The following is a 922,746-nucleotide window of genomic DNA, read 5'->3' as shown; positions in this document are numbered from 1 at the left end:
TCGAGCGTCATCAGCGTGCCTTCACGCGGCCGGAACTGCAGCGCGCCGGTCAGGCCGATGCGGTCCTGATCGTGCGTGAGGCGGCCGTAGCGTGGCAGGCGCGGGTGAAAGTTGTTGACGTCGCTGGCAGCGGTATAGGCAGCGTTGGTATCGGCATTGCCGGTGAGCCGTGCAACACCCTGCGCCGCCGGGCCGCAGGTGGTCGCAGTTGAGGTGCTCGGATTGGCCGTCGTGCCGGTCGGGGCACACCAGCCGCCTGAGGACGCTCCGTTGTCCCAGCGTACCGAGCTGAAGCCTTCCTCAAACAAGCGGCGCTTTGAATAGGCACCGGAGATCAGGGCGCCTACCTTGCCATCGACCCACGTATTCGACAGCAGGAAAGCGGCACGCGGGTCGGTGGTGCCGGACAGGTCGTTGTAACGCTCCTTGGCGGAGAAAACGGCGGTCAGTCCCTTGTAGTCGAACGGACGGCCAGACTGCAGATCCACCGTGGCGCCCAGTGAGCCCTCGTCAACGTCTGCCGAGGAGCTCTTGCGGACAGTGATTGAGTTGAACAGCTCGGAGGCGAACACGTTGAAGTCGAAGCCACGCGAGCGGTTGTTGCCGCCGGAACTGTCGGTGCCGCCGGTCGTTGCCAGCGCCTCCAGCCCGTTGATGCGAACGCGGGTGAACTGCGAACCGAGGCCGCGCACAGTGATGTTGCGGCCTTCGCCGGCGTCACGCGCGATCACCACCCCGGGCACGCGTTGTAGCGACTCGGCGAGATTGGTGTCCGGGAACTTGGCGATGTCTTCGGCCTTCACTACGTCAACGATGCCGTTGTCCTCGCGCTTCTTGTTGATCGCGCTTTCGAGCGAGGCCCGGAAGCCGGTCACCACCACCTGCTCGACGACATTGCTGCTCTTCGGTTGCTCCGCTGCAGGTGCCGCTGCCGGTGCTGCGGGCGCGGCCGGGGTAGCAGGCGGCTGTTGCGCCGATGCCTGTCCCCAGGCTGCCAGCAGCGCGATGGCTACCGGCGACAAAAGAAATGGTTTGCCGTGCTTCACTGATCTCTCCTCCTTGTTGCTGATCCCCCACCGCCAGCGACTTGTACGATCACTGTCGGTGTCTGTCCAATGCCCTGACTCAGCCTTCACTGCGGCGCGCTTGAGACGCGCCACAGCAAAAAAAAACCGCTGCGTCCACTCATCTTGCGGAAACTATAGCATAGACATCATACATCTGACATCTGTTGAGAAATCAGTCAGTGATGGGGCACAAGCCCGTGCCAAAAAAATGACAAACACGGTGCCCTACCGCGATAGCGAAAAAAAGTTGCGGGCACGAGGGCACGCGGACCAAGGCAATCCGCCGTTCAGCCGACCTGGTTCCAGAGGGGACTTATACGACCGCCAGGGCAGCGGCCCGATCCTGTACGGTCAGGACTCTTCGGTCACGCGGCGCAGGCGTTCGCGGCTGTTGGTCAGGTGGACACGCATCGCTGCCCGCGCCGAGTCTGAATCCTGGCGCTCAATGGCGTCAAAGATCATCTTGTGCTCACGGTTGACGCGCTCGAGGTAGGCGCTCTTCTCTTCCTTGGCCAGTTGCGGCGAGTTCACGCGGGCTCGCGGGATTACCGTGGTACCCAGGTGGCGCATGAGATCGAAAAAGTGCGGGTTCTGTGTTGCCTCGGCGATGGCCAGATGGAAGCGGAAGTCAGCCTCGATGGTGTCCTTGCCCTCGGCCGCACAGGCGGCAAACTCATTCACCGCCGCCTGCATTTCACCCAGTTGACGCAGATTGCGACGTGACGCCGCCAGACCCGCCGATTCGGTCTCCAGACTCACCCGCAGCTCAAGCACGTTAACCAGGTCCACGACCGTTTCCACATCAACAGGGTCAATGCGGAAACCCGGCTCCTCCGGCAACGCCTCACTGACAAAGCTGCCAATACCGTGCTGGGTAACCACCAGACGCGCCTGCTGCAAGCGGGAAATGGCTTCCCGTACCACCGTCCGGCTGACACCATGCTCCGCCATGATCTCCGCCTCCGTCGGCATCCGCATGCCGGGCGCGTAGGTGCCATCCTTGATGCGGGATTGCAGCGTCTCAACCAGGTCAACGGCTAGGCTGCGGCTCTTGCGCGGCGTACGTGGTGCGGTCGGTTTGTTCATCGGCGGATTGTGCACTCTTCTGTTTGTTCGACATCATACTTCGCCCGCACAGCCTGGTGAAACGACTTGCAGCAGGGCGACAGGATGCTGGACGCATTGTATTGGCAGTGCAAACGCCAGTGCACGGACGGTTTTGCAAACATCTGGCGACATGCCAGACGGCGGCGCGCGCTGGATTTGGCGACGGTCCCTCACCGCCGCGAGACCCTACCCCGGCGCTTGCGCTCACGTCACCGCAGCTTTTCCGATCGCGTTTCGGCGATGGCCGTCAGCAGTATTTGACTCGCTTTGCGGAAACGACTACATTGCATGTTAGCGCTACCATTCAAGCCGCGACGGCGGGTACCGGCACCGATCGGCCCTCCGCTGGACACCAGATTACTGATTGGTACGCACTAGCCTGTTGTATGATGTCTTATAAATTCCGCTCTCTTTCCTGCCACATCTGAAATGTCACAAAAAATCAACAGGTTGCTACTGACTGGGGCCGCAGGCGGTTTGGGCAAGGCGCTTCGCCCGCGCCTGAATCAGTTCGCGCAAATCGTCCGCGTCTCCGACGTCGCCGACCTCGGCGCCACCGCCGCACACGAGGAAGCTGTCCGCTGCGATCTCGGCAACTACGACGCCATGCTGGCGCTACTCGATGGAGTCGATGCGGTGGTGCATCTCGGTGGCATGTCGATCGACGGCCCGTTCGAACCGATCCTGAACGCCAATATCCGCGGGGCCTACAACCTCTATGAAGGTGTACGCCAGAAAGGCGTGAAGCGCGTGGTGTTCGCCAGCTCCAACCACGTCGTCGGCTTTCATAAGCAGACCGACCGTCTTGATGCCACCGCGCCGATGCGGCCAGACGGCAACTACGGCGTCAGCAAGGCGTTTGGTGAACTGCTGTCGCGCTTTTATTACGACCGCTATGGCGTCGAGACCGTGTGCATGCGTATCGGCTCGTCGTTCCCGAAGGCGCTGGACCATCGCATGCTGAGCACCTGGCTCAGCTATGACGATCTGACCGAACTCATTCGCTGCGCAATCTTCACTCCCAACGTCGGCCATACGGTTGTTTACGCGGCATCCGACAACAAACCGTCGTGGTGGGACAACCGGCTGGCGACGCATCTCGGCTGGACGCCGAAAGACTCGTCGGACCCGTTCCGCGCCGAAGTGGAAGCCAACGTGCCGCGTCTGCCTGCCGACGACCCTGCTGCGATGTATCAGGGCGGGCAGTTCGTCAAGTTTGGCCCCTACCCGCCGGCCTGATTCATGGCTGTTGCTGAGCTGATTTTTGACGGCAAGCATGGCGTCGGCGAAAGCCCGGTGTGGCGTGCCGACGAGGCATCGCTGTATTGGGTGGACATTCCAGCCAAGGCGATCCTGTGCTGGAACAGCCGTAGCGGCGCGGTACGCGCCTGGTCGTTGCCGGAAATGGCTGGCTGCATCGCCCACATTGATGGACGGCGCTGGCTGGCAGCGATGGAAAGTGGCGTTTTCATGGCAACGCTCGCTGACGATGGTAGCGTTAACACCGAACTGCTCGCTGCGGCTCGCCATGCCGAGCCTGGCATGCGTTTCAACGACGGTCGTTGCGATCGTCAGGGCCGCTTTCTTGCGGGCACCATGTTCCTCGACATGGCGGCGGCGAAAACAGTCGGCGTCGTCAGCAGCTTCGACGCAAACGGCAATCAGCGTGCCCTCGTTGATCAGCTGATCGTGCCCAACGGCATGGCGTTCAGCCCCGACGGCCGCACCATGTACCTCTCCGATTCACATCCCACGGTAACCACCGTCTGGGCATACGACTACGACGTTGCAACCGGCACCCCGGCCAACCGCCGGGTTTTCATCGCCGGCGGCACGATGGCCGGCCGCCCCGATGGCGCCGCAGTGGACGCTGACGGCTGCTACTGGATTTGCGGCAACGATGCCGGCTTCGTTCATCGCTACACCCCCGACGGCAAACTCGACCGCTCGTTCGCTGTCCCGGTGAAAAAGCCGGCGATGTGCGCGTTTGGTGGGGAAAACCTTGATACCCTGTTCGTCACCTCGATCCGCCCCGGCGGCGTTGATCTTTCCGATCAACCGCTGGCAGGCGGTGTGTTCGCCCTGCGGCCAGGTGTGCAAGGGCTGCCTGAGCCAAAGGTTCGGCTGACCTGACCCACCCGCTCGCCTATCCAACCCTGTGTCTGTGTTCCAGTGTTATCAAACAAGGAGGTTCCTGTGAAATTCCAGCTAAAAGCTCTCGCTGCTGCGACCCTGTGTGGCGCGCTGTCGTTTGCCGTGCAAGCGCAAAACATCGTGATCAAGTCCCATGACACGCATCCGGCCGGTTATCCGACGGTTGCCGCCATCGACAACATGGGCAAGAAGCTTGAGGCCGCCACCAACGGTCGCATCAAGATCCAGATGTTCCCGGGTGCGGTACTTGGTCAGGAGAAAGAAGCCGTTGAGCAGGTGCAACTGGGTGCAATCCAGATGGCGCGCATTTCGCTCGGCGTGATCGGCCCAATCGTTCCCGAAGTGAACGTGTTCAACATGCCGTTCGTGTTCCGCGACGAAGCGCATATGCGCAAGGTGATCGATGGTCCGGTAGGCGACGAGCTGCTGGCCAAAGTCACCAGCAGCCCGGCCAAACTGGTCGCACTCGGCTGGATGGATGGCGGTTCGCGCAGCCTCTACACCAAGAAGAAGGTCACCAGCCCGGCTGACCTGAAGGGCGTAAAGGTGCGCATGATGGGCAACCCGCTGTTCGTCGACACCATGAACGCCATGGGCGGCAATGGCATTTCGATGGCCTACGGAGAAGTCTTCAGCGCATTGCAAACCGGCGTGATCGATGGCGCCGAGAACAACGCTCCGAGCTACTTCACGTCCAATCACTACACAACGGGCACCAAGTACTACGCCCAGACCAACCACCTGATCATCCCGGAAATCTTTGTGATGTCCAAGGTGACCTGGGACAAGCTCTCGGATGCCGACAAAGCTCTGGTCAAGAAGCTCTCGCGCGAAGCGCAGATGGAGCAGCGCGCGCTGTGGGACAAGAGCGTCGCCGAATACACCGGCAAGCTCAAGGCCTCTGGCATCGAGTTCGTCAGTGTCGACCAGAAACCCTTCTATGACGCCACCGCTCCGGTGCGCGCCAAGTACGGCGCCCAGCTCGCCGATCTGATGAAGCGCGTCGCCGACGTCAAGTAAGGCAGACGCTGCGTGGTACGGCGGTTGCCATCACCGGCAGCCGCTGGCCACGACCGCATCGTGACAGTAGACGGCGAAGCTTGCGCAGCGCCGCAGCTGCCACGTCACAAAAGGTGAAACGGGAGGCACCGGTGAGGGAACCAATCTTGGGCGCGATGGACGCGCTCTACAACATCTGCATCTGGCTCGCCGGTGCAGCCATTTTTTTCATGTCGCTGATCATTCCGTGGGGCATTTTTGCCCGCTACGTACTGGGCAGCGGCTCGCAGTGGCCGGAGCCAATTTCGATCCTGCTGATGGTGGTGTTCACCTTCATCGGCGCGGCCGCAAGCTATCGTGCTGGCTCGCACATCGCCGTGGCGATGGTCACTGACCGCCTGCCGGCAGGCCTGCAACGCTTCGCCGCACTGGTGGTGCATGTCGTGATGCTGTCGCTGGCGGTTTTCATGGTGGTGTACGGCGCCAAGCTCTGCATGGAAACCTGGGGGCAAAGCATCGCTGAGCTACCTTGGATGCCAGTTGGCTTCAGCTACCTGCCAGTCCCGGTTGGTGGCCTGTTCACCCTGCTATTCGTTCTCGAACACATGACCTACGGCCCGCAAAACAATCGCGCCATCGTGCGCTTCGATCACGATATCGACCACGGCGAAGGAGCGAACTGATGGACGCGCTGGTGCTGCTCGGCAGCTTTGCCGTGCTCATGATCCTTGGCGTGCCGGTTGCCTATGCGCTGGGCGCAGCGGCCATCATTGGCGCCTGGTGGATCGACATTCCGATCGACGCGGTGATGATCCAGATCGCCGCTGGCGTCAACAAATTCTCGCTGCTGGCCATCCCGTTCTTCGTGCTGGCCGGCGCCATCATGGCCGAGGGCGGCATGTCGCGACGGCTGGTGAACTTCGCCAGCGTGCTGGTCGGCTTCATCCGCGGCGGTTTGTCGCTGGTGAATATCCTCGCCTCAACCTTCTTCGGCGCGATCTCCGGCTCGTCGGTGGCAGACACCGCTTCGATCGGCTCGGTATTGATCCCCGAGATGGAGAAGAAGGGCTACCCGCGTGACTTCTCGACGGCGGTCACCGTCAGCGGCTCAGTGCAAGCCATCCTGATTCCGCCCAGTCATAACGCCGTAATCTATTCGCTGGCGGCTGGCGGCACGGTGTCAATCTCGGCGCTATTCATCGCCGGCGTGCTGCCGGGCCTGCTGCTTGGGCTTACGCTGGTGGTGCTGTGTCTCTACACCGCCCACAAGCGCAATTTCCCGAAGGGCGAAGTCATCCCGTTCAAACAGGCCATCAAGATTTGCATCGATGCGCTGTGGGGGCTGATGACGATGGTCATCATCCTCGGCGGCATCCTCTCCGGCATTTTCACCGCCACCGAATCGGCGGCAATTGCCGTGCTGTGGGCATTCTTTGTCACCATGTTCATCTATCGCGACTACAAGTGGCGCGACCTGCCAAAACTCGTACATCGCACGGTGAAAACCGTCACCATCGTGATGATCCTGATCGGCTTTGCTGCCGCCTTTGGTTACATCATGACGCTGATGCAACTACCGCAGCAGATCACCACGATGTTCTCGACGCTGTCGACGGATCGCTACGTGCTGCTGATGTGCATGAACATCATGATGCTGATTCTCGGCACCATGATGGACATGGCGCCGCTGATCCTGATCCTGACGCCGATCCTGATGCCAGTTGTGAAGTCCATTGGCGTCGATCCGGTGCACTTCGGCATGATCATGATGGTAAATCTGTCGATCGGCCTGCTGACGCCACCAGTGGGCGGCCTGCTGTTCGTTGGCAGCGCCGTCGGCAAAATTTCGATCGAAGCACTGGTGAAGGCGCTATTGCCATTCTTTGGTGCACTACTGCTGGTGCTGGCGCTGGTCACTTACGTGCCGGCACTGTCACTGTGGCTACCGCAATTGCTCTTGAGCAAATAGCGCCACACCAGACCATGCAGCGCGGCTAGTGCGCGGGAGCAACACCCGCCACTGGCCGTGTTCATTTCATGGCACCGCTGATGCGTCGGTTTGCTGCACGACAAGGGCGGTTTATCGATCAGCTTTTTGCTGTAAGGCTTATCCAAACAGGGCTGGCCGCCAAGTTCATTGCAGAGTCGGTTTTTGCCAAAACCTGCCGTCAAGCCCTTGTCCCGTGCTGCTTTCAGCAAAAAGCTGCTACTGCTTCAACCCCGGAAACAGCCCGGTCAGCCCGGATGCCAGAATCTCGATCGCCAGCGCCGCAGTGATCAAACCGCCGACGCGGGTGGCGACGTTCATGCCTGTGATGCCGAGCACCACGGACACGCGCTGCGCCGCCCTGAGCGTGAGCCAGGTGATCAGCGCGACGACCGCGATCACCAGCAGCAGCATGCCAAGGTGAGCCACCTGCCCCAGCGTCTTCACGCCGGGATGCGACTGGCCAAACACGATCACCATTGAAATGGCGCCCGGCCCTGCCAGCAGCGGCGTCGCGATCGGCACCACCGCCACCGCATGCTTGCTGTGCGCCTCGGCCTCCTCCTCCGGCGTCTGCCGCTGCCGGCCCGGCGCCGCGTTGAAGCTATCGACCGCTGACAGCAGCAGCAACAGTGCGCCCGCCACTTTGAAGGCCGAGAGCGAAATACCGAAGAAATCCAGCACCGGCCCGCCGCCGAGCAAACCCACCGACAGCACACAGAACACTGCAATCGCCGCAATGCGCGCAATGCGCATGCGATCCTGCGCGGTGGCAGTCGGCGTGAGTGCAAGGAACATCGGCACCGCAATGAACGGGTCCACAATGGCCAGCAGGCCGAGGAAGGATTTCAGGTAGGCGGCGAGTTCCATGCAACGATTATCGTCGGGTTATGGCAGATGGCCGCAGGTGCTCGCGAACGGTCAGCCGGCGTCGTTGTGAGTCAAGCCAGCGCGCCAGCCGCGTTGTAGGAGCGGCTCTGCCGCGACCATCGTTTGCCCAGCAACCATCTTTGGCGTGCCACCACAGTCGCGGCAGAGCCGCTCCCACAGGGCGTCACGCACGACTGAGTCGCCTTCGCTCTCAGCCCGCTCCTGCGTGCCCCACCCCAAACATCTCTTCCTTCAGCTTGGTGAGCTGGTCGCGTAGTTCGGCGGCCTTTTCGAATTCGAGGTTCTTGGCGGCGTCGAACATGGCCTTTTCGAGCTGCTTGAGCGTCTTCTCGCGGCCCTTTTCGTCGAGCGCAGCGAACTCCTTCTTGACCTTGGCATCCTTGGCGGTGCGCTTCTCTTCTTCGGCGTCATAAACGCCGTCGATAAGATCCTTGATCGCTTTTTCCACGCCCTTGGGCACGATGCCGTGCGCCTGGTTGAACGCCATCTGCTTGTTGCGACGGCGCTCTGTCTCACCGATCGCCTTTTTCATCGAATCGGTGATGCTGTCGGCGTACAGGATCGCGGTGCCATTGATGTGCCGTGCCGCACGGCCGATGGTCTGGATCAAGCTGCGTTCGGCACGCAGGAAGCCTTCCTTGTCGGCATCGAGAATCGCGACCAGTGACACCTCAGGAATGTCCAGCCCTTCGCGCAGCAGGTTGATGCCCACCAGCACGTCGAACTCACCCAGCCGCAGGTCACGGATGATCTCCACCCGCTCCACGGTGTCGATATCGCTGTGCAGATAGCGCGCCTTGAGGCCATTTTCGTTCAGGTAATCGGTCAGATCTTCGGCCATGCGCTTGGTGAGCGTGGTCACCAGCACGCGCTCGCCCTTGTCGGCGCGGGCGTGCGCCTCGGCGAGCAGATCGTCCACCTGCGTGGCCACCGGACGCACGTGCAGCACCGGGTCCACCAGCCCGGTTGGGCGCACCAGTTGCTCGGCCACCTGATCGGCGTGCTCCTGCTCGTACTTCTGCGGCGTGGCCGAGACGAAGATCGTCTGCGGCATCAGCTTCTCGAATTCCTCGAACTTGAGTGGCCGGTTGTCCAGCGCGCTCGGCAGCCGGAAGCCGTAGTTGACGAGGTTTTCCTTGCGCGAACGGTCGCCGTGATACATGCCGCCCACCTGGCTCACCGTCACATGCGATTCGTCGATGAACATCAGCGAATTGCGCGGCAAGTAATCAATCAGCGTCGGCGGCGGCTCGCCCGCCTGTCGCCCGCTCATGTGCCGCGAGTAGTTCTCAATGCCCTTGCAGAAGCCAATCTCGGCCAGCATTTCGAGATCGAACCGGGTGCGCTGCTCGATACGCTGCGCCTCAATCAGCTTCATCTGGTCGATGAAAAACTGCTTCTGCTGGCGCAGCTCCTCCTTGATCTTGTCCACCGCCTTGAGCACGTTCGAGCGCGGCGCCACGTAGTGCGAGCCGGGGAACACCGTGAAGCGGCCAATCTTCTGCTTGATATGCCCAGTGAGCGGGTCAAACAGTTGCAACTGCTCGATCTCGTCGTCGAAGAAAGTAACGCGCACCGCCGTCTCGGCGTGCTCGGCCGGGAAGATGTCGAGCACCTCGCCACGCAGGCGGAAGCGGCCACGGGCGAAGTCCATGTCGTTGCGGTCGTACTGCATCTCGGTCAGGCGCCGGATCGCGGCGCGCTGGTCCATCTTGTCACCCTCGCGCAGGTGCAGGATCATTGAGTGATAGTCCACCGGGTCGCCGATGCCGTAGATGCAGGAGACCGACGCCACGATGATGCAGTCCGGCCGCTCCATGATGCTCTTGGTGGCCGAGAGCCGCATCTGCTCGATGTGCTCGTTGATCTGGCTGTCTTTCTCGATGAACAGATCGCGCGACGGCACGTACGCCTCGGGCTGGTAGTAGTCGTAGTAACTGACGAAATACTCGACCGCGTTGTCGGGAAAGAACTCGCGAAACTCGCTGTAGAGCTGCGCCGCCAGCGTCTTGTTCGGCGCCATCACAATCGCCGGGCGCCCGGTGCGCGCAATCACGTTCGCCATCGTGAAGGTCTTGCCGGAGCCGGTCACACCAAGCAGCGTCTGGTACTGCAAGCCCGAGTCGATGCCGTCCACCAGCGTAGCAATCGCCGTGGGCTGGTCGCCTGCGGGTGGATACGGCTGCTCTAGCGAGTAAGGGGAGTTCGGGAAGGTGACGCGCATCGCGGGATTATCACCTGCTGCGCGAAACACTGTCAATGCGTACAGTTTTTGTGCTAAATCACGCTGCGGCGAGGCTAATCGTAGTGAGTCCACATTCTCAGGACCTTCACGATCTTCTCCGCTTCAAGTACCTGATAGACCAACCGATGCTGGATATTGATGCGCCGCGAGTATGCGCCGCTCAGGTCGCCGACAAGTTTTTCATAGGGTGGCGGGTTCTGAAACGGATTGACCGCAAGTACATCCAGCAACTCCTGCGCGTTCCGCTTGAGCCCGCTTGAGGCAAGCTTCTTCGCGTCTTTTTGGGCGTACTTGGTGAAGACGAGTTGCCAGCTCACCAATCGAGCTTCTTGGCAAGCTTGCCGACCGGCTGCGCCATACCATCCTTGATGGACTCACGCATGCCCGGCACCGAGAGCAAATACAGCGTCTCCTGAATCGCGTTCCAATCGTCTTCCGACACCAGCACCGCGTTCGCGCGCTTACCGGTGATCGCGATGGGTTCATGCGAATCTGCCGCCTCGTCGATCAGACGGTAAAGGTTGGCTCGGGCTTCGCTGGCGGTTAGAACGGTGGTCATTTGCAAAGCGTACGCTTTTGCGTACGCACAGTCAAGTAGCCTTGAGGAGCGAAGCGCGTCAAGGCATTTGTCAATCGAACCGTGTCGAAGAGAGCTTTCGGTAGACCTAACGGGAACCCGGACGCGCTTCGCTTCTGCGGGCTACGTTACTAGCCGCCAAACATCAGGCGGTATGTGCGTTTCTTGTTGTCCCTACAGACGCCATAGCCAGTCGCTGAACCGGACCGAACAACGTATTCGCAATCAATGACCGTGCCACGGTTGCCTGTCGCTATGGCGGAACCGCGTTGCAAATCGTTACTGAGATTGACGGTGTAGACGCTGCTAAACGTCGTCCCCCATCCGGTGATTCCTGATGCCACAGTGGTGTATTCCCCCCGGAACGATTCTCCATCCGGCAATGACCCCGTCAAAGGACCTGTACCGCTGCCCGTCCACTTGAATTCAGCATTTGCTACGCCGCCGGAGCCGCCCAAGTCATATATACGCGCATTAATCGTCATGGAGCAGCCATGCAGACCAGCCAAAACAGCCAGACAGAGTGGAACAAGTTTGACCGACCTCTTCATAAGTCCCCCAAAAAGAGTGTGAATTTAGCAGAGTTCGGGCTGAAGACTAATACAGAGGACGGCGCTACTCCTGCTCTGCATTCCCACCCAGACGCGGTATTTCACACCCGAGAGCAGAATCGTCGCCGTACTTTGACCGAAAGACGTCTCGATCAGAGAACGTCAAACAGCGTCCTCGAAATCGTGCTCGGGCGTCAGAGACTTCGACCAAACATCTTGACTCCCAATCGTAAAGCTCGACGACAGTGCCTGTTATTTTCCCTAGCTCTGCAGCAGACACAGCTATCTCGGCCACGTAGTCAAATCCTGTAGACAACCGCACGTGCACTGTGTCCCCGACACGAATCCTGTGACGCCCAACTCCGATTTCATGGTTCTCCACAGCCACTCCTTTAGTACCGTAGCCCGGATGCTCGCATCCGGGTTCCTTTCCTTCTGCCATTCAACCGCCACGACGAAGGCACTGACTGGGTGGCGAGATAGGCCAGTTCGTATCAGTTGGCCCGGATGCGAGCATACGGGCTACGGGTTTACGGTTGCGCGCTACCGCTTCCGCAAAATCGCGTAGAGCAGAATCGCCCCAAACGTAGCCGTCCCAATTCCACCCAGAGTGAATCCGCCAAACTTCAGCGTATAGTCGCCGGTGCCAAGCACCAGCGTGACCGCGGCGACGATGAGGTTGGTGTTGTTGCTGAAGTCCACCTTGTTGTCGACCCAGATCTTGGCGCCAGCGACGGCGATGAGGCCGAACACGACGATGGAGACACCGCCCATCACCGCGAGTGGTATGGCCTGGATCAACGCACCGAATTTCGGCGAGAAGCCGAGCAGGATGGCGATGAGGCCAGCGACGACGAAGATCAGCGTCGAGTAGATTTTGGTGGCGGCCATGACGCCGATGTTCTCGGCATAGGTCGTTACCCCCGTTCCGCCGGCAGCGCCGGAGACCATCGTTGCCACGCCGTCGCCGATGAAGGCACGGCCCATGTACTGGTCGAGGTTCTTGCCTGTCATCGCCGACACCGCCTTGACGTGTCCGAGGTTCTCGGCGATCAGAATGATGGCCACCGGCACGATCAGCAGCATCGCGTTGGCGTCAAACGTGGGGGACACGAAGTTCGGTGCACCGAACCACGCGGCGTTGGCCACGCCGGAGAGGTCGATCGCTTTGCCGAGCCCCATGCCGTTGGTGAGGATGGCGTACACGATGCTCGCGAGAATGAGCCCGACGAGGATCAGCAGCCGCTGCATCAACCCCTTCGTGTACACCGCCACCAGGCCCACACAGACAAACGTCACCGCCTGCATCCACGCATCGAACGGCGTCGGCGCCATGTTCTTGATCGGGATGCCGGCGAGGTTGAGGCCGATCACCGCAACCACGGCACCGGTAACGACCGGCGGCATGAACTTTTCGATCCAGCCGACGCCGATCATCTGTACGATGAGGCCGATCACCGCAATCGCGGCGCCGCAAGCGATGATGCCACCCAGCGCAACCGCGAGATTCGAGTTCGGTCCCTTGCCCGCATACGCGGTCGCCGCGATCACCACCCCGATGAACGCGAAGCTGGAGCCCAGGTAGCTCGGCACTTTACCGCCGACGATCAGAAAGAAAATCAGTGTTCCAACGCCGCTCATCAGAATGGCGACGTTCGGATCAAAGCCCATCAGGATCGGCGCCAGCACCGTGGCGCCGAACATGGCGATGACGTGCTGAATGCCCATCGCGACCGTCGCCCCATACGGCAGCCGCTCGTCGGGTGCGACGATGCCGCCCGAGTTGTTCTCTTTCCAGCTGAAAAGTCCCATCGTATTTCCTCTCGTGATGACGTATTGGAAGTTGTTGTCCGGCCCGTTGTGCAGGCCAGCGTCGTTTGTAGCGACAGAACGGCGGGGGCGCAATAGGCGTGCCAAATTTCCCTGTCGCCGGGCGCCCCGCGTGGGCGTTGCGACAAAGGTCCTTGGCGAAGTCAATACACGCAACCGGGTTAATCAGCCATGCGAAAATGTTCTTCCGGCCACCCTGGATGTTGCAACGATGACCGCTGAATCCTCGACCAAACACGCCGACGCGCGCGCCGCCGCCGAGCGCGACTTGGCGTCCATGCCAGCCTCCGAGCGGGTGCGAACCCGCATCAAGGCCGCCGGACAGCGTTTTCACGCCAACGACAACATCAGTGAATTCATTCGCGACGGCGAAGCTGCCGAGTTGCAGGCCGAGGTGGAAACAAAGATGCGCGAGGTGTTGAGGAGCCTCGTCATCGATACCGAGAGCGACCACAACACACAGGACACCGCCAAGCGCGTCGCGAAGATGTTCCTGAATGAAGTGTTTCGTGGCCGTTACACCGCGCAGCCCTCGGTCACCGAATTCCCCAACGTAGAGCACCTGAACGAGCTGATGATCGTCGGCCCGATCACCATCCGCTCGGCCTGCTCGCATCACCTGTGCCCGATCATGGGACGCGTGTGGATCGGCGTGATGCCCAACCAGCATTCCAACCTGATCGGCCTGTCAAAGTACGCGCGCCTCGCGGATTGGGTGATGAGCCGCCCGCAGATTCAGGAGGAAGCGGTGAGCCAGCTCGCCAACCTGCTGCAGGAAAAGATTCAGCCGGATGGCCTCGCCGTGGTGATGGAGGCCGATCACTTCTGCATGCAGTGGCGCGGCGTCAAGGATGTTGACTCGAAGATGATCAACAGCGTGATGCGCGGCTCGTTCCTGAAAGACGCCAACCTGCGTCGCGAATTTCTCGCTTTGATTGATAGCCGAAAGTCCTGATCATGCTCGTCCGTCTCGTCTATGCCAGCCGCGCCAAAGCGACGCTGACGCCCGCCCAGTTCGAAGATATCCTCGCCGTCTCCCGCCGCAACAACCCGGCCAATGGCATTACCGGGGTGCTCTGCACCAACACATTCATCTTTCTGCAAATGCTGGAGGGCGGTCGCAAGGAAGTCAGCGAAACCTACAACCGGATCGCCAGAGACCCGCGTCATCATGACGTTCAGTTGTTGCACTTCGAGGAAATCATGGCGCGCAAGTTTGCCGACTGGTCCATGGGCAAGGTGAGCTTTGACCGCCTCAATATGGCGGTGCTGCTGAAGCACTCGGCGAAGGCGGTGCTTGATCCCTATGCGGTGTCGGGCGCCGTATCGGTGGCCCTGATCGAAGAGTTGATGCAGACGGCGGCGGTGTCCTGAGCCGCCGCAGCACGGATCGCGTCGCGACTACGACGCTTTCTTGCCTTCGCCCTTCATTGCTTCCAGTCGGGCGACGTCAACCTTGCCAAGCAGGGCCTTGACGTCGTTCATTTCCACGCCTTCGGCATTCACCTCAACCATGAAACGGTTGCCGACGACCATCTGCACCTCGCCGCGCTTGCTGTCCTTGCTCCACTTTTCGTGAATCTTGCGGCCACCGACGGTGGAAGTTTTCTCGTAGCCGTCGCCGGACTCCTTGTCCACCTCGACGTTGAGCCAGACGTTGGCCAGCGCGAACGGGCCGGCGAGTGAGCCCGGATCGGTAATCTCGAAGCGCACGCGCTTGTTGCCGTCGGCGGTGCGGAACGACTGCTTCGCCTCAGACACTGAAATGCCGAAAGCATTGTTCTTCTCGCCCGAGCCTTCGCCCTTTTCAAAGCCTGGCAGCTCCTGCGGCAGCGCCTCCTTGAGCTTGCGGAAGTCCACCGGCTCATACGAACCGCCGCCGGCGGCGCCCGCCAGCCCACCCAACGCCTTCATCGCCTCGCCGACAGCCGCGCCCACATCGCCCTTGGCGGCGGCAGCCTCGGCGCGTTTGCCTGCTGCCTCCATCTCCTTGGCGGCCTGATCGAGCTTTTTCAGCGCCTCCTCACGCGCCACCTGCTCGGGGCTGGGGCCGCAGGCGGTGACAGACAGTGCAACGAGGACGACAGCGAGCAATGGGCGGGACATGGATCAACTCCGGATTAATGCAATGAGCTGGACAAGTAGACGAATTTGCGGCCGCAATCATGCCATCAACGCGCGACCGCCGTCGTGTATCGCCACACAACGCCGACGCCGGTAGCGTTTTACTCCCTGCATATGTCCTCGAGTTGCTGCCACAGCGTGGGCTCTTCCGCCTGTTCCGATGCGGGGGCCGACGGGCGAAGCGCGTCTGGTGTGAATGTCGCCAGCATTTGATCCGCCATCTGCCGCGCCCACTGCCGGCCCGCTTCGTCGACGGCGGGAAGAACGCGCTCCACTGCGGCATGTGCCTGGCCATATGCCGCGGTCGATCCGGGACGCTCGGCCTCGCGGCGAAGCATCACCCCCTCGCGTACGTAGGCATACATGAGCGCACGAGTCGGATCTGCCGGCAGCGCACGCAGGCCCAGCGCCTGAAGTACGTTCGGACCGTGGTGGCCGTACTCCCATGTCAGCGACGTGATCGCGTTGAGATCGCCGCGTTGCGCAAGCGCCTCGGTCAGCGAACCCGAATAGCGAAGGTAGGCGATGACCGCATCGACAGAGGTATTGGGTTCACCAAAGTCAACCGGCGGCCATTGCGAAAATAGCAGCATCGCCGGCTCATAGCCCAGCAACGCCGATTGCAGCAGATACCGCCACGCGGCGTCCGGCGGCATCGCCGGCGCCCCCGCACACTCGCGGGCAAGGGCGGATGCACTGGTGCGAGAGTGCTCCAGTGCGCGCAACATTTCGGGCGATGGAATACTGCCGCGCTCGTGATGCAAGGCCACGCCGGCAGACAGCTGGGTAATGCTGTCGCGAACGACGCCAGGCAGGAAGTTGCATTTGGTTGCCTGAGCACTCAGGATGCAGGCTGCTCGGGCGTTGCCCGCATCCGCCAGCGTCTGCAGCCGCGCCAATGCAGCACCGTCCATTGCACCGCGGATGTGAGGCAATGCAGCGCGGTCATCAGCACTTCGCTCGCGATAAGCGTCGACGCTCGACATATGCATAGCAGCAACGCCCGCTGCCTCACTGGCGCCACCAAGGCGGGCGGGCGCGCCAGCGCGGCGTGCATCGTCACCCGAAACGGCCACCTTCCGGGTAGCAGCCAATGTTGCGGCCTTTGTTGCAACCTGATCAATGCGCTGGGTCGCGAGCTGCCAGCGCAATACAAGCAGTGCGACAACGAGAATCAGCAACCCAGCCAGTACCACTGCGACACGCTTCGTGCGGCGAAAGCGCGGGGTTTGGTTGGCGTCGCTCATTTCCCGGTACTGTACCGTTCGCGACGAAATTGGCGGTGGGGCGGCTACGCCGTGCCGCCCACCGTCAGGCCTTCAATACGCAGCGTCGGCTGCCCGATCCCGACCGGCACGCTCTGGCCTTCCTTGCCACAGACGCCGATGCCTTCGTCGAGCGCCATGTCGTTGCCGATCATGGTAACGCGGGTGAGGGCATCGGGGCCGTTGCCGATCAGCGTGGCGCCCTTGATCGGGTACATCAGCTTGCCGTTTTCGATCTTCCAGGCTTCGTCCATGGTGAAGACGAACTTGCCGCTGGTGATGTCCACCTGCCCGCCGCCGAAGTTGACGGCGTAGATGCCGTTTTCGACGCTGGCGATGATTTCCTGCGGATCATGCTGGCCGCCCAGCATGTAGGTGTTGGTCATGCGCGGCATTGGCAGGTGCGCGTAGCTCTCGCGGCGGCCATTGCCGGTGGGCGCGACGCCCATCAGGCGGGCATTCATGGTGTCCTGCATGTACCCCTTGAGGATGCCGTCCTCGATCAGCACCGTGGCGTGCGTCGGCGTGCCTTCGTCGTCCACGGTGAGCGAGCCGCGACGGTCCTTGAGGGTGCCGTCGTCCAGTACCGTCACGCCGGGCGCGGCGACACGTTCGCCGATGCGACCAGTGAACGCCGAGGAGCCCTTGCGGTTGAAGTCGCCTTCGAGACCGTGACCAATCGCTTCGTGCAGCAGCACGCCGGGCCAGCCGGGCCCGCAGACGACCGGCATCACACCCGCTGGGGCGGGACGGGCATCAAGGTTCAGGATCGCCATGTCCACCGCTTCGTGAGCGCGCTTGGTGATGAATTCGCTATCGAAGTGCTCGAAGCCGTAACGACCGCCTCCACCAGAACGGCCCTGCTCACGCTTTCCATTGCTTTCGACTATGGCGGACACGTTGAGGCGGCACAACGGCCGCACATCGGCAGCGATCACACCATCCGTACGCATCACCAGCATCACCACATGCTCGCAGGCCAGGTTCACCATCACCTGCGTTACGCGCGGGTCACGGGCGCGGGCGATGCGCTCGGCTTCGCGCAGCAGGGCGATCTTGGCGTCGTCGCTGATTGAGGCCAGCGGATCGGCAGCCGTGTAGAGCGCCGGATGCACCGTCTTGCCATTCACTGCGACCGAAGCGCTCTGCCCGGCGCGGCCGATCGCCGCAACCGTATTGGCGGCTTCGGTGATGGACGCCAGACCGATGTCGCCAGAGTAGGCGAACGCCGTCTGCTCGCCGGTGATCGCGCGCACGCCCACCCCGGATTCAATCGAAAAACTGCCGCTTTTGACGATGCCCTCTTCCAGCGACCAGGACTCGGACTTGTGATGCTCAAAGTAAAGATCGGCGAACTCCACGCCGCGTTTGCTCAAGCCGCCAAGCGTGGCGGAGAGCTGGTCGAGCGAGAGGTTGGCGGGGGCGAGCAGCAGCGATTGCGCGGTAGCGAGAGAGGCAGACATCAAACAGTCGTCGGAGGAAAAACGCGGTGAGGGTAGCACAGGCGTTGCCGGCCCATTCGCTGTCGGCAGCCGACCACTACAACGATTAACTTTCGTCAAGAATGCACAGTGGCTGTGGGCTTTAGCGCACTTTTGATGGCGGGTCGACTTTCACCGCTTTAGCGCCTCAAGCCCTTATGCAATGGTCATTCCCGCATAAAGCTGACAGGGTGCAATTGGTGCATTTCGCTATGCCGGGGCGTGTCTATCGAATACGGTGCGAACAACAAACAGGCGCAGCAGCCGCTTCTGAGGGGAAATCAATGCAGCACAGCAGCGCCACCGCGGGCGGGCGTCCATTTGGCCAGTCGTTTTTTCGCGGCCCACAGTATCACCCCAGCCTGCGCCGCCAGATGCGCTCCGCCAGCCTCGCCGGACTCACATTGGCGACGTCTCTGATGCTGCTCAGCCACCCGGCGCAGGCCGTGCTGGCTCCCGATCAAGCGGGCATGCTGTCCAAAGCATCCCTTTCGGCGGTGCCTTTCGTAGCCAACGCCGGCCAGTGGGACGCGCGCGCCGCGTTTGCCGCTCCGACCTTTGCCGGTACGCTGTTTGTGACCACCGACGGTCAGCTCGTCTACAGCTTGCCCCCGGCCCGCAAAACTGCCACCGGCGGCTGGGCTCTCAGCGAATCCTTCGTCTCGGCCACTGGCAAACGGATCATCACGGCGCCGGTCGGCGATCAACCCGGCGCTACCCGCACCAGCGACTTCACCCACACGCATGCGAAGGCGTCCGCGCACAGCACCTCTGGCTATCAGCGCGTCAACCTCGGCGACATCTACCCCGGCGTCAACGTGCAACTGCGCGCGACGCGCAACAACGCGGGTGCGAACGTCGAAAAAATCTTCACCGTCGCGGCGCAGCACGACCCGAAGCAAATCCGCATCAAACTCGATGGCGCACAAAAGCTCGAAATCAACGACAAAGGCGAACTCATCGCCCACACCGGCAACGGCCCGGTCGCCTTCACCGCGCCAATTGCGTTTCAGGAAACAGCGTCGGGCGAGCGCACACCGGTGCCCGTCGCCTACGCGCTTGATGCTTCGCAGCAGCGCTACGGCTTCACGCTGGGTGAATATGACGCCAGCCGCCCACTCGTGATCGATCCGCTCCTCGCTTCGACCTATCTCGGCGGCACCGGCTACGATCAAGTCAATGCCATCGCGGTGCATCCGCATTCGGGCCAGGTGTATGTCGCCGGGATTACCAATTCGCCAGGCTTCCCGCAGACGGCGAGCGGCGCGCAGACGAGCGCTACAGGCACGTCCTGCGTCGTCAGTCGCTACAGCGCTGACCTGCAACAGTTGTTGCAGTCCACCTATCTCGGCAACGGTGACGTTCGCTGTAACGCCATCGCGTTTCATCCGGGCAGTGGTGCGGTGTATGTAGCGGGACAAGTCGCGGGCACGTCGACGTTCCCGGCAGGCAGCACGACCAACGCGCTTCAGCCCACTCACGCGGGCGCTGGCGACGCGAATGCTCAAGACGGCTTTGTCGCGCAGCTGAGTGCAGATTTGCGCACGTTGACGAAAGCAACGTTTTTTGGCGGTGCCGGGCTGGGCGAGGAAATTAACGCCATCGCTGTGCATCCTCACACGGGTTTCGTTCATGTCGTCGGTTCAACCAGTTCCGCTGTGCTGCCGGGCACGCTAGTGGGATCGCAAACTTCGTTTGGCGGCCTTTTTGACGCCTTCGCTGCACGCCTGCCTGCCGATCTGTCTGGGCCGGCCACAACGACTACGCGCTACACCTTTATCGGGGGCACCAACACCGAAATCGGCAATGCATTGGCGATCGATCCGCGCTCGGGGGATATCTTTGTCGCGGGATTGACCGGCGGCGGACTGCCCGCCGCCATGCTCGCGGGCGCCGCGCAGGCAGTGATCGGCGGCTCTCAGGACGCTTTCGTCGCGCGACTCAAACAGGACCTTTCGGCCCTGATGCGTGCGACCTATCTGGGCGGTTCCGGCGGCGACAGCGCGCATAGCGTTGCCGTGCACCCCGTCAGCGGAGAGGTTATCGTCGCCGGAAGCACGTTCTCGAGCGATCTGCCGCAACGCGCGGGCGGTGCACAGTCGACCTTTGGCGGTGGTTTAAACGATGGTTTTGTCAGCCGCTTGAGCCCCGATCTCACGGCCATTCTGCAATCCACGTATCTCGGTGACACGGGAAACGACTGTTCTTCCTCGTGCCGGGTCGGCATTCATCCACAGACTGGAGAAATCTTCGTGCTGGGCGATACCGACGGTGGCCTGCCTGCCGCGCTGGTCGCCGACGGCTATCAGAGCACCTACGGCGGCGGGAGCTACGACGCCTTCATCGTGCGTCTGAACGCCGCGCTGACCGCGCGCCGCGCAGGCACCTATCTGGGCGGGACGGGGTATGACTCCCCGATCGCGTTCGCCGTGGCGCCCGATGGCGGCAGCGTGTATCTGGCGGGATTTAATAATTTCGGAGGTTTCCCGACCGTTAACGCGCAGCAAGGGACCTTTGGCGGCGGCGGTGACGGTTTCGTGAGCCGCCTTTCCACCGATCTGACAGCCGTGAACCGTATTCCGAATCCGTTCAATTTCATTCATCAAAGCAACGTGCCACCGAACAGTGTGCGCACGTCCAACGAAGTTCGACTGACGATCACGCCCACGCCGCCGAACAATCAGCAAACGGCCTACGTGACCGGCGCGGTCGGCAGCGAGTTTTGCATCGCTACACAGCCCGGCGTATGCGTGACGCCCAACGTGGGCTGCGCATCACCGTGTTTTTCCACCGGCTGGTTCTCCGGATCGTGGGATTTTCTGTCGGGCGACTACATCGCCGTACGCCACACCAGTGCCAACCCCGGCGGCACCGCCGAAACGACACTCATCATCAGCGGCACCGCCTACCCATTCCGCAGCTCCACGGGCAACGCCAACATCGCCTGCAATCTCGATATGAGTGGCGACAACACGCTCTCGGCCCCACTGGAAGGGCTGATCCTCGTGCGCGCGATGCTGGGCTTTGGCGCAGACGCCATCATCGCGGGCACCGGCATACCGGCGTGGAACCCGGTGCGTAAACGGCTCAACCAATTCTGCGGGACGAACTTCCCTTACTCGCCGTCGGCGTTTCAGTAGCTTCGCTGCGTTGTGGTTTGACCGAGCGTGCGCTGCGCCACCCGGTCAGCGCGCACGGCGATAGCGGCGGCGCCATCGATCACCGGTGGGCGCCGCCTGGGTCAGGCCAGATGCTTCTTGAAGTGCTCGATGGTGCGATCCCACGACAATTTGGCGGCGGCCTCGTTGTAGCGCGGCGTCGAGTTGTTGTGGAAGCCGTGCTGTGTGTCGGGATAGATGTGCGCCTCGTAACGGGTGCCGGCTGCCTTTAGCGCCGCTTCGTACGCCGGCCACATGCCGTTGATGCCGTCGTCCTTGGCGGCAAAGTGGATCAGCATGGCGGCCTTGATCTTGCCTACGTCGGCCGTCGCCGCTGCGGCGCCGTAGTACGGCGCTGATGCCTGCAGGTCGCTGCCCATCGCGGTGGCGAGGAAGTTGCTGGTGCCGCCGCCCCAGCAGAAGCCGGTGACGCCGAGCTTGCCGGTGGAGAGCTTGTGCGCCTTGAGCCATTTGGCGCCGTTGAGCATGTCGGTGCGCAGCTTGGCCTGATCGAGCTTGGCCTGCAGCGTGCGGCCATCGTCGTCATTGCCGGGATAGCCGCCGAGCGGTGCCAGCCCATCCGGCGCCAGCGCCAGGTAGCCGGCGGCGGCGGCGCGGCGCGCGACGTCCTCGATGTAGGGGTTCAGGCCACGATTTTCGTGGATGATGAGCACCGCGGGGAACGGGCCGTTGCCGGTGGGCTGCACGAGGTAGCCGCGCATGTCCTTGCCGTCGCCGTTGCCGCCGGGTGACGGGTAGGTCACGTAGCTTGCCTTGATACGCGGATCGGTGAACGAGATGGTCTGCGCCTTGGCGTATTGCGGCAGCAGCGAGGTCGCCATCGCCAGCGCGGGGATGCCCAGCGCAGCGAGCGCCGAGGCGCGTTTGAGGTATTCGCGACGGTCAATCTTGCCGTGGCAATACTCGTCGTAGAGATCGTAGACGCGCTGGTCAATCTCGATCTGGGTCACCGGCTGGGACTGTTGCTGCTGGCTCATGGCGCTACTCCGCTTGATTGAAGCGTTCACTGTAGCGCGTCAACCGCTACTGCGGTAGCGGGGAAACAATCGCCGTGGCTAACGACTTTTATCGCTAACCCGCATTGGCTATGGGCTCAGGCGGCGGAATGAGGCCTAGTCGAGTAACGTGCGATTCACCGTCCGAGCCCCTGTCCGATAAGGCTTTCATCGAAAAGCTGATGAGTGGCACTCAAGCTGGCGACACGGTTAGGGCTCAACCAGCAGTGTGGGCTAGCCGCGTAGGGTGGGCAACTCGTTGCCCACGTGCCTGCCAAGGGGAGCCCTACCGCTTGCCCAGATAAGTAGCGATCACCCGCTCGTCATGCAGCAGGTCTTCCGCCTTGCCTTCGAGGCTCAGGTCGCCGGTTTCGAGCACGTAGCCATAGTCGGCCGTCTGCAGCGCGGCGCGGGCGTTTTGCTCGACCAGCAGCACCGAGAGCCCGGTCTCGCGCAGCCGCGAGATGGTGGCGAGGATGTCGCGGGTGATCAGCGGCGCCAGCCCGAGACTTGGCTCGTCGAGCAGCAGCAGCTTCGGCTTGCCCATCAGCGCGCGGCCAACCGCGAGCATCTGCCGCTCGCCGCCGGACATGGTGCCCGCCAGTTGCGGCAGGCGCTCCTTGAGCCGCGGGAACAGCGCAAACACCTCTTCCATGGTGTTCGCCAGCGCGGCTCGCGATTCACCCGCCCGGCGCCGTGAAAAGCCGCCCAGCTCAAGGTTTTCCTGCACGGTCATGTCGGCGAACAGCTCGCGCTTTTCCGGCACCAGCGAGATGCCGCGGCGCACCAGCGCCTCGGTGTCACGGCCGTCGATGCGCTCGCCGGCGAATCGCACTTCGCCCTTCGCCGGCAACAGGCCCATGATGGCGCCCAGCAGTGTGGTCTTGCCGGCGCCGTTGGGGCCGATGACCGTCGCAATCTGGCCCTTCGGCACCTTGAGCGACACACCGCGCACGGCCTCCACCTGGCCATAGGCAACGTGGATGTCGGCAACTTCGAGTAGTGCTTCGCTCATCATCAGGCTCCGAGATAGGCTTCACGCACGGCAGGGTCGGCCTGCACGGCCTCCGGCAGGCCCTGCGCCAATTTCTGCCCGAAATTGAGTACCACCAGACGGTCGACCAGACCCATGACGAAGTCCATGTCATGCTCCACCAGCAACACGGTCATGCCCTCGCCTTTCAGCGTCTTGATCAGCGCGGCGAGCTGCTGCTTTTCGGCATAGCGCAGGCCCGCGGCCGGCTCGTCGAGCAGCAGCAGGATCGGGTCTGCCGCCAGTGCGCGGGCAATCTCCACCACGCGCTGTTTGCCCAGCGGCAGGCTGCCGGCGGCGTCGTGTGCGTGCTCGGCGAGGCCTACGCGCTGCAACTGGCGCACGGCTTCGGCGAAGGCGGCCTCTTCTTCCGCCTTGTTCAGGCGCAGTGCGGAGGGGATGACCCCCTTGCTGCCGCGCAGGTAGGCGCCCAGCGCCACGTTCTCGACCACCGTCATGGTCTGCACCAGCTTCACATGCTGGAAGGTGCGGCCCAAGCCCAGCTTCGCGATTGAGCTTGCGGTTTCGCCAATCAACTCGTGGCCCATGAATTTGATTGACCCGGAGGTAGCCTCGAGCGCGCCGGAAATCAGGTTGAAGCAGGTGCTCTTGCCGGCGCCGTTCGGGCCGATCAGCCCGACCACTTCACAGGCTTTGACGTCGAACGACACATCGTTGACGGCAACCAGCCCGCCGAAGGTCTTGCGTGCGGTGTCCACTTCTAGCACCGGGGTGCCGGCAGCCGGCATATTGCGATGCTGCAGGTGGTCCGCTGCCGCCGGCAAGGGCCGCTTCGGCGAAGGCACAAAGCGCTGCAGATACGGCAGCAGGCCTTCGCGGGCGTATTGCAGCAACAGCACCAGCAACACGCCGAACACGATGATCTCGAACTGACCCGCCTCACCCAGCAGCTTCGGCAGCAAGTCCTGCAGCCAGGTCTTGAGCAGCGTGACCAGCGTGGCACCAAGCACCGCGCCCCACACACTGACGGCACCGCCAACCACGGCCATGAACAGGTACTCGATGCCCTGATTGATGCCAAACGGCGTCGGGTTCACAAAGCGCTGCAGGTGGGCATACAGCCAGCCAGACAAACAGGCCAGCACGGCGGCGATGACAAACACGGCCGTCTTCATCCGCCCCGGGTGCACACCGAACGCCTCCACCATCGTGCTGCCCTGCTTCAGCGCACGAATCGCGCGGCCGGGCCGCGAATCCAGCAGATTGGCGGCGCACCAGAGCGCCCCCAGCACCACCAGCCATATGAAATAGTAGAAGTGGTCTTCCTTCTCCAGCGTGTAGCCGAAGATCGATACCGGGGGCACGCCGGTGAGACCGGTGAAGCCACCAAAGCTCTCAATGGTGCCCATCAGAAAGTAGAGCGAAATGCCCCACGCGATGGTGGCCAGGGGCAAGTAGTGCCCGCCCATCGACAGCGTGATAATGCCCAGCACGTAGCCAATCACCAGCGTGATGGCGATGGCAATGAACAGCGTGATCCATGGCGACATGCCGTATTGGGTCGTGAGCACCGCCGTGGTGTAGGCGCCGAGCCCGACGAAGGCGGCCTGCCCGAAGCTGATTTGCCCGGCGACGCCAGTGAGCAGCACCAGTCCGAGTGCTACCAGGCTGTACAGCCCGATGTAGTTGAGCAGCGTGACGTAGAAGGCCGGCGCCAGCAACGGCGCCGCAGCGATGACGGCCACGGCAGCGGCAACCAGAACACGAGGTTTCATCTCACTCCTCCTCGTGGTGATGGGTGGTCAGCGAGCGCCACAACAGGATCGGCAGGATCAGCGTGAAGACGATCACCTCCTTGTAGGCGCTGGCCCAGAACGATGAAAATGACTCGATGAGGCCGACAAAGATCGCGCCAGCAGCGGCGATTGGGTAACTCGCCAATCCGCCCACGATGGCGCCGACGAAGCCTTTCAGGCCGACCAGAAAGCCAGAGTCGTAGTAAACCGTGGTGATCGGGCCAATCAGCAGGCCGGACATGGCGCCGATTGCCGCCGCCAGCGTGATGCTCAGGCTGCCGGCGAAGTTGGGGCTGACGCCGACCAGGCGGGCGCCAGTGCGGTTCGCGGCCGTGGCGCGAAGCGCCTTGCCGAACAGCGTGTATTTGAAGAACAGCCCCATCGCCACCACCAGCACGGCGGTAAAAGCGTAGACCAGCAGGCTCTGGCCGGAGATGTTGATGCCACCGATGCTGAATGTCTCGTTGGTGAACGCTGAGGTGCGGGCGCCTTCTGCGCCAAAGAACAGCAGGCCGAGCCCGGTCAGCACGAAGTGAACCGCGACCGAAACGATCAGGAGCGTCAGCACCGGCGCCGTCGCCACCGGCTGGAACGCCAGCCGATACACGGCTGGCCCCATCGCGGTGACTGCCAGCACCGTTGCCAGCACCTGCAGCAGAAAACCCGCCTGCATGGCATGCACGCCCCACACCAGCGCTGCAGCGACCATGCTGGGCAGCGCCGAGCCAGCCATCGCGCGCAGCATGCGCCGCACATCGCTGCGGTAGGTCAACACCTCCGCCACGGCGGCCGTCACGCCCAGCGCCAGCAGCAGCCAGACGGTGCCGGGCAGCTTGTTCTGCTCGAACGCCGCCAGTGTCAGCACCGTGAAGGCGACGAACTCACCCTGCGGCACAAAGATCACCCGCGTCACCGCGAATACCAGCACCAGTGCGAGCGCCAGCAGGCAGTAAATGGCGCCATTGGTCAGGCCATCCTGGGCAAGCAGCGCAGCAATTGAAAAGTCCATCGGTCAGCTTTCGGCAGTCGGCAACGGGGACGGATATTCTGACAAGGCCCGCGACGGTCGGCGAACCTCAAAAAAAGGGCGAACCGGTATCCCGGATCGCCCCATCCTCAGTGACGCTAGACCGACGTTACTTCGTCGCCAGCGCCCACTTGCCGTCCTTGATCATGAACATCGTGCGGCCACGGTTATCGAGGCCGTTGTGTTCGGTCGCGGACATGTTGAACACGCCGTGCACGCCGACCACTTCCTTGGTGTTCTCCAGCGCATTGCGCAGTGCGGCGCGGAACTCCTTGGTGCCAGGCTTGGCGCCAGACTTGAGCGCGACCGGAACCGCCTTGTCGAGCACGAGGTACGAGTCCCAGGCGTGGCCGCCGAAGGTCGTGCGCGGACCGAACTTGGCTTCGTACTGCGTGATGTAGTCCTTGGCGACTTTCTTGATCGGGTTGCTGTCCGGCAGTTGCTCATAAGCGAGCATCGGGCCGGCAGGCAGGAAGGCGCCGTTGCCGTCCTTGCCGACGACGCGCAGGAAGTCCGAGTTGCCGACGCCGTGCGTCTGATACAGACGGCCCTTGTAGCCGCGCGCGACCAGCTCTTTATGCGGCGTGGCAGCCGGCGTGCCGGAGCCGACGATCAGAATGGCATCAGGCTTGGCCGAGATCAGTTTGAGCGTCTGGCCAGTGGTGCTGGCATCAGTACGGTTAAAGCGCTCGATCGGATCAAGCTTGATACCGGCCGTTTCTGCCGAACGCTTCATTTCAACCAGCCAGCCCTCGCCGTAGGCGTCGTTGTAGCCAATGAAGCCCATCGTCTTGATGCCGGCCGCTTTGGCGTGAACCGCGATAGCGTCGGCCATCAGCGAGTCATGCTGCGAAACCTTGAACACCCACCTGGTCTTCGGATTGGCGATGTCGACGATGCGCGCCGAGCCGCCAAGCGAAATGTTCGGGGTTTCACCCTCAGCAACGACGTCGATCATCGCCATGGCGTTCGGCGTGGTGGTCGAACCAACGATCACGTCCACCTTGTCTTCGGTGATCAGCTTCTTGGTGTTGGTCACCGCTTTGGTAGTGTCCGATGCATCGTCGAGCACGACGTAGGTGACGTCGAGTCCGCCGATCTTCTTCGGCATCAGGTCAACCGTGTTTTTCTCAGGGATGCCCAGCGAGGCCGCCGGACCGGTCAGCGACAGCGTCAGGCCGACCTTGAGTTGTGCGTGTGCTGCCGATGCAGCGAGCGCGGCCGCTACCGCAGCGCAAAGTACCTTGACCATTCGAACCTCCTTATGAATCTCCGGGTCAATCCAGCGATTTAGTTATCAAGTATAAGCAATTTTGAGGATTTGCAACCATCGAAAACTGCAGAAAAATGCATATGACGCACTGTTACCCTCAACCCACGTCTCACGCATTTTGAACGCGTGTTTACGGGTAGCCAAGGGCGTAAACCCGTCTGCAGCAAGGCAGCCACAGACCCAAGCCCCAAGTTTAGCGGCCTGCAAAAGAAAAACCGACCAAGTGGTCGGTTTTTCTTTTTGGACGACAGTCAGACTGTCGCACGGGTGCGGCATCGCCGCGCCCGAAGCCCCTATTTCTTGAGGCTGTCGCGGATCTCGCGCAGCAGCAGCACGTCTTCGGGTGTCGGCGCCGGCGCGGCCGGGGCAGCTGGTTCTTCCTTCTTCATCTTGTTCATGGCCTTGACCATCAGGAAGATGATCCAGGCCAGGATAATGAAGTTGATCAGCACGGTAATGAAGTTGCCGTACGCAAAGGTGGCGATGCCAGCTTTCTTGAGATCAGCCAGCGCGGTCAGCTTGTTCGGGTTGTCGCCGAGCACGATCAGCATGCTGGAGAAATCGAGGCCGCCGAAGATTTTGCCGACGATCGGCATGATCAGATCACCTACAGCCGAATCGACGATCTTGCCAAAGGCGCCGCCAATGATGACGCCCACGGCCAGATCCATCACATTGCCTTTCAGGGCAAAGGTTTTGAACTCTTCCATCATCGACATGCCAGTTTCTCCTCAGTGTGATTGGCTCGTTGCCCGCTAGATAGCGGAATCCCCGGTTTCTCCCGTGCGGATGCGGACCACCTGCTCCACTGCCGACACGAAAATCTTGCCATCGCCGATCTTGCCGGTGCGCGCAGCCTTGATGATGGCCTCGACCACCCGCTCCACGTCCTGGTCACCCACGATCAGCTCAACCTTGGTCTTGGGCAGAAAGTCCACCACGTATTCCGCACCGCGGTACAGCTCGGTGTGGCCGCGTTGACGCCCGAAGCCCTTGACCTCAGTAACCGTCAGGCCGGTAATGCCTGCCTCGGCCAGGCCCTCACGCACCTCGTCGAGCTTGAACGGTTTGATGATTGCTTCAATCTTTTTCATGCACGCTCCTCTATCGTGACCCGCCAGTTGCGACACGAAATCGCCGCAACACACTGCCCGCAGTATGCCAGACGGGTGCCGGGCGACAGAAGCGCCGAAGAGTATGCGTCAAGCAGTCGTTGTCGGGCGCATAGCCTTTGAAGAAAAGACAAATCCTAACGACAGCTAAGGCGATCAGGCCTTGATGGCGTCCGGCAGCACCGCCGTCACCTCTATTTCCACCTTGGCTCGCGCCTCGACCAGACGAGAGACCTCGACGCAGCTCATGGCCGGAAAATTGCGGCCCATGACCTCGCGGTACACCGCGCCCAGTTCCTTGAGCCGGGCAACGTATTCGTCACGATCAATGATGTACCAGGTCATGCGCACCATGTGCTCGGCTCCTGCGCCGCCGGCTTGGAGGACGGCGAGGATGTTGCGCAGCGCCTGCGCGGTCTGCGCGATGAAATCGTCGGTTTCGAACTGCTGCTGGCCATTCCAGCCAATCTGGCCGCCAACAAAAATCATCGTGCCACGCGCGGCGATGCCGTTGGCGTACCCCTTCGGCGGCAGCCAGTCGGGCGGTTGCAGGAATTTCATGATTGTTTTGCCTCCTGTGCCGTTGCGGATGCCGATGCGATCAACGCGTTGCGTTCCATTTCGCGCAGGCGATGGCGCTGCAGTTTGCCCGTCTCGGTGCGCGGCAGCGATGTCACAAATTCGATCTGGCGCGGGTATTTGTAAGGGGCGAGATTGGCCTTGACGAAGTCCTGCAGCGCTACCCGCGTGGCATCGCTGGCAGCAGCAACATCCTTTAGCACCACATAGGCCTTGACCAGCATGCCGCGCTCTTCATCGGCCTTGCCGATGACTGCGCATTCAGCCACCGCCTCGTGCAGCGCAAGGCAATTCTCCACCTCGGGGCCAGCCACGTTGTAGCCCGCGGTGATGATCATGTCGTCGTCGCGGGCCTGATAGTAGAAGTAGCCGTCGGCGTCCATCATGAACGAGTCGCCGGGGTAGTTCCAGCCGTTGACGACGTATTTCTTCTGCCGGGGCTCATCGAGGTACTTACAACCGGTCGGGCCAATCACGGCGAGCTTGCCCACGGCTCCAGGCGGCAGCGGTTGCCCCGATTCGTCGACCACCTGCGCACGATAGCCGGGAACGACCTTGCCAATTGCACCACGGCGCACGTCCTCGGGCTGGCTGGAGATGAAGATGTGGAACATCTCGGTGGCGCCGATGCCGTCGAGCATCTCGATCCCGCTCGCCTGCTTCCAGAGTTGCCGTGTGGCATCGGGCAGTGCCTCGCCTGCACTGACGCAGATACGCAGCGTGGGCAGTCTGGTTCGTTCCGCGAACACAGCCATGCGCCGGTAGAAAGTCGGCGCCGTATAGCAGATGGTGGCGCCCACGTTGCGAATGGTCTCCACCATCGACTCCGGCGTGTAGGCGCCGTCGGCGAAGTACACACTGGCGCCTGCCCACATCGGAAACACCAGCAAGCCGCCGAGGCCGAAGGTGAACGCCAGCGGCGGCGAGCCGACAACGATGTCGCCCGGTGTAGCACGGAGCACGTGTCGTGGCCAGGCCTCGCAGGCAGCCAGCAGGTCGCGGTGGGTGTGCAGCGCCGCCTTGGGCGTGCCCGTGGTGCCGCTGGTGAAGGCCATCAGCGCGACATCATCGCCATCGGTCTCGGCGGCCGGGCAGTCAGTGCTTTTGCCAGTAGCCCGAGCGTTCAGGTCATCAAAGCTCAGGATGGTCTTCAACATCGGGCAGTCGCGTTGCGCCGCGGTCAACTCATCCATTAGCGGTCGCGCACAAAGCGCGAAGCCGATCTCGCCTTTCTGGATCACCGCTGTCAACTCACGAGCGCGCAACAGCGGCATGGTCGCTACGGCGATGAGCCCGGCCTTCACTGTGGCCAGCCAGCCAATCGCCATATCAATGCTGTTGCCGCCGCGCAGCAGCACGCGGTTTCCTGTGACCAGACCGAAATCTTCGATCAGCACTCGTGCCGTCTGGTTGACGCGGTCAAGCACCTGCGCGTAAGTCAGCACGCCGCGCGCGTCGCGCAGCAGCACTCGCTCGCCGTCGCCGCCCGCGACATGCCGATCAAGCAGTTCCACCACGGCGTTGAGCTTGCCGGGAAATTGCAGCTCGGGCAGTTCGTAGAGCATCTGCGGCAGGTCGGCGACTGCCGGCATGCGGTCGTGAACGAAGCGGTCCATCTGCGTCGTCATCAACAGTTCTCCTTTTGCCCCAATTGCCCTATTGCCCGACCGCACTGAGCGTCGACAACACATGCTTGCCGATGATCAACTGCTGCACCTCGGTGGCGCCTTCATAGATGCGCAGCGAGCGAATGTCTCGATACAGCGATTCAACTTTGCTGCCCACCATGACGCCCAGGCCACCGTGCATTTGCAGCGCGGCATCGATCACCCGTTGCGCGTTCTCGGTGGCTGTCATCTTGGCCATCGCGGGCTCGGCGGTGACGCGCGCGTTGCTGCCACGCCGCACCGCGTCGTCGCGCAGCCAGGCAGCGCGATAAGTCAGCAAGGCACCGGCATCTACATCAGCGGCCATCTGACCGAGCTTCGCCTGGGTCAACTGAAAATCCGCCAGCGTGTGGCCGAACATGCGCCGCTGCTGTGCGTGCTGCGTCGCCTCCACCAGCGCACGGCGGGCAAAGCCCAGCGCAGCGCCCGCAACCGACGCGCGGAAGATGTCGAGCGTCTGCATCGCCAGCTTGAAGCCGCCGTTGAGCGGCCCCAGCAGTGCGGTATCGGGCACGACGCAATCGCGCAACATGACCGTTGCGAGTGGATGTGGTGCCATCACCGGAATGTGCCGACTATCGTCAAGGCCCGCAGCGCTGGCATCAACAATGAACGCGCTGATGCCGCGCGTCCCGGCGTCCGGCTCGGTCTTGGCAAACACACAGTAAAAGTCCGCGATGCCACCGTTACTGATCCAGGTCTTCTCGCCATTGAGCACCCAGCCATCAGCTGTCTTCACGGCGGTGGTCGCGAGCGCGCCGACATCCGAGCCGGCGCCTGGCTCCGAAAGTGCGAAGGCGGCGATTTTCCGGCCTTGGGCGACCGCACCGAGATAGCCCTGTTTCTGGGCGTCCGTTCCGGCCAGCGTGATTGCGCCGCTGCCGAGGCCCTGCATCGCGAAGGCAAAGTCCGCAAGCGGCGAATAAAAGGCGAGCGTTTCGCGCAGCACCACTAGCGCGCGCGAATCAAGCGCCGCCAGTGCACCACCGTACGCCGACGGCACGCACCAGCGCAGGAAGCCGGCGTCGCCGAGCGCCTTCACCCACGTCCGACAAGCCGCCCGGTCATCGCTCTCGTCGATTCGTGGTGCGGTGGCTGATGCCCAGGCAGCGACGTCCACACCGAGCTGGCGATGGACATCATAGAAGAATGGCAGTAACAAATGAGACTGGTCTGGACGCATCGTGCACCCTCTCCCTAACCCTCTCCCACATGGGGCGAGCGAACAAAAAAGTCAGTTCCCCTCAAACACCGGCTTCTGCTTCGCCGCAAAGGCGTGATAAGCGCGATGAAAGTCCTGCGTCTGCATGCAGATGGCTTGTGCCTGCGCCTCGGCTTCAATCGCCTGCTCGATGGTCATCGACCATTCCTGATTGAGCATGGTCTTGGTCATGCCGTGGGCAAAGGTCGGGCCGCTGACCAGCGACTCCGCCAGCGACTGTGCGGCGCCAGTCAGCGCATCTGAGGTATGCAAAGCATTGAAGAAGCCCCAAGCCATCCCCTCGTCTGCCGTCATGGCGCGGCCGGTGAACAACAGCTCCGAGGCCCGCCCCTGCCCGATCATGCGCGGCAGCAGCGCGCACGCCCCCATATCGGCGCCCGCAAGTCCGACGCGAGTGAACAGGAAGGCTGTCTTGGCACTCGGCGTGCCCAAACGAAAATCGCTGGCCAGCGCGACCATGGCACCGGCCCCGGCGCAGATGCCGTCGATCGCTGCGATCACCGGCTGCGGGCACTGGCGAATCGCTCGCACCAGATCACCGGTCATGCGTGTGAACGCGAGCAGTTCGGGCATCGACATCTTCGTCAATGGCCCGATGATCTCGTGCACGTCGCCACCCGAGCAGAAATTGCCGCCCTCGCCGCGTACGATCACCGCCTTGATGTCAGTCGCGTAGACCAGATCGCGGAACAGGTCGCGCAGCTCGGCATACGAATCAAACGTCAGCGGGTTCTTGCGCTCGGGGCGATTGAGGGTGATCTCTGCGACACGTTGGTCTGCCTCACCACGAACGGCGAAGTGGAAGTGTCTGGCCTGATAGTCGGCTAACGGCCGGAAGCCAGGTGCCATCGGGTTGTCGGCGCGCATCAGGCGGTCTCCGTCGTGGTTTCGGTGTGCGGTTGATTGAGATGCTGCTTGACCTTGCCAAGCAGTTTGTAGAGGGTATCCACTTCGCGCGGGCTCAAGCCGCCCAGTGCGTCGGCAATCCAGCTCTCGTGTTCGTGCGCCATGTCGGCGAAAGCCTTGCGGCCAGTCGGCGTCAGACGGATCAGCAGCGCACGACGATCCCCTTCAACCGGCACCCGCTGCACCATGCCTTCGGCTTCCAGCTGGTCAGTGATGCCGGTGACGTTTCCGCCCGTCACCATCAGACGACGTGACAGCTCGTTCATCTTGAGCCCTTCCGGTACGCGCTCAAGCTGCGCCATCAGGTCGAAGCGTGGCAGCGTGGTTTCGAACTGCTCGCGCAGCCGCGTGCGCACGCGCTGCTCGATGAGTTGCGTGCAGGTCAGCATACGCAGCCACAGGCGCAGTTCGTCGCCGTGGTCGGCATGCAGTCTTGCTTCCAGATCCATCAAATCTCCCCGCCCGAGACGCTGATAGCCTGGCCGTTCATTGATTCCGCACCGGGGCTCACCAGCCAGAGCACGGCATTGGCCACCTGCTCCGGCGTCACCAGTTGCGCCTGCGGATTGCTGCGCGCCAGTTCCATCCGGGCAGCGTCGGCATCGCGACCGGTCTTCGCGGTGATGTTGGCCACGGCGGCGGCAACGATGTCGGTGTCGGTGTAGCCGGGGCAGACGGCATTCACCGTCACACGCCGTCGCGCCCATTCCAGCGCCAGCGCCCGTGTGAGACCAAGCACGCCGTGCTTGGCGGCGCAGTAGGCGGCGACGTAGGCATACCCCTTCAGCGCGGCCGTACTGGCAACATTAACGACATGGCGCCACGGTGCTTCTACCGCGGTGTCTTTCGGCAACCCGGCCGCGAAGGCCTGTGTACAAAGCCAGACGCCTTTGAGGTTGATGTCCATCAGCCGCTGAAATTGATCGACCGAGGTTTTCGCAAACGGTGCGCTCTCGGCTACGCCCGCGTTATTAACCAGAATGTCGATTGCCCCGTTGGCATCTCGCGCCGCAGCAAACGCAGCGTTGACTGAGGCTTCATCAGCAACGTCCACGGCAACCGCAAACAAGCGCTGAGTGGTGGCTCTTGTCCGCAATACGGCGATCGCTGATTCAAGTCGCACTGCATCGCGCGCCATCAGCGTGGCGTTCGCGCCAGCTTCCACCAGCGCCTGCGCAATCGCAAGACCGATGCCGCGCGAGCCGCCGGTGACGACAGCGTGCCGTCCGGCGAGCGAGCCTTGATTCACGTCCGTCACGCTCATTGCTCCAGTTGCTTCGCAGCGACTTCAGCTGCCGACAGCCCGGCCATCGCCGCCGCAACTGCGCGCTCCTTCGCCAGATTGCGGTAGAGCTGGTCACGGCCACTCAGATACTGCTTCGGCCAGGACGTTCCGACATCGCCAAGCTTTGCCGCCTCATGCAGCGTCCACGCCGGGTCGGCCAGATGCGGGCGCGCGACGGCGCACAGGTCAGCCCGCCCGGCCGCGATGATGCTGTTGGCCTGATCGCCGTCGGTGATCGCTCCAACGGCGATAGTGCGGATACCCACCTCATTGCGGATGCGATCGGCAAATGGCGTCTGGTACATGCGGCCGTACAACGGTTTGGCATCGCGCGTGGTCTGCCCCGACGACACGTCGATGAAATCAGCACCGGCCCCCTTGAACAGCCTGGCGATAGCCACCGCGTCTTCCGCCGTGTTGCCGCCCGGCGCCCAGTCATGCGCCGAGATGCGTACGCTCATCGGCAGGTGCTCGGGCCACGCCGCACGCACCGCGCGGAACACCTCGAGCGGATAGCGACAGCGGTTTTCAAGACTACCGCCGTACTCGTCGCCGCGATGGTTCGTCAGCGGGCAGATAAAGCTGGAGAGCAGATAGCCATGCGCGCAGTGCAGCTCCAGCCAGTCGAAACCGGCCATCGCGGCGCGCATGGCCGCCTCGACGAACTGCCCGGTAACGTGATGCATGTCGTCGCGCGTCATCGCCCTGGGCACCTGATTGTGCGGGCCGTACGGCACAGCACTCGCCGCCAGCAATGGCCAGTTGTCATCGGCCAACGGTTCGTCGCTCATCTGCCAGCCCAGTTGCGTTGAGCCTTTCGGCCCGCTGTGACCGATCTGCATGCCGATACAGGCGTCGCTGGAGCCATGCACAAAGTCCACGATGCGCTTCCAGGCCAGCGCCTGCTCGTCGGTCCAAAGGCCGGGGCAGCCGGGGGTGATGCGGCCTTCTGGCGACACACAGGTCATTTCGGCAAACACCAGCGCCGCGCCGCCGAGGGCCCGCGCGCCAAGATGAACCAAATGAAAGTCCTGCGGCACGCCTTCGACCGCCGAATACATCGCCATCGGCGACACGACGATGCGGTTCTTGAGCGTCAGACTGCGCGCCTGCAATGGCAGCAGCATCGGCAGCGTCGCCGCTTCGCCGCCACCGAGCCAGCGCTCGTATCCGCCAACCCATTGGCCATCGCGCAAGCGCAGGTTCTCGTGGCTGATCCGCTGCGAGCGGGTCAGCAGTGAATAGGTGAACTGCTCGGCATCCATGCCGGTGTAGCGTTCGACGTTTTCGAACCACTCCATCGAGTTGCGCGCCGCGTTCTGAATCTTCAGCACCTCGACGCCGCGGACGGCCTCGTAGTCCGCCAGCGTGGCCCGCAGGTCGCTATTGCCGTGCCGCTTGAACGAATTGGCCAGCTCGATGGCGTCCTCCAGCGCGAGCTTGGTGCCGGACCCGATGGAGAAATGCGCCGTATGCGAGGCATCGCCCATCAACACCACGGGTACGTCGCCGTTCCAGTGCACCCAGGACTTGCAGATCACGCGCGGGAAGCGGATCCAGTTCGCCGAGCCGCGCAGATGGCTGGCGTTGGTCATCAGTGCATGGCCATCGAGATACTTTGCAAACAGTCGCTCGCAGAACGCGACGGCCTCGGCCTGCTCCATCTGTTCAATGCCGTGGGCCTTCCACACTGGTTCCGGCGTTTCCACGATGAAGGTGGAGGTCTCGCCGTCGTAGCGGTAGGCGTGTGCCTGAAACCAGCCGTGCTCGGTCTTCTCGAAGGCGAAGGTGAAGGCGTCAAACGTCTTTTTGGTGCCGAGCCAGACAAAGCGGCAGAGTCGGGTGTCGATATCCGGCTGGTAGGTGTCGGCATAGCGGGTGCGGATGCGGCTGTTGAGCCCGTCGGACGCGATCACCAGATCGGCGCCAAACTCGGCTGCCAGCGTCTGGTCGTCGGTGACGTCGGTCTCGAACACCAGCTCCACCCCGAGCGCCTGACAACGGGCCTGCAGGATATTCAGCAGCCGCTTGCGGCCAATGCCACAGAAGCCGTGCCCGGTGGTGCGCACGGTGCGGCCCTTGAAGTGAACGTCGATGTCGTCCCAGTGATTGAAAGCGTCGCTAATCTCTTGCGCCGTAACCGGATCGGCCAGTTGTAGATTGCCGAGGGTCTGGTCGGAGAACACCACGCCCCAGCCAAAGGTGTCGAACGGCCGGTTGCGCTCGACCACGCGGATCACGTGCGCTGGGTCCTGCAGCCTCATGAGCAGCGCGAAGTAAAGGCCCGCCGGTCCGCCACCGATGCACAGGATTCGCATGCTCATTCGTCCTTTTCCCGTTGGTCGGGTTTCGAATTGAACGAATTATTGACACCTAAACTATTTACGTCAAGGAATTTTGCCGCCGATCAGCAATTGACGCCGAAACCCATTGAATAAGGGCTAGGCAACAGAAAAGCTGAGTTAAACCACGAACAGTCGCACTTAGGCATTGGGAGGGATGAAGATAAGCGAAGCGCTACCCTTTGGTTTCTTGAAGACTAAAGGACGGTGTTTATGGCTTTCTTCACCCCAGAGAAGAGGATACAACTTGAGACGTTGAGGCAGGCGGGGATGCGGGCAGCAGCCGAGCTGTCGCGGCAGCTCGGCTGCTGCCCGCGCACGGTCGAGCGGGAGCTTGATCGTTGCGCTGGCAAACGCTACAACGCGTACCGCGCGGGGCTTGATCGGCAGCGCTGCGCCGCGCGCTCGGCGGCCAACGTGGTGGTCAAGACTCAGGGCGAGTTGTTGCTGCAGCTCTACGGCTTGTTTGACGAGCCGCAGCGGCTGTCGCCTGAAGGGGTGAGCCTCATGCTGGGTCGACTGCCCAGGGCAGCTGGCAAGCCGCGTCTGTCGTTGTCGACGCCGGCCGTCTACGCGTGGCTCAAACGGGAGCGCATGAGCGACCCGTCCTGCGTGCTCTGGCGGGGACGCTCGGGCACGCGCACAACGACGCGCCACGGTGCGAAGGGCCGCGATACGGGCTGGGCCGCCAAGGCTCAGAGTATCAGCGAGCGCCCCGAGCGCGCTAATCGGCGGCTGGAGCGCAATCATCTGGAGTGCGACACGCTCTGGGGACGTCAGCGCGACGAGCATCGCCTACTGGTGATTCTGGACCGCAAGAGCCGCTACGTGCGGCTGGGCACATTCAAGAAGAGCGCTATTGCCACCGCCATTGGCGCCCAATCGCTGCTTAAAGGCTCAACGCTCAAAACCCTGACCTGTGACCGAGGCGCTGAATTTGCTCGTCTACCGCAGTTCTTCAAAGACAAACTCTTTGTCTGTCACGCCTACCGCGCCGATGAGCGCGGCTCCTGTGAGAACGTCAACCGCTGGCTGCGCGAGTTCTTCCCCAGGGGGCGCTCCATGGACAGCTACTCAGACGACTACGTCGCACAGGTGCAGGACTTCATCAACCGCCGTCCTCGCAAAATCTTGAACGGCTTGACTCCTTACGAAATACACTTCTCTTCGCCGCGCTCGCCGACAGTTCGTACTTAAACGCAGCAAATCGATGAAGTCGACTAATGGCACATTCGAGCTTCAAGCCCAGCGTTGGTGGGCTTCTTCATCAAAAGCCAACAGGCCTGACGGTACGCCGCGCCGAGGAAAACTACTCCCGCCACCCACTCGTAATCGGGTACCGCCAGTCGCGCCCGTAGCCTCGCGGCGTGACGCGCGGGCCGACAGGAGCCTGGCGGCGCTTGTATTCGTTGATGCGCAGCAGCCGCACCACCTTGTCCACGTCCGCCGGCGGCAAGCCCTTCGCCTTGATCTCGGCAGCGGACAGGTTCTGCTCCATGTAAAGCGCCATGATCTCGTCGAGAATCGGGTACTCGGGCAGTGAATCCTGATCGGTCTGATCGTTGCGCAGCTCGGCCGATGGCGCACGGGTGATGACGCGTTCCGGGATCACGCGGCCCAGCGTGTTGCGCCAGTTGGCGAGGTCGTAGACCAGCTCCTTGTCGCAATCCTTGAGCACGCCGAAGCCACCGGCCATATCACCGTAGAGCGTGGCGTAGCCGGTGGTCATCTCGCTCTTGTTACCCGTCGTCAGCACCAGAAAGCCCGTCTTGTTCGAGATGCCCATCAGGATGGTGCCGCGGATGCGCGATTGCAGGTTCTCCTCGCTGGCGTCCACCGGGTAACCCTTGAACTGGTCGGCCAGCGCCGCTTCGAACGCCTCATAGACGGGCTCGATCGGGATTTCGTCGTAACGCACGCTCTGTACGCCGGCCATCCAGCGCGCGTCGTCCAGACTGATGCTGGCATTGAACTTTGACGGCAGCATCACGCAGCGCACGCGGTCGCGCCCCAGCGCGTCAACCGCAATCGCGAGCACGACGGCCGAATCGATACCGCCCGAAAGCCCGAGCACGATGCCGGGGAAGCGGTTTTTGTTGATGTAGTCCTTAACCGCCAGCACCAGCGCGGCATACACGTCGGCAACCCGGCCTTGCGGGCGGTTGTAGCGGACGGGTATCGGGGTGGCGCCCTCAAACTCAACCACGGCGGTGGCCTCGACAAATCCCGGCAACCGCTGCACGACCTCGCCCTTGCCGTCCATCACAAACGACTGGCCGTCGTAAACAATCTCGTCCTGCCCACCCACCAGGTTGCAGAACAGGATCGGCAGCCCCTGCTCCCCACAGCGCTCGCGACACGCGGCTTCGCGGCCGTCGAGATGCTCGGTGTCATAGGGCGAGCCGTTAATCACCGCAAGCACCTGCGCACCGGCCTCGCGCGCGAGCGCCGCCGCGCGCGGGAACCAGATGTCTTCGCAGATCAGCAAACCAACGCGAACGCCGCCGACGTCGACCACCGTCGCCGCGTTGCCGTGCTCGAAGTAGCGCTTGTCGTCGAACACCGAATAGTTGGGCAGGTCCATTTTGCGATAGATGGCCTCAATCCTGCCACCACGCAGCACGGCCGCTGCGTTGTAGAGCCCTGTCTCATCGCGCCACGGCAGGCCAACAATCGCCGCGAGCGTAGGCGGCAGTTGCGTCGCCAGCGCCTCCACCTCAGTCTTGCACGCAGAAATGAACGAAGGCCGCAGCAGCAGATCCTCCGGCTGGTAGGAGCAGATGGAAAGCTCGGGGGTCAGCAGCAGATCGGCATTGACGGCCGCAGCAGACTTCGCCGCATCAAGGATTTTGGCGGCGTTGCCCTTGAGGTCGCCGACCAGAAGATTGAGTTGTGCAATGACAGCTTTCATGCAGTGAATTGTAGGGGTCCATAGTGCCTCCCCTGCGCGACAGGGGGGCTGCGAAGCGGCGGAGGGGTCGAGGCGGTGGCTCGCTCAAATGGTCGCCGGTCGCCAACAACCCCTCTGTCGGCTACGCCGACATCTCCCCTGCGTCGCAGGGAAGACTTGTGTGTTTCAAAGTCTGCCCTGTCTCCTGGGGCTGCGCCGCTGGGGACGGAAGTACTGGCTCGCGGTCATACGGCACAATCTGCCCATGCAAATCGAAGTCGTGGATTCGCTGTCGGACATCCCTGCAGCGGAGTGGGATGCTCTGGTCGCCAGTGCCGGCGGCAACGTCTTTCTATCTCACGCCTACCTGCACGCACTGCACACCACAGGCTGCGCCAGCCCACGAACTGGCTGGACACCGCGCTACCTGATTGCCCGCGACGACTCGGGCTTGCTGCAAGGTGCGCTGCCGCTGTATCTGAAGGCACATTCCTACGGCGAATACGTGTTCGACTGGTCCTGGGCCGATGCCTGGCAACGCGCGGGCGGCGACTATTACCCCAAGCTCCTCGCAGCAGTGCCGTTTACGCCGTGCACCGGGCCGCGTGTGCTGGCCACTAACGACGAGATTGGGCGCGCTCTGATGCACGGCGCGGTTGAACTGGCGAAGCAGTTGCAGGTGTCGAGCCTGCATGTACTGTTTCCGCCGGACGCTGAAGCAGCGCAGTGGCAGGACGCAGGGCTAATGCTGCGGCAGGGCGTGCAGTTTCACTGGCAAAACCACGGCTACCGGACGTTCGACGACTTGCTCGCCAGCATGACGCACGACAAACGCAAACGTATCCGGCAGGATCGGCGCTATGTGCACGAGGCCGGTGTGCACTGGCGTGTCAGTCGTGGTGGGGCGATCAGCGGGGAGGACTGGGCATTCTTCTACCGCTGCTACGAGACTACTTACGCGGCGCATCATTCAACACCTTATCTTTCCGCTGAATTCTTCGAACGCATGGGTCGCGACATGGGTGACGCGGCGGTGCTGTTCATTGGGGAACGTGACAGCCGGGCCCTCTGTTCGTCACTGTGCATTGCCAGCGGAGATACTGCCTACGGTCGCTACTGGGGCACGCTGGAGGCATTGCGTTCACTGCACTTCGAGGCTTGCTACTACCAGCCGATTGAGTGGTGCATCGCGAATGGTTTTCAGCACTTTGAAGGTGGTGCCCAAGGCGCACACAAGCTCGCCCGCGGGCTGCTGCCAGTAGCAACGCATTCGGCGCACTGGCTGGCCGACGGGCGCTTCACCGATGCGGTGCGCCACTTTCTGCGTCGTGAATCGGCGGGCATCGCGCACACAATGGAAGAACTGAACGAAAGTTCGCCGTTCAAATCGCAATCTCCCCTCCCCCTCGAGGGTGGAGGGGCTGGGGGAGAGGGTGACCTTGGCGCAGGCAACACGCTGGATGCATCGCCGCGGCCCCCTCTCCCCGACCCCTCTCCCACAAGGGGCGAGGGGACAAAGCGGTGAAGGTCTTCTACACCGACCACTTTGTCCTGCCGCTCCCGGAGGGTCATCGCTTTCCGATGCGCAAGTATTCGATGCTGCGGGAAGCCGTACAGACCTTCGCGCCACAAACGCTGGAAGAAGCGCCAGCAGCGCGCGACGACGAGCTACTGCTCGCCCATGATGCTGCTTACGTGGCGCGCATGTCGAACGGCACCTTGACGGCCAGCGAGGTGCGCCAGATTGGCTTTCCGTGGAGCCCGGGCATGGCCGAGCGCGCCCGACGTTCGGCCGGCGCCACCATTGCCGCTGCCCGCGCGTCTTTGCGCGACCGCTGCGGCATCAATCTCGCCGGCGGCACGCATCATGCCTTTGCCGACCACGGCGAGGGCTTCTGCTGTTACAACGACGCGGCCGTGGCCGCCCGTGTGTTGCAACGAGACTGCGCCATCGGTCGCGTGCTGATCTGCGACCTTGACGTGCACCAGGGCAACGGCACGGCACGCATTTTCGCCGGCGACGCCAGCGTGTTCACCTTCTCGATGCACGGCGAGCGCAACTATCCGGTGCGCAAGGAGCAGAGCTCGCTCGACGTCGAATTGCCCGACGGTTGCACCGACGCGCCGTACCTCGCCGCCCTGCGTGACCATCTGCCGCGCATCGTGCGTAGCTTCGAGCCGGAGGCGATGATCTATCTGGCCGGGGCGGATCCCTTCGAGGGCGATCGCCTGGGCCGGCTCAAGCTCAGCAAGGCCGGGCTCGCGGAGCGTGATCGCTACGTGCTTACGTTCGCGCGCGAGTGGGCGATCCCGGTTACCGTCACGATGGCGGGCGGCTATGCTCACAACGTCGCCGATATCGTCGACATTCACTTCAACACTGTCCGCACAGCTTTCGAGGTTTTCACGTGACCACGCCCTCGCCTGATTCATTCAGCTCCGCCGATTCGCCGATCCTGATCGCACCGCATCCCACCATGCCCGGTGTCGCCACCTTCACGCTCAATCGCCCGAAGGCGCTGAACGCGCTGGATATGGCGATGACCCGCGCGCTGGTACCGGCGATCCAGCGCGTCACCCAGGACCCGGCGATCCGCGTTGTCATCGTGCAGGGCTCCGGTGAACATTTCATGGCCGGCGGCGACATCAAGAGCTTTGCCGAGACACTCTCGGAACCCGGCAGCGAGCGCAAAAAGCACTTCATGGACTTGATCAGCACGGTACATGCCGGTGTCGAGTTGCTGCAGCGCTCGGATGTCATTGCCGTCGCCAAAGTGCGCGGCGCCTGCGCCGGATTCGGCCTGAGTCTGGCCATCGGTTGTGACCTCACCGTCGCGTCCGACGACGCCTATTTCGCCAGCGCCTACAAGACCATCGGCCTGACGCCCGACGGTGGCCAGTCGTACTTCCTGCCGCGTATCGTTGGCGTCAAGAAGGCGCTGGAGCTGGTGCTGCTGTCGGAACGCATCAAGGCGGACGAAGCGCTGCGACTGAGTCTGGTCAACAAGGTCGTCGCTGCTGCCGAGCTCGATGCAACGGTCGATCGTATCGCGGCCAGTCTGGCGGCGAGCGCACGCGGCTCGATGGCTGGCGCCAAACGACTGCTCACCACGTCGCTGGGCAATTCACTGAGCGAGCAGCTCAACGCGGAGCGTGAGAGCTTTTCGAACTGCGCCGCCAAGGACGACTTTGTCGAAGGCATTCGCGCGTTCATCGAGAAACGCCCGCCGAAATTCTCCTGATCTGCGCGCCTATCGGCCCAGAGACTGGATCACCAGCTCCGCTGTCGCCAGATTGGTCGCCACCGGCACGTTGTGCACATCGCAAACGCGCAGCAATGCGGTGATGTCCGGCTCGTGCGGCTGCGAGGTGAGCACGTCGCGCAGGAAGATCACCGCACCAATATTGCCCTCAGCAATCTCGGCACCGATCTGCAGGTCGCCGCCTTCGGGGCCGGAGAGCACGCATTCCACGTCGAGCCCCACCTCGCGTCCCAGCAAGCTGCCCGTGGTACGCGTTGCGATCAGCGTCTCGCGGCGCAACGCATCGGCATGAGCGCGCGCGAAGGCGACCATGTCGGGCTTGCAGCGGTCATGCGCAATCAGCGCAATGGCACGGCCCGTGCTCATACCTGCGCTGCCAGAAACGCCTTGACGCGATCACGATTCGGGATCGCGGCGATCGCGCCATAGGCAGTGGTGGTCAACGCTGCTGCTGCGTTGGCATAGCGCACGGCGTCAAGCAGCGCATCTCCCGCTACCAGCCGCGCAATCGCGGCGCCGGCGAAGCAATCGCCAGCGCCAGTGGCATCGACAGTATCGACCACGAATGACGCCATCTGGATCACGTCGGCACCCTGCCCCTGGCTGATCTGCACGCCTTTGGCACCGAGCTTGAGCAGCACCACCTGCGCGCCCAGGCTGTGCGCCCATTTCATGATGGTCTCGTAGTCCTCGCTGCCCGACAAGTCTCGCGCATCTTCAAAGGACGGGAAGAAATAGTCAGTCAGCGGCAGGATCTCCGCCAGCGCTTCCCGAGCCTCGGAGAGCGTCCACAGCCGGGTGCGCACATTGGCATCAAACGCGGTGCTGACGCCTGCATTGCGCGCCTCGCGGAACAGCGAGAACACCGCCGCCCGCGCTGTCTCGGAAATGGCCTGAGTGATGCCGCTGGCGTGCACGAACGTGGTGTCGGCAACCAAGTCGGGGTCAATGTCACCCGGCGCGAGTTTTGTCGCCGCCGAGCCGGCCCGGGCGTAACTGAACTGGTGCCCGGCAGGTCCGTGGTGAATGAAATAGCCACCGGTGCTGGCGCGATCATCCACTTCGACCTGCGAGCAATCAATGCCCTCGTCCTCCCACAGCACGCGCAACTGCGCCCCGAATGGATCATTGCCCACCCGCGTGATGTAGCCGACACTGGCGCCCTGCCGAGCGGCGGCAATGCAGAAATTCATGGTGTCGCCACCGTAACCCAGCGTGTACTTGCCTGGCTCGGACGGAATGGCGCTCATTTCCCACAAGGGTTCGCCGAGGGATAGGATGTCAGGCATGGCGGTAATGGCTCAGGAAAGAGGCGCCATTGTCGCCCACGGCTGCGCCGACTCCAGCGCCCGTGCCGCCCGCAGCACCAGTGCGTCGCCGTGCATCGGGCCGACAATCTGCGTGGCGAGCGGCAGGCCGTCGTCGTCAAAGCCACAGGGGCAGACGCAGGCGGGCTGCTGCGTGAGATTGAACGGGTAGGAGAACGGCGTCCAGTCGAGAAACTGCTCGATCGGTGTATCCCATTCGTTTGACGCCCGCGCCTTGAACGCGGGCACCGAGACGCCCGGCGTGACCAGCAGGTCGTAGCGCTCGTGGAACTTGCGCATCAGGATGCCCAACTCGCCGCGCCGTTTGGTCAAGGCCTGCAGTTCGGGCACGGTCACGCGGGCACCCGCCGCTGCCTGTGCGGCGAGCGCCGGATCGACCAGCGCCTGCTGCTCGGCCGTCATGCCGCCGTAGAGCGTGGCGGAGCCGATGAACCAGAGCTTCATGGTGATTTCGAGCGGATTGTTGAAACCGGGATCGACCTCCTCCACGTGGGCGCCCAGTTCGGCGAGCTTTTCCGCCGAGCGGCGGACGGCGGCGGCGACTGCCGGATGCACTTTGGTCACATAGCCAAGCTTCGGGCTGAACGCCACACGCAGACCACGGATGCCATCGTTCAGTCCCACCGTGTAGTCACGAGCGTCAAATGGCAAGGACGTCCAGTCGCGCGCATCGGGACGCGAGATCACGTTCATCAGCATCGCCGCATCGGTCACCGTGCGGGTGTGCGGCCCGAGGTGCGCCACGGTACCGAACGGCGACAGCGGCCACGCCGGTACGCGGCCAAATGACGGCTTGAGCCCGAAACCACCACAGAACGCCGCCGGGATGCGCACGCTGCCAGCGCCATCCGTGCCAATCGACAATGGCCCGATGCCCGCCGCCACCGCCGCCGCGCTGCCGCCGGACGATCCACCCGAGGTTCGTTCGACGTTCCAAGGGTTGCGCGTGATCCCAGTCAGTGTGTTGTCGGTGGTGCCCTTGATGCCGAACTCCGGCGTCGTGGTCTTGCCGATGATGACCAAGCCCGCTTCGCGGCAGCGCGCAACGCTGGGTGCGTCATCGTTCCACAGCTGCGCGGGGTCGACGGTGCGCGAACCTCGCCGCGTCGGCCAGCCTTTGGTCAGGATCAGATCCTTGATCGAAATCGGCACCCCGTCAAGCGGCGACAGCGGTGCCCCCGCCTGCCAGCGCGCCTCGCTGGCGCGTGCATCGGCCAGCGTGCGCTCGCGATCCTCGAAGCAGAAGGCGTTGATCTTTGGTTGCCACTGGTCCAGGCGGGTGAACACGGCAGTCGCGGCGTTAACGGGAGATGCCTCACGACGGCGGAAGGCGCGGGAGAGCGCCTCAGCGGAAAAGTCAGCCAGATTCACGGTCATCCTTGTCTCCAACCCGCAGCGTGCAGGCTGATGACGGAGGCTAACGCAGCGGCTTCGACGCAACGGCCGACCGCATCGTTTGCAACGACAGCTTTGGCCTGAAATGAAGGTTTGATAAGGGCTGACCGAGCAATTCGCCTTAAGTCGACTTTTGACTAAAGACCGCCTGAGCCCTTATCAGATGATGGATTCATCGAAAAGCTGATCAGGTGGTCGGTGGCTCAGCACGTCGCTCGAAGGCGCCGGTTGCACCTCACCGGGGCACGCCGCGCAGCAGCCGAACCCAGAAGACAAACTCCAGAACGCCGCCAAGCACCGCAAGCAGGACGAACCCCTTGCGAAAGCCAACGGCATAGCAGGCGGCCGCAGCCGCCACCAGCAACACCAGTAGCGCGATATGGCGCATGACCGGGCCGGTCAGCCCCGATCAGCCCTTCGAAACGCGGCCGATTCCGCTCACATTGGTTGACACGTCGGTGGCACCGCCCTTCCAGGTCAGGCTGCCGACGCCGCTGACATCTGCTTTCAGCGACTTTTCGGCACGCACGCTGCCGCTGCCGACGCCAGACATCTCGGCCACCACGCGATCTGCCGCCAGACCTTCGGCGTCGACACTGCCAACACCGGACAGCGCCAGTTTCAGCGAATCGACTTTGCCAGCGAGCGTCGCGCTGCCCACGCCAGAAGTTTCGAGCTTGAATTCGCCGCCATTGAAGCCGCTGGCGTCAATGGAGACAGTCCCCGAGTTCTCGATCCGCTTGACCGTTTTCGCCGTCACCTCGAACAACAAGTTGCTCTTTGGTGTGTAGCCGCCCTCCGTTGACAGCACCAGCACGCCGTCGCGGACTTCGGTCTTGATCAGCGGCAGGATGTTGTCGTCGGCCGTGACCTTGAGTGAATCGGTGTCACCGATGCGCAACTTCAGCTTGCCAGTGCCGGTCGCCTCGATCGCTTCAAAGTGCGCCACAGCGCGGGACTCGCTGGCGCTGACGCCGCTGCCCTTGACAGATGGCCCGTCGCCAAAAGTGATCGAAATGTCACCGCAGCCCGAAACTGCCGCCAGGCCGACCAGCGCGCCGGCAGCGAGCAGCGGGCGCAAAAGTGTTTTCGGCTGAAATTTCATGATGCCTCGTCCCCTGCTTACTTCGGCTGCGCTTTGAGTACGCTGGTGGCGGTGGTCACCAGACCAGCGATGTCGGTCAGGTTCTGCGGCACCACGATGGTGTTGCCGGTACGGGCGATGTTCGACAGCGCCGCGACGTACTGCTCGGCGACCTTCAGATTCACCGCCTGCAGGCCACCTTCCGAGCCAATCGCCATCGCAATCTTGCGGATCGCCTCGGCATTGGCCTCGGCCTTGGCCAGGATCGCAGCGGCTTCGCCCTGCGCCTGATTGATGTCAGAGATCTTGTCGCCTTCCGACTTGGCAATCGCGGCTTCTTTCTGGCCCATCGCGATGTTGATCTGCTCCTGCTTGCGGCCTTCGGATGCCGCAATCAGCGCACGCTTCTCACGCTCGGCCGTGATCTGCGCCTGCATCGCGTGCAGGATTTCCTTCGGCGGCGTCAGATCCTTGATCTCGTAGCGCAGCACCTTGACGCCCCAGTTCATTGCGGCCTGATCAAGCGCCGAGACGACAGCGTGATTGATCATGTCGCGCTCTTCAAACGTCTTGTCCAGCTCCAACTTGCCGACCACGCTGCGCAGCGTGGTCTGGGCGAGCTGCGTGATGGCGACGATGTAATTGGACGAGCCATAGGTGGCGAGCTTCGGGTCCGTCACCTGAAAGTACAGGATGCCGTCCACCTGCAACTGCGTGTTGTCCTTGGTGATGCACACCTGGCTTGGCACGTCGAGCGGCACTTCGCGCAGGTCGTGCCGGGAGGACACGCGGTCAATGAACGGGATGGTGAAGCGCAGCCCCGGCTCCAGCACGCGGTCGAAGCGGCCGAGCCGCTCCACCACCAGCGCACGCTGCTGCGGCACCACACGGATGGCCTTGATGACGAAAATGATGCCGACGATGAAAATCGCCAGCGGGACGATGGAACTCATAAAACCACTCATGGTGATCTCCCCAAAAAATCCACTAATGACACTTGTGATGACGTCGCTGAAATCCTGGCCGTTGATACCGCCGAATTCCTGAAAGTCGGTTCGTGGCTTCCACTTCACACCGACGATGAATTGGTTGAAAAAGTACTTGCCGACGCTGTAGGCAGGAAGGAAGCCGAATACACCCCACAGGATCCATTTGCGCAGCTTTGCCTCGAACGCCTTGCGCTGCGCGCTGCTATCGCTTTCCGCATTGCCCGGATCACGCTGCCCTGAAGGCGCGGGAAAGCCCGATGGCTGGCCGGTACTGGCACGGGTCCTGGTGATGCCAGGTTTGCCTGAGGACTTGGCAATCCAGTCGCGCAACCGGGCATCCATCTCCGCCCCGGCCTCCAGCAGGAGGCGCTTCAGCGGGTCCTCGCCCGGTGGTTTCTTCTGTTCGGCCATCGTGCCGTCAATCCCCCGTTTGCGGTTGGCTGTCGATCAGGCCGGCAGCGGGCCCAACACCAGTTGCGCCCCGCGCATGTCGACAATGACCATCTGTTCGCGTCGCGGGGTGCTCGCCGAATCAAGCACCGCGTCCCAGTGGGTGCCTCGGTAGGCGACCCGTGCGGTGCCGTCATCGCGCCACTCAAGCACGCTCACCCGCTGACCGACGTCCAGATTGTTCGACAGTCGCGGTTTCGACATGTGGCTGCGCTTCCAGCGGTTCACCGCCAGCGTGCCAACCACTTCCACGACCGCCGCTACCCCCCATTGCCAGCCAACGTCGAGGCCAGCGACAGCGGCGATGCCACCGGCGACGCAGGCCAGCGCCACAATCAACAGGTAGAACGTACCTGTCATCATTTCCACGCCAACCAGGATGGCGGCGGCGATCCACCAGAGGTATTGCAGTGCCATGTCTTATCTCTCCGTCATTGCAGTCATGATACGGGTAGATGGGGGCGCCGCAAAGGCTGGCCTCCGCGACTGGCGGCTACGTCCCCGCGACTGGTCGCAAGAGGCCCCCTTTGGGTCTGCATTGCCGCCGAAAACGTCGTGACAGCCGGCTTTTGTACGCGCCTGCAACACTTCAATGCCGCTGCGGCTTGAGATGTGCCGCGCCGCACAAAAATAGCGCTTGTCCCCGTATAATCAATGGTTTAGCGGCGTCCGCCGCAGCCCGGTTGCTATCGGATTCACGAACATGCCCATCTACGAATACGCCTGTCCTGAGTGTGGCGCCCAAAACGAGCACATGCAAAAGCTCGCCGACGCGCCAATCGCTGCGTGCCCGGCCTGTGGCAGCGGCAAGTATTTCAAGAAGATTTCCGCCGCCGGCTTCGCGCTGAAGGGCACCGGCTGGTACGCCACCGATTTCAAAGGTGGCGGCAGCAAGCCGGCCGAGAGTAAAAAAGAGGCTGAGAGCAAGCCCGCCGAATCCGCTGCGCCCGCCTGTGGCGCCGGTGCCTGCGGCGCCTGCGCGACGCCAGCCGAGTAGTCGCAGCGCACTGACAACCAATAATTTGACCGGAAACAGCAGCGCAGCATGATCAAGAAGTACCTCCTCGCCGGGCTTCTCGTCTGGGCACCGATCGGGATCACGATCTGGGTGCTGCATTTCCTCGTCACCACGCTGGACGCCACCTCACACCTGCTGCCTGACGCCTATCGCCCCACCTTCCGTGGTGAAACGATTCCAGGCTTCGGCATCGTGATCTCCTTCCTGCTGCTGTTCGTCACCGGTGCCATCGCCAGCAATGTGTTTGGCAAGCAGCTCGGCAAAGCCTGGGACGGCATGGTGAACCGCATCCCGGTCGTCGGCGGCATCTACAAAAGCGTCAAGCAGTTGACCGACCCGGTGCTGTCGGAAAACGGGCAGGCCTTCAACAAGGCGGTGCTGATCGAGTTTCCGCATCCTGGCGCGCACTCCATCGCCTTCCTGACCAACAAGGTGCAGGGCGAGCTGCATGACAAGCTTGGCGAAGAGCACGTTGCGGTCTACATCCCCACCACGCCAAACCCGACCGGTGGCTACATGCTGCTGCTGCCGAAGTCGCGCGTGCAGGAGCTGGACATGAGCGTCGATCAGGCGCTCAAGTACATCATCTCGATGGGCGTCGCCGCGCCGCCGCCGCGCGCCAATGGCGAGCTGGCCCGCTGGGCCGAGGCCAACCAGTCGGCGCTGGCCGCCCCGCCTCCCAATCAAGGTAATACCAACGCGTGACCAGGTCGGCGGCGCCTGTGTCATATGAGCCAGCCGCCGACACTGCCAGTACCCCGGCCACCCGGTAGCTCGGCAGTACACCGTTCCCGATTCTTTGCCTTGCCGTTTGCGTTCCGCGTGCTTCGCGTTGACGTTGATTGCGCACCCCGCTGAAGGCTGGCAAACACCAAATACTGCTACCGAGAAAAACCATGCGTACTACCTACACCGGTCTCGTCGACCAGAAATACCTCGAACAAATCGTCACCCTCACCGGCTGGGTGCACCGTCGCCGCGACCACGGCGGCGTGATCTTCGTTGACCTGCGTGATCGCGAGGGCATCGCCCAGATCGTGATCGACCCGGACCGCCCCGAAGCCTTCAAACTCGCCGAAACGCTGCGCAACGAATACTGCATCCGCGTTACCGGCAAAGTGCGTGCACGGCCCGCCGGCACCGAGAACAAGGACATGGTCTCCGGCGGCATCGAAGTGTTCGCTCACGAGATCGAGATCTACAACGCCGCGCAGACGCCGCCGTTCATGATGGACGAGGACAACGTCAACGAAGAGGTGCGCCTGAAGTACCGCTACCTCGACCTGCGCCGCCCGCAGATGGCGAAGAACCTGCTGCTGCGCGCCAAGGTGTCGGCCGCTGCGCGCGAATACCTGAACGAACGCGGCTTCGTCGATATCGAGACGCCGTTCCTGTACAAGAGCACGCCCGAGGGCGCGCGCGAGTTCCTGGTGCCGTCGCGCATCCATGACGGCCAGTTCTATGCGCTGCCGCAATCGCCACAGCTGTTCAAGCAGCTCTTGATGGTGGCCGGCTTCGACCGCTACTACCAGATCGTCAAGTGCTTCCGCGACGAAGACTTGCGTGCTGATCGTCAACCCGAGTTCACGCAGATCGATATCGAGACCTCGTTCATGACCGAGTACGACGTACAGGACATGATGGAAGGCCTGATCAAGTTCCTGTGGAAGAAAGGTCTCGGCGTCGACCTGCCCGACTTCCCGCGCCTGCCGTACGCTGAGGCGATGGGCAAGTACGGCAGCGACAAGCCCGACCTGCGCGTCAAGCTCGAGTTCACCGAGCTGACCGACGTCATGAAGACGGTGGACTTCAAGGTCTTCCGTGGTGCGGCCGACCTCAAGGACGGTCGCGTGGTCGCGCTGCGCGTGCCGGGCGGCGCCAAGCTGTCGCGCAAGGAGATCGACGACTACACGGCCTTCGTCGCAATCTACGGTGCCAAGGGTCTGGCCTGGATCAAGGTCAATGACGTCACCAAGCTCAACGACGAAGGCCTGCAGAGCCCGGTCGTCAAGTTCCTGACGCCTGATTCGCTGAAGGCAATCATCGAGCGCAGCGGTGCGCAGAACGGCGACATCATCTTCTTCGGCGCCGACCGCAAGAAGGTCGTCAACGACGCCATCGGCGCACTGCGCGCCAAGATCGGCCATCAGCACGGTGCCGAGCTCGGCTTTTTCGAAAAGGGCTTCAAGCCGTGCTGGGTGGTGGACTTCCCGTGCTATGAGTACGACGAAGAGAACAAGCGCTACGTCGCCGCGCATCACCCGTTCACCAGCCCGAAGGACGACCACTGGCCCCTGCTCGACACCGACCCGTCACAGGTGCTTGCGAAGGCCTACGACGTCGCCATGAACGGCTGGGAACTCGGCGGTGGTTCAGTGCGTATCCATCGCCCCGAGCTGCAGGCCAAGCAGTTCGCCACACTCGGCATCAGCGAAGAAGACCAGCGCGCCAAGTTCGGCTTCCTGCTCGACGCGCTGCAGTTTGGCGCCCCGCCGCACGCCGGCATCGCCTTCGGTCTCGACCGCATCGTCACCATGATGTGCGAAGCCGAATCAATCCGCGACGTGATCGCCTTCCCGAAAACGCAACGTGGGCAGGACTTGATGGTTGATGCGCCAACGCCTGTTACAGAAAAGCAGTTGCGGGAGTTGCACGTGCGGTTGCGGAATCCGCAGGTGGCAGGCTAGCGTGGTAGGGCGGGACGCTTGCGGTCCCGCCGGATGCGGTGGCATAGTTAGCCACCGCGTTGAATAGCCTTCGGCAATGGCACAAGGCGGAACCGCGAGCGTTCCGCCCTACGTGCTTCAGACGTGCATCTAGCGAGGAGTTTCGGTGGAAGTGCATATGATGGTTTGCGCAAACTCGGTCGATTTGCCGGATCGTCGAGAATTCCAACTTGGCGAAATTGGCTTGCTGCGTTACGCCACGGACCTAGAGACGATGGTCCTCGACCAAGTAGCGGACGCGTTGCTTGGACAAAGCCGAATTGATCGGCAGCACACTTGGTTCGGTGATTGGATTTCTAACGGAACTCCGGGTAGCTTCCGCTTTCAACGGAAGAGGAAGCCCCGACGATACGTTGTACTGGAAACAACTGAGCAACGACAAATCGATTTGCTACAGCTATTGGCATTGATACTTGTTGAGCCATTGGTTTTTTCTACACCTGTGAAGAAAATCGGTCCAAAATTTGTCCTAACTTTCAACACTTTGGGAGCGGCAGATTCCTTAGTAGGGCTGAGCAATCGCGAGTTTCGCAGTGGCGGACAACGCAATAAAAGAATATCCGACGCGGACATGAAGGGGCTGGTTAATTTGCTTGCTCACGTTGGAGAAGAAGCCGAAGAAGCCGAGCAAGTTCTCGATCTGATTCGGCAGTACGTTGACGTGCTATCGATCCCGATTTGGTCAAGCTTTCGCTTTTCTGCATTGATGGCGCTTATCGAGGGGCTACTTGCACATCAACCCAAACCCACGGATCCCACGGAGTCAATAACGAGGCAAATCAAACGCAAGTTCGATCTCGTAAATTCAATTTCAGAGACACCACTTCAGGCGAAAGACTTCTTTCCAAAAATTCCGGACAAATTGCGTACAGATCAACTCTGGACAAGGCTTTACAGCCTGCGGAGCAACATCGCGCATGGAAACGGGGGGCGCTTGGAATCACAATCGCAGTATCTCGTTGACGTCACGACCGCGTGCAAGTACTTGGATGCTTCGTTGCGAATGCTCTTTCGCCAGTGGATCGCGCAGCCGGCAATCATGTCAAAGATTAGAGCGATTTAGTGCCGTAGGGCGGAACGCTTGCGGTTCCGCCGAACGCGGTTGCACACCTCCTAATCGACTAAACAGCCTTCGGCAACGGCACACGGCGGGACCGCAAGCGTCCCGCCCTACACTTGGACATGCCTGACTATCGTCGTCTGTTCGTTCCGGGTGGTTCGTACTTCTTCACGGTGACGCTGCTGGAACGGCGGGGCAATCGTCTGCTCGTTGACAACATCGACGCGTTACGCAGCGCCGTGCGTGTCACGAAACAGGAGCGGCCTTTCCGCATCGACGCCTGGGTGGTGTTGCCCGAGCACATGCACATGATGCTCACGCTGCCGCCGGGTGACTCTGACTTTTCGGCCCGCATTCGTGCCATCAAGATTCGCTTCAACCGCGCGATTCCTCCGACCGAAAGACGCTCGGAGACGCGCGCAGTAAACGGCGAGCGTGGCATGTGGCAACGCCGATTCTGGGAGCATCTCATCCGCGATGAACGGGATTTCGCTCGCCATTTCGACTACGTTCACTACAACCCGGTGAAGCATGGTCACGTTGGGCGCCCGGCCGATTGGCCACATTCGACGTTTCATCGGTGGGTTGATCGTGGGGTTTATGCCGACGATTGGGCGGGTGGAGATACCTTGGGCGACACCGTTGGCGAATGACTTGGCGTTGGGCGCTGGGCTCCCCGGCGACCGCGTTCGGCGGGACCGCTAGCGTCCCGCCCTACGGCGATACCATCCGCCGCATGGATGCCCCGACTGAATCACGCCTGATCCGACCCGCGCTCGACAGCGATGCCGAACCCATGCGCGCTCTGCTCAACGAAATCATCCGCATCGGTGGGACCACCGCGATCACCAGCGAGTTGTCAGTGGACGAAATGCGCGAGTGGTTCATCTCTGGCGCGGACGTCGTGTCCTGCTTCTTGGCGATCAACGCGAATGGGGAGATTCTGGGCTTTCAGTCCCTGAGCCGATACGGCGATCTGCAGGAAGGCTGGGTGGACATTGCGACTTTCGCGAGCCGGTCGCGGCAGAAATCCGGCGTCGGCGGTGCACTCTTCGCGCATACGCGTGCGGCAGCCGCGCAGTACGGCTTTACGACGATCAATGCATCCATCCGTGTCGACAACACGGGTGGCCTGGCCTACTACGGCAAGATGGGCTTTGTGACTTATCGGGTCGAAGACGGCGATCCGCGTTCGCAGGGCCGCACTTTCAACCGCGTTCACAAGCGCTACGACATTTGAGCCAGTTCGAGCGCGTCCCGCTCGGTTGCTGCGGAACGGTTACCCGCCCCAAGGCTTAAGGCAAGGCTGGCGTGCTCTCGCCAGCAATCGCGTCTTTCGTGGTGTCTTCATTGCATCAGACGGAGATCTCCATGCTTTGCTCCCCTTGCCTCAAGTGGCTGCTATTGGCCTCGCTGCTGGGCGTCAGCCCGTCACTGTCGGCCGAGCCTGCAAAAGGCACACTGAACCACGCCGCGAAGTCCGGTCCGGTGGTGGTCAACGTGAAGTACGCTTTTCTGGTCAAGGGGCCGGATGACATGAGCGGGAAGCCTATGCGGCAATTGATCCTGTCCGACGTTGATCTGGCCAGCCACATCAAGGGCTGCGCCACGCTGTCCTGCGCATCGAACAAGCTGGAAAGCGGCATGACCGTGGACTTCGACGCTGGGCCGCGGCTGAACTTCTGGTTCGTGGGCAACGGCCAGCGCGTGCAGGCGTCCGGCACCGCGCAACCGGAGACGATGAAGCTGACCGCCAACTCGCCGCAACGCCTGGCCGGCAAGTGGACGCACGACGCCTCAGCGCAAGGCGGCCCAAAGATCGATATTGAATTCGACGCTGCCCTGAGCAAGGAGTTTGCGAAGGCGCGCTGATATATCCGCGCCCGCCGCGCGAGCGATTGGCACGATGTCCGAGTTTGGCGCGACACGCCGTAATCCACAGTATCCACCTCAGTACAAGGAGTCGATACCGTGGAACAGGACAAGCCGATCGAACTGCACATCAAAAACCAGAGTGGACTGCCATTGCCTGGCGTCATCCAGGGCATCATGTACGTGGTGTTCTCGTTCCCGCTGATCGTGATTCCGATGACCATCAGCGAAGTGGGCAAAAACCCGAAGGTTCTGCTGTTCTGGCCGTTGCTGTTCATTCCGCTCGGCGTGATGTATTTGCTGCGCCGCGCTTTCACCCGGTTCGCGATGACCCTTTACCGCGACGGCAGCGTCAAGATCACACAGCCATTCAACGCGCAGTCGATTCCGCGGGAGAAGCTCTCCGTCATCGTTGCCAAGGCGAACAACGCACACATCGGCGGCAGCAGCGCACCGGTGCGCGTGTCGATCCCTTGGCTGTTCTTTTTTGATTCATCACACAAGGAACTGGCGCGGGTCTCCCCGTCGGGATACGAAGCGGATGACGTGAACAACATGCTCGCCGCGATCGGGCGTTTGCGTCCAGACGTGAAGATCGAGTATCAGTAGTCATCGTCAAGGTGCCTCGCTACGGTGCTGCCGTGCTTCTGTGGCCTCATGCCGGCTGAGAACCAGCCTAACATTGCGCCTCTCCCGCCAATGCAAATGAGGTCGCAATGCACATTTCTGTTACGCCGCTTCCCTGCGGCGGCGCGATGCCACGATTTGGTATTGGTACCTGGCGCATGGGCGAGCAAACCGAGGTGGCGGCGGCCGAGGTTGCACTGATCCGTGCCGCCATCGAGCGCGGCGTTACGCTGATCGACACAGCGGAGATGTATGGCGAGGGCGGCGCCGAATCCGTTATCGGCCAGGCCATGCGCGACGCCGGCGTGCCGCGCGAACAGCTTTATCTGGTCAGCAAGGTTTATCCGCACAATGCGTCGAAGCGCGGCACTATTGCCGCCTGCGAGCGCAGCCTCAAACGGCTGGGCACTGAATGCCTCGATTGCTATCTGCTGCACTGGCCAGGCGAGCATCCGCTTGAGGACACGGTGGCCGCTTTTGAACTGCTGAAAGCGCAGGGGAAGATTCGCGCCTGGGGCGTATCAAATTTTGACGTTGCCGACATGCAGGCGCTGCTTACCGCCGGCGGTGACGGCGTCGCCACCAATCAGGTGCTCTACAACCTCTCAAGGCGCGGTGTCGAGTTCTCGCTGTTGCCGTGGCAGCGGGAGCGCAGTATCCCGACCATGGCGTATTCACCCGTCGGGCAGGCGCGACTGCTGGATTCGCACAAACTGAAGGCCATCGCGCGCGACGTCGGCGTCTCTCCAGCGCAGCTGGCGATTGCGTGGCTGATGAATCAGCCGGACGTAATCGTGATCCCGAAGACAACGCATATCGCCCGGCTGGACGAAAACCTGGGGGCGCTGGATTTGCGGCTCGAACCGTCAACGCTGAAAGCGCTGGACGCTGCCTTCCCGGCGCCAACGCGGCGTACCCCGCTGGAAATGCTCTAAGGTCGGTCGGCCGTCGAGATCAGTGGTCGAGCCGCGCTGCGGCGCGGACAGTCTCCACCAGCAGTTTGGCAGCGCCGGCGCTGCAGCGCTCGGTGACGGCGGCCTTGATGCCATCGATGGCGTCGCGCAGCATCGCCGAATCCTGGCAATGGATCAGGCCGGCAATAAAGGGGCGCGCATCGTCGCCGAGCAGCTCCATCGTGGCATGCATGGCAGCACGGCGGGCAGCCTCGAACTGCATCGGCGTCAGCGACCGCTGCATCGCGTCGACGCTTTCCAGCGCCGTGGCGCCCGGCAACTCGGATAGTGATACCGGCTCAATCAGCCCCAGATTGAGCAACTCGCTGACGAGCTCGCCCAGTTCGGCTGGCCGAAAATGGGGCAGCAGCGCGTCCAGCCCCTGCTCGCCATCAATCAGATCCAGCAGGCGCCTCAGTTGCGGGCGACTGAGCACATGATGATGCTCAGACTCGTTGTAGCCAAGTATGGTCTTGCGAAAAACTGCGTCCATGACTTCCACCGCCCCGCTTTCGCGGGTGGTTGCCTGCTCTTCTGCCGCGTACGTCATTGTTGTTGTGGCGCTTTGGCGCGTTTCCCTCGATACCAAAACCATTGACATATTTATTTTTGTCAATGTTCATATCGTATCTGAACAACCACCAAATCAGCATCGGTTGGGCAAAAGGATGCTGCAGAGCACAGCCGATGCACCAAAAAGCCACAGCGGAGGCGACACCAGCCGCTCGCCGAGCAGTCGGCTATGTCGCATTCGGCGCTACGATACGTCTACTAGGCACCCTTTCTGATTTCCGGAGCACCGCCATGAACGCTGTCCAATCCACCTTTGCAAAGACGTCGCGCGCGCTGGCGGCGATCAGCGCCATTGGCGTTGCGACGGCCCTGAGCCTGGCAGCCCCCGCCCACGCCGTGGACATCAAGTGGTCCCCCGCCGACACCTTTGAGCACATGGTGGCGATCCAGCCGGGCAAGGCCGCGGAAGTTTGCGGCACCATCGAGCCACGGCTGCCGGTGGAATGGCGCTTCACGGCCAATGGCCCGTTGACGTTCGACATTCACCGCCATTCCGGGAGCGAGGTGATCTACGCCACCCGCAGCTTCATGACGCGCGAGCTCAATGGCCGCTTCAGCCCGACCTTCAACTTTGACTGGTGCTGGATGTGGAGCAACGAGTCGGAGGCGCCGGTCACCGTTCGCGTTGAACTCAAGCGCTAGGCACGCCGGATCGATTGGCCAATCGGCAGCAGCTTTTTGATGGATTGACGTCCACAATGGGCCGTCAGCGCCATTCGCGCCTAAGTCGATAATTGACCAAATTGGGCTTCAAGCCCAGTGTGAATAAGCTTTTCGGAAAAGAGCCATAAGCCCCCTCACGACGCGTGGGGTGGACGGACAGGCCAACCTTGCCCTCCCGCCAACGCAGTCGGCGGCAACTCAGGCGTTGCCGCTCAGCGCTTTCGCCAGCGCCAGGATTTGCTTGTTGGTCAGGCCGCCAGCCAGCGCCCGCACCACGCCATCGGGCCGTTGCACGACAAGCATCACCTGAGTGCTGCCCTGTACGGTCGCGGCGCGTCCACCCATGCCGGTAACGGCGTCGCGCTTTTTACCAGCCACTTCTTCGCCAGCGGTCAGCAGCATGTCGGCGTAGCCTTCCAGCGTACGCGTCACCGAGCTCGACTGGATTGCCGCGCGATCAAACCATTGCAGCGTGATCGTCGCGCTGTCCCCTTTGGCCCAGGCACAATCCGTGACGTGCTCTTCGCGCTGCCGCTGCGGCTGCGCCGTAAAACCGTTGCCGGCAACCGTGCGAACGGTGTCCGGGGGCAGCAACACGGTGCAGCGTGGCATCACCACTGCCGCACCCGCCTGCGCATGAGCATCGCTGGCCCCCAAGCCCATGACGCACAGCGCGCACAAAGTCGCTGCCAGCGTCGCTCGCCATGGCCCCACGCCCGCCCGCGGGCAAGGCCCGCGTTCGTTCGGCAAATCACCCATCGTCAATTTCACCATCACCTCCCGGTGCGCCAGCGCGCACCTGCCCGTCAAACCCACCCCGTGTGACGTGCCGGATTTTTATTGGTCACGCCATCGGCTCGCGCCGATCCATCGAAAAACAAGTATGCCACCCAAGCCTTTCGCCGTCATGCGTGGCAGCCCCAATCAGGCGGACGCTTGATCCAGCGCGGCGATGCGCGGCTCGCTCGCCGCGCACAGGAAATGACGATTGCATTGACCGTACCGCCGGCGCCAGGCAAGATCAGGATTGATGACCGTCAAGCTCAAGGCACGGTTGCGGTGCGCCGCGAGCCAACCCGTGCGACATTGCGGCCATCGTCATCACGCCCTTGTTCAGGCAGACATCATGTTCAAGCACATTCTCGTACCCGTTGACGGTTCAACCATCGCCATGCAGGCAGCACGCTCTGCCATCCGCTTTGCGCAGGCTGTCAAAGCGCGATTGACCGTCATTCACGTGATTCATGTTTACCCCTACGCGGGCTTTGGCGAGGGCTTCGCCGAAGGTCTCGCCGAGTATCTGGCAGCGGCCAATGCAGCCGCTGCCGAAGCCATCGCCGGTGTTCGCGCCGAAGTTGAGGCTGCGGAGCTGCCGTTTGAATCACGCATCGCCGAGTCAAACACCATCTGGCGTGGCGTGGTCGAAGCCGCAGAGTCCGCCGGCGCAGACCTGATCGTGATGGGCACTCACGGCCGCGGCAAGATCGACCGCCTGCTGCTGGGCAGCGTGACCCAGCGTGTGCTTGCGCATTCGCCAGTGCCAGTGATGGTGGTGCACGGCGAAGGTTAAAGCCGCGCGGGAGAATTTCTCGCCGCTGCGGGCTAATCCGGCAGTCAGTGATCCGGCTGGCGACTATCATCGCCATCAGGAGGAATTGATCGATGCCCGCGCCCCTGAACGCGCACGGCGCTGCGCGCGCTGCTGCCCACAAGTCCAAGCTGGTCTCTGCCGATGAAGCGGTCCGTCTGATTCATTCGGGCGACACCGTCGCCACCGGCGGCTTTGTGGGCATCGGCTTCGCGGAGGAGATCGCGATTGCGCTGGAGAAGCGCTTCGAAAGCGAACAGGCGCCGCGTGACCTGACACTGGTCTATGCCGCCGGGCAAGGCGACGGCAAGCACCGCGGGCTCAATCATCTGGGTCACCGGGGGCTGCTGAATCGGGTGATTGGCGGGCACTGGGGGCTGGTGCCCAAACTGCAGGCGCTGGCGACGGCGGGCGAGATCGAAGCCTACAACCTGCCGCAAGGCGTGATCACCCATCTGTTCCGCGATATTGCCGCTGGCAAACCGGGCTCGCTCACGCGCGTGGGGCTTGGCACCTTTGTTGACCCACGCCACGGCGGCGGCAAGGTCAATGCCCGGACCACCGAGGAGCTGGTGCGGCTGATGCCGATCGACGGCACGGACTACCTGTTCTACAAGGCGTTTCCGATCTCCGTTGGCATCATTCGCGCGACCACCGCTGATGCCGACGGCAACCTCACCATGGAGCGCGAAGCGCTGACGCTGGAGGCGCTGGCGATAGCGATGGCCGCACGCAATTCCGGCGGTGTGGTGATCGCCCAGGTAGAGCGTGTGGCCGAGCGTGGCTCGCTGAACCCGCGTCAGGTGAAGGTGCCTGGGGTGCTGGTGGATGCGGTCGTCGTCGCCACCGACCCTGCGCATCACATGCAAACCTTCGTTGAACCGTACAGCGCTGCGTTCGCCGGCGAGATTCGGGTGCCGATGGATGATGCGCCGGTGCAGGCGCTGAATCTGCGCAAACTGATCGCGCGCCGCGCCGCGCTGGAGCTGCGTGCGCACAACGTGGTGAACCTCGGCATCGGCATGCCGGAAGGCGTCGCGGCGGTGGCGGCCGAAGAACGCATTATTGACCTGATCACGCTCACAGCTGAACCCGGCGTGATCGGCGGTGTCCCGGCTGGTGGCCTCAACTTCGGTGCGGCCGTCAACACCCAGGCGGTCATCGACCAGCCGTATCAGTTTGATTTCTACGACGGCGGCGGGCTGGACGTGGCGGTGCTGGGCATGGCGGAGGTGGACGCCGAAGGCAACGTCAATGTCAGCAAATTTGGCCCCAAGCTGGCCGGCGCCGGCGGCTTCATCAACATCAGCCAGAACGCCAAGGCCGTGGTTTTTGTCGGCACCTTCATGGCGGGCGATCTGCGGGTGAAGGTGGGCGATGGCAGCTTGAACATCGTTCAGGACGGCAGCACCGGCAAGTTCGTGGCTGGCGTGGAACACCGAACCTTCAGTGGCGCCGAGGCGCTGCGTCGTGGACAGCCCGTGCTCTATGTCACCGAACGTGCCGTTTTCCGGCTGATCGATGCGGGTGGCGGCAAGCCGGGACTTGAACTGGTCGAACTGGCACCGGGCATCGAACTCGAACGCGACGTTCTCGCCAGGATGGCGTTCCAGCCGCAGCATGCTGCCAACGTGGCAATGATGGAGACGGCGCTGTTCAACGAGGCATCGCTCGGTCTGCGCGAGCGCATTCTCGCCACACCACTGGCCGACCGCTTCGACCTCGACACGGCGCACAACACGCTCTATATCGACTTCAGCGGGCTTTCGATCAACGCACCGGCGCAGATTGATGCCATTGAGCGTAGTGTTGAAGCAAGGCTCGGCGGTCAGCAAGCGCGCGTCGCCGCCGTGGTCAACTACGATCACTTCAGCATCGCGCCAGAGCTGGTCGACCCCTATGCCGCGATGGTGAACCGCCTCACCGCCCGTTACTACAGCCGCGTCACCCGCTACGGCACGGGTGGCTTTCTGAAAGCACGACTCGCGACGCCAGCGCCCGCGCACCACTGAAAATTCCCAGGCAAACATTCAACTTGCATCAACCGAAACCAGCACGACCAGCCAGGATTCACCATGACCCACGCCCTCTTCCCCACCTCCATCGCAGGCAGCCTGCCAAAGCCGGCCTGGCTGTCCGAGACCAACAAGCTGTGGCCTCAATGGCGGGCACAGGGCGACGAGCTCGACGCTGCCAAGCGCGACGCCACCCTGCTCTGGATCAAGGAGCAGGAGGACGCCGGCGTTGACATCATCACTGACGGCGAACAGTCCCGGCAGCACTTCGTGCACGGCTTTCTCGAATACGTCGAAGGCATCGACTTCGAACACAAGGTGAAGATGGGCATCCGTAACAACCGCTATGACGCGATGGTGCCGGTGGTGGTTGGCCCGCTCAAGCTGAAAGGGCGAGTGCATCAGCGCGAAGCACAATTGATGCGCGCTCACAGCACCCACAAGATCAAGATCACCATGCCCGGCCCGATGACCATCATCGATACGTTGTCGGACAATTACTACGGTGACAAGGTGAAGCTGGCGATGGCCTTCGCCGAACTGCTCAACCAGGAAGCGCGCGCGTTGCAGGCCGATGGCGTGGACGTGGTTCAGTTCGACGAACCAGCGTTCAATGTGTACATGGACGACGTCAAGCGCTGGGGTATTGACGCCCTGCACCGCTGCATCGAAGGGCTGACCTGCACGACGGCCGTTCACATCTGCTACGGCTATGGCATCAAGGCCAATCTCGACTGGAAGGAGACACTTGGCAGCGAGTGGCGGCAATACGAGGAAATCTTCCCGGCACTCGCGGCCAGCCGCATTGACCAGATTTCGCTTGAGTGCATGCACGCGAAAGTGCCGATGCATCTGATGGCGCTGCTGAAAGGCAAGACGGTCATGGTCGGCGTCATCGATGTCGCGAGCGATGCGATTGAAACGCCGCAGGAGGTTGCTGACACCATCGGCAAGGCGCTCGAATTCGTGCCACGCGACAAGCTGATCCCGTGCACCAACTGCGGCATGGCGCCGATGGACCGTGGCATTGCGCGGGCCAAGCTCAATGCGCTGGCGCAAGGCGCGCAATTAGCTAGGTCGCTCTACGGCAAATGAGTAAGTTGTCTCCTGCGGCGCCTGTTGACGCGCCGCTGGAGACAACTGATGACAGCAGGCATTCGTCCTGACCCGTCCGCCCCGCACCGCACGGGTAACGTGGGCGACGACCTTCGCGGCGTAGGCAAGCTCGCCATTGACGCGACAACCAGCATCACCAGCCTGGTCGAGGCGATGCACGGCGGCATCAAACGGCCGCTCCGCAAGGGCAGCCCGGACGCTCGTGCGGGCGGCATTGCCGGCCTCGTGTATAGCAGCGTTCGCGGCATCACGCGAGGCGTTGGCTTTGGCATCGACGCTGCGCTGCGGCTGCTGTCACCGGCCCTGCGAGACGTGCCTGATGTGCGCGGGCGGGACAGCATCCTGAGCATCGTCAATGGCGTGATGGGTGACTACCTGCAGCAAAGCGGTAACCCGCTCGCCATCGACATGGAGTGGCGCGTCGGCGGCCGGCGACTGGAGATAACGCCAGATGCAATCAGGCACAGCATCGCCGACGTCAGCGGCAAGCTGCTGATCATGGTGCATGGCCTGTGCATGAACGATCTGCGCTGGCAGCGCAGCAGCGAGGCTGGCCCGCATGATCACGGCGCCGCGCTACACAACGAGCTTGGCTACACCGCCGTTTACCTTCGCTACAACACCGGCCTGCACATTGCCACCAACGGTCGCCAGCTTTCGCAGGCGCTGGAGGCGCTGGTCACCGCCTGGCCAGTACCGGTCGAGTCGATCACCATCGTCGCCCACAGCATGGGCGGACTGGTCGCCCGTAGTGCCTGCTGCTACGGCGAGGAAACACCGTCAACGTGGCGCCGCCGTTTGCGCAAAATGGTCTTCCTGGGCACACCGCATGCCGGTGCCCCACTGGAGCGCGGCGGGCGCTGGCTGGAATCGGTGCTTGGTTCAACGCCTTACGCTGCGCCGCTCGCACGACTGGGCCGGCTACGCAGCGCGGGCATCACCGATCTGCGCTATGGCAGAGTCCGCGAGGAAGACTGGCATGGCAGTAATCGTTTCGAAACCAACGAATCGTCAATTCATCCGCTGCCATTGCCGACAGACGTCGATTGCTTCGCCATCGGCGGCACCATTGGGCGCGAACCTGACGACCTGAAGGGGCGACTGCTGGGTGACGGCCTTGTGCCCCTCGCCAGCGCATTGGGGCAGCACAAGGACGCCCACCGGGCGCTGGCCTTTCCGCCGTCTCACACAGCAGTTCTTCCAGGGATTGACCACCTGCAACTGCTTGGCGCGCCCGCTGCCTATGCCGCGTTGCGCGGCTTCCTCAGCGACGGGACCGCCCCTGCGCAGACAGAAGAGTATGCTGCTGCAGCCCACCACGAGGAAGGAGCCTGACCATGACACTATGCCCGATCGCCGTCGTCGCCGGTTGCAAAAAGTGCCCGGCGTTTTCTGTCTGCCCGCTGAAAAGCACGCTTGGCGACTACAAGCCGGAAGAGAAGAAACCTGAAAGTAGCACCAGCGGCGGCAGCAAGAAGCGCTCCTGACATCACGGCGTCACACGGCGCGTGTGCGCAATGCGTGCATGCGGTGCGATTTATGCTTAGCATCACACGTACCCAATTTGTGGAGATAGTCATGTACGGACGCCTGAAAACCGCCCTCAAGCTGCTTGTCGCTTCTGCCGCGCTGGTCGCCTCAACCTCGCCGTTTGCAGCCAACAGCACTGAGTGCACGAACCTCAAGCTCTGCTATTGCGTCAACGACGACTTCAAGCCAGTCATCGAAGAGAAGATCAAGTTCTACCGCCAGCAGATCGCCGATGCACGGGCCAAAGGCAAGGCGGTCGCGTATATGAGCCTGCCGCTATCGACGCTGGGGGGTGGCTTCTTCGATGTCAACACCGAAGTGGCAAAGAAAACCAAGGATCGGATCGAGGCACGTTTTGGTGTTGACTCGGTCTGGGTATTAAGCCCCGGCACTAAGGAGTCCGACCTCAGCCTGCCGTCGGGCGCCCGCGGCACCAACGACGACTACATGCTGATGTGGACCCGCATCCTCGAGGGCGTCAAGGGTCTGGGCGAGGACTTCGATTTCGTCTACTTCGTCGGCCCGTCTGACTTCGGCGCCTTCTTCGGCTTTGACGGCGTTGCCGACATGAAGAAGGTCGATGCCTATTTTGATGAACGGATCAAGACCGACAAGAACCTGCAGCGCGAGGTTGAGCGTGGCCGCGTCACCAAACAGACGTTCCGAAACTACTACGGGCTGAAAGGCTCGATCACGGTCAGCAACGGCGCGCATGAAGAATGGAACATTTTCCGCACGCTCAATGAACGCCGTCGCGCCGACAAGGCTTACGGTATCGGCAACCAGATCCCGATGCTGTTCGACGGCAAGGCGGTGCCACCCGCTACCGCCGAAATCCCCAATACACCGGGCATCAGCGGCGCCTGCAAGGTCAACTAGAAGCGGTTTCGGGGCGCCGACGTGACGGCGCCACAACGAGATAAATACCCAGCAACGTGACCGCCATGCCGACGATCACGTTGCCGCCCAGTTTCTCGTCAAACATCAGCCACGCCAGGATCGCGGTCAACCCCGGCACCACGTACATGGTGCTGGTCAGCCGCGTCACCGAACCCGTACGCAGCAGATAAAACATCAGCGTGATGCCAACGCCGGAAAGCACCAGAATGCTCCACGCCATCGCAATGATGACTTCGGTGGTCCAGCGGATCGAGAAACTCTCGAATGCCCAGGCGAAAGGCAGCGTTGCAGCCGTCGCTGCGGCGAACTGAATCGCCTGCCCGGCACGCAAGTCGAAGTGCGGCACGAAGCGCTTCTGGTAGAGCACGCCAAAGGTCGTCCCCAGCAGCGCTACAAAGCAGATCAGCGTTGGCCAACCCAGCGACTGCGCGGAAACGCCCGCCAGTTTGGCGTACAGCACAATCATCACGCCCACAAAACCCACGGCAACACCGGCGATCTGTCGCGCGTTGACTCGCTCTCCCGTCCAGTGCGCGAGACAAATGGTCAATACCGGCTGCAAGTTGACAATGAGCGCGGCAACGCCCGCCGACAGGCCCATGCGGATGGATACCCAGACGCCGCCGAGATAAATCGCCTGAATCATCACGCCCGCCACCGCGATATGCAGCGCGTCGCGCTTGTTGGGCCACCTGGCACCGGCAAGCACCGCCAGCAACGCCATCATGATCATCACACCCAGGTAACGGACGATCAGGAACGACAGCGCTTCGGCGTCTTTCGCGGCCAGCTTGGCGACGACGTAGCCAGTTGCCCAGACGAAGATGAAAGCCGGGATGGCGACGCGAGCGCCTGCCGTTGAAATTGTTGCTGGAGCCGATTGCATGTTGTCATGCTAGCGACTCCGTCGTGCCTGCCCGCAGGCTGCAGTCCTCAGAACATCGGCAGTGGCCCCGCAGGGAAACGGTTGAGCCTTGGAAATACGTCGGCAAGCTGCGCCGCCGTCAACCCAAAGAAGTTACCACCGAGTGCTGCGGCGTACTGCTCGGTTGATGTGGTCGGGATCCAGCGACCGCCGCTGGTGTCATCGGGGCCATCCACACGCAGCGTCGGGAAGGTGCCATACAGCTTGCGCCCTGCCACGCCGCCCCCAACCACCACATGGTGACTGCCCCAGCCGTGGTCCGACCCGCCACTGCCATTGGCCGGGAAATCGCGGCCGAAGTCGCTCATGGTGAACGAGGTGACCTGGCTGGCAACGCCCAGCTCGACCGTGGCGCGGTAGAAAGCCGCTATTGCATCGCTGACAATGCCAAGCAGCTCCGCCTGGTCCGCCAACTGGTCGATGCCGTGCGTATCAAAACCGCCGATTGAGCAGAAGAACACCTGCCGCTTCACGCCAAAGCTGGCGCGCGCCTGTATCAGCCGTGCTACCGTGCGCAATTGATCACCCAGACCGGTACCGGGAAACACAGTTGTCAGTGCTGGCCCGCTGTTCAGCGCCTGCTGGAAGACCTGCTGGGTAGTGATGCCACGCTTGATCGTTTCGTTCCATGCCGCCTCGAACAAGTGCCCGCGCGCCACGTTGATCATCTCACCGAAACCGACCGCCAGCGGATCGGTGGCCCCGGCCTCATAGGCGTCGAAGCCAAAACTGCCGGAGGATGACACTTGAAACGGCGTCACGGTGGCGCCCTGCTGAAAACTGCTGCGACCGTTGACCGCAATGGCCGTGGCCACGTTCTGCACGCCGTTCATTGACGCGATCTGGTCGGCTACCCGACCACCCCACCCCAGCTTGATCGAACTGTCAGCCGTCCCGGTCTGCCATTGCGACTGCTGGTCGCTATGCGAGAAAAGATTGGGTGGCGTCTGCGCCGTGTTGTTCTGCCATTGCGTACGCGTCAATGGCTGCAACAATGGCCCCACGTTGGCAACAGCGGCGCATTGACCGCTTTCAAACAGCGCCGACAGTGCCCCCATCGACGGATGCAGCGCAAACTGGCGTCCGCCGGTGTTGGTTGGATTGATGGCAGTCAGAGAGCCGCGATCCAGCGCCAGACGACCGCGCCCACGCTGATAGTCGCCAAAGCCCGCTGCATCCAGCGGGATCAGGAGATTGTTGCCGTCATTGCCGCCAAACAGAAAAACACCCACCAGCGCCCGGTAGTCAGTGGCAGCGCTTTGCGCGAAAGCGGCACGGGTCAGCCCGGCCATCAGTCCACCGCCGAGGGCGAGCGGCGCCACCGCCCCAAGCCTCAGCACGCGACGGCGGGATTGCAGCAGTTGTGTTGCATCAGGAGAGAAGTATTTGCTCATGCTGCGCTCCTATCGCTGAATAACAAACTCAGGTGCGATGACCGCGATATTCAGCGCCACCAACAAACGGTCCGACGGCCGGTTTGCCGGCACCGCGTTGATCGCCTTCTCAAGCACGGTTCGCGTACTGTTCGACATGCTCCCCGAGAACAGCAGCCAATTCATGCGGTCCAGCAGGCCGCCAGTTGACGAGGCAGCAGCCAGCCAAGGTGTCGTGTCGAAATCGACGCGGTTCGCGTCGTCAAAACCAATCCCCCCGTCGCTGATCATCCGCGAGAAAAAATTGGTGCTGCCCACCACCTGGGTGTCGGACGCATTCTGGAACTCGGGTGCGACCAGCCCGGCCTGCGCGATGGCACCGGGTCGCGTGTAAAACGGCGAAAAGAAGTTGAACACCGACACCGACAGCAACGGCGACTGCCCCAGGTAGTCATCGGGCGAATCGAGCCACCACACCGAATTGCGGCCATTCTTCGACTTGCCGCCCATCGCATTGACAAAGTGCACGAAGCGCACCATTGGTTCGCGCAGTTTGCCGTAGCTCACACTGGCAGCAGACGGACTTCGCGCCTCATCGTCCAGCAAAATGGCGCGCACCACCGCTTCCAAGTCGCCACGAACGCCGGCGCCATTGTTGTTCCACACCGCCACAACGCGCGTCATATAGGCCGGCGACGGATTGCTGGTCACCAGGAACTGGATCAGCCGCTTGGCCATGAACGGCCCGACGTTGGGATGGTTGGCGATGTTGTCGAGCGCGTCATCGAGATCCTTCTGCGCGGTTTGTCCGGCGGGAATCGCCACGCCGTTCAATAACTGCTTGGGACCGGTGGAGTGATGGCTCGGCCAATTGGCCATCTCCAGTGTCCAGTTTTCTTTCGGCGGATTGAAACCTGCCGAGAAGGACGTGTCGTTGCCGCCAAAGCTCCAGCCAGTAAACACTTTGGCAAAGCCCTGCACCACGGTCTGGTCGTAGGTCGGGATCGTTTGCCCGGCAGTATCACGCTTGGGGGTGCCATCGTCGTTCAACTGCACCAGTCCGATCGAGAACAGTTGCAGCACTTCGCGTGCGTAGTTCTCGTTCGGCATGCGCCCGGTCGCCGGGTCTTCCTTGTCGTTGCCGAGCATGTTGAGGTAATAGCCCATCGCTGGCTGCAGGGTCACATCGCGCAGCAGCGTGCGATAGTTGCCAAACGCGTTCTTGTAGAGAGTGTCCATCCAGAAGGCGAGTGCGTCGGTGTCCTGATCAGGGGCGATGTTCGATACCACCATGATCTCGGACAGGGCGAGTGCGACGCGGGCGCGCAGGCGGGCGTCACCAAAGATCAGGTTCTGCCAGATCGCCTCGTAGATGTGCTGCTCCTCCACCCGGCCACCAGTCGCCCGAATGGCTGCGAGATAACTGGCGTGAGTGCCCCACGGCGCAGTGAACTGGCTGTCGAGCCACGCCGCTGGCGTGCGATTGACTACGTCGTCGATATCAGCCGTTGTACGGGCACCGAAGCTCGCCTGGGTGAGGAACCTTGCGGCATCGACCCGTTTGGGATCGCTGGCTGCCGGTGGGGTGACGGTGCCGAAAGTGAGTATCACCTCATTCGACCACTGCGCATTGCTGCCGTTGGTTCGCGCGATGAACTTGTAGGTGCCAACAGCAAGGTCAGGCACGTCCCACATGCCGCTGGCACCGGCGCTCGCGCCCCAGCGTTTGCCATTGACGTAGAGCCGGACGGTATCGTTGTCGTGCCCGCTGCTGGTGTAACTGGCGGTCACCGTTGCCCGACCATTGCTGATCGGTCCGGCAGTGGCGGTCAGGGTCAGTGTCGCCGCCGGAGCACTGAGCGAAGCCAGCAGCCAGATCAGGACGACGATAGAACCGATTAGCAGGGACCGGTAATCGGCCGGCCAGCGCCTCAGCAATAGCCTTTGCTGGGGACTTTTTTCACCGCTTTGCTGCATAGTGCTTCCATGTAGACAAATCCCCCGGTGAAATGCAGCGGGCACTGTTCCGCTCGACTGCAACCGACGCAGTCTATGACATCGTCATCAGCAATGCAAGCAGGACGCCAGCGGTGGCGCGCAAGTGGCGATCTGCTAACGAGACGAAAACGCGATAGCTCTGCCAGTAGCACGATCAAACAAGGCCACCGAACGCGTGTCGACGGCCAGTTCGATCAGATGATCGTGGATCGGTGCCGATGGATGCAGCCGGCACACGCAGCGCTCGCCGCCGAGCGTCACAAAGGCCAGCGTATCGGCGCCAGTCAGTTCGGTGATATCGACGTGCACAGTGATGCGCTCATGCGACGTATCGGCACGCAGCGCATCAGTCATGTGCTCGGGTCGCACGCCCAGCAGTACCTCGATGGGCGCAGCGGAAGGCGGCAAATCGCTGACGGCAATATGGCGCAGCGACAGCGTGAACGCCGCCTGCTTGCCATGCTCCTCTACGCGGGCGACGGCGACGCCGGCTTCCACCACGACGGTAGCGGGGATCAGATTCATCGGCGGCGAGCCCATGAACCCGGCGACGAAGGTGTTCACCGGCCGGTTGTAGATGTCGTCTGGGGGGCCGAACTGCTGCACCACACCATCCTTCATCACCGCGATCTTGTCGCCCAGCGTCATCGCCTCAATCTGGTCGTGCGTGACGTAGACCGTGGTGATGCCCAGCCGCTTGTGCAGCAGCTTGATCTCGCTGCGCATCTCGACGCGGAGCTTGGCGTCAAGGTTAGACAGCGGCTCGTCGAACAGGAATATCTGCGGCTCGCGCGCCAGCGCCCTTCCCATCGCTACGCGCTGGCGCTGGCCTCCAGACAGTTGCGCCGGACGGCGATCAAGCAGCGCTTCGATCTGCAGAAGTTTCGCAACGCGGGCAATCGTCGCGTCCTGCTCGGCCTTGGGCACCTTGCGCAGCGACAGCCCAAATGCAATGTTCTCGCGCACACTCATCGACGGATAAAGCGCGTAGCTCTGGAACACCATCGCGATGTCGCGATCCTTCGGCGGCAGGTCATTGACGCGTTTGCCACCGATGGCGATTTCGCCCTCGGTGACTGTCTCCAGCCCGGCGATCATGTTGAGCAATGTGCTTTTGCCACAGCCAGAACCACCGACCAGAATCAGGAATTCGCCATCGGCAATATCGAGGTTGATGCCCTTCAGCACCTCGACGCCATTGGGGAAGGTTTTGCGAATGTTCCTGACAACGAGACTGGCCATGCGCTTCCCTAACCTTTGACTGCGCCGGCTGTCAGCCCGCGCACGAAATACTTGCCCGCCACGATGTAGACGAACAAGGTCGGTGCAGCGGCAATGATCGCAGCCGCCATGTCGACGTTGTATTCCTTGACACCGGTTGACGTGCGCACCAGATTGTTGAGCGCCACGGTCACCGGTTGCGAATCGGCGCCGGCGAACACCACGCCGAACAGGAAATCGTTCCAAATCTGGGTGAACTGCCATATGACGCAGACCATGAAGATCGGCCCGCTGATCGGCAACAGAATGCGGCGAAAGATGGTGAAGAAGCCGGCGCCATCAACGCGGGCCGCCTTGACCAGTTCGCCGGGAACGCCAATGTAGTAGTTGCGGAAGAACAGTGTCGTAAAGGCCAGCCCATAGATCACATGCACGAAGATCAAACCCCACACCGAGTCTGACAGGCCGACGGCGCCCAGCGTGCGCGCCATCGGCAGCAGCACCACCTGAAACGGAATGAAGCAGCCGACCAGCAGCAGGGTGAACAACGCGTCGGAGCCGCGAAAGCGCCAGTGGGTGAGCGCATAGCCGTTCAGCGCACCGATCAGCGTCGATATCAGCACCGCCGGAATCGTCATCAGCAGGGAGTTCAGGAAGAACGGTTTCAGGCCCTCGCAACGCACGCCCGTGCAGGCGTGGCTCCACGCCTTCAGCCAGGGCTCGATGGTCGGCGCATGCGGTGCCGCAATCAGACTACCCTCACGGATTTCGTCCAGCGACTTCAACGAGGTCGCCACCATCACCCACATCGGCGCCAGTGCGTAGAGGGCGACGAGCAGGAGCACGCCATACAAGGCATAGCGGGCGACACGATTCATCGCGAGCCCTGCCCCGAACGCGCTTCGGCGTACATCAGCGGCACCATCACCGCGATGATGGTCATCAGCATCATGACCGCACTGGCGGCACCGACGCCCAACTGACCACGGCTGAACGAGAACTGGTACATGAAGATGGCCGGCACGTCAGACGCCGTGCCCGGCCCGCCACCGGTGAGCGCCATCACCAGATCGAAACTCTTGATGGCAATGTGCGCGAGGATCAGCGTGACCGAGAAGAAGACCGGCCGCAGCGTCGGGATGATGATGCGTCGGTAAATTGTCAGCGCCGACGCACCATCGACCTGCGCGGCCTTGATGATCTCGCTGTCGACACCGCGCAACCCGGCAAGAAACAATGCCATCGCGAATCCAGCGCTCTGCCACACGCCGGCGATGACCACCGTGTAGATCGCGCGATCGGGATTCACCAGCCAGTCGAAACTGAAGCTGGTCCAGCCCAATTGCTGCACGATACGCTCAAGCCCGAGCCCGGGATTCAGCAGCCACTTCCACGCGGTGCCAGTGACGATGAACGACAGCGCCATCGGATACAGGTAGACAGCACGCAGAAAGCCCTCGCCACGAATCTTCTGGTCAAGCAGGATAGCGAGCAGCAGCCCGACGATCAGGCTGATGCCGATGAACAGACCCCCAAATATTGCCAGATTTTTTGCGCTGGTCCAGAAGCGCTCGTTGTCGAACAGATCGGCGTAACGCTCCAGCCCGGCCCACTCCCAGTTCGGCAGCAGGCGCGACTCGGTAAACGACAGCGCAACCGTAATCAGTATGAAACCGTAGACGAACACCAGACTCGCCGCAAGTGTGGGCGAAAGCACGAGCTTGGGGAGCCAGCGATCGGCTGACGCGCGAATTTGCATTCGGCCTGTTGGAACGATACCACCACGGCTTTCACGGTGGCATCGCTCGCCTGCAGTAAAGTCCGCTACTTGGTCTTCGACGCCTTCAGCAACGCCGCCACCGCATCCTTGCTCGACATGTTCGAGTTCATGAATTTGGCGATCACGTCGACGATGGCGCCCTGTGTAGCAGAAGGCACGGCCATGCCGTGCGCAAAGCTCGGTTCCAGACCACCGCTCTTGGCAGTGCTGTCGAAGTCAGCCATCGACTTGGTAGCGCAGGTGTCAAATTTGGCCTTGTTGACGCCGGGGCGCACCGGGATCGAGCCCTTGTTCAGGTTGAACACTTCCTGGAACTCCGGCGACATGATGGCCGTGGCGAGGTCAAGCTGGCCCTTCTTGGCGTCGGCCGCCTTCACGTTGAACATTGCGAACGAGTCGATGTTGAAGGTGTACGCGTTGGCGGTGCCCGGTGCCGCGACGCAGGCGTAGTCCTTGCCGGCGACCTTGTTGGCCGCCGTGAATTCGCCCTTCGCCCAGTCGCCCATGAACTGCATGCCGCCCTTGCCGTTCATCACCATCGCCGTGGCGAGGTTCCAGTCGCGACCAGCGGCATCCTTGTCGATGTAGGTCTTGATCTTCGCCAGCGTGTCGAACGACTTCAGCATGGTCGGGCTGTCGATGGCTTTGGCATCCAGCTTGACCAGCGCGTCGTTGTAGAACTTGGCGCCACCGACACCGAGCACGACCGACTCAAACACGGTCGCGTCCTGCCAAGGCTGGCCGCCGTGGGCGATGGCTACCAGGCCCTGCGCCTTGAATTTGTCAGCAAGGGCGAAGAACTCGTCGTAGTTCGCTGGCGCCTTGCCGCCCGCCTTGTTGAGCGCGTCCTGATTGATCCAGAGCCAGTTCACGCGATGCACGTTGACCGGTGCTGCGACGTATTTGCCCTTGTACTTCATGGCATCAGCGACGACTTTTGGCAGCAGCTTGTCCCATTCCCTGGCCGAGTCGCTGATATCACCCAGCGAGCCTTCGCGCGCCCACTCCTGAATCGACGGCCCCTTGATCTGTGCGGCGGTCGGCGGGTTGCCGGAAACTACGCGCGCCTTGAGCGCCGTCATCGCGGCATCGCCGCCGCCACCAGCGACCGCAAAATCCTTCCACTTGTGGCCCTTGGCTTCGAGCATCTTCTTCAGCTCGGCAACCGACTTCGCCTCGCCGCCCGAGGTCCACCAGTGCAGCACTTCGACGTCTGCGGCGGCCGATGCGCCGGCCATCAATGCGGACGCGACCGCGGCGACAATGATTCGCTTGTTCATGAAATCTCTCCTTGTTGGCAACAGATGTTGTTTTGACTACCGCTGGGCCGCGAGTGTAGCTCGCGCTTCGGGCACGTCAATGCCGGTCATCGGCGAATGCCACTGACCAACATCACTCCGCACGGTGGCAAGCGACGCAAATTTTGTTGCCTTCGGTATCGCGAAAGTAAGCGCCGTAGTAGTGCTGGTGATACTCGGGCCGGAGCCCCGGCGCGCCTTCGCTGACGCCGCCGTGCGCCAGCGCGGTCTGGTAAGCGGCGTCCACGGTGCGACGCTGATCGGCGAGAAAGGCTGCCATCTGGCCGTTGCCGGCGGCGTGCTGCAAACCATTGAACGGCGTGCCGATCAGAAACAGCGGCCGTGGCCCCGGCTCGGATTGCCAGCCTGCCCACGGACGCTCAGGATCACAAAAGCGCTCCTGAATGCCCAGCACCGGCATCAACGCGCGATAGAAGCGCAACGCACGCTCGAAATCGACAACACCAACAAATATGTGAGAAAACACTATCGGCCTCCTGCCGCCATCCGGTAGCGTTATTGCTGGTCCTGCAGGACGTACTCCCGCATCTGGCCGAAAAGCGGCGTCAGCGTCGCGATCTCGCAAGTGCCATCGTGAAATCGCCAGGTGGTCTCGAAATCCTCATGGCTGCGTGCGCGCCACAACCGTCCTGCCCTATCGATCACCAGCGAGTGACCAACGCCGCCTCGAAAGATACGCGATCCGTCGGTGCCGGTAAACAGCGTACAGGTCCACGGTCGCTGCGGGAAGTTGGCGGCGACGTAAGCCGCAATGTCCACCGTCAGTTGCTCAAAAATGGTGGCTCGTGCTTGAGGTTGAGCGGCGAGCGTCGCGGCGATTGCCTGTGACAGCATGGCATCCGCTGGCGAATACAGCACGCCAGACTGCAGCACTTCGCCCTCTTCAACCGTCGCGGCACCCGCCACGGCGCCCGGTGTGGAGCGGGAGTCAGTCATGGAGACGCATGACAAGCAATGGAAAACCCATCAGCAACACCACACCAAAGACCAGATAGTTGCCAGTCGCCGGGTTGAAGTCGTCGAGCACTTTCGCCCACGACCGCCGCAGCAGCAGCTTGCCCAACGCAACGTCAAAACTGGCCATGAACAGCGCGATGACAAGGCCAAGTAACAACAGATCCCCCGTGCGATTCAATCCCATCGGCGGCACCAGCAGGTAGCAAACAGCAAACGCCAGCAGGGACCCCGAGATGATGCTCAGCTTGAGTGCGCGTTCCTTGCCGATGCGTGGCACCACCAGAACCGTGCGTGCGATGCCGTGCAAGGTCTCCGCGCCCGCCAGCACGACACACAGCGCTGCCGTGCGAACCACAAGATCAGCATCCACCATGATTGCTACTGCTGGAATAGCTGGTCATCGGGATAGTTCTGTCGAACAACGGTATTGCCATGCACGGCGACCTCGCCGGTCGCGCCGCGGACATAGAGCCCGGCACCAACGCCGCTATGCGCGCTGTTGCCGGTGATCACACTGCCACCCAGTTGCGCCGCAGAATCTTCGCAGTAGAGACCAGCGCCCTCCCCTGAAGCAGCGAATAGCGCGTTGTCGGTCACCCGGCTTCGCCACAGGCGCAGCCGGGAGCGCGCCAGATAGACACCAGCGCCCTTCGCGCCAGCGCCAGCATGGAGAGTGTTGGCCTGGAGGGTGCAACCGGCGATTTCCACCTTGCAGTCAGTGCAGTGCAAGGCACCGCCGCGGGCTTCACCCTTCAGCGCCTCAATCGAATTGCCGATCAGCATCGACTTCTGGATGCGGACGGCAGAGTCGACGCAAAACATGCCAGCCCCTTGCAGCAGATCGTCGTCGCCGCATACGCGGTTCCCGGCCAGCACGCACTCCTGCAACGCAATCTTGGTCCGCGTCGCGGAAATGGCCCTTGCCCGCCCGTTCGAGCGGATCTCAATGCCGCTCAGATAAACGGACGAGTTTTCGGCACGGACCACACTATCGGCCGCATCTCCCACGAGCACCACACCGCGGCGACCGAAGTGAGTGGTACTGATCACCACGTCCGGCACGTCAACCAGCACCACATCCTCGGCGTACACGCCCGGGCTCACCATGATGGTGGACGGCCGCTGCAGCGCACGCACAGCGTCTCCGATCGTCGGATACTGCGCCGGCACCAGCAGCACGTCATGGCCGACATCCATCAGTAAACGCCCGACACGGCAGGTTTCGTAGATTGCGGATGCCCGAGTGTCACGCTGGTAGCGAGTAGTCCTTGAACATGTCGCGCAGCTTCGCTTTCATCATCTTGCCGGTCGCGCCGAGCGGTATGGCATCAACAAACTGCACGTCATCAGGCACTTGCCACTTGGCGATCTTGCCGTCGTAGAACTGGATGATCTCGTGCGCGGTCACCTCCGTATTGGGCTTCTTGACCACCACCAGAATCGGCCGCTCGTCCCATTTGGGATGACGGATGCCGATGCAGGCCGCCATTGCCACGGCTGGGTGCGCCATCGCGATGTTCTCTACGTCGATCGAGCTGATCCACTCGCCGCCGGACTTGATCACGTCCTTGCTGCGGTCGGTGATCTGCATGAAGCCATCGGCATCGATGGTGGCCACGTCACCGGTCGCGAAGTAGCCGTCGCGGTCGAGGATATTGCCGCCCTCGCCCTTGAAGTATTCCTGCACGATCCACGACCCGCGCACCAGCAGGTCGCCCGACACCTTGCCGTCACGCGCCAGCTCGCCGCCGTTCGGATCAACGATCTTCATGTCAACGCCGAACACCGCGCGGCCCTGCTTGAGCAGGATACTGCGCTGGGTTGGCCAGCCGGCTTTCAGATGCTTGCCCTTGAGCGTGCCGTAGGTACCAATCGGGCTCATCTCGGTCATGCCCCAGGCGTGATTGACGGTGACGCCGTACTTTTCGCGGAAGGCGTCCAGCATCGCGGGCGGGCAGGCGGAGCCGCCGATCACGGTGCGCTTCATGGTCGACAGCTTCAGATTGTTGGCCTCCATGTGCCCGAGCAACATCTGCCACACCGTCGGCACACCCGCCGAAAACGTCACCTTTTCGCCTTCGAACAGTTCATAGATCGACTTGCCGTCCAGCGCCCCGCCGGGGAACACCACTTTGGCGCCCACCATCGGCATCAAGTACGGCAGGCCCCACGCATTGACGTGAAACATCGGCACCACTGGCAGCACGGTGTCGCGCGAGCAGATGCCGATGACGTCGGTCGCAGCGCCCGCCATTGCGTGCAGCATGGTCGAGCGGTGGCTGTACAGCACGCCTTTCGGGTTGCCCGTGGTGCCGCTGGTGTAGCAAAGGCTCGACGCCAGGTTCTCGTCAAATGCGGGCCAGACATACTGGTCGGAATGGGCGCCAATCCAGGTTTCGTAGCTCTGCAGATTTGGAATGCCGCTGTCGGCCGGCAGCTTGTCGGCATCGCACAGCGCGATGAAGTGCTTCACCGTGGGCAATTTGGCGGCGACCGCCTTGACCAGCGGCAGAAAGGTCATGTCAAAGCAGAGTGCCTCGTCTTCCGCGTGGTTGATGATCCAGGCCAGTTGCTCGGGATGCAGGCGCGGGTTGAGGGTGTGCAACACCCGGCCGGAGCCGGACACGCCGTAGTAAAGCTCGAAATGGCGGTAGCCGTTCCAGGCCAGCGTGCCAACCCGTGCCGATTGGGCGAGACCCATCGCGTCGAGCGCGTTGGCAATCTGCTTGGCGCGGCGGTTAATGGTGGCGTAGTTGGAGCGATGAATGTCACCCTCCACGCGGCGCGACACCACCTCCGTGTCGCCGTGATAAGTCGCAGCGAATTCGATCACTGACGAGATCATCAGCGGGTGGTATTGCATCAAGCCTTGCATGGTTCCTCCTTGTGGCATGGTCGTTACGCTGTCAGGCAACCCAATGCCGATGCGGGTTCGCGGCCAGTTGGCCAATGCGTCACCAGCGTTGCGGGGTTACACAGTTTCAGCTTTGCCAGCAATCGTAACCGCTGCTGCGCTGCGCAACCATGCGTAGCACGCAGCAGGGCGCAGTTGCCTAAAATTTGCACACGGATTGCTTGGCTTTGTCTCGTCGCCCCGCGCCGTGGCCGGTTTGTGTCAACAGCCTTTTAGGCAAGCATCTTTTTGCCAGAAACCGCATCCGGACTGGGCTCAAATAGCAAAAGTGATTAAAGTCGATATTTGATCATTTCGCTGTTTAAGCCCAATTCGAGTGCGGCTTACAGAGAAAAGCTGCTGCGCCGCTCAGGCCGTGAAGCCCATGCTCCGCTTGTCGAATGCGATGGCCTTGATCAGCGCGAACACCGGCTGCCCGGCTTCCAGATGCATCTCGTCCAGCGCCTGCCGAGAGATACGCGACAGCAGTTCGCGCCCGGCACCACCGCCCGTCGCGGCCAGCCGTACATGCACCTCGACGATAGCGCCACCGCGGTCGTCAATCGCGGTGATCGTGCCCGGCAAAACATTGCGGATGCTGAGCCCCTGCGGCCGCTCTACCGCAAGCGCAACGTCACGCGCACGGATGCGGATGCGCGCCCGCGTACCCAGCGGCGTGTCCACACCGGGCGCAACCAGTTCGCCGCCGTCGAATCCGTAAGTGGTCAGGAAATAGTGCATGTCCTGACGGACAGCGGTTGCCTCGATCAGCGCGCCGCCTTCGAAGCGGCCGGTGTAGGGGCGCAGATCGTTGCGATTGAAGATTTCCTCGGTGCTGGCGCAGGCAACGGCGCGCCCCTCGTTCATCACCACCACGTCATCGGCCAGCCGTGACACCTCGCCGATCGAATGGCTGACATAAACGATGCGAACGCGGAACTCGTCACGCACGCGCTCGATCAGGCGCAGGATCTCGCTGCGTCGGGCGGTATCGAGCGATGCCAGCGGCTCGTCCATCAGCAGCAGGCGCGGCTGCGACAACAACGCCCGGCCGATCGCCACCCGCTGCTTCTCGCCGCCCGATAGCGTCGGCACCGCGTGCCCGAGCAATGGCGTCAGGCCCAGCAGTTCGGTAACTTGCTCGAAAGGGACGCTGGCCCGTGCTGCGGTCGCCGCCGAGGTACGTCGCGCCCCATAACGCAGGTTCTGCTCGACGTTCAGATGCGGAAACAGCAGCCCGTCCTGAAACACATAACCCACCCCGCGCTGCTCGACCGGCAGATGGATACCGCGCTCGCTGTCGAACCAGGTTTCGCCGTCCACCACCACGCGCCCGCGATCCGCCCGTGCCAGGCCGGCGATGATGTTGATGACGGTGGATTTGCCCGAGCCGGAGCGCCCGAACAGCGCCAGCACGCGGGCGTCACTGCGCAGCGTTGCCTGAATCGCAGTGACGGCCTGCGGTCGCGCCTCCTCGGTGGCGTCCGGCCGCGCGCCAGCTTGCGCGCCGCGAGCAGCAAAGCGCTTTTCGATGTCCAGCTCGATCACGCCAACTCCGCCTGTCGAGCCAGCCGCGCGCGACGGTTGATCCACTCCGAGGCCGCGAGCGCCGCAATCGACAGCACCACTGACACGGCGCACAGCCGCAGTATCGCGGCATCGCCGCCGGGGCTCTGGGTCAACCCGTAGATCGCCAGCGGCAACGTCTGCGTCTCGCCGGGGATGTTGGAGACGAAGGTGATGGTGGCGCCGAATTCGCCCAGCGACCGGGCAAACGCAAGCAGCACGCCGACAGCGATACCGGGCATCGCGAGCGGCAGCGTGACCGAGTAGAACGCCCTCCAGCGCGATGCCCCCAGCGTGCGCGCCGCCCATTCCAGTCGCGGCGGCACCGCCTCGATCGACAGCCGCATCGCCCGCACCATCAGCGGAAAGCCCATCACCGCCGCCGCCAGCGCGGCCCCCGTCCAGCGAAACGCCAGCGTAATGCCCAGCCAGTCATGCAGCAACGCGCCGATAACGCCCTGCCTGCCGAACAACACCAGCAGCGCATAGCCGATCACCACCGGCGGCAGCACCAGCGGCAGATGCACCACCGCATCAAACAGTGTCTTGCCGGGGAACGAACCGCGCGCCAGCAGCAGCGCACAGCCCAGCGCCAGCGGCAGGCTGAACAGCACGCTGGCGCCAGCCACCTTCAGGCTGAGCAGGATGATGCCGAGTTCGTCTGCGGAGAGCATGCCCGGATTGTCGCTGTTCTTGCTGCAGACCGCGTTGTGCCGGAAGCCGGCCGAACTATCGTTTCGGCACGAATCCGAATTGACGCCAGACTGCCGCGCCCTCTTCGCTGGTCAGATGGTTCAGCAACCCGCGCGCGGCCTCACTGTCGCGGCCAGTCACGATCGCGCCCGGATACACAATGGGCGCATGGGTGCCGGCCGGGAATGCTGCCAGGGCACGCACTCTCGGCTCGGCGATGGCGTCGGTGCGATAGACGATCCCGAGCGGCGCTTCGCCGCGCGCAACAAAGGCCAGCGCAGCGCGCACGTTCTCGCTGCGCGCCAGCTTTGGCTCAACCTCTGCCCACGCCCCCAGCGCGGTGAGCGCCGTGCGCGCGTATTTGCCGGCCGGCACGTTGTCGAGGTTCGCTACCGCGAGACGCCCCTGCCCCAGCGCTGTCACCAGTGATACAGCCGCACCCGTTGTCGTCAATTCGACCTTTGCTGTGCTCTGCGCTGGAGCGATCAGCACCAGCTCATTGGTGACCAGGTCGCGGCGCGTTGCGGCAACGACCAGCTTGCGCGTGGCGAGATAGTCCATCCACTCCTCGTCCGCCGACAGAAAAAGATCGGCTGGCGCCCCGTTTTCGATCTGCTTCGCCAGCGCGTTGCTGCCTGCATACGACGCACGCACCACATGCCCGCGCTTGCCCTGGAACACCTGAATCTGTTTGTCCAGCGACTCCTTCAGGGACGCGGCGGCGAACACGGTGAGCTCGGCAGCGCTCGCTAAACAGGCGGCAGCGGCCACTGCTACAGCGGCCAAGCCACGCGCAGCGCTCGCAACGGGCGACGAACATCGGAAATTCAATCGGTACTCCAGTCTCAAGTCACGCGGTTAGCGGTATTGCGCAATATAGACCGGTTAGACCGGTTGCCATTGGGCCGGCCACGCCATTTGCGTGCGGGCGGCAGCGCCGTTCAGCCGTCGCGGAAACCATTTCGGTGAACTTACCGTAGCAGACAGGCTGCGCAGCCAAAGCGCGCCACCGAACCCGCAATGCGGCACACCATCGGCGAGGCGCTAAAGTTCCAGCAGCATCAACGCACCGCCCCCCGCAAATCCACAGGAAGTACCTTGCCAGACATCATCCTCCACCACTATCACACCTCCCCTTTCTCCGAGAAGGTTCGCCTGATCCTCGGCTACAAGCGGCTGGCCTGGCAATCGGTGCTGATTCCGCAAATCATGCCCAAGCCGGACGTCGTGGCGCTGACCGGTGGCTACCGCCGCACGCCGTTCATGCAGATCGGTGCTGACATCTATTGCGACACCGCCCTGATCTGCGACGAGCTTGAGCGCCGTTACCCAACCCCCAGTCTCTACCCAGTCGAAGTTCCGGCCGGCCTCGTGGACACGGTCGCGCAATGGGCCGACAACCAGCTCTTCTGGTGGGGCGCCATAGCCTACTCGTTCCAGAGCAAGGCAATGGCCTTCATCTTCGACGGGGTGCCGGCCGAGATCGTCAAGGCTTTCGCGGCGGACCGCGCGGCGATGCGGGCCGGGGCGCCGCGAACGCCGGCGGCCGACGCTGCCGGCATGTTGCGCGTCTATCTGCAACAGATCGACAGCATGCTGGCGCGCACACCGTGGCTGCTTGGGCAAACACCCTCGCTGGCAGACTTTGCCGCCTATCACCCGCTCTGGTTCGTGCGCCGCATCACACCACTGGCCGACATCCTTTCGTCCACGCAGCATGTGCTGCCGTGGATGGACCGCGTCGCCGCAATGGGACATGGCACACCCGCCAAGCTCGCCAGCGCTGACGCCATCCGCATCGCACACGACACCAAACCAGAAGCGCCGGCTGGCGAGTGGCATGACGAGCATGGCATCGCAGCCGGCGAACCGGTGACCGTCACTCCGCTTGACTACGCCTTCGACCCGGTGGCCGGGGATCTGGTCGCTGCGACGGCGAAGTCTTACGCCTTGCGCCGCTTCGACGAGCGCGCCGGCGAAGTCGTGGTGCATTTCCCCCGGGTGGGTTTCAAACTGGAAAAGGCACACTAGGATTTGACAGTGTCTTGCGGCGACAATTGATCGGGGCTTGTTAACGCGCCCCAGGACAAGCAAGGAGGATTGCAACGATGTCGACCGCAGCGGCCACCCCGGCCGACCCCACCCGCCATTTCGCGTTCTGGCCAAAACGTCAGCCGCGCGAACTCGACACGCCGGACACCTCGCTGTGGGCCAATCTCGACATCACCCACCGCCGCTACGCTGACCGGCCGGCGTTCGTGTTCTTTGACCGCGTGATCAGCTACCGCGAGCTGTTTGCCTCGGTGGAAAAACTCGCAGGCTGGCTGCAACAGGTGGCTGGCGTCAAAAAGGGGGACCGCGTCGCGCTATGCCTGCAAAACTCGCCGCAATTCGTCATTGCCTATTACGCTGTGCTGCGGGCCGATGCTGTGGTGGTGCCGGTCAACCCGATGAACAAGGCAGCGGAGCTGACCCACTACATCACCGACCCGGCCGCGAGGGTGGCGATTGTCGGCAGCGATCTGGCGGCTGCATGGATAGCCGCCAATCAAGAGGTCGCCGCCACCAAGCCGGATATGGCGTTGCAGCACCTGCTCGTCACCCGCTACTGCGACGAAATGAGCAACGGCGCCTTGCCCGCCGGCGGCTTCCCGGATGCCTGGCGCGCCTGGCTCGACCTGACGGTAGACATGCCCACCTACGCAACGGCATGGCGCGACGCGATGGGCGCCAGCCTTACTGCCTCGGCGCCCACCGCCGGCCCGGACGATCTGGCTGTGCTGCCCTACACCTCCGGCACCACCGGGTTGCCCAAGGGCTGCATGCACACCCACCGCACCATCATGCATAACGTGGTGAGCGGCGCGGTGTGGGCCAATGGCAGCTCGGCAGTGGTCAGTTTGGCCGTGGTGCCGATGTTCCACATCACCGGCATGCTTTATGGCCTGCACGTGCCAATCTACCTTGGCTCATGCGCCGTGATCATGCCGCGCTGGGACCGCGATGTCGCCGGCCGGTTGATCTCGACCTACAAGGTCACATCCTGGACCATGGTGCCGACCATGATGATCGACCTGCTGGCCAGTCCCAACGTCGCGCAGTACGACCTGAGCAGCCTGCAATACATTGGCGGCGGCGGTGCCGCGATGCCACAGGCGGTGGCGCAGAAACTGCTCGATCAGTTCGGTCTCAAATTTGTCGAGGGCTATGGGCTCACCGAGACCGCCGCCCCCTCACACTCCAACCCGCCGGACGCCCCCAAGCAGCAGTGCCTGGGCGTGCCCTACGTGGGCACCGATTCGCGGGTGGTGAACCCGGACACGCTGGCGCCCTGCGCCATTGGCGAATCCGGCGAGATCGTCATTCACGGCCCGCAGGTGTTCAAGGGCTACTGGCAAAACCGCTCCGCCACCGAAGCGGCCTTCGTCGAAATTGATGGCAAGCAGTTCTTCCGCTCCGGCGACATGGGCCGGGTGGACGAAGACGGCTACTTTTTCATGACCGATCGCCTGAAGCGGATGATCAACGCCAGCGGCTTCAAGGTGTGGCCCGCCGAGGTGGAGGCGCTGCTGTTCCGCCACCCGGCGGTGGCCGAAGCGTGCGTGATCTCCACCCGCGACCCCTATCGCGGCGAAACCGTCAAGGCAGTGATCGTGCTCCGCCACGACGCAAGGGAAACCACAGCGCAGCAGATCATCGACTGGGCGCACGACAACATGGCGGCCTACAAAGTGCCACGCATCGTCGAATTCGCCGACGCCCTACCAAAGAGCGGCTCCGGCAAGGTGATGTGGCGAGCGCTGCAGGAGCGGGAAAGCGCGCGTTAGGTCGCGAGTGCCCCGCAGAAACAAAAAAGGGGCTTACGCCCCTTTTTTGTTGGCCGCAACACGTTACTTCATCGGCTGCGACGACGAGCTCCGTGCCAGAAGCCGATGCCTGCGAGCAGCAAGCCAAGCAGCGCCAGCGCCAGCCCGTCAAGCCCAGGCACTGCCAGCAGCGCGCCGAACGAGACGGACGAGGCGTTGTTGTTGACCGCCGCGGGATCGCTGCCGCCCATCGCATCGTTGTCCGCCGCTGCACCGGCAGCGATGCTGATCGAGCTCAGCGCCGGCATCGGGAAAGTGACCGTGCAGGTCAGCGTCGCGCCTGCGGCCAGGCTGGCCGCAGGGGACCCCGTGCAAACCGGCGTGCTGGCACCTGCGGGCAATCCGGCCACGTTGAGGATGGTGCAAACCGCGTTGACTGCAGGTGCCGGACCGTTGTTGGTACAGGTGGCCGTGCAGGTTACGGTGGTGCCGGGTGAGGCCGACGTTGGCGTACAGGTGATGCGGCTGACCATGTCGGCGCCCTGCACCACAATCGTCGCCACCGCGTTGTCGCAAGCGGCTGCCAGCGGCGCGGCGTTGGCCGGCGTAGCACAGATCTGATAGGGCACTGAGTAGGTGCCTGCAACTGCCGACGCTGGCACCGTGACCGTTCCGTTGGCGGCGATAGTCAATACTGTTGGTGTGCCGACGCAACCGGCGCAGGTGACTGCCCCGTTTGCCGTGACCGTGGCGTTGCCCATGCCGGCGGTGCTCGCGGCCACCGTGCCCACCGTATCGTTGGCCAGCAGATTCACCACATTGGCGATGTTGTTCTGCACCGTGGTCGGGCCATCATTGACGGCGTCAACCACCAGTACCGTCGCGGTGGCGCTGGACACGGCACCACCGTTGGCGTTGGCAGCGCTGGTGGAGCCAGTGAAGACAATGGACGTATTGCTGTCGTCGCCACCACCCGCCGTGCCCGGCGCGGTGTAGCTGAAACTGCAAGTGATTGCGGCACCAGCGGCCAGCGTTGCCGGGCTGGCCGGCGAGCAGGACACCGCACTCACGGTGCCCAAGCTCGCGCTTGGCACGCAGGTCGGGTTGGTGGCCGGCGAGCCACCGGTATTGGTGCAAACCAGCGTCAGGCCAGTGAACGCCTGCCCCGGCGCGACCGCTGTCGGCACCAGCGTGAAGGCGGGGCTCATGCTGGCGACCACCACGGTCGTACTCGCAGTTGCACTGTTGTTGCCCGGGGTCGGGTCAGTGGTCGGCGAGCTCACGGTCGCCGTGTTGCTGATCAACGTCCCTGCCGCCGTCGCTGGCGCCACTGTCACCACCAGGGTGAAGACCGAGCTGCCCACCGGCAGTGTGCCGATGGTGGAGCAGTTGATCGTTCCGCCCGAGCCCACGGACGGATTGGTGCAAGACCAACCAGCCGGCGTCACTAGCGACGCGAAGGTAGTGCCAGCCGGCAAAGTGTCAGTCATCGCCGCCGAAGCCGCCACCGTTGGGCCGGCATTGGCCACGGTGATGCTGTAGGTGATTGTGTTGCCAGCGCCGACCGGATCGGGGCTGTCCGTCACGGTGACTGATAGATCAGCACTCGCCGTGACCGTGGTCGATGCGGTTGCGCTGTTGTTGCCGGTAACGGGGTCGGACGTCGGAGAGCCGACTGAAACAGTATTCGTTAAGGTCGTACCATTTGCAACGTTCGCGTCCGCTTTGACGACCAAGGTAAATGTCGAAGTACCAACGCCAAGCGTTCCCGGCAATGAACAGTTGAAGGCACCGGTCCCCCCCACGACAGGCGCTGTACACGGCCAACCAGGTGACGTAATCGAAACCATTGTGGTATTGGCAGGTATTACTCCCCCCACAGTCGGCGCAGCGGCAATGCTCGGGCCAGCGTTGGCCACCGCAATCGTATAGGTCAGATTGCTGCCCGCCTGCACCGGATCAGGCGAATCCGTTACCGTGACCGACAGGTCGGCCGACGCCGCGACAGTGGTGGTCGCCGTGGCGCTGTTGTTCCCTGCATTGCTGTCACCAGTGGTGGAGGTTACCGTCGCCGTATTCGAAAGCACGGTACCGCTCGCAACAGCGGCGCCGACGTTGACCGTCAGCGTAAACACTGAGCTGCCCACTGCAAAACTTGCCTGCGTGCAGGAGACGGTTCCGCCGAGGCCCACCGTCGGTGTGGCGCACGACCAGCCTGCGACCGTGGGCATCGAGACAAATGTTGTCCCTGCCGGCAACGTGTCGGACCAGGAGGCCGACGCGGCTGCATCCGGCCCGTTGTTGGTCACGGTGATGGTGTAGGTCAGGTTGTTGCCCGCAGTCACCGGATCAGGCGTGTCCACCTTGGTGATGGCAAGGTCGGCGACCTGGAACAGACCGACGATAACCGGGTCATGATCGGACGCGCGGTAGGGCGTACCCGGCGCGAACACGACACGCGGAGGCGTCAGCGCCGAGCCATCGGGCTTTTCCTCAAAGGTGGCTTCACCCGGCGAGTCGCGCACTTCGTCGTTGTAGTCGAACAGGTCGACCTCATCGGCATTGATATGCCAGATGCCGACACCGGTGACCTTGGGCGTGAGGCTGGTGCTGGCAAAGGCGTAGTCGAGATGACCAAGCTGACCATCGAACAGGTACGAGTAGGTGCCCGGCCCAAGCAATGTTGAGGCAAGATCGGTGTAGCCGCCGCTGGTGATCGTGGTGATCGGCGGCTCCATGGCATACGAATTGAAATCGCCGAGCAGCAGCACGTCCGGATTGCCTGCGGCCGGTATCACCGTGCTGCTGGTCCACGTCAGCAGACGAGTAGCCTGCGCGGTACGGGTCGCCGCCGAAGCGCCCTGCCCGTCACCGATATCGGTGTCACCCGGCAAACCTGCGCTCGATCCTTTTGACTTGAGATGATTGCCGATTACGCTGAAGCGTTTGCCGAACGCAGGGTTGGTGGCGTCAACCACATCAAATGTTTGCGCGATCGGCGGACGGCTGTGGATCGGATCGAGGTCAATCAGCGGCGAGCCGACCGGCGACACGACCCCGGTCCGGTAGATGAGGTTGATCCGGATGGCATCGGTACCCACGGTGCCGCCGGTGTTGACGAACGCGAACGGATGAGCTCCACCACAGCGGGTATTCACCGCACCAAGCAGATCGGTGACCGTCGCACTTGGCGTCGTGTTTTCCATCTCCATCAGCGCGTAGACATCCGCGTTAAGCGAGCAGATCACAATCGATGCCCGCTCGCGCTGGCGATTGAGTTCGGCCACGCTGTCGGCACCGCGGCAGTCGAGTGTTCCACCCGGGCCGCAGGGACCAGTGCTGTTGCTGGCCGTGGTGTCAATCGTCGTGAAGTAGTTGAGCATGTTCATGCTCACCGCCTTGATAGCCCCACCCACCGCCGGCGCCGCCGCCGGACGGGGATTGGCGACAGTAAAAGTCACAGGCGTGGCCGCCGTCGGGCGAATACGCCACGCGCTCGCGCTGCTGCCACCTGAGAAGCTCCAGTGCAGCACGCCAGTCAGGCCGTTGACGACGTCTCCGCCACGGAAGAAGTCGGTACCCTGCGTGCCCACCGAGAAGCCGCCGTTGGCGCGCGGGTGATAAATGAACTGGCTGCCATCGGGCAGGCCCAAGTAGGCCTGTTCGACGTCGTTGTCGTCATCAAGAACGACACGCCGTGCATCAAGACTGGCCAGATACGCTGCGTTACCCGCCACGCTGGGAGCGCTGGTTTCCGTGAATTGCATCGGACGCCCGCCCTGATACAGCTCGATGGTGCCGTAGCGGCCAAGCTGAAAATACTCCGAGACTGTCAGCGTATTGGCAAAGGTGACGCGCATGCCTTCACGAGCTTCGTAAAAGGCATTGATGTCGCCCGCTATGGGCAGCGTAATGACCGTCGGTGTAACCTGCGCCAGATTATTGCCAGCGTTGGTCACCACCACCGAGCCCGCGGTGCTGGCGGTGATCTCGGTCATGCCGTTGAATTCGGACACGACACCGGTCGCCCTCACGCGCTGGCCCTCGGCAACCGCAGTCGGGCAGCTATTGCAGAAAATGAAGATGCCCTCGGACGTGTTCGGATCGGCGTCGGCGTCAGCATCTTCCTCCTGCAGAAAGAAGCCCGACAGCTTCGTGGTGCCCTGATAGTTGCCGATGACAATGCCTTCGACCGTGACCGTCGCACCGACCATTGGCGAGGTCGCCCCGTTGCCCTGGACATCGTGGATTTTGGTGATATCGTCATTGACGATGGTGCCCTGCCCCTGGGTGTCGGTACCGATCGCGTTGGTGATGTTGGTGATATTGACAAAGAAAGTTTCGTCAAGCTCGGGCGTGGTGTCGCCGTTGACCAGCACGTCAAACGTATAGGTCGAGCTACCGGCGGGGATCGTTTGCGATGTCAGCGACTTCGCGGTGTAGTCGCTGGGCGCCGTCGCAGTGCCGTTTGCGGTAGCGATATCAAATGTCACGCCACCAGCTGGCGCCGGCGCCGACAGGCTCACAGTGAAGGTGAACGTCGTGGTGCCGGCGTTCCCCTCGCTCAGCGAAACGTCATTGATGGTGAGGTTCGGCGCGGCGTCGTCATTGACGATGGTGCCCTGCCCCTGACCGTCGGTCACCGTCGCGCCGGTCACGTTGGTCACGTTGACGAAGAAGGTCTCGTTGGTCTCTGGTGTGGCGTCGCCATTCACCAGCACGGTAAAGGAATACGTCGAGCTGCCAGCCGGGATCGTTTGTGCGGTGAGCGACTTCTGCGTGTAGTCGCTGGGTTGCGTGGCCGTGCCATCTGCTGTCGCAATGTCGAACGTGACACCGCCCGGACCGGCAGGCGCCGACAGACTGACCGTGAAGGTAAATGACGTGGTGCCGGCGTTGCCCTCGTTGAGGGAGACGTCTTTGATGGTGAGGTTGGGCAACGCCACAGCACCAAGCGGCGTAACCGACAGGTCGTCAATTGCAAGCCCGTGGTCCGCACCAACGTGGTCCGGATCTGACCATCGCAACATGAATTCGGTGCCGTTGGGGATACTGAGCCCGGTGATTACAAAACTGATGGCGGTGCGGTTAGCTGCGGTGTTGCCATTGAGTGCAGCAGCTGTGCCACCGGTAATGGGAGACGTAAAGTCGAGACTTGTCACGGCGACGCCCGCCGATTGAAATTCAGCCAGCGAACCGGTCACTGTGGGACTACCGACCAGGTAGGAAAAAGCCAGTGTCTGCGCCGCAGCTGCGCTGTTGCGCCACTGCTCACCCGTATAAGAAACATTCAACGACGTAATCGTTGTTCCGGTATTGTTCTGAAAGCGTACGCCCCAATACAGTCCGCCGATTGCGGTGTTACTGGAGCCAATCGACCCCAGCGCACGATCTGTAGCTGTGCCGGTCCCATAACTGTACAGGTTGCCGGCGTTTGACGATCCATCATTGGCGACAATTGTCGTACCAGTGCCGGTGCGAGCGTGATACCAGCCCGCGATGGTTGTGTTGTTAGTCCACGTCACGGACCCGGAGGCGGGTAGCGTATCGAAGGTTTGTGTGTATGGCGTTCCGAGCGTCGTCAGCGAAACCTGCGCTTGCGCCAGCCCCGCGCTCAGCGCCACAGCGGACGTTACTGCAGCCAGACAAATGCGGTGTAGAAAACGATGCAGCAAGGCAACCTCCCCGAAATAATTGTGACCAAGAGGCGTGCCCCTGACTGTTTTCATTATTCCCCAAACCCCCGACGACGTTCAAGCGCATTGATGTGACGGGGCTGCAATATTCCCACGGTTGAAACCACCCGGCGCTGCGCTGGTGTCGGAAAAGCACAATTCGCGCCGACCGTAGCTGGGCTCAACGGTACATCTTTCCAATGAAATGGCTTCAGCACTGGGCTTGTAGCCATGAAATGGCATAAGTCGACACGTCAATAAATAGACGCTGAGCCCTTTTCCATCAACGCTTTCAGCGAAAAGCCACTATCGCGCCGACGTGCACTCAGCGATGCACCGCCAGCGCGCGCTCGACGGCAAATGTCGGCCCCTCACTGATGCGCTGCCAGTAGGACAGCCAGGCGGCAGTCCCGGCCGGCCATTGCGCCAGAAATTCAGCGTGCCAGCGCGCGACGTCGAATCGCACGGGCAGCAGCGCAAGGTACGCACCCTGCACTTGAACCTCGCCGAGCGACGGATGCGGCGACGGCGACCGGCCGATGCGGGTGCAAAGCCCGGCCAGATCAGCACGGAAGTTGGGCATGCCTGTGGCGCCGTTGTTGGCCACCCACCCAAGCGTTCCGCCACTCGCGTGGGTGATGGCGCGCAGTGCAGGCAAGCAGGTATGCGTGCTGGCGAACACATCCACCCGCCCGCGGGTGAACACGCCACGCAGCCAGGACGTCGCATCGGTTGTATCTAGACTATCGAGCGCATCAACGTCAAATCGCCAACCCGCCAGCGAATCGGCATCACCGTGCACCACGCCGATGCGGCAATCGCCCACCTGATAGCGCGCAAACATCGGCAGCGATGCGATTTGCGCCGACAGCGCAGGATGCCGCCGCGCGGTCGCTTTCAGCATGGCATGAATCTGGTTCGACCGCTCGACCACGCCCGCGTCCACGCTGTCCGGATAGGCGCAGCCGCAACCCGCGTCATCGCCCGCAGAGCCGAACTCAGCCTCCACGTTGCCGACGATCGCATCGTGGGCCAGCACACGGCGATTAATCTCGGCGAAGCGGTCATCGGCGACGTTAAACCAGTTGAAATCGCCGTTGAAGCAAATGGTCGGTGTCACGCCGCCGCGCGCGTGCTCGGCGGCCACCATGCGCTCCACCTCGTCCAGCGCCGGCACGTTGCCGTACAGCCCGCCGACCACGTAGAGCGACGATGCTTCACGCACCGGCGCCCGCGCAATCGCTTCCGCACCGTAGCGATAGCGCAGCGGGCACACGCGGCCCGGTGCATCGGCGGTCATTGCATTGACCAATTCACTCACTTGAGAATTCCCCGCAGCTCAGCCGCAATCTCGCCATGCACGCGCTGGTCCGCCACCACTTGCCCGCGGCGCAGCACAATCACGCGCTCCGCCAGACGAGGCACAAGATCCAGATCATGCACCACGCAGACCAACGTTGCCTGCCGTTCGGCTACCACTGAGGTCAACAGCGCAATCACCTCGTCCGCCGCCTCAGCATCCAGGCTGGCAGTCGGCTCGTCGGCCAGCAGCACCGGCGCATCCTGATGCAGTGCGCGGGCAATTGCCACCTTCTGCCGTTCGCCGCCCGAGAGTGAATCTGTCCGTCGCGCAGCCGCCCATGCCATGCCCACGCGGGCAAGCGCTACTTGCGCCTGTTCGCGCTCATGCGCCGGCCAGCGGCGCAGCCAAGTGAGCCACGACGTCGTCCGTGCGGCACCGCCGATCAACACATTGTCGAGCACACTCAGGCGACCAATCAGATGCAGCCCTTGCAGCACCTGCGCCACTCGGCTGCGCAGATGGCGAAGCTCGCCGGACGACCGGGCATCGCGTGGCTCCCGCAACAGCGTAACGTCGGTGCCGAGCACGTTTAGCCGGCCATCGTGCACGCAGCTGAACGCCGACACCGTGCGCAGCAAGGTCGATTTGCCGGCACCGTTGTGGCCGACGATTGCCACGCGTTCGCCCGGAGCAATGGTCAACGACACATCGCGCAACAGCACCTGCTCGCCCGCATGCACATGCAAGCCCTGCGCCTCGATCACGGGTGTCGATGCAATCGTCGCGGTGCTCATACCAGTCGCCTGCGCACCGCGCGGCTCACCGCGTCGAACGCGGTAACCATGATCACAATCGCAATCAGCAGCGTAGCCAGTCGCCCCCACTGAAACAGCGCCATCGCCTCCGACAGCAGCAACCCGAGACCGCCGGCGCCCACCAGCCCAAGGATCGTCGAGTCACGGATGTTGAACTCCCACACGTAGAGCACCTGCGACACGTATTGCGGCAGCACGGCTGGCCACACACCGAGGAAGAACACCTGCCCCGCCGTCGCCCCAGTGGCACGCACCGCGTCCACCGGCTGCGTATCCAGCGTCTCGATCGCTTCTGCCAGCAGCTTGCCCAATGTGCCCGCCGAATGTGCCGCGACCGCGAGTATCCCGGCCGTCGCGCCAAGGCCCACGATGCCCACGAAGAACAGCCCGAACACCAGCGTGTGAATCGAACGCATCACGTCGAGCACGCCTTTGGCGACCCAGAACACCGGTCGCGGTGCGTTCAACGTACGCGCTGCCAGCAGCCCGAGTGGCAGCGCAATCAGCGCCGCCAGTGCCGTGCCCAGCGTCGCGATGCGCAGCGTTGTCCACAGCGCACGACCCACACCTGCGAGGTAGCGCCGCTCCGTCGCGCGCTGATCGTCCACGCGCAGCAGCTTGCCATCCTGATCACGAATTTCATGCCGCGTCTCGCCGAACCACACACGCAAGAAACTTGGCTCCGACATCTCGGCCACCGTCTTCTGCAAGTTCTGCCACGGCTTGCGGCCGAAACTCAACTCGTCCTCCGCCGCCAGCGTCCACACACTGGTCAGTACCAGCAACGCGCAGGCGGTCAGCAGAAGCCAGAGTGCTGACACGCGCGGCCGCTGCGCATACACCGGCCCGCGCGAATGCGGCGCCGCGCCAACAACATCTCGCGTCACATCACCCAACATGCAAATCAATCAATCAACAAATGCAACACTGGTACGGGGAACACGGGCATCCGCACGCACCCGTTTGTGGTGAGCTCGTCGAACCATGAACGCACTTCAACCGTACCCGCTCAATTGCCCGGCAACTGCCCGCTCGCGAGGCCCGCATCGCGAATCGGGCGGTAATAGCTGTTGTCCTTCGCCACAAACCCCGTGTAACGCAGCGGCAGCAAGTTCGGGGTCTTTGCAAGCTCGGGGCCGATCTTCTCCAGCGCGCCGCGCAGTTTCGCCACGAACGCCGCGTCCTTCGCCAGCGTTGCACTCACAGCGACCGCATCATTGGGCAACGGGTCCGACGTCCAGAAAATCACGCTGTCGCTTGCCTTAATCTGGCCGTCGGCAATCATCGCGTCGCGATTGCGGTTGTAGTCCGCCCCTGCATCGAGCTCGCCACGCGTCACCTGCAACTCAATCGCCTGATGTTTGGTGTTGATCACCTTGCCCAGGAATTTGCTGACGTCGATGCCATTCTTCTGGAAGTGATAGTTCGGTATCAGGTAACCCGAGGTCGAGCCTTTGTCGCCAAACGCGAAGGTCTTTCCCTTCAAATCCTGGATGGACTTGATGCCCGATTTTGGGTGCGTCACCATGATCGCGAAGTATTCCGGCTTGCCGTCGTAGAGGATCGTCGCCACCGCCTGCGCACCCGCGACGTGATTGGCCAGCACATAACCCCACGGCCCCATCAGGGCAATGTCTGTCTCACCATTCGCCAGCGACTTGGCCAGCCCTTCCCAAGTGTCAACCGTATAGAGCTTCACATCGCGGCCAAGCTGCTTGCCGATGTACTCCGCCAGTGGCCGATAGGTCGCGTCGTTCTTCTCCTTGTCGGGCTGGTAGAGGCCGACACCAAAGCGCAGGAGGTCAGCGGCGTCCGCTGTCACGCTGGTTGCGAACGCAAGGCCCAATGCGGCTAAAGCCAAAAACAAGCTCTTTTTCATGGCGGAAATTCGTGTGAATGAGAGGAGGAAATTACGCGAATCAAGTTTACTGAGAGCGCTCGCCAGTCGCCAGCTGCTCAAGCAGGAACGAGGATTGCACGCACTGTTCGTCGTCTTGTCCCGCAAAACCTTGCAGTGCAACTACCATTGGTCACTGCAACGATCGGGCAGCGGGTGCTTGTCTAACGAGAGACTTGATGCACGAAACACGCGACGAGCTCGCGGCCGCACCTGAATTTGCCTTCAATCCTGCCCACCGCGTTACCTCACCCCAGCTCAAAACTGGTGATGCCATAGGTGCGATCAGGGGAAATCGCTGGTGCTGCGCCGAGATACATCCGCGCTGTTTCAAAGACGACCAGCATGCCTCGCCGGGTGGCCAGTTCCACGGCCGCCGGTTGGGTCGTCATCACGTCCAGGTAGAACGGCTCGCCAGCGGGGACATGTTGCAGCACCGCCGAAAAGATCGCGTCGGCGATTGCCGGTGAATCGGCAAACAGCGGGCCTATCTTGTAACCCGTGCGGCACGGCCGCACTACGCCGTAGCCGAGCAAACCGCCGTCGCCCGGCACAGCGAGCGCGACCGTGCCCGGCTGCGTCACCCACGCTTGCAGGAAGTCGGCCCTCGCTGCCGGGAAAAAGCTGCGGTCGTATGCCTGCAGCGCCTCCGGTGGCAACTGACTGATCGGCACCAGGTTGACCGAAGACGCCGCAGCGGGTGGCCCGCCCGCCGATTGCTGCCCTGCGTAGCGCGCGTTGCGGTGCGCCAGCTCGAAGCCGGACCGGCGATAGTTGTCCTGCTGGGCGACGACGCCGTCGAGACCGACGGTGCGCCCCTGAAGGCGAGCCAGCGCGGCTTGCCAGATCGCCCAGCCGTAGCCCTTGCCGCGAAATTCAGGCTTGACGATGTAGAACCCGATGAACCCGTAGGTGCTCCCATAGCGCACGGCCGAGATGAGGGAGACCGGTTCGCCATCCAGCTCACCGATCAGAAAGCCGCCGGGGTCCGCCGCGAAAAATGGGGCTGCGTCGTGCAAGCCGGGGTTCCAGCCCTCCTGCGCTGCCCACTCAACGGTCAGCGGTAGCTCGTCGCGGCGCATGGTGCGGATGATCAATGGACTGGCAGTCTCGGGCATCGGTCGCCCCTCTTCACGTGCAATATCGGCATCGAAGCGTACTGCATCACCGACGCGAAGAACGGCGGCACCGGTGTTGTGCGGTGTTGCTGCAGCGTTCAGACCACAGGCAAATTACCGCAAAAAGCCCGCGAAGAATGCCGACAAGGCGTCGAAGCCATCCAGCGGCAGCACATGCGCAACGTACTGATCCGGACGCACCACGACCATGCAGCCGTGGTCGCGCTGGATGCCGCGCATGTCAAAAATGTCGCCCGCACCCTTGTGATCGACGCAAAAGACTTTTTCGTAGTCAGTCAGGCCCAGTTTGCCCGTCTTCGGCCGCAGCAGCGAAGGCATGTTCTCAAACGCGAGCTGCTCGAAGGTCTGCTGGAACACCGCGCGGAAGTCGATCAGCGCATCAATGTCCTCGCCACTTCGGGTATGGCGGACGACGGGCGAACTTGGGTTGGTTTCCAGCCAGTCCGCGAGTTTGTGAATCGCTGAGCCCGCGTCCGAACTATCGGCCTTGCCAGCGAAGGCGTAGATGCGCCACCGGGCGTCTGCTTCAGCAACATGCCCGAGCTGCATCTGCTTCGCATCTGCCAGACGCACTACCGGCGCAGAGTGAAAGCGGCGGCCGATCTCGAGCCCGCTCGCGAGCGCCTGCCACGTCGATGCAGCGAAAAGTGCTGACTGGTCATATTTGACTGCGGTGCCGCCAGTGAACTCGAGGTTCTGCTTGAACTGGCGAATGATGCGCGGCTCTTCGGTGCCATCGCGCTCGGCCTGGGTGGTAGGCGCCGACATGATGCGGGCCCATTGGTGATCGGTCTCGACCAGTCGCCTGGCCTCGGTCAGCCGCTCCCGCGAGTAGCTGCGCAACAGGCTGGCATCGGCCCGCCCCTGCAGCACATGCGCCAGCTTCCAGCCGAGGTTGAAGGTGTCCTGCATCGAGACATTCATGCCCTGCCCTGCCTTTGGGGAGTGCGTGTGGCAGGCATCGCCAGCGGTGAAGACGCGCGGGTTACGCGTCGCATCGTCGCCCACGTTGTCGAACTTGTCGGTGATGCTGTGCCCGATGTCGTAGATGGACCACCAGACCACCTCCTTCACATCAATCGAGTACGGCCGGATGATGCGGTTGGCGGCGGCAATCATGTCGTCCTGGGTGAACTTGCGGTGCGCGGCCTTTTCGTCGGGCCGGAGCTTGTCGAGCTCGACGTACATGCGGAACACGTAACCGCCTTCACGCGGCAGGATCAGCACGTTGCCTTCATTGGCCGAGGAGATCAGGCACTTCTGACGCACATCCGGGAAATCGGTGTTGGCCAGGATGTCCATCACACCCCAGGCCTGATGCGCCGCATCACCATGCAGCTCGCCGCCAATGGCCCTGCGTACGGCCGAGTGCGCGCCGTCGCAGCCGACGACGTAGTTGGCCCGCACCGTTCGGGTTACACCCCAGTTCAAGCCGGTGGCGTCCTTGAGCGTGACCGTCACCGGGTGATCGGCAGTTGTGTCATCAATCGTCAGGCCGACGATCTCCCAGCCGTAGTCAGGCTCCAGCCTTGACGGGGAGTTCTTCATCACCTCGAGGAACAACTCGTGCAGCCGCGCCTGGTTGATCAGGATGTGCGGCATTTCCGAACTGTCGTCTGCGACGTCCTGCACGCGACCCACCCGCTTGATGTGGGCCGGGTTCGTGGGGTCGGGCATCCAGAACGCAGTCTGGTTGACCCAGTAGGTCTCGCGTTTGACCTTGTCGGCGAACCCGAACGCCTGGAACATTTCCATCGTGCGGGTGTTGATGCCGTCCGCCTTGCCCTTGATGATGTTGCCGGACATGCGCTCGACAATCATCGTCTCGATGGCAGAGAACTGCGACAACTGCGCGGCCAGACAGAGACCAGCCGGGCCGGTGCCCGCGATCAGCACATCCACCTTGTCCGGCAGCGGCTCGTCGCGACCACGATTTCGCCGGTTGGGCGCTGCCTCTCGAACGTCCGGATTGCCGCCCCTGAAGCCATCTTTGTAGAACTGCATCGCTTGCCACCATGAGTTTGAAAGTGAGGCCGAAATTCCGGCATGAGATTAATAATAACTGTACTTATTAATTGTCGTCAAGTTAATATGCATAATTACCAAACAGCTTGGAAGCAAGCTATTCAGGCCGCAACGACGTCTCGACGGGAACAAGGGCATGACCATATTCGACATGGCGGGGCATCTGATCCGCCGCCTTCATCAGCAATCGACCTATTGCTTCGCCCAGCGGACGCAGGCAGCCGGCATTGATCTGACACCCGTGCAGTACGCCGCGCTCGAGGCCATCAATACGCGCCCTGCGACCGACCAGGCGCGGGTTGCCGAGATCATTGGCTACGACCGCGCAACGATTGGCGGTGTCATTGACCGCCTGGAGAAAAAAGGGTGGATCAGTCGTGTCGTGAGCGATCGCGATCGCCGGGCGCGCGAGCTCACGCTGACGGGCGATGGCCAGCAAGTGCTGTCGACGCTACATCCCATCGTGCAAGCCGTGCAGCAGGACATTCTGCATCCGCTGAGTGAGGCCGAACGCGAGAGTTTTGTGAGCCTCGCCCGGAAGGTGGTGTGGCAGGGCGACGACGCGACAGGGGTGACAGGGGCGACTGACGGCGACGAAAAATCCCCAGTCACCAGAAAGCTGTAGCGCGAGCCAGCCACTAGCCAAATGCACAAGCACAACCCATGTGCCTGGCACAGCGTCGCCAAGTGCCAGAAAGCAAAAGCCCCGCAGGGCGGGGCTTGGGGTCTTGAAGGGCCGGTGAAAGCGCCCTAAAGACTGGTTCTGGCGGAGACGGAGGGATTCGAACCCTCGATGCAGCTCATCACCGCATACTCCCTTAGCAGGGGAGCACCTTCGGCCTCTCGGTCACGTCTCCGTAAGCTCTTGATTGTAGCGGGTTTTATTTTTCCCGCTACTGCGCTGCCGATTACGCGGCCGCCTTGTCCAGCTCGAACGCACGATGCAGCGCGCGGACGGCCAGCTCCATGTATTTGTCGTCGATCACCACGGAAATCTTGATCTCGCTGGTGGAGATCATCTGGATGTTGATGCCCTCTTTCGACAGCGTTTCGAACATCAGCGCGGCGATGCCCACGTGCGAGCGCATGCCGATACCGACGACTGAGACCTTGGCGACTTTCGGGTCACCAGTGACCTCCTTGGCGTGAATGGCTGGCTGCACATCGTTCTTGAGCACGTCGAGCGTCTTTTGCAACTCGTTGCGATGAACAGTGAACGAGAAGTCGGTGGTGCCACCAACGCCGGCGTTCTGGATGATCATGTCGACATCGATATTGGCCTTAGCGACCGGACCGAGAATCGCGTAGGCAATGCCCGGCTTGTCCGGTACGCCGAGCACGGAAACCTTCGCTTCGTCACGGTTGAAGGCAATGCCGGAGATGACTGCTTGTTCCACGTTTTCGTCTTCCTCAAAACTGATGAGCGTGCCCGAGCTGGCTTCTTCCGCGATCGGGATCATCGGATCGCTGAAACTGGTGAGCACCCGGGTCGGGACTTTGTATTTACCGGCAAATTCGACCGAGCGAATCTGCAGAATTTTTGAACCAAGAGACGCCATTTCGAGCATCTCTTCGAAGGTGACGGTCTTCAGCGGACGGGCATCCGGCTCGACGCGCGGATCGGTGGTGTAGACGGCGTCAACGTCGGTGTAGATCAGGCATTCGTCGGCCTTCATCGCGGCCGCGACCGCCACCGCCTGGGTATCGGACCCGCCACGACCCAGTGTCGTGATGTGACCGTCGTCAGTGACGCCCTGGAAGCCGGTGATCACCACCACCTTGCCTTTGGCCAGCTCGTCGCGCACGCGCTTGTCGTCGATGCTGGTGATACGCGCCTTGGTGTACGAATCATCGGTACGGATCGGCACCTGCCAGCCGCAGAAGCTGATGGCATCGACGCCCTCGGCCTGCAGTGCAATCACGAGCAAACCGACCGAGACCTGTTCGCCAGTGGAGGCGATCATGTCCAGCTCGCGCAGGCTGGCGTTGCCGTCAACCTCTTTGGCCAGCGCCAGCAGACGATTGGTTTCGCCGGACATGGCGGACGGCACGACCACCATCTGGTAGCCGGCGCGGTGCCATTTGGCGACCCGCTTGGCGACGTTCTTGATGCGCTCGACCGAGCCCATCGAAGTACCGCCGTATTTGTGAACGACTAGGGACATAGTAGAAGTTGGTAGGGCGGGATTCGCCTTGAAAGCGTGCCCGCCGGGTGTAATACGAGGCGGGCAATGCCCGCCCTACATCGGGCGCGAAAGCAACCGTGTCTTCGTCAAATTCGCTTAAAGACCAGCGTGCTATTGGTGCCGCCGAAGCCGAAGCTATTGGACATGACCGTGTTGACTGCGACCTGACGTGCCGTGTTGGGCACCAGGTCGAGATCGACCGCCGGGTCCTGCTTGTGCAGGTTGATGGTCGGAGGAATCACGCCGTGGTACAGCGCGAGGATGGTGAAAACAGCCTCCACCCCGGCGGCGGCGCCGAGCAGGTGACCGGTCATGGACTTGGTTGAGCTGACCATGAGCTTTTTGGTGTGATCGCCGAACGCGGCCTTCACCGCCGTTGCCTCGGCGATATCGCCAAGCGGCGTCGAGGTACCGTGCGCGTTGACGTAATCGATGTCGGACGGGTTCATCCCGGCATTGCGCAGCGCATTCAGCATGCAGCGGCGGGCGCCATCACCGTCTTCGCGCGGCGCCGTGACGTGATAGGCGTCACCCGACACACCGTAACCGACCAGCTCACAATAAATTTTTGCGCCACGGGCCCTGGCATGTTCCAGCTCTTCGATGACCAATACCCCGGAGCCTTCGCCCAGCACAAAACCGTCGCGATCGACGTCCCATGGGCGGCTGGCGCCCTCAGGGTCATCGTTGCGGGTGGAAATGGCTCGCGCGGCGTTGAAGCCACCGATACCCAGTTCGCACACGGCAGCCTCGGAACCGCCGACCACCATGACATCGGCGTCACCGTATTCGATCTTGCGCATGCTCTCGCCGATCGAATGGTTGGCCGTGCTGCAGGCAGTTACCACCGCGAGGTTCGGGCCCTGAAAGCCGTACTCGATGGACACCAGCCCGGAGATCATGTTGATGATCGAACCGGGGATGAAGAACGGCGAAATCTTGCGCGGACCGCCCTCGGCGAGTGCCTTGCAGGTGTCCTGGATCATCGGCAGCCCGCCGATGCCGGAGCCGATCGACAGGCCATAGCGATCCGGGTTGGCGGGGTTGGGCGCGATGCCGGCGTCAGCAAGCGCCTCTTTCGCGGCGGCAATGCCGTAATGGATGAAGGTGTCGTAGCGACGCGCTTCTTTGCCCGACATGTACTTGGCCGGATCAAAGCCCTTCACCTCGCCAGCGATATGCGTGTTGAACGCCGTGGAGTCGAAGCGGGTGATCTGGCCAATGCCGGAGCGGCCATTGGTGATCGAGTCCCAGGCGGCGCTCTGGCCAATGCCCACGGGGCTCACGATACCGAGCCCGGTAACGACGACGCGGCGCTGTCTTGCTGTCATGGTGAATAACTTTTCGCTGAATCGGAAACAAAAGAAAAAGGCGGCTCAGTGGCCGCCTTTTCTGAGTAGCTCAAAGGCGGAGACCCTGAGACTTATTTCTTGTGCGAGTTGATGTAGTCAATCGCGAGCTGGACAGTCGTAATCTTTTCAGCTTCTTCATCCGGAATTTCGGTGCCGAAGGCTTCCTCAAGGGCCATGACGAGCTCGACGGTGTCGAGAGAGTCTGCACCCAGATCATCGACAAACGACGATTCGTTCTTGATGTCGGCTTCCGCAACGCCCAGTTGGTCAGCAACGATTTTTCTTACGCGGGCTTCGATATCACTCATGGCAAATCCTTAATGGATCCTTCAAAGAAAAGCGGCAAAAAAGCCGCAGCGGAAGCATTTTAGCAAACGCGATGTGACGACTAGAAGGCGTTTTCAATGTCGCAAATGCCGCTCAAAATGGCTGAACTGCGCGGAAATTACGCGTAATACATTCCGCCATTGACGTGCAGGGTCGTGCCGGTGACATAACCGGCGTGCTCGTCGCACAAAAACTTCACCGCGTGCGCGATGTCGTCCGGCGTACCAAGGCGACCCGCTGGAATCATTTCGACCAGCTTCGCGCGCTGCGCTTCCGGCAAGGCTTGCGTCATGTCGGTATCAATAAAGCCGGGCGCCACCAGATTCACGGTGATCCCGCGCGAACCCAACTCGGCGGCGAGCGATTTGGTCATGCCGATCAGGCCAGCCTTGGCGGCGGCATAGTTGACCTGCCCGGCGTTGCCCATCGAGCCCACCACCGAGCCAATATTCACCACGCGGCCAAAGCGAGCCTTCATCATCGCGCGGCTGACGGCGCGGGTGAGCCGGAACACGCTCTTGAGGTTAGTGTCGAGAACGGCGTCCCAGTCATCGTCCTTCATTCGCATCAGCAGCGTGTCACGCGTGATGCCGGCGTTGTTGACGAGAATGGCAACGGCCCCCTCCTTCGCCTCGATGTCCTTCAGCGCGGCGTCGATGGCGGCGGCGTCGGTGACGTTGAGCACGATGCCGCGACCGCCCAGCGGCGCCAGCGCCGCACCGATTCGGTCGGCGCCGTCCTGCGTGGTGGCGGTACCGATCACTTTTGCGCCGGCCTCGGCCAGCGTTCGTGCAATGGCCGCGCCAATGCCGCGTGTCGCCCCGGTGACCAGGGTCACTTTGTCCTTCATGTCCGATCCTCTCGCGATGTTCTCTGAGTTTTCTGCGCGGTGGTGACACCGCAAAGTGTGGACGGAATTAGAGCACGCGGGGACACGCCAAAGCATAGTGTCAACGCAGCATCGGGCCAAACAGCTTTTTACCGAAACGCCTATTCAATAAGGGCTGTATGGGATTTTTGCTGATTCTCGACTTTTTAATTTTCGACTGTCCAGCCCTTATTGGATAAGGCTTTTTTACGAAAGATGCCTGCTGTTGGCAGCCGTTCTGCGCTCACGGGGTGAATCGTCCGCGATCTGCGACGGATCCCCTGCGCGATAATGAACAGACGCTTTAGCGCTTGCCCGGTGATTGGTCGCCGCCGCTTTGGCCGGACGCCACTACCAACAGCGGCCACGCGGTGACGAGAAATTCCGCTGCGACCATGCGGTCGCGCAGTTCAAGCAGGTGCTGCACCGCGCTCGCGGTGGCCGGTTGCGTCAATTGCAAACCTTGCAGCAGGACACCACGCTCAGCCACCTGGCCGGTCGCGTCGATACGGTCGAGCCACTGCAATGCCAGCCGCCACTGCGCGGCATCCAACGCCGGCGGCAACGCCGGCGCAGACGGCGCACAAACGCCGGACGATGTCATCTTGACCGCCATAGCTCAAACAAATGCAGATTGCTCCTCTTGCCGGTTTAACGGCAGCATCACGTTGGGTCGGACATGGCAGTGCGCCCCTGCCACGTGCGGAGGCACCGTGCATCGTCAGCGGCGACGGCGATCAATCCTTCAGCATCGCATACAGAAAAAGGCGCGCCTTCTCCCAGTCGCGGCCGACGGTACGCACGGTGACGCCGAGGCATTCGGCGATCTCGCTATCCGTCAGCCCGGCGAAGTAGCGCATTTCGACCACGGTCGCCAGACGTTGATCCACTTGCTCCAGCTTGGTCAGGGCATCGTGCACAAACAGCGCCTCGTCGCCTTTGGTTCGGCTGTCGGGCGAGGCCTCGGCAATCGCCGTATTGAGCGTGACGTCAAACTGCCCGCCGCCGCGGCGCTCGGCGTTGGCCTCGCGGATCAGATCGACAATCACCGACCGCATCACTTTCGACGCATAGGCCAGGAAGTGATTGCGGCCGCTGACATCCAGCGATTTGGCATTGACGAAACGCAGATAACTGTCATGTACCAGCGCGGTGGTGTCGAGAGAAATGCGGTTGCCACCCTGCCGCAGGCGGCTGTGCGCAATGCGGCGCAGCTCCGGATAGAGGCTGGCATAGGCTTCATGCGCGGCCTGTGATTCGCCGGCGCGCGCGCGCGACAGCAGCTCGGTAATCTCACTCATGTCAGACATCCCTGCGCACCGGCGACTGGTAGCTGGCTCACCTTCATTGTTCCACCATCTTGCCGGCCAGCAACTGTCGGCCCCAGGCCAGCGAACGGCTGCCGCTGGCATAGTGCTTCTCCATGATGTCCACGGCAGTCCGCAGCGTCGTTGGTGCGCTGTCACGACCAAGGCGCAGCTCTGCCTCGCCCAGCAGCAGCAGCAGATCAGCCCGGTAGTGGACTGGAAGCTCAAAGCCGGAATCAGGCCGCAGCCAGTTCGTCGACAACTGACGCACCGACTCCCAATCGCGACGGGATGCCGCAGCCCGTGCCCGCCGGATGTCACCGGTCAACCGCGACTGCGGTGTCATACCGTCATCGCCGCGCGGCTCGTTGGCAGCGCTGGGATCAGTGCTCATCGGTGCCTGGCCTTCAGCGGGGACGGTATCGCCAGCGGTGCGCGCAGCGGCCGTTCGTCGCGCGGCGAGCTCGGTGGCGACTCGCGTGAGCGACATCGCCGTGTGCGATGGCAGGCCCTTTTCGTCGCGTATCCGGTACGCCGTCGCCAGCGCAGCATCGGCGATATCGAACTCGCGGGCGGCAACAGCGGTGCTGGCCAGGCTGACAGCGTCGGCCGCGATCAGGTTGGTCTGACGGCCGTCGCGCTCCGCCAGTGCGCGCTGTGACAGCTGCAGCGCGCGACGGGTGTCGCCGCGAGCCGAGGCGATGGTGGCCAGCGCGCCGCTGATGCTGGATCGCATATTGGCGGCAGACGGTTCGCTACCCGTCACCGCGCTGTGCGCCGACTCCAGAGTGCGAGCTGCGCTGTCGAAGTCCCCGCGCCCGGCCCGTGCCAGTTGCAAGCCTCTTCCAAACACGGTCGCCTCGACCGGATAGCGGTGATACGGCCGCAGCAACTCGACCGCTTTCGCCAGCGAACGCTCGGAGTCGGTCAGGCGCAGCAAGCCGCGCTGCGTCATGCCAATGCCGCCGAGCGCCTGGGCGTATTCGAGACTGTCTTCGCCGTAAAGCTGCGCGTATGCCGCCGCCGAGCGTTGCAAGGCCGCGAGCCCTGCCTCGTAATTGCCCAGCTCGCGCTCCGCCAGCGCCAGGGCAGTTTCGGCGTCAGCCTTGAGCCGCAGCTGCGTCGGGTGCTGTTGCAGGATGCGCAGGGCCTCCTTCGCCGCAGCAAGCTTCTCCTGCGGTCGCGCGCGATCAATCGTGCGCGCCTCTATGACCCAGGCGCGGGCCAAGGCAGGTGATTCAGCGGCGTGCTTTTGCAGGATGGCTTTGGCCTCGCGCACCAGGTCCATGCGCTTGCCGGCAATATCGTGTGCCTCAACCCAGGCGAGATCGAGAATCGCGTTGGCGTACTCAACGGATTGCCTGCCGTGGCGCTGCGCGACGCGCTCAATGGTTTTCTCACGCAGCCGCTTCGACGTTTCGTAGTCGGCCAGGTTCTCGTAAAGTTTGCCAAACAGCGCGTAAAGCGAGTCATCGACGCTGCTGTCGCCGGTCCCGGCTGCCTCCAGGCGGGCCGTGCCGCGGTCGAGCAACTGCTTGGCGGTCAGCTTGCGGACTTCGACAGCATTCTTCTGGTCGTTGCTGTTGGCAGCAAACAGATCCACCATGAAGCCATGCACCGACGTCGCCCGCTGCGTCTCGCGCGTCGCGGTGATCGCCTCACGATCAGCCCGCACCGCCGACTGATTGGCAGCGTTCGCCGCTTCGCTCGCCCGCCGGGCCGCCTGCAACGCGGCAGCGGCCTCGGTATCAGCGCGAGCAGCCTCGGCACGCGCCGCCTGCGCTTCAACATCAGCACGCTGGCTTTCGGCGCGGGCGCGCGCTGCTTCGGCGTCGGCACGGGATTTTGCTTCCCGCGCAGCCACCGCCTCGCGATCGGCACGTCCTGCTTCGTTGCGCGCCACATCGGCCTGCCACATGGCGGCCGCAAAGCCGCCCACCAGCGCCGTCAGCACCGCCGCACCGGCCCCCACCGGCAGCCGGTTGCGCGCGATGAACTTGCCTGCCCGGTAGCCCCAGGAATCGGGTCGCGCCAGCACCGGACGTCCATCCAGATAGCGGCGAACATCATCGGCAAAAGCGGACGCCGTGGTGTAGCGCTGCTGCGGATCCTTGCGCATCGCGTGGGCAACGATGGTGTCGAGATCGCCGGCGAGCGCCCGCGCCAGCCGCTCGCCACCGTTACGTCGCCGCACCGCCTCGCTCATGCGCGGTGGATCGGAACCGACTATCGCCTCCTCAAGTTCAGCGCGGGTGCCCCGCTTCAACGTGTATGGCTTCTGCCCGGTCAGCAACTGGTACAGCACCACTGCCATCGAATAAACATCGCTCGCGGTGCCAACCGCCGTGCCCTGGATTTGTTCCGGACTCGCGTAATCGAGCGTCAGGGCGCGTCCCGTCACCACCGTGAGCTCCGAGTCGGCCGCGTGCGCCACCGGGTCATCGAGCAACTTGGCGATGCCGAAATCGAGCAGATGGACGCGACGGTCGTCGCTGACCAGAATATTGGCCGGCTTCAGATCGCGATGAATGACCAGATTGCCGTGCGCATATTGCACGGCATCCGCCACCTGCAGAAAGCACTGCAGACGGTCGCGCACGTCAAGCCGCTGCGCATCGCAATACTCGGTAATCGGCTGACCAACGATGTATTCCAGTGCGAGAAACGGCTGCCCATCAGCACTGAAACCGGCGTCGTAAAGCCGCGCAATGTTCGGGTGAGTCAGCGACGCCAGGATGTCGCGCTCGCGGGCGAAGCGTTCCGCCAGCGCGCCACTGCGATGGCCCAGCGGCAGCTTCAGCGCCACCTGCCGTTTCAGGGTGCCATCGTCCCGATGCGCGAGCCAGACAGCGCCCATTCCCCCCTGACCGATGGGTCGGTCCAGCACATAGGGGCCGACATGCGCGCCCGCCACGAGCGCAGCGCTTGCCGGTTCGCCCGCAATCACCGAATCGCCACCGCTGGCGGGGCTCAGCAGAAACGTGGTGGACATGTCCGCCTGTTTTGCCAACATCTCGCGCACCAGCGGGTGCAACGTGGCGTGCGGCCCGGTCGCCAGCTCGGCAAGCCAGCGCGTACGAGCCTCGTCGTCGAGCTCGAGCGCCCTGTCCATCAGCTCGGACAGCGTCTTCATCGCCTGCAGTGTGAGTTCCAACTGCTCCCCCGGTTGTTGCGGTCGCGGCGCCAGCGGCCAATCAGATGGCAGCTGTTGCGGCGCGGTGGTTGCGGCTGCCGAAAGTGTAGCCGTGCCCTTTCAGAGACGGCGCGACGCATCCAAATGCGCCAGCATGGCAACCACTGCCTGTGTGACAAATTGTTTCCGCTGTCCGAGTTTCTCCACCCAGCGCGTGAAACCGGACAGGCGCGGCTTGCGCCGGCCGCAACCGGAGACAGCAGTGATCATCTACGCAGGCATCGACGGCACGTCCACCGAAACCGATACCTACGAACGGACTTACTACAACAGTTTCGTCAACCGCCTGCATCGCAATGAACTGCTGCCGTTCGACGACACCTGGTATCTGCGTGGCCCGTATTTGAGCGGATTCGACACCGACAAGCGGGCGCGTGCCTGCCACACCTGGGTACGCGACTACTGGAAAAGCGGCAAGGTGAAGGCCATATTTCTGGGCGGCCACAGTCGCGGCGGCGCTGCCGTCATTGAGGTGGCAAGCTGGCTGGCGGAGGAACAGATTCCGGTTGAGTGCATGGTGCTTTACGACGCCGTTGACCGCACCAACACGCTGGGCGGCGACGTCTGGAACACGCCCATTGCACCCACCGTCAAGCGCGTCATCTACCCGCAGCGCGATGTGCTGCTCACCTGCTCGCGCCTGTCGTTTGGCAACTGCGGCTTCCGGCATCAGGCGAGCACCACGTTCCTGCACCAGAAGTTCTTTGCCACGCACAGTGGTATCGGCGGCGTACCATGGCCCAAAGCCGTGCTGCCGGGTACCGAGCTGCCGAACCCGACCGGCCTGATCTGGGAGCCGGGGGAAATCAAGAGCTCGCACGTCACACCAGCGCGTGACGCCGCCGGATCGCAGCAAGTGTGGAGCTGGTCGTCGGGACATCTGGCGTTCGCCTACAAGCTCTGCAAGGACCGGCTGGCGCGCGAGGGGAACAGCCAGCCGGGTTTTCAGGTGCCCGCGCAACCTGGCACGCCGGCGCATTTGCCGCCGACGGGCAAGCCGCGCATTCATGTCGTGGTTGCCGGCGACTGGTTGTCGAAGATCGCGCTCAAGTACTACGGCGACGCCATGAAGTATCCGGTGATTCACAAGGCCAACCTCGCCGTCATCGGGCCTGATCCCAACCTGATCAAACCCGGTCAGCGTCTGGTAATTCCGTAGCACCAACACGATGGCGACCACATTCGGACCGTGGGCTCGGCCCACCTGGCAGGCGCCCTTCCACTGTGCCGTTGCGGACATCAGCTTTGGTACCAAGCTGCCAATAAACCGGGCGTGCCGATCAGTTTCTTCAAAAGTCGACATAAGGATGAAGTGCTGTTCAAGCCCCAATCGAACGCCATTTCCCGCCGAAGCTGATGGCCGATCATATCGTGCTGTCAGAGCGCCTGTGTCGCATGCCCATGCGATAACGGGTGAGTGATGTCCGACCCGACAATGGTGCTGCGTAAACCCGAATGAGGCGCGATGAACCCGACGAATCCATCAGGGTCCCGCGCCGACCGCCGATCACGCAACTACACGGAGAACACCATGAAGCTATCGCCAGTCCTCGCCCTGACCGGTCTCGCGCTCGCCACGTTTTCATCGCCCACCTTCGCCGACTGCAGTCCAGCCTGCGTCAGCCCCGATGTATGCCGCTACAACAACGGCACGTTCTACTGCGCGTCGCCGCACTCGCGCTTCAAGGGTGGTCCCGGTGGCGCGGTGGTCACCAACCCGCGTAGCACGGCCACCGGCGTCGGTTCGGCGGCTGCTGCGCCACAAAACGCGCGGACGACCGGCCCGAAGACCACCCAGTCATACTCGTTCGGCGCCACGCAGACCGGTTCATTTGCCAGGGCAGATGCTGCCCCCAAGAAAGGCGCCACAAGCACTGCGACCAGCCCTGGCGACACTGCGACGCACGAGCGCAAGATCACATCGCCGCGCGATCCTGCGTCGGGCCAGGCCACCGGCCGGCGCCAGCACAAACCGGTGCAATAGGACTGCAGAACTGCGGCAATCGGCGCGCACGAAAGCCACTCACCCACCTTTCAACCCATGGAGTTAGCCATGACTTTCCATCGTCGCACCGGACTGCATCTCGCCGCTGTTGCCGCCTCCGTCCTGTCGCTCGCTCTGGCGGATGTCGCGCAGGCCGCCAGCAAGAGCTCGTCACGCAGCTCGTCGAGCAGCTCAAGCAGTTCCAGCCGCAGCTACAGCAGCTCCGGCAAGCAGGTATCAAAGTCCACCACCAGCGGCAACACCACCCGCCACACCTCGACTACCGGCCGCTCGCTGGGCAAGTCGACGACCAGTGGCAACACCACGCGACACGTCAACGCCAGCGGCAAGAGCACCGGCAAGTCGGTGCAATCAGGCAGCACCATCAAGCACTACGACGCATCCGGCAAGCAGGTGGGCAAGTCCACCGTCAACGGCAACACGACGACCCATCGTGACATGCAGGGCAACAAGGTGGGGACCACCAAACGCTAGCGCGGCAAGGTCGTCGAGCAATTGAAGAAGCCGCGCCATGCCACCCGGTCGTAGCGTACGGTCGCGGCTGACCGCGCTTGCCGCGACCAGCATGCTCGCGATCGCCGGATTTGTGCAGGCGGCAACGGTCGCCGCTGCGACGACGGCGGACACCGTCTTCGATCTGGCCTCGTTGCGGGCAGCGCTGCGGGAGCGCCTGCGCGATCCGACGCTGGCGCCCGACGGCCGCGCCGCGTTTGTAGTGACGGATCGGGCGGTGATTGAGCCTGCGCTGGATCGCGCCCTCCGTTTCATCGACCTGACCCCGCCACTCTCTGCCGCCACGCGTGAGCGCGCCGAGCGCGGCGCAATCACCTACTACCGCCTCGCGCTAGGTGAAGGTGCCGGCCTGCGTGCACTGCAAACGCGGATCGCCGCCGTTTTTGCGCAACCGGAGGCGGCAGTGGAGCGCATCGCCAACCAGCCCGGTCTGGTGGTAACGCTCGATCTGGGCTGGCTACCCGGCCCGCTGTCCTACGCGAGCGGTCAGGGCTATCACGTCGAGCGCACGACCGACGTGTTTGACGGCTACGCACCAAGCACGCGATTGATCGCAGGCAAGCTCGCCGACGCGCAGATGCGCTGGCCAGATGCCACGCAGATTCGTCTGCACGTACGCCATCCGTACTACGGCCGTGTGGCTGACTACCGCATCGTCTACACGCTGCGCGATGGACGGGGCGCGACGCTCGGCCGCGTGCGCACTGACGCTACCCGCGCCGTCGGTCTGGTGTCCCCGATGGAGGCCACCGTCGAAAACGGTGATCTGTCGCCGTATCTGAACGGGCAACGCAGCCTGTTTGTCCGCTGCGAGCCGAAGAGCATTTCGCGCGGTCGCTACAACGTGACGCCGGGCGACGCCGCCCGCGCCATCGCCTGCGAAAACAGTGCAGCGATGCCTGCGGCCAATACCGCACCGTGAGCCTCCGTCGCATCGTCGTGGCCCTCCTCGCTGCCGCCCTGGCCGCCGCCGTGTTGCTGCCACTGTCCGCCTGGCTCGCCGAGACAGTCAGCATCGACTGCCGGCGCAGCGGCTCCCCGCCGCGTTGCCTGCTCGAACTCTCGTTCCGCAACCACACCGAACTGCACGCGGTGGACGTCGCCGCCCTCGTCGGCGCCAGTGTTGTCAGTCGCATGCGGCGCGACGCCGACGGCAACATGGACGAAACCTGGCATCTGCGCATTGAGGTTCGCGCTGACGGACCTTCCGGCAAACCCGGCATCATCGAGACTGCGGCTGGCGACCGTGAGGCGCATCGTGCTCGGGCTGGCCAGATCAACGCGTTTGTCGCAACCCCGGCGCAATCGACACTCAGCATGCACTTCGATGATCGAAGTTATCGACTGGGGCTGGCCTGGATCCTCATTGCCACGATCGCTTTCGGCGCCTACGCACTGGCGCGGGTGCGCTGAACCAGCAGTGGCATCGCGATGATCAACCAGGCACTGCCACAGGTCACCATTGAGCGGACGCTGGCGCAACTGCGTTGGCGCCCGGCCGACTTTGACGAGGCGACACTGCTGCGCCGTATTGCCGAGTACCCAGCCTACTGGTTGCTTCTGCACGATGGTGAACCGTTGCTGGCCCCGGACGACCGCGATCGGCGGCTTGCTGCCGTGTTCACTTCCGAAAGTGCGCGTGACGCCTGTCTCGCCGAACCCGGGCTCGCACCGGCAGGCGCCAAGGTCAAACGCTGTGACGGGCGAGAACTGTTTACGCGACTGCGACAACGCCACTATGACGGTATCGTCTTCAACTGCATGGGACCAGACCGTCCGCTTGCCTTTGTGCCGGAGCTGTTGACCCGACTGCAACCATTTGCCGACGCGCCGCGTGACCGACATGTGACGACTGCAGCAGAGCGCATCGACTTCGACTCGCTTGCGGCCGATGCTTACCCACGACAGCAGCCAGGCGAGCGGGTAATAGTCGACGCGCTGTGGCGGGCAACGTTTGCGCTGGATGAGTGGTTCGTCGTCACCGCGAGGTCCGCACAGCGAAAGCCGTTCATCCAGCGGGACAACGATGGTTATCCGTCAGCATTTCTATTCACCGATGCCAGCCGTGCAGCACGTTTTGTCCAGCTCAACATGCTGCGCATGGCACGTGGCAGTGACGCAATCGCGCCGCCCATCGCGCCCGCCACCGTGATCGCGTGGTCGCGCGAGCAATCATTCCCTGTTCATGTCGAGCGGCTGCACTTCAACTTTGGTAATCCAGGCTGGTTTTCGCCGTCGGACAACCTTGCCCGACTTTACGATCATCTCAACGCGCCGCCGGCGCTGAGGGTGCTGTCACCAGACACCAGTCGCGGCCAGACTGGCGTCTGATCTGCGGCGCCTGATCGAATCACCCGGGCGTGGGACATCCGCTGTCGCACCGACGCAACAGGAAGGCAGCCGCGTGGCGCTGGCGGGTGTGAACAGCGGGGGCAAGCGAGGGTTTACCTGAGAGAATTCTTATTGAACTAAGTGCAATCGGGAAATTGTCCCGCACTTGATTGAAGCTCGCGGCCCGCTGTTTGGGCGGTGGTCGCGACGACAGATTTCTACAACATAGCCTGAGGGACACACCCGATGTTCAAATTTTCTCGCATTGCAAGCGTCTTGATTGGCGCCTCGTTGCTGGCTGCTCCGATGATTGGTCATTCAGCTGGCAAGCCCGGGGAGATCACCCCTGCCGCCAGCGTGAATCTGACCGGTGGATCCAGCACCACTTGGAACGTAATAGACAACGGCGGCACCGATAACGGGTTGCCGTCCGGCGGTGCCTGCAACGCGGGCGCACAGGCTTCGATGAGCGACGCCCAAACACCGAGCAAGAGTGATGCCTTTGACTATGGCATGATGTATTGGGTCAACAACGCCCCCGTCGGCGGAGCGCTCACCCAGTCCGGCAACACCGTCACGTTCGCCAGCCAAACGATCTCCGGCTTGACCGTATCGCTGCGCTACACCGCACTGGCGACCGACCCGGTGGCCCGCTCTTACCTGTCGCTCAGCAACGCGACTGGTGCCGCCATTTCGGTACCGGTGACCTATGTGACCAACATGGGTTCAGACAGCAACACGCAGTTTCTCAGCACATCCAGCGGCGATACGACAGTTGGCACCAACGACAAGTGGGTGATCAGCGCCGACAGCACCACCTCGCCGAGCGACCCGGTCAACACGACTGTTCTGTTCTCTGGTACGCCGGCTGTCACGCCTTCCACCGTGAGCACCACCGTGTTCAGCTGCGCCGCTACCCCTGGCGTGCTCGCCACCTACAACGTCACTGTGCCAGCGGGCGGCACGATTGCGATCGCCAACTTTCAGCGCATTGATGACTCGATCGCTGCGGCCAACGCGGCGGCGTCCAGCTTTGACAATCTGACGTCGACGTCGCCTTTGCTGGCCGGCCTGAGCCCAAGCGAAGTCTCGGCCATCCGCAACATTGGTGTTGAACCGCCGGCGCAGGTACCGGCCGGCAACAGCGCAACGTGGATTGCGCTGGCTGCGCTGCTCGCTGCACTGGCTGGTTTCGCAACGCGCCGCCGCGTACGCGCCTAGCTGGCTAGCGACAGCAGCTACCACCCCGGTAGCGCCACCTTGAAAAGTGCCCTGCGGGGCACTTTTTTATTGCGCGAAGCGCCGAGCCGGGCCTTGTCCAGCTTGCGGCGATCAGGCGATCAACTCCGCCAGAGCCGCCTCGAAGCTGGCCTTGTCCGCCAGCGTCAGGCACTTCACGTCCGGCGCGATGCGCTTGACCATGCCGGCGAGCACTTTGCCGGGGCCGCATTCGATGATGTGGGTGACACCCTGGGCTGCCATCTTTTCGACCGTCTCGATCCAGCGTACTGGCTTGAAGAGCTGGTCTGCCAGCACGGCGCGGATCGCGGCCGCGTCGCCCGCCACATCGACCGTAGCGTTGTGGATCACTGCGATCTGCGGCGGGGCAAAGACGGCGGCATTCAACGCGCTGGCGAGCGCCGCAGCTGCCGGACGCATCAGTTCACAGTGGCTGGGTACGCTCATCGGCAGCAGCATGGCCCGCTTGGCACCCGCTTCCTTCGCCAGCACGATCGCGCGTTCAACCGCAGTCTTGTGACCGCCGATGACGATCTGGCCCGGCGCGTTGAGATTGCAGCAGGCGACCACCTCGCCCTGCGCCGCCTTGTCACACACCTCAGCGAGTGGGCCGGGCTCGATGCCGAGCACCGCCGCCATGCCGCCGACGCCAGCCGGCACTGCATCCTGCATCGCCTGCGAGCGTGCCTTGACCAGTTTCATCGCGGACGCAAAATCGAGCGAACCGGACGCCACCAGCGCGGCATACTCTCCCAAACTGTGTCCGGCCACCATCACCGGCTTCGGCCCGCCCGCCGCGAGCCAGGCGTTCCACACCGCCACGTCGCCCGCCAGCATGGCTGGCTGCGTACTGGTGGTGACATTGAGATCTTCCGCCGGCCCGCTGGCAATCAGCGCAGTGATTGGCGCGCCCAGCGCCGCATCGGCCGCCGCCAGCGTTTCGACAATCTGCGCCAGCCCGGCGTAGCCCGTCATCATGCCAACCGACTGCGATCCTTGGCCCGGAAAAACGAAGGCTAATTTCATAGTGGCTTTCCCCTGCAACGCCCATTGCATATGGGCTAACTAAGTGATTTGCAATAAAGTCGACTTTTGTCAATATTGCGGCTTTTGCCCAATATAAATGAGCTTTTCCGCTAAAAGTCGTATTTCAGAAAATGCCTCGATTTCGATTGGTTGCATCGAGGCCACGTCCGGCACCCGTTCGCGCCAACTACCAGCGGATCAGCGCGCTGCCCCAGGTAAATCCGCCACCCACGCCAACCGTCTGCACGACCTGTCCGGGCTTGATGCGACCATCGCGAACGGCAGTATCGAGCGCCAGCGGAATCGAGGCCGCCGAGGTGTTGCCCTGCCCCTGCACAGTGACGATGGTCTTCTCCTGCGCGATGCCGAGTCGCTTACCGGTGGCGTCGATGATGCGCACGTTGGCTTGGTGCGGCACCAGCCAGTCGATGTCGGCAGCCGTCATGTTCGCCATCGCCAGCGTCTCGTTGCAGACGTCGGCCATCACCTGCACCGCCATCTTGAACACGGCCGGGCCGTCCATGTGCACGTACGGGTCGCCCCAGACCTGGCCGCCACGAACGTGACCGGGCACGTTGAGGATCGCGCGGCGCGAACCATCGGCATGCAACCTCGTCGCCAGAATGCCCGGCGTTTGCGATGCCGTCAGCACCACGGCGCCGGCACCATCACCGAACAGCACGCAGGTGGCACGGTCCTTCCAGTTGAGGATGCGCGAATAGATCTCGGCACCAATGACCAGCGCATTCTTGTGTTGTCCGCTGGCTACCATCTTGTCGACGATCGAGAGCGCATAGACGAAGCCGGAGCACACCGCCTGAATGTCGAAGGCGGCGGCATTGCTGGCACCGAGCTTGTCCTGCACGATGCAGGCGGTGCTCGGGAAGATCATGTCGGGCGTGGTGGTGGCGACCACGATCAGGTCGATGTCCGCTGCGGTCAGTCCGGCTGCGTCGAGCGCACGGCGTCCGGCATTGACTGCGAGATCGCTGGTCTCCTCGTTGTCAGCAGCGATGCGCCGCGACTGGATGCCGGAGCGGGTGCGGATCCACTCGTCCGAGGTGTCGACGAACTTCGCGAGATCGTCGTTGGTGAGGATTTTTTCCGGCAGGTAGCTGCCGGTGGCGACAATTTTGCTGAACACGTGGGCCTGGCTCGATGGTCGTTGGCTGGTCACATCTCACCGGCGGCAAGATGCGTTGCAACAAATTTAATCAGCAATGTTGCCGATGCGGAAACGCACAGCAACAGGGATTCATCGCGCGCTAACTGGCGCTAACCGCGGCGGCGGGCGCGGTGGTGTTCATCGCCGCCACCCGCTCGGTGAGCTCGGCGATCAGGTCATGGCGAATTTCGTTGTAGGCACGCTCGATGGCGTTGCTGAAGCCAAACGCATCAGTGCCACCGTGGCTTTTGATCACGATGCCACGCAACCCTAGCAGTGTTGCACCGTTGTGCTGCGACGGGTCAATGCGCGCCTTGAAGCGTTTGAGGATCGGATACGCCAGCGCAGCGACCGCCTTGGTCAGCGGCGTGCGTGCAAACTCTTCCCGCAGCATCTGCGCCATCAGCTTGACGATGCCTTCCGACGCCTTTAGCGCAACGTTACCGACGAAGCCATCACAAACAACCACATCAGCCGTGCCACGGAACACATCGGTGCCTTCGACGTTACCGATGAAATTGAGATCAGTGGCGCGGATCAGCTCGGCGGCTTCCTTGACGATGTCGTTGCCCTTGATCTCTTCTTCGCCGATATTGAGCAGCGCCACTGTGGGGCGCGGCTTGTCGGTCAGCGCCGACGACAGGGCGGCGCCCATGATTGCGAACTGGCGCAGATGCTCCGGCGTGCAATCGACATTGGCGCCGAGGTCGAGCATCAGCACGCCGCCGTCGCCCTCCTTGCCATGCCCCTTGTGGGTAGGCAGCAGCGACGCGATGGCCGGGCGATCAATACCAGGCAGGGTTTTGAGCACGAAACGGGCGGTCGCCATCAGCGCACCAGTGTTGCCGGCACTGACGCAGGCAGCAGCCTGCCCGTCCTTCACCGCATTCAGCGCGAGACGGAGGCTGGAATTCTTCTTGTTCTTGAGTGAGAGCGCCGGCGATTCGTCCATGCCAACGACTTCCGTCGCGATGACATGACTCACCCGCCCGGCAACGCCGGCAGGGATGATTTTGGCGGCGCTTGCCAGCGAAGCCTCGGTCCCGACCAGCACCAGATGCGCGTCGGGTCGCCGGGCCAGAAACTGGGCGGCGGCGGGCAGCGTGACTGCCGCGCCATGATCGCCGCCGTCGACGTCAATTGCAATGCGCAATGGCTGCGCAATCGTGGCCATCAACGTCGGGGAACGATTTATTCGTCAGCTTTGGTCTGAACAACCTTCTGGCCACGGTAGAAACCGTTCGGGCTGATGTGGTGACGACGATGCACCTCGCCCGTCACCGGCTCAACGGCCAGATGCGGCGTCGCGAGGAAGTCATGCGCGCGATGCATGCCGCGCTTGGAAGGGGATTTCTTGTTTTGTTGAACGGCCATGATGGGCTCCTGATTTGTTTTCTGTAACTGTACTAACTGAATTCATGGGTACGCGGCGTATCGTCGGCAGCGCACCTCGGGCATCTCGGCACATACGGTATCGAGAGCAGCAATTCGTCTTCTACCAGTTCGAGCGCCGAGGTTTTTTCAGTCGCCTCAATACTCTCGAACGTTTCATCTTCCCAGCTTGCCAGCTCCGCGGTATCGCGCGCCACGTGAATGATCGACGCTGAATCCACCGCCAGGTCAAACGCCGCACCGCAGGACTGGCAGGTCAACCCCAGCAGCCCGGCTACCGAGACCTCAAACCCCGGTCGCCCGCTCGCACTATGGTCCAGACTGTGCACCGCACCGGACACGGACTTCACTCCGGCCTCCCCGTCAGCGACACGCGTCAAAAGCGCTGCTGTGAGATCGCCGTGAATGTCATATCCTTGCCGGGCGAATTGCGACGCGTTCTGGCGAAACTTCCAGTCGGCGTCGCTTACCGAACCAAGTCGCGACCCATGTTTGTCAGCGGCAGCCAAAAACGCTTATAAAGTCAGAGACTTAGCTGAAAAGACGAAAGCCCACGATTATAGCCAGTTTCGTGGGGGAGCACCAGCCCTTATGCCCCTTCCACTCATTCTTGCCTCCACCTCCCGTTACCGGCGCGAACTGCTGGAGCGGCTCGGTTTGCCATTCACGGTCGAAAAACCGGAGGTGAATGAAGCGCAGCAACCGGGCGAATCGCCGCTGGCCAACTGCCGGCGTCTGGCGCTTGAGAAGGCAGCGGCAGTAGCTGCACGCCATCCCGATGCCGTTGTGATCGGCTCTGATCAGGTGCTAGATCTCGACGGCGAAGCACTTTCGAAGCCAGGAAATTTCGACACCGCCCTGAGCCAGTTGCGCCGCTGCCAGGGGCGCACGCTGGTGTGCTGCACGGCGGTTTGCGTGATCGCACCGCATCACCAGCCCTTGCTGGACGTGATTCCAACCGCGATCTCCTACCGAAAACTGCCCGATCGGGCGCTGATTTCCTATCTCGATCAGGAAAAACCCTTCGACGCCGCCGGTGCCGTGAAGGTTGAAACGGCTGGTATCACCCTGCTTTCTGCAGTCCGCAGCGATGACCCGACCGCCATCATCGGGCTGCCGCTGATCCGCCTGACTGACTTTCTCTACACGGTCGGCGCGCTGTAGGCAGCGACAGATTGCCTATGCCCACAACAGGAACGCTTTACCTTGTGCCCAACCTGTTGGGTGTCGCAGCGCCGACGGATGTACTGCCCGCTCGCACCATTGCCATCGCCCAGCGGCTCAACCACTTCGTGGTCGAAACACCGAAAGTCGCCCGCGCTTTCCTGAAGACGCTTTCGCCGGAGCGCGTGATCGGCGATGTGGCCATGGTGCCCTGCGACCCGGAGGCCGCAGCGATCGCGCAATGCGCGGCTTGGCTCAAGGCGGGCATTGATGTTGGCGTGGTGTCCGATGCCGGCTGCCCTGGCATGGCCGATCCCGGCGCTCTATTCGTCACCCGCGCACATCAGATTGGTGCGACTGTCGTCCCGCTGGTGGGCCCGTCTTCCGTATTGCTGGGCCTGATGGCGAGCGGCTTCGACGGCCAGCACTTCACCTTTCACGGTTACCTGCCGAGCAAGCCGGCGGAACGTGATCTAGCGGTGCGTCAACTGGAACGGCAACTAGCGGCGACAGGCGCAACGCAGGTCTTTATCGAAACACCTTACCGCAACGCGATCATGCTTGAAGCACTGGCGCGGGTGCTGGCTGCGGGAACGCAACTCTGTGTGGCACAGAATCTCGCGTCTGCGGAGCAACGCATCGCGCGAGCTGCTGCCGGCCAATGGTCTCCGGCACTGCGCGCACCGTTTACCGACAAGGCGCCCACCCTGTTCCTGCTCGGTCGAACCCCCGCTTGACCTCGGATTGCCGGGGTCTGGCAATTACGGCACCGGCAACAGTGGCAACCGGGTTTCAGCACACAATTCGGCCCAGCGTGGCGTCGCATGGAGCGCCCGGAATGTGGGATCGACCGCTGCGCAAACAAAATTGAAGTCTGGTTCGCTGGCACTGCGGTGTAGCCACGTAAATGTCGATTCGATATCACCGAGCCGGCAGTGAACCATGGCGAACAGGTACGGCGAAACGTATCCGCCACTGGCTTTATGTTCGAGCGCCTGCAATTGTTCGCGCGCCCTCGCTTTGTCGCCGAGCATCGCAAAAGCCTGGGCCAGACCGGCATTGCCGATCGGGTGTTGCGGCTGACGGTCGCAGGCGCTGTGGTAGTGGCTAAGGGCTTCCTGCGGGCGGCCGGCCGCGAGATGCGCCGCACCGACCAGCGTTGACGCCAGCAGGTTCTCGGGCGCAGCGGCAAGCACATCTTGCCAGCCACGTATCGCCTCGTCGTAGCGGCCGCGATAGTACGGCACCAGCCAGCGCTGGATACGCATTTGCAGGTCGAAAGGGTCGAGCATGATCGCGGTCTGGAAGGCTCGATCAGCCAGATCGAAGTCGCCCCGATACATCAAGGCGAATGCAAAGCCGTGATGGATTGGCGCGTGTCGTGGGCAACGCTGGATGCCATGCAGGTAGTGCCGCAGAGCAGTATCCCATTGCCGGTCGTGCAAATTGGCCACTTGTGCCACCACGCAGTACGCAGCCCCGCAGTCGGCATCCAGCGCCAGCGCCAGTTCGGCATGCTCGCGGGCAAGTGGCATTGCCTCGCGAACCGGCATCGCGATCATGCCCGCCAACGCGACACAACAACGGGCGAGGCCAGCATGAATCTCGGCGCGTTCGACCCCGTCGTCAAGCAGAGATTCATAGATCTTCATCGCCGTGTCATAGCCGGCAATTGAGCGCTGACGAAACGCCAGCTCGGCGCGGTGGTAGCGGTCGCGACTCACTTCATCGTCGAGATACCGGGGCGTGACCGCAGGGGCCTGCGGACACCAGCCTGCTGCAAGCCCGAACCCGAGCAGCGAGTAGCCCAGGCGGTGGCCGACAGAGCACGCTGCATCCCGTGCAGTGCATGGAACTGGCAGCACGATCGTCGGCGGCGCTTTGTCAAACCGTTGATCCGCCGCGGGAGGCACTAGCCGGAGCGCGATCGCTGCCTCCACGGCATCGTCGGACCTCATCCTTTCCAGTGTCACACCGTATCGCGATCGCTCATCAACGGTGTTGGTCGTCAACTCTTCGGACACACTGATTCCGAGAACGCCCGCGAGGAAACTGCGCAGCTCGTCCATCACGTCCTGCCAATCGGAATCGCCATCTGATCGGAGGATCAGATCGACATCAGCGATACCAGCAGCAACCCGCTCAGCTGCTGCGTTCGAATGCTGAAAGCCCGGGATGTAGCTGCCTGGTGCAAGCGTAATTTGAACCGCGTCGTGTGCACCTTCGTTGGCGTAATAGCGCGCCAGTCGCGCACGCAAACGCCGGGCTTCGACGCGCACGATACTGTCCCGCGCCGGGTCAAAGGTCGCTGAAGCCCTCCCGAATACCGTGACGCCAAGCGAAATTTCCCGCAACTGTGCCAAGTCATGCCGCGCCCAGCACTCAATCAGGTGACGCAGGAACTTCCGGTGTCGTGCACTCTGCGAGAACAGCGCGCTCGTCTCAATGGCGTGCAACGCTTTCAGCGCCTCCTCGATCGACGGGGGTCCCGGATCGCCTTCGGTATTGATCAGTGTTTCGTTTCGCATGTCACCTGGATGTAACCCCCTCTGCGTTGTTTCGCCTGCGCGCGCTGCTGATAATCGGGCTGTTGACCTGCAGATTGGAGTATCGCTGATGGCGATCGTCCGGAGTGTTGCCAGCGCCATAGCGGCAGTTGCGTGCGCGGTCATCTGGTTCGCGGGGAATCTCGCGCACGCGGACCCCGCCGACAGTAGCGATCCGCGCGTCACAGCCTTGGCCGCCAGCTTGGGCAATAGCCCGCCGACCATCTTCCAGTACGTCCGCGACAACATCGGTATCGAGGTCTACACCGGCAGCCTGCGCGGTGCACGCGGCACGCTGGCGAGCAAGGCTGGTAACTCGCTGGACCGGGCCAGCCTGCTGATTGCGCTGCTGAAGGCCGCCAATCCGGTGATCGAAGCGCGCTACGTGCAGGGCACACTATCGAGCAGCGACGCGACCACCCTGCTGGTACGGATGTTCGCCTCGCCGCAGCGGGTGCTGGGCTGCGATAACCCGTCTCCCCGCTTCAATGGCATCGAATTGCTCGCGGAAGTCAGCCAGCACTACTGGGTGGAGTACCGCGTCGGGACGACCGGCAGTTTCACGACGCTGGATTCGGCATTCCCTACTGCCACCGCTGGCCAGTCGTTTGCGTCTGCGACCCAGACCTTCACCAGCATTGCCGCCAGCGTCAGACATCAGACACGCATTCGTGTCGAGGCTGAGACTTACTCGCAGGCGAGTGCGATGTTCGGCTTTGGCCTGGCGACAACAACCGTACTTGACCGCTCGTTTGACAGCGCCGACCTGGTCGACAAGCCGGTATCCATCAGCCACTTTGTGAATGCGTTTTCACCGCCGTCTCTCGCGATTGGCGCCACCCAGAATACTTATACGCCTTATCTGACCGTGGGTGACAGCCGCCTCGACATATCGGCCTACGAAGTCATTCGCGGCACCGACTACGTTGAGTTGCTGACCAGCTTCCCGCTGGGTAACACGCTGGTCACCGGCGTTTTCGTGGTCATCGATGTCACCGACGCCAGCGGGCAGACGCAAAGTTTCCGGCGCACGATGTACGACCGCATCGGCTACGTCACTCGCGCCCAGGGCGGCAACGTCAATGTCGATCCGCAGAGTTTCACGCGGCCGGTCGTCGCCGAACTTGATGTGATGACAGTTGCCATCAGCCCATCGCGCCAGGCGCTGGACGACTTCTCCGCGCGCAAAACCCGACTGCAGGGCCTGCAATCGGCGCTCGCCGCGTTGGCGCCCGTGGTCGCGGCACTGCCGCCGGTGAACCTTCGCGACGCCAGCCAGAATGCGACAGCGCGCACCGCCATTGATCTCAATCGTTACGCTCTGATCGCCACCAACGAGATGGCGACGGCCAGCTTTCTCGGTGCGGCAGACCGCACGCTTGACGAACACACGCTGCGCACCCTGACCCGCGCATTCATCGCCTCGCCACGCATCACCATCGCGCAGTCGCGGGTCAAGGCCAACGCGCTGGCGCTGTCACTCGACATCCGCAAAAACGACCTTCGCGTTCTGCCTCTGCCCGGCATTTCGAGCGTCAACGCCCGAACATTCGAGAACGTGCGCGGCATGGCGGAATCCATGGCCGAAGGCGAGGTACTGGCACAAATGACAGGGGAGCCCAATCGCTCCATCTCATCGGTCTTCGCAAGCCTGACCGACGGTTCACGCTATCTCCCGATCACCGCGCAAAATCTTGGCGCCGCGAACACGCTCAATCTGTCCGCCGAATCGAAGTTGCGCATCCAGGACGCCGTGCGTGCGGGCCGTACGGTACTCGCGCCGCTGGATGCCGTGACAGTCGGCGGGGTCGCCGTCAATGCCTGGGTCGAGACCGATCCCAACACGGGCTACACCATCAGCACGCTGGAGGATGGCTCGCACGGCGCATTTGCCGAATACGTTTTCGCGCTGCTCGGCGTGTCGTTCTCGAACTTTGAGGATCTGCAGGCGCAATTCATTGGTCGCGTCAGCGCCATCGGCGTGTTCGGCGTGGCCCTCATGAGCGCCACGATTCAGACCATCGCCAGCAACGATGCATTCTCGAACATCGGTGCCAATGTCAATGCCACGCTGCGCTCCAGCATCAAGGGTGCGCTCGCGGCAATCATGGCGGAACTTGAGCTGGGCGAGCTGCTGCAACTCAAGATGGAAGGGGGTGCCGGCGTCGTCAAGAACATGGTGACTGGATTGCTCAATGGCCTCGAGGACATGCAGAAGGCATTCGCCGGCGAGAGTGGCGATCCACCGTTGCCGCGCACCCTGTTCTCGTCCGCAGTGCCACCGCTGCCGGCCGACCAGCCACCCGGCGTGAACCCCGGGCTAACGATTTCTGTGGCGCTGGATCCGCGGTTCAGTGTCGCCTACGCAGGTGCGGAGTTCGCGTCGGTGTATCTGGTGCGGGCGGTCAACACCGGCCCCCTGAGCGACGCCTTTCGCTTTTCCGCCACCGGGGGTGGGTCCGGCCTGAACATGCAGGACGCCTACTGGGAGTTGCCGCCCGTTACCCTTCGACCCGGTGCGACCTTTGAGTTTCACGCCTGCATGCGGCCACAGGGCGCACTGGCGGCATCGGGGACGGCCGTGCCGTTCACGATCAGTGGCGCCAGCACCACAGCCCCGACGGTGACGGCCGCGACCGGCGGCAGCTTCACCGTGGCGTCGACAAAAGCGCTCGACATGCGCATCGCTCCGGGACCCGACACTGCCCTGCCCGGCGCTACGCGAAACCTGACATTGACGCTCGACTCGTTTGGCAACAGCACGACCACCGCGGCACTGACGCTCACCACGACGCCGGGGCTCAGCGTGACCGGTTTGCCCGCCACTGTCACACTGTCTGCTGGCGAGACGCGTGCGCTTCCGCTGGTGGCTACGGTGGGCGGTGGCGTGGCGCCCGGAAGCGATCTGTCGGCGTCGGTCAAGGCCGACTTCGGCGCGGCGTTTCCCATTCGCGCTGCGTGGACAACCACCGTCACCGCTGCGGTCGCCCAGTGCGTGGCACCCGCCACCACGTCTGCTTCGCGCATTGGGCGCTCGTCGCTCGCCGCACTGCTGGGCGCAATGACGTCACAGATCGGACAGTTGGCCGCCCAGCCCGGTTCGGCCGAACTCAAGCAGGCGGTGCTTTCAAGCCTGGACAACCTGCAAACACAGCTCAACGCGCCGTTTTTGTCAGCGCTGGCGACTGGATTTGCATCGGCACAAACCGGCGTAAGCAACGCGACGGCTGGCAACATGGGCGGCGCGTTGAGTACGCTTGACAGCCAGTTCTGCGCCCTGCGCGACGCGCTGAACTCAGCCTACAACGGCGCCTTCCGGGTGACGCTGGCACCGTCGGTGACGACGTCCCTGCCCAATCTGCCGGCACAGGTGGACATCACCCTCTTCAACGACACTGCCCTGCCGCGCGTGATGCTGTTGAGCGCAACGGGCGTTCCGGCGGGGGTAACAGCCACCTTCAACACTGCCCGTGTGCTGGTCCCGGCGAACTACCGCACCAACGGATTTCTCTCGCCGCCAACCTATGTGACCTTTGCCAACAACGGCACCGCGCAGGCATTTGAATACCAGATCACTGTCACACCGGAGGATGACCCCGCCAGCGCACGCAGCTTCACGGGGCAACTGTCGGTGCGCCCGGAGATCGTGCGCGTCGTTTCGGTGAATCCGGCACCGGCCTATGCCAATGTCGGCGGCAACTTCACACCCGCTGTACGCCTGCTTTCTGCCGTCAATGAGGCCAGAACAGTTGGCATCCGTTACGTCGTCCGTGACCGCAACAATGTGCTGACCTACAGCTCGCCCCGCGTCGACACCACGTTTGCCAGCGGTGACGGCGTTCGCGATGTCGTGCTGGGCAGCTTCGGAACGACCGGCTACGCCGATGGGGCATACCGCATCGACGTCACTCTCTATGACGCCTTGGAGACGCCGATTCCCGGCGCCACAGGCAGCGGCAACATCGTCGTCGGGCAGCCGTTTGCAGCGACGCTGGCGGTCAACCCGTCCGCGCTGGCACCGGGCAACAGCACCGTCAACCTCGCCCTCACGCTTGATCGCAGTTTGCTGGCGCAACCCAACCTGCAACTGCGCAGCACCACGGCACTCGCTGGCGGCGCCAACACCGTGGCGAAGAACGGCAACTATCTCTATATCTGCCAGAGCGACAAGGTCAGCATCGTCAACGTGAGCAACCCGACGTCGCCCGCCGTCATTGGATCGTTCGCGGTCGCACAACTTGGCAACGGCTACCAGAACGTGGATTGCTCAACGTTCAACGACAAGCTCTATCTGGGCTATGACCGCGGCCTCACTACGGACCAGAGTGCGTCACGGCGTGTTGCGATTTTCGACATCGCCGGCGGGAACGCCAGCAGTCCGTCCCTGCTGAACCCAACACCACTGGACACCGGTAAACGGTTTGGCAACAAATTCACGTTCGCCGGGTCGCGCGCTTACATGCAGACGGCGATTTACTACTACAACCCGTTCTCGCAGTTCATCTTTGAACAGCACGGCAATCTGCTCAAGTTTGATTTCACGACGCCGGTCAGTCCGGTCCTCAGCGGCGAACTGTTCCATGCCTTCGCACCACCCGTCACGTCGCTTGACAACCAGCCCGACAGCGGTGGCCCGCACCTCGCGTTCGGCTTTGCGCCGGTATCGCCCAGCTGCGGGCTGCTGGCGACCACGACATCAAGCGACGGCAACTTCGCAGCCGGGGTCGCGCGGCTGCACGCAATCGACCTGGATGGTCTGGACAGCAATTGCCCGGGCGGCAGCAATCCCTGCATTCTCGCCTCAGTCGATGTCGCCCAGGCGAAACTGTTCACTGGCGTGGGCGTGCAGGGATCGTCGGCGGTCGCAGTCGGTGATACGGCTGGCTTCTACGACGCCCTGAGCGGCCTGACCGGCAATCTGGTCATCAGCGCGTTCGATGTCAGCAACCCCTCAGCCCCGACGCTGGCCAGTACGCTGGTCACTGGGCTGGTGCATAACGAAACCGAGCAATGCAACGCCGCGAAGCGGTTGGGACCTACACGGATGGTCACGCTGACCAACAATTACTACGCCGTCGGCGCCTACAACGCTGCGGCCTGCTCATGGGTGCTGGCACTGATCGACGCCAACACGCCCGCGCAACTGCGGGTGATTCCGTACGACGTACCGGACAACATCCGCGACTTTGTGCTCGATGGCAACCTGCTCTATGCCGTCACCGCCAGCTCAGTGCTGGTGTTCGACTACACCAGCATTGTCGGCCCCGCTGTCACGGCGTCGGTGGTGATACCGAAGGGCACCGGCGTCGCCATCGTGCCGGGTTCGTTCAGCCTGGCACCCACCACAACAATCACCGGCAGCAGCAGCGACACGTACATCTGGCAGCAGCCCGCCAGCTCGCCCATCACCTGGCAGGAGACGGTAACCGCGATGCAGCCCGGCAGCAGCCGTAATGTGGTCAGCAGCGGCAGTGTTGCGTTCACGCTGCCAACGCTTGGCTCGGGCACGCTGTCGCTGGCACCGGCCGTGGTGACCTCGGACCACATCGTTTCGCTGTCGCCCGCCGAATCACCCCTCATCCAGATAGGCGGCACCGCGAGCCACACCATCACGCTCACCAATCCGTCGGCCAGCACGGCGGTCACGTACGCCTTGACGGTGGAGGGCATGCCAGCGTCCTGGGTCAAGTCGCTCGCGCCATCGCTGACCGTGCCCGCCAGCGGTTCGGCGAGTACGGTGCTGCAGCTGCAAACGCCCATCGCGGCGGGCAGCGGGCGCTTCCCGTTCCGCGTTGTGGCGAGCACGGCGACTGGCAGTGACACGGCCTACGGCGCCTTCAACAATTACTACGCAGCGGACATCGGAAGCGAAACGTCCGCCGTCGTCAGCAGCTCCACGGTGTCCGCCACGCCCAATCCAGCCACCGCAGCGCGCGGTGGTACGACGGCGATCCGCGTCCACGTAAGCAACACCGGGACGGCGGTTGACCGCTACTGGTTGACCCCGAATAGCTACCCCGGCAACTGGACGATGACGCTTGATCCGCCGGAGGTCTACGTGCAGCCTGGCCAATCGACAGATTTCTTCGTCACCCTCACATTGCCGGCCAACGCCAGCACCGGCACGCAGAACATCGCGGTCAATCTGGTGGCCAATTTCGCTGTGCGCAGCGTGCTGACGGTGCCGGTCAACGTGGTGGGCAACGGTGTGACGGTGGGTATCAGCCCATCGAGCGGAACAGCTGCCACGCCGTATGTCGCCACCATCACCAACCTTGGCACGACCAGCGACACGTTCGACCTCGCGTTGTTGGGACCGCTTGGCCCGACGGTGACGGCGAGCGCAGCGAGTGTGACGCTGTCAGGCGGCGCATCGACCACGGTGAATTTGTCAGTCGGCGACGCCGCGGCCTTTGCGCGGCCGGGCAGCAACCGCTTCGACTTGCGTGCCACGTCGCGCGCCGAAGCGAGTGCGAACGCGACCGCCAGCGCTACGGTCAACGTGCCGCAACGCCTTGCCGTGTCAGTCACGGGGCAGCCCGCCAGCAACACCGTGTCTGGCACCCTGCCGGCCAGCCGCACGGTGCGCGCTGTCGTCACCAATCTCGGCAACGTCGCCGACACATTCAATGTCAGCATCGCAGGCACAACCGGGGCTGTGACCGCACAACTCGTGAACGCGGCAGGCAACCCGGTCAGCGTCGTTGGCCCGCTGTCAGCCCCCGCGTTCGCCAGCCTCGGCCTGCAGGTGGTCACCACCGTCAGCAGCGCCGCGCCAGCGAGCGTCACCGTGCGCGCGACTTCAACCACTGACAGCAACGTAACTGCCACCGGCACCATCGTGTTCAACGCCGCGCCCACCTGCAGTCTCGACGTCGATGGCGACGGCGCCATACTCGCGATGACGGATGGCCTGCTGGTGCTGCGCAATCTGCTTCAGTTGAGTGGCAATGCGCTCATCAACGGCGCCTACAACCCAAACGGCACCTACGGCAATCTGAACGACATCACCACTCGCCTCGGCGTGTTGAACAGCAACAACTGGCTCGACCTCGACGGCAATGGCACGCGTGACGCTGCGAGCGACGGCTTGTTGCTGCTGCGCACGTTGTTCGGCTTGACCGGCAACGCCGTCACCGACAACGCGCTAGGCGCAGAACCGCGCACCCGCAACGACTGGGCCGCGATTCGCAGCTATCTCAACGCCACCTGCGGGCTTGCTCTGCCCTGAGCGAAGTCAGCGCCTCCGCGATCGGGCGGCGGCCAGTCGCCCGATAGAATCTCCGACTGCAGCGTCGCCCGGATGGTGAAACTGGTATACACAGCGGACTTAAAATCCGCCGCTTTCCTGCATAAGGGGCGTACGGGTTCGACCCCCGTTCCGGGCACCAATCGCCGCTCAGCCGACCGGCCAACGCGCGATGCGTGTGCTGTAACTTCAGCAACGCCAACGCCGCTCGTAAACTTGTCATTCGAGCTTTAGCCGCCAAATCGGTCGCATCATCCAACGCTTTTGCCACCACGGTAGATACTACTTGTGCAATTGACAAGATGTCTCGAATGATGGCCGCAAAACTGCGATTCGTTGGACACAGCGGCGAACTCTGGCAACCCAAGCTTGCACCTGCGCGTTCGATGTTCATTCCCGATGCAAACTTGGTTCTCACGCTGTTGAACAATCTGTCAACACTGCAGGCTTTGCCCAAGGCTTATCGACACTTTCTGCAAGCGTCACGCGTGCTTGTTCGCTTGCAGTGGCATGACCGGGCGCATTTCATCCCTGTGAGTCCATCGCTAGCCGTTTTGGAACTTAGCAAGCAAGATGAGCAGCTGGATTTCCAGAAATACTTGAAGTACTACCAAGACTTGATGCTGCGCGTTTACCAGATCGACAATGTCGATTCGCGTTGGATTGAAAATTGCTACGTACTCGCTTGCAATTTGATGAAGGGCGAATTGCACAGCATTCAACAGACCGTACGGGCTGCGTTGCAGTACATGCCGAGCACCGTCGGCAGTAACGATGACATCGTCAGAGCAGTGGATCGCTATTGTGGCTGGCTGGAAGACAACTTCCACTTACTGACATCGCTTGGCGGCCCCTCGCTGTTCGTCCCCGTACTTGCTTTTGCTGGCAGCCAGGAAGCAAGATGGATTCTCAAAGTAGATAAGTTGCCCCGAAGCACGCTTGAGGACGTTTCACGGAATGTTGCGTGGGACTTCATGTACTTCATCTATCGCGAGATAGCGTATTTAGGCAATCAGTACAAGAACGATATTTTCTGCACAGCTGACGATGCTCTCGCTCAGCTGCTGCTCATGAAAATTCACAAAGGGCCGCGCTTTTCTCTCGCTCGCCTCAAATCTCACATGGACATTCCCACAGGGGGTCACCTGTATCCGCTTCCTTGCGCTCGGATCGAGGGAAGTTCGAAGCTCTCGCAGGCTATCGAGGAGCGATTGAACGCGCTGTGGCAACGATGCAGCTCTCACCCTGACGTTGTTCGCATGGGCTTTGAGGCGGCTGACCTTGGTCGCGCACTCGACAGCGTTAAGAGTTGAAGCTTCCAACCGGGCATCCCCCACGGCAACTCCAAGCCCAATGGCGACGGGCATTTCAGCCAAAAGCCGTAAAGGCTTTTCGCCTAAGCCCGCCCCGTGGCATCCTCAGCCAGATTGGTAATCATCGCCAGCAAAACGCGGCGGGCTATAGCGATCTCGTCTGTCGTCAGGCCCTTGGCGCCTGTGGCGTTGACCTCTTCCGCCAGTGGCACCAGCACGTCCTTGAGCGCGCGCCCGGCATCAGTCAGGTAAACGTGCACGTTCTTGCGATTCTCGGCGCGCTGCCGGCGCTGCACCCAGCCGCGCGCTTCCATCGCGCGCACCGCCATCAGCGTGGTCGGCTCCATCACGCCTACTTCGTCGGACAGCTGCTTTTGGGTCAGACCATCACGTTCCCACAGCGCGCGCAGAAAAGTCCAGTGGCCAAAGGGGACGTCAAACCTCGCCAGCCGCATCTGCAATGAGCGCTGGAACGAACGCGTGGCGTCTTTCACCAAGTGCGCAAAGCGATCATTGGGCACCGCTTCGCGCCAGTGGCGCAGGATGACTTCGGTGGACCTGTCGCCTACGGGTTGAATGCCAGCGCTTGCCCCGGCGGCGGACGCATCTTTTGCAGCGCGCGTCGGCAAAGTTTCTGTCGAACTGTCGGTTGCAACGGTTGCTGGCAGCGAGGTTGGTTTTGGCATGGCGGGCATTATCGCCATGGCACCTGCCATTGCAAATCAATGTCGCGGCCCTCTCGTGCCGATGTCAGTATCGCCAGGCTCGCCTCGGTCGTTGCGCGCGCCCAGCGGCCGTCGTGGTGTGCCAGTGCGCCCTCGCGCAGCACGGCCCAGAGTTCGTCAATCACCTCGCGGCGCGGAATGGTTGGCGCAGGCAGGGCTTCGAAGCGACGCTCGCGATCACCATAGATCCACACGCCCTCGGCCGTCAGTCGCAAATCCCCTTGTTCGCCGCAGACCACAACCGGCCCGAAGTGCTGATGCGCTGCCGGGGACTCGCTCGCCGGCTGCCAGGAACTGCCGCCATAGTTGCGCGCCGCCTTGGCTGCCATCTCTTCAGCCACATCACCCACAGCGCATAGTCGGCGCCGCGCAGCACCGTAGTCAGCTGCGGATTTGGCCGACCCCAGCTCACCGCGCCAGCCCATCCATTCATCGCTATCGAAGTGCCCGTAGCCGCTGTAGGTAAGACTGGCAAAGGCGCCGTTGGCGAACGAGAGCAACGCGCTGTAGGCGCCCTCGGTCGGGCGTGTCGTGTCCCATTGCGCGGTCGCCGCCCGCACCTTGCTCAGCATGCCTCCCCCGAGCATGCGCACGACGTCCACCTGATGCGCCGCCTGGCTGTGTACCACGCCGCCGCCGCGCGCCGTGTCCAGTTCTTCCGGGCGCCGGAATCGGTAAAGGAAATCGGTGAAGTTGAGCGCGTGGATCATGCCGACGCGGCCGATTTCGCCGCGATCAATCAACGCGCGGGCCAGCAGTGCTGGCCCATCGAAGCTGTGGCTGTGGCCGACGATCAGCACGCGTCCAGCGGACTGCATCGCATCCACCATCCGCGTGCATTCATCGACGGTGATCGCCATCGGCTTTTCAAGCAACACATACTTGCCAGCAGCGGCAGCGGCCAGCACGTGTTCGTAGTGGAATTGATGCGGCGAAGCAACGTAAACCAGCTCCACCGACGGGTCGGCACATAGCTCGGCCGCGCTGGCGTGCACCTGCCCGCCAAAATCGCGGCTGAACTGTGCCGTTGCTGTCGCCACCGGATCGCAGGCAGCCACCAGTTGTACGCGCCGATCACGCTGAAACGTCGGCAGCATCAGCGTGAAGGCCCGGCCAAGGCCGATTACGCCGACGCGCAACGGTTGGCCAGTGTGGCATGTCACAGGTCAAGCACCAGTTCCGGGGACTTCGCACGCGAAACGCAAACCATCACGTTGCCGGCACGTTCGTCCTCGCCAAGCACCATGTCGCGATGATCAGCCTCGCCCACCAGCAGGCCGGTCTTGCACGACCCGCAGGTGCCACTCTCGCACGAGCTGCGCACGCTGACGCCCGCTGCACGCAGCGCGTCGAGAATGGACAGTTCCTTTGCCACATGTATCACCTGCCCGGACGAGCGTAGCCGTACATCGAACGCCGTGTTCTCGGCCTGCGCCGCAGCACCAATGCCGAAGCTCTCGAAATGGATCGAGCCTGAAGGCCAGTGGCCGGTCATGTCCGCCACCGCTTCCATCAAGCCCCTCGGGCCGCAACAATAAACATGGGCAACGGTGGGTGACTCGAAAAGCGGCCAGAAGTCGAACGCCTGCGTGGCATCGCCACCATCATGATGCAGCGTGAACTGCCCCGGGAATTCGATCGCGAGATCACTCGCGAACGCGGTGCTGGCAGAGTCGCGGGTGCAGTAGTACAAATGGAACGGCACGGTGCCTGCGGCTTTGAGGTGCCGCATCATCGACAGGATCGGCGTGATGCCAATCCCGCCGGCGACGAAGACAAAGGACTTCGCCCGTCGGTCGAGCATGAAATTGTTGCGCGGCGTGCTCACCATCAGGTGCGCGCCAACGGCCACATCATCCACCATTGACCGCGATCCGCCACGCCCATTGGCCTCGCGCTTGACGGCGATCTGGTAACGCCGACAGTCTTCAGGTGCGCTGCAAAGCGAATAATTGCGACGAATCCCTGCCGGGGTGATCACAGTCAGGTGCGCGCCTGCAGTGAATTGCGGCAGCAACGCGTCGGCTGCGCCGGTAACTGGCGCCAGCGTAAACATCCGGATGTCACTCGCAACCTGCACTTTGCCGACCACGGCCAGCGACAGCCATGATTCTTCGTTCGTCGTCATCAGATTGTTGGTCACTGAGGGTCTCCGCAGTGGACGCAATCACGAAGGTTGTTGCCCAGCATTTCGCCGCGCTGCCAAGCCACTTGAGCTGCCATAGTCAACAAATCGGTCCTTTGCTGGACAATCTTAGTGAACTAAGTATATTTCGGTGCCGCGTAGCAAACCGGCCAATTCGCTCCATCGCTCGGTCTTCGACAGGGTGCATTGGACCAGCGGACGAAGACGCTACAAGTGAAACTGCAAACAATGCAAGCATAGAGGCGCCGCCGGACTGCGTGTGACTCCAGGAGGAAATTGATGCTGACCCGCGAGGAAAACGATCTGCTCTGCCGCGTCGAAGGTGACGCGCCAATGGGCCAGATGATGCGCCGTTACTGGACGCCGGTCTGCCTGATCGAAGAAGTCGCCGAAGCCGATGGCACGCCGGTCAAGGCGAAGGTGCTCGGCGAAGACCTCGTGGTGTTCCGCGATACCGACGGCCGCGTCGGCGTGATGGACGAGTATTGCCCCCATCGCCGCGCGTCGCTGGTGTTCGGGCGTAATGAAAACTGCGGTCTGCGCTGCCTGTACCATGGCTGGAAGATGGACGTGGAAGGCAACGTCATCGAGATGGTGTCAGAGCCCGCTGCCAGTGTGATGGCGCAGAAGGTCAAGCACACCGCTTACCCGGTGCAGGAATGGGGTGGCTTCGTCTGGGCCTATCTCGGCCCGCGCGAGACGATGCCGGAGTTTCGTCCGCCCAACTGGGCGCCGGTGGCGGACGCCCGCGTGACTATCGCCAAGGTAATCCTGCCCTGCAACTGGGCGCAAATCCTCGAAGGCGCCATCGACTCGGCGCACAGCTCGAGCCTGCACTCGTCCGACATGGTGCCCGCCCGTGTCGACGGCGCCAAGGCCACCGATTCACTGTGGTTGCGGCCGTCAACCGACAAGGCGCCGCGCCTGCAGGTGGAACGCACCGGCTACGGTTTCCGCTACGCCGCGATCCGGCGGCCCATCGCCAACGCGAACGTGAACGATTATGTGCGGCAGACAGTGTTCGTGGCGCCAGCGACCGCACTGATTCCGCCAAACAATCTTTACAACGTGGCGAACATCAATGTGCCGATGGACGACACCCACACCGCGTTCTACTTCATCGCCTGGGGGCACCCCGAGCAGACGCCCGACACCGCGACCTGGCGCAAATTCCTGCGGCAAACGGTGGGCGAAGATCTCGATCAGTACTACCGACCGCTGCGCAATGTCGAGAACCGCTTCTGGCAGGACCGCGCGGCGATGAAAGAAGGCAATTTCACCGGCATTACCGGGTTCCCGAATCAGGACGTCGCCATGTGGCTCACGATGGGCCCTATCGCCGAGCGCTGGCGCGAACGCCTCGGGGCCAGCGATCTCGCGATCGTCGAATTCCGCAAGCAGATGGTCGACGCAGTGCGGGCCTTCGCCCGAGGCGAACCGGCGATTGGCACCGGAGACGCCGCGATCCCCGCAGAGGTGTGCAGCTTTCAGGCGATCATTCCCAAGACCACCGACTGGCGTGAGTTCAGCGCGCAGTACGTGTGGGACCAGGCAATGCCGGCGCTGGAGCCGTCGTATTCCACACAAGCCGCATCGTCCTGAGTCGCCCGGCTTCAAGGCAGAATCCAACGCATGTCAAAACTACGCCTCTCTTTCGCCTGCTGGAACTACGACCGCACGCGCGCCCTGCTCGATGGCTCGGTGCGGCCCGATGGCATCGACCTCAACTATCTGTGCCTGCCGGTCGAAGAGACGTTTTTCCGCATGGCGCGACATCGTGAATTCGACGTCGCCGAGATGTCGTTCTCGTCATACTGCGTCTCGCTGAACAAGCCTGACCGGCCGTTCGTCGCGCTGCCGGTCTACCCGTCGCGCTTCTTCCGTCACTCCTGCATCTACGTCAACGCGAGCTCGGGCATCCGCGAGCCGAAGGACCTGATCGGTAAGCGGATCGCCAGCCCCGAGTACCAGATGACTGCGCCGGTGTGGATCCGCGGCATACTGCAGGATCACTACGGCGTGCCCGTGACCAACGCCGAAAGCGAGCCATATCGGTTCGGTGGCGAGGAAGAACCGGGCCGCATCGAAAAGATCAAACTTGATCTACCGCCCAATATCCGGCTGCAAGCGATCGGGCCAACACAGACGCTATCGCAGATGCTGGCTGAAGGTGAGATCGACGCGTTATATACGGCCCGCGCACCCAGCTCGTTCACGCGCGGCGACGGTCGCGTGCGGCGGCTGTTCGAGAACTACGCCGAGATTGAGCGCGCTTACTGGCGCGATACCGGCATCTTCCCGATCATGCACGTGATCGTGATGCGCCGCGAGGTCTACGAGGCCAACCGCTGGATTGCGCAATCGCTGACCAAGGCGTTCTACGCCGCGCAGCAAATGGCCTACGACGATCTCGCAGAGACCGCAGCGCTGAAGTCGATGCTGCCCTGGCTGGTGGCACATGTCGAGGAAGCGCGCCGCGAGATGGGTGCTGACTGGTGGCCGTACGGTCTTGAACCAAACCGCAAGGCGCTTGAGACGTTTGCCCGCTATCACTTCGAACAGGGGCTGTCGAAACGACAGCTCGGGCTCGACGAGCTTTTTGCACCCGAATCGCTGGAAGCGTTCAAGATCTAGAGACTTGGCACAGGCTGCCCCCGCAGACGCTCCTCGCGAACAGCGACTGTAAGGCCCTCGCCTCGCAACCGACGAAGCGCTAAAACCGTAGTCGGACGCAGTCCCGTAGACTGTTTGCAAGCCGGTCTTCGCGCCGGGCACAGGGTCGCATGAAATCGAAAATTGCGCTGCTCGCCATCATCGCAGCGGTCGTCGGGGCGTTTTTCTACTTTGACCTCGGCGCCTACCTGACGCTAGAGGGCTTCAAGTCGCGCCAGGCGGCGCTGTCGGCCGCCGTCTACGCCAACCCGCTGCGCGCCGCGCTGATCTTCTTTGCCGTCTACGTCGCCGTCGCCGCGACCTCGTTTCCGGGTGCCGCAATCCTGACCCTGGTCGGCGGCGCGATCTTCGGCTTCTGGACCGGCCTGCTGCTGGTCTCGTTCGCCTCCTCGGTCGGCGCGACGCTGGCCTTCCTGTCGGCACGCTTCCTGTTGCGCGACTTCGTGCAGGGCAAGTTTGGCGACCGCCTGAAGCCGATCAACGAGGGGGTCGACAAGGACGGCGCGTTCTACCTGTTCGCGCTGCGGCTGGTGCCGCTGTTCCCGTTCTTCGTGGTCAACCTGCTGATGGGCCTGACCCCCCTCCGCACCTGGCCGTTCTACTGGGTCAGCCAGTTGGGCATGCTGGCCGGCACCGCCGTCTACGTCAACGCCGGCACCCAGCTGGCGCAGCTTGACTCGCTCAAGGGCATCCTGTCGCCCGCGATCCTCGGGTCGTTCGTGCTGCTGGGCATCTTCCCGATCCTCGCCAAGAAAGTGCTCGACTGGCTCAAGGGCCGCAAGGTCTACGCCAAATGGGCGCATCTCAAGCCGAAGGCCTTCGACCGCAACCTGGTGGTCATCGGCGCCGGATCGGCCGGGCTGGTCACGGCCTACATCGCGGCGGCGGTCAAGGCGAAGGTGACGCTGATCGAAAAGCACAAGATGGGCGGCGACTGCCTGAACACCGGCTGCGTGCCGTCCAAGGCGCTGATCAAGTCGGCCAAGCTGCTGTCGCAGATGAAGCACGGCGAGCAATACGGCCTGCGGCGAGCCACCGCGGAGTGGGACTTCGCGGACGTCATGCAGCGCGTGCAGCGCGTCGTGACCGAGGTCGAGCCGCACGATTCGATAGAGCGCTACACCGAGCTGGGCGTCGAATGCCTGACCGGCAGCGCCAAGATCGTCTCGCCCTGGGCCGTCGAGTTCACGGCAGCCGACGGCAGCCAACAGACGCTCACCACCAAAAACATCGTGATCGCCTCGGGCGCGCGGCCGTTCGTGCCGCCGATTCCGGGCCTCGACAGCGTCGATTACCTGACCAGCGACACCGTCTGGAACCTGCGCGAGCTGCCCAAACGGCTGGTGGTGCTGGGCGGCGGCCCGATCGGCAGCGAGCTGACGCAGTGCTTCGCGCGCTTCGGCGCCCAGGTGTCGCAGGTGGAGATGCTGCCGCGCATCCTGATCCGTGAAGACCCCGAAGTCTCCGCAATCGTGACCCGGTCGCTGCAGCGGGACGGCGTCGCGGTGCTGACCGGTCACAAGGCCAGGCAGGTGCTGGTCGAGAACGGCGAGAAGATCCTCGTCTGCGAACACGCCGGTACCGAGGTGCGGCTGCCGTTCGACCAGATCCTGGTCGCCGTCGGGCGTACGGCCAACGTCACCGGGTTCGGGCTTGAGGAGCTGGGCATCCCGGTGCGCCCGAACAAGACCGTCGAGACCAACGACTACCTGCAGACGCTGTTCCCGAACATCTTCGCCTGCGGCGACGTCGCCGGGCCGTACCAGTTCACGCACACGGCGTCGCACCAGGCCTGGTACGCGGCCGTCAACGCGCTGTTCGGGCGCTTCAAGAAGTTCCGCGCCGACTATCGCGTGATTCCCTGGGCGACCTTCACCGACCCCGAGGTCGCGCGCGTCGGACTGTCCGAGACCGAGGCGAAGGAGAAGAACATTGCGCACGAGGTCACGGTGTATGGCATCGACGATCTCGACCGCGCGATCGCCGATGGCACCGCACACGGCTTCGTCAAGGTGCTCACGGTACCGGGATCGAAAGACGGGACGATCCTCGGCGCAACCATCGTCGGCGAACATGCCGGTGACATCCTCGTCGAGTTCGTGACCGCCATGAAGTACGGCCTCGGCCTCAACAAGATCCTCGGCACCATCCACACCTATCCGACGATGGGTGAGGCGAACAAGTACGCGGCCGGCGTATGGAAGCGGAACAACCAGCCGGTGAAGCTGCTGGAGTGGGTGCGCAAGTTTCATGCGTGGGAGCGGGGCTAGGCGTCCAGCGCCCTGGCAATCGTATTGGAGATATCAATGAAGTCCATCACTCGTCTGATCGCTGCGCTGGCGCTGCTGATCACCAGCACCGCATTCGCCCAGTTCGATCATTCGCACAAGGCGTTCGACGACCTGCTCAAGAAGCACGTCACCTACATGAGCAACGGCAACGCCTCGCAGGTGTCGTACGCGGGCTTCGCGCGCGACCGCGCGGCGCTCAAGGCCTATCTCGATTCGGTGTCGGCCGTGCCCGAGGCGACCTACAAGTCGTGGAACAAGAACCAGCAGCTCGCGTTTCTGATCAATGCCTACAACGCGTACACGATCGAGCTGATCCTGACCAAGTACCCGAACCTGAAGTCGATCCGCGACCTCGGCGGCACCTTCACCAAGCCCTGGTCGCTCAAGTTCTTCACGCTGTTCGGCAAGGACACCCACCTCGACAACATCGAGCACGACATGATTCGCGCCGATGGTGTGTTCAACGATCCGCGCATCCACGTCGCGGTGGTCTGCGCATCGATCGGCTGCCCGATGCTGCGCAACGAAGCCTTCACCGCCGACAAGCTCGACGCCCTGCTCGAGGACGGCATGCAGCGCTTCCTGTCGGACAAGTCGCGCAACCGCTATGACCCGCGCTCGAAGCAGCTCGAAATCAGCAAGATCTTCGACTGGTACAAAAAAGACTTCACCAAGGGCTACAAGGGCTTCAGCTCGCTCGAGGCCACGCTCGGCAAGTACGCCGACCGCCTGAGCAACGACCCCGCCGCGCAGGCGGAGATCAAGGCCGGCAAGGTGTCGATCAGCTACCTCGACTACGATTGGAACCTGAACGACAAGAAGTAGCGCCGCGAGCGACACGCCCCCGCCTTTGAAGCCACTGATCCTCGTCCTGTTCGCGCAGGAGTATGACGAACTAGGACTCGACCCGCTGATCGCCGGCCATGACGACTACGAGTTCGTCCGCGAGGGCTTCGACTTCTTCACCTTCCCGCAGAACGCACGCATCCTGTGGTTTGACGTAGAGCGCTTCGTCGACGAGCTCGCTCACAAATATCGTGACTGCCGCGTCGCCGCCGTGGTGTCGACGCACGAACAGTTCGGCGCCCTCGCCGCCAGCCTGCTGACGGCCAAGCTCGGCCTGCCCGGCACCCCGCTCAAGGCACTGCTGACGGCGCAGCACAAGTTTCTGGCGCGCCAGATCCACAGCCGCGCCCTGCCCGAGCACGTGCCGCCGTTCTGCGGTTTTCGCTACGACGCCGACATCACGCAGGCCGTGACCATCGACTATCCGATCTTCGTGAAGCCGGTCAAGGCCGCGTTCTCGGTGCTTGCCAAGCGCTGTGCTGACGAGGCGGCGCTGCGCGAACACCTGCGCTTCCGGCTGTGGGAAAAGATCATCATCAAGCGGCTCACCTGGCCGTTCCGCCGCGTCTCCAAGAAGCACCTCGACTGCGAGATCGACGCCGACTGCTTCATCGCCGAAGGCTGCGTCAACGGCGCGCTGCAGGTCTGCGTCGACGGCTATGCCCACGCCGGACGCGTCAACATCCTGGGCACCGTCGATTCGGTGATGTATCCCGGCACCAGCGCCTTCATGCGCTTCGAATATCCGTCGCGGCTCGACGCCGACGTCGTGGCGCGGCTCGAAGACATCGCACGCCGCGCGGTCGAGGCGATCGGCTTCACGCACGGGCTGTTCAACGTCGAACTGTTCTATCAGCCCGCCAGTGGCCGCATCACCATCATCGAGATCAATCCGCGCATGGCGGGGCAGTTCTCGGATCTCTACGAACGCGTCGATGGCAAGAGCCTGTGGTCACTCGAGCTCGACCTCGCACTGGGCCGGACGCCGCTGTTCCCGCATCGCGAAGGCAGATTTGGTGCGGCGTCCAGCTTTGTGTTCCGCGAGTTCGGCGATGCCGTCAAGCAGGCGCCGCCCGCCGAGCAGCAAAGCTGGCTCACGGCGACTTATCCCGACGCGCGGCTGTTTCTCGACCTCAAGCACAGCACCTCGCGCGAGAGAGAGACGAAATGGCTCGGCAACTACCGCTACGCGCTGGTGCACATGGGTGGCACGGACCACGATGACATGATGGCGCGATTCGACAACGTGTGCGAGCATTTGGACTTCGACGTCGGGCCCGCAGGGGCCAAACCCTCCTTATGGCAAAGACTGCAAAGGTCTTTCTAGTCACCGCGCTGGCAACCACGCCCGCCCTGCTTTGTGCGATTGACGGCGTAGCGCCGGGCCCGGAGTCCATCCCCCGGTTCTCGGACCGTACGGCGGGTGCTGTTGTCACGCCGGGCGACTGGAGCTTCCAGCCGGTTCGCACGGCAAAGAACCTCACCACCTACACGTATGTGCGCGACGAGGAAGCCAACGCTATCGTGCTCGAAGGCATTGCTGACAATGCCGGCGGCGCCCTGATACACCGTTTTGACGGCAGCGCGAAGTCCACGCCAGTGCTGCGTTTTCAGTGGAAAGTCGGCAATGTGATCGCCCGGAGCGATCCAACCACCAAGGCCGGTGACGACTACGCGGCACGTATCTACGTCACCTTCGCGTACGACCCCGCGCGGGCGACAATGCGCGAAAAGGCCGAGAACAGTGTGGCGCACATGCTGTACGGCGAGACGCCACCTCATGCCGCGCTGTCGTACGTGTTTACGCACAAGGTCAGCCGCGACAGCGTCATCACCAGTCCGTACACCCATCGTGTCAAAAAGCTGGTGGTCGATGACGATCCTGGGTCAGTCGGCAAGTGGCGGCAGTTCGAACGCAATGTCTACGACGACTATCGGCGCGCCTTCAATGAGGAGCCCACCCGCATTTCGGGGATCGCCCTGATGGTGGACACCGACAATACCGGCGAGCGCGCCCGCTCGCGCTTCGGCGATATCACGCTGCGGGCACGCTGAACCGGGTGCCGCGCGGCGCGGCTGCGTCGAGTGCAGGGGTGATTTTCAACGCCACATCGACGCCCCAGTACACTATCCGCGCGTCAGCGCGTAGTTGTCCTTGCCATCCTTCATCGTCCAGCCCAGCGCCGTCAACTCGCTGCGCAAGCGATCGGCTTCCGGCCAGTTTTTGGCGTTGCGGGCCGCCCAGCGTGCATCAGCAACGGCGCGCACGTCGGCTGGAACATCCTCGACCTTGGGTACCCAGCCCGCAAGTCCAAGACCGAACGCTTCGTCGAACTTGAGCAAGGTGGCTTTCTTCACGCCTGCCCCGAGGTCCGACTTGAGCATTTCGTAGGTCAGCGCCAGTGCCTGCGGGAAATTGAGGTCGTCGTTAAGCATCGCCATAAAGCGGCCGACAAAATCCTGGTCCGCAGTTGATGGTGCGCCGAGGCCGTACGCTGTGTTGCGCAGCCGCTCCAGCGCCGTCTGCGCCGCATCCAGCGCATCCCAGCTGAAGGTGAGCTGCGAACGATAGTGCGCGGTCAGGCAAAGGTACCGATAAGCGATCGGATCGTAACCCTTGTCGATCAACAGCTGCACGCGCAGGAATTCACCGCTCGACTTGCTCATCTTGGCGCTGTTGAGCAGGATGAAATAGCCATGCATCCAGAAATTTGCGAGCCTGGTGCCGTACGCCGCCTCGGTCTGCGAGATCTCGTTAGGATGGTGTACCGTGATGTGATCCTCGCCCCCGCAATGGATGTCGAAGTATTCGCCGAGATACTTGTGCGCCATTGCCGAGCACTCAATGTGCCAGCCAGGAAAGCCGCGCCCCCACGGCGAGTCCCACTCCATTTGCCGCTTTTCTGCGGGTGACGAGAACTTCCACAGCGCATAGTCGGTAGCGTTCTTCTTCTCGCCCAGATCAACGCGGGCCCCGGCCTGCAGGCCAGCGATATCAAGGCGACCGAGGTAACCGTACGATGGCTGCTTTGCAGTGTCGAAGTAGATGCCGTCGCTGGTGCGGTAGGTGTAACCTTTCTTCTCGATCTCCTCGATGAAGCTGATCTGCTCAGCGATGTGATCGGTCGCCTTGCACCAGACGTCTGGTTCGTTGATGTTGAGTGCCTTCAGGTCAGCACGGAAGGCATCGGTGTACAGCGCGGCGATGGTCCAGGCCGTCTGCCCGGTACGCCGCGAGCCGGCCTCCATCTTGTCCTCGCCCTCGTCGCCGTCGGATACGAGGTGCCCGACATCGGTGATGTTCATCACGTGGTTGACGCGATAACCATTCAGCTTCAGCGTACGCACCAGCCCGTCCTCAAACAGGTAAGTGCGCAAGTTCCCGATGTGGGCGTAGTTGTAGACGGTCGGTCCGCAGGTATAGAGCCCCACCTCGCCCGCTTTCAGCGGCGTGAACTCGCGCACTGAGCGCGTCCAGGTGTCAAAGAGTTGAAGGGGCATAGGTGCGAAATCCGGAATACAAAAAAGGCTGCGTGCAGCAGCCTTGGTTAACGGGAGATCAGAAAAAGTGACGCGTCAAGTGCTGCGGCATGGAAGCGTCGCCCGGCGAAGGCAACAACAGACAGCAGAAACGGCGAATGTCACGTTCATGATCCCCGGAGTTTATCGCAGCGCAGGCTAGAGCTGGCTATTGCGGCACACAGAAGGCGATGCGCGACTGCGTCCAGCCCGCCTCGACCATGCGCGAAGCCTCCACCGCGTCCCACATGGTGCGAAGGTTGTAGCCCAGCGCATCCGGCCGGACAAACTCGTACACCGGACCGCTACCCACTGGGCACACCGGTCCGGTTGGCAAAGTCGCCAGAAAGGTCATGCCATCGACTGCCCAGCCGAGGTTGGCTGCAAACGCCTTGCACTCTTCAACGCTCGCGCTGTAGCTGAAGGCTCGACCCACGGCCAGACGCGCGCGGCACACTGGTTGTGCCAACGAAATCACATTGAACTGCGCGGTATCGCTGAAGGTGTCAATCGCGTAGCCAGTGCGCGACCATGCGCCACCGCGCTGGCCGGCAAGCATCTGCGTCAACTCGACCGGATCCGCGATCAGCGCGTAGCGGCCGGAAACGGCATCGGCAACTTCGACCAGTCGCGTTCTGGCCGCGGTGCCGGTGAGGTCAATCGCCGGCCGCGTGTTGGTGACACTGGCCGCCGCATTGAACGCATCGAGCAAGCCGGAACCACAGGCACCGACGGCTGCCGCACAGTCGGAACCACTTGGAAAAGTACGCGAACTTGCCTTCAGGCGGTTGATGACCTGGCCTGGCGTCAGGCCGGGATCGCGTGCCAGCATCAGAGCAACCACACCCGCCACGTGCGGCGCAGCCATGCTGGTACCCATGTAAGTCGCGTAACTGGGCACGGCTGGCAGCGTGATGCCACCGTTCAGTGTCGACAAAACGCCGGGCAAGTCACCCGAATCACCACCCGGGGCGCTGATGCCAACCGTATTGCCGAAGTTGCTGTAGCTTGACAGATCCCCCAACAGATTTGACGCACCAACGGCAATCACCCCCTTGCAGTTGGCCGGCGAGAAATCGGATGCCAATGTCGCATCATTGCCCGCTGCGACCACCACTACGGCGCCCTTGGCCAGCGCGCTGTCAATCGCAGCCTGCTCATTGGCGCTGCACGGGCCATAGCCGCCGAGGCTGAGATTGAGCACTTTCGCAGGATTCGGATTGGCCGGGACACCGGCCACTGCAACACCGGCAGCCCAGCGGATCGAGTCCGCCACGTCGTCCGAAGTGCCGCCACAACGCCCCAGCGCCCGAACCGGCACGATGCGAGCATTCGGGGCAACCCCGGCAATCCCTTCACCGTTATTGGTGCTCGCGGCGATGATGCCGGCGACGTGAGTGCCGTGCCACGAACTCATGAAATCCCACGAGCCGGTACAGGCCAGCGAATCGTCGTAGTCACCGGCGTCGGTCGGGTCGGAATCGCGCCCATCGTCATCGTTCGAAATGAAGGTATCGCGGATCATGTCGTAGCCCGACAGACGCTTGCTGTCGAGATCCGGATGCGAGCGGATGCCGGTATCGATAACGGCGACAGCCACGCCACCCGTCGGGGTGATATCCCACGCCTGGGCTGCCCGGATACCACCAACCCCGGTGCCAAGGGACCACTGCTGGCTCCACATGGTGTCATTGGGTATCCATTGGTGGCGGTAGACGCGGACACGCTCGGCACTGCGCACAGCTGAATCGCCGGCAGCAGTCACGGCCAATGCGGCGAGTGCGGCAGAGGATGTACCTGCGGGCGCTACCACCAACGCACGATTGCCGTAGGTGACGCGCTTGAGCGTCAACGCCTGGCCGGTCAGCTCCGCCAAACGGGCGACAGTTGCGCTGGCTGACGAAACGTCGCGCAGATTCAACGCCAGCATGCGGCTGTGATATTCGCTCTCCGGCGCCGTGCGGGCCAAGGGCTTGTCGGCGAGCAGCGGTTGCGCCCAAAGAACCCCGGCTCGCTCGCGCAGCGTAGTCGCCAGCACGGCGGCTTTGTTGTCGTCGTTTGCCGTGATGCTGAACACCCCGTTACTGGCGCGCGTTGCAGACGTCGCACCGACTGAAGCGGCCAGCTCGGACGCGATGCGCTGCTCGCGACCTTTGCTATCCGGGCTGAGCCGGAATTCGACGGTGGCGGCGTGCGTCACCTGCCATGTCATAGCGGCGAGAGGCGTAGCCAGCAGCAGGGCGGCTACGCGCGTGCGACGCAGACTGGAATGGCGACGAGGAATTGCGGCAACTGCTGACTTGGTGGTCATGACGGACTCCGTGCGGCTACGCGCCAGCGCGTCCGCAATACGCAATCACGTACACGACGCTCCGGCTGCAGACGCATTCTGTTTCTGCAACTATGCTTTAAGAGTGTATGCCAAGGGCATGAAAAAACAAAGCAAATCAGTGTTGGGTGTTGGTCGCAGCTTGAATGCACACACCAAGGCCATACTGTCCGTCGAGCCCATTCCGTCCGCACTTCTGATGCGCGTGTTGACGGTGTGTGGCGTCAACGGTGGCCTGCCCGCCCGATCAACCGGTGGTGCAGGCGTCGGATCGACCACCAGACGCTGACCGCCACCAACGGAATCGCGATGGCTGCACTGCTTTCCGGGCTTAGCGGCCAGCCCAGAGTCTGCGCCCCTTTGGCGAGATAGCTGATGAGGCCGACGATGTAATAGGTAATCGCGGCCACAGAGAGACCCTCGACCGTCGATTGCAGCTTCAACTGCACATCCTGCCGCTCGTTCATCGCGGCAAGCAGCGCTTCGCTGTTCTGCTGCTGCTTGATCTCCACGCGGGTGCGCAACAGATTGCTCATCCGCGACACGCGTTGCGACAGCGAATCCTGCCGTCGCACGGCCCATTCACAGGTATTGCGGGCCGGGGTCAGACGGCGATCCATGAAGTCACGGAACGACTGCAAACCGGGCAGACGCGTCTCGTTGATGTCCTCGATCCGTTTGTCTACCAGTGCAAAGTAGGCCGCGCTGGCCGAAAAGCGTGAGTGCATCGCCGCATACTGCGATTCAATTTACCCGGCAAGATGAGTCAGCCGGTCGAGCAAGGCAGGCTCGTCGTCACGTTGCGCGCTTCGGATCGCTGTCGCCAGCGCCGCCAGATCGCGTTCGGCGTGCGCCAGTTCACCCGCAGCGGCATGTGCGGCAGGCAAGCCGAGCAGAGCAGCCAGACGATAGGTCTCGATCTCCAGCAGGCGCTGGATCAGGCGACCTAGCGCACGCGGCGTCAGGTCGTCGGCAAACACCAGCACCCGTGAGTAGCCGTCGGCGTGGATCGCAAAATCGGTGTACGCGTGGCCACGTCCTTCAGCCACCAGCGCCCCAACCAGCGTGTCGTCGTGCAGCCATTGTCGTATGCGGGCGTCGCGCTCGACCTCACTCATCGCTGGCCACACCCACAGGTGAAGTGCGACCAGCCGCTCGCCCGGCAAGCCATCGAGCCAACTTACCGGCACGGCGGCAACCGCAGTCGGCGGGATTTCAACCGTGGCCGCATCAACTGAAGCAATGTCGCCAGCGAGCGGACGCATGAAGGACCAGCTCACGAACTCGGTGTGCCGCTCCCAGCGCAGCCGGTAGCCACCGAGATTGTGGCGCGAATGCGTGGTCTGCGCGTCGAGCGCTGGCAAATGATGATCACGAAGCAGCGATGACACATGCTCGCGACTCGCCTCCCGCGCGCCGGCGTCGGCCAGCATCACCACATGAGTAATCGCCAACGGCGGCGTCATCGGCTCCGGCGGCCGAGCGTGGATTTCGTTATGCAGAGCGATACGTTGCGGGTGGTCAATCACGGCGATGGCGCTCGAATAAGAATATTTGCCCCGACTATCAGACCGGACAGCAGGGCAATGGCGGTGCCCACCACCATCTTACCGGTAGCCATCGGCCGCTGTGTAGCTACTGAGCCGCATAAGCAAATGTGAATAAGGCGCGCTTGCTACCGATCGGCCGGCTCACCTGCGACCGAAGAGGTGCGCCACGGGCCTGCCGTCGTCGTCGCCTGCTACGTTGCGCTACTTGCGGCTGCGCTTGACCCAGTCGGCAATGCGCTCCACCCCGCGCACGATGTTTTCGTTCTGGGTGGCGTAGCTGAAGCGGATGTGCTGGCCGTCGCCCGGCACGCGGTGGCCGAAGTGGATGTCCGCGAGCACCGCGACGCCAGCTTCATAGAGCAACCGTTTGCGCAATTCCTCGCTATCAGCCAGACCGGTCATCTTGCACAGTTCCGTCACATTCGGCCACGCATAGAAGGCACCGCCGCTGGCTTGACACTTGATGCCCGGCACGTCATTGAGCAAGCCAACGATCAGGTTGCGGCGCTCAAGAAACTTCTGGCGCATCGCCTCCGCCTCGTGCTGCGGGCCGCTGACGGCGGCGACCGCTGCCCACTGCGAGATGTGGCTCGCGCAGCTGTCGGTATTGGTGACCCACTTGGTGAACGCCGGGGCCAGCAGCTTGTTGGCCGTGAAGCCGATGCGCCAGCCGGTCATAGCCCAAGTCTTCGAGGCGCCGTCGGAGATGATACAGCGCTCCTGCATGTCGGGCAGGCTGGCCAGCGACTGGAAGCTGCCCTCGAACGTGAGACGGCCGTAGATCTCGTCGCAGAACACCCAGATCTGCGGATGTTTGCGCAGGATTGCCGCGATCGCCTCGAGGTCGGACTTGGTCAGGATGCCGCCGGTCGGGTTCTGCGGGCTGTTGAGGATCAAGAGCTTGGTCTTGGCCGTGATCTTCGATTCGAGCTCGTTCGGGTCGAACGCGAAGTTGCGGCTCTCGCGCAGATACAGCGGCACCGGTACCGCGCCGTTGATGGTGATCTGCGACTCGTAGATCGGGAAGCCCGGCACCGGGTAGATCACCTCGTCGCCGGCGCCGAAGTCGGTGGTCGACAGGATGGTGTACGCGATGAACGGCTTGGCGCCGGAGCCGACCACGATGTCCTCGGGCGCGATGTCGAGGCCGCGCATGTCGCCCATGTAGGTCGCGACGGCGTTGCGCAGCTCGGGGATGCCGGCGCTGGGCGTGTAGCCGTGCTTGCCGAGCCGGATCGCCTCGTGTCCGGCCTCCTGCACGTGGGTCGGCGCCGGAAAGTCGGGCTGGCCGATGCAGAAGCTGGTGATGTCATAGCCCTCGGCGATGAGCTTGTTGACTTCGGCGAGGACAACAAAGGCGTTTTCGGTGCCGAGGGACTGGGCGCGACGGGAGAGCTGGAGTTGCATGGCGATGATGGAGCGTAGAGGTCGGTGATGTGGGGCAGCAGATTCGGTAGCAATGCTACCGGTGCCCGCTGTCAAGGTAGCAGTGCGTTCCGAATCACCAATCAGGGGCTAACCGTCGCAGCCAAGGAAACGCTGAACGAGTCCCCCGCGAAGCTGCGCGCGGCGGATGGGGATGGATGGCGAGGCGCAAAACGCGGTCGTAGCGGGGCTACGACGAGGCTTTGCAACGCGGCCAGCCGTCCGAGTCCGTCGATGTGTGGTTCGCGAGGAACTTGTTCAGCGTTCCCTAAGAAACCCATAAGTTGCGCGGCCTACGATTTCCACATTGGCAACCAATCAGGACCGTCACATGCACCGCCAGCATCGATTTACCGCCTTCACTGCCGCCGCAGCGGCCGTATTGACCTCGGCCGCAATGGCTGCGCCAACAACTCCGCAGGCCTTGCTGGAATCCTACGCCCAGGCTGCCGCAACACGACCTGATGCGAAGGCCGGCGAAAACTTTTTTAACGCGACGCACGGTCGCGAGTGGAGTTGTGCCAGCTGCCATACCGCCAACCCTACGCGGCCCGGCAAACATGCCAGCACCGGCAAAGCGATTCAGCCGCTGGCTCCGGCGGCGGAAAGCGTCCGCTTCACCGACGCCGCCAAGTCAGAGAAGTGGTTTCGCCGTAACTGCAACGACGTGCTTGCACGCGAGTGCACGGCAGGCGAGAAGGCGAATCTGTTGGCCTGGCTTGTCTCGTTGAAGCCGTGACCGCAAGCAGTAAACCATAAGAGAACACAAAATGGACCGACTCTCCCGCTCGCACTTGAGCACGCGCAATGTGCGCAACCTGGCGCTGACTGCTACAGCATTTGTGCTGGTCACATGGCCAGTCGCTGGTTTCGCAGACTCGGCAAGACGGCAGCCCCCGCCATCGAACTACATCGCAGAGTGCGCCAGTTGCCACGCCCCCTTCCCGGCGCGAATGCTGCCTGCTGCATCGTGGTCCGCCATCATGAACACACTCAACCGGCACTACGGCGTGGACGCCAGCGTGGACGGGGCCGCTGCGCGCGAACTGACACGCTGGCTGACCGACATCGCGAGCCAGCGCAGCGCAAACCGCCCCCCAGACGATCGTTTGACGCTAGGCGCCGACTTTATTCGCAAGCACCGCGAAGTGCCAACGACGACATGGTCAAAAGCCGCCGTCAAGTCGCCGGCGAACTGTGCAGCCTGCCATGGTGATGCCGCCGAAGGCGCCTTTCGCGAACGTAATGTGCGCATCCCCCGCTGAACCCTCGCGTAACTCATCCGAGAAGGAGCAACGACATGACTTCCGTTACCCGACAACCAAAGGTCCTGATTTGGGATATTCCAGTCCGTCTCGTGCACTGGCTGCTGGTACTGAGCTTCGCCGGCGCCTGGCTGACCGCTGAGAGTGAACGCTGGCGCCAGGTGCACACCCTGTTTGGCTACACAATGGCCGGGCTGGTTGTCTTCCGTCTGATATGGGGTCTGGTCGGCTCGAAGTACGCGCGATTCAGCAATTTCGTGCGCGGCCCCGCCGCTGTACTCGCCTACCTCAAGAGCCTGCGCAGCCGCGAGCCGCAGCATCACGTGGGCCACAACCCGGCTGGCGCACTGGCTATCGTCGCCTTGCTGGCATTGATCCTGATCACCGCCGCAACCGGCTGGGCCAACCTCAACGATCTCGGCGGGGGCTGGCTTGAAGAGGCGCATGAGCTGGCTGCTCACGCACTGCTGCTACTGGTCGGCGTGCATCTTGCCGGCGTGCTGGTCAGCAGCGTGTTGCATCGCGAAAATCTTGTCCGCAGCATGTTGACCGGGCGCAAGCAAGTTACCGACACTGACGCACCGAATGCAGCAATATCGCGCAGCCGGGCTATCCTTGGCGCTGCCGTGTTGGCCGCAGTGCTGTCGTTCTGGGCCTGGCAGTGGTGTTCGCCGGCGGCCGCCGACCGCGACACTGCCAGCACAGCCGCAACAACAACGACTGCGGGCGCGAACGTCGCAAGAGGCGCGAAGCGCGAGCACCACGACAAACACTGACGACCGCCACGCTGGCAACCACACCCAACATGCGCATCCTGCTCGCCGAAGACGACAACCTGCTGGGGGACGGCCTTCGGGCCGGCCTGCGGCAGCAGGGCTTTCTCGTGGACTGGGTTCGCGATGGCGCCACTGCGCAGCGCGAACTGGCGGGTGGGACGTACGATGCGATGGTTCTCGATCTCGGCCTGCCCGGCAAGGACGGTACTGAGGTGCTGGCAGATGCGCGGCGCAGTGGTCTGAAGCTGCCGATTCTGGTGCTGACGGCCCGCGATGCCGTCCCCGACCGCATTGGCCATCTCGATGCCGGTGCCGACGACTACATCATCAAGCCAGTCGATCTATTCGAGCTGGGGGCCCGCCTGCGGGCGCTGGTGCGCCGCGCGCACGGGCAGGCCGAGGACGCCATCGAGATGCACGGCTTGCGGCTGTTGCCGGCATCACACGAGGTACTGCTGAACGGTGAGGCAGTGACTCTGTCGGCGCGCGAATTTGACCTCCTGCATACCCTGATGCTCAACGCCGGGCGCGTGATGACGCGTGATCAGCTCGAACGCCGCCTGTACTCCTGGGGGCAGGAAGTCGAGAGCAACGCCATCGAGTATCACGTCCATCACCTGCGTCGCAAGCTGGCGCCCGGCTTGATCGAGACAGTTCGCGGCGTCGGTTACACCATGCCACGGCCGCAGCGGCCGGGACGCGCGTAGGTGGCCATGCGTTCGCTACAGACGCGAGTCGTTGCGCTGGTGCTGGCGGGGGTCTGCACACTCTGGCTCATTGCCGCAATCATGATCTGGTTTGACGGTCGCCACGAACTGGACGAGCTGCTGGATAGCCACCTCGCCCAGGCGGCAACGCTGCTGGTTGCACAGGCATCGGATGGCGAGCTTGAGCATCAATACGAGGAAGCGGCAAAGCTAACCCGCTTTGATCGTCGGGTCGCGTTCCAGATGTGGCACGAGGGTCGTTTGCAGTGGCGTTCAGCCAACGCGCCGACCACGCCGATGATGCAACAGGATCGCGGCTTCGCCAGTACCAGCATCGATGGCAAGCAATGGCGTGTCTTCGCCACTCGCGGCAAGGACTCGGACGTACAACTCTTCGTCGGTGAGCAGCTGGACGCGCGTGCCGACATCCTCACCGCCCTGCTGCGCGGCATGCTGCTCCCGCTCGCCGTTGGCTTGCCGCTGCTCGCGCTGGTGGTGTGGCTGGCCGTTTTCCGCGGGTTGCAGCCGTTGCGCGCGCTGCGCACCCAGCTGCGGCAACGGGCACCGGCCGAATTGACTGCGATCGGGCTGCCAGGTGCACCCGAAGAGGTGGAAAGTCTCACCATTGCGCTCAACGACTTGTTCGCCCGAATTGGCAGTCTGATCGAAAACGAGCGCCGCTTTACCCAGGATGCAGCCCACGAACTGCGCACGCCGATTGCGGCCATCCGTGCGCAGGCGCAGGTCGCGGCGAGCGCAAGTGCGCCAGCGGATGTACAGGCAGCCCTGCAGAAGACGTTGCGGGGCTGTGATCGCGCATCACATCTGGTGGACCAGCTGCTGCAGCTGGCGCGGCTTGATGGCGCCCAGCAACCGTCGCAGCAGCAGCAGCCGCGCTTCGATCTGGCGCGTGTCGTCGAACGCGTGCTGGCACCGCTTCTGGACGATGCCGCCGCGAAACGGATTGCCCTCGAAGTCGATGTGCCGGACCACTGCGCGATGGCGGGAGATGAGGCCTTGATCGGCATCCTGCTGCGCAACCTATGCGACAACGCACTGCGCTACAGCCCCAACGGTGGTCAGGTTCGCGTTCGGATTGCCGACGCTGCCACCGGCTTGCAAGTCAACATCGAAGACAGCGGCCCCGGCATGACGGCAGCGCAAATTGCGCGGCTGGGCGAGCGCTTCTACCGGGTTGCCGGCAATGATGCGGAGGGAAGCGGCCTTGGCTGGTCGATCGTCCGGCGAATCGCCGCAGTCACCGGCGCCAAGCTCGACATCGGCTCATCCGCAGAACTCGGCGGACTCAGAGTCACCGTGACCTGGCCGCGAGCAGAACCGACCGGCGGTACGCAACGCTAACCGCCGCTCAGCCCTTGCGGCGATTGACCAGCACAATCCCGACCGCCACGAACGCCAGTGCAATCAACAAGGTAGCGCTGATCGGCTCGCTCAACCACCACGCGCCGAAGAGAATGGCGAACAACGGTGTCAGAAAGACAAACACCGAGACGCGCGTGGCCGGGTAGCGCCCCAGCAGCCACATCCATGCCAGATAGCTGGCAAATGCGCCAACGACGGTTTGCAGCACGAGCGAGAACCACGCGAAGCCGCTGAACGTGAACGACCAGGCTTCGCCCAGCCCCAGTGAGACGAACGGCAAGGTCACGGCGCTCACTGCTACCTGATAGAAGAGCAGCTTCTCGGCGGACACCTTGGTCAGCCCCGTGGTGCGGATGACCACGGTCGTCAATCCCCACAAGGCACCGGCGATTAGCGCCAGCAGGTCACCGCGCCACATCAGCGCTGCGTCGCGCCCCGCAGCGCTGGCCACGAAGCTCTCGCGCAGCGCGAACACAATGGCCACGAAGGCCAGCACTACGCCGGCCCATTGCACAGGTCGCAGACGCTCGGAACGCACCATCAGCGGGACAATGGCGGCCACCCAAAGTGGCGAGGTATAGACAAACACAGTCAGGCGCGAGGCCGTCGTGTATTGCAGTCCAGCGAACAGGCAGGCAAATTCCGCTGCAAACAGCGCGCCGGCCAGCAGGCCCGCAGCCAGCGAGCCATCGCGCGCGAACAGTCGGATGCCACGCCACGCGCACCACGCCCACAGAATCACCGTGCCAGCGGCAAAGCGCAGGAAGGCCTGCAATACCGGCGGCACATCGGGGATGGTGGCTTTGACCAACACCTGCTGGAAGCCCCAGAACAGGCAGCAGGCCAAAAGGATGGTCACGGCGAGACCGTCGAGATGGTCCTTACGCAAACTTGAAGTACTCATTCGGACATTGTGCCGGGTTGGCGGCGGCAAACCACCGACATCACCTTAGCTTTGGCACCAGGATAGCGCCGGACGCACCGAAAGCGAGGCGGTCGTTACCGCCGTGCACTCCGCTGCTGCGTTCAGCGAGACGTGAACACCGATACAGCTCAAGCACGAGAAGCCCGTTCAATATGGGCTGAACAACAAATTCCTCAACAAGTCGATATTGAGTGCTTTTCAGCTCTTGGCCCAATGGCAACGGGCTTTCACGTCAAAAGATGATGGCCAGCTGAATCGCTGCGTCGCGCGTCGAGAAGTGCAGCGAATTGCGCACCGCAAAGACGCTAACGCTCCTTTTCCGTGCAAGTCGTTCATGCGACCGTCGCAAACGGTGCCGCCGCACTCATTTGCATCGTGCACAAGGGGTTGTCACACATCCAGCGGACTGGTTGCCGCTTGGCACGGCATTTGCGATGCAGTGTTCAACCCACTCAGTGGGCACCCCACAACCAACCTCAAGACCATTGGGAGATAACGACATGCCACAAATTACCCGCCGCGGCGCCGTCAAGACGCTGACCGCTGCGATCATTGCTGCAAGTCTCGCACCGCTGTCCTTCGCACAATCGAAAGACCCGATCAAGGTAGGCGTGCTGCACTCGCTGTCGGGCACGATGGCGATCTCGGAAACGGTGCTCAAGGACGTGGCCCTGATGGCCATCGAAGAGATCAACGCCAAGGGCGGCGTCATGGGCCGCAAGCTCGAGCCGGTGGTGGTCGACCCGGCGTCGAACTGGCCGCTGTTCGCCGAAAAAGCCCGCCAGCTGATCTCGCAGGACAAGGTCGCCGTGACCTTCGGCTGCTGGACCTCGGTGTCGCGCAAGTCGGTGCTGCCGGTCTACGAAGAACTCAACAGCCTGCTGTTCTACCCCGTGCAATACGAAGGCGAAGAGCTGTCGAAGAACGTGTTCTACACCGGCGCCGCGCCGAACCAGCAGGCGATTCCGGCCGTTGAATATCTGATGAGCAAGGACGGCGGCTCGGCCAAGCGCTGGGTGCTGCTCGGCACCGACTACGTGTATCCGCGCACCACCAACAAGATCCTGCGCGCCTTCCTGAAGTCGAAGGGCGTCGCCGAAGCCGACATCATGGAGGAATACACGCCGTTCGGTCATAGCGACTATCAGACCATCATCGCCAAGATCAAGAAGTTCGCCTCCGAAGGCAAGAAGACCGCCGTGGTGTCGACCATCAATGGCGACTCCAACGTGCCGTTCTACAAGGAACTGGGCAACCAGGGCCTGAAGGCGACCGATGTGCCGGTCGTCGCGTTCTCGGTCGGTGAAGAAGAGCTGCGCGGTGTCGACACCAAGCCGCTGGTCGGCCACCTCGCCGCGTGGAACTACTTCATGAGCCTCAAGAACCCGGCCAACGACGACTTCACCAAGAAGTGGGCCGCCTACGCCAAGGCCAAGGGCATCGCCGGTCACAAGGACAAGCCGCTGACCAACGATCCGATGGAAGCGACCTACATCGGCATCTACATGTGGAAGCAGGCCGTCGAAAAAGCCAAGTCGACCGACACCGACAAGGTGATCGCCGCGATGGCCGGCCAGACCTTCAAGGCACCGGGCGGCTTCACGTCGACCATGGACATGAAGAACCATCACCTGCACAAGCCGGTGTTCATCGGCGAGGTCAAGGCCGATGGCCAGTTCAACGTGGTCTGGAAGACCAAGGGACCGGTCAAGGCGCAACCCTGGAGTCCGTTCATTGCCGGCAACGACAAGAAGAAGGACGAGCCGGATGGCAAGACCAAGATCTAGTCCGCTGAATCTGACACAGGCTTAGACGAATCCTCCGTGAGCCGGGCGTTGCTGCTGCAACAGTGACCCCGGCATTTTTTTGACCGCAACCCGGGCGTTTGCCCGTTCGCCACCCGCTGAAGAAGGAAGCCCGCCTTGCTCCGCCTGTCCAGCAGACTGCTCACCCGCTGCCGCACCGCCGCCATCGCCACCGCCTGGCTCGCGAGCCTGTGCGTGCCGGCCACTCACGCGCTGACGCCCGCGGCCGCCAAGGCCATCGCCGCCGGCGACAACGATGACCGCATCAATGCGCTGTCCGCCGCCGTCGCGGCCCCCGATGACGCACTGTCGAAACTGATCGATGCGCTGCTCGATGACTCCACCAAGATCGCCGGCGACAAGGTGCTGATCGTCGCCGACGGCAAGGCGACCGACGCCGCGACCGGCGCCGAAACCGCGCTGCCCGAAGGCGTCGAGGACGTCGTCAACAACAACCGCATGCGCCGCGAACTCGAGGCCGCCAAGGCCGCGCTCGGGCTGTTCTCGGACAGCGTACGCGTGCGCAACAACGCCATCGCCGAGCTCAAGGATTCGGCCGACGAGAGCAAGCTGCCGTTGGTCGACCGCGCGCTCGCCAAAGAGACAGAGCCTCCGCTGAAGGCCAAGCTCGAACAACTGCGCGCCGCGATGCTGATCGCGTCGGGCGACAAACAGAAACGCATCGACGCCGTCAACGCGCTCGCCAGCAGCTCGCAGCCGAGCGTGCGTTCGCTGCTGCAGGAGCGCCTCAATGCCGGGGGCGAGACCGACCCCGAGGTGCGCGCGGCGCTGACCACGGCCATCAAGAACGTCGAGAGCCGCCTCGCATGGGGCGAGCGGCTGGGCGTCGTGTTCACCGGGTTGAGCCTCGGCTCGATCCTGTTCCTCGTCGCGCTGGGCCTCGCGATCACCTATGGCCTGATGGGCGTCATCAACATGGCGCACGGCGAGCTGCTGATGATCGGCGCCTATGCCACCTACCTGACGCAGAACCTGTTCCGGCAGCACCTGCCGGGCGCGTTCGACTACTACATCATCGCGGCGATCCCGGCGTCGTTCATGGCGGCGGCGCTGGTCGGCGCGGTGCTCGAACGCACCGTCATCCGCTGGCTGTATGGCCGCCCGCTCGAGACCTTGCTCGCGACCTGGGGCATCTCGCTGGTGCTGATCCAGCTGGTGCGCACGATCTTCGGCGCGCAGAACGTGCCCGTCGAAAACCCGTCGTGGCTGTCGGGCGGCATCGAGGTGATGTCGAACCTGACGCTGCCGTACAACCGCATCGCGATCCTGTTCTTTGCCTTCTTCGTGCTCGCCGGCGTGTGGCTGCTGATCAGCAAGACGCGGCTCGGGCTGTTCGTGCGCGGCGTCACCCAGAACCGCAGCATGGCGGCCTGCATGGGCGTCAACACCGCGCGCATCGACACCTATGCCTTCGCGCTCGGCGCCGGCATCGCGGGGCTCGCGGGCTGCGCGCTGTCGCAGGTGGGCAACGTCGGCCCCGACCTCGGCCAGGGCTACATCGTCGACTCGTTTATGGTGGTGGTGCTGGGCGGCGTCGGCCAGCTCGCGGGCACCGTGTACGCGGGGCTGGGCCTCGGCGTGCTCAACAAGTTCCTCGAAGGCTGGACCGGTGCCGTGCTCGCCAAGATCATCGTGCTCGTGTTCATCGTCGTCTTCATCCAGCGCCGTCCGCAGGGCATCTTCGCCCTCAAGGGCCGCAGTGCGGAGGCCTGAGCGATGACCACTGCAACGCCTCCTGACCACGCCGCCACGCCCGCCCCCGCGAGCCTGCTCGGCACCCGCGGCCGCATCGCGCTGATCGCGGTGATCGCCGCCATCGTGGTGCTGGTGCCACTGCTCAATCTGGTGGTGCCGGCCGGCAACGTGTTTCACCTGTCCGACTATTCGGTGTCGCTGCTCGGCAAGATCATGTGCTACGCGATCTGCGCGCTGGCGATGGACCTGATCTGGGGTTACACCGGTATCCTGTCGCTCGGCCACGGCCTGTTCTTCGCGCTCGGCGGCTATGCCATGGGGCAGTACCTGATGCGCCAGATCGGCCGCGACGGCGTGTACAAGAGCGACTTGCCCGACTTCATGGTGTTCCTCGACTGGAAGACCCTGCCGTGGCACTGGACCGGCAGCGAGTACTTCGTGGTGCAGATGCTGCTGGTGATCCTGGTGCCCGGCCTGCTCGCGTTTGTGTTCGGCTTCTTCGCGTTCCGTTCGCGCATCAAGGGCGTGTATTTCTCGATCATCACGCAGGCCCTCACGTTCGCCGCGATGCTGCTGTTCTTCCGCAACGAGACGGGCTTTGGTGGCAACAACGGCTTCACCGATTTCAAGCGTATCCTCGGCGTGCCGGTCGCGACGCCCAGCATGCGCGTGTTCCTGTGCGTGCTAACGGGACTGACCCTGGTCGGCTTTTACCTGCTGTCGAAGTGGATCATCGCCAGCAAGTACGGCCGCGTGCTGCAGGCGATCCGCGACGCCGAGTCGCGCGTGCTGTTCACCGGCTACAACACGCTCTGGTACAAGTTGTCGATCTGGACCTTCTCGGCCGTGATGTGCGGCATTGCGGGCGCGCTGTACGTGCCGCAGGTCGGCATCATCAACCCCGGCGAAATGTCGCCGGCCGCGAGCATCGAGATCGCGATCTGGACCGCGGTCGGTGGCCGCGCGACGCTGATCGGCCCGATCGTCGGCGCGTTCTTCGTCAACGGTGCCAAGAGCTTTTTCACGGTCGCGTTCCCGGAGTACTGGTTGTATTTTCTCGGGGCGATGTTCATCGGCGTCACGCTGTTCTTGCCGCAAGGCATCGTGGGCCTGATCCGCAAGCTAGCCGCGAAGACCGCGAAGGGAGGCGCGAAATGACGCCCGATCTGCAGGAAGACGGCAGCAAGCGCCGCGAGGAATACCTCGCGAAGCAATCGGGCAGTTACTCGGCCGATGGCTCGGGTGGCCAGGCCGCGTTCGGCCGCGTGATCGGCGACGAGGTCGACACCGCGCACGGCGGCATCCTCTACGTCGACGACATCACGGTCTCGTTCGATGGCTTTCGCGCGTTGAACAAGCTGACACTCAACATTGCGGTCGGCGAGCTGCGTTGCATCATCGGCCCCAACGGCGCCGGCAAGACCACGATGATGGACGTCATCACTGGCAAGACCAAGCCCGACAGCGGACGTGCATTCTTCGGGTCGAACATCGACCTGCTGCGTCTGCGCGAGAGCGAGATCGCGGGCCGAGGCATCGGCCGCAAGTTCCAGAAGCCGACGGTGTTCGAGCAACTGTCGGTGTTCGAGAACCTCGAGCTCGCGCTCAAGATGGACCGCCGTGTGCGTGCGTCACTGATGCACCGGCTGAGCACGCACGACAGCGATCGCATCGGCGAGATGCTCAAGCTGATCCATCTGCGCGACAGCGGCGCGCGCATCGCGGGCGACCTGTCGCACGGCCAGAAGCAATGGCTCGAGATCGGCATGCTGCTGATGCAGGACCCGAAGCTGCTGCTGCTCGACGAGCCCGTCGCCGGAATGACCGACGAGGAGACCGAGCGCACGGCGGAGCTGTTCCTGTCGCTCGAAGGATCGCATTCGCTGGTGGTCGTCGAGCACGACATGAAGTTCATCGGTGAACTGGTCAACGGCGGCCAGCGCGAAAAGAAAAAGATCGTGACCGTGCTGCACGAAGGCAGTGTGCTCGCCGAGGGCGCGCTGGCGGATATGCAGGCGAACGAACGCGTCGTGGAGGTCTATCTTGGGCGTTAGCAGCAATCCATTTCCGACGAATGTAGGAGCGGCTCTGCCGCGACCAGCGTCGGTTCGCCATACTCCAGTCGCGGCAAAGCCGCTCCTACAGGGGTACTCGCAATGCTCGAACTGAAAGACGTCAACCAGTATTACGGCGGCTCGCACATCCTGCGCAACGTCTCGCTCGACGCCAGGGTCGGTGAGATCACGGTCGTGCTAGGGCGCAACGGCGTAGGCAAGACGACGCTGCTCAAGAGCATCATGGGCGTGGTCCCGATCAAGGCGGGCAGCATCACGCTGGACGGCCAGCCGATCCAGAAGGAGACCTCGTACGAGCGCGTGCGCAAGGGCATCGGCTTCGTGCCACAAGGCCGCGAAATCTTCGGTCGCTTGACGGTAGAGGACAATCTGAAGATGGGCCTCGCCTACAAGTCAGGCAGCGCGCCGATCCCGGCCGAACTGTACGAGCTGTTCCCGGTGCTGAAGCAGATGCTAAACCGCCGCGGCGGCGACCTGTCGGGCGGCCAGCAACAACAGCTGGCGATCGCCAGAGCACTGGCCGCCAACCCGAAGCTGCTGATCCTCGACGAGCCGACCGAAGGCATCCAGCCCAGCGTGATCAAGGACATCGGCCGCGTGCTGCGCCTGCTCGCCGACCGCAAGACCATGGCCATCGTGCTGGTCGAGCAGTATTACGATTTCGCCGCCGAACTGGCGGACCAGTACGTGGTGATGGAACGCGGCGAGGTCATCAAGCGCGGTCGTGGGGCGGATATGGAGGCGGATGGGGCGCGGCAGTTGGTGTCGATTTGAGACTGATGCAGCAAGCCGGCATCTGCCCCTGCCCACTGACAGAGGCCTAGACGAACTCACCTTCGCGCATCCACTTGGTTGCGACGTACTTCTCGCCCAGCGTGACCGGAGCGCCGCCGTGCAGGGTTTTGGTGTCGGGGTGCGGGCGGTCATAGCTGAAGAACACCGCGGAGCCCTTGATTGGCGCCACTTCGAGGCCGACATCGGGGAAGATGGTAGCGCCGCCACGCTCCGGTGTGCGCAGATACATCACGATGGTGCCTACGCGCTGCCCACCGCGTTGCAGGATGCGCGGTGTCCCCGGCTGCGCCGGGTCGAAGTAGTCGTAGTGCGGCACATACTGCGCACCATGCCGATAGCGCAGCACCTGCAGGCCTTCGCCGTTTTCGTAGGGCCAGCGCACCATCGCTGCCAGACGGCGTTCGATACGTTCGCAAAGCAGGTTTTCGCCGCGATTGAAGAACATGCCATCGCTGGTTCGGGCGCTATTCACCTCGTCGCCCCCCGTCTGATTGTCAACGGTCAGCGAGCGCGCGAGCTTGGGTTGCGCCAGTTCGATAAGCCCGTCGCACTCTTCGTCTGACAACACACTGCCAAACACGACCACGCGCGGGTGCTTCATCACCGTCCACACCTCGACCTGACGATCGCCGGCATCGACATAGGTTGGCGATTGCGTGAGATCAGGCCCGGGAATCCTGACGGAATTGACCGAGGGGGCACCAGCGCGATGCGCGACGAGCTGGTGACCGAGTGCCTCTGCAATGGCAGTGCGGACAAGATCCGGATGCCAGCCGCTCGACAGTGCGGACTTGGTCAGACTCTCTGCCGAGTGCCCACGTGCGAGGCACTCGTTGAGCCATTTCAGAAGATCGGGATTAGCGTTCGACATGGCGAAAGTTTACGAAAAGCGCGCCGCTGGCGCCCTCTTCGCCCCGCCTAACGTGCCCCGATGCGCCTACTTGACGCCGAGTGCCGCCTTGATCTGCGCCAACGCTGCCGGGTCTTCGATGGTCGTCAGGTCGCCCGGATCGCGACCTTCCGCCAGCGCCTGGATAGAACGCCGCAACAGCTTGCCGGAGCGCGTCTTCGGCAACAGCGTGACCAGATGTACTGCCCCCGGACGCGCGATGGCACCGATCTCTTTGTCCACCGTCTGAGCGATCGCCGTTTTGGTGGCGTCGGACGACTGCGACGGGTCCTTGAGCACGACGAAGGCAACCGGGATCTGCCCCTTGAGCTGGTCGGCGACGCCCACCACGGCGCATTCGGCCACCAGCGGGTTGGCCTGCACAGCCTCTTCGATCTCGCGGGTGCCCAGACGGTGCCCGGCGACATTGATCACGTCGTCGGTACGACCGAGGATGAAGTAGTAACCATCCTTGTCGCGTGTCGCCCAGTCAAAGGTGCTGTAGACCTGCTCGTCGCTGAAGGTACCGAAGTAGGTCTTGACGAAGCGTTCGTCATCGCCCCACACCGTCATCAGCGCCCCCGGCGGCAGCGGCGCCTCAATCACCAGCACTGCCTTCTCGTCAGCACCAACGGCACCGCCCGTCTCGCTCTTCAACTTGACGTTGAAGCCGTACACCGGGAACGACGGCGAGCCAAACTTGCGCGGTGTGTCCTCAATGCCCACCTGCGCCGAGAGGATCGGCCAGCCGGATTCGGTCTGCCAGTAGTTGTCGACGATCGCAACGCCACCCAGTGCGTCGCTCACCCAGCGGGCAGTCGGCTCGTCGAGTGGCTCGCCGGCCAGGAACAGGTATTTCAACGCCGGCAGCTTGTGCTGCTGCATGAATTTCGGATCCTGCTTTTTCAGCACGCGCACCGCGGTGGGTGATGAGAACATGGTCTTGACCTTGTTCTCGGCGCAGATCTTCCACCAGATGGCGGGATCGGGCCGCAGCGGCACGCCCTCGTACATGATCGTTGTATTGCCGTTGAGCAGCGGGCCGTACACGATGTAGCTGTGGCCAACCACCCAGCCAATATCGCTGGTGCAGAACATTGTCTCGCCCGGGTCGAGGCCGAAGATTTTCTTCATGCTTGACGTCAGCGCCACCGCGTAACCGCCGGTATCGCGCTGCACGCCCTTCGGCTTGCCGGTGGTGCCGCTGGTGTAGAGGATGTAGCTCGGGTGCGAGCTTTCCACCCATTCCACCGGCACCGTCTTCATCATGTGCGACGCGCGGAAGCCCGCCCAGTCGATGTCGCGTCCCGGCGTGGTCTGCATCGGCTCGAGGCCACGGTCGAACAGCAGCACCTTGGCCGGCTTGTGCTCCGCGAGATCGATGGCCGCGTCGAGCAGCGGCTTGTACGGCACCACTTTGCCCATCCGCATGCCGGCGTCGGCAGAGACGATCACCGTCGGTTTGGCGTCGTCAATGCGCGTGGCCAGCGAGGCTGACGCGAAACCGCCGAACACCACCGAGTGAATGGCTCCGATGCGCACCGTAGCGAGCATCGCGAACACCGCCTCCGGGATCATTGGCATGTAGATCAGTACACGGTCACCCTTGCCGACGCCAAGGCTTTGCAGCATGGCCGCGACACGGTTGACTTCGGCGTAGAGCTGCTTGAACGAATACTTGGTCTCGACGTCAGTCTCGGTCGAGATGAAGTGAAGTGCCGTCTGCTCGCCACGGCGTTCGACGTGGCGGTCAACCGCGTTGTGGCAGATGTTGGTGGTACCGCCGCCGAACCATTTGGCGAACGGGGGCTTCGAGAAATCGCAGATCTCGGTGGGTGGCGTCTTCCAGTCGATCAGCCTGGCCTCGTCAGCCCAGAACGCATCGCGTTCCTTGATCGAGCGGTTGTAGTGGTCGAGATAGGCACCCATGCAATTCCTCCACGTTTGATCAGGCAGATCACCCGCAGCGCCACGTTGGTACGGGCGGCGGCCGGCGACATTGATTGCATTGTGCCACCGGGTGCCTTACACGAAGCTTAGGTCTTATATAAGACCTGTGTGAAGAGTTCGATCAACTTTTTCATGAAACGCCCATCTGATATGGGCTCACTGGCAATTTAATCGAAAAGTCGACTAACTGCCGAATTGCACCCGACGCCCTTTTAGGACATGGCTTCTGTCAAAAAGATGTTGATCGGAAACCCGTCACAGGCAACGTGGCGGCCCCGCCGCAGGAACGTCCACACGCACGGCGTCAATCCGGCCCGTGCGCTCAGCGAGACTCTCGGCATGCGGCCGCACGCGACCGGACACCATGAATAGCGTGCAGCCGTCGGCACCGCCCAATGCACAGGCAATGCCCTGCTGCGAACTGGCAATTCGTTGCGCGATGCGCCCGCCCTGCAGCACGCGCACGAACTCGTTGCTGCGCGGCGAGGCCACCCACATCGCGCCTTCGGCATCGAGGCAGATGCCATCGGGTGCGATGTTGTCGAGGTCAGCCCACAACCGACGGTTGGCCAGCGTACCGTCACTCGCGATGTCGAACGCCGTCAAACGGCGACCAAAGGTCTCGGCCAGAATCATGGTGCACCCATCCGGCGTGATCACGGCGCCATTGGGGAACAGCACATCGTCCGCAGCGACGGACACCTTGCCGTCGGGCGCAACCATTGCCAGCACGGTTGGTCTGGGCTCCACTGGACGCACAAAGATGTCGAAGCCGAAATTGCCGATATAGGCACGACCGCTGGCATCCACCACCATGTCGTTGCACGGAAACGCGGCGAGGCCGGACAGATCCGCCGCCACTGCCAATCCGGTCGCGTCCAGCCGCATCAGCTTGCGATCCAGCATCGACACCACCAGCAGGCGACCATCCGGCAGCCAGCCCAATCCGGACGGCTGGTTGGGCACCTCTACCACTTTGTGGGCGCGGCCCTCGCTATCGATGCGCATCACGCAACGGGTAAAGAAATCCGAGAACCAGAGCTCACCGCCACCTGGCGCCGTCGGGTCAGCACGCCAGCGTGGTGCTTCGGCAAAGGCGAGCCCCGTGATGATCGGCGTGACGTGAGTAGTCATGGGTGTCTCCTCCGTGTCCGTGTCAATTGGCGCACGCGCCGCAGTTACGAACCAATCGTCACGCCACCATCAACGACAATCGCTTGCCCGGTCACGAACGAGCCCGCCTGCGAGGCGAGGTACACCGCCGTCCCCGCAATCTCGTCGGGTTCGCCGATGCGGCGCAGTGGCGTGGTTGCCGTCCGTCGCTTGAGCAGCTCGGCATCCTCCCACAGTGCCCGCGCAAAGTCGGTTTTGATCAACCCTGGCGCGATGCAGTTGACCCGCACGTTGTGTGGCCCAAGCTCCACGGCATAGTTGCGGGCAAGCTGAAAGTCCGCCGCCTTCGACACGTTGTAGGCGCCGATCACTGGCGAGCCGCGCAGGCCGCCGATTGACGACACGATGATGACGGCGCCGTCCCTGCGCTCGACCATCTGCGGCGCCACCATGCCGATCAGCCAGTGATTGGAAATGATGTTGTTGTCGAGGATCTTGCGGAACTGCTCGTCCTCGATGCCAGCCATCGGCCCGTAGTACGGATTGCTCGCGGCATTGCATACCAGGATGTCGATTTTCCCGAAGCGGGCGTTGGCACCATCGACCAATGCATGCAGCTCCTGCTTCGACGAAATATTGGCCGGCAGCGAGATGGCAGTGCCGTCGCCGAAGCGTGCATTGATCGCCGCTGCAACCTCCGCGCAGGCGTCCGCCTTGCGCGATGAAATCACCACCTTTGCGCCCTGCTCTGCCATGCGTTCGGCGATGGCGCGGCCGATCCCTTTGGATGAACCGGTGATGACAGCAACCTTGCCGTGCAAAGAAAACAGTGACATCGTGTGCTCCTTGTTGCTTTTGCGCGATGTGCCGCGGCACCGCAGCGCCGCTGGCACGCGCGTGACGATGCACTTCGCCGGACAAACCGATTTTTCCAAACCAGGCAACTCAGTGTATCCAGCGGCGCCTGTTTGGCCTAGAGTCTTGCGTCCGACTTTCGAGCCTGATTTTTGCCTGCCGATGTGCGGCGTCAATGACATTTGCATGACCTGGCCGGATGCCCCAGCCGACCAGCGCGCGGGCGATTGCGACGCAGCAACGGCATAATGCTTTTGCCCAAAGCTGCGCCCTCGTGGCGACGCTCCACCTTGACTCTTCCCGCCATGGCCACGCCTCCCACCAGCCCTTCGCAGACAGCCCGCTTTCAGGAGAAGCGTGAGGCGATCCTCGGTGCAGCCGCCAGTCTGTTCAATGAACTGGGCGTGAAGGGGGCAACACTGTCCGGCATTGCCGCGAGCGTCGGTCTGGTCACCAACAGCGTGACCTACTACTACCGCAAGAAAGAAGATCTGGCCACTGCCTGCTTTCTGCGCTCGATTGATGTGATCGATGCCATCGTGTCCACTGCCGCGCAGGAGGCTACGGTTGGGGCGCGCATCCAGCGCTTCTTCCTTGAGTATGTGACGCTACTCGCGCAGGTGGAGACGGGCGAGAAATCAGCGCTGGTGGTGTTCAACGATCTTCGCGCACTGCCGGAGCCCCATCTGGAGACGGTGTTCGGCGCCTACACCGATTTGTTCCGGCGCATCCGTGCGCTGCTCAAGGGCAACGAAACCGCGGGCCTGACTCGCGATGAACTCAATGCTCGTACGCACATCGTCATCTCGGTCATCAACTGGGTTCGCGCCTGGATGTGGCGCTATGAGCCCGACGAATATCCACGCATCGCCAGCCGGGTGGTTGACATCCTGCTCAACGGCATTCCGGCCGCTGACGTCGCCTGGCAGGAGACTGCCGGAGAAGCGTCATGGATGCTCGACACCGGCAGCAACGACACGGCAGACGCCTTTCTGCGCGCAGCCACCGACCTCGTCAACGAGCAGGGCTATCGCGGTGCTTCGGTGGATCGCATTTCGGCGCGGCTGAACGTGACCAAGGGCTCGTTCTATCACCACAATGACAACAAGCAGGATCTGATCAGCGCCTGCTTTGACCGTACCTTCGGCGTCGTCCGCCGCGCGCTGGTATTGGCCGAGGAGGCCACCGGCAGTGGCTGGGATCGTGCCTGCGCCGCCGCACGGGTGCTGGTGCGCTACCAGCTCTCCGAGCACGGGCCGTTGCTGCGCTCATCGGCGACCAGTGCGCTGCCTGATGAAGCGCATCGTGAGCGGGTACGCCGAACCATGATCCAGATGACCGAGCGCATGGTCTGCGTGCTGGTTGATGGCATGATGGATCGCTCGATCCGCCCCGTCGATCCTTCAATCACCGCCCAAATCGCCATTGGCCTGATCAACGCTGCCGCCGAGCTGCGCCGCTGGGTGCCCGGCGCCACCCGTGACAACGCCGTTGACCTCTACGCCCGGCCGATGTTCCTCGGCCTGCTCTGCCCGCCGGCCTGATTGCCGGCGGCTTCGAGCTGTCCCTCCGGTCGATCAGTCACCGGCAGCAGAGGCTTTCGGTCGGCGCCGAAACAGGTTGCCGATACGACTGAGACCTCGCTTGAACGCGCCTTCGAAGTCGTCGAAGAACGTAAACACAGCGGGGATCACCAGCAGCGACAGCACCGTGGACGTGATCAGGCCGCCAATCACCGCCACCGCCATCGGTGAACGGAAGCTCGGGTCGGCGGTGCCACTGCCAATGGCGATCGGCAGCATCCCGGCGCCCATCGCGATTGTCGTCATGATGATCGGTCGTGCCCGTTTGTGGCAGGCATCAAGCAAGGCATCGAAGCGGCTCATGCCGTGATCGCGCCGCGCCACGATGGCGTACTCCACCAGCAGGATGGAATTCTTGGTCGCCACCCCCATCAGCATGATCAGCCCGATCAGTGACGGCATCGAGAAGCTCTTCTGCGCGATCAGCAGCCCCACAAAGGCACCGCCCAGCGACAGCGGCAGCGCCGCGAGAATCGTCACCGGATGCAGGAAGTCCTTGAACAGCAGCACCAGCACGATGTAGATGCAGAGTACCCCGGTCAGCATCGCCAGGCCGAAACTCGCGAACAGCTCACCCATCACTTCGGCGTCACCCACCTCGACCACCTTCACCCCCGGCGGCAGGCTATTGATGCTCGGCAACTTGTTCACGGCTTCCACCACGTCACCCAGCGGAGCGCCTGACAATTCGATCTCGAAGTTGATATTGCGCGAACGATCGTAGCGGTCGATCACGGCCGGGCCGCTCGCCACATTGAGATCCGCCACCGAGGCCAGCATCACCGGCCCCTTGTTGCCGGGCACCGTCAGCCGGCCAAGGGCGTCCAGGTCTTGCCGCGCATCGGTCGTGAGCTTGACCACGATCGGCACCTGCCGCTGCGACAGGTTCAGCTTGGGCAGGAACTGGTCGTAGTCACCCACGGTACCGATGCGCAAGGTTTCGGCAATCGCCGCGCTGGTCACACCCAGCTCGGCAGCAGTGGCGATGTTCGGTTTGACCGCAATCTCGGGCCGCACCAAGCTCGCCGTCGACGTAATGCTGCCCAGATTCGGAATAGTGCGCAGATCTTTCTCCACAGCGCGCGCTGCCGTGGCGATGGCATTGGGATCGTCGCCGGTGAGCACCAGGATGTACTTCTCGCCGGAGCCACCCAGGCCGACCTTGCTGCGCACGCCAGGCACCTGCTCCAGCGCTTTGCGGATGTTGGCCTCAATCGGCTGCTTGCGCTCAGGTCGCTGCAAACGCTCGGTGAGCAGGATCGTCAGCGTCGCCTTGCGCACCTCCGCCAGCCCCTGCGGCGCAAACGGATCGGTGCCGGCGGAGCCGCCGCCGATGGTCGTGTAGACCGACTTCACATGCGGCACTGCCATCACCAGTTGCCGCGCCTTCTCCGCTGCGGCCTTGGTGTCGGCGAGTGTCGAGCCCGGCGCCAGTTCGAGGTAGACCTGTGTCTGCGAATTGTCGTCGGGCGGAATGAATCCGGTCGGCAGCAGCGGGATCAGCATGATCGAGCCGACAAAGAACGCGCCCGCTGCCACCAGCGTCACCCAGCGGTGCCGCAGGCACCACGCCGCCCAGCGCATGTAGATCTCCAGCCACTTCGGTTCGCGATGCGCCGCGACCATCGGCTTCATCATGTAGGCGGCCATCATCGGCGTCAGCATCCGCGCCACCACCAGCGAGGCGAACACTGCGAGCGCGGCTGTCCAGCCGAACTGCTTGAAGAACTTGCCGGCGATGCCACTCATGAAGGCAGTCGGCAGGAACACCGCAATCAGCGTAAACGTCGTGGCGATCACGGCAAGGCCGATCTCGTTGGCCGCCTCCATCGCCGCCTGATAGGGCGTCTTGCCCATGCGCAGGTGGCGCACGATGTTCTCCACCTCCACGATGGCGTCATCGACCAGAATGCCGATCACCAGCGACAGCGCCAGCAGCGTGACGACGTTGATCGAGAATCCGAGGTAGTACATGCCGATGAAAGCCGGGATCGCCGACAGCGGCAGCGCCACGGCAGATACCAGCGTTGCCCGCCATTCGCGCAGAAACAGAAAGACCACCAGCACCGCCAGCAGCGCGCCTTCGAGCAGCAGCTTGATCGAGGCTTCGTACTCCTCGGCCACAGGCGTCACAAAGTCGAACGACTCGCTCAGTTCGAGATCGGGATTTTCGAGCTTCAACTGGTCGAGCGCCTTGTGGATGCCCGCACCTACCTCGACCTCGCTGGCCCCCTTCGAACGCGACACCTCGAAGCCCACCACCGGTTTGCCGTTGAGCATTGCCGCCGAGCGCTGCTCGGCGATGGTGTCGACGACGCTGGCAATCTGGTCAAGGCGGACACGGCGGCCATCGTTGAGTGCGATTTCATACGCGGCCAGTTCCTCTGCCGAGCGTACGGTGGCGAGCAGACGCACCGATTGCTCGGCGCCGCCCAGATCAGTGCGACCACCGGCCGCCTCCACCTGCACCTGCTTCAACTGCCGCGACACGTCGGCGGCGCTGACCCTGAGTGCCTGCATGCGCACTGGATCGAGCTGCACCTGCACCTGCCGGTCAACGCCGCCGACGCGGGTCACCGCGCCGACGCCGCGCACGGCCAGCAGCTTGCGGGTGAGCGTGTTGTCCACGAACCACGACAGCGCCTCGTCATCCATCCGCTTCGACGCGATGGTGAAGGCGAGTACCGGGCTGCCAGCGAGATCAATCTTGTTGATCACCGGATCGCGCAGGTCACCGGGCAGTTCAGCGCGCACGCGCGAGACGGCCGAACGGACATCGTCCACGGCCTCCTGCACCGGCTTTTCCAGCCGGAACTCGGTGGTAATGGTGGCGCCACCGTCCTGCACCTTGGTGTAGATGTGCTTCACCCCCTGCAGAGTGGCAATCGAGTTCTCGATCTTGCGCGCCACTTCGTTCTCAAGCTGCCCCGGCGAAGCCCCCGGCAACGAGGCGCTGACCGTCACCGTGGGCAGATCGAGGTCGGGGAAGTTCTGCACCTTCATGGCCGAGAACGAGAACAATCCGGCCAGGGTGAGCAGGAAGAAGATCATCACCGATGGAATCGGATTTTTGATCGACCAGGAGGAGACATTCATCATGCTCAGGCCCCTGCTTTGCCTGTCGCCGGCGTTTTGGCTGGCGCAGTGGCCGACGGTGCGGATGCGTTGCCTGTTGCCGCCGCCACCCGAACGACGTCACCTTCGGCCAGGAAGGCGGCTCCACTGGCCACCACCTCCTCGCCCGCCTTGATGCCGGCAGTGATTTCGACCCGGTCGCCGACACGGCGGCCCGTCTGCACTTTCAGCTGGGTGACCTTGTTGCCCGCTTCGAGTTTGAACACATAGCTGAAGCCATCGCGCAACACCACCGCCTGTTGCGGCAACGACAGCGCCCCGGTCGCACCGACCGCGAACTCGCCGCGCGCAAACATGCCAGCGCGGGCTTCAGCGTGCTTTGCGAGATCAACGTAGACGATGGCGTTGCGAGAGGTGGTGTCCACCGTCGGCGCCACTACCCGCACCTTGCCGTTCACCGCGGCGCCAGTGGGCATGGTCACGGTGACGGCCTGGCCGGGCGCCACCTTGGCCAGCTCACTGGCCGTGACCTCGGCGCGCCACTCCAGACGGTTGCCACGAATCAGGCGGAACAATTCCTGGCCACTGCCGACCACGGCGCCCACCGTCGCGGCCCGCGCCGAGATCACGCCGTCATCCGGGGACACGACGCGGGTGTAGCCGACGCGTAGCTGGCCGTTGTCGCGCGCCGCCTTGGCTGCCTGCAGGCGCGCGGCTGCCGTTTTGGCTGCCGTCACGTACTGATTGATCTGCTGCGCGGACATCGCGCCGCTGTCCTGCAGCGTGCGGGCACGCGCAGCATTGGCGTCGGCTTCAGCCAACGCCGCTTCGGCCTCGGCAACGGCCGCATTCTGCTGCGCGAGATCGGCGCGAATCGTCTCAGGCGCGAAGGTGGCGAGCACCTGACCACGCTTGACCATGTCGCCAACGTTCACCCGTACTTCGCTGATGCGCAGCCCGGCCAATTCGGCCCCGACGATCGCCTCCTGCCACGGCGCGATATTGCCGTTGGCGGCGAGCTTCACCGGCCACTCCGATTGCGTTGCCCGTGCGGTGGTGACTGTCAGTGCCGGCTTGGCTGCCGCTGCCGGCTTCTTGTCGTCGGCGGCACGAACGGTGGTGACGCCGATGACGCCCACTGCCAGCACGGCGCCGAGCGCGATGACCAACGCCTTGCGTTGCTGAAAAACTGTAGCGAAACTCATGGACGATTCTCCGAAACTTGTACTTGCTTCTGATCCCAACCGCCGCCAACGGCGCGGTAGAGCGAAATGGCTGCGTTCAGCCGCTCGCGCTCCAGCGCGAGTACGGCCACCTGGGCGCCGAGCACGGCACGGCGAGCGTCCTCCAGCTCAAGCACGCTGCCAGCTCCGGCGGCGAGCCGCGCCTGCGCGGCCTTCTCGAACGACTGATAGCCGCCAAGCGCGGCCAGCAGCTCTGGCGCACGATGGCGCGCGGCATCGAGCTGGGTCAGCGCCTCTTCCACCTCTCGCACAGCGCGCACCGCTGTCGCACGGTAACCGGCCAGCGCCTCCTCGTAGCGCGCCTGCGCCAGCGATACGGCGGCTGTTCGCCGCCCGGCATCGAACAGTGGCAGGCTGAGCGACGGGCCGAAACCCCAGGTGGCGCCGTTCACATTGGCACCCGCCACGCGGGCAACACCGTAGCCAATATTGCCGGTGAGCGACAGTTTCGGGTAGCGATCTGCCTCCACCGCGCCAATCTCGGCCGTCAGGGCGGCCAGTTCGCGTTCCGCCGCAGCCAGATCCGGCCGCTGGCTAAGCACGCTGGCTGGCACCGAGGCCACCTGCGGTGCAGCCGCGCTCGGCACCGTGGCGCGACTGCCCGCCAGCAGCGCGCGCAGCTCCGGCTCCGGCAAGGCGGTCAGCGCGACGAGCGCCTTGACGCCCAGATCAACCTCGGCACGCTGCGCCAGCAAGCGGGCGGCAGCCTCGGACGCACTCGCCTTGGCCAGTGCGGCATTGGCCGGCGCTTCGAAACCAGCAGATGTCTTCAGCGCCGTGAGGCGGGACGTCTCGGCACGGCTTGCCGCGTCACGCTCGTAGCCAGTCATCAAGGCCTCGCTGATGCGCAGATTGACATAGGCTGTGGCGACCTCGGCGGCGAGCGCCACGCGTGCCTGATGCCAGTCTGCGTTGCGCGCACCGAGGCGCGCGTCCGCTGCGTCGCGGGTGCGACGATTGCCGCCGAACAGATCGAGTTCCCACGCGGCCTGCGCCGAGGCGATCGCACGGCTGACGGCGCCAAGGCCGTCGCCCGCGTTGCCGCGATTGGCCGACGCACTGCCGCTTACCGCGGGCGCCACCGCAGCACCGGCGATGGTTTGCGTGGCGCGCGCCTGGTCAATGCGGGCAACCGCCTGCGCGACGCTCGGGCTGCTCTGCTGAGCGCTGGCGATCAACCGGCTCAGGGTGGCGTCATTCCACTGCGACCACCAACGCTGCAACGCCTGTCCGTCGCCATCGTGGGGTAGCGGGGCTTGCCACGCGGCCGGTGCGATGATGGGCGGCGGCGCGTACTGCGGGCCGACTGCGCAGGCGCTCAGCAGCAGGCTGATCGCCACGGCACCGGTGATCGCTGTCAGACGTGCGGGCCGTCGCCGGCGCGACGGCATGGCCCCAGGCTGCTGGCGGGTAGCCTGCAAAGGATGTATCGCTCTCATGGAGTGAACTCGCTGGTGTGGGAAGGTAATTCGGAAAGGTTGTCGGCGGAAGGGCCGGCGCGTGGCGGCAGGATGGCATCAAGCGCCATCTCGACCGTACGCACCACTCGCGCGAAGGATTCTTCGCTCTGCTCCTGCATGTCAAGATGCAGCGCGCCGGTGAAAGCACAACGCAGGAAGTGCAGTTGCTCCGCCTTGAGTGGCGTGCCAACAGCAGCAAACCCGGCGGCGAGAATTGCCATGACGCGGGCGTCGAACTCCTGCAGCCACTGGCGGATACCCGGGTCCTCGTCGCTCGCGACCAGCAGACCGACCAGCAGGCGAAACCACTGGCGGTCCGACTTCTCGGGTGTCAGCAGTTGCCGGAATTGCTCGGCCTTCGGCACGTCGCCCGCAGCATTGCCAGTAGCAACAGCGCCCGATGAAGCGATTGAGCCGAGCGGGGCGAGCAATGTCTCGACGCCGTATTGCGCGGTCGCACGCAGCAAATCATTGCGCGTTGGGAAGTAATAGGTGAGATGACTTTGCCGGATTCCGGCCCGGGCCGCAACGGCATGCTGCGTCAGCGCGTGAAACCCCTCGGTCAGCAGCAATTCAGCCGCCGCCGCGAGAATTTTCTCGCGCTTGGGGGCCGTGGGCTTCAGTTGCGCGAAGCCGGGAATGCAAAGCTTGATGTTCACTTTTTGGTAATCGTACCAAATGTCAGTCGAGTGTTGACGTGACATTTGGTATTAAAACCAAACTGGACGATCAGCTTTTTCATCAAAGCCTTATTCAATATGGGCTTATGGTGAGAAAAGTGCCGGAGTCGAGTTTTGCCATTTATGCGTCACAGTCCCTTTGCCAATGGGCATTTCAAGAAATAGTTGTCAGTGAATCAAACTACCGAAAACAGGCAATCTGCCCGACTGGCGACCACCGCATCCTCCCCCGCACAGCCCGCGCCCCCTCTGCTAGCATCGTCCGCCGTGAAGCTGTCCTCCCCTCTGCTGGCGCTGCTTGCTGCGCTATTCCTCGCCGCCTGGCTGATTCCCTCCGCCTACCGTACCCTGGTCCGCCCGGATGAAGGCCGCTACGCCGAGATCGCCCGCGAAATGGCGGTGTCCGGCGACTACGTGACGCCAACCCTCAACGGCCTGAAGTACTTCGAGAAGCCGCCGCTGCAGTACTGGGCCACGGCGCTGGCGATCGACACCTTCGGGCTGAACAACTTCACCGGCCGCTGGTGGCCGGCATTCACCGGCCTGCTCGGGCTGCTGTTCACCTGGTGCGCCGCCCGCGCGCTCGCTGGCCGCGAAGTGGCGATGGTCACCACCGCGGTGCTCGGCGCCATGTGCTACTACTTCCTGATCGCGCACATCAACACGCTTGACATGGGTTTGAGCGCGTTCATGACGCTCACGCTGGTGGGCATGCTGCGCGGCTTTGGCGTGCAGGGGCAATCGGTGACAGCTGCCCGCGGCTGGATGGTGGCGGCATGGGCTGGTGCCGCGCTGGCTTTCCTCTCCAAAGGGCTGATCGGCATCGTGCTGCCGGGCGCCATCTTTGTGCTCTACCTGCTGATGACCCGGCAATGGCGTCTGCTGACGCGACTGGAATGGCTGTGGGGACCGCTGGTATTCCTGCTGATCGCGCTGCCGTGGCCGCTGCTGGTGCAGTCACGCAATCCGGAATGGGCCAATTTCTTCTTCATCTACGAGCATTTCGGCCGCTTTGCCAACGAAGAGCACGACCGTATCGGTTCGCTGTTTTACTTCGTGCCGCTGGTGATCGTAGGCCTGATGCCGTGGACGCCAGCCTTGCTCAAACTGCTGCACCGCAGCGGCTGGCAAACGCTGCGCGAGACCTACGCGGGTGCAACGCTTAACGTGCCGCTATTTCTGACCATCTGGTGCGTGTTCATCTTCCTGTTCTTCAGCGCATCGAAATCGAAGCTGTCGTCCTACCTGCTACCCATTACACCGGCCGCCGCGCTACTGCTGACGCCGATCATGCTGGCCGGTTCCGATCGCTCGTTCCGCCGCCTGCTGCTGCTGATCGCAGTCGTGCCAGCGGTGTTGTTCCTGATCCCTTTGGCGCGCGAACGCTTCGTCAACGATGCCTACACACCCGGCATGGTCGATGCGTTCTCGCTGTACGTGATCGTCGGCGCAAGTTTCTTTGCCCTGGCCGTATTTGCCGCGTGGCAGCTCAATCGCCGCGGTCGCCGCTTTGACGCCATGCTGATGGCCGCCGTGCTCGCCACCGTTGGCGGCAGCATCACGGCCAGCGGTTACGAGGCACTGTCGCCCAGCACATCGAGCAAGCAACTGGTGCAGGATTTTCTTGCCGCTGATGCCAACTACTCGAAAGCCGATCCGTTTTACTCGGTAGGACTGTTTGAGCAGACGCTGCAGCCCTACCTTGAACGCACGACGATACTGGTCGACTACCTCGACGAACTGGGCCTCGGTGCCGCCGCCGAACCGCACAAGGTGCGTTTCAATTTCGCGGATTTCGCCGACGAATGGCAAGCGCTGGAACGCGGCTATGCGATCACCGACTTCGATCAGCTGCCGCGCTTTGACCTGCACGGTCTTGAGTACCACGTGGTGGCAGCGGACTTGCGTCGGGTCATCCTGGCGCGTCACGCAGCGCATTGAAGCGCCTGCTGCCACTGCCGTCGTCAGGCCAATCCGGCGCTCATAGGACAATACTGGCATGACCGCCACCGCTTTTGCCATTGCCATCACCAGCGTGCTGCTCAACGCGGCGGCACAACTGTTCCTGAAGGCCGGCACCAATGTCGTCGGCACCGTCAGTTTCGGCGGTGCCGATACGATGCAGACGCTGATGCAAATTGCGCGCGTGCCGTGGTTCTGGGCTGGTTTTACCTGCTATGGCATCAGTCTTTTCACCTGGATCGCAACGCTGTCCAGGGCACCGGTGAGCGTGGCCTATCCGCTGCTCTCGATCGGTTATGTGGTCAATGCGCTGATCGCGTACTGGCTGTTTGGTGAATCGCTGACGGTGCAAAAGATCGTCGGCATCGGCTTCATTGTGATTGGGGTCGTGTTGCTCTCGTGGAACTTTTCGAAATGAGCCCTGAATCAACCTCTGCCCTGAAGCCGCCGGCCAGGCCCATCGCCTTCGCCGCGCCGCTGCTGGGCGAGGAAGAATTTGCCGCCTCCGACGCCGTCCTGCGCTCCGGCTGGATCGCCTCGGGCCCCAATGTCATCGCGCTTGAAAATGAGCTTTCGGCCTACTTCGGCGGACGCCCAACACGCGTACTGACCAGTGAAACGGCGGCACTTGAAGTTGCCCTGCAGTTGCTGGGCATCGGTGCGGGTGATGAAGTGCTGATCGGTGCACAGACTTTCTTTTCCAGCGGCAACATGGTCGAGAAGGTCGGCGCCAGGGCCGTCTTCGTCGATGTTGACCTGAAGAGCCGCAATATTGATCTCGCCGACGCCACCCGTCGCCTGACACCGCGCACGAAGGCGATCATCCCGACCCACTACGCCGGCCTCGCCTGCGACATGGACGCCTTGTACGCGTTCGCAAAGCAGCACAAGCTGCGCGTGATTGAAGACGCCGCGCTCGCCGTCGGTTCGTCCTGGCGCGGCAAGGCGATTGGCAGCTTCGGCGACATTGCACTGTTCTCCTTTCATCCGAACAAGAACATCACCACCATTGAAGGCGGCGCACTGGTGTGCAACGATGTGGCGGACGCCAAACGCGTCGAAGTGCTGCGCTTCCACGGCATTTCACGGCTGCCGGACCAGACGCGTGATGTCGATTTTCCCGGCGGCAAATTCAACCTGCCGGATGTCAACGCCGCCATCGGCCGCGCGCAGCTGAAGAAGCTTGACCACTTCAGCGCTCACCGCCGGAAACTGGCACATCGTTACCTGTCGAACCTGCGCGAGGTACTGTCCGACGACCTGCTGCCGCACGCGGGCCACGCCGGTGACGAGGCCGGGCATAGCTGGAATCTGTTCGCCATCCGCCTGCCGCTCGATCGCATGACCTTCACCCGCCCGCAGGTGATGGATGCCATGAAGGTGCGTCAGGTCGCCACCAGCGTCTCCTATGAGTCGCCGCATCTGACCAGCCTGTTCCGCAAGCAGGGCTGGAAAGCGGGCGATCTGCCCAATACCGAACTGATTGCCGATACGACGCTGACCTTGCCGCTGCATGCCGGATTGACCGAAAGCGATGTCGACTATGTCTGCGCGGCGCTGACGGACGTACTCAAGGAAGGCGGCTTGCAGTGAGCCATCATCCAACGCTCTCCGTCGTCATCCCCGTCTACAACGAGGAGGCTGTTCTCACCGAACTGTTCGCCAGGCTCTACCCGGCGCTCGATGCACTGAACACGGCGTACGAAGTCATCTTCATCAACGATGGCAGCCGCGACCGCTCGCCGGCGCTGCTGCTCGATCAGCAGAACAAACGTCCTGACGTGACACGGGTGATCCTGTTCTCGGGCAACTTTGGCCAGCACAGCGCGATCCTTGCCGGCTTTGCGCATGTGCGAGGGGAGATCGCCGTCACGCTCGACGCCGATCTGCAGAATCCACCGGAAGAGATTCACAAGCTGCTCGCCGCCTATCGTGAGGGCCACGACTACGTTGGCTCCATCCGCGACATGCGGCGTGGCGATGCCTGGTGGCGCGGCGCCGCCTCGAAGCTGCTCAACCGCATCCGCGAAAAGACGACGCGAATCAAGATGACTGATCAGGGCTGCATGCTGCGTGCCTATTCGCGCCGCATCGTGGAGCTGATCAACCAGACCCGCGAGGTGCGCACCTTCATTCCGGCGCTCGCCTACACCTTCGCGATGAACCCCACCGAAGTGGTGGTGGCGCACGCGGAGCGCGCGGCCGGCGAATCGAAGTATTCGTTCTACCAGTTGCTGCGGCTCAACTTTGACCTGATGACCGGCTTCTCACTGGTACCGCTGCAGATGTTTTCGCTGCTTGGCATGCTGGTGGCCGTCGGCTCGGCGCTGACCTATCTGGCGCTGATGGTGTACCGGATGACCACGCTGCCGATGCGCGAGGCGCTGCTCGCCATGCTGGATCGCGACATTCTCGAGTTCTTTCTGATCGGCATGGTGCTGTTTGGTCTCGGGCTGGTGGGTGAATATGTGGGGCGCATCTATCTGCAGGTGCGTGACCGACCGCGCTATGTGATCGACCGCGTGGTCGAGCAGGCTCCGGCCTTCCCAGCTGGCGCCAGTGACATCGCTTCCGCACGCGATCTGGCATGACCCGCGCCGTTGTCTTTGCGTATCACAACGTCGGCGTGCGCTGCCTGCGCGTGCTGCTTGATCAGGGCGTCGATGTTGCGCTGGTGCTGACGCATGAGGATTCGCCCACCGAGACCATCTGGTACGACTCCGTGGCTCAGGTCTGCGCCGACCACAGTATTCCATTCATCACGCCCGATGACGCCAACGCACCGGATGTGGTGGCCCGCATCCGGGCGCTGGCGCCGGAATTCTTCTTCTCGTTCTACTACCGCAAGATGCTGGGCGCCGATCTGCTCGGCATCCCGACGCGTGGCGCGCTGAACATGCACGGCTCGCTGCTGCCGAAGTATCGCGGCCGGGTGCCAGTGAACTGGGCAGTGCTGCACGGCGAGCGCGAAACTGGCGCCTCGCTGCACTACATGGAGATCAAGCCGGACGCCGGCAATCTGGTCGCGCAGACGGCCGTGCCCATCCTGGGGGACGATACGGCGTTCGAAGTTTTCCAGAAGGTCACCGTCGCCGCTGAACTGACACTGGCGCGTGCGCTGCCGCAACTGATTGCCGGCACTGCGCCGAGCGTGCCACTCAATCTCAAGGCAGGCTCGTACTTCTCGGGCCGCAAGTCGGAAGATGGCCGCATCGACTGGACACGCACGGCCGCCGAGGTGAACAACCTCGTGCGTGCAGTCGCACCACCCTACCCCGGCGCCTTTGCAGACGTTGGTTCGAAACGCATCATCGTGGCAAAGGCCCGCGTCGCCGCAGCAGAAGCGACGTCCAGCGTACCCGTCGCGGGCCAGATCGCCCGCACGAGCAACGGATCGTCGGGGTTCGTCTGTGGCGACGGCAAGCTGCTGATCCCGCTGCGACTGATCGTAGAGGACAAGACTCTCGACGCGAGCGCCAGCCAAACGTGGCTGGCTACCGTGAAACAATAGCAATCTACCCGCCCGCTGATGCCGCTCCTGCCATGTGGGAGAGCAAAAGAACATCATGAAAAAAATCCTCATCCTCGGCGCCAACGGCTTCATCGGCCACCACCTGAGCCGCGCCATCCTCGCCAACACCGACTGGCAGATCGTCGGCATGGACTTGGGCAGCCATCGCCTGAAGCCGCTGCTTGAGCATCCGCGTTTCGACTTCCACGAGCGCGACATGCTCACCAGCACCGACTGGATTGACCAGCAGGTCGCGGCCTGCGACGTTGTCCTGCCGCTGGTGGCCATTGCCACGCCGGCGACCTATGTTCGTGACCCGCTGCGCGTCTTCGAGCTCGATTTCGAGGCCAATCTGCCGATCGTGCGCATGTGCGTCAAGCACAAGAAACGGCTGATCTTCCCGTCGACCTCCGAGGTCTACGGCATGTGCAAGGACAAGGAGTTTGATCCCGAGCAATCCGATCTGGTGGTCGGCCCGATCAACAAGCCGCGCTGGATCTATTCGATATCGAAGCAACTGCTGGATCGCGTGATTCACGCCTATGGCCTGAAAGGCGAGCTCGATTACACCCTGTTCCGCCCGTTCAACTGGATCGGCGCCGGACTTGACTCGCTGACTGCCAGCAACCCCGGTGGTGCCCGTGTGATCACCCAGTTCATCGGCCACATCATTCGCGGCGAACCGATCCAGCTCGTGGATGGCGGCTCTGCCCGCCGTAGCTTCACTGATGTTGAGGATGCCATCGCCGCGCTGATGACCATCATCGAAAACCCGCGCGGCGTCGCTACCAGCAAGATCTACAACATCGGCAATCCGGCCAACAATCACTCGGTTCGTGAACTCGCCGAAATGCTGCTGAAACTGGCGCCGGAATATCCGGAATATCAGTCCGGAGCAGCAAAGTCGAAACTGGTCGATACCACCGCCGAAGCCTACTACGGCGTTGGCTATCAGGACGTGCAGGACCGCACGCCGCGCATCACCAATACAGTTGACGAACTCGACTGGTTGCCGCGCGTGACCATGGCGCGCTCGCTACGCAAGATTCTCGAAGCCTACCGTGAAGAAGCTGCCGCGATGACTGCCGGCAACAAGGCCTGATGTCCGGCAGCCAGATGCCGGTACTCTGCCTCAAGGTTGACGTCGATACCCTGCGCGGCACGCTGGAAGGCACGCCGCGACTGGTTGAGCTGTTCCGTCGCGAAAATGTTGGCGCAACTTTTCTGTTCTCGATGGGGCCGGATCACACCGGTCGCGCGCTAAAGCGCATCTTTCGGCCCGGGTTTCTGGCGAAGGTGCGCCGCACGTCGGTGCGCAGCAACTACGGCCTGAAGACGCTCCTCTACGGTACGTTGTTGCCAGGGCCGGACATCGGGCGGCGCGGCGCCGAGGTGATGCGCGCCACCCGTGACGCTGGCTTCGAGTGCGGCATCCACTGCTGGGATCATGTTGCCTGGCAGGACGGCGTGATGCACAAACCCGACGCCTGGGGGCGTGCGCAGATGCAGCACGCGCATGATCGTTTCATTGACGTGTTCGGCTCCGCTGCGCAGACCTGCGGCGCCGCCGGCTGGCAGATGAGCCGCGACGCGCTGCGCGCGCAGGGCACACTCGGCTACCGCTACGCGTCCGACGCCCGCGCTGACAGCGCGTCCTCCGGCCCGTTCTGGCCGCTGGTGAAGGCGGAACCGATGCCGGTGGTGCAGATACCGACGACGCTGCCAACCCTTGACGAAATGATTGGTCTGGCCGGCTGCACGGCGGACAACGTGCACGAACGCCTGCTCGCGATGACGGCGCAGGATCGCCGCGATCACGTCTTCACGCTGCACGCCGAGCTCGAAGGCATGGCGCTGCTGCCGGTGATGGAGCGGCTGATCGCCGGTTGGCGCGAACAGGGTTACGAACTGATCAGCACCGGTCAATATTTCGACCGCCTCGATGTCAATGCGCTGCCATTTTGCGAGGTGGAATGGGGCACGCTGGCCGGCCGCTCCGGCACCTTGATCAAACAGGGCACGCCGTATCTGGCGAATCTGGAACAATCGCTGCGTCGATAACGTTCGCCGCGCCCGCAACTGGCGCGGCGCGATGCAAGGAGCAGTTCGTGGCCAATGCCAAAGTCGCCGATTTCAGCCTGCCCACCAACGGGGGCGGTACCTTCAAACTGTCCGAGCACAAGGGCAAAATCGTGGTGCTTTACTTCTACCCGAAGGACAGCACGCCCGGCTGCACGACCGAGGGGCTCGATTTCGCGGCGCTACACAAGCAATTCCTGAAAGCCAATGCGGTCGTCGCCGGCGTGTCGCGCGACAGCGTGAAGTCGCACGACAACTTTTGCAGCAAACAGGGTTTTCCGTTCCCGCTGATCTCCGACAGCGAAGAAACACTCTGCACCCAGTTCGACGTGATCCACATGAAGAACATGTACGGCAAACAGGTGCGTGGCGTCGTCCGCAGCACCTTCGTCATTGGCGCCGATGGCAAGCTTGCGCACGAGTGGCGCGGCGTCAAGGTGGCCGGTCACGCGCAAGAGGTGCTGGACTTCGTCAAGACGCTGGCTTGAACCGCGCCTGACTTGCACGGCCCACGCGCGCTAATCGACAAATCCCCATGCGCGTTGTCGTCCTCGGCGCCTACGGTCTGATCGGCAGCGCCGTGGTGCGCGAGTCGCTTGCCCATGGCCATGAGGTCATCGGCCTCGGCCGCAATATTGCTCAGGCATCGCAGGCACTTCCAGCGGTGCAGTGGCTGCGTGGCGACCTTGCTGACCTGACCACCGCTGATGCATGGACACCACTGCTTCGAGGCTGTAAACCCGACGCGATCGTCAACTGTTCCGGTGTGTTGCAGGACGGGCCGCGCGACGATGTATTCGTCATTCAGTCCGATGCTGTTCGCGCCCTGATTGCCGCGTGCGAGACGTTGGCAATCCGCCGCTTTGTCCAGATTTCTGCGACGCGAGCCACCGCCGACGCCGATACCGGCTTCATGCGCAGCAAGGCGGCTGCCGACGCCGCGCTGGCGACCAGCACGCTCGATTGGTGGATCCTGCGCCCGGGTCTCGTGCTTTCGCCGCAGGCCTACGGCGGCAGCGCGCTGCTGCGAGCGCTGGCAGCAATGCCACTGGTGTTGCCAATCGTCCACGCTGACTGCACAGTACAGACGGTGGCCGTCACCGACGTGGCGTCGGCCGCTCGCCAATGTCTCGATGGCGTTGTGCCGACGGGGCGTCGCTTTGATCTCGTTGAGGCCGATACCCACACCTTCGCTGAAGTGGTGATGCAACTGCGCGCCTGGCTGGGCTTGCCGCCGGCGCCCATGCTGCGCCTGCCGGATGCCCTCGCGCGCCCGGTGGCCCGGATCGCTGATGGTCTCACCTGGCTGGGCTGGCGTTCGCCGCTGCGGACGACGGCGATGCGGGAGATCAAACACGGCGTGCTTGGCGACAGCACGGCGTGGCAGGCGACGACTGGCACGCGACTGCTGACTCTTCGCGAGACGCTGCAACGGATGCCTGCCACCGTGCAAGAGCGCTGGTTTGCGCGGTTGTTTCTGCTCAAACCCTTGCTGGTGCTGACGCTCGCGGCGTTCTGGTGTACCACCGCCGTGATCGCTGTCGCGAATCCGCGGCCGGCACTCTCACTGCTCGCTGCTGCCGGCATCGAAGGCATCGCAGCGCAAGCCGTTGTGTTCGGTGGCGCTGCTGTCGATGCGCTGTTGGGCCTGGCGGTGCTGCATCGGCGCACTCTGCGTGCCGCCGCGCTTGCAATGGTGGCGGTGACGGTGGGCTATCTGGTTGGCGGCACGCTGCTGCTGCCGTCACTCTGGCTGGATCCACTGGGGCCGCTGGTTAAACCCATCCCGGCCGCAGTGCTGGCGCTGGTGCTGCTGGCCATCGCGGACGACCGCTGAAATGGACGTCACGGCCATTGATCTGCTGCGCTGGTTGCATGTGATTGGCGCCACCGTGCTGCTTGGCACTGGCAGCGGCATCGCGTTTTTCATGTGGATGGCGCACCGCACTGGCGACGCCCGGCTGATCGCTCACGTCGCCGGGACGGTGGTAATCGCCGACACCGTATTCACGGCAACAGCGGTCGTACTGCAACCGATCACAGGCGCGCTGCTGGCACAGGTCACCGGCTGGCCTCTCAGCACCGGCTGGATCGTGCTTTCGCTGGCGCTCTACCTGGTGACCGGGGCATTCTGGCTTCCGGTCGTCCGGATCCAGATTCGCCTGCGCAATCTCGCCCGCGAGGCGGTGCGCACGGCAACACCACTACCAGCCCAGTACACGCGGCTGTTCCGCATCTGGCTTGCCTGCGGCGTGCCAGCGTTTGCGGCGGTGCTCACCATCCTCTGGCTGATGCTGAAACGGCCCGGCATCGTGCTGTAGCAGCGTTTGCAGCTCGCAGCCATTGCGCCCCCAACCAGGACCAGCGGCTGCCAGCTCTCACGTCAGCACTGAAGCAAACAGCTTTTCGGTGAAAGTCCCATACGAACCGGGCTCAGCGAGCAATTTACCCGATTATCGACATTCGGCAATTTTTGGTGGTAAGCCCATATTCGATAATGGTTTCAGTAAAAAGCTGAACCGTCTGCCGCCGCTACTTACTGCCCCGACCCCTTCTGCAGGCTGAACTGGTCGTAGCCAGTTTCCTTCACGCGCCCGTCGGCGGCGTAGGTCACGTCGAAATAGAGATCCTCGCGGCCGTTGTTGAATTTGTACTTGTGGGTCAACTCGTTCGGCGTCATGCCGAAGCGCTGTTCCTTGCTGTTGCGGCCGAGAATGCGGCGCACTTCGGTGATGGTCATGCCCGGCTGGATGCGCTTGAAGTTGGCCTCGGTCAGCACCTGGTCGATCCTTTCCAGCGTACCCTGCGCGTTTACCGTCATCATGTAGGTGCGCACGCCTTCCGGGCCAAGCGGATACTCCCAGACTTCGCGGTCGCCCTCGCGGTAGACGCTGGCCGGCTCGCCCATCTTCTGCTTCATGTCTGCAACTGTGGATTGGCCCGGCTGCAATTCGCCAGTGGCGACGCGATCACAGGCAACGAGCAGCAGCAGGCCGGACAAAAGGCTCACGGCAATCCCCCTGTTGAAGGCTCTGACAGCAACATTCATGTGTTAAAGCACCTTTCGCATATCCCGGTGCGGAATATCGCAGTCCAGGTACTCATCGCCCTCTGCGACAAATCCGAATTTTTCGTAGAAACCCACGGCGTGGGTTTGCGCTGACAGAACGACTTCGCGATCACCGCGTTGACGAGCCCGCTCCATCAAGTGCTCCATCACCAGCGCACCAACGCCCTGCCCGCGCCACGGCTTGCGCACGGCCATGCGCCCGATATGACCGTCCGGCAGCAAACGCCCGCAGGCAGCGGCCTGTCCGTCTGACCACGCAATGGCGTGAATCGACAGCGGATCGTTGTCATCAATTTCAGACTCTGCTGGTACGCCCTGCTCCTCGACAAACACCTCGAAGCGTATGGTCTTCAGCGTAGCAGCATCATCCGGCCAGGTGGCCGTTTTGACTTTGAAAGTGGCGGGCATGGACTTCATGTGACGGTCGAGATTTCGTTTGTCGGAAAAGAATTTTTTCAACCGCGCTGCCGACGCATCAGCACAAACGCCGCCGATGACGTGTCGGGCATGATGGTTGAGCCGATCATTGGCGAACAGATCGGTCACGCTGCCAGCGGCGCCGAACTTCGGGTCCGGCGCGCCCCACACCACGCGGCTAACGCGCGCATGCAGCAGCGCGCCGGCACACATCGCGCAGGGCTCGACGGTGGTGTACACGGTAGCACCGGGTACGCGGTAGTTATTGATCTGGCGGAAGGTTTCGCGCAGCGCGACGATTTCGGCGTGCGCCGTCGTGTCGCCATCGCGGATAACGCGGTTCATGCCGCGACCGACAATTTGTCCAGCCACCACGACCACCGCACCAATCGGCACTTCTCCTGCAGCGGCGGCTTCGTCGGCCAGCGCCAGCGCCTCAGTCATGAAGCGCCGATCCTCAGCACTCGCTGCTGCTGGCGACATGGCCGACGTCACAGACCCAGCCGCTCCATCCAGTGCCCCAGCGCCTGCTCGTCAGGCGTACCGGCGGCGTAGCCCACCTTCATCATCGCGTGCGCCTCCTTGCGATGCTGGTTCAACTTGAATTTGCCCTCAAGTCGCGCCACCGTCATGCGGAACGCGGCAATGGCGCCAAGCATCGTCTCCTGAAATTTTTCGTCGAGATTCATCCACTGCTGGGCGTAATGCGGCTCATGCAATGCGATCAGCGACTTCAGTAACGCGTCCTTGCGATGTGCCTCGGTGATCTCCTCGACTGGCCCATACGCGTGCACCGCGATGTAATTCCAGGTCGGCACTCGTTTGAGATCTGGGTAGACCTTGGGGGAGAGGTACGCGTGCGGCCCCAAAAACGCCATCATCGACGCCCGCCCATCACGCAACATCGCCACCTGCGGATTGGCACGGGCCAGGTGAAAGTGCAGTGCAACCGTACCTTCAGTGTCACTGACAACCACTGGCAGATGCGTAGCGAATGGCACGCCATCGGCGTCGGCGCTGGTCAACGTAGCAAAGCTGTGCTCGCGCATGACTTCAAGCGTCAACGCACGATCAGGAGATTCAAAGTGTTTCGGCAGATACATGCGGCAGAGCTTAACCGATCGTTTAACGTGCCCGCCGCCCCACCGCAATCAGTGCAACGGTGAGCAATGCAACAACTGTCATCGCCGGCTCGATCGCCTCGCCAAGCAACAGTGCTGCAAAGCCGAGCGTGAAGAACAGTTGCAGCAACTGCACCTGGCTCACCCGCGCGATGCCACCGAGCGCAAGACCGCGATACCAGAAGAAGAAACCAATCCACTGACTCATCAGCCCGAGGTAAACAAAGGCGCCCCATACCGCGATACCCGGAGCAGCGGGCTGCGTTGGTGCGCTCCACCAGGCGACAGCAAGCGTGCCGGGCAAGCCGAGAATCAGAGCCCAGGAAATCGCCTGAGGTCCGGTCAGGTAACGGGTCGCGATGGCACCGCTGGCATAGCCGAGACCACCGAGCAGCACACTCACCAGCATCAATGCGTCTTCGGCATGCAGGTTACCGTGCGCCCGCTGCCAGGCGTAGCCGCAGACCAGCAGGGTGCCAGCCACTGCACAGGCCCAGAACGCACGCGACAGCGACTCGCGGTTGAGCCAGGCTCCGATGACGGCAGTGGCAAGCGGAAGGATGCCATTGACCACCGCCGCGTGGCTGGCCGGCACCGTTTGCAAGGCAATCGTATTGAGCAACGGCCAGCCAAACACGATACCGACGGTGGCTCCAAGCAACGGAATCCAGGCCCGCCGCTCCGGCCACCTTGCGCGCGTGACGAGCAGATAGACAACGCCGGCCAATGCAGCCAGCACCGCCCGACCCGCCCAGACGAACCAGGGCGACAGCACATCGCCGGTCATCGCAATGCGTGTCATCGGCATCGTGAGACTGAAGATCAGTACACCGATCAGCCCGAGCAACAGGCCGGAAGATTGGGGGGTCAAGATGATTTTCTGGTTGTTCGATATATCGAACAACTATACGTCAATAGATCCACGCATGCCATTCAACTACGGCATAGACCGTGTGACTGGCAAGGTAATGGCCAAAGAAACTACCGTTTCGCGGCTCGCGGTGGCGAGTGAATCACCAGCAACCATTCAGCGCGTTTGGGGCCGGGGTTGTGGATGGAGTGTTCGACGTCGGCGCTGAACTGGGCTGCATCACCGGTCGCCAGTTTGAACTCGCGCTTGCCAACCGTGACGTCAACCTTGCCGGCCAGCACCACGATGTGCTCCTGGGTACCGGTGGCGTGGGCCGGAAAGTGCCCGGTCGTCTTGCGTGGTGGCAGGCTGTTATGCACGATTTCCACCAGTGCATCGGGGCTCACGGGCGACAGCGTGCGGCGAGTGAGTCCGCTCTTCGGGTCCTTGAAAATTGGCTGCTCGGCCAATTGCTGGATGTGCACCGGTGGCCCCATGTCCCCGCGCAGCAGTGACGACAGTGATACCGTCATCCCCTCCGCGAGCTTGGCCAGCATCACCGCAGTCGGACTCGTCAGGCCGGCTTCAATGCGGCTGACCACTGATTTGGAAACGCCTGCCCGCTTGGCCAGATCCGACAACGAGAGCTGCTGCAGCTCCCGCGTCGTTTTGATCGTACTGCCGATACCTTGCGCTACCTTCAGCGCAGTACTAGCGTTGGTTGCCAGATCGGTCGCAGTACGCATCACCGCGAGCGCAGTGCCTAGCGCTGAGCTCGACCCCGACTTTGATTTGGTTGCCATTCCACCCCTCCCGCATTGCGTTGGTCCGATCGCGCGATCAGACCACCGCATTATTCACGGGAGACGGAATTACTCAATGTCTGCCGCAGGTGCAACGCCGCCGCCGGCGTCGCCGCCCTTGCCGCCACCATTGCGGCCACGGCGCCGGCGATTGCGGTTATTGCCACGATTGCCCTGCCCCTGACCGGACGGAGGTTGATAGCCTGGTGCCACGTTACCGTTCACCTCGCCATTGCGACCGCGTTTGACCTTGTTGCCAGGCGTTCGTTGCCGGCGCCCGGCCGGCTGCATTTCGGTCGCCCCGCCAAAGCCGGGGAATTGCTGCTGCGTCAGCGAGGCTGCGGCGCCCGGCGCGCCGCCACGGCCGCGCTTGTTGCGACCGCCCTGGCCAGCACCGCCGCTGCCTGCATTGCGACCGCGGCGCCCCTGCCCCATGCCGGCATCGACCGGCGCCCCCGTCCAGATCGCCTCGTGCTCGGTCGCAGAGCGCATCGGGCCCAGCGGTTGTTGCGGCAGCTTGTTACGGCCACCAAAACGGGCCGCCTTTTCGAGCTTTTTCTTGGAACGCAGGCCGACCGATTCGAGCACGTTGAACGTCTCGGCCTCGTCGAGCAGCTTGAACTGGCCGCGCTTGAGCCATGACGGCATCTGCACGCAGCCGTAGCTGGTACGGATCAGGCGGCTCACCGTCAGTCCCAGATGCTCAAACATGCGGCGCACCTCGCGGTTGCGGCCTTCGTTGAGCGTCAGGCGATACCAATGGTTGGCGGCGTCGCTGTCACGATCGATGCGGTCGAGCGAGAGGCAGCGCGCCGGTCCGTCTTCAAGCTCAATGCCATCCATCAGCTGGTCTTCCTGCTCGGGGGTGAGCTCACCGAGCACCCGCACCGAGTATTCACGCAGGATCTCGTAACGAGGATGCATGAAACGGTTGGCCAGTTCACCGTAGGTCGTGAACAGCAGCAGGCCTTCCGAGTTGAAGTCGAGGCGGCCAATGGCGATCCACTTGCCGTGATCCGGCTTCGGCAGACGATCAAACACGGTGTCGCGCTGCTCCGGATCGTCCCGGCTGACAATCTCGCCCGCCTGCTTGTGATAAATCAGGATGCGGGGCTTGTCGTCACCGAGCTTCACCGCCACCTTGCGGCGCTTGACGTGCACGCGGTCCTTCTCGTTCACCACCTGACCAACGTGTGCCTTGACACCGTTGACCTCGACCTCGCCGGCCTCGATCAGCGCCTCCATGTTGCGTCGGGAGCCGAGGCCTTGCTGGGCCAGCACCTTGTGCAGCCGCTCACCGTCGCGCTCGCCGTGTTCATTGACGCCCGATACCGGGGCTGCAACTGAAGCGCCTTCCGGCAACGACACCGGATTGCCGTCGGCATCAAGCTGCGGAGCCGCGAACTGTGGCGTGCGCTGCCCATTGCGATCCCGCGGATTGCTGCGTTTATCGCGGCGGTTGCGGTTGCGTCGTGCCGAGCGATCCATCGGGCGGTTCGGGTCACCGAAAGCGCCGGGATTGGGGCCACCGGGTCGTGCATCGCCGCCTTCGCCGTCTGCCTCGCCAGCCGCCTCGCCATCGACGCCAGGTGAGAAAGCAGCTCCAGCCGTAGCGCCATCCGGCTGGTCGCCGGCGGCGGCCGATGCTTCCGGTCGCGGGCCGCGCTGGCCGTTGTTGCGGCCACGGCCACCACGACGGTTGCGGCGTGGTCCGCGTGCGCGTTGCTGGCCGTGCTGATCGCCTGTGCCTTCAGCGCCTTCCGCACCCTCGTGCCGCTGCGCTCCGTGGCTCTCGCCAGCGCTGCCAGGATTGGCGGTCACATCATCGCCGCCGCCGCTGGCGACTGGCCGCGCCGGCGCTGCATCGGCCCCAGCGGTCTGGCCTGCGTCCTGTTTGGGCGTGCGGGGGCGTCGCTGCTGCGGGCGAGCATCGCGACGCATCTGATTGCGCTCCTGCTGCTTCTGCTTGCGCGCAAAGGCAGGATCAATGTTGCCGTTGACATCACCAGGTTCGTGATCGTTGTAGTCGCTGTCTTGCATATCGTTCATATCAGTGGACCGTCGGCGAAGCGGGCTGGGTCATGGCATCTCCATCGGAAATTTCGAACAGCGCCGCGTCGGCGCTCTCCGGCAGAGCTGGCGGCGTGTCCGGCGCCGCCGGTGCCAGCAGGTCATCGCTTTCGTTCACGTCATCGATGCGCCCCTGCTCGGGGTACACCGGCTCCTGCGGTACCTCCGGCAACTCGAGAGCCGGGTGCGCATCGAGCTCCGCCAGCGGTGGCAGTTCGGAAAGCGATCGCAACGAAAGATCGTTGAGGAAAGATTTGGTGGTCGCATACAGCGCCGGGCGCCCCGGCGTATCCTTGTGACCGATCACTTCGATCCAGCCACGATCCTCCAGCGCCTTGAGGATATTGGTGGATACCGCGACACCGCGAATCGCCTCAATTTCGCCGCGCGTAGCCGGTTGCCGGTAGGCGATGATGGCGAGCGTTTCCAGCACCGCACGCGAATACTTCGGCGGCTTTTCCGGTGTCAGACGGTCAATGTGGATCTGCATCTCCGTCCGTGTTTGAAAGCGGTAACCGGACGCCACCTGCACCAGTTCGATGCTGCCCCGCTCCTTCCACTCGGCCGTCAGGTCGGCCAGCAGCAGACGCACGGTCTCGGTGGGAACCGGCGGATCGAAAACCTTGATGATTTCGTCGAGAGGTACGGGCTCGTGGCTGGCCAGCAAGACACCTTCGAGTACGCGTTTGGCGTGGGTGAGTTCGTCCAATGAATGCTCATCGAAAAGTAACGCAACGCTCTGCCGCCGTTGCTTGCGGACCCCACTGAGGCCAGTCATGGCCCCATCAACAAAAAAGCGCGAAAGCCTTGTTGCTACAGCACTTCGTCATTGGCCGCATCGGTGCCCTGCTCGGGTGAGGCCGCAACCATCACCCCGCCATCGCTGGCGAGCTGCACATAAATGGGGCTGTAGGGTTCAGTTTGCGCGACCGAGATCAGTCGTTCGCGCGCCAACTCCAGGATCGCGAGGAAGGTGACTACCACCAGCGATACGGTGGCCGTTTCCTCGAACAGTTGTGTGAATTCTACATGCAGACCGGGTTTCAGGTGGCGCAGCAGATGACTCATGCGCGCCCGGACCGACAGCTCGTCGCGCGAAATCAGATGGGTCTTGTTCAACTTGGCACGCGCCAGGATGCTCGCCCAGGCACGCCGCAGATCTTCAGGCTCGACGTCTGGCAGGCGTAACGCCGCCGTCTTTTCGACCATGACCTGCACGATGGCGTAGTCGCGCTCCGCCTGCGGCAGTTCATCCAGCCCGGCTGCTGCCAGCTTCATTTGTTCGTACTCGAGCAGGCGACGGACCAGCTCTGCGCGCGGATCGGCCTCCTCTGTCTCGGCCTGTGGCGGCCGCGGCAACAGCATGCGCGACTTGATCTCGATCAGCATCGCCGCCATCAGCAGGTATTCCGCTGCCAGCTCGAAGCGCTGCGAGGATTTCATCTTCTCGACGTATTCCAGATACTGGTGCGTCAGCGCCGCCATCGGGATGTCGAGGATGTTCAGGTTCTGCTTGCGGATCAGGTAGAGCAGCAAGTCAAGCGGCCCTTCGAAGGCGTCGAGGAACACCTCCAGCGCCTCCGGCGGGATGTAGAGGTCCTTCGGCATCTCGGCCATTGGCTGGCCATAGATGCGGGCCAGCGCGTGATCGGCCGCGACAGCGGCTGCGGCGGTATCGGGCGCTGGCAACGGGGACTCGGTGACTACATCCATCGGAACTTTTCTTGTTGCAAACTCAAATCAGGTCTTGGTGGCACCGTGGGCTAGGCGGCCTTCATCTGCCGGATCAGCGTGGGGCCGACTTTGGCTTCGACGGCATCCTGCACTTCCTTGCGCAACCCCATCGCAAACGCGAACTCGGCGGCAACAAACAGCGGGCCAATAATCAAACCGCTCAAATCATCGACAAACGCAGGCTTGCGGCCTTCGTAATAGTGGCCAACAAACTGGAAGACCCAGCCGACCACGAACATCCCGATGCCCCAGCCGAGCCATGCTGGCGTGCTTGCCCCTGCAATGAGTTGCCCAAGCCAGAGGCAGGCAAGCAGGAAAACCGTCATCGCTACGCCAAAACGCAAATCAAGCCGCAGGTAGAACAGCGCCGTGAGTGCAACCGCAAACAGCGCTGGCGAGATTGCCACACCGTCGAGATGCATCAACACCGGCCGCGAAAGCAGAATCGCCACTGCCGCAACGATCATCGGGATGCCAACGAAGTGCGTCGCGATGTTGCGCTTGTCGCGATGGTACGCGGCATACTGGCTCAGGTAGTCTACAAATGACTTCATCGGGACCTCCTATTGATGCAGACTTCGGAACGGTGTGACGATACGCATGAGGTTGACGGACACCCGTGCGAGCGCTCGGGTTGTCTGCCTGAAAAACAGGCGGCGACAGTACTCGTTGCGCTTCGCCGCGATCGGCAACTTTGCCATCAGCCGCGTTCATGAGACCAGGCCCACGCACACCGACATCGGACCTTCGACCTAGACCTTGGCCAGTCCCATCGCCTGGCGCACTTCAAGCATAGTCGCTTCCGCTGCCTCACGCGCGCGCACGCAACCCGCTGCGAGCACCTCTTTCACATAACCGGGCTTGGCCTCGATCTCGCGGATGCGCGCCTGCATCGGCGCCAGCTCGGCGTTTACGGCGTCAATCACCGGCTGCTTGCATTCAAGGCAGCCGATGCCGGCCGTGGTGCAGCCCTGGCGCACCCAGGCCTTGGTGTCGTCGTTCGAATAGACCTGATGCAGCGTCCACACCGGGCAATCATCGGGGTTGCCAGGATCGGTGCGGCGCGCCCGCTTCGGGTCGGTTGGCATGCGCTTGATCTTTTGCTCCACCGCAGCCGGCGGCTCACGCAGATCAATACCGTTGCCGTAGCTCTTGCTCATCTTGCGGCCGTCGAGACCGATGATCTTCGATGTCGGTGTCAGTAGCGCCTGCGGCTCGGGCAGGATGGTCTTGCGGGCGCCGGTCAGGAATGCCTGCAACATGTCTTTCTCGGCGTTCGAAAGCGACCCGGCGGCGGCGACCAGTGCCTTGGCCTGTGCCAGCGCTTCGGCGTTGCCATCCTGGTTGTAGGCGGTCTTCATCGCCTCATACCGCTTGCCCAGTTTGCCGCCAAGCTTCTTCACTGCAGCCGCTGCTTTTTCTTCAAACCCCGGCTCGCGGCCATAGATGTGGTTGAACCGCCGCGCGATCTCGCGGGTGATCTCAAGGTGCGACACCTGATCCTCACCGACCGGTACATGTTGTGCGCGATAGACCACGATGTCGGCCGCTTGCATCAACGGGTAGCCCAGAAAGCCGTAAGTGGTGAGATCCTTCTCTTTCAGGTTTTCCTGCTGTTCCTTGTAGGTCGGCACCCGCTCCAGCCAGCCGAGCGGCGTGATCATGCCCAGCAGCACCGTGAGCTCAGCATGCTGCGGGACCTGACTCTGCAGGAAGATGGTGCACTGGTTCGGGTCGAGCCCGGCCGCCAGCCAGTCGGTCACCATGTCGAAGGTGGACTGCTCGATGACACGCGGGTCGTCGTAGTGACTGGTCAGGGCGTGCCAGTCGGCCACGAAATAGAAACACTCATGCTGCGACTGCAACGATACCCAATTCTTGAGGGCGCCGTGATAGTGGCCGAGGTGCATGAACCCGGTCGGGCGCATGCCAGAGAGAACGCGGTCTTTGGACATGGGATTGACTAGAGTCCGACCAACGCGCCGAGCGTTTGGTAGACGATTCGATAAAGCGGATACATGATCGTGCCCAGCACGCCGACGACGGCGAGCCCGAGCACAATGAACAAGCCGTACGGTTCAAGGCGTGAGTACTTGTATGACAGCGGCCCTGGCAGCAGCCCAGCCACGATGCGCCCACCATCCAGCGGCAGGATTGGCAACAAATTGAGCACCATCAGCCCGACGTTCCAGGCGACACCTGCCTTGGCGATGGCGTTGATGGCTGATGCATCCGACACCTTAAGCACAATCGCCCAGCCGATCGCCATGACGAAGTTGGCGAGCGGGCCAGCGGCGGATACCCAGATCATGTCGGTCTTCGGATTGCGCAGATTATTGAAGTTCACCGGCACCGGCTTGGCCCAACCAAAGAAAAAGCCGCCAATCGCCAGCGTCAATGCCGGCACCAGCAACGTGCCCATCGGGTCGATGTGCCGAATCGGGTTCAGCGAAATGCGCCCGAGCATTTCGGCGGTGCGGTCACCGAACATGCGTGCGGCGTAGCCATGCGCAGCCTCGTGCAGCGTGATCGCAAGCAGTAGCGGGATCGCATTGACTGCGAGCACGTAGATGATGTTGTCCATTGATCCGATTTTACGGGGCTCGAGCAACGATGCCGCCGATACCGCAAATACCGCCGAGCCGCGACGACTCTACACCTCTGCGATCATCCGCAGCAGCATCAAATCGGCCGCCTTCGTCACAAAGAAAAAGCCGCGTCGCTTTCGCGACTGCGGCTTTCAAGGTGTGTGCCTAACAGGGAGAAATCAACCAGACCGAAATCAGAACTTGTGACGCAGCGAGAACTGGAACGAGGTTGCGTCCTTGCCGCCGTACGCCGTCACGCCGCCGAGGTAACCATTGCCGCCGGGCAGCACCTGCGCATTGGCATTGTTGTTCACCTGTGTGACAACGGCGTTAAGGTCGGTGCGCTTGGACAGCGGGTAGGTGTAGGCGACGCCGTACGAGGTCACGTCAGCATTGGTGGCGCGGCGGTCGTCAACCTGCGAGTAACCGGCCGTCAGCGTACCAACGCCGAGCGGAATGCGGGCACCAACGTGGTAAAGCCGCACATCCTGCATGAAGCGCGGCAGGATGCCAGTGTCCACCAGCACCGAAGGCACGCCACCAGCAATCAAGCCAGCGCGCAGTTCAGGCGCCGACGAGCCGTTGGGTTCCTTGATCAAGCCATACATCGCAAACAGGTTGGCGAGGCCGAAGTCGTAGTTGGCGCCGGCGACCAGCGTGTTCAGTGACTTTTGCCCGGCGCTGTTGGTGCGCTCGTTGTAGCCAATACCAGCGCCCCACTTGCTCGTCTGATAGCCGCCGTTGATGCCGACCAGACGACCGTTCTTGGTGCCGGAACTCAGCTCGCCAAAGGCGTAGTAGGCCGAACCATAAAAGTTGTTCAACTCGATGCGATACATCACCGAATTGCTCTCGCGGATATCAACGCCAGCCGGAATGGAGATCAATTGGCCAGGCGACGCAGCCGACGCGTTGGCGAATGCGTCATAGCGATTGCTGATTTCGAACGCCGGCGTGTACTGGCGCCCGGCGAGGATGGCGCCGAACGGCGTGACCATGCCAACGAACGCCTGCCGGTCAAACAGACGGCCAGGCAGATTGACGCCAAGCTGGCTGCCGACGGCGGAATTGAGCGCGGCCTGCACTGCGGGCGGCAGACCTGCGGTCAGCCGGTCGGGCAGCTGCGTGCCGGACATCGGACGATTGCTGAGACCGCCGGTATCAGCCTCAAACCGGCTCTCAAGCACAAACATCGCCTTGTAGCCGTTACCGATGTCCTCAGTGCCACGCAGGCCCCAGCGTGAGCCTTCCATGATGCCGCTGGCGAGGCTGGTGTGATCGCCGCCCTTGACGCCGGTGACATGCTGCACGCCGACATCCACGATGCCGTAGAGCGTGACGTTGGCAGTCTGTGCAAGCGCCTGCGACACCGCGAGCGAAAGCGGCAAAACCGCGAAAGCGGCGAGCGCGCGCGACGTGCTGACGAATTGAGCGTTGCGATTCATGAATCCTCCTTGTTGCATGGCGGGGGGCCACTCGCGCGGTCGCTTGCCAGCCGGTTGTCACTCGCGCCTCGATGGCGGGAGCGAATTTCGACTGCGGCTCGGCGGTGGCCTGATTGCCAGCAATTGTGTACTGAAACCTCGTTGGCCGGGGAATTTCTGTGTCGCTCCGGCAAGCCATCGCCCGCCTGCTGTTGCGACCTCGCAACCGCGATGCGTTTCAATCGCCGTGAAGCGAAAACCGTGCAGGCGTCGAAGCTCATCCGGGGCGGCCGAAATGTCCGGTGACAGGTCTGTACCTACGTATGGCTTTGGCGTGAAAGCCCCATTGCATATGGGCTCAATGGTCGAATCGGCATAAGTCGGTTTTTGACAATTCAGGCTTCCAGGCCCGATAAAAAGGTCATTTCCCGGAAAAGATGCTGCTATGACGATCCGACAATTTGACTGGCCTCGCGCCGTCATCCTCGCGGCGATACCGCTTTATTTATGCAACCTAGATGCATTTGACGCCGGTCAACCCGTATAATGCAATCCAGTTGCAATAAATACTCGCAGTGAATACCAAGCTTCGTGTGCGCTCTGCGGGCAACAACAAATGAAGTCTGAGCGAATCCCACTTGTCACCTGCCAATCCGGCGGATCATTCCATCGTCGCCGTCGCATGCTGTCGGGCGCAGCAATCCTGGCGACTCTCGGCGGCGGCATCTGCGTGGCGCAAAGTGTCCCCGAAAGCCCAGCACCCTCAACAGCCGCGCCGCCCGCCGACAAGGTGCAGCGGCTCATTCTGAGCGCCTCACCCTTCGCTGGCCAGGACGATTTGCAAGCGACTCAGCCAAGCGCCGTCGTTGGGCGTGAAGCGCTGACGCGGGATCGTGCCGCAAGCCTCGGCGACACCCTCGCCACCCAGCCCGGCGTGCAGTCCACGGCGTTTGGCCCAGGTGCCTCGCGGCCGATTATTCGCGGCCTCGATGGTCCGCGCATCAAGACCGCAGAGAACGGCGTTGGCTCGCTCGATGTCGCCAGCATCAGCCCCGACCACGCGGTGTCGTCAGAAGTGCTTGGCGCGCGGCAAATTGAGATCCTGCGTGGCCCGGCAACCTTGCTCTACGGCTCTGGCGCCATCGGTGGTCTGGTGAATGTCGTGACCGACCGCATCCCGCAGGTGCATAGCGATGGCACCCGCCTGCTTGCGGACTTGCGCGGCTCCACCGCCGAGCGCGCCCGCGACGTCGGCGCGCAGTTGCGTAGCAGCGCCGGACCGCTGGCATTCACCGGTGAATTCTCTGATCGCCGCAGCGATGACTACGCCACGGCGCACGCAGGTCGTCTCGCCAATTCCGACACGGCAGCACGCAACGGCAGCATCGGCGCCTCATGGATTTTTGACAACGGCTACGTCGGCATTGGCGGCAACCGCTTTGAGAGCGAATACGGCATTCCATCGAGTGACCGGCCGCGCATTGATCTCGCCCGCAATCGCGTCGAAGTCAATGGCGAGTTCAGCGGCATCGCTGGTCTGGAACGGCTTCGCTTTGCCGCAGCCAGTAACCACTATCGCCACGCCGAGATCGAGGCCAGCGGTGATGTTGGCACCGTGTTCCGCAACAACGGCAACAGCGTGCGCTTTGACATGCAAACACAGCCGCTCGCAGGCTTTCGAACAGTCGTTGGTCTTGACGTTGAACGCGCCCGATTTTCTGCCGTTGGTGAGGAAACCATCGTCCCACCCACCACGACGCGCAATCTGGCGCTGTTCGCCGTCACTGAGCGGCAAGTCAATGTGGGCGCCTTTAGTGGCCGTCTTGAACTTGGCGGCCGCATTGAGCGTGTCGCGCATTCGCCGGATGCCGGACAGGCGTTGCCATCGCGCCGCTTTTCGCTGATGAGCTCGGCGATTGCCTACCAGTTTCAACTCGACGAGGCCAGCGCGCTGACGGCGTCGTTCACCCATGCCGAACGAGCGCCGGGCATCGAAGAGCTGTACTCAAAGGGTGCCCACATCGCCACGCTGACCTACGACCTCGGCAACCCGGCGCTTGCCAAAGAGCATTCGCAGAATTTCGACCTGTCCTACAAACTGCAGCGTGATGCCTGGAGCCTGCGCGCGTCAGCCTTCCGCAATGATGTGAGGGACTTCATCTACGGCGCCAGCGTCGATCACAACGGTGACGGCGTCGCCGACCGTGTGAACGCCGAAGGCGAACTGGTGACGGGCGCCGAACTGCTGAAGCGCGAGTTCCGCAACGTCAACGTGCGCTTCACCGGTGCGGAGCTGTCCGCCGCCTACGCGCCAGCGCAGGGATTCGGCTTCAGCGCGATGGCCGACACCGTGCGCGGCGTTGTTGCCGGGACTACCAGTTCAGGTGGCAGCAACAACAACCTGCCCCGTGTCAGCCCGACCCGCATCGGTGCCAAATTGACCTGGCGGGGTGGCAGCGACAGCGCGTGGTATGCCGACCTTGGCGCGACTCATGTGTTCACGCAGAATCGCGTTGCTGCCTTCGAAAGCGAAACATCGGGCTACACGCGCCTTGATGCGTCCCTCCGCTATCGCATGCGCTTCGCGGCCAATCGGCACGCCGATCTCTATCTGCTCGGCAGAAATCTGGGCAACCGCGACATCCGCGTACATACCTCGTTCCTGAAAGACGTCGCGCCGATGCCGGGGCGCAGCTTCTTCCTCGGCGTCACCGCGTACTACTGACCGACAGCTGCAGCGGTGATCGGCGACCACGAGCGGGCGACTTCGCTAATCGCCTCACGCAGCCAGCGTTGCGCGGCCAGCGCCTGTGCACGCCGGTGCCAGACCATGTCCACCCGCACCGGCGGCACCTCGAACGGCAGCTCCACCACCAGCAGTTCGTCCTGCATGCCGGTTGACGGCAAGAAGTGCCGTGGCAGCACTGTCAGCAGATCGGAGCCAGCCACGACACGACCGGCCGTGAAGAACTGGTTGACGGTGATCACCACCCGCCGCGTCCGATTAATCGCTGCCAGCGCCTCGTCGATAAAGCCAAACGGGCGCCCTGAAAAACTGACCAGCAGATGATGCGCTTCGCAATAGGCATCCAGCGTCAACGGCGAGGCGTTGAGATCGCGCACCAGTGGATGCCCGCGCCGCATCACACAAACGTACTCACCGCTGTAGAGCAGGGCATGCGAAAAATTGTCGGGCGTGCCGCTCTGCATGGTCTGCAAGCCAATCGCCGCGACCACGGCCGGGAAATAGCCCACCGCCATGTCCACCTCGCCCGCCTCCAGCAGCGCCCGCGGATCGCGCGTGGTGAGCGGCAGCACGCGCAGGCTGACGCCAGGCGCGGTCGCTTCAATGTGACGCACCAGTGGTGGCACCAGGATGGCGGCGGTGGCATCGGCCATCGCCAATACGAAGTTCTGCCGCGAGGTCGCCGGGTCAAATACCGCCGGCGCCACACTTGCCTGCAGGCTGGCGAGTGCCTCGCGCACCACAGGCCATAGAGCGATTGCTCGCGGCGTCGGCGTGACGCCGTAGCCCGCACGCACCACCAGCTCGTCGCCCAGCGCGTCGCGCAGACGGCGCAGCGCATTGCTCACTGCCGGCTGGGTCATCGCCAGCGAGGCCGCAGCCCGCGTGAGATTGCGGGCGGCCATCACCTCGTCAAACACGCGCAAAAGATTGAGATCGAGCGTGCGGAAATTGACGTCACTGGCGGCCATCCTCGCCCCTTCCATTCACCAATCGAATGACAAACATCATAAACATCAATTTGCAATATATCAGGGGATACCCTAGATTGCTGATGTCGCCACAAGCGATTCTTCGAAAGGACATTCACATGGTTATCCCATCCCACCCCACTACCCACGGCGGAGTCGAGCGCGTCATTGAGAGCGCCAGCGCCACAAGGAGCGTCCTCTCTGAAATCTTCTCGGCCAAACGGCTGCCGACTTACGTGCTCGGCGTCACCATCATGGCCGTGGTCACTGCCACCGAGCGTGCGCTGGATGCCGTGAGCACCGGTTTTGCCCTGGAATGGGCGATCCTGAGCGCGGTTGCGCTGCTCACCTTCGGCCTGCTCGCCGGCGTCATCCTGCGCGGCACCAAGGCAAGTCAAGGCTGGCTGGCAACTCGCGCCGCCGCGGCACGCGCCGAGCGAGCCGACCGCACGCTGTGGAACACGGCGCTACGCGACCCGCGAGTGATGAACGACATCCTCGTCGCCCAGGGCCGCGCCGACGCGCTGCGCGACGAAGCCGTGCCGGCGATGCGCACCAGCATGAGCGTGCGTGACGATGGCCTCGCCGCACTGGCGCCGTGGCCGCAGGCGACCCGCTACTACTAGGTCGTCTGCAGCGACAGCTGTAGCAAAAAGGGACAAGCCACCGCAAAGACGGCGGCGCCCTCCTCCTCGATGGGCCTTACAGCTTATGGCTGCAAGGCCCATTTCTTTTGGGCTTGGACGCCAAAAACCCAGGAAGTCGGCTTTAGGCGATTTATCAGCGTGAGCCCTTGGTTACCGGGCGTTTCCGTCAAAAGCTGTTGGTCCGATGGACTGGAGACTTACTTGGGCATCAGGGTTACCGGATCAATCGGCCGCCCCTGGCGACGCACCTCGAAGTGCATCTTGTTGTCGCCGCCACCGGCCACTTCAGCGAGCTTCTGACCGAGCAGCACGCGCTGCTGCTCTTTCACCTGCACCTTGTCAGCGTGGAAATAGACGCTGACCGTCTCCTTGGCGTGGCTGACCACGATCATCTGGCCGTAGCCGCGCGGCTCCTTGCCCACGTAGATAACCTTCCCGGTGGCCGCTGCCAGCACCGGAGCGCTGGCACTCGCCACAATATCGATGCCTTTCATCGGCGCCTTGTCGTTGAACTTGCTGGTGACGCGGCCAGTGACGGGCCAACTCCAGGTAATGCCGTCGCGCTCGGCGCCACCGCCCGTCTTCACGTCAAGATCGACCGTCGGCGCTGCGACCGCAGGCGCATTGGCGGGCGCCGCTGCGGTGGGAACGCCCGGCGCCGGGGTCGGACCGCCGGTGGCAACCGGCGCAGGCGCACTGGCCGGCGTGGCGGGGGACGGCGTGCCGTTCGGGACGACGGCGGATGGCGTCGTCCCTTCGCCGCGCTGCATGGCGGCCAATGCAGCATCGCTGTACGGCGCGCGCTGCGCTTTGGGATCACGCTTCAGCGGAGCTTCCACTGGCGTCACCGTCAGTGGCGGTGCGGCACCTGCCGCCGGGGCCGGCGCCGTGCTGGCGGCAGCAGGCAGCGGCTGGCCCTGAATCGCGCCCGCCGTCGGCGCCGCCGTCACCGTGGTGCCCGGCGCGGTGACCGCCGGTGCCGAGCCGAGCGGCGGCGTCAGTCGCAGCACCTGGCCGTCGCGCAGACCGCTGCCTGGCGGCAAACTGTTCCATGTCGCGAGCGTATTGGGATCGAGATTATTGGCGCGCGCGACGCCGTACAGCGTGTCACCCTTCTGCACCACATAGAACTGCGACCCGACGGTCATGCCCGGTTGCACGGGCGCCGGTGCGGAGACCGGGGCCGGCCGCGGCGGTGTCGGCGCACTGGCGACCGGACGCGCCGTGCGGTCAACCACCGGCGCCGGTGTGCTGGTGGTACAGGCCGCAAGCAGCACGGCGATTGCGCTGCCGAGCAGCGTCAGGGCGGGAGTACGTTGCATCACGATCCTGTCTATTCCTGTCCAGATTTGAGCGGCACGAATACCACGTCGTCGAAGGCCTGTTGCTGAAAACTTTCACCGTTGCGGGTGACCAGCGTCAGCTTCTGATGATCGGGCGAACCGAGCGGGATCACCAGACGCCCGCCATCGGCCAACAGCCCCGGCAGATTCGGCGGAATCGACGCCCCGCCGGCCGCCACCACGATGGCATCGAACTGTACGACGTTCGAGCTCGCTTCGCGACCGTCGGCATTGCGCACCTTCACGTTGTTCACGCCGGCTGCCGACAGCGTTTGCCGTGCCTTGGCAGCCAACGCACCGATACGCTCGATGGTGTACACCTCGCGCGCCAGGCGCCCGAGCACAGCGGCCTGATAGCCGCAACCACCACCAATCTCGAGCACCATGTCGAGCGCGCGACCGGAACGCGCCAGCTCGCAGGAGCGGGCAACGACGTAGGGCTGTGAAATGGTCTGACCGAACCCGATCGGCAGCGCCGTATCCTCGTAGGCACGGCTGGCGAACGCTTCTTCGACGAACAGGTGGCGCGGCACCTGGGCCATCGCCGCCAGCACCACCTCATCGCGAATGCCCTGCTCGCGCAGGCGTGTCACCATACGCAGCCGTGTGCGCTCGGACGCCATGCCAAGGCCGGCTGCCGAGCGCGAGAGCGATGCGCTCATGCCAGCCAGTTCGCCACGTGGCGCAGGTTGTCGTAACGGGTGAGGTCAATCAATAGCGGTGTCACCGACACACAGTTCTCGGCAATCGTGCCAAAGTCGGTGTCGGGTCCGGCGTCTGCCGCCTTGCCCGCCGGGCCGATACGCCAGACCTGCACGCCGGGCTCATGGTGATGATGGGTGCGCTCCACCGGCTCCGCCTGATGGCGACGCCCGAGCCGCACCACGCGCATGCCGGCGAGATCGTCTTCGGGCACGTCCGGCACGTTGACGTTGAGCAGCCACGGCATTGGCAGCGGCTTGGTCATGACCCGACGCACCAGTCCCGCCGCCACATGTGCCGCGGTGTCGAAATGCTTGCCTGGCTTGTGGGTGAGCGACATCGCAATGCCGGGGATACCGAGCAGATAGCCTTCCATCGCCGCGGCCACCGTGCCGGAGTAAATGGTGTCGTCACCAAGGTTGGAGCCGTTGTTGACGCCGGTCACGACCAGATCGGGCCGGAAGTCGAGCAGCCCATTGACGGCGATGTGCACACAGTCGGCGGGCGTACCCTCGACGTAGTAGCGCCGTTCGCCCGCCTCATGGATGCGTACCGGTTTGCCGACCGTCAGCGAGCTTGACGCCGCACTGCGATCGTCGGCGGGCGCCACGACGGCAACCTCGGCAATCGTCGACAGCGCTTTGACCAGCGCCAGAATGCCGGGCGCCTGATACCCGTCGTCGTTAGAAACTAGAATCTTCACGGACTCAAATTATAGAGAGCACCTCTTGCATCGAGCGCCCGGCGCCGTCGCGTATTCCCTGCTGCTGGTCGCTGTCGCGCTGCCGTTCGCCACTTTGTTGCGCGAAATGTTCGCCGCCGACGCCACCGGCGTATGGCTGCACTACGCCTCCACCGTGCTCCCCGGCTATGTCATCAATGCGGTTGTGCTTGGCGTCAGCGTGGCACTGTGCGCCAGCGTGATGGGGGTGGCGTGTGCGTGGCAAGTGGAGCGGCATGACTTTCCGCTGCGTGGCTTTCTCGCCTGGGCGCTGCTGCTGCCGATGGCGATGCCGGCCTATGTGGCCGCCTATGCGCTGACCGACTACTTTCAGTTCAGCGGGCCGGTGCAAAGCTGGCTGCGCGCAACTTTTGGCTGGAGCAAGGGCGACTACTGGTTCCCCGAGTTTGTATCGATGCCCGGCGCGATCGCTGCGTTCAGCCTGACGCTGTACCCCTACGTTTATCTGCTGGCGCGCACGGCGTTTGCCGAACGCGGCGCGGAACTCTTCGAAGCCGCCCGCACGCTCGGACTCAATCGCCGTCAGGCATGGTGGCGCGCCGCCTTGCCGGTCGCACGCCCCGCCATCGCCGGGGGTGCCTTGCTGGTAACAATGGAGACGCTTGCTGACTTCGGCACCGTGAGCTACTACGGCGTGGAGACACTCACCACCGGTATCTATCGCGCGTGGCAGAACATGGGCGATCTCGTCGCTGCGTCACAACTGGCGGCGCTGCTGCTGGCGGCGGTGATGCTGCTGGTGTGGCTGGAGCGTCGTGGCCGCGATCGCTCGCGCTACGCCAATGTGCGTGCGCGCGGCGAGCGCATGCGACCGCGCGTGCGGGGCATTGGCGGCTGGCTGCGCACAGCGATATGCGCCGTGCCACTGCTGTTTGGCTTTGTGTTGCCAGCGTTGCTGCTGCTGCGCCTGCTGGCGCGCGATTGGTCCAGCGTATCGGCGACCGCCGTGGCCACCTGGACGAGGAATTCGCTGTGGGTCGGCTGCCTCGCGGCGCTGGTGGTGGTGACGCTGACACTCATGCTCAACGCGCGCGCGCGGCTCGCCCGGGAAGTGTGGGCGCTGCGCGTGGAGCGCCTGCTGTCGTTTGGTTACGCGGTGCCAGGCGCGGTGCTGGCGATCGGCGTGCTGCTGCCGCTGACCTGGCTGGACGGGCGGCTGATTGACTGGAGCAAACAGTGGTTGGGCGTCAATCCCGGTTTGATTCTCACCGGCAGCGTGCTGGCGCTGGTCTACGCATCAAGCATCCGCTTTTACGGTGTCGCCGCAAGCGCGGTGTCGGCGGCCTATGCCCGGTTGCCGCTAAGCCTGGATGACAGCGCCCGCGTGCTCGGCGTGGTCGGCCGCGCAGCTTTCCTCCGCGTGCATTGGCCAGCCATCCGTCGCAGTGCGTTCGCCGGCATGCTGCTGGTGTTCATCGACACGCTGAAAGAACTGCCTGCGACGATGACGCTGCGCCCGTTCAACTTCGACACCCTGGCTACGCAAACCTATAACCTCGTCAAGGACGAGCGACTCGGTGAGGCGGCATTTCCGTCACTGCTGATCGTGCTGGCCAGCCTGCCCGCAGTTGCGCTGCTTGCCCGCGCCCAGTCCTCAAAGCCGTCACGACGCGACGACTAAGGTGCCCCCGCGCGTCTACCAACACACAACAATCAAATGAGCCTTACCCCCAAACTCACCCAACCGCTGCCATTGCTTGGCGGTCTGTCGCCACGCGACTTCATGCAGCAGCACTGGCAAAAGGCGCTGCGGCTGATGCCCGGCGCGGTGCCCGGCTTCGCCGATCTGCTGGACACTAAGGCCATGTTCGCGCTCGCCACCTCGCAGGACGTCGAGTCCCGATTGGTGATTCGCGACGGCAAGCGCTGGATCCTCGAGCACGGTCCGTTCAAGAAGACCCGCTTCGCCAGCCTGCCCGCACGCGACTGGACGCTGCTGGTGCAGGGACTGAATCTTCACGTGCCCGCAGCCGACAGCTTGCTGCGACAGTTTTCTTTCTTGCCATATGCACGGCTGGATGACGTAATGGTGTCGTTGGCGGCGCCCGGTGGAGGCGTCGGGCCGCACTTTGATTCCTATGACGTGTTTCTGCTGCAGGGCATCGGCAAGCGGCGCTGGAAACTGTCAACCCAGTCGGACTTATCGCTCGACCCCGAAGCACCGCTCAAGATCCTGAAGAAGATGAGCACGGAGCAGACCGTCGATGTCACCGCCGGCGATTTGCTATACCTGCCGCCGCACGTGGCGCACGATGGCGTCGCGATGCAGGAAGAAGGCTTCTGCACCACCTACTCTGTCGGCTTCCGGGCACCGACGCATCAGGAAATTGCCGACGGCTTTCTCGACTGGCTGGGCGCAACCAGCGAAATCGAGGGGCGGCTATCCGACCCCGATCTGCCAGCCACCGCCAACCCGGCACGCGTGCCGAAGCAGTATCAGCGCCAGATTGCTGACGCCATTGCCGCGCTGCAGATTGACCGCGATGCGATTGCGCAGTTCGCCGGCTGCTTTGCGTCCGACCCAAAGCCTCAGGTGACATTCACGCCACCGGACGCCCCGATGTCGCGCAGCGCCTTCGGCAAGCTTTGCACTGACGCAAACAAAGGCGGCGTTGCACTTGCAGCCGGCGCGCTCTGTCTATACGATGAAAAGTATCTCTTCATCAACGGTGATGCATTCGTGATTCAGGGCGACGCGACTTTCTGGCGCCAGTTTGCCGACGCGCGCAGCACGGTCGTGCCGACCACAGCGGCAAAGGAAACCATCGACGCACTGTATGCCTGGTACTGCGACGGCTGGCTCATGGTCGGTACCAGCGACAAGCGCTGACGTTTCGCGACGGACTTCACCCAATTACCTGCAACCTTTCTGCCTACCGCAATGTCAGACGCAGAATCCGCCCCCGGCACAACCATCCCGAACAACAGCAGCGCGCGCACCCTGCTGACGTGGGACGACGTCTCGAAGGCGCTCGATGAACTGGTGGTGCGCAGTACGCGCACACTTGATGTGCTTGATCACTCGCTGACCTTGCAGGACTGGGGCAGTCGCGCTCGCTGCGAAGCACTGCAGAAGGCCGCCTTCGAGCGGCACGTTCATATACGTATCCTCGTCGAAGACGGACACTATGTGAGCACGCAGGCGCCGCGCCTGACCAATCTGCTGAAAACGCTCGGTCATCGCGTCGAGATCGTGGTCAGCGATGCCCACGAGTTTCCGGCCAATTCCTTCGTTGTTGCAGACCGGCAACATTTTCTTTTTCGCCCCAATTCGGTGCATTCTGCCGGTCTAGTGGATTTTGAAAACCCAGCAAAATCAGCACCTTACGCAGATACTTTTCAGGTGCTTTGGGAGCAAGGCGGGCAGCGGGTATTCCCGGAAGCGCTGGGGCTCTGACCCTGCCCGTTTCCGGTGCCGGGGATTTGGATATACTTTCCGCCTCACTCAGTTTCTATCCCGGTTTCGCTCACTGGGGTGGTCTCCGCTGAGGGAGATTCTCCTTAAGGCACACACATTCGTTAACGATTCACGTTGTAAGGAAACAAAATGAAAAAATCCCTCCTGGTCGCCGCGCTCCTCGCGCTTGGCCTCGTCGCTTGCGGCAAGAAAGAAGAACCGAAAGCTGCTGCACCGGCTCCTGCTGCTGCTCCCGCTCCGGCTCCTGCCGCTGCTGCGCCTACCCCGGTAGACGCCGCCAAAGACGCTGCCGCCAAGGCCGTTGATGCAACCAAAGACGCAGCAGCGAAAACCGCTGATGCCGCCAAGGACGCTGCTGGCAAGGCTGTTGATGCAACCAAGGACGCAGCTGCCAAGACGGCAGACGCTGCCAAGGATGCCGCTGGCAAGGCTGTTGAAGCCGCCAAAGATGCAGCCAAGGATGCCGTGAAGAAGCCGTAATCGGTTTCCGTTAACGCACCATCTAAAAGCCGGTCCTTGTGACCGGCTTTTTTTATTCCTGCGCAGTAGCGATCAGGATTTCAAACGTCAGCAACGCCCAGCCAGCGACAGATCTCATGCAGTGAGTCAATGGTCTCAACGCCATGCGGCAGATCATCAGCATGAATCTGCGCGATGTCCGGTACCCAGTGCGTGCGCGCTCCGGCCGCTACTGCCGCGGTCAATCCCGGCAACGAATCCTCAAACGCCCAGCAGTGAGTGGCGAGCTTGCCCAGTTGATCGGCGGCGTGCAGGTACAAGTCCGGTGCCGGTTTACCGTGTGCCACCTTGTCGCGCCCGACGACGACGTTGAAATACGGCAGTAAACCGGCCTTTTCGAGTTTGTGGCGCGCAAGCGCGGTCTCGGTCGAAGTGGCGCACAGCGCACATCGTGCGCCTGCAGCGCCGCCAGCGCGTGCGTTGCACCGGCCTTGGCCGGAACACCAGCACTGACCCGCTGACGATAGTCGTCGTACCAGGCGTCCCAGAATCGGATGACCGGAAACTCCTGACCCAGTGCCGCTTGCAGCACGCGGCTACCGTTATCGCGCCCCAGCCCAATCAGCCGGTGTGCCACCGGATCGGGAACGGGCCAGCCGATCACAGAGGCAGCATGCTCGACCGATGTCAGCGCCAGCCGTTCGCTGTCGATCAGCAAGCCATCCATATCAAACAGCACTGCGGCGGGAAGCTCACGTTTCATCGGGTCAGCACAGCCTCAAATCTGGCATCAGCTTTTTCTTCAAACGACACGTGCCTGCGGCCTGACGCTCTAAAAGATGAAAACCCGACTTCATCTCATTTATGCCGATAAGCCCAGTACTGACGCCATCACAACGAAAAGCTGTTATCGCCCAGTACAACTTTTGACCATTGGTGATCAAGCAACCACCACCCAATCGAGCCCATCATCCTGCGACGCCACATGGATGTCCTGCGCGTCACCGCCCAGGGCATTGGCAAACGCTTCCCGGGCAAGGTCTGGCCGATTGTTCTCGCGGCTGAGGTGGGCCGCAACGACGCGATGCAGACCGCCGTGCGCCAGCCTTGCCAGCAGCAGCGCGGCGACCCGGTTGGACAAGTGCCCGTAGCGTCCGGCAATACGCGCCTTCAAGCTCGCCGGATAGCGCGAGTTGGCCAGCATGTCTTCGCAGTGATTCGCCTCAAGAAATAGCGCGTCACAGCCGCGCAGCGAGGACTCGATGAAGCCGGTGGTCTCGCCGACATCGGTGAGCACCCCCAGCCGCAAGTCGCCATCGGACAGCACCATCTGTGCCGGTTCACGGGCATCGTGCGGTACTGGAAACGGCTGCACTTCGAGGTCACCCACAGCAAACGGGTCGTGCGAATCGAATCCGCGCAGCGTGCAGCCCTCCCAGCGCGACTCGGTCGCCGCCAGCGTGCCAAAGGTCAGCCAGACGGGGATATCAAAGCGACGCGCCAGTCGCGGCACGCCGCCGACGTGATCGCTGTGTTCGTGAGTTACGACGATGGCGTTGATGGACGCCGCGTCGAAGCCAAGCCGGGCACAACGCTCGACCACCTGGCGGACGGCAAAACCACAGTCGATCATGACCGTGGTGGCCCCTGACTGCACCAGCAGGGCGTTACCTTCGCTGCCGCTTCCGAGACTCGCGAAGCGCACGAAACGCCCGCGTGTCTAGCGCAACTGCTCGTGCAGAAGCGTCACGATGCGGGTACCGATGGTAGTGCCGTCAGGTTTGCCGCCCTTGTCGAGCACTCGCACTTCGCTCTTGCCAGCGTTTTCCTTGACGGTGATGCGGTACTGCTCCACTACGTCCTTGTTGTCGGACTGCCAGAACTTCAGTTTGTCGAGGATGCCCGGTTCGTTCCTGGCAATGACTTCCGGGTCGGCGTAGCGGACAAAGTAGGTGCCGGCGGTGCGGTCGCGATCAACAACCGTAAAGCCGACGCGATCCAGTGCGAGGCCGACGCGGCGCCAGGCGCGCTCGAAATTGTCGCTGACGGTCAGGTAGGAAACCGCGCCGTCCCTGGCGATCTGGGCCTGATCGACGCGCGCCGCAGCGGCCGCCGGCGAGATCGTGGACTGGGCGATTTGTGCAGCCTGATCCTTCGGTGCCCCGAGGTAAGTCATCATCCGATAAAGCATCTCGGCTTCGTACTCTGGCTCCGATTTGCGCGGCTCCCAGCGGAAAACCGGCGTCGACGTGCCGCCGACGTTCTTCTCTTCCATGCCGCGGTGGCTGATGAAGATGTCGGTCGTACCATTGGCGCCGCGCTCAACGCGGGTGCGGTATTTGTCACGCGTGCCGCTGGAATAAAGATTGTCAAAGACTGTGCCAATCACGCGGCGAACAGGGTCATCAACGATACGCGCCCGGTTCTCGGCCCAGTCGGTTTCCAGCAGACCGATACGCGCGTCGTCCAGCACCAGGGTCATGTTCATGCTGCCCCAGAACTCGCGGATGCGCGGGAAGTTCACTTCCGGCGTGCCCGGCATCACCAGCCAGCGTTCGGTGCCAGCGCGTTCGACACGCATGCCAGTGACCGCCGGCAACACGCCGCCTGCCCCCGACAGTGCCGCCGCACGGCTCTGGGCATTGACGCCCGACAGCGTCGCGGTGCCAGCGCGATAGCGATCATCGTACTTCGGCGGATTGAGATCCGGCGGCACTTCCAGCGAAGGGCCGGACTGCGCCGAGCGATATTCGACGCGTTTGGTCTCGAACGGATTCAGCTCACTGACGGTGCTGCAACCGGCGAGTGAAACGGCAGCGGTAGCAAGCGCAGCAAGCGCACATTTGGATACGGGCATCATGGCGTGAAACTGATCCTCGGGAGACGGTGATCGGTGGGAAATCGGTGAACAGTTATAGCAGCGCTGCGTGGCGCATCGCTGCTTCGAGCACTGGCTCAAAGCGGGCGGACAGCGGCGTCATCGGCAGCCGGGTCTTTGCATTGCAGCGGCCCATGCGCGCCAACACCCACTTGGCTGGAATCGGGTTAGCCTCGACAAACAGATCAAAGTGCAGCGGCATCAACGTGTCGTTGACGGCGCGAGCTCCCGCAAAATCTCCGGCCAGCGCCAGACGGCACATGTCAGCCATCAACTTCGGCGCCACGTTGGCGGTAACCGAGATGACACCGTCGCTGCCCATCGCCATCAGAGCCAGCGCGGAATCGTCGTTGCCGCTGTAGATACCAAAACGTTTGCCACTGCCTTTTTCGAGCAGTCGCAGTCGGCGAATCAGATCGCTACCACGCGCGACGTCGCCAGTCGCATCCTTGATACCCACGATGCCAGGCACCTCGGCAAGACGCAACGTGGTCGCCGTTGCCATATCGGCAACCGTACGGCCCGGTACGTTGTAGAGAATTACCGGCAGGTCAACCGCTTCGGCAATGGCGCGGAAGTGCTGATACAGGCCTTCCTGGGTCGGCTTGTTGTAGTAGGGCACCACCGACAACGACGCGTCCGCGCCGACACTTTTTGCGTAGGCGGCGAGACTGATGGCCTCTTTCGTTGAATTGGCACCGGTACCGGCGATCACCTTGATGCGGCCAGCCGCATGCTCGACAGTCGTCTTGATCAGTAGCGCATGCTCGTCGACATCAACCGTCGGCGACTCGCCGGTGGTGCCGACGATCACAATCGCCGCGGTACCCGAGACAACATGCCAATCAATCAGTTTTTTCAGCGCCTCAAGGTCCAGCGCGCCGTCGGCGTGCATGGGGGTCACAATCGCGACCAGACTGCCTTGAATGGGGCTAGAAATCTCGGTGGGCATGTGTGGAATCGGTGAATTTGAATGCGTAAGCTAACCCTGAATGTTAGCTCAGTGCCAGCCACCGCCTTTGGGGGCCATTTTCCCTGCAGGCAGACTGGGCTAAAATCCCCTCATGCCTGTTACGCCTCAATGTCACCGCGCAGCGGTCAATCCCAAGCCTGACGCGCGGAAAATTGTCGTTCGCACAGCACTGATCGCATTGCTGGCGCTGCCAGTCGTTGCCAGCCATGCCGATGATGCGTCTGCCAAAGTTGACACCGCGCTGGTGCGTGCAGAAAAGACGCTGCGCGACTTCGGCGGCAAGGCGCGCGACGCCGCCTCCGACATCACCAGCTATGCGCTGTCGCTGATTGGGGTCAACTACAAATTTGGCGGTAACACGCCCGAGCAGGGGCTCGACTGCAGCGGTCTGATTCGCTACGTATTCCAGCAGGCGACCGGTATCGCACTGCCGCGTACTGCACGCGAGCAGGCACGCGTCGGCGAGACGGTGGCCATCGACAAATTGCAGCCCGGCGACCTGGTGTTCTTCAACACCCGTCGCTTCCAGTTTTCGCACGTGGGCCTGTATCTTGGCGACAACCGCTTCATTCACGCGCCGAGCCGTGGCGGTGCGGTTGAAGTGGTCAGCCTCGATCAGAAATACTGGCAAAAAGCCTTCAACGGCGCCCGCCGCATCGTCGGTGGCCTTCCGGACTTGAGCCTCGTGGTGCCGTCTGCGGAGGCTGCCGCGCCGTCGGCGACTACCGCTTCTATTGCCACGTCTGTCGCCGATGCGCCGAAGACGCGGGTCGTTGGTAAAGCCGCTACCGATTTTTAACTGCCAAGGGCCGCATCAACGGCTTGTCACTGGCGAAGTTTCTTCAGCATCTCAATGGCTGATTTGTGCTCTTCGCGCACCGCCCAGTCATAGGCGGTTTCTCCCTTGTCATTCTTTTGTGCTGGATCAGCGCCGTACTCAAGCAGCACCTTCAGCACTTCAGTCTTGTTCTCCCGGGCTGCCATCATCAGCGGCGTCACGCCATTGGGCGATGTCGCCAGCGGATTTGCACCCTGATCGAGCAGGTAGCGAACGACATTGGCATGGCCATTCACAGCGGCATAGTGAAGGGCTGACCAGCCCGTGTTGTTGATGTCGCCACCCTTTTGCCGAAGATAGCGAACCGTCTTCTCGTGACCGTTCAGCGCTGCGACCATCAGCGCCGAATCGCCCCACTTGTTGCGCTGGTTGACTTTGGCACCGGCATCCACCAGTACCTGTACGACTTCCTGCTGGCCAGTGCGTGCCGCTACCAGCAGCGCGTGATCGCCCCGTTCATCGACCGCATCCACCTTGGAGCCACGCAGCAGTGCCGTGCGCACAGCCGCTGGTCGATCCAGTTCGATCATCTGAAACAGGTCGGCAGCGGTTTGTGCCAATAGCGTCGGCATTGGCAGAAGCGCGGCAACAAGCGAAGCAGCGATGGATCGTTTCATGGGTCTACCCGAAACAAGGAAAAGAAATTTTGACTGGTCGCACGGCCGATGGTTTCTGCATCGGTTTCGCGGACCGCAGCAATGGCGGCCGCTACATGCGGCACATAGGAGGGCTCGTTGCGTTTGCCGCGGAAAGGCACAGGCGCCAGATAGGGGGCGTCGGTCTCGATCAGCATGCGCTCCAGCGGCACCCGCTTCGCCACGTCACGCAGGTCTGCCGCACTCTTGAAGCTGACGATACCGGAAAACGAGATGTGAAACCCGAGGTCGAGCGCAGCGCTGGCCACCTCCCAGGTTTCAGTGAAGCAGTGCATCACGCCACCAACCTCTGCCGCCCTTTCTTCACGCATCAGACGCAGGGTATCGTCAGACGCGCTGCGGGTATGAATGACCAGCGGTTTGCCACATTCCCGGGCGGCACGGATGTGCGTGCGAAAGCGCTCGCGCTGCCATTCGAGATCGCCCTGCAGCCGGTAATAGTCGAGGCCGGTTTCACCGATTGCCTGCACTTTCGGATGCCGCGCGCGTTCAAGCAAGCTGGCAACGGTAGGCTCTTCGATGTCTTCATAGTCCGGGTGCACGCCCGCCGTTGCGTAAATATTGGCATATCGCTCTGCCAATGCCACCACTGAGGGCCACTCCGGATAGGTCACGCTGATGCACATTGCGTGCGTCACATTGGCGGCGGCCATGCGCGCAACAAGCGCGTCGGACTCGCCGTCAAAGTCGGAGAAATTGATGTGGCAGTGGGAATCGACAAACACGGACAGACAGCAGCGTATGAAAGTCGTCGCCGGGGGCGACGCAGTGACCAGATTATCGGCGGCAGGCGTTACATCGTGTGGGTGGGCCGCGACGAGGCCAGCAGCGCGCCAAGAATGCCCTCGATGCGGCCTTTCGCCGCGCGACCGGTGTCGTCCTTGGTGAACTGCACGCCGATGCCCTGCGCGCGCGCGCCCTGAATGCCCGGCGGCGTAATCCAGACCACCTTGCCCTGCACCGCGATGCGGTTCGGATCGTCCATCAGTGTCAGCAACATGAATACTTCGTCGGCAAGCTTGTAGGGACGCGTGGTCGGAATGAAAATGCCTCCGCCCTCCACCCACGGGATGTAGGCCGCGTAGAGCGCCGTGCGTTCACGGATGTTCAGCGACAGCACGCCTGAGCGCATTGCTGCCGCCGCCGCGCCGCGCTGGGTGCCGGTCATGCCCATGCCGGTTGGGGTATCCAGTCCGCCAGAGTCGCTCATGCCAACAACGTCCTATCGCGAAAAAAGTGCCCGGTAGTCGAGCAGTATCGATTCCAGTTGCAAGCGCGCCGACAAGGTGGTGTCAGGCAGATTGAGCTTGCGCAGCAGCGCCCGATGATAACGGAGTGCCTCTGCCGCCGGCAATCCCGGCGCCAGTCGCGCCAGTGCCGGGCCTTGGCCAAGGTACACCAACGGCGGCAGCGACGCGCGCGTACGTGACCAGTCGGATGTCCAGTCCAGCAGCAGGCGAAGCATCGTCGTGAAGCGTTCGCGCCGGTCGGCCTTGGCGCCGCTCTCCACCCATGCCCCCCACTTGAGCGTGGGCAGTTGACCCGGACGCAGCAGGTCGTGCACGAAGTCCGCCATCGCGGCGCCACTTTCCGAGCGCGAGAACGACAGTGCGTCGAGAGGGGCGCCGCGGGTCCGCGCCAGCAGTGCATCAATGTCACCGGCAGCAACGCCCTGCGCACGCAGCCAGGTGCTCGCCGCCTCCCGGCCAGGTCGTGGCAGCGCAATCTTCAGCGCCCGACTGCGGATGGTCGGCAGCAATCGCTCGGGCTGCGCTGTCACCAGCAGCCAGCGGGTGTTGGGCGGCGGCTCTTCCAGCGCTTTCAGCAATGCGTTCGCACTCTCGCGCGCCAGCGCGGTCGCCGGATCCACCAGCAACACACGACCCTGCTCGGCGCTGGCCGAAAGCTGCATGAAGTCGAGCGCATCGCGAACCGCATCCACCTTGATGGTCGGCAATTTCACCGTTTCGCCATCACCAAGGTCCGGCACCAGCCGCTTGAAGTCGGGATGCACGTCGCCAGCCAGCCAGCGGCAACTTGGGCACTCGCCACAGGCCTCACCTTCACGTGGTGCCCGGCACAACAGCGTCGCGGCAAGCGCCGCTGCAGCTTCGCTGACGCCGTCACCACTACGTCCGACGATCAGCCAGGCGTGGTGATGCCCGGCTGCAAGCGCTCGCGCGTGCTGCAGCCAGGTGCGTTGCCAGGGCAAGGCGGAAAACTGCACCGTTACTCCGCGCTGCCCAGCAACTGCATCGCGCAGGCCAGCACTCGGGAGCGCACGGTCTCCTTCGACTGGTCACTCGACAGCACCTTGATGCGATCTGGCTCGGCCGCGGCCCGCCGCAAATAGGCGTCACGCACCCGGACGTGAAAGTCACTGACTTCGGACTCGATACGGTCCAGCTCGCCGCGATGAGCAACTCGATCATGAGCGGCGTCGGGGGGCAGGTCGAAGAGCAAGGTCAGATCCGGCGCGAAACCCGGGTGCACCCAGTCGGCCAGCACCTGGATGCGATCAAAGCCCATTTCGCGGCCGCCGCCCTGGTAAGCAAAGGTGGCATCGGTGAAGCGGTCGCACAGCACCCAGTCGCCGCGCTCCAGGGCCGGCCACACCACCCGCTCCAGATGCTCGCGACGGGCGGCGAACACCAGCAGCGCCTCACTCGCCGGGCTCATGCTGCGGTCCAGAAATAGCCCCCGTATCGCTTCGCCCAACTCGGTGCCTCCGGGCTCACGGGTCATCACAACCGTCTTGCCACGAGCCGCGAGAAATGCGCGCACCGATTCGATATGGGTGCTTTTGCCTGCCCCGTCGATGCCCTCAAAAGTGATGAATTTGCCGCGCATGTTCTTCCAGAAGCTCAGCGACTCAACTGGTATTTCGCTACCGCACGATTATGTTCTGCGAGGTTACGCGAAAACTCGCTGCTGCCGTCGCCACGCGCAACAAAGTAAAGAAACTCGCTGGCCGGCGGCGCCACGGCCGCCCGCAACGACGCCCGCCCCGGCAGTGAAATCGGGGTCGGTGGCAGGCCGTTACGAGTGTAGGTGTTGTACGGCGTATCCGTCTGCAAATCTACTTTGCGCAGGTTGCCGTCAAACTTGTCCCCCAGGCCATAGATCACCGTCGGGTCGGTCTGCAACCGCATGCCAATGCGCAGGCGGTTAACAAACACCGAGCCGACCAGCGGACGGTCTGCCTCACGGCCGGTTTCCTTCTCGATGATCGACGCCAGGATCAGCGCTTCGTATGGCGTCTTCAACGGCGTATCGGGCGAACGCTGCTCCCATGCGCGCGCCAACTCCTCGCGCATGCGTTTGTGCATCAATCGGAGCAGTGCCGTTGCCGAGCTGCCCGGTGCGACGAAATAGGTGTCAGGGAAGAAGTATCCTTCCAGCAGCGAATCGAAGGGCGCAGTCGCGGATGCCCCAGCACTTATCGCGTCGCTGGCCAGCGCCTCCCGCAGCGCACTCCGGGCCGGCAGCGTACCCGCCGCAAAGGTAGCGACGCCCGGTTGCGCTGGCGCACCAGCAAGCAGCGCGTAAACGTCGCTCAGTCGCGAGCCTTCCACCACGGTCACCGCGAGTTGTTTCGCGTTGCCAGCCTCGATGGCCGACAGGATATCTGCAACCGTCTGCGGCGATTCAAACAGATATTCGCCGGCGCGCAACTTGCGTGCGCTACCGCGAATGCGCGCGACCGCCTGTACGACGAACGCCGGCGCCACCTCCTGCCGCTGCAGGTCGTTGGCAAGCCGGGCCAAACTGCTGCCTTGCCGCACGCTCAGATTGAGTCCGCCAGCCGGAATGGTTGCCGGCCATAGCGGCAGCGCGTACCAGGCAGTGCCCGCGCACAACGCCGCCAACAGCAGCAAGGCTAGTATTTTCTTCATTGGAGTTGGCGTGACAGAAAAGCGATGATGCAAAGAAAATCGTAAGGCGCGGCGGAAAGGCCGGAACGAACCCGAGGGACGCCCGGTCCGTGGACAAGGCCAAACCTATAATTCTGCCCATGTTTGAGCACCGCACGCATCCCCTCGCCGTTCGCCGCCATCTGGCGACCGGTTTCACGCTGATTGAGTTGATGATCGCCGTGGTGATCATCGGCATCCTGGCCGCGATCATCGCACCCAATGTGATCGGGCGCCTGCATGACGCCAAGGCATCAGCGGCGAAGCAGGACGTGGCCACGCTGGTGCAGTCGCTCACGATGTACAAGCTCGACAACGGCCGCTTTCCAACTAGCGAACAGGGCCTGAAGGCGCTGGTCGAGAAGCCGCTCGCCGCCCCCCAGCCCAACAACTGGCGCAGCGGTGGCTATATTGCCCGCCTGCCTAACGATCCCTGGGGCAACCCCTACCAGCTCTCCAATCCTGGCCTGCACGGCGAAATTGACGTCTTCAGCTACGGCGCCGACGGCAAGGCGGGCGGCGATGGCGAGAACGCCGACATCGGCTCCTGGAATCTGTGAGCGCAGGCCGATCAGGCGCCAGGTCCGGTTTCAGCCTGATTGAGGTTCTCGTTGCAACAACCATTCTCGCCACCGGACTGATTGCCGCTTCCCGCGCCGCGCTGGTGGCGACCACTGATCAGGGCATCCTGCGCGACCGCACGCTGGCCCGCTGGGTGGCGCACAACACGCTGGCAGAGATTCGCCTGCAGTCGCAGCAGGCTGCGGCGGGTAGTACCCTGACCCGGCAAGTGCAACAGGGCGGCGTCGTTTTCGTCGCGGTGGCCAAAGTGTCAGCGACGCCAAGCCCACTGTTCTCCCGCGTCGAGGTGTCGGTAGCACGCGCACAGAGCGATGCGCAGGGTGGCATGCAAGTGCTGGCCCAGGCAGTTGGTTTTTCATCGCGGCAGTAGCGCATGATGGCTGCTCCCCTGGCGACACCATCAGTTACCTTTCGCCTCGCCTCGCGCGGCATGACGCTGGTCGAAATCCTCATCGCGCTGGCGATCGCGTCGCTGATGACGCTGACTGGCTGGCGGGCGATTGACGCGCTGCAATCCTCGCGCGACCAGGTGCAGGCCGACGCCACGCAATGGCAACAATTCGACGACTTTTTTGTGACCCTTGAGGCCGACCTGCGGCGGGCATCGCTCAGCGAATTCAGCGGCAGCGAGAGCGGCATGTCGTTGCTGCAACCCGCCGCCGATGGCGGCCCGGCAATGACAACGGTGCGCTATCGCGTCACTGGCGTTGACAGCGCCAACGGGGGTCTTCCAGGTGTCAGCACCCGCGTCTGGCGCGAAGCGACCGGCGCCGTGACCAATCGCACGCCGATGGCCGACGCCCTCACCGTCAGCTTCGCCTATAGCGCGGACGGCATACGGTTCGACGCCACCTCCGGCGAGTACCCGCGTGCGCTGCGCGTTGTGCTGGCCGTGCCCGGTACCGGTGCGACCGTGGAACGGTTGCTGGCATTGCGATGATCGTCACCAGAACCCACCGATCTACGCGTGGCGCGGCGCTCGTCGTGGCCATGCTGCTCACAGCACTCGGCGCAGCGGTTGCCGTACAAATGATCGTGCCGCTCTCCGGCTGGCTGGAGCGCGAGTACCGTGCGCGCGACACTCAGGCGAGTTACACGCTGGCCGATGCGTCAGCGGCGTGGGCACTGACAGTGCTCGCGGCCGACGCCCGCCTCGGTCCGGTCGATCACTACGGCGAACTGTGGGCCACCCCACTGCCGGCAACACCGGTGGAGGGCGGCAGCATCGAGGGCCGCATCACTGACCTGCAGGCCCGATTCAATCTCAACAGCGTGGCGCCGCGCGGGGTCCGCAGTGCGCCCAACATTGCACTCGCGCGGACCCTGTTTGCGCAGGCAGGAGTGCCAGTCGGGCTGGTTGATGTGCTGGCTGACAGCATTGATCGCGATGAGATCAGCGACGACGGCCAAAGCGAGCGCCAGCGCTACGGCCGCAATCTGCGCAATGCCCCGCTCCGGCGCTTTGCCGACCTGCTCGACGTGCCGGGTATCACTGAGGCACACGTCAGCGCGCTGATGGCCGCGGTCACCGTATTGCCCGAGGCAACCCCCATCAACGCCAACACGGCGGCGCCTGCCCTGATCGCCGCCGCGTTTCCTGGCGCCACGCGCGAAACGCTTGATCGCGCCATCGCCCGACGCGCACAGCAGCCGTTTGCCAGCGCTGGCGATCTGGCCGCCGCCATCGGGCAGCCGCTGCCGGACAGTATGTTCAGTGCCAACACCCAATACTTTGCCGTGGACGCGACGATCCGGTTCGAGCGCGCGGCGCATCGCGTACAGTTGCAGATTGCCCGTCCGCCCAACGCTCGCCCGATCGTGATTTCACGTCTGATTGCCAATGCCTGACCCCGCCGCCGTCGTGATCGTCCCGCCGCAGCTTGGTCTGGCACGCCTGGCGATCCCCGGCTTTGCCGGACTCAGTGCCAGCGAGCGCCTGCAAGCCGCGGCACTCGCCCTGCGCCGGGACCTGAGTGTCAGTGGCGCTGATCTGCGGATTGCCGCGACGCCAGCGCCTGGGCCGACCACCTCATCGGGCCATGCGATGGTGGCGTGGTGCAGCAGTGGTAGCGACACAAACAACAAACCGCTCGCCACCGATTTACCAGGTGCCGTGCAGCCCGGTCGGTTGTACTGGGTCGGGGCGCCCGCTGGCTATCTGGTCGGCGAAATGGGGGCGGTGGTGGTCGAACCCAATGACGCGGGACAAGCGCTGCCAACCGAAGTGGCAGCCATGCTCGCCGCGCGTGGCTGCCAAGTGGTGACAGACATCGTACTGATTGATCGCGACAGCGACGCGCTGCCCGATGACCGGCTGGCCTTGTGGTCGGCCGCCAGCGGCGTTTCATTGCGTGATGGCAATTGGCCCGTCACAACGTCCGTACCACTGGTGGCGCCCCCTCGCGCCCGCGTCCGGCCGGTCACCACGGCACTCGACCGCACGTTGCGCTGGGCGCTCGCGGCGGCACTGGTTTGTGCCGGTCTCAGCGCATGGCGCTATGCGTCGCTGCCAGCGCCAGCGCCGCTGCCGGCCGCTGCCTCGACAGCGCCAGCGCCCGGAGCACTGCTGGACCGCATCAGCATCTCCGCGCCCGACCTGCTGCCACACTTGCAGAGCGCCACCTATGCCGGCGGTGCTTGGGTACTCGTTCTGGCTGAAGCGTACGACGCCGCTGCCATGCAACGTGCAACTCGGATGCTGGAAGGCAACGGGCTGGTGGTGCAGTCAGCCCGCTCGCCGGGTCCGCGGCTGCGTGTCTCATTGCCTGTCGAGTCGAAGCCGCAATGAAAGCAACAGCGGGCAAATTGACCATGGATCTTGCACCGGGCACCGTTCGCCGCATCGTGTGGGTGGCGTTGACAGTGCTTGCCATCGTTGCCGCGCTATGGCTGCAGCACGCTGCAGATCGTCGTCTCGCCCTCGCCCACGATGCCGCCGTACGGAGTGCGTGGCAGACCAGCCCACCGCCCAGCACAATGCTGCCGCTAGCTTCGGTCAGCGCGCGATTTGCGATTCGCTCCAGCGGTACAAATGCAGCCGGCAACGACCTGGCGTGGCAAGCTGGCAACGCGGGCGAGTTGCTGGCGAGCCTGAGAGCGCTCGACGGCACCGACCTCAGGTTGGTACAAATAAAAGTCACGCGCAACGGCAGCGCCGGATTCTCGGTAGTGGCGGAGCGATCACCATGAAACGATTGCTGACGATCCTTGCATCGGTGCTGATCGCCCTCTCGGTGCTGGTCTGGCGGATGCCTGCCTCGGTGCTGCGTCTGTTCATGCCGCCGGACGCGGCACGGGTGGTGCAATTGCACCGCATCGACGGCACGGTGTGGCGTGGCAGCGCGCTGTTGAGCCTGACGGGGGTGCCACCCTCGCTGCCCGTTACCTGGTCCTGTCGGCCGCAGTGGTGGCCGCTCGGCGTCCGGTGTGAGCTTGGCGATGCCGTGGCCGGAAGCGTCGTGCTGAACGCCGTCACCTCCGAGGTGGTGGCCGAACGACTGAGCACGACCCTGCCGCTGCGCGTCGCTGCGGGCGCACAGGTCGTTGCCCAATCACCTCGCGTAGTGGCAGACGTAGTTGCGGCAACACTGGCCCGTGACCGCCTTGTCGTGAAAGGCAATCTGCGTGGGCAAGATGCCGCCTACCGCCTCGGCAACACCGACATCGCCCTGGGCGAAGTCAGCCTGGATTGCGCGCCTTCGACAACTGCGGCGGATGGCAGCGTTTGCACTCTTGCCAATCGCGGTGGCAGCGCCCGCATCGATGGACGCCTGCAGTTGGCACCTCGGGCCGTGACGGGCAGCGTGGAGCTGACGCCGGCCGGGGGCGTGACCCAGCGGTTCGGTTTCTAGAAAAACGTCTTGGTACCCACGGCTAAAAACCGCTTTTGCTGCCCTTGCGTACTGACTGGTGAACTCGTTTCCCAGCCGGTATGCACTACCTTTCCCCGCCTCCGCAGTCGCTAAACGGATACCATGCTTCGATGGTAGTTCCTGGCTTTTCCGGCGGCGGCTCGGCATCCGTCTCGCTTCGTGATGACTCCGGCAGCGATCCACTGGCCGAGCGTGACCGCTCGCTGGCCGCGTTGGTCGCACGCATGGCCAACAAGGATGAGGCTGCCCTCGGCGAGCTTTACGACTTGACGGTGCGCCGCTTGCACGCGTTCGCACTGCGCATCGTGCGCGACACGGGTCTGGCTGAAGAAGTCACCGAGGACGCCCTGTTCCAGGCGTGGCGCGAGGCCAACCGCTTTGATGCCGGGCGCGGCAAAGTCATTACCTGGCTGTTGACCATTTGCCGCTCGCGCGCGCTGGACGCCCTGCGCCGTGCCGACATTGCCGAATCAGTGGAAGACCCCGACGAATTCCGCGCCCAGGAGGCCAGCCTGATGGCCCAACCGGAGCAACTGATTGGCCAGTTTGAAGCGGGCAGTGCCGTACACAATGCACTGCTGCAATTGCCCGCCAGGGAGCGGCAGGCAGTGAGCCTGGCTTTCTTCCGCGGGCTGACGCATCAGGAGATCGCCGAGCACTGGCAAATGCCGCTTGGCTCGGTCAAGACGCTGATGCACCGGGCCTTCGCCCAACTGCGCACGCATCTGGAGGCGCAGCAATGAACAACCCTTCAAGCATGGATGATGATCTGAATTTCCCGCCGATGGTGGCGGCGCGCATGGCCGAGGCCGTACGCGACGTGCCACTCGACGCCATGGCCGAACGCTTCATGAAGTCGCGCCTGCTCACCCGTGTGCGCGACCATGAGCGTGGCGCCAACACCAGTACCGTGCGCCCCGGCGACGGTGAATGGGAAAAATTCAGTCCGCGCATCAAGATGAAAGTGCTGCGGCGCGAGGCGGATGGCAGCAGCATGAGCTACCTGCTCAAGCTGGAGCCGGGTGCCTTTCTGGTGCCGCATCACCATCATCACGACGAAGAGTGCGTGGTGCTGGAAGGTGAAGTCACCATCGGGGATTTGCGCGTTGGCCCGGGCACCTATCACCTCGCGCCGCGCGGCATGATCCACGAGCCGATCCGCTCGGAACATGGCGCCGTGCTGTTCATCCGTGGTCAGGAGCCGAGCTGGCGCGACACGGCTGTGCGTGAGACCTTGCGAGCGCTGCTGCGCTGACAACCCAATCCCGAAGCGCCAAGCGTGCAGAGAATGGTATCCATTCGCCACCCGCTCTGGCTGCTGCGGAATTGCACCGACCGACCGCCATCCGCTGCCAAGACTCGCAGGAAGCTCTTTGGCCGCCGCAACAATTGCCTTCAACCGCCAGTTGGCCACCCGACGCGGCGCTCTTCCCCCTCGCGACGGCGCGGCGATTGACAGACGTCAATGACGAAGGCAATGATCACCCCCAGAATGGTCTGATGTGCGTTTCTTGTGGCTAGTACCGCAGAGACGTCAACCACTCTCGCGGCGCCGCAGCAATGACTTCTTCCTGGCTTGATCACTCACCTGTTCGTGTTCGTGGCTTGCTGCGCCGTGTGGCGGCGCTATGCGCTGCCGGCCTCTGCATGCTGCTGGCTGCGCCTCCTGTCGCCGCGCAACCGGCGGGCTGGGCACACAAGGCGACGCTGCGCGTCGAGCCAGCCACCCCCATGGCGGACTATCAGGTCAAGCTGACGCTCAACCGCGCCACCTTCGACTACAGCAAGGCGAAGCCCGATGGCAGCGATCTGCGCGTCTATGCCGGCGCGACGGAATTGCCGTACTGGATCGAAACCTGGGATAGCGCCGACACATCAACCTTGTGGGTCAAGGTGGCTGCCGCCAATACCGCGTCCCTGCACCTCTGCTTCGGCAACGCTGCTGCCACCGCGGTGAGCGATGGCGCCGCTACTTTCGAACTGTTCGACGATTTCACCTCGCTGGCCGCATGGACGCTGCGTACGCAAGCCACCGGCACTGCCGTGCAGGCGACTGTGGACGGGCGAAGTGTGGCGCAGCTAACCTCGCCCGATCTCTCCAACGGCAGCGTGCTGACCAGGCCGTTCGCGTCCAGCGGCACCGCCGGCTATGTGATCGAAACCCGCGCGCAACGGCCAACACCGGGTTCTGACGGGATCCTCGTCGCCTTCACCGACAACAGCCTCAACGCGTCCTACTCCGACCTGCCCGACAACGGCTACATCGGCTATCTGTTTCGCCACGGCAACAGCCGGTCGGGTCTGATCCGCATGGTCACCGGCGGTGCGGCCGGCAGCGGCGAGTGGTCGATCGTCGACAGCGGCGTGGCGAACCAATGGTACGTTGGTGGTTTGCGCTGGTCTGGCGACACGCTCACGTCCGAACGCGACCGCCAGACAGTGGTATCCGCACCGGGACAGGCGTTCAGCGCGCTTACTCATTTGCACATCTCCACCCTCGCCAGTGTCTGGAACTTTGACTGGGTGCTGGTGCGCAAGGGGGCAGTGGTCGACAGCATCGCCACCGTGGTGACGCCGCTCGTCTACACCGCCAGCCACCTCGCCAGCAGCGTCACCGTTCACACCAATCTAGCCAGCGGAGACGTTGCGCCGCTGAAAACCTATGGCGGCGCCAATACTGGCATCGCTACCCCCGCCTGCGCCTTCGTATCCGGTGATGAACTGTTCGTTGCCAATCATCATGCAAACACCATCACCGTGCACGACATCAACGCCGCCGGCGATGCACCGCCGAAGCGCAGCATCAGCGGCAACCTGAGCAATCCTGCGCACTGCTGGGTCGACAACGGAGAGCTTTACGTGGCCAATGCCAACGGTGGCAGCGTGCAGGTCTACAACAGCAGCGACAACGGCAATGCAGTCGTCCCGAAGCGGGTGCTGGATTTGCCGGCCCGCGGGCTGGCGGTCTACGGCGACGAGTTGATCCTGCCGCAGGACTACAACGTCACTGCGGGCAACACCATTTACATCTACCCAAAAACCGCCAGCAACCCGGCAACGCCGTCGCGCACCATCACCGGCAGCAACACGCTGCTCGCCGGTCTGGTTGGCGTGCATGTGTCCAACGGCGAACTGTTCGCCATGACCAGTGGCGCAGTGCGCGTGTTCAACCTCGGCGATAACGGCAACGTCGCGCCGAAGCGCTCGATCAGCGGCGCGCAGACCGGGTTTGCCTTTCCGGTCGCGGTGTGGACGATTGGTGACGAGCTGCTTATCGCGGACGCGAACGGCAACCGGATCAGCGTGTTCAACCGCAACGACAGCGGCGACGTCGCGCCGAAGCGCGTCATCGTCGGTGCCGCGACCGGCCTCAACTATCCGTACCACGTGACGGCGGATGCCGGACTCGTTCCGCTGGCGATGTATGAAGCCGAAGGCAATGCGCTCGACAGCTCCGGCGCCCATCACGGTACAAGCAGCGGCGGCGTGACTTACACGGCGGGTGTGGCCGGACAGGCGTTTCGCTTGAACGGCAGCACCGGCAAGGTGACGGTGCCGGCGTTCGACATGGGCAACAACTGGACGATTGAAGGCTGGATCCGGCCCGACACCTGCAGCGACAACTGGCATTGCCCGATGCTGGTGCGCAGCGCCGGCAATCAGGATGGTCTGTTCCTCGGTTACGGCGGCCCGGGTCACTCGGCGGCGGGCGAGTTCCTGTTCGACATCGGTGGCAGCGGCGCCTGGCAGTTGGTGATGACCTCCGGTGGCAAGTACGCCTCGACGGCGTGGCATCACCTGGTCGCCACACGCAACGGCGACACCTACACGCTGTTCGTCGACGGCGAGCAACGTGCGCAGCAGGTGGTGCCTGGCGCGTCCACCGCCTATCAGTCGCGCGACCTGCAAATGGGCTACTGGCACTACAGCATCGGCGAAAGTTATGTAAACGGCGCCATTGACCAGGTCAGCATTTTCGACACCGCGCTCGCGGCGTCCGAGGTGCGCAACCGCTACGTGCGCCTCGCTTCGGCCTGCCCCAATCTGCTCGCCGGCACCATTAGCTGGTGGACGGGTGACGGCGGTGGCCGCGACACAATGGGTAACAACGCAGCCGTGACGGTCGGCGGTGTCACCTACACGCCTGGAAAATCGGGTCAGGCATTCAATCTTGATGGCAGCAGCGGGTACGTGCGGGTTGCGCAGCCGAATGCTCTGCCGACAGGCAGTGCGCCGCGCTCGATGGCGCTGTGGGTCAAGACGCCCGCCAACTTCTACAGCACCACGGAATGGGCGATGATGCAGTACGGCACCGCCGCCGGCTCGCAGATGTTCGGTCTGATCACCTCGGGTAACGCGCCGCATCGGCTTTATTTTTACGGCAACAGCAACGATGTCGTCGGTGCCACCACACTACAGCCCGACACCTGGTATCACGTCGCGGTGACTTACGACGGCAACCAGCTGCGGCTCTATCTCAATGGCCAGATCGACGCCGAGGCCGTCGTCGGCGCCCTCAACACCACGCTGTCGGCCGATGGTCTGACGCTCGGATTGAGGCCGCCAGATGGCCCCGGCGCTACCCGCTGGAAGGGCGAGATCGACGAAGCGGCGGTGTTCAACCGGGCGCTATCGACGGCGGAAGTGGCGCTGCTTTATGCGGGCACCGGATCAGCCTGTCTGCCACAGAACTCGACATCGACCAGCATCAACGCGCACACGCCGAACCCGAGCGTGGTCGGCCAGCCAATCACTGTGCAGGCAACGGTCACGGCGACCACGCCCGCGACGGGTACACCGAGCGGCAGCATCATCGTGAGCGACGGCAGTGCAACCTGCAGCATTGTGCTTCCGGCGACATCCTGCGCAGTCACACCGGCCAGCGCCGGCACCATCACACTCAATGCCCGCTACAGCGGAGACGGTGTATTTTTCGCGAGTCAGGCAACGCCGGTGGCGCACACAGTCGTCGCAATCGACCAGCAATCAACGCTGACCGTCACCCGGCCTGGCAGCGCCGGCGGAAACGTCAGCAGCGCTAACAGCGAGATCAACTGCGGATCAACCTGCTCGCACCTGTATGCCAATGGCAGTGCGGTGACGCTCACCGCCGCGCCCGACGCCGATGCGATCTTCACCGGCTGGCTGGGCCACTGCGCGGGCACTGGCCCCTGCCAGATCACGGTCAACAGCGATACCACCGTGTCGGCGACCTTTGCGCCATCGGCACTGGCGCCTTTCCCGATCGATGTGGACCTGAACCACAGCTACGAAGCGGCGTTTGACGGCGTGCTGATGCTGCGTCGTCTGTTCGGTTTCGGCGGCCTGGCGCTGACCGTCAACGCGACCGGGACGAACGCCGGGCGCACCGATCCGGCCCAGATCGCCAGCTACGTGACCGACCTGCTGCCGCTGCTGGACATCGACGGCAATGGTCGCGTCGATGCGCTGACCGATGGCCTGCTGTTACTGCGCTATCTCACTGGCCTGCGCGGTGATGCGCTGGTCAATGGCGCATTGGGTAGCGGCGCCACACGCACGCTGGCAGCCGACATCGAAGCCGCCATCGCCGCGCGCATGCCCTGACCGCTTCCAAGCGCCAGCAAAGCGCCTCCGCGCTGGGCGACCGGGCACCGGTTTGGCTATCCTGTGCGGATGACGACGCCTCCTGCCAAGCCACCCGCCATCGCCGCCGCTTACGACGCGTGGTCGGCGCAGTACGACCACGACCGCAATCCGACCCGCGATCTCGATGCACAGGTGCTGCCGCGTGTGCTCGGCGAGCTGCGCCCGCGCGCAACGCTGGAGACGGGCTGCGGTACCGGCAAGAACACGGCCTTTCTCGCCAGCATCAGCCAGTCCGTGCTCGCCGTCGATTTCTCGTCTGGCATGCTGGCCAAGGCGGCCCAACGCGGTCTGCCACCGCAGGTCCGCTTTGCGCAGTGCGACTTGCTGCAACGCTGGCCGGCCGACAACAGCAGCATTGATCTGGTGTCGTGCAGCCTGGTACTGGAGCACCTCAAGGATCTGTCACCTTATTTTGAGGAAGCCGCCCGCGTGCTGGCGCCCGGCGGTCATCTGTGGGTGTGTGAGCTGCACCCATACAGGCAGTACGCTGGCAGCCAGGCGCGCTTTGCCGGCGCCTCCGGGGACACGGTAAAGGTGGACGCCTTCACCCATCACCTGTCCGATTTCACCGCCGCTGCGGGCCGCGCCGGCTTGCACCTGCGGCGGCTCGACGAGTGGTGCCATCCAGACGAATCTGCCGCGCTGCCGCGATTGATTTCATTCCTGTTTCAGCGCTGAGCCCTCGGGTCCGCCTATAGCTTTTCTTTGAAACCATCGTTCAATGTGGGCTCAGACGCGATTAGGCAAATAGTCGACTTGATACATTTCTTGTCTGCGCGCCGCATTGAAACGTCATCTTCAGCAAAAGTCAGTGAATCACTCCTGTCGCACTTGACTTGAATTCCATCATGATGGATATTTATTCCATCATGCAAGACGACACTATCCGCCGAGCCAACGAACCAGCCGGGCCCGCCAGAGAGGACGAGAGCAGCGGCTTGTCGGCCCGCATTGCCCAGCGCATACACGGCCTGCGCACGGCACAACGCATGTCGCTGGAGGCGCTCGCCACGCGCAGCGGCGTCAGCCGCTCGATGATTTCGCTGATCGAGCGCAACGAGGCGAGCCCGACAGCAGTCGTTCTCGAAAAAATCGCCACCGGGCTCAATGTAGTGCTGGCAGCGCTGTTCGATGCACCCACCGTCAACGGTCAAGCGGATCACACCGCCACGCTTGCCCGCCGCGCCGATCAGGCACGCTGGCGCGACCCCAATTCCGGTTACCTGCGACGCAACGTCTCGCCAGAAATGGCAAGCACCTCAAGCGGACTGATGCAGTCGCCAATCCAGATCGTCGATGTTGCCTTCCCCGCCGGCGCGCGCGTCGCCTATGAAACGGCGGCCCGCGACGTCGCTGTGCATCAGCAGGTGTGGGTGCTGGATGGCGCCATGCAGATCACGGTCGGCGACGAGACGCATCAGCTAGACAGCGGCGACTGCCTGGCCTTCGCACTCGACCGGCCGGTCGCCTTCCACAATCCCACCGCCGATACGACGCGCTACGCCGTCGTGATCGCGACGCTACCTGCACCTCCCCGGAGATGACATGCCTGCCACCGCCGCGCCAACAACCATCACCATCCGCCGTCCGATGGCACCGAGCCCCGCCGACTTGGCCGGACTGGCGGACGTGCTCGTCGATTGCGTCGAAGGCGGCGCCTCGGTCAGCTTCATGCTGCCGCTCAGCCGCGAGCGGGCGCTGGCGTTCTGGCAACGGGTTGCCGACGGCGTCGCGCGCGACGAGCGCGCCCTTCTGGTGGCGGAGGACGAGGCCGGCATTGTCGGCACGGTACAACTGGTTTTTGATTTGCCGGAGAACCAGCCGCATCGCGCCGATCTGGCGAAGATGCTGGTGCACCGCCGCGGACGCCGGCGCGGGCTGGGCGAGGCACTGATGCGAGCGGCAGAGCAGCTCGGTCGCGACAGCGACAAATCGTTGCTGGTGCTCGATACCGTCACCGGCGGCGACGCCGAGCGCCTCTATGCGCGCCTCGGCTGGCAAAAGTGCGGCGTGATCCCGAACTATGCGCTATGGCCGCAGGGTGGCTTTTGCGACACCACCTACTTCTACAAGGCGCTGTAGCCGCCGCTGCGTTGGCTGCGTACCGTCAGGCGCAACGGCCAGTAGCGCAATCCGCTACCGCCCTGCCCCGATTGCGGGGACATCGCAAAGTAGCGACAATCCGCCGCGCAGATTTGCCTGCTCACGAAAACAGGATCACAACGCATGCGCGACGCCACCTTGCCCGTCGTACTGATCGCCGGCGGGCTCGCCCTGCTCGGCTGGAACTACGGCTGGATTCCGGACTGGAACACGCTGGTCGCCATTGCACTGGTGGTTGCCGGCATCGCGATTCTGGTGCTCGATGGCATCACCAAGAAGTCGCTGGTCGCCGGCCCGATCCTGATTGCCATCGGCATCGGCTGGTACGGCTACTTTGATCTTGGATGGCGTTCGCGACTGATCATTCCGCTGTTGATGATCTTCTCCGGGCTGATGATGCTGGTGGCGCGCTTCGCGCCGGTACCCGAATCGCGCGCCAACGGGCTGCTGGCACCCAGGCAAAAGGACAGTGCGCCGTAGGAGCTTGTCAGCGAAAAATCAGACAAAACCGGAAATGTCTTAGGCTGCGCTTTGCCCACTACAATCGCGGCCATGGCAAAACAAACCTACCTCGATTTCGAGCAGCCGCTGGCCGAGCTGCAAACAAAAATCGATGAACTGACCGAGTTGCACCACGGCGTTGACCAGCTCGACGTCTCCGACGAAGTCAAAAAGCTCACCAAAAAGCTCGCTGACCTCAACAAGTCGATCTACGCCAAGCTCACGCCGTGGCAGATCGCGCAGGTAGCGCGACATCCACAGCGGCCCTACACGCTGGACTACGCCAACGGCCTGTTCACCGATTTCGTCGAGCTGCATGGCGACCGCGCCTATGCCGACGACGCGGCCATCGTCGGCGGACTGGCCAAGTTTGACGGCCAGAGTTGCATGGTGATCGGCCACCAAAAAGGTCGCGACACTAAGGAGAAAGTGTTGCGCAACTGGGGCATGCCCCGCCCCGAGGGCTACCGCAAGGCGTTGCGCCTGATGAAGCTCGCCGACAAATTCGCGCTTCCGATCTTCACCTTTGTCGACACGCCGGGCGCCTACCCTGGCGTCGGCGCCGAGGAGCGCGGCCAGTCCGAAGCGATCGGCCGCAACCTGTTCGAGATGGCACAGATCAAGTCGCCAATCATCGTCACCATCATTGGCGAAGGTGGCTCCGGTGGCGCGCTGGCCGTTGCCGTTGGTGACGTCACCGCGATGCTGCAATACGCCACCTATTCGGTGATCTCGCCGGAAGGCTGCGCCTCAATCCTCTGGAAGAGCGCCGAGCGCGCGCCTGATGCCGCCGAGTGCATGGGCATCACGGCGGACCGGCTAAAGGCCCTGCGTCTGATCGATCACATCGTCCCGGAGCCTGCTGGCGGCGCCCATCGCGACCCGGTGGCGATGATGGGCAACCTGAAAAAGGTGCTCGCCAGTGAACTCGAAAAGCTCAAGGCATTGACGCCAGACAAGCGCCTGGCGCTGCGCCGTGCGCGGCTGGCCGACTATGGCGCCTTCAAAGCCGGCTCCTGATCCCGCAAACGCCGTTCGTTCCGCCGTAGCCGCCGCGCTGCATCGCTGGCGTTCCCGCGCCGGCGGGCTGACACGGGTGCGAGTGGCACTCTCGGGGGGCCGTGATTCCATCGTCCTCTTGCACGCGCTGCACGAAGCTCGCCGCGATGACACCAGCTGGGCGTTGCAGGCGCATCATGTGCATCACGGCCTCAGTCTCAACGCGGATGCCTGGGTGGCGCATTGCGAAGCGGTCTGCTGTGCGCTGAAGGTGCCGCTCGCGGTCAGTCGCGTGCATGTCGATCGCAACGATCCACGCGGCATTGAGGCGGCGGCGCGTGACGCACGCTATGCGGCACTGCAGGCGGGAGCGACAGGCGACCAATCGAAACCAGCATCCGGTGCCACGATCATCGCCCTCGCCCATCACGCCCGCGACCAGGCTGAGACCGTGCTGTTGCAGTTGTTGCGGGGAGCTGGTCCGGCCGGGCTGGCAGCGATGCCAGCGAAAGACGGTGACCTGTATTCACGCCCGCTGCTGGCGCTTCCCCACTCTGCGATTGCGGCCTACGCGACGCGATGCGGGCTCACCTGGATTGACGACGACAGTAATGGCGACCAGCGCTTTGCCCGCAACCGCTTGCGTCATGCCGTCTGGCCGGTGCTGGTTGAAGCCTTCCCGTCCGCCGAACGCACGCTTGCCCGTGCCAGCGGTCTGCAGGCCGAGGCGGCCGAGCTGCTGGATGATCTGGCGGCGATTGACCTGGCCACAATCAGCAGCACCGATGGCGACTCGGGTGAAGACCATGAGCAGGAACTGGTCGTTTCGCGGTTGCAGCGCCTGTCGCCAGCGCGGCAGGCGAATGTGCTGCGCTACTGGCTGGCAAGGCATGCCATTGCAGCCGTTGCCGAGAACACCCTGCATGAATGGCTGCGCCAGCTCGGGACAAACAACCCGACGCAGGCTATCCGTCTACGCGCTGGCAATCTGATGCCCGATGTGATCGTCTATCGTGATCGTCTGCAGCTCGCGTGGCCGCAAGAGGCCTGGCCGGCGATGCCGTGGACCGGGGAACCCAGCCTCTCGTTGGGTGGCCATTGCGGCAGCGTGGAGTTCGTTGCCGGCGCTGCCGATGAAACCTTGGTGCTGCGACCACCGCAGCCAGGCGAACACTGGCTGGTGCGGCGGCGGCAGCCCGGCGACCGCATCGCGCTGTCCGAGCGCTCCGGTCATGTGTCGATCAAGAACGTCATGCAGAACGCTGGTATCCCGCCGTGGCAGCGCAGCATGTGGCCGCTGTTGATCTGCAACAACGAAGTTGCAGCAGTCGCTAGCGTTGCGACAGCTTCCGCCTATACAGTGCGCGCCGCACCGCATGCTACAGAGGCCGGCGGGAGAGGCTTTTGCTGCCAGTGGAAACCCGCTTGGCAGATCAAGACCGGCTCGCAACAATGACCGTGGAGTCAGCCAGCGCGTGAACCGTGGCGTTGTATTCCCGGCCCATAACAATCAATCCAATGGAGAAATCACAAATGCTGAAGAGACTCTCGACGCTTGCCACGCTGGTGAGCCTCGCCGTGGCGAGTTCGGTCGCAGTGGCGGCCTACCCTGAAAAGCCGATCACGGTGGTCGTCCCGTTCGCCGCTGGCGGCCCCACCGATGTCGTCGCCCGCACCCTGTCGCAGGCCATGAGCGGCCCGTTGAAGGGCACGCTGGTCGTGGAGAACGTTGGTGGTGCCGGTGGCACCATCGGCGCCGGCAAGGTCGCTCGCGCCCAGGGCGACGGCTACACCCTGCTGTTCCATCACATCGGCATGTCAACCGCGCCGGCGCTGTATCGCAAGCTCGACTTCAAGCCGCTGGATGACTTTATCCCGATTGGCGCCGTGGTCGATGTGCCGATGACTTTGATTGCCAAGCCGCAGACCACACAGACGAACGTCAAAGACCTGGTGGCCTACATCCGCGCCAACAAGGAAAAGATCAATCTGGCCAACGCTGGCATCGGCTCGGCGTCGCACCTTTGCGGCCTGCTGTTCCAGAGTGCGCTGAAGACCGATCTGACCACGGTTCCGTTCTCGGGCACCGGCCCGGCGATGACCGCGCTGCTTGGCGGCAACGTTGACGTCATGTGCGACCAGACCACCAACACCACCGGCCAGATCAAGGCGGGCAAGGTAAAGGCGTTTGCAGTCACCAGCAAGGGCAAGCTCGCCAACTTCCCCGAGCTGCCTCCGCTGGCGACCGAGTTGCCCGGCTTTGAGGTTGGCGTATGGCACATCCTCTACGCGCCGAAAAACACCCCGGCCGACGTCGTGGGCAAACTGCAGGGCGCGCTGCAAACGGCCATCAAGGACCCAGCTTTCCTCGCCAAGATGAAGGACCTGGGCGCCGAAATCATGCCGCCTGATCGCCAGACTTCCGCTGGCGCCAAGGCGCTGCTGAGCGCTGAAATCGGCAAGTGGGCACCGATTATCCAGGCAGCCAAGGCCTACGCAGACTAAGTTGGCAGGGGCGTGCGGCGATGCGGTGCCGCACCTCTCACCGCCACCATCGCCGCGCATCAATATGGTGCGCAGCGTGGCGACCAGCTAGCGTGAAATTGGCGACCGTCCAACGCGTCAGGCACAGCCAGACCGTGCTGATTCGGACGATCAGCACGAGGCGAGCGTGATTTGTTTCCGCCGTTCGCTGTGCGAGCGGCAGCAAGTCCGGTGGTGCTATTCGCCGCCGGTGCCGGTCTTGACGGTTGCGCCGTCGTCCGGTTTTTCGAGGAGTTTGGTCAAGCACCCGGCGCAGGTAAAGACGGTGCGACCACCGACTTTGCGCGTCTTGCCGCCACGGATGATGGCAGGCTGCTTGCAGGTTCCGCAGAGCCGTGTCCAACTACCGGCCACCGAGCGTTTGCGCGGTGTCGCGGTTTGTTGACGAAATTTGGCGATCTGATTCGGATCGAGCATAGACATCGTCACCCTGAGTTACGCGCCATCAAATGCTCAAAAGACGCGCTTCGTGTAAAAACCATGACACGAATGCAATTGAGGCGATTCAATAAAGCGTTGTATTTTCAACGGCCTATATTATGTCTCAAAAGCGCTTTCTTTGCCACTCCCACATGATGAAAAAGCCTTTGCGATTTGTCCGAAAACCGGCGTCGTGGCGCGGCCAGCGTGGACGCGGCTTCATCCTGCCGCTGCTGGCGGTGCTGCTCATCGTTGTCGTGCTGGCAGGCGTCTACGGCATGATCGTCTGGAAGTGGAGCTACTCGGAGGGCGAACGCGCAGGCGTCGTGCAGAAATTCTCGCGTAAGGGCTGGGTCTGCAAGACGTGGGAGGGAGAGCTGAACATGGTGGTGCTACCCGGCGCGCTGCCGGAGAAATTCTTCTTCACTGTGTGGGATGACGGCGTCGCTGCGTCCATCAACCGCAATGTCGGCCGCCGCGTCACGCTGCACTACGAGGAGAAGGTCGGACTGCCGACCAGTTGCTTCGGCGAAACGCGCTACTACATCAAAAAAGTGACGCCGCTGCCGGAGTAATACCCGCTAGTGCTGGTTGCCACGCGCCAGCAGCCTCGCGTAGTCCTCCGGCGTGTCGATGCCGGGTGGCAGCGGATCGTCAACGACGGCGACCCGTATGCGATACCCGTGCGCCAGGGCTCGCAACTGCTCCAGCGCCTCGTGCCGCTCAATGGCGGGCACAGTCAGGGCTGGAAACGAGCGCAAGAAAGACGCCCGATAGGCATAAAGCCCAATGTGGCGATAGACCGGCAGCCCGGCCGGCATGACAGTCACCCCGCCTGCCCACGCATCGCGCGAGAACGGCACCGGCGCCCGACTGAAATAAAGGGCGTTGCCGGTCTCGGCAACAATGCATTTGACGACGTTCGGATTGACCACGTCGCTGATGTCATGAATCGGGTGGCAGAGCGTGGCCATGGCCGCGCCGCGATCGGCATCCAGCATCGCGGCGACAGCATTAATGGCAGATGCCGGAATCTCCGGCTCATCCCCCTGCACATTGACGACGATGACATCATCGTCAAGGCCCAGCGCGGTGACGACTTCGCTTAGGCGGTCGGTACCGGTCGCATGGTCGCTGCGCGTCATCGCGACGCCTACGCCGGCAGCATGGCACGCCTCAGCGATGCGAAGATCATCTGTGGCAACAACGACCTGCTTTGCAGCGGACAGCGCCGCACGCTCGGCCACCCGCACGATCATCGGCTTGCCGAAAAGATCAATCAACGGTTTGCCAGGAAAACGGGTGGATGCGTATCGGGCTGGAATGACGGCAACAAACGACATATCTCGTACTGTGCTCTGTGCTGGGTGGCGAACTGGACTGTCCCTGATCAGGACGCCAACGCCTCGATCTCTTCTGCCAAGAGCTTGCGCGCTTCCTCTTCGAGCATCACGGGAATGTCTCCGCGAATCGGGTAGGCAAGACGTGCCGACTTTGAGATGAGCTCCTGCCTGCCTTTGTCATAAATCAGTGCCCCCTTGGTGACGGGACACACGAGGATCTCAAGCAGTTTGGGGTCGATGGCCATATGGGGGGGTCGCGGAAATCTATTCGGTTGCAGGTGATACTGGTGACGGGGACGCTGGATCATCGTCCAGCAACGCCTCACGCTCGGCGCTGGCGGCCGGCGCCGCCCGCGAAGGCTCGTGCGTGGCATACAGTTCGCAGGCATCGCGTACCAGCCGCAGCAGTTTACGCTTGGTTTCGGGCGCCAGATGCACACTCAGCGGTACGGCCCACATTCGACGATCAGCAAAAGGCAAGCACTTCGGCGCGTCTTTCTCTGTCATCAGTATCGGACGCTCGCCGATGTTCCTGAAATCACCTGGCTGGAAGGCGTGATGATCGCGGAACGGAAACAGTTGACCGCTAACGCCCGCCCGGCGCAAGGCATCGTAAAAGTTGCGCGGGTTGGCGATGCCGGCGACCACCGCTGCGCGGGATTCAGCAAAGGTCGACAACGGGGTATGGCGGCCGGGCTCGACCAGCGCGTAAGCGTCGCTCAACTTGCGCCGCGCAACATGATGGTTGCCGTCTTTGTAGCCGGAGCTCGGCGTCGTCCATGATGGCATGATGCGCAACTCGCAGTTGCGCACGCGCTCGCGCGGCTCGCGCAGAGGCCCAGCCGGTAGCAGCAGGTTATTGCCGTAGCGGCGTTCGGCACTGATGACCTCAACCTCGACATCCCGCATCAGAGCGTAGTGCTGCAGGGCATCGTCAGCGACCAGCACATTGACATCGGGATTGTCCGCAAGCAGATGGATTGCAGCCAGCACCCGATCGGCGCAGACGACGACCGGCACACCGAGCGCAAAGTGCAGCATCGGCTCGTCACCAACATCAGCCGCCGTCGACCGTGCGCTCACGGCGCGCGGCGCCTTGGGGCTGACCGGATAGCCGCGACTGATGATGCCGGGGCGATAGCCCGCTTTCTGCAGGCAGCGAACAATGGCCTGCACCACCGGCGTCTTGCCTGCGCCGCCAACAACGACATTACCAACAACAACGACGGCCACGCCGGGATGGCTGCGCTTGAATACACCGCGCCGATAGAGATCTGCCCTGATACGGACAACCAGACCATACAGCCACGACAAGGGCTTCAGCAGCCGCGCCAGCGTGGTCGGCTGTCGTGCCCACCATGTCTTTTCAAGAAGCGCGGGGAGCATGATGGCAAATGTGCTGGGTTGCGGCTACACCGCGGCCAGGCTACTTGCCCGGCGACTGCGTTGCGAAAGTGATGTTGGCGTATTGCGCCAGGCGCGCTGCCTCCATCACGTGGACGACATCCTGATGCTTGGCGGCAGCATCGGCATTGATGATGATCACCGGGTCAGTAGCACCAGCGGCAGCGTCGCGCAGCGCCTGCGCCAGCGCAGCAACCGTGGTAAAGGTGAACACCTGTTTATTGAGCGCGAAACGACCGGTCGCATCAACGCCGACGTTGATCTCCTTCGGCCGCTGCACCTGTTTTTCAGCATCTGCTTCCGGCAGCGAAATCTTCAGTTCGGTGAACTTGCTGTAGGTTGTCGATGCCATCAGGAAGATAAGCACGACCAGCAGGACGTCGATCAGCGGGATGAAGTTGATCTCGGGTTCTTCGCGAAAGCGGCCGCGGCGAAAGTTCACTTGGCGCGGTCTCCATGCAGGATGTCAACCATGCGTGTCGCCTGCTGCTCCATCTCGATCAGCAGCGAATCGACCTTGCCCCGGAAGTAGCGGTAGAACATCAATGCGGGAACCGCAACGATGATGCCCATCGCCGTGTTGTAGAGCGCCACCGAAATGCCATTGGCCAGACGTGTCGGATCAACGCCGGCGCTGCCGGTGCTGCCGAAAATTTCAATCATGCCGATGATGGTGCCGAGCAGCCCCATCAGTGGCGCCGCCGCAGCGATGGTGCCGATGGCATTGAGGTACTTTTCGAGCCCGTGGGCGACCACGACGCCGGTCTCCTCGACCGCCTCTTTCACCACTGGACGCGGTGACTTGATGTTGGCGAGCCCGGCGGCAAGGATCTGACCCATCGGCCCCTGACCCGCCGTCAGATCAACCAGTTCCTGCGTCAGGCCCTTCTTGCGGTACTCGGCGATGACTTTGTCGACCAGGCCGGCCGGGATGATCTGCGCCCGCCGTAGCGTCCAGGCCCGCTCAATGATCAGCGCCAGCGCAACGATGGATACAAAGATGAGCGGCCAAATTGGCCAGCCCGCCGCCTTGATGATGTCCCACATGAAGCGCAGTCTCGCTCGTCAGATTGGTGATTACAGCGTGCAGTGTAACTCGCCATTTGGCCGTTTGAATGTAGCCACTTTGGCTGTACAGCTTTTTGCTGAAACGACGGTTAAAAAGGGCTTGGAACGGAATTTTCGATCAAGTCGACTTTGCGCAAATTTGGCACGCAACCTCGTTGCAATGCCGCGTCTTGTGAGCGGTGTTGCGTGCTTCCCGTAGCGCGCGGCAGTGAGCCTAGGAGGCTATCTCGGTGATACGACGCGCATGCTGATCATCGCAACAGCCGTGGCCTTGCCGTCAGATACGGCACCATGATCCTGCACGTCCTGCAGGTGCGTATCGCCACGCAAGTTCTCAAGCGTTCTAGTCACCTGCCCGCGACTTTCGACGCGGAGCGTAAGCACGTAGCGATCAGCTTCGACCCTTATTCGTTCGACCGTCGCATCGCGGTCGACGAGCGAACGAATTGCCCGCTGTGGGTCAAAAGTTTGTTCTCGAGGACTATCCCCGCGTGTAATCCCACCGGATGCGCCGGCGATGCCACCGCCATACGTCAGATCCCATTCCTGTCGCGCGACGCCACCCGGCGGTCGCGGCGGCACGATATCGGGCTGTCGATCTATCTCACGGCCGGTCACACGCGCAAGGCTCGCCGACGGCCAGGTGGCGTTGCGGCGTTTGCTGTCGATCCAGTACGGAATGCCAGCGCCAGTCTCGGCCCAAAGCGAGGTCACCCTTGGCGTTCGCTCTGTCAAGTAACCCTCAAGGTCACCTTCGGCGTTGCGACGTACGCGTAAGCCCAGGTGTTCGTTGGGCGCCGCCAGCCAACCGTCGCGGCATTCATAATGCGCGCCTCTGGCGAGTGTAGCCGTGTGGTTGTCAAGCGATCCCACCTGGTCCGCCGTGACCTCCATTGCGTACTTTACGTAGGCTGGTGTCGATTTCGCACCGAGTTTGACGGAATCGTTTTGCGCTGCACGCAGATACGTGACCGTCAATACGGAGCCAGGCTTCCCCTCGATCTTCACCGCTAACCAGGGGTTGTGCGCCATCGGCAATATCTCGCGACCGAGAAATGTTCCACGCAGACTGAACTGCCCGCCTGGAACGTCCTGCGCGCGAAGCGAATACACGCCCTGAATGTCGGGACATTCGCTATGCCGATGGATCCCTACCGCGTCACAGGCGGCAAGAATCGGCACCATGGCAACTGCTACAAGACGGCAGAGGGCGGGCGGCGCAAACACGGTAGTCCTGCTTGCCGTGGGCCCTGGCCCTAGACAGGTTTCCAGCCGTCCTTCAAGGTCACGGCGCGGTTGAACACCAGCGCGCCGGGTTGTGACAGCTTGCGGTCCGGCGTGAAATAACCGTTGCGCTCAAATTGATAGCTCTGGTCGGGTCTGGCGCTCGCCAGCGACGGCTCCAGCCAGGCACGCACGAGCTTTAGCGAATGCGGGTTCAGATAGTCCTTGTAGTCGCCCTCGCCAGCGTCGGGATTCTCGACATTGAACAGGCGGTCATACAGGCGCACCTCGGCTTGAATGCCGTCGGCCTTGCCGACCCAGTGGATCGCGCCCTTGACGTTTCGGCCGCCCGTGCCGCTCTTGGTCGCCGGATCGTAGCTGGCGTAGATCGTAGTGACGTTGCCCTCTGCGTCCTTCTCGATGCGCTCACATTTGATGATGAAGGCGTGGCGCAGGCGCACCTCGCCGCCTGGCACCAGCCGGAAGAAGCCCTTGACCGGGTTCTCCATGAAGTCGTCGCGCTCGATAAACACTTCGCGACAGAACTTGAAGCTGCGCTTGCCGCGAGATTCGTCATGCGGATGTACCGGCGCCGAGCACTCCTCAAATTGCCCTTCGGGATAGTTCTCGATGACCACGCGGATCGGATCGAGCACCGCCATGCCGCGCGCGGCCACCGCATCCAGGTCATCACGCAGCGCACGCTCCAGATCGCCCATATCGATCCACTGGTGCGCCTTCGACACACCTGCCCGTTCAGCAAACAGGCGGATTGAGGCGGGCGTAAAGCCACGACGACGTAGCCCCGCGAGCGTCCAGAAGCGCGGGTCGTCCCAGCCATCGACATAGCCCTTCTCGACCAGCTCAAGCAGCTTGCGCTTGCTCATGACGGTGTAGCTCAGGTTCAGTCGCGCGAACTCGATCTGCTGGGGGTTTGGTGCTGGCAGCTTGCCGGACTCGACGAGGCGCTCAAGCACCCAGTCGTAAAGTGGACGGTGCGCCTCGAACTCCAGCGTGCACAGCGAATGCGTGATGCGCTCCAGCGCATCGCTGATGCAATGCGTATAGTCGTACATCGGATAGACGCACCACTTGTTGCCGGTGCGGTGATGCCCGGTGTGGCGGATGCGATAGATGGCCGGGTCGCGCAGGTTGATGTTCGGCGAGGCCATGTCGATCTTGAGGCGCAGGATGTGCGTGCCGTCGGCGTGCAGTCCGCGCTTCATCTCGTCGAACAGGCGCAGGCTCTCTTCGGCGCTGCGATTGCGGAACGGCGAATCGACGCCCGGCTCGGTCAACGTGCCGCGATTGACGCGCATCTCCTCGGCCGACTGGCTGTCGACATAGGCGAGACCACGCTCGATGAAGTGTTGCGCGAACGCATAGAGCGTGTCGAAGTAGTCGCTGGCGTAGAAGAGATGATCCTTGAACGAGAAGCCCAGCCACTGGACCATCTCCTTGATCGACTCTTCGTACTCAATGTCTTCCTTGACTGGATTGGTGTCGTCGAAGCGCAAGTGACAGACGCCAGCGTAATCCTTGGCGAGGCCGAAGTTCAGGCAGATCGATTTGGCGTGGCCGATGTGCAGGTAGCCGTTCGGCTCCGGCGGGAAACGCGTGATGACCTTGCCGCCATGTTTTCCGCTCGCATTGTCGGCATCAATGATCTGTCGAATGAAGTTGGAAACGACCCTGGATTCTTCTTTGCCGACTGGCGTGGCGCTGCTGGCGGATACAGCGCCCTTGATCGGTGCGCCCTTGGTCACGGAACTCATTCGAGATTGGACAATGTCGTATTGTGCGGTCGCAACATTGTAACGATGCGCTTTTGTACCGCCGAACGCGCGTCCATCAGCGTTCTGGAAAAGTCACCGCTGCGCGACGCCAGCCCCAATGCGGTCCCCGGAATCGGGAAAGTTGCCCACATCGATTGTGGATAACTGACCGGATAACTCTGCCGATCTGGCCGCAGCCCGCATCGGTTCTCGATTTTGCTTTTTGCTCGCAGTCTGTCCTGCAAAAACGTAAACTCGATCAAGCACTTGCACCACACAATCAGCGTTTGCAGGCGATGACGTTGGCGTGCTCCTCAGAATAATCCCGGTACCGCTTTCGTCGACATGTCCTGGACAGAACCCGCAGAAACCATCAACAACGCCGAACCTATTTCGGTCAGCGGATTGTTGCAGCGCGCGAAGCTTGCGCTGGAACGTGCGCTGCCCTTGTGCTGGGTGTCAGGTGAGATCTCCGGTTTCAAACGCGCCGCGTCGGGCCATTGTTATTTCGACCTGAAGGACGACGCGGCACAAATCGCCTGCGTGCTTTATCGCAACCGCGCTGCGCTGGCTGGATTTGAATTGAAGGATGGCGCACAGGTGGAGTTGCGCGTGCGTCCCTCGGTCTACGAGCCGCGCGGCAGTTTGCAATTCACCGTCGAACAGGCGCGCCTGGCGGGCGTGGGTCGTCTCTACGAAGCGTTCCTGCGGCTCAAGGCAAAACTCGACGCCGAGGGCTTGTTCGCCGATGAACTGAAACGCGAGCTGCCCGCATTCCCGCGATGCATCGGGCTCATCACGTCGACCAGGGCCGCTGCCCTTGCCGACATGCTGCGTGTACTGCGCGACCGCTGGCCACGCGCGCAGGTAGTCGTGTATCCGGCGAGCGTACAGGGTGCGAGCGCGCCCCGCGAATTGCTCGTGGCGCTCAACGCCGCCAACGCGCGTGCTGAGTGCGACGTGCTGATCATCGGCCGTGGTGGTGGCAGTATCGAGGACTTGTGGGCGTTCAACGATGAAGCGCTGGTGCGTGCCGTTGCCGCTTCCAGTGTGCCCATTGTCAGCGCGGTCGGCCACGAAACTGATTTCACGCTCTGTGATTTTGCCGCCGACGTGCGAGCGCCAACGCCAACCGCAGCCGCAACAATGGTCACCCCAGAGCAGCATAGGCTGCGCACGGCATTGGGCGAGCGGGCACAGCGCCTGATCGACGCGCTGGACAACCGCTGCAACCGGCTCGCCGAACGGCTTGATCATCTCGCCGCGCAATTGCGCAGCAGTCTCGGCCAGCTTGCGCCCTGGCGCGAAGCCCTGCTGCGCGCCGAGGCGCGACTGCAGCGCTGCCTGACCAGGCAGCTGCCGATGCAGCACGCGCGATTGGAAGCGCTGGCGCGCACCCTCGTTGCCCGGCAGCTTCCGCCCCCGGCCATTGCCCGTCGCCTGTCGGGATGCGAGCATGCGCTGGCGCCCGCCATGCGATCCCGTTTGCTCAGTGTGCAGCATCGCCTCGACCGCGCTGCTACGGCGCTCGCGCATCTCAATCCCGAGAACGTACTTGACCGCGGCTATGTGCTGGTCTACGACGGAAACGGCGCGCTGGTCACCGACCACTCGCCGGTATCCATCGGGGAGCAACTGACGTTGCATTCGCGTCGGCGCCGGGTCCGCGTCACTGCTGACGAAATTACAGACGTAAAAGTAAATCCGTCCAATGGCTAGCAACAGCCGCTGAAAAGCGACTGAATTTGCGCGTCAATGCGTCAAGATACTTGTGACGGTAATGCCGATGTCATAACATGCCGGCGTCCGCTGACAAAGGGGTCGAACCTTGAAACCACTCTTCGCTGCACGCGTGCTTGGCGCGCTTCTGCTTGTATCTGCAGGCGCGCACGCTGCCTGTCCATTCAACGTCTCCGGCGTCGGTACCCTGACCGACCCGGCCAGCTTTGATCTGTTGCGCGATGGCGTGCTGATTACCCGGTACGCGCAAGGCATGCGTGGTGCGGCGCTGGTGGCCGGCACCGGTACCACCGCAGCCACGGTCGAAAGCAATATCGCGAGCAACCTGGCACAACTCGACATCAATGGCGATGGCTTCCTCGATGTACAGGACGCCCTTGTCATCAACCGTGCGCTGCTTGGCATCACCAACAGCAAGCAAGGCGCTGGCACCAGCAACGTCAACTACGGCACTCGAACCAACGCTGCCGTCATGCAGGCCTTTGTTGCCGGTGGCTGCAACACCACCTTCGCAGCGCCCACGACCGATCAGGTCGATGCTGCGCGCTTCCTCATCCAGTCCACGTTCGGTCCCAGCCTCAACGACATCCAGTCGTTCGTCGCGCTGACGCCGGATGCCGCCGTGTCCGGCAGCAATCACAAAAAGCAACGCTCGACCTGGCTCAACGATCAGCTCAACATGGCGCGCGGCCAGAAGCATTTTGACTACCTGCTCGCGCGCAAAGTTGAGTACGATGCCGCCGGCCAGACGTTTTACAGCGAGATGAGCCGCGAGGCGTTCTGGGGCCAGGCACTGAAGAGCCCAGACCAGCTGCGACAACGTCTGGCGTTCGCGCTGTCGGAAGTCCTCGTGGTCTCCGAGAACGGCGGATCGAACGACCCGTTCGAGCTGGCCGCTTATCTTGATCTGCTGGCCGACAATGGGTTCGGCAATTTCCGCGACATCCTCAACAAGGTGGCGCTCTCGCCAGCGATGGGGCGCTACCTGAGCCACCTGCGCAACGATGGCGGCAGCGCCAATCCGAACGAGAACTTCGCGCGGGAAATTCTGCAACTGTTTGCCGTCGGGCTGTTCATGCTCAATCCGGACGGCACCGCCACCGCGACGCCGAGCTACGACGAGAACACGGTGAAGGGATTCGCCAAAGTGTTCACCGGGTTTTCCTACGATGACCCGTATTGCAAGGCCGGCGATCCCGGGTACGGAATTCCGCGCAATAGCTGCCTCGACGGTTACTCCACAACCCATCCCTCCTGGTACTGGAGCCCGGACAACAATCCGCCCAACAATGCTGGTGGTGAGTCCTTTCCACCCGTGCTGACCGGTTGGGCACGGTCGATGATTGCCTTTCCCGGCAAGCACAGCGCGCTGTCGAAGCAGTTGCTCAAATACAACTATGCTTCGCCCGTCGCCGCCTGCACCGCTGCATTGAATGTCGCCAAGCCGGTTGCGTCCGGCGGGTCGGACGGCCTGCTTCCCGCAATCACCACCACTGGCTCCGGCGTAACGACGGGGACCCGCGTGAACGTGACGCAGGCCAACGCCACGCTGACCTCGGCGATCGACAACGTGTTCTGTCACCCCAATGTCGGCCCCTTCATCAGCCGCCATCTGATCAAGTTCCTGGTGACCTCGACGCCCACACCGGCGTATGTCCAGCGTGTCGCCACCGTCTTCAACGACAACGGCAGCGGCATTCGCGGCGACATGAAAGCCGTGTTGCGCGCCATCCTGCTTGACGACGAAGCGGTGTCACCGGCTACAACGCTGACCGCCACCGAATACGCAAAATTCGGAAAGCTGAAAGAGCCGATTCTGCGACTCTCCGCGATCCTGCGCGCCTTCAATGGCACGGCAGCGTCGGGCCGTTACCAGCTGCACTACATCAACGACGTCGAATACGGCATCAGCCAGGGGCCGCTGCAATCACCGACGGTGTTCAACTACTTCCATCCGGAGTTTGCACCGCCCGGCCCGGTGTCCAGCAATGCTGCGATCGCGCCGGAGTTCGAAATCACGACCACGACGGCGGTCGCCAGCACGCAAAACTTCTTTGGCAGCGTGATCACTTCAAGCAACGGCAACAATCTGTACAAGCAGAACGGTCAGGGTGATTTCTCGGGTACCTGCGATTCGACCAATACGCCGGACTGCATCTTCTCGAACCTGTCCGATCTCTACGCAATACAGGCCAGCAGCAGCAGCCTGTTCGACTACATCAATCTGGTATTGCTTGGCGGCACGCTGAGTCCCGCCAACAAGACGGCGCTGGCCAGTGCGCTGGATACGGCCTATCCGGTCTACACCCTGCCCGGCTCGCCCACGGCGGGCAACATCACGACCTGGCAGGACCGCAAGCGTGATCGCGTCAAGAGCGCGCTGTGGCTTGCCGTACACACCCCCGAATTCCAGATTCAACGATAGGCGGCACCACCATGACACCCAAGAACTTTCAGGAACGCCGCAGCTTCCTCAAGCAGGCCACCTCGCTCGCACTCGCAAGCGGACTGCCCACGCTGGAAGCGCTGACCAAAGTCGCGCATGCTGCTGGCGGCGTCGGCACCACCGAAGTCGGCGCTGACTACAAGGCCATCGTTTGCGTCTTCCTCTATGGCGGCCAGGACGCTTCCAATGTACTGATCCCTTATCGCGACAGCAATGGCACCGGAACCACCGAGTACGACCGCTATCGTCAGGGTCGTGCCAACGGCAGCGATCCGCAAAATCAGACGACGTCCACCGGTGACCTGTCCTACACCAACGCACAGCTGGCGGCGACGTCGATCTCGTCGACAGGTACCGATCCCGGCACCAACTCGGTGTTCACCACCCACACCTACGGTCGCCAGTTTGCGCTACATCCGAGCTACGCCGAGTTGCGCTCGCTGTACAACAGCGGCAAGCTCGCCGTGATCGCCAACGTTGGCCCGCTGGTGGCACCGTTGACGCGCGCGCAATGGTACGGTTCGTCGGCTACACGACCGCCCCTGCCAGTCAACCTGTACTCGCACGACGACCAGCAGAAAGGCTGGATGAGCGGCACCGCGAACGTGGCCAATCCGGCCGTCGGCATCGGTGGCAGGATTGCAGCCAACCCGGCGATCGCTGCGTTGAACGTTGGCGCCAAGGTATCCACGCAGATTTCGATCGATGGCGTGAACACTTTCATGCTGACCGACGTCGGCTCGCCGACTACCGCTATCGCCTATCAGGTCGGTACAGGCTCCATCGGGCGCCTGCAGACTGCGACCACGACGCCACCGGCGACGCCGACCGTCTGCAACACGGGCTCCACGTTCATGAACAACAACCCGACATCGCCCTACTGCGTGACGGGTGGCCCGATTCGGGTGAGCAACGGCTACAGCTGGAATTCGCCTCTCTACAACGCGTTCCGCGGCCGCATCAATGCCACCGCCGAGAACGTGTCGGTCTACCACGACCAGTGGCGGCAAACGATGAACCAGTCGATCCAGACGGAAATTGACGTCAGCTCGGCTTTCCTCAACAGCCCACCAACTGAGGAAATCGTCGCTCCATTCCAGACCGTACTCAGCGTCGACAGCGGCAACGATCTGGCCAAACAGTTGCGCATGGTTGCCGCCATGATCCGCGCCAGCAACCAGCTGGGCGCCACGGCTGCCACCCCGGTCAAGCGGCAGATATTCTTTGTGTCCATCGGTGGTTTCGACACTCACGGCACCGAATTCTGGGACAACAACCCGAGGCTCAATGGCCGCATCAGCAAGGCCATCAATGCCTTCTGGTCGGCGATGGGCAACGTGCGCATCCGTGACGCCGCCGGCACCGGCTATCTGCCCGGCAGCGCGCAGGATCGCGTCACGCTGCTGACCATGACCGACTTTGGGCGTACGCTCGACTCCAATGGCGCGGGCTCCGATCATGGCTGGGGCAGCCACCACTTCGTGCTTGGCGGCGCGGTGCAGGGCGGCAAGATCTACGGCATGAACCACAACGTATCGCAGGCGTATATCGACTCCCTCACCACCACCAGCAAGGTCTGGGTCAGCCCGGATACCACCTGCGGCGCCGTGCCGCGCGTCGGCATTCCGCCAGACCGCTACAACAGCTCGCTGACAGCACCCGGCGCCAAGTGCAATGGCCTCAACCACGCGCTCGACCGCGGCGAATTGCTGGCGACCACGTCGGGTGATGCCGTGATGGCGACCATTGCCAAATGGTTTGGCGTGCCGCTCACCACCAACGCCGAGATTGACGCCATGTTCCCGACCGTACGGGCGGCCCACCCGAACGGCTTTGACATGGGATTTCTGGCCTGACCACCGGCTGCGTTGGCAGCCTGGTCAAAAAGGGAAAAGGCGCGAAATTCGCGCCTTTTTCTTTTCATATCCTCCTTCGTATCCGCGCAGCGCGCGTCACTCCTGCCCGAGTTTGCTTTTTTGCAATGGGTGCCGCTCAGGGTTGCAGCGTAGTTGCGAGATAGCTCTTCATCTGCGCCACGTTCCTGCTGCCTGGGCGGGCAGCGCCGCTGATCAACGCAGTATCGTCGGTCAGACCCAGCAGGTGGCGAATGATCAGCAGGCCATCGGTGGTCGCCAGGCGCAGATTGTCGCCCTCGATGTCGAGATCCGGCAGTACGGCCGCAAGATAGCCTTCGATGGCAGCGGCCGAGGCGCGCTCGGCCCCGGCTGCAGCGACGGCGTCGGCCACCAGCGCAGCGCCGCGATAGCCCAGCAGATAGCGAAGAATCAGCAGCCCGTCGGTCGCCGCGTCAAAGCGGTCGTCGTTGTCAACATCCAGGCTTGGCACAAAAGCTCCGGTCGTAAAGGTTGCGGTAATGGTGCTGGCGCTGGCCGGCACGGTGTAGGCATGGCTGCGTGCTCCTGCGTCAGACCACGACGCGAAGCGATAGCCGCTGGAGCCCGCATTTTGGTCGCGCGCTGCGATGGTGAAGGCAGCACCTTCCGCAGCGTTGATGGTGAACGGTGTGGCGCGAGTAACGCCGTTCACCGTCAGACGCAGTCCGGGTGGCGAGGTTTGCAGCGTCACGTCGCGTGTCTGCCCGTAGCGGACACGACGGATCTGCCCGCCACCAGCATAGGACGTGTAGTACAGCGCCTGAGTTGCGAGATAAGGCCCAAAGGTCAGCGAGGTTGCGCTGTTGGCGCCCAGACTGGTGGCGAAGGCAAACGCCGAGGTGATTGGCGCCGCCGGGGTGCCGGTAGCTGCAATGCGGAACATCGCGCCGCAGATGTAGTCAGCCAGCAGGTAGGTGCCGTTGTAGGCCGACGGCCACACACCATTGGGCACGAAGGCACCACCAGTAATCGAGTTGCAGCCGCTAACCGTCGTGCCCGGCACGCTGGTGCCACCGTGCTGGTATTCGAACACCGGGTCGATCATGTTGGCCGGGCGCGGGTTGCATTTGCCGCTGGTGCTGTTGTCATGGGCGCCCTCGCGGCAGTACCAGCCGAAATCGGCGCCGGCCTGCAACTCGTCGACCTCCTCCCATACCCCCTGCCCGACATCGTTCAGATAAAAACGGGTGCCGGCAGCGTTCGGATCGGGCGCGATGCGGAACGGATTGCGCAGGCCCCAGGCAAAGGTCTCCCGGCAGTGGTTGCCGGCAGTCGTGGCACCGGTCAACGCGCAGACGCCGGTGCCAGCACCGACAAACGGATTGTCTGGCGGAATACCACCGGTACTGGTGACACGCAAAATCTTGCCGGTCAGCACGTGTTTGTCGCGCGCCGCATCGTTGCCACCGCCGGAGCCGGAATCGCCCGCATAGTCGGTGCCACCATCGCCGATGCTGACGTAGAGATAGCCGTCCTTGCCGAAGTGCAGGTCGCCCGCGTTGTGGTTGCCGCCGGGCGATGGCATGTTGTTGACGATGATGGTCTCGGTCGCCGGATTGATCAGATCATTGCCGCCGAGCACAAAGCGCGACACCCGATTGACGGCGCGTCCGGTTGCGTCGTAAAGCGTTCCCGTTCCATAGATGGCGCCAGTGGCGCACGACGAACCATTGCGAGCCGTGTAGAACAGATACACATAGCCGTTGCTGGCGAACTGTGGATCGACGGCCACGCCCAGCAGCCCGCGCTCGCTGCCGGTGCAGATGCGCGGATCGGCGCCAGCGGCCGCCGTGTTGAAGGTGATTGCGGCGGTGGCGAGCAGCGCGCCATTCTTGACCACCCGCAAGGTGCCACCCTGCGTGGTGATCAGCATTCGCCCATCCGGCGTAAATGCCAGTGCCGTCGGCGCACCGACGTTCACCACCGCTTCATCGACGAAACCCGATGGCAGTGTTTGCGCGGCGACTATGCCCGGCAACGCCGACAGCACCAGACAGCGGGCGAAAAAACGGAACAGAGAGCGGGAGATTCGATTCATGTACGCAACCATATGACATCGTCATTGGCAGTGCAAGGAAAGAATGAGGCCTTCGCGATCATCAACTTTTTGCATAAAAGCCGATTTTCATTGGGCTAAACGGCCAATTTCACTCAATGTCGATTTCGGCAATTATGACCACCAAGCCCTTATCAAATGGTACTTTGACCGAAAAGCTGATCTGGTCAATACTGATCGTGTCACGCATTGAAGGTTCGCACCAATGCGCTTTGACAGCAATCCCATTGGCATAATGGCGGGAGCGATCGGGGGACGCAAACGATAGTGAGAATGTTGTCGATGCAGAACACAGAATCGGGCGGCCGGCCAGTTACAACCTGGGCAACGGCCATGCTCTCGCGCCTGGCGGCGTTCGCTGCGATTGGCCTGGTCAGTCTGCTCGGCAGCACGGTGCTGGCCCAGGACGTCAACAACGGCAAGGTGCTCTACAACACCCCGCTGGTCGCCGGTGAACGCAGCTGCAGCAATGGCGCCTGTCACGGCCCCGACCCGCTGGACCGGCAAAACCGAATTCAACTGGGTGAGAACGCCGGCAATATCGCCAACGCCATCAACAATCTGGTGGTGCAGATGGCCTTCCTGCGCGGTCACGTCACCACACCGCAGCTGATCGATCTCGCGGCCTACATCGCGGACCCGACGTCGGCCACCGGCCAGCCTGTGGCGCAGGTGTCGCCGCCGACATTGAGCTTTGGCGCCGTCGCGCCCGGCACCGCTGCACCAGCGCAGCAGATCACCGTCACCAACACCGGCACCTTGCCGCTGGCCGTGTCCGGCGTCTCGTCCAGTGATCCGGATTTCGCCGTCAACTCGAACTGCAACGTGGTCGCCATCAACGCCAGTTGCACCGTCAACGTCATCTTCACACCATCGGCGACGGGCGCCCGCAACGCCACCATCACCATCCTGCACAACGCGAGTGGCGGCAGCAGCACGGTGACCGCCAGTGGCTCCGGTTCGGCAGCGGCCATTCAGGTACCGGCCACACTGGTATTCCCGCCGACGGTCGTTGGCTCATCAAGCAGTCAGCAGTTCATTGAGGTGCGCAACACCGGCAGCCTGCCGCTGCAGATCAGCGCCATCGTCATCACCCCGAGCGGGAGTCCGTTCCAGCGCATCGGTGGCGATTGTGCCGACGGTATCAGCGTCCCGCCATCCGCCAGCTGTTCGGTATCGCTGCGAATCACGCCGACCGAGAGCGGCGCCGCGCAGGCACAGTTGTTGATCCTGCACAACGCGGCGGGCGGTAGCAGTGCGGTGGCGTTGAGCGGCCTCGGCGTGGTCAGTGCGCAGCAAACCCGGGTGATGACCGAATATCGCTACGCCCCGCTTGACTACTACTTCATGACCTCGCGCGATGGCGACAAGACGCTGCTCGATGCAGTCGCCGGCTGGGCGCGAACCGGTCAAAGCTTCAACGTGCTGGTCATCGAGGCAGCCGACCGGCTCGGCATCTCGCGCTACTACTTCGATCAGGTGGCGCGCAATGGCCAGCGCGGCAGTCACTTCTACACGCTGGTTGAAACCGAAAAAACGCTGCTCGCCAGCCTCAATCCGAACAACCTGCAGGCGCCCCGCTTGCCCTACAACGAGGGTGTCGACTCCTATGCCTTCGCGCCACTGGTGGAGGGCGTTGGCGGTTCCTGCGCTGCCGGCCTTGCCCCCGTGTACCGACTGTTCCGTGGCAATGCGAACTTTCCGAACGACCCGAACCATCGCTTCACCACCAGTCTGGCGATTTACAACCAGTTCGTCGGGCTCGGCTGGGACGGTGAAGGCGTGAAGTTCTGCGTTCCTGCGCCATGATGCAGGCTGCGCCATCTGGCAGCTATCGGATCTTGCGAGTCGTAGCGAATGCGGCCCGAGCGGTGGCGGCTGCAATGGCGGTTAGCAGCGCCGTTTCCACAACTCAGGCGGCAGTCATCGGTGACGCTGCGCCGTCGTTTGCACTGTCCGGCCCGCAGGGCGCTGTCTCGCTTGACGCCATCCGCGCTCGTGGGGAATGGACGTATCTCGACTTCTGGGCATCGTGGTGTGGGCCCTGCAAGCAGTCGTTCCCCTGGATGAACGAGATGCACGCGAAGTATGGCGGTAAAGGCCTGCGTATCGTTGCGGTGAGCGTCGACACGCGAACCCAGGACGCTGAGAAGTTTCTCGCCAGCAACCTGGCTAGCTTCACCATCGCTTACGATACGAGTGGCGATACGCCGCGCCGCTACGCTGTCAAGGCGATGCCGACGTCGCTGCTGATTGATCCGGCAGGTCGCGTGGTGCTGGTTCACGCCGGGTTCAAGACAGAAGACCGCGCCGCACTGGAAGACGCCATCAGGAACGCCCTGTCGAGGACCGCGAAGTGATTGAACTGAAGCTACCGAAAACGCCACCGCGCGCCGCCCTCCTGCTTGCCGTGCTCGCCCTGTCCAGCCTCGCCGGCTGTGCATTGCAGCCACCGCAAGCGTTCGAGAAGGGCAATCTCGCCAAGCGGGAGATGACCTTCGGCGCTGACCCGCTGGAAGACGCCTTCAGTCAGCATGTCTATTTCAGCAAGGAAGCGGCCTCAGGCGGCACTGGCGTTGGCGGAGGTGGCTGTGGCTGCAACTGACCACGACGACATCCAGCCCACCGACGCTCGCCCGCGCCTCGGTTCGATCACGCTCGCGGCGCTGGCGCTACCCGGCCTGCTGAATGTGGCGCACGCCGAATCGGCACCGACCGATGGCGTCATTAGCGTCAAGCTGCAAAGCTACGACGACCGGCAACCCGGCCTTGACCGCATTCGCGTCATCGCACCGTCGCTATACGTGCTGGCACCCGTGGCGTCGAACTGGGCGCTGGAAGCGAGCCTGGTCCACGACGACATCTCCGGCGCGTCGCCGCGCTGGCATTCGGCCATCTCTGGCGCGTCGCACATGAGCGACCACCGCACTGCCGGCACGGCGCGGGCCACCCGCTACTTCGATCGCGTCAGCGTCGGCGTGGGCGGCGCCTTCTCGGAAGAGCGCGATTACCGCTCCCGCGCGGCGTCGCTTGATGTGCGCTGGTCGACGCCCGACAACAACACCACGCTCTACGTGGGCGCCGGCCTCACGCGTGACGACATCAACCCGGTCAACGGCGTCGTCGAGAACGAGCACAAGCGCAGCAACGAATTCATGATCGGCGTTACCCAGGCGTGGACGAAGAACGATCTCGTCCAGCTCAACGTCGGCCGCGTCGCTGCCAGCGGCTACTTCAACGATCCCTACAAGCTGGTGGACAAGCGCCCGCGGGAGCGCGACCAGACCACGGCGCTCGCCCGCTGGAATCACCACATCGAGCCGCTTGGCGTCACCATCCGCTCCAGCTACCGCTTCTATCGCGACACCTTCGGCATTCGCGCCCACACGGCTGCCGTCGAGGGCGTGCACCCGCTGGGCGAGCGTTTCACGCTGACGCCGTCATTGCGCTACTACACGCAGGGCAAGGCGGACTTCTATTACGACCCGGTGTATGACCCGGTGATTGGCGAGCCCTATCCGCCGGGCCGCCCGCGCCTGTCATCGTCGGACCATCGGCTGTCCGCATTCGGTGCGATTACCGTGGGCGCCAAGCTTGAGTGGCGCATCGATTCGCGCTGGAGCGCCGATTTCAAGTACGAACGCTACGAGCAGCGCAGCAACTGGCGGCTGGGTGGCAACGGCTCACCCGGCCTGGCGCGCCTGAGCGCCGACATCCTGCAAATTGGCTTCAGCCGCCGGTTCTGAACGTTCTGCTGCTCCGGCAGCTTTGGACGTCGAGTACGCGGCGGGAGACGATGCGGAGGACCACCGCTTCCGCTTCACCGCGATGGCCAGCCCCTGCGAAGTGCGCCTCGCCGGCCTGCCGCGCGCGCTGGCGACTGCGCACGCTGAGATCGCGATTGCCGAAGTACGTCGCATTGAGCACAAATATTCGCGCTACCGGCCAGACAGCATCGTCTCGCGCATCAATACGGCGGCAGGTAGTGGCGAAGCAGTCGAGATCGACACTGAAACCTCGCAACTGCTGGATTTCGCTGCCCAACTCCACGCGCTGAGTGACGGTCGGTTCGACATCACCTCCGGCGTACTGCGTCGGGCGTGGGACTTCCGCAGCGCACGCATCCCGACGCCATACGCGCTGGCGGAGGCCGTGGCGCAGATCGGCTGGCCCCGCGTGCAGCGAATGCCGGAGACGGTGGTGTTGCCGGACGCAGGCATGGAGATCGATTTCGGCGGCTTCGGCAAGGAGTACGCCGCCGACCGCGCAGCGGCGCTGCTTGAGCGCGATGGCGCCGCCAGCGGCATTGTCAATCTCGGCGGCGATCTGCGCGTGCTGGGCCCACGACCGGACGGCAGCGCGTGGTCGATCGGCATCCAGCATCCGCGTGCTCCAGAGCGCGCCATCGCCAGCATTCGTCTTGCCCGCGGAGCACTTGCAACCAGCGGTGACTACGAGCGATTCTTCGAAGTCGATGGCAAACGCTACTGCCACATCCTGAACCCGGCTACCGGCTGGCCGGTGCAAGGCTGGCAGTCAATCAGTGTGGTGGCGCCGCTCTGCGTGGCCGCCGGCGCGATGAGCACCATTGCGCTGCTGCATGAGGACGCCGCACCGGCCTTTCTTGCCAGTCAGCAGGTCGCCTGGCTCGGTGTGGACCAGAACGGCGAGGTGGTCCGTCACGGCCTTTCCGCCTGAAACGTCTCATGACATTGCAATGACCGGCCAATCAGGCCGAACGCACGAATTTTTGCTCGACTTTCGCCAAAATCAGTCCATGAGCCCAGCTCCAATGGGCTTCTTGCAAAAAAGCTGTTGTCCAGGGCTGTCGCGAAAACCCAACGGCCAGCTGGCTGGTCAAAGTCATGGCGGGCCGAACGCTTGCCGCGTCGCCAAACATCGCTACATTTAGTCCAAGGCTCCCGCTGAATGCAATTGGTTTCTTTCTCCGACCGCAGCGCCATGCTGCTCCCACCCCCGGCGCCACCCTTCGCGTGGCTGCCCCGCTGACCGTGCTGCACCCCGGGCTACCTGTTTTTCTCCTCCCGCTACTGCCTTTCTCCCCACAAGGAAATTCATGACGCAATCCAAGTCGCGTGTCGTGTCCATTTCGTCGCGCACGCCAAAAGCGCGCGCCACGCCCACCAAGCTGTTCGTGCTCGATACCAACGTCCTGATGCACGATCCGACCTCGCTGTACCGCTTTGAAGAACATGACATCTTCCTGCCCATCTGCACGCTGGAAGAGCTCGACAACCACAAGAAAGGCACGCTCGAAGTCAACCGCAATGCGCGTCAGGCCTCGCGCTTTCTCGACGGCCTGGTCGGTGGCTTCGAAAACGGCATCTCGGAAGGCATTCCGCTGAACAAGGCGTCACAGGGGGGGGCTACCGGCCGGCTATTCCTGCAGACCGAGCCGATCAGCGTGCAATTGCCATCGTCATTCGCACCGGGCAAGGCCGACAACGAGATCATCGCGGTCTGCCTGCATTTGCAGAAGAAGCTGCCCAAGCGCCACATCGTGCTGGTGTCGAAAGACATCAACATGCGCATCAAGGCCCGCGCGCTGAACGTTGACGCCGAGGACTACTTCAACGACAAGGTGCTGGAGGACAGCGACCTCCTCTACACCGGCATGACCGAACTGCCCGCCGACTTCTGGGAGAAGCACGGCAAGGGTGTGGAGAGCTGGCAGCAGGGCGGCGCCACCTTCTACAAGATCACTGGCCCCATCGTGCCGAAACTGCTGGTCAACGAATTCGTCTACACCGAGATCGATACCCCGTTCTACGCGCGGGTGATCGCCATCGAAGGCAAGAGCGCGACATTGCAGACGCTGCGCGACTTCGGCCACCACAAGAACGCGGTGTGGGGCATCACGGCACGCAATCGCGAGCAGAACTTCGCGATGAACCTGCTGATGAACCCCGACGTTGACTTCGTCACCCTGCTCGGCCAGGCCGGCACCGGGAAGACGCTGCTGACCCTCGCAGCCGGCCTGCAGCTAACGCTCGACCAGAAGATCTACAACGAGATCATCATGACCCGCGTCACGGTGCCAGTGGGCGAAGACATCGGCTTCCTGCCCGGCACCGAGGAGGAAAAGATGACGCCGTGGATGGGCGCCTTGGAGGACAACCTCGACGTGCTGATGGGCGCCGACAACCACGAGGGCGGCGACTGGGGCCGCGCCGCCAGCAACGAGTTGATCCGCTCACGGGTGAAAGTGAAAAGCCTCAACTTCATGCGCGGCCGCACCTTCCTGAACAAGCTCTTGATCATCGACGAGGCGCAGAACCTCACGCCAAAGCAGATGAAGACGCTGGTCACCCGTGCCGGCCCGGGAACCAAGGTGGTCTGCCTCGGCAACATCGCACAGATCGACACACCCTACCTCACCGAGGGTTCGTCCGGTCTCACCTATGTCGTTGATCGATTCAAGGGCTGGGCCCATGCCGGTCACGTCACACTGCAGCGCGGCGAACGCTCGCGTCTGGCTGATTACGCCGCCGAGATCCTTTAGCAGACGGTCGGCCCGCGTCCATGACGCGGGCCACCGACATTGGTTGACGCTTACGCGGATGCCGGAACGGGTGCCTTCGGCTTCACCGCGAATTGCTCAACCGTTGACGCGTACACGATGGGCTGCGAGAGGGCCGCCTGCAACGCCGCTGGCAGGATGATCACCGGCCCCGGTCCGAAGATCGGCGGCATCAGCGGCTGTACGACCTGCGGGAAGGTGAACGCCCCGTAAGGGTCGTACTTGCACTTGACGGCGTACACCCCTGCCTGATTGTCACCCCAGTACATGCGGTTGTAGTTGACGTCGTTCATGCGCGGGTAGTTCTGGTAGACCTCGCCGTTGTAGATCGGCTCCATGAAGGTCACCCAGCCGTCGAGGAACGTCTCCACCGCATTGCGCTGGTCGCTGGTGTACCAGAACACATCAAGCACCGCGTTGTACAGCGCCGTGCGATGCACAAAGGCGTTGTAGTCAGTCGCCTGACTGTTGATCGCACCGCCATAGAACTCCATGTAGAAGTACGAGTACTGGTTCGGCGAGCCGACGAAGTAGTTGAAGAAGGTATTCCACTCTTCGCTGGTCATGTAGCGCGACACATAGCGCGACGCCTTGTCCTCGTTGGGCATCGGCGGAATGTTGATGTCCGGCAGGCCATACGGATAGTTCAGCAGCTTGTCGTTCATCACCTCGAAGGTATCGGTATCGGTCCACTGCAGATAGGCGCCGGGCTGATTGATGAGCGGCTGGATGGCAGTCGCGCCGGAAGTCGAATCGCCAGTCCAGCAGCCGCGCACCAGCAGATAGGGCGACATCGGGTTGGTTGGCAGCCCCGGCTGCAGGCTGGGCTGCCAGCAGAGCGTCACCTGGATATTCTGCCGCGGATCGGTCGCGGCACCCATGTAGTTCTGCTGCAGGAACAGCATTGCTGCGGTGGCATTTTGAAAATCCGTGGCGGTCGTCAGCGGCCAGCCGATCGCCCAGCCGAACACATTGCCCAGCGTCACCAGCTGATAGGTCACTTCCAGCAACACGCCCATGGTGCCGCCGGTGCCGCCGCGCATTGCCCAGAACAGGTCGTAGTTGGTGGTGGCTGTGGCCACCACGATGGAGCCATCGAACAGCATCACCTTCAGGCTCAGCACGCAGTCGCAGTTCATTCCGAACGACACCGAGGTGAAGCCGTAACCACCGCCCTGCACGTAGCCGCCGATACAGACGTCGTCACATTCGCCGCCGGGCACATGCACGCCATATGTCGTCAGCGCCGAGCGGAAGGCACCAAAGGTGACGCCACTTTGCGCGGTCGCGGTCATGCCGCTGGTGTCGATGGTGTAGCTGTCCATCTCGCTCATATCGATCAATACACCATAGCTGGCCGAGAAGCCTGCTGTGCAATGGCCGCCGGAGCGGACGGTAAATGGCGCCCCGCCCTGCAGCCGCGCCAGGTTGGCAAGGCTGAGTGCGATAGCAACATCGCTCTCGGTCTTGCAATAGATGATCATCGCCGGATACGGGTCGAACACCGGATTGAACAGCACGCGATCGGCGTTGTACTGCGGATCGCCGGGCAGCACGATGGTGCCCTGCAGCCCGCTTTGCGCCTGCTTCACGGCATCACGACTGACGCCGTAGCGCGAGAACGCCCCTTCGTCGCGCTTGTCCCACTGCGCGAACAGTGCGCGATCGCGCAGGCGTTTGCTGTTGTAGTTGTGCGGCATCCGTATCTCCCCTCGGGTTTGGTGGATCACAAGTGTGAGTGCTGATCGTAGACGGAAGCCACGCCGCCGTCGAGTACCGACTTGTCACGGCGGGTTCCGAAGTAACATCAGATCGATCATGGCAACCCTCCGGTTTCGCCCGCCCATCCCGGACTATCCGTCGGCCATTCCGATGTCGGAGCTGAGTCGTATCGTCACGCAGGACGCTGGCGCTTCGATCTGCATCGTCGGTGCCGACCTGCGCTTTCAGTACGTCAATGAGCCATTCGCGAAGGCACTCGGCTTCGCCCCCGGGCAAATGGTCCGTATGACCATCCTCGACGCCTATGGCCCGGCCCATATCGAGGTGCTGACGGCGTACCTGCAACGCGCGCTGGCAGGCGAATCGCTCAACTACGAGCGTTTCGGACGGATGGCACAAAAGGATGGTCTTTGGCGGACCGTCGCGTTACGTCCCTGGCGCGACGCCGACGGGCAGATCGCCGGTGTCATCGGGGTGGCGATGACAGTGCAGGAGCTCAAGATTGCCGCTGAGAAACTGCGCGTTGCCAATGAACGGCTGTCCTCGCACATGGACAACAGTCCGCTGCTGGTGATTGATCTTGATGCCAGTCTCAACATCACCCACTGCTCGATCCGGTCGCAGCAGGTGTTTGGCCAGCTGCCCGACGATCTCGTGGGCTGCAACGTGCTTGCGCAACTCGGTGGCCTGCATGCCGATTCGCTGCGCGTCAGCTTCGAGCGCCTGCAGCGCGGCGAGGAATCGCGCAACCACGTTGCCTCGACGCATGTGCGCGCGGACGGAACGCTGCTGCACTGCGAATGGTTCAATTCAGCGCTGACCGATGCGAACGGTCAGGTGACATCGATCATGTCGCTGGTCGAGGACGTCAGCGCGCGTGTGACGGCAGAAGCGCAACTGCGCCGAATGGCAATGCACGACCAGCTCACCGGCCTGCATAACCGGGCGTCGCTGGAAGAGTGCGTCGCGGCCGCACTGGCCCTGGGCGAACGCAACGGCGCTACAGTGACGCTGATCTTCGTCGATCTCGACGGCTTCAAGTCAATCAACGATGCGCACGGTCATGCGGCGGGTGACCGCGTGCTGTCGGAAGTAGCCACGCGCATCAAGGGCTGCGTACGCGCGGCCGATACGGTGGCGCGGCTGGGCGGTGACGAATTCGTCGTCCTGCTGCACCCGGATGGCAACACCAGCGAACCGGACGCAGTCGTTGATCGCCTGTTTCTGGCATTGCAACTCCCGGTCGATGTCGGGGACAGCACAACGACCGTTGGCGCCTCAATCGGTATCGCACAGCATGCAGCCGGGCCGGGAACGGCGTCCGATCTGCTTCGTCGCGCTGATGCGGCGATGTATGAAGCCAAGCGGGCTGGCAAAGGGCAGGCCCGGCGTGCCGCGTGACCGGCGTGAACCACGCACGACATTCGCTATGGGGTCGCAGCGATGCACCAAATCGCCTGCAATCCGCCCCGCAGCACAACTCACATTTGTGGAATCAGGCGCAGAAAATCTTCGATACACAAACCGTCGCCGCGCCGACTCGGGCAATACACTGCGCTGGTTGTAACAAGGAGGTCTATCGTGAAGACACCGTTCTTGCGAGTGGCGCTGACCGCGCTCGCCATTGCGCCCGCCGCCGTATTCGCCCAGGGCACGTTCCCGGACAAGCCGATCAACTACATCATCCCCTTCGTCCCCGGTGGCGAGAGCGACATCGCGGCACGCCTGCAGGGCAAGGTCGCGTCCAAGCTCACCGGCAAGGATTTCGTGGTGCAGAACAAGGCCGGGGCCGGCGGCGCGCTGGCCTGGGGGCAATTGAACAGCCTGCCCGGCGATGGCTACACCGTCGTCGGCAGCAACCTGCCCCACATCATCCTGCAGCCCCTTGAAGGCCAGGTGCAGTACAAGACCGACGACATCGTCAACGTGTTCTTCTTTCATTACACACCGGATGCACTGGTGGTCGCCGCCGATTCGCCGTACAAGACTTTCGCCGATCTTGCAGCGGCGGCCAAGGCCAGTCCAGGCAAGCTCACCATTGCTGGTAGCGGTACCAACTCGGCCAACCACATGGCGTTCCAGCGCCTCGAAGTGCAGGGCAAACTCAAGATGACCTACGTGCCGTTCAAGGGCACTGGCGACCTCACGACCGCCCTGCTCGGCAAACACGTCGATGCGGCGATGACCTATCCGACCTTTGCCGTATCCAACAAGGAAAAGACCCGCGTGCTTGCCGTGGCAACGCCAAACCGGTTGCCGCAGTTCCCCAATACGCCGACCTTCAGGGAATTGGGTTTCGATTGGGTGGATGGTGCCTATCGCGGCATTGCGGTGCCGAAGTCAACGTCGGAGGCGGTGCGCAAACAGATTTCCGATCTCTTCCTGAAGATCAACAGCGACCCGGAGCATCGCAAGCAGATGCAGGATGGCGGCTACGAGCAGATTGACATCACCTACGACCAGGTCGGTGATTTCATGAAAAAGCGCGCCGCCGAGACGATGCCGCTGGCCAGGCAGATGGGACTGCTCAAATAGAAAAGGAAAGCGTCTTGGGATAGCTGCCACCGCCAGCGGCGGCGGCTGTCTGGCCGGGTGACGCGACGGGCGTTACGCGACCTGAACGACGCCGGGCTCCACCGTGGGCCTGGCGGCGCCGGCTGCCTCGGCTGCGCGCATGCGGGTCAGCTGCGACCGCAGCCAGTCCACCAGCGGCTGCCAGGCGTCAAGCTGCTGTTCGGTGCGCGCCTTGGGCAAATCGTAGATTGACACGCCGTCCCGCGCGCATTGCGGATACACCACGCTGTCCGGCACGAACATCACTACCGGCAAACCGCTGCGCTTGAAGAAGCTGTTCAGTTCCTGTGCCATCCGCGTGCGGGAGTCCGTACGACTGCCGACCAGGCCGATGGCGACCTTGCCGGACTGCACGTTCGGGTCCTGGTGCAGTTTGAGCAGAAACTTGGCCGTCGCTTCGATATCGAAAACCGAAGGGTTCACCGGCACCAGCACAAAGTTGGCACGCGACAGCAGATAGGTGCGGTCGGCGCGACGCAGCCGCGCGTGGGTGTCGACCACCATCCACTGCGGAGCGAAAGCGCGTAACTCTTCCATGTCAGTATCTTCGGTCCACGACATGATGCGCGGCAGCATCGCCGGCCGTCGCGCCAGCCAGTTGGTCGCCGACTGCTGCTTGTCGAGATCCATGATCACCACACGTTGCTTGGTCTGCGCCAGCATTCCAGCCACATTAGTCGCCAGCGTGGATTTGCCAGCGCCCCCTTTGGGATTGGCTACGAGGATGGTGTACATCGTCTGAGTGTATCGCGCGCCGTCAGCGCCACGCCGTTCCGGTGCTTGCGGTCAACTGCGTTGACTCTCGCGACTACTTCGCTGCCTTGCCGGAAACAATCGACTGCAGCCAGTGCAATATCGGCGGCCAATCTGCCCAGGCCTCTTCCGCTCGCGATCGCGGCTGATCGAAGATTGACAGGCCGTCCCGCGCAGCATGAACGTACAGCTGCGAATCGCGAACATGAGTCAGTACATCCAGCGAAAGTGGCGCGAGAAAGGCGTCAAGATCGGCCGCCGCAACCGTGCGTCCGTCAACCTTGGAGCCAATGATTGCCAGCGAGCGTTTGCCGTCACGCACGGGCTTCAGCGCCGAGAGTTCGGCGAGAAAGTCGGCCGTTGCCTCAAAGTCGAACGTCGATGTTGAGACCGGGACCAGCACCGCATCGGCCGACTTCACCAGCTCAGCAAGCTGGGCGCCGTGAACACCAGCCGGCGCGTCCACGATCAGCCACTGCGGCGCGTAGTCGCGAATGATTTTCGGGTCGGTGTCCGGCAACGCGCCGCGAATCTCCGGAAACCCGCGCGGTCGTCGCGCCAGCCAGCGCGCCGACGATCGTTGCCGATCCATGTCGAGGATCACCACGCGCTGATGTTTGCCCGCGAGATAGCCCGCCAGATTGGTCGCGATGGTCGTCTTCCCCGCGCCGCCCTTCGGATTGGCAACAAGAATCGTGAACATCGCACTTTGCCCCATTCAGACTGTGTTCAGCGCAGTATAGGACAGGCAGATAGCGGCGGACAGCCTCCGGCACGCCTTGCCTTATGCCGCGCCCGCGCGCCGGACATCGGTGCCCCGACGCATCCAGCGAACCACCCTCGCACGCCTGCACGCCCTGCAGGAGCCAATTGCCTGCGAGATTGCGCCGGCACTATCAGCTTTCTGTCGAAACGCCCATTTTATATGGGCTACATGTGCATTTTTATCTTAAGTCGACTTATTGCAGATTACTGGCTCTGAGCCCTGTGCAAAGGTCATTTCGGCGTCAGGTTGTTGATGCGTGCGTGCCGCTTTTGACGTCATGCACACTACTTGCCGACTCACTTGTTGGAGTTGGAACCGCCATCTTGCTTGCCAAAACAATGACAACGGCATAAATTTACCATTTGCTGACGATTGCACCAGCCGAACAAAGGTTGAGGCGCGTGCAGAACAGGCGCACGGGCACGAGTGGCGCCACAGTCGGCACCGCCATCCGCAATGTCTGACCCGCGCGCAGTAGCAACCACCGTTGCCAGCGCAGTCATTGATTTACTGGAGCAAGATGTGATTGAACACCGGACCGCGCAACTGGCGCGATGGTTTGCCTGCCTCTCGCTGCTGCTGATGATTCGGCCAGCGTCAGCGTTGCCGGGAGATCTGGATCTGACCTATGGCGGTGGCACCGGGGCCGTATTTGCCGCGCCGGTCGCCGTGTACGACACGCTGAGCGCAACCGTGCGTCGAAGCGACGGCCGCTTCCTCGTTGGTGGGTACTGCAACTCGGCGAGCCTGTCGCGGGCGTTCTGCCTGTCATCACGCAACGCCGACGGCTCGCCGGACGCCAGCTTCAACGGCACCGGATCCACGCTCACGCAGGTTGCCACCGGCTTCACCAGTGACACCGCGCTCGCACTGGCGCTGCAGACCGACGGCAAGGCGCTGCTGGCCGGATGGTGCGACAGCAGCAGTCGCGACTTCTGCGTCGTCCGCTACAACACAAACGGCACGCTCGACACCACCTTTGGCGACGCCGGCAAGCGCCTGCTTGATTTCGGCAACAGCAACAACAGCGATACCCTGACCGCGCTGGTCGTTCAGGGCGACGGCCGTATTGTCCTGATCGGCTTCTGCAACGGCCAGAGCACCTTTTGCATCGCCCGCCTCACCAGCACCGGGCAGCTCGATTCGACCTGGGGCGGGACCGGTCTCGTCGCGACCGATATCGTCGCCAACGACCTCGATCTGGCTCAGGCGGGAACTCTGCTGCCGGACGGCAGACTGGTGATCGCCGGGTTCTGCCGCACAACACCGGGTTCGCCATTCACCGCCTATGACTTCTGCCTGACCCGATACCTCGCCAACGGCACGCTTGACACGACGTTCGGAACGGCGGGCATCGTGATCACCCCGGTCGGTACCGAGTGGGATCAGCCGCATACGCTGAAACGGTTGCCCGATGGCAGACTGCTGGCCGCCGGACAATGCCGCGTTCCGGACGACGCCGGCACCGGTCTCAAGGATTCGTTTTGTGCCGCGCGTTATCAGGCAAACGGCGCCCTCGACACTACGTTCGGCATCGGCGGCAAAGTCACCATTTCACCTGCCCCCGAGTTCCGCTATGGCGGCATCGACGTCTACGCCGATGGGCGTATCCTGGTGGCAGGTGCCTGTCGTCATCTCAACGCAACGAGCGGCTGCAATGCCACGTTCGGCGCTGGCAAGTTCCTGCTCATGCGGCTGACGGCGGCCGGCGCGCTGGACATCTCATTCGCTGCCGGTGGCATCAACTATTTCGCACTCGGCCGCTACAGCAATTACGCATATCCCGCCAACGTCACCCTGTTGCCGGACGGCAAGGTACTGTTCACCGCATCGTGCGCCGTCGGCGCTGCGGGTGATCCCAATCCGAATGGAGCCGTGTTCTGCTTCGCACGCTTCGAAGGTGAACCGTCGCCACCGGTGCTTTGCACGCTCGACCTTGACGGCGATGGGCAAGTGTTGGCGACCACCGACGCGCTGTTGCATCTGCGCATCGCGTTGGGCGTACCGGACACCGCAAAAACGACAGGCATCACGTTCCCGGCCAGCGCAACACGCAACAACTGGAGCGCTATCGACACCTACCTGCGTTCGCTATGCGCGCCAGCATCACCGTATTGCATGCTGGATATTGACGGCGACGGCCTCAATACCGCGCTGACCGATGCAGCGATTCACCTGCGAATCGCTGCCGGTCTACGCGACAGCCGCGTAGTTGCCGGTTTGAACTTCCCTGCCAATGCACCGCGGCGTACCTGGACAGATTTGCGACAGTACCTGGCAACGCAATGCGGCGTGACTGGCCTGCAGAACTAGCGTCCGACAAACGGATACGCAGGATCATGGTAGCCGGGGGTTGACGGATGCCCTTTCGGCACCAGTGAATCGACGATTTCTTCGTCCTCCTCACCCCATGGGTAATCCAGTGCGCCGAAATAAGGCTCAAACTGGGCCTGCGATTTGGGCCCGGTGATCACGCTGGTGACAAAACGGTTCGCCAGCACCCACGCGGTGGCGAACTGCACCAGCGAGAAGCCTTTAGCCTTGGCGTGCCACTCCAGCTTTTGCGCAATCACCAGCGATTCCGGCCGCCACTCGGTCTGCATGAAGCGGCGATCAGCGCGCGCGGCGCGACTGTCTGCGGGCGGCTCGTCGCCCGGCTTGTACTTGCCGGTGAGCACACCACGGGCGATCGGGCTATACGGCGCCACGCCAAGGCCGTGGAAGCCACAGGCGGGCAGGATCTCCACCTCCGGCAAACGGTTGAGCAGGTTGTAATACGGCTGGCAAACGGCAGGCAGTGGAACGCCCTGCCGCTTGCACTCGGCCACCACTTCCGCGATGCGCCAGGCGCGGAAGTTGGATACACCAAAGTAGCGAATCCGGCCGCTGCGGATCAGGTCACCCAGACCCGAAACAACTTCGGCGAGGTTGTCTTCTTCAAAGTCGCGGTGCAGGTAGTAGATATCGATGTAATCGGTACCAAGCCGCTTGAGCGAGGCATCGCACTCGCGCAGCAGCCATTTGCGCGAGTAGCGATCCTGGTTGGGCACGCTGGCGTCGGTGTTCATCCGGTTGCCGACCTTGGTGGCGAGCACCCACCAGTCGCGGTCGCCACGAATCGCACTGCCGGTGAACTCCTCGCTGCGTCCGAGCGAATAAACATCGGCCGTGTCGATGAAATTGACGCCCTTCTCGCGCGCGAAATCGACGATGCGCATCGACTCCATGGCATCGGTCTGATCGCCAAACATCATGGTGCCAAGGCAAAGCGCCGATACGCGAAGATTGCTCTGGCCGAGACGGTTGTACTTCATGCGTGCTCCATTGAAACAAATCTTCGCACCCGGTGTGCGTTGCCGGGCGCCGACACCGCTGCGCGACCCAACGTCCGGCAGACTTCTAGAGTGCGACCTTGCTCTCGCCCAGCAGACGGAACTTGCCGTCCTTGATGGTGATCAGGTCACGGGCGCGCTTGTCCATGCCATTGTGATTGGCGGGCGTAATGTTGAAGATGCCTTGGCAGCCGACGATTTCCTTTTGCGCTTCCAGTGAGTCGCGCAGCGCTGTGCGGAATGCCTCCGTGCCAGGCGCGCCCTTCTTCAGCGCGTCGGGGATGGCGTATTGCAGCAGGATGCCGGAGTCGTAAGTATTGGCACCGAAGGTTGCGGGCCGATTACCGTAGACCTTTTCATAGGCGCGGATGTAGCGGGCGGTGACATTCTTGATCGGATTGGCGTCGCTCATCTCGTCGAACACCAGCATGCCGCCGGCAGCAAGCACGGTGCCCTCGACCTTGGCACCACCGATCTTGATGAAATCCTGCGTCGCAATGGCGTGCGTCTGATAGATGAAGCCCTTGTAACCCTGATCGCGCAGCGTGGCCTGCGGCAGCACGGCCGGCCCGCCGACGGCCGCGACGAATACGGCATCTGGCTTGGCCGCGATCAATTTCAGTGCCTGACCAGTGACCGACTGATCGGTGCGCGCGTACTTCTCCGTGGCGACCAGTTCGATCCTGTTCTTGGTCAAAAGACCGGGCAGTAGCTTCAGAAAGCCTTCGCCAAACGGGTCATTGAAGCCGATATAGCCGACCCGCTTGACCTTGGCGCGAACCATGTGCGAGACCAGCGCCTCGGCAATCAGGTCGTCGTTCTGCGTTGTTTTGAATACCCAGCGCTTGGTGGCATCCTGCGGCTCGACCACCGCCTGCGAGCCAACGGTACTGACCAGCGGCACCTTGGCCTCAGCAATGATCGGCAGGATCGCGAGCGCGTTGGGCGTTGTCGATGGGCCGATGATTGCGTCAACCTTGTGCTGCTGGATCAACTGCTTGGCGTTCTGCACTGCACGCGTCGTGTCGCCGCCATCATCAAGCGTGATGTACTCGATGGTCTGACCCGCCACGCTGGAGGGCAACAGGGAGACGGTATTGCGCTGGGGGATGCCGATGGCGGACGTAGGCCCCGTCGCCGACACCATGGCGCCAATCTTGATCTGTGCGGTCGCATGGGGCGATGCCAGCCCTGCAGCTAGCGACATTACGGCAAGTAGGGGAATCGAAGGCTTCATAATTAAGGCTTGGGTTCGACACACGAAGAGGAATGCGTCCTAGTGTATGTGAGCCTGTTCAGCCTTGCATGCCTCACACGTCCCCCCATCTCGATCCCCTTGCGCTGCGTCATGCTTTTGCGAGCTTTGCGACCGGCGTCACTGTCATCACTACGCTTGACGAATCCGGCAACCCGGTTGGCATGACCGCCAATTCGTTCGGCTCGGTCTCGCTCGACCCGCCGCTGGTGCAGTGGAGCCTGCGCGTCAACTCGGGCCTGCACCGCGCTTTTGTTGACGCCCAGACCTTCTGCGTCAGCGTGCTGGCTGCTGATCAGGAGGCCATCGCGCGACGCTTTGCCAGCCGGGTGCCGGACCGCTTTGAAGGTGTCGAGCTGATTGAGGCGGCCAACACGCCACCGCTGATCCGCCACGCATTGGCGCATTTCGTTTGCCGCAAGGTCAACGACTATCGCGTCGGTGACCACGAGCTGTTCGTCGGCGAGGTGCTACGGGCCACGACGCATGACGGTCAGCCGCTGATCTTTCACAACAGCAAGTTTGTCAGTCTGAGCTGACTAGAGCAGTTGCCACTGTGCGACCGGTGCGAAGCTGCGCCGGTGCTCGGGGCAGGGGCCGTGCGCGCCCAGCGCCGCCATATGTGCCGCCGTGCCATAGCCCTTGTGCTGGTCGAAGGCGTACTGCGGATAGCGGGCGTGTACGTCCAGCATGTAGGCGTCACGCGCCGTCTTGGCCAGAATCGACGCCGCACTGACCTCACGCACGTCGGCATCTGCGCGCGCTTGCGCCACGACCACGACTCCGCGTTGCTGCGCCCACGGTCGCAAATCGCGCGGCACGGTGGTGCCATCGATAACGATGCGCTGCAGGCAAGCCGGCGGCAACTGCGACACCGCCCGAAACATCGCCAGCATGGTGGCTTGCAGAATATTCATGCTGTCGATTTCAGCCACACTGGCTGATGCAATCGCCCAAGCTTGCGCCTGCTCGCGAATCAGGGGTGCCAGCGCATCTCGTCGCGCGGCAGAAAGCTTCTTCGAGTCGGCGATGCCGTCTATCTCGGCGGTCGGCCCGAGCACAACCGCCGCCGCGAACACCGGACCCGCCAGCGGACCGCGCCCAGCCTCGTCAACACCGCAAAGCAGCGTCATCGGCGGGACCAACGAATTTCGGCAAGAACCGCGTTGGCGAGCGGGTCCGAATCAGGCAAAGCCGGCGGCCGCAGGGCATCGCCCATCCGGGCATAGGCATCGCGCATGGTGCCCGCCAGGCGCGGCTGTGCGATCAGGCAGCTCAGGGCGCTATCCAGCGCATCTTCGGTGGCTGCCTCCTGCAACAGCTCTGGCACGCACCAATCATTGGCGAGAATGTTTGGCAGCGATACATAAGGGCTCTTCAGCTTGCGGCGCACGATCATCGCCGTCAGCGCGCTGACTCGGTAGCTGACCACCTGTGGCACACCCAGCATGGCTGCCTCAAGCGTCGCCGTGCCCGATGCCACCAGAGCGACGTCGGCCGCGCGGAGGGCGAAGTCGGCATGCCCGAACAGCAGCTGTACCTGCGGCACCAACGCCTCGGCATCGCGCCAAAGGACATTTTCGAAACGTTCCCGTGTTTCGCGCGTGACGAGCGGAACTACGAATCGCGCCCCGACAAACCGGTTTGACAGCCGCTTCATCACAGCCACAAACAATTCGGCGTGGCGATCAATCTCGTCAACGCGCGAACCGGGTAGAACGGCAATCAGCGGCGCACCGGCGGGTGCGTCATGGTGCTCCAGTTTGCGACGAAGACGTTCGCGATCGGCATGACGCAATGGCGCCGTTGCGAGCGGATGTCCAACAAATGTCGCCGGCACCTGGTGCTGCGCCAGGAGTGCTGGTTCGAACGGGAACAGACACAAGACATGATCCGCAGAGTCGCGGAAGCGCGCTGCCCGCTCCGGTCGCCAGGCCCAGAACGATGGGCAGACAAAGTGCAGCGTGCGGATACCGTGCGCCTTCAGTTCACGTTCGACACGCAAATTGAAGTCTGGCGCATCGACGCCGATATATAAGGCAGGACGTTTGTCCAGCGTTTGCTGCAACAACGCCCGTTTGGCGCGCAAGATACGCGGCAACGCCGCCAGCACCTCGGCATAGCCGCGGACGGCGAGCGTTTCCGAGTCGATCCAGGTGCTGACGCCGGCAGCGCGCATGCGTGGCCCGGCGATGCCGTGAAACCGCACCGAAGGATCAACGCGCCGGACACGTTCGACGAGATCTGCGGCCAACTGGTCGCCCGAGGTCTCCCCGGCGACGATAACAACGTCCGACATCGACTAGCGCGCAAGCCCCCGGCCAGGTGTTTGCAGAAAGCTCAGCAACGGATGCAGCGCGGCACGGATTTCGTCGCTTGCCGTGCCCTGCTCCGCCTCCAGCACCGCAATGGCTTCCTTCAAGGTGAGGTTATTGCGGAAGACAGTCTTATAGGCATTGCGCACGGCAGCAATCGCTTCCGGCGAAAAGCCGCGCCGCTTCAGCCCCTCGGCATTGACCGTGCTGAGGCTGAACGGATTGCCCTGCCCAAGAACATAGGGAGCGACATCCTGCAGCACGCAGGAGGCACCACCAACCATCGCATGTTCCCCCACGCGGCAGAACTGGTGGACGCCAGCGAGTCCGCCAAGAATGGCCCAGTTACCAACGCGTACATGACCACCGAGGGTCGCCGCGTTGGCGAGAATGACGTCATCGCCAACCACGCAATCGTGAGCCACGTGCGCCGAGGCCATGAACAGACCACGCGAGCCGATGCTGGTGAGCCCCTTGTCCTGCACCGTTCCACGGTGCACCGTGCAGTTCTCACGAAAGACGTTGCTGTCGCCGATGACGACCCGAGTCGGTTCGTTGGCGTACTTCTTGTCCTGTGAGGCCAGACCAATGGAGCAAAACGGATAGAAGACATTGCCACCACCGATGGTGGTGTGGCCATCGATCACAACGTGGGAGACGAGCTTCGAGCCGGCGCCGATCGTCACGCCGGCGCCAATCGTGCAGAACGGGCCCACCTCAACATCAGGCGCGAGTTTCGCATCCGGATGGACCATCGAGAGCGCATGAACGTGCGCCATCAGGCCACCTGCAAAGCGGCCATCAGCAGCGCCTCGGCAGCGAGCTGGCCATCAACGAGCGCGCGGCAGCGGAACTTGCCGATGTTGCGAACGATGCGATCAACGTCGGCTTCCAGCACCAGTTGATCGCCGGGAATGACCATGCGCTTGAAACGTGCACCGTCGATGCCGGCCAGATAGACGATCTGCTGGCGATTGTCCGGTGCAGGTGGCACCGATTTGAACGCCAGCACGCCAGCCGCCTGAGCCATTGCTTCGATGATCAAAACTCCCGGCATGACCGGCTTGCCCGGAAAGTGGCCCTGAAAGAACGGCTCGTTGATCGTCACGTTCTTGATCGCCCGCACTGACTTACCGGGGACCAGTGACAAAACGCGATCGACCAGCAGGAACGGGTAGCGATGCGGAAGCAGCTCCCGGATCTGGGTGACTTCGAACAGCGGCGTATTTGGGGTGGCGGATTCAGTCATGCGCTGAATTTTCGCAAATCTGCCCAGCGAGGCGGCGACTGTTACACCCTAACGGGCGCTACGTCGCAGTCCGGCCGCGATTTTTGTCCAGGTGCGGTGCTCAGTCGAAGGGAAAACACCGGTGTAGCGGCCGGGCGTGTTGATCGACGCCGCCACCAGGGTGCCACCCGACACGACGACATCATCGCAGATGCTCAGGTGGCCATTCACCATCGCCGCGCCACCCAGCATGCAGCGAGCGCCGATGATTGCGCTGCCAGCAATGCCGACGCAACCGGCAATCGCGGTGTGATCGCCAATGCGGCAGTTGTGTCCAATCTGCACGAGATTGTCTATCTTGACCCCATTGCCAATGACCGTATCGTCGATCGCACCCCGGTCAATGGTCGTGTTGGCGCCGATTTCCACGTCGTTGCCGATGACGACAAACCCCACCTGCTGTACTTTCTGCCAGCCCTGCCGTGTCGGTTGAAAGCCAAAACCGTCGGAGCCAATGACCGCGCCACTCTGAATAACGCAGCGATCACCAATTTTGGTCCCGGAACCAATGCGCACACCTGCATGGATGACGCAATCAGTACCGATGACAACATTGTCGCCGATGCTGCAGTGGCTGGCGACGGAGGTACCGACACCAACCCGTGATCCGGCGCCCACTGTCGCCATATCACCAATCTTGGCGCCACGGACCTCCGCCGTGGCATGGACGACGGCGGAGGCTGCAACGCCTGGCACCAACGTGATCGCGGGAAACAGAAGCTCGAGCGCCCCGGCGAATGCAAGGTGGGGCGCTGGATGCAGCAGTAGCACCCGGGGACCAAGCGGGCTGCGGGCCAGTTCATCCGCATCCGCACTGCGTGCAATCAGGATCGATGCAGCAGACGCATGCGCAGCACGGCGGTGCTTGTTGTCAGAGAAAAATGCAAGATCACCGTCGACCGCACTATCCAGCGCGGCAACAGAGCGCACCATTACCGTAGCGTCACCGCGCAGCGTGCAATCAAGTTTTTCAGCAATCTGTCCGGTCGCCAGAGGCTGAGCGACTGCACGGCCCATGCGATACCTACTTATCGGCGAGGGCTTTCAGCACACGATCTGTGATGTCGATTCGGGCGCTGATGTAGACCGCCTCCTGCAGGATCAGATCAAACTTCTCCGCTTCGGCGATTTGCTGAATAGCCTTCTGCAGACGATCCTGCAGGGCGGCGAGCTCTTCATTGCGTCGCAGGTTCTCGTCCTCGCGCAGCTCGCGCTGGGCGCGCTGCAGATCGCGACTCAGAACCTCCAGCTCACGCTGGCGGTTACGACGATCAGCGTCGGACAAGGTCAACTGATCCTTTTCAAAAGCCGTCGACAGATCGCGAAACTTCTTCGCGGTGCGTTCAACGTCCGCCTGCCGCGTTGCAAACTCACGCTCAAGCTTCTTGAAGGCACGTTGCGCCGGCGCCGACTCCTTGAGCAGCTTTTCGGTATTGACCACGCCGATCTTGATGTCTGGCGTACGTACGGCCCCCGTCTGAGCCGTCGCAACTGCTGTCGAAAGCCCGATAACGGCCAGCGACGCAAAGGCTGCGAGCCATCGTTTCAACATGGATTTTTTCTGCATCGCCTTCAACTCCTAGAACAGCGTGCCGACCTGGAACTGGAACCGTTGCGTCTTGTCGCCCGGTTTGCTTGCCAATGGAATCGCGTAGCTGAATTTCAGCGCACCGATGGGCGACTGCCACGCCACCGCAAAACCCGCCGAGAAGTGCACCCGCTCGTTGTCCTTTTGCAGCGGATCACCCTTGTCGTAGATCTGACCCGCATCGAAGAAGAACGAACCGCGCACCGATTTGTCGTTCTTGGTACCCGGGAACGGGAACAGTATCTCGTTGTTCATCGTGAACTTGCGCCGGCCACCAGTCGCGTTTCCGGTGTACGACGTCGTTGATGAGGTCGTACCGTCAGGGTTGGTCGTCACAGAGGACGTCACAGCCTCCCGCGGACCCAGCGAATTCGTTTCGTAACCCCGCACCGAACCGACGCCGCCGCCGTAGTAGTTCTGGAAGAACGGCAGCGAGCGGCCGCCATAACCATTGGCAAAACCGAGCTCGACGTTCAGACCATAAACAAAGTCCGCATAGATCGGGAGGAACGCCTGACCCTGATAGCTCAGCTTGTAGAACTTGAGGTTGGTCACCGGCAGCGTGGCTTCGACGCCCACACTCTGCAGCCATCCACGAGTGGGGTAGGTCAGGCTGTCCCGGGTATCGCGCGCCCAGCCCGACGAGACCTTGTAGGTGTTGTTGTTGTAGCCAAACTCGTTGGCGAAATCGAAGAATCGTTGCGGACTCAGGCCGGGATACAGCTTGAGGTTGGAGTTTTCAGCCGTTACACCGGCGCTGATGCTGTCGGTCTCGCTGATCGGGATGCCAAAGCGAAGACCAGCGCCATAGGTACCGAGCACGTAGCTGCCTACACCGGTGGTAGTCGGGTCATAGGTGCGGCGATACAAATCAATGCCACGACTCACACCATCCGGAGTCCAGTATGGATTGGTGTAAGACATCACTGCGGTCTTTGACGTGCGGCTGGTGTTTACCTGCAGCGCAAGCGAATTTCCGGTACCCAGTACGTTGTTCTGGGAAATGGAGGCCGTCAGCACCAACTTGTCAGCGCTCGAATATCCGGCGCCAGCGTTCAGGCTACCGGTGTTCTTTTCGGTCACTGCAACGTCGATGTCAACCTGATCGCTCGCGCCAGGCACCGGCTGATTGTCAAGCGTCACCTCGGAGAAGAAGCCAAGACGATCCAGTCTGACCTTGGATCGCTGAATCTTGCTCTGGTCGTACCAGGACGCTTCGAGTTGCCGCAACTCGCGGCGAATCACTTCGTCACGGGTCTGCGCATTGCCGGAGACATTGATGCGACGAACGTAAACGCGGCGGCCCGGATCAACGACAAAGTTGAAGGCAACGGTCCTCTTCTCGCGATCGAGCTCCGGCACAGCGTTGACCGAGGCGAAGGCGTAACCCTCCCGGCCGAGGCGGTCACTGATCGCCTTGGCGCTGTCTGCGAGCCTGGTCCGGGAGAATATTTCACCCGGTTGCACACGAATGAGCGGCCGCAATTCGGCCTCAGAAAGCAGCAGTTCGCCGCTCATGCCGATTGACGATACCGTGTACTGCGCGCCTTCGGTGATGTTGACGGTGATGAAGACCCGCGTCTTGTCCGGAGACAGCGAGACCTGCGTCGACTCGACGTTGAATTCGAGGTAACCGCGATTGGTGTAGTAGCTGCGGATAGTCTCGAGATCGGCTTGCAGTTTTTGCTTCGAGTACTGATCGTCCTTGGTATACCAGGAGAGCCAGCCGCCAGTGGTGAGCTGGATCTCGGACAACAATGTCTTCTCGGGGATTGCACTGGCGCCGACAATATTGATCGACTCAATGCGGGCGACTTCGCCTTCCTTCACCACGATCGACACGCCCGTGCGATTGCGCTCCAGGGGCGTCAGCGTGGTAGTGACTTCCACGTCATAGCGGCCGCGAGACAGGTACTGCTTCTTGATCTCCTGCTCCGCCTTGTCCAGCGTCGTACGATCAAAAATGCGACCTTCCGAGAGCCCTGCATCCCGCAGCGCCTTCTTCAGCGTATCCTTGTCGAATTCCTTCGCGCCCGTAATATCGATCGAGGCGATGGTCGGTCGCTCGACGACCGAGACGATAACGACGTTATCCTGAACCTCAATTCGCACATCACGAAAGAAGCCGGTCGCAAACAGGGCCTTGATCGCCGCCGATGCCGCAGCGTCGTCGAAACGATCACCGACCTTGATGCCGAGGTAGTTGAATACTGTGCCTGCATCCGTACGCTGCAAGCCTTCGACCCGAATGTCACGTACCGTGATCGGATCGATAGCATGCGACGCGACCGACAGGCCGAGCATTCCTGCAGAGAACAAGCCAAGAGCGACGCGGCGCGGTGAGAACGGAATGCTGCGGGAGATACGGGTCACGAGATGATTCGCAAAAAGTCGTTGTAGAGCGCGAGCGCGGTGAGGGCAATCACAAAACCGATGCCAACGCGCTGTCCGAGTGCTTCAGCACGCTCCGAAAGGGGCGCTCCCTTGATGGCTTCAAAGAGATGATATAGCAACTGTCCACCATCCAGCATGGGCACGGGGAGCAGGTTCAGCACCCCGATTGACACGCTGACAATCGCCAGAAAGAGGGCAAATGACACGGCCCCCTGCTTCAGCGTCACCCCTGCCCCCTCGGCCATGGTGAGCGGCCCCGAAATCTGGCGCAACGATATGTCGCCCACCAGCATTCCCCAAAGCACGCGCACCGTCAGTACGGTTGCGTCAATGCTGCGCTGCAATCCATCGGTTACTGCGGCGGCGAGGCTGCGCTGCCGCAGCACCACCGATTCCTGCCCGAGCATCTCCGGCGGCGCGCCTGCCACATCGATTCGTCCAATGCGCTTGCCGGTGACCGCTTCGCCACGCGGCGTCACGGTGAAATCCTGACGATAGCCCCGACGATCGATCGTGAGCACGACCGGTGTGTCCGGGCGCGCCTGAACCGCCCGAGTCAGCTGATTCCACTGCCGAATGGCCGCACCATCCGCTGCAACAACCACATCGCCGACCAGCAAACCGGCGCGCTCTGCTGGCCCGCCGGCGACAACGCGCCCGATCATCGCCGGCTGGTCAAAGCTCAGCCCCCAGCCTGCCAGCCGGTTGCCGATGCTTTCTGGCGTCAACGGCTGATCGTGTGAACGCTGCAGTGATAGCGTGCGTTCGATACCATTGTCGTCAACCACCAGCGCGAGCTGGTCGTCGAAAACGTGCGTCAGCAGTTGCCAGCGGATGTCTCCCCAATGCGCCACTTCGCGATCGTTGACGCGGGTGATGCGCATACCACCCCTCACGCCCGCTGTGTAAGCTGGTGTGCCTGCATCGGGCGCAGCAACTACTGCCTGCAAGTCCCGATCAGGCGCTGACAATGCCACTGCGTAAAGGACGAAGGCAAGCACGAAGTTGGCCAACGGGCCAGCGGCAACGATGAATGATCGCTTCCAGATAGGCTGCCGGTCAAAGGCGTCCACGAAGTTCGATACCATGGCCGTGGCCTCCGGATCGCGGGTATCAAGCATGCGCACATACCCCCCGAGCGGAATCGCGGACACGGCAAACTCGGTCCCCGCAAAAATACTGCGCCGTCCAGTCCACTTCAGCAAGACCGGGCCGAAGCCAACGGAAAATCGCAGTACCCGCACACCGCACCACCGCGCCGCGAGGTAGTGCCCCAGTTCGTGGATGGTGACCAGAATGGCGACCGCCAGCAGAAAACCCGCAATCGAACTGCCAAACAGCGCCATCAGGCCGTCCTCCGCGCCGCCACCAGATCGCCGGCAATCGCCCTGACACCGACATCTCGGGCGAATACCTCATTGATGTCGCCCGGATTGGTTAGATCAGCGCGCGCCATGCTGTCTGCCACCACTGGCACGACGTCCGTATAACGCAACTCGCCCGACAGAAATGCGGCCACTGCAACTTCGTTGGCAGCGTTCAATGCCAGACATGCCCCTTGCCCTTGCCGCAGCGCCGCATAGGCAAGCCCCAGCGCAGGAAAGCGTTGCGGCTCGACGTCGAAGAACTGGAGGGCGCCGAGCGCGCTGAGTGACAGCGGCGGAACGTCTAGTGGCAGTCGCTCAATTTGCGTGCCGAGATTGGATGCCGCCTGCGCAAGGGCATGTGCAATCGGCACCTGCATGTCGGCCGGTCCAAGGTGAGCCAGAATCGATCCGTCTACGAATTCGACCAGTGCGTGCACGGTGCTGGTCGGATGGATCAGCACGTGAACATCGGACGCAGGGCGATCAAACAACAGCGACGCCTCGATCACCTCAAGGCCCTTGTTCATCAGCGTTGCCGAGTCCACTGAAATCTTGCGCCCCATGGACCACGTCGGGTGCTTGCACGCCTCCTCCGGCGTGATCGAAGCAAATGACTCCAGCGAGCGCTGTCGGAAGGGGCCACCCGACGCCGTCAGCGTAATTGCCCGAACACGCGACTTGTCACAATGCAGGCCGTTGGCGCACTGATAGGCGGCGTTGTGTTCGCTGTCAATGGGCAAGACATTCGCTCCCGATTGCCGTGCCATGTTCAGCAGCAAATTACCGGAAGCGACCAACGCCTCCTTGTTCGCCAGCAGCACTTGCTTGCCAGCAGCAACGGCCGCCCACGTTGAGGGAAGGCCTGCGAAGCCTGATATGCCGGCCACGACTAATTGCGCACCAGCGCAAGTCGCAGCGATGCTTGCAGCGTCCCGTCCGGCAACCACTTCTACCCGCGGATGATGACGAGACATCGCCGCAGAAAGCGAGAGTGCAGCCTGTTCATCTTCAATCGCGCAGACTTGTGGCCCAAACTCGGCAATGATGGGGAGCAACGCCTCCCAGTTCGAACGCACCGCCACGGCAACCAGCCGGAAGCGATCGCGATGCTGACGCAAAACCGCCAGCGTACTCGCACCGATAGAGCCGGTCGCCCCGAGCAGGGCAACGCCGATCATCTGATCACCATATCGGTTTGACCAACGAAATCAGCAAAGTTGCAGTCGGCAACACCGCGAGTTGCGCATCAATCCGGTCAAGCACGCCGCCATGACCTGGCAGTAACTGGCTCGAGTCCTTCACACCCGCCTGCCGCTTCAGCAGTGACTCCCAGAGGTCGCCCATCACCGCGCAGCATCCAAGCGCCGCTCCGGCCAACAACGCCATCGCAACTTCTACCCATGACTGCGCCAGACCAAGGTAAGACGCGGCGGCGGCCGACCACAGCGCAGCGGCGGTGACACCACCAGCCGCCCCCTCACGGGTCTTGCCAGGGCTGATCGCCGCCGCAAGTTTGCGTCGGCCGAACGCTCGCCCCACAAAGTAACCAGCCACATCGGCAACAACAGTAAGCACTACGACAGCGACCAGATACGCCATGCCCAATCGCTGCAATAGCACGGCGGATAGCCAGGCAGCGCCAATCAGTAACAGCAGAACAGTGCGGGTGAAGACGGAGGCGGGAGGTAGCGCATGCCGGCTCAACTGCACCGGCGCCACGATGAGCCAGAAGGCGGTGACCACAACCAGCAGTGCGACAGGCAAGAGGCCCAAAACAGCGTGGTTCGAGAAAACCGCCAGCCACAGCACGCCCAACAGCGATACCGAAGCAGTCCAACCAAGCGCGCGTGCGGCGAACGAGGTCTGGCCGCAGAGCCGCTGTCCTTCCCACACCGCTGCCAGACAGAAAGCCAGTATCAGGGCAGCCCACAACATCGACGATCTTGTCAGCAGGGTACCGACCACGAGCGCGCCCAGCACCAGCGCAGTTATCACCCGGGTCTGCAAATTACTCATCGGCCTGATCCGTCAGACAGGAGTTGTCGAGAGCACACGAACCTGCTCTCCCGTCTTGCCGAAACGGCGCTCGCGACCCGCAAACCACGCCAGTGCGCTCGCAAGCTCCGCTTCATCAAAGTCCGGCCACAGGATGTCCGAGAAAAAGAGCTCGGTGTAGGCCAACTGCCACAGCATGAAGTTGCTGACTCGCCGCTCACCGCCAGTGCGAATGAACAGGTCAGGATCCGGCTGGCCGGCAAACGACAGCCACTGCGCGAATGCTGCCGACTCACCGGCAGCCGTGGCTTTGGCGACCGCCTGCTCGATATCCCACCGCCCACCGTAGTTGACTGCCACGTTCAGGCAAAGCCGGGAGTTTGCTGCGGTCAGCGCCTCGGCCTCTTCGATCAGCGACCGTGTCTCTGCGCCCAGAACAGACACATCGCCGACCACCCGAAAGCGGACACTGTTGCTGTGCAGTTTCTGCACTTCCTCGCGCAGCGCGCGAAGAAACAGGTCCATCAGAAACGACACCTCATCGGCCGGGCGTTGCCAGTTCTCGCTGCTGAATGCGAACACGGTGAGCGCTTCGACGCCGCGCTCGCTGCCGGCACGGATCAGCGTACGCACCGCTTCAACCCCCTGCTTGTGACCGGCAACGCGCGGCAGGAAGCGCTTCTGCGCCCAGCGACCGTTGCCGTCCATGACCACGGCGATATGGCGAGGCACTGAGGCAGCCGACATGGTCTGAGGCTTGGAACGAAAAATGATGCTTTGACCGCCTGACGTCACACCGACATCAGCTCGGCTTCCTTGGCAGTGAACTGCTTGTCGACTTCGGCAATCGTCTTGTCGGTCAGCTTCTGCACGTCGTCCTGCGCGCGGCGCTCCTCGTCCTCCGAGATCGTCTTCGCTTTCAGCGCGTCCTTAAGTGCATTATTGGCGTCGCGGCGGACATTGCGGATCGCCACGCGGGCGTCCTCCGCTTCACCCTTGACCAGTTTGACCAGCTCCTTGCGGCGCTCTTCGCTCATCATCGGCATCGGTACCCGGATGATGTCGCTGTTGACCGAAGGATTGAGGCCAAGGTCCGCCTCGCGGATCGCTTTCTCAATCGCCTGGATCATCTTCTTTTCGTAGGGCTGCACGCCGATAGTGCGGGCATCGAGCAGCGTGACGCTGGCGACGCCGTTGATCGGTGTCATCGCGCCGTAGTAGTCGACCTGCACCACATCCAGCATACCCGCGTGAGCACGCCCGGTGCGCACTTTGGCGAAATTGTTCTTGAGCGCTTCCAGCGCCTTGGCCATCTTCTGTTCGGCTGTTTTCTTGGTGTCTGCAATCATTTTTGTTTCTCTCTCAGCAAACTACGGTGGTACCTTCGTCTTCACCGAGGATGACGCGCTTTAGCGCACCCGGTTTGAAGATACTGAACACGTTCAGGCGCAACTGCTGGTCGCGGCAGAGCGCGAGTGCGGTGGCGTCCATCACCTTCAGGTTCTTGACGATCGCCTCGTCGAAGGTCAGCGAGCTGTAGCGTGTTGCCGTCGGGTCTTTCATCGGATCGGCGGTGTATACGCCGTCGACTTTGGTGGCCTTCAGCACCAGATCGGCATTGATTTCGCGGCCACGAAGCGCAGCCCCCGTGTCGGTGGTGAAGAACGGATTGCCCGTGCCTGCCGCAAAAATCACCACCTTGCCCTCCTCCAGATGACGCAACGCACGACCGCGAATGTAGGGCTCGGCCACGGCATCGACGCGTAACGCAGATTGCACACGCGCCTCCACACCAGCACGACGCAGCGCATCGCCGAGCGCCAGCGCGTTCATGATCGTCGCCAGCATGCCCATGTAATCCGCAGTCGCGCGATCCATGCCGACAGCGCTGGGAGCGATGCCACGGAAGATGTTGCCGCCACCGATTACTACGCCGATCTGGACCCCCATTCGGGACACTTCCTTGATCTCGCCGACGATGCGGTCAATTACCTCCGGATTGATGCCATAGGCATCGTCGCCCATCAGGGCTTCGCCGGAAAGTTTGAGAAGGATGCGTTGGAAGGCTGGCTTGGCGTCGGGCATAACTCGTAAGTTTATCGCGTGGGCGCTACCGTCGTGGGTGTTCTGACAGGCAAGAAAAACGGCCCCGAAGGGCCGTTCTCAGCAACGTCGTGCGGCGGAGGCTTAGAGCCCCTTGGCAGCAGCAGCCACCTCAGCAGCGTAGTCCACCACTTTTTTCTCGATACCTTCGCCGACGACGTAAAGCTGGAAGCTCTTGATCGTCGTATTGGCAGCCTTGAGCACCTTCTCTACCGTCTGCTCCGGGTCCTTCACAAAGGGCTGGCCCAGCAGCGTGACTTCGGCGAGGTATTTGTTGATCCGGCCTTCCACCATCTTGGCGATGATGTCGACCGGCTTGCCCGACTCGGCTGCCTGCGCGGCGAAGATCTTGCGCTCGTTTTCGATCAGCTCAGCCGGAACCTGGTCTTTCGACACGCAAACCGCGCGGGTCGATGCGACCGAGGCGGCCAGATGCATGGCCACGTCACGCGCGATGTCGGCGTTGCCCTCATAGGCCACGAGGACGCCAATGCGGCCACCGCCGTGCATGTAGCTGGCGACCTTGCCGCCCGCAACGCGAACGAAGCGGCGGGCGGTCATGTTTTCGCCCACCTTCTGCACAAGCGCGGCGCGGCGGGTTTCTGCCAGTTCGCCATCGATGCTGGTTGCCATCAACGCTGCCACGTCGGCGGGGTTGTTTTCGGCAACGCTTTTGGCAAGCGCAGCCGCCATCGCCAGCAGATCAACGTTACGGGCCGCGAAATCGGTCTCGCAGTTGAACTCAACCAGCGCGCCGACCGAGGCGTCCGGCGCCACGTAGACACCGATCGTGCCTTCGGCAGCCTGACGTGACGCGGCTTTCGATGCCTTGGCGCCAGACTTGATGCGCAGCAGCTCTTCGGCCTTTTTGATGTCGCCTTCGGTTTCGGTGAGTGCTCTCTTGCACTCCATCATGCCGAGACCGGTCATTTCACGAAGCTCTTTGACGAGCGATGCAGAGATTTCTGCCATGTGCTTCTCCGAATGGGCGCACCCGGCGGGCCGGGTACGCGGAATCTGGGGCTGGACGGTGACCAGACGCCGGTCACCGCCGGAATTACTCCGGCGGGCGGCCCGCAATGGTTACAGCGGGCACGCGGCCAGGATTACTGTTTGGCTTCGAGGTCAGCCGGATCGACTTCGACGAATTCTTCCGTCTGCGTCTTCACGATTTCCTGCACCGCCTGCGACTTGCCTTCGAGGATCGCGTCAGCCACGCCGCGGGCGTAGAGGCGGATCGCCTTGCTCGAGTCGTCGTTGCCGGGGATCACGTAATCGACGCCATCCGGCGTGTGATTGGTGTCAACCACGCCGACCACCGGAATGCCCAGCTTGTTGGCTTCCTGCACGGCGATCTTCTGGTAGCCGACGTCGATGATGAACAGCGCGTCCGGCAGCGAAACCATGTCCTTGATGCCGCCCATCGAGGTCATCAGCTTGTCGAACTCGCGCTTGAGCGTCAGTGCTTCGCGCTTCGACATGCGATCAAAGGTGCCGTCGTTCTGCATCGTCTCCAGCTCTTTCAGACGCTTGAGCGAGCCCTTGATGGTCTTGAAGTTCGACATCATGCCGCCGAGCCAGCGGTTGTCGACGTAGGGCATGCCAGCGCGCTTCGCCTCTTCAGCGATGATCTCGCGGGCCTGGCGCTTGGTAGCGACGAACAGGATGGTGCCACGGTTCGCCGCCAGACGGCGAACATAGGTCATGGCTTCGTTGTACTTCTCCATCGTCTTCTCGAGGTTGACGATGTGAATCTTGTTGCGGGCGCCAAAGATGTACTGAGCCATCTTCGGGTTCCAGAAACGCGTTTGGTGGCCGAAATGAACACCGGCCTCCAGCATCTGGCGCATGGTTGCGGACATAAATTGTCTCCTGGTGGGTTTAACCTCCACTCGCTGCGTTTGCCACGGATTCCTGCGAACCGCGCGAACACCCATCAGATCGGTGCGAGTGTGTGGATTTGTCCTGAAATAGGACAGCCAATAATTATAGCCCGGAAACGCCCGCTGCGCACCGTCCGACCTGCGCGCGATGCACAGCGCGCCACATCAGCGTCGCACGGAGAGACAGCTTTTTGCCGAAAGCCTTATTCTTTCTTGGCTAAAGCGTCATTTTCGTTAATTGTCGAGATAGCTGCAAACAGGCCTCCAAGCCCTGATTAAACCGGGCTTTATACGAAGTAGCCATATCTCGCCTGTCTTCGGGCCTGTCTGCCCCCAAATGGGCTAAATTCCGGCTGCTGTCTTGCGGTACCGACCATGCACCTGCTCTCACCTGAACATCAAATCCTCCGCTTTTCCGGCCCGGACGCTGCGGCTTTCCTGCAATCGCAACTCACCAACGACGTTGATGCGCTCGCGCCTGGCGCCTGGCAATGGCAGGGATACTGCTCAGCAAGGGGTCGTCTGCTGGCAACCTTCGCGCTAATCCGTGTCGACGCGGCCGAATACGTAGCGGTCGTCCACCGCTCGCTGGCGGCGCCGATCAGTAAACGCCTGACCATGTACCGGCTGCGCTCTAAGCTGGACATTGCTGCGCCCGATGACCTCGTGGTTCGCCTGCACCTCGCGGATCCGGCTGTCGTGGCAGGCACCGTCGCCACACTGGCGTTGGGCAATGGGCGCTGGATCACCCTGGAATCAGCTAGCGAACCTACGTTGGCGGCAACGCCATCGGCCGCTGACGCCGCCGATTTCATGCAACGCTGGGCGCTTGCCGGCATCAACGCCATGCAGCCTGAAATCACCGCCACCACCAGCGAGCGCTTTGTGCCGCAGATGATCGGTTGGGATCAGGTCACGCCAGGCGGCGGGGTGAGTTTCAGCAAAGGCTGCTACCCTGGACAGGAGGTGGTCGCCCGCGCCCACTATCGTGGTGCGGTGAAGCGGCACACCGAAGTCGTTTCCCTGCCGGCGACGGACCTCGTTGCCGGCGCCGAAGTCACCCTGGCCGACGGTCGCAGCGCCGAAATCTGCAACATCGCGCCGCGCAACGCCACGGAATCCCTTGCTTTGCTTGTTGTTGGCAGCCAAACGGGGTAGCCTTTGCATTTGTAAAGATGGTCAGCCATCGGCCCCCTTCGGTCCCCTTGGGCCCGAACCCCACAAAGGGCCGTTGCCACCCGGCGCCGACTCGCGATCTCACGCTTGCGCTCACTGGCAGCAGCGTCACGGCAGCGGCGATAAGACCGTAGGGCAAGGCGGAAGGCTGGCAGGACATGACGGCGCGGCAATAGTCGCCGCGCGCTTGAGGGCAGTAATTGATCACAACGCTACTGGTTGCCTTTCTTGCGTCGTTCTCGACAGCGCTGCTCTTGGTGCTGACCACGCGTTGGCACGGCGCGATCACGGCAGACGCGCCCGGTGCCGGGCCACAAAAGCTGCATGAACGGGCAACGCCGCGCGTCGGCGGTATTGCCGTCATGGCCGGATTTGCGCTGGCGGTGGTGGCCGCCCGCGTGCAATTGCCCGCCGACAATGGCACCAATGCGCCGCCCTGGTTCAACGGCTGGTTGATTCTGGCGCTGTTCGTTCCCTTCGCTGCCGGCCTGATTGAGGATGTCACCAAGTCATTCGGGGCGCGCTTGCGGCTTCTGGCAACCTTTGTCGGCGCTGGTATCGCTTACTACTTCTGCGAAGCGGCGCTGAGCCGCTTCGCGGTGCCGCCGCTTGACGCGCTGCTGGCCGCTTCGCCCCTCGCTCAGTTCGTGCTGACGCTGTTCTGCGTTGGCGCCATTGCCAATGCCTACAACCTGGCGGACGGACTGAACGGCCTGCTCGCCGGCCTGGCCATCACCGCCTGCGCGGCCATGTCGTGGGTGGCGTGGCGGCACGGCGACCAGTTCCTCATGGTGGCTACCGCGTCGCTGGCGGCCGCAACTACCGGCTTTGCCATCTTCAACTTCCCGCGTGCCCGACTGTTCGCGGGCGACGGCGGCGCCTATCTGCTCGGCTCCGCGATCAGCCTGTTTGCCATCCTGCTGTGCCATCGCCACGTCGACGTCAGCCCGTGGTTCGTGTTCGCGCTGGTGCTTTACCCGTTCGCTGACACCACGGCCGCCATCGTGCGGCGGCTGGCCACCGGGCGCCCGATCATGGCGCCGGACGCGGACCACCTGCACACCCTGCTGGCACAGCGTCTGGTGCAGCGTTTCGGTCGTGTCGGCCGCAACCTGGCCAGCGCGGTGATCGTCTGTGTGTCCGGCGTCACGGCGGTGCTCGCCGTCGCTCTACACCGTGACACTGCGGCGATGATGATGCTTTGCGGGTTTCTGGCGGTCGCGTTCGCTGTCGCCTATCTGGCCATTCGCCCGCGTGCGCCAGCGGCCGCAGCGGCCGACGACATCGCCGCCGAACCCGCCAAGTCAAAGTAGGCCCGCACCGGTTTGGTCGCCACGCGCGGCTTGTCCGCTTCGGGCATCGACTTACGCGGTTTTGAGGCCCGAGCCCCAGTGAAATGGGCGTTTCCCGAAAAAGCTGTAACGCCTGCGAATGCAGTCACAACCGCCCAGTGAGGCGGTAGAACGCAATACCCAGGTATTCACGAAGCGCCATCTGCCACGCGCTAATCCCGTCGTACAAACCGTAGCCGAGCCACGACTCGTTCGCCACGGTCTCATAGTCCACCGGGTATGGCGTCACATTCCAGCCCGCCTTGCGGAAGGTCGCCAGCGCGCGCGGCATGTGCGCGGCAGAGGTCACCAGCAGCCACGGCTTGTTGGCGTCAATGCCTGGAACTGCGCGGCTGAGCACCGCATTCTCGTAGGTGTTGCGAGATTTCGTCTCGATCGCAAGCTGACTCATCCCGGCTCCCATGCGCTCGAAGAACTCGCGCGCGATGTCCGCCTCGTGGCGTCGTACCGGGCCAAACAGGGTGCCGTCGCCACCGGTGAACAGCACACGCAGTTGCGGATTGCGCCGCAAGACAAGTACCGGCTCGACCACCCGTTCGGCCGCCGGCCCCAGCGCAAGCTGGCGGTGACCACGGCCGTCGTCGCGACCGAATACGCCGCCCAGCACCACCATGCCGTAGTAGCTGGACAGATCGCCGGTGGGGGCTGAATATTGATCCTCGAGTCCGCGCAGCAGCGCATCCGGCAGCGGGTACCAGCCTAGCGCCAGCAGTAGCGCCAGCGCACCCGCGCACAGCCGCCGCCCCCACCGCCGACCACGTTCGCCGCGCGCGAACAGCAGCAGCACGCCCAGCGCCAGCAGTGACGCTACCCACACCAGCGGCTGCCAGAGCGTAACGCTCAGTTTTGAAACGTAGTGCAGCATGACCGTGCGGGACGACAGGAGGGTGGGGCCTCAGGCCCGCACGCCTGCGCCCTGCAACTGCTCAAGGTACCAGCGATAGGTTTGCGCGACGCCATCGGCGAGCCCGACGCGTGCGCGCCAGCCCAGCGCATGAATGCGCGCCACGTCCATCAGCTTGCGTGGTGTGCCGTCGGGTTTGCTCGGGTCGGTCAGGATCGCGCCGTCGTAACCCACCGTTTTCGCGACCAGCTCCGCCAGCTCCAGAATCGTCAGGTCCACACCTACGCCTACGTTGATGTGCATGGCGTCCGAGTAATGCTGCATCAGAAACACGCAGGCTTCGGCCATATCATCAACGTGCAGAAATTCACGGCGCGGCGTACCGGTGCCCCAGATCGTCACGCTCGGCGCAGCGGCGAGCTTTGCCTCATGAAAGCGCCGGATCATCGCCGGCAGGACGTGTGAGTTCTCCAGATCGAAGTTATCGCCAGGGCCGTACAAGTTGGTCGGCATCACGCTGATCGCGTCGAAGCCGTACTGGCGGCGGTAGGCCTGACACATCTTGATGCCGGCGATCTTGGCAATCGCGTACCACTCGTTGGTCGGCTCCAGCGGCCCGGTCAGCAGCGCTTCCTCGGGCATCGGCTGCGGCGCGAGTTTCGGGTAGATGCACGACGAGCCCAGAAAGCACAGCTTGCGCACGCCCGCCTGCCACGCCGAGTGGATCACATTGGTTTGAATGGCCAGGTTGTCGCGCAGGAACTCGGCGGGATAGGTGTCGTTGGCCTTGATGCCGCCAACCTTGGCTGCGGCCAGAAACACAAACTCCGGTTTTTCGGCCGCGAAGAACGCTGCAACGGCGCCCTGATCGGTCAGGTCCAGCTCCGTGCGGCTGCGCAACAACAGGTTGCTGGCGCCCGCCCGCTGCAGGCAGCGCACCAGTGCCGAGCCCACCAAGCCGCGATGGCCGGCGACGAAAATACGGGCAGACAGCTCCACGCCCCCTACTCCCGGAACGACGGCGTTGCGTAGCCTGCGCCCTTCACCAGCGCGTCTCGCTGTGCGGTCTTCAGGTCGGCGCGAACCATCTCGCTGACCATTGCTTCGAACGTGATCGCCGGGGTCCAGCCCAGCTTTTCCCGCGCCTTGGTCGGGTCACCCAGCAGGGTCTCGACCTCAGCGGGGCGAAAGTAACGCGGATCGACGGCCACCAGCGTTTGACCGACCTTCAACGCGCTATCAGACGGCGCCGACGCGACGACGCCCTTCTCGTCAACGCCCGACCCGTGCCATTCAAGCGTGATACCCAGTTCGCCAGCTGTGCGCTCGACAAACTGGCGCACCGAATGCTGTTTGCCGGTGGCGATCACGAAGTCTTCGGCATGGTCCTGCTGCAGCATCATCCACTGCATGCGCACATAGTCCTTGGCGTGTCCCCAGTCGCGTAGCGCGTCGAGATTGCCGAGATACAGGCACTGCTCCAGCCCAACATGCGCGCGTGCGATGGCACGCGTAATCTTTCGTGTGACAAAGGTCTCGCCGCGCTGAGGGGACTCATGATTGAACAGGATGCCATTGCAGGCGTACATGCCGTAGGACTCACGGTAGTTCACGGTGATCCAGTACGCATAAAGCTTGGCCACGCCGTACGGTGAGCGCGGATAAAACGGCGTACGCTCGCTTTGCGGAATCTCCACCACCTTGCCGTAAAGCTCAGATGTGGACGCTTGATAGAAGCGCGTTGTCTTGGCCATACCGAGCAGGCGAATCGCCTCCAGCAAGCGCACCGAGCCCATCGCGTCGACATCGGCCGTGTACTCCGGCGTTTCGAACGACACCTGCACGTGACTCTGGGCACCCAGGTTGTACACCTCGTCCGGCTTTACTTGCTGCAGGATTCGCGTCAGGTTGACGGAATCGGTCAAGTCACCATAGTGCAGGAAGAGCCGCCGATTGCTGTCGTGCGGGTCCTGATACACATGGTCGATACGCTCAGTGTTGAACGACGACGCCCGCCGCTTGATGCCATGAACCTCGTAGCCCTTGCCGAGCAAAAACTCTGCGAGATACGCCCCATCCTGCCCGGTGATACCAGTAATCAGTGCCCGTTTCAATCTCTTCCCCTGTCCAAATACCTTTTGCCAGTTGCTTCGAACGCTGCCGGCTGCAACGGTCAGCTTGCCGCCGACCTCACCACCGCCGCGCACATCTGGTCAACCACGTAATCGACGTCAAACTGTGCGCTCCAGCCAAGCACCTGCTTTGCGAGTGACGGATCACCGGCGCCGTAGTGTATGTCGGAAGGTCTGCGCAGCGCGTCATCCACGCGCACAAACTCGCGCCAGTCGAGATCAAAGTTGCGGAACGCCCGCTCGACAAAATACGACAGCGACACCGAACGCCCGGTCGCAATCACCAGATCTGTCGGCTGCGCAGGCGCCAGCATTTTCACCATCACCGTCACGTACTCAGGCGCCCAGCCCCAGTCGCGCGAAATGTCGAGGTTACCCAGCGACAACTGCTTCGTCTTGCCAATCGCCACTGCGTGCGCGCCGCGAATAATCTTCTGCGTCACAAAACGATCCGGCCGCAGTGGTGACTCGTGGTTGAACAGGACGCCGGTGCAGGCGTAGAGGTCATAAGCGATGCGGTAATTGGTGACCAGATTCTGTGCCGTCACCTTGGCCACGGCGTACGGGCTAAGCGGCCGAAACGGGGTCTGCTCGCTGGCCCGTGCAGTCCCGGTATCGCCAAAGCACTCACTCGACCCCGCATTGAACAGCCGAATCTCCGGGTTCACGAAGCGGATCGCCTCCAGCACGTTCAACGTGCCCGTGGCGATGCTCTCGATCGCCTCCACCGGCTGGTCGAACGACAGCCCGACCGAAGTCTGCCCCGCCAGGAAGTAAATGTGATCGGGCCGATGCTGCGCCAGTGTGCGCAACACGCTACGGTAGTCCGACGGCAGCATCGACACCAGATTGAGCTGCCCATCGATACCCAGTGCACGCAACCGCCCGGTATCGGCCGATCCCGCGTCGCGCGTGGTGCCAACCACCTCGTGGCCGAGCGCGAGCAGATGCGCCGCAAGATAGGTGCCGTCCTGACCGGTGGCGCCTGCGATGAGAGCTTTCATAGGCACATTGTAGAAGGCCGCGGCAGCCGTCAGCCCGAATGATCCGACGCAATTTTTTGTGGGAGCCGGCTTGCCCGCGACGGCCGGCAAATTACGGGCAAGCCCGCTCCCACCGTTGCCACCTCATCGATATCGATCAAAAGCGGCGCCTGACCAGTTGCGGCAACTTGCGCAGATTCTTGGATAGCAGGGCCGTCGCCGCCGCCGCGTGCGAGAACCCGTGACGGCGCAATACGGAAAAGTCCTCTGTGGACTTGCGCATGATGTTGCCCAGGCTGCGGTTGCTCGCGCCACCCGTCCGCATGCGCACCTGCACATGCGGGATGTAGGCGACCCGGTGGCCCGCTAGCAACAGCCGGAGCATCCAGTCGTAGTCGGCCGCAATACGCAGCGACGTATCGAAAGCGCCCACCGAGTCGAACACGCTGCGCCGCACGTAAAGCGTCGGATGCGGCGGCATCCAGCCCCGACGTAACTTGGCCGGGGAATACTCGCCCGCGCGCCAATCGCGGACCACCTGCTCGGGCCGGTCCTTGCTCACGTAGACCAGATCGCCGTAGACCGCCGACACCGATGGGTCCGCCATCGCAGCGGCGACCCGGCTCAGGACCGTGTCGTCGTTGAACAAATCGTCGGCATGCAGAAAGCCGACCACGTCGCCGGTCGCGACATCCACGCCTTTGTTCAACGCATCGTAGATGCCGTGGTCGGCTTCGGAAATGAAGGTATCAATGCGCTCACCCAGTGCCCGAACCACCTCGACGGTGCCATCAGCGGAGCCGCCATCAATCACGACCCGCTCTACGGCTGGATATTGCTGCGACAGGCTCGAATGCAAAGCCTCCGCAATAGTCGAGGCGCGGTTGTATACCGCAGTCACAACCGATATCCGGGTGTTCACAGCGTCTCCAAGTGCGGCGCAAGCGCAACCGATTTTTCTGTGGAGCCAAGTGGTGCGCCGGCTGCGCCTGTGCCGACAAGCGGCAGCCCCAGGCCGTAATGCCAGATGTAGCCGAGCAATTTGGGCACCTCGTTGAGCACAAAGGCCGCCCCCTGCGGTGACTGCCACCAGCGCCACGCCGACCACCACGGCGGGCGGGTGGCGACCAGTGAGAAACGTTCGGGTGAACCGCGAAAGTTCGCGCCCCACGCATACTGCAGGCGCAGCATGTGCGGCGGATCACTGACAACCAGCGCCGATTGCAGGCCATGCCCGCGCAGGTAGGCATGCACGGCAACCGCTTCGCCCCAACTCCCGGTGATGGCGGGGTCGTCCAGCGCATCCACGCCAATTGACCGCTTGGCCGCATCGGCGATTTGCGCGGCGCTGGGCAACACCAGCACCAAGCGGCGCGCATAGCCGGCCGTCACCAGATCAACGCCGTGCGCGTATCGTCCACCGACGGTCGGATCGCCGCCCAGCACGACCACCGCATCGGCGTGGTGCGGCGCCACAGCCGGCGTTGACAGCAAAGCCCCTGCGCCGACGAAGACACCACCCGCCATGCCAATGGCGCACACCAGTGCCGCAATTGGCGCCAACGGCCTGCGGCGACTGCGCCGCGCCATGACGATCACTGCAGGCGGCCTGCTCATCGCGGACGACGGCGCTTCAAGTGGGCCGCCCCTGATGCCAGGCCCACGCCGTGGCGATGATGTTCCCGATCGACGAGTGCTGCGGTCGCCACGTGGTCTGCTGTTGAATCAGTGACGCATCGGCCACCAGTCGCGGCGGGTCGCCAGGCCGTCGCCCGGCGTACTCAGCCCGCACCGGTCGGCCGGTCGCAGCCTCGATCGCAGCGATGATCTCAAGCACACTGTGTCCGCGACCTGTGCCGACGTTCCACGCCTGATTGCCATGCCCTTGGTCCAGCATGCGCAGTGCCGCAACATGCGCCGCCGCCAGATCGGACACGTGCACATAATCGCGTACACAGGTACCGTCCGGCGTGTCGTAGTCGCGGCCGAACACCTGCAGCGGCTTGCCACCGGGATGGGTGGCCGCAATTGCCAGCGGTATGAGATGCGTCTCGGGTGAGTGGCATTCGCCCAGTTCAGCCGCCGCATCGGCGCCGCAGGCATTGAAATAGCGCAGGGCCAAGTAGCGCAGGCCGTAGGCGCCCGCGTGATCCTGCAGCATGCGCTCCGCCATGTATTTAGACCATCCATACGGGTTCACCGGGTTGAGCACATGCGCCTCGTTGAGCGCGGCGGCTTGCGGCATCCCATAAACCGCTGCCGAGCTCGAAAACACGATTCGCTGCACGCCCGTTTGTCGCATAGCGCGCAACAGCGATAGGGTGCCGGCGACATTAACGTCGTAGTAAAGAGCAGGATCACTAACCGACTCACCCACAGCGATCAGCGATGCAAAGTGAACCACGCTGGTCACGCCGTGACGCTTGATGGCAGCCACCACCTCGCCTGTGTCCCGAATGTCGGCTCCTACCAGAGGCCCCCACCGTACAAACTCGCGGTGCCCCGCGACCAAGCTATCGAGCACTACCGGCACATACCCCGCCAAGTGCAGCGCCTTGCACGTGTGGCTGCCGATGTAGCCGGCACCACCCGTCACCAGCACACGGGCGCCGATGCCAGCCGCCGCGCCTGCCACAGTGTTGTCACGGTCACCCGAATAAGCCATCATTTCGATTTCTCCACCTCTATCCCCAGCACGGCGCGGATTGCGACCACCACGTCCACGCCTTGCCGCTGCATGTATCGCTTGACCTCCGCCACCTTGGCATCCACCAGGTAGCGATACCAGAAGCCCTGCAGAAAGTGAAACGCCGTGCCGGCCTGCCCATCCAGAAAACCCAGCCGGATCACATAGCGGTAGAAAAAGTAGGCAAAGGCGCGCAATCCGCCCGGCAACCGGGCGTAGACCTCCTCCTTCAGCCAGCGCTTGACGCCGGCCTGCGCGCCGCCGCGCAGGCTGGCCACCGTGTCGCGCGGCATGAAGTGGTATTGCAGGTTGAGCAAATCCACCGCCTCGCGGCTGGCGTATTTGTTGTGCTTGTCGGTCCACCAGGTCAGCGAATTGAGGTTGTCGTCAATCAGCTCGCCTTTGAAATCCACAGTGGGGCCGGCCACCTTGATGTGCTCGTCCATCCAGCGGTTTTCACACTGCCCGCGCCCGTGCCGAAACAGGCGCAGCACCCGCACCGGGAATACCCCCCCGTGACGCAGCAGCCGGCCCTGAAACGTCATGCGGCGGCTGAAATAAACGCCATCCACCTCCGGGCCGATGCCCGGCAGGCGCGCCTTGATCTCGGTGGCCAGCTCAGGCGTCAGCACTTCATCCGCATCGATGCGCATCACCCAGTCAGTGCCCGGGTCGAGCTGCGACAGTGCCAGGTTGAATTGCGTCGCGTGGTTCACCCAATCGCGCTGAATGACTCGCGCGCCAAGGTTGCGTGCAATATCCAGCGTGGAGTCGGTCGAAAAACAGTCCAGCACCACAATTTCACTGGGAATGCCATACAGACTGGCAATGCAACGGGCAAGGTGCAGTTCTTCGTTGAGCGTCAGGATTATGGCAACAAGCTTCATGGTTTACGCGCAACGGCAATCATGGACTTGGCCAGCGCCGGTACGCGCCCCACCCGTTCGAAGCGGATGTCTATAAATCCCGCCTCGTGCAGCAGTTCACCCAGCGTCTTGACCGACCAAAACTTGATATGACCATGGTCCCACAGCGCTGTGAAGTGTGCGTCCAGCTGGCCGGTCAGCGCCATGGCCAGGTTCTTCCAATAGCCGTGGTAGGGCGTGGAGACGATCGCCGTGCCACCTGGCACCAACAAAGAAAACAGCGTGGCGGCATAGTGGCGCGGAGCATAAACATGCTCCACGACCTCCAAACTGGTCACCACCGGGAAGCGGCCATATCGCGCCGCCAGGTCGTCATAGGCAGAGCCTTCATATAGCTTGAGCTGGGGCCACTGTGCATTGGCCTGGGCGATGCCTTCGGTCGAAGGATCCACACCGGTCACGTCCCACCCCTGTTGCGCCAACACGCTGGCCACGCTGCCGTTGCCGCAACCCAGTTCAAACACTCGACCCCCAGCGCCTTTAGCCCGCATGCCCGCCATCGCACCTAGTAACACAGGCAGCAGGTAATCATGGCTTGGCGTCAACGCGGCGTTGGTCCAACGGTAGCCGGAAATATCATTCGAATTCAATATTTTTCTCATCAAACCGTCGCGGCTTCACTGGCACAGCGGGATTGCCAGCGTAGATTGTCCAAGGCTCAAGAGCCTGCGTCGCGACGCTTCCTAGACCGAGTACAGCGCCTTCACCAACACAAACCCCCGGCGCCACGATGGTTTTGGCTGCTATCCAAGCGTGTGGTCCAACATTGATCGGCTTGACGATCAAATCAAATGATTGTTTACCCCAGTCATGGCTGCCCGCGCAGAAGTACGCGCCCTGCGACACACAGACATGATTGCCGAAACTGACCTCCGCCAGATTATCAATCCATACATCTTCGCCAATCCAGCAATGGTCGCCGACGGTCAAACGCCAGGGAAACTTCACACGTACACCGGGCTTGATAATTGCACCTTGCCCGATACGCGCGCCAAACAATCTAAGCAGCGATGCGCGCCATCCAGCGCCAGGCAACCCGCTTGAAAGCGGCAGCCAGCAGCACAGCAACCAGAGCAGTTCCTTGCCTTTGGAAGCGCCGCGGTCAAAGCCGGTATTGTTGAAAGTGTCTAGCCGCATGATTTGATCCTGTTTCCGCAAGCATCGCCATCAACTCATTCTCACGCACTCAGGCGCCGGCCCCTGCCCCAACACCCAGCGATAGACGTTGATCGTCTGCAGGGCGATGTCATCCCAATCGTAGCGACGCACATATTCCCGCCCACGCGCGCCTATCGCCGAGCGCTGGTCATCACCAAGAGCCATGGCCTCGCGCAGTGCATGCACCAACGGGTCAACACCCATACCAACCCACCAGCCGCAGCGAAACTTTTCCAGATCAGCCCAAGGCGCACCTCGCGTGGTGATCACGGGAAGCCCGTGGGCCAGTGCCTCGGCGATTACCACGCCAAAGTTCTCCGTAAACGTGGGCAGCACAAACACGTCGGCTGCGTTGTAGAGTGCCGATTTGGCAGCGCCAAGGACAGGCCCAACATACTCGATTGAATCTTGCATACCCAACTGGTGGACCAGCGACATGATCTCTTTCAAATGACCTGCCTCATCCGGGCCTGCGATGCAAAGGCGCCAGCCCACGGGAGCCAACCGCGCCCAGGCCTGCACCAAGTTGAACAACCCCTTGACCGGGTGAACGCGAGAGAGGAACAAGGCCACCCGCTGGCGATCTTGCAACAACACAGTCTTCTGGAATGCCTCAGTCGGCAGATCTACTCCGTTCGGGATGATGGCCACCGGTTGCCGCAGGCCCAACTTACGGATGTTTTCATATTCGACACTGGACGTTGCCACCAACAGGCTGGCAAACTCAAGATCCCGCCGCTGGAACAGAGCCATTGCCAGCTTCTTCTTCCACGCTTTGTGATTCAGGGCCCAGGGCTCCAGCATGCCATGGGGTTGCACGATCACTGGGATGCCAATGCGGCGCCCCATGCTGCCGGCCCAGTGATTCAGCGGAACCCATAAACCATGGTTGTGAATGAGCGAGGGGCGGGCCGTGCGGCAGAGCCGCACCAGTTCGCGCCGAAAGGGCAATCCAAAGGCCAACGCAGCACGCGATGCAGATTCAGCAACGACGAGTTCGACCTGCGGGCAACTCGACACAAGAATCTCTGAGCCCGCAACAGCCTGAGTCATCAAGGTGACAGATAGATCGCGCTGTCGGGCCAGTGCATCGGCGCTGTCAACCACGACGCGAGCGATACCGCCAGACCAGGGGTATAGGTCGGCGATGGCCTGTAGAACAGTAACTTCACTCATCTGTGCGGGCTTCTGCGCACGGCGCAGTCGAAACCTGGGACCATGGTGGCAAAGGGCGGGATGCGCTGGATGGGCGTCCATCGGCATGATCCAGAATCCGCAACAAATAGTCAGCGCCGGCTTGCCCGCACAAACATTCAGCCCAGCCCGCGAGCGACAGCCTTGCTGCCGTTGTTACCGGCCCCCCGGCCAAGGCCTGTTCAAGCAAGAGGGCCAACAATGCGCGATCAGCGGCGGGAAACACGCCGCCGGCACCACCTGCCCACACCACACCCGCGGCACCGCACGCGTCACTGCAAATCACCGGGGTGCCAACCATCAATGCCTCAGACACCACCGCCCCCCACCCGTCATGCACGCTGGGCAACACCAGGCAATCGGCCTGCGCTAAAACATCAGGCACGTCAGGCAATGGCATCTGGCCCAGCCATCGCACCCGGTCGCCCAGTCCGCGGTCCACCAATGCCCGCAAAGCCGGCTCGTCCGGGCCACCGCCCACGATCCACAACTCGGCGGCCGGGTCAGGCAAGGCAGCAAGCGCGTTGATCAGCCAGTCAACACGCTTACGTGGGATCAACTGGCCGGCGAAAACAAACCGGAAAGGGCCCGCCTCGCGCACGCCACGCGGCAGAGACAAGTCTGGGCCGGGCAAGAAATAGGCAAATGGGTAAACGCGGTCTGGCGGCACACCACGCGCAGCCACCCAACCCGGCGTGCGGTGGCCGATGGCCAATACGCCCTGCACCTGCTGACGCTTTTGCATGAACAGCCGCCTGTACGCAAGCCGCTTCAACACCCCGCGCCAGCCGACATCGTCCACGGTTTCCATCACCACCCATTGGCACAGGCGGCGCTGCCCCAGTGCGCGCTGTGCCACAGCCACCATGCCGTTGCTGCGAATGCCCGAGCAAATGTGAATGCCGTCCGGTGGCGCCGACGCGACCAGTTCGTCCACGGCGGCCGCCGAACGCATCAGCTTCAGGGTCACGCCCTCTAGTGACGGCGGCAACCATCCTTGCTGAGCGCGATCAGCCGTCAATGCCTGCTCGGCCACATAGGTGACCTCACAGCCGCGCCGCGCCAGCGCCACAGCCAAGCCAGCCATGTGGGGGCTGAAGATGTTTTGCCATAGCCAGATGCGGCGAGGTGGGGCAATGCTCATGCACGGCTTCTTTTCACGGGTGCGCCGGTAGCTGCCCAGGCCATCAATATCATTGCGAGCATCCCCATGCCACCCGCCGAAAAGAGGATGGCTTCGCCCATATTCAACAACACGACCACGAGAAACACCGCCAGTGCCGCCCCCCCCCGACGCGCACATCTCAACATGATGACCCAGAGCCACGCCACGAAAAGCACGAGGCCAAATACGCCCAACTCCTCCAGTACGGTGATGGGCAGAACGCCTTTTTCAACAGGCGCACTGACGGGTAAATCAAAGATAGGATCGCGGATGACCTCCATTACCTCCGGTATAGAGCCAATACCGAAACCGATGCCCTGCCAAGGATCGTTTTCGATGTTCAGCCACATCGCGTCAATCAGTCCGCCGCGCGACATCTGATACGCCTGCCCGATGTTCTCAGCGTCAGCGGTCTTAGCAATGAAAGTTTTTGACTCATCAACAAGCTTGGGCCATGCCACCACCATGCCAGCGAACGCCAGAAAAATGGCGAACTGAAACCGGCGACTGCGCAACCCTGGCAGCAACTGCTTACTGGGTCCGCCTGAAAGCAAGGGGCCCAAAAACAAGGCAGCAGCCACACCCATAAGCAAGGCGAGTGCCGCAGTGCGTGTGCCAGACATGAGGATCAAGGCCATGCAGGCTGGCATCATCGAAATCAGTGCCCAGGTAGGTCTGGGCATGGCAACGGCTTGCAGCGCCGCCCACGCACCGAGCAAGGCCATGGTAAGGCCGAAGGCTTGGGAATGCCCAAGGACACCCATAAACCCGCCACTGCGAAAGTAGCCTGCTGGGAATGGCAAAAGTGCAAGGCTTACCAGCATGACCAGTGCGAGACCCCAAAACAATTGCGCGCTCAGTTTGGCACGCACGGCGTCATTCAAGCCAGACCATCCGGCAATGAGGGTGGTCATCACCAAAGTCCACGAGGTGGCCTTGAGCAGCGACACATCAGGCATTGAACTGAATAGCAGCGAATGAAAGATGATCAAGCCGCCAAACAAAAGGGTAACAAGAACCAACATTTGATCGTCTTTTTCTCCTGCAACACTGCGTTTGCGGACCACTACTGAAACGGCAGCCGCTATCAGGACTCCAAATCGCCCAACCGCTTCCGCTGAAGCGCCAGGTGCAATAGCAGGATTCAACGTCACGAACAACCACGAAAGGAACAACGCCTGGAGTGCCTGCTCGCGCCCCGCCAACGCATAGAGTGCTATCAAGACATAACTTATGTTTGCCGTGGGCTCAGAGGCTAATCGCATCACCATTGCGACGCTTGGAACCAACAAGAAAGCGTGAGATTTTTGAATTTTCATGGCCGGCTCTCAGGTATCTAACCCCAGCAGATCCAGCATGCGACTTACGTTTTGGTCCCAGCTGTAAGCTTCAGCCGTAGTGCGAGCGTTGCGCCCCAGTTTTTGACTCAATTCAGGGCTCTCGATCAAGCGCTCAAGTGCATTTGACAACTCTGCCACACTGCGCGGCGTGATCAACAAACCATCGCGGTCGTGCGTGATGATGTCCTCCGCACCATTCGCGAGACAGCCAATAACAGGTCTCATGCGCGCCATCGCTTCCAGGTATACGATGCCGAATGCTTCACCCCAACTCGGGAGGGCGAAGATGTCTGCATCCGCGATTTCGCGCATGGTCTCGCCGTAGGGTATACGGCCCAGAAAACGAACCCTGTCGGCGATGCACAACTGACTGGCCAAAGATTCCAGCCTTAGGCGCTCTTTGCCATCGCCTACAACCCGATATTCCCAAGCCAGGTCGGGCCGGCGCTTCGTAATCTGCGCGAGTGCGCGCAGATTGTCGTCAATGCCTTTCAACTCAATTAGATTTGAAACACTCACTACCCGACGCGCTTGTCCGAGTGTGCGTTGTGAGTCGGACACTTCTTGCTGAATCGGCAAGGCCGTACCATTTGCGACAACATGAAGTTTGGCAGTTGGCAGGCCCATCGAGACGGCATGTGCAAACAGAGGGCTGCCCACCAAAATCACCGCATCACATGTATGTCCAGCATCCCTAACTAGGTCTCTTGCCTGGCGCCTATTGGTGACCTGCGCAAGAAATGGATCGACACCGTGCACGACAAGGGCCACGCCGCCCCTAATATATTGCCGCCACATAGGCACTGCGAGCCCCATATATCTTTCCCCATGGATTACGCAGCCCGCGAAGGGCTTCATCCCAGCCATCAGTAGCCGCCTGATTTCACGAGAAATAAATAGGCCCGCAATAGTGCTGTTTAACCACATTGCCCTAGGCAAGAAGGACAATTGGTCAGGGAGCTTAAAAAGTGGCACCACCACCAATCTGACAAATTCGACATTCAAGCCAAGATCAATCACAGAACAGTGAGACGAATAACTTTTTCCTATTGTTTTCGCCACAATGACCGTAACTTGACATCCGCGCTGCACCAAGGCAGCCACTTGCTGGACAACAAACATTCCTGAAATTTTGTTTGACTGCGTTGGCCAGAAGGCACTCACGATAAGAATATTCATTTCATTCGGTCACCGTAATTATGTTTTCTTGCGACCAAGAATCATACGAATTTTTCCAATTGGGAGTAATGTGTAAAAAAATACTTTCGCAGCAAACAATCCTGGCGCCTGGAAGTAATTGACTTGCCTTAATAGGACATTTAGTGCGTTGGCTCGCTTATCGCGCACTGCCAAATACAAAGCACGCGAGAGATAGTAATGCTGAACATATAAGTCAGTGGTTGCCATCAATCGCACCGGGATTCGGTAACTCTGCTTCCAATCTCTATAAGTATTGAGCCAATATGCATCGCAGAGAACCTGCCTTTCCCAGCCGCTACCACTGGCATCTGTGTGGTATATCGAAAGCCAGGTTGGAATGACGACAAAAGTTGTGACCCAAGCAGCTCGCATCCACATATCAGAGTCTTCACCTACGGCGACACCCAGCGGGAAATTTCCGGCTTGAACGAATATATCTCTTCGAACCGCTACACATGAGGTGTTAACTTCCTTGCCCTTAGACGATACAACGTACTTGAAATAATCCTCTACCCGCTTCGGCATAACATCAGTAGACGATGGGAAAGTCTTAGTTGTTCCATCTGAAAAATATGACCATCCATAGATAAGCCCAGCTTCTGGACGAAGTTGAATTGCCTTCGCAACGCGATCTAAAAAATCTGGCAAATACTCGTCATCGGCATCAAGAAAGGCGATCCACTTATGTTGAGCGGCCGCAATTCCGGCATTTCTGGCTGCGCTGACGCCTGCGTTGTTCTGTTGAATCAACCGAATAGGTAACTTTGAATATCTCAAAACAAGATTGGGTCCGTCATCCGTGGAACCATCGTTAATAACGATGACCTCGGATGCATGATATTTCTGATTCGCGACGGAGTCCAGGCAGCGATAAATATATTTTGCCTTGTTGTAAAGTGGTATTACAACAGTAAAAAGAGTGCGCTCTTCTTGACAATTCATTGCATATTTTTTCGTAGATTCTCAAATATATTTGTTATTGAGTTCTGTAATTCAAAAATTCGCTCTTGCGGTCGAATGCTTGTGTGCTTGGTTAGTTCGCATAATGTTTCATGGCCTTTCAGATGAACTGGATTCACATGATCCACGCCGAGTGATGCGTAGTAATCATAAAATTTGAATCCCCCTCCCAGCAGAGAGTTCTCTTCAACCCAGGCATTAGGAATCCCTAGCGCGTCAGCGACAATAAGTCCATGAAGCGAGCTGGAAAGTATATGCTCGCATTCGGATATCTTCTTAATGACACAAATCGGGTCGTCCATCACGTTGATTACTTTGATTTCGTGTCGGTAAATTGTTGCGATTTTGGAAAGATAAGCAGGGTCTAAGTTCGCGTGATGCGGCAGTACGCCAACAATAAATCGCTTCTTAGGACGGGTCGACAGCAAAAGTGGAGCAAGAAGTCCAGGGTCTCCGAGGCTGACTTTGCGATGACGCGCACTCAATCGTTCGCGCGTCAAGGGACCACGTACAGACTGGATTTGCGCAAATTGCAAGTCCATTCTTGAACTCTCGTGTATAAAGCCTGAACCGATCACTGTGCCAGAAAATGATTCCGCAACGTGTTCAAGAATACTGCCTACGCTGATCATTTCGGCTTTTACAGGGGACGTGTGAACTGGCGTAAAACCAAAGTGCCGCAGAAGTGCGGGGGTTAATAAGTCGCCAAAGTTTTTTATATCTCGATACCAATACGCACGTACAGCGTTGCCTTTCAATGCCCCTTCAAGATAGCGAGGCCCTCTGACTACTATTCGGTAATATCCTGACTTTATTTTTCTTAAGAAGTTCATAAGCACGCCATCCATTATTTAATACGTCGCGCCGGATTCGCAACTTGCCATCGGCCCGAACATTGCCGCAAGTATCATGATATATGTGCGACTTTGTCGCGATTTCATTTAGGCGTTCTTCCAAGTGGGCCTGCTGCGGCCATAGTCTCCCGGGCCAGTTTCCTTACGGCACTCATGTAGCGCTCGGGGGAGAATCGGCCGCGCACCGCAGTCGCTTTGGCCAGCATGGCCACCCTTAGCGCCGGGTCGTTCTGCAGCGCCAGAAGCCGCCCCGCTGCCTCTGCCGCTGTGTCGTAATGCATTCGTGGGTCGGTGACGATCTCGGTTTGACCGCAGCCGCCGGGCACCACCACCAGCATGCCGGCGGCGGCCATTTCAGCCGTTGCGATGCCGAAAGCCTCGATCCTGCAGGCGCTGAGACCGTAGCGCATGCGACCTAAGAGGCGTACCTTTTCTTGGGCATTCTGCGCTGGCAGCAATTCCACCCAGTCACGGCGCGCGGCACAAAGTGCGGTCACATGGGCAGCGTAACCAGACTCTCCCGGCGGGCCCGCGATCACGAGTCGCGCGCTGAGGCCCAGTTTGCGGGCCGCCTCGACGATGCTAATGCAAGATTCGATCCGTTTTTCGGGCGATAGCCGCCCAAAAACAAGGACGGCATCCTCGCGCTCTGCCCACGGCAGCCCTGGCCCCTGGAGAGGTACAGCGGGATAGATCACTTCCAGCCGCCCAGGACAGTAAGGTGCGGATTGTTGCCGCGTCCAGTCCGAATTGGCGATGAAGACATCCTGTTCGAGGCGGCGGCGACCTTCGCCCGAGGCAGCAACTATCAAGGCCGACGATATCCGTTGTCGCCGGTTGCGCCTGGCAGGGGCTGTCGGTGCATCAAGCTGCCCGGCGAGGACATCGTTCCAGATCGCCGATGAAAGGAAATGTAGAGCGGGTAGGCCCCACCGCATCACGCCCGAGGCGGTGACGCGCAGATCGTAGTCCGCTCCTACCCGTGCCAGACCGCGCATATAGGTGCCTTGAGCCAGGGCGCCAAAGGGCATCCTGTTCGCTGCGCGGTCAATCCGAATCCTTACCTCTCCGGGCGACAGCGAGGAGCCCGAAAGTTGGTTCAACGCCCCGAGGTCGAATCCGCCCCGGCAGTGAACTGTCACATCGAAATCGGCAGTCAACGCCGCGATGGTCCACATCGCCGCCGCTTCGGCCCCACCGCGCCCCCAGATCGGATGTGCGACGATAGCTGTGGGTCGCGCCGATTGGGTCTCATACCCCGTTTTGGCAGTGTAGTGGTGCATTCTGTTTAGACGCCTTGAATGACAGCACTTAAAATTTGGTAAGAAGAATTCAAATACCTACAGATTGTGACTGCGAAAATTTATTTCCTAGATCACCAATTTATTTTTTTAGCAAGTAGATTAATTCTTCATTCTGAGATTTATTTTTCAAATACCAATTTACACCAAGCTCAACAAACAAAGCCTCCAATTCGCTTCTTGAGTAATGATTAATCCAATTATTAGTCATGCGAGAAATCACTGAAACGCCAAGAATCCTAGGATTGTATGACAATATCACCGTATCCCCAAGTGACCATATTTTTTTCAAAAACATCTTTGAGTCTCTTATGTACTCAAGAACTCCGCTACAAACTACATAATCGAATTTCTTCCCGACATTTGGATAATCACCTTTGTTAAAATCGCACACTATTACATCTGGCGTACTTTTTATCAAATCACAGGGTTGGTAAATACAATCGGTTGCAATATGTTTCTTAAGTGTTTGGGCGCCGCACCCTAAGTCTATAACACTGCTTCCAGGCAAAATATAAGTGCCAATTATTCTATTTCTTGAATCCCAGGACGGCATACCACTCACGGCAACTTTCGCCCATCGACCCCTATTGGTCTGAAATACGATTGACTTCCAGATCTCAATCAAATCCGTGAATTTTTTCATTTTAGCCGAAATGAATTTTACAATCCGCATAGAAATTTCCACACTCTTGATTGATATAAAAAAGATACTGCACGATGATTCTTCCCCAGTCGAAGAGCAACTCCACGCAACGAAAAAACTCCCACGCCAATAATTACAATAAAACCTACAATCTCGATCCATTCTTTTGGAGAAATCCACCGAACAAATAACCCAAAAGTCATCCAAAATCCACTTAGAAGAATTAGTTTCTTAGTATTTTTCGTCCACTTGAAATCAATTAAATTTCTCACCACTATTTGTAAGGCCAGAAGATAAACGGTGAATAGAACTGTATTTGTTATTACAATCCCATTCAAGCCAAAATAAGGCAGTAAAATGAAGCTAAATAAAGAAAATAACAAATGAAAACCGGTTACAAGAATGACATATGGTTGCCAAGACCCTTTTGCCACCAGAATATAACTTAATGGCGCACTAATCATATGCAGAAAGACACCTATTATTAGCCACGGAAGTAATTCCGCTCCTGCCAGAAACGCCGAGGAATAGAATATTTTCATTAGCCATGTGGAAAAAAATAAAGTCGCGAGCATACCTGGAAGCGCGATTAGCAAGCCAATTTCAACCTGCTCATTCACAAGCTTTACCGCTTTAATTTTGTCATCAATGGAGGCTGACAATCTTGGATTGAAATCGGCACCCATTGCCGCCAAAATAAAATTCCCAAATATGCCTGATAGGGCCATTGCAGCTTGATATACACCGCCCGCCTCTAGTCCCAAATTGCGAACAATGACGGCACGAATCCCAAGGGCGACAACAGCCGCTGTGACTCCGCCAAACATGAAGGCTGCCCCTATACCCATCAGGCGCCTTGATTGCCTTAGCGTTTCCGACCAAGTCTGCGTAATGCGTACCACTCTAATGCGGTGCGCAAACCAACTGGCGAAGCCGAGGTTGATAGCGGCGGTGATGATGAGTACAGGAAGGATCCCCTGCTCGCCAAGCCACGCATAAAGCCCTACAGCCACCACGGTACTGGCGACGGCCCCCAAAACGTTCAAGCGTGCAAGGTCTCCAATGTGGCGAGTCCCCTGTATCAGCGCGGTTCGACCACCGTTCACCGCGCCAAGGAAAACTGTTGCGCCCAGCAGGAAAATGGCCAACGCCCGCTCAGACGATTCAAAAATCCAGATACTTAGCGGATAGGAAAATACGGCAGTAAGCAACCAGCCCAACAGGCCAACTACCCAGCAGAAGCGGAATAAGGTCTTGACGGTACTGGCCATAAGTGCCTGATTACCGCTGTGATGTGCCCCAGCCACCTCGCGCACCCCGCTGGTTTCGAGGCCAAGATTGGAGATGGTGCTTATGAGGCTCGTAATTGTGGTGTAAAGCCCAACCAGTCCCACACCAGACGGACCGAGAAGCACGGCCACCAGTTTGACCCTTACCATAGCTAAGACGTAGCTGATGCCCTGCGCCCCGCCTATGAGGGACGACGACTTAAGAATCTGCCCGTAGCTGTTGCCCTCTTTCTTGTTTTCAGGGCTCATGTTGGCAACGCCCGAGCAGTAAGAGCACGAATCGGCAAGTTCAATCCTGAAACGCCCGCCCAGCAGAGCGCGGATGTCGCGGTACGGCATGGAATGTGCCGACACCTAGTCCCGCAGGAATTAGATGAACTTGCCACCAGACCGGCGTATTTGGGCGATGTAATACGGATCAGCAAAGGCAGCGACAACTGGCGCCGGCCTTTGCTGAGGCCGGGCCAGCGCGAAAACGGGCGCGCCAGGTTGCGGATGCGCGGCAGATCGGCAAAGCTGGGGTACGAGGCAAACAGCTCGTCGCCCCCCAGGCCTGACAGCGCCACATTGATGCCCTGCAAGGTGGCCGCCTGCGAGACGAACCAGGTGTTCACGCCGTCGATGCTGGGCTGGTCCATGGCGGCCAGCAGCTGCTCGCGCTGCTCGATGAAGTCTTCCTTACGCACCATCACCGCGGCGTGGCGCGTGCCCAGCTGGGCGGCCAGCTGCTCGGCCAGGGGCGATTCGTCGTTGGGTGTGCCCACATATTCGGCAAAGGCCAGCGTCAGCGTGTGCGGGCGCTCGCCATGCGCGCTGGAGAGCGCGGTAATCAACGCTGAATCGATGCCGGCCGAGAGGAACATGCCCACGGGCACGTCGGCCACGTGGTGTGCGGCGATGCTGCTGCGCACGGCCGCGCCAATGGCGTCCAGCGCGTCGCCCACGCTGCCCTGGGCCGGGTTGGCGGCGGCGTGGGCCAGGATGTCGGTGATGCGGCTGAAGGGCTGGGGCTCGGCGGCGCCCTGCGCGCCCACCCACAGGCAGTGCCCGGCCGGCAGCGCGCGGATGCCGCGATACAGGGTGAACGGGGCCGGCACGCTGCCCCACAAAAAGAAACCGGCGTGCCCGGCGGGCTCGGGCGCGGTGTCGGCGTGGCCGCCGGCCAGCAAGGCCTTGACCTGGGAGGCGAAGCGCAGGGTGCCGTTGCTGCGGGTTGCGCCGGTGTGGGTGGGCGTGTAGTACAGCGGTTTGATGCCGAACGGGTCGCGCGCGAGCAGCAGGGCTTGTTTGTGCGCGTCCCACAACGCAAAGGCATACATGCCGCGCAGGTCTTGCAGCATGCCCGTGCCTTTGGCCTGGTACAGGTGGAGCAGGACCTCGGTGTCGGAGTCTGAACGGAAGACGTGGCCCAGGCGCTCCAGCTGGCGGCGGAGCTCGCGGTAGTTGTAGATCTCGCCGTTGAAGGTGATGACCAGCTGGCCGTCGGCGCTCTGCATGGGCTGCGCGCCGCGTTCGCTCACGTCGATGATGGCCAGGCGACGATGGCCCAGGGCCAGGCGGCCGTCGTCGGAGAACCATTCGCCCTGGCCATCCGGCCCGCGCGAGGCCATGTGATCCCGGATGCTGCGCACCTCCGCGCGGTCAACCGACGGCGCTGACGCGCTGTAGGCATAGATGCCCGCTATGCCGCACATGAGTGTTCTCTGTCAGGGCCACGCTGCACACGTCCTCCGCCGCCGCAGCCGCCGGTGGTGGCTGACTGCGCGGTAACGGCACACCGTAGTTTCGCTACTGCTGCTGCCTGTGTCTTGACTTCGATCAAGATACGACTGGCCGTACTTCGCAGGCGCGAATGTGCTATGCGTGATTGCTGCGCGTGCATCGCTTATCGCGCAGTAACGGCGATGTAACCGCGATATTCAGCAGGCACCGGGACGCCCCAGTGCGGGGCGTCGGGCGCGAACATCATAACTTCAGGATCAGGCTTGCGGAGGGGCACTGACCGGTACGTCGGTAGGGCCTGAAAGTGACCGGTTCGCGTCATGAAGTTGCGTGCAAGAGGACCGAAGTAGGCCATCCCCGTGTTAGGTTACTCCCATTATAGGCACCCGATCTCGACGCCTGCAACGTAGGATGCGTGACAGCGGCGCGACCGCCCGGTGCCCCGCAAAGCGCGAGCAATCGCACCGCGTCCCACGACGCGGACCGTTCTGCCCTCGATCGGCACCCACTTGCAACGGGTGGGATTTCCTGCAGTACTGGTACTCGCGACGCGTGCGCGTGTAGCGCGGGCGCCGCCGCGCGGGCAGCGGCTCTGCGGCGGCGCGATACCCCAATTGCAGGGATCGCTTTCAGTGTTACCCCAACGCACTGATCGCTGCACCAGTTGGCACCTCATGCGGTGCAGGCTCGCCGCTACCCGCTGTGCGCTTCATCAGGGGTGATCGAGGCGCACGCAAGCAGGCGATCAAAGTAGGCAACGGTCAATTGCAGTCCGTCGCGTAACGCCACACTCGGCGACCACCCGAGACGATCCGTAGCCAGCCGGATGTCGGGTCGCCGCTGGCGTGGGTCGTCTGCAGGCAATGGACGGAACACGAGCTGCGACCGGCTGCCGGTGATCTGAATGACCAGCTCGGCCAGTTGCCGCATGGTGAATTCGTCCGGATTGCCCAGATTGACCGGCCCGGTGAAATCCGCCCCCGTGGCCATCAGGCGTAGTATCCCGTCAATGAGATCGCTGACGTAGCAGAAGCTGCGTGTTTGCTGCCCATCACCGTAGATGGTGATGTCCTCCCCTTTCAGCGCCTGCACGATGAAATTACTAACCACGCGCCCATCGTTAGGGTGCATGCGCGGGCCATAGGTGTTGAAAATGCGGGCCACCTTGATCTGCAATTGATGCTGGCGATGGTAGTCAAAGAACAGCGTCTCGGCGCAGCGCTTGCCCTCGTCGTAGCAACTGCGCAGACCAATCGGGTTGACATGGCCCCAGTAAGCCTCGGGTTGCGGATGCACTGACGGATCGCCGTACACCTCGCTGGTAGATGCCTGAAAAATCTTCGCCCCCAAGCGCTTGGCAAGCCCGAGCATATTGATCGCTCCATGAACGCTTGTCTTCGTGGTCTGCACCGGATCGTGCTGATAGTGCACGGGGCTGGCCGGGCACGCGAGGTTGTAAATCTGGTCGACCTCAACAAACAAAGGAAACGTGACGTCGTGCCGCATCAGCTCAAAGTGCGGGTTCCCGAGCAAATGGGCCACGTTTTGCTTGGTGCCCGTGAAGAAATTGTCAACACAAAGCACGTCATGCCCCCGTGCAATCAGCCTTTCGCATAGATGGCTGCCCAAAAAGCCGGCTCCGCCGGTAACCAGGATGCGCTGAGAAGGGTTGTATTGACGCATTAGGGGGCTCTGAATCGCGTAAGGGAATGTAGTTCGTCGGGCGACTCAATCATACTGGTTGCGAGATGAATCACGTACTACTCATACTCGTAGTGTTGATGGCTGCGCTGGCCAGCATACCGGCGGGAACCTTCCGTAATTTCAGGTCATCGCAAATGCTCGAATACAAGATAAAACCGGTCTCCAGAAACACCTCGAAGCCGCGTACCTCCGCCGCCGCATGACGTGACTGGCAAATGGTCGCTTTAGTATTCAAGGCATTCCGCCCCGCCAAACATCAATTTCGGCAGCCCGTGTGATTTCTTAATGTCAAGATAACGATAATATTGCGCAGACTATGATGCCACGAAACTGATATACTTCTATTCGACACATCCATCAACGCGCCAAACCGCTCCGCACCAAACAAAATAGCCCATCCCATAGAGCGCCAAGGTTTAGTGAACGAGATTTGATTACTCGAATTGCAACCAAAGCACTTACAGTCGAATATTACGGCCTATACCGCCAGATTTCTACGCCTGCCCCACTTCTTACTTTTTTCGTTTCCCGGAGTTCATCGTATGACTGAGTATCAAAAAATACAGCAGCAAATTGTCGATTTGCAGCGACAGGCGGCTGCGCTTTGGGATTCCGAACGAAGCGCCGCTATACGTTCCATCATCGAGTTGATTAATACCTTCGACATTAAGCCTGCCGAACTAGGTTTCGGCCGGGCCGCGGACGGCAAGTCGAAGCGTCGCAATCCGCCGAAACGAAATAAGATACCGGTGAAATATCAAGACGGAGCGGGGAACGCCTGGACCGGCCGTGGCTTGCAGCCAGGCTGGTTGAAAACCGCGATCGCAAATGGCGCCACGCTTGAGTCATTTGCAGTTAAAGGCAATTGATATTCGACTCCGTAAGGGGCTGATTCGTCGCGGAGCCAGTCAACACCGGGCTACCCAAGCGGCATGACAACAGGAATTCGCCCGGGCGCGCCAATATTCGCTACCACTCACCCAAATTGAAGCCCCTCTCACCGACTGCTGCCGCGAGGCTGGCACTGGCGACACTGATTCCCGTTGATCGTGCTCACGGGGACGTTGATGACGATTCATCACCGGATATCGTCCGGTCACAACTCGGTGACCAATATCTGATCCGTCAGGGTTTGGCGCCACTTTGGAGCGCTATCCCGTGTGGCACTGACGTTCGACGCGCTGTCGTAGGTGAGTCGCCCGCCCGCAACGATCCATTGGCTGCTGTGCGGACCGCAGCCGTCGCGAAGTATCTTTTGCATTGCGCAGCATTGTCCGAACTGGATCACGCCTTCCAGGTTGCCGGTATTCGCTACGCGGTGTTCAAAGGCGCGCACATTAGGGAATGGATTTACCGCGATCCGACGCTACGCGACCCGGCAGACGTGGACGTTCTCATTGCAGCGGAGGATAACGATTCGGCCATTAGCGCATTGATGGACGCCGGATTTGAGCCCCAACCCGACAGCGCCACCGTTAGTCATGAACTCATCATGCTTAGGCGTGGCATTGAGATTGATTTGCACTGGCATATCGTTCGTCCGGGTCGACTACGGACCGACATTACTGCGGATTTGCTCTCACGACGCCAGCGTATGGCGAATATTTGGACGCTCGCCCCCAGCGATGCCGCGTTAATAATGCTGCTGCATCCTGCGTTCACCAAGTATGTTTCGTCGCCCTCGATGCGACTGGTGCGTGTTCACGATTTTTTGCTGGTCGTACGCGACCAACCCATCGACTGGAATGCGGTTGCCACGCAACTCGAAAGATGCGGGACACGCGGTGCTGGATGGGCTGTACTGAAATGGTTTCAACTGCTGCACCCGCTGGCCCATGAGGTGCCCGGCGAATTCGAGCAACGGCTACGGCCCGGCGTCCTGCGCCGTGCGTACATACACTGGTGGCTCGAGCGAGATTTGCCGACCCGACTTCATGCCTGGCCATTGATTGTTCAATTCGGCTTCACGCTCGCACTGCACGATACGCCACAAGACGCCGTTCGTGCGCTAGTGGGCATATTTAAGGCCCGACGAAGCGGCCGTAACCATCGGTTCATGGCGGTCGCCAACACTGATGGTTGACCTCGGAGTGCTACGTAGTATTTGTGCCTTGCGGTGTCGGGATCGTCAAGGCGTCTTGTCCCTGACCTGACCCCGCGAGCTTTTTTGCCATTTCTTGGCGGCGCGGCGCTCGGTCGCCCGCGCGCCGCCGGAATGCAACAAATCTGCCTGACTTTTCGTACCCCCGGGCGACGGGCAGACTCCTAGCCGTACTGGTGTCGCCACGACTGGGCATAGGCGCCTCCATGCTCAAGCAGGGCATCGTGGCTGCCCGCTTCCACGACTTTTCCGTGTTGCATTACGTAAATGCAATGTGCCTGTCTCGCTGTAGCCAGGCGGTGCGTAATTAGCAGTACAGTTCTACCGGCCGCCAAGGCCCGAAAACGTTGCATCCAGTCCGCGTCCGCCCAGGGGTCCATGGCGCTTGTTGGTTCGTCAAGGATCAAAATAGGCGCTGGTCGGACAAAGGCACGCGCAAGTGCAATGCGTTGCGTTTCACCGCCGCTTAGATTCACGCCGCCGGCGAACCAGCGGCCGAGCATGGTGTTTGTGCCATCCGGCAGGCGACTCACCAAAGCCGTGGCGCCCGCTGCCGCAATCGCCGCTGCGAGTTGACCGTCGGCAATTGAGGCTTCCAGTATCATCGGCTCAGGACGGCTCGCCGACGTAGCTGCGTGCGCGGCCGCGCCTTGGGCTGTTTGTAGCGCCCCGACGGCAACGTTTTCAGCGACTGTTGCGTTGTATTGAGTCGGCGACTGCATGAGGACTGACATGCTTTCACGCAGTTTTTCCAACGGCCAGTCGCGAACGTCTCGGTCGTCCACCATCACGCTGCCGCCTTGCACGTCGTACAGCCTGCAGAGCAATTTGAGGAGCGTGCTCTTGCCGGCGCCGTTGGTTCCAACTACAGCCACAATCTGACCTGCAGGGATGTCCATGGAGAGCCCATTCAACGAATTGCGATCACTCCCTTCGTAGCGGAAGAAAACGTTTTCGAAACGAACGCTTAACGCGGTCGGTTGGCTACTTTCGACTGTGTGGGACAGGACACTGTCCGACACATGCTGCGCTTCAGTCGATACTGGCGTCGTCCGAATCGCCGGTTTCAGGTCCAGATACTCGAATAGGTTTCCCAGAAAGAGTAAGTTCTGATACGTTTGGCCAAGGTTACTGAGTAGCGTCCTCATTAGCTTTTGCCCTTGACTAAAGGCTTGATAGAAAAGCGCAACGTCACCTAAAGTTGCGCTCCCCCGAGCTACGCGCGAGAGCATCCAAAGCAAGCACAAGCCAGCGACGGCGACGGCACATCCGCTGGCGAGCATATCCCCTAGCGCCTTACGAGTTTCCAGACCGATATATTGGTGATTTACCGCCGACCTGATTCGCATAAACGCCCGGCGCAACTGGGGCCCAAGACCCAGAATACGAATCTCGGCTGCAGGTTCGTTGCTCGTCATCAACCACGTCGCATACCAACTACTTCGCTCTCGTGTGGTGATCGACCGGTGCAATCGATGTTGGCCTGCCGCGTACCAGAGCACGAGCAACAGTGCCGGTAGCGTGCTGACCACCAGAGCCACCGACAGCAGCAAGCCGTAGGGCAGCAGGAGCACGGATAAGGCTATCAACGTAATACCGTGCTGTACGAGGCTGCCCAGGTTCTCGATAAGCAGCAGCGGGCGATATTGCGCATCGTCTCGCGCACGGTGAAGGCGATCAAAGTGTTCTGCAGAGTCGTAAAACGCCAAGTCAAGACAAATGGACTGGGCGTGAATCAGGTCGGAGACCGCCGCAGCCACGTAGCGCCCGTGCGCCGCTCGTACCCAATCGTAAGCTGCGCGGAAAATCTCGATACCCAACAGGAGCGCCGCCATCGACGCAGACAAAGCAAAGGCACTGCGCCATGACTCCTGTGCCACCACATCCGTAACCCCGGACCGCAGCAAGGCCACGACCGCGTCGATGACGTCCCTGCTCAGCCAAACAACTAACGCAGGCAAGACGCCCTGTATTACCAGCAGCGAAATGGTAGCGAGCGTGAGCGCGGGTGAAGCGGACCAGACCAGCGCGAACGCACGCGGCACAAGACGCGCGTGCGCGATGGCCTTTTTGATGGCGCGCGTCAGCATAGGGCGTAGCTCAACGCGCGCGCCCCTACCTGATGCAGGCAGGTGTGCGCGGGGCTAGTCGCGACGGAAGTTTGGTACATCAACTGCGGACGCAGGGTAGACTGGAGACATCTTGCCGCACCACGTTGACCGATGCCCCTGTATTGCCGCTCGAAATGATTGATTTGCATTGTCACCTTCTGCCGGGTATTGACGATGGTTCGCCCAACTTGGACACCACGCTAGAAATGGCGCGGATTGCGGTTGACGACGGAATTTCGACCATATTCTGTACGCCGCACATCTACCCGGGACTTTATGACAACCGTGGGCCAGACATAAAACGTCGCGTTGATGCCCTGAGACTGGTTTTGGGTGATCAGAACATCAAACTGTCCATCAACTTCGGCGCGGACGTGCATCTGGTGCCAGAGGTGCTGGAAGGCTTGAGCACCGGACGGATTCCGACGCTCGGCGGTAGCCGCTACGTGCTCCTGGAGCCCGCGCATACTGTGCGCCCACCGAGATTCTTGGAGTCTGTGTTTGCTCTGCAAGCCCGGGGGTTTGTCCCTGTGATTACTCATCCTGAGCGCCTAACCTGGGCTGACGAGCATTACACGGACTTTCTCCAGCTAGCCCGCAGCGGCTGTTGGCTGCAGATTACGGCCGGTGCGCTACTAGGAACATTCGGAAAACGCGCACAGATGCTCGCCGAGCGTCTGACCGGGGACGGTTGGACGGCAGTTATTGCGAGCGACGCCCACACAACTCAACGGCGTGCCCCGCGCTTGAGCCAGGCGCGCCTTCGCGCCGCGCAACTGGTCGGCAGTGACGAGGCGAAGCGCTGCGTCTACGATCGCCCGCTCGCTATTCTGAACAATTCTCCCGCGGGAACTGTCCACCCGCCGCCCGCCATGTCGGACGCGGGGCGGGCAATCTCTCCGGTGGGCACCTTGAAAGGTAAACTTCTGCGCTGGATTGGCAAATGATCCGGCGAGATGTTGGAGGTACTTTGATGGAGCAAGAGCAGCCTTGGGCGATTTTTCGGCATTGGGTAGCGCTGATCGCTTCGGTAATGTTGCAATCGGCGGTATTTGGTCAAACCTCTGTTGCCCCGACTCAAGCTGGTGCAGCGTCGCCGCGCCTCCTGAACCCGACGGCGCCTGAAGCAGAATACAAGGTTGGCCCACAAGACTTATTGGAAGTTCAAGTTTGGGGCCAGCCGGACTTGGCTCGCACGGTTAGGGTAAACCTTCAGGGAAAGATCAGCTTGCCCCTGATTGGGGGTGTCGACGCCGTCGGCCTGACCGCGCAACAGCTTGAGAAGAATATCTCGGACCGTTTGAGCGAGAAATTCCTTCAAGACCCTCAGGTCACCGTTTTCATCAAGGAATTTACAACGCTGCGCTTCACCATCGAAGGCGCCGTTAACAAACCTGGTTTGTACCCCCTTTCCGGGCAAATTACCTTGCTGCGCGCGCTGGCAGTTGCTGGCGGGCAAGGTCCGCTTAGTGATATGAGTGACGTCATGCTTTTTCGCTTGTTACCGACCGGCGAGCGTCAAACGCTGTCGTTCGACATGGAAAAAATCCGCAGCGGGGAAATCGCCGACCCGTTCATCGCTAACGATGACCTCGTTGTTGTCAAGAGATCCAAGGCGCGGGCTGCGGTCAAAGACTCACTGTTTGGCGACATACTGCAAACGCTTAATCCGTTTTCTTTCTTGCGATAAAGATTTGGCCGCTTTTACTGACGAAACACGTAGTGCAACACCTTGAATACAGCCACGCCTATTGATCCAGCACGTCCGTCAGGAACAGGCGTCGTAGTTCGCCAAACGACGGCGCTATCGACCCATGTTTCGGGCACGCATACCGAAGAAATCGACGATTCCCTTCATTTGCGGGATTTACTTCGCATCATTCTCAAACGCAAGTGGTGGATCGTCTCAGCGTCGCTGCTGGTGTTGGTGCTCGCCACGTTCTACACGTTGCTGCAAACACCGATTTATCGCGCGACCACCACCATCCAGATTGAGCGCAACGCTGCCCGCGTCGTTGACTTCAAGGACGGCACGAACAGCGATCAATTCGCTTACGACGAACGTGAATTTCTGGCCACGCAATACGAACTGCTAAAGAGTAAGGCGCTGGCGGAGCGTGTCATGGAATCGCTCAGGCTGGACCTGGACCGAAAACGTCCTTCACGCAGCAAGGAAAACCCGGCGGGCGACGAAGTGCTTGCGAGCGACGGCCTTCTCGACCGTATTTTGGCCACGATGCGCAAGCGTCGTGAGCCCGCCGTTCGCGACTTGAACATTCTCGATCGAGAGTCGGTGATCGGCTCGCTGAGGGGGGCCGTAAGCATAGAGCCGGTTCGAAACGCACGTCTGGTGAAAATCAATGCGGATGGCAGCGACCCTGCCCTTGCAGCAAAAATTGCCAACACCTGGGCCGAATCGTTCATCGCGTCAAATCTTGAACGCCGGGTGGACGCGTCATCCTACGCCAAGACCTTCCTGCAACAGCAACTTGCGGCGACCAAGGAAAAACTGGAGGAATCAGAGCGCCAGCTGAATGAATACACACGTCAAAAGCAGATTGTTAATGTTGATGACAAAACCAATTTGGTTGCTCAAAGCCTTCAGGAATTTAATGCTGCGCTGTCCCGGGCGGAGCAGGATCGAATCAAGGCGGAGGCGACGTACTCCGAAACAAAGCGAAACTTAGCCAATTCGCGGGAAGTACTGGAGAATAAGTCTGTCTCATCCCTGCGGGACAGCAAGGCAAAACTCGAGACAGATTACCAGGAACAGCTCAAGGTTTTCAAACCGGGCTTTCCCAAAATGCAGCAGCTGCAGTCTCAGATTGACGAGCTCGACAAGAAAATCAAGGCGGAAATTGCGTTAGTTTCAAACTCCATTGAGACGTCGGCGAAGGCTGCTTTCGACGCGGCGCGCATCCAGGAATCACAGTTGCGCGCACGTGCAGATTCCGCAAAGCGAAACGTGCTGGAACTGCAGAATCAGGGCATTCGCTACAACATCCTGAAACGTGATGTCGACACGAATCGCGAGATTTACAACGGCCTCTTGCAACGCTTCAAGGAAGTCGGCGTCGCTGCGGGCGTAGGCACTAACAACATTTCGGTCGTCGACAAGGCTGACACGCCACTCTTTCCGTTCAAGCCTGATGTCCTTCGGAACGCTATGATCGGACTCGCGTTGGGCCTGATGATTGGTCTCGGCTTGGCATTTTTGCTGGAGCATCTCGACGATTCGATCAAGTTTCCAGATGAGGTTGAGCGCTTTACCGGACTGACGCTGGTTGGAGTCGTCCCCAAAGCATCGACACGTTCGGGCATGGCGATCACCAGTCAGGTAGCGGAGGATCCTCGCTCCGCGCTTGCCGAAGCCTATCGATCGCTGCGGACCGCGTTGCAGTTTTCCACATCGCGCGGCGCCCCGCGAACTCTCGCTGTTACCAGCTGCGCGAAGGGCGAAGGAAAGTCGACGAGTGCGTTCTCAATCGCTCTGGCACTGTCGCAACTCGGCAAGAAAGTTTTATTAGTGGACGCCGACATGCGCAACCCCGCCTTGCACAAGGTGTTGGGGCAGGATCACAGCGAAGGCTTGTCGAACTTGCTCTCAAGCTCGCTTGATCCTCTGAAGATCACCAGGCTCACCGCTCACAGCGGCTTGTATTTCATCAGCGCTGGCCCGTTGCCTCCAAATCCGGCCGAACTGCTCTCGGGCGACAATTTGAGCAAGCTCTTGGCCCCGGGCAGCTCGACTTTCGATCACATCGTTGTCGATGCTCCGCCCGTTCTTGGGATCGCCGATGCTGTCGTACTGTGCAAACAGGTCGATGCCTGTCTCTTTGTGATCGAGTGCGGGCGCACCCGCAAGACAAGCATTCGCAATGCTCTGAAGCGCCTGCATCAGACAGGAACGCATCCGTTGGGTGCGATTCTGACGAAGCTACCCAGCAGCTCGTCGTTGTACGGGTACGACTCGAATTACTATTACTACGGCGACAACCCCAACGCGCCCAAGTTGGGAAAGGTCTAGGAGCTCACGGCGTATGCACCCGGCTGATTCGTCATCAGGCGGCATGCAACCGCAACGACGGTTGCCACTCCATGCCGCTATCGCTTCAGCAATACGTCCGTTCAGCGCTGCGCTTGCTGACGCTTGAATATGGTGCTGGATCAGCCCAAGACTCTTCTCGCGGCCCTGGATCGCATCGCCCTCGCGTCGCCGTCTGATCTGTCTGGCATATCGTTGGTGGGCGACAGCGTCCTTGCGACCATCGTTGCCATCGCAAGTGACAAGTACGATTGGTCGCTGAACGATTCGGAGGTTTCTGCCGAGCGAATTCAATCGAGGCGGCGCGCCGCCCAGTATGTCATCGCCAGTGTTTGCTTTCGGCCAGCCGCCAACAGTTACGAGTTGCTGTGCGTTGCACAAGACGCCGGCAACGCAGAAATACGCAACGCCTATCGACGAATGATCGCACTGGTACATCCGGACGTTAGGCCAGTGGGCTTTCCGGAAGATGCTGCAAGTCGCGTCAACACCGCTTATTCGCTGCTCTGCAATAACGTCGCTCGCGCTAAGCTCGATGCCGAGCTGAAAGCCGAGAAGCTGACGATCAGCACCTCGTCGCCCTCCGTGCGCTCGCAACCAGACGAACGACAGACTCTTGCAAGTTCTGCGGCTACGACCAACTCGATGGCGAAGGCACGACTGAGAGCGCCCAGAGGCAGCCTTCTCTGGATTGGCGTTTTGCTCGCGATCGGTGCAATCGCCTGGCTAGTCATAGCCATCGCGCCTGAACAACAGGAGCGCCTAGTCGAAGCGCGTCCCGCGATTGCGTTGTCCAGCGAGCTGGGCGCGCTGCCGCCGGCAGCACCATCTGAAAGCACTCAATCAGAAACGGGAGGTGGAATTTCCGCTGCGCAGCAACAGGGAGTCGGTGAAGTCTGGACGAACGTAGCAAGCAAGCTGTCCACGGATTTACGCGAATCGCGAGCACGAGCCGCCGGAGACACGCCGCAAAAATTGAACACACAACCGGCCAGCGTCCGATCGAGCAGATCTGCTCCCGCAGTCGAGTCAGTGGTTCCTTTGGCAACTCCCGCGGAAAGCATTATTGCGACGTCGCCCCCCTCCTCGCCTCCAGTCGCGACACTGTCGCGGTCAATGTTGGCGCCCACTGTGGAGAATGCGACCGCAGTGACTGCGCGCGAAGCACCCAGCGGATCAGTCGACAACATCGCTCTGGTGCGCGTACCGGGCGATGGGAAGGAATCCCCATCCGCGCTGGACGTCGACGACATGCTTCTGAAGTTCATCAGCGCGTTTGAATCCGGGTCCACCACAACGCTGTCCCGCCTCTTTTCGCCGCGGATGCCTGGTCGTGGTCAACTTGTCGCTCAATATGACCGGGTGTTTCGTGAGACATCGGCGCGTGGTCTTAGGCTCGGCCAGCTGAAACACCGTCGTTTTGAGAACCGCGTGCTTACCTCTGGACTGGCTACCGTCACCACGGTGACTGGTCCGAACAAAACTGATGTATCTCGAGTTTTTCTTGAGATTGAGGTATCGAAAGAGCGCGACGGCCTATACATCGACCGTTTGGCAACTTATGCCGAAAAGTGAAGTGTCACTCGGGGTCAACGACAACTCTGCCCGCAGCGGACGGTCTCCTGTCTTCATCGCAACGCTGATAACCCTGTTCGTCGCCCCCGCATTGATTCCGCTCGCAGTCATTCCAAAAGCATTGCAAGCGATTCCCAGTGACGCCGCGAGCTACATTCGCGAGACTCCATTCGATGCGGCTGGCTATCTGGCTCGCGCCCAGGAACTGGCACAACTTCCCGGCGGTTCAATGGACGTTTTGGCGACACTTCGAATTGGGCAACGTCTTGCCCCGACGGATCCTTTGATGCTGGACGCTGCAATCCGGTCCATGCTACGTGAGGGTAACGCGACCGACGCGTTTGCATCGATCAAGACGCTTTCTACGGTTTTGCAGGGCAATGGTCACACTTTCGCGGCACTAGACGAACACATCGGCGACGAGGTGTGGACTCAGGTTGTTGGTTTAGCCGTTAGCAGCAAATGGTCGGGCGTCAGTGGATACGTGGAGCATTTGTGCCGGCGAGATGCAAGAACTGGTCAGACGAACTCACTTCGAATTCTGCTGGCAGCGGGAGGCGACACCCCTGTGTCGCAAGACGCGTTGCTGTGCGTTGAAGGCTACCTGCTTGGACGCGGTCAGATTGATTCGGCCTACCAGCTGCGGCTGCTTTTTGTCACGCAGACGCAACGACGGGTCGACTTTGTCTTCAATGGTGATTTCGAGACGCCGCTCTCCGGTAGCGTGTTCGACTGGACGATTGACAGCGGTGGCGAATTTCGAGACGGCTTTGCGGCGCAAATTGCTACAGCCGCCGGATCTTCAACTAGAAACAAAGCACTTGAAGTTCGCTTCACCGGCCGCCCGATTAAGGGCGTGCCAGCAAAGCAGACCCTGGTACTGCCTCCTGGACAGTATCAGTTCACGTACGAGGCACTTGACGAGAACTTTGCGGCTTCTGCTGCGCCAGGGTTTTTCCTGCGCTGCATCGGCGCGACGGATAATCTTCTCGGACCAGCCGATCAGCGACAGACCGCAGGAACGAATTGGGTTAGGCGAACTTCGAACTTTGCCGTAAGCAATCGATGTGGCGGGCAAGCGCTGACCTTCGAACCGCTCACACGGCTTTCCGGCCTTGAGGGAATCCGTGGCACGGTCTACGTTGATAAGGTCGCTATCAGCCGCGTCAAGTAGGGGCGATGCTGCGTGTCCGAGCCACGCGTTGCGGTCACCTCTCCTAGTCGGAACCGCACGGCGCGTCGATGGCAATGGGAAGCGGAGCAGCGAACACATGGCCTTGCCATGGGACTCGGCTCGGTTTATACTCGCTTCTATACACCTCTCAAGGCTGGAATCGATTATGAGCAAATTCGCGAAATGTAGTGGCTTGGTCGTTGGCGCACTCGTCATGGTTGCTTCGCAGCTTGCAGCAGGTCAGCAGTCCACCTGCGAGGGAACTGGTAGCGCAAGTCGCGATACGGTTGCTGAACTGCGTGAAGTTCAGGGAAACGTGCTCGTCAGTGATAAGGCGGGTATGGCTTCGGCAGTTTCCGGCCAGCGCGTGCCGAACGGCGTGCGAATCACGACGACCTCAAAAGCCTCGGTCACCGTGGCCTTTGATTGTGGCTGTAACGTGCAACTTAAGGAAAACGAGCGCATTGACGCCGAACTGCCGCGCAGCTGCGCAGGGTTACTTGCTGCCGTCACTGGTGCTGCACCGGCGACCGCGCTTGGTGCATCGGCGGTTACGGCGACAGCCGGTTCTTTCTCCGCGCCGATAATCGCTGGCGCAGTGGGGGTAGGCGGTTATCTGTTGTACCGTAACGGCCGAAACTCCAGTCCAAACTGACCGAAACCTCAGGATCGCAACGCTCGGTGTTGCACGCCGTAAGTCCTGGCCTATCGAAAGCCCTGGCAGTTCTGCTGGGGCTTTTTGTTTGCAGTGTGTGGTATCGCGGCGGCAATGACGACGCGATCGTTGCTGTGGGCGGTTTTTTGGCTTCACTCGTCCTTGGACTGCTTGCAGTTACCGCTTATCGCGCTGGATCGCTGAAAATCGAGGTCTCGGCAGTGCTTGCGCTTGTCGCATTGCTGTTGATCGCAGTCGCCGGATTGTTAGGGCAGATACGATTGCCTGCTGCCCTGTGGACCGCGCTCCCTGGGCGTGACTCGTACAAAATTGTGACCGATTGGCTCGCGCTCGCTCCCTCACTTGGCGGTGACTTCGCACTCGCGATTGACCCACGACGGGCCGCAATCGCCACGCTGACAGCCATCGCAGCGGTTGCCGCTTTCGCCGTAGCCCACCTGTTGCCGGCGAAATTGGCCGAGCAGTTCCTGCGATTCCTGACGTTTGTTGCAATCGTGCAAGCCGCCTTGGGATTGTTGCAGTTTGCATTCGGGTCGCCGTCTTTTATGGCCTTTGGGACTGCCGTCGGTGGCCATCGTGCCTCTGGAACCTTCGTGAACAAGAATCACTTCGCGACCCTACTCGGAATGCTCCTGCCGCTTCTCATTTTTCGAAGTGCAGGCTGGTTAGGTACCCCGTCGTCAATGCGAGGAAACGGTGCGTCGCTCGCAAACGGATGGTGGATGTTCGCGACGGCCGTTGTTGCTGCGGCACTGGTCTGTAGCCAGTCACGAGCGGGCGTGGCCGCCGCGGCGGTGTCTGCGATGCTTGCCACGATCCTTTGCGTGTATCACAGCCGATCAACCAGGTCGCGCATCGCGCTGGCCCTGTCGCTTGGCCTTGCCATGCTGATGGCTGCTGGATCCGGCCTTGGGGTGCTGTGGCGATCCATCGAAAGTCCTGACTTTTTGAGCAGCATGGCTGGCCGCCATTTGATGTACCGCACCACTTGGGAGGCAGCGAAAGAGCTTTTTCCCGTCGGTGCGGGTCTGGGCAGCTATTCGATTGCGTTCCAACGCGTTCAGCCACCAGACATTACCGGATACGTCGAATTCGCACACAACGACTACGCGCAGGTCTTGTTCGAGCTCGGCGCAGTCGGAGTTATAGTCATCGCGTTGCTGGCTCTCAGCGGCTTGATTGCGGGAAAATACCTGCTCGCGCGCAGTTGCCAGCGCCTGTCGCGCCCGCCGCTTGCCGCTGCCTGCGCTCTCGGTTGCTTGTCGTACGCAATCCACGCCTGGTATGACTTTCCGTCTCACATTCCGTCCGTAGCATGGACAGCGTGCGTGCTCGCTGGTTTTGCAACTAGAAGAGACCTCTAGTAGCTGCTGCAGCGGGCCGATAAGTGGCACTCCGATTTGCCAAGCGTTTTGGCTGGCTTGTCCCCTATCGTCGGCCATCGCCCGAACATATGGCTTAGCCGCCGCGTGAGTCATAACCGACGCTGAGGTGGACGGGCTTGCATCGCCCGAAAAATCCCGCGAAAAATATCCACCTCCTCGCGCTCAAGCCTGGTCCGATTGAACAGGCGCTTTAGACGCGGAAACAGGCGTTTCGGGTTGTCGGGATTACAGAAGCCGACGTCGGTAAGCGCCGTTTCCATATGGGTGAACATCGCTTCGATTTCGCCCTGCGTCGCCAGCTGAAACTGCGGCGCAGAAAAACCGGTTGTTTCGCCGGCCGCGACGCGCAGCTCGTAGGCAAACACCTGCACGGCGCTGCCCAGATTGAGCGAAGAATAAGCCGGGTTGGCCGGGATAAACGCCAGCGTCTGGCACAGCGCCACCTCAGCGTTGGTCAGGCCACTCATCTCGCAGCCAAAGACCATGGCGACTTTGCCCTGCCCGGTGTGGCGCACCAGCGCGCCAGCGGCACTCCGGGCATCGCTGACCTCGCCGACGAAGTCGCGGCCGCGAGCGGAGCTGCCGACCACATGAACGCAATCGGCGATGGCGTCCTTGAGGCTGGTGAACACCTGGGCCGACTGCAGCAAATCGGACGCACCGGACGCTCGCGCCGTGGCGATTTCGCTGGGAAATACGTCCGGATTCACCAACCGCAGATCGCTCAGCCCCATTGTTTTCATGGCGCGCGCTGCGGCACCGATGTTGCCCGGATGCGATGTGTGCGATAGCACCACCGCAATGCGCGACAGTGCGTCAACGCCGTTCGCCAACAACGCAGGCGCGTCTGATACGTCCTGCGCACTAAAATCACGGGATTCCACCGCGTTTGCGGCGGCGCTGGCGTCGGGAGTGACCGCTTCCGGGGTTGCTGCTGCGACTCGGCTCATGCTCTTTCCATTTTCAGTCGATTCCTCATGCACCCGATGCTCAATACGGCGGTCAAGGCCGCCCGCGAAGCCGCCGAGATCATTCAGTACGGCGCCCGTAACCTCGACCGCCTCACTGTCGACAGCAAAGGGCCGGGCGATTTTGTCAGCGAGATTGACCGCAATGCGGAAGCGGCGATTGTAGATACGCTGCTTGGCGCCTACCCGAGCCACGGCATCATCGCCGAAGAAGGCAGCGGGTCGACCCGCGGTAATGCGAATAGCGATCACATCTGGATCATCGACCCGCTCGACGGCACGACCAACTTCCTGCACGGCATGCCGACTTACTGCGTCTCGATCGCACTGCAGGTCGAAGGCAAGCTGACGCAAGCGGTGATTTACGACCCCAACCGCAACGACCTGTTCACCGCCACTCGCGGCTCTGGCGCCTTCCTGAACAACCGTCGCATCCGGGTTTCCAAGACCACCAAGATGCGCGACGCCCTGATCGGCACCGGGTTCCCGTTCCGCGATGGTGCCGCATTCGACGAGTACGTCACCCAGTTCAAAAACCTGATGCCGAAGACCGCCGGCCTGCGCCGCCCCGGATCGGCGGCGCTTGACCTTGCCTATGTAGCAGCGGGCTTCTACGACGGCTTCTGGGAGATGAAGCTGAATCAGTGGGACATGGCTGCCGGTGCGCTCTTGATCCTCGAAGCCGGTGGATTGGTCACCGGCATCGACGGCGAGGACACCTACATGGACAGCGGCGCCATCGTGGCCGGCACGCCCAAGATCTTCCCGGAGCTGCTGAAGACACTTCAGATGAAGTAGCAAGCTATCCTTGCATCAGCACGATGAAGCGGGAACACATTTGGCGAACGGCCCGTACGAAGCGAAACGTTGACGCGCAATTGCCAACCCGTGTTTAATTGACGTCTACTTGCTATCGAACCGCAAGCGAAATATTTGATTGTTTGTGGGTGGGGCTTGCTCGCGAAAGCAGGCGATTCACGGGCAGTCGTTCCTGCAGTTCACAATACATCGCCCCGAGTGAATACAGAGATCAAATCCACAAAGCTGCGACGACAAATGACTACGTTTAGTTCGACGATCGGAAAACGGCGATGACCACGCGCCCGGCGAGCAGCCGTATTTATCCGTGGTACGACTCCATCTGGCTGCAGAAATACACGCTGGCCAAACAGATCATTCGCGACGTGAAACCTTTGGCACTGGATGCCTTTGAGGAGGCCATGCGTCCGTTGCGAACCTCTTCCGGGTTTTCCGTCAAGACGCTCGACAAGGTATTTGATGACAGCACGCTGGAGAAAATTCGCAGCACTGTAAGAGCTCTGCAGCCTGCCGACTTTGAATTGCACGAGGCGCGGCAATTCAAACGGTTCATCGTTCACGATCACCCCTATTTCACAGAGCTTCAGCAGCAATTGACCGCGCTGATGAGCGCAACGGTGGGCGAAGCGGTCGAACCCGGCTACAACTTCCTGAGCCTCTACACCGCTTCCGGCGTATGCCCGGTGCACATGGACTCACCTGAAGCGAAATGGACGCTCGACGTTTGCATCGATCAGAGCGAGCCGTGGCCCATCTGGATCAGCGACGTACAAGCCTGGCCGGAAGTTACCGACGAGGCCGGTCTGGGGCCGTGGCATCGCGACGACTGGGAACATTTCATCAAGCTCTCGCCGGCCGCCAACTTCAAGCCCTACACGATGTCGCCTGGACAAGCCATCGTCTTCTCCGGCAGCAGCCAGTGGCACTACCGGGACGCGATGCCAGCGCGCAGTGCCGCCGCCCGGTGCGACCTGTTGTTCTTCCATTTCGTCCCCGCCGGAATGAAGGAACGGGTTCGCGCCAGCAACTGGGCGCGCGTGTTCGAGATTCCCGAGCTGGCGTACCGAGAGCGTCCGCCGACCTCAGCGTCCCCGATCCTCTCCCAGCCCGCGTGAACGAGCCTGTGTCGGTGACCTCCGAAACGCCTGCGCCAGTTGACACGAGCCACCCCTCGCGCTTGGCCAGATTCATTCGGCTGCGCAACGCACAAAAGCGAGCACTGGTGGCCGCGTGGCTATGGCTGCCACTGTTCTGGGTCGGTCTGCGCACACTGGGGCTGCCGCGCTTTCAGCGCCTGCTGCATCAGGCAACCGACAGAAAAGACAATTCGGCTGCCATGACGGCGGACGAGATTCAATCATGCGCTGCCGCCGTCACCATGGCAGCCAGCCACACGCCGTTTCCGGCCACCTGCCTGACACGCTCGCTGCTGCTGGAATGGTTGCTGCAACGGCGCGGGGTGCGCACGGAACTGCGCATCGGCGTCAACATCGGCTCGGGCATCCTGCGGGCGCATGCCTGGGTTGAACACGAAGGACGACCGCTGAACGACCGCGCCGACATCGCCGCTGATTTCAAGCCCTTCGGCCGGCTGCCTTCAGTCACCGCGTTTCGCGCGTCATGAGCGGCATCGCCGGTATCATCCATTTCGATGGCCGCCCGGTCGAGCCGGGCCAAGTGGAAGCCATGACCGCCGCCATGCCCTACCGCGGGCCGGATGGCACAAATCACTGGCGGCGCGGCAATGTGGCGCTCGGGCAATGCATGCTGCGCACCACGCCGGAATCGCTGGAGGAAACCCAGCCGCTGTCCAACGAGGACGAGAGTCTCGTGCTCGTCATGGACGGGCGCGTAGACAACTGGGAAGAACTAAGACAAACGCTCCTGTCAAACGGCGTAACGCTGCGCACTCGGGCGGACGCCGAACTGGTGCTGCGTGCGTATGAGGTTTGGGCCAGCGACTGCGTGCAGCACATCGACGGCGACTTTGCGTTCGTCATTTGGGACGCGCGCCGGCAAAGAGCGTTCTGCGCGCGTGACCCTGCCGGGAACAAACCCTTCAACTACCACTGGAATGGGCAGTCGTTCGTCTTTTCGTCCGAGTTGCGTGCGATTCTGCCGTTACCATGGGTACCCGAACGATTGAATCTGGATGTAGCAGCGGAGTATTTGGCGACGGAGTGGCATTCGCTGGACGAGACACTTTGGCAGTCCGTGATGCGGCTCAAACCCTCGCATTCGCTTGAAGTAGGTGGGGGGCAATCACTTCATCAGCGGCGCTACTGGCATCCTGACTTGCAGCACACCCTACCGTGCCGTAACGACGATGAGTACATCGAACACTATCGCGCATTGTTCTTCGACGTGGTACGCCGCATGTCGCGCTCCACCCACCCGGTAGCGTGCGAGGTCAGCGGCGGTCTGGACTCCTCCGCAATATTCGCCGTTGCCGAGACTCTGCGGCAACGAGCGCAACTGCCTGCGCCTGGTGTTGAAGGCTATACGCTGGATTTCAGTGGCGACCCAGCGGCCGACGAGATGGACTACGCCCGCGCGGTGGGGGCGTTTCTTGGCCGGCACGTTCACGAGGTTGTACCTGCGCATAAACCGCTGCACTGGTATCGGGACAACGCCAGATGGTATCGGGAGTTTCCTGACTACCCCAATGGCGCCATGGGTGAGGCCATCGTCGATCTCGCTCGCGCTAGCAATAGCCGGGCGCTGTTCAGCGGCGTCGGAGGCGATGAGTGGACTGGAGGAAGCCATATCTACTATGCCGAGGCCATCGCCGGCTGGCAAGCGCGCGATCTGCTTGCTTTGATGCTGCGCGACGCACGAGCTGCAGGGCCATGCTCGATGTTACGGTGGCTGCTACTTGAGGGCGTATCGCCCTCGCTGCCGTCCCCGCTTAGACTCGCGTTGCGCAAACTCTTCCACTTGGCAGTGAACCGAGCAGGCAAGAGTTCCAAGCGTTGGCTCGCGGCAGATATGGCGTGCAGACTTGATCGACGCAGAAAAAAATTTGTTGGCGAATCGGCGCCGATCTGCAGGCGAATTGGCCAGCGAGAACTATTGCGCCACCTGCCGCAACCGTACAACATACTCGCACGCGAAGTCTCGGAGCGACGCACGTCCCGTGCTGGACTTGAGCTACGCCTGCCGTTCTGGAACAAGGAAATCGTTCAGTGTGCGTTTTCCAGACCGGCCCATTTGAATATGCGCGGCAATGAAGACAGATGGCTACACCGCCAGGGCATGGCTCACGTGCTGCCTGAAAAAGTGCTGCAGCGTCAGACAAAAGCTGAATTTAGTGTCACCTTCCGACGCTACTGGCCGGAACTGTTGTCGCTATTGGCCGATGACATTCTTCCTGCGCGACCAGGCTGGGTGGAGGCGCAAGAATTCGGCGACATCGTTGGCCAAGCGTTCAGCATGGGCAGTCACGATTTCAGAGGTGGATGGGTTGCATGGACGCTTTTCGGGCTGGACACCGTCGTTTGCGATTAGTCTGATCGTCGTAGGTAGCTTTGATTCGGTTAGCGAGAAAGTTTATGGTATTCTGCGCCGACTAGCTGAAATATTCCGAGGGAGCCAAATGGACGCTGTGAAATTGAATAATTCGAATCCACACGAGTCGGTACTCACATCACCCAAGGCGATCTATGTGCCGCCGCTTTTGACGGTCTTCGGTGCAGTTCACCAGTTTACGCATGGTAGTGATTCGTCAGGCAATGCGGATGGAAACAGTGGTATGCCCATGCGGTAGTCGGACCCTGCGTGCAAGACGAACTGTGTTCGCATCGGTACACACCCGTCAGGCTTTGGCTTATACCTCTTCGACTACAAGGCAGGTTTTGGCGTTGAAGGCCGGCAATTTGGCGTCATGGCGGATGAAGTCGAAACTATCGTGCCCGAAGCCGTCGTCATGCATGCCGACGGCTACCGGCGCGTCAACTACGCAGTGCTCGGCATCACCCAAGCGCAGCGTAGCCTGCACTAACTCTGTCGCAGGTTCGCACGGTCATGCCAGGAGTGCTTGAGGAGCACCTGCATTATCTTTCACTTCCGCACCGGCTGGATCGCTATCGGAGTGCGATCGGGGCCGTGTTGAACCCCGGTGATCGTGTCGTTGACGCCGGGTGCGGCACTGGGGTGTTGGGTTTGCTCTGCCTGCAGGCCGGCGCGTCTCACGTTGACCTGATCGATTCCTCTCCAGCCATCGAACTGGCCCGGGAATCCTATGCGCGCGCGGGCTGGGCGAAGAAAGCAACTTTCTTTGACCGCAGCACGTTTCAGACGCTTCTCCCCGAGCCGGCAGACATTGTTATTTGCGATCACGTCGGCTGCTTTGGGTTCGACTACGGTATTGCCGCGATGATGGCCGACGCGCGCAAGCGCTTTTTGAATCCTGGCGGACGGCTGATTCCCCAACAAGTCACCGTGTGCGTCGCCGCCGTCGAGTCGGAAAAGTGCAGATCCCTTGCCGATTCCTGGGCTGCGCCTGAGATTCCCGCCGAGCTACGTTGGATTCGCGAACACAGCGTCAATGCGTCGCACCATATCGATTTGCAGCCGGGCGACCTGTTGTCGACGGGGGCCACGCTGGGTGAGATCGATTTCCGACTCGACAACCCGGATTTCTTCTCGTGGCAGGCACAATTGACGGTGCAACGCGACGGCATGCTCCATGGCCTCGCAGGCTGGTTCGAGTGTGAATTGGCGCCAGGCGTCAGCATGACCAATTCGCCGTTGGCGGAACAGTCGATCCGGCGGGCACAGGCCTTTCTGCCCATTGATGAAGCGATCGCCGTGCGCGCCGGCAGCATGCTAGACGTCTCCGTGATGGCCCGCCCCGCCGACAATCTGATCGCCTGGACGGTCAGCGATCCGCTGTCGGGACGACAATTCAGTCAGTCCACCTGGCGAGGCGAGATCATCGGCCGCGCGCAATTCTCGCGGAATCAACCGGATCACGTGCCGCAACTCAGCGCATCGGGGAAAGCGCGCAACTGCGTGCTGTCTTACTGCGACGGGCAGCGCAGCGTTGCGCAGGTGCAGGAGGCCGTGTTGCTCAATCATCCAAACCTGTTTCCCTCGCGCGACGAAATCGTCCGCTTTGTGACGTCCGTATTGCGGCGAGACACCTGTTGAACATCGCGCTGCAAACCTTGTCGCCAAGCCCTCAACCGCCGCTCGCCGACAAACCCTTTCACACCTGGGACTTGGCGGACGGCGCGACCTGGACTGCATTTCATCGCCGTGGACGCGATTACCTGCTGCGATTTCCCGATCTGGCCGACTTCCATGTGGCGCACGACGGACGGTCGGTCGTCGCCTGCCCCGTACCGGACGTCTCAGCGGGCACCCTCGATCATCTCTACCTCAATCAGGTCTTGCCGCTGGCGCTCAGCCGTCAGGGCCGATTGGTGCTGCACGCCAGCGCCGTAGAGCTGGGCGGCTTCGGTGTCGCCTTCAGCGGGGCATCGGGACGCGGAAAATCCACGCTGGCGGCGAGCTTTGCGACGGCGGGCTACCGATTCCTGACCGACGACGGATTGCAGATCGAGTGGCACGACGGGCTGTGCTTTGCCACACCAAGCCACCCGTCAATACGTCTGTGGCAGGATAGCCAGGAGGCACTGAACGTACATGACGCCGAGCACGCCGCACCGGTTGACTACACGCCAAAAGCGCGGCTGCTGGCGGGCGACCACATCGCCTTTTGCGACCAGGCGCGTCCGCTGCGTCGCGTCTACTTTTTAGGCGACGGCAGCGCAACGACGCTTAGCATCACGCCAGTGCCCCCCGCCGAGGCGCTCATGGCGCTGGTAAAAACCTCGTTTCTGCTCGACATCGAGGAGCGGCAGATGCTGGCCTGGCACTTCGAGGAGATGGTGCGGCTGGCGGCGCTTCCGATCTACTTTCATCTCGATTACCCGCGCCGGTACGAAGACTTGCCGCGGGTGCGCGACGCTATCATTGACCACGTTGCCCAGCAGAACACTTGACGACATGAATCTTTCCAGTAAGGTATCCGTTCCGCCACAAGTCATGGCCCGCCAAGTCGGCGACGAGCTGGTTATCCTCGACCTGCAAAGCGGAACCTATTTCGGACTCAATCCCGTCGGCGCCAGAGCCTGGGCACTGTTGACCGATGGCAAGGCGATCGCCGAAGCCTGCGATTTGATGCTCGATGAGTACGAGGTGACGCGCGCCACGCTCGAGAGCGACATTCGTGCGCTGGTGCAAACGATGGCCGACCGCCAACTGGTGCAAATCGTCGAACCAACCGTTTAGCGGCCCCTCGAGATCTGCCACTCGTCCAGGGCGCCCCACGCGCTACCGGGCTGACGGCCCGGTGCGGCGCCACGTCGAAGCACGGTACCCTGATCAGCTTTTTTCGGTTAGCCCTTTGCGCTATTGGCTTGGCTACCTATTGGCGTTGAAGTCGACTTTGGACCAAAACGTCGTCTCAGCCCATACGCGCCCTGGATTTCAATGAATAGCCATTGCGCACGCTGATCGTCGCTGCGGCAACCATCTTTACCGTCATAGCGAGCATAGCGAAGCATCGCGCGGCACTCTATCGATCCGGCAGGTTGACAACAGGAATCCCCGTTCGCCCTGAGCGCAGCGAAGGGTTTGATATCAGACGCTTCGGCGCTGCCTCAGCGCGAACGGTTCACCGATCAAGCGTGCCGCAGCGATAAGGAAACCAGCTGCAGTTCTGCGTCAGTACATCGATCCGGGGCCTTGCCCAGTATGACAAAGCCGTGTGTCTCATCCGGGCTCGTCAAACGCGGCGGGCCTTAATCGGTCAGCGTTTTCCATAGGGTGCAAAATTCCGTTGCGCGCCGCGGCGACGTTCCGCGTCGAATGCCTGCCGCAAGTTGAAACGTGAACTATTGATTGTTATGGCGAAACCAGCCGCTCCCGCCCACACCCCGATGATGCAGCAGTACCTGGCGCTCAAGGCCGAGCACCCGGACAAGCTGGTGCTTTATCGCATGGGCGACTTCTACGAGCTGTTCTACGACGACGCCAAACGCGCCGCGAAACTGCTCGACATCACGCTGACTGCGCGCGGCGAGTCCGGCGGCGCGCCGATCCCCATGGCGGGCGTGCCCTTTCATTCGCTCGACACCTACCTCGCGCGGCTGGTGCGTGCCGGCGAAACGGTCGCGATCGTCGAACAGGTCGGGGTGCCGGGCCTCAGCAAAGGCCCGGTCGAACGCAAGGTCGCCCGCATCGTCACGCCCGGCACGGTCACCGACTCCACGCTGGTCGATCCGCGCCGGGAGACGCTGCTCGCGGCCGTCGCGCTGGAGCCAGCCAGCGCCGCCGCCCGCGCCGGCGTCGCCATCGTCAACGCATCCAGCGGCACCGTCTCGCTGCGTGACCTGCAGGTCAGCGAGCTGGCGGCCTATCTGGCGCGTAAGGCGCCCGCCGAGATCGTGCACGCGGAGTCGGCAGCCCCTACGTTGCGCAGCCTGCTCGGCGCCGACGCCATGCTGCGTGCGCGACCAGACTACGAATTCACCAGCGTCCGCGCCACCGACGAGTTGACCCAGGCGCTCGGTACCGCCACGCTGGCCCATCTCGACAGCGAACGCGCCCCGCTCGCGCTGGCGGCCAGCGGCGCCGCGCTCGCCTTCGTGCGCCTGGTCAATGGCGGCGCGCGGCTGCCGGTCTCCACGGTGCACATCGAGCGCGCCAGCGAAGTGCTCGAGATGGACGCCGCCACGCTGCGTAACCTCGAAATCGTGCAGACGCTCTCGGGCGCTGCCGAGCCGACGCTCCTCTCGCTGCTCGACCGCTGCGAGACCGCCGCCGGTTCGCGGCTGCTGCGGGCGCGCCTGAGCGAGCCGCCACGTGACCCGGCCGTCGCCGCCGCCCGTCACGCCGCCGTCGCCTCGCTCGCCCGCGATCAGTCAGTGCCATTCGACCGCGTGCAGGACGTGCTGCGCGGCCTTTCCGACATCGAGCGCATTGCCAGCCGCATCGCGATGGCCAGCGTGCGTCCGCGCGAACTCGCCGGGCTGCGCGCGACGCTCGCCACCCTGCCAGCCTTGGGCGAAACCCTGGCGGCCTCGGAAAACCCACTGCTGCAGCACATCCGCACCGCGCTCGCCGTCGCGCCCGAATGGCACGCCCTGCTAGCACGCGCGATTGCCGAGGAACCGGCCCTGGCGGTTCGTGACGGCGGCGTCATCGCCAACGGCTACGACAGCGACCTCGACGAGCTGCGTGCCATCCAGAACGACAGCGGTGCCTTTCTCGCCGCCATGGAGCTGCGCGAACGCGAGCGCACCGGCATCCCGAACCTGCGTGTTGAATACAACAAGGTCAGCGGCTTCTACATCGAGATCACGCAGAGCTACGTGGCGCAGGTGCCGGTCGAATACAAACGCCGGCAGACGCTCAAGAACGTCGAGCGCTACATCACGCCTGAACTGAAGACCTTCGAGGACAAGGCGCTCGCGGCCAACGACCGTGCGCTGGCGGCGGAAAAGCGGCTGTTCGAAGAACTGCTACAAAAGCTGGCCCCGGCGCTCGATGGCTTCCGCAAGGCCGGTGCGGCGCTGGCCGAGCTTGACGTGCTCGCCAATTTCGCTGAGCGCGCCGAGACGCTGTCGCTTTCGCGACCGGTGTTCACCTCGCTGCCCTGCCTTGAGCTGGCAGGCGCCCGGCATCCGGTTATAGAAGCGCTGGTTGACCAGTTCATCCCGAACGATCTGCGGCTCGACAGCAGGCGCAGTTGCGTGATCCTCACCGGCCCGAATATGGGCGGCAAGAGCACCTACATGCGGCAAGCGGCGCTGGCGGTGATCATGGCCTATGCCGGGTGCTTTGTGGCGGCGACACAGGCGACGATCGGGCCGATCGACCGTGTGCTGACACGTATTGGCGCCTCCGACGATCTCGCCTCGGGCCGCTCCACCTTCATGGTCGAGATGACCGAAGCCGCTGCCATCCTGCAGCGCGCCACGCCGAATTCACTGGTGATCGTCGACGAGATCGGCCGCGGTACGTCCACCTTTGACGGCCTCGCCCTGGCCACTGCAATCGCGCGGCGACTGATTGCGAGGGCCCAGAGCCTGACGCTGTTCGCCACGCACTACTTTGAACTCACCGAACTCGCCAACGACTTCGCCACCTGCGTCAACCAGCATGTCTCGGTCGTCGAACACGGTGATCGCGTCGTCTTCCTGCACGAAGTCAAGGCCGGTCCTGCCAGCCGCAGCTACGGGATCGACGTCGCAAAACTCGCTGGCATGCCCGCTGAAGTCATACGCGACGCTCGACGCGAGCTGGAGCGGCTGGAGCGGGAACGCACGCACGCCGTGCCGCAAGCCGATCTGTTCGCCACAGTATCAACGCCGGGCGAATCGTCGGACGCGACCGTAGCGTCAACACTGCTTGACGAACTCGCGCAGCTCGATGCCGACGATATGAGCCCCCGCGAGGCGCATGCCAAGCTGGCCGAGCTGATTGAGGCTGCTCGCAAGCGCTGATTGTCCGACCGCTTACGTCGTCCTGCATCCGGACAAACCTGAGGCCAACACGCCCCAAGTAAAAGAGCGGCCTCGGCCGCTCTTTTTCATCGCCGCAATTTCACGCGACTATTTCCAGCCCACTCGGTTGACGATTTCCTGCGCAAGGCGCTGATTCTTGCCGAGGGCGATCATATTGATCGAATCTGGCTTGAAGACACCCATCGCATCGAGCGCCGGGTTCTTCACCTTCAGCCCGCTGACAATCGGCCACTCGTTGTTGCCGTTGGCGAAATAACCTTGTGCTTCGTCGCTGACGAGATACTCCATGAACTTGATGGCGTTGTCCCGGTTCGGCGCGTACTTGAGCACGCCGCCACCGGAGACATTCATGTGCACGCCACGTCCACTGGTATTCGGCCAGACGATGCGCACGCGTTCCATCGCAGCACGGTCGTCAGCCTTGTCCGACTTGATCAACCTGGCAACGTAATAGGAGTTGGAGAGCGCCACGGCACACTCGCCCGCGGCAACTGCCTTGATCTGGTCGGTGTCGCCGCCCTTGGGTTGCCGCGCCAGGTTGGCCACCACGCCCTTCGCCCACGCCTCCGCCTTCTCGGCGCCTGCGTGCTCGATGATCGAAGAAATCAGTGACAGCATGTAAACATGTGAACCGGAACGCGTGCAGACCTGTCCTTTCCACTTTGGGTCGGCCAGATCCTCATAGGTCGCAATCTCACCGGGTTTGACTTTCAGCTTGTCCACCACCATCACACGCGCACGAGTGGACAGGCCGTACCAGGTGTTGCTGGCCAGCCGGTAGGCAGCCGGGATACGCTCGTTGAGCACTTTCGACTGGACGGGCGCGAACACGCCCTCCTGATCGGCCAGCCACAGACGCCCGGCATCGACCGTCAGGAACACATCGGCTGGCGAGTTGGCGCCTTCGCTCTTGATCCGCTGCAGCAGTTGGTCCTCACCACCTTCAAGGCGGTTGATCTTGATGCCCGTTGCTTTGGTGAAGTTGCTGTAAAGCGCCTCGTCGGTGCTGTAGTGCCGCGCCGAATAGAGATTGAGCACCTTGTCTTGCGCCTGCGCGCCGTACACCGCAATCAAAGTAGAGACGGCGGCGGCGAAGAGCGTGCGGAAACGAGTTTTCGTAATCTTGAGTTCCATTGGGTCTGCCTGTTGACGCCAGCCCGTGCGACCGGCCAGGCGCCGGCACTACGGGAATGACGAAGGGAAGTTGTAAACGCGAACTATTCTCAAATGCTATCACAATGCGAACCATTCTCGTTTGCATTCATTGATACGCATCAACCCAGCAGGCAATTTCAGCCGTGGGAGAATGCCCGGACGCCATCCGCCGTACGTGCCCAGCCACATCTGATGAATGCAACCGTGATCCACGCACTGCACGACTGGCCGTTCGCGGTCTGGCTGCGCTCCGCGCCCATCGTTTATCCAGCACTTGAAACCCTCCACATCATCGCGATTGCCATCACGTTCGGCTCGCTCTGGATCGTCGATCTGCGCTTGCTCGGCGTACGCCTCTTCGGCCTCGGAGCGCTGGATGTACGCACGCTCGCCGGGGCGGCGCTGCCCTGGACGCTATTCGGCTTTGTTCTCGCTGCGGCCGCCGGCAGCCTGATGTTTCTGGCACGAGCGGGCGACTTCATCGGCAATCAGGCGTTCCTGCTCAAAATCCTGCTCCTGTTCGTGGCCGGTACCAATGCCGCCATATTGCACAGCCGCGGCCCTCTGGATTCAAGCAGTACGGCAACCCGGCTCCAGGCGGCCTTTTCTCTGCTGATATGGATCGCTATCATCATTTGTGGCCGCTGGATCGCCTACGTCTAGCGAAACGCGCAACCGCCTGACCTGAGCAGGCCATGCCGGATTCGTTCGCCGTTGTCCCCCACTTCACCTTTCAACGCATTTGTCAGGCCCCGTTTCTAGGAGTCCCCATGTTTCGCAACTCAATCGTCGTCTCACTGGTTGCCGCGACCTCGTTGGCGTTTGCCCATCACGGCTGGAGCAGCTTCGACGAGAGCAAGCCGATCTATCTGGAAGGCGTGGTGAAAGAAGTGAAGTGGCAAAACCCGCACGCCGAGGTCAAGCTTGAAGTGAACGGCGCTCCAGCGCCTGCGGCGCTGCCCCGCTTTGCCGTGCCGAAGCAGTCCGCAGCCGTTGATGCCGTCACCGTGCTCGGCACAGCGAAGCCGCCCGTTCGCAAGGACAAGGTCTGGGAAATCGAATTTGCGCCGATCGCCAGAATGGATGCCTGGAAAGTCGTGGCGCCCAAAGTTGGCGACAGGATGGCGGTGGTGGGCTACACATTCAAGGATGAGAAGGGCGAGGCGATACTGCGTGTGGAGTTTTTGATCGGCAACGGCAAGGTGACGCCTTTGCGGTCGTCGCCGATGTAGTTCGGGGCGCAAGAGCTTCGAGTCACATTCGGCAGATCGCGCCCGATAAAATCAATCGTCTGATCCACTGAGTTATCGCGTGAGGCAGCGCCTCTCGTGAGGTTCTGCTTTGCCCACTTTTTCGCTTCTTCCCCCGATTCCCCGCGCCGGTGAACGCGCGCAGACGGCCCGTCCGCCCGGGGCCGCGACCTCGCTAGCGCTCGCACGCCTGACGCAATCGCTGCGCGACGCAAAGCGCACGCTGATCGTCACCTGCGCCGATGCGCAGGACGTGCACCAGCTCGCGCTCGAGCTCGCGTGGTTCGACCCGGCGCTGCGTGTGCGCGAATTCTCGGACTGGGAGACGCTGCCCTACGACCACTTCTCGCCGCACCCCGACCTCGTCAGCGACCGCCTGCAAGCGCTCTATGCGCTCGCCAACAACGCGTGCGACGTGATGCTCGTCGCTGCAACCACGGCGACGCAGAAGCTCTCGCCGCGCAGTTACGTCGCGGCGCGCACCTTTGCGTTGAAAAAGGGCCAGAAACTCGACGTCGACCGCCTGCGCCAGCAGATGACACTCGGCGGCTACACGCACGTCAACCAGGTCGTATCGCAGGGCGAGTTCGCGGTGCGCGGCGGCATCATCGACATCTTCCCGACAGGCGGCACACTGCCGGTGCGTCTCGACCTGTTCGACGACGAGATCGAGTCGATCAAGACCTTCGAACCCGACAGCCAGCGCACGCTGTATCCGGTCAACGAGCTGTCGCTGCTGCCGGCGCGCGAGTTCCCGACCGACGAGGCCGGCCGCACGCTGTTCCGTCAGCGCTTCCGCGAAGTGTTCGAGGGCGATCCCTCGCGCGCCGTCGCCTACAAGGACGTGTCGAACGGCATCTTCCCGGGCGGCATCGAGTTCTATCTGCCGCTGTTTTTCGACGCCGCCGAGACGCTGTTCGACCACGCACCGGCCGACGCGGTGTTCGTGCTGCTGGGCGATGTACACGCGACGCTGACCGACTTCGAGAAGGAAACGCGCGAACGCTGGGGGCTGCTACGCGGCGACAGCGCACGTCCGCTACTGGAGCCGTGCGAGCTCTACCTGGGCCGCGACGACTTCCTGCATCACGTCAAGACCTACGCGCGCTACGAGCTGAAGGCTGGCGACTCCGAGGTGGCGCGCAAGGTACCGCCCCTCGAGATCGACCGCCGGCTGGCGCGTCCGCTCGGGCCGCTCGCCGACTTCCTGGCCAACGCCACTCAGAACGGCGGTCGCGTGCTGCTGTGTGCCGAGAGCGCGGGCCGGCTGCAGACGCTGCAGGAGATGTTCGTCGAGCACGGCCTGACGCCGCACAAGCTCGACGACTTCGCTGCCTTCCTCGGCACCGGCGAGCCGTTCTGCGTGACGGCGGCACCGCTGTTCGCGGGCAGCATCCTCGTCCAGGAGCGGCTCTCGTTCGTGACCGAGGCCGAGCTGTACCCGAGCACGACGCGCTCGGCGCGGCGCAAGCGTGCCAAGACCACCAACGTCGACAGCATGCTCAAGGACCTGTCCGAGGTCCGTGTCGGCGACCCCGTCGTGCACGAAGAACACGGCATCGGCCGCTATCTGGGCCTTGTGTCGCTCGACCTCGGCGACGGGCCGACCGAGTTCCTGCACCTCGAATACTCGAATCAGGCCAAGCTCTACGTGCCGGTGTCCAACCTGCACCTGATCTCGCGCTACAGCGGCACCTCGCCCGAACACGCGCCGCTGCATACGCTCGGCTCGGGCCAGTGGGAGAAGGCGAAGAAAAAGGCGGCACAGCAGGCGCGCGATACTGCCGCCGAGTTGCTCAATATCTATGCGCAACGCGCGGCACGCGTCGGCCACTCGTTCAAGATCGACTGGAGCGACTACGAGACCTTTGCGTCGGGCTTCGGATTTGAGGAAACACCCGACCAGAGCGCCGCCATTCAGGCCGTCGTCCAGGATCTCGTCGCGGCCAAGCCGATGGACCGCCTGGTCTGCGGCGACGTCGGCTTCGGCAAAACCGAGGTCGCGCTGCGCGCCGCGTTCGTTGCGCTGATGGGCGGCAAACAGGTCGCCGTACTGGTGCCGACGACGCTGCTTGCCGAGCAGCACTTCAGTACCTTCAAGGATCGCTTCGCGCCGTGGCCGATCAAGATTGAGGAGCTGTCGCGCTTCCGGAGCACGAAAGAAGTACGCGCCACGCTCGACAGCCTCGCCGAAGGCAAGGTTGACCTCGTGATCGGCACCCACAAGCTGATCCAGCCCGACATCAAGTTCAAGAACCTGGGGCTGGTCATCATCGACGAAGAGCACCGCTTTGGCGTGCGCCAGAAGGAACAGTTGAAGAAGCTGCGCGCCGAGGTCGACGTGCTGACCCTCACCGCGACGCCAATCCCGCGCACGCTGGCGATGAGCCTTGAGGGCATCCGCGACTTCAGCGTGATCGCGACGGCGCCGCAGAAACGGCTGGCGATCAAAACCTTTGTCGCCAAGGGTGGCGACGGCATCATCCGTGAGGCGATCCTGCGCGAGTTGAAGCGCGGCGGACAGGTGTACTTCCTGCACAACGAGATCGAGACCATCGAGAACATGCGCGAGCGGCTCGAGGCGATCGTGCCCGAGGCACGCGTGCGCGTGGGCCATGGCCAGATGGGCGCACACGAGCTGGAGGGCGTGATGCGCGACTTCTACCAGCAGCGCTTCCAGATCCTGCTCTGCTCGACCATCATCGAGACCGGCATCGACGTGGCCAACGCCAACACCATCCTGATCAACCGCGCCGACAAGTTCGGTCTGGCGCAACTGCACCAGCTGCGCGGCCGCGTCGGGCGTTCGCACCATCAGGCCTATGCCTACCTTCTGATCCCTGGCGAGGATGCGATCACAGCCGACGCCAAGAAGCGGCTCGAAGCGATCACCCAACTCGAAGACTTGGGTGCCGGTTTCTACCTGTCAATGCACGACCTCGAGATTCGTGGCGCCGGCGAAGTGCTCGGCGACAACCAGTCGGGCGAGATGCAGGAGATCGGCTTCTCGCTGTACAGCGAGATGCTCAACCAGGCGGTGCGGGCGCTCAAGGCAGGTCGCGAGCCCGATCTCGACGAGCCGCTGGGCGTCACGACCGAAGTCAACCTCCACATACCCGCGCTGTTGCCCGAAGACTATTGCCCCGGCGTGCACGAACGGCTGGTGATCTACAAGCGGCTCGCCAACTGCGAGACCGAGGATGCGCTGGAGGACCTGAAGGAAGAGCTGATCGACCGCTTCGGGCTGCTGCCGCCACCGACCGAATCGCTGCTGGCGGCGCACCAGTTGCGCATCGCAGGCAAATCGCTGGGCGTCAAGAAGATCGACAGCGCACCGGAGCGCACCATCATCAGCTTCAAACCGAAGCCCGCGTTCGAACCGATCAAGCTCATCCAGCTCATCCAGAAGGACGGGCGCTATCGGCTTCACGGTCAGGACAAGGTGAAGATCGAGCGTCCGGTGCCGGCACTGAACGAGCGCGCGCGCATGGTGCGCGAGTTCTTCCATGCGCTGCGTTGAACTAACCGCCGGTATTAAAAAACGCAACGTTTGCTGATACGCTCGCCGCGCGGAGCGACCACAAGTACGCTCCGGCTATCTCGTTGTTGATCCATAGTGGATCGGGGGAACGCGATGATTATCTGGGGAGCAATCTGGGGCGCGATACTGGGCATCATCCTGCCGCGCCACGAGGATGCATGGACACTGATCGCTGGCGGCCTGATCGGGGCGCTGATTGGGCTTACCCTGCGCAAATCGGTGCGCAGCGAGTTTGCGCGACTGGCTGAGGCTCAGACAGCAACGCAGCAACCGGCGCCGAAGGCTACGCCGGCCGCAGTTGCGACAACGCCTGTGGTTGCTGCCGACGCCACGACAGAAGTCACTGCAAACGCATCCGTCCCCATCGCCACAGTGTCCGTCGCGCAGGAAGCGGCGAAAGATCAAGTTCGGCCGTTGGCAGCGGTAGCGCCGGTCGCTGCCGATCAAGCGCAAGGGTTGACGCAAACACCCACCTCGGAAGCAACGGCGCCCGTCGCGACCACCGCGTCGCCCAAATCGACACCGGCACCGCTCGGGCCGGACCTATCGCGCGAACCGGACCCCATCGAAAAACTCGTTGGCCGCGCGAAGGCGTGGCTGCTCGGCGGCAATACGGTGGCGCGCGTCGGCACAGTAGTGCTCTTCATCGGGCTGTCGTTCCTCGCCAAGTGGGCGGCGGACAACGCCCTGTTCCCGCCCGAATTGCGTCTTGCTGCCGTCGGCATCATGGGCATCGCGCTCCTGGTGCAGGGCTTCCGGCTGTCGCGCCGCGTCGCTGTTGGCGACAACGGCGACGAGATCGCTGCGCGCAGCAACTACGCCTACCTGCTTCAAGGCGCTGGCGTAGCGGTGCTCTACCTAACCATCTTCGCTGCGTTCAAGCTCTACGCGATGATTCCGGCGCTCGCGGCCTTCGTGCTGATGGCGCTGGTATGCGCGCTGTCGACATTGCTCGCGCTGCTGGCCGACAAACAGATGCTTGCCTTTGTCGGCTTTGCCGGCGCTTTTGCCACGCCGATTCTGGTTTCCACTGGCAGTGGCAATCACGTGGCACTGTTCAGTTACTACCTGCTGCTCAATCTGGCCATTGGTATCGTCGCCTGGCTACGGGCGTGGCGGGCGCTCAACCTGCTCGGCTTCTTTGCAACATTCGGGGTGGCGACGCTGTGGGGTGCACTCAAGTATGTGCCAGAGAACTACGCCACCACGCAGCCGTTCCTGATTGCCTTTTTCGCCATCTATGTGCTTATCGGTTTGTTCTACGCGCTGCGCCACGCGGGCGATGGCAAGCGGTTGCTCGATGGCATTGTGATTTTCGGCACGCCGATCGTGAGCTTCCTGCTGCAAACGCAACTGGTTGAACATTTCGAATACGGCGCCGCCATATCCGCCGTTGCCGCCAGTGCGGTCTATCTGCTGCTGGCGCTGTTTGTGCGCAGCCGGGCGACCACAGCCGCCGGAGACGTGGCGCAGTGGCTGACAATGAGCTACGCCGCTCTGGCGCTGATTTTCGCGACGCTGGCAGTGCCGTTGGCGGTGGACGGCCGCATGACCGCAGCGATCTGGGCGATCGAAGGTGCTGGCGTCTTCTGGCTGGCAACGCGGCAGAAGAGCCTGATCGGGCAGTTGTTTGGTGTGGCCATGCAACTGCTTGCTGCCAGCGCCTTCATCAACGGCTTTGCGCTGGTTGGTGAAACGCGTGCGCATGCGCTGCCCTTCGCCAATGCGGACTTCGTTGGTCACGCGATGCTGGCATTGGGCGGGCTGCTGATCTCGTGGTGGTCGCATGGCTTGCTGCGCGCGTCGCATGACGACGCCGGCGAAAGCGCGTCAGTTGCTGAGTCAACCGAAGCGGCTGCAAAGGCAAACACACACGCCAGCAACCAGAAGCTGCTCTGGCAAGCAGCGCATCCACTGCTGTTCGTGGCCGGCTTCGGCTGGCTGGTGAGCGGCGCCTGGGGCGAAGTCACTCGTGTGCTGCCCGGCCAGCCTGACTATGTCAAGCTGGCCTGGTTTACGCTCAGTTTCATGGCGCTCGCCCTGCTCGCCTGGAGTGCATGGCGCCGCAGCGGCTGGCGTGCCGCCCGCTATCCGGCGATCGTCACCGCACCGTTCCTGCTGATCGCAGTGAGCGGCAACCTGTTCTTCGAACGCTCGAATCTGCTGTTCAACGTGCTGCTCTGGCCCGCCTGCCTGCTGTTGCACCTGTTCATGCTGCGTGGCGTCGACGACGAGCGACCACGACGCTGGTGGCCGGTCGTCCATGTTGGCAACGTGCTGTTGATGATCCTGATGGCCGCCACCATTCTTGATCGCGCCATTGATCTTGGCCAGTTGCGCGGCACCGACTGGGCTGCTGGCATTCTGTTGACCGCCTGCACCGTGCTGCTGCTGGCGCTGGCGTCCGGTCGCGTCTGGACCGATACGCCAGCCGGCTGGCCGCTCGACCGCTTCCAGCGCCAGTACGCCCTGCAGGCGGGCGGTGGCGTGGCGACGCTCACCCTAGTTGGTGCATTGATCGTGGCCTGCACCGCGCCGGGCAACGCGGCGCCCCTACCCTACCTGCCGCTGCTTAATCCAGTGGACCTGGTCGTCGCCCTGGCGCTGACCGGCGTGGCGCTGTGGCTGAAACGGGCGCGCAACTCTTCTCTGGTGGCCGAAGGCTCGTGGTTACGGTCAGTACTGCCGGTGGGCGTGCTGGCGTTTGCTGCATTCATCGCCCTGAATACTGTCTGGCTGCGCTTTGCCCACCACTTCCGCGACATCGCCTGGAACGCGCATGCGCTCGGCAATTCCTTCTTCGTGCAGGCAGGCTACTCGGTGCTGTGGACGCTGCTGGGCGTTGCTGCCATGCTGGTGGCACACAAGCGCCAGCAACGGATGATCTGGCAGGCAGGCGCCGCGCTGCTTGGGCTGATCGTCGTCAAGCTGCTGCTGGTGGACCTGGCCAACTCGGGCGGTGGTGAACGCATCGTCGCCTTCATTGGCGTCGGCCTGTTGATGGTCGCAGTAGGTTACTTTGCGCCCTTGCCGCCCGCCGATGGCGGCAAGCGCGACAACGTGGAGACCAATCATGCGTGATGTCACTCCTGCAGGCGGACACGTGCAGCGCTGCCTGCTCACACTGTTGGCACTCGGCGCCACCTGCGTGCCCATCGCAACTGCGCAGACCGCACAGGACTTCTCAGTGCGCGCCACCGCGACAGTCCCAGCCGGCACCACCATCGCGCGCGTGGCGCTGCCGGCTGCCACCATCGCCGCACTGCGTACCCCCGATGGCGGCGACCTTCGAGTCTTCAATGCTGCCGGGCAATTGCTTCCCTATGCTCTGATCAATGCCGCAACGCAGCCACAAACTCGGCCGGACACCGCCGGCCAGCGTCTGCTGGTACTGCCGATCCACAGCGGGAGCAGCGACGCGACCGCCACTGCCGGCAACGCGCCGACACTGCGCATCATCGAAGGACCGCAGCGCCGTGTCATCGAATATTCGGCGGCGGACGCACCCGGTAAAGCAAAAGCACCGCCAGCTGCGGCGGAAGTTCGTGGCTGGCTGTTCGACACCCGCAGCATCGACAGTGAACTTCGTGCGGTCGAGCTGGAAGCCACGCTGCCCGCCGCCACCATCGTCAAGGTGTCGCTGGCGGCCAGTAGCGATCTGAAGTCGTGGCGCAACCTGGCCAGCGATGTGCCGGTGTTCGAGTTTCCGTCCGCTGACGCCAGCGCAGGCGCCGGGCCGGTGAATCGTCGAATCAATCTGCCAGCGGGCACACGACTGAAGGATCAGTATCTGCGTCTCACCTGGTCGGGCGCTGGCGCCGGGGCCCTGCCTGTCACGGCGCTGCGGGCGATCGGCTCGGGCGATGTGGCCCCGGTACCGCCGGTGGTGCTTGATCTCGGCCCGCCTGCATCCACCAGCGAAGACGCGGCGCAGTGGACGCTGCCGTCGGCATTGCGCGCACAGGGCCTGCGCCTGTCCACCAACGCGACCAACGCATTGATGCCGGTACGGATCAGCACCCGGGCCCGTGCAGGCGAACCGTGGCGGGTGGTCGCGACCAGTGTTGTTTACCGGCTGGCTGGCGCCGACGGCGTTGCCAACGTCAACCCGTCGCAGCCACTGCCCTACGCGCTCGAACGGGAAGTGCGGGTCGAGGCGCAGCCAGGCTACAAGCTGAGCGGCGTGCCACTAATACTGGCGTTGGAATACCCACCGTTGCAAGCGCTGTTCGTCGCCACCGGGCAGGGGCCGTTCACCGTCGCAAGCGGCAAAGCGGGGCTGGCATCCGCCGCGCTGCCGGTGGCCACCGTGATGCCGGGTTACAAGGTTGCCGATGAGTTTGCGCTGTCGGTGCTGCAGGCGCAGCCGGAGCCCGGCTCGGTAGCGGCCACGGGTCGGCCTGCTGGCGCGGGCGCGCCGGGCGGGAACGCCATGACGACGGATTGGCTGAACCGCACCACCCTGCTGTGGGGCGTTCTGGTGCTGGCGGTGCTGGTGCTGGGTGGGCTCGCACTTAGCCTGCTGCGTTCGCCGACCAAGCGCTGAAAGCCGAGCTGCGGCGGTCTGCTCGCGCTGTCGCGACACTTCATCTTTACGCTTGGACCCTCAATAGCATTGGGCCCATCGGTCAATTTGACCAAAAGTCGACTATTTGCCAAATTGCGGTTCAAGCCCTGTTCAAACAAGGATTTCTGCAAAAAGCCAATGACTGGACAGATCGCTCAGGCGTCTTCACCCACCCCAATCGGCGCCGGTGCCTTGAGCAGGATTTGCGCAAACAGGCGCTCGTAGGCCGGGTCCGGCGGGTACTTGCCGGTCAGCGGGTCGCGGTTCTCCGCGAACGCACGATCCAGCTCGTTCCAGTCGGCTTCGCTCAGGTCGCGCTCGGCAGCTGGCAACACAACGTTCTCTTCGAGCCGCATGTGCTCCATGTAGAACTTGATGTAGCGCTCGCAGGCCCCTTCAAAGGCGCCACGCCGGGTATCGCCCAGCAGTTCCCACGCGGTGAGCAGATGCTGCAGTTCGCGGATCGCACTTTCGCCACGCGCGTGGTCACGATCCAGCCGTTCGATCGCGTCGCGCACCTCGGCCGAGGCCGCCACGATTTTCGGGAACAGCAGATCGGTTTCTTTGGTGTGATGCAGCCGCTCCGGGAATTCATCCACATAGAACAACATCGCCCGCAGCACCGAAAAAAACGTCTCGGTATCCCGCTTCGGGCCGCGCTGAACCATCAGCATCAGCGACCGCAACATCGCCGCCAGCGCGGCATGCTCCTCGCGAATGATGCGCAGGCTTTCGTGTGTCATGGCAAGGCTCCGGGCGTAAGAACAATGCCGGGCAGTGTTGCATGGCTGCCACCGGACGTCCTTGACTTGGGTCACGTCATCATCGCCGCTGCGCCGGCCGACCGTCTGTGTATGGAGTACCGCCAACTATGGTCACAGGGGAAGTTCGTAACTCTCCTGACCCAGCACCGTGCTCGGCGTACGCAACTGAACGCGGAGCCGCCCGCCCGCCGCGTCAAACGCAAACGGCTGCCCGGTGAAAACGTCTCGCTGGTCGGGCTCGGCGGCAGCGATGAACGCCGCCAGGTCCGCCTTCGCCACCCCTTTCGTACGCGCCGTTATGGCCAAGCGCGTTGCCGCTGCCAGATTGCGCAGATCGGCAATGCGGCTGCCGTACTGGGCATACGTCGGCGCAGAAATGCCGGCGACGATACGTCCCATCGGATTGCGCACGAAAGGCAAACACATTGGGCCTAGCCAGTCTAGTCGACCACAAGCGAACGGGTCTGTCTCCTTATCGCGGAGCAGCTCAGGTTCAGCGCGAGCCGCACGTTGAAGGGCCTGCTGTGCCGCTCGGTTGGCGGATGCTGCGAGGTTGATCGTATCGTTGTGATCGATCGTCCATTCCGTGAATTTGCAGACCGCTTGTTCTGACCATGAAGGGGCTGCCCCGAACGCGAGCGATTGGCACGGCGAGGCGCGCACAACATCCCATACCGCGCGTACAACCGCCCACTCGATATCCATCAGCGAATCAAGCCGATCCGGCGTGGAGTCGACCACTTGCAGAGCTGCAACAAGTTGCTCGGCAACCCCTGCATCGAGTCCCTGCGATGCCGCGACGTTCGACTGCACCGAGAGCAGCAACTGAGACTGTGCTGCGACCGAGATCATCGCGTCAATCAGACTATCGCCCGAACGGCTGGCCGTCGCATTGAGTAGACGATGGTAGATACCGCTAGCCCGTCCAACGTCGCCATCAATCCAAAGCTGACGGGCATCCGCTGTCTGCCATCGCAGCACCTTCATCAACGTGTCGTAGGGTGGCAACAGCGCTTCCACGCTTAGGCCCGTTCGACGCGGCCCCGCGGCCCAGATCAAATCGGCCCGCTGGCGCAATATGTCGTGCGGCGCAGCCGCATGCAATGCGCTCCACTCGTCTGCCGACGTTGACGGGGTCACCCGCACCGTTGGCGCCACAGGTGGCACTGACAGCTCATCAAGGCCGCCCCGGCAGACTTTGCGAATTTCATCTTCGCGGTCCGCCCAGCGTCTGGAGTAGGCGCTGAATTCCACTTGCGAGAACGGCGACGGTGGGGTTGGCTCCTGCGCTGAACGCTCGTTCACCATTTTTTCGTGCGCTGCCAGCAGGCACTTTCCATACAGCACCGGGTCGATACCCGCCGGGGCGCGAATGCCATACGCTCGATGCCCGTTGTCAGTGATTCTGTCCAGCGCAGACGCCTTCGCGTCCAGCGACTTGACTAGCGGTGACAGCGTCACCGGCGTGAGCGCGTAGTACACCTGACACAGCACCGCCGCGATGATGACCAGCAGAATGGCAGTCATCACCCCGAGCAATGTTTTCCACAGCAAACGCATGTTGACATGCTATGAGCAACGGGCCTGCACGTCCATCACAGCCCCCCATACAATCCGGTTCATGAGAAATCCCGCCGACCTACCAGTCACACTCGCTGACGTGCAGGCTGCCCGCGACAAAATCGCTGGTGCGGTCGAGCGCACGCCCTGTCTTCACTCCAAGACTTTGTCCCGAATATTCAATTGCGAAGTCTGGCTCAAGTTCGAGAACCTGCAGTTCACGGCCAGCTTCAAGGAACGTGGTGCTTTGAACAAGCTGCTGTCGCTGACTGCGGAAGACAAAGCACGGGGCGTGATTGCCATGAGTGCGGGCAACCACGCGCAGGGCGTCGCCTATCACGCTGGCCGCCTCGGCATTCCGGCGACCATCGTGATGCCGGCCTACACGCCATTCGTGAAGGTGCGCAATACTGAGGGGCATGGCGCCAAGGTGGTGCTGCACGGCAGCACCCTCGCTGAGGCCTCGCAACACGCGCGCGATCTCGCCGCGAAACACAAATACGTGTTCGTGCACCCGTTCGACGACCCCTACATCATCGCCGGTCAGGGCACGCTGGCGCTGGAAATGCTGGAGGCCGCACCGGACCTTGACACACTGGTCATTCCCATCGGCGGCGGCGGTCTCGTTGCGGGCTGTGCGGTGGCGGCGCGAGGCGTGCGACCGGATATCGAGATCATCGGCGTCGAGTCCACCACCTTTCCGGCCATGGCGCAGCGCCTTCGCGACGAACCCGTACGCGTGGGTACGGAGACCATCGCCGAGGGGCTGGCGGTACGCGATATCGGCGAAATCCCGCTCACCATCGCGCGGGCACTGGTGAAAGACGTGCTGCTGGTCGATGAGGCGATCATCGAGGAGGCCATCGCACTGCTGATCGAGATTGAGAAGACGGTGACCGAGGGCGCTGGCGCTACCGGTGTGGCGGCGCTGTTGCAGCATGGTCATCGTTTCACCGGCAGGAAAGTGGGCATCGTGCTCTGCGGCGGCAACATCGATTCGCGCATTCTGGCCAGCATCCTGATGCGCAATCTGGTGCGCGAGGGACGGCTGATCCGTATCCGGGTGCGTTTGCCGGACGTCGCGGGTGCGCTGGCCAAACTGACCAAAGTCGTCGGTGACGCTGGCGCCAATGTGGTCGATGTCGAGCATCAGCGCCTGTTTGGCGTGTTCAGCGTGAAGTCCACCGAGGTTGAACTGACGCTGGAGACGCGGGACCGGGCTCACGTCGAGCAATTGCTCGCAGAACTTGATCTGAACGGATTTGCGGCGAACCTGCTGGGTGCCAGCGAATGACCACGGCGCTGCCCGGCAGCATCGCCTTCATCGAACGCGACTGGCTGTCCGCCAATCACATCATGTTCCGCGACGGTGACGCGGCAACGCTGGTCGATACCGGTTACGGCAAGTTCAACGATGTCACCATTGACCATGTTGAACGCACGCTCGACGGCTGGGACGGTGCGCCGCTTGCGCGCATCATCAACACCCACATCCATAGCGACCACATCGGCGGCAACGTGGCGCTGCAGCGACTGCATCGCGGCTGCAGCATTGCCGTGCCGGCGGAGGAACAACGTGCGCTGGTGAACTGGGACTCTCCGGAGCAAATGCTGTCGTACGCCGACCAAGAGGCAGAGCGCTTCGCCTGGGACGAGGTGATTGAGCCGGGCCAGCAGCTCACCCTCGGCGGCGAGGAGTGGCACACCATTGCCACACCGGGGCACGACATGGGCTCGCTGGTGCTCCATTCGCCGCGCCTGAAAATCCTGATCTCGGCGGATGCGCTGTGGGAGCACAGCTCCGGGTTCGTACCGCCGCAGGCGATTGATCCGAAACCACTGGCAGCGCAGCGCGCCACGTTCAGGAGGCTCGCCGATCTCGATGTTGCACTGGTCATCCCCGGTCACGGGCCGATGTTCACCGATTTCAGCGGTGCGCTGAAACGTGCGAGTGACAAGCTGGAGGCTTTCGCTGCCGACGACATGAAGATCGTGCGCAGCGTGGTGAAAGGCATGTTCATCTATTCGATGATGTGGCGCGGCAGCATGCCGCTGGCGGAGCTGCCGGGCTACGTCGGGCGCATTGGCGTGCATCGCGACTACAACGCGCAGTTTTTTCGCATCAGTGATGAGGCCTACGCCGACTGGCTGCTGGGCGAGGCCGTTCGCGCGGGCAAGCTGCGCGTTGATCGCGAACGCGGCGAGATTACTGCGGTTTAGCGGGATCGCCCGACCGGCCCGGCTCCGGTGCTGCCGGCGGCGAACCACCCTCCACTTCGGGCAGATTGCGAATGGCAGCAATGCGCTGTTTCATGGCGACTGGTTTGCCGTCCGCGCCGCGCTCCGGCATCTGGTCAAAGGCGATCACCCGGAAGTCGCCGTAGACCCACTGCGCCAGCTCATTCGGCCGCAACAGGAATTCCGGCCGCGACGGCTTGCCGTACATCTCGTTGCCCGCCATGAAGGTCTCATACAACAGCAGGCCGCCCGGCTTCACCGTCGCCAGCAGCTCGCGCGCGGCAGGCCGCCAGAGGTAGTTGCAGACCAGCACCACGTCGAAAGAATGTTCGGCATAGGGCCAGGGATCATTCTCCAGATCACGTTGCTCGGTACGCACGTTCTGCACGGTCTTCAATGGTTGCAGCAGTGACGCATCGCGATCAACAGCGGTGACCATCACATTGCGCGCCGCGAAGAAGCGGGCGTGACGGCCGCGCCCGCAGGCAACATCTAGCAGCTCGCTCTGCGGCTTGACGTAGACCGCATGGCGCACCATCCACGGCGACGGGGTTTCGATGTCGTGCATGGTGCGTCCCTGATGTGATCGGCTAAGTCAGGCTGACTGGCGAGTTCGTCGCTAGCGAGCGTTGTTGGCGTCCACCACCGCCAGCGCCGCCATGTTGACGATGCGGCGCACGGTAGCGCTCGGGGTCAGGATATGCACGGGTCGCGCGCAGCCGAGCAGGATCGGCCCGATCGCCACGTTGTTGCCGGCTGCAGTCTTCAACAGGTTGTAGGCGATGTTGGCAGCGTCAATATTCGGGAAGACAAGCAGATTGGCAGAGCCGGAGAGATGCGAGTCGACGAGGCCGGCACGCATATCTTCGTCAAGCGCCGAATCACCATGCATCTCGCCATCAACTTCGAGCTTCGGTGCGCGCTTGCGGATGATCTCCAGTGCATCGCGCATCTTCACTGCTGAAGGTGTGTTCGAGGTGCCGAAGTTGGAGTGCGACAGCAGTGCGACTTTCGGTTCAATGCCGAAACGCTGCAGCTCTTCTGCCGCCATCACCGTGATCTCGGCGATCTGCTCCGCCGTTGGATCGTAGTTGACATGGGTATCAACCAGGAACAGCAGGCGGCCCGGCAGCATCAGGCCGTTCATCGCTGCATACTCGTGGGCGCCTTTGCGCAGACCAAGCACCTGATCGATGTACTTCAGGTGCATGTCATGGGTGCCGTAGGTGCCGCAGATCATTGCGTCCGCGTCCCCCTTGCGCACCATCATCGCGCCGATCAGCGTGAGGCGGCGGCGCATCTCGATCTTGGCGAGCTGCTGGTTGACGCCCTTGCGCTGCGCGATACGCAGATATTCCTGCCAGTAGTCGCGGAAGCGAGGGTCGTTCTCCGGATTGATGAGTTCAATGTCCACACCCGGCTTCATGCGCAGGCCGAAACGCTCCAGCCGCTTTTCGAACACCGCCGGGCGGGCGATCACCACCGGCTTGCAGATGCCTTCGTCGATGACCACCTGAATGGCCCGCATCACGCGCTCTTCCTCGCCCTCGGCAAACACCACCCGACGGGGCAGCTTGCGCGCGGCATCGAAGATGGGCTTCATCACCGCGCCGGAGTGATAGACAAACTGTGCGAGCTGTTGCCGGTAGGCGTCGAAATCCTTGATCGGGCGCGTCGCGACACCGGAATCCATCGCCGCCTTGGCCACCGCTGGCGCGATGCGCACGATCAGACGGGGGTCGAAGGGTTTCGGAATGAGGTACTCGGGCCCGAACGAGAGGGTGCCGAGATTGCCATAGGCTGCGGCGACCTGATCGTTCTGCTCGGCCATCGCAAGATCGGCAATGGCGAGCACTGCCGCGAGCTTCATCGCTTCGTTCACGGTGGTCGCGCCAACATCAAGCGCACCGCGGAAGATGAACGGGAAGCAGAGCACGTTGTTGACCTGGTTCGGATAGTCGCTGCGACCGGTGGCGATGATCGCGTCGGGTCGTGCCGCCTTGGCGAGGTCCGGCATGATCTCCGGCTCCGGGTTGGCCAGCGCCATGATCAGCGGGCTCTTCGCCATCTTTGCCAGCCACTCAGGCTTGAGCACCTTCGCTGCGGACAGGCCGAGGAACACGTCCGCACCATCGAGCAACTGATCCACTGTACGCAGATCGGTCTTCTGCGCGTAGCGTGCCTTGTTGTCGTCCATCAGTTCGGTGCGGCCTTCGTAGACCACGCCGGCAATGTCCGATACCCAGATGTTTTCGCGCCGCACGCCAACCGCAACCAGCATGTCGAGGCAGGCCAGCGCCGCCGCGCCCGCGCCGGAGCACACCAGCTTGACCTCTTCCGGCTTCTTGCCAATCACGCGCAGGCCGTTGGTCAACGCCGCACCGACAATGATTGCGGTGCCGTGCTGGTCGTCATGGAAGACTGGAATCTTCATCCGCTCGCGCAGCTTCTTCTCGACGTAGAAGCATTCCGGCGCCTTGATGTCTTCAAGGTTGATGCCACCAAACGTCGGTTCCAGCGCCGCGATGTGCTCGACCAGCTTGTCCGGGTCCAGCTCATTCATTTCGATATCGAAGCAGTCGATACCGGCGAACTTTTTGAACAGGACCGCCTTGCCCTCCATCACCGGCTTCGCCGCCAGCGGGCCGATGTTGCCCAGGCCAAGCACCGCAGTGCCATTGGTCACCACGCCAACCAGATTGCCGCGCGAGGTCATGTTGAACGATTCCGCCGGATCGCGCACGATCTCTTCGCAGGCGAATGCAACACCGGGCGAATACGCCAGCGCGAGGTCGCGCTGATTGGTCAGCGTCTTGGTTGCACTGATCTCGAGCTTGCCCGGCTTCGGGCTCCGGTGGTACTCAAGCGCCGCTTCCTTCAGGGTCAGCGCTTTCGTTGTGTCGGCCATGATCTCCGCCTTTTTCGTATCGTGGAATTAGTTTCCGAATTTTATGTGCTGTCGCTGTCGTTTTGCTACGGGAGCAAGCCACGTGCCGACAATGACGCTCATCAACACAATTGATCATTGCGACATTGCAGCGCGCGAGTGTGGACTGTACACCGCAGTCCATTTCGAGCATAGCGAACGCGAGTGGCAGCACAAAGCGGGAAAATGCAGTTACAAAGATCGCCACGCAAAGCAGGACTGTGACCATGGGCAAAATCGAAACCAATCTCTCCGCCGCAGAAGTCGGTCACCACATCGGTGGTGCCATCCGTAGCGGCATGTCGGGCCGCCACGGCGACGTCTACAACCCGGCGACCGGCGCGCTCGCACGCACGGTCGCGCTGGCGGACGAATCCGAGGTCGATGCCGCCGTTCAGGCAGCCAAGGCGGCCTTCCCGGCTTGGGCCGACACACCGCCTATCCGCCGGGCGCGGGTCATCTTCAAGTTCCTCGAGTTGATGAACCAGCACAAGGCAGCGCTGGCCGCCGCGATCACCGCCGAGCACGGCAAGGTGTTCACCGACGCCGAGGGCGAAGTGTCGCGCGCCATTGACGTTGTCGAATTCGCCTGCGGCATTCCGCAGTTGCTCAAGGGTGACTACACCGATCAAGTGTCCACCGGCATCGACAACTGGACGATGCGGCAGCCACTCGGCGTGGTGGCCGGCATCACGCCGTTCAACTTCCCGTGCATGGTGCCGGCATGGATGTTCCCGGTCGCTATCGCCTGCGGTAACAGCTTTATCCTGAAACCTTCACCGACTGACCCATCGCCTTCACTGATGATCGCGGATTTGTGGCAGCAGGCGGGGCTGCCGGACGGCGTGTTCAATGTGGTGCAGGGCGACAAGGTAGCCGTGGACGCCCTGCTCGCGCATCCGGATGTGCGCGCCGTCTCTTTCGTCGGATCGACGCCGATCGCCAACTACATCTACGAGACCGGCGCCCGCCACGGCAAGCGCGTGCAGGCATTGGGCGGCGCCAAGAACCACATGATCGTGATGCCGGATGCCGACATTGATCAGGCCGTTGACGCGCTGATCGGCTCGGCCTACGGTTCGGCGGGCGAGCGCTGCATGGCGATCTCGGTCGCGGTGCTGGTCGGCGATGCCGCCGACAAGATCATGCCCAAGCTCGTCGAACGCACCAGAACGCTGAAGATCAAGAACGGCATGGAGCTGGATGCCGAGATGGGGCCGATCGTGACCAGCGCTGCACTCGCGCGCATCACCGGCTACATCGAGGACGGCGTGAAGGCAGGTGCCAAACTGCTGGTGGATGGCCGTGGGCACAAGGTCGCTGGCCACGAGCACGGCTTCTGGCTCGGCGGCACGCTGTTCGACGACGTCACACCCGACATGCGCATCTACCGGGAAGAGATCTTCGGCCCGGTGCTTTGTTGCGTGCGCGTGCCGGATTTCGCCGCTGCGGTCGATCTGGTCAATCGCCACGAATTTGGCAACGGCGTCAGCTGCTTCACCCGCGACGGCAACGTCGCCCGTGAGTTTGCGCGGCGCATTGAGGTCGGCATGGTGGGCGTCAACGTGCCGATCCCGGTGCCAATGGCCTGGCATGGCTTTGGCGGCTGGAAGCGCAGCCTGTTTGGTGACATGCACGCCTACGGAGAAGAAGGCGTGCGTTTCTACACCAAACAAAAGAGTGTCATGCAACGCTGGCCGGAATCGATCGGCAAGGGCGCCGAGTTTGTGATGCCGACGGCGAAGTGATCACGCCGCTCGCACAACCACCAGGACTGCCGCAATGAATCTTGCCGCCGAGCACATTCTTCCTGCCGACGCCGATGACGCACTGCTGGTCGGTCGCTTGTGGCAGCCAGGCATCGGCCCAACGGTTGTCGTCTGCAGTGACAGCGCGCTGTTTGACATCACCCGCGTCGCGCCGACGGTGAGCCAGCTGCTCGAACTTCCGGCCCCTGCAGGCGCAGTGCGCGACGCGCTCCCCACGGCGACGAGGGTGGCTGATCTGCAGGACGTGCTTGCCAATTGCGACGAAGCCACCCGCAATCCTGGTCAACCCTGGCTGCTTGCGCCGTGCGACTTGCAGGCGGTGAAGGCCAGTGGCGTGACCTTCGTGGCCAGCATGCTGGAGCGAGTGATTGAGGAGCAGGCGCGTGGTGATCTGACCAAAGCGCAGGACATTCGCGTGGCGCTCACCGCCATCATTGGCGACAACCTTGCACAGTTGAAACCCGGCAGCGACGATGCTGTGCGGGTCAAGGCCGAACTCATCAAGCGTGGGGCATGGTCGCAGTACCTTGAAGTGGGCATCGGGCCGGACGCCGAGATCTTCACCAAAGCGCCCGTGCTTTCTGCGGTCGGGCTCGGTGCCGACATCGGAATCCATCCCAAGTCGGTCTGGAACAACCCGGAGCCCGAGGTCGTGCTCGCCGTCAACAGTCGCGGCGAAGTGGTGGGTGCCGCGCTCGGCAACGACGTCAACCTGCGCGACTTCGAGGGCCGCAGTGCACTCCTGCTTGGCAAGGCGAAGGACAACAACGCCTCCTGCGCCATCGGTCCGTTCATCCGGCTGTGCGATGAGCATTTCGGGATCAACGACATCCGGCAGACCGAGCTTGCGCTGCGCGTTGAAGGCGCCGGTGACGGCTTTGTGATGACCGGCAGCAGCTCGCTGAACAAGATCAGCCGCGACCCGCTGGAATTGGTTGGTCACGCGTGGGGCAAGACGCACCAGTATCCCGACGGCTTCATGCTGTTTCTCGGCACCATGTTCGCCCCGACGCAGGATCGTCACGGACCGGGCCTGGGCTTCACTCACGAGGTTGGCGATGTGGTGTCAATTTCATCGGCGAAGCTTGGCAAGCTCGTCAACCGAGTCGGCCACAGCGACCAGATCGCGCCGTGGACATTCGGCATCGCGGCGCTGATGGGCAATCTTGCGGCGCGGGGATTGCTGAAAGTGCTGCCGTAGCGAAGATCCGCTTTTCAGCGAGGCCTTTATTTCGTGCGGGCTGGACAGGCATTTCTCCAGAAAGTCGACTTTTGATGAATGTCCGGTTTGAGCCCTTTTCAAATGGTACTTTCAATGAAAAGTTGACTGACTGATTCTCATGTCACGTTGGCGTCCGTCCGCCGCTTGTCGATGAATTGAACACAAGGAAAGCGATGAAAACCATTGGCCTCATCGGCGGCATGAGCTGGGAATCCACCGTGCCCTACTACCGCATCATCAATGAGGAGGTGAAGGCGCGGCTGGGCGGGCTTCATTCTGCAAAGCTGGTGCTGGTCAGCGTGGACTTTCACGAGATCGAGTGCATGCAGCACGCGGGCGATTGGGCCGCTGCAGGTGAAGCGATGGCCGACGCGGCGCGTCGCTTGCAGGCTGCCGGCGCCGACTTCATCGTGCTCTGCACCAACACCATGCACAAGGTGGCCGATGCCATCGAGCGCGCGGTTGACATCCCCCTGCTGCATATCGCCGACCCGACCGCTGCCGCCATCAAAGCCGCCGGCCACAGCACTGTCGGTCTGCTCGGCACCCGCTTCACGATGGAGCAGGCGTTCTACCGTGACCGGCTGGTGAGCAAGCATGGATTGAACGTCATCGTCCCTGACGATGCTGATCGCGCCACCGTCCACCGTGTCATCTACGAAGAACTCTGCCTCGGCGAGATACACGACGAGTCACGCGACGAATACCGCCGAATCATGGCCAAACTCGTCGAACGCGGCGCGCAGGTGATCATCCTCGGCTGTACGGAAATTTCGCTGCTCGTCAGCGAACGCGACGCCACTGTGCCACTGTTCGACACCACGCGACTGCACGCAGAAGGTGCCGCCGAGGCCTGTCTGGGCGCTTGAACGTAGCCTTGAGAAGCGAAGCGCGTCAAGGCAAATTGATACCAGCCACGTCACCACAGGAAACCGGACGCGCTTCGCTTCTCCAGGCAAAAACTGCCGAGTAGCGACATTCGTATCCTATGCGATACAATAATGCATGATCGAAGTCCGGCAAACTGAGACCTATGTGGAGTGGTTTGCGTCACTCAGAGATCGGCAAGTGCGGGCACGAATCGACATCCGCATTCGCCGCCTGTCGTTGGGCAATCCCGGCGATGTGAAGGCTGTCGGCGAAGGCGTGTCCGAACTTCGCATCGACTATGGTCCGGGTTACCGTGTTTACTTTGTCCGGCGCGGACAAACCGTTGTGATCCTGCTTGCGGGCGGCGACAAGCGGACACAGGATCGTGACATCAAGACCGCCCTTGAACTGGCCCGCATCGCTTAGGAGAGCGTCATGGCAAGCACATTGAAAACCCATCCGTGGGATCCTGCGGAGCACCTTGAGACCGAGGACGATATCGCCGCATATCTTGAGGCTGCATTCGAGGAAGGTGATCCGTCGCTCATCGCTGCCGCGCTCGGCGACATTGCCCGCGCAAAGGGCATGGCGCAAATCGCACGCGATACCGGGCTCGGGCGCGAGAGCCTTTACAAGGCCCTGTCCTTAGAAGGCAATCCGGAGTTTGCGACGATCATGAAGGTGGTCAGCGCGCTGGGGCTTAAGTTGCACGCAACTGCAATCCAACCCCGCTGAAATCTGTTCACCGATGAAGTATCTGGTTCGAAAGCAAGTGTTGGCCCTGATGCCGGAATACGCTATATCGCGCGATGAATTCCACAAGGCACAGCGATCACAAAGTACTCTGCGCAACGCACTGTCTATCGAAGAAAAGTACGAAATCCTACTTTCTAATTTCATCGAATTTGAGCAGACAGCGTTAACTCAAGTATTAAGTAACGCTGTACGGGATTTGGATACGTATGACAAGTTCTTCGAAAATCGTGTTGCCCTGAACGCGAGATTGGTCAATTTTCTCTCCGCCGCGCGTCTATACCTGGATCAACTCCCGCAGCACATGATTGGTGAAACGGCCGACGAATCCCATGCCCGAAAGGAACGCCTTAAGGCGAAATGCGCCGACCAATATGACGCGCACTTTGAGTACCGATTCATGGAGGCGCTACGGAACTATGTTCAACATAGGGGTATTCCGATTCACCTTACAACGTATCAGTCACGGTGGCAGGACGGCCCAGACCATCGTTACATGGAGTTTTCCATTCGCTTGGTAGCAACCCGCGAGAAATTGCGTGAAGACGGAAGGTTTAAGGCAAACATCTTGGCTGAAATGCCATTAGAGGTTGAAATACCTCACGCGTTACGGCAATACGTAGAGGCGATCAGCGAGATACATTGCTTCGCTAGAGGGACCATCCAGGCGGAAGTCGTAGGAGCAAGAGATTATGTCGAATCCCTGCATGCAAGGTATGCGCAGCTTTACGACAAGAGTCTTGCTACCCTGTCGGCGATCGAGTTAGATGATGATCAACGCCTAATAAAGTCCGTACCTCTGGGACTTGAATGGGATGACGTAAGAATTGGGTTGCAAAAGCGAAATCGAAAGCTAGCCAACTTAACGAAGAGATCAGTGGTGAGCATGACACAAGCGACCTGATAGCTCGATGGGCGAAACCTGAGAGGTTTCACCTCATATCCTCGCCGCAGGCACTTCAACCACTACACGAAACACCAACGCATCCCGCGGAACCGCAAGCGTTCCGCCCTACCCCGCGACGATCCCCACCAACGCCTCGCCAAACCGCGCCAACTTGCTCTCGCCAATCCCGCTGATTGCGGATAGCGCAACCTTGTCTCGCGGCCGTGACCGCGCTATCTCGCGCAGCACGCTATCGTGCAGGATGACAAACGCCGGGACGTTTTCTTCTCTGGCGGTGTCGAGGCGCCAGGCCTTGAGCTTTTCGTAGAGGGCTTCGTCGTCAGTGGTGAGGTCTGCTTCCACCTTGCCGTCCTTGCCGATCTTCGCCTTGCTGCCGCGTTTGCTCTTGGTCTTGCTCGCCGCAACTGCCAGTTGTTGGCGCAGCATCGCTGGCACTTCGCCGCGCAGCACAGGGCGCGCGGCAGGCGTCAGATGCAGCGCGCCATACGCCTCGACGTCGATCTCAGCCCAGCCGTGCGTCACGATCTGCCGGAACACATTGCGCCACGTCGCTTCGTCGTGCTCCTTGCCGATGCCGTGCACTGGCGAGGTGTCGTGACCACGGTCGCGCATCTGGGTCGTGGTCTTGCCCATGAGCACTTCGATAACGTAAGTGGCACCGTAGCGCTGGCCGGTGCGATAGATGGCCGATAGCGCCATGCGCACCAGTTCGGTGGCGTCCCAGGTTTGTGGCGGGTTAAGACAGGTGTCGCAGTTGCCGCAGGCGTGCCCCTCAGGTTGCGTCTCGCCGAAGTAAGCCAATAGGCGGCCTCGGCGGCAGGCCGTTGTCTCGCAAAGCCCCAGCAGCGCGTCCAGCTTGGCGCGGCCCGCGCGCTTGAATTCCTCGCTTGCTTCGCTCTGCTCGATGAAGCGCCGCTGTTGCACGACGTCGGCGAGACCGTAGATCATCAGCGCCTCGGACTCGTCGCCGTCGCGGCCTGCGCGCCCGGTCTCCTGGTAGTAGCCCTCGACGCTCTTGGGCAAATCGAGATGCGCCACGAAGCGCACATCGGGTTTGTCGATGCCCATGCCAAACGCGATGGTTGCCACCATCACGATGCCCTCCTCGCGCAGGAAGCGCGACTGGTTGCGCCGGCGCACGTCCTGGTCCATGCCTGCGTGATACGGCAGTGCCTTGGTCATCTCGGCATTGAGCCAGTCGGCCGTCGCGTCGACCTTCTTGCGCGACAGGCAATAGACGATGCCCGATTCGCCTGCGTGTTCGCGCAGGAAGGCGCGCAACTGGGCGCGTTCGTCAACGCGCTCCGTGATCAGGTAGCGAATGTTCGGTCGGTCGAAGCTGGAGACAAACTCGCGAGCGTCATCAAGCTTGAGCCGGGCGCGGATTTCGACACGGGTCAGCGCATCGGCTGTCGCGGTGAGCGCAATGCGCGGCACACCCGGATAGCGTGCAGCAAGCACCGCCAGTTCGAGGTAGTCGGAGCGGAAATCATGCCCCCACTGCGACACGCAATGTGCTTCATCGATGGCGAACAGCGAGAGCTTGCCATCGTCGCGCAGGCGATCAAGCAGATCGAGGAAGCGCGAGGTGATCAGGCGCTCCGGCGCCACGTACAGCAGCTTGATGTCGCCGGCGAGCATCTGGCGCTCGACGCGATTCGCCTCTTCGCCGCTCAGCGACGAATTCAGAAATGATGCTGTGATGCCCAGCTCGCGCAGCGCATCTACCTGATCCTGCATCAGCGCGATCAGCGGCGAGACGACGATGGCCACGCCGTCACGCAACAGTGCCGGGATTTGATAACAGAGTGATTTGCCGCCGCCGGTCGGCATCAGCACCAGCGCATCTCCGCCACCGCCAACGTGATCGATGATGTCTGCCTGTGGTCCGCGGAACGACGGATAGCCGAAGGTGGTCTTGAGGATGTCGAGAGCGGTAGTGGACAAGGTGGCGGAACACTGAATTTGTAACCAGTATTGTAGGAGCGGCTATGCCGCGACCCACTTCGCGGTGCAAAGGCCAAGGTCGCGGCGGTGCCGCTCCTACAGAAACCGACGCTCAACTACCGCAAGCCACACGCCTACAATGCCGTAGTGCTTGCTTCACTCACGTCGCGGTTTCCGCCGTTTCTGCTCCCGCTCATCCTGATCAACCTGACTGGCCACATGGCGCTGTCGGGTGGACGCGTTTCCGGCTCGCTCTACGTGCTGAAGACCGGCAACCCGGAATATCTGGTGGGCGTGTTCATGGCGCTGTTCTCGGCGATCCCGGTGCTGACGTCGCTGGCGATCGGGCGCTGGGTAGACCGCGTGGGCGCGCCGCGCGTGATGCGGCTGGGCATTTCGCTGGTGCTGTTCGGGGCGTGGCTCCCGGTCGTGTATCTGACCTTGCCGACGCTGCTGGTCATGGCAGTCACAATCGGCTTCGGTTTCAATGTGCTGTCGGTTGCTGCGCAACACACCGTCGGTCATCTGGTTGAGAACGCGTCACCGTCGGAGCGGCTCGCCAATTTCGGCTGGTTCGCTCTCGGGCATTCGGCGTCGAGCACATTGGGCCCATTCATCGCTGGCGTCCTGATCGACGCACTAAGCTTTCGCGCTGCCTTCGCGGCCCTCGCCGTGTTTGCCTGTGCTGCGGCGTGGCTGGTCTACACCCGCACCAAAGGCCTGCCGGGACCGCACGCCGACCCCGAAGCCGAAGTCGCGAGCAATGAGGAAGACGACGTCAGGGAGGTGCAGCAGAAGCCGCGTGTGCTGGACTTGCTGGCGATCCCTGAGATGCGCCGCATCTATTGGGTGAACATGATCACCGCGTCGTCGTGGGATCTGTTCATCGTGATGCTGCCGGTGCTCGGTGTGCGTCTGGGCTACTCGGCATCGGTCATTGGCACCGTGTTCTCGCTGTTTGCGGTGGGGACTTTTGCGGCACGCGCTGCCATGCCCTGGCTCTCGCAGCGGGCCAACGAGTGGCAGATTCTGCGCGTGTCGCTGGCGGTCATCGTGTGCGTGTTCATTGCGCTGCCGTGGGCGGCGGTGGCCCCGATGCTGATGACGCTTGGCCTGATCTTCGGCGCTGCAGTCGGCATGAGCCAGCCCAATCTGCTGTCACTGCTGCACGCAGCATCGCCGGCCGGACGCGGCGGCGAGGCAGTGGGCCTGCGCTCGGTATTGAGCAACAGTGTCTCGGTGGTGGTGCCGGTCGCGTTTGGCGCGGTCGTGGCGCCGCTGGGGATCTCCGCCCTGCTGTTCGCCGGCAGCGCCGTGTTCGCGACCGGGCTGCCGCCAGCGCATCGCGGCGCCACGCTGCGGGCAGCTGCGCGCAGCGACATTTGATACCGCACGGATGGCCTTCAATTCTCCGTTCGTGGTGAGCCTGTCGAACCATGAACGCCGTTGGAGAAATCAATGACGAGTCAAGGCCATCTCGCGACACGCGCGGCGTACGACAGCGTTCGTGCATAACATCGTCAGGCCGTTAAGCTCGGCGGACAAAACGCGTCGTCCGCACGGCAATTTGCAACATCCTTTCGATTCAACAACGTGACTGCCAGCAAACCCATTCTCTGCGTCGGCGCCTGCGCGTGGACCACCATCTTCCGCGTGGCGCATCTGCCGCGTGGCTCGGCCAAGATCATCCCGGACATCGCCATCCAGATTGGTGATGGCATGAGCGCCACCGCTGCCTGCGCCGTGGTCAGACTGGGTGGCAAGGCAGCGTTCTGGGCGCGGGTCGGCGATGACGCCAATGGTCACGCCGCGATCAAATCGCTCACCGAAGCCGGGCTCGATTGCTCTGGCGTGCGGCTGGTCACAGGCGTCAAGGGCTCGTTCTGCACCGTGGTGGTGGACGGCGATGGCGAACGCATCGTGATTCCGCGTCACGACCCGGCCATGCCGACTGAGGCTTCATGGCTGCCGCTGGAGCGCATCCGCGCCGGCGAGTTCGCCACCGTGCTGACCGAAGTGCGCTGGCCCGAGGGCGCAGCGGCGGTGCTCGACGCCGCGCGCGCGGCTGGCATCCCGGCGATTCTCGATGCCGAGGTCGGCGCGCCCGGCGTGCTCGAGGATCTGGCGCAACGGGCGACGCATGTGCTGTACAGCGAAACCGGGCTCGACGCCCACGTTGGCACCGGCGACGCGGGTGGACAGTTGGTGCGCGCCCAGGCGGCCCTGCCGCACGCCTTCGTCGGCGTGACGCGAGGCGCGGAAGGCTTCTACTGGCTGCAGGACGGCAAGGTGGGGCACGCTGCGGGCGTCAAGGTCAACGCCATTGACACGCTGGGCGCCGGCGATGTGTTCCACGGTGCCTATGCGCTGGCGCTTGCCGAGGGCCAGAGCGCGGCCGATGCGGCACGCTTTTCCTGCGTTGCGGCAAGCCTCAAGTGCGAGGTGTTCGGCGGCCGGATTGGCGCGCCGACCCGGGCCGACGTGCTGGCAAGGATGTCGTCGTAGACAGGCAAACCAGACGTCGGTCAGGTCAGCTTTCTGTTGAAACCGGCAACAGCACCGGGCTCACCAGACATTTTCGCCACAAACCGACTCTGGGCTGAATCGACCATCCAGCCCAATTCGAATGGGGCTTTCGCGAAAAAGCTGATCGCTATTCCGCCTTGATGTTGCGCTTCTTGACGATGGCGCCCCAGCGAGCACTTTCAGACGCGAGCTGCGCGCCAAAGTCTGCCGCCGTTCCCGGCGACGCTGTCAGGCCGTCGCTCTCAAGATTGGACTCCATCGACTTGGCGCCCATCGTCTCGTTGACCGCTTTGTTGAGTTTGGCAACGATGTCGGCCGGCATGCCTTTGGGGCCGATCAGACCGTGCCAGTTGACGACTTGATAGTCCTTGTAGCCAAGCTCCATCGCGGTCGGCACATCGGGCAGGGCTGGCAGTCGCTTCGGCGTGCTGACCGCGAGTGCGCGCAGCTTGCCGCCCTTGACGTGCGGAATGGTGGACGCCACGGTGCCGAACACGATCTGCGTGTTGCCAGCGATGGTGTCAGTCAGTGCGGGCGAGGTGCCTTTGTACGGAACATGGACGACGTCAATGCCGGCCTGGTCCATGAAATATTCGCTCGCCACATGGGTGATGCTGCCGCTGCCGGCCGATGCGTATGAGAGCTTGCCCGGCTGCTTTTTCGCCAGATCAACCAGCTCCTTGAGCGTCTTTGCGGGCAGCGACGGCGTGACGGCGATGATGAACGGCCCGCGCGCCAACTGCGCGATCGGCGTGATGTCCTTCAGCGAGTCGAACGGCACCTTGTAGACAAACGGATTGACCGTGTAGCTGGCGGCGGTGAGCATCAGCGTGTAGCCGTCAGCCGGCGACTTCACGGCGATCTCGGCACCGAGGTTGCCGCCAGCGCCGGGTTTGTTCTCAACGATGAACGGCTGGCCGAGTTTTTCAGTCAGCTGCTTGGCCAGCAGACGCCCCATGAAGTCCGATCCTCCACCGGGTGCAAACGGCACGATGATCTTGACCGGTTTGTTCGGATAGCTGGCTGCGTCCTGGGCGTGCCCGGCCACTGCAGCTGTGGCGAATGCAACAGCCAGCGCGGTGCGGGAAAACAGTCGGGCAAAGCGATTCATCAAGTTCCTCCTGAAACAACTTGGTATCTGACATGCGAAAAAGCACGCGCCAAGGCGCGTGGCAACCTTCGCAGTGTCACCCATTCAGTGGTCAGTTAGCTGTCAGGCGCCGTGGTACTGACGAGTTGACTGCCTCGATGGGCAATCAGGGCACAAGGGCCACAGCCTCAGACGCGCTCCAGAATGACCGCAATGCCCTGCCCCACACCAATGCACATGGTGCACAGCGCGTAGCGGCCACCCGTGCGATGCAGCTGGTTCACCGCCGTGGTCGCCAGCCGTGCGCCGGACGCGCCGAGCGGGTGCCCCAGCGCGATGGCGCCGCCGTTCGGATTGACGCGCGCATCGTCGTCGGCAACGCCGAGCTCGCGCAACACGGCAAGCCCCTGCGCCGCGAACGCCTCGTTGAGCTCGATCACGTCCATTTGGCCGATGCTGAGCCCGGTCTGCGCCAGCACCTTCTTTGTCGCGGGTGCCGGGCCGATGCCCATGATGCGCGGTGGCACACCTGCCGTGGCCATGCCCACCACACGCGCGCGTGGGGTGAGATTGTGCGTTTTCAGCGCTGCCTCCGATGCCACCAGAATGGCGCAGGAACCGTCGTTGACGCCGCTGGCATTGCCGGCGGTCACCGTGCCATCGGGTCGCACTACGCCTTTCAGTTTGGCCAGCGCTTCCAGTGACGTGTCGCGCGGGTGCTCGTCCTTGCTGACGATGATCGGATCGCCCTTTTTCTGCACGATCGTCACCGGCGTGATTTCACCGTCGAAGAAGCCGCTTTTCTGCGCCGCCACCGCCTTCTGCTGCGACGCCAGCGCCATGCGATCCTGCGCTTCCCGCTCGATCTTGTAGTCGGTGGCGACGTTTTCTGCGGTTTCCGGCATCGAGTCGACACCGTACTTTTCCTTCATCAGCTTGTTGATGAAGCGCCAGCCGATGGTGGTGTCATACACCGCATTGCTACGGGAAAACGCCGATTCCGCCTTCGGCATCACGAACGGCGCCCGGCTCATGCTCTCGACGCCACCAGCGATCATCAGGCCCGCCTCGCCCGCCTTGATCGCGCGGGCTGCAGTGCCCAGCGCATCGAGGCCGGAGCCGCACAGGCGGTTGATGGTGGCACCCGGTATGCCCTGCGGCAGCCCGGCGAGCAACAGCGCCATGCGCGCCACATTGCGGTTGTCCTCGCCGGCCTGGTTGGCGCAGCCATAGAGCACATCGTCGATCGCGGCCCAATCAAGGTTCGGGTGTTTCGCCATCAGCGCCCGCAATGGCACCGCGCCAAGATCGTCAGTGCGCACCGAAGATAGCGAGCCGCCATAGCGGCCAATGGGAGTACGCAGGGCATCGACGATGTAGGCTTGGGTCATGGCAGCAGCTCGTTCAAAAAGTGGTGAGTAGTCAGGCGACAAATGAGAGGCCGGAGCGCGCTTCCAGCTCGCTACGCGACAGGCCATCAACAGTTTCGACCAGCGCAAAGCCGTTGGCGGTGACATCAACGACCGCGAGGTCCGTGTAGACACGGGTCACACAGGCAAGGCCGGTCAGCGGATAACTGCAGCGTTCGACCAGTTTGCACTGGCCATCTCGGGTGAAATGCTCCATCATCACCCAGGTCTGCTTGGCGCCAACGGCCAGATCCATCGCACCGCCCACCGCCGGAATATCGTCGGCATTGCCTGTGTGCCAGTTGGCCAGATCACCGTTTGCTGCGACCTGAAAGGCACCGAGCACGGAAATATCGAGGTGTCCGGCGCGCATCATCGCAAATGAGTCGGCGCTGTGAAAGTACGAGCCGCCGCGCAAGAGCGTCACCGGTTGCTTGCCGGCATTGATCAGATCAAAGTCCACCTCATTCGGCACCGGCGCCGGCCCCATACCGAGCAGGCCGTTCTCGCTCTGCAGGATGATTTCGCGATCAAGTGGCAGGTGGTTGGCCACCAGCGTCGGCATGCCGATGCCAAGGTTCACGTAGGCGCCGTCGGGCATGTCACGCGCGATGCGCGCAGCGAGCTGGTCACGGCTGAGGCGCTGGTAACTCATGCCGCCATCTCCATCCGCTGCACTTCGACAATACGCTGCACGAAGATACCGGGCGTCACCACGTGCTCGGGATGGATGTCACCGAGCGGCACCACCTCGTGCACCGAAGCGATCGTCACAGTCGCCGCCATCGCCATCAGCGGACCAAAGTTGCGTGCTGACTTGCGATAGGTAAGGTTGCCCCAGCGATCGCCCAGCTCGGCCTTGATCAACGCGAAGTCGGCGCGGATCGGCGACTCGTAGACATACATCTGGCCGTCAATCTCGCGCACTTCCTTGCCGGCGGCGAGCGGCGTACCGTAACCCACGCGGGTAAAGAAGCCACCGATACCGGCGCCGGCAGCGCGGATGCGTTCGGCCAGATTGCCCTGCGGCACCAGCTCCAGCTCAACCTTGCCGGCTCGATACAGCGCATCGAACACGTAGGAGTCGGCCTGCCGCGGAAACGAGCAGATCACCTTGCGCACCCGCCCTGCCTTGAGCAGTGCGGCGATTCCGGTTTCGCCATTGCCAGCATTGTTGGCCACGATAGTGAGATCACGCGCCCCCTGGACAATCAGGCCATCAACCAGCGCCACCGGCATGCCGGCCCCGCCAAAGCCACCAATCATTACGGTGGCACCATCCGGAACATCCGCAACCGCCGTTGCGACCGAAGCTTGCGTTTTGTCGATCATGCAACGATTGTAGAAGTCGCGTTTCGATTGCCCGCTCGAAAGTGCCATTGGCGGCTCGCTGGCAATCGCCAATGAAGAAAAGGCCCGCCGAAGCGAGCCTTTTTTGTGTCAGCGACTGGTGATCAGCGCTTGTTCAGCATCGGCAGCGTTTGCGTCACTACCTGCTTGCCATCCTTCACTTCGACCAGGAAGCTCTCACGGTCGATGTCACCCTTGTCGTCGAAGCAGACGTCAAGCAGGATGCCGGGATTGTCCTTGACCTTGAAGCAGGCGTTCTTCATCGCAGCGGCAATCGCCTTGCCGTCGGTGCTCTTGGCCTTTTCGATCGCAGCCTTCAGCATGTAGGCCGAGAAGTAGCCCTTGATGCCGTTGTGATCCGGCTTGGTCTTGAATTCTTTCTCGAACTTGGCGCCGAAGTCCTTGAACATCGGGGCGTCTGCCGTCAGGCCCACATGGCCGCGCACACCGTTGGCTGCAGAGCCGGCAAGCTCAATCACCTTGGCGCCCATCAGCGTGGTTTCACCAACCATCGGCTTGTCGTAGCCCTGTTTGCGCAGCTCTTTCAGCAGGCGAGCTGATTCTTCCTCGTTAAGGTAGGCGAACAGCGCATCGGCGTTGGCCTGCTTGGCACGCAGCACGGCAGAGGACATGTCGACCTGGCCCGGATCGGTGGAAATATCGGCCGCAACCTTGACATTGCGGGCACCGAGCTCCTTGATGATGGCGTCACGACCACCCTTGCCGAAGTCATTGTTGACAAACACCACGGCGACCGACTTCGCCTTGAGATCGTTGGCCAGATAGTTCGCCACTTTCGGCATGCCCATCGCCTGATTGAACGAGGAGCGGAAGATGTACGGATTGCCCTGGGCCGTCACATTCGACGCCTCACCACCGGTGAAGTTGGGGATATTGGCCTTCTGGCTCTCGGTCTGGCTGACCAGAATGGAACCGGAGAATACCGGGCCAAAAATGGCAGTGACTTTCTCGTCAATGGCCTTGACGGTCATCGCCTTGGCAATGGCGGGCTGCGACTGGGTGTCCATTTCGACCGATTCGATCTTTTTGCCCATCACGCCGCCCGCAGCGTTGATTTCGTTGATCGCCAGCTTGGCCCCGTTGCGATACATGGTGCCCGCTGCGGTGCCGCCGCCCGACAGCTCGACGACTTGCGCCACTTTGATGTTCTGTGCATAGGCAGACGCTGCCAGCAGTGCTGCTGTCAGGCCCATCGCCTGTGCGAGTTTCTTGTTCATGTCTTCCTCCAGTTGAAAGTGTCTTGACGACGATTGGTAACGTAGCGAATTTCGATGCGCCGACAGGGAATTCCCTGAGGCACTAGGTTTTGGCGTGACCGCCCAGAAACAGCCGGTTCAGGTTCGGATCATTCAGCAGCTCGGACGCCGGTCGATCCACGGCCAGCCGGCCCATCTCCAGCGCCAGCGCCCGATCCGAAAACTTGAGTGCGGTGCGCACATTCTGCTCCACCATCAGCACGCTCTTGCCCGAATCGGCCAGTTTGCGCAGCAGTTGCATGACGTCCTGCACGATGATCGGCGCCAGCCCGATGGAGGGTTCGTCAATCAGGATCACTTCCGGTTTGACCAGCAGCGCACGGCCAATCTCGAGCTGCTTCTGCTCGCCGCCGGACAGTGACGCGGCCCGCGAGTCGATGCGTTGCTTGAGACGCGGGAAGAGCTCCATCACTTCATCAATGCGTTCGCGCAGCAGCTTCTTGGGCAGTTGCAGGCCGCCCAGTTCGAGGTTGTGCAATACGCTCAACGAGCCAAACAGGTTGCGTCCCTGCGGCACGAAGGCCATGCCTTCGCCGAGCAGTTGCCGCGGTGTGCGTCCGTTGATCACCTTGCCACCAAAGCGAACTTCACCGGAACGCGGCGTCAGCATCCCGAACAGGGTTTTCAGCACCGTCGACTTGCCGGCGCCATTCGGGCCGATCAGCAGGGTAATTTCGCCCTTGCGGGCGTCAAGCGTCAGCTTATTCAGGATGGTGAGATGCGTGTAGCCAGCGACAACAGCATCGAACTGGATCAGCGATTCGCTGCGTGGCGCGGCGGAAGCGGGATTAGTTGCCAAGGTAGGCCTCCAGCACTTCGCGGTTGTTCTGGATTTCTTCGGGCTTGCCGACTGCGAGCACTTTGCCTTCCACCATGCAAACGATGCGGTGACAGAGCTTCATGACGAAGTCCATGTTGTGTTCGATCACGACAAAGCTGCCGCCCTGTTTTTTGTTCAGTTCGACCAGCAGCTCGCGCAGCCCGTCAACCAGCGAGGGATTGACGCCGGCGCAGGGCTCGTCGAGCAGCACCAGACGCGGCGCCGGCATGAAAGCCATGGCGATATCCACCAGCTTCTGCTGCCCGTACGACAGGCTGCCGGCGGGCAAATCGGCTACGTGCTTGAGCCGGAACATCTCGATCATTTCGTCGGCCCGCTCGCGCAGACCGTTGTCCGGCGGTGCAAACATGCGGCCCCAGAAGGTACCGTGAAATTCCTGCGCTGCGGCAATCAGGTTGTCGCGCAGCGACAGCTTGCCGAACACCTGCAGGTTCTGGAAGGTACGGCCGATTCCAAGGCGCGACATTTCCAGCGGCGAGTTGCCGGAGATGTCCACGCCTTCAAACTCGACGCGACCACTGTCCGGCTTGATCTGGCCGAGAATCGAATTGAACAGCGTCGTCTTGCCGCTGCCATTGGGACCGATCACGCCAAGAATTTCACCAGGCTCGACGTTGAAGCTGACACCGCTGACCGCCTGGATGGCGCCGTAGCTCTTCTTGATGTCATGAACTGAAAGGATGCTCATGCTGCCTCCACCGTGCCTTTGCCGGCTGCCGCTGCAGCGCGTTCCGACAGCTCTTTCTGCTTCGCCTCCCGCTTGGCCTTGCGCAGCAGCAGCGCTTCGCGCAACGAAAGCAGTCCGCCCGGCAGCCAGATCATCATGATGACGGCCGCGAAGCCAAACACGGCGAGATACCAGTCCTTCAGGAAGCGCAAATACTCGGGCAGCAGCAGTGCGATCGCGGCACCGAGCACTGGCCCGTAGAAGCGTCCGGAGCCACCCACGACCACCATCATCAGGAACAGGAGCGAGTTGGCAATGCCGAACGGTGCCGGTTCGATGAAGTTCACCAGCGGCGCGAACAGCGCCCCGGCGATACCGGCATAGGCGGCGCCGATCGCGAACGACATCAGCGTGTAGGCGGTGATATTCACGCCCGTACTTTCCGCGCGAATCGGGTTGTCGCGCAACGCCGCGAACGCCCGTCCCCACGGCGAGCGCAGCAGCGCAGCCAGCACGGCACCAGCGACCAGCGTGATCAGCAGCACCAGAAAGTAGAACGCCAGATTGCCTTCAAAGGAAAAACCGAAAAGCTCCGGGCGCTTGATGTTCTGGATGCCGAAGGTACCGCCAGTCAGCCATTCTTCGTTGCGGAAGAACAGCACCAGCAACAGATTGAAGCCCAGTGTCGCAAAGCCCAGATAGTGCAATTGCACGCGCAATGCCGGGAAACCGATGACCAGCCCGAGCACGAAGCAAAGCACAATCGCGACCGGACTGGCAAGCCAGAACGAGAAGCCCGCCTTCATCATGATGGCGACGGTATACGCCCCCACTCCCATGAATCCGGCATGGCAAAGCGACTTGAGGCCGGCGTAGCCGACAGTCAGGTTGAGCCCCATTGCAGCGATGATGTAGACAAGCCACAGCGTCAACAGATAGAGCCCGTAGGTTTTGAGCAGCGCAGGGGCGATCGCCAGTGCGGCGACGGCAACCGTGAGAAAGGCCAGATGCTGTTTTGACATCGTCAGACCTTCCTTTCCTGCGGTGTACCAAGCAAACCGTCCGGCTTGACCAGGATCACGGCGAGAAACAGCAACAGCGCGACACCATCCTTGTACGCTGGCGTGATGTAGGCGCCCGCCAGATTTTCGAGCACACCGACCAGCACACCGCCCAGCAGTGCACCGCGCGAATTGTTGAAGCCGCCGATGATCGCCGCGAAGAACGCCTTCAGGCCGATGTTGTCACCCATATCGAACTTGGCGAGATAGGTCGGCGTAATCAGCAGCGCCGTCACGCACACCAGAATGGCGTTGATCGCAAACGTATAGAAAATCATCCGCTTGACGTTGATGCCTAGCGCTTCGGCGGAGAAGGTGTTCTGCGCCACCGCCTGCATGGCACGACCGGTAATCGTCCGGTTCAGGAACGTCTGCAGGCCGACCACCATCAGCCCGGCAAACACCAGCGCTCCGACGTCGGCATACGACACGGTGACGCCTGCCAGCTTGAACACTTCATCGCCAAAGATGCTCGGAAATGGATGCGGCTCGGCGCTGTAACCCGCCTTGACCAGCGACTTGAGGCCAATCGACAGACCCAGGGTCGCCACCACAACAGCCACGACACCGCTGCCGCGCATCGGGTCAACAATCCAGCGTTTGAACGCGGCACCGAGCACCACGACCGACAGCGCGACCGCGACGATGAACGACGCCCACAGCGGCAGACCGAACGACATGCCAATCAGCATGGCAAACGCTGGCAGCATGACGAACTCGCCCTGCGCAAAATTGATGGTGCCAGCGGCCTGCCAGAGCAGCGTGAAGCCGAGGGCGGCCATCGCATAGATCGCCCCCGTGGCCACGCCGCTCAGCAGGAGCTGCATGAAATCAGTCATGTAAATCCTCCTTGGTGTTCTTAGTGGCTGCCACGAACCAGTGTCCGCGGCAGACTGCGCCGTTCGCTCTGCGCCGCCACCCACATGGCGGCATCTCGCGCGCGCTGCGCCACGATGTCGACGGGCATCTGCAGGTAGTCGTCGTTGAAGACTTCAAAACTCCAGTCGCCGCGGTAGCCGGAACGATCAATCATGCGGATCATGCGTGACAGCTCTGCGCTGTGCACTCCTTCGCCGGGGAACACACGCAGGTGGCGCGCCGTCTCGATGCGTTCTTCCGGCGTGCGAACGGCCTTCCACAGAAAATCCGACAACTGCACGAAGGCGATACGTTCGCCCGGAATGGTGGCCAGCGCATCGAAATTGGTGCCATTGAGGCCGCAGTTGGCCAACACATGAAAGGCGTCGATGCAGACACCGAGATTGGCGCGATCAGCACGCTGCACAATCTCCCAGGACAACTCGAAGTCGCTGACGTGACGGCCCCACGACAGCGCTTCATAGCCGACCCGGATGCCGAGCGGCGTCGCCAGCATGGCAACCTTGCGCAGGTCGGCGGCGATGTGGTCAACGTCGCCCGAAGCATGGGCAGAAGTGGATGAGCAAATCAGCAAACGCTCGGCGCCGACGGCCTCGCACAGCTTGAGCATGGTCTTGACCGTTTCCACCTTGTAGCGGTGCAACGGCCCGGACAGGCCTTCGTAGTCACGCATCACCTGGATGCCATTGACGCGCAAACCGGAGAGCCGCACCTCGTTGAGCGCCGCCTCGTAACCATCGGGATGGCCCGCCAGATCCTTCGCCCACAGCGTGATCTGGCTGAAGCCCGCTGCGTTCGCTGCATCAAGCTTGCTTTCCAGCGAGCCCGGCAGGGTGATGGTGTCCATGGAGAAGTCGCCGAGATTCACGCGCTACTCCGTTGCGGGCAGATGGCTCTTGACGAACTCGAACGACGTCCCGCCCAGATAGGTGACGGCGCCACGATCACTGGTGTGCACCGAATCGCTCTCGACGAAATTGACGCCTCGCGCGCGCAACTGGCTGACCAGCTCCGTGATGTCAGGCGCACCAAAACCAACACGCGTGAGCTTTTCCTGCCACGCCAGCACGGCGGCCTGCTCCGGCGGTTCGACCAGCTGCAGATAGAACTGCAGACACGGGCTTTCCAGCAGCGTGCCTTTCGGCAGCACACCGAAATACTGCCCCTGGGGCAGCACCAGAAAGCCGAACAGTTCGCGGTAGAAGTCCACCCACTCGCGGGTACGGCCTTCCTCGATGGACTGCACGATGCCGAAGAAGTGCATACCGGCGATCGCCGGGTGCGCTTCGGCCGCTGACGGCAGCTTCTTGAAATCAACGTCGTAGATCGAAAATTCCTGATAGCGATCGACGAAATAGATGATGCTGTCACCGACCCCCGAAATGCCGGGAATGTTGAGTTCCATCGCACCGACGCGCGGCACGATTGGCCATGCGCCCTTTTCCACGCAGTGTTCGTACGCTGCAGCCGCATCGCGCACACGCAACGCGAAGGCCTTCAGACGTGGCGTCTGCGGTTCATCATCATCGCCGCCTGCGACACCGGCGACGGCCGGGTCGGCATTGACAATCACATTCATGCCGCCGGCGCGGTAGAGCACGATCTCACGGCTGCGATGACGGGCCACGGCAACGAAACCCAACTTTTCGAGCGCAGCGCCAAAGCTCTGCGGTTCATGTGTTGCGTATTCGACGTACTCAATGCCCGCTACGCCCAGAGGGTTGGCCGGGGGAGTCGTGCCGCTCTTTTGTTTGCTGACAGTTTCAGTCATTGCATGGATACCCTGTCATTTGTGCCTGTGCCAATTTTTCGAAGGGCAGCTGGCGAAGCTCATTTCGCCCCCTGCTACGCATTTGTTAAGCTTGCGATCTTGTTATTTTTTGTGCGATTAACGAACAAGTGTGCGATAATAGAACACAGTACTTGATTTGAGTCAAGCGAAAGTTCCTGTCAGGCAGCGTCGCCGAGGCGCAAGACGGCAGACGCGCAGGATTCATTCGCCTCATTTGTTATCGGAAAGACGTGAAGAGCCCATCACCCAGCACAGACTCGCACGAACATCCGGCGACGCCGTCAACGACGGTTAGTCTGGAAGTCTCGCGTGCCGACATGATCGACGGCCTGCGCAAGGGGCTGGAGGTGATCTGCGCGTTCGACGACACCACGCCAAAGCTCACACAGAGCGAGCTCGCGCAACGGCTGGACCTGAGCCGTGCTGCCGCGCGGCGCTATCTGATGACACTCAGTGCGCTTGGCTACATGGCCACCGATGGCAAGGCTTTCTGGCTGACGCCGAAGGTGATGCGGCTGGGGCACTCCTATCTGGCGTCGGCCCGGCTGCCGCGTACGGTGATGCCGGTGCTGCAGACGCTCACCAACACCATCGGCGAATCGACCAATCTGGCAGTTCTGGAGGACGCGGATGCGGTCTACATCGGTCGCGTCAGCGCGCCGAAGCTGCTCTCCACGCTAATCGAGCCTGGCACCCGCCTGCCCGCGCACACGTCGGCCGCCGGCCGTTTGCTGCTGAGCTATCTGCCGCCGGACGATCTGGAACGCTGGCTGGCGCGCACGCCACTCGGCGCCTTCACGCCATTCACCGTGACTGACAAGGAAGCACTGCGCCGCGAGCTGACTAAAGTCCGCAAACAGGGGTATTGCGTCACCGAAGGTCAGTTTGAGCTTGGACTGCGCGGTGTTGCTGTACCGTTGATTGACAGCACAGGTGCGGCGGTCGGTGCTATCAGCGCGTCAATGGCGATTTCGTCGATGACGCCAGCGGTGTCAGTGCGGCGCTGCGTACCGCCGCTCAAGGCTGCGGCGGAGCAGTTGCGTAGCCGGCTCTAGCCCACGTTGTCAGCCGCCGCAGCCTCAGGCGTCCGCCACGGCGCTACGCGTCTGCAGGAACTCAAGCAGGCGGTCTTCGGCAACGCTGCGATACAGGTAGGCCTCGCCCAGGCGCTTCAGCAACACCAGCGTCACGGCGCCACCTTCGTTCTTCTTGTCGCGCTGCATGTGCGCGATCAGCTTGCGCGGATCACACTCGGGCAGCGCGATCGGCAGTCTCACTGCAGTGAACAAAGCCCGGACGCGGGTCACATCCGCTGTCGAAATGTGCCCCAGCTCCTGCGACAACTCGGCTGCCAGCACGCAGCCGGCCGCCACTGCCTCGCCGTGCATCCAGGCGCCGTAACCCATTTCCGTTTCGATGGCGTGACCGAAGGTGTGGCCCAGATTGAGCAGAGCACGAATACCCAGCGTCTCGCGCTCGTCGCGCTTCACGACGTCGGCCTTGATGCGGCAGGAATGGGCGATCACCCGCGCCAGGGTATCGTCATCGCGGGTGATGAGCTTGTCGACGTCGCGCTCCAGCTCCGCCAGATGCGGTGCGTCGAAGATCAGCGCATGCTTGATGATCTCGGCAAGACCAGAGGCGTATTCACGTGGCGGCAGGCTTTTCAGGGCGGCAGTGTCGGACAACACCGCCTGCGGCTGATAGAAAGCACCGATCATGTTTTTGCCCAGTGGATGGTTGATCGCCGTCTTGCCACCCACCGACGAATCCACCTGCGCCAGCAGCGTGGTAGGCATCTGCACGAAGGGAATGCCGCGCTGGTACGTCGCAGCGGCATAGCCGGCAACGTCACCGATGACGCCGCCGCCGAGCGCGAGAATGGTCGTCTTGCGGTCGCACTTCGCTGCCAGCATGACGGAATAGATGGTGTCCAGCGATTCCGCCGTCTTGAAGGCCTCGCCGTCCGGAAGAATGATCTCCACCACCTGCTTGCCCAGCGCGCGCGCCGAATCGCTCACCCGCTTCAGGAACAGTGGCGCCAGCGTCTCGTTGGTGACGACGGCGACCGTGGTGCCGGAGATGAACGGTTTCAGGGCGTCGGCGCTGCCCATCAGATGCGGGCCAATGTGAATCGGATACGGACGATCAGCGAGCGAGACCTGGACTGTTTGCATGGAAGCGATTCGGACGGGTGGTTACCGGAATTGAAGGGGAACGGCAGGCGAATTTGGCTATCAGCTTTTTCACCGAATCCTTATTCGACAAGGGCTTAAGCCAAAAATAACGTGAAATCGACTTTTGCCAATATTTGCGCTGAGGCCGCATCCTGACGTCATTCTATGAAAAAGCCGCCTTGTCCAGCGATCAGCCAGAAGCATACCGAAGACAGCGTCCGACAATTCATACGCAGCGCAACGCTTGCCTGACGCTCGCTTCCGCGGTAGCGTTGCGCCCCTCCCGCCTGACTCCGTGCTGCAACGTCGGCGCCGAACAAAAACAGGAAATAAACTGCCATGAAAACCGTCGCCAACGTCATCGTCGCACTGGTTGCGCTGATCCACATCTACATCGTCTACCTCGAGATGTTCCTGTGGACCACACCGAAAGGGCAAAAGGCCTTCGGCATCACTGCCGACTTCGCACAGCAGTCGAAGGCGCTTGCCGCCAATCAGGGGCTGTACAACGGCTTTCTCGCGGCTGGGCTGATCTGGGGTCTGATCAAGGGCGACGCAGCGGGCTACGAGATCAAGCTGTTCTTTCTCGCCTGCGTGCTGGTCGCTGGCCTCTACGGCGCGGCTACGGCGACCAAAAAGATCCTCTATATCCAGGCCCTGCCGGCACTGCTTGGCATTGCGGCGTTGCTGCTGGCATAGCCGACATACTCTGCCCTCCGACGTTGGCGACGCGGCCGCCCGGGCCGCTTTGCCGCTAATCGCAGTTCGGCGGGAATGGCCTGGCTGGCGCGCGACAACATCGCCAGTTGTGCATCCACCAACGCCCGCCACGCCAGGCGCAATTGCCGGTCATCGCTGATGGCTGGCGGTTGCCACCCGGTGGCACACCAAGGGTCAGGCGCCTTCATTGAGGCCTCCCCACTTGACGTGGCGCGTCAGCAACATCACCCCTGCAAGCACCGCGAACACCAGCAGCGAGCCGGCCAGCAGTGCATGCTGCTCCGACTGCAGCACCATATACAAAACGCAGTAGAGCACCGCAAGCCCCGCCGACATCGGTAGCGCTCGCTGCCAGCCGCCCAGGACTGCCTTCGCATACACCGTCAGCAGGGCCACGCAGGCCACAGCCGCTGTCACATACGCCTTGATGAAGGCGATGTGCTCGGACAAACTCAATAGCAGCAGGAAGAACACGGCCATCGCCGCACCGATCAGCAAATACTGCACCGGATGCACGGCCTGCCCCTTCAACACCTCCAGCAGCACAATGCCGGCAAAGGTGAGAACGATGAAGAGAATGCCGTACTTCGTTGCGCGGTCCGACAGTGACGCCGGATTGACCGGGTCAATGAAGTCCACGCCGAAGGATTGCAGACATCCCTTCGTCGACGAGCGCGTCTGCGCACAGCCTGCCGCGCTGCTGCCGAGCTGCGAGCGGGCCTGAGCGGCGAGCGAAGAGACGCTCCAGCGCGCGTCAAATCCCTGCGCCGATACGGTTCGCGTCAAGGGTAGAAATTCACCACCAAATGAAGGGTGCGGCCAGTCCGATTTCAGTGTGACCGTGTTGTCCACCGCCAGGGGAACAAAGCCGACTGATTCGATACCGACCAGATCCACGACAAGGCGCAAGCGCAGCGGTGCATCCAGCGCACTTTCAGCCACCGGCAGCTTCGCCTCAAACCCCCGGTTGAAAGTTCCACCATTTGTGCTGGGTTTGACCTCAAGATCACCATTGGGGCCACGCAGCCGAACCGCCCGGATACCGCGCGGATCGGTGACCGTGAACTCGATCAGCGGCGCATCGCAGCGAACGGCAACAGCGGGTGCTTTCAGCGGCAAGACTGCCAGATCCCTTGCGGTCTTCCAGTCCACCACTTCTTCAGCGTTCAATGCGTACGAATTCACCTTGTAGAGCCCGCGGTAGCGCGGTTCGATCTTGCTCTCTGTCGTCCATGAGGATGACTGTGGCAGCGAGCGGAGAACGGTCCGCACTTCGCTGCGCTCCACCGTCTTTTCCTTGTCCTTTATCACCGTGGCCTCGAAAGTCTCGACGCACCGGCGGGTCAGCACCATCCCGGCCAGTGTTTGTGCGCCAGCGAGGCTGCCTTCGATACTTGCCGCCGCCTGCGCCCGATACGCCACGCGCTCGTTGGCCAGTCCGCCGATCATCGACAAACCCATCATCAACACCAGTAACACCGCCGCCAGTGAAACCGCCTTCACCAGCAATGAGAACCGCCGCATCGTTGCACTCCATTCGTTGGAAACAGAGCGCAATATCAGCCGCGAATGTGCGCAGAAAATGAAGCGTGTGAAGTCTGTGTGAAGTACGTGCTTCGAGCGGAGGTCGCCCAACGGCAATCCACTGCCAAGTGCCGGGGAAGGTGTTCTAGATGCCAGTACCCGATGGAATCGACAATCGCACGATCGTCGGCGCGCTGGTGCACTCGACGCGCAAGTCACCGCCGTGCAGCAGCGCGACCTGCCGGGCAATTGCGAGCCCCAGTCCGCTGCCCTTGGGGCGCCCATCCGGACGTGGCGTCGAGATGAATCGCTCACCGATCCGCTCCTGCACGAAGGGCGCAAACCCGGGACCATCGTCACCGACGTCAATGCAAACGGTGGTTCCGACTGTACTGGCTGTCAACCGCACCAGGCCGCCGCACGGTGAAAATTCGATTGCGTTGTGCAGCAGGTTATCCACCGCGAGCTGCAGGCTCTCGCGGTCACCCATCACGTCGGCCGATGAATCATCACAGACCACCTGCACGCCGGCCTGATCGGCGTGCGCCGCGCAGTGAGCACGCGCTTGATCGAACAACGCTGAAAGATTGATGCGCGCTAGCTGCGCCGGTGCAGCCAACTGCTCAAGTTTCGAGAGCTCCAGCAGACGCTCTACCGTGGAATGCATGCGCTCGCTCTGCGACACCACGTTGTCCGCGAAATGAACGCGATCCGCATCACTCATCGGCTCGCGCAGCAGTTCGCCCGCGCCTCGTATGGCAGCGATGGGGGACTTCAGTTCGTGCGTCAGCGCACGGACCGTGTTCTCGACGTAGCGCTGCCCTTCCAGACGCTCGCGCATCGCGCCCATTGACCGCGCCAGTTTGCCCAGCTCGCCCGGCAAGGCCGGCACGGCCGAGCGGCGCCCGGCATCCACCGCGTCGGCATAACGCGCCAGACGGCGTACGCCGCTCACAATCCAGAGCGTTGCTGCTACGCCCACAATCAGGGAGAGCGCAAGCAGCCAGGCGCCGCCAGCAAGAATCTTTCGTTCCGCTCGCTCAACGAACGGCGCGACCGTGCTGGTCGCCTTGGCCAGGCTCAGCACGCCTATTGTCCTGCCATCGCGTACGATCGGCGCCGCAACGTGAAACACCGACGTATCGACGTCGTTCACCGTCGCCGTGCTGGTGCGGGCGCCATACTGGCCTCTGAGCGTCAGCAGAATGTCGCGCCACCTTGAAAAGTCCTGCCCAACTGCGCGGTTCTCCGAGTCAAACTGCACGACGCCCTGGCCGTCGGTGACATAGACGCGAAAGTCCACGCTCTCCTTGCGGAAGCCGTGGACCTGCGCTTCCGGGTTGCGGGCGTTGTAGGCCTTCAGTGCCCGTGCGAAGTCACCGCTGTTGATCGTTCCCTTCGCCAGTTCGGGCGCTGCCAGCTCCGCGAGCATGTGTGCCGAGTCGATCATCATGTCTTCCATGACCTCCGCGACCGACGGCTTGATTTCGTTCACGAACACCGTCAGCACAAAGAACGCGGCCAATCCGATGATGGCAAAAACCGCAAACAGCAGACGGATGCCCAAGTGCATGATTGATCAGTCGGTAATGCTGTACCCGAGGCCCCGATGCGTCGTGATCGGGTCGAGGTCAATGCGCAAGGCCTTGAGCTTCGCACGTAAAGTCTTGATGTGGGTATCCACAGTACGATCACCACTTTCTGCATCCGTCCCCCATGCTGCATCAAGCAGCATGTCACGCGAGCAGATTCGGCCCGGCCGCTCAAGCAGTGTCCGCAGTAGCAAATATTCGCGGCGCGTCAGGTTGAGCACCTCGCCAGCAAACAGGACCCGTTGCCCTGGGGCATCAACAACGAACCGAGCTGGGGCTGGCGGCGGCGGTACCGCTGAAGACACCCGTCGCAACACCGTGCGCACCCGCAGGCTCACCTCGCGTGGACTAAACGGTTTGACCACGTAATCGTCGGCCCCCAGCTCCAGCCCAACCACGCGATCAACCTCCTCGCTGCGCGCCGTAAGCAGGATGATCGGCAGGTCACTCCTCCCGGGCGTCGCACGAATTTCGCGGCACAGGTCAAAACCGGTGCCATCCGGCAAACCAACGTCGAGGATCACCAGCGCTGGTGCCGCTCCCGCACCACTGAGCTCGCGTCGGGCGTCCGCCAGCAGTCGCACATGCACCGGCGTAAAGCCATCGGTGCGCAGGGCGTAGGCCAGCGTCTCGGCGATCGCGTCCTCATCCTCGACGATGAGGATGCGTGGCTTGTCCGTAATGTCGTGGGTAGAAATACGCGGTTTCGGTTGCAAAGGATCTGGCCTGAGCATATGCCATCGGTTGCTTCCGTTCGCCGCCGGCGGCAAGGCCAACGTATATCAAGCACCTACCCGCAGCGGTACACATCGGCGGATGTCGCCGCCCTGCCCGCGCTCATGCGTGAGTGATCCACGACCGGTACGCGGGCGCTTCGAGATGTGGCAGCGTGTTGTAGGTGATGAGCGCGTGCCGCTTCGGTGTGACTGCGAATTCGGTCACTGCACTGTTGCGCATGCGCATGTTGAGATCGATGGTGGTCTCCGGCGTCGTACCCAGCACCAGCCCGACCGCAGTCGAAATCGGCCCACCGCTGGACACGATCAGTACGTCAACATCAGCGTGTTCAGCGCGAACGTGGTCGATGGCGTCCTGCACGCCGGCACGGAACGCCGCATAGCTGATCATGCCCTCGGGCGCGGTACGCCCCTGCATCCATGCTGCAATGCCTTCCCGCAGCAGGCGAAAATGTGCGCGCACGCCATCTGGTGTCGTCGGCCGCTGCAGCGGCTCGGGATGGATGGCGCGGATGACCGCGTCGCCGTCGAACTCGTTGAGCCCGGGCAACTCCCGCGCCTCAACCGCTCCAAGTTGCATGCCCTCCGCGATACCGGCAAAGGTCTGCCGGTGCCGCTTCAGCGTACCGGTCAGCACCACGTCGAACTGCTGCCCCTGCTCGCGAAAGTGCTCCCCCAGACGAACGCTCTGACGCTGACCCAGTTCGCTCAGGTTGTCGTAGTCCGCAGCGCCGAATGACGCCTGACCGTGCCGTACAAGATACAGATTGCCCATGCTGACAATTGTCGCAAACAGCCCGACTGGCGATTAGAACGGGAATTCCAAAGCTTGCGCGGTGCGAATCCAGCGAATGACTCTGCGCCGGTCGCTAGCCGGCATTCGCCGCCTTGCTCGCAATAGCCGCAGCTGGCGACACAAATAGCGCCCGCTCTTCGGCCGCACGATCGAGTTTGCGTGCGATGTTGCCGCACACCAGATCGCACAGCTCATAGATCGACGTGTCGGCAATCCGGTAGTAGGCACTATTGCCGCGGCTCTCGCGGGCGACCAGACCATGCTGCGTCAACAGGCTCAGGTGCCGGGAAATATTGGCGGAGGTGTAGCCGCAAAGCTCGGCCAGTTCGCCGACATTGCGCTCCTTCTCACGCAGCAGATTCAGGATTTGCAGGCGGGTTGGCTCTGACAGAGCCTGAAAGTAGGCCGCTACCTGAGTGAGCGCTTCGGGAGGGAGTCCATTCATTGCCGGGCACGGAGCTGGGTTCAAAGTCACGATGTTGCCTCAAGACGTCTTGATCGACAAATATTTGACCAATCTCACAATTACGCACTTGACTATTTAACTACTTGCGCAAATAATACATCAAACTTCACGATGTGAACACCGCCATGAAGATGTTTCGCTCATTTCGCCAATTTCGACTTTCGCTCCCGCCGCACCGTGGCCAGTCGCGGCGCGTCATCGCGTTCGTGCTTGTGGGGCTAACTGCGGAGATTGCCATTACATCAGCGTCGCTCGCGCAGTCCAGCGGAGGTGCCCCGGCGAAATCGAATTCGGAAGCGAGTACCGCCTCGATGCTGCCAACCGTCGTGGCGCGTGGCGCGACCAACGGCGAACAGGCTGCGTATGACGGGGTGGTTGAGGCCGTACGTCAGACAGTGATCGCCGCGCAGGTGCCTGGCGCCATCGTGCAACTGGACGTCAAGGCGGGCGACCGCGTGAAGGCAGGTCAAGTCCTGCTGCGTATCGACGCCCGTGCTGCTGATCAAGCGGCGGTCGCCAGCGAGGCGCAGGTGCAGGCTGCGCGCGCGTCGCTGGATGTAGCGAAGGCGGACCTTGCGCGCCAGCAGCAACTCTTTCAGAAGAACTACATCAGTCCGGCTGCTCTGGAGCGTGCGCAGGCACAGTTCAAGGCCACCGAAGCGCAGGTCAACGCGCAGTTGGCGCAGGCAGGTGCTGCCCGCACGCAAACCGGTTTCCACGTGGTCCGCGCGCCCTATGCGGGTGTGGTGTCGGAGGTGCCAGTCACGCTCGGTGACATGGCGATGCCAGGGCGCTCTCTGGTCACGATCTACGACCCGACCGCGCTGCGAGTCACTGCTGCGGTGCCACAAACCGCCCTGAACGGTTTGCCCACGGGCAGCGCGCCTGCGGCCAAAGCCGAGCTCCCCGGCCTGCCGGCAGCAGCGCAATGGCCCGCAACGGTGCGCACACAGGTGTTGCCAACCGTGGACGCCAGCACACATACCTCACAAGTGCGCCTCGACCTGTCGGGCGATCTCGTCGGCGTTACGCCTGGCATGTTCGCCCGCGTCTGGATTGCCAGCAAGAGTGCCGCTGCGGCCGCCCGAATCTCCGTGCCAGCAAGCGCCATCGTGCGTCGCAGCGAATTGACCAGTCTCTACGTGCTGAGCAGCAGCAACCAGCCGCTGCTGCGCCAGGTACGACTCGGCCGCAGCGAGGGCGACAAGGTTGAGGTGCTCTCCGGACTCAGCGATGGCGAGCGCGTGGTCACCGAGCCGCAGCTCGCGGCGCGCATTCGCTGATCTGGAGCACACCCATGTCGCAAGTGACTTCAACCCGAACAGACAGCGCGGCACCGATGGGGATGTCGGGTCGTATCGCCGCGTTCTTCCAGAGTGCACAGATCACGCCACTCCTCGCGCTGGTCGCCTTGCTGCTCGGTGTCTTTGCCGTGCTCGTCACCCCGCGGGAAGAAGAGCCGCAGATCAACGTCACCATGGCCAATGTGCTGATCCCGTTTCCCGGCGCGGCAGTGCGGGACGTGGAGCAGATGGTCGCCGGCCCGGCCGAGCAGGTGCTGGCGCAGATTTCGGGCGTCGAGCACGTGATGTCGATCTCGCGACCTGGCCTCGCGGTGATCACAGTGCAATTCAAGGTAGGGGTTGGGCGCACCGAGGCGCTGGTACGACTGTACGACACCGTGAATTCGAACGCTGACTGGCTGCCGAAGGGTCTGGGCGTGCTCGACCCGATCATCAAGCCGAAAGGCATCGATGACGTACCGATTGTCACGCTGACACTGTTCAGCAAAACAGCCGACACGGGCGCCTTCGATCTGGAACGCGTGGCGCACAGCATTGAGACGGACATCAAACGGGTGAACGGCACCCGTGAGGTGGTGACAGTGGGTGGTCCTGGACGCGCCATAGTGGTCGAAATCGACCCAACGCGCATGGCCGCCGTCGGCGTGACGGTAGGCGACTTGCGCAACACGCTGCAATCGGCCAACCTGGGCTTGCCGGTGGGTGACCTGCTCAGTGGCAACAAGGCGGTGGCCGTCGAATCGGGTCCGTTCCTGCGGCAGGCCAGCGAAGTCGGTGATCTGGTGGTCACGGCGCGTGCCGGCAAACCGGTGTTTCTGCGCGACGTGGCAAGCATTCGCGACGGCGCACTACCAGCCAGCCGCTATGTCTGGCACGGCACGGCAGACAAGGATGGCAAGCCGGGCGCCGAATATCCCGCTGTGACCGTGAGTGTCACCAAGAAGCCCGGCGAGAACGCCATCGACGTCGCCAACGCCGTGATGAAGCGCGTGGAGAGCTTGCGCAACACGGTGATCCCGGCGGATGTCGAAGTCGCCGAGACACGCAACTACGGCGCCACCGCCAACGACAAGGCGCAGAAGCTGATCCAGAAACTGCTGTTCGCGACGATCTCGGTGGTCGCGCTGGTGTTCTTTGCTCTCGGCCGCCGCGAAGCCGCCATTGTTGGCGCAGCGGTGATCCTGACGCTGACCGCCACGCTGTTCGCCTCGTGGGCGTGGGGCTTCACATTGAACCGGGTGTCGCTGTTCGCGCTGATTTTCTCGATCGGCATCCTGGTCGATGACGCGATCGTGGTGGTGGAAAACATCCACCGCCACCAGCAACTGCACCCCGGCAAAACACTCGCACAGATCATCCCCGGTGCTGTCGATGAGGTGGGCGGCCCGACCATCCTTGCCACGCTCACCGTTATTGCAGCGCTGCTGCCGATGGCCTTTGTGTCGGGGCTGATGGGGCCGTACATGAGCCCGATCCCCATTAACGCCAGCATGGGCATGCTGCTCTCGCTCGCGATTGCGTTCGTAGTGACGCCGTGGCTCGCCAGACTATGGATGAAAGCGACGGGACACACGTCCACCGGCTCGCACGCGGCTGGGCATGGCCTGGCCGCAAAGCTGGCACCGCTGTTCGAGCGCGTGTTCCGCCCGCTGCTGGACGCGAAGCGCGGCGGCCGCAATCGCAAACTGCTCGCACTGGGCGTGGCGGGTCTCATCGCGCTTTCGGTGCTGCTGCCGGTGCTGGGGCTGGTGCAACTCAAGATGCTACCCTTCGACAACAAGAGCGAGTTCCAGGTCGTCGTCGACATGCCAGCCGGCACCCCCGTCGAGCAGACTGCCGCCGTGATGCATGAGCTGGGCGCCTATCTGCGCACTGTGCCCGAAGTCACCGACTATCAGGCCTATGCCGGCACATCGGCACCGATCAACTTCAACGGCCTCGTACGCCAGTATTACCTGCGTGCCGGCGGCGAAGTGGGCGACCTGCAGGTCAATCTGCTCGACAAACACGCGCGCAGCGAAAAGAGCCATGCCATCGCCACCCGAGTGCGTCTGCACCTGCAGAAGATCGCGGCCCGCTTTGGTGCCAACGTAAAGGTAGTGGAGGTACCGCCCGGCCCACCCGTGCTGGCGCCCATCGTGGCCGAGATTTATGGTCCCGAAGCCGACGGTCGGCGTAACGTGGCGAAAACAGTGCGTACGGTGTTCGAGAAAACCACCGGCGTGGTCGATGTTGACGACAGCAGCATCGCCAGCGCGCCGAAGAAGCTGCTGATCGTGGATCGTCGCAAGGCCGCCATGCTGGGCGTGCCGCAACAGGCCATCGTGACTACCCTGCGTGCCGGGCTCGCCGGCGAGGCCACGGCCTGGCTGCACGACGCCGGCAAATACCCGGCCGCCGCGACGTTGCAGCTCCCCGCTGAGCGCCACGGCGATCTCGATGCGCTGTTGCAGTTGGCGGTACGCAGCACGGAGGGCAAGCTCGTTGCCATTCGCGAGCTGGTCACCGTGAGCGACACCGAGCGCGAACAGCCGGTGTATCACAAGGACTTGCTGCCGGTGAATTTCGTGGTCGGTGACATGGCGGGCAAGCTCGATTCGCCGCTCTACGGCATGTTCAGCATGCGCAGCGAGATCGCGGCGATCCAGGCGCCCAATGGCGGCGGACTGGTCGAATACTTCATCAAACCGCCTGCCGAGGCTTATCGCGACTACGCGATCAAATGGGACGGCGAGTGGCAGATCACTTTCGAGACATTCCGCGACATGGGCGCAGCCTATGCGGTCGGCCTGATCCTCATCTATCTGCTGGTGGTAGCGCAGTTTGGTTCGTACCTGACGCCGCTGATCATCATGGCACCGATTCCGCTCACCATCATTGGTGTCATGCCCGGCCACGCACTGCTTGGTTCGCAGTACACCGCGACCAGCATGATCGGCATGATCGCGCTGGCAGGCATCATCGTGCGCAACTCAATCCTGCTGGTGGACTTCATCAATCTGCAGGTGCGCGCCGGTGTGGCTTTTGCCGACGCCATCGTGCATTCGGCGATCACCCGCGCGCAGCCAATCATGTTGACCGGCGTGGCAGCGATGCTGGGCGCGTTCTTCATTCTCGATGACCCGATCTTCAACGGCCTCGCGATCTCACTGATCTTCGGAATATTTGTCTCGACCATCCTTACGCTGGTCGTCATCCCGATCCTCTACTACGTGGCCTACCGCAATCGCCTGTCGGCAATCACCGGCGGCGCGCTATCCGTTTCCGATTCGTCCCCGCAAACCGCTTAAGGAGTAATCCCATGACCTCATGGCAAGTTGTTCGTTTCATTGCAGGCACCTTCATCCTGCTGTCGCTGGCACTCGGTATCCCGGGCAGCCCGATTTTTGTGAGCCAGTGGTGGCTTGCGTTTACCGCGTTCGTTGGTGCCAATCTGCTGCAGAGCGCACTCACCCGCTGGTGTCTGATGGAAAGCATCCTGCGCAAATTTGGTGTGAAGTCAGGCTGCTGAGCAGTCGCGCACAGAGCATCTTCATGCATCTCGTTTGCCCAAAATGCGCAGCCGTGAATCGTGTACCCGATGAGCGACTGGGTGACAACCCGGTTTGCGGTGTCTGCAAAACGCCTGTCGCCGCGCCAGCCCCGTTCGCGCTGACCGATCTCACTTTCGCTTCTTACATCAAACACACCGAACAGCCCGTCGTGGTTGACTTCTGGGCGAGCTGGTGCGGGCCGTGTCGCATGATGGCGCCGCAGTTCGAACTGGCTGCCAGACAGTTGCCAGGCGTTCGATTCGCGAAGGTCGATACCGACGCGGAGCCGCAAACGGCATCGGAGTGGGGCATCCGCAGCATTCCAACCGTCATCCTTTTCCACGACGGTCGCGAAATTTCGCGGCAAGCGGGCGCGATGCGCGCTGCCGAAATCATCCAATGGATCAACAAGTCGTTGCCAGGCCAAACATGAATTCGCGAAGAAAGGCGGATCAGATGCCAGCTCGGGCGACCTGACGTAGCCGCAGGGCTGCGGCGTACATCAATCAGAAGGAGGACTCAACATGGCTCACATTGTCATTCTCGGCGCCGGTACAGGCGGCATGCCAGCAGCCTACGAACTGCGCGCCGCACTTGATCGCAGTCACCGCATAACCGTGGTCAACGCGGTGGACTACTTCCAGTTCGTGCCGTCGAACCCGTGGGCCGCAGTCGGCTGGCGGCAGCGTGAAGCAATCACCTTTCCCATCCGGCCGTACCTGGAAAAGAAAGGCATCGAATTCGTCGCGCAGCGGGTTACGCGCATCGATGCCGAAGGGAATACGCTCCAGTTGCTTGACGGCAGCGTACTCGGCTACGACTATCTGGTGATCACGACTGGCCCCAAACTCTCATTCGACGAAGTGCCCGGCGCCGGCCCGGAAGGCCACACCCGTTCGATCTGCACCATCGACCACGCGGAGCAGACGTGGGCCGACTATCAGAAATTCCTCGACGCTCCCGGTCCAGCCATCATCGGTGCGATGCCAGGCGCATCGTGCTTCGGGCCGGCGTACGAGTTCGCATTCATTTTCAACAAGGACCTCCAGCGCAGAAAGTTGCGCAACAAGGTGCCGCTGACGTTTGTTACAGCGGAACCATACGTCGGGCACATGGGCCTGGGCGGCGTGGGGGACTCCAAGTCAATGCTAGAGAGTGACTTCCGCAACAACGACATCAAATGGATTGCCAACGCGCGCGTGACCAAAGTTGAAGACGGGAAGATGTTCGTCACCGAACTGGACGACGCCGGTCAGGTGAAAAAGGAACACGAGCTGCCATTCAAATTCAGCATGATGCTGCCGGCCTTCAAAGGTGTCGATGCCGTTGCCGCGGTGGAAGGGCTGTGCAATCCGCGTGGATTCGTGCTGATTGACGAACATCAGCGCAGCAAGAAGTATCGCAACATCTTCTCCGCCGGCGTCTGTGTAGCGATCCCTCCGGTCGAAGCGACACCGGTGCCGACCGGCGCGCCGAAGACGGGCTACATGATCGAAACCATGGTGACTGCAATCGTGCACAACATTGCGGCAGAACTGAGTGGCAAAGCAGCCGACGCCAAAGGCACCTGGAACGCGATCTGTCTGGCCGACATGGGCGACACCGGTGCCGCGTTCGTCGCGTTGCCGCAGATCCCGCCACGCAATGTCAACTGGTTCAAGAAGGGCAAATGGGTGCACCTGGCCAAGGTGGCCTTCGAAAAGTACTTCATGTACAAGATGAAGAATGGTTCCTCGGAGCCCGTTTACGAGAAATATGTGCTCAAGGCGCTCGGGATTGAGCGCCTGGAAGGCGAGCCGAAATCTGGCGCGCGATAACGCGGTGCGCGGCTAACGCAGTGGTGCCGCGTCCAGCCACCAAAGCCAGGCAGTGATGGTAGCGAAGGATGCAACGGTGGTCGCCAGCAGGGTTGCTGCACAAAAGCCCTGTTGACCGTGTCGCTGTGCCAGCACCGCGTAGATACTGAGCATCGGCACAGCGGCGTAGAGCACGGCAGCCTTGGCCAATAGTGGATCGGTCGCGGGAAGCAACAACAACGTGCCAGCCACCGCAAGTGGATGCAGCAGCAACTTGCCGATGACCACAATGGCGATATCGGTACGCTGCCCGTCCAGTTGCAGCCCGACCAGCGAGCCACCAATCACGAACAGGGCGACCGGACTGGAAGCAGTCGCCAGCAATCCAAGTGTTGACGAGGCAAACGATGGCAATGGGATGCTCAGCGCCGAGAACACGATGCCGGCGCCAATGCCGTAGATCATCGGATTGCGCACGAGCCCACGTAACGATTGCAGGAGCGCTTGTTGCCAGCGCTGCGTGTTACCGGAACCGCCCTCCGCATAGGCCAGCCCCCAGGGGATCGTGATAAGGTTTTCGATCAGCGTGCACAGTGCGAGCGCCACCCCCGCGACCGGCCCGAACACCTGGACCGCGATCGGGTAGCCGATGAACGCACTATTCGACGAGCAGGCTCCCATCGCCTGCATCCCGCTCATCGCCTTGATATTGCCCCGCCACAGCCGCGCAAGCAACAACACCGTGACGAACGCTGCCATCGAGCCTGCACCGTAGGCAACTAGATAACTGGCGTCAAACACTTCGCCCAGTCGCCGCTGTGCAAACGCGCGGAACAGCAGCGCCGGAATGCAAAAGTAGAGGACAAACCGACCCAGCGCCTGATTGTCAGTCTTCGACAGCAGCCCGGAACGAACGGCGAGATAGCCGATCGCCATCAGTACGAAGATCGGGGCGGTGACTGACAGTATGGCAACCATCAGTCACCAGCTCCTGCCGCCGGGCGCGACTGACGCGCACTCTGCAGCCTTTGCGGTCGCACCGCCCTGCTCACGCGTACTTGATCTGCGCGACGTTGCGCAGCGTGTCCGCCGTGGTCGTCGGAAATCCGAAGTATTCGAGATAGGCCGGGATCTGCTCGAACAGCATGTCGGTGCCAACCTGGACGCGGCAGCCACGTGCCTGTACGGCCGCGAGGAACGCTGTCGTTTCGGCGCGCATGACCACTTCACCGACAAACGTGGTTGATGCGATGCGCGACACGTCCATGGGGAGTGGATCACCGGGGTTCATTCCCATTGGCGTCGCGTTCAGCGCGATGTCAAAGCCAGCGGGATCATTGCTACCGGTTTGCACATCAAGCGCAGGGTAGTGCTGTCTCAGTCTCGCGGCCAACGCCTCCATCGAAACGGTATTCACGTCGAACAACGCAATGCGGGAGACGCCTGCGGCCGCGAACGATGCTGCAATCGCAGAGCCGACACCGCCGCTACCCACCACCAGCACGCTGGCACCTGCCACGGTGATGCCCTTGCGTTTGACACCGCGAACGAAGCCTTCGCCATCAAACATGTCGCCTTCGAGCCTGCCATCCGCGCCGATTCGCACCGCGTTGCACGACCCTGCGACCGAGACCGTTGGCGTGACGCGATCAACCAGATCCACCACAGCGACCTTGTGGGGCATCGTAATCAGCGCGCCACGGATATTGGTCAGCGAAAATACGGCTCGCAGGAAGGCAGGAAAGTCATCGGGCTTGCAGCCCATGGGGACGACGCAGGCGTTGACGCCAATGCTGTCAAAGTACGGGTTGTAAATCATCGGCGCCTTGAAGCTGTGCGTCGGGTAACCGATGTGAGCGATGAGTTCTGTGTTGCCGGTAATCATGGGATTGGGAATTATCGCGCGCCGTTCAAGCGTGCCGGGGCTATATGCGAACGAGTTGACCAGTCGCGGCCGCGAGAGTGATTGCCTCAGTCACGCGCAGATTCTGCAAGCCGTCACGGGCAGACACCAGCGGAGCCACTTCGCCCCTGACAACCGCGCCGAAATGCTCCATCTGCCGCTTCAGCGGGTCCTCTCGCACCATGCCCACGACGCCAACCTCGAACGGCTTCCACCATGAGCGATCCTCAGCGCGCGGATAGGTCTTCAGACGCATCGTCGGGACCGACAAAGTGCCGTCGGTGCCGCTAATCACATAGCAGTCCTCGTCCTCATACGTTGGGTACGCCTTGTTTTCCTGCGAGGTGTGCTCCCAGCTCCGCGCCGACGCCGCGACATCGGACAGCAGGAAACTGCCAAGCGCTCCGCTGGCAAATTGCAGGCTGATGGCGACGGTGTCCTCCACGGCAAAGCCGCGTAGGGCATGTGACTTGATCGCCTGCACCGCAGTCACTTCCCCGCACAGCATCCGCAGGTTGTGCACCTCGTGGATCATGTTGATAAGGATAGGTCCACCACCGACTTCGCGTCGCCAGGGTCCATCGTCAAAATAGTGATCGGGCTTGAAGAAGGTCGCGCTGCCCATCACACCCACAACACGGCCAAGCTGGCCCGATTGCACGACAGCGCATGCCTTGGCCATGATCGGACTGTGGGCCCGATGATGTCCGATCAGCAGGCGCGCGCCGCGCATGTCTGCCGCCGTGACCAGCGCTTCAGCCTCCGCGACCGTTGGCGCAATCGGCTTCTCAAGCAGGCAGGCGACTCCAGCTTCAATGCATTGCAACGCCTGTGGCACATGCAGTTGGTTCGGAGTGGCCAGAACGATGCCGTCGGGTCGCTTCTGTTGAAGCAAGTCTTCCAGCGTACGGTAAAGCGGGACGCCAGCGGCGTTGGCGATTGCATCAGCTTGAGGTGACGGGTCGACGACAGCAGTCAGTTCGACCGTTGCGCTCGCCTGAACGACATTGATATGGCTACGGCCAATCAGACCAGCCCCCGCAACCGCAATACGTGTCTTGCTCATGATTCTTCCGGGCATTGAACGCTAGCCAAAATCGGCCCGCGCACCAGCTCTGGGGCGGCACTCAACCCCTTCAAGCGTGACTGCCTGAGCGGCGAACACCGCATGCAGAGCCCTCTGCAATCAGGCAGAGGGACCGCTTGTACAAAGGCTTACTTGCGCATCTTCGCCAGTTCAGCGTTCATTTCATTGACCAGCGGCTCACCCACGTTGGCGGTGAACTGGGCGATCACCGGCTTCATCTTCTCGCGCAGCTTGGCAACTTCGGCCGGGCCAAACGAAGTGACGGTCATGCCGTTCTTCTTCAGCAGCTCAAGATTGCCTGCAACCTGTGCCCGCGACTCTTTGCGCTGCACCAGTGCGGACTCGTGCGCGGCGTCATCGAGAATCTTCTTCTCCGCTGAAGACAGGGTGTCCCAAACCTTCTTGCTGAACAGCACGGACTGCGGGTTGTACTGATGGTTGGTGATGGCCATAAACTTCTGGACCTCCCAGAACTTGTTGGCAGCGATCACACCAATCGGGTTCTCCTGACCATCGATTGCTTTCTGCTCGAGCCCGCCGTAAACCTCAGCGAACGGCATCGGCGTCGGGTTCGCACCCAGCGCCTTTACCCAGGCGACATTGATCGGGTTCGGGATCACACGCAGCTTCAGGCCTTCGATATCCTCGACCTTGTTGAGCGCCCGCTTGCTGTTGGTGATCTGACGATAACCCAGCTCCCAATAAGCAAGTCCGACAATACCCTTCGGCTCAAGCAGGGCATGCATCTTCTTGCCGATAGCACCGTCGACAACTGCATCAGACTCTTTCTCGTTGGCAAACAGGAACGGGAAGTCAAATATCGCCAGTTCCTTGGCTTCACTGGCGAGAATGCCGGTGTTCATTACCGCCAGTTCGACAGTGCCGCCCTTGAGCGATGACACCACCGCCTGATCCGTGCCCAAGGCGCTGTTGAAAAACAGGTTCACCTTCATCTTGCCGCCCGAGCGCTGACTGACCAGCTCAGCGAATTTCTTCATTCCTGGCGAGGCCGGGTGATTGCCTTCCGGGCCGGCGAGATGGAACTTGAATGCACGCTCCTTGATGTCTTGTGCCGATGCGGCAGCCATCGCGATCGCGGTGACGCCAAGCGCCACGGCCTTCAACAACATGTGTTTCATTGATTTCCTCCAGTGAGTTTGAGTAACGGGCAAAAATTAGTAACCGCAGATACGAAAAAATTAATAGAACCAGCGTGCCGGAACCATGACCAGTTGCGGGAAGGCGACCATCAGGAACATGATGACGAACTGCGCAATCATGAACGGCATGACGCCTTTCGTCACATCATCCATGCTGACTTTGCCAACGCCAGCCACCGCGTTGAGCACCGTACCTACCGGCGGCGTGACCAGACCAATCGCGTTATTGATAATGAACAGCACACCAAAGTAGACCGGGTCGATGCCGGCGGCTTTGACCACCGGCATCAGCACCGGCGTCAGCAGCAGGATGGTTGGTGTCATGTCCAGCGCTGTACCTACGATCATCGTTATCACCATGATCGCAACCATCAGCAGTTTGGGGTTGTCCATGAGTGGCCGCAGCAAATCAACCAGCTGTGCCGGCAGGTTGGCGACAGTGATCAGCCACGCCGAAACCATTGCCGCAGCAACCAGAAACATCACCACAGCGCAGGTCGTAGCTGCAGCAATAAACAACGGCACCAGCTGCCGGAAACTCAGCTCACGGTAGACAACGAGCGACACAAAGATCGCGTAGACAGCGGCGACCACCGCTGCTTCGGTGGGCGTGAAGATGCCAAACTTGAGACCAAAGACAATGATGAACGGCAGGACGAGTGCCCAGGTCGCCTCGCGAAAGGCCTTGAACACCTCGCTCCTGGATTGCCGCGGCGGCGGCGTGACTTTCTCCTTGCGAACCAGCCACCACCAGGTAACCCACAGCGCCAGCGCCAGCCAGATGCCCGGAACAATGCCAGCCATGAAGAGTTTGGATACGGACACATTCGCGGTCACACCGAAGATCACGAAGCCGATGCTTGGCGGAATGATCGGCGCAATGATGCCGGCTGACGCGATCAGCCCGGCGGATCGAGCGCGGTCATGGCCGGCCGCCACCATCATCGGCAGCAGCAGTGCCGTCAACGCTGCTGCATCGGCCACGGCCGACCCGGACAACGCCGCCATGATCACCGCTGCAACAATGGTGACGTAGCCCAGGCCACCCTTGACATGGCCAACCAGTGCCATCGCAAAGTTGACAATCCGGCGCGACAGGCCACCGGCATTCATCACCTCGCCGGCAAGCATGAAGAACGGCACCGCAAGCAGGGGAAAACTGTTGGCTCCTTCAATGACGTTCTGCGCGAGGATTTGCGCGTCGAACATGCCGAGATGCCACATCAGCGCGGCGCCGCAGAGCAACAGGGAGAATGCGATGGGCACACCCAGCGCCATTGCAAGTAGCAGCGAACCAACGAAAATTGCGATTGTCATGGCGCGCCCCTATTTGCCGGCGTTGGCGGGCGTATGCGGAGCTTCTTCTGACTCCTGCATCAGGACGAGATGGTCGTCGTCCAGTTTGCCGGTGACCAGTCGCCACAAATCGCTCAGCACGATGAGTGCCCCCAGGACGGCCATCACCATTCCCGCCGAGTAGAACCACGCCATCGACACCTCCATCACGGCGCTGGTTGACGACCAGTTGATGATCGTCTGATCGTAGGACCCCTTGAACAGCAACCACAGGCAATAGAGCATCAGCGCCAGCGCAATGCCCATGCAGATGCGCTTTCCGGCTGGCCCCAGACGCCCCACCAGCATGTCTGTGCCGAGGTGTGAGTTACTGCGCAACGCGACCACGGCGCCCAGAAAGGTCAACCATACGAACAGCCAGCGCGAAAGCTCTTCCGAGATCGTGAATCCGGAATTGAATGCGTAGCGCATGACTACGTTGCCGAAGACCAGCACAACCATGACCGCAAGCATTGCCGCGATGAGGTAGCCAATGGCTTTGCAGTAGCCGTCGATGACTCGTTCCAGCATCGTTCCTCCTTGTCGCCGTTACGTTGTGCTGCAGTTGACGGGCCTCCACCCCTGCGCTCACAACAAAATGTACCAAATGGTTAATTTTGGAATATATCAGCAGTTTCGGGCGTTGCAAAGCATGCTGATGACGGGCACCTGCCAGAGCATTTCATGATGGCGCAGCTCCGGCCTTACTTGCGAACAAACCGGACGATCATCTCAATAATGCTGTCGCGCCGAGCCGTGATGGTCTGCACGTTCTGCCAGTCAATCTGGAAAATGCAGCCGAACGTATGCTGGTTCGATACATTGAAAAAAGTCAACGCGGAAATGGAGGCGTGCAGGTCGACGGCGTCGATGCCAGACCGGAAACTGCCCTGCCTGACGCCGCGCTCGTAAAGCCGGCGGATGGTATCGATCACTGGAACATTGAGCTGCTGAATGGCTTTGCTCTCGGCGATGTACTTTCCGCGCTGGATATTCTCGTTGGCCACCAGCCGCACGTACCACTGGTTCTGCATGCAGCGGTCGAAAGCGCGCCCCACCAGCTTGCGCAGCGCATCTTCCGGCGTAAAGTCGTCCAGTCGCAACTCGGCTTCGGCCTCGCGCGTCTCGCGGTACGCCGCCTCTAAAACAGCAACGTAGAGCCCTTCTTTGCTGCCGAAGTAGTAGTAGATCATCCGCTTGCTGGTGCGGGTTGCGGCCGCGATCTCGTCGATCCGCGCACCGTCGAGTCCCTTCTCGGCGAATTCGGCCTTTGCTACGGCGAGGATTTCAGCCTTGGTGCGTTCCGGATCGTTGGTGCGGGTGCGCTCTCGTTGAGCCGCCGCCTTCGCCCCGGATTGCGCCGTGGAAGTCGCCGAATGCCGGGCGGTGCCACGGGCTCGGCCGGACCGCGTCGTTGTGGGCAGATTTTCGGAATGCGCAAAATGTACTGTTTCGTCCATTTTGCGAGTATAGGCCCAATATCGCGTTGGCGTCGCTATCTCGCAGCCAATGAAAAAGCCCGCTCAAGGCGGGCTTTTCATTATTCGATTTGGCTCCCCGACCTGGGCTCGAACCAGGGACCTACGGATTAACAGTCCGGCGCTCTACCGACTGAGCTATCGGGGAATCGAAGCTTTGAATTATAGCCATAAATCATCGAAGCCTGCAACTGAGCAGACACTTCGATCCAGCTATCGCACATCGTCGCGATCTTCAATCAGCGGCTGCGGCTTGCTCAGATGCGGCCAGGCGAGCTTGAGGTAATAAAACATTGACCACACCGTCAGACCGGCCGCCACCCAAAGCGCCACATTGCCGAGCAATGGCGTGGGAATGCCGGGGAAGAACGGCTCATACAGCAGCAGCGCGATCAACGCGGTGAGCTGTGCGGTCGTCTTCAGCTTGCCGACGGTATTCACGGCCACACTCTTCGCCTGCCCGATCTTTGCCATCCACTCGCGAAGTGCGGAGATTGCGATTTCACGACCGACAATGATGAACGCCAGCACGGCGTCGGCGCGCTTCATCTGTACCAGCAGCAGCAACGCTGCAGCGACCATCAACTTGTCCGCGACCGGATCGAGAAAAGCCCCGAAGGCGCTCGATTGCTTCAGCCGACGCGCCGCGAAACCATCCGCCCAATCAGTAATGGCTGCAATGGTGAAGATCCATGCCCCGGTCCAGTTCTGCTGCGTCGGCGTCAGCCAGTCATGCGGCAAGTAGTAGACGCCCACGAACGCGGGGATCAGCGCAATGCGTATCCAGGTCAGCGTGGTCGGGATATTGAGGGACATATGCGCATTTTGGCACGCGACAAGGGCGGCGGCCTGACAACCCCCTGACGCCGGGGGTGCTGTCGCTTGCGAATCCGGCTATCGTCCCATCCACTTCTGAGCCAACGGGAACTCGCGACTGCGCAAGCCGTGCAGCAATTCCTGGACGGTCTCACCGTGCACCAGCAGGTCGTGATTGACCGCCTTGACCAGTCCAACGTCTACGGAATGTCGAACCCAGGCAATCAGGTGATCGTAGTAACCCGCGACATTGAGCAAGCCGCAGAGCTTGCGGTGGTAATCGAGTTGGCTCCACGTCAACGCCTCGAACAGTTCGTCCAGCGTTCCAAAGCCGCCGGGCATGGCAATCACGGCATCGGCGAGGCCCAGCATCATCGCCTTGCGGCTATGCATGTCCGGCACCACGTGCATGGCGGTGAGGTTCTTGTGTTCAACCTCCAGCGCCTTTAGCGCCTCCGGAATTACGCCAATCACCTCGCCGCCGGCAGCCAGGGCGGCATCGGCGACCGCCCCCATCAATCCCACGCCGCCACCGCCGTAGACAAGGCCGATACCTTCCTCCGCAAGTATTCGGCCCACCGCGACAGCGGCCTCCTTGTACTCCGGCTTGAAGCCGACATTGGCGCCGCAATAAACAACGATCCGTTTGATGTCATTCGCCACGACAATCAATCCTCTTTCATTCCGGACACTTTCACCACCGCCGCCAGTCGCGCCTTTTCCTCGCCGACAAACTGGTTGAACGACGCCCGCGTGCCGCCAATGGGCTCGATGCCTGACGCCTTCAAGCGATTGGCGATCTCGGGCGTTTTCATCGCAGCGTCCACGGCTGCGGCAACCTTGTCCATGATCTCCGGCGCTACACCTGCTGGCGCATGCACACCCGCCCAGTGAGCAATCTTGACCTCCGGGAAGCCCTGCTCGGTCGCAGTCGACAACTGGCTGTAGGACGAAATACGCGTGGTCCAGGTATTCGCCAGCGCCTTCATCTTGCCGCCGGCAATCTTGGGCAAAGACACGATGCTGGCCTCGCTGGTCGCCTGCACCTGCCCGGCCATGATCGCTGTTGCACTCTCGTTACCGCTCTTGTACGGAACCACCTGCAGCTTGGCGCCGTACTTGCTCTTCAGGATTTCGGCGACGAAGTGTGGCGTGCTGCCGGTGCCGGCGGTGGCAAAGTTGAAACCATCCGGGCTCTTCTTTGACGCTTCGACGAACTCCTTGAGATTGCTGTAGATCGCGTTTGGTGGTGCGACGATGATCGACGGCGACAGTGCAATCATGGCGACCGGCACCAGATCAGACTCCTTGAATGGCATCGACTTCTTGATCATGTGATTCGAGATCACCCCGGCGGCGCTGATCAGGAAGGTGTAACCATCGGGCGGGCTCTTGGCCACCAGTTCAGCGCCGAGCGAACCGCCAGCACCGGGTTTGTTGTCGATCACCACGGGCTGCCCCAGCACCTTGGATGCCCCTTCGGCGGCAGCACGCGCCATCAGATCGTTGGCCCCACCGGCGGTGAACGGCACCACAAACTTGATTGGCTTGTTCGGCCAGGCTTGGGCGTGCGCCGCAATGGCAGCGCTGAAGCCGCAGAGCAAAACGGTGGATCGGACAACTAGGTAATTCATGCGGATGCTCTGGCAAAAATTGGATGATCAGGCGAAGCGCCGGACGCTCAATTCAATCATGCGATGGGTCTCCGGGCCGAGCGATGTGTCGTTCGCCATATCGGCGAGGGCAAACCAGCGGCAGTCGTTGGATTCGTCGGCGTTCAGGGCCAGCGAGCCAGTCACGCCTGCATCGGCGTCCACCTCGGCCACAAACAGGAAGCGAAGATCATGGTGAAGATGTACAGGCTCGTCGGCGCGAGCTGGGATGCCATGCACGTCAACATCAAAGAGCTTTTCCTCATCGGCAAGTTGTACAAAGCGGGAAAGGCCAGTTTCCTCAGTCAACTCGCGCTGCGCGGCGGCGCGCCAGGAGAGGTCGGTGTCGTCGATGTGGCCACCAGGTTGCAGCCAGCGATCAAGCTTGCGATGGTGAATCATCGCCACATGGCGACCAGAGCGATCAAGCACCCAGGCCGACGCCGTCAGATGCCCCTCCAGCACACTACGTTGCCACGGCTTGGCGTGGCGGTCCAGCAAGCGCAATGTGGCATCGGCATGTTGTCGCGTGATCTCGTATGGAGTCTCGGCCCGGTAACGGGCGAGCTCGGCACGGATCTGCTTCAGTTGTTCTGCGTTCATGGGCAGCAGCGCGGACTACAGCGGCCCCGAAATGGTGATCGAGCCGTAACGCGGCGCCGAGGCTTGGCCGGCGAACTCCTGACTGCGGAACACGCGGACGAAGGCGATCTTGTAAACACCGAAGTTGGCAGCAATACCGACGGCCGCATCACCCACCCAGCGCTTTTTGTTCACCGAATGCGAATCACGAATGGTATTGCCATCGAGAAAGATATTGCGGGCCACCGCCCGTCCGTCCACCGATGCAAACAGGTGCGCGCCGAACTGCCGCACGAACTGGCTTACGCCATCACGCACGCGCGGTGCCGAGTTGTCGCCGGCGGGGCGAATGGGCGACGTGCCGAAATCATCCGGCAAACCCCAGCCGGCACGCACTTCAATACCGGCGTTGGCGTAGGTTGCCACATTTCCCACCGAGAACCCGAAGTGCGGGATGACGTCAAAGCCAAGGCCGGACCGGCTGTCAGCGTCCTGCAGCCATTCCTTGCGGAACTTGCGCTCGAACACGAGCTGCGCGCCGAACTCGTTGCCCAGCTGGTTCTGCCAGCCGTTGAACAGTTCAAGATGCCGCGTCCGGTGCACGAAATCCTGTGCCTCTTTCGCATGCGACCAGGGACCGACCACGCCAAGATTGATCTCGTACGAATCCAGCCGATACGGCGAACGCGTGTTGTAGCCAAAGCCAATGTACGACCAGCCCGCATAGGGGCGATCATTGACGATCAGTTGCGTGGCCTTGCGGTCGCGCGGCGTATACATCGCCTGCCCCAGCGTCATCGTCACATTGCCCTGTTCAACCGTAGGCGAATAGACCTGGGTGAACAGCTTGCCGGCCTGCTGCAGCAAGGGCGGCAGGCAATCGTCATCGGCAAAGCTGCGCACATTCGGTGACGACCACGCGAACTTGAAGCCGTTGGAGTAGTCCTGATCGCGTTTGGCGAACAGGTCGTTATCAAGCGTGAAGCTGTAGGTGCCCTGATACTTGCGAACGGCGCCGAGCGGACCGCCTTCATCAGCGCAACGAATCGCTGTTGCGATGGGGTCCGCTTTCGCGGCAGCCGGGTTCGCGATGGGAACCGGCTTCGGCTCGTAAGGTGGTGGCACCGGAACACTTTGCGCCCGTGCACATGTGGCGCCCAAGGCAAGCAACAGGCAAGCAACCGACAGGGTCGGCCGCTGGGAAACTGGATTTGGAAACACGGTTAGTCCGCGAATGCGGGAGGAAGCAACTGGCTTGATTCTATTGGCAGGGTCAGCGTCTGGCGTGTAGGACGAAAGCTGAAAGTTGATGCCTTCGGCGTGTTTCAGGGCGCTGATATGTCAGTGATCGAGAAGTAGATCGCTTTGCCATGTTCACGGCCAAGCGCGACCATTTCATCGGCCCCGGCCGATGCACCACCGATGCGCAGCACCGCATCGCATTTGGCCACCAGCCGCCGCGACACCGGATGGAATATCTCATCGAAAACCGCATCGCCGATCTGCCTGCCACCTGCATGCTCAATCAGCGGCAAGGCAAACCATTCGCCCATCACCGGCAAATGCCCGGCACGGAACAGCGCAAGCGAAGCGTCCGTCATCGCCGCCACGTTCGCGGCGATCTTCACCGGGTCGTCGTTGGTTCCGGAGCGATAGGGCCCGGCGACGAGGATCATTTGTGGCTTAGTGTTCATGTTGTTGCGGGTACTTTCACCGGGGGAAGCAGACGATGTTTCGTCACTTTTCGTGCGAAGCCTTTGTCATCAAACGATGCCACGAACTCGCAACCAGCGTAGCTCGCCTGATGCAGGGCATCGGCAAAATCGAGCCCGAGCGAATACGCGTCCAGCGCACGCTCCACCGCCGCCCGATCCTCCACCGTCAGATTCGGCAACGACAGGCAATGCTGAAGCACTCGTGCAATTTCTGCCCGCGTGTTGCCGTAGTAGCCGCGCAATACCCACTCCAGCTCAAGCAATACCGTCTTCGCGACCTTCAGTGGACGCGCCGACTCGATCAGCGCTCTTGCGGCCAGCCGCTGGCGCGTGGCCTCCTTGTCGGCGGCGTCATCGACGTAGTAGCGGGCGAGGACATTCGTGTCGAGGCCAATCATTTGCCGAGCAGGCTTGCTACGTCGAAATCGGCAGGGACAGCCTTGCCGCCCGCATTGCGCCGCGGCTTCACCAGACCGAAGCCGCTGGCAACGGGCTCTGCCGTCAACGCACCGCTAACCACGGAAAGCTCGGCGGTAGCGCCGGTCACCCGGAACGCAATGCGGCTGCCGGCACGGATGCCGAGTTGCTCGCGCACTTCAACAGGGATTGTCACTTGGCCTTTGGAGGTGACAGAGGTTGCGCCGGATTTCATTATCTATCCACTTTGCATTACTTGGTAATACTAGCACTGATAGCGAAGCAGAACAACGTAGGGCGGGACGCTTGCGGTCCCGCCTCGTGCCACCGCCGAAGGCTGTTCAGCCGCGGTCACAGCGCGCCACCGCGTTCGGCGGAACCGCGAGCGTTCCGCCCTACTAGCTAGCGGTTGCCGTAATAGTGATGCCGCTGTCCAGTCTCATTGGGTTCACGCTTGATCTTGAATGCCTTCGACTCTTGAACAACTTGTCGCCAAGTCCGGCAGCCATATCGACCCGGTGTCTGCTCAGGATACTTTTCCAATATCCACTCCACCGCTTCACTCAGTGGCGTCCACTCGCGCCCTCCAAGTTGCTCAGCTGCTTCCCGCAAGGCAGCAACGATACCTGCCGACGGCCAATCTACTTTACCGTCAGGCCTGATACCGTCGAAGATGTCTTGAAACCTAGGCGGCTGGATGAACTCACCACATGCCCTGCGCATCTGATCAAGTGACTCTGCATAACCGCGCAACTCAAGAAATTTCGCATCAATCAGCTCAAAAGTCTGCCTTAGCGAATCCGCGGCAGCGAGGCAACCTTCGACAGATCCAATGTCGAATTGATCAATGAAGGAGTGAACCAACCCGTTTCGCACTTTGACAAGCTCCCGCAGTCCGTACTCGACAGAGGCACGCCTGTCCGTCTCCATGACAAACCGAAAGTCCGTAGAGAACGACACACACAGCGGCGCGGCGTCTTCGCCGCTGCCCGAATCAAAGTCCGATTCGACACTACGCGGAATCATCTCCTCTAGAAAATTCTTCACGAGTATGCCGAGCGTGCTGCCTTCGGATTCGTTCCGCCACACGACGTCGGGCGGTTGCCCGATGCTCAGATTCGTGACTACGCTACTCGATCGAAGGATTGCCTTAAGCAATTTTTCATACTGCTGCAGATGTATCATGCAACGTCCAAGCAACCGCTGCATGTCTCGCTGAGGTTCCGCAACGGGGGTGTCGGCACTACTCAATGCAACACCCCATAAATTCGCTCAGCCAATTCACTCGAAATCCCCGGCACGCGCTTGATGTCTTCTACGCTGGCACTGGCGATGCCGCGTACGCTGCCGAACTGCTTTAGCAGCGCGGCGCGTTTGCGGGGGCCGATGCCTTCGATGTCATCCAACGCGCTGCCTTCCCGCGCTTTGGCGCGTTTGGCGCGGTGGCCCTGGATGGCAAAGCGGTGCGCTTCGTCCTGCATCTGCTGGATGAGGTGCAGGCCGGGATGATCGGCGGGTAGACGAACCGTGTCTTCACGGTCGGGGAACACGATCTGCTCCATGCCCTTCTTGCGCTCCACGCCCTTGGCAGAGCCGAAGAGAACGATGTCGTGCAGGCCCGCCTCGGCGAGCACCTGCGCGGCGATACCCACCTGCCCCTTGCCGCCATCAATCACCCACACATCGGGGTGCGGCACTTCCTCTTTCGCGATACGCGCAGCTCGGCGGGTGAGCGCCTCTTTCATCGCACCGTAATCGTCGCCATCGCTCACCGTCTGGATGTTGAAGCGGCGGTACTGGCCGGTCTGCATGGCGTTCTGGTCGAATACGACGCAACTGGCGACCGTGGCCTCGCCCATCGTGTGCGAGATGTCGAAGCATTCCAGCCGCTGCGTGCCTTCCGGCAGATCGAGCGCGACGATCAGCGCCTGCAGGCGCTCGTTGCCAGTGTCGCTCTGGCGCTGCTTCGCGGCGATGGCGAGGCGCGCGTTCTCCTCCGCCATTTGCAGCCACACGCGCTTTTCGCCGATGGGGTTGCAGAGCACGCTGACCTTGCTGTTGGCCTGCGTGGAGAGCGCTTCGGCCAGCGCCTCGACGTCGAACTCCAGTGTGGAGACGATCATGCCGGGCACTTCGCGGCCGATGTAGTGCTGCGCGATGAAGCTCTCCAGCACCCCGGTCAGCTCCTTGTCGGTCATCGGCTCGGAGCTGGCGTTCTTCACCGGAAAGTGCGTGCGGTCGCCCACATGCTGGCCGCCACGGATGACGACGATGTTCACCGCAATCATGCCACCGGTCTGCACCAGCGCGAGCACATCGACATCGCGGTCCGCGACGCTGGATACAAACTGCTTGCTAACGAGACGGTTGAGCCGCGCGATCTTGTCGCGGATGCGGGCGGCCTTTTCGAATGCGAGTTCACCGGCCGCGGCCTCCATCTGCGCGTTCAGCTCGTGCGTCACTTCGTCCTGCTGGCCGCGCAGGAACATGGCTGCGCTCTTCACGTCGGCCGCGTAGTCGGCCTCGCTGATCTGCCCCACGCAGGACGCTGTGCAGCGCCCGATCTGCGCCAGCATGCAGGGCCGCGAGCGGTGCGCAAAAACGGTGTTCTCGCAGGTGCGGAGCTGGAAAACTTTCTGCAGTGTGTTGATGCCCTCGCGCACCGCCCACGCGCTCGGGAACGGGCCAAAGTATTGATGTTTCTTGTCGGGCTTGCCGCGGAAGAAGCGCAGTTGCGGGAACGGGTCGCCGCTGATGCAGAGGTAGGGGTAGCTCTTGTCGTCGCGGAAGACGACGTTGTACTTCGGCTCCAGCGTCTTGATCAGGTTGTTTTCGAGCAGCAGCGCCTCGGCCTCGCTGCGCGTGACAGTCGTCTCGATGCGCCGGATCTGCGCGATCATCATCTGGATGCGCGCGCTGTGGCCACTCTTGACGAAATAGCTCGAAACCCGACTCTTCAGGTTCTTCGCCTTGCCGACGTAGAGCAAGCTCTCTTCGCCCGCTGCGTTGGCGCCAATCATGCGGTAGACGCCGGGGCGCTGCGGCAAGGATTTCAGGGTGTCGTCAATGGCGTCAGTCATGGCACCTTCCCGACACATGGTGGTCGTACGGCTTTTCCATCAAAGCACCATTTCATGGGCGCTAGCGACCATTTTGCTGAGAAGTTGAGTTTCCGCGAAATTGGGCGGTACGCCTCATCCAAAGGCCATTTCAAAGAAAAGATGTCAGGGCAACCGACTGCCAACTTCCGCTGCGATCGGCGCTGCACTGCAAACAATGAATTCACGCGACGGATTGTAGGGAGGCTCTGCGCACTGGTGCGATGCGCTACAGCCGCCGCCCCGGCGCCTTCTTGCGCATCCGTTCCCACTTGCGTGCGAGGCCCGATTCCGGCGCCGGCTTCCAGCGATCAAGCAATTCGATCAGGCCAGGGCGGTCATTGCATGGCAGCACGATGTCAGCGCCGCCTTGAATCGCCGCTTCGGCGCGCGCAGTGAGATCGCCAACGGCGTGTGCGGCGACCATGCCGAGATCATCGGTGAAAATCACGCCGCGAAAGTGCAGCTTGTTGCGCAACACGTTCTGCAGCCAGAAGGGCGAGAAGCCAGCGAGTTGTGCGTCAATCGCCGGGAAAATCAGATGTGCCGCCATGACGCCGTCCAGCCCTGCGGCAACAAGTTCGCGGAACGGAATCAGATCCGCCGCCTCCACCTGTTCGTAGGTGCGCTCGTCGGTCGGTCGTTCCCAGTGCGTGTCACCTTTGACGAAACCATGCCCCGGAAAGTGCTTCCCGACAGCCGCCATGCCCTCGGCCCGCAAGCCTTGCATCAGCGCCGTGGCCAGCGCGGACACCGCGATCGGATCACGATGAAAAGCCCGATGACCAATCACTGTGGATTCGCCATAGTCGAGGTCGAGCACCGGCGCAAAACTGAAGTCAACGCCAACGTCGCCCAGCTCGTGGCCGATGGTGAAGCCCAACTCGAACGCGCGGGCGCGGGCCGAGGGTGCGTGCGTCGTCCACAGGTCCCCCAGTGAGCGCATCGGCGGGATCTCGGTGAAACCATCGCGGAAGCGCTGCACACGCCCACCCTCCTGGTCAACCGCAATCACCAGTGCCGGATCGCGCAGCGATTTGATGTCCGCGGAAAGCGCCGCGAGCTGAGCTTTGTCGACGAAGTTGCGAGCGAAGTAAATGACACCACCGATCAGCGGATGGCGCAACACTTCGCGGTCTTCGGCGGTGAGCTCAGTACCCTCGATGGACGTCATGATGGGGCCGAGAAGTGATTTCGGAACGGCTGAAGATTGGCGTGGCATGGTCGGAAGGTGCAGTCGAAACAATCAGGGCAAGCGGGTCTCACCGTACCGGCGGTGGCTCGGCACGTTTCCTTCGAACACAACGAAGGCTACTGCGTAGTCCCGCTCGTCAGAGAGGGTAAGATGAGTGTGCTCGACGCCGAGCCCTTTCAGGTGCACAGCGACAGTCTTACTCAGTTCGAACAAAGGACGTCCGGCATCATCGTGGCCGATACCAATACCGGCCAGCGTCAGCGGCGCGCGCACCCCAATCCCCGCAGCCTTGCCGAATGCCTCTTTTGCTGCCCAACGTTTGGCCAGCCAGGGCGCAGGGTCCTTGATGTCATTCAGGACGAGCAGCTCGGCGTCACTCAATATCCGCTGCGCGAACTGAGCGCCGTGACGGTCGAGAGCGTCACGAATACGGGCAATCGAGACGATGTCGGTGCCGATGCCAAGAATCATGACGCGCCTTCTGCGACGGCTGTGGCCGCACCGCCAACGTCGCTGGTGGCCCGGTGTGATGCACCGGCCTTGCGGGCGGGCTTCGCGTCCAGTCGCTCGGAGAGCTGGTGCAGATCGTGCATCACTCCGGAAGAGCGCACCGTGCGACGCTCCAGATGAAAATTGATGATGTTGCGCACGAAGTCACGCGCCTCAGCCGCAATGGCATTGTTTTCAAAGCGGCCGCAGGCAAGTGCAAGCAACGCGGCACCACTGACCAGGGCACCGATGCCCTGCTCGGCCGGGCCTGACATCGGGTCGTACCGATAGAGCGCGTCCGGCTTCAACGGCTGACCGGTACGCACATCGTGCGTAAGCTCCAGACCGTAGCCCATTTCGATCAACAAGCTGACTTCAAATTCGCGCAGGATCGCACTGTGCTCGTCGCTGGCGGCCAGAGTAAGCAGGGTCGCGGCATACGATTCAAACAACTGGGGGTGCGGGTCTTCGCGCGGCAGCAGTTTGATCACGAGTTCGTTGAGGTACATGCCGCACATCAGCGCCCGACCAGTCAACCACGGCTGGCCCGGCAACCACTGTGCCTGGGTCAGTGTTTTCACCTCGCCGCGACCACTGAAAACAACCTCCAGCGGCTGAAGCGACAACAAGGCACCACGCAGATTCGATGCCGGCCGCTTGGCCCCCTTGGCAATCGCCGCCATGCGACCATTGTCGAGCGTGAAGAGATCGACAATCAGGCTGGATTCGGAATAAGCGTAACTGTGCAGCACGAATGCGCGCTGCGGGGTGGATTTTTTCGCCTGAACGGCCATGTCAAGCGCTTTGCGCTTGACAGGACGAACGACGAAAGACGAATGACGAGGGGGTGCTGCGTCTGCGTGGAATCCGCTCCCCGCAGTGCGAACAAAGCAACAACCTTTGGGCCAACTTCGCGGCGACAGAAAATCGTTGCACGTTGGTCGTCATTCGTCCTTCGTCTTTCGTCCTGCGGCGACGCCGCTAAGTAATACCCAGATCGCGCAGCACTGCCGCGTTCTCCGACCAGCCACTCTTGATCTTGACAAAAAGCTCAAGGTAGACCGGTCCGCCAAAGAGTTTCTGCATGTCAAGACGCGCTTCGGTGCCAATGCGCTTCAACACTTCGCCGCCGGCACCGATCAGGATTGGCCGTTGCGACGACTTGTCCACCAGGATCGCAGCGAAGATGCGGCGAAGATTGCCTTCATGCTCAAACTTGTCAATCATTACCGCCGCGCGATAGGGCAGTTCGTCGCCGGTGAGACGAAAGATTTTCTCGCGGATGATTTCGGCGGCGAGAAAGCGCTCCGGCTTGTCAGTCAAGTCGTCGGCATCAAACATTGGTTCGCCGACGGGAAGCAGTTTCTCGATCTCGGCAAGCAAGGCGTCGGTCTGCGTTCCTTTGCTGGCCGCCACTGGCACTACAGCCGCGAACTCACGGACTGCCGACAGTTCCATCACCGCAGCTGCCAACGCGGCACGATCCTTGAGCAGATCGACTTTGTTGGGCACTGCGATCACCGGCGTTTTTGCCGGGATCAACTCAAGCACGGCGCGATCGGCGGCCGAGAGGCGCGTGGCGTCCCACACCCAAAGCACGACATCCACCTCTTCCAGCGTACGACGAACGCTACCGTTGAGGCGCTTGTTCATCTCGCCACCGTGCTTGGTCTGGAAACCGGGAGTGTCGACAAAAACGAACTGTGCAGTCGCAGTAGTCAGGATGCCACGCAACGGCAGGCGTGTGGTCTGCGCCTTGCGTGAGGTGATGGATACCTTTTCACCGACCAGACGATTCAGCAACGTTGACTTGCCGACGTTCGGTTTGCCAACCACGGCGATCTGGCCGCAGCGCAGGACCACTGGCTCAGTCACATCAGACTCCAAGCTTGTTCAGCACCGCATTGGCCGCCTGCTGCTCGGCCGCACGCCTCGACGAGCCACGGCCAACGGCTTCCTGATCCACCTGGGGCACACTGCAGCGAACGGTGAACACCTGCGCGTGGGCTTCGCCGTCAACACGTTCGACGCTATAGGTGGGCAACGGCAAATGCTTGGATTGCATGAACTCCTGCAAGCGGGTTTTTGCATCCTTGCCGCCTTCGCGCGGATTCACCTGGGCAATTCGCGTTACATACAGGCGATTGATCGCAGCCTGCGCCGCATCAAAACCGGAGTCCAGCAGGATTGCACCAAAAATGGCTTCCAAAGCATCGGCAAGCATGGACGGCCGCTCTCGTCCGCCGCTCTTCTCTTCACCTTCACCGATGCGAATATGCTGCGAAATGTCCAGGCGTTGCGCCAGTGAGTGCAAGGCTGGCTGGCTGACCAGGTTCGCACGCATCCTCGAGAGCTGCCCCTCGGGCAACTCTGGAAATTTTTCGTACAGGGCAAGCGCGATAGTGCAGTTCAGGACGCCGTCGCCGATGAATTCAAGGCGCTCATTGTGTGGCGTGCCGAAACTTCGATGCGTCAACGCCTCGCGCAGCAGACGCGGTTCGCGAAAGGTATGGCCGAGGGACGCTTCGAGACTCAACTATCGGTTACCTGTAGCCGACGCATCGAAGTCAAACAGCAGGCTCATATTGCCTGCGACGGGAACTTGGCGCTGGTATGTCACCGAGAGGCTGATACGCCCGTTGTCTTTGCGAATGTCGAGCTCCTTACCTCTGACCGGCAGGTCATCAATACTTGCCCGCCGATCGAACGAAGCTCGAATAGCGGGTGCCTGGGCTTCAACACCAAACTCGTTCGCGACCTGCTGCAAAACTTTCTTCAGCGAAAAGTACTCTGTCCAGGCCGGAACACAGCGGAACGCGGTGAACATCACGAAGGCAACGATCGCCGCGATCAAAATGAAACCAATCAGACTCAGACCACGCTGGTGCTTGAAATTCACAGGTGCCTTTATCGGTAGTTCAATCACGAATTATTGTATGCCGCGAAACACGCGCTTGAAAGCAAACGACGAAATGTCGTCCCAGTTGAACCAGATGAAGAACGCCTTGCCGCGCAGATGACTGTCGGGAACGAAACCCCAGTAGCGACCGTCAAGGCTGTTGTCGCGGTTGTCACCCATCGCCAGATAGTGCCCCGGCGGCACCTTGCACGTCACTGCATTGCCGTCATCACTGCAAGTCGGGACGGGGGTGCCCGGATACTTCTGACTGGGGATGAAAGACGGGAACTGCGGAAATTGTGCGATCAGGTACTCATGCGTGCCAAGCTTTTCCCTGAACTTGATGGTCGTCAGGAACTGACCAAATTCGACGTAGCTATAGGTGCCATCTTCTACCTGTGGCACTGCTTCGCCATTGAGTGTCAGTTTCTTGTCCTTGTAGACGATGGTGTCGCCGGGCAGACCGATGATGCGCTTGATGTAGTCCTTTTCGGGCTCATGTGGCGCCTTGAACACAGCCACATCGCCGCGCGCCGGACTGCCTGTATCAACTACCTTGCTATCCAGCACCGGCAGTCGGATGCCATAGCTGAATTTGTTGACCAGAATGAAGTCGCCAGTCACCAGGCCTGGCCGCATCGAACTGGATGGAATGCGAAACGGTTCTGCCAGGAACGAACGCAGCAGGAATACCACCAGCAACACTGTAAAGATTGAGGCAGGCACCTCCACCCCCCAGTGCAACTGCTCTCCAGCCGTCCGGCGCTTGGCGAGGAAAAACTTGTCTGCAGCCCAGGCGATACCGCAGACCACAACAGCCAGCAACAGCAATAGCGGAAAGTTGACGGGAGCGCCGCTGAAAACGCCGCGCAGCGCGGTGACGACAAGTACGGCAAGAGCGAGCGATGGGAGGTACTTCATATTTGTGCGGTCAAAAGCGGTGAAGGCGCGACGCCGGGATACCCAACTCGATGTGCGGAATCAGGAATTAATTGTCATTTTTCGCGACAAAGGGCGACCGCAGGCAGCAATGCGACAACAGGTCTGTCGGCGGCGTCAAAGGTCTGCGGTGGGCGCCAATCACTTGTCACCTGTCTGCAGGATCGCGAGAAAGGCTTCCTGCGGAATTTCGACTGAGCCCACCGCCTTCATGCGTTTCTTGCCTTCTTTCTGCTTTTCGAGCAGCTTCTTCTTGCGAGTGATGTCACCACCGTAGCACTTGGCGAGCACGTCCTTGCGCATGGCCTTGACGTTCTCCCGGGCGATGATCTGCGCTCCGATCGCAGCCTGCACCGCCACGTCATACATCTGGCGCGGAATCAATTCGCGCATCTTGGCGGCAACCTGCCGCCCTCGGTAGGCCGATTGCGCGCGATGCACCATCACCGATAGCGCATCCACCTTGTCGCCGTTGATGAGGATGTCGAGCTTGACGACGTCGGCAGCGCGGAACTCCTTGAATTCGTAGTCGAGGGACGCATAACCGCGCGACACGCTTTTCAGCTTGTCAAAAAAGTCCATCACGACTTCGGCCATTGGCAGGTCGTACGTGAGCATGACCTGCCGGCCCATGTACTGCATGTTGACCTGGGTACCACGTTTCTCGTTGCAAAGCGTCATTACCGGGCCGACGTACTCCTGTGGCATCAGGATTGTCGCGGTGATGATGGGCTCGCGGATCTCCTCAACACGCGACAAATCGGGCAGTTTGGCTGGATTTTCGACGTTGGTCACCGTACCGTCGCGCTGCACAACCTGATACACCACCGTCGGCGCGGTGGTGACAAGATCCATGTCGTACTCGCGCTCCAGGCGCTCCTGGATCACATCCATGTGCAGCAGGCCCAGGAAGCCGCAGCGAAAGCCGAAGCCCAGCGCCTGCGACACCTCGGGTTCAAAGTGCAGGGACGCGTCGTTAAGCTTCAACTTCTCGAGCGCCTCGCGCAGCGCTTCGTACTGGTTGGCTTCAACCGGATAAAGACCGGCAAACACCTGCGGTTTGACCTCCTTGAAACCTGGCAGTGGGGTCGCTGCCGGCTTTTGGGCGTGAGTAATGGTATCGCCCACTTTGGCCGAATCCAGCTCCTTGATACCGGCAATGACGAAGCCCACTTGCCCGGCAGAGATCGACTCGCGCTGTGTCGAGCGAGGTGCAAACACGCCGACCTGCTCGCACAGATGCGATCGCCCTGTCGCCATGAAGCTGATCTTGTCCTTCGGGCGCAGGGTGCCGTCAAACACGCGCACCAGCATTACAACGCCGACATAGTTGTCAAACCAGCTATCGATAATGAGCGCCTTGAGCGGCGCTTCCGGGTCGCCGGTAGGTGGCGGGATCTTGGCGACGACCGCTTCGAGGATGTCATCGATCCCTTGCCCGGTCTTGGCGGAACACGGCACGGCGTCGGTGGCATCGACACCAACAACATCCTCGATTTCCTCCTTCACGCGATCCGGGTCGGCGCTCGGCAAGTCAATTTTGTTGAGCACTGGCACCACTTCGACGCCCAGCTCGATGGCCGTGTAGCAGTTGGCGACCGTCTGTGCTTCCACGCCTTGCGAGGCGTCAACCACCAGAAGAGCGCCCTCGCACGCGGAAAGCGAACGCGACACTTCGTACGAAAAGTCGACGTGACCCGGCGTGTCGATCAGGTTGAGGTTGTAAATCTGACCGTCTCGCGCCTTATAGCTTAGCGCTGCCGTTTGCGCCTTGATCGTAATGCCACGCTCTTTTTCGAGATCCATCGAATCAAGGACCTGCTCGGTCATCTCGCGATCCGAGAGGCCGCCGCAGCGCTGAATGAAGCGATCAGCCAGGGTTGACTTGCCGTGGTCGATGTGCGCGATGATCGAAAAGTTGCGAATGTTCTGCATGCGAGAAAAATGGAAAAGGCCACCGGGCGCCGACTCGGTGGTCGATCCCGTTGGCCTTTTCGTGGCTAACCGCTAATTTTAGCGTTTCGGCGCTGCCCGGCATGTCCGGCAGACAGGACTCACTCCGGCAATTTCTCCGGCGCGAAGAACTCGCTGTACTCGCTGCCGGTACGATCTGCCGGCCGCTTCACCCTAAAGGCCAGCGTGGAGCCCTTTTCTGCACCTTTGATCAGCTCGGCCAGCTGCGCGGGTCCGGTCACCGCAGTTGACTTGCCCTTGCGGGTTACGCCGACGATGATGTCGCCTTTGGCAAGTGCCTCGGCCGTTGACTTGTCGGACAGATCGGCAACAACCGCGCCGCCATTCGCCAGTTTCGCAGCCTCGCGCTCCTTTTCTGTCAACGGACGCAGCATCAGACCAAGCCGCCCTTCGCTGGTGGCATCTGACTTCGCCGGCTCCTTTTTTCCTGGGGTACTGGACTGAACCGATGCGACTTGCGTAGCGTCCTTGTACTCATCGAGGGTGACACTCAGTTCCACCGTCTTGCCGTCACGCCACACCTGCACCCTGGAAGGGGTGCCGGGGCGAGCAGAAGTAACGAAGCGCGGCAGATCACGCGAATCCTCGACAGCGCGGTCATTGAACTTCAGGACCACGTCGCCCTCCTTCATTCCAGCCTTCTCGGCCGCACTGCCTTTCGTTACGCCCGCAACAAGCGCGCCTTGCGGTTTGGAGAGACCAAACGCATCGGCGAGATCACGTGTCACCGGCCCGATGTTGACACCCAGCATGCCGCGCTTCACCGACCCGCCAGCGCGCAGTTGCCCCACCACATCCATCGCCAAATCAATGGGGATGGCGAACGAGATGCCCTGGAAGCCACCGCTTACCGTCGCGATCATCGAATTGATGGCGACCACTTCTCCACGCGTGTTGAACAATGGACCACCCGAGTTTCCCGGATTGACGGCAGCATCGTGCTGGATGAACGGCACGAGGTCGCCTGTCGCGTCGTTGCCGCGACTGGCCCGACCTTTGGCGCTGACCACGCCGGTTGTCAAGGTGCTTTCGAAGCCAAGCGGCTGCCCGATAGCCGCCACCCACTCGCCGATCTTCAGGTTGGTCGGATTGCCCACCTTGACCGCTGGCAAGCCGGTCGCATCAATCTTGATGACCGCGACGTCGGAGCGCTTGTCAGATCCGAGAACCTTGGCCTTGAACTCACGCTTGTCAGTCAGTTTCACCAGCACTTCATCAGCATCTTCGACCACGTGACTATTGGTGACGATCATGCCGTCGGAAGAAATGATGAACCCCGAACCGCCGCCCTGGCGACGGAAATTGCGGGGTGCACCGCGCCCCTGCCCTTGCCCGAAGTAGCGGCGGAAAAATTCTTCCATGTCGTCGCGGTCCGGCGTTGCGTTGTCGTCGTTGCCGCGCGCGCGGTTTCGACCCGGCGTGCTGCTGACACTGATCGACACCACCGATGGGCTGTTTCGCTCGTAAAGCGAAACGAAATCCGGCAGTCCTTGCGGCGCCTGGGCGACAGCAGTGCTCTGCGCGACAATCTGCGACTGCGCGACGGCAGCGCCATGCGGCGAGGTGAAAGCAGCGACCGTCACGCCAAGTGCGCCGACGGCCAAGAGGGAAGCGATAACTGACTTTTTCACGGTTTTTCTCCTGAAAACTTTACGTGAACGCTACATTGACATTGAACGAAAAAAATCTGAAATCTGTTCTGCTTGAAGCAAACTGATCCCAAGCCGAAGTTGGCCGGAATTTCGCCTGGCGCTACTTGCGGGCAAGCGAGTTGGCGATCGCCTTTACCGCTGCCGGTCGGGCATCACCGAATGCAGTGATCAACTGGTCGTTCGCCTGACGAGTGAATACCTGATGCGAACCCTGCACGCTGGCGCCGAGCGTTGGCGATTCACCAGCGGCCAAGGGCGCAGCATAAACGGACACGGACGTCAGGCCATCGGAATAAACCAGTTGCGACACCGGCTCGGTACGACCGGGCAGCGCGCGCATGAAGGTCTCGCCAATCTTGACGAAACCAGCCGGTAACAGTTTCGCTACCCAGCCAGTATCAGTCTTGACCGCGTTGATCGGCAGTTTGCGATCAACCCGCCAATTTGCAACATTGTTGACCAGCGTCGGCTTCAGCTGCTCACGATCAATTCGTCCACCAATACGGATATCGCTGAACGTAATTTCTTCAATCACCTTGCCCGACTCATCGAGCACCCGCCCCCGCAGCCAGAGGCCGGTCTTCAGCTCCGTCCAGAGCTTGTGCCAGAAACGGAATTCATCATTGGGCTCGAACATCCACACTTGGGCGTCGTGCCCGGCGACGCGTTCGATTTCGAGCTTCTTTACCGTGAACTGCTGCGCCAGCGTCGCCATCTGCTTGGGCAACAGCGAAGGGAAGCCCTGCCGCCCAGTGCGAGGTTCAATGCGGATCAGGCGGGCTTCCGGCAAGTAACAGGTCAGCTCGTCGTTGACCCGAATCACCTCGTAAGGTGGCCCATCAAGCGTCGTGATGCGTTCCATTTCGACACCGTTTTCAAACAGGTGCACGATACGTGAGGTCTCGACAGCGCCACGACGCTGGTAAGTGATGGTGCCGGAGTAATTCAGCGACGAGGCCGCGCTCGCCGCCTGTTGCAGGATTTGCCCGACACTGGGCACTGAACTCACTGCCTGCGACGAGGGCAAGGGCAAGCCGCCGCTTTGCGCCCAGGCGACGCTCGTCAGCGTCACGCCGGAGCTGCCCACCAGCGCCGCCGCGAGCATTGGCACGCGAGCGAAACGGCGGGCTGCGAAGCGGGTTGCCCGCTCGAAACGGGCAGCAATAGACGTCAGGGTCGTCACGGTCACAGCAGTCACGGCGATGAAACCCTCTTACTGACCCTGAACGATGACGGCTGGACGCAGGTACTGCCGCATCGGCGACATACTGGCGACATCGGCACTTTCCCGATGCGCCTGCTCATAAGCCGAAAAATCCTGTACCGGGCGGGACGCCACCGGCGTAGCCACCACTGCGGATGGCCCGGTAGCGACCGCCCCCGGCGTACCGGGTGCCGCCATGTCCTTGTAGACCACGGTGCCAACAAAGCCAACCGCCGCTACCGCAGCAGCAGTCGCCCAGGCACGGCCACCTCGACCCATTGACGACATGGCTGCCATGACGCCGCGCTGTTTGTGCTCCGCGGCTTCTCGTGCCTCACGCGTCTGACGGGCCAGCGGTGCCACGATCGCAGGTTCGGCAGCGATGGCGGCGCGAATGCGGTCGGCACAGCCGTGCGGCGTGTTTTCCAGCCCTCGTATGCAATCGCCGACGAAGTGCATTTCGGCCCAGCAATAGCGGCCGTCCTGCTTGGCCAGCGTGGTCATCGCCAGTTCGATTTCATGCGACGCAATGTCGCCGTCGAGCCAGCGCGAAATCTGCTCCCGGGTTGCCAGCGGCAGATCGGTGTTGCCCGAGCCGCTTTCCATGTTGCCGTTCATCCCTACCATCTCCTGTCTTCCCGCGTTCCCAACAACGGTCGCAGTTCGGTCGCGATTGCCTCCCGTGCCCGGAAGATGCGGCTGCGCACCGTTCCGATCGGACAATCCATCGCCTCTGCGATCTCTTCGTAACTCAAGCCCTCAATTTCCCGCAGCGTCACCGCCATCCGCAAATCCTCAGGCAGCGCCGCCATCGCCCGGTTGACCGTTTCCGCAATCTGCTTGCTGGCGTATTCGGCGTCCGGGGTTGCGACATCGTGTAGACCATCGTTGCGGTCAAAAGATTCCGCGTCGTCGTCATCCTCGGAAAGCAGATCGCTCTGCGGGATGATGCGGCGGCCGGGGCTGGCAAGGTAATTCTTGGCGCAATTGATGGCGATGCGATAAATCCACGTATAAAACGCCGCGTCGCCGCGAAAGGTCGGCAGGGCGCGGTACGCCTTGATGAACGCTTCCTGCACCACGTCGTCGACCTCGCCCTGGTCACGCACAAAGCGAGCCACCAGCCGCTGCACCTTGCGCTGGTATTTGAGCACGAGCAAGTCAAAGGCACGCTTGTCACCTGCCTGTACACGTTCAACAAGTTCCTGATCGACCACCCGGTCGCTCATCGGCGAGTTCCCTTTTTTATTCTGTCTGCCGGGCGATATCAGCGCCAACGCGACCGGTCTACGCTAATGACCGGCCCATCGGGGCAAAGTTCATTGTTGCCCGCAACTGACTGCCAGCCAGCTACGCCGTCCGCTTGAGCAGCACATGGGGTTCGATGGCGCCGACTTCAATGCCACGGATCGACTTGATCGGCACTCTCGACCACGATTCGAGCGCTGCCTTCGCCGTATCATCAAGCATGCCAAGCTGTTCCAGCACGCTGCAAAAGGCGACCATGAGTGCCTTGAGGTTGCCGTCGCTGACCTTGGCAGCGATGCCGATGCCACGCGAGCGGCTGGCCAGTGTCTGCACGCCGTCGGCGCCCACCTTGTTGGCCCAGTCGCCGCGCCCGGCGGTGGCCAGCGCGAGATCGTTGCGACCGGCGCCGGAGACCATCTCGGGGTGCGCCGCCATGGCCTCGAACAGCGTTTTCGGCGCCGTGCCGTAGCGCGGGTCCGCCTCATCGCGCGTCATCCAGGCAAACGCCCGCGCCAGCCCGACCAGCGGCACCGCAAAGTTTGGCGCGCTGCAGCCGTCGGTGCCCGAGGGCATGGCGGCAGGGTCGTCGGCACCGCAGGCGTAGCCAACGGCGTCGCGGATCGCCCGTTGCACCGGGCTTTCCGGGTCGAGATAGTGATCAGCCGGCGCCGCCAGCAGCTTCGCCTGCAGAAGCATGCCGGAATGCTTGCCCGAGCAGTTGTGGAACAGCGGGCTCCAGCGCTTGTCTGGATCGGGGCGTTCGTTGTTCCACTGATACCAGTATGGCGTGTGGCTGCCGCATTGCAGGGCGGCTTCGGTCAACCCCACCTTGGCCAGCAGGCGGCCAGCCGTCTCGGCATGGACCGGTTCACCATTGTGACTGGAGCACAGGAGCGCAATTTCGGCAGGCGTCAGACCGTATTCGGCAAAGCGGGGATTGGCCACCAGCGGCAACGCCTGCAGGGGCTTCAGCGCAGAACGGGTAAAGATCGGATAGTCGACGTCGCCAACGTGGGCGATCAGCTTGCCGTCACGGTCAACCACCGCAACCGAGCCATAGAAGACGTTTTCGACATAGTTGCCACGAGTACTGTAAGCAATCGGGACGTGTTTGGGCAGGACAACTTCGCTTTGCATGATCGTATTGTTTCATGACGGCTCGTTGCGAAGCCGGGGGCGGGAGCCAATGGCTTTTCGCTAAAACCATTATTTGATTTGGGCTACAGGCTCATTATCTGTAAAGTCGGCTTTTGACGATTTCCCGCTTCGAGCCCATCCTTGATATGGCTTCTGCGAAAAAGTTGCTGGCCAGTAGTCGTTCGACGGCCCCGGTATTTCCGGGCCGTAGCGCCGTCGATAGCAGCTGCGGTCCGCCCGGTCCGATGCCCCTACTGCCTGGCCTTGCCCGCCTTGTCGAGCCCTTCGACGCGATTGCCGGCCACGATGCCGCGATCCTTGAACCAGCCCTGCTTCATTTCCAGCGCGTAGAGCGCGGCGCCGGCCGACGGGTGGGTCGACTCGTCGTGTGGCTTCATGTCGAGGATATTGAGGATCACACCCTGCGCGTCGATGTAGGCAATCGACAGTGGCACATAGGTGTTCTTCATCCAGAACGCCAGCGGCTGGCTCTGGGCGAAAACGAACAGCATGCCGTGATCGGGCTGCAGTGAAAAGCGGTTCATCAGTCCGACGGTGCGCGTGTTGTTGTCAGCCGCCACCTCTGCCTTGAGCTTCGCCTTGCCAATCGTCAGCTCCACCAGCGGGAGCCCTTTGTTGATCTGCGCGGCGGCCTGCTGCGGCAACAAGGCCATGCTGCCGACGGCGAACGCAGTGGCGAGAAAGGCGCGGAACACGGATGTTTTCATGAGGCGAGGATCGGTTCAGGTGGCGGGCGTGGGTGCTGGCGGGTGCGTAGCCAGATAGATTTTCCACAACAAGGTCCCAATCAGCACTGAGGCAAGCATCACTGCGGCGAACCGCTGCAGGCTTTGCTGCGCGAAGGGAACGATGACTGCCGTGGTCAGCGCCATCATCCCGACGTGGGTGGACGACTGCAACGCCGACACGCTGCCGCGGGCATGGGCGAAGGCATCGAGCAGCTTGAGCGTAATGCAGGGGGTGACGAGTGCCATGCCAAAGGTATAGATCGCGATCGGAGCAATGTTCCAGACAACGCCCGCCGGCAGCCACAGGCTGACAGCGACATTGGCCAGTGCGGCGCCGATCATCACGCTGAAACCCCAGCGCATTTGCCGCTGGTGGCTGACGCGTCCGGCCAGGCGCCCGGAGCACCACGCCGCCAGCGTGATCCCGGCGATGCCGGGGATGAACAGCGCCGCAAAGTCGGTGTTGCGCAGCCCGAGGTGGCGCATCAGAAAGGCCGGCGCCCCCGCGATGTAGGTGAAAAATCCGACGAAATTGATGCCCGGAATCGCCGCCAGCAACTGGAATTCGCGATTGAAAAACATTCGCCAGTAGGTCGCGGCCAGCGGCTTCACTGCCAGCAGCAGCCGGTGCTCTGCCGGGTGAGACTCGACCAGTCCGATCTGCGTCCACACGATCAGCAGCAGGCCGTAGCCACCGAGAAACCAGAAGATTGCCGGCCACGCCAGTTGCGCCACCAGCCAGCCGCCAAGAATCGGCGCCACGATGGGCGCCAGCGCGAAAAGCATCTGGATGCGTGACAGTTGCCGCTGTGCTTCGTCGCCGGCAAACAGGTCGCGCACGACCGCCCGTCCCACCACAAAGCCGGCCCCCGCGAAGCAGCCCTGCAAGGCACGAAACACCAGCAGCGATTCGATCGACTGCGACAGCGCGCAGCCCACCGAACCCATCGCGTGCACGGCAATGGTGCCGATGATCACCGGTTTGCGCCCGATCGAATCGCTGATCGCACCGTGAAACAGGGAGACAATGGCGAAGCCGATGAAGTAGACCGTCAGCGTGAGCTGCATCTGCACTTCGGTCGCCGGCAGCGCGGCTTCCATCGCCGGAAACGCCGGTAGATAAGTGTCGATCGAAAACGGCCCCAGCATCGACAGCGCCGCCAGCAACCAGGTGAGCTTGAGTCGCTCACGGCCATCGGCGTAGCGGGCGATCAGTTCAGCGTTGGCAGAAGGCGGGGGTTCGGGGGTTGAGGACGGTGCCGGGGCAGCTACAACATCGGGCACATCAGGCTTTGGCAAAAACGGCCTCTTCAATTTCCGTGCGTTTCAGCGACGGTGCAAACATCACGATGAAATCATAGGCGAAGCGGCGCAGGAACGCGTTGCGGCGCAGGCCAACACGGGTGATCGAGGGTGCAAACAGATGCGATGCATCCATGCGCTTGAGATCAGCGTCCACCTTCGGTTCATAGGCCATCTCGGCAAGAATGCCGACGCCAACGTTCAACCGTACATAAGTCTTGATCACGTCGGAGTCGAGCGCGGTGAGCGCCACATTCGGTGCAAACCCGGCACTGGCAAAGGCACGATCCACCTGCGAGCGGCCGGTGAATGCGGTGTCGTAAGTGATCAGCGGATATTTCGACAGCGCCTCGATGGAAAGCACTTTCTCCTTCGCCAGCGGGTGTTTCGGCGGCGCGATTACGCAACGGTTCCAGCGATAGCACGGCAGCGTCACCAGCAGCGGATCCAGCGACAGCGCTTCGGTGGCAATCGCCAGATCGGCTTCGCTGCCCGCCACCCAGTCGGCGCACTGCTTGGGGTTGCCCTGCTTGAGCTTGAGCTTGACGCCAGGATACTTGGCGCCGAACTGCGTCACCACGCGCGGCAACACGTAGCGCGCCTGCGTATGCGTGGTAGCGATGGTCAATACGCCCTCCTTGGCGTTACTCATGTCGGAAGCCAGCGCCTTCAGGCTGGAGGCATCGCCGTTCAGCCGCTTCGCGATCGCATAGGCCTCCTCGCCCGCCTGCGTCAGGCCGGTAAAGCGCTTGCCGCGCCGTTCAAAGATTTTCAGGCCGAGCTCGTCTTCAAGCGTCTTGATGTGCTTGCTGACCACCGGCTGCGCGGTGTAGCAGGCCACCGCCGCTTCGGACACACTGAAACCGCTCTCGACAACGGCACAGACGAATTTGATTTGCTGCAGGTTCATTGTGGGTGTAGCTTGCAATCAGTGCGCAGTGCGATGGCGGTACTGACGCCCGTCGTCTGCGCTCACTTATTCGGCGATAGAATACGCATATTATGACGCAACGTTTTTACGTTCACCCAGAGAATCCTCAGCTTCGTCTGGTCCGGCAGGCAGCGCAGATGCTGCGTGACGGAGCCGTGATTGCCTACCCGACCGACAGCTCCTACGCGCTGGGCTGTCATCTGGGCGACGCCGACGCCCTGCGACGCCTGCGGCAACTGCGCGGTGTGGACGACAAGCATCACCTGACGCTGGTCTGCGCCGATCTGTCCGAGCTTGGCAAGTACGCCCGCGTCGACAACCGGGCCTTCCGGCTGCTGAAACTGGCAACCCCCGGGCCTTACACCTTCATCCTCGAAGGCACCCGCGAGGTGCCAAAACGGCTGCTGCATCCAAAGCGGGCCACCTTGGGTCTGCGGGTACCCGATCACCCAGTGGTGCAGGCCCTGCTGACCGAGCTAGGGGAGCCGATCCTTTCCGCCACGCTGATCCCGCCAGATGAGGACGTGGCGCTGAACGACCCGGAAGCCATCGCCGAGCGGATGCCGGCAAGCCTCGGGCTCATCCTTGATGCCGGGCAAAGCCCTGAACTGGCTACCACCGTGGTTGATCTCACCGGTGACGCGCCAGAAGTGTTGCGCGTTGGCAACGGCCCGCTTGATCGCATCGGCCTTGGCTGAGTGCCTGCCCGGATTGCAGGCAGCCGGGCGCGAAACTGCCTAAACTATTCTCTGCTTCTAATTGTCTGAGGTGTCACGCCACGAATGCGGCACCCAAACCCCAAACGGAGGATTTATGAACAACTCGATGCTTGCGAATGCCGCCACTCGCGTGGCCGGTCGCAGCCGTACCCTTTTCGCTTCCCTGGCACTGGCTGGTCTCGCCGCCGCGACGCAAAACACATGGGCGCTCGATGTCGCAGGCCTGAAAGTGGACGAAAAAGTGCGCGTGGCCAACCAGGAGCTGGTGCTCAACGGTGCTGGCATCCGCTACGCGGCGGCGGGTTTCGTGCGCGTCTACGTGGCATCGCTCTACCTGCCGCAGAAGCGCAACACCAGCAATGATATTGGCGCGCTCAAAGGGGCAAAGCGCATCCATCTGGCCCTGCTGCGCGAGGTCAATTCCAACGACTTCTCGAAAGGACTGCTGGGCGGCATGCGCGCCAACCTGCCGGCGGCGGAGCAGCAGAAGCACTTCGATAATCTGCTCAAACTCGGAGCGATTTTCGGCACCATTCCGTCGCTGAAGAAAGGCGAGAGCATCACGGTTGACCTGATACCGGGCACCGGCATGATCATTCTCGTCAACGGCAAGAAGATCGGCGAGACCTTCACCGATGAGTCGTTCTTCCAGGCATTGCTGCAGATCTGGCTCGGCCCGAAGCCGATTGACGACAGCCTGAAACCAGTGCTGCTCGGCACCGTCGCCAGCAACGACAACACCGTCAACCGCGACCGCGACCGCTTCTAGACCAGGCATTCACAGCAATCACATGACCGCATCTTCACCGAGTATTGGCGTTATCGGCATCGGCCTGATGGGCCACGGCATTGCCAAAAACATTGTCGCCAAAGGCCAATCGCTATCTTTTCTCAAGCGCCGTAGCGCCCCGGACGCCGGTGCCGACCTGATCGCACTGGGCGGAGTTGAGTTGCTGTCGCCGCGCGAGGTGGCTGCGGCCTCTGACATCGTGATCCTGTGCGTCACCGGCTCGCCCGAAGTCGAGGCGGTCTGCTTCGGCAGCAACGGCATCATCGAATCCGCGCGGCGCAGTTTGGTGGTGATCGACACCTCGACCGCCGAGCCGACCAGCACAGCCGCCTTGCGCGATCGCTTTGCGCAGCACGGAGTGGAATTCGTTGACGCGCCGCTGGCGCGCACGCCGGTGGAGGCCGAGCTGGGCAAGCTCAACACCATGGTTGGTGCCAACGATGCGGTGTTCGCACAGATCGAACCGGTGCTCAAGGCCTATTGCGAAAACATCTTTCACGTCGGTCCGCCGGGGGCTGGACACAAGGTGAAGCTGATGAACAACTTCATCGCTCAGGCGATTTGCACGGCCACGGCCGAGGCTTTCGCCGCAGCAGTGAAGTCCGGCGTTGATCCGAAGCAACTGGTTCGGGTGGTCAGCGCTGGCGGTGTCAATTCAGGCCTGTTTCAGGCGATGGCGAAATCGCTGGATGGCGACATGCAGGGCCTCAAGTTTCAGCTCGACAACGCGCGCAAGGACTTGCGCTACTACACCCACTTCACCGAGAGCATGCCACTGGCCAGCTGGCTCGGCGAAGCCGTGCATCAGGCGCTGGTGCAGGCCTGCGCGATGGGTCTGGGCGATGGCATGGTGGCCGAGCTGGTGACCGCGCAGGAAATGGCCAGTGGCGTGCAGATCACGCCAGCGGCACGCGCCTGAGGATTGCTCGCGGCGGCGCCGCGGTGCCCTATTCGACCACTTCCACCCGGTCACGACCGTTGTCTTTGGCGGCGTAGAGCGCCGTGTCGGCGCGGGTCAGCACGCCGTCAATGGTCATCTCGAACTCGCGAACGATGCCGACACCGATGCTCACCGTCATCGGTACGATGTTGCCGCGCACCGCAAACGGCTCGGCGCTGATGGCGTGCCGCAAGCGCTCCGCCGTGGCCACTGCCTGCTCCAGGTTGCAGCCCGGCAACATCACCGCGAACTCTTCGCCGCCGAGCCGGGCGAACTGGTCATAGCCGCGCAAGCCTTTCTCGATGCGACGCGCGAACTCAGCCAGCAAATCGTCGCCGACATCGTGCCCAAAGCGGTCGTTGACCTTCTTGAAGTGATCGATATCGAGCATCAGCACGGTCAGCGGCGATTCGCTGCGATTGACTCGCGATAACTCCTGATGCGCGGCATCGAGGAACGCCCGACGGTTGGCAATGCCGGTGAGCGCGTCGGTGCGGGCCTGGTGCTCAAGCTTGAGCTGCGCGACCAGTGCATCGACGCGATAGTCACGAATCCGTCGTGCGATCAGGTAGCCGCTAATCACGGTCAGCAGCATCACGGCAGCCGTGTTGCTGGTGTACACCGCTGTCGGGGGCTGCTTGTAGAAAAAGAGGATCGGTAACGCGACCACCAGATAGGTGATGCCCACCGCCAGTTGTGCGCCCGGCTGCATCGGCATCGCCGAGAAAAACAGCATCAGCGCAAAAACCTCGAACACATAGTGGCCAAAGAATTCCGGTGGTCGGCCAAGCGCGTTGAGGGCAAAGACAGTGATGCCGCAGAGCGTCCATAGCAACAGGAGTCGTTCCAGCAGACGACGGTTCTGCAAACGTCGCAACGCGAAGATCAGCAACAGCGAGTAACTCGCCATGGCTACGCGCATGGCGACGAATCCGTAGAAGAGCCAGGTGGTGCCGTTCAACTGGTAGTCGAACCAGACGAACAGTACCGTCGGCACCAGAAACAGCACCAGCGCAAAACGCCACTGCTCAGCGTCAGTCGCCCAATAGTGCGCCCGGTACTGCTCCGGCGTCACTGCTACGGAATTCAATTGCCTGCCCCGCTCTCCATCATTGTCATTATGCGGATGAATGGCCAGACAAACCTGACGACCACCGTTGATTCAAGCAGTTACATCACGATTACCGGCAAAACGGACATTTCCGACGACAGCGGCATAGCACGCTGGCATAACAGATGCTTCACAGCGGCGGCATCCGCTCCGCCAGCGGCAACTGCACCGCATGCACGAGTTGCAGCACTTCGAGCTCCGCGCCATAGTGCCCGACGATCTGCATGCCCACCGGCAGACCGTTCGCCGCAAAGGCAACCGGCGCGCTGGCGGCGGGGTGCGAAGTCATGGTGATGCGGCAGGCGGATTTCATCCATTCGAGATAGTTGCCCAACTGCACACCGTCAATCGTCATCGGGTAGGGCATCGTCACGTCGAACGGCAGCACCTGATTGACCGGGCAGATGAAGTAGTCGTAGCGGCTCAGGAACCGCTGCATGCGCTCAAAGCATTTCGATTGTGCGGTCTGTGCGGCGGCGATCTGTTCGCCAGTCAGCTTCAATCCCTGCTCGATATTCCATACGGCGGTGTCCTTCAGCAGGTGCCGCTTGTCCCGATAGTGGGCGCCAAGTGAATTGACCAGGTGCAACGCCCGCTGCGCCTGAAAGGCGTCATCGGCGATGGACAGATCCGGCGCAGCCTCCTCGATCACGGCGCCGATGGCCTCAAAGCGCTTGAGTGACTTTTCAAGCGCATCGCGCACACCCTTCTCGACCGGCAATCCGCCCAGCGTCGGGCTCCAGCCGATGCGCACGCCCTTGAAGTCACGGTCCAGCGGCTGGCGAAAGACTGTCGGGTCGCCACAGCGGCCGAGCGCCACGCGAGGATCGTCGCCCGCCTGCACCGACAGCAGCCACGCGGCATCCTCCGCGGTACGCGCGATCGGGCCGAGCACGCCGAGCGTGCCCCAGAGATTGAGCGAAGGATAGGTCGGCACGCGGCCCGGCGACGTGCGCAGGCCCACGGTGCCGCAAAAGTTGGCCGGATTGCGCAGACTGCCGCCCATGTCGGAGCCATCGGCGAACGGCAACATGCCCGTTGACACTGCCACCGCTGCGCCGCCGGATGAGCCACCGCAGGTTTTGGTGATGTCCCACGGGTTTTTGGTGGCGCCGAAAACGGCGTTGAAGGTCTGACTGCCAAGGCCAAACTCCGGCGTGTTCGTCTTGCCAAGGATGCTCAACCCGTGCGAGCGGAAACGCTCGATCATGAGGGTGTCGAAGTCCGGTACCCAGTCCTTGAAAATCGGCGAACCCATCGTGGTGCGCATGCCTTTGACCGGCTCCAGATCCTTGATCGCGATCGGCAGCCCCGCCAGCGGCGACGTCGGCAAACCCTGCGCGCGGCGGGCGTCGATGGCGTCGGCGTTGGCGTAGGCGCCCTCGCGATCCTGGGTGACGATGGCATTGACGACCGGATTGACGCGGTCGATCTGTGTCAGGCAGGCGTCAAGCAGTTCACGGGCCGATAGCTGCCGCGACACCAGCAGCGCCGAGAGTTCACGGACCGATTGGAACGACAGGGAATCCATAAGCATCTTTTAGTGAAAAGCCCCGCCGGAGCGGGGCTTGGATGGTATTTCTGCAAATACTTGACTTTTGCCGATTTACTGCTTCAAGCCCTGATCAGACGGGGCCTACAGCAAAAAGCTGTTAGCGCAAGAATCAGTTCTTCTGGATATTCCAGTACGCTGAGCCGGCCGTTTTCAGCACGCCGGAGATGTTCTTGCGAACTGCTGCGGGATTCTTGTATTCGCCAAGGATCGCGTGCGTGCCCACTTGCGTGGCGCGCACCTGCACCGCCTCTGCGATACGTTTCTTGTCGGCCTCGGTCGTGGCACGCGCATACTGGTCGCGCAATTTTTCGAGTTCAGCGTCGGTCGCCCAGCCCGCCCAGCCCTTTTCACCATTGCCGCCGAGCGGGGCACTGGTCAGCGGGTTCATGATATCGGCGCCTACCCAGGCGGTGAGGAAGATGTTCCAGCCGCCCTGATCAGCCGGGTCCTTTTTCGAGCGACGGGCAACTAGCGAGCCCCAGTCCATGGTGATCAGATCAACCTTGAAACCGGCCTGACGCAGCAGTTGCGTGGCCACCAATGGCAACTTGTGAATTGACTGCAGATCGGTCGGGCGCATCACGACAATCGGTTTGCCGTCGTAGCCGGAATCCTTGAGCAGCTGCTGCGCCTTCGCCATGTTGCCCTTGACCATGAAATCGCTGCCCTTCGGGCTTGCCAGCGGCGTGCCGCACGGATACATGCTCGGGCAGGTGTAGAACATGCCTTCGTTTTCCGGACCGACCTGGGCGCGCAGGAAGGCCTCCTGGTTCATCGCCCACATCGCCGCTTCGCGCACCTTCGGGTTGTTGAATGGCGGTACCAGATGGTTGAAGCGCATCACGTACTGGTAGTTCACGGTACCGGTGTCGACGATGCTGACGCGGTTGTCCTTGCGCAGTTGCGGGTATTGCTCAAACGCCGGCTGCTCGATCATGTCGATCTCGCCGGCGAGCAAGGCGTTGAGCTGGGTTTGCGCATCCTTCAGCGCGAGCCATTCGATGCGATCAACAAACACCTTCTTGCCACCCGCGAGACCGGACGGCGGCTCACTGCGCGGCACGTATTTGGTGTTCTTGAGGTAGATGGACTGCACACCGGGCTTGTACTCGTCCTTCTTGAAGACATAGGGGCCGGAACCGGTGTAGTCGTCAATCACCTTGAACGGATCGGTCGCGGCGACGCGGGCGGGCATGATGAAGGCCGGGTTCGACGACGGCTTGCCCAGGGCATCGAGCACGATACCAGTCGGCTCTTTCAGCAACATGCGGAAAGTCTTGGCGTCCACCACTTCCATCTTGTCGACGAAGGTCATCAGCTTCTGGCCAAAAGTGTCGCGCGCGCCCCAGCGCTTGATCGAGGCGACGCAGTCCTCGCCCGTCACTGGCTTGCCGTCGTGGAATTCGAGCTTGTCGCGCAAGGTGAAGGTGTAGGTCTTGCCATCCGGGCTGACCACCCATTTGTCCACCATCTGCGGCTTTATCGCCCCCTTCTCGTCAGTCGCGAACAGCGTGTCGTAGACCATGTAGCCGTGATTGCGCGTGATGTACGCCGTCACGTTGAACGGGTCAAGATTGGCCGGGAAGGCGTGCGGCGCGACCTTGAGCACCTTTTGTTGTGCGAGCACCGGCGTTACCGCCAGAACGGCCGACGATGCGAGCGCAATCGCGGTGACAAGCTTGGCAATCTTCATGAGCCCCTCAGAGTGGTTGGTTGCAGACGAATGGATGAACTATTGTGGCCAGGATGCGGCGCTGCGGATCGTGGGTCATCCGATATGGACCGGCCACGGCCGCTGCACCGGGCGGATCTGTTCGATAACACGCGACAGCTGTAATACACCGAGATCATCAAAGCGACGCCCGGCGACCTGTACGCCGATCGGCAGGCCAACGGTACGCTTCTGTGTGGAGTAGCTCCAGTTGATCGATGCGGCGGGTTGCTCGCTCATGTTGTACGGCACCGTGAACGCAATGTGCTCGAGCGCGCGTTCCGGGTCGTTGTCCGGGCAACAGTACTCGGCCTCAAACGCAGGAATCGGACTGGTGGGGGTGATCACGAAGTCAAAGCCATGGGTGGCTTTCACCGTCGCTTCACGCATCGCCATCACCTGCGCGTAGAAGGCCATGACCGTATCGCCGGAGAATTTGCCTGCACGCCACGTCGCCCAGCGAACGATGAAAGGCAGGATTTTTGCGCGTGTCGCCTCGGGCAGCCGAGAGATGTCCAGATGGCTGCGTGCCTCAAAGAAGCCGCAGATTCCGTCCAGCATGTCACGGGTGATGAATGGCTGCAGCGGCTCGACGCGGGCGCCATGCTGTTCGAGCAACTGCCCGCACTCCCACGCCGCTGCGGCGACATCGGCCTGCACCTCACGACCGACCTTCATCTCGGTCAGCACGCCAATACGCTTGCCTTTCAACGAGAAGCGTTCCAGCTCTGCAGCGTAGTCCACCGGCTGCGTCGGCAGATCCATGAAGTCGCGGTGATCAGGATCCGGCCGCGCGATCACGTTCATCAGCAATGCCGCATCAAGCACCGTGCGGGTCATCGGCCCGGCGACGCGTCCCATGTAGGGCGGATTGATCGGGACACGGCCGAGCGATGGCTTCAAGCCGAAGATGCCGCAGAAACTGGCTGGCAGGCGAATTGAGCCACCAATGTCCGTACCAATGTGCAACGGGCCATAGCCGGCCGCGCAGGCCGCACCGGCGCCCGAGCTGGAGCCACCGGGATTGCGGCTGGGTTGCCAGGGATTGCGGGTAACGCCGTGGAAACTCGACTGGCCACTGGAGAGCATGCCGAAGTCTGGCATCGTCGTCTTTCCGACGAGAACGAGGCCAGCTTCGCGCAACCGGTCCGCCACGGGTGAGTTGACCGCCTTCGGCTCCGTGGTGTTGGCTGCCGTTCCAATCGGCGCCGGATCGCCAACGGTGTAAATGTTCTCCTTGAGAGTGACTGGAACACCGTCCAGTGGACTCAAGGCTTTGCCAGCGGCCCAGCGCGCATCCGACGCATCGGCAGCGCTGCGGGCGCTTTGCGACTTGTCGAGATAGAGCGCGTTAAGTCTGGGTTCGCACTGTCTGATGCGTTCCAGCACCGAGTGGACCGCTTCCGCCGACGTCACCCCGCCGACATCCAGCTGACGGAACAAATCGGAAGCAGAAAGCCAGCACGCGGTATTCATGGAACACAGTGTAGCGCCGAGTCAATCGTACTGTTGCTACATGGTCCGCTACGCAAGCCGCATGCGTGATACCCAGAAAAGACAAAACCCGCCGAAGCGGGTTTTGTTATCGCGGTTCACGGCTGGTTCTGCAACCAGCCCGCGTACCGATGCTTAGCGGGGCTTAGGCGCGGCGACGGCGCTGGAAGGCAGCCAAGCCGGCGAGCATCAAGCTCAAGAGGCCGAGGCCTGCTGCGCCCATCGTCGGGATCGACGTCGGCTGATCATTGTCAGCGACAACAACCGTTGCTACCGCGTTGCCAATCACCGTGGCTGCAGGTGCAGGACCGGGGACTGCCGGGACCGAGATGGTCATGGTGTAGGTACGTGCATTGCCGATCAGCGAGTCGTCAAGCGTCTGCACCGTCGTCGGTACCGCAACCAGGCTTGCCGCCGCGGCCGGGCAGGTCACTGAGCCAGTCGCGCCACCGCCAACGAACACGTCACCGGTTGCCGGCGTTGCCGGAGCGATCGAGTAGTTCACCGTGAACGGCGCAGCAAGCGTCGGGCAGCTGACGCTGAAGCGAGCCACAGCACCTTCGGTGATTCCCATCGAAGCCGCCGAGCCGGTGTTACCGGCAACAGCGTTAACCGCTACATCATCATCGTTGATGGTGCCGGTTGCCGACGAAGGCGAACCCACGGTGTATGCCCCAGCAACCGTCGGAGCAGCGACTGCAACCGTTGCGGTAGCGTTGCCGTCAACCGCGACGTTGTCAATGGCGGTTACCGTGCAGGTAGCCGTTGACGTCGATGCAGCGAACGTGATGGACGCGCCACAGGTCGTGCTGTAGCGGCTGCTCGTTGCCGGCGCCGTGGTGTTCACCGTCAGCGTTGCGGCCTGGGCAGCGGCGCTGCCACCGGAGCGGGTGAAGGTGTAGGTCAACACACCACCAGCTTCCGATACCGGACCGTTCACTGCGAGGGTAACCACTTGCGGGCTGTCGTCATCAGCGATGCTCTGCGTTTGTGTCGCCACTGCGCCGAGTGTGTAACCGGCGCCAGTGTTGAGCGTCATGACGACGGTTTCAGCGCCTTCGACAGCGGTGTCATCAATCGGGCAAACAGCAATTGTGAAGCCTCCAGACGGAGCCGCCTGCGTGTGCGTGATCGAGTTGCCGGCAATTACCGGGCCGCCGCAGTTGCTGTCATTGAGCGTGTAATCCGTACCGCGAGTCGCCGTACCGCTGATGGTGAAACCAACGGCAGTGTTGTTGGTAATACCGCTTTCCCGGACAACCGTAAACGTGCAGGATGTCGTCGGCTCCGCGCAGGCACCGGCCTTGACCAGACCAAACACCGGGAGAGTATCGTTATCAGCGACGTTAACCGTTGCTGTCGTCGTGGCGCCGAGCGAACCTGCTGAAGGCGTGCCCAATACGATCGTGCCGGACACCGGACCTTGAACAGTCGCGTCATCACCACGCGGTGTCACAACGATGTTTTGCGTTGCGCCTGCGCAGGCTGTGAAGGTTACCGGCGAGGCGCTGGTCGTGAAGTTATTCAAAGCGTTGGTGGTCGTGAACGGCACCGTTATCGCTGTGTTGTTGCCATCAAGAGCGCCCGTGCAGGTTACAACTGCATTGGCAGTTGCGCCACCTTCAGTCACGTTGACCGGACCCGAGATGGTAAAGACCGCAGTGGCGGGCGTCACAATTTTATTCAACGTGAACGAGGCTTGAGTAGGAACACCCACCGGATCCCCTGGGGTCGTGCAGTCGGGACTCGGCGTGCTCAAGCTCGTGAAGGCATCCGTCGTGATCACATAGGACGCCAACGGTGCGGATGCCGGCGGCGTAATCGTAAAGGTTGCGAGCAAAGTAGTCAGGCCGCCAGCTGTAGAGGCAGTGCCATTGGGCGTGCCTCCAAGATCGGGGCCCGCAGCCGGATTACTGATCGCGATCGGGTACGTCGGCGACGCAGTAGTAGCGTCTGGCAGTGCAGGGCCCAGCGTACGGTTCGTGATGTTGAACAAGCCGCCTTGGCCAACAGCCGAAAGCAACTTAATTGATGCGCCGCAAAACGGTTCTCCTGCGCCTGTCGTCGCACACAGAGACACAGTGATGTTGCCCACCCCCGGCGTGAATGATGCCGATGTTGGTCCACCACAGACCGAGCCGCTCGACAGTGAAAAGGTCGTTGCGGCGTGCGCTGGTGCGAGCACGAGGCCGAGAGAGAGCCCCCCAACCGCAAATGCCGCCCGTTTGAGCAGGTACGCGAATTTCATTGACTTGTTCCCTAACACTAGTTAATCGATGTACCAGACGCGCCCTTGACGAGGCCGACGTCAGTAGAGTTGATCGCGCCGTTCGCGCTCAGATCACTCTTGAAGTTTGAAGACGTGACCGCAACACCCGACTGCCCTTTTACGGTTCCGACATCTGTGGAATTGACGGTTCGGTTGTTGCTCACGTCGCCGACGAGGAACCCGACCACTACACTCGGATTAACACCGGCAGCCGTGCCGACACCCGTGGCGCTCACAGTGACGCGCGATCCATTCGGCACTGGCGTACCCGCACTGCCGATAGTGACGGTCATTTCATTGCCGTTAAACGCTGTGGCGACCGGCAGGCTCGTTACGCCAGCAGCTGCAGTAACCGTGGGGAACTGCGCAGACGACACGGCGGACGTGAACGCGATGACGATCTGATGGGCACCCGATTGCGCCTGGCGCGGCTCAACCGTCACCGATTGACCAGCCGTTGCCGACCCTGCCGGATCGATCGTGATGTCAAACGTACCGGCTGCGCCATGCGTCTTGCGCGACACATACGGCGTTGCGGCCAGTGCCTGCGTCGGCGCCGCTGCACCGGTGATGGTGAAAGACTTGTTGGTGAACCCGGCGCCCGCGTTGGCGTACGAATAATTGCCTTCGCTGTCGAAAGTGACGGTGGACGTGCACGCTGCTGCGGATGTGCAGCCTGCTGCCATGGTGCCAGTCATCTTGAAGAGCTTGAGGCTAGTGGCGGATGCGGCCGCAGTGTCGGTGTTGATGCTGCCGGGGTTGAGGCAACCGCCAGATGCGAGATCGGCGAGATCCGGCCAACCCACAGCACCAGTGGCGGAGCCGACCACACCGTTGGGGCGAATGGCGGTGTCGATCCAGCCCATCACTGCCTGGGCAGTGGCGGTGGTGGGGTTTTGCACGTCGGCCACCGCGATGCGGCACTTGGTGTATTCCTCGCTGATGGTGACGCCAGTCAGGTGAGTACCGTTGTACTTGACCTTGAGGCCCAAACCGCTTTCCGGGTTGGTGGAATCGTCACTGTAGACGCCGTACACCGTAAAGGTGGTGCCAGCCGGCACGGCCTGCGTCGAACCATTGATGCTGGCGCCGGCTAGCGACAGCTTGGGATCGACCGTTTGCAACGCCTGCGCGGACATTGCCGCGACGACGGTCAAGCCGACCAATCCGGAAAACATAACCGAGCGAATTGTCTTCATATGCATGTTGAGGCCCCTAATCAATGCCATGCTACACAAGCTAACGTGAATTGTGAAGAATTTGAAGCGCCTCTCGCTCGCAACGATTTCCGTATGCGCGTTTGTCGCCACAAAGTCGATAGACGTATTTCAACTGCAAAAGCGGTCAGATCGACATAAATAAATCATTTCTGGTCCATCGAGGAATGGCGCCACGATTATGCCGTCGTCATGAAGCATAAGCAACACCCGTGATCCTCCCCAGACCAGACACCCTTGCGTCCTTTTCATTCATCCAGATAGCGGACAAAGTTCGAAATGGCTCATCGCCCCTTAGCCAACTTTGCTCCGCAACCGCCGCCAGTAAAGGGCTCAGAGCCGGAAAATGAAAAAGTCGATCTTGGCAAAAACGCGCTGTGAGCCCTATTACAGCGGCTTTTTTCTGCGAAAAGCCGTATCTCTTGTTGCATCACAGCGCTGTTCCGGATGGTTGCGCTACGGCGTGAAGCTGGTGCCGCAGTTTGCATTCAGGTTGTTGCGAACCGTATCCCATTGCCCCTGACTGATGCCGGTGCCGTTGACGACGGCGGCGCCCGAGAAGCCGAGCATGGAACGCAACAGCACCAGGCCTTCCTTGTTGGCACGCACCTGGTTGTCGCCGTCCATGTCCAGTTTGCACGGCAACGGCGCAGTCAGCACGACGGACTCCAGAGCGCCCATATCAACCGTGCCGTTCACTACACGCGGGAAGCCGGTGCCGCGCTGGTCAAGCGTCATGGCCGCAGCAGCGGCGTTGTCACCCGCGTCCAGCGCCGGGCTGCCGGGCAGCAGACGATGGGTATAGGCGTACTGCATGCTGCCGCCATTGAAGGCGAGACCATCAAGCTTGGCATCGACGCCGCACTTCATGCCGGCGCCGCTGCAGAAGCTGTTCGGGATCGCAGCGCTTTCAAACAGCGTGTTCGACACCGCGTAGTTGTAACCAGGCCCGGTGGGCGCGAAGATCATGTTGCCGGCAAGGCTGCCGGAAACCGCCGCGCCAATGATGTTGTTGACGATTGCCACGCTGCCGTTCGGGGTGGGCGTCGCCGCGGAGCCAGGAACCCACGCGCCAACGCTGAACTGTGAGCCGTCATCATTCACGCCTGCCTGGTTGCGGGCAATCGTGTTGTTAACAAAATTGACCGAATTGCTGCCGCTGCCGGCGTGCAGATTGACCACAACCGTCGAGCCATTGTTGCCAATGTTCTCGTTGAGCGAGAACGTGCTGTTGCGCACGGTGTAATTGCCGGTGGCGTCAAGCAGCAGGCTGGCGATGGCGTTTGCGCGGTTGCCGATGAATGCACCATCCGCAATCAGGTAGTTGCGCCCGGCACCATTCGGGCGCAGCGAAAGGCCGGCCTCGTTGCGTTCAGCCCAGTTGTCCTTCACCACCAGGCCGGTCGCCGTCAGACTGTGCGAGAGCGGCCAGCTGGATGGCACCGACGACGACGACGGCGCACCGATCACAGTGAACACGCCGTAGCCCCCCGCGGTGGTGCCCGCGTAGGTGCGGTTGCCGATGATGCGGGTGTTGGTCATGGTGACGTTGGCCACATCGTGAATCAACGCGGCGCTTTGCCCACCACTGCTCGCCGTGCTGTTGCCTGCGACTTCGTTGAAAATGAACTCGACGCCAGTCATCGTGACGTTTGCCGAGCAGCCGATACGCAAACCGCCGCGCGACTGTGACGCGATATTTCGCTCGAAGTAGACGTTGGTGAGCGTCACGTCCCGCAGTTGTCCAAAGAGGCAATTGCCGTTGGCGTCGAAGGTGTCGGTGAGGATGCTGAGGCCACCGATATCCTGCGTCTGCGCGGCATTGCCAACAAACGACCAGTCGGTGATCTGCACCACCGGACCGGACGGCAAAGTCGCGCCGACCGTGGAAATCTGGCCGCCGCCGCGACGCAACAGTGCGGTGTTGCCAATGGCACCGCCACCAGACAGCGTGACTGAACCGGCCATTGCATTGATGGTGAATGCACCGTCGGAGCCGGTCGTCGCGCTGTTGGAAACAAACGAGACGTTTTGCAGCGACGCGTTGTTGCCGCCGGAAATCCGCAGCGCCCCGACATTTTCGGCAGAGTTGCCGACGAACTGGACGTTGGTCAGCGTGACATTGCCGACAAACAGATTCGAGTTATTGCCGAACGACGCTGCACCGGCAGCGGAGGTGGAGGCCGCGGCAGCCGTGCCATGTACGGTACGGTTGCCGGTGAACTGCACATCCGTGAAGATGAAATTCGGCCGCGCATCGGTAGGCAGCGTCGCGCCGCCAGCAAATGCGCCGCCGTTGGTGCCGAAGTTGCTGACGCCGTTGCCAACGCCCGCTGCCTCACAGTTGATAAATGCGACTGAACTCGCAGTCAGGGACTCGCGGCTGAACACGCAGGCGCCAGCCGAGCCGCCCGACGCGGCGATGGAACCGACGGCCCGCCCCTCGCGAAACGTGAGATTGCTGATCGTCGCGGGCGCGTCAACCGCAGCGTCGTTGTTGCTGACCAGCAACGTGCGCATTCCCGCCGCACCGGGCGACAGGCCGCCACCGTTGACGATGAGCTGGTCGCGACCGGGCCCATTGATGGTGACGTTGCCAGCGGCATAAAGCAGCCAGGTCTTGGTGCCGGTGAAAACACCTACAGGCTCCATTGCAACTTGCGACACCAGGATCGTGCCAGTCGGCGTAATGTTGATGGTGTCGGTGCCACTACCCGCAACGCACCCACCAACAGCAACGTCCAGGTTGGCTGCCGCCAGCGCCATCCGCAGCGTGCAATACGCCGGGCTCACTGGTGTCGTGTAGGCCGCGTCCGAGAAGGTCGAGCCCGTTGCATTGACGTAGACGTCATCAAGCAGACTGTTGACGGTGATGGTGGCGGCGCTGGCCGCGAATGCGGCAAAGGTGCCTGCTATGACGGCGCTGGCGCCCAGCAAACTACGACCAGCGCTGGCTGGATGTCTCCGGTACAACATGTATTACCCCCAATAAACAACTGATGCAAACGCGACCGTTTGCGCAGACTTGTTTTTAGCGGAAATGCCTCTTAACGGTGCGGGAAAATTCCAACCAGCGTGGGTAGGGTTTGTGCTGAGTTTTGGCGCCCTGACCGCGAGTGTCGCAAGCGTCCCTCACATCATGTCAGCGTCATGGTAACGCTGCGCCGCATCGTGTGTTCAGGTAGTTGCGGATTGAGGTCCAGTCGTTGCGTGGCCCGGCAATGGTCAGGCCATTAGTCACTGAGGTATTGCGTGCGCCCAACAGCGTGCGCAGCAACAGCACGCCGTCCACCGCAGGATCAACCACGCCGTCGCCATCGATGTCGACGACTTTGGTGGTGATGAGATCACGGGCGTTCTTTTCGGCACGGTCGTAGGTGGTGGTGGCCGACGAGGTCGCGCCAACTGTACTTGTCGCAATCCCGGCGCCGCGATTGCCCTGCATGGCCCGCAGGATCATCAACCCATCGGCGACACCATTGCGTGTGCCGTTGCCAGCGCCATTGACATCGAGATTGCAGGGCAAGGCGATCTGGTCGCTCCACAGATCAGCCGCGGCTTCAAGTTGCGCGCGCTTCGCCGTGTTGCCGTAAATTGCCCGCATCTGGGTAAAGATGGAGTTGCTGGTGCTCGGGTTGGTCAGGGTCGCGCCGTTGTTTTCGCTGACGCGATTGCCTTGCAACAGGCACCAGTATTTGGTCGCCGCTGGTACGCTGGTCGCGCTGCTGCACGAGCCGTAGTCCCAGTCCGGGCTGGTGTTGAGCACCACGGTCCAGTGCATCGGCGTGACGTCGTCGAGCTGATAAAACGAACGCGTACCGGGCAAACTGCCGGTGTGACCAACGAAGTAGCCGAGCAGTTGATTGGTCGCCGTCACCCGCCACTCGGTCACGCCGGCGCCATAGCTGTAGCGGTAGCTGAAGTTGTTGGCACCACTGGTTCCGCTCGACAGCGTCGGGCCCTCGAACAGCGAATCGGAGCCGCTGACATTGCTCGCGGGAAAATCCAGCAGATGGGGCGCACGCAACCGGAGCTTGGCGCTTTGCAGCATGCGCAGATACTCCTGCGCGGAAAACACCCAGCCGCCCGCACCGCCGTAGTCGTGGGCGCGATAGTTGTTCGGCCGCGGGCCCACACAGCCCGGCGGTGAGGGCGTGCCTTCATATAGCGCGCACCAGTTGGAATAGAGCGTGGCAGCCGGGTTGCTCGCGATCGGCTGGTCGTAATAGGCGTTGATCTCGGCGTTGGCGCTGTCGCCGGCATACCAGCGCGCCATGTTGTCGCTCTGCGCCAGCCGCGGCTTGTCGATACCGAGTGGGCGCAGCACTTTGTTGAGCACGTAGTCCTCGTAGCTCATGCCAGAGCGGATTTCAATGACGCGCTCGGCCCAGCAGTAAGCGATGTTGGTGTAGTACTGGTAGTAGCTGCCACCCTGCAGCGGCGGGCTGCCCGGCACATAGTGCAGCTTGCGGCGCGGCAGGTCGATTTCGATGTGCCGTTTGCAGGTCTTGACCCACTCCTGAAAGGTCGCCACGTTGTACGGATAGGGCCAGGGTTTCACGGTACCGGGCGGATCGGCGTAGTCGATGATGTCCTGCGGCTGCCCTGAGGGCGTGGACAGTGGGGCGCCACGTGCGAACCCGGCCTCATGGTTGACTAGCTGCTTGACGGTGACGTTGAGCATGTTCGCATCCGCCGGGGCGCCCGCGAACGCCGTCGTGGACGCGTCTTCGCGCAGGATCGCATAGGCGGAATCGCTCATCGCCAGCTTGCCATCAAGCACTAGTTGCTGGATGGCAAGGCCAGTGACCAGCTTGGACAGGCTGGCCATGCGGAAACGGCTGTTCGGCTGGGTGGTCTGGTACGCCGGTTCGTTGTACGTTCGCGACACCATGTTGACAGTGGCTGTAATCGTCTGCAACGGCCGCTCGGTGGTGCTGGCAGTGTATCCACGCACGAACACGATGCGGCCGCCGTGGCCCACCGCGAGTTGGGCGTTGGGCACGTTGGCGTTCAGCATGAACTGCGTCATGATCGCGTCGAGCTGCGCGTAGTCGGCATTCGGCGTCGTCGCGTTTACCGGCGCCGGGCCAGGGTCACCGGTGATGGTGTAGGCGGCGTGCGCGGCAAACGTCGCCACCGCGGCGACAGCGCAACCTGCCCGTACGACCGCTCGGCGCAGCAATGGCTGCTCGCAGTTCATGGCGTTCCCCTCGCATTCCCGTCACGTCTGATCGTGGATTGTGGCGTCGCCAACCGGATTGCAGCAAGGTTTGCGGCGTTACAGTGCGTTACCTTGTGCTGCGTCTGTTGCACCAGTTGCACCGCTATCGCCGCGATCCGCGTGTCACCCGGTAGCAGTATCTTTTCGTTGAAACGTCTGCTGATTAAGGCATGACAGCGAAAAAAGCGCAAAGTCGACTTTGCACCTTTTCACCGTTTGAGCCCAATTCGAATGGGCTTTTCACCTAAAAGCCGTTAGCGAAATTTGTGTGATGCCAAGGCAACGGCAGACGGTACGTCAGCAGCAGAGCGCTTCCCCTGCTCACGTCAATCGCCCAGCACAATCCCTTCGCGACGCGGGTCCGCGCCACCGCGCCATTGCCGCCCAGCCCTGCCATCAGTCCGCTGCAGGATATGCAGGCCGCTGGTGAAGTCGATCACGCTGAACGTGTGGCCACGTCTTTCGAGCTCCGGCTTCAGCGCCTCCAGCGCCGTGCCGCGCTCAATCTCGGTCGGGCCGTTGCGCGAGCCGAAGTTCGGCAGATCGGCCGCCTGCTGCGGCGTGAGCCCCCAGTCAACCAGCGCCACGATGCTCTTGGCGACGTAGTTGATGATGGCGCTGCCCCCCGGCGAGCCGGTCACGATCAGTGGTTTGTTCTGGCGGTCATAGACGATGGTCGGCGCGATCGACGAGCGCGGCCGCTTGCCTGCTTCGATACGATTGGCGACGAGTTGCCCGCCCTCTTGCGGCACGAACGAAAAATCGGTCAGCTCGTTGTTGAGCAGAAAGCCGCGCACCATCACGCGCGCACCAAACTGGTCCTCAATCGTGGTGGTCATCGCCACCGCATTGCCGTAACGATCCACGACCGAAATGTGCGAGGTGCCCGACGCTTCGATGGTTGCATCGGGCGCCAGCGCAACCTTGCTGCCAGGCGGCGTGCCCGCCTCGGCGCGCTTCATGCTGCGCGAAAGGTCGATCTGGCTGCCACGTAACTTGAGGTACGCCGCGTCCAGCATGCCGCGCGGAATTGCCACGAAGTCCGGGTCGGCCAGATAGCGGTTGCGATCAGCGAAGGCGAGCCGTCCCGCCTCGGCAAACACATGCAGGCTGTCGGGGGCGTTTGGCCCCCAGGCAGCCAGCGGGAAGCGCTCGACCAATGACAGTATTTGCGCCACCGCGATACCGCCCGAAGACGGCGGCGGCATGCCGCAAACGCGCAGCCCACGATAGGGTGCGCACACCGGGTCGCGCTCGAACACGCGATAGGCACTGAAGTCCGCCTCGGTGAGATCGCTTGCGCTCGCTTGCGCGCGAGCAACACGCACGATGTCCGCCGCAATGTCGCCATCGTAGAACGCCTTGGCACCGCCATCGCGAATGGCTTTCAGCGTGGCGGCGTATTCCGGGTTCTTGAGCGCATAACCAACCGGCCAGGGTTCACCGTCAGGTGCATAGAAGTAGGCGCGCGACGCCGGGTCGAGCTTCAGAAAGCGCTCGCCCTTCAACTGCATGTTCAGCCTGGGGCTGACCGGAAAGCCCTGCTCTGCCAGCGCAACGGCGGGCTCGAACAACTGGCGCCACGGCAGACGACCATGCTTGCGATGCGTCTCGGCGAGCAGCGCGACGGTGCCGGGCACGCCGACGGCACGACCGCCCACCACGGCGTCATAGAACTTGAGTGGCAACCCGTCGCTACCGATGAAGCGTTCCGGCTTCGCTGCGGCCGGCGCCGTCTCGCGACCATCGTAGCTGCGGGTACGGCCAGTTTTGACGTCGTGCAGGACGATGAAGGCACCGCCGCCGAGGCCGGAGCTCTGCGGCTCGACCAGCCCGAGCACCAATTGTGTGGCGATCGCCGCGTCGATCGCGCTGCCACCCTGCCGCAGCATCGCGTAACCGGCCTCGACCGCCAGCGGGTTGGCCGCAGCAACACCCTGATGCCGGAAGCTCAGGCCCTGCTTCGCGCTACGTCCGGTCGCAGCTTCGGGTGCCTGATTCTGCGCAGCCGCGAGTCCGGCATGCGTGCTACACAGCGCGAGCAGTGTCAGTGCAGCCAGACGCCTAAGAATGTTCGTATTCGGTGTTCGTCTGCCGAGCCGGGCGGCCGTGTGCCCGCACGTCATGCGGCCCCCTGCGCGGGCGCCGTGCCGTCACCCAGACCCAGCGAACGCTGCATGAAAACGGTGTCCAGCCAGCGGCCAAACTTCCAGCCGGTTGAGCGCAGCGTGCCGATGTGTTCGAAGCCCATCGCGGTGTGCAGGCCAATCGATCCGGTATTGGCCGAGTCACCGATGACCGCAACCATTTGCCGGGCACCCGCCGCTTCGCAACGGGTCAACAACTCCGCCATCAGCAAGCGGGCAATGCCGCCACGGTGCGAGCCCTTGTCAACGTACACGGAATTTTCAACGGTGAAACGATAGGCCGGACGTGGCCGAAACCAGTTGGCATAGGCGTACCCGACGACGCGGCCGGCGTCCTCTGCCACCATATAGGGCAAACCCTTTGCCAGCACATCGGCACGCCGTTTCGCAATCTCGTCAACCGTTGGCGGCTCGAGCTCGAAGCTGCCGGTACCGTGGGTCACCCAATGTGCATAGATCGACTGGATGGCAATCAGATCGTCGTCGGTGGCGTTGCGCAGCAGCATGGGAGTGACAAAGCGGAAAACAATCGAATAGTATTTGTACCGCAGAAGCGGCGCGCACGTTGTAAGGGCGATACCGCCGCCGCGACTCAGGCTTGCCCCTCGAAGGCTATCTGCGCGCGGCAACAAGACAAAAGTACCGGACCACGCGATGCTCAAGATCCTCCTCCTTTGCAACGACCCTGTCACGCTCGCGCTCATGCGCGCGAGCGCCGACGCGCTGAAAGGAGTGCTTGATGCCTTCGACGATGCGGCCGACCTGCAACGCAAACTCAACAAGGGCACCAACGGGCTCCCGGTTGCCGTTGTGCTCGACCTCGCTGCCCTTGCTGCGCGCGGTATCCGTCTCGCCAATGCGTGCACGCGGGTACGCCAGACCTTGCCTGATGCGAAGATTGGTGTGATTGCATCGGCAACGCACTGGGTCGATGACGTCATCGTCGAATGGGCCCGCGAAGCGGGAGCCGACTACGCCGTCGCCCAGATCAACCCCTGGCGCTGGAACATGACTGGCGAGCGGCTGCTCAACGAACTGATCGGCGACCGCGATACGGTTGACGCCGCCATGCGCCGCATCACCCCCTACGTGCGGGCCGCTGCGCAGACCACCAGCGGCGGCGCGCAGGCTCGCGTCATCGCCGCCGCCGAGGCCGATGGCATCGACCTCGCGGCCCTCGCCTTTCGCATGCAACGCTCCGGCGGTGTCAACATCGCTGACCGCAGCTATTTGCTGCGCGTCTACCCGGAATGCTTCGTGGCCAGCGAAAGCATCGTCTGGCTTGAACGTGCCCTGCGAATCGACCGGGAGAAGGCCATTGCCATTGGCCTGGCGCTACAGGCGGCGGGGCTGATCTATCATGTGGCGCGCGAACAGATCTTTGACTATGGCAACTATTACTTCCGCGTTGCGCAGTTGCCGCCGCGCTGGACGCTGGACCGCTTTTATTCACTGGTGCGCAGTGACGCCGGTTTCAGCGTCGCCGACCGCACGTCTCGCGGCACCGCCTATGCCAGTTGCTTCGTGGGCAGCGAGGCGGTGGACTGGATGCTGGTGCAGAACTACACGCTCAATCAGGCGATGAGCTGCGGTCAGCGCCTGCTCGATGTGTCGCTGGCGCACCATGTGCTCGATGAGCATCCATTCAAGAACGACAAGCTTTTCTACCGCTTCTACCGCGACGAGCAGCGGCTGGAGTAGCCGCACGCAGGGGCTATCAGCGCACGGCTGAGTTGAGCGTCACGATCGGCAGCATTACGGCCAGCACCAGCAGCAGTACGACGCCGCCCAGCACCAGGATCATCACCGGTTCCACCAGTGTGGCAAACCATTGCAAACGGCGTTCCAGCCCCTGCCGCTTGAGGTGGGCAGCTTTGGCAAATGCCGCAGCCACACCACCGACGGCTTCACCATGCCGCAGCAGCTCCAGCGACATGCCGTCGAGCGCCTGCGCCTCGGTAAATGCCGTGGTTACCGCGCTGCCGCGCTCGATCAGGTTGCGCGCGGCGTCAAGCCGCGTTGCGTTTGATGCAAAACGGGCTGTGGTCGCTGCCGCAACCATCGCCCTCGGCAGTGGCACAGCGCTCTCCACCAGCATCGCCAGCGTCGTCAGTACGCGCACCTCGTCGGCGCTCTGAGCCAGTGGCCCGAGTAGCGGCAGACGTTGCAACAGGGCCAGCCCACGCTGGCGTAACGGGCCACGCAACGACCAGAGCGCGAACACCGATGCCGCCAGCAACAGCGCGATCAACCAGATTCCGTACTGGCGCAGTCCGGTGGCCACCAGAAGCAAGCTGCGGGTCAACCAGGGAAGCTGCTGTTTGGTTTGCGCGAAGGCGGCAACGATTTGCGGCATGACAAATACCAGCAGCGCCACAATCACAGCAAGCGCCACGACGCCCACTACCGCCGGATAGACCATCGCGCCGACCAGCTTGCCGCGCAGCGCATCGCGTTCTTCCAGATAGTCGGCGAGCCGCGCCAGCACCCTTGCCAGATCACCCGCCTCCGCACCCGCCACGACCACCTGGCGTTCGACCAGTGGCAGCAACTTTGACGCTTTTCCGAACGCCGATACCAGCGGCTCGCCGCCGTCAAGGGCTGCGTGCACCGCGCGCAGTTCTGCGGCTACGGTCGGCTGCGCGCTGCTTTGAGCCACCGACTGCAACGCAGCAGGTAAAGTCACGCCGCCGTCAATCAACCCGGAAAGTTGACGCACGGCGAGTGCCCGGTCAGCGCTGCTGATGCGGCCGTTAGCGTCAACCGCCGGCGCATCCGCCTTTGGCACCAGACTGAGGGCAGTCAACCTGCGGGCCGCCAGCGCTTTCAGCGCTGCGCGTTCGTCCGCCGCAGCAAGTTCGCCGTGCTCGCGACGACCGTCAGCATCGACTGCCTCAAACGCAAAGCGCATGGCTAGACGTTCCGGACACTGCAGTGAAGCACGGCAAAGGGTCTCACAACGTCACCACGCGTAACACCTCCGCCAGTGACGTACTGCCGTCGGCAAGCGCCGGTGCCGCGTCCGCCGCCAGCGTGGGCCACCCGGCATCAATGGCAATGTTCTCAATGTCGGTATCGGCCTTGCGGTTGTGAATGGCGTTGGTAACCTCAGCGCCCGCTGGCAACCAGCGATACAGGCCCATGCGCCCACGGTACCCGCTGCCACCGCACACATTGCAGCCGTCGGCAGACCAGAGCTGTACGAGTCCAACCGCGCCGCCGATACCGTGGGCGGTCAGTAGCGCCGCTTCATCGGCCGCAACCGCGTGCACCTTGCGACAGGCGACACACAACTTGCGCACCAGGCGCTGCGCCAGCACGCCGCGTAGCGAGGACGCAATCAGATAAGGCTCAACGCCCATATCGGTCAGCCGCGTGATGGCGGCCCCTGCCGTATTGGTGTGCAGCGACGCGAGCACCAGATGCCCGGTCAGGCTGGCCTGAATGGCGATTTCAGCGGTCTCACGGTCGCGGATTTCACCGACGATAATCACGTCGGGATCGTGGCGAAGGATGGAGCGCAACGCCCGCGCAAAACTGAGTTCGATTCGTGGATTGACCTGGGTTTGCGCCACACGGTCGAGCGCATATTCCACCGGGTCCTCCACGCTCACCACGTTGAGCCGTTCGCGATCCAGCTCGCTCACCGCGGCATACAACGTGGTGGTCTTGCCCGATCCAGTCGGCCCGGTGACCAGCACCAGCCCATGTGGCATGCGTACAGCGCTGCGCAGCGCTTCCAGCACCCGAGGTTGCAAGCCGAGCGCAGCGAGGTCCAGCCGGGCAGCGCTCGTATCGAGCAGGCGCAGCACCACCCGCTCGCCATGCTGCGTCGGCAAGGTCGCGATGCGCACGTCAACGCGGTGGCCGGCGATGGTCACCTGCAGTCGGCCGTCCTGCGGCAATCGGCGCTCGGCAATATCCAGAGCCGCCATCACCTTGCAACGGGCGACCAGTGCGGCGTGCGTCGCAGCATCGGTTTCGCGCACGTCGGCCAATACGCCATCGACCCGGAAACGCACGCGTCCTCCCCGATCGGTGGCATCAAGGTGAATGTCGGAAGCCGCCGCTGCCAGTGCATCGCGCAGCAGCTCGCTGACGATGCGTACCGCCGGTGCGTCATCCGTCAGTGCGGCGCTGGCCAGCAAATCCTGCTCATCACGCTCAGGGGACGACCGAGCGATCGCAGATGCGCTGTCTGTGGCTGGCGCCGGTCGTGCGGCGCGTGAATAAGCGCTCGTCAGCAGCGAACGAAACTCTTCGGCGGAGACAGACTGCGCCCGCAACGGCCGACCGAGGCGCTGGCGGACCGCCGATAGCGACGCCACGGTCATATGCGGCGCTGTCGCGACCGCGATGGCATTGCCTTCATCAGCCACTGGAACCACACCGAATTCCTGTGCCAGTTCGAATGGCAACTGTCCGGTCAGCTTCGCGATGTCAGTCATGATTCGCCGCGTGCGATGCAGTCACCGTCGCGGCAGCAGCCGCAAAGGCGCCGGTGGGCAGCGCGCGATGTCTCATCGCTTCGGCGTACCCGGTGTCGGAGCGCTGGCAGGTGGCAGAACGGCAGTACCCATCGGCAGCGTCGGGTTGCTCATTTCCGGCAGCATGGGACGAGCGTCGGGGGTAACTGCCTGCTGGTCGAGCCCGAGAACGCGATAGCGCTCATTGCTCAACACGTTGGCTTGAGCGGCACTGCGCAGCACGGTCGGACGCAGGAACACCATCAGATTGGTTTTCTTGCGGCTACGGGTGTCGTAGCGGAACAGGTTGCCCAGCAAGGGCGCATCACCAAGCACCGGTACCTTTTCCTGGTCGGTGGACAGGCTCTCCTGCAACAAGCCACCGAGCACGACGATCTGGCCATCGTCCGCCAGCACCGAGGTCTCCAGCACCCGCTTGTTGAAAGTTGACAGGCCGGCAGCATCAACCGCGCTGGCCGTCGAAGGCGCCACACTGGACACCTCCTGATAGAGCTGCAGGCGAATCGCGCCCCCCTCGGTGATGAGCGGTTTCACGCGCAGGATGAGGCCGACGTCCTTGCGATCGAAAGTGGCGAACGGTGTCACCGAATTGTTGGCGCCGGACGAATTGGCGTACTGGCCCGTCAGTACAGGCACCGTCTGGCCGCCCGAGAAACGTGCCTCTTCATTGTCGAGCGCCAACAGGGTCGGCATGGACAGGATATTCGCCTGCACGTCACTCTGCAGCGCCCGCGCCAGCAGGCCGAGATTCAGTATCTGTTTGCCGGCGATGGTCACCGCGCCACGCACCAGGCCCACGTTGAAACCCTGGGCGACGGCCGCCGGGTTGGCGGCAACGCCCAGGATATTGGCGGTCGTGGTCCCGTTGGTGCTGCCGAAGTTGGTACCACCAAAACCCTGCGTGCCGCTGCGGTTGATGCCATCGAGCGCCTGCCACTGAATGCCGAACTCGGCAGCGCGATCCGCCTGCACCTCCGCAATCAGCGCCTCGATGAACACCTGCGCCCGCCGTACGTCGAGCTGCTCGATCACCGTGCGCAGGTTGTTGTAGACCGGGGTGGGCGCGGAAATCACCAGCGCATTGATGGCGGTGTCGGGATAGACCGTCGCGCCGCCAGCGGTAAACGCCGTGTTGGTGTTGGTCGACATCTGCGGCAGCGTGCCGGCCGATTGCATCGACGAAGCGCCAGTCAATGCTGCCGTTGCTGCTGCCAGCGGGTTCTGCGGTGTACTGCCAGTAGCTGCCGCCGTTGGCAGCAGTGACGACAGGGCGGACGCGTTGCCCGACGCATTGCTGCTGGAACCGGTGCTGCTGCCGCCCTCAGCCCCCAGCACGCGGCGCAAAGTGGCTGCAACCTGCGCAGCGTCGGCATGCTTGAGGTAAACGATACGGATGTTGCCCGGCGCCGCCGTAGGGCGATCAAGCTCCTGAATCAGCGTTTTCACGCGTGCCAGACGACCGGCGTCTTCGCTGCGCACGATGATCGAGTTGCTGCGGGCGTCGGCAGTAATCAGCAGGCGATCCCGCGACTCGGTGGCGCCATTCGCGTCCGCAAACACCCGCGTCAATGTCGCCGCCACGTCCAGCGCATGGGCGTGATTCAGCGGCACCAGCTCCGGCGCTGCGACACTCGGTACGTCCAGTCTGGCGATCACTGCCTCGACCTTGCGGATGTTGTCGCTGTAATCGGTAATGATGATGGCGTTGCCCGGCGGGTACACCGTCAATGCATTGGCGGCAGCCACCAGCGGGCGCAATGCGTTGATAACCTGGCTGGCACTCTGGTGAGCGAGTGGAATCACCTTGGTGGCGATGGCACCGCCAGCGTCGACGCCAATAGGCGTGGGTAAGGCCTTCGCGTCAACCTCAGGCACTACCCGTACTACGCCGCCTGGCCCTTCCACCGCAGCAAAACCTGCCATGCGCAAGGCGGAGAGGAAGGTGGGATAGGCCAGCCCCGGCGCGACGCCTTTGGCCGACTGGATGTTGATCTTACCCTTGACCTTGGGATCCAGCACAAACGTCTTGCCGGTCAGCTCGCCAACTGCTTTGGCGACGACATCGATATCGGCATCGACAAAGTTGAGCGTGACCGGCGTTTGCGCCTGCAGCTGCGGCACGGGCGCAATTGCACCAAGACAGGCGGCGATACACGCCGCAAGCAGCGAACGCGACAGGCGGCGTGAAAACGGAGGCTTGGTCATTCCGGAAGGGAAAAATCTGACGCGATTCATTTCGCCAGTTTACCGCGCCGTCGCTGTTGGAAAACGCGCCTATCGCCCCACCGCAGGCAGGCTAGCCGGCGTTCAGGCGAAATCGCTGTACCTGTTTGTCGTACTCTTTCTCGACGTCTTTGGTGATTTCAACGCCATCGAAGCGAATCACCCGCCCGCCCTTGGCTCGGCAGGCGCTGCGCTCATACTGGCAGGGTCCCATCGCCGGAAAGCGTGCACAAATGCGTCCAGATTTCTCCGGAAACACGATGGCCGCCCGGCTCTCTTCACCGACTTTGCCCGTCACGCACTCATAGCGGGTCGTGCCGTCGGGCGTCACTGACGGAGCCAACGCGATCTGGACCGCGCTCATCTGCGCCCGCGCGGGCGCTACCGCCCCGGTGCCAGAACCGACACTGGTCGCCCGCCCATCAGTGGGCGGGATCGCGGGGTTGGCAGAAACCGTGGGCGCCAGCGCCTCGCTGGTAGATGCGCCCGCCGGGGCGATAGACGCTCCAGCGGCAGTTCTGGGCTGCAATGCGGCAGGATCCTCAGCGGGAACCACGGGCGCCTGCGTGCACCCGTTCAACGCCAAAGCGAGCGCGGTGACCAGCCACCACTTGCACATTGCCGGCGGCCGGTGCAGTGGTGGCAATGCAGTGTCAGGCCGACGGAATGAAACTGTCATCACCCTGGTGCTTCCTTTCAAACTTGATGAAGTTGAAATAGCCACAGGTAGAGCCGTTCGGATAGTCGCGGCAAACCTGCGGGCGCCCCTCGTAAATGGTGCAACGGCGTTCGTCCTGATCGAAGAACATGCACATCGACTTGTAAATGTGATCCTTGCGGTGCCGCAACACGCGGATGGTCTCGTCCTCGTGAACGACTTCCTTGGTAAAGCGGTCCCTCGCTTCGTCCACCGCGATGCCGTGGTGTTTTGCCAGCCGCTTGACGTCCGACGGCTTGGTCTCGATGTAATCGTAGCTACAGCAGTACCCCGGACACTGCCCGCAGTCGTAAGTGTTCTTCTTTGTCATGGTTGCGATTTCGAAAACATCGGGCCGGATGATAGAGGACTGTCGCCGCGCCGTCATAATTGTTGGCTTGAATTGCGGGTTTTCCGAAAGCTGCCAAATGTCGCGAGTACTTGTTGCGTGAACACTGATCAGCGTGCTGCCTCCCCAAAGACGGCCAAGATAGAGCTGCGCCAGGTCGGCAAGCAATGGGGCGACGTCGTCACGCTGCAACCATCAAGCATCGTCATTCCGGAAGCGAGTTTCACCGTGCTGCTCGGACCATCGGGCTGTGGCAAGACCACTACGTTGCGCCTGATTGCAGGGCTGGACGTCGCGAGTCGCGGGCAAATCCTGATTGATGGCCACGATGTCACGGTAGCACCGCCATCCAAGCGCGGTGTAGCCATGGTTTTCCAGAACTACGCACTGTTCCCGCATCTGAGCGTTGCCGACAACATCGTGTTTGGCCTGCAGGTACGCGGCGCCTCGCGGCAGGAGCAGGCCGAGCGCCTGACCCGCGTGCTGTCCCTGCTCAGCCTGGAGAAATTGCGCGACCGCAAGCCATCGCAACTGTCCGGCGGCCAGCAGCAACGCGTCGCACTGGCTCGCGCGCTGGTGGCGGACTCGGGCATCTGCCTGATGGACGAGCCGCTGTCCAATCTTGACGCACAGTTGCGACAGGAGATGCGTCAGGAGTTGCGGGCGTTGCAGCAAAAACTCGGCCTGACGGTTGTCTACGTCACTCACGATCAGACCGAGGCGATGAGCATGGCCGATCAGGTCGTACTGCTCAACCACGGTCGCATTGAGCAAATAGGGACGCCACGCGAGATTTACGCCAAACCTGCTTCAGTCTTCGCCGCGCGCTTCATCGGCACGCCGCCGATGAGCATCATCTCGCTGGCCGGCTCTGCCATCAGCGGTTCAACGCAGACTGTCAGCGCACCCGAAGCGGCAGTGAGTATCGGCCTGCGCCCGGAGGAGGTCGCGCTCGACGGCGATGTTGCAGCAACCGTCCGCGAGAGCGAGTATCTTGGCGCCGACTGCCTGCTGCGTTGTCGCATCGGTGATCAGGAAATCGCTGTACGGGCACCAGGCCAGAACCGATTTGACGCCGGGCAGGAAGTGCGGCTCGGCTGGCCTGTCAGCGCCGTACACGCATTTGACGCGCAGGGCCTGCGCTTGCCATGATCCCGACCACCCACGCAAACCATTTCACCCGGAGGAAGATCCCATGAAACACTCATTTGCCACCTGTGCAGCCGCTGTGGCGCTCGCGCTGGGCGCCAGTGCTGTACAGGCGCAGTCAACCGAAGTTCCGTTCTACTTTCCGGTCGCCGTGGGCGGACCGATCACCAAAATCATTGACCAGTTTGCGACGGATTTCAACAAGGAAAATCCATCGATCAAGGTATCGCCCATTTATGCGGGTAGCTATCAGGACACCATCGTCAAAGCGCTCACCGCCAACAAGGCCGGCACGCCACCGGTCGCCTCGGTATTGCTCTCCACCGATACCTTCACACTGATCGATGAAGACGCCATCGTCCCCATCGACAACTTCGTGAAGACGCCTGAAGACAAGGCCTGGCTGGGTGGCTTCTACAAAGCCTTCCTGCTCAACGGTCAGATTGGCGGCAAAACTTGGGGCGTGCCGTTCCAGCGCTCGACCGTGGTGCTTTACTGGAACAAGGAGCTGTTCAAGGAAGCCGGGCTCGACCCGAACAAGGCGCCGCAGACCTGGGCCGAGATGACCAGCATGGCGCAGAAGCTCACCAGGAAGGACGCCAGCGGGAAGGTGATGCAATACGGCGTGCAGATTCCTTCGAGCGGTTTTCCGTACTGGCTGTTTCAGGGCCTGACCACTCAGAACGACGTAATCCTCGCCAACGAAGCCGGCACCCAGACCAAGTTTGACGATCCGAAGGTGATCGAAGCACTGCAATACTGGGTTGATCTGTCGAAGAAGTACGGCGTGCATCCGTCCGGTATCGTGGAATGGGGCACCACACCGAAGGATTTCATGGAGAAGAAGGTCGCCATGATCTGGACGACCACGGGCAACCTGACCAACATCCGTACCAACGCCAAGTTTGACTTCGGTGTAGCAATGTTGCCGGCCGGCAAGAAGCGCGGTTCTCCGACCGGCGGTGGCAATTTCTTCATCTTCAAGAAGGCCACGCCGGCGCAGCAGGAGGCGGCGTTCAAGTTTGCGAAATGGTTGACGCAGCCGGCACGCGCCGCACAATGGGGCATTGATACGGGCTACGTTGCGGTCTCGCCCGCTGCGTGGGACACACCGGCACTCAAGAAATACGCGGCCGAATTTGCACCTGCCGCGGTGGCACGCGATCAGTTGCAGTACGCAGTGGCTGAGCTTTCCACGCACGACAATCAGCGCGTGACCAAAGCCTTCAACGACGGACTGCAGGCCGCACTCACCGGCAGCAAGACCGCAGAGGCTGCGATGAAGGACGCGCAGAAGGAAGCCGAACGTCTGCTGCGCAGCTACAAGTAAGTTGTACACCCCGTGAACGCGCAAAAGCAGGCACACGCCTGGCTGCTCCTGCTGCCAGCGCTGACCTTGCTAGTCGCGTTCACGCACTATCCCGCCATCGCCACGCTGATTGACAGCTTCATGTCGACGCCGAAGCCCTACCGGGCGTCGGTGTTCGTTGGGATCGACAACTACGCGGCGATGGTGGACGACCCGATCTTCTGGCAGGCGCTGCGCAACAACCTGTGGTTTGCGCTGGCCACTATTCCCCTGTCCGTCGGCCTGGCACTGGCAATGGCGCTCTGGGTCAACGGCAAGATCGCCGGGCGCGGTTTCCTGCGCATGGCGTACTTCACGCCTACAGTGTTACCAATGATTGCGGTGGCGAACATCTGGCTCTTTTTCTACACGCCGAGTTATGGCCTGCTGGAGCAAATTGGCAATCTGTTCGGATTGCCTTCACAGAACTGGCTCGGCGACAAGGCCACCGCATTGGGCGCCATCACCGCGGTTGCGATCTGGAAGGAGGCTGGCTTCTTCATGATCTTCTATCTCGCGGCACTGCAGGGAATCAACCCGAGCTTGCGCGAGGCCGCCGCCATTGAGGGCGCCAGCCGCTGGTTCTTCTTCCGCCGCGTGCTGTGGCCGTTGTTGATGCCGACCACGATTTTTGTGCTGGTCAACGCCGTCATCAACGCCTTCCGCATGGTCGATCACGTGGTCGTGATGACGCGGGGCGGACCGGACAACGCCACCACGCTACTGCTCTACCACCTCTACGAAGTCGGCTTCAAATTCTGGGACCAGGGCTATGCGGCAGCGGTGACCGTGGTGCTGCTGGCCGCGCTGGCCACCGTCGCGCTGGTGCAGTTTTTCGTGCTTGACCGCAAGGCGCACTACTGACCATGGCCGATGCAATCGCTTTGAGGCAGGCCAATCCGGCTGGTCAATGGCTGGACACGTTGGCAGCGTGGGGGCTGGCGATCCTGTGGATTCTGCCGCTGGCCTACGCGGTGTGGACCGCCTTTCATCCCGCCGAATTTTCCGCGAAGTTCTCACTCACGGCGCCGCTGACGCTGGAAAACTTCGCCCGTGCGTGGGAAGCAGCGCCGTTCGCACGCTACTTTCTCAACACCACGCTGCTGGTGAGCCTGATCCTTGGCTCGCAACTGCTGCTGTGCACGCTCGCTGCCTACGCCTTTGTGCGCTACGAGTTCCGTGGCAAGAACGTGGTGTTCGCGCTGGTACTGGTGCAGCTGATGATCATGCCGGACGTGTTGCTGGTCGAGAACTACAAGACGATGAGCCGGCTTGGGCTGATCGACACGCTGTTTGGCATTGGTTTGCCCTACTTCGCCTCGGCATTCGCCATCTTCCTGCTGCGGCAAACGTTCAAGGGCATTCCGAAGGAACTGGTCGAGGCCGCCACCATGGAGGGCGCCAGCACGCTGCAGATCCTCTGGCGCGTCTATGTGCCCCTCGCGAAGCCTGTGTACGTGGCGTTTGCGCTGGTATCGGTGAGCTATCACTGGAACAACTTTCTCTGGCCGCTAGTGGTGACCAATTCGGTCAATTCACGTCCACTCACCGTGGGCCTGCAGGTATTTGCGTCGGCCGATCAGGGCATTGACTGGTCGATCATCACCGCTGCGACACTGCTAACTGCGGCGCCACTGCTGCTGGCCTTCCTGCTGTTCCAGCGACAATTCGTGCAGTCCTTCATGCGTGCCGGCATCAAATGAAAATCCTGACCTGGAATGTGCAGTGGTTCTGCGGACTGGATGGCGTCGTCGATGTTGCACGGGTTGTCGCGCATGCGCGAGCTATGGCGGATTTCGATGTGCTCTGCCTGCAGGAAGTGGCCATCAACTATCCACGTCTCGACGGCAACGCGTCGCAGGATCAGCCGCAGCAACTACGTGAATTGCTGCCCGGCTTTGAAATTTTCTTCGGCGCTGCGGTAGACGAGCTCGCCCCTGATGGCAAATCGCGGCAACGCTTCGGCAACCTCATTGCCACCCGTCTACCGGTGGCGCAGGTGCATCACTACACTCTGCCCTACCCGGCCGATGCAACGCCAGGGGGCGTACGCAGCATGCCTCGCATCTGCGTGTCGGCGACGGTGCTGACGACGATCGGGCCGGTACGTTTCATGACCACGCACCTTGAGTTCTACTCGCCGGCAATGCGCATGGCGCAGGCTCGCGAGCTGCTACGCCTGCACGCGCAGGGCTGCGCGCTGGCCGCGCATCCACCGCTGCTCGACGACACCGGTTCACCATTTCAGAGCAAGCCGCATACGGCGCATTGCATCCTGACCGGTGACTTCAACTTCGAGCCGGACAGTGACGAGTACGCGTTGCTGCAAACGCCACAGGTGGGCGCCAGCCGGCTGGTCGATGCCTGGACACTGGTGCACGCTGGCACGCCTCACGCGCCGACGTTCCGGCTGTATGACCGTCGCTATGGACCAGAACCCATTTCCTGTGATTTCCTGTTTGTCAGTGATGGGCTGGCGCCACGGGTGCGTCGCGTGGACGTCGATCTGGTGACTCGGGTGTCGGATCACCAGCCGGTATTGCTTGAAATCGCGACCTAGCGCAGTGAAGTGCCACTTCGCTGGGTGGATCCCGGCCCTATTCGCCTCGGCCCTTTCTGCTGCCGCGCTTGCGCAATCGTTTACCTCGCGCGAGCTGGTTGACGTAGAGTTTGTCGACAGCAATGGGTTGGCCATTCTGGTCAGCAACCCTGCGGCGCGTGCCCCGGGGCTCTACCATTGGGCGCACCGTGCCTCGGGGCCCACCAAAGTATGTGCACTCGCTTCGCCAGCGAGTTTCTCGTTTGATCGTCGCTTTATCATTGAACGGGTACGCGGTGAGCCATCCATCGTGAACGTTTTCGATGTCCGACGCTGCCGTCGTGTCGCCCATATCCGCGTCCCCGGCAGCATCGTGGTGGACGCCGACGCACACGGCAAACAGCTCGCCGTCGCAACCCGCGACAAAGACGGCAACCGCAAAGTGCGGCTGTTCACCTTCCGCGGCAAACAGCTCGCGGAAACGTCCGTGGGCGTCAACGTCGAGATGGGTTTCTCGCCAGACGGCAAGGCGCTGGTGAATTTCGATCTGAGCGACAAAACGGACGCCCGCAGCGGGATCTGGACGCTACCGCGACTGAAGCGTGCGCCGGCGCCGGCATGGGCAATCGAGGGTGAAACGACCTTTGTGCAAGGCACGCGTTTCGTCAAGCGCTACGCAGCAAATTCGCTGTCGGTGGTTCGCTGGCCAGACGGTCGCCGCCTGCACACGGTGGCGGCCGGCCAGAACGCGCGCCTGCGCGCGCTGTCCGGCAACGGACGCTACGGTTTGCTGCATCAGCGCCAGGAACAACTTGAGTCGCTCGACTGGATCGATTTCGCGACAGGGCGGCGCCTCACCATCGCCAGCGGGCCGCACGGCGGTATCGATCACGCCACCATTGACGCTACGGGCCGATCGTTCGCCTGGACCGAGCGCTCCGCAGGCAGCGACAACCGGGTCACCGTCCGCAAGGCCAGCATCGACGTCGAAGGGACACCTGTCATCCGTCCAGCCAATCCACTCGATGCGATCGGGGAGAAGCCCGCAAGCGCCGTGAGCCAGCCATAGCAGGTCATCGCCTGCGCATCTGTTCAGTACCGTTTATCCGTCATACACTCACGAGACTGCGGCGGGTGACGCTTTCCCACGGCGGCTTTCGTCTTATCACTGACACCGATTCCAACCATCTTTTCAGGGGAACAGTACGATGGATCTAGCAAAGTTGATCGAGCGCGCAAAGGGCATTTGCCTGTCGCCCAAAGCTGAGTGGCCGAAGATTGCCGCAGAGACGACCGACGTCAAGTCACTCTATGTCGGTTACGCCGCGATCCTCGCCCTGATTCCGGCCATCTGCGGTTTCATCGGCATGACGGTGATCGGCGTGTCGATGCCGATCGTCGGCACCATCCGCACCCCGATCGCGGCAGGCCTGGCTCAACTGATCATCGGCTACGTGCTTGGCCTTGGGGTCATCTATCTGGTGGGCATGATCGTCAATGCGCTGGCACCAACGTTCAGCGGCGAAAAAAATCTGATCCAGGCGCTGAAGCTGGTGATCTACTCATCGACACCGGTGTGGATTGCCGGCGTGCTTTCGCTGATCCCGATGCTCGGCGTCTTGACTATCATCGCCGCGCTGTACGGTCTCTATCTTCTCTACATTGGCCTGCCTGTACTGATGAAGAACCCTGAGGACAAGTCGATCGGCTACACGGCGCTGATCGTCGTCTGCTACATCGTTGCGGCGCTGATTGTTAGCGTGGTCATTGGCGCGCTTGCGGGCGGCGCCGACATGATGCGCGGCCGCTTCTAAGCTCCGTCGCACAGTGGTCCGGCAACGCGCCGGACCAGCGCAGAAAAGGCCGCAATTGCGGCCTTTTTTATTTCCGGTTACGGCAGCCGGCCTTACCCGCCGCGCGCGTGCTGCCCGGCCTACTCGCGCGACTGCGACTGCGTTAGCGGCAATTGATAGCCCTCCGGTGGCGAGTGCATTGCAGGCCCATACAAGCGCTCGCGCCGCGTGTAAGGCTTGCCCTGATGCAGAAAGCGCTCAAGCTCGTTCAGCGCCCGCCGGTAGACGTCGCGCTTGAACTCGATCACACCGTCGAGATCGACCCAGTAGTCATTCCACCGCCAGGCATCAAACTCGGGTTTGGTATCGGCGCGCAGATTCAGGTCGCTATCGCGCCCGGTCAGCCGCAGCAGATACCAGATCTGTTTTTGCCCACGATAATTGCCGCGCCACTCACGCTTGATCCACGTGGAGGGCACTTCATATCGCAACCAGTCCCGGGTTCTCCCGAGAATCCTTACATGTTCCGGCCGTAAGCCAACCTCTTCCTGGAGCTCACGGAACATGGCTTCCTCCGGGCTTTCGCCAGGGTTGATTCCGCCTTGCGGAAACTGCCAGGAATGCTCACGTATCCGCTTTCCCCAAAAAACCTGGTTTCTGTGATTGGCAATCACAATGGCGACGTTCGGCCGGAAGCCGTCTTTGTCCAACATACGTCACCCAAACACTTCTATTTGCAGTGATTGTCACACAAGGTTGCCACTCGCGCTTACTCCCGCAAAACCGTGGCGTCCTTGACGCGGAACAACTTGACCCGCACAAAACGACTCTCGCAAGATCGCAAGCAGCTTTTAGCCAGAAGTCACGCTACATTTTGGGTTTGAAGGCGGAAATTAGCAAAGTTGACTTTGTCGATTTCTGCGTGCTATCCCTTATTCTTAAAGCGTTTATTGCAAAAAGGTGATGCGCAGTGCGGCCAATGCAAACGGATCGCAACCCGTCTACGGGCGTTGCCTTTTCGTGCCGGTGAGTCCCTGCAGGCGGACACGCCGGAACACGCAGTGACGGCAGCGGTACATCGTGTTGAAATTGTGTCGCCCTCAATTTCCCAAAATCCCTGCACCACCGAGGCAGGCGCCTCTTCCCTGCTTCGCTTGACCTCCGATTGAGACATGCTGTTGTCGCGCCCCAACCGTTCCACCCCGTGCCATCCCCTTCCGACCGCCGCCAGCGGCGCCCGCCGCAACAACGCCAGCCGATGCTGGTCGGCGGTGACACTGCTCGCCACCGTGTTCGCCGCAACCACGGCGTCCGCCGCGCCGCCCACCATTGGCGACGCGACGGCCTCATCGGCTGACTTCACCGTCGCTGCCGTCAGACCGCCGGACTCATACACGCCGTTGATGGGGTCGTTTCTCATGTTCGGTGCAGACGCGCTGGACTGGACCTCCTACTCGTTCTGGAGATCGCTTGCGGGCAACGCCCCGCGCGATCAGGCGCTGCAGAGCATGTACGCTGGATACGCCACGGTGGCCGGGTTCCCGGCTTTCCTGCTCAACGAAGAGATCATCGCGAAGTTCTGGGTCAATCTCTTTGGCACGGCACCAGACAGTGCACAAAGCCTCTTCTGGACATCAAGACTCAACACCTACGATGTGACGAGCCCGACCACCAGCAAGGGACGGGTGATGGCCGATCTGATCGATTTCACAATGACAGGCACCGCTGCGGCTCTAGTGCGAGTGCGTAACCGCCTGAGTGCGGCGCAAATGATCAAGTACGAAACCGATACCGCGACCGAACAGGGCAGCACCACCGACCGCAACGTGGTGCTGAATGCCTCGCGCGCCAGGTTGCAGCCGATCACTGATGCACTCTCGACGCGGGACGCTGCCGTTGCCACCCTGCCACGGTTGCGCTGGGTGATCGAGCAAAACGGCATCGCGCCCAAAGCGACCTTCGATGCCGCAAGCGGTGAACTGGTCGTCAATGGCACCGAAATGGTGGCGCTCGCTGGTGCCAACAACGACATTGATCCGACCAAACTCACTCTCTATGGCGAAGGCACCGCCTATCCCCTCACCTCCAGTGGCGTCGAGATCACCAGCGCGACACAGTTTCGCATCACCCTCAATCAGGCGGACCGTCAGGGCTTGCTGACACGGCTCAACCGCGACGGCACTTCGTCAAAAGGTAACGTGAGTTATCTGCTGGCCGCCACGCCCGGCTGGAACACCGCGTATGGTGCCGCACAACCGCAAGCGGCACTCACCGGAACCCGGATCAGCGTGAGTAACGTGGCGCTCCTGAACGTGGACAAGAGTGACGCCACCGCTTACGACGCCGCGACTGACGGCGTGCTGCTCCTGCGTTATCTGCTCGGCCAGCGTGGCGCCGCGCTGATCGCGAGCGCACGCGGCACCGGCACCACGCTGCGCGATGCAACCGCGATTGAGACGTATCTGGCCGGGGCATTGCCCGTGTTTGACGTGGACGGCGACGGGCAGACGCTGCCGCACACCGATGGCCTGATGATCCTGCGCCGGCTGTTGAATCCGGGCGCTGCCACGACCGACGTTGCCGCGATGGCAGCCATCACCGCCGGCGCCAAACGTGGCAGCCGTAGCGATGTCGAAATCGTCAATCTCATTGATGCATTGACGCCCTAGCAGCCACTCCCTCGCAACAAACGACTTTTTCGTGAAAAGCCCATCAAATAAGGGCTCATGGGGTCAATTGACTACTTGTCGACTTTTGCACTTTTGCTCACAAAGCCCATATCCAATGGTCATTCCATAGAAAAGCTGATGGACTTTCCGCAGGCAACAAGGACAACTGCGAACCCGTCGCTAACATGCCGGTATGCCCACACACGATGACAAAATTCACCGCGATCGACGTTACCGCCCGCAGCTTAGCCAGAGTGCCCGCCCGGCCACCTTTGAAGTCGCCACCCGCGATGAACACGGCAATGCCGGCACCGCCGCCATCGCTGGCGAGCATCCGTTGACGGTTTACGTCGACAAGCGCGAGATCCTGACACTGATGACGCTCGGCGCGGCGCCGGAAGCGCTGGTCATCGGCTATCTGCGCAACCAGCGGCTGGTGGACTCGATTGAAGACCTCGTTGCGGTACAGGTGGACTGGGAAGTCAACGCCGCCTCGGTCTACACCCGCAACGGTCTCATCAATCTCGAAGAAAAGATGGCGCACCGGACCAAAACCACCGGCTGCGGCAGCGGCACGGTGTTTGGCGACCTGATGGCAGACATCGACGCGATCCACCTGCCCGCTGCCGACGAAAGCGTGCAGCTGACGCAAAGCACCCTTTACGCGCTCGCCGAGCTGGTACGCAAGCACGAAACCATCTACAAGCAGGCAGGCGCCGTGCACGGCTGTGCGCTGTTCAACACAAGGCCTGAACTGCTCTATTTCGTCGAGGATGTCGGCCGCCACAACGCCGTGGATGCCATCGCCGGCATGATGTGGCTTGACGGTGTGGACGGCAGCGACAAGATCTTCTACACCACCGGTCGATTGACCAGCGAAATGGTGATCAAGGCCGCGCAAATGGGTGTGCCCTTCCTCGTATCGCGCTCCGGGGTCACTCAGATGGGATACGAAATAGCGAAGCAGGTGGGCATGACAATGATCGGCCGTGCGGTGAACAAGCATTTCCTGCTGTTCAACGATCCCGGTCGCTTTGTTTTCGATGCCACTGCATCGAAGGACGAATGACGAATGACCAGTGACGACATTGCGCCATCGAATGCAGCGAACGAGGCGGTCAACCCGTCACTCGTCACTCGTCCTTCGTCATCGCGCTTGGCACGCGTTACCGGCCTCGTACTCGCCGGCGGCATGGGCCGCCGCATGGACTCGCGCGACAAGGGCCTGGTGCCATTTCGCGGCAAGCCCATGGTGGCGCACGTCGTCGAACGCCTGGCGCCGCAGGTCGGATCGGTGCTGATCAACGCCAATCGCAATGTCGAGCAATATGCGGCCTTCGGCCATCCAGTCATCAGCGATGAAGTTGGCGGCTTTGCCGGCCCGCTCGCCGGCCTGCATGCCGGCATGCGAGCGTGTACGACGGAGCTGATCGTCACCGCGCCGTGCGATTCACCGTTCCTGCCGCTCGACCTTGTCGCCCGCCTGCATACTGCGATGGAGAGCGAAATCGCCGACCTCGCCGTCGTCCGCACCGGCGGCTTCGCGCAGCCCGTGTTCGCACTCTACAGCGTCGCGCTGCTACCCAGCCTGACTGCCTTTCTGGAGAGCGGCGGCCGCAAGATTGACGCCTGGTACAGCGCTCACCGGGTGGCGGAGGTCGAGTTCGACGACGAGGCTGCCTTCGCCAACATCAACACCATCGACGAGCTGCAATCGCTGGAGCGCGACTGAGCAACACTGGCGCCGTGACGACGGCGCCCAGTTGCCTGTTGCCTGTCGCGCCCTGGTACGCGGCTGCCATTGCGCTATGAATGCCGTGTGGCCCGCAAGAAACTCACCTACATCCTGCGACCGACGCTGCCGCGGCGCGCGATCGTGTGGTTCCCGCAATTTGTCAACCAGAAGTCGATCGATCGCTTCCGCGGCCTGCACGACCCGCAAGCGCAGGCACTGCCGCCGCATCTGACGCTGGTATTTCCGTTTCACTCACGATTGACGCTGGACCAGATTGCGGCGCATGCGCAGAAGGTGCTGCGCGCCTGGCCTTGCTTTCCGGTGGTGATGCACGGATTCTGGTCCGCGCAAAACGAGTTCATCGGCATCGGCACCCAGGTGGGCACCGACGCGCTCGTTGAAATGCATGACCGCCTGTATCGTGGGCCGCTGGAGGAGTTCCTGCGTCCCGAGTTCGACTACACGCCGCACATCACCCTGGCGCAGGCAACGGAGACCGACCGCTATGAGGCGCTGTGCACTGCCGCTGCAGTGGTCACGCGCGAATCGTTCCGCGATGTGCTGCGCACCGTCACCATCATCCGCGACAACGGCGACAATGACTGGGTACGCGAACGCGACCTGCACCTGATGTGGTGAGGCCCCGGCGCTACACCATCACGCTGACTTGCTAACCAGCTCAAAGTGCTCCACCACCGGCGGCTGCGCGAAGAACGGTCCGACGATGGCACGCCACTCGGGGAACAGCGGCCCCTGACGAAAGTCCACGGTGTGCGCTTCCAGCGTTTCCCAGTAGATGAACAGCAGATAGCGCTCGGGCGATTCGACGCCCCGATTCACCTTGTAACCGCAAAAACCGCCAGCGCGCGCGATCACGGTCTCCACACCACGCTTGATCGCAGCATCGAATTCGGCCTGTTTGCCCGCTGCAATGCGAATGTCGGCCACTTCAAGAATCATCTTCCACCTCCGTCGGGGTCAAATACAGGAATGCCCGCCATGTTACGGAAACCTGCCACCGGTTTGTCGAGGGTGCTCCGAAACCCGTGCCCGCATTGCCTATACTCTGGCCCGCCATGAGTTCCGCCCTTGTCATGCTCAATCCCTTCGCCGGCGGTGGCCGTGCCGCGAAGCTGGAAGAAGCCATCCGTACCCGCATCCGCACCGATCATCCGGGGGCGCGATTCGTGGTCGCAGGCACCATCCCGGAAGCACACGCGCTCATTGAGGACACACCGCCCGACGCCCGCATTGTGCTGATTGGCGGCGATGGCACCATCAACCGCATGCTGCCGCCGCTGGTGCGCACCACGCGCGAACTCGGTATCGTCCCGCTCGGCAGCGGCAATGACGTCGCCCGTGCACTGAACCTGTTCACCCTCGCGTGGCCCGAGGCGCTGGCGCATGCGCTCACAGCACCGGCCACCACGATTGACGCCGGTGTCGTGACCTTCGGCGAACGCGAAGTGCCCTTCCTCGCCTGCTGCACCTGCGGTTTCGATTCGGCTGTTGCGCTGCGCGCGCTCAACGGCCCGCGCTGGCTGCGTGGGCTGCCGCGCTACCTGCTGGCAACGCTGAAGGAGCTGCTGTTCCTGCGCCACTGGAACCTCACCGTGCACTGCGAGGGCAAGCCACTGCGAGCCGGTACCGCCCTGTTCGCATCGGCATTGAACACACCGAGCTTTGGCAGCGGCATCCCGGCGGTGCCTCATGCCCGCATCGACGATGGCAAGCTCGATCTGCTGGTCGCGGGCCGCTTCAGTCGCGCCAGTGCAATGGTGATGCTGCCTCGATTGCTAATGGGAAAGCACCTGAGCGACGCCCGGCTGCACACCAACGCCTTTACTGGCATCGAAATTCACGGCAGCCCGGACGTACCCATCGCGGTCGATGGTGAATACCTGGGCGAAACGCCACATTTGATGATCGACGTCCTGCCTGCCTCGCTGCGGGTAGTCGCGAGATCGCTGCCCACCACGACCAACGGAACCGCTACAACCGCGTAGCCGGCTGCCCGCGCCCCACGCCACGCCCCTGCAGCTGTTCGCGGCATAAACTTCCTGCTTTCGCCATTCCACCGCTTCACATCATGGCCGCCACCATCCGCGAACTCTCCTGCGCCGACGACTACGATCCCAATTCGATGCCGGTCGACAAGGCAAGGGCGTTCATCAGCAAATTCCTCGCGCCAATCGGGGTGACCGAGCGGCTGCACATCCGCGCGGCATTGGGCCGCGTCGCGGCACACGACGTGATTTCGCCCATCGATGTGCCAGGCCACGACAACTCGGCGATGGACGGCTGGGCGTATCGTCATGCGGACATCGTGTCGACGAGCGCTAACGCGGCGTCCGTTCGTGGTGAGCCCGTCGAACCACAACATACGACCATGAAACGCGTCGGCACCAGCTATGCCGGCAAGCCCTACCTTGGCCCGGTCGGCAAGGGCGAATGCGTGCGCATTTTCACCGGTGCCGTGATGCCTGCCGATTGCGACACCGTGGCGATGCAGGAACGTGTCACCGTGGACGATGCCGGCGTGCACCTGCCGAACGATTTGAAGGCAGGGCAAAACCGCCGCTTTCGCGGCGAGGACCTGAAGACTGGCGCAGTCGCGCTGCCGAAAGGCACCCTGATCGGCCCGGCGGCCGTGGGCCTGCTGGCGAGCCTCGGCGTGGCGGAGGTCGACGTCTACCGCAAGCTGCGCGTGGCCTTCTTCTCCACCGGCGACGAGCTCAAGACCATCGGCACGCCGCTTGGCCCCGGCGAGATTTACGACAGCAACCGTTACACCATCTACGGTCTGCTGCAGCGCGCCGGGTGTCAGCCGATTGACCTCGGCAATTTCGTCGACGACCCCGAGGCGATCCGCAGCGCGTTTGCTGCCGCCTCGACGCAGGCCGATGTGATTATCACCAGCGGCGGCGTCAGCGTCGGCGAAGCGGACTTCATCAAGCAGATGCTCAACGAGATGGGCGAGGTGCTGTTCTGGAAGATTGCCATGAAGCCGGGTCGGCCAATGGCGGTGGGCAAGGTCGGCGATGCCTATTTCTTCGGCCTGCCGGGCAATCCGGTCGCCGTCACCGTCACCTTCTACCAGTTCGTCCGTGCCGCTATCGCCACGCTGCAGGGCCGCACCGACTACGCGCTGCCACCCACAGCCAAAGCGACCTTGACCAACAAAGTCAAAAAGTTGCCGGGACGCACCGAGTTCCAGCGCGGCGTGCTCACGATGGGCAACAGTGGCTACGAAGTCCGCACCACTGGCGATCAGGGCTCGGGGATCCTCTCCTCCATGGTGCAGGCCAACTGCTTCGTGGTGCTCAGCACCGAGACCGGCAACGTGGAGCCGGGAAGCATGGTGGATGTGCAGATGTTTGAAGGCGTGATGTAGCGCGCTGCGATGATCTCGACCCAGTTCGTTTCAAGCATCGCGCTGAAGACCGAACTCATCGAATCATTCGACAGCTATCCACTGTCGCTGCCGGTCATCCGCAATCTGGACTACATCGAGCTGCATCCGAAAGTAACGTTCTTTGTGGGTGAGAACGGCTCGGGCAAATCGACATTGCTTGAGGCGCTGGCGATTTCGTTGGGCTTCAACGCAGAAGGCGGCAGCCGCAATTTCAACTTCGCGACGCGTGCTTCGCATTCGGGGCTACACCAGTTCTTGCGTGTATCGAAGGGCATCAAGCGCCCGCAAACAGGCTACTTTTTGCGTGCGGAAAGCTTTTTCAACGTAGCGACGGAAGTTGAAGCGTTGAACGTTGGTGCGGCCTATGGCGAACGCTCCCTGCACGAACAATCGCACGGCGAATCCTTCATGGCACTGCTCAACAACCGCTTCGGTGAGCAGGGTTTGTACATCCTTGACGAGCCGGAGGCAGCGCTGTCGCCCCACCGTCAACTGGCTGCCCTATCGCGCATTCACGATCTGGTGCTTGAACGCTCGCAGTTCATCATCGCGACCCACTCGCCGATTCTCATGGCCTACCCCGACGCGTGGATCTACGTGTGTACGCCGGAGGGGTTACAACGTGTGAACCACGAGGACACTGAGCATTTCCGCGTCACCAGGGACTTTGTGCTCGACCCGCAGGCCACCCTCAAGACGCTGCTTGCCCGTGTCAAGCCTTGAGCACATCGCGACATCGGCAGACTCCGACTTGAGAGCGCATGCGGACAGCATCGCATCAGCAAACAGCGACCTGCTTCGCATGGCCATCGTTCAGCGGGTGATGCACTGGGGTATTCACGAAAATGTCGGCTCGGCGGTGAGTGCGCTTGCGCACGCCGCTCAACATGGTGCCCACTTGTGCGTCTTTCCGGAACTCAGCATCACGGGCTACCACCGGAAAATTGGGGAGCTGTGTGTGCCATCATCCATTGCTGGCGCGTTGTTGGAGCTGCAGAACGCATGCCGGCAATACCAAATCGCCGCCGTTGTCGGTGCACCTGTGATCAACGACGGACAGACTTTCAATAGCAGCGTCTTTGTAGACCGCGATGGCATCATTCTTGGTGAAGTGTCCAAGAATGGCTTGACAACGGCGGAAGCTACGCTCTTCGCGGCAGGCAGCTCCCGTCCCGCGTATTCGCTTTGTGGCCATCGTTGTTCTGCCGTTCTGTGCCGCGAGGTCGAGGACATTCACCTCGTGACCAATCAGTTGGCAAACAGCGGGGTCGGCCTGATTTTCTGGCCCGGCACCATGCGCCCGGATCCGCAAAGTGCAACCTGCCAGGAGCCCTACATCGACTGTGCCCGCCGTCTGGCAGTCCATCTCAACGCTTACGTCGTACAAGCGAACTGGCCCAATTCGCTGAACTACCCTGCTGAAGGCGCCGAACAAGGCCGGAGCATCGTGATTGCACCGACAGGGCAGACGCTTCTGCGACTGCCGAAGGCGGAGTCGGGCATCGGCATCTTCCCGCTTTGCTCAAGTCAGTACGACTGGTATCCCGACTAAATGGCAGCGTGTAGGGTGGGCAACTCCTTGCCCAAGCGTCTGGAGCGGTGCAAGACCGGCGCGTGGTGAAGGTGCCCAACCCACGACAAAGACTCGTTCCGCAAACCTCGCAATTCATCACAACACCCCGCAGTACAACGCGTCAGCGGTTACGCTTGCGTCTCCACGCATGACACGGACCCGCGATGAAAGCGAAACATCTCACCGTCGACCACCTCTGGCAGTGCGAGCGCATCGGCACGCCGAGCATCTCGCCGGATGGCAGTTGGGTAGTCGTTGACCAGACGACCTACTCGATGGAAACGAACGAGAGTGCCACCCAGCTCTGGCTTTACTCCACGGATGGCAAGACGCGCAAGCAGCTCACTAGTGCCGGCAAGAAGAACACCGCCCCGCAATGGTCGCCCGACGGGAAGCTGATCGCCTTCTGCGCCAAACGCGGCGAAGGCAAGAGCGCCGATGAGGAACCGCAGCTCTACGTCATCGCGCCTGACGGCGGTGAAGCACGCCGCGTGACCTCGCTCTCCACCGGCGTAGGCAGCATCAAGTGGTTCCCCGACAGCAAGCGCGTCGCAGCGATCAGCTGGGTGTGGCCGGAACTCAAGACCGATGCGCAGCAGGCCAAGCGCAAGAAAGAGCAGAAAGAATCCAAGGTACAGGCCAAGGTCATTGAGACCGACAACTATCGCTACTGGGACAGCTGGGTCTGCGACGGCACCCGCCCGCATTTGTTTGAGATCAACGTCGCCAGCGGTGCGGCAAAAGACCTGTTCGCTGGCAAGCCGTGGACGCTCGGGCTTGGCGATCCCGGTCCAGCCGAGTACGCGATTTCGCCGGACGGCAAGGAGATCGTCTGGTCGCAGCCGGAGGATCCGACACGGCTGATCTCGCGCAACACGTTGATCCATCTCAGCCTCAAGTCGCGCAAGAGCAAGGTGACCGATCTCGGCGACATGTGGCTCGTCGCACCCGCCTACTCGCACGATGGCACCCGTGTCGCCGTGCTCGCGACGCCCACGTCCGCCCCCAGCCAGCACACGCGGCTGATGCTGGTAGACCTCAAGTCCGGCAAGGCCGAGCGTCTCGCTGCCAAGTGGCCGCGCTCGGTCGGCACCTACGGCAGCGCCAACCCGGCATGGCGTGCCGACGATCAAGCGATCCTGTTCTGCGCCGAGGATGCCGGCGTGCAGCACCTTTGGTCGCTGCCGTTGTCTGCAGAAGCACCCACCGCCATCGCCCACGGCGGCCATGTGATGGCGTTTGCGCAGTCGGCAGACGGCGCAACCACCGTGTTCACCAAGGCATCCATCGATCACCCGGCGCGGCTCTACACACTTGGCACGGACGAAACCAAACAACACCGCCTCGACCGCACCAATGCGTTCCTCGACAAAGTCCCGCTCGGCAAGTGGCAAAGCCGCACCTTCAATGGCTGGAATGACGAGCCGGTGCAGGCCTTCGTCTGCTACCCGCCGAACTACGACAAGAAGAAAAAGTACCCGCTGCTGCACAGCATCCACGGCGGCCCGCACGCCGCGCACATGGACACCTGGCACTACCGCTGGAACGTGCACGCGTTCGCCGCGCAGGGCTACGTCGTCGCGGCCGTGAACTATCACGGCTCGTCCGGCTTTGACGAGCGCTTCCTCGGCATCATCGACGGCGACCTTGGTCACCGCGAGCTGACCGACACCGAGGCGGTGACCGATGCGCTGATCAGGGAAGGCGTCGTCGACAAAAAGCGCCTCTACGCTGCCGGCGGCAGCTACGGCGGCTACATGGTCGCGTGGATGAACGGCCACACCGATCGCTACAAGGCCTATGTGTGCCACGCCGGCGTTTACAACTGGGTCAGCCAGTTCGGCGACGATGGCTACCTGTGGCTCAACCAGGAGCTGGGCTGCTGGCCGTGGGAAGACCTCGAAAAATACCAGTCGCAATCGCCTCACACGTTCTCTAAAAACTTCAAGACACCGACACTGGTCATCCACGGCGAGCTCGACTACCGTGTGCCCTACTACGAAGGCCTCGAGTACTACAACACACTGCGCGCCAAGGGCATCGCGTCACGTCTCGTCGTCTACCCCGACGAAAACCACTGGATCCTCAAGCCGCAGAACTCGAAGCTTTGGTACACCGAATTCTTCAACTGGCTGAAGCGGTTCTAGTCGTGGTTTTGTCTGGAAATCAAACCAGTCTCCAACGTTACTCACCGAAAACAAAAAATGAATGAACTACCCAAGTGCCCGTCGTGTGACTCTGGCTTGACATACCAGGATGGAGCGCTGTTCATCTGCCCGGAGTGCGGGCACGAGTGGGCGGCCGGCGAAACCACCGTCGACAACGACGCGCCGGCGGTCCACAAGGATGCGGTGGGTAACGTACTCGCCGACGGCGATTCAGTCACCATCACCAAAGACCTGAAAGTGAAAGGTGCCAGCTCGGCGCTCAAGGCAGGGACAAAAGTTCGCAATATTCGGCTTGTCGAAGGTGATCACAACATCGACTGCAAGATTGACGGATTCGGCCCGATGAAACTGAAATCCGAGTTCGTGCGAAAGGCTCACGGATAAAGGCTTCACGGGCCGTGACGCGGTGAGCAAGTGCACCAAGGGGAAACTCACACGCGCTCAGAAAGATAGATGGCGACCCAAGGGTTTTCATCGAGTGATCAATGCTTTCCGCTTTCGCGAACTCGCGATTGCAGACGCACACACTCGCGACCGCGAAACTGCCGCCACGGCATCAGGCCCCATTCGAACGCTTGCCTAGGCCACAAATTGACTAAGTCTATGGACTAAGTCATAATACGAGCATTCTGCTAGGAGAGCAAAATGCTCGTCAACGTCCACGACGCCAAAACCCAGTTCTCCAAACTACTGGAGCAAGCTCATGCCGGGCAGGAAATCATTCTTGCGAAGGCCGGCAAGCCTTACGCGCGCATGATGCCGCTGGCGCCCGAGACCGCGAAGCGCCAGCGTGGTCGCGTCAAGGGCATCGACGATTCCGCGTTCTTTGACCCGCTGCCCGAGGAAGAACTCGCTGCGTGGGAAGGGCGCTAGCCGTGCGTCTGCTGCTCGACACCCATGCCCTCCTGTGGTGGTGGAAGGACGATCCGCGCCTGTCCAAGCGCGCGGCAGCAGCCATCGCCGACGAAGGCAACACCGTATTGGTCAGCGCAGCAAGCGCCTGGGAAATCGCCACCAAACACCGCATTGGCAAACTGCCCGGCGTCGAGACAGCAATACGCGACTTCAACGAACTCATTACCGCCGATGGCTTCAGTCATCTCGCGGTCGCACACAGTCACGCGATCAAGGCAGGTGGGTTCGATGTGGAGCACCGCGATCCATTTGATCGGATGCTGGCGGCACAAGCCATCATTGAAGGCGCAGCGCTGGTGACTGATGATGCGGCGATGAAATTGTTTCGGGTGAACTTGCTTTGGTGACATCGCCCCCGCGACGGCAACGAGCTGCTCGGCCTACTCGGCTGGCGAGTGCCTTGCAGGCAGAAGTATTGTTTGCCAGTTGATAAACATGGCGCCATGGAATGATTTCTCGAATTCTCGGAGCTTTAGGCAACTCGGAAGGTTCTCTACTGCCTGGGAGATGAAAGTCTCTGCGCCTAACCAATCACCCGTAATTCGATGACGTTCGGCAATCCCAAGAAGTGAGGCCGCTTCCAGCGTCGCCGGCGCCCGCAGACCGCTTCTGTGCTTGCGACGATGAAAGTATTCCTCGATCACTGCCTCATGAGTTTCAAGCGGCCAGTGTGGCGTCCTGTTCATCAGTAGATGCACAAAGACAGACTCCGCTGAAGGCGCATCTAGTTCTTCCGCAAATCTGTGGAAGGTACCGGCGCCTTCGACGAGTCGATCTTCGGAACGAACGAAGGAGTTGAAACAGTAGAGCAGCGCGAGGAAGGGCACGCGCTGCTCACGTTTCATATTTGGCAAAGAAGGCTCAACAACGCTAAGCACCTTGCGCAGATCAGTAACTACTGCGTCGCCTCTTCCTAACAAGTGAGAAGTTATTTGCTCTAAAAGTCCCTCGAACCGCAATCTCCCATCGTCGAGGCGCATCCCGGTCGTTGTACCAATCCAATACTGAGGCGCAAGACTTGCCAGCACTACACCAGCTCGTTCGAGGCTGTAGTCGTACGGCTCCATATTTAACTTCGGTTGTCGCTTGACGAACTCACCAATCACGTGGCGCACCAGGCGCGAAAGCCCTTGCAAAGTCAACGTCTGGACGCGATCCTCCAAAACCGTCTCGCAAAATTCATTCGGTGCTATCAGAGACCAAGGAAGCTGAGACAGCGTATGCACGTAGGCCGAGCGAAGCTTGTATGCCTGTTCAATTGCATCTGATAGATCATTACGGCCAACGGGTTGTGATTCCGCAGAAGCCTCCTCCCTAAAGAACTCAGGCGTTAGGTGCGATAGCGTGAAATCATGAAACCGCTTCTTTAGTTTCGTATGCTCTGTGCTCAAAATCGCGGATCGTACTCTTTGGGCGACGTCTTCAGGCGCTCCAACCAACGCTTTGTCTATTGCTAGTCTTTTCTGATCATCAACATCACCCCATGCGCCTTCGTGACCGTCAAATTTCTGAGCTAGTGATTCGATTGAAGCAACGAGAAGTGTGTAGGCAAGCTCGACATCGTCCGCAATACGATGCATTGCAACAACATATGTGCGCATTGCCCGCATCGCACCGAGAAAGCTTTTCCGCTCTAACGCGAGAAACTGATCAGTGAATTCGCGCAGTTTCTGTAGGTCTGCCGGAGAGCACAAAACTTTCTCATCGAAAAATCTTTGGACTAATGTGCGCGGTGTGTATCGACCCGCGGCATCGGGCTTTCCGTTGCACAGCCTCTCAGTTGTAGCGAAGTCCACAGTGCACACGACATTCAAAGCGAAGGAAACGAGGACCGCAAAATCCTTGGCGTATGGTTCGATGCGGTGTGACAACAAAAAGCCCGGTCCATCGAGTCGTGCTTCAATCTGCTCAGTCAACTCGTAGACTAGCGCTGGATTGTTCAAGCTTGAGCCGCCGGCGAGTAACGTGCCAGCAGCCGTTTCTATTTTCGCCGTACCAACGAGTCGAAGATTCGAGTAGAGAACGCCTCTAAGTTCGTTGATGTATTCAGGCTTCCCAACAAATAATTTTCCAGTGTTGATTTGAAGCATTGGCGCTGTTTCTTGTGGTCGCTACGGTAACCGCCAATTCTGACCGATCAACTGTATGCGGGCTCAGATATATAAATGAAAATCCACGTCAACGGAATCAACCTCTACTTCGACGCGGACGGCGCCTCCCTCCGCCCTGATGGCGGCACCATGCGCGAAGTCCCCACCGTCATCCTGCTCCACGGCGGCCCGGGCGCAGACCATTCAATCTACAAACCCGACTTCTCGGCGCTGACCGATGTGGCGCAGGTTATCTACCTCGACCACCGCGGCAACGGACGCAGTGACGACGGCCCACCGGAGCTGTGGACACTTGCGCAGTGGGCGGACGACTTGGTTGCGTTCTGCGATGCACTGGGGATTGTGAAGCCCATCGTCTATGGCGCGTCGTTCGGCGGCATGGTGGCGATGGCTTACGCGACTCGCCATCCTGCGCATGCGGGCAAGCTGGTGCTGGTGAGCACGTCGGCGCAGGCGACGTCGCACACCGACGCGAAGATTGCGATGTTCACGCGCCTGGGTGGCGCGGCAGCGGGCGAGCTGGCGCGACGACGCTTTGTCGAAGGTGACACCAGCCCGGAGCTATTGAAAGCCTGGATCGATGTGGCTTTTCCGCTCTACACGCAAACACCACCGGATCCGGATTTGTGGCATCGTATCGTGATGAAGCAGCCGGTGCGCGAACGCTTCTTTGGCCCTGGTGGCGAGGGGTGCACGTTGGACATGCTGCATGAGCTGTCGCGCATTCAGTGCCCAACGCTGGTGATAGGCGGTGCGCTTGACCCGATGCTGCCGGTTGAGTGCCAGCGCGACATCGCCGCCGCGATTCCGGCGCATCTGGTTCGCTACGAAGAGTTCGCGAACTGCGGTCACGGTGTCGTTCCCGATGCGCCGGATGACGCAATGGCGCTGCTGCGCGAATTCATCGCTGGCTAGCAGATTGTCGGGCGCTACCGACTTGTCGCTGGCCGGCACTATGCTGCAACCGGGTGCCGCTCGACCGTCGCGGTAAGTAGTGCAACAATGCGGCGCACAGGCCGTCTGCTTTGAGGCGACGGCAGACGTAACGCACCGGCAAGAGCGATAGCGTGCCTGCATGCGATGCAGCTTCGGCAATCGGGCCGGCGGTACAAGACAAACCAGGCGCACCGGGGGTTTTTCTGTGGTTTTCAACCTGATTGCGGCAACCGTGTCGCGTTGTAGCGGGCGGCGGCCTTTGCTGCGCAACCAATTGGCGGCTCGCGTGCTGACCGTCCTGAGCGTTGCTACCTTGGCTGCGCTCATTGCCGCGCCGGCCTCAGCCATCAGCTTCACCGCCACATCAAGCATGGCTTCCTCGCGCACTGAGGCCAGCAGCACGCTGCTGGGCAACGGCAAGGTGCTGGTGGCCGGTGGCCTGAACGGGTTCATTGTCAGCAGCGCCGAGCTCTACGACCCGCTGAGCAATGGCTGGTCCAGCGCAGGTAATCTGACGACAGCGCGCTACCAGCACACGGCGACGATGCTGGCATCCGGCAAGGTGCTGGTGGTGGGAGGTGTCGGCAGCACCGGCGTGGTGATGACCGCCGAACTCTATGATCCAGCGAACAACACGTGGTCGGACGCGGGTTCGAACGTGATCGGGCGGCGTGCCCACACGGCGACGTTGCTGCCCTCAGGAAAGGTGCTGGTGGTAGGCGGGCTTGACCCCACCGCGATGAACAGCGCGGAGGTTTATGACCCGGTAGCCAACACATGGAACGCGGTGGCCGGTCTGGGGACCGCGCGACAAACCCACACTGCAACCTTGCTGGCGACCGGCAACGTACTGATCACCGGCGGCTCCGATTCCGGCGGCTTCCCGATTGCGTCGGTGGAGATCTACAACCCGGTCAGCAACGCCTGGTCCAACGCGACCAGTCTTGGCACCGGAAGACGCCATCACACGGCCACCCGCCTGCCCTCGGGCAAAGTGCTGGTGGCGGCTGGCATTGGCTCCAACTATCTGAACACCGCGGAAGTCTATGATCCGGTCGCCAATTCGTGGGCGCCAGTGGCCAACACGCTCACCAACGCATTTTCGCGGCATTCGGCGACGCTGATGGCATCCGGCAAGGTGCTGGTCACTGGCGGCATCGGTGCCGGTGGCAGCATCTTCAATGCCGCCGAGCTGTACGACCCTGCGACCAATCAATGGAGCAGCGCCGGCACGCTGACTGCCGCGCGGTATCTGCACTCGGCAACCCTGTTGCCCACGGGTGAGGTCATGCTGATCGGCGGCACCACCACCGGCTTCACCTATCTGGCCAGTGGTGAGTTGATTGATGCGTCGGCTCCCGCGTGGAGCAACGGTACACCGGCTGGGCAGGGGCGCTATCAGCATTCGGCCACCGTGATGCTCAGCGGCAAGGTGATGCTCGCCGGCGGACTTGATGCAACCCCCAACTTCCTGACTAGCGTCGAACTTTACGATCCGGCTGCGAACAGCTGGGCGCCGACCGGGAGCCTGGCGACAGCGCGGCGCGATCACACGTCAACGCTGCTGCGCAACGGCAAGATACTGGTGGTGGGTGGTTGCTCGACCGGCAACACCTATCCAACCAACGCCGAGCTCTACGACCCGGTCACAGGCAACTGGGGTGCAGCGGGCAACCTCACCGACGGTCGCTCGCAACACACGGCGACGCTGCTGCCGTCAGGCAAGGTGCTCGTCATCGGCGGCGTCAACACGGGCGCCTGCGGCAACTCGACCAGCTATCTGGCGACCGCAGAAATTTATGACCCCGAGACCAATGCCTGGACCAGTGCGGCGAGCTTCACCATCGGCCGCAACCAGCACACCGCCACGCTGCTGCCCAACGGCAAGGTGCTGATGGCGGGGGGCTTCGGGCCGGGTCTGCTGGGCGCGCCAGCCTGGCAGAACCAGCTCTACGATGTTGACGCCAACAGCTGGGCCGCGATGGCGCCGATGGGCGGCTATCGCCTGCATCACACCGCCACGCTGCTGCCTAACGGCAAGGTGCTGGCCGCGGGCGGCTTCGCCGGCGGTGCGGGCACGGCGAGCTGCGAAATCTACGATCCGGCGCTCAACACGTGGGCGCCTGCGGCTTCGCTGCCTGCGGCGTACAACTATCACACGGCGAGCCTGCTGCCGTCGGGCAAGGTACTGGTCGCCGGCGGTACTGGCGGCTCCGTTTCAGTGGCTTACGATACGGTCGCCGTTTATGACCCGGCAACCAACACCTGGACCCCACAGCCGCCGATCTCGGACACCCTCTTCCTGCACACTTCCACAGTGCTGCCCGACGGTCGGCTGCTAATCGCCGGAGGCACCAACTATGTGCTGGGTGGCGCTTTTACCAAGGCCCGCCTGTACGACGTGAACCTTGGCTACGGCGTGGGCCGGCGGCCGACGGTTAGTGCAATCGCAAAGCCCTTTGCCGTGGGTGTCACGGCGCAGCTGACCGGCGCACTGTTCGGCGGCGATTCGGAGGGGTCCGCCGGTACCGCGCGCGACAGTGCCACCGACTACCCGTTGCTGCAACTGCGGCGCATCGACAATGAGCAGCAGGCATGGGTGCGCGCCAGCGCCGGCAATACGCGGTCGCCCACCAGTTTTGCCAGCGCCAGGGTGGTGGGCATCCTGAGCGGGCCGGTCACCGCGACGGTTTACGTCAACGGCGTGCCCGGCATCGCCAGCGCAGAAAACCTGCTGGGCTACAACGAAGTCTCGCTCGACATTGACCGCAACGGCAGTGGCAGCACCGTCAGCGCCGGCACCGACGGGTTGCTAGTGCTGCGCTACCTGCTCGGCCTCACTGGTACAGCGCTCACCGGCGGCGCCGTTGGCCCCGCACCTGCCCGCGGCGACGCGGTGGCCATCAAGAAGTATCTCGACGGCCTGGTCGCCAACACGGCGCTGGACATTGACGGCAACGGTGTGGTTGACGCCGCGACCGACGGCCTCCTGGTGCTCCGTTACCTGCTTGGCTTCCGCGGTGCGACGCTGGTCGCCAACGCGGTCGCCGTATCGCCTGCGCCAACGCGCGGGACGGCGGACATTGAGCGCCTGTTGGCAGACCTCACGCAGTAAGGATCGCCGGCGACTGGACCTCGGCCAAAGCCGGATCAGCTTTTTTCTGGAAGCCGCATCCGATATGGGCTGAATGCGGTTTTTCGACACTTGTCGACTTTTAATGAAATGGCTTCGTAGCCCTGACTGGATGGTTGTTCGCTCCAAAAGATGCTGGCGTGAATTGAGGCATCCGGCGGCGTCCGGCTCATCCCGTCATTTCGGCTGAGCAGATTGAACGGACACGCGCGGCACGGAGAAAGCCTCACTTCGGTCGCGTCCGGCGGCGACAGACCGCAACGGACGCTGCGGCGGCCACTTTCGCTGGCCGCCGGCGCCTTTCGGCGAGGCTGAATCCCGGCAGCAAGTGAGTGCAGCAACGCTTGCGGATCACCGCGTTTGCTTGCCCAAAATGCCCATTACCCAAGCTATCATCTGCCCACTTTCCTCGGGGGATAGTTCCACCATGTATCTGAATTTGCGCGCCCTTTTTGCAGGGCTGGGGATGGGTTTGATTGCGGCGTTTGCCTCCGCAGCCAACCTCTGGAGCGACGCGGATCCGTCGCGTGTCGCCGCTACAGGCACGCGATTCATCGTGCCTGAGGTCGGCCGCACGATGGCGCTCAACTACGCTGGAATGTCCGAACTGCTGCAGTCGGCGCCACTGGAGCGGGACGTCGCAGCGCCGGACAGCCCGTTCGAGCTGGAACTGCCGCTGCCCGAAGGCGGCTATGGTCGCTTCCGCGTGGTTGAGTCTCCCATTATGGAGGCCGGCCTCGCCAAGCGCTACCCGATGCTCAAGACTTACCTGGGCCAGGGCATTGACAACCCGACTGCGACCGTTCGCTTCGACCTGACCGTCCGCGGCTTCCGTGCACAGGTGATTGCCAACACGCACACCACCTACATCGAGCCGTACCAGACCGGCGACGTCGGCACCTACGTGGTGTTCAACAAGAGTGACTATCGCAAGCAGGGCGCGGCCTTCACTTGCGGTGTCACCGGCGAGGAAATCAAGAGCGTTCCCAACTTGCTGCGCAAGAACAACGTGGTGAACATCTCGTCGGGCGGCAGCCTGCGCACCTATCGTCTGGCGCTGGCGGCGACGGGCGAATACACCGCCGTGCTCGGCGGCACGGTGCTCGACGGCCTCAGCGGTCAGATCACCACCATGAACCGCGTCAACGGCATTTACGAGCGCGAGCTCGGCGTACGCATGGTGCTGGTGGCCAACAATGACCTGATCGTCTATACCAATGGCGCCACTGACCCGTATACCAACGGCAACGGCAACACCATGCTCGGTGAAAACCAGAGCAACCTCAACACCGTCATTGGCAACGCCAACTACGACATCGGCCATGTATTCAGTACTGGTGGCGGTGGTGTGGCGGGGCTTGGCGTGGTCTGCAACTCCGGCAACAAAGGACGCGGCGTGACCGGGTCCACGAACCCTATCGCCGATGCTTATGACGTCGACTACGTCGCACACGAAATGGGCCATCAGTTCGCCGGCAACCATACTTTCAATGGCGGCGGCGGTGCCTGCAACGGTAACCGTAGCGCCAGCAGCGCCTATGAGCCGGGCAGCGGCGTCACCATCCAGGCCTATGCGGGCATCTGCGGCACCGACAACACGCAGCCCAACAGCGAAGACTACTTCCATCGCCGCAGCCTCAATGAGATGCTGGCCTTCACCACCAATACCAGCAGCGGAGCAAGCTGCGGCACTCTGAGCAGCACCGGCAACAATCCCCCGACCGTCACCACCGCCCCGGCGTTCACCATTCCGCAGCAAACCCCCTTCAAGCTGACCGCCAGCGGCACCGATCCCGACGGTGATACTCTCACTTATCTCTGGGAGCAGTTCGACCTCGGCGCCGCCAATGCCGCAGGCGTGCTCGTTGACGCGGGCAGTGGGCCGTTGTTCCGCAACTTCATCCCGACCACGGACCCGACGCGCATCTTCCCAAGCCTGCGCTATATCCTCAACAACGCGAACGTGGTTCCGGGCACGGCTCCATTGCCTGGCACCACAACCCCCAGTTACATGGCTGCTGAACTGCTGCCAAGTACCAACCGCCCCATGAACTTCCGGGTGACGGTGCGCGACAACCGCGCAGGCGGTGGCGGCACCAACGAAGCGTCTACCGCGATCACGGTGACCACGACAGCGGGGCCATTCGCCGTGACGGCGCCTAATACAGCCGTCACCTGGGCGGCAGGATCAAGCCAGACAGTGACGTGGAACCCGGCAAACACCACTGCCGCACCAGTCAGCACGGCCAACGTCGAGATCGCACTGTCGGTCGATGGCGGCTACACCTTCCCGACCATCCTTGCCCCCAGCGTCGCCAACACTGGCACTGCCACAGTGACGATTCCGGCGGGTACGCCACCGACCACACAGGCGCGTATCCGCGTCGCTGCGGTTGGCAATATCTTCTTCGACATCAGCGACGTCAATTTCACAATTACCGGTACCAATACCGCCCCCACGTTGAACGTCACCGGCTCGGTGACGACGCGGCAGGGCTCACCGGCAGCAACGGCCGTGGTCGCCACGGTCAGCGATGCGCAGGACAGCGCGGGCGGCCTCGCGGTGTCGGTATCGCAAGTGCCGCCAGAGCTGACGGTGACGGCGAGCAATTCGGGAGGCAACGTCAGCCTGACTGCGACGGCGTCATGCTCACTGGTCGCTCCCACCACCGGTAACAAAACCTATCCGGTGCTGCTGACCGTGACTGACAGCGCTGGCGCAAGCACAACACTGCCGGTCAACGTGCTGGTTGGCGCCAACCTGATTCCCACGCTGGGAACTTACGGCAACATCAACATGAACCTTAACGCGACGACCACGGCCACGCCGTCGGCAGCCATCGCCGATGGCAACAACAACCTGGTTGCCGCCTCGGTAAGTCCGACGCTGCTACCGGGTAGTGGCGCTGGTGCCACCATTTCGATCGCTGCCAACGGCACCGTGACGGTCAATACCGACAACGACACCACGCCGGGCACGTACACCGTGCGCGCGCAGGCCAACGACAGCTGCGGCGCGGTGCGCGTGCGCCAGTTCACGGTCACTGTGGTGCCGACCACACCGGTGATCAATCTGGCCAGCAGCCAGATCATCACCGGCAACGGTTTGATTGAGCCGAACGAGTGCAATCAGTTGAACGTGACGCTGACCAACGCTGGCGGTGCCACCGCCACCGGCATCACTGCCACACTGTCAACCGTGACGCCGAACGTAACGGTCACCCAGCCGACGGCGAGTTTTGCCGATATGGCGGTAGGTCAGTCCAGCGTCAGCCTGACGCCGTTCCAGTTCAGCACCACCAACAGCCTGACCTGTGGCTCGACGGTGAATTTCAACCTGACCGTGAACTACACGGGTGGTGGTTCGCCCCGCGTGATACCGCTGACCTTCACAGTCGGTACCACGACGTCCGTATTCACGCAAAACTTTGACAGCGTCGCCGCACCGGCGTTGCCCGCCGGCTGGACCACAGCACAAACCGGCACCACGCCGCCAGCGGCCTGGGCCACGACCACCAGCAACCCGGATACGGCGCCTAACGCTGCCTTCACCAACGGTGTCGCGACACCATCGACCAGCAGCCTGATTTCGCCGACGATCACGCTACCAGGGTCGAGCACCGGTGCGGTGCTGACTTTCCGCAACGCCTGGAACTTCGAGGCGGGCTACGACGGTGGCATCCTCGAACTCTCCACCGACGGCGGTCTCAATTACAACGACGTCACCTCGGGCGCTGTCGGCGGCACATTTACGACGGGCGGATACTCCAGCGCAATCTCGCCAACAGATGGCAGCGAGATCGCTGGTCAGCAGGCATGGACTGGCGTTCAGGCGACATTCGTCACCACCACGCTGCAACTGCCTGCTTCACTCAACGGGCAGACCATTCGCCTGCGCTTCCGCGCCGCGTGGGATAGCGGTGTGGTGAACGCCGGCACCAACTGGCGCATCGACGGCCTGAGCATTCAGTCCGGCGTGACCTGCCCTGGCCCCGGTACGGGCACTTGCGGCGGCAGCACCTACACGGTGGGCGGTAGTGTCAGCGGTCTCACGGGAAGCGGCCTAGTACTGCGCAACAATGGTGGCGACAACCTGTCGGTTCCCGCGAATGGTTCGTTCACCTTTGCCACGCCGCTGGCAACCGGGGCCAGCTACGCTGTCACGGTCTTCACCCAGCCAAGCGCGCCAGCGCAAACCTGTTCGGTAACCAACGGCAGCGGCACCATCGCAGCCGCCAACATCACCAACGTCGGAGTGGCCTGCGTGGCGGCCACCTACCCGATCACGACCGCGGTATCGCCCGCTGGCGCCGGCACCGTGAGTTGCACCGTCAACCCGGTGCCGTCGGGTGGCAACTCCACCTGCACGGCGACCGCCGCGCTCGGCTACACATTCGCCAACTGGTCTGGTGACTGTACTGGCGCCACCTGCGCACTGACCAACGTCACCAGTGCCAAGAGCGTCACGGCCAACTTCACAGCGTTGCCGGTCCTCAACATCGACGACAGTGATGCACCGGATGTCTACAGCCCGGCCAACGATGGCCTGTTGCTGATGCGCTACCTGCTCGGCTTGCGCGGTACGGCGCTGACACAGGGTGGCCTGCTGGGCACCAATGCCCGGCGCAATGCGGCGCAGATTGAGGCCCACATTGCGACGTATCTCACGCTGTTTGATGTTGACGGCGACGGTTCCACGTTGGCCGCCACCGACGGCTTGCTGGTCGTGCGCCGCCTGCTTGGCTTGTCCGGTCCGGCGCTTACTGCGGGGGCGCGAGCACCCTCGGTACGCACCGACACCGACATCACCAACGCAATTGATCGACTGAAGCCGTAAAGGCGATCTGGCCGGCCCGCGCAGGGAATGCGCGGGCCGCTCCTCTACCGCGCTCGCCGCGGCGCAGGTAGCTGCTGCTGTTGCCAGTTACTGGTTGCGGACCAGCCTGAGCAAGCGATCAAGGATCGCCTCACCATCTGCCCGCAGCCCGTTGTGCTCGTACTCGCTGGTGACCCAGAGCTTGATATTGGGCACCATCGCAGCGGTCTCTTCTGAAAACTCCCGATGCACGTACATGTCGTTGTAGTACACCGCTGCAGCGACCGGGACGCGGTTCTGCTTCAACCTCGCAACGTCGTAGAGCATCGGCCAATCGGCCTTGGCGGCGAGTATCTCTGCCGCTGCCTTGAGTGGCTGCAATTGCGGATATTGATCCAGCATCCACGGATAAATCATCTCGCCGGTAAACAGAATCGGGGCGCCCTCTGAGCCTTCGTCCGAGCGGTTGGCAAATTCCGGGAACGCCGCCAGCAGACGTTGCGCTGACCAGCGGCTGGCTTCGTTCTGCGTGTAGCAAGCCTCATGCAGCAGCGTGTAGATCGGATTGGTATCGAACGCCTGAGCGTGCTCGATGCCGACCAGAAAGTTGTAGTTGATCTCGCGCTTGCCGCCCACGTTGACGAACGCCTCCTCGATCAGGTAGTGCACCTGCTCGTAGCCATCGCTGGCGCCGAACGCGATGCCCAGTTGCAGGAAGCGCTCCGGCGTCAGGCGGCCGCCTGACGCCAGGGCGATGTCGTGCCCGTTCAGGTACTTGAGAATCTCGCGCACGCGAGCAACGTCGCCGGGATAGCGTTCGTAGTAGCAGCGATTTTTGGCTATCACGCGCTGATACGTGGCGCGGTAGATGTCGTCGGTCGGTCGCGCCAGCGGTGGAATTCCCCCCGTAATCAGCACCTCGGTCAGCGCCTCCGGCACGGCAGAGAGATAGTGCATCGCGCAAAAGCCCCCGAAACTTTGTCCGAGCACGGTCCACCGCTTGTCGCCGATCAGTTGCCTGCGAATCGCCTCGGCGTCGCGAACAATATTGTCAGCGCGGAAGTGCTGCAGATAGTCGGCCTGCGCCGCAGCGTCACCACGATGGCGAAGCGTCTGCGCGGTGACCGGTGTCGACAACCCGGTTCCTCGCTGGTCAAGCAGCAGCACGCGAAACTCCTGCAACGCACGCTTGATCCAGCCGCCGGGGCCAGTTGGGCGCGGCGATCCAAAGCCCGGCCCGCCCTGAAAAAAGATCAGATAGGGCAAGTCGGCATTGGCGTTGCCCGGTGCGACGAGCTCGCGGGCGAAAACTTCGATCTTTTCCGCGTCCGGCTTTGCGTAATCCAGCGGCAGCTCGAAACGGCGCCCCCGCATTTGCAGGCCGGGCAACGTGCAGGTGAAATCAGGCATCGAATATCTCCACAAAACGTCAGCGCGCAATTTTCGTCGACGAACAGGCGTCCGGTGGTGATTGCGGCATGCGGAAATTACGCCGGCACCGCGAGCGGGCGCGTAGCCGGCGCACAATCCAGCCATCGAATTGCTGTGAATCCTGCTTCGATTTGGCCGTATCGTGCTTTAATCGGTCTGTATCGTGGCATAAACACGATCAACGCATCCCGTGCCGCAGGAGGAGACCATGCGGCACGCGGCAAACGCCGCCCGGATGCGGCTGTATTTCAGTATCAATCGGCAAGGCAACAAGGGGAGCAAGATGGCCGACAACAACAAACTCATTCTCGACTACGTCTACGCGCACGAGGCGATGCGCCCGGATCACCTGTGGCTGACACAGCCAACCGGTGGCGGCGCGGTGACGGACTACACCTGGCGGCAGACGATGGATCAGGCCCGCCGCATGGCCGCCTTCATCAAGAGCCGCAACCTCGAGCCAGGCGCGCGCATCGCGATCCTGTCGAAGAACTGCGCGCATTTCTTCATGGCCGAGCTCGCCATCTGGATGTCGGGCTGCACCACGGTGGCGATCTTCCCGACCGAAACTGCGGACACCATCCGCTACGTGCTCGACCACAGCGGCGCCAGCATGCTGTTCGTCGGCAAACTCGACACCTGGGCGCAGCAGGCCAGCGCCGTGCGCGACGACCTGCCCTGCATCGCCTTCCCGCTGGCACCGGACTCGGCGAAGTCCGGCATGGACACCTGGGATTCGGTGGTTTCGCGCACCGAGCCGCTGGCCGGGCAACCCGGCCGCGCCGGCGACGAGATTGCGCTGCTGATGTACACGTCGGGTTCGACCGGGCAGCCGAAGGGCGTGATGCACCGCTTCGACCGCATCACCCGCGCCTCCGAGGGCATCGTCGGCAATATCCGTGGCGCCATCGGCACCACCGAGGAAATCCGCATCCTCTCCTACCTGCCGCTGGCCCATGTGTTCGAGCGGGCCTGGATCGAATGCGCGGCGATGGTCGAAGGCAGCGGCCACATCTTCTTCGCCGAAGCGCTGGAGACCTTCGTGGCGGACCTGCAGCGCGCGCGGCCGACCGTGTTCATCTCAGTGCCGCGGCTGTGGCTCAAATTCCAGCAGGGCGTGTTCACCAAAATGCCGGCGAAGAAGCTCGACTTCCTGCTTGGCCTGCCGATCATCGGCAAGCTGATTGGCAAGAAAGTGCTGCGTGGTTTGGGGCTCGATTCGGTCAAGCACGCTGGCAGCGGCTCGGCGCCGATTCCGGCAGCACTGATTGCGTGGTACCGCAAGCTGGGCCTCAATCTGGTCGAGGGCTACGGCATGACCGAGGATTTCGCCTACTCGAACACCTCGTCGATCAAGCTGAACGCACCGGGCTACGTCGGCTCGCCGCTGCCGGGGGTGGTGACACGCATCAGCGACGAAGGCGAAGTGCTGATCAAGTCACCCGGCCAGCTCGCAGGCTATTACAAGCAGCCGGAGTTGAACGCCGAGTGCTTCACTGAGGACGGCTTCTTCCGCACCGGTGACCTGGGCGAGGTGCGCTCGGATGGCCTGCTCAAGCTGACTGGGCGCAAGAAGGAGCTGTTCAAGACAGGCAAGGGCAAATACATCGCGCCGGCGCCGATCGAGAACCGCATCAATACCCACCCGATGATCGAGCTGTCGATGGTTTCCGGCGTCGGCCAGCAGGCGGCGTACGCCGTGGTGGTGCTTGCCGAGGACCTGCGCCCGAAGGTGACCGATCCGAACGTACGCGAGGAGGTCAACAGCAACCTGAGCGCGCTGCTGGCCGAGGTCAACAACGCACTGGCGGACTACGAGCAACTGCGCATGTTCGTGGTGGCGCCGGAGCCGTGGACCATCGACAACGGATGCCTGACGCCCACCATGAAAATCAAGCGCGCCCGAATCGAAGCCGCGGTGGCGCCGGGCGTGGACGCCTGGTACAACAAGAAGGGGCCGGTGATCTGGGCCTAGTCCGTCTGTGGGCGCGCCGTCGTGCGCGCTCTGCGTAATGCGCGAGCTAGCTCGCGCCCACCAATCGTTGCAGCAAGCGTGCGGCGCCGAGCTCTGGTGAGATTGCGGCGCCGTCGCTCGTAGACTCACAGGACCGTTTGCTGGCATCAGCTTTTCGTTGAAACTGCGATTTCATTGGGCGTAGAACGGTAATTTCTATCAGGTCGACTTTTCCTGATTTGGCGATACAAGCCCATAGAAAATGTGGGGTTTAAAGAAAAGCTGAAGTGCCATTTTGTGCTGCCATCGGACGCGACGTGTCAGCGATGACGGATTTGCCGACGAGACTGGCGCAGCATTAACCCCGTTTCCCGTCTTGGCTCGTTACAACCTGCTCGTACCGCACTCAGGAGAGACCATGAGCCACCGCCCAACCGGCGCCCGCCGCCAAACCCACCGCCTCGTCCACACCCTGCTCGCCGCTGCCTGCGTGGGGATGGGCCTTGTCATCCCGCAAGCCAGTGCCTTCTGCGGCTTTTACGCCGGCAAGGCGGACGCCAGTCTGTTCAACGAAGCAAGCCAGGTGGTGCTGGTGCGCGACGGCGAGCGCACCGTACTGTCGATGCTGAATGACTACTCGGGGCCGCTCAACGAGTTCGCGCTGGTGGTGCCGACGCCAACAGCGCTGCAGCAGGGCCAGGTGCGCGTCGCCGAAAAGGCTACCTTCGAGCGGCTCGACGCCTACTCCAGCCCGCGGCTCGCTGAATACCATGACTCAGACCCGTGCCGCATGAACTTCTGGTGGGGGCAAAACATGTACCCCCGCGCAGTACCAGCGCCGATGGCGGCCGCCGCCGGCGCCATGCGCTCTGAAATGGCCAAGAGCCGTGACGCCGCGCTCGGAGTGACCGTCGAGGCTGCCTACACGCTGGAGGAATACGACATCGTCTCGCTCTCGGCGAAGCAGTCCGACGGCCTTGAAATCTGGCTGCGCGAGAACGGCTACAAGATTCCCAAAGGCGCGTCCGCCGCGCTCAAGCCCTACATCAACATGGGCATGAAGTTCTTCGTGGCCAAGGTCAACCTCAAGGAGCAAAAGCGGCTGGGTTACAGCATGCTGCGACCGTTGCAGTTCGCCTTCGAGAGCGAAAAGTTCATGTTGCCGATGCGCCTGGGCATGCTGAACGCGCCACCGAACAAACCGCAAGACCTGATCGTCTACGTCCTGACCAAAAACGGACGCGTGGAAAGCAGCAACTACCGCACCGTGAAGCTCGCCGCCAACGAGAACCTGCCACCCTTTGTCAAGCCGAAGTTCAAGGAGTTCTACAAGGCGCTCTACGACACCTCCACTGCGCGTGAAGACTACAAGGTGGTGTTCACCGAGTACTTCTGGGACATGAGCTGGTGCGACCCCTGCGCCGCCAATCCGCTCAGTACCGAGGAGCTGCGCAAGGCCGGCGTGTTCTGGGTGGGCGGTGACGAGGCGGGCAACTTTCAGCAAATGCAGATCGCCCCCGGTGGCCAGAAGCCTGCGCAGGGGGCCGTCGCACCGTCGTCGCCGCCGCGCGTCCTTCCCGGGCGCCCGATCCCGCCCGGTGGCGGCGCGCAACCGGTGATGCTGACGCGCCTGCACGTGCGCTACACCGCCAACACTTTCCCGGAAGACCTGATGTTCACCCAGACCAAGGACAAGCAAAACTTCCAGACCCGATACGTCATCCAGAACCCCTACGCCGGATCGGTTGCAGCCTGCACCGCAACGACCGCGAAAGCCGACTGCGAGGCGATGTGCAGGAGCCGTGTCACGGATGTCGAGCGCATGGTGAGCGAGGCTAAAAAGAACAACTGGGGCTCGCCGGGTGACTATGCCAACAAGTCCTCCGACGCGCTGCAAACCGATTGCCTGAAAGCTTGCAGCGAGAGCAAGCGCAGCGCCATCGAAGCTGCTACCCGCTACTACGAGCGCGAGTTGCCGGAACGCCTGGCCCGCGAGAAGCAGACGCTGGCAAAACTCACCGGCTGGTCGCTGGCAGAGATCGACCGCATGGGCGCTGACAGCGGCAACGTGACGCCCGTTCCAGCGAAGGGCGGCGATGTGCAGCCAGTGCCGCCTGCCGACAACCGCACCTGGTGGCAGAAGCTGTTTGGTGCCGCGCCCGTGCTGCACGCCGCGCGTGGGTGATGTGATGAGCACGCAAGCACCTGTCGCGCATGCCTCAGCAGCGCTGCATGGCTCCGGCGTCGTACAGCGGGGCCGCCCTGGCAACGGGCATTGGCACCTGCCGCAGGCGCTCGCCCGAATCGACGCCCGCTGGTTCCAGATTCTTTTTCTGGCGAGCTTCCTCTGCCTCGGCGCCCTTGCGCGCGACTTCGCGCTGACCTGGCAACAGGTCGCGCTCACCTTCGCTGCTGCGCTGGTCGCGCAAGCCGCCTGGCAGTGGGGTCTCGGCCTGCCCAACCGCAAAGGCTGGAGCGGCTACCTGAGCGCCATCGTGTCGAGCTTCGGGATTTCGATTCTGGTGCGCGCCGACTCGCTATGGGTGCACCCGCTGCTGGCGGCACTCGCGATGTCGTCGAAATTCGTGTTACGCGCAGGGCCGGCCGAATGCCGCAGCCACATTCTCAACCCGGCCAATTTCGCGGCATTCGCGGCATGGGCCTGGATCCCCGGCGCCTGGCTGTCGCCGGGACAATGGGGATCGGAGTCGCTCGCTTCGCTCTGGTTCATCGCACTCGGCGGGCTGGTCACACAACGCATCCAGCGCTGGGACGTGAGCCTCGCCTTTCTCGCCACCTGGGCAGCCCTTCTCGCCGGGCGTGTGCTCTGGCTCGACTACAGCGCAGGCGTCGGCAGCGCGATGTGGCTGCAGCAGATCAGCAACGGCGCCACGCTGCTGTTCGCCTTCTTCATGATCTCGGATCCGATGACCACGCCGCAGCGACGCAGCGCACGCGTTGCCTACGCCATGGCAGTGGCGATCGTTGCCTTCCTCTGGCAATTCGTACTCTACAAGCCGCATGGCCTGATCGTGGTGCTGTTCGCGGCAAGCGCACTGGTGCCATTGATCAACACCCTTTGGCCAACGGTGCGTTTCGAGTGGCGGCAGGGTGAGCAAACGCCGGCGAAACGCTAAGCAAGTCATCGTACGAGCGCTGTCGTGATGTTGGCAAAAAATGCCAGGTGTCGCCGCCTATACTTTGGGCATGATCACGACGGCCTATTGCAAGCATTTCGCCCGCTACAACCGCTGGCAGAACGAGTCAATTTATGCTGCGGCGGCAAAGCTCCCGGATGGCACCCGCAAGCGCAACATGGGCGCCTATTTCAAAAGCATCCACGGCACGCTCAACCACCTGCTGGTCGCTGACTGGCTGTGGCTGTCACGCATGACGGGCGAGCCGAACGCGGTGATCTCTCTCGATCAGGAGCTGTATACCAATTTTGACGAGTTGGCGCGCGCACGCGTCACCGCCGATGACCGCATTGACCGGTTTGTCGCGAGCCTGACACCGGTACGGCTGGCTGAATTCATCGCCTATCGCCGCCTGTCCGGCAACCGCGCCGAGATCGTGCAGCCGCTGTCGCTGGCGCTGATGCAGCTGTTCAACCACCAGACCCATCACCGCGGTCAGGTCAGTACGCTGCTGATGCAGTGCGGCATCGATCCCGGCGTCACCGACTTGCCGGCGATGCCCGCCGATTTCGCGTCGCCCGCTTTCGGACAATGAAAATCATCGAACACGCCACGGCAGCAAGCCTCTGGGCCGTCGCCGAGCCTTTGCTGGCGGCCGATCCGGCCAACAATACCCACCAACTGAGCGCACTGTCACGCATCCTGCAACTGGGCGCCCGGCATGGCGAGCGCTTTTTTGCTGTCGAGCTGGACGGAACGCTGGTTGGCTGCGGCACGCTGGTCGATACGCAGACGCTGTTTCTGTCGGTGATGCCCGATGAAGCCGCCACCGCACTGGCCACGTGGCTGCGGACGCAGCAGATTGCGCTCGCCGGGGTGATCGGCCGGCGCGACTTGTTGAAGTCGTTCACCGACATCTTTGACCGTGAGTATTCGGTGCACGCCGATCTGCTGCTCTACCGGCTGCACGGCAGTCCGGCGTTCGGCAGCGCGAGCGGCACGTCACGCATCGCCACCAGCAACGATATCGACTTGCTGATTGACTGGCTGAGCGGATTCGAGGCGGAAGTCGGCATGATCGCGGTGCCGACGCCGCTGGCAGAACGCGTCCGTCGCCGCGTCGCGGACGAGCAGATCGTGCTCTGGTGTGATCGCGGCGAGCCGGTCGCGTTTGCTGGCGGCAACCCGCTGCCAGCCGCGTCGGCGCGTATCGGCCCGGTCTACACACCGCCCCCGCTGCGTGCCCGCGGCTTCGCGCAGGCCGTCACCGCCGCCGCCAGCGTGCACGTACAGCGCGACAGGCCGCGTACCGTGTTCCTGTTTACCGACGCATTGAATCCCGCCAGCAACCGCTGCTACCAGCGCATCGGCTACCGTCATATCGCCGATCACGCGCATCTGTTGTTCGACCGGCGCACCACCTAGCTCGCGTGCACCGGCGCCCGGCACCGCTCAGACAGTCAACTTTCAATTGCAAGCCATCTTGCATACGGCTTGGCGCGGCAAAACATCAAAACTCGACTTCGGCAAAAAAGCTCCGTTAGCCCTCAGCGAGTAAGGGTCTCGCGAAAAAGCTGCTTGGCCTGCATTACCGTGTCTCGTCCACGACCCGCCGCATACTTTGGCTCCGGTACAACTTCGAGCGATGCGCTGGAAATCGCCGCAGTGCTACAATGTAGAGCTTTGTTTCATAAGCGTTTTTCGGGTTTTCGCGCCTTGATCGTTTGTGCGGATTGCTCCTCACGCAGTTGCCGCAACCTGGCGCCGTCTCTATCACCCGTCGCAATCATTCTGGAGAATCAATAATGGCCATCGAACGCACCTTTTCCATCATCAAGCCGGACGCAGTCGCCAAGAACGCCATCGGCGCCATCGTGTCGCGCTTCGAAGCCGCCGGTCTGAAAGTGATCGCCTCGCGCATGGCGCACTTGTCGAAGGCTGAAGCCGAAGGCTTCTACGCCGTGCACAAGGCCCGCCCGTTCTTCAACGACCTGGTCTCGTTCATGATCTCCGGCCCGGTCGTGCTGCAAGTGCTCGAAGGCGAGAACGCGATCCTGAAAAACCGTGACCTGATGGGCGCCACCGATCCGAAGAAAGCCGCGCCAGGCACCATCCGCGCCGACTTCGCAGACAGCATCGACGCCAACGCCGTGCACGGCTCTGACGCACCGGAAACCGCTGCCGTCGAGATCGCCTACTTCTTCCCGCAAAGCCAGGTCTTCGCAGGCCGCTAATCGGGATCGACCGGCGCGCATGCATTCACCCATTTCGTGGCCGAACTGCAAAATCTTCTTGAGCTGAACCAGCCCGCGCTGGCGCAGTTTTTCGCCCAACTCGGCGAAAAGCCTGCCAGCGTGAAGATGCGCGCCAAACAAACCCTCAAGTGGCTGCATCAATCGCAAGTCACTGACTTTTCGGCGATGACCGACATCGCCAAAGCCACCCGCGACTTGCTCGCCGCCAACGCCGAGATCCGCGATCTCAGCGTCATCCGCGACAGCACCGCCAGCGATGGCACCCGCAAATGGCTGTTCGACGTTGGCACCAGTGCGGTGGACGCAGTGTTCATCCCGGAGGATGATCGCGGCACGCTGTGCATCTCGTCGCAGGCAGGCTGTGCGCTCGACTGCTCGTTCTGCTCCACCGGCAAACAGGGCTTCAACCGCAACCTCACGGTCGGCGAAATCATCGGCCAGTTGCGCTACGCTAACAAGGCGCTGAAAGCCGACCTCGGTATCGAAGGGCGCACGCCCGACGGCGTACAGCCCGTCACCAACGTGGTGATGATGGGCATGGGCGAACCCCTCGCCAACTATCTCAACGTGTTCCCGGCGCTCGAGATGATGCTCGATGACAATGCCTATGGCCTGTCGCGCCGCCGGGTGACGGTATCGACCTCGGGCATGGTGCCGCAGATTGACGAGTTGGCACGCGTGGTGCCCGTGGCGCTGGCGGTGAGCCTGCATGCGCCCACCGACGCGCTGCGAGACGTGCTGGTGCCGATCAACAAGCGTTATCCGCTCAAGGAACTGCTCGCCGCCTGCAACCGCTACCTCGAATTTGCGCCGCGCGACTTCATCACTTTCGAATACGTGATGCTTGATGGCGTCAATGATCAGCCCGAACACGCCGAAGCGTTGATCAAAGTGGCGAAGCAGGTGCCCAGCAAGCTGAACCTGATCCCGTTCAATCCGTTCCCTAATTCCGGCTACGGCAAATCGCCACGCGAACGCATCCTCGCCTTCCAGCGCCGCTTGTCGGATGCCGGCATCGTGACGACAATTCGCAAGACGCGCGGCGACGACATTGACGCCGCCTGTGGCCAGCTGGCCGGGCAGATCAAGGATCGCACGCGCCGGACAGCCGCGAAAACGATCAACATCCATCCGGCTTCGGGTTCATCCAAATTTCCGGGAGACCAGCAGTGACCTGTGCAACTTTGCGTCTGTCGCGTACCCTTCGACTGGTCGCCCTTGGCGTGACCGGTGTTGCGATGGCCCTGCTTACCGCCTGCGGCAATCTGTCAAAAAAAGAAGACGACAGCGCGCAGGCTGCGGCGCCTGGCGGCGAAGACCCGTTGCGTTACCGCGCCAAGGTACATACCGAGCTCGGCGCCAATTACTTCCAGCGCGGCCAGATGAGCGTGGCACTCGAAGAGTTGCGCGAGGCAATCCGTCTTGATCCGAAATACGGTGTTGCGCACAGCATTCTCGGGCTGGTGCACGCAGACCTTGGCGAATTTGCGAAGGCCGATGCCGCTTTTCAGCAGGCAGTCGCCATGGCCCCGGCCGAAGGCGATATCCGCAACAACTACGGCTCCTACCTCTGCCGTCAGGGTCGCCCGAAGGAAGGGCTGGAGCAGTTCGACGCAGCGTTGCGGCTGCCGCTGTACCAGACCCCCCAGGTTGCGCTGGAAAACGCCGGCAGTTGCGCCCTCGCAGCCAGCATGATTCGTCCAGCTGAGACTTACTTTGCCCGCCTGGTGCAAATCCAGCCGTTTTACTCCCGTGGCTATCAGGGGCTGGCGGCGGTCGGCATGAAGACGGCACGCTTCGATGAAGTACGCAAGCAGGTCCGCATGGCGCTCAGTGCGCAGCCGCTGACGGCCGAGCTTTACTACTACGGTGCCTGCGCTGAACGGCAACTCGGCGATCGCGCTGCAGAAGACAGTTACGTGCAGCAACTCAAGTCCCGTTTCGCCGATTCGCCGCTCAACGCGCGGCTGCAAAAAGGAGTGTGCGAGTGAGTCTCGACGAGACAACGACCGCATTCGTCCCCTCACCCGGTGCCCGGTTGCGGGCGGCGCGCGAGGCGGCCGGCATGTCGCAGGAGGACATCGCCACCAAGCTCAAGCTCTCTGTGCGACAAGTCACTGCCATTGAGACGGGTGACTGGAGTGCCCTCCCGGAGCGCACGTTCACACGCGGCTTCATGCGCAGCTATGCCCGTCTGGTAGGCCTTGATCCGGAGAGCGTGGGCATCGAACAGGGGACCACACAGTCCATTGCAGCCACCGAACTCAAGCCGACGCCCGAGGCTATCGGCGAGATCGCGCACGAATCTGATCACAACGGCAGCCGCGTCGCCCGCTGGGCGGTTCCTGCCACCCTGATTGCGGTGCTTGCCGGTGGCGCGGCCTACTTCCAGTGGGGTCACCTGGTCAGCTGGCAGGGTAAAGCGATGGCGCCGAGCGCCAGCAAGGCAAGTACAGTCACCAGTAGCCCAACCGCAACGGCACGCCCCGGCGACGCCGCGCCCGCAGTGCCTGTCGTTGTGCCGCCGTCGGGCGGCTCGGCAGACGGCGCCGCCAAAGACGGGGCTACCTCGCCTGCAAACGAGCCCCCGGCGGCAGCGTCACCCGCGTCAGCAACACTTGCGCCGGTACCAGCCACCTTGCCCAGCTCGCCACTGTTGCCCGGGCCGGGCGAAAAGCGCATCACGCTTACCTTCAAGGGGAAGTCGTGGACCGAGGTGCGCAGCAAGGGCGAAGTCATTTTTTCGGAAACGGCACAACCGGGGACCCGTGAGTTCAACGGCGCGCTCCCGCTGTCGTTCACCGTGGGTAATGCCAGCAATGTCGCAGTTGCGGTAGACGGCAAGCCGTTCGACATGAGCGAGCTCACGCGCAACGACGTGGCCCGCTTCCGCATCGAGTAATTGCAGGCGGCGGTACCGCGCAACAACATGAGCCTTTCCACTTCCCCGCGTGGGCGCCGCGTTACGCGCCAGGTACGCATCGGGCACGTAGTCGTCGGCAGCGACGCACCGATCATGGTGCAGTCGATGACCAACACCGACACCGCCGACATCCAGGGCACGATCAATCAGGTGTTCGCGCTGGCCAACGCCGGCTCGGAAGTCGTTCGCATCACCGTGAATTCGCCGGAAGCCGCCGCTGCGGTCGCCGCCATTCGCGAAGGTCTCGACAAACTACATTGCAATGTGCCGCTGGTGGGTGACTTCCACTTCAACGGCCACAAGCTGCTGCGCGACTATCCCGATTGCGCGAAGGCGCTGGCGAAATACCGGATCAATCCCGGCAACGTGGGTCGTGGCGACAAGCACGATACCCAGTTCGCGCAGATGATCGAGATCGCCTGTCGCGAGCAGAAACCGGTGCGCATCGGCGTCAACTGGGGCAGCCTCGACCAGGACCTGATGGGCCGCCTGATGGACGAGAACTCGCGCCTGCCGCAGCCGAAGAGCGCACAGCAGGTCATGCGCGATGCCCTGGTCGCCTCGGCGCTCGAATCCGCCGCGCTGGCCGAAGAGGTCGGCCTGCCGGGCGACAAGATCATCCTCTCCTGCAAGGTCAGCGATGTGCAGGACCTGATCGCCGTGTACAGCGACCTCGCTGCGCGCTGCGACTATCCGCTGCATCTGGGCCTTACCGAAGCGGGCATGGGCAGCAAGGGGATCGTCGCCTCAACCGCTGCAATGGGCATCCTGCTGCAGCAGGGCATCGGTGACACCATCCGCGTCTCGCTGACACCGGAGCCGGGTGGCGACCGCACCAAAGAGGTCATCGTCGCGCAGGAGATGCTGCAAACGATGGGCCTGCGCACTTTCACGCCACTGGTCACCGCCTGCCCCGGCTGCGGTCGCACCACTAGCACGTTCTTCCAGGAGCTCGCTGCCAAGACACAGAGCTACCTACGCGCGCAAATGCCGGTGTGGCGCAGCAGCTATCCGGGCGTTGAAAACATGAGCGTGGCGGTGATGGGCTGCGTCGTCAATGGCCCGGGCGAATCCAAGCTGGCCAATATCGGCATCAGCTTGCCGGGCACCGGCGAATTACCCGTGGCTCCCGTCTATGAAGACGGCAAGAAAACGGTCACGCTCAAGGGCGACCGGATCGCCGAGGATTTCCAGGCCTTGCTGGATGCGTACGTGCACCGAACTTACTCTGGCGACAGTCCGGGGGCATCGCTCACTGACGCAGGCGCAGTTGGGCGTCAGGTGATACCCATCGCGTCAGTCGCGCGTTAGCAGAGGCTTTCGAAGTCACGCCAACGCAGCTGGGTCAGAAACCCACGACGGCCCGGTTCCGACCGTTCCGCTTCGCCTCGTAAAGTCGTTCGTCCGCAACCCGCAGCAACGATGTCGGTGTTCGTTGTGACGCGCTGATCTCATCGGTGTGCACAGCGCCCGCGCTCACCGTCAGCCGCAATGATGAGTCGATTGCAGCCCAGTTCTCGCTGTGCACGCTCGTCACCAGACTGTCCAGAATTCCGCCCAGGTTACCGGCACGAACTCCGGCAAACAGAATCGCAAACTCATCGCCCCCGAGGCGTGCAACCATGTCGTTACCGCGGCGTCCCGAGCTCAGGATCGCTGCAAATCGTTTCAGCACGGTGTCTCCGACGCCATGACCAGCAGCGTCGTTCACCAGCTTGAACCGATCAAGATCGAAAAACGCCAGCGCAAATGCCGCGCCAGCGCGACTGTCACCGTTGACAGCGTCCGTCATCGCCGCCAGCTGCCGGTCAAAGGCGCGGCGGTTGGCAACGCCAGTCAGCGGATCCTCGGATGCGAGTCGCGACCACTCATCGCTGAGACGATCAATCAACACCCGCTGCTCCGCCAGCGTGGCGGCCACGAGTGCCTCGCCATCGCGTAGCTGTCGCTCGAAATGCCGCGCTTGTTTGAGCGAACTCAGGGCATCGTATGGCAAGTCAAGTGCCTCGAATACCGTCGACAACGCATCCCAGGCCAGTGCCAAAATTCTCGGGCCATGACCATCCAGCAACGCGATGGATCGCTGCAACGCGTCGCGGGCTTCCCCGAATCGTCCGAGCCTGGAAAGCACCACGCCGTATTGGTACTCCGTTTCGGCGCAGTTGGAACGCAATCCCACCGAGTAGAGTAGCGGCAACGACGCCTCGTGACTCGCCAGCGCAAATTGGTCATCGCCCAATTCGCTGACCACGTGGCAAGCCTTTGCCAGCGCAATTGCCTGCAGCCGAACCAGTTGCAAAGCGCTCATTTCGTCGGCAAACGAGTGCCAGCGCTCATACAGGCTGCGAAATGCCAACCTTCGAACATGCTGTTCACTCGTGCTGGCCTGCAGCTGCCTGTCTTCTGCCCTCAGCAGATTCAGTCGGGCCCAGTACAACTGCAAGCCACTCCCGTCGCTGTCGGCGGCCAGGTGCGTAATCACTGCACGAAGCATGGAGATCGCCTGTTCGTGCCGCCCTATCACGGAGTAAGAGTTCGCCAGCAGTCGCTGCGCCCGAAATCTGAGCGACTCGTCGCCGTACTCGCGTCCGATCTGATCACACTCGGAAGCGATATCGATGGCGCGACGATGCTCCTCCAGCATTTGCAGGACAAATGCCAGCGACAGACCCGCATCCGCCATCGCCGGTTGCGAATCGGCAAGGCGTGCCGCTTCCCGCGCAGCCGTCGCGACCGACAGTGCATCCCGAAGGTCGCCCCTGGCTGCCAGAACAACCGCTTTGGCAGCAAGCAGCGCCGCACGCCCGTCATCGGCGCAGACGGCCAGTCTGGCTTCGACCAACGCCAGTGCCTCGGTGATCTTGCCAGCGCTCTGCAGCGCAATCACCTCACGCGCCCAGTCAGCTACCATGTTCTGCTCATTGCGGTGAACTTTCGTGACCACCGGTTTGGGCGCGTCGTAGTGCTGTGCCGGAGCACCGGTCGCACTGCGTTCGTACAAATGGTTTTCGCGTGCCGCAACGTCATTAACGCGCACAGAAGCGCCTTAGCATCTGCTCACGAACCCGCTGCTTCACCGACCGCGGGGGTGCAATCATGAACGCAGGGGATCGCGGCATCCAGCGCAGGCGTGCAGTCGTGAACGCATGGCCCGGCGTCGGAGTCGTTGCCAGCGGCAACAGATCGGGGCCAGATGCTCGGGTCCGGTGCCTGCCCGAACGCCAATTGATAGTCGCGAAGCGTGGCTGCATATCGGGCGCGCGCTGTTGCAGCATCATCGGTCATGTCGTCGCCGGGAATATGATGGATAAAGTGCCCGGCCACAGCCTGGCAAAACTTGGCGTAACGCACTGTGAACAGCACAAAGGTGTGCCAGAAGGAATCAACCTCTCCGCCGACCGCGTAAGGTTGTGCGTTCATGGCACACAGCACCAGAAACCGCTTGCCTTCGACGCCGACAGCTCGCGCTCGGGGTAGCGTCACTTTTTGTTCACGGGCATAGCGGCTGATAACGGTGCTGATATCAATACTGTCAGCAATCTTTAGCAGTCGTGCAGCTTCCGCCGGGAATGCCGGCGAATTCGGATCAATAGCCATGCGGGATCTCCTGATTGGTTGGCACGCTGATTGTTATTGATCGCCCGTTGCCTGAATCACCCGGGCACGAAGGCCAGCGTCTTGACGCAGTAATGTAGCCGAAGCATCGCCGCTTGGGGCGTCAGGTGTTGTCGTTGTCGCGCGACGTCTGATACCAGACCAGGCAGCGCGTCGTCAGTCAGACTGCGAACGTATCGGGGCACTGGGCGATAATAGTGCCCGGTCGGGCGCCGCCCACGCCGAGCCAGTTGGCGCCAACTGCCGTTGCCGCATCTCTGCCCTGCTCCTCGACCGTACCCGCAATCCCTTCGCGCTGACCTTGCGGCGCAGATGCCTGTTGAAACGCTCCTCCACTCAAGCATGGAAAACACCTCTAACGCGCCGACGCCGATGAAACTGCAAGCTGTCCGCGGCATGAACGACGTGCTGCCCGCAGACTCCGCGAAATGGGAGTTCTTCGAAGAAACGGTTACCCGCGTCGCACGGCAGTATGGCTATCGCAACATGCGCGCACCGATCGTCGAACACACACCGCTATTCGTGCGTTCGATCGGCGAGGTCACCGATATCGTCGAGAAGGAGATGTATTCCTTCGAAGACAAGCTCAACGGTGAAAAGCTCACGCTTCGCCCCGAATTGACGGCCGGCCTGGTGCGTGCGGCCATCGAAGCCAATCTGACCTACAACGGCCCGGTGCGCATCTACTCGCTGGGCGAAGTGTTCCGCCACGAGCGCCCCCAAAAAGGCCGCTACCGCCAGTTCAACCAGTTCGACGTCGAGTGTTTCGGCTTTGATGGGCCGGATGTCGACGCCGAGATCATGATCATGACGGCGCGCATCTGGCGTGAGCTCGGGATCGACGATGTGCGCCTGGAGATCAATTCGCTCGGCAATGCCGACGAACGCGCTGCGTACCGCCAAAAGCTGATCGCCCACTATGAAGCGCATCTGGACGCGCTCGACGACGAGGCCAAAAGGCGATTACACACGAATCCGATGCGCATCCTCGACAGCAAGGTCGCAAGCGTGATTGAGGTGAACCGAACGGCGCCGAACCTGCTCGATTCACTGCAGGACGATTCGCGCGCGCACTTCGAGACCCTGCAGCAATTGCTGCGGGAAGCCAATGTGCCTTTTGAGGTCAATCCGCGAATTGTGCGCGGCATGGACTACTACAACCGCACCGCATTTGAATTTGTCACGGAGCGCTTTGGCAGCCCGCTGACCGTCTGCGGTGGCGGTCGCTACGACGGCCTGTTTGAGCAGCTGGGCGGCAAATCGACGCCAGCGATTGGTTTTGGCATGGGGATTGAGCGGATGCTGATGATGCTGGCCGACCGCAGCAACCTGGCGCCGCTTGATGCGTACCTGGTGCACGCGGGTGACGCCGCGCGCGTCGCGGCGGGCAAGCTGGCCGAAACCCTGCGTGACAGCGGCCTCGCGGTTGCCCAGCACGCGGGTGGCGGCAGTTTCAAGAGCCAGATGAAGAAGGCCGACGCCAGTGGCGCGCGCTTCGCACTGATCCTGGGCGACAACGAAGTCGCCGCCGGCACGGTAGCCGTAAAACCCATGCGCAACGCTGCCGGGGAGCCAATTCAGGGCGAACAGGCGATAATTATGGGTTCTGCCGTCGCGGCACATCTGCGGCGCGGCTAACCCGATCCACCGAACTTTTCCAATTTGCAAGATGGCTGCTTACGATCTCGACGAACAAGAAAAACTGGGCGATCTCAAGGCCTGGTGGGCGCGTTTCGGTAACTTCGTCACCGCTGCCGTGCTGGTAGTCGCACTGGGCATCGCCGGCAGCCAGGGCTGGAAGTGGTGGACCACCAAGCAGTCTGCAGAGGCGAGCACACTGTATTTCGCGCTAAGTGATGCGGTTGGCAAGAACGAAACCGCAAAGATCAAGGACGCGCTGGCACAGTTGCTGGAGAAATTTCCCGGCACGGGGTACGCACCGCGCGGCGCACTGCTTGGCGCCAAGGCTGCGGTCGACGCAGGCGACCTGGCCACGGCGAAAACCCAACTGGAATGGGTCGTCGCCAACAGCAAGGAAGACGAGCTGAAGAGCCTCGCCCGCCTTCGCCTTGCGGCAGTGCTGATTGACCAGAAGCAGTTCGATGCGGCACTGGCAGCACTGGAAGGCAAGTACAGTGAATCGTTCGCGGGCCTCTTTCTGGACATGAAGGGCGACATTTTCAATTTGCAAGGCAAAGCGGCCGACGCCAAAACCGCGTATGAAGCGGCACTCACCAAGCTTGACGCCAAAGGCGCGCAAAGGCAGTACACGCAACTGAAACTGGACGCACTGGCGAGTGTCACAACCAGCGCGCCAATCCCTGCTGCACCGGCGCCAGCCGCTGCGACCGCTCCCGCAGCGCCGGCAGCGGCCACCGGAGCCAAAAAATGACGCCGCGTAACAGCGGTGCAACGATGACGCTCAATTTGGCGTCGCCGATAGCGCGCGGCCTCGTCGCCGGTCTGACATTGGCCGCACTGGCCGGTTGCAGTTCCATGCCGTCGTGGCTCGGCGGAACCGAGAAAAAGGTTCTGCCGCTACCTGCCGTGACCGGCAGCGCAACCACCTCGGTAGCTTGGCAGGCGGCGATTGGCAGCAAGCAGTTGAGCGCGCTGGTCCCGGCAGTCGCCAACGGGCGCGTCTACGTCGCCCACCCGACCGGAACTGTGCTGGTGCTCGACGAAAAGTCCGGCGCCGTCAGCAACCGTTTTCAGGTACCTGCTGGCAAAGGCAACCTCTCCGGTGGCGTAGCGGTCGGCAGCGATTTGATTGTCGTTGGCACCAGCAAGGCCGAAGTGATTGCGCTGGACATGACTGGTGCGACGCGCTGGTCGTCGCGCGTGAGCAGCGAGGTGGTGTCGCCAGCGGCGATCTTTGACGACGCAGTGCTGGTGGTCGGCGGCGACGGTGGCATAACAGCCCTGGATCCGAAGACCGGTGATCGCAAATGGACCATTCAGCGCCAGCTGCCGGCATTGACGGTGCGTTCCAGTGCAATTCCCATCGCCGTGCGTGGCGCCGCCTTCGTTGGTACCGCACAGGGCAAGCTTTTGGCGCTGGACCCGAGCAACGGCACCGTCGGTTGGGAAGCCACCGTGGCAACTCCCAAAGGCGCATCCGAACTGGAGCGTCTGGTGGATGTCGTTGGCAGACCAGTCGTGGACGCAGAGCGCGTTTGCGCATCCGCCTACCAAGGTCGGGTGGCCTGTTTCGACCTGATCCGCGGCACCTTGCTCTGGTCGCGAGACGTCAGCACGCTGACCGGTCCGCAGATTGATGCACGGGCAGTCTATGTCGCCGACGACAAAGGGGTTGCCCAGGCCTTTGACAAGAGCACCGGGGGCACCCTCTGGAAGCAGGATGTCCTCGCGGGGCGCCGCGCTACCGGCACCGCGCTGATGGGCGACTTTCTGGCCATTCAGGACGCGGAAGGCACACTGCACCTTGTTGAACGCACCACAGGCAAAATCGCCGGACGTGGCCTCGGTGAGTCGTTCCTGTCGGATGCCGGTCTGGTGCAGACAGCCGATGGTGCATTGACCCTGATCCAGACCCGCAGCGGCCAGGTCGCCGCGGTAACGGCTCGCTAGCCAGGCGCAACAACGGCGGGCTCGCTTCCGCCGGTTTCCGCGTCAGGCACCACGCCTCACCTCTCATGCTTCCCACCATTGCCCTCGTTGGCCGCCCAAACGTCGGCAAAAGCACACTGTTCAATCGGCTCACCAAGTCGCGTTCAGCGCTGGTAGCTGATTTCCCGGGGCTTACCCGTGACCGTCAGTACGGTCAGGGTCGCGTCGGCGAACGCCGCTTTGTCGTGATCGATACCGGTGGTTTCGAGCCCGTAGCCAAGGACGGCATTCTCAAGGAGATGGCGCGGCAAACACTGCAGGCGCTGGACGAAGCTGACATCGTGATCTTCCTCGTCGATGGTCGTGCTGGCGTGACGCCGCAGGATTCTCGCATCGCCGAATTGCTGCGGCGTCGCGGTCGCGCCGTCTACCTCGCCGTCAACAAGACCGAGGGCATGCACGATGCCCGCGTCACTGCCGAATTCCACGAGCTGGGTATCGGGCAGCCCTATGCGATCTCCGCCGCGCACGGTGATCGCGTAAATGCCCTGATCGAGATGGCGCTGGAAGAGAAGGCGCCACTGCCGGTTGTCGATTCGCCCGCAGACAGTGAGGACGAGGATATCGCTGTCACCGGCAGCGATGTCGTCGAGGCTGTGGAGCCCGCCGAGGGCGAAGAGCCCGAGTTCATCCCCGAACCGCCGCCGCGAGTCAAGATCGCCATCGTCGGCCACCCGAACGTCGGCAAGAGCACACTGGTTAACGCGCTGATCGGGGAAGAACGGGTCATTGCCTTCGACCAGCCCGGCACCACGCGCGACTCGATCTATCTGGATTTCGAGTACAAAAATCGCGACTACACACTGATCGATACCGCCGGCGTGCGCAAACGCGGCAAGGTGACCGAGGCCGTTGAAAAGTTCTCGGTCATCAAGACGCTGCAGGCAATCGAAGATGCCAATGTGGTGGTCTTCGTCGTCGATGCCACCGAGGGCGTCAGCGACCACGACGTTCAACTGGCGTCGTTTGTTCAGGATGCCGGTCGCGCCCTTGTGGTCTGCCTCAACAAATGGGACATTGCCGACGCCGACGCTCGCAAGAAGCTCAAAGACGATTGTGAGCGCAAGCTGTACTTCGTTGACTATGCGGAGACGCTGACCATTTCGGCCCGCACCCGGCAGGGTCTCGACAAGGTCATGGCGGCAGCCAACCGGGCCTACACGTCGGCGTTCAAGAAGCTGTCAACGCCCAAGCTGACCCGGGCGCTGCAGGACGCCATTGTCAAGCAGCAACCGCCGCGCGCCGGCACCATCCGCCCAAAGATGCGTTACGCCCATCAGGGTGGCAGCAATCCGCCCGTGGTCGTGATCCACGGCACCTCGCTCAACCGAATCTCTGACACCTACAAGCGCTTTCTGGAGCGGTTTTTCCTCGATGCCTTCGAACTTAGGGGAACACCGCTACGACTTGAGCTGCGTACGGGGCATAATCCGTACGCAGAGACCGGCAAGTCGGGTCGTCGCCAGCGCTGATCGCTTTCATTTCGGCGCGTCCTCCCGCGGCAGTGCAACCCGAAAGGGTGCTTGAACTTGCAGGCTCCGGCTCCATCTCATTGCAGGATCGTCGTTCGATCGTGCCGGGCTGGTGCGTATTCGGAAGCATCATTCAATAATTCGGAGAACAAGAAGTGAGCAATAAAGGGCAATCCCTACAAGACCCGTTCCTGAACACGCTACGCAAGGAGCACGTCCAGGTCTCCATCTACCTGGTGAACGGCATCAAACTGCAGGGTCAGGTCGAATCTTTCGACCAGTACGTTGTGCTGCTGAAGAACACCGTCACCCAAATGGTTTACAAGCATGCGATCTCCACGATCGTTCCCGCCCGTGCTGTCAGCATTCCGCACGGAGACGACGCATCTGAGTAATCCCCGCTGCGGCGCGTTCTGCTGCCCGGAACGCTCCCATGTTTGAACGACACGCCGGTAATGATCGCGCCGTGCTGGTGCAACTTGCATTCGGCAAGGCGCCTATCGCCGACGATCTCGAAGAGCTGCAATCACTGGCTGCCACTGCCGGCGCGGATACGGCCGGCGTAATCACCGGTCGCCGCGAAAAACCGGACGCCGCACTGTTCGCTGGTCGCGGCAAGGTTGAAGAGATTGGTGCGGCCTGCGCCGAGCACCATGCTGAGCTGGTGATCTTCAACCATCCACTGTCTGGCGTGCAGGAACGCAATCTTGAGCGCGAGCTTTCCTGCCGCGTCATCGACCGCCGCACACTGATTCTCGACATCTTCGCCCAGCGCGCCCGCAGTGCGGAAGGCAAGCTGGCAGTGGAACTCGCCCAACTGGAACATTTGTCTACCCGCCTGGTACGCGGCTGGTCGCACCTTGAGCGGCAGCGCGGCGGTATCGGCCTGCGCGGCCCCGGCGAGAAGCAGCTTGAAATTGACCGTCGGCTGATCTCGGGAAAGATTCGCGCCCTGCGCGAGCGCCTTGATCGGGTTGAACGCCAGCGCCACACCCAGCGCCGGCAGCGCGAGCGTTCGCAAACACGCTCGATCGCCATCGTCGGCTACACCAATGCGGGCAAGAGCACGCTGTTCAACCGCCTCACTGCGGCCGGCACCTACGCCGCCGACCAGTTGTTCGCGACGCTGGACACCACCGTGCGCAAACTCTATGTGGCGGATGCACAACCGCTGGTGGTGTCAGACACAGTGGGCTTCGTCCGCGCACTGCCGCATGAGCTGGTGGAAGCCTTCAAGGCGACGCTACTGGAAGCGGTGCAATCAGACCTGCTGCTTCACGTCGTGGACGGCGCCAGCGACCAGCGCGAACAACAGATCGAAGCGGTGAACGCCGTGTTGCAGGAGATTGGCGCTGCCGACATTCCGCAACTGATCGTGGTCAACAAGTGCGATCTGCTCGGCCTCGGCACCGACGCCGGCCGTATCGAGACTGATGAAAGCGGTGCGGCGAGTCGCGTTTTTGTTTCAGCGCGCACGGGGGCGGGCATTCCCGAACTGCGTACCGTCTTGCAAGCGCGGTTTCCACGCCAAAATAGCTATCCGTACGACACTGAGTCCGGGTTCGCCCATGACGACGCGTCGCAGAATGCCAAAGCCGCGTAAATACGCGACCTGACAATGAACACACAAGCAACACCCTCGCTGCTGACCCGCTGGCGCAACGCCTTCCGTAACGGGATCAAGCTGTCACTGAACGATCCGCAATGGGGCCGCAAACCCGGCGCCGGCGGCAGTGATAACTCATCTGGCGACAAAGGCGGCGACAAGGGCAGCGAACAGCAGCCGACCGGCAGTCCGCCTCCCCCGCCCTCATCTCCGCCACCGGGTGGCAACAACGGCGGCGGTCGTGGCAATAAGCCGGATGGCCCGCCCGATCTCGACGAGCTGATGAAAAAGGTGAATGATCGCGTCGGCGAGATCTTCGGTGGCAAAAAAGGCGGCAAACGCGGTGGTGGCGGTTCGCCATTCCCACCGATCAGCCCGCGCTTTGCGGCGGGCGGCCTGGTGCTGGCCCTCGTCGTAGGCGCCCTGCTGTGGCTCGCCACCGGGTTCTACATCGTTGACGAAGGCAAGCGCGGCATCGTGCAACGCTTCGGCAAGTATGTCGAGACCACCGAACCGGGCCCGCGCTGGCATTTCCCGTGGCCGATCGAGTCCCGCACCATCGTCAACCTTAACCAGGTTCGCTCGGTCGAGGTCGGCTTCCGTGGGGCCAGTCGCAACCGTGACGCCAAACAGGCGCAGATGTTGACGGAAGATCTCAACATCATCGATATCGCCTTCGCAGTGCAATACACGCTGTCGGACGCGAGAGCCTTCCTGTTCAACCACCGCAAGCCGGAGGAAGCGGTCGTGCAGGCGGCAGAAACCGCCATGCGCGAGGTGGTCGGCAAACGCAAAATGGACTTCCTGCTCAATCAGGGTCGTGAGGAGTTCGCCGGTGCCACCCAGAAGCTGATGCAGCAATTGCTGGATCGCTACGGCACCGGCATCACCATCAGCAAGCTCAATCTGCAGGCTGTTGCCGCACCCGAGGCGGTCAACGAGGCTTTCCAGGACGTGGTCAAAGCGCAGCAGTACCGCGAGCAGCAGGTCAATGAAGGCCAGGCCTACGCCAACCGCGTCATCCCCGAAGCACGCGGCCGTGCGTCACGTCTGCTGGAAGAAGCGTCCGGCTACGAGCAGAGCGTTGTTACCCGCGCCCAGGGTGATGCCGCGCGCTTCACTTCGGTCGTCGGCGAATACAACAAGGCCCCGGTGGTCACTCGCGAGCGCCTCTACATCGACATGATGCAGTCGGTGCTCGGCAACACCAGCAAGGTGCTGGTTGACCAGCGACAGGGTCAGAGCCTGCTCTATCTGCCGCTCGACAAGCTGATGGATGGCACCCGCGCCGCTGCCAGCACCGGCCTTGGCGCCAGCAGCGCAACTGAGGCGGCGCGTCCGAGTGCGCCGCTGCCCGATCCGGCTGCGGCGGTGGAGGCACCCGGCAACACCCGCAGCAGCAACACGCGCGACACCACTCGCGGTGGCCGCGACTCGCGCAACTAGAAAGGAGCTGACAACATGAACAAGATCGCTCCCCTGCTCACCGCATTCCTGGTCGTGGTGTTTGCGTTCTCGCAGACGCTGTTCACCGTTGATGAACGCGAATTCGCCATGGTCCGCCAGCTCGGCGAAGTTGTCGCCATCAAGGACAAGCCGGGCCTCAACTTCAAGATTCCGTTCATTCAGACGGTCAGCAAGTACAGCAAGCAGATCCTGACGATGGACAGCCCGGAATCGGAGCGCTTCAACACCAAGGAAAACCAGCCCGTACAGGTGGACTCCTTCGTCAAGTGGCAAATCTCCGACGCCCGCGAGTTCTACCGTGCCGTCGGCGGCGACGAGAAGCAGGCCGAACGCCGGATCGGCCAGACTGTAACTTCGCTGCTGCGCGAAGAATTCGGGCGGCGTACGCTGCAGGAAGTGGTGTCCGGCGATCGCGAAAAAATCATGGCGATCGTTCGTGATGCCGCCGAGATTGATGCCAAGAAAATTGGCGTTCGCATCGTTGACGTCCGTCTCAAGCGCGTGGATTTCGATGAATCGGTGTCCACCCGTGTGTTCGACCGCATGCGCTCGGAGCGTCAGCGTGTTGCTGCCGAATTGCGCTCCACCGGTGCTGCCGAGAGCGAACGCATCAAGGCTGATGCCGACAAGCAGGCACAAGTGATCCTCGCCGAGGCCTACAAAAAGGCACAGGAGATGCAGGGCTCCGGTGACGCCAAGGCGGCTGCCATCTACAGCGCGGCTTATGGCCAGAACGCAGAGTTCTATGCCTTTTATCGCAGCCTCGAAGCCTACAAGGCATCGTTCAAAAACAAGAGCGACGTGATGGTGCTCGATCCGAGCGCCGACTTCTTCCGCTTCCTGAAGCAGGGCAGCAAGGGCAAATAGCCAGACCGGCTGCCGTTGTGGACTTCTTCGCCGCGCTTTGTCTGGTGCTCGTGATCGAGGGCCTGCTGCCGTTTCTGGCGCCCAGAGCCTGGCGGGAGACGATGCTGCGACTGGCGCGCTTTAGCGACGGGCAGTTGCGCATGATCGGCCTGCTGTCCATCGCTGCCGGGCTGGTGTCCTACTGGATCACAGTTGCCCTGTTGGGGTGACCCGCACGCGCACGCTCCTGTCCGAGCCTGTCAGCCAGAGAAATCAGCTTTTCGCTGAAAAGGCCAAACGCTCAGGGCGATGACCACCAAAAGGCTGAAAGTCGACAACGGACTGATTGCCGCTGTAGCCCTTATCCAATGGTACTTTCAGCGAAAAGCTGCTGCCACGCACAAGCCCCATGAAGCAGTCGGCAATCGACCCGTGCCTAACTGCCGAAACGCAAAACATGGCCTTCGTTCGGTGGCACCCGCCCCTGCATGACGTCGGCAACAGCCTTGCTGATCGCCTCCTGCCCGGATGAGGTTGCCACCGTCAGCCACTTTGTCGGGCCCGATGTCACCTGCGTGATGAAGCGCTCCCACGCCTCGCCCAGACGCCTCTGCAAGCCGTCCGGCCCCCACTCACCGGCCCGCTTCTTGGCCTGGCTTGGCGCAAAGAACAGTACCGGACGTGGACCGGGCAATGCGCCGCCGCCGCCGAGATGGTCCCAATGGGTGCCGCCAATACTGCAACTGTAGGTCAATGCATCGCCGCAGTGACGATGGATGTCAGCCCGTAGCGCAGCGTTGCCGGCGAAATCGCAATAAACAGTCGGCACCGACGGATCCAGCGATGCCAGCGCGTCGTAGGTCACCACCCGTGAATAGCAACCGAGCGCATTGACGAAGTCAGCGTTGCTCGATGAAGTCAATCCGACCACTTCCACGCCGCCGCGCGCCGCGAGGCAGGCCGCCGTTCCGTAAGCCGTCTTGCTCGACGCGCTCGACAACAAAACCCTGGTCGCGCCAAAGTCCTGGTTGTCGGCAAGAAAGTCATCCAGCAGAAAGCTGGTCGCAAACAGCGGCCGCAATATCGCCAGCTCGGCTTCGCGGTCCTGGCGGTACATGCTGTCAGTGCTGCAGCGGACGTACTGGTTGTAAATCGCGGGCAGTTCGCGCCGATGCTCACTGGCATCGAGAAAGCCACCCGGACCGACGCGCGCCGGCTTCACCAGCAGATGGCTGGACATCGGGTAGTAGCCATAAAAACGTTCGCCAACCGCAACGCCGTCGGCCGCCGATGCGACCACGTCTGCGAATCCCCACACTGGAATGCTGCCGCTCGCAGCATCGTTGGTCGGGAAAAACGCCCAATACTTCATCCGCTCACCAAACATCGCATAGGTGACGTTGTTGGCAGTGAAGGACACCAGATCCACATGAAGCAGGACCTCGCCAGCACCGACAGCCGGCAAGGGGGCCCGATGCCAGCGTCCCTGCGCTGGATTGTTGCGTTGAACGGTGAAGTGCTGCACCGATGCATTCATGGGTCGGCCTCGATCAGGGTTGCTGGAAACAGGTGATGGCGGACACCGCCGCGGTCATTAACCTCGTCCAGCATAGCGCAGCAAGCGCCATGAAAGCCGGCCGTCAGAGTTTCTCGCCAACTCGGGTCAACAGGCGATCCGCCCAAAGCGCAAGGCTTACCAGCGCGATGCTGTCGTGCGCAGTCGTCAGACTCAGGGCGTAGTCAACCGCGACCGGGTCCTCCAGCAACGCGTGAGCAGTGAACGGATGATTCAGCGGCACGCGGTCAACATACATGCGCAGGGCATGCTCGCGCAGGTCCGCAGGCGTCAGCGACGGATCGGTCAGCAAGCGGGCGAACAGCTCGCGCCAATGCCAGAACATCGCCGTCATCTGCTGGCCTGACTCGGCCGCCACCATCTCGGTCGGGTTTTGCAAACGCGTCGATAGCCAACCCAGCAGGATTTTCTGCTGATACTGCTGCTGAGAACGCAACGGAAAATGCGCCAGCCGCACTCCCTCAACGAACACCATATCCGCTGCCTGTGTAGCGCCGTCGGCCATCTCGCGAAGCAGCATGTGACTTCCCGGCACCAGTTGCCAGCGCGCATCAGACAGCAGTAGCCGGGTAAGCACCACCTTGACGTCGGCTTTCGGCTCCTCGGCCACCCGATGACGCATGCGGCGCACCGGATTGGCTTCAGTCGCGTCGTCCACATCGCTCGCAACATAGGTTTGCCAAGGCACCTTGCCGCAGGCGCCAGCCGGCACCCTTAGCAACGCCTGCTCTAGCGCAGCGCGCGACTCGACGCGCAGGAATTCATCACCGTCGAGCGGAAACACGAAATCGGCACCAACCTGGGCAAAGCAGCGTCGCGCGAGGTCGGTCAGTCGCGGCCCTTGCTGGAACGACAGCGACTCGTCATGCAACACCGTGAGCGGCAGGCCCTCCGCCTGCAGGGCTTTGAGAACGTCAGGCGTGTTGTCGGACGAATTGTGGTCAAGCACCACCAGGTGGTCGAGCAGACCGGCATGATGGCGCACGAAGGCTTCGATGATGTCGCCCTCGTTCCGGACCATCGAGACCGCGACCAATCTCAAAGCAGCTGCTCCTGCCCAATCCGCGTAGCAAAGGCCGAAGGCAACATGCCGTTACCTGATCAGCGACGGCAAATGCGGCTCGCTCATGTACTCCGCACTCTGCATCTCGGTCAGGCGCGACGCAGTGCGCGAGAACTCACTGAGCACGCGGCGGGTATCGCTGTCTTTCACGTCGTCATCAACGGCGGCGATCTCGACCAGCGACGCCGCCGCGCTGATGATGAGCTTCACCCGATGGTCGTAGAGAACGTCCACCAGCAACGTCAGGCGGCGGATCACGTTGCTGTCCTTCGTTGCCAGCAGCGGTACGTTGGACAGGATCAGCGTGTGATACGACTGCGCCAGTTCGAGATAGTCGTTTTGCGACCGTGGTGTCTCGCACAGCGCCGCGAAATCAAACCAGATCACGCCATCGGCCTGCCGCCGCACCGCAACATCGCGGCCGAGAATGGTGATGTGCTTCTCGGCGGAGGGCTTCGAGGTCGCCAGCCGCGCAAATGTCGCTGCGAGCTTGTCGTCGGTCGCGGCGCCGAGCGGGCTGTGATACACGTGATCCTGCTCCAGCGTGCGGCGGCGGTAGTCAACGCCGCTGTCCACCTCGATCACGTCCATCCGGTCCTTGATCAGCGCAATGGTCGGCAGGAAATTTTGCCGCTGCAATCCATCGGGATACAGGCGGTCGGGCGTGTAGTTGGACGTCATCACGAACACAATGCCGTTGTCCAGGCAGTTCGACAGCAGACGCCCGAGGATCATCGCGTCGGCGATGTCGCTGACGTGAAATTCGTCGAAGCAGATCAGCCGGTAGCGCTCGGCCAGATGCTCGGCCACCACCACCAGCGGATCGGCCTCATGCTTCAATCCACGCAGCTCGGCATGCACGCTGCGCATGAAGGCGTGGAAGTGCACGCGCACCTTGCGACGAACGCGCGTGCTGGCGTAGAAGGCATCCATCAGGAAGCTCTTGCCGCGACCGACGCCGCCGAAAAAATAGACACCGCGCGGCAGCTGTGGTCGCGTGAACATTCGCCCCAAGCCCATCAGCGATGCGCGTTTGTCCTTGAACGCGTGCAGCTCGTCGTTCAACTGCGCGAGGCGTTGCGCGGCGCGCTGTTGCGCAGGATCCAGTGTGATCCCGCGTTCCTGACAGATTTTTTCCAGGTTTTGCAGCAAACAACTACCCGCGCGCCCTGAGCCCTTCGAAGGGCTCAGTTGATCTGCGTTCGTGATTCGACAAGCTCACTACGAACGGAAGTAAACGCAACGCTAGAAATTCAGCGTCCGCTTGTCCACCGCCAGTGCGGCTTCCTTGGTCGCTTCCGACAGCGTCGGGTGGGCGTGGCAGATGCGGGCGATGTCTTCGCTGGACGCACCAAACTCCATCGCCATCACGCCTTCGGCGATCAGCTCCGAGGCGACCGGGCCGATCACGTGCATGCCGAGCACTTTGTCGGTTTTCGCGTCGGCCAGAATCTTGACCAGCCCGTCGGTGCTGCCGAGCGCCCGTGCCCGACCATTGGCGAGGAAGGGGAAGCTGCCAGCCTTGTAGGCGACGCCCGCTGCCTTCAATTGCTGCTCGGTCTGGCCGACCCAGGCGATCTCCGGCGAGGTGTAAATCACCCACGGGATGCAGTTGAAATCGATGTGCGGATGCTGGCCTGCCATACGCTCGGCGACCGCGACGCCCTCTTCCTCGGCCTTGTGCGCGAGCATCGGGCCACGCACCACGTCGCCCACCGCCCACACATTCGGCGCGCTGGTCTTGCAGTCGCCGTCAACAACGATGAAGCCGCGCTCGTCGAGCTTCACGCCCGCCGCATCAGCATTGAGGCCTGTCGTGTTCGGCACGCGGCCGATCGACACGATCAGCTTGTCGAAGGTCGCCGTTTCCGCCTTGCCGTCCGCCGTGGTGTACTCGACGGTGACATCGTTCTTGCCCGTCTTGACCGCACCGACCTTGACGCCGAGGTGAATCGCGAAGCCCTGCTTCTTGAACAGTTTGGCCGCTTCTTTTGCGATCTGTTCGTCCACCGCACCGAGGAAGTTTGGCAAGCCTTCGAGCACCGTCACTTCCGCGCCAAGGCGACGCCAGACCGAGCCCATCTCCAGGCCAATCACGCCGGCACCAATCACACCAAGCTTCTTCGGCGCTTCGCCGATGGAGAGCGCGCCGTCATTCGACAGCACCAGCTTCTCGTCAAACGCCACACCCGGCAGCGCGCGGGCATTGGAGCCGGTGGCGATGATCACCTGCTTCGCGGCGATCGAGGTGCTGGAAGGATCGCTGACATCGATCTGATAGACGCCATCCTTCGCCGCACCGGCAAACGCACCGCGACCGTGGAAGAAGGTCACCTTGTTCTTTTTGAACAGGTAGAGGATACCGTCGTTGTTCTGCTTCACCACGGCGTCCTTGCGGGCCACCATCTTCGCCACGTCCATCGACGCACCCTTGATGGTGATGCCGTGATCGCCGAAGTGATGCAGCGCATGTTCGTAGTGCTCGGAGGACTGCAACAGCGCCTTCGACGGGATGCAGCCCACATTGGTGCAGGTGCCGCCCGGCGCCGGGCCGCCCTTGGCGTTCTTCCACTCGTCGATGCAGGCGGTCTTGAAGCCGAGTTGTGCAGCGCGAATCGCCGCCACATAGCCACCGGGGCCGCCACCAATCACCACTACGTCAAATTGATCCATTGTGTTTTCCTTCACCAACGCTCACACGCGTGAACGCGATCATTCCATCGTCCGCCTGCGTCCAGGCACTTGTCGATCTCAAGCTGCACCCAACCGAAGTAGATAAGGCAGCCGATGGCTAATGCAGCCAGTGCAATTGCGAGGGTGATGAGTCGCGTCTTGACTTGCATGCAAACAAGTCAGCAGCGCACCACCACCTGCGTGACGAGCATTACAAATCCAGCAGCAACCGCGCCGGATCCTCCAGCGCCTCTTTCATCGCGACCAGCGACAGCACTGCTTCGCGGCCGTCGATGATGCGGTGGTCGTAGCTCATCGCGAGGTAATTCATCGGGCGGATGACGATCTGGCCGTTTTCAACGACGGCGCGATCCTTGGTCGCATGCACGCCGAGGATGGCGCTTTGCGGCGGATTGATGATCGGCGTTGACAGCATCGATCCAAACGTGCCCCCGTTGGAGATGGTGAAGGTGCCGCCGGTCAGCTCTTCGATGCCGAGCTTGCCTTCTCCCGCGCGCTTGCCGAAGTCAGCGATCTGCTTCTCGATGTCGGCGATGCTCATTTGATCCACATCGCGCAGGATCGGCACCACCAGGCCGCGTGGCGAACCCACCGCGATGCCGATGTCGTAGTAGCCGTGGTAGACGATGTCGTTGCCATCGACCGACGCGTTGACCACCGGGTATTTCTTCAGCGCGTGCACGGCGGCCTTGACGAAGAAGCTCATGAAGCCGAGCTTGACGCCGTGCACTTTCTCGAACTTGTCCTTGTAAACATTGCGCAGGTCGATCACCGGCTTCATGTTGACCTCGTTGAACGTGGTCAGGATGGCAGCAGTGGATTGCGATTGCACAAGGCGCTCGGCCACGCGTGCGCGCAGACGGGTCATCGCCACGCGCTGCTCGGGGCGATTGCCGAGCGGCACGTTGACCGGCGGGGCCGACACGGGCGCGGCCTTGGGCGCGGGGGCTGCCGCAGGCGCTGACTTGGCTTCCACTGCAGCAATCACGTCACCCTTGGTGATGCGATCACCGCGGCCCGTACCCTGCACGCTGGCGGCATCGATACCGGCATCGGCCATCATCTTTTTCGCCGCGGGCAGTGCACCGGGCGCTGCCGGAGCAGTCGCCGCAGCAGCCGGGGCGGCGACCGCAGGCGCCGCAGCAGCAGTGGCACTGGTCGCCGACGGGGCGGCTCCGGCCTTGGCTTCGGTGTCAATCACGCCGAGGACGACGCCGGAGGTCACAGTAGCGCCCGCCGCAATCTTGATCTCAACCAGCACGCCGTCGCCCTGCGCCGGGGTTTCGAGCACCACTTTGTCGGTTTCGATGTCGCACAGATTCTGGTCGCGCTTGACGGCGTCGCCTGCCTTCACATGCCACGCTGCAAGGGTTCCTTCGGGTGTGCCTTCGGCGAGTTGCGGCACTTTTACTTCGATCAACATAGTCTCTTCCAGGTTCTTCTCGTAGGGTGGGCAGTCGCTGCCCACGCGGTTACTTTGTGGTGGTGGGCAAAGGTGCCCACCCTACGGATCATTTCTTTGGATTTCGTCTAACGCAAAGCGCGTTTGTCCTTCGTCATTCGTCCTGACAAATCAAAGATTCGTCAACATCTGCCCCGTGCCAAGCTTGGAGCTGAAGGCACTCTCGACGAGCTCCTTCTGCTGCGCGTTGTGCTTCGACAGGTAGCCCACTGCGGGGGAGGCGCTGACCGCACGGCCGGCATAGAGCAGCACTTGCTCGGGCTTGATGTCCGCGCGGAAGTAGGCCATCAGGCGATACCACGCGCCCTGATTCTGCGGCTCTTCTTGGCACCAGACGATTTCGTGTGCGTTCGGGAACTTCTTGAGCTGCGCCTTGAAGTCGTCGTGCGGGAACGGGTACTGCTGTTCGAGACGGATGATCGCGACATCCTTGATGTCCTGTTCGCGGCGGTGCGCGAGCAGTTCGTAGTAGACCTTGCCGGAGCAGACCACCACGCGCTTGACGTTCTTGGCGACGATCTTGTCGGTCTCGCCAATGACCGTCTGGAAGCTGCCTTCGGCCAGCTCTTCCAGCGTGCTGACGGCTTCCTTGTGGCGCAGCAGCGACTTCGGCGTCATCACGATCAGCGGGCGACGCCAGTCGCGATGCATCTGTCGGCGCAGCATGTGATAGCACTGCGCAGGTGTTGACGGCACGACAACCTGCATGTTGTGCTCGGCGCACAGTTGCAGGAAGCGCTCCGGACGCGCCGACGAGTGCTCAGGGCCCTGGCCTTCGTAGCCATGCGGCAGCAGCAGCGTCAGGCCGCAGACGCGGCCCCACTTCACTTCACCGGAGCTGATGAACTGGTCGATCACAACCTGCGCGCCATTGGCGAAATCGCCAAACTGCGCTTCCCAGATCACGAGCTGGTTTGGCTCCGACGTCGAGTAGCCATACTCGAAGCCGAGCACGGCCTCTTCCGACAGGATCGAATCAATGACGGTGAATTCGCCCTGCTTCGGATTGACATGCTGCAGCGGGATGTAGCTGCCGCTGTCCCACTTTTCACGGTTCTGGTCGTGGAACACGGCGTGACGATGCGAAAACGTGCCGCGGCCACAGTCCTCGCCAGAGAGGCGTACGCCCGTACCTTCGTTCACCAGCGTCGCGTAGGCGAGGTTTTCGGCCATGCCCCAATCGAGCGGCTGCTTGCCTTCGCCCATTGCCTTGCGGTCGCCGATCATCTTTTCCACCCGCGGATGCAGCGTGAAGCCGTCCGGCATCGTGGTGAGTTTCTTGGCGAGGTCCTTGAGCGTCTTCAGCGGAACGGTCGTATCCGCAGTGTCAGTCCAGACGCGACCGACGAACTTAGCCCAGTCCTGCTGATACGGCGCAACATAGTTGGCCAGAATGGTCTTGTTGGTGTGCGTACCCTTGTCCATCGCATCGCGGAACGCGGTGACGTACTGATCGCCTTCACCTGCCTTGATCACGCCTTCGGCTTCAAGCTTGTCGGCGTAAAGTTTGCGAGTGCCCGGATGCTGATGAATTTTTTTGTACATCAGCGGCTGCGTCACCATCGGTTCGTCCTGCTCGTTGTGGCCGAGACGACGGAAGCAGACGAGGTCGATGAATACATCCTTGTGGAAGATGGTGCGGTAGTCCATCGCGATCTCCGTGACCAGCAGGCAGGCTTCCGGATCGTCGGCGTTGACGTGGAAGATCGGCACTTCGGCCATCTTCGCAATGTCAGTGCAGTAAAGGGTCGAACGGTAGTCGCGCGGGTCGCTGGTGGTGAAACCGATCTGGTTATTGATCACCAGATGCATGGTGCCGCCGGTGCCATAGTGACGGGTCTGCGACAGCGCCAGCGTCTCCTGTACCACACCCTGACCGGCCACGGCTGCGTCGCCATGCAACAGGATGCCGAGCACTTCGCGGCCATTCTTGTCGCCACGACGATTCTGGCGGGCGCGCACCGATCCGGTCACCACCGGGTTCACGATCTCAAGGTGTGATGGATTGAACGCCAGCGTGATGTGCATCGGGCCGCCCGGCGTCGTGATATCGCTCGAGAAACCCTTGTGATACTTGACGTCGCCAGCGGACAGCGTGGTGTCGTACTTGCCTTCGAATTCGGCGAACAGGTCTTTCGGCAGCTTGCCGAAGGTGTTGACAAGAACGCCGAGACGACCGCGGTGCGCCATGCCGATCACCGTCTCCTGCACACCCGCCGCACCGGCGTGCTGCAGCATGTGATCGAGCACCGGAATGATGGTGTCGCCACCCTCACCGGAGAAGCGCTTCTGCCCCATGTACTTGGTGTGCAGATAGCGCTCAAGGCCTTCGGCCGCCGTCAGGCGCTCGAGGATGTGCCGCTTCTGCTCGGCACTGTAGTTCGGCTTCAGACAGGTCGATTCGATGCGGCTGCGCAGCCACTCGCGCTCGTCCTCATTGGCCATGTACATGTACTCAACGGCGACCGAGCGGCAGTACGTTGCCTTGAGGGTAGCGATGATGTCCTTGAGCTTGGCGCGGCTTTGGCCGTTCACCGGCAGCAGGCCAGTGGAGAACTCAGTCTCCAGGTCGCTGTCGGCGAGGCCATAGTGCTTGTGGTCAAGCTCCTTGATGAACGGGACTTCCTGGCGCTTGAGCGGATCGATGTCGGCAATACGGCCACCGACAAAGCGATAGGCGTGGATCAGCTTCATCACGCCGAGCTGCTTGTCCATCAGCGTAGCGTCGATGCTCGCCGTCGCCGCCTTGCGCGACTTGGCCATCGCGGCGAAGGCGTCAATCACCGGCTGGTGGGCAACATCCTGTGCACCGGCGCGCATGGCGTCAAAGTACGCTCGCCACTTCGGCTCGACCGATGCCGGATCGGCCAGATAGTTTTCGTACTGCTCCTCGATGTACGGCATGTTGCCGCCGAAAATAGTGGAAGTCTGCTGGAGTTCGTTCATCATTTCCGCTTCTCCTTTGGAGAAGCGAGGACGAGAAGACGACGCTTCGCTAGGACGTCGGCGCTGGCGCGCCTAGGACGCAAGGAGGTGTCAACGTGTTTCCGTCACTCGCTGGTTGCTTTGCTGTTTACTGTCGTTTGAAGTTTGATGCCAACGATGCCTTGCGTCCTAGGTGCGCCCAGTGGCGCACCGTCGTCCTAGCGCAGCGTCGTCCTCTCGTCCTGCGCGCGCAGCGCGCAAGCGCTACCGCTGATGCAACGGCATCACGTCGCGAGCCGTAGCGCCGGTGAAGAGCTGGCGTGGGCGGCCGATCTTCTGATCGGGATCGGCCAGCATTTCGTTCAGTTGCGCGATCCAGCCGACGGTGCGGGCCAGCGCGAAAATTGCCGTGAACAGTGAAGTCGGGATACCCAAGGCACGTTGCACGATGCCGGAATAGAAGTCGACGTTCGGATAGAGCTTGCGGGAGACGAAGTATTCGTCCGACAGCGCGATCTTCTCCAGCTCCATCGCGAGCTTGAACAGCGGGTCGTTCTGCAGACCGAGTTCGCCGAGCACCTCATAACAGGTCTCGCGCATCAGTTTGGCGCGCGGGTCGTAGTTTTTGTAGACACGATGGCCGAAGCCCATCAGACGCACGTTGGAGTTCTTGTCCTTCACTGCGGTGATGAACTCGCCGATCTTCTCGACGCCGCCATTCTTCTGGATGTCGAGCAGCATGGAGAGGGCCGCCTCGTTCGCGCCACCATGCGCCGGGCCCCACAGACAGGCAACGCCAGCAGCGATCGCCGCGTACGGGTTGGTGCCTGACGATCCACAAAGGCGAACCGTCGAGGTCGATGCGTTCTGTTCGTGATCTGCATGCAGGATGAAGATGCGGTCGAGCGCGCGCACCAGCACGTCGTTGACCTGATATTCCTCGCATGGCGTGGCAAACATCATGCGCATGAAGTTCGCGGTGTACGACAGATCGTTCTTCGGGTAGATCATCGGCTGGCCGGCCGAATACTTGTACGCCATCGACACCAGGGTCGGCATCTTGGCGATCAGGCGGATCGCAGCAATGTGGCGATGCTCGGCGTTATTGATGTCGAGCGTGTCGTGGTAGAAGGCCGACAGCGCGCCGACCATGCCGGTCAGGATAGCCATCGGGTGCGCGTCACGGCGGAAACCACGCAGGAAGAACTGCATCTGCTCGTGCACCATGGTGTGGTGCGACACGTTGCTGACGAAGGCGTCCTTTTGCGCAGCGTTGGGCATTTCGCCGTTCAGCAGCAGGTAGCAGGTTTCGAGGTAGTCGCAATTGGTTGCGATCTGCTCGATCGGGTAGCCGCGATACAGGAGCTCGCCCTTGTCGCCATCGATGTAGGTAATCGCTGAGCGACAGGCCGCAGTCGACATGAAACCCGGGTCGTAGGTGAACTTGCCGGTCTTGCCGTAAAGCGTCTTGATGTCAACGACATCAGGGCCCACGGTGCCCTTGAGCACCGGAAATTCAATGCTGGGCGAGCCGTCGCTGAACGACAGGGTGGCGGTCGAGGAGGCGGTCATTGCAAGCTCCGTTATTGTGTTGAAAGTGTTGGGTATGGATGAAAGCGAAAGCGGTACGGACGAAAAATACGGCTAATGATTGACGCGTGTCTGACGCAGCGTTTCGACCATGCCGTTGCAGCCCGCAGGAAAGTCGTCGGAGCGTCCGGCGATGATCTCCCACAAGTCGTTGTCGTCGAGCGAAATCAATGCCAGCAGTTGCTCATGCTCGTCCGGGGCGAAGTTCGCGCCCCGGCGATCGAGCAGACGGGTCAGGATGATGTCGTTCTCAAGAAAGCCGCGCCGGCAGCGCCAGCGCAGTTTTGAGAGTTCGAGATCGGTGAGCATGATCGCCGGCGATGATGACTGGATCAGGCAGCGCGCTTGACCAGCATGTCCTTGATCTTGCCGATGGCCTTGGTCGGGTTGAGCCCCTTCGGACAGACATCGACGCAGTTCATGATGGTGTGGCAGCGGAACAGGCGGTACGGGTCTTCGAGGTTGTCGAGACGCTCCTCACGCACCTGATCGCGCGTGTCGGCGATGAAGCGGTAGGCGGCGAGCAATCCGGCCGGACCAACGAACTTGTCGGGGTTCCACCAGAAACTCGGACAACTTGTCGAGCAGCAGGCGCACAGGATGCACTCGTAGAGGCCGTTCAGCTCTTCGCGGTCTTCCTGTGACTGCAGGCGTTCCTTCTCGGGCGCCACCGTGTCATTGACGATGTAGGGCTTGATCGAGTGGTACTGCTTGAAGAACTGGCTCATGTCGACGATCAGGTCGCGCACGACCGGCAGACCCGGCAGCGGGCGCAGCGTGATCTTTTGCGGCAGCGTCTGCATGTTGGTCAGGCAGGCCAGGCCGTTCTTGCCGTTGATGTTCATCGCATCCGACCCGCAGACACCTTCGCGGCATGAACGGCGGTAGCTGATGGAGTCATCCACCTTCTTCAGCTTCATCAGCGCATCAAGCAGCATGCGCTCAGTGCCTTCGAGCTCTATCTCGAAAGTCTGCATGTAGGGCTTCGCGTCCTTGTCAGGATCGTAGCGATAGATTTCGAATGTGCGTTTGTCAGCCATGATCGGGTCCAGCGTTATCCTGAGTTAGAACGTGCGCTTCGCAAGCGGAATGGTGTCGACGGTCAGCGGTTTGGTCTGCACCGGCTTGTAGTCGAGGCGGTTGCCCTCGCTGTACCAGAGCGTGTGCTTCATCCAGACGTCGTCGTTACGGCCGAGCGGGTGCTCGGGCGTATCGCCATAGTCATCCACCGTGTGTGCGCCGCGGCTTTCCTTGCGTGCGGCAGCCGAGACCATCGTCGCTTTCGCGGCTTCCATCAGGTTGGCCACTTCCAGCGCTTCGATGCGCGCGGTGTTGAACACCTTGGACTTGTCCTTGAGCGACAGGTTGGCCGCGCGTTCGGCAACGGCGAGCACCTTGACCACGCCCTCGTCCATGCTCTTCTGCGTGCGGAACACGCCGGCGTGCGTCTGCATCGCCTTGCGCAGATCGTTGGCTACGTCCTGCGGATACTCGCCGCTGTTCGACTGATCAAGCTTGGCGATGCGTGCGAGCGAGTAGTCGGCCGCGTTGGCCGGCAGCGGCTTGTGCGCCTTGCTCGCCAGCGCCGTCTCGATCAGATGATTGCCGGCCGCGCGGCCGAACACCAGCAGGTCGAGCAGCGAGTTGGTGCCCAGACGGTTGGCGCCGTGCACCGACACGCAGGAGCATTCGCCGATGGCGTAGAAGCCATTGACCACGGTGTTCGGGTTACCGTTCTTGGGAACGACAACCTGGCCGTGGATATTGGTCGGGATGCCACCCATCTGATAGTGGATGGTCGGCACCACCGGGATCGGCTCCTTGATGACGTCAACGTTGGCGAAGTTCTTGCCGATCTCGTGCACCGAGGGCAGGCGCTTCATGATCGTGTCGCCGCCGAGGTGGGTGAGGTCGAGCGCGATGTAGTCGCCGTTCGGACCGCAGCCGCGGCCTTCCTTGATCTCCTGGTCCATGCAGCGCGACACGAAGTCACGCGGCGCCAGGTCCTTGAGCTTGGGCGCGTAACGCTCCATGAAGCGCTCGCCGTCCTTGTTGCGCAGGATCGCGCCTTCGCCACGGCAGCCTTCGGTCAGCAGCACGCCCGCGTTGTGTACGCCAGTTGGGTGGAACTGCCAGAACTCCATGTCTTCGAGCGGGATGCCGGCGCGTGCTGCCATGCCGAGACCGTCGCCCGTGTTGATGAAGGCGTTGGTCGAGGCTGCGAAGATGCGGCCGGCGCCACCCGTGGCAAACAGCACGCATTTGGCGTGAAAGATCGAAACTTCGCCCGTCTCCATCTCGAGCGCCGTGACGCCGACCACATCACCCTCGGCGTCGCGAATGACGTCGAGCGCCATCCATTCGACAAAGAACGTGGTGTTGCTCTTGACGTTCTGCTGATAGAGCGTGTGCAGCATCGCGTGACCCGTGCGGTCAGCGGCGGCACAGGCGCGGGGGACCGGCTTCTCGCCGTACTTGGCGCTGTGGCCGCCGAACGGGCGCTGATAGATCGTACCGTCAGGGTTACGGTCGAACGGCATGCCCATGTGTTCGAGCTCGTAGACGACCTTCGGTGCCTCGCGGCACATGAACTCGATGGCATCCTGGTCGCCGAGCCAGTCGGAGCCCTTGACGGTGTCGTAGAAGTGGTAGTGCCAGTTGTCCTCGTCCATATTGCCGAGCGAGGCACCGATACCGCCCTGCGCCGCGACTGTGTGCGAGCGCGTCGGGAACACCTTGGAGAGCACGGCGACGCGCAGGCCTGCGCGCGCGAGTTGCAGGGAGCAGCGCATCCCGGCGCCACCGGCGCCTACCACCACTGCATCGTATTTGTGAACTGAGAGAGCCATTCTGCGTGCCCTTATTTAGCAATGGCGCTGAGGCCGAACAGGATGTAGACCGACCACAACACCACCGCGCCAGCAACGACCCAGGTGTAGGCATTGAGTACGGCGAGAACGGCGCGGTTCTTCACGTAGTCCGGCCACACGTGCAATGCACCCACCAGACCGTGATAGGCCGTGGCGACCAGCGCCAGCAGCGTGGCCAGCTTGAAGCCGGTGTTAGCAAATAGACTCTGCCACTGCGCCGCATTCGGCGTGCCATTGATGAGCAGCAGGGCAATGACCAGCAGCGCGTAAGCGGCGACGACCACGGCGCTGATGCGCTGCAGCCACCATTCGGTGATGAATTTCGATGAAGCAGCCATCAGCAGAGCCTCCAGACCACCAGCGCCGTCAGCACGATGCTGATGGCAAACGATGCAAACGCCGTCGAGCGTGCCGTGGCCAGATCCAGCCACTGGTTGGCATCCTGAATCAGATGCCGGAAGCCGGCGACCATGTGATAGATCAGCGCGAACAGCAGGCCGATCAGCACCAGCTTGCCAACGATGTTGCCCCAGATGATTCTGCGGAACGCCTCAAAGCCGGCCTCGGACTTGAGGCTCATCTGCAGCATGGCGAGCAGAAACAGCAGCGCGACGAACAGGGCAATGCCGGTGACCCGGTGCACGATCGAGGCGACGCCCGGAATCGGCAGCCGGTAGTTGGAGAGTTCACCAAAACCGATATTGCGGAAGACCGGTCGCGGCCTCGCTTTCGGCAGAGTGACTGAATCTGTGTTGGCCATGCAGAGTGCTCCGTAGGACTGATTGGTTGTGTTTGCTATTGTTGGTTTGAACGGTTACTGCTTGTTTTCATTTTGCTGTTCGTGGCTGACCGCGAGCTTGCAGCGTCAGCTCAGGGTATTGGCATAGTGGTGACTTCGGGTGGTGCAGAGCCCACGACGGAATTCCACCGGCTTGTCGCCGTAGGTGTAGGCAATGCGCTCCACGCAAAGCAGCGGTGCGCCAATGCCCACGCGCAGCGCTTCGGCGGTCACCGGGTCTGCCGCGACCGCCTTCACCTGTTCCTCGGCGCGCAACATGCGGACGCCGAACTCGGTCTCGAAAAAGCCATACATCGAGCCCTCATAGGCATCGAAGCGTTCTTTGGTGAGGCCCTTGAACAGGGCGGCAGGCAACGTGATCTCGTCGAGCACCGTCGGTTCGCCGCCGTAACGCAGCAGGCGGCGCAGCACCAGCACGCCGTCGCCGGGCTTGATGTCGATGGCGCGGGCAATTTCGGCGGTGGCCCGGCCGCGCCGGACGTCAAGCAGGTCGCTGGCGGGATACTCATCCTGACCGTCGTTGCGGCGCATGCGCAGAAAGCGGAACATCGAGCTCTTGGTCTCGGTGTGCGTTGCAACAAAGGTGCCCTTGCCCTGACGGCGCACGACGATGTTCTCGCCAGCCAGCTCATCGATGGCTTTGCGCACCGTACCCTGACTTACGCTGAATTGGGCGGCAAGGTCCTGCTCACTGGGAATCGCTTCACCAGGCCGCCACTCGCCTGATTCAAGGCGCTGCGTCAGCAAGCCCTTGATCTGCTGGTAAAGCGGCTGGAACGACGGCGTCTCCGGGGCCGTAGCCCCGGCCGCAGTGCCGGAGGCGCCTGCGGACGCAGTGTGGGAGGCCAGGGCGACGTCGCTCATGTAGCGAATTGTTGCTCAAAATCGCCCGCTTGGCAATCTGTGGTCTTATGTCTTATATAAGACATAAGAGTGGTTGACGTGCGCGGAAACTTGTTGAATAATCCGTTCCGGGTTGAACTGATTTCGCAGCGCAGCATCCGTCAACGACAAGTCAGGCGAGTTGCGCGAGAATTGACAGTTCAGTGCTCCGGCTGGCTCTCGGTTTTTGTCGTGGTCTTATACAAGAGCGACGGTAACAGCGGGTTTCGGGGCGCAGTGCCACCCCTAGAAAAGGATCAAACATGAAAGCCCCTGTTCGTGTAGCCGTCACCGGAGCCGCTGGCCAGATTGGTTACGCCCTCCTGTTCCGCATCGCCTCCGGCGAAATGCTGGGCAAGGACCAGCCCGTCATCCTGCAACTGCTGGAAGTGCCGGTCGAAGGCCCGCAAAAGGCGCTCAAGGGCGTCATGATGGAGCTGGACGACTGCGCGTTCCCGCTGCTCGCCGGCATGGAAGCGCACTCGGATCCGATGACCGCGTTCAAGGACACCGATTACGCCCTGCTCGTGGGCGCCCGTCCGCGCGGCCCCGGCATGGAGCGCGCTGATCTGCTGCAGGCCAACGCGGCCATCTTCACGGCACAGGGCAAGGCACTCAACGCCGTCGCCAGCCGCAACGTGAAAGTCCTGGTGGTGGGCAATCCGGCCAACACCAATGCCTACATCGCACAGAAGTCGGCCCCGGATCTGCCGGCGAAGAACTTCACGTCGATGCTCCGCCTCGACCACAACCGCGCCCTGTCGCAGCTCGCGGCAAAGACCGGCACCAAGGTCGCCGACATCAAGAAGCTCGTCGTCTGGGGCAACCACTCGCCGACGATGTACCCGGATGTGCGCTTCGCCACCGCCAACGGCGCTGCGCTCAAGGACAAGATTGATGACGCCTGGAACAACGACGTGTTCATCCCGACTGTCGGCAAGCGCGGCGCAGCCATCATCGAAGCGCGTGGCGTGTCGTCGGCGGCTTCGGCGGCCAACGCGGCGATCGATCACATGCGTGACTGGGCGCTCGGCACCAACGGCGAATGGGTGACGATGGGCATCCCGTCGGACGGCAGCTACGGCATCCCGGAAGGCATTCAGTACGGCGTCGCCGTGACCTGCGCCAACGGCGAATACACCCGCGTGACCGGCCTCGAGATTGACGCCGCCAGCCGCGCCCGCATGGACAAGACGCTGAAGGAGCTGACCGACGAGCGCGACGCGATTGCGCATTTGCTCGGCTAGCCGAGCAGGACGACGTGGCGGCGCTTTGCGCCGCCTACTAGGACGAGAAGACGACGCTTCCGTTGGTCGCTAGGACGCAAAGGTATGCCACCGTTTTTCACCCGTCGTCGCCGAGCTGCGTGCCACTTGTGCGCAGCTCCGTTTTGCAAGCCCACGGTCGCGCGCGGCGCGCCCGACGGTTTCGTGGGCTTGCAAAACGGAAAGTGATTGAGCACTTATTGACTGTAGGCGCGGCTCTGCCGCGACCCACCGTTGATGAGCGCAGAAGGCAGCGGTGGAGCCGCGCCTGCAGGTACGGAAGTCAACACTGACGACGCGGTTTCGGGATGACAGCTTTTTCCTGCAAGCCTTATTTGACAAGGGCTTGGCATGCAAAATCTGTTGAAGTCGATAAGCGGGTAATTCCGCGCTGTGCCCTGATGTAGCGGGGCGTTGAAGGAAAAGCTGATGTCCCTCCCCTCCCCCGGCGCCGCCTTCCGCGCGGCCCTCAAAGCCGAATCCCCCCTGCAAGTCATCGGCGCCATCAACGCCAATCACGCCTTGCTCGCCAAGCGCGCTGGCTTCAAGGCAATCTATCTCTCAGGCGGTGGCGTGGCCGCCGGTTCGCTCGGCCTCCCCGACCTAGGCATCAACAACCTCGACGACGTGTTGACTGACGTGCGCCGCATCACCGATGTGTGCGACCTGCCGCTGATGGTGGACATCGATACCGGATTCGGACCCAGCGCATTCAACATCGCCCGCACGGTGAAATCGCTGATCAAGTTCGGCGCCGCGGCCTGCCACATTGAAGACCAGGTCGGCGCCAAGCGCTGCGGCCATCGTCCGGGCAAGGAAATTGTCACCACCGAGGAAATGGTGGACCGCGTCAAGGCCGCCGCCGACGCCAAGATCGACCCCGAGTTCTTCCTGATCGCCCGCACCGACGCCATTCAGGCGTTCGGCGTGGATGCCGCGATCGAGCGCGCCATCAAGTGTGTCGAGGCCGGGGCCGATGCCATCTTCGCCGAGGCCGCGTACGACCTGCCGACCTATCGCAAGTTTGTTGACGCGGTGAAGGTGCCGGTGCTTGCCAACATCACCGAATTCGGCCAGACGCCGCTGTTCTCGGTGGAAGAGCTCAAGAGCGCCGGTTGCGGCATGGTGCTCTACCCGCTCTCCGCCTTCCGCGCCGCCAACAAGGCCGCCGAAAACGTCTACCAGGCCATCCGCCGCGACGGCCACCAGAAGAACGTGCTCGACACCATGCAAACCCGCATGGAGCTCTACGACCGCATCAATTACCACGCATTCGAGAACCATCTTGATGCGTTGTTTGCGGCGAAGAAGGCGTAACAACGGCCGTGCTCGCCGCCACGTTCATTCGTGTCAAACGTAACCTTGAGAAGCGCAGCGCGTCAAGGCAAATTGATACAAACCTGCATGCCACGGGGAACCCCGGACGCGCTTCGCTTCTCCGGGCGATCAGGTCATCCACGAAATGAGCGCAATGGCGAACCGAGGAGACACTTCGGACTGGCTCAAGTGGATGCGTGCGTCGCGAGAGCACGAGCGCTTAGTTGAGGCAGGATTTCGATGTGACAGTCGTCGCTATGTGTTGCGGAAGAACGACCGCATCCTGGTCATCTGGCGATGTGGCGGACCACAGTGCAGCGGTCGGGGTCGCGGCGTCGTGCTCGCAATAACCTTTGATTGGTTGCTGCCTCTCACCGCGCAGTATCCGTTTCATGATCGGGACGGCATTCCAAAATCCCCCGAGCACTTTCCTATATCGATTCTCGCTGTTGAACTGAACGCCCAACGGCAACGGCACCATTCGCCATCGCAGTTTATGTATCACCTCAACTGGACTGCTCGCGAGTGTTACCCCACCAGACATTCCTGCGAACATGACTTTCCCGGTGGATTCGATGGTCCGTATGAGACTTGTATGCCCAAGGTCATTGACATAGTGCTGTCTGATGGAGTGTGGCTTTTTGATTGCATGACTCCGACAGTCTGCCTCGATGTTTTGGCTGGCATTCAGTATGACAAGCGCACCGGATGGGACAAGTCGTTTGAAGACGGAATAAGAAATCACTTAACTGGATAGCACGTAGGGTGCGATGCATCGCACCATCGTCGCAAAGAACATACTTGGTTGGTATCAACTTGGGTGCAATGAGATTGCACCCTACGGAAGGAAGAAACAATGTCCGACGCCCCCGCAACCCCCGGCCCCAAAGTCAAAAAGTCCGTCGCCCTCAGCGGCACCGCTGCCGGCAACACCGCGCTGTGCACGGTGGGTCGTACGGGCAACGATCTGCACTACCGCGGCTATGACATTCTTGATGTCGCCGGTGCCTGCGAGTTTGAGGAAATCGCGTACCTGCTGGTGCACGGCAAGCTGCCCACGGTGGCGGAACTCGCGGGTTACAAGACCAAGCTGAAATCGCTGCGTGGCGTGCCTGCGGCAGTGCGCGCGGCGCTGGAACAGCTGCCACCGTCGTCGCACCCAATGGACGTGATGCGTACGGCTGTTTCGGTGCTCGGCTGCGTGTCGCCCGAAAAGGATGACCACAATCATCCGGGCGCCAAGGACATTGCCGACAAGCTGATGGCCTCGCTGGGCCCGGCCATGCTGTACTGGTATCACTTCAGCCACAACGGCAAACGCATCGAGATCGATTCCGACGAAGATTCCATCGGTGGCCACTTCCTGCATCTGTTGCATGGCACTCGCCCGCCGCAGAGCTGGGTGAAGGCAATGCACACCTCGCTGATCCTTTACGCGGAGCATGAGTTCAACGCCTCCACCTTCACCTGCCGCGTGATCGCTGGCACCGGCTCCGACATGTACAGCGCCATCGCTGGTGGCATCGGTGCACTGCGCGGGCCGAAGCACGGCGGCGCCAACGAAGTGGCGTTTGAAGTGCAGAAGCGCTACGACACGCCGGATGAGGCCGAGGCCGACATCAAGGCGCGCGTCGAGGCGAAGCAGGTGGTGATCGGGTTCGGTCACCCGGTCTACACCGTGAGCGATCCGCGCAACAAGGTCATCAAGGAAGTGGCGCGCAGCCTGTCAAAGGAGCGCAACGACATGAAGATGTTCAACATCGCTGAGCGTCTGGAAACGGTGATGTGGGACATCAAGAAGATGTTCCCGAACCTCGACTGGTTCAGCGCGGTCAGTTATCACATGATGGGCGTGCCGACCGCTATGTTTACCCCACTCTTCGTGATCGCACGCACCAGCGGCTGGAGCGCGCACGTGATTGAGCAACGCATCGACGGAAAGATCATCCGGCCAAGCGCCAACTACACCGGGCCGGATGATTTGACTTTTGTAAATTTGCAACAGCGTACCTAGCCCTCCGCCATGTCCGCTCGCATCCAGTTGTCATTCGGCGTAGACTTTCGAAAGCTTCTGAATCACGCTGAACACAACTATGCAACCCGGAGACCGGATACAGAAGAGCGCCAGCGGTCGTGCCGCGCTGGCGGGACGGAGCCAGGAATTGCCTGGCCCGCTGCGCACGCTATTGCTGATGGTCTACGGCGACAAGACCGCTGCGGAATACAGCGAGATTGCGTCGCGCCTGCCTGCGGGCCGCGATGGCTTTCAGCAGTTGATCACGCTCGGCCTGGTCGAAGTAGTGCCCACACTGGCTGGCATTGGTGGCCGCGCGCCATCAGCGACGCCAGCACCCGCGCCGGAGGAAGTGCTGCACGAGCCGATGGCAGACGTGGCCCCGGTCACTGCTACGCACACAGTGGACGAGGCAGCGCAGCAGCGATTGCTTTATCCGGAATTTGTACGTGCTGTCGCCGATCTCGGCCTGCGTGGCGTGATGCTGCAGATGAAAGTCGAGCGCGCGATGTCAGCGAAGGAGCTGCTCGCATTGCGCGACGCTGTCGAGGCGGCGCTTGGCAAGTCAAAGGGCGACGCAGTGCGTATCGAATTTTCGAAGCGCGTGGACTTCCTGCTCTCGCAGTAGCTCTTGCTGCGCGACGCGCCGTCGTCGCCACTTTCCATTCAAACCGCAAACCGCTGCTTGCCGCTGGCAATTGCAGCGGCGTTGCCGTTTTGTCTTTGCTGCCATGCACCCGCACCGGCAGCCCACCGTCAATCCAATTGCAAACGCCATGAACAGCACTGATCGCAAAGCGCTCCCCGGCACCAGCCTCGACTACTTCGACGCAGCCGCCGCCGTCAACCGCCTGCAGGCCGGGGCTTGGGCGAAGCTGCCCTACACCGCCCGCGTGCACGCCGAAAACATCGTGCGCAAGGCCGAGCCGGCTAAGATCAATGACTACCTCAAGCAGCTCATTGAGCGCAAACGCGAGCTCGATTTTCCGTGGTTCCCGGCGCGTGTGGTGTGCCACGACATCCTAGGCCAGACCGCGCTGGTTGATCTCGCCGGACTGCGAGACGCCATCGCCGATCAGGGTGGTGATCCGGCCAAGGTGAATCCGGTCGTACCCGTGCAGTTGATCGTGGACCATTCGCTCGCCGTTGAATATGGCGGATTTGACAAGGACGCCTTCGCCAAGAATCGCGCGGTGGAAGATCGCCGCAATGAGGACCGATTCCACTTCATCGAGTGGACCAAGAAGGCGTTCAAGAACGTTGACGTGATCCCTGCCGGCAACGGCATCATGCATCAGATCAACCTGGAGCGCATGAGCCCGGTGATTGGCACGCTGGACGGTGTGGCCTATCCCGACACCTGCGTCGGCACCGACAGCCACACCCCGCATGTGGATGCGCTGGGCGTCATCGCCATCGGTGTCGGTGGCCTCGAGGCCGAGAACGTAATGCTCGGCCGTGCCTCGTGGATGCGGCTGCCGGACATCGTCGGCGTCGAGCTTTCGGGCAAGCCGCAACCTGGCATCACCGCGACCGACGTGGTGCTGGCGCTGACCGAATTCCTGCGCAAGGAGAAGGTGGTCGGCGCCTATCTCGAATTCCGGGGCGAAGGTGCCGCTGCACTCACACTCGGTGACCGCGCAACGATTTCGAACATGGCACCCGAGTACGGCGCCACTGCCGCGATGTTCTTCATCGACCAGAAGACCATCGACTATCTCAAGCTCACCGGTCGCGACGACAAGCAGGTGGCACTGGTCGAGACCTACGCCAAGGCCGCTGGTCTCTGGGCTGATGCGCTGGTCGCGGCTGAATATGAACGCACGTTGCGCTTCGATCTTTCCACCGTCGTGCGCAACATGGCCGGCCCGTCGAACCCGCACAAACGGCTGCCGACCAGCGCGCTTGCCGAACGCGGTATCGCAGCGCCGTGGCAGATGCCTGCTGCCAGCGAAGGCACCATGCCGGATGGCGCAGTGGTCATCGCTGCGATCACCAGTTGCACTAACACCTCAAACCCGCGCAACGTGATCGCGGCGGGGCTGCTCGCGCGCAACGCCAACGCGCGCGGCCTCACCCGCAAGCCCTGGGTGAAGACCTCGCTGGCACCGGGATCGAAGGCGGTGCAGCTCTACCTCGAAGAAGCGAAGCTGCTGCCCGATCTCGAAGCGCTGGGCTTTGGCATCGTCGCCTTCGCCTGCACCACCTGCAACGGCATGAGCGGTGCGCTCGACCCGAAGATCCAGCAGGAAATCATTGACCGCGATCTTTACGCCACGGCCGTGCTTTCCGGCAACCGCAATTTCGATGGCCGCATTCACCCCTACGCCAAGCAGGCCTTCCTCGCCTCGCCGCCACTGGTGATCGCCTACGCCATTGCCGGCACAGTGCGCTTTGACATTGAGAAAGACGTACTCGGCATCGACCAGAACGGTAAGCCCGTCACGCTCAAGGACATCTGGCCCAGCGACGAGGAGATCGACGCGGTCATCGCAAAGAGCGTGAAGCCGGAGCAGTTCCGCAAGGTGTACGAGCCGATGTTCACCTTCGCGGCGAGTACCGGCGAAAAGATCAGCCCGCTTTACGACTGGCGCGCGCCCAGCACCTACATCCGCCGCCCGCCGTACTGGGAAGGCGCACTGGCCGGTGAGCGCACGCTGCGTGGGCTGCGCCCGCTCGCCGTACTGCCCGACAACATCACCACCGATCACCTGTCGCCGTCGAACGCGATCCTGCTCGACAGCGCCGCAGGTGAGTATCTGGCCAAGATGGGTTTGCCGGAAGAAGACTTCAACTCGTATGCGACACATCGCGGCGACCACCTCACCGCGCAGCGCGCTACCTTCGCCAACCCACAACTGGTGAACGAAATGGCAGTGGTCGACGGCGCCGTGAAGAAAGGTTCCCTCGCCCGCGTCGAGCCCGATGGCAAGGTGATGCGCATGTGGGAAGCGATAGAGACCTACATGGATCGCAAGCAGCCGCTGATCATCATCGCTGGTGCCGACTACGGCCAGGGCAGCTCGCGCGACTGGGCGGCCAAGGGCGTGCGCCTCGCCGGCGTGGAAGTGATCGTGGCGGAAGGCTTTGAGCGAATCCACCGCACCAACCTGATCGGCATGGGCGTACTGCCTCTCGAGTTCAAGCCGGGCACCACCCGCCTGACACTCGGCATCGACGGCACCGAAACCTTCGACGTGATCGGCGAACGCACGCCGCGCACCACGCTGACGCTGGTCATCCGCCGCAAGAATGGCGAAACGGTTGAAGTGCCAGTGACCTGCCGTCTCGACACTGCAGAAGAAATTTCGGTGTACGACGCCGGTGGTGTGTTGCAGCGGTTTGCGAAGGACTTTCTGGAAGGGCAAACGGCGTAGTAGCCCGGCTGCTCGCAGCCGGGGAAACGTCACGCCCCCTTCCACCGCACAAATCCCGGCTGCAAGCAGCCGGGCTACATGAGAGCGATTAGCGATGTCTACCCACCCCGCCCAAATCAAAATCCCTGCCACCTACATGCGTGGTGGCACGTCGAAAGGCGTGTTCTTCAAGCTGACCGATCTGCCTGCCGCTGCGCAGCAGCCGGGTGCCGTGCGTGACGCCATTCTGCTGCGTGTGATCGGCTCGCCTGACCCGTACGGCAAGCAGATCGACGGCATGGGCGGCGCCACCTCGAGCACGTCGAAGAGCGTGATCCTCGCCAAGAGCAGCAAGCCGGATCACGACGTCGATTACCTGTTCGGACAGGTTTCCATCGACAAGCCGTTCGTCGACTGGTCGGGCAACTGCGGCAATCTGTCGGCGGCGGTCGGGCCGTTTGCGATCAGCAATGGTCTTGTGGGCACCGCACGCGTGCCGCAGAACGGGATCGCCACCATCCGCATCTGGCAGGTCAACATCCAGAAAACCATCATCGCCCATGTGCCGATCACCAACGGCGCGGTGCAGGAGACCGGTGACTTTGAACTCGACGGCGTGACCTTCCCCGCTGCCGAAGTGCAACTCGAATTCCTCGACCCGGCTGACGAGGGTGAAGGCGACGGCGGTGGCGCGATGTTCCCCACCGGTAATCTGGTCGATGACCTCGTGGTGCCCGGCGTCGGCACGTTCAAGGCGACGATGATCAACGCCGGCATCCCCACCGTGTTCGTCAACGCCAAAGACATCGGCTACACCGGCACCGAGCTGCAGGACGCCATCAACGGCGACGCGAAAGCGCTCGCAATGTTCGAGACGATACGCGCGCACGGCGCGATGCGCATGGGTCTGATCAAGTCGCTCGACGAAGCAGCTACCCGCCAGCACACGCCGAAGGTCGCCTTCGTCGCACCGCCCACCAGCTACACCGCGTCCAGCGGCAAATCGGTGCAGGCGACCGATATTGACCTCTGCGTGCGCGCACTCTCGATGGGCAAGCTGCACCACGCCATGATGGGCACCGCAGCAGTTGCCATCGGCACCGCAGCGGCCATCCCCGGCACCCTGGTCAATCTGGCGGCCGGCGGCGGTACGCGCCCGGCGGTACGCTTCGGACACCCTTCTGGCACGCTTCGTGTGGGTGCGGAAGCGACTCAGGAGAACGGCGAATGGGTGGTGAAAAAGGCGGTGATGAGCCGCAGCGCACGAGTGCTGATGGAAGGCAATGTACGGATTCCTCCAGTCTCGGGTTTGTAGGCATCAGATGCCATCAGCTTTTTGCGAAGAACCGCGCTGGATATGGGCTTAACTGTCGAAATAGCTAAATTCCGACTTTTTGCCGAATTGCCCTGTCAGCCGCGCTTGGACGCCATTTATTCGCCAAGATGATAGCTCCCAGCCTATATGAAAATAGTTTTCATACCTTATAATTCATACCAATTGATTCCTACTTTCAAGGTATGACATGGAAGCCACCCTTGCAGAACGCGGTCAGGTTGTCATTCCGAAAGCCATTCGCGATCAGCTTGGTCTGACGCCGGGTACGCTGCTCACCTTCACCGTCGAAGGTGGCAAGCTCATCATCCGCAAGAAGCTGGACGACGCCTTCAGCCGGGCGCGTGGCATCCTCAAGCTGGAGCCAGGCGAAACGGTCGAAGGCATCATGCGCGAGCTTCGCGGGCGCGCGCCCAACGATCCCATCGAGCCGTGGGAGGAACTGCGCGACGACATCGAGATCCCTGCCGCCGTGCGCGAGGACCACGCCCGCCGCCGTGCCGCCTGGCTTGCCGAGCAGAGCTTGCCGGTGACCGATAACACCGAAGCATCCACTACCGCCGCGCCGCGCGCGGGCGTGGCCGCCACCGCAACGCGCAGGAAGCGTGCATGATCGCGGTGGATTCCAGCGTGCTGATCGACATGCTTTTCGACGGCCCCGATGCCGAACAAAGCACGCAGACGCTCAGCGATGCCGCCCAGATTGGTCGCCTCGCGCTGTCCGATGTGGCGATGGCGGAGATCTGTTCTCGTGGTGACAGCGAGCAGACACGCAAGACGCTGGCGAGCCTCGGGTTCCTGTTCGTCCCCACCAACGAAACTGCCGCCATCCGCGCTGGCGAAATGTCGAAGCGCTACCGCAAGAACGGCGGCACCCGTTCCCGCATCATCGCCGACTTCCTGATTGGCGCCCACGCGCTGATGCAGTGCGAAGGGCTGATCACTTACGACGGTGGCTTCCACCGTGATTACTTCAAGGGGTTGCGCGTCATCATCCCCGGTGACCCCGACGCGCTGCCCGCTGTTCATTGATGTCCGAGTTACTTACCCATTGCAGGAGACCACCATGCTAGTTGACTACCGCAAACACGTTGCCGAACGCGCTGCCGTCGGCGTGCCGCCGCTGCCGCTGACCGCCAAGCAGGTCGCCGAGCTGATCGAGCTGATCAAGAACCCGCCGGCTGGCGAAGGTGACTTCCTCGTTGACCTGATCAGCAATCGCGTGCCGGCGGGTGTAGACAACGCCGCCAAGGTCAAGGCCAGCTACCTCGCTGCCGTTGCCCACGGCACCGAGAAAACGCCGCTGCTCTCGCGCGAAAAAGCGACTGAACTGCTCGGCACCATGCTCGGCGGCTACAACATTTCGCCGCTGGTAGACCTGCTCGACGACGCCGCGGTGGGCGCGATTGCTGCCAATGGCCTGAAGAAAACGCTGCTGATGTTCGACCAGTTCCATGACGTCAAGGAAAAGGCCGACAAGGGCAATGCCAACGCCAAGGCAGTCCTGCAAAGCTGGGCCGACGCCGAGTGGTTCACCAGCCGCCCGGAAGTGCCGAAGTCGATCAAGATCACCGTGCTCAAAGTCACCGGCGAAACCAACACCGACGACCTGTCGCCGGCGCCGGACGCATGGAGCCGCCCGGACATCCCGCTGCACGCAATGGCGATGCTCAAGAATGCCCGCCCCGGCATCACCCCCGAAGAAGACGGCAAGCGCGGCCCAATCAAGTTCATCCAGGACCTGCGCGCCAAGGGCAACCTCGTTGCCTACGTCGGTGACGTCGTGGGCACCGGCTCCTCACGCAAGTCGGCGACCAACAGCGTGCTCTGGTTCACCGGCGAAGATATTCCGTTCATCCCGAACAAGCGCTTCGGCGGCGTGTGCCTCGGCGGCAAGATCGCACCAATCTTCTACAACACGATGGAAGATGCCGGCGCGTTGCCGGTCGAGATCGATGTCTCGCAGATGAACATGGGCGACACGGTGGAGCTCGCCATTGATCACGCTACCGGCAAAGTCACCGCCAGCAAGGACGGCAAAACCATCGCCGAAAGCGAGCTGAAGAGCCTGGTGCTGCTCGATGAAGTCCGCGCTGGCGGCCGCATTCCTCTGATCGTTGGTCGCGGTCTCACCAGCAAGGCGCGCGAAGCGCTTGGTCTGCCCGCATCCACCCTGTTCCGCCTGCCGCAGGCACCCGTCGACAGCGGCAAGGGCTTCTCGCTGGCACAGAAGATGGTTGGTCGCGCCTGCGGCCTGCCGGAAGGCAAGGGCGTGCGTCCGGGCACCTACTGCGAACCGAAGATGACCTCGGTCGGCTCGCAGGACACCACCGGCCCGATGACACGCGACGAGCTGAAAGACCTCGCCTGCCTCGGCTTCTCCTCGGATCTGGTGATGCAGTCGTTCTGCCACACGGCGGCTTACCCGAAGCCGGTGGACGTGAAAATGCATCACGAGCTGCCGCAATTCATCTCGACGCGCGGCGGCATCGCGCTGCGCCCGGGCGACGGCATCATCCACTCGTGGCTGAACCGCATGCTGCTGCCCGATACGGTCGGCACCGGCGGCGATAGCCATACCCGCTTCCCGATCGGCATTTCGTTCCCGGCGGGCTCCGGCCTTGTCGCCTTCGCGGCGGCGACCGGCGTGATGCCGCTCGACATGCCGGAATCGGTGCTGGTTCGCTTCAAGGGCAAGATGCAGCCCGGCGTCACGCTGCGTGACCTCGTGCACGCCATCCCGTTGTACGCCATCAAGGCAGGCCATTTGACCGTTGCCAAGCAGGGCAAGAAGAACATCTTCTCCGGCCGCATCCTCGAAATCGAAGGGCTGCCCGATCTCAAGATCGAGCAGGCATTCGAGCTGGCTGATGCCTCTGCAGAACGTTCCGCTGCGGGCTGCACGGTTGCCCTCAATGAGGCACCTATCGTTGAGTACCTGAAGTCGAACATCGTGCTGCTCAAGGCGATGATCGCCGACGGCTACCAGGACGCACGCTCAATCGCCCGTCGCGTCAAGGCGATGGAAGACTGGCTTGCCAACCCGAAATTGCTCAAGGGCGACGCCGACGCCGAGTACGCGGCGGTTATTGAGATCAACCTCGACGAGATCACCGAACCGATCGTCTGCTGCCCGAACGATCCGGATGACGCCAAGACGCTCTCCGACGTGGCTGGCGCCAAGATCGATGAAGTGTTCATTGGCTCCTGCATGACCAACATTGGCCACTTCCGCGCCGCTGCCAAACTGCTCGAAGGCAAGCGCGATCTGCCGACCAAACTGTGGGTGGCACCGCCGACCAAGATGGACGCCAACCAGTTGACGGAAGAAGGTCACTACAACACCTTCGGCACCGCCGGCGCCCGCATGGAAATGCCCGGCTGCTCACTGTGCATGGGTAACCAGGCACAGATCAAGGAAGGCGCCACCGCGATGTCCACCAGCACGCGCAACTTCCCGAACCGCCTCGGCAAAAACACCAACGTCTACCTCGGCAGCGCCGAACTGGCGGCAGTATGTTCCAAGCTAGGTCGCATCCCGACCAAGGCGGAATACCTCGCCGACGCCGCCGCGATCAACGCTGACGGCAGCAAGATCTACCGCTACATGAACTTCAACGAAATGCCGGATTTCGTTGAGCGGGCGGAATCGGTCGCCGCGTAACGCTGGCGGCTTACGGGGCTGGCGATCCACCCGGAATCGCTGGTTCCGACATACAACGGCTCCTTCGGGAGCCGTTTCTTTTGTGAATGCGATACGGCGATGCTGTCGTTCAATCCGGGCGCGTCTGCGTCAGCATCCCCTGCGTTGCTGCGGCGTGGAAAGCGGCATCACCGAACATCTCGAACAGCGCCCGACTCGAGTAGACGATCTTCGCTGCGTGATCGTCACCGCTGGCGATTGCTGCCGCGGCGAGCTCGTTCCATGGCAGCACCGGCAGGGCGCTGATGGCGTCAGCGTCATTCATGGTGACGAGGCTGGTATCAATTTGCTGCCGCGTAAGCCGGGCGGCACGCAGCGCTGCCAGTAACGCGACACCAAACCAGCGCGTGGCGAGCTTCACGTCGTCGAACCACGGCCCTAGCGCCAACAATGCGTGTGCCGATGTCACCATGTGCATCACCGTGAAGTTGCCGGTTTGGGCGTACACCGTTGCCGCCAAGCGGGCAATGTCCCGGAGAGTATCGTCGTTGGTGCGTAGTGCGAATGCCAGTACCGGGAACTGCGGCGCCGCTGACCACGCCTTCATGCGCAAGGTGATTCGCGGTTGCTCGGTGTCCAGCGCGGTACGCAGATCATGTGCACACCTTGTCCAGCTGGCAAGGTCGAGTGAAGGCGATGGCAAAGGCCGCCGTACCTCGTCTGCGTCAGCGCTGGGCATCAGCGGCAACCAGGCTGCGGCCCAGTAGGCCAGGCCGTTGGCAAGTTCGCCGTCGTGCCGCGCCGCCAGCGCATGTCCGCAACGAATCAGGCCATGAAAGGCACCGGCGCCAACGCCAGGCATCAGGCGTGGCAGAGCGTCCCGCAATACACTGTCGCGCCCGGCGACTGCGATTCGCTGCACGAACATCGCTGACAGCGCATGGTATGCATCAAGCTGACCGCGAAGTGCCAGCCAATCACCCGTATCCATCGGAATGACGCGTCGGGGTTCGAGCCGGGTGGCGTAGCTGCTTGCGTATTCCTGCAGCCGACTTTCAGTGGCACCCAGCGCATGCATTGAATGCAGCAGCATGGGCAAGTGATCGCTGAGCCCGTGGTTGTATTCGGCGTCGTGCGCCATGCAGCCATCGAGTTGCCGCGCGAGGCCCTGGCTGGTTGCGAGGAGGTAGTCCATGATTCATTGTTCCGTCCGACTTGATGAAATGAATCGTAGAAGTTAAAGTTAACTTCAAGTCAAGAAGAAAATGCCATGGAAAAGCCCTGGATCACCATAGGTGACGTTGCCACACGGGCCGGCGTCGCGGCCAGTACGTTGCGCTTTTACGAAACCGAGGGCCTCATCAGCGGGCGCCGCAGCGCTGGCGGGCATCGCCAGTACGCGCGGGACACGCTGCGCAGGATCGCCTTCATCCGGGCCGCGCAAGCGGTGGGGTTGGCATTGCCGGACATCAGGGCAGCGCTGGCAACGCTGCCCGATGGCCGCACGCCAACCAAAGCCGACTGGTCGCGCCTCGCCAGGGATTGGGGGCCACGGCTTGATGCCCAGATCGCCGCACTGCAACGGTTGCGTCTCAAACTGGACAGTTGCATCGGCTGCGGTTGCCTGTCGATGAAAGCCTGTGCGCTATACAACCCGAAGGACGCGGCAGCGGCGCGGGGGGCGGGAGCGCGGTATCTTCTCGGCGATTCATGGTCGTCTGTTGTCACTGACAGCCAGCAAGCTGGTCAAGCCGCTACACCAGCGCAACGCAAATGACTGAGCAAACAATGGCCAGCACTCCGCCCATTTTCCGTCCGCTGGTGCCCGCCGATCAGGCCAAACTCTGGCACTGGCTGCACATCGCGCTCTGGGATCCGCCACCAGCGGGGCTGCGCCCGATTGAACTGTTGCAGGCGCCTGGCGTGCGCATCTATGCCGAGGATTGGGGGCGTGCCGGTGACGTCGGCGTCGTGGCGCAGGTGGACAGCGCAGACGCGGGTGCCTGCTGGATGCGCTGTTGTCCACCCAGCATCGGATTCGCGTTTGTAGATGAAGCGACGCCACAATTGGGCATCGCACTCGAGCCTGAATGGCAGCACCGCGGTTACGGTCGTCCGCTGATGCTGGCGGCGTTGGCTGCGGCACGCGCAGCTGGATACCGGCAGGTGTCACTCACCGTGCATCTGCAGAACCCGGCGCAGTACATGTACGAATCCTGCGGGTTCCGCAAGGTGGAACTTCGCAGCGGCTACCACCTGATGGTGGCCGCGTTGCCACCATCAACGCCCTGAGCATCGCCGGGATGCATGGTGAGGCACTGGGTACCCAGGTTCAACGCAACAAATCCGCCATATCCCGCATCAGCACGGCACGCTCCGCGCCGACGTTTGGCTGCGTGCTGCTGGCGATGGTGTCAGCGCCGCGTACGGCGTCGCCAAAGTCGAGCCCGGTGCGCTGTTCGATCACCGGAATGGCCACCCGCCATTGCGATACGTCTACGCCGGCAAGCTGCGCTGGCGGCTTGAGCGCCTTGCGCGTCTCCGACATCAAGGCCAGCTGGTCGACGATCATTCCTACTGCTTTCAGGCCGGCCGCGCCGCGCCAGACAACGACCTTGAAGAACGACGATGGAATCTGCACATCGTCCGCCCAGAGGTCGATGGTGTCGTTGAAGATCGGCCCCTGGATCACGCAAATGCGCTTGCCGGATTCGCTGGCGAGCAAGCCGTTCTCCAGCACGAAGCGCTCGGCGCCCTGCCAGAACTTGGCCGTCTGGTTGAAGCGGAAGTGCTGCGGCGAGCAATTGGCGAAGTGGAAGGTGTCGGCGTTGGCGCGCTCCGCTTCAGCGGCAGTGCCCCACGTCGGGTCGGTCCGTCGCGTCAAGTGACCGCGGTCGAAGTAGTCCGACCATCCCGAATAGAAGTCCTGATTCAGGGTGTAGGCATCGCTGACACGGGTGTCCTTGAACCACTTTTCACCCTCGGAATCGCCCACCTGCCCGCTCTGCCGATCAACGCTCAGATAGGTGGCGCCATCGATATTCGTCGCGGTGAAGATGGCCATCCGTCGCGTCTTGTGCAGCACCAGCGAGAAGTGCTCGTAGCGCAGCAGCCCGCTGGAAGCGCCGGCCTCGTTGCCGCGCAACGGTGCAATTTCGCGGCGCAGGCTGGCTGCCATTACCGGCAAGGCAACGACGTTGCCGGGGATGAAGGCTTCGTCATAGCCGCGACGATTGTCGTAGTCGGCATCCACCTTGACCGCCTCGCTGGCGCGGGTAAGCGTCCGCACCGGCCCGGCACCTGCGGCAGCAAGCGCAGCACCGACAGATGCGGCTGCCGACGGTACGGCGCCGGACGCCAGACGCACGGTGATTTCCAGCGGAACGGTGACGGTCACACTGCCGTCTGGATTGGTGGCATTCATGGCGGATGCTCCTTGAGGGTTGGCGGATGGCGTGGAAGCGCGAACAGACGCGGAATTCGCGGCATGCGGCGCCGTTGGCAACGGCAAGTTCTCGGTCGGGGGCGACTCCCCACGGCCCGGTCGTGGTGGCCCGAGCTGGTGGCCGCCCGCCGCTGCAGCCTGACTGTCAGCAAGCGCGAGCGCGGCCATCAGTCGCTGCGCTTGTGCAGCCGGCAGAGCGCTGGACCGCGCTTTCAGATCACGCACGATGGCGCTGATGCGAACGCCTTCGTTGACCACCGTGCGAGCCGCATCCGGCGTGTCGGCAGCGCTCAGGAACGGCGAACCATAGTGATGCAAAGCCACCACGTCCCAGCCATCACTGAACACCGGCGAGCCGGAGGACCCGGGCTCGGTGTCGGTTTCATAGAGCAGCGCGCGGTCGGTACGATAGGTGAGCGTGTTGTTGCGCAGGGCAACGGTCTTGGGCCAGCCATTCGGGTGCTGGATGATATTGACGGGCATGCCGATAACGTGACGGTCTGGCGTGTCGGACAGCGCGCACCAGCCCATTTCGTCCAGCGTCGCACTGCCAGCGATCCGGCTACCCACGGCGATCACCGCATAGTCGAGGTCATCCTCCGGCGAGAACAGTGCAAAGGCGTCGGGATCGAGTCGGAACGTCGTGGTGGCGCGCGGCTGGCCGCGTTCGTCCATCTCGCGGTCGAAGATCAGCACCGCCGAATGCGCGGCAGCGGCATCGGCAATGACGTGCTGATTGGTGATGAACAGGTCCTCGCCCATCAGGAAACCGGACCCGGAGGCATGCGACACCGGTGTGTTGATCTCGACGTAGGCCACTGCGCGGCGCACCGTGGCGCCCTCACTCAAAAAGCTCACCGGCTGGTAGTCGATGGTGCTGCCGACAATCGCCTCGGCGCCGGCTGCCGGTACCACGCTGCGCTTGACGCCGCGCGCGGCAAAGGCGCGGCTGCGATCGGCGTCGGGCTCGGCGTCACGCCAGCGCCCCGACGCCACCAGCCGGCGCACACGTTTGCGCTCGTCGGCGGACTCGGTGATTAGTTTGTCGATGTGCTGCTCGGTGGCAACTTTCATCATGGTGGACTCCAAACCTGATGTGGTGTCCTCCGGTCACGTGCCGAGCGCTTATGCTGCGCCTGATGCCGCAAAGTAACAGACGTTGATGACCGAAACACTGCGCCAGTGGGTAGCAGTTCGCTGATTTCACCGCACGGCACAACCGCTCGGCATCGCCAGGAACGTCCGTTGACGACCGACACGGTGGCTCATCTTTTCGTCCAAAGCGTTATTCAATATGGGCTCCAGGAGTGAAAAGCTGCAAAGTCGACTTGCAGTCTTTTTCCTGTTTGGTCCCTTTTCCAGCGAGGCTTTTACAAAAAAGCTGAATAGCTGGCGTACGATCCGGCTCGGCTATCGATAATCATCGCCATGAGCTCTTCTGAAGTCCTGCTTGCCGAGGCCGTACCGGCCATCCCGTGTGAACAAATCGCCGGCCACGACGATTTCCGCCACCTGACGACGATCTCCGGCATCGCGATTGACCTTCGCTACGCCACCGCGAATAACTTCGCTGGCCGCGATCTCTACACGCCGCTCGACTGCGCGTGGCTGCACCGTGACGCCGCCGAAGCGCTCGCCAGCGCGTCCAGCTGGCTGGCCGCGCAACGCACCGGCTCACGCCTGCTCGTGCTCGACGCCCTGCGCCCGCAACGCGTGCAGGAGGCGCTCTGGGCAGCATTGCAGGGCACGCCGCTGCTTGGCTATCTGGCGCCGCCGGAACGCGGATCGATCCATTCGTTTGGCATGGCGGTCGACGTCACGCTGATCGATGACGATGGTGCAGAGTTCGACATGGGCACCGGATTCGACGACCTGAGTGAACTGTCACACCCGGCGCTCGAGGAGAGGTTTCTGGCTGCCGGCCAACTCGACGAGCAGCAGATCGCCAATCGCGCCCTGCTCCGCGCAGCAATGACGCACGCTGGCTTTCGCGGCATCAGCCATGAGTGGTGGCACTTCGACTGTGGCGACCGCGTGCACGTACGGCGCGAATACGCGCGAGTGCTATGAAACGGCAGGCGCCGACTGACGCGAACCGGCGCTTAAGGCCCAACGCCGCGCGGCCCGTCGGCAATCTGCTGGCCACCGTATCCACTGGCCAGCGCCAGCATCAGCGCATCGAGAATTGGCCGCGAGATCTTTGATTTCGCGTTGTCGTGATTGAGCATGGCGGCGACAACCAGCACATTGCCGTCCTGATCGGGCAGATAGCCGGCGAGCGCGGTGACGTCGCGCAGCGTGCCGGTCTTCAGCCGGGCACGTCCGGTCAACGCGGGGCTGGCAAGTCGCCGCTGCATGCCGCCGTCGATACCGGCTACTGGGAGGCTGGCCATGAACTCCGGCGCCCACGGCTTGCGCGCGGCAGCCCGCACCACCTGCGCCAGCTGCATCGGGCTGATCTTTTCGCTGCGGGACAGACCCGAGCCGTTGTCGAGAACCAGCCCGGCATCGTCGATGCGTTCCCCGCGCAACCAGTGCCGCACGGTCACCTCGGCATTGGCAGCAGTTGCCATTGCTGCGCGCTCCGGCGCCACGCGATCCGCCAGCGCCAGAAAGGTCAGCCGCGTAATGGGATTGTCGGAGCGCTTGTTGATATCGCGCAGCACTTCAGACAGCGGGCGCGACCGGTGGTCGGCCAACATCTGTAATTTGGTTGCCGCAGTCGGCGCCGAAGCTTCCCGCACGACGCCACTGAAGCTGCCGCCGAGTTCACGCCATTGCGCCCGGAACAACCGGTCGGCGAAGTCGGTACGGTCCAGCACATTGATCTGGGTGCTGGCAATGCAGTCCTTCGGAAATTCACCGCCCAGCCGAACTTCAATGTCGCCATTGGCGGCACGAACGACTCGCGGCAGTTGCCAGCCATCCTCCCAATCCTCGCAGCGCCGCTCGACGAGCGTGAACTCACCCCTGAGCGACACCCCGGGAAGCGCCGGTGTACTGCGCAGGCGAACGCCAGTGGCGTCGGCGACCAGATCAATCTGAAGCAGATTACTGTTCAGGAAGATCGCGTCGGGAATAGCGTTGTAGCGAAACTCCGGCGTCTCGTCGAACGGCGGCACGCCGAGGTCGGGCCGCGGCGGCGAGAACCAGTCGCGTACCAGCAGAAGGTCGCCGCGAATCTCGCGGATGCCGCGATCACGGACGCGCTGCAGCATGCGGCGCAACGCATCAGCGTCAAGATCGCTGTCGCCGTACCCGCGCAGCAGCAGATTGCCATGCAGTACGTCGCCGGTCACCATGCCATCGGCGACCAGGTCGCTGCGACTGCGCCAGGCCGGCCCGAGGCGGTCCAGCGCTACGGCCGCGGTCAACAGCTTCATGGTCGACGCCGGTTGCATCGGGCGCGCCGGTGTGCGGGAGGCAACCACTTCGCCGTTGTCGACACGCAGTGCAACAAAAGCGAGTGCATCGGCCGGCAGCCCGGCAGCGGCCATCAGCCGGCTCACCTCGGCGGGCGTCTGTGCGCTGACGGACGACAGCAGCAGTGTCGCCAGCACGGAAGCGACTAGCTGCAAGCGGGGTCGCGGCCAGAAAAGAGTGAAAAAGTCGGGCATCGAAATCAGCAATACGGTGCGGACCAGTCCACTGGCCCGATCACAACCGTACCAATTGTGTCAAAGCCCGGCACATCAACTGCAAATCGGAACTTACGGATTGACACCAGCCCGATTTGACGGGCGATAATGAATCGCATAGCGATCTGCGATCAGCGCAGCGCGATTTTGCGGCCAACGAAGCCCTCGCACGCCAGCAATTTCGCCGCAGCGGACTGCAATCAAGGAAATAGCCAGGGGGCGCAGCTACGCTCACATGAGCAGCGCGCCAGTAGTAGAGAACAGGGAACAGGGGTAATCGTGAAACTCAAGAAAATTGCACAGTGTGTGTCGTTGGCCCTCATTGCCGGACCGGCATTCGCCCAGGACGCGCAGCCCGCGAAGGTCGAGCGCGTGGAAATCACCGGGAGCAGCATCAAGCGCGTGCAGGCCGAAGGAGCACTGCCAGTGCAGGTCATCACCCGCGCCGAGCTGGATCGTTCCGGCATTTCCACCGTCGAGCAATTGATGCAGACGCTGTCGGTTAACGGCAACGGCATGGACAACCTGGCCAGCAACGCCGACGTCGCCGCCGGCTCGAACCGCGGCAACAACGGCATCTCGGCCGCCAACCTGCGCAGCCAGGGCTCGAACGCAACACTGGTGCTGCTTAACGGCCGCCGCGTGGCGTCGCACGGTCTTAACGGCGGCGTGGTCGATCTCAACTCGATTCCGCTGGCTGCAGTCGATCGCATTGAAGTGCTGAAAGACGGCGCATCATCGCTGTACGGCACCGACGCCATCGGCGGCGTGATCAACTTCATCCTGCGTCGTGACTTCACCGGCGTCTCGGTGCAAGGCGTTACCGACACTACCGAACAAGGTGGTGGCAACGTCATCCGCGCCTCGGTGGTGGCGGGCTTCGGTGACCTTGCCAAAGACGGCTACAACGTGATGGCTTCGGTCGCGCACAGCCGCAGCCAGGCGCTGCGCGGCGACCAGCGCGATTTCGTCAATACCTTCCAGCCGGATCGCGGCCTGTCGGTTGACACCCGTGGCACGCCGTACGCCACTGTCTTCGCCATCAGTAGCGTCCGCACCGTACTCAGTTCGCGCAACGCCGCCGGAGCGCTGGTCAACGGTACCGGGCCTACGCAACCGGGCACCACGGTGGCGATGAACGGTATCAACCCGCTTGATCTGCCTGGCCAGGCCGGTTGCTCCTCCATTGATGGTATGGCTGCTTACGACGAACTGTTGTGGGCGACGCCCGCTGCCAAATGGGGGTGCGCTTGGGATACCGGCCGTGCGGCGGTGCTGCAACAACCGGTGGAAAACACCAACGCCGTGGGTCGCGTGACGTTCAAGATCAACGATTCGCTGACGCTGTTCGGCGAGGCGATTGCTGCGGATGTGAAGTCCCGCAAGACTTTCTCGGCCAACCAGATCAGCAGCAGCACCTCAAGCACCAGTCCGCTGTTCAATCTGCTCTATCCCAGCACGGGATCGGCCTACAACCAGGTGTTCAATGCACTGGTGGCACTGTTCCCCACCATCGAGGAAAACCGCGGTCAGGGCATCGCCTACCGCTGGCGCTGCATGCCCTGTGGCCCGCGTGAAATCGAGACCTCGGCCAAGACTGATCGCTACCTGATCGGCGGCGAGGGCACCTTCAAGTCGTGGGACTACAAGTTCGGCTTCTCCCAGGCCAACAGCGATACCCGTTCGACACTCGCCGGCGGCTATTACTTCAACGACAAGTTCGTCCCGCTGCTCCGTTCAGGTCTGCTGAACCCGTTCCTGCTGGCCGGCCAAAGCCAGTCCGCCGAAGCGATGGCCGCGCTGGCCGCTGCCTCCGCGACCGGCACGGTGCTGTACGGTGGCAAGTACACGACCAATCAGGGCGACTTCTCGGCATCCGGGCCGGTATTCAAACTGCCAGCCGGCGACGTGATGGCTGCCGTGGGTGTTGACATCCGGCAGGAGAAATACCGCTTCAACGGTACCGAAACTGATCTAGCCGTACGCAACAATATTTTCAACGCTCCGTTCGATGCGGTGAATAATCTCAATGGCGTCAAGCGTGACGTCCGCGCGGCCTACGCAGAGGTGCTGGTCCCGGTCACCAAGTCGCTCGAAGTGACAGGCTCGGTACGGCACGACAACTACTCCGGCTTCGGCGGTACCACCAACCCGAAAGTGACCTTCCGTTTCGCACCGGTTCAGGAAGTTCTCTTCCGTGGCTCGTACAGCACCGGCTTCCGGGTGCCGACCTTCAGTCAGCTTTTCTTTGGCATCACCGAGTCTCCCTACTCCGGCAAGGATCTGGTCGACCCGGCCAAGTGCCCCACCCTGATTGTCAGCACCGCCACTGGCTGCGCGTCAATTACGCCGACCATTCTCTCCGGCGGCAAGCCCGATCTTGGCCCGGAAAAGTCGAAGCAGAGCTCGCTGGGTATCGTGTTCGCGCCGACCAACTGGCTGAGCGGTAACGTCGACTACTGGGACATCCGCCGTGACGGCACCATCCAGTCACTGAGTCTGACCACGATCGTCGCCAATGCGGGGCTGTTCCCGGACCGCTTCATCCGCGACGCGTCGGGCAATCTCGTATCGATCGACACCCGCTGGATCAACGCTGGTGAAACGATCACCAAGGGCATCGAAGTTGGCGCACGTGCCTCCGGAAATCTCTGGAAAGGCAAGTTCACAGCGTCCATCGACGGCACCTACCTGATCGAGCGCAAGTCGCGCATCCTGGCGTCCACCGGTTTCGGCCCCAACGAAGTCGGTACCTTCAGCCGCCTGGCTGACGTACCGGTGCGCTGGAAGCACGCCGCTTCGTTCAACTATGTGCAGGGCCCGTGGAGTGGCACACTGACGCAGATCTACTCGGGCGGCTATAAGGATGCCGTGCTGCCGGGCGTCGCCAATGGCACGGTGGTGCCTCCGAACTGGAGCCCGAATGTCAAGGCATGGATCACCTACAACCTGATGCTTACCTACACCGGCATCAAGAATCTGGCGATCACTGGCGGCATCAAAAACCTGCTCAACACCGATCCGCCGTTCAGCGCTGCATACGATTCGAACACGGGTGCTGGTAGTTCGTGGGAGCCACGTATCGCCGACCCCCGCGGTCGTTCTTACGTGCTGGGCGCTACCTACTCGTTCAAGTAAGTCTTTGCCTTCAACCGAAACGGGCGCGGCCATCGCGCCCGTTTTCTTTTGCACCAGGGCGTGTTAACACGCCCTGACCCTTCCTGATGACCGCAGAATCGCCTTCGATCAACCGCCAGCGCCGACGCTTCGGCATCGGACTGGGCGTTGGTCTGGGCGCGGCAACCGCCGTGAGTTCCGCCGCACGCGCTGCAACTGCACGGGTCGCCGCAAATACGTTGCGGTCGCTGGTCAAGCCTCGCGCGCTACGCACTGGCGATCTGGTCGCGCTAGTGGCGCCCGGAGGTGTGGTCGATGACGCCCTGATCGAGAAAGGCGTGCGCAACCTCGAGTCCATCGGACTGCGCGTGTTGCTGGCGCCGCACTTGCGCGCCCGCCACGGCAATTTTGCCGGCACGGTGCGGGAAAGACTGGCCGACCTGCACGCATTGCTGGAGCATCGCGAGGTGACCGCACTCTGGGCGCTGCGTGGCGGTTCCGGCTGCGCATCGTTGCTGCCACATCTTCGCTACGACCTGATTCGCCGACAACGCAAGATCATCATCGGTTATTCAGACATCACTGCGTTGACGGCAGCCGTCGTGCGGCACGCCGGTCTGGTCTGCTTTCATGGCCCGGTCGCATCGTCCACATTTTCGGAGTTCTCGGTCGCGCACCTGCGGGCGCTGCTGTTTGATGCCGCTCCGCAACACGTGATGTCACTCGCGCCGGAGAATGTGGCACAAGGTGAACGCAACGCGGAGTTTCGTGCCCGTGTGCTGCGAGGCGGCACCCTGCACGGGCGACTGGCTGGGGGTAACCTGTCGGTCGTCGCTGCTCTTGCCGGCACGCCCTACGCGCCAGTGCTCAACGGGGCGCTACTGTTTCTCGAGGAGATCGGCGAAGCCCCCTACCGCATCGACCGCATGTTGACGCAATTGCGCCAAGGTGGTGCGCTGGAGCATGCTGGCGGAATCATGCTCGGCGTGTTCCGCAATTGCTCACCACGCGACGGCGAGACATCGCTGTCGCTGGCGGAAACCATTGACGAACATATCGGCATGGTGGACATAGCGTCGGTGTACGGCTACTCGTTCGGTCACATTGCACACCAATACACGCTGCCTGTCGGTGCGCTCGCAACAGTCAATCCGCAGGCAGCTACTGTCACCGTCCTGGAAGCAGCCACGTCTCGCGACTGATCAAGAGGCCCCACTACTGGCGCAATATCGCCCGACGGTGCAGTGCGTCCAGTATTAGTTCTTCGTGTCGCGCAAAGGCGGAATACTTGCCGCGATAAGTGGTCGGATCAAAGCCGGGACCACCAATCAGATAGACAAGACCATTGCCGGACCCGGCATCAAACACAAACGCCGCCGTCAACCCCCAGGCATCCCCCAGATGCCCCACAGCGCGAAATCCACCGTCAGCGACCAGACGGTCACCGCGGTTGTCCCCCGAAACGTCGAGGAAGTGCTGGTTGCCCAACCCCCAGGCATGAAACAGTGCACGCTGCGAGCCGAAATCTGATCGGCCATTACTGCCTGTCGCCTCAGCTCGCCAGGATTGCCTCAGCATCTGCGCGACGCTGTCCTCGCGCAGGAAAACTGCGCCGTCAAGGCGGCCCCGTGCCAGCAGCATGTGCATCACGCGGCCGAGACCCGCTGCCGACAACCGGCAATTGCCTTGCGGACCAAACAGGGTGCCGTTGCTGCCAGGGACATAGTCTGCGGCAGCACGGGCAACCGGTCGCTCGTTGACATAGTCATCTACCTGAGCAATCCAGGGGCCGGAAGGGTTCCAGATCTCCCGCCCAGCAACCGTTGAGCGCTTGCGATACAGCGTCGCCACGTTCTGCAGATCAGCTTCGCTGAGATCGAACGGATGAAAGCCACCGCGCAACCCGAGTGGATCCAGTACCAGACGTTTCATCAGGCGGTCGAATCGTTCGCCAGTCGCGCGCTCCATGATGCTGCCTATCACGCCCCATGCGAGATTGCAGTACTGAAAGTAAGTGCCGGGCGCATGCTGCTTGTCCCACATTGCGCCATCACCATGCAGGCGCCCACCGGGCGCCAGCACATCACGAAGATGAACGTTCTGTCCGGCGTCCCAGTAATACCCGGCATCATCGCGTAGCGAGGACGTGTGGTTGAGCAGTGTCCGCAGCGTGATCGGTACGTCAGGAAATGCCGGGTTACGCAGTGAAAACCCCAAAGCAGGACTGACATCGTCATCGAGCCGCAGCTTGCCTGCCTCCACCAGGCGCATCACACCGAGGGTGGTGATCAGCTTCGAGATTGAGGCAACTCGATAAAGCGTCTCGTCATTGGCAAGGCGGCTTTTCGACGGATCAACGGGATCGATGTAGCGATGGCCAAATTGCCTTTGATAGACGACTTCACCGTTGCGAATTGCCAGCACGGACAGACTGGCCAGTGGATGTGTCGGTGACGCGGCGATCGCCTGTAACTCGGCGTCGAGTTTCGGCTGCCACGGCTCGCTTGCGGGTGAGGCTGCCGGCAAGCCGGCAGGTGTGAACCCAAACATCAGCGCAGCAAAGATGGGCAGGAGTCTGGTCGTCACTGTTTGCGGGCCATCAGCCAACATGAGCCAGCCACTACTTGCGCATTGCCTCAGCCCCGGAAGTAGCCGGCCGCGCAGGCGGCGCCACCAGCTTTGCCGCTTGTACGATCAGCGCGTCCACCAGTGCCGCAGTCTCGGCGTCCGGTTCACCGTCGTAGCGAGCGGGGCGGTACTTCATCTGGAAGGCGGCGATCACGTCGCGCGTTGCACGGTCAAGCTCACCGTGCTGCGGCACCAGGAAGCCGTGTGTCTGCATGCGTTCCTGAAACCACTTCACCTCAGGCAGCTTTTGCTCATACGTCGGCCGCTTCTGGGCCACCAGTGCGGCGTCAGGCCAGAGAATCAAACCTGCATCGGCGAATCGCTTCCATGGGAATTTCGGACCCGGGTCATTCTTGCGCGTCGGTGCGATGTCACTGTGACCCACGACGCGGTCCGGACGAATGGCATGCTCCTTGATGATTTGCCGACAGAGTTCGATGACAAGATTGATCTGTTCGTCGTCGAAATCCTCAAACTCAACGCCATTCGGCCCCTTGCGCGGGCCGCGATTGACGATTTCGATGCCGATGGAGCTAGCATTCAGTGACGATGCTCCCTTCCACGAACTGACGCCGGCGTGGTAAGCGCGACGGCTCTCGTCCACCAGACGATAGATCTTTGGCGCATTGTCGCCCTGTCGATCACTCACCAGGTAGTGGCTGCTGACGGCCCCTTGAGTCAATATCTTGAGCGAACGCGGAAAATCCTCGGCCGTGAAATGCAGCACCAGATGCTGCACGCGACTGTCCTGTCCGACCGCTGTATGACTGGTGTCGATCTTGAGGCCCGTCGCACAACCACCAAGCAGTGCAGCGACCACCAGCAACGCCGTGGTCATACGATGTGGGCAAGGTGTCATGTCCTGTTCTCCGTTGATGGGGGCTGCGAGTTCAACGCTGCGATCTGCAGAGCCATAGCTGCGGCAGCACGATGTGATTCAAGGTGGCGAAATGTCAGTTGAGCCTCCACAGCGATATGGCTTCGCATACCAACCTCTATCAGTCGATGCAGTTGCGCGGCGCGACCCGCAACCACAATGGGTCGCAGACCGTAGCGCGCAAGCATGGCATTAGCCAGGCGCGCCAGCTCGGCACCCGCGTCAACCATTATCGCCGACGCAATTTCATCCGCATCCGGGTCAGTATCGGAACCTGCACAGGCAGCCACATCGATGGCAAGCATGCCAATGTCGCCGCGATCACGTTCCATCAGGAAGCGCGCGGCATTGATCGAAGAGTCGCCGCCAACGATCGGAAACAGCCGGCGTGCCAGCGGGGACTCACGCCATGCACCGGGCCGTTCGTCCTCGCGCCGCCAGAGGCGTCGCAGTGCTTCACGCGCGATCCAGTAGCCACCGCCAGCATCGTCGAGCGCAACACCGCGCCCGCCAGCACGATGCAGAACGCCCTGAGCATCAATGAACGCCGCGATGGAGCCAGTACCGGAGTAAACCAGATAGCCTTCGCCCGGTGCGAACGCGGCGCGATAGGCAATCTCAACATCACTGACCACCCGAACGCCGGCTTCGGGCGCAGCGAACATTGTGGCCAGCATCGCCACCATGTCTGCACTGCCGCTACCGACGCCGGTCACGCCCGCCACCAGCCCGAGGATTCGCCGTCCTGGTGCCTGCTCGGTGACCATCTGCGAAATTCGGGAAAGGCGCGCGCGCACCTCGGCACGGCCTGCATCCGTGTGCAGGCGAGCTCCGCTAAACCCGGTCGCGACGCCGCTGGCAACGGTGCCCTTGGCATCAAGCAACATCCAGCGCGCGCCAGTGCCTCCCACGTCGAGGCCAAGCGCGCACGGGAGTCCAGCTGGATGCGCAGTCATTGCGTGCCTCGACCAGCAAGGTCAGCCACTGGCACCGATTGCACGGCCTCCGCCCCCTCCAGACCATACCGATCAACCAGTCGAGCGACAACAAGGTTGATCTTTTCGCCGTCACGGGAAATGGGAATCGATGCGCCGTCGCGGCCAACCGCTGTCGCCTGCAACTGCCAGACATTGCCATAGCGCAGCCAGAGTGCAGCCACATTGGTCACAGGCGCCGCATCGCCGTCGGGTGTGTTTACGATAACGCGGCAAGCGGCTGAATCGTCACGCGCCAGCGTCACTGACGGACAAGTGAGTTCGACCCTCGGTGCCGGTAGCCGCCGGCTGCCAGCAGGTCGCAGCCAGGGGGTGGGTGGCACCACGGCAGTGCCAACATAGCTCGTCGTCGCCAGCACGTCAGCGATACCCTTCCGGTTCTGTACCAGTGCCGCCGCGCTGAAATGAACGTGGCCCGATGCCCCGCCTGAGCTGCGCTGCAACGCGATTTGCTGGCGGATCTCTTCCGGTTGCCAGGACTTTTCGCTGTCGTCAATCCGGCTGGTGAAGAGCCCTGGCCAGAGATGGCGCCCGCGCCAGTTCTCGCTGCTCCAGTACGTGAGCAGTACCGCGAAAGCCTGCGCTTCGCGGTCAATCGGCCAGTAAAGCTGCGGTGCCAGATAGTCGAGCCAGCCAGCCCGCAGCCAATGCTCCACGTCGGCATAGAGCTTGTCGTACTGGCTGAAGCCTGCGATGCCCGCCGGCCGTCGGTCCGGGCGCCCGATGCCGAACGGGCTAACGCCCACCTTCACCCACGGCTTGGTGGCGTGAACGGCGCTGTAGATATCACGGACAAGACGATCGACGTTGTTGCGCCGCCAGTCGGCACGGTCGCGCCACGCGAACAGGCCTGCATGCTGCCGGTAGCGCGTCCACGATGGTTCATCGGGGAAAGGCAGTTCATCCCCGGCCCGATCACCCGTTGCCTTGATCGGGTAAGGATAGAAGTAGTCGTCGATGTGTACACCATCGACGTCATAGCGCCGCACCACGTCAGCGATCACCGCAAGCGTGCGGGCAGCAGCCTGTTCTTCGCCGGGGTCCATCCAGAGCATGTCGCCATAAGTCTTCACGATCTGCGGATGGGTATTGGCAACATGTTGCGCTGCCAGTGGTGATTTCGCGCTGGCATGCCGCGCACGGTAGGGATTGAACCACGCGTGCAGTTCAATGCCGCTCGCATGAGCGGCCGTCACCCATTCTGCGAGTGGGTCATAACCATCGCCGGGCGCCTCGCCCTGACGACCCGAAAGGTACTCGGACCACGGCTCAAACTGCGACGGATAGATGGCATCCGCTGCCGGGCGGACTTGCAGGATCACGGCATTCAGTTTCAATTGCCGCGCCGTTGTGAGGATGCGCTGCATTTCTTCACGCAATACCGCCACTGGCAAGCCTGGTTTGCTCGGCCAATCGATGTTGGCGACTGTCGCGACCCAGATGGCGCGGAATTCCCGCGGCGCAGGCGGAGCAACGTACTCCGGAGCCGGTGGTATCAGCGCACAACCCGACAGTGCGAACAGCGCGATCCCGGCGAGGAGTACACGCAGCATCGTCAGACTTTGAGGATGACTTGCTTGCGCCAGAGCAGCCATGCGGCCACGAACATGCACGCGACAAACAACCCGGCATAGAGCAGCGATGCGTTGACTGGAGACAGTAGCAAACGGCTCAGCTCGCCGAACATCCACGTCTTGATCGTGACTGATTGCCCAGCGTCGCTCGTGACTTTGAGCGTGCCGATCAAGCGCCCGATCAACCCGGACATGGCAAAGATCGCCAGTGCATTCACGCCCAACATCACGAAAGGCAACAGCAAAGTACGCACGTGATGACGAAGACGCTCATTGCCGGAGCCATCGGCGAACCAGTAGCAGGCGGCTAGAGCGGTCGCCGAATAGCCGCTCATGAACACGGCGTAAGAAGGCGTCCACAGTGACTTGTTGATCGGCATGAAAAAACTATCCAGCAGGGCACCGAGCCCGACCGCCGCCAAACCGGCAGCAGCCAGCAACAGCGTGCGGCCGCCATCCATCCGTCTGGTCAGCAAAAAACGTCCGGCGAGCGCGCCGAGCAACAGCGTTGCCGCCGCCGGCAGAGTACTAAGCAGGCCTTCCGGATCCCAGGTCTTCGCCTGCGCCCACAGGTGCCCGGACATCAACCTGCGATCAACAAAGGCCCCCGTATCGCGCCCGGCTTCGAGCGAGCCCTGGCTGACCGCACCGTCGGGGCCAGCCACCGGCACCCACAGCATCAATACCGAGTAGGTCACCATCAGTGCCAGCGTCCAGCCAACCAGCCCACGCCAGCGCGACCAGAGCACCAGTGGCGCAGCAATGATTATGCAAACCCCGATCCGCTGCAGCACACCTGGCCAGCGCAACGTAGCGAGATCGAACGCCGGCACGAGATTGATCGCAAGGCCAATCGCCACGATGATCAGTCCGCGCCGCCAGAGCGCAAGCAGCACCGCAGTGGGCGACCGATGTGATGCCAGCGATCTGTGGGTAGAAATCACCATTGAAACGCCAGCGATGAACAAAAAGGCAGGAAATATAGTGTCCGTGAAGGTCCAGCCGTGCCACGCAGCATGGCGCAGTGGCGCATAAATGTGTGACCAGTCGCCGGGATTGTTGACCAGCACCATCGCCGCGACGGTCAGCCCGCGCAGGGCGTCAAGCGAGTACAGTCGTCCGCCGTCGCTGGCTGGTATAGCGCTGGCTAACGCGGGCGATTCGAAAGTGGATGTCACTCGCGCCTCAACGCCGTGCGCACGTCGCCATCGCTGCTGTTGATCCGTTGCAATGCGGTATCAGCATCAACCCCCAGCAGGATCATGACAATCGCCACTTTCACCCGGTAGCGGCAGGCCTTCAGCGCCGTCTCACAGGCAGCCTCGTCTGCCCCGGTCGCCAGTGCAGTCAGGCGGATGGCCCGCGCCAGCAGCTTGGCGTTGGTCGGCACCAGATCCACCATCAGATTGCCATACACCTTGTGCAGACGCACCATCAAGGCCGTCGAAAAAGCGTTCAGCGCAATCTTTTGCGAGGTTCCGGCCTTGAGACGGGTGCTACCGGAGATCGCCTCCGGGCCGGTATCGAGCGTGACGCCGATATCCGCCTGCGCGCACACCGGTGACTCCGGGTTGTTGGCCATACCGATCGTCAGCGTCCCCGCTGCACGCGCCGCCCGCATCGCGCCCAGCACATACGGCGTGCTGCCCGATGCCGCGAGCAACAGCGCCACGTCATTGCGGTTGGGTAGCAGTCGTTCAATGTCGGCCGCCCCTTGCCCGTCGTTGTCTTCGGCGCCCTCCACCGCGCGGTACACGGCGCCCTGTCCGCCTGCAAGCAACGCGATGGACCGCTCCGACGGCCACGAGAAAGTGGGGTAAAGCTCAACACTGTCTAGCAGCCCCAGTCGGCCAGATGTACCAGCGCCAACATAAATCAGGCGTCCGCCGGCGCGAATTCTCGGCACGGCAGCCTCAACCGCACGGGCGATTGCGCCCTGAGCCTGCTTCACAGCGACTGCGGCGCGGGCCTGATCATCGATCAACGCGGCAACCAGCTCGTCCACCGGATAGGTATCGAGGTCGGTGTGATCCAGACTGGGCCGCTCGGTTGACAGCAGCTTCCTGGCCTTGCCCGGTACAGACTTCATTGGGTGCGCGTCACCTTGCTCAAATGTTTCGGGTGATCCGGATCGAGGCCGCGAGCGCGCGCCAGGGCCTCCACCATCGGATAGAAGCTCTGGATCATCGACACCGTGTCGAGCGCCTCATGCGCAGCAGCAACTGTGGGCAACGATGGCACCGCAGGCACACCGAAATCGCCGGCGACGACGCATTGAACCTTGGCACCGCGATCGTGCAGCTCGCTGGCAAGCTCATGCAAGCCGCGCTGCTCGACTCCCCGTGGCGCCAGCACCAGCACCGGATAGCCGGCGTTGACCAGTGCCATCGGGCCGTGCCGCACTTCAGCCGAGGAGAACGCCTCGGCCTGAATGCCGCACACCTCCTTGAATTTGAGCGCCATCTCGCCGGCGATGGAAAGGCCTGCGCCTCGCCCGATCACGTAGAGCCGGTCAACGTTGCGTAGCGATGCAACTGCCGCCGACCAGTCGACCTGCAACCCCGCACGCAGAGTCTGCGGCAACGTCAGCATGGCTTGCTGCAGCACGTCGTCGCCCATCCACCCGGCGTGAAGACGCAGCCCGGCCACCAGTTGCGCGATGAAGCTTTTCGTCGCGGCAACGCTGCGCTCAGCACCGGCACAGAGATCAACGACATTCGACACCGCCAGCGCGAGCGGTGACGCCGGGTCGTTGACCATCGCAGCCGTTACTGCACCACTGGCGCCGAGCGCAGTCATGGTCTGCACCAGATCCGGGCTCTGGCCTGACTGCGAAAAGGCGATGGCCGCGAGGCGATCACCACGCAACGGCGCGTGATGCAAAGTCACGATAGATGGCGGCAGTGAACTGGTCAGCAACCCACCACGCGCCAGCATCAGGTAAGCAAAATGACTCGCGGCGTGATCCGAACTGCCACGCGCCACCGTCACACAAGCAGCAACACCCGCGCCCGCCAGGCGCTGCGCCAGTGCATCGATGGTCGGCCCCGACTGCGTCAGCAGGCGGGCAACCACGTCCGGCGCTGACTGTGCTTCAGCCAGCATCAGCGATGTTGCCGAGGCTGGCTGCCTGTGATCAATCCCGGCCATGCACGCTCAAACCTTCGGCAATGACATCGCGTAGCTGCAAATCGCGGTCGAACACGACCATATCGGCAAATGCACCGGCGACCAGCCTGCCTCGTTGCGTGGCGCCGATGTAGTCAGCCGCGAGCGTGGACGTCCGCAGTGATGCTTCGGTCAGTGACAGACCCAATGCGTTGATCAGATTGCACAAGGCATCGTCCATCGTCAGCGTGGAGCCCGCCAGCGTGCCATCGGCAAGACGCACGCCCCCCATACAGCGGGTGACCAGCTGGCGGCCAAGCCGGTATTCACCATCAGGCATGCCGGCAGCCGCAGTGGAATCGGTGACGCAATACAGCCCCGCGATTGAACGCAGCGCCACGCGGATGGCTCCGGGATGCACGTGCAGCAGATCGGGGATCACTTCGGCGTGGCTGGCGTGCGCCAGTGCCGCGCCCACCATACCGGGTTGCCGGTGATGCAGCCCGCTCATGGCGTTGTAGAGATGGGTAAAGCCAGTCGCACCGGCATCCAGCGCGGCTTTAGCGGCCTCGTAGCTGGCGCCGGAATGGCCAAGCTGGACGCGGAAACCGGCCTGAACGAGCGCCGAAATGCTCGAATCCTCACCACCCGCCGCTGCCTCTGGCGCTACCGAGATCAGTGTGATCGGCGCTACCGCATGCAGCGCCTTGACCTCTGCCAGCGATATCGGTCGTGTGAAATCGGGCTGCGCGCCAAGCTTGCCGGCGCCAATGAAGGGGCCTTCAAGATGCACGCCATGAATGTGGGCGGCAGCGGCTTCACAACTCGTGGCAACACGCGCGGCGGCAACGCCAGCAAAGGCAACGCGCAAGTCATCGGCAGGTGCTGTCATTGTCGTTGCCAGCATGGTCGTAGTGCCATGCTGTACGTGGACTTGTGCAACCTTCAGTGCCGCATCGTCGCCATCCATCACGTCAGCCCCACCGCCGCCATGAACATGCAGGTCCACAAAGCCGGGCAACACGATTGGCAACGAGCTGTCGCGAACCGCCACCTCTGCAACCGGTTCGCCCACGACGGAAGCAAGCAGACGCCCGTCGATACCGATCCGCCCACGAATGAATCCGCGCGGGGTCAGGATATGACCATCAAGCGCTTTCATGAACCGTTTTTATCATCGTTGTCGATGCGCAATGATGCCGGTTACACATCATTTCGGACTTTTGCCGCACACACGCCGGTTCGCCCTCTGACACAATCCGGTGACAGTGCCGCCCGGCAGGCAACGCCTGCGCACAGAGGGTGCGCGTTCCCAGCTCACTCTTGACCGTATGACGCTCACCTATCTCTGGACCGGATTCTTCCTCGTTGGCTTCGCTGCCGCATTGGTGCAGTGGCTCGCATTTGGCGACGCCACCGTATTCAAGCGGATGGTCGATGGCACCTTCGAGTCCGCGAAGGTAGGCGTGATGGACATTGCACTGCCGCTGGCGGGTGTGATGACACTCTGGCTCGGCATCCTCAACGTGGGTGAGAAAGCTGGCGCGATCGCCTTCGTTTCGAAACTGATTGCGCCGTTCTTCTCCCGCATCTTTCCGCAAGTGCCGAAGGATCATCCCGCTACCGGGCACATGGTGATGAACTTTTCGGCGAATTTTCTTGGCCTCGACAACGCGGCCACGCCGTTCGGTCTGAAAGCGATGGAATCGCTGCAAAGCATCAATCCTAAGCCGGATGAAGCGAGCGATGCCCAGATCATGTTCATGGTGCTGCACGCATCCGGGCTCACGCTGATTCCGCTCTCCATCATGGCGCAGCGAGCCGTGCTGGGTGCACGCGACCCCGCGGACATCTTCATCCCGTGCATGATCGCCACCTTTGTCGCCACTGTTGTCGGTCTGGTAGCCGTCGCGATCCGTCAACGCATCAACCTGTTTGACCGCGTGATCGTCGCGTGGCTCGGTGGCCTCACGGCGCTGATCGCCGGGATGGTCTGGTATCTGAGCCAGTACCTGAGCAAAGAGCAGATTACCCAAGTGTCGCAACTGGTCAGCAACCTGCTGCTGCTGTCGATCATTGTGGCTTTCCTGATCGGCGGACTGCGACGCAAGATCAACGTCTACGAGGCATTCATCGAGGGTGCGAAAGGTGGCATCCAGACCTCGCTGACCATCATCCCGTATCTGGTCGGCATGCTGGTCGCGATCAGCGTGCTGCGCCATTCCGGCGTGCTGGAGTTCATCGTCAGGGGCTTCACGTGGTTCTTTACGGCGCTGGGCCTCAACACCGACTTCACACCGGCACTACCGACAGCGCTGATGAAGCCGGTCAGCGGCAGCGGCGCCCGCGCAATGATGATCGACGCCATGAAAACCTACGGCGTTGACTCGTTCGTCGGTCGCCTGGCCTGCATCTTCCAGGGCTCGGCGGACACCACGTTCTACATCGTGGCGCTGTATTTCGGCTCCGTAAAGATCGCGAAAATCCGCTACGCCATCGGCTACGGCCTGCTCGCCGAGTTTTCCGGTGTGGTGGCGGCAGTTGCCATCGCCTACCTGTTCTTTCACTGATTCGTTCAGATGCTGCGCAGCACGGGTCGCCACCGCAAAGCTTCCGCCATTGTGGTTTTGCTCGCGGCCTGTGTCGCCGCACCGCAGGCCGTTTCGATGGAAGTCATTCGCCTGGGCGACACACTGGTTCTCTCCGGCGAGATCGTGCGGCGTGACCTCGACGCCGTGCAGGCCGAGTTCAACAGGACGCCCATGATCACCCATGTCGTGCTGCGCAATTCGATGGGGGGCAACAGCTGGACGGGTTATCGGCTCGGTGAGCTGTTCCGCGAGAAGGGCGTGACCACGGTGGTGTCTGGCCACTGCGTATCAGCGTGCTCGCGCCTTTTCCTGGGCGGCAGGCAGCGGCTGTTTTCCGACGATTTTCCAGCCAGCCTGACCTATGTGGGTTTTCACGGCCACTATGACTTTGGCAAGCTGAACAACGCGGCAGTGGAGAAAAACGACCTGCTGCAATGGACGTTGAAATTCACCGACGGCAAGGCCGATCCGGCATTGGTGAAGCGCTGGATCAGCATTGAGCGCCGCGCCGGCGATGTGCGCTTTTATCCGCCAGCAGTTGCGTCGCGTTTCGGGCAGGCGACCATGCTCTGCCTCGGCACCGAGTCGGCCCGGCCGCAGCAATGCGAGAAGATCGCCACCAGCGCGCTGGCGCAAGGGGTTGTGACGTCGCAGGTGATCTGGTCGAGTCCGGACAGTGGAAACCTGCCCTATGGCTGGCGCCGCGAAAAGTTCCCGACCACCGCGTACGCCACGCTGGAACAAATCGACAAGCTGCCAGTGCGCAACCCGCTGGCCAAGCGCGATTTCGGGCAGTTTCGCCTGGCGGCGCTGCCCCGCGCTTTCGCCGTCTCGGCCAACGGTGCGCATTGGGCCTGGAGCGCCAACGATCCAAACTCGATTGATGTCGCGCTGGCCCGCTGCAAGGCCCGGGGTGGTGGGCAGACCACGGGCCCCCGATGCGTGCTGTACGCCGTAGACGAGCGCGTCGTCTACCCCGGCACAGCATCGCGCTGAGCGCCATGCCGAAGTCGCATGAACGCCAGAGTGCATCCGGTACGTGCGGCCGGGCCTCCTAAAATTGGTGCATGAAAAAAACTCGCGTCCTCGTCCTTGCCGGTGGCCAATCCGGTGAACATGAAGTGTCCATCAACAGTGCGCGCAGCGTGCTGTCCGCGCTCCCGAAGGATCGCTTTGATGTGACCAGCGTGGTGATCTCCCGTGAGGGCCGCTGGCTGCCGGCGCCCGACTCAGCGCGGGCGCTGGAGCGCGGCAGCGCGCCCAGCGGTGGCGAGCTTGTGCTGCATCAGGCCAGCGCGGCCGAGGGTTACGACGTAGTGTTCCCGATCCTGCACGGCCCCAACGGAGAGGACGGCACGGTGCAAGGCATGCTCAAGCTCGCTGGCATTCCGTGCGTGGGCTCTGGCGTGCTGGGCAGCGCCGTCTGCATGGACAAGGTGATGGCGAAGGCCGTTCTCGCCTCACACGGCATCCCGCAGGTGGCGTATCAGCTCGTCACGCGTGCCGAGTTCGCCAGTACGCCGGAGGATGCCGTCGCGCGCATTGTGTCGCTTGGCTTCCCGGTATTCGTCAAGCCAGCGAATCTGGGCTCCAGCGTTGGCATCTCGAAGGCGAAGAACGAGACCGAGCTGCGCACCGCACTGCGATTGGCATTCGAGCTGGATCGTCGTGTGATTGTTGAGGCCGCGACCTCCGAGAAACCGCGCGAAATCGAGGTGGGTATCCTCGGCAACGACGATCCGAAGGCAAGCCCGGTAGGCGAGCTGACCTTCGACAGCGAGTTCTACGACTACGAAACCAAATACACGGCCGGCAAGGCTGAAATGCATATCCCGGCCAAGATTCCGGCGGCAATTTCGGACCGCGCCCGCGCGCTGGCGATCGAGGCCTTCCGCGCGCTCGATTGCGCGGGCCTTGCGCGGGTGGACTTCTTCTATCTCGACAGCACGGGCGAGTTGTTCCTCAATGAGGTGAACACCATGCCCGGTTTTACCAAGACCTCGATGTACCCCGAGCTCTGGCGCGCCGGCGGTGTGAAATACGGCGACCTCGTCTCAAGACTGGTTGAGTTGGCGCTGGAGCGGCGCTAGGACGGCGCAAGAATCCCGCGTCCGAGCGACGTCGGGAACCAGGCCCACGAAGCCCTGAGGAAGTTGAAACTGGCGTTCACGCGCCTGGCGTGAAAGCGAGTCTGCCGCCTACTTCTTCGCGTTGTACTCCTGCACCGTCGTCCACGCGACTGACTGCAGGAATTTCGCCGTCGCCACATCGAGCCCGGCGGTGTAGCTGTTGCCTTCCGGGTTGGTTTTGTAAAGCGAAGCGAGCACTGTGCAGGCGGCGAGATAGGTGCCCGCGAGACTCGGGTGCCGCTTGTCTGCGACGTAGAGGTTCAGATCGGGCCGCGCCTTGACGGACGCCGCAAACGCGAGGCCTGCGGGCACCACGAGCGCGTTGTGCAGGCGCCCGGCCTTGGTGTACTCCGCGGCGAGCTGTTCCGTCATCTCCGGTTTGTCCTGATAGGCCCAGGACATGAAGAACGCCGGGCGTGCCCCATTCTTGCGGGCAATTTCGCTGTTCTTCTGCGCATAGTCATAAAAGAACTTCTGCAACTGCGGGTGGATCGGGCACTGGCTGCAATCCATCATCAACACCACGTCGAACGGCTTGGTGAAGGTGTTGAAGACGACATTGTTGTTGCGGTCGAACGAATAGGAACCCACGCCGCCCGGCTTGAAGTGCGATTCGAGATCGTGCCAGTTGATGCCGGAGCCGCTGATGGTTGCGGACACCGCACGATGGCCGGACTTGTCGCCGGTCGTCGCGCCCTGAATCAACTGCCCGACATGGCCGTGCATGCTGTTGTTGTAGTAGAAGAAGCTGTTGCCGACCCAGAGTACGGCCTTGGTCTGCTCCGGCCCGCTCGCGGTGGCGCCAGTGGGCGTAACGGACTGGGTCGAAGCGCAGGCGCCGAGCAGAAGCGCGGCGCCGGCAAGCAGCAACGCGCTGAAAGTTCTGAAGCTGATGGTCGTGATGGCTTGCATGGTTTGCTCCCCTGCCAGATGTCAATGCAAGGGTTTTAGAGCATCGCAGCGCAACTTGGCCGATTTTGTTCCGGCAGCGGCGTCGAATCTGCGCAACTAGCCTAGCCCGAGTGCCATCCAGACCCGCCTTGCCAGCGGATAGAGCACCCGGTGCGCGACCGCCGAAATGACCGCAGTCACAGACGCGACCAGCGCCGGAAGGATGGCGCCGAAAGTGAACGTCATGCCAAGCACGAAACCCAGCACGCACTCGGCACGATAGACACGAAACACCAGTGCCAGCAGCAGCATGCCGAAGAACAAAATGGAGGTCACATCCTGGTAGCCCAGCGAGAACGTCGCAGCAAGCGACGCACCGAACAGCAGTTCCGCGAAAAATCCGACGAACACGCCGCGTGCCAGTCCTGCGGCTTCAGCCTGGCCACCCGGCGCGTTGATCGTTGCTGCAGCAGCAGTCGCTATGGATCGTCGCAAGGCGATGCCGCCCAGAAACCAGCTGATTGCGGGCAACAGCAGCAGTCCCCATCCATTGGAGACCGCGGGCATATCGGCGCGATTGAGGAAGTGATGGCTGGCGATACCGCCGTGAAAGTGCTCCCACGCAAGGTGGCCGATCTCGGCCAGAAGGACTGCCACGGTAAGGTAGATGCGAATTCGCTTCGCCTGCTGTTCGTTCATTCGGACTGACCTCGCATGCTTGTGCACCAATGGTCGTCACGAGTCGCCGACCGCCGCGACGGATTGTGTCGCACCACCACCAGGTTGCAGGCACTGACGCGACCAGTCGCAGAAACGCGGAGGCCGGTAGCGGGTAGGACAGCGGCTAGCATCGCTTCATCACCATTCAGAACGCGAAATATGCAGCCTCAAGCCATAAATGAAGCCGCCGAACTGATCGCCGCACATTTCGCCAGCGGCTCGCGCCGGGACGAATTGCCGGCCGCATGCCGTCCGGCCTCACGCGCCGAGGGCTATGCAGTACAGGCTGAAGTCGTGCGCCAGCTCGGGCAACGGCCTGTCGGCTGGAAGATCGCGGCGACCAGTATGGCCGGGCAGAAGCACATCAACGTCGACGGTCCACTGGCCGGTCGCCTGCTGGTCAATCGCATATTTGCGGCGGGCAGCGAAGCCGCCAATTCAATTGACCTGCGTGGCAATCTGCTGCGGGTTGCCGAGGCCGAGTTCGCGTTTCGCATGGCTCGCACGTTGCCCCCGCAAGCAAACGGGCAGCAGTATGTCGTGGACGAGGTCATGGCGGCCGTTGACAGCCTGCATCTCGCGATCGAGGTGCCAGACACCCGGTTCAACGACTTCGTCAAAGTCGGTGCGCCAACACTGATTGCCGACCTCGCCTGCGCATCCTGGTGGGTCGTCGGCAGCGCCGTGACCATTGATTGGCGCAGCATCGACCTCGCGGCGCACCGCGTGACCGCCAGCAACGCCGGACGGACCGTTGCCGAAGGCATCGGCGCCAACGTGTTCGGCGATCCGCGCATCGCCCTTACCTGGCTGGCCAATGAGCTTTGCACCTATGGCAATGGCTTGCAGGCCGGTGACTTCATCACTACCGGCACCTGCGTGGTGCCGGTGCCCTGCGCGCCCGGTGACGCACTGACGATGGACTTCGGGGCGCTAGGCACAATTGCCGTCACGTTCCCATGAAGACGCTGGTGGCGTCTACTTTCTTGTCGCGGCAGCGTCTTCGCGGTTCTTTGCTGCGTCGTCACGCATTTTCTTCAACTGCGCCAGCCAGTCAGTCCAGTCCATCGGTCCGGTCTCGAATCGCTTGCGCAGATTGATGAGTACGTTGCCCCACGCACGGTCGAAATACGCATAGGCCTTGTCCCACTCGCCGCCATCGCCCCAGCCCGTGTGATGAATCGACACCCGGGTGGACTTGTCATCGACCGGGGTCAGCCGCACGACGACAAAGGTCCGCTGCTGACGTGCCTCCGGCAGGCTGGGCGGAGCGTTCCAGTCGAACGAGAGCATCTTCCTCGGTTGCAACGCCAGAAAGCGCATATCGTCGGCGCCCTTCATGCCTGGTTCGGCGAGCGGGTTGATGTGGATCTGAAAGGCGCCGCCAACGCGCGGGTCAACGACCGCGTCGGGAGCAAAGAAGCTGATGATCCCCTCGCGCGTTGTCCACGCCATCCACGCTGCATCGACGTTGGCGGGCACCACAATCTCCTTGTCGATGGCGCGCTCAGTGGCGCTGGCGGATGGCAGCAAGGCGATTTGCAGCAACGCCACGAGGGCGACACAAATCAGATATAAAAATTTTTGCATCCAGTTCTCCGTTGTTGCGCCGCCCGGATCGACCGCGCATGGCCGGCGCGAAGCGTAGCGCATTCGCGTGCATGCGGAAATGTCGGCGTCGCGCACGGTGTCAATCCGACATCACCACCCGATTGCGCCCTGCTGCCTTGGCCGCATACAGCCGGCGATCAGCGGCGGCTAACAAGGCATCGGCGCAATCGCCTGCGTTCGTTTGACTGGAAGCCCCGACGAGCGCTTCGGCGCTGCAGGCGATTCCTGCGCTTACGGTCACCACCAGGCGCTCGGCAATCTGCGGCCACGGCACGCGATCGAGGTCCTTCTGCACTTTGACGGCGACCGCCCGTGCCTGTTCCACCGATGCGGCTACCAGCAACAGCGCGAACTCTTCACCGCCAATACGGGCCGCCAGATCGTCGGTGCGGCGTTCGCTGCGAAGAATGGCGGCGAAGCGCTTCAGCACGGCGTCCCCGATGGCATGGCCATGCGTGTCGTTGATCTGCTTGAAGTGATCGAGATCGAACAGCACCACGGCAAACGGATGGCCGGTTTTCGCAGCCTCTGCAAGCGCTGCCAGCTTGCGGTCAAACGCCCGACGGTTGGCCAGTGCCGTGAGCCCGTCTTCACTGGCCAGTCGTGTCCACTGTTCCGCCAGCCGGTTCACTTCGTCGCGCCGTTCCTGCCGCCCCGCAGCGGAATGCGCCGCATCATCACGCAGGCGACGTTCTGCAGCCCGTGTCTGCTTCAGTGCATCGAGCGCGGCGGCGGTGTCGCCGACTGACTCGTAGGCGGCAGCCAGCTCCTCGCACGCACCGGCGAGATCGCGTGGATTGCCCTCCTTCAGCTTGTCGATGGCACTGCGAAACGCCGCAATCGCCTCCTGCGGACGACCGAGCGCCTGATAAGCGGCGCCGAGATGGCTCTCCGACACCGCGCCGTGGCCGCGCAGACCGAGGCGGTATTCCTCATCGCGCGCCCTCGCGAGGATTTGCAGGGCCAGTTCGTTATCTCCGGCAAGGCGGGCGGCAATGCCGGCGTTGCCTAGTGCCATCGCCCGCAGTCGCAGCAGGTTGCGCGCTTCAACGTCCTCGACAAAGGCGAGCCAGTCGGCGAGCAGTCCGCGATAGGTGTCGAGCTTTTCGGTCTCCGGCCGGCGATCGGTGCTGCTCAGCCGGGAGCGGGCGTTGATCAGCGAGTAGCGGGCGTGGAACAGGCGCTCCGGGGTCCGCGCATGCTGTTCGAGTTGCTGCACCACCCGCTCAAGAATCGGGATTGCCTGTTGATGGCGGCCGAGGATGGAGTAGGAAATCGCGAGCGTCCGCGATGACCGTGCCAGCAATTCCTGATCCTGATGAGTGGTCGCGATGTCTTCACACTCTGCCGCGAGATCGATGGCGCGGTCGTGCTCCTCCAGCGCCTGCAGTGCAAATGACAGCGCCAGATTGGCCTCGGCAACGAGCAGCGGCCTGCCCATCGGCAGCGCCAATTCGCGTGCTGCCGTTGCTACCCGCAGCGCATCGAGTGGCTGCCCTAGGGTCACCAGCGCGTTGCACTTCATGCACAGCAGGATCGGGCGTTCCTCGTCATCACAGCCTCGCAGCGCCTCTTCCGCATCGCGCAACGCGTCCTGCAACCGCCCAGTCTCAAGCATTACGCCAATGGCGAGGGCACGCGACGTATGCTCCGAGGCCGCAGCGGCGGAGGAAACAGGAGAAGCAACCATGTTGCAAGCGTAGACGAAGCCCGCGTCCCGAGGGGCTGCACAGCGGCGGCCGGCATCGCGTCGAGCTCGTTGGCAGCGGGAATGCAACGCAGTGCACGTAACATCGCGGCATCGATTCAGGAGCAGCATCATGGCGCATTCGACGGCGACTCAATTCTTGCGATCCAGCAGCCTGGCCGCCCTGGTCACCATGGCGCTGGTCGCCGGCTGCATGTCGCTGCGACCACTGGAGCCCGGTGCAAGCACGGCGGACGTGCGCGCCGCATGGGGAGCGCCGACGACGCAAGTGCGGCTGCCCGCCGGGTCTGGTGGCGGCGAGCGCTGGGCGTACAGCAGTGCACCGGAAGGCCGCACGGTGCAAATCCTGAGCTTTGACGAGACTGGCAAGCTGGTCAGCAACGTTCAGGGGCTGACACCGCAGCGGGTTGCCCAAGTGGTCATCGGTCAGACGCAGGACGAAGTGGAAGCACTGATCGGACCATCGTACTGGTCGCTGCGCTATCCGTTCCGGCCCGAGGAACTGGTACACGTTTACCGCTTCATGGACGGCACCTTTCCAACCTGCTTCTACGTTGGCTATGGCAACGACGGCCGCGTCAGCAGCACCGGCAGCCGGGAGGAAGACAAGGGTGTGCGAATCATGCGGCCGTGCTGACTGGAAGCAGCAGCCGCGCTGGCGGATCAGCTTTTCAGCAAGAATCGCATTTCAATTCGGCGTGAGTGGATATATCGATGCAAGTCGACTTTTTGCTCAATAGCCCTATTCGCCCTTATTGGATAAGACTTTCCACGTAAAGCTGTATTGCCAACGATTGCCGTGCGCTTTGCCGACACTGCCCCAAAAGAAAAACGCGTCCACAAGTAAAACGGGATGGGTGGCGTAGAAACAACGACTCCACTGGCGAGTCGGCCGCCCGGCTCCATCACCAACAAGCTCCAGACAGGCATGCAGAAAGACGAAGTACAAAAGCAAGGCGGCCGTTCAACCTCGTGGCTCTGGCTGAAGCGGATTTCGATTGTCGTCGGGGTCGTGACCACTGGAGCGGTCGCACTCGGCCTTCACACCTGGTTCGCCAGGCCGCTGTCGGTCAACTGGTTCTACACACGGGTTTTTGTGCAGTTCGCGCTGGACAACCCGGAGTTCCTCACCGCGCTGCGCATTTTCGAGCCGCTCGGAATCCGTGGTCACAACGCAAAGCTGGCTGACGCCTCGCAAGCCCACGAGGACCAGACTTTCGCCTGGTTGCGTGATACCCAGGCGACGTTGCGCCGCTATGACCACAGCGCCTTCACCGGGCAGGACCGGCTCTCCTACGACATCTTTGCCTACTACGTTGACGACAGGGTGCGCGCAGAGCGCTGGCGCCATCACGGGTGGCCGGTCAACCAGATGGTCGGGGTACACACTTCGTTGCCCAACCTGATGACGCAGCAGCAGCAGATCAACGACGCCACCGACGCCGAGCACTACATTGCACGGCTCAATGAATTCCCGCGCCGCTTTGCCGAGGTCATCGCCGACCTGAAAATTCGCGAGTCCAAGGGCATCCTGCCGCCGAAGTTCGCCGTCGCCAAGGCATTGGACCAGATCCGCGATTTCACCGCCGCTGGCGCGAGCAACAATCTGCTGGTCTCCAGTTTGCGCGACAAGCTCGGCAAGATGCCGGCTGATCGCGTCGATGCAACGCAACGCGCTGCCCTGCTCGCGCGCGCCGAGGCAGCCGTGGCGGCCAATGTGGTGCCTGCATACGCGAGTCTTGCAGCCTACTTTGAAACGCTACGTGGCAAACCGCTCCACAACGATGGCGCGTGGGTGCTGCCAGACGGCGCGGCGTACTACCAGTACCGAATCGAGAGCAACACGACGACCACGATGACGGCGCAGCAGATTCATGCGCTGGGTCTGAAGGAGGTGGCACGCGTCGGCACCGAGATGGACGCGATACTGGCACAAGCGGGCTATGCCCAGGCCACACGTGCCGAGCGCATCGCGGCGCTCGCGAAGTCCCCGTCGCAGCGCTATGCCGACAGTGCCGAAGGTCGCGCACAAATTCTCAAGGATTATCAGGCGATCATCGACGAAATCACCGCGGGGCTCGATGGCAGCTTCAAGACCAAACCCCACGCCCGTGTCGAAGTCAAGCGCATGCCGGAATTCACCGAGGCAGGCACGCCGGGAGCGTACTACAGTTCGCCGCCGATGGATGGTTCTGCACCGGGCACGTTCTACGCCAATCTGCGCGACGTCGCCGAAACACCGCGCTACGTGATGCGCACGCTGGCGTATCACGAAGCGGTGCCCGGCCACCATCTGCAGACGGCCATCGCGCAAGAGCTCACTGGATTGCCGATCTTCCGCTCCCTTCTGCCATTCACCGCCTACGACGAGGGCTGGGCGCTTTACGCGGAGCATCTGGCCTGGGAGATGGGCTACCAGAAGGATCCGCTCAACAATCTCGGTCGCCTGCGCGACGAGATGCTGCGCTGCGTGCGCCTGGTCGTCGATACCGGCCTGCACAGCGAACGCTGGACGCGCGAGCAGGCGATCGCCTACATGATGCGCGAGACCGGCATGGGCGAAGCCGAGACGGTGACCGAAATCGAGCGCTATATCGTCGACCCCGGTCAGGCGCTGGCCTACAAGGTGGGCATGCTGAAGATCCTCGAACTGCGCGAGCGGGCGCGCAGCGCGCTCGGCAGCCGCTTCGACATCCGTGAATTTCACGATCAGGTGCTGCTCAACGGTGCCCTGCCCCTCGCGGTGCTGGAGCGCGTGGTCGACGACTACATCGCCAATCGGCGCAAAGCCGGCTAGAGCCGGTCATCCGGCAGCGCCAGTGCCCGATCTGCGAGAAAATACGCGCTTAGCCCGGTTGTACCGCTGTATCTGCCCGCCATGAGTTTCCCTGCCCACCACCTCGAACTGCTCTCCCCCGCCCGTGACGCCGATATCGGCCGCGAAGCGGTGCTGCACGGCGCCGACGCGGTGTACATCGGTGGCCCTTCGTTCGGTGCCCGCAACAAGGCGGAAAATACGGTAGCCGACATTGCTGGTCTGGTTGAATTTGCGCATCGCTACGGCGCACGCATCTTCGCCACCGTCAACACCATCCTGCACGACAGTGAGCTGGAGGTCGCACGCAAGCTCATTCACCAGCTCTACGACGCCGGCGTCGATGCCCTGATCGTGCAGGACATGGGCATCCTCGAACTCGACATTCCGCCAATCGCGCTGCATGCCTCGACGCAGTGTGACATCCGCACCGTCGAAAAGGCGAAATTCCTCGGTGAAGTGGGCTTTTCGCAACTGGTGCTGGCGCGTGAACTCACCATCCCGCAGATTCGCGAGATGCGCGCGGCTGTCAACCCGGATGTACCGCTCGAATACTTTATTCACGGCGCGCTGTGCGTAGCGTTCTCGGGCAATTGCTACATCAGCGAGGCGCATACCGGGCGCAGCGCCAATCGTGGTGGCTGCTCGCAGGAGTGCCGCCGGCCCTACACGCTGGAAGACGCACAGGGCCGTGTCGTCGCCTTCGACAAGCATCTGCTGTCGATGAAGGACAACAACCAGAGCGCCAACCTGCGCGCGCTGATCGACGCCGGCATCCGCAGCTTCAAGATCGAGGGCCGCTACAAGGACATGGGCTACGTGAAGAACGTCACCGCCCACTACCGCCAGCTGCTCGACGAGATTCTGGAAGAACGGCCCGAACTTGCACGGGCCTCACATGGTCGCTGCCGCTACACCTTCACGCCTGATCCCGACAAGACCTTCAACCGCCAGAGCACCGACTACTTTGCGACCGGACGCAAGACGGACATCGGCGCCTTCGATGCCCCCATTCACGTCGGGCTGCCGCTCGGCACCGTGACTCGGGTGGCGGCGGAGTGGTTCGAGGTGGACGCACATGACACGCTGGCCAACGGCGACGGCATCACCTGGATGCACAAGCGCGAGGTGAAAGGCGCGCAGGTGAATGTCGCGCGGCAGATGGGCGAAGTCTGGCGAGTCACCCCCAATCAGCCAGTTCGCGAGCTTGAGGCTGCGGGACTGAAACCCGGCGTCGCGCTGAGCCGCAATCGCGATCACGCCTGGGAGCTGGCGTTGACGCGCAAGTCCGCCGAGCGACGCATCGACGTGAGCCTGCGCTTCACCGAGACCGCCGACGGCTTCGCGTTGCAGGTCACCGACGAAACGGGTGCCTGTGGAACGGCGACCGTCACCTTGCCGCATGACCCGGCACAGAGCCCGGACCGCGCCGAGGCAAGTCTGCGCGATAACCTCGCCAAGCTGGGCAACACGATCTTCAGCGCCACCGAAGTGGAAATCGCGTGGTCGCAGCCCTGGTTCGTCCCCGCCTCTGCCGCCAACGCATTGCGGCGAGATGCCGTCGCCGCGCTGGAGGTGGACCGAGCCGCGCGCTTCGTCAAGTGGTCGCGGCGAGCAGCGGCTGAACCGCCGGCGCCTTACCCCGGCGAATCGCTGAGTTACCTTGCCAATGTTTACAACCAGGCGGCGCGCGATTTTTATGCGAAGCACGGCGTCAGCATGATCGACGCAGCGTACGAAGCGCATCAGGAGGCCGGCGAAGTGCCGCTGATGGTGACCAAGCACTGCCTGCGGTTCTCATTCAACCTGTGCCCGAAGCAGGCGAAAGGCGTGCAGGGCGTACAGGGCCAGGTGCGCGCGGAGCCGATGACATTGATCAGTGGTGGCGACCGCCTGACCCTCAAGTTCGACTGCAAGCCCTGCGAGATGCATGTGATGGGCAAGGCCCGTTCGCACATCCTGCGCGCGCCCCCGCCGTCCAGCGTTGCAATCCCGGCATCGCCTTTGAAGTTCTACGCCAAGCGACCGGTCGACACAATCACGTCGTAGCGGATTTGGGCACGCGCCAATCGGACTAGCTTCGGGTATGTCGTCCAGCGGCCATGCGGCAAGCCAGGTCGAACGCATTTTTCATCGCGCCAACGTTGGCAATGCCACGCCCTGCGATGTCGTAGGCGGTGCCGTGGGCAGGGGTGGTCACCGGGATCGGCAGCCCGCCCTGCACAGTGACGCCGCGCTCAAAGCCCATCAGCTTCATCGCGATCTGCCCCTGATCGTGATACATCGTCACGATGCCGTCGTACTGACCATTTTTGGCGCGCACGAAGATCGTATCTGCGGGAAACGGGCCGTCAACCGCACAGCCGCGTGAACGGGCCAGCGCAATGCCGGGCTCAATGACCGTGCTTTCCTCATTGCCATAGTTGCCGTTGTCGCCGTTATGCGGATTAAGCCCGCACACCGCCACCCGTGGCTCCGTCTTGCCAGCGGCAAGCAGCGAATCGGTGATCAGTTTCGCTGCGTCGGCCACGCCTTCCGGGGTCAACAGGCCACTCACGTCCCTGAGCGCCACATGAGAGGTGACGCGGGAGGTCCACAGCGTGTCAAGCACATTCAGCTCGCCGGTGTAGCTGTGGCACCCCAGCAGATCCTCGAACCAGCGTAGCTCGTCCTGCTGCTGCATGCCGCCAGCACGCAGGGCGCCCTTGTTCAATGGCGCGAAGCACAGCGCGTCCGTCGCGCCCTGCTGCGTCAGCCGCGCACCGAGCGTGAGCATGTCGAGCATGAACTTGCCGTTGTCTGCTTTCGCCTGCCCGCGCTCAAAGCCGTCGGCGTTGAGCCCCGGCCAATCCACCAGCACGGGCGACGGCAGGTCCCGACTGCCAATGTCGCTGAGCGCCACGATTGGCAAATCGCGGTGAACGCCCGTCTCGTGCATGGCGCCTGCCAACACGGCGCGACTGCCGATCACGTAGACATTGGCCTGACCGGCAGACTCGTCGGCCAGCAGCTTGACCACCAACTCCGGCCCAACGCCCGCCGGATCGCCGATGACCAGTGCAATATTCGGTTTCATCGTTGCTTCACGCACCGGTCAATCGAGCTTGACGTTGGCATCGCGGATCAACTTACCGAAGCGGTCATATTCGCTGCGATTCAGTGCCGCGAACTGCTCTACGCTCATGCCACCGGGCTCACCGCCGAGGCCCTTGAGTCGGGTTTGCACTTCCGGCAGCTTGAGCACTTGCTGCGTCACCTCGACCAAGCGCGCCACCACATCACGCGGTGTTCCGCCAGTCACGTAGAGTCCGTACCAGGTCGTCATCTCGGCAGCCGGATAGCCCAGCTCGGTCATGGTCGGGACGTCCGGCAACTCAGCCGAGCGGCGCGGCGATGTCACCGCCAGCGGCTTCAGCTTGCCGCTCTTGATGTGTCCCATGGCAGACGAAGTGGTATCGAGCATGATTTGCACGCTGCCGGCGATCAGATCCAGATGCGCCTGCGCACTTCCCTTGTAAGGCACGTGTGACATCTGGGTAGCGGTCGCCAGCTTGAACGCCTCGCCGGCCAGATGCTGCGTGCTGCCGACGCCGCTGGATGCATAGCTGAAGCCGGTTGGCTTCGCCTTCATCATCGCGACCAGTTCCTTCACGTCCTTCGCCCCGACCTGCGGATTGATGACCAGCACATTCGGCACCGTGACGATCAAGGCAATCGGGGCCAGGTCCTTGATCGGGTCGAAGGCAAGCTTGATCAGATGCGGTGCAATGGCCTGTCCGGTATTGGTGGCCACCAGCAGCGTGTGGCCATCGGCTGGGGCTTTGGCAGTGAGGTCAGCCGCTATGGTGTTGGAGGCACCAGGCCGGTTCTCAACAACGAACGGCTGCTTCAGTTCGGCACCAAACTTCTCGGCCAGCATGCGCGCGATGATGTCGGTACCGCCACCCGGCGATGCGCCCACCATGATCTTGACTGGCTTGTTCGGATACGCCTGCGCGTTCGCAGCCGTCGTCCCGACCAGCATCGCCGCCGGCACCAGCGACACCAGCCATGTCGCGCAAATCCGCGTCATCATTCCCTGCGAATTACGCATTTCTTCCTCCGTTGATTTTCCCGATTCCATTCAGGGCTTTGCTGCAGCCGGAGCGACCGCTGCCCCCTGAATGCCGTGCCGCACGAGTGAGGCAGCAACAAAGCCGCTTGCCTTCATCTCTTCGACGAACGCCTTCAGATAGTCACCCGCCACCGCCCGCGGTCGCGGCGTACCCATGGCTTGGTTGATCGCCATGAAACGCCCCGGCAGTAAACGCAGGCCCGGGATGCGTGCGGCATCCATCTGCAACTGCTGCTTGACGCCGGCAGCGACGTCCAGTTTTTGTGCGATGAAGGTGTCTGTCACCGCCTGCGACGTCGTCGCGTGAACGATCTTCGCGTTCTTCAGCTCGCGCGAAAGATAAAGGTCGTAGGCGCTGCCCTTCGCCGCCGCCACGCGAGTCCCGTCGCGGTCCACCTCCTCGTTCGCGCGCAACGGTGAGCCTTCGCGCACCAGATAAGCGCCCTCGATCACCACATACGGCGCGGTGTAGACCGTGGTGACGGCACGTTCCGGGTCAATCGCCACGAAGGCGATCGCCACCTCGTTGGCGCTGACCGCCTCCACTACCTTGCCAGCAGCGCTGAACTGCACCAGTTCCACCTTCACGCCCAGTCGGCGCGCCAGTTCACGGGCAAGGTCGACGGACACGCCGACCGGTTCGCCCGTCGCAGGATGCCGGTTGGCCAGAATCGGATTGCCGAAGTTGATCGCTGCGCGTAGCGTGCCGTCGGGTGCCAGCGCGCGGACAACCTCAGGCGGCGCCGGGCCGACGGTTGCGCTCATCGTCCCGCAACCCGCGAAAAGTGCCAGCAACGGCGCAGCCAGCAAGGCAACAAGCCGCGAACCGCCTGATTGCAAAACGGTGCCCGCGAGGGTTGCCGGGCGCGCATCAGAACTCAAGCTTGTCACCCGGATTGATCGGGAACATCTTGACCGTGGTGTTGCCTAGCGCCGCAGCAAACTCGGCCGTGGTGCCGCGCAGCACGGGCGTGGTGCCGTAGTGGATCGGAATGGCGTATTTCGGCTTGATCATGTCGCGGGTGGCAACCGCCGCATCGGCGGGGCTCATCACGAAGTGACCGCCAATCGGGATCATCACCAGATCGGGCTTGTAGTACTCGCCGATGAACTTCATGTCGCCGAACAGGCCGGTGTCGCCCATGTGCCAGATCTTGAAGCCATTCTCCATCTCGATGATGAAGCCCACCGGCTCGCCACCGGGGTGCGTTTCATCCTTGTTGGTCGCCGGGTTCTTCCAGTTCAACTCCGAGGAATGTTCGGCACGCGTCGCCGTGATCTTCACGCCGTTGGCACCGAACGGCATGATGGTGCCGCCCTTGCCGAAGCGGGGTGCCAGCTCGGCCGGCAGGATGCCCAGCGTGGCCACGGCGGCATTCATGCCCGCCGGACCGTACATCGGCACCTTGTGCTTTTCGGCGAGGGCCGGTGCATCGGCGAAATGATCGAAATGCCCGTGCGTCACCAGAATCAGATCGACCTTGCCGAGCGCGTCGAGGTCTTTGTAGGTCTGCGGTGTTTTTGGATTGGTGCGCAGCCACGGATCGATCACGATCACCTTGCCGCCGGGTGTCTTGATGCGGGTAGCGGCCTGGCCGAGCCAGAGGATCTCGGTCTTGCCGCTGGCGGCAGGGGCGGCGGGCGCAGCAGGCGCTTGCGCTGCTGCGAACTGCGGCAGCGCGCACAGCGCAACGCCGAGCGCGGCGGCGATCGCGCCGCGACGGGCCATATTGAACGGTTTCATGCGGACCTCCTTGGTAGTAACTCTGGATTGGACTGCGCAGCAGGGTCAAGCGTCAAGTGCGGCGAACCCGGGGCGACTCATTCGACTTTGCCGATGCGCTGCACCACCTCTGCCATCTTGCGCGCATCAGCGTCCCAGTACTGCCGGAACGCTGGCGCATCGAGATAGGCAAGCGGCGTCTGCAGCGTGACAAATGCCTGGCGGAAGGCGGGGTCGTCCTGCGCGTCGCGGGCCGCCTTGCGCAGCGCGGCGAGCACCGGTTCAGGCGTGCCTGCTGGCGCGAAGAGGCCCGACCACTGGGCATATTCGACCGCCGCACCGAGCTCGCGCAACGTAGGTACTTCCGGCAATGCCGGATGCCGTTCGCCACCCCAGTTCGCCAGCACCCGCAGCTTGCCCGCCTTGACGTGCTGCACCACGGTGGACGGCCCCGACGCCACCGCATCGAGCGTGCCGCCCAGCAGTGCAGTCACGGCGGGCGCAGCGCCGGTGAAGGGCACGTGCGTCATGCTGATCCCGGCGCTGGCGGTCAGCATTTCCATCGGCACATGCATGGTGCCGTAGTTGCCGGAAGAACCGTAGTTGAGCTTTTTCGGGTTGGCCTTTGCGTAGGCGACAAATTCTGCGAAGCTCTTCCACGGCGAATCCGCACGCACCGCAAGCACGACAGGGTCAGCCGTAAAGCGCGCTACCGGCAGCAACTGGTCGAGCTGGAACATCGGCGCCCGACCCAGCACACGGTCGGCTTCCGGAATCACCGAGATGGACGACAGCGCCAGCAGCAAGGTGTAGCCGTCAGGTTTCGCCTTGGCCACATAGGCCATGCCGATGCCGCCGCCGGCGCCCTGTTTGTTCTCGATCACCACCGACTGCCCGAGCTGCTTGCCCAGCGCCTGCGCCACTGGTCGCGCCACATTGTCGGCCACGCCACCCGGCGGGAAAGGCACGATCAGTGTGATGGGACGCGACGGAAAGTCCTGTGCGGCCAGCGGCAACGATGCCGCCGCAGCAACCATGAGCAACGGCGACCACCACACGCGCATGCGGCGCAGCCTGAGCACAAATTGCCTGCAGAACGACATATGACCTCCTCCGTCGCTATCGTCGCATTCGTGACGCCGGTTATAGCCTGCCATTGGCACGAAACGCTGTCGCCAGTCCGATTCATTTAAGCGTGCGGCGCAGCGCTTTCAGCTTTTTCCTGAAACGACTTCCGAATGGGGCTTTAGAAGGCATTTTCCCGAAAGTCGCCTTTAGTCAAATTGCGTCCATAGCCCGCATAAAATGGTCGTTACGACAAAAAGATGTAATCGCTGCGCGCGATCGCGTTCGCCGCAGCGAAAGGATGTCGCACCTGCCCTTGCGATCCCGTCTACGTCATCTGTGCCCGCAAGGCGCCGGGCGGTCCACGACATGGCGACTGCCAGCGTTTTTGAGGTTCGCTACACTTTTGCCAACTCTGAGGTTCCCATGATTCGTCTCGTCTCCGCCGTTTCCGTGTTGCTTGCTGCTGGCGCCGCCAGCGTCACCTTCGCACAATTGCCCAAATTCGACACCGCACCGGGCAAATGGAGTTACAACACGCGCACCGAAATCCCCGGCATGGGCAGCATCCCGATGAGCTTCGAGCAATGCGTCACGCAGAAGGACATCGATGAAGGCCGCAACCTCAATTCGCAGAAGGAAGCGGGCATGGACTGCAAGTATCAGGACGTGAAGGTCACCGGTAACCGCTATCAGTTCACCGCAGTCTGCACGGGCAAGAACCTCCCTGAACCCATGGTGATGAGCTACGACATGACGGCCAACCCGAATCAGTTCGACGCGAAAATGACGATGACCGGCGGCAACGCCAAGGCCATGGGCGGCAAGATGAACATGAGCATGTCGGCCAAGCGTCTCGGCGGATGCTGATTCTGCGGATGGCAGCGTCGCTCGCCGCGCTGGCGGTGAGCACAATGACGGTCGCGCAAACGCCCGGTGAGTGGCGCTATGTCATCGCCACAGACATGAAGAACATCCCGGCAGACATGCGGGTCAACTTCCCGACCATCGATTTCAAGGTATGCCGCAGCGCCGATGACTTCGCGAGCGGCCGCGCATTTGCGCTGCAGACACTGGCGAGCAGTGCCGATCGCTGTCCGAGCACCGATTTTGAGCGTACACCCCTGTTGCGAATCGCGCCAGGAGCAGCGCCAGCTGGCGCACCGGAGGGGATTCGCTTCCGCTACGCCTGTGACGGCGGCAAGACGCTCGACGGCAGCGCGCAGGGGCGGGTAGGACCAAAACGTTTTGAGATCACGCTCGAATCACGATACATCCCGGCGTCGCAGGGCATTGAGCGCATAAAGCAGCAAATGACCGGCACCTGGCTCGGCCCGTGCAAGGTAAAGCCTGATGCGGATGCGCTGAAGGTCACAGGCAAGTAAATTCCGCGCAACCCGGCAGATGCTCATGCGCCAGGCATCTCGCTTTTGTAAGGGTTACGTTCACCGCCGCGACAGTTCTGCGCTTCCACCGGTTTGCTAACCTTTCGGGAAACCGGTGCCCACTTCTTGCAGGACAAACATGCACGCCGTACTTCCCCGTCTCGAAAGCCAGCGCACCACTTTTCCACCGTTGCGTCGGCGCAGCGTGAGCACCTTGCAGGTCAACCTCGGCTACAAGTGCAACCAGTCCTGCCTGCATTGCCACGTCGCCGCGAGCCCGCAGCGCACCGAGATGATGGATGGCGAGACGGTTGATCTGGTAATTGACACGCTCAGGCACGCCGGAGCCAAAGCACTGGACCTCACCGGCGGCGCTCCGGAGCTGAATCCGTACTTCCGTGCGCTGGTCGCCGAGGCCCGTGCACTCGGCGTCAGGGTCATCGATCGCTGCAACCTCACCGTGCTGTTCGAGCCCGGTCAGGAGACCACAGCGCAGTTCCTCGCCGACCATCAGGTCGCCGTCACCGCCTCCCTGCCCTGCTATTCGGTCGACAATGTCGACAAGCAGCGCGGCAACGGCGTATTCGACCAAAGCATCCGTGCGCTGCAACTGCTCAACAGTCTCGGTTACGGCGATGGCGCCTCCGGGCTGGAACTCAATCTCGTCTACAACCCGCAGGGGCCATCGTTGCCGCCGTCGCAGGTGAAGCTGGAATCCGACTACAAGCGCATCCTCGGCGAGAGCTTTGGCATCCGCTTCGATCATCTGTTCACGCTGGCCAACATGCCGATCCAGCGATTCGGATCAACGCTGATTTCAAAAGGCACCTTCGACGGCTACATGACGCTGCTGAAGGACGCGCATCGCGACGAAAACCTCGATGGCGTGATGTGTCGCGACCAGTTGAGCATTGACTGGCAGGGTTACGTTTACGACTGCGATTTCAACCAGATGCTCGGCCTCGCCACCCGTGCAGGCGGGCGCCCACGCACCCACCTGCGTGATGTGCTGGCCAGCGCGCGCGACGCCCTCAACGATGGTGCCATCGTGGTGCGTGATCATTGCTACGGCTGTACGGCGGGTCAAGGCAGCTCCTGCGGCGGAGCGCTGGGCTAGCCACGTCGTCGCCGATGCGCGCAACGGCGAGCCCCCCGCAATACCGGGACGCTGACCGACTGACCTTGAAGCTTTCCATCGTCCTGCCCGTACTCAACGAGGCACCGCAGCTCCAGGCAACGCTGCAAGCGCTGGTAGCACTGCGCCAACGTGGCTGCGAAGTGATCGTGGTAGACGGCGGCAGCAGTGACGGTACGTTAAACGTCGCGCAACCGTTTGCTGACCGTGTCATCGTTGCGGCCCGCGGACGTGCGAGTCAGCAAAACGCGGGGGCACAGGTTGCGCATCATGAGGCACTGCTGTTCCTGCATGCCGACACGCAGTTGCCGGCTGACGCCGACCGCCTGATTCTTGACGCGCTGAGCAAAGGGGCAGACTGGGGCCGATTCGACGTATGTTTTGGCGATCCGGGCGGTGAAGTCGGGCGGCTGCCGGCAATGCTTAACGTCATCGCCTTCATGATGAACTGGCGTTCGCGCGTCACCGGAATCGCCACCGGCGATCAGTGCCTTTTCTTCACCCGCGCGGCATTCGAGCGCACAGGCGGCTTTCCAATGCAGCCGCTGATGGAGGACATTGAGCTGTCCAGGCGACTCAAGAAGGTTTCGCCACCTGCCTGCCTGCGCGACAGGGTGACGACTTCGCCGCGTCGTTGGCTCAGGCACGGCGTCTGGAGAACAATCCTCCTGATGTGGTGGCTGCGATTGGCTTACTGGCTCGGCGTATCGCCAGTGCGACTCGCTCGCTGGTATGGCTACAAATAACTTCGTCGCCGGCCCGGTGCGTCAGCATGACTAGCCGCTTGCCGTTTCACATCGCTGTTTTCTGCAAGGCACCCGTCGCAGGGCGCGTCAAGACGCGGCTGATCCCTCAATTCGGTGCCGGTGGCGCAGCCGCCATCTATCTCCAGCTTGCGCTGCACGCCCTGCAGACCGTCAACGACGCCCGCGAGCAATACGCGGCCACGGCGTCGCTGTGGGTCGCCGACGACACTGAGCACCCAGCCATCAGGCAGTGGAGCCGCGATTTCAATCTGCCTGTGTTCCTGCAGCAGGGCGAAGACCTCGGCGCGCGCATGCTGCATTGCCTGCAGTCGCTTGCTGCCGACAGGCAACGCGTACTGCTGATCGGCACCGATTGCCCGGCGCTGACAGCGGGCGATCTCGCGTCGGCCGCAGCGACACTGGACGCCGGCAACCGATGGGTTTTCACCCCTGCTGAAGATGGCGGCTATGTCCTGGTGGGCAGCAATGCGCCCAATGCTGTGCCGTTCTCCGGCGTCGCGTGGAGCACCGACGCGGTAATGGCGCAAACGCGCGCCGCACTTGCCGCCGCCAATGAGCGCTGGGCCGAAATGCCGCGGCTTTGGGATGTGGACGAGCCTGCCGATGTCGGGCGTGCGGTCGCGCTCGGTCTGATCCGCGTTTGAGGCCAGCCGACAAGTTCTAAACTCCGCGCATGATCGCGAACACTGCCCTCCATCGCATTGCCGCCAATGGCATCACACTCAACGCCCGTGTCACTAATGATCGCAGCAAACCACCGCTGCTGCTGTTGCACGGTCACCCGCAGACGCACCTGATCTGGCACGAGGTGTGGCCAGCGCTCGGCGAGCATTTCACGCTGGTCGCGCCCGACCTGCGCGGCTACGGCGACAGTGACAAGCCGCCGTCCGATGCCAGCGTGAACCACGCGCCTTACAGCAAACGCGAGATGGCGAAGGACATGGTGGAGCTGATGCAATCGCTAGGCTTCGCGCGCTATCGCGTGCTCGCGCACGACCGTGGCGCGCGGGTGGCGCATCGCATGCTGGTCGACCATGCCGACTCGGTCGAACGCGCGACGCTGCTCGACATCGCACCGACGCTTGCGATGTACGAGCAGACCAACATGGAATTCGCGCGCGCTTACTTTCACTGGTTCTTCCTGATCCAGCGTGAGCCGCTGCCGGAGACGATGATCGAGGCAAACCCGGAGTTCTTCATCGAGAAGATGATGGGCAACCGCCACGCGGGGCTCAGCGCCTTCGCGCCGGAAGCACTGGCCGAGTATCGTCGCTGCATCCGCCTGCCCGGCATTGCGCATTCGATCTGCGAGGACTATCGCGCCGCAGCAACGATCGACCTGGAGCACGACCGGGCCGACCGCGAGGCCGGCCGCAAGGTCACGCAGCCGCTGCAGGTGCTCTGGGGCGCCAATGGCATCATCGAAAAGTGCTTCAAGCCGCTTGATGACTGGCGACGCGTGGCCGTCAATGTTCAAGGTAGCTCAGTCCCTTGCGGACACTACATTCCCGAGGAAGCGCCTGACGCCTTGCTTGCCGCCGCATTGCCGTTCCTTGCTGACTAGGGCCTGCCGCGCAGGCCACGCGATTCGGCTGCGCTACCCGCGATTCGTCGCACGCGTCTGGATCGTAATCTGGTGCCCGCTACGATGCGCTCTGTTCTCGCTTGAACAAAACCTGTCGCCAGGCAGGCAGAACGCCTGATCGTCTGCTCAACAGCACAAAGGGGACTCCATGCTCACCGCGCTTACCGTCGTTGCCCTGATTGTGGTCGTCGCAATGTTGATGTACTTCGCGCCCGATCTGATCGGCTGGCTGCTCGCCATCACCTGCGGCGTGGCGGCGCTGTTGCTGCTCACTCCGGTGATCGTCGCGCTGTTGCTGCCGTTCTCGCTGCTGGCGATATTCCTATTTGTCGCGCTGGTGTTTGCACTCGCCATCGGCGCAGCGCTGCTTTGGCCATTGCTGTTCGTCAGCTAAAGCCATCGCATAACCAAGCGGTAACGTTCGCAACAGCTAAGTAACTGGACAAACGATTTTTATTGGGCTTGAGCGCGAAACTTAAGAAAGTCGACTTTCTTCAATTTACCCGTTAGGCCCCTGTCAAATGGAGCATTGACAAAAAAGTTGATGGTTCCAGCGAGCTACCCGCGAATGGTTTGACAGACTGCGCCGCTAGACTGCCGTCACCCACTCACTGCAGCAGTAGCGCAACATCAACATGACCAAACGAATCGCAGTCATCGCCGGTGACGGCATCGGCAAGGAAGTGATGCCGGAAGGCATCCGCGTGCTCGAAGCCGCCGCGAAAAAGTTCAACATTCCGCTCGCCTTCGATCACTTCGATTTTTCATCGTGGGACTACTACGAGAAGCACGGCAAGATGCTGCCGGACGACTGGAAGGCGCAGATTGGCAGCCATGACGCGATCTACTTCGGCGCCGTCGGCTGGCCCGCGAAGATCGCCGATCACGTCTCGCTGTGGGGCTCGCTGCTGCTGTTCCGTCGCGAGTTCGACCAGTACGTGAACCTGCGCCCGGCGCGGCTGATGCCGGGCGTCACGGCGCCGGTCGTCAAAAAGGACGGCTCGCCGTACAAGGCGGGCGAAATTGACTTCTACATTGTGCGCGAGAACACCGAGGGTGAGTATTCGAGTGTCGGCGGTCGCATGTTCGGCGGCACCGAGCGCGAGTTCGTACTGCAGGAATCGGTGTTCACCCGCACCGGCGTCGACCGCATCCTCAAGTTTGCATTTGAGCTGGCGCAGAGCCGCCCGAAAAAGCACCTGACCAGTGCCACCAAGTCCAACGGCATCTCGATCAGCATGCCGTACTGGGATGAGCGCTGCGCCGAGATGGCCAAGGCCTATCCCGGGCTGACGCTCGACAAGTTCCATATCGACATCCTCACTGCGCACTTCGTGCAGCGTCCGGCGTTCTTCGATGTGGTCGTTGCCAGCAACCTGTTCGGCGACATCCTGTCCGACCTCGGCCCCGCCTGCACCGGCACCATCGGCATCGCACCCAGCGCCAACATCAATCCGGACCGCAAGTTCCCGAGCCTGTTCGAGCCGGTGCACGGCAGCGCGCCCGACATTGCCGGCAAAGGCATCGCCAACCCGATCGGCCAGATCTGGTGCGGCGCCATGATGCTCGAATGGCTGGGCCACAAGGCCGCGCACGACGCCATCCTCGCTGCGTGCGAGAAGAGTACGGCCAGCGCCGTGCGCACGCCGGACCTCGGGGGTACCGCATCCACGGCCGACGTCGGCAGATTTATTGCCGAATCGTTATAGCCAACATTGCAACAGCGTGCCGCACCAGCGCACGCTTCTTGCTAAGCTACGGCAATGACTTCCAAAGCGCATTGCCATCATGCCTGCTGATGCTCCCGCCTCGGGCGCCGCGTCGGCGGCTCCGCAACCTCACATCCGCCTGACCTCGCACTCGGGCGGCTATGGCGCCCGCCAGATCGTATGGGACGCGCCGACACCGCTCGAACGCGGCCCCATCGTCGGCACTACGACCACGCGCGCGCATCGCAACGTGATCGGCACCCACAGCGGCAGCTATAGCGTCTATCGCGCGCTGGCCGTCGCGGCCGGTGCGCTCAAGCGCGACCACCGTGCCGATCTGACCAACACCTCGCCGACCGATGCCATCGGCCCTTATCCGCAGTGGAGTGAACCGGGCCGCATCGTGTCGCTCGATCCCTGGGGCGCAACCGTGGCGCAGGTCTTCGCCGATGACCTCGCGGCGGGCTACGACATCCGTCCGACCATCGCGGTGACCAAAGCACACGTGATCCTGCCCGAGGTCATCGACGCACTCGCGCGCGGCCGCCTGAAGGCCGACGGCAAGGTGCTCACCGACAACGGCGCGGCCATGGTCACCAAGGCCGCGATTGAGCCCGTCTGGTATCTGCCCGGCGTGGCCAAACGTTTCGGCTGCAGCGAGGCCGACCTGCGCCGTGTGCTGTTCGAAGAGACCGGCGGCATGTATCCCGAACTGGTCACGCGGTCAGACCTCGAAGTTTTCCTGCCGCCCATCGGCGGCCAGACCATCTACATCTTCGGCAACCCGCGCGACCTCGCCAACCCTGATGTCGAACTGACGGCGCGGGTGCACGACGAGTGCAACGGCTCCGACGTGTTCGGCTCGGACATCTGCACCTGCCGGCCTTACCTGACACACGCCATTGAGGAATGCATTCAGGGCGTGCAGCGCGGCGGCGTGGGCCTCGTGGCCTATTCGCGCAAGGAAGGCCGCGCGCTCGGCGAGGTGACCAAGTTCCTCGTCTACAACGCGCGCAAACGCCAGGTCGGCGGTGACACGGCCGACAAGTATTTCGCTCGCACCGAATGCGTCGCCGGTGTGCAGGACATGCGCTTCCAGGAGCTGATGCCCGACGTGCTGCACTGGCTCGGCATCCGCAAGATCCATCGCCTTGTCTCGATGAGCAACATGAAGTACGACGCGATCACCGGCTCGGGCATCGAGATCGGCACCCGCGTCAACATCCCCGACAAGCTGATTCCGGCCGACGCCCGCGTCGAAATGGACGCAAAGATCGCATCTGGCTACTTCACGCTGGGCCTGGTGCCTGACGCCGAAGAGTTGAAGGTCGCCAAGGGTCGCGGCCTCAGCGAATGAACGCAGCGACCGCAACAGAATCCTCGTCACTGGCGACGCAGTCGGTTCTGCGTGAACTGCGCAGCACGGCCGCTGTGCGCAAGCGTGCACATGCACTGCTCGTAGGCGCACGCGCTGGACTATCCGCAGCCTTCACGGTCGGCGACGATGCCACCATCGCTGCTGCTGCGGCGCTGGTGGCGCAGGTCACGCACGATCGCTACGGCGGCGGGCCGATCCCGTATCACAGCCGCTGGCGTCACTTTGAGGCCGGCGGCGTCGATCGCCGCGGCGAGCTCGACCGCCTGCTGGGCAACGTGAGCGCCGCCGAGCGCGCGCGTACGCAGATCGACCTCACCGTCGTGAGCGTCCTGCTAGACGCCGGTGCCGGGCCGGACTGGGGCTATGTCGAGGCGTCGAGCGGCCAGCGCTTCACGCGCTCCGAGGGCCTGGGCGTCGCCAGCTATCGAGCATTTGTTGGAGGCCTCTTCTCGTCCGACCCTGCGGTGCCGCTGCGCGCCGACGCGGCCGGCCTGCGCGCCGTGACCGCAGAGGCGCTCGCCGAAGCCTTTCAGGTGGGCGCCGACAGTCCGCTGGTCGGTCTCGACGGCCGTGTGACACTGCTGCGCCGCCTGGGCGACACGCTGGCGCAACAACCGGACGTCTTCGGGGCACTCGGCCGTCCCGGTGCGCTGTTCGATCTGTTGTGCGCCGACGCGCAAGGCGGCATCACGGCGCACGCGGTGCTGGTGGCGCTGCTAGACACGCTGTCCGAAGTCTGGCCAGCGCCGAACCGCCTGCCCGACGGCACCGCGCTCGGCGACTGCTGGCGCTTCGCTGCGGCGCGTGGCGAAGGCGCAAGCGACGGCTGGATGCCGTTTCACAAGCTGTCGCAATGGCTCAGCTATTCGCTGCTGGAGCCGTTCGAATGGGCCGGGGTCGCGGTCACCGGACTCGACGCGCTGACTGGCCTGCCCGAATACCGCAACGGCGGACTGCTGCTCGACAGCGGCGTGCTTGCCGTGCGTGACCCCTCTGCACTCACGCACACCTGGCAGGTCGGCGACGATTTCATCATCGAATGGCGCGCGCTGACCGTCGCCCTGCTCGACGAACTGGCGCCGCGCGTTCGCGCGATACTTGGGCGTAGCGAAGCGCAGATGCCGCTCGCGTGCGTGCTCGAGGGCGGCACCTGGGCCGCCGGACGCGTGCTGGCGCAGCGCCTGCGCGGCGGCCTGCCACCGATCCAGCTGAATAGCGACGCTACTGTTTTCTGATTAACGACAATAGACACATCATGGCCAACGTCACCCTCGTCGATCACCCGCTCGTCCAGCACAAACTCACGCTGATGCGGCGCAAGGACGCCAGCACCAACAGTTTCCGCCGCCTGCTCAACGAACTCGCGATGCTGATGACCTACGAGGTCACACGCGACGTTGGCATGCAGGAGATCGAGATCGAGACGCCGCTTGAGACCACCAAGGCCAAGGTGATCGACGGCAAGAAGCTGGTGTTCGTGTCGATCCTGCGCGCCGGCACCGGCATTCTCGACGGCATGCTGAGCGTGGTGCCCGGCGCCCGCGTCGGCCACATCGGGCTCTATCGCGACCCGAAGACGCTGACCGCCGTCGAGTACTACTTCAAGGTGCCGAGCCACATGGAAGACCGCGACGTGGTCGTCGTCGATCCGATGCTGGCGACCGGTAACTCGGCCATCGCCGCCATCGAACGCGTCAAGGAGACGCGGCCGAAGTCGATCAAGTTCGTCTGCCTGCTGACCTGCCCCGAAGGCATCAAGGCGCTGCAGGCGGCGCACCCCGATGTTCCGATCTTTACGGCGGCGATCGACCGCGAACTGAACGATCATGGTTACATCCTGCCCGGTCTCGGCGATGCCGGCGACCGCATCTTCGGCACCAAGTAGCGCGTTTCTTGCTTTCGTCACCCGGTCCAGTTTGCCCAAGCAACCACAACACAACCAATAACAGGAGCCCCGCATGAACACCCGTCGTCAGTTAGCCCTTTCCGCCGCAGCCGTTGCTGCGCTCGCCACGCTCGCCATGCCGGGCCTGACCTTCGCGCAGGCCAAGCTCAAAGTTGCCGCGATTTACACAGTGCCCTTCGAGCAGCAATGGGTCAGCCGCATCCACAAGGCGCTCAAGGCCGCCGAGGCGCGCGGCGATATCGAATACAAAGCCACCGAGAACGTCGCCAACGCCGACTACGAACGCGTGATGCGCGAATACGTCGCGGCGGGCAACACACTGATCGTCGGCGAGGCGTTCGCCGTCGAGGCGGCGGCACGCAAAGTCGCCAAGGACTCGCCCAAGGTCTCGTTCCTGATGGGCTCGTCGGGCAAGCCGCAGGCGCCCAACTTCAGCGTGTTCGACAACTACATCCAGGAGCCGGCCTATCTGTCGGGCATGGTGGCCGGCGGCATGACCAAGTCGAACAAGATCGGCATGGTCGGCGGCTTCCCGATCCCCGAGGTCAATCGCCTGATGCATGCCTTCATGGCTGGTGCCAAGGAGACCAACCCGAAGGTCGAGTTCACGGTCAGCTTCATCAATAGCTGGTTTGATCCGCCCAAGGCCAAGGAAGCCACGTTCGCCATGATCGACAAGGGCGCCGACGTGCTCTACGCCGAGCGCTTTGGCGTCAGCGATGCTGCCAAGGAAAAGGGCAAGCTCGCGATCGGAAACGTGATCAACACGCAGGACAAGTACCCCGACACGGTAGTTGCGTCTGCCCTCTGGAACATGGAGCCGACCATCGACGAGGCGCTGAAAAAGGTCAAGGCCGGCAAGTTCACCGCCGAGGATTACGGCAAGTTCTCGATGATGAAATTCAAGGGCTCCGAGCTCGCTCCGCTCGGCACCTTCGCAACCAAGGTTCCCGCCGACATCGTCGCCAAGGTCAAGGCCAAAGAGGCCGACATCCTGTCGGGCAAGTTCACGGTCAAGGTGGACGACTCGCAACCGAAGTCGACTGCGAAGTAACAGCCTTCGCCACACCGCCAACCCCTCTGTCACCTGCGGTGACATCTCCCCTGCCTTGCAGGGGCGACTCATGATGCAGGCCTCCCCTACAGCGTAGGGGAGGTGGCGCGCAGCGCCGGAGGGGTTGCCGCCTTCACCCCCTTCTCCAAACCGCCGCCGTGACCACCGGCCAACCCGTCCTCCAGCTCCGCCACATCAGCAAACGCTTCGGCTCGCTGCTGGCGAACGATGACATTTCGCTCACTCTCGGAGCGGGCGAAGTGCTGGCGCTGCTTGGTGAGAACGGTGCTGGCAAGTCGACGCTGATGTCGATCCTGTTCGGCCACTACGTTGCCGACAGCGGTGACATCGAGGTGTTTGGCCACCCGCTTCCGTCGGGCAACCCGCGCGTTGCGCTGGACGCCGGGATTGGCATGGTGCACCAGCATTTCACGCTGGCGGACAACCTGAGCGTGCTCGACAACATCATGCTCGGCAGCGAGCCATGGTGGCAGCCCTTCACGCGACGACACGACGCGCGGCAACGGCTGCTTGACGTCGCCCAGCGCTTTGGCCTGCCGGTGGACCCGGATGCGCGCGTTGGCACGCTCTCAGTCGGCGAGCGGCAGCGCGTCGAAATTCTCAAGGCGCTGTATCGCGGCGCGCGCATTCTGATCCTCGACGAACCGACGGCCGTACTGACGCCGCAGGAGAGCGAGTCGCTGTTTGCAACGCTCGGTCAAATGGTCGCGCAGGGGCTGTCGATCATCTTCATCAGTCACAAACTCGGCGAAGTGCTGCGCGTGTCCAACCGCGTCGCGGTCCTGCGCGCGGGCAGGCTGGTCGCCGAGGCGGCGACGGCGGACGTCACGCAATCGCAGCTTGCACAGTGGATGGTCGGCCATGGAGTCGAGGCCGCCACACGGCGCCCAGCGACCGCGCGCGGCGCCGTCGTGTGTGCGCTCGAACGCGTGAACACGCCGCGGCGTGGGCGCGAGTATCTGCACGAGGTTTCGCTGGCACTGCATGCGGGCGAGATCGTCGCCATCGCCGGCGTGTCCGGCAACGGCCAGGCGGCGCTGGCCAACTTGCTGTGCGGCACCATCGAGGCAGAAACAGGGAACATCGTCCTGAACGGTGAAGCGCTGCCCGCACGACCCGAACAGCTGGTACGACTGGGTATCGCACGAGTCCCGGAGGACCGGCATGCCGTCGGCGTCGTTGGAGACCTGCCGGTGTGGGAGAACGCCCTGTCGGAGCGACTGTCATCGCCCGCGTTTTCGCGCGGCGGATGGATACGCGGTGCCCACGCACGCGAGCACGCGAGCACCATCGTCTCCCGCTTCGACGTGCGCGGTGCCGGCCTCAACACCGCTGCGCGCTCACTCTCTGGCGGCAACATGCAGAAGCTGATTCTGGGACGCGCACTGACGCCGCCTGCTGGTGCCGCGCCAGCACGACTGATCGTCGCGCACCAGCCGACCTGGGGCCTCGACATTGGTGCCGTCGCCTTTGTGCAGGATCAGCTGATCGCCGCACGAGACGCGGGCGCTGCGGTGCTGCTGATTTCGGACGATCTCGACGAAGTGATGGCGCTCGGCGACCGCATCGCCGTGATGCATGCTGGCGAACTCACCGACGCGCGCGCCGCCGATGACTGGACACGTGAATCCATCGGACTGGCGATGGCAGGGGCGAAGCATGCGGCGTGATGCATTCCTGATTCCCTGTGGGAGCGGGCTCGCCCGCGAAAGCCCATCGCAAACGCCAATCGCGGGCGAGCCCGCTCCCACAGATGCGGCGCAGAGTCAATCAATATGCGGCTAGAAAAGCGCAATGAAACCTCCGCCGTAGCGCTGGTCGCAGCGCCGTTCGCGGCCGTCGCCTTCACGCTGCTCATCGCCGCATTGCTGGTGCTCTGGGCCGGCGCACCGGTCGGCAAGACATATTCGCAGCTACTGCAGGGCGGTTTCGGCTCGGTGTTTGCGTGGAGCGAGACGCTCACGCGCGCGACACCACTGATCCTGACCGGGCTCGCAGCAACGGTGGCATTCAAGGCGCGCCTGTTCAACATTGGCGCCGAAGGGCAGTTGTATGCCGGCGCGCTCGCTGCGATTGCGGTCGGTGGCTTGCACGGCGGCAGCGGGCTGGAATGGTCGCCGTGGGTGCTGTTCCCGCTGATGCTACTGGCTGCTGCGCTGGCGGGCGCCGCATTGCTGCTCGGCCCCGCGCTGATGAAGCAGAAGCTCGGCGTCGACGAAGTGGTCACGACGCTGCTGTTCAACTTCATCGTGCTGCTGTTCGTCGGCGCGATGCTCGATGGCCCGATGAAGGACCCGACGGCGATGGGCTGGCCGCAGAGCGTTGCGCTCAACGGCGATCTCGAACTGGGCAAGCTGATCGAGGGCACGCGCGTGCACAGCGGACTGCTGTACGCGGGCGCGCTCGCAGCGGCGATGTGGGCGCTGTTCCGCTTCACCACGCTGGGCTTCCGGATTCGCGCCGTCGGTGCCAACGCGCGTGCAGCGGCGTTTGCGGGCATTCCCGTCACGCGCACGGTGGTGATGGTCGCTTTGCTATCGGGCGGACTCGCGGGGCTGGCAGGTGCCATCGAGGTCGCAGGTCGCACAGGCTACGTCACGCTCGACATGTCGCCCGGCTATGGCTACAGCGGCATCGTCATCGCGATGCTCGCGGGCTTGCATCCGCTGGGCGTGCTGGTCGCCAGCGTGTTCGTCGCCGGCGTGCTGGTGGGCGCCGACAGCATGAGCCGCGCGATTGGCGTGCCGACGTACATCGCGGACGTGATCGTCGCCACTTCGCTGCTTTCGGTGCTGGTCGCAACGCTACTCACGCAATACCGGGTGCGCTGGAAATGATGGACCTTCTTAACTCCATCATTGACATCCTCGGCAACGCGTCATTCTGGGTGGCCGTGCTGCGCATCGCAACGCCGCTGATCTTTGGCACGTTGGGCGTGCTGCTGTGCGAACGCGCGGGCGTGCTCAACCTCGGCATCGAGGGCATCATGGTTGCCGGGGCGTTCGCGGGCTGGCTCACCGTGTACGCGGGCGGGTCGCTGTGGCTGGGTGTGCTCGTTGCGGCAATCACGGGCGCCGCGTTCGGCCTGCTACACGCATGGTTGACCGTGGGGCTGGCGCTGTCGCAGCACGTCGCCGGGCTCGGTATTACCATGCTCGCAACGGCGCTGTCATATTACGGCTATCGCGTGAGCTTCCCCAAGGTCAACACACCGCCCACCGTGACGCCGTTCGCGCCAATGGATTGGCTGCCGATCCCGGTGTTTGATGCACAGACACCGCCGACTTTGCTGGCGCTGGCGCTGGTTCCGCTGATCGCGTGGTTGCTCTATCGCACACCCATCGGCCTGGCGGTGCGCATGGTCGGCGAGAACCCGCAGGCGGCCGAAGGCCAGGGCGTCTCGGTCGCGGTCGTGCGTACGGGCGCGATCGTCGCAGGCTCGGCGTTGATGGGCGTCGCGGGGTCGTTCCTGACGCTGTCGGCGTTCAACGCATTTTTCTTCAACATGATCAATGGCCGCGGCTGGATCTGCGTTGCGCTGGTCGTGTTCGCCGCGTGGCAGCCCGGCAAGGCGCTGGTCGGCGCGTTGCTGTTTGCGTTCTTCGATGCGCTGCAACTGCGGCTGCAACAGTCCGGCGACGCGGTGCTGCCGTATCAGTTCTACTTGATGCTGCCCTACGTGCTGTCGATCGTCGCCCTGATCATCGTCGCACGGCGTGCGACGTATCCGCAGGCGCTGATGAAGCCTTATCGCAAGGGCGAGCGTTGATGCGTGGCGAGCTGCCTTTGACGCCCGATGCGACGAACACATTGTCGTCCCCGCGGCGGCGGGGACCCAGACCGACGCGCAAGGTTGGAGTGTCAACGCAGCTACCCGCGGCGACCACAGTCTGGGTTCCCGCCTTCGCGGGAATGACAGCATGGCAAAGCCGCCCGCAGCGACGATGCACAATATCCGCTCCACGCGCCCGCAACTGACGGACTCCAACGCATGCTCGACCTGCTGATCACCAACGCCAACCTTGCCGACGGTCGCACCGGCATGTCCGTCGCCGTACGCGACGGCAAGATCGTCGAAGTCGCGCCACACATCACGGCGCAAGCGCAAGAGACGGTCGACTGTGGCGGCATGCTGCTGTCACCCACCTTCGTCGACCCGCACTTTCACATGGACGCGACGCTGAGCTATGGCCTGCCGCGCGTCAACGCAAGCGGCACGCTGCTCGAAGGCATCGCGCTGTGGGGCGAACTGAAACCAACGCTGACGGCCGACGCGATCATCGAGCGCGCCCTCACCTATTGCGACTGGGCCGTCGCCAAAGGTCTGTTAGCGATTCGCTCGCACGTCGACACCAGCGACCCGAGCCTGCTCGCGGTCGAAGCCTTGCTTGAGGTTAAGCGATGCGTGGCGCCGTACCTGGATCTGCAGCTCGTCGCCTTCCCGCAAGACGGCGTACTGCGAACGAAGGGCGGCGTCGACAATCTCAAGCGCGCGCTCGACCTGGGCGTCGACGTGGTTGGCGGTATTCCGCATTTCGAGCGCACGATGGCCGACGGCGCGGCCAGCGTCAAGCTGCTGTGCGAGATCGCGGCCGAGCGCGGCAAGCTGGTCGACATGCACTGCGACGAAAGCGACGACCCGCTGTCACGCCACATCGAGACGCTGGCGTTCGAAACGCAGCGCTTGGGCCTGCACGGCCGCGTGACGGGGTCACACTGCACGTCGATGCACTCGATGGACAACTACTACGTCAGCAAGCTGCTGCCGCTGATCGCCGAAAGTCAGGTGAGCGTAGTCGCCAATCCGCTCATCAACATCACGCTGCAGGGCCGCCACGACACCTACCCCAAGCGCCGCGGCATGACGCGCGTGCCCGAGTTGCTGGCCGCAGGCGTCAACGTCGCCTTCGGCCACGACTGCGTGATGGACCCGTGGTACAGCCTCGGCTCCGGCGACATGCTGGAAGTCGCGCACATGGGCCTGCACGTCGCGCAGATGACCAGCCAGAGCGCGATGCGGCAATGCTTTGAGGCTGTCACCACCAATGCCGCTTACGTGATGCACCTGCAAGGCTACGGGCTGGACGTCGGCTGCGACGCGAGCTTTGTGTTGCTACAGGCGCGAGATCCGATTGAGGCTATCCGGTTGCGGGCTACGCGGTTGAAGGTATTTCGCAATGGCAAACTGATTTCAACATCACATTCTTCGACGGCTATGCTTTCGATTGCCGAACGACCAAGTACGGTCGACTGGATACAACCGCGTTAGCGCAGCCACCAAGCTCAACTAGTAGTGCTCCGCATTCTCTTTGAATAGCGCTATCTCACTAGACTGAATTACGGGGTCGATTTCATCGACTTCTGCGACAACGATACTCTTGGAATTGACCGTACTTTTCAGCGCGGCACTCGAGATCCAACTGGAGTTCCATAACTGGTGCGCGTGACCATTGACTATCTGACAAATCGTTTCATTGGAATCGAACTTGATGCCGACTGCTTTCGGTTGCGTGACGCGTTGTAGCCAAATTTCGAGATAACCGTTGTACGGGACTCGGGCCATCTTGCTTCGCACTCTATTCCACAGCTCGGTCCTCTTGCCATTTGGTGCCAACGAAATCAAGCCGCTCAGTATGCCTGCAATGGCCGGAAAGGTAGCAGGCGAAACGAAACCAATATCCGTAGCGATTGCGACCAGTACTTCCAAGTCTTCTGGCGCAGCCTTCAAGCCAGTTATCTTTTCGTGAAACTGTGCCACTAACCGTCGCAACGCTCCGCTATTAGGGAACCGCTGACCGAACGCATGCAACCTCAAAAGTTGCTTCTGAACCGTCTTCGCATTGGATTCACCCAAATCTTGCAAGTCGATGCCCGCCAACTTGTCGGGTTTGATTGAACCCTCAACCACATTTCGCGTGGTGAAAGTCTTCGCCACACCAAGCCGCATTCCGACCGTTCGTAGCTTGTCGCTCACAACCTTGAGCGCATACTCGGCACTCTCATCGCTCCTGGCGAAGATTCGATAGTCATCGCGATACCGAAGAATTCGAACATTGTTGTGACTAGACAGTTCCTCATTGATGAGTCCGTCAACGTAGCCCAGAACGATCTCGGCCACCAAGTCCATTAGCACCGACCCTTGCGAAATGCCGTTAGTCTGTCCATACCGACCAGCTCGGATGTGCTCGTCTATAGTGTCGCCGAGTAGCGGTGCCTTCTTGCCTTTACTGCCTTTTGAGTTTTTGGATTCTTTTAGACCATGCAATGCCCAAGCGATACTGTGCGTGTATAGAGAGCCATAGCAGTCAGTCACGTCCGTATGGAGTAAGTGGCTGAATTCCAGAGAGTACGTGAGAGACTTTTGTTCAACGTTTTGCCACCAACTCGCAATTTGCGTCGCAACATCTGTTTGCTGATCGGATGAAACAACTGGTGAGCTGCAGCAATCGACCACGCCGCCAGCGAAGGTAGCGAACCGCTGTTGGACAAGCGCCCAGTTAGCTTCTGCGCACACAGCATTTACAAGCGAGACGTAGATAGCGGGATGCATCAGTTCGAACGGCCGCCACGAGAATTTGCCATCCTTGTTGGCAATTAGGCTGTAGTTCACATCTGGCAAGCTTGCCGGTTGCGATTTCTTGAACTGCTGATAGTCACCACCAGCAAGCACATCTGCTACATCGCTGAGTGTCGGGTCAAAACTGATGTACGCTGGCAAGTCGGCATTGAAGTAGCTGCTGCCCTTCATGAAATGAACTTTGGCCTCAGTGTTGGATAGATCGATCAACTTTTTCATCGCTACACTCATCCCGGCGCGCTGTCTTGATATCAACGCACTTTCACCACCTGCTGAAAGTGCAGCGTTGGCGCTGTTGAAGATACATCGTTGTCAAGGGTACTTCGCTGATACTCCTGCCAAGCCTCAATCCACACTGGAAGTTTCTGCTGCGAAGCCCGATTAGCGATGCGTGCCACCACGCCCTTCCTTGCGCTTGCTATCGGCGTAAACTCTACACAGAAACATCAAGGAGTGCCCCCATGACCGCCCGCCCAGACACCCACCCATTCAATTCCGACCAATCCGCCGCGCTGTTGCGCCGTGCGAGCAAGCAGTGGGACTCGGACATTGTTCCGCAACTGATTGAGTACGTGAAGCTGCCGGCCAAGTCACCCTCGTTTGAGGCGGAGTGGAAGCGCGCCGGGCAAATCCAGCGGGCGATTGAGCAGGCGCAGAAGTTTGTGGCGGCGCAGCCGGTGAAGAACATGACGCTGGAGGTGATCACGCTCGAAGGGCGCACGCCGGTGCTGTTCTTCGACATTCCGGGTACCGGGGCCAAGGCGACGGGCAAGACGGTGTTGCTTTATGGTCACCTCGACAAACAGCCGGAGATGACTGGCTGGCGCGATGACTCGGGGCCTTGGACGCCGCTGCTTGAGGACGGCAAGCTCTATGGTCGTGGCAGCGCGGATGATGGCTACGCCGTGTTCGCCGCGATGGCGGCGGTGCTGGCGCTGGACGCCGAGAACATCTCGCGCCCGCGCTGCGTGGGTCTGATCGAGACCTGTGAAGAATCCGGTTCGTACGATCTGCCGCCCTACCTCGATGCACTGGCGCCGCGCATGGGCGACGTGGGCCTCGTCGTCGCGCTCGACTCGGGTGCCGGCAGCTATGACGAACTGTGGGCGACCACCTCGCTCCGCGGCCTGGTCAACGGCACGATGACCGTGCGCATGCTGACCGAAGGCGTCCACTCGGGCGACGCCGGGGGCGCGGTGCCGTCCACTTTCCGCATTGCGCGGCAGTTGCTCGATCGCATCGACGATTCGGCGACCGGCATGACCAAATCGCCGGTGTTCAGTGCGCCCATCCCCGAGGAGCGCGTGACACAGGCGGCGCAGGCGGCAGCGATTCTCGGCGACGTGGTGTGGAAGCGCTTCCCGTGGCAAAGCTGCGGCGGTGCGCATGAGTTCACGTTGCCGACCACCAAGGACCCGGTGGAGCTGATCCTCAATCGCACGTGGCGCTCGGCGCTCTCGATCACCGGCGCCGACGGACTGCCTTCGACCAAGAGCGCGGGTAACGTGCTGCGCCCCTACACGGCGCTGAAGCTCTCGCTGCGCATTCCGCCCACGGTGGACGGCGCCGAAGCGGCGGCAGAGGTGAAGCGGCTGGTGGAGAAGAACACGCCGTACAACGCGGTGGTCGATTTCGCAGCGGACAGTGCCGCCACCGGCTGGAACGCACCGGCCTTTGCGCCGTGGCTGACGGTCGCGCTGGACGCCGCGTCGATGCACTATTTCGGCAAGCCCGCGGCGTACATGGGCGAAGGCGGCACCATCCCGTTCATGGGTATGCTGGGCGCGAAGTTTCCTGATGCGCAGATGCTCGTCACCGGCGTGCTCGGGCCGAAGTCAAACGCACACGGCCCGAACGAGTTCCTGCATATCGAATATGCGAAGAAAGTGACAGCGGCAACGGCGCTGGTGATTTCGGCGCTTTAACCATCGGCCAGTCACGAACCTCTTGGCTGCGCGACGTGCGGTCGACCGGTCATTCCCGCCAAGGCGGGTATGCGGTTCACTGGATTGGGCCGTGAAACTTGCCTTCCGGGTCTGGGTCCCCGCCTTCGCGGGGACGACAAATCGCGCGACTGACTCAACTGCACGCCAGCAGGCAGCGAAGCAGGCCAACGCCAAGCAAACGCCACCGCCATGACCCTGCAAGCCCTCTACTGCGACGCCTGTGGCAGCCGCGATTTGGTGCGTGTTGACGATGAACGCTATCGCTGCTCGCATTGCGGTGCGTCGGTGCTCGTTGCCGCAGAACAACGCGCTTCTCCGGTTGCCCATGCAGCGCCACCTTCCCTTCGCGGTCCGCTGTTTGGCGTGGCGGGGTTGCTGATGGCAGCGGTCTTTGCCGTCGTTCTCTGGCAGGTCAGCGTCAGTCCGAGAACGCCGCGCAACGAGGTGATCAACGCGTCCACTATCGAACTTTCAGCCGCCGCACCGGTGCAGGCATTACAGGGCGAGAAGGCGCGCGAGAAGCTGCTGGTGATGGTGACCAATCGTGGGACGCGGGTGGTGATCGCGCCGCACGTTGCAGCAAATTTTTACGGCGGGTCCACCAAGCTGGAGAGCCGTAGCGCCTACGCCCAGACCAGCGTGCTGCGGCCCGGCGAATCGGCACCGGTGCTGATTGAGGTGCCACCTGCGATCGCCGGTCGGCCGGGAAAGGCGCAGCGACATGAAATCGCGCTTGCGTCACCGCTGCGAGCGGTTGCGACGACGGACGGGCAAGTGCTGAAGTTCAGCGACGCACGCCTGGTGGAACGTGACATGCAATTCAAGCTGGCTGCCCGCATTCAGGCACCGTCGGGTCGGTCGCCGATGCAGCGCTGCCGCGCCAGCATCGTGTTGCTTGACCGCTACGACGGCATTGTGGCGCTGGGCGACGGCCGCTGCAACGCGCGTGACGTGGCGCCCGGCGAAAGCACCTTGATTGACGCCAGCTTTGTACGCCTCGGCACGCTGCCCGTGGCGCGTTGGAGGTATCACATTGACTATGAGCTGGCCCAGCCGGCGCCCTCACCCGCACTGGCAGTCGCGCCCGCAAACCGGCAGCAGACAGTCGTTGGCAGCGCGGAGGCGCTGGGCAGCAACACAACTTGGGATGCCGCAGACCTGCTGCGTCGCTAATCTCACCTGCGCTGTGTGTCGCCGCGATGGAGTGCGGCGTATTCGAAACACTTGTCGGGCGAGTTGCGGTTGCCCTCGATTCCACTTCGTTGCATCGAGGCTACGGATCGAACCATTCTCACGCCGCTCCTGAGTCTGGCGGCGGACGGGGCGCGGCGGTCGCGTTTGTATTGCCAGCGTCCGCCGCGCGACCGCCCAGACGCCAGAGACCACGAATACCTGCTGCGATCATCCCCATCACCAGCAACAGCAATACTGCAATGGTGACAGCCACTGCACACAGCCAGTAGGGCCACGTCGCAGCGCCAAACTTCGCGCTGCTGTCGGCGACGTACAGGGCGGCCGCGACCGCGCCGGTGGCGGCCGCCATCACCCAGCGCATGAAGGGCGCGACGCTGATTGGACGCCACCACGCAAATAGCGAAATCACGATGATGGTCAGCAGGCTGACAGCCAGCGCGACGGCACCGCTCAAGAGCGAGGTCACGAGCACATCCAGCCAGTGCAGCGGCGCTGCCACCACTTCGGTGGCTGTAGTGATCGCATTGTTGATGCTGCTCTCGCTCATCCTTGCGCTCGCTTTCATCGGATCGGTGTGCCTGCAGCGCGTCGTGCGCCAGTGGCATTTGCTGCCGGCGGATTATTGCGAATTGGCGACACCGTGCCAATGCCGCGCCCCCACTTTGGCCCGGTTGCGGATTAGACTTCGCGCTCCGCAGCACAGCCTCGCCCACCCGGCGACGAGCTTCGCGGACGATCCATCCACCCGAGGAGTCCTCCATGTCGCGTTACCCGTTCTCCCGTCTGGCCGCTGTGGCTGCTTTGGCAGCCACCGCTCTGACGCTCGGCGTCGGCACCAGCTTCGCCGCCGCACCATTCGCCAAAACACAGGCACCCGGCTTTTACCGCATGATGCTGGGCGAGTTCGAGATCACTGCGCTCTCCGACGGCACCGTCAAGTTGCCGGTGAAAGACCTGCTGAACACCACCCCCGGCAAGGTGGACGCGGCCCTGAAGAAGGCGAAGATCGCCTATCCGGTTGAGACCTCGGTGAACGCCTATCTGATTAACACCGGCAGCAAACTGGTGATGATTGATGCGGGCGCTGGTGCCCTGTTCGGGCCCACCGTAGGTGGCCTTGCCAACAGCCTGAAGGCGGCTGGCTATCAGCCGGAGCAGGTCGACGAAATCTACATCACACATATGCATCCGGATCACGTTGGCGGGCTGGCGGCGAATGGCGTCATCAATTTCCCGAACGCCGTGGTGCGGGCCGACAAGGCGGACGCCGACTTCTGGCTGAGTGAGGCGAACATGAAGGCAGCGCCAAAAGATGCGCAGGGATTCTTTCAGGGCGCGCAGGTATCACTGAAGCCCTACGCCGATGCAGGCAAGCTGAAGACGTTCGAAGGCAATGTGGAGCTGGTGCCCGGTGTGCGCTCATGGACGAGCCACGGCCATACCGCTGGGCACTCGCTTTATGTGGTGGAAAGCAAGGGCGAGAAGCTGGTGCTGTGGGGTGACCTGATGCACGTTGCGGCGGTGCAGTTCGACGACCCGGCGGTAACGATCAAATTCGACACCGACAACAAGGCTGCTGCGAAGGAGCGCGCCAAGGCGTATGCCGACGCGGCGAAGCGCGGTTATCTGGTGGGCTCGGCACACCTGAGCTTTCCGGGCCTGGGCTACCTGCGCAAGAATGCCGGCAAGGGTTACACCTTCATTCCGGTGAACTACTCGTCGCTCCGGTAGCCCCATCAGACCGGCGCAATCTGAGAAACAGAAAGGGGGCTTGGTGCCCCCTTGTTGTTGGTGCTGCCAAATCCGCGCTACTCGCAGTTCACCATCCAGTGCACGCCGAAACGGTCAACCAGCATGCCAAAGCCCTTCGCCCAGAACGTGGGTGCGAACGGCATGGTCACCTGCCCGCCCTCGCCCAGCGCCTTGAACACCGCCTCGCCTCGGGCAATATCGTTGTAGGCGACTGAAAGCGAGAAGCCACAGAAACCGGTTGGCCCGGGCATGTTCGGCGGCCGGTCGCAAGCCATCATCTGCTGGCCGTCGAACGTGTAGGTGGCGTGCATGATCTTGTCGTGCCACTCGGTGTCAAACTCGCCCGCCATCGGCGAATCGCCAAAACGCATCATGAAGCTGACTTCGCCGCCAAGCACTGACTGATAGAAGTGAAGCGCCGCTTCGCAATTGCCGTCGGTGTAGGCGAGATAGGGCTGGATGGCCATCTTGTACTCCTGTGCAATGTTGGTGCAGCGATTGTGGCATGCGCCAGCATCCGGTGTGAACAAGAACCAAAGCAGACAGATGGTCCGTTGTGGTCGGCCAAAGCGAAAGTTGTCGCGATACCGCAATTTTCAGCGTTTTGCGTTGTATGCTTTTCTGCTGTCTCAATAGAGAATGCCTGAAAGGGAATCATGAACCGTGGGGAAGTGAATCGGGAACACTGGTTGACCCGATGCCGTAGCGCGCTGGTCTGGGCGCTTTCGCTGACGCTTGCTGCGTCGGCCGGGGCCGTCAATCTCGGCAATTCCGCGCCGCAATCCAGCGGCAGTTTTGTAGCGCCAGACGCCGTGAGCTACCGCAGCAGCGCCGGCAAACACAAGGTGCTGGTACTGGCTGACAATGCTGGACGGGCAAAGAGCATCGCTGTCGGCCGCAGTCATGACTACGGCAGCTTTCAGCTGCTTGAAGTTGACCGCGCAACAGCAGACCAACTGATCGCCAGCGGCGTGGGTAGCAATGCCGATGGCCAAAATCTGATCCTGTTCAACACTGGTGCGATTGACACCACGGCGCCGGAAGTAGCCAGCCAAAGCAGCAAGGCTCTCGCGGCCGGCAAGCAATTGCACCTGGTGCAGTTCCCCGGGCCCATCACCCCCGAGTGGTACGCCCGTCTCGAAGCTACCGGTGTAGAGATTGTCAACGCAATTCCGAGCAACGCCTACCTCGTCTACGGCGACCCGACAACCATCAACCGTGTCGCATCGCTCGCCACCGACGGCCACGCGCAGTGGCATGGACCGTACGCCACGGCGTTCAAGCTGCAGCCGGGCGTGTCGCTCGACGCTACGCAGCGCGCCAAGTCACTGGCAGCCAGGGCAGGTGCGACATTTACCGATCGCTACGAAGTGCAATTGGTGCGTGACCCCGTTACCAACAGCCTGACCGAATCGCTGCTGGCTGCAAAACCCGCTGTCGCCCGGTTCGAGATTCGCAACTATGTAAATCTGGTGGTCGATATCGCGCCGGAGTTGCTCGAAACCATCGCCAAGCGCCCGGATGTCATTTCGATCGCGCCGTACATCGAGCCGCGCAAAATGGATGAACGGCAGAACATGATTCTGGCCGGCAACCTCACCGGGAATACCCCGAACGCGGGTAACTACTTCACCACGCTGGCCAATTGGGGTTTGACGCAGGCGCAGTTCACCGCGTCTGGTCTGGTGGTTGACGTAACCGATGACGGCGTGGACCGAAATCCTGGCGCTAGTGATCCCGGCACCATTACTCAGGACACCAATAGCGGCCCTATACCGGTACGGCACTTCGTGCTTCGCGAAGGCGGCGTCGTGACCGGCTCCCCGCGTCTGCGCTACAAAGGTCGTTGGGGCACTGGATCGACCACGGATGCCGGCCTTGGCGTAAGCGGTCACGGCCAGCTCAACAGCAGCATCATCGGCGGCTACGTGCCGGATAACCTCGACACCAGCAACACACTCGTTCACCGCGATGCGCAAGGCTTTCGGTACGGCCTTGGCGTTGCGCCATTTGTGCTGCTGGGCAACTCGGTGATTTTCGACCCGAATTTCACGACCCCCAACATCCCCAATCTGCTCAGCGCGGCATATCAGAACAATGCCCGCATCAGCAGCAACAGTTGGGGCGCCAACTCGGCCGGCGCCTACAACGCCAACGCTCAAACCTATGACATCCTGGTGCGCGACTCCCAGTCTGGCACCGCCGGCAATCAACAGATGCTGGTGGTGTTTTCGGCGGGGAACGCCGGGCCTGGAGTAACGACCGTTGGGTCACCGGGCTCCGGCAAGAACGTCCTTACCGTCGGCGCCGCCGAGAATGTACGCTCGCACTCTGACAGCAACGGCGGCAACGCGGGCAACACAGCGGGCAACGACGGCTGCAGTATCGCTGACACTGGCGCCGACAGCGCCAACGACATGATTTCCTTCTCATCACGCGGGCCGACCGCCGACGGTCGCGTCAAGCCCGACATCGTTGCCCCCGGAACTCACATTACCGGCATGAGCTTCGTCGCGGTGGGCCAGGATCCGGCGAGCCCGCTCAATGGCCTCGGTGCCGGCGACGCGGCGTACCGTGCCGACGGCGCCTGCGCCATGCCGGGCAGCGGTACTGCCGGGAACGCCAACAATTTCTTCCCAGTGAACCCCGCGCAGCGCTGGTACACCACGTCCTCCGGTACCAGCCACTCCGCCCCCGCCGTGTCCGGCTCAGCGGCGTTGATCTACCAGCAGTTCATCAACAACCCCGGCTACATTGGTGCCAACCGCACGCCCGCAGGCTCGGCTCCGCCCAGCCCCGCACTGGTGAAGGCCTATCTGACCAACTCGGCCCGCTACCTGAATGGCACCGGCGCCAACGACACGTTGCCCTCCAACAGTCAGGGCATGGGTTCGGCAAACCTGGGCATGGCGTTTGACGGCGTGCAGCGCATCATCCGCGACCAGGTAGCGGCAGACCGATTCACCGCCAGCGGACAGTCGCGCACTTTCTTCGCCACCGTAGTCAACGCCGCCGCTCCGCTGCGTGTCACTCTCGCCTACACGGACAAGGAAGGTGCGACGACCGGCGCCAGCTACGTCAACAACCTTGACCTCGTGGTCATCGCCGGCGGACAGACCTACCGCGGCAACGTGTTCTCGGGCGCCACCTCCGTTACCGGCGGCAGCGCGGACCCGCGCAACAATCTGGAGAGCGTTTTCCTGCCGGCCGGTTTGGCCGCCGGTAGCGTGATTTCCATCCGCGTCGTCGCCACCAACATTGCCGGGCAAGCCGATCCCACCGTCGTGGGTCTCAATCAGGACTTCGCGCTAGTGGCCTACAACGCGGCACCTGCACCTGATCAGGCGCTGTTGTCGCTCAGCGCAGTGACCCTGCCCACCGGCAACGGCATTGTCGAACCGAACGAGTGCAACGATGTCAATCTCACCCTCAGTAACGATGGTAATACCGGTGCGACTGCGATCTCCACGACGCTCACTACGTCCACGCCGGGCGTTACCGTTAGTGCCGGCAACAGCACCTATGGCAATATCGCTGCGGGTGCGACCGGCAGCAACGTGACGCCTTTCAAGATCAGCACGGCATCGTCGGTTGCCTGCGGCAGCACCATCAACCTGACACAAACGGTTACTTATGCCGGTGGAACCTCGCCGACCAGTCTGCCCATCCAGCTTACGGTTGGATCGTTTGGCACCACGGTGCTGTTCAGTGAAAATTTCGACAGCGTGACCGCGCCAGCGCTCCCGGCCGGCTGGACCACGCAGCAAACCGGCGCCTCGCCGCCGGCGCTATGGGCGACGACAGCAACTGGCGCCGATAGCGCGCCGAATACTGCAGTGACCAACGGCGTCACCTCGGTGGCCAGCAACAGCCTGATCAGTCCAGCGATTTCGCTGCCAGCCGGGCCCTTCCCGGCGACGCTCAACTTCCGGCACGCGTGGAACTTTGAAAGCGCGACCTCGTCCTTCGACGGGGGCATTCTTGAGATCAGCACCGACGGCGGCTTGAACTACAACAACGTGACCAGCCCGGCGGTCGGCGCCACTTTCAGCGCTGGCGGCTACAACACGACGCTGTCCTCGAGCTTTAGCAATCCGCTTGGCGGCCAACAGGCGTGGGGCAGAGTGCAGTCAACGTTCGTTACCACGACCCTGCCGCTACCTGCGTCGCTCAATGGTCAGACTATCCGCTTGCGCTGGCGGGCTGGCTTTGACAGTTCTACGGCGGCTGGCAACCCGAATTGGCGCATCGACAACATCTCGATCACGGGCGGCTCAACATGCACGGCAGGCAGCGGCGTCTGCGTTGCCAGCAACGTACCGCCTGCTCTGGCATATGCGCCGACCGCCGGTACCAACATTGCATTCACGGGCGTCAACACCGTCGGCAGCACGGGCAACGGCAGCATCGCCGTCACGCCGTCGGGTGGCACCGGCAGCGGGGCCGCCGCGACGTCTACCGTGAACGGCTGTGTGGTCTCCGGCCCCGACGCGGCCAGTTTTGCTGGTGCCGCAGCCGTCAATCTGAGCTTTGTCGGCCCGACCACCACGCCTCAGTCGGTCAACCTCACCTGTACCGCTGGCAGCGCCAAACGCACCGCGACGCTGACCTGCAACGAGACGATTGGCAGCAATCCGGCAACGCAACGCTCGTGGCCGCTAACCTGCCCGATCGGCTGCTCGCTGGACATCAATGGCGATGGCAGCGTGACTGCAGACAAGGACGCCGTGCTGCTGACACGCTATCTGCTCGGCTTCCGTAGCGGCCATCTGATCGCAAATGTCCCTCTCGGCCCTTTGCGTGCCGACGCTGCTGCGGTGGAGAGCTACATCGGCAACGGCGCTCAGTTTGATGTGTTCGGTCGCCCGGCGCCGTCGATTTCGGCGATGCAGGACGGTGTCGTTCTGTTCCGCCTGATGCTTGGGGTGCCGGACACCGGCCTGTTCGGCGGCATCGTTGTGCCTGCAGGCGCCACCTACTCGAGCCCGGATACCGTCCGCGCCCACGTCAATACGATGTGCGGCACGACGTTCTAGCCCGTCGGCCTTCGCGAACGCGTTAGCGCGAACGAAGGCGTCCCCCCGCGCAGGTACCGGACTGGTGCCTGCGCCATCGGCCAGCCCGTGTCATCCGACGCGTGCTGGCCGATTGCTTTCTTGATACGGCTTTTTCCATGAATGGCGTCCCAATGGGGCTTGAATGGTAATTTAACCAATAGTCGACTTATATTCTTTTAAGCACTCAAGCCCATTTCAAATGGGCTTTCACCAACAAAGCTGTTACGAAAAAAGACTTGGACTCGCCCGATACGCTGTGAGCGAAACGTCACCAAAACCGGGGACAATGGCAACGATGGGCACGGCGTTTGCTCCTGAAGCCCGGAACCGGAACTGTCTCGTACCATGACCATCCACGTCGCGCTCAACCACGTTACCCACTACCGCTACGACCGCCTGGTCACACTTGGGCCGCAGATCGTGCGCCTGCGACCGGCGCCGCACTGCCGTACACGCATCGTTTCCTACAGCCAGCGCATCGAGCCTGCCGATCACTTTTGCAACTGGCAGCAGGATCCATTCGCCAACTACATGGCACGGCTGGTGGTACCGGAGCGCACGCGTGAGTTCAAGGTGACCATTGACCTGGTCGCCGAGATGGCGGTGTACAACCCGTTCGACTTCTTCCTCGAACCATCGGCAGAGAAAATTCCGTTCGAGTATTCGCGCCATAGCAAAGCCGAGCTCGCCCCTTATCTCGCCACGGTGCCGATGACGCCGCTGGTTGACACCTACCTGAAGAAGATAGACAAGTCGAAGCGGCGCACCATTGACTTCCTGGTGGACATCAATGCGATGCTCTACAAGGACATCCGCTACCTGATCCGCATGGAGCCCGGCGTGCAGACGCCCGAGCAGACGCTGACGCTCAAGTCCGGCTCGTGCCGCGACTCCGGCTGGCTGCTGGTGCAGCTGATGCGGCATCTGGGCCTCGCGGCGCGCTTCGTGTCGGGCTACCTGATCCAGCTGACGCCGGACGTCAAGGCGATCGACGGCCCGAGCGGCCCCAGCGCCGACTTCACCGACCTCCACGCCTGGTGCGAGGTCTACCTGCCGGGCGCCGGATGGATCGGGCTCGACCCGACCTCGGGCCTGCTCGCGGGCGAGGGCCATATCCCGCTCGCCTGCACGCCGCAGCCGTCGTCGGCCGCGCCGATCGAAGGCGGCGTGGACAAGGCCGAGGTGGAGTTCAGTCACCACATGGCGGTCACCCGCATCTATGAATCACCGCGAGTCACCAAGCCGTACACGGAGGCGCAATGGGAGCAGGTCCTCGACCTCGGCGAAAAGGTTGATCGTGACCTGATCGCCGGTGACGTGCGCCTGACGATGGGCGGCGAACCGACTTTCGTTGCTGACAAAGATCGCGACGCTGCCGAATGGAACACCGCCGCACTCGGTCCGACCAAGCGCGGTTACGCCAATGCGCTGGTGCAGAAGCTCCGCGCGCAGTACGGCGACGGCGGCTTTCTGCACTTCGGACAGGGCAAGTGGTATCCCGGCGAGCAACTGCCGCGCTGGGCGCTGTCGGTGTTCTGGCGCAAGGATGGTCAGCCGATCTGGCACAACCCGGACCTGTTCGCCGACGAACGCAAGCCGGGTGGTTACAGCAATGCCGATTCCGGCCGCTTCATCCGTACGCTGGCGGGCAAACTGGGTCTGACCGATGAGTTCGTCAAGGAAGGCTACGAAGACACCTGGTATTACCTGTGGCGTGAGCGCCGCCTGCCGGTCAACGTCGATCCGTTCGACGCGCGTCTGGGAGACGAGCTGGAGCGCGACCGCCTGCGCAAGGTGTTCGATCAGGGCCTGACGCATGTCGTCGGTCACGTACTGCCGCTCACTCCGGGTAGCGCCGTCGGCCTCAGCGGCACGCGCTGGCAGACCGGTCCGTGGTTCTTCCGCGACGAGCGCATGTACCTGATCCCGGGCGACAGCGCGATGGGCTACCGCCTGCCGCTCGACAGCCTGCCGTGGACATCCGAAGGCGACTACCCGTACTTCATCGATCGTGACACGTTCGATGCGCGCGGCGACCTGCCAGCGGCGCGGACGTTTGCGGAACGGTATGGGGTGGCGCGGGGGTTGAATGTTCCCGCGACGGTGGCGATGCAGGGCTTGCCGAGCGGCGCGGATTTGACGGCGCGTGGCGATTCATTGGTCGTTCGTGGTGAGCCTGTCGAACCACCGGGTGGCACTCTATCATCGGCTGCATTTGGAACTCACGTTCATGGTTCGACAAGCTCACCACGAACGGGGATAGACGGTGACGCGTCGGATAAAGATGCAACGCCTAAGGCGGCGCAGCGCAGCTACGTCCCCGCCACCGCCACCCTGCTGCCGCAACGCTTCCAGTCGGCTCACTGGCTCACGCGTACTGCGCTGTGCGTCGAGGCGCGCGAGGGCAACCTGTACATCTTCATGCCACCGATCGCCTGGCTTGAAGACTATCTCGACCTGCTGACCGCGGTCGAGGCGACCGCCGAAGCGCTCGACGTGAAGATCGTGCTCGAAGGCTATCCGCCGCCGCGCGACCCGCGCCTGAAGCTGCTGCAGGTGACGCCCGATCCCGGTGTCATCGAGGTGAACATCCATCCGGCCTACAACTGGACCGAGCTGGTCGAGCACACCGAGTTCCTGTACCAAGCCGCGTTCGAGGAGCACCTGTGCGCCGAGAAATTCGCGCTGGATGGCCGCCACACCGGCACCGGCGGCGGCAATCACTTCGTGCTGGGCGGCGCCACGCCGGCCGACTCGCCGTTCCTGCGCAAGCCCGAGCTGCTCGGCAGTCTGATCGCTTACTGGCACAACCATCCGAGCCTGTCCTACCTGTTCAGCGGCCTGTTCATCGGTGCCACCTCGCAGGCACCGCGCATTGACGAGGCGCGCAACGACCAGCTCTACGAACTGGAAATAGCCCTCACACAGATCGAGAAGAACCGCGAAATCTACGGCTGCGAGATGCCGCCCTGGCTCGTCGACCGTACGCTGCGCAACATCCTGATCGACGTTACCGGCAACACGCATCGCAGCGAGTTTTGTATCGACAAACTGTACTCGCCCGATGGTCCGACCGGCCGGCTCGGTCTGCTCGAGCTGCGCGCCTTCGAGATGCCGCCGCACGCCCGCATGAGCATCGTGCAGCAACTGCTGCTGCGCGCACTGGTCGCCCGCTTCTGGAAGCAGCCCAAGCATCATTCACTGTCGCGCTGGGGCACCGCGCTGCACGACCGCTTCATGCTGCCGACCTTCATCCGCATGGACTTCGAAGACGTGCTGGAAGACCTCGCGATGCCGGAGAACGGTGGCTATCAGTTTGACCCGGCGTGGTTCGCGCCGCACTTTGAATTCCGCTTCCCGCTGTTCGGCGAGATCGCCGTGCGCGGCATGGAGGTCGCGATCCGCGGCGCGCTCGAGCCCTGGCACGTGATGGGCGAAGAAGGCGCGATCGGCGGCACCGTGCGCTATGTCGACTCGTCGCTGGAGCGGCTCGAAGTCAGCGTGACCGGGCTCAACGATGCACGTTATGTGGTTACGGCCAACGGCCAGGCGCTGCCGCTGCAGCCGACTGGCACCGTCGGTCACTTTGTCGCCGGCGTGCGCTACAAGGCCTGGAGCCCGCCGTCGGCGCTGCATCCCTCGATTCAGGTGCATGCGCCAGTCACTTTCGATATCGTCGACACCTGGATGAACAAGAGCCTCGGCGGCTGCCAGTACCACGTGCAGCATCCGGGCGGGTCCAACCCGAGCGTGTTCCCGATCAACGCGTACGAGGCCGAATCGCGGCGGTTGTCGCGCTTTTTGCGCATGGGGCACACGCCAGGGCGGATGGTGGTGGCGCCGGCAACGGTCAATCACGAGCATCCGTTCACGCTCGATTTGCGACGGACTTAGAACCTCGCGGGCATGCAATGAACAGGCGACGACTGGCATTGACGTAGCGCCGCTACACTCTGCTCATGTCTTCCCTCTTTGATGCCGATGCTGCGAACGACGGTGATCGTGTCGCGCAAGCGGTCAGCGCGCTTGTCTCGCTGGCGCGCCGCGCACCGGCTGGGCACTTCGATGCACTGCGCGACGGCGAGGCCACGCGCACGGTCTGGCAAACCTTTCTCGAACGGGCGATGGCGGCGTTACCGGCCGCGGAACGTACGCCTGAAGCGCTGCTGAGCCAGCTCGACGAGTTGCACGCCAGCCTGGTGCGCAGAATCGAAGATAACGGCGTCACCTACAACCTTTACTCCGACGCGCTGGAAAGCGCTGGCAGGCAGGCGCGGCCGTGGTCACTTGACCTGCTGCCGATGATCATGACTGAGGCCGAGTGGCTGCAGGTAGAGCGCGGCGTCGCGCAGCGCGCCAACCTGCTCAACCGCATCCTCGCCGATGTCTACGGCCCGCAGGATCTCATTCGCGACGGCAAGCTGCCGACCGCACTGATCCACGGCCACCCCGGTTTCCTGCGCGCGGTGCACGGCATCGTGCCCCGTGGCCAGACCTTCCTGCATGTCGCAGCGTTTGATCTCGCGCGCGGACCGGACGGTAATTGGTGGGTGATGTCGCAGCGCACGCAGGCGCCCTCGGGTCTGGGCTATGCGCTCGAGAACCGCATGATCGTGTCGCGGCTGTTCCCGGATGCCTTCCGCGCGTTGCACGTCGACAAGCTCGCCACCAGCTACCAGACACTGATGGCCAGCCTCACGGCGCACAGCCCGGCGGGCGACGATGCCCGCATGGTGCTGTTGACCCCAGGCCCCTACAACGAAACCTACTTTGAGCACGTCTACCTCGCCCGCTACCTCGGCATCACGCTGGTGGAAGGCGGCGATCTGGTGGTGCGCGACCAGCGCGTGTGGCTGAAGACCCTGAACGGCCTGGAAGCAGTCGATGTCATCCTGCGCCGGCTCGACGACGATTTTCTCGACCCGCTGGAGCTGCGCGCCGATTCCGCGCTCGGCATCCCGGGCCTGATGCAGGCCTGGCGCGCGGGTAACGTGGTGCTGGCCAACGCGCCGGGCACCGGATTTCTCGAGTCAACCGCGATTCTCGGCTTCCTGCCAAAGCTGTGCGAATCGCTGCTCGGCGAGACGCTTGCGATCCCGTCGATCGCAAGCTGGTGGTGCGGCGAAAAGGCAGCGCTGCGTACCCTGATGCCGCAGCTTGGCGACTACGTGTTGAAGCCTACTTTTAATGATCGCGGCCGCCGCTTTGTGCCCGCGATCGGCAAGTCGCTGTCGGCGCGTGAACGTGAGCAATGGGCTGGCCGCATTGCGCTGCGGCCGGAGGACTTCGCGGCGCAGGCTTTTCTGCCGCTGTCACACACGCCAAGCTGGCAGGGCGCCCATTCGTCGCCACCGATCGCCTCGCGGGCGGCGATGGTGCGCGTGTTTGCCGTTTCCAACGGCCCTGGTCGGTGGCACGTGATGCCCGGTGGTCTCGCCCGCATCGCGCCCGAAGGCAAGGATGTCGTCTCGATGTATCGAGGTGGCAGTTCGGCCGATTTCTGGGTCATCACCGGCCACGGCAGCGACGACGCTACGCCGCTGTCACCCACGCTGACGCCGATCTCGACGCACCGTACGCCGCTGGGTGTTTCCAGCCGTGCAGCAGAAAACCTGTTCTGGTTTGGCCGCTATACCGAGCGGCTGGAAAACGCGACCCGCCTTGCACGCGTGACGCTGGAGGCGCTTGCCAGCGAGGCGGAAGAAACGCCGGAAACGCTGGAGTGGCTGCATCGCCTTGCCCTCACCAACGGCCTGATCAGCCGCGCGGTGCCATCACCACGGCAGGCGGCCCATGTGTTTGAGCGGGCGCTGATCGCCTCGCTCGCTGACCGCGATGGCCGGCTTGGTGCCTACAGTGTGGCAGCGACGTTGACGTCTTTGCGTCACGCCGCGTTCGCGGTGCGCGAGCGGCTCGCCATTGAACAGTGGTCGCTGGTGGCCGCCAGTGCCAACGAATTCGACAGCATGCTGAAGGCCAGCGGCCCGGCGGCGGTGATGCAGCAGACGATGCCGGGCATGACGCAACAGATGCCGGCAGCAACGCCGCCGCAGGCGCCGATCGCCACGACGCAGCAGGCACTGCGGGCCCTCGATCGCCTGTCAGTCAACGTGATGGCGATGACCGGCGCCCAGACCGACCGCATGACGCGCGATGATGGCTGGCGTCTGCTATCGATCGGTCGCCACGTCGAGCGCATGGCGACGCTGGCCGACGCGCTGGCGGAAGCGTTTGCCACCCGCTCGCTGGACAGCGATATCGGCTTCACGCTGGTGTTGAGCCTGTTCGACAGCACCATCACCTACCGCTCACGTTATCTGCAGCGGCGCGACCCTGAGGCGCTGCTGGAGTTGCTGGTGCTCAACCGAGACAATCCGCGCTCGCTGGCGTGGATCGCGCAAACGCTGGCCAGCCGCATCGCGAAACTGAGCGACACACCTTCCGGCGTGGTGCCGTCGCTGCTTTCGGCACACGAGCTGCCCCATCGCTGGCCGGCCGCTCAGATCGCCGCACTGGCGGCACGCAGCGACAAGGACGATCTGGTGGCCATGCTGCGCGGTGTGGCGAGCGATGCCTGCGCGATTTCGGACGCGCTGTCGCAGCGCTACTTCAGCCATGCCGAAGGCGTGGCGCATGCGGTAGGGGCGTAGGCATGCGGCTGAGCGTCACCCACGAAACCCGTTATCAGTACGCTGGCAGCGTCGAGCAGGCGCATCACATCGCGCATCTGCGGCCGCTGGCGTCGGCATCACAGCAATTGCTCAGCCATGAGCTCGCCATCAACCCGGAACCGGAGGTACGCACGCCGAGCCTCGACAGCTATGGTCAGGAACGGGTGTACTTTGAGCTGGCCGTGGCCCACGCCGAGCTGAGCGTCGTCGCCCACAGCGAAGTCATCACCCACGCCCTGGCAGCCGGACTGAGCGGCAAGCTGGACCGCGTCGCGGTGCCAGACAGCCTGCCGTGGGAGGCCGTCGCGGAACACATGCAATACGCCGCCGGGCAGGAATATGACGCGGCACGGGAGTTCGCGCAACCGTCACCGCTGGCGCCGATCCACGCTGACTTTGCGCGTTACGCCTCGGCTGTCGCTGGCAAGTCGCAGCCAGTCTACGCGCTGGCGAAGGCGCTCTGCCAGCGGATCCATACGGAGTTCAAGTATTCACCCGAAGCAACTGATGTCAACACGCCCCCGTTAACGGCGCTCGGCCTCAAGCAGGGCGTCTGTCAGGACTATGCGCAGGTGATGATTGCCGGGCTGCGCTCGCTCGGGCTGGCGGCGCGCTATGTCAGCGGCTATCTGCTCACCGAGCCGCCACCGGGCAAACCACGCTTGATCGGGGCGGATGCCTCGCACGCCTGGGTCAGCGTGTACTGCCCGAAGGACGGCTGGCTCGATTTCGACCCGACCAACAATTGCCTCGCAGGCGAAAGCCACGTCAAGCTCGCCTATGGCCGCGACTATGGCGACGTGCCACCGCTACGCGGCGTCATTCGCGGTGGCGGCACGCCGCAGCTGACCGTCGCCGTAACCGTGGCTCCGGTTGATCCACCGAAGTCGTAATCTCAGGGGCGCGCGCGAAGCGCCCACCGCTCGTGGTCGCGCCAGCGGCCACCGATCTTGAGATATTTTGGTGAGAAGCCTTCGCACTGGAAGCCGGCGCCTTTGACGAGGCCGATGGAAGCGAGGTTGCCGGGCTGGATATTCGCCTCCAGCCGGTGCAGCCCCATTTCGCCGAACGCGACCTTGATCACGGCGCGCAGGCCGTCACGCATCAGGCCCTGCCCTTCGTGCCCGGCAAAACCATAGTAGCCAAGGTAGGCGCTCTGAAAGGCGCCGCGCACGACGTTGCTCACGTTGATCACGCCAGCGATGGCGTCGCTGTCACGCCGGCACACCAGAAACGGGTAATTCGCGGGCGGCTGCATGCGGTCCAGCCATGCGTTAAAGGCTTTGCGGTCCGCCGGCGGGTTGACCCACGGTTGGTGCAGCGTACGACTGGCGCCTACAGCAGCCAGAAATTCGCTGCTATCAGCGGCCGTCGGCACCCTGAGGTAGATACGGGAACGCACAACCAACTACCGCAACGCCCTATTTCGGGGCAGTCATCGCTTCGCCTGGTTTCATGTCGCAACCCGCCGTATCAAACAGCGCTGCTTTGCCGCAAACGGAACTGAACATGCGTTCGGCCTCATGGCCGACGCCGGGCACCTCGACGCGACTGTGACGCAGCGTCAGATTCTGCGCTTTGGCGCGCCGCTGCAGGTGGGCGAAGTAGTTATTGCCGCGTTCAAGGCGGAAAGCACCCTGCGCCTCGCCGGCGCAACTCTTGTCCAGCGCGCTGTGGTTGGGGTCAATGTCATTGCCGCCGAGCAGGTAAATCACCCGCCGGCCGAAGTAGCGCGCCTCAAACGCGCGGGCATCGCCCTGGGCGGTCACGTAAGGCACCGGATCGGTGAGCCCGTAGCGCCAGCGATCCTGTTCGCGACAATGCGCGAGGTTCACCGGGCGCTGGGCATCAAAGTAAAGGTACGACGACGGATTGGCGACCACATAGCGCAGCCGGATGCTGCCTTTGCCAGCCGTAGCGTTGTCGGCCCCGTCGGCCACCGGGTGCAGGCCAGCGGCGGTGATGACCTGATCAGCCCGACCAACCACGGCGTAGCGTTGCACCAGTTGCGCACCACCGGAGTGAGCGGCGAACACGATGCGCTCAAGATTGGGGAAGCGCGCGCGGTCTGCCAGCAGCGCCGCAATGCTGTCAAAAATTTCGAATGAGCTGACCGGGTAAGGTCCCTTCGCCGGTTCTCCGCCGAGCCAGGTCTCGTTCTTCCAGCGCGCAGCCGCCGTCGGCAGGTCGTGACGGGCAGCATCGGCGGTGGTCATGATCTGCGGTGCAATGAGCAGCGTCTCGGCTTCCGCGCCGCTCGCTTTCAGTGCCTTCCCGGCCAGCTCAAAATAACGGTCAGCATCGCGCAACCGGCCATGCACCACGATCACCGCCCGGCGGATGCCCGGCTGCGCCTTCATGTCGCCCAATGCAACGCTGCTGTAGGCGGGCACCAGCACTTCACCTTGCGCGGTTTTCAGCTTCAGGCGCTCCGGGGCGATCACTTTCACGGGCCGTCGATGCGGCGCGTTGTCATCAGTGGCCACAGCCATCGACGGCGGCGTGGTTGGCGCGGCGTTGGCATGACCGCTGCCGAGCGTCAGGGCAAGCTTGCCGAACGCAGCGAGCGCCACCAGCGCCAGCGCCCCGCTCCAGCGTCCACCACGGCGCAAAGCGTCAGACAACAAGACCGTTCGCGAGCCGTTATGGCTCGTGGGCCGCTTCACCATCCAATCCTCCAAGTCCGTCGTTTTCTCTTTTTGCCGTGCATCCGTTGTCGCGACGTCGCAATCGCTGTCCCGCGCGATTCAGCCGCTATTTGCCGAACCAGACGTCGATCTCGGCAGGCAGCCGGCTCGGCCGCCCGCTGGCGCGGTCCAGCGGGCACCATTGGGTAACCGCCCGTGCCAGCACCTTGCCGTCGCCACTCCGAATTATCTCCGTATGGCGCGGATAGCGCAGGCCCCGTGCCATTCCTGTCCAGGTGCGGGCCAACACAGCGTCGCCCGGAACCGCTTCGGCCAGATAGTCAATTTCATGTCGCAGCGCCACCCAGACATGGTGTGTTCGCTGCTCCGGCGTGGTCAAAAAGTTCCAGTGCGCGATAGCAACGTCCTGCACCCACGCCAAGTAGACAACGTTGTTGACATGCCCCAGTTCGTCGATGTCAGACGACTGGATGGTCAGCGGCAGTTCAAACGGCGGGATGGGAGATTCGGAGGCAAGCATCCATCAATTTTTGCCGGGCGTGCAGTCCGAGTACAGCTTTTCGATAAAACAACCATTAGCGTTGGGCTTAAGGCTAAGAATGTCTTGAAGTCGACTATTGGTATTTTTCCGTATTAAGCCCATTGTGGACGACGGTTTACATAAAAAGATGTTCACCCACAGGCGCCGGTCAAGCGAACGCTATGCTTTCGGCAAATGACCGAACTTGATGAATCTGCGGCAAAGGACTCTCTCGACGCCGAGAGCGACGCTGCCCTTGCCGCCCGCTGCAACCGGGGTGAAAGTGCCGCCTGGACAATCCTGGTGCAGCGCTACCAGCGGCTGGTCTACACCATCGTTCGCCGCATCGGGCTCGATGACCACGCCGCCGCTGACGTCTTTCAGACCGTGTTCAGCCGCCTGCTCACTCACCTGCCGCAACTCAATCAGGCCGATCGCCTGCAGGCCTGGATCGTTACCACCGCCAAGCGCGAGGCCCTGCTGCAGCGTTCGCGTGGCTTGCGCACCGTCTCGCTGACAGCCGACGACGATGACGGCGCCGCCAGCCCGGCGTACGACGTCGCCGACGACTCGCCACTACCCGACGAGCAGCTGGCCACCCTGCAAAGCCAGAACCAGGTGCGCAACGCACTCGAACGCATGGACGAGCGCTGCCGCACGCTGCTGACGCTGCTTTACCATGATGCCGACGATGCCGTCGCCTACGACGAGGTGGCGCGTCGGCTGGACATGCCGCTCGGCAGTGTTGGCCCCACCCGCGCCCGCTGTCTTGGCAAGCTGCGCAAACTGCTGGCGGCCTGAGATGAATTGGCGCCAGCCGATGTATTTTGTCGTCGCCGGACGACTCTGTTGAGCGAACCCGGAGAACCATGACGTGAACAAATCGCCCGCCTCACTTGACGACGACGCACTTGGCGATGCCGTACGCGGCGCGCTGAAACTGGTCGACGCGCCAGCGCCGCTGGTCGCCGCCGCAGTCAGCCTGTGGCCCACGCAAGCGGTCACCGCGCCTGCGGCTACGCTGACTGGCGCTGTTGGCGCAGCCGTCCGCAAGGTGCGCGCGGTGCTCACCTTCGATAGCTGGGCCACCACACCGGGTGCACTGGGCTTGCGCTCGGCTGGCTTGTCACGGCAAACCCGCCACCTGATGTTCAGCGCTGATGGTCGCGACATTGATCTGCGCATCGTCTCCGCCGCCAACAGCTACGTGCTGGCCGGACAAATCCTCGGCCCTGAGGAGCGCGGCTCGGTGGAAATCTCGGTGGATACGTCGATTGATCGCGACGGGCCGCCGCCGCAAAGCGTAGAGCTCGACGATCTCGGCAGTTTTGAACTGGAAGCAATGCGCGCCGGCACCTACTGGATGACGCTGCGCTTCGCCGGCGACGTCGTGGAGCTGCCGCCGATTGATATTGGCAACCACTAGCGCCGACGCGTAAAGGCGTCCGCCGTAGCCGGCGCGGCAAAATGCAGGCATGCCCGCCGCTGCCCCGTCCGCCCCGTTTTCCGCCGAAGCGCTGGCCACCGCGCTGATCGCTGGCGAATCACAGCTTCCTGTCGACCTTGACGACACACGGCGCACCGCGCTGGCGTGGGCGCTCAAGGATGCCGCGCTCGCCTGCTGGAGCACCAATCAGGCGCAGGTGGCAACCGTTGAAGAGTTGCTGCGGCAACTGCTGGCGCTCGACCGCTCCACACCTGCCAGCCCAATACCAGCGCTGCACGACTGGGTGGCTGCCCTGGCAGCCATCGCGGCGGGGCGGATGTCCGACGCTGACACCCTGCTGCAGCAGGCGGCCAGCCAGTTCCGCGCGCTCGGCCTCGCCGCTGCGGCTGCACAAACACAGGTGCCCCGCGTGCTGGTGCTCTGCATGCAGGGGCGACTCGACGACGCAGAGCAGTGCGGCATCGCTGCGCGCGATGAGCTTGTCGCGCTGGGTGACATGCATGCCGCGAGCCGGGTGAGTTTGAATCTTGGGCAGTTGAGTTACGCGCGCTCGGACTACTCCGGCGCGATACAACACTACGAATCCGCTATGCCCGGGCTGCGCCAAGGCAACGATCTAGAGCGACTGGTGCAAAGCACCATTGGCCTTGCTGACGCGCTTGCCGCAAATGGGACGTTCGATATCGCGTTGGCGCATTACTCCAGCGGCAAAATTGAAGCGACTAAACGTGGTTGGCCAATACTGTCTGCGCTATGTGAGGAATCTGCCGCACTCATTTACTTGGCACGAGGTGAATTTGCTGCTGCGTTAGCGGGGTTCGAACTCGCCCGTCAGCAGTATGAGCGGTTGTCGATGCCTCAGCATCTGGCAAACGCGGAGCGGCAGCTTGGTCAGGTTTATTTCGAGCTAAATTTGCTGCCGGAAGCGACCGCGCTCCTGCAACACTCGATTGAGCGTTTCGAACCCCTTGAAATGAATCTTGAGGCGGCGTGGACACGCGTCGAGCTCGCTAAGGTGATAGCTGCGCTGCGGCCAGGCGATCCTCAACTGGACAGTCTGCTGTCGGAAGCAGACCGTGTTTTTGCTAGTCAGACGCAAGTAGCTGGCCAAGCGGCGGTGGCGTTGGCGCGAGCCGAGCACGCCATGAACACTGGCCACTTCGATCCGGCGCGTGAACAGGCGGCAGGCGCGGAAGCGGCATTCCGAAAGCTTGGCATGGCTGCTCACCAGATCCGCGCTGAGGTGCTTTTGGCCGAGTGCGATTGCCACTGCGGCAGGTTGAGCGATGCGCGCGGCACCTTTGCGCGACTACTCGCCAGTGCTCATGAACAAAGGCTGCAGTCGGTTGAGCTGCGTGCCCTGACTCAACTGGGGTACATAGCTACACGCGAACACGATCTCGATGGCGCCAGACACCATTTCGAATGTGCGGTCTCGATCGTGGAGGAGCAACGTGACCGCCTTGGTGGCGATGAATTGCGCCACTCTTTCCTAACTGCAGCTCTGGTGCCTTACCGCGAGTTGCTACGGCTGTCACTTGACGACATGAGCGAACAAAGTCAAGCGCTAGCAGTCCTACTGGCGCTTGAACGTTTTCGCGCGCGCGCGCTTGCTGACCGACTGGGTGACATCACACTTAACCAGGCTACAGGCAACAAAGCGCTCGACGAGCTGCAATATCGTCTCGCTTGGTCACAGCGTCGCCTGAGGCGCCTGCGCGAGGAAGGCGACGATACCGAAGCGGCCGAGACTGAAATCGGTCGGCTCGAACATGATTACCTTGAGGTCCAGCGTCGATGGCGCTTGACGGCCGGAGGGAACCGACAGACCGGGTCGGCGATCACTCTCAACGATCGGTCGTTGGCCGAACTGCAACGGGGACTGCCAAACGACGCCGTCATCGTCGAATACGGTGTCATAGATGACGAACTCTTTGCCTGCGTGATCAATGACACGTCTGTTCGCATGGCTCGCAGCGTGGCGCCATGGGACGTCGTGCAAGGCGCCATCCGCCGTGTGCAGTTCCAGATGGATGCCATGCGCACCAGCCGGTTGCTGCCGCCGCAGCATGTGCTGCAACTGGAGGCACGCGCGCGGAAAGCGTTGCAGCAGTTGCATGGCCTGATCTGGGCGCCATTGACTCCGGCGCTCAGTCACGCGCGGCATCTGCTGGTGGTACCGCATGGAAAGCTCGGTGCCGTTGCTTTCGCGGCCTTGCACGATGGCAGCAGATATTTGGGCGAACACGTGCCAATCGCTGTCGCGCCCAGTGTCGCCGTGGCCGCGCAGGTGCTGGCCCGCCCCGCACCTGCCGTCGTGGCACCACTGGTTCTGGCGGACACACAGCGCCTCGTTCATGCGAGCCGGGAAGCCGATGCGCTACGGCAGATATTTCCCCGTGCATGGGTCGAAACCGACGATGCAGCCAACAGCGAGACGCTTCGCCAATTGGGCTTGTCGGCGGACAGCATCCATCTCGCTTGCCACGGCGTCTTTCGCTCCGACAACCCCGCCTTTTCCGCCCTAGAACTGGCCGATGGCAACTTTTCAGCGCTTGACGCCGAGAAGCTCGGCCTCAGCAATGCGCTGGTGGTGCTCAGTGCCTGTGACAGCGGCGTAGCTACCGAGTCTGAGGGCGATGAGGTATTCGGTCTGGTGCGAGCCTTCCTCATCGGCGGTGCGTCGCGGGTGGTGGCAAGCCTGTGGCCGGTGGATGACGAGACGACGGTGGACTGGATGACCGCCTTTTACCGGGCACTTCAATCCGGCGCGACGCCGACTGGCGCCAGCCAGCTGGCGCAGCGAGCTGTTCGGGAGCAGCATGCGCACCCATTTCACTGGGCCGCATTCGCCACCTTTGGCGGTTGGTAGCGGTGATAGCGAACTGCCAGAATTAGTTCGCATCAGAACTATTTCTTCATTTGGTGTATTTTTTCGGACTACGTTCGCTCTGTCGGACATTTCCCGAGCTGCAAGCCCATGTCAATGCCCGCTTTCCAGATGACTCACAGCCTGTCTCGTCTGAGCTGCATCGCCCGCGCTATGGTCGTGGGCGTCGTTTGCATGCTGGCGGCCAGCGCGTTCGGCGCCGATTTCAAACCCGACGAAATCGTCGTAAAGCTGCGCACCACCACTGCATTGGCCGGTATCCAGGCGCAATTGAGCGTCGTACAAACCATCCAGTTTGGCAGCCGTCCGATCTACCGCCTTAAATTGCCGGTCGGCAGCGACGTCAATGCAGCCATCGCTTCGGTCACGGGCAACGCCGACGTGCTGTTGGCGGAACCAAATTACACGGCGAACTCGCCGGAAGCGCGCAAAAACCAAGCTTGGACAGTCGGCAGCCCCACCGCCTACGCCGCCCAATGGGCCCCCGCTGCCATGCGCCTGAAAGAGGCCCACCTGTTTACCCGCGGCAACGGCGTGCGGGTAGCCGTGCTTGATACCGGCGTCGACACCACGCACCCCGCGCTGGCTGGCAAGCTGCTGCCCGGCTACGACTTTGTCGATGGCGACAGCGACCCGAGCGAAGTGGGCACGCCCTGCCCGCCCGGCGTGACCACCGGATGCAATCAGGGCTTCGGACATGGCACGCACGTGGCTGGCCTGATCGCGCTCTCGGCGCCGAATGCGAAGATCGTGCCGTACCGTGTGCTTGACCCCTATGGCGTCGGCAACGTGTGGGTGCTGGCTGAGGCAATGCAGAAGGCGATTGACCCGGACGGCAACCCTGCCACGGATGACGGTGCCCATGTGATCAATCTGAGTCTGGGCACGCCGCTGCGGATGAAAGTGCTTACCTCTATCGCCAAGCTCTTCACCTGCGAGCCGCCGGACGACACTGATCCGCTGCTCAACTTCTCGAACCCTGGCTATGACAACGACAAGACGCGCTGCGCCAACGGCATTGCGCCAGTCATCGTTGCTGCAGCGGGCAATCTTGGCCCGGGTGACCCACCCGCCAAGGAATATCCTGCTGCGGAGAGCGTCTATGGCTTGATCGCCGTTGGCGCCAGTGACGCCAGCAAACACCTGGCCTCATTCAGCAACAGCGGCTCGTGGGTGAGCGTTGCCGCGCCGGGCGACGCCATCACCAGCGCGATGCCGACCAGCGCGTCGGCTACTGGCTATGCCACCTGGAGCGGCACTTCAATGGCAGCACCGCTGGTGGCGGGCACGGCAGCACTGCTGCGCGCCGCCCAGCCCGAACTCGCACCGCGCGACGTGGTCCGCAAGATTGAGCGCACAGCGACACCGCTGACCGGGACCAATATTCCGCAGATTGACGCCGCTGCGGTGGTTGAAACCTGTTCGATGGACATCGACGGCGATGGCCAGGCGCTGCCCACCACCGATGGTCTGATCATCATGCGGGCCATGATGGGTATGACCGGCACCGCCGTCAGCAACGCGGCGACCGCCACCGCTGCGCGCAATACCTGGGACAGCATCCGCAGCTACCTGAAGAACGTCTGCCTGATGAACCTGCCCTGATCGCCAACTGTGCGGTCAGCGTCATCAGCTTTTTGCGTAATAGCCCATTTGCATTGGGCTCCAAGCCATTTTTCTCCGAAAATCGACTTTTGTCGTTTTTGTAGTTATAGCCCTTATCAGCTGAGCCTTCCATAAAAAAGGTATTGACGAAAATAGTCTTATGACAATGTATTTGTGACGTCGACTCCCGCTCTGTCAGAGGCATCACCCTCGACAACCAACAGGCAGGAGTCCTCATGCAAATCCTTGGCAGACACCCACTGGCCGCCGCCGTGCTCGGCAGCCTCGCGCTGGCCGCCAGCGCCGTCTCGCAGGCACAAACGGCGACCATCTACGGCTCGCTCGGCAACTTCGACGTCGTCAACAACACCGGGCAGGACGCCTGCGGTTTCGAGGTGGAGCTCGAGGGCGTGGCGCCCACAGCCATACCGTCCACCTTCACAGTGCAGCGCTACGGCGTGCCCGCCATTGCCGCGTACACCGCTGGCGCGATATCCGGCACCCGCGTACGCTGGGAAAGCCGCGACTGCAGTCTGACCAAAACCATCGCTCACGCTCCGGGCACGGGCTTCGCGGGCACCTGCTACCAATGGAACACGGCCACCTATGACAACGCTGGCTGCGAGCACTTCGGCGTGCATTACTACGGCGCCGCCAACAAGGTGACGTCACGCTGGCTGGTACGCGATGCTGCCAACCCCGGCAGCTATGTACCTGTCGATCCGCCGATGCCGGTGGCGTGGCCGAACTACACCGTGCAGCCCGTCGCCGTCGTCAACAATCCGCCGGTGATCGTCGCCGAGGTGGAAGCGCCCGAGCCGCCGGAAGCACCGGAACGCTACGGCAACGCGCAATGGATGAAGGTTTTTGTTCGCCAGTTGCCGCGCACCGTCACGCTGGATGAACTGATCACCGAGAACCCGAACACCGTGCCGATGGATCCGGCGCAGCTCGAAGTGCAGTGGGACGTCATTCAGGCTGAACCGCGGACCGGCAGCAACGGCCATCAACGTCGCAATCGCAAATCCGGCTCGACCAACCTCGACCCGACGACGCGAACAGTGGTACGCCGCTACGAACTCTACAACTACACCGGCGCCGTGGACCCGATCACCAACGAGGCGCTCTGTGCTGATCTGACCTGCACTGCGCCACAGGCAGGCGAACTGGGCGACTTCATCAGCGCGCAGATGACTGCGGTGGAAGTGCAGGGCGACAATCTGACGGTGAAATCCGCTGGCACGGGCAGCGGAAGGGTGGAAAGTAGCGACAAGGTCATCGCCTGCGGCAACAAGTGCGTCGCCGCCTACGTGGCCGGGACCGCTGTAACACTCAGCGCCAAAGCAGACAGCGGCAGCACCTTCGCCGGCTGGAGCGGCGCCTGCAGCGGTGCGCAAACGACATGCACGGTAACGGTCCGGGGCGCAATCGCAGCGACCGCCAACTGGTCCCAGGCTGTGACTGGCGGCGGTGGTGGTGGCGGGGGTAGCGGTGGGCTCACACTGAAGGTCGCCACCAGCAACCCCGGAACTGTCACCAGCAACGTCGGCGGCATCAACTGCGGCAATGTCTGCCAGGCCAACTACGCGGCGGGCACCAGCGTCACGCTGACTGCCACACCACCGGCAGGCAAGAACTTCACTGGCTGGTCGGGCGCTTGCACCGGCACCAACTCCACCTGCACACTGACGGTCAACGCCAATCTTTCGGCAAAAGCGAGTTTCAGCAAGTAAGTCCAGTTGCAAGCATCGCTGTGGCCGGCAAGCGTACAACGCATGCCGGCCTTTTTTCACCACAAAGAAATTCTCGTGACGATGTATTTCTCGAGCCAGCCGGCGCTCTGTTGGCGACGGGGGATCGAGATCACCACCTCCTCGTCGCCCGCCTGTGCGGGTCATCGGCTGAAAGGAAACATCATGCGCATACTGTCCCAATCTCTCCCCGCTGCGGCGATCGCGGCGCTGACCATCGGCGTTGCCCCCACTGTATTCGCCGCCGCGCCACCCGACGTGACGGTGATGGAGTTCTTCCATGCACCAACCGGTCACTACTTCATGACCGGTTCTGCCGACGACCAGCGGGCGCTCACCAGCGCGCCGGCGAATCTGTCATTCCTGGCTACCGGGCGCAGCTTCGCCGCCTGGTCCGAGAACAACAAGAACCGACCGGCGAACGCCGTCGCGGTGCAGCGGTTCTTCAACCCGGCCACCTCATCGCACGTGTTCACCTCCAGCGCGTCCGACATCGCGCTGCTGCGCAGCCTGCCGATCGCGAGCAATCCGAAAGGCTTCAGCGATGAAGGTGTCGCCTTCTTTGCGCTGACACCAACCGCCGGGCGCTGCGATGCGGGTGCTCGTCCAATCTTCCGCGCCTTCAACAACCGCGCCGATGGCAATCATCGCTACAGCAACGAGCTGAAGCTGCAGGCAGCGACGGTCAAGACCGGCTTCGCCGACGAGGCCGTCGCCTTCTGCTCTACTGGCGTCAGCAGCGATGCCTCGGTGGAGAAGCGCGCCGGCACACCGCGCCCCACCGGTGAGGACGTCACCATCAGCGGTGCGGTCAGCGGCTTCATTTCGGTCTCTTCATTCAACATCGGCAGCCAGGCGGTCGATGCCTCACAAGCCCGCTTTGAAGGTGGCACGGCGGCCGCGCTCGCCAATGGCGTTGCCGCCAGTGCAGAAGGCGTGCTGGTCAGCGGTGTGCTGAAAGCCACTGAGGTCAAACTCTCCTTTGCCGGCAGCACCACGCCGGCTCTGGTCGATGAAATTCACGGCTTCATCACCGCACTCGGCTCAACCGGGACGCTCTTCGTCAACGGCACTGCGGTGGATATCAGCCACGCCAGCATCGTTCGCGGGACAGTTGCGCAGTTGGTGGTCGGCGCCGAGGTGGAAGTGCACGGCGGTTTCGTCAACGGGGTCTTCGTCGCCACCATCGTGCAGCTTGACGACACCCCGCAATCTTCGGTCAGCGCGTCAGCAATGGGCAGCGCCGAAATCGACGGCACCATCAGTGCGTTCGCCAGCGTAGCCAGCTTCCGCGTTGACAATCAGCAGGTTGATTCCAGCAATGCGGTTTTCGAGGACGGCACGGCCGCCGGGCTTGCCAACGGCCAGCGCGTGGAAGTGCGAGGCAATGTAGTCGCCGGTGTGCTGATTGCCACCCGCGTCGAATTCAAGCGGGCACGGGTCGATGCCGGTACCACCAGCCCCGGCAGCAGCACCAGCAACCCCGGTAGCAGCAGCGCATTCGAAGCCACTGGCACCGTCAGCAATTTCGTCAGCATCGCGTCCTTCACCGTTGCCGGGGTTAGTGTTGACGCCTCTGCAGCCACGTTCAAGGATGGCAGCGCCGCTGACCTGCGCAATGGCGCATCGGTCGAAATCAAGGGTACGCTGACAGGCGGTGTGGTGCGTGCAACGAGCGTCGAGATTCGCAGCAGCACCAGTACACCCCCGACTGGCAGCGCAGGTACACCTTTCGAAGCCACCGGCAATGTGACCGATTTTGCGAGCGTTGCCTCCTTCCGCGTTGGCGGCGTGTTGATCGATGCTTCGGCAGCAACATTTGTCGACGGTACGGCGAATGACCTGCGCAATGGTGTGCTGATCGAGGTGAATGGATCGCTGGTGAACGGTGTGGTTCGGGCGACCCGGATCGAAATCAAGAGCGGCTCCAGCACCGGTACGCCTTCGGATGGCACTGAATTCGAAGCGTCGGGGACCGTTAGCGCCTATGTCAGCGTGTCTTCGTTCGTACTCGGCACCACCAGCATCGACGCGTCCACTGCGTCATTCGAGCGCGGTACTACCGCAGACCTGCGCAACGGCGTTGCCGTCGAAGTGCGCGGCACCTGGCGTGGCGGCAAAGTAATCGCCAACCGTGTCCGCTTTGAACGATAATCGTTCAACGCCCGGTCAAATAGCGGCCGTGCCATGCGCTAGCTGCTGAACAAACGACCCCTCCTCTCCTTCGCGCCTGCAGCTTCTGCAGGCGTTTTTCTTTTTGCTGCGGCGTAACTCGCTTGCGAACCGACCTGCCAGCAACCTGACGGCGGCCAGCGCAGGCCCTGCGCTAGCATCAATTGCAATGAGTTCGCCCGATCAGCCGCCTGGCCATCCGCCTGTCGGCGTGCCTCCATCCCCGATTCCCGGCCCTGCGTTCGTCCCCGACCGCTGGGCCATGTTCCTCGCCTTCCTGCAGATTGGCGTCAGTGCCTTTGGTGGTGCGCTGCCCTGGGGAAGGCGTATCCTGGTTGAGGATCGCAAGTGGATCTCGTCAAAAGAGTTCACCGAGATCGTGACCGTTTGCCAGGCGGTACCAGGGCCGAACATGGTCAATCTGGCAGTGTTTGTCGGCACCCGCTATCACGGCATCGTCGGCGCGCTGATCGCATTCGTCGGCATCGTCGGCGTGCCTCTTGCCATCCTGCTCGCGCTCAACGCTGTCTATCACAGCTTTGCGCATCTGCCGGCGGTGCGCTCGGCAATGACCGGCATGGCGGCTACCGCTACAGCCTACCTGCTTTACATGTCGCTCAAGATGGGTGGCGGCTTCTGGCGGCGACCACTTGGCATTGCACTCTGTGTGGCGTCGGCGGCGCTGGCATTCTTCGCGCACTGGCACATGGCGCTGGTGCTGCTGGTCTGCGGTGCTGTCGGTGTGGTGCTGTCAAAGCGCGGGCGACTGTGAGATAGCTATTGTGAAAAACAGCGACCAACTGCTCGACATCCTGCTGCTGTATCTGTCGCTGTCGTTCCTGTGCATTGGTGGCACCATCCCGCTGATCCCGGACATGCACCGCTTCTTCGTCGAAGGCCGCGGTCTGATGACAACCACCGAATTCGCCGGCTACATCGCGCTGGCTCAGGTGGCACCGGGGCCCAACATCCTCTACATCGCGCTGTTTGGCTATCACGTCGCCGGCATCCCCGGCGCACTCACTGCACTGGGTGGCATCAGTTTCGTGCCCTTTGTGCTCATGGTCATCACCACCCGGATGTTCGCCCGCCTGCAGGCCAACCCATGGCGCGAGATCGTGCTGCGCGGGCTGGCACCTGTCACGGTCGGGCTGATGTTTGCTGGCTGCATGCTGCTGATGCGCGGCTTCCCCGACTGGCGCGCCTGGGTGCTCGCCGGCATCTCATTCGCCGTCTACATGCTCACCAAGTGGCATCCGCTGTGGATGATTGCCTTTGGCGCGCTGGCAGGCGTCGTGCTGCAGATGTGAAGGCTTTGGGCTAGGGCCTGCTCACCCTGGTTCATTGCTGCCGCGGCAACCAGCCCAGACCCTTGGCATGCAGACTCTGCACATACCAGCGATCGGCCGTTTCGGTGATCGCCGTGGTTTCGGGATAAGCGCCGGTCGGATCCTGCAAGTCGGCAACGACCTTGCCATCCTCGGTAAACGCCATTACGTGGCCATAGGCCTTTGGCACTGGCCACAGGGCCCGCGGCAAGCGCAACGTGAGTTTGCGCAGGAACGGCTTGTCGGCCATGTTGTCGATCTTGGGGTTGCGCGGCTTGGCAAAGCCCAGCCAGATCTTGCCTTCGAGACCGCGCATCAGGTTGTCCGGGTAACCTGGCAAATTGTCGAACAGCACGGTCGCGCCCGATGCAGCCGCGCCGCGCGACAAGTCCAGATTTGCAACCGTGACAGCTATCTTCCACACCCGGTACTTGCCAGTCTCATTGACGAACAGCGTCTGCTCATCCTTCGACAGGGCGATGCCATTGGCGAATGCCAGCCCGCGTGCCACCACACGAGTACCGCGCGTCGCCGGGTCATATTCGAGCACTCGACCGGTCGCCTGCTGCTCGAGAATATCGAGCACGCTCGCCTCAAAGGTGCCACCCCACTGGCTCGGTGCAAAACGCGTCGAGGCGTCGGTGAAATACATTTTTCCGTTGGCCGCGACCACCACCGCATCAGCGTAGCGAATCGGGTCACCACCGACTTTGTCAGTGAGCGCAGTGATCTGGCGATCAGATGCGATCGACAGCAAACCCTTCATGGCGTCGGCTGCAATCAGGTTGCCGGCGGCATCAAAATCGAAGCCCAGCACCCGGCCACCGGTGTTCACGAACACCTCCTGCGCCGTGCCGTCGGGATTCATGCGCAGGATGTTGCCGCTGACCACAGCCGCATAGAGTTTGCCATCGCGACCGATAGCGATGTGCTCCGGCCCCTCTTCTTTGCCAAGCGAGATCATGTTCAGGTTGGCGAGCTTCGTGTTGACGGCATGAGGCCCAACGTAACCCGGGGCAACAGGGGCGCTCCACACCATCGGCTCGACCGGTACCGGCCACAGCGAGAGGTAGGCAACCAATGCCAGCGAGATGACACCGAAAAATGCAGCAATCTTCTTCATGGATCCTCCAGACGACTTTCCTTGCGCTACCGAGAACGCAAACTCGTGCCGGCTCAATACCCTAGCGACGCCGCGATCACCAGTCCTGCCTCAAGCGTGAACTTGCCAGCATTGATACCCGCGATCATCGATTCTCGCGGCACTTTGGCGAAGCGCTCGACCTCGCCGTCCTGATTCTTTGGTTCGCGATCATTGGGCACGGTGGCGCGGTACCAGTCAATGCGCTCGCTGATGTAGCCGCTGGCGCCGTCCGACGTAGGCTTGTGTACATGCACAACACCGCCCCAGGTCACGCTGAACAGCTCATCGAGACGGAAACCTGCTTCCTCCCAGGTTTCACGTTCCAGCGCGCTTTCAGGTGTATCGATGGCCGTCACCATGCCGCCCATCAGCGTGTCCCATTGGCCCGGGTCGTTCGCCTTGTTCAGCGCACGCTGCTGCACCCAGAAGTGGCCGTCGGACGTCTCACCCACCAGATGCACGGCACGCGTGCGCAAGCCAAGCGAGCGCACCGCTGCACGCTCAATGCTGCCGAGCTGGTGGCCGCGCACGTCATACACCGGCAATTGCTCGTTGCGCCAGACATGCGTAAAGCCGAGGTCGCGCATGGCCAGCGCAATGCGGGCGAGACTCTCGGTGAGGTGGCCATCGACGATCCAGCCATTGGTGGTATCGCGCAACGGTGACACGTTCTGGAAGCTGAAGGTGTGCGCAATCTGGCGCAGGATCTTTGCCTCGGCGTTGCCAATCTCAACACCGCCCCACGACAGCGGCACGCGTTCACGCAGTGGGGGCTGATTGGCTTCGGCGCGAAGTTTGTGCACCCAGTCGGGAGCGGATTGCAGCATGGTCAGGCAATGTCATTTCACCGGCCACCGATCATATAGCTTCACCGCTGCGGTTTCACCCCACAACTCGATGGCAGCGCTGGTGCCGTCGTGCGGCTGGTTCGCGCCCGCGCCGCGGACGTAGCCCAGTGCCACGCAGGCGCCGGCCAGCGGGCTCCAGCCAACTGACGACAGTTCACCCACCGTTTCGCCATTGAGCAGGATCGATTCGCCCCCCCAAGCGTAAGGTTCGGGCGAATCAAGTACCAGCGTCACCAGTTTCTTGCGCAGCGGTTTTCCCCGCGCTGCGAGCAGCGCGGCTTTGCCAATGAAGTCCACTTCACGATCAAGCTTCACTGCATACGACAGACCCGCTTCCCACGGCGTCTCGTCAGGGCCGAGCTCAGCGCCCCAGGCGCGACGCCCCTGTTCGACGCGCAGCGCATCGAGCGCGTAATATCCGGCGTCGCGCAAACCCAGATCGGCGCCGGCCTCGCGCAGTGCAAGATACACGTGGCGTGCCATTTCAATCGGGACGTACAGTTCGTACCCTGGCCCACCGACATAGCTCATGCGCGCGGCACGTACGCGCGCGAAGCCGACATCAATCTCGCGCGTCCACGAGAACTTGAGCGCCGCCGGTGACAGGTCGTCCGGACTGACCCTCGCCAGCAATGCCTGTGCGTTCGGCCCCATGAGCGATAGCACGGCGTATTGCGTGGTTACATCGGTCAACACGGCGAACTCGCCCTCGCCGATATGCCGTGAAATCCAGTCGAAATCGCGCGTCGTTTGTGCTGAGCCAGTGATGATCAGGAAACGCTCTGCCGCGAGGCGGACCACCGTGATGTCGCTCTCAAAGCCGCCACGCGCGTTGAGCATCGCGGTGTAGACCATGCGGTCCACCGATACATCGACCTCGTTGGCGCAGAGCCGCTGCAACACCGCCAGCGCATCACGCCCCTGCAGGAGCAGTTTCGAGAACGAGGTCTGGTCGTAGATTGCCACCGCTTCGCGGGTGGCGCGCTGCTCCTCCATCATCCACGGCAACCAGCCAGGCCTGCCGAGCGTGTAGTCCGGGCGAGCAGCACCCGGGGGCTTGAAGTAGTTGGCGCGTTCCCAGCCGTTCCGGCTGCCAAATTCCGCGTTCTTCGCTACCAGCAGGTCATACAGCGGCGAGGTGCGCAGCGGCCGCGCGGTTTCCAGCTCCTGCCTCGGCCAGCGCATGGCGTAGTGCAGGCCGAGCGTCTCGGCCGTGCGGTCGAACAGGGCGCGGCGATTGCCGGTGAAGCTGCCAAACCGTCGGATGTCGACGTCCCACAAGTCGCCGGGAGGTTCGCCACCGACAATCCACTCTGCAATCAGCCGCCCGGCGCCGCCGGAATTGGCGATACCCGCCGAATTGAAACCCGCAGCCACAAAGTAGTTGCGCAGTTCCGGCGCTTCACCCAGGATGAAATTGCCATCGGGCGTAAAGCTCTCCGGCCCGTTGAGCAGCATCTTGATCTCGGCCGTTTCGAGGCATGGCGTGCGATGGATCGCATTGGTCATCAGGATCTCGAACTGATCCCAGTCCTCGCCAAGCAGCTCGAATTGAAAGGTAGCCGGAATCGGGTCTACCTTCCACGGCTTCGCCTTCGGCTCGAAGCCCCCCATCAGCAAGCCACCCACTTCTTCCTTGTAGTAGATGAAACCGTCCGGGTCGCGCACCACCGGCATCATCGGCCCCACGCCGTCAATCTTGCCGGTGACGATGTAGAAGTGTTCCGCCGAATACAGCGGCACGTTCACGCCCGCCAGCCGCCCGAACTGCCGCGCCCATTGCCCAGCGCAGTTGACCAGCACTTCACAGCGCACGTCGCCCTGCGCGGTGCGCACGCCCACCGCTCGCCCTCGCTCGATGAGCACGCCCGTGACCTCGATGCCCTCAACAATGCGTACACCGCAATTGCGTGCGCCCTTGGCGAGTGACATCGCGAGGTCAGCCGGATTGGCCTTGCCGTCGCCGGGAATCCAGATCGCACCGGTCAAGTCATCGGTGCGCATCACCGGCACCCGCGCGCACACTTCGTCCCGCGAGATTTCGTGCACCTCCACACCGAAGCTTTTCGCCAATGCAATTTGCTTCTTGAGTACCTTCAGCCGTTCCGGCGTGGCGGCGACGTTGACGCTGCCGCATTGCTTCCAGCCGGTGGCGAGCCGTGTCTCAGCCTCCAGCGTGGAATACAGCTCAATGCCGTATTTGCTCATCTGCGTCATGTTGCGGTTCGGCCGCATCTGCCCGATCAGCCCGGCCGCGTGCCATGTGGTGCCGCAGGTCAGTTTGCCCTGCTCCAGCAGAAGTACGTCGCGCTTGCCAAGCTTGGCAAGGTGATACGCGGTTGAACAGCCGGCGATGCCACCGCCGACGATGATGACTTCTGCGTGGGTAGGCAAGGCAGACATTTTCAATCTCTCATTCCATTTCCAAATCAATAGGAGGCGAGGCGCGACGACGAAGAAGGTGCTTTAGCACGGCAAGGAGGAGCAACGACGCATCGCATTGATTTGGAAATGGAATCAGGCCAGACGAAGCGCCATCACGCCCGCAACGATCACACAAGTCCCCAGCGCGCGACGGGGCGTGAATTGCTCCTTCAGCAACCAGGTACCGAGCAGTGCAGCGAACAGCACCGAGGTCTCCCGCAGTGCAGCCACCGTGGCAACCGGTGCACGCGTCATTGCCCACAGCGCGATGCCGTAGGAACCCAGCGACGCCAGCGCACCGCCCGCCGCGACCGGCCAGCGTGCACGTGCATACGGCCATGCCGCGCGTCCGCGTCGCGCCAGCACCAGCAGCGCAAACGGCCAACCGTCGAGAACGAACAGCGCAACCACATATTGGACAGCGTTGCCCGACGCGCGTGCGCCCAGCGCGTCAATCACGGTGTAGACCGCAATGACCACGGCGTTGGCCAGCGCGAACAGCGTCGCCCGACGATTGTCCAGCGCGTGTCGGCTCAGCCCGAGCACCAGTACGCCAACGCAGATGCCGAGCACGCCTGCCCAAGCCATCGGCGCCAGCGACTCACCCACCGTCATCACAGCGGAAACCGCGACCAGCATGGGAGCCACGCCGCGCATCAACGGATAGGTAAGCCCCATATCACCGTGTTTGTAGGCGCCCGTAAGAGCGATGTAGTAGCCAATGTGGATAACTACAGACGCCAGGATGTAAGGCCACGATGCTGTGCCCGGTAGCCCGACGACCAGCAGCAACGGCAGTGCGATCAGCGAACCGAGCAGGTGAATGAGTGCCGTATCGAGCGCCTTGTCGGTACTGGATTTCACCAGTACGTTCCAGCTTGCATGCAACAAGGCACCGAACAGAACGACGAGCACGACTGGCCACGTCAGCACGAGTGCAGCGGCGGGCGCGGTCATCCTCCGGTGGCGCGTGGCGCCGCGTCTGCCTGCACGACGCGGCTGGCACGCATCAGAAAGTGCTCCAGCGAGGGCGTCGCGAGTCCGGCAACCTTGGCCATGTCGTCCCAGCGGCGCAGACGCACAGCGTCGGCCGCGCCCGCCTGCGCGATGAACACCGCCGCCTGACCATCGGCGAATACGCCGCCCTGCAACGCAAGGCTGCGCTTCGAATCATCAGAAAGTGCCGCGTAGTAACCGCTGTCGATTGCGCACAGATAGCGTTTGGCATCGACGTGCAGTTTGATGCCGTCAAGCACACGGTCCTCGAAAACACCTCGCAGAAAGGGCAACGCGCGGTACTGATGCACGTCATCAACACCGCGCAGGCTGGGTGTATCGCCCAGATCGTGCAGCAAATGACCGAGATCATGCAGCAGCGATGCGGTCACCAGCGCGTCGTCTGCGCCTTCCGCTTCGGCCTGTAAAGCCGTTTGCAAGGCGTGCTCAAGCTGGGTTACCGGTTCACCGGAATACTGCTCATGTCCGCGTTCGGCAAACAGGCGGGCGATGTCGTCGATGGTCAGCACGGCCTACACCCAGGGCAAAGAGTAGGTCTTGATGTTGGTAAAGCTCTTCATCGCTTCCTGTACGCCTTCCTTGTAACCAAGGCCGGAGTCCTTGATTCCCCCGAACGGCGTCAATTCGAGACGATAGCCGGGCACTTCGCGCACGTTCACCGTGCCGACGTCCAGTTCGCTGATGAAGCGTGTGATGTAGTCCAGGCGATTGGTACAGACAGCGCTCGACAGACCGTAGGCCGTGCCGTTGGAAATACGAATCGCCTCGTCGATGTTGCGGAACTTGATGATCGGCGACACCGGACCGAAGGTTTCTTCTCGCGCGACCGTCATGGCGGGATCAACGCGATCAATCACCGTGGGCGAGTAAAGTGCGCCGCGACGCTCATTGCCCACCAGCAGCCGCGCACCCTGCGCTACAGCTTCGTTGACACGGCTCTCAAACAGGCGTGCCGCCGGCTCGTCGATCACGGTGCCCATGTCGACTTTTGTATCCGCCGGGTCGCCGTAAGACCACGCCTTGGTCTTGGTCACCACCTGCTCGGTAAATGCGTCGGCGACGGATTCATGTACCAGCATCCGCTTGATCGCCGTGCAGCGCTGTCCGCTGTTTTTGTATGACCCTTGCACCGCCAACGTGGACGCTTCGTCGACATCGGCGTCTTCCATCACGATGATCGGATCGTTGCCCCCAAGCTCAAGCACCATGCGACGGTAACCGGCTTTGTTTGCAATGTACTTGCCGATGGCCACGCCACCGGTGAAGGTGATCAGATCAACGTGCTCATTGGTGAGCAGTTCGTCGGCAATCTCCCTTGGATCGCCAGTCACGACCGACAGCATCTCGGGGGGCAGCCCCGCCTCGTAAAGAAAGTCAGCGAGCAGAATGGCGGAAAACGGTACCTTCTCCGAGGGCTTCAACACCATGCGATTGTTGGTTGCGACGCTCGGCACCACCTTGTGCGCCACCTGATTCATCGGGTGATTGAAAGGCGTGATCGCCGTGATCACGCCGAGCAAAGGCGAGCGCTGCGTATAGACGCGCCTTTTCTTGCCGTGGTGCGTCAGGTCACAACTGAAGACTTGCCCGTCGTCCTTCAGCACCTCGTTGGCACCGAAAAGGAAAACGTCACTCACGCGGCCCGCTTCGTAAATCGCATCCTTCATGCAAAGGCCAGCTTCTGCGGAGATCAGGGCTGCCACCTCGTCTTTGCGCCGATTTGCGATATCGGCGGCGCGGTTGAGAATGGCAGCACGCTCATAGCGCGTGAGCTTCGACCGGTAAGCATGGCCGGTACTGAAGGCGGCGCGCACCTCTTCCAGTGTCGCCTTCGGGACGTTGCCGATGACCTCTTCGGTGTACGGATTGTGCACGGCAATCGCGCGCTCGCCAGTGCGATCACCGCCGACGCGCTTGCCGTTGATGCGCATGGCGTTGAGGTGATGATCTAGGATGAACTGCTGGATGCTCATGGGCTAGCTGACAGACAAAGTTGATCGTGAAGCGTCGGCGCCACGCGGGCATTGAGACTACTGCACATAGTTCAAGGCAAGATCAAAAGCATCGAAATTGCGGAACCGGCGGCTGTGGTCAAGACCAGGCAAGGAGCGGTTGACTATCAGTGGCACGCGCTGTTCGCTCACACCTCCGTGCGAACGCAGCGGCGCATCGAGGCCGGACAGATCATGCTTTGACGCGGAGGTACCGATCACGGTGAAGCGCTCGGAGACGACCACCAGATCGCCTATCCGGTCAGGCGGCAATTCGAATCGTTCTGCGGCAGCGGCTCGCCCCAGAACACTCTCGATGCCGCGCTGCCTGCCGAGTTTTGTGGCGGCTTCAGCCGGATCAACGCCAGCGGGCAAATAGACGGTAGCAAAAGAGCCGAGCGCACCGTGATGCACGACATACGGGTCAGTGATGGGCAGGATCACCCGCGTCTTGCCGGCGCCCAGCCAGGCATCAAACCAGTCTTGCAGATAAATCACGTCAGGCGTGCCGTCCATCGCCACTTTGGCATTCATGCCGTGATCGGCTGTCAGTGCAATAACCGCGCCCGCCGCGTCAAGCTGCGCGAGGTAGCCGTCCATCATGCGGTAGAAGGCATTGGCACCCTCGGTACCAGGCGCGTGCTTGTGCTGGATGTAGTCGGTGGTCGAGAGATACATCACATCCGGACGCCGCGTCTGCATCAGTTTGACGCCGGCCGCAAAGACGAATTCGGAGAGCGCCGCGCTGTAAACGTCTGGCACCGGCATGCCAACCAGATCAAGCACGTTATCAATGCCGTTCTCGGCCACCGTCACCTGATTTGATTTCTCGGACGAGAAGCAGATGCCGCGCATCTTGTGGCCGAGCAGTTTGCGCAGCTTGTCCTTCGCAGTCACCACCGCGACCTGCTTGCCCTGATCGGCGAGCGCCGCGAGAATTGTTGGCACCCGCAGCCATTTCGGATCATTCATCATGACCTCGCTGTTACTGGCGGGGTCATACAGGTAATTGCCACAGATGCCGTGTACCGAGGGCGGCGCCCCAGTCACGATCGACAGATTGTTTGGATTGGTGAACGTCGGCACCACACAGTCAGCAACGATGGCCGTGCCGTTCGCCAGCGTCCGCTTCATCCACGGCATCTGCCCAGTGGCAACGGCTTGCCCAAGATAGTCGGGCTCACAGCCATCAACGCAGACAACCACGACGGGATGGCTGGGCAGCCGATAGCTGCGTCCGTTGACTTCGATGCTGCGGGCGCCAAGTTGACTGGATGACATGAGAACTCCTGATTGGGGCGTGTTAACCCTATTTTCGCGAGTGCGGCGGTCGTATTTTCGATGCACGGCTAGGCGCGAAGGCCGCCGTGGTGCCGGCACCACAAGGACTTCGCAACAACACCGGGCGCGAAAATACGTCACGCCCCGAAGGGTTGCCACGAGACGGCGCGTCTGCCGCGTCGCCCTGCTTGGCCGTGGAACCACCACGGCCAGCGCAGTGCTCCTTGCATCCATCGCCGTCTCGTGGCAACGCATCTCGTGAAAATAGGGTTAACACGCCCTAAGCTGCCTTGTTGCGCACAGCGTCCGACGCCGCACGGCTCTGCCGCCGCAGGTCATTCGCAATCGTGCGTTCCTTGCTTTCCATCACGTGATCGAACATGGCCTTACCGGCAGCTTCCGGGTCGCCCGAGGCGATGGCCTTCAGTATCTGGCGGTGCTCGCCCGCCGAAATGGGCATCAGCCAGCCGTCCGCCAGATTCAGTCGCCTGAATAGCGCCAGTTCCTTGATCAACTTGCGATAGATCGCAGTGAGCTTGCGGTTGCCCACCATCTCAACAAGACGGTCGTGGAACTTGAGGTTCAGCAAGTGATAGGTGCGCGTGTCGTTCACCTTCACGGCACGTTCCATGGCATCAACCAGCGCCTTGACTTCCTTCTGCTGAACGGCCGTGATGTTCTTCGCGAGTTGACGGCCAACGAGCTCATCCATCGCCGCACGCAGATCGAAGATCTCAATTGCTTCGTCGATGGGAATGTCGCGAACAAAGACGCCGCGATTTTTTTCGGTGCGCACCAGCCCGGCTTCTTCCAGCATGCGGAAAGCCTCACGAATCGGACCGCGCGAAACGCCCATCTTCTCGGCAAGCGTCGCCTCAACCAGCTTGCTGCCCGGCGCATATTCACCTGCCAGGATGGCGCGTTCGATGTCCTGCTGCACCAGCGTGGTCAGCGAGCTGGTTTGCAACAGCGCAATGGTCGCGAGTGAATCGCCCGACAGCGCTCCAGATGGTGGCAGCACTGGCTCTGAGGCCGCTGCATCAACGTCGTTCGCCATTGCCACATCGGTCGGGTTGAAGAAACATACCGCCATTTGACCCGTGCGATCGCAGATTGTCAACAATCTGCAAAAAACAATTGACAAATAATCGAACTCGGGTCTAAAACAACTCGACGACGGCGCGAGGGGACGTCCACGCAGGCTGGTTCATGCCAGTCTTGCCCACGGAATCCAGCTACCGGGCGCGGCGAAAAGAGGGCGATTGCTCCAGCCTGCCCGTCACAGCGTTGTCATGGACTGGACACACCATTGCAAGATTTTGTAAAGGAACCACGATATGCGTTTGTCTAACTTGTTTCGCCTCGGCGCGCTTGCCGGCGCCGTTTTGTTTGCATCACTGGGTTACGCGCAAAAGACCTCGCTGACGGTCTACACCGCGCTGGAAACTGATCAGCTCAAGGCTTACGAACAGGGCTTCTACAAGGCCCACCCCGATATCGAAATCAAATGGGTTCGCGACTCCACTGGTGTGGTCACAGCCAAACTGATTGCAGAGAAAGCAAATCCGGTTGCCGACGCAGTGATGGGGGTTGCCGCATCCAGCCTTGCACTTCTCGACAAGCAGGGCATGCTGGAGCCGTACGCCCCAGCCGGTCTGGCGGCGATTCAGGCGCAGTACAAGGACAAGAAGTCACCACCCGCCTGGTTCGGCATGGACGTGTGGGGTGCGACCGTCTGCTTCAACACGGTCGAGGCCGCCAAGAAAAACATCCCGAAGCCGGAAACCTGGAAGGACCTGACCAAACCGGTCTACAAGGGCCAGATCGTGATGCCGAACCCGGCATCCAGCGGCACCGGCTTCTTCGACGTCACCGCATGGCTCACGCTGTTTGGTGATGACGGCGGCAAGGGCGGTGGCTGGCAGTTCATGAACGGCCTGCACGAAAACATCGCCCAGTACACCCACTCCGGCTCGAAGCCTTGCAACATGGCGGCCTCGGGTGAGTTTGTGCTCGGCATCTCGTTCGAATACCGCGGCAACAGCAACAAAGCCAAGGGCGCACCGATTGATCTGGTGTTCCCGAAGGAAGGCCTCGGCTGGGATCTGGAAGCATTCGGCATCCACAAGGGCACCAAGAAGCTTGATGCGGCGAAGAAACTCGCCGACTGGGCGGCAAGCAAAGATGCGATGGCGCTTTACGGCAAGAACTTTGCGATCACCGCCGTTCCTGGCATGGCTCCTCCGCTGCCGAATGTGCCCTCCGACTATGAAGCACGACTGGTGAAGATGGACTTCGCGTGGGCCGCAGAAAACCGCGAACGCATTCTGGCCGAGTGGATCAAGCGCTACGACTCCAAGACGGAGAAGCGCTAGCAGCGTCTTTTCGCCAGCAGTTAACCGGGCGCTGCATGGCGCCCGGCCTTGTGGTCGGCCATGAGGCAATGGCCGCACAACCGCCCAGTAGCGTTAGCGCGCTTCTTGCTCCGTTGAGTCCATGACTGAACACAATACGTCGTCAAGCTATCTCAAACTCTCCGGAGTCCGCAAGGAGTTCGGCGCCTTCACCGCCCTGAAAGCGATTGATCTTGAAATCTCGCAGGGCGAGTTCGTCTGCTTCCTCGGGCCGTCCGGCTGCGGCAAGACCACCCTGCTGCGGATCATCGCCGGTCTTGAAACGCCAACGGCAGGCAGCATCCAGCAAGGTGGTCGGGACATCACCACGGCACCACCGGCGGAGCGCGACTACGGTATCGTGTTCCAGAGCTACGCGCTGTTCCCCAATCTCACGGTCGCCGACAACGTGGCCTACGGCCTGGTCAACCGGAAGACTCCGCGTGCTGAAGTTCAGCGCCGTGTTGAAGAACTGGTCAAGCTGGTCGGCCTGCCCGGTAGCGAGCGCAAGTTCCCCGGTCAACTCTCTGGCGGACAGCAGCAACGTATTGCCCTCGCCCGCGCGCTGGCGACCTCTCCCGGCCTCCTGCTGCTTGATGAGCCGCTCTCTGCGCTTGATGCCCTCGAGCGTGTCCGGCTACGGCAGGAAATCCGGGCGCTGCAGCAGAAGGTGGGCGTCACCACCATCATGGTGACGCACGATCAGGAAGAAGCGCTCTCGGTTGCCGACCGCATCGTAGTAATGAACCACGGCGTGATCGAACAGGTGGGCGATGCCATCAGTGTTTATCGCGAACCTGCAACGCCGTTCGTCGCCGACTTTGTTGGCAAGGTCAACGTGCTGCCAGGTCGCACTAGTGCCGGTGAATTGAATGTCGGGCAGTTCCGGCTACGCACCGAAGCATCGTCCCGAGCCGCCGACGGCGAGGCCAAGGTGTATCTGCGCCCTGAAGACGTGCTCGCGCGGCCAGTGGCTGGTGGCACAGCCAGCTTCGCACCGGATGACCCTTGTGTATTCGATGCGGTGATCGAAAAGATCGAGTTTCTTGGTTCGTTTTGTCATGTTCACGTTGCGAGCGCAGCTTTCGCACCTCATCGCCTGACGGTTTATCTGTCGCTCAACTTCCTTACCGAGCAGGCATTGACCGTGGGCTCTGCCCTGCGGCTGAAGTTGCTGCCAGAACGGCTGCGGGTGTTCTGAGATGGCCGTCGCGGTGACAACGACCTCTGCCCTGGCGCCGGTGGCCGGAACCGCGTTGCATCAGCGCGTGCACTGGTCCGACCGCGTTGCGCACGTCTGGCTTGTCGGCATTGCCCTGATCCTGCTGGCCTTTCTCGCGGCGCCACTAACAGCGATACTGATGCAGGCCTTTGAGGGGAAGAACCGCGAGTTCGTCGGTCTGGCCAATTTCATTGCGTATGCACAAACGCCGGCCTTGCTCAACAGTCTGTGGAACAGTGTCTGGGTTTCACTGGCGGTCACCTTCATCACCATTCCGATCGCCTTTCTGTTTGCCTACGGGCTCACCCGGTCCTGCATGCGATGGAAACCGCTATTCCGTGGCATCAGCCTGATCCCACTGCTGGCGCCGTCGCTGCTGTCGGCGATCTCCCTGATCTATTGGTTCGGCAATCAGGGCATTGCCAAGGGCTTCATGCAGGCGCTCGGCATCAGCCAGATCTATGGCGCCCCGGGCATCGTGCTGGCCGAGTGTTTTGCCGTATTTCCGCATGCGCTGATGATTCTGATCACTGCGCTCAGTCTTGCCGATGCGCGGCTCTATGAGGCGGCAGCCGCGATGGGTACCAGCCGTGCCCGCAAGTTCTTCACCATCACGCTACCCGGCGCCAAGTACGGCCTGCTTTCGGCTGCACTGGTTACCTTCACGCTGGTAATGACGGACTTCGGCATCCCGAAGGTGATCGGCGGCAACTTCAACGTACTCGCTACCGACGTCTTCAAACTGGTGATCGGCCAGCAGGATTTCGCCAAGGGTTCAGTCGTCGCTCTGTTGTTGTTGCTGCCCGCCGTGTTCACCTTTGCCGTGGATCACTACGTGAGCCGCCGGCAAACAGCCATGTTGACCGCGCGCGCTGTGCCGTACCGACCCACGCCGAGCAAGGGCTTCGACCGCGTGATGCTGCTCTGCTGCAGCGCCGTGGCACTACTGATGCTCGCGATGCTCGGCATGGCGATCTTTGCCTCGTTCGCCAGCTTCTGGCCATACAACCTGACGCCAAGCCTGCGCCACTACGTGCTCGGCCTCGTCGATGGCGAGGTAGGTGAAGGTTTCGTCAACAGCCTCAAGATGGCGGCGGGCACCGCTTTCTTTGGCACGCTGCTCGTATTCTTCGGCGCCTATCTGCTTGAGAAGACCAAGGGCGCTCCCTTGCTGCGCGGTCCGGTGCGCATGCTCGCGATGCTGCCGATGGCCGTGCCCGGACTGGTCCTGGGTCTTGGCTACATCTTCTTCTTCAACGCGCCAAACAACCCGCTGCATGGCCTTTATCAGACCACTGCACTCTTGACCCTGTGCACCATCATCCACTTCTACACCACCGGGCATCTGACAGCGGTGACCGCACTGAAATCGCTTGACAGCGAGTTTGAAGCCGTCAGCGCATCGCTCAAGGTGCCGTGGTTCCGCACCTTCTGGCGCGTCACACTGCCGATCTGCACACCAGCCATGGTGGACATTGCGCGCTATTTCTTCGTCAACGCGATGACAACGATTTCGGCTGTGGTGTTCCTGTACTCGCCCGACACCAAGGTTGCCTCCATTGCCATTCTCAACCTGGACGAGGCGGGCGAGATCGGCGCCGCCGCCGCGATGGCGGTGATGATCGCTGCGATTTCTGCGGTGTCCACCGGCGTCTTCATGCTGCTCGCGCGTTGGGTAGACCGTCGCACGCAGGCTTGGCGCGGCGGTCGTTAGCCAGCCCCGCATTCGATAGGTAGTTGCTCATGTCTCACGACCGAATCCTTCTCACCCCCGGCCCCCTGACCACGTCGCTGCAAACCAAGCTCGCCATGCTGCGCGACTGGGGTTCATGGGATGCCGAGTTCAACGCCGTGACTGCCCGCGTACGCAAGAGCCTGCTCGCCGTTGTTCACGGAGAGCAGACACACGTGGTCGTGCCCCTCCAGGGCAGTGGCACGTTCAGCGTGGAAGCTGCGGTAGCGACGGTCGTGCCCCGCGATGGCCACGTGCTGGTGCTCGACAACGGCGCCTACTGCAAGCGCGCTGCAAAGCTGACGACCATGATGGACCGCCGCTGCACCGTGATGCCGTTCGCCGACCATGAGCCGGTGTCGCCATCCGCGCTACGCGACAAACTCGATGCCGACGCCAGCATCACCCATGTGGTGCTGATTCACTGCGAAACAGGCGCCGGTGTACTGAACCCGCTGCCGGAGATTGCGGATGTCTGCGCAGCGGCTGGCAAAGGGCTCATCATCGATGCCATGAGCTCGTTTGCGGCCATTGAAATCGATGCGCGCAAGACCCGTTTCGATGCGCTGATCGCGGCCAGCGGCAAATGTCTGGAAGGCGTGCCCGGCATGGGCTTCGTCTTCATCCGCAAAGCCATTCTCGATGACTGCGCCGGTCGCAGCCAGTCACTGGCAATGGACCTGCACGATCAATACGTCTACATGGAGAAAACCGGCCAGTGGCGCTTTACGCCCCCGACGCACGTGGTGGTGGCGCTGGCCGAGGCGATCGCCCAGTTCGAGGCAGAAGGCGGTCAACCGGCGCGGTTGGCGCGCTACACGAGCAACTACGAGACGCTGGTGAGCGGCATGCGCGCGCTCGGCTTCAAGCCGTTTCTCGACCCCAGCGTGCAGGCGCCGATCATCGTCACGTTTCACGCACCGGCGCACCCGAACTACGATTTCAAGCGCTTTTACGAAGCCGCCAAGGCGCACGGCTTCATCCTGTATCCGGGCAAATTGACGCAGGTGGAGACGTTCCGCGTCGGTTGTATTGGTGCGATTACACCAATGGAAATCGAGCAGGCGGTGCATGCCGTCGCCCTGGCGCTCAGGGAGCTTGGCATTCCGTCCGGCGCCTCGCAATGAACTGAAGGCAGAGAGAATCACATGGCAACCCGAGTACCCAAAGAACATCCCGCCCTCGCCGCGATCCGCAAATCCGGCGCCAGCAAGGTCAAGGTTGCCGTCAGCGATATCGACGGCATCCTGCGTGGCAAGTACCTGCACCGTGACAAGTTCTACGGCGCCGCTGACAGCGGCTTCGGCTTCTGCGATGTCGTGTTCGGCTGGGACGCGCACGACAACTGCTATGACAACACGACGGTCACCGGCTGGCAGCATGGCTTCCCGGATGCCTTGGCGCGGCTCGACCTCAATACCCATCGGCAGGTGCCTTGGGACGGCAATGTCAACTTTTTCCTCGGCGAATTCATCAATGCCGACGGCTCACCGTTCCCGGTGTGCCCCCGGCAGACGTTGAAGCGCGTCCTGAAACGGGCCGAGAAGCTCGGCGTGCAGCCGATGACAGGCATGGAGTTCGAGTGGTTCAATTTCGTCGAAACACCGCAGAGCTGGGCCGAGAAGCGTGGCGTGGCTCCGACGCCGCTGACACCGGGCATGTTCGGCTACTCGCTGCTGCGCATGGCCGACAACCGGCCCTTCTTCAACGCGCTGATGGATGAGATGCTCGCCTTCGGCGTACCGATTGAAGGCCTGCACACCGAAACCGGCCCAGGTGTATACGAAGCAGCGATCGCCTTCAGCGACGCACTCGAGCAGGCGGACCGTGCGATTCTGTTCAAGACCGGTGCCCGCGAAATTGGCAAGCGCTACGGCATCATGCCGAGCTTCATGGCCAAATGGAACCAGCAATATCCCGGCTGTAGCGGGCATCTGCACCAGAGCCTCTCCGACGGCAAGAAGAATCTGTTCTACGACGCCAAAAGCCCGCGCTCCATGAGCAAGCTCTTCGAGAGTTATCTTGCTGGCCAGGTTGCCTGCCTCATGGAGTTCGCGCCGATGTTCTGGCCCACGATCAACAGCTACAAGCGGCTGGTCGATGGCTTCTGGGCACCGGTCAAACCGACCTGGGGACTGGACAACCGCACCGCGAGCTTCCGCGTGATCGCCGGTTCACCGAAGGCGACCCGGCTGGAAACCCGTTGCCCCGGTGCCGACGTCAACCCCTATCTTGCCGCTGCGGCCCTGATCGCCGCCGGCCTTCACGGTGTCGAGAAGGGCCTCAAGCTGACGGCACCGCCGATCACTGGCACCAACCAGGGCGCTGACAACGTGCCACGCGCACCGCGCACACTGATCGAGACCACACGCAACTTCCGCGAATCCGCCATCGCGCGCGACTGGCTCGGCGACACTTTCGTCGACCACTTTGCTGCCACCCGTGAGTGGGAATGGCGGCAGTGGCAGGATGCGGTCACCGACTGGGAACTCAAGCGCTACTTCGAAATCATCTAACGCAGCATCACTACTGGCATGTCGATCTCCTCTTTCTCTTTTCCCACCGCCATCAAGTTTGGCGTTGGTGCCCGCAAATTGGTCGCCGACCATCTGCACGAGCAAGGACTCAAGCGTCCGCTGATCGTGACCGACCGTGCGTTGGGTGCGTTACCTGTACTTGCCGAATTCAAATCCACGTTGACCGGACTGGATGTCGCCGTGTTCTCCGGCGTCTTCGGCAACCCGACCTGCTCGCAGGTGATGGACGGCGCGGCAGCCTACAAGGCGCACAACGCTGACTGCGTGATCGGCTTTGGCGGTGGCGCGGCTCTTGATGTGGCAAAGATCGTCGGCGTCGCCGCGACGCATGAAGGCGACATCCTTGAGTACGTCTGGGATCATCCGCAGGTACGGGCTATCACGCATCCGCTGCCGTATTTCGTCGCGCTGCCCACCACCTCGGGCACCGGCTCGGAGGTTGGACGTTCATCGGTGGTCAGCGAAAACGATACGCATCTGAAGCGCGTCGTCTTCAGCCCAAAAATTCTCGCCCGCTGCGTGTTCGCCGACCCTGAATTGACCGTCGGCCTGCCGCCCGCCGTCACGGCCGCCACCGGCATTGATGCTCTGACGCACAATGTGGAGAGCTATCTCTCACCCGCCTATCACCCGCTGTGCGACGGCATCGCTCTGGAGGGCACCCGCATTGCAGCGCGCGCCCTGCTGAAGGCAGTGCAGGAGCCCGGCAATCTGCAGGCACGTAGCGACATGATGATGGCGTCGATGATGGGAGCCATCGCTTTCCAGAAAGACCTGGGGGCAGTGCACTCCTGCGCACACGCGCTGGGCGCTGTCAACGACCTGCACCACGGCCTGGCCAATGCACTGATGATCGATACCGTCATGGCGTGGAACTTTGAAGCGGTACCGCAGAAGTTTGACGAGCTGGCGCATGTCTGTGGCGTGGCTGGCGGCGGCAGCGCGTTCGTGCCCTGGCTCAAGTCCATGAAAGCCAGTGTTGGCATTCATGGCGGTCTGATTGCGCATGGCGTGACGGAAGCGCACCTGCCGCGACTGGTTGACATCGCCACACGCGACATCTGCCACCAGACCAACCCGCGGCCCTGCACGGGTGCCGACTTCGAGCGACTGTTCCTCGCGGCGATGTAACGGCAACTCGGGCATACACTGAACAAGAGGAATATTGCATGGCTACGCTGGCAATCATCAACCCCGCCACCGGCGGGCAAATCGACGAAGTGCCCGCCGACGATGCGGCGACCGTTGCGCTCAAGGCTGCTCAGGCGCGCGCGGCGCAGCCGCGCTGGCATCGCGTGCCGCTGACCGAGCGCAAGGCCTGCATTGAGCGCTTCCGGGCACTGGTGGTACGCGACCTCGAGTCGCTCGCGCGCACGCTGACGCTCGACACCGGCAAACCCATTCGCCAGGCCCGCAACGAGCTCAACGGGCTGTTGGGCCGCATTGACTTTTTCCTTGGCGCCGTCGAACGGTCAACGGGTACCGAGAAAGTTTTCGACGAAGGCGGCATGCGTGAGCAGATTGAGCATGTGCCACTCGGCGTCGTCGGCAACATCTCGGCATGGAACTATCCGTGGTTTGTCGGCGGTAACGTGTTTGTGCCCGCGCTGCTGACCGGCAACACGGTGCTCTACAAACCCTCCGAGTACGCCACGATGACAGGTCTGGAGATCGCGCGCCTGCTCTACGAGGCTGGCGTGCCCTATGACGCCTTCATCACGTTGGTGGGCGACGGCGGCGTTGGCGCTGCGTTGATGGAGCAGCGGATTGACGGCCTTTTCTTCACCGGCTCTTATGGCACCGGCGCCCGCATTGCCCGTACGATGGGCTCGCGCATGGTCAAGCTGCAACTGGAGCTGGGTGGCAAGGACCCGACCTATGTGCGCGCCGATGCCAATGTAAAAAATGCGGCGGAGTCGCTGGCGGATGGCGCGATGTATAACACCGGCCAGAGCTGCTGCTCGGTGGAGCGCATCTACGTTCACGCGTCGATCTACGACGAGTTTGTGCGCAGCTTCGTCGATGTCGTCAAAGGCTTCAAAGTCGGCGACCCGATGGCCGAGGACACCTACATCGGTGCCATCACCCGCGCGCCGCAGCTGGACGTGCTCGATGCACAGGTCGAAGATGCGCGGCGCAAGGGCGGCCGCCTGCTGGTCGGCGGCCATCGCCTGCCGGGCCCGGGCAACTGGTATGCGCCGACGGTTTACGCCGACGTCAATCATTCGATGGAGCTGATGCGCGAGGAGAGCTTCGGCCCCATTATCGGCATTCAGAAAGTCGCCGACGATGCTGAAGCGGTAGCAATGATGAACGACACGCGCTACGGCCTGACTGCTGGCGTCTATACACCTGATGAAACCGTTGCGCGCGGCATATTGGCGCAAGTCAACGCCGGCAGCGTCTACTGGAATTGTTGCGACCGCGTCAGCCCGCGTCTGCCGTGGAGCGGCTACGGCGACTCCGGCATCGGCCTCACGCTATCGACCTACGGCATCCAGACCTTCTGCCGCACCAAGGCGTGGCATTTGCGCAGTGCCTGAAGCAGCGGCAGCGCGAGGTTGATGAAGTGCCGCGTCGGCCTGGCCAACTGGACTTGACGCCATCGTGGTCAAATGAAGTCATGCCCGCATGTATCGCCTGACGATCATTGGTGTTACCGTTAGTGGTGATGGCAAAAAAGAAGCTGACCCTGTTCGATCTCGACCACACGCTGCTGACGGGCGATAGCGATGTGCTCTGGTGTGACTTCCTGATCCGGCGCGGCCTTCTCGACCGCGCCGAGTTTTCGGCCCGCAATGCCGACATGGAGACCCGCTACAAAGCTGGAACAGTGAGGGTTCGAGAATTTACCGAGTTCTATGTCAGCACGCTGGCAGGCCGCAGCCCGGAGGAATGGGAGCCGCTGCGCCGTGAGTTTCTCGACGTTGAGATTGTGCCGCGCATTCCTGATGCCGCGCGTGAGCTGGTGGAGCAACATCTGGCCAGCGCCGATCTGGTGGCGATGACAACCGCGACCAACCGCTACATCACCGAACTCACGGCAAGGCATCTCCGCATCGAGCACCTGATCGCCAGCGAGCCGGAAGTGGTGGGCGGCCGCTTCACCGGACGGACATCAGGCACGCTCAACATGCGCGAAGGCAAGGTTGTGCGGCTCCATTCATGGCTCGCAAGTCGCGAGAGTTCAATCGCCTCCTTCGAGGTCACCGCCTTCAGCGATTCGATCAACGATCTGCCTTTGCTGCTTGCCGCCGATCGTCCGGTCGCCGTCGATCCCGACGAAAAGCTGGCTGCATGGGCTGCAGAACACGGTCAGCCGGTACTGCGTCTGCGCTAGCGCCAGCGCTGCCAGTCTCGAAAAGAGCGAAAATCGCGTCTGATCAAGGCGCCCGCCACAGGCGCCGGGCCGGATATCGATGAACCCGAACCGCGATGAAGTCAACGCCGAGCTTGCCCGCGTGCTGCGCAGCCGTGCGTTCGCGCGTTCGCAGCGGGCGCGCGACCTGTTGCTGTACCTGGTCAGCAGCCTGCACGATGGTGGCAGCACCCGACTGAAAGAAAGCGTCATCGCGCTGGATGTCTTCGGCCGGGACGCCGCCACCTACGATTCAACCAACGATGGCATCGTTCGTGTTTCGGTCAACCGACTGCGCGAGCTGCTGGACCGTTACTACGGGGACGAGGGACGCAGCAACGGGTTGCGAATCGAAATCCAGCGCGGTGGGTATGTGCCCATCGTCCGCCGCAACACGCCTGCCGGGTTGCCTGCCAAGCCGCGCATTGCCGTCCTGCCGCTGGCGAACTTTACCGGACGGAGCGACGAGGACGCCCTCTGCGATGGCCTGTCCGAAGACATCATCGACGCCATGACGCGGCTGCCCGATGTGCGCGTGATCGCCCGCACGTCGAGCTTTCGCTACAAGAATGCCAATCGCGACGTGCGCGAAATCGCCACCGAGCTCGCAGTTGATGCACTGCTGGAAGGCAGCGTGCAGCTTGACGGCGCACAACTGAAAGTGACCGCGCAACTGGTGCTCGGCTCCGACGGCAGCCACCAGTGGAGCCACGTCTTCACCTTCGCACGCGACGAGCGTCATGTGCTGCTCGATGCCCTGATCGACCTGATGTTGCGGTCGCTGACTTTGGGCGCTGTGGCGGACGCGCCACATGTCGTGGCCCGCAACACGGCGCCGCAAGTGCAGGGGCTGATTGATCAGGCTCGCGGTCTGAATGTGACGCAAACGCCGGAAAATCTCGCGCTGGCCGAAGCAATGGCCACGCGCGCAACAGAACTTGATCCGCAGCATGCCGATGCCTGGTTTGTACTTGCGATGGTGCGCTACTCGCGCCGCTCAGTACTGTCGAGTGAGCCAACTCTCGATCAGGGCGATGCCGAGGCCGCGCTCGAACAGGCCATTGCCCTGGATCCGGGCAGCGCACAGGCGCGCTCGCTGTCGGCTTACACCACCATCTGCAACCAGCGGCAATGGGCGCTTGGCCTCGCACGGGCGCAGGAGGCCGTTGCGCTGGCGCCCAACCACGGCGGCGTCAACGCGCGCCTGGGCTTCATCTACCTCTCGCTCGGGCGTTTTGCCGATGCCACCGCCATCTATGAGCATGTGCTCACGCTTGATCCGCTGGCGCCACCCGCCCGCTACCACCACGCGCTGACGCTCATGGCAGGCGACCGGCTCGCCGAATCGAGGCGGGCAATCGACGATGCGCGTCGCCTGCTTGGCGAATCGGCGTTTTACTTCGATACGCTGTGCACCTGGCTGGAGCTCGCCGGTGAACACGCGCAATCGCTGCGCACCGCCGAACTGGCGCTGCAACGCTTCCCGACCGCCGCCCAGCTCGTATTCCACGCCGGGTTCGCCGAGGCGCGACTGGGTGACCTCTCCGCGGCGCGCACCCGCTACCCGCAGTTCAGTCGGCTGCGCGATGGTGCACGGCACTTCGCGATCGCCTGCGTTGAGAGCGGCGGCGCCGATGATGCAGCGTTTTTCGAGCATGTACGGGCTGTGGCAGTACCGACTGAACCGCTACAACTTCTGCTACCGTGCCAACCTGCGTTTCGCCGACACCACGGTGATCCCCGCTGGCAGGCGCTGCTGGCCACCATGAACTATCCTGCGGCGCCCTGACAGCAGGCGCCACGCTTCTCCCTTTTTCAACGCTTCGCGTTCGCAGTCAATGACGCCCGCCATCGCCGCCCGCCTTTCGCAGATCGAACCCTTCCACGTGATGGAGATTGCCACTCACGCCCGCGCGCTGGAGGCACAGGGACGCGACGTGATCCACATGGAAATTGGCGAGCCGGACTTCCCGACGCCACAACCGGTGATCGACGCCGCGCAGTCGTTACTGGCGAGTGGCCAGATCTACTACACCAGCGCCCTCGGCATTCGCGCATTGCGCGAGGCGATCAGCGGCCACTACCGGCGCTTGCACGGCCTCGACATTGCGCCGGAGCGCATCATCGTCACCGCGGGCGGCTCCGCGGCGCTACTGCTCACTTGTGCGCTGCTGGTGGGTCGCGACGACGAAATCCTGCTCACTGACCCCTCCTACCCCTGCAATCGCCATTTCGTGCGGGTGATGGAGGGTGTACCGCGCACCTTGCCGGTCGGGCCCGATGACGCCTACCAGTTCACCGCAGCGATGATTGACCGCGCTTGGGGCCGCAGCACCAAGGGTGTGCTGGTGGCGAGCCCGTCGAACCCTACCGGTACCAGCCTGCACGAGGGCGAGCTCAAACGCATCGTTGACTGCGTGGCAGCCCACGGCGGCTTGCTGATCTCGGACGAGACTTATGCCGGTCTCAACTATGGCCGGCCGCCGGAGACCGCATTGGCGCACAGCGATGACGCGTTTGTGGTGAGCAGCTTTTCAAAATACTGGAACATGACCGGTTGGCGCCTGGGCTGGCTGGTCGCGCCGGAGCGTCATGTGCGCGATCTCGAAAAGCTGGCGCAGAACCTCTACATCTCGCCGGCGGCGCTTTCGCAGCATGCTGCGCTGGCCTGCTTCTCCGACGCCGCCTACGCCATTGCCGAGGCTCGCCGGGCGGAATTCCAGGCACGACGGGACTACTTTGCGACCGCGCTCGGCAAAATCGGCTTCAAGATCCCCATCCTGCCTGACGGCGGCTTCTTCGTCTATGCCGACGTCAGTGCCTTCACCCGCGATAGCGAAAAGTTCGCCAGCGAAATGCTCGACCGCACCGGCGTCGCCTTCGCGCCCGGCATCGACTTCGGCGAATTCCGCGCCCGGGAACATGTGCGAATGGCTTACGCAGTCAACATGGCAAAGCTACAGGACGGTGTGGCGCGACTTGCAGGCGCACTGGCATAGCGTGCATGCCCGACTCGCGACCGTGGCACGGACCGCAGCGCAGTACATCTTTATTGAGAAAGTGGCTTCAGCATAGTGCTCAGCGCATCAAATCATCATATGTCGACTGAGCGCATTTCTGACCTTCCAGCCCTTTTCGAATGAGGCTTTCAGCAAAAAGCTGATCGCTGCGCCGGCAACTTTCACGCATGTCGACGAGCCTCGCCAGAAAACGAAAAAGGCGGCCGAAGCCGCCTTTTTGCCGACGATGACCGAAATTACTTCAGGTCAGCGACCAGCGCATTGCGAATGGTTTGCGGCAGCGGATTGATTGCGGCCTTGTAGCGCGGGTGATCAACGCCGACCGCAAGCCCGACGCCATATTTCAGCGCGGCTTTCATTTCCTTGGTCAGCTCGAAGCGCAAGAAATGCACGGTCGATGGGCCGTAGTCGTTCTCGCGATCAACATCTTCGTCGGCGATCGAATACAGCTTGGAGCTGCCTTCAACCTGAATCCAGACGCGATCCTCGATGCCGATCAGTTGCGCCAACTGACGCTTCTTCTCGGCGTCGTCGGTGTAATCCAGCGTCATCGTCGCCTTGAAATTGCTGCCGTCCGGGATCAGCGGCAAGTAGGCATCCAGCTCGCTCTGCACGCTGTCGTGATCGGTCGCTTCGTTGTGCAGCATTTCCTGAATCTGGTAGCGCACCGTCATTTCGTCTTCAAACTGAAGCGTCAGGTGGTTGCCCAGATGCACGGTGCGATTTTTCTTGTGCGCCATCACCTCTGGTTGAAAGGTGGGGCGACGCTTTGCGTATTCTTCGAGCGACCAAAGGTTAGCCCGCGACAAAACGGGCGCTGACTTCTTTGCCATAGTCCAATCCGTGAGTAATCGATACATCCAAATCGGCGGGTTTGCTTCTGGTGGCGCCCTGCCCGACATACCGAAACGGGTGCTTCGCGGCGTCTGTTACCCGGGGAAACCCTTGGCAATTCGACACCCACTCCTGCGTGCACACTTATGAGCGGTAGACATCAATTTTAGGTCGCAGGTTCCTAAAAAGCCAGCCTTTGGCGGTCAGCAATTCGCTCTATAAACGAAAAACGCACCAACGAGGTGCGTTTTTCGGCCACTTTGGGACAATTCTTCTGCGGCGCAGCAAACCACGGCTGGCCGCGCCAGCGCTTGCGCCCCTCGCTGCGGCGGAGTGCCGACCGGATTCGCGCTAAATCTCTTCGTACAGCGGCAGTGTCAGGAATTCGGCGAATGCTTCCTGCGTGCTCATCTGCGTGAATATCTCGGCCGCGCGGTCGAACTTGCCGTCGAAGCCGCCCGCCTTGATCTTGGCCAGCTCCTCGGGAACCATCGCTTTCACCATCTCAGCCGTAACCTTGCGGCCATCGTCGAGCACCCCCTTGGGCGAGCGGATCCACTGCCACACCTGCGAGCGCGAGATTTCGGCCGTGGCGGCGTCCTCCATCAGGTTGTGGATCGGCACACAGCCGTTGCCCGCGAGCCAGGCGCCCAGGTAGTGAATGCCCACGTTGATGTTCATGCGCAGGCCAGCCTCGGTGATCGGCGTTTCCGGCTGGAAATTGAGCAAATCTGCCGCCGTCACGCTGACTTCGGGTTTCTGCTTTTCCCACTGATTGGGTTTGTCGCCAAGCACCGCAACAAACTCTTTCATCGAAGCCTCGACGAGCCCTGGGTGCGCGACCCAGCCGCCGTCATAGCCATCGGTCGCGTCGCGCTTCTTGTCGGCAATGATGCCGGCCATGGCGATGGCGTTCTTCTCGGGATCGTTCTTGATCGGAATCAGCGCGCTCATGCCGCCAATGGCTGGGGCACCGCGCTTGTGACAAGTCTTCAACAGCAAGAGAGCATAGGCCCGCATGAACGGCGCCGTCATCTTCACCTGCGCTCGGTCGGCCAGGCAGAAGTTCTTGTCGAGCTTGAACTTCTTGATACACGAGAAGATGTAGTCCCAGCGGCCGGCATTGAGGCCGGCGCTGTGCTCGCGCAGTTCGTAGAGGATTTCTTCCATCTCGAACGCGGCGACGATGGTCTCGATCAGCACCGTCGCCTTGATGGTGCCCTGCGGCAGGCCCAATTCGTTCTGGGTCATCACGAAGACGTCGTTCCACAGGCGCGCCTCGAGGTGCGATTCCATCTTGGGCAGGTAGAAGAACGGACCGGCGCCGCGCGCAATCTGCTCCTTCGCGTTATGGAACATGAACAGCGCGAAGTCGAAGATGCCGCCGTGCACGCGCTGGCCGTCGATCAGGACGTGCTTTTCGTCCAGATGCCAGCCGCGCGGCCGCACCTGCAGTGTCGCGATCTTGTCGTTCAACTTGTAGCTCTTGCCGTTCTGCTCGAGCGTGAGCGTGCGGCGAATCGCGCGGCCGAGGTTAATCTGGCCCTGGATCTGGTTCTCCCACGACGGCGAATTCGAATCCTCGAAATCGGTCATGTAGCTGTCTGCGCCCGAATTGAACGCGTTGATCACCATCTTGGCTTCCACCGGACCGGTGATCTCCACGCGGCGGCATTCCAGCGCCTTCGGCAGCGGTGCGACTTTCCAGTCGCCTTCGCGGATGTGCTTCGTTTCCGCCAGGAAGTCCGGCCGCTCGCCAGCATCAAGGCGTTTGGCGCGCTCGGCACGGGCGGCGAGCAGTTGCTGGCGGCGCGGCTCGAAGGCGCGGTGCAGTTTGGCGACCAGCGCCATCGCTTCCGGTGTCAGGATGGTGGCGAAATCAGGGGTAATGGGCGCGTTGATCTGAATGCCGGCGCCGTAGGTGGGTGTGCTCATGTTCGTCGTTCAACTCGTAGGGCAAATACGCGGCAGTCATCAGGACTGCGCACGCAGCGGTTTGGGAATCGGGTCGGGAACTGCCGGACACTCGGCCACGGATCGCGTGACGGAATGCTCATCGGCAAAAAAGCGATAGCCGCATTTTAACGCCCCGTGCTGCAGTGCAATGCTCAAAAACTGAGCCATTTCCAGCGCTGCTTCCAGCAATGATGAGCCCGATAAGCATGGCGCCATGTGCCACCCGCAATGTTGCGGCTGCACAAGACCGCTTCAAACGTGGCGACACAAACGCAACAGCCGATCAGACCCGTCACAATTGTCCCGGAAAAGGACTGATTCCCTTCGCGTTGTGCGACAAACGCACGTTAGACTCGATGATCGTGACGGTGCAGCACCTTGCCGGTAGCACCACCCTCTTTTCGCCTCCAGTCTGTTTGCAACACGCTTTCCTTCCCGTGCCCGCATCATCGTCCACACTCTCTCTCGAAGACCTGATGCGTCTCATGGACGAAGTGCCGGTAATGCTTGCCTGCTTCGACGCGTCATCGCATCGCTGTCTGTACGCCAACGTGCACTATGCCCGCCTGGGTGGTCTGGCACCTGAACAGGCAGTGGGCCGCACCGCCGAGGAAATTATTGGCCCGGAAGCGACGGAGCGGATCCGCCCCGCGGTCGAGCGGGTCCTGGCGGAGCGCACCACGGTCACCTACTCCCGTTCCATGGATACCGATGGGCAGCGTCGCTGGATCGAAGTCAGCCTGGTGCCCTGGGGCACGCCGCAACCGGAGCGGGTGTTCGTGATGATTACCGACATCACCAAGCATCGCGCCGCCGAACTCGCCAGCAAACAAAGCAGCGACCGCCTGGCCAAATTCATGGCCGCCAGCGTGGAAGGAATTGCGTTTCATGTTGGCGGCGTGATCACTGATGTCAACCCACCCCTGCTCCGCCTGCTTGGCTACGACAATGACCAGATGACCGGCCGGCGTACCATCGACTTCGTGCCGCCTTCCGAGCACGCCCGCGTTCGTCAGGTGATGAGCTCAGGTGCCGAGTTGTCGTACGAGAGCCTCGCGCTGCATCGCGACGGCCACAGCATCCCGGTCGAGTACATCGTGCGCGACATGGACTGGGCCGGACAGCGGCAGCGCATGATCGTAGTGCGCGACCTCACCGAATCCCGGGCCGCGCAGGACCGTATCCGCTTCCTCGCCGTCCACGATGCGCTGACCGGGTTGCCCAATCGCGTGCATCTCGACGAGCACCTCTGCGAAATGATCGACATGAGCGGGCCCGAGCGCACACCGTTCGCAGTGCTGTTTCTCGATCTCGACCAGCTGAAACGGGTCAATGATTCGCTCGGTCATGCCTCCGGTGACGAGGTGCTGATCGCGGTAGCAGAGAAGCTGAGTGCATTCTGCGCCGCGCGCAGCCCGCTCGACCGCGAAGCCTGGCTCGCCCGCCACGGCGGCGACGAATTCGTGATGACCTATCGGGCTGCCGATCACGCCCAGCTGGTCGATTTCGTTGACAGCGTGCGCCGCGTGTTCGAAACCCCGACGCGGGTCGGCACCCGCAGCTTCCGGGTCACCGCCTCAATCGGCGTGGCCATCTACCCCGAAGACGGCGAGACGCCGTCGCAGCTCCTGAAGAATGCCGATGCCGCCATGTATCTGGCCAAGACCGCCGGCCGCGACGCTGCGCGCTACTTTGATCGGGCCATCGCGCGCGCCGCCGACCACGCCCTGATGATCGAAGAGGCGCTGGGACCGGCCATCGAAAAGGGTGAGTTCGAGCTTTACTTTCAGCCCGAACTGTCCGCCGATGGCAAACGACTGGTCTGCGTTGAGGCCCTGCTACGCTGGAACCGTGGTGACCTCGGCGTACTGACGCCCGATGAATTCATTCCGGTCGCCGAGAGCCTGCATCAAATCGTCCCGCTCGGCCAATGGGTGCTTGACAGTGCAATGACCCAGCTTGCGCGCTGGCGTGCAAACGGCTGGCACGATGCCCGGGTGGCCGTGAATCTGTCGAGCAACCAGTTCCGCTCGCCGGATTTTGTCGATTCGGTACTGGCAGCGCTGCAGCGCCACGGCCTTACTGGCGCCAGCCTTGAGCTCGAACTCACCGAACGCATGGTGATGGGCCACGATCCCGCAATGCAGGTGGCGCTGACACGCCTGCGTGACGCCGGCATCACCCTGGCCATTGATGACTTCGGCACCGGCTTTTCGTCACTGTCGCGCCTGCGCACATTGCCGGTGGAAACGCTCAAGATTGATCAGAGCTTTGTCCGCGAACTGCCTGCGTCGGCCAGCTCGGTGGCTATCGTCAACACCATCATCGAGCTCGCGCACGGCCTCGCCATGACGGCCGTGGCGGAAGGCGTGGAGACGACCGAGCAACGGCAATGCCTGCAATCGCTCGGCTGCCGGGTGATGCAGGGTTTTCTTTTCGCGCAGCCAATGCCTGCGGCCGAGTTTGACCGCTGGCTGCAGGCACTACTCGGGCGTTGAGGCCACCTCGTCGGCGCGCGCCTGCCGCGCGGCACGACGACCGTCGTTGAGCACGTACAGACCGCTGCTCAGGATGACCAGCATGCCGAGCAGCGTGAAGCCATCCGGCAGGTTGTCATAAATCAGCCAGCCCCAGAACGTGGCCACCAGCAGTTGCACGTACATGAACGGCGCCAGCGTTGATGCGTCCGCATGGCTGTAGGCCTTGATCATGAACCAGTGTCCGAGTGTGCCGAAAATGCCGAGTGAGGGCAGGATCAGCCACTCTGCCCACCCGGCCGGCATGCGTGCCGTCGCCGGGGCAGCGATGGTCAGCGCAATCGCACCAATCGCGTTGGCGTGAAACAGCAGCGACAGTGAATCTTCATCGCCGGACACTTTGCGGGTCAGCACCAGATAGAGCGAATAGAAGGTCGCGGAACCCAGTGCGGCGACGGCACCAATGCCAGTATGGGCCAAACCGGGCCTCAGTGCAATCAGCACCCCGGTAAAACCCAGCCCAAGCGCCACCCAGTGCGCCGGCCGTGGCCGCTCGCCAAGCAGGAACGATGAAAAGATCACCACGATGGTCGGCCCGACGAACGACACTGTTGCCGCCTCCACCAGGGGCAGATGATGCAGGGCCGTCCAGAAGCAGAGCGTACTTGTCACCAGCGACAAGCCGCGCAAAATCTGCACGCGAGGATTGGGTGTGTGCGCGAATTTCCAGCCGCGCGTGGCAAACAGATAACCGCCCACCATGAGCGTTGGAATCAGGTAGCGCAGCCAGACCGCCGCCGTGAGCGGATAGGTACGCCCGACCCATTTGGCCGCAGCGTCCATCGTGGCGAACAGCGTGATCCCGGCAAACAACCACCACAAAGCCGGACGTTGTTCAGGGGGCAATGGGTATTCCTTGCAGCACAGCGGCCGCAGCAATCGGGGCAGAGAGTTCGGGGACCCGGTGCGCGGGCAGCGCCTGCAAGACGCCTTTCACCAGGGTCAGGGTGCGGTCACAGCGGGCGGCGAGCTGGCGATCATGGGTCACCAGCACCAGCGAGGCGTTGCGCTCGCGCGTCGCCTGCAGCAGCAGATCGAATACACGTTCGCCGTTTTCGAGGTCCAGATTGCCGGTCGGTTCGTCGGCCAGCACGCAGGCCGGCTCGGTCACCAGCGCGCGGGCGATGGCAACCCGCTGCCGTTCGCCGCCAGAAAGCTCGGACGGCAGATGCTGCAGGCGATGGCCCAGGCCAACGATCTCGAGCAGTTGCCGTGCCTTCTGTTCGGCGACGGCGACCGGCGTGCGCCGGATGCGCAACGCAAGAGCAACGTTCTGCACTGCGGTCAGTTCGGCGAGCAAATGGTGAAACTGGTAGACGAAGCCGAGCGCACGATTGCGCAAATCGCCGCGCGCCGCGTCCGACAAGGCAGCCAGCGATTCGCCCATCAGCGTCACGCTGCCCGTCGTCGGTGTGTCGAGGCCACCCAGCAGATGCAGCAGCGTGCTCTTGCCGGAGCCCGAGGCGCCCACGATGGCGACAGTCTCCCCCGGCGCGACGCTGAAGGTCACGTCGGTCAACACCTCAGTGCTGGCCGGGCCGCTCTCGTAGCGCTTGCCGAGCCCCTGCGCAACGAGGACCGGCGTCGCCGACGGATCACTCATAGCGCAACGCCTCCGCCGGATTGACGCGGCTTGCATGCCAGCTCGGATACAGCGTGGCGAGCAGCGACAGCCCGAGGCTCAGCAGCGTGATGGTGGTGACATCCGACGCCAGCACCTTCGACGGCAGCTCGGTGATCAGGTACACCGTCTTGTCGATGAAGGTCACGCCGAACACGCGCTCGATGAAGCCGACCACGTGGTCCAGATTGAAGGAGATCAACAGCCCAAGCACCAGCCCGATCAGGGTGCCAACGACGCCGATCACGGCGCCCTGCACCACGAAAATCTGCATCACACTGCCCGGCCGCGCGCCAAGCGTGCGCAGGATCGCGATGTCCGCCTCCTTGTCAGTCACCACCATCACCAGCGTGCTGACCAGATTGAACGCAGCCACGGCGACGATCAGCGTGAGGATGATGAACATCACCCGCTTTTCCATCTGCACGGCCTTGAAAAAACTCAGGTTCTGCGTCGTCCAGTCGGATACGCCGAGGCCGCCCGGCAGGGTACGCAGCCAGCCGTCGGCCACTTCCCGCGCCTTCATCAGGTCATGCAGCTTGACGCGAATCCCGGTCACGGCATCGCCCAATTGGTACAAGCGCTGCGCGTCGGCGACATGAATCAGCGCCACCCTGGAGTCGGCCTCGATCCAGCCGATCTCGAACAGCCCGGTCACGGTGAAACTCTTGACCCGCGGCACGCTGCCGGCCGGGGTGACCGTACCCTGCGGCGTGATCAGCGCCACTTTTTCGCCCACGCGCACGCCAAGGCCGCGCGCCAGATCGACCCCCAGAATCACGCCCCATTCGCCGGGCTTCAGCATGTCCAGCGATCCGACCTTCATGTGCTTCTGCACGCTGGCAACCTGTGCCTCGCCGACTGGCTCAATGCCACGAATCAGCGACGGCTTGTTGATCTCGCCGTTGACCCAGAGCCCTTCGCCCTGCACGTAAGGCGCCACGGCGGCAACTTCAGGATTCTTCTGAAGCACGGCAGCGATACCCTGCCAGTCATTCATCGGCGAGGTGTCGCCCTGGCTGTAGCCCTTCACCTCGACATGCGCGGTGGCGGCCAGCATGCGCTCGCGCAGCTCGCTTGAGAAACCGTTCATCACCGAAATCACGATGATGAGCGCGGCCACGCCGAGCGCGATGCCGAGCATGGAAATCAGCGAAATGAACGAGATGAAGCTGTTGCGGCGTTTGGCGCGCACGTAGCGCAGGCCAAGCTCCAGCTCGTAGCGGGAGGGGAACGACATTGCCAGCGATTCTACGTGGTAGGAGCTGCAACGCCCGCAGCGGTACCGAAGTGTCATGCGAAGCATCAGGCCACCCACGGCGGCGACGCACCCGGTGCCGATTTGCGACAGGTCAAAGTCATCAGCTTGTTGCCATAAGTCTCATTCCATATGGGCTACAGCCGCATTTTTATTATTTATCGACTTTTGGCGTTTTACAGCTTCTAGCCCATTATTAATAAGCCTTTCCATGAAAAGCTGTTCAACGCCTGAATCGACCGAGATATGTCGCCACGGCACGCCGATTGCTTTGTTTGCAAACGTCTGCGTACTATTGCAACCGTCCCGTTGTCCGCGATCATGACCATGCACGCCATCACTCCGCCGCCTGCCCACCATTTCGACGAGATGCTCGTCACTGCCGGGGCGCCGGAGCGAGGGCAATCGCAGAGCCAGAGTCAGTCCGCCGGCGGGCAGTCGCAAGTGCAAAGTCAGGGCACGCGCGCCCACTACGCGGCCTACAACGACTGGCTGCAGTCCTCGCCCGAGCAAACGCTCGCGCAGCGTCGCGCCCAGGCCGACCTGCTGTTCCGCCGCATCGGCATCACCTTCACGGTGTACGGCGACGAGGGAGGCACCGAGCGCCTGATCCCGTCCGACGTGATCCCGCGCATCATCACCGCCGACGAGTGGAGCTATCTCGAAAAAGGCCTCACCCAGCGAGTGACGGCGATCAACCGTTTTCTGGCCGACATCTATCACGACCAGGCGATCCTCAAGGCCGGGCTGATCCCGCGTGAGCAGATCGAGGGCAACGCGCAGTTCCAGACCAAGATGGTCGGCGTCAAGGTGCCGCACGACACCTATGTGTCGATCACCGGCGTCGACATCGTGCGCAACAACGACGGCAAGTACTACGTGCTTGAGGACAACCTGCGCGTGCCGTCCGGCGTGAGCTACATGCTGATGAACCGCAAGATGATGATGCGGCTATTCCCCGAGCTCTTCCTGCGTCAGACGGTGCGCCCGGTCGAGCACTACCCGGCACTGCTGTTGCAGACGCTGAAGGAAGCAACCGATATCGACAACCCGACGGTGGTGCTGCTGACTCCGGGCCGCTTCAACAGCGCCTACTTCGAACACACCTTCCTCGCGCAGCAAATGGGCGTGGAGCTGGTCGAGGGCCAGGACCTGTTCGTCAAGGACGACTACGTCTACATGCGCACCACCAGCGGACCACAACGTGTGGACGTGATGTACCGGCGCCTCGATGACGTATTCCTTGACCCGCTCGCTTTCCGGCCCGACTCGGTGCTCGGCGTGCCCGGTCTGTTCAACGCCTACGTCAAGGGCAACATCGTGATCTGCAACGCGATCGGCACCGGCGTCGCCGACGACAAATCGATCTACCCGTATGTGCCGGACATGATCAAGTTCTACCTCGACGAGGACCCGATCCTGAACAACGTGCCCACCTACCAGTGCAGAAAGCCTGCCGACCTTTCCTACGTGCTCGCCAACATGAAGGATCTGGTGGTCAAGGAAGTCCACGGCGCCGGCGGCTACGGCATGCTGGTCGGCCCCGCCGCGACGGCAAAGGAAGTCGAGGACTTCGCCGCCGTGGTGAAGGCCAATCCGACCAACTACATCGCCCAGCCCACGCTATCGCTTTCCAGCTGCCCAACCTTTGTCGAATCCGGCATCGCCCCGCGCCATATCGATCTACGGCCATTCGTGCTCACCGGCCGCGAGGTGCGCATGGTGCCCGGTGGGCTGACGCGGGTCGCGCTACGTGAAGGGTCGCTGGTGGTCAACTCGTCACAGGGGGGCGGCACCAAGGACACCTGGGTGTTGGGGGATGACAACGCGCCGGCTGCGTCCACGACTGCGGAGGGCAACTAATCATGTTGAGCCGCGTTGCCGCCCACCTCTACTGGATGAGCCGTTATCTTGAGCGCGCCGAGAACATGGCGCGCATCCTCGACGTCACGCAGTCACTCGCCATGCTCGACCGCTCGGCCGATTCCGGTGGCGCCATGACGCCGATCGTGATCACCGAAGCGCAGGCCGAATTCGCCGCGACCAACCTGCCCGCAACTTACGAGAATGTGGTCGCCTTCCTCGCCTGGGATCGCCAGCATCCATCCTCCATCCGCAACTGCATCGAGTCCACCCGCGAGAACGCGCGCGCCGTGCGCGGCTCGATCACCAGCGAGATGTGGGAGAACATCAACGACACCTGGATCGCGTTCCAGGAAAAGTCACGCAGCATCAATCCGCTGATGACGGGCAACGAATTCTTCGAGTGGGTCAAGGAGCGCTCGCATCTCTTCCGTGGCATCACCTTCGCCACCGCGCGGCGTGACCAGCCCTACCACTTCGTTCGCCTCGGCACCTTCATTGAGCGCGCCGACAACACAGCGCGCATCCTGAACGTCAAGTACGCCGACGAAGCGCCCGACAGCTTCGAGGAAACGGAAGTTGACAAGGAAACCGATTACTACCGCCTCTCGGCAGTACTTCGGTCGGTGTCAGCGCTGGAAGCCTATCGCGACACCTATCGTGACGTGATCGACGCTCGCCGCGTTGCCGAGATCATGATCTTCGACCCGAAGCTGCCGCGTTCACTGCGCTACTGCATGGACGAGGCGACCGCCGTGATCGACAGTCTGCCCGCCGAAAGCAGCCGCATCCCGCGCCGCATCGTCGCCGAAATCAACGCCAAACTGCGCTACGGCACCATCGACGAAGTGCTCGACTACGGCCTCAAGCGCTACCTCGCTGACTTCCTGCTCGACATGGTCAAGCTCGGCAATTCGGTGAACGCGGCTTATATGGAGACGCACTGAGCTGGCGGTCAGGCCACCGCTATTCATCCCAGCGAAACCGCCACAGCGCCAGCAAGGCAAACAGCAGCGCGAAGCCCAGCAACACGGCGCTCGGCGCCAGCGCGGCATCAAAACCGAGGCCGCGCCAGGTCATCGCGTCAAACCCGTCCACCGCCCAGCGCGTCGGCACCACCAGCGACGCCGTCTGTAGCCACGGCGGGAAGATGAAGCTGGGCACCCAGGCGCCGCCGAGCATCACCATGATCAATGTCACCACAATCGCGAGGCCACGCGTTGCTTCCGGCGTCTTGCCAACTGCAGCGATGAACAGCCCAAAGGCGGCCGTCATGATGGCGAACGTCAATGTGATCAGCGCGAAGCCCGCCACACTGCCGCGGATGCGCACACCGAAGATGGCAATCGCCGCCGCGAAGATCGCGAGCATGAGCGTGCATGCGATGACGGTACCGCTGGCCATGCGGCTCGCGACCAGCGTGGCACGGGAGAGCGGTGCCGCGCGCAGCCGCTTCCACAGCCCGAGTCGGCGGGCGAGCAGCAACGCCACGCCGAGATCAATGCCGAGGAAGAGGATGAACTGCACGCTCATCCCCGCAAACGAGTGCGCATAGCCGTTGTACTGGTTGTCGCGGCTGCCGACTGCGGATTGCTTGTCGAGGCTGAACGGTTGCCGCATGCCGCCAGCCGCTTGTGTTGCGCCGGGTGCTGGCGTCGCAGCGCTCGCCGGCGAGACTGGCGCGGCGGTGGCGCCCTTCTCCTGATCAACGCGCAGGCGCTCGAGGCTATCGAAAAAACCGCCCAGCGCAGACTGCTGGTCCGGCGACACGCCGGAACCCGAATCCGCCAGCCCCTTGCGCCAGCCGGCGATGGTATCCGCGCTCAGCGTGGTCGGTGAAAAGGCCTGCGCCGCCACCGCCTGCATGATGTGTTGCGTCATCAGGCCCTGGACCAGCGACACCTCCATCGCCTTGCTCGGGTCTTCGATGAGCGTGATCTTGGGCCGGTCGCCGGGAGCGAACAGCGCGGTCGCAGCAGATGTACCGAAGCGCTCCGGAAAGACAATCGCCGCGCGCAGCTTGCCCTCGCTCACCAGCTTGCGCGCCTGTGCCTCGTCGGCACGGGTGATCTCCAGCGACGCATCCTTGCTCATTGCTTCGATGATGGCCTTGGTCACGGTGCTGCCGTCAAGATCCACCACCGCCACCGGCACGTGCGGCGCAGTCTGGTCTTTCGGGTTGGTGACGTAGCCGAAGAAGGCGCCAATCAGCACCGGCGCGATCACATTCATGATCAGCGTGCGGCGTGATGAAAAATACAGCCGCAGCTCGGCAAGGACAAGCGCCTTGAACGCAGGAAAGTTTGAGGTCAGAGTGCTCATGCGTGATCCCTCAGTTGGCGGCCAGTCAGCGCGAGGAAAACATCCTCAAGATTGGCACGTACCGAATTGATGTGACGTATCGCAAGACCCTTCGCGTTGCACCACGCGAGGACCGGCGCCATGTCGCTGGCGAGTGATTGCAGTTTGACGGTGAGCACCCCATTGGACTCTGTTGCCTCAAGCACGCCCGGCAAGGCGAGCAGCGGCGTGCAGTCAACTGTCTGGCCGACATCAATCTCCAGCCGTTCACCAGCGCGTGCGTGACGCAGCAGCGCCCCCAGCTCGTCGTTGGCCACCACGCGACCATGATCCACGATCACGATGCGGTCGCACAGGCGTTCGGCCTCCTCCATGTAGTGCGTGGTGTACATCAGTGCCTTGCCACGATCGCGCAGCACTTCGAGGTTGTCAAAGATCGCGTTGCGGCTCTGCGGGTCAACACCCACTGTCGGCTCGTCGAACACCAGCACGTCCGGGTCATGCACCAGCGCGCAGGCAATGTTGAGGCGGCGCTTCATGCCGCCGCTGAAGGTGGAGGGTTTGTCGCGCGCGCGGTCAGCCAACCCGACCAGCTCCAGCGCTTCGCCCACGCGACGCGCAAGGTCGGTGCCCGTCAAACCATAAAGCGCGCCGAACAGCTCCAGGTTCTGCCGTGCTGGCAACTCTTCGTAAAGTGCAATGTCCTGCGGCACCAGTCCGATGCGGCGTTTGAATTCGTCGGTGCGACCGTTCATCGGTGAGGCGCCGTCATCGAAAACAACGTCGCCACGGTCCGGGCGCAGCAGGCCACAGAGCATCGAGACGGTCGTCGATTTGCCCGCGCCGTTGGGGCCGAGCAGGCCCAGTACCCGGCCGGGTTCCAGGCGCAGCGACACGTCGGACACGACCGCGCGGCCGGAATAGGATTTGTTGAGTTCAGTGGCTGAGAGCATGGCGCTGTCGATTTCCGCAGTAGCGATGCGCGAAGTCTAGGGCGTGCATCGCAGCGGCGTCACCCCAGGCGACGAGCTGTCAGCCGGCGTCGCCAACGGTCATGAAGCACCGCCAATGGCATTGCGCTCCGCCGCGTGAATGGAACCGCCCTGCGAAGTAGGGGAGGTGCCGCGCAGCAGCGGAGGGGTCTCACGCCCATCGAACGCATCTGCAATGCCGGCAACCCCTCTGTCGGCTTCGCCGACGTCCCCCCCTGCCTTGCAGGGGAGACTCGCAGGTTGGAAACTTCCGGCTGGCTGCTTCAGGATCAGGTCTCGCGCCGCGCCAGCGCCAGCCAGGCACCCAGCCCGAGCATGGTCACACCAGACACCTTCGTCATCAGCCGCGCCCTAGCGGCACGGGCGGCATCTGACTTGAGCAGTCGGACGGCGGCAAACACCGCGACCACGTCCACCAGCGTGTTGAGGACGACGCAGATCGTCCCGAGCAGCACCAGCTGAGGCGCCAGCGGTTCGCCGGGCGCCACGAATTGCGGCAGGAATGCGAGGAAGAACAGCGCCGTCTTCACGTTCAGCGCCTCAACGAAGATGCCCTCGAAGAAGGCTCGTCGCGCACCCTGCGACTTTACCTGCTCGCCGGCATCCATCGTCAGCGCCGCATCCTTTCGCAGCAGAAGACGGACGCCCAGATAGATCAGGTAAGCCGCGCCAACGTACTTCACCACATTGAACGCCAGCGCCGACTGCGCCACGATGAGCGACAACCCGAGCGCCGCCGCGAGTACGTGAAGCATGCCGCCTACGCCAGTGCCGAGGCAGGACGCCAGCCCCTCGGAGCGCCCACCCGCGACGGTGCGCGCGACGACGTAGGCAATACCCGGCCCGGGTGTGATGGCGAGGATGATGGCGGCGACTGTGAAGGCGAGGAGAGACATCTGACTCAACAGCAAATGAAATGATGGGAGCCCCAACTTTAACGCTCAAACGCTGTCGTCCCCGCGGCGGCGGGGACCCAGACCGACCGCCGCACGCTCCACCGTATGCGCGGGCGCGATCCGACGCGTCGGTCTGGATTCCCGCCTTCGCGGGAAGGACACGCTGTGCGAAGTGGCGGCATGAAATCAACTTGTCACGGCATGCTACTGCACGAGCCCCCGAAGTTTCTCGGCTGCCTCCCGCGCCCCCCCATGCGCCAGCAACACCTGCTGCACCGACGCAGGCGACAACCGCCGCTCGCCTAGCGCTGCCGCCAGTTCATCCGCAAGCGCGGTTGCTTCGGGATGAAAGCGCAGGAACAGTGCCCGCACCTGCTGCGCTCCTGCGAGACCAATCTCCAGCGCCAGATCAATCCGTCCAGGCCGGATCATGGCGGCGTCGAGCGAATCGCGATGGTTGGTAGTCAGCACTACGACGCGGCCCTCCTGTGCCGCCACGCCGTCGAGCGCGTTGAGCAGACCGGAAAAGCTCACCTCAATGCGCTGATCCTGCTTGTCGCGGGCGACGAAGAAGGCATCGACATCTTCAATCAGGATCAGCGATTTTGCTGGCGTGCGTTGCAGCAGGTCACCGATGCTCTGGTCGTCGAGCTTCGGGTTGGTGAGCGACAGTGTGCACAGCGACAGTTGCAGCTCGCCTGCCAGCGCGAACGCGAGACTGGTCTTGCCGGTGCCGGGCGGGCCATAGAACAGGTAGCCGCGCCGCCACGGTATGCCCATGTCGGCATACCACTGCCGACGGTCGAAGAATTGCCGGATGTCCGCCACCAGCCGCTCGCGGATGTCACCCTCCAGTACCACCGAATCGAGCCGCCGCCGCGGCTTGGCGTCGGCCAGCCGCCAGCCGGTGCCCCACTGATCGACAGTGAACAGTTGCGTGCGCCCGGCCAGCCGCGCATCGGCTCGCGCGATCACGTCTGCCAGCATCGCCTCCAGCCGCGCGCGGCGCGCGAACAGCATGCTCACGCGAATGGTCTCCACCACCTGCAGGTTCATCGCGATGGTGCGCTCGATCCACATCACATGCCCGTCATGCCAGAACACATGCATGCCCGGCGCCGGACTGAACAGCAGGCGCGGCAGCGTACCCACCGTATCACCCGGATCAGGCGGCGCCTGCACCACGGTGAACAGCCGGCTCTTGCGCCCGAACGGCAGATCGTTGAGCCACGCCACATAAGCGTTGAAGATGTCATTGCGGCTATCGATCACGGCAGTGGCCACCACCAGCCGCTGCAACTGCGCCCACAGCATGCCAGGCACCTTGCGCAACGCCGCCACCAGAATGCCCGCCAGCCCAAGCGCAATACCACCCGCCACCACCTGGTTTTGCAGTTGGGTTTGCAAGGTGTCGAGGAAGGAGTGCCACATGGTGGGGGGAGTGGGGACTGGATTGGGGGATGCTACTGCGGAGAGACTAGAACCCCCCTCTCCCTTGAGGGGAGAGGGGTTGGGGAGAGGGTGACGGTCGCGTTCCGAATACGGGTCGCGCGTACCACCAGTGCGCTCTGTGGCCGCACGCCCGCCGTTCGCCCTGAGCTTGTCGAAGGGTCTGATGGTTGGGAGAGTTAACGTGGAGTGCATGCCACCAGCGCGCTCTGTGGCCGCGCGGGGCCAGTCACTTTTCTTGCTTCGCCAAAGAAAGGAACCAAAGAAAGGCGACCCCAACGATTCGCCTGATTCCTGCGGTGCTCGCAACGCGCGGGACCCGCACAAATCGCCCGATGGCGCGCAAGTCTGCGCGCAGTGGGCTCATGGTGCGGGTCTACGACCGCGCGTTGCTCCGCTCCTCGGGGCGAATCCATGGGGACCCCGTCGAAACCGAGGTTTGATCGCTTCGCGATGAGGTTCACGGGAACCCGGATGCGAGCATCCGGGCTACGTCGCTTGCGGTGCCAATAGAATGACTTTTCTGACATTCTCGACATCACGCTGATGGCAATTCCCGACTACCAATCTGTGATGCTTCCCTTGCTAAAGCTCGCTGGTGATGGACAAGAGCACGCGATGCGGTCAGCCATCGACTTGCTCGGGCGTCAGTTCAAACTGTCCGATGACGAACTGACGCAGTTATTGCCAAGCGGCGCGTCGTCCGTCTTCGCGAGCAGAGTCGGTTGGGCCCGAACCTACTTGAAGCAGAGTGGATTGTTAGTCTCGCCACGTCGCGGCGTATTCAAGATTACGTCGGATGGACTGTCGCTACTTTTGGAACAACCCGCAGAAATCAGCCTCAAGACCCTCGAACGGTACCCGTCCTTTCAAGCGTTCAAAGCACGCAGCAGAGAATCGCAGACAGGCACGCAGCAGTTCGCAGCAACCGTGGACCAGCAGAGAGTGACGCCCGAGGACGCTTTGGCCGTCGCCTACCAGACACTTAGAGACAATCTTGAGTCTGAACTGCTTGAGCAAGTGAAGATTTCCACACCCGCGTTTTTTGAGCGCCTGGTAATCGACTTGCTCGTCGCGATGGGCTATGGCGGTTCAAGACAAGACGCTGGTCGAGCGATCGGGCGTAGTGGGGATGGCGGCATCGACGGCATCATCAAGGAGGACCGACTTGGACTTGACGTAATCTACGTTCAGGCCAAAAAGTGGGAAGGGTCGGTAGGTCGGCCCGAGATTCAAAAGTTTGCTGGCGCCCTGCAGGGTCAACGCGCCAGCAAAGGCGTCGTAATAACCACCTCGTCGTTTACGCGGGAAGCGACCGAGTTCGCGAACATGATCGCAAGCAAAATCATTCTGATCGACGGTGCGCTTCTCGCACAGTTGATGGTGGATCACAACGTCGCTGTCGCTTCCATGGGTGTTTACGAAGTCAAGAAGATTGATCAGGACTATTTTGAATCTAACTGACGTGATCGCACCGAGCCAGACGAGGCCGGATGACAGCCGAGTAGTGGTGTAGCTCGGATGCTCGCATCCGGGTTCTCGTGATTCCATCGCGAAGCGATCAAGCTTCGGTCCGAAGGGTCCCCATGGATTCGCCCCGAGGAGCGCAGCGGCAGGCGGTCCAAGCGGCGCAGTGTGAGCCCACTGGCGTGGTCGCGCGTAGCGCGTGCCACGCGTCGGGCGATTTCTGCGACGCCCGCCTGACGCGAGCACCGGAGGAATCAGGCGAATCGTTGGGGTCGCCTTTTTGGGTTACCTTTTTGGCGAAGCAAAAAGGTAACTGGCCCCGCGCGGCCAAGAGCGCGCTGGTGGCACCCGCAACCCGCATTCGAAACGCAACCGTCACCCTCTCCCTAGCCCTCTCCCCTCAAGGGAGAGGGAACCAGATGCGTTCATGGTTCGACAGGCTCACCACGAACGGGAACGGCACCCACCACGCTTGGTGGACGCGCAGGTGGCGCCGGTCGTGCCAACTGGCTAGGCCAGCTCCACTTCCCTCTCATCCGCAATCAACGCCCGCAACTGCTTCTTGAGTGCGATCACCTGCGGATCGTCCTCGGCGCGGGGGCGCGGGATGTCGATCTTCAGGTTCGCTTTCACCGTGCCTGGCCGTTTGGTCATGACGATGATGCGATCGGAGAGTTTGATCGCTTCGTCGATGGAGTGGGTGATCAGCACCATCGTCTTGCGTGTGGCCTGCGCGATGCGCACCAGCTCGTCCTGCAACAGCGAGCGGTTCTGCGCGTCGAGCGCGGCAAAGGGTTCGTCGAGCAACGCCACCTGCGGGTCCACCGCGAGAGCGCGGGCGATGGCGACACGCTGCTTCATACCGCCCGAGAGCTGGTGTGGCAGCCGCGTTTCAAAGCCGCTCAGGCCGACGAGCTTGACGTGCTCGGCGACGATGCGCGCGCGCTCAGCCTCGGGCACACCCTTAACTTCAAGACCGAAGGCAATGTTGCGCTCGATGGTGAGCCAGGGGAACAGCGCGTAGTCCTGAAACACCATCGTGCGGGACCAGTGCGGCGGGCCGATCTCGGCGCCATCGAGTGTGATGCGGCCGCCGGTGGTGGCCTCGAAACCGGCCATGATGTTGAGCAGCGTGGTCTTGCCGCAGCCGGAGTGGCCGAGCAGGCAGCAGAACTCGTGGTCCTCTACCGTAAAGCTCACGTCGCGCAGGGCGAGCACGTCCTCGTGCCCCTTTTGCAGCGCCGGGTAGGTTTTGCTGACGTTGTCGACGATCAGTCGTGCCATGTGTCTGGTTCCACCCGTTATTTCTGCGCTGCCAGGGACCACGGCAGCACGCGTTTCGCGATGCGGCGAATCAGCAGATCAAGCAGCAGCCCGACCACACCGATGGTGAGCATGCCGAGAATCACTACGTCGGTCTTCAGCAGGCTGCGTGCGTCGTTGATTAGAAAGCCGAGGCCCGAACTGGCGCCGACCAGCTCCGCAGCCACCAATGCCATCCAGCCCACGCCGAAGCCGATGCGGATGCCAGTGAGGATTTGCGGCAGCGCCGCCGGCAGCACGACGCGCTTGAGAATCTGCCACTCGCTCGCGCCCAGGCAGCGCGCCGCGCGCACGAGGTTAGGCTCCACGTTTTTCACGCCCTGGATCGTGTTGATCAGCAGCGGGAAGAAGATGCCGAGAAAGATAATGAACTGGTTCTGCGCATTGCCGATGCCGAGCCACAGGATCGACAGCGGAATCCACGCGATCGGCGGAATCGGCCGCAGGATCTCCACAATCGGATCGATCTGCTCGTGCACCCAGCGCCACCAGCCCATCGCAATGCCGAGCGGCACCGCGAACAGCGCGAACAGAAATGCAATCAGCTCGCGCTTGAGCGATTGCCACAGGTGCATCAGCAGCTCGCCAGAGGCAATCATCTCCACCGCCGCTTTCGCAATCGCGCTGGGCGGTGGCAACAGCGTGGCCAGCTCCGGTCGCCCTTTCGGCAACCAGACGCCCGCCACCAGCTCCCACACCACAAACAGCACCACCAGCGTGGCCCAACGCGTGAGCCACGCAAAGCGGGGCGTGCCCCCCGTCACCGCCGACATCAGGCGGGCGTGACGGTTTGACCGTTGAACGTAAACGGCTTGGTGAGATCACCCTTCTCGGGGAAGGCTTGCGGGCCTTTCATGGTGAGAATGGTGTCGTAGGACGGATACGGCAGCTCACCGAGCTTGCCCGTCCAGCCTGCTGGTACGGTGGGTGGCACTGACGGAATCTTCCAGCCCAGCCGATCGAACGTGGCCTTCATGAACTGCGGCGCGAACACGCTGGAAAAGTCCTTCTGCGTGAAGGCGGTTTTCAGGCGCTTGTTGTCGAACAGCCACTTGGCGATGCGTTCGTTCTCCTTGGCCCAGAAATCGGCAATCGGATACAGATAGGTCGGCTTGTACCAGTTGTTGTATTCGATCAACTGCTGGGTGAGCAGCGTGCGCGGTGCGTTCTTGAGATTGGCGTCCTCCATCATCGCGTTCACTGCCGGCTCGACGTTCAGACGCAGCCACAGCGTGGCCTCGACAATGGCATCGGTGAGTGCCTGCACAACATCGGGCACGTTGTCCACCAGCTCCTGCCGCACGTAGATCGAGCCCTGATAGATGTTGTAGGCGTAGCTCACGTCAATGCTGCGGCCGTTCTTGCGCTCGTTGAGCATCAGCGAGCAGGTGTAATCCCACGGCACCACGGCGTCGATGCCCTTGGGCATCAGCAATTGCTCAGGTGGCGGCATGTTCTTCAGCACCACGTCCTTGCCGATGTTGATGCCGTTCAGGCCAGCCATCATCTGGAAGTAGAACTCGGACGAGGAGCCGGTGGCGATGCCGATCACGTAGGGCTCGCCGTTCTTGCCGCCCTTGAAATCCTTCACCGATTTCAGTGGCGAATCGGGCGGCACGATCACGTGGTGACGCAGGTTCGGGCAGATGATCGAAATCACCTTGAGCGGAATCTTGTTGTCCACCAGCGAGTTGAGCGGGAAGTTGCCGCCCACACCCACCTGAATGCGGGTGGAGATGAACACTTCGTTCAGCGCGGGGCCGGAGGTGAACGCGGTGAGCTTGGACTCCAGCCCGCGCTGCGCGAGAAAGCCCTGCTTGTCCAGCACCGCCATCACGGCGTTCTGCCCCGACCACGGCGGCTGCCAGCCCAGACCCAGCGGCCACCAGCCCTTGTCCTTCAGCCAGGCGACGGATTTGTCGGAAACCTTCTGATAAGGCTGCGGCCAGCCCCAGGCGGTGCTGCCGCTCTGTGCGGCGACCGGCTCGGGCAAACCGGCGGCGACGGCCACGGTGCCGGCAGCCAGCCCGGCAACAACGCTGCGACGTCCGGGGTTCACCGGATCGTTGATGTTTTCACTCACGCTGTGTCCTCCTTGTGATTCTCGGTGCACCTGTCTCGTGGAAGGCGCCGACGATGCAAACAGGCTAACCGCAGCCGGTGAACTGAAACGTATCGGGAACGGCTTTTTAGATACCCGGTGTTTCATTATTTGCGATTTTGACGAAGCGGCACTTTCCTGATGCGTGCAGCGGGTCTCGTGGCCGGTTTCTATAATCGATAACCCTAAGCGTTTGCTGCGCTGCGTTGCGCGGCGCCCGTCATGACTTACTGCGTCGCCATGTCCCTGCACGAAGGGATGCTCTTTGCGTCCGACTCCCGCACCAATGCCGGAGTCGACAACGTATCCACTTTCTCCAAGATGACGGTGTTCGAGGTACCGGAAGGGCCGCATCAGCGTTGCATCGTGACGGTGAACGCCGGCAATCTGGCAACGACGCAGGGAGTAATCAGCCAGTTGCGCCGGCAGACGGTCGGAGAGGACTCGCACATCCTCAATCTGCCCTCGATGTTCGACGTGGCCGAACTGTTCGGGCAAACGATCAAGAAGGCCATCTCGCACGCCGAGGAAAACCAGCTCTCACAGTCGAGCGTGGATTTCAGCTGCACCTTCCTCGTTGGCGGCCAGATCCGTGACGAGGCGCCGCGTCTGTTCCTGATCTATCCGCAGGGCAATTTCATCGAGGCAACCAGCGACACGCCTTACTTTCAGATCGGCGAGAGCAAGTACGGCAAGCCGATAATTGACCGCGTGGTGCGGCCGGAAACCTCGATCGGCGAAGCACTGAAGTCGGCGCTGGTGTCGTTCGATTCAACGATGAAATCGAACCTGTCGGTCGGCCTGCCGATCGACGTGGCGATCCTCAAGCGTGATCATCTCAAGCTCTCGATGCGCTATCGGGTGACCGAGGAGGACGCCTATTTTCAGGGCATTCGCAAGGCATGGGGACAAGGGCTGCGGCAAGTATTTCAGGGCCTGCCGCAACCCGAGTGGTTCCACAATTGAGTGACGCCCGCCGCGCTGCCACGCCCAGCCGCAAATTCTCCGAACCGCACTACATCGTTCTGCTGGCGCTGCTGCTCGGCAGCCAGCCCATTGCGACGGATCTCTACCTGCCCGCACTGCCGGCGATCGCGGCGGAGCTGGGCAATCCGGCGCTGACGCTCACCGGCCTGACGCTCGCGTTTGGTGCCGCACAACTAATCCTTGGCCCACTGTCGGACCGCTTTGGCCGGCGACCGGTGCTGCTGGCAGGCTGTGCCGCCTACGCACTGACCTCGTTCGCCGGTGCCTGGGTCACTTCGCTCGCCGCGCTGGTGGTTTGCCGCTGCCTGCAAGGCGCGGCGATGGCCGCGCTGGTGGTGTGCGCCCGCGCATCGGTGCGCGACCTCTACACACCGGTGGAGGGCGCCAAGGCCTTGTCGCGCGGGCTCACCGGGCTCGGCATCTTTGCCCTGTCGGCGCCGCTGGTCGGGGCACTGGTGGTGGCGCAGTTTTCGTGGCACGCCGCGTTCGTTGCGCTCGGCATATTTGGCATGGCGGTGTTTGCCTGGGTGTGGTTCTTCTTCGGCGAATCCCTGCCGCCCAGAACACCGGTGCCTGATGCTGACGCCGAGGTCAGCGCCACCCGCGCCGTGCTCGGCGATGCGCGCTTCCGCGCCTGGACTGCGGTGCTCGCGGCGAGCTACAGCACGCTGTTCTGCTTCCTGCTCTCGTCGGGCTTCGTCTACATCAAGGTGTTTGGCTTTTCGCCGCTCGGCTGCGGTCTGGTGCTGGCCGGTAACAGCCTGTCCTACATTGCGGGGACCTACTGGTGCCGGCATCTGCTCAAGCAGCGCACGCCCGACCGCGCGGTGAGTGTGAGCTCACGCTTCTCGATCGCCGGTGGCTTGCTGATGCTGGCCGTGGCGCTGGTGGCAGGTGCACCGCAGGCGTGGGCGATGATCGCGGGTCAGTATCTGATCGCGATCGGGCACGGCGTTAACCAGCCCTGCGGCCAGGCGGGCTCGGTCGCCGGCTTCCCGCAGCACGCCGGGCGCGCAGCGGCGATCTCGGGCTTCTTGATGATGCTTGCCGCCTTCATTGTCGGGCAGGCGATTGCGCCCTTCCTTGGCGTCAGCGCGTGGCCGCTGGTGCTGACCAACGCCACCGGCGGGACGCTGATCGCGCTGTCGGCCTGGGTTCTGGTGCGAAGGGCGCATGCACCCGCAACCAGCGCCCGGGCGACCTGACAGCTTTTCTGCGAAAGCCATACTGCACCGGGCCTGATCGCTAATTTTATTGATTATCGACTTTTGACAAATCAGGCCGCCAGCCCCTATTGGATAAGGCTTGCAACCAAAAGTCACGGGGACGAAATGCCTGCTGCTGAACGCGTCGCAGGCGCTTCGAACTACAGACGCCTTGACCGCATCAACCGCCAGTCTGCGCGGCGGCGCGCCGTGTCCTCAGCGCACCACCATCACCGGGCAATCGCTGGCCGCGAGCACCGACTGTGCCACTGAGCCCAGCAGCAGCGAGCCAATGCCACCGCGGCCGCGCGAACCCATCACAATCAGATCGACTTTGGCTTTCTTTGCCGCGCGCAGAATCTCTTCGGCGGCGTGACCGACGCGAAAGCTCGACGTGTACTTGGCTTCATGGCGATCAAGGAACTTGCACACCGGCCCGAGCACGGCATCGGCTTCTGCCTGGTGGTACTCCTGCACCGTATCCTTGCCAACTGCCTTTGCTGCGCGCGCCGGAATGGCCATCTGCACGTTGAGCACCACATATTGTGGCGCCTTGCCAAGCAAGTCCTCATGCGTGGCGAGATAGGCGAGCATCTTCTTGGTGTCGTCACTACCGTCAACGGCGAGCAGAACTTTCATGGCAATCCTCCGGGCAAAAAACAAAAACAGTTCGGAATCGTAAGTCTAAGCAGGATCGCTGTCGCCCTGCATGACCGCGGTCAAACGTCGGCCAACACAACAGACATCACGCAAACGGCTTGCCGAATGGATGCAGACGAATGCCACGCGGCAAGTGCCGCCACGGCAAATCGGCCGGGTCTGCTGCCATCGGGCCGGGCGCCTTGGCCACCAGAATCTTCTCCGCAATCGGCGTGAAGTCGGCGCGGAAGTGCACTGAGCTTTTGTTGACCAGAATCGCCTGCTCGGTCGGCTCGATACCCACGTAGCGATACATTGCCTGATCGGCCAGTTGCGTCTTGTAGGTGGCAACGACGATGCGCACGCCCTGATAGCGCAGGCAGGCCGACGGCCCGAGGCGCATCTTCATGCCGCGATAGAACGGCCCGGTCGCGGCGAAGTTGCCTTCGTGCAGCGCTTCCACCGTCCACGGCAGTTCCAGCGGCGAATCGCCGGGAATGCGGCTCTTGCCACCGAGCGCAAAGTTGAGCGTTTTGCCCACGCCAACTTCATGCGCCGCTTTCGCTGCCGCGCCATCCACGATCAACCCGGTCGCCGCGCGTTCGGCACGGCATTCGAGCAGCGCACGCACCATGCCCATGGTGTCACTGTCGCCACCCGCACCGGGGTTGTCCTGGGTGTCGGCAATCACTACCGGCTTGCGCGCTGTGCTGGCGATCAGCTGTGCCTCGCGTACCGCTTCGACCGCACTGAGCACGCGGGCGTCCCACTCACCCTCCGCCGCCAGCACCCGTCGCTCAAGCTTGCTTGCGGCGTCTGCCGCTGCAGCGTCATTCACGCCATAGGCCCACACCACGGGCGCACAGCCGTCGAAGTCCGCAGCCGGAAAGCCGGGCGTGAACGACGCGCTCGGCACGTCGTTTGATTCAAGTTGGCCAACCAGCGTGTAGATGTCGTTGCCGGGGAACAGGTCGGTGCATTGCGCAGTAATCGGAATGAGGTAGGGCAACACCCGCCACGCCACCTTGGGCGCCGCCATGCCACCGATGCGCTGCTTCAGGTAGAACGCCGCACGGGCACCGGTTTCCGCCATGTCGATATGCGGATAGGTGCGATAGGCCACCAGCAATTCGCTGTTGGCGAACATCGCCGGCGTGGTGTTCGAGTGCAGATCCAGGCTCACTGCGACCGGCACTTTGGGGCCAACGATCGCGCGCACGCGACGCAGCAGCTCGCCTTCGCCATCGGCGTGCGAATCAGTCACCATAGCGCCGTGCAGGTCGAGGTAGACCATGTCAGCGTTGGCCTTGCGGATGCCGTCGCAGATCGCGCCCGCGATGCGCTCGAAGGCGTCATCGGTCACCTGCGCACTCGGGCTGGCGGCGGCCCATGCAGTCGGGATCAGCGTATGCGCCGCGCCGATCTCCTTCATGAAGCCCGAGATCGGGATGTTCTGGTTCTGGAAGCGCTCGAAGATCTCGTCGCCAATCGACACTGGCGGCCAGCCGCCGCCCTGCACAAAGCGCTCGTAGGTCGCACGCGATGGCGCAAAGGTATTGGTTTCGTGCTGGAAGCCGCCGATTGCGATGCGCATGACGCAGTGCCTCTTGATGGGAATGATTCAGTGAGTGTAGACAGGCCGAGCCATCGCAACGGCGCCCGGTACCGGAGTTAGGGAAACGCTGAACAAGTCCCTCACGAGCCGCGCATCGCCGGACTTGGGCGGCTGGCTTCGTTGCAAAGCCTCGTCGTAGCCCCGCTACGACTGCGTTTTGCGCCTCGCCATCCATCCCAATCCGCCGCGCGCAGCTTCGCGGAGACTTGTTCAGCCTTTCCTTAGCAGCTATCCGGATGCGAGGTGAGCCGGGATGCGCAATTGCTGTACCTCTTTCGGCTCAAACTTGATCAGTCCCCAGGCGTACGTGCGGCCGCTGCCCACCTCAACGTTGCGATTGAGCCATTCGACGATGGCGGCCAGTTGGCGTTCACTCATCGGCTGGCGCGGATACAGCCCGTGCGCCACGTTGATGTGCCGGGCCTCGCCAACATTCAGCGTAAATTGCGGCGCTCGACGGGCCATGTAGGTGCACAAGATCGGCGCCGGTTCCCGCAGGCCAACCGACCACCACGCGCGCCGATGCCGCGCGATGTAACCCTGGTCGGCACGATGGCGTCTGGCCCACGTCAAATAGGCATCAATTTGCTCCCGCTCGTCGCCGACATAGCAATCGAGGTCGGGAGCAAGATCAACGACGCGACGCAGGCTGGCGGTGGACTCCAGCCGGTCCGCCACCCGAATGAGATCCTGCGCGCGCGTAATCGTGGGGATCAGGACGCTGTCCGGTAGGGATGGACGATCGTCGCCGAATACCCAGACGCGGTTGGCGCCGGTCACCTGTCCGCGCAGCACGCGAAACAGCTCGCCAAGCGGCACGGTGTCGCTGTCGCGTGCTTGCACTGGATAAATGACAGAGGACCAGCGTGTTGCGGCGTCGAGCTGCGCTGGCAGGACGACGGCGCCGGAATCCAGAGCCGCCAGTTCGGTCAGACTATTCACCGCGCGGACGCGAACGGACGTCTGCGGCGCGGCCCCCCGGAAGCAGCTGATGGCCGTGGTGGTAGCCGTACCGGAGAAGCCCTCGACAGCCGGCGCGAGCACATGCAGCCCGACCACGCCCAGATGCTGCGTCAACAGCTTGCGCAGCGCAGCGCCATAGTTCACGTCCAGCCACTCAGCCGACGTGACAAACGTACCAACGTCGTTGGCGCTGGCCAACAGAGCGGTCTTCAGGAAGAAATGCAGATGCAACCCTGCCATTGCACTCGCGTGAATACCGAGCGTCTTGAAGTTGCGGGTGTACCAGCGCTTCCAGCGCGCGCCGATGTGATGGTGACGCACATAGGGTGGGTTGCCCACGAACGCGGTCATACCCGCGATCTTTGGCAGTTTGATCCGCCGGTAGTCGTCGACCAGGACTTGACTGCGCGTTGTCATGCCGCGCAGATGCAGGTTGGTGCGCAGCACCAGCGCCGCCAAGGGGTCAGTTTCGACCGCAATCAATTGCGCGTTATCGAACGCAGCACCAGCGGCGAGAATGAACCGGCCTGACCCAGCACCAGGGTCGACCACGCGAACCGGCTTACCCTGCGTGCGCAGCCACGCGATCATCGGTGCGAGGATCGTTGCAGGGGTGTAGACGGCGCCATCAGCCCGGCGCTGCGCGGCAGGACGCAGTGCCAGCAAGCACTCACCGAGTGGATCGGTGCCTTGTTGTATCGCCGATATTGTGCGATCAATGGCGGTCGTCGCGACAGGCTGTGACGATATCGCAGCGAGCAGCGCTCTTTCCCTGGCTGATACGACCGTGGCGGACGGCAGCAGTGCGGCACACAGACCTGCAAGTGCGGCTTCATCGGTGATACCCGTCAGCGTTGCCGCAGCCCGCCAATCAGTCGCAATTGCCAACGGTGTTGCGTGCCGCAATCCGATGGTGGTTCTCGAATCAGAGTCGTCAGGCGACCCCGTCGCATGCGCGCCGGGCGCGTGCAACGCGCCCGCGACTACACGCTCCACGTCACGGCAGCAACCGGTGGCAGCGATGCGTCAAGCGTTGACCACGCCTCCCCGGTGTCATCACTGATCCATACGCCGCCGGTGGTACTCGCCATTGCCAGCGTTCGCTCGCCGCCCGTCGCGGGCGCCAGTGCGAGTCCGTGGCGATACACCAGATGGTAGGCGTGGTGTTGCGGCAATCCGGAGCGGAACTGCTGCCAGGTCTGGCCGCCATCGTCGGTGCGGCAGACACACATCGCACCATCAATGGCGTAGCGGTTCGCGTCCGAAACTGCCGGCACCACCCAGGCGCGCAGCGGGTTTGCCGGGTCGGCAACAATCACAAAGCCGAAGTCACCCGGCATGGGCGCGGGCAGGCGTGTGAAGTTCACACCACCATCCACGCTGCGATAGACGCCGCAATGGTGTTGCGCCCAAATCACGTCGGGTTCTGCGGCACACGCGGAGATGCTGTGCACATCCTGCACATTCGGATCGAAGGCCAGGTCAGGCGGCGTGTAGGGTGCCTCCAGCCCCTTGCCGATCAGTTCCCACTTCGCACCGGCATCATGCGTGGTCCACACGCCACCGCAGGAAATCGCGACGGTGACATGGCGGCTGTCGCGCGGGTCAACACACACCGAGTGCATGCCCGGATAATCATTGCCGCCACCCATCCACGCGCGGCGCCGCTCGTCCAGCCAGAAACTCTCGCAAAGCTGCCAACTGGCACCGCCGTCTCCCGATCGGAACACAGCGGCTGGCATGCAGCCGGCCCACAACACGCCCGGTTCATTGGCTGCGCCCGGCGCCAGCGCCCAAACCAGCTCAACCGTCCAGGGCGTTTCGTCGTTCGCCCACGGACCATGCTCAGGTTTCCTGGGGAAGGCAGGCGCCGGAATTTCGGTCCAGCTTGCACCGCGGTCCAGGCTTTTCTGCAGCTTGACCCCGTAGTGGCCGTGGCGCAATGCGGCATACCAGGCCCCGTCGCGCGGATCGGCGAACACGCGGGTGACGGCGTCGCCCTGAAAGTGATGCCCGATCACCGTCCAGCCGCTGACTGGGGAGCGCTCAACAACGAAAACACCCTTGCGTGTAGCCAGCAACAAGGTCGCCATAGTCATCCCCCACTCAAGGCCTGAATTACCCAGACCGCGTCGCTATCGGTCAACGGTTGTGACAAGTCATTTCGCTTTGCAATCATCTCGTTGTTCACGAACACGGCGACATGCTTGCGCACCGCGCCCTGCTCATCCAGTACGTAGCGCTCGATCATCGGCGCAGCCATAAACGCCGTCCGCAGAACCGTATCCAGCGAACCCGCCGGCACTTGTTGTGGTGGGCAGGGAACGTGGCGCTGCAGTTGTGGCGCAAAGGTGACGAGCGGCATGTTGCGCAGTCTAGCGACCGCCGGTTGCGCGGGCAAGCTTGCGCCGGTTTCCGCATCAGCTACATCGCAGCTGACAACGCACGTTGCCGGCTGGCGAGCAGCGCGCCAAGCGCCAGCGCGATGGCCGAGAACACCAGTCCGCGTGACAACGCGGCGGCATGGTCGGCAGATGCGCTCAAGGTTGGTGACGACGAAGCGAATGCGTCCACAATCCAGCCAACAACAACCGGCCCAACGATCTGCCCCGCAGCAAACACGGTGGTGAACGCGGCAATACCCTCTGGCCAATCGACCGGTGCGAGGTTGTGTCGCACCAGCGCCGTGGTCGAGGCGACGACCGACAAGAACACCCCGCCAAACACGACCCCTGACAGCAGCAGCACCGGCCACTCCGACGACAACGCGGGCAGCACACAGGCCGCCGCCAGCAACGCGTTCAGCGTCGCCAGTGCACGGCCGCTGCGATGCCGATCAAGCAGACCAGCCCAGATGCGCGACGACGCCATGCAAGCGACGCCGAGCAGGCTGTAGAACACGGTTACCGCCACGGTGCTGGCACCCTGCTCGCGCAGCAGCGCAATCACAAACGTCATGTAGCCGATATAGCCAACGCCAAAGCACCCGTAACCTGCAAGCCCAAACGTGAGGTCACGGTAGCGAAAACCTCGCCCATGGCGCGCCACGGTGCTGCCCTGTGCGACGAGCGAGCGCAAAGCAGATACCGGTCGCACCAGTGCGAGCGTGGCCAATGCGCACAAGATCGCAAGCACCCACCACGCCCACGCCCAGGGGGCGTAGCCATGCCAGCGTTCGCCCGGTGCCGCACCGGCGAGCAGCACTGGTACCACCAGCGCCGAAAGCAGAATGCCGAAGCCGGAGCCGCCGTAGTAGATACCGAGCACCAGCCCGCTCTGCTGCGTCTGCCCGGCACTGCTGGCCCGCACCGCCAGCTTCGCGGCGAGCACACCACCGCTAACGAACACCAGCGCGCTTGCCGCGCCTGCCAGCGCGCGCTGCGTCAACAGCATCGTGCTGTCGGTGAAAAAACCGCTGGCGCCCATGAAAAAACTGGCAAGAGAAGCACCCACCAGCAGCACGCGTGCCGCATCCCAGCGGCGCATCAAGGCGGGAGTGCATAACGCACCGACAAAGTAGCCGAAGGCATTGGCGGTGTTCATGCTGCCCGCCAGCGTGTACGTCCACCCGAGATCGGCACGCATCGGCGGCAGCAGCAACCCGTACGCAAAGCGGGTGATACCCAGTGATACCGCAGCGGCGAGTGAAAGCAATATCGCCAGCGTTAGCGGCGATGCCTGCCGGGGCTCCATCCATTTCGCGCGGCCGACCGTGTCAGCCGCGCAGACTCCACAACAGGCGCACACCAAACGCTGTCATGATCGCGCCGGTGATGGCGGACAACACCGGTTTGGCGCGCAGGTAGGCTTGCTGCGCCGGTGCTGTCGAGAACAGCCAGGCGAGGCTCAGGTGATAGACCAGACCCATGCAGCCAACCATTGCTACCGCCGCCAGTCGAGTCGCCAGTGTCGCCTGCGGATCAAGGCTGACGACGGCGACGCTGGTCCAGAAGGCCATTGACTTCGGATTGGTGAGATTGGTCAATAGACCCCGGCGGTAGAACGTCGCCCGGCTGCTCGCAGCCGGGGGCGTGGCGGCCTCATCGGTCGCCGCCTGACGATCATCGCGATCCCTGCTGCGATCAGCCGGGCTACCCTGGTCGCGTTGGCGAATCGAGCCAAACAGCCCCCACGCCAGATACAGCAGGTAGACACCGCCGACGGCGCGCAGCGCGGTCTGCAGCGCCGGAGCCGCTTCGAAAATTTGCTGCACACCGAACACGGCCACCGCCACCCACATCACGGTACCCGTGGAAATGCCCAGCGCAACGCCCAGTGCCGCGCGACGAGAGGCAGACGCAGCGGTATGCGTCAGCAACAACAGATTGGGGCCGGGGATGATCAGCGCAGCCAGATAGAGCAGCGCCAGCGTGGTGAGAGTCGCTGCCATTGCGTTCTACGCCGCCGCGAAGCGGAACTCGCGCCCTGGCGCACTGGCGAGCAGGCGCCGGGTGTAGTCGTGCTTCGGCGCGAGGAACACGTCCCGGGTTAGGCCTTCTTCAACTACGATACCCGACTGCATCACCAGCACACGATCGCAGATTTGCGCGGCGACGCGCAGATCGTGGGTAATGAAGAGAATCGCGAGATTCAGTTTGCTCTGGATTTCTTCCAGCAGCTTCAACACCTGCGCCTGCACTGAGACGTCGAGCGCCGACACGGCCTCGTCGCAGATCAGCACTTCCGGGTCAAGCGCCAGCGCGCGCGCAATGCTGATGCGTTGCCGCTGGCCACCGGAGAATTCGTTGGGGTAGCGCGACAATACGTCTGGCGACAGGCGCACCAAGGTCATCAGCTCGCGCGCCCGCGCCATCGCCTGCTCGCGCGGCACGCCAAAATTGACCGGTCCTTCGATGATGGCCTCGCCTACGCGCTGACGCGGGTCAAGCGAACGATACGGATCCTGGAACACAATCTGGATGCGCTTGCGCGCCGCCTTGAGTGCTTCGTGTGAGCCGGCGTGCAGTTCGACGTCACGCAAGTGCACTTCGCCCTGACTGGGATCAATCAGCCGGGTGATACAGCGCGCCACCGTGCTTTTGCCGGACCCCGATTCGCCCACGATGCCGACCGTCTCACCGGGCCGCACATCAAAGCTGACCAGCGTCGCTGCGCGGGTCTCGCGACGCTTTTGCAGCCAGCCGCCACTTGAATAGGTCTTGCAGAGTTTGTGCACCGAAAGCGCGGGGGCATCGGCGAAATGGTGATGCAACACCGGCGGGTCAATCGGCGGCACTGCAGCGATCAGCATGCGCGTGTAGTCCTCCTGCGGCGACTGCAGCACATCATGCTTGGGGCCTGCTTCCACCTGCTTGCCCTGCTGCAAAACCACCACGCGGTCGGCAATTTCTGCCACCACACCCATGTCATGCGTGATGAACAACACCGCCGTGCCGCGTTCCTGCTGCAGTGTCTTGATCAGCGCAAGCACTTCGGCCTGGGTGGTCACGTCGAGCGCCGTCGTGGGCTCGTCGGCGATCAGCAGTTTGGGCTCCAGAATCAGCGCCATCGCGATCATGATGCGCTGCCGCTGCCCGCCCGAGAGCTGGTGCGGAAAGCTGGCGAAAATGCGCTCCGGCTCCGGCAGTTTCACGGCCTCGAACATGGCGAGCGTTTTGCTGCGCCGCTCGGCGGCGCTCAGCGACGTATGTTCGGCCAGCAATTCGTCCAGCTGGGCACCACAGGTCATCACCGGGTTCAGCGCCGTCATCGGCTCCTGGAAGATCATGGCGATTTCGTCGCCGCGCAACTCGCGCAGCTGCGCCGGAGTCAAGGCCAGCAGATTGGTATCGCCCAGGCGAATCTCGCCCGCGCTGACATGCACGTTGTCTGGCAGCAACCCCATCACCGCGAACGAGATCACCGATTTGCCGGAGCCTGATTCGCCGAGCAGACAAACGATCTCTCCGGCACCGACATCGAAGCTGATGTGCTCCACGGCCAGTTCACGGTCGGCGCCCGGTGGCAGGGCGACCGCGAGATCGCGGACGGAAAGGACCGCGGGGCGCGGATCGCTCATCGCTGCGCCCCCCGCTTGTTGAACTTCGGGTCAAGCGTGTCGCGCAGGCCATCGCCGAGCAGGTTCACAGCGAGCACGGTGAACGCGAGGAAGATGCCGGGGAACCACATGTTGTGTGGCGCGCTGGAGAACACCACGCGCGCCTCGGCCATGATGTTGCCCCAGGTCGGAATCTCGCTGGGCAAGCCAAGCCCGAGGAACGACAGGATAGCCTCCAGCAGAATGGCGGACGCGCAAACGTAGGTGCCCTGCACCACCATCGGTGCAATCGAATTTGGCAGCACATGGCGCAGCAGGATTTTCCAGGTCGGTGTGCCGATCGAAATCGCGGCTTCGATATAGGGCTCCTCGCGGATGGAGAGCACCAGCGAACGCACCAGCCGCGTTACGCGCGGAATCTCCGGCACCGCGATGGCGATGATCACGGTGGATAGCTGCGCCCCCCACGCCGCGACCAGCGCAATCGCGAGCAGGATGCCCGGGATCGCCATCAGGCCATCCATCACCCGCATCAGCACCGCGTCGACGCGGCGGAAATAGCCCGCCATCAGACCGAAGAAAGTACCAATGAGCAACGCCACCACCGCGACAGCGACGCCCACCACGAGGGAAATGCGCGTGCCATAGAGCACCCGGCTGTAGATGTCGCGGCCGAAACTGTCGGTACCCATCAAGAGCGTTCGCGGTGCGGTCTGATTGTCCGGCCCGGTCCAGTCAGCCTTCGTCATCGGGGGCTGGTTCATGTTGACGGCATCCAGCCACGCCGGGTCTACGGTTCCGAGCACCGGCGCCAGCGCCGCCAACGTCACCAGCACGGCGAGCACGATGGCACCGAAGCGCACGGCGCCATTACGAAGCACGCGTTGAATCGTCGCGTTCTTCATCAGTAGCGAATCCTCGGATCAAGGAACAGGTACGACAGATCCACCAGCAGATTGACCATCACGTACAGAAACGCAAAGAACAGGATCACTCCCTGGATGACCGGAAAGTCGCGCGCCAGCACGGCATCGACCGTGAGCGTGCCGAGGCCGGGAATCGAGTACACGCTTTCAGTCACCACCACACCACCGATCAGCAGCGCGATGCCGATACCGATTACGGTGACGATGGGTACCGCCGCATTGGCCAGCGCATGGCGCACCAGCACGCGCGCCTCGGGCAGCCCCTTGGCGCGGGCGGTGCGCACGTAGTCCTCCGTCAGTGCTTCAGCGACGCTGGCGCGAGTGACGCGGGCGATCAGCGCCACATAGACAATCGACAGCGTGATCGCCGGCAGCAGCAACTGGTGCAGCCACGGCCACAGCCCTTCGCGCAGTGGCCGATAGCCCTGCACCGGAAACCAGTCGAGCTTCAGCGCAAAGAAGTAGACCAACAGGTAACCGAGCACAAACACCGGAATCGAAAAGCCCAGCACCGAGAACCCCATCAGCGCGCGATCCAGCCAGCCGCCGTGGCGCCATGCCGCCAGCGTGCCAAGCGGCACCGCTACCAGCACCGTCAGCACGATGGTGAGGAAGGCGAGCGAGAGCGTCGGCTCCAGCCGTTCGGCGATCAGCGCAGTCACTTCCTTCTTGAAGAAGAACGACTGCCCGAGGTCGCCACTGACCAGCCCCTTCGCCCACAGCAGGAACTGGGTGAAAAAGCCACGGTCAAGTCCGAGTTCGGTGCGGATGCGCGCGATGTCCTCGTTGGTCGCCATGTTGCCGGCAATCACTGCGGCCGGGTCGCCGGGCACCAGCCGGATCAACGTGAAAACGATGACCGCCACGATCACCAGCACCGGAATCGTGGCAAGGATGCGCTTGACGAGAAATGCCCCCATAGCGGTCAACAATAGCCGAACTCGCCGGCACACCTGACGCGAAGATTTGTTTTGTCCGAAAATGCGAGCCTCGCTCCACATCGCCAACACCAGGCGCCTGCCATGACTGCACCGACCGCCGCCCCCGCCCTGCCTGCCACCATGCACTATGTCGACCACGGCAGCGGCGGCGCACCCACCTGCATGCAAATCGCGCAGGGGCCGCTGCCGGTGCCCGCCGACGACGAGGTGCTGATTCGCGTCGCTGCCGCCGGCATCAACCGGCCGGATGTATTGCAGCGCTCCGGAAAGTACCCGCCGCCCGCCGATGCGTCGCCGGTGATGGGACTGGAGGTGGCGGGCGAAATCGTTGCCGTCGGCGCCGCAGTGACTGGTTGGCATGTGGGCGACACCGTCTGCGCATTGACGCCCGGTGGTGGCTATGCCGAATACTGCAAGACGCCAGTCGCGCATTGCCTGCCGATCCCGCACGGGTTGTCGGTGGTCGAAGCGGCCGCGTTGCCTGAGACGTTTTTCACCGTCTGGGCCAACGTGTTCGACCGCGCGCGCCTGCAGGCAGGTGAAACGATCCTCATTCACGGCGGCTCCAGCGGCATCGGCTCCACGGCGATCCAGCTGGCACGCGCCTTCGGCGCCGGCAAGGTCATCGTCACCTGCGGTGATCAGAGCAAGATCGACTACGCCCTTGCGCTCGGCGCCCACGTTGGCATCAACTACAAAGCGCAGGATTTCGTTGCTGAAACCCGCGCCGCGACCGACGGACACGGCGCCGACGTGGTGCTCGACATGGTTGGCGCGCCTTACTTTCAGCAAAACCTCGCCGCCTGTGCCACCGACGGCCGCATCGCGCAGATCGCCTTTCAGCATGGCGCCAAAGCCGAGCTGAACATGCAGGAGCTGATGTTGCGTCGGCTCACCTGGACGGGCTCAACGCTGCGTGCACGGCCCAAGCAAGCCAAGGCCGCCATCGCCGCGGCACTCGCGCGAGACGTCTGGCCGCGTTTCACTGCCAACCCGGACGCACTACGCCCGCACATTCACGCCAAATTCGCGCTGTCGGCCGTCGTGCAAGCGCACCAAATGATGGAATCCGGCACCCATTTAGGGAAGATCGTACTGGTCATGCAGGCCTAGCGACTTTCGGCTGGAATGACGTCTGAATGGGGCGTCGGTCGCGATTGGGGCCGAAATCGACTTGCTAAAAAAACGGCGCTTAGCCCTCATCAGCGTTGAGTTCCGTGAAAAAGAAGAACCAGTTTCAATCTTTCGGCTGCGCACATGTCTGACGCGCTGCAATGGTGCGTTGGCGGCAAATTTCGGTGCAAAATCAATATGTTGCCGCAATGCAACATTACTCGCGCTTATGCCCCTTATGCGCACGGCAGTCAGCGATTTGCGGGTTCAGCGGTGCTTAAATCGTAGGCAGTTGTGTCCTTCCACCACACCGATACTCCAGAGGGTTGAGCCATGAAAAAAACAATCGTTGCTGCCGCCGTTGCCGCAGTGCTTTCCACCGGCGCATTTGCGCAGAACGTCGTGCTGTCGGGGCTGATTGATGCCTACGCCGGCTCGCTGCAGTATTCGGGCGACAAGCGCACCGGCGTCGTCAATTCAGGCGGCATGACCACCTCGTGGTGGGGCATGAGCGGCACCGAGGATCTGGGCGGCGGCCTCAAGGCCGAGTTCAAGATCGACGGCTTTTTCCGGGGCGACAATGGTGCGTTTGGCCGCTTCAACGGCAACGAGAACACCTTCAGCCGCGACGCCTGGATCGGCCTGACCGGCAACTTCGGCACCGTGCACTTCGGTCGCGATCTGGCGCCGAACTTCCTGCCCACCGTCATCTTCAATGCCTTCGGTGATTCGTTCTCGTTCTCGCCGATCGTGCTGCACGCCAACGTGCCTCTGTTCAACGGCACCGGCTGGGCAGCAGTCAATGCCGGTGACACCGGCTGGAGCAATCAGGTTCGCTACACCACGCCGAATTTTGGTGGTTTCACGGCAAACCTGCATTACCAGTTCGGCGAAGTCGCCGGCAATAGCAGCAACCGCAACGTCGGCGCCAACTTCCTGTACTTCCGCGGCCCGTTCGCGTTGGGCGGTTTCGTGCACAACGTTCGCACCAACAACCCGAACGCCGGTACGGTGGGCTCGGTCAACGTTGGCTTCTCGCAGCAGAAGGCCTGGATGCTGGCTGGCAAAGCGGCCGTCGGTCCGGTCAACCTCTACGCCAACTATGAGAAGGCGACCAACGACAACTACGCTGGCGCCGCTGGCAACGCAGAGAGCAAGACCTGGAGCCTGAGCGCCGACATGGCTGTTGGCCCCGGCAAGGTGCTGGCAGGTTATGCCGACACCAAGTGGACGACGACGCCCACCAGCGCCCGCAACGGCAGCAAGCGCGACACCTTCTCGCTGGGCTACGACTACAACTTCTCCAAGCGCACCGACGGCTACGTGGTCTACATGAACGACAAGATCACCAACTATGATCGGGGCAACTCGTTCGCGGTGGGTATCCGTCACCGCTTCTGATCGAGCACCGGTACGGACCAGAAACGGCGCCTTCGGGCGCCGTTCTGTTTTGAGCTAAGGCTTGGCCAGTGAGATAAAAAAAGCAGCCCTGCGGCTGCTTTTTAGCTTTGAAGGCCAGCGCGCCCGCCGCAGCGCGGCGCAGTGGCGCCGTGCGCGATGGCCATGATGCCCGACCGTAGTCGGGACACACAACGGTTAGTTGCGGGTGCGGTCGACGAGTTTGTTCGCTTTGATCCAGGGCACTTTGAAGCGTGAAAAAAAGCAGCCCTGCGGCTGCTTTTTAGCTTCGGAGGCCGGTGCGCATACTTGCGCATCGGCCATGATGCCCTACCTTGGCGGGGACACGCAATGGTTAATTACGCGTACGGTCAACCAACTTGTTCGCTTTGATCCAAGGCATCATCGAACGCAGCTTCTCGCCCACCACTTCGATGTCATGCTCGGCCATGTTGCGACGGCGGGCAGTCATTGACGGGTAGCCGGTGCGCCCTTCGAGGATGAACATCTTGGCGTAGTCACCGTTCTGGATGCGCTTGAGCGCATTCTTCATCGCGGCGCGCGACTGCTCGTTGATCACTTCGGGGCCGGTCACGTACTCACCGAACTCGGCGTTGTTCGAGATCGAGTAATTCATGTTGGCGATGCCGCCTTCGTACATGAGGTCAACGATCAGTTTCAGCTCGTGCAGGCACTCGAAGTAGGCCATCTCGGGCGCGTAGCCAGCCTCGACCAGCGTTTCAAAGCCCATCTTCACCAGCTCAACGGCGCCGCCGCAAAGGACAGCCTGCTCGCCGAAAAGATCGGTTTCGGTCTCTTCCTTGAAGTTGGTCTCGATAATGCCGGCCTTGCCGCCACCGTTGGCCGCAGCGTAGGAGAGTGCGAGGTCACGGGCCTTCTTGCTCTTGTTCTGATGCACGGCCACCAGATGCGGCACGCCACCGCCCTGCGTGTAGGTCGAGCGCACGGTGTGTCCCGGCGCCTTCGGTGCAACCATCCATACGTCGAGATCGTCGCGCGGCACAACCTGGTTGTAATGCACGTTGAAGCCGTGCGCGAAGGCGAGCGAAGCGCCCTTCTTGATGTTCGGCTCGATGTCATTGACGTAGACCGAGGCGATCTGTTCGTCCGGCAGCAGCACCATCACCACATCGGCGCTCTTGACGGCCTCTGCCACTTCGGCAACCTTGAGGCCCGCCTTCTTGACCTTGTCCCAGCTCGGGCCGCCCTTGCGGACACCGACCGTGACCTTGACACCACTGTCGTTCAGGTTCTGCGCATGCGCATGGCCCTGCGAGCCGTAACCCACGATGGTGACTTTCTTGCCCTTGATCAGGCTCAGGTCACAGTCTTTGTCGTAATAAACCTTCATGTTCTTCCTTTGTGTTTCGCTAAATATGAATCGGGAATCAGTTACGGAAGAGGACGAATGACCAATGACGAACGACGCAAAGCTGCACAAACATGGCAACCAAGGTCTTCGTCACTCGTCATTCGTCTTTCGTCCTTAGCGGCAACGCCGCGCTAAATTTTCAGGATCCGTTCGCCACGTCCGATTCCCGAAGCACCGGTGCGTACCGTTTCCAGAATCACGCCTGGCTCGATGGCGGCGATGAATGCGTCGAGTTTGTCGCTGTCGCCGGTGAGCTCCACCGTGTAACTTTTGTCGGTGACGTCCAAAATGCGGCCACGGAAGATGTCCGCCATGCGCTTCATTTCGTCACGGTCCTTGCCGGCGGCGCGGACTTTCACCAGCATCAGCTCGCGCTCGATGTGGTTGCCGTCGGTCAGGTCGACTACCTTGATGACCTCGATCAGCTTGTTCAACTGTTTGGTGATCTGCTCGATGACATCGTCGGAGCCATGCGTCACGATGGTCATGCGGCTCATCGTGGTGTCTTCGGTGGTGGATACCGACAACGAGTCGATGTTGTAACCACGCGCCGAGAACAGGCCGACTACGCGCGACAGCGCGCCCGGTTCGTTCTCGATCAGGATGGAGAGGATGTGGCGCATCTTAGAGCTCCTCCGCGAGGATCATTTCGGTGAGGCCCTTGCCGCCCGGCACCATCGGGAACACGTTCTCGGTTTCGTCGGTGATGAAGTCCATGAACACCAGACGGTCCTTGAGCTTGATGGCTTCCTTGAGGGCGCCTTCGACGTCACCCGCCTTCTCGATCTTCATGCCGACGTGGCCATAGGCCTCGGCGAGCTTGACGAAATCAGGCAGCGCATCCATGTAGCTCTCGGCGTAACGGTTACCGTAGAAGAACTCCTGCCACTGCCGCACCATGCCGAGCGAGCGGTTGTTCAGGTTGATGATCTTCATCGGGATGTGATACTGCTTGCAGGTCGAGAGCTCCTGAATGCACATCTGCACGCTGCCCTCGCCGGTGATGCAGGCGACCGTCGCGTCCGGGTTCGCCAGTTGCGCGCCCATCGCATAAGGAATGCCCACGCCCATCGTTCCCAGTCCGCCAGAATTGATCCAGCGGCGCGGCTTGTTGAACGGGTAATACTGCGCGGCCCACATCTGGTGCTGGCCGACGTCACTGGTGATGATGGCGTCGCCGCCCGTCGCCTTCCAGAGCGCCTGCACGACGGCCTGCGGCTTGATCTTGCCATCGGGCTTCGCCGGCTTGAACGCCAGGCAGTTCTTGCCTTGCCATTCCTTGATGCGGGTCCACCAAGTCTTCAGCGCAGCGGCATCGGGCCGCTTGTCGGTGGCTTGCAGTTGCGCCAGCATTTCATCGAGCACGTCCCTGACGTAGCCCACGATTGGCACGTCAACCTTGACGCGCTTGGAGATGGACGACGGGTCGATGTCGATATGGATGATCTTGCGGCCGTCGCGGAAGAAGTGGCCCGGATTGCCGATCACGCGGTCGTCAAAGCGGGCGCCAACGGCGAGCAGCACGTCGCAGTCCTGCATCGCCTGATTGGCTTCGTAGGTGCCGTGCATGCCCGGCATGCCGAGCGATTGCGGGTCGCTCGCCGGGAAACCACCCAGGCCCATCAGCGTATTGGTGACTGGAGCGCCGAGCAGACGAACCAGCTTGGTCAGCTGCGGCGCGGCATCGTTCAGCACCACGCCGCCGCCGGCGTAGATCATCGGGCGCTTGGCGTCGAGCAGCAACTGCACGGCCTTCTTGATTTGGCCGCTATGCCCCTTGCCGGTGGGGTTGTAGCTGCGCATGACCACTTCTTTCGGGTACTCGAACTTGCAGCTGTTCATGGTCACATCCTTCGGGATGTCGACCAGCACCGGGCCGGGGCGACCGGTGGAGGCGATGAAGAAGGCCTTCTTCATCGTTGAGGCCAGGTCCTTGACGTCCTTGACCAGGAAGTTGTGCTTCACACAGGGGCGGGTGATGCCGACCGTGTCGCATTCCTGAAAAGCGTCCTGACCGATCGCGTGCGTCGGCACCTGGCCGCTGATGATCACCATCGGGATCGAGTCCATGTACGCCGTGGCGATGCCGGTGACCGCGTTGGTCACGCCGGGGCCGCTGGTGACGAGGCAGACGCCGATCCGCTGCGACGAGCGCGAATACGCATCCGCCGCATGTACGGCCGCCTGCTCATGCCGGACCAGCACGTGCTTGAACGAATCCTGTTTGAAAATTTCGTCGTAGATATTGAGCACGGCGCCGCCGGGATAGCCGAACACAAAGTCGACCTTTTCTTCCGCGAGGCAGCGAACGACGATTTCTGCGCCCGTCAACGTCTGTTGACCGTGAGCATTCGGAGTCTGTGACATCTTCTTCCTCAAGAGTTTGGTGATGCCGCGCGTCGCTGGGTGATGACGCAGGGCCCCTGAGGGCAATTCAAAACTGGGTAACCACGGCCTCGCGCACGCTCTGCACAATCGGGAAAACCTGTGGCTTGTGGCCGGTTCCCCAACTGTGTGCCCTCGACTTGCTGCAAAAACAGACAAATCAAAGCGCCACGGTGTCCGAACTAACAAGTATACGGAAATTTGCTGCGTTGCGGTAAACCGCTGCGTTCCAGGCCTCAAGCAGCCTGCTGACCGCTTGCTGGCGAACGCCGACTGACCAGATAAATGCCGGGGAGAATGAGACCAAGCCCCACGACATGGTGCATTGCAATGGCCTCGCCAAGCACCAGCCAGGCAATCACGGCGGCATAAATCGGCCCCAGGTACTGCACCACGCTCACTTTCGCGGCGCCGAGCTCGCGCTGCATGACCGAAAAGGCCAGGTAGGCGCCGTAGCCCGGAAATAGCGCCGCCGCGACGCTCAGCCCAAAGCCGGTCAAGGTGGGCATCGCCTGCGCGCCGGTCAACGCCTCAAACAGTGCAAACGGCAGCAGCACCACGCAGCCAGCCAGCGCAATCACCGCGAGTCGCGGGCTCACCGCCAGCGGGCTCTGCCAGCGCTTCAGCAATAACGAATAGGCTGTCCACGCCAGTGAAGCGCCGACGATCCAGAGGTCGCCCACCACGAACTGGACGTCCGCAAGGTGCATCCACTGCCCCTTGAGCACTACGTGCAACACACCGGCGAACGCGAGCAGCACGCCGACCGCCTGCAGCCAGGTCACGCGCTCCTTCAGCCACAATGCTGACGCCACAAATATCAGCACCGGCGCCATGCTGTAAATCAGCGCGATGTTGGTCGCCGTCGTCGTGCGCCCGCCGATGTAAACCCAGGCGCCGCAAATCCACACGCCCAGCGCGCCGAGCACCAGATAGTGCCTCCAGTCGCGCAGGATTTCGGCGCGCGCTGCCCGGATTGCCCGCCAGTGCCCCAGCCCAAACAGAAAACTGGCCAGCAGCCAGCGGATCAGCGCCAGCGTATGCGGCTCCACCTGGCCCGGCGCCGTGCGCGCCACCAGATAGTTCACCGACCACAAGGCTGGAGCGATGAACAGCAACGCAAGCGCGAATTGATATTTCGAAAGACCGGACATGGCTACCACTCAATGCGGCGACGACAAACGCAGTCGTCGCTGCGAGGCTATCGCAATTGGGCATTGCGCCTGTCTGTTCGAACCGATCGTCGAAGGCTGGAAGGTCTTCGCGACGTAATCCATGTCCGGCTCACGGCCGAAGTCCTGAGTGGAGGCTCGCTGTTCGACGGCTTGCTTCGCTGGAAATAATTGATCGCTTGTCGACGCCACTTCTGACCAAACCACCTAAAGCGGATCTGCGACCGCTCCTAGAATCATTGCCAAACCACCGATACCGCCTGGCGGCCAACAGGAGCACCTAATGCGTGAATACCTCAAGTTCTACATCGACGGCGCCTGGGTCGATCCGGTAACGCCGAAAACATTTGATGTGATCAACCCGGCCACCGAGGCGGTCGCCGGACACATTTCGCTGGGTTCTGCAGCAGACGTGGATCGCGCGGTAAAGGCGGCGCGGCGGGCTTTCGAGACCTATTCGCAAACCAGCGTTGATCAGCGCGTGGCGCTGCTTGAGCGCATCATCACCGAATACCAGAAGCGCTACGCCGACATGGCCGCTGCCATCACCGACGAGATGGGTGCCCCGGTCGCACTGGCGCAGAAGGCGCAGGCCGCGATGGGCCAGGCGCATCTGCAGACCGCGCTGTCGGTGCTGAAGCACTATCACTTCGAGGAACAACGCGGCAGCACGCTGATCCGCAAGGAGCCGATTGGCGTTTGCGGCCTGATCACGCCGTGGAACTGGCCAGTGAACCAGATTGCCTGTAAGGTGGCGCCAGCGCTCGCCACTGGCTGCACGATGGTGCTCAAGCCCTCCGAGATCGCGCCATTCTCGGCGCAGGTCTGGACCGAAATCCTGCACGCGGCAGGCGTACCGGCGGGGGTGTTCAATCTGGTCAACGGCGACGGGCTGACCGTCGGCGCCGCCATATCCAGCCATCCCGGTGTGGACATGGTGTCGTTCACCGGCTCCACCGGTGCCGGGATCGAAGTCGCCCGCAACGCGGCGCCATCGGTGAAGCGCGTGCATCAGGAGCTGGGCGGTAAATCGCCAAACCTGATCCTGCCCGATGCCGACATCAAGCGCGCCGTTACCAATGGCGTGCGCGGCGTGATGACCAACTCCGGCCAGTCCTGCAACGCGCCCACGCGCATGCTGGTGCCCAACGCGCGGATGGACGAAGCAATCGCTGTGGCCAAGGCTGCCGCTGAAGGCACCACCGTCGGCGCGCCCGACAGCGGCGCAACCATCGGCCCGGTCATCTCGAAGCGGCAGTGGGACAAGATACAGGGGCTGATCAACAAGGGCATCGAGGAAGGCGCGACGGTCGTTGCTGGCGGCCCCGGCAAACCGGACGGGCTGGCCACCGGCTACTACGTGAAGCCCACGGTGCTGGCCAATGTCAGCAACGACAAGACGGTCGCCCGCGAGGAAATTTTCGGCCCGGTGCTGGTGATGATCGGTTACGACACGGTGGACGAAGCGGTGCAGATCGCCAACGACACACCGTATGGGTTGGCGGCCTACGTCTCGGGCACCGACGTGGACGCAACGCGCAAGGTCGCCGCCCGCCTGCGTGCCGGGCAGGTCAACATCAACGGTGCCGCGCCGGACTTCATGGCGCCGTTCGGTGGCTACAAGCAATCGGGCAACGGCCGCGAATGGGGCGACCATGCGTTTGCCGAGTTCCTGGAAGTGAAAGCGATGCTGGGGTTTGCGCCGAAGCCGGCAGCGACCTAGGTTTGGTAGCTGCGCAGCATGCTCCACACACTGAGTCTGCCGAAGCCCGTTTAATTATTTCGAGGCCACACGCATAGGAATTCTCGGGGTTTTGCAGGTCCGGTAGTTTGCACAACCCCAAAACGGCGATCCGTCACTGCGACGTTGGCGGTAAATCATTTTCACGCCGCAATTCACGCAAGTGGGGCACCAGTAGTCGCCTTCCAGTGCTACTGCCAGAAGTTCCGCCTGTTGTTGAGCAGTGCGTTTAGCGATGACGTCGAGTAGGCGTGTCACGTCTAGCAGATTCACTCGCGCGCTTTGTGCAAACGCAATCGCGTCGTCGGTGAAGGTCGTCGTCGCAGCGAAGTGCCCTCGTTCGATTCCACGTGCAGCCATCACCCCCTTCAATTCTCGTATCTTGTCGACTCCGATTCGCTTGCCTTGCCAATGCTTGCACTGTACCGCGCCCACTGGAGTCCGGGGGTGCTGATGGGTGTACAGCCACACGTCCACGCCGCCGTCGGCGCCATGTGATTGCGAGCGGGTGACAAATCCAGCCTGCTGGAACATCCGCTCGACCACTGCTTCAAAGCGACGCCACTCGATCACGTCGAAGACCGTTTCGCTCCAGCGCTCGGGTCTCGCGGGTGGTTTGACCCCGGCCACAGGTGACGCGACGGCCGCCGCATTCGCCTTACCGCCACCGGTGAGCTCCCCGCGCGACCGGGTATCACTGCTGGTTGGAGTTCGCAGATAAACCGTCGGCGGAGCTGGCTGTACGGCAACCGGCGCGCGGTGTCCACGACGCTCCAGCGCGAGCCCGGCCACCAGCGCAAGGGCACCGGCCGCCGCAATGGGCCAGCCAAGCGCCGGCAAACCTGCAAAGGCGGCACCAATTGCGCTGTCGCGCATGGCGGCTGGCAACACCAGACAAGTGACACCCAGTACCAGCAGCGAGGCGCCCGCCTGCCTGATTTTTCTGGCCTGCCGGTTGGTCTTTGGCTTTCTTCTGGCCACCCGATACTCCCTCGAATTTACAAATGATAATTCGAGAAACTGTCACCTGGATCTGTTTGATGGCGATGCGTGGTCTGGCTTATTGGCTTTTCGCTGAAGTGCCCATTCAATAAGGGCTAAAGCATCAAAAGCGATGGAAATCGACTTTCTGCATTTTCTCGGCTCAAGCCCTTTTCTAATGGGCATTTCACTAAAAAGCTAATGGCGATTCGGGGCACAAAAAAGCCAGCGCGAGGCTGGCTTTTTTGCGTAATGTGGCGCGGCTGGCAGGAATTGAACCCACGACCCCTTGGTTCGTAGCCAATACAACAAATGGAAATTTCATAGGGGGAAATTCTCTAAGACCACCGTATTTACTGGCTTATAGCCCGTTACAACATCTCAACGTTGTCCATACGAGTCTTCACTAGTCTATAAACATCCAGTAGAATTAGGTATCTCGCGAGGTATCTCAATGGACATTTCGACGGAAACAGGCGATGTAGTGGACGGCGCACAGCCAGTGACGCGCAACCGGTCGCTGGAGCGGCTTTCGTCCCCGGAGCTGGTCGCAGCTATCGCGAAAAAGCCAGCCAAAGCCATCCACGACGGCGGGGGGTTGTTCCTTCGCCCGTTTAAGTCTGGTAGCTGGTTTTGGTATCTCAGGGCAACGTCGCCCGTTACCGGCAAGCGCGTATGGGTGACGATCAAGCAAGGCGGCGCCCCTTACCCTCAAGTCTCCCTGTCTGATGCCAGAAAGGCCGCGCGGCAACTTCGGGACCAGTTCGCCGACGGCATGGACGCCACTCTCGCCCGCAAGCAAAAGGCAGCAGCCCAACGCGCAGAGGTCGCGGCACTGGCGGAGGCAGAACGCCGGGCGGTTAGTTTCCGTCAAGTCTTCGACCAATGGCGGGCGACCGACCTTCAACCGCGTAAGCGCACGGACGGCAAAAGGATCGGCAGGAAAGACGGCGGGCAGTTCATCGCCGATCAATTCACCCGGTACGTGTTCCCGAAGATCGGGGCCATGCCATTCGCCCTTGTCCGTCGCTCGGACATCCTCGCCATCCTCGACGAACTCAAAAGCGCCGGAAAGCTAAGGACGGCAAATGTCATGCTTGCCGACCTCAAGCAACTCTTTCGCTTCGCGGTTGACCGGGAAGTCGTCGATGTCAGCCCGATTGAACGGATCAAGAAGGAGAAAGTCGGCGGCAAGGATGTCGAACGCGACCGCAGGCTTTCGCGCGACGAAATCGCAATGCTGCCGGGAAAGATCGCCAGCGCGAACCTGTCGCCCCGTACCGCATTGGGCATCTGGATCATTCTTGCCACGGGTGTGCGGGTAGGCGAACTCACCGGCGCCGTATGGCCTGACCACAAGACCGACAGCAAAGCTTTGCGGGTTGTCGCGGAAGCCGAAGACGTGAAATTCGGCACGGTGAACTTCATGACGCGCGAATGGTTCATCCCTGACACCAAGAACCAGCGCGAGCACACCATTCACCTGAGCGACTTTGCCCTAGAGAAATTCAAGGCACTCGCGGAGTTGAAGGCGCACGACGACTGGATATTCCCGGACAGCACCGGCAACAAGCCCGTCTGCGTGAAGAGCTTCGGCAAACAACTCTCCGACCGGCAACGGGAAGCGCCACCGATGAAGAACCGAAGCAAGGCCGCTGACGCGCTCGCAATGCCGGGTGGCAAATGGACTGCCCACGATCTACGGCGAACGGCCGCGTCACTCATGGCATCGCTCGGCGTAAGCAGCGACGTAATCAACGAGTGCCTGAATCACAAGCTGCTTGATCGCATGAGTCGTGTCTACATCCATGACCGCCGCGAGACGGATCAGGTCATCGCATTCGACAAGCTCGGCGCAGAGTTGAAGCGGATCGAGTCAGGAGAAACAACCGGGCAGGTAATCACGCTGCCGCAATTCAAGAGAACGGCATAGAAAACCGCGAAGCCCTGACGCGGATCATTCAGGGCAAAGGCGACGGAAATCAGCGCAGGAACGCTGCAATCCGTCTGACCACTATGAAAGGGCACCTTTCACCATGGCCAACAAAATGGTCGCTCGAGAACACTTGAACAGCAGCGCGCGCGATGTTGCTTGAAAGGGCGAGACAGTGCAGATAGCTTTCGTCAAGAAAGCAACGAGTCAGCCCCGGTAACGGGATTAGAACGAGTTGCCGCGCCTAGCCGTAACTGGCGAAACCCGGGAAGCAAGCCCGGCTTGCGCGGAATTCATATCGGACAACACGAGGCGAATGTTGTGGTGAATGAAAAATCAGGGCAAAAATCGGTACAAATCCGAACAACTCCAGCAGAGCGGAAGGCTATACGCGAACTGGCCGACAGACTTGAGAATGACTGGATAGGGCAAGATGATCGGAACGCCGCAGCAGCCTTGCTTCGACGGATGACCGGCATGGACGTTGATGGGGCAGCAGTCGCACGGGGGCGTCCAAGAAAGCGGACATCCACCGAGTCCCTTTCGCCTGAGTACGAATCAGCTGTCGTTCACGTTTTGATTCGGCGCATTGTCCACGGTGAAAGCTACCAAGACGCGATTTTTAGCGCCGCAGAGAAACAAGCGAGGTCAGAGCGGACTATCAGCAACCACTACAGCCAATTCGTGCGAGACATGGCGCAAATTGGCTTGTCAACGGACCCGGTCGCACGAGCACCGCTAGCGTTGAAAGAGTTCCTCTCGCTCCTGGAGCGGCCAGACAATTTAGACTGCGGCGCAATCGTTCGACACGCGGTATCACTGGGCACCCAATGCGCGCTCGACAAACAAGGTATTGAGCGCCCGATTAGACCTATCGCTTCTTTGACTCCTGACTTTGCAGCGATGGAAGCGGCCGTCTTGGGGAGTGTCATCTCCTACTTTCTGAATACAGCTTTTCCTAAAGGCGCTGCTCGTCGGCAGTTGCGAGACGATGCTGAAAAACTGGCATTCACGGAAGCTTTCGCGCGTCTAAAAGACCTCAAAGACCTTATTGCAGCAGCAAGAAATAATTGATGAATTGATTGCAGTGACACCGGTCACTGCAATTCCTATTGTTCTTCCTGACACGCAGAGACCTCTGTGTCCCTACGTGGATTTCGGGCGAAAGCCCCGTGTTAACTCACAAGGAAGAACTCACAATGCAGACTCCATCCCTTTGGCGCCTTCCCCGCGTGCTTGACTGCACCGGACAGTCTCGCGCCCTCTTTCTCAAGAACGTCCAACAAAAACGAGCCCCGCAGCCGGTGCGTATCGGCGGTTCGCGGCGCGCGGTTGCTTGGGTCAGCGACGAAATCGCCGCTTACATCCGAGAGCAGATCGAAGCGCGCGACGGCACGAACCCTAGCCAGCACAGCGCAGCATGACGGGCATCAGACCTGCCAGCTATTCGCTTCGCTCCCACCACAAAAAAAAGAGCCCGCGCATGGCGGGCTGCTTAAGAGATTGATTTCAAAGATGAATTTTACAGAAAACACATTTCCACGCAAACCCCTCCCGGCACTCGCTCACTACGTCGTTGATCGCGTCATATGCGGCAACCCGCCGGATGTGGTGCATGTCTTGCTCACGAACCCGACAGAAGCTATGACAGCGACCGCAGGCGTAGACGCAATTGTGTGCGCGCCTGGAGGTAACCCGCTCGTCTATAGGTGGTCTTGGACACAGGGACATGACGTCGAAATCCACGTTGCCACGTACGAGCAAAGAGCGCTCGCGCGCGTGCTGCGCGACCACCTAACAGAGCAAGCCGTTGCATCGGTAGGCATTGTCGGCCATGGCGAGGCGCAGGAGGCAGCATATGCAGCCTAGTTACGAAATTCTTCGTAGCGCCTTTGCGCAACGCGGTTTCGGCCTGTTGCGTTCAAAAGGGTCGAACGGTGCCGAATCCTACACGGCGACTTGGGGCCTTGTCTGGCGACCGCTCGATGACACCCAGGAAGCGCTTGAACTGCTCGCCGAGATTGGAGGCTCCATTGATTGAAGCTCTGTTGTCCCGCGTTTCAAACGTGCGAGCCACCGGTCAGGGCAAATGGGCTGCACGTTGCCCGGCGCATGACGATAAATCACCGTCGCTTGCGATCAAGGAAACGCCAGACGGGACAGTGCTCCTCCATTGTTTTGCCGGTTGCAGTGTCCACGAGATCACCAGCGCCGTCGGCATCGAGCTAAGCGACCTTTTCCCGAAGACCGAGAGCGGCAAACCGCAGCGCAAGCCGTGGAGCGCGGCAGACGTACTTCGCGCCGTCCAACATGAAGCGCTGACTATCGGCGTCATTGCCGGGACGATGCGCAAAGGCTCTCTATCGTCGGAGGATGACGAGCGCTTAGGTCTGGCAATTTCCCGTGTGCTGAGCGCTGCACAGGTGGCAGTATGAACGGCGTTGTTCATTTGCAATCGGTGCAGCGTGGGCAATCTGCGCTCGACGGCATCGCAAAGAAGCAGCCGCGCATTGTGGCGCCGACGTTTGCCGAAATCGAGATGAAGCCGATCCGCTGGCTATGGTTTGAATATCTCGCTTGCGGGAAGCTGCACATTCTGGCGGGCGCACCCGGCACCGGGAAAACATCGCTTGCGATGACATTAGCGGCAATCGTCACCACGGGCGGACGATGGCCGGACGGCACTAGAGCGCAGCAAGGTAACGTGCTGGTTATCAGCGCAGAGGATGACTGCAGCGACACGCTGAAACCCCGTTTACTAGCCGCTGGTGGCGATCCGTCGCGCGTTCGCATCATCAAGGGACGCACCGACGAAAACGGCGAAGTAGTGTTGTTTGACAGTGCGATGGATCACGACTTGCTCGCGCCTGTGCTGGACGGCGTTCGCCTAATCGTGCTTGACCCGATTGTGTCGGCTGTTGCTGGTGACTCTCACAAGGCATCGGAAGTAAGGCGGGCGCTGGCGCCATGGGTTGCCCTTGCTGAGGCGCACGATATTGCGATTCTTGGAATCAGTCACTTCGGCAAAGGATCAGCAGGCCGCGACGTGACAGAGCGAGTTATCGGCTCGCAAGCATTCGGGGCGCTTGCCCGCGTGGTGCTCGCTACCGCAAAGGACTCAAAAGCCGATGGCGAACTCGACCGGCTGTTAGTCCGTTCGAAATCCAACATCGGGCCAGACGGCGGAGGCTATCGCTACGGGCTTAACCTGAAAGAAATCGCCGACGGCGTAACCGGACAATATGTTGCTTTTGGCGATCCGATAGAGGGATCGGCGCGGGACATTCTGGCATCAGCGGAAGACTACGAACCCGAAGTTGACGACGAAGCACAAGGCGGTCTCGACGACATCTTGCTTGATTTGGTGTCGAACGGTCCCTGCCCAGCGCTGCAAGGGATAAACGAAGCCAAGAAGCACGGCTACAGCGCAACGGCAATCCGCACCGCTCGCGAGCGTTTGGGCATCAAGTCGGTTAAGGACTCCATGCGCGGCGGCTGGGTCTGGCAACAGCCAAGCGCCCACGAAGAAACCGAAAACGGCACGAAGAAACCGAAGAAACAGGCTTTCTTAGAACGGGTTTCTTCGGCTTCTTCGGTTTCTTCGGCGCAGTCTAACGCCGATGCGGAGACGTTTTGACCATGTCTAACGCACTCCAAAGCATCCGGGAACAAGGCTTCGAGCTGGCAGTGTCTGGCGACCGTTTGACGGTTTCCCCTGCCAGTCGCTTGAATGACGAATGGCGGGCCTTTGTTCGGGATCACAAGGCCGAACTGATTGCAGCGCTCGCCATTGAGCAGGCTGCAAACGATACCGCTGCCATTGACACATGGCCGCAGTACCTGAAACGCCTATCGCCAGAACGCATCATTTCGTTGTCGTCAAGCGATGGCGCCTTTATCGAGGTACGCGGCAACGTGGCACGGCTGCACGAGGAAACACCGGAAACAGTCGCGGACATCTGGGCCGATACCGTCAAGACTCACGGCGCAGCACTTGCCGAGCACATCAAAGCAACCCGGCAGTGTGCCAACTGCCGACACCGGATAGCGCCGGGACGCTCGGCGGGCTACTGCACCAGCGATGAGCGGGCAGACCTGGCCCCGTCCGGGCCGCTCGCCCGCGAGCTACCAGACGACAACGGTTTGAACTGCGCAGCCTTTGAACGCTCGCGCCATGCATACACACCGAACAACGAACAGCGAAAGGAACGCTATGAAAGTGACTGAACGACCGGGAAGCGTGCGCCATGTGGGCACGCTGAACGAAGAGATAACGCGGGCGCTATCAGGCATGCCAACGCCTGATGCTGACGAGTATTGGCTCGGCTTTCTTGACCGGGCCACGCTTTGCGACAAGTTGATTTTTGACCTGTGTGCATTGCGTGCTGATTCACCAGGTTATCGGCACAGGCTGCTGACGCTGCGGCAATGGATCGCGCCAGAAAAATTGGACAGCGACATCGAATACCTCCGCACACAAATTGCAATTGCACAGAAAGTCACTCAGGAGGCTATGCGCAATAGCCAAGCGCCGCGCCCTCCGTTGGCGGCATTTCAGGCGGTTTTACCCCCGTGGATTGCGGCTCAAGATCAGGTCAGGAGGAAGCGCGACGAGCAAACGCGCCGCATGCCGTCAGGGGGCCGCCAATGATTGCAGCAATGATTTCTGGACGCCTGAAGGAAAAGGCGAAGTGGCAGATCGTTATGCCCAGGGTAACCACGCTAACGACGGCAACGATGATTGCACCGGATGCCAGCAACCGCGCGCAGGTAATCACGATGGAAACGAACGACGAAGCGCTAGGACTTGAGCTGCGACGGTTGGGCGAAGGCGACATGCTCACCGCAACCGGGGAAATCAGTGTTCAGACGACCGGTAAGGTACACATGCGTGTGCGCTTGGTGACGACCATAACGGTCTGAAGGAGAACCGCGCAAAAATTGCATTTCTGCTCTTTAAGGACCTAGATCACTGCTTCGTCCCGAGGAACACATAGGCATTTGTTCTGCCAGCATCCAACGTAATCACATTCAACGAACGACTTGGCGCGTCAAAGTAGGCGCCACCGGACAACGTGATCGACGGCCCGCAAAGCGCGCTCGATATTGTCGCTACCGTCACACGGTACGCATTAGCGCCACTCACAGGGGTGATGCTGCCTGTAAAGGAACATCCGCTCGCAGTCACGCCGAGCACGGACCCGGTTGCTTGAATTGAAACCGTTGTGGCAGTGTTACTACCCAACATGATCCCGGTGCCGGTGTACGCGCCAGCAATCGTCCCCAAACTTGGTTGAAGTTCGATGTTCGCGTTGTAGCGCGCGTTGAATGACGTTGATTGGCCGAGCGAAGGGTAAGAGATCATCCCGGCTATCTGATTGCGTTGGGAATAAGTTCCGCTGACGCCAGCATCGAAGTAGCGCGCAAACTCGAACGAAAAATCTCGCGCGCCGCTACTGCTCGCAAAGGTGCTAGAGGTCCAACTAATCTGCGAGTAGACAACCCCGGAGAGGAAGTTGCGACCGGCCGTGTCGGTGTACATCACCCACGATTCACCTGACGGCAAGATGATCGCGAACACGTTTCGGTTTGTATTGGTGGTCCCGATCCAATATCCGGCCGCTGAACTTGCCGGTGCTGCCCCGGCAACGTCGGTCACAGACGTCGAACAGAAAACGATACCTTCGCCAGTCCAGCCAAGTCGCACCATGCTGGCGTACGTGTCGAAACTGGTCGCGTAGCGGTGATTGGGCGTCTTTCCCCCTGCCGCCGGACGAAACGCACGGTAGACAGGATGCGGCGCGCTAGCGGGGCACGTTGCCGCCGTGGACTTATCGATTGAAAAATCGAGTCCTTCATACGAAAAGCCAACAGGCAGCAACGACGCGAGTAGCTCGCAGTCACCGCCGGTGGTTCCGTAGAAATGGCTACTGGTGAATGGCGACGGGATGGATATGTAGTATCGGCAAACGCTTGGCCTGCCGAGGAGCGCCCCCGTAGACGCCGGAGTCGCAGCGAACGTCATTCCGGTTCTGCGGAACCCGGACGCCTTATCCAACACGGCTTGCTCATCAGCCCGCCCGGTGATGAAGTAGGCGTCTAGGCTGGTGTTCTGGTATTCAACGACCGAGACCTGTTGCGCAGACACGAGCCCGACGAATAGAGCTGCTAGACAGGCGACAAATTGACGCATTTGAAGAGCCTCCGGTATGGCGGCTAGATTCTGCGGGTTCGATCAGCGCATTGCAATGTCCGATACGTCCTTCAATCCCCGCGACGTATTTCCCGATTCCGCGCACAGGCACGCGCGCGAGGGCAACAAAACCATTGAAAATCAGAGACTTAATCGAAGAATCAAAGGGTTTTGAGTCAGTTCAACAAAGGCTAGCCGGATCATTGGGTTCGGCATCGGCACCATTAGGCGCCTGTCATGACCGCGCGAATGCGTGTAGGGTGCCCCAAGTGCATACGATCCGCGCAGGTGTACGCGCGCGAGGGCTTCGATTACCAGCAAAACTGCAGAGGTATCGCGGCAGGTATCGTGATCGCCGAAATGAAAAAAGGGTTAGCAGCTATTAACTTGCTAACCCTTTGTGTGTATGGCGCGGCTGGCAGGAATTGAACCCACGACCCCTTGGTTCGTAGCCAAGTACTCTAATCCAACTGAGCTACAGCCGCTGAGCTTTGAATTATAACCAGAAAGCGGGGCCGCCGTCAAAAACACGGCGTCGGAGCCGACCTGGCGTCAGAACGCGACGACGTGGTCCAGCTCGACGCGAACGCCGATCGCCTCGCCGATGCGGTGATTGTGGTGGCTGGGCACCAGCGCCAGCACGTGCCGGCCGCTCGGCAGCTCCAGCGTGTAGAGGAACTGCGCCCCGCGAAATGCGCGGGCAACGACCTTTGCCGTCGCGGTGCTGGCGTCATCGTGAATCACATCGTCGGGCCGCAGCAGCAGCTCGATTTCGTCGCCCGGCGCGCGCGTCGTGAGCTCGCTCAGTGCCATCGGGCCAAGTTCGCTGTCGAGGCAGCCGGCATCGACAACGCGCGCGGGCAGGAACACCCCCTCGCCCACAAAATCCGCAATGAAGCGGGACGACGGCCGGTGATAGAGGTTGTAGGCGGTGTCCCATTGTTCGAGGTGACCATCGCGCAGCACGCCGATCTCGTCGGCCAGCGCGAAGGCCTCATGCTGATCATGCGTCACCAGCAGCGCCGTGGCGTGGGCCTCGGACAGCGAGGCACGCACCTCTGCGGAGAGGCGCTGCCGCGTTTCGATATCGAGATTCGAGAACGGCTCGTCGAAAAGAACGAGTTTGGGCTTAAGCACCAGCGCGCGGGCCAGTGCTACGCGTTGCTGCTGGCCACCTGAAAGCTCGTGCGGATAGGCGTGCGCGGTGTCGCGCAGGCGCACCAGTTCCAGCGCCTCCTGCACGCGCGCATCGCGTTCGCGCGACGCCAGCTTGTTGAGCCCGAAACCGACGTTGCCGGCAACGTCGAGGTGCGGGAACAAGGCGTAGTCCTGAAACACCACGCCAACGCCGCGATCTTCGGGCTCGATGTGGGTGCGCCCGTCCGCCACGATGCGCTCGCCGATGCGGATGGTGCCGTTGCCAGTGGGTTCCAGTCCTGCAACGCAGCGTAGCAGTGTCGTCTTGCCGCAACCGGATGGCCCGAGCAGGCAGCCCACGCGGCCGGCCTCAACCCGAAAGCTTACATCGTGCAGCGTGTCCCGCGCCTGCTCGCGACCGCGCGGCGGATAACGGTGGCTGAGGTGGCTGACTTCGAGGGAGTTGGGCATGCACGCATTGTAGGAGGGGCTCTGCCCAGACGGCGCCGCCCCTACCCTGCGTCGACGCGGGTCGCGGCGGAGCCGCTCCTGCAAACTTATCGACCGGCGATGATCGCCTTCACGCGCTCGACATCCGGCGCGATCTGCACCACGCGCAGCGGCAACTTCATCATTGCCTGCTGGTCGGCAGTGAGCGGCGGCTCAAAGCCCACGGCGTCCTTCACCGTGTCGGCAAACTTTACCGGCAGTGCCGTTTCGAGCACGATCATCGGTACGCCTGGCTTCACCAGCGGACGAGCGACTTTCACCGCGTCGGCGGTGTGGGTGTCGATCAGACTACCAGTCTTCTCATACACCTCGCGGATGGTAGCGAGGCGATCGGCGTGCGTACTGGTACCGGCTACAAAGCCGAAGCGTTCGCGCAGGCCTTTCCACTCCGCAGTCTGCGACACGTCGAACGCACGGCCCTGATCAACCTCGCGCCAGAGCGCCGCAACGCGCGCCGCGTCGTTGTTGAACAGGTGGTAGACGAAGCGCTCGAAGTTCGAGGCTTTCGAGATGTCCATCGACGGGCTCGATGTCTCGAATGTTTCCTTGCTCGGGCGCGGCCGATAGACGCCTGTATTGAAGAACTCGGCGAGCACGTTGTTCTCGTTGGTCGCGAGCACCAGTGTGTCAATCGGCAGGCCCATCTCGCGGGCGATATGGCCGGCGAGAATGTTGCCGAAATTGCCGGACGGCACGGCGAACGAAACCTTCTGCGCGTTCGCCGTCGTCGCCGCGAGATAGCCCTTGACGTAGTAGACCACCTGCGCCGAGATGCGGCCCCAGTTGATCGAATTCACGGTGCCGATGTTGTACTGTCGCTTGAACGCGAGGTCGTTCGACACCGCCTTCACGATGTCCTGGCAATCGTCGAACACGCCTTCCACCGCGATGTTGTGGATGTTGGCGTCCTGCAGCGAGTACATCTGCGCGCGCTGGAACGCACTCATACGGCCTGCGGGCGAGAGCATGAAAACGTTGACGCCCTTGCGCCCGCGCATCGCGTATTCCGCCGCGCTGCCGGTATCGCCGCTCGTAGCGCCAAGGATGTTCAGCGTCTGGTTGCGACGGCCCAGCTCAAACTCGAACAACCGCCCGAGCAGCTGCATCGCCATGTCCTTGAAGGCCAGCGTCGGCCCGTTCGACAGGGCCTCGATCTGCATGCCTGGCGCGTAGCCGTCAATCTTGCGCAGCGGCGTGATGTCGTCGGTGCCGAACACTTCCTTCGTGTACGTCGCCTTCGTCAACGCGGCCAGCGTGGCGGAATCGATGTCATCGGTCGCGATGAACTTCGAGAGCACTGCATGCGCCAGCGCGTGATACGGCAGCGCGCGCCAGGCGGTGAGCTCTGCGTCGGTGATCTTCGGCAGCGTCTCGGGCAGCATCAGGCCGCCGTCCTCGGCAAGGCCGGAAAGCAGAACCTGACTGAACGATTGTCGCGCCGGGTGGCCGCGGGTGGAGAGGTACTGCATCACGCCAGATTCTCCAGCCGCAGCAACACGATCTTGCCACGCGTACTCGGCTGCGCCTCAATCGCTGCGATGGCACGCTTGACGTTCTTCTCGATCGTCTCATGCGTGAGCAGAATGATGTCGGTCTGCGCTTCGCCCTCGGCGGGCTCCTTTTGCAGCATCGCATCGATGGAGATGTTGTTGTCCGCGAGCACGCGCGTGATGTCGGCCAGCACACCCGGCTTGTCATCCACGCGCAGGCGCAGGTAGTACGAAGTTTCCACTTCGTCAATCGGCAGCACCGGCTCACTGCCGATGCGGTCCGGCTGGAACGCGAGGTAGGGCACACGATGGTTGACGTCGGCGTCGATCAGTCGCGCGACATCCACCAGATCTGCAATTACGGCCGACGCTGTAGGTTGCGCCCCGGCCCCGGCGCCGTAGTACAGCGTGGCACCGACGGCGTCGCCCTTCACCAGCACCGCATTCATCACGCCTTCGACATTGGCGATCAGTCGCTTGGCCGGGATCAGCGTCGGGTGTACGCGCAATTCGAAACCCGCGTCACTGCCATCACCGCGGCGGCGGGCAATGCCGAGCAGCTTGATGCGGTAGCCCATCTCCTCGGCGTAGCGGATGTCGATGGCTTCAATTTTGGTGATGCCTTCAACGTGGGCCTTGTCGAACGACAGCGGAATGCCAAACGCCAGCGCCGCAAGGATGCTGATTTTGTGACCTGCATCGACGCCTTCGATATCAAACGTCGGGTCGGCCTCGGCATAGCCCTTGGCCTGCGCTTCCTTCAGCACGTCAGCAAAGGCGAGGCCCTTGCTGCGCATCTCGGAGAGGATGAAGTTGGTGGTGCCGTTGATGATGCCGGCGATCCATTCGATGCGGTTGGCGACGAGGCCTTCGCGCAGCGCCTTGATGATCGGAATGCCACCGGCAACGGCGGCCTCAAACGCGACGATGACGCCCTTGGCGCGCGCAGCGGCAAAGATCTCATTGCCATGCAATGCGAGCAGTGCCTTGTTGGCGGTGACCACGTGCTTGCCATTGTTGATGGCTTCCAGTATCAGTTGCTTGGCAACGCCGTAACCGCCGATCAGTTCGACGACGACGTCAATGTCCGGATTGCGCACCACGCCGAAAGCATCATCGGTCACCGTTGCACGACCCGCCACCACCTGATTCGCCAGTGCGGTGTTCTTGTCGGCAACGTGGGTAATGGTGATCGGACGCCCGGCGCGACGTGAAATTTCTTCGGCGTTGCGGGTGAGCACGTCAAACGTGCCGCCGCCCACTGTGCCGATGCCGAGGAGTCCGATTCTGAGAGGTTTCATAAGGTATTTCCGTGAGGACGACGCGCTGACGCGCTAAGACGACGCCCAGCTTCGCGGGCTAGGACGACGCGCTTCGCGCTAGGACGCGAGCAGATGTTGAGTGCGTTCTTGATTCGCATAGTGTGTGAATACGATCCTGGTCGCAAGCCTTGCGTCCTAGGCGGCGAAGCAAGCCGTCGTCCTAGCGAGCGAAGCGAGCGTCGTCCTCTCGTCCTGCTGTAGCGCAACAGCGCTATAGCAAGCCATCCTTCTTGAACATTTCCTTGATACCGCGCACCGCCTGACGGGAGCGCGCTTCATTTTCGATCAGCGCGAAGCGCACGTGGGTGTCGCCATATTGCCCGAAGCCAATGCCGGGCGACACGCTGACCTTGGCGTCGGCCAGCAGTTTTTTGGCGAACTCCAGCGAGCCCATCTTCATGTACGGCTCGGGAATCTTTGCCCAGATGTACATGCTGGCCTTCGGGTTGTCGACCATCCAGCCCGCTTCATGCAGGCCTTTCACCATTACGTTGCGACGAGATTCGTATTTCTGGCGGATTTCTTCCACACAATCCTGCGGGCCTTCAAGCGCGGCGATGCTTGCCACCTGAATCGGCGTGAAAGTGCCGTAATCGTTGTAGCCCTTGATGCGGCCGAGCGCGCTGACCAGATGCGGATTACCCACCATGAAGCCCACGCGCCAGCCGGCCATGTTGTAGCTTTTGCTCATGGTAAAGAACTCGACGGCAACCTCTTTGGCGCCCTTCACCTGCATGATGCTCGGCGCCTTGTAGCCATCGAAGCCGAGGTCGGCGTAGGCAAGGTCATGCACGACCCAGATGCCATGCTCTTTGGCCAGTGCGACGATCTTTTCAAAGAACGGCAGATCGACGCACATGGCAGTCGGGTTCGACGGAAACCCGAGGATCAGCATCTTCGGCTTCGGGAAGCTTTCGCGAATGGCGCGCTCGATCTCTTCGAAGAAATCCACGTCTTCGGTCATGCGCACGCTGCGGATGTCCGCACCCGCGATAATCGCGCCGTAGATGTGGATCGGGTAGCTCGGGTTCGGCACCAGTGCGGTGTCACCACGATCCAGCGTGGCGAGCATCAGGTGCGCGAGGCCCTCTTTCGAGCCGATGGTGACGATGGCTTCAGTTTCCGGATCAATCCAGGCGCCGTAGCGCTGGGCATACCAGTTGGCGATGGCCTTGCGCAGACGCGGGATGCCTTTTGAAACGCTGTAGCCGTGGGTGTCGCCGCGTTGCGCGGTTTCAACCAGCTTGTCGACGATGTGCTTGGGCGTGGGGCCGTCGGGGTTGCCCATGCCGAAATCGATGATGTCTTCGCCCTTGCGGCGGGCAGCCATCTTCAGATCAGTGGTGATCGCAAAAACGTAAGGGGGAAGGCGCTTGATGCGCGAGAACTCGGTTTGCATCGCAGAATCCTGGTGCGGGGATTTGAACTTACCCCTCCTCGATCCAACAGAAATCTGGCAGACGAAGGGGGCACCTAAGCGATTGATGTTACAGGGAAAAGCGACTTGCCGCAACGCAGCATTGGGCGGCTGGACAGCGTGCACTGGGACAGCAGCTTTTTGTTGCAAAGACTATTTCATTGGGCTCAGGGGTACTTTTTTACTCAAAGTCGACTTTTTGGCATTTGCCGTTTCAAGCCCATATACAGCGGTCTTTTCGTCCACAAGATGCTCCGATCAAATGCTCGCGGATAATTCGCTGCTGACCACTGCAACACATCAGGAGACGGGCGCCCATGGCGATGAAATTTCAGCGCGAGGCTGCAAGCGCATACGCGATCACCGCCTACACCGTCGGGTCGGTGACGGTGGGTGGCGTCGAGCATCGCCAGAGCGTGCGCCTGTCGCACCGCGAAGCTGCCGCGCCGTGGCCAGTGGCCGCGTTTGCCGAGATCAGCTCAGAGGCGATCGCGCAGGCAACCAACGTGGGCGCCGAAATCGTGCTGATCGGCACTGGCCGCGCGTTGCGCTTCCCCAAGCCCGACGCCCTGCGCCCGCTGATCGAGGCACGCATCGGCTACGAAGTGATGGACACCAGCGCTGCCTGCCGCACCTACAACGTGCTGCTCGGCGAAGGGCGGCAGGTGGCGGCGTTGTTGCTGTTCGAAGCTTAGACCCGGCTGATCGGCGAACGTTAGCGGCGATCCGCCATCGCCGCGATCGCCCGCTGCATCAGCGCCTGTGTTGACGCATCGTGCACGCCGGTAACGGCGCCTGCAGCAAGTTCAGTATCAATCGTTTTCGCCAGTTGCTTGCCAAGCTCCACGCCCCACTGGTCGAACGAATTGATGCCCCAGATCACGCCCTGCACGAACACCTTGTGCTCGTAGAGAGCGATCAGCGCGCCCAGCGAGCATGGCGACAGCTCCGGAAGCAAAATGGTGTTGCTCGGACGGTTGCCGGTGAAGGTGCGGTGCGGCACCAGCGCTTCAATCTCGGCCTCCGCCATGCCGGTGGCGCGCATTTCCGCACGCACGGTGTCTGCGGATTTGCCGCACATCAGCGCTTCCGACTGCGCAAAGCAGTTGGCCAGCAGCACACGATGATGCTCGGGCGAGGTCCCGGTCAGCGCCAGCGAGGCGATGAAATCCACCGCCATCAGGCCGGTGCCCTGATGCAGCAACTGGAAGTAGGCATGCTGCCCGTTGCTGCCCGGTTCGCCCCAGATGGCACTGCCACTCGTCGTTGCCAGCGGCGTGCCGTCGAGGGCGACGGATTTGCCGTTGCTCTCCATTTCAAGTTGCTGCAGATAGGCGGGCAACCGCCGCAAATCCTGCGCATACGGCGCCACGCAAAGACTGCTGGCGCCGAGAAAATTGCCGTTCCAGATGCCCACCAGCGCCAGCACACAGGGCATGTTGCTGGCAAGTGGCGCGGTGACGAAATGTTCGTCCATCGCGTGCGCGCCTGCAAGCAGCTCAGCAAAGGCATCGCCGCCGATGGCGATCATCACGCTCAGGCCGACTGCCGACCACAGTGAATAACGCCCGCCGACCCAGTCCCAGAAGCGGAAGCAATTGGTGCTGGCGATGCCGAACGCACCAGCGGCAGGCAGATTGGTAGTCACCGCGACGAAGTGCTGGCCAACATCGGCCTGCTGCGCGCCGCTGGCCAGGAACCACTCCCGCGCGCGACGGGCGTTCATGATCGTTTCCTGCGTGGTGAACGTCTTCGACGACACGATGAACAGGGTCGTCGCCGCATTGAGCCCCGCCAGCACGCGATCAAGATCGCCGCCATCGACGTTGGAGACAAAGTGTGTCCTGAGCCGCGGGTGGATGTCGCGTCGCAGCGCCTCGCACACCATCTGCGGGCCAAGATCGGAACCACCGATGCCAATGTTCACGACATCGGTGATCGCCTGCCCGGTGCGCCCGCGCCACGCGCCGGCGCGTACCTGCTCGCTGAACGCGCGCATGCGGGCCAGCTCGGCGTGCACGGCGGGAACCACATCAACGCCATCAACGATGTGTTGCCGCGCGCCAACCGCCGGTTCGCGCAGGGCGACATGCAGCACGGCGCGGTGCTCGGTCGTGTTGACCTTCTCGCCGGCGAACATCGCATCGCGGCGGCCCGCCACGTTGCGTTCGGCTGCGAGCGCCAGCAGCAGTTGCATGGTCTGCGTGTCGATGCGCTGCTTGGAGTAATCCAGCGTCAGCCCGGCGGCATCAATACTGAAACGGCTGGCGCGCTCCGGGTCAAGCGCAAAGGCGCCGGCGACGCGGAAGCCGGTCTCCTTCTGCCTGTCAGCATGGCGGAGCAGCGCCTGCCAGGCACTGGAGGTGGCTGGATTGAGATGCCCTGCAAGCATCGCTGCGGCGCTCATTTGGCTTCGGCCCGCACCGAGCGCGATGCCAGCGTGGCAAACGCCTCGCGCGGTGTCATGCGGCCGTCAATCACGGCACAGGCGACCTCGGTGATCGGCATCGCGACGCCGTAGCGCTGCGCCAGGCGATGCACCTCGGGGGCGGCCTTGATGCCTTCCACCACCTGCTGGATTTCGGCGGTCGCTTCCGCGACGCTTTTGCCGCTGGCCAGCAGCAAGCCCATACGCCGGTTGCGCGACTGGTTGTCGGTGCAAGTGAGCACCAGATCGCCCAGACCGGCGAGACCCATCAGCGTCTCTGCCTGCGCGCCCATCTTGTCGCCCAGACGCCGGATTTCGGCAAGGCCGCGGGTGATCAGCAGGCTGCGTGCGTTAGCGCCAAAGCCCAAACCGTCGGACGTGCCGGCAGCAATGGCGATCACGTTCTTGGCTGCGCCACCGAGTTCGACGCCGATCACGTCACTACCGGTGTAGGCACGAAAGCCACCGCCGTTCAGGCGATGCGCAATGCGCTCTGCGAATGCCGCATCCTTTGACGCGATGATCACTGCCGTCGGCAGGCCGTGGCCCAGCTCTGCGGCAAAGGTGGGGCCGGACAGCACAGCATAGGGATGCATCGGCCCGAGCACATCGGCCGCCACCTCGTGTGACAGCTTGCCGGTGCCCGGCTCAAAGCCCTTGCAGGCAATCACCACGCCCTGACGCGCGCCGTCACCATCACCGAGACGCGGTTTCAGCGTCTCCAGTGTGCCGCGCAGGGCATGGCTGGGTGTCGCGATGATGATGTCCTGGGCGTCGCGCAGCGCAGCATCGAGGTCGGCGGTGGCGACCAGCGTCGCCGGGAACTCGCAGTCGGTCAGATAGCGCGGATTGCGCCGCGTACGTTCAGCGTCCTGCATGGCCGTGACGTCGCGCCCCCAGAGCCGGGTGCGCGACCCTCGCCGCGCAAGCTGGATGGCGAGCGCGGTGCCGAAAGAGCCAGCGCCCAGCACCGCCACAGGCGTGGCCGCCGGCAACGGCGTGGAAACGGATGCAGCAGCAGCGTTCTCAGTCATGACTGGAAGTGTAGCCACCGTGGTTTGCCGTAGTGCGGCGAACGCGGGATATGTGCCCCACGGCCATTTTTGCCACAATTACTGCTTCGCCCCGGTAGCTCAGTGGATAGAGCTTCCCCCTCCTAAGGGGAAGGTCGGACGTTCGATTCGTCTCCGGGGCGCCACCACCTTCCTTCGCGCACGCCGCTGCGCCTGCCTGCAGCGTCCCACGACACGCCTGCAATCGCGACGGCTATTGCCGGTAGCGGACCACCCGTCAGCCGTAGCCTCGATGCAACGCAGTGAAATCGAGGGCAACTTGTGCTCGCCTGAGATATGCCTCGGTTCCGCTGCGCTTCACTGCATTGCTTCTAAAGCCCGCAAGTCCTGCTGACTAGCAAACGGTTTAGTTGCGTACGCAACTATTTTCAATAATAATTGCGCACGCAACTATTTGTCGTCCTGTTGACGATTTGAAACAGTACCGAATCCGGGAGCGGAACCATGACGTCATCCTCCACAACATCGACATCGCCGCTGCCCGCACGGACGCCGGTGCTGATCGCCGGCGGTGGACCCGTCGGGCTCACCGTCGCCGCGCTGCTGGCGCAGCAGGGAATTGCCTCGACCGTGATCGAGGCCGACAGCAGCTTTTGCGACGGCAGCCGGGCCATCTGCATGTCGCGCCGCTCGCTGGAGATCCTTGGCTGGATTGGCGCCGACAAGCCGATGCTGGACAAGGGGCTCTCGTGGGTGGGTGGGCGCAGCTACTTCCGTGACCGCGAAGTGCTGCATTTCGAGATGCCCGCAGAGCCGACTCAGCGCTTCGGGCCAATGGTCAATATCCAGCAGTATTACGCCGAGGAATTCGCCCATGACGCGGCAATCGCCACCGGCCTTGTCGATGTGCGCTGGTCAACGCGCGTCAGCAACGTAACGCCTCATGGGAACGGAAACACCGTCGAGGTGACCAGCGCCAACGGCAGCACGCATCGCATCGAGGCCGACTGGGTAATCGCCTGCGACGGTGGCCGCAGCACCGTGCGCGAATTGCTCGGACTGCAGTTAAGCGGGATGCAATACGACGGCCGCTACGTGATCGTCGATATCGAACAGGCGACGTCGCGCCCGGTGGAGCGGCTGGCGTGGTTCGATCCGCCGTCGAATCCGGGCTCCACCATCCTGATGCACCGGCAGCCGGACAACGTGTGGCGCATCGACTACCAGATCCGCGACGATGAAGATCCGGCCGAGGCGGTGAAGCCGGAGAACGTGCTACCGCGCGTGCAGAGCCATCTCGACATGATTGGCGAGACGGCACCTTGGAAGCCACTGTGGATCTCGATCTACAACGCCAAATGCCTGACGCTGCCGCAATATCGCCACGGCCGTGTGCTGTTTGCCGGCGATGCCGCGCATCTGGTGCCCATCTTCGGTGTGCGCGGGCTCAATTCGGGGCTCGACGACGCCGGCAACCTGGCGTGGAAACTGGCGGCGGTGTTGCGTGGCGAGGCAGCCGATTCGCTGCTCGACAGTTACTCCATCGAACGTGTCCATGCCGCTCGCGAGAACATCCGTTACGGTGCCAAGAGCACAGAATTCATGGCGCCACCCAACTACGGTTTTCGGCTGATGCGCGAAGCGGCGCTGCGGCTGGCGCTGGAGAACGACAGCGTTCGCTCGCTGGTCAACCCACGGCAGACAACCGCGATTGAGTACGTCGATTCCCCGCTCAATATCGCAGACTTCGGTGCATTCGACGGCGGGCCACATGCCGGGTTGCCAGCGCCCGAGGCAAGTATTCAGACCACCGGCGGCGCGCAGCATCTGAGCGAACTGTTCGGCCAGCATTTCGTGGCGCTCTACTTCGGTGACATCGCACCCGCCACCAAAGGTAGCGGCGGTGTCCGCGTCTACAGTGTTCGCGATACGGTGGCTATTCGCGACGGCGACATTCACGACACCCTAGGGCAGATGCGCGAGCGCTTCGCGGCCGCGCCCGGCACGCTTTACGTGATCCGTCCGGATGGCTACGTGCTCGGCCGCTGGCGCAATGGTCGCGATATCGACATCGCCGCCATCATCGACAAGGCATTGCAGCAGACTACGAGAACCGCATGACCCACGCCGAACTGGACACCACCTACACCGCGCTCGCCGAGGCGATCGCCCGCACCGGCGAAACACGTTCACCACTGTTGCTGGCGACGCTTGCGCTATCACTGCTGGCCGAGCAGCCCGACGCGGCGTCCGCGCTGGCACAGATCACACAGGCTGAACGCCTGAGCAACACATGACCCGGCGGCGGACGACATCAACTGGCGCGGCCGCTGCGCAACCGGCACTGGATCGAACACTCACCTGGCGTCTGCATCGCCTGCACAAGCTGACCGACCTGCAGAGCAACCGTGCCTACGCCGAGCACACCGGCATGTCAATCAGCGATGGTCGATGCCTCGCTGCCATCGGTAGCTTTGCGCCGCTGTCAGTGAATGATCTCGCCGCCCACGCCCACCTGACCAAAGGCCAGGCCAGTCGCGCCGCCCAGGCACTGGTGGACGCCGGATTGGTGAGCAAGACCACGAGTGACGCGGATAGTCGTGGCGTGGTGCTCAACCTCACCGCGCCGGGCAAGGCCGCCTGGCAACGTGTGATGCAACTGATCGCGCAGCGCAACGCAGAGATCTTCGGTTGTTTGAGTGGCGCCGAGCAGCAGCAGCTCAGCGCGCTGCTCGATCGCCTGCTCGCGCACAGCGGCTAGGCGCCCACCCGCCACGCCGCTCCGCGCTGTCCCTGCTACGCTTTACGCCGCAGCCAGGCGCCCGTAGCCACCAGCAAGGCCATCAGCGCCGCAAGTGCTCCCAGGTCGAGCACCGGCACCTGGGCCGCAGCCGCGATGATCAACATCGTCGCCGTGACCTGCGGGGCCGCCGCGAAGCCGCCGCCCGCCGCCTGATTGGCGGTGAGAATGCAGTTGCCCTGGCCGACCAGAATCACCTGGTTGCCGCTGACAGTGCAGATCGACGATGCGCTGGTCGTGGCAAATACGATCGGCACGCCTGACGGCGCACCAGTCGCCGTGAGTGTGATGGGCCCAGTCCCGAGGTTCACCACCGGCGGCGGGTTGAACCCGGTGATGACCGACGCGGCCGGGTTGATGACGATACTCGCCGTGACCTGCGGCGCAGCCGCAAAGTTGCCCCCGGCGGCCTGATTTGCCGTCAGGTTGCAGGTACCGACGCCAACGAAGGTCACCACGCTGCCGGCGACTGTGCAGATGGATGGTGCACTCGTAGTCGCAAAGACAACCGGGTTGCCAGAGCCGCCACCCGTTGCCGTCAAGGTTGCGGGTGGCGCGCCAAACACGACCGGCGAAGCCGGGGCAAAGCCAGTGATTGTTTGCGGAGCGAGGCCAATCACGATGCTCGCCGTGACCTGCGGCGCTGCGCTGTAGTTGCCGCCCCCTGCCTGATTGGCGGTCAGGTTGCAGGTGCCGACACCAACAAAGGTCACCAGGTTGCCCGCGACCGTGCAGATCGAAGGCGCACTCGTAGTCGCAAAGACAACCGCGTTGCCGGACCCACCACCGGTTGCCGTCAGCGTGGCAGGCGCCGCGCCAAACACGACCGGCGACGCCGGGGCAAAGCCGGTGATCGTTTGCGGGATGGCCGTCACGTCGAAGGGCGCGGTATCGGCGGCGGTCAACGCGGGTACTGCAGTCGCGCGCAGCACGAGGCCGGTCTGTACCGCGTTACTGGCAATGCCCGTGATCGTGCAACTGTTGGCGCCCACAGCAATGTTGCAGGACGTCGTGCCGGTGAGAGCACCAGTACCCGTCTGGATCGCCACACTGACGGTGGTTGCAGCGGTGACATTGGTTGGCGCATTCGCCGCGTTCTGCGTCTGTACGCTGACGTTGAATGGCGCCAGCGCCTGCACAGAAGGTGTGGGTTGCGCAGTGATGGCCAGCTTGGTCGGGCCGACGACCACGCGGGTGCAAGTGATGTTGTCGACGCCGACCCAGTCATTGAAATCGCCCGGCAGGATGGCGACCGAGGCGATGACATTGCCAACACCCGAGACAGTGAGCGTCTGCTGCCCCGCGCTCCCCGCAGTCGCGACGGCTGAAGAAATCAGGGTATTGCCGGCGTCGAATGCTTGCAGGCGGGTGGACGATGGGGTCGCTATCCCGCCAAAGGTCACGCTGCAGCTTTGCGCTGGCGGCGACAGCGTCATGCGAATGCTGGCATCGCCATTCTCGCCCAGCCAGCCGTTGAATGAACGCAGCAGGTTGCCGCTGACCAGCGGCGGTATGCCGAGTCCTCCGACGTCTGTGCCGGCGCTGCTGACAACGGTCATATCGGTATTGGTGGCCCAGTTCCCGACTGGACCGCCGGCGCCACTGAAGGCATTGGCCGAAAATGTCGCACCGGTCGACGCGGTGTACTGGTTGCCCAGCACGGTACCCACCGGCAGACCGCCGATCGGGTCACCGGCATCGAAGGTGATGGTGAATGTCTGGGCGCTGACGATTGCGCTGGCGAATGCCACCGTGATCGCGCCAGTAAAGCAGCGTGCTGCAAACGCAATCGCGCTCCGAACGCGTTTTGTGGCTGGTATGCAAACCATGAAAGTCCCCCTGAGAATGGCTTGACTGCCGCCGCGATCAGCTGATTCGAAGCGAATCGCGGCGTCGATTTCAGGTTATCGCAAAGCGCCGCATTTATCCATAAGGATGTCCCGCCCTGTCGCAGTAGCTGACGCGCAAGCCTCAACCAATCCAGTCATCGCTGCGCCGCCAAAGTTCCGCCGCCAGCGCCACATCCTGCCCGGCGCTGCTAGGCGTCCTGACGCGACACTTGTCGTAGTACAACCCAGTCTCACCCGCTGCCCCGGCGGACGCCGCGCAGTGCAGCGTCGTCTGCGCGCCCGCTTCGGCGTCGATCATCCACAGCTTGATGAGCGAGCGCAGCGGCCACGGCAACTCGCGCCAGACGTCAGTCGCGACGACGCCCGGGTGCAGCGCATAGGTAGTGACGCCGCTGCCCGCGAGACGGCGGCCCAGCTCCGCGCTGAACAGCAGATTGGCGAGCTTCGACACGCCGTATTCGCGGATGCCGCTGGTAGTTGCGGTCGGTTGCCGAAGCAGGTTGAAATCGATGCCGGGCACTCGTGTGTGAGCGCGGCTGGACACGGTGATGATGCGCGCTGGCGCCGAGGCTCTGATGCGCTCCAGCAGCAGGTCGGTGAGCAGAAAGTGCCCCATGTGATTGGTGCCGAACGCGAGCTCGAAGCCCGACGTGGTGAGGCCACGCGCGCCGGCAAGGCCGGCATTGTTGATCAGCAGATGCAGCGGCAGGTTGCGCGCGAGAAAGGCGGCGGCGCAGCGGCGTACGGAGTCAAAATCACCAAGATCGACCGGCAACAACTCAACCTGCGCTCCCGCGACAACACCGCGAATGTCATCGACGGCGGCGCGCCCCTTCTCCTGCGACCGGCATGCAATGAACACATGTGCCCCTTGTCGCGCCAGTTCTCGCGCCGTCACCAGACCAATGCCGGTGTTGGCGCCGGTAATCAGGGCAACCCGGCCGGAGAGGGACGACACGCTGGTGCTGTTCATGAGAGGGGTGCCCGCAGATAAAGATTCGGGTATTGTGCATGTTCGCCCCGGAGTCCGCATGACGACACACAACACCACCATCCAGTCCCAGCGCACGCTGGCTCGCAACCCGATCGCGCCCTACCCGCTACCCGGTGAAGAGTGCGTCGCGTACAACAAGATCAGCTGGCCACTGAGCGCCGACCGCGTGGTACTGCTGGTGCATGACATGCAGAACTACTGGGTGGATCTGTTCACCGATCCTGCCCCGCTGGTGGCGAATGTTTCGTCCCTGCTGAGCGCGTTCCGCAACGCCCGGCTGCCCGTGTTTTTCTGCCGTGGTGAGCGTGCGAAGTCACGCTTCGAGCGCGGCCTTGGGCTCACCGTCTGGGGCGACGGGCTCAACGCGGCTCATGTGACTGATCGTGATTGCGAAATCATTGATGCGCTGGCGCCCCGGGCGGACGAATATGTGATTCACAAACCCCGCCACAGCGCGTTCTTTGACACTGAACTGGAACCGACGCTGCACAAGATGAACCGCGATCAGGTCATCGTCTGCGGTGTATTCGCGCATCATGGCGTGATGGTGAGCTGCATTGACGGCTACATGCGCAACGTCCAGATGACGATGGTCGCCGACGCGCTGGGTGACTACAGCGAACCCGAGCATCGTATGGCATTGCAGTACGTCGCGCAGATGTGCGGGTCGGTGTCGACACGGCAACGCGTGATGGACTTGTTGCCGAGGCCGGATTGATCAGGGCAATCGGACGTGACGCACCGCGTCGCCACCACAGCCCACAACGCGAGACAGGGAGGAAGTCATGAACAAGTTCGGCGCCGTCCTGTTTGTCAAGGACGTGGCCCGCATGCGTGCGTTCTATGAAGCCGTGGCTGGTCTGTCGGTCACCGAAGCGGGGCCGACCTGGGCGCGGCTTGGCACCGGCGCCTTCGAGCTGGTGGTACACGGCATCCCGCCGCACATCGCCGCCACCTTCGAGACCAGCTCTCCGCCCGAACGCCGCGAGGAAGCCGCCATCAAGCTGGTGTTTCCGGTAGCCGACATCGCCATCGCGCGAGCGACTGCAGCGCGGCTGGGCGGCGAGCTGAACCCACCAGATCGCGAATGGCAACTGGGTTCAGAGCGTATTTGCGACGGTGTTGATCCCGAAGGCAATGTGTTTCAGGTACGGGCAGAGACACCATAGTCAATGCCTGAGCTTCACCATCAGCTTTTGGCTGAAAAGCCCATTGCAAAAGGGCTAAACGGCCGAAATGATGGGAAATCAACTTCCATCAAAACGGCCTTCAAGCCCTGATCAAACTGTACTTTCAGCCGGAAGCTGATCACGCAGAATCCGTTAACTTGCTGGCGTTACCGCCGCGAAGTACCACCTGAACGCGGCCGCGCGCTGGGCGAGGCGGTGGTCGAAAACGTGCGTGGTGGGCTGCTGGGGGTGCGTTGCTGTCCGCTCGCGCCGGCGTTACCTGCGCCTGCACCCCCGCCGCTACGCCCCTGCCCGCCGCTACCGCTGCGACCATGACTACCGCGCGGCGCACCCTGCGGTTTGCTCGCGGAGCGACGCGGTGCCGGACGGCCACCGCGGGCCTGCCATTCGGCATCGCGGGCATCGGACACGGCGGCAACCGGATCGGGCAGCGCCGACGGATCGAAGCCGTCGATCTTGACGCGCGGGATGCTCTGCTTGCTGAACTTCTCGATGTCCTTCAGCAGCGGCAGCTCTTCCTGCATGACCAGCGACAGCGCTTGCCCACTGGCGCCAGCGCGCCCGGTGCGGCCGATGCGGTGCACGTAGTCCTCGGGCACATTGGGCAGTTCGTAATTGACGACCTGCGGCAGCTGGTCGATGTCGATGCCGCGCGCCGCGATGTCGGTCGCGACCAGCACCCGCACGCTGCCGTCCTTGAACCCGGCCAGCGCCTTGGTGCGCGCGCCCTGGCTCTTGTTGCCGTGGATCGCCATGGCGACGATGCCGGATTTTTCGAGCTGCTCGGCCAGGCGGTTGGCGCCGTGTTTGGTGCGCGTGAAGACCAGCGTCTGCTGCCAGTCGCGCGACTTGACCAGATGGATCAGCAGCTTCGCCTTGTGCGCCTTCTCGACCTGCACGACGGACTGCTCGACGACCTCGACGGTCGTGTTGCGGCGGGCGACCTCGATCGCCTGCGGGTTGTTGAGCAGGCGATCGGCCAGCGCCTTGATGTCGTCGCTGAAGGTCGCGCTGAACAGCAGGTTCTGGCGCTTGGCCGGCAGTGCCGCGAGCACCTTCTTGATGTCGTGGATGAAGCCCATGTCGAGCATGCGGTCGGCCTCGTCGAGCACCAGGATCTCGATGCCCGAGAAGTCGATCGCGCGCTGACCGTAGATGTCGAGCAGGCGGCCCGGCGTCGCGACGATGATGTCGACGCCACGGCGCACGGCGTCGATCTGCGGATTGATGCCGACGCCGCCGAAGATGCAGGTGGACGTCAGCGGCAGGAACTTGCCGTAGACGCGCACGCTTTCTTCGACCTGGGCGGCGAGCTCACGCGTCGGCGCCAGGATCAGCGCGCGCGGCAGGCGCTTGCCGCGCTGGCCGGTGGGTGCCGTAGAGTTCATGAGGCGCTGCAGCATCGGCAGCACGAAGCCAGCCGTCTTGCCAGTACCGGTCTGGGCGCCGCCCAGCAGGTCGCCGCCCTGCAGCACGGCGGGGATGGCCTGACGCTGGATCGGCGTCGGCGTGCTGTAGCCATGCGCGAGCACGGCGCGCACGAGCTCGTCACGCAGCCCCAGCGCGGCGAAGCCGTGATCGGCCGCAGCAGGTTGAGTCTCAGCCGCGACGGCCGCTGCAACGGGCCTCAGCGCGGCGGCGGGCGTGACGGATGCGACCGGCGCAGCCGGTGCGACGGTCGCCGGTGCGCGCGCGGGCGCGACGGCCGGCGCGGCCAGACTGTCGTCATCGAGCCAGTTGCTTACCTTTTTCGGAGGTGTCGCGAACAGCGCGGAACCGCTGGAGCGCGGAGCGCCGTGCGGCGGACGATTTTGCGGACCACGTTGCTGCCCGCCTTGTGGTGCGTTGTGTTGACCGCCGTGCTTGGGCAGGGGCGAACGCGGATGGCGTGGCGCATTGCCACGATTGGAATTTTGAGTCATTTCGTTTGAACTAAAGCGAGGCCCGCACGGAATGGGATTGGGCCTCTGACGCGGACGAGCACGCCTGTCAAAAAAACGGCTGCTCCAGTCGCGCACATCAAAGGCCGTGCGCTGGCCTGTAACAACCGTTCGCACCGACAGCCATGCATGGCGCGCAGCGAACGAGGGGAATGGTGCCGATTGTCGGGATTGAACTGACGACCTACCGCTTACAAGGCGGTTGCTCTACCACTGAGCTAAATCGGCGTGCAGAAAACTGCTTGCTTAATTTTACTTGACGACTTTGAGGTGACTGACTTTGCCTTTGCCGGACGCTGGCGTCGTAGCCGCGGAGGGGCTCCCGGCTGGTGCGCTGCCGTTGTCGTCCGTCGTGGCTTCGGTCGCTGCCTCCGTCGACTCAGTACCTGCTGCGTCGAGTGTTGGCTGGAAGCCCATGCCGTAGCCGGTTTCCTTAGCAAAGATGCCGATCACCGCAGCGAACGGAACTGCAACCTCTTGCGAGGCGCCATTGAAACGTGCATTGAACAGCACCCAGTCGTTGTCCATCTTCAACTGATGGGTCGCCAACGGGCCGACATTGAGCACGATTTCGCCGTTCTTCACGAACGCCGCCGGCACCCGCGTCTTGCTGTTCACGCGAACGGCAAGATACGGCGTGTAGCCCTGCTCCACGCACCATTCGTACAGTGCACGGACCAGGTAAGGCTTGGCGGATTGTTCGCTCATGGACGTGACGCGTTGTGCGAGTGCGCCGCGCTTAACGACGCATGCCGCGTTCGGCCGGCGTCAGCGCGTCGATAAAGCCCTGACGGCTGAACAGGCGCTCGGCGTACTTGAGCACCGGCGCGGCCGTCTTCGGCAGTTCGATCTCGTAGTGCGAGAGGCGCCACAAGAGCGGCGCCAGCGCAACGTCAAGCATCGAGTAGTCGTCACCCAGCATGTGCTTCTGCTTGTTGAACACCACCGAAATCTCGGTCAGGCGATCACGGATCGAGGCGCGTGCCTTGTCAGCGTTTTTCGGCGCTTTCTTTTCGAGCTCTTCGACATGCACGAAGATTTCGCGGTGAAAGCGGTGCAGGAACAGGCGTGCGCGGCCGCGCGTCGCCGGATCGGCGGGCATCAGCTGCGGATGCGGAAAACGCTCGTCGATGTATTCGTTGATGATGTTCGACTCATGCAGGATCAGGTCGCGCTCGACCAGTACCGGCACCGTGTTGTACGGATTCATCACTGCCAGATCCTCGGGCTTGTGGTCGAGGTCGACGTCAATGATCTGGAAGTCCATGCCCTTTTCGTGCAGGACAATGCGGCACTGGTGGCTGAAGGGGTCGGTCGTGCCGGAGTACAGGGTCATCATGGGGCAGAGTTTCCTTTGCTTGCTGTGCCACGCTTGCAACGCTTGTCAACGTTTCGCACCGCGGAAAAATCAGGTTCTATGAAAGACATAAGGCAGGCTTGTGGCCTGCCTTGCGGGTGACACGGGCGACAACGCAGTGTGCGCGCAACGCCCGGTGCGGATCAAATGTGCCTAGTGCACATCGCTCCAGTATTCCTTCTTGAGCGCGTAGGCAGCGGCAAGCAGGAAGCCAAGCAGGAACAGGGCAATGATGCCGATCTGAATGCGCTTTGCCTTGTGCGGCTCGGCAACGTAATCCATGAAGTTGACCAGATCAGCCACCGCAGCGTCGTATTGCTGCGCGGTCATCGCGCCCGGACCGGCGCTGGCGATGGTCTTCACCACGTAGTGATTGACCGTCTTGCCATCCTTCTTCTCGGAATGATGCTCGAAGGCAGCCATCGTGTTGGCAGCGACAAACGCGGCTTTGGCGCGGGCTTCGGCGTCGTGATCAGTCTTGATCTCCTTGCCGTCGGCGGTGAACACCGTCTCAACCAGCTTCTGCGGGCCGGACAGCTCGTTCAGCACATGCGGCATGCCGATGTTGGGTGACACCAGATTGTTCCAGCCCGTTTCGCGATTGTCGTCGGCGTAGAAGCTGCGCAGATAGCCGGCGAGTTTTTCTGTCGTGTAGCTGCGCGCCATCACCGACAGGTCCGGCGGCACCGCGCCAAACCACTCTTTGGCGTCGTTCGGCTTGATCGCGGCTTTCATGGTGTCACCAATCTTGTCGGTGGTGAACATCAGGTTTTGCTTGATCTGATCCTCGGTGAGATTGAGGTCTTTCAGGCGGTTGTAGCGCATGTATTGCGCGCTGTGGCAGTTGACACAGTAGTTGACGAACAGCCGGGCACCGCGCTGCAACGAGGCGATGTCGGTACGTTCGGCAGTGACACCTACGTACTTGATCTCGGGGCCACCCGAGGCCAGCGCCACGGTCGGAGCGACGACCAGCGCGAGCGTAGCGAGAAATGTTCTCAGTTTCATTGTTGTTTTCTCCCTGCCTCTAGTGCGAAGTGACGCGAGCCGGTACCGGCTTGGTCTTGTCGGCCTTGGTGTACCAGGGCATCAGGAAGAAGAAGGCAAAGTAGCCGACGGTGCAGACACGAGCCACCCAGGTCGCGCGATCCTTGGTATCGAGCATGCTCGACCAGTCGCCGAACTGTCCCCAGACGTCGGTAGAGTTGACGCCAAGGTACCCGAGCAGCACGAAGCAGACCAGGAACATCGCGAAGTAGCTCTTGTAGAGCGTGCCACGGTAGCGGATGGACTTCACGGCGCCACGATCAAGCCACGGCAGCGCAAAGAAGATCATCACCGACAGGCCCATCGCGATCACGCCCGGGAACTGCGAGCCGAACAGCGGCGGTACCGCACGCAGGATCGAGTAATACGGCGTGAAGTACCAGACCGGCGCGATGTGCGGCGGGGTCTTCAGCGGATCGGCCGGGATGAAGTTGTTGTATTCGAGGAAGTAGCCGCCCATTTCCGGCATGAAGAACACCACGGCGGTGAAGATCATCAGGAAGACGACTACGCCGAGGATGTCCTTGACGGTGTAGTACGGATGGAACGGAATGCCATCGGCCGGTGCGTCTTTCGACCAGCGATTGCCCTTCGGGCCTTCGTTGATTTCAACGCCGTCGGGATTGTTGGAGCCGGTTTCGTGCAATGCGATCAAGTGCGCCACGACCAGACCCAGCAGCACCAACGGCAGCGCGATCACATGGAACGCGAAGAAGCGGTTCAGCGTGGCGTCGCCAATGGCGTAGTCGCCGCGGATCCAGACCGCGAGATCCGGCCCGATGAACGGAATCGCCGAGAAGATGTTGACGATCACCTGGGCGCCCCAGAACGACATCTGGCCCCACGGCAGCAGATAACCGAAGAAGGCTTCGGCCATCAGCGCCAGGTAGATCAGCATGCCGAAGATCCAGGTCAGCTCGCGCGGCTTGCGGTAGCTGCCATACATCAGGCCGCGGCACATGTGCAGGTAGACCACCACAAAGAACGCCGAGGCGCCGGTGGAGTGCATGTAGCGAACGAGCCAACCGTAGTCGACGTCGCGCATGATGTACTCGACCGACCCGAACGCGTAAGCCGCATCCGGCTTGTAGTTCATGGTCAGGAAGATACCGGTGACGATCTGCAGCACCAGCACCAGCAGCGCCAGCGAGCCGAAGTAGTACCAGAAGTTGAAGTTCTTCGGTGCGTAGTATTCGCTGGCCGAGGTCTTGATCAGCGCGGTCAGCGGGAAACGGTCATTAACCCAGTTCAGCACCGGGTTCTTGAACATCGAGGGGTGATTGCTAGGAGTACCAGCCATGATTACGCCTCCTTACCGTCTTGGCCGATGCCAATGACGAGCTTGGTGCCGTCAATCTTGTGCGGCGGAATGTCGAGGTTGCGCGGCGCCGGCGAACCGGTGAACACGCGACCGGCGAAGTCGAACTTGGAGCCGTGGCAGGGGCAGTAGAAGCCACCCGGCCAGTCATTGCCCAATTCGCCCGGCGTTGCCTTCTCGGTCGGCGAGCATCCGAGATGGGTGCAGACGCCTTCCATCACCACCAGATCGGGCGAGATGGAGCGGGTGGCGCCATTCACATAGGCCGGCTGGTTGGCCTTCTCCGATTTCGGGTCCTGCAATTGCGAGGCGGGGATTTTTTCCAGCGCCGCGAGCTGTTCGGCGGTGCGCTTCATCACCCACACGACCTTGCCACGCCATTCGACGTTCTTCTTCTCGCCCGGCTTCAGGTTCGAGATATCGACCTCGACCGGTGCGCCGGCGGCTTTGGCGCGCTCCGACGGGGCAAGTGTCGCCACAAAGGGAGCCACGGCTGCGGCCCCCGTGATGGCGCCGGGCACGGCGGTGGCCGCAATCAGGGTGCGGCGTCTGGATGTGTTGACAGGTTCGCTCATTGCGTTTGCGGGTGCTTTCGCACTAGGCTGGTGGCTTGAAAAGACTTGTTGTTATGGCCGCGAGGGCTCGCATGTAAGGCTTCGTGTCCTACTGCGCATACCCCGATCGCTTCTCGCGAGCAACTTGCGCCGGACAACCTCAAGATTTTATCTGATCGGCTCACCGCTTTTGAAGCCACCGCCCGACAGTGGCGCTTTTGCCCGGCTTGCGAGCACCCGGCCGCCACCCGCCAGCAGGTCCGATCCGTACCAGCTGGCATAGCCAACGGCCCGCACCGGGCTAGCTCAGTCGACTTTCAGCCGAATACCGCCCTGAGCCCTTATTGAATAGGCTTTTCCGACCAAAGCTGTATCGCCCCCCGGTTGCTGTCGCCCGCCCGATGCGGGATACGTCTATCAGCAGGAGCACCGACCGGGTATTTCGCCCCAGCCGTTTCATGGGAGTACGCCATGGCTATCGACCGTTCAGCAATCGTTTCCTACGCCAACACCTACTGGTACCAACCCTGCAAGGACGGCAAGGCGTGGCTTGCCAACGAGCCGGTGATCATCGCCAACGAAATCAGCAAACGCAAGCTGTCGTCCGCCGACTGGACCGGCGCCTTCCTTGGCTACGACGGCCAGAGCAAGCCTGACACCGCTGGCACCCGCACCCGCTGGCTGCTGGAAGGTCTCTACCTGATCAAGCGCAGCGACGCCGGCAAACTGCTCAGCAACCGCAAGGCCTCGTCCTATCCAGGCGCCATCATGCTGGCGTCCTGGTACGACAACCGCAGTGACGACTCATTGACCAATCCGCCGCCGTACAACGGGCTCAACGACTGCGCCCACTTTGTCACCGAATGCCTTGCCGCCGGCGGCGCGCCCGGCCTGCGCACCGTGAGCGTGCCGAACCTGCTGAACAGCCTGACCGCCCACAGCGAAACCAAAACGCTGGCCAAGTTCACCAATCAGGCCAACGCCCAGCGCATCATGGACGCCGGACTGCTCAAGGAAGGTGATGTGCTGATCTTCTCAAAGACAGTCAACAAGCATGGCCACAGCACGATCTATCTGGGTGGCGGCAAGATGGCGATGCACACCTATGCCAATCACCCCAACTGCCCCGAGCGCGGTGGCGGCGTCTGGACCGGCTCGATGACGGCAGAGCACAACCTGGTGACGTTGATCCATTGGGACGCCGGTGACACCTATGGCACCGCCAGCGACAGCCTGCTTGGCTACTGGAGCGTGCTCTGGCGCGGCAAGGTTTATTACTACTACTTCGGCAAAGGCGGCCGGGTGTCCTACAGCAAGACGAAGCCCGGCAACCTGAAATCGCCACCCAACACTGCGGACGGCCGGGGATACTGGTTCGAATCCACGTTCGGTATCGACATCGCGTGGACGGCCACGGGTTCGCTGGAGCAATTCATTCGCCCGACGATGTTCACCAGCAACGCGATGGCCGGCACCTGGAACGGCAGCGAGCCGCTGGTCGCGACCCGGCTCTAGCCGCACTGGCGGCAGCCTCGGTGGCGCCGCTGAAAAATCAGGCAATACCATGCGAATCGCCCGCAAATGCAGTATCCTTGCGGGTTCGCTGCATTGCAGCATTTTTCAAACCCGTTCCACACCGAGAGGAAATCATGTCCCAGCCTGCCCTGCAACCCGTGCCGCGCGTCGGTCTCGTTGGTTGGCGAGGAATGGTCGGCTCCGTCCTCATGCAACGCATGAGCGAAGAGCGCGACTTTGACGCCATTGAAACCACCTTTTTCAGCACTTCCACCGCCGGCAAACCGGCGCCGAAGATTACCGGCTGCAAGGTATTCGACCCGATTCTCCGGGACGGCAATGACGTCAACGCACTCAAAACCATGGACATCATCATCACCTGCCAGGGTGGTGACTACACCAAAGCCATCTACAAACCGCTGCGCGAGGCGGGCTGGAAGGGCCACTGGATTGACGCGTCGAAGATCCTGCGCATGGACGACGACGCCATCATCATCCTCGACCCGATCAACATGCCGGTCATCAAGACGGCGCTCAGCAAAGGCATCAGCAACTGGATCGGCGGCAACTGCACCGTGAGCTGCATGCTGATGGGCGTCGGCGCGCTGTACAAGGCCGGCCTTGTCGAATGGATGCAGACCTCCACCTACCAGGCCGCATCCGGCGGCGGCGCGCCCAATATGCGCGAGCTGCTGGTGCAATACGGCGCGCTCTACGCTGAGGTGAAAGACCTGCTCGACGACCCGGCCAGCGCGATCCTCGAAATCGACCGCAAGGTCACCGCCAAGCAGCGCGCCTTCACACCCGAAGAGACCACCAACTTCCGCGGCATCCCGCTCGGCGGCAATTTGATCCCCTGGATCGACGCCGACCGCGGCGACGGCACCAGCCTTGAGGAATGGAAAGGCGGCGCCGAGACCAACAAGATCATGGGCTTGGGCTCGATGTTTGGCACGCCCGAGATCCCGATCGACTCCACCTGCGTGCGCATCGGCTCGATGCGCTGCCACTCGCAATCGCTCACCTTCAAACTCAAGAAGGACGTTCCCCTCGCCGACATCGAGGACATGATCAAAAACGACAACCCGTGGGCCAAGTTCGTGCCGAACGAGCGCGTCGCCACCGAGACGCAGCTCACCGCCAAGAACGTCGCGGGCACCATGAACATCCCGGTCGGCCGCGTACGCAAACTCGCGATGGGCCCGGAATACCTCGGCACCTTCACCATTGGCGACCAGCTGCTGTGGGGCGCCGCCGAGCCGCTGCGGCGGATGCTGCGGATTATTCAGGGTGATATTGCCTGATAGGCATTCCGGTAGCCGCGGCTGCCGTTGCCAAAACCGCCGCTTTTGCGGCGGTTTTTGTTTTTGCGGCTGCTGCGCGCGCCGAGTGCGCGGTTCGCCTCGCCGTTGGCAGCTTGGCCTGCGTTCGTGGCGCGCACTTCCGTTCGTGGTGAGCCTGTCGAACCATGAACGCTTGTGGTTCCCTCTCCCTTGAGGGGAGAGGGCTAGGGAGAGGGTGATGTTTGCGCTCCGAACACGGGCAGCGGTAGCCACCAGCGCGCTCTGAGGCCGCGCGGGGTCAGTCACTTTTTTCAATCGCGGCAACAGTAACCAAAAACGCTCGCCTCGCAGCCGGCTTCATCCAGCGATACTCACGTTTCTCGATGCATCAACGACCAACCTCAAACCACTATTCGGCTCGCCTGAACCTTTCGCAGCTGGCAGCTTCATTTGAGTTGCACCGCTTCTTGAATGTTTTGCAGAAAATTCCGCCGCCAGGCGATAAGTCGTAGCTGGTTCCGTGGTATTTACACAAAAAACAGTTGCGTACGGAGGTTCCACGCGCGGCTGCCAATTTCACTTCTTGAACGAATCGCCCACCCCGGTCCTCTGCATCCCAAGACGATTGATCTGGTCGACCTTTCGAGCGCCGACCGTCCCAGTCCAAGTCCTCCTGCCATCTGTCTGATGCCTTTGAGATATTCGTATAAACGATTTTCTCTGAATCTTTCCGCACCTCGGAAAACAAGCTGCGTAGCGTCATCAATCGCAGAATAGCTTTGCCGGATAGATAGGCCGTAAATACATAGTAGTTCTCACCGTCGCATTTGCAATCGTCATCGTGGACGCGATCAGTAGACACTGCGAAGCCTTGGAACGATGCCACCTTCGTCGTCAACTTGGCTGTGCGAATATGTTCGACATGCGATTCATTTTCGACTGGGATTTCAATAATCCGGTTTGATGACGCGGCTTTTTCTTCGGACAGAAAATGCGTAACCGCTATTTCTACATAGATTTTGTCGTTCGGATTTTTTTGGCTGACTAGAGTTACGTCGGGAACAAACGAGCCATCTCGCGCTTCGACCCGAACTTCGCGATAGTAGTTTGTAAGGTCGAATGCCTTGTCCGCTGTACCTAGACTGCAATGCTTGTTGATCAGCGGCGCGTATTTCGCACATCGTCGATCAACGGGCAAAACGATTTCAAACGGAGTCTCGTGAACTAAACAGTTCTGATAAGTCTCAACAAAAACTTGCTTTGCCAGACGATGAAGATAGGTCTCTCCGCTGCACTCGACTTGAATCTTGTGCGCAAAATGGGGTTGATGCTGTTGACCGTTGACTCGTGCGACCAAGTCATTGGCGCAGCCCAGACATGTATATCGAACCCCGCTTGTTTCGGTTCCAGCAATAGATCTTGCCGACACCGTTTTGCCATAGCCGTCGAGAGCGTGCTGATACCTAACCATATAGTCGCCGCAAATTTGCTGAGCTTTCATCACGATATTAGCGTAGACCCTATATCAAGTACGCGTTGTTTCGGCTCGTCCGCCCCGTCAGCCCGCGTCGAGGAGCGGAGCGTTTCGCGATCCAAGAGGCGTTGTCGCGCGCACTGTGCGTAGCGCCAGCGGAGCATTCGCGCGACGTTCAACACATCCCGCGAAACGCGAGCACCGCAGGATGAAGCGGGCTGCGAGGCGAGCGCTTTCGGTTACTTTTGCCGCGATTGGCACAGCGAAGCAGCGTGGAGACTTATGCGCGAAGCGCGTTAGTCGGAACAAAAGTGACTGGCCCCGCGCGGCCATTGAGCGCGCTGGTGGCGTTCGCAGACAATCCTGCGATGAACAAATTTGGCTGGTATCAATTTGGGTGGGTTGAAACCCACCCTACGCCCCTTACGGGTTCATGGTTCGACAAGCTCACCACGAACGGAGGCGCCACGACCGGGGTCGGGAAAGGTACGTCGCTGCGACTGGTGACGTTGGTTGTTCAGCGCTCAGCCTGATCGCGCCCCGAAGTCGGCAACCGTCGCCTGCGCCCCATCCCGGAACAACTGGCTGACCAGCCGCTTCACGGGCGCCGCAAACGCCGGCGTGCGGCCCAGTTCGCCGAATACGGCTTCTACACGCAACACGGCGTCGGCGAATGAGAGCGCATCGTAGGAGTACTTTGCGGCAATCGCTGCGAATTCGCCTGCGAGCGGGTCCGCGATGGTGATGGGCTGATCGAGTTCGTCCTTGCCGTACAGGTAGCGAATCCAGCCGGCGATGGCGAGCGCGATGGCGTCGATGCCCTGCCCTGCGGCCATGCGCTCGCGGGCCACGGCGAGCCAGCGTTGCGGAATCTTTTGTGAGCCGTCCATCGCGATCTGCGCGCAGCGGTGGCCGTTGGCGGGGTTACCGAAGCGCTCGATCAGTTGCGTCTGATAGACCGCGAGGTCAGTGCCTGGTACCGGGTCGAGCGTGGATTCAGCTTCGCGCATCAGCCCGCGCACCGCGTGCTCGAAGGCGGGGTCGCTGATCGTCTCGGCGATCGTCTCGTAGCCTGCGAGATAGCCCAGATAGGCCATCAGCGAGTGCGAGCCGTTAAGCAGCCGCAGCTTCATCTTCTCGAACGGTTTGACGTCGGCGACGAACTGCACGCCGACGCGATCCCATGCCGGGCGCGCAGCGGCAAAGCGATCCTCGATCACCCATTGCCCGAACGGCTCGGCGCGCACTACGCCGTGGTCTTCCACACCGAGCGCAGCCTTGGCATCGTCAAGGTCGCCCGCTTTGGTGGCGGGGACGATGCGGTCCACCATCGCGGATGGGAAGCGCACGCTCTCGCGCAGCCACGGCAGCATCTGCGGATACAGGCGCTCGCTGAAGCGATGCACCAGCGCCTCCAGCACGGCGCCGTTCTCGGGCAGGTTGTCGCAGCAGAGCACGGTGAGCGGCGCCCCGCGCTTGCGGTAGCGCTCGTGCAGCCCAGCCACCAGCACGCCGAGCACGCTGACCGGCGCGTCAGCATGCGCCAGATCATTGGCGATATCCGGGTGATCCCACAGTGGCTCGCGCTTGCCGACGTTGGCGCAATAGCCCTTCTCGGTCACCGTCAGCGACACGATCTGCGTCTCGGCGCGCGCAATGCGGGCGATCACCTCCCGCAACTGCGCCGGCGCGAACAGCACCTCGCGCACTGCGCCCACGGCTCGCCACGCGTCGCCCGCACGCGAGACGGTGCGAACGCTGTACAGGCCGTCCTGCGGTGCAAGCTGGTCGCGAACGGTCGGCGATTTCAGGCTCACACCGCAAATGCCCCAGTCACCACCGCTCAGCGCCATCGCGTCATCGGTGTACACCGCCTGATGCGCGCGGTGAAAGGCGCCGATGCCGAGGTGGACGATGCCGACCCCCGCGCTGGTGACAGCAGCATTCGGGCGCTCAACAGTGGCGGGCAGCGAAGACAGGGATTGAAGATTCAGTCGCATGGGAGGCTCAGTTCGAGGCCGAAAGATAGAGATCGCGCAGCTCACGCTTGAGCACCTTGCCGATGGCGCTGCGCGGCAGTTCGTCGATGAAGCGCAGGTCGGCCAGCCGCTGCGTCTTGCCGGCGCGGGCGTTGTACCAGGCCTTGAGCGTCGGCGCGTCGCAGCTTGCGTCCGCCGCGCGCACCACATAGGCGACCGGTGTTTCGCCCCACTGCTCCGACGGCACGCCGACGACCGCTACATCGGCGACGTCAGGATGGGCACGCAGCTCGGCTTCGAGATCGCTCGGGTAGATGTTGAAGCCACCGCTGATGATCATGTCCTTGCGGCGATCCACCAGCGTCAAAAAGCCGTCGGCATCAAAGCGGCCTACGTCACCGGTGCGGATGAAGCGCGAGCCGGTGACATCGAACCACTCTACCTCGCGTGTCTTCGCGTCCTGCCGGTGATAACCGGTCATCATTCCCGGCGAGCGGCCAACCACTTCGCCGGGCACATCGGTTGTACCCGGCGGCAGCTCACGGTCGTTCTCGTCGATCAGACGGATGTCGCTGGTGGTGGCCGGCTTGCCGACGGTGTGCAGCTTGTCCGGGTGCAGATGCGCTTCGAGGATGCAGGTGCCGCCGCCCTCAGTCATGCCGTAGAACTCGATCAGCCCGCCGGGCCAGCGCGCCAGCACGTCGGCCTTGAGTGGCGCGCGGAACGGCGCACTGGTGCTGAATTTGGCCTGAAACGATCGCAGGTCGAACTGACCGAACGACGGCAACGCCATGATGCGCTGGTACTGAACCGGCACCAGCATGGTGTGCGTAGCGCGAATGCGCTCGGCGATGCGCAAGTAGTTTTCAGCATCGAACTTCGCCATCAGATGCACCTGCCCGCCGAGCCCGAGCGTCGGAAAGAACGACACCAGCGTAGTGTTCGAGTAGAGCGGCGTCGCCAGCAGCGTCACAGCGTCCGGGCCATAGCCATAAGCGACGCCACGCTGGATGTGGGCCCAGCGCATGGCGTGTGATTGCACGATGCCCTTGGGCGTGCCGGTGGTGCCGGACGAGTAGATGATGTTGAACGGGTGTTGTGGCTGCACTTCGACGGGCGCCGGTGCGCTGCCGGCATCGGCCAGCCATTCGTCAAAGCGCTGCCCCGCGTCGCTGTCGTCGAGCGCGATGCGCGCTGGCGCTTGTTCGCCTGTGTCTGACGCAGCGTCGAGCAAGGCGGCGACTTGAGCATCCAGAAACAGCAGCTTCGCCTCGGCGTCGTGCAGCATTGAGCACAAGCTGGCGGCCGTTGACGATGGCGCCAGCGGCGCGACGACAATGCCCGCGCGCAACGCAGCCACAAACACGAGTGCATAACGCACCGAGCTGGCAGCGCATACCGACACCACATCGCCTGCGCGCAGACCATCGCGCTGCAGCGAAGCCGCTATGCGATCCATCTGCGCGTCCAGCGCGGCATAGGTGAGCGACTGCTGCCCGTCGCTCAGTGCCAGCGCGTCCGGCCGCTCGCGAGCGTGACCGTGAATCAGGTCGGACAGACTGACGAAGGGCGGAATCAGCGAGGCCGGCGCGGTGACCGCTTCACCCATCACGAAGCCTTCCACCGCGAATTCGGCACCAGTGGATACCAGCCGGGGCGCGACGGGTCGCGGTCGTAGGTGTAGCCGCCGAGCTCCCTGAACAGCTCGTGATACTGGCGCAGCTTGTCGCGGTTGAGCGTGACGCCAAGCCCCGGCCCGGTGGGCACGGCAATGGCGCCGTTCACGTATTTCATCTTGCCGCCGACGATGATGTCGTCGGTGAGGTGGTGGTAGTGGGCGTCGGCCGCGTAGCCAAGGTTGGGCACCACGGCGCCCATGTGCAGCATCGTCGCGAGCTGAATGCCGAGCTCGCCCGAGGAGTGCACGGCAACGCCAAGGCCGAAGGTGTCGCAAATCGCAGCGGCCTTGATGCAGGGCCGGATGCCGCCCCAGAAGGTGGTGTCGAGCAGCACCACGTCCACTGCGCGCGGCTGCGTGGTGATGTTCATGGCGAGCTGCTCGAAGTTCACCACGACCGTGTTGGTGGCAATCGGGATGCGCACAAATTCACGCAGCCGTGAAAGCTGCGGCATGCCGAACACCGGGTCTTCGTAGTAGTCATTGTTGATGTGCGCGATGCCCTGCCCGAAGCGGATGGCATCGGCCAGCGAGAACGCGGAATTCGGGTCGTAGCGAAAGCGGTCCTTCGGCAAAGCGGCAGCCACAGCCTGATAGGCGTTCAGCTCGTAGTCGGGCGCGTACACGCCGCCTTTCAGCTTGTGCGCGGTGAAGCCGTGCTCAGCCTGCAAGGCTTTGGCATGCGCGACGAGCTGATCGGCCGTGCGCACCTCGCCCTCGCCCGTCTTGTCGTTCGGCAGGCGGAAGAACAGATAGCTCGCAAATTCGACCGACTCACGCACGCGGCCGCCCAGCAGCTCGGCCACCGGCACGCCCAGGCGTTGGCCCATGATGTCCAGACAGGCGAACTCAATGGCGGCGTGCAACTGCGTGCGGTTGTTGTAGAGGCTCGCGGTCGGGTTGCAGATGGCGAAGCGCAACGCCTCCAGCTCGAAAACGTTGTGGCCCTTGAGGTAGGTGATCAGGCTTTCGATCCCGGCGCTGGCGACCTCGCCACCGCCGCCGAATTCGCCGAGGCCGACGTAGCCGTCGTCAGTTTCGACTTCGACGATGGTACGGACGAAGCGCCCCCAGTGCGCACCATTGCTGTGCAGCAGCGGCGCCTGCAGCGGCACTGTCACCGGCGTGGCGCGAATGTGGGTAATCCTGCTTGGTTTCACTCCGTCTCCTCTTGTACGATGACTGGCGTCGTAATCGCTTATGCTATCGGCAGTGCGGCGAAGCACAGACCGACAGAGTTCAGAACGCCGCTCACCGCATTCAACAAGGAGGTCTCCGTGAAATTCCGCACGCTCATCACTTCTGCGCTCGTCGCAGCCACCGTCATCGCCCCGGCCGTCGGCTTCGCCCAGACCAAGCTCAAGTGGGCGCACGTCTATGAGACGTCCGAGCCGTATCACACTGAATCGGTATGGGCGGCCGCCGAAATCAAGAAGCGCACCAACGGCAAGTTCGACATTCAGGTGTTCCCGGCCTCCTCGCTCGGCAAGGAAACGGACATCAATCAGGGCATGACGCTCGGGACCGTGGACATGATCATCAGCGGCCCATCGTTTGCCGCGCGCAGCTATCCGCGGCTGGGCATTGCCTACTATCCCTTCATCTTCCGCGATGCCGCGCATCAGGCGGCTTATTCAAAGAGTGATGTGTTCAAGGAAATGGTCGACGGCTATCGCGCCAAGACCGGCATCCAGATGACGGCCTACACCTACTACGGCGCCCGGCACACTACCTCGAACCGGCCGTTCAACGATTGCGCAGGCATGAAGGGCCTGAAGATTCGCGTGCCGGATGTGCCGGTCTACATGGCCACGCCGAAGGCATGCGGCGCCAACCCGACGCCGATCGCCTTTGCCGAGGTTTATCTCGCGCTGCAGAACGGCACCGTGGAAGCGCAGGAAAATCCGCTGACGACCATCGAGGCCAAGAAGTTCTACGAAGTGCAGAAGCACATCATGCTGACCGGTCACATCGTGGATGGCCTCGTCACGCAGATCGCGCCGCATGTATGGACCAAGTTGAGCGACGCCGAGAAGGCCATCTTCACCGAAGTCACCCGCGAGGCTGCCGCCCGCGCCACCGCGCAAATCATCAAGCGTGAAGGCGAGCTGGTGGAAGAGTTCAAGAAGAAGGGCCTCAACATCGTGCAGGTGGATCGCGCTGGCTTCCAGCAGGCCGTATTGAAGAGCACCACGCTCGAATCACTGGGCTTTGATCGCAAAGACTACGACCGCATTCAGGCGGCGAAGTAGCACTTTCACGGACAACTGTCGTCGGGCGGGTGCTGCCCGCCTCCTTTGCGAACGGCGGGCACTGCCCGCCTTACCGACTATTCGAGAGCAGACACCATGGATCTGGATTCCGGCCCCAAGGTCATGGGCGACGATGGCGAGTTTCACGCCACCGATGAAGCCGTCACCTTCGACGACGTGCCGTTCGAGGCGTGGATTGCCTTGCTGCTGTTCTGGACACTGGCAGCCGTGGTCTTCACCCAGTTCATCACCCGTTACGCATTCAACGATTCTGCGTCGTGGACTGAGGAGATCGCGCGCTACCTGCTGATCGGGACCGTGTTCGTAGGTGCCGCGATTGGTGTAGCCAAGAACAATCACATTCAGGTGGACCTGCTCTATCGCTACTTGCCGCACGGCGTGGCGCGGACGCTATCGACCTTTGTTGACGTCGCGCGTATCGCATTTTTCGCGGCGATGGTCTGGTTCACCGTGCAGATGATGATGAAGATGGAAAGCTACAAGATGACCATCGTCGATCTGCCGATGAACATCGTTTACGGTGTCTGCCTGTTCGGTTTTGTCGGCATGATGCTGCGCTCGGTGTGGGTGACGCGTGTGCACTGGCAACGCGGCTACAGCGTGCTTGAGCGCCCCGAATCCACGATGGCCGACCGCTAACCGGCAGAACCCTCCATGCTGAAAATTTTCTTCCTCGGCCTGATGAGCACCGGCATACCGGTCGCCATCGCCATGGCCGGCGCGTCGCTCATCTATATCCTGGTCAGCGGCGATCTGCCCGGCTTCACCGTCGTGCACCGCATGATTGGCGGCATCGACAGCTTTCCGCTGCTCGCCGTGCCGTTCTTCATCCTGGCTGGCAATCTGATGAACAATGCGGGCATCACCAACCGCATCTACAACTATGCGCTGGCCCTCGTCGGCTGGCTCAAGGGCGGACTCGGGCATGTCAACGTGCTTGGCTCAGTGATCTTCGCTGGCATGAGCGGCACCGCCATCGCCGACGCGGCGGGCTTGGGCACCATCGAGATCAAGGCGATGAAGGACCACGGCTACGCGACCGAGTTCGCGGTCGGCGTCACCGCCGCATCAGCGACGCTCGGCCCGATCATCCCGCCGTCGCTGCCCTTCGTGATCTACGCGATGATGGCGAACGTGTCGGTCGGCGCGCTGTTCCTCGCGGGCATCCTGCCCGGCGTGCTGATGGCGGTGCTGATGATGCTCACGGTGGCGTACTTTGCGCACAAGAACGGCTGGGGCGGCGACATCAAGTTCGTCTGGTCGCGCTTCGGCGGCGCACTCATTGAGACAGCCGTCGTAATCGCGTGGCCGCTCGCGCTGTACTACGCAGTGCAATGGGGTGCCCCGGCGCAGGCGACTGTCATCACGGGCCTCGTGGTGATCTTCCTCGCCGACTGGAAGTTCAAGTTCCAGGCCGTGCTGCCGATCATGACACCGGTGCTCTTGATCGGCGGCATGACGACAGGGCTCTTCACGCCAACCGAGGGCGCCATCGCGGCCTGCGTATGGGCGATGGTGCTGGGCCTGTTCTGGTACCGCACGCTGTCGTGGCGGATGTTTGTGAAGGTCTGCCTCGACACCGTTGAGACCACCGCAACGGTCATGTTCATCGTTGCTGCCGCGTCGATCTTTGGTTGGATGCTGACTGCCACCGGCGTGACGGCCGCCATTGCCGACTGGGTGCTCGCGTTCACCAAGGAGCCCTGGCTGTTTCTGCTGCTGGCCAACGTGCTGATGCTGTTCGTCGGCTGCTTCCTCGAGCCCACCGCCGCGATCACGATCCTGGTGCCGATCCTGCTACCAATCGTGCTCAAGCTGGGCATCAACCCGGTTCACTTTGGGCTGGTGATGGTGTTGAACCTCATGATCGGTCTGCTGCATCCGCCAATGGGCATGGTTCTCTTCGTGCTCGCGCGCGTCGCCAAGCTGAGCGTGGAGCGCACGACGGCAGCAATCCTGCCGTGGCTGGTTCCGCTGCTGTTGAGTCTGGCCGTCCTGACCTACATACCGTCGATCAGTCTCTGGTTGCCGAAGTACATGGGGATGTAGCAAACGACGCGACATTCGTCCTTCACAAAATGCCGTCTACTCGCCGAAGGCGGGTATCCAGAATGCCGAGAGCGAGTACTCGCGGTGACTTGACTTTGAATGGCAGCCGTCTGGATTCCCGGCTGCGCCGAGAATGACGTCGGCTTGAAGTATCTGATTGAGAGGGACTCATGCCGCGCATCACCCAAGTCGAACTCTGGCAGGTCAACCTGGCGCCGCCCGTGCCGCGCTCGGACGCGATCCAGTCGTTCGTGGTGCAGGAGACGCCAATGGTGCGCATCACCTGCGACGACGGTTCGCAGGGGACGGGCTACAGCTACACGATCGGCACCGGCGGCTCGTCGGTCATGGCGCTGCTGCAGGACCACCTGGCGCCCCGGCTGGTCGGCCGCGACGCCGACGACATCGAGGCAATCTGGAAAGACCTGTTCTTCCACACCCACGCTACCGCCGTCGGTGCGATCACCGCGCTGGCGTTGGCGACGATCGACACGGCGCTCTGGGATGCACGCTGCCGGCGCTCCGGTCTGCCGCTGCACAAGGCGGCGGGCGGCGCACAGCAGCGGGTGGCGATGTATTCGACCGAGGGCGGCTGGCTGCACCTGTCGCCCGAACAGCTGGTGACGCAGTCGGTCGAGGCGCAGGCGCTCGGATTCAAGGGCGTGAAGATCAAGGTCGGGCGCCCGCACGTCAGCGAGGACATGGCGCGACTGACCGCCGTGCGCGAGGCGGTCGGCGACGCCTTCGAAATCATGATCGACGCCAACCAGTGCTTCACGGTCGGCGAGGCGATCCGCCGCGCGCACCACTACGAAACGCTCGATATTGCGTGGTTCGAGGAACCGCTGCCTGCAGAAGATTTGGGCGGTCACGAGCGGCTTGCGCAGAGCACCAGTTTGCCGATTGCGGTGGGCGAATCGATCTACAGCCTGCAACATTTCCGCGAATATTTGCAGCGCGGCGCCTGCTCAATCATCCAGGCCGACGTCGCGCGTATCGGCGGCATCACGCCCTGGCTCAAGTGTGCGCATCTGGCCGAGAGCTTCAACGTGCCAATCTGTCCGCACTTCCTGATGGAGTTGCACGTCGGCCTCTGCGCCGCCGTGCCGAACGCGCCGTGGGTGGAATACATCCCGCAGCTCGATTCGGTGACGCTGGGCGAAGGTTGCGGCATGGCCAGCGAAGCCGGATTCGCGATTCCGTCAGCACAACCGGGGCTCGGGATTGAGTGGGATTGGCAGGCCGTTGAACGGTTGGCCGTACGCCGGGCGACCGTGGGTGGCAACTAGGGCGTGTTAACACGCCCCAGGCAACAACAGCTTATCGCGCTTAGCGGCATCCGAGCTGGGCTGAACCGCCAAAATGCGCCACTATCGACTTATTGGCGAATGGCCAGTAGAGCCCAATGCCAATGGGCATTCCAGCAAGAAGCTGAATGCGCCAGTGTGCGGTCAGACCGGTGAATTGATGTCGATGAACTGGTAGTTCACGCCGAACTGCTGCACCAGATGTGCTGCCAGCGCCGCCACGCCGTCACGCTCGGTGGCGTGGTGGCCCGCGGCGATCAGGGTGATGTTTGACTCACGCGCCTGATGCACATGCTGTTCGCTGATTTCGCCGGTGATGAAGGCGTCGGCCCCCGCCGCAATGGCATCGCCCAGCAATGACCCGCCGGCGCCGGTGCACCACGCAATCGTCCTGATCGGCCGCTCAGGATGCGAAAACAGCGTCACCCGGCGCCCATAATGGCGGGCGACATAGGCCGCCAGCACCGTGCAGCGCACGTCAGCACTCACTCCGAGCTGGCCAAGCATCACCAGCCCGGCTTCGCCGCAGGTGCCGGTCGGCGAAAGCCCAAGCCGGCGGCCCAGACAGGCGTTGTTGCCAACCTCTGCGTGCACATCCAGCGGCAGGTGATAGGCGTAAAGATTGATCTTGTGCGCCAGCAGCGCCGCGACACGCTCGCGTTGATAGCCGACCAGCGCCGGGCTGTCGCCCTTCCAGAACAGTCCGTGATGGACGATAACCGCGTCAGCCTTGGCCTCGATGGCGGCATCGATCAGCGCCTTGTTGGCGGTGACGCCGACCACAATATTGGCAATGCGCTCGCGGCCGGCCACCTGCAGGCCGTTGGTCGCGACGTCCTTGAAGCGCTGGCATTCCAGAAACGCGTTGAGATGGCGCGTCAGTTGCTCGCGCTGAACAGAACTTTCCGTCGCCGTTGTCACACCCTGAGCCCCGATGTGTTGAATAAAATTCGGCAATTCCACCGAACGCATCTTTCGCCCCTCAATGAATGGCATCGCGATTGGCCCGCTGACACGTTGACTGCCAGCGCCGCCCATTGCGTAGTCCGCTACCCGCCTGGTCTCCCGCGACTTTATTTGCAGCACGTCACGTAGAAACGCTGAACTACCCGCTACGGAATTTCACTTCGCATCACTGGATCCTGCTCACACTGTTTTCGCGAAAATAGTGCGAACAGGGCCCGATCCCTGAACCGCCGGAATACCGCAATGCTCAAACGATTATGGCTCGTTTTCGCACAGGTCTGCACGATCTGTGTCGCAATTTTGTTCACCGTCAGCACGCTGCGGCCAGAATGGCTCGCCCGCGCCGGCGGATCAGCGCCCCCGCTCGCGCCAGCGCTGCCAGCGGCATCGAACGCTGCTGCGCCTGCAGCGGCCCCGTCCGGCGCTGCGGCGGCGCGTGGTGCGGTCACCAGCTATAGTGCTGCGGCTGGCCGCGCGTTGCCCTCGGTGGTGAAGATCGCTACCAGCGCGCAGAAAAAATTCCGCCACCCGCTGCTGGACGACCCCACGTTCCAGCGCTTTTTTGGGCGCGACCAGAACAGCAACGCGCAGCAATTGCTCGGCGAGGGCTCCGGCGTCATCGTGCGGGCCGATGGCTTCATCCTCACCAACAACCACGTGGTCGAGGGCGCACAGCAGATTCAGGTGGAGCTGGCCGACAAGCGGGTGTTGCCAGCGCGACTGATCGGCACCGATCCCGACACCGATCTCGCCGTGATCAAGATCGACGGCAGTGACTTCCCGGCGGTCGCGCTGGGCAACTCCGAGGCACTGCAGGTGGCCGACGTGGTGCTCGCGATCGGCAACCCGTTCGGCGTGTTCGGCAACACGGTCACGATGGGTATCGTCAGCGCGCTGGGCCGCACCCAGATTGCCGACGGCAATCCGTTCGAGAGCTTTATCCAGACCGATGCTGCGATCAACCAGGGCAACTCCGGCGGCGCGCTGGTCAACGCCCAGGGCGAACTGGTGGGCATCAATTCCAGCATCTTCACCCGCACCGGTGATTTTTCGGGCATCGGTTTCGCCATTCCAACCGCGATCGCGCGACCGATCATGGAGCAGTTGATCGCCCACGGCGAAGTGAAGCGGGGCTACATCGGCGCCAATCTCGGTTCGGTGACGCCGGACATCGCGAAGCGGCTGGCGCTGAAAGAATCGAAGGGCGCCTTCGTTGCCGCGGTCATCGATGGGGCGCCGGGCAGCCGGGCTGGTTTGCGGGTGAATGACGTGATCGTCGAGATCAACGGCCGGGCGACTGCGGATCGCGGCGACGCGGTCAACACCATCGCCATGTCGTCACCGGAGCAGACCCTCCCGCTCAAGGTGCTGCGCGACGGTGAAATCATTGACCTCAAGATCACGCTGGGTCGCCGACCGCAGACGCGCCGCTGACGCGCCTTCGGGCGGCGCGCCCTACTCGCTGTCAGCGTCGGCGCGGGTACGCGGCGTAATGAAGCGGCTGACGAGGATGCCTACCTCGTAGAGCACCACCAGTGGCACCGCAAGGAACAACTGCGACAGCACGTCCGGCGGAGTAACCACGGCGGCAATCACGAACGCAGCAACGATGAAATAACCGCGAAACTCGGCGAGCTGCCTGACTGTCACGATGCCGGCGCGCGTCAGCACGGCGAGCACCACCGGTGTCTCGAACGTGATGCCGAAAGCGATGAACATGGTCAGCGCAAAGCTCCAGTACTTGTCGATGTCGGTCGCCATCTGCACGCCCACCGGCGTAAAGCTGACGAAAGTCTTGAAGATCGACGGGAACACGACGAAATAGGCGAACGCCATGCCGGCGAAGAACAGCAGCGTGGACGACACGATGATCGGCAGCGCCATCTTCTTTTCGTGCGCGTAGAGCCCCGGCGCCACGAAGGCCCACATCTGGTAGAGCACGACCGGCAGCGAAATCAGGAAACCCGCCATCAGCGTCACCTTCAAGGGAATGAAGAAGGTGCCGGTGACGTCGGTCGCGATCATCGTGGCGCCATTGGGCAGCGCATGCATCATCGGCGCTGCGACCAGTGAGTACAGCTCTTTCATGCCCGGCCAGGCCATCAGCGCAAAGGTAGCCACCAGCACGGCGACCACCGCTTTCACCAGCCGCTCGCGCAACTCGATCAGGTGCGAGATGAAAGTTTCCTGGGGGGTATCAGTGGACATGAGAGCGGGACTTAGCGGTAGGAGCGGCTACTCATGCCGCGACGTTGTCTCACCAGGGTGGCTGCGGCGGTCCCGCACCGGCACTTCGAACGCACGGATTCAGGCAACTTTCTTGCTGACGTTGTCCGATGGATTCAGTGTGGCGCTCATCTGCTCGGCGGTGATCACCGGAGCGGACGAGTTAGCTGCCGATGCAGGCTGAGCCTGTTCGGCGATGGACTTTTCGAGCGCCTGCACTTCATCCTGCGCGGTCAGCGTGGCGTTGTGCACCGGAGCAATGCTGTTTTCGACAGATGTCGTGGCGGCGGCGTTGGCTTCGGCGAGCGACGTGTTGACGCTGCCCTGAACACTGGCTGCTTCAGCTTCGACGCTACGTCCTGCCTCGTTGACTGCCGACTCGAAACTGCGCGCGGCGTCCTGCGCCTGCTGCTGCAGCTTGCGCAGTTCGTCCATCTGCATCTCGCGGTCGATGTCCTGCTTGACCTGATTGGCGTAGCTACGCGCTCGACCGAGCAGGTGCCCGAGCGTGCGCGCCACGCGCGGGAGCTTCTCCGGCCCGAGCACGATCAGCGCGACTACCGCGATGATCATCATCTTGCCGAAGGACAGTTCAAACATCTTGTCGCTCCGCGACAGGACGACGCGGGCCGGGCCCGCTATGACGGCGCCCGCCATACGGCGGGCTATGACGACGCGCCTGCGGCGCTAGGACGAAAAAAGATAAGTCATTCGTCATTGGTCATTCGTCCTGCGCCAATCGGCGCTAGACCTTGTCGCGCTTGACTTCGCCTTCGAGCACCTGCGGGGCGGCCTGGGCACTGCTTTCGACGTTGCCCTTGGCGGCCTCTTCGCCGCCCTTCATGCCTTGCTTGAAATCACTCACGGCACCACCGAGGTCCTTGCCGACATTGCGCAGTTTCTTGGTGCCGAAAATCAGCACGACGACCAGCAGCACGATCAACCAGTGCCAAATCGAGAACGAACCCATCAGCCAACTCCTCAAAGTCCGCGCAGCGCTGCAAACAGCAGCCACGCTATCAACAAACCAGCGCCACCTTCAACCAGTGGCATCCATTTAATCGTTGCAGCCTGCTGGCTACCAAACAAAAACAGCACGACCAGCAGCACCAGCGTCCAGTGCCAGGGCGAGAACGTTGCCATCGCCGCCGTCAATCATTCATCCATCGCCATCATGCGCCCGAGCGGCCCGGGGCCGCCCAGCACGTGCATGTGCAGGTGAAACACATCCTGCCGCCCGACCCGGCCATCGTTGATGATGGTACGGAAACCGTCGACCGAGCCCTGCTCGCGTGCCACCTGCGGCGCAACAAGCATCATTTTACCGAGCACCGAGTGGTCTGCGGCCTGCGCCTCCGACAACCGCGCAATGTGCTTCTTCGGCACCAGCAGCACATGCACCGGCGCGGAGGGGTGAATGTCCTTGAAGCCAAGCACCTCGTCGTCTTCATAGACCTTGCTGGACGGGATTTCGCCGCGAACAATCTTGCAGAAGATGCAGTCTTTATCGGTGCTCATGGTGATTTACGGATTAGTTGCCGATACGGTTTCGCAGGCCGCGTCGCTCAAGGGAAACGCTGAACAAGTCCCCGCGAAGCTGCGCGCGGCGGATCGGGATGGATGGCCAGGCGCAAAACGCAGTCGTAGCGGGGCTACGACGAGGCTTTGCAACGATGCCAGCCGCCCGAGTCCGTCGATGCGCGGCTCGTGAGGGACTTGTTCAGCGTTTCCCAAGGTCATTTGGGCCGCGAGGCCTTCTCTTCAATCCCGGACAAACCCTCGCGCCGCGCCAGTTCGGCCAGCACGTCAGCGCCACCGACATCGTAGCGCGACATGGCGACCAGCATATGAAACCACACGTCAGCCGCCTCGCCGACCACACGCTCACGGTCCTCGGCGCTGGCTTCCAGTTCTGCGTCCTTGCAGGCCATGATGAATTCGGCCGCCTCTTCGCCGACCTTCTTGAGCGCGGCATCCGGCGCCTTCGCCATCAGTTTGGCGACGTAGGATTTGGCCGGGTCGGCGCCGGCGCGTGAGGCGATGGTCTGCGCCAGGCGGGCAAACAGGTCGGCGCTGCTTGCGCTGGACGCTACCGGATCAGCGCTCACCGTAGATCTCCGCTTCGGACTTCACCGGTTCAAACTGGTTCACCCAGCCGCCGTTTTCGAGCTTGCGAAAAAAGCAGTTGCGGCGCCCGGTGTGGCAGGCGATGCCGCCCAGCTGATCCACTTTCATCAACACCACGTCGCCATCGCAGTCGATCCGAATCTCGCGCAGGATCTGCAAATGCCCGGAGCTTTCGCCCTTCATCCACGCCGACCGGCGCGACCGCGAGTAGTAACAGGCACGGCCCGTCGAAAGCGTACGCAATAACGCATCGCGGTCCATCCAGGCCACCATCAGGATTTCGTTGGTCACGGCGTCCTGGGCGATGGCCGGGATCAGGCCCTGCGCGTCAAAGCGCACCTCGGCCAGTGCCGTCGCCGAAATCGGGGCATCGAGCACGGCAGGACCGGAAACAGGGGAATCAGACATCAGAGCAGTCTATCAGCAGCAGCAACAGCTTTTCCCGGAAACGCCCATTCCAAAAGGGCTCAGAACCATAAAACAGCATTTATCGACTTTTACGATATTCACCGCTTGCGCCCTTGTTCAGCGGGCATTTCGCACGGAAGCCAATGACCGCCAAAGCCCCGTTCGCAGTCCCGGATGCCGCTTCATGAGTGGTCACCGCCAGGCTCCCACGGTCAAGGTGAGAAATCGGGCTGGTTCTTCGGGTGTGCGCTGATGAACGCTGGCAACGTGTTGCACAGCGCGTCAATCGCGGCAACGCGCGGATATTTCGACACATCGACGTTGAAGCGTCGTGCCGAAAACACCTGCGGCACCAGCACGCAGTCGGCCAGCGTCGGCATGTCGTCGAAGCAGAAATGCCCGCTCATGCCCGATTGCTCCAGCGTCTTTTCAAAGGCACCGAGCCCGATCGTGATCCAGTGCGCAATCCAGGCGTTCTTCTGCTCATTGGTCGCACCCAGCTCACCGCTCAGGTAGTTGAGCACGCGCACGTTGTTGAGCGGATGCACGTCGCAAGCCAACGCCAGCGCCAGCGCTCGCACATGCGCACGATCCACAGCGTCTTTCGGCAACAGCGAGGTGTCGCCCAGCCCGGCGTCGTCGAGATATTCCATGATCGCGAGCGATTGCGTCAGCACCGCGCCATCGTCAGCCACCAGCGTCGGCACCAGGCCGGCCGGATTGAGCTTCAGGTAATCCGGCGCCCGGTGCTGCGCCTTCAGCAGATGTACGCCCACGTGCTGCCAGGTCAGCCCTTTGAGGTTCAAAGCGATACGAACCCGGTATGCCGCCGATGACCGGTAATAGTTGTAGAGCTTCATGGTGGTACCAGGGAGGTAGGTTGTTGACCGCGCCGCTTGCCGTCCGCGTCCGGGCTCAGTTCGCGAATGCCGCAATACCGGTCTGCGCACGCCCGAGGATGAGGGCATGGATGTCGTGCGTGCCCTCGTAGGTGTTGACCACCTCAAGGTTGACCAGGTGGCGGGCAACGCCGTATTCGTCGCTGATGCCGTTGCCGCCCATCATGTCGCGGGCGAGGCGAGCGATATCGAGCGACTTGCCGCAACTATTGCGCTTCATGATGCTGGTGATTTCAACGGCGGCGCTGCCCTCGTCCTTCATCCGGCCCAAACGCAGGCAGCCCTGTAAACCAAGCGTGATCTCGGTCTGCATGTCGGCGAGTTTCTTCTGGATCAACTGGTTCGCCGCGAGCGGACGGCCGAACTGCTTGCGATCAAGCACGTACAGGCGCGCGCGGTGCCAGCAATCTTCGGCGGCGCCCAGCGCACCCCAGGCGATGCCGTAGCGAGCCGAATTCAGGCAGGTGAACGGGCCCTTCAGCCCCTCAACGCCGGGCATCTCGTTCTCGGCCGGGACGAAGACCTCATCCATCACGATTTCACCAGTCGTTGATGCACGCAGACCAACCTTGCCCTTGATCGCCGGTGCGGACAGGCCCTTCATGCCCTTTTCGAGAATGAAGCCGCGAATGCGACCTTCGTCGTTCTTGGCCCATACGACGAAAACATCAGCGAACGGCGAATTGGAGATCCACATCTTGGCGCCCGACAGCGAGAAGCCGCCCGGCACGCTGCGCGCGCGGGTGATCATGCTGCCCGGGTCGGAGCCATGATTCGGCTCGGTCAGACCGAAGCAGCCGATCCATTCGCCGGTAGCGAGCTTCGGCAGGTATTTCTGCTTCTGCGCCTCGGAACCGAACTCGTTGATCGGCACCATCACCAGCGAACTCTGCACGCTCATCATCGAGCGATAGCCGGAGTCGACGCGCTCAATCTCGCGCGCGATCAGGCCGTAGCAGACGTAGTTGAGGCCCGCGCCACCGTACTGCTCGGGAATCGTCGGGCCGAGAAGACCCAGCTCGCCCATCTCGCGAAAGATCGCCGGATCAGTATGTTCGCTGCGGAATGCCTCGGTCACACGAGGCAGCAGCTTGTCCTGCGCATAGGCGGCCGCCGCGTCGCGCACCATGCGCTCGTCGTCGGTCAGTTGCTGGTCGAGCAGGAGCGGATCGCTCCAGTTGAAGGTGGCTTTGCTGTTGGCCATGGAAAATCCCCGGATTCGCTTGCGATGAATACTGTTGAAACCGATTCTAGGTGCTGCGCGGTCGCCTTCAGGCCCTCGCCGTCATGCGCTCAACGTAGCGGGCAATGGTGTCGATCTCGACGTTCACCCGGCCACCCTGCTTCAGTTCGCTGAAATTGGTGACCTGAAAGGTGTGCGGAATCACGTTGATCTGGAAGCGCGTGCCAGTGGCGACGTCATCGACGGCGTTAACCGTCAGGCTCACCCCGTTGACCGTGACGGAGCCCTTCTGCGCGATGAACTTGCCGAGATGCGCCGGCACTTCCACTTCCAGCAACCAGCTTTCCGCGAGGTTCTGCCATTTCGTCACCAAGCCCGTCGCGTCAACATGGCCAGTGACGAGATGGCCGCCAAGTTTGTCGGCAAGGGTCAGCGATTTTTCAAGGTTGACCAGCGCACCCACCCCGAGCCCGGTAACCACGCTGAGGGTGTGCGCCGTAACATCGGAGCGCAACACGCCCGTGCCTTTCTCGACGATGGTCAGACAGCAGCCCGAATGCATGATCGAGTCGCCGATCGCGATATCGTCGAGCGGCCAGTCACCGCACGCGACGGTGATGCGCTGGCCGTCGCCAATGGGTTGGTGTGCAGTCACGCGGCCGAGGCCAGTCACGATTCCTGTAAACATTTTTTTGCCTTGCTACTTGCTGCGCAACAGTACGCGCACATCGTCGCCCACGCGGCTGACATCATGAAGGTCAAACTGGATGGCGTCGCCGAGCTTGTCCGGCGCCGCCAGCGAGAACATCTCGCGAGCGTCACGACCGAGCAGTTTCGGCGCCAGATAGACCAGCAGTTCATCAACCAGTCCCGCCGCGATCAGTGGTCCCATCAGGCGTGCGCCCGCCTCGACGTGCAGCTCGTTGATGCCGCGGGTACCGAGATCCTGCATGGTCGCCGCAAGGTCGATCTTGCCTGGATTCGCCGGATCGGGCAGCCGCACCACTTCCACGTTGGCCGGCAAACCGACGGCAACGTGGTCCGAACAGTAGACCAGCGCGCCGCCCTGCAGCACTTTGGCCAGCGGGCTCAGCTCACCCATGTGATCGAACACCACCCGCAACGGCTGCCGCAACGGCAGCGGCGTGCTGACGCCGCGCACGGTCATCTGCGGGTTGTCCTGCTTGACCGTACCGCTTCCCGTAAGCACGGCGCAGGCGCGCGCGCGCCAGCGATGGCCGTCGCGGCGTGCTTCGTCGCCAGTGATCCATTTCGATTCACCGTTGGCGAGCCCGGTACGGCCATCAATACTCGCCGCCACCTTGCAGCGCACCCAGGGCAGGCCGGTCGCCATGCGCTTGATGAAGCCGATGTTGAGCTCGGTGGCATCCTGCTGCAGCAGTCCCACCCGCACGTCGATGCCCGCTTCGCGCAGGCGCTCGAAGCCAGTACCGCTGACCCGCGGGTTCGGGTCTTCCATCGCCGCCACCACGCGACCGACGCCTGCGCCAATCAGCGCCTCGGTGCAGGGCGGTGTCTTGCCGAAATGATTGCAGGGCTCGAGCGTGATGTAGGCAGTGGCGCCGCTCAGATCCTGCCCCTTCGCCCGCGCGTTGCGGATGGCATGCGCCTCGGCGTGCGGTTCGCCGGGACGTTGGGTGAAGCCTTCCGCGATCACCTGACGGTCCCGCACCAGTACGCAGCCGACGCGCGGGTTCGGCGTGGCGTGATTCATTGCCATTGCCGCCAGATCAAGCGCGCGCCGCATGAAAGTTTCGTCGGTCGCGCTAAACATGCTTCGCTTTCTTCGCCGCGGGCTTCTTGGCCGCCGGGCGCTCGACCTCGTGCAACGCGGAGCGGAAGTCCTCGACATCCTGAAACGATTTGTAGACCGATGCGAAACGGATGTAGGCCACCTTGTCGAGCTTGTAAAGCTCGGCCATCACCATTTCGCCGATGCTGCGCGATGGAATTTCCCGTTCGCCGAGGCTGTGGATGTTGGCAGTGATCCGCGCAATCGCCTGATCGACAAATTCAGTGGGCACAAAGCGCTTGTGCAGCGCGCGGTTGAAGCCGGTGCGAATTTTTTCGACGTTGAAATCGAGCCGTGTGCCATTGCTCTTGACTACCTGCGGCATGCGCATTTCAACCGTCTCAAACGTGGTGAAACGCTTGTCGCAGGCCAGGCATTTGCGACGACGACGGATGGCGTCACCCGTCTCGGAGACACGTGAGTCGATCACCTGCGTATCAAGGGAGCCGCAAAATGGACATTTCATGCGGATGCGTTCGTAGTGGAGCTTGGAAAGAGCCAGCGACGGCGGTATTCGCAGTGTATCGGGTCAATCTGCGGCGCGCGGGATTAGTCTACCGACCTGTTTCGTCGTCAATCTCACACGGTCCCGCTAATGACAATGCGATTCAGTTCGCTCAGCACGTAGTTGACGCTCTGCTCACGCACCGCATTGCGGTCACCCGCGAAGTGGCGGGTCGTCGCCCGTACCGAAATTGCTTCCTGCCGCGTCTGCGGATCGTCGGTCGGCCTCAGTGCAAAAGCAAAGCACACCATCCCCACAGGTTTGGCAGGGCTACCGCCGATTGGCCCGGCGACACCAGTGACCGAATAAGCCAGGTTGGGGGCATTGCTTTGGTCGGCGCACCGCAAGGCGCCGCAAGCCATTTCACGCGCCGTCTGCTCGCTCACCGCACCGAAGGCATCGAGCGTTGACGCATTGACACCAAGCAGATCCATCTTGGCCTCGTTGCTGTAAGTCACCAAAGCACGGTCCACCCAGGCCGACGAACCGCTGACGCTGGTGAGCACCGCAGAGATCAGGCCACCCGTGCAACTCTCGGCACCGGCGATCACCCGCCGCTGCGCCACGCAGTTTTCGCCGAGATGTGCCGCCAGCTTGATCCACTCATCGAACAACGCGTGCATCGCTGTGCCCTCAAACGAAACGAATCCACAGCGCCATGACAAACATCGTCAGCGCCGCTGCGACCAGATCGTCCAGCATCACCCCGACCGCGCCCTTGACGTTGCGATCAGCCCAGCCGACCGGCCCGGGTTTGCGGATATCGAAAAAGCGGAACAGCAGAAACGCCGAGGCCTGCTTCCACATGGCGCCGGGCAACATTGCAGTAATCAGCGCCATAGCGATCACCTCGTCCCAGACGATGGCGCCATGGTCACTTTCGCCCAATGCGCGCCCGGTAACACCGGCCGCCCAGGTGCCGATAAGCAGGGCGCCGAACAGGGCTGCAAAAAAGAGCGTGTCGCCCAACAGGGGTTGCAGCCAGCGCGCTGCGAACAGGCCCAGCAGCGTGCCAAACGTCCCGGGTGCGAACGGCGCGAGACCGGCACCAAAGCCCAACGAAATCACGTGTGCCGGATGCGACAGCATGAAACGCAGCGAAGGTTCACGACTTTGCGTTGCCACATCACTCATGCGAAATGATCCCAGCCCTTGCTTTCGATGTTCATCAGGCGCGATTGTGCGTCAAGCACGCGCACTGCAGGTCTGTTGGCGGAGGTTGTCACGCGGCCGATACACGCTCCGGCCAAGTCCTGCGCCGCCAGCAGTCGCACCACATCGTCGTGACGGGACGATGGCGCGGTAAACAGCAGCTCGTAGGTGTCACCCGTCGCCAGCAGGCAATGCTGTGCCAGGCGCGCGCGCAAGATGCGATTGCGCTCGTTGCCGGTAGCAACCGTATTCATCACCGGCGCTGCCTGCCCGACATCGCTGCGGTCAACATCGGTGATGCCGGTGGGAATCGCCACGATGTCGATGTCAATGTCGACGCCGGATGCCGACGCCAGATGTTGCGCCTCACTGAGCAGACCGTCGGAAATGTCAATGCAACTGCTTGCCACGTCCCTAAGCGCGAGGCCGAGGGCCACCCGCGCAGTCGGGCACTCGTACTTGTCGATCTGCGCGGGACTCGCGGTGATGACCAGCTCCCCCGCACCATCACCATCCTGCAGCAGCGCTGTCAGCGCCCAGCCCGCGTCCCCCACCGGTCCACTGACCCAAAGTTCATCGCCGGGGCAAGCGCCGGTACGGGTCAACACCTGACCGGGTGGCACATCACCCAGCGCTGTCAGCGCGATCGCCATCGGGCCGCGGGTGGTATTGCCGCCGACCAGTTCGACCTCGAACTCGTCGAGTGCGGCCCACAGGCCAGCCGCGAACGCTGCGACCCAGCTTTCGTCAATCTCGGGCAGGGTCAGCGACAGCAGGGCGTAGCGAGGTGCAGCACCCATCGCTGCGAGATCGCTCAGATTGACATGCACCGCCCGACGCCCGAGTCGCTCAGGCGTGATCGAGGGCAGAAAGTGACGCCCGGCCACCAGTGTGTCGGTGGTGATGGCGAACACGTTGCCGGGTGCCGGCGCCACCAGTGCGCAATCGTCGCCATTGCCCAACACGGAGGTGCGGCTGCGACGTTTGAAGAAGCGTTCGATCAGCTCAAACTCGGTCATCGCGAACGCCGCAGGTGGAAGTGGCGGCGGAATTCAGCGCCGGCCGCGCGTCGGTGCCGCTGCAACCTCGTCGGCGCGCAGCAGTGGCGCCAGCTTGTCGAGCACCCCATTGACCCATTTGTGGCCGTCGGTGCCGCCAAAGGTCTTGGCCAATTCCACGGATTCATTGATTGCCACACGATACGGAATGTCGAGCCGCTGCCGAAGCTCCCAGGCGCCAATCAGGATGATGCTGCGCTCGATCGGGCTGACCTGTTCGAATGGACGATCCACATGCGGCTGCACAGCGGCGATCAACGCATCGGTATCGGTCGTCACCCCGGTCCACAGCTCGCGAAAGAAATCCTTGTCGGCCCGTTTGAAATCGGGCTCTCCCTCAGTGCGCAGGCGCACAGCGGCCACCTCGTGCCCCGCGACAAACAGTTCATACAGAGCCTGCACCGCGAACTCGCGTGCCCAGCGCCGCGCCGACTTTGGTTTTGTCGCTTTGGCGGGGGCCGCCTCGTTATCGGTCTTTGCCGCAGTAACGGCTTGCTTCTCGCTCATCATCAACTCCGGCGCTCAGTTCTCGCCAAAGTTCGAGTGCGTCCATTCCTGCAGCAGCGCCATTTCGACCGCCGCCTGTGCCGCCTCGTAGCCCTTCTGCTCGGCACGGCTCTCGGCCTGCTCGTCGGTATAGGTGGTCAGCACCCCATTGCCGATGGCCACATCGAGGTCAAGGCCAACGCGGGTGATGCCCGCCGCAGATTCATTGCAAACGACTTCGAAGTGATAGGTGTCACCCTTGATCACGCAACCGAGCGCAACCAGCGCGTCGAACTGCTCGGTTGCCGCAAACGCCTGCAGCGCCAGCGGAATTTCCAGCGCACCCGGCACCGTCACTTCGGCGACATCGTTGGCATCAACGCCCATTTCGGCCAGCGCCTTGCGGGCGCCGGCGAGCAGCTTTTCGCACACGGGTGCATTGAAGCGCGCGGTGACAACGCCGATTCGCAGTCCAGCGCCGCGGAGTTTCATGAGAGGTTGGAGTGCCATGGTTGTTTTGCTAACGAGTTGGGGTGCTGGCAATGTGCTGCCAGCGAATCAAATTGATGTTCCGGTCACGGCGACCGTTCGAATATGGGTGGTTACGATTCTTCGTACGCGACGACTTCAAGATCGAAGCCGGTCATCGATGGCATGCGGCGCGGCTTGGCCAATAGCCGCATCTTGCCCACACTGAGCGCACGCAGGATCTGCGCGCCGATGCCATAGGTGCGCAGGTCCACCTTGTGGGCATTGAGTGGCTTCGCGTTGAGCACCCGGTCACGCAAATCGGCCGCCGACTCGCTCCGGTGCAGCAGCACCAGCACGCCCGCCTCTGCCTGCTGCAGTCGGGCCAGCGCTTTCGGAATGCTCCATGAGTGGACGGCGGCGCTGGCGTCGAGCGTATCGATCACGGACAGCGGCTCATGCACGCGGACGACGGTCTCCTGCTCGCGGCTGGGCGTGCCCTTGACAATGGCCAGATGGGTGGCATCGGCGAGCTTTTCGCGGAAAACCTTCAGCGTGAATTCGCCCTGCGCCGTCTGCAACGGCCGCTCGCCAACGCACTCGACCAGATTTTCCTGCGCGGCGCGATACTGGATCAGGTCGGTGATGGCACCAATCTTGAGGCCGTGCTCCCTGGCGAATAGCAGCAAATCGGGCAGACGTGCCATGGTGCCGTCGTCCTTCATGACTTCGCAGATGACAGCCGCTGGTGTCAGGCCCGCCATGCGCGTCAGATCGCACCCCGCCTCGGTGTGCCCTGCCCGCATCAACACGCCGCCCGGCTGCGCCATGACCGGGAAAATGTGGCCAGGCTGCACGATGTCGGCAGGCTTGGCATTGAAGGCAACCGCAGCCTGCACGGTACGCGCCCGGTCAGCGGCGGAAATGCCGCTGGAGACGCCTTCGGCCGCCTCGATTGACATGGTGAAGTTAGTGCCGAACCCGGATCGGTTGCTGGCTGTCATCAGCGGCAAATTCAACTGCTGGCAACGTTCGGGCGTCAGCGTCAGACAGATCAGGCCGCGCGCGTACTTGGCCATGAAGTTGATCGCCTCGGGGGTGACGAACTCTGCTGCCAGCACCAGATCGCCTTCGTTTTCGCGATCTTCTTCGTCCACCAGAATCACCATTCGGCCAGCCTTGAGCTCGGCGATGATTTCAGGCACAGGCGCCAGCACCGATGGCGCGGGTGACGCAGCGCCGCGTACGGCGGCGAGTGAAGGTTTGGCAGTGGTCATGGCAAAGAGCGATCTCGGGTAGAGAAGGCTCTATTCTATTGGCTAGGCCTTGTCCGCACGATTTTCGCGAGACGCGCTGCTACGCGACCACGATGGCAGTCAGGGCAAAATCCTCTTTTCACCAATCCTTGCACGTCGCAGGCTCGCGCGCCACTCATGTCTGACCTCCTCATCTCGGAACACCTGGGCTTTCGCACCCTGCACTTTGGCTCCGAGTGGGTACAGGGCAGGATGCGCATCTCCCGCCCGGACGAACTGGCGCTGGGTTACGCGCAGGACATGTGTGCTGCACTGCTGTTTGTGCCGCCGCCGAAGCAGGTTTATGTGGCCGGTCTCGGCGTAGGTTCCTTGCCGCGCTGGGCGCTTGCCAACTGGAGCGACAGCCTGAAGCGACTCGACATCGTGGAGTTGCGTGACGACGTGATTTCGCTGACGCACTCTGCCTTTCCGCTGCCGCAGGACGATAGCCGTGTGCGTATCACGCAGGGAGATGCAGCCAAAGTCATCACCGAGCGGCCAGCATCAAGCTTCGACTGGATCTGGGTTGATTGCTACGACGGTCGCGGGCGCGTGGGCGCACTCGAATCGGCGGAGTTCTACGCCGAGGCACATCGTGTGTTGCGCAAGAACGGCGTATTCGTGGCCAACATGTGGAGCAGCGTGTCACGCTACCGTGGCGGACTGCGTCGGCTACGAGCGGTATTTGGCGTGGACAACATTGTTCTGTTGCCAGCTATCGCCACCGAAAACGTCACCGTCATCGCCAGCAAATCGCCACTACCGGCGCTGGATGCGCGTGCCTTACAGGCTCGTGCGCGCGCGCTTCGGGCCGACTACAAATTACCCTTTGAACGCTGGCTGAAGGCGCTGGCACCGGTCGCGACGGCGCTGTAACTCCGCGCCCTTGCACGCAGCAATGGCTCGGTCTTGTCTCCGCAAATTGCGCCGCGACAGGCCGGCACGACAGGCAGAAAAAAGCCCGCGGGCGTGTGAACGCGGCGCGGGCTGAAGGGTTCCCTCCTCCTCGAGGAAATCAGGGGCGATTATAGGGTCATTTATAAGAGTTACAAGCCCTTTCTGGTGCTTTTGTCACTTTTTTGGTGCCATAACCCGTATCAGCCGATAGCCATGCGATAAAACGCAAGCGGACACGCAGATGACTACGACGCGCTTCAGGTCTGCGAAACCCGAAGCTGCTGCGCCGAAGATGCCAGTCGTCCCGCTTTGGCCGTTTTGTCTAATCGACTGTTTAGTCGTTCTGACCCAACGACTCGCTAGTCGTTTTGTCCCACCGCCAGCTTGAGGGCCGGCTTCTTGTCGTCGAAGAACTGTTCGTCTTCCGTCGAACCATGCAGCGCCGTGGTCGAGCTTTGGCCGCCCTGGATCACTTGTGTCACAGCATCGAAGTAACCGGTGCCCACTTCGCGCTGATGCTTGACGGCGGTGAAGCCCTTTTCAGCCGCGGCGAACTCAGCCTCCTGCAGCTCGACGAACGCACTCATGTTGTTGCGCGCGTAGCCGTGGGCCAGGTTGAACATCGAGTAGTTCAGGCTGTGGAAGCCGGCGAGCGTGATGAACTGGTACTTGTAGCCCATCGCACCGAGTTCGCGCTGGAACTTGGCAATCGTCGATTCGTCGAGGTTCTTCTTCCAGTTGAAGCTCGGCGAGCAGTTGTACGACAGCATCTTGCCCGGGAACTTCTTGTGAATGCCTTCGGCGAACTTGCGGGCAAACTCGAGATCCGGTTTGCCGGTTTCGCACCAGATCAGGTCAGCGTACGGTGCATAAGCGAGGCCGCGCGACAGCGCCTGCTCGAAGCCCGGCTTCGTCTTGTAGAAGCCTTCCATGGTGCGCTCGCCGGTGCAGTGCGGGCGATCATTTTCATCGACATCGCTGGTCAGCAGGTCAGCGGCTTCGGCATCGGTGCGCGCCAGCAGCACAGTCGGCACGCCCATCACGTCCGCCGCAAAGCGGGCGGCGGTGAGCTTTTCAACCGCTTCACGCGTCGGCACCAGCACTTTGCCGCCCATGTGGCCGCATTTCTTAACGCTGGCGAGCTGATCTTCGAAGTGCACGCCCGACGCGCCGGCATCGATCATCGCCTTCATCAGTTCATAGGCGTTCAACACGCCGCCAAAACCGGCTTCGGCATCGGCCACGATTGGCGCCATGTAGTCGACGTCGTCCTTGCCTTCCATCCACTGGATCTGGTCGGCACGCATCAGCGTGTTGTTGATGCGGCGGACGACTGACGGCACCGAGTTGGCCGGATACAGCGATTGGTCCGGATACATCTCGCCAGCGAGGTTGGCGTCGCCCGCGACTTGCCAGCCAGAGAGGTAGATCGCCTTGAGGCCTGCCTTCACTTGCTGCATGGCCTGATTGCCAGTCAGCGCGCCGAGCGAGTTGATGAACGGCTCGGTGTTGATCAGGTTCCAGAGTTTTTCCGAACCCTTCTTCGCGAGCGTGTGCTCAACGGCAGCGGTACCACGCAGGCGAACGACGTCAGCCGCGCTGTAGTTGCGCTTGATGCCTTTCCAGCGCGGATTGGTTGCCCAGTCTTTTTCGAGGGCGGCGACGGCTTCGGCCATCTTGGCTTGAACGGATGCGGATTGACTCATGGTGGGTTGCCTTTCAGACTAAAACTCGATCCTCTTTATCTGGCTCCGCCTGTTTCCACTCAGCGGAAAGCCAACGAATATCTTGTTATTGCTTCGCAGCATATCCGAATCGATCGCACAGCGCATCAATAAATTACAAAAAAACGTTCAAAAACAATGGTTTGCAATTTGTTTTCACGGAATGAAAGATTCCATATCGTGAAATTGCGTTTTGCACGCCGCAGCGCACAAATTGAAAAACACTTCCGCAAGGTGGCGAACGTGGAAAAAAGCCCGCAAATTCAAACAGGTTGCGCAGACAGTTGAGGTGCGCTGTCGCCACCCGCGCAGGCGCAGACGTCACCGCAGCGGCAACGCGATTGCGATGCAGCGCAGCGCACGCTGCCTGTGGCTCCACAGCGGCGGGGCGTCCCCGCAAGAAAATCATGTAGCAAATGCGCAACAAAAAAGCCCGGGCACAAAGTGCGCGGGCTTGGCAGGGACAGTTGTTGCGCTCAGGCGAGCATGTCAGCCCAAATGTTGCGCGCCCAGCTGTTGGCGAAGATGCCTTCAGTGCGATTGGCATCGGCCGACAAGCCACCGGAGCCAGCCACCGTCACCATCGTCTTCTGCGCGGCATCGTAGCGATGCACCGAGGCGACGTGCACAACATTCTTGTCGTCGATGAAGCTGTAGCAGGTGTTGGCCACCATTGGCGTGGCGTTGACCACGTCGCCGGTCAAAAGCGCGATCACCGCCGCCGCGCACACCTTGGCATGCTGGTTCGCCATATGCCCCGACTTCGGCATGGCCGGCGCGATCTGCAACGCATCGCCGAGGATGTGCACATTCTTCACCGCCGTGGACTCATAGGTCAGCCAGTCAATCTGGCACCAGCGCTTGTTCGAGTTGTTGAGACCGTTCTGCGTGGCGATATTGCCAGCGCGCATCGGCGGCAGCACGTTCAGCACGTCGGCCTTGACGTCGTCACCAAAGCTCATCTTGAGCGTATTGGTCTTCGCGTCAACGTCCTGGATTTCCTGGTTGTTGCGGTACTCGACCAGCCCCTTGAACTGACCGTTCCATGCCTTCATGAACAGGCCCTTCTTCGACACCACGTCTTCGTTGGCGTCGAGGATCAACACCTTGGACTTTGGCTTTGCCTGCTGGAAGTACCACGCCACCTGGCAGGCGCGTTCGTACGGCCCTGGCGGGCAACGGTAGGGCGCCTTCGGAATCTGGATCGCATAGACGCCGCCATCCTTCATGTCGACCAGCTGCTTGCGCAGGGCAATGGTCTCCGGGCCGGCCTTCCACGCCGCGAGCACCTTGCTGCGCGCTTCCACCGAGGCGAGGCCGGGTAGTGATTCGAGCATGAAGTCGATGCCGGGCGACAGGATCAGGCGGTCATAGGGCAGCGTGGTGCCATCGGCCAGCGTCAGCGTCTTCTTGTCGGCATCAAAACCGACCGCCTCGCCCTTGACGCGGCGGATGCCGTATTTGTTGAGGCCGTCGTACGACACTGAAATGTCGCCGATCTGCTTCGAGCCGCCAATCACCAGGTTGGACAGCGGGCAGGACACGAAGGCCTCTCCGCGCTCGACCAGGGTGACGTCAATCTTGCCCTCGCTCCACATGGCGATGTACTTGGCGGCCGTCGCGCCGCCATAGCCGCCTCCGACGACAACGACTTTGGGTCTGGCGGTACCGCCCACGCTGGCGCAACCAGTGATGGCAGACGTACCCAGCAGCGACAGGACACCGGCGGATTTGACGAAGTCGCGACGATTGAATGTGTTCATGTGCGCCCCCGGTTATTTCGGTTGTTTCGAGTAGTAATCGGCGATCAATGCGATCTGCTCATCGGTGTACCCCTTCGAGAGCTGATGCATGATGGTGGCCTGCTGTTTGCCGTCCTTGTAGTCCTTCATCTTGCTGACGAGGACGGCGGCGCTCTGGCCTGCCAGCGACGGCACCTCAGCCACGCTGCGGCCATTGGTGCCATGGCAGTTGGCGCATTGCGCCGCAAGATTGCGCGCCAGGTGCTGGCTCACGGGTGCCTGCGCGGATTGCGCCTGCACCGCCAGTACGGTCAGCGCGGACGCCGCGAGCGCGGTCACGCGTATCGTTTTTTTCATGGGGACTCCTCCTCCGAGTGTTGCCGGTTCATGGGGAACTGCAGGGAATCACTGAACAGTTTCTCGATCGATTCTAGGTCTCGAATCACGCCGCTTGATAGAAAAAATTACCCTATGCATATGCGCATGGCAGCGATCTGTCGTTCAAGCAGCTTTTCGAATTAAGTCCCATCTGATAAGGGCTAACCGTCGAAAAATCGGAAAGTCGACAATCGGCATTATTGGCTTTCAGGCCTTAAGCCGACGCCACTTCAGCAAAAAGTTGCCATCAACCGGCACTCGAAAATCACGCTCGAATGGGGTGGGTGGCGCCGGCAACCGACGCCGCATCCATCAATCCGCTGTTTCGGTCACCGCATAGCGCCGAGCCAGCTCGGCCGCGAGGCCGGTGTAACGCGCCGGGGTCAGCTCGCGCAGGGCGGCACGCGCTGCGGCTGGAATATCAAGGCCGTCAATGAAGGCCGTCATCGCTGCCGGCGTAATGCGCTGGCCGCGGGTCAGCGCCTTCAATTGCTCGTAAGCGCCCGACACACCGTAGCGGCGCATCACTGTTTGCACCGGTTCGGCCAGCACCTCCCAGTTGGCATTGAGATCAGCAAGCATGGCGTCAGCGTTGACTTCAAGCTTGCCGATACCCTGCCGCGCCGAGCTGATACCGAGCAGGCTGTAGCCCACCGCCACGCCCATGTTGCGCAGCACGGTGGAATCGGTCAGGTCGCGCTGCCAGCGCGAGATAGGCAGCTTCTCGGCCAGATGCCGCAACAGGGCATTGCCAATGCCGAAGTTGCCCTCTGCGTTTTCAAAATCAATCGGATTGACCTTGTGCGGCATGGTACTGGAGCCGACTTCGCCCTCCTTCAGCCGTTGCTTGAAGAAGCCCAACGAGATGTAGCCCCAGGTATCGCGACAGAAGTCGATCAGGATAGTGTTGACGCGGGCGATGGCATCGAACAGTTCGGCCATGTAGTCATGCGGCTCAATCTGTGCGCTCATCGGCTGCCACGTCAGGCCAAGCGCTTCCACGGTGGCTTGCGACAGCGCCGGCCAGTCAACCTCGGGATAGGCTGACAGATGTGCGTTGTAATTGCCCACCGCACCATTCATCTTGGCACGCAGCGGCACGGCGGCAATCTGTCGGCGCGCATGCTGCAGACGATCGACAAACAGCGCGATCTCCTTGCCCATGGTCGTCGGCGTCGCCGCCTGCCCATGGGTGCGAGAGAGCATCGGCAGTTCGGCAGTAGCTATCGCCACCCGCGCCAGTGCCGCGATCACATCATCAAGCTGCGGCAGCAGCACGCCGTGCACACCGCGCTTCAGCATCAGCGCATGCGAGACGTTGTTGATGTCTTCCGAGGTGCAGGCAAAGTGCACGAATTCCGCGTGCGGCGCGAGCTCAGGCAGCGCCTTGAATTTGTCCTTGATCCAGTACTCGACGGCCTTTACGTCGTGATTGGTGGTCGCCTCGATGGCTTTCACCGCCGACGCATCGTCCACGGAAAAATTGGCCACCAGCGCATCGAGAAACGCCAGCGCTTCGTCACTCAGCGGCGGCAATTCCGAAATGTCCGGTTCCGCCGCAAGCGAGCGCAGCCACGCGAACTCGACCCGTACACGCTCACGGGTGAGAGCGAATTCACTGAAAGCATCGCCGAGAACAGCAACCTTGCGCTGGTAACGCCCGTCCAGTGGAGACAGTGCGATGAGGGTATCGATCGTGGCCATGATTGAAAAGCTGCAGTGGATGCGTTGGCGGCGTTGGCGCGGTCAACATGCACCAACGCCACAAATCACCGGGGAAATTGACGCGACTGCAGGAAAAAGAACGTCTTTGTCAAGCAGTGTCAGCCCTCTATTATCCCTTGTCGTCGGACCGGATTTGCGACCTCGCCATGACGTGCTAGATTCGTCGCAGCAGTAGGTCGTACCAATAACAAGTTGCCCGCATGAAACTCCTCCATTCGAACACCAGCCCCTACGCCCGCAAGGTGCGCATTGTGGCTGCCGAAAAAAAGCTCGAACTTGATCTGGAAGTGGTCGATCCGTGGTCGTCCCCCGCCGATCTGGCGCGCATCAATCCGCTTGGCAAGGTGCCGGCGCTGGTAATGGACGACAGCACGACGCTGTTCGATTCGCGCGTGATCGTGGAATACCTCGACGGCCTGTCGCCGGTGCACCGTCTGATCCCGGAAGCCTCCCGTGACCGTATTGCCGCCAAGCGCTGGGAGGCCATCGCCGACGGCTTGTGCGATGCGGCGATCCTGGCCCGGCTGGAAGCCGGCCGCCCGGACAAGAATGAATCGAGCAGCAAGCAGATCGAGCGGCAGCGCAGCAAGATCGCCGCGTGTCTCGAAGAAATGGCGCGGGAACTGGGTGAGCGCGAGTTCTGCGTTGGCAACGCCCTGTCGCTGGCCGATATTGCTGCCTGCTGCGCACTGGGTTATCTCAAGCTTCGCTATCCGGACATTGGCTGGGAAACAACTCATCCCAATCTGGCCCGACACTACAAGAAGATCGCCGGCCGCCCTTCTTTCAAGCAAACTGATCCGTCTGCCGCTTGACCGCAGCGGTGCGAGGCAATCGCTCCGGCTATTTCCAGGCAAACAAAAAAGGCGGCCGAAGCCGCCTTTTTTTCAGCAAACGCGCATCAAGCCGCACCTGGCCTCAGGTTCGGGTAACGCACATGCTCGACGAGCTCCTGTACCTCCGGCTTCGGCGCCGGAGTCACCAGACTAACCAGGATGATCACCAGGAAGCCAAGTGGCACGCCAAACACGCCCGCAGAGATCGGCTGAATGTCCCACCAGATGTTGTCTGCAATCGGGCTTGTCACGCCAAACAATCCGCGCATCCACACTTGTGTGGTGGCCATGTAGTAGAACGTGACCGACACACCGGCAATCATGCCCAGTACGGCAGCAAGACTGGTCGCCCGCTTCCAGAAGATACCCAGCACCAGCGCAGGGAAGAAGCCTGCGGCGGCCAGCGAAAACGCGGCTGAAACCAGGAACAGAATGTCTGCCGTCTTGAGCGACGCCACGTAAGCCGCCGCCAGCGCCACCACCAGCAATAGTGCCTTGGATACGCCAACCCGAGTTGCCGTAGACGCATTGGGGTTGATCATCTTGTAGTAAACGTCGTGCGAAAGCGCGTTGGCGATAGTCAGCAGCAACCCGTCCGCTGTCGAGAGAGCGGCTGCCAGACCGCCCGCCGCCACCAGACCCGAGATGACATACGGCAGACCGGCAATCTCCGGCGTAGCGAGCACCACGATGTCACCACCGATGGCGATCTCGGCGAGCTGCACGATACCGTCCTTGTTGACATCAGCGATTGATAGCAGCGACGGATCCACCTTCGACCATGAATTCACCCACGCCGGAAGCTTCGCAAACTCACTGCCCACCAGCATCGTGTAGATATCGAACTTCACCAGCACCGCCAGCGCTGGCGCCGTAAAGTAGAGCAGGAAGATGAAGAACAGCGACCAGAACACCGAATTCCTCGCCTCCTTCACGCTGGGTGTGGTGTAGTAGCGCATCAGGATGTGTGGCAACGCGGCGGTCCCCACCATCAGGCAGAAGATAAGCGCCAGGAAGTTTTTGCGGGCGACATCGCGCGCCTTTTCGTTGGCCGCCGGGAAGGCTTCGCCGTGCTTGAGTGGCGGCGCGGCCCGCCCTTTGAGCGCTGCCTCCTTGGTCCACGCAGTCTTCGCTGCGGCGGCATCACGCGGATAGGTGTCTACGGCTTTCTGCGCAGCAACAACCTGCTCGGGTCCGGCATTGCTCGACTTGGCATCATCGAGTGCCTTTTGCACCTCGGCCTTGCCACTGTCAAATGAGCCCGGCAACGCCTTGAGTTTGGCTTCTGCGGCAGCGGCGCGATCGGCAAACAGCTTGCGAACCTCCAGTTCCTTCGGGTCCTTGAGCAATTGATCTTCGCGCGCCGAGACTTTCTCGAGCACCGAGCCGTACACAAGCTGCGGCAACGGGATATTGGTGTGCTTCATCGACAGCCAAACCACCGGAATCATGTAGGCGATGATCAGGATGATGTATTGCGCCACCTGCGTCCAGGTTACCGCACGCATGCCCCCCAGAAACGAGCAGACCAGAATGCCGGCGAGACCGACAAACACCCCCACCTCAAACGACAGACCGGTCAGCCGCGCGGTAATCAACCCGACGCCGTAGATCTGCGCCACCACATACACAAACGAGCAGAGGATCGCGATCAGCACACCGACAAATCGGGCCGTGTTGCCGCCGTAGCGGGCGCCAAGAAAGTCGGGAATAGTGAACTGCCCGAACTTGCGCAGATAAGGCGCCAGGAACAGCGCCACCAGCACGTAGCCTCCGGTCCAGCCCATGATGAAGGCTAGCCCCGAATATCCCTGCAGATACAGCGTACCTGCCATGCCGATGAACGACGCCGCCGACATCCAGTCCGCACCGGTGGCCATGCCGTTGAACACCGCCGGCACGCGACGACCTGCCACGTAATACTCGGAAGCGTCAGACGTGCGACTCATCACGCCAATGCCGGCGTAGAGCAGCACGGTGGCAAGCAGGAACACGTAGCCGATCCATGCGCGCGGCATGCCCGCCTTCTCGAGGATCGCCAGCGCCACCACGAAGAGCACGAAGCCCCCCGTGTACCACGTGTAGACCTTTTTCAACTGGGCGGTAAAGGCCCGCTGGGTAGTACCGGCGCTCATTGCTCTTCCTCCTCGTTGACACCGTACTCGCGATCAAGGCGATTCATGGTGCGCGCGTAGTACCAGATGAGCGCGACGTAGACGATGAGGGCGCCCTGAGCGCCCATCCAGAACGAGAATGGCCAGCCAAAAAAACTGAATGACAGATCGCGCGCGGCGTAGCCGACCACGAACGTCACCACAAACCAAATGGCCATCAGAACCAGCGTGATCAGCAGATTCCTGCGCCAGTACTCCCGGTGCTTGTCAGTCAGTTGCATTGATTCCTCCTCGGTTCGGTCAATTTGCGTAGATGTCTGCAAATATCGTTGTGTCGATCGGTGACCTGCCACCTGAAGCTATCAGGTAGCTGACAAAGCGTATCCGAGTTTTCCGAATTGAGAAAGAGGTTGCGCCATATCAAATGAGGCATGGTTTACCCGCGCTGCGGCGCGTTGATCACGACTGTTCACGACGCGCAACGACTGTGACTTTAGCTGCAGGCAGTACGCGGTGGCGCTGATCACATCGGCAACACAATCAGGGGCTTTGTCGGGCTGCCGGGCAATGCGGCCGCCGGATGGCGACAGTTGCCCGAGCGGGATCGCCAGAACGTCGCGAACTCAGTTACGCCACCAGCGCTCGATACCAATGCGGATGCCGGTCTCGTCTTCCAGCACGGCTGCGTTACGGGGATCAAATGCCTTCAGGCGCCGCATCGTCTTCTCGCAGGCTTCGGGTTGTTGCGACCGGAATTGCGCGCGCGCCAACTCCATGAAACCAAATGGACTCATTGGCTGCAAGGCAACGTTTTTCTTCAGCGCTTCGATCGCACTTGCGTCGTCGCCCGTAGCGATTCTTGATAGCGCGAGGCCGTACCAGGCACGGTCCAGACCGTCGCGCAGTGCAACGGCCCGCTCGAACGCACGGATCGCCTCGACGTGGCCACCTTGTTGCTGATATAGAAACCCAAGATTGAACCAGCTGTCGGCATCGGCGGGCTTCAGCGCAACGAGACGTTCAAACTCGGCAACCGCGCGCTGTTGATCAGCTGCACTCACTGACTGCGCATAGAGGTAGGCCCGCTGCGCAAGGGTAACGGTGTCATTCGGGTCGTCACGAAGCGCCCGCTCATAGCAAGCCAAGGCAAAACCGGTGCGCCGAAACAGAATGGCCCACGACGCAACCTGGCGCAGCAGATGAGCACGCACAGCAGCAATCAAAGTCGTCCCTGCGGTCGGCACTATGACAACCCGGTGCTGGGCAACGTCGCCGATTGAAACAACTCCGGACGCTTGAGATAGAGCCGAACGACAATCAAGGTTACGTAGAGCCAGAACAACAGGAAGAAGGCCACCACAGGCACATGCTTGTCCTGCACCGCAGACGGCGTCATCGCGCGCGCCAATGCCGTCACCGGCGAGGTGAGAAAGCGGAACAGGCGATAGATGGGATTGTTTTCGCGCGCCGGCCAGTTGAAGATGCCAACGACGAACTGCGCGATGTAGAACAGCCCGATCAGCATCACCAGATTGTGTACAACGGCAAAAAAAGCCTGCATCGATAACCCTATGGAGCTTGCCAGGCGTGGCAAGTCAGGTGTTCGCAGGCGGCGACCCCCGGCGACAAAGCAGCTCCCACGTGGCCCAATGGCAACGCGCTGCGTACAAGCGGCGCGTCAGACGGAGGAATTGTGCCCTGCCTTCGGGGCTTGTCGGGTCAGTATTCACCCGAATGAACTCACCGCAGCGGGCCACAGCGCACGGCGCGAAGGAGCCAGTCGGCTCCTCATGCCGGGCGGCCCGCGTTTACAGGCTCTGCTTCAACTGCTCGAGAATCGCGGGATTTTCGAGGGTTGACACGTCCTGGGTGATTTCCTCGCCCTTGGCGATCGCGCGCAGCAGGCGGCGCATGATCTTGCCGGAGCGGGTCTTGGGCAGGTTGTCGCCAAAGCGGATGTCCTTCGGTTTGGCGATCGGGCCGATCTCCTTGCCCACCCAGTCACGCAGCTCCTTGGCGATCTTTGCAGCGCTCTCTTTGTCAGCCGGACGTGCGCCCTTAAGCACAACGAAGGCGGACACGGCTTCACCGGTCGTTTCGTCAGGACGTCCAACCACCGCAGCCTCAGCAACCAACGGGTTAGCGACGAGCGCTGATTCGATCTCCATGGTGCCGAGGCGATGGCCGGACACATTCAGCACGTCGTCGATGCGACCGGTAATGCGGAAGTTGCCATGCACGGCATCACGCACAGCGCCGTCGCCAGCGAGGTAGTAACCTTTGAGTTCATCCGGGAAGTAGGACTTCTTGAAGCGCTCCGGGTCGCCCCAGATGGTGCGGATCATCGACGGCCACGGCTTCTTGATGACCAGAATGCCGCCGGAGCCGTTCGGCACGTCGTTGGCGGTTTCGTCGACGATCGCTGCGGCGATACCCGGCAGCGCCTGCGTGCACGAGCCCGGCACCAGCGGCGTCACGCCCGGCAACGGGGTGATCATGTGACCGCCCGTCTCGGTTTGCCAGAAGGTATCCACAATCGGGCAGCGCTCGCTGCCAATGTGTTTGTAGTACCACATCCAGGCTTCCGGATTGATTGGCTCACCTACCGAGCCGAGCAGGCGCAGCGACGACAGGTCATACTTGCCTGGCGCGACATCCGGCGTGGTGTCGGCCGCCTTGATCAGCGAGCGGATCGCGGTGGGCGCGGTGTAGAAGACGGTGCACTTGTGTTTCTGGATCATGTCCCAGAAACGGCCGGCGTTCGGGAAGGTCGGCACGCCTTCGAAGATGATCTCGGTGGCACCCACTGCGAGCGGGCCGTAGGTCACGTAGGTGTGACCCGTCACCCAGCCCACGTCGGCCGTGCACCAGAAGACATCGTTCGGCTTGATGTCGAAGGTCCACTTCATGGTCAGCATCGCATGCAGCAGATAGCCGCCGGTGGAGTGCTGCACGCCCTTCGGTTTGCCGGTGGAGCCCGAGGTGTAAAGCACGAACAGCGGATGCTCGGCATTGACCATTTCGGCGGGGCAATCGTCAGCCTGACCGGCCTCTACTTTTGCCCAGTCGATGTCCTTCGCACCGTAGGCAACATTGCCACCGGTGCGCTTGTAGACGATGGTGTGCCGCACGGCGTCGCAGCCACCCATGCCGTAAGCCTCGTCCACAGCAGGCTTGAGCGGGATCGCCTTGCCGCCGCGCATCTGCTCGTCGGCCGCGATCACCAGTGTGGCGCCGACGTCAACGATGCGTTCCTGCAGGCTCTTGGCGGAGAAGCCGCCGAACACCACCGAGTGCGTCATGCCGATGCGTGCACAGGCCTGCATCGCAACGACCGCCTCGATCGACATCGGCAGATAGATGATGGCGCGATCGCCCTTCTTGTAACCAAGTGACTTGAGGCCGTTGGCGAAGCGGCAGACGCGCTTGTAGAGGTCGCGGTAGGTGACTTTGGTAACGTCGCCACCATCCGCTTCGAAGATGATCGCGGTCTTGTCTGCGACCGGTGTGTTCAGATGGCGGTCGAGGCAGTTGTACGAGGCGTTCAGCTCGCCGTCGGAGAACCACTTGAAGAATGGGGCATTGCTGTCGTCAAGCGACTTGGTGAAGGGCTTCGACCAGATCAGGTTCTCGCGAGCCAGATCGGCCCAGAAGCCAGCGTGATCACGTTCTGCCTTCGCCTTCATCGCCTCGAAATCGGCGGGCTTGACGTTGGCCTGCGCGGTAAATGCGGCCGGCGGCGGAAACACCCGGTTTTCGACAAGGACGGATTCAATGGCAGACATGGTTCACTCCTCCTGTTTCAGTCAGTGGCACGACGGCACACGGTGCAAAGTATCACTTGAGAGCCCCTCGCGCACACCTACCTCCGTGACGAGGAGAAACTGCTGACACGTTAGCGGGAGTCATTGACGTGAGTCTTACATAGGACCCGCCTACAGCTTTCATCGTGAAGCCTTATTTCGTATGGGCTTGGGTGCAAAAAGCACCTCAAGTCGATATCGGTCATATTTCCGCTCAATGCCCTTATCAGACGTCATTTCATGAAAAAGCTGTAGTACAGAAATACCGTCCAGACGAGGCATCGCGGGACCAGTTTCCGGCCGCAAAGTTGCGCCACCGGGAAGCGTGAAACACAAGGCCAGACATCCGCTGACGGTCATCGGCGGGTGCTAAACTGCCTTACTCAATCGTCACTGTTCAGGCCGGCGGCTGCACGATGCAATCTGATCTGCATCGACGTCGTCCTTGAGTCCAATATGAAGTCCAGCCAATCGTCCGCCTCGTCTTCCAGCGCGAAACGGGGCCTGCGCCCGCTACCTGCTGTCATCTTCGCCAGCCGCTGGCTGCAGCTGCCGCTCTATTTGGGCCTCATCGTTGCTCAGGCGGTGTACGTATTTCATTTCTGGGTTGAGCTGGCTCACCTGATTGAAGCGGCGTTTGGTTCGTCACAGGCCGTCGCCGCCATCGCCACCTCAGTTCAGCCGTGCGACACGGCGGTGGCGCAGGCAAAGGGTAGCGTTTGTGCGGCGGTGCCCACCAAGCTCACCGAAACGCTGATCATGCTGCTGGTGCTCGGCCTGATCGACGTGGTGATGATCTCCAACCTGCTGATCATGGTCATCGTCGGTGGCTACGAAACCTTTGTGTCACGCATGGAGCTGGAGAGCCACCCCGACCAGCCCGAATGGCTTTCGCATGTCAACGCCTCGGTGCTCAAAGTCAAGCTCGCCACAGCGATCATCGGTATCTCGTCAATCCACCTGCTCAAGACCTTCATCAACGCCGAGCAGTACTCCGAGAAAACGCTGATCGCGCAAACCGTGATTCACGTCGCCTTCCTGCTCTCGGCCATGGCGATTGCCATGACCGACCGCCTGATGTCGCCACCCGGTGGCGACAAACACTGACCCCGACCTTGAAACGTTGCTACGAACCGAACGCTGCCGACCATGCCCACCACCATCAAGTACGCCGACTTCGTTGAATCCATCGCTGCGGCGCTGCAGTTCATCAGCTACTACCACCCGCAGGATTACATCGAGCATCTCGCCCGTGCCTACGAGGCAGAGGCCTCGCCCGCCGCGAAAGACGCCATCGCACAGATTCTGACCAATTCCAGGATGTGCGCCGAGGGGCATCGGCCGATCTGCCAGGACACCGGTATCGTCAACGTGTTCCTGAAGATCGGCATGGATGTGCGGTTTGAGGGCTTCGCGGGCAGCATTGATGATGCCGTCAACGAGGGCGTGCGTCGCGCTTACAACGATCCGGACAACAAGCTGCGCGCCTCAGTGGTGGCGGACCCGCAGTTCGAGCGCAAGAACACCAGGGACAACACGCCGGCGGTGATCCAGATGGAACTGGTGCCAGGCAACACCATCGATGTCAATGTCGCAGCCAAAGGCGGCGGCAGTGAAAACAAGACCAAGTTCGTCATGCTCAACCCGAGCGATTCGCTGGTTGACTGGGTGCTGAAGACAGTGCCGACGATGGGCGCTGGCTGGTGCCCGCCGGGCATGCTCGGCATCGGCATTGGTGGCACCGCCGAGAAGGCGATGCTGCTTGCCAAGCAGTCGCTGATGGACCCGATCGACATGTTCGACCTGCTCAAACGCGGTCCGCAGAACAAGACCGAGGAGCTGCGCATTGAGCTCTACGAGAAGGTGAATGCGCTGGGCATCGGCGCCCAGGGTCTCGGCGGGCTGTCCACCGTGCTCGACATCAAGATCAACATGTACCCGACCCATGCCGCATCGAAGCCGGTGGCGATGATCCCGAACTGCGCCGCCACCCGCCACGCCCATTTCGTACTCGACGGCTCCGGCCCGGCGTACTGCGAGCCGCCTTCGCTCAACGCGTGGCCGGATGTGCACTGGGCGCCGGACGTCAAACTGTCGAAGCGCGTTGATCTCAACACGCTGACCAAAGAGGAAGTGGCGAGCTGGAAGCCCGGCCAGACGCTGCTGTTGAACGGCAAGATGCTCACCGGCCGCGATGCCGCACACAAGCGCATCAATGACATGCTGGCCAAGGGCGAGAAGCTGCCCGTGGATTTCGCCAACCGGGTGATCTACTACGTCGGTCCGGTCGATCCGGTGCGCGACGAGGTGGTCGGTCCGGCCGGTCCGACCACCGCCACACGGATGGACAAGTTCACCGAGATCATGCTGGCCCAAACCGGCCTCATCGCCATGGTTGGCAAGGCGGAACGCGGCCCGGTCGCCATCGAGTCGATCAAAAACCACCAGGCTGCCTACCTGATGGCCGTCGGCGGTGCTGCGTATCTGGTGTCGAAGGCCATCAAGGGCGCCAAAGTGCTCGGCTTTGCCGATCTTGGCATGGAGGCGATCTACGAGTTCGACGTGCAGGACATGCCGGTAACCGTTGCTGTGGACTCCTCCGGCACCAGCGTGCATCAGACGGGTCCGAAGGAATGGCAGGGGCGGATCGGCAAGATCCCGGTGGTCACCGCCTAGCGGAAAGGCTGTCAGCTGCCACGCCCTGCCCGTACACTCCGCGCATGCCTAGCCAAGTCGCCCTGATTGACGGCCTGATCATTCTGGTCGGGCTTCTGCTCATCGGTCTGGTGGCGTGGCTGGTATCGCTGCGTACGCGACGCACGCTGAAAGCGCTGACGGTCGCCACTCGGTCCCTGTCGCAAGGCGATTTTCAGGTTGAGGTTCCCATCCGCTCTCGCGGCCCGGCAGGCGAGCTTGCACGAGCGTTCAACGAGATGGCGCACCAGCTGTCGGCCAGCCGGCAGCAGATCACCAACTATCAGAAGACGCTCGAAACCCGTGTGCGGGAACGCACCCGCGAGCTGCACTCGGCCACCCTGCGCGCGGTACAGATCGCGCAGACCGATCCGCTCACTTCGCTGCCAAACCGCCTGCTGTTCCGCACCAAACTGGAAGAGTCAGTAAAAAGCGCTGCGGCCGACAAGAGCCGGGTCGCGGTGCTGTTTGTCGATCTCGATTTCTTCAAGAACTTCAACGACAGTCTCGGCCACGACGCCGGTGACGCGGTGCTGCGCGCTGCGGCTACCCGCCTGCAGGACGCCGTGCGGCAGGACGATGTGGTGGCCCGATTTGGTGGCGACGAGTTCGTGGTGCTGATCTCGCGGCTGGAAGCCCAGCATGCCGAGCATGTGGCCCTGACGGTCGCCGAAGGCATTCTGGAGACGCTGAGCAAGCCCTTTGACGTCGCTGGCACCAGCCTGACCATGCCGGCGTCGCTTGGCATCGCGATTTATCCGCACGACGGCGCCAATGCCTCCGAGCTGATCAAGAACGCCGACACGGCGATGTACGCCGCCAAACAGGCCGGGCGCAACCGCATCGAACATTTTTCCGGTGGCTCCAGCCGCCAGCAGGCGCTGCGCACCCAGTTCGAGAACGATATCCGCCGCGGCCTCGCGGCCGGCGAGTTCTTCCTGATGTTCCAGCCGCAGGTGGATTCGGATACCGGCTCTCCGACCGGCCTCGAGGCCCTGCTGCGCTGGCGTCACCAAACCCGCGGCTTGATTCAGCCCGCCGAGTTCATCCCGATCGCGGAAGAAAGCGGCATCATCAACCCGCTGGGCCAGCGGGCGCTGGCGATGGCCTGCGAGCAGTTCAAGCTGTGGCAGGGGCAGGATATTCATCCCCGCATTTCGGTCAATGTTTCCGCCCGGCAACTGGCTGATCCGGGGTGGCTCAAATCGGTAGACGACACCATCGCCCGCACCGGTATCCCGCCCAACTATCTCGACCTCGAAATCACCGAGTCGATGCTCGTTGGCAACCCGCAGAACGTGATCGACACGCTCGACACCCTCGGACAGATGGGGGTCACGCTCACGCTTGACGACTTCGGCACCGGCTATTCGAGCCTCAGCTATCTGACCCGGCTGCCGTTTCACACCATCAAGATTGATCGCAGCTTCATCCAGCACATCGACGAAAAGCCCCGCCGCGGCATCGTGCAGGCAATCGTGGCGATCGCCCACAGTCTCGGCATGCGCATCATCGCTGAGGGCGTGGAAACACCGCTGCAGCTATCGATACTGCGCGAAATCGGCTGCGAGGAAATCCAGGGCTTCTACATCGCCAAACCGCTCGATGCCAATGCGATCGAGTCCTGGTGGCGGATGCAGTTGGGCAATGTTGGCGTGATGACGCTCTGACGCGGTTGCCGGAAGGTTACCGGCGCGGTGGCAGATCCGCTGGCGTGTCGACGTCTCGCACCACACCGCTATCGTTGACGGCAACCAGTCGCAGATGGTCGGCGTTTTGCCGCAGCAAATCCCGCGCCCCGGTATCGCCCGTGCACGATGCGAGCGCGGCGGCATAGCTGGCTGGAAATACCACCGGATGCCCCTTCTCGCCGTCGAATGCCGGCTGCGCAATAACATTGCCGGCACGCGATGCGCTGACCAGCTCGCGAACGGTAGCCGGTTCGATCCAGGGCATGTCAGCCAACGCAATCACCAGCGTTTCCGCCTGCGGAAAGTGTTCCGGTACGGCGGCTGCAAGCGCTGCCAAGCTATGCCCCATACCGAGCGATGACTGTTCCGGCACCAGCACCTTTACTCCCATCGCGGCCGCTTCCTGCGCGATCGGTGCTGTCAGTGAGCGCGCGGCCACCAACACGGCGTCACAGGACGCACGCAACGTGCCCAATGCGCGCGATGCCACGCTCTGGCCATCAATCAGCTGTTCAAGCTTGCGCCCCGGTGCGGTGGAATCGAAACGGCGCCCGCTGCCTGCTGCGAGCAGCAGGCCGACGCTGCGCGCCGTTGCGTTCGGCTCCACGTTGCGTGCAATCAGCGCAATCAGGTCTTTGGCAGCGTCACACCGCTTTGGCCCTGATATTTGCCACCGCGGTCCTTGTACGACGTGCCGCAGATCTCATCGCTTTCGAAGAACAGCACCTGTGCACAACCCTCGCCCGCATAAATCTTTGCTGGCAGCGGCGTCGTGTTGGAGAACTCCAGCGTCACATAACCTTCCCACTCCGGCTCGAATGGGGTGACGTTGACGATGATGCCGCAACGCGCATACGTGCTCTTGCCGACGCAGATGGTCAGCACGCTGCGCGGAATGCGGAAATACTCGACCGTGCGCGCCAGCGCAAACGAGTTGGGCGGGATGATGCAGACGTCACCCTTGAAATCCACGAACGACTTCTCGTCGAAGGCTTTCGGGTCAACGATGGTCGAGTTGATGTTGGTGAAGATCTTGAATTCGTCGGCGCAACGGATGTCGTAGCCGTAGCTCGACGTGCCATAGGAGACGATCTTGTGCCCATCGACGTAGCGCACCTGGTCCGGTACGAACGGCTCAATCATCGCGTGGTGTTGCGCCATGCGGCGAATCCAGTGGTCAGACTTGATGGACATAGAGCAAATCCGGGCGACGGCAAAATGTGGGCGGGCACCTATTGTATGAAGCCGGCCCCAACGCATTCCATGCATCAATCACCGTGACCAACGACATCCAGCTATCGCTCACTGAAGCGCGTGCCCTGCAGCTTGCCGCCACCGGGCTGCTCGCGCCGCCTGCACGCGCAGCACGCAAGCAGGACCTGCTCGCTGCAATACACCGCGTGCAGGTGCTGCAGATCGACACCATCCATGTGGTGGCGCGCAGCCCCTATCTGGTGCTCTGGAGCCGGCTGGGCGACTATCCACAACAGTGGCTCGACGAATTGCTGGCCGAGGGCCGTCTGTTTGAGTACTGGGCCCATGCCGCGTGCTTTCTGCCGATTGAGCACTACCGGCAGTACCGGCGACAGATGCTGCATCTGGAGGCCGCCGGGATGCCCCGCAGCGCGGACCGATTGGCCGCCGACCCGGTGGGGCATCTCGATCTGCTTGAGCGCGTGCGCGACCAGGGCGCCGTGCGGGCATCCGACTTCGAACACGAGGGCGGCCGCAGCGGCACCGGATGGTGGGACTGGAAGCCGGACAAGTTGCGCATCGAGACGCTGTTTTCTGCTGGCGAAGTCATGGTCGCGCGGCGTGAGAATTTTCATCGCATCTACGACGTGCGTGAACGGGTGTTGCCACCCAGCCTGCTGGATGACGGCGCAGTGCCGGCGCGCGAGGAAGTGGATCGCGCCTGGACGCTGGCCGCCGTCAAGGCGCTGGGCGTACTGCCCGCACGCTGGATTGGCGACTACTTTCGCCATGCCCTCAAAACGCAGCCGAAGCCGCATCCGGATGGTCTCGTTGACAGTGGCGAGCTGCTCCGGGTCGCGGTCGAAGGCTGGCCCTGGCCGGGGTATGTCCATCGTGACCATCTCGCGTCGCTGCGCGCAGCGCGGCGCGGCAAACTACGGGCGACCCATTGCACGCTGCTGTCGCCGTTCGATCCGCTGGTGTGGGACCGCGAGCGCGCGCTCGCGATGTTCGACTTTGACTACCGCATCGAGTGCTACACGCCCGAGGCGAAACGCCGCTACGGCTATTTCACCTTGCCCATCCTCGTCCGCGGCGAACTGGTCGGGCGCGTCGACGCCAAGGCGCATCGCGGCGAAGGCATCTTCGAGGTCCGCGCCTTGCACCTGGAGCCCCGCATCCGCAGCAGTGAAGCACTTGCCAGCGATATTGCCGGCGCCCTGCAACGCTGTGCGCGCTGGCACGGGACGCTGACGGTGCGCATCGTCCGCAGTCAGCCGACAGCCTTCGCCCGTCCGCTGCGCGCTGCGTTGCGAGCGCTTGCCGGCAGCGGCCGGCAATGACGGGACGGCGACCGCGATGAAAGCCCTTGCTTCCGGGCGCGGGCGGCTGCCCATTGCGGTCAACGGCGAGACCCTGCTCTGCCTGGCGGCGCACGCGCTGTTGTGGCCGCAGGGCCGCGTGCTGTTCGTGGCTGACGTGCATCTGGGCAAGGCAGCGAGCTTTCGCGCCGCTGGCGTAGCGATGCCGGGCGGGCACTCCGCGCACGACCTTGATCGCATCGCGACACTGCTGGATGAGCGTGAGGCTGCGCACCTTGTGATACTTGGGGACCTCATTCACACCCGTGAAAGCTACACAACCGCGCTTGATCAAAAATTCAGACAGTTCCGGGCCCGACACGCCGATGTTGCAATGACGCTGGTGCGTGGCAACCATGATCGCCATGCGGGCGATCCCCCGGCGCACTGGGGCTTGCAACTGGTCGCCGAGCCGTTTGAGCTGGGACCGTTCACCTGTCTTCACGAACCGCTGCTGGCCGTGCCCCCAGCGCGGACCGAGGAGCAGCACCACACGATTGAGCTTGCCGGCCACCTGCATCCGTCGCTGCGTCTCACTACGGCCCGCGAGAGCGTCGCCCTGCCCTGCTTCTGGCAGCACCATCGCGGCATTGTGCTGCCGTCGTTCGGTAGCGTCACTGGCTCATCACCCATTTCAATTGACATTGGTAAATCTGCAGTTGTGGTGGCGGGACAACAACTGCACCACCTCGGATCGCGGGGATAAGCCTGTGGAAAAGCCGCGAAAAAGCATTGCAAAAGCTGTGCGCTGAGCGGGGAAAAACTACTCGCTACGCTGCCAAGCCAAGCTGTATGCGGGGTCACGTTGAGCCATCGCAAAGGCTGTTGCCGTCGTGATAAAACTGCGCCCCCAACCCCAACATCTTGTGGTTCGAATGCCGCTTGACCACTAGATATTGTTGGTCGTATTCTTCGTCTGTTCCATCGACTTTGCGGACCAGCTTGCATGAACAGGCGAGTTTTCGTGTGTGTCGCGTGTATGCCGTGTGAGGCCTGTGCCTTGCCAACAGCACGGTCGGCCAGCACCACGATACCGGTACGGACTTCGATGCAACAGGAGGGGTGGGTTGGGAGGCCCGGGGCGCACGCAATCGGTTAGCCAGTTGACCGCAATAGTCGACTGGCCTCGTTGCCATGCCGCCACCCGTACAGATGAATGACAGTTTTTCGGAGACGCTTACATGCTCGATTCCCCTTCCGCCCAATCTGGTGGCGCCGCATTGAATCCCGCCGTCAACCCCGCCGTCATGGGGCTGGTCACCGGTAGTTCAACGGCCACGCCTGAGGCCGGTCGGGCCGCGCTGTACAAGGTCATCCGTCGCAATGGTTCGGTGGTCAGCTTCGAGCCGTCCAAGATCACGGTGGCGATGACCAAGGCCTATCTGGCGGCCCACGGTAACCAGAGCGCCGCCTCTGCCCGCGCCCGTGAGCTGACGCAGCAACTGACCGACGCCGTCATGCGCGCGCTGATGCGCGTCAAGCCGGAAGGCGGCGCCATCCATATTGAAGAAATCCAGGACCAGGTCGAGCTGGCGCTGATGCGCTCGGGCGAACATGAAGTGGCCCGCGCCTATGTGCTCTACCGCGAGAAGCGCACTCAGGAACGCGCGGCACAGGCGAAGACCGCGAAGGAAGCTGATCAGGAATCCATCCTGCACGTCGTCGAGGACGGCGTGCGCAAACCACTTGATCTGCTGCGCCTGCGCGAGCTCATCAAATCGTCCTGCGAAGGCCTGCAGGGCGCCGCCGATGCCGATCTGATCCTGAAAGCCACGCTGAAAGACCTCTACGACGGCGTCTCGGCAAAAGAAGTGCGCAAGTGCGTGGTGCTCGCTGCGCGCCAGTACATCGAGAAAGACCCGGCGTACAGCTTCGTCACGGCCCGCCTGCTGCTCGACTCCATCCGCTTCGAAATCCTGGGTGAAGAAGCGTCGCAGGCCGACATGGCGACCAAGTACGCCGAGTACTTCCCGAAGTTCATCAAGCACGGCATCAAGATTGGCCTGCTCAACCCGGAGCTGGCCAGCTTTGATCTGCAACGGCTCGGCGAAGCGCTGGATCACACGCGCGACTTCAAGTTCGGCTTCCTCGGCCTGCAAACGCTTTACGACCGCTACTTCCTGATTGATCGCCAGACCACGGCCAACGGCGCTGACCGCCGCTTTGAGCTGCCGCAGGCGTTCTTCATGCGCGTTGCGATGGGCCTGGCACTCAACGAAGCCGACCGCGAGGCGCGCGCCATTGAGTTCTACCAACTGCTGTCGAGCTTCGACTTCATGTCGAGCACGCCGACGCTGTTCAACTCCGCCACGCATCGCTCGCAACTATCGTCCTGCTACCTCACCACCGTTGCCGACGATCTCGACGGCATCTACGAGGCAATCAAGGAAAACGCCCTGCTGTCCAAGTTCGCTGGCGGCCTCGGCAACGACTGGACGCAAGTCCGCGCGATGGGCTCGCACATCAAGGGCACCAACGGCGAATCGCAGGGCGTGGTGCCGTTCCTCAAGGTAGTGAACGACACGGCCGTCGCAGTGAATCAGGGCGGCAAGCGCAAGGGCGCCGTCTGCACCTACCTCGAAAGCTGGCATCTCGACGTCGAGGAATTCCTCGAACTGCGCAAGAACACCGGCGACGACCGCCGCCGTACGCATGACATGAACACGGCGAACTGGATTCCCGATCTGTTCATGAAGCGCGTCATGGAGAACGGCACCTGGACGCTGTTCTCGCCCGCCGATACGCCGGACCTGCATGACCTCTTCGGCAAGGCGTTCGAAGCGAAGTACACCGAGTACGAAGCCAAGGCGGCGCGCGGCGAACTCAAGCTGTTCAAGACCATCCAGGCCACCACGCTGTGGCGCAAGATGCTCACCATGCTGTTCGAGACCGGGCATCCGTGGATCACCTTCAAGGACCCGTGCAACATTCGCTCGCCGCAATCGCACGTGGGCGTGGTGCACTCGTCGAACCTGTGCACCGAGATCACGCTCAACACCAGCGAGACCGAGATTGCCGTGTGCAACCTGGGCTCGGTCAACCTCGTCAATCACATGATGGAGGTTGATGGCGGTTACGTGCTCGATCACGCCAAGCTGCAAAAGACGGTGCGCACCGCCATGCGGATGCTCGACAACGTTATCGACATCAACTACTACGCCGTCAAGAAGGCGCGCACCTCCAACCTGAAGCATCGCCCGGTCGGCCTGGGCATCATGGGTTTCCAGGATGCGCTGCACATGATGCGCACGCCGTACGCCTCGCAGGACGCGATGGAGTTTGCCGACCGCTCGATGGAAGCGGTTTGCTACTACGCCTACTGGGCGTCCACCGAGCTCGCCGAGGAGCGCGGCCGCTACAGCTCGTACAAGGGCTCGCTGTGGGATCGCGGCATCATGCCGCACGAATCACTCAAGCTGCTGGCTGACGAACGCGGTGGTTATGTCGAGGTGGATTCCTCGGTCACCATGGACTGGGACGCACTCAAGGATCGCATCAAGATCCACGGCATGCGCAACTCCAACTGCGTGGCGATCGCGCCGACGGCGACCATCTCCAACATCATCGGCGTGTCCGCCTGCATCGAGCCGAACTACGAGAACCTGTTCGTCAAATCGAACCTCTCCGGCGAGTTCACCGTCATCAACGAGCATCTCGTCGACGACCTGAAAGCGCGCGGTCTGTGGGACGAGGTGATGATTGCCGACCTCAAGTATTTTGATGGCGCGCTGGCCCGCATCGACCGCATTCCGGACGATCTGAAAGCCAATTACGCCACTGCGTTCGAGATGGACCCGCTGTGGCTCGTCGAGGCCGCCTCGCGTCGCCAGAAGTGGATCGACCAGGCGCAATCGCTGAACATTTACATGGCCGGCGCCTCGGGTAAAAAGCTCGACGAGCTCTACAAAATGGCGTGGAAGCGTGGCCTCAAGACTACCTATTACCTGCGCACTCTGGCCGCCACCAGCGCCGAGAAGTCCACCGGCAAAGGCGGTGAGCTGAACGCCGTACCGTCGTCTGGCGGTATCGCACAGGCCGTCAGCGCCGCACCGATCGTGGTGCCTGCGGCCGTGGTGCCAACCAACCCGGCAGTTGCAGGCGAGCTGCCCGCAACCGACATGAAGTTCTGCTCCATTGACAATCCCGACTGTGAGGCTTGCCAGTAGTGGCGTTGGCTCATGTCATGAGCATGTCTGAATCAGATTTTTCGCGACGTCCATTCACGCAATAATCGTCGTTATGGTGGTCCTCAGCAGTTGCTGATATTAGCCACCCTAACCAGAGCAAAGGAGACTCAAATGGGTTTTTTCAGTTTCATCAAGGATGCCGGCGAAAAGTTGTTCGGCCACAAGGATGCCGAGGCAGCAGCGCAAGCCGCTGCCGCCGATGATGCCGCCGCCAAGGAAAAGCTTGACGCAGCCAACCGCCAGGCGGGCGACGCCATCCAGGCCTACATCGAAGCGCAGGGCCTGACCATCACCGGTCTGGTCGTTACCTTCGACGCCACCAGCTCCACGGTCAGCATCTTCGGCGTCGCCGCCGATCAGGCCACCAAGGAGAAGGCACTGCTCTGTTGCGGCAACGTGTCGGGCGTGTCGAACGTCAATGACAATATGTCGGTAGACCAGAGCGAACCGGAAGCCACCTATCACGACGTGGTGCGCGGCGACACGCTGTGGGCGATTGCCAAGGCCGCCTACGGTGATGGCAACAAGTATCCGGTGATCTTTGAAGCCAACAAGCCGATGCTGTCACATCCTGACAAGATTTACCCGGGCCAGAAGCTGCGCATCCCGCCGCTCTAGTCCGCCCGCCACGGCCGCCCTCTTCCACGTGGAGAGGGTTGGGGTGAGGGCTCTGTGTATGGAATGACCACAGAGCCCTGACCGCAGCAAGCCGCCGATTCATCGCCAGTGCCGGTATGGACTGACGATCACCCGAGCGAAGGGTGTCGGCACTGGCTGTAAGTGCGGCGGTGTTCTCGATTCGCGCGAGACACCACCGCGATTTGCACACCCCCGTCGCCCGGCGGATCACGTAATTTGTTCGGGTCGAGTGTGTGTACCTTAAGGAAGGGAGGTGATCTGTGGCAACAAAAGAACACAAGTGGGAGTTCTACCAGGATAAGGCCGGCAAGCATCGCTGGCGCCGGATCGCGTCGAACGGCAACATCATCGGAGCGTCGTCGCAAGGCTACGTGACCCCGAAGGATTGCAAGGAAAACGCGCGTCTTAACGGTTACACCGGCGCATAACCGCAGCTAGCCGCCACGGGTACCCACCCGCGCGAACTGCACGCCGGAGAGTTTGCAAAACCTCTCCGGCGGTTTTTCCAAACGCATTGACGGGCCTGCGCCCTGCGTCAGTACATTCTGAAAAACCCACGGAGCACCACCGCATTGCAAGACCTTGTTGACCCGAACCCGCGCCTGAGCAACGCCCGCCATATGGGCGATTATCAGATGTGGCTGCAGTTCAGCGACGGCAAGGCGGGCATTGTTGATCTCTCCGATGACCTCTGGGGCGAAGACCTCGAAGCGCTGCGCGATCCGGCCGCCTTTGCCGAGCTTTCGCTTGATGAAGGCCTCGCCACCCTCTCGTGGGAGCGCGGCGGCATCGACATCTCGCCCTCGTATCTTTATTCCAAGCTCGAATCCGTCCAGTAAACCGCAGTTCGCGCCCCGGCCCTCATCGCCGTAGCGCGATGACCGAAAGAAAGTAGTACCGAATGCTCAATTTTGATGACGACATCGTCACCCCGGCCCAACCCGCAGCCGCCACAGCAGCGACGCCGCAGCCTGCTGCCCAGCCCGCACGCCCGAGCGTGCCGCCGCCCACCGCCGCGCAGGTAGCGGACTACCGCGCCCAAATGCATGAGCAACCGCAGCCGGTGGCGGCCGAGCCACGCATGTCGAGTGTGGGCAACCCGGAGTTCGACAGCCGCTGGCGCCGTGTGCGCGCTGAGGACAAGCGGGTCATCAACGGCGGTGCCGACGTCAATCAGCTCGTGCCCTTCAAATACACCTGGGCGTGGGACAAATACCTCGGCGGCTGCGCCAACCACTGGATGCCGCAAGAGATCAACATGCAGCGCGACATCGAACTGTGGAAGCGCCCCACCAGCGCCGGCGGCCTCACCGATGACGAGCGCCTGATTGTCAAGCGCAACCTCGGCTTCTTCGTCACCGCCGACAGCCTGGCCGCCAACAACATTGTGCTCGGCACCTATCGCCACATCACCGCGCCCGAGTGCCGGCAATACCTGCTGCGCCAGGCGTTTGAGGAGGCGATCCACACCCACGCCTACCAGTACATCGTGCAGTCGCTCGGCCTCGACGAGGCCGAAATCTTCAACGCGTACCACGAGATCAAATGCATCCGCGACAAGGATGAGTTCCTGATCCCGTTCATCGACGTGCTGACCAACCCGAACTTCAAGACGGGTGATTTTGAAAGCGACCAGAAGCTCCTGAAGAGCCTGATCGTGTTCGCCTGCATCATGGAAGGCATCTTCTTCTACGTCGGCTTTGTGCAGATCCTCTCGCTCGGCCGCCAGAACAAGATGACCGGCGCCGCCGAGCAGTACCAGTACATCCTGCGCGACGAATCGATGCACTGCAACTTCGGCATCGACCTCATCAACACCATCAAGCTCGAGAACCCGCAGCTCTGGACCGAATCGTTCAAGGACGAGATCAAGGAGCTGATCAAGCGCGGCGTCGAGCTCGAATACGCCTACGCCGAAGACACCATGCCGCGCGGCGTGCTCGGTCTGAACGCCACCCAGTTCAAGGAATACCTGCGCTTCATCGCCAACCGCCGCTGCCAGCAAATCGGCCTCGACCAGTTGTTCGACAAGGCCGAGAACCCGTTCCCGTGGATGAGCGAAGTGATGGACCTGAAGAAGGAAAAGAACTTCTTCGAAACCCGCGTGATCGAGTATCAGACGGGTGGGGCGTTGAGCTGGGAGTAAGCCTCCGGAATGCGCCTTTTAGTTCCGAAACGCTTGACCGCAGCTGAAGCATCTTCTTTTTGTAGGCGGCTTTTCGATCACCGCTTTTCAGAGACGCTGTCAATCGACTTCAGTGAGCTTGCTTTCGTAATTCCACAGGGCACGATGTGCCTATTCATTGGTGTAACGAAAGTCATTGCCGAGCGACGAAATTTGGGTCTATCCTCGCTCACGCTACTCATACCGACGCCGCGTACAGATGCCGTCGCGTACCTGATGTACATGGATTTTTTCGAGCACTTGGCGCTACCGTCTCAAACAACGACGTACGCAAAATTGCCACCTGATCGAAAGTACATCAAGATGTCATGTGTTCACCTACAACGCGAGGAATTTCTCGTGTCGGCATCGACGTTCCATCGCCGACTTGATGATCAGGCGCAGTCTTTCGCTGAGTTTTTGCTGCAAAGAAGTTCGACTGACGATGCAGCCGTACAAGCGGTTGGTTGGTGTCTGCGCGAAGCCGTACGCAATGTGTTTGAGCACGCTCAAGTTGATCGGGCCTATGTAACTGGCCAAGCATGGAAGAATGGGCAAGTAGAGTTGTCTGTTGGAGACGCTGGTGTAGGGATCTGCGAATCTCTCGCGGCCAGTCATCAACCAAAAGATGCATGCGATGCTTTACGACTTGCCGTTCAGCCAGGCATCACCGACTATCAAGGCCCTGAAACTGATGACGACTGGCAAAACTCCGGCTTTGGGCTCTACATGTTGCGCCGGATTGCAGGTGACTTCGGCAGTCTGACGCTCGTCAGTGGGGGCGCCTTTCTAAAAGTCGAGACGCAAGGTGAAGAACATCTTCTACGCCCCACTGGGTCACGCTTTGGAACGACCCTCGCACTTAGCCTGAAAATTCCAAGTGACATTTATTTCCCAAACTTGCTTGAGCGATACAAAAATGAAGGCGAGGATCAGGCATTGAGCGTCCCCGGGGCGCGCCACGTCGCGTCACGAGCGTCAACGCGGCTATGGTGACCTTGCCGCCAGCCCGCAGCCCGTAGGGCGGGACGCTCGCGGTCCCGCCGAATGCACTTGCGTTGACAAGAAACTTCGGCGACGCAGGCAATTACTCACTGTTCTGCTTCGCCATGCCGACGCAACCGCTGCTGCGCATGACGCTACGCATCAGTTAAAGGGGTCAGGCTCGAATTTCCCGCTCGATCTTCCGTGCCGAAATCCCATGGGCGCGCGCACGTCAGCGCGCAATACCGCCGCGTCAAAGTCCGCTCTTAGCATCAAACCTGAGCCATCGCCTCTTCACGCCGAGGCTCACCCGCGTGGGTGACCACGCAAGCTGACAAAAGAGTCGCCACAAGCTGATGGTCGCCAGATATTGCTCGTACTAAGAAATATTTGACCTTTGGCCCTTTCAATTGCGCCGTCATTGCGCAAACTTGTGCTCCAATTCGACGCAGTCTTGGCTCGTTCGGCTTCAGCATCAACAATGGTGGCATTTCCTGTTTTCCCGAACCTGATAGCGCGGCTTTCGCGCCAAATCCAACGTCGTAGCGCTTGGGCGTACATTCCGAAACAGCGTGCGGGCCTGGGTGCAGCCGCCTGCATCGCGGCGGCCTTCTCTGCGAGCGTTGGTGCGCAAATCCCGGGCAGCCTTGATACGTCCTTCGGCGCCTCCGGTGTTCGTATCACCAGCCTCTCGGGCGCGGACGTCGTCAACGGTCTCGCACTCCAGCCCGACGGCAAGATCGTGCTTGCTGGCTACTGCGTTGTCTCCAGTCAGGAGGACTTCTGCGTCGCCCGATACACCACGAGCGGAAACCTCGACCCGAGTTTCAACGGCCCGGGTGCGAACGGCGTTGGCGTGGGCACTGGCGCAGGGCGCTTTACGTTTCCCATTGGCACGGCCAATGATCGGGCCTACGCGGTTGCGATTGATGCTTCGGGGCGCGTCGTATTGGCAGGGGAATGCATCAGCGGCGGCGCTCGCGCTTTTTGTGCTGCGCGGCTCAATGCCGACGGCAGCTTTGATTCCAGTTTTGACGGCCCTGGCGCGAACGGCATCGGCACGGGTAGCGGCGACGGACGTTTCGTAATCGATCTCTTTCCCGGCGGTGACGAACTGAGCGCGATGACGATCCAGTCCGACGGGAAAATCGTACTCGCTGGATCGTGCATTGTGCCGGGCCAGTCAGAGAAAGGGTTCTGCGCTGCGCGATTGAACAGCGATGGTTCGTTTGACGCCAGTTTCGACGGGCCGGGCGCGAACGGCGTGGGCGTCGGCACGGGTGATGGTCGCTTGGCTTTCACTCTCGTAGGCGGCACCAATGTTCCGCGCGGCGCGACGCTCACCGCGATCGCCCAGCAGCCGGATGGAAAGCTGGTGATGGTGGGTTATTGCCTCGACGGAAGCGTGATCGACGCCTGCATTGCGCGTCTCAACACTGATGGCAGCCTAGATACGAGCTTCGTGGGGCCGAATGCTGGCGCTGGCCGCTTCCGCATCCCGCTCAGCGCATCGGGAACTAGCCAAGTCTTCGCGCTCGCTTTTCAGCCCGATGGAAAAATCATCCTCGCCGGAATGTGCTCTTCATCCACCACGAACTGGTGTGTTGCGCGCCTTAACGCAAACGGCACTTACGATACGTCGTTCGGTGATGCCGCAGGGCCAGCGCCCGGACGTGTCGAGTATGCGGCATCGACCAATCCCTATCTGGGTGCGGTGGCCGTTTCTACGGATGGGAAGATCGTGCTCGGCGGCGGTTGCCGAGATTCAGGCAACAACGATTTTTGCATCGGGCGGCTCAATGCTGACGGCACGTGGGATGTCAGCTTTGATGGCAATACGCCTGGAAATGCCAACGGTCGTGTCCGATTTCCGATAGGAAGCGATTATGACGTGGTAGTCGCAATCGCACTTCAGCAAGACGGGAAGATTGTCGCCGGTGGTATCTGCGTCGGCCCGTTGGGCGACAACGATTTTTGTCTTGCGCGACTCAACGTCGGCAGCAGTGCGGCACAGCAATGTCGCCTGGATATCGATGGCGACGGCGAAGTTCTCGCCACCACCGATGCTTTGATCCTCGCACGTGTTGCGCTCGGCATGACCGGAGACGCTGTGCTGGCCGGCATTAACGTGTCCAATGCGCCTCGAAACACGTGGGCTGCAATACGAAATTACTTGGTCACTCAATGCGGGATGCGGATCAGCGGATGAGGCGAATCGGTCCACAAATGGTTGTTGGCGACTAAGTTCTCGAGAAGCGCCGCCCGACATCCGAGCGCGCCATCGCCATTCCCACTCGCCATCTCCTGAAGTATTGCCTGCTCTCCAAGAAAATCCGATTTCCGGGCTAGCTCCGGCTCGAACGTCCCGCTCGATATTCCGGCCCGAAACCCCAGGGGCGCGCGGACTTGGGCGCGCAATCTCGCCGCGGCAGAGTCCGCACCGAGCATCAAATCTCGGCCATCACCTTTTCACGCCAAACCCTATTTATATTGGGCTGAAAGCGCAATTACGCCCTAAGTCGACATCCAGAATTTTCTTGCGGTAAGCCCAGTTCAAATGCGGGTTTCATCGAAAAGTTGATGCGCGATTCAAACTTCCGGCGCACCGGTGCGCGTGAGTACGCGGGCGCGCGTGAGTGCGCCCGTGTGGGCGCTACTGATCGCAGCCCAGGCGGATGTAGAGATACCAGAGGTTCAGGCTGAGCGCCGGGTCGGTAGCGCCGCTGGCTGCGGCCCCGACGGCCGAGCAGACCAGTCGCGCTGACTGCGCTGGTGGCGCGAACGTCGCGGACAGCATGAGTGCTGCGAGCAATGCGGATTTGAGTCGTTTCATTGGCGTTTCTCCTCAAGTTCAAAATGGCACGCGCAATGTGCGCTACTGGTAAGAACGCCGGGCGCACGACGATGTGCTCATTAATGTCTGCGAATCGCGGGTGGCTACGCCGATCTGTGCGCCCCGGCAACGACGCGACGCAGTCAGCGCATTTGGGCAAGCCTTGCGGGAACCGGCGACGGGCGCTGCGGCGTAGCTCGCAACCAGGGTCCGCAGGCAGCAATAGTCACTGCAAGCCCGCAGGCATGTTGGACGGACTGGATCACACCGGGGCCTTGCGCCGGGCATCGCTGATCAGTTTGATCCGGCGCAACCGATCGTCGCCATTGGAACGATAATGTCCCCGGCGTTCCAATCGAACCATGCAAAGACCATGAAGATCATTCAGTGTTTCGCGACGATGATCCTGATTGCGGTGATGCAACCACCAGCGTGGGCAGCCGAACGTGATTTGCACGACTACTGGGACGGGCGTTGTGCAAGCTGCCACGGGCATGCGGCGCAGTTCGCACGCAAGTTCCTGCGGGTCGAAGACGGCAAACTGGTTGGCACCCACCACAAGGACACCCTCGAGGCGTTTCTCGAACACCACTACCTGACACCCGATCTGCATCAGCCGGTGGTTGCGATGCTGAAAGCGCAGGCGACCACGGTGCCAGTCTTCGCATCGAAGTGCGGCGGCTGTCACGGCACCGCAGCAGACTTCGCAAGGCAATCGCTGTCAATGCAGCAAGGAACGCTCGTCGGCAAAAAGACCGGCAAGCCGGTGGCTGACTACCTCAAGCAGCACGGTGGCGTTTCGCCGGCAGAAGCGAAGTCCGTCACCGAAGTGCTGCAGCGGCTGGTCGGCGAAGTCCGGCCGCTATAGGCGTTCGTGACACATGGTGGAGACGCAGAGCGTCACCCGCCGCATCACCTCGCCGATGCACAGAGACCGGTTATCCCCCGCTCGCGTCAGGCAGAACGGCGTGACCGAATGAAGCCCGCCCCGATACCGAGCAACGCCAGCACTGCGGCGAGGAGCCATAGCGGCGCGTTCACTGGCACCACCACGGGCGGATCGTTGTAGCTGAGTCCGGTCAGCAGATCAGAGGTTGCAAATTGACCTGCGGTGAACGTGAAGACGCGGACTTCGTCGATGTTGCCTGCGAAGAATTCGCCGTTCGACGGTGCGCCGACGCCAATGGCAAAAGCGCCGGCCGGAACCGCTGGCGCGGTTGCCGAGCTGACGACCGCAACGCCGTTCTTGTAGAGCGTTGAGACGCCGCCGCTGCGTACCAATGCGAGATGCGTCCAGGTGTTCAGATCAACGCTGGACGCCGGTGTCGCCGCCAGCACCTGGCCGCCGTACAGAAAGCCCCAGCTGGCGCCATTGCGGAAGAGCCCCCAGCCGCTGGTTGATGAATTGCCGTTGTAAACCACCTGGCTGTTGCCCGCAGTCGAGCTGGCCCGGACCCATGCCTCAACACCAAAATTGTCAGTCACCGTGGAGAGCACGGCCGGCGTGCGGAAACCGTCCGTGCTGCCATTGAATTGCACGCTGAGCCGCGACGGCCGCGGCGCCGGTGCACCCGCAGTCGAGTAGGCAGGTGTGCCGATGGTCGGCAGTGTTGTCGCGCCGACCGAAGCTGTGGTGCCCGACGCGGCGACTGCGCCGGCGACCGCGCCACCGTCAGCTTCGCCAAGCGAATAGTGCGCGACGACGTTGACGGCTGCGCCGGTTGGCAAGACGCCGAGCGCGAACACAGCAGCCAGGGCCCATCGCAACTGGCGTGCGTGGGATCCGTTCATCCAGTTCATCAATTTCCCCTTGTGAACAATCCGCAGCAAGCGGATGCTGGGGCGAACACTACCACTACCGCAACCGCAAGGGAAGACGAAGTGGCAGGTCGTTCACGGTCCCGCTGCATAGCTCACGGTAACCGTCCCGAAATGTCCGATGACATCTGCGGTTGACGCGACAGATGGGAGCGGTAGCGGGCTCCCACCTGCTGCATATCGCGAGAGCGTGGCAATGGCGGATTGCCTCGTTGCCCCTATTTCTCCGCCTCAGGCGCAACGGTGACAGTGATGACCACGCCCGCCGGCGCCGGGGCGATCGCGCCTTCCTTGCTGGCGGTGATGATGGAGAGCTGCGGCCCAACCCACAGCGCCGACACTCGGCGGATGGCGTTGGGGTCGGACAAGCAGGTATAGCCGGAGCTGGAGTCACCCGTGCAGCACATCTCCAGGCAGCCGCCATCGCCGGACAGTTTGAGGTTGATCGCGAAGTAACCGCTATGCCCTTCGCAGGCCTGCTGGAACCCCGACGACACGCCGCCTGCGCAGGCGTTTAAGGTGGCCCGTGCGTGCGACGCCGTGGTCGCGGTGGCGGCGACGATCATTGTGGCGGCAAGCAGCAGTGAGCGAAGTGAGTACTTTGACTTGTTCATGTTGATCCATTCGGCAGGTTGAGCGAAGTGCGGCATCGATGCTGCGATGCCCACCTCTCTACAAACGTCGCCCTGGACGAATGCTGCTCACGCCGGCTTGTGGACGGTGAACGTCGGCACACAACGCGCGAACTCGATCAAATCGTTGCCCGCGACCTCGTGCGCGGGTTGGCCGCGCTTCACGCTACGGATTTTGCTCCCGGCCGCTCACGCGGCCAGTGCAGCGGCAGCCTTATGTTCAGGGGCGCGGAATGCCACAGCGCATACGCAAATAGCTTTCGATGTCGGACGCAGTGGTGCGTCTGGCCGTGGTGGCGGACGGGATGTCGCGCAGCAATGCGGTGCCGGTGAAGCCGAGCATGCGACGCAGGATCAGCAGACCATCGCGCGACGCGTTGAGCACGCCGTCACCATCAATGTCGTAGCCGAGCCCCGGCGGTATCGTCACCGGGATCGGCACGCCCAGCATGTTGCGAACAATTGCCAGACCGTCGGACGCAGCAGAGACACGTCCATCTGCGTCGGCATCAGCAACGCAGGGGCCGGTGTCGAGCGCGCCGTCCGCGCGAAACTTGTAGACGCACATTTGCCCGTCGCATTCGCCCACGATGTAGAAATCGCCATTCGCGTCGGCCACAATTTCGCGGGTATCGTTGTTGCGCAGTGATAGGCCACGTGTACGAAAGTTGAATGTTCCGAGCTGATCGCCGTTGGGGCCGACGAGGGACGTGTCGATCGTGCCATCGGCGCTGGCCGGGCCGGTGCCATTGCGAACGGCAGTGACACAGGAGGTGCCACCCGTGTTGCCGCCCACGCCGTCACAGTTGCCGAGGGTGACGACCCGATTAGCGTAGGACCCGCTACCTGGAGTGATGGTGAATGCCAGCGCGTCACCGATTGCGTTGTAGACCACGCGCCCCGGCTCGCTCGGGAACGGCAGACCACTGCTGAAGCTGGTCGCGACGGTGCCGTCACTGTTGACGCGATAGAGGCACTGGCTCCAGCTGGACGTGCGGAAGTAACCGCACTGCACCAGGAAGCGCCCGTCGGCCTGCATCTTGATATCGGCGGCGCGCTGCTTGACCGCGTTACCTGACTCGTCGGTGGTCAGGATGCGAACGCGGCCGCCTTGCCCGACGGGCAGGGAGTCACCGCGAAAGTCGGCGTCGAAGGTGCCATCGCGGTTGAGTTTGGTGATGCAAAGCTCGAGCGCGCTGGTGCCACAAGTCCCGGCGATGACGATCTTGCCTTCATTGCTGGTCTCGACCGCGATGCCGTTGCCGACCCCTGCGCTGTTGAAGGTGCTCGGAAAGCGGTACAGAAATCGCCCGTTGGCGGCAGGATCGCCGGGCGGGCGATCGGCGGTGGCGGGGCCGAGCAGACCGAAGTCAGCGCTGTCGGCATCGTAGCTGCCGTCGGTCGCCCGGAGCCGGGCCACACAGTGGTAGCTGCCACATTGACCGACCAGCACGATGCGACCGTCGATGCGCTGCAGGGCCACATCAGACAGGACTTCATCAAGCGATGTGGTGATCTGCAAGCGGAAGCGGCCGTTACCTGGATTGCCCGCATCGGGGCCGTCGAAAGCTCCATCGAAACTGCCATCAGCGTTGAGCCGGGCGACGCAGATGTAGTTGCGATTGGCCAGCGAGCAGGTGGTGGCCAGCACAATCCTGCCGTCAGCAGCGATCATCACTTTGACGCCGCGCAGGAAGCTGGACGTGTTGATGACGAGACCATCAATCACGCGCTTGCCCGGCACCGCGCCGGTCGGATTGAAGCTGGTGTCCATGCTGCCATCCGCGTTGAGTCGTGCCACGCACGGGTTGGCGCCGCTGTCGATGCAGCGCCCGGCCACCACGATCTTGCCGTCACTTTGCAGGGCGATGCCGTAACCCTCGTCGTTGCCCGTCGACGCGGGCACCCGTGCGATGCCGGTGCCGCTGGCAAAGGCCGCTATCGCCGGGGTGGCGAACCATGACGACAACACAACGAAAAAGAGTACCAACCAGCGGAGATTTCGCACGCTGTTCATCCTTTGCTTTCTGTGCGTTGGGCGCTTCACCGTGAGCAGCTGCAAAACCGACATGCAAACATCAATGTCCTTCGCGAGCGTGGGCTCACCCCGGTTGCAGTCAGGCGACGGGCGCCGTTGTCTTGAGCAAATAAAATGCGCTCAAACACAAATGCGTTTAGCCTTGTTGACCGTCCGGGCAGCAGCCGGTGAATTGGCTTCTCTATCCGCACCTTCGACTTTTATTACGCCGTAAGTCTAGCACTCGCCTTACGTCGTAAGTTCGTTGCATGGCTACTTCTCACGATTCCTATGACCAAAGCGAAGCCCACCCGATCTCCCGCTGTGCGAAAGCGCATACCTCTGACGCGTGAGCGGATTGAGATTGAAGCGCTGGCATTGATCGACGAGGAGGGCATCGATGCCTTCAGCACCCGAAAGCTCGGCGCGCGGCTCGAATGTGAGGCCATGAGCATCTACCACTACTTTCCCAGCAAGGCGCACATCCTGGATGCGCTGGTGGATCGCGTGCTCGGCAGCATGCCGATACCGGACAAGAACTTGAGCCCGGCACAGCGATTGCGCGCTTTCGTTCATAGCTGGCGCGTATTCGCGCTGCGGCATCCGCGCTTCTATCAATGGATCACGCTGCATCGCGGCAACTCGGCCACGGGAATCCGATTTTTGAACGAGATACTGACTTGCTTCTACGACGCCGGGTTGCCGCCTGAACAAGCAACCCGAGGCTTTCTGATTCTCGGTTACTACATGACGGGTGCGCTGCTCGACGAGAGCAGCGGCTATGCCAATGGCCCGTCGTCGCTCTCGCCGCTGCCTGATGAAGTGCTCGAACGCGACTACCCGCAACTGGCGCTGGTGGGCCGTATGGCCACTGCCGAGCACTTCGGTGAGGTGTTCGAGCGCGGCTTCGCCGCGCTGCTGCGCGAGTTCAAACTCGAGTGAATGAGTGGCAGTGGCTCGCGCAAACAGCCCGATCTGGTGCGGTCGGCAGCGCGAGTCGCGACTAGAAACTGTAGCGCACGCCCACGCTCAGCAAGCCGTAGCCAAATTTGCCGGCACGTGTGCCGCTGTCGATGGGCGCGCTTGAGAAATCGTTGCCGACATACTCAATGCGCTCATAGTTGGCGACGACTGCGAGATTGGGGTTAATCGCATACTGCGCGCCCATGCCCCAGTGCAGGCGAGTCTGCCGCGTCGTCGGGTAGTCTGCGGCAACAGATCCCGGCGGGTTGCTGTATGTCCGTGTTTGCGAGTAGCGTTGCTCGGTCATGGCAACACCAACCCGCGCGGTCAACGACAATGCCCCGGGCAGCGGGAGTTGGCCGACAGCGTCAAGTGTCACGGCGCTGACGCGAAAGCGTCCATCGATGGTCGAAGCGCCGGTGAGGGTCTGGATGGGGATGGCCAATGCCCGTGTATCGTGGCGTCCGAAGTCCGCATAGGCCAGCTCCACCGCAAGGACCGATGCGGCGCGCCAACCAATAGCCACGCGCCCACCCAGTGTCCCGGTGTGATCGTACGAGGCTGAATCAAATCGATAGTTTGACGAGGGCGCCAGCGAAGCCCCAACCTGGCTGGAATAGTTGCCGTTGGCATGGGTAATTCCCAAGCCCGTTTCCACATACCAATTTCCAGGTGTGGTTTGTGCGCTGGCAACGCTGGCGAGGAGCAGAAGCGGCGACAGGGCGAGACTTGTTGTGCGCATTTTGAATGTCACGTGTTTTCCATTTGTGTTGATTGATCTCCCCCGAATGCTGTGTTCGTCACTGCCGCCGCAAGGCTGATCTGCGACGGGCCACAAGTTGACTTCCGGACATGCGGCAAAACATGCAGGCCGCCGGAGACAGGTCGAACAGACTCTTTTTTACACTGTAAGTTTTTCTCAGTCAATTGAATCAACTGGCGTACCCGCTCGATGTTGAGCGGACTCAGGGGCGACTGTCTTTGCGCATGGCGGTGACCAGTGCATCTCATATGGGCCCGCAGGACCGGAGGCAGCCGCATGCCGCAACGGCGTGGTCATGGTCGCCGAATCGGGCAGCGTTGGCGAACGCAGTCGCCCGGATGACATCGAAGCAGGTAAGGCAAGGAACTCGCTGTATCGCGCAGACACCCGACTGCGCGTTGTCCTACAGCGCGACGAGCGATACACCGGCTGTCGCGGGCAAGTAGCGCGTCAACAATCCTCCCATCGAAGCGCAGTTTCCCTGGTCCCTCCTCCTCTCCCCCAGCTGCGCTTCGATATCTCTTTCAGGGAGCCGCAAATGAAATCTTCCCGACTTGCTGTTACGGTCAGCGCGCTGGTGCTGACGCTGACCGCGCTGGATCTTTCGGGGGCACACCAGCCGCAAGCCGATGGATCCGGCTATGAGCGCGTCAGCAATGGCGTGGTGGTGGCTCCAGCTTCGATGCGATCGAATGCAGCGCAGATCGACACCGACAGCGAAGCGCTGGAAGGCCGGCTGGTACGTACCGTACTGATGGCTTCCGAGACAGACCCTGGCCAGCCACGCGCGGCCCATCTGTGTACCGATGCCGGCAGCAATGCAGGCGCTGCCCGATACTGCTTCGGCACCCCCGCACCGACGCTGCAATATGACTAGCCCGCCTATTTCATGAGGGACGGGATGCAGTGGCGCGTGAAAATCGGATGCAGGTTGCGACGGTCGGCCGCAGCGCCGATAGTGTGTGCTATCGGTCCAGGACGCCGTTGCAAGATGCGCCGATTTACACCGCCAATGCGCCCGTAGCTTGAAAACCAGGTCGCAATCGTCGCGAAAATGGCTTGACCGCAGGTGCGATCAGGCGTGCAGCGTTGTTTTCAAGCGACCTCGCGAAATAGGCGGGCAACGCTCAAGGCACGCTGTAAAGATCAGCGTCGCCGCAGCGCGACGTTGAGCAGGTCCACTGCTTCGGCCCAGTCGGCATCCTGCAGCAACTGCTCGCGCAGCAGCGCGGCCTGCGCAGGCGCCCAGCATGGCGCGTCCTCCAGGCGCATTGCGTCGGGCAGCGGAGCGTGCTCCATGATGAATTGCTGCACGCTGCCGTTGTCCGAAGGCAAGCCCAGCTGCTTGAAGAGATCGGACAGCGCATGAAATCCGGGTTCCATCATCAATCTCCGTAGTACGTAATGTTCCGCGATGTCGCGTTCTCGCTTGACGAGACCCATCGTGCGTGCCACCGCACCATACCGACCATCTTACGGCAAGCCTGAGCGGCGAGTTCTGATTGCAGCGCAACCTCCGTTGCGACCGCTTGCGGTAACAGAACTTTGCCGGGGCATACGATCACTTTTGTGACTTTTCGCATCCCAATTGAGACGTTGTCATTGGCGAGATGCGATGACAAACTGCCACGCATGGATACCGTTACCACGCCAGCGCATACCGCATCGACAGCCGACGAACAGCCGCCGTCGCCGGAGCCGGCCACCCCATCACCGGGCAAGCCATCGGTCGATGCCATTCTGGCGAGCGTGCAAGCTTCCCATTCGGCCGCCGAGGCGGCGGACCGCGCGATGCAGGAAGCAGAAGCGGCCGTGACCGACGCGGTAGCCAGCATGAACGTGGGCGACAGCTAGCACGCCTCACGCCAAACCGAAGCACTCGGCAAGTCTCCCCATCAATCAACACCATAGAAAGTTTCACCAGCATGGCCTTCCCCACAGCAGTCAACAGCCAGATCACCGATGCCGTCACGCAAACCAACGTCAAGGTGCTCGGCGATGCCCCCGCCATGGCGATGGGCAATCTGTATCAGGCCACCGCGCAGGCACTGGCCAATGCGGCTCACAACGCCACCACCGCACAGCAGCAGGGCAACGTGCTGGCGCAGGCCGTGCTCACCCGCTGCGTGGCATTGCTCGTCGGCGACACCGCAGACAGGAGCTGATGATGGCTTTCCCCACCGCAGTCAACGACCAGATTACTGACGCTGTCACGCAATCCAATGTCAAGGTGCTGGGCGACGCCCCGGCGCAGGCGATGTCCTCGCTCTACCAGGCGACCGCGCAGGCCATGGCCAACGCGGCGCAGAACGCAGTCACGCAGCAGCAGGCCACCGATTCGCTTCGGGAAGTGTTAACCACACGCTGCGTCATGGCGCTGACCACTGCCGCAATACGGATGCCGAAATGACGGCGGACGCAGCAGACGCCGACGATGCGGGCACCACCAGCGCAGATACGGTTAACAGCCAGATCCGCGACTCGGTCGCGCAGGTGCAGCAATTGCTCGATGGCATGCAGCGGCCATTTGCGGCCGCCGCCACGTTCAACATCGTCGCCCATGCGCTGAGTCTGGCGCTGCAGAACGCCGTCACGCGCCAGCAGCACAGCCAGATGCTGCGCAGTGCGCTCACCACCGCTGCGGCAAACGCGATGCTGGAGAGCAAGCTGGATGAAGCCAATGCGGTGCTGAAACTTGCCGAATCGCCGCTGGTGAACCCCAGTTTCGATCTCGAAGTGGGGCAACTGCAAAAAGTGATTGGCAGTCTGCGCGAAGAGCTGGAAAAACTGCACGCTGCGGCGGCCGCCTGACCGGCGGCGCGTTACCGACACTCGTGCGACACCATGGCAGCCGCAGCTGCGGCTGCCAAATCGGGTGTCCGTGCGGACCAACGGCTTTTCGATGAAAGCCTCATTTGGCTGGGGCTAAATTGCCGTTTGGCTGAATATCGACTATTGGGAGAATCCGGGTCTAAGCCCAGTCGCGATGGGGATTTCAGCTGAAAGCTGCTGGCTGACGTTGTGCCGGCAAGTGCGGTCAGCAGACAGCCGCTGGCGCAATTCACCTCGTCGCTACGTTTACACAGCATCGGGTAGCCACATCCGCTGCCGGCACAAGGTGCTCATCATGGTGCATTGCATGTCACAGCCGCGACGGCTGTGCCAGTCAGGTCGGCCCGTTCTCTCGCGATCGCCAGCGCGAACCGCAGTGTTCGTCCGGTGGCGCGTCGCCCTGCTTGCCGTCTGCGGGATGGCATCCAGCACTATCGGCGCCAAGCCCTACACCTATGTTGCGCTGCACGATCAGAGCGCCGTCGCCGTCTACGACCACGGCAGCAGCGCGTGGCTGGGCAGCATCGCAGTCGGTACCGCGCCGGTGGGCGTGACCGCCAGCCCCAGCCAGCAGCGCGTCTACGTGTCCAATCACGCCGCCAACACCGTGTCGGTCATTCGCACGGCCGACCGCGCGGTGATTGCCACGGTCAGCGTCGGCAGTCGCCCGATGGGGGTGGCGATCTCGCCCACACAGCCGCGCGCCTACGTTGCCAACTTCGGCGGCAACACCGTGACCGTATTCGATACCGGCAACCACGCTGTGCTGGCCTCCGTCAACGTCGGCAACAACCCGAGTGGCCTCGCCATCACACCAACCGGTGACCGGCTGTTTGTGGCCAACAGCGGCGACAGCACCATCTCGGTGGTTGACACCGCCAGCAACGTGGTGACAACGACCATCACCGCGGTGCAGTCGCGGCCCTACGCGCTGGCCTACCTGGCGAACGGCGCCAGCAGCCGGCTGCTGGTTGCCAACAACAACAGCGCCAGCGTTTCCGTGCTTGACGGCACCAGCTACGCCACGATCGCCACCACGCTGGTTGGCGCCCATCCCACCGCCATCGGTATCGTGGACGCCAACAAAGCCTACGTGCTGAATCACTTCGACGGCAACTTCTCGGTCATCAACCCGACCACCGGCGCGGTCATCGGCGGCGCAGTGACCTTGCCGGCAGGCGCGGTCTCGCTTGCGGTGGCCCCCGACAGCAGTTTCGCCTCGGTCACGGCCTATCCCAATTCATTGGCGCGAATCAACACTACCATCAATGCGGTGACCATCCCGGTCACCATCCCGAACAGTGCCAAGGCACCGCTGACTTTTGGTGCCTTCGTGATGAATCCCGCCTACGAGTGCGCACTGGACGTCAACAATGACAATGCCTACGACCTGCAAGACGCCACGCTGATCCTGCGCTATCTGGCTGGCCTTCGCGGCGCGGCGCTCGTAAATGGCGTATCCGGCCCCGGTTTGGCTAGCGCCGAGGCGCAACTGGCCGCCCTCAACCTCGACGCCGACGGTGACGGTGCCCGGATCGCCACCACCGATGGCATGCTGCTGGAACGCGCTGCCGTCGGCATGATCGGAGCACCGCTGATCAGCAACGCCCGCAACACCAGCTTTCCCGGCGTGCGGTCGGCAACGCTGATCCTGCAATGGATTCTCGACACGCACGGCGCTAATTGCCTGCCGTAATCACCCTCAAGAATTGCCTCTCAGGAGTCGCCATGAAACATCACACTTCCCTGTTCGCTGGCGTGTTTGCCGCCGCTGTCTGCCTGCTGTCGGCCAGTGGCGCTCAGGCAGCCTACGGTGACCTTGCCGCCGACCTTGTCTACACGCCGGTCGCGCTCTGTCGAATCGCAGACACACGAATTGCCGGTGGCACCCTGACGGCCAACACGACCCGAAGTTTCGACGTGACAGCGGTCAGCGACTACTCATTCCAGGGTGGCGAGGCGAACAACTGCGCGATCGGCAACGCCGGCTCGTTCGCAGCGGTTGCCGTCAATATCACGGTCATCAACCCGAACGTCTCCGGTTCGCTAAAGGCATTCGCATTTGGCGCCACAACACCAGCCAGCGCCATTGCAATGAGTTATGCAGCAGGCGAAGTGCGCAGCAATTTTGCCGTGCTCAAGATCGATCAGGGCGCTTCCGCCAATGAACTGAGCGTTGTCTCCACAGCGAGTGCTCACCTCACCATTGATGTAGTGGGCTACTTCGGCGCGCTGCCGACGCCGCCGGCGCAAGCGACGCCGACGCTCAGTTGCACCAACGTCAACAGCGCTGCCGCTACGGTGAGCCCCGGCGGCGGTTCGGTCTGCGCGGTGGCTGCCTGCGCGGCAGGCTACGTGGTGACTGGGGGAGGAATTAGTAGTGGCGCCTATTCGAACAACAATACCGTCAGTGAGGCCACGATTTACTCCAGTGCAGCGACAGGCAACAGCTGGCAGGTTTGCCACATTGGCACCTCCGCCATGACGGGCACGCTGACATTTACCTCGCAGGCGCGTTGCTGCCGCATCCAGTAGCCAACAGAGCGGCGCGGCACCGTAGCGGGCGCCTGGCGATGACAGCCATTACCGGATATCCAGGCCCGAGCCGGTCGTGCTGCTGCCATCCGGCCGCATCCGTACCACCGGGCCTGCCCACTGGATCGGTCCGATCGGCTGTGCGTTGAGTGCGGCGTACACGTCAGTGCCGACCAGCTCGGCCAACGCGCGCAGCAGCCTCGGTCCGTCGTCGCCGACGCCCACCGAGCAACCACGCAGCTCGAGCCGGCCGCGCTTCGAGAAGTACGGCGCCAGCCGTTTGATGTCGGTAGAAATGTCTGGCAGCGAGCTTTGCGAAATGCCGGCGCGTTGACCACGCACGCTGAAACGCGCGTCGGGGAAGCCAGTCGACACGCCCTGCCCGCCCGAGCTGCCATGCGACCACAAGCGCAGCACGTCAACCTCACCGGGTTTCGCCATGCGGGTGACATTGGTCACCATCTGGCCAACACCATTGCTCATGCCGCCGAACTTCATGACCTTCTGGCTGGAAAGCGCTGCCAGATTCTTCTCGAGCGTTGCGACAGCAGGGTGAACGAAATCCAGTACGTTGATTTCCAGTGCAAACAGTGCCATGGCAGCCTCCTGACATTGCCGGGCAATCGACCCGCCGAACGCCCCTGTTCTGCATAGCGGATGCGAGCGGAAACTGGCTCAGGCGCTCCCGCATGCCCAACGTGAAGTGGCGTCAATGGCCAAGGTTGCGAATCCGCACAACCAGTTTTTTCGCGGGCAGTGCAGCGGCGCCTCTCGCGCGCCGGATGAGCGCCAGCAGCGACTACGCCGCCCGCTTGCCTTGTGAGAGCGGGGTCGCCCGTGGTGATCGCGTTTCAGCGCCGCCGCCGTGCATCACGTGGCCCATCACGAAGCCAGCAGCACTACCCGCCAGCGCGAACCAGAGCGTTGACGACCAGCCCGGTGTCGGCACAAACGCGAACAGCAGCAATCCGTAGCCACCCAGTACACCGCCGACAGCGCCAAGCAGGGCGCATTTCACCGGGTGAATCGGGCCATTGCGTCGCCACAGCCAGCCGGCCGGCAAGGCAAAGGCGATTGACACCGGCAGGGTAAACAGACTGAAGAAGGCACTCATGCCAAGCAGTTGGGCGACAGTCGGCAGTTGCACGCTGCTGCCATGCGCTGCGAAGTGCAAGCCAAGCGCCAGCGCAAATGCACCGGTGACGGCGGCAAACACGGTGGCTGCCAGCAAGCGCGGGATGGATAGGGTGGTGCTCATGTCATCGCTCCAGCTTCTCGCTCCCAAGGCGCCTGCGGAGCAGACATCGCATGGGGAGCGAAAGGATAGACGCACTGCGGACGCCAATCAGGACGCGAGGTCGGCAGCCGGAGCATCACGCATCCGGGCGATCCCCTTGACCGATGACATGTCGCTGCGCGAAACCCGCGCAGCAGGCAGATCGCCGCGCTACACCCGATTGCCCTTGATCATGTCCATCACACTGCCAACGTTCAGGCCGCGCGCCTTCTCCTGAATCTGCGGCACGTAGCGCGCCTGCATCTCCTTCGCTGGCGCCAGCAGATCGTCGAAAGTCTGCTTCAACACGTCCGTGCTCATGCTGCGACCGCCACCGTAGTAGCGCACGGCAAGTTGTCCGAGCGCGTAGGTGGTGGCGAACGAGAAGGCCATGCCGGTCGCGCCGCGGGCGATACCGCCGACCAGTCCTCCTGCGAGCTTGCCGAACAGGCCACCGATCAGGCGGCGCCCCGCCTGTTCGAGATATTGCGATGCCAGCCCCACACCGACGGTGGCGAGAAACTCCTTGATGTGTCCACTGTCGAGCTCGTAGCCATAGGCCTTGCCGATGCGATAGACCATGCGCGTCTGCAGCGGAATGATCGCCATGGTGGCCCACGACTGCGGCAGCAGCTCCAGCGCGCCGTTGAGGATGCTGGCGTTGAGGATCGACTTGTCGAGCTCGGTGCGATCAACATTCGCAGTCGGCGCCGAACCACCTTGCCCAGGCGGTGGTGAATGCAGCAACGCCGCATCGGCTGGAGCGCCCGCAGCCGCCCACGCGGCGCCAGCGATATTGACAGCGTCCGCCTCGATGGCAGTAGCGTCAGCGTCGGACAACTGCAGCGCTCCGCGCAGTTGCGTCAGGAACGCGCGTTCGCGCTCATTCTGGGCGCCATCGGCATTGGCAACGCCGACCGCCATTTCGTAGGCAAGCCGGCGCGACTCCTCATCATTGAGCGCCGCTGCCGCGCTTTCCACCGTCACGCGATGGAAGATGACGTCCTGATAGAGCCCCTGCATGTCGAGCCCGGCAGCGCTGCCACCCTCGCCGGTCAACCGGGCGGCGATGCGTTCCAGTGCATCACGTTCGCGACCATCCTTGCCGCCGTCGGCAAAGGCACTCATCAATGCGATGGCGAGTGTGGCGCGTTGCTGTTCTACGTTCATGCGTGTTTCCTCATGGTCCTGATGGTTGGGTGGCCGTTAATGGCAGCACAGCCTGAAAGCCATTTGACAGCATGGCGCGCGCCGGGTTTCCGCACTTCGTCGCGGCTGGCTGCGTCCGGTCGCCGGCTCGCTTCGCACACCGACAGCCCGAGTGTGTCTCGTGCGGTGATGACCATCAGCTTCAGTTGCCAATCCGCTTCTGATCAGGACCAAAGGCTCATTTTCGTTGTTTGTCGACTTTGGCCATTTTCAAGCCATGAGCCCAATGCAAAAGCCATTTCTGCGAAAAAGCTTATGCCCCTGCTCCGGCTGCCCGCTGCTTGCGATAGCCTTGCACCGTCAACTCATCTGACGATGCTGTCGGCGCCACCAGGCAACGTTGACGCGACCTCTATGCAGCAGGAGTCCATCCATGGCGACGGAAGCAAAGACCAAACCCACGACGACGTCGCTTGACGAGTTTCTCGCCGCCGCAGTGGCGCCGGAGCGTCACGATGACTGCCGCACGCTGGCCGCGATGATGCAGAAGGCAAGCGGCGAGCCTGCCGTCATGTGGGGCACCAGCATCGTTGGCTTCGGTCTCTACCGCCAGCAGTACGCCGGCGGGCGCGAGGCAGACTGGCCGCTGATTGCCTTTTCGCCACGCAAGAACGATCTCACCTTGTATGTGACACCCGGCTTCGAAGGTTTTGAGGATCTGCTGTCGAGGCTGGGCAAACACAAGGCGAGCAAGGCCTGTCTGTACATCAAGCGCCTCGCTGATATCGACATCAAGGTACTGAAAACCATCGTCGACGGCAGCGTCAAGGCAATGGCGCCACGCCGCGTGAAGGCTTGACCCGCTGCCACCAACACTGACAATGAAAAAGCGCCCCGGAGGGCGCTTTTGTTGATTGCTCACGCGAGCATCATTGCGCATTGCGCGCGATTGGTAACGTCAGCAAAGCTCTGGAAGTTTTCCGTCCTGAATGCTGGTCTCCTTTCGTTGGATCGGCGACAGGCGTAACTTAGCACTCCGCGCAACGGGGTGCAACCGGCGAAACACATGCAACCAGTCGGCAAAGCATGATGTTGCGCAATTTTCCACTCGCGACGGCGCTCTATGATCGCCGGCATGAACGGCTTGCCAAACGTCAGCACCGCAAACACTGCCGAGCCGGCGCAGGAAGCTGCAGTCAGCCGCAGCGTTGCACCGGTACCGCGCGCCGCGCACACGCCACTGGAGGACGTGCAAGGCATCCTCACCGGCTGCCTGTTCGTCGCCTTGTCGCTGGCTTTCATGCGCGACAGCCGCCTACTGCCGGGTGGCATCGCCGGGCTGTCGTTTCTGTTGCACTATGGCTCGGGCTGGTCGCTCGGTGCCGTGTTGTTCGCGCTGAACCTGCCGTTCTACGTGTTCGCCTGGCGGGCGCTGGGCGCTGCGTTCACGCTGAAGACGTTTTGTGCAGTCGCCGTACTTGCGGTCTACACCGAAGTGCTGCCGCATCTGCTTTCGTTCGCCAGCCTGAACCCGGTGTTCTCGGCGATCATGGGCGGTCTGCTGGCGGGCAGCGGCATCCTGATGCTGATCCGCCACGGCGCCAGCCTTGGCGGCCTCGGCGCCATGGCGATCTGGCTGCAACAGCGCAAGGGCTGGCGCGCCGGCAGCGTGCAGATGCTGTGCGATGTCGCGATTCTTGCCTCAGCGCTGTGGCTGTTGCCGGCGGACCGTGTCGCGCTCTCGGTGCTTGCTGCCGCCGCGCTGAATTTCGTCATCGCGATTAACCATCGGCCCGACCGCTATCACGGCATCTGACTCCTGGTCCAATTCAATCCGATACGTCGTTGCGCCTCCTTGCCGTGCACCAGCACTGTCTGCGTCGTCGCGCCTGGCCTCGGATTGAATTGGACACGGAATGAAGTCGCCGATGCGGCGGGCAGCCCGGCTGTCAGTGCGCCCCGGTAAGGCTAGCGGCAACCAAACGCTTGAACGGCGTCAGGCGCTGGCCAATGCCCAGGAAGGCGTCGCGCAACACCCGGCTGGGCAGGGATTCACTGGTGTAGAGCTTGGCCACCGCGTGCGTCGCCAGATAGAGCGGCAGCGTCGCGCGCCGATGCGTACTCTCGTAGGCCTGCAGCACGGCAGGTGAAGCGAAGTCGCTGCCACTCGCACGCGCCTTGAGCATGCCGCGCGCCAGCGTGTCCGCGCCCTTGAGACCAAAGTTGAAGCCATGCGCGGTCACCGGATGCATACCCACTGCTGCGTCACCCATCAGCGCGAAGCGCTTGCCAACAAAGCGGTCGGCATACACCGCCACCAGCGGATAGCAGTGACGGGTACTGGTCAGTCGCATGTCACCCAGCCGGCGCGCAAAGCGGGCAGTGATGGCATCGTTGAACGCCTCGGCGGACATCGCCTCCAGCGGCTGCATCTCGTGCTGCGGCAGCGTCAACACCACCGACGAGCGGTTGCCGTTCATCGGCAGCAGCGCCAGGGTCTGGCCGTAATCGAACCACTCCCAGGCAACGTGTTCATGCGGCTCGTCATGCTCCATCTGGCAGACCATCATGACCTTGCCAAAGTCGTGCATCCGCGCTGAGATACCCATTGCGCGCCGCGCCGCCGAGAAGCGGCTGTCGGCAGCAACCACCAGCGACGCGCGCAGCGTGTTGCCGTCGGCCATCGTCACCTGGCCGCCATCAGCATCCGTGCGCAGGTCGGTCACTTTGGCGTCGCAGATCAGCGTCACGTTGGGCGAATCTTTCACCGCCTCGTACGCCGCCTTGCGGATCAGGTGATTGGAGATCAGGTAGCCCAGCTCGTCCTTGTTGCCGTGCCGGTGCTCAATGTTCATGCCATGCAGCGACAGGCCGTTGAGCACCTTGGCATCGCGCAAGGGTGAAACGGCGTCGGCCGGGAAGCGATCCCACATGCCAAGCTCGCGCAGCACGCGGGCGGAGAAGTGGGTGAGCGCGATTTCGCGCCCGTCAAAGGCCGGCGACGCGAGCGTGGCCTCGGGTTGCGACTCGATCAGCGCAATGCGCAGCGGCGTTTGCCCGGCGCCTGCTTCCCCGACGCTCAACGCCCGGGCAAAGCTCAAACCGGCAGGGCCCGCCCCGATCACGACAACATCAAAATCCATGTGCAGCTTTCAACGAAATTCCGCAGTGCGCGTATTTTCCACCTTCGTCAGCGCAGGCCGGTGCCAGCCGGCGATCTGACAGTGAACTTTAGCGAACAGTTTCTGCGGCTGTCCATGACCAGGGTTAAGAACTTGCCCCGAATGTGTCAGGGCTGCCCCTTGCGCAGACGACCTTGCAGCCCAGCGCAGCCCCAACTGCGGCACTTCCGACTTGCGATGTCTAGGGCGCCAGTTGCCGCATCAGGAACGCCGTGATGCGAGCGTGTACCGCCGGGTCTTTCAGGATGCGGCTATGGCCCAGGCCTGCGGTCGCCAGCAGCTCCGCCTGCGGCAGATGCTGCATGAAGCGCTCGGCTGCTGCAAACGGATTGGCACTGTCGTCGGCGTCGTGCGCCACCAGCGTCGGTACCGTGACCCGCGGTGCGCTGTGGGCGGCGTCGAACTGCTGCATCAGCAGACCCTCCTGCGCCTCGATGCGCCGTTGCATGGCAGCGCGAGTTCGCTCCGAAATACCGAACACGTGAGCGAACATGCGGGTGTAGTCGCGCGGGGCATCCGGTGCGGCAATCAGTACCAGCGAGCGCGCCAGCCGGCTGCGCGACAGCGCGAACGCCGCCGCGCTGCCACCCAGCGAATGGGCAATGACCGCGTGCAGCTTGATGCCCTGCTCGGCCAGACGTGCGCAAACGTACTCCAGCGCGCGGGCAAACTGCGGCAAGTTGCTGGTGCTGCCGTTGCTGGCGCCATGTGCTGGCGCATCCATCACGATGGGCACAAAGCCTTCACTGGCCAGTGACTCCGCCAGGGCCTTCATCTGGGTGGCACGGCCGGCCCAACCGTGCATCAACAGCACATGCGGCCGCTGCGTCACGGCCATCTGCCCCTCATCGCAATCGGCGCCGCCACGGTAGCGATAGACGCAGACATTGACACGCTCAAACGGCCAGCGCTCGATCTGCCACTGCGGCCCCCAGGCGCTGCGGCGCGCAAAGCCGCGCAGCGGCAGCGGCGTCAGGAACAGTCGCTGGGCCATGCGTTCGGCCAGCCGCGACGACAACGCCTCGGCACCGCCGAGCATGCCGCGCAGCAGGCTCACGCCAGCATTACGCTCGTAGAAGCGGACGGCAACGCCGCCAGACGCCGGTGCTGGCGCCGCGCCGTTCTGGCGCGACGATGGGTTCTGTCCAGTCGTTGTTACAGCATTCATAAGGACTCCTGTTGACAGTGAATCGGAACACATTCGCACAACCGTGCGAAATATAGGGACATTTTCGGACGCCTGCGAATCGTCGCGGGCGCCACGATGGAACTAGGACGTAGCGATTGGGGCCAGTTGCGTGGCCAGCGCAGACGAACCGGCAGCCAGCGAATGGATCAGCCGCTCGAAGCAGGTGTGTGCACGCTCGGCCGCGCGCGGGTCGCGCATGAAGCGGGCGTCATGCACGGTGCCAATCATCATCGAATAAATCTCGGCGACCGTCTGCTCGACGTCGCAGTCGGCGCGCAGATGACCCTGCTCGACGGCCTGCAGCACCACACGGCGCAGCGCCGCCCGCCAGCCCAGCACGCCGCGCAGCAGCTGCTCGCGCAACGGCCCTTCGCGGTCGTCCAGCTCGAAGGCGCCAGCGGTATACAGGCAACCGGTATTGGCCTCGACCACCCGCACCCGCTCGATCCAGCGACGCACAATGGCGCTCAGCCGCGGCAGCCCCTTCGGTGCCTGCATCGCGGGCACGAAGACGTCGGCGAGGAAGCGGCGATCGTATTCCTCAATGACCGCCGATTGCAGCGCCTCGCGCGAACCAACGCGGGAAAACACGCCACTCTTCGACAAGCCAACGCGATCGGCCACCGCCTGCAAGGTGATCGCCTCCAGCCCTTCGGCCAGCGCGATGTCCAGCGCCGCGCCGATGATCGCGGCACGCGTCATCTCGCTCTTGCTGGTTTTGGTGGCCACTGTCGACATGCGCGCATTTTGCGCACGGTCGTGCGAATTGTCAAGCAAGGCAGAGACGAGCCCGTACGGGCGCTGCCATCAGCCCTTCCAGGTGAACGGGAACTTGAACTGCTTGATGAAGCCGTTCGGCACGTAGTCGCCGAGCACGCCGTAGCGCTCGGGCCACAGTTTGGTGCTTTTCACCGCTGTGCCGAACAGGTAGTCGAGGAAGGCGAAGTGCGCCGCATAGTTGCGGTCCAGCGCCTCCTGGTCCTGGCTGTGATGCCAGTGGTGAAAATTCGGCGTCACGATGATGTAGCGCAGCGGCCCCAGGCGCACGCTGACGTTGGCATGATTGAACACGGCCTGGAAGCCAACGATCACGATGTAGGCGTCGATAACTTCCTTGGAAAAGCCCAGCACGTAGATCGGCGCCAGCACCAGCGTGCGGGTGATCAGCAGCTCCAGAATGTGCTGCCGCGAACCGGCCAGCCAGTCCATGCTCTTGGCGCTGTGATGCACCGCATGCAGCCGCCAAAGAATCGGCACCTCGTGATACGCGCGATGCGTCCAGTACTGCACAAAATCGGCGACCAGAATGATCAGCAGCACACCGGCCCAGAACGGCAGGCCCTGCACCCAGCCGCGAATGCCGTCGTTGCCCGCCCAGCCAAAGAACTTGTGCACCATCAGGTTGGTCGCCAGCAGCACGAAGCCGACGATCATGTGGTTGACGATGAAGTGATGGAAGTCGGTCTGCCATTCAGCGCGGAACACCGGTTGCTCCTTGCGGTGCTTGAACAGCTTCTCGATGAAGATGAAGATCAGCGACGAGCCGAGCAGGTCGAGGATGAACCAGTCGAGGCCGATGTAGGGCGTGTGATCAGGGAAGTTCGGGTTGACGTCCACCTTGTGACCACCGAGCAGCGCCGACAGCGCCACCAGCAGGAAGGCAAAGGCCGACAGCCAGCGCGCGCGATTGAAAATAATGTTCACCAGACTCAGGCCGCCGGCAATCACCAGTGCCACCAGCATGATCTTGCGGATGGTGTCGACGTCGTAACTCTTGCGCAGTTGCGGTGTGGTCAGGTATTCCGGGAAATGGAAGGCGAGCACGCCGAGAAAGCACAGGATTGCCAGCGACAGTGCGATCACGCCGGTGATCAGGCCGTGGCCGGGCTTCAGCGCGCCGTGGCCTTCGGTCAGTTCATTGAGCTTTTCGAGCATCGGAAGCACTCCTGCCAGCTGGCAACTTCTGGTTGAAACGGTTATTCAATATGGGCTCGAACGGCGAAATGGTAGCAAGTCGACTTTCAACGAAAAACCGTACTTGGCCCAACGCGCACGGTACTTTCACCGAAAAGCTGCACTCGTCTCGCGGAAGCGGAACAGCACACCCTGCCGGTTGTCAGGAGCGCTGGGCCGCGAGGACGGTCAGCAACTCCCGTTCCCGCGCTGGCAACAACCCAAATTTTCCTGCCGGGAACGCATTCTGCCGTGACTCCGGCAATTTGCGCCACCAGTCGAGCGTGTCGGCGACCGTCTGCGCCAGCGGCCGGAAATTCAGCCCGGCGGCGAGCGCCCGGGCGTTGCTGCGCCGATGTGCGCCGGCGGTATCGCCGACGCCCGGAATCCACACCGGCAGATCGACCCACGCCTGCACCCCGTGCGCCTGCAGGAAGTCGCGTGACGCCTCGCGAAGCACGGCGGCCGGGTTGGCCACTCCGCGGATTGTCTCCAGCATCTCTCCCATGGTGGTCGCCAGCGCCGGGCCTTTCAGGTTGTACGCGCCAGTCAGCTGCCGCTCGGCCACCTGCACGCTCCACTCCGCCACATCGCGCACATCGATCCACTGCACCGGGTCTTCACGCGGCGGGACCAGCACGTCGCCTCCCTGCGCGATGCGCACCGGCCAGTAGGTGAAGCGGTCGCTCTCATCACCCGGCCCGACGATCAGGCCCGGCCGCAGCAGCGCGCAGTGCCCCGGATAGCAGCGCAACGCCTCGTCTTCACTCAACGTCTTGAGCGAACCATAGAGCGCCATGTTGGCGCGCACATCGGCCGGTGACAGCGTGAATGGATCGGCCTCACCGGCATAGGTTTCACGTGCTGCCGTTTCGTCGGCGCCTGGCTCGGCATCGCTGGCGTACACCGACACCGTGGAGATAAAGCAATAGTGCACCACGTTGCCGGCGAGCACTTGCGCGGCGTCCCGTACCCAGCGCGGCGCCAGGGTGGCGTTGTCAATGCAGGCGTCGAAGCGACGGCCGTGCAGGGCGCGATAGTCGCCGCTGTCGCGGTCACCGACCAGATATTCCACGCCGTCAATGCGCTCGCTGTCGCGTTGCCCGCGATTGAACAGCGTGACGCGATGTCCGCGGCTGACGGCGTAGCGCACCTGCGGCCCACCGATGAAGCCGGTACCACCAAGAATCAACAGGTCAATTGGCGCAACGGCGGCGTCAGCTGAGGTTGTCATGCTCAGCCAATCTGCACGATGATCACCACGCGCCGGTTCCTGGCCCGGCCCTCGGCCGTGGCGTTATCGGCCAGCGGTACGCTGTAGCCGAGCCCGGTCGCCTCCACCCGGTCGGCCGGAAAACCACCCTCCGTCAACACCTTTGCCACGGCGTCGGCGCGGCGCTTCGACAGCCCAAGGTTGTAGTCACGGGTGCCGACGTTATCCGTGTGCCCACGCACCAGCGTGCGATCAATCCCCAGCTCCCGCAGCTCGCGCGCAATGCGCAGCAAATTGTCGCGTGCATGGCTGGCGACGGTGTCGCTGTCAAACTCGAACACCAGCGGCGCTGGCAGCGACAGATGCCAGCCGTCCGGCTCTTCAACAAAGCTCATCGCTTTCAGCGCAGTGCGCACTTTCTCCGCCCGCGTAGGCTCGGGCGCAGCGGGCGCGGTGGCGGCCACTGGTCTGGTCTCGCAACCGGCAAGCCATGCCAGCACAAGCACCAGCATCACTGCCAGCAAGTTTCGACCCCGTTGGTTGTGCTGCACCTTAACCATCGTCCACGCTCTCCTGTTGTCGCACATCGGCGACCACGTCGCCGACAAACTTGATCCGGTTGCGTCCGCCTGCTTTCGCCTCGTACATCGCCGCATCGACGCGCGCCATCAGTTCATTGGTGGCCAGCCCATCCTCCGGGAACAGACCGATGCCGATGCTCGCGGTGCAACTGATCGGCAGCGTATGCACGTGGTTGGCCGCGTGCACGGCGTCGGCCAGCTTGAGCGCCACGATCAGCGCATTCTCGCGACTGTCGATGTTCGGCAACAGCGCAATGAATTCGTCACCGCCGAGGCGCGCAAAGGTGTCGGACGGCCGCAGCTCCGCCTTGCAGCGCAAACTCATTTCCTTGAGGAACTCATCGCCCACCGAATGGCCCAGCTGATCGTTGAGCAGTTTGAAATCGTCGAGGTCAAGGCCGATCACGGCGAATGGCCGGTCGTCACGACGATAGCCATCAATCAGTTGCGTCATGCGGTCCAGCAGCAGCACGCGGTTGGCGGCCCCGGTCAGCGGGTCGTAGAACGCGAGCTTGGCGAGCTGCTTGTTGCGCTCGCGCACCTCCGACGTGCGGCGCTGGATCACATCAAGCATCGCGTTGAAGTCTTCGCTCAGCCGCTGCACCTCGGTGACCCGAGTGGTCGGCACCCGATGCGTAAATTCGCCGGTGTCGCGAATCTTGCGCGTCACCTCGGCAAAGCGCTTGAGCGGTTGCGTAATGCGGCGCCCGATCGGCCCTGACAGCACTGTCCAGCCCAGCACCATGGCACCAAACACCAGCGCCCCGCAGAACACGAACAGCATCAGCGCCCGCGCCAGGTGCTGCTCGCGGATACTCACCTCGGCATAGCCAAGCAGGTCACCACCGTTGAGCACCGGGCGCCGGGCGGTCACCTCGCGAATCAGCAAGGCGGAACTGAGCCAGTCGTCACCGGCGTCGATACCAGCGCGACGCACGCCGACCGTCGCCGGCCGCTTCTGCGTGTAAGTGACCAGCACCGTGTCGTCGGGCTGCAACAGTCGCGCCTGGGTCACCGTGTCGGAGCTGGACAGCGCCGAGAGCGCTTCGCGGCCACGCTCAGCGTCACGCAACGCCAACGCGACGTCAGCGCTGGCCGCCACCAGTTCGGCGATGGTGTCGGCACGTTGCTGCATGGTGCTCTTCGCCAGCATCGCGGCCACCGCGATCATCGCGCACATGGTGACCAGTACCGCCAGCGCGGCAGTGGCGATCACCACCCGACTGATCTGGATCGAGATCGATACCGGGCGTACTTTTCGCCGGGTGGCCGGGCCGGCAGCGATGCCGCCAACGATGGCCGCGGGCGACTGCTCATCCATTGCTATTCCACCTTCGCCCGCTGCGGCTGCAGACGCAGCAACTGCGAGTTGACCTTGAACCCGGCGCGCGACAGGGTGTCGAGGTTGAGCCGGTAACGCTCGCCACCGGTCGCCTCGTCGGCTACCAGACAGATGCTGCCACCGAGTTCGCAGAAATTGCCGCCCAGCCCGACGGTCAGCACCGGTCGCCCCTTGATTGCGGCCAGCCACGGCTGCCAGTCGAATTCGCGTTTCGGCAGCGCCGCGAACAGGTGGCAGCGCTCGATGTCGCGCGGCCGCGCGATGCGCATGACCAGCAGCACTTGCCCACGCACCTGCTTGCCCGCGAGGTTAAGCTCCGGCGTTTCGGTGGGCTGGCAAATCACCACGGCACCATCTCCGCCGGCAGTGGCGGCTGCAGGCCACTCGACAAAACGCACAAATGCCATCACCCATTCCTCGCTGGAAAGGGCGGACGCGGGCGTGGCGATCACCATCGACATCACAATTGTTGCGATCCCCTCGACGATTGACGGCCACCACCGCGCAGGCTTGTTGCGGGCTCGTCGCATCTCTCAATTCTGCGCGAAAGCGCGCCGGCTGTGGGTTTGCGGGATAACAGATAATTCTGATACCAAATGACCCGACGTTACAAGATGTCACGCGGGACTTATTTCGGACCCGGCCCGGCAAGGCGTGGCCTTGGTGTCAGATTGTTTGCGGACAATGCTGTCATCGTCGCCACGTCATCGCTGCCACCTCATGCCGACTGATGAACTGATCCGCCACTACCCCTCGCTAGCCAGCGCCGATCGCTCCGAGCTTGATGCGCTGCCAGTGATCAGCGCGCCGGCTGGCGCCCTGCTGTTCGATGTCGGGCAGCCTTGCCAGGGCTTTCCGCTGGTGCTTGATGGCGAAATCAGGGTGTCACGGCAGTCAAGCGAAGGGCGTTCGCTCGAGCTTTATCGGGTGGTGCCGGGCGAAATCTGCCTTGTCTCGTCGGCCAGCCTGTTTGGCCACAAGGCGCTGGCCGCGACCGGTGTGACGGCGCGCGCGTCGCGGCTGGTGCTGCTGCCGCCGCCGCTGTTTTCGCGCTGGCTGGCGCTTCCTGCCTTCCGGGAAGCGGTGCTGGGACTGTTCGCCGAGCGCATGGCGGATCTCACCGCACTGGTCGACGCGGTGGCTTTCCGTCGACTTGACCAGCGGCTGGCGGCAGCCCTGCTAGGCCGTGGACATGACGTGCCAGTGACGCATCAGGCACTCGCCGACGAGCTTGGCACCGTACGCGAAATCGTGACCCGGCTGTTGCATCGTTTCGAGCGCGATGGCTGGATCACACTGTCGCGCGAGCACATTCACATCATCAGGAGCGCCGAGTTGCGCTCCCTTGCCGGCGACGGGTAACCGCACCGCCAGCAGCAGCGCGGCGCTGTGTGACCTGGGTCACTGACATTGCCGCGACGCGCCGCTGAAATACGAACCATGCGCTGACGGACGCAGTCACGATTCAGGTGACTGCACCGACCAGCGCTTCTGGTTCATCAAGACTTCACGAGGAAAATCATGAAAGCAAATGTCGGTGGCATTGATCGCACGGTACGCATCGTTGCCGGGTTGGTCCTCATCGGACTGGCCGCAACGGGGACCGTGGGCTGGTGGGGCTGGCTGGGCGCCGTTCCGCTGGCGACCGGCCTGCTTGGCTGGTGTCCGCCGTACGCGATCTTCGGCTTCAACACCTGCAAGACCCGATAGCCTTCACCGCGTCGGCCACAGCAAAAAAAAGAGGCGCGACAGTTGTCGCGCCTCCTGACGGTCAATACAGAGTGCAGGGATATCAGTCGGGGGAAATGCTGTTGGTTCCCTGCTGACCGTCAAAACCGGTAAAGCCCTGCGACTACTCCACGGTCAGGCGCTTGACGCTGGGACCGCTCTTCCGCGGCAAAGTCAGCGCCAGCACGCCGTTTTCATATTTCGCCTTCGCGGCTGATGGGTCGATTTCCGCCGGCAACTGGAAGCTGCGCGATACCGCGCCGTAGTAGCGCTCACTGCGCAACACTTTCTCGCCCTCGGTTTTTTTGTCTTCCTGCTTCACCTCGGCGCGCAGGGTGATCACATTGCCGTCAATGCCGACGTGAATGTCATCCTTGTTGACGCCCGGAATTTCCGCGTTGACGGTGTAGCCGCCCTCAACCTCTTTCACGTCCACCTTGATCTGGGCCGGCAGGTTGTCGCCGTGCAGGGGCTTGACGAAATAGCCGGGCGTGAAATCGCGAAAGAAATCGTCGAGCAGGCTGTTGCGTGAGACCAGTGAGTTCATGTGCGATGCTCCTTGTTTGGGTTGGCCAAGCAGCGCCGGCGAGCCGGAAAAGGCGGCCGCGCTGTCCGTGTTCATGAACCCAATCGTGAGGCTGGTCACGGCGTTTCTCAAGCGCTGACGACACGGCTTTTGATGCGCATCAAAAAGCCGATGAACGCGCGGCGCGGCCTCTTTTGTCAACGCGATCCGCCCCCAGCTGCCGCTGATCAGGGCGCCTTGTCGGCGGTCGCACACTTCTGGCAAACGTCATTGCCCTTGTCGAAGATGATGCGCCAGACACCGGGGCCCTCGCGCCGCCAGATTGACGTGAAAGTAGCGAACACCTCGCCGCGCGCATTGCGCACCGGACCCGAGCTGAGCGCCAGGGTACCGGAGTCGAGCACCTGCACGTCCGCCTCGTTCGGCTCCCACGAGAATGGCGCTGCCGGGGCCTCGTAGAACTTCTTCCACGCCTCGGCCACCGCCTGCTTGCCGCGCAGCACGCGGCCGGAGAAGAACACCGCCTCCTCCGCCAGAAAGCCGGTGAAAGCCACGTGATCGCGCATCGCCATGGTGCGCGCAAAAGCCCGTTCAGTGTCGATCACCTCCTGCTTCAGGGCCGCGTTGCTGGCCGGTGCCGATTGACTGGCAACGGTCGCGCAGCCCGCCAGCGCGGCGAGCATGAGACCCGCCAGCGTCTGCGCGCATCGGTGAAAATTCTGCAGGACAGAATCCATGATCAAGCTCCGGTTGCCAGCGGCAAATGTGCGAATTGAACAGACCGGAGGATTGTGCGCCTCAACCGCGTACGCAGCAATGTCATACTGCCGGCCATGAAACGAAAACCCATTCAGGTCCATCACTTCACGCTGCGCGATGAGCACATCGAACTGCACAACCTGCTCAAGATCGTCGGCGTCGCCGATAGCGGCGGGCAGGGCAAGGCGCTGGTCGCTGCGGGTGCAGTGCGAGTGGACGATGCGCCGGAATCGCGCAAGACGGCGAAGATCCGCGCCGGGCAGAAGGTAACGCTCGACGGCGTGACGATTCATGTCCACGCGTCAGACGCGGCTGCCAGCGACGCCAGTTAAGTCACGACTGATGCGGATCGCTTTCGCGCTACTGGTCATCGTCGCGGCGTTCGCCGCCGCTCGTGACTGGCGTGATCGCGAGGTCACGCAGCCGCCCGGCGTGCTGGTCAGCGCCGAGCCGCTGCAGCGCGACGTCACCGCAGCGCCGATCCGCGTGCACGACTACACGCTCACGCCGCGCGCCCGCTTCCGGCTGACCGCGCGCGTGCTCGCGGGCGAACGCTACCGCTTCGCGCTGGCGTCTGACCTCATGCCGCGCGACTTGGCGTTGGGCTGGGGCGTAATGTCCGACAGCAGCGTCATCGAGCAACTGGCGATCAGCCAGAGTGACCGCTTCTACTTCTGGAAGTCACGCAGCAACTCACTGCCAGCGCCCGTTGAGCAGATCATCGCCAGCAGCGCCAACATGCACCTGATCGCCGCCAGCGCCGGCGTCGCCAACGCCATCGACCGCGCCCGCGTGGGGCAGGTGATTGAGCTGGAGGGACTGCTGGTCGATGTAGCAATGGCAAAGGGTGGTGAGCTGCGCACCTCGCTCACCCGCACCGACAGCGGCGCCGGCGCCTGTGAGATCGTCTACGTGGAGAATTTCGTCATCCGCTAAGAGACGTCGACAACTGCCTGCGGTTAAGCTTCGGCAACTCGTTCGACCCAACCTTCCCTGCCATGAGCCACTTCACGCAAGTCATCCTGTTCACCGACACTGACGGTCGCGCCCGCTTCCGCGACGAGCCGATCGTCCTCAGCGAAGGCACACCCCAGTCAATGCTGTCGCCCGTGCTGCCGGCCACCGGCCTGCAATTGCGGCAAAGCCCGGTGGGTTTTCGCAGCCAGTGGCACTGCACACCGAAACCGCAGTGGCTGTTCGTGCTCGGTGGCGCGATGGAAATTGGTCTGCAGGACGGCAGCAGTCGTATTTTCAAGGCAGGTGAGCACTTCTTTTCTGCCGACACGCTGCCCGACGGCGCGACCTTCGATCCCGCCGTGCACGGCCACTGGAGCCGGCAAGTCGGCGACGAGCCGCTGGTCACCGCCTTTGTCAAAGTGCCGTAACCACCGGCTGTCCGCCAGCCGTGACGACAGTGCATATTCGCCGTACGACTTTTTCGTGAAACCGTTGACGGATAAGGGCTATCTGGCAGAAAAGGCAGAATGTCGACTATTGTGCTTTTCCGCCTTTATGCCCATTGCAATGGTGCATTGACAGAAAAGCTGCTGCTCAGAAATCGCCACTGGAACCTGCATGGCCCTCAAATCCACCATCTTCAAGATCAACCTCAACGTCGCCGACATGGACCGCGGCTATTACGCCGACCACGCACTGACCGTGGCGCGGCATCCGTCCGAAACCAGCGAGCGCATGATGGTGCGGGTGCTCGCCTTTGCGCTGCACGCCAGCGAGCGCCTCGAATTCGGCAAGGGCATTTCCACCGACGACGAGCCGGCGCTGTGGGAGCATGATCTGACCGGCCGCATCACCGAATGGATCGAAGTCGGCCTGCCCGACGAGCGAGTGATCCGCCGCGCCTGCGGTCGTGCCGATGCGGTGCATCTGTATGCCTATGGCGGTGGCCGCACAGTAGAAGTGTGGTGGCAGCAGAACGAAGCGCTGCTGGCGAAGCAGGACAAGCTCACCGTGAAAAGCGTCAGCGGCCCCAGCAGCAAGGCGCTCGCCGCGATGGCTGATCGCACGCTCAATCTGCAGTGCATGGTGCAGGACGGCGAGGTGTGGATGTCCGACGATCAGGAACGCTTGCAGGTAGAGCTGCAACCGCTGCTGGCACCTGCCGTGTGAAGGCAGGGTAGCGTCCGCTGCCGCAGCATGTCTGGCAGCACGCATGGCAGCGAAAGGCTACGATGTTGTTTGCTTCAGTTTCAACGGCATTACCCATGAACCGATTTTTCTCGCTCGCCCGTCTCGCCGTGCTCGGCGCCATGGCGTTGACCGCCCTCGCCCCGGCGCACGCGGCTTACCCGGACAAGCCGATCCGGCTAATCGTGGTCTATCCGGCCGGCGGCACTACCGATGCCGTCGCCCGTGCGCTCGCCGAAAAACTCGGCAGCCAGATGGGGCAGCAATTCATCGTCGAGAACAAGGGCGGCGCCGGCGGCGCGATTGGCATCGACGCGATGGCCAAGTCGGCGCCCGACGGCTACACGCTGGCGATCTCGGCCGTGAGCCCGATCACGCTGCTGCCGCATCTCGGCAAGCTGCCGTTCGACCCGGTCAACGATGTCGCGCCCGTCGCCAGCGTGATGTATTCCCCGGTCTACGTGCTGGCGACGCCGGCGTTCACTGGCAAGAGCTTTGCCGATGTGCTTGCGCAGTCAAAGGCGAAACCGGGCGCCATTCGCGTGGCCACCAGCGGCATCGCGACGCTGGGCCACCTGATGGTCGAAAGCATCAAGGCCAAGAGCGGCCTTGAGCTGATTCACGTGCCCTACAAGGGCGGTGGCCAGGTGGTGACCGACGCGGCCGGCGGCCAGTTCGAGCTGTTCACCACCAACCCGAGCCCGGCCGCGAATGGCCAGATGCAGAAGGGCACGCTTCGCGTGCTCGCCGTCGGCGCACCGCAGCGGCTGGCGTCGTTCAAGGACGTGCCAACGCTGGCCGAACTCGGCTTCCCGGAGGCGAACATGACCAGCACCTTCGGCATCTTTGCGCCCGCCAAGGTGCCGTCCGACATCATCAACCGCCTGCACGCCGAGATCGCCAAAGCCATCGCCACGCCCGACATGACGCAGCGCCTGACCCAGCTCGACAACGTGCCGGCCGTGATGAACCCGGCCGAGTTCACCAAGTTCGTCCGTGCTGAATCGGCGACGAACGCGAAGATCGTGCGCGAGCGGAATATCAAGGCGGATTGACCGCCGGATCGTGCCAACTTCGCAAGTCTCCCCTGTACAACTGGGAGATGTCGGCACCGCCGACAGAGGGGTTGGTTGAGCCACATGGCGGTCAACATACCGCAACCACGGCAACCCCTCCGCCGCTTCGCGGCACCTCCCCTGCGCTGCAGTGGAGGCTTTCAGTAACTGGAGTCCCCATGTCCAAAGCCGACGACTTACGCAGTCAGCTGATCCGCAGCTTCGCAACCCCCGACGCGAGCTGGAGCACCTTCAAACGCGAGCCGCACTACGAGAGCGAGGGCGTGCGCCTGGCGCGTGGTACGGCGGCGAAAAAGCTCGGCATGTCGGTCGACATCGTGCCGCCGGGCAAACGCGCCTGCCCGTATCACTTTCACTACGCCGAGGAAGAAGCATTCATCGTGCTCGAAGGTTCGGGCACCCTTCGCGTTGCCGGGGAAATGCTGCCGATCGCGGCTGGTGACGTGATCTTCATCCCGCCGGGGCCGGAGTACCCGCATCAGATCCTCAACACCTCCGACGCGCCGCTCAAGTACCTGTCACTCAGCGTCAACGCCGAGCTCGAGATCTGCGAATATCCGGATTCCGGCAAGTACCTCGCGATGGCCAGTGGCGCCCGTGGTCGCGACGACACGCTGCTACAGGACGGCCGCATGCATCGCACGGCGACCGACCTCGACTACTGGGACGGCGAGCCCTGAGTGGCTCCTAGAGCCGCGGCAACCAAAGCCCCATCGTCGCACCAACAACGCCGCCAGCGGTGGCGAGTGCGAGGACCGCGATGACGGCCGCTGCGGACCACTTGCGTGCAGCAACATCGCTACGCTGTGCCCGGAAGTAAAGCTCCAGTGCAGCCAGCGGCAGCAGCGTTTGCGCGTACACGAGGAAGGTCAGAAACGGGCCGGTAAAGGTCTTTGGATCGAAGCCAACCGGCTGCTGATGGATCATCAGCCACAACAGCAAACCAAGCCGGAAGAACCAGACGCCGTTCATCACCATGAACAGACGCAACGCCCACTGCCGGTGCAGCGCCAAATTCCGGGCGCGCGCGTGGCGCAGCGCGATCACAGCGAAAAGCACCAGGAGAATCGCGTTGAAGGTGCTGCCCAGGTGCTGCGAGAAATCGCCCACGGCGCCGCGCACCCACATCAGATACATGCTGCCAAACGCAATACCGAATGCTGAGGCGATGTAGACGCGGCCGATCCAGCGGTGCACTGACGGCGCGGCGCGGCGCACTGCGGGCAGCAGTTGCGCGAGCCCGGCCAGTGTCACCACCAGCGCCAGCAACAGGTGCACGAAGATGGCGATGTTGCCCACCGTGTCACCCGCGTTCCAGCCACGCGGCATCACCTTGTTCCACGTCTCCCAGTCGCCGCGCAGCGCGGACAAACCATACAGCGCGGCCATGTACCACGCGAAAATCAGTTGGCCCGTCGCGGCGACGATGAACCAGGTTTGGCCAGCGCGAGCGAGCGCGTTGCTGGCGGTTGTCAAATCAGCTTTGCGAGGCAATAGAGTAGCCTCCGTGAGCGTGCTCATGGATGTCTCCTTGGTGTTGAATGCGGCAGCCCACGGGCCACCGCGAATGAATCAGTCGGACTGCGATTCCTGTCGCCGGCGCAACCAGATGGTCACCACAATCAGCCACACGGCAATAGCAACCCCGAACCACACGTCGGCGTTGCTGAGAAAGCGCATGAGATCCGGCGTGTAATCGGCGCCCGCGGCCATCGCCTCACCGCCCTGCTGAGCCCGCCTGGCGGCCTCTGCCAGCTGCTCGCGGGTTGAGAAAGCCGCATCAAAACCACCGAAGAAGCGATCACGCAACCACCTCGCCACATGCGAAGTACGAAGCATCAGTTGTTCGAACGCCGTGATGGCAATCCACGGCACCACCGCCCACGCAAGCGCGCTGCGTCGAGCCCAGGCAGACACCAGCAGCAACCACGCGTAGATGGGGGCGTACCAGACCGCGAGGGTGACGACCAGATAGGCAACGCCCACCGGCATGTCAATCAACGGCAGCCGCTGCAGCAGATTGCTGACGCTCAACCCTTTCACGCCCCACACCAGCACATTGCCCAGCAGCACGAACAGTTGCGTCGCCGTGATCAGGACGAAGAGAAACGCTGGCACCACCAGCGTCGGGACGGCAACTTTGGCGAGCACGGCGGTACGGTCGGAGACTGGCATCGACTTCCAGAACAGCACGCTGCGATCCCGGCGTTCACCGAACAGCGCGTCGAGGCAGTAGAACAGCGCAACGACCATCGCTGTCGCCACCAGAATCAGCGCGACAACCGCATAGGGAGCCGAGGCCAGCTCACGCTGCTTGTCCGGCGATAGCGCATCGAAGGTGGCGATCGCCGGTGGCAGCTTGAACGCGCCCACGATCATCGCCAGCAGCAGCACCAGCGCGACGATGGCTGGCGCCAGATAAAGCGATCGGTGTTCCCAGAGTTCGCGTCGCACGGACCAGTAGAACGGTCGCGCCGAATTGGTGGCAGGCACGGGCGCTGATTGTGCGGCTGCTACCGTTTGCGCATTGGTCTTATTCATGGATTCGCCTCCAGCCCCGTCCCGGAATTGCCGAGCAGCGCCACGAAGAGATCAGTAATGCCGGGGGTGCGAACCTCGCCCAGCGATTCCAGCGTTGCTGCATCAATGCCATCAAACAGCAAGGTGCTGCGGCCAAACACCTGCCGCTCGCGCAACGGCCCGAGAGCCCGCGCGCGCTCGACGTGCGCCGGGTCAACGCGTACCTCCGTGTAACGCGCCTGCAACGCGTCCATCGTCGCATTGAGCGCAATGCGACCATCGTTGATGAACACCACGTCAGTGAGGATGTGCTCAATCTCCTCGGCATGATGGGTGGTGATCACGATGGTGCGATCACCGTCGTAGTAATCGTTGATCAGCGAGTCGTAAAACTGCTTGCGAAAGAGGATATCGAGCCCGAGCGTGGGCTCATCCAGCACCAGCAGCTTCGCCTCAATCGCCATCACCAGCGCCAGATGCAACTGCGCGACCATGCCCTTGGACAAGGCGCCCACCTTGCTCCCGCGCTTGATCACGGTGCGGGCAAGAAATCGCTCCGCCTTCGCGCGATCAAATCGTGGGTGCACGCCAGCGACGAAATCCAGCGCCTGGCTGACCTTGAGCCAGCGCGGCAGCACGGCCACGTCGGCGATGAAACAGACATCCTGCATCAGCAGGTCGCGCTCGCTCCACGGGTCGCGCCCGAGCACCTTGAGATTGCCCTGGAACGGCGTCAGGCCCAGCATGGCCTTCAGCGCCGTCGTCTTGCCGGCGCCATTGGGGCCGATCAGCCCCACAATGCGCCCGCGTTCGACGGTGAGGTCAATGCCCTTCACCGCCACGTGCTTGCCGTAGGCCCTGGTCAGGCCCCGTGCCTCGATGCATGACATGGTTCAGCGTCTCCCTGTCTTGGTCTTGTTGGTGGCCATATTCGAGCCCGTCAGAAGCTCGTCAACATTCAGGCCCAGCCGTTTGATGGTGGCGCGAATGCGCGGCCATTCGTCACGCAGGAAGCGCTCGCGCTCACCATCCGCCAGCTTCGCCTTCGCTCCGGCGTTGACAAACATGCCCAGCCCGCGCCGCGATTCCACGATGCCCGCATCAGCCAGCTGCTGGTAAGCCTTGAGCACGGTCAGCGGATTCACCCGCGTCTCCGCCGCCACAGTGCGCACCGAAGGCAACGGATCGCCCTCGCCGAGGCTGCCATCAAGAATCATGGCCACCACCCGATCCTGCAGCTGCCGGTAGATCGGTTGCCCGTCGTTCCAGTCCTGATCCATCAATGACCTCCGCCACCGTCGCCATGCGGGCAGAGCCTCATGCGTGCGCCTGCCGCGCCTGCCGCGACAGGTGCCTGCGGTTTGCTGCGCAATAACGCAATGGATACTTGCATGATGTCTTGACCCTGCTCACCAGCCGCCATCAACAACATGAGTCGGCAGGTTCTTTGCTGTAGTGTTGTAGTTAACTATATCACCAACACAACAGAACGCAAGTCCCTTTATGCAAACACAACGTGCCGGGCTGCGCCATTGCCACCGCCCTGCCAAAATCCCGCGATGCTCGGCCCCCTCGTCAACCGGCTCGACCACCACTTTGCCAACGACCACCCGCGCCCCGAGCTGACTGGCTGGCGCCGCTTTGCGGTGGAGTTCTGGTATTTCGGCATCAAGGAAGCGCGGGCCTGCCTGTTCGCCGGGCTCTTCTTCGCAGCAGTGTTCATCGTGCCGCGTGGCGGCGTGCTGGGTGTGCCGCGTTACGACGTGTTGCTACTGCTCGCGCTCGGCATTCAGGCGTGGATGCTCTACGCAAAGCTTGAGACCTGGGACGAGTTCAAGGCCATCATGCTGTTTCACCTGATGGGCTTCGCGCTGGAGGCGTTCAAGGTGTCGGCGAACGTGAAATCGTGGAGCTACCCTGAGTTCGCCTACAGCAAGGTGATGGACGTTCCGCTGTTCGCGGGCTTCATGTACGCCGCCGTGGGCAGCTACATCATCCAGGTGTGGCGTGCATTGGATCTGCGCGTGGTGCACCATCCGCCCTACTGGATGACCGGTATCGTTGCGGTGGCGCTCTACGTGAACTTTTTCACCCATCGTTACATCGGCGACTATCGCTGGACCCTCGGCGCCATCGCTCTTGGGCTCTACGCCCGCTGCTGGGTCGAGTTTCGCCCGCTTGATCGCACACGGCGGATGCCGCTGATCGCCGGCTTGATTCTGGTTGGCCTTTTCATCTGGCTGGCCGAGAACGCGGGCACTTTCTTCGGGCTCTGGAAATACCCCAACCAGCTCGGTGCGTGGACCACGGTGCATGTGGGCAAATGGAGCTCGTGGACGGCGCTGACGCTACTGACCTTCGCGATTGTGGTCAACCTCAAGCACGTCAAGGAACGCATTCATCTGGCGCCATAGGCTGTCATTCCCGCGAAGGCGGGAATCCAGACCGTGAATCACCGCAGCACTGGCGGCTCACCTCGCCTCGGGAGCTGCGGTCTGGGTCCCCGCCGCCGCGGGGACGACAGATGTATTCGGGCCGGAAGCAACCTTCGGTGACAATCTCATCATGGCCACCCACACCCTGCTCATCTACATCCTCGCCGCCTTCGGACTTTCACTGACGCCGGGGCCGAACAGCCTGCTGGTGCTGACCCACGGAGCGATCTACGGCCACCGCCGCACCTGGCTCACGGTGTGGGGCGGCGCGCTCGGCTTTCTGCTGCTGATCGCGCTGTCGATGGCGGGCATTGGTGCGCTGCTGAAGGCCTCGGCGCATGCGCTGATTGTGCTCAAACTGATCGGTGGCGCTTACCTGATCTGGCTGGGCATCCAGCTCTGGCGCTCGCCGCCGGTGATGGTGGCAGCGGACGCGCCTGCAGCACAAACAAGCGGCAGTGCGATGTTCCGGCAGGGGTTTCTGACCGCCATCTCGAACCCCAAGGCGCTGCTGTTCTACGGCGCCTTTCTGCCGCAGTTTGTCGATGCCACGCGAGATCTGCTGCCACAGTTCATCCTGATGGCCACCATTTTTGTCGCCGTGGAAATCCTCGTCGAATGGCTGCTGGCATTGCTCGCGCACCGCATCCGCCCCCTCTTGCAACGCGCCGGCCGCAAGTTCAACCAGGTCTGCGGTGGCATGTTCATGGCGATGGGCGTGGCGCTGCCGATGACACGCTGATTCGCAGTTCGCCGGCGTTGTCCGCTGGCGATTGAAGAATCTGCGCATTTCGGACTATCCCTCACTTCTAGTGCGCCGCAGCACCTGATAATGAATGTCAGCGCTGCGCCACAAGTTTGTTCAGGAGCGCGCAACAAGGAGGATTGAACGTCATGCAGAAACCCGTTCGTCGTGCGCTTGCCGCGCTGCTCGCCACCGTTGCGCTGGTCGGCTCTGCCGCAGCGCAGTATCCAACCAAGCCGATCAAGTGGGTGGTGCCTTACCCGCCTGCGGGCACGACCGACGTGCTGGCGCGCATCGTGGCGCAGTGGCTGTCGGAGAACATCGGCCAGCAGGTGGTGGTGGAGAACAAGCCCGGTGCCGGCAACAACATCGGCACCGAGTTCGTCATCAATTCGCCACCCGACGGCTACACCATGCTGCTGGTGAACCCGGCCAACGGCATCAATGCCTCGCTCTACAAAAAGCTCTCATTCAACTTTGTGCGCGACATCGCGCCCGTTGCCGGCCTCGTGCGCACGCCGAACGTGATGGTCCTGACAACCAAGTTGCCGATGAAAACGGTCGCGGAATTTCTTGCCTACTGCAAGGCCAATCCCGGCAAGGTGAGCATGGCATCCTCAGGTAGCGGCACCTCGACGCATCTCTCTGGCGAGCTGTTCAAATCGATGACCGGCTGCAACATGGTTCACGTGCCCTACAAGGGCGCCGGGCCGGCGCTGACTGATCTGATCGGCGGCCAGGTGCAGGTGTTCTTTGACAACCTGCCGTCGTCGGCCGGGCATATCAAGAGCGGCAATTTGCGCGCGCTCGCGGTCACCTCTACCGCGCGTGATCCGTCGTTGCCCGACGTGCCGACCGTAGCCGACACCGTACCCGGTTACGAGGCCACAGCCTGGTTCGGCGTGGGCATGCCCAAAGGCACGCCGCGCGAAGCCATCGACAAGATGAACGCTGCCGTCAACAAGGCGCTGGCCGACCCGAAGCTGCGCGCGCGCCTCGCCGAACTGGGCGGTTCACCCATCCCTGGTACTCCGGAAGACTTCGGCAAGACCATCGTGGCCGAGACCGAGAAGTGGGCGAAGGTGGTGGCGGCTTCGGGAGCGACGGTGGATTGACAGGCACCGCCGGACGCTAGGTCGGCGCTTGAAATACGGTGGCAGCGCGTGGGCACGGTGTGCCCACCCTGCGGCCAAACCACATGTCTTTAGTATCGGCTAGCGCTACTCAGCCGCGCACGGCGGAGGCCACCTTTGGCAAAGCGCGATCAAGCGCGGCGCGCAGCACTGCACGCAGCCACTTTGAACGTTGCTCTGGTGTCATGGCGTCAAAGCTGGTGTCGCGTCCACTGAGCGAGCGACTGGATGATTCGTGCTCCCATTCGTCGGCGACGATCTTGCCGAGCTGCACGTCGACAAGTTGCACACGAACGTAGGCATAGCAGGCGACGTACGGCCGGGCGACGCGATTTGGAAACCGCGCGTTGGCATCGACATAAAAGCCGACGCCTTCGACTGCGCCATGCCCAACGTGACTCCTCGCGCGGCGCAGCATCGCTTGCCCGCGAAGCGGTGAAACCAGCAGCAACCAGCGTGCATCGCGCCCACGCGCCGCGCTGACGAGCGCGGCCAGGCGGTCGTCAGCTATCTCGCCGGAATCCGTGTTGTCGCTCGCAGCTGCTGCGTCGCCGGTGGCTGACAGCGCTTCGACCTGCACACCCTCCTGCGGCAACGCTACCTGCGCGCGCCGCACCACCAGATTGCGCAACTCGCTGTCGTCAATGTGTACCCGTTCGCGCTTGTTGCGATCAATCGCACTGCCAATTTCCGGTCGCGCGACCACCAGCTCAATCTGGCGCGTCAGCGTGTCATGCACAAGCAGGCGGACGGTTGCACCGGTGACGCCTGCCCCGGACGTCGCAGGCGAATCGGCCGCGTGACAGACAAAGGCAGCGAGCACGCCCAGAAAAGCGAGCGCTGCCTGCGCGATGCTTATGCACTGGCCGAGCAGCCCATCGCGGTATCTCACACGCCCCGATCGCATTGCGCATCCCCTTGTGAATTCGCCGCTACGGCCCACTGAATACGCGGCTGCCAAGGCAGCGTACCACGCCGCCACGCGGACAAACACCGCGAGCGTCCGCAGATTGCCGGGGTGTTAGCCTGCTCAGTCGATCTTGATCCCCGTCTCTTTCGCCAGCTGCGCCCACTTGGCGCCGTCCGCCTTGAGGAAGTCGGTGAACTGGGCGACCGGCATCGGGCGCGGCTCGGCGCCTTGCGACATCAAGCGCTCACGCATCTCCGGCGCGGCGAGCGCTTTGCCGAATTCGGCGTTGAGTCGGGTGATGATTTCTGGCGGTGTCTTGGCGGCGGCGAACAGGCCCTGGAACGAGCCGGTGAGGAAGCCGGGATAGCCGGATTCGGCAACGGTCGGCACGTCCGGCAGTGTCGGCCAGCGCTTGTCGCTGGACACCGCGAGCACGCGGAGCTGATTGCTCTTCACCATCGGCAAAGTGGCGAGCATGCCGTTGAACATCACTTGCGCGTGGCCGGCGACGACATCCGTCAGCGCCTGGCCGCCACCCTTGTACGGCACAAACACCCAGTCGATGCCGGCCAGTCGCGCGAACAGCGCGCTGGCGAGATGCGGCGCGCTGCCGGCACCGACCGTCGCGGCGCTGAAGCCACCGGCCTTGGCCTTCGAGGCCGCCACCAGCTCTGGCAATGTCTTCGCGGCGACGCCCGGATTCACCACCAGCAGGTGCGGCGAGTAAGTGATCATGGTGATCGGAGCGAGATCCTTCGCCGGATCGAACGGCATCTTGGCGCCGAGCGCGGGAGCGCTGGTCAGGCCGCTGACATCGGTCAGCAACAGCGTGGTGCCATCGGGTGCGGACTTGGCGACCAGATCACTGCCGAGCACGCCGTTGGCGCCCGGCTTGTTATCGACAACCACGGTGGCACCGAGCGCCTTGCCGACTTCGCCGGACAGCGCCCGTGCGAGGATGTCTGATGTCCCGCCCGGCGCGTAGGGCACGATGATGCGGATGGTTTTGCCAGCGAGCGATTGTGCTTGCGCCGGTGCGACAGCCATTGCTGCAACTACGGCGACGCAGGTCAGCAGGGCGTTCGCCAGCAATCGGCGGCGTGAAATGAAGCGGTGTGCGGTAGCCATGGTTCCTCCTGTGGAAGCGCCGGAAAGAGTGTGGCGCGTCGCCATTGTTGGCTGAAGCGTAGCACTTCGTCGAGCAGTTGTACGACAACATCGCAATGGCCACCATGACAGAGGCATGCAACGCCCATCCCGCGGGCATACACTGATAGCGCTTCACTGAACATGAGAAGGATTTGCCCGATGCATTTCAATTCCACCGCCCGCCGCTGCACTTCACGCTGGCTACCGCGCGCCCTGCTGGCACTGGCTGGCGTACTCGCCGCCGGGCTCGCCCACGCCGGTGTCACGCTTTATGAACACGATGGCTTTCGTGGCCGTGCGGTCACCATCAATTCGCGCGTCCCCAATCTGAAGGCCAACGGTTTCAATGACATCGCGTCGTCTGCCTACGTTGACAACGGCACCTGGCTGGTCTGCGAAGACGACAACTTCCGTGGCCGCTGCGTGGTGCTGCAGCCGGGAAGTTACGGTTCGCTGGAGTCGCTCGGCATGCAGGACAACATCACCTCCGTGCGCCCGTACCGGCGCGGCGAAGGCAATTGGGATGCGGCGCCGCCACAGGGCGCACCGAACTACGGCTACTACCGGCGCCCCAACGAGCAGGTCTTCGAAGCGCCGGTGACATCAGTGCGCGCGATCAGCGGCACTGGCGAGCAGCGCTGCTGGTACGAGCAGCAGGCGGTGCCGGGCTCGGGTAACCCGAACGTGGGCGCGGCAATCATCGGCGGCATCATTGGCGGCGTGCTGGGTCATCAGGTCGGCAGCGGTCGCGGCAACGACGCCGCGACGGCGGCAGGCGCAGTTGCTGGTGCCGCGATCGGTGCCAACGCTGGCGGCGGCAGCCTGCCTTACTCGCGCAACGTTCGTCGTTGCGAGAACGTGGGCGGTCAGGCCTCCTACTACGAGGTGACCTACAACTTCCGTGGTCAGGATCACTACATCCAGATGAGCTACCCGCCGGGACGCACGATTCTGGTCAACCGACTGGGCGAGCCGCGTCAGTAGCGCTCCCTCCTCGACAAAAGAAAAGGCCCGACGCCAGTGGCGCGGGCCTTTTTTGCTTTTCAGAGGCGCCGTAGCACGGCGTACATCAGCCGCATTGCGCATCAACTTTCGGCTAGAAAGCCCATTTCATAGGGGCTACAGCCGCATTAGTCGCAAAGTCGATATTTGGCGTTTTCTACTGGTTAGCCCTTATTGAATAAGGGTTTCACCAAAAAGCCAATCAGCTTTCTCGCCTACACGCGCCCCGTCAGCCGCGCGCCCATCGCTTCGCCCAGTGCTTGCACGCCGCTGGCTGGCCGCACCATCACTTCGAACTCGACGATTTTGCCGTCGGCCCCGAAGCGGATCATGTCGATGCCCTTGAGTGACTTGTCGCCGACATCGGCGCTGAATTCGAGGACGACCGAATGGCCATCCTCGCTGACCAGCGTGCGGTGATAGGCAAAGTTCGAGAACACTTGCTCCGCCGTTTGCAGGATCAGCGCGACGGCCGGCGCGCCCGCGTAGGGCTTGTGCGCGACGGGCGAGCGGAACACGGCGTCCGGCGCCAGCAGCGCTGGCAGGCCGCTGGTGTCGCGCGAGCGGATCATCGCGTGCCACGCCGCCAGCGTGGCTTCGGCAGCCGGACTCAGCGGCGTGGCAGCGGTGCTCACTACGCGGCCTTCTTGACCAGACCTTCGGCCTCAAGCGCCGCTTGTACTGCCGGGCGGGCCGACATGCGCGCCATGAACGCCTGCAGGTTGGCAAACTTGGAAAGGTCGAGCCCGACGTGTTTTGCCCAGTTGGTCACCGTGAACAGGTAAGCATCCGGCACGGTGAAGCTGTCGCCCATCAGGTATTGCTTGCCGGCGAGCTTTGCGTCAACAAATTCATACTTCTTCAGCAACAGCTCGCGCAACACCGGTTTGAAGTCCTCCGGCGTGGTGGGACGGAACAGCGGCGAATAGCCCTTGTGCAGCTCGCTGGTAATGAAGTTGAGCCATTCCTGCACACGATAGCGCTCGAACGTACCGTTGGCAGGGGCGAGGTTCTTGCCTGCGGCCTGATCGGCGATGTATTGCACGATGGCCGGGCCTTCACTCAGGCGTTCACCATTGTCAAGCTCAAGCAGCGGGACGGAGCCTTTCGGGTTGATCGTGTAATAGTCGGTGCCGTCGTCGAGCGCGTGCGTCTTGGTGCTGGCACGCACCAGCGTGAACGGCAAGCCCGATTCACGCAGCACGATGTGGGGGGAAAGCGAACAGGCACCGTTGCTGTAGTAGAGCTTCATCAAATGTCTCCTTGGAAAATGGCCGCGGCCACGCGGGAGGGGATCCGTGTGGCCAATCAAAGGAAACGCTGAATAAGTCGCCGCGAAGCTGCGCGCGGCGGATCGGGATGGATGGCGAGGCGCAAAACGCAGTCGTAGCGGGGCTACGACGAGGCTTTGCAACGAAGCCAGCCGCCCGACTCCGGCGATGCGCGGCTCGTGAGGGACTTGTTCAGCGTTTCCTACGCATTTTGCGACAAAGCGCTGTCGTTCAAGCCAGGTGTTGACCGCTATCGGTGCGCGGCTCGCATTCCGCAGCCGCATGCCATCCGAGCGTAGGGTGGGCAACGTGTTGCCCACGCGCCCCCAAGCCTCACGCCGACGCCGGCTTGCCTTCCAGCGCGTACTGCATGGCTTCAGCCGGCTGCTTCGGCGTGCCTTCGTTGCGCCAGCTGTCGTACTTCGCCTTCGCTTCGGCGCCGTAGCGCTTGTAGATGAAGTAACCAATGGCGGCGACGATGGCGACCACAAACAGCGACTTGATCAACCGCGCCCAGGCCACCAGCACCGCGATGCCCATGCCGAATGCGACCCACTTGACCCACCACGTACCAGTGAAGGTCATGTAGTTGATGAACCAGCAGAGGCCAACGACGAAGATGAACTTGAACGGCATCACCACGGCGCGAATGACATCGGACACCGGGTTGTTGAAGAGCATGTTGAGCGGATTCATGTGTCGGTCCCCCGAAAGAGCACTGCGACATCGCAGTGAGACGAATTCTGCGCAAGGGCGTTTACCGCGCCACTGGCGTGCGATGAATCGCATAAGCTGGGCGCCAATGGCATCGCCGCTTCGCCAGCCGCAGGCGGCGCACGGCTGTTGCAGACCATGGCGGCGCCCGGAATGCTCTACATTGCGGCGATGGACGACGTGCTGAACCTGGAATCGCAATACTTCGACACCGCACCGGGCATTCGCCTGCACGCCAAGGTGGGCGGGCCGGCGGGCGCACCGACGCTGCTCTTCGTGCACGGCTTCCCGGAGTTCTGGTTCACCTGGCGGCGGCAGCTCGCCGAGTTCACCCGCGACTACCGCTGCGTGGCGATCGATCTGCGCGGCTTCAATCTGTCGTCGCAGCCAGCCGACGTCGGCGCCTACAAGGCGGCGCATTTGATCGGCGATCTGGTGGCCGTGATCGATGCGCTCGGCGCCCCGGTGCACGCCGTGATCGCGCACGACTGGGGTGGTGCCGTCGCCTGGGGACTGGCGGCGCAACGCCCGGAGCTGATGCGCAAGTTCGCCATCATCAACTCGCCGCACGCGATCCCTTTCGCCCGCGCGCTCGCACACGACCCGGCGCAGATCGCCGCCAGTGAATACATGAACTGGCTGCGACGACCCGGCGCGGAAACAGCACTGGCACAGGATAACTTTGCCCGCCTGCTCGCCATGCTCGACCCGATGAGCGAGGCCGAGCGCGCGGCCTACCGTCAATGCTGGCAACGCGGGCTGACCGGTGGCTGCAACTACTACCGGGCCTCGCCGCTGCACCCGGACACCGCCGACGAACCGGGGCGCGCAGCCGCCGTCGCCGCCGCGCTGAAGCCCGAACAGTTTCGCGTGACAGTGCCGACGCAAATCATCTGGGGCACCGGCGACCCGGCGCTGCGGCCGGTACTGCTCGACGGCATCGAGACGCTGGTGCCGGATCTGCGACTGCATCATGTCGACGGCGCCGGGCACTGGGTCGCCCGCGAGCGGGCCGATGAGGTCAATGCGGTGCTGCGCGGGTTTGTGGCAGAACATCATCAGCAATTGACCGGCGCAACGGTCTGAGGCGACGCCGGTACACTCTCGCTCATGAAAACCCGCCTCGCACTCCCCTCGCTCACCACCTGGCTTGGTCTTGAAGTGGCCGTCTCCGACTGGGTGGAAATCAGTCAGGAACGGATCAATCGGTTCGCCGAGGCGACCGGCGATCATCAGTGGATTCACGTTGATCCCGAGCGCGCCGCGAAGGAGTCACCATTCGGCGCGACCGTTGCGCACGGCTTCCTGACGCTCTCGCTGGTACCGATGCTGAAGGACAACTGCATGGAGTACACCGGTGTCAAGATGGGCGTGAACTACGGCACCAACCGCGTGCGCTTCATGGCACCGGTGAAGGTGAACTCGCGGGTGCGTGGCCGCTTCAAGCTCGCCGCCATCGAGGAGATCAAAGGCGGCATGCAGATGACCTGGGAATGCACCATCGAGATGGAAGGCCACGCCAAACCTGCCTGTGTTGCCGAGCTGGTGTCGCGGGCCTATTCGTAGGCGACCTCGCGCCTATTTGTCTGGCGGGGCTTCGCGTCGCAGCTTCGCCAGGTCGTCGGCGGTCAGCCAACGCCACTGGCCGGGCATGAGCACCGGATCGAGCACGAGCCCACCCATCTGTGCGCGATGCAGCGCCTCCACGCGGTTGCCAACGGCCGCGATCATGCGCTTCACCTGGTGATACTTGCCCTCGGTGAGTGTCAGCCGCAAATGCGTGGGCGTTACGCGCTCACACGCCGCCGCAGCAACCGGCACCGGATCGTCATTGAGCACCACACCGTGCAGCAAGGCATCGACATCGGCCTCAGTCACTGCGTGCTTGGTGGTGACCTCGTAAACCTTGGGCACATGATGCTTCGGCGACGCCATGCGATGAATGAACTGGCCGTCGTCGGAGAGAATCAGCAAGCCGGTCGTATCCTGATCCAGCCGCCCCACTGCCTGCACGCCGTTCACAGCCGATTTGGTCGGCCGTTGCCGCAGCGGTAGCGGCAGCAGTTCGTAGACGCTGGGCCAGTGCTTCGGTTCATGCGAGCACTCGTAGCCCGCAGGCTTGTGCAGCATCACGTAGGCGCGTTCGTGAAACGGCCAGTGCTCGCCACCGATGGTGAGCACCAGGCCATCCGTAGCGATGTCGGCGCTGGCGCTTCGCAGCACCTGACCGGCGGCGCTGACGGCGCCGCTGTCGATCAGCGCATCACACTGGCGGCGGGTGCCAAAGCCCTGGCTGAACAGGATTTGCTGGAGTTTCACTGCTTCACGGAATTTGCTCGCGTTGCTCGCGGGCTACGTGCTGGATCCCGGATCGGCGCTCACTTCGTGTCGCTGGTCCGGGATGACGCATCGGTCTCCGGACGCGGGCGACTGGTCGCCCGCCTGCCGGACCAATGCGTCACTTGGCCGCCATCCGGATCGCGCCGTCCAGACGAATCACCTCGCCATTGAGCATGGTGTTGTCAAAGATATGCATTGCCATTGCTGCAAATTCCGTCGGGCGGCCGAGGCGCGGCGGGAACGGCACCGACGCGCCGAGACTTGCCTGCACTTCGGCGGGCAGCGAGGCCATCATCGGGGTCTCGAACAAGCCCGGCGCAATGGTCATGATGCGAATGCCAAAGCGCGCCATCTCGCGGGCGATTGGCAGCGTCATGCCGACGACCCCGGCCTTCGAGGCAGCGTAGGCCGCCTGCCCGATCTGGCCGTCGAAGGCAGCCACCGACGCCGTGTTGACGATGACGCCGCGCTCGCCATCCGCCAGCGCTGGCAGCGCCTGCATCGCGGCCGAGGCCTGATTGATCAGGTTGTAGCTGCCGATCAGATTGATCGCCACCACCTTGCTGAATTGCGCGATACCGCTCGGGCCTTCCTTGCCGACCACCTTTTGCGGCGTACCGATACCGGCGCAATTGATCAGGCCGCGCAGTTCACCCAGCGCAACCGCCGCTGCAACCACGGCCTTGGCGTCCGCCTCGTTGGTGACGTCGCACTTGACATACTGGCCGCCCAACTCAGCGGCAACGGCGGTGCCGTCCTGAATGTCGGCAATCACCACCTTGGCGCCTTTGGCCGCCGCCGCACGCGCGGTCGCGGCACCCAACCCCGACGCACCGCCGGTGACGACCACTACCTTGCCCGAAAGATCCATTGTGCTCCCCTTCCCGCTCTCAATTGACGTTAACGTTAAGCTCAATTATCGGATATCACGACAGACGGCCTCCGACGCGGCATTTCGATCGGTAAAACCGCTACAGTACGCAGCAGCATTCCCGATCTGCTTGAGTTGATTTTCATGGCCAATCCCTTCCTCGTCGCCCGCACCACCGATACCAATGCCGACCTGATGCTGCTGCCGAAACTCGGCAACCGGCACGGCCTGATTACTGGCGCCACCGGCACCGGCAAAACGGTCAGCCTGCAAGTGCTAGCGGAGGGTTTTTCGAGGCTTGGCGTGCCGGTGTTCATGGCGGACGTGAAGGGCGATCTGACCGGGCTGTCGCAATCAGGCGGGGGCAACCAGCGCGTCACCGATCGCGTGAACCTGCTCAAGCTCACCGGCTATGCCAACGAGGCCTTCCCGGTCACCTGCTGGGACGTGTTTGGTGAGCAGGGTCATCCCCTGCGCGCCACGGTTGCCGAGATGGGGCCGCTGCTGCTGTCCCGCATCCTGAACCTGAACGACACCCAAAGTGGCGTGCTGACCGCGGTGTTCAAGATCGCCGACGACAAGGGTCTGTTGCTGCTTGATCTGAAAGACCTGCGCGCAATGCTCGCCCATGCGGGCGAGAACGCGAAGGAGTACATGCTGCACTACGGCAACATCTCCGGTGCCAGCATCGGCGCCATCCAGCGTGGCATCCTGACGCTGGAATCGCAGGGCGGCGAGAAATTCTTCGGCGAGCCGGCACTCAATCTTTCTGATCTGATGCAGACCGTGGATGGCAAAGGCGTGATCAATATTCTCGCCGCTGACAAGCTGCTGAACAGCCCGCGCATCTACGCGACATTCTTGTTGTGGTTGCTGTCGGAGCTATTCGAGAGCCTGCCCGAAGTCGGCGACCCCGATCAGCCGAAGCTGGTGTTCTTTTTTGACGAGGCGCACCTGCTGTTTAACGAGGCGCCGCCCGAGCTGCGCGCGCGCATCGAGCAGGTGGTGCGTCTGGTGCGCTCAAAAGGCGTCGGCGTCTACTTCGTCACCCAGAACCCGCTCGACGTGCCCGACGTGGTGCTTGGCCAGCTCGGCAACCGCGTGCAACATGCGCTGCGTGCATTCACACCACGCGATGCCGAGGCCGTGCGCACGGCCGCCTCGACGTTCCGCCCAAATCCGAAAATCAATACCGAGCAAGTCATCACCGAGCTCGCGACCGGCGAAGCGCTGGTGTCGTTTCTCGACGAGAAAGGTCGCCCCAATCCGGTGGAACGTGCCTGGATGCTCCCGCCGTCATCGCGCATTGGGCCGGTAACTCCGGCCGAGCGTGAGGCGCTGGTGAAGAACTCGCTGGTCGCTGGTGTGTATGACAAAACCGAGGATCGCGAGAGTGCCTACGAGCACCTCACGGGTCGCGTCGCCAGCCGCATGGGCGGCAACAAACCCGACACAGCGGCCGAGTCCAGCGCTCCCGCATCCGACGCCGGAAGCGACGCTGCCGCACCGGCGCCTGCCGAAGACGGCGGCTTCTTCAGCAAGATGGGCGGCATGATCGGCGATGTACTGGGCAGCAAGACCTCGCCGCGCAGCAGGCAGACGGTCGGTGAGGCAGCGATGAAGTCTGCTGCGCGCGCCATCGGCTCCGAGGTTGGGCGGCGCGTCGTGCGCGGGGTGCTGGGATCGATCTTTGGCGGCAAGCGCTGAATCGCGCCGGCCGAATTGCCTCACTGCAAGCCGCAGAACACTACACCTTCATCAGCCCAGCCGAGCCGGGTCACCATATCCTGGTGCTGCGCGAGACTGACACTGAAACGGTGATTGCCGTCGTCAGCGTAGCGCGGCGGACCCTTGAAGGCGCGATAGATCGGTATCGTGCCGGCCGGACAGGTTCCAGTTGCTGATTTTGGCACTGCGTACCCTTCGATGCCTTCAAGGTACGGCATGGCGTCAAGCGCCCCGTTGGCAGGGTTCACTGAGGTCATCAGCAACTGGTCGGACGGCAGCGCGGTAAAAAAGTGACTGCCACGAGTGCCGCTACGAGCGACGCGAGCGAAGAAGTGTCGCTCCAGCGGTAGTGTTTCCTCGTTTCGAGCGGCATACAGCCGGATTTCGTTGCCAGTGCGCGCCCAGCCGGCAACGGTATCGAGAATGCTCTTGTCGAGTGCGCGGCCGGTCAGGAAGTAGTAGTCGAGCGCGGCGTTGTAATACTCCGTCAGTGCGACACCCACCTTGACACCAGCGGGGAGAACTTCCATCGCCAGCGAATTGCTCGCCACCGAGCAGCCAAGATTGATCGCGTTGGTGGCATAGACGGTTTGCCGTCCCTGGGCGGTGATGAAGCCGCGATTGACCGTGACCCGCAGGGTGCGACTATCGACGAAGCTCGGCACCTGCGCCACACCGGCAATGGTGACCGCCGTTTGCGGCGTAAAACCGGTACCGGTAATCGTGACCGTTGTGGCGGTCGAGTCGTCTCCGATCACCGCTGGCGACACCGACTCAAGACGCAGCGGCTCGGCAGCCGCGTTGAAGTACGCCACGTATTCCGGGACAGCCGCGCCTACCGTGGTCGCCACCGACGTCGGCTTGCCGCCAAGCGTGGCCAGCGTGCCGCTCCAGCCGGTAAAAGCACCGCCGAGGGCAGTATTCAGTGTGACGTTAAGCGCAGCACCGGTGCGCAGCCAGGTTCCGTTGTCGCTCAGGTTGATACTGCCGGCGCACGAAGGGATCACCTGCTTGAACGGCGACACCTCCCGGTGCGCGCGGACCGTCACCGCACGGGCGCCGCTGGCCGGCATCGCGACCTCGCCAGTTGCAGCGTTGTCGAAACCCTCAAAGCTGTCAAAGTAGTGGCGGATGCTGGAGCCCAGCAATTGCGGGGACGCCATCTCGAACTTCCATGTTCCCGCAGTCGTCCGCGCCAGACGGGGCGCGATGGCGCTGCTGGCCGCACCACCGGGCGCTGTTACCTTCAGTGTGACACCGTCGACGATGCCGTTGCCAGCGACATCCACGATGAGTGTGGGCCCGTTGTGGAACAAGGCACCCACCGTTTGTGCAGCAACACTTCCGGAAGCCAGCAGCGACACCTGCGGCGCGACGGCAGCGGCACCATCCGATGCGAATGCAGCGCCCCAGGTGAAGTAGTGCTGGTAAGCAGGCGCCGGGCTGGCGCGAAGGTCAAAACGGCTGAACTGCGGGTACAGTGACGTCGTGCCCGGCCACGGCGCGTTGCGGGCTACTACCTGCGACGTACCACCGGTTTGCACTTCCGGCGTCGCTGTCACGTTGATCAGGCGAACGAAGTTGGCCGTGAGCACCGTTGAGGATGGCGCGGTCGTCGGACTCGCCAGCGAACCATCGCCCGGCGTTACCTGCCAGGTGAGCTGGCGCGAGGGGGCATCACTGGCGTCATGGCTCCAGCGGCCAAAGCCAAACTGGAAGCCGCCCATCGACTGCAGCTGGTCCAGCACCCAGACGCGATGCACACTGCCAATCGGCCAGTCAAATGTCGCCGGTGTGGTGACCGCGACTCCATCAACCATGACCGACAGGCCGGGCGGATTACTGGTCACCGTGGTTCGAGCAGGTGCACCACCGTACAGACGCAGCAACGCGTCAATGTCGGCAGCGGAGTAAGTACCGCTGCCACCAACGTCGATTCCAGGAGGCTTCGTTTCCAGCGTCACGCGGTCACCCGAAGCCGGGAACGACGTCCGCGAGTAGTGCATGATGGACGCATAGTCGTAGCCGGCAACGGTGCGCGTGCCAAAGATGGGCTGGTTGTTGCCGCGCTTGGAGGGGTCCATCTTGTCCATGCGCAAGTCGACGAACGATCCTGCGCTGGCGTCCTGCTGCACATGCCAGAGCCCCATTGCGTGACCCATTTCGTGCACCAGTGTCGATACGCCACACTCGGGGTCACCCGTAATCTGCTGCTTGCCGCCGGAGCGACCGACAAAGCTGGCGCAGGCGCCGGAGTTCGCCGAAGTCAGATTGAAGGTCACGTAGTCGGGCTGGTCCGTTCGTGGCACCCATTGCAGGACACCGGCCAGCACACGGTTGATCTCGGCAACCGCACCGGAAATGTTGGCCGCACTACCCGCTTCCGTCGTGTAGGGAACCTCGACGATGCCACTGGCGGCACGCAACCAAAGGCGGTTCGATGCGTCGATCGTGAGCGCCTTGCCCCCGTCGCGCACTGCATTCTTGTGGCCGATGATGATGTCACCGTCGGTGACGGCGTAGTCGCCGTCCTCGACGTAGTCGACCCACTGACCATGCCACAGCACCTGGTAGCCCTCGCGTGCCGCCAACGCGCCCGACATGGTTAGCGTCACCATCGTAGAAAACACGGCCAGTGCCGCGCAACTCACTCGAACATTCCGCATCATCGTCCTCAACTGGCTGCAAGCGCGCGAGAATACTTGATGCCCACCAGCAATAACGCAGCGCGCGCCGGCCTTGCGACGCAATAACGAATTCGATGCGTGAAGTACGCCCGGCGCGGTCAGCGGTCTGACACGCCGGGCATCGCCGGCGTCAACCGCCGCGAAGCGGCCAGCGTCGCAGCGACGCCAGCCCAACCGCCAGTATCAGCAAGGCCAGAACCAGCTTCGCAAACACCCCGATCGTGGGCACATTGGCAAACACCGTCACCGCAGCGGTCGCCGTATTGCCAGCGCCGCCACTCAGCGCAGTCACTGCCACGGTGTTGTACCAGGTGCCAATCGCGACACCCTGCACCACGACGCTAACCGTGCAGCTCGCGCCTGCCGCCAGCGAGACGCCCGCGAGCGCAACCGTTGCGCCACCTGCAACTGCCGTCAATGTGCCGCCACAAGTATTGGTAGCGCCAGGATTGCCAGCAAGCCGCAGGCCAACAGGCAAGGCGTCGGAGAGGCCCAAGTCGGTCAGCGTGACGCTGTTCGGGTTGGTCAGCACATAGGTCAGCGTCGTGGTGGAGCCTGTCTGAATGCTGACCGGGCTGGCGGTCTGCGCAATCAGCAACGGCAGCGCCGCAGCAAGCGTTGCAGTGGCAGTCCCGCCATTGCCACCGTTGCTGGAAGACGCAGCACCCGTGGTGTTGACAAAGATGCCCGCCGCCGGCGCCGTCACGGTCACACTGAAAGCACACATGCTGCCCGCAGCGATCGTGGCGCCCGACAGGTTGATGCTGCCGGGTGCGGTGGTCGTCAGCGTGCCGCCACAAACCGTCGTCGACGCACTGGCAACGGTGAGCCCCGGCGGCAACGCGTCGGCAATGGCCACTCCGCTCAACGCCACGGCATTGGGAGCGGGGTTGCCCAGCGTGATCGTCAGCGTGCTCGATTGTCCGGGTGCGATCACCGCCGGCGTGAAGGCCATCGCAATGGTGGGTGGCGCCAGCACACTGGTGGTTGCCGAGGCGGCGGCACCGAAGCTGCCTGACGGAATGAGATCGGGTGTATCCGAGGCAGCAGTGGCCGAGCTGGTCGCGCTGCCGGCAGTCGCGGCGGTCACCGTGAGGGTGAACTGTGCCGCCGCGCTGTTGAGCAGAAACGGCGCGGTGCAACTCACCGAGCCAGTCGCGCCCACTGCCGGATAACTGCAGGCGAACGTCGGGCCGGAATTCTGCGCCCATGAGGCGAAGGTTGTACCGGCCGGCAGCGATTCGACAAAGCCAACGTTCTGTGCTGCGTCCGGCCCGGCGTTGCCAAGCGTCAGCACATAGCTCAGTGCGCTGCCGCGTGCGACGGTTGCCGGTGCGCTCATGCTCAAGGTCAGATCGGACGCCTCAACCCTTGTCGAAGCCTGGCTCGCATTGTTTTCGTCGTTGCCGTCGACCGACGTGCTGGTCACGGTGATCTGGTTTTCGATCACGGTGCCGGAAGGCGCCTGAGAATTGACCACCAGCGAGAACACTGCGTTGCCGATGCTCATGCTGGCAAGACTGCAACTCACCGCTCCATTGGCACCGATGGCCGGCGAAGTGCACGTGAACGTCGAGCCGCTGGTCTGCTGCAGGGAGACGAAGGTGGTTCCTGACGGCAGATTGTCGGTGAAGGTGACGCCTGTCGCCGCAGCGGGCCCGACGTTACTGACCGTGATGGTGTAGGTGATGTTGCCATTGGGTGCAACAGCCGCTGCCGAGGTCTTGCTGATCGCGACGTCAGCCACGGCGGCGCCCAGGATGTAAGTGCCGGCAACGCCGACGCTGTTTTCTTCCGTGTCGTCAAGGCTGTACGGTTGCGTTGGCCCCATGGTCGCCACGGCACCGCTCATCAGGACCGTTCCTGCCGGCGTCATGGCATCAATGTGCAAGGTCAGGTCGTACTGGACCGAGGCACCGAAAGCAAGGTCTGGCAGCGTGCAATCGACGCTACCCGTGCCATTCACGGCCGGCGTGGTGCAGGTCATGGCCGCACCCTGCGTCTGCGCGAACGAAATGAACGTCATGCCGGCGGCAAGCGGATCGGAAATGGTGATGGTCCCGGACGCATCCGGGCCTGCGTTCACGATGGTTGTTCTGTAGGTGATGTTGGTGCCGGCACCGGCTGTGTCGGGGCCGAGCTTGATCACAGCGATGTCCGACAGTTGGGCGAACGCCGACGGCGCAGCCAGCACCGCAATCAACGAGATCGCCCACCGGCCGAGACGCCGCAACGATGGCGGATGACAGACTGTCCGCAACAGCGACGCCAACGTCAGCCGGCCGCCGTTGACGCGCCCGCTGGCGCGAAGGATGGAACCGTTCATGGCGGATGTCGCCGCGATCAGCGCAACGGAACGCTGGTAACAGTGCAGCTCGCCGCCAGACGGTTGTTGCCAAACGACTGGATCGTTGCGCCGGAAGCGGTGCTACAGCCGACGGTGTTGTCATCCAGCAGCGACGAATCAGACAGGCGGACGCTGGTTGCAGCACCGGTGGCTGCCAGTGCCGTGCCGCAGTTGGCGACCGTGACTCGACTGACATTCGCGCGCAGGTTGCCGGACGCCGGTGCCGTCAGTGAAATGCCGGGCGAGCCGGCGCAGTTTTCGATCACGGTATCCTGCACCAGCAAATCCAGCGCGGCGCCGGGCGCGATGTTGACGGCAGGCGAACTGGATGCACCGTAGTTGCGGATCTGCACGTTTTCAATGTGCAGCGTACCGGTGGTCGTACTAAGCGCCCTGATACCGCTCAAGCCGGTACCGACACCCTGAATGGAGAGATTGCGCAACGTGACGTTGTACGGCGCTGTGGTGACGTTGATGATGATGCCATGGGTCCCGGCGCCCAGGATGCTGGCGAAGGCACTGCCGCCGTCCAGCGTGATCGACTTGGTAATGGTGACGGCACCGAAACCACCCGGATCCAGCGCGTTGATCTCGCCACCGGCGGCAGTCTTGGAAATTGCTCCTGCGAACGTCTTGCACGGCGCCGTACGGCTGCATGGGTTGGCGTCATCGCCCACGCCTGACACCCAGGTGCGCGAAGCTTGCGCAAAGGACAACGAGGGAATTACGCACAACAACGCGATGGCGAAGGTTGAGGCTTTCATGATCGCTCCGGTCCGGTGACTGATTGCTTTCCCGGCAGCATAGATGAGTTAGTCCGGAAAAGTCTCGTTTCGAGCAGATTCGGTCGCCGCGTCCCTGGCAAGCTGGAGATCAACAGCTTTCCAAAAAAATCACTGCAAAGGCTTAATCAGAATGGGATCAAGGCAAAAAGTACTGAAAAGTCGATTTCCCCATAAATCGCCCTGTATGCCGCATTCAGTGGGCGTTTACCCGAAAAGATACAGGCCACGCAAATGCCGGCCTGCACAAAATGAAAACGGCCCGCTTGGGAACCAGCAGGCCGTCGTCAGGGTGGTTGAAGATGGCTAGGCCAGCGCCAGCTCCGTCTCCATCAGCGGCTTGAGGCCCGCGCGCGCCGTGATCGCGCAGCTCTCGATTTCGGGCAACAGCTTGGCGAAGTAGAAGCGCGCCGTCTGCAGCTTGGCCGCGTAGAACGGATCGCCCGAATCCTTCTTCGCAAGCGCGATCTTCGCCATCTTCGCAAACCAGAACGCGAACACCGTGTGACCAGCAACGCGCATGTAGTCCACTGCAGCGGCGCCGACCACTTCCGGGTTTTTCATGGCCTGACTGCCGATTTCGAAGGTCAGCGTGGACCACAGCTCGGCTGCTTTCAGCATCGGGCCGATGAACTCCTGCATCGCCTCGTCGCCTTCGCAGCTTTCGGCAAAGTCTTCCATGATCGCGCCGAGCTTCTTGAGCGTCGCGCCCTGGTTGCCGAGCACCTTGCGGCCCAGCAGATCCAGCGACTGGATGGTGTTGGTGCCTTCGTAAATCATGTTGATGCGGGCGTCGCGCACGAACTGTTCCATGCCCCATTCGGCGATGTAGCCGTGGCCGCCGAACACCTGCATGCAGTGCGAGGTGGCGATCCAGCCGTTGTCGGTGATGAAGGCTTTGACGATGGGGGTGAGCAGCGCCACCATCTCCGCGCATTCCTTGCGCACCGCTTCGTCGGGGTGATTGAGCTCCTTGTCGATCAGCAGGGCGCAGTACAACGACAGCACGCGGCCACCCTCGGCATAGGCCTTGGCGGTCAGCAGCATCTTGCGCACATCGGGGTGCACGAGGATCGAGTCGGCTGGCTTGTCGGGGTTCTTGGGGCCGGCCAGCGAGCGCATCTGGATGCGGTCCTTGGCGTAGGCCAATGCATTCTGGTAGGCGACCTCAGTCAGGCCCTGCGACTGCATGCCAACGCCGATGCGCGCGGCATTCATCATCACGAACATCGCGGCGAGCCCCTTGTTGGGCTGTCCAACCAGCCAGCCTTTTGCGCCGTCAAGCGCGATCTGGCAGGTGGCATTGCTGTGAATGCCCATCTTGTGTTCGAGGCCGGTGCAGTAAATCTTGTTGCGCTCGCCGATCGACTGGTCCGGATTGGCGATGAACTTCGGCACGATGAACAGCGAGATGCCTTTCGAGCCCTGCGGCGCATCGGGCAGGCGTGCTAGCACAAGGTGCACAATGTTCTCGGCGAGGTCATGCTCGCCAGAGCTGATGAAAATCTTGTTGCCGGTGATGGTGTAGCTGCCGTCCGCGTTCGGCTCCGCCTTGGTGCGCAGCAGGCCGAGATCGGTGCCGCAGTGCGGCTCGGTCAGGCACATGGTACCGGTCCACTCGCCGGTCGTGATCTTGGGCAGGTAGAGCGCCTTTTGCTCGGGCGTGCCGTGCTCGTGCAGGCATTCGTAGGCGCCGTGCGTGAGGCCCGGATACATCGTCCACGCCTGATTCGCCGAATTGAGGAACTCGTAGACGCACTGGTTGACCACGATAGGCAGGCCCTGGCCACCGTACTCGGGGTCACACGACAGCGCTGCCCAGCCGCCTTCGACGAACTGCTTGTAGGCTTCCTTGTAACCCTTGGGCGCCTTGACCTCGTGCGTCTTCTGGTCGAGCACGCAGCCTTCGCGATCGCCGGACTGGTTCAGGGGGAACAGCACCTCAGCGGCGAACTTGCCGCCCTCTTCGGCGATCGCCATGATGGTGTCCATGTCGTTCTCGGCATGGGCAGGGAGCGCCTTCAACTCGCCGGGCACATCGAGCAACTCTTCCATCACAAAGCGCATGTCGCGCAGCGGCGGGGTGTAAGTCGGCATGGTTTTCTCCTTCGCAACAACCAAAAACGGGTTGAGTTGGATTGTGACTTACGACCGATTCAATTTATCGTTTGAAACTTGCTTTTGCCGCAGTTTAGGCGCTCCACTCTACGCTGAAACCAACACTGCCGGTAACAAGGGCGCCAAGACTGCGACATACAGACGTCTGGTCTCGGAAAGCAAGGGAACACCCGCTCTCCGCGTCGTGGTGAGGGCTGTGCCGTGCTGGAGGTATTGGCTAAACGCGCAACATACCGCGAAAACCGCGGGCGGCGTAGTACGACTCGGCACCGTTGTGATAAACGAACACCTTGCCGTAGCGACGGTCGCAGAAGAGCGCGCCGCCGAGGGCACGCACCTCGTCTGGTGTGGCCACCCAGCTGGACGTCTTGAGGTCGAATTGACCAAGCTGCTGCAACTGGCGGTACTGCTGCTCGGTCATCAGCTCGACACCCATGGCCTGTGCCGCATCCAGCGCGCTGCCCTTCGGCTTGTTCTCCTTGCGTGCGGCAAGCGCTTTTCCGTCGAAACAGAGGCTTCGCCGACCCGCCGGACTTTCGGCAGAACAATCGCAAAGGACGTATTGGTCAGTCGCTTTGTCGTAGGCGATCACGTCGGGTTCGCCGCCGGTACGCTCCATTTCGGCAAGTACCTGCAGCGCTTTGGGGGAGCTGGCGAGGCGCGCCTGAACTGCATCCCAATTCAGCCCCTTGTGGCGCGCCGGGTTGTTCGCGAACCGTGCCTTCAGGCTTGTCAGCAAAGCGGCTTGTTCCCGTGTGTTCATGGAGTCCTGCAAAGTTGAGCCCGCGCCCGTGAGCACCTGCTGTTCAACGTAAGGGCACCGATCTGCACCGCATTCTGTGCAAGTGCTGCCAGCACCGATCGAGCCACAAGGTCAACATGAGCTGCAATTCGGCAGCTTCTGCGAGATCGGTTGCGGCGGGGTGGCGACCGGAAAGGCGATCTATCCTGTTGCGCCGCGCCGCTTGCATCAGCGTTCGAACACCAGTGTCCCCTGCCCCTCGGTTCCTATCCACGTCATGCGACTACCCGAGATTGAGGCGCTGTACGTCTGGCCGACAGCGAAATTCGTCGACGACGTAGTGATCTTGTTGCCATCGAGCTTCCACTTCGTCTTGGCATACAGTTTCTGTTGCGCAGACTTGTACTTCTCGTCACAGTCACTCGCCGAAGCATCGAGGCGATACGTTCCGTCAGCCCCAATGTTGTAGCGAATCTTGGCTGCGCACGGGCGCTGCTGCAGGAGAGCCGAATGTGAATCAAACGTCGTGCCGGCCGTAGTGACGGTATGCGAGACCAGCCTCCAGGACCCCACAACGCTTCTGGCGAGATCCTGCGCTGAGGCCGAGGCAAAGAAGCCAGCAGACATGCTGGCAATTGCCAGCAGGCATGATCGACGGGCAAATGCTGGTAGAGCGTTGAATCTCATGAGTAAACCCAATGGTCTGAGGTAGGTGGAAGGATAAACGCTGTGGGTTCGTCACGGCGTCCAGCATCGGAAATTTCGCAAAAAAAAACGGGGCTCGCGCCCCGCTTTTCGGTCATAACCAGCGTGACTACTGTGGCGTGTTGCCAGCGCCACCGTTGTCCGCCGCCGCCTGCTCGTCAAGCAGCACTTTGCGCGACAGCTTGACGCGGCCCTTGTCGTCGAAGCCAAGCACCTTGACCTTGACCAGGTCGCCTTCCTTGAAGAAGTCGGTGACGGCGTTGACGCGCTCATGGGCGATCTGGCTGATGTGCAGCAGGCCGTCACGCCCAGGCAGCAGCTGGATCACGGCGCCGAAGTCCATGATGCGGATGATCGGGCCTTCGTAGACCTTGCCCACTTCCACTTCGGCCGTGATGCCGTCGATACGCTTTTTGCATTCGGCGAGGTCATCGGCGTTCGGCGAAGCGATGGTAATCGTGCCATCGTCCTGAATGTCGATCTGGCAGCGGGTTTCTTCCGACAGCGCGCGGATGACGGCGCCGCCCTTGCCGATCACGTCGCGGATCTTCTCCGGATTGATCTTGAAAGTAACCATGCGCGGCGCGTATCGTGCAACTAGCCAAGAACGCCACGCGTTCGCTCGTGGTGCTGGGTCTGGCCAATCTGTACCTGGCTCGCAGGAGCTTGGCATGGGTGCGTCCGCTGCGGGCGCCGGGGACGCTTTCGCGCTCGCCGCGTGCACCTCCCGGGGCGAGTTTCGATGAATTCGTACCCCGCTTCCTTGATCTTCTACCCTCGCACCTCATCTCGCCGATTCCGACGGCTTGTTCAGCGTTGCCTTAATCCCGGCAATTGCCGTCGGCGTTTCCCTTGCAGCGATTGCGACTGCGCCCTGCGTCCTTGCGACGAGCAATCACCATTGCGGTTGTACGGATTGACGCTGCGCTGGACCGCGAAAACCGGGCCGCAGCACACCGGGAGATTCAGACCATACCAGCGCCTCCGCCGATCCAGCGCCTCTTGTCCGCCCGACTTCTCGAAGCGAAACGCGCGCTGCCGTGAGCCTGTCGACTGCGCGAAGCCTTCGAATTTTCCTTGTCGTTCTCGCCAGCGCGAACGCGGTGGCGCCGCGCATGCGCAGGAGCACCTGGCAACATTTGAGGTGAGCGCAGTCGTTGTGCCGCGGTGCCGGATCGAATCCTCCGGCGACGTGCCGTTCGGGGGGGGTTCGACCCGGGACGCGCGACCGATGGCGCTGCTTTCGGTCTGGTTCGAGTGGCTTGCACTCGCGGCACGACTTACCGTGTTTTGGTAGACAACGGACGAGCATTTGATCCGCGATGTGGCATGCGCACCTTGCGTCGGTTCAGTGGTGAGGCTATGCCCTACGAGCTTGCAACTCAGGGTGACCGCAGGATCGCGTCAGGTTGGCAGCGGTCCGCCGAGGTAAGACTGGACGCCCGGATCCGCGTGTGCGATTATGTCGACCTGCCGGGCGGAACCTACGAAGACATACTGCGAATATCGCTGGAATACTGACTCAGGTGGCCCTCCCGTGGCATCCTGCGACGCCACCACGCGAACAGGTCATCCGGTGTGGCGCAGCCCGCCGGCCTGTCCCTAGTCAATGTATCCCGCCGGCGATAAAGCCACCCACCACGACAACCGTTGCGGCGACGCGCCAGGAAACCGCCCAGAGACCAACGAGTACAAACTCTGTGTTCGTCCGGAAATCCGGCGATGACTTAGGTGCACGGACGTGCTGCGCCTTGTATGGCGCATGGCTCGACAGTCGTTCAATGCCACTACCAACTGAGCGAATACACGCAAGTGATGTCAGTCCAAACGAGAGCGCGGCTTTTGCTATCGAACCTCTGTATGGTCATGCTAGTTGGCCACGTGGTGCCTCGACTCACCAGCTGCTTGCCGCTGCCGTCCGAGTACCGATACAGCAACATCGGCGAATTGAGTTGGCGACTCTCCGGGGCAAAGTAGTAAAGCGCTAACTCATCCGCCTTGATAGGTGAAAGCTCATCAATCGCATCAATGTCCAGGGCAGTGATGATGCCCGTGAGTACGTTGAGATGTCGTACGACCGCACGGTTTTTCACGAGATTGCGTTCGACGAAATACATGCTGCGGAACGTCGCGTCGGACTGCATGGTGTTCGCTTCGCCCACCGGTACCAGAGCGCGAATTTGCGTCTGCGCATCGGCAGACGCGTACACGGCTGCCCATTGGCGATTGCCGAAGTCGAAGCGCACAATCGCAGTGACTTGCCGAAGCGGTGAGGGCGTGGTCAGCAGCCACGCGCCATTGGCATCGACGTGCAGCGAGCTTGCCACGAAGGGCAGTTTTGCAACTTCACGCACCTCTCCGGTCTTGGAGTCAACGCGCAACAACTTGCGCTCATTGTTGTGATTGAAGGTGTAAATCGCGTTTCCGTGCACGGCCATCGCCAGCGCACCTTTGTCGCTCAACTGTCGAGACTGTCGGGTGGTCTTGCTGGTCTGCATGATGCGTAGGCCACTCAGCCAGTAGACATGGGTGCCATCATCCAGAACGGGCGCGAGGTGGTTCGGCAGCAAGTCGGTGGTACTGCGGAACAGTATTTCAGGCGCAATGGCGGGCATCGCAAGATGCAGCGAAAGCAATCCACTCGTACCGTCCTGCACTCCACGCAGAAATGGTGCCACGAGAAGTACCATGCGATCACGGTCGGTGCTGACCACGCGCGGATGATCGGCGCGATGAATGACCGATGCCCCCGACCAAGCAGCGCTTGTGGGCTGGGCAGTCATTTGCTGGGCAGAGACCGTCGCGGGCATCAACAACAGCACGAGCCATACGCTCAAGACCACTGCGACAACCGCGCCACAGTGCTTCTGTCGCGGTCGACGTTGAACGTGTGGTCGCATCGCCGGCGTGCGATCAACAGTCCTGCCAGTGCTCGTATGGCGCTGGACGTGGGCAATCGCTGCGGCGCTTTCGTCACGCCAGGCAAATTCGATGAGCGCGATGCGCACCAACGTCATGGCTGCGGCGACGTCGTGCGGCAAGACGCGCCGGGGCGCAGCACTGTCGCGCCCGCGCCGCTGCTTGACATGGGACAGCGCAGACCTGCCGACCTGCCGTGGTGTGCGTACCCGGGTCGCCCAATCTTGTGCTGCGACGGCGAGCGATCCGCAGATCGCCGTGAACGCCTGTAGAGTGGGGATTTTCATGATGCGGGGTCATGGCGTCGATTTGCCACTGGGAATCGCGGATGCCGCGGTGAAAAGGTACAGCCCGTCGTGCTCCAGCAACCAGTGCCCATTGGCGAACCGGAACGCGCCACCGCCTGCTAGTCCGCGCGATAGGCTGCCATCTTTCGTCGCCACCTCGACAGGCGCGGCCTGCCCTGGCAATCCAGCCAGCCGCAAGCGATAGTCAGAGCGGTCCACGCACCCCACCTGCCACGAGCACGTCCACGGCGTCGTACGGGAGGCCTTGAGCACCTGAATCGACGCCGGGCCGTCATGGACAACGTCGCCTTCGCGGGTGAGTTCGCCGCGCGTCAGGGAGAGCGGCGTCACACCCTTGGCCCCTGCGCGCCGCGCCCAGCGCACGGCGTACTTCTGCGCACGGCCTTCGAGATCGCAGTACCAGTACTTGCCGTCAGCGTTCACACGAACGTAGTAGGACGTGAGCTGTGGCCGTTCCACCTGAATACCCACCAGTTCTGGCGTAGCCGCTGCAAATCGCTCAATCAGCGCCATGTAACGCGCTTCTATCAGTCGGCTCTTTTGCTCGCCCAGTGTCTGTGCCCAGCGCCGTCGCGCCTCGACGATCGGTACCGGCAACGTGCGAAGATCCTCGCCTTCCACATCCGCCTCGCGCACACCATGCGCCCGGGCAAGACGGGCAAGCTCCGCCGTGCGATCGCTGCGGAGCTGCGTTTCAATCTCCGCAGCATGCGCATCGCGACCGGGATAAGCGTGCTTGCGGCATTGTGGCGTCTGCTCAGTACGCAACGTGTGGAGATCCACAACATAGAAGTAGCTGCCGTCGTCAATCAATAGTTCACCGCGATCCGTGAAGTACATGTCGGGTTGCGTGGGGTCGTAGCCAGGACGCAGCCTGCGCTCACGCAACGTGCCCCCCCTGTCATCAAGCACCCGGAGTTGCCACACGGCGTTGGCACCGGGCGGCGCGATGCGCTCGAACAGCACGGCATGGGTCCGGTCTGGCGTGAGGGCAAAGTGCACAACGCGCCCATGCGCCATTGGCGCAACGCGCGTGGCGATCGTTGCTCCAGTCGTGCTCTGGGGGAAAACGGGGGGTTCTGCGGCGTGCAGTATGCCTGCCGCCGCCGACAACAGCGGCAGCAAAGCCGCCGTGACCGCCCCTGCCTTGCGTCGTGTGCTTGTCATTGCGTCACGTTGAATTTGTGTTCGCCGACAACCCGCGTTCCGTCCAGAAGTTGCATGGTGTAGCCACCGATTGGCCAGTCCCGCGGCAATGTGACAAACGAAGTAAGTCGATTGAATACCTGGGAGTCTTTGCCAACGGTGTTGTCTCCACGCATGACCTCCTGCCCCGCCTGAGTGCGCAACACCCAAGTCACGCGCGCGCCGCGTGGCACATAGCCGGACGTCTGGGCTTCGAAATGCAGTGTGCGCTGTTTCGTGCTGAACGCACTGAGCTTGCGTTCTGTCGGATTGCCTTTGCCGTCGTCGGCGTACAGGATCCATCGTTCGACAGCCTGCTTCGACCACTCCGGCGACACAATGTATTCGCGCCTCCCAATGGGCTGGTCATTCATCACCACTTCGATAGCGTAGCGTCCGAGCGGCCAGTCGCGGGGCAGGGACAATTGCGCGGTAATGGTGTTGGCAATCAGTGAGTTGCCGATGTCGCCGGTCCTGAACACTTCAACGTTGTTGCCCGCGGCCGTTTCGACTCCAACAAAACGGGCCTGGAAGCGGTTCTTGCCGAGTTCCAGCTTGCGCAACTTGACGGCGAAGTGCTGCTTGCGATCTTGTGGTGTGAACTGGGCAACAATGGCGCCCGGTTTGCCGCCGTCGTCGCGCATCAGCGACACCGCCTCGATACGGTCGTCCGCAGCCGCAGCAATCGTCGCGCCCAGCATCGCGCCGACGAGCCACGCCAGGCGCGCGACCGTAGCTCCATGTTTGTTAACCATGTGACTGTCCCCTCCGGTAGAGTATGAATGATCTGCATCGTCAGGGCTGTGGCCACGCACTCGCCCACATGCCTTTTTGGCGGCCAGTCACGCGACTTGCGCTTTTTGCCTGTTGCGGCGTACACGTGCGTCGCACGGCTGCAATGTTCCGCTCTACGCAAGGGATGATGCCGCGTCAGGCAGGAATCGCAAGTCGGAGTCAGGCTCACACGCCACCTGCGGCCGAAGCCCGATTCCGGCCTGGCTCTGCATCACGACTGAACGCGGACGGAAGCAGGCCAAAGCGCTTGCGAAACTCACGCGCAAATCGTGAGGGGTCATCAAATCCGAGTTCGCTGCAAATCTGACCAATGCCGCGTGCCGCCTGCCTTGATGCCAGCGCGTCGTGCGCAGCCTGATAGCGCAACGCGAGCGAATACTTGTGCGGTGTCATTCCACGATACTCGCGAAACGCCAGTTGTACCGCTCGAATGGACGCGCCAGAGTGCTGGGCGATCTCTTCAGCTGACGGCGAATGAGGCAGCGATGCGCGGATCAGTGCCTCCGCGCGCTTAAGGTAGAAGGGCTCGAGCCGGCGTCGCGCATGCGGTGACGGCTGAGCCGCCAGTTGCTGGTGCGCCCGTCGCCAGAGTCGTGCGTACTCGCGATAGTGGTGCAACGCCCGCGCAACCTCGCCCGCCCGCTCCAGAATCGTCGACAGGTCGTAGTGAATGGTGATCAGCAGCGGTGCGGCCTGCAGCGATGCAGCAATACCGAGTGCATGCATCAGCGCTGCCTGCGCGTCGGGCAATCGTCCACCCACCAGATGCGCCCAGCCGATGGCCTGCAGCGCATCGGCCTCCATGTAACGGTTTTGGCGTTGCCGACTGACGTCTAGAAAACGCTGCATGTCTGGAAGCGCGGCGTCAGGGGCTCCCATCAGTACCTGCAATTGCCCCATGTTCGATCCGATCAGCGCATCCTGATACTGGTTGCCGCCGGCTTTCGAGTACGGTCGCACCTCGCCGAGCAGCGCCATCGCGACTCTGCAGTGTTCCAACACATCAGGGTGGTCCGTCGGCGCCAGGGACGTAATGTGCGAAGCCCATCCGGTCGCCGGATGCAGGGCGCAGGCTTTGGCGAAATGCAACCCCGCAAGTGCGTTGGCCGCGCGCGGAAGCAGGGAATGCATGCGCGCAGTGTCGCGGGCAAGACGCACCGCGAGACTACCGGTTGCAATACCATCCTCGTATCGAAACCGGCGTGCGTGCATGAAGGTAATGAGGGTGAGACATCGAACCTGACCTTCGACAGCCTCGTTCCCGGTCCTCGCGCGCCAGCGCTCGAGCAGTTGCTCGCAGCGACGCTGCACACGCTCTTCCTCACCATGCCGTGCCCAGACGCGCGGGTGCAGCTCCAGCGCCCGCAGTTCGCCCTCGGCATCGCCAACGAGCAGGAGTCGCGTGGCTGCGCGGTCGGCAAGTGCAGCAGCCTCGGCATAGTTTGACCGCTGAAAGGCAAGTTCGGCGCGCGCCAGCGCCACCGCACCCTCCGCTGCGGGCTCCTGCGGCAAGCTGTCCGTGCAACGCTCAAGTAGTTGCTGGGCGTCTTCGAGCTGTCCGTTGAACGCGGCGAACTCGGCAGCACGGGCGAGCGCGGCAGCGTCGGACATTACATCGTCAACCATTCTCGGGAACATTTGGCCGTCTGGCGACACAGTGGAATCTGCTTGCGCGCATTTTGCGACACCTGGTCGGATGCTTGCGCTTTTCGCCTACTGTTTTCGCTTTTTGACTACCGTGCTGCGCCGGGTCGCATCTACATTTTCTCCGCCAACATCCACCTTCCCCCAACATGACACTGTCCCGTCCCCCGATTGCCCGTTGTCTGTCATCCCGCTTCGTACCGGTTAGCGTGCGCTGCAACTACCCCACTGCGCTGACCATAGCGGCAGCGCTGACCGCATTTGTACTCAACCCGGCGCATGGCGTCGAACCCGTGCCCGGTACGCTTGACGACGCCCCTGCTCCTGCAGGTTTTGCGAGCGGTACCGGGAGGATTGCCAATCTCGCGGTCGTTCCCGGTGGCAACGCCTATGTCCTGGCCGTTGCTACGCAGCCGAACGGCAGCATTGTGCTGGCTGGTTACTGCTCGAACGCTGCCACGAACGGTAACCCGGCGATGTGCGTACAGCGTCTCACCGCCAATGGCGGCCTCGACACAACGTTCGTCGGGCCTGTTGGCGCCACGGGCAACGGCAATGGAGGCTTCGCACTGCCGCAACATGCCACCGATGACCGGGCCAACGCCATCGCCATGCAAGCGGATGACAAGATGGTTCTCGCCGGTGAGTGTTGGGATGGCGTGGTGGGCTACCAGTTTTGCGTCGCGCGCCTGAACGCCAACGGAACGCTGGACGCGACGTTTGTCGGGCCGAACCAGAATGGCGCTGGTCGCGCGCTGCTCACGAATCTGGGCATTGCACGGGCACGAAATGTACTGGTTCAGCCAGACGGGAAAATTGTGATTTCCGGTGACTGCCGAGTGTCGATGAACGCTGGCGTGTACAGCGAAGCTTGTGTGATCCGGCTCAACAGTAACGGGACACTGGATACCACGTTCTCAGGTCCGCCGCCGGCCAATAGCAATGGTCTGGTGCGCTTCCCGGTCGGTGCCTATGATTTTGACGCTGCGGGGTTGCTGCAACAAGCAGACGGAAGGTTGGTAGTCACTGGCAGTTGCTGGCCGAACACGGATCCCAACGTCAAACGCAGTTTTTGCGCTGCACGCCTCACCGGCAGCGGCAGCTTTGACGCCACGTTTTCAAACAACAGTGGCAGCATCGGGACTGGACGCGTCGCCTACGCCGTCGGTGCGATCGAGGCAAACGTCAGCGCCGCAGCGCTGCAACCCGATGGCCGCGTGCTCATTGCGGGTCGTTCGGTCGTGTCCAACAGCGCCAGTCATTTCGCGGTGGTGCGACTGAACGGCGACGGCACTCTGGATGACCGTTTCGAGGGGTCCGCTGGCGGCGGTGGCGGTGTCGCGGTCTTCCCGATGGGGCAAACGTACGATCAGGTCACCGCAATCGCCGTCCAGCCCGACGGGCGCATCGTTCTGATCGGGCTGTGCAGTTTGCTCAATGAGAACAACTTTTGCGTCGCACGGCTCGCACCAGACGGTGCGCTCGATGCCTCTTTCGACGGACCGACCGGCTATGGCAATGGCCGTGTCAATCTGGAGATGAGTACGGTAGGGCAGAGAAATGACGCCGCCCGCGCGCTGGCACTGCAGTCAGACGGAAAACTGCTGGTTGCTGGTGCCTGCGAGGGGGCCGGTGGCATCAACATGGCCTGTATTGCGCGACTCAATGGTGGCCCATTCGGCGCACGCATGTGCACCATGGATGTGGACGGCGATGGACGTGTGGGCGCGACCACGGACGCGCTCATCATCGCCCGTGTGGCGCTCGGCATGTCTGGGCCTTCGGTCCTGCAAGGCATCACGTTGAGCGGGCCTCGCAACAACTGGACGGCCGTTCGTCACTATCTTGTATCGCAATGTGGCATTGCAGTCGCACCGTAGAGCGCGGCGGCGGCAACAAGGCGGAGTGGCGATAGCGGACTGATCTGCACAATCACTCGTACGAACAAAAAACGGGGCCGAAGCCCCGTTTTTTCTACAAGGAACGAGCCGTTTACTGCGGTGCGTTGCCTGCGTCCGCATTGTCAGCAGCAGCCTGCTCGTCAAGCAGCACCTTGCGCGACAGCTTGACGCGGCCCTTGTCGTCGAAGCCAAGCACCTTGACCTTGACCAGGTCGCCTTCCTTGAAGAAGTCGGTGACGGCGTTGACACGCTCGTTGGCAATTTGCGAGATGTGCAGCAGGCCATCGCGGCCCGGCAGCAGCTGGATCACGGCGCCAAAGTCCATGATGCGGATGATCGGACCTTCGTAGACCTTGCCCACTTCGACTTCGGCCGTGATGCCATCGATACGCTTCTTGCATTCGGCGAGATCGTCGGCGTTCGGCGAGGCGATGGTGATGGTGCCATCGTCCTGGATGTCGATCTGGCAACGGGTTTCTTCCGACAGCGCACGGATAACGGCGCCGCCCTTGCCGATCACGTCGCGGATCTTCTCCGGATTGATCTTGAAGGTGATCATTCGCGGTGCGTAGGCGCTCATCTCGGTACGGTTGTGCGGCATTGCCTCGTGCATGATGCCGAGGATGTGACGACGCGCTTCGTTGGCCTGAGCCAGCGCAACGCCCATGATTTCCTTGGTGATGCCCTGGATCTTGATGTCCATCTGCAGCGCGGTCACGCCACGGTCGGTGCCGGCCACCTTGAAGTCCATGTCGCCCAGGTGATCCTCGTCACCGAGGATGTCGGTCAGCACGGCGAAGCGGTTGCCTTCCTTGATCAGGCCCATTGCGATGCCTGCAACCGGGGCCTTGAGCGGCACGCCAGCGTCCATCAGTGCCAGCGAGCCGCCACACACCGAGGCCATCGACGAGGAGCCGTTCGATTCAGTGATCTCCGAGACGACGCGCATCGAGTACGAGAAGTCCTTTTCGGGCGGCAGCACCGTCACCAGCGAGCGCTTGGCGAGGCGGCCGTGGCCGATTTCGCGGCGCTTCGGCGAGCCAACGCGGCCCGTTTCGCCAGTAGCGAACGGCGGCATGTTGTAGTGCAGCATGAAGCGATCGCGGTATTCGCCGCCCAGCGCGTCGATGATCTGCTCGTCCTGCTTGGTGCCGAGCGTCGCGACGACCAGCGCCTGCGTTTCGCCACGCGTGAACAGTGCCGACCCGTGCGTACGCGGCAGCACGCCGGTGCGGATCGAGATCGGCCGCACGGTGCGCGTGTCGCGGCCGTCGATGCGCGGCTCGCCGCGCAGGATCTGCTCGCGAACGGTCTTCGCCTCGAGGGCGAACAGCTCGTTCTTGATGTTGTTCTTGGTCAGCGTATCGGCGTCGGCCGGAATCAGCGCGGCCTCGGCGGCAGCGGAGACTTCCTTGAGCTTGGCGCTGCGCGCGCTCTTCGACTTGATCTTGTAGGCCTCATCGAAGCCCGGGCCGGCGATCTCGACGACCTTCGCGACCAGTGCCGGGTCTTTCGCAGGAGCCTGCCAGTCCCAGGCCGGCTTGCCGGCGACTTCGCCGAGCGCCATGATCATGTCGATCACCGGCTGCTGCTGGGCGTGGCCCCACCACACGGCGCCGAGCATCACGTCTTCGGGCAGCTCAGCGGCTTCCGATTCGACCATCATCACGGCGGTCTCGGTCGCGGCGACCACGAGATCCATCTCGGACGTCTTGAGTTCGGTCGCGGTCGGGTTCAGGATGTACTCGCCATTGGCGTAGCCGACGCGGGCGGCAGCGATCGGGGCGGCGAACGGCACGCCCGACAGGTACAGTGCGGCAGAGGCGCCGATCATCGCGGGGATATCCGGATCGATCTCAGGGTCCATCGACATCACGGTCGCGATGACCTGGATTTCGTTGTAGAAGCCATCCGGGAACAGCGGGCGGATCGGGCGATCAATCAGGCGCGCGGTCAGCGTCTCTTTCTCGGTCGGACGGCCTTCGCGCTTGAAGAAGCCACCGGGGATCTTGCCGGCGGCGTAGAACTTCTCCTGATAGTCCACGGTGAGCGGGAAGAAGTCCTGGCCTTCTTTCACGCTCGTCTTGGCGACGGCGGAGACGAGCACCACGGTGTCGCCATAACGGACCAGCACGGCGGCATCGGCCTGACGACCGATTTCGCCGGTCTCAAGCGTGAGGGTGTGTTTGCCATACTCGATGGACTTTTTGGTTGCGGTCAGCATCGGGCTGATCCTTTCTCTTTTGTCGTTGGGGAAACTGGGGGGCAGGACGTCGCGCTACGCGCTAGGACGACGGCCTGCTGCGCGGCCTGGGACGGCGCTCGCTTCGCGAGCTAGGACGCAAGACCAAGTAGGTGTTGCTCCGCTTTTCATACTGAATAACCTGGTAACGGCCTGAAACGAGCACAAATGCTCGCCGCCTTACCACCGGTGTCCCGTCCTAGCGAGCGCAGCAAGCGTCGTCCTAGGCCGCGAAGCAAGGCCGTCGTCTTAGGGCGGAGCCCGACGTCCTCAGTGGCGAAACGAAAAAAGCCACCCGCGACAACGCAAGGTGGCTTTTCGATCAGGCAGCGGTGCAAATTACTTACGCAGACCGAGTTTTTCGATCAGCGCCTGATAGCGGGCGCGGTCGGTGTTGCGCAGATAGGCGAGCAGGCTGCGGCGCTGGTTCACCATTTTGAGCAGGCCGCGACGGCTGTGGTGATCCTTGGCGTGGGCCTTGAAGTGATCCGACAGGCCGTTGATGTTGGCGGTCAGCAGTGCAACTTGCACTTCCGTCGAACCGGTGTCGCCCTTGGAGCGGCCGTGGTCAGCGATGATTTTTGCGGTTTGTTCCGGCGTGAGTGCCATGATGATTCCTGTTCTCTTTTAGCCGTCAATCAGAGAAGCGCTACCGGTATCGCTTTGCAGCGAAGCTTGGCAGGCACCCCGAGGGACGAATGATTTTTTCGAAGTAAGCCGATGATTGTAAACGGAAAACGCCTGCCAGTCGAGGACCTGTACACGCGCCTCGCAACAGACGGGCAGCGGCAGCTTTTTGCTGAATCGCCCATTCAATAAGGGCTTGAGCCCTGAAAACGCAAGACGTCGACTTTGCCTGCGTTGGCCGCTCAGCCCTGATGAAACGGCTATTTCGGCCAAAAGCCGTCGTGCCTCTCGAACTCCCTCGAACTACTTTGCGCCGCCCATCAACGTGGAACACTCGATCCGTTTGAATGAAAAGTCAACGCCACGGCGGTCTTCGCCGCGAATCAGGCGAAACGAGGCGCCAATCTCGTTGCCATTGCGGCGGTGGTAGATCAGCCGGGTGGTGGTGTCGCCCTCGGTGACGGCAAAGCTCACAAAACCGTCCTCGAACTTTTCCATTGCCATCGTGAATTCACGCCGGGCGCCGGGACGCAGCCAGGCCTTCACCGTGTTGCCTTCGTCGTAGAGACGCATCGCCTCCCAGCCGACGGACTTCTCCCGCAGTAGCGTCTGCGATACGCCCATCATGGTGCCTGCAGCTGGCGCCAGCCAGAGTTCGCGGACATTGGAGCCATCCACGTCCGACGTGCCCTGCCAGCAGCCCGCCATCCAGCCCAGTTTGTCGATGCTGCCCGGAACCGCTGCGCCTGCGACGGTGGGTGGCGGCTCCTTGCTGCCGGTCACGCCCGGCGGCAGGGTGATCTGCACGCCTTGTGCCGCTGCCAGGGCAGCGGAGCAAACAGCCAGCACAGCAGCCAGCGAATGACGGAGGGTGAAGCTCATGTTTGTCGTTCTCACGGTTTGGCAGCCGTGGCCGCCGGTTTCGATGCGCCGGTCATGGCGAGGATGAATTTGAGCCAGGTTTCGCGGTCTTCGACCTGCTGCGCGGTGGACTTGCCGCTGCCGTGGCCGGAGTCGTAGTCCATCTTGAGCAACACAGGATTCACCTGCCCCGGATTGTTCTGCGCCAGTGCGACAAACTTCTTCGCATGCAGCGGGTCAACGCGAGTATCGTTTTCGCCAGCGATCACCAGCATCGTTGGCATGTTCACGCCAGCGCGGACGTTGTGATACGGCGAGTAGCGCAGCAGCCAAGCGAAATCAGCCGCTTTGTCGGGGTCGCCGTACTCCGGGATCCAGTAGCGGGCGATACGGAATTTGTGATAGCGCACCATGTCGAGCAGCGGCACCGAGCACACGATGCCGCTGAACAGATCCGGGCGCTGCGTCGCGGCTGCGCCAACCAGCAGGCCACCGTTGCTGCCACCAAAGGCCACCAGCCGCTTGTTGCTGGTGTAACCCTGACTGATCAGCCATTCGGCGCTGGCGTAGAGATCGTCAAACACGTTCTGCTTGTTGCCGAGCATGCCGCCTTCGTGCCAGCGCTCGCCGAACTCGTCACCACCGCGCAAACCCGGCTGCGCCACCACCACACCACGGTTTACCAGGGTGGCAAACGCGCCGAGATAGCCGACCTTGATGCCGATGTTGAAGCCGCCGTAGCCGTAGATGACGGTCGGGTTGCTGCCGTCGAGCTTGACGCCCTTTTTAGTGCTCACGAACATCGGCACTTTGGCGCCGTCACGACTGGTCACGTAGACCATCTTGGTCTCGATGTTGCTGGTGTCGAGCACGGTTTCGTCCTGATACAGGAACTTCCACTCAAGCTTGTCAGCATCCAGCTTGTAGAGCTTGAACGGCGCGGTAAAGGTGGCCAGCGCGGCGTAGAGCGTATTGCTGTCGCGATCGTAGGAGATGCTGCTGACGCTGCCGAACTCGGGCGCCGGCAGGTCGCGCACATGCTTGCCGTTGAGGTCGAGCACGCGCAGGCGCTCGAGCAGCTCACGCTTTTCGCGAACGATGATGTTCTTCTTCGTCACCACGAATGATTCAAGCACCACGTCCTTCTGCTCGGCGACGATCTGCTTCCAGTCCTTGAACTCGGGCTTCGCCACGCTGCCTTTGAGCAGGCGACCGTTCGGCGCACCGGCGTTGGTCCATGCGTAAATGCTGTCGCCAATCATTTCGATCGACGCGTTGGCATCCTTCTCGGCGAAGATCACCCGCGGTGTTTCGCTGCTGTCGGTCTTTGCGATCGAATACTGCGCGCGCTTGCCTTCACCGGTACTGAACACGGTGTACGGCGAATACTCGTAATCGGCGACACCGCCCCACTGCTTGGCGTCAGTGAACTTGTGTACCACCGGCTGCCCGAGGATGGGCTTGCGCAGATCCATGCGCTGCGTGTAGAGCGGCAACTGCTTGCTCACCTGCTCCTGAGTACGCGGCTGCACGTAAGCGACGGCGTTGTCCTTCGTCCACGACACGCTCCACACCTGCGGCAGCGGTGCGTAGACCTGTTCGCCAGTCTTGCTGTTGATGAAGAACTGCGTCGGCAGTTCGTCACCGGCGCGTTGCAGACCGACTGCCAGGATGCTGGCGTCACGCGAATAGGCCCGGCCAGAGAGTGCCGACTTGCCGCTTGGGTCAATCTTCATCGGATCAAACAGCAGCACTTCCTTGCCGTCGATACGGGTGTAGAGCTTGGCCTGCGCATCACCCTTGACCTTGCGGGTGAAGAACTCGCGGCCCTTGTAGAACGACGGCGGCGAGGTGATCGTGCGGTCGGTGTAACGGGTCAGCTCGTCCTTGAGGCCGGGCACCTCCGGCACGTTTTTGTCCATCCAGGCCAGCGCGGCGTCATGCTGCGCGCGTGTCCACTTGACGACCTCTTCGTTCTTGTTGTCTTCCAGCCAGCGGTAGGGGTCGGTGAGCGTCATGCCGTGCACGACGTCGGTGACCGGCCGCGCTGGCGTCGGCGGCGGGTTGAGGGCTTGAGCCTGAGACGCGGTGGGAACCGCGACTAGAGTGAGTGCAACCGCGACCGCGGCGGGAACGATGGATTTCATGAACGGGAAAGCTACGCCTTGTGGGCGCGATGGTTGATGAGCAGGAATGCCGCGATAACGGCCGCGAGGAAGAACAGCAGATTCCACGCGGGAATCGGCAGTCCGAGGATGAGGTCGATCTTGTTGCACTCCACGCTGCCTTTCAGTGCGCGGGCGAAGACGTCGAGAAACGGCAAGGTCTCCAGCATGTAGCTGATGCCCATGCCGCAACTGGGCAACTGGTCGGCTGGCAGCGACTGGATGTAGAGGTGCCGCGCGGCCAGCACCACGCCCGAGCCGCCCGTGACCAGCGACGCCCAGGCCAGCATCCGGGCGCCGGAGCGACCGGGATTCAGCACGGCGCCCACCAGAAACACGACGCCCAGGAAAACCAGCGCGATGCGCTGGAACCAGCACATGGGGCAGGGTTCGAGCATTTCGACGTATTGCAGGTAGAGGGCGTAGCCCATCAGCGAGGCACAGACGACGAAGCCGAACAGGTAGGCCAGGCGGCGGGAGGGAAACAGATTGACGGGATTCACGGGGCGATATTTTCCAGTAAGCGAGTATCGCCGCACCGGATCGGCGGGCGGGGATGGTGGAACGCCGGAGCGACGAATGGCTGCGGCGAAGGTTTGAACGACGATGCGGCGCGGAGTTCGACGGGTGGTCTTGAATGTCGGACTCGGGGGAAAGTGATCGTCAGGCGGGGCGTTTTGCTACATCAAACTACAGATTCGGTCATCATCTTTCTTGCGAAATCCCCATTCAAAAAGGGCATCAAGCCCAAAATCGAAGGAAGTCGACTTTCAGCAAAATCGGCCTGTAAGCCCAATTTGGACAACATTTTTACCAACAAGCCACAAGGCCGTGCACTTCGGGCCAACGCCTCAGTGCAATTGCGCCGAACGAATGGACTTGTCGCCCACGCCGTCCAGCGCGTCGGCACGGAACAGCATCGGCAGCCGCGTTCCGGCGTCGATGTCGGGGAAGACCTCGGCCAGCGTGGTGACCGATTGCACATTGCATTCGCGCAGCAAATCCTGCATCAGCACGGCCACGTCCTGCGCGCGGTCGGTGGCGTGCAGCTCGGCGCGGAAGCCCTCGGCGCCCTTTTCGTCAAACGGGTTCGACAGCGACAGCCGCACCTCGCCGCTGCCGTCGGCCATCCGGTGCGCCGAAATCACGGCCTCCGGTTCGCCCACGCCGGAGCGGAACTTGCGGATGGCGTTGGTGGCGAACAGCTGCAGCGAGACTTCGCGCTGCGCCGCGCGGCCCTGATAGAGCGCGGCCAGCGGCGTCTGCGGCGGCCGCGGCATGGCCAGCAATGACAGGCCGCCGCCACCCAGTTGTTTCGCAAAGGCCTGGGTGAACGGCATGCCCCATTTGCCGGTATCGCGCTCAGTCAGCAGGTCCACGCCCGGTCCGGCCAGCGCAGTGCCCACCAGAAAGCGCAGGAACACGCTCTCCTGATTGGCCGGCACCGGCATCGGTGCGCGCTCGACGGCGACGGGAGCACCCGGCGTCAGCGACCACCAGGCGAGCGTTGACGGCAATTTATCCAGCGCAAACGCGGCCGGTGAAACCAGGGCGTTCGATAGCGCAAAGGTCTGGTTGGCGCGGAGCGCGCCGCCCGTCTTCATCAAGGCCACGAATTCGTTGCTGTCGGGCAGCGCACCGGGCACGGTAACTGGCGAGCCATCGGCGGCCACGATCACCAGCGGGATGGCGAACACGGTGGTTGGCAACGCGGCGTCGCCCGCAGCCCGGCCCGCCTCGACCTGTGCCATGGCGAGCACCCGCGCCAGCGTGCGTTGGGCCGCCAGCGACGGCGCACGGGCGAGCGCATCGGCAATCGCGCCGGTGTCGGCCGCGCTCAGCATTGCAGCCATCGCGGCACGGAGCTCGGTCTCCCGCTTCTCCTGAATCACGCCCTGTTCCGCAGCGAGTGCGGCCAAAGCAAGGTCGATCAACGGGTTGGCCAAGGCGCCTTCATAAATCGGGAAGGCGCGCGGGTCGGGTAGATGGAACTGCGGAAGCGATTGCATGCGGCGATTTTAGGGACGCCACGCGCGCACCCCACTTGCCGCCGCGACACAGACCACGAATGCAACACCAAATCAACATCAAATGCGGCATTGCAGCATTTTTTGACCATCATCAAAAAATGGGTTTGTAGTTATTCGTAGTATTTCTTCGTTGATCTGGTGAGTGTCGCGAAGACGGCATCCCGATGGGAGGCGTCCCGAACCAACATGCGGACAAACCGCAGGGCGTCGTCACCAGATTGACGCTACCAGCGTTGCGCGGGCGCGCAGCGCGGAATCGTGACGCTGAAAAGGAAAGTACATGAAAGCCCTCTCTCTCGCCATCGCCGCCGCAATCGGCATCGCCGCCCTGCCAGCCAGCGCGACCGACCTGTCCAACCTGATGGTGCGCGCGCGAGCGGTGAATCTCGATATGGCCAACAAGTCGGACGCCATCGCTGGCGTTGCACCGGCAGACGCTATTACCGTCAATGACAAGACCATTCCGGAAGTTGATCTCACCTGGTTCTTCACGCCGAACGTATCGGCCGAGCTGATCCTGACTTATCCGCAGAAGCAGACCGTCAGCGTTGGCGGCGCCGCCATTGGCACCTTCAAGCATCTGCCGCCAACGCTCACGCTGCAATACCGTCCGTTCCCGAACGCTGCCATCCAGCCCTACGTCGGCGCCGGTGTGAACCTGACCTACACGATGAACAACAACATGACTGCGCTCGGCAAGCGGGTCACGCTGGATGCCTACAGCCTGAAGCCGGCGTTGCAGGTCGGCGTGGACATCCCGGTTGACAAGAAGTGGTCGATCAACGTTGATGTCAAGAAGATCTGGCTGGGTTCCGACGTGTACCTCGACGGCACCAAAATCAGCCACGTGAAGCTTGACCCGCTGGCTATCTCGGTCGGCGTCGGCTACCGCTTCTAGCCGTTCGCGTCATCAGCGCTACGCCGCTGCGCCTGCTTCAGGCCGCAGCCGGCGCAGCCGCTGCGAACGCAGCAATGCGCGCTGTCACCCGCGTCAGCAGCGCCTTCAGCGCCGGATAGTCGTCGGTGCGCTCGCGGGTCGCTTCGTTCATGTAAAGCTTGCGGTTGATTTCGATCTGGATGCTGTGCCGGTCGTCCTGCGGGCGTCCGAAACGCTTGACCAGTTCCACGCCCTTGTAGGGGTCGTTGATCGCCACGCTCAGCCCTTCGCTGCGAAACGCCTCGGCGATCAGCGTTGTCAACGCCGGGGAGCAGGTGCTGCCATCGCGGTCGCCGAGCACAATGTCGGCAAAGCGGGTGCCCTGCTTCACCCATGACACCGGCCCGGCCTCCGCCGGCATCGAATGGCAATTGAGATGCACTACGCGGCCCGATGCGCCATGCGCCGCCTCGATCGCGCGCGTCACCGCCGCCCAATACGGCGCGTGACAATGGCTGATCCGCCGTTCGACCTCGGCAACGCTTAGCTTGCGGCTGTAGATCGGCGATTTGTCGTCCAGCACCCGCCACACCAGCCCGATGCCCGACCGCGTCTTTGGCGAGTGATCCACCGGGTGCGGCCAGCGCCCGTCCATCAGGCTCTCGTCAACGTCTTCCACGCGCCGGTTCGGATCCAGGTAACTGCGCGGAAATTCGGCGCAGATCAGCGTGGCGCCGAGCGACGGCGCGTCGCCAAACAAGTCGTCAACATCGGTGTCCTCCGCCTTGCGCAAATGCGCGAAGTCACAGGCGTAGCCAAAATCGGCGGGATACACGCGCCCGCTGTGCGGCGAATCAAGCACCAGTGGCACTTGCCTTACGCCCGCAGGCGGGCTCACCACTCGGACAGCGACGAAATCGTTCATATTTCGAGAATAAGCGAAAATTGCCGGTTTTACGATCACGCTTGCTCTGCCGCGAAACACTGGCGCGCTCCCGCCTGCCAGATGGTCGCCGTTGCTGCCCTCGCCCATGAAACTGAGCCAATTCTTCATCTCCACCACCAAAGAGGCGCCGGCCGAAGCCGAAATCGTCTCCCACCAATTGATGATGCGTTCGGGCATGATCAAAAAGCTCGGCGCCGGCATCTATACGTGGATGCCGCTCGGCGTGCGGGTGCTGCGCAAGGTCGAGCAGGTGGTGCGTGAAGAGATGAACGCCGCCGGCGCGATCGAGCTGCTAATGCCGGTGGTGCAGCCAGCCGAGCTGTGGCAGGAGTCGGGCCGCTGGGAGAAGATGGGCCCCGAGATGATGCGGGTGAAGGATCGCCATGAGCGCGACTTCATCGTGCAGCCCACCAGCGAGGAAGTGATCACTGACATTGCCCGCCAGGAGTTGCGCTCGTGGCGACAACTGCCGATCAACTTCTACCATATCCAGACCAAGTTCCGCGACGAGCGCCGCCCGCGCTTCGGGGTGATGCGCTCGCGTGAGTTCATCATGAAGGATGCCTATTCGTTCGACGTCGACAAGGACAGCCTGATGAAAAGCTATCAGGCGATGTACGACGCCTACAGCCGCATCTTCTCGCGTCTGGGCCTCGAATTCCGCGCGGTCAACGCCGACACCGGCAACATCGGCGGTTTCGCGTCGCATGAATTTCAGGTACTCGCCGAAAGCGGCGAAGACGTCATCGCCTACTGCCCGGATTCCGACTACGCAGCCAATGTCGAGATGGCCGAAGCCCTCGCCCCGGCAACGGCGCGTCCGGCTCCGACGCAGGCGCTGACGCTGGTGCATACGCCCGACAAAAAAACCTGCGAAGACGTCGGCGAATTCCTCAAGCAACCGCTGCCGGCACAACTCAAGGCAATGATGTATGTGAGCGACGCCGGCTTCGTACTCTGCATGCTGCGCGCCGATCACATGGTCAACGAGATCAAGCTGGGCAAGCTGCCGCAGCTCGCCAACTTCCGTCCAGCCACACCAGAAGAAATCGAGGCACACCTCGGCGTTGAGCCTGGCTACTGCGGCCCGGTGCCGCGCCACGGCAAGGCTCATCCAGGCAAGGTACTGGTGGTCGCTGACCGCACGGCGGCTGCGATGGCGGACTTCATCTGCGGCGCCAATGAATCGGGTTATCACGTCACCGGCGCCAACTGGGGCCGCGACTGCGCCGAACCGGATGTTGTTGCTGACATCCGCAACGTCGTCGAAGGCGACCCTTCGCCCGACGGCAAGGGAGCGCTCAAGCTCCGTCGTGGCATCGAAGTGGGCCATGTCTTTGCGCTGGGCCAGCGTTACTCGGCGGCGCTCGGCGCCCGCTTCCTCGACAAGGACCAGAAGGAGCAGGTCATGGAGATGGGCTGCTATGGCATCGGCGTGACCCGCGTCGTAGCCGCCGCCATCGAGCAGAACCACGACGCCAAAGGCATCGCGTGGCCTGTGCCAATGGCGCCGTTCACGGTCGCCATTGCAGCGGTGGGCTATGACCGCAGTGCTGAGGTCAAGGCGGCGGCCGACAAGCTGCATGATGAGCTGGCAGTGGCCGGCATCGACGTAGTGCTGGATGATCGCGGAGAGCGCCCCGGTGTGATGTTTGCTGATCTCGAACTGATCGGCATCCCGCACCGCATCACTGTGGGCGACCGCGGCCTCAAGGAAGGCATGGTCGAGTATCAGGCGCGGCGTGCTGAGGCGGCCAGCAAGATAGCGCTGGCTGACATCGTGGCCCATGTCCGCGGCGCTCTCGCCTGAGTTGCATTTCTGGTGTTGCCGCGGGGTTGTAGTGAGCCATCGACCACGATGACCATCGTCACCACCACATCCTCGCGCGTGTTCGCGAGCTGGTCGTTCCGGATGTTGCGCGCGTTCGCAGCATCCGCTGCTCTGCTGTCTGCGGGGTACGCGTTTGCCGGCGCGCAGGCCGAAGAAAAGCTCTCCGCCAGCGTACAGACTTCGATGGCGTCCGCAATCGCCGACCGTGCTGCGCCAAGGCTGATTGGCGATGTCCACGAGACGCAGGCGTGGCTGGCGGAAATGTCAGCGCGGCTGGCGTCGCGCATGAAGGACAACGAACAGCGACGCGAGTTTCTGGTCACCGTGCAATACGAGGCCAGCCGCGCCGGCCTCGACCCGCAACTGGTGCTGGCGGTGATCAATCACGAGAGCGCGTTTCGTAAATACGCAATCTCCAGCGCCTCGGCCCGCGGCTACATGCAGGTGATGCCGTTCTGGGTGCGCCTGATTGGCACGGCCGACCACAATCTCTTTCACCTGCGCACCAATCTGCGCTATGGCTGCGTGATCCTGCGCCATTACCTCGATATCGAGAAGGGTGACGTCGTTCGCGCGCTGGCCCGCTACAACGGCTCGCTCGGGCGCTTCGAGTATCCGAACGCCGTGCTCGGCCTGCTCGAAAGCCGCTGGAAGTGGACGCCCACCAAGACGCCCTGACCGGCGCGGCAGGCCGCCCGTATGTCGGGCGTTTCGCGCCCTCACCCACCGGTCCGCTGCACTTCGGTTCGCTCGTCGCGGCAATGGCCAGCTACGCTGATGCCCGCGCCCACCATGGCCGCTGGCTGATTCGCATCGAGGACGTCGACACTACGCGCTGTTCTGCCACGGCGGAGCGCACCATCCTCACCCAGCTAGCGTGCTATGGCTTTGTGCACGACGGCGACATCGTTCGCCAGAGCGAACGCTCTGCCCTATACGAGCAAGCCCTGGCACAGTTGCGCACAAATCATCTGTTGTTCGCCTGTGCCTGCACACGCAAGCAACTGGAGGCAGCGCCGCGCAATTTTGAGGGAGAAGCGATCTACCCCGGCACCTGTCGCGAACGCCGCTTGCCATTTGCCAGCAACGCATCGCGCGTGCGTGTGCCCGCGATGGGCGCTGACGAAGTCTCCTTTGTCGATCGTGCGGCAGGCGCCATCACGCAGCGTCTGTCGACCGAACTGGGTGACTTCGTGTTGCGCCGCGCCGATGGCATCTACAGCTACCAGCTCGCGGTGGTGGTGGACGACGAACTGCAGGGCGTGACACAGGTGGTGCGTGGCGCTGATCTGCTCGGCAACACACCCCGGCAACTCTATCTGCAGCGTTGCCTCGGCTATCGAACGCCGGGCTATCTGCATGTCCCGCTGGCGCGCAACGCCGCTGGCGAAAAACTCTCGAAGCAGACTCGGGCTACACCGCTCGCGACCAACAACGTGCTCGTCACACTGCACGCGGCATGGGCTTTCCTGCGCCAGGACCCGCTGAAGAACGCCAGCTCGGTGCCTGAATTCTGGTCGCTGGCAGCCAGGAACTGGCGCCCGGACCGCCTGTCCGGGCCACCAACAGACGCCCTTACGCAAAATCTATAATTTAAGGTTCCCCGAAAAAAAAGAAAGCACCTGTTATGACCACCCTTGTAGTGGTGCGCAAAGGCAATATGGCGGCCATCGCCGCAGACTCGCTCACCACCTTCGGTGACACTCGCCTGTCCGACAGTTTCGACGCCTCCTCCGAAAAAATGGTCCGCTACGGCGACACCGTGATCGCACTCTGCGGCAGCGCCGCCCATCAACTGGTCTACGAAAACCTGTTTTCGACTTCGAAGGATCTGAACTTCAACAGCAAGGCGGAAATTTTCGAGACCTTCCGCAAGCTGCACGCCATCCTCAAGGACCAGCACTTCCTGAACCCCAAGGAAGAAGACGAGGATGCCTATGAGAGCACCCACATCACCGCGTTGATCGCCAACCCGACTGGCATCTACGGCATCTATTCGATGCGCGAAGTGTTCGAGTTCAAACGCTTCTGGGCCGCAGGCTCGGGGCGCGAATACGCGCTGGGTGCCATGAACGCGCTTTATGACCGCCTTGATTCGGCAGAGGCCGTGGCGCGCGCCGGAATCGAAGGCGGTGCCACCTTCGACAAGAACTCCGCATTGCCGATGCAAGTCATTACTTTCCCGATGGCGCCCGCGCCAGTAACGGCCTGAGCATCCAGCTGCAGGGCAAACGATGGACCGGATCACGGCAGGTTTTGATCAACTGACGCGTTTCTGGCTGGAAACGGCACCGGCGCGCGGCGTTGTCGCACGCCTTGATGAGAGCATGGTGTCGATGCTGCAACATCATGACTATCCGGTCGCGGTGTCATTGCTGCTGCGGCAGCTGGTGGGCGCAGCAGCGCTGCTGGCCAGCAATCTGAAACAACCCGCGCAGGTCGTGCTGCAGGCGCAGGGCGATGGCGCGGTGCCACTGCTCTGCGTCGAGGCGACGGATCGCCTGACTTTTCGCGCCTATGCCAATGTGCGCGAGGACGCCAACATCGCCGCGGACGCCGACCTTTCGTCACTGGTCGCGCCCGACGGCAGCGGTCGTTTTGTGTTGACCATTGCGCCCGAGGAAGGGCAGATGTATCAGGGCATTGTGGCGCTGCACGCTGGCAGCGTCTCGTCACTGCTGGCCGACTACCTGACCAATTCGCAGCAGACGCAGACCCGCCTGTGGCTTCGCCAGGACGGCGATGCGCTGGAGGCGATGCTGCTGGAGCGCCTGCCTGACAGTCGTGATGAAGCTTCCGACAGCGCCTGGGAGGCCGTGGTGGCGCAGGCAGAGACTGCTTTCGCGTTGCCGTTCATGCCATTCCCGTACAGCGAATGGTTACCGTTCGTGTTTACCGGCCACGATGTACGTGTGCATGCCGCGCAGGCCCTGTCCTTCTCCTGCTCGTGCACGGTGGAGCGTGTGCTCAACGCGCTTCGGCTGGTCGGCCGCGAAGAATTGCAGCCGCTGATTGCCGAGCAGGGCCGGGTCGAATCTCGTTGCGAGTTCTGCGGCAAGCGCTACGAAGTGAGCGCCACCCAGTTGGCCGATCTGTTCGACCACGTCGATGCCTCGCACCCGCCGGGCTCGGGCACCGTGCACTGATCGTGGCAAGCGCAGCATCGATTTCCCCGTCGCAGCAGCCCCCGGTCCGCATTGACAAATGGTTATGGGCCGCCCGCTTCTTCAAAACCCGTTCACTGGCCACCGATGCCATTGATGCCGGGCACGTGCGCCGCGCCGCCAGTGGGTCAGTCGCAGGCGAGCGCGTCAAGCCGGCTCTGGCAGTCCGCGTTGGCGACGGCTATGTGATCCAGCGCGGCGACATGATTCAAGAGGTGCTGGTGCTGGCACTATCCGAACGTCGTGGTTCGGCCACTGATGCCGCCCTGCTCTACCGGGAAACGGACGACAGCATCAAGCGTCGTCTCGATCGTCAGGCGATGCGTGAGGCCGCAGGCGCGCAGACCTTGCTGCGTGGTCGCCCCACCAAACAGGACCGGCGTCGCCTCGCCGACCTGTTCTCCCGTAACTATTCCGGCCGCGATGACGGTCGCGAGCGATCATGACCCTCAGTTTCACCGGCGAGCGCTTCCTGCCCGAGTGTGCGGGCGAGATGGTCTACGAGCACTGGCATCGCTATCTGCTGGCGCAACGCCATGTAGCAGGCAAGCGGGTGCTGGACGCCGCCAGCGGCGAGGGCTACGGCTCGTCGCTGTTGGCGGGCAAGGCTGCCTCTGTCGTCGGCGTCGATGTTTCGCCGGAAGCGACCCGACATGCCAGCGACCGATACGCTGCCGGCAATCTGCGTTTTGTCACCGCCAGCGTCGCGCAGATTCCTTTGCCGGACGCGAGCTTCGACGTCATCGTTTCGTTCGAAACCATCGAACACATGACCGAGCATGAGGCGTTCATGCGGGAGATTGACCGCCTGCTGGCGCCGGGCGGCATGCTGATCATCTCCTCGCCCAATCGGCCCGAATACAGTGACAAGACGGGTTATCACAATGAGTTCCATGTCAAGGAACTTGATCGTGCTGAACTCAAGACTTTGCTTGATCGACACTTTCCGGCCCAGCAGTGGTTTGCCCAGCGCCCGGCTTTCCACTCGATGATCTGGCCGTTGAGTGCGACGGCAACTGCAGCCGAAGCGCTGACCGCAGATGGTAACGACGGTTGGCCAGACGAACTCTATTTCCTGGTATTCGCTGCCCGCGAAGGCGCATCACTCGCGCAGGTTGTCCCGACCGTAACTTTGGTCACCGATCGCGAACAATCGGTCTATGCCGAGTGGTCACGCACCTACCGCGAAAACCGGATGCTGCATGACCGCATTCGCGAACTTGAAGCCGCAGCCATCGCAATGCCGTCGGACGCGGTCGCTGCGCCAGATGCATCCGCCGCAGCCGAGCCGTGGTTGGTGCGCGCTGCCCGCCGCATCGCCGGAGGACGCTAAACAGTGCTGCAGGAAGCAGATCGCCTTGCATTGGTCCAGTTTGCTGGAGCCGGCGCACCACGGCTGTTGTTTGTCACTCACGCATGGGGAGGCGGCGTCGAGCAGCATGTCACTGCGTTGAGCACGTTGCTTGGCCCACGAGCACGAGTCATGGTGATGCGACCGGCCGGTTCGCAGCATGTTGAAATGCAGATTGGCGACGGCCCGCGCCGGCGGATTGCCTGCGACAACTGGCAGTCGCTCGTAGAGGCATTGCGCAATCTGAACTTTTCCAGAATGCACTTGCATCATGTGCATGGCCTGCCAGCCGGGGTGCTGACGCTGGACCTTGCACTTGGTCTGCCACTCGACGTTACGCTGCACGATTACTTCACCGTATGTCCGCAATATCAGCTGGTCAACGCCGAAGGGCGTTACTGCGGTGAGCCCGACGCGGCCGGTTGCAGCAACTGCCTGTCTGCCCGCCCGCACGCGTGGAACATGAGCATCACCGAGTGGCGAGAGGCATTTGCGTCCGTATTGCAGCGCGCTCAACGGGTGTTTGCACCGAGTGCGAGTGTGGCGGACGGCGTGCGGCGCTATGTGCCTGCCTTGAACGCGCAGATCCTCGCCCACCCGGAGCGGCCTTTCACATTACCCACCGTCGTGAAGGTGGCGCTGCTGGGTGCACTGTCACCGGCGAAAGGATTGAACGTTGCCACGGATGTCGCAGCCTATGCCGTGGCAACGCGATCACCGCTGGTGATCCGCTTGATCGGACATGCTGCAGAACCGCTGCCGGAAACTATTACAGCGACGGGGTCCTACGCTGGCGATGCACTCGGCCAGTTGATAGCAACCGAGCGCCCGGATGTCATCTGGTTGCCCTCGCAGGTTCCGGAAACGTATTCGTTCACGCTGTCGGCCGCGCTGGCGACCGGGTTGCCGATTGTCGCGTCCGCCATTGGTGCCCTTGCCGGGCGCCTGCAGGGCGAGCCGGGCGCCACGCTGCTGCCGCACGACAGCACGGCCAGGAGGTGGCATGACGCATTGCTGGCCGCAGCAAGTGCACAGACTCAGGCTCATCACCGCATCAATCCCGAGCGACTGGTTTCCGCGAGCCTTGCGGCCGAAACGTATGGCGATATTTATCTGCAAGGCATTGCCAGCGCCGTGGCGGCCGGAGACCCGGCGGCATTGCTCGCGACGATAGACGCTGGCTGGCGCGACGGCGACGCAGCAGCAGATGACGCACGACCGCTGCTGGATATCTTCCGCGTCGGAGTCTACGGCGGGCATCGCCAATCCCTTCAGGTGGTGGAACATGAGCTGCAGACATTGCCTCCGGGTGAGACGAGCGTCATTGGCCGCTCACAATTTGCGACTGTCGTTACCCAGTTGAATGCGGCCGAGACACTGGTTGCCGATCTCGAAGACAGTGCGACCAACCTGCGCGAGGCGCTCGATGCGGCCGATGTCAGGGCCGTCAGCGCGCGTGAACACATTGCCTTTCTCGAACGCGAGTCGGCGCAATTCCAGCGCGAGCGCGACAATCTGCTTGCGAGCACCTCATGGAAATTGACGCGACCGCTGCGGCTGGTGGTTAGGGTTGTGCAGCGCGCCTCACGCGTTGCGCAGGTAGCGTTCAGCCTGCTGCGCCGCGCCCCGGCGCTGGCGCGTGGCGGCATGATCCGGTATCGCCGAGCCGGCTGGCGCAGTGTGCTCGAACGGCTGCGACTGGAGTTCCGCCCCCGCCCGGAGGCTCCAGTCATTGAGCTGCCCGCTGGTCCCGTCGATCACATTGTTCCGCTGGCGATGATGACAGCGCCCGAACACCCGGTGATTTCCATTGTGATCCCGGTCTACGGCCAGCATGAAACCACATTCGCCTGCCTGAAGAGCATCGCTGCTCATCCTCCGCGCCAGCCGTACGAGATCGTGGTGATGGACGATTGTTCGCCCGAGCCGGCCGCATTGGCGCTGGCCCCGGTGACCGGCCTCCGGATCTTGCGCAATGAACGCAATCTCGGCTTCATCGGCAACGTCAACGCCGGCGTGCAGGCGGCACGAGGCGACTGGCTGGTCATCCTCAACAACGATACGGTGGTACGGCCGGGGGCTCTGGACGCATTGATCGACACTTTCACCCAGCACGACAATGTCGGGCTGGTGGGTGCCAAGCTGCTCAATGCCGACGGCAGCCTGCAGGAGGCTGGTGGCATCGTCTGGCGTGACGGCAGCGCGTGGAACTGGGGACGCGGACAAAACCGTGACGACCCGCGCTTCAACTACGTTCGCGATGCCGATTACTGCTCAGGGGCCGCGCTGGCAATACGCCGCGATCTGTTTCTCTCCATTGGCGGATTTGACAGCTACTACGCCCCGGCCTACTACGAAGACACCGATCTGGCATTTCAGGTACGCGCGCGCGGCCTTCGGGTGCTGTATCAACCAGCCGCCGAAATCTTTCATCTTGAGGGTGTCAGCCACGGTCGTGATGAAACCAGTGGCATCAAGGCGCACCAGGTAACTAACGCTGGCAAGTTCCACGAACGCTGGAAGGACACGCTTGCCAATCATCGTGACAACGCGGTCGAGCCCGAACAGGAAGCGCATCGTGGTACCCGAAGCAACATCCTGATCGTTGAGGCGTGCATGATCACCCCCGATCAGGACGCCGGATCGGTGCGCATGCTGAATCTGCTGCACATCCTGCGCCGCGACGGGCACCATGTGACTTTTGTCGCCGACAATCTCGATGGCGATCCGCGCTATGCCAACCAGCTGCGCGCAATGGGCGTCGAAGTCCTGCATGCCCCGTTTGCGCGCAATGTACGCGCTGTCTTGCGCGAACGCGGACCAACGCTGGACACCATTGTGCTTTGCCGCTACTACATCGCGACACAATACGTGCACAGCATCCGCAGCTATGCCCCGAAGGCGAAAATTGTCTTTGACACCGTCGATCTGCACTTCGTCCGCGAGGAGCGCGAGGCGGCCATCAACGGCAACCCGGCGATGGCGCGCTCCGCTGCCGCTACGCGCACTCGTGAGCTGGCCGTCATCGCACGCAGCGACATCACCCTCGTAGTATCGGACTTCGAGCAAAGGCTCCTGGCCAGCCTGCTGCCTGGCGCACGTGTCGACATCATTTCCACCATTCAGTCGCCCGCCGTGACCAACGCATCAGCCGATGGCCGCGCCGGCATCCTGTTTGTTGGCGGCTTCCGGCATCCGCCCAACGTCGATGCAGTCAAGTGGTACATCACCGAAGTATTGCCACACTTGCGCCGGCGCCTTCCGGATGCGATAACCACCATCGTCGGCAGCAATATGCCCGACGAGATTGCAGCGCTGCAGCGTGATGGCGTTCTCATTCGTGGCTTCGTTGAAGATACTGCCCCGCTTCTCGGGGCGGCCCGAGTATCGATCGCACCGCTGCGTTTCGGCGCAGGGGTCAAGGGCAAGATCAACGAAGCGATGAATCATGGCATCCCGGTGGTGGCCACGACCTGTGCTGTTGAGGGCATGAAACTGCGCCCGGGCGAGGACGTGCTGGTTGCCGACGACGCCGAGGCATTTGCGCAGGCGATTGCTGACGTCTATCAGGACGCAGCCCTGTGGAACAAACTTTCGGCGGCCGGTATCGCCAACGTTCAGGCGCATTTCTCGCCCGAGGCGGCTACGCCGGCGGTGCGCGCAGTCTTTGGGGGCTTGGCCCGCCCCACGGCGTGATCCCCCCAAGGGATTTGGAAGGTGTTAGCACAACCGTGCCGTCACCCATTGCAACATGAGCTCCATCTGCCCATAAGCAGCGTAGGTCAGGCCGAGCGCCACCGCAACAGCCAGCCAGACTAGCATGCGGCCAAGCGTGGTCTTGCGGCGGTCATTGACAGATGGCGTAAGATCGTTCACGAAGCTATTTTACGGAGCGGCATCGCGAGCTGCGCGCGGCGCTGGAACTACCAATGGCAATGCCACAGACTGATCAATACGCCAGGGAATACAGCCGCTGGCGATGGCTGGTTCCGGATTCATTCAATATCGCGACGGCTTGCGCACATCGCTGGCGGTCCGACCCGACCCGCGCGGTGCGTACAGCGATCGTCTGGGAGGACGAATCTGGTGCGACGGATCGCATCAGCTTCGCCGAGCTCTCGGAGCGGGTAACTGCGATGGCGTCGGCGCTGGCCGGGCTTGGCGTCGGGCCAGGGGATCGCGTTGCCATCTGCCTGCCCCAACGAATTGAGACCGCAGTCTCGCTGCTGGCGGTGTTGCACCTTGGTGCCGTCGCCGTTCCACTGACTGTCCTGTTCGGGCCGGATGCACTCGAATATCGCCTTGGCAACGCACGGTGCAAGATCGCGATCTGCGACTCATCTTCGCTGCCTAACGTGCTCGCGATACGCAGCTCGCTCACCGGCCTGCAACACATCATCGCCTGCGCCGGCGCCAAGGCTGACGGCGTTCTCGACTGGTCAGATCTGCTCGCCAGCGGGCGACCAGATCATCCGGTAGCGGCTACGCGCGCGGACGACGCGGCAATGATCATCTACACCAGTGGCACCACCGGTCCGCCGAAGGGTGCCGTGATTCCGCATCGCGCGATGTATGGTAACTCGTCGGGATTCATCTTTTCACATAACCTGTTCCCGCAGCCAGGCGATGTCTTCTGGTCGCCGGCCGACTGGGCCTGGACCGGAGGCTTGTGGGATGCACTGCTGCCCACGCTGTTTTTTGGCCACACTCTGGTTGGCTATCGAGGACGCTTTGATCCCGAGCGCGCGCTGTCGTTGATGGAGCGGCACAAGGTCACCTGTACCTTCCTGTTCCCGACCGCGCTCAAGATGATGATGAAGGCGGTGCCCAATCCACGCGAGCGCTACACGCTCAAGTTGCGTTCGATCATGAGTGCCGGCGAAAGCGTCGGCGAGACTGTCTTCAACTGGACGCAGAAGGCGCTCGGTGTCACTCCCAATGAGATGTTTGGCCAGACCGAGCTGAACTACGTGGTGGGCAATTGCGCCAAACTGTGGCCGGCCCGACCGGGCAGCATGGGCCGCGCCTATCCGGGTCATCAGGTGGCCGTTGTCGACGCCCTCGGGCGCGTTGCAAAGGTTGGCGAGACGGGCGACGTCGCCGTCAACAAACGCGATATCCACGGCGACCCCGACCCGGTGTTCTTTCTCGGTTATCTCGATAATGAAGCTGGCACCAAGGCCAAGTACGACGGCGACTGGTGTCGCACTGGTGACATGGCGCGAATGGATGCCGATGGTTATCTCTGGTACGAGGGCCGCAGCGACGACGTCATCAAGAGCGCTGGCTACCGCATCGGCCCCGCCGAAGTGGAAAGCTGCCTGTTACAGCATCCAGCCGTGGCCATGGCCGCCGTCATCGGCAAGCCGGATCGCGACCGCGGCTCAATCGTCAAGGCATTCATCGTCCTGGCGGCGGGATACGAACCGGGAACCAGCCTCGAAGAAGATCTGGCTAAACACGTTCGCGGCAAGCTTGCGCCCTACGAGTATCCCAAGGAGTTCGAATTCGTCAGCGAACTGCCGATGACCACAACCGGCAAGATCCAGCGCAAGGTGTTGCGGGATCGGGAGATCGAGATGGCGCGACGGTCTTAGCGAGCGTTCGAGGCACGCGGGCCACTTCGTCTCGACAAGCGGTCTCATAGCGTGCGCATAACGCCCGGCGTGGTGCTAGCGACAGCGATCCGAGGTTATGTATGTTGTGCCCTGCCGAAACAGGGTGCCGCGAGGCGTCTTGAAACGTCACCTGCCGGGACGTCCCTGCAGACGGAGCGGTATGTCACTTTGCCTGCCGGACAATCAGCGTGCCTAGCACCGTGACCTCTCTGCCGTTTACGGCCACCAGCATAGCTTGCGACGCACTATCTCGTCTCACGTAACAGTCGAGCCGGTTGACGATTCGCCGAAGGTAGCGGGCCATGTCGTTCGATTCGCGCAGGTAGCCAGTACTGGCGCAGGCGCCAACCAGAGTGCCAGTGCGATCCATCAGCCGCCAGTGGGCATCGGCGTTGCGGAAGGCGTCAACGCGTGTGACCGCCATCGAGACAATATTCCACGGGGAGCCAGGAGGCATGTCCTTGTTGTCCACGGATGATTCAGCACCCAGAACCGACGCCGGCGGACTGAAGTCGTATCGTTCACCGATCTCGGGGCCGTAGCGTCGAGGTGAAAAGATCATGACCTGAGAGCGCCGCAACGCGCCCACCTCAGCCTGAAAGACATTGTCGTCCTGTCCGCTAATCTCCATGAATCGGTGCGTGTGGGGGATGCCGTGTCGATACGCAACAGCGGTCAGTTCGGTGAGTCGAAACGTACTGGCCGCCCACGAGCGCCACCATCCCGCCTGATCCAGTGAAACGAAGCCAGCCAACGCGGTCACCGCCACAAGCGCCACAAGGCGACCTGTGAAAGGTGTCGCCTTTGAACCCGCACGCGCAATCCAGTAAAGGCCGGTACCGGCCCAGCAGGTTGCCGACCAAAACAGGTAGCGATCGGCCAGGGCATCTTGAGGATGCACGGCAAAGTGCGGCGCGCGATTGAATGCGATGAGCACGTTCGTGATGATGCCGAATACGAATACCCCTACAGCGATCACCTCGAATGGCTCAGGTTTCCTGTCGGCCCGATACCGCTGCCACATGTCTAGCGCTGTGCCAAGAATCAGCAGAGTACTAGCCGTCAACACCAGCGCGTGGTACGGCGCGCCAAGCCCCGCAACTTCCGGTATCAGCGCGACGCAAAATGCGCCCAGGCGTAGCGCTACGAAATACGCACGCTTCACGAGCAGTGAATCGTCGCCCGCTGCTCCGCGCACGCCATCTCCTCCGGGCAAGGCGAAGGTGTAAATGAGTACGATCGTCGCTGCCGCAACCGCGACAAAGATCGCGGCGGCTGGCCGTTCCCGTCGATAGGCAAGCGCCACGAATACCGCTGCGAAGACCACAATACCCGGACCAAACGAAAACGTGGCGACGACAGCGAGACCACATGCCGTCATCACCCGTTTCCAATCGCATTGCTCCCTCGTGCCTACGAGCATCAAGGCGGCGACCAGCACGGCGAATATGTACCAAACGTGGGTAGCTTCGTAAGCATGTACGAACATGCGTGCATTCGCGTTCCAGTACACCGTATTCGCAAGCACCGAGAAAGTGAGAATCCCTCTCGTCAAACCTCCGCTCCGCCAGGCGCAAATCAGCACCGCCATCGTGGCAGCTAAAGCGGCGCCCCACGATGTCCAGAATTGCAGAGACTGCGCGCCGTCCAGATACCGTAATTCGAGCCAGCGAATCAGGCCCGGAAGCACCGGCCGATGGCCATTCTCAAGTTCGAACACCGACAACGGGAAGGGATGCGTCAGATATCGCTCGTAAAGCCGAAACTGGTCCTGAAACGGCTCAATGAGCGTGTAAAGCCAGACCGTATTGACGGTGATCGATACGTTGACCAATGCAATTGCTAGTACAGGCAGCGATACGACGAGAGCGACGAACCGTCCACGGACGCCAGTGACGCTGGTCACGATTTCAGTCCGCCAGACCGTAGCACCCTGCGAACCAGAAATGGCGGCCGCCGCTTGCTTTCGACAAAGGTGCGCCCCAGGTACTCACCGATCATGCCGATGCCGATCAATTGCAATCCACCGATGAAGAGCACGGCCACCAGCAACGACGCGTAGCCGGGCACATCAACGCCCCAGATTAGCGTGCGCAGTGCGATCCAGCCGCCCCAAGCCATTGCGACCGAGGCTACCAGCAGGCCGATGTAGGTCCAGATGCGGAGTGGCGAGATGGAGAAACTGGCGATACCTTCAAGCGCGAAGTTCCAGAGCTTCCAGGTGTTGAATTTGCTGCTGCCCGCGCTGCGCGGGTCACGTTTGTACTCTACCGTCGCGGTACGGAACCCGACCCATGCAAACAACCCTTTCATGAAACGCCGACTTTCTGGCAGTGCCTTCAGAGCCTCCACAACCACCCGGTCCATGAGACGAAAGTCGCCCACATCATCAGGGATGCGCACGTCGGCGACGGCATTGTGGACGCGGTAAAAGGCCCGCGCGGTCAGTCGCTTGGCGGCCGAATCCGTAGACCGATCACTGCGTCTGGCCAGCACGACCTCAAAGCCGTCACGCCATTTGGCCAACAGCTCTGAAATGACCTCGGGCGGATCCTGCAGATCGGCATCGATCGGAATCACCGCGTCACCCGCAGCCACATGCAATCCGGCGGAAAGCGCGGCTTCCTTGCCAAAGTTGCGGCTGAGATCAACCACCACCAGTGCACGCCGGGTGAAGCTGTCGCCGGGATTGGTGCAATGCGCCTCCAATGCGGCAACGGTGCCGTCGCTGCTGCCGTCGTTGACGCAGACCACTTCGAAGTCGTAGTCGGCCAGCTCGGGCAAGACGGCGTCGAGGCGCGCGAACAACGCGTCCAGCGCATCAGCCTCGTTGTACATGGGAATGATCAGCGAGACGAGGCGGCGTGTCCCCGAGGCGGCGCCGGGCTGTTCAGAGGCGGAACTTGGTTGCATGCAGCGATGCTAGCGCCCTTGCGGGCAGCCACTACAACGGTTCGACAACGGCGGCGGGCTCGCTGCCGGCCACCCAAGCCGCAAACTCATCGCACAGCCGCTGACTCTCGGCGACGGCCGTGTCCCAGGCCTTTACCCGTGCCGCCAGATCGCGGCCGTAGCGGGCGAAGTCGGTGCGATCGGGAAGTTTCTGGTTGGGCAGCGTCGCCACCCACTCCGGCTTGGGTGCCAGCACGATGACGTCGTCGAGGAAATGAGTGCTGCGGTGCCGCCATTTCAGCGACTTGTCGAGCCAGCCAGGCACGACGGCACGCTGGAAGTGCGGGTACAGCACCACGCTGGACGCTGCGTCAGCGCGATCCGGTGGCAGGCGATAGTCGAGATGCAGGTGATAGTCGGTTATGCCGCCGTCCCAATAGGCTCCGGGTGGCGCGCCGGGGATGTCGTGCACGGCGTTGAGCAGGAACGGGATCGAGCATGACGCCTGCACCACCGGCGCGAAGTTGACGGGCGACAGCGCGTAGCGGCGCGTGCGGTAGTCGTTCGCGGCGAATGGCAACGGCGCACCTGCCGCGAGATGCGAGGAGAACACGGCACGTTCCAGCCACGCACCCATTGCCTTGCGCGATGCGATGTTGGTGAAGAAGGCTCCGGCATAGCCCAGCGGCGAACGCACCCGATTGTCGCGATGCAGGATGTGGCGCCCGCGGGAGGTCACTACATGCAGGCGGTAGCGCGGGTGGCCGAGCACTTCCTGCACCCGCTGGCCGAACATCGCGTGGATGCCTTCGGCGAAACGCTCGCTGATGTGGTCGCGGGTCGGCGCCTTGCGACCGGGGGGGACGTCGTAGTCCTGATGGATGTAGGCGTGCTCCAGCGACGCGAGCGCTGCGGCAGGCTGGTCGAGCATCGCCGCTGCCATCCGCCAGGCACCGATCGAAGCGCCGATCAGATCGACCGGCTGCACGGACTGCGGCAGCCACTCGCCAAACAGAAAGCGATCCAGCGGCAGCAACGTCAAGCCCTTCGGGCCGCCTGCTGCAGCTGGAATCGCCCGCACATGCGCGGGTGCGAGTCCGTGAGCGCGCAGGTGGGCGAGCGCGCGCGGTCCGGCAAAGATCTGTAACGCGTTCATTCGCGCGGACCCCGCAGGAGCGGTGGAAACCGGTTAATCACAGTGGAAGAATTACGCATCAGCTTTGACATCAGTGCCGCATTCTATTGGGGCTCAGTGGTGCAAAAGGCCTAAAGTCGACTTCTGGCCATTTGGGCTTTTAAGCCCCATTCAATAGCGCTTTCCATGAAAATGCCATATAAAAATTAAGTTGCGTGAGGCATCAATCATCGCGCGTCAAATCTGTTCTTTTGTACAGTAAAATTACCTGATGCTTCGCGCGCTGTACGTTGATTTCAACAGCTATTTTGCTTCGGTCGAGCAGCAGTTGCGGCCCGAGCTGCGCGGTCGTCCGGTGGCGGTGGTCCCGATGATCGCCGACACCACCTGCGCTATCGCTGCCAGCATCGAGGCCAAGCGCTTTGGCGTGAAGACCTTGACCAACGTCGCCGACGCCAAACGGCTGTGCCCCGAGATCGTGCTGGTTGAGTCGCGGCCGACCGTCTACGTCGAGTTCCACCAGAAGGCGAAGGCCGTGGTGGAGAGTGTCGCCCCCATCGCTGCCGTCAATTCCATCGACGAGATGTGGATTCGCCTCAGCGGCCGCGACCAGCCGCGCCCGGCCGCTGAAGGGCTGGCGCGGGAGATCAAATACCGGCTACGCCAGCAGCTCGGCGAATGCATCACCTGCTCAGTCGGTATCGCGCCCAACACCTTCCTTGCCAAGACCGCGAGCGACATGGTGAAGCCTGACGGCCTGGTCGTTATCGAGCCGTCCGACCTGCCCAACGTGCTGATGCCGCTACGGCTCAATCACTTCGTCGGCATCGGCCGCAAGATGCTGCAGCGGCTCAACGATCATGGCATCACCACGACCCCCCAGCTGCTGGCAGCCGATGTGGCCCGGCTGCGCGAAGTCTGGGGCGGCGTCGAGGGCGAGCGCTTCTGGCAGAAGCTGCGCGGCGAGGACGTGCAGCAGCGCGAGACCAACACCTCGTCCATCAGCCACTCGCATGTGCTGGCACCGGACAAGCGCTCGCACACGCGGGCACAGGCGGTGCTCTCGCGGCTGACGCAGAAGGCCGCGATGCGGCTGCGCGACGCCGAATTTGTCGCCACCGATATCTCGATCTATCTCAAGCTGCGTGGCGGCGAAAAGGCGAAGGCGCATCAGCGCATCGACGCCACCGACCGCACGCCAGCCATCCTGCACGGCATCACCGCGCTCTACGAAAAACTGCTCAACGACCGCAACGTGCGCAACACCCCGCCCACTGCGGTCGGCATGGCGCTGTCCGGCCTGTTGCCGCGCGAGGGGCAATCACTGTCGTTGTTCGACACCCAGCCCAACACCGAAAAGCTTGATCGCGTGGTCGATCAGCTCAACCTCAAGTACGGCAAGAACACGCTGTTCTGGGGCGGCGCCTTCAGCGCGCAGCAATCGGCGCGCATGGCGATTGCGTTCAATCACATCCCGGATCTGGTGGTTGAATCCGACGCTGCACCTGTGGCAAAAACGCGGCACAAGTAAAGCGCCTGACCAGCGCGACACCGACGTCTGGTTGCCCGTTTTCGGCACAATCCAGATTCGCTGCATCGCCAACGACACCATTTGTCGCTGCGCCACTCACACTGGCACTCCCCATCAGCATTGGAGAAGCCTGTGTCCAGCGCCAATTCTCAAATCAACGAAAACCTTCAACCGACGGCTGGAGACGTTGCCCCGATAACAGAGCTTCAAGATGATGCCGAATTTGAGCGCATGGTTTGCGCCCCGTACCTCCTCCGCCTGCTGCTAACCGACCCGGCGGGCACTGACGCAGTGGCTGAGGCGCGGCTTTTCAGCCTGCTCATCGGTCACATTGTGTGGCCAAAAGACGCAATGAAGCGGGTGCGCGCCGCGTTCACTTCGGTCGAAGACGATTGCGGTACCGGCGGAGGGGATTTGCCAACATGGCTTTCTGCTGGCCGCCGCCATATCCGTATCGTGCGCCGCGCCGAGACGGCCGACAGGCGGGCCACTATGCAAGCCGTCGATGTGAAGCTTTGCGATCACCCGCTGAGCTACGACGCGGCACTCATCACATTGCGCTCCTGCGCGCCCGACTGGATGCGAGGCGTGCTGACGGCATCACTCGCCGCAGCGGAGCAACAGCGCGACGCAGCCGAAGCGGTAACCCTTGCACGCCTGCAAAAGCTGGCGACCTGGTTTGATTGGTCTCCCGCTGAATGTATGGTGGCGCGGCTGGTGTGGCACGCCACGCAGTTCGAGTGGTGCTACCGTTTGCTCGACGAACTGGCACACGCCGCCAACGATGCGGGCCGCGCGTACAGCACCGTGCTGCCGCTCGATCGGCGCGTGCTGCGCGACTGTCTGGCCGCGAAGGGGCCGCTCTACCAATCGGGGCTCGTGCGGTTTCACTATCACTTCGGAAATGGACCGTTCCCCGGTTTCTCCGACCCACCCGCGCTGCACCCGGCCTTGCGCCCGTTACTCGCCACGTCGACGGGCGAATTCACGCTGGCAAAGCTCACGGCAGCGCTTTATCACGCGAGCCCCCTGCCGACGCTGGACGACGCCGACTTTCAGCACCTTCGCGCTGATGCCGACGCCCTGATCCGGTTTCTGCGCCAGAGCGCCGGCGAGGGCGAAACCGGCATCAACATCCTCATCTACGGCCCGCCAGGCACCGGCAAGACCGAGTTCGCGCGCTGGTTGCTGCAGGCGGCCGGCTTGCACGGCTACGAAGTGCCGGTGCAGGTGCGGGACGATGACGCGCCATCCACCGACCCCGTGGCGGATCGGTTGGGCAGTGCGCGCAGCTCGCAGCAATTACTGCGCGGCAAGGATCGCGCTGTGCTTGTCTTCGATGAGGCCGAGGACGCCTTTCCGCAGGCACCGTCATTCTTTGGCTTCGATTTCACGCCTGGCAAGCGCCATGCGGGTGGCCCGCGCAAGGGGTGGATCAATCAACTGCTCGAAAGCACGCCGGTGCCAATCATCTGGATCAGCAACGCGATCTCGCAGATTGATCCGGCCTATCTGCGCCGCTTCAGTTTTCACCTGGAAATGCGCCGCCCCAGCCAGCGCATTCGCGAACGCATTGCCGTGCGGCATGCCACCGCGCAAGGCGTGGCCGAAGCTGTGGCCGCACCACTCGCGCGCTATGCCGATGCCAGCCCCGCCGCCATCGCCTCTGCGCTGCGCTTTGCGCGCCTGGCCTCAGACGCATCGTGCGATGCGGCGGGCACGCTCGCCGCCCGGCAGCAGTGCCTCGCCGAACGCACGCTGCAGGCAGGCCTCGCGGCGGCCGGGCTGAGCGATCATGTCGACGCGCGGCTGAATTCGATGCGCTACGACCCCACACTCATCAATATCGCAGGCAACGTGCAACCGGATACGCTGCTTGATCTGATGCGGCGCGGGCTGCCGCTAAGCCTTTGCCTCTATGGCGCACCGGGCACAGGCAAGACGAGTTTCGCGGAATATGTCGCTGAGCAACTGGACAAACCTCTGCTCTACCGCCGCGCGTCCGATCTGCAAAGCAAATGGGTGGGCGAAACCGAGCGCAATCTGCGCGACATGTTCGCCGAGGCGCGCGCCGATAGTGCCGTGCTGCTGCTCGACGAGGCCGACAGTTTTCTCTACGACCGTCGACACGCCGAGCACAGCTGGGAGCGCAGCCAGGTGAACGAGCTGTTGCAAGGCATGGAACGCTTCGACGGCATCTTCATCGCCGCCACCAACCTGATCGACGTGATCGACAAAGCCGCCGTGCGGCGGTTTGCCTACAAGCTGGAGTTTTTGCCGCTGACAGCGGCGCAGTGTCGGCGGATGCTGCTGACGCTTGTTGCTGATCCCGATGAGTGGCAAGAGCAATGCACCATCGGACCGCTAGAAGGTTTTACGCTCGGTGACTTTGCGTCAGTAGCGCGGACGATTCGCTACGCAGAGGGCGACGCATCCCTGGTTGACGTACTTGAACGACTGCGGGGTGAGGTGAAAATGCGCGACGGTGGGTCGGGGCGGCGGATGGGCTTTTGATGGAAGTCCGGCTGGACGTGGCCTTTGTAGCCACCAGCGAATCACCATGAAAGGGAAGTCAGCATGAACAAAAAATTGAGCAAACCATCGCAGGAGAAAATCGAGGCCTATGTGTACGCCCTCGTTGATCCGCGCAATGGAAAAATTTTCTACATCGGAAAGGGCAATGCGAATAATCGCGCCTTCGATCACCTAAGCCCCAGCGGTGGGGGTGAACGCAAGCGAGCGCGAATCGATGAAATTCGAAATGCACATGTCGAACCCAGGGTGGACATTCTTCGATATGGGCTCTCGGTCACTGTTGCCCACGAGGTGGAGGCATCGTTGATCGATGCAATTGGAATAGAAAACCTCACCAATGAAGTTCGCGGGCACGGTACACAGCGTGGTCGGGTATCGGCGACGGACTTCGAACGTGTTCATGGAGCGCAACCGTTAGCAATCAACGATATCGAGGAACCCTACATGATGTTCTTCGTCAACCAGTCATTCTCTGCTTCAGCAACTGAGGTGGAAATCTATGACAGCGTCAGACAGTTTTGGCACGCAGTTGCGGCCAAAACCCGCACGCCGGGACCAGATGGCGTGTTGCCTTATGCAACGGCACTTGCACTCGTTGAGAGTGTTGTTGTGCGGGCATACAGGATCTTGCAGTGGTATCCGGCGGGGACGACAATGTCCACAAGGGCTTTTGGAAGCGCCGATCCGAACAAGCCGAAGTACGAGTTCATCGGACAACTTCTTCCGAAACACAAGTTACTTGGGCGACAACTGGTTGACGCTGATGGAAACAAGATTCGCCATCATCAAAAAGGCTACGGCTACATCAATTGACTATCGGGAAAAGGAAGTCGGATCGGAGAGCGACTACTCTGCGCTGAGCAAACTTGCCTCCTCCCCCTGCCCCCGCAACCACCGATACCACTGCTGGGATTCGACGACGGTCGCGGTGACGATGTTCTTGCCGCGCGTGCGCCGGATGATCTGGTCTTCAGCGAGCGGTGTTTCTTCAAGGATCAGGCGCAGCGCGTCGGACACGGCGAGGCGCACGCGGATGCGCTTGCCTTCACCAAAACCGAATCGTCCTTCGTTGTCAAAGCGTTCAAGGTCGAAATCTGCGGGGCGCACGAACGCTTCGTCGGTCTCCCGCGCAGACTGGATGCGGTGCAGGGCGAGGGCGCGCTCTTCATCGTAGCCCTCGAAGCGGCAGACGACAAACAGGCGCACGCCCTGTTGCGCCAGACCAAGCGGCATGACATGCGCGCGCACCCGTTTACCGCTGGCGTTGACGTAGTCCACCGCGAGCCAGTGGTCGTTGAAAAGGGCGTTGCTCACGGCATCGAACACTCCGTCGCGAATCTTGGGCGGCAAGAGCGGCTGCGTTACCGGCACCACCCGCACCTTTTTGAGCCAGGCGCGTTCGCGCGATACGGCGGGTTTTCCATCGTTGAATTCAACGCGGCGAAGGTTGTCCTCCGCCTGCTCGAAGAAACTGCGCATTTCGCGTGCTGCCCGAGCAGGCAGCAGATGCGCGAGATGCGCTTGCCCAAGCGCGAACAGCAACGATTCCGATGCACTGAGCCCCGGCAGCGACAGCGCCTGCGCCCGCGGCTTCCACTTGTAGCCGTAGGGTTTGCTGCGCATGTCACGCTCAATGTCAAACGCTTCGGCGAGCATGTCGAGCTGCCGCTGCACGGTGCGCAAGTCGCGCTCAATCCCCTTCGCGGCCAGGCGCTCCTGCATGTCGCGGGAGGTCACAAAGCGGCTGCGCGGGATGTTGCGCAGCAACTGCAACGCGAGTTGCAGGGTTTCAAGGCCGGCGGGGCGTTGGGGCACGGCGGCTACTCCGCGCTCATGGCAGAGGGTGCGGCTGGCACCGCTCGCCCTGCGAGCTTCGCCCACAGCACCACCATCGCGTAGCTGTCGAGCGCGCAATAGTCGCGGAGCTGGGCATCAATCTGTGTGCGGCGCTGCTCGCTGGTTTCGGCTGCGATGGCTTCGAGGTAGACGTCCTGCGCGGCCTGTCCGTGCTGGACGCCGTCGAGCGCCTGATAGTCGAGATCGGGGGCAATGGTGGGCAGCACCTGTTTGATGCTCCAGCTGCCACACTGTGCCGGGTGGTAGTAGTGGGCACGGGTTACGGGCAGCAGGTCGACCAGCCGCGCCGCGATGTCCAACAGCTCGCGGCGGTGGCGTGGCACGGCGGCAGCGAGTTGTTCCAGGCAGGTTCGCTCGAACCCTGCGTTGTAGGCGAACACCGGCCTCGCGCGGTGCGTCCCACCAAACGTGTGCACCAGGGCGCGGACGAGGCCGGGGCGCGGATCATTGCCCGTCAGGTCAAGGTGACCATGTTCGCTGAGCGTACCGTCCGCCTCGACGCGGTGAGCCGCAAACTGAAATGGCACTTGCTGCCACGGTGTGGTGCCTGCCCACCGTGGCACCGCGAACGCGATGGTCTCAAAGTCGAGAAAGGTGGGCGCCTCGCCATGCGGTGCGAGCGCGGCGCGGCTCTTGCGCCGGTCAAACGCAACTTTGCCAGCAAGCGTCGCCGTTTTCACCCGTAACTGCTCCGTGCTCAGCAAGCTGTCATCGATATGGCGCATGTCGGGCGCCCGCGCTTGCGCCGACAGCGCCGCGATGCGCTCTTTCAACGCTGTGGTGCGCACCTGCGGCAACCAGATGACGGGATACTTCGCCGCCTTGACTGGGGGCGTGCGCGCTTCGCAATGGGCGCGGTAAGCGCATTCAAACGGCTCCGCACATTGCGCGCCCATCGCCTGACGCGGCTCGCGCTGTCGCTGCGAGAAACGATGTGCGTCATCGACCCATTCGGCCACCTCGGCCTGCCGCGTCATCACTTCAGCGGTGAGATCCACCTCGCAGAAGAGGCCACCGTAATTGCGGTCGCCCGGATACACCGACCCCTTGTTCAAATGGGCCACCGCAACCGCCGACAGCTCAATCCCCGACTGCAGCGCGGCAAAGGTCTGGATCGCGACATCATCGCGGTGATAGTCCTTGAGCGTGGTGGTGGATTTCACCTCAATCATTCGCCACGATGTGCTTCGCTCCGGCGGCATGCCCGAGCGCGGACGAGTGGCCGGCAACATCACGTCGGCAAATGCCAGCACGCCCGCAGCGGCGAAACCGGCCTCGAACACCGGTTGTGGCGACTTGGCGCCCAGCAAGGCACGACTGCGCCGCAACGCACCGGCAAAGCCAAGGTCGTCAATGTCGACCAGCGTACCGCGCTCGCGGGCGTCGTACACCCGCCGCGCCACCGCGCCAACCTGATGGCCCGCGTCAAAGTTGCGCGCCGTGGCGTCACTCACTTCGCGCAACGACGGCCGGTTCACGGCAAGCCACAAGCGCTTCGGGCAGAGGCGGAAGGCAACGAGTTTTGACTTGGAGAGTAGTTTCGGCATGCGGCAAGCGTAGCGCGTGCTGCGACATTTTGTGTCGCAAGGCAATCGGATCGCCCGTTGCTAGGGCCGCTTCGGCTTCGGTATCGGCGCCGATCGCGCCGACATCGCGCCCTTTTCGCTGGCACGGATCATCGCGATCACGTCGGCGCCGACAAATTGCTCAACAAATTTGCGGTGCAGGACAAACCAGACCACCAGCGCGGTGACTGGCGGCATGATTAGCGTGGAGAACTGATAGAGGTAAGCGATGGCTTCCAGTTGCCATTGCGCCCAGGCCGCCTGCTCACGCACGGCGGCGCCGGTATTGAGAAGAATCTGCTTCATGCCCACCGCGAATACGGCCAGCATCTGAAACGGCAGCAGAGCGAGCCAGCCGTACCAGAGGTTGCGCCAGCGCTGCGGGTGCCACGCTGCCATCGTCAGCGCTGCCATCAGCGCCGTGCCGTAGCTGTAGAGACGGGCATCAACTTCAGTGCTTACCGTGGCATCGGGGCGAAACACCTGCCCCGGCGTCACGCCCGGTGACAGATTGGTGAGAAATTCGAAGCCATGCAACGTCTGTTGCACCGAGGTCACGAACTCGGGCACACCCAGCAGCGCCATGCCCGACAGGAACCAGCGAATGGGCCAATGCAACACCGGCACCAGCAGGTACCAGCACAAAAACACCAACGGCACCCAGGCCAGGATGCGCAGGAAGAACCGGCTGATGGTCTTGGGCATGCGACGGTCAGCGAACTAGGCAGCTTGCGGCGCTACACCGCCATCGCCTGACGGCGGCTCGTCGCGATGCGCTGCACGGTTGATGCGGCGCACCCAGATCAGCCAGACGATCAGCACGTCGAGCATGATCAGCGCCTGCCAGATATAGAGGTGCGCCCATTCGAACGCCGTCATGTTCCACTGGCCCAGATAAAACAGGCTGATGATGCGAACGACGTTGAGGCCCTGCACTGCGACAAAACCCAGCGCCAGCCCCCAGAGCTTCTGCTTCCAGGTGGACGGGAACGCAAGGATCGCCGCAATCAGCACCAGCGTCGCCTCGACCCCGTTGCATCCGGCTTCAATGCTCACAGCAAACCCGTTTGACGTGCTGCGCAACACCTTGCCAATCGCCTCGGCGCTGCTGTCCACCAGTGCCACCAACTGCGCGCAGAAGTGCGCCAGACCGTTGGTCCACGGGATGACGAAATACTCCTGCCCCCAGGGCGTGAGCTGGGCACCGAAGAGCACCGCCTGAATGACCAGAAAGAGAACGAGAAAACGAACCATCGAACACCAATGACAGCCAGCGCATCACTCTTTGAAGGCCATTTGCGGACCAAATCTGGCCGCAGGCATCAGCCTGGCACGGACGCGCAACCTAGGAATCGTACCCGATAGCCCGCCACGCCGCACGCGACGGCAGCCACGGCCCGACTGCGGCTTGCTTGCGATGCCGCAACTGGCGCGTGTGGCGCGTCCGTACAATCGCGGCCATGATCGCAAGCTGCCTGCCTTTCCGTCCCGTTGTCACTGCCAGCGGATTCAATCTGCGTGCCGCCGTGCGCGCGCTCGTCGGCGTGGTCCTGGCCGCCGGCATCGCTGCCGCCGGCGCGCTGGCGCCCGGCGAACGGGCCGTGGTGCTTAATTCCGGCGACGGCACGGTATCGGTCATCGACCGTGCCACACGCAAGGTGGTCGATACCTACCCGGTGGGCAAGGAGCCACACCACCTGATCCCGACGCTGGACGACAGCGAGCTGGTCGTCGCCAATGCAATTTCCAACGACCTGGTGTTTCTCAACCCGCTGACCGGGGAAGTGAAACGTCGGCTGCCGCGCATCAGCGACCCCTACCAGCTCGGCTATTCACCCGACGGCAAGTGGTTTGTGTCGATCAGTCTGCGGCTGGACCGGGTAGACATCTACTCAATGCCGAACTACGAGCTGAAAGCCCGCATCCCGGCCGCCAAAACGCCCAGCCACGTGGCGTTCGCGCGCGACTCATCGACAGCCTACGTGACGATGCAGGATTCCGACGAGCTGATTGCCATTGACCTCACCAGCCACAAGGAAGTCTGGCGCATGAAGACCGGCAAGACGCCGGCCGGCATCTGGATGAGCCCGCAAGGTTTGCTATTTATCGGCATCATGGGCGCTGATTACGTCGAAGTGATTGACCCGGCCAAACGTGCATCGATCAAGCAGATCGTCACTGGCCGCGGCGCCCACAACGTATTCCCGGCCGGTGACGGCTCGCGGGTGCTGGTCAGCAACCGCGTCGACGGCACCATTACGCCGGTTGACTACAAGACGCTGGTAGCCGCCAAGCCGATCAAGGTGGGCCGTGGCGTCGACTGCATGGAAGTCACCGCCGATGGCAAGGAAGTGTGGGCCACCGTGCGCTGGGAAGCGCGCGTCGCGGTAATCGACCTGACTGGCACCAAGCCAATCGAATACATCCCGGTCGGCCGCTCGCCACACGGCATCTACTTCAAGAGCCATGCGCGGCGTGATCGTTAGCAGGACGCTGGCGGCGCTGGCCGTAGCGGCGGTTGCCGTTTCTGCGCTGGCAGCACCACCGGGCTGCAGCGGCACGCTTTACCTGACCTTTGACACCGGGCACATGGAGCCCGCCCCTGCCATCGCGGACATCCTGGCCAGGCATCAGGTCAGGGCCACCTTTTTCATCGCCAACGAGAAAACCCGTGCGGGTGGCTTCACGCTGGACGACTCGCAGAAAGCGTTCTGGCAACGGCTGGTGAAGGAAGGCCACGCCTTCGGCTCACACACCTTTGATCACCATTACTTTCGTGGTGACGTGGGCGACACGCAAGTCAGCTACATCCCTTGGGGCAAGACAACCAACGACGGCCGACTGCTCGACCGCGCTGGCGTTTGCGCTGAAATTGGCAAGTCCGAAAGCCGCTTTCGCGAGCTGACCGGTCGCGGCTTTGACGGTATCTGGCGAGCACCGGGGGGCAAGACCACGCCGCGCCTGCTCGACTACGGGCGAAGCTGCGGCTGGACCCACTTTGGCTGGGCCGATGCCGGCTTTCTGGGCGACGAGTTGCCCAGCGAAACTTTCTCCAATGACACCCTGCTCAAACGCGCCGTCGGCAGCCTGCGTGACGGCGACATCCTGATGGCACACCTTGGCATCTGGTCGCGCAAGGATCCGTTCTGGCCGACGCTTGATCCGCTGATCGCTCAATTGAAGGCAAAGGGCTTCTGCTTTGCGACCATCCCGGAGCGCCCGGCCAGGGCGCAAGCGACGCCTGGCAGGTAACAAGAGATGGCTGACTGGTACGACGCCGCCGACCATGCCTTTGAGGCGATCGTGGGCTGGGTGTATTCCACGGCAGTTGATCCGCTGGTGTATTCGTTCGGATTGATGTCCTGGGCCGAGCGCGCGTTCGACGGTACCTCGTTCCTGGTCGCGGGCGTGCTGCAGGTGATCGCCACCGCGCTGATTTGTATTCCACTGGAGCGGCTGGCGCCAGTGCAGGTGATTGCCGAGCGACGGCAGGTCCGCACTGACGTGATCTTCACGCTGGTCAACAAGCTGGGATTGATCCCGCTGTTCACCTTCGCGGCATTATTGCTTTTACTGAGCCCACTGGAGGCCAGCGCGCGCCTGCATGGCTATGCCCCGTGGTCGCTGGAAGACTTCTGGCCGGGGCTGGCGGGCAATCCGGCGCTCAGTCTGCTGCTTTACGTGATCGTGCTAGATTTTGCGGAATACTGGCGGCACCGGCTGCAGCATCGGCTGGACTGGTGGTGGCAGTTGCACGCGCTGCACCATGCACAGCGCGACATGACCTTCTGGACCGACGACCGCAACCACATCGTTGACGAATTGCTGGCGGCATTGTGGATGGCCACTGTTGCCCTCGCCATCGGGGTGCCGCCGCAGCAGTTCCCGCTGGTGCTGTTCGTACTCAAGCTGATTGAGTCACTCTCCCACGCCAACCTGCGCTGGAGCTTCGGACCGCTGAAGTACCTGCTGGTCAGCCCGCAGTTTCACCGCGTGCATCACGGCATCAGCATCGGGCACGAAGGCAGAACGCAGGGAGTGAATTTCGGCGTGGTGTTCACGATTTGGGATAAGCTTTTCGGCACGGCGGATTTCCGCAACGCGTACCCCGAGACCGGCGTGCGCGATCAACTCGACGGACGCAACTACGGCACCGGATTTTGGGAGGCTCAATGGCTCGGCTTTTCGCGACTAAAACAACACTTCTGGCCGCGCTGACGGCGATTGCGACCGTTTCGCTCGGCGGCTGCGCCACGGTGGTGCAGGACCAGAAACGCGCCCTGCTCGACCGCAAGTGCCAGGAGCGCGTGATCCGCATGCTGAACGCGGTTTCACCGGTGGTCGCAGAGTCGAACATCCCGCAGAAGTTCTGCGGCTGCCTGACTGAAAAGGTTGACGTCGCCAAGCTTGAGACCGATATCGACGGCGTCAAGGACATCGGACTCAACCCGGAAACCTTGCGCTTCGTCACCGAATACATCCCGACCATTCGCGCCTGCGCGAAGGAGACCGGGCTCTGGAAGGGGCTGTAACGCCCCCTACCCCTGACGCAACAGCGACGTCAAAACGCCGAGGAAACGCTCAGGCCTCGGCGGCCTGCTCAGTTGCGCAGTTGGCGAATGACGTCATTGCCCCGCGAATGCCTGCAGTGATGAAAGCGCTCAGCTGGGTGGCAACCGACGGATCGGCAGGCACATTGGCGCCATCGGACAAGCGCTCGATGCGCTGATCGCTCAGATGGTGCAGCAGCGCGCCGAGCGCGAACTGATAGCACCAGGCAGTTTGCGCCCGAGCAGCGCCTGGAAATTCTGCAGCCAGCGCTTCATGCATGGCGTTGATGAATTCGCGCGCCAGCGGGTCAAAGAATTCGCGGATCGCGCGATCTTCTTCCTGTCCCTGCTGGCTGAGCCCGCGCGTGACCAGCAATGCGTACGAACGCCCCTCGGGGGTTTCGCGCAGTCGTGCCGACGGCAATACCAGCGCATCGACAATGCGGGCGAGACCATCACCACCCGCCGCCTCCAGCGCAGCCTGCAAATCAGCGAGGCGTTCGCGAACCATACCGCTCCAGTGCCCAAAAACGGCATCGTAGAGCTCCTGTTTCTGCCCAAAGTAGTAACCCACCAGTGCCAGCGGCACGTGCGCTTCCTCGGCAATCTGGCGGATGGTGACGCCGTGATAGCCCAGACGGGCAAACAGTCGCTGTGAAGCAGCAAGAATATTCTGACGACGATCAATACGGGCGGGTGCCGCCGATTGATCAGTCGGCTCGGCTGTTTCGGACAACACTGCCTGTTGGGCTCGGGTTTCCGGAATGGATTTCATGATGATGATGATGATTCCCTGGGAGACGAGGTGATACGGTAGGGTGGACTGCCCGCCCGGTTGTACGTTCAATAATTATTGTGGCAGAGCATGCAGACAACGTGCCAGCAGGATTTCGCTAAGGACAGCGCACCATCGTCCCCTCGCTGGCGACTCCGCAGGCAGCAGGGGTATTGTGCTGCCCGGCACCGCCGTGTCAGCCGCGCTTGGCTGCGGCACAATTGCCCCCACATCCCAAAGTATTCCGACTTGCCGCGACGCCTGATCATGCAACGCCGTGACGCACTCCGTTCCATCTCTGTCGCTGGCGGCGTCGCTGCAGCGTCCGCGCTGCCCACCCTTCTCGCATCGACCATCATGACTACCCCGTCCGACGCTGCACCACTGTCATCTGCGGCGTTTTCCACGCTGAAAAAGTCAGCGCGTATGCCGGTCATATTCCTTGGCCACGGCAGCCCGATGAACGCCATTGAAGACAACGCCTGGCGCCGGAGCTGGCAAAGCCTCGGGCAATCATTCGGTGCTGGAGGCAGCTACCCGGCGCCGCAACTGATCCTCTGCGTATCTGCACACTGGCTGACCCGCGGGTGGCATCTGACGGCCATGGCGAAGCCCAGGACCATTCACGACTTTGGCGGCTTTCCGCAGGCGCTATTCGACCAGCAGTACCCGGCGCCGGGCGCGCCAGCAGCCGCCGGCGAAATTGCCAGATCGGTCAGCGCGCCAACAATCGGGCTCGACGACCATGAATGGGGGCTTGACCATGGCGCCTGGGCAGTATTGAAGCCGATGTTCCCCGTTGCGGCCATCCCGGTCGTGCAATTGAGCATGGACTACAGCCGCCCGCCAGCCGAGCACTTCGCGCTCGGCCAGCAGCTGGCAAAGCTGCGCGACTATGGCGTGCTGATCGTCGGCAGCGGCAACATCGTGCACAACCTGCGTGCCATGCAGTGGGGCGCCGGGCCGGACAAGGCCTACGACTGGGCGAAGGAATTTGATGACAAGGTAGCGAGCCAGATTACCAGCGGCAATCTGGGCGAGCTGCAAAAGTTCCAGAGCATGGGCCAGACCGCGACGCTGGCGCATCCGACCTACGAGCACTATCTGCCGCTGCTCTATACCGCAGGCGCAGTGGGCGCAGGCGACAAGCCGCGCTTATTCAACGCCGATTTTCAGGGCGCGTCGATCGCGATGCGTTCGGTGATCTGGAGCTGAAAATTTCGCTGCAAGTACCAGCGACTTTTCGAAAAAATGGCGTCCAATCAGGGCTCAGACCCGCTTTTCTCAAAAAGTCGACTTTAGCCTAAAAGTCCGCCTGAGCCCAATATCAATGGGCCTTTTGCAAGAAAGCCGCTAGCGGCGGACCAGTGCCGTCAGATCGGCGGCGATCGCTTCCGGGCCGCTTTCGTGCTTGATCATTAGCCGGATCCGGCCCTGTGGGTCGAAGGCGTACATCTGCGTGGAGTGATCAACGAGATAGGTGTTCTCGTCCTTCACCTGCGCCTTCTGGAAGAAAATCTTGAATTCCTTCGCTGCTGCGGCCACCTCCGTCTCGTTGCCATAAAGCGCGGCGAACGACTGGTTGAAGGCTTTCACATACTGCACGAGTAGTTCGGGCGTGTCGCGCTTCGGGTCCACGGTGACGAAAACCACCTGCACCTTCGCCGCGTCTTCCGGTTTCATCTTGCCAAGCGCCGCGTTCAGCGTGGTCATCGTGGTCGGGCAATAGTCCGGGCAGAACAGATAGCCGAAGAAAAACACGGCAACCTTGCCCTGGTAGCTCGCCAGCGTTCGCGGCGTCTTCGTTGCGGCGTCGGTCAGCGCAAGCTCGCGCCCAAAGGCGGCGCCGGTGATATCCGTGGCATTGAACTTGAGCGCCGACTTGCCATCGCCGCAAGCAGTCAGCGCAACGACGCTGACCAGCAGCGCTGCCGCCACCGCGCGCCACGCCCACCCGGCCCGCATGCAGCGGCCCACGTCAGTGCTTGTGCTCACCATGACCGTGAGCATCCGGCTTCTCGGCCGTGACCTGCACGGTGACCTCGCCGGCCTTCTCGAATTTGAGCTTGAGCGGGAATTTCGTGCCCTCCTTCAAGCCATCGGCCAATCCGACCAGCATGATGTGAAAGCCACCGGGCTTCAGCTCGGTCTTGCTGTTGGCGGCGACATCAATGCCTTTGACCTCGCGCATCTTCATCACGCCCGCCTCGGTAATCATGCTGTGCAGTTGCGTCTCCTTGGCGACATCTGCTGACGCCGACAGCAGCCGGTCGGCACCGCCCTTGTTGTCGAGCGTGAGGTAGGCCGCCGAGGTGCGCACCGGTGCCGGCGTTGCCCGCGCCCACGCATGACTGATGGTGACTGCGCCTGCTTTGGCATCCTGTGCCTGCGTCGGAGCAACGGTCAGTGCGAGCGTCAGCAATAACGCCACCGCGCCAGAGCGTCGCGCGGTGTTGGCTGTACCGTGAAGAAAAGAGGCGTATTGCATTGCTTGTATCCCTTGCAAACCGAGATCAGGGACGCTGTCGCCATCACTTCTGGCGCGGCACCCGACCCATCAAATAAAACTCGTCGTTTGGCCGCATGCTGCTCATGTTGGCCAGGCGATTGCTCATGCCAAAAAAGGCTGTGATGGAACCGATATCCCAGATGTCGTCATCGGTGAACCCGTGCGCGCGCAGCGCAGCGAAATCGGGCTCATCAATCTCGTTTGAGTGCAGACAAACCTTCAGCGCGAAGTCGAGCATCGCCCGCTGTTTCGGGGTGATTTCCGCCTTGCGGTGATTGATCGCCACCTGATCGGCGATCCGCGGATTCTTCGTATAGACGCGCAGGATGGCACCGTGGGCGACGACGCAATATACGCAGTCATTGGCGCCGCTGGTCGTCACCACGATCATCTCGCGCTCGGCTTTGTTGAGCGCAGGCGTCTCCTTGAGCATCAGCGCGTCGTGGTAGGCGAAGAACGCGCGGCACTCGTCGGGGCGATGTGCCAGCGTCAGGAACACGTTGGGAATGAAACCTGCCTTCTGCTGCACGTCGAGCATGCGCGTGCGCAGATCCTCCGGGATGTCATTGAGCTCGGGGACGGGGAAGCGTGAGATCGGGTTCATATATCAACTTTTGACTGCGGGAGCGACTGCGTCGCGGCCCAGCGCTGTCTTGCCACGAATGTCGAGGATCGGTGCTGGTCGCGGCAGAGCCGCTCCTGCCAGACCTCCGCCGTAACTATTTCGCTGGTGGCACATAGCCACTGGCGATCTCGGCGCCGCCGGAGAAGAAATACTTCTCCATCTGCTCGGCGAGATACTTGCGCGCGCGCGGATCGGCGAGCCCGAGGCGGTTCTCGTTGATCAGCATGGTCTGGTGCTTGAGCCAGCCGGCCCAGGCCTCCTTGCTGACGTTTTCGAAGATGCGCTTGCCAAGCTCGCCCGGATACGGTGCGAAGTCGAGCCCTTCCGCTTCCCTGCCGAGCTTGATGCATTGAACCATGCGTGCCATCGTGTAATCCTGTTCGTCCTAAATCTGTTTGACGTAAACCTGCGAGGCGCGTTCGAAGTTGTAGAGCGCCTGCTTCTTTTCTGGCAAATCGGTGATCGTCGCCTGCCGGAACCCGCGCTCGGTGAACCAGGCGGCAGTACGGGTAGTCAGCACGAACAGCGTGTTGATGCCGTGCTCTTTCGCCGCGCGTTCCACGGCCTTCATCAAACGCTCGCCATAGCCTTCGCGACGGTAGTCAGGGTTGACCGCCAGACAGGCAAGTTCAGCCTTGTTGGCTTCGGGGAAGGGATAGAGCGCCGCGCAGCCAATCACCTGACCATCATGCTCGGCAAGGAAGAAGCGCTCGATCTCCCGCTCGATCAGTGCACGCGGCCGGGCCACCAGAATGCCCTGACGCTCCAGCGGCTCGATGATCGAGAGCAGCGCCCCCACATCCTCGATGGTCGCCGGTCGCAGATTGTCGAGGCTGTCGACCGAGATCATGGTGCCGATGCCATCGCGGGTGAACAGCTCCTGCAGGATCGCCCCATCGCTCTTGCGCCCGATCAGGTGGGCGCGCACCACGCCCTTCTGGCAGGCGCGCACGGCGGCGGAGAGGAAGAACTGCACGTCGGAAGCCTGTGGCGCCTTGCTGGCGATGGCCGATGCCTCGCGGGTGTAAAGCGTCGAAATCACCGTGCCGTCCGCATCAAGCACACCCGGCGTGTCGAGCAGGAAGATCAGTTTCGACGCCTTCAGCGCAATCGCCGTCTGTGTCGCCACCTCTTCCACGGTCAGGTTGAAAGTGTCGCCCGAGGTCGAATAGCCCAGCGTGGACATCAGCACGATGTCGCCGTCCTTCAGGCAGTCGTTGATCGCCTGAGCGTCCACGCGGCGCACCTCGCCGCTGTATTTCATGTCGACGCCGTCGATCACGCCGATTGGCTTGGCCACCACGAAGTTGCCACCGGTCACCCGGTTGTGGCTGGGCGTTACCGCTGCCGTGCGTGGCGCCATCGACAACGCGGCTTCAATGCGTGCCCGTGCCCGCGCGCTGGCGCCGATCACGCTGCCAAGCTGCGACTCGTCGGTCACGCGGATGCCCCGGTGGTAGCGGCTTTCCATGCCACGCTGGGCAAGCAGCTTCTCCACCTGCGGGCGGGCGCCGTGCACCAGCACCAGGCGAATGCCAAGACTGGCCAACAGGTTCAGGTCAGCAATGAAATTTGGGAAGGTGTCGTCGGCAACCACTTCGCCACCAAAGGCCACGACAAAGGTTTTGCCCCGGAACGCCTGGATATAGGGCGCGGACGCACGGAACGTCGGCACAAAGGCAGACAGCTCGGTGTCGGGAGTGACAGCCATCGGGCTGACGGCCGGATGCCCGGCCCCATCGACAAGGCCGCCGGCGCGGGCCTCGGCCGGGGCTGTGGAAGATTCAGGTGACATGGGAATGATTCTATCGGCGCCGCCCGCTAGCGGTCGCAGGGGCGCCTGGTCAGGGTGAAATTGTCCGATTCCGCGCTACATTGCGCCCATGTGGCGCTTTCTGATCCGCCTGCTGCAACTGCCGCTCGCCCTCATCGTGATGTTCTACGAGTGGGGTTGGGAGACGCTCGGGCATGTCTTCGACTGGCTGGCCCGGCGACCGTTGTGGAAGGCGATGGAAGACGCGATCCGACGCCTGCCGCCGTGGGCTGCCTTACTGTTGTTCGCCCTGCCCAGCTTACTGTTGTTCCCGGTCAAGTTGCTGGCGCTATGGCTCATTGCGCACGGCCAGCGCGTGCTCGGCGTTACCGTGATCCTCGTCGCCAAGATCGTCGGCACGGCGGTGGTTGCCCGTCTATTCACGCTGACGCAACCAGCCCTGATGCAGCTCGGCTGGTTTGCGGCCGCCTATCGCTGGTTCATCCCGTGGAAAGACGTGTGGCTCAACGCGATCCGCGCCAGTTGGCCCTGGCGTGTGGGTCGAGTCATCAAGTTCCGCGTGAAGCGGGCTGTCGCGGCTATCTGGCGCGGCGCCGTGCAGTCGGTACGCACCATTTTTCGGCGTTCCTGACTGCTCGCCATCTGCGCCGGGCTGCCTCCCTAAAATTGGTGGATGACCTCTCCGCTCCTTGCCAGGCTCAATGAGCCGCAGCTCACCGCCGTTACCCTGCCGCACATTTCGGCGTTGATCCTCGCTGGCGCCGGCTCCGGCAAGACCCGAGTGCTGACAACGCGCATCGCGTGGCTGATATCGACCGGGCAAGTCGGACCATCGGGCGTGCTGGCGGTCACCTTCACCAACAAGGCGGCCAAGGAGATGCTGACGCGTCTCTCGGCGCTGGTACCGGTAAACGTACGCAGCATGTGGATCGGTACGTTCCATGGGCTCTGCAACCGCTTCCTGCGCATGCACTGGCGCGAGGCGGGCCTGCCGCAAACCTTCACCATCATGGACACCCAGGATCAAGTGTCGCTGATCAAGCGTATCCTGAAGGCCCACAACATTGACGACGAAAAGTACCCGCCCAAGCAGATGGCGTGGTTCATCGGCAGCGCCAAGGAGGAAGGTCTGCGACCCAACGCGGTGGAGGCATTTGACGACTACACCCGCAAGCAGGTGGAGATTTACCAGCTCTACGAGGCCACCTGCCAGCGCGAAGGCGTCGTCGATTTCGCAGAGTTGTTGCTGCGCAGCTATGAAGTGCTCGGCAAATTCGAGGCGCTGCGCGAGCATTACAACGCCCGCTTCAAGCACATTCTGGTTGACGAGTTCCAGGACACCAACACACTGCAATACAAGTGGCTGCGCCTGCTGGCGGGTCCGCAGACGGCGGTGCTGGCGGTTGGCGACGACGATCAGTCGATCTACGCCTTCCGCGGCGCCAAGGTCGCCAACATGCAGCGCTTCGAGCATGACTTTGGCCCGGCAAAGATCATCAAGCTGGAACAAAACTACCGCAGTTTCGGCAATATCCTCGACGCCGCCAACGCGCTGATCCGCAACAACAACGGCCGGCTGGGCAAGGAGCTGTGGACCGATCAGGGACACGGCGAGCCGATCCGGGTGTTTCAGGGCTACAGCGACGGCGAGGAAGCAGCCTTCGTGATCGATAGCGTCAAGACGGCGATGAACGATGGCGTACCGCTGGACGAGATCGCCATCCTGTACCGCTCCAATGCGCAGTCACGCGTGTTCGAGCACGGCCTGTTCAACGCCCGCATCCCGTATCGCGTGTATGGGGGCCTGCGCTTCTTCGAGCGCGCCGAGATCAAGCACGCAATGGCGTACTTGCGATTGATCAACAACCCGGAGGACGACAACGCGCTGCTGCGTGTGATCAACTTTCCGCCGCGCGGCATTGGCGCCAAGTCGGTTGAGAACCTTCAAGCGGTATCGGCGGGCACCGGGGTTACGTTGTGGCAGGCCGCGTGTGCCGGCGGCGCGGGCGGGCGAGCGCAGGTGGCGATGGCGCAGTTCATTGGCCTGATCGAAGGCATGCGCATCGCTACCAAGAATCAGCCGCTGCCAGAGATCGTGCGCCATCTGCTCGATGCGTCGGGCCTGAAGACCCACTATGCGACCGAAAAGGACGGCCAGGATCGCGTCGAGAATCTTGAGGAATTGATCAATGCAGCCGACAACTTCCTGCGCGAAACCGGTGGCGTGATCCACGTCGAAAGCCCCGATGGCTCGGTCGCCGAGGATCAGGATGCAGTGACCGCTTTCCTCGCCCATGCGTCACTGGAAGCGGGCGATACCCAGGCCGCAGAGGGGCGTGCAGCACTGCAGATGATGACGGTGCATTCGGCAAAGGGGCTGGAGTTCGACTATGTGTTCATCACGGGCCTGGAAGAGGGCCTGTTCCCGCACGATAACTCGCTGAACGACGACGGCGGGCTTGAGGAGGAACGGCGGCTGGCTTATGTGGCGATCACGCGGGCGCGCAAGCGACTGCATATGTCCTACGCGCAGATGCGCATGCTGCACGGCCAGACCCGCTACAACGTGCCGTCGCGCTTTCTGGACGAAATCCCTGCCGAGTTATTGCAGTGGCTGTCGGCAAAGCCGAAGAATTTGCTCGCGATGGAGCCGCACGCGCCGCTCGGTAGCGATTGGGGCAATCCTGAGCGTTCAGCCTTCGCTCAATCTATCGGCAGCGCCACGCGCACCGACACAGGCTTTCGCATTGGGCAGCAGGTATCCCATGCCAAGTTCGGCCACGGGGTGATCATCAACGCCGATGGCAGCGGCAAGAACGTGCAGGTGGAGGTCAACTTCGCCGAGCACGGCATCAAGCGGCTGGCGCTTGAGTATGCGAAATTGACAGCGATCTGAACCACACGATGCTGCGCGGGGTGTCGGCGACTGCTAAGCCGCGCCAGCCACCATTTCCACCCGCTCCTCGCGGTGGAAGACACGGCGGTAGCAGACGTAATCGCTGATCATGCGGATCGCAGTCAGCGGCACCACCAGCAACATGACAGTCGTCAGCACCGCCTTGGCCGGCAGCAGATATAGCAGCGGTGAAACCAGCACGACCGCAAGCACGGTCAGACCGAACATCGCGATGCCATAGACACTCATCGACAGCCAGTTGGCGAGGCTGGCGCGCACCGAAGCACCAATCGCCTGCCCGAAGCTGGCGTCGGAGAACACGATCAGCGCTGGCGAAAACCAGAGCGCAGCCGTCAGTGGCAAAGTGATCGCGAGTGTCACCAACATGACACGCATCAACGCCTCCTGTGGCACGTTACCCTGCTCTTCAAACCCCTTGAGCTGGTCCAGCGTGAGGCCTGACGCCAGCAAGCCCACCGTCAGCGCGACAAGCAGTCCGATCAGATGCACGCCGCCCAGCGGCAGCAGGGCACGCAGGTTCGACTTGAAGCCGGCGAACAGATGCTTGACCTCCGGCAACTCGCCGCGTTCATGGTGCCAGGCGGCCGCCAGAAATCCGACCGAAAGGATCGGATTGAGCAGCATGCAAAGCGGTCCGACAATCGCGGCACACATTTGCATCAACAGCAGATATAGGGATGTGAGGCCGATGTAGCGTGGCCAGTGCGCGCGAAAGATCCGCCACGACAACTGCACCCACTCCGCTCCCTCACGGGCGGGCACTGGGGCGTAGAAAGCGATGGGCTGCGACATCAGACTGCCTCCGCTTGCAGGTTAGTGGGCCAGAAGCCTGGCTTCGCGATGCGCAATCGCAGAATGTTCTCGAATACGGCCGGATCATGCGGGGTGTTGAGCTCGGCGGCGCGCGGCAAATGCAGGTCGTACAGGCGGGACAGCCAGAACCGGATTGCTGCTGCCCGCAAGAGCGCCGGCCAGGCGACCTGTTCGGCCTCGGTCAACGGGCGTACGCTGGCGTATGCAGCCAGCAGCGCGTGCAGACGGCCGTCGTCAAACTCGCCACCTGGCAGCACGCACCAGTCATTCGCGGTAATCGCAAGGTCGTAGGCAAATTCGTCGGTTGCCGCGAAGCCAAAATCAATCAGGCCGCTCAGGTTATCGCCATCGAACAGCACGTTGTCGCGAAACAGATCGGCGTGGATGGCGCCATTGGGCAGCCGTGTCTGCCGCCGCTCGCGCTGGAACTTGAGCTCGTTCTCGATCAGGGCGTTCTGGTCAGCGCTGACAAATGGGCGCACGGCGCGAGAGGTCGACAGGGTCCAGCCCGGCCCACGCTTGTTGCTGATACGGGTACGAAACGCACGGCTTGCATTGTGCAGACGACCGAGCTCACGCCCTACCGCCGTGCAGTGCAGCACACCGGGCTGCATCACGGGTCGCCCGGCAATCCGCTGCGTTAGCGCAGCCGGGCGGCCGTTGAGAATAGAAAACAGCGCGCCAGTACGATCAGCGATTGGTGTCGGGACCGCCACTCCCGAACGCGCCAGGTGCGCCGTGAAATTGAGGTAGAAGGGCAGGTCCTCAGCAGGAACGCGCTCGTAAAGAGTCAACACGAACTCGCCGTCGGTGGTCGACAGAAAGTAATTGGTGTTCTCAATACCCTCGGAAATCGGGGTGAGCGCGCGTGCCGTCCCCACCGAGAAGCGGGTCAGCCAGGCAGATACTTCGCTCTCGGTAACGCGGGTGAAAACTGACATGCCGTTGCTGGGTCGCTATTCGTGAAAGAGGAAAGGCTGGCTGAACATGACATTACATCGGGTTCGAGCCGGGTCGTCTGCCAGCGCCTGATATTGATCGTTACAGATGGTTACTGCCAGCCCGTGAAGCGATCTGTCTAGAAACGAAACAACTGCCACAGGACCGGCGTCACCCGTCGGCCCGAGTTGTCTGCTTGACGGTCATAGCGGCCTGCAGCCGGATCAACAATCAGATAGGAACGGCCGCCAACGCTCACCTGCGCGCTCGCCAGGCGTCCCTGGATGCGTTCTTCGTGAACTTGAAGCGGTGCGGCCGCGCCATCTTGCGCGCGCGCGCCAGCGTTGGCGTTGGACGCAGCAGCGACTTCCTGCTTGCCAAGTGTCGGCACGCCATCGGGCACCTCGGCTGAACCAGCCGGTGCGGTAGCTTGCGCCAACGCGGCGGTCGAAAGCGACATCGCCAACAACGCAGCGGCACAACGATCAAGAAGGAAAAATCTGTTGGAATGATTCATCAGAACCGATTGTACCGGCCTGACCCGCCATCGAAAGCGCAGAAAGGTGCTGTCAAACGACCGTTAGCAGCGCCACGGCTTGAGCGGCAATTCCTTCACCCCGCCCGGTAAAGCCGAGCATTTCGGTGGTAGTTGCCTTGACGGCGATGCGGTCTGGCACGACGGCACAGTCTGACGCAATGTTGCGCCGCATCTGCTCAATATGCGGAGCCATTTTTGGCGCCTGAGCGATGATCGTTGCATCAACGTTGCCCACCTGCCAACCCGCCGCCCGCACACGCGCGACAACGCTGCGCAACAGTACGCGGCTGTCGGCGCCTTTGTACGCCGAATCACTGTCCGGAAAGTGCTTGCCGATATCGCCAAGCGCAGCGGCACCGAGAAGCGCATCAGCGATTGCATGCAGCAGAACGTCAGCATCCGAGTGCCCCAGCAGGCCACGCTCGTACGGGATCTTCACACCGCCCATGATGAGATTGCGTCCCTCGACGAGCTGGTGCACGTCAAAGCCCGTGCCAATGCGGAAAGGAATGCTCATGGTTGCAGTGCAGTCAAGGGTCGGAGCTGGTTCTGGTAGCTTACTGCGAGGTTTGATCGCGCAGATAAAACGCCGCCAGTTCGGCATCGTCGGCATGCGTTATCTTGATGTTACGTGCACTGCCGGGCACCAGCCGCGGCACCAGGCCCAGCGCCTCAATCGCCTGCGCCTCGTCTGTCACGTCAGGCGATGCCGCGAGCGCGTGCACCAGCGTGTCGTAGCGAAACATCTGCGGTGTTTGTGCCCGCCACATGCGTTCGCGGGGGACCGTCTCGGCCACGCCGCCAGCTTCGTCTGCGCGCTTGAGTGTGTCTGATACTGGAACTGCCAGCAGCCCACCAACGGAGTGATCTCGAAGCATGGCAATCAGGCGATCAAGATCGGCTTTGCCAACACTGGGCCGAGCCGCATCATGCACCAGCACCCATGCATCACGCCGCACGAGCTTCGCAACAGCAGCCAGCGCGTTGCGCACGGTATCTGCTCTCTGCGCCCCTGCGCACCGCAAAACAGTCGCATTGTCCGCGCGGGTGACGATGGCGTCTGCGCGATCTTCCTCGGCCGGGACTACAACGAAAACATGCTCAACCGCTTCGCATTGACGCAGCGCACGCAGCGTGTGCTCCAGCACCGGTGCGCCCGCGATCTCGATGTACTGCTTGGGTTTGGCGGCACCAAAACGTGAGCCGCTACCACCCGCCGGGACGATGGCGATGCAGCCATAGCGTTGCGGCCCGGCGGCAGCAGTCAACTCACCACCTTGATGGTCGGGAACTTGGCCGTGTGATCTTCACTCTTCTGCGCCACGAAGATCGCAACCTTGCGCGCGATTTCCTTGTACGTGGCGGCAACAGTGCCATCTGGATCGGCCACAACGGTCGGACGACCGCCGTCGGATTGCGCACGAATCTTCGAGTCCAGCGGCAGTCCGCCGAGGAATGGCACGTTGTAGTCGCGGCACATCGCGCGGCCGCCGCCTTCGCCAAAAATCGGTTCGGTGTGTCCGCAGTTGGAGCAGACGTGGGTGCTCATGTTCTCGACGATGCCGACGATCGGGATACCGACCTTGTCGAACATCTTGAGCCCCTTGCGCGCATCGATCACCGCGATCTCCTGCGGTGTGGTCACGATCACGGCACCGGTGACCGGCACCTTCTGCGACAGCGTCAGCTGGATGTCGCCGGTGCCCGGTGGCATGTCAATCACCAGGTAATCGAGGTCGCGCCAATTGGTATCGGACAGCAGTTGCTCCAGCGCCTGAGTGACCATCGGACCGCGCCACACCATTGGCGTGTCGGTATCGATCAGGAAGCCGATCGACATCGCCTGAATGCCATGTGCTTCGAGCGGCTCCAGCGTCTTGCCATCAGCACTTTCCGGGCGACCAGTGATGCCCAGCATTTGCGGCTGCGACGGGCCGTAGATGTCGGCGTCAAGAATGCCCACGTTGGCGCCCTCGGCCGCAAGTGCAAGCGCCAGGTTGGCCGCCGTTGTGCTCTTGCCGACGCCGCCTTTGCCTGAGGCGACAGCGATGATGTTCTTGATGCCGGGCTTGAGCTTGACGCCACGCTGCACGGCGTGCGAAATGATCTTCTGCGAAACATTCACAGTGACCTTGCCTGCACCCGGTAACCCGCGCAGATGCTGGGTCACGAGCTGGCGCAGCGCATCGTGCTGGCTCCTGGCAGGGTAGCCAAGCACGACCTCGACTGTGAGGTCACTGCCGTCGACGGCCACGCGCTTGATGGCCTTGTCCTTGACGAAGTCGCGACCGGTATTCGGGTCGATGCAACTGGCGAGATGGGAGAGCACTTCTGATTCAGTCATAGCTTGCAAGTTTAGCGGTTGACGCCCTTCGCAAGGCGCCAGATTTGATACTATCTCCCTGTTTTTCCAAGGGTTTTCACCCTTTTTGTTGCCCCGCAAAATCGTCATGACCGCATCCAGCACACCATCATCAGCGGTGACCGCTGGCGCCAACAAGCGCCGCATCTTCGTCACCACGGCCCTCCCCTATGCGAACGGCAAGTTCCATCTGGGCCACATGATGGAGTACATCCAGGCCGACATCTGGGTGCGCTTCCAGCGTATGCAGGGCCATGAGGTGCACTGGATGTGCGCCGACGACACGCACGGCGCACCGATCATGATCGCCGCCGAGAAGGCGGGCAAGACACCGCAGGAATTCGTCGCCGAGATCGCGGCCACGCGCAAGGATTATCTCGACGGCTTTCACCTGTCGATCGACAACTGGCATTCGACCGACTCGCCCGAAAACACCGAGCTGGCGCAGGACATTTACCGCAAGCTGAAGGCGGCGGGCTTCATCGCAACCAGGACCATCGAACAGTTCTTCGACCCGGTCAAGAGCATGTTCCTGCCGGACCGCTACATCAAGGGCGAATGCCCGAAGTGTGGCGCCAAAGACCAGTACGGCGATTCCTGCGAAAACTGCGGCGCGGTGTACGCGCCGACGGACCTCAAGAATCCGTACTCCACGCTCTCCGGCGCGACGCCGGAAATGCGTTCTTCGGAGCATTTTTTCTTCAAGCTGTCGGACCCGCAGTGCGTAGAGTTTCTGCGCGGCTGGACTGAAGGGCTGGACGCACACGGCAAGAAACGACTGCAGAGCGAAATCATCGCCAAGACCAAGGAATGGCTGGGCGAAGACGGCAAACTCGGCGACTGGGACATTTCGCGTGATGCGCCGTATTTCGGCATCCCGATCCCCGATGCGCCGGGCAAGTACTTCTACGTCTGGCTGGATGCGCCGGTCGGCTACCTGGCTTCACTGAAAAACTACTTCGACAGCGGCAAGGCCGCCCACAACGGCGAGACGCGCTCGCTAGCTGACTTCCTCGCCGACCCGAACACCGAGCAGATCCACTTCATCGGCAAGGACATCGTCTACTTCCACGTGCTGTTCTGGCCGGCAATGCTCAAGTTCGCGGGCTACAAGGTGCCGGACAGCGTCAACGTGCACGGCTTCATCACCGTCGGCGGTGAGAAGATGAGCAAGAGCCGCGGCACCGGCATCGACCCGCTCAAGTACCTGCAGATCGGCATGAATCCCGAGTGGCTGCGCTACTACATCGCCGCCAAACTCAACGCCAACGTCGAGGACGTCGACTTCACCGCTGAAGACTTCATGGCGCGGGTGAACTCGGACTTGATTGGCAAGTTTGTGAATATTGCGAGTCGGACTGCAGGCTTCCTGCAAAAGCATTTTGACGGCAGGATATTTGAGCGACAAGCCGTTGTCAGCGCGGGCGTGGGCGAGGATTTGGCGGGCTTGGCCGCCGACCTTGCCGAACTCTATGAGGCACGAGATTTCGGCAAAGTTGTACGTCGTGTCATGGAGGCTGCAGACTTCGTTAACGGGTACTACGACACCAGCAAACCTTGGGAACTCGCCAAACGCGCGCCGCAAGATGAGGCCGCACGGGTTCAACTGCATGTGGTGTGCACGGTCGTGGTGGAGTCGTTCCGGATACTGGCCACGTATCTCGCTCCGATCTTGCCCCGACTCGCGTCAGAAGCGTTTGCCTTCCTGAACTTGCCTGCACAGCAGTGGCGTGACATTCACGAGCCGCTTAAGGCAGGTCATAAGGTTTCGCCGTACAAGCACCTCATGTCCCGAGTAGAAGAAAAGCAGCTCGACGAACTCTTCGGCCTGCTCCCCGACGCCTCCGCACCGGCAAAAGCGGAAAGGCCCGCCAAGCCACAACCCGCAGCGAAAGGCGCAGCCAGCAGCAATGCCGCTGCAAAGACTGCTGCATCAGGGCCGCAGGCCGATGGCTTCATTTCGATTGATGACTTCGCCAAAGTCGATCTGCGTATCGCAAAAATCGTCAATGCCGAGCTCGTCGAGGGTAGCGACAAGCTGCTGCGCCTGACGCTGGATGTCGGCGAGACGAACGAATCCGGGCAACCGAGAACCCGCAACGTGTTCTCGGGCATCAAGTCAGCCTACGCACCGGAAAGCCTGATCGGCCAGCACACCGTGCTTGTTGCCAATCTCGCACCGCGCAAGATGAAGTTCGGCGTCTCCGAAGGCATGGTACTTGCGGCATCTGCGAAAGATGACCACAATGACGCAGGCTTGTATCTGCTTAACCCCCACGCTGGCGCCCGCGCCGGCATGAAAGTGACATGAAAACCCTTTTCGGAGCCACTCGCACCGTCTTCGAGCAGGACAAATACAAGATATTGAAGGCCAGCTCGCGCGACGCGCCGGTGGTGTCAGCATTGACCAAGGGCGACTGGTCGGAGCGTGTTGCCATTTCGCAGCGGCGCAAGAATGACAACCCGACCCAGATCGCCGACGATCTGCGCTCCGGTGGCGGACTGGTGCTCTATCGCAACAACCTGCCCGTGGCGGCGCTCTCCTATGTGAAGGCGCGCGACGGCAGCTGGGAGCTGCGCCGTCTCGGCGTGACGCGAACGTTCTCGGGCCGTGGCTTCACCACCCTGCTGCTCGACACGCTGGAGCGGCTGGCGAAGCAATCCGAAGTGCGCTCGATCCGCATCCCGGTCGAATCCTACTCACCGCAGTACAAGGCGTACTTCGAGAAGCTCGGTTTCAGCGTCGAGGCTGACCGCACGTTCTCCACCGTGTTTGCCGGCGCATTGCAGCCGATCCGCATGCGCAAGCTGGTCGCCTGACCGTGCAGGCAACGGCGCAATCTGGAGGCCCGTCGCTACCGCGATGATCAGTCTGGCGTTTCGCCCTCGCCTGCTCGGCGAACTCCGCACCTACAGTACAGAGAAGTTCCGGGCTGATCTGCTTGCCGGCGTAACGGTCGGCATCATCGCCATACCACTGGCAATGGCATTTGCGATCGCCAGCGGCGTTGCGCCCGAGCAGGGCCTGGTCACCGCAGTCATCACCGGCTTCATCATTTCGGCGGTAGGAGGCACGCGCCTCTGCATTGGCGGCCCCACCGGCGCCTTCATCGTGGTGCTGTACGGCATCCTGATCCGCTACGGCTGGGCAAACCTGATGATCTGCACGATGATGGCAGGCGTCATCCTGATGGTGATGGGTGCGGCCAAACTGGGGCGGCTGATCCGCTTTGTCCCCAATTCGGTGATCATTGGCTTCACCAATGGCATTGCGGTGCTGATCGCGCTGTCACAGGTTAAGGACTTTCTCGGTCTGCCAATTGCAAAAATGCCCGGCGAGTTCTTCGGCATTGTCAAGGCGCTATGGGCGGCGCTGCCCAACTTGCACGGTCCGTCGATGCTGCTGGCGATCGCCTGCCTGGCGTTCCTGCGCATGTGGCCGGCAAAATGGTCGCGCTACATTCCCTCGCCATTTCTGGTGCTGATTTTCTCCACCTTGCTCACGCTCTGGGGCAATACGGGCATTGCCACCATCGGTTCGAAGTTCGGCGAGATCAAGGCGGCGATCCCGTTCCCGGCAATGCCAGAGTTCACCATCGAACAACTCGGCAGCCTGATTCCACCTGCGGTGACCATTGCACTGCTTGGCGCCATTGAATCGCTGCTCTGCGCCGTGGTGGCGGACAAGCAGACCAATGACCGGGCGGATGCCAATCAGGAGCTGATCGCGCAGGGCATCGCCAATGTCGTGTCCCCCCTGTTTGGAGGCCTCGCCGCCACCAGCGCCATGGCGCGTACCAGTGCCAACATCAAGAACGGCGCGCAGACGCCAGTCGCCGGCATCGTGCACGCCATCACTGTTCTGGTCGTGTTGCTGGTGGCCAGTCCGCTGGCGAAACACGTTCCCCTGCCGGCACTGGCCGCGATCCTGATGTGGGTGGCCATGAACATGGGCGAATGGCGCGAGTTCAAGGCGCTGCGCCAGTACACACCGCTGCGTAACGCCACCCTGATCAGCACCTTCCTGCTCACGGTTCTGTTCGACCTGACCATCGCGGTCGAGGTAGGCATGGTGCTGGCTACGCTGCTGTTGATCAAGCGGCTGACCGAAGCTGCGGCCGTGCAGGTAGTGACCAACCTCGCCAAGGACCCTGACGCGCCGGCTCTGCCGCTGCCGGAAGGCGTGGCGGGCGTGCGTCTGCGCGGGGCCCTGTTCTTTGGTGTAGTGGACCGACTGGAGGCCGGGCTCGCGACCGTCCCGGCAGGCAGCAAGCTGGTGTTGCTGGACTTTCTCGAAGTCATCTACATCGATTCGACGGCGCTGGAAACGGTCGAACGCTACTGCGAAAACTGTCGGCGCGCCGGTATCGAAGTCATCGTCTTTGGACTCGGGCCGCAACCGCGCGGGCTTTTCGCTCGCACTGGTGCGGACAAAAAGCTGGGGTTTGACCACGTGGTAGAGACCCGACGGCAGGCGCTTGACCTGGCCATCTGGCGCCAGGTTCAGGCGAGGCTGCAGACAACACCGCCGGACTCACGCGTTTAGGGCGGTTTGCGCCGATTTCAAGCACTTTTGACGCCAAAAAGAATCGCTCAAAAAGCCCTTGAAAGTGTTATCGGCATACGCATTTTCGATGTCGTGAGCGCTGCGAATTCAGCGCACTGCAAGACGAAAGGAAAATGCAATGACTGGTTTGATTCGCTTCAATGGTGTGCCCGCAGTTCGCTGGGGTGGTCGCGGCTTTGATCGTGCGTTTGATTCGCTGGCGTCCGAGCTTTTTGGCGAACGCACCACAGCCGAGCTGCACGCCGACGTACGCGAAACGCCAAATGCCTACATCGTGCAATTCGATGTGCCGGGCGTGGCGAAGGAAGACATCGCGGTGGACGTTGACGAAAAGTCCGTTCGTGTAGAAGCCACCTTCAAGCGCGAAACCGGCGAAGGTGAGAGCGTCGTGCTGACGGAGCGCGTGACTGGCGCGGTTTCACGCGCATTCAAGCTGCCGCAAGCAGTGGATGCCGATCAGGCCAGCGCAAAGCATGAGCACGGCGTATTGACGCTGACGCTGCCGAAGAAGAACGCAACCGCACAGAAGCGACTGACGATCAACTGATCATCCGGCCCAGCGCCCTAAAAACCGCCCTCATCCCAGCGCACGCGGGAATGAGGGCGTAGCCGCGTTGGTGCGCCGGCTACGCGCGCTTCGCCTTCTTGAGCAGGGGCGCCAGAAACTTCGCTGTATGTGAACCCCGCGCGCCGCCATCGCCAGCCACTGTTTCCGGCGTTCCCTGCACGACGACGGTACCGCCGCCATCGCCCCCCTCCGGCCCCATGTCGACCAGCCAGTCGGCCGTCTTGATGACGTCGAGGTTGTGCTCGATCACCACCACCGTGTTGCCGTGATCCCGCAACCGGTAGAGCACCTTGAGCAACAGGTCGATGTCGGCGAAATGCAGTCCAGTCGTCGGTTCGTCGAGGATGTAGAGCGTGTTGCCGGTATCGCGCTTGGACAGTTCCAGGGCGAGCTTTACACGCTGCGCCTCGCCGCCCGAGAGCGTGGTCGCGGCCTGGCCGAGCCGGATGTAGCCGAGGCCGACCTCGTTCAGCAGGTTCACTTTGGCCGCGATCGCCGGTACCGGCGAAAAGAATTCGCAGGCCTCCTCCACGGTCATCTCAAGCACTTCCGAGATGCTCTTGCCGCGATAGTGGATGTCAAGCGTCTCTCGGTTGTAGCGCTTGCCGTGACAGACGTCACACGCAACGTAAACATCCGGCAGGAAGTGCATTTCCACCTTGATTACGCCGTCGCCCTCGCAAGCCTCACAGCGCCCGCCCTTGACGTTGAATGAAAAGCGGCCGGGCTCGTAACCGCGTTCGCGCGCCTGCGGCGTCTGCGCGAACAGGTCGCGAATTGGCGTGAACAGCCCGGTGTAGGTTGCCGGATTGGAGCGCGGCGTGCGTCCGATCGGGCTCTGGTCAACATTGATGACCTTGTCGTAATGCTCAAGGCCATCAATGCCGTCGTGTGCCGCCGGGTCTTCAAGGCTACCGTAGATCTTTTTCGCGGCGGCGCGATAGAGCGTGTCATTAACCAGCGTCGACTTGCCTGAACCGGAGACGCCAGTAACGCAGGTAAACAGCCCCACCGGGATACGCACGTCCACGCGCTTCAGGTTGTTTCCACGTGCGCCACGAATGTGGATCATCCGCTTGCTGTCCGGCTGCAAACGCTTTGGTGGGATGGAGATTTCCTTGGCGCCGGAAAGATACAGACCCGTCAGGGAAGTCTTGCTCTTTTTGACATCCGTCGGTTTGCCGTGCGCCACCACTTCGCCACCATGCACCCCAGCCGCCGGGCCCAGGTCGACCACGTAATCCGCGCTCATGATTGCGTCTTCGTCATGCTCGACCACGATGACGGAGTTACCGAGATCGCGCAGGTGCTTGAGGGTTTCCAGCAGACGGTCGTTGTCGCGCTGGTGCAGGCCGATGGAAGGCTCGTCGAGCACATACATCACACCGGTCAACCCGGAGCCGATCTGCGACGCGAGGCGAATGCGCTGCGCCTCGCCACCGGACAGGGTTTCAGCGCTGCGGTCGAGCGAAAGGTAATCGAGCCCGACGTTGTTGAGAAAACCCACCCGGTTGCGGATTTCCCAGACGATGCGCTCGGCGATCTGCCGCTTGCTGCCGTCCAGTTGCAATGAATCGAAGAAATTCGCCGTCTCGTGCAGCGGCAGACGGCTTACCTCGTAAATTGCCCGACTCTGTTTGCCCGGCCCCACTTTCACAAAGCGCGCCTCGCGACGCAGCCGCGCACCGTGGCAGTCCGGGCAATCGCGCCGGCTCATGTATTTCGCCAACTCCTCGCGAACAGCGCCGGATTCGGTCTCGCGATAGCGCCGACGGAAGTTGGGCAACACGCCTTCAAAGGTGTGTTTGCGCTTCTGCAACACGCCCTTCTCGCTGACGTAGTCGAACTCGATCACCTCCTCGCCGCTGCCGTACACCACGGCGTGTCGGGCTTCTTCCGGCAACTCGGCAAACGGCGTTTCCAGATCAAAGCCGTAGTGCGCCGCCAGTCCCTGCAGCATCTGGAAGTAGAAGATCGTGCGCCGGTCCCAGCCTTTGATTGCGCCGCTGGCGAGCGAGAGCTCGGGGTGCGCGACGATACGGCCGGGCTCGAATTCGTCGATCTCGCCGAGCCCGTCACAGGTCGGGCAGGCGCCCATTGGCGAATTGAACGAGAACAGCCGCGGCTCCAGCTCCGCGAGCGAATAGTCGCAGATCGGGCAGGCGAACTTCGACGAGAAAAGCTGCAGCTTTGCCTTCTCATCATCCATCGACACGACAATCGCGCGACCATTGCCCATGCGGCAGGCCGTCTCGAACGATTCCGTCAGGCGCTGCTTGGCGTCGGGCCGCACCTTGAGGCGGTCCACGACGACCTCAATTGTGTGTTTGTGATTCTTGGCCAGCTTCGGCGTCGGATCAAGCTCAACGACCTCGCCGTCGATCCGCACGCGCGTAAAGCCCTTGGCCTTGAGCTCGATGAACAGCTCGACATGCTCGCCCTTGCGGTCGGCGACGAGCGGCGCCAGCAGCATGATGCGGGTATCTGCGGGCCAGGCCAGCACGGTATCGACCATCTGCGAGATGGTCTGCGCCGACAACATGATCTCGGGGTGATTCGGGCAGTACGGGTCTCCCACCCGTGCGTAGAGCAGTCGCAGGTAGTCATGGATTTCGGTCACGGTGCCGACCGTCGAGCGTGGGTTGTGGCTGGTTGCCTTCTGCTCGATTGCAATCGCAGGTGCGAGGCCCTCGATCAGGTCCACGTCCGGCTTGTCCATCATCTGCAGGAATTGCCGTGCATAAGCCGACAGCGATTCGACGTAGCGGCGCTGCCCCTCGGCGTACAGCGTGTCAAAGGCCAGCGAGCTTTTGCCCGAGCCCGACAGACCGGTGATCACGACCAGCTTGTGCTTGGGGATGTCGAGATTGATGTTCTTGAGGTTATGCGTGCGCGCACCGCGCACCCGGAGGAAATCCATACTCACCGACAGCCGACAACGCCCGCAACGGGCAACCCGGCATTATCTCGCGGCGGCCGGATAGCAGTAAATCCCGACGGCACCCGGACCGGTATGCCGACCTGCGAGTTTGGCCGGTAACCGGTAGTTCGACTGATCGCCGTCAGTCTGGCTTTGGCGCTGCGCCGCTATGATTCAGGGCGTTTTCAGGCGGGTCGCGCATAGTGTGCGGTTCGCCCGCCTCAACTCCGCCACGCTGCCTTGTCTTCTCCCACCTTCTCCATGACTCCGTCCGAGCGCCGCGCCAGCGGCTGGCTCGCCTCCATCTTTGCACTGCGCATGCTCGGGCTGTTCCTGATCCTGCCGGTATTCGCGATCTACGGCCGTGAATTGCCGGGCGGGCAGGAGGCCTACCTGATCGGCCTGGCCATCTCGATTTACGGACTGACGCAGGCGATGTTCCAGATCCCCTTCGGGGCGGCATCTGACCGCTTTGGCCGCAAGCCCGTGATCGTCGCCGGACTGATCGTGTTTGCGATCGGTAGTGTTGTTGCCGCGCTTTCAACCAACATTGCGGGCGTCATCGCCGGTCGGGCCATTCAGGGTGCCGGGGCGATCAGCGCGGCGGTGTCTGCTTTCATCGCAGACTCGACGCGCGACGAAGTGCGCACCAAGGCCATGGCAATGGTGGGTGGCTCGATCGGTCTTACCTTTGCGTTCTCGCTGATCGCCGCGCCGCCGCTGACTGCCTGGATCGGGCTTTCCGGTCTGTTCTGGCTGACCGCAGTGCTGGCCTGCCTGGGTATCGTGGTGGTGGTGTGGGGCGTGCCGCCTGCGCCGGTGCGGGAGGAACAGCCGGAGCCGATTCGCCACGGCGACGTGCTGTTCAATCCGCAGCTGCTGCGCCTCAATATTGGCGTGTTTGTGCTGCACGTCTGCCAGACGGCGCTTTTCGTGGTGGTGCCGACCCTGCTGGTTGATCGCGGCGCGCTGCCGGCGCCGAGCCACTGGCAGGTCTATCTTCCGGTGATCGTGGTCTCATTCGTGCTGATGGTGCCGCCGATGATCATGGCAGAGCGACGCGGCAAGTTGCGCGAAGTCTTTCTGGGCGCCATTGCACTGCTCATGGTTGCCATGCTGGCGGCGCCGGCGCTGACGCATACCGCCCTGGCCGGGCTGGTCACGTTCCTGATGCTGTTCTTCATCGCGTTCAACCTGCTGGAGGCGATGCAGCCCTCGCTGGTGTCACGCCTGGCGCCAGCACACGTAAAGGGCTTTGCGATGGGCGTCTACAACACCACTCAGGCGTTCGGACTGTTCCTGGGGGGCATTGTGGGAGGGGCGCTGGCCAAGCGGTTTGGCGATAACATGGTGTTTTACGTGTGTGCCGCCCTCGCGGCAATTTGGTTCGTGGCGGCCTTTTCGATGCAACCGCCACCGGCAAGAAAAAAGGAGAACTGATCATGGCATCCGTCAACCGTGTCACCCTTATTGGCAATCTCGGGCGCGACCCCGAAATGCGCTACCTGCCCAGCGGCGAAGCCGTGGCAACGTTCTCGATCGCGACCACCGAGCAGTGGAAAGACAAGAGCGGTGGCAAGCAGGAGCGTACCGACTGGCACCGTATCGAATTTATCGGCCGTACTGCCGAAGTCTGCGGTGAGTATCTGAAAAAAGGCGCACCGGTCTATATCGAAGGCCGCATCCAGTACGACAAGTGGACCGACAAGGAAGGCGTCGAAAAGACGATGACCAAGATCCGCGGCGACCGCATGCAGATGCTGGGCGGCCGTGGCGGCGGTGGCGGCTCCGACGCACCGTATGAAGACGATAAGGGCGGCAGCACGCCGCGCCAAGCTGGACAGCCTTTCCAGGGTGGCGGATCGAGTGGTGCCAGCGCGCCGAAAAAAGCCAAGCTCGACGATTTCGACGACGATATTCCGTTCTAACCGTCACCCGCGACCGCTGCCGGTCGGCAGCGCGCTATGCCCGCAATCGCATCGTAACGGGTGAGCATTGCCTCGCAGCCGGCATTCGTTCGCCTGCAGGTCCTGAGCGTCACGGGGGCGAACGGCCCGACGACTGGTCGGAGATGGCATGACGCCCGACATGGTTACGTCTTTGGAACAGCATCGTTGCCGCCTTTTCACGATCTGACATTCTGTTGACACCCATGCATCGTTTACCGACACTCATCGCCGCAATCGCTGCGGGGTCGCTGTCCATCGCCGCTGACGCGGCTCCGGGCGACCTTGATACCACCTACGGGTTGAGCGGCAAAAGTTTCGCGAGCGTAAATGGCGCTGACGCGTCGTACGCCAACGCCGTCGCAATCCAGCCTGATGGCAAGATCGTGGTCGCTGGCAAGTGTTTTGTGCTGGCGACTGGTTCGACCCAGATTTGTGCGCTTCGGCTGCTGCCGAACGGCTTCTTCGATACATCGTTTGGCAACAACGGCAGCAAACTGGTTAACGTCGGCGGTACCGGTGTCACCGAAGTCGCGCACGCAATCGCACTGCAGAGCGACGGCAAGATCGTGCTGGCCGGTTCCTGCGGCCCCGAGACCGCACCGACCGAAACCTGCTTGGTGCGCCTGCTCGCTGACGGTTCTCTCGATGGCGGTTTCGGGCTCTCCGGCAAGTCACGCATCAGCTTTGGCACCGTAGGCATGGCGGCCGGGATCCAGGAGGCGCGCGCGATTGCCGTGCTCGCAGACGGCAAACTGCTGCTTGGGGGACGCTGTCGTGGTGACACTCTTGCCACAGTGGGAGTGTGCGTGGTGCGACTGAACAGCAACGGTTCGCTTGATACAGCGTACGCGAATTCCGGACGGACGATCGCGGTAAATGCGCTTGACGAACGCCTGACTTCCATGCTGGTGCGCGCCGATGGTCGGGTGCTCATCGCAACCGAAGGCAACAATTCGCTCCCGCCGGCAGCGGCGATCAAGAAAGTTTATGTGTCGCAACTCACCGTGTCGGGCGCGTGGGACAACACATTCGGCAATCTCGCTACCACCGGTACGCAGGTGCTGGAACTGTGCACGCAAAACAAGCTACCGCGGATGGCACTTCAGCCGGACGGCAAGGTGATCGTTGCGTTCGTTTGCAACAACGGTGGCGATATCCAGGCAGGCAAGCGGCTGGATATCACGGGCCAGATCGACCCGGCCTACAACTATCCCGGTGGAACACCCTTCGGAGTTCCAGTTGAGAGTGGCGAGTACGGCCTCAAGCCGGTGCTGCAAGCGGACGGGCGAACAGTGTTCGCAGCATCGTCGTACAACGTTGCGCCCAACCCCGTGACACTGGATTTTTTAACCTGGCGCGCCGGCGATACCGGCACGCTGGACGCCACCTACACCGGTGGCGGCCTGAAACCGATGCTGGCTGCGAGCGATCGCGCCAATGACGCGGCGCTGCAGACCGACGGGAAGTTGGTGCTCGCGGGCACCTGCGACAACGGCGCGTCGTTCCAAATCTGCACCGCGCGCCTGCAGGGCGACGCCTCGTCGGCAGCCCGCAACTGCAGCATGGATATCGATGGCGATGGCCGCGTGCTGCCGACCACCGATGCACTGATTCTGGCGCGTGCGTCGCTCGGGCTCAGCGGTGCCGCTGTGCTCAATGGCATCGCCACCACCGGTCCGCGCAACACCTGGCCGCTGATCCGCGATTTCCTCGTCAACCAGTGCGGCATGAGCAATCTGGCGCCATAGGCGAGCCATTGCCACGTCGTGCTTCTGGTCAGTCACGTTCTCTGCAAGCGCTGGAAATCACCCCACTGCAGCGTCTCGACGCCCTTGCCGTCCACCACCAGATTGTGGGCGATGGCTGCGCCCAGTGCCTCGACGCGGATGCCGCGAAACTTGCGGGCCGGTCCCAGCATCAGATGTGACAGGCTCGGCCAAAATGCGAGCGTGAGCGCCTGGCTCAAACCAAAGCGATTGCTCGGCGTCAGGATCATCGACGGCTGGAACAGTGACAATCGCTCGAAATTGAGCGCTATCAGCGCATCGCGCAACTGGCCCTTGGTACGCAGGTAAAACGACGGCGAACGCGAATCAGCACCCACCGCGCCGAGCAGTTCGAAGTGCCGCACGCCACGCTGGCGGCAGAGATTGGCGAAGGCGATTACCCAGTCGCGGTCGATGCGCAGAAACTCTTCCTTCGTCATCTTTGACGGCTGGCTGACGCCGAGCGTGCAGATCGCCGCATCGTGACCATCGATGAAGTCTGCATAAGTGTCGGGAGAACCAACATCAACCACCCGTTGCGTGACGCGTGCAGCAGCGCCATCAGGCAGCACAACCGCGCGCCGGCCGAGCAGTGTGATGCGCGTCACCTCCGGCATCGCGAGCAGCGCCTTGAGCGTTTCGCTACCCGTCGCGCCACTGGCGCCGAGCATCACCACCGACAACGCTTTCGCCATGACCTGCCCTCTGCCCTGCGCCTGTTTGCCAAAGGCATAGCGTAGCGCAGCGCCATCCGCCCGCTCAGATGCTGTGCCGCACGATCCCCCACAAGGTGATCGCGGCCCCGACCAACAGCATCGCACCGGCTGTGCGCGCCAGCCACACGCCCGCCATCGGTCTCGCGGCCAGCCAGCCCTGCGCGCTGCCCGCCGTGAACGCGAGGCTGCCGTAGACGGCGATCTGCGTCACTGCGGTGATGGCGGCGAGTGCGAGCGCCTGCACCCAAACCGGCCCGTACTCGGCACGCAGGAACTGCGGAAAGATCGAGAACATGAAAAGGTAGGCCTTCGGGTTCATCAGGCAGGTCAACGCAGCGCGACGGAAGGTGGCCCATCGCGACATCACCGACATCGCAGGTAAATCTGGTCTATCGGCGGCACCAACGGCCTTCACCCGTAGCAGCGACACCCCAATCCACGCGATGTAGAGCGAGCCGATCACCAGCATGGCATTGACCAGCCCCGGCAAGAGCTTGAAAACAAGGCCAAAGCCCAATGCCCCTGCCGCCGTGTGGCAGAGACCGCCAAATACGATGCCGGCTACCGCGTACGCGCCCGTGCGCCGCCCGCCCGAGAGTGCGCTGGCAAGCACGAAAGCCATGTCCATACCCGGCAGCACGATCACGCCAAACACCATCAGGAAGTAAAGCCAGAGATGGCTCGTCTGCTCCATCACCTAGCCTCGCGCAGCGTTCAGGCGCGCGTACTCGTCGGCCGTGATGCGGTTGAACGCCATCGTCCAGTTCACTTCCCAGGTCGCCCCCTGATCGAGCGAGAAGCCCTGCTGCCAGTGCGCTGCCGTCGGCGAATGAACCGTCCACGTAAAGCGCACACGCACCATCTGACCGCCGATCATCTCGTCGGCTTCAAAGATGCCAACGCCGTCGCTGAAGCTTCCGACCACTGGCGGCAGACCGAGCACACCGTCGCGCGGGCTCACCCAGTAGATGCTCCAGCGCTGTTGCGTGAGGTCGAAACAGCGGAAGGTGGCGCCGATGTGGGCCGGGTCTGACGCCGCGTCCAGTCGCAGCGACTCATCCGTGTTGCAGATCCCGCCAATCAGCGGCCAGCACTGCTGCGTCGATTGAAACTCTTCCCAGTCAGCGCAACCGGTCAACCGACTGCGCAGCTTGCGGTGGGCAACCTGCCAGTAGCCGAACAGAAAGTCGAAGTCACGCACAGGATCGTGCTTGCCGTCGTTCTCGATGTCGCGGGATGTGGCCTGGATGGCTTCGGTGGTGGGTTTCATATCGGGTTCCTTGAGTGATGAATCGACGCTCGTGGTTGTCGACCCCGAGCGTTCGCACAAGGAAAAGATAGGTGTTAATGCGGACATTTTTCGCCCTGATTCACCATAAACTTGCAACATGTCTTCACCCACCACCCGCGTGCTGACCGTGCTGGAGCTGCTGCAGTCGCATGGCCGCCTGAGCGGTGCCGAGCTCGCCGGGCGACTGGGCGTGGATGGCCGCACCCTCCGTCGCTACATCGAACGGCTTGATGAACTGGGCATCCCGGTCACGTCCTCACGTGGTCGCTACGGGCACTACAGTCTGGTCGCGGGTTTCAAGTTGCCGCCGATGATGTTCACGGACGATGAGGCGCTGGCAATTTCGGTCGGTCTGCTGGCGTCGCGTTCGCTGGGGCTGGCCGAAGCTGCACCCGCCGTTGAGAGCGCCCAGGCGAAGCTGGAACGCGTGCTGCCCACATCGCTGAAGTCGCGACTGCGTGCGCTCAGCGAGACGGTGACGCTGGATCTGCGCGCATCGCCGTCGCCGCAGGACAACGCGACACTCGTGACACTGACCACCGCCGCGCATCAGCACCGGCGCGTGCACTTGCGCTACCGCTCACCATACAGCGGCGAAAGCGGCAAGGGCTTTCGCGAGAGCGAGCGTGACATGGATCCCTACGGCCTCGCATGGCGCGCACGGCATTGGTACGTGGTGGGCTGGTGTCACCTGCGTCGCGATCTGCGCTCATTCCGGCTTGATCGCATTGAAGCGGTGGAGCTGTTGAGCGGTCCGGGCGCCCACTTCGAGGCACCGCAGTCGTTTGACGCGATGGCCTATCTGGCCCACAGCGTTGCCACGTTGCCACGTGCGATCCGCGTTGTCGTGCTGCTGAAGACGGACCTCAAAACGGCCCGCGAGGAATTGTTCGAAGCCATCGGCGTCTTCCAGCCAAACCCCGATGGCGATGGCGTACTGCTGCACAGTCAGGCTGACGACCTTGGCTGGTACGCGCGGCAACTGGCGCGGCTGTCGTTCGCGTTCGAGGTGCGATCACCACCTGAGCTGCGTGATGCGGTGATGGCGCACGCGGCGCGCCTCGCAGCAAATGCTATGTGACGGCAACATCACGCCGACGGCCGACCGTGCGTTTGAGCCGCTCGCTGCAGATGCTCGAGCAGCAATCGCGCCGCGTTGGGCAACGTGTCGATGCCGCGATAGCAGATCGCAAAGCGCCGCTTCGCCCACGCCTCGTCAAGGCGGACGATGCACAAATCGGGGCTATTGCGATAGGGTGCAGCGACCTCACGCGGCACCACCGACAGTGCCAGGTTGGCAAGCACGGCACGCAGCGCCGCGTCAAAACTGGTGACCACGACGCGATGCTGCAGGCGTCTGCCCGCCGCCGCAGCGGCACGGCCGAGCAGCAGGTTCACTGCGCTATTGACCGGCAGCACCACCTGCTCGTAGTCGAGGGTTTCGACGAAGCGCACGCGTTTGCGCTGCGCCAGTGGGTGGCTGCGATGCACGGCCACCGCCAGTTCGTCGCTGCGATAGCCCGTCGAGGCGAGATCGCCGAGGTCCGCCGCGTCCCAGCACACACCGAGCGACGCGCTGCCCTCGCGGATGCCGCGTACTATGTCGGGGCTGACGCGCTCCTCCATGGTGACGCGAATGTCCTTGTGCGCCGGCAGGGCGAGAAAAGCGGCGATATCGTCAGCCAGGTGTTCGGCCAGCGCCGACGCCGACGCGAGCACACGCACCTCGCCGCGCAGGCCCGAGGCGTAGCCCGCCATCGCCCGCTCAATGCGCTCGGCCGTGGCAAGCATCTCGCGCGCATGCTCCAGCAAGGTCTGCCCGGCAGCAGTGGGCTCCATGCCGCGACGGCGCCGCTGCAGCAGCTTCACACCCACCGCCGCCTCTAGTGCTGAGAGGCGCTTGCTGATGGCTGACCCAACCAGACTGGCCTGCTCCGAAGCCCGCACAATGTTACGCGTCTCGCAGACGGTCACGAACAGGCGCAGGGTGGTGAGGTCGAGATCACGCATCAAGTTGCGTCGATCATTTGATTTTCCATTCTGACAATTTTATTCTTACCAAATATCAATTTGCGACGATAGGTGAAATCTAAAATTCTTCGAAATTGGGTGCTGACGCAGCTTTTGTGGGAGCGGCCCTGGCCGTGAAACCCGTTCAGCAAGGTGCAATCGCGGGCAAGCCCGCTCCCACAGCGCCAAAGCAAAGGAGGATTTGTGACCCAGCCCGCCAAGCAAAACGTGGTCGTCCGCGAAGTCGGCCTGCGTGACGGCCTGCAAAGCATTCAGACCATCCTGCCAACTGCGCAGAAATTCGCCTGGATCGACACCGCCTACGCCGCCGGTCAGCGCGAGATTGAGGTTGGGTCGTTCGTTCCCGCGAAGCTGCTGCCGCAACTGGCCGACACGGCAGAACTGGTTGCGCACGCAAAGACGCTACCGGGCCTCATCGCCTCGGTGCTGGTACCGAACCTCAAAGGCGCCGAGCGCGCCATCGAAGTCGGTGCGCATTCGATGCTGATTCCGATGTCGGCCAGCCGCGCGCACAGCGCCGCCAATGTGCGCAAGACGCCGGAAGAAATGCTCACCACGATCGCCGCCATCCGCGCGGCGCGTGATGCGGCAGGCTCCAAGACACGCATTGAGGTCGGCATGAGCACGGCCTTCGGCTGCACGCTGCAGGGCGATGTGCCGGAGGACGATGTGATCGCCTTGCTCCAGGGGGCGCTCGACGCCGGGGCCGAATGCGTGGGGCTCGCGGATACCGTGGGCTACGCCGATCCCGGCCAGGTGCGCCGCCTGTTCGAGCGTGCGCTGCGTGCGGTGGGCGACAAGCTCACCTGCGCCCACTTTCACGACACACGCGGTCTCGCGCTCGCCAACACACTCGCCGCGCTCGACATGGGCATTCGCCGCTTCGACGCCTCCACCGCCGGCATTGGCGGCTGCCCACATGCACCGGGCGCCAGCGGCAATGCGTCCACCGAGGACGTGGTATTCATGCTGACGCGGATGGGCTACGACACAGGCATCGACCTGGACCGACTGCTCGCACTGCGCCAGCAAATTGCCGGGTGGCTCCGGGGCGAACAGCTCGGCGGCGCGATCTGGCGGGCGGGCGTGCCGAAGAGTGCGTCCTCAAAACAGCTTGCCGCATGATTGACACTTGGCGTCATTCTCGCGCAGCGGGAATCCATTGTGTAGGGCGGGTACTGCCCGCCGTTCCACACTCGGCGGGCACGGCCTGCCCTACATTCCATAACCATGAACCCTGACAAGCAACTCCCTCTGACCGGCCTCCCGGACCGCGGTAGCAAAGCCCTGCCGCTGGCAGGCCTTCGAGTGGTCGAATTCACCCACATGGTGATGGGCCCCACCTGCGGCATGGTGCTGGCCGACATGGGTGCCGAGGTGATCAAGGTGGAGCCGATTGATGGTGACCGCACGCGGCATCTGCTGGGGGCGGGTGCCGGGTTCTTCCCGATGTTCAATCGCAACAAGAAAAGCATTGCCATCGACCTGCACAAGCCGCAGGGGGCGGCGGTGGCGCGCAAGCTGGCGGCGAGCGCGGATGTGGTCGCGGAGAACTTCAAACCAGGAACGATGGCGAAATACGGGCTCGACTATGCCGCGCTGAGCAAAGTCAACGAGCGGCTGATCTACGTCACCTGCAAAGGCTTTCTGCCAGGGCCGTACGAACACCGCACAGCGCTCGATGAAGTGGTGCAGATGATGGGCGGCCTCGCCTACATGACCGGACGCCCGGGCGACCCGCTGCGTGCGGGGACCAGCGTGAACGACATCATGGGTGGCATGTTCGGCGCGATTGGCGCACTCGGCGCGCTGGTGCAGCGCGGCATCACCGGCAAAGGGCAGGAGATCCAGTCAGCGCTGTTCGAGAACAACGTGTTTCTGGTTGGTCAGCACATGCTGCAATACGCGATCACCGGCAAGGCGGCTGCGCCGATGCCGGATCGCATCTCGGCGTGGGCGGTGTACGACGTGTTCACGGTGAAAGACGGTGAGCAGATATTCCTCGCCGCCGTCAGTGATGCGCAGTGGGCGACGTTTTGCGATGCCTTGGGCTACGCCGATTTGAAGAGCGATGCGCGCTATGCCACCAACAATCAGCGGGTCGAAGCCAGACCTTTGTTGTTGCCGGTGCTGCGTGAGCGGCTCGCGCGGCATTCTGCGGCGGATCTGGCGGCGCTCTTCGAGCGCGTCGGCCTGCCCTTTGCACCGATCCGCAAGCCTGAGGAACTGTTTGACGACGAGCACCTGAATGTGACCGGCGGGCTTGCCGACATCACGCTGCCAGACGGCAAGCGCGCTGGCGACACGGCGCGCACCACACTGCTGCCGTTCACGATGAACGGCGAGCGACTTGGCGTTCGCTTGCAGCCGCCGCGACAAGGGGCGCATACGCGCGAGCTGCTCGCACAACTTGGATTCGATGCCGCTGCAATCAACGATTTGGTGGCCGCGAAGGCCGTGGCGTAGCAACAAACTTGTGGTAGCGGCTCCGCCGCGACAAATGGTTGCCGGCGGCAAGTCGATGTCGTGGCGGAGCCGCTCCCACACGCATAACCAGGATTTCAATACTAGGAGGCTTCAATGAAATTTCAGACTGCCAGACGCTGGCTGGCGTCCGCAATGCTGGCGACCAGTTGCGCGGCCCTGGTCGCCCCCACCTCCACGCACGCACAAAGCGACAAACTGACTCGCTTCATCCTGCCCGTCGCCGCCGGTTCAGGCGTGGACACCATCATGCGCGCCAGCCAGAAGGCGCTGTCCGCCTCGCTCGGCACCGCCGTCGTGATCGACAATCAGCCCGGCGCCGGCGGCATTGTGGGCACCCAGGCGCTGGTGAAGTCGGCGCCTGACGGCGCCACGCTCTCGGTGGTGTCGAACAATCACGTGATCTATCCCAGCGTTTACAAGACGCTGCCGTTTGACCCCATCAAGGACATCACGCCGATCGCCGTGATTGGTGGGTCACCGATGGTGCTGGTGGTAAACCCGAAAGTGCCGGCGCGCGACTCGAAGGAGCTGGTCGCATTGCTGAAGGCGAAGCCGGACACGTTGAACTACGCGTCCAGTGGCAACGGCACCATTCTTCATCTTGCGGCCGAGATGTTCCTCGACGAAGCTGGGGTGAAGGCGAAACACATCCCGTACAAGGGCGTGGGACCGATGATTACCGATCTGATCGGCGGACAGGTGGACTTTGGCGTGCTCGCGCTGCCGGCGATTCAGGCACACCTGAAAAGCGGCGCGCTACGGGCGATCGGTACGTCGTCGAAGACACGCCTTGCAGCAGCACCGGAAATCCCGACCTTTGCCGAGCAGGGGCTGCCGGGTTATCTGGTGGAAGGCTGGTTCGCCGTGATTGGCCCGAAAGGGCTGCCCGCCGCTGAAGTCAAGCGCATCAATGCCGCTTTTGCCAGCGCCTTCGCGATCGCCGACGTCAAGGATGCGATGGCCAGACAGGGCAACCCGATCAATGTGACCACGCCGGAAGCGGCTGCCGCCTTTTTCGTCAGCGAGATGGACAAGTACGCCCGACTGGTCAAGCGGGCGGGCGTCAAGCTCGATTAGCCGGAACAAGAGCAGCCCGGCTTCGAGGGCGCGGCAACGGCGAATTGTCGTGCCGCAAAGCAGCAGCTTTTGCATGAAACGTCCATTGCGCGCGGCCTTGACCCAGAAAACGGGTAATCTCGACTTTTATCGATTATTGCCTCTAGCCCGCATTCAGTTGGGCATTGAACAGTAAAGCTGATTGGCCAATACCTGCCCAACGCGCGAGGTCAGGCTTCGGAAATCACAATTTCGGTGGTGATTTCAGCCGTTTTTCCGAGCATTGCTGTTGCGGAGCAATATTTTTCTTTCGACAGCTTCACGGCGCGCTCGACTGCCGCCGGATCGAGTGACTTTCCTGCAACACGGAACGTCAGTTTGATCGCAGTGAACACTTTTGGATCAGTTTCGGCGCGAACGGCATCAGCATCAACATGCAGACTCGTGAAGTTCTGCCGCGATTTCTTGAGCATTAGTACGACGTCAAACGCAGTGCAGCTCGCCGCGCCAGCAAGCACTAACTCCATGGGCCTGGCGCCGGTATTGCGACCGCCATATTCCGGGGCACCATCGATCACCAGCGCATGGCCGGAGCCTGTTTCGGCCACAAATTGAACGTTGTCGACCCACTTGATACTTGATTTCATAAGACTATTCCTGAGTTGTCTGACGACTAGAGCAACTTGCCTAGACAATTATCGCTGCAACGCACAAAAAGCGCTTGACTTGTGCGGTGCAGCATGCTGAAATTCATCCATCGCCTGCTTCCTCCTCCTTAGCAGGTGATTGATGTCCTCCTTCCTCCTCCTTTGGTGAGACATCTTTAACGGCAAGCCTTCGGGCTTGCCGTTTTCTTTTCTGCGCGGCGAGCGTTCAGGCCGCCGTTTTCGTTGGTAGATCAGTGATTTAGCGCTATACTAGCGGGCTCGCCTGAACTTTTAGTGGGTTCGCGCGAGGAAACTCATAACGCGCTGGACGACAGAGCACGGGTCACACCGAGCTCACCGCCCTTCGCAAAACACCAAACGAGTCCAAGCAATGAAAACCTTTTCAGCCAAGCCGACCGACATCAAGCAGGAATGGCTGCATGTCGACGGCACCGACCAGATCCTCGGTCGCCTCGCCACGCAAATCGCCCTGCGCCTGCGCGGCAAACACAAGGCCATCTTCACGCCGCACATGGATACCGGTGACTTCGTCATCGTGACCAACGTGGAAAAAATCCGCGTCACCGGCAACAAGGCCCACCAAAAGACGTATTTCCGCCACTCCGGCTTCCCGGGCGGCATCTACGAAACCAATTTCGAAAAGCTGCAGGCCAAATACCCGGACCGCGTCCTCAAGAACGCCGTCAAGGGCATGCTGCCGAAGGGCCCGCTCGGTTACGCGATGCTCAAGAAGCTCAAGTGCTACGCCGGCGATGCTCACCCGCACGCCGCGCAGCAACCGAAGACCGTCACTTTCGCGCAGTAATCGACTCGCACCCAAGGAATCATCAAAATGATCGGTAATTTCCACTACGGTACGGGTCGTCGCAAAAGCGCTGTGGCTCGTGTGTTCATCAAATCCGGCAAGGGCGCCTTCACGGTGAACGGCAAGCCGGTTGATCAATTTTTCTCGCGCGAAACCGGCCGCATGATTGTGCGCCAGCCGCTCGTGCTGACCAACAATCTCGACAGCCTCGACATCATGGTCAACGTGATGGGCGGCGGCGAATCCGGCCAGGCCGGTGCAGTGCGTCACGGTATCACCCGCGCGCTGATCGAATACGATGCGGCCTACAAGCCCGACCTGAAGAAGGCCGGTCTGGTCACCCGCGATGCGCGCGAAGTTGAACGTAAAAAAGTCGGTCTGCGCAAGGCACGCCGTCGCAAGCAGTTCTCGAAGCGCTAACGCGATTACACTGTACTCGCGCAAGCGATTCGGCAAAGGCTGCGAGCGATCCTCGCGGCCTTTGTGCTTTGTGGACTGGCCGAAGTGTTGCCGGTCTGAGACAAGATTTTCCCGAGCCCCCTGATCAAGGACCACCCTCGTGACTGCTGAAAAACAAGTGAAAGTCGGCATCGTTGGCGGCACCGGATACACCGGTGTCGAGCTGCTGCGCATGCTCACCCTGCACCCGAGCGCCAAAGTGACCATGATCACCTCGCGCAAGGACGCCGGCACCCGTCTCGACAGCATGTTCCCCAGCCTGCGTGGCCGCTGCGATCTGGTATTCAGCGACACCGCCACCGCCGACCTGACCACATGTGACGTCGTCTTCTACGCGACACCGCACGGCGTGGCGATGGCCGACGCCCCCAAGCTCACCGCCGCAGGCGTCAAGATCATCGACCTCGCGGCTGACTTCCGCTTCAAGGATCTCGCGGTCTTTGAGAAGTGGTACAAGCTTCCGCACAGTTGCCCGGACCTCGCAGCGAAAGCAGCGTATGGCCTCGTCGAGCTGAATCGCGACGCGATTCGCAACGCCAGCATCGTCGGCAACCCCGGTTGCTACCCGACCACCATGCAGCTCGGCTACTACCCGCTGCTGAAGGCCGGCATCATCGACACCGCGCATCTGATCGCCGACTGCGCGTCGGGCGTATCCGGCGCCGGCAAAAAGGCGGACATGGACCTCATCTTCAGTGAGGCCAGCGACAACTTCAAGGCCTACAACGTCTCCGGCCACCGGCACCAGCCAGAGACTGAAGCGCGCCTGCAGGAGATGACCGGCGACAAGGTGCGCTTGATCTTCACCCCGCACCTGACGCCCATGATCCGCGGCATGCATTCGACGCTCTACGCGCAGTTGAACGGCAAAGGACTGCCGCTCAGCAACGAAGCGCTGCAGGCCTTGTTCGAGGACGCCTACAAAGGTGAGCCTTTCGTCGATGTGATGCCGTTCGGCAGCACCCCGGACACGCGCTCGACGCGCGGCAGCAACGTGCTCCGCATCGCGCTGCACCGGCCGCAGGGCGGCGATACCGTCGTCGCGCTGGTCGCCCAGGACAATCTGGTCAAGGGCGCCGCCGGACAAGCCGTGCAGTGCATGAACTTGATGTTCGGGCTGCCGGAAACCGCAGGCCTGCAAACGCTGCCGCTGTCGCCCTGAACGGCCACCGCCGTCCAGCGACCGCAACACGCCACACCGCCAACGACATGGCCTGGCCCCGCTCCGACCGCATTGTTTCCGGCCTGCGCCGACGCTTCGGCATTTCTGCGCCGAAACTCGCAGTGCGCGCGCACTGGTCATGGAAAGTCAAGGGCTCGATCATTGGCGTGGCACTGCTGGTGCTGGCCGGGCTGTTCTACGGCGGTTTTGACGCGGGCCGCATCTTTGCCGGCTTCAACGTCGGCAAAGTCAAGGAAGAGCAGGACCGCCTCGCCAGCGAGCTGCGTGCGCTGAAAAACGAGAACGAACTGCTGAAGCGCGACAACATCGAATTGACCAATTCATCGCAGATGGCAATCGGTGCCCGCGATGTGCTGTCCAAGCAGATCGTCGCCTTGCAGGCCGAGAACACCCAGCTCAAAGAAGAGACCGCCTTCTTCGAGAAGCTGCTGGGCAGCGCCACGGCCGGCAAGAACGGGCTCGCCGTGCAACGCCTGCAGGCCGAGCGCGAGACCGCCGACAGCTATCGCTTCCGCGCGCTGGTGGTGCAGGGCAGCGCCGAGGCAGCGTTCAAGGGCCGCCTGAGCATGACGGCGACCTTGATCACTGACAACAACAAACGCGTCACCCTCAACCTGCCAGAAGAACAGGCCGATCTGGTACCCTCTCTCGGGCTGGACTTCAAGACTTATCAGCGCGTCGAAGGACTGATCAAGGTACCGGCCAACGCGCAGTTGAAAACCCTGTTGGTGCGCGTGGTGCCTGCCGGCAGCGCCACCCCGAAAGCGCAGCAGTCGCTGCAACTTTGACCGGACGGCATGACGTCGGCTGCAAGCACGAGAGCGTCGCCCGTCAACCATTCCGAGGAGAACCATCATGTTCGGCAAGAAAAAGGCTCACGTCCCGCAAAAGCAGATCGACAGCCTGATCGGTTCGGCGACCACCATTGAGGGCGACGTCAATTTCGCCGGTGGCCTGCGCGTCGATGGCTGCGTCAAGGGCCACATTCATTCCGTCGGCGACGAGCCGTCAACGCTGGTCATCAGCGAAAAAGCCCGTGTCGAGGGCGAAATCAAGGTGTCACACGTGGTGATCGACGGCACCGTCGACGGCCCGGTGCACGCCACTGAGTATCTTGAGCTGCTGCCCAACGCCAAAATTACCGGTGACGTCAGCTACCGCACGCTGGAAATGCAGGTGGGCGCGGTGATTGAAGGACGTCTGCTGCACATCCAGACCGGATCGGCCGATGTTGTGGAACTCAAGCGCCTGTCGGGCGCCGGGACCGGCGCATCCGCCACCAACAAGGCGGCAGACACAAAGGCTGGTTCGGGCAAAGCTGCGGAAGCAAAGTAGCAGCACTGTCGGGTCGGTGACCCGGCGGACAAAGCCCTGTCGTTCGCGCGGTTGAATTGCGTCGCCAACGCCCCGATAATTGAGCATATTAGTCGGGCTTTGTGCGCCGCAGCGTTGTCTGTTCACCGCGCCGCATCCCGCCAGGAGTAATTCATGAATGCAATGACCGAACTGCCCGCCCCGATCAACTTCACCGATGCCGCCGCCAACAAGGTACGCGACCTGATCATCGACGAGCAGAACCCGAACCTGAAGCTGCGTGTGTTTGTCACCGGCGGCGGCTGCTCGGGCTTCCAGTATGGTTTCACTTTCGATGAGGACGTCAACGAAGACGACACCATCATGGAGAAGAACGAGGTCAAACTGCTGATCGACGCCATGAGCTACCAATACCTGGTTGGCGCTGAAATTGACTATACCGACGGTCTCGAAGGCGCCCAATTCGTCATCAAGAACCCGAACGCCACATCCACCTGCGGCTGCGGCAATTCGTTCAGTGCCTGAGCGCCCTCGCGACGACGCTCGTTGATCTCCCAAAAAAGGGCGCCCGTGGCGCCTTTTTTACGTCCGCCACGCCAATATCTTTTCTCCGACACTGTTGATTCAATTGGGCTTGAGGGGTCAAATAGGGAATAGTCGACTTCATGTCAAATAGAGCCTCATGCCCTTTGTAGCGGCCATTTCAATAAAAAGTTGTATCTGATCTGACCTCAGAATATGCTTGTCGCGGGCGTAGGTCTTGCTAGTAATCAATATCAAATTCAGGGGGCGTGATATGAAAAAACTGATGGTGCCGCTGTGCGCCTTGCTGCTGTTGCTGGCACCGCTCGCGTCCGTGGTCGCGGCGCCGCTCAAGCTGGTCATCCACGAGGAAAGTGGCGCCGAAGGCGAGCCGCTGCCGCCCCTGGCGCGCTACTCGGCGCTCAAGCGCGCGCTGGAGACGGCGCTCAGCCGGCCCGTCGAGATCGCCCTGACCCGCGACCGCCAGCGCGTCTACGAATGGATGGAGCGCAATCAGGCCGACGTGTTCATGACCAACGCCGCCGATCTGGCCGCCAAGGCGCTGACGGCGCTCGGCTACAACTTCATCGCCACCGCCCGCCCGGACGTCACCGTCCTCTTTGTTGGCAAGGGCGCCGCCGTCGATAACCTGAAAGCGCTCAGCGGTTTTGCCATCTCGATGCCGCGGCCAGAGACCATGTACGGCCAAGTCTGCGCCGCTGAACTGCGCGACTTTATCGGCAAGCAGTACACCGCGCGGGCCAACTCCGAGTACGCTGCCGTGGTCTACGCTGTCGAGAACAATCTCTCGGCCGTCGGCTGCATTCCGTCGAATTCCCGCGCCCGCGAAACGCTGCAGGGCAAGGGCATCAAAGTGATCTACGAGGGCCGCCCACAGCCGGCAATGCCGGTGGTTTCTTCGCTGGGTCTGCCCGCCGGCGATCGCGCTGCCATCGCCAAAGTGCTGACCAACTTCGAAGAAGGTGCGGCGGGCGACAGCGCGCTCAAGTCGCTCGGCGTCACCGGCTTTACCGAGGGCGGCGAAACCCGTCTGCGCATGCTGAACGGCTGGCTGAAAGGCACCAAGTAACGGTCGTCGGCGAGCCGTAAGGCTTCACCGCCGTCAGGCCGGATACACGGCGCCCAGTACACGAGGGCCGGTCGCCCCGGTGACGATGGACAGGTTGCCCGGCGCGCTGGCAAAACACTGCCGCGCCAGCCACGCGAAGGCGAGCGCCTCCACCTGCATCGGGTCAACGCCCCGCGCTGCGGTTGACCGCGCGCCTGGCAATTGCCGCATCAATGCGTCGTTGAACACACCGCCACCGCAAACCATCGCGGGTAATTGACCAATCGCCATGCCGACGGTGCGGGCGGTCAGCGCTGTCAGCGTCGCCTGCACGTCAACCGGGGTCAGCACCGTCTGGCGACGCGCCAGTGCTGCGTCGAGCCACGCCAGATTGAATCGCTCACGCCCGGTGCTTTTGGGTGCTGGCTGACTGAAGTAGGGATCGGCCAGCAAGTCGACCAGCAGTGCGGTATCCACCTCGCCTGTCGCGCCCCACTGGCCGCTGGCGTCGTAGGGCCTGCCGGTGTGCCGCTCGCACCACGCATCCAGCAACGTGTTCCCCGGCCCGGTATCGAAGCCACGCACCGGTTCCGGTGATCCCTTCGCGGGCAGAAGCGTCACATTGGCAATGCCGCCAATATTGATCACCGCGCGTGGCTCGTCATCCTGAAACACGGCGGCGTGGAACGCGGGTACCAGCGGCGCACCTTGCCCGCCCGCCGCGACATCACGGCTGCGGAAGTCGGCAACCACAGCAATTCCCGTCAGCTCGACCAACAGCGTCGGATGGTTGAGCTGCCAGGTAAAGCCGCGCTCCGGGCGATGACGAATGGTCTGGCCGTGAGCACCGATGGCGGCCACATCGCGCGTTTGCGTGCGGGTGCTAGCGAGCAGCGCCTTTACGGCATCGGCGTAGGCTCGTGCCAAGGCGACGGACGCGTCACCGGCGCGCTCAATCTCGTCGGCCCCCGATTGCATCAGCCCCTGCAGCGCCGCGCGCAACGCCGGGGCGAAGGGCACATGCACGTGACCAAGCGTCTGCACCCGCCCGTCGGCGAAATCGGCCAGCACCGCATCGACGCCGTCCACGCTGGTGCCGCTCATCAGGCCGATGTATCGCTCGTTCAGCAGCATGGGCGGCTTTCGCACAATGAGAAAATGGCGGCAATCGTATCAAGGCGGTGCCCGAAAGCGCCGGCCGCCATTCTGTCCATCATGTCCCTCGCCAATCTTTCCGCCCAGCAACAACTCGACGTCATGAAGCGCGGTTGCGACGAACTGCTCGTCGAAACCGAAATGCTCGCCAAGATCAAAAAGAGCATGGCAACCGGCAAGCCGCTGCGCGCCAAACTGGGGCTCGACCCCACGCGCCCGGACCTGCACCTCGGCCACAGCGTGGTGCTGAACAAGCTGCGCCAGTTTCAGGATCTCGGCCACACTGTGATCTTTCTTGTCGGTGATTTCACCTCGCTGATTGGCGATCCATCGGGTCGCAACGACACCCGCCCGCCACTGGATCGCGAACAGATCATCGAGAACGCGAAGACCTATCACGCACAGGCGAGCAAGGTGCTTGATCCGGAAAAAACCGAAATTCGCTACAACAGCGAATGGAGCGATCCGCTCGGCGCAGCCGGCATGATCAAGCTGGCGTCACGCTACACGGTCGCCCGCATGATGGAGCGCGAGGATTTCACGCAGCGCTTCAAGAACGGTGTGCCGATCGCCATCCACGAATTCCTTTACCCGTTGATGCAGGGCTACGACTCAGTCGCCCTGCATGCTGATATCGAGCTCGGTGGCACCGACCAGAAGTTCAACCTGCTGATGGGCCGCACGCTGCAGGCACAGTACGGGCAGGAGCAGCAATGCATCCTGACCATGCCACTGCTGGTCGGCCTCGACGGCGTCGAGAAGATGAGCAAGTCGAAAGACAACTACATTGGCCTCACCGAGCCGGCGAGCGAGATCTTCGGCAAGGTGATGTCGATCAGCGATGAGCTGATGTGGAACTACTACGAGCTGCTCTCTTTCAAACCAGTGGCGGACATCGCAGCCGTCAAGGCCAGGTGCGACAGCAAACAGATGAATCCGCGCGACGCCAAGGTGGCGCTCGCCATCGAGATTGCCGCGCGCTTCTCGTCGCAAGCCGATGCCGACCGTGCCTTTGCCGAGTTCGAAGCGCGCAAGACCGGCGCTGCACCCGAGCAAATGCCGGAAGTCACTATCCATTGCGCCGAAGACGGAATGCTCGCCACGCAGATCGCGAAGCAGGCCGACCTCGTCGCCAGCACCGGTGAGGCGGGCCGCCTGATCGAAGGCCGCGGCTTCAAGGTGGACGGTGAAGTGATCGAAGACCGTCACGTCAAGCTCGCGAAGGGCAAGACCTATGTGATCCAGGCTGGCAAACGCAAGTTTGCACGCGTCACGCTGTCCTGACCACCGAGGTCTGCTCAGATGTACATCTCGCTGACAGACCTGTTCAAGATCGGCATCGGGCCATCGTCCTCGCATACGGTGGGGCCGATGCGGGCAGCGCGGCGGTTTCTGATGGAGCTGCCGGACGGCATGCTCTCGCAGATTGCGCGCGTTCGCGTCGAACTGTTTGGCTCGCTGGCGCACACCGGGAAGGGGCACGGCACTGACGTTGCGATACAGCTTGGCTTTTGCGGCGAGCTGCCGGACGAAGTGGATACCGCGAGCATTCCGGCGCGCGTCGCCACGATTGCGCGTGAGCATTCAATCAGTCTACTCGGGCAGCAGCCGGTGCGCTTTCAGCCCCTGCTTGACATCCGCTACAACCTGAAGGACCTGCTGCCGCTGCATTCAAACGCGATGACCTTTCGCGCCTACAGTGACAACGCTGCTGAACCTGTTGCTGAACGCACGCTGTATTCGATCGGCGGCGGCTTCATCGTGGACGAAGACGAGGCCTTCGTCGGCAGCCCGCGCGGCGGTGAAGCGACGGTACCTTACCCCTTTGCGAGCATGGCCGAGCTGCTGCTGCACGGCAAACGCGAGCGGTTGCCGCTGATGGATCTGCTGCGCGCCAACGAGCATGCCCTGCGCGGTACGGCTGCAACGACTAGCTTCCTCGACCGCGTGATCGACACCTTCTTCACCTGCATCGACCGTGGCATTGTCACACGCGGTGAATTGCCGGGCGGGCTCAACGTGAAGCGGCGCGCGCCGGACATTCACCATCAGCTGACCGTAGAGCGCGGGCAGCGTCGAATAGCGCCACACAAGGTGCTCGACTGGGTGAGCGTGTACGCGATTGCAGTGAACGAAGAGAACGCGGCCGGTGGTCGCGTGGTCACCGCGCCTACCAATGGCGCGGCTGGAGTAGTGCCGGCGGTATTGCGTTATGCACGTGATTTTTGTGATGTTGAGCCGGAAGGCTTGCACGATTTCCTGCTCGTCGCATCCGCCGTGGGCGCGCTGTGCAAGATGAATGCGTCGATCTCCGGCGCCGAAGTGGGCTGTCAGGGCGAGGTGGGATCTGCCGCAGCAATGGCCGCCGCCGGTCTCGCTGCCGCATTCGGGGCCAGCAATGAGCAGATCGAGAACGCCGCCGAAATTGCCCTTGAACATCATCTTGGCATGACCTGCGACCCGATTGGCGGCCTGGTGCAGATCCCCTGCATTGAACGCAACGCGATGGGTGCAGTGAAGGCGATCAGCGCTACCTCGCTCGCGATGCGCGGCGACGGCACGCACCGCATCTCGCTAGATCAGGCGATCGACACCATGCGCCGCACCGGTGCCGACATGCAGGCGAAGTACAAAGAGACTTCACAGGGCGGGCTGGCGCTGGCGCAGGTGGAGTGCTAGCTTGAAGTGGGATGGTGTGCTGCCTTGGCTCGCGAAATTTTTCGCAGGCCTGGCGTTTGAGTTGTTGTTCTGGATTGCCATCGCAGTGTTGGCGGGTTTGTACGCATTATTCAAGTAACACCGCGATTGTTTTGATGTAGCGCTTTTCGCGCCATTGAATGGAGAAGTCAACCATGCTTGACCACATGACCTTCCGCGTCACCGACCTCGCTGCCACGCGCAAGCTGTACGAAGCTGCGCTCGCGCCGCTCGGCTACAAGGTGCTGCACGAATTCGAATTTGACGGTCAGAAGATGTTTGGCATGGGCTTCGACACCTCGGAAGGCACCAAGACGACGACCTGGTTCATTCAGGGCGCCTCCGAGTACGGTGAGCCTGTGACACGTGGCTGCCATCTGGCATGGAAAGCGCCGAATCGCGCTGCGGTAGATGCTTTCTACGCCGCAGCGATGGCCAACGGCGCGCGTGACAACGGCAAACCCGGTTTGCGCTCGCATTACCACCCGAACTACTACGGGGCCTTTGTGATCGACCTGCATGGCAACAACATCGAGGCAGTGACCCACCAGCCGGAATGACCTCCGCTTGACCGCAATCGTCTTCACGGCGTCACAATCGCCTCGTAAAAGCGTAGCGTGATCTTTCTCTGGATATTCACGATCTTCTGGTGCAGCGTCAGCTTCACCATGCTCTGGGTCACGATCAAAAGCCCGACACCGTGGTATGCCGTGGCCTTCGTGAGCCTGTTCGCACTGATTGGGGTTGGTCTGCTCGTGGCGCTCATCACGGGCCACTACCAGCGCTGGCGGACCGGCAAGATGACGCTGAGCGCATCGCCGACGCGGTTGACCGGTGGCGAAACAGTGACCCTGACCTTGCAAATTGCGAGCGATGAGTTCGCTGGACGTAACGTTCAATTCAAGCTCGATCTCGACGAGGCCGACGATGGCTGGTCAACACGGCAGACTTTGACCCAGACCGGCACGCTGCATGCCGCCCTGCGCCAGGCCGCTGCACGCATCACCCTGCCGGCGAACGCCCGGGCTAGCAGCAACAGCTGGCGCTGGCAGGCCAGCGCCCACGTTGACGGCCTCAAGTACTCAACCGCTGAGTGCATCATTGAGGTTGTGCGCAGTCCTGAAGCATCGGGGCCGTCCAGGGATACTGTTGCACTTGACGCTCTGGACAGCTTTGCGACGCCCACAACGCGCGCCTTAGCCGCAGCCGCAGCCCCACCCAACGCACGCGAGATAGCCCCCGGCAGTTGGCAATGGCAGGAGTCGTCGGCCGGGCTACGCGTCTTCGGCATCATCCTGATCGTGTTCGCGTTCTTCTGGCTGCGCAATACCGGCGACTTCGGCCTGATCCGATCACTCGCCTCGGGCCGGGACTTCTCATGGGGTGCGCTGGGCGTGGCGCTGTTCAGCCTGCCGTTCATCGCGGGCGGACTGGTGTTGATGGCCGTCGGTATCGCGCTGCTCGCGATGCGCATGCGCGGGACGGCGAGACGCGGTGAACTGGTGGTCGACACCCGTTTCCTGTTCTGGGGCTGGCACGTCGCCCGCATCCGCGCGAGCGAGATTGACCGCTTTCAGACGGCGGCCAGCATGACGAGCGGACCGACGATACTGCGCTACGCATTGGCCGTGCGCACAGCACGTGGCGCCGTGACGTTGCCCATCACCACCAAATCGATCGACGGCAGCGACCCCAAAGATGGACCGTCCCTGATTGCTCGCGCGCAGTGGCTCGCCGGCGTGCTGGGCATCCCCGGCGTCAGCTTTGACCCCGAGACAATGGCCAGCGACGAACCGCCGCTGCGCGATCTCTCCGCAGAACAGCGCCGTAACCTGCTCGGCCAAGCCCTTGGTCGGTTGATCGGCGGCGCCTTCGCACTGGGCCTGATCGGTTTCGCGCTGCTTTTCGTCTGGTCGCTGTGGTCAGCGCGGCCCTGACTGTTCGAGAAAGGCGAAACTGCTCAAGCCTGACCGCAATTGGCCGCGGTCGTGGTGGTCGAACTGTACCAATCGGCTGTGCCCGCGCCGCGCATTAATCGTGTGCTCCGCGTGAACCTGGAGCTCACTTTGTTCCCGCGCAGCGCAAACAAAGGCCGGCGCTGCTAAACCATCACGTGCCGTGTCATCACGTCGAACGGGGTCTTGGGTTCACCGCGCAGGCTCTCGGTGTCGAAGTAGTCATTCCAGCCGTTCTCGGCCAGCACCTGCAGATATGCGTCGCCGACGTCGGTATTGGCAAATCGCCAGACGCAAAAGTACTTCCACTGCTCCGCAGTCGCAGCGTGATTATTTTCACCCCACGCCACCGACTCCGCCTTGGGCCCAAGCCGTAGCCGCGTCAGCGCGGTCACCTTGCTGAGATAGGCGGTGCGCTCCGCCTGTGACAGTGCGTGCCAGCTGTTCCTGGGTTTCCACATGCCAATAAAAACCTGCATACGGTCCTGCCTCACAAAGTAGGGTTACGGTTGCACGCCGGAGAAAAAGGCGCGCACCATGTGGGTGACAATCTCGTCGGGCGAGTAGCTGTTGCCACGAAGCATGTACTCAAGCGTCGGGTCGCACGAACGGGCGTAAATCGCAGTGACGATATAGTCGGTGGGCAGCTCCAGCGCGAGAGCGCCTTCGGCCTTGCCCTGCTCGACCAGCGTCGACAACTCGGCGTTCAGCGTCAGCAAGGCCGCCAGATAGTCCTGATCGGTCATCAGCCCCTGCTCCAGAGCACTGTTGGTAGCCGGCAGGTGTGGGATGCTCCCCTTCAGGCGCTCGCGCAGCACCCAGTCAAGCATCTGGCGCAACTTGTCGCCCGCGCGCAGCGCCGGGTCAAGCTCATGCAGGCGCGCGATCGTGCGGTCAAACAGTCGCGTCATCGTTCGCGCCGCCAGCTTCTCCTTCGACGGAAAGTGCTTGTAAAGACTCGCCTTGGCAATACCGACTTCGGCCGCCACCACATCCATCGTCATTTCCTCGTAACCGAGGCGGCCGAGCAGTTGATGCGCGGCATTGAGGATGGCCTCCTCGCGCAATTCGAGCTGACGCAGACGATAAGGAGTTGCCAAGATTGAACTTTCTGGTAATAATTTGAACTACTGAGTTCACATTGCGACCAAACAGGTCGTTTGCGACGCTTTAGTCTACAACAGACCGCAGCGTGTTTAACCTATCCACTAGCCAAGGAGTCCTCAAAATGTTGATGAAAGCAATGCGCTATTCGCTCGGCGCTGCCGCAATGTCGCTGCTGTCCAGCGGTGCAATGGCCGCGGGCACGATCGTTGACGTCGCGGCCGGTAACGGCAATTTCAATACGCTGGTGGCAGCCGTCAAAGCCGCCGGCCTCGCCGAGACATTGTCCGGCAAGGGACCCTACACGGTATTTGCACCGACCGACGCGGCCTTCGCCAAGCTGCCACCGGGCACGGTTGACGCGCTGCTGAAGGATGTGCCGAAACTGAAGTCGATCCTGACTTACCACGTCGTCTCCGGTCAGGTGATGGCAAAGGACGTCAAAACTGGCGCCGTGCCCACGGTCAATGGGCAGTCGATCAACATCACCGCTGGTGCCGGCGGTGTCGCCGTCAACGACGCCAAAGTGACAGCAACGGATGTTGCCGCGTCGAACGGTGTGATTCATGTCGTCGACACCGTTTTGATGCCGAAGTAGTCCTGCGCCGCACAGGGCACACACGGTCTTACCCCCTGGCCGTGTGTGCCATCCCATCCACGGCACCCAGCCGCAGCGCTGCGACTATGTTGCCGCGCGCCTGGATGACCCACCCGATCCAACCGTCATTCACTATCGGAGCTGCCATGAAAATATTGCGCTATCTCGCTGGCCTCGCGCCCTTGCTGCTGCTCACTGCCTGCGGCAGCGATGACCACCCACCTGCCACCCCCGCCCCGGTACCCATCCTTGCCACCGCACAGGCGACGCCGGACTTGTCGTCGCTGGTAGCCGCAGTTCAGTTTGCCAGCGACAACAATGACTTGGTCAACTTGTTCGGAGCCTCCGGCACGCTCACGGTCTTCGCGCCGACCAACGCCGCCTTCGACGCCCTCGCCCGATCACTGACCGGCAATGCCAATGCCCGTGTCGCCGACATTCTGGTGCCCGCGAACAAGCCAATGATCAGGTCCGTGTTGCAGTATCACGTGCTGACCTCGGTCGTAGGCTCGACAGCGATCCCTTTCGGCAAAGCGATCACGCCGGCAGGTGGTGGGTACTTCAAGATTGACCAGGTCAGCGGCAAGCCGGTCATCACTGATGGGCGCAACCGCAAGAGCAACATCACAACCACAGACATCGCGGCAAGCAACGGCGTGGTGCACCTTGTCGACGGTGTGCTCCTGCCTGCCGACAAGACTGTGGTGCAGACTGCGATTGCTTCGGCGCCGGAATTCTCCAGTCTGGTTGCCGCGCTGCAATTTGCCAGCAATGACAACGATCTGGTCAACACCTTGTCTGGAACGGGGCCGTTTACCGTATTCGCCCCCACCAACGCGGCGTTTGACGCGCTTGCCCGAGAGCTCACCGGCAATGCCGCTGCAACAGCGACTGCTTTGCTGGTGCCCGAGAACAAAGCTCTGCTGCGTGCCGTCCTGACTTATCACGTTGTCGCCGCCCGCGTGCTGAAGGCAGAGATTGCCGTCAACACGCCAATAACGACGGTACAAGGACGAACCTTCGTCATTCAGGCGCCGACCAGCGGCGTCACCATTACCGATGGGCGCAACCGCGTTGCCAATATCACGGCCACTGATGTGCTCGCCAGCAACGGCGTGATTCACGTCATCGACAAGGTCATCCTGCCGCCGCAGTGATTGGCCGCTGCAAGGACGCAGCAACAGCCTGGTCTGCAAGAGGCGGCTGAATGCCGCCTCACACCACACTGCAGCCAACCATCACCTGTTCGCTGCCGTCAAGACGCGCACCGCTGTCTTCGCAACAAGAGGACCGCAGCGCCTCAGGTGCCCGGCCCCTGCGTTTTGGCTAGTTGCGACAACCTGCCTTGACCAGCTCGACCCGCCGGTTCTTGGCGCGGCCAAAGTCGCTGCCGTTGTCTGCCACCGGTTGCGTTTTGCCGTAGCCCTTGCTGCTGAGCCGCGCAGCGTCAGCACCGTGGCTGCCCAGCCATTGCTTCACACTGGCGGCGCGGGCTTCGGAGAGTTTCTGGTTGTAGTCATCACCGCCGACGTTGTCGGTATGCCCCTGCACCTCGACCGCGAAGCCTGTCGCCTGCTTGAGCACGGCTGCGGCGCGCGCGAGCACCACCTCCGACTCGGGTTTGATGGTGGCCTTGTTGAAGTCGAACGTCACGCCATACAGCGGCAGGCGACAATCCTTGTTGAGCTTGGCGGCCCAGTCGTCGCTGGCTGTGTCGGCAACGGAATACGATAACGACGCGCCGTACTCGTAGTCGAGCCGCGCCCAGATATCGCGGCCATTCTTGAGGTAGCGGGCGACGATGGTGCCGCCTGCACTGTCGGTCTCCGCCGGATAGAGGACCGTCCAGCCCGCCTTGACCAATGCCTCGCGATTGTCGCGGGTGAATTGCAGCGCCGAGAGGTTGGACGGCCCCTGATAGTGGCGGTAAACGGTTGATTGCCCGGCGACCGGTGCCTCGTTGCCGGCTTTGAAGGCGATGGTGACATCCAGCGAATCCGGCGAACGGCCCGCCGCCTTGAGCGTGGATCCGGGCCATGCCGTCAGATAAGGAATCGGATCGCGGTCAGTAAAGACTTCCGGCTTCGTGGCGGGCGGGTTGTGCACCAGGGTGTTGGCGCTGCCGCCAACCTCAATCAGCTCAAAGCTCACCTGCGCCTGCGGTCCATCGGCCGACATACGCAGCCACAGGTCCTTGCCATCACGCGCCGTGCGCCAGACGGCGGTGTCCTTGCTCTCCGCCAAGTACACGTTCTGCCAGCCCGCTGGCGCGAGTGCGCCCGACACCGCCTTATAGATGCGCTCCTCGGTGCCGTTGTAGAAGCCGGGCTTCTGCTCGCCAGCGGCCGGTTTGTAGAAGTACCAGCGGAAGTAATGCACGCCGCGCTTCGTGACTTTCGGAGCGCCGGCTTTGGTGGATTCGAATTCCGCATCAGCCAGCTCCTCCTTGATCAGACGCTGGTCGGGGTTGACGGTGATCTGCGGCGGCAACTTCACATAGTCAGGAAAGCCAAGATCGGCGTGGGCCAGCGCGGCCACTGCCACTGTGGCAGCAGCAAACAGACGGGCAACTACGGTCGATGCGGTCATGGGCGTCTCGGGCCGGGTGGAAAGGCGCAAAGTCTAGCGCCTCAAGGGCCACGATTGCTGTTGGCGTGGCCTGAAAGCACCGTCCCATGCGGCCCCGCTAAAATTTCAATTAATATGAGCAAAATCCTCCTCTCCCTCCCGGTCGGCCAGAAGGTCGGCATTGCCTTTTCCGGTGGTCTCGACACCTCGGCCGCGCTGGCCTGGATGCGCCACAAGGGCGCCATCCCTTACGCCTACACCGCCAACCTGGCGCAGCCCGACGAAGAAAACTACGACGACATCCCGAAGAAGGCGATGGCCTACGGCGCCGAGAACGCGCGCCTGGTCGATTGCCGTGAGGCGCTGGTGCATGAGGGGCTGGTAGCGTTGCAATGCGGCGCGTTCCACATTACCTCCGCCGGCAAGACTTACTTCAACAGCACGCCGCTGGGCCGCGCGGTCACCGGCACTGTACTGGTGAAGGCGATGCAGGAAGACAGTGTCAACATCTGGGGTGACGGCTCGACCTATAAAGGCAACGACATCGAGCGCTTCTACCGCTATGGCCTGATGGCCAATCCGTCGCTGAAAATCTACAAGCCCTGGCTCGACCAGACCTTCGTCAAGGAACTCGGTGGTCGCAAGGAAATGAGCGAATGGCTCAACGCCAAGGGCCACAACTACAAGATGAGCGTCGAGAAGGCTTACTCGACCGACAGCAACATCTGGGGCGCGACGCATGAAGCGAAGGACCTCGAGTTCCTCAACAAAGGCCTGCGCATCGTCAACCCGATCATGTCAGTCAAGCACTGGGACCAGTCGGTGCAGATTGCGCCGGAAGAAGTGAGCATCCGCTTCGAGGATGGCTTCCCAGTCGCAATCAATGGCAAGACCTTCGCGAGCCCGGTTGATCTGGTGCTGGAGGCGAACAAGATCGGCGGCCGCCACGGACTCGGCATCTCGGACCAGATCGAGAACCGCATCATCGAGGCCAAGAGCCGCGGCGTCTACGAAGGTCCCGGCATGGCGTTGCTCTACATCGCCTACGAACGCCTGATCTCGGCGATCCACAACGAAGGCACCATCGAGAATTACCGCACGATGGGCCGTCGCCTCGGTCGCCTGCTCTACGAAGGCCGCTGGTTCGACCCGCAAAGCCTGATGCTGCGCGACACGCTGCAAAAGTGGGTCGGCCGCGCCGTCACCGGCGAAGTATGGATCGAGTTGCGCCGCGGCGACGACTACACGCTGCTTGACACGCAAAGCCCGAACGCGACCTATCACCCGGAGCGCCTCTCGATGGAGCGCGTCGAGGACGAGGCATTCTCGCCGGCCGACCGCATCGGACAACTGACTATGCGTAACCTCGACATTACGGATTCGCGCGACAAGCTGGGCGTTTACGCCAAGGCGGGAATGCTGGCGGATGGTTCGGGCGAGGCGAAGCTGCTGGAAAGCAAGGGCGGCAGTAACCTCTAGACTGGCGACGCTCCACAGCCGTGAAGCTTTTCGCTTTGCTCACCCTGATGGTAAGCACTGCGAGCCACGGCGCTGTGGATCTGCTGGTTCCGGCGTATTTCTATCCAAGCGCCAGCGGCAGCGCGTGGAACACGCTCGTCGCGGCGGCGCAATCTGGCGCGCCGGTCACTGCGATCATGAATCCGGGCAGCGGCCCCGGTCTCGCGCCCAATAGCGACTACGTTGCCGCAGTGAACGCCCTGCGAGCTGCTGGCGGCAAGGTGCTGGGATACGTGCCCACCGGCTATGGCGGTTCGTCCGTCAGCCCCACCTCCACCTGTCAGCCCGCCGTCGGAAGCACTTACACCGCCACTGACGTACTCAACTGTGCTGCCCGCTACAAGCTCTGGTATTCGGTCGACGGCGTATTCCTCGACGAATTCACCAACACTACGGCCAGCGCTGCCCCAGCCACCCTGGCCTACTACCAGCAGATTTATGCCGGCCTCAAAGGCGTTAACGGCTTTGCCCGCGACTGGCTGGTGGTCGGCAATCCGGGCAGCGAGACGGTGGCGGATTACTTTGCCGATCCGGGCGGACCAACAGCCGATACGCTGGTGGTGTTTGAGAATGGCGCCGGTTATGCGACTCATTCGCCCGCCGCGTGGCAGGCCGACTACCCCGCCGCAGCGTTCGCGCATCTGATCCACAGCGAGCCGTCGGCCGCGACCGCAGCACAGGCGGTTGGACTTGCGGCCAGCCGTAACGCCCGCTATGTGTTTGTCACCAGCGATGTGCTCGACAACCCGTGGGACACATTGCCGCCCTACTTCAACTCGCTGGCACAGGCCGTTCGCGACCACAACGCGAACCATCCTGATCCCGTTTGCACCCTCGATCTCGACGGCGATGGCAATGTGATCGCCGGCACCGACGGCCTGCTGCTGTTGCGCGCGCTGCTGGGCATCCGCGGCCCGGCGCTGACGGCGAATGCGCTTGCCAGCGGCGCGGCGCGTACCGATCCCGCCGCCATCGTTGCGCTGGTTGCCACCATGATTGCCAACAGCACGCTGGACGTTGATCGTAATGGCACTGTGGGCGCTGGCGCCGACGGCGTGCTGCTGCTACGCATGATGCAGGGCATGACCGGCGCCAGCGTGCCCGCGCAGGCGCTGGCGAACGGGGCCCTCCGCCGCGCGTGGCCGTCGCTGCGCATGTATGTGAACGCCACCTGCGCCACAAGATTTCCCGCCAACCGGCCTGCCACACCGCCCACGGTCACGGTCGCCGCAGTAGGCGATCTGGCGCAGTGCAGCGGTACGCCGCCGGCGAGCCCAGCGTCGTCGGCCGTCGCGGCCGCCGCAGCGGCGCTGGGCCCGGGCGTTCCGCTGTTGCTGTTGGGCGATCTCGCTTACTACAGCGGCACGGCAACGGAGTTCGCGCAGTGTTACGACCCGATCTGGGGTGGAGCGCTAAAAGCGGCGTCGTACCCGGTACCTGGTAACCACGAATATGTGACTGCCAGCGCGGCACCTTACTACGCCTACTTCGGCAGCCGCGCGGGTGATCCCGCTCGGGGCTACTACAGCACGGATTTCGGCGACTGGCACCTGATCGCCCTGAACAGCAATCTGCCGATGACCGCCGGCTCTGCCCAAGAGGCCTGGCTGCGGGCCGATTTGCTGGCCAATGCCGGCAAGCGCTGCAAACTGGCGTACTGGCATCACCCTCGCTTTTCCTCGTCCGATGGACACGGCAGCGACCCGCTCTCGGCGGCGATCTGGGACGCGCTATATGAGTTTCGGGTTGATCTCGTGCTCAACGGGCACGATCACGTCTATGAGCGCTTCGCGCCGCAAACCCCTGCCCAGTTGCCCGACGCACGTGGAATTCGTGCATTTGCAATTGGTACCGGTGGCGCTGCCAGCTACGGCTTCCGGTCAGTGCCCGAACCCAACAGCGCCGTCCGCACCAGCGGGCAGTTTGGCCTGGTGCGCTTTGACCTGCGCCCGGGCGAATACACGTGGCAAACCATCGCTGCCGCGGGCTCGACGCTCAATGACGCGGGCAGCGCAAGGTGCAATTTGTAGCTTGGGGTACGAGGGACGCGGCGAGCTTTCAGCCCATCAGCTTTTTGCTCAAATGACGTCCGAATTGGGCTCGACTCAGTAAAGTACGCCATGTCGACTTTTGACTATTTCGCAGTCTGAGCCCAGTGCCGTATGGGTTTCTACAGAGAAGCTGATGGGTTTTCTGCGCCCCAGTCTGCTGCCACCCGCAGCACTTTGGCCGGCGCAGCATAATCGCGGCATGGATCGCAAACCTCTGAAATCGTCCAAGCTCCGCGCCGCCGGCTACGACGAACGCCAGCGCATAATGGAGATCGAGTTTGCCAACGGTGATGTGTGGGAATACAAGGCGGTATCGCCCGAACTGTTCCGGCAGCTGATGGCGTCTCCCTCGCCGAACAGTTTTTTCGAAGACAAGATCGAGGAAGCGTTCTCCGGCAAGCGAATCGGCAAGGTCAGCAAGACCAACGCCGCCGCCGACTTTGACGCGCTTTTTGGCGGCAAATCAAACGACTAATGAGCGCCGCCCGTTAAGCTAGCGCCTTCTTGGTTCTCCCGCATCGTTGGCAGCGTCATGACGGGCCGACGGAATTCAGCATGGCTTGGTGGCAAAAAACCGGTACAACCCGACCTCGCAGCAGCGTCCTTGCGCTGGGCGTGCTCGCCGCCGGCGCTGCGGTAGCAACCGCCTCGTGGTGGCGCGGTACCGCCGTTGAAGTGGCCACCGTCACCGCTGGCCCGATCCAGCATTCGCTGGTGTTTTCCGCGCGGGTCGCAAGTGTCGCCCGCACGGACATCTCGAGCACGCTGACCGCCCGCGTGGAGCGCATACAGGTCCGCGAGGGGGACGCCGTCAAGGCTGGGCAATTGCTGATCGCGCTCGACGACAGCGACCTGCGCGCGCAGGCACAACAGGCGCAGGCCGCGCTCGCCACCGCCGAGGCGCGGCTGAAGTCGCAGTTTGATCTGGCCGCCCCGGTTGCCGCCCAGGCCGTCGCGCAAGGCAAGGCCAATCTCGATTTTGCGCAAAGCGAACTGGAGCGCAATCGCGCGCTGCATGGCAAGGGTTTCATCGGCGACGCGCGGCTGCAGGACGCCGAGCGCGCCCTCGTCAGCGCCCGCGCTGCCTACCAGCAGGCGGTCGCACAGGCCGGTGCCAACACCCGCGGCGGCGCCGAAGCGGCCGCCAGCGAGGCGCGCGTGCGTGAGGCGCAAGGTGCGCTGCAGATTGTGCGCGCCAAACTGGAACAAAGCCGCATCGTGGCGCCCGCTGACGGCCGCATCATCTTCCGCAGCGTCGAGGCGGGTGACGTGGCGCAGCCGGGCAAAAAGCTGCTCACGCTGGCCACCAGCGGCGAGACCCGCCTGATCGGGCAAATCGACGAAAAGAACCTGAGTCTGCTGCGCGAGGGCATGCGCGCGGTGGCGTCTGCCGACGCCTTCCCGACGCAGAAATTCGACGCCGAGCTGATCTATCTGGCGCCGTCGGTGGACGTTACGCGCGGTACGGTGGAGGCGCGGTTGCGCGTGGACAAGCCGCCGGCCTTTTTGCGCGATGACATGACGGTGTCGGCGGAAGTGGTGGTGGCACGCAAGGCGAACACGCTGAGCATCCCGGCCGGCGCGATCCGCGAGGCGAGCGGACAGCAGGTGGTGCTCACCATCGCTGACGGCAACCACGGGGCGGCCGAAGAGCGGGCGGTCAAGGTGGGCGTGCGCTCGCTGCAACGCGCCGAAATTCTCGATGGACTGAAGGCGGGCGACCTCGTCTTGCTGGACGACCGCATTCGTGCAGGCCAGCGGGTGCGGGGTGTGGCCCCGGTTGCGCCAACACGGCCCCGCAACGTCGAACTGCCGATGTAGCGCGGCTGTGAGCACCGCAACTGGCCCGAAGTTCGCACCATGATGCGCTTTGAACTGCAGATTGCACTGCGCTTCCTGCGCGAGGGGCGTGCCCAGTCGGCGTTGATCGTCGGTGGTGTGATGGTCGGTGTGGCCGTGGTGGTGTTCATCTCGGCGCTGGTCACCGGCCTGCAGTCCAACACCATCCGCCGCACGCTGGGCGCGCAGGCGCACATCGTGGCCAAACCAGTGGAGCCGGCAGCACGGGTGCAGATCGACGCCGGCGAGGCCAGCATCGCGCTGGTGCAAACAGCGCCGCGCAAGATCCGCTCGATCGACAACTGGCAGCAGGTGATGACGGCCTTTGAAGCGGTGCCTGGCGTCGTGGCGGCGTCGCCGATGGCGTCCGGCCCGGCCATTGCGCTGCGCGGCGAGGGCCGCAACGCAGTCACGGTGTTTGGCGTTGATCTCGCGCGCTACGACCGCATCGTCGATCTGCGCGACAAGCTTGCGGCGGGCAACCTGCGGCTGGAGCCCGGTGATGTGCTGGTGGGGCTTGAATTGGCCCGCGACCTCGGCGCCGACATCGGTGACCGCATCACCATCACGGATGGCACAGCGGGCAGCGCCGGGGAGCGCCTTCAGATCGTCGGCATGATTGACCCCGGCAACCGCGACCTGAGCCGGCGTTCCGTCTACCTGCCGCTGCACGTGGCGCAGAATTTTCTCGGGCTCCCTGGCGGCGTGACCTCAATCGACCTGCGCGTACAGGACGTTTTTGCTGCCAACACCGTCGCCGACCGCGTGGCCCGCGTCGCACCGCTCACCGTGGAGAGCTGGATGCTCACCAACAACCAGTTGCTCTCCGCGCTGAATGCGCAGACGATGGCGACCGGCATGATTCGCATCTTCGTATCAATCGTGGTCATGCTCGGCATCGCCAGCGTACTGGTCGTTGCCGTTGTCCAGAAAACACGGGAAATTGGCATCCTGCGCGCGATGGGCGCGTCACGCGGGCAGATGCTGCGGGTGTTCCTGCTGCAGGGTGGTCTAGTTGGGCTGTTTGGTTCGATGCTGGGGGCCGGCCTGTCGGCGGTGCTGATCTTCGGCTTCAGCCATTTCGTCCGTGGCGCCGATGGCAACCCGCTGTTCCCGATTGCGCTCACTGGCCCGCTCCTGGCCTACGCTTGCATCACCGCCACACTCTGCGGCATGCTGGCAGCAATTGCGCCAGCGCGGCGCGCAGCGCGGCTCGACCCGGCACTGGCGATGCGCGCATGAACAACGCTGGCGACGTGCTGCGGCTCACCGCAATCAGAAAGTCCTACAACATCGGCACGCCGGTCGAAGCGGAGATCCTGCACGGCATCAACCTGACCGTCGCCGCTGGCGAGTTCACCGCGCTGATCGGGCCGTCCGGCTCTGGCAAGAGCACCCTGCTCAATACCATCGGGCTGCTGGAAGCGCCGACGTCCGGCGAGGTGGAAATTGCGGGGAATTTGGTGAGCTACCGGGATGACGACACGCTGACCCGCCTGCGCTCACAGACGCTCGGCTTCGTGTTCCAGTTTCATCACCTGTTGCCTGCCTTTTCCGCGCTTGAGAACGTGCTGATGCCGCAGGTCATCGCCGGCAACCGCATCACCGAGGCATTGCGCCGCGAGGCCCTGCAACTGCTGGAGTCGGTCGGCCTGCGCGGCGCCGAAAACAAGAAACCGGCGGAGCTCTCCGGCGGCATGCAGCAGCGGGTTGCCATTGCCCGGGCGCTGTCCATCCGCCCGGCACTGGTGCTCGCCGACGAGCCTACCGGCAACCTCGACACCAGGACCGCCGCCGACATCTTCGCCATGTTGCGCACCTTCAACCGCGACTTCGGCACCTCGTTCCTGATTGTCACCCACGACCCGCGGCTGGCCGCCACCTGCGACCGACGGGTGACGCTGGCCGACGGCCAGATCGTTGCCGACGAGCGCTAGCGCCGATTTGGCGCCACAGCGAACCCTTACACTTGAGGGTTTTCCAGCTTCGCAGGCCCGCCATGCCTTCGTTTGACACCGTTTCCGAGCTCAACTGGGTCGAAATCCGCAACGCGCTTGACCAGGCCAACAAGGAAGTCAGCAACCGTTTCGATTTCAAGGGCTCCGACGCCCGCGCCGAGCTGAACGAGAAAGAGAAGACGATGACCGTCTACGCTGACGACGAGTTCAAGCTCGGGCAGGTCGACGAGGTGCTGCTCAACAAGTTCGCCAAACGAGGCGTGGACATCCGCTCGATCGAGAAGGGCAAGTCCGAGAAGATCGGCGGCGACAAGGTGAAGCGCATCGACAAGCTGAAGGAAGGCCTCGAGTCCGAGCTGGCGAAAAAAGTCGTCAAGTTGCTCAAGGACAGCAAGATGAAAGTCACCGGCTCCATCCAGGGCACAACGGTGCGCGTATCCGGCAACAAGAAGGATGACCTGCAGGCCGCGATGGCCCTGATCAAGAAGGACATCACCGAACTGCCGCTGCAGTTCAACAACTTCCGCGACTGATTCGCTCGCCAGTGATACGCCCCATCATTGCCGCACTGTGCCTTGCATTGACGCTCGGCGCCTGTCAGCCGGCCAATCCTCCTCCGACACCGCTGCCGACCAAAGAAAAGACCATCGACAAGGTGAAGACAGAAATCGACAAGGCGATGCAGCAGGCGCAGAGCATCCGCGACGCCGAAGATCAGCCAAAGAAAGGTGACTGACCGATGAATTTCCGCCCTTCAGGCGCCGCCCGCGCACTGGCCACCATGATTGCGGCCAGCGGCCTGCTGTTTGTCCACGCCGCGCAGGCGCAGAGTGACCCCAACATCGTCATTGCGCAAAACACGCAGGCGGCGCCGGCCGGTGCTGCCACGTCGGCCGATGGGCGCAATGCCGATACGTGGTTGCGTGACGGGGACCGCATTTATGTCGGCTTCAGCCCCTACACCGAGCACTTCCGCAACAACCCGGAATACGCCAAGCACACCTATCTGGTCGATCTCGGCATCCAGAGCCAGTACGACAAAGTGTGGGGGTCGGATGCCACGCTGTTCGGTCTGGCGATTTTCAAGAACTCGTACGGCCAGCCGTCGCAGTACATCTACTGGGGCCAGCAGTGGGACATCAAACCCTGGCTGTATGCCAAGGTCACGGCCGGTCTGCTGCATGGCTACAAGGGTAAGTACAAGACCAACATCCCATTCAACGATCTTGGCGTGGCGCCGGCGATCATCCCGTCGGTGGGATTGCGTTATGGCAACTTCCGCGTTGAAGGTGTTGTGCTCGGTTTTTCTGCGCTGATGTTTAACGTCGGCTACACCTTCTAGGTAGCGGTGATGGCATTGCGCCCCGGCTTTACGGTCGAATCAATGAAGAGTCGCGGCGTCGGCAAGCTGCCGGGCCTGCTCGGGATTGAGCTGCTGTCGGTCGAAGAAGGCCTGATGACGGCCGAGCTCAAGGTGCGCGAAGAATTACTGGCACCGAACGGCTATCTGCATGCCGCGACCGTAGTCGCACTCGCCGACACGATGTGCGGCTATGGCTGCATCGCGCATTTGCCCGATGGCGCCAAAGGCTTCACCACCATCGAACTGAAGAGCAACCACCTGGGCACCGCGCTCGACGGCACCATCTGGGTAGAGGCGCGGCCGCAGCACCTCGGCCGCACCACGCAGGTGTGGGACGCCACCGTGCGTCACCGCGAGACGGGCAAGACCATCGCGCTGTTCCGTTGTACGCAGATGGTGTTGTGGCCATCGGCTTCCTGACCGCCGACCGGCAAACCGTGAGCAGTCAAGCGTTGATCACGGCCGGCCGCGAACTCTGCGCTGCCGTTGATGGGCTACGTTTTTCGCCGCCAGTTACCCATGTGCTGAATCCACTCGACTACGCGTGGGCGCCACATGAACAGTATCTCCGCCGGTTTGGCGAAGGCCACAAGCGGGTAGTCTTTCTCGGCATGAACCCCGGCCCCTTCGGCATGGTGCAAGTCGGTGTGCCGTTCGGTGAGGTCAACGCGGTGCGTAACTGGATGCGGATCGACACACCGGTCGGCCAACCAAAGACGCCCAATCCGTCGCGCCCGGTGGAAGGTTTTGCCTGTCAACGCTCCGAGGTGTCGGGCCAGCGTTTGTGGGCCTTGTTTGCTGAACGCTACCCGCGCGCCGACGATTTTTTTGCCGATCACTTCGTGCTGAACTACTGCCCGCTGGCGTTCTTCGACAAGGCGCGCAACGTGACACCGGACAAACTGCCGAAAGGCGAAACGGCGCCGCTCTACGCTGCCTGTGACGCGCACCTGCGTGCCTGTGTCGATGCGCTGGCGCCGCAGTGGTTGATTGGCATCGGCAAGTTTGCCGAGAATCAGGCGCGACTGGCCATCGGCCAGTCATCGCCCGAAGTCAGGATCGGCACCATCCTGCACCCCAGCCCGGCAAGCCCGATTGCCAACCGCGGCTGGGCGCCGCAGGCTGCAGCGCAGCTGGCGGCACTGGGCATCTGGTAGACGCGGGCGGCGCACCGCCCACTGCGCGTCACTTCAGGATCGTCTCCTGCATGAAGCGCACCATCGCATAAAAGTAGAAATCAGC

Annotated in this window: 826 protein-coding genes, 6 tRNA genes and 5 pseudogenes (2 of these 837 only partly in view); 387 read left to right on the top strand and 450 right to left on the bottom strand. The window is 62.3% G+C overall.

The genetic code is table 11. The features are described 5' to 3' along the window. Together FKL89_RS09455 and FKL89_RS09450 are read right to left on the bottom strand one after the other, a co-directional pair. On the bottom strand, positions 1-1,046 hold the beginning of the coding sequence (locus FKL89_RS09455; RefSeq protein WP_162527467.1) for a TonB-dependent receptor. 1,936 nt of this gene lie to the left of the window's left edge; the window shows 1,046 of its 2,982 coding nt (coding positions 1-1,046); it begins with the start codon at positions 1,044-1,046; the stop codon falls past the left edge of the window. A gap of 372 nt (positions 1,047-1,418) precedes the next feature. After that, on the bottom strand, positions 1,419-2,153 hold the full coding sequence (locus FKL89_RS09450) for a FadR/GntR family transcriptional regulator (RefSeq protein ID WP_156862518.1): 735 nt from the start codon (positions 2,151-2,153) through the stop codon (positions 1,419-1,421). Positions 2,154-2,603: 450 nt separating this feature from the next. Here FKL89_RS09450 and FKL89_RS09445 point away from each other — a divergent pair, with 450 nt between their 5' ends. The 5 genes from FKL89_RS09445 to FKL89_RS09425 all read left to right on the top strand — a co-directional run bounded on the left by FKL89_RS09445 (position 2,604) and on the right by FKL89_RS09425 (position 7,296). After that, positions 2,604-3,413, top strand: coding sequence for an NAD-dependent epimerase/dehydratase family protein (locus tag FKL89_RS09445; protein WP_156862517.1), 810 nt, complete (start codon positions 2,604-2,606; stop codon positions 3,411-3,413). Positions 3,414-3,416: 3 nt separating this feature from the next. Next, entirely contained in the window at positions 3,417-4,307 is an 891-nt protein-coding gene (locus FKL89_RS09440) for an SMP-30/gluconolactonase/LRE family protein (RefSeq protein WP_156862516.1), read from the top strand. 63 nt (positions 4,308-4,370) lie between these two features. Next, on the top strand, positions 4,371-5,348 hold the full coding sequence (locus FKL89_RS09435; protein WP_156862515.1) for a TRAP transporter substrate-binding protein: 978 nt from the start codon (positions 4,371-4,373) through the stop codon (positions 5,346-5,348). Between the two features lie 131 nt (positions 5,349-5,479). Continuing rightward, positions 5,480-6,010, top strand: a complete 531-nt coding sequence (locus FKL89_RS09430) for a TRAP transporter small permease (protein ID WP_395707145.1) — start codon at positions 5,480-5,482, stop codon at positions 6,008-6,010. Further along, positions 6,010-7,296 (top strand): TRAP transporter large permease, encoded by a 1,287-nt coding sequence (locus FKL89_RS09425; RefSeq protein ID WP_156862514.1) that lies wholly within the window; start codon positions 6,010-6,012, stop codon positions 7,294-7,296. Before FKL89_RS09430 ends, FKL89_RS09425 begins: the two co-directional genes overlap by 1 nt. 237 nt (positions 7,297-7,533) lie before the next feature. Here the strand turns inward: FKL89_RS09425 and FKL89_RS09420 are convergent, their stop codons facing one another. From FKL89_RS09420 to FKL89_RS09400, 5 genes are all read right to left on the bottom strand, one after another. Continuing rightward, complete coding sequence (locus tag FKL89_RS09420; RefSeq protein WP_156862513.1) at positions 7,534-8,184, bottom strand: MarC family protein; 651 nt, start codon at positions 8,182-8,184, stop codon at positions 7,534-7,536. A gap of 211 nt (positions 8,185-8,395) precedes the next feature. Continuing rightward, complete coding sequence (uvrB, locus tag FKL89_RS09415; RefSeq protein ID WP_156862512.1) at positions 8,396-10,429, bottom strand: excinuclease ABC subunit UvrB; 2,034 nt, start codon at positions 10,427-10,429, stop codon at positions 8,396-8,398. A gap of 74 nt (positions 10,430-10,503) precedes the next feature. Beyond that, a complete protein-coding gene (locus FKL89_RS09410) occupies positions 10,504-10,767 on the bottom strand; it encodes a Txe/YoeB family addiction module toxin (RefSeq protein ID WP_156862511.1) in 264 nt (87 codons plus the stop codon). Then, on the bottom strand, positions 10,764-11,009 hold the full coding sequence (locus FKL89_RS09405) for a type II toxin-antitoxin system Phd/YefM family antitoxin (protein WP_156862510.1): 246 nt from the start codon (positions 11,007-11,009) through the stop codon (positions 10,764-10,766). The genes FKL89_RS09410 and FKL89_RS09405 overlap by 4 nt, the downstream gene beginning before the upstream one ends. A 1,112-nt stretch (positions 11,010-12,121) precedes the next feature. Beyond that, on the bottom strand, positions 12,122-13,390 hold the full coding sequence (locus FKL89_RS09400; protein WP_156862509.1) for a solute carrier family 23 protein: 1,269 nt from the start codon (positions 13,388-13,390) through the stop codon (positions 12,122-12,124). A gap of 295 nt (positions 13,391-13,685) precedes the next feature. Here FKL89_RS09400 and folE point away from each other — a divergent pair, with 295 nt between their 5' ends. Together folE and FKL89_RS09390 are read left to right on the top strand one after the other, a co-directional pair. Beyond that, on the top strand, positions 13,686-14,363 hold the full coding sequence (gene folE / locus FKL89_RS09395; RefSeq protein ID WP_238363594.1) for a GTP cyclohydrolase I: 678 nt from the start codon (positions 13,686-13,688) through the stop codon (positions 14,361-14,363). A 2-nt stretch (positions 14,364-14,365) separates the two neighbouring features. Continuing rightward, positions 14,366-14,782 (top strand): BLUF domain-containing protein, encoded by a 417-nt coding sequence (locus FKL89_RS09390; protein WP_156862507.1) that lies wholly within the window; start codon positions 14,366-14,368, stop codon positions 14,780-14,782. Between the two features lie 27 nt (positions 14,783-14,809). On the opposite strand, the gene FKL89_RS09385 is transcribed toward FKL89_RS09390, so the two are convergent. The 3 genes from FKL89_RS09385 to tldD all read right to left on the bottom strand — a co-directional run bounded on the left by FKL89_RS09385 (position 14,810) and on the right by tldD (position 18,260). Further along, positions 14,810-15,514, bottom strand: coding sequence for a hypothetical protein (locus tag FKL89_RS09385; RefSeq protein WP_156862506.1), 705 nt, complete (start codon positions 15,512-15,514; stop codon positions 14,810-14,812). Positions 15,515-15,633: 119 nt separating this feature from the next. Beyond that, positions 15,634-16,779: a hypothetical protein gene (locus FKL89_RS09380; RefSeq protein ID WP_156862505.1), complete on the bottom strand. Its 1,146-nt coding sequence runs from the start codon at positions 16,777-16,779 to the stop codon at positions 15,634-15,636. A gap of 44 nt (positions 16,780-16,823) precedes the next feature. Beyond that, on the bottom strand, positions 16,824-18,260 hold the full coding sequence (gene tldD / locus FKL89_RS09375) for a metalloprotease TldD (protein WP_156862504.1): 1,437 nt from the start codon (positions 18,258-18,260) through the stop codon (positions 16,824-16,826). 302 nt (positions 18,261-18,562) lie between these two features. Between tldD and FKL89_RS09370 the strand changes: the two genes are divergently transcribed. Further along, the gene (locus tag FKL89_RS09370) at positions 18,563-21,418 is read left to right on the top strand and encodes a DUF7948 domain-containing protein (RefSeq protein WP_156862503.1); all 2,856 of its coding nucleotides are present in this window, start codon (positions 18,563-18,565) and stop codon (positions 21,416-21,418) included. Positions 21,419-21,519: 101 nt separating this feature from the next. Here FKL89_RS09370 and FKL89_RS09365 read toward each other — a convergent pair whose 3' ends face one another. The 14 genes from FKL89_RS09365 to FKL89_RS09300 all read right to left on the bottom strand — a co-directional run bounded on the left by FKL89_RS09365 (position 21,520) and on the right by FKL89_RS09300 (position 36,631). Beyond that, the gene (locus FKL89_RS09365) at positions 21,520-22,434 is read right to left on the bottom strand and encodes a dienelactone hydrolase family protein (RefSeq protein WP_156862502.1); all 915 of its coding nucleotides are present in this window, start codon (positions 22,432-22,434) and stop codon (positions 21,520-21,522) included. Positions 22,435-22,738: 304 nt separating this feature from the next. Beyond that, positions 22,739-23,467, bottom strand: coding sequence for an ABC transporter ATP-binding protein (locus FKL89_RS09360; RefSeq protein ID WP_238363566.1), 729 nt, complete (start codon positions 23,465-23,467; stop codon positions 22,739-22,741). Between the two features lie 2 nt (positions 23,468-23,469). Then, positions 23,470-25,221 carry a branched-chain amino acid ABC transporter ATP-binding protein/permease gene (locus tag FKL89_RS09355; RefSeq protein ID WP_156862500.1) on the bottom strand — a complete coding sequence of 584 codons (1,752 nt, stop codon included), beginning with the start codon at positions 25,219-25,221 and terminating at the stop codon, positions 23,470-23,472. Position 25,222: 1 nt separating this feature from the next. After that, the gene (locus FKL89_RS09350) at positions 25,223-26,251 is read right to left on the bottom strand and encodes a branched-chain amino acid ABC transporter permease (RefSeq protein ID WP_156862499.1); all 1,029 of its coding nucleotides are present in this window, start codon (positions 26,249-26,251) and stop codon (positions 25,223-25,225) included. A gap of 127 nt (positions 26,252-26,378) precedes the next feature. Then, positions 26,379-27,521 (bottom strand): ABC transporter substrate-binding protein, encoded by a 1,143-nt coding sequence (locus tag FKL89_RS09345; protein WP_156862498.1) that lies wholly within the window; start codon positions 27,519-27,521, stop codon positions 26,379-26,381. Positions 27,522-27,835: 314 nt separating this feature from the next. Continuing rightward, positions 27,836-28,261 carry a large conductance mechanosensitive channel protein MscL gene (gene mscL / locus FKL89_RS09340; protein ID WP_156862497.1) on the bottom strand — a complete coding sequence of 142 codons (426 nt, stop codon included), beginning with the start codon at positions 28,259-28,261 and terminating at the stop codon, positions 27,836-27,838. A 36-nt stretch (positions 28,262-28,297) separates the two neighbouring features. Next, complete coding sequence (locus FKL89_RS09335; protein ID WP_156862496.1) at positions 28,298-28,636, bottom strand: P-II family nitrogen regulator; 339 nt, start codon at positions 28,634-28,636, stop codon at positions 28,298-28,300. Positions 28,637-28,810: 174 nt separating this feature from the next. After that, positions 28,811-29,215, bottom strand: a complete 405-nt coding sequence (locus FKL89_RS09330) for a RidA family protein (protein ID WP_156862495.1) — start codon at positions 29,213-29,215, stop codon at positions 28,811-28,813. After that, complete coding sequence (locus tag FKL89_RS09325) at positions 29,212-30,861, bottom strand: AMP-binding protein (RefSeq protein WP_156862494.1); 1,650 nt, start codon at positions 30,859-30,861, stop codon at positions 29,212-29,214. Before FKL89_RS09325 ends, FKL89_RS09330 begins: the two co-directional genes overlap by 4 nt. 28 nt (positions 30,862-30,889) lie before the next feature. After that, entirely contained in the window at positions 30,890-32,083 is a 1,194-nt protein-coding gene (locus tag FKL89_RS09320) for an acyl-CoA dehydrogenase family protein (RefSeq protein ID WP_156862493.1), read from the bottom strand. Between the two features lie 51 nt (positions 32,084-32,134). After that, complete coding sequence (locus FKL89_RS09315) at positions 32,135-32,989, bottom strand: enoyl-CoA hydratase family protein (RefSeq protein WP_156862492.1); 855 nt, start codon at positions 32,987-32,989, stop codon at positions 32,135-32,137. After that, complete coding sequence (locus FKL89_RS09310) at positions 32,989-33,477, bottom strand: MarR family winged helix-turn-helix transcriptional regulator (protein WP_156862491.1); 489 nt, start codon at positions 33,475-33,477, stop codon at positions 32,989-32,991. Before FKL89_RS09310 ends, FKL89_RS09315 begins: the two co-directional genes overlap by 1 nt. Continuing rightward, positions 33,477-34,292 (bottom strand): SDR family NAD(P)-dependent oxidoreductase, encoded by an 816-nt coding sequence (locus tag FKL89_RS09305; protein ID WP_156862490.1) that lies wholly within the window; start codon positions 34,290-34,292, stop codon positions 33,477-33,479. Before FKL89_RS09305 ends, FKL89_RS09310 begins: the two co-directional genes overlap by 1 nt. Next, entirely contained in the window at positions 34,289-36,631 is a 2,343-nt protein-coding gene (locus FKL89_RS09300) for a bifunctional salicylyl-CoA 5-hydroxylase/oxidoreductase (RefSeq protein WP_181955232.1), read from the bottom strand. Before FKL89_RS09300 ends, FKL89_RS09305 begins: the two co-directional genes overlap by 4 nt. 237 nt (positions 36,632-36,868) lie before the next feature. Between FKL89_RS09300 and FKL89_RS09295 the strand changes: the two genes are divergently transcribed. Continuing rightward, positions 36,869-37,852 carry an IS30 family transposase gene (locus tag FKL89_RS09295; RefSeq protein ID WP_156862488.1) on the top strand — a complete coding sequence of 328 codons (984 nt, stop codon included), beginning with the start codon at positions 36,869-36,871 and terminating at the stop codon, positions 37,850-37,852. 112 nt (positions 37,853-37,964) lie between these two features. Here FKL89_RS09295 and FKL89_RS09290 read toward each other — a convergent pair whose 3' ends face one another. After that, a complete protein-coding gene (locus tag FKL89_RS09290) occupies positions 37,965-39,575 on the bottom strand; it encodes an NAD+ synthase (RefSeq protein ID WP_420361144.1) in 1,611 nt (536 codons plus the stop codon). A gap of 235 nt (positions 39,576-39,810) precedes the next feature. Between FKL89_RS09290 and FKL89_RS09285 the strand changes: the two genes are divergently transcribed. Genes FKL89_RS09285 through FKL89_RS09275 form a run of 3 tightly spaced genes read left to right on the top strand, consistent with a single transcriptional unit; the run spans position 39,811 to position 42,787 of the window. Beyond that, on the top strand, positions 39,811-41,070 hold the full coding sequence (locus FKL89_RS09285; protein ID WP_156862486.1) for a GNAT family N-acetyltransferase: 1,260 nt from the start codon (positions 39,811-39,813) through the stop codon (positions 41,068-41,070). Next, complete coding sequence (locus tag FKL89_RS09280) at positions 41,067-41,957, top strand: histone deacetylase family protein (RefSeq protein ID WP_156862485.1); 891 nt, start codon at positions 41,067-41,069, stop codon at positions 41,955-41,957. Before FKL89_RS09285 ends, FKL89_RS09280 begins: the two co-directional genes overlap by 4 nt. Then, positions 41,954-42,787: an enoyl-CoA hydratase/isomerase family protein gene (locus FKL89_RS09275; protein WP_238363565.1), complete on the top strand. Its 834-nt coding sequence runs from the start codon at positions 41,954-41,956 to the stop codon at positions 42,785-42,787. The genes FKL89_RS09280 and FKL89_RS09275 overlap by 4 nt, the downstream gene beginning before the upstream one ends. A 9-nt stretch (positions 42,788-42,796) precedes the next feature. On the opposite strand, the gene FKL89_RS09270 is transcribed toward FKL89_RS09275, so the two are convergent. The 7 genes from FKL89_RS09270 to FKL89_RS09240 all read right to left on the bottom strand — a co-directional run bounded on the left by FKL89_RS09270 (position 42,797) and on the right by FKL89_RS09240 (position 48,471). Beyond that, entirely contained in the window at positions 42,797-43,174 is a 378-nt protein-coding gene (locus tag FKL89_RS09270; protein WP_156862484.1) for a methylglyoxal synthase, read from the bottom strand. After that, complete coding sequence (locus FKL89_RS09265) at positions 43,171-44,097, bottom strand: sugar kinase (protein WP_156862483.1); 927 nt, start codon at positions 44,095-44,097, stop codon at positions 43,171-43,173. Before FKL89_RS09265 ends, FKL89_RS09270 begins: the two co-directional genes overlap by 4 nt. A 12-nt stretch (positions 44,098-44,109) precedes the next feature. Further along, on the bottom strand, positions 44,110-45,513 hold the full coding sequence (locus FKL89_RS09260; RefSeq protein ID WP_156862482.1) for an amidase: 1,404 nt from the start codon (positions 45,511-45,513) through the stop codon (positions 44,110-44,112). Positions 45,514-45,766: 253 nt separating this feature from the next. Continuing rightward, complete coding sequence (locus tag FKL89_RS09255; protein ID WP_156862481.1) at positions 45,767-45,919, bottom strand: hypothetical protein; 153 nt, start codon at positions 45,917-45,919, stop codon at positions 45,767-45,769. Between the two features lie 21 nt (positions 45,920-45,940). Further along, a complete protein-coding gene (locus tag FKL89_RS09250) occupies positions 45,941-46,636 on the bottom strand; it encodes a head GIN domain-containing protein (protein ID WP_156862480.1) in 696 nt (231 codons plus the stop codon). Between the two features lie 17 nt (positions 46,637-46,653). Beyond that, on the bottom strand, positions 46,654-47,580 hold the full coding sequence (locus FKL89_RS09245) for an SPFH domain-containing protein (RefSeq protein WP_395707424.1): 927 nt from the start codon (positions 47,578-47,580) through the stop codon (positions 46,654-46,656). Positions 47,581-48,051: 471 nt separating this feature from the next. Beyond that, positions 48,052-48,471 carry an NfeD family protein gene (locus tag FKL89_RS09240; protein WP_156862479.1) on the bottom strand — a complete coding sequence of 140 codons (420 nt, stop codon included), beginning with the start codon at positions 48,469-48,471 and terminating at the stop codon, positions 48,052-48,054. Between the two features lie 286 nt (positions 48,472-48,757). Here FKL89_RS09240 and FKL89_RS09235 point away from each other — a divergent pair, with 286 nt between their 5' ends. The 9 genes from FKL89_RS09235 (at position 48,758) to FKL89_RS09195 (ending at position 56,292) form a co-directional block, all read left to right on the top strand. Next, complete coding sequence (locus tag FKL89_RS09235; protein ID WP_156862478.1) at positions 48,758-49,051, top strand: FmdB family zinc ribbon protein; 294 nt, start codon at positions 48,758-48,760, stop codon at positions 49,049-49,051. A 48-nt stretch (positions 49,052-49,099) separates the two neighbouring features. Continuing rightward, a complete protein-coding gene (locus FKL89_RS09230) occupies positions 49,100-49,777 on the top strand; it encodes a DUF502 domain-containing protein (protein WP_337786233.1) in 678 nt (225 codons plus the stop codon). Positions 49,778-49,968: 191 nt separating this feature from the next. Further along, complete coding sequence (gene aspS, locus FKL89_RS09225; RefSeq protein ID WP_156862477.1) at positions 49,969-51,759, top strand: aspartate--tRNA ligase; 1,791 nt, start codon at positions 49,969-49,971, stop codon at positions 51,757-51,759. A 145-nt stretch (positions 51,760-51,904) separates the two neighbouring features. Beyond that, complete coding sequence (locus FKL89_RS09220; RefSeq protein ID WP_156862476.1) at positions 51,905-52,861, top strand: HEPN domain-containing protein; 957 nt, start codon at positions 51,905-51,907, stop codon at positions 52,859-52,861. A gap of 119 nt (positions 52,862-52,980) precedes the next feature. Further along, positions 52,981-53,511, top strand: a complete 531-nt coding sequence (locus FKL89_RS09215) for an REP-associated tyrosine transposase (protein WP_156862475.1) — start codon at positions 52,981-52,983, stop codon at positions 53,509-53,511. Positions 53,512-53,594: 83 nt separating this feature from the next. Continuing rightward, positions 53,595-54,098, top strand: a complete 504-nt coding sequence (locus tag FKL89_RS09210; protein WP_156862474.1) for a GNAT family N-acetyltransferase — start codon at positions 53,595-53,597, stop codon at positions 54,096-54,098. 131 nt (positions 54,099-54,229) lie between these two features. After that, positions 54,230-54,730 (top strand): hypothetical protein, encoded by a 501-nt coding sequence (locus FKL89_RS09205; protein ID WP_156862473.1) that lies wholly within the window; start codon positions 54,230-54,232, stop codon positions 54,728-54,730. A gap of 99 nt (positions 54,731-54,829) precedes the next feature. Next, the gene (locus FKL89_RS09200) at positions 54,830-55,339 is read left to right on the top strand and encodes a hypothetical protein (protein WP_156862472.1); all 510 of its coding nucleotides are present in this window, start codon (positions 54,830-54,832) and stop codon (positions 55,337-55,339) included. A 107-nt stretch (positions 55,340-55,446) separates the two neighbouring features. Further along, the gene (locus FKL89_RS09195) at positions 55,447-56,292 is read left to right on the top strand and encodes an aldo/keto reductase (RefSeq protein ID WP_156862471.1); all 846 of its coding nucleotides are present in this window, start codon (positions 55,447-55,449) and stop codon (positions 56,290-56,292) included. Between the two features lie 19 nt (positions 56,293-56,311). On the opposite strand, the gene FKL89_RS09190 is transcribed toward FKL89_RS09195, so the two are convergent. Then, complete coding sequence (locus FKL89_RS09190) at positions 56,312-56,803, bottom strand: hypothetical protein (RefSeq protein ID WP_156862470.1); 492 nt, start codon at positions 56,801-56,803, stop codon at positions 56,312-56,314. Here FKL89_RS09190 and FKL89_RS09185 point away from each other — a divergent pair. Beyond that, the gene (locus tag FKL89_RS09185) at positions 56,802-57,098 is read left to right on the top strand and encodes a hypothetical protein (protein ID WP_156862469.1); all 297 of its coding nucleotides are present in this window, start codon (positions 56,802-56,804) and stop codon (positions 57,096-57,098) included. The two genes, FKL89_RS09190 and FKL89_RS09185, sit on opposite strands and share 2 nt — an antisense overlap. A gap of 16 nt (positions 57,099-57,114) precedes the next feature. Then, entirely contained in the window at positions 57,115-57,525 is a 411-nt protein-coding gene (locus FKL89_RS09180) for a hypothetical protein (protein ID WP_156862468.1), read from the top strand. 219 nt (positions 57,526-57,744) lie between these two features. On the opposite strand, the gene FKL89_RS09175 is transcribed toward FKL89_RS09180, so the two are convergent. Next, positions 57,745-58,320 carry a hypothetical protein gene (locus FKL89_RS09175; protein ID WP_238363564.1) on the bottom strand — a complete coding sequence of 192 codons (576 nt, stop codon included), beginning with the start codon at positions 58,318-58,320 and terminating at the stop codon, positions 57,745-57,747. A gap of 352 nt (positions 58,321-58,672) precedes the next feature. Here FKL89_RS09175 and FKL89_RS09170 point away from each other — a divergent pair, with 352 nt between their 5' ends. The 6 genes from FKL89_RS09170 to FKL89_RS09150 all read left to right on the top strand — a co-directional run bounded on the left by FKL89_RS09170 (position 58,673) and on the right by FKL89_RS09150 (position 64,674). After that, on the top strand, positions 58,673-59,116 hold the full coding sequence (locus tag FKL89_RS09170; RefSeq protein ID WP_156862466.1) for a universal stress protein: 444 nt from the start codon (positions 58,673-58,675) through the stop codon (positions 59,114-59,116). Positions 59,117-59,208: 92 nt separating this feature from the next. After that, complete coding sequence (locus FKL89_RS09165) at positions 59,209-61,146, top strand: acyl CoA:acetate/3-ketoacid CoA transferase (protein WP_156862465.1); 1,938 nt, start codon at positions 59,209-59,211, stop codon at positions 61,144-61,146. 63 nt (positions 61,147-61,209) lie between these two features. Beyond that, positions 61,210-62,244 carry a methionine synthase gene (locus tag FKL89_RS09160; protein ID WP_156862464.1) on the top strand — a complete coding sequence of 345 codons (1,035 nt, stop codon included), beginning with the start codon at positions 61,210-61,212 and terminating at the stop codon, positions 62,242-62,244. Between the two features lie 48 nt (positions 62,245-62,292). Then, positions 62,293-63,600, top strand: a complete 1,308-nt coding sequence (locus tag FKL89_RS09155; protein ID WP_156862463.1) for an esterase/lipase family protein — start codon at positions 62,293-62,295, stop codon at positions 63,598-63,600. Between the two features lie 2 nt (positions 63,601-63,602). After that, a complete protein-coding gene (locus FKL89_RS20225) occupies positions 63,603-63,752 on the top strand; it encodes a hypothetical protein (protein WP_170293816.1) in 150 nt (49 codons plus the stop codon). A 91-nt stretch (positions 63,753-63,843) separates the two neighbouring features. Next, positions 63,844-64,674 (top strand): hypothetical protein, encoded by an 831-nt coding sequence (locus tag FKL89_RS09150; protein WP_156862462.1) that lies wholly within the window; start codon positions 63,844-63,846, stop codon positions 64,672-64,674. On the opposite strand, the gene FKL89_RS09145 is transcribed toward FKL89_RS09150, so the two are convergent. The 15 genes from FKL89_RS09145 to modA form a co-directional block, all read right to left on the bottom strand. Continuing rightward, on the bottom strand, positions 64,667-65,581 hold the full coding sequence (locus FKL89_RS09145) for a DMT family transporter (protein ID WP_156862461.1): 915 nt from the start codon (positions 65,579-65,581) through the stop codon (positions 64,667-64,669). The genes FKL89_RS09150 and FKL89_RS09145 overlap by 8 nt on opposite strands. 47 nt (positions 65,582-65,628) lie before the next feature. Further along, entirely contained in the window at positions 65,629-67,014 is a 1,386-nt protein-coding gene (locus FKL89_RS09140; RefSeq protein ID WP_156862460.1) for a DUF1501 domain-containing protein, read from the bottom strand. A 9-nt stretch (positions 67,015-67,023) separates the two neighbouring features. Continuing rightward, a complete protein-coding gene (locus FKL89_RS09135; RefSeq protein ID WP_162527466.1) occupies positions 67,024-68,931 on the bottom strand; it encodes a DUF1800 domain-containing protein in 1,908 nt (635 codons plus the stop codon). Between the two features lie 174 nt (positions 68,932-69,105). After that, entirely contained in the window at positions 69,106-70,233 is a 1,128-nt protein-coding gene (locus tag FKL89_RS09130; RefSeq protein WP_156862458.1) for an ABC transporter ATP-binding protein, read from the bottom strand. An 8-nt stretch (positions 70,234-70,241) separates the two neighbouring features. After that, positions 70,242-71,090, bottom strand: a complete 849-nt coding sequence (locus FKL89_RS09125; RefSeq protein ID WP_156862457.1) for a carbohydrate ABC transporter permease — start codon at positions 71,088-71,090, stop codon at positions 70,242-70,244. Beyond that, positions 71,087-71,971: a carbohydrate ABC transporter permease gene (locus FKL89_RS09120; protein WP_156862456.1), complete on the bottom strand. Its 885-nt coding sequence runs from the start codon at positions 71,969-71,971 to the stop codon at positions 71,087-71,089. Before FKL89_RS09120 ends, FKL89_RS09125 begins: the two co-directional genes overlap by 4 nt. Before the next feature lie 65 nt (positions 71,972-72,036). Beyond that, entirely contained in the window at positions 72,037-73,272 is a 1,236-nt protein-coding gene (locus FKL89_RS09115) for an ABC transporter substrate-binding protein (RefSeq protein WP_156862455.1), read from the bottom strand. A gap of 112 nt (positions 73,273-73,384) precedes the next feature. Further along, positions 73,385-73,777 (bottom strand): VOC family protein, encoded by a 393-nt coding sequence (locus FKL89_RS09110; protein WP_156862454.1) that lies wholly within the window; start codon positions 73,775-73,777, stop codon positions 73,385-73,387. A gap of 29 nt (positions 73,778-73,806) precedes the next feature. Then, complete coding sequence (locus FKL89_RS09105; RefSeq protein ID WP_156862453.1) at positions 73,807-74,247, bottom strand: hypothetical protein; 441 nt, start codon at positions 74,245-74,247, stop codon at positions 73,807-73,809. Then, on the bottom strand, positions 74,240-74,641 hold the full coding sequence (locus tag FKL89_RS09100; protein WP_156862452.1) for a hypothetical protein: 402 nt from the start codon (positions 74,639-74,641) through the stop codon (positions 74,240-74,242). The genes FKL89_RS09105 and FKL89_RS09100 overlap by 8 nt, the downstream gene beginning before the upstream one ends. Before the next feature lie 5 nt (positions 74,642-74,646). Further along, positions 74,647-75,465, bottom strand: a complete 819-nt coding sequence (locus FKL89_RS09095; RefSeq protein ID WP_156862451.1) for a right-handed parallel beta-helix repeat-containing protein — start codon at positions 75,463-75,465, stop codon at positions 74,647-74,649. A gap of 49 nt (positions 75,466-75,514) precedes the next feature. After that, a complete protein-coding gene (locus tag FKL89_RS09090; protein WP_156862450.1) occupies positions 75,515-77,143 on the bottom strand; it encodes a 3-(methylthio)propionyl-CoA ligase in 1,629 nt (542 codons plus the stop codon). 387 nt (positions 77,144-77,530) lie between these two features. Continuing rightward, complete coding sequence (gene modC / locus FKL89_RS09085) at positions 77,531-78,709, bottom strand: molybdenum ABC transporter ATP-binding protein (RefSeq protein WP_238363563.1); 1,179 nt, start codon at positions 78,707-78,709, stop codon at positions 77,531-77,533. Further along, positions 78,706-79,401, bottom strand: a complete 696-nt coding sequence (modB, locus tag FKL89_RS09080; protein ID WP_156862449.1) for a molybdate ABC transporter permease subunit — start codon at positions 79,399-79,401, stop codon at positions 78,706-78,708. Before modB ends, modC begins: the two co-directional genes overlap by 4 nt. Positions 79,402-79,456: 55 nt before the next feature. Next, entirely contained in the window at positions 79,457-80,191 is a 735-nt protein-coding gene (gene modA, locus FKL89_RS09075; protein ID WP_238363562.1) for a molybdate ABC transporter substrate-binding protein, read from the bottom strand. Between the two features lie 249 nt (positions 80,192-80,440). Between modA and FKL89_RS09070 the strand changes: the two genes are divergently transcribed. Beyond that, positions 80,441-81,451, top strand: a complete 1,011-nt coding sequence (locus FKL89_RS09070; RefSeq protein ID WP_337786232.1) for a glutathione S-transferase family protein — start codon at positions 80,441-80,443, stop codon at positions 81,449-81,451. Positions 81,452-81,528: 77 nt separating this feature from the next. Then, the gene (locus tag FKL89_RS09065; protein WP_156862447.1) at positions 81,529-83,247 is read left to right on the top strand and encodes a long-chain fatty acid--CoA ligase; all 1,719 of its coding nucleotides are present in this window, start codon (positions 81,529-81,531) and stop codon (positions 83,245-83,247) included. Positions 83,248-83,315: 68 nt separating this feature from the next. Here the strand turns inward: FKL89_RS09065 and FKL89_RS09060 are convergent, their stop codons facing one another. The 7 genes from FKL89_RS09060 to FKL89_RS09030 form a co-directional block, all read right to left on the bottom strand. After that, positions 83,316-88,901, bottom strand: a complete 5,586-nt coding sequence (locus FKL89_RS09060) for an ExeM/NucH family extracellular endonuclease (RefSeq protein ID WP_162527465.1) — start codon at positions 88,899-88,901, stop codon at positions 83,316-83,318. A gap of 325 nt (positions 88,902-89,226) precedes the next feature. Further along, on the bottom strand, positions 89,227-90,222 hold the full coding sequence (locus FKL89_RS09055) for a hypothetical protein (RefSeq protein ID WP_238363561.1): 996 nt from the start codon (positions 90,220-90,222) through the stop codon (positions 89,227-89,229). After that, the gene (locus FKL89_RS09050) at positions 90,219-90,998 is read right to left on the bottom strand and encodes a phosphonate ABC transporter ATP-binding protein (RefSeq protein ID WP_156862445.1); all 780 of its coding nucleotides are present in this window, start codon (positions 90,996-90,998) and stop codon (positions 90,219-90,221) included. Before FKL89_RS09050 ends, FKL89_RS09055 begins: the two co-directional genes overlap by 4 nt. Continuing rightward, the gene (phnE, locus tag FKL89_RS09045; protein WP_238363560.1) at positions 90,995-91,840 is read right to left on the bottom strand and encodes a phosphonate ABC transporter, permease protein PhnE; all 846 of its coding nucleotides are present in this window, start codon (positions 91,838-91,840) and stop codon (positions 90,995-90,997) included. Before phnE ends, FKL89_RS09050 begins: the two co-directional genes overlap by 4 nt. Before the next feature lie 188 nt (positions 91,841-92,028). Continuing rightward, entirely contained in the window at positions 92,029-92,898 is an 870-nt protein-coding gene (locus FKL89_RS09040; RefSeq protein WP_156862443.1) for a phosphate/phosphite/phosphonate ABC transporter substrate-binding protein, read from the bottom strand. A 266-nt stretch (positions 92,899-93,164) separates the two neighbouring features. Beyond that, complete coding sequence (locus tag FKL89_RS09035; RefSeq protein WP_238363559.1) at positions 93,165-94,034, bottom strand: GNAT family N-acetyltransferase; 870 nt, start codon at positions 94,032-94,034, stop codon at positions 93,165-93,167. Positions 94,035-94,148: 114 nt separating this feature from the next. Next, entirely contained in the window at positions 94,149-96,059 is a 1,911-nt protein-coding gene (locus FKL89_RS09030; protein ID WP_156862442.1) for an FAD-dependent monooxygenase, read from the bottom strand. 157 nt (positions 96,060-96,216) lie between these two features. On the opposite strand from FKL89_RS09030, the gene FKL89_RS09025 reads away from it, so the two are divergent. After that, entirely contained in the window at positions 96,217-96,705 is a 489-nt protein-coding gene (locus FKL89_RS09025; RefSeq protein WP_156862441.1) for a MarR family winged helix-turn-helix transcriptional regulator, read from the top strand. A gap of 139 nt (positions 96,706-96,844) precedes the next feature. Here FKL89_RS09025 and FKL89_RS09020 read toward each other — a convergent pair. From FKL89_RS09020 to FKL89_RS08985, 8 genes are all read right to left on the bottom strand, one after another. Beyond that, a tRNA-Ser gene (locus FKL89_RS09020) sits at positions 96,845-96,937 on the bottom strand. 51 nt (positions 96,938-96,988) lie between these two features. Beyond that, complete coding sequence (locus FKL89_RS09015; RefSeq protein ID WP_156862440.1) at positions 96,989-98,245, bottom strand: aspartate kinase; 1,257 nt, start codon at positions 98,243-98,245, stop codon at positions 96,989-96,991. Positions 98,246-98,352: 107 nt separating this feature from the next. Continuing rightward, positions 98,353-99,597, bottom strand: a complete 1,245-nt coding sequence (gene fabF, locus FKL89_RS09010) for a beta-ketoacyl-ACP synthase II (protein WP_156862439.1) — start codon at positions 99,595-99,597, stop codon at positions 98,353-98,355. 92 nt (positions 99,598-99,689) lie between these two features. After that, on the bottom strand, positions 99,690-99,926 hold the full coding sequence (gene acpP / locus FKL89_RS09005) for an acyl carrier protein (protein ID WP_156862438.1): 237 nt from the start codon (positions 99,924-99,926) through the stop codon (positions 99,690-99,692). Positions 99,927-100,063: 137 nt separating this feature from the next. Continuing rightward, positions 100,064-100,795 (bottom strand): 3-oxoacyl-ACP reductase FabG, encoded by a 732-nt coding sequence (gene fabG / locus FKL89_RS09000; RefSeq protein WP_238363558.1) that lies wholly within the window; start codon positions 100,793-100,795, stop codon positions 100,064-100,066. A 322-nt stretch (positions 100,796-101,117) separates the two neighbouring features. Continuing rightward, positions 101,118-101,417, bottom strand: coding sequence for a hypothetical protein (locus FKL89_RS08995; protein ID WP_156862436.1), 300 nt, complete (start codon positions 101,415-101,417; stop codon positions 101,118-101,120). A 133-nt stretch (positions 101,418-101,550) separates the two neighbouring features. Beyond that, entirely contained in the window at positions 101,551-102,114 is a 564-nt protein-coding gene (locus FKL89_RS08990; protein WP_162527464.1) for an ECF-type sigma factor, read from the bottom strand. 43 nt (positions 102,115-102,157) lie between these two features. Further along, complete coding sequence (locus tag FKL89_RS08985; protein WP_156862434.1) at positions 102,158-105,274, bottom strand: serine/threonine-protein kinase; 3,117 nt, start codon at positions 105,272-105,274, stop codon at positions 102,158-102,160. Between the two features lie 241 nt (positions 105,275-105,515). Here FKL89_RS08985 and FKL89_RS08980 point away from each other — a divergent pair, with 241 nt between their 5' ends. The 7 genes from FKL89_RS08980 to FKL89_RS08950 all read left to right on the top strand — a co-directional run bounded on the left by FKL89_RS08980 (position 105,516) and on the right by FKL89_RS08950 (position 111,383). Next, on the top strand, positions 105,516-106,472 hold the full coding sequence (locus tag FKL89_RS08980) for a LysM peptidoglycan-binding domain-containing protein (protein WP_156862433.1): 957 nt from the start codon (positions 105,516-105,518) through the stop codon (positions 106,470-106,472). Between the two features lie 372 nt (positions 106,473-106,844). Further along, positions 106,845-107,297 carry a hypothetical protein gene (locus FKL89_RS08975; RefSeq protein WP_156862432.1) on the top strand — a complete coding sequence of 151 codons (453 nt, stop codon included), beginning with the start codon at positions 106,845-106,847 and terminating at the stop codon, positions 107,295-107,297. A 69-nt stretch (positions 107,298-107,366) separates the two neighbouring features. Further along, positions 107,367-107,792 carry a hypothetical protein gene (locus FKL89_RS08970; protein WP_156862431.1) on the top strand — a complete coding sequence of 142 codons (426 nt, stop codon included), beginning with the start codon at positions 107,367-107,369 and terminating at the stop codon, positions 107,790-107,792. 37 nt (positions 107,793-107,829) lie between these two features. Next, positions 107,830-108,753, top strand: coding sequence for a hypothetical protein (locus FKL89_RS08965; protein WP_156862430.1), 924 nt, complete (start codon positions 107,830-107,832; stop codon positions 108,751-108,753). Then, positions 108,750-109,244: a hypothetical protein gene (locus FKL89_RS08960; RefSeq protein WP_156862429.1), complete on the top strand. Its 495-nt coding sequence runs from the start codon at positions 108,750-108,752 to the stop codon at positions 109,242-109,244. The genes FKL89_RS08965 and FKL89_RS08960 overlap by 4 nt, the downstream gene beginning before the upstream one ends. 18 nt (positions 109,245-109,262) lie before the next feature. Further along, a complete protein-coding gene (locus FKL89_RS08955) occupies positions 109,263-110,162 on the top strand; it encodes a hypothetical protein (protein WP_156862428.1) in 900 nt (299 codons plus the stop codon). Between the two features lie 246 nt (positions 110,163-110,408). Next, positions 110,409-111,383, top strand: a complete 975-nt coding sequence (locus FKL89_RS08950; protein ID WP_156862427.1) for a hypothetical protein — start codon at positions 110,409-110,411, stop codon at positions 111,381-111,383. A 111-nt stretch (positions 111,384-111,494) separates the two neighbouring features. Here FKL89_RS08950 and fabD read toward each other — a convergent pair whose 3' ends face one another. The 5 genes from fabD to FKL89_RS08925 all read right to left on the bottom strand — a co-directional run bounded on the left by fabD (position 111,495) and on the right by FKL89_RS08925 (position 115,334). After that, complete coding sequence (gene fabD, locus FKL89_RS08945) at positions 111,495-112,427, bottom strand: ACP S-malonyltransferase (RefSeq protein ID WP_156862426.1); 933 nt, start codon at positions 112,425-112,427, stop codon at positions 111,495-111,497. Between the two features lie 187 nt (positions 112,428-112,614). Next, positions 112,615-113,571: a beta-ketoacyl-ACP synthase III gene (locus FKL89_RS08940; protein WP_156862425.1), complete on the bottom strand. Its 957-nt coding sequence runs from the start codon at positions 113,569-113,571 to the stop codon at positions 112,615-112,617. Between the two features lie 121 nt (positions 113,572-113,692). After that, positions 113,693-114,766: a phosphate acyltransferase PlsX gene (gene plsX / locus FKL89_RS08935; protein ID WP_156862424.1), complete on the bottom strand. Its 1,074-nt coding sequence runs from the start codon at positions 114,764-114,766 to the stop codon at positions 113,693-113,695. Positions 114,767-114,783: 17 nt separating this feature from the next. Beyond that, positions 114,784-114,966: a 50S ribosomal protein L32 gene (gene rpmF, locus FKL89_RS08930; RefSeq protein ID WP_156862423.1), complete on the bottom strand. Its 183-nt coding sequence runs from the start codon at positions 114,964-114,966 to the stop codon at positions 114,784-114,786. 32 nt (positions 114,967-114,998) lie between these two features. After that, on the bottom strand, positions 114,999-115,334 hold the full coding sequence (locus FKL89_RS08925) for a YceD family protein (protein WP_162527463.1): 336 nt from the start codon (positions 115,332-115,334) through the stop codon (positions 114,999-115,001). A gap of 241 nt (positions 115,335-115,575) precedes the next feature. On the opposite strand from FKL89_RS08925, the gene FKL89_RS08920 reads away from it, so the two are divergent. Both FKL89_RS08920 and FKL89_RS08915 read left to right on the top strand, forming a co-directional pair. Then, positions 115,576-116,148, top strand: coding sequence for a Maf family protein (locus FKL89_RS08920; RefSeq protein ID WP_156864629.1), 573 nt, complete (start codon positions 115,576-115,578; stop codon positions 116,146-116,148). A 17-nt stretch (positions 116,149-116,165) separates the two neighbouring features. Next, complete coding sequence (locus tag FKL89_RS08915) at positions 116,166-116,885, top strand: SAM-dependent methyltransferase (protein WP_156862421.1); 720 nt, start codon at positions 116,166-116,168, stop codon at positions 116,883-116,885. Between the two features lie 24 nt (positions 116,886-116,909). On the opposite strand, the gene FKL89_RS08910 is transcribed toward FKL89_RS08915, so the two are convergent. Continuing rightward, positions 116,910-118,676, bottom strand: coding sequence for a tetratricopeptide repeat protein (locus tag FKL89_RS08910; protein WP_162527462.1), 1,767 nt, complete (start codon positions 118,674-118,676; stop codon positions 116,910-116,912). Between the two features lie 88 nt (positions 118,677-118,764). Between FKL89_RS08910 and FKL89_RS08905 the strand changes: the two genes are divergently transcribed. The 3 genes from FKL89_RS08905 (at position 118,765) to FKL89_RS08895 (ending at position 127,256) form a co-directional block, all read left to right on the top strand. After that, the gene (locus FKL89_RS08905) at positions 118,765-125,925 is read left to right on the top strand and encodes a transglutaminase domain-containing protein (RefSeq protein ID WP_162527461.1); all 7,161 of its coding nucleotides are present in this window, start codon (positions 118,765-118,767) and stop codon (positions 125,923-125,925) included. A gap of 66 nt (positions 125,926-125,991) precedes the next feature. After that, a tRNA-Leu gene (locus tag FKL89_RS08900) sits at positions 125,992-126,085 on the top strand. Between the two features lie 169 nt (positions 126,086-126,254). Next, positions 126,255-127,256 (top strand): hypothetical protein, encoded by a 1,002-nt coding sequence (locus FKL89_RS08895; RefSeq protein WP_156862418.1) that lies wholly within the window; start codon positions 126,255-126,257, stop codon positions 127,254-127,256. Positions 127,257-127,339: 83 nt separating this feature from the next. Here FKL89_RS08895 and FKL89_RS08890 read toward each other — a convergent pair whose 3' ends face one another. From FKL89_RS08890 to FKL89_RS08880, 3 genes are read right to left on the bottom strand one after another with little or no spacing between them, the layout of a single operon-like run. After that, on the bottom strand, positions 127,340-127,942 hold the full coding sequence (locus FKL89_RS08890; RefSeq protein WP_156862417.1) for a MarR family transcriptional regulator: 603 nt from the start codon (positions 127,940-127,942) through the stop codon (positions 127,340-127,342). Between the two features lie 8 nt (positions 127,943-127,950). Then, positions 127,951-129,120, bottom strand: a complete 1,170-nt coding sequence (locus FKL89_RS08885; protein ID WP_272953736.1) for a Gfo/Idh/MocA family protein — start codon at positions 129,118-129,120, stop codon at positions 127,951-127,953. Positions 129,121-129,140: 20 nt separating this feature from the next. After that, entirely contained in the window at positions 129,141-130,112 is a 972-nt protein-coding gene (locus FKL89_RS08880; protein ID WP_238363591.1) for a PDR/VanB family oxidoreductase, read from the bottom strand. 294 nt (positions 130,113-130,406) lie between these two features. Between FKL89_RS08880 and FKL89_RS08875 the strand changes: the two genes are divergently transcribed. The 6 genes from FKL89_RS08875 to FKL89_RS08850 all read left to right on the top strand — a co-directional run bounded on the left by FKL89_RS08875 (position 130,407) and on the right by FKL89_RS08850 (position 137,992). Next, complete coding sequence (locus FKL89_RS08875) at positions 130,407-131,729, top strand: Rieske 2Fe-2S domain-containing protein (RefSeq protein ID WP_156862415.1); 1,323 nt, start codon at positions 130,407-130,409, stop codon at positions 131,727-131,729. Positions 131,730-131,759: 30 nt separating this feature from the next. Further along, positions 131,760-132,761: an ABC transporter substrate-binding protein gene (locus FKL89_RS08870; protein WP_156862414.1), complete on the top strand. Its 1,002-nt coding sequence runs from the start codon at positions 131,760-131,762 to the stop codon at positions 132,759-132,761. A 149-nt stretch (positions 132,762-132,910) separates the two neighbouring features. Then, the gene (locus FKL89_RS08865) at positions 132,911-135,070 is read left to right on the top strand and encodes an FAD-dependent oxidoreductase (RefSeq protein WP_156862413.1); all 2,160 of its coding nucleotides are present in this window, start codon (positions 132,911-132,913) and stop codon (positions 135,068-135,070) included. Positions 135,071-135,106: 36 nt separating this feature from the next. Next, complete coding sequence (locus FKL89_RS08860; protein WP_156862412.1) at positions 135,107-135,916, top strand: DUF547 domain-containing protein; 810 nt, start codon at positions 135,107-135,109, stop codon at positions 135,914-135,916. Between the two features lie 25 nt (positions 135,917-135,941). Further along, positions 135,942-137,264, top strand: a complete 1,323-nt coding sequence (locus FKL89_RS08855) for an ATP-grasp domain-containing protein (RefSeq protein ID WP_156862411.1) — start codon at positions 135,942-135,944, stop codon at positions 137,262-137,264. Next, complete coding sequence (locus FKL89_RS08850; protein ID WP_156862410.1) at positions 137,237-137,992, top strand: DUF3047 domain-containing protein; 756 nt, start codon at positions 137,237-137,239, stop codon at positions 137,990-137,992. The genes FKL89_RS08855 and FKL89_RS08850 overlap by 28 nt, the downstream gene beginning before the upstream one ends. A 72-nt stretch (positions 137,993-138,064) precedes the next feature. Here the strand turns inward: FKL89_RS08850 and cysS are convergent, their stop codons facing one another. From cysS to FKL89_RS08830, 4 genes and pseudogenes are all read right to left on the bottom strand, one after another. Next, positions 138,065-139,438, bottom strand: coding sequence for a cysteine--tRNA ligase (cysS, locus tag FKL89_RS08845; RefSeq protein WP_156862409.1), 1,374 nt, complete (start codon positions 139,436-139,438; stop codon positions 138,065-138,067). Between the two features lie 187 nt (positions 139,439-139,625). Next, on the bottom strand, positions 139,626-141,767 hold the full coding sequence (locus FKL89_RS08840) for a S8 family peptidase (RefSeq protein ID WP_156862408.1): 2,142 nt from the start codon (positions 141,765-141,767) through the stop codon (positions 139,626-139,628). A 242-nt stretch (positions 141,768-142,009) separates the two neighbouring features. Continuing rightward, positions 142,010-143,320, bottom strand: a pseudogene (locus FKL89_RS08835) (DUF3422 family protein). Between the two features lie 216 nt (positions 143,321-143,536). Continuing rightward, the gene (locus tag FKL89_RS08830) at positions 143,537-144,742 is read right to left on the bottom strand and encodes a pyridoxal phosphate-dependent aminotransferase (RefSeq protein ID WP_156862407.1); all 1,206 of its coding nucleotides are present in this window, start codon (positions 144,740-144,742) and stop codon (positions 143,537-143,539) included. Positions 144,743-145,091: 349 nt separating this feature from the next. Here FKL89_RS08830 and FKL89_RS08825 point away from each other — a divergent pair, with 349 nt between their 5' ends. Genes FKL89_RS08825 through FKL89_RS08805 form a run of 5 tightly spaced genes read left to right on the top strand, consistent with a single transcriptional unit; the run spans position 145,092 to position 148,870 of the window. Continuing rightward, the gene (locus tag FKL89_RS08825) at positions 145,092-145,499 is read left to right on the top strand and encodes a DUF1924 domain-containing protein (protein WP_156862406.1); all 408 of its coding nucleotides are present in this window, start codon (positions 145,092-145,094) and stop codon (positions 145,497-145,499) included. Between the two features lie 31 nt (positions 145,500-145,530). Beyond that, on the top strand, positions 145,531-146,025 hold the full coding sequence (locus FKL89_RS08820) for a cytochrome C (RefSeq protein ID WP_156862405.1): 495 nt from the start codon (positions 145,531-145,533) through the stop codon (positions 146,023-146,025). A gap of 35 nt (positions 146,026-146,060) precedes the next feature. Then, the gene (locus tag FKL89_RS08815) at positions 146,061-146,801 is read left to right on the top strand and encodes a cytochrome b/b6 domain-containing protein (protein WP_156862404.1); all 741 of its coding nucleotides are present in this window, start codon (positions 146,061-146,063) and stop codon (positions 146,799-146,801) included. A 29-nt stretch (positions 146,802-146,830) separates the two neighbouring features. Next, positions 146,831-147,508 (top strand): winged helix-turn-helix domain-containing protein, encoded by a 678-nt coding sequence (locus FKL89_RS08810; RefSeq protein ID WP_156862403.1) that lies wholly within the window; start codon positions 146,831-146,833, stop codon positions 147,506-147,508. A gap of 6 nt (positions 147,509-147,514) precedes the next feature. Continuing rightward, on the top strand, positions 147,515-148,870 hold the full coding sequence (locus tag FKL89_RS08805) for an ATP-binding protein (RefSeq protein ID WP_156862402.1): 1,356 nt from the start codon (positions 147,515-147,517) through the stop codon (positions 148,868-148,870). A 7-nt stretch (positions 148,871-148,877) separates the two neighbouring features. Here the strand turns inward: FKL89_RS08805 and FKL89_RS08800 are convergent, their stop codons facing one another. Then, positions 148,878-149,795 (bottom strand): DMT family transporter, encoded by a 918-nt coding sequence (locus tag FKL89_RS08800; protein WP_156862401.1) that lies wholly within the window; start codon positions 149,793-149,795, stop codon positions 148,878-148,880. Positions 149,796-150,316: 521 nt separating this feature from the next. Here FKL89_RS08800 and urtA point away from each other — a divergent pair. The 5 genes from urtA (at position 150,317) to urtE (ending at position 156,186) form a co-directional block, all read left to right on the top strand. Continuing rightward, entirely contained in the window at positions 150,317-151,603 is a 1,287-nt protein-coding gene (gene urtA, locus FKL89_RS08795) for an urea ABC transporter substrate-binding protein (RefSeq protein ID WP_181955222.1), read from the top strand. A gap of 183 nt (positions 151,604-151,786) precedes the next feature. Next, positions 151,787-153,355 (top strand): urea ABC transporter permease subunit UrtB, encoded by a 1,569-nt coding sequence (urtB, locus tag FKL89_RS08790; RefSeq protein WP_156864626.1) that lies wholly within the window; start codon positions 151,787-151,789, stop codon positions 153,353-153,355. A gap of 3 nt (positions 153,356-153,358) precedes the next feature. Then, positions 153,359-154,495: an urea ABC transporter permease subunit UrtC gene (gene urtC / locus FKL89_RS08785; RefSeq protein ID WP_156862400.1), complete on the top strand. Its 1,137-nt coding sequence runs from the start codon at positions 153,359-153,361 to the stop codon at positions 154,493-154,495. Next, positions 154,492-155,391 carry an urea ABC transporter ATP-binding protein UrtD gene (gene urtD / locus FKL89_RS08780; protein ID WP_156862399.1) on the top strand — a complete coding sequence of 300 codons (900 nt, stop codon included), beginning with the start codon at positions 154,492-154,494 and terminating at the stop codon, positions 155,389-155,391. Before urtC ends, urtD begins: the two co-directional genes overlap by 4 nt. A gap of 102 nt (positions 155,392-155,493) precedes the next feature. After that, positions 155,494-156,186 (top strand): urea ABC transporter ATP-binding subunit UrtE, encoded by a 693-nt coding sequence (gene urtE, locus FKL89_RS08775; protein ID WP_156862398.1) that lies wholly within the window; start codon positions 155,494-155,496, stop codon positions 156,184-156,186. Positions 156,187-156,232: 46 nt separating this feature from the next. On the opposite strand, the gene FKL89_RS08770 is transcribed toward urtE, so the two are convergent. The 4 genes from FKL89_RS08770 to FKL89_RS08755 form a co-directional block, all read right to left on the bottom strand. Then, a complete protein-coding gene (locus FKL89_RS08770; RefSeq protein WP_156862397.1) occupies positions 156,233-157,078 on the bottom strand; it encodes a 2OG-Fe(II) oxygenase in 846 nt (281 codons plus the stop codon). Between the two features lie 66 nt (positions 157,079-157,144). Beyond that, positions 157,145-159,025 (bottom strand): propionate--CoA ligase, encoded by a 1,881-nt coding sequence (locus tag FKL89_RS08765; protein WP_156862396.1) that lies wholly within the window; start codon positions 159,023-159,025, stop codon positions 157,145-157,147. A 276-nt stretch (positions 159,026-159,301) separates the two neighbouring features. Beyond that, positions 159,302-160,180: an SMP-30/gluconolactonase/LRE family protein gene (locus tag FKL89_RS08760; protein ID WP_156862395.1), complete on the bottom strand. Its 879-nt coding sequence runs from the start codon at positions 160,178-160,180 to the stop codon at positions 159,302-159,304. A gap of 44 nt (positions 160,181-160,224) precedes the next feature. Continuing rightward, positions 160,225-160,995, bottom strand: a complete 771-nt coding sequence (locus tag FKL89_RS08755; protein ID WP_156862394.1) for an SDR family oxidoreductase — start codon at positions 160,993-160,995, stop codon at positions 160,225-160,227. Positions 160,996-161,319: 324 nt separating this feature from the next. Between FKL89_RS08755 and FKL89_RS08750 the strand changes: the two genes are divergently transcribed. Next, positions 161,320-162,558 carry a TetR/AcrR family transcriptional regulator gene (locus FKL89_RS08750; protein WP_156862393.1) on the top strand — a complete coding sequence of 413 codons (1,239 nt, stop codon included), beginning with the start codon at positions 161,320-161,322 and terminating at the stop codon, positions 162,556-162,558. A 33-nt stretch (positions 162,559-162,591) separates the two neighbouring features. Here the strand turns inward: FKL89_RS08750 and FKL89_RS08745 are convergent, their stop codons facing one another. From FKL89_RS08745 to FKL89_RS08730, 4 genes are read right to left on the bottom strand one after another with little or no spacing between them, the layout of a single operon-like run. Next, complete coding sequence (locus tag FKL89_RS08745) at positions 162,592-165,693, bottom strand: efflux RND transporter permease subunit (RefSeq protein ID WP_156864625.1); 3,102 nt, start codon at positions 165,691-165,693, stop codon at positions 162,592-162,594. 5 nt (positions 165,694-165,698) lie between these two features. Beyond that, positions 165,699-166,877, bottom strand: coding sequence for an efflux RND transporter periplasmic adaptor subunit (locus tag FKL89_RS08740; protein ID WP_156862392.1), 1,179 nt, complete (start codon positions 166,875-166,877; stop codon positions 165,699-165,701). Then, the gene (locus tag FKL89_RS08735) at positions 166,874-168,307 is read right to left on the bottom strand and encodes an efflux transporter outer membrane subunit (RefSeq protein ID WP_156864624.1); all 1,434 of its coding nucleotides are present in this window, start codon (positions 168,305-168,307) and stop codon (positions 166,874-166,876) included. The genes FKL89_RS08740 and FKL89_RS08735 overlap by 4 nt, the downstream gene beginning before the upstream one ends. A 44-nt stretch (positions 168,308-168,351) precedes the next feature. Next, positions 168,352-169,035 (bottom strand): TetR/AcrR family transcriptional regulator, encoded by a 684-nt coding sequence (locus tag FKL89_RS08730; protein WP_162527459.1) that lies wholly within the window; start codon positions 169,033-169,035, stop codon positions 168,352-168,354. A 288-nt stretch (positions 169,036-169,323) separates the two neighbouring features. Between FKL89_RS08730 and FKL89_RS08725 the strand changes: the two genes are divergently transcribed. Genes FKL89_RS08725 through FKL89_RS08680 form a run of 10 tightly spaced genes read left to right on the top strand, consistent with a single transcriptional unit; the run spans position 169,324 to position 178,929 of the window. After that, the gene (locus FKL89_RS08725) at positions 169,324-170,997 is read left to right on the top strand and encodes a glycosyltransferase family 39 protein (RefSeq protein ID WP_156862390.1); all 1,674 of its coding nucleotides are present in this window, start codon (positions 169,324-169,326) and stop codon (positions 170,995-170,997) included. 58 nt (positions 170,998-171,055) lie between these two features. Next, positions 171,056-171,436: an SMR family transporter gene (locus FKL89_RS08720; protein WP_156862389.1), complete on the top strand. Its 381-nt coding sequence runs from the start codon at positions 171,056-171,058 to the stop codon at positions 171,434-171,436. Continuing rightward, positions 171,433-172,611: a DegT/DnrJ/EryC1/StrS family aminotransferase gene (locus FKL89_RS08715; protein WP_156862388.1), complete on the top strand. Its 1,179-nt coding sequence runs from the start codon at positions 171,433-171,435 to the stop codon at positions 172,609-172,611. Before FKL89_RS08720 ends, FKL89_RS08715 begins: the two co-directional genes overlap by 4 nt. Continuing rightward, positions 172,608-173,609: a glycosyltransferase gene (locus FKL89_RS08710; RefSeq protein WP_156862387.1), complete on the top strand. Its 1,002-nt coding sequence runs from the start codon at positions 172,608-172,610 to the stop codon at positions 173,607-173,609. Before FKL89_RS08715 ends, FKL89_RS08710 begins: the two co-directional genes overlap by 4 nt. Then, positions 173,606-174,529 (top strand): formyltransferase, encoded by a 924-nt coding sequence (locus FKL89_RS08705; RefSeq protein ID WP_156862386.1) that lies wholly within the window; start codon positions 173,606-173,608, stop codon positions 174,527-174,529. The genes FKL89_RS08710 and FKL89_RS08705 overlap by 4 nt, the downstream gene beginning before the upstream one ends. 55 nt (positions 174,530-174,584) lie before the next feature. Beyond that, a complete protein-coding gene (locus FKL89_RS08700) occupies positions 174,585-175,631 on the top strand; it encodes a bifunctional UDP-4-keto-pentose/UDP-xylose synthase (protein ID WP_156862385.1) in 1,047 nt (348 codons plus the stop codon). A gap of 14 nt (positions 175,632-175,645) precedes the next feature. After that, complete coding sequence (locus tag FKL89_RS08695) at positions 175,646-176,590, top strand: polysaccharide deacetylase family protein (RefSeq protein ID WP_156864623.1); 945 nt, start codon at positions 175,646-175,648, stop codon at positions 176,588-176,590. Positions 176,591-176,637: 47 nt separating this feature from the next. Next, a complete protein-coding gene (locus tag FKL89_RS08690) occupies positions 176,638-177,096 on the top strand; it encodes a peroxiredoxin (protein WP_238363557.1) in 459 nt (152 codons plus the stop codon). Positions 177,097-177,143: 47 nt separating this feature from the next. Further along, on the top strand, positions 177,144-178,445 hold the full coding sequence (locus FKL89_RS08685) for an SDR family oxidoreductase (protein ID WP_156862383.1): 1,302 nt from the start codon (positions 177,144-177,146) through the stop codon (positions 178,443-178,445). 1 nt (position 178,446) lies between these two features. Continuing rightward, positions 178,447-178,929 carry a DUF2269 family protein gene (locus FKL89_RS08680; RefSeq protein ID WP_156862382.1) on the top strand — a complete coding sequence of 161 codons (483 nt, stop codon included), beginning with the start codon at positions 178,447-178,449 and terminating at the stop codon, positions 178,927-178,929. A gap of 215 nt (positions 178,930-179,144) precedes the next feature. Here FKL89_RS08680 and FKL89_RS08675 read toward each other — a convergent pair whose 3' ends face one another. The 13 genes and pseudogenes from FKL89_RS08675 to FKL89_RS08620 form a co-directional block, all read right to left on the bottom strand. Then, entirely contained in the window at positions 179,145-179,618 is a 474-nt protein-coding gene (locus FKL89_RS08675) for a hypothetical protein (protein WP_156862381.1), read from the bottom strand. A gap of 42 nt (positions 179,619-179,660) precedes the next feature. Continuing rightward, positions 179,661-180,086, bottom strand: a complete 426-nt coding sequence (locus FKL89_RS20565; RefSeq protein WP_170293829.1) for a GNAT family N-acetyltransferase — start codon at positions 180,084-180,086, stop codon at positions 179,661-179,663. Between the two features lie 3 nt (positions 180,087-180,089). Next, positions 180,090-180,578, bottom strand: a pseudogene (gene tadA / locus FKL89_RS20560) (tRNA adenosine(34) deaminase TadA); the annotation flags it as partial. 8 nt (positions 180,579-180,586) lie between these two features. Further along, positions 180,587-181,198: an FMN-binding negative transcriptional regulator gene (locus FKL89_RS08665; protein ID WP_156862379.1), complete on the bottom strand. Its 612-nt coding sequence runs from the start codon at positions 181,196-181,198 to the stop codon at positions 180,587-180,589. Between the two features lie 22 nt (positions 181,199-181,220). After that, the gene (locus FKL89_RS08660) at positions 181,221-182,087 is read right to left on the bottom strand and encodes a DMT family transporter (RefSeq protein ID WP_238363555.1); all 867 of its coding nucleotides are present in this window, start codon (positions 182,085-182,087) and stop codon (positions 181,221-181,223) included. Positions 182,088-182,197: 110 nt separating this feature from the next. Next, a complete protein-coding gene (locus FKL89_RS08655) occupies positions 182,198-182,869 on the bottom strand; it encodes a helix-turn-helix domain-containing protein (protein WP_162527458.1) in 672 nt (223 codons plus the stop codon). 69 nt (positions 182,870-182,938) lie between these two features. Next, positions 182,939-184,918: a pseudouridine synthase gene (locus tag FKL89_RS08650; protein WP_156862377.1), complete on the bottom strand. Its 1,980-nt coding sequence runs from the start codon at positions 184,916-184,918 to the stop codon at positions 182,939-182,941. Between the two features lies 1 nt (position 184,919). Next, positions 184,920-185,648 (bottom strand): SMC-Scp complex subunit ScpB, encoded by a 729-nt coding sequence (gene scpB, locus FKL89_RS08645; RefSeq protein ID WP_238363554.1) that lies wholly within the window; start codon positions 185,646-185,648, stop codon positions 184,920-184,922. Between the two features lie 104 nt (positions 185,649-185,752). Continuing rightward, positions 185,753-186,652 carry a segregation and condensation protein A gene (locus FKL89_RS08640; protein WP_156862375.1) on the bottom strand — a complete coding sequence of 300 codons (900 nt, stop codon included), beginning with the start codon at positions 186,650-186,652 and terminating at the stop codon, positions 185,753-185,755. Positions 186,653-186,702: 50 nt separating this feature from the next. Next, a complete protein-coding gene (locus tag FKL89_RS08635) occupies positions 186,703-187,227 on the bottom strand; it encodes an Mpo1 family 2-hydroxy fatty acid dioxygenase (protein WP_156862374.1) in 525 nt (174 codons plus the stop codon). A 198-nt stretch (positions 187,228-187,425) separates the two neighbouring features. Continuing rightward, entirely contained in the window at positions 187,426-188,628 is a 1,203-nt protein-coding gene (locus FKL89_RS08630) for a tryptophan--tRNA ligase (protein ID WP_156862373.1), read from the bottom strand. A gap of 8 nt (positions 188,629-188,636) precedes the next feature. After that, positions 188,637-189,257 (bottom strand): site-2 protease family protein, encoded by a 621-nt coding sequence (locus FKL89_RS08625; protein ID WP_156862372.1) that lies wholly within the window; start codon positions 189,255-189,257, stop codon positions 188,637-188,639. 198 nt (positions 189,258-189,455) lie between these two features. Next, positions 189,456-190,706 carry a porin gene (locus FKL89_RS08620; RefSeq protein WP_156862371.1) on the bottom strand — a complete coding sequence of 417 codons (1,251 nt, stop codon included), beginning with the start codon at positions 190,704-190,706 and terminating at the stop codon, positions 189,456-189,458. Positions 190,707-191,367: 661 nt separating this feature from the next. On the opposite strand from FKL89_RS08620, the gene FKL89_RS08615 reads away from it, so the two are divergent. Then, entirely contained in the window at positions 191,368-193,410 is a 2,043-nt protein-coding gene (locus tag FKL89_RS08615; protein WP_162527457.1) for a TonB-dependent receptor, read from the top strand. On the opposite strand, the gene FKL89_RS08610 is transcribed toward FKL89_RS08615, so the two are convergent. Next, positions 193,404-194,402 (bottom strand): LysR family transcriptional regulator, encoded by a 999-nt coding sequence (locus FKL89_RS08610; protein WP_156862369.1) that lies wholly within the window; start codon positions 194,400-194,402, stop codon positions 193,404-193,406. The genes FKL89_RS08615 and FKL89_RS08610 overlap by 7 nt on opposite strands. Positions 194,403-194,521: 119 nt before the next feature. Between FKL89_RS08610 and FKL89_RS08605 the strand changes: the two genes are divergently transcribed. Next, positions 194,522-195,028 carry a hypothetical protein gene (locus tag FKL89_RS08605; RefSeq protein WP_156862368.1) on the top strand — a complete coding sequence of 169 codons (507 nt, stop codon included), beginning with the start codon at positions 194,522-194,524 and terminating at the stop codon, positions 195,026-195,028. Positions 195,029-195,246: 218 nt separating this feature from the next. On the opposite strand, the gene FKL89_RS08600 is transcribed toward FKL89_RS08605, so the two are convergent. From FKL89_RS08600 to surE, 3 genes are read right to left on the bottom strand one after another with little or no spacing between them, the layout of a single operon-like run. Continuing rightward, positions 195,247-196,371: a M23 family metallopeptidase gene (locus tag FKL89_RS08600; protein WP_156862367.1), complete on the bottom strand. Its 1,125-nt coding sequence runs from the start codon at positions 196,369-196,371 to the stop codon at positions 195,247-195,249. Between the two features lie 11 nt (positions 196,372-196,382). Next, on the bottom strand, positions 196,383-197,054 hold the full coding sequence (locus FKL89_RS08595; RefSeq protein WP_156862366.1) for a protein-L-isoaspartate(D-aspartate) O-methyltransferase: 672 nt from the start codon (positions 197,052-197,054) through the stop codon (positions 196,383-196,385). Continuing rightward, entirely contained in the window at positions 197,051-197,797 is a 747-nt protein-coding gene (surE, locus tag FKL89_RS08590; RefSeq protein WP_156862365.1) for a 5'/3'-nucleotidase SurE, read from the bottom strand. The genes FKL89_RS08595 and surE overlap by 4 nt, the downstream gene beginning before the upstream one ends. Before the next feature lie 25 nt (positions 197,798-197,822). Between surE and FKL89_RS08585 the strand changes: the two genes are divergently transcribed. From FKL89_RS08585 to FKL89_RS08570, 4 genes are all read left to right on the top strand, one after another. Further along, complete coding sequence (locus FKL89_RS08585; protein WP_156862364.1) at positions 197,823-199,457, top strand: ABC transporter permease; 1,635 nt, start codon at positions 197,823-197,825, stop codon at positions 199,455-199,457. 36 nt (positions 199,458-199,493) lie between these two features. Further along, the gene (locus tag FKL89_RS08580; protein WP_156862363.1) at positions 199,494-200,666 is read left to right on the top strand and encodes a cupin domain-containing protein; all 1,173 of its coding nucleotides are present in this window, start codon (positions 199,494-199,496) and stop codon (positions 200,664-200,666) included. A gap of 51 nt (positions 200,667-200,717) precedes the next feature. Next, positions 200,718-201,233, top strand: coding sequence for a DUF7931 domain-containing protein (locus FKL89_RS08575; protein WP_156862362.1), 516 nt, complete (start codon positions 200,718-200,720; stop codon positions 201,231-201,233). Between the two features lie 150 nt (positions 201,234-201,383). Continuing rightward, on the top strand, positions 201,384-201,734 hold the full coding sequence (locus tag FKL89_RS08570) for a hypothetical protein (protein WP_156862361.1): 351 nt from the start codon (positions 201,384-201,386) through the stop codon (positions 201,732-201,734). Positions 201,735-201,814: 80 nt separating this feature from the next. Here FKL89_RS08570 and FKL89_RS08560 read toward each other — a convergent pair whose 3' ends face one another. The 4 genes from FKL89_RS08560 to dapA all read right to left on the bottom strand — a co-directional run bounded on the left by FKL89_RS08560 (position 201,815) and on the right by dapA (position 205,543). Then, positions 201,815-202,252 carry an HAD family hydrolase gene (locus tag FKL89_RS08560; RefSeq protein WP_337786236.1) on the bottom strand — a complete coding sequence of 146 codons (438 nt, stop codon included), beginning with the start codon at positions 202,250-202,252 and terminating at the stop codon, positions 201,815-201,817. A gap of 401 nt (positions 202,253-202,653) precedes the next feature. Next, positions 202,654-203,418 (bottom strand): MBL fold metallo-hydrolase, encoded by a 765-nt coding sequence (locus FKL89_RS08555; protein WP_156862358.1) that lies wholly within the window; start codon positions 203,416-203,418, stop codon positions 202,654-202,656. A gap of 15 nt (positions 203,419-203,433) precedes the next feature. After that, positions 203,434-204,573, bottom strand: coding sequence for an outer membrane protein assembly factor BamC (bamC, locus tag FKL89_RS08550; RefSeq protein WP_156862357.1), 1,140 nt, complete (start codon positions 204,571-204,573; stop codon positions 203,434-203,436). 52 nt (positions 204,574-204,625) lie between these two features. Next, complete coding sequence (gene dapA / locus FKL89_RS08545) at positions 204,626-205,543, bottom strand: 4-hydroxy-tetrahydrodipicolinate synthase (protein WP_156862356.1); 918 nt, start codon at positions 205,541-205,543, stop codon at positions 204,626-204,628. A 112-nt stretch (positions 205,544-205,655) separates the two neighbouring features. Between dapA and FKL89_RS08540 the strand changes: the two genes are divergently transcribed. Beyond that, a complete protein-coding gene (locus FKL89_RS08540) occupies positions 205,656-206,363 on the top strand; it encodes an NlpC/P60 family protein (RefSeq protein WP_156862355.1) in 708 nt (235 codons plus the stop codon). Positions 206,364-206,389: 26 nt separating this feature from the next. On the opposite strand, the gene FKL89_RS08535 is transcribed toward FKL89_RS08540, so the two are convergent. From FKL89_RS08535 to mltG, 6 genes are all read right to left on the bottom strand, one after another. After that, complete coding sequence (locus FKL89_RS08535) at positions 206,390-207,019, bottom strand: ankyrin repeat domain-containing protein (RefSeq protein ID WP_156862354.1); 630 nt, start codon at positions 207,017-207,019, stop codon at positions 206,390-206,392. Next, positions 207,016-207,783 (bottom strand): TatD family hydrolase, encoded by a 768-nt coding sequence (locus FKL89_RS08530; RefSeq protein ID WP_156862353.1) that lies wholly within the window; start codon positions 207,781-207,783, stop codon positions 207,016-207,018. The genes FKL89_RS08535 and FKL89_RS08530 overlap by 4 nt, the downstream gene beginning before the upstream one ends. Before the next feature lie 68 nt (positions 207,784-207,851). Beyond that, entirely contained in the window at positions 207,852-208,226 is a 375-nt protein-coding gene (locus tag FKL89_RS08525; protein ID WP_181955231.1) for a PilZ domain-containing protein, read from the bottom strand. Between the two features lie 54 nt (positions 208,227-208,280). Beyond that, positions 208,281-209,285, bottom strand: coding sequence for a hypothetical protein (locus FKL89_RS08520; RefSeq protein WP_162527456.1), 1,005 nt, complete (start codon positions 209,283-209,285; stop codon positions 208,281-208,283). 2 nt (positions 209,286-209,287) lie between these two features. Then, positions 209,288-209,908: a dTMP kinase gene (gene tmk, locus FKL89_RS08515; protein ID WP_156862351.1), complete on the bottom strand. Its 621-nt coding sequence runs from the start codon at positions 209,906-209,908 to the stop codon at positions 209,288-209,290. 14 nt (positions 209,909-209,922) lie between these two features. Continuing rightward, positions 209,923-210,954, bottom strand: a complete 1,032-nt coding sequence (gene mltG, locus FKL89_RS08510; RefSeq protein ID WP_156862350.1) for an endolytic transglycosylase MltG — start codon at positions 210,952-210,954, stop codon at positions 209,923-209,925. A 119-nt stretch (positions 210,955-211,073) separates the two neighbouring features. On the opposite strand from mltG, the gene gspG reads away from it, so the two are divergent. The 17 genes from gspG to FKL89_RS08425 all read left to right on the top strand — a co-directional run bounded on the left by gspG (position 211,074) and on the right by FKL89_RS08425 (position 227,162). Beyond that, entirely contained in the window at positions 211,074-211,532 is a 459-nt protein-coding gene (gspG, locus tag FKL89_RS08505) for a type II secretion system major pseudopilin GspG (protein ID WP_156862349.1), read from the top strand. Next, on the top strand, positions 211,529-211,924 hold the full coding sequence (gspI, locus tag FKL89_RS08500) for a type II secretion system minor pseudopilin GspI (protein WP_162527455.1): 396 nt from the start codon (positions 211,529-211,531) through the stop codon (positions 211,922-211,924). Before gspG ends, gspI begins: the two co-directional genes overlap by 4 nt. A gap of 3 nt (positions 211,925-211,927) precedes the next feature. Then, the gene (locus FKL89_RS08495; protein ID WP_156862347.1) at positions 211,928-212,494 is read left to right on the top strand and encodes a PulJ/GspJ family protein; all 567 of its coding nucleotides are present in this window, start codon (positions 211,928-211,930) and stop codon (positions 212,492-212,494) included. Further along, entirely contained in the window at positions 212,491-213,402 is a 912-nt protein-coding gene (gene gspK / locus FKL89_RS08490; RefSeq protein WP_156862346.1) for a type II secretion system minor pseudopilin GspK, read from the top strand. The genes FKL89_RS08495 and gspK overlap by 4 nt, the downstream gene beginning before the upstream one ends. Next, the gene (locus FKL89_RS08485; protein ID WP_156862345.1) at positions 213,395-214,342 is read left to right on the top strand and encodes a hypothetical protein; all 948 of its coding nucleotides are present in this window, start codon (positions 213,395-213,397) and stop codon (positions 214,340-214,342) included. Before gspK ends, FKL89_RS08485 begins: the two co-directional genes overlap by 8 nt. 23 nt (positions 214,343-214,365) lie before the next feature. Continuing rightward, positions 214,366-214,743, top strand: a complete 378-nt coding sequence (locus FKL89_RS08480; RefSeq protein WP_156862344.1) for a hypothetical protein — start codon at positions 214,366-214,368, stop codon at positions 214,741-214,743. Beyond that, complete coding sequence (locus FKL89_RS08475; protein ID WP_156862343.1) at positions 214,740-215,405, top strand: hypothetical protein; 666 nt, start codon at positions 214,740-214,742, stop codon at positions 215,403-215,405. Before FKL89_RS08480 ends, FKL89_RS08475 begins: the two co-directional genes overlap by 4 nt. Before the next feature lie 131 nt (positions 215,406-215,536). After that, a complete protein-coding gene (locus tag FKL89_RS08470; protein WP_156862342.1) occupies positions 215,537-216,169 on the top strand; it encodes an RNA polymerase sigma factor in 633 nt (210 codons plus the stop codon). Beyond that, complete coding sequence (locus FKL89_RS08465; protein ID WP_156862341.1) at positions 216,166-216,681, top strand: cupin domain-containing protein; 516 nt, start codon at positions 216,166-216,168, stop codon at positions 216,679-216,681. Before FKL89_RS08470 ends, FKL89_RS08465 begins: the two co-directional genes overlap by 4 nt. Positions 216,682-216,986: 305 nt before the next feature. After that, positions 216,987-221,012: a DUF2341 domain-containing protein gene (locus tag FKL89_RS08460; protein ID WP_156862340.1), complete on the top strand. Its 4,026-nt coding sequence runs from the start codon at positions 216,987-216,989 to the stop codon at positions 221,010-221,012. Positions 221,013-221,081: 69 nt separating this feature from the next. Continuing rightward, positions 221,082-221,732 carry a class I SAM-dependent methyltransferase gene (locus FKL89_RS08455; protein WP_156862339.1) on the top strand — a complete coding sequence of 217 codons (651 nt, stop codon included), beginning with the start codon at positions 221,082-221,084 and terminating at the stop codon, positions 221,730-221,732. A 191-nt stretch (positions 221,733-221,923) separates the two neighbouring features. After that, positions 221,924-222,598 (top strand): helix-turn-helix domain-containing protein, encoded by a 675-nt coding sequence (locus FKL89_RS08450; RefSeq protein WP_238363553.1) that lies wholly within the window; start codon positions 221,924-221,926, stop codon positions 222,596-222,598. Between the two features lies 1 nt (position 222,599). Then, complete coding sequence (locus FKL89_RS08445; RefSeq protein WP_156862338.1) at positions 222,600-223,136, top strand: GNAT family N-acetyltransferase; 537 nt, start codon at positions 222,600-222,602, stop codon at positions 223,134-223,136. Positions 223,137-223,280: 144 nt separating this feature from the next. Continuing rightward, positions 223,281-223,637, top strand: coding sequence for a hypothetical protein (locus tag FKL89_RS08440; RefSeq protein WP_156862337.1), 357 nt, complete (start codon positions 223,281-223,283; stop codon positions 223,635-223,637). A gap of 72 nt (positions 223,638-223,709) precedes the next feature. Then, complete coding sequence (locus FKL89_RS08435) at positions 223,710-224,678, top strand: acetyl-CoA carboxylase carboxyltransferase subunit alpha (protein ID WP_156862336.1); 969 nt, start codon at positions 223,710-223,712, stop codon at positions 224,676-224,678. After that, entirely contained in the window at positions 224,653-226,113 is a 1,461-nt protein-coding gene (gene tilS, locus FKL89_RS08430) for a tRNA lysidine(34) synthetase TilS (RefSeq protein ID WP_156862335.1), read from the top strand. The genes FKL89_RS08435 and tilS overlap by 26 nt, the downstream gene beginning before the upstream one ends. 77 nt (positions 226,114-226,190) lie before the next feature. Beyond that, positions 226,191-227,162: a tripartite tricarboxylate transporter substrate-binding protein gene (locus FKL89_RS08425; protein ID WP_156862334.1), complete on the top strand. Its 972-nt coding sequence runs from the start codon at positions 226,191-226,193 to the stop codon at positions 227,160-227,162. Positions 227,163-227,378: 216 nt separating this feature from the next. Here the strand turns inward: FKL89_RS08425 and FKL89_RS08420 are convergent, their stop codons facing one another. Next, positions 227,379-227,618 carry a hypothetical protein gene (locus tag FKL89_RS08420; RefSeq protein WP_156862333.1) on the bottom strand — a complete coding sequence of 80 codons (240 nt, stop codon included), beginning with the start codon at positions 227,616-227,618 and terminating at the stop codon, positions 227,379-227,381. Between the two features lie 155 nt (positions 227,619-227,773). On the opposite strand from FKL89_RS08420, the gene FKL89_RS08415 reads away from it, so the two are divergent. Next, positions 227,774-228,196: a hypothetical protein gene (locus tag FKL89_RS08415; RefSeq protein ID WP_337786231.1), complete on the top strand. Its 423-nt coding sequence runs from the start codon at positions 227,774-227,776 to the stop codon at positions 228,194-228,196. Positions 228,197-228,202: 6 nt separating this feature from the next. Here the strand turns inward: FKL89_RS08415 and kdsB are convergent, their stop codons facing one another. From kdsB to FKL89_RS08375, 8 genes are all read right to left on the bottom strand, one after another. After that, complete coding sequence (kdsB, locus tag FKL89_RS08410) at positions 228,203-228,964, bottom strand: 3-deoxy-manno-octulosonate cytidylyltransferase (protein ID WP_156862332.1); 762 nt, start codon at positions 228,962-228,964, stop codon at positions 228,203-228,205. Between the two features lie 47 nt (positions 228,965-229,011). Continuing rightward, positions 229,012-229,203 carry a Trm112 family protein gene (locus FKL89_RS08405; protein WP_156864618.1) on the bottom strand — a complete coding sequence of 64 codons (192 nt, stop codon included), beginning with the start codon at positions 229,201-229,203 and terminating at the stop codon, positions 229,012-229,014. 25 nt (positions 229,204-229,228) lie between these two features. Continuing rightward, a complete protein-coding gene (lpxK, locus tag FKL89_RS08400; protein WP_156862331.1) occupies positions 229,229-230,350 on the bottom strand; it encodes a tetraacyldisaccharide 4'-kinase in 1,122 nt (373 codons plus the stop codon). Between the two features lie 40 nt (positions 230,351-230,390). Next, positions 230,391-230,810, bottom strand: a complete 420-nt coding sequence (locus FKL89_RS08395; protein WP_156862330.1) for an ExbD/TolR family protein — start codon at positions 230,808-230,810, stop codon at positions 230,391-230,393. Then, positions 230,807-231,415, bottom strand: a complete 609-nt coding sequence (locus tag FKL89_RS08390; protein WP_156862329.1) for a MotA/TolQ/ExbB proton channel family protein — start codon at positions 231,413-231,415, stop codon at positions 230,807-230,809. The genes FKL89_RS08395 and FKL89_RS08390 overlap by 4 nt, the downstream gene beginning before the upstream one ends. 243 nt (positions 231,416-231,658) lie before the next feature. Continuing rightward, positions 231,659-232,663 carry a hypothetical protein gene (locus FKL89_RS08385; protein ID WP_238363552.1) on the bottom strand — a complete coding sequence of 335 codons (1,005 nt, stop codon included), beginning with the start codon at positions 232,661-232,663 and terminating at the stop codon, positions 231,659-231,661. A 29-nt stretch (positions 232,664-232,692) separates the two neighbouring features. Continuing rightward, positions 232,693-234,435, bottom strand: coding sequence for a glutamine--tRNA ligase/YqeY domain fusion protein (locus tag FKL89_RS08380; protein WP_156862327.1), 1,743 nt, complete (start codon positions 234,433-234,435; stop codon positions 232,693-232,695). Continuing rightward, a complete protein-coding gene (locus FKL89_RS08375) occupies positions 234,432-234,698 on the bottom strand; it encodes a hypothetical protein (protein ID WP_156862326.1) in 267 nt (88 codons plus the stop codon). The genes FKL89_RS08380 and FKL89_RS08375 overlap by 4 nt, the downstream gene beginning before the upstream one ends. Positions 234,699-234,780: 82 nt before the next feature. Here FKL89_RS08375 and xseA point away from each other — a divergent pair, with 82 nt between their 5' ends. The 3 genes from xseA to FKL89_RS08360 all read left to right on the top strand — a co-directional run bounded on the left by xseA (position 234,781) and on the right by FKL89_RS08360 (position 240,477). Continuing rightward, the gene (gene xseA, locus FKL89_RS08370; RefSeq protein WP_156862325.1) at positions 234,781-236,154 is read left to right on the top strand and encodes an exodeoxyribonuclease VII large subunit; all 1,374 of its coding nucleotides are present in this window, start codon (positions 234,781-234,783) and stop codon (positions 236,152-236,154) included. Positions 236,155-236,263: 109 nt separating this feature from the next. Next, the gene (locus FKL89_RS08365) at positions 236,264-238,600 is read left to right on the top strand and encodes a DUF1800 domain-containing protein (protein ID WP_156862324.1); all 2,337 of its coding nucleotides are present in this window, start codon (positions 236,264-236,266) and stop codon (positions 238,598-238,600) included. Between the two features lie 11 nt (positions 238,601-238,611). Beyond that, positions 238,612-240,477, top strand: coding sequence for a DUF1501 domain-containing protein (locus FKL89_RS08360; protein ID WP_156862323.1), 1,866 nt, complete (start codon positions 238,612-238,614; stop codon positions 240,475-240,477). A 136-nt stretch (positions 240,478-240,613) separates the two neighbouring features. Here FKL89_RS08360 and FKL89_RS08355 read toward each other — a convergent pair whose 3' ends face one another. Then, entirely contained in the window at positions 240,614-242,554 is a 1,941-nt protein-coding gene (locus FKL89_RS08355) for a PQQ-dependent sugar dehydrogenase (RefSeq protein ID WP_162527453.1), read from the bottom strand. 300 nt (positions 242,555-242,854) lie between these two features. Between FKL89_RS08355 and FKL89_RS08350 the strand changes: the two genes are divergently transcribed. The 6 genes from FKL89_RS08350 to FKL89_RS08325 all read left to right on the top strand — a co-directional run bounded on the left by FKL89_RS08350 (position 242,855) and on the right by FKL89_RS08325 (position 249,095). Further along, positions 242,855-244,381 (top strand): choice-of-anchor D domain-containing protein, encoded by a 1,527-nt coding sequence (locus tag FKL89_RS08350; protein ID WP_162527452.1) that lies wholly within the window; start codon positions 242,855-242,857, stop codon positions 244,379-244,381. Between the two features lie 74 nt (positions 244,382-244,455). Then, positions 244,456-244,932: a TlpA family protein disulfide reductase gene (locus FKL89_RS08345; RefSeq protein WP_238363551.1), complete on the top strand. Its 477-nt coding sequence runs from the start codon at positions 244,456-244,458 to the stop codon at positions 244,930-244,932. Continuing rightward, entirely contained in the window at positions 244,929-245,177 is a 249-nt protein-coding gene (locus FKL89_RS08340; protein ID WP_238363550.1) for a DUF4266 domain-containing protein, read from the top strand. Before FKL89_RS08345 ends, FKL89_RS08340 begins: the two co-directional genes overlap by 4 nt. Further along, complete coding sequence (locus FKL89_RS08335) at positions 245,164-246,318, top strand: DUF3570 domain-containing protein (RefSeq protein WP_238363549.1); 1,155 nt, start codon at positions 245,164-245,166, stop codon at positions 246,316-246,318. Before FKL89_RS08340 ends, FKL89_RS08335 begins: the two co-directional genes overlap by 14 nt. Then, on the top strand, positions 246,296-247,270 hold the full coding sequence (locus tag FKL89_RS08330; protein ID WP_238363548.1) for an FAD:protein FMN transferase: 975 nt from the start codon (positions 246,296-246,298) through the stop codon (positions 247,268-247,270). The genes FKL89_RS08335 and FKL89_RS08330 overlap by 23 nt, the downstream gene beginning before the upstream one ends. A gap of 379 nt (positions 247,271-247,649) precedes the next feature. Next, on the top strand, positions 247,650-249,095 hold the full coding sequence (locus tag FKL89_RS08325; protein WP_156862319.1) for a PhoH family protein: 1,446 nt from the start codon (positions 247,650-247,652) through the stop codon (positions 249,093-249,095). A 50-nt stretch (positions 249,096-249,145) separates the two neighbouring features. Here the strand turns inward: FKL89_RS08325 and FKL89_RS08320 are convergent, their stop codons facing one another. Further along, positions 249,146-250,813, bottom strand: coding sequence for an FAD-binding oxidoreductase (locus FKL89_RS08320; RefSeq protein ID WP_156862318.1), 1,668 nt, complete (start codon positions 250,811-250,813; stop codon positions 249,146-249,148). A gap of 118 nt (positions 250,814-250,931) precedes the next feature. On the opposite strand from FKL89_RS08320, the gene FKL89_RS08315 reads away from it, so the two are divergent. Both FKL89_RS08315 and FKL89_RS08310 read left to right on the top strand, forming a co-directional pair. Next, positions 250,932-252,236 (top strand): diguanylate cyclase, encoded by a 1,305-nt coding sequence (locus FKL89_RS08315; RefSeq protein ID WP_156862317.1) that lies wholly within the window; start codon positions 250,932-250,934, stop codon positions 252,234-252,236. A gap of 180 nt (positions 252,237-252,416) precedes the next feature. After that, entirely contained in the window at positions 252,417-253,370 is a 954-nt protein-coding gene (locus FKL89_RS08310) for a Bug family tripartite tricarboxylate transporter substrate binding protein (protein WP_238363547.1), read from the top strand. A gap of 72 nt (positions 253,371-253,442) precedes the next feature. On the opposite strand, the gene FKL89_RS08305 is transcribed toward FKL89_RS08310, so the two are convergent. Further along, positions 253,443-254,144 carry a ParA family protein gene (locus FKL89_RS08305; RefSeq protein WP_156862315.1) on the bottom strand — a complete coding sequence of 234 codons (702 nt, stop codon included), beginning with the start codon at positions 254,142-254,144 and terminating at the stop codon, positions 253,443-253,445. Positions 254,145-254,217: 73 nt separating this feature from the next. After that, positions 254,218-254,865, bottom strand: coding sequence for a ParA family protein (locus tag FKL89_RS08300; RefSeq protein ID WP_156862314.1), 648 nt, complete (start codon positions 254,863-254,865; stop codon positions 254,218-254,220). A gap of 585 nt (positions 254,866-255,450) precedes the next feature. On the opposite strand from FKL89_RS08300, the gene FKL89_RS08295 reads away from it, so the two are divergent. Then, complete coding sequence (locus tag FKL89_RS08295) at positions 255,451-257,241, top strand: NHL repeat-containing protein (RefSeq protein WP_238363546.1); 1,791 nt, start codon at positions 255,451-255,453, stop codon at positions 257,239-257,241. Here the strand turns inward: FKL89_RS08295 and FKL89_RS08290 are convergent. Both FKL89_RS08290 and FKL89_RS08285 read right to left on the bottom strand, forming a co-directional pair. After that, positions 257,238-258,242 (bottom strand): aldo/keto reductase, encoded by a 1,005-nt coding sequence (locus FKL89_RS08290; protein ID WP_156862312.1) that lies wholly within the window; start codon positions 258,240-258,242, stop codon positions 257,238-257,240. The genes FKL89_RS08295 and FKL89_RS08290 overlap by 4 nt on opposite strands. A gap of 85 nt (positions 258,243-258,327) precedes the next feature. Then, complete coding sequence (locus FKL89_RS08285; protein WP_238363545.1) at positions 258,328-259,467, bottom strand: ABC transporter substrate-binding protein; 1,140 nt, start codon at positions 259,465-259,467, stop codon at positions 258,328-258,330. 98 nt (positions 259,468-259,565) lie between these two features. Here FKL89_RS08285 and FKL89_RS08280 point away from each other — a divergent pair, with 98 nt between their 5' ends. After that, positions 259,566-260,054, top strand: coding sequence for a flavin reductase family protein (locus tag FKL89_RS08280; protein ID WP_156862311.1), 489 nt, complete (start codon positions 259,566-259,568; stop codon positions 260,052-260,054). Here FKL89_RS08280 and FKL89_RS08275 read toward each other — a convergent pair whose 3' ends face one another. The 15 genes from FKL89_RS08275 to rpsB form a co-directional block, all read right to left on the bottom strand. Then, positions 260,055-260,648, bottom strand: a complete 594-nt coding sequence (locus tag FKL89_RS08275; RefSeq protein ID WP_156862310.1) for a ribonuclease HII — start codon at positions 260,646-260,648, stop codon at positions 260,055-260,057. Further along, positions 260,645-261,814 (bottom strand): lipid-A-disaccharide synthase, encoded by a 1,170-nt coding sequence (lpxB, locus tag FKL89_RS08270; RefSeq protein WP_156862309.1) that lies wholly within the window; start codon positions 261,812-261,814, stop codon positions 260,645-260,647. The genes FKL89_RS08275 and lpxB overlap by 4 nt, the downstream gene beginning before the upstream one ends. 3 nt (positions 261,815-261,817) lie before the next feature. After that, positions 261,818-262,609, bottom strand: coding sequence for an acyl-ACP--UDP-N-acetylglucosamine O-acyltransferase (gene lpxA, locus FKL89_RS08265; RefSeq protein ID WP_156862308.1), 792 nt, complete (start codon positions 262,607-262,609; stop codon positions 261,818-261,820). Then, positions 262,609-263,079, bottom strand: a complete 471-nt coding sequence (gene fabZ, locus FKL89_RS08260) for a 3-hydroxyacyl-ACP dehydratase FabZ (RefSeq protein ID WP_156862307.1) — start codon at positions 263,077-263,079, stop codon at positions 262,609-262,611. Before fabZ ends, lpxA begins: the two co-directional genes overlap by 1 nt. A 48-nt stretch (positions 263,080-263,127) precedes the next feature. Continuing rightward, a complete protein-coding gene (lpxD, locus tag FKL89_RS08255; RefSeq protein ID WP_156862306.1) occupies positions 263,128-264,135 on the bottom strand; it encodes a UDP-3-O-(3-hydroxymyristoyl)glucosamine N-acyltransferase in 1,008 nt (335 codons plus the stop codon). A gap of 7 nt (positions 264,136-264,142) precedes the next feature. Further along, complete coding sequence (locus FKL89_RS08250; protein WP_238363544.1) at positions 264,143-264,670, bottom strand: OmpH/Skp family outer membrane protein; 528 nt, start codon at positions 264,668-264,670, stop codon at positions 264,143-264,145. Between the two features lie 27 nt (positions 264,671-264,697). After that, the gene (gene bamA, locus FKL89_RS08245) at positions 264,698-267,010 is read right to left on the bottom strand and encodes an outer membrane protein assembly factor BamA (RefSeq protein ID WP_156864613.1); all 2,313 of its coding nucleotides are present in this window, start codon (positions 267,008-267,010) and stop codon (positions 264,698-264,700) included. A gap of 65 nt (positions 267,011-267,075) precedes the next feature. Then, positions 267,076-268,446 (bottom strand): RIP metalloprotease RseP, encoded by a 1,371-nt coding sequence (rseP, locus tag FKL89_RS08240; RefSeq protein ID WP_156862304.1) that lies wholly within the window; start codon positions 268,444-268,446, stop codon positions 267,076-267,078. After that, positions 268,446-269,645 (bottom strand): 1-deoxy-D-xylulose-5-phosphate reductoisomerase, encoded by a 1,200-nt coding sequence (gene dxr / locus FKL89_RS08235; RefSeq protein ID WP_156862303.1) that lies wholly within the window; start codon positions 269,643-269,645, stop codon positions 268,446-268,448. The genes rseP and dxr overlap by 1 nt, the downstream gene beginning before the upstream one ends. A 4-nt stretch (positions 269,646-269,649) precedes the next feature. Beyond that, a complete protein-coding gene (locus FKL89_RS08230) occupies positions 269,650-270,483 on the bottom strand; it encodes a phosphatidate cytidylyltransferase (RefSeq protein WP_156862302.1) in 834 nt (277 codons plus the stop codon). A gap of 12 nt (positions 270,484-270,495) precedes the next feature. Continuing rightward, entirely contained in the window at positions 270,496-271,209 is a 714-nt protein-coding gene (gene uppS, locus FKL89_RS08225) for a polyprenyl diphosphate synthase (protein ID WP_181955221.1), read from the bottom strand. A 44-nt stretch (positions 271,210-271,253) separates the two neighbouring features. Next, positions 271,254-271,811 carry a ribosome recycling factor gene (gene frr, locus FKL89_RS08220; RefSeq protein ID WP_156862301.1) on the bottom strand — a complete coding sequence of 186 codons (558 nt, stop codon included), beginning with the start codon at positions 271,809-271,811 and terminating at the stop codon, positions 271,254-271,256. Between the two features lie 13 nt (positions 271,812-271,824). Beyond that, the gene (gene pyrH, locus FKL89_RS08215) at positions 271,825-272,547 is read right to left on the bottom strand and encodes a UMP kinase (RefSeq protein WP_156862300.1); all 723 of its coding nucleotides are present in this window, start codon (positions 272,545-272,547) and stop codon (positions 271,825-271,827) included. A gap of 102 nt (positions 272,548-272,649) precedes the next feature. Further along, on the bottom strand, positions 272,650-273,537 hold the full coding sequence (gene tsf / locus FKL89_RS08210; RefSeq protein ID WP_156862299.1) for a translation elongation factor Ts: 888 nt from the start codon (positions 273,535-273,537) through the stop codon (positions 272,650-272,652). Positions 273,538-273,671: 134 nt separating this feature from the next. Then, on the bottom strand, positions 273,672-274,427 hold the full coding sequence (gene rpsB / locus FKL89_RS08205; RefSeq protein ID WP_156862298.1) for a 30S ribosomal protein S2: 756 nt from the start codon (positions 274,425-274,427) through the stop codon (positions 273,672-273,674). Between the two features lie 396 nt (positions 274,428-274,823). Between rpsB and ygfZ the strand changes: the two genes are divergently transcribed. Together ygfZ and FKL89_RS08195 are read left to right on the top strand one after the other, a co-directional pair. After that, positions 274,824-275,606 carry a CAF17-like 4Fe-4S cluster assembly/insertion protein YgfZ gene (ygfZ, locus tag FKL89_RS08200; protein ID WP_156862297.1) on the top strand — a complete coding sequence of 261 codons (783 nt, stop codon included), beginning with the start codon at positions 274,824-274,826 and terminating at the stop codon, positions 275,604-275,606. A 218-nt stretch (positions 275,607-275,824) separates the two neighbouring features. Further along, the gene (locus tag FKL89_RS08195) at positions 275,825-276,937 is read left to right on the top strand and encodes a glycosyltransferase family 4 protein (protein WP_156862296.1); all 1,113 of its coding nucleotides are present in this window, start codon (positions 275,825-275,827) and stop codon (positions 276,935-276,937) included. Between the two features lie 124 nt (positions 276,938-277,061). Here FKL89_RS08195 and FKL89_RS08190 read toward each other — a convergent pair whose 3' ends face one another. From FKL89_RS08190 to FKL89_RS08095, 21 genes are all read right to left on the bottom strand, one after another. Next, positions 277,062-277,841 carry a YdcF family protein gene (locus FKL89_RS08190; RefSeq protein ID WP_156862295.1) on the bottom strand — a complete coding sequence of 260 codons (780 nt, stop codon included), beginning with the start codon at positions 277,839-277,841 and terminating at the stop codon, positions 277,062-277,064. A gap of 30 nt (positions 277,842-277,871) precedes the next feature. Then, complete coding sequence (gene fcl, locus FKL89_RS08185; protein ID WP_156862294.1) at positions 277,872-278,819, bottom strand: GDP-L-fucose synthase; 948 nt, start codon at positions 278,817-278,819, stop codon at positions 277,872-277,874. A 5-nt stretch (positions 278,820-278,824) separates the two neighbouring features. Beyond that, positions 278,825-279,934, bottom strand: coding sequence for a GDP-mannose 4,6-dehydratase (gene gmd, locus FKL89_RS08180; RefSeq protein WP_156862293.1), 1,110 nt, complete (start codon positions 279,932-279,934; stop codon positions 278,825-278,827). 59 nt (positions 279,935-279,993) lie between these two features. Next, entirely contained in the window at positions 279,994-280,956 is a 963-nt protein-coding gene (locus FKL89_RS08175) for a GDP-mannose 4,6-dehydratase (RefSeq protein WP_156862292.1), read from the bottom strand. A gap of 136 nt (positions 280,957-281,092) precedes the next feature. Next, positions 281,093-281,836 carry a glycosyltransferase family 2 protein gene (locus FKL89_RS08170; RefSeq protein WP_238363543.1) on the bottom strand — a complete coding sequence of 248 codons (744 nt, stop codon included), beginning with the start codon at positions 281,834-281,836 and terminating at the stop codon, positions 281,093-281,095. 17 nt (positions 281,837-281,853) lie between these two features. Further along, positions 281,854-282,552 (bottom strand): YdcF family protein, encoded by a 699-nt coding sequence (locus FKL89_RS08165; protein WP_156862290.1) that lies wholly within the window; start codon positions 282,550-282,552, stop codon positions 281,854-281,856. Positions 282,553-282,568: 16 nt separating this feature from the next. After that, the gene (gene galE, locus FKL89_RS08160; RefSeq protein ID WP_337786230.1) at positions 282,569-283,603 is read right to left on the bottom strand and encodes a UDP-glucose 4-epimerase GalE; all 1,035 of its coding nucleotides are present in this window, start codon (positions 283,601-283,603) and stop codon (positions 282,569-282,571) included. Then, a complete protein-coding gene (locus tag FKL89_RS08155; RefSeq protein WP_156862289.1) occupies positions 283,600-284,508 on the bottom strand; it encodes a glycosyltransferase family 2 protein in 909 nt (302 codons plus the stop codon). Before FKL89_RS08155 ends, galE begins: the two co-directional genes overlap by 4 nt. Further along, the gene (locus FKL89_RS08150) at positions 284,505-285,149 is read right to left on the bottom strand and encodes a class I SAM-dependent methyltransferase (RefSeq protein ID WP_156862288.1); all 645 of its coding nucleotides are present in this window, start codon (positions 285,147-285,149) and stop codon (positions 284,505-284,507) included. Before FKL89_RS08150 ends, FKL89_RS08155 begins: the two co-directional genes overlap by 4 nt. Further along, a complete protein-coding gene (locus FKL89_RS08145) occupies positions 285,124-285,684 on the bottom strand; it encodes a WcaF family extracellular polysaccharide biosynthesis acetyltransferase (protein WP_156862287.1) in 561 nt (186 codons plus the stop codon). The genes FKL89_RS08150 and FKL89_RS08145 overlap by 26 nt, the downstream gene beginning before the upstream one ends. A gap of 30 nt (positions 285,685-285,714) precedes the next feature. Further along, positions 285,715-286,881, bottom strand: a complete 1,167-nt coding sequence (locus tag FKL89_RS08140) for a glycosyltransferase (RefSeq protein WP_162527451.1) — start codon at positions 286,879-286,881, stop codon at positions 285,715-285,717. After that, positions 286,874-288,043, bottom strand: a complete 1,170-nt coding sequence (locus FKL89_RS08135) for a glycosyltransferase family 4 protein (RefSeq protein WP_162527450.1) — start codon at positions 288,041-288,043, stop codon at positions 286,874-286,876. Before FKL89_RS08135 ends, FKL89_RS08140 begins: the two co-directional genes overlap by 8 nt. Further along, positions 288,040-289,383: a hypothetical protein gene (locus FKL89_RS20180; protein WP_162527449.1), complete on the bottom strand. Its 1,344-nt coding sequence runs from the start codon at positions 289,381-289,383 to the stop codon at positions 288,040-288,042. Before FKL89_RS20180 ends, FKL89_RS08135 begins: the two co-directional genes overlap by 4 nt. Before the next feature lie 9 nt (positions 289,384-289,392). After that, complete coding sequence (locus tag FKL89_RS08130) at positions 289,393-290,583, bottom strand: glycosyltransferase (protein WP_156862284.1); 1,191 nt, start codon at positions 290,581-290,583, stop codon at positions 289,393-289,395. Between the two features lie 18 nt (positions 290,584-290,601). Then, positions 290,602-291,546, bottom strand: coding sequence for a glycosyltransferase family 2 protein (locus FKL89_RS08125; RefSeq protein ID WP_156862283.1), 945 nt, complete (start codon positions 291,544-291,546; stop codon positions 290,602-290,604). Next, complete coding sequence (locus FKL89_RS08120; protein WP_156862282.1) at positions 291,543-292,412, bottom strand: polysaccharide pyruvyl transferase family protein; 870 nt, start codon at positions 292,410-292,412, stop codon at positions 291,543-291,545. Before FKL89_RS08120 ends, FKL89_RS08125 begins: the two co-directional genes overlap by 4 nt. An 89-nt stretch (positions 292,413-292,501) precedes the next feature. Continuing rightward, the gene (locus FKL89_RS08115; protein ID WP_156862281.1) at positions 292,502-293,701 is read right to left on the bottom strand and encodes a glycosyltransferase family 4 protein; all 1,200 of its coding nucleotides are present in this window, start codon (positions 293,699-293,701) and stop codon (positions 292,502-292,504) included. A 100-nt stretch (positions 293,702-293,801) separates the two neighbouring features. Further along, positions 293,802-294,365: a class I SAM-dependent methyltransferase gene (locus FKL89_RS08110; protein WP_162527448.1), complete on the bottom strand. Its 564-nt coding sequence runs from the start codon at positions 294,363-294,365 to the stop codon at positions 293,802-293,804. Positions 294,366-294,382: 17 nt separating this feature from the next. Further along, a complete protein-coding gene (locus FKL89_RS08105) occupies positions 294,383-295,993 on the bottom strand; it encodes an O-antigen translocase (protein ID WP_156862279.1) in 1,611 nt (536 codons plus the stop codon). Next, on the bottom strand, positions 295,900-297,348 hold the full coding sequence (gene asnB, locus FKL89_RS08100) for an asparagine synthase (glutamine-hydrolyzing) (protein WP_156862278.1): 1,449 nt from the start codon (positions 297,346-297,348) through the stop codon (positions 295,900-295,902). The genes FKL89_RS08105 and asnB (FKL89_RS08100) overlap by 94 nt, the downstream gene beginning before the upstream one ends. A 721-nt stretch (positions 297,349-298,069) precedes the next feature. Next, positions 298,070-299,059: a UDP-glucuronic acid decarboxylase family protein gene (locus FKL89_RS08095; protein WP_156862277.1), complete on the bottom strand. Its 990-nt coding sequence runs from the start codon at positions 299,057-299,059 to the stop codon at positions 298,070-298,072. Positions 299,060-299,622: 563 nt separating this feature from the next. Between FKL89_RS08095 and FKL89_RS08090 the strand changes: the two genes are divergently transcribed. Both FKL89_RS08090 and FKL89_RS08085 read left to right on the top strand, forming a co-directional pair. Further along, positions 299,623-299,949, top strand: coding sequence for an H-NS histone family protein (locus FKL89_RS08090; protein ID WP_156862276.1), 327 nt, complete (start codon positions 299,623-299,625; stop codon positions 299,947-299,949). 116 nt (positions 299,950-300,065) lie between these two features. Further along, positions 300,066-301,163 (top strand): nucleotidyltransferase family protein, encoded by a 1,098-nt coding sequence (locus FKL89_RS08085; protein ID WP_162527447.1) that lies wholly within the window; start codon positions 300,066-300,068, stop codon positions 301,161-301,163. Positions 301,164-301,345: 182 nt separating this feature from the next. Here FKL89_RS08085 and FKL89_RS08080 read toward each other — a convergent pair whose 3' ends face one another. Continuing rightward, on the bottom strand, positions 301,346-303,271 hold the full coding sequence (locus FKL89_RS08080) for an ABC transporter ATP-binding protein (RefSeq protein WP_156862274.1): 1,926 nt from the start codon (positions 303,269-303,271) through the stop codon (positions 301,346-301,348). A gap of 125 nt (positions 303,272-303,396) precedes the next feature. Here FKL89_RS08080 and FKL89_RS08075 point away from each other — a divergent pair, with 125 nt between their 5' ends. The 7 genes from FKL89_RS08075 (at position 303,397) to FKL89_RS08045 (ending at position 312,126) form a co-directional block, all read left to right on the top strand. Next, a complete protein-coding gene (locus FKL89_RS08075; RefSeq protein WP_238363541.1) occupies positions 303,397-304,239 on the top strand; it encodes a tyrosine-protein phosphatase in 843 nt (280 codons plus the stop codon). Positions 304,240-304,265: 26 nt separating this feature from the next. After that, on the top strand, positions 304,266-304,982 hold the full coding sequence (locus FKL89_RS08070) for a polysaccharide biosynthesis/export family protein (protein WP_162527446.1): 717 nt from the start codon (positions 304,266-304,268) through the stop codon (positions 304,980-304,982). A 42-nt stretch (positions 304,983-305,024) separates the two neighbouring features. Beyond that, entirely contained in the window at positions 305,025-307,319 is a 2,295-nt protein-coding gene (locus FKL89_RS08065; RefSeq protein WP_156862272.1) for a GumC family protein, read from the top strand. A gap of 129 nt (positions 307,320-307,448) precedes the next feature. Further along, positions 307,449-308,912 (top strand): J domain-containing protein, encoded by a 1,464-nt coding sequence (locus tag FKL89_RS08060; RefSeq protein WP_238363585.1) that lies wholly within the window; start codon positions 307,449-307,451, stop codon positions 308,910-308,912. After that, on the top strand, positions 308,824-310,086 hold the full coding sequence (locus FKL89_RS08055) for a hypothetical protein (RefSeq protein ID WP_156862270.1): 1,263 nt from the start codon (positions 308,824-308,826) through the stop codon (positions 310,084-310,086). Before FKL89_RS08060 ends, FKL89_RS08055 begins: the two co-directional genes overlap by 89 nt. A 166-nt stretch (positions 310,087-310,252) precedes the next feature. Continuing rightward, complete coding sequence (locus FKL89_RS08050; protein WP_156862269.1) at positions 310,253-310,741, top strand: hypothetical protein; 489 nt, start codon at positions 310,253-310,255, stop codon at positions 310,739-310,741. A gap of 26 nt (positions 310,742-310,767) precedes the next feature. Beyond that, a complete protein-coding gene (locus FKL89_RS08045; protein WP_156862268.1) occupies positions 310,768-312,126 on the top strand; it encodes an O-antigen ligase family protein in 1,359 nt (452 codons plus the stop codon). Positions 312,127-312,236: 110 nt separating this feature from the next. On the opposite strand, the gene FKL89_RS08040 is transcribed toward FKL89_RS08045, so the two are convergent. Then, positions 312,237-313,097, bottom strand: a complete 861-nt coding sequence (locus FKL89_RS08040; protein WP_156862267.1) for an RNA methyltransferase — start codon at positions 313,095-313,097, stop codon at positions 312,237-312,239. A 27-nt stretch (positions 313,098-313,124) separates the two neighbouring features. Between FKL89_RS08040 and FKL89_RS08035 the strand changes: the two genes are divergently transcribed. The 9 genes from FKL89_RS08035 to mutS all read left to right on the top strand — a co-directional run bounded on the left by FKL89_RS08035 (position 313,125) and on the right by mutS (position 323,449). After that, on the top strand, positions 313,125-313,913 hold the full coding sequence (locus FKL89_RS08035; protein WP_156862266.1) for an inositol monophosphatase family protein: 789 nt from the start codon (positions 313,125-313,127) through the stop codon (positions 313,911-313,913). Positions 313,914-314,206: 293 nt separating this feature from the next. Continuing rightward, positions 314,207-315,049: a hypothetical protein gene (locus tag FKL89_RS20175; RefSeq protein WP_162527445.1), complete on the top strand. Its 843-nt coding sequence runs from the start codon at positions 314,207-314,209 to the stop codon at positions 315,047-315,049. A gap of 62 nt (positions 315,050-315,111) precedes the next feature. Next, positions 315,112-315,558 carry a lasso peptide biosynthesis B2 protein gene (locus tag FKL89_RS20170; RefSeq protein ID WP_162527444.1) on the top strand — a complete coding sequence of 149 codons (447 nt, stop codon included), beginning with the start codon at positions 315,112-315,114 and terminating at the stop codon, positions 315,556-315,558. After that, the gene (gene asnB / locus FKL89_RS08020) at positions 315,555-317,441 is read left to right on the top strand and encodes an asparagine synthase (glutamine-hydrolyzing) (RefSeq protein ID WP_156862263.1); all 1,887 of its coding nucleotides are present in this window, start codon (positions 315,555-315,557) and stop codon (positions 317,439-317,441) included. Before FKL89_RS20170 ends, asnB (FKL89_RS08020) begins: the two co-directional genes overlap by 4 nt. A gap of 292 nt (positions 317,442-317,733) precedes the next feature. Then, entirely contained in the window at positions 317,734-317,934 is a 201-nt protein-coding gene (locus tag FKL89_RS20555) for a tail fiber domain-containing protein (RefSeq protein WP_420361143.1), read from the top strand. A gap of 23 nt (positions 317,935-317,957) precedes the next feature. After that, positions 317,958-319,085 (top strand): methyltransferase, encoded by a 1,128-nt coding sequence (locus FKL89_RS08015; RefSeq protein ID WP_156862262.1) that lies wholly within the window; start codon positions 317,958-317,960, stop codon positions 319,083-319,085. Between the two features lie 17 nt (positions 319,086-319,102). Then, entirely contained in the window at positions 319,103-319,942 is an 840-nt protein-coding gene (locus FKL89_RS08010) for a hypothetical protein (protein WP_156862261.1), read from the top strand. 4 nt (positions 319,943-319,946) lie between these two features. Then, complete coding sequence (locus tag FKL89_RS08005) at positions 319,947-320,231, top strand: PqqD family protein (RefSeq protein WP_156862260.1); 285 nt, start codon at positions 319,947-319,949, stop codon at positions 320,229-320,231. A gap of 617 nt (positions 320,232-320,848) precedes the next feature. Continuing rightward, on the top strand, positions 320,849-323,449 hold the full coding sequence (gene mutS / locus FKL89_RS08000) for a DNA mismatch repair protein MutS (protein WP_238363540.1): 2,601 nt from the start codon (positions 320,849-320,851) through the stop codon (positions 323,447-323,449). 108 nt (positions 323,450-323,557) lie between these two features. Here mutS and FKL89_RS07995 read toward each other — a convergent pair whose 3' ends face one another. Beyond that, entirely contained in the window at positions 323,558-324,604 is a 1,047-nt protein-coding gene (locus tag FKL89_RS07995) for a Fe(3+) ABC transporter substrate-binding protein (RefSeq protein ID WP_156862259.1), read from the bottom strand. 213 nt (positions 324,605-324,817) lie between these two features. On the opposite strand from FKL89_RS07995, the gene FKL89_RS07990 reads away from it, so the two are divergent. From FKL89_RS07990 to FKL89_RS07970, 5 genes are all read left to right on the top strand, one after another. Beyond that, a complete protein-coding gene (locus FKL89_RS07990) occupies positions 324,818-325,288 on the top strand; it encodes a DUF6644 family protein (RefSeq protein ID WP_238363539.1) in 471 nt (156 codons plus the stop codon). 107 nt (positions 325,289-325,395) lie between these two features. Continuing rightward, on the top strand, positions 325,396-325,857 hold the full coding sequence (locus tag FKL89_RS07985) for a DUF6152 family protein (RefSeq protein WP_156862258.1): 462 nt from the start codon (positions 325,396-325,398) through the stop codon (positions 325,855-325,857). A gap of 109 nt (positions 325,858-325,966) precedes the next feature. Further along, positions 325,967-329,395: a transcription-repair coupling factor gene (gene mfd, locus FKL89_RS07980; RefSeq protein ID WP_156862257.1), complete on the top strand. Its 3,429-nt coding sequence runs from the start codon at positions 325,967-325,969 to the stop codon at positions 329,393-329,395. A 114-nt stretch (positions 329,396-329,509) separates the two neighbouring features. Next, on the top strand, positions 329,510-332,497 hold the full coding sequence (locus FKL89_RS07975; RefSeq protein WP_156862256.1) for a DUF2339 domain-containing protein: 2,988 nt from the start codon (positions 329,510-329,512) through the stop codon (positions 332,495-332,497). Continuing rightward, positions 332,490-333,962, top strand: a complete 1,473-nt coding sequence (locus FKL89_RS07970; RefSeq protein WP_162527442.1) for a DUF3999 family protein — start codon at positions 332,490-332,492, stop codon at positions 333,960-333,962. The genes FKL89_RS07975 and FKL89_RS07970 overlap by 8 nt, the downstream gene beginning before the upstream one ends. A gap of 176 nt (positions 333,963-334,138) precedes the next feature. Here the strand turns inward: FKL89_RS07970 and FKL89_RS07965 are convergent, their stop codons facing one another. Together FKL89_RS07965 and FKL89_RS07960 are read right to left on the bottom strand one after the other, a co-directional pair. Further along, positions 334,139-334,726 (bottom strand): hemerythrin domain-containing protein, encoded by a 588-nt coding sequence (locus FKL89_RS07965; protein WP_156862254.1) that lies wholly within the window; start codon positions 334,724-334,726, stop codon positions 334,139-334,141. Between the two features lie 132 nt (positions 334,727-334,858). Then, positions 334,859-336,307, bottom strand: coding sequence for a hypothetical protein (locus FKL89_RS07960; RefSeq protein WP_162527441.1), 1,449 nt, complete (start codon positions 336,305-336,307; stop codon positions 334,859-334,861). A gap of 61 nt (positions 336,308-336,368) precedes the next feature. Between FKL89_RS07960 and FKL89_RS07955 the strand changes: the two genes are divergently transcribed. Both FKL89_RS07955 and FKL89_RS07950 read left to right on the top strand, forming a co-directional pair. Continuing rightward, positions 336,369-337,601, top strand: coding sequence for a threonine ammonia-lyase (locus tag FKL89_RS07955; RefSeq protein ID WP_156862252.1), 1,233 nt, complete (start codon positions 336,369-336,371; stop codon positions 337,599-337,601). Beyond that, positions 337,598-338,527, top strand: coding sequence for an MBL fold metallo-hydrolase (locus FKL89_RS07950; protein WP_156862251.1), 930 nt, complete (start codon positions 337,598-337,600; stop codon positions 338,525-338,527). The genes FKL89_RS07955 and FKL89_RS07950 overlap by 4 nt, the downstream gene beginning before the upstream one ends. On the opposite strand, the gene FKL89_RS07945 is transcribed toward FKL89_RS07950, so the two are convergent. Together FKL89_RS07945 and FKL89_RS07940 are read right to left on the bottom strand one after the other, a co-directional pair. Next, the gene (locus FKL89_RS07945; RefSeq protein WP_238363538.1) at positions 338,514-339,113 is read right to left on the bottom strand and encodes a class I SAM-dependent methyltransferase; all 600 of its coding nucleotides are present in this window, start codon (positions 339,111-339,113) and stop codon (positions 338,514-338,516) included. The two genes, FKL89_RS07950 and FKL89_RS07945, sit on opposite strands and share 14 nt — an antisense overlap. Before the next feature lie 51 nt (positions 339,114-339,164). Beyond that, positions 339,165-341,453, bottom strand: a complete 2,289-nt coding sequence (locus FKL89_RS07940) for an NADP-dependent malic enzyme (RefSeq protein WP_156862250.1) — start codon at positions 341,451-341,453, stop codon at positions 339,165-339,167. 245 nt (positions 341,454-341,698) lie between these two features. Here FKL89_RS07940 and FKL89_RS07935 point away from each other — a divergent pair, with 245 nt between their 5' ends. The 6 genes from FKL89_RS07935 to FKL89_RS07910 all read left to right on the top strand — a co-directional run bounded on the left by FKL89_RS07935 (position 341,699) and on the right by FKL89_RS07910 (position 346,989). Continuing rightward, entirely contained in the window at positions 341,699-343,219 is a 1,521-nt protein-coding gene (locus FKL89_RS07935) for a CoA-acylating methylmalonate-semialdehyde dehydrogenase (RefSeq protein ID WP_156862249.1), read from the top strand. Between the two features lie 34 nt (positions 343,220-343,253). After that, complete coding sequence (locus FKL89_RS07930; protein WP_156862248.1) at positions 343,254-344,441, top strand: fumarylacetoacetate hydrolase family protein; 1,188 nt, start codon at positions 343,254-343,256, stop codon at positions 344,439-344,441. A 194-nt stretch (positions 344,442-344,635) separates the two neighbouring features. Further along, on the top strand, positions 344,636-345,331 hold the full coding sequence (locus tag FKL89_RS07925) for an aspartate/glutamate racemase family protein (RefSeq protein WP_156862247.1): 696 nt from the start codon (positions 344,636-344,638) through the stop codon (positions 345,329-345,331). A 136-nt stretch (positions 345,332-345,467) separates the two neighbouring features. Then, the gene (locus FKL89_RS07920; RefSeq protein ID WP_156862246.1) at positions 345,468-345,758 is read left to right on the top strand and encodes a type II toxin-antitoxin system RelE/ParE family toxin; all 291 of its coding nucleotides are present in this window, start codon (positions 345,468-345,470) and stop codon (positions 345,756-345,758) included. A gap of 9 nt (positions 345,759-345,767) precedes the next feature. Beyond that, entirely contained in the window at positions 345,768-346,067 is a 300-nt protein-coding gene (locus FKL89_RS07915; RefSeq protein WP_156862245.1) for an addiction module antidote protein, read from the top strand. Positions 346,068-346,080: 13 nt separating this feature from the next. After that, on the top strand, positions 346,081-346,989 hold the full coding sequence (locus FKL89_RS07910) for a hypothetical protein (protein ID WP_156862244.1): 909 nt from the start codon (positions 346,081-346,083) through the stop codon (positions 346,987-346,989). Positions 346,990-347,097: 108 nt separating this feature from the next. Here FKL89_RS07910 and recQ read toward each other — a convergent pair whose 3' ends face one another. Further along, on the bottom strand, positions 347,098-348,939 hold the full coding sequence (recQ, locus tag FKL89_RS07905; RefSeq protein ID WP_156862243.1) for a DNA helicase RecQ: 1,842 nt from the start codon (positions 348,937-348,939) through the stop codon (positions 347,098-347,100). A gap of 147 nt (positions 348,940-349,086) precedes the next feature. On the opposite strand from recQ, the gene FKL89_RS07900 reads away from it, so the two are divergent. Both FKL89_RS07900 and FKL89_RS07895 read left to right on the top strand, forming a co-directional pair. Further along, on the top strand, positions 349,087-350,325 hold the full coding sequence (locus tag FKL89_RS07900; protein WP_156862242.1) for an MFS transporter: 1,239 nt from the start codon (positions 349,087-349,089) through the stop codon (positions 350,323-350,325). 207 nt (positions 350,326-350,532) lie between these two features. Next, entirely contained in the window at positions 350,533-351,444 is a 912-nt protein-coding gene (locus FKL89_RS07895; protein ID WP_156862241.1) for a PfkB family carbohydrate kinase, read from the top strand. Positions 351,445-351,592: 148 nt separating this feature from the next. Here the strand turns inward: FKL89_RS07895 and FKL89_RS07890 are convergent, their stop codons facing one another. The 11 genes from FKL89_RS07890 to FKL89_RS07840 all read right to left on the bottom strand — a co-directional run bounded on the left by FKL89_RS07890 (position 351,593) and on the right by FKL89_RS07840 (position 361,810). After that, positions 351,593-352,576: a Bug family tripartite tricarboxylate transporter substrate binding protein gene (locus FKL89_RS07890; RefSeq protein WP_162527440.1), complete on the bottom strand. Its 984-nt coding sequence runs from the start codon at positions 352,574-352,576 to the stop codon at positions 351,593-351,595. Positions 352,577-352,743: 167 nt separating this feature from the next. Then, on the bottom strand, positions 352,744-353,946 hold the full coding sequence (gene pcaF, locus FKL89_RS07885) for a 3-oxoadipyl-CoA thiolase (RefSeq protein WP_156862239.1): 1,203 nt from the start codon (positions 353,944-353,946) through the stop codon (positions 352,744-352,746). Between the two features lie 31 nt (positions 353,947-353,977). Beyond that, positions 353,978-354,619 (bottom strand): 3-oxoacid CoA-transferase subunit B, encoded by a 642-nt coding sequence (locus tag FKL89_RS07880; RefSeq protein ID WP_156862238.1) that lies wholly within the window; start codon positions 354,617-354,619, stop codon positions 353,978-353,980. Next, positions 354,616-355,296, bottom strand: a complete 681-nt coding sequence (locus FKL89_RS07875; RefSeq protein ID WP_156862237.1) for a 3-oxoacid CoA-transferase subunit A — start codon at positions 355,294-355,296, stop codon at positions 354,616-354,618. Before FKL89_RS07875 ends, FKL89_RS07880 begins: the two co-directional genes overlap by 4 nt. 122 nt (positions 355,297-355,418) lie before the next feature. Further along, positions 355,419-356,552 (bottom strand): ABC transporter substrate-binding protein, encoded by a 1,134-nt coding sequence (locus tag FKL89_RS07870; RefSeq protein WP_156862236.1) that lies wholly within the window; start codon positions 356,550-356,552, stop codon positions 355,419-355,421. An 82-nt stretch (positions 356,553-356,634) separates the two neighbouring features. Next, complete coding sequence (locus tag FKL89_RS07865) at positions 356,635-357,390, bottom strand: ABC transporter ATP-binding protein (protein WP_156862235.1); 756 nt, start codon at positions 357,388-357,390, stop codon at positions 356,635-356,637. Next, complete coding sequence (locus FKL89_RS07860) at positions 357,380-358,120, bottom strand: ABC transporter ATP-binding protein (protein WP_156862234.1); 741 nt, start codon at positions 358,118-358,120, stop codon at positions 357,380-357,382. Before FKL89_RS07860 ends, FKL89_RS07865 begins: the two co-directional genes overlap by 11 nt. Beyond that, positions 358,117-359,121 carry a branched-chain amino acid ABC transporter permease gene (locus FKL89_RS07855; protein ID WP_156862233.1) on the bottom strand — a complete coding sequence of 335 codons (1,005 nt, stop codon included), beginning with the start codon at positions 359,119-359,121 and terminating at the stop codon, positions 358,117-358,119. Before FKL89_RS07855 ends, FKL89_RS07860 begins: the two co-directional genes overlap by 4 nt. 2 nt (positions 359,122-359,123) lie before the next feature. Further along, entirely contained in the window at positions 359,124-359,999 is an 876-nt protein-coding gene (locus FKL89_RS07850) for a branched-chain amino acid ABC transporter permease (protein ID WP_156862232.1), read from the bottom strand. A 20-nt stretch (positions 360,000-360,019) separates the two neighbouring features. Continuing rightward, the gene (locus FKL89_RS07845; RefSeq protein ID WP_156862231.1) at positions 360,020-360,907 is read right to left on the bottom strand and encodes a sugar phosphate isomerase/epimerase family protein; all 888 of its coding nucleotides are present in this window, start codon (positions 360,905-360,907) and stop codon (positions 360,020-360,022) included. A 3-nt stretch (positions 360,908-360,910) separates the two neighbouring features. Then, entirely contained in the window at positions 360,911-361,810 is a 900-nt protein-coding gene (locus tag FKL89_RS07840; protein ID WP_156862230.1) for a 4-hydroxyphenylpyruvate dioxygenase, read from the bottom strand. Positions 361,811-362,061: 251 nt separating this feature from the next. On the opposite strand from FKL89_RS07840, the gene FKL89_RS07835 reads away from it, so the two are divergent. Next, positions 362,062-362,886: an IclR family transcriptional regulator domain-containing protein gene (locus FKL89_RS07835; RefSeq protein ID WP_238363537.1), complete on the top strand. Its 825-nt coding sequence runs from the start codon at positions 362,062-362,064 to the stop codon at positions 362,884-362,886. A gap of 24 nt (positions 362,887-362,910) precedes the next feature. On the opposite strand, the gene aroB is transcribed toward FKL89_RS07835, so the two are convergent. Further along, complete coding sequence (gene aroB / locus FKL89_RS07830) at positions 362,911-364,008, bottom strand: 3-dehydroquinate synthase (protein WP_156862229.1); 1,098 nt, start codon at positions 364,006-364,008, stop codon at positions 362,911-362,913. Between the two features lie 339 nt (positions 364,009-364,347). Between aroB and FKL89_RS07825 the strand changes: the two genes are divergently transcribed. Beyond that, positions 364,348-364,707 carry a DUF1304 domain-containing protein gene (locus FKL89_RS07825; RefSeq protein ID WP_156862228.1) on the top strand — a complete coding sequence of 120 codons (360 nt, stop codon included), beginning with the start codon at positions 364,348-364,350 and terminating at the stop codon, positions 364,705-364,707. A 195-nt stretch (positions 364,708-364,902) separates the two neighbouring features. On the opposite strand, the gene creD is transcribed toward FKL89_RS07825, so the two are convergent. The 5 genes from creD to FKL89_RS07800 form a co-directional block, all read right to left on the bottom strand. Beyond that, positions 364,903-366,252 (bottom strand): cell envelope integrity protein CreD, encoded by a 1,350-nt coding sequence (gene creD / locus FKL89_RS07820; protein WP_156862227.1) that lies wholly within the window; start codon positions 366,250-366,252, stop codon positions 364,903-364,905. Between the two features lie 145 nt (positions 366,253-366,397). Continuing rightward, on the bottom strand, positions 366,398-367,825 hold the full coding sequence (gene creC / locus FKL89_RS07815) for a two-component system sensor histidine kinase CreC (protein WP_156862226.1): 1,428 nt from the start codon (positions 367,823-367,825) through the stop codon (positions 366,398-366,400). Between the two features lie 6 nt (positions 367,826-367,831). Next, positions 367,832-368,560: a two-component system response regulator CreB gene (gene creB / locus FKL89_RS07810; protein ID WP_238363536.1), complete on the bottom strand. Its 729-nt coding sequence runs from the start codon at positions 368,558-368,560 to the stop codon at positions 367,832-367,834. Positions 368,561-368,681: 121 nt separating this feature from the next. Next, positions 368,682-369,356 carry a histidine phosphatase family protein gene (locus FKL89_RS07805; protein ID WP_156862224.1) on the bottom strand — a complete coding sequence of 225 codons (675 nt, stop codon included), beginning with the start codon at positions 369,354-369,356 and terminating at the stop codon, positions 368,682-368,684. A 94-nt stretch (positions 369,357-369,450) separates the two neighbouring features. Further along, positions 369,451-369,822 (bottom strand): ArsR/SmtB family transcription factor, encoded by a 372-nt coding sequence (locus FKL89_RS07800; protein WP_156862223.1) that lies wholly within the window; start codon positions 369,820-369,822, stop codon positions 369,451-369,453. A gap of 332 nt (positions 369,823-370,154) precedes the next feature. Between FKL89_RS07800 and FKL89_RS07795 the strand changes: the two genes are divergently transcribed. The 5 genes from FKL89_RS07795 (at position 370,155) to FKL89_RS07775 (ending at position 376,497) form a co-directional block, all read left to right on the top strand. After that, a complete protein-coding gene (locus FKL89_RS07795) occupies positions 370,155-371,126 on the top strand; it encodes an efflux RND transporter periplasmic adaptor subunit (RefSeq protein WP_156862222.1) in 972 nt (323 codons plus the stop codon). A gap of 14 nt (positions 371,127-371,140) precedes the next feature. Continuing rightward, complete coding sequence (locus FKL89_RS07790; protein ID WP_238363535.1) at positions 371,141-374,437, top strand: efflux RND transporter permease subunit; 3,297 nt, start codon at positions 371,141-371,143, stop codon at positions 374,435-374,437. A gap of 11 nt (positions 374,438-374,448) precedes the next feature. Continuing rightward, positions 374,449-374,658 (top strand): YgaP family membrane protein, encoded by a 210-nt coding sequence (locus FKL89_RS07785; RefSeq protein ID WP_156862221.1) that lies wholly within the window; start codon positions 374,449-374,451, stop codon positions 374,656-374,658. A gap of 23 nt (positions 374,659-374,681) precedes the next feature. Next, positions 374,682-375,113, top strand: a complete 432-nt coding sequence (gene trxC / locus FKL89_RS07780) for a thioredoxin TrxC (protein ID WP_156862220.1) — start codon at positions 374,682-374,684, stop codon at positions 375,111-375,113. A 91-nt stretch (positions 375,114-375,204) separates the two neighbouring features. Then, positions 375,205-376,497 (top strand): NAD(P)/FAD-dependent oxidoreductase, encoded by a 1,293-nt coding sequence (locus FKL89_RS07775; protein WP_156862219.1) that lies wholly within the window; start codon positions 375,205-375,207, stop codon positions 376,495-376,497. 12 nt (positions 376,498-376,509) lie between these two features. Here the strand turns inward: FKL89_RS07775 and FKL89_RS07770 are convergent, their stop codons facing one another. The 34 genes from FKL89_RS07770 to FKL89_RS07600 form a co-directional block, all read right to left on the bottom strand. Continuing rightward, the gene (locus FKL89_RS07770; RefSeq protein WP_156862218.1) at positions 376,510-377,454 is read right to left on the bottom strand and encodes an AEC family transporter; all 945 of its coding nucleotides are present in this window, start codon (positions 377,452-377,454) and stop codon (positions 376,510-376,512) included. A gap of 70 nt (positions 377,455-377,524) precedes the next feature. After that, the gene (locus FKL89_RS07765; RefSeq protein WP_156862217.1) at positions 377,525-378,361 is read right to left on the bottom strand and encodes a shikimate dehydrogenase family protein; all 837 of its coding nucleotides are present in this window, start codon (positions 378,359-378,361) and stop codon (positions 377,525-377,527) included. A 40-nt stretch (positions 378,362-378,401) separates the two neighbouring features. Beyond that, on the bottom strand, positions 378,402-379,445 hold the full coding sequence (locus FKL89_RS07760) for a Gfo/Idh/MocA family protein (RefSeq protein ID WP_156862216.1): 1,044 nt from the start codon (positions 379,443-379,445) through the stop codon (positions 378,402-378,404). Between the two features lie 149 nt (positions 379,446-379,594). Beyond that, positions 379,595-380,605: a TRAP transporter substrate-binding protein gene (locus FKL89_RS07755; RefSeq protein ID WP_156862215.1), complete on the bottom strand. Its 1,011-nt coding sequence runs from the start codon at positions 380,603-380,605 to the stop codon at positions 379,595-379,597. Positions 380,606-380,665: 60 nt separating this feature from the next. Then, complete coding sequence (locus FKL89_RS07745) at positions 380,666-381,943, bottom strand: TRAP transporter large permease subunit (RefSeq protein ID WP_156862214.1); 1,278 nt, start codon at positions 381,941-381,943, stop codon at positions 380,666-380,668. A 9-nt stretch (positions 381,944-381,952) separates the two neighbouring features. Beyond that, on the bottom strand, positions 381,953-382,492 hold the full coding sequence (locus FKL89_RS07740; protein ID WP_156862213.1) for a TRAP transporter small permease: 540 nt from the start codon (positions 382,490-382,492) through the stop codon (positions 381,953-381,955). Positions 382,493-382,665: 173 nt separating this feature from the next. Next, positions 382,666-383,421 carry a TetR/AcrR family transcriptional regulator gene (locus tag FKL89_RS07735; RefSeq protein ID WP_156862212.1) on the bottom strand — a complete coding sequence of 252 codons (756 nt, stop codon included), beginning with the start codon at positions 383,419-383,421 and terminating at the stop codon, positions 382,666-382,668. Positions 383,422-383,511: 90 nt separating this feature from the next. Then, positions 383,512-383,587: transfer RNA gene (locus FKL89_RS07730), tRNA-Asn, on the bottom strand. 65 nt (positions 383,588-383,652) lie between these two features. Continuing rightward, the gene (gene pgsA, locus FKL89_RS07725) at positions 383,653-384,255 is read right to left on the bottom strand and encodes a CDP-diacylglycerol--glycerol-3-phosphate 3-phosphatidyltransferase (protein WP_156862211.1); all 603 of its coding nucleotides are present in this window, start codon (positions 384,253-384,255) and stop codon (positions 383,653-383,655) included. Positions 384,256-384,333: 78 nt separating this feature from the next. After that, complete coding sequence (locus FKL89_RS07720) at positions 384,334-384,918, bottom strand: LOG family protein (RefSeq protein WP_238363534.1); 585 nt, start codon at positions 384,916-384,918, stop codon at positions 384,334-384,336. 5 nt (positions 384,919-384,923) lie between these two features. Further along, a complete protein-coding gene (locus FKL89_RS07715) occupies positions 384,924-385,889 on the bottom strand; it encodes a tripartite tricarboxylate transporter substrate binding protein (RefSeq protein WP_156862210.1) in 966 nt (321 codons plus the stop codon). A 27-nt stretch (positions 385,890-385,916) separates the two neighbouring features. After that, the gene (locus tag FKL89_RS07710; RefSeq protein ID WP_156862209.1) at positions 385,917-386,510 is read right to left on the bottom strand and encodes an NUDIX hydrolase; all 594 of its coding nucleotides are present in this window, start codon (positions 386,508-386,510) and stop codon (positions 385,917-385,919) included. A gap of 15 nt (positions 386,511-386,525) precedes the next feature. Beyond that, on the bottom strand, positions 386,526-387,614 hold the full coding sequence (locus FKL89_RS07705) for a lipid A deacylase LpxR family protein (RefSeq protein ID WP_162527439.1): 1,089 nt from the start codon (positions 387,612-387,614) through the stop codon (positions 386,526-386,528). Between the two features lie 200 nt (positions 387,615-387,814). Continuing rightward, the gene (locus FKL89_RS07700; protein WP_156862207.1) at positions 387,815-388,183 is read right to left on the bottom strand and encodes a DUF4406 domain-containing protein; all 369 of its coding nucleotides are present in this window, start codon (positions 388,181-388,183) and stop codon (positions 387,815-387,817) included. Then, positions 388,180-388,602: a type II toxin-antitoxin system VapC family toxin gene (locus tag FKL89_RS07695; RefSeq protein ID WP_156862206.1), complete on the bottom strand. Its 423-nt coding sequence runs from the start codon at positions 388,600-388,602 to the stop codon at positions 388,180-388,182. The genes FKL89_RS07700 and FKL89_RS07695 overlap by 4 nt, the downstream gene beginning before the upstream one ends. Continuing rightward, entirely contained in the window at positions 388,599-388,817 is a 219-nt protein-coding gene (locus FKL89_RS07690; protein WP_238363533.1) for an AbrB/MazE/SpoVT family DNA-binding domain-containing protein, read from the bottom strand. Before FKL89_RS07690 ends, FKL89_RS07695 begins: the two co-directional genes overlap by 4 nt. A gap of 206 nt (positions 388,818-389,023) precedes the next feature. Beyond that, positions 389,024-389,806, bottom strand: coding sequence for an OST-HTH/LOTUS domain-containing protein (locus FKL89_RS07685; protein ID WP_162527438.1), 783 nt, complete (start codon positions 389,804-389,806; stop codon positions 389,024-389,026). Positions 389,807-389,868: 62 nt separating this feature from the next. Next, entirely contained in the window at positions 389,869-391,701 is a 1,833-nt protein-coding gene (uvrC, locus tag FKL89_RS07680; protein ID WP_156862203.1) for an excinuclease ABC subunit UvrC, read from the bottom strand. A gap of 247 nt (positions 391,702-391,948) precedes the next feature. Further along, positions 391,949-392,893 carry a beta-N-acetylhexosaminidase gene (nagZ, locus tag FKL89_RS07675; RefSeq protein WP_238363532.1) on the bottom strand — a complete coding sequence of 315 codons (945 nt, stop codon included), beginning with the start codon at positions 392,891-392,893 and terminating at the stop codon, positions 391,949-391,951. Between the two features lie 72 nt (positions 392,894-392,965). Continuing rightward, positions 392,966-393,385, bottom strand: coding sequence for a holo-ACP synthase (gene acpS / locus FKL89_RS07670; protein ID WP_156862201.1), 420 nt, complete (start codon positions 393,383-393,385; stop codon positions 392,966-392,968). Next, on the bottom strand, positions 393,382-394,197 hold the full coding sequence (gene recO / locus FKL89_RS07665) for a DNA repair protein RecO (protein WP_156862200.1): 816 nt from the start codon (positions 394,195-394,197) through the stop codon (positions 393,382-393,384). Before recO ends, acpS begins: the two co-directional genes overlap by 4 nt. A 187-nt stretch (positions 394,198-394,384) precedes the next feature. Continuing rightward, complete coding sequence (gene era, locus FKL89_RS07660; RefSeq protein WP_156862199.1) at positions 394,385-395,278, bottom strand: GTPase Era; 894 nt, start codon at positions 395,276-395,278, stop codon at positions 394,385-394,387. 1 nt (position 395,279) lies between these two features. After that, positions 395,280-395,939 (bottom strand): ribonuclease III, encoded by a 660-nt coding sequence (gene rnc / locus FKL89_RS07655; protein ID WP_156862198.1) that lies wholly within the window; start codon positions 395,937-395,939, stop codon positions 395,280-395,282. Continuing rightward, positions 395,940-396,329, bottom strand: coding sequence for a DUF4845 domain-containing protein (locus FKL89_RS07650; RefSeq protein WP_156862197.1), 390 nt, complete (start codon positions 396,327-396,329; stop codon positions 395,940-395,942). 3 nt (positions 396,330-396,332) lie between these two features. Then, a complete protein-coding gene (gene lepB, locus FKL89_RS07645; RefSeq protein WP_156862196.1) occupies positions 396,333-397,223 on the bottom strand; it encodes a signal peptidase I in 891 nt (296 codons plus the stop codon). 159 nt (positions 397,224-397,382) lie between these two features. Next, complete coding sequence (gene lepA, locus FKL89_RS07640; RefSeq protein ID WP_156862195.1) at positions 397,383-399,176, bottom strand: translation elongation factor 4; 1,794 nt, start codon at positions 399,174-399,176, stop codon at positions 397,383-397,385. A 119-nt stretch (positions 399,177-399,295) separates the two neighbouring features. Further along, positions 399,296-400,846, bottom strand: coding sequence for a Do family serine endopeptidase (locus tag FKL89_RS07635; RefSeq protein ID WP_238363531.1), 1,551 nt, complete (start codon positions 400,844-400,846; stop codon positions 399,296-399,298). Positions 400,847-400,967: 121 nt separating this feature from the next. After that, positions 400,968-402,065, bottom strand: a complete 1,098-nt coding sequence (locus FKL89_RS07630; RefSeq protein ID WP_156862194.1) for a MucB/RseB C-terminal domain-containing protein — start codon at positions 402,063-402,065, stop codon at positions 400,968-400,970. A gap of 15 nt (positions 402,066-402,080) precedes the next feature. Further along, positions 402,081-402,689: an RseA family anti-sigma factor gene (locus FKL89_RS07625; protein ID WP_162527437.1), complete on the bottom strand. Its 609-nt coding sequence runs from the start codon at positions 402,687-402,689 to the stop codon at positions 402,081-402,083. Positions 402,690-402,691: 2 nt separating this feature from the next. After that, entirely contained in the window at positions 402,692-403,300 is a 609-nt protein-coding gene (rpoE, locus tag FKL89_RS07620; protein ID WP_156864602.1) for an RNA polymerase sigma factor RpoE, read from the bottom strand. Between the two features lie 121 nt (positions 403,301-403,421). After that, positions 403,422-404,456 (bottom strand): asparaginase, encoded by a 1,035-nt coding sequence (locus FKL89_RS07615; protein ID WP_156862192.1) that lies wholly within the window; start codon positions 404,454-404,456, stop codon positions 403,422-403,424. A 251-nt stretch (positions 404,457-404,707) separates the two neighbouring features. Continuing rightward, positions 404,708-405,184: a DUF192 domain-containing protein gene (locus FKL89_RS07610; RefSeq protein WP_238363530.1), complete on the bottom strand. Its 477-nt coding sequence runs from the start codon at positions 405,182-405,184 to the stop codon at positions 404,708-404,710. 15 nt (positions 405,185-405,199) lie between these two features. Continuing rightward, the gene (locus FKL89_RS07605; protein ID WP_156862191.1) at positions 405,200-406,489 is read right to left on the bottom strand and encodes a multidrug effflux MFS transporter; all 1,290 of its coding nucleotides are present in this window, start codon (positions 406,487-406,489) and stop codon (positions 405,200-405,202) included. Position 406,490: 1 nt separating this feature from the next. Continuing rightward, positions 406,491-407,417 carry a CysB family HTH-type transcriptional regulator gene (locus FKL89_RS07600; protein ID WP_156862190.1) on the bottom strand — a complete coding sequence of 309 codons (927 nt, stop codon included), beginning with the start codon at positions 407,415-407,417 and terminating at the stop codon, positions 406,491-406,493. Between the two features lie 92 nt (positions 407,418-407,509). Between FKL89_RS07600 and FKL89_RS07595 the strand changes: the two genes are divergently transcribed. The 3 genes from FKL89_RS07595 to FKL89_RS07585 all read left to right on the top strand — a co-directional run bounded on the left by FKL89_RS07595 (position 407,510) and on the right by FKL89_RS07585 (position 409,866). Further along, positions 407,510-408,136 (top strand): L-threonylcarbamoyladenylate synthase, encoded by a 627-nt coding sequence (locus FKL89_RS07595; RefSeq protein WP_156862189.1) that lies wholly within the window; start codon positions 407,510-407,512, stop codon positions 408,134-408,136. A gap of 115 nt (positions 408,137-408,251) precedes the next feature. Continuing rightward, on the top strand, positions 408,252-408,926 hold the full coding sequence (locus FKL89_RS07590) for a chalcone isomerase family protein (protein WP_156862188.1): 675 nt from the start codon (positions 408,252-408,254) through the stop codon (positions 408,924-408,926). A 22-nt stretch (positions 408,927-408,948) separates the two neighbouring features. Next, positions 408,949-409,866, top strand: coding sequence for an NAD(P)-dependent oxidoreductase (locus FKL89_RS07585; protein ID WP_156862187.1), 918 nt, complete (start codon positions 408,949-408,951; stop codon positions 409,864-409,866). A 28-nt stretch (positions 409,867-409,894) separates the two neighbouring features. On the opposite strand, the gene FKL89_RS07580 is transcribed toward FKL89_RS07585, so the two are convergent. The 10 genes from FKL89_RS07580 to FKL89_RS07535 all read right to left on the bottom strand — a co-directional run bounded on the left by FKL89_RS07580 (position 409,895) and on the right by FKL89_RS07535 (position 427,121). Beyond that, the gene (locus tag FKL89_RS07580) at positions 409,895-410,977 is read right to left on the bottom strand and encodes a GGDEF domain-containing protein (RefSeq protein ID WP_156862186.1); all 1,083 of its coding nucleotides are present in this window, start codon (positions 410,975-410,977) and stop codon (positions 409,895-409,897) included. 151 nt (positions 410,978-411,128) lie between these two features. Further along, entirely contained in the window at positions 411,129-412,529 is a 1,401-nt protein-coding gene (locus FKL89_RS07575) for an amidase (RefSeq protein WP_156862185.1), read from the bottom strand. Between the two features lie 133 nt (positions 412,530-412,662). After that, on the bottom strand, positions 412,663-414,246 hold the full coding sequence (locus FKL89_RS07570; protein ID WP_156862184.1) for an ABC transporter substrate-binding protein: 1,584 nt from the start codon (positions 414,244-414,246) through the stop codon (positions 412,663-412,665). A 75-nt stretch (positions 414,247-414,321) separates the two neighbouring features. Then, positions 414,322-415,740 (bottom strand): amidase, encoded by a 1,419-nt coding sequence (locus tag FKL89_RS07565; RefSeq protein ID WP_156862183.1) that lies wholly within the window; start codon positions 415,738-415,740, stop codon positions 414,322-414,324. A 163-nt stretch (positions 415,741-415,903) separates the two neighbouring features. Next, positions 415,904-417,433, bottom strand: a complete 1,530-nt coding sequence (locus tag FKL89_RS07560; RefSeq protein WP_162527436.1) for an IPTL-CTERM sorting domain-containing protein — start codon at positions 417,431-417,433, stop codon at positions 415,904-415,906. Between the two features lie 590 nt (positions 417,434-418,023). Beyond that, the gene (locus FKL89_RS07555; protein WP_156862181.1) at positions 418,024-419,205 is read right to left on the bottom strand and encodes a hypothetical protein; all 1,182 of its coding nucleotides are present in this window, start codon (positions 419,203-419,205) and stop codon (positions 418,024-418,026) included. Positions 419,206-419,700: 495 nt separating this feature from the next. Next, a complete protein-coding gene (locus FKL89_RS07550; protein WP_156862180.1) occupies positions 419,701-422,220 on the bottom strand; it encodes a choice-of-anchor Q domain-containing protein in 2,520 nt (839 codons plus the stop codon). 172 nt (positions 422,221-422,392) lie between these two features. After that, positions 422,393-424,447, bottom strand: a complete 2,055-nt coding sequence (locus tag FKL89_RS07545) for a serine hydrolase domain-containing protein (protein WP_156862179.1) — start codon at positions 424,445-424,447, stop codon at positions 422,393-422,395. Between the two features lie 347 nt (positions 424,448-424,794). Beyond that, positions 424,795-426,594, bottom strand: a complete 1,800-nt coding sequence (gene ggt / locus FKL89_RS07540) for a gamma-glutamyltransferase (RefSeq protein ID WP_156862178.1) — start codon at positions 426,592-426,594, stop codon at positions 424,795-424,797. Continuing rightward, positions 426,591-427,121 (bottom strand): GNAT family N-acetyltransferase, encoded by a 531-nt coding sequence (locus tag FKL89_RS07535; RefSeq protein WP_156862177.1) that lies wholly within the window; start codon positions 427,119-427,121, stop codon positions 426,591-426,593. The genes ggt and FKL89_RS07535 overlap by 4 nt, the downstream gene beginning before the upstream one ends. Before the next feature lie 148 nt (positions 427,122-427,269). On the opposite strand from FKL89_RS07535, the gene FKL89_RS07530 reads away from it, so the two are divergent. After that, positions 427,270-428,316 carry a DEP domain-containing protein gene (locus tag FKL89_RS07530; RefSeq protein WP_156862176.1) on the top strand — a complete coding sequence of 349 codons (1,047 nt, stop codon included), beginning with the start codon at positions 427,270-427,272 and terminating at the stop codon, positions 428,314-428,316. A 16-nt stretch (positions 428,317-428,332) separates the two neighbouring features. Here FKL89_RS07530 and FKL89_RS07525 read toward each other — a convergent pair whose 3' ends face one another. The 5 genes from FKL89_RS07525 to FKL89_RS07505 all read right to left on the bottom strand — a co-directional run bounded on the left by FKL89_RS07525 (position 428,333) and on the right by FKL89_RS07505 (position 434,353). Then, positions 428,333-429,526, bottom strand: coding sequence for a type II secretion system F family protein (locus FKL89_RS07525; protein ID WP_156862175.1), 1,194 nt, complete (start codon positions 429,524-429,526; stop codon positions 428,333-428,335). Between the two features lie 43 nt (positions 429,527-429,569). Beyond that, the gene (locus FKL89_RS07520; protein WP_156862174.1) at positions 429,570-431,063 is read right to left on the bottom strand and encodes a GspE/PulE family protein; all 1,494 of its coding nucleotides are present in this window, start codon (positions 431,061-431,063) and stop codon (positions 429,570-429,572) included. A 72-nt stretch (positions 431,064-431,135) separates the two neighbouring features. Beyond that, on the bottom strand, positions 431,136-433,337 hold the full coding sequence (gspD, locus tag FKL89_RS07515; protein ID WP_156862173.1) for a type II secretion system secretin GspD: 2,202 nt from the start codon (positions 433,335-433,337) through the stop codon (positions 431,136-431,138). 61 nt (positions 433,338-433,398) lie between these two features. Next, positions 433,399-434,004 (bottom strand): hypothetical protein, encoded by a 606-nt coding sequence (locus FKL89_RS07510; protein WP_156862172.1) that lies wholly within the window; start codon positions 434,002-434,004, stop codon positions 433,399-433,401. Beyond that, a complete protein-coding gene (locus FKL89_RS07505) occupies positions 433,979-434,353 on the bottom strand; it encodes a YkgJ family cysteine cluster protein (RefSeq protein ID WP_162527435.1) in 375 nt (124 codons plus the stop codon). The genes FKL89_RS07510 and FKL89_RS07505 overlap by 26 nt, the downstream gene beginning before the upstream one ends. 117 nt (positions 434,354-434,470) lie before the next feature. Between FKL89_RS07505 and FKL89_RS07500 the strand changes: the two genes are divergently transcribed. From FKL89_RS07500 to FKL89_RS07470, 7 genes are all read left to right on the top strand, one after another. Continuing rightward, positions 434,471-435,523, top strand: a complete 1,053-nt coding sequence (locus FKL89_RS07500; protein ID WP_420361141.1) for an ABC transporter ATP-binding protein — start codon at positions 434,471-434,473, stop codon at positions 435,521-435,523. Between the two features lie 43 nt (positions 435,524-435,566). Next, positions 435,567-436,850, top strand: coding sequence for an ABC transporter substrate-binding protein (locus FKL89_RS07495; protein WP_156862170.1), 1,284 nt, complete (start codon positions 435,567-435,569; stop codon positions 436,848-436,850). 12 nt (positions 436,851-436,862) lie between these two features. Then, entirely contained in the window at positions 436,863-437,732 is an 870-nt protein-coding gene (locus FKL89_RS07490; RefSeq protein ID WP_156862169.1) for a carbohydrate ABC transporter permease, read from the top strand. A 2-nt stretch (positions 437,733-437,734) separates the two neighbouring features. Next, positions 437,735-438,571 (top strand): carbohydrate ABC transporter permease, encoded by an 837-nt coding sequence (locus tag FKL89_RS07485; protein WP_156862168.1) that lies wholly within the window; start codon positions 437,735-437,737, stop codon positions 438,569-438,571. Beyond that, entirely contained in the window at positions 438,568-439,428 is an 861-nt protein-coding gene (locus FKL89_RS07480; RefSeq protein WP_156862167.1) for an endonuclease/exonuclease/phosphatase family protein, read from the top strand. The genes FKL89_RS07485 and FKL89_RS07480 overlap by 4 nt, the downstream gene beginning before the upstream one ends. A 4-nt stretch (positions 439,429-439,432) precedes the next feature. Then, entirely contained in the window at positions 439,433-440,476 is a 1,044-nt protein-coding gene (locus FKL89_RS07475) for a WD40 repeat domain-containing protein (protein ID WP_156862166.1), read from the top strand. 139 nt (positions 440,477-440,615) lie between these two features. Beyond that, the gene (locus FKL89_RS07470) at positions 440,616-441,221 is read left to right on the top strand and encodes a Yip1 family protein (RefSeq protein WP_156862165.1); all 606 of its coding nucleotides are present in this window, start codon (positions 440,616-440,618) and stop codon (positions 441,219-441,221) included. Between the two features lie 119 nt (positions 441,222-441,340). On the opposite strand, the gene FKL89_RS07465 is transcribed toward FKL89_RS07470, so the two are convergent. Beyond that, complete coding sequence (locus tag FKL89_RS07465) at positions 441,341-441,913, bottom strand: RNA pyrophosphohydrolase (RefSeq protein ID WP_156862164.1); 573 nt, start codon at positions 441,911-441,913, stop codon at positions 441,341-441,343. A gap of 459 nt (positions 441,914-442,372) precedes the next feature. On the opposite strand from FKL89_RS07465, the gene FKL89_RS07460 reads away from it, so the two are divergent. From FKL89_RS07460 to FKL89_RS07445, 4 genes are all read left to right on the top strand, one after another. Next, complete coding sequence (locus FKL89_RS07460; RefSeq protein WP_156862163.1) at positions 442,373-443,869, top strand: hypothetical protein; 1,497 nt, start codon at positions 442,373-442,375, stop codon at positions 443,867-443,869. A gap of 193 nt (positions 443,870-444,062) precedes the next feature. Continuing rightward, positions 444,063-444,938: a formate dehydrogenase accessory sulfurtransferase FdhD gene (locus tag FKL89_RS07455; protein ID WP_156862162.1), complete on the top strand. Its 876-nt coding sequence runs from the start codon at positions 444,063-444,065 to the stop codon at positions 444,936-444,938. 3 nt (positions 444,939-444,941) lie between these two features. Then, a complete protein-coding gene (gene mobA, locus FKL89_RS07450; RefSeq protein ID WP_156862161.1) occupies positions 444,942-445,601 on the top strand; it encodes a molybdenum cofactor guanylyltransferase MobA in 660 nt (219 codons plus the stop codon). Positions 445,602-445,688: 87 nt separating this feature from the next. Next, positions 445,689-446,243, top strand: a complete 555-nt coding sequence (locus FKL89_RS07445; RefSeq protein ID WP_162527434.1) for a 2'-5' RNA ligase family protein — start codon at positions 445,689-445,691, stop codon at positions 446,241-446,243. An 18-nt stretch (positions 446,244-446,261) separates the two neighbouring features. On the opposite strand, the gene FKL89_RS07440 is transcribed toward FKL89_RS07445, so the two are convergent. Then, positions 446,262-446,564: an antibiotic biosynthesis monooxygenase family protein gene (locus tag FKL89_RS07440; protein WP_156862159.1), complete on the bottom strand. Its 303-nt coding sequence runs from the start codon at positions 446,562-446,564 to the stop codon at positions 446,262-446,264. Positions 446,565-446,680: 116 nt separating this feature from the next. Here FKL89_RS07440 and FKL89_RS07435 point away from each other — a divergent pair, with 116 nt between their 5' ends. The 8 genes from FKL89_RS07435 to FKL89_RS07400 all read left to right on the top strand — a co-directional run bounded on the left by FKL89_RS07435 (position 446,681) and on the right by FKL89_RS07400 (position 454,022). Beyond that, positions 446,681-447,610: a diacylglycerol/lipid kinase family protein gene (locus FKL89_RS07435; protein WP_156862158.1), complete on the top strand. Its 930-nt coding sequence runs from the start codon at positions 446,681-446,683 to the stop codon at positions 447,608-447,610. 83 nt (positions 447,611-447,693) lie between these two features. Beyond that, on the top strand, positions 447,694-448,998 hold the full coding sequence (gene moeA, locus FKL89_RS07430) for a molybdopterin molybdotransferase MoeA (RefSeq protein ID WP_156862157.1): 1,305 nt from the start codon (positions 447,694-447,696) through the stop codon (positions 448,996-448,998). 9 nt (positions 448,999-449,007) lie between these two features. After that, on the top strand, positions 449,008-449,742 hold the full coding sequence (locus FKL89_RS07425) for an AAA family ATPase (RefSeq protein WP_156862156.1): 735 nt from the start codon (positions 449,008-449,010) through the stop codon (positions 449,740-449,742). Continuing rightward, positions 449,729-450,571: a carbon-nitrogen hydrolase family protein gene (locus tag FKL89_RS07420; RefSeq protein ID WP_238363529.1), complete on the top strand. Its 843-nt coding sequence runs from the start codon at positions 449,729-449,731 to the stop codon at positions 450,569-450,571. Before FKL89_RS07425 ends, FKL89_RS07420 begins: the two co-directional genes overlap by 14 nt. 185 nt (positions 450,572-450,756) lie before the next feature. After that, positions 450,757-452,739 carry an alpha/beta hydrolase family protein gene (locus tag FKL89_RS07415; RefSeq protein ID WP_156862154.1) on the top strand — a complete coding sequence of 661 codons (1,983 nt, stop codon included), beginning with the start codon at positions 450,757-450,759 and terminating at the stop codon, positions 452,737-452,739. 57 nt (positions 452,740-452,796) lie between these two features. Then, positions 452,797-453,144, top strand: coding sequence for a zinc ribbon domain-containing protein YjdM (locus FKL89_RS07410; protein ID WP_156862153.1), 348 nt, complete (start codon positions 452,797-452,799; stop codon positions 453,142-453,144). 261 nt (positions 453,145-453,405) lie between these two features. Beyond that, positions 453,406-453,633 (top strand): type II toxin-antitoxin system Phd/YefM family antitoxin, encoded by a 228-nt coding sequence (locus FKL89_RS07405; RefSeq protein ID WP_156862152.1) that lies wholly within the window; start codon positions 453,406-453,408, stop codon positions 453,631-453,633. A gap of 2 nt (positions 453,634-453,635) precedes the next feature. After that, positions 453,636-454,022, top strand: coding sequence for a type II toxin-antitoxin system VapC family toxin (locus tag FKL89_RS07400; protein WP_156862151.1), 387 nt, complete (start codon positions 453,636-453,638; stop codon positions 454,020-454,022). A 33-nt stretch (positions 454,023-454,055) separates the two neighbouring features. Here FKL89_RS07400 and FKL89_RS07395 read toward each other — a convergent pair whose 3' ends face one another. Further along, positions 454,056-455,765: a hypothetical protein gene (locus tag FKL89_RS07395; RefSeq protein ID WP_156862150.1), complete on the bottom strand. Its 1,710-nt coding sequence runs from the start codon at positions 455,763-455,765 to the stop codon at positions 454,056-454,058. Positions 455,766-455,840: 75 nt separating this feature from the next. Between FKL89_RS07395 and FKL89_RS07390 the strand changes: the two genes are divergently transcribed. From FKL89_RS07390 to FKL89_RS07380, 3 genes and pseudogenes are all read left to right on the top strand, one after another. After that, complete coding sequence (locus tag FKL89_RS07390) at positions 455,841-456,701, top strand: alpha/beta fold hydrolase (protein WP_156862149.1); 861 nt, start codon at positions 455,841-455,843, stop codon at positions 456,699-456,701. A 307-nt stretch (positions 456,702-457,008) separates the two neighbouring features. Further along, positions 457,009-459,837: a Kelch repeat-containing protein gene (locus FKL89_RS07385; RefSeq protein ID WP_162527433.1), complete on the top strand. Its 2,829-nt coding sequence runs from the start codon at positions 457,009-457,011 to the stop codon at positions 459,835-459,837. Positions 459,838-460,228: 391 nt separating this feature from the next. Continuing rightward, positions 460,229-464,278, top strand: a pseudogene (locus tag FKL89_RS07380) (reprolysin-like metallopeptidase); the annotation flags it as partial. Between the two features lie 501 nt (positions 464,279-464,779). Here the strand turns inward: FKL89_RS07380 and FKL89_RS07375 are convergent. Then, positions 464,780-466,081, bottom strand: coding sequence for an alpha/beta fold hydrolase (locus tag FKL89_RS07375; RefSeq protein ID WP_238363528.1), 1,302 nt, complete (start codon positions 466,079-466,081; stop codon positions 464,780-464,782). A gap of 304 nt (positions 466,082-466,385) precedes the next feature. Between FKL89_RS07375 and FKL89_RS07370 the strand changes: the two genes are divergently transcribed. The 10 genes from FKL89_RS07370 (at position 466,386) to ispG (ending at position 477,682) form a co-directional block, all read left to right on the top strand. Continuing rightward, on the top strand, positions 466,386-468,077 hold the full coding sequence (locus tag FKL89_RS07370; protein ID WP_156864598.1) for an AMP-binding protein: 1,692 nt from the start codon (positions 466,386-466,388) through the stop codon (positions 468,075-468,077). A 397-nt stretch (positions 468,078-468,474) separates the two neighbouring features. After that, the gene (locus tag FKL89_RS07365) at positions 468,475-470,241 is read left to right on the top strand and encodes a DUF2330 domain-containing protein (RefSeq protein ID WP_238363527.1); all 1,767 of its coding nucleotides are present in this window, start codon (positions 468,475-468,477) and stop codon (positions 470,239-470,241) included. A gap of 4 nt (positions 470,242-470,245) precedes the next feature. Beyond that, positions 470,246-471,193 (top strand): RnfABCDGE type electron transport complex subunit D, encoded by a 948-nt coding sequence (locus FKL89_RS07360; RefSeq protein WP_162527432.1) that lies wholly within the window; start codon positions 470,246-470,248, stop codon positions 471,191-471,193. A gap of 70 nt (positions 471,194-471,263) precedes the next feature. Then, positions 471,264-471,788, top strand: coding sequence for a DinB family protein (locus tag FKL89_RS07355; RefSeq protein WP_156862145.1), 525 nt, complete (start codon positions 471,264-471,266; stop codon positions 471,786-471,788). Beyond that, positions 471,785-472,618: a GNAT family N-acetyltransferase gene (locus FKL89_RS07350; protein ID WP_156862144.1), complete on the top strand. Its 834-nt coding sequence runs from the start codon at positions 471,785-471,787 to the stop codon at positions 472,616-472,618. The genes FKL89_RS07355 and FKL89_RS07350 overlap by 4 nt, the downstream gene beginning before the upstream one ends. A gap of 380 nt (positions 472,619-472,998) precedes the next feature. Continuing rightward, complete coding sequence (gene ndk / locus FKL89_RS07345) at positions 472,999-473,427, top strand: nucleoside-diphosphate kinase (RefSeq protein ID WP_156862143.1); 429 nt, start codon at positions 472,999-473,001, stop codon at positions 473,425-473,427. A gap of 36 nt (positions 473,428-473,463) precedes the next feature. After that, positions 473,464-474,621 carry a dual-specificity RNA methyltransferase RlmN gene (gene rlmN / locus FKL89_RS07340; protein ID WP_156862142.1) on the top strand — a complete coding sequence of 386 codons (1,158 nt, stop codon included), beginning with the start codon at positions 473,464-473,466 and terminating at the stop codon, positions 474,619-474,621. Beyond that, positions 474,618-475,439 carry a type IV pilus biogenesis/stability protein PilW gene (pilW, locus tag FKL89_RS07335; RefSeq protein WP_156862141.1) on the top strand — a complete coding sequence of 274 codons (822 nt, stop codon included), beginning with the start codon at positions 474,618-474,620 and terminating at the stop codon, positions 475,437-475,439. The genes rlmN and pilW overlap by 4 nt, the downstream gene beginning before the upstream one ends. Continuing rightward, positions 475,436-476,350 (top strand): RodZ domain-containing protein, encoded by a 915-nt coding sequence (locus FKL89_RS07330; RefSeq protein WP_156862140.1) that lies wholly within the window; start codon positions 475,436-475,438, stop codon positions 476,348-476,350. The genes pilW and FKL89_RS07330 overlap by 4 nt, the downstream gene beginning before the upstream one ends. A 27-nt stretch (positions 476,351-476,377) precedes the next feature. Then, the gene (ispG, locus tag FKL89_RS07325) at positions 476,378-477,682 is read left to right on the top strand and encodes a flavodoxin-dependent (E)-4-hydroxy-3-methylbut-2-enyl-diphosphate synthase (RefSeq protein ID WP_156862139.1); all 1,305 of its coding nucleotides are present in this window, start codon (positions 476,378-476,380) and stop codon (positions 477,680-477,682) included. Positions 477,683-477,716: 34 nt separating this feature from the next. On the opposite strand, the gene FKL89_RS07320 is transcribed toward ispG, so the two are convergent. Both FKL89_RS07320 and FKL89_RS07315 read right to left on the bottom strand, forming a co-directional pair. Further along, entirely contained in the window at positions 477,717-479,408 is a 1,692-nt protein-coding gene (locus FKL89_RS07320; protein WP_156862138.1) for a tetratricopeptide repeat-containing diguanylate cyclase, read from the bottom strand. Between the two features lie 20 nt (positions 479,409-479,428). After that, positions 479,429-479,968, bottom strand: a complete 540-nt coding sequence (locus tag FKL89_RS07315) for a glycine-rich domain-containing protein (protein ID WP_156862137.1) — start codon at positions 479,966-479,968, stop codon at positions 479,429-479,431. 360 nt (positions 479,969-480,328) lie between these two features. Between FKL89_RS07315 and hisS the strand changes: the two genes are divergently transcribed. From hisS to FKL89_RS07270, 9 genes are all read left to right on the top strand, one after another. Further along, on the top strand, positions 480,329-481,624 hold the full coding sequence (gene hisS, locus FKL89_RS07310) for a histidine--tRNA ligase (protein ID WP_238363526.1): 1,296 nt from the start codon (positions 480,329-480,331) through the stop codon (positions 481,622-481,624). Between the two features lie 31 nt (positions 481,625-481,655). Further along, a complete protein-coding gene (locus FKL89_RS07305) occupies positions 481,656-482,378 on the top strand; it encodes a YfgM family protein (RefSeq protein ID WP_156862136.1) in 723 nt (240 codons plus the stop codon). Beyond that, complete coding sequence (gene bamB / locus FKL89_RS07300; protein WP_156862135.1) at positions 482,375-483,577, top strand: outer membrane protein assembly factor BamB; 1,203 nt, start codon at positions 482,375-482,377, stop codon at positions 483,575-483,577. Before FKL89_RS07305 ends, bamB begins: the two co-directional genes overlap by 4 nt. Before the next feature lie 65 nt (positions 483,578-483,642). Next, complete coding sequence (gene der / locus FKL89_RS07295; protein WP_156862134.1) at positions 483,643-485,088, top strand: ribosome biogenesis GTPase Der; 1,446 nt, start codon at positions 483,643-483,645, stop codon at positions 485,086-485,088. Positions 485,089-485,243: 155 nt separating this feature from the next. Beyond that, entirely contained in the window at positions 485,244-485,483 is a 240-nt protein-coding gene (hfq, locus tag FKL89_RS07290; RefSeq protein WP_156862133.1) for an RNA chaperone Hfq, read from the top strand. Between the two features lie 38 nt (positions 485,484-485,521). Continuing rightward, entirely contained in the window at positions 485,522-486,691 is a 1,170-nt protein-coding gene (gene hflX, locus FKL89_RS07285; RefSeq protein WP_156862132.1) for a GTPase HflX, read from the top strand. A 15-nt stretch (positions 486,692-486,706) separates the two neighbouring features. Then, positions 486,707-488,140: an FtsH protease activity modulator HflK gene (gene hflK / locus FKL89_RS07280; RefSeq protein ID WP_156862131.1), complete on the top strand. Its 1,434-nt coding sequence runs from the start codon at positions 486,707-486,709 to the stop codon at positions 488,138-488,140. 15 nt (positions 488,141-488,155) lie between these two features. After that, positions 488,156-489,028 (top strand): protease modulator HflC, encoded by an 873-nt coding sequence (hflC, locus tag FKL89_RS07275; protein ID WP_156862130.1) that lies wholly within the window; start codon positions 488,156-488,158, stop codon positions 489,026-489,028. A gap of 17 nt (positions 489,029-489,045) precedes the next feature. Beyond that, on the top strand, positions 489,046-489,237 hold the full coding sequence (locus FKL89_RS07270) for a DUF2065 domain-containing protein (protein ID WP_238363525.1): 192 nt from the start codon (positions 489,046-489,048) through the stop codon (positions 489,235-489,237). A 206-nt stretch (positions 489,238-489,443) separates the two neighbouring features. Here FKL89_RS07270 and FKL89_RS07265 read toward each other — a convergent pair whose 3' ends face one another. The 13 genes from FKL89_RS07265 to FKL89_RS07205 form a co-directional block, all read right to left on the bottom strand. Beyond that, entirely contained in the window at positions 489,444-490,544 is a 1,101-nt protein-coding gene (locus FKL89_RS07265) for a DUF2855 family protein (protein WP_156862128.1), read from the bottom strand. Positions 490,545-490,647: 103 nt separating this feature from the next. Then, positions 490,648-491,625, bottom strand: coding sequence for a glycosyltransferase family 2 protein (locus FKL89_RS07260; protein ID WP_156862127.1), 978 nt, complete (start codon positions 491,623-491,625; stop codon positions 490,648-490,650). A 51-nt stretch (positions 491,626-491,676) separates the two neighbouring features. Beyond that, positions 491,677-492,798 (bottom strand): cell division protein ZapE, encoded by a 1,122-nt coding sequence (zapE, locus tag FKL89_RS07255; protein ID WP_156862126.1) that lies wholly within the window; start codon positions 492,796-492,798, stop codon positions 491,677-491,679. 93 nt (positions 492,799-492,891) lie between these two features. Next, entirely contained in the window at positions 492,892-494,319 is a 1,428-nt protein-coding gene (gene lpdA, locus FKL89_RS07250; protein ID WP_156862125.1) for a dihydrolipoyl dehydrogenase, read from the bottom strand. A gap of 211 nt (positions 494,320-494,530) precedes the next feature. After that, positions 494,531-495,763 (bottom strand): 2-oxoglutarate dehydrogenase complex dihydrolipoyllysine-residue succinyltransferase, encoded by a 1,233-nt coding sequence (odhB, locus tag FKL89_RS07245; protein ID WP_156862124.1) that lies wholly within the window; start codon positions 495,761-495,763, stop codon positions 494,531-494,533. Positions 495,764-495,913: 150 nt separating this feature from the next. Beyond that, entirely contained in the window at positions 495,914-498,751 is a 2,838-nt protein-coding gene (locus FKL89_RS07240; protein ID WP_156862123.1) for a 2-oxoglutarate dehydrogenase E1 component, read from the bottom strand. Between the two features lie 240 nt (positions 498,752-498,991). Continuing rightward, complete coding sequence (gltA, locus tag FKL89_RS07235) at positions 498,992-500,299, bottom strand: citrate synthase (protein ID WP_156862122.1); 1,308 nt, start codon at positions 500,297-500,299, stop codon at positions 498,992-498,994. Positions 500,300-500,371: 72 nt separating this feature from the next. Next, the gene (locus FKL89_RS07230; RefSeq protein ID WP_156862121.1) at positions 500,372-500,626 is read right to left on the bottom strand and encodes an FAD assembly factor SdhE; all 255 of its coding nucleotides are present in this window, start codon (positions 500,624-500,626) and stop codon (positions 500,372-500,374) included. Positions 500,627-500,649: 23 nt separating this feature from the next. Then, positions 500,650-501,357 (bottom strand): succinate dehydrogenase iron-sulfur subunit, encoded by a 708-nt coding sequence (locus FKL89_RS07225; protein WP_156862120.1) that lies wholly within the window; start codon positions 501,355-501,357, stop codon positions 500,650-500,652. Between the two features lie 24 nt (positions 501,358-501,381). Next, positions 501,382-503,166, bottom strand: coding sequence for a succinate dehydrogenase flavoprotein subunit (gene sdhA / locus FKL89_RS07220; protein WP_156862119.1), 1,785 nt, complete (start codon positions 503,164-503,166; stop codon positions 501,382-501,384). Positions 503,167-503,177: 11 nt separating this feature from the next. Further along, positions 503,178-503,525, bottom strand: a complete 348-nt coding sequence (gene sdhD, locus FKL89_RS07215) for a succinate dehydrogenase, hydrophobic membrane anchor protein (protein WP_156862118.1) — start codon at positions 503,523-503,525, stop codon at positions 503,178-503,180. Further along, the gene (gene sdhC / locus FKL89_RS07210; RefSeq protein WP_156862117.1) at positions 503,525-503,947 is read right to left on the bottom strand and encodes a succinate dehydrogenase, cytochrome b556 subunit; all 423 of its coding nucleotides are present in this window, start codon (positions 503,945-503,947) and stop codon (positions 503,525-503,527) included. The genes sdhD and sdhC overlap by 1 nt, the downstream gene beginning before the upstream one ends. Before the next feature lie 105 nt (positions 503,948-504,052). After that, entirely contained in the window at positions 504,053-504,850 is a 798-nt protein-coding gene (locus FKL89_RS07205; RefSeq protein WP_156862116.1) for a GntR family transcriptional regulator, read from the bottom strand. A gap of 281 nt (positions 504,851-505,131) precedes the next feature. Between FKL89_RS07205 and FKL89_RS07200 the strand changes: the two genes are divergently transcribed. The 9 genes and pseudogenes from FKL89_RS07200 (at position 505,132) to acnB (ending at position 517,817) form a co-directional block, all read left to right on the top strand. Continuing rightward, complete coding sequence (locus FKL89_RS07200; RefSeq protein WP_156862115.1) at positions 505,132-506,115, top strand: malate dehydrogenase; 984 nt, start codon at positions 505,132-505,134, stop codon at positions 506,113-506,115. A 447-nt stretch (positions 506,116-506,562) separates the two neighbouring features. After that, positions 506,563-507,450 (top strand): methylisocitrate lyase, encoded by an 888-nt coding sequence (prpB, locus tag FKL89_RS07195; protein WP_156862114.1) that lies wholly within the window; start codon positions 506,563-506,565, stop codon positions 507,448-507,450. An 856-nt stretch (positions 507,451-508,306) separates the two neighbouring features. Continuing rightward, on the top strand, positions 508,307-509,464 hold the full coding sequence (gene prpC / locus FKL89_RS07190) for a bifunctional 2-methylcitrate synthase/citrate synthase (RefSeq protein ID WP_156862113.1): 1,158 nt from the start codon (positions 508,307-508,309) through the stop codon (positions 509,462-509,464). Positions 509,465-509,543: 79 nt separating this feature from the next. After that, positions 509,544-510,092, top strand: a complete 549-nt coding sequence (locus FKL89_RS07185; protein WP_156862112.1) for a hypothetical protein — start codon at positions 509,544-509,546, stop codon at positions 510,090-510,092. A 148-nt stretch (positions 510,093-510,240) separates the two neighbouring features. Continuing rightward, positions 510,241-512,841 carry a Fe/S-dependent 2-methylisocitrate dehydratase AcnD gene (acnD, locus tag FKL89_RS07180; RefSeq protein WP_156862111.1) on the top strand — a complete coding sequence of 867 codons (2,601 nt, stop codon included), beginning with the start codon at positions 510,241-510,243 and terminating at the stop codon, positions 512,839-512,841. Between the two features lie 94 nt (positions 512,842-512,935). Next, positions 512,936-514,135 carry a 2-methylaconitate cis-trans isomerase PrpF gene (prpF, locus tag FKL89_RS07175; RefSeq protein WP_156862110.1) on the top strand — a complete coding sequence of 400 codons (1,200 nt, stop codon included), beginning with the start codon at positions 512,936-512,938 and terminating at the stop codon, positions 514,133-514,135. Between the two features lie 208 nt (positions 514,136-514,343). Further along, positions 514,344-514,586, top strand: a pseudogene (locus FKL89_RS20345) (AbrB/MazE/SpoVT family DNA-binding domain-containing protein); the annotation flags it as partial. Between the two features lie 176 nt (positions 514,587-514,762). Then, entirely contained in the window at positions 514,763-515,185 is a 423-nt protein-coding gene (locus FKL89_RS07165) for a type II toxin-antitoxin system VapC family toxin (RefSeq protein ID WP_156862108.1), read from the top strand. Positions 515,186-515,219: 34 nt separating this feature from the next. Further along, positions 515,220-517,817, top strand: coding sequence for a bifunctional aconitate hydratase 2/2-methylisocitrate dehydratase (gene acnB / locus FKL89_RS07160; RefSeq protein WP_156862107.1), 2,598 nt, complete (start codon positions 515,220-515,222; stop codon positions 517,815-517,817). Between the two features lie 109 nt (positions 517,818-517,926). On the opposite strand, the gene FKL89_RS07155 is transcribed toward acnB, so the two are convergent. Beyond that, positions 517,927-518,991: a questin oxidase family protein gene (locus FKL89_RS07155; protein WP_156862106.1), complete on the bottom strand. Its 1,065-nt coding sequence runs from the start codon at positions 518,989-518,991 to the stop codon at positions 517,927-517,929. Between the two features lie 75 nt (positions 518,992-519,066). Here FKL89_RS07155 and soxR point away from each other — a divergent pair, with 75 nt between their 5' ends. Further along, entirely contained in the window at positions 519,067-519,573 is a 507-nt protein-coding gene (gene soxR / locus FKL89_RS07150; RefSeq protein ID WP_156862105.1) for a redox-sensitive transcriptional activator SoxR, read from the top strand. Positions 519,574-519,584: 11 nt separating this feature from the next. After that, entirely contained in the window at positions 519,585-520,088 is a 504-nt protein-coding gene (locus FKL89_RS07145) for a GNAT family N-acetyltransferase (protein ID WP_156864595.1), read from the top strand. Between the two features lie 40 nt (positions 520,089-520,128). Here FKL89_RS07145 and FKL89_RS07140 read toward each other — a convergent pair whose 3' ends face one another. Beyond that, complete coding sequence (locus tag FKL89_RS07140; protein WP_156862104.1) at positions 520,129-522,318, bottom strand: DNA/RNA non-specific endonuclease; 2,190 nt, start codon at positions 522,316-522,318, stop codon at positions 520,129-520,131. A gap of 351 nt (positions 522,319-522,669) precedes the next feature. Between FKL89_RS07140 and FKL89_RS07135 the strand changes: the two genes are divergently transcribed. Beyond that, on the top strand, positions 522,670-523,311 hold the full coding sequence (locus tag FKL89_RS07135) for a M15 family metallopeptidase (protein WP_156862103.1): 642 nt from the start codon (positions 522,670-522,672) through the stop codon (positions 523,309-523,311). A 32-nt stretch (positions 523,312-523,343) separates the two neighbouring features. On the opposite strand, the gene dacB is transcribed toward FKL89_RS07135, so the two are convergent. Beyond that, a complete protein-coding gene (dacB, locus tag FKL89_RS07130) occupies positions 523,344-524,819 on the bottom strand; it encodes a D-alanyl-D-alanine carboxypeptidase/D-alanyl-D-alanine endopeptidase (protein ID WP_162527431.1) in 1,476 nt (491 codons plus the stop codon). A gap of 339 nt (positions 524,820-525,158) precedes the next feature. Here dacB and FKL89_RS07125 point away from each other — a divergent pair, with 339 nt between their 5' ends. Beyond that, positions 525,159-528,017 carry a TonB-dependent receptor domain-containing protein gene (locus FKL89_RS07125; protein ID WP_156862101.1) on the top strand — a complete coding sequence of 953 codons (2,859 nt, stop codon included), beginning with the start codon at positions 525,159-525,161 and terminating at the stop codon, positions 528,015-528,017. An 86-nt stretch (positions 528,018-528,103) separates the two neighbouring features. Next, complete coding sequence (locus FKL89_RS07120) at positions 528,104-529,198, top strand: S66 peptidase family protein (protein ID WP_156862100.1); 1,095 nt, start codon at positions 528,104-528,106, stop codon at positions 529,196-529,198. A gap of 13 nt (positions 529,199-529,211) precedes the next feature. Here the strand turns inward: FKL89_RS07120 and FKL89_RS07115 are convergent, their stop codons facing one another. Genes FKL89_RS07115 through nagA form a run of 8 tightly spaced genes read right to left on the bottom strand, consistent with a single transcriptional unit; the run spans position 529,212 to position 538,340 of the window. Continuing rightward, positions 529,212-530,582 carry a serine hydrolase domain-containing protein gene (locus FKL89_RS07115; RefSeq protein ID WP_162527430.1) on the bottom strand — a complete coding sequence of 457 codons (1,371 nt, stop codon included), beginning with the start codon at positions 530,580-530,582 and terminating at the stop codon, positions 529,212-529,214. Positions 530,583-530,616: 34 nt separating this feature from the next. Further along, the gene (locus FKL89_RS07110) at positions 530,617-531,483 is read right to left on the bottom strand and encodes an N-acetylmuramoyl-L-alanine amidase (RefSeq protein ID WP_272953735.1); all 867 of its coding nucleotides are present in this window, start codon (positions 531,481-531,483) and stop codon (positions 530,617-530,619) included. Continuing rightward, entirely contained in the window at positions 531,480-532,457 is a 978-nt protein-coding gene (locus tag FKL89_RS07105) for an N-acetylglucosamine kinase (RefSeq protein ID WP_156862098.1), read from the bottom strand. The genes FKL89_RS07110 and FKL89_RS07105 overlap by 4 nt, the downstream gene beginning before the upstream one ends. Further along, positions 532,454-534,049 carry a glycoside hydrolase family 10-like protein gene (locus FKL89_RS07100; protein ID WP_238363524.1) on the bottom strand — a complete coding sequence of 532 codons (1,596 nt, stop codon included), beginning with the start codon at positions 534,047-534,049 and terminating at the stop codon, positions 532,454-532,456. Before FKL89_RS07100 ends, FKL89_RS07105 begins: the two co-directional genes overlap by 4 nt. Before the next feature lie 2 nt (positions 534,050-534,051). Then, a complete protein-coding gene (locus FKL89_RS07095; RefSeq protein WP_238363523.1) occupies positions 534,052-535,248 on the bottom strand; it encodes an acyltransferase family protein in 1,197 nt (398 codons plus the stop codon). Further along, positions 535,245-536,129: an N-acetylmuramic acid 6-phosphate etherase gene (locus tag FKL89_RS07090; RefSeq protein WP_156864592.1), complete on the bottom strand. Its 885-nt coding sequence runs from the start codon at positions 536,127-536,129 to the stop codon at positions 535,245-535,247. Before FKL89_RS07090 ends, FKL89_RS07095 begins: the two co-directional genes overlap by 4 nt. A 26-nt stretch (positions 536,130-536,155) precedes the next feature. Beyond that, positions 536,156-537,175 (bottom strand): SIS domain-containing protein, encoded by a 1,020-nt coding sequence (locus FKL89_RS07085; RefSeq protein ID WP_156862096.1) that lies wholly within the window; start codon positions 537,173-537,175, stop codon positions 536,156-536,158. Positions 537,176-537,206: 31 nt separating this feature from the next. Next, positions 537,207-538,340, bottom strand: a complete 1,134-nt coding sequence (gene nagA / locus FKL89_RS07080; protein ID WP_156862095.1) for an N-acetylglucosamine-6-phosphate deacetylase — start codon at positions 538,338-538,340, stop codon at positions 537,207-537,209. Positions 538,341-538,509: 169 nt separating this feature from the next. Between nagA and FKL89_RS07075 the strand changes: the two genes are divergently transcribed. The 3 genes from FKL89_RS07075 (at position 538,510) to FKL89_RS07065 (ending at position 541,859) form a co-directional block, all read left to right on the top strand. Beyond that, the gene (locus FKL89_RS07075; protein WP_156862094.1) at positions 538,510-539,748 is read left to right on the top strand and encodes a nucleoside recognition domain-containing protein; all 1,239 of its coding nucleotides are present in this window, start codon (positions 538,510-538,512) and stop codon (positions 539,746-539,748) included. Between the two features lie 96 nt (positions 539,749-539,844). Then, positions 539,845-540,765 (top strand): hypothetical protein, encoded by a 921-nt coding sequence (locus FKL89_RS07070; protein WP_156862093.1) that lies wholly within the window; start codon positions 539,845-539,847, stop codon positions 540,763-540,765. A 71-nt stretch (positions 540,766-540,836) separates the two neighbouring features. Next, positions 540,837-541,859 (top strand): D-alanine--D-alanine ligase family protein, encoded by a 1,023-nt coding sequence (locus FKL89_RS07065; protein ID WP_156862092.1) that lies wholly within the window; start codon positions 540,837-540,839, stop codon positions 541,857-541,859. Between the two features lie 108 nt (positions 541,860-541,967). Here FKL89_RS07065 and FKL89_RS07060 read toward each other — a convergent pair whose 3' ends face one another. Continuing rightward, complete coding sequence (locus FKL89_RS07060) at positions 541,968-542,810, bottom strand: SGNH/GDSL hydrolase family protein (protein WP_156862091.1); 843 nt, start codon at positions 542,808-542,810, stop codon at positions 541,968-541,970. Positions 542,811-542,906: 96 nt separating this feature from the next. Continuing rightward, on the bottom strand, positions 542,907-543,488 hold the full coding sequence (locus FKL89_RS07055; RefSeq protein ID WP_156862090.1) for a hypothetical protein: 582 nt from the start codon (positions 543,486-543,488) through the stop codon (positions 542,907-542,909). 180 nt (positions 543,489-543,668) lie between these two features. On the opposite strand from FKL89_RS07055, the gene FKL89_RS07050 reads away from it, so the two are divergent. Continuing rightward, entirely contained in the window at positions 543,669-544,472 is an 804-nt protein-coding gene (locus FKL89_RS07050; protein ID WP_156862089.1) for a 2-keto-4-pentenoate hydratase, read from the top strand. A gap of 15 nt (positions 544,473-544,487) precedes the next feature. Here FKL89_RS07050 and FKL89_RS07045 read toward each other — a convergent pair whose 3' ends face one another. Both FKL89_RS07045 and FKL89_RS07040 read right to left on the bottom strand, forming a co-directional pair. Next, entirely contained in the window at positions 544,488-545,099 is a 612-nt protein-coding gene (locus FKL89_RS07045; RefSeq protein ID WP_162527429.1) for an SRPBCC family protein, read from the bottom strand. Between the two features lie 100 nt (positions 545,100-545,199). After that, the gene (locus tag FKL89_RS07040; protein WP_162527428.1) at positions 545,200-546,810 is read right to left on the bottom strand and encodes a GGDEF domain-containing protein; all 1,611 of its coding nucleotides are present in this window, start codon (positions 546,808-546,810) and stop codon (positions 545,200-545,202) included. 130 nt (positions 546,811-546,940) lie between these two features. Between FKL89_RS07040 and FKL89_RS07035 the strand changes: the two genes are divergently transcribed. From FKL89_RS07035 to FKL89_RS07025, 3 genes are all read left to right on the top strand, one after another. Continuing rightward, a complete protein-coding gene (locus FKL89_RS07035; RefSeq protein WP_156862086.1) occupies positions 546,941-547,465 on the top strand; it encodes a hypothetical protein in 525 nt (174 codons plus the stop codon). Positions 547,466-547,756: 291 nt separating this feature from the next. Beyond that, positions 547,757-549,625, top strand: coding sequence for a DUF885 domain-containing protein (locus FKL89_RS07030; RefSeq protein WP_156862085.1), 1,869 nt, complete (start codon positions 547,757-547,759; stop codon positions 549,623-549,625). Positions 549,626-549,706: 81 nt separating this feature from the next. After that, positions 549,707-551,692 carry a peptidase U32 family protein gene (locus tag FKL89_RS07025; protein ID WP_156862084.1) on the top strand — a complete coding sequence of 662 codons (1,986 nt, stop codon included), beginning with the start codon at positions 549,707-549,709 and terminating at the stop codon, positions 551,690-551,692. Between the two features lie 25 nt (positions 551,693-551,717). On the opposite strand, the gene FKL89_RS07020 is transcribed toward FKL89_RS07025, so the two are convergent. The 5 genes from FKL89_RS07020 to FKL89_RS07000 all read right to left on the bottom strand — a co-directional run bounded on the left by FKL89_RS07020 (position 551,718) and on the right by FKL89_RS07000 (position 556,583). Next, positions 551,718-552,719, bottom strand: a complete 1,002-nt coding sequence (locus tag FKL89_RS07020; RefSeq protein WP_156862083.1) for a 4-hydroxythreonine-4-phosphate dehydrogenase PdxA — start codon at positions 552,717-552,719, stop codon at positions 551,718-551,720. Positions 552,720-552,737: 18 nt separating this feature from the next. After that, positions 552,738-553,718 (bottom strand): Bug family tripartite tricarboxylate transporter substrate binding protein, encoded by a 981-nt coding sequence (locus FKL89_RS07015; protein WP_156864591.1) that lies wholly within the window; start codon positions 553,716-553,718, stop codon positions 552,738-552,740. Positions 553,719-553,766: 48 nt separating this feature from the next. After that, on the bottom strand, positions 553,767-554,522 hold the full coding sequence (locus tag FKL89_RS07010) for an ABC transporter substrate-binding protein (RefSeq protein ID WP_156862082.1): 756 nt from the start codon (positions 554,520-554,522) through the stop codon (positions 553,767-553,769). Between the two features lie 106 nt (positions 554,523-554,628). Further along, positions 554,629-555,501, bottom strand: coding sequence for a metal-dependent hydrolase (locus FKL89_RS07005; protein ID WP_238363521.1), 873 nt, complete (start codon positions 555,499-555,501; stop codon positions 554,629-554,631). Positions 555,502-555,578: 77 nt separating this feature from the next. Next, a complete protein-coding gene (locus FKL89_RS07000) occupies positions 555,579-556,583 on the bottom strand; it encodes a tripartite tricarboxylate transporter substrate binding protein (protein ID WP_238363520.1) in 1,005 nt (334 codons plus the stop codon). A 388-nt stretch (positions 556,584-556,971) separates the two neighbouring features. On the opposite strand from FKL89_RS07000, the gene FKL89_RS06995 reads away from it, so the two are divergent. The 16 genes from FKL89_RS06995 to FKL89_RS06920 all read left to right on the top strand — a co-directional run bounded on the left by FKL89_RS06995 (position 556,972) and on the right by FKL89_RS06920 (position 572,754). Further along, positions 556,972-557,415: a DUF3617 domain-containing protein gene (locus FKL89_RS06995; RefSeq protein ID WP_162527427.1), complete on the top strand. Its 444-nt coding sequence runs from the start codon at positions 556,972-556,974 to the stop codon at positions 557,413-557,415. Between the two features lie 8 nt (positions 557,416-557,423). After that, positions 557,424-557,930, top strand: a complete 507-nt coding sequence (locus FKL89_RS06990; RefSeq protein ID WP_156862080.1) for a DUF3617 domain-containing protein — start codon at positions 557,424-557,426, stop codon at positions 557,928-557,930. Positions 557,931-558,069: 139 nt separating this feature from the next. Next, positions 558,070-559,047 (top strand): arsenosugar biosynthesis radical SAM (seleno)protein ArsS, encoded by a 978-nt coding sequence (gene arsS, locus FKL89_RS06985; protein ID WP_156862079.1) that lies wholly within the window; start codon positions 558,070-558,072, stop codon positions 559,045-559,047. A 14-nt stretch (positions 559,048-559,061) separates the two neighbouring features. Then, a complete protein-coding gene (locus tag FKL89_RS06980) occupies positions 559,062-559,811 on the top strand; it encodes a TIGR04283 family arsenosugar biosynthesis glycosyltransferase (RefSeq protein WP_156862078.1) in 750 nt (249 codons plus the stop codon). 26 nt (positions 559,812-559,837) lie between these two features. Further along, positions 559,838-560,476, top strand: coding sequence for a TIGR04282 family arsenosugar biosynthesis glycosyltransferase (locus tag FKL89_RS06975; protein ID WP_156862077.1), 639 nt, complete (start codon positions 559,838-559,840; stop codon positions 560,474-560,476). 29 nt (positions 560,477-560,505) lie between these two features. Next, positions 560,506-561,396 carry an alpha/beta fold hydrolase gene (locus FKL89_RS06970; RefSeq protein ID WP_156862076.1) on the top strand — a complete coding sequence of 297 codons (891 nt, stop codon included), beginning with the start codon at positions 560,506-560,508 and terminating at the stop codon, positions 561,394-561,396. 169 nt (positions 561,397-561,565) lie between these two features. Further along, positions 561,566-561,811, top strand: coding sequence for a hypothetical protein (locus tag FKL89_RS06965; protein WP_156862075.1), 246 nt, complete (start codon positions 561,566-561,568; stop codon positions 561,809-561,811). Between the two features lie 241 nt (positions 561,812-562,052). Next, a complete protein-coding gene (locus FKL89_RS06960) occupies positions 562,053-563,126 on the top strand; it encodes a tartrate dehydrogenase (protein WP_156862074.1) in 1,074 nt (357 codons plus the stop codon). Positions 563,127-563,205: 79 nt separating this feature from the next. Then, a complete protein-coding gene (locus FKL89_RS06955; protein ID WP_156862073.1) occupies positions 563,206-564,483 on the top strand; it encodes a GTP cyclohydrolase II in 1,278 nt (425 codons plus the stop codon). Continuing rightward, on the top strand, positions 564,480-565,739 hold the full coding sequence (locus FKL89_RS06950; protein WP_156862072.1) for a URC4/urg3 family protein: 1,260 nt from the start codon (positions 564,480-564,482) through the stop codon (positions 565,737-565,739). The genes FKL89_RS06955 and FKL89_RS06950 overlap by 4 nt, the downstream gene beginning before the upstream one ends. A 20-nt stretch (positions 565,740-565,759) precedes the next feature. Continuing rightward, positions 565,760-566,389, top strand: coding sequence for a uracil phosphoribosyltransferase (gene upp, locus FKL89_RS06945; protein ID WP_156862071.1), 630 nt, complete (start codon positions 565,760-565,762; stop codon positions 566,387-566,389). 73 nt (positions 566,390-566,462) lie between these two features. After that, positions 566,463-567,464, top strand: coding sequence for a BMP family protein (locus FKL89_RS06940; RefSeq protein ID WP_156862070.1), 1,002 nt, complete (start codon positions 566,463-566,465; stop codon positions 567,462-567,464). Positions 567,465-567,622: 158 nt separating this feature from the next. Continuing rightward, positions 567,623-569,155: an ABC transporter ATP-binding protein gene (locus FKL89_RS06935; RefSeq protein ID WP_156862069.1), complete on the top strand. Its 1,533-nt coding sequence runs from the start codon at positions 567,623-567,625 to the stop codon at positions 569,153-569,155. 105 nt (positions 569,156-569,260) lie between these two features. After that, on the top strand, positions 569,261-570,322 hold the full coding sequence (locus FKL89_RS06930) for an ABC transporter permease (RefSeq protein WP_156862068.1): 1,062 nt from the start codon (positions 569,261-569,263) through the stop codon (positions 570,320-570,322). Beyond that, positions 570,322-571,254: an ABC transporter permease gene (locus FKL89_RS06925; RefSeq protein ID WP_156864588.1), complete on the top strand. Its 933-nt coding sequence runs from the start codon at positions 570,322-570,324 to the stop codon at positions 571,252-571,254. The genes FKL89_RS06930 and FKL89_RS06925 overlap by 1 nt, the downstream gene beginning before the upstream one ends. 222 nt (positions 571,255-571,476) lie before the next feature. After that, on the top strand, positions 571,477-572,754 hold the full coding sequence (locus tag FKL89_RS06920) for an amidohydrolase family protein (RefSeq protein ID WP_156862067.1): 1,278 nt from the start codon (positions 571,477-571,479) through the stop codon (positions 572,752-572,754). An 18-nt stretch (positions 572,755-572,772) separates the two neighbouring features. On the opposite strand, the gene FKL89_RS06915 is transcribed toward FKL89_RS06920, so the two are convergent. Further along, on the bottom strand, positions 572,773-574,281 hold the full coding sequence (locus tag FKL89_RS06915) for an RNA-directed DNA polymerase (RefSeq protein WP_156862066.1): 1,509 nt from the start codon (positions 574,279-574,281) through the stop codon (positions 572,773-572,775). 242 nt (positions 574,282-574,523) lie between these two features. On the opposite strand from FKL89_RS06915, the gene FKL89_RS06910 reads away from it, so the two are divergent. Both FKL89_RS06910 and FKL89_RS06905 read left to right on the top strand, forming a co-directional pair. Beyond that, positions 574,524-575,987: a M20/M25/M40 family metallo-hydrolase gene (locus tag FKL89_RS06910; protein ID WP_156862065.1), complete on the top strand. Its 1,464-nt coding sequence runs from the start codon at positions 574,524-574,526 to the stop codon at positions 575,985-575,987. 210 nt (positions 575,988-576,197) lie between these two features. Then, entirely contained in the window at positions 576,198-577,181 is a 984-nt protein-coding gene (locus FKL89_RS06905; RefSeq protein ID WP_156862064.1) for a hypothetical protein, read from the top strand. Positions 577,182-577,299: 118 nt separating this feature from the next. Here FKL89_RS06905 and FKL89_RS06900 read toward each other — a convergent pair whose 3' ends face one another. After that, positions 577,300-577,749, bottom strand: a complete 450-nt coding sequence (locus FKL89_RS06900) for a hypothetical protein (protein ID WP_238363519.1) — start codon at positions 577,747-577,749, stop codon at positions 577,300-577,302. A 212-nt stretch (positions 577,750-577,961) separates the two neighbouring features. Between FKL89_RS06900 and FKL89_RS06895 the strand changes: the two genes are divergently transcribed. Further along, positions 577,962-578,933 carry an MBL fold metallo-hydrolase gene (locus FKL89_RS06895; RefSeq protein ID WP_156862062.1) on the top strand — a complete coding sequence of 324 codons (972 nt, stop codon included), beginning with the start codon at positions 577,962-577,964 and terminating at the stop codon, positions 578,931-578,933. A 77-nt stretch (positions 578,934-579,010) separates the two neighbouring features. Here FKL89_RS06895 and FKL89_RS06890 read toward each other — a convergent pair whose 3' ends face one another. Further along, on the bottom strand, positions 579,011-579,421 hold the full coding sequence (locus FKL89_RS06890; protein WP_156862061.1) for a VOC family protein: 411 nt from the start codon (positions 579,419-579,421) through the stop codon (positions 579,011-579,013). 189 nt (positions 579,422-579,610) lie between these two features. Here FKL89_RS06890 and FKL89_RS06885 point away from each other — a divergent pair, with 189 nt between their 5' ends. The 4 genes from FKL89_RS06885 (at position 579,611) to FKL89_RS06870 (ending at position 591,575) form a co-directional block, all read left to right on the top strand. Next, complete coding sequence (locus FKL89_RS06885) at positions 579,611-583,990, top strand: S8 family serine peptidase (protein WP_156862060.1); 4,380 nt, start codon at positions 579,611-579,613, stop codon at positions 583,988-583,990. Positions 583,991-584,356: 366 nt separating this feature from the next. Next, the gene (locus FKL89_RS06880; RefSeq protein WP_156862059.1) at positions 584,357-587,905 is read left to right on the top strand and encodes a transglutaminase family protein; all 3,549 of its coding nucleotides are present in this window, start codon (positions 584,357-584,359) and stop codon (positions 587,903-587,905) included. 65 nt (positions 587,906-587,970) lie between these two features. Further along, positions 587,971-590,661: a circularly permuted type 2 ATP-grasp protein gene (locus FKL89_RS06875; RefSeq protein WP_156862058.1), complete on the top strand. Its 2,691-nt coding sequence runs from the start codon at positions 587,971-587,973 to the stop codon at positions 590,659-590,661. 2 nt (positions 590,662-590,663) lie between these two features. After that, positions 590,664-591,575 (top strand): transglutaminase family protein, encoded by a 912-nt coding sequence (locus FKL89_RS06870; protein ID WP_156862057.1) that lies wholly within the window; start codon positions 590,664-590,666, stop codon positions 591,573-591,575. Between the two features lie 2 nt (positions 591,576-591,577). On the opposite strand, the gene FKL89_RS06865 is transcribed toward FKL89_RS06870, so the two are convergent. The 3 genes from FKL89_RS06865 to FKL89_RS06855 form a co-directional block, all read right to left on the bottom strand. Then, positions 591,578-592,084 carry a GNAT family N-acetyltransferase gene (locus tag FKL89_RS06865; protein WP_156862056.1) on the bottom strand — a complete coding sequence of 169 codons (507 nt, stop codon included), beginning with the start codon at positions 592,082-592,084 and terminating at the stop codon, positions 591,578-591,580. Positions 592,085-592,103: 19 nt separating this feature from the next. After that, the gene (locus FKL89_RS06860; RefSeq protein WP_238363518.1) at positions 592,104-593,306 is read right to left on the bottom strand and encodes an alpha/beta hydrolase; all 1,203 of its coding nucleotides are present in this window, start codon (positions 593,304-593,306) and stop codon (positions 592,104-592,106) included. A gap of 130 nt (positions 593,307-593,436) precedes the next feature. Then, positions 593,437-593,850 (bottom strand): acyl-CoA thioesterase, encoded by a 414-nt coding sequence (locus tag FKL89_RS06855; RefSeq protein WP_156862055.1) that lies wholly within the window; start codon positions 593,848-593,850, stop codon positions 593,437-593,439. Between the two features lie 195 nt (positions 593,851-594,045). On the opposite strand from FKL89_RS06855, the gene FKL89_RS06850 reads away from it, so the two are divergent. Both FKL89_RS06850 and FKL89_RS06845 read left to right on the top strand, forming a co-directional pair. Then, complete coding sequence (locus FKL89_RS06850; protein ID WP_156862054.1) at positions 594,046-594,651, top strand: RNA polymerase sigma factor; 606 nt, start codon at positions 594,046-594,048, stop codon at positions 594,649-594,651. 73 nt (positions 594,652-594,724) lie between these two features. Next, positions 594,725-595,276: a hypothetical protein gene (locus FKL89_RS06845; protein WP_156862053.1), complete on the top strand. Its 552-nt coding sequence runs from the start codon at positions 594,725-594,727 to the stop codon at positions 595,274-595,276. A gap of 118 nt (positions 595,277-595,394) precedes the next feature. Here FKL89_RS06845 and FKL89_RS20165 read toward each other — a convergent pair whose 3' ends face one another. Next, positions 595,395-595,799, bottom strand: coding sequence for a hypothetical protein (locus FKL89_RS20165; RefSeq protein ID WP_238363517.1), 405 nt, complete (start codon positions 595,797-595,799; stop codon positions 595,395-595,397). Here FKL89_RS20165 and FKL89_RS06840 point away from each other — a divergent pair. The 6 genes from FKL89_RS06840 to FKL89_RS06815 all read left to right on the top strand — a co-directional run bounded on the left by FKL89_RS06840 (position 595,794) and on the right by FKL89_RS06815 (position 605,025). After that, on the top strand, positions 595,794-598,169 hold the full coding sequence (locus FKL89_RS06840; protein ID WP_238363516.1) for a CHAT domain-containing protein: 2,376 nt from the start codon (positions 595,794-595,796) through the stop codon (positions 598,167-598,169). The genes FKL89_RS20165 and FKL89_RS06840 overlap by 6 nt on opposite strands. A gap of 129 nt (positions 598,170-598,298) precedes the next feature. Beyond that, on the top strand, positions 598,299-599,792 hold the full coding sequence (locus FKL89_RS06835) for a S8 family peptidase (protein ID WP_238363515.1): 1,494 nt from the start codon (positions 598,299-598,301) through the stop codon (positions 599,790-599,792). Positions 599,793-600,028: 236 nt separating this feature from the next. Next, on the top strand, positions 600,029-601,525 hold the full coding sequence (locus FKL89_RS06830) for an InlB B-repeat-containing protein (protein ID WP_156862050.1): 1,497 nt from the start codon (positions 600,029-600,031) through the stop codon (positions 601,523-601,525). 183 nt (positions 601,526-601,708) lie between these two features. Further along, on the top strand, positions 601,709-603,697 hold the full coding sequence (locus FKL89_RS06825; RefSeq protein ID WP_156862049.1) for a DUF5666 domain-containing protein: 1,989 nt from the start codon (positions 601,709-601,711) through the stop codon (positions 603,695-603,697). A gap of 187 nt (positions 603,698-603,884) precedes the next feature. Beyond that, positions 603,885-604,487 (top strand): chromate transporter, encoded by a 603-nt coding sequence (locus FKL89_RS06820; protein WP_162527424.1) that lies wholly within the window; start codon positions 603,885-603,887, stop codon positions 604,485-604,487. A 10-nt stretch (positions 604,488-604,497) separates the two neighbouring features. Then, complete coding sequence (locus FKL89_RS06815) at positions 604,498-605,025, top strand: chromate transporter (RefSeq protein WP_162527423.1); 528 nt, start codon at positions 604,498-604,500, stop codon at positions 605,023-605,025. A 31-nt stretch (positions 605,026-605,056) separates the two neighbouring features. On the opposite strand, the gene FKL89_RS06810 is transcribed toward FKL89_RS06815, so the two are convergent. From FKL89_RS06810 to FKL89_RS06775, 8 genes are all read right to left on the bottom strand, one after another. Beyond that, positions 605,057-606,166, bottom strand: coding sequence for an SMP-30/gluconolactonase/LRE family protein (locus FKL89_RS06810; RefSeq protein WP_156862046.1), 1,110 nt, complete (start codon positions 606,164-606,166; stop codon positions 605,057-605,059). 53 nt (positions 606,167-606,219) lie between these two features. Continuing rightward, on the bottom strand, positions 606,220-607,014 hold the full coding sequence (locus FKL89_RS06805; RefSeq protein ID WP_156862045.1) for an NUDIX hydrolase: 795 nt from the start codon (positions 607,012-607,014) through the stop codon (positions 606,220-606,222). A gap of 12 nt (positions 607,015-607,026) precedes the next feature. Next, positions 607,027-609,438, bottom strand: coding sequence for a GcvT family protein (locus FKL89_RS06800; RefSeq protein ID WP_156862044.1), 2,412 nt, complete (start codon positions 609,436-609,438; stop codon positions 607,027-607,029). Between the two features lie 114 nt (positions 609,439-609,552). Beyond that, positions 609,553-610,416, bottom strand: coding sequence for an EamA family transporter (locus FKL89_RS06795; protein ID WP_156862043.1), 864 nt, complete (start codon positions 610,414-610,416; stop codon positions 609,553-609,555). Continuing rightward, entirely contained in the window at positions 610,413-610,985 is a 573-nt protein-coding gene (locus FKL89_RS06790) for a phosphonate degradation HD-domain oxygenase (RefSeq protein WP_156862042.1), read from the bottom strand. The genes FKL89_RS06795 and FKL89_RS06790 overlap by 4 nt, the downstream gene beginning before the upstream one ends. Before the next feature lie 3 nt (positions 610,986-610,988). Then, entirely contained in the window at positions 610,989-612,449 is a 1,461-nt protein-coding gene (phnY, locus tag FKL89_RS06785) for a phosphonoacetaldehyde dehydrogenase (protein ID WP_156862041.1), read from the bottom strand. A 57-nt stretch (positions 612,450-612,506) separates the two neighbouring features. Further along, positions 612,507-613,748 carry a phosphonoacetate hydrolase gene (gene phnA / locus FKL89_RS06780; RefSeq protein WP_156862040.1) on the bottom strand — a complete coding sequence of 414 codons (1,242 nt, stop codon included), beginning with the start codon at positions 613,746-613,748 and terminating at the stop codon, positions 612,507-612,509. A 280-nt stretch (positions 613,749-614,028) separates the two neighbouring features. Further along, entirely contained in the window at positions 614,029-614,805 is a 777-nt protein-coding gene (locus FKL89_RS06775) for a phosphonate utilization associated transcriptional regulator (RefSeq protein ID WP_156862039.1), read from the bottom strand. A 280-nt stretch (positions 614,806-615,085) separates the two neighbouring features. Here FKL89_RS06775 and FKL89_RS06770 point away from each other — a divergent pair, with 280 nt between their 5' ends. The 10 genes from FKL89_RS06770 (at position 615,086) to FKL89_RS06725 (ending at position 627,989) form a co-directional block, all read left to right on the top strand. Next, the gene (locus FKL89_RS06770; protein ID WP_156862038.1) at positions 615,086-616,123 is read left to right on the top strand and encodes a putative 2-aminoethylphosphonate ABC transporter substrate-binding protein; all 1,038 of its coding nucleotides are present in this window, start codon (positions 615,086-615,088) and stop codon (positions 616,121-616,123) included. A gap of 121 nt (positions 616,124-616,244) precedes the next feature. After that, positions 616,245-617,342 carry a putative 2-aminoethylphosphonate ABC transporter ATP-binding protein gene (locus tag FKL89_RS06765; RefSeq protein ID WP_156862037.1) on the top strand — a complete coding sequence of 366 codons (1,098 nt, stop codon included), beginning with the start codon at positions 616,245-616,247 and terminating at the stop codon, positions 617,340-617,342. A gap of 1 nt (position 617,343) precedes the next feature. Beyond that, complete coding sequence (locus tag FKL89_RS06760) at positions 617,344-619,077, top strand: putative 2-aminoethylphosphonate ABC transporter permease subunit (protein WP_156862036.1); 1,734 nt, start codon at positions 617,344-617,346, stop codon at positions 619,075-619,077. A gap of 29 nt (positions 619,078-619,106) precedes the next feature. Then, a complete protein-coding gene (locus FKL89_RS06755) occupies positions 619,107-620,222 on the top strand; it encodes a 2-aminoethylphosphonate--pyruvate transaminase (RefSeq protein ID WP_156862035.1) in 1,116 nt (371 codons plus the stop codon). Positions 620,223-620,243: 21 nt separating this feature from the next. Next, entirely contained in the window at positions 620,244-621,611 is a 1,368-nt protein-coding gene (locus FKL89_RS06750; RefSeq protein WP_156862034.1) for a glutamine synthetase family protein, read from the top strand. Between the two features lie 18 nt (positions 621,612-621,629). Further along, positions 621,630-622,763: an iron-containing alcohol dehydrogenase gene (locus FKL89_RS06745; protein WP_156862033.1), complete on the top strand. Its 1,134-nt coding sequence runs from the start codon at positions 621,630-621,632 to the stop codon at positions 622,761-622,763. A 38-nt stretch (positions 622,764-622,801) separates the two neighbouring features. Further along, the gene (locus FKL89_RS06740) at positions 622,802-624,175 is read left to right on the top strand and encodes an aldehyde dehydrogenase family protein (RefSeq protein WP_156862032.1); all 1,374 of its coding nucleotides are present in this window, start codon (positions 622,802-622,804) and stop codon (positions 624,173-624,175) included. A 128-nt stretch (positions 624,176-624,303) separates the two neighbouring features. After that, complete coding sequence (locus FKL89_RS06735; protein WP_156862031.1) at positions 624,304-624,972, top strand: HAD family hydrolase; 669 nt, start codon at positions 624,304-624,306, stop codon at positions 624,970-624,972. A gap of 79 nt (positions 624,973-625,051) precedes the next feature. Next, the gene (locus tag FKL89_RS06730) at positions 625,052-626,779 is read left to right on the top strand and encodes a hypothetical protein (RefSeq protein ID WP_156862030.1); all 1,728 of its coding nucleotides are present in this window, start codon (positions 625,052-625,054) and stop codon (positions 626,777-626,779) included. A 49-nt stretch (positions 626,780-626,828) separates the two neighbouring features. Next, entirely contained in the window at positions 626,829-627,989 is a 1,161-nt protein-coding gene (locus FKL89_RS06725; RefSeq protein WP_156862029.1) for a pyridoxal phosphate-dependent aminotransferase, read from the top strand. Positions 627,990-628,246: 257 nt separating this feature from the next. Here FKL89_RS06725 and FKL89_RS06720 read toward each other — a convergent pair whose 3' ends face one another. Together FKL89_RS06720 and aceB are read right to left on the bottom strand one after the other, a co-directional pair. Continuing rightward, positions 628,247-628,843 (bottom strand): DUF3501 family protein, encoded by a 597-nt coding sequence (locus FKL89_RS06720; RefSeq protein WP_156862028.1) that lies wholly within the window; start codon positions 628,841-628,843, stop codon positions 628,247-628,249. A 352-nt stretch (positions 628,844-629,195) separates the two neighbouring features. Then, on the bottom strand, positions 629,196-630,779 hold the full coding sequence (aceB, locus tag FKL89_RS06715) for a malate synthase A (protein WP_156862027.1): 1,584 nt from the start codon (positions 630,777-630,779) through the stop codon (positions 629,196-629,198). 458 nt (positions 630,780-631,237) lie between these two features. Between aceB and FKL89_RS06710 the strand changes: the two genes are divergently transcribed. Then, on the top strand, positions 631,238-633,298 hold the full coding sequence (locus FKL89_RS06710; protein WP_162527422.1) for a putative bifunctional diguanylate cyclase/phosphodiesterase: 2,061 nt from the start codon (positions 631,238-631,240) through the stop codon (positions 633,296-633,298). Here FKL89_RS06710 and FKL89_RS06705 read toward each other — a convergent pair. Genes FKL89_RS06705 through FKL89_RS06695 form a run of 3 tightly spaced genes read right to left on the bottom strand, consistent with a single transcriptional unit; the run spans position 633,284 to position 636,198 of the window. Continuing rightward, positions 633,284-634,183: a DMT family transporter gene (locus tag FKL89_RS06705; RefSeq protein WP_156862025.1), complete on the bottom strand. Its 900-nt coding sequence runs from the start codon at positions 634,181-634,183 to the stop codon at positions 633,284-633,286. The two genes, FKL89_RS06710 and FKL89_RS06705, sit on opposite strands and share 15 nt — an antisense overlap. Continuing rightward, positions 634,173-634,940 (bottom strand): ABC transporter ATP-binding protein, encoded by a 768-nt coding sequence (locus FKL89_RS06700; RefSeq protein ID WP_156862024.1) that lies wholly within the window; start codon positions 634,938-634,940, stop codon positions 634,173-634,175. Before FKL89_RS06700 ends, FKL89_RS06705 begins: the two co-directional genes overlap by 11 nt. After that, positions 634,933-636,198 (bottom strand): lipoprotein-releasing ABC transporter permease subunit, encoded by a 1,266-nt coding sequence (locus FKL89_RS06695; protein ID WP_156862023.1) that lies wholly within the window; start codon positions 636,196-636,198, stop codon positions 634,933-634,935. The genes FKL89_RS06700 and FKL89_RS06695 overlap by 8 nt, the downstream gene beginning before the upstream one ends. 345 nt (positions 636,199-636,543) lie before the next feature. On the opposite strand from FKL89_RS06695, the gene FKL89_RS06690 reads away from it, so the two are divergent. Then, positions 636,544-638,079 carry a circularly permuted type 2 ATP-grasp protein gene (locus FKL89_RS06690; RefSeq protein ID WP_156862022.1) on the top strand — a complete coding sequence of 512 codons (1,536 nt, stop codon included), beginning with the start codon at positions 636,544-636,546 and terminating at the stop codon, positions 638,077-638,079. Between the two features lie 2 nt (positions 638,080-638,081). Continuing rightward, the gene (locus FKL89_RS06685; protein ID WP_156862021.1) at positions 638,082-639,026 is read left to right on the top strand and encodes an alpha-E domain-containing protein; all 945 of its coding nucleotides are present in this window, start codon (positions 638,082-638,084) and stop codon (positions 639,024-639,026) included. 19 nt (positions 639,027-639,045) lie between these two features. Here FKL89_RS06685 and FKL89_RS06680 read toward each other — a convergent pair whose 3' ends face one another. From FKL89_RS06680 to FKL89_RS06665, 4 genes are all read right to left on the bottom strand, one after another. Continuing rightward, a complete protein-coding gene (locus FKL89_RS06680; protein WP_156862020.1) occupies positions 639,046-640,401 on the bottom strand; it encodes an ABC transporter permease in 1,356 nt (451 codons plus the stop codon). Then, positions 640,398-641,333, bottom strand: a complete 936-nt coding sequence (locus tag FKL89_RS06675) for an ABC transporter ATP-binding protein (protein WP_156862019.1) — start codon at positions 641,331-641,333, stop codon at positions 640,398-640,400. The genes FKL89_RS06680 and FKL89_RS06675 overlap by 4 nt, the downstream gene beginning before the upstream one ends. A 308-nt stretch (positions 641,334-641,641) precedes the next feature. Continuing rightward, positions 641,642-642,268, bottom strand: a complete 627-nt coding sequence (locus FKL89_RS06670) for a LysE family translocator (RefSeq protein ID WP_156862018.1) — start codon at positions 642,266-642,268, stop codon at positions 641,642-641,644. Positions 642,269-642,472: 204 nt separating this feature from the next. Next, entirely contained in the window at positions 642,473-643,699 is a 1,227-nt protein-coding gene (locus tag FKL89_RS06665) for an AAA family ATPase (RefSeq protein ID WP_162527421.1), read from the bottom strand. Positions 643,700-644,263: 564 nt separating this feature from the next. Between FKL89_RS06665 and FKL89_RS06660 the strand changes: the two genes are divergently transcribed. Continuing rightward, positions 644,264-645,181: a restriction endonuclease gene (locus FKL89_RS06660; RefSeq protein WP_156862016.1), complete on the top strand. Its 918-nt coding sequence runs from the start codon at positions 644,264-644,266 to the stop codon at positions 645,179-645,181. A 513-nt stretch (positions 645,182-645,694) separates the two neighbouring features. Here FKL89_RS06660 and FKL89_RS06655 read toward each other — a convergent pair. The 3 genes from FKL89_RS06655 to FKL89_RS06645 are packed head-to-tail and all read right to left on the bottom strand — an operon-like array spanning position 645,695 to position 648,590. Continuing rightward, positions 645,695-646,468 (bottom strand): ABC transporter ATP-binding protein, encoded by a 774-nt coding sequence (locus FKL89_RS06655; RefSeq protein WP_156862015.1) that lies wholly within the window; start codon positions 646,466-646,468, stop codon positions 645,695-645,697. Positions 646,469-646,485: 17 nt separating this feature from the next. After that, complete coding sequence (locus tag FKL89_RS06650) at positions 646,486-647,280, bottom strand: ABC transporter permease (protein WP_156862014.1); 795 nt, start codon at positions 647,278-647,280, stop codon at positions 646,486-646,488. Beyond that, complete coding sequence (locus FKL89_RS06645; RefSeq protein ID WP_162527420.1) at positions 647,280-648,590, bottom strand: ABC transporter substrate-binding protein; 1,311 nt, start codon at positions 648,588-648,590, stop codon at positions 647,280-647,282. The genes FKL89_RS06650 and FKL89_RS06645 overlap by 1 nt, the downstream gene beginning before the upstream one ends. Before the next feature lie 240 nt (positions 648,591-648,830). Between FKL89_RS06645 and FKL89_RS06640 the strand changes: the two genes are divergently transcribed. Continuing rightward, positions 648,831-649,574 carry a proteasome-type protease gene (locus FKL89_RS06640; RefSeq protein ID WP_156862012.1) on the top strand — a complete coding sequence of 248 codons (744 nt, stop codon included), beginning with the start codon at positions 648,831-648,833 and terminating at the stop codon, positions 649,572-649,574. Beyond that, the gene (locus FKL89_RS06635) at positions 649,571-650,800 is read left to right on the top strand and encodes a multidrug effflux MFS transporter (RefSeq protein WP_162527419.1); all 1,230 of its coding nucleotides are present in this window, start codon (positions 649,571-649,573) and stop codon (positions 650,798-650,800) included. Before FKL89_RS06640 ends, FKL89_RS06635 begins: the two co-directional genes overlap by 4 nt. A 216-nt stretch (positions 650,801-651,016) precedes the next feature. On the opposite strand, the gene FKL89_RS06630 is transcribed toward FKL89_RS06635, so the two are convergent. The 10 genes from FKL89_RS06630 to FKL89_RS06585 form a co-directional block, all read right to left on the bottom strand. Next, positions 651,017-651,439: a universal stress protein gene (locus FKL89_RS06630; protein WP_156862010.1), complete on the bottom strand. Its 423-nt coding sequence runs from the start codon at positions 651,437-651,439 to the stop codon at positions 651,017-651,019. Between the two features lie 106 nt (positions 651,440-651,545). Next, entirely contained in the window at positions 651,546-653,033 is a 1,488-nt protein-coding gene (locus FKL89_RS06625; RefSeq protein WP_156862009.1) for a M81 family metallopeptidase, read from the bottom strand. A 249-nt stretch (positions 653,034-653,282) separates the two neighbouring features. Beyond that, a complete protein-coding gene (locus FKL89_RS06620; RefSeq protein WP_238363513.1) occupies positions 653,283-654,905 on the bottom strand; it encodes an Eco57I restriction-modification methylase domain-containing protein in 1,623 nt (540 codons plus the stop codon). Between the two features lie 95 nt (positions 654,906-655,000). After that, positions 655,001-656,110, bottom strand: a complete 1,110-nt coding sequence (locus tag FKL89_RS06615; protein ID WP_156862008.1) for a WD40/YVTN/BNR-like repeat-containing protein — start codon at positions 656,108-656,110, stop codon at positions 655,001-655,003. 2 nt (positions 656,111-656,112) lie between these two features. Then, the gene (locus FKL89_RS06610; RefSeq protein WP_156862007.1) at positions 656,113-656,382 is read right to left on the bottom strand and encodes a MoaD/ThiS family protein; all 270 of its coding nucleotides are present in this window, start codon (positions 656,380-656,382) and stop codon (positions 656,113-656,115) included. Between the two features lie 59 nt (positions 656,383-656,441). Further along, on the bottom strand, positions 656,442-657,710 hold the full coding sequence (locus FKL89_RS06605) for a YbfB/YjiJ family MFS transporter (RefSeq protein WP_156862006.1): 1,269 nt from the start codon (positions 657,708-657,710) through the stop codon (positions 656,442-656,444). 22 nt (positions 657,711-657,732) lie between these two features. Further along, positions 657,733-658,407, bottom strand: a complete 675-nt coding sequence (locus FKL89_RS06600; RefSeq protein WP_156862005.1) for a LysE family translocator — start codon at positions 658,405-658,407, stop codon at positions 657,733-657,735. Between the two features lie 6 nt (positions 658,408-658,413). After that, positions 658,414-660,036: an ABC transporter ATP-binding protein gene (locus FKL89_RS06595; protein WP_156862004.1), complete on the bottom strand. Its 1,623-nt coding sequence runs from the start codon at positions 660,034-660,036 to the stop codon at positions 658,414-658,416. Next, a complete protein-coding gene (locus tag FKL89_RS06590; protein ID WP_156862003.1) occupies positions 660,033-660,920 on the bottom strand; it encodes an ABC transporter permease in 888 nt (295 codons plus the stop codon). The genes FKL89_RS06595 and FKL89_RS06590 overlap by 4 nt, the downstream gene beginning before the upstream one ends. Beyond that, a complete protein-coding gene (locus tag FKL89_RS06585; protein ID WP_156862002.1) occupies positions 660,920-661,861 on the bottom strand; it encodes an ABC transporter permease in 942 nt (313 codons plus the stop codon). Before FKL89_RS06585 ends, FKL89_RS06590 begins: the two co-directional genes overlap by 1 nt. A 102-nt stretch (positions 661,862-661,963) precedes the next feature. Between FKL89_RS06585 and FKL89_RS06580 the strand changes: the two genes are divergently transcribed. Beyond that, entirely contained in the window at positions 661,964-662,995 is a 1,032-nt protein-coding gene (locus tag FKL89_RS06580) for an NAD(P)H-quinone oxidoreductase (RefSeq protein WP_156862001.1), read from the top strand. Positions 662,996-663,328: 333 nt separating this feature from the next. Continuing rightward, a complete protein-coding gene (locus FKL89_RS06575) occupies positions 663,329-664,396 on the top strand; it encodes a porin (protein WP_156862000.1) in 1,068 nt (355 codons plus the stop codon). A 195-nt stretch (positions 664,397-664,591) separates the two neighbouring features. On the opposite strand, the gene FKL89_RS20460 is transcribed toward FKL89_RS06575, so the two are convergent. The 5 genes from FKL89_RS20460 to FKL89_RS06555 form a co-directional block, all read right to left on the bottom strand. Further along, positions 664,592-664,717 carry a hypothetical protein gene (locus FKL89_RS20460; protein ID WP_272953734.1) on the bottom strand — a complete coding sequence of 42 codons (126 nt, stop codon included), beginning with the start codon at positions 664,715-664,717 and terminating at the stop codon, positions 664,592-664,594. A gap of 31 nt (positions 664,718-664,748) precedes the next feature. After that, positions 664,749-665,765: a ketol-acid reductoisomerase gene (gene ilvC, locus FKL89_RS06570; protein ID WP_156861999.1), complete on the bottom strand. Its 1,017-nt coding sequence runs from the start codon at positions 665,763-665,765 to the stop codon at positions 664,749-664,751. 152 nt (positions 665,766-665,917) lie between these two features. Then, the gene (gene ilvN, locus FKL89_RS06565; protein WP_156861998.1) at positions 665,918-666,409 is read right to left on the bottom strand and encodes an acetolactate synthase small subunit; all 492 of its coding nucleotides are present in this window, start codon (positions 666,407-666,409) and stop codon (positions 665,918-665,920) included. A gap of 1 nt (position 666,410) precedes the next feature. Then, positions 666,411-668,153 (bottom strand): acetolactate synthase 3 catalytic subunit, encoded by a 1,743-nt coding sequence (locus FKL89_RS06560; RefSeq protein WP_156861997.1) that lies wholly within the window; start codon positions 668,151-668,153, stop codon positions 666,411-666,413. Between the two features lie 254 nt (positions 668,154-668,407). After that, positions 668,408-669,325 (bottom strand): DMT family transporter, encoded by a 918-nt coding sequence (locus FKL89_RS06555; RefSeq protein ID WP_156861996.1) that lies wholly within the window; start codon positions 669,323-669,325, stop codon positions 668,408-668,410. 301 nt (positions 669,326-669,626) lie between these two features. On the opposite strand from FKL89_RS06555, the gene FKL89_RS06550 reads away from it, so the two are divergent. Beyond that, a complete protein-coding gene (locus FKL89_RS06550) occupies positions 669,627-671,066 on the top strand; it encodes an aldehyde dehydrogenase family protein (RefSeq protein ID WP_156861995.1) in 1,440 nt (479 codons plus the stop codon). Positions 671,067-671,120: 54 nt separating this feature from the next. Here the strand turns inward: FKL89_RS06550 and FKL89_RS06545 are convergent, their stop codons facing one another. Beyond that, positions 671,121-671,975 carry a restriction endonuclease gene (locus tag FKL89_RS06545; RefSeq protein WP_156861994.1) on the bottom strand — a complete coding sequence of 285 codons (855 nt, stop codon included), beginning with the start codon at positions 671,973-671,975 and terminating at the stop codon, positions 671,121-671,123. 544 nt (positions 671,976-672,519) lie between these two features. Between FKL89_RS06545 and FKL89_RS06540 the strand changes: the two genes are divergently transcribed. The 9 genes from FKL89_RS06540 (at position 672,520) to FKL89_RS06505 (ending at position 678,921) form a co-directional block, all read left to right on the top strand. Continuing rightward, a complete protein-coding gene (locus tag FKL89_RS06540; protein WP_156861993.1) occupies positions 672,520-673,998 on the top strand; it encodes a tyrosine-type recombinase/integrase in 1,479 nt (492 codons plus the stop codon). A 324-nt stretch (positions 673,999-674,322) separates the two neighbouring features. After that, positions 674,323-675,072: a hypothetical protein gene (locus tag FKL89_RS06535; protein WP_156861992.1), complete on the top strand. Its 750-nt coding sequence runs from the start codon at positions 674,323-674,325 to the stop codon at positions 675,070-675,072. 125 nt (positions 675,073-675,197) lie between these two features. Continuing rightward, positions 675,198-675,422: a helix-turn-helix transcriptional regulator gene (locus FKL89_RS06530; RefSeq protein ID WP_156861991.1), complete on the top strand. Its 225-nt coding sequence runs from the start codon at positions 675,198-675,200 to the stop codon at positions 675,420-675,422. A 434-nt stretch (positions 675,423-675,856) separates the two neighbouring features. After that, a complete protein-coding gene (locus FKL89_RS20160) occupies positions 675,857-676,039 on the top strand; it encodes a hypothetical protein (RefSeq protein WP_162527416.1) in 183 nt (60 codons plus the stop codon). Beyond that, positions 676,032-676,433, top strand: coding sequence for a DNA primase (locus FKL89_RS06525; protein WP_238363512.1), 402 nt, complete (start codon positions 676,032-676,034; stop codon positions 676,431-676,433). Before FKL89_RS20160 ends, FKL89_RS06525 begins: the two co-directional genes overlap by 8 nt. After that, positions 676,430-677,635: an AAA family ATPase gene (locus FKL89_RS06520; RefSeq protein ID WP_156861990.1), complete on the top strand. Its 1,206-nt coding sequence runs from the start codon at positions 676,430-676,432 to the stop codon at positions 677,633-677,635. The genes FKL89_RS06525 and FKL89_RS06520 overlap by 4 nt, the downstream gene beginning before the upstream one ends. A 2-nt stretch (positions 677,636-677,637) precedes the next feature. After that, a complete protein-coding gene (locus FKL89_RS06515; protein WP_156861989.1) occupies positions 677,638-678,225 on the top strand; it encodes a hypothetical protein in 588 nt (195 codons plus the stop codon). Then, entirely contained in the window at positions 678,212-678,649 is a 438-nt protein-coding gene (locus tag FKL89_RS06510; protein WP_156861988.1) for a hypothetical protein, read from the top strand. Before FKL89_RS06515 ends, FKL89_RS06510 begins: the two co-directional genes overlap by 14 nt. Beyond that, positions 678,646-678,921: a hypothetical protein gene (locus tag FKL89_RS06505; RefSeq protein ID WP_156861987.1), complete on the top strand. Its 276-nt coding sequence runs from the start codon at positions 678,646-678,648 to the stop codon at positions 678,919-678,921. The genes FKL89_RS06510 and FKL89_RS06505 overlap by 4 nt, the downstream gene beginning before the upstream one ends. 46 nt (positions 678,922-678,967) lie before the next feature. Here the strand turns inward: FKL89_RS06505 and FKL89_RS06500 are convergent, their stop codons facing one another. From FKL89_RS06500 to alaC, 6 genes are all read right to left on the bottom strand, one after another. Continuing rightward, positions 678,968-680,191: a hypothetical protein gene (locus tag FKL89_RS06500; RefSeq protein WP_156861986.1), complete on the bottom strand. Its 1,224-nt coding sequence runs from the start codon at positions 680,189-680,191 to the stop codon at positions 678,968-678,970. Positions 680,192-680,598: 407 nt separating this feature from the next. After that, positions 680,599-680,676: transfer RNA gene (locus FKL89_RS06495), tRNA-Arg, on the bottom strand. 67 nt (positions 680,677-680,743) lie between these two features. Then, complete coding sequence (locus FKL89_RS06490; RefSeq protein WP_156861985.1) at positions 680,744-681,799, bottom strand: ABC transporter ATP-binding protein; 1,056 nt, start codon at positions 681,797-681,799, stop codon at positions 680,744-680,746. An 86-nt stretch (positions 681,800-681,885) separates the two neighbouring features. Further along, entirely contained in the window at positions 681,886-683,307 is a 1,422-nt protein-coding gene (thrC, locus tag FKL89_RS06485) for a threonine synthase (RefSeq protein WP_156861984.1), read from the bottom strand. Next, complete coding sequence (locus tag FKL89_RS06480; protein WP_156861983.1) at positions 683,307-684,629, bottom strand: homoserine dehydrogenase; 1,323 nt, start codon at positions 684,627-684,629, stop codon at positions 683,307-683,309. The genes thrC and FKL89_RS06480 overlap by 1 nt, the downstream gene beginning before the upstream one ends. Before the next feature lie 232 nt (positions 684,630-684,861). Beyond that, positions 684,862-686,049 (bottom strand): alanine transaminase, encoded by a 1,188-nt coding sequence (alaC, locus tag FKL89_RS06475; RefSeq protein ID WP_156861982.1) that lies wholly within the window; start codon positions 686,047-686,049, stop codon positions 684,862-684,864. 335 nt (positions 686,050-686,384) lie between these two features. On the opposite strand from alaC, the gene FKL89_RS06470 reads away from it, so the two are divergent. After that, complete coding sequence (locus FKL89_RS06470) at positions 686,385-686,762, top strand: Mth938-like domain-containing protein (protein WP_156861981.1); 378 nt, start codon at positions 686,385-686,387, stop codon at positions 686,760-686,762. Between the two features lie 20 nt (positions 686,763-686,782). On the opposite strand, the gene pgi is transcribed toward FKL89_RS06470, so the two are convergent. Together pgi and FKL89_RS06460 are read right to left on the bottom strand one after the other, a co-directional pair. After that, positions 686,783-688,474: a glucose-6-phosphate isomerase gene (gene pgi / locus FKL89_RS06465; protein ID WP_238363511.1), complete on the bottom strand. Its 1,692-nt coding sequence runs from the start codon at positions 688,472-688,474 to the stop codon at positions 686,783-686,785. After that, positions 688,471-689,529 (bottom strand): NAD(P)H-dependent glycerol-3-phosphate dehydrogenase, encoded by a 1,059-nt coding sequence (locus tag FKL89_RS06460; RefSeq protein ID WP_156861980.1) that lies wholly within the window; start codon positions 689,527-689,529, stop codon positions 688,471-688,473. Before FKL89_RS06460 ends, pgi begins: the two co-directional genes overlap by 4 nt. 88 nt (positions 689,530-689,617) lie before the next feature. Here FKL89_RS06460 and FKL89_RS06455 point away from each other — a divergent pair. The 4 genes from FKL89_RS06455 to FKL89_RS06440 all read left to right on the top strand — a co-directional run bounded on the left by FKL89_RS06455 (position 689,618) and on the right by FKL89_RS06440 (position 692,269). Continuing rightward, positions 689,618-689,693, top strand: a tRNA-Arg gene (locus tag FKL89_RS06455). Between the two features lie 319 nt (positions 689,694-690,012). Beyond that, positions 690,013-691,629 carry an FAD-dependent oxidoreductase gene (locus FKL89_RS06450; RefSeq protein ID WP_156861979.1) on the top strand — a complete coding sequence of 539 codons (1,617 nt, stop codon included), beginning with the start codon at positions 690,013-690,015 and terminating at the stop codon, positions 691,627-691,629. Then, complete coding sequence (locus FKL89_RS06445; protein ID WP_156861978.1) at positions 691,626-691,805, top strand: hypothetical protein; 180 nt, start codon at positions 691,626-691,628, stop codon at positions 691,803-691,805. Before FKL89_RS06450 ends, FKL89_RS06445 begins: the two co-directional genes overlap by 4 nt. Beyond that, positions 691,802-692,269, top strand: coding sequence for a MarR family winged helix-turn-helix transcriptional regulator (locus FKL89_RS06440; RefSeq protein ID WP_156861977.1), 468 nt, complete (start codon positions 691,802-691,804; stop codon positions 692,267-692,269). The genes FKL89_RS06445 and FKL89_RS06440 overlap by 4 nt, the downstream gene beginning before the upstream one ends. A 35-nt stretch (positions 692,270-692,304) precedes the next feature. Here FKL89_RS06440 and FKL89_RS06435 read toward each other — a convergent pair whose 3' ends face one another. Continuing rightward, positions 692,305-694,059 (bottom strand): hypothetical protein, encoded by a 1,755-nt coding sequence (locus tag FKL89_RS06435; RefSeq protein WP_156861976.1) that lies wholly within the window; start codon positions 694,057-694,059, stop codon positions 692,305-692,307. 220 nt (positions 694,060-694,279) lie between these two features. Continuing rightward, positions 694,280-695,131 (bottom strand): SDR family oxidoreductase, encoded by an 852-nt coding sequence (locus FKL89_RS06430; RefSeq protein ID WP_156861975.1) that lies wholly within the window; start codon positions 695,129-695,131, stop codon positions 694,280-694,282. A gap of 58 nt (positions 695,132-695,189) precedes the next feature. Between FKL89_RS06430 and FKL89_RS06425 the strand changes: the two genes are divergently transcribed. Then, positions 695,190-695,870: an isochorismatase family protein gene (locus tag FKL89_RS06425; protein ID WP_162527415.1), complete on the top strand. Its 681-nt coding sequence runs from the start codon at positions 695,190-695,192 to the stop codon at positions 695,868-695,870. Positions 695,871-695,937: 67 nt separating this feature from the next. Then, a complete protein-coding gene (locus tag FKL89_RS06420; RefSeq protein WP_156861973.1) occupies positions 695,938-696,321 on the top strand; it encodes a VOC family protein in 384 nt (127 codons plus the stop codon). A gap of 167 nt (positions 696,322-696,488) precedes the next feature. Here FKL89_RS06420 and FKL89_RS06415 read toward each other — a convergent pair whose 3' ends face one another. The 7 genes from FKL89_RS06415 to petA all read right to left on the bottom strand — a co-directional run bounded on the left by FKL89_RS06415 (position 696,489) and on the right by petA (position 702,579). Then, positions 696,489-697,973 (bottom strand): DEAD/DEAH box helicase, encoded by a 1,485-nt coding sequence (locus FKL89_RS06415; protein ID WP_156864583.1) that lies wholly within the window; start codon positions 697,971-697,973, stop codon positions 696,489-696,491. A gap of 462 nt (positions 697,974-698,435) precedes the next feature. Continuing rightward, a tRNA-Thr gene (locus FKL89_RS06410) sits at positions 698,436-698,510 on the bottom strand. Positions 698,511-698,534: 24 nt separating this feature from the next. After that, positions 698,535-698,990, bottom strand: coding sequence for a ClpXP protease specificity-enhancing factor (locus FKL89_RS06405; protein WP_156861972.1), 456 nt, complete (start codon positions 698,988-698,990; stop codon positions 698,535-698,537). A 31-nt stretch (positions 698,991-699,021) separates the two neighbouring features. Beyond that, entirely contained in the window at positions 699,022-699,621 is a 600-nt protein-coding gene (locus FKL89_RS06400) for a glutathione S-transferase N-terminal domain-containing protein (RefSeq protein ID WP_156861971.1), read from the bottom strand. A gap of 171 nt (positions 699,622-699,792) precedes the next feature. Then, positions 699,793-700,647 carry a cytochrome c1 gene (locus tag FKL89_RS06395; protein WP_156861970.1) on the bottom strand — a complete coding sequence of 285 codons (855 nt, stop codon included), beginning with the start codon at positions 700,645-700,647 and terminating at the stop codon, positions 699,793-699,795. 19 nt (positions 700,648-700,666) lie between these two features. Continuing rightward, positions 700,667-701,986 (bottom strand): cytochrome b, encoded by a 1,320-nt coding sequence (locus FKL89_RS06390; protein ID WP_238363510.1) that lies wholly within the window; start codon positions 701,984-701,986, stop codon positions 700,667-700,669. 2 nt (positions 701,987-701,988) lie between these two features. Continuing rightward, entirely contained in the window at positions 701,989-702,579 is a 591-nt protein-coding gene (gene petA / locus FKL89_RS06385) for a ubiquinol-cytochrome c reductase iron-sulfur subunit (protein WP_156861969.1), read from the bottom strand. Positions 702,580-703,029: 450 nt separating this feature from the next. Here petA and FKL89_RS06380 point away from each other — a divergent pair, with 450 nt between their 5' ends. Beyond that, positions 703,030-704,073, top strand: a complete 1,044-nt coding sequence (locus tag FKL89_RS06380; RefSeq protein ID WP_156861968.1) for a hypothetical protein — start codon at positions 703,030-703,032, stop codon at positions 704,071-704,073. Between the two features lie 134 nt (positions 704,074-704,207). Beyond that, the gene (asd, locus tag FKL89_RS06375; protein WP_156861967.1) at positions 704,208-705,377 is read left to right on the top strand and encodes an aspartate-semialdehyde dehydrogenase; all 1,170 of its coding nucleotides are present in this window, start codon (positions 704,208-704,210) and stop codon (positions 705,375-705,377) included. Positions 705,378-705,765: 388 nt separating this feature from the next. On the opposite strand, the gene FKL89_RS06370 is transcribed toward asd, so the two are convergent. The 4 genes from FKL89_RS06370 to FKL89_RS06355 all read right to left on the bottom strand — a co-directional run bounded on the left by FKL89_RS06370 (position 705,766) and on the right by FKL89_RS06355 (position 711,647). Beyond that, positions 705,766-706,860, bottom strand: a complete 1,095-nt coding sequence (locus FKL89_RS06370; protein ID WP_162527414.1) for a competence protein CoiA family protein — start codon at positions 706,858-706,860, stop codon at positions 705,766-705,768. A 494-nt stretch (positions 706,861-707,354) separates the two neighbouring features. Continuing rightward, on the bottom strand, positions 707,355-708,830 hold the full coding sequence (locus FKL89_RS06365) for a mannitol dehydrogenase family protein (RefSeq protein WP_156861965.1): 1,476 nt from the start codon (positions 708,828-708,830) through the stop codon (positions 707,355-707,357). 7 nt (positions 708,831-708,837) lie between these two features. Next, positions 708,838-710,418 carry a class I adenylate-forming enzyme family protein gene (locus FKL89_RS06360; protein WP_156864581.1) on the bottom strand — a complete coding sequence of 527 codons (1,581 nt, stop codon included), beginning with the start codon at positions 710,416-710,418 and terminating at the stop codon, positions 708,838-708,840. Then, positions 710,418-711,647, bottom strand: a complete 1,230-nt coding sequence (locus FKL89_RS06355; protein ID WP_156861964.1) for an enolase C-terminal domain-like protein — start codon at positions 711,645-711,647, stop codon at positions 710,418-710,420. The genes FKL89_RS06360 and FKL89_RS06355 overlap by 1 nt, the downstream gene beginning before the upstream one ends. 117 nt (positions 711,648-711,764) lie before the next feature. Between FKL89_RS06355 and FKL89_RS06350 the strand changes: the two genes are divergently transcribed. From FKL89_RS06350 to FKL89_RS06335, 4 genes are all read left to right on the top strand, one after another. After that, positions 711,765-712,739, top strand: a complete 975-nt coding sequence (locus FKL89_RS06350; RefSeq protein WP_420361140.1) for a sialic acid TRAP transporter substrate-binding protein SiaP — start codon at positions 711,765-711,767, stop codon at positions 712,737-712,739. 96 nt (positions 712,740-712,835) lie between these two features. After that, entirely contained in the window at positions 712,836-713,399 is a 564-nt protein-coding gene (locus FKL89_RS06345; RefSeq protein WP_156861962.1) for a TRAP transporter small permease, read from the top strand. 15 nt (positions 713,400-713,414) lie between these two features. Continuing rightward, positions 713,415-714,809, top strand: coding sequence for a TRAP transporter large permease (locus tag FKL89_RS06340; protein WP_156861961.1), 1,395 nt, complete (start codon positions 713,415-713,417; stop codon positions 714,807-714,809). Positions 714,810-714,979: 170 nt separating this feature from the next. Next, positions 714,980-716,098 carry a mandelate racemase/muconate lactonizing enzyme family protein gene (locus tag FKL89_RS06335; protein WP_156861960.1) on the top strand — a complete coding sequence of 373 codons (1,119 nt, stop codon included), beginning with the start codon at positions 714,980-714,982 and terminating at the stop codon, positions 716,096-716,098. Positions 716,099-716,260: 162 nt separating this feature from the next. On the opposite strand, the gene FKL89_RS06330 is transcribed toward FKL89_RS06335, so the two are convergent. Next, entirely contained in the window at positions 716,261-717,037 is a 777-nt protein-coding gene (locus tag FKL89_RS06330) for a Nif3-like dinuclear metal center hexameric protein (RefSeq protein WP_238363509.1), read from the bottom strand. A 288-nt stretch (positions 717,038-717,325) separates the two neighbouring features. Between FKL89_RS06330 and FKL89_RS06325 the strand changes: the two genes are divergently transcribed. After that, positions 717,326-718,516: a S1C family serine protease gene (locus FKL89_RS06325; protein ID WP_156861958.1), complete on the top strand. Its 1,191-nt coding sequence runs from the start codon at positions 717,326-717,328 to the stop codon at positions 718,514-718,516. Positions 718,517-718,537: 21 nt separating this feature from the next. On the opposite strand, the gene tatC is transcribed toward FKL89_RS06325, so the two are convergent. The 18 genes from tatC to ribBA all read right to left on the bottom strand — a co-directional run bounded on the left by tatC (position 718,538) and on the right by ribBA (position 730,684). Continuing rightward, the gene (gene tatC, locus FKL89_RS06320) at positions 718,538-719,290 is read right to left on the bottom strand and encodes a twin-arginine translocase subunit TatC (protein ID WP_156861957.1); all 753 of its coding nucleotides are present in this window, start codon (positions 719,288-719,290) and stop codon (positions 718,538-718,540) included. Between the two features lie 99 nt (positions 719,291-719,389). After that, positions 719,390-719,908, bottom strand: coding sequence for a Sec-independent protein translocase protein TatB (tatB, locus tag FKL89_RS06315; RefSeq protein WP_156861956.1), 519 nt, complete (start codon positions 719,906-719,908; stop codon positions 719,390-719,392). A 145-nt stretch (positions 719,909-720,053) separates the two neighbouring features. After that, positions 720,054-720,278, bottom strand: a complete 225-nt coding sequence (tatA, locus tag FKL89_RS06310; protein WP_156861955.1) for a Sec-independent protein translocase subunit TatA — start codon at positions 720,276-720,278, stop codon at positions 720,054-720,056. Positions 720,279-720,289: 11 nt separating this feature from the next. Next, positions 720,290-720,451 carry a twin-arginine translocase TatA/TatE family subunit gene (locus FKL89_RS06305; protein WP_156861954.1) on the bottom strand — a complete coding sequence of 54 codons (162 nt, stop codon included), beginning with the start codon at positions 720,449-720,451 and terminating at the stop codon, positions 720,290-720,292. Between the two features lie 12 nt (positions 720,452-720,463). After that, complete coding sequence (locus FKL89_RS06300) at positions 720,464-720,826, bottom strand: histidine triad nucleotide-binding protein (protein WP_156861953.1); 363 nt, start codon at positions 720,824-720,826, stop codon at positions 720,464-720,466. 218 nt (positions 720,827-721,044) lie between these two features. Then, positions 721,045-721,416 carry a phosphoribosyl-ATP diphosphatase gene (locus FKL89_RS06295; RefSeq protein WP_156861952.1) on the bottom strand — a complete coding sequence of 124 codons (372 nt, stop codon included), beginning with the start codon at positions 721,414-721,416 and terminating at the stop codon, positions 721,045-721,047. Further along, positions 721,406-721,843 (bottom strand): phosphoribosyl-AMP cyclohydrolase, encoded by a 438-nt coding sequence (hisI, locus tag FKL89_RS06290; RefSeq protein ID WP_156861951.1) that lies wholly within the window; start codon positions 721,841-721,843, stop codon positions 721,406-721,408. The genes FKL89_RS06295 and hisI overlap by 11 nt, the downstream gene beginning before the upstream one ends. Before the next feature lie 212 nt (positions 721,844-722,055). Next, on the bottom strand, positions 722,056-722,703 hold the full coding sequence (gene maiA, locus FKL89_RS06285; RefSeq protein ID WP_156861950.1) for a maleylacetoacetate isomerase: 648 nt from the start codon (positions 722,701-722,703) through the stop codon (positions 722,056-722,058). 55 nt (positions 722,704-722,758) lie between these two features. Beyond that, positions 722,759-723,946, bottom strand: coding sequence for an acyl-CoA dehydrogenase (locus tag FKL89_RS06280; protein WP_156861949.1), 1,188 nt, complete (start codon positions 723,944-723,946; stop codon positions 722,759-722,761). A 67-nt stretch (positions 723,947-724,013) separates the two neighbouring features. After that, a complete protein-coding gene (locus FKL89_RS06275) occupies positions 724,014-724,613 on the bottom strand; it encodes a riboflavin synthase (protein ID WP_156861948.1) in 600 nt (199 codons plus the stop codon). A gap of 12 nt (positions 724,614-724,625) precedes the next feature. Then, positions 724,626-725,720: a bifunctional diaminohydroxyphosphoribosylaminopyrimidine deaminase/5-amino-6-(5-phosphoribosylamino)uracil reductase RibD gene (ribD, locus tag FKL89_RS06270; protein ID WP_156861947.1), complete on the bottom strand. Its 1,095-nt coding sequence runs from the start codon at positions 725,718-725,720 to the stop codon at positions 724,626-724,628. Next, a complete protein-coding gene (gene nrdR, locus FKL89_RS06265) occupies positions 725,713-726,204 on the bottom strand; it encodes a transcriptional regulator NrdR (RefSeq protein WP_156861946.1) in 492 nt (163 codons plus the stop codon). Before nrdR ends, ribD begins: the two co-directional genes overlap by 8 nt. A gap of 113 nt (positions 726,205-726,317) precedes the next feature. Further along, the gene (locus FKL89_RS06260) at positions 726,318-726,866 is read right to left on the bottom strand and encodes a CinA family protein (protein ID WP_156861945.1); all 549 of its coding nucleotides are present in this window, start codon (positions 726,864-726,866) and stop codon (positions 726,318-726,320) included. Positions 726,867-726,876: 10 nt separating this feature from the next. Continuing rightward, positions 726,877-727,377: a phosphatidylglycerophosphatase A family protein gene (locus FKL89_RS06255; RefSeq protein ID WP_238363508.1), complete on the bottom strand. Its 501-nt coding sequence runs from the start codon at positions 727,375-727,377 to the stop codon at positions 726,877-726,879. Beyond that, positions 727,374-728,414, bottom strand: a complete 1,041-nt coding sequence (gene thiL / locus FKL89_RS06250; protein ID WP_156861944.1) for a thiamine-phosphate kinase — start codon at positions 728,412-728,414, stop codon at positions 727,374-727,376. Before thiL ends, FKL89_RS06255 begins: the two co-directional genes overlap by 4 nt. 33 nt (positions 728,415-728,447) lie before the next feature. Continuing rightward, entirely contained in the window at positions 728,448-728,960 is a 513-nt protein-coding gene (nusB, locus tag FKL89_RS06245) for a transcription antitermination factor NusB (protein WP_156861943.1), read from the bottom strand. A 15-nt stretch (positions 728,961-728,975) separates the two neighbouring features. Next, positions 728,976-729,431: a 6,7-dimethyl-8-ribityllumazine synthase gene (ribH, locus tag FKL89_RS06240; RefSeq protein ID WP_238363507.1), complete on the bottom strand. Its 456-nt coding sequence runs from the start codon at positions 729,429-729,431 to the stop codon at positions 728,976-728,978. A gap of 110 nt (positions 729,432-729,541) precedes the next feature. Further along, positions 729,542-730,684 carry a bifunctional 3,4-dihydroxy-2-butanone-4-phosphate synthase/GTP cyclohydrolase II gene (gene ribBA / locus FKL89_RS06235; RefSeq protein WP_156861941.1) on the bottom strand — a complete coding sequence of 381 codons (1,143 nt, stop codon included), beginning with the start codon at positions 730,682-730,684 and terminating at the stop codon, positions 729,542-729,544. Positions 730,685-730,840: 156 nt separating this feature from the next. On the opposite strand from ribBA, the gene FKL89_RS06230 reads away from it, so the two are divergent. After that, positions 730,841-731,578 (top strand): spermine/spermidine synthase domain-containing protein, encoded by a 738-nt coding sequence (locus FKL89_RS06230; protein WP_156861940.1) that lies wholly within the window; start codon positions 730,841-730,843, stop codon positions 731,576-731,578. A 380-nt stretch (positions 731,579-731,958) separates the two neighbouring features. Here FKL89_RS06230 and aceA read toward each other — a convergent pair whose 3' ends face one another. From aceA to purB, 4 genes are all read right to left on the bottom strand, one after another. Next, positions 731,959-733,275 carry an isocitrate lyase gene (aceA, locus tag FKL89_RS06225; RefSeq protein ID WP_156864579.1) on the bottom strand — a complete coding sequence of 439 codons (1,317 nt, stop codon included), beginning with the start codon at positions 733,273-733,275 and terminating at the stop codon, positions 731,959-731,961. Between the two features lie 524 nt (positions 733,276-733,799). Further along, entirely contained in the window at positions 733,800-735,086 is a 1,287-nt protein-coding gene (locus FKL89_RS06220) for an NAD(P)/FAD-dependent oxidoreductase (protein ID WP_156861939.1), read from the bottom strand. 12 nt (positions 735,087-735,098) lie between these two features. Continuing rightward, entirely contained in the window at positions 735,099-735,422 is a 324-nt protein-coding gene (locus FKL89_RS06215; RefSeq protein WP_156861938.1) for a c-type cytochrome, read from the bottom strand. A 333-nt stretch (positions 735,423-735,755) separates the two neighbouring features. Beyond that, positions 735,756-737,147: an adenylosuccinate lyase gene (gene purB, locus FKL89_RS06210; RefSeq protein WP_156861937.1), complete on the bottom strand. Its 1,392-nt coding sequence runs from the start codon at positions 737,145-737,147 to the stop codon at positions 735,756-735,758. Between the two features lie 221 nt (positions 737,148-737,368). Here purB and FKL89_RS06205 point away from each other — a divergent pair, with 221 nt between their 5' ends. Next, positions 737,369-737,983, top strand: coding sequence for a glutathione S-transferase family protein (locus FKL89_RS06205; protein ID WP_156861936.1), 615 nt, complete (start codon positions 737,369-737,371; stop codon positions 737,981-737,983). Positions 737,984-738,069: 86 nt separating this feature from the next. On the opposite strand, the gene FKL89_RS06200 is transcribed toward FKL89_RS06205, so the two are convergent. The 5 genes from FKL89_RS06200 to acs all read right to left on the bottom strand — a co-directional run bounded on the left by FKL89_RS06200 (position 738,070) and on the right by acs (position 743,903). Further along, positions 738,070-740,139, bottom strand: coding sequence for a sodium:solute symporter family protein (locus FKL89_RS06200; RefSeq protein ID WP_156861935.1), 2,070 nt, complete (start codon positions 740,137-740,139; stop codon positions 738,070-738,072). Then, on the bottom strand, positions 740,136-740,399 hold the full coding sequence (locus FKL89_RS06195) for a DUF4212 domain-containing protein (RefSeq protein ID WP_156861934.1): 264 nt from the start codon (positions 740,397-740,399) through the stop codon (positions 740,136-740,138). Before FKL89_RS06195 ends, FKL89_RS06200 begins: the two co-directional genes overlap by 4 nt. A 342-nt stretch (positions 740,400-740,741) precedes the next feature. Further along, positions 740,742-741,329 (bottom strand): tetratricopeptide repeat protein, encoded by a 588-nt coding sequence (locus FKL89_RS20155; protein ID WP_162527413.1) that lies wholly within the window; start codon positions 741,327-741,329, stop codon positions 740,742-740,744. Positions 741,330-741,361: 32 nt separating this feature from the next. Continuing rightward, complete coding sequence (locus FKL89_RS20150; protein WP_162527412.1) at positions 741,362-741,679, bottom strand: hypothetical protein; 318 nt, start codon at positions 741,677-741,679, stop codon at positions 741,362-741,364. Between the two features lie 247 nt (positions 741,680-741,926). Continuing rightward, positions 741,927-743,903, bottom strand: coding sequence for an acetate--CoA ligase (gene acs / locus FKL89_RS06185; RefSeq protein ID WP_156861932.1), 1,977 nt, complete (start codon positions 743,901-743,903; stop codon positions 741,927-741,929). Between the two features lie 474 nt (positions 743,904-744,377). On the opposite strand from acs, the gene FKL89_RS06180 reads away from it, so the two are divergent. Genes FKL89_RS06180 through FKL89_RS06170 form a run of 3 tightly spaced genes read left to right on the top strand, consistent with a single transcriptional unit; the run spans position 744,378 to position 748,285 of the window. Beyond that, positions 744,378-745,028, top strand: coding sequence for a YqhA family protein (locus tag FKL89_RS06180; RefSeq protein ID WP_156861931.1), 651 nt, complete (start codon positions 744,378-744,380; stop codon positions 745,026-745,028). A 42-nt stretch (positions 745,029-745,070) separates the two neighbouring features. Continuing rightward, positions 745,071-746,597, top strand: a complete 1,527-nt coding sequence (locus FKL89_RS06175) for a fumarate hydratase (protein ID WP_156861930.1) — start codon at positions 745,071-745,073, stop codon at positions 746,595-746,597. Between the two features lie 44 nt (positions 746,598-746,641). Further along, positions 746,642-748,285 (top strand): putative bifunctional diguanylate cyclase/phosphodiesterase, encoded by a 1,644-nt coding sequence (locus tag FKL89_RS06170; protein WP_162527411.1) that lies wholly within the window; start codon positions 746,642-746,644, stop codon positions 748,283-748,285. Between the two features lie 16 nt (positions 748,286-748,301). Here FKL89_RS06170 and FKL89_RS06165 read toward each other — a convergent pair whose 3' ends face one another. Together FKL89_RS06165 and dcd are read right to left on the bottom strand one after the other, a co-directional pair. Further along, positions 748,302-748,913 carry a nucleotidyltransferase family protein gene (locus FKL89_RS06165; protein ID WP_162527410.1) on the bottom strand — a complete coding sequence of 204 codons (612 nt, stop codon included), beginning with the start codon at positions 748,911-748,913 and terminating at the stop codon, positions 748,302-748,304. 20 nt (positions 748,914-748,933) lie between these two features. Further along, positions 748,934-749,500 carry a dCTP deaminase gene (dcd, locus tag FKL89_RS06160; RefSeq protein WP_156861927.1) on the bottom strand — a complete coding sequence of 189 codons (567 nt, stop codon included), beginning with the start codon at positions 749,498-749,500 and terminating at the stop codon, positions 748,934-748,936. An 83-nt stretch (positions 749,501-749,583) separates the two neighbouring features. Between dcd and FKL89_RS06155 the strand changes: the two genes are divergently transcribed. The 9 genes from FKL89_RS06155 to FKL89_RS06115 all read left to right on the top strand — a co-directional run bounded on the left by FKL89_RS06155 (position 749,584) and on the right by FKL89_RS06115 (position 761,044). Beyond that, the gene (locus FKL89_RS06155) at positions 749,584-750,843 is read left to right on the top strand and encodes a winged helix-turn-helix domain-containing protein (protein WP_156861926.1); all 1,260 of its coding nucleotides are present in this window, start codon (positions 749,584-749,586) and stop codon (positions 750,841-750,843) included. A 16-nt stretch (positions 750,844-750,859) separates the two neighbouring features. Then, positions 750,860-751,567, top strand: a complete 708-nt coding sequence (gene pdeM / locus FKL89_RS06150) for a ligase-associated DNA damage response endonuclease PdeM (protein WP_156861925.1) — start codon at positions 750,860-750,862, stop codon at positions 751,565-751,567. A 541-nt stretch (positions 751,568-752,108) separates the two neighbouring features. Further along, positions 752,109-755,027: a ribonucleoside-diphosphate reductase subunit alpha gene (locus FKL89_RS06145; protein ID WP_156864578.1), complete on the top strand. Its 2,919-nt coding sequence runs from the start codon at positions 752,109-752,111 to the stop codon at positions 755,025-755,027. 132 nt (positions 755,028-755,159) lie between these two features. Further along, entirely contained in the window at positions 755,160-755,666 is a 507-nt protein-coding gene (gene lysM / locus FKL89_RS06140; protein ID WP_156861924.1) for a peptidoglycan-binding protein LysM, read from the top strand. A gap of 281 nt (positions 755,667-755,947) precedes the next feature. Next, complete coding sequence (locus FKL89_RS06135) at positions 755,948-756,115, top strand: YegP family protein (protein WP_156861923.1); 168 nt, start codon at positions 755,948-755,950, stop codon at positions 756,113-756,115. Positions 756,116-756,259: 144 nt separating this feature from the next. Continuing rightward, positions 756,260-756,526: a DUF2442 domain-containing protein gene (locus FKL89_RS06130; protein WP_156861922.1), complete on the top strand. Its 267-nt coding sequence runs from the start codon at positions 756,260-756,262 to the stop codon at positions 756,524-756,526. Between the two features lie 62 nt (positions 756,527-756,588). Beyond that, a complete protein-coding gene (locus FKL89_RS06125) occupies positions 756,589-757,833 on the top strand; it encodes a ribonucleotide-diphosphate reductase subunit beta (protein WP_170293814.1) in 1,245 nt (414 codons plus the stop codon). Positions 757,834-757,866: 33 nt separating this feature from the next. After that, entirely contained in the window at positions 757,867-758,847 is a 981-nt protein-coding gene (locus tag FKL89_RS06120) for an ATP-binding protein (protein ID WP_162527409.1), read from the top strand. A gap of 469 nt (positions 758,848-759,316) precedes the next feature. Continuing rightward, on the top strand, positions 759,317-761,044 hold the full coding sequence (locus tag FKL89_RS06115; protein WP_238363505.1) for a delta-60 repeat domain-containing protein: 1,728 nt from the start codon (positions 759,317-759,319) through the stop codon (positions 761,042-761,044). A 444-nt stretch (positions 761,045-761,488) separates the two neighbouring features. Here the strand turns inward: FKL89_RS06115 and FKL89_RS06110 are convergent, their stop codons facing one another. Next, positions 761,489-761,668 (bottom strand): hypothetical protein, encoded by a 180-nt coding sequence (locus FKL89_RS06110; RefSeq protein WP_156861919.1) that lies wholly within the window; start codon positions 761,666-761,668, stop codon positions 761,489-761,491. Positions 761,669-762,041: 373 nt separating this feature from the next. On the opposite strand from FKL89_RS06110, the gene FKL89_RS06105 reads away from it, so the two are divergent. Then, on the top strand, positions 762,042-762,536 hold the full coding sequence (locus FKL89_RS06105) for a hypothetical protein (protein ID WP_156861918.1): 495 nt from the start codon (positions 762,042-762,044) through the stop codon (positions 762,534-762,536). A gap of 86 nt (positions 762,537-762,622) precedes the next feature. Here FKL89_RS06105 and FKL89_RS06100 read toward each other — a convergent pair whose 3' ends face one another. The 3 genes from FKL89_RS06100 to FKL89_RS06090 form a co-directional block, all read right to left on the bottom strand. Next, entirely contained in the window at positions 762,623-763,468 is an 846-nt protein-coding gene (locus FKL89_RS06100) for a LamG domain-containing protein (protein ID WP_156861917.1), read from the bottom strand. 236 nt (positions 763,469-763,704) lie between these two features. Further along, complete coding sequence (locus tag FKL89_RS06095; protein WP_156861916.1) at positions 763,705-764,100, bottom strand: hypothetical protein; 396 nt, start codon at positions 764,098-764,100, stop codon at positions 763,705-763,707. 238 nt (positions 764,101-764,338) lie between these two features. Next, the gene (locus FKL89_RS06090; protein ID WP_162527408.1) at positions 764,339-766,126 is read right to left on the bottom strand and encodes a hypothetical protein; all 1,788 of its coding nucleotides are present in this window, start codon (positions 766,124-766,126) and stop codon (positions 764,339-764,341) included. 300 nt (positions 766,127-766,426) lie between these two features. Between FKL89_RS06090 and FKL89_RS06085 the strand changes: the two genes are divergently transcribed. Further along, entirely contained in the window at positions 766,427-767,077 is a 651-nt protein-coding gene (locus tag FKL89_RS06085; protein ID WP_156861914.1) for a TetR/AcrR family transcriptional regulator, read from the top strand. Positions 767,078-767,138: 61 nt separating this feature from the next. Here the strand turns inward: FKL89_RS06085 and FKL89_RS06080 are convergent, their stop codons facing one another. Then, positions 767,139-767,840, bottom strand: coding sequence for an outer membrane beta-barrel protein (locus tag FKL89_RS06080; RefSeq protein ID WP_156861913.1), 702 nt, complete (start codon positions 767,838-767,840; stop codon positions 767,139-767,141). Between the two features lie 559 nt (positions 767,841-768,399). On the opposite strand from FKL89_RS06080, the gene FKL89_RS06075 reads away from it, so the two are divergent. Then, complete coding sequence (locus tag FKL89_RS06075) at positions 768,400-768,738, top strand: hypothetical protein (protein ID WP_156861912.1); 339 nt, start codon at positions 768,400-768,402, stop codon at positions 768,736-768,738. A 269-nt stretch (positions 768,739-769,007) separates the two neighbouring features. On the opposite strand, the gene FKL89_RS06070 is transcribed toward FKL89_RS06075, so the two are convergent. Then, positions 769,008-769,247, bottom strand: a complete 240-nt coding sequence (locus FKL89_RS06070) for a DUF2789 family protein (RefSeq protein ID WP_420361139.1) — start codon at positions 769,245-769,247, stop codon at positions 769,008-769,010. A 246-nt stretch (positions 769,248-769,493) separates the two neighbouring features. On the opposite strand from FKL89_RS06070, the gene FKL89_RS06065 reads away from it, so the two are divergent. The 6 genes from FKL89_RS06065 to FKL89_RS06040 all read left to right on the top strand — a co-directional run bounded on the left by FKL89_RS06065 (position 769,494) and on the right by FKL89_RS06040 (position 773,228). Next, positions 769,494-769,715 carry a hypothetical protein gene (locus FKL89_RS06065; RefSeq protein WP_156861910.1) on the top strand — a complete coding sequence of 74 codons (222 nt, stop codon included), beginning with the start codon at positions 769,494-769,496 and terminating at the stop codon, positions 769,713-769,715. A gap of 71 nt (positions 769,716-769,786) precedes the next feature. Further along, entirely contained in the window at positions 769,787-770,026 is a 240-nt protein-coding gene (locus tag FKL89_RS06060; RefSeq protein ID WP_156861909.1) for a RebB family R body protein, read from the top strand. Positions 770,027-770,028: 2 nt separating this feature from the next. Beyond that, on the top strand, positions 770,029-770,271 hold the full coding sequence (locus FKL89_RS06055) for a RebB family R body protein (RefSeq protein ID WP_156861908.1): 243 nt from the start codon (positions 770,029-770,031) through the stop codon (positions 770,269-770,271). Continuing rightward, complete coding sequence (locus FKL89_RS06050; RefSeq protein ID WP_156861907.1) at positions 770,268-770,672, top strand: RebB family R body protein; 405 nt, start codon at positions 770,268-770,270, stop codon at positions 770,670-770,672. The genes FKL89_RS06055 and FKL89_RS06050 overlap by 4 nt, the downstream gene beginning before the upstream one ends. Positions 770,673-771,111: 439 nt before the next feature. Then, positions 771,112-772,389, top strand: a complete 1,278-nt coding sequence (locus tag FKL89_RS06045) for a YncE family protein (RefSeq protein WP_162527407.1) — start codon at positions 771,112-771,114, stop codon at positions 772,387-772,389. Positions 772,390-772,421: 32 nt separating this feature from the next. Beyond that, positions 772,422-773,228 (top strand): hypothetical protein, encoded by an 807-nt coding sequence (locus FKL89_RS06040; protein ID WP_156861905.1) that lies wholly within the window; start codon positions 772,422-772,424, stop codon positions 773,226-773,228. Between the two features lie 48 nt (positions 773,229-773,276). Here FKL89_RS06040 and FKL89_RS06035 read toward each other — a convergent pair whose 3' ends face one another. The 3 genes from FKL89_RS06035 to FKL89_RS06025 form a co-directional block, all read right to left on the bottom strand. Beyond that, a complete protein-coding gene (locus tag FKL89_RS06035; RefSeq protein ID WP_156861904.1) occupies positions 773,277-773,825 on the bottom strand; it encodes a DUF4347 domain-containing protein in 549 nt (182 codons plus the stop codon). A 202-nt stretch (positions 773,826-774,027) separates the two neighbouring features. Then, positions 774,028-774,486 carry a hypothetical protein gene (locus FKL89_RS06030; protein WP_156861903.1) on the bottom strand — a complete coding sequence of 153 codons (459 nt, stop codon included), beginning with the start codon at positions 774,484-774,486 and terminating at the stop codon, positions 774,028-774,030. Positions 774,487-774,675: 189 nt separating this feature from the next. Continuing rightward, entirely contained in the window at positions 774,676-775,674 is a 999-nt protein-coding gene (locus FKL89_RS06025; RefSeq protein ID WP_156861902.1) for a TerB family tellurite resistance protein, read from the bottom strand. Between the two features lie 412 nt (positions 775,675-776,086). On the opposite strand from FKL89_RS06025, the gene FKL89_RS06020 reads away from it, so the two are divergent. Together FKL89_RS06020 and FKL89_RS06015 are read left to right on the top strand one after the other, a co-directional pair. Beyond that, positions 776,087-776,512, top strand: a complete 426-nt coding sequence (locus FKL89_RS06020; RefSeq protein WP_156861901.1) for a DUF1801 domain-containing protein — start codon at positions 776,087-776,089, stop codon at positions 776,510-776,512. Positions 776,513-776,788: 276 nt separating this feature from the next. Then, positions 776,789-777,469 carry a YitT family protein gene (locus tag FKL89_RS06015; protein ID WP_337786228.1) on the top strand — a complete coding sequence of 227 codons (681 nt, stop codon included), beginning with the start codon at positions 776,789-776,791 and terminating at the stop codon, positions 777,467-777,469. Positions 777,470-777,602: 133 nt separating this feature from the next. On the opposite strand, the gene ubiM is transcribed toward FKL89_RS06015, so the two are convergent. The 8 genes from ubiM to FKL89_RS05975 all read right to left on the bottom strand — a co-directional run bounded on the left by ubiM (position 777,603) and on the right by FKL89_RS05975 (position 785,643). Then, a complete protein-coding gene (ubiM, locus tag FKL89_RS06010) occupies positions 777,603-778,796 on the bottom strand; it encodes a 5-demethoxyubiquinol-8 5-hydroxylase UbiM (RefSeq protein WP_156861900.1) in 1,194 nt (397 codons plus the stop codon). A 220-nt stretch (positions 778,797-779,016) separates the two neighbouring features. After that, on the bottom strand, positions 779,017-780,003 hold the full coding sequence (locus FKL89_RS06005; RefSeq protein ID WP_156861899.1) for an alpha/beta fold hydrolase: 987 nt from the start codon (positions 780,001-780,003) through the stop codon (positions 779,017-779,019). Positions 780,004-780,105: 102 nt separating this feature from the next. Then, positions 780,106-780,762: a TetR/AcrR family transcriptional regulator gene (locus tag FKL89_RS06000; protein ID WP_420361138.1), complete on the bottom strand. Its 657-nt coding sequence runs from the start codon at positions 780,760-780,762 to the stop codon at positions 780,106-780,108. Between the two features lie 69 nt (positions 780,763-780,831). Continuing rightward, entirely contained in the window at positions 780,832-781,959 is a 1,128-nt protein-coding gene (locus FKL89_RS05995) for a sterol desaturase family protein (protein ID WP_156861898.1), read from the bottom strand. A gap of 181 nt (positions 781,960-782,140) precedes the next feature. Further along, a complete protein-coding gene (locus FKL89_RS05990; RefSeq protein WP_156861897.1) occupies positions 782,141-783,211 on the bottom strand; it encodes a Rossmann-fold NAD(P)-binding domain-containing protein in 1,071 nt (356 codons plus the stop codon). Between the two features lie 2 nt (positions 783,212-783,213). Further along, positions 783,214-783,705, bottom strand: coding sequence for an outer membrane lipoprotein YfiB (gene yfiB / locus FKL89_RS20340; protein ID WP_475393015.1), 492 nt, complete (start codon positions 783,703-783,705; stop codon positions 783,214-783,216). A gap of 37 nt (positions 783,706-783,742) precedes the next feature. Continuing rightward, on the bottom strand, positions 783,743-785,092 hold the full coding sequence (locus FKL89_RS05980; RefSeq protein WP_156861895.1) for a sensor domain-containing diguanylate cyclase: 1,350 nt from the start codon (positions 785,090-785,092) through the stop codon (positions 783,743-783,745). Between the two features lie 2 nt (positions 785,093-785,094). After that, entirely contained in the window at positions 785,095-785,643 is a 549-nt protein-coding gene (locus tag FKL89_RS05975) for a YfiR family protein (protein ID WP_156861894.1), read from the bottom strand. Positions 785,644-785,833: 190 nt separating this feature from the next. On the opposite strand from FKL89_RS05975, the gene FKL89_RS05970 reads away from it, so the two are divergent. Continuing rightward, on the top strand, positions 785,834-786,475 hold the full coding sequence (locus FKL89_RS05970; protein WP_156861893.1) for a Crp/Fnr family transcriptional regulator: 642 nt from the start codon (positions 785,834-785,836) through the stop codon (positions 786,473-786,475). A gap of 159 nt (positions 786,476-786,634) precedes the next feature. Next, entirely contained in the window at positions 786,635-786,823 is a 189-nt protein-coding gene (locus FKL89_RS05965) for a YgaP family membrane protein (protein WP_156861892.1), read from the top strand. 142 nt (positions 786,824-786,965) lie between these two features. Here FKL89_RS05965 and FKL89_RS05960 read toward each other — a convergent pair whose 3' ends face one another. Then, entirely contained in the window at positions 786,966-787,388 is a 423-nt protein-coding gene (locus tag FKL89_RS05960; RefSeq protein WP_156864574.1) for an Hsp20/alpha crystallin family protein, read from the bottom strand. A 206-nt stretch (positions 787,389-787,594) separates the two neighbouring features. Beyond that, on the bottom strand, positions 787,595-788,104 hold the full coding sequence (locus tag FKL89_RS05955; RefSeq protein WP_238363504.1) for a YybH family protein: 510 nt from the start codon (positions 788,102-788,104) through the stop codon (positions 787,595-787,597). A gap of 96 nt (positions 788,105-788,200) precedes the next feature. Here FKL89_RS05955 and FKL89_RS05950 point away from each other — a divergent pair, with 96 nt between their 5' ends. The 6 genes from FKL89_RS05950 (at position 788,201) to FKL89_RS05925 (ending at position 792,027) form a co-directional block, all read left to right on the top strand. Beyond that, positions 788,201-788,458 (top strand): RNA-binding S4 domain-containing protein, encoded by a 258-nt coding sequence (locus FKL89_RS05950; RefSeq protein ID WP_156861891.1) that lies wholly within the window; start codon positions 788,201-788,203, stop codon positions 788,456-788,458. Further along, complete coding sequence (locus tag FKL89_RS05945; protein WP_162527404.1) at positions 788,418-789,062, top strand: hypothetical protein; 645 nt, start codon at positions 788,418-788,420, stop codon at positions 789,060-789,062. The genes FKL89_RS05950 and FKL89_RS05945 overlap by 41 nt, the downstream gene beginning before the upstream one ends. 62 nt (positions 789,063-789,124) lie before the next feature. Then, positions 789,125-789,511 (top strand): cupin domain-containing protein, encoded by a 387-nt coding sequence (locus tag FKL89_RS05940; RefSeq protein ID WP_156861889.1) that lies wholly within the window; start codon positions 789,125-789,127, stop codon positions 789,509-789,511. A 190-nt stretch (positions 789,512-789,701) separates the two neighbouring features. Continuing rightward, a complete protein-coding gene (locus FKL89_RS05935) occupies positions 789,702-790,253 on the top strand; it encodes a YaeQ family protein (protein WP_156861888.1) in 552 nt (183 codons plus the stop codon). Between the two features lie 95 nt (positions 790,254-790,348). Continuing rightward, on the top strand, positions 790,349-791,326 hold the full coding sequence (locus FKL89_RS05930) for a Bug family tripartite tricarboxylate transporter substrate binding protein (RefSeq protein WP_156861887.1): 978 nt from the start codon (positions 790,349-790,351) through the stop codon (positions 791,324-791,326). A gap of 179 nt (positions 791,327-791,505) precedes the next feature. After that, the gene (locus tag FKL89_RS05925) at positions 791,506-792,027 is read left to right on the top strand and encodes a cupin domain-containing protein (protein WP_156861886.1); all 522 of its coding nucleotides are present in this window, start codon (positions 791,506-791,508) and stop codon (positions 792,025-792,027) included. A 7-nt stretch (positions 792,028-792,034) separates the two neighbouring features. Here the strand turns inward: FKL89_RS05925 and FKL89_RS05920 are convergent, their stop codons facing one another. From FKL89_RS05920 to FKL89_RS05905, 4 genes are read right to left on the bottom strand one after another with little or no spacing between them, the layout of a single operon-like run. Next, positions 792,035-792,868, bottom strand: a complete 834-nt coding sequence (locus FKL89_RS05920) for a DUF2306 domain-containing protein (protein ID WP_156861885.1) — start codon at positions 792,866-792,868, stop codon at positions 792,035-792,037. A 51-nt stretch (positions 792,869-792,919) separates the two neighbouring features. Next, entirely contained in the window at positions 792,920-793,888 is a 969-nt protein-coding gene (locus tag FKL89_RS05915; protein WP_156861884.1) for an ABC transporter permease, read from the bottom strand. After that, on the bottom strand, positions 793,885-794,757 hold the full coding sequence (locus tag FKL89_RS05910) for an ABC transporter ATP-binding protein (protein WP_156861883.1): 873 nt from the start codon (positions 794,755-794,757) through the stop codon (positions 793,885-793,887). Before FKL89_RS05910 ends, FKL89_RS05915 begins: the two co-directional genes overlap by 4 nt. A gap of 3 nt (positions 794,758-794,760) precedes the next feature. Continuing rightward, positions 794,761-795,147: a GntR family transcriptional regulator gene (locus tag FKL89_RS05905; protein ID WP_156861882.1), complete on the bottom strand. Its 387-nt coding sequence runs from the start codon at positions 795,145-795,147 to the stop codon at positions 794,761-794,763. Between the two features lie 279 nt (positions 795,148-795,426). Between FKL89_RS05905 and FKL89_RS05900 the strand changes: the two genes are divergently transcribed. The 3 genes from FKL89_RS05900 (at position 795,427) to FKL89_RS05890 (ending at position 798,162) form a co-directional block, all read left to right on the top strand. Next, entirely contained in the window at positions 795,427-796,281 is an 855-nt protein-coding gene (locus FKL89_RS05900; RefSeq protein ID WP_156861881.1) for a DUF817 domain-containing protein, read from the top strand. 151 nt (positions 796,282-796,432) lie between these two features. Beyond that, entirely contained in the window at positions 796,433-797,044 is a 612-nt protein-coding gene (locus FKL89_RS05895) for a LysE family translocator (RefSeq protein ID WP_156861880.1), read from the top strand. A gap of 152 nt (positions 797,045-797,196) precedes the next feature. Continuing rightward, complete coding sequence (locus tag FKL89_RS05890; protein ID WP_156861879.1) at positions 797,197-798,162, top strand: Bug family tripartite tricarboxylate transporter substrate binding protein; 966 nt, start codon at positions 797,197-797,199, stop codon at positions 798,160-798,162. 109 nt (positions 798,163-798,271) lie between these two features. On the opposite strand, the gene FKL89_RS05885 is transcribed toward FKL89_RS05890, so the two are convergent. Together FKL89_RS05885 and FKL89_RS05880 are read right to left on the bottom strand one after the other, a co-directional pair. Next, on the bottom strand, positions 798,272-799,072 hold the full coding sequence (locus FKL89_RS05885) for a hypothetical protein (protein ID WP_156861878.1): 801 nt from the start codon (positions 799,070-799,072) through the stop codon (positions 798,272-798,274). A 138-nt stretch (positions 799,073-799,210) separates the two neighbouring features. After that, entirely contained in the window at positions 799,211-800,218 is a 1,008-nt protein-coding gene (locus tag FKL89_RS05880) for a Bug family tripartite tricarboxylate transporter substrate binding protein (protein ID WP_156861877.1), read from the bottom strand. A gap of 180 nt (positions 800,219-800,398) precedes the next feature. Here FKL89_RS05880 and FKL89_RS05875 point away from each other — a divergent pair, with 180 nt between their 5' ends. After that, on the top strand, positions 800,399-801,223 hold the full coding sequence (locus FKL89_RS05875) for a beta/gamma crystallin family protein (protein ID WP_156861876.1): 825 nt from the start codon (positions 800,399-800,401) through the stop codon (positions 801,221-801,223). A gap of 233 nt (positions 801,224-801,456) precedes the next feature. Here the strand turns inward: FKL89_RS05875 and FKL89_RS05870 are convergent, their stop codons facing one another. The 3 genes from FKL89_RS05870 to FKL89_RS05860 all read right to left on the bottom strand — a co-directional run bounded on the left by FKL89_RS05870 (position 801,457) and on the right by FKL89_RS05860 (position 803,208). Continuing rightward, positions 801,457-801,876 (bottom strand): nuclear transport factor 2 family protein, encoded by a 420-nt coding sequence (locus tag FKL89_RS05870; RefSeq protein ID WP_420361137.1) that lies wholly within the window; start codon positions 801,874-801,876, stop codon positions 801,457-801,459. Further along, the gene (gene gstA / locus FKL89_RS05865; RefSeq protein WP_156861875.1) at positions 801,876-802,493 is read right to left on the bottom strand and encodes a glutathione transferase GstA; all 618 of its coding nucleotides are present in this window, start codon (positions 802,491-802,493) and stop codon (positions 801,876-801,878) included. The genes FKL89_RS05870 and gstA overlap by 1 nt, the downstream gene beginning before the upstream one ends. Positions 802,494-802,845: 352 nt before the next feature. Next, entirely contained in the window at positions 802,846-803,208 is a 363-nt protein-coding gene (locus FKL89_RS05860) for a 2TM domain-containing protein (RefSeq protein WP_156861874.1), read from the bottom strand. Positions 803,209-803,379: 171 nt separating this feature from the next. Here FKL89_RS05860 and FKL89_RS05855 point away from each other — a divergent pair, with 171 nt between their 5' ends. Next, positions 803,380-804,312 carry an alpha/beta fold hydrolase gene (locus tag FKL89_RS05855; protein ID WP_238363503.1) on the top strand — a complete coding sequence of 311 codons (933 nt, stop codon included), beginning with the start codon at positions 803,380-803,382 and terminating at the stop codon, positions 804,310-804,312. A 24-nt stretch (positions 804,313-804,336) separates the two neighbouring features. Beyond that, complete coding sequence (locus FKL89_RS05850) at positions 804,337-804,792, top strand: MaoC family dehydratase (RefSeq protein ID WP_156861873.1); 456 nt, start codon at positions 804,337-804,339, stop codon at positions 804,790-804,792. Between the two features lie 12 nt (positions 804,793-804,804). Here the strand turns inward: FKL89_RS05850 and FKL89_RS05845 are convergent, their stop codons facing one another. After that, positions 804,805-805,545 (bottom strand): 16S rRNA pseudouridine(516) synthase, encoded by a 741-nt coding sequence (locus tag FKL89_RS05845; protein ID WP_156861872.1) that lies wholly within the window; start codon positions 805,543-805,545, stop codon positions 804,805-804,807. A gap of 139 nt (positions 805,546-805,684) precedes the next feature. Then, positions 805,685-806,437: an SDR family NAD(P)-dependent oxidoreductase gene (locus tag FKL89_RS05840; RefSeq protein WP_156861871.1), complete on the bottom strand. Its 753-nt coding sequence runs from the start codon at positions 806,435-806,437 to the stop codon at positions 805,685-805,687. Positions 806,438-806,581: 144 nt separating this feature from the next. Between FKL89_RS05840 and FKL89_RS05835 the strand changes: the two genes are divergently transcribed. Beyond that, positions 806,582-808,144, top strand: a complete 1,563-nt coding sequence (locus FKL89_RS05835; protein ID WP_156861870.1) for a helicase HerA-like domain-containing protein — start codon at positions 806,582-806,584, stop codon at positions 808,142-808,144. A gap of 20 nt (positions 808,145-808,164) precedes the next feature. Here FKL89_RS05835 and FKL89_RS05830 read toward each other — a convergent pair whose 3' ends face one another. From FKL89_RS05830 to FKL89_RS05800, 7 genes and pseudogenes are all read right to left on the bottom strand, one after another. Then, positions 808,165-810,795 (bottom strand): M12 family metallopeptidase, encoded by a 2,631-nt coding sequence (locus FKL89_RS05830; RefSeq protein WP_162527403.1) that lies wholly within the window; start codon positions 810,793-810,795, stop codon positions 808,165-808,167. A gap of 187 nt (positions 810,796-810,982) precedes the next feature. Next, positions 810,983-813,178 carry a DUF7933 domain-containing protein gene (locus FKL89_RS05825; protein WP_156861868.1) on the bottom strand — a complete coding sequence of 732 codons (2,196 nt, stop codon included), beginning with the start codon at positions 813,176-813,178 and terminating at the stop codon, positions 810,983-810,985. Between the two features lie 17 nt (positions 813,179-813,195). Beyond that, a complete protein-coding gene (locus tag FKL89_RS05820; RefSeq protein ID WP_156861867.1) occupies positions 813,196-813,963 on the bottom strand; it encodes a right-handed parallel beta-helix repeat-containing protein in 768 nt (255 codons plus the stop codon). A 324-nt stretch (positions 813,964-814,287) separates the two neighbouring features. Beyond that, entirely contained in the window at positions 814,288-816,078 is a 1,791-nt protein-coding gene (locus FKL89_RS05815; RefSeq protein ID WP_156861866.1) for an acyl-CoA dehydrogenase C-terminal domain-containing protein, read from the bottom strand. 238 nt (positions 816,079-816,316) lie between these two features. After that, positions 816,317-816,862 carry a DUF4256 domain-containing protein gene (locus FKL89_RS05810; RefSeq protein WP_156861865.1) on the bottom strand — a complete coding sequence of 182 codons (546 nt, stop codon included), beginning with the start codon at positions 816,860-816,862 and terminating at the stop codon, positions 816,317-816,319. Positions 816,863-817,069: 207 nt separating this feature from the next. Next, the gene (locus tag FKL89_RS05805) at positions 817,070-817,468 is read right to left on the bottom strand and encodes a lipocalin-like domain-containing protein (protein WP_162527402.1); all 399 of its coding nucleotides are present in this window, start codon (positions 817,466-817,468) and stop codon (positions 817,070-817,072) included. Between the two features lie 187 nt (positions 817,469-817,655). Next, a pseudogene (locus tag FKL89_RS05800) lies at positions 817,656-818,144 on the bottom strand (S1 RNA-binding domain-containing protein); the annotation flags it as partial. 569 nt (positions 818,145-818,713) lie between these two features. Here FKL89_RS05800 and FKL89_RS20550 point away from each other — a divergent pair. Further along, a complete protein-coding gene (locus FKL89_RS20550) occupies positions 818,714-819,067 on the top strand; it encodes a spore coat protein U domain-containing protein (protein WP_156861862.1) in 354 nt (117 codons plus the stop codon). A 266-nt stretch (positions 819,068-819,333) separates the two neighbouring features. On the opposite strand, the gene FKL89_RS05790 is transcribed toward FKL89_RS20550, so the two are convergent. The 4 genes from FKL89_RS05790 to FKL89_RS05775 all read right to left on the bottom strand — a co-directional run bounded on the left by FKL89_RS05790 (position 819,334) and on the right by FKL89_RS05775 (position 824,364). Next, complete coding sequence (locus FKL89_RS05790) at positions 819,334-820,752, bottom strand: hypothetical protein (protein ID WP_156861861.1); 1,419 nt, start codon at positions 820,750-820,752, stop codon at positions 819,334-819,336. 9 nt (positions 820,753-820,761) lie between these two features. Further along, positions 820,762-821,940 (bottom strand): hypothetical protein, encoded by a 1,179-nt coding sequence (locus FKL89_RS05785; RefSeq protein ID WP_156861860.1) that lies wholly within the window; start codon positions 821,938-821,940, stop codon positions 820,762-820,764. Beyond that, complete coding sequence (locus tag FKL89_RS05780) at positions 821,937-822,773, bottom strand: hypothetical protein (protein ID WP_156861859.1); 837 nt, start codon at positions 822,771-822,773, stop codon at positions 821,937-821,939. Before FKL89_RS05780 ends, FKL89_RS05785 begins: the two co-directional genes overlap by 4 nt. A 145-nt stretch (positions 822,774-822,918) precedes the next feature. Next, positions 822,919-824,364: a helix-turn-helix transcriptional regulator gene (locus FKL89_RS05775; protein ID WP_162527400.1), complete on the bottom strand. Its 1,446-nt coding sequence runs from the start codon at positions 824,362-824,364 to the stop codon at positions 822,919-822,921. Between the two features lie 182 nt (positions 824,365-824,546). Between FKL89_RS05775 and FKL89_RS05770 the strand changes: the two genes are divergently transcribed. After that, the gene (locus tag FKL89_RS05770; RefSeq protein WP_156861857.1) at positions 824,547-826,277 is read left to right on the top strand and encodes a hypothetical protein; all 1,731 of its coding nucleotides are present in this window, start codon (positions 824,547-824,549) and stop codon (positions 826,275-826,277) included. A 112-nt stretch (positions 826,278-826,389) separates the two neighbouring features. On the opposite strand, the gene pnp is transcribed toward FKL89_RS05770, so the two are convergent. The 6 genes from pnp to FKL89_RS05740 all read right to left on the bottom strand — a co-directional run bounded on the left by pnp (position 826,390) and on the right by FKL89_RS05740 (position 834,202). Further along, positions 826,390-828,522, bottom strand: coding sequence for a polyribonucleotide nucleotidyltransferase (gene pnp / locus FKL89_RS05765; protein ID WP_156861856.1), 2,133 nt, complete (start codon positions 828,520-828,522; stop codon positions 826,390-826,392). Positions 828,523-828,879: 357 nt separating this feature from the next. Continuing rightward, positions 828,880-829,149: a 30S ribosomal protein S15 gene (gene rpsO / locus FKL89_RS05760; RefSeq protein WP_156861855.1), complete on the bottom strand. Its 270-nt coding sequence runs from the start codon at positions 829,147-829,149 to the stop codon at positions 828,880-828,882. Between the two features lie 321 nt (positions 829,150-829,470). Beyond that, positions 829,471-830,049 (bottom strand): DUF6265 family protein, encoded by a 579-nt coding sequence (locus FKL89_RS05755; RefSeq protein ID WP_156861854.1) that lies wholly within the window; start codon positions 830,047-830,049, stop codon positions 829,471-829,473. Between the two features lie 11 nt (positions 830,050-830,060). Next, positions 830,061-832,175, bottom strand: a complete 2,115-nt coding sequence (locus tag FKL89_RS05750; RefSeq protein ID WP_156861853.1) for a prolyl oligopeptidase family serine peptidase — start codon at positions 832,173-832,175, stop codon at positions 830,061-830,063. 11 nt (positions 832,176-832,186) lie between these two features. Beyond that, a complete protein-coding gene (locus tag FKL89_RS05745) occupies positions 832,187-832,696 on the bottom strand; it encodes a disulfide bond formation protein B (protein WP_238363502.1) in 510 nt (169 codons plus the stop codon). A 348-nt stretch (positions 832,697-833,044) separates the two neighbouring features. Further along, complete coding sequence (locus FKL89_RS05740) at positions 833,045-834,202, bottom strand: hypothetical protein (protein WP_156861852.1); 1,158 nt, start codon at positions 834,200-834,202, stop codon at positions 833,045-833,047. A 301-nt stretch (positions 834,203-834,503) separates the two neighbouring features. Between FKL89_RS05740 and FKL89_RS05735 the strand changes: the two genes are divergently transcribed. Beyond that, a complete protein-coding gene (locus tag FKL89_RS05735; RefSeq protein ID WP_156861851.1) occupies positions 834,504-835,121 on the top strand; it encodes an OmpW/AlkL family protein in 618 nt (205 codons plus the stop codon). 37 nt (positions 835,122-835,158) lie between these two features. Here the strand turns inward: FKL89_RS05735 and FKL89_RS05730 are convergent, their stop codons facing one another. Further along, a complete protein-coding gene (locus FKL89_RS05730) occupies positions 835,159-836,025 on the bottom strand; it encodes an N-formylglutamate amidohydrolase (RefSeq protein WP_156861850.1) in 867 nt (288 codons plus the stop codon). 106 nt (positions 836,026-836,131) lie between these two features. Here FKL89_RS05730 and FKL89_RS05725 point away from each other — a divergent pair, with 106 nt between their 5' ends. Genes FKL89_RS05725 through FKL89_RS05690 form a run of 8 tightly spaced genes read left to right on the top strand, consistent with a single transcriptional unit; the run spans position 836,132 to position 846,088 of the window. Beyond that, a complete protein-coding gene (locus FKL89_RS05725) occupies positions 836,132-837,856 on the top strand; it encodes a proline--tRNA ligase (protein WP_156861849.1) in 1,725 nt (574 codons plus the stop codon). Positions 837,857-837,904: 48 nt separating this feature from the next. Beyond that, positions 837,905-838,555: a lytic transglycosylase domain-containing protein gene (locus FKL89_RS05720; RefSeq protein ID WP_395706754.1), complete on the top strand. Its 651-nt coding sequence runs from the start codon at positions 837,905-837,907 to the stop codon at positions 838,553-838,555. Then, a complete protein-coding gene (gene gluQRS, locus FKL89_RS05715) occupies positions 838,531-839,469 on the top strand; it encodes a tRNA glutamyl-Q(34) synthetase GluQRS (RefSeq protein WP_238363501.1) in 939 nt (312 codons plus the stop codon). The genes FKL89_RS05720 and gluQRS overlap by 25 nt, the downstream gene beginning before the upstream one ends. 35 nt (positions 839,470-839,504) lie before the next feature. Then, positions 839,505-840,089, top strand: coding sequence for an MFS transporter (locus FKL89_RS05710; RefSeq protein ID WP_156861848.1), 585 nt, complete (start codon positions 839,505-839,507; stop codon positions 840,087-840,089). 22 nt (positions 840,090-840,111) lie between these two features. Further along, entirely contained in the window at positions 840,112-841,023 is a 912-nt protein-coding gene (gene hslO, locus FKL89_RS05705) for an Hsp33 family molecular chaperone HslO (RefSeq protein WP_156861847.1), read from the top strand. 2 nt (positions 841,024-841,025) lie between these two features. Then, entirely contained in the window at positions 841,026-841,487 is a 462-nt protein-coding gene (locus FKL89_RS05700; protein WP_238363500.1) for an RNA-binding S4 domain-containing protein, read from the top strand. Further along, positions 841,484-842,374 carry a class I SAM-dependent methyltransferase gene (locus tag FKL89_RS05695; protein WP_156861846.1) on the top strand — a complete coding sequence of 297 codons (891 nt, stop codon included), beginning with the start codon at positions 841,484-841,486 and terminating at the stop codon, positions 842,372-842,374. Before FKL89_RS05700 ends, FKL89_RS05695 begins: the two co-directional genes overlap by 4 nt. A gap of 3 nt (positions 842,375-842,377) precedes the next feature. Beyond that, complete coding sequence (locus FKL89_RS05690; RefSeq protein WP_156861845.1) at positions 842,378-846,088, top strand: glycosyltransferase; 3,711 nt, start codon at positions 842,378-842,380, stop codon at positions 846,086-846,088. 24 nt (positions 846,089-846,112) lie between these two features. Here the strand turns inward: FKL89_RS05690 and FKL89_RS05685 are convergent, their stop codons facing one another. Next, the gene (locus FKL89_RS05685; protein WP_156861844.1) at positions 846,113-846,268 is read right to left on the bottom strand and encodes a hypothetical protein; all 156 of its coding nucleotides are present in this window, start codon (positions 846,266-846,268) and stop codon (positions 846,113-846,115) included. Positions 846,269-846,327: 59 nt separating this feature from the next. Here FKL89_RS05685 and FKL89_RS05680 point away from each other — a divergent pair, with 59 nt between their 5' ends. Beyond that, a complete protein-coding gene (locus FKL89_RS05680; RefSeq protein ID WP_420361136.1) occupies positions 846,328-847,989 on the top strand; it encodes an acetate--CoA ligase in 1,662 nt (553 codons plus the stop codon). 184 nt (positions 847,990-848,173) lie between these two features. Here FKL89_RS05680 and FKL89_RS05675 read toward each other — a convergent pair whose 3' ends face one another. From FKL89_RS05675 to FKL89_RS05665, 3 genes are read right to left on the bottom strand one after another with little or no spacing between them, the layout of a single operon-like run. After that, on the bottom strand, positions 848,174-849,916 hold the full coding sequence (locus FKL89_RS05675; protein WP_156861842.1) for a hypothetical protein: 1,743 nt from the start codon (positions 849,914-849,916) through the stop codon (positions 848,174-848,176). Beyond that, positions 849,913-850,923, bottom strand: coding sequence for a glycosyltransferase family 2 protein (locus FKL89_RS05670; protein ID WP_156861841.1), 1,011 nt, complete (start codon positions 850,921-850,923; stop codon positions 849,913-849,915). Before FKL89_RS05670 ends, FKL89_RS05675 begins: the two co-directional genes overlap by 4 nt. A gap of 31 nt (positions 850,924-850,954) precedes the next feature. Next, the gene (locus FKL89_RS05665; RefSeq protein ID WP_156861840.1) at positions 850,955-852,058 is read right to left on the bottom strand and encodes a patatin-like phospholipase family protein; all 1,104 of its coding nucleotides are present in this window, start codon (positions 852,056-852,058) and stop codon (positions 850,955-850,957) included. A 250-nt stretch (positions 852,059-852,308) separates the two neighbouring features. On the opposite strand from FKL89_RS05665, the gene FKL89_RS05660 reads away from it, so the two are divergent. From FKL89_RS05660 to FKL89_RS05650, 3 genes are all read left to right on the top strand, one after another. After that, positions 852,309-853,568, top strand: a complete 1,260-nt coding sequence (locus FKL89_RS05660; RefSeq protein ID WP_238363498.1) for a DNA polymerase Y family protein — start codon at positions 852,309-852,311, stop codon at positions 853,566-853,568. 231 nt (positions 853,569-853,799) lie between these two features. Next, positions 853,800-856,082: an AAA family ATPase gene (locus FKL89_RS05655; protein ID WP_156861838.1), complete on the top strand. Its 2,283-nt coding sequence runs from the start codon at positions 853,800-853,802 to the stop codon at positions 856,080-856,082. Between the two features lie 63 nt (positions 856,083-856,145). Then, positions 856,146-856,916: a GIY-YIG nuclease family protein gene (locus FKL89_RS05650; RefSeq protein WP_156861837.1), complete on the top strand. Its 771-nt coding sequence runs from the start codon at positions 856,146-856,148 to the stop codon at positions 856,914-856,916. A gap of 33 nt (positions 856,917-856,949) precedes the next feature. On the opposite strand, the gene FKL89_RS05645 is transcribed toward FKL89_RS05650, so the two are convergent. From FKL89_RS05645 to xrtH, 4 genes are read right to left on the bottom strand one after another with little or no spacing between them, the layout of a single operon-like run. Then, positions 856,950-857,918 (bottom strand): helix-turn-helix transcriptional regulator, encoded by a 969-nt coding sequence (locus FKL89_RS05645; protein WP_156861836.1) that lies wholly within the window; start codon positions 857,916-857,918, stop codon positions 856,950-856,952. A gap of 5 nt (positions 857,919-857,923) precedes the next feature. After that, the gene (locus tag FKL89_RS05640) at positions 857,924-859,507 is read right to left on the bottom strand and encodes a DUF2779 domain-containing protein (protein WP_156861835.1); all 1,584 of its coding nucleotides are present in this window, start codon (positions 859,505-859,507) and stop codon (positions 857,924-857,926) included. 60 nt (positions 859,508-859,567) lie between these two features. Beyond that, positions 859,568-860,230, bottom strand: coding sequence for an exosortase H-associated membrane protein (locus FKL89_RS05635; RefSeq protein ID WP_156861834.1), 663 nt, complete (start codon positions 860,228-860,230; stop codon positions 859,568-859,570). Positions 860,231-860,245: 15 nt separating this feature from the next. Further along, positions 860,246-860,779, bottom strand: coding sequence for an exosortase H (gene xrtH / locus FKL89_RS05630; protein ID WP_156861833.1), 534 nt, complete (start codon positions 860,777-860,779; stop codon positions 860,246-860,248). A gap of 206 nt (positions 860,780-860,985) precedes the next feature. Here xrtH and FKL89_RS05625 point away from each other — a divergent pair, with 206 nt between their 5' ends. Genes FKL89_RS05625 through FKL89_RS05610 form a run of 4 tightly spaced genes read left to right on the top strand, consistent with a single transcriptional unit; the run spans position 860,986 to position 864,057 of the window. After that, complete coding sequence (locus FKL89_RS05625; RefSeq protein WP_156861832.1) at positions 860,986-862,011, top strand: YVTN family beta-propeller repeat protein; 1,026 nt, start codon at positions 860,986-860,988, stop codon at positions 862,009-862,011. Continuing rightward, positions 861,992-862,777, top strand: coding sequence for a polysaccharide deacetylase family protein (locus tag FKL89_RS05620; RefSeq protein ID WP_156861831.1), 786 nt, complete (start codon positions 861,992-861,994; stop codon positions 862,775-862,777). Before FKL89_RS05625 ends, FKL89_RS05620 begins: the two co-directional genes overlap by 20 nt. Before the next feature lie 6 nt (positions 862,778-862,783). Then, on the top strand, positions 862,784-863,743 hold the full coding sequence (locus tag FKL89_RS05615) for a sterol desaturase family protein (RefSeq protein ID WP_156861830.1): 960 nt from the start codon (positions 862,784-862,786) through the stop codon (positions 863,741-863,743). Continuing rightward, positions 863,698-864,057: a hypothetical protein gene (locus tag FKL89_RS05610; protein ID WP_156861829.1), complete on the top strand. Its 360-nt coding sequence runs from the start codon at positions 863,698-863,700 to the stop codon at positions 864,055-864,057. The genes FKL89_RS05615 and FKL89_RS05610 overlap by 46 nt, the downstream gene beginning before the upstream one ends. 49 nt (positions 864,058-864,106) lie before the next feature. Here FKL89_RS05610 and FKL89_RS05605 read toward each other — a convergent pair whose 3' ends face one another. Then, entirely contained in the window at positions 864,107-864,850 is a 744-nt protein-coding gene (locus FKL89_RS05605) for a TetR/AcrR family transcriptional regulator (RefSeq protein WP_156861828.1), read from the bottom strand. A gap of 357 nt (positions 864,851-865,207) precedes the next feature. Here FKL89_RS05605 and ygiD point away from each other — a divergent pair, with 357 nt between their 5' ends. Continuing rightward, a complete protein-coding gene (ygiD, locus tag FKL89_RS05600; RefSeq protein ID WP_156864566.1) occupies positions 865,208-866,065 on the top strand; it encodes a 4,5-DOPA-extradiol-dioxygenase in 858 nt (285 codons plus the stop codon). A gap of 138 nt (positions 866,066-866,203) precedes the next feature. Here the strand turns inward: ygiD and FKL89_RS05595 are convergent, their stop codons facing one another. The 5 genes from FKL89_RS05595 to argA form a co-directional block, all read right to left on the bottom strand. Beyond that, a complete protein-coding gene (locus FKL89_RS05595) occupies positions 866,204-866,848 on the bottom strand; it encodes an SCO family protein (protein WP_238363497.1) in 645 nt (214 codons plus the stop codon). Then, positions 866,829-867,338, bottom strand: coding sequence for a copper chaperone PCu(A)C (locus FKL89_RS05590; protein WP_156861827.1), 510 nt, complete (start codon positions 867,336-867,338; stop codon positions 866,829-866,831). Before FKL89_RS05590 ends, FKL89_RS05595 begins: the two co-directional genes overlap by 20 nt. Before the next feature lie 43 nt (positions 867,339-867,381). Further along, positions 867,382-867,963: a peroxidase-related enzyme gene (locus FKL89_RS05585; protein WP_156861826.1), complete on the bottom strand. Its 582-nt coding sequence runs from the start codon at positions 867,961-867,963 to the stop codon at positions 867,382-867,384. Positions 867,964-868,078: 115 nt separating this feature from the next. Beyond that, entirely contained in the window at positions 868,079-868,351 is a 273-nt protein-coding gene (locus FKL89_RS05580) for an oxidative damage protection protein (protein WP_156861825.1), read from the bottom strand. An 18-nt stretch (positions 868,352-868,369) separates the two neighbouring features. Beyond that, positions 868,370-869,779, bottom strand: coding sequence for an amino-acid N-acetyltransferase (gene argA / locus FKL89_RS05575; protein WP_337786227.1), 1,410 nt, complete (start codon positions 869,777-869,779; stop codon positions 868,370-868,372). Positions 869,780-869,867: 88 nt separating this feature from the next. Here argA and FKL89_RS05570 point away from each other — a divergent pair, with 88 nt between their 5' ends. Together FKL89_RS05570 and FKL89_RS05565 are read left to right on the top strand one after the other, a co-directional pair. Then, entirely contained in the window at positions 869,868-870,389 is a 522-nt protein-coding gene (locus FKL89_RS05570; protein WP_181955220.1) for a hypothetical protein, read from the top strand. Between the two features lie 42 nt (positions 870,390-870,431). Beyond that, on the top strand, positions 870,432-872,654 hold the full coding sequence (locus FKL89_RS05565; RefSeq protein WP_156861824.1) for a UvrD-helicase domain-containing protein: 2,223 nt from the start codon (positions 870,432-870,434) through the stop codon (positions 872,652-872,654). Between the two features lie 33 nt (positions 872,655-872,687). On the opposite strand, the gene FKL89_RS05560 is transcribed toward FKL89_RS05565, so the two are convergent. The 6 genes from FKL89_RS05560 to apbC form a co-directional block, all read right to left on the bottom strand. Beyond that, a complete protein-coding gene (locus FKL89_RS05560) occupies positions 872,688-873,467 on the bottom strand; it encodes a BPSS1780 family membrane protein (RefSeq protein ID WP_156861823.1) in 780 nt (259 codons plus the stop codon). Continuing rightward, the gene (locus FKL89_RS05555) at positions 873,467-874,429 is read right to left on the bottom strand and encodes a homoserine kinase (protein WP_156861822.1); all 963 of its coding nucleotides are present in this window, start codon (positions 874,427-874,429) and stop codon (positions 873,467-873,469) included. The genes FKL89_RS05560 and FKL89_RS05555 overlap by 1 nt, the downstream gene beginning before the upstream one ends. A gap of 137 nt (positions 874,430-874,566) precedes the next feature. After that, positions 874,567-874,944: a hypothetical protein gene (locus FKL89_RS05550; protein WP_156861821.1), complete on the bottom strand. Its 378-nt coding sequence runs from the start codon at positions 874,942-874,944 to the stop codon at positions 874,567-874,569. Between the two features lie 52 nt (positions 874,945-874,996). Beyond that, positions 874,997-875,476: a 2-C-methyl-D-erythritol 2,4-cyclodiphosphate synthase gene (gene ispF, locus FKL89_RS05545; RefSeq protein WP_156864563.1), complete on the bottom strand. Its 480-nt coding sequence runs from the start codon at positions 875,474-875,476 to the stop codon at positions 874,997-874,999. Positions 875,477-875,522: 46 nt separating this feature from the next. Continuing rightward, the gene (gene ispD, locus FKL89_RS05540; protein WP_156861820.1) at positions 875,523-876,233 is read right to left on the bottom strand and encodes a 2-C-methyl-D-erythritol 4-phosphate cytidylyltransferase; all 711 of its coding nucleotides are present in this window, start codon (positions 876,231-876,233) and stop codon (positions 875,523-875,525) included. Further along, positions 876,230-877,309, bottom strand: coding sequence for an iron-sulfur cluster carrier protein ApbC (gene apbC, locus FKL89_RS05535; protein ID WP_156861819.1), 1,080 nt, complete (start codon positions 877,307-877,309; stop codon positions 876,230-876,232). The genes ispD and apbC overlap by 4 nt, the downstream gene beginning before the upstream one ends. Positions 877,310-877,415: 106 nt before the next feature. Between apbC and metG the strand changes: the two genes are divergently transcribed. The 4 genes from metG (at position 877,416) to FKL89_RS05515 (ending at position 882,441) form a co-directional block, all read left to right on the top strand. Next, positions 877,416-879,638 carry a methionine--tRNA ligase gene (gene metG, locus FKL89_RS05530; protein WP_156861818.1) on the top strand — a complete coding sequence of 741 codons (2,223 nt, stop codon included), beginning with the start codon at positions 877,416-877,418 and terminating at the stop codon, positions 879,636-879,638. Then, complete coding sequence (locus FKL89_RS05525; protein ID WP_156861817.1) at positions 879,635-880,147, top strand: GNAT family N-acetyltransferase; 513 nt, start codon at positions 879,635-879,637, stop codon at positions 880,145-880,147. Before metG ends, FKL89_RS05525 begins: the two co-directional genes overlap by 4 nt. Positions 880,148-880,190: 43 nt before the next feature. After that, a complete protein-coding gene (locus tag FKL89_RS05520) occupies positions 880,191-881,873 on the top strand; it encodes a SulP family inorganic anion transporter (protein ID WP_156861816.1) in 1,683 nt (560 codons plus the stop codon). Positions 881,874-882,012: 139 nt separating this feature from the next. After that, the gene (locus FKL89_RS05515) at positions 882,013-882,441 is read left to right on the top strand and encodes an Hsp20/alpha crystallin family protein (protein ID WP_156861815.1); all 429 of its coding nucleotides are present in this window, start codon (positions 882,013-882,015) and stop codon (positions 882,439-882,441) included. Positions 882,442-882,520: 79 nt separating this feature from the next. Here the strand turns inward: FKL89_RS05515 and uvrA are convergent, their stop codons facing one another. Next, positions 882,521-885,382 (bottom strand): excinuclease ABC subunit UvrA, encoded by a 2,862-nt coding sequence (gene uvrA, locus FKL89_RS05510; protein ID WP_156861814.1) that lies wholly within the window; start codon positions 885,380-885,382, stop codon positions 882,521-882,523. A 261-nt stretch (positions 885,383-885,643) separates the two neighbouring features. Between uvrA and FKL89_RS05505 the strand changes: the two genes are divergently transcribed. The 3 genes from FKL89_RS05505 (at position 885,644) to FKL89_RS05495 (ending at position 889,079) form a co-directional block, all read left to right on the top strand. After that, complete coding sequence (locus FKL89_RS05505) at positions 885,644-886,822, top strand: MFS transporter (protein WP_156861813.1); 1,179 nt, start codon at positions 885,644-885,646, stop codon at positions 886,820-886,822. 2 nt (positions 886,823-886,824) lie between these two features. Then, positions 886,825-887,310, top strand: coding sequence for a single-stranded DNA-binding protein (locus tag FKL89_RS05500; RefSeq protein ID WP_156861812.1), 486 nt, complete (start codon positions 886,825-886,827; stop codon positions 887,308-887,310). A 224-nt stretch (positions 887,311-887,534) separates the two neighbouring features. Continuing rightward, the gene (locus FKL89_RS05495) at positions 887,535-889,079 is read left to right on the top strand and encodes a delta-60 repeat domain-containing protein (RefSeq protein ID WP_156861811.1); all 1,545 of its coding nucleotides are present in this window, start codon (positions 887,535-887,537) and stop codon (positions 889,077-889,079) included. Between the two features lie 32 nt (positions 889,080-889,111). On the opposite strand, the gene FKL89_RS05490 is transcribed toward FKL89_RS05495, so the two are convergent. The 3 genes from FKL89_RS05490 to FKL89_RS05480 all read right to left on the bottom strand — a co-directional run bounded on the left by FKL89_RS05490 (position 889,112) and on the right by FKL89_RS05480 (position 891,083). Next, positions 889,112-889,792 (bottom strand): NAD(P)H-binding protein, encoded by a 681-nt coding sequence (locus FKL89_RS05490; RefSeq protein ID WP_238363496.1) that lies wholly within the window; start codon positions 889,790-889,792, stop codon positions 889,112-889,114. Positions 889,793-889,856: 64 nt separating this feature from the next. Beyond that, positions 889,857-890,507, bottom strand: coding sequence for a LysE family translocator (locus FKL89_RS05485; protein WP_156861810.1), 651 nt, complete (start codon positions 890,505-890,507; stop codon positions 889,857-889,859). Positions 890,508-890,510: 3 nt separating this feature from the next. Next, a complete protein-coding gene (locus FKL89_RS05480) occupies positions 890,511-891,083 on the bottom strand; it encodes a hypothetical protein (protein WP_238363495.1) in 573 nt (190 codons plus the stop codon). A gap of 118 nt (positions 891,084-891,201) precedes the next feature. Between FKL89_RS05480 and FKL89_RS05475 the strand changes: the two genes are divergently transcribed. Further along, a complete protein-coding gene (locus FKL89_RS05475) occupies positions 891,202-892,185 on the top strand; it encodes a helix-turn-helix transcriptional regulator (protein WP_156861809.1) in 984 nt (327 codons plus the stop codon). Between the two features lie 8 nt (positions 892,186-892,193). Here FKL89_RS05475 and FKL89_RS05470 read toward each other — a convergent pair whose 3' ends face one another. Then, positions 892,194-893,114: a LysR family transcriptional regulator gene (locus FKL89_RS05470; RefSeq protein ID WP_156861808.1), complete on the bottom strand. Its 921-nt coding sequence runs from the start codon at positions 893,112-893,114 to the stop codon at positions 892,194-892,196. 204 nt (positions 893,115-893,318) lie between these two features. On the opposite strand from FKL89_RS05470, the gene FKL89_RS05465 reads away from it, so the two are divergent. From FKL89_RS05465 to FKL89_RS05455, 3 genes are all read left to right on the top strand, one after another. Then, complete coding sequence (locus tag FKL89_RS05465) at positions 893,319-894,260, top strand: hydroxymethylglutaryl-CoA lyase (RefSeq protein ID WP_156861807.1); 942 nt, start codon at positions 893,319-893,321, stop codon at positions 894,258-894,260. 105 nt (positions 894,261-894,365) lie between these two features. Beyond that, entirely contained in the window at positions 894,366-895,601 is a 1,236-nt protein-coding gene (locus FKL89_RS05460) for a CaiB/BaiF CoA transferase family protein (protein ID WP_156861806.1), read from the top strand. 114 nt (positions 895,602-895,715) lie between these two features. Beyond that, positions 895,716-896,699, top strand: coding sequence for a Bug family tripartite tricarboxylate transporter substrate binding protein (locus tag FKL89_RS05455; protein ID WP_156861805.1), 984 nt, complete (start codon positions 895,716-895,718; stop codon positions 896,697-896,699). A 209-nt stretch (positions 896,700-896,908) separates the two neighbouring features. On the opposite strand, the gene FKL89_RS05450 is transcribed toward FKL89_RS05455, so the two are convergent. Continuing rightward, positions 896,909-897,325, bottom strand: a complete 417-nt coding sequence (locus FKL89_RS05450) for an OsmC family protein (RefSeq protein WP_156861804.1) — start codon at positions 897,323-897,325, stop codon at positions 896,909-896,911. 391 nt (positions 897,326-897,716) lie between these two features. On the opposite strand from FKL89_RS05450, the gene rplM reads away from it, so the two are divergent. From rplM to FKL89_RS05415, 7 genes are all read left to right on the top strand, one after another. Continuing rightward, positions 897,717-898,151: a 50S ribosomal protein L13 gene (rplM, locus tag FKL89_RS05445; protein WP_156861803.1), complete on the top strand. Its 435-nt coding sequence runs from the start codon at positions 897,717-897,719 to the stop codon at positions 898,149-898,151. Between the two features lie 27 nt (positions 898,152-898,178). After that, on the top strand, positions 898,179-898,571 hold the full coding sequence (rpsI, locus tag FKL89_RS05440; RefSeq protein ID WP_156861802.1) for a 30S ribosomal protein S9: 393 nt from the start codon (positions 898,179-898,181) through the stop codon (positions 898,569-898,571). Between the two features lie 139 nt (positions 898,572-898,710). Next, the gene (gene argC, locus FKL89_RS05435; protein ID WP_156861801.1) at positions 898,711-899,772 is read left to right on the top strand and encodes an N-acetyl-gamma-glutamyl-phosphate reductase; all 1,062 of its coding nucleotides are present in this window, start codon (positions 898,711-898,713) and stop codon (positions 899,770-899,772) included. Positions 899,773-899,819: 47 nt separating this feature from the next. Beyond that, complete coding sequence (locus FKL89_RS05430; RefSeq protein ID WP_156861800.1) at positions 899,820-900,581, top strand: DUF6776 family protein; 762 nt, start codon at positions 899,820-899,822, stop codon at positions 900,579-900,581. Between the two features lie 67 nt (positions 900,582-900,648). After that, positions 900,649-901,128, top strand: a complete 480-nt coding sequence (locus tag FKL89_RS05425) for a bactofilin family protein (RefSeq protein WP_156861799.1) — start codon at positions 900,649-900,651, stop codon at positions 901,126-901,128. Positions 901,129-901,281: 153 nt separating this feature from the next. After that, a complete protein-coding gene (erpA, locus tag FKL89_RS05420; protein ID WP_156861798.1) occupies positions 901,282-901,632 on the top strand; it encodes an iron-sulfur cluster insertion protein ErpA in 351 nt (116 codons plus the stop codon). 271 nt (positions 901,633-901,903) lie between these two features. Continuing rightward, on the top strand, positions 901,904-902,719 hold the full coding sequence (locus FKL89_RS05415) for a phosphate/phosphite/phosphonate ABC transporter substrate-binding protein (protein WP_156861797.1): 816 nt from the start codon (positions 901,904-901,906) through the stop codon (positions 902,717-902,719). 33 nt (positions 902,720-902,752) lie between these two features. Here FKL89_RS05415 and FKL89_RS05410 read toward each other — a convergent pair whose 3' ends face one another. Continuing rightward, a complete protein-coding gene (locus tag FKL89_RS05410) occupies positions 902,753-903,832 on the bottom strand; it encodes an anhydro-N-acetylmuramic acid kinase (protein WP_156861796.1) in 1,080 nt (359 codons plus the stop codon). A gap of 81 nt (positions 903,833-903,913) precedes the next feature. Here FKL89_RS05410 and tyrS point away from each other — a divergent pair, with 81 nt between their 5' ends. The 4 genes from tyrS to FKL89_RS05390 all read left to right on the top strand — a co-directional run bounded on the left by tyrS (position 903,914) and on the right by FKL89_RS05390 (position 908,487). Continuing rightward, the gene (tyrS, locus tag FKL89_RS05405) at positions 903,914-905,137 is read left to right on the top strand and encodes a tyrosine--tRNA ligase (RefSeq protein ID WP_156864560.1); all 1,224 of its coding nucleotides are present in this window, start codon (positions 903,914-903,916) and stop codon (positions 905,135-905,137) included. An 18-nt stretch (positions 905,138-905,155) separates the two neighbouring features. After that, a complete protein-coding gene (locus FKL89_RS05400; RefSeq protein ID WP_156861795.1) occupies positions 905,156-906,532 on the top strand; it encodes an L-serine ammonia-lyase in 1,377 nt (458 codons plus the stop codon). A 173-nt stretch (positions 906,533-906,705) separates the two neighbouring features. Beyond that, on the top strand, positions 906,706-907,110 hold the full coding sequence (locus FKL89_RS05395; RefSeq protein ID WP_156861794.1) for a VOC family protein: 405 nt from the start codon (positions 906,706-906,708) through the stop codon (positions 907,108-907,110). A 57-nt stretch (positions 907,111-907,167) separates the two neighbouring features. Then, complete coding sequence (locus FKL89_RS05390) at positions 907,168-908,487, top strand: hypothetical protein (protein WP_156861793.1); 1,320 nt, start codon at positions 907,168-907,170, stop codon at positions 908,485-908,487. A 164-nt stretch (positions 908,488-908,651) separates the two neighbouring features. Here the strand turns inward: FKL89_RS05390 and FKL89_RS05385 are convergent, their stop codons facing one another. Both FKL89_RS05385 and FKL89_RS05380 read right to left on the bottom strand, forming a co-directional pair. After that, a complete protein-coding gene (locus tag FKL89_RS05385) occupies positions 908,652-908,984 on the bottom strand; it encodes a DUF6616 family protein (RefSeq protein ID WP_337786226.1) in 333 nt (110 codons plus the stop codon). A 24-nt stretch (positions 908,985-909,008) separates the two neighbouring features. Then, entirely contained in the window at positions 909,009-909,605 is a 597-nt protein-coding gene (locus tag FKL89_RS05380) for a TetR/AcrR family transcriptional regulator (RefSeq protein ID WP_162527399.1), read from the bottom strand. A gap of 170 nt (positions 909,606-909,775) precedes the next feature. On the opposite strand from FKL89_RS05380, the gene FKL89_RS05375 reads away from it, so the two are divergent. Beyond that, complete coding sequence (locus FKL89_RS05375; RefSeq protein ID WP_420361142.1) at positions 909,776-910,207, top strand: fasciclin domain-containing protein; 432 nt, start codon at positions 909,776-909,778, stop codon at positions 910,205-910,207. Positions 910,208-910,353: 146 nt separating this feature from the next. After that, positions 910,354-911,364: a fasciclin domain-containing protein gene (locus tag FKL89_RS05370; RefSeq protein WP_156861790.1), complete on the top strand. Its 1,011-nt coding sequence runs from the start codon at positions 910,354-910,356 to the stop codon at positions 911,362-911,364. Between the two features lie 169 nt (positions 911,365-911,533). Here FKL89_RS05370 and FKL89_RS05365 read toward each other — a convergent pair whose 3' ends face one another. Continuing rightward, on the bottom strand, positions 911,534-912,796 hold the full coding sequence (locus FKL89_RS05365; RefSeq protein WP_156861789.1) for an OmpA family protein: 1,263 nt from the start codon (positions 912,794-912,796) through the stop codon (positions 911,534-911,536). Between the two features lie 114 nt (positions 912,797-912,910). On the opposite strand from FKL89_RS05365, the gene argG reads away from it, so the two are divergent. The 11 genes from argG to FKL89_RS05310 all read left to right on the top strand — a co-directional run bounded on the left by argG (position 912,911) and on the right by FKL89_RS05310 (position 922,661). After that, positions 912,911-914,254, top strand: a complete 1,344-nt coding sequence (argG, locus tag FKL89_RS05360; protein ID WP_156861788.1) for an argininosuccinate synthase — start codon at positions 912,911-912,913, stop codon at positions 914,252-914,254. A 20-nt stretch (positions 914,255-914,274) separates the two neighbouring features. Continuing rightward, positions 914,275-916,323: a spherulation-specific family 4 protein gene (locus tag FKL89_RS05355; protein WP_156861787.1), complete on the top strand. Its 2,049-nt coding sequence runs from the start codon at positions 914,275-914,277 to the stop codon at positions 916,321-916,323. Positions 916,324-916,543: 220 nt separating this feature from the next. Beyond that, complete coding sequence (locus FKL89_RS05350; protein ID WP_238363494.1) at positions 916,544-916,819, top strand: KTSC domain-containing protein; 276 nt, start codon at positions 916,544-916,546, stop codon at positions 916,817-916,819. A gap of 80 nt (positions 916,820-916,899) precedes the next feature. Beyond that, complete coding sequence (locus tag FKL89_RS05345; protein ID WP_156861785.1) at positions 916,900-918,165, top strand: efflux RND transporter periplasmic adaptor subunit; 1,266 nt, start codon at positions 916,900-916,902, stop codon at positions 918,163-918,165. Between the two features lie 39 nt (positions 918,166-918,204). Beyond that, the gene (locus FKL89_RS05340; protein WP_156861784.1) at positions 918,205-919,425 is read left to right on the top strand and encodes an ABC transporter permease; all 1,221 of its coding nucleotides are present in this window, start codon (positions 918,205-918,207) and stop codon (positions 919,423-919,425) included. Further along, entirely contained in the window at positions 919,422-920,120 is a 699-nt protein-coding gene (locus tag FKL89_RS05335) for an ABC transporter ATP-binding protein (RefSeq protein ID WP_156861783.1), read from the top strand. The genes FKL89_RS05340 and FKL89_RS05335 overlap by 4 nt, the downstream gene beginning before the upstream one ends. A 62-nt stretch (positions 920,121-920,182) precedes the next feature. After that, positions 920,183-920,674 (top strand): YajQ family cyclic di-GMP-binding protein, encoded by a 492-nt coding sequence (locus FKL89_RS05330; RefSeq protein ID WP_156861782.1) that lies wholly within the window; start codon positions 920,183-920,185, stop codon positions 920,672-920,674. Between the two features lie 47 nt (positions 920,675-920,721). Beyond that, positions 920,722-920,877 (top strand): hypothetical protein, encoded by a 156-nt coding sequence (locus FKL89_RS05325; RefSeq protein WP_156861781.1) that lies wholly within the window; start codon positions 920,722-920,724, stop codon positions 920,875-920,877. Positions 920,878-920,880: 3 nt separating this feature from the next. After that, on the top strand, positions 920,881-921,483 hold the full coding sequence (locus tag FKL89_RS05320; protein WP_156861780.1) for a sn-glycerol-3-phosphate transporter: 603 nt from the start codon (positions 920,881-920,883) through the stop codon (positions 921,481-921,483). A 6-nt stretch (positions 921,484-921,489) separates the two neighbouring features. Continuing rightward, on the top strand, positions 921,490-921,924 hold the full coding sequence (locus FKL89_RS05315; protein WP_156861779.1) for a PaaI family thioesterase: 435 nt from the start codon (positions 921,490-921,492) through the stop codon (positions 921,922-921,924). A gap of 17 nt (positions 921,925-921,941) precedes the next feature. After that, positions 921,942-922,661: a uracil-DNA glycosylase family protein gene (locus FKL89_RS05310; protein ID WP_156864558.1), complete on the top strand. Its 720-nt coding sequence runs from the start codon at positions 921,942-921,944 to the stop codon at positions 922,659-922,661. Between the two features lie 28 nt (positions 922,662-922,689). On the opposite strand, the gene FKL89_RS05305 is transcribed toward FKL89_RS05310, so the two are convergent. Continuing rightward, positions 922,690-922,746, bottom strand: the end of a protein-coding gene (locus FKL89_RS05305) for a S9 family peptidase (RefSeq protein ID WP_156861778.1). Its footprint extends 1,992 nt past the window's final position; 57 of the gene's 2,049 nt are visible here — the last part of the coding sequence; the start codon falls outside the window, past its right edge; its stop codon occupies positions 922,690-922,692.

The sequence above is a fragment of the Casimicrobium huifangae genome (genome assembly GCF_009746125.1).
In the GTDB taxonomy this organism is placed as follows: domain Bacteria; phylum Pseudomonadota; class Gammaproteobacteria; order Burkholderiales; family Casimicrobiaceae; genus Casimicrobium; species Casimicrobium huifangae.
The sequence above is the reverse complement of the archived record's forward strand: the minus strand, read 5'-3'. Positions and strand labels throughout refer to the sequence as shown.

Excerpts from the sequence above, each read along its gene's own strand:
- FKL89_RS05805 (WP_162527402.1), bottom strand. The coding sequence starts at position 817,468 with ATGTCTGCTGGCTTCTTTGCCTCGGCCTCAGCGCAGGATCTCGCCAGA.
- FKL89_RS09260 (WP_156862482.1), bottom strand. The coding sequence starts at position 45,513 with ATGACCGTGAATCTGGCTGACTTTTCCGCTGAGGCGCTCTCCCGCGCC.
- FKL89_RS06025 (WP_156861902.1), bottom strand. The coding sequence starts at position 775,674 with ATGAACGTAGAACAGCAACGCGCCACACTCGCCATCGCATTGATGAGT.
- FKL89_RS07030 (WP_156862085.1), top strand. The coding sequence starts at position 547,757 with ATGCAGAAAGACGAAGTACAAAAGCAAGGCGGCCGTTCAACCTCGTGG.
- FKL89_RS05615 (WP_156861830.1), top strand. The coding sequence starts at position 862,784 with ATGGCTGACTGGTACGACGCCGCCGACCATGCCTTTGAGGCGATCGTG.
- FKL89_RS07305 (WP_156862136.1), top strand. The coding sequence starts at position 481,656 with ATGGCTGCTTACGATCTCGACGAACAAGAAAAACTGGGCGATCTCAAG.
- FKL89_RS08535 (WP_156862354.1), bottom strand. The coding sequence starts at position 207,019 with ATGAAACGATCCATCGCTGCTTCGCTTGTTGCCGCGCTTCTGCCAATG.
- mscL (WP_156862497.1), bottom strand. The coding sequence starts at position 28,261 with ATGTCGATGATGGAAGAGTTCAAAACCTTTGCCCTGAAAGGCAATGTG.
- FKL89_RS07230 (WP_156862121.1), bottom strand. The coding sequence starts at position 500,626 with ATGCTCACCGATCTCGAACTCTCAAAACTGCGCTGGCGCTGCCGGCGC.
- FKL89_RS05930 (WP_156861887.1), top strand. The coding sequence starts at position 790,349 with ATGAACCGATTTTTCTCGCTCGCCCGTCTCGCCGTGCTCGGCGCCATG.
- rpoE (WP_156864602.1), bottom strand. The coding sequence starts at position 403,300 with ATGAGCGACCGGGTGGTCGATCAGGAACTTGTTGAACGTGTACAGGCA.
- FKL89_RS05720 (WP_395706754.1), top strand. The coding sequence starts at position 837,905 with ATGACCATCGTCACCACCACATCCTCGCGCGTGTTCGCGAGCTGGTCG.
- FKL89_RS09175 (WP_238363564.1), bottom strand. The coding sequence starts at position 58,320 with ATGGTGAAATTGACGATGGGTGATTTGCCGAACGAACGCGGGCCTTGC.
- FKL89_RS06065 (WP_156861910.1), top strand. The coding sequence starts at position 769,494 with ATGGATACCGTTACCACGCCAGCGCATACCGCATCGACAGCCGACGAA.
- FKL89_RS06925 (WP_156864588.1), top strand. The coding sequence starts at position 570,322 with ATGGACCTTCTTAACTCCATCATTGACATCCTCGGCAACGCGTCATTC.
- FKL89_RS05785 (WP_156861860.1), bottom strand. The coding sequence starts at position 821,940 with ATGACAAGCACACGACGCAAGGCAGGGGCGGTCACGGCGGCTTTGCTG.
- FKL89_RS06980 (WP_156862078.1), top strand. The coding sequence starts at position 559,062 with ATGCGCGCAACGGCGAGCCCCCCGCAATACCGGGACGCTGACCGACTG.
- FKL89_RS07060 (WP_156862091.1), bottom strand. The coding sequence starts at position 542,810 with ATGCAAGCCATCACGACCATCAGCTTCAGAACTTTCAGCGCGTTGCTG.
- pgi (WP_238363511.1), bottom strand. The coding sequence starts at position 688,474 with ATGAGCGCCGCAGCGATGCTTGCAGGGCATCTCAATCCAGCCACCTCC.
- FKL89_RS06775 (WP_156862039.1), bottom strand. The coding sequence starts at position 614,805 with ATGGCGAACGACGTTGATGCAGCGGCCTCAGAGCCAGTGCTGCCACCA.
- FKL89_RS06560 (WP_156861997.1), bottom strand. The coding sequence starts at position 668,153 with ATGTCACAGACTCCGAATGCTCACGGTCAACAGACGTTGACGGGCGCA.
- ilvC (WP_156861999.1), bottom strand. The coding sequence starts at position 665,765 with ATGAAGGTTTATTACGACAAAGACTGTGACCTGAGCCTGATCAAGGGC.
- aspS (WP_156862477.1), top strand. The coding sequence starts at position 49,969 with ATGCGTACTACCTACACCGGTCTCGTCGACCAGAAATACCTCGAACAA.
- rpsI (WP_156861802.1), top strand. The coding sequence starts at position 898,179 with ATGATCGGTAATTTCCACTACGGTACGGGTCGTCGCAAAAGCGCTGTG.
- FKL89_RS09250 (WP_156862480.1), bottom strand. The coding sequence starts at position 46,636 with ATGAAATTTCAGCCGAAAACACTTTTGCGCCCGCTGCTCGCTGCCGGC.
- tldD (WP_156862504.1), bottom strand. The coding sequence starts at position 18,260 with ATGTCTGCCTCTCTCGCTACCGCGCAATCGCTGCTGCTCGCCCCCGCC.
- FKL89_RS08300 (WP_156862314.1), bottom strand. The coding sequence starts at position 254,865 with ATGTTCACGATTCTTGTTGCCAATCCGAAGGGCGGCGCGGGGAAGACG.
- FKL89_RS06720 (WP_156862028.1), bottom strand. The coding sequence starts at position 628,843 with ATGGCAAAGAAGTCAGCGCCCGTTTTGTCGCGGGCTAACCTTTGGTCG.
- FKL89_RS07440 (WP_156862159.1), bottom strand. The coding sequence starts at position 446,564 with ATGATTCTTGAAGTGGCCGACATTCGCATTGCAGCGGGCAAACAGGCC.
- aceA (WP_156864579.1), bottom strand. The coding sequence starts at position 733,275 with ATGGCCGAAGCCGTCGCCGCCCTCGAAAAAGACTGGGCAACCAATCCG.
- FKL89_RS07585 (WP_156862187.1), top strand. The coding sequence starts at position 408,949 with ATGACCGCATCTTCACCGAGTATTGGCGTTATCGGCATCGGCCTGATG.
- FKL89_RS07085 (WP_156862096.1), bottom strand. The coding sequence starts at position 537,175 with ATGCTGGCTGAAGCACAGTCAGCGCCGGACGTGGTTGCCCGCCTGCTG.
- rseP (WP_156862304.1), bottom strand. The coding sequence starts at position 268,446 with ATGGCGCTGTTTGGCAGTTCGATTGCGGGTTTTCTGCTGGCGGTCGCC.
- FKL89_RS09350 (WP_156862499.1), bottom strand. The coding sequence starts at position 26,251 with ATGGACTTTTCAATTGCTGCGCTGCTTGCCCAGGATGGCCTGACCAAT.
- FKL89_RS07755 (WP_156862215.1), bottom strand. The coding sequence starts at position 380,605 with ATGAAACACATGTTGTTGAAGGCCGTGGCGCTTGGCGTCACCGCGATC.
- FKL89_RS09205 (WP_156862473.1), top strand. The coding sequence starts at position 54,230 with ATGCTTTGCTCCCCTTGCCTCAAGTGGCTGCTATTGGCCTCGCTGCTG.
- FKL89_RS06550 (WP_156861995.1), top strand. The coding sequence starts at position 669,627 with ATGCGTGAATACCTCAAGTTCTACATCGACGGCGCCTGGGTCGATCCG.
- FKL89_RS07120 (WP_156862100.1), top strand. The coding sequence starts at position 528,104 with ATGACCGCAGAATCGCCTTCGATCAACCGCCAGCGCCGACGCTTCGGC.
- FKL89_RS07435 (WP_156862158.1), top strand. The coding sequence starts at position 446,681 with ATGAGTTCCGCCCTTGTCATGCTCAATCCCTTCGCCGGCGGTGGCCGT.
- recO (WP_156862200.1), bottom strand. The coding sequence starts at position 394,197 with ATGGCCGTTCAGGCGAAAAAATCCACCCCGCAGCGCGCATTCGTGCTG.
- FKL89_RS05665 (WP_156861840.1), bottom strand. The coding sequence starts at position 852,058 with ATGAACGCGTTACAGATCTTTGCCGGACCGCGCGCGCTCGCCCACCTG.
- soxR (WP_156862105.1), top strand. The coding sequence starts at position 519,067 with ATGGAAAAGCCCTGGATCACCATAGGTGACGTTGCCACACGGGCCGGC.
- FKL89_RS08150 (WP_156862288.1), bottom strand. The coding sequence starts at position 285,149 with ATGAGAAAAATATTGAATTCGAATGATATTTCCGGCTACCGTTGGACC.
- FKL89_RS08840 (WP_156862408.1), bottom strand. The coding sequence starts at position 141,767 with ATGACCACCAAGTCAGCAGTTGCCGCAATTCCTCGTCGCCATTCCAGT.
- FKL89_RS06125 (WP_170293814.1), top strand. The coding sequence starts at position 756,589 with ATGCTCAATTTTGATGACGACATCGTCACCCCGGCCCAACCCGCAGCC.
- FKL89_RS09345 (WP_156862498.1), bottom strand. The coding sequence starts at position 27,521 with ATGGTCAAGGTACTTTGCGCTGCGGTAGCGGCCGCGCTCGCTGCATCG.
- FKL89_RS07015 (WP_156864591.1), bottom strand. The coding sequence starts at position 553,718 with ATGATGACGCGGATTTGCGCGACATGGCTGGTGTCGCTGGTGCCGGCG.
- FKL89_RS06695 (WP_156862023.1), bottom strand. The coding sequence starts at position 636,198 with ATGTCGTTCCCCTCCCGCTACGAGCTGGAGCTTGGCCTGCGCTACGTG.
- FKL89_RS07990 (WP_238363539.1), top strand. The coding sequence starts at position 324,818 with ATGAATGCAACCGTGATCCACGCACTGCACGACTGGCCGTTCGCGGTC.
- FKL89_RS05770 (WP_156861857.1), top strand. The coding sequence starts at position 824,547 with ATGACACTGTCCCGTCCCCCGATTGCCCGTTGTCTGTCATCCCGCTTC.
- FKL89_RS05595 (WP_238363497.1), bottom strand. The coding sequence starts at position 866,848 with ATGGTGAGCACAAGCACTGACGTGGGCCGCTGCATGCGGGCCGGGTGG.
- FKL89_RS07525 (WP_156862175.1), bottom strand. The coding sequence starts at position 429,526 with ATGCGCTTTGCGTTTGAGGCAGTCGATGCTGACGGTCGTCGCGAGCAC.
- FKL89_RS08740 (WP_156862392.1), bottom strand. The coding sequence starts at position 166,877 with ATGAGTTTCGCTACAGTTTTTCAGCAACGCAAGGCGTTGGTCATCGCG.
- FKL89_RS08990 (WP_162527464.1), bottom strand. The coding sequence starts at position 102,114 with ATGAGTGAGATTACCGAGCTGCTGTCGCGCGCGCGCGCCGGCGAATCA.
- FKL89_RS06175 (WP_156861930.1), top strand. The coding sequence starts at position 745,071 with ATGCCCACCACCATCAAGTACGCCGACTTCGTTGAATCCATCGCTGCG.
- purB (WP_156861937.1), bottom strand. The coding sequence starts at position 737,147 with ATGGCCACGATCGATACCCTCATCGCACTGTCTCCACTGGACGGGCGT.
- FKL89_RS08970 (WP_156862431.1), top strand. The coding sequence starts at position 107,367 with ATGACTTTCCATCGTCGCACCGGACTGCATCTCGCCGCTGTTGCCGCC.
- hisI (WP_156861951.1), bottom strand. The coding sequence starts at position 721,843 with ATGTCTGATTCCCCTGTTTCCGGTCCTGCCGTGCTCGATGCCCCGATT.
- FKL89_RS09355 (WP_156862500.1), bottom strand. The coding sequence starts at position 25,221 with ATGAAACCTCGTGTTCTGGTTGCCGCTGCCGTGGCCGTCATCGCTGCG.
- FKL89_RS07045 (WP_162527429.1), bottom strand. The coding sequence starts at position 545,099 with ATGCAAAAATTTTTATATCTGATTTGTGTCGCCCTCGTGGCGTTGCTG.
- FKL89_RS06835 (WP_238363515.1), top strand. The coding sequence starts at position 598,299 with ATGACTCACAGCCTGTCTCGTCTGAGCTGCATCGCCCGCGCTATGGTC.
- FKL89_RS07410 (WP_156862153.1), top strand. The coding sequence starts at position 452,797 with ATGAATGAACTACCCAAGTGCCCGTCGTGTGACTCTGGCTTGACATAC.
- FKL89_RS05890 (WP_156861879.1), top strand. The coding sequence starts at position 797,197 with ATGCAGAAACCCGTTCGTCGTGCGCTTGCCGCGCTGCTCGCCACCGTT.
- modB (WP_156862449.1), bottom strand. The coding sequence starts at position 79,401 with ATGCTCTCCGCAGACGAACTCGGCATCATCCTGCTCAGCCTGAAGGTG.
- FKL89_RS09155 (WP_156862463.1), top strand. The coding sequence starts at position 62,293 with ATGACAGCAGGCATTCGTCCTGACCCGTCCGCCCCGCACCGCACGGGT.
- FKL89_RS05835 (WP_156861870.1), top strand. The coding sequence starts at position 806,582 with ATGGCCAATCCCTTCCTCGTCGCCCGCACCACCGATACCAATGCCGAC.
- FKL89_RS06515 (WP_156861989.1), top strand. The coding sequence starts at position 677,638 with ATGTCTAACGCACTCCAAAGCATCCGGGAACAAGGCTTCGAGCTGGCA.
- FKL89_RS06390 (WP_238363510.1), bottom strand. The coding sequence starts at position 701,986 with ATGGCTGGTACTCCTAGCAATCACCCCTCGATGTTCAAGAACCCGGTG.
- FKL89_RS07265 (WP_156862128.1), bottom strand. The coding sequence starts at position 490,544 with ATGAATGCATCGGTGCAGCACTTCACCGTTCAACGCAACAATCCAGCG.
- FKL89_RS07545 (WP_156862179.1), bottom strand. The coding sequence starts at position 424,447 with ATGAACTGCGAGCAGCCATTGCTGCGCCGAGCGGTCGTACGGGCAGGT.
- FKL89_RS06670 (WP_156862018.1), bottom strand. The coding sequence starts at position 642,268 with ATGTCTCTCCTCGCCTTCACAGTCGCCGCCATCATCCTCGCCATCACA.
- FKL89_RS06875 (WP_156862058.1), top strand. The coding sequence starts at position 587,971 with ATGTCTTCCCTCTTTGATGCCGATGCTGCGAACGACGGTGATCGTGTC.
- FKL89_RS08870 (WP_156862414.1), top strand. The coding sequence starts at position 131,760 with ATGTCAAAACTACGCCTCTCTTTCGCCTGCTGGAACTACGACCGCACG.
- FKL89_RS08800 (WP_156862401.1), bottom strand. The coding sequence starts at position 149,795 with ATGAGTACTTCAAGTTTGCGTAAGGACCATCTCGACGGTCTCGCCGTG.
- FKL89_RS08470 (WP_156862342.1), top strand. The coding sequence starts at position 215,537 with ATGGTAGTTCCTGGCTTTTCCGGCGGCGGCTCGGCATCCGTCTCGCTT.
- FKL89_RS06055 (WP_156861908.1), top strand. The coding sequence starts at position 770,029 with ATGGCTTTCCCCACCGCAGTCAACGACCAGATTACTGACGCTGTCACG.
- FKL89_RS08360 (WP_156862323.1), top strand. The coding sequence starts at position 238,612 with ATGACACCCAAGAACTTTCAGGAACGCCGCAGCTTCCTCAAGCAGGCC.
- FKL89_RS07825 (WP_156862228.1), top strand. The coding sequence starts at position 364,348 with ATGAAAACCGTCGCCAACGTCATCGTCGCACTGGTTGCGCTGATCCAC.
- FKL89_RS08755 (WP_156862394.1), bottom strand. The coding sequence starts at position 160,995 with ATGTCACTGTTTTCTTTGCACGGCAAGGTTGCTGTCATCACCGGTTCA.
- FKL89_RS07070 (WP_156862093.1), top strand. The coding sequence starts at position 539,845 with ATGGAAGTCATTCGCCTGGGCGACACACTGGTTCTCTCCGGCGAGATC.
- FKL89_RS08495 (WP_156862347.1), top strand. The coding sequence starts at position 211,928 with ATGATGGCTGCTCCCCTGGCGACACCATCAGTTACCTTTCGCCTCGCC.
- FKL89_RS05550 (WP_156861821.1), bottom strand. The coding sequence starts at position 874,944 with ATGAATCATTCCAACAGATTTTTCCTTCTTGATCGTTGTGCCGCTGCG.
- FKL89_RS06960 (WP_156862074.1), top strand. The coding sequence starts at position 562,053 with ATGACCAAACGAATCGCAGTCATCGCCGGTGACGGCATCGGCAAGGAA.
- FKL89_RS07840 (WP_156862230.1), bottom strand. The coding sequence starts at position 361,810 with ATGACTGAAACTGTCAGCAAACAAAAGAGCGGCACGACTCCCCCGGCC.
- FKL89_RS05695 (WP_156861846.1), top strand. The coding sequence starts at position 841,484 with ATGACCCTCAGTTTCACCGGCGAGCGCTTCCTGCCCGAGTGTGCGGGC.
- creD (WP_156862227.1), bottom strand. The coding sequence starts at position 366,252 with ATGCGGCGGTTCTCATTGCTGGTGAAGGCGGTTTCACTGGCGGCGGTG.
- FKL89_RS06205 (WP_156861936.1), top strand. The coding sequence starts at position 737,369 with ATGAAACTCCTCCATTCGAACACCAGCCCCTACGCCCGCAAGGTGCGC.
- FKL89_RS06810 (WP_156862046.1), bottom strand. The coding sequence starts at position 606,166 with ATGAAGAAGATTGCTGCATTTTTCGGTGTCATCTCGCTGGCATTGGTT.
- FKL89_RS06180 (WP_156861931.1), top strand. The coding sequence starts at position 744,378 with ATGAAGTCCAGCCAATCGTCCGCCTCGTCTTCCAGCGCGAAACGGGGC.
- FKL89_RS08425 (WP_156862334.1), top strand. The coding sequence starts at position 226,191 with ATGCTGAAGAGACTCTCGACGCTTGCCACGCTGGTGAGCCTCGCCGTG.
- FKL89_RS05855 (WP_238363503.1), top strand. The coding sequence starts at position 803,380 with ATGCTCTACATTGCGGCGATGGACGACGTGCTGAACCTGGAATCGCAA.
- FKL89_RS07040 (WP_162527428.1), bottom strand. The coding sequence starts at position 546,810 with ATGGTTGCTTCTCCTGTTTCCTCCGCCGCTGCGGCCTCGGAGCATACG.
- FKL89_RS06490 (WP_156861985.1), bottom strand. The coding sequence starts at position 681,799 with ATGCCCAACTCCCTCGAAGTCAGCCACCTCAGCCACCGTTATCCGCCG.
- FKL89_RS20160 (WP_162527416.1), top strand. The coding sequence starts at position 675,857 with ATGCAGCCTAGTTACGAAATTCTTCGTAGCGCCTTTGCGCAACGCGGT.
- ribBA (WP_156861941.1), bottom strand. The coding sequence starts at position 730,684 with ATGACCACTGCCAAACCTTCACTCGCCGCCGTACGCGGCGCTGCGTCA.
- FKL89_RS06990 (WP_156862080.1), top strand. The coding sequence starts at position 557,424 with ATGGCAGCGTCGCTCGCCGCGCTGGCGGTGAGCACAATGACGGTCGCG.
- FKL89_RS09445 (WP_156862517.1), top strand. The coding sequence starts at position 2,604 with ATGTCACAAAAAATCAACAGGTTGCTACTGACTGGGGCCGCAGGCGGT.
- FKL89_RS08035 (WP_156862266.1), top strand. The coding sequence starts at position 313,125 with ATGCACCCGATGCTCAATACGGCGGTCAAGGCCGCCCGCGAAGCCGCC.
- FKL89_RS05815 (WP_156861866.1), bottom strand. The coding sequence starts at position 816,078 with ATGCCGACTTACACCCCGCCGCTGCGCGACATGCGCTTTGTGATGGAA.
- asd (WP_156861967.1), top strand. The coding sequence starts at position 704,208 with ATGTCCCAGCCTGCCCTGCAACCCGTGCCGCGCGTCGGTCTCGTTGGT.
- FKL89_RS06770 (WP_156862038.1), top strand. The coding sequence starts at position 615,086 with ATGCGTTTGTCTAACTTGTTTCGCCTCGGCGCGCTTGCCGGCGCCGTT.
- FKL89_RS06325 (WP_156861958.1), top strand. The coding sequence starts at position 717,326 with ATGCTCAAACGATTATGGCTCGTTTTCGCACAGGTCTGCACGATCTGT.
- FKL89_RS09310 (WP_156862491.1), bottom strand. The coding sequence starts at position 33,477 with ATGGATCTGGAAGCAAGACTGCATGCCGACCACGGCGACGAACTGCGC.
- FKL89_RS07240 (WP_156862123.1), bottom strand. The coding sequence starts at position 498,751 with ATGATGAACGAACTCCAGCAGACTTCCACTATTTTCGGCGGCAACATG.
- FKL89_RS06520 (WP_156861990.1), top strand. The coding sequence starts at position 676,430 with ATGAACGGCGTTGTTCATTTGCAATCGGTGCAGCGTGGGCAATCTGCG.
- dxr (WP_156862303.1), bottom strand. The coding sequence starts at position 269,645 with ATGATCGGCGTTGCCCTGCTCGGGGCGACCGGCTCTATCGGTGCGAGT.
- lpdA (WP_156862125.1), bottom strand. The coding sequence starts at position 494,319 with ATGGATCAATTTGACGTAGTGGTGATTGGTGGCGGCCCCGGTGGCTAT.
- FKL89_RS07595 (WP_156862189.1), top strand. The coding sequence starts at position 407,510 with ATGACGCAACGTTTTTACGTTCACCCAGAGAATCCTCAGCTTCGTCTG.
- FKL89_RS06020 (WP_156861901.1), top strand. The coding sequence starts at position 776,087 with ATGGCGACGGAAGCAAAGACCAAACCCACGACGACGTCGCTTGACGAG.
- FKL89_RS05320 (WP_156861780.1), top strand. The coding sequence starts at position 920,881 with ATGAATTTCCGCCCTTCAGGCGCCGCCCGCGCACTGGCCACCATGATT.
- FKL89_RS07565 (WP_156862183.1), bottom strand. The coding sequence starts at position 415,740 with ATGAATACCGCGTGCTGGCTTTCTGCTTCCGATTTGTTCCGTCAGCTG.
- urtE (WP_156862398.1), top strand. The coding sequence starts at position 155,494 with ATGCTCGAACTGAAAGACGTCAACCAGTATTACGGCGGCTCGCACATC.
- FKL89_RS06510 (WP_156861988.1), top strand. The coding sequence starts at position 678,212 with ATGAAAGTGACTGAACGACCGGGAAGCGTGCGCCATGTGGGCACGCTG.
- aceB (WP_156862027.1), bottom strand. The coding sequence starts at position 630,779 with ATGAGCACACCCACCTACGGCGCCGGCATTCAGATCAACGCGCCCATT.
- FKL89_RS07425 (WP_156862156.1), top strand. The coding sequence starts at position 449,008 with ATGATCTCGACCCAGTTCGTTTCAAGCATCGCGCTGAAGACCGAACTC.
- FKL89_RS07035 (WP_156862086.1), top strand. The coding sequence starts at position 546,941 with ATGGCGCATTCGACGGCGACTCAATTCTTGCGATCCAGCAGCCTGGCC.
- acnD (WP_156862111.1), top strand. The coding sequence starts at position 510,241 with ATGAACAGCACTGATCGCAAAGCGCTCCCCGGCACCAGCCTCGACTAC.
- FKL89_RS07735 (WP_156862212.1), bottom strand. The coding sequence starts at position 383,421 with ATGGACGAAACAGTACATTTTGCGCATTCCGAAAATCTGCCCACAACG.
- FKL89_RS06430 (WP_156861975.1), bottom strand. The coding sequence starts at position 695,131 with ATGAACAGCACCAGCGTGTCGTCCCTCTCCGGCCGGGTTGCCCTGATT.
- erpA (WP_156861798.1), top strand. The coding sequence starts at position 901,282 with ATGAATGCAATGACCGAACTGCCCGCCCCGATCAACTTCACCGATGCC.
- ribH (WP_238363507.1), bottom strand. The coding sequence starts at position 729,431 with ATGAAACTCCGCGGCGCTGGACTGCGAATCGGCGTTGTCACCGCGCGC.
- FKL89_RS09235 (WP_156862478.1), top strand. The coding sequence starts at position 48,758 with ATGCCCATCTACGAATACGCCTGTCCTGAGTGTGGCGCCCAAAACGAG.
- FKL89_RS06095 (WP_156861916.1), bottom strand. The coding sequence starts at position 764,100 with ATGAACAAGTCAAAGTACTCACTTCGCTCACTGCTGCTTGCCGCCACA.
- FKL89_RS06735 (WP_156862031.1), top strand. The coding sequence starts at position 624,304 with ATGGCAAAAAAGAAGCTGACCCTGTTCGATCTCGACCACACGCTGCTG.
- FKL89_RS07395 (WP_156862150.1), bottom strand. The coding sequence starts at position 455,765 with ATGCTTCAAATCAACACTGGAAAATTATTTGTTGGGAAGCCTGAATAC.
- FKL89_RS06255 (WP_238363508.1), bottom strand. The coding sequence starts at position 727,377 with ATGAGTGATGTGGCAACGCAAAGTCGTGAACCTTCGCTGCGTTTCATG.
- FKL89_RS06275 (WP_156861948.1), bottom strand. The coding sequence starts at position 724,613 with ATGTTTACAGGAATCGTGACTGGCCTCGGCCGCGTGACTGCACACCAA.
- FKL89_RS07960 (WP_162527441.1), bottom strand. The coding sequence starts at position 336,307 with ATGCGTTTGCTGTGGAAAACATTGCTCGGGGTGATGACTGCCATTCTG.
- FKL89_RS08920 (WP_156864629.1), top strand. The coding sequence starts at position 115,576 with ATGCCCCTTCCACTCATTCTTGCCTCCACCTCCCGTTACCGGCGCGAA.
- FKL89_RS08875 (WP_156862415.1), top strand. The coding sequence starts at position 130,407 with ATGCTGACCCGCGAGGAAAACGATCTGCTCTGCCGCGTCGAAGGTGAC.
- FKL89_RS08070 (WP_162527446.1), top strand. The coding sequence starts at position 304,266 with ATGGAGCAAGAGCAGCCTTGGGCGATTTTTCGGCATTGGGTAGCGCTG.
- rpmF (WP_156862423.1), bottom strand. The coding sequence starts at position 114,966 with ATGGCCGTTCAACAAAACAAGAAATCCCCTTCCAAGCGCGGCATGCAT.
- FKL89_RS08120 (WP_156862282.1), bottom strand. The coding sequence starts at position 292,412 with ATGGATGGCGTGCTTATGAACTTCTTAAGAAAAATAAAGTCAGGATAT.
- prpC (WP_156862113.1), top strand. The coding sequence starts at position 508,307 with ATGTCCGACGCCCCCGCAACCCCCGGCCCCAAAGTCAAAAAGTCCGTC.
- FKL89_RS08540 (WP_156862355.1), top strand. The coding sequence starts at position 205,656 with ATGCCTGTTACGCCTCAATGTCACCGCGCAGCGGTCAATCCCAAGCCT.
- FKL89_RS06880 (WP_156862059.1), top strand. The coding sequence starts at position 584,357 with ATGACCATCCACGTCGCGCTCAACCACGTTACCCACTACCGCTACGAC.
- FKL89_RS06660 (WP_156862016.1), top strand. The coding sequence starts at position 644,264 with ATGGCAATTCCCGACTACCAATCTGTGATGCTTCCCTTGCTAAAGCTC.
- kdsB (WP_156862332.1), bottom strand. The coding sequence starts at position 228,964 with ATGTCGTTTGTTGCCGTCATTCCAGCCCGATACGCATCCACCCGTTTT.
- FKL89_RS05740 (WP_156861852.1), bottom strand. The coding sequence starts at position 834,202 with ATGCAATCGCTTCCGCAGTTCCATCTACCCGACCCGCGCGCCTTCCCG.
- FKL89_RS06855 (WP_156862055.1), bottom strand. The coding sequence starts at position 593,850 with ATGCTTGCCTCCGAATCTCCCATCCCGCCGTTTGAACTGCCGCTGACC.
- asnB (WP_156862278.1), bottom strand. The coding sequence starts at position 297,348 with ATGTGCGGCATAGCGGGCATCTATGCCTACAGCGCGTCAGCGCCGTCG.
- FKL89_RS06755 (WP_156862035.1), top strand. The coding sequence starts at position 619,107 with ATGTCTCACGACCGAATCCTTCTCACCCCCGGCCCCCTGACCACGTCG.
- FKL89_RS06680 (WP_156862020.1), bottom strand. The coding sequence starts at position 640,401 with ATGAGCACTCTGACCTCAAACTTTCCTGCGTTCAAGGCGCTTGTCCTT.
- FKL89_RS08090 (WP_156862276.1), top strand. The coding sequence starts at position 299,623 with ATGACTGAGTATCAAAAAATACAGCAGCAAATTGTCGATTTGCAGCGA.
- FKL89_RS08060 (WP_238363585.1), top strand. The coding sequence starts at position 307,449 with ATGGTGCTGGATCAGCCCAAGACTCTTCTCGCGGCCCTGGATCGCATC.
- FKL89_RS06200 (WP_156861935.1), bottom strand. The coding sequence starts at position 740,139 with ATGAGCGCCGGTACTACCCAGCGGGCCTTTACCGCCCAGTTGAAAAAG.
- FKL89_RS08955 (WP_156862428.1), top strand. The coding sequence starts at position 109,263 with ATGATCAACCAGGCACTGCCACAGGTCACCATTGAGCGGACGCTGGCG.
- FKL89_RS05345 (WP_156861785.1), top strand. The coding sequence starts at position 916,900 with ATGGCTTGGTGGCAAAAAACCGGTACAACCCGACCTCGCAGCAGCGTC.
- FKL89_RS07570 (WP_156862184.1), bottom strand. The coding sequence starts at position 414,246 with ATGAAGATTGCCAAGCTTGTCACCGCGATTGCGCTCGCATCGTCGGCC.
- FKL89_RS09030 (WP_156862442.1), bottom strand. The coding sequence starts at position 96,059 with ATGCAGTTCTACAAAGATGGCTTCAGGGGCGGCAATCCGGACGTTCGA.
- FKL89_RS08420 (WP_156862333.1), bottom strand. The coding sequence starts at position 227,618 with ATGCTCGATCCGAATCAGATCGCCAAATTTCGTCAACAAACCGCGACA.
- FKL89_RS07920 (WP_156862246.1), top strand. The coding sequence starts at position 345,468 with ATGATCGAAGTCCGGCAAACTGAGACCTATGTGGAGTGGTTTGCGTCA.
- FKL89_RS06360 (WP_156864581.1), bottom strand. The coding sequence starts at position 710,418 with ATGGGTGAAGCGGTCACCGCGCCGGCCTCGCTGATTCCGCCCTTCGTC.
- FKL89_RS07470 (WP_156862165.1), top strand. The coding sequence starts at position 440,616 with ATGGATCTAGCAAAGTTGATCGAGCGCGCAAAGGGCATTTGCCTGTCG.
- apbC (WP_156861819.1), bottom strand. The coding sequence starts at position 877,309 with ATGACTGAATCAGAAGTGCTCTCCCATCTCGCCAGTTGCATCGACCCG.
- FKL89_RS09095 (WP_156862451.1), bottom strand. The coding sequence starts at position 75,465 with ATGGATGTCGGCCATGACGTGCTGCTGGTGCCGGCGCAGTATCCGACG.
- FKL89_RS07135 (WP_156862103.1), top strand. The coding sequence starts at position 522,670 with ATGAGCTCTTCTGAAGTCCTGCTTGCCGAGGCCGTACCGGCCATCCCG.
- FKL89_RS07315 (WP_156862137.1), bottom strand. The coding sequence starts at position 479,968 with ATGGCTATTGATCCGAATTCGCCGGCATTCCCGGCGGAAGCTGCACGA.
- FKL89_RS06045 (WP_162527407.1), top strand. The coding sequence starts at position 771,112 with ATGGCATCCAGCACTATCGGCGCCAAGCCCTACACCTATGTTGCGCTG.
- FKL89_RS08305 (WP_156862315.1), bottom strand. The coding sequence starts at position 254,144 with ATGTACACCATCCTCGTAGCCAATCCCAAAGGGGGCGCTGGCAAATCC.
- creC (WP_156862226.1), bottom strand. The coding sequence starts at position 367,825 with ATGCACTTGGGCATCCGTCTGCTGTTTGCGGTTTTTGCCATCATCGGA.
- FKL89_RS05415 (WP_156861797.1), top strand. The coding sequence starts at position 901,904 with ATGAAAAAACTGATGGTGCCGCTGTGCGCCTTGCTGCTGTTGCTGGCA.
- FKL89_RS06195 (WP_156861934.1), bottom strand. The coding sequence starts at position 740,399 with ATGCAACTGACTGACAAGCACCGGGAGTACTGGCGCAGGAATCTGCTG.
- FKL89_RS08445 (WP_156862338.1), top strand. The coding sequence starts at position 222,600 with ATGCCTGCCACCGCCGCGCCAACAACCATCACCATCCGCCGTCCGATG.
- FKL89_RS05350 (WP_238363494.1), top strand. The coding sequence starts at position 916,544 with ATGGATCGCAAACCTCTGAAATCGTCCAAGCTCCGCGCCGCCGGCTAC.
- FKL89_RS07600 (WP_156862190.1), bottom strand. The coding sequence starts at position 407,417 with ATGAACCTGCAGCAAATCAAATTCGTCTGTGCCGTTGTCGAGAGCGGT.
- FKL89_RS06610 (WP_156862007.1), bottom strand. The coding sequence starts at position 656,382 with ATGCCGCTCGTCACCTTTGCGCCACAACTGCAGCGCCACGTTCCCTGC.
- FKL89_RS08615 (WP_162527457.1), top strand. The coding sequence starts at position 191,368 with ATGCTGTCGGGCGCAGCAATCCTGGCGACTCTCGGCGGCGGCATCTGC.
- FKL89_RS05895 (WP_156861880.1), top strand. The coding sequence starts at position 796,433 with ATGGCCACCCACACCCTGCTCATCTACATCCTCGCCGCCTTCGGACTT.
- acpS (WP_156862201.1), bottom strand. The coding sequence starts at position 393,385 with ATGATTCTTGGCATCGGCACCGACATCGTCTCGATTGCCCGTATTCGT.
- FKL89_RS06070 (WP_420361139.1), bottom strand. The coding sequence starts at position 769,247 with ATGATGGAACCCGGATTTCATGCGCTGTCCGATCTCTTCAAGCAGCTG.
- phnY (WP_156862041.1), bottom strand. The coding sequence starts at position 612,449 with ATGAGCATCCAGCAGTTCATCCTAGATCATCACCTCAACGCCATGCGC.
- rpsO (WP_156861855.1), bottom strand. The coding sequence starts at position 829,149 with ATGGCACTCACGCCGGAACAAACCGCAAAAATCATCGCTGACCACGGC.
- FKL89_RS05570 (WP_181955220.1), top strand. The coding sequence starts at position 869,868 with ATGTGGCGCTTTCTGATCCGCCTGCTGCAACTGCCGCTCGCCCTCATC.
- FKL89_RS06910 (WP_156862065.1), top strand. The coding sequence starts at position 574,524 with ATGACCGCCCGCCCAGACACCCACCCATTCAATTCCGACCAATCCGCC.
- arsS (WP_156862079.1), top strand. The coding sequence starts at position 558,070 with ATGCACGCCGTACTTCCCCGTCTCGAAAGCCAGCGCACCACTTTTCCA.
- FKL89_RS07970 (WP_162527442.1), top strand. The coding sequence starts at position 332,490 with ATGCGTGATGTCACTCCTGCAGGCGGACACGTGCAGCGCTGCCTGCTC.
- FKL89_RS08805 (WP_156862402.1), top strand. The coding sequence starts at position 147,515 with ATGCGTTCGCTACAGACGCGAGTCGTTGCGCTGGTGCTGGCGGGGGTC.
- FKL89_RS06940 (WP_156862070.1), top strand. The coding sequence starts at position 566,463 with ATGAACACCCGTCGTCAGTTAGCCCTTTCCGCCGCAGCCGTTGCTGCG.
- FKL89_RS05475 (WP_156861809.1), top strand. The coding sequence starts at position 891,202 with ATGTCTTCACCCACCACCCGCGTGCTGACCGTGCTGGAGCTGCTGCAG.
- FKL89_RS05915 (WP_156861884.1), bottom strand. The coding sequence starts at position 793,888 with ATGAATAAGACCAATGCGCAAACGGTAGCAGCCGCACAATCAGCGCCC.
- FKL89_RS06975 (WP_156862077.1), top strand. The coding sequence starts at position 559,838 with ATGACTAGCCGCTTGCCGTTTCACATCGCTGTTTTCTGCAAGGCACCC.
- FKL89_RS09100 (WP_156862452.1), bottom strand. The coding sequence starts at position 74,641 with ATGGTGGATGCTGATCTTGTGGTTCGCACGGCAGCGCTGTGTGTCGTG.
- FKL89_RS20460 (WP_272953734.1), bottom strand. The coding sequence starts at position 664,717 with ATGGCCGATGCGCAAGTATGCGCACCGGCCTCCGAAGCTAAAAAGCAG.
- lepA (WP_156862195.1), bottom strand. The coding sequence starts at position 399,176 with ATGCAGAACATTCGCAACTTTTCGATCATCGCGCACATCGACCACGGC.
- FKL89_RS07695 (WP_156862206.1), bottom strand. The coding sequence starts at position 388,602 with ATGATTGGCCTCGACACGAATGTCCTCGCCCGCTACTACGTCGATGAC.
- FKL89_RS07140 (WP_156862104.1), bottom strand. The coding sequence starts at position 522,318 with ATGATGAAAGTTGCCACCGAGCAGCACATCGACAAACTAATCACCGAG.
- FKL89_RS09130 (WP_156862458.1), bottom strand. The coding sequence starts at position 70,233 with ATGGCCAGTCTCGTTGTCAGGAACATTCGCAAAACCTTCCCCAATGGC.
- FKL89_RS07005 (WP_238363521.1), bottom strand. The coding sequence starts at position 555,501 with ATGAAACCGTTCAATATGGCCCGTCGCGGCGCGATCGCCGCCGCGCTC.
- ndk (WP_156862143.1), top strand. The coding sequence starts at position 472,999 with ATGGCCATCGAACGCACCTTTTCCATCATCAAGCCGGACGCAGTCGCC.
- FKL89_RS08350 (WP_162527452.1), top strand. The coding sequence starts at position 242,855 with ATGCAGAACACAGAATCGGGCGGCCGGCCAGTTACAACCTGGGCAACG.
- FKL89_RS08635 (WP_156862374.1), bottom strand. The coding sequence starts at position 187,227 with ATGAAGTCATTTGTAGACTACCTGAGCCAGTATGCCGCGTACCATCGC.
- FKL89_RS08190 (WP_156862295.1), bottom strand. The coding sequence starts at position 277,841 with ATGCTGCACTACGTTTCAAAACTGAGCGTTACGCTCTGGCAGCCGCTG.
- mobA (WP_156862161.1), top strand. The coding sequence starts at position 444,942 with ATGACCAGTGACGACATTGCGCCATCGAATGCAGCGAACGAGGCGGTC.
- FKL89_RS08665 (WP_156862379.1), bottom strand. The coding sequence starts at position 181,198 with ATGTATCTGCCGAAACACTTTGAATCTCCTGATCGTGCGTTGACGCTT.
- FKL89_RS09425 (WP_156862514.1), top strand. The coding sequence starts at position 6,010 with ATGGACGCGCTGGTGCTGCTCGGCAGCTTTGCCGTGCTCATGATCCTT.
- FKL89_RS06260 (WP_156861945.1), bottom strand. The coding sequence starts at position 726,866 with ATGCACGCGTTGTTCGATGAGTGGATCAAGCTGGCGGCACATCTCGGC.
- FKL89_RS09390 (WP_156862507.1), top strand. The coding sequence starts at position 14,366 with ATGCTCGTCCGTCTCGTCTATGCCAGCCGCGCCAAAGCGACGCTGACG.
- pdeM (WP_156861925.1), top strand. The coding sequence starts at position 750,860 with ATGAAAGCCCTTGCTTCCGGGCGCGGGCGGCTGCCCATTGCGGTCAAC.
- gstA (WP_156861875.1), bottom strand. The coding sequence starts at position 802,493 with ATGAAGCTCTACTACAGCAACGGTGCCTGTTCGCTTTCCCCCCACATC.
- FKL89_RS05860 (WP_156861874.1), bottom strand. The coding sequence starts at position 803,208 with ATGAATCCGCTCAACATGCTCTTCAACAACCCGGTGTCCGATGTCATT.
- FKL89_RS06955 (WP_156862073.1), top strand. The coding sequence starts at position 563,206 with ATGCCTGCTGATGCTCCCGCCTCGGGCGCCGCGTCGGCGGCTCCGCAA.
- FKL89_RS08950 (WP_156862427.1), top strand. The coding sequence starts at position 110,409 with ATGTTCAAATTTTCTCGCATTGCAAGCGTCTTGATTGGCGCCTCGTTG.
- FKL89_RS08475 (WP_156862343.1), top strand. The coding sequence starts at position 214,740 with ATGAAACGATTGCTGACGATCCTTGCATCGGTGCTGATCGCCCTCTCG.
- FKL89_RS05480 (WP_238363495.1), bottom strand. The coding sequence starts at position 891,083 with ATGAAACCCACCACCGAAGCCATCCAGGCCACATCCCGCGACATCGAG.
- FKL89_RS05775 (WP_162527400.1), bottom strand. The coding sequence starts at position 824,364 with ATGTCCGACGCTGCCGCGCTCGCCCGTGCTGCCGAGTTCGCCGCGTTC.
- FKL89_RS06445 (WP_156861978.1), top strand. The coding sequence starts at position 691,626 with ATGACCCACGCCGAACTGGACACCACCTACACCGCGCTCGCCGAGGCG.
- FKL89_RS06905 (WP_156862064.1), top strand. The coding sequence starts at position 576,198 with ATGACCCTGCAAGCCCTCTACTGCGACGCCTGTGGCAGCCGCGATTTG.
- alaC (WP_156861982.1), bottom strand. The coding sequence starts at position 686,049 with ATGCAAACCGAGTTCTCGCGCATCAAGCGCCTTCCCCCTTACGTTTTT.
- maiA (WP_156861950.1), bottom strand. The coding sequence starts at position 722,703 with ATGAAGCTCTACAACTATTACCGGTCATCGGCGGCATACCGGGTTCGT.
- FKL89_RS09165 (WP_156862465.1), top strand. The coding sequence starts at position 59,209 with ATGCCCGCGCCCCTGAACGCGCACGGCGCTGCGCGCGCTGCTGCCCAC.
- FKL89_RS05670 (WP_156861841.1), bottom strand. The coding sequence starts at position 850,923 with ATGCAACCAAGTTCCGCCTCTGAACAGCCCGGCGCCGCCTCGGGGACA.
- nrdR (WP_156861946.1), bottom strand. The coding sequence starts at position 726,204 with ATGAAATGTCCATTTTGCGGCTCCCTTGATACGCAGGTGATCGACTCA.
- FKL89_RS05935 (WP_156861888.1), top strand. The coding sequence starts at position 789,702 with ATGGCCCTCAAATCCACCATCTTCAAGATCAACCTCAACGTCGCCGAC.
- nusB (WP_156861943.1), bottom strand. The coding sequence starts at position 728,960 with ATGAGCGAGAAGCAAGCCGTTACTGCGGCAAAGACCGATAACGAGGCG.
- FKL89_RS08965 (WP_156862430.1), top strand. The coding sequence starts at position 107,830 with ATGCCACCCGGTCGTAGCGTACGGTCGCGGCTGACCGCGCTTGCCGCG.
- FKL89_RS07375 (WP_238363528.1), bottom strand. The coding sequence starts at position 466,081 with ATGCCTGATTTCACCTGCACGTTGCCCGGCCTGCAAATGCGGGGGCGC.
- FKL89_RS08915 (WP_156862421.1), top strand. The coding sequence starts at position 116,166 with ATGCCCACAACAGGAACGCTTTACCTTGTGCCCAACCTGTTGGGTGTC.
- FKL89_RS06340 (WP_156861961.1), top strand. The coding sequence starts at position 713,415 with ATGCTGAAAATTTTCTTCCTCGGCCTGATGAGCACCGGCATACCGGTC.
- FKL89_RS07370 (WP_156864598.1), top strand. The coding sequence starts at position 466,386 with ATGGCCGACAACAACAAACTCATTCTCGACTACGTCTACGCGCACGAG.
- FKL89_RS06820 (WP_162527424.1), top strand. The coding sequence starts at position 603,885 with ATGAGTTCGCCCGATCAGCCGCCTGGCCATCCGCCTGTCGGCGTGCCT.
- argA (WP_337786227.1), bottom strand. The coding sequence starts at position 869,779 with ATGTCACCTGAATCTTCCACAGCCCCGGCCGAGGCCCGCGCCGGCGGC.
- ygfZ (WP_156862297.1), top strand. The coding sequence starts at position 274,824 with ATGCACCTGCTCTCACCTGAACATCAAATCCTCCGCTTTTCCGGCCCG.
- moeA (WP_156862157.1), top strand. The coding sequence starts at position 447,694 with ATGGCCGCCACCATCCGCGAACTCTCCTGCGCCGACGACTACGATCCC.
- FKL89_RS08820 (WP_156862405.1), top strand. The coding sequence starts at position 145,531 with ATGGACCGACTCTCCCGCTCGCACTTGAGCACGCGCAATGTGCGCAAC.
- FKL89_RS05470 (WP_156861808.1), bottom strand. The coding sequence starts at position 893,114 with ATGCGTGATCTCGACCTCACCACCCTGCGCCTGTTCGTGACCGTCTGC.
- FKL89_RS08830 (WP_156862407.1), bottom strand. The coding sequence starts at position 144,742 with ATGCAACTCCAGCTCTCCCGTCGCGCCCAGTCCCTCGGCACCGAAAAC.
- FKL89_RS20165 (WP_238363517.1), bottom strand. The coding sequence starts at position 595,799 with ATGCATGTCACCCAGCGCGACAAGCTCATCGCGCGCAGCGATGCCGCA.
- FKL89_RS07855 (WP_156862233.1), bottom strand. The coding sequence starts at position 359,121 with ATGTCAAAACAGCATCTGGCCTTTCTCACGGTTGCCGTCGCCGCACTG.
- FKL89_RS05680 (WP_420361136.1), top strand. The coding sequence starts at position 846,328 with ATGCCACAGACTGATCAATACGCCAGGGAATACAGCCGCTGGCGATGG.
- FKL89_RS05385 (WP_337786226.1), bottom strand. The coding sequence starts at position 908,984 with ATGCAGGTTTTTATTGGCATGTGGAAACCCAGGAACAGCTGGCACGCA.
- FKL89_RS08290 (WP_156862312.1), bottom strand. The coding sequence starts at position 258,242 with ATGAAGTACAACCGTCTCGGCCAGAGCAATCTTCGCGTATCGGCGCTT.
- FKL89_RS06170 (WP_162527411.1), top strand. The coding sequence starts at position 746,642 with ATGCCTAGCCAAGTCGCCCTGATTGACGGCCTGATCATTCTGGTCGGG.
- pgsA (WP_156862211.1), bottom strand. The coding sequence starts at position 384,255 with ATGTCCCTCAATATCCCGACCACGCTGACCTGGATACGCATTGCGCTG.
- FKL89_RS05950 (WP_156861891.1), top strand. The coding sequence starts at position 788,201 with ATGAAACGAAAACCCATTCAGGTCCATCACTTCACGCTGCGCGATGAG.
- lpxK (WP_156862331.1), bottom strand. The coding sequence starts at position 230,350 with ATGCTCCCCGCGCTTCTTGAAAAGACATGGTGGGCACGACAGCCGACC.
- FKL89_RS08695 (WP_156864623.1), top strand. The coding sequence starts at position 175,646 with ATGCCGGTACTCTGCCTCAAGGTTGACGTCGATACCCTGCGCGGCACG.
- hisS (WP_238363526.1), top strand. The coding sequence starts at position 480,329 with ATGGAAAACACCTCTAACGCGCCGACGCCGATGAAACTGCAAGCTGTC.
- acnB (WP_156862107.1), top strand. The coding sequence starts at position 515,220 with ATGCTAGTTGACTACCGCAAACACGTTGCCGAACGCGCTGCCGTCGGC.
- FKL89_RS05940 (WP_156861889.1), top strand. The coding sequence starts at position 789,125 with ATGAGCCACTTCACGCAAGTCATCCTGTTCACCGACACTGACGGTCGC.
- FKL89_RS07020 (WP_156862083.1), bottom strand. The coding sequence starts at position 552,719 with ATGAAACCGAATATTGCACTGGTCATCGGCGATCCGGCGGGCGTTGGG.
- FKL89_RS05580 (WP_156861825.1), bottom strand. The coding sequence starts at position 868,351 with ATGGCACGCATGGTTCAATGCATCAAGCTCGGCAGGGAAGCGGAAGGG.
- FKL89_RS08415 (WP_337786231.1), top strand. The coding sequence starts at position 227,774 with ATGATGAAAAAGCCTTTGCGATTTGTCCGAAAACCGGCGTCGTGGCGC.
- asnB (WP_156862263.1), top strand. The coding sequence starts at position 315,555 with ATGAGCGGCATCGCCGGTATCATCCATTTCGATGGCCGCCCGGTCGAG.
- FKL89_RS06080 (WP_156861913.1), bottom strand. The coding sequence starts at position 767,840 with ATGCGCACAACAAGTCTCGCCCTGTCGCCGCTTCTGCTCCTCGCCAGC.
- FKL89_RS06040 (WP_156861905.1), top strand. The coding sequence starts at position 772,422 with ATGAAACATCACACTTCCCTGTTCGCTGGCGTGTTTGCCGCCGCTGTC.
- FKL89_RS08435 (WP_156862336.1), top strand. The coding sequence starts at position 223,710 with ATGGCAAAACAAACCTACCTCGATTTCGAGCAGCCGCTGGCCGAGCTG.
- FKL89_RS07555 (WP_156862181.1), bottom strand. The coding sequence starts at position 419,205 with ATGTTTTCCGGATTGGTCGGCTTGACCGTCGTCGCGGCAATGTCCGCG.
- FKL89_RS05990 (WP_156861897.1), bottom strand. The coding sequence starts at position 783,211 with ATGACAACCTCAGCTGACGCCGCCGTTGCGCCAATTGACCTGTTGATT.
- FKL89_RS08450 (WP_238363553.1), top strand. The coding sequence starts at position 221,924 with ATGCAAGACGACACTATCCGCCGAGCCAACGAACCAGCCGGGCCCGCC.
- FKL89_RS07790 (WP_238363535.1), top strand. The coding sequence starts at position 371,141 with ATGTCGCAAGTGACTTCAACCCGAACAGACAGCGCGGCACCGATGGGG.
- FKL89_RS05400 (WP_156861795.1), top strand. The coding sequence starts at position 905,156 with ATGTACATCTCGCTGACAGACCTGTTCAAGATCGGCATCGGGCCATCG.
- FKL89_RS06300 (WP_156861953.1), bottom strand. The coding sequence starts at position 720,826 with ATGAGCACCGATAAAGACTGCATCTTCTGCAAGATTGTTCGCGGCGAA.
- FKL89_RS08570 (WP_156862361.1), top strand. The coding sequence starts at position 201,384 with ATGAAAAAATCCCTCCTGGTCGCCGCGCTCCTCGCGCTTGGCCTCGTC.
- FKL89_RS05755 (WP_156861854.1), bottom strand. The coding sequence starts at position 830,049 with ATGAGCTTCACCCTCCGTCATTCGCTGGCTGCTGTGCTGGCTGTTTGC.
- galE (WP_337786230.1), bottom strand. The coding sequence starts at position 283,603 with ATGATGGCTTATTCGGGTGACCGTGACAACACTGTGGCAGGCGCGGCG.
- FKL89_RS05710 (WP_156861848.1), top strand. The coding sequence starts at position 839,505 with ATGACCACCCTTGTAGTGGTGCGCAAAGGCAATATGGCGGCCATCGCC.
- aroB (WP_156862229.1), bottom strand. The coding sequence starts at position 364,008 with ATGCAAACAGTCCAGGTCTCGCTCGCTGATCGTCCGTATCCGATTCAC.
- FKL89_RS06725 (WP_156862029.1), top strand. The coding sequence starts at position 626,829 with ATGACGCCCGCCATCGCCGCCCGCCTTTCGCAGATCGAACCCTTCCAC.
- FKL89_RS07955 (WP_156862252.1), top strand. The coding sequence starts at position 336,369 with ATGAGAAATCCCGCCGACCTACCAGTCACACTCGCTGACGTGCAGGCT.
- FKL89_RS07505 (WP_162527435.1), bottom strand. The coding sequence starts at position 434,353 with ATGACAAAGAAGAACACTTACGACTGCGGGCAGTGTCCGGGGTACTGC.
- tmk (WP_156862351.1), bottom strand. The coding sequence starts at position 209,908 with ATGCGCGGCAAATTCATCACTTTTGAGGGCATCGACGGGGCAGGCAAA.
- FKL89_RS08320 (WP_156862318.1), bottom strand. The coding sequence starts at position 250,813 with ATGCCGCACAACTACAACAGCAAACGCCTGCGCGATCGCGCACTGTTC.
- FKL89_RS09360 (WP_238363566.1), bottom strand. The coding sequence starts at position 23,467 with ATGAGCGAAGCACTACTCGAAGTTGCCGACATCCACGTTGCCTATGGC.
- FKL89_RS08700 (WP_156862385.1), top strand. The coding sequence starts at position 174,585 with ATGAAAAAAATCCTCATCCTCGGCGCCAACGGCTTCATCGGCCACCAC.
- FKL89_RS09025 (WP_156862441.1), top strand. The coding sequence starts at position 96,217 with ATGACCATATTCGACATGGCGGGGCATCTGATCCGCCGCCTTCATCAG.
- FKL89_RS05880 (WP_156861877.1), bottom strand. The coding sequence starts at position 800,218 with ATGGCTACCGCACACCGCTTCATTTCACGCCGCCGATTGCTGGCGAAC.
- FKL89_RS05945 (WP_162527404.1), top strand. The coding sequence starts at position 788,418 with ATGTCCACGCGTCAGACGCGGCTGCCAGCGACGCCAGTTAAGTCACGA.
- FKL89_RS08015 (WP_156862262.1), top strand. The coding sequence starts at position 317,958 with ATGCCAGGAGTGCTTGAGGAGCACCTGCATTATCTTTCACTTCCGCAC.
- FKL89_RS06000 (WP_420361138.1), bottom strand. The coding sequence starts at position 780,762 with ATGTCGACAGTGGCCACCAAAACCAGCAAGAGCGAGATGACGCGTGCC.
- FKL89_RS05505 (WP_156861813.1), top strand. The coding sequence starts at position 885,644 with ATGACTCCGTCCGAGCGCCGCGCCAGCGGCTGGCTCGCCTCCATCTTT.
- FKL89_RS07875 (WP_156862237.1), bottom strand. The coding sequence starts at position 355,296 with ATGATCGACAAAACGCAAGCTTCGGTCGCAACGGCGGTTGCGGATGTT.
- tilS (WP_156862335.1), top strand. The coding sequence starts at position 224,653 with ATGGCGCCTTCAAAGCCGGCTCCTGATCCCGCAAACGCCGTTCGTTCC.
- FKL89_RS07940 (WP_156862250.1), bottom strand. The coding sequence starts at position 341,453 with ATGGCCGACACAACGAAAGCGCTGACCCTGAAGGAAGCGGCGCTTGAG.
- FKL89_RS06530 (WP_156861991.1), top strand. The coding sequence starts at position 675,198 with ATGCAGACTCCATCCCTTTGGCGCCTTCCCCGCGTGCTTGACTGCACC.
- FKL89_RS06605 (WP_156862006.1), bottom strand. The coding sequence starts at position 657,710 with ATGGAGCCCCGGCAGGCATCGCCGCTAACGCTGGCGATATTGCTTTCA.
- FKL89_RS08230 (WP_156862302.1), bottom strand. The coding sequence starts at position 270,483 with ATGAGTAATTTGCAGACCCGGGTGATAACTGCGCTGGTGCTGGGCGCG.
- FKL89_RS06470 (WP_156861981.1), top strand. The coding sequence starts at position 686,385 with ATGGCGATGAAATTTCAGCGCGAGGCTGCAAGCGCATACGCGATCACC.
- FKL89_RS06505 (WP_156861987.1), top strand. The coding sequence starts at position 678,646 with ATGATTGCAGCAATGATTTCTGGACGCCTGAAGGAAAAGGCGAAGTGG.
- nagA (WP_156862095.1), bottom strand. The coding sequence starts at position 538,340 with ATGAAAGCGCTTGATGGTCATATCCTGACCCCGCGCGGATTCATTCGT.
- FKL89_RS08815 (WP_156862404.1), top strand. The coding sequence starts at position 146,061 with ATGACTTCCGTTACCCGACAACCAAAGGTCCTGATTTGGGATATTCCA.
- FKL89_RS08125 (WP_156862283.1), bottom strand. The coding sequence starts at position 291,546 with ATGAATTGTCAAGAAGAGCGCACTCTTTTTACTGTTGTAATACCACTT.
- FKL89_RS05330 (WP_156861782.1), top strand. The coding sequence starts at position 920,183 with ATGCCTTCGTTTGACACCGTTTCCGAGCTCAACTGGGTCGAAATCCGC.
- FKL89_RS05590 (WP_156861827.1), bottom strand. The coding sequence starts at position 867,338 with ATGCAATACGCCTCTTTTCTTCACGGTACAGCCAACACCGCGCGACGC.
- tatC (WP_156861957.1), bottom strand. The coding sequence starts at position 719,290 with ATGTCCACTGATACCCCCCAGGAAACTTTCATCTCGCACCTGATCGAG.
- FKL89_RS05490 (WP_238363496.1), bottom strand. The coding sequence starts at position 889,792 with ATGGCGAAAGCGTTGTCGGTGGTGATGCTCGGCGCCAGTGGCGCGACG.
- FKL89_RS08155 (WP_156862289.1), bottom strand. The coding sequence starts at position 284,508 with ATGAAGCTTGTTGCCATAATCCTGACGCTCAACGAAGAACTGCACCTT.
- FKL89_RS06365 (WP_156861965.1), bottom strand. The coding sequence starts at position 708,830 with ATGCGACTGAATCTTCAATCCCTGTCTTCGCTGCCCGCCACTGTTGAG.
- FKL89_RS08825 (WP_156862406.1), top strand. The coding sequence starts at position 145,092 with ATGCACCGCCAGCATCGATTTACCGCCTTCACTGCCGCCGCAGCGGCC.
- thrC (WP_156861984.1), bottom strand. The coding sequence starts at position 683,307 with ATGCAGTACCTCTCCACCCGCGGCCACCCGGCGCGACAATCGTTCAGT.
- FKL89_RS06685 (WP_156862021.1), top strand. The coding sequence starts at position 638,082 with ATGTTGAGCCGCGTTGCCGCCCACCTCTACTGGATGAGCCGTTATCTT.
- FKL89_RS06425 (WP_162527415.1), top strand. The coding sequence starts at position 695,190 with ATGACGACACACAACACCACCATCCAGTCCCAGCGCACGCTGGCTCGC.
- FKL89_RS06230 (WP_156861940.1), top strand. The coding sequence starts at position 730,841 with ATGTCTGACCTCCTCATCTCGGAACACCTGGGCTTTCGCACCCTGCAC.
- ispG (WP_156862139.1), top strand. The coding sequence starts at position 476,378 with ATGAGCCTTTCCACTTCCCCGCGTGGGCGCCGCGTTACGCGCCAGGTA.
- FKL89_RS08175 (WP_156862292.1), bottom strand. The coding sequence starts at position 280,956 with ATGAAAGCTCTCATCGCAGGCGCCACCGGTCAGGACGGCACCTATCTT.
- FKL89_RS05925 (WP_156861886.1), top strand. The coding sequence starts at position 791,506 with ATGTCCAAAGCCGACGACTTACGCAGTCAGCTGATCCGCAGCTTCGCA.
- FKL89_RS07985 (WP_156862258.1), top strand. The coding sequence starts at position 325,396 with ATGTTTCGCAACTCAATCGTCGTCTCACTGGTTGCCGCGACCTCGTTG.
- FKL89_RS09140 (WP_156862460.1), bottom strand. The coding sequence starts at position 67,014 with ATGAGCAAATACTTCTCTCCTGATGCAACACAACTGCTGCAATCCCGC.
- FKL89_RS05875 (WP_156861876.1), top strand. The coding sequence starts at position 800,399 with ATGCATTTCAATTCCACCGCCCGCCGCTGCACTTCACGCTGGCTACCG.
- FKL89_RS07000 (WP_238363520.1), bottom strand. The coding sequence starts at position 556,583 with ATGTCGTTCTGCAGGCAATTTGTGCTCAGGCTGCGCCGCATGCGCGTG.
- FKL89_RS08680 (WP_156862382.1), top strand. The coding sequence starts at position 178,447 with ATGGACGTCACGGCCATTGATCTGCTGCGCTGGTTGCATGTGATTGGC.
- FKL89_RS07915 (WP_156862245.1), top strand. The coding sequence starts at position 345,768 with ATGGCAAGCACATTGAAAACCCATCCGTGGGATCCTGCGGAGCACCTT.
- FKL89_RS05625 (WP_156861832.1), top strand. The coding sequence starts at position 860,986 with ATGATCGCAAGCTGCCTGCCTTTCCGTCCCGTTGTCACTGCCAGCGGA.
- FKL89_RS09405 (WP_156862510.1), bottom strand. The coding sequence starts at position 11,009 with ATGACCACCGTTCTAACCGCCAGCGAAGCCCGAGCCAACCTTTACCGT.
- sdhA (WP_156862119.1), bottom strand. The coding sequence starts at position 503,166 with ATGGCTCTCTCAGTTCACAAATACGATGCAGTGGTGGTAGGCGCCGGT.
- lpxA (WP_156862308.1), bottom strand. The coding sequence starts at position 262,609 with ATGGCGCACGTTCATGCGCTCTCGATGGTCCATCCGGATGCGAAACTC.
- FKL89_RS07700 (WP_156862207.1), bottom strand. The coding sequence starts at position 388,183 with ATGAACACTAAGCCACAAATGATCCTCGTCGCCGGGCCCTATCGCTCC.
- FKL89_RS05455 (WP_156861805.1), top strand. The coding sequence starts at position 895,716 with ATGAAATTTCAGACTGCCAGACGCTGGCTGGCGTCCGCAATGCTGGCG.
- FKL89_RS05430 (WP_156861800.1), top strand. The coding sequence starts at position 899,820 with ATGGCCTGGCCCCGCTCCGACCGCATTGTTTCCGGCCTGCGCCGACGC.
- lpxB (WP_156862309.1), bottom strand. The coding sequence starts at position 261,814 with ATGTCGGACGTTGTTATCGTCGCCGGGGAGACCTCGGGCGACCAGTTG.
- FKL89_RS07930 (WP_156862248.1), top strand. The coding sequence starts at position 343,254 with ATGAATCTTGCCGCCGAGCACATTCTTCCTGCCGACGCCGATGACGCA.
- FKL89_RS06115 (WP_238363505.1), top strand. The coding sequence starts at position 759,317 with ATGGTGGCATTTCCTGTTTTCCCGAACCTGATAGCGCGGCTTTCGCGC.
- FKL89_RS07155 (WP_156862106.1), bottom strand. The coding sequence starts at position 518,991 with ATGGACTACCTCCTCGCAACCAGCCAGGGCCTCGCGCGGCAACTCGAT.
- FKL89_RS08055 (WP_156862270.1), top strand. The coding sequence starts at position 308,824 with ATGTATCTCGAGTTTTTCTTGAGATTGAGGTATCGAAAGAGCGCGACG.
- FKL89_RS05365 (WP_156861789.1), bottom strand. The coding sequence starts at position 912,796 with ATGACCGCATCGACCGTAGTTGCCCGTCTGTTTGCTGCTGCCACAGTG.
- sdhC (WP_156862117.1), bottom strand. The coding sequence starts at position 503,947 with ATGGCCAACACAGATTCAGTCACTCTGCCGAAAGCGAGGCCGCGACCG.
- FKL89_RS07860 (WP_156862234.1), bottom strand. The coding sequence starts at position 358,120 with ATGAGCATCCTTTCAGTTCATGACATCAAGAAGAGCTACGGCGCCATC.
- FKL89_RS08525 (WP_181955231.1), bottom strand. The coding sequence starts at position 208,226 with ATGACCGGCACCCAGCGCGGCGCGGCGGCGGCAGCAATGCGCTCAGGC.
- FKL89_RS08050 (WP_156862269.1), top strand. The coding sequence starts at position 310,253 with ATGAGCAAATTCGCGAAATGTAGTGGCTTGGTCGTTGGCGCACTCGTC.
- phnA (WP_156862040.1), bottom strand. The coding sequence starts at position 613,748 with ATGTCATCCAGTCAACTTGGCGCCCGCAGCATCGAAGTCAACGGACGC.
- FKL89_RS09115 (WP_156862455.1), bottom strand. The coding sequence starts at position 73,272 with ATGAACAAGCGAATCATTGTCGCCGCGGTCGCGTCCGCATTGATGGCC.
- FKL89_RS07480 (WP_156862167.1), top strand. The coding sequence starts at position 438,568 with ATGAAAATCCTGACCTGGAATGTGCAGTGGTTCTGCGGACTGGATGGC.
- FKL89_RS06575 (WP_156862000.1), top strand. The coding sequence starts at position 663,329 with ATGAAAAAAACAATCGTTGCTGCCGCCGTTGCCGCAGTGCTTTCCACC.
- FKL89_RS06595 (WP_156862004.1), bottom strand. The coding sequence starts at position 660,036 with ATGAGCGATCCGCGCCCCGCGGTCCTTTCCGTCCGCGATCTCGCGGTC.
- FKL89_RS07995 (WP_156862259.1), bottom strand. The coding sequence starts at position 324,604 with ATGGAACTCAAGATTACGAAAACTCGTTTCCGCACGCTCTTCGCCGCC.
- ilvN (WP_156861998.1), bottom strand. The coding sequence starts at position 666,409 with ATGCGCCACATCCTCTCCATCCTGATCGAGAACGAACCGGGCGCGCTG.
- FKL89_RS07910 (WP_156862244.1), top strand. The coding sequence starts at position 346,081 with ATGAAGTATCTGGTTCGAAAGCAAGTGTTGGCCCTGATGCCGGAATAC.
- FKL89_RS07590 (WP_156862188.1), top strand. The coding sequence starts at position 408,252 with ATGAACAACTCGATGCTTGCGAATGCCGCCACTCGCGTGGCCGGTCGC.
- lepB (WP_156862196.1), bottom strand. The coding sequence starts at position 397,223 with ATGAAGTACCTCCCATCGCTCGCTCTTGCCGTACTTGTCGTCACCGCG.
- FKL89_RS07795 (WP_156862222.1), top strand. The coding sequence starts at position 370,155 with ATGCTGCCAACCGTCGTGGCGCGTGGCGCGACCAACGGCGAACAGGCT.
- FKL89_RS08715 (WP_156862388.1), top strand. The coding sequence starts at position 171,433 with ATGAGCCCTGAATCAACCTCTGCCCTGAAGCCGCCGGCCAGGCCCATC.
- FKL89_RS06220 (WP_156861939.1), bottom strand. The coding sequence starts at position 735,086 with ATGAACACATTCAATCGTCGCGACTTCGTCAAATCCGCCGGTGTCCTG.
- FKL89_RS05450 (WP_156861804.1), bottom strand. The coding sequence starts at position 897,325 with ATGAAATCAAGTATCAAGTGGGTCGACAACGTTCAATTTGTGGCCGAA.
- FKL89_RS08600 (WP_156862367.1), bottom strand. The coding sequence starts at position 196,371 with ATGCAACGTACTCCCGCCCTGACGCTGCTCGGCAGCGCAATCGCCGTG.
- FKL89_RS07550 (WP_156862180.1), bottom strand. The coding sequence starts at position 422,220 with ATGTTGTACCGGAGACATCCAGCCAGCGCTGGTCGTAGTTTGCTGGGC.
- FKL89_RS09240 (WP_156862479.1), bottom strand. The coding sequence starts at position 48,471 with ATGGCACTGCAATACCTCTGGTGGATCGCCGCCGCCATCCTGGTTGGC.
- FKL89_RS07455 (WP_156862162.1), top strand. The coding sequence starts at position 444,063 with ATGCCCACACACGATGACAAAATTCACCGCGATCGACGTTACCGCCCG.
- FKL89_RS05825 (WP_156861868.1), bottom strand. The coding sequence starts at position 813,178 with ATGAACGGTTCCATCCTTCGCGCCAGCGGGCGCGTCAACGGCGGCCGG.
- FKL89_RS05650 (WP_156861837.1), top strand. The coding sequence starts at position 856,146 with ATGAACAAAAAATTGAGCAAACCATCGCAGGAGAAAATCGAGGCCTAT.
- FKL89_RS08135 (WP_162527450.1), bottom strand. The coding sequence starts at position 288,043 with ATGAGCATTGCCCCACCTCGCCGCATCTGGCTATGGCAAAACATCTTC.
- xrtH (WP_156861833.1), bottom strand. The coding sequence starts at position 860,779 with ATGGTTCGTTTTCTCGTTCTCTTTCTGGTCATTCAGGCGGTGCTCTTC.
- FKL89_RS07880 (WP_156862238.1), bottom strand. The coding sequence starts at position 354,619 with ATGAGTTACCAGCGCCTCAGCCGTGACCAGCTCGCTGCGCGCATCGCG.
- FKL89_RS06460 (WP_156861980.1), bottom strand. The coding sequence starts at position 689,529 with ATGACTGAGAACGCTGCTGCTGCATCCGTTTCCACGCCGTTGCCGGCG.
- FKL89_RS08105 (WP_156862279.1), bottom strand. The coding sequence starts at position 295,993 with ATGCCGTACCGCGACATCCGCGCTCTGCTGGGCGGGCGTTTCAGGATT.
- FKL89_RS05610 (WP_156861829.1), top strand. The coding sequence starts at position 863,698 with ATGGCTCGGCTTTTCGCGACTAAAACAACACTTCTGGCCGCGCTGACG.
- FKL89_RS05410 (WP_156861796.1), bottom strand. The coding sequence starts at position 903,832 with ATGCTGCTGAACGAGCGATACATCGGCCTGATGAGCGGCACCAGCGTG.
- FKL89_RS06700 (WP_156862024.1), bottom strand. The coding sequence starts at position 634,940 with ATGAGTGATCCGTCGGCGACGCCGGTCCTCGTTGCGCAGGGGCTCGGC.
- FKL89_RS05605 (WP_156861828.1), bottom strand. The coding sequence starts at position 864,850 with ATGAAATCCATTCCGGAAACCCGAGCCCAACAGGCAGTGTTGTCCGAA.
- FKL89_RS06825 (WP_156862049.1), top strand. The coding sequence starts at position 601,709 with ATGCGCATACTGTCCCAATCTCTCCCCGCTGCGGCGATCGCGGCGCTG.
- FKL89_RS05955 (WP_238363504.1), bottom strand. The coding sequence starts at position 788,104 with ATGGATTCTGTCCTGCAGAATTTTCACCGATGCGCGCAGACGCTGGCG.
- FKL89_RS07205 (WP_156862116.1), bottom strand. The coding sequence starts at position 504,850 with ATGAGCGACGTCGCCCTGGCCTCCCACACTGCGTCCGCAGGCGCCTCC.
- FKL89_RS06600 (WP_156862005.1), bottom strand. The coding sequence starts at position 658,407 with ATGGCAGCGACTCTCACCACGCTGGCGCTGCTCTATCTGGCTGCGCTG.
- FKL89_RS09125 (WP_156862457.1), bottom strand. The coding sequence starts at position 71,090 with ATGAATCGTGTCGCCCGCTATGCCTTGTATGGCGTGCTCCTGCTCGTC.
- FKL89_RS07775 (WP_156862219.1), top strand. The coding sequence starts at position 375,205 with ATGGCTCACATTGTCATTCTCGGCGCCGGTACAGGCGGCATGCCAGCA.
- FKL89_RS06900 (WP_238363519.1), bottom strand. The coding sequence starts at position 577,749 with ATGAGCGAGAGCAGCATCAACAATGCGATCACTACAGCCACCGAAGTG.
- fabF (WP_156862439.1), bottom strand. The coding sequence starts at position 99,597 with ATGACAGCAAGACAGCGCCGCGTCGTCGTTACCGGGCTCGGTATCGTG.
- FKL89_RS05750 (WP_156861853.1), bottom strand. The coding sequence starts at position 832,175 with ATGAAATCCATCGTTCCCGCCGCGGTCGCGGTTGCACTCACTCTAGTC.
- FKL89_RS05730 (WP_156861850.1), bottom strand. The coding sequence starts at position 836,025 with ATGAACGATTTCGTCGCTGTCCGAGTGGTGAGCCCGCCTGCGGGCGTA.
- FKL89_RS06440 (WP_156861977.1), top strand. The coding sequence starts at position 691,802 with ATGACCCGGCGGCGGACGACATCAACTGGCGCGGCCGCTGCGCAACCG.
- FKL89_RS06540 (WP_156861993.1), top strand. The coding sequence starts at position 672,520 with ATGGACATTTCGACGGAAACAGGCGATGTAGTGGACGGCGCACAGCCA.
- hflC (WP_156862130.1), top strand. The coding sequence starts at position 488,156 with ATGAACAAGATCGCTCCCCTGCTCACCGCATTCCTGGTCGTGGTGTTT.
- FKL89_RS09170 (WP_156862466.1), top strand. The coding sequence starts at position 58,673 with ATGTTCAAGCACATTCTCGTACCCGTTGACGGTTCAACCATCGCCATG.
- FKL89_RS08650 (WP_156862377.1), bottom strand. The coding sequence starts at position 184,918 with ATGAACGATATGCAAGACAGCGACTACAACGATCACGAACCTGGTGAT.
- FKL89_RS07165 (WP_156862108.1), top strand. The coding sequence starts at position 514,763 with ATGATCGCGGTGGATTCCAGCGTGCTGATCGACATGCTTTTCGACGGC.
- FKL89_RS06585 (WP_156862002.1), bottom strand. The coding sequence starts at position 661,861 with ATGGGGGCATTTCTCGTCAAGCGCATCCTTGCCACGATTCCGGTGCTG.
- FKL89_RS06105 (WP_156861918.1), top strand. The coding sequence starts at position 762,042 with ATGAAGATCATTCAGTGTTTCGCGACGATGATCCTGATTGCGGTGATG.
- FKL89_RS09330 (WP_156862495.1), bottom strand. The coding sequence starts at position 29,215 with ATGAAATTCCTGCAACCGCCCGACTGGCTGCCGCCGAAGGGGTACGCC.
- FKL89_RS08455 (WP_156862339.1), top strand. The coding sequence starts at position 221,082 with ATGACGACGCCTCCTGCCAAGCCACCCGCCATCGCCGCCGCTTACGAC.
- FKL89_RS05900 (WP_156861881.1), top strand. The coding sequence starts at position 795,427 with ATGCTCGGCCCCCTCGTCAACCGGCTCGACCACCACTTTGCCAACGAC.
- FKL89_RS07610 (WP_238363530.1), bottom strand. The coding sequence starts at position 405,184 with ATGAAAACATCCGTGTTCCGCGCCTTTCTCGCCACTGCGTTCGCCGTC.
- FKL89_RS05660 (WP_238363498.1), top strand. The coding sequence starts at position 852,309 with ATGCTTCGCGCGCTGTACGTTGATTTCAACAGCTATTTTGCTTCGGTC.
- folE (WP_238363594.1), top strand. The coding sequence starts at position 13,686 with ATGCCAGCCTCCGAGCGGGTGCGAACCCGCATCAAGGCCGCCGGACAG.
- FKL89_RS05525 (WP_156861817.1), top strand. The coding sequence starts at position 879,635 with ATGAAAACCCTTTTCGGAGCCACTCGCACCGTCTTCGAGCAGGACAAA.
- FKL89_RS07460 (WP_156862163.1), top strand. The coding sequence starts at position 442,373 with ATGCTGTTGTCGCGCCCCAACCGTTCCACCCCGTGCCATCCCCTTCCG.
- FKL89_RS09105 (WP_156862453.1), bottom strand. The coding sequence starts at position 74,247 with ATGACTGACTCCCGCTCCACACCGGGCGCCGTGGCGGGTGCCGCGACG.
- FKL89_RS06420 (WP_156861973.1), top strand. The coding sequence starts at position 695,938 with ATGAACAAGTTCGGCGCCGTCCTGTTTGTCAAGGACGTGGCCCGCATG.
- FKL89_RS05820 (WP_156861867.1), bottom strand. The coding sequence starts at position 813,963 with ATGAAAGCCTCAACCTTCGCCATCGCGTTGTTGTGCGTAATTCCCTCG.
- FKL89_RS09150 (WP_156862462.1), top strand. The coding sequence starts at position 63,844 with ATGTACGGACGCCTGAAAACCGCCCTCAAGCTGCTTGTCGCTTCTGCC.
- FKL89_RS05970 (WP_156861893.1), top strand. The coding sequence starts at position 785,834 with ATGCCGACTGATGAACTGATCCGCCACTACCCCTCGCTAGCCAGCGCC.
- FKL89_RS08760 (WP_156862395.1), bottom strand. The coding sequence starts at position 160,180 with ATGACTACTCACGTCACGCCGATCATCACGGGGCTCGCCTTTGCCGAA.
- FKL89_RS07350 (WP_156862144.1), top strand. The coding sequence starts at position 471,785 with ATGAAAATCATCGAACACGCCACGGCAGCAAGCCTCTGGGCCGTCGCC.
- FKL89_RS07520 (WP_156862174.1), bottom strand. The coding sequence starts at position 431,063 with ATGACTGACATCGCGAAGCTGACCGGACAGTTGCCATTCGAACTGGCA.
- FKL89_RS05495 (WP_156861811.1), top strand. The coding sequence starts at position 887,535 with ATGCATCGTTTACCGACACTCATCGCCGCAATCGCTGCGGGGTCGCTG.
- FKL89_RS20565 (WP_170293829.1), bottom strand. The coding sequence starts at position 180,086 with ATGCCCGCCACTTTCAAAGTCAAAACGGCCACCTGGCCGGATGATGCT.
- FKL89_RS07945 (WP_238363538.1), bottom strand. The coding sequence starts at position 339,113 with ATGCACGACATCGAAACCCCGTCGCCGTGGATGGTGCGCCATGCGGTC.
- FKL89_RS06730 (WP_156862030.1), top strand. The coding sequence starts at position 625,052 with ATGAACCCGAACCGCGATGAAGTCAACGCCGAGCTTGCCCGCGTGCTG.
- FKL89_RS07405 (WP_156862152.1), top strand. The coding sequence starts at position 453,406 with ATGCTCGTCAACGTCCACGACGCCAAAACCCAGTTCTCCAAACTACTG.
- frr (WP_156862301.1), bottom strand. The coding sequence starts at position 271,811 with ATGATTGCAGACACCAAGAAAACAGCCGAACAGAAGATGGCCAAGGCG.
- FKL89_RS08890 (WP_156862417.1), bottom strand. The coding sequence starts at position 127,942 with ATGCCAAAACCAACCTCGCTGCCAGCAACCGTTGCAACCGACAGTTCG.
- FKL89_RS05460 (WP_156861806.1), top strand. The coding sequence starts at position 894,366 with ATGAACCCTGACAAGCAACTCCCTCTGACCGGCCTCCCGGACCGCGGT.
- FKL89_RS08810 (WP_156862403.1), top strand. The coding sequence starts at position 146,831 with ATGCGCATCCTGCTCGCCGAAGACGACAACCTGCTGGGGGACGGCCTT.
- tsf (WP_156862299.1), bottom strand. The coding sequence starts at position 273,537 with ATGGCAGAAATCTCTGCATCGCTCGTCAAAGAGCTTCGTGAAATGACC.
- FKL89_RS08040 (WP_156862267.1), bottom strand. The coding sequence starts at position 313,097 with ATGAGCCGAGTCGCAGCAGCAACCCCGGAAGCGGTCACTCCCGACGCC.
- FKL89_RS09245 (WP_395707424.1), bottom strand. The coding sequence starts at position 47,580 with ATGAGTGGTTTTATGAGTTCCATCGTCCCGCTGGCGATTTTCATCGTC.
- FKL89_RS07710 (WP_156862209.1), bottom strand. The coding sequence starts at position 386,510 with ATGAACGCAGAACAACTGAAGCAGATCCGTGCCGAGCTCGCCCGTTAC.
- mltG (WP_156862350.1), bottom strand. The coding sequence starts at position 210,954 with ATGAAGAAAATACTAGCCTTGCTGCTGTTGGCGGCGTTGTGCGCGGGC.
- FKL89_RS07950 (WP_156862251.1), top strand. The coding sequence starts at position 337,598 with ATGACCACGGCGCTGCCCGGCAGCATCGCCTTCATCGAACGCGACTGG.
- bamA (WP_156864613.1), bottom strand. The coding sequence starts at position 267,010 with ATGCTCGGCCTGTCGGTCGCGTCGCATGCTATCGATCCGATCACGGTA.
- urtA (WP_181955222.1), top strand. The coding sequence starts at position 150,317 with ATGCCACAAATTACCCGCCGCGGCGCCGTCAAGACGCTGACCGCTGCG.
- FKL89_RS09265 (WP_156862483.1), bottom strand. The coding sequence starts at position 44,097 with ATGCCTGACATCCTATCCCTCGGCGAACCCTTGTGGGAAATGAGCGCC.
- FKL89_RS07785 (WP_156862221.1), top strand. The coding sequence starts at position 374,449 with ATGACCTCATGGCAAGTTGTTCGTTTCATTGCAGGCACCTTCATCCTG.
- FKL89_RS08685 (WP_156862383.1), top strand. The coding sequence starts at position 177,144 with ATGCGCGTTGTCGTCCTCGGCGCCTACGGTCTGATCGGCAGCGCCGTG.
- FKL89_RS07365 (WP_238363527.1), top strand. The coding sequence starts at position 468,475 with ATGAGCCACCGCCCAACCGGCGCCCGCCGCCAAACCCACCGCCTCGTC.
- FKL89_RS05910 (WP_156861883.1), bottom strand. The coding sequence starts at position 794,757 with ATGTCATGCATCGAGGCACGGGGCCTGACCAGGGCCTACGGCAAGCAC.
- FKL89_RS06450 (WP_156861979.1), top strand. The coding sequence starts at position 690,013 with ATGACGTCATCCTCCACAACATCGACATCGCCGCTGCCCGCACGGACG.
- FKL89_RS09230 (WP_337786233.1), top strand. The coding sequence starts at position 49,100 with ATGATCAAGAAGTACCTCCTCGCCGGGCTTCTCGTCTGGGCACCGATC.
- FKL89_RS20150 (WP_162527412.1), bottom strand. The coding sequence starts at position 741,679 with ATGCAGGCTTTTTTTGCCGTTGTACACAATCTGGTGATGCTGATCGGG.
- FKL89_RS06760 (WP_156862036.1), top strand. The coding sequence starts at position 617,344 with ATGGCCGTCGCGGTGACAACGACCTCTGCCCTGGCGCCGGTGGCCGGA.
- FKL89_RS06400 (WP_156861971.1), bottom strand. The coding sequence starts at position 699,621 with ATGATGACCCTGTACTCCGGCACGACCGACCCCTTCAGCCACCAGTGC.
- sdhD (WP_156862118.1), bottom strand. The coding sequence starts at position 503,525 with ATGGCTGCTTCATCGAAATTCATCACCGAATGGTGGCTGCAGCGCATC.
- fabZ (WP_156862307.1), bottom strand. The coding sequence starts at position 263,079 with ATGACTGAATCCGCCACCCCAAATACGCCGCTGTTCGAAGTCACCCAG.
- FKL89_RS06005 (WP_156861899.1), bottom strand. The coding sequence starts at position 780,003 with ATGAATGCTGTAACAACGACTGGACAGAACCCATCGTCGCGCCAGAAC.
- FKL89_RS06915 (WP_156862066.1), bottom strand. The coding sequence starts at position 574,281 with ATGAAAAAGTTGATCGATCTATCCAACACTGAGGCCAAAGTTCATTTC.
- FKL89_RS06890 (WP_156862061.1), bottom strand. The coding sequence starts at position 579,421 with ATGGCCATCCAGCCCTATCTCGCCTACACCGACGGCAATTGCGAAGCG.
- odhB (WP_156862124.1), bottom strand. The coding sequence starts at position 495,763 with ATGTTGATCGAAGTAAAAGTGCCGCAACTCGCCGAAGGCACACCCGAA.
- FKL89_RS06580 (WP_156862001.1), top strand. The coding sequence starts at position 661,964 with ATGACTGCACCGACCGCCGCCCCCGCCCTGCCTGCCACCATGCACTAT.
- FKL89_RS07485 (WP_156862168.1), top strand. The coding sequence starts at position 437,735 with ATGGCCGATGCAATCGCTTTGAGGCAGGCCAATCCGGCTGGTCAATGG.
- FKL89_RS08620 (WP_156862371.1), bottom strand. The coding sequence starts at position 190,706 with ATGAATCGCAACGCTCAATTCGTCAGCACGTCGCGCGCGCTCGCCGCT.
- FKL89_RS08130 (WP_156862284.1), bottom strand. The coding sequence starts at position 290,583 with ATGAATATTCTTATCGTGAGTGCCTTCTGGCCAACGCAGTCAAACAAA.
- fabG (WP_238363558.1), bottom strand. The coding sequence starts at position 100,795 with ATGAAGGACAAAGTGACCCTGGTCACCGGGGCGACACGCGGCATTGGC.
- thiL (WP_156861944.1), bottom strand. The coding sequence starts at position 728,414 with ATGACCGAGTTTGAGCTGATCGAACGCTTCTTCAAACGTCGCAGCCGC.
- prpF (WP_156862110.1), top strand. The coding sequence starts at position 512,936 with ATGTCTACCCACCCCGCCCAAATCAAAATCCCTGCCACCTACATGCGT.
- FKL89_RS06750 (WP_156862034.1), top strand. The coding sequence starts at position 620,244 with ATGGCAACCCGAGTACCCAAAGAACATCCCGCCCTCGCCGCGATCCGC.
- FKL89_RS08850 (WP_156862410.1), top strand. The coding sequence starts at position 137,237 with ATGGCAAAGACTGCAAAGGTCTTTCTAGTCACCGCGCTGGCAACCACG.
- FKL89_RS09440 (WP_156862516.1), top strand. The coding sequence starts at position 3,417 with ATGGCTGTTGCTGAGCTGATTTTTGACGGCAAGCATGGCGTCGGCGAA.
- FKL89_RS07760 (WP_156862216.1), bottom strand. The coding sequence starts at position 379,445 with ATGAGCAAGACACGTATTGCGGTTGCGGGGGCTGGTCTGATTGGCCGT.
- FKL89_RS05655 (WP_156861838.1), top strand. The coding sequence starts at position 853,800 with ATGGTTTGCGCCCCGTACCTCCTCCGCCTGCTGCTAACCGACCCGGCG.
- petA (WP_156861969.1), bottom strand. The coding sequence starts at position 702,579 with ATGAGCGAACCTGTCAACACATCCAGACGCCGCACCCTGATTGCGGCC.
- FKL89_RS06395 (WP_156861970.1), bottom strand. The coding sequence starts at position 700,647 with ATGAAACTGAGAACATTTCTCGCTACGCTCGCGCTGGTCGTCGCTCCG.
- FKL89_RS08480 (WP_156862344.1), top strand. The coding sequence starts at position 214,366 with ATGGATCTTGCACCGGGCACCGTTCGCCGCATCGTGTGGGTGGCGTTG.
- FKL89_RS07965 (WP_156862254.1), bottom strand. The coding sequence starts at position 334,726 with ATGACACACGAAAGCCTGCGCATCATTCGCGAGGAGCATGCCGCGCTG.
- hflK (WP_156862131.1), top strand. The coding sequence starts at position 486,707 with ATGAACACACAAGCAACACCCTCGCTGCTGACCCGCTGGCGCAACGCC.
- pcaF (WP_156862239.1), bottom strand. The coding sequence starts at position 353,946 with ATGACCCAAGCCTACATCGTCGATGCCCTGCGTACTCCCATTGGCCGC.
- gspD (WP_156862173.1), bottom strand. The coding sequence starts at position 433,337 with ATGAATCGCGTCAGATTTTTCCCTTCCGGAATGACCAAGCCTCCGTTT.
- FKL89_RS06405 (WP_156861972.1), bottom strand. The coding sequence starts at position 698,990 with ATGAGCGAACAATCCGCCAAGCCTTACCTGGTCCGTGCACTGTACGAA.
- ubiM (WP_156861900.1), bottom strand. The coding sequence starts at position 778,796 with ATGGATTTTGATGTTGTCGTGATCGGGGCGGGCCCTGCCGGTTTGAGC.
- FKL89_RS05965 (WP_156861892.1), top strand. The coding sequence starts at position 786,635 with ATGAAAGCAAATGTCGGTGGCATTGATCGCACGGTACGCATCGTTGCC.
- FKL89_RS06850 (WP_156862054.1), top strand. The coding sequence starts at position 594,046 with ATGACCGAACTTGATGAATCTGCGGCAAAGGACTCTCTCGACGCCGAG.
- FKL89_RS09190 (WP_156862470.1), bottom strand. The coding sequence starts at position 56,803 with ATGGACGCAGTTTTTCGCAAGACCATACTTGGCTACAACGAGTCTGAG.
- FKL89_RS08630 (WP_156862373.1), bottom strand. The coding sequence starts at position 188,628 with ATGTCCAAAGACCGCGTTCTCTCTGGCATGCGCCCGACCGGGTTCATG.
- FKL89_RS08860 (WP_156862412.1), top strand. The coding sequence starts at position 135,107 with ATGAAGTCCATCACTCGTCTGATCGCTGCGCTGGCGCTGCTGATCACC.
- gspG (WP_156862349.1), top strand. The coding sequence starts at position 211,074 with ATGTTTGAGCACCGCACGCATCCCCTCGCCGTTCGCCGCCATCTGGCG.
- FKL89_RS06805 (WP_156862045.1), bottom strand. The coding sequence starts at position 607,014 with ATGCTGCAATCCGCTCCCGACTGGGTGCACAAACTTCGCGCCGAAGCC.
- FKL89_RS08575 (WP_156862362.1), top strand. The coding sequence starts at position 200,718 with ATGTCAGACGCAGAATCCGCCCCCGGCACAACCATCCCGAACAACAGC.
- FKL89_RS06625 (WP_156862009.1), bottom strand. The coding sequence starts at position 653,033 with ATGCGCATCGCAATCGGCGGCTTCCAGCACGAAACCAATACCTTTGCG.
- prpB (WP_156862114.1), top strand. The coding sequence starts at position 506,563 with ATGTCCCTCCCCTCCCCCGGCGCCGCCTTCCGCGCGGCCCTCAAAGCC.
- FKL89_RS09295 (WP_156862488.1), top strand. The coding sequence starts at position 36,869 with ATGGCTTTCTTCACCCCAGAGAAGAGGATACAACTTGAGACGTTGAGG.
- FKL89_RS07075 (WP_156862094.1), top strand. The coding sequence starts at position 538,510 with ATGACGCTCACCTATCTCTGGACCGGATTCTTCCTCGTTGGCTTCGCT.
- dapA (WP_156862356.1), bottom strand. The coding sequence starts at position 205,543 with ATGCCCACCGAGATTTCTAGCCCCATTCAAGGCAGTCTGGTCGCGATT.
- FKL89_RS08910 (WP_162527462.1), bottom strand. The coding sequence starts at position 118,676 with ATGCGAAACGAAACACTGATCAATACCGAAGGCGATCCGGGACCCCCG.
- FKL89_RS08005 (WP_156862260.1), top strand. The coding sequence starts at position 319,947 with ATGAATCTTTCCAGTAAGGTATCCGTTCCGCCACAAGTCATGGCCCGC.
- FKL89_RS07890 (WP_162527440.1), bottom strand. The coding sequence starts at position 352,576 with ATGAATCGCTTTGCCCGACTGTTTTCCCGCACCGCGCTGGCTGTTGCA.
- FKL89_RS09090 (WP_156862450.1), bottom strand. The coding sequence starts at position 77,143 with ATGCAAGGCTTGATGCAATACCACCCGCTGATGATCTCGTCAGTGATC.
- FKL89_RS08895 (WP_156862418.1), top strand. The coding sequence starts at position 126,255 with ATGATGGCCGCAAAACTGCGATTCGTTGGACACAGCGGCGAACTCTGG.
- FKL89_RS09180 (WP_156862468.1), top strand. The coding sequence starts at position 57,115 with ATGAACGCTGTCCAATCCACCTTTGCAAAGACGTCGCGCGCGCTGGCG.
- FKL89_RS09300 (WP_181955232.1), bottom strand. The coding sequence starts at position 36,631 with ATGCGAATCCTGTGCATCGGTGGCGGACCGGCGGGCCTTTACTTCGCG.
- rpsB (WP_156862298.1), bottom strand. The coding sequence starts at position 274,427 with ATGTCCGCAACCATGCGCCAGATGCTGGAGGCCGGTGTTCATTTCGGC.
- FKL89_RS09070 (WP_337786232.1), top strand. The coding sequence starts at position 80,441 with ATGCGGCACACCATCGGCGAGGCGCTAAAGTTCCAGCAGCATCAACGC.
- FKL89_RS08745 (WP_156864625.1), bottom strand. The coding sequence starts at position 165,693 with ATGAATGTCTCCTCCTGGTCGATCAAAAATCCGATTCCATCGGTGATG.
- FKL89_RS06030 (WP_156861903.1), bottom strand. The coding sequence starts at position 774,486 with ATGAGCACCACCCTATCCATCCCGCGCTTGCTGGCAGCCACCGTGTTT.
- FKL89_RS06650 (WP_156862014.1), bottom strand. The coding sequence starts at position 647,280 with ATGTCGGCGGTGACGGGGGGCACGCCCCGCTTTGCGTGGCTCACGCGT.
- FKL89_RS08595 (WP_156862366.1), bottom strand. The coding sequence starts at position 197,054 with ATGAGCGCATCGCTCTCGCGCTCGGCAGCCGGCCTTGGCATGGCGTCC.
- FKL89_RS09335 (WP_156862496.1), bottom strand. The coding sequence starts at position 28,636 with ATGAAAAAGATTGAAGCAATCATCAAACCGTTCAAGCTCGACGAGGTG.
- FKL89_RS09120 (WP_156862456.1), bottom strand. The coding sequence starts at position 71,971 with ATGCAAATTCGCGCGTCAGCCGATCGCTGGCTCCCCAAGCTCGTGCTT.
- FKL89_RS06840 (WP_238363516.1), top strand. The coding sequence starts at position 595,794 with ATGCATGCCGCGAGCCGGGTGAGTTTGAATCTTGGGCAGTTGAGTTAC.
- FKL89_RS07200 (WP_156862115.1), top strand. The coding sequence starts at position 505,132 with ATGAAAGCCCCTGTTCGTGTAGCCGTCACCGGAGCCGCTGGCCAGATT.
- FKL89_RS08080 (WP_156862274.1), bottom strand. The coding sequence starts at position 303,271 with ATGCTGACGCGCGCCATCAAAAAGGCCATCGCGCACGCGCGTCTTGTG.
- FKL89_RS07530 (WP_156862176.1), top strand. The coding sequence starts at position 427,270 with ATGCTCAAGATCCTCCTCCTTTGCAACGACCCTGTCACGCTCGCGCTC.
- FKL89_RS05485 (WP_156861810.1), bottom strand. The coding sequence starts at position 890,507 with ATGGAGCAGACGAGCCATCTCTGGCTTTACTTCCTGATGGTGTTTGGC.
- FKL89_RS05395 (WP_156861794.1), top strand. The coding sequence starts at position 906,706 with ATGCTTGACCACATGACCTTCCGCGTCACCGACCTCGCTGCCACGCGC.
- trxC (WP_156862220.1), top strand. The coding sequence starts at position 374,682 with ATGCATCTCGTTTGCCCAAAATGCGCAGCCGTGAATCGTGTACCCGAT.
- FKL89_RS07465 (WP_156862164.1), bottom strand. The coding sequence starts at position 441,913 with ATGTTGGACAAAGACGGCTTCCGGCCGAACGTCGCCATTGTGATTGCC.
- FKL89_RS05975 (WP_156861894.1), bottom strand. The coding sequence starts at position 785,643 with ATGCGACGAGCCCGCAACAAGCCTGCGCGGTGGTGGCCGTCAATCGTC.
- FKL89_RS09040 (WP_156862443.1), bottom strand. The coding sequence starts at position 92,898 with ATGAAAAAGAGCTTGTTTTTGGCTTTAGCCGCATTGGGCCTTGCGTTC.
- FKL89_RS05425 (WP_156861799.1), top strand. The coding sequence starts at position 900,649 with ATGTTCGGCAAGAAAAAGGCTCACGTCCCGCAAAAGCAGATCGACAGC.
- FKL89_RS06765 (WP_156862037.1), top strand. The coding sequence starts at position 616,245 with ATGACTGAACACAATACGTCGTCAAGCTATCTCAAACTCTCCGGAGTC.
- uvrB (WP_156862512.1), bottom strand. The coding sequence starts at position 10,429 with ATGCGCGTCACCTTCCCGAACTCCCCTTACTCGCTAGAGCAGCCGTAT.
- FKL89_RS05850 (WP_156861873.1), top strand. The coding sequence starts at position 804,337 with ATGAAAACCCGCCTCGCACTCCCCTCGCTCACCACCTGGCTTGGTCTT.
- FKL89_RS08355 (WP_162527453.1), bottom strand. The coding sequence starts at position 242,554 with ATGAATCGAATCTCCCGCTCTCTGTTCCGTTTTTTCGCCCGCTGTCTG.
- fabD (WP_156862426.1), bottom strand. The coding sequence starts at position 112,427 with ATGAAATTAGCCTTCGTTTTTCCGGGCCAAGGATCGCAGTCGGTTGGC.
- uvrC (WP_156862203.1), bottom strand. The coding sequence starts at position 391,701 with ATGACTGACGCCATTGACGACACCCTGAAATCCTTGCCGCAGCGCCCC.
- FKL89_RS09185 (WP_156862469.1), top strand. The coding sequence starts at position 56,802 with ATGACTTCCACCGCCCCGCTTTCGCGGGTGGTTGCCTGCTCTTCTGCC.
- FKL89_RS09450 (WP_156862518.1), bottom strand. The coding sequence starts at position 2,153 with ATGAACAAACCGACCGCACCACGTACGCCGCGCAAGAGCCGCAGCCTA.
- FKL89_RS06555 (WP_156861996.1), bottom strand. The coding sequence starts at position 669,325 with ATGTCCGGTCTTTCGAAATATCAATTCGCGCTTGCGTTGCTGTTCATC.
- FKL89_RS05620 (WP_156861831.1), top strand. The coding sequence starts at position 861,992 with ATGCGCGGCGTGATCGTTAGCAGGACGCTGGCGGCGCTGGCCGTAGCG.
- FKL89_RS06015 (WP_337786228.1), top strand. The coding sequence starts at position 776,789 with ATGAACGGCTTGCCAAACGTCAGCACCGCAAACACTGCCGAGCCGGCG.
- urtC (WP_156862400.1), top strand. The coding sequence starts at position 153,359 with ATGACCACTGCAACGCCTCCTGACCACGCCGCCACGCCCGCCCCCGCG.
- FKL89_RS07360 (WP_162527432.1), top strand. The coding sequence starts at position 470,246 with ATGAGCACGCAAGCACCTGTCGCGCATGCCTCAGCAGCGCTGCATGGC.
- FKL89_RS05370 (WP_156861790.1), top strand. The coding sequence starts at position 910,354 with ATGAAAATATTGCGCTATCTCGCTGGCCTCGCGCCCTTGCTGCTGCTC.
- FKL89_RS06145 (WP_156864578.1), top strand. The coding sequence starts at position 752,109 with ATGGGGCTGGTCACCGGTAGTTCAACGGCCACGCCTGAGGCCGGTCGG.
- upp (WP_156862071.1), top strand. The coding sequence starts at position 565,760 with ATGGCCAACGTCACCCTCGTCGATCACCCGCTCGTCCAGCACAAACTC.
- FKL89_RS06930 (WP_156862068.1), top strand. The coding sequence starts at position 569,261 with ATGCGGCTAGAAAAGCGCAATGAAACCTCCGCCGTAGCGCTGGTCGCA.
- der (WP_156862134.1), top strand. The coding sequence starts at position 483,643 with ATGCTTCCCACCATTGCCCTCGTTGGCCGCCCAAACGTCGGCAAAAGC.
- FKL89_RS09315 (WP_156862492.1), bottom strand. The coding sequence starts at position 32,989 with ATGCGCGCCGACAACCCGATGGCACCTGGCTTCCGGCCGTTAGCCGAC.
- FKL89_RS08580 (WP_156862363.1), top strand. The coding sequence starts at position 199,494 with ATGAGCCTTACCCCCAAACTCACCCAACCGCTGCCATTGCTTGGCGGT.
- FKL89_RS08975 (WP_156862432.1), top strand. The coding sequence starts at position 106,845 with ATGAAGCTATCGCCAGTCCTCGCCCTGACCGGTCTCGCGCTCGCCACG.
- FKL89_RS06100 (WP_156861917.1), bottom strand. The coding sequence starts at position 763,468 with ATGAACTGGATGAACGGATCCCACGCACGCCAGTTGCGATGGGCCCTG.
- FKL89_RS09050 (WP_156862445.1), bottom strand. The coding sequence starts at position 90,998 with ATGAGCACCGCGACGATTGCATCGACACCCGTGATCGAGGCGCAGGGC.
- FKL89_RS05375 (WP_420361142.1), top strand. The coding sequence starts at position 909,776 with ATGTCGCTGCTGTCCAGCGGTGCAATGGCCGCGGGCACGATCGTTGAC.
- FKL89_RS07770 (WP_156862218.1), bottom strand. The coding sequence starts at position 377,454 with ATGGTTGCCATACTGTCAGTCACCGCCCCGATCTTCGTACTGATGGCG.
- FKL89_RS07805 (WP_156862224.1), bottom strand. The coding sequence starts at position 369,356 with ATGGGCAATCTGTATCTTGTACGGCACGGTCAGGCGTCATTCGGCGCT.
- FKL89_RS07975 (WP_156862256.1), top strand. The coding sequence starts at position 329,510 with ATGATTATCTGGGGAGCAATCTGGGGCGCGATACTGGGCATCATCCTG.
- FKL89_RS06345 (WP_156861962.1), top strand. The coding sequence starts at position 712,836 with ATGGATCTGGATTCCGGCCCCAAGGTCATGGGCGACGATGGCGAGTTT.
- FKL89_RS07225 (WP_156862120.1), bottom strand. The coding sequence starts at position 501,357 with ATGGCTGACAAACGCACATTCGAAATCTATCGCTACGATCCTGACAAG.
- ggt (WP_156862178.1), bottom strand. The coding sequence starts at position 426,594 with ATGACGTGCGGGCACACGGCCGCCCGGCTCGGCAGACGAACACCGAAT.
- FKL89_RS08165 (WP_156862290.1), bottom strand. The coding sequence starts at position 282,552 with ATGAGCAGGCCGCCTGCAGTGATCGTCATGGCGCGGCGCAGTCGCCGC.
- FKL89_RS07110 (WP_272953735.1), bottom strand. The coding sequence starts at position 531,483 with ATGACACCTTGCCCACATCGTATGACCACGGCGTTGCTGGTGGTCGCT.
- FKL89_RS06830 (WP_156862050.1), top strand. The coding sequence starts at position 600,029 with ATGCAAATCCTTGGCAGACACCCACTGGCCGCCGCCGTGCTCGGCAGC.
- FKL89_RS06675 (WP_156862019.1), bottom strand. The coding sequence starts at position 641,333 with ATGCTCTCAGCCACTGAACTCAACAAATCCTATTCCGGCCGCGCGGTC.
- FKL89_RS09370 (WP_156862503.1), top strand. The coding sequence starts at position 18,563 with ATGCAGCACAGCAGCGCCACCGCGGGCGGGCGTCCATTTGGCCAGTCG.
- FKL89_RS06035 (WP_156861904.1), bottom strand. The coding sequence starts at position 773,825 with ATGGCACTGTTTGCACTGGAAATCAACGTACTGGATTTCGTTCACCCT.
- FKL89_RS05565 (WP_156861824.1), top strand. The coding sequence starts at position 870,432 with ATGACCTCTCCGCTCCTTGCCAGGCTCAATGAGCCGCAGCTCACCGCC.
- FKL89_RS09305 (WP_156862490.1), bottom strand. The coding sequence starts at position 34,292 with ATGAGCGTGACGGACGTGAATCAAGGCTCGCTCGCCGGACGGCACGCT.
- FKL89_RS08440 (WP_156862337.1), top strand. The coding sequence starts at position 223,281 with ATGCGCGACGCCACCTTGCCCGTCGTACTGATCGCCGGCGGGCTCGCC.
- FKL89_RS09365 (WP_156862502.1), bottom strand. The coding sequence starts at position 22,434 with ATGAGCCAGCAGCAACAGTCCCAGCCGGTGACCCAGATCGAGATTGAC.
- FKL89_RS08605 (WP_156862368.1), top strand. The coding sequence starts at position 194,522 with ATGGTTATCCCATCCCACCCCACTACCCACGGCGGAGTCGAGCGCGTC.
- FKL89_RS09215 (WP_156862475.1), top strand. The coding sequence starts at position 52,981 with ATGCCTGACTATCGTCGTCTGTTCGTTCCGGGTGGTTCGTACTTCTTC.
- FKL89_RS09285 (WP_156862486.1), top strand. The coding sequence starts at position 39,811 with ATGCAAATCGAAGTCGTGGATTCGCTGTCGGACATCCCTGCAGCGGAG.
- FKL89_RS07935 (WP_156862249.1), top strand. The coding sequence starts at position 341,699 with ATGGGCAAAATCGAAACCAATCTCTCCGCCGCAGAAGTCGGTCACCAC.
- FKL89_RS09255 (WP_156862481.1), bottom strand. The coding sequence starts at position 45,919 with ATGCGCCATATCGCGCTACTGGTGTTGCTGGTGGCGGCTGCGGCCGCC.
- FKL89_RS06615 (WP_156862008.1), bottom strand. The coding sequence starts at position 656,110 with ATGGCGACCTTGTTGCTGGCTACACGCAAGGGTGTTTTCGTTGTTGAG.
- FKL89_RS05960 (WP_156864574.1), bottom strand. The coding sequence starts at position 787,388 with ATGAACTCACTGGTCTCACGCAACAGCCTGCTCGACGATTTCTTTCGC.
- FKL89_RS07535 (WP_156862177.1), bottom strand. The coding sequence starts at position 427,121 with ATGCTGCTGCGCAACGCCACCGACGACGATCTGATTGCCATCCAGTCG.
- FKL89_RS09380 (WP_156862505.1), bottom strand. The coding sequence starts at position 16,779 with ATGAGCGACGCCAACCAAACCCCGCGCTTTCGCCGCACGAAGCGTGTC.
- FKL89_RS06800 (WP_156862044.1), bottom strand. The coding sequence starts at position 609,438 with ATGTCTGCCTTGCCTACCCACGCAGAAGTCATCATCGTCGGCGGTGGC.
- FKL89_RS07745 (WP_156862214.1), bottom strand. The coding sequence starts at position 381,943 with ATGACAATCGCAATTTTCGTTGGTTCGCTGCTACTTGCAATGGCGCTG.
- FKL89_RS07575 (WP_156862185.1), bottom strand. The coding sequence starts at position 412,529 with ATGGATTCCCTGTCGTTCCAATCGGTCCGTGAACTCTCGGCGCTGCTG.
- bamC (WP_156862357.1), bottom strand. The coding sequence starts at position 204,573 with ATGATGCCCGTATCCAAATGTGCGCTTGCTGCGCTTGCTACCGCTGCC.
- FKL89_RS08280 (WP_156862311.1), top strand. The coding sequence starts at position 259,566 with ATGCCTCACACGTCCCCCCATCTCGATCCCCTTGCGCTGCGTCATGCT.
- FKL89_RS09145 (WP_156862461.1), bottom strand. The coding sequence starts at position 65,581 with ATGCAATCGGCTCCAGCAACAATTTCAACGGCAGGCGCTCGCGTCGCC.
- FKL89_RS08485 (WP_156862345.1), top strand. The coding sequence starts at position 213,395 with ATGCCTGACCCCGCCGCCGTCGTGATCGTCCCGCCGCAGCTTGGTCTG.
- FKL89_RS06970 (WP_156862076.1), top strand. The coding sequence starts at position 560,506 with ATGATCGCGAACACTGCCCTCCATCGCATTGCCGCCAATGGCATCACA.
- FKL89_RS08735 (WP_156864624.1), bottom strand. The coding sequence starts at position 168,307 with ATGCCGTCGCGCCGGCGACGGCCCGCACGTCTGACAGCGATCACCGGT.
- FKL89_RS06500 (WP_156861986.1), bottom strand. The coding sequence starts at position 680,191 with ATGCGTCAATTTGTCGCCTGTCTAGCAGCTCTATTCGTCGGGCTCGTG.
- FKL89_RS07145 (WP_156864595.1), top strand. The coding sequence starts at position 519,585 with ATGGCCAGCACTCCGCCCATTTTCCGTCCGCTGGTGCCCGCCGATCAG.
- lysM (WP_156861924.1), top strand. The coding sequence starts at position 755,160 with ATGGGTTTTTTCAGTTTCATCAAGGATGCCGGCGAAAAGTTGTTCGGC.
- FKL89_RS08115 (WP_156862281.1), bottom strand. The coding sequence starts at position 293,701 with ATGCACCACTACACTGCCAAAACGGGGTATGAGACCCAATCGGCGCGA.
- FKL89_RS05840 (WP_156861871.1), bottom strand. The coding sequence starts at position 806,437 with ATGGATCTTTCGGGCAAGGTAGTGGTCGTCACCGGCGGTGCGTCGGGG.
- FKL89_RS08315 (WP_156862317.1), top strand. The coding sequence starts at position 250,932 with ATGGCAACCCTCCGGTTTCGCCCGCCCATCCCGGACTATCCGTCGGCC.
- FKL89_RS07055 (WP_156862090.1), bottom strand. The coding sequence starts at position 543,488 with ATGAACGAACAGCAGGCGAAGCGAATTCGCATCTACCTTACCGTGGCA.
- FKL89_RS06995 (WP_162527427.1), top strand. The coding sequence starts at position 556,972 with ATGATTCGTCTCGTCTCCGCCGTTTCCGTGTTGCTTGCTGCTGGCGCC.
- FKL89_RS08655 (WP_162527458.1), bottom strand. The coding sequence starts at position 182,869 with ATGGCAACCAAATCAAAGTCGGGGTCGAGCTCAGCGCTAGGCACTGCG.
- FKL89_RS08460 (WP_156862340.1), top strand. The coding sequence starts at position 216,987 with ATGACTTCTTCCTGGCTTGATCACTCACCTGTTCGTGTTCGTGGCTTG.
- uppS (WP_181955221.1), bottom strand. The coding sequence starts at position 271,209 with ATGTCGGCTGCCTCAGTGCCTCGCCATATCGCCGTGGTCATGGACGGC.
- urtD (WP_156862399.1), top strand. The coding sequence starts at position 154,492 with ATGACGCCCGATCTGCAGGAAGACGGCAGCAAGCGCCGCGAGGAATAC.
- FKL89_RS06075 (WP_156861912.1), top strand. The coding sequence starts at position 768,400 with ATGAAATCTTCCCGACTTGCTGTTACGGTCAGCGCGCTGGTGCTGACG.
- FKL89_RS07685 (WP_162527438.1), bottom strand. The coding sequence starts at position 389,806 with ATGATACATCTGCAGCAGTATGAAAAATTGCTTAAGGCAATCCTTCGA.
- FKL89_RS05790 (WP_156861861.1), bottom strand. The coding sequence starts at position 820,752 with ATGAAAATCCCCACTCTACAGGCGTTCACGGCGATCTGCGGATCGCTC.
- FKL89_RS09400 (WP_156862509.1), bottom strand. The coding sequence starts at position 13,390 with ATGGGACTTTTCAGCTGGAAAGAGAACAACTCGGGCGGCATCGTCGCA.
- FKL89_RS08390 (WP_156862329.1), bottom strand. The coding sequence starts at position 231,415 with ATGTGGGACATCATCAAGGCGGCGGGCTGGCCAATTTGGCCGCTCATC.
- FKL89_RS07625 (WP_162527437.1), bottom strand. The coding sequence starts at position 402,689 with ATGAACGGCAACATGGAAAGCGGCTCGGGCAACACCGATCTGCCGCTG.
- FKL89_RS08465 (WP_156862341.1), top strand. The coding sequence starts at position 216,166 with ATGAACAACCCTTCAAGCATGGATGATGATCTGAATTTCCCGCCGATG.
- FKL89_RS07765 (WP_156862217.1), bottom strand. The coding sequence starts at position 378,361 with ATGATTACCGGCAACACAGAACTCATCGCTCACATCGGTTACCCGACG.
- FKL89_RS08140 (WP_162527451.1), bottom strand. The coding sequence starts at position 286,881 with ATGAGTGAAGTTACTGTTCTACAGGCCATCGCCGACCTATACCCCTGG.
- FKL89_RS20175 (WP_162527445.1), top strand. The coding sequence starts at position 314,207 with ATGACCACGCGCCCGGCGAGCAGCCGTATTTATCCGTGGTACGACTCC.
- FKL89_RS07495 (WP_156862170.1), top strand. The coding sequence starts at position 435,567 with ATGAAACACTCATTTGCCACCTGTGCAGCCGCTGTGGCGCTCGCGCTG.
- FKL89_RS07025 (WP_156862084.1), top strand. The coding sequence starts at position 549,707 with ATGAGTTTCCCTGCCCACCACCTCGAACTGCTCTCCCCCGCCCGTGAC.
- FKL89_RS05640 (WP_156861835.1), bottom strand. The coding sequence starts at position 859,507 with ATGCCGAAACTACTCTCCAAGTCAAAACTCGTTGCCTTCCGCCTCTGC.
- FKL89_RS06665 (WP_162527421.1), bottom strand. The coding sequence starts at position 643,699 with ATGTGGCACTCCTTCCTCGACACCTTGCAAACCCAACTGCAAAACCAG.
- FKL89_RS06335 (WP_156861960.1), top strand. The coding sequence starts at position 714,980 with ATGCCGCGCATCACCCAAGTCGAACTCTGGCAGGTCAACCTGGCGCCG.
- cysS (WP_156862409.1), bottom strand. The coding sequence starts at position 139,438 with ATGCCCCTTCAACTCTTTGACACCTGGACGCGCTCAGTGCGCGAGTTC.
- FKL89_RS07010 (WP_156862082.1), bottom strand. The coding sequence starts at position 554,522 with ATGAGCGCAACCGTCGGCCCGGCGCCGCCTGAGGTTGTCCGCGCGCTG.
- mutS (WP_238363540.1), top strand. The coding sequence starts at position 320,849 with ATGGCGAAACCAGCCGCTCCCGCCCACACCCCGATGATGCAGCAGTAC.
- FKL89_RS07050 (WP_156862089.1), top strand. The coding sequence starts at position 543,669 with ATGCAGCCTCAAGCCATAAATGAAGCCGCCGAACTGATCGCCGCACAT.
- FKL89_RS06655 (WP_156862015.1), bottom strand. The coding sequence starts at position 646,468 with ATGGCACGACTGATCGTCGACAACGTCAGCAAAACCTACCCGGCGCTG.
- FKL89_RS05560 (WP_156861823.1), bottom strand. The coding sequence starts at position 873,467 with ATGTCGCAGCCCATCGCTTTCTACGCCCCAGTGCCCGCCCGTGAGGGA.
- FKL89_RS07355 (WP_156862145.1), top strand. The coding sequence starts at position 471,264 with ATGATCACGACGGCCTATTGCAAGCATTTCGCCCGCTACAACCGCTGG.
- FKL89_RS08995 (WP_156862436.1), bottom strand. The coding sequence starts at position 101,417 with ATGACATCGTCCGGCGTTTGTGCGCCGTCTGCGCCGGCGTTGCCGCCG.
- FKL89_RS07390 (WP_156862149.1), top strand. The coding sequence starts at position 455,841 with ATGAAAATCCACGTCAACGGAATCAACCTCTACTTCGACGCGGACGGC.
- ribD (WP_156861947.1), bottom strand. The coding sequence starts at position 725,720 with ATGTTTAGCGCGACCGACGAAACTTTCATGCGGCGCGCGCTTGATCTG.
- FKL89_RS06740 (WP_156862032.1), top strand. The coding sequence starts at position 622,802 with ATGGCTACGCTGGCAATCATCAACCCCGCCACCGGCGGGCAAATCGAC.
- FKL89_RS05515 (WP_156861815.1), top strand. The coding sequence starts at position 882,013 with ATGACTGGTTTGATTCGCTTCAATGGTGTGCCCGCAGTTCGCTGGGGT.
- FKL89_RS08720 (WP_156862389.1), top strand. The coding sequence starts at position 171,056 with ATGACCGCCACCGCTTTTGCCATTGCCATCACCAGCGTGCTGCTCAAC.
- tatA (WP_156861955.1), bottom strand. The coding sequence starts at position 720,278 with ATGGGTTCGTTCTCGATTTGGCACTGGTTGATCGTGCTGCTGGTCGTC.
- FKL89_RS06920 (WP_156862067.1), top strand. The coding sequence starts at position 571,477 with ATGCTCGACCTGCTGATCACCAACGCCAACCTTGCCGACGGTCGCACC.
- acs (WP_156861932.1), bottom strand. The coding sequence starts at position 743,903 with ATGTCTGCCATTGAATCCGTCCTTGTCGAAAACCGGGTGTTTCCGCCG.
- FKL89_RS06950 (WP_156862072.1), top strand. The coding sequence starts at position 564,480 with ATGAACGCAGCGACCGCAACAGAATCCTCGTCACTGGCGACGCAGTCG.
- hslO (WP_156861847.1), top strand. The coding sequence starts at position 840,112 with ATGGACCGGATCACGGCAGGTTTTGATCAACTGACGCGTTTCTGGCTG.
- FKL89_RS06885 (WP_156862060.1), top strand. The coding sequence starts at position 579,611 with ATGAACCGTGGGGAAGTGAATCGGGAACACTGGTTGACCCGATGCCGT.
- FKL89_RS09325 (WP_156862494.1), bottom strand. The coding sequence starts at position 30,861 with ATGACGACGCAGATGGACCGCTTCGTTCACGACCGCATGCCGGCAGTC.
- FKL89_RS08770 (WP_156862397.1), bottom strand. The coding sequence starts at position 157,078 with ATGTCGAACGCTAATCCCGATCTTCTGAAATGGCTCAACGAGTGCCTC.
- FKL89_RS06870 (WP_156862057.1), top strand. The coding sequence starts at position 590,664 with ATGCGGCTGAGCGTCACCCACGAAACCCGTTATCAGTACGCTGGCAGC.
- pnp (WP_156861856.1), bottom strand. The coding sequence starts at position 828,522 with ATGCTGACCGCAACCAAAAAGTCCATCGAGTATGGCAAACACACCCTC.
- FKL89_RS08095 (WP_156862277.1), bottom strand. The coding sequence starts at position 299,059 with ATGCGTCAATACAACCCTTCTCAGCGCATCCTGGTTACCGGCGGAGCC.
- FKL89_RS09035 (WP_238363559.1), bottom strand. The coding sequence starts at position 94,034 with ATGCCCGAGACTGCCAGTCCATTGATCATCCGCACCATGCGCCGCGAC.
- acpP (WP_156862438.1), bottom strand. The coding sequence starts at position 99,926 with ATGAGTGATATCGAAGCCCGCGTAAGAAAAATCGTTGCTGACCAACTG.
- ygiD (WP_156864566.1), top strand. The coding sequence starts at position 865,208 with ATGACTACCCCGTCCGACGCTGCACCACTGTCATCTGCGGCGTTTTCC.
- FKL89_RS07715 (WP_156862210.1), bottom strand. The coding sequence starts at position 385,889 with ATGAATTACCTAGTTGTCCGATCCACCGTTTTGCTCTGCGGCTTCAGC.
- FKL89_RS05585 (WP_156861826.1), bottom strand. The coding sequence starts at position 867,963 with ATGAACCCGATCTCACGCTTCCCCGTCCCCGAGCTCAATGACATCCCG.
- tatB (WP_156861956.1), bottom strand. The coding sequence starts at position 719,908 with ATGTTTGAACTGTCCTTCGGCAAGATGATGATCATCGCGGTAGTCGCG.
- hflX (WP_156862132.1), top strand. The coding sequence starts at position 485,522 with ATGTTTGAACGACACGCCGGTAATGATCGCGCCGTGCTGGTGCAACTT.
- FKL89_RS07925 (WP_156862247.1), top strand. The coding sequence starts at position 344,636 with ATGAAAACCATTGGCCTCATCGGCGGCATGAGCTGGGAATCCACCGTG.
- FKL89_RS08865 (WP_156862413.1), top strand. The coding sequence starts at position 132,911 with ATGAAATCGAAAATTGCGCTGCTCGCCATCATCGCAGCGGTCGTCGGG.
- FKL89_RS08705 (WP_156862386.1), top strand. The coding sequence starts at position 173,606 with ATGACCCGCGCCGTTGTCTTTGCGTATCACAACGTCGGCGTGCGCTGC.
- FKL89_RS07870 (WP_156862236.1), bottom strand. The coding sequence starts at position 356,552 with ATGAACAAGAAACTCGCACAGGCGATGGGCCTGACAGCAGCACTGCTG.
- FKL89_RS05995 (WP_156861898.1), bottom strand. The coding sequence starts at position 781,959 with ATGCTCGAAAAGCTCAATGAACTGACCGAAGGCCACGGCGCGCTGAAG.
- FKL89_RS09385 (WP_156862506.1), bottom strand. The coding sequence starts at position 15,514 with ATGTCCCGCCCATTGCTCGCTGTCGTCCTCGTTGCACTGTCTGTCACC.
- nagZ (WP_238363532.1), bottom strand. The coding sequence starts at position 392,893 with ATGACGTCCATCGAGGGTACTGAGCTCACCGCCGAAGACCGCGAAGTG.
- FKL89_RS20225 (WP_170293816.1), top strand. The coding sequence starts at position 63,603 with ATGACACTATGCCCGATCGCCGTCGTCGCCGGTTGCAAAAAGTGCCCG.
- tyrS (WP_156864560.1), top strand. The coding sequence starts at position 903,914 with ATGTCCCTCGCCAATCTTTCCGCCCAGCAACAACTCGACGTCATGAAG.
- FKL89_RS07065 (WP_156862092.1), top strand. The coding sequence starts at position 540,837 with ATGAAAAAAACTCGCGTCCTCGTCCTTGCCGGTGGCCAATCCGGTGAA.
- FKL89_RS05980 (WP_156861895.1), bottom strand. The coding sequence starts at position 785,092 with ATGGATGAGCAGTCGCCCGCGGCCATCGTTGGCGGCATCGCTGCCGGC.
- FKL89_RS06640 (WP_156862012.1), top strand. The coding sequence starts at position 648,831 with ATGACTTACTGCGTCGCCATGTCCCTGCACGAAGGGATGCTCTTTGCG.
- FKL89_RS08640 (WP_156862375.1), bottom strand. The coding sequence starts at position 186,652 with ATGGATGTAGTCACCGAGTCCCCGTTGCCAGCGCCCGATACCGCCGCA.
- FKL89_RS08110 (WP_162527448.1), bottom strand. The coding sequence starts at position 294,365 with ATGAAAAAATTCACGGATTTGATTGAGATCTGGAAGTCAATCGTATTT.
- FKL89_RS08625 (WP_156862372.1), bottom strand. The coding sequence starts at position 189,257 with ATGGACAACATCATCTACGTGCTCGCAGTCAATGCGATCCCGCTACTG.
- FKL89_RS05920 (WP_156861885.1), bottom strand. The coding sequence starts at position 792,868 with ATGAGCACGCTCACGGAGGCTACTCTATTGCCTCGCAAAGCTGATTTG.
- FKL89_RS09065 (WP_156862447.1), top strand. The coding sequence starts at position 81,529 with ATGTCGACCGCAGCGGCCACCCCGGCCGACCCCACCCGCCATTTCGCG.
- FKL89_RS05335 (WP_156861783.1), top strand. The coding sequence starts at position 919,422 with ATGAACAACGCTGGCGACGTGCTGCGGCTCACCGCAATCAGAAAGTCC.
- FKL89_RS05905 (WP_156861882.1), bottom strand. The coding sequence starts at position 795,147 with ATGGATCAGGACTGGAACGACGGGCAACCGATCTACCGGCAGCTGCAG.
- FKL89_RS09160 (WP_156862464.1), top strand. The coding sequence starts at position 61,210 with ATGACCCACGCCCTCTTCCCCACCTCCATCGCAGGCAGCCTGCCAAAG.
- FKL89_RS05340 (WP_156861784.1), top strand. The coding sequence starts at position 918,205 with ATGATGCGCTTTGAACTGCAGATTGCACTGCGCTTCCTGCGCGAGGGG.
- FKL89_RS06795 (WP_156862043.1), bottom strand. The coding sequence starts at position 610,416 with ATGACCGCGCCCGCCGCTGCACTCGTGCTGACGTGGCCAGTCGTGCTC.
- FKL89_RS05635 (WP_156861834.1), bottom strand. The coding sequence starts at position 860,230 with ATGCCCAAGACCATCAGCCGGTTCTTCCTGCGCATCCTGGCCTGGGTG.
- FKL89_RS06110 (WP_156861919.1), bottom strand. The coding sequence starts at position 761,668 with ATGAAACGACTCAAATCCGCATTGCTCGCAGCACTCATGCTGTCCGCG.
- FKL89_RS06280 (WP_156861949.1), bottom strand. The coding sequence starts at position 723,946 with ATGGCCAACAGCAAAGCCACCTTCAACTGGAGCGATCCGCTCCTGCTC.
- dcd (WP_156861927.1), bottom strand. The coding sequence starts at position 749,500 with ATGTCCATCAAGTCTGACCACTGGATTCGCCGCATGGCGCAACACCAC.
- FKL89_RS06480 (WP_156861983.1), bottom strand. The coding sequence starts at position 684,629 with ATGAAACCTCTCAGAATCGGACTCCTCGGCATCGGCACAGTGGGCGGC.
- FKL89_RS09420 (WP_156862513.1), bottom strand. The coding sequence starts at position 8,184 with ATGGAACTCGCCGCCTACCTGAAATCCTTCCTCGGCCTGCTGGCCATT.
- lpxD (WP_156862306.1), bottom strand. The coding sequence starts at position 264,135 with ATGGGCCGTGCAGTCGCTCAGCCTCTGGCGACCGGACAGATTGCTGAA.
- FKL89_RS06690 (WP_156862022.1), top strand. The coding sequence starts at position 636,544 with ATGCACGCCATCACTCCGCCGCCTGCCCACCATTTCGACGAGATGCTC.
- FKL89_RS08610 (WP_156862369.1), bottom strand. The coding sequence starts at position 194,402 with ATGGCCGCCAGTGACGTCAATTTCCGCACGCTCGATCTCAATCTTTTG.
- FKL89_RS06380 (WP_156861968.1), top strand. The coding sequence starts at position 703,030 with ATGGCTATCGACCGTTCAGCAATCGTTTCCTACGCCAACACCTACTGG.
- FKL89_RS09210 (WP_156862474.1), top strand. The coding sequence starts at position 53,595 with ATGGATGCCCCGACTGAATCACGCCTGATCCGACCCGCGCTCGACAGC.
- FKL89_RS05555 (WP_156861822.1), bottom strand. The coding sequence starts at position 874,429 with ATGTCAGTTTTCACCCGCGTTACCGAGAGCGAAGTATCTGCCTGGCTG.
- FKL89_RS07185 (WP_156862112.1), top strand. The coding sequence starts at position 509,544 with ATGCAACCCGGAGACCGGATACAGAAGAGCGCCAGCGGTCGTGCCGCG.
- FKL89_RS06215 (WP_156861938.1), bottom strand. The coding sequence starts at position 735,422 with ATGAAAAAAACGATACGCGTGACCGCGCTCGCGGCGTCCGCGCTGACC.
- FKL89_RS07105 (WP_156862098.1), bottom strand. The coding sequence starts at position 532,457 with ATGACTGCGCATCCAGCTGGACTCCCGTGCGCGCTTGGCCTCGACGTG.
- FKL89_RS07415 (WP_156862154.1), top strand. The coding sequence starts at position 450,757 with ATGAAAGCGAAACATCTCACCGTCGACCACCTCTGGCAGTGCGAGCGC.
- gspK (WP_156862346.1), top strand. The coding sequence starts at position 212,491 with ATGATCGTCACCAGAACCCACCGATCTACGCGTGGCGCGGCGCTCGTC.
- FKL89_RS06050 (WP_156861907.1), top strand. The coding sequence starts at position 770,268 with ATGACGGCGGACGCAGCAGACGCCGACGATGCGGGCACCACCAGCGCA.
- FKL89_RS06590 (WP_156862003.1), bottom strand. The coding sequence starts at position 660,920 with ATGAAGAACGCGACGATTCAACGCGTGCTTCGTAATGGCGCCGTGCGC.
- FKL89_RS05725 (WP_156861849.1), top strand. The coding sequence starts at position 836,132 with ATGAAACTGAGCCAATTCTTCATCTCCACCACCAAAGAGGCGCCGGCC.
- FKL89_RS05735 (WP_156861851.1), top strand. The coding sequence starts at position 834,504 with ATGAAAGCCCTCTCTCTCGCCATCGCCGCCGCAATCGGCATCGCCGCC.
- FKL89_RS08380 (WP_156862327.1), bottom strand. The coding sequence starts at position 234,435 with ATGAGTTCCGTGACCAAGGGCGCACCGATCAAGGGCGCTGTATCCGCC.
- FKL89_RS06060 (WP_156861909.1), top strand. The coding sequence starts at position 769,787 with ATGGCCTTCCCCACAGCAGTCAACAGCCAGATCACCGATGCCGTCACG.
- FKL89_RS06085 (WP_156861914.1), top strand. The coding sequence starts at position 766,427 with ATGACCAAAGCGAAGCCCACCCGATCTCCCGCTGTGCGAAAGCGCATA.
- FKL89_RS06630 (WP_156862010.1), bottom strand. The coding sequence starts at position 651,439 with ATGAAAGTTCTGCTCGCCGTTGACGGTAGTGACGACACCAAGAAGATG.
- FKL89_RS09320 (WP_156862493.1), bottom strand. The coding sequence starts at position 32,083 with ATGCGTCCAGACCAGTCTCATTTGTTACTGCCATTCTTCTATGATGTC.
- xseA (WP_156862325.1), top strand. The coding sequence starts at position 234,781 with ATGTCCTGGACAGAACCCGCAGAAACCATCAACAACGCCGAACCTATT.
- FKL89_RS08765 (WP_156862396.1), bottom strand. The coding sequence starts at position 159,025 with ATGGGTGCCTATCTCGACCACTACAACCGCTCGATCAAGGAACGCGAT.
- FKL89_RS08145 (WP_156862287.1), bottom strand. The coding sequence starts at position 285,684 with ATGCGGCTAGACACTTTCAACAATACCGGCTTTGACCGCGGCGCTTCC.
- metG (WP_156861818.1), top strand. The coding sequence starts at position 877,416 with ATGACCGCATCCAGCACACCATCATCAGCGGTGACCGCTGGCGCCAAC.
- FKL89_RS05810 (WP_156861865.1), bottom strand. The coding sequence starts at position 816,862 with ATGAACACACGGGAACAAGCCGCTTTGCTGACAAGCCTGAAGGCACGG.
- FKL89_RS09270 (WP_156862484.1), bottom strand. The coding sequence starts at position 43,174 with ATGAGCACGGGCCGTGCCATTGCGCTGATTGCGCATGACCGCTGCAAG.
- FKL89_RS06895 (WP_156862062.1), top strand. The coding sequence starts at position 577,962 with ATGTCGCGTTACCCGTTCTCCCGTCTGGCCGCTGTGGCTGCTTTGGCA.
- FKL89_RS08905 (WP_162527461.1), top strand. The coding sequence starts at position 118,765 with ATGGCGATCGTCCGGAGTGTTGCCAGCGCCATAGCGGCAGTTGCGTGC.
- FKL89_RS07615 (WP_156862192.1), bottom strand. The coding sequence starts at position 404,456 with ATGCAAAGCGAAGTTGTCCTGCCCAAACACGTCCCGATTGCTTACAGT.
- FKL89_RS07100 (WP_238363524.1), bottom strand. The coding sequence starts at position 534,049 with ATGCTGCGTGTACTCCTCGCCGGGATCGCGCTGTTCGCACTGTCGGGT.
- FKL89_RS05500 (WP_156861812.1), top strand. The coding sequence starts at position 886,825 with ATGGCATCCGTCAACCGTGTCACCCTTATTGGCAATCTCGGGCGCGAC.
- FKL89_RS08250 (WP_238363544.1), bottom strand. The coding sequence starts at position 264,670 with ATGTTGAAACGATGGCTCGCAGCCTTTGCGTCGCTGGCCGTTATCGGG.
- FKL89_RS08325 (WP_156862319.1), top strand. The coding sequence starts at position 247,650 with ATGACGCAATCCAAGTCGCGTGTCGTGTCCATTTCGTCGCGCACGCCA.
- gltA (WP_156862122.1), bottom strand. The coding sequence starts at position 500,299 with ATGACCGCCTCCTCGACCGCCACCCTGTCGTTCAGCGACGGCTCGCCC.
- plsX (WP_156862424.1), bottom strand. The coding sequence starts at position 114,766 with ATGGCCACGATTGCGCAGCCATTGCGCATTGCAATTGACGTCGACGGC.
- FKL89_RS06305 (WP_156861954.1), bottom strand. The coding sequence starts at position 720,451 with ATGGCAACGTTCTCGCCCTGGCACTGGACGCTGGTGCTGCTGGTCGTG.
- FKL89_RS07800 (WP_156862223.1), bottom strand. The coding sequence starts at position 369,822 with ATGAATGGACTCCCTCCCGAAGCGCTCACTCAGGTAGCGGCCTACTTT.
- argG (WP_156861788.1), top strand. The coding sequence starts at position 912,911 with ATGAGCAAAATCCTCCTCTCCCTCCCGGTCGGCCAGAAGGTCGGCATT.
- rplM (WP_156861803.1), top strand. The coding sequence starts at position 897,717 with ATGAAAACCTTTTCAGCCAAGCCGACCGACATCAAGCAGGAATGGCTG.
- FKL89_RS08345 (WP_238363551.1), top strand. The coding sequence starts at position 244,456 with ATGGCGGTTAGCAGCGCCGTTTCCACAACTCAGGCGGCAGTCATCGGT.
- FKL89_RS20180 (WP_162527449.1), bottom strand. The coding sequence starts at position 289,383 with ATGAAAATTCAAAAATCTCACGCTTTCTTGTTGGTTCCAAGCGTCGCA.
- bamB (WP_156862135.1), top strand. The coding sequence starts at position 482,375 with ATGACGCCGCGTAACAGCGGTGCAACGATGACGCTCAATTTGGCGTCG.
- uvrA (WP_156861814.1), bottom strand. The coding sequence starts at position 885,382 with ATGGATTTCCTCCGGGTGCGCGGTGCGCGCACGCATAACCTCAAGAAC.
- FKL89_RS06965 (WP_156862075.1), top strand. The coding sequence starts at position 561,566 with ATGCTCACCGCGCTTACCGTCGTTGCCCTGATTGTGGTCGTCGCAATG.
- FKL89_RS09015 (WP_156862440.1), bottom strand. The coding sequence starts at position 98,245 with ATGTCCCTAGTCGTTCACAAATACGGCGGTACTTCGATGGGCTCGGTC.
- FKL89_RS07740 (WP_156862213.1), bottom strand. The coding sequence starts at position 382,492 with ATGCTGGAACGAGTCATCGACGGCTACTGCAAAGCCATTGGCTACCTC.
- FKL89_RS05520 (WP_156861816.1), top strand. The coding sequence starts at position 880,191 with ATGATCAGTCTGGCGTTTCGCCCTCGCCTGCTCGGCGAACTCCGCACC.
- FKL89_RS08275 (WP_156862310.1), bottom strand. The coding sequence starts at position 260,648 with ATGACGCTGCTTTGCGGTGTTGACGAGGCTGGGCGCGGTCCGCTGGCG.
- FKL89_RS07850 (WP_156862232.1), bottom strand. The coding sequence starts at position 359,999 with ATGACTGATTTCATGCAGCTCCTGCTGAGCGGCGTGGCCACGGGGGCG.
- FKL89_RS06745 (WP_156862033.1), top strand. The coding sequence starts at position 621,630 with ATGTCGATCTCCTCTTTCTCTTTTCCCACCGCCATCAAGTTTGGCGTT.
- FKL89_RS08285 (WP_238363545.1), bottom strand. The coding sequence starts at position 259,467 with ATGTCGCTAGCTGCAGGGCTGGCATCGCCCCATGCGACCGCACAGATC.
- FKL89_RS09195 (WP_156862471.1), top strand. The coding sequence starts at position 55,447 with ATGCACATTTCTGTTACGCCGCTTCCCTGCGGCGGCGCGATGCCACGA.
- FKL89_RS07510 (WP_156862172.1), bottom strand. The coding sequence starts at position 434,004 with ATGACAGTTTCATTCCGTCGGCCTGACACTGCATTGCCACCACTGCAC.
- FKL89_RS08750 (WP_156862393.1), top strand. The coding sequence starts at position 161,320 with ATGGCCACGCCTCCCACCAGCCCTTCGCAGACAGCCCGCTTTCAGGAG.
- pyrH (WP_156862300.1), bottom strand. The coding sequence starts at position 272,547 with ATGCCCGACGCCAAGCCAGCCTTCCAACGCATCCTTCTCAAACTTTCC.